This window comes from Aeromonas sp. 11P, assembly GCF_051920165.1.
Lineage (GTDB): Bacteria > Pseudomonadota > Gammaproteobacteria > Enterobacterales > Aeromonadaceae > Aeromonas > Aeromonas veronii.
Genome location: NZ_JBQBDJ010000004.1, coordinates 575,245 through 1,497,990 on the forward strand (window position 1 = coordinate 575,245; position 922,746 = coordinate 1,497,990).

The 922,746-nt window shown below is 57.7% G+C and carries 751 protein-coding genes, 23 tRNA genes, 26 pseudogenes, 2 riboswitches and 1 other annotated feature (2 of these 803 cut by a window edge); of the genes and pseudogenes, 360 read left to right on the top strand and 440 right to left on the bottom strand.

Annotation, left to right across the window (positions count from 1 at the left end):
* Positions 1–554, bottom strand: partial view of a tetratricopeptide repeat protein gene (locus ACTG1P_RS02820; protein ID WP_335837658.1) — the 5' portion only. 34 nt of this gene lie to the left of the window's left edge; 554 of the gene's 588 nt are visible here — the first part of the coding sequence; the start codon lies at positions 552–554; its stop codon lies off the left edge, out of view.
* 173 nt (positions 555–727) lie between these two features.
* On the opposite strand from ACTG1P_RS02820, the gene ACTG1P_RS02825 reads away from it, so the two are divergent.
* Positions 728–1,783, top strand: coding sequence for a PA0069 family radical SAM protein (locus ACTG1P_RS02825; RefSeq protein WP_440000431.1), 1,056 nt, complete (start codon positions 728–730; stop codon positions 1,781–1,783).
* 179 nt (positions 1,784–1,962) lie between these two features.
* Here ACTG1P_RS02825 and ACTG1P_RS02830 read toward each other — a convergent pair whose 3' ends face one another.
* The gene (locus ACTG1P_RS02830; protein WP_005336695.1) at positions 1,963–2,118 is read right to left on the bottom strand and encodes a hypothetical protein; all 156 of its coding nucleotides are present in this window, start codon (positions 2,116–2,118) and stop codon (positions 1,963–1,965) included.
* A 262-nt stretch (positions 2,119–2,380) separates the two neighbouring features.
* Between ACTG1P_RS02830 and ACTG1P_RS02835 the strand changes: the two genes are divergently transcribed.
* On the top strand, positions 2,381–3,778 hold the full coding sequence (locus ACTG1P_RS02835) for an alpha-amylase family protein (protein ID WP_162504444.1): 1,398 nt from the start codon (positions 2,381–2,383) through the stop codon (positions 3,776–3,778).
* 107 nt (positions 3,779–3,885) lie between these two features.
* Here ACTG1P_RS02835 and gyrA read toward each other — a convergent pair whose 3' ends face one another.
* Positions 3,886–6,624 carry a DNA topoisomerase (ATP-hydrolyzing) subunit A gene (gene gyrA / locus ACTG1P_RS02840; protein WP_236398510.1) on the bottom strand — a complete coding sequence of 913 codons (2,739 nt, stop codon included), beginning with the start codon at positions 6,622–6,624 and terminating at the stop codon, positions 3,886–3,888.
* Between the two features lie 198 nt (positions 6,625–6,822).
* Between gyrA and ubiG the strand changes: the two genes are divergently transcribed.
* The 5 genes from ubiG (at position 6,823) to yfaE (ending at position 12,660) form a co-directional block, all read left to right on the top strand.
* Positions 6,823–7,539: a bifunctional 2-polyprenyl-6-hydroxyphenol methylase/3-demethylubiquinol 3-O-methyltransferase UbiG gene (gene ubiG / locus ACTG1P_RS02845; protein WP_216955302.1), complete on the top strand. Its 717-nt coding sequence runs from the start codon at positions 6,823–6,825 to the stop codon at positions 7,537–7,539.
* On the top strand, positions 7,539–8,234 hold the full coding sequence (locus tag ACTG1P_RS02850; RefSeq protein ID WP_429078406.1) for an HAD family hydrolase: 696 nt from the start codon (positions 7,539–7,541) through the stop codon (positions 8,232–8,234). Before ubiG ends, ACTG1P_RS02850 begins: the two co-directional genes overlap by 1 nt.
* Positions 8,235–8,858: 624 nt before the next feature.
* Positions 8,859–11,126, top strand: coding sequence for a class 1a ribonucleoside-diphosphate reductase subunit alpha (gene nrdA / locus ACTG1P_RS02855; protein WP_019838757.1), 2,268 nt, complete (start codon positions 8,859–8,861; stop codon positions 11,124–11,126).
* 80 nt (positions 11,127–11,206) lie between these two features.
* Positions 11,207–12,340, top strand: coding sequence for a class Ia ribonucleoside-diphosphate reductase subunit beta (gene nrdB, locus ACTG1P_RS02860; RefSeq protein ID WP_005336708.1), 1,134 nt, complete (start codon positions 11,207–11,209; stop codon positions 12,338–12,340).
* Positions 12,337–12,660 (top strand): class I ribonucleotide reductase maintenance protein YfaE, encoded by a 324-nt coding sequence (gene yfaE, locus ACTG1P_RS02865; protein WP_005345363.1) that lies wholly within the window; start codon positions 12,337–12,339, stop codon positions 12,658–12,660. Before nrdB ends, yfaE begins: the two co-directional genes overlap by 4 nt.
* Positions 12,661–12,778: 118 nt before the next feature.
* Here yfaE and mltA read toward each other — a convergent pair whose 3' ends face one another.
* Positions 12,779–13,930, bottom strand: a complete 1,152-nt coding sequence (mltA, locus tag ACTG1P_RS02870; protein WP_064337973.1) for a murein transglycosylase A — start codon at positions 13,928–13,930, stop codon at positions 12,779–12,781.
* A gap of 150 nt (positions 13,931–14,080) precedes the next feature.
* Here mltA and ACTG1P_RS02875 point away from each other — a divergent pair, with 150 nt between their 5' ends.
* Positions 14,081–14,332: a DUF1289 domain-containing protein gene (locus tag ACTG1P_RS02875; RefSeq protein ID WP_440000432.1), complete on the top strand. Its 252-nt coding sequence runs from the start codon at positions 14,081–14,083 to the stop codon at positions 14,330–14,332.
* Between the two features lie 132 nt (positions 14,333–14,464).
* Here the strand turns inward: ACTG1P_RS02875 and ACTG1P_RS02880 are convergent, their stop codons facing one another.
* The 4 genes from ACTG1P_RS02880 to apbC all read right to left on the bottom strand — a co-directional run bounded on the left by ACTG1P_RS02880 (position 14,465) and on the right by apbC (position 18,794).
* The gene (locus ACTG1P_RS02880; RefSeq protein ID WP_005336717.1) at positions 14,465–15,934 is read right to left on the bottom strand and encodes an inorganic phosphate transporter; all 1,470 of its coding nucleotides are present in this window, start codon (positions 15,932–15,934) and stop codon (positions 14,465–14,467) included.
* A 377-nt stretch (positions 15,935–16,311) separates the two neighbouring features.
* Entirely contained in the window at positions 16,312–16,893 is a 582-nt protein-coding gene (gene dcd / locus ACTG1P_RS02885) for a dCTP deaminase (RefSeq protein WP_005336719.1), read from the bottom strand.
* A gap of 63 nt (positions 16,894–16,956) precedes the next feature.
* On the bottom strand, positions 16,957–17,601 hold the full coding sequence (gene udk, locus ACTG1P_RS02890) for a uridine kinase (protein ID WP_005345570.1): 645 nt from the start codon (positions 17,599–17,601) through the stop codon (positions 16,957–16,959).
* Between the two features lie 110 nt (positions 17,602–17,711).
* Positions 17,712–18,794: an iron-sulfur cluster carrier protein ApbC gene (apbC, locus tag ACTG1P_RS02895; RefSeq protein ID WP_440000433.1), complete on the bottom strand. Its 1,083-nt coding sequence runs from the start codon at positions 18,792–18,794 to the stop codon at positions 17,712–17,714.
* 186 nt (positions 18,795–18,980) lie between these two features.
* Between apbC and metG the strand changes: the two genes are divergently transcribed.
* The gene (metG, locus tag ACTG1P_RS02900; protein ID WP_440000434.1) at positions 18,981–21,014 is read left to right on the top strand and encodes a methionine--tRNA ligase; all 2,034 of its coding nucleotides are present in this window, start codon (positions 18,981–18,983) and stop codon (positions 21,012–21,014) included.
* 137 nt (positions 21,015–21,151) lie between these two features.
* Here the strand turns inward: metG and ACTG1P_RS02905 are convergent, their stop codons facing one another.
* Positions 21,152–22,018, bottom strand: a complete 867-nt coding sequence (locus ACTG1P_RS02905; RefSeq protein ID WP_440000435.1) for a CHAD domain-containing protein — start codon at positions 22,016–22,018, stop codon at positions 21,152–21,154.
* Positions 22,019–22,033: 15 nt separating this feature from the next.
* The gene (locus tag ACTG1P_RS02910; protein ID WP_005345583.1) at positions 22,034–22,306 is read right to left on the bottom strand and encodes an acylphosphatase; all 273 of its coding nucleotides are present in this window, start codon (positions 22,304–22,306) and stop codon (positions 22,034–22,036) included.
* Between the two features lie 82 nt (positions 22,307–22,388).
* Between ACTG1P_RS02910 and ACTG1P_RS02915 the strand changes: the two genes are divergently transcribed.
* Positions 22,389–23,819 carry a methyl-accepting chemotaxis protein gene (locus ACTG1P_RS02915; RefSeq protein WP_440000436.1) on the top strand — a complete coding sequence of 477 codons (1,431 nt, stop codon included), beginning with the start codon at positions 22,389–22,391 and terminating at the stop codon, positions 23,817–23,819.
* Between the two features lie 129 nt (positions 23,820–23,948).
* Here ACTG1P_RS02915 and ACTG1P_RS02920 read toward each other — a convergent pair whose 3' ends face one another.
* Positions 23,949–25,517, bottom strand: coding sequence for a flagellin N-terminal helical domain-containing protein (locus ACTG1P_RS02920; protein ID WP_440000437.1), 1,569 nt, complete (start codon positions 25,515–25,517; stop codon positions 23,949–23,951).
* 293 nt (positions 25,518–25,810) lie between these two features.
* Between ACTG1P_RS02920 and ACTG1P_RS02925 the strand changes: the two genes are divergently transcribed.
* Both ACTG1P_RS02925 and ACTG1P_RS02930 read left to right on the top strand, forming a co-directional pair.
* Positions 25,811–27,004, top strand: a complete 1,194-nt coding sequence (locus tag ACTG1P_RS02925; RefSeq protein ID WP_005336736.1) for a class I SAM-dependent methyltransferase — start codon at positions 25,811–25,813, stop codon at positions 27,002–27,004.
* 348 nt (positions 27,005–27,352) lie between these two features.
* On the top strand, positions 27,353–28,537 hold the full coding sequence (locus ACTG1P_RS02930; RefSeq protein WP_440000438.1) for an acyltransferase family protein: 1,185 nt from the start codon (positions 27,353–27,355) through the stop codon (positions 28,535–28,537).
* A gap of 34 nt (positions 28,538–28,571) precedes the next feature.
* Here the strand turns inward: ACTG1P_RS02930 and ACTG1P_RS02935 are convergent, their stop codons facing one another.
* Positions 28,572–29,000 carry a GNAT family N-acetyltransferase gene (locus ACTG1P_RS02935; RefSeq protein WP_440000439.1) on the bottom strand — a complete coding sequence of 143 codons (429 nt, stop codon included), beginning with the start codon at positions 28,998–29,000 and terminating at the stop codon, positions 28,572–28,574.
* Between the two features lie 404 nt (positions 29,001–29,404).
* On the opposite strand from ACTG1P_RS02935, the gene selD reads away from it, so the two are divergent.
* The 3 genes and pseudogenes from selD to ACTG1P_RS02950 all read left to right on the top strand — a co-directional run bounded on the left by selD (position 29,405) and on the right by ACTG1P_RS02950 (position 32,205).
* A complete protein-coding gene (selD, locus tag ACTG1P_RS02940; RefSeq protein ID WP_064336017.1) occupies positions 29,405–30,442 on the top strand; it encodes a selenide, water dikinase SelD in 1,038 nt (345 codons plus the stop codon).
* Positions 30,439–31,554: a tRNA 2-selenouridine(34) synthase MnmH gene (gene mnmH / locus ACTG1P_RS02945; protein WP_440000440.1), complete on the top strand. Its 1,116-nt coding sequence runs from the start codon at positions 30,439–30,441 to the stop codon at positions 31,552–31,554. Before selD ends, mnmH begins: the two co-directional genes overlap by 4 nt.
* A gap of 22 nt (positions 31,555–31,576) precedes the next feature.
* A pseudogene (locus ACTG1P_RS02950) lies at positions 31,577–32,205 on the top strand (MBL fold metallo-hydrolase).
* A gap of 190 nt (positions 32,206–32,395) precedes the next feature.
* Here the strand turns inward: ACTG1P_RS02950 and rnd are convergent.
* The 7 genes from rnd to ACTG1P_RS02985 form a co-directional block, all read right to left on the bottom strand.
* The gene (gene rnd, locus ACTG1P_RS02955) at positions 32,396–33,508 is read right to left on the bottom strand and encodes a ribonuclease D (protein WP_019446433.1); all 1,113 of its coding nucleotides are present in this window, start codon (positions 33,506–33,508) and stop codon (positions 32,396–32,398) included.
* Positions 33,509–33,616: 108 nt separating this feature from the next.
* Complete coding sequence (gene fadD, locus ACTG1P_RS02960; protein WP_085942148.1) at positions 33,617–35,293, bottom strand: long-chain-fatty-acid--CoA ligase FadD; 1,677 nt, start codon at positions 35,291–35,293, stop codon at positions 33,617–33,619.
* Between the two features lie 198 nt (positions 35,294–35,491).
* Positions 35,492–36,370 (bottom strand): alpha/beta fold hydrolase, encoded by an 879-nt coding sequence (locus tag ACTG1P_RS02965; RefSeq protein ID WP_440000441.1) that lies wholly within the window; start codon positions 36,368–36,370, stop codon positions 35,492–35,494.
* Between the two features lie 8 nt (positions 36,371–36,378).
* On the bottom strand, positions 36,379–36,894 hold the full coding sequence (locus tag ACTG1P_RS02970) for a Slp family lipoprotein (RefSeq protein ID WP_019446435.1): 516 nt from the start codon (positions 36,892–36,894) through the stop codon (positions 36,379–36,381).
* A gap of 118 nt (positions 36,895–37,012) precedes the next feature.
* The gene (gene tsaB / locus ACTG1P_RS02975) at positions 37,013–37,714 is read right to left on the bottom strand and encodes a tRNA (adenosine(37)-N6)-threonylcarbamoyltransferase complex dimerization subunit type 1 TsaB (protein ID WP_005336751.1); all 702 of its coding nucleotides are present in this window, start codon (positions 37,712–37,714) and stop codon (positions 37,013–37,015) included.
* Positions 37,715–37,804: 90 nt separating this feature from the next.
* On the bottom strand, positions 37,805–39,724 hold the full coding sequence (locus ACTG1P_RS02980; protein WP_440000442.1) for an ATP-dependent DNA helicase: 1,920 nt from the start codon (positions 39,722–39,724) through the stop codon (positions 37,805–37,807).
* A 69-nt stretch (positions 39,725–39,793) separates the two neighbouring features.
* Positions 39,794–40,039, bottom strand: a complete 246-nt coding sequence (locus tag ACTG1P_RS02985; RefSeq protein ID WP_005336755.1) for a hypothetical protein — start codon at positions 40,037–40,039, stop codon at positions 39,794–39,796.
* Between the two features lie 187 nt (positions 40,040–40,226).
* Positions 40,227–40,355: a sequence feature (His leader region), on the top strand.
* 25 nt (positions 40,356–40,380) lie between these two features.
* On the opposite strand from ACTG1P_RS02985, the gene hisG reads away from it, so the two are divergent.
* The 8 genes from hisG to hisIE are packed head-to-tail and all read left to right on the top strand — an operon-like array spanning position 40,381 to position 47,631.
* On the top strand, positions 40,381–41,277 hold the full coding sequence (gene hisG, locus ACTG1P_RS02990) for an ATP phosphoribosyltransferase (protein WP_440000443.1): 897 nt from the start codon (positions 40,381–40,383) through the stop codon (positions 41,275–41,277).
* A 12-nt stretch (positions 41,278–41,289) separates the two neighbouring features.
* Positions 41,290–42,615: a histidinol dehydrogenase gene (hisD, locus tag ACTG1P_RS02995; RefSeq protein WP_440000444.1), complete on the top strand. Its 1,326-nt coding sequence runs from the start codon at positions 41,290–41,292 to the stop codon at positions 42,613–42,615.
* Complete coding sequence (gene hisC, locus ACTG1P_RS03000; RefSeq protein WP_440000445.1) at positions 42,612–43,682, top strand: histidinol-phosphate transaminase; 1,071 nt, start codon at positions 42,612–42,614, stop codon at positions 43,680–43,682. Before hisD ends, hisC begins: the two co-directional genes overlap by 4 nt.
* Before the next feature lie 15 nt (positions 43,683–43,697).
* Complete coding sequence (gene hisB / locus ACTG1P_RS03005; RefSeq protein WP_440000446.1) at positions 43,698–44,807, top strand: bifunctional histidinol-phosphatase/imidazoleglycerol-phosphate dehydratase HisB; 1,110 nt, start codon at positions 43,698–43,700, stop codon at positions 44,805–44,807.
* Positions 44,807–45,448, top strand: a complete 642-nt coding sequence (hisH, locus tag ACTG1P_RS03010) for an imidazole glycerol phosphate synthase subunit HisH (RefSeq protein WP_368175308.1) — start codon at positions 44,807–44,809, stop codon at positions 45,446–45,448. The genes hisB and hisH overlap by 1 nt, the downstream gene beginning before the upstream one ends.
* A 5-nt stretch (positions 45,449–45,453) precedes the next feature.
* Positions 45,454–46,215, top strand: a complete 762-nt coding sequence (hisA, locus tag ACTG1P_RS03015) for a 1-(5-phosphoribosyl)-5-[(5-phosphoribosylamino)methylideneamino]imidazole-4-carboxamide isomerase (RefSeq protein ID WP_167556456.1) — start codon at positions 45,454–45,456, stop codon at positions 46,213–46,215.
* Positions 46,215–46,988, top strand: coding sequence for an imidazole glycerol phosphate synthase subunit HisF (gene hisF, locus ACTG1P_RS03020; RefSeq protein ID WP_005345639.1), 774 nt, complete (start codon positions 46,215–46,217; stop codon positions 46,986–46,988). Before hisA ends, hisF begins: the two co-directional genes overlap by 1 nt.
* The gene (gene hisIE, locus ACTG1P_RS03025) at positions 46,981–47,631 is read left to right on the top strand and encodes a bifunctional phosphoribosyl-AMP cyclohydrolase/phosphoribosyl-ATP diphosphatase HisIE (protein WP_440000447.1); all 651 of its coding nucleotides are present in this window, start codon (positions 46,981–46,983) and stop codon (positions 47,629–47,631) included. The genes hisF and hisIE overlap by 8 nt, the downstream gene beginning before the upstream one ends.
* Positions 47,632–47,665: 34 nt before the next feature.
* On the opposite strand, the gene ACTG1P_RS03030 is transcribed toward hisIE, so the two are convergent.
* A complete protein-coding gene (locus tag ACTG1P_RS03030) occupies positions 47,666–49,063 on the bottom strand; it encodes a KAP family P-loop NTPase fold protein (protein ID WP_440000448.1) in 1,398 nt (465 codons plus the stop codon).
* Between the two features lie 433 nt (positions 49,064–49,496).
* Here ACTG1P_RS03030 and ACTG1P_RS03035 point away from each other — a divergent pair, with 433 nt between their 5' ends.
* Positions 49,497–50,786, top strand: coding sequence for a sensor domain-containing diguanylate cyclase (locus ACTG1P_RS03035; RefSeq protein WP_440000449.1), 1,290 nt, complete (start codon positions 49,497–49,499; stop codon positions 50,784–50,786).
* Positions 50,787–50,882: 96 nt separating this feature from the next.
* On the opposite strand, the gene ACTG1P_RS03040 is transcribed toward ACTG1P_RS03035, so the two are convergent.
* On the bottom strand, positions 50,883–52,508 hold the full coding sequence (locus ACTG1P_RS03040; protein WP_440000450.1) for an acyl-CoA synthetase: 1,626 nt from the start codon (positions 52,506–52,508) through the stop codon (positions 50,883–50,885).
* 665 nt (positions 52,509–53,173) lie between these two features.
* Here ACTG1P_RS03040 and ACTG1P_RS03045 point away from each other — a divergent pair.
* A complete protein-coding gene (locus ACTG1P_RS03045; RefSeq protein WP_440000451.1) occupies positions 53,174–54,700 on the top strand; it encodes a YfcC family protein in 1,527 nt (508 codons plus the stop codon).
* A gap of 70 nt (positions 54,701–54,770) precedes the next feature.
* On the opposite strand, the gene ACTG1P_RS03050 is transcribed toward ACTG1P_RS03045, so the two are convergent.
* Positions 54,771–54,959 carry a hypothetical protein gene (locus ACTG1P_RS03050; protein WP_440000452.1) on the bottom strand — a complete coding sequence of 63 codons (189 nt, stop codon included), beginning with the start codon at positions 54,957–54,959 and terminating at the stop codon, positions 54,771–54,773.
* A 503-nt stretch (positions 54,960–55,462) separates the two neighbouring features.
* On the opposite strand from ACTG1P_RS03050, the gene ACTG1P_RS03055 reads away from it, so the two are divergent.
* Positions 55,463–56,002 carry a glycine zipper 2TM domain-containing protein gene (locus ACTG1P_RS03055; RefSeq protein WP_440000453.1) on the top strand — a complete coding sequence of 180 codons (540 nt, stop codon included), beginning with the start codon at positions 55,463–55,465 and terminating at the stop codon, positions 56,000–56,002.
* Between the two features lie 124 nt (positions 56,003–56,126).
* On the opposite strand, the gene xdhC is transcribed toward ACTG1P_RS03055, so the two are convergent.
* The 11 genes and pseudogenes from xdhC to mocA form a co-directional block, all read right to left on the bottom strand.
* On the bottom strand, positions 56,127–56,612 hold the full coding sequence (gene xdhC / locus ACTG1P_RS03060; RefSeq protein ID WP_440000454.1) for a xanthine dehydrogenase iron sulfur-binding subunit XdhC: 486 nt from the start codon (positions 56,610–56,612) through the stop codon (positions 56,127–56,129).
* Positions 56,609–57,487: a xanthine dehydrogenase FAD-binding subunit XdhB gene (xdhB, locus tag ACTG1P_RS03065; RefSeq protein ID WP_440000455.1), complete on the bottom strand. Its 879-nt coding sequence runs from the start codon at positions 57,485–57,487 to the stop codon at positions 56,609–56,611. Before xdhB ends, xdhC begins: the two co-directional genes overlap by 4 nt.
* Positions 57,480–59,798, bottom strand: a complete 2,319-nt coding sequence (gene xdhA, locus ACTG1P_RS03070; protein WP_440000456.1) for a xanthine dehydrogenase molybdenum-binding subunit XdhA — start codon at positions 59,796–59,798, stop codon at positions 57,480–57,482. Before xdhA ends, xdhB begins: the two co-directional genes overlap by 8 nt.
* A 374-nt stretch (positions 59,799–60,172) precedes the next feature.
* Positions 60,173–61,474 (bottom strand): NCS2 family permease, encoded by a 1,302-nt coding sequence (locus ACTG1P_RS03075; protein WP_440002276.1) that lies wholly within the window; start codon positions 61,472–61,474, stop codon positions 60,173–60,175.
* Positions 61,475–61,870: 396 nt separating this feature from the next.
* The gene (gene guaD / locus ACTG1P_RS03080; protein WP_440000457.1) at positions 61,871–63,187 is read right to left on the bottom strand and encodes a guanine deaminase; all 1,317 of its coding nucleotides are present in this window, start codon (positions 63,185–63,187) and stop codon (positions 61,871–61,873) included.
* 52 nt (positions 63,188–63,239) lie between these two features.
* Positions 63,240–64,763, bottom strand: a complete 1,524-nt coding sequence (locus ACTG1P_RS03085; protein ID WP_440000458.1) for a nucleobase:cation symporter-2 family protein — start codon at positions 64,761–64,763, stop codon at positions 63,240–63,242.
* 95 nt (positions 64,764–64,858) lie between these two features.
* Positions 64,859–67,754 (bottom strand): annotated as a pseudogene (locus ACTG1P_RS03090) (molybdopterin-dependent oxidoreductase Mo/Fe-S-binding subunit).
* Positions 67,751–68,527, bottom strand: a complete 777-nt coding sequence (gene ygfM, locus ACTG1P_RS03095) for a molybdopterin-dependent oxidoreductase FAD-binding subunit (RefSeq protein ID WP_440000459.1) — start codon at positions 68,525–68,527, stop codon at positions 67,751–67,753. The pseudogene ACTG1P_RS03090 and the gene ygfM overlap by 4 nt, the downstream one beginning before the upstream one ends.
* 81 nt (positions 68,528–68,608) lie before the next feature.
* The gene (gene ssnA / locus ACTG1P_RS03100) at positions 68,609–69,937 is read right to left on the bottom strand and encodes a putative aminohydrolase SsnA (protein WP_440000460.1); all 1,329 of its coding nucleotides are present in this window, start codon (positions 69,935–69,937) and stop codon (positions 68,609–68,611) included.
* Between the two features lie 30 nt (positions 69,938–69,967).
* Positions 69,968–73,078 (bottom strand): putative selenate reductase subunit YgfK, encoded by a 3,111-nt coding sequence (ygfK, locus tag ACTG1P_RS03105; RefSeq protein WP_440000461.1) that lies wholly within the window; start codon positions 73,076–73,078, stop codon positions 69,968–69,970.
* A 320-nt stretch (positions 73,079–73,398) separates the two neighbouring features.
* Positions 73,399–74,046, bottom strand: a complete 648-nt coding sequence (gene mocA, locus ACTG1P_RS03110; RefSeq protein ID WP_440000462.1) for a molybdenum cofactor cytidylyltransferase — start codon at positions 74,044–74,046, stop codon at positions 73,399–73,401.
* A gap of 1 nt (position 74,047) precedes the next feature.
* On the opposite strand from mocA, the gene yqeC reads away from it, so the two are divergent.
* Positions 74,048–74,884, top strand: a complete 837-nt coding sequence (gene yqeC, locus ACTG1P_RS03115) for a selenium cofactor biosynthesis protein YqeC (protein WP_440000463.1) — start codon at positions 74,048–74,050, stop codon at positions 74,882–74,884.
* 39 nt (positions 74,885–74,923) lie between these two features.
* On the top strand, positions 74,924–76,516 hold the full coding sequence (yqeB, locus tag ACTG1P_RS03120) for a selenium-dependent molybdenum cofactor biosynthesis protein YqeB (protein WP_440000464.1): 1,593 nt from the start codon (positions 74,924–74,926) through the stop codon (positions 76,514–76,516).
* Positions 76,517–76,621: 105 nt separating this feature from the next.
* On the opposite strand, the gene ACTG1P_RS03125 is transcribed toward yqeB, so the two are convergent.
* From ACTG1P_RS03125 to ACTG1P_RS03160, 8 genes are all read right to left on the bottom strand, one after another.
* On the bottom strand, positions 76,622–77,707 hold the full coding sequence (locus ACTG1P_RS03125) for a calcium/sodium antiporter (RefSeq protein ID WP_005360785.1): 1,086 nt from the start codon (positions 77,705–77,707) through the stop codon (positions 76,622–76,624).
* 160 nt (positions 77,708–77,867) lie between these two features.
* Complete coding sequence (locus tag ACTG1P_RS03130) at positions 77,868–78,791, bottom strand: DMT family transporter (protein WP_440000465.1); 924 nt, start codon at positions 78,789–78,791, stop codon at positions 77,868–77,870.
* Positions 78,792–79,015: 224 nt separating this feature from the next.
* Positions 79,016–79,948, bottom strand: a complete 933-nt coding sequence (arcC, locus tag ACTG1P_RS03135) for a carbamate kinase (protein WP_440000466.1) — start codon at positions 79,946–79,948, stop codon at positions 79,016–79,018.
* Between the two features lie 95 nt (positions 79,949–80,043).
* Positions 80,044–81,468, bottom strand: coding sequence for a dihydropyrimidinase (hydA, locus tag ACTG1P_RS03140; RefSeq protein ID WP_440002277.1), 1,425 nt, complete (start codon positions 81,466–81,468; stop codon positions 80,044–80,046).
* Between the two features lie 105 nt (positions 81,469–81,573).
* Positions 81,574–82,791: a YgeY family selenium metabolism-linked hydrolase gene (locus ACTG1P_RS03145; RefSeq protein ID WP_040070003.1), complete on the bottom strand. Its 1,218-nt coding sequence runs from the start codon at positions 82,789–82,791 to the stop codon at positions 81,574–81,576.
* Positions 82,792–82,930: 139 nt separating this feature from the next.
* On the bottom strand, positions 82,931–84,130 hold the full coding sequence (dpaL, locus tag ACTG1P_RS03150; protein ID WP_440000467.1) for a diaminopropionate ammonia-lyase: 1,200 nt from the start codon (positions 84,128–84,130) through the stop codon (positions 82,931–82,933).
* Between the two features lie 142 nt (positions 84,131–84,272).
* Complete coding sequence (gene ygeW / locus ACTG1P_RS03155; RefSeq protein WP_440000468.1) at positions 84,273–85,460, bottom strand: knotted carbamoyltransferase YgeW; 1,188 nt, start codon at positions 85,458–85,460, stop codon at positions 84,273–84,275.
* A gap of 373 nt (positions 85,461–85,833) precedes the next feature.
* Positions 85,834–86,832, bottom strand: coding sequence for a Wadjet anti-phage system protein JetD domain-containing protein (locus tag ACTG1P_RS03160; RefSeq protein WP_440000469.1), 999 nt, complete (start codon positions 86,830–86,832; stop codon positions 85,834–85,836).
* Positions 86,833–87,043: 211 nt separating this feature from the next.
* Between ACTG1P_RS03160 and ACTG1P_RS03165 the strand changes: the two genes are divergently transcribed.
* Together ACTG1P_RS03165 and ACTG1P_RS03170 are read left to right on the top strand one after the other, a co-directional pair.
* Positions 87,044–88,285 (top strand): esterase/lipase family protein, encoded by a 1,242-nt coding sequence (locus ACTG1P_RS03165; RefSeq protein ID WP_440000470.1) that lies wholly within the window; start codon positions 87,044–87,046, stop codon positions 88,283–88,285.
* Between the two features lie 481 nt (positions 88,286–88,766).
* Positions 88,767–88,970, top strand: a complete 204-nt coding sequence (locus ACTG1P_RS03170; RefSeq protein WP_167556490.1) for a hypothetical protein — start codon at positions 88,767–88,769, stop codon at positions 88,968–88,970.
* Between the two features lie 79 nt (positions 88,971–89,049).
* On the opposite strand, the gene ACTG1P_RS03175 is transcribed toward ACTG1P_RS03170, so the two are convergent.
* The 9 genes and pseudogenes from ACTG1P_RS03175 to cmoM all read right to left on the bottom strand — a co-directional run bounded on the left by ACTG1P_RS03175 (position 89,050) and on the right by cmoM (position 99,207).
* On the bottom strand, positions 89,050–89,880 hold the full coding sequence (locus ACTG1P_RS03175) for a hypothetical protein (protein WP_440002278.1): 831 nt from the start codon (positions 89,878–89,880) through the stop codon (positions 89,050–89,052).
* Between the two features lie 30 nt (positions 89,881–89,910).
* Positions 89,911–90,000 (bottom strand): annotated as a pseudogene (locus ACTG1P_RS03180) (peptide deformylase); the annotation flags it as partial.
* Positions 90,000–90,482 carry a GNAT family N-acetyltransferase gene (locus ACTG1P_RS03185; protein ID WP_440000471.1) on the bottom strand — a complete coding sequence of 161 codons (483 nt, stop codon included), beginning with the start codon at positions 90,480–90,482 and terminating at the stop codon, positions 90,000–90,002. The gene ACTG1P_RS03185 and the pseudogene ACTG1P_RS03180, both read right to left, overlap by 1 nt.
* 306 nt (positions 90,483–90,788) lie before the next feature.
* Positions 90,789–91,100 (bottom strand): putative quinol monooxygenase, encoded by a 312-nt coding sequence (locus ACTG1P_RS03190; RefSeq protein ID WP_440002279.1) that lies wholly within the window; start codon positions 91,098–91,100, stop codon positions 90,789–90,791.
* 139 nt (positions 91,101–91,239) lie between these two features.
* Complete coding sequence (locus ACTG1P_RS03195) at positions 91,240–91,626, bottom strand: septal ring lytic transglycosylase RlpA family protein (protein ID WP_440000472.1); 387 nt, start codon at positions 91,624–91,626, stop codon at positions 91,240–91,242.
* Between the two features lie 238 nt (positions 91,627–91,864).
* Positions 91,865–96,292, bottom strand: a complete 4,428-nt coding sequence (gene mukB, locus ACTG1P_RS03200) for a chromosome partition protein MukB (RefSeq protein WP_440000473.1) — start codon at positions 96,290–96,292, stop codon at positions 91,865–91,867.
* A 3-nt stretch (positions 96,293–96,295) separates the two neighbouring features.
* Positions 96,296–97,015, bottom strand: coding sequence for a chromosome partition protein MukE (gene mukE / locus ACTG1P_RS03205; RefSeq protein ID WP_005345759.1), 720 nt, complete (start codon positions 97,013–97,015; stop codon positions 96,296–96,298).
* Positions 96,996–98,330 carry a chromosome partition protein MukF gene (mukF, locus tag ACTG1P_RS03210; RefSeq protein WP_064335976.1) on the bottom strand — a complete coding sequence of 445 codons (1,335 nt, stop codon included), beginning with the start codon at positions 98,328–98,330 and terminating at the stop codon, positions 96,996–96,998. Before mukF ends, mukE begins: the two co-directional genes overlap by 20 nt.
* Before the next feature lie 100 nt (positions 98,331–98,430).
* Positions 98,431–99,207, bottom strand: a complete 777-nt coding sequence (cmoM, locus tag ACTG1P_RS03215) for a tRNA uridine 5-oxyacetic acid(34) methyltransferase CmoM (protein WP_234924213.1) — start codon at positions 99,205–99,207, stop codon at positions 98,431–98,433.
* 101 nt (positions 99,208–99,308) lie between these two features.
* Here cmoM and elyC point away from each other — a divergent pair, with 101 nt between their 5' ends.
* The 3 genes from elyC to pfkA all read left to right on the top strand — a co-directional run bounded on the left by elyC (position 99,309) and on the right by pfkA (position 102,091).
* Complete coding sequence (gene elyC, locus ACTG1P_RS03220) at positions 99,309–100,079, top strand: envelope biogenesis factor ElyC (RefSeq protein WP_440000474.1); 771 nt, start codon at positions 99,309–99,311, stop codon at positions 100,077–100,079.
* 135 nt (positions 100,080–100,214) lie between these two features.
* Positions 100,215–100,970, top strand: a complete 756-nt coding sequence (tpiA, locus tag ACTG1P_RS03225) for a triose-phosphate isomerase (RefSeq protein WP_120414341.1) — start codon at positions 100,215–100,217, stop codon at positions 100,968–100,970.
* A gap of 149 nt (positions 100,971–101,119) precedes the next feature.
* Complete coding sequence (gene pfkA, locus ACTG1P_RS03230; RefSeq protein ID WP_005336840.1) at positions 101,120–102,091, top strand: 6-phosphofructokinase; 972 nt, start codon at positions 101,120–101,122, stop codon at positions 102,089–102,091.
* Positions 102,092–103,717: 1,626 nt separating this feature from the next.
* Here the strand turns inward: pfkA and ACTG1P_RS03235 are convergent.
* Positions 103,718–104,959 carry a dicarboxylate/amino acid:cation symporter gene (locus ACTG1P_RS03235; RefSeq protein WP_005352303.1) on the bottom strand — a complete coding sequence of 414 codons (1,242 nt, stop codon included), beginning with the start codon at positions 104,957–104,959 and terminating at the stop codon, positions 103,718–103,720.
* 270 nt (positions 104,960–105,229) lie between these two features.
* Here ACTG1P_RS03235 and ACTG1P_RS03240 point away from each other — a divergent pair, with 270 nt between their 5' ends.
* From ACTG1P_RS03240 to ACTG1P_RS03250, 3 genes are all read left to right on the top strand, one after another.
* Entirely contained in the window at positions 105,230–105,514 is a 285-nt protein-coding gene (locus ACTG1P_RS03240; RefSeq protein ID WP_005336842.1) for a pyrimidine/purine nucleoside phosphorylase, read from the top strand.
* A 154-nt stretch (positions 105,515–105,668) separates the two neighbouring features.
* On the top strand, positions 105,669–107,054 hold the full coding sequence (locus tag ACTG1P_RS03245; RefSeq protein ID WP_440000475.1) for an L-serine ammonia-lyase: 1,386 nt from the start codon (positions 105,669–105,671) through the stop codon (positions 107,052–107,054).
* A gap of 275 nt (positions 107,055–107,329) precedes the next feature.
* Positions 107,330–108,700: an L-serine ammonia-lyase gene (locus tag ACTG1P_RS03250; RefSeq protein WP_005336844.1), complete on the top strand. Its 1,371-nt coding sequence runs from the start codon at positions 107,330–107,332 to the stop codon at positions 108,698–108,700.
* A gap of 854 nt (positions 108,701–109,554) precedes the next feature.
* Here ACTG1P_RS03250 and ACTG1P_RS03255 read toward each other — a convergent pair.
* Positions 109,555–109,833 (bottom strand): YcgL domain-containing protein, encoded by a 279-nt coding sequence (locus ACTG1P_RS03255; protein WP_005360946.1) that lies wholly within the window; start codon positions 109,831–109,833, stop codon positions 109,555–109,557.
* 107 nt (positions 109,834–109,940) lie between these two features.
* Here ACTG1P_RS03255 and minC point away from each other — a divergent pair, with 107 nt between their 5' ends.
* The 5 genes from minC (at position 109,941) to mtgA (ending at position 113,059) form a co-directional block, all read left to right on the top strand.
* Entirely contained in the window at positions 109,941–110,660 is a 720-nt protein-coding gene (gene minC / locus ACTG1P_RS03260) for a septum site-determining protein MinC (protein ID WP_013723728.1), read from the top strand.
* A gap of 18 nt (positions 110,661–110,678) precedes the next feature.
* A complete protein-coding gene (minD, locus tag ACTG1P_RS03265) occupies positions 110,679–111,491 on the top strand; it encodes a septum site-determining protein MinD (protein WP_005336847.1) in 813 nt (270 codons plus the stop codon).
* A gap of 2 nt (positions 111,492–111,493) precedes the next feature.
* On the top strand, positions 111,494–111,760 hold the full coding sequence (gene minE, locus ACTG1P_RS03270; protein WP_005336848.1) for a cell division topological specificity factor MinE: 267 nt from the start codon (positions 111,494–111,496) through the stop codon (positions 111,758–111,760).
* A 196-nt stretch (positions 111,761–111,956) separates the two neighbouring features.
* Positions 111,957–112,283 carry an HI1450 family dsDNA-mimic protein gene (locus tag ACTG1P_RS03275; protein ID WP_199258809.1) on the top strand — a complete coding sequence of 109 codons (327 nt, stop codon included), beginning with the start codon at positions 111,957–111,959 and terminating at the stop codon, positions 112,281–112,283.
* Positions 112,268–113,059, top strand: a complete 792-nt coding sequence (mtgA, locus tag ACTG1P_RS03280; RefSeq protein ID WP_219925435.1) for a monofunctional biosynthetic peptidoglycan transglycosylase — start codon at positions 112,268–112,270, stop codon at positions 113,057–113,059. The genes ACTG1P_RS03275 and mtgA overlap by 16 nt, the downstream gene beginning before the upstream one ends.
* A gap of 3 nt (positions 113,060–113,062) precedes the next feature.
* On the opposite strand, the gene ACTG1P_RS03285 is transcribed toward mtgA, so the two are convergent.
* Complete coding sequence (locus ACTG1P_RS03285; protein WP_019445852.1) at positions 113,063–113,191, bottom strand: hypothetical protein; 129 nt, start codon at positions 113,189–113,191, stop codon at positions 113,063–113,065.
* Between the two features lie 147 nt (positions 113,192–113,338).
* Here ACTG1P_RS03285 and ACTG1P_RS03290 point away from each other — a divergent pair, with 147 nt between their 5' ends.
* Positions 113,339–113,662 (top strand): HI1450 family dsDNA-mimic protein, encoded by a 324-nt coding sequence (locus ACTG1P_RS03290; RefSeq protein ID WP_005336851.1) that lies wholly within the window; start codon positions 113,339–113,341, stop codon positions 113,660–113,662.
* Between the two features lie 54 nt (positions 113,663–113,716).
* Here ACTG1P_RS03290 and ACTG1P_RS03295 read toward each other — a convergent pair whose 3' ends face one another.
* Together ACTG1P_RS03295 and ACTG1P_RS03300 are read right to left on the bottom strand one after the other, a co-directional pair.
* On the bottom strand, positions 113,717–114,028 hold the full coding sequence (locus ACTG1P_RS03295; RefSeq protein WP_005360950.1) for a DUF1289 domain-containing protein: 312 nt from the start codon (positions 114,026–114,028) through the stop codon (positions 113,717–113,719).
* A 1-nt stretch (position 114,029) separates the two neighbouring features.
* Entirely contained in the window at positions 114,030–114,890 is an 861-nt protein-coding gene (locus ACTG1P_RS03300; RefSeq protein ID WP_429215547.1) for a CvfB family protein, read from the bottom strand.
* A gap of 231 nt (positions 114,891–115,121) precedes the next feature.
* On the opposite strand from ACTG1P_RS03300, the gene ACTG1P_RS03305 reads away from it, so the two are divergent.
* The 4 genes from ACTG1P_RS03305 to ACTG1P_RS03320 all read left to right on the top strand — a co-directional run bounded on the left by ACTG1P_RS03305 (position 115,122) and on the right by ACTG1P_RS03320 (position 117,505).
* Positions 115,122–116,336, top strand: coding sequence for a UPF0149 family protein (locus ACTG1P_RS03305; RefSeq protein WP_440000476.1), 1,215 nt, complete (start codon positions 115,122–115,124; stop codon positions 116,334–116,336).
* 170 nt (positions 116,337–116,506) lie between these two features.
* Complete coding sequence (locus tag ACTG1P_RS03310; protein ID WP_005336856.1) at positions 116,507–116,971, top strand: MarR family winged helix-turn-helix transcriptional regulator; 465 nt, start codon at positions 116,507–116,509, stop codon at positions 116,969–116,971.
* 2 nt (positions 116,972–116,973) lie between these two features.
* On the top strand, positions 116,974–117,162 hold the full coding sequence (locus ACTG1P_RS03315) for a DUF4250 domain-containing protein (protein WP_019445848.1): 189 nt from the start codon (positions 116,974–116,976) through the stop codon (positions 117,160–117,162).
* A gap of 163 nt (positions 117,163–117,325) precedes the next feature.
* Positions 117,326–117,505 (top strand): hypothetical protein, encoded by a 180-nt coding sequence (locus ACTG1P_RS03320; RefSeq protein WP_159143782.1) that lies wholly within the window; start codon positions 117,326–117,328, stop codon positions 117,503–117,505.
* 198 nt (positions 117,506–117,703) lie between these two features.
* Here the strand turns inward: ACTG1P_RS03320 and ACTG1P_RS03325 are convergent, their stop codons facing one another.
* The gene (locus ACTG1P_RS03325) at positions 117,704–118,291 is read right to left on the bottom strand and encodes an FMN-dependent NADH-azoreductase (protein ID WP_440000477.1); all 588 of its coding nucleotides are present in this window, start codon (positions 118,289–118,291) and stop codon (positions 117,704–117,706) included.
* 274 nt (positions 118,292–118,565) lie between these two features.
* Between ACTG1P_RS03325 and ACTG1P_RS03330 the strand changes: the two genes are divergently transcribed.
* The 4 genes from ACTG1P_RS03330 to ACTG1P_RS03345 all read left to right on the top strand — a co-directional run bounded on the left by ACTG1P_RS03330 (position 118,566) and on the right by ACTG1P_RS03345 (position 121,935).
* Entirely contained in the window at positions 118,566–119,408 is an 843-nt protein-coding gene (locus ACTG1P_RS03330; RefSeq protein WP_429215573.1) for a DMT family transporter, read from the top strand.
* A gap of 84 nt (positions 119,409–119,492) precedes the next feature.
* Entirely contained in the window at positions 119,493–120,671 is a 1,179-nt protein-coding gene (gene purT, locus ACTG1P_RS03335; RefSeq protein ID WP_120414350.1) for a formate-dependent phosphoribosylglycinamide formyltransferase, read from the top strand.
* 129 nt (positions 120,672–120,800) lie between these two features.
* Positions 120,801–121,460 (top strand): hexitol phosphatase HxpB, encoded by a 660-nt coding sequence (gene hxpB / locus ACTG1P_RS03340; RefSeq protein ID WP_440000478.1) that lies wholly within the window; start codon positions 120,801–120,803, stop codon positions 121,458–121,460.
* Positions 121,461–121,731: 271 nt separating this feature from the next.
* Positions 121,732–121,935, top strand: coding sequence for a CPXCG motif-containing cysteine-rich protein (locus ACTG1P_RS03345; protein WP_005336871.1), 204 nt, complete (start codon positions 121,732–121,734; stop codon positions 121,933–121,935).
* A gap of 142 nt (positions 121,936–122,077) precedes the next feature.
* Here ACTG1P_RS03345 and ACTG1P_RS03350 read toward each other — a convergent pair whose 3' ends face one another.
* On the bottom strand, positions 122,078–122,695 hold the full coding sequence (locus ACTG1P_RS03350) for a riboflavin synthase subunit alpha (protein ID WP_440000479.1): 618 nt from the start codon (positions 122,693–122,695) through the stop codon (positions 122,078–122,080).
* A gap of 132 nt (positions 122,696–122,827) precedes the next feature.
* Here ACTG1P_RS03350 and ACTG1P_RS03355 point away from each other — a divergent pair, with 132 nt between their 5' ends.
* From ACTG1P_RS03355 to ACTG1P_RS03385, 7 genes are all read left to right on the top strand, one after another.
* Complete coding sequence (locus ACTG1P_RS03355; RefSeq protein ID WP_113739999.1) at positions 122,828–123,034, top strand: YaeP family protein; 207 nt, start codon at positions 122,828–122,830, stop codon at positions 123,032–123,034.
* Positions 123,035–123,183: 149 nt separating this feature from the next.
* Complete coding sequence (locus ACTG1P_RS03360) at positions 123,184–124,563, top strand: MATE family efflux transporter (RefSeq protein ID WP_047440645.1); 1,380 nt, start codon at positions 123,184–123,186, stop codon at positions 124,561–124,563.
* A gap of 159 nt (positions 124,564–124,722) precedes the next feature.
* Positions 124,723–124,799, top strand: a tRNA-Val gene (locus ACTG1P_RS03365).
* 12 nt (positions 124,800–124,811) lie between these two features.
* Positions 124,812–124,888 (top strand) — tRNA-Val (locus ACTG1P_RS03370).
* Between the two features lie 18 nt (positions 124,889–124,906).
* A tRNA-Val gene (locus tag ACTG1P_RS03375) sits at positions 124,907–124,983 on the top strand.
* Between the two features lie 34 nt (positions 124,984–125,017).
* A tRNA-Val gene (locus tag ACTG1P_RS03380) sits at positions 125,018–125,094 on the top strand.
* 41 nt (positions 125,095–125,135) lie between these two features.
* Positions 125,136–125,212, top strand: a tRNA-Val gene (locus ACTG1P_RS03385).
* Between the two features lie 164 nt (positions 125,213–125,376).
* Here the strand turns inward: ACTG1P_RS03385 and ACTG1P_RS03390 are convergent.
* The 6 genes from ACTG1P_RS03390 to fadR all read right to left on the bottom strand — a co-directional run bounded on the left by ACTG1P_RS03390 (position 125,377) and on the right by fadR (position 130,947).
* A complete protein-coding gene (locus ACTG1P_RS03390) occupies positions 125,377–127,212 on the bottom strand; it encodes a sigma 54-interacting transcriptional regulator (protein WP_440000480.1) in 1,836 nt (611 codons plus the stop codon).
* 283 nt (positions 127,213–127,495) lie between these two features.
* A complete protein-coding gene (locus ACTG1P_RS03395; RefSeq protein ID WP_005360970.1) occupies positions 127,496–127,960 on the bottom strand; it encodes a hypothetical protein in 465 nt (154 codons plus the stop codon).
* A 223-nt stretch (positions 127,961–128,183) separates the two neighbouring features.
* Positions 128,184–129,068: an AEC family transporter gene (locus ACTG1P_RS03400; RefSeq protein ID WP_440000481.1), complete on the bottom strand. Its 885-nt coding sequence runs from the start codon at positions 129,066–129,068 to the stop codon at positions 128,184–128,186.
* A gap of 12 nt (positions 129,069–129,080) precedes the next feature.
* Positions 129,081–129,638, bottom strand: coding sequence for a YaeQ family protein (locus ACTG1P_RS03405; protein WP_058051548.1), 558 nt, complete (start codon positions 129,636–129,638; stop codon positions 129,081–129,083).
* A 189-nt stretch (positions 129,639–129,827) separates the two neighbouring features.
* Positions 129,828–129,968 (bottom strand): TIGR02808 family protein, encoded by a 141-nt coding sequence (locus ACTG1P_RS03410; RefSeq protein ID WP_005345965.1) that lies wholly within the window; start codon positions 129,966–129,968, stop codon positions 129,828–129,830.
* Between the two features lie 265 nt (positions 129,969–130,233).
* On the bottom strand, positions 130,234–130,947 hold the full coding sequence (gene fadR / locus ACTG1P_RS03415) for a fatty acid metabolism transcriptional regulator FadR (protein WP_026034983.1): 714 nt from the start codon (positions 130,945–130,947) through the stop codon (positions 130,234–130,236).
* A gap of 333 nt (positions 130,948–131,280) precedes the next feature.
* Here fadR and nhaB point away from each other — a divergent pair, with 333 nt between their 5' ends.
* The gene (nhaB, locus tag ACTG1P_RS03420) at positions 131,281–132,861 is read left to right on the top strand and encodes a Na(+)/H(+) antiporter NhaB (protein ID WP_204419054.1); all 1,581 of its coding nucleotides are present in this window, start codon (positions 131,281–131,283) and stop codon (positions 132,859–132,861) included.
* Between the two features lie 98 nt (positions 132,862–132,959).
* Positions 132,960–133,481, top strand: coding sequence for a disulfide bond formation protein DsbB (dsbB, locus tag ACTG1P_RS03425; protein ID WP_005336895.1), 522 nt, complete (start codon positions 132,960–132,962; stop codon positions 133,479–133,481).
* Positions 133,482–133,558: 77 nt separating this feature from the next.
* Here dsbB and ACTG1P_RS03430 read toward each other — a convergent pair whose 3' ends face one another.
* The 3 genes from ACTG1P_RS03430 to uvrB all read right to left on the bottom strand — a co-directional run bounded on the left by ACTG1P_RS03430 (position 133,559) and on the right by uvrB (position 136,652).
* Complete coding sequence (locus tag ACTG1P_RS03430) at positions 133,559–134,206, bottom strand: DedA family protein (RefSeq protein ID WP_040069761.1); 648 nt, start codon at positions 134,204–134,206, stop codon at positions 133,559–133,561.
* Positions 134,207–134,385: 179 nt separating this feature from the next.
* Positions 134,386–134,643: a YkvA family protein gene (locus ACTG1P_RS03435; RefSeq protein ID WP_108542551.1), complete on the bottom strand. Its 258-nt coding sequence runs from the start codon at positions 134,641–134,643 to the stop codon at positions 134,386–134,388.
* Positions 134,640–136,652, bottom strand: a complete 2,013-nt coding sequence (gene uvrB, locus ACTG1P_RS03440; RefSeq protein WP_440000482.1) for an excinuclease ABC subunit UvrB — start codon at positions 136,650–136,652, stop codon at positions 134,640–134,642. The genes ACTG1P_RS03435 and uvrB overlap by 4 nt, the downstream gene beginning before the upstream one ends.
* 133 nt (positions 136,653–136,785) lie before the next feature.
* On the opposite strand from uvrB, the gene ACTG1P_RS03445 reads away from it, so the two are divergent.
* A tRNA-Asn gene (locus ACTG1P_RS03445) sits at positions 136,786–136,861 on the top strand.
* A gap of 472 nt (positions 136,862–137,333) precedes the next feature.
* Here ACTG1P_RS03445 and ACTG1P_RS03450 read toward each other — a convergent pair.
* The gene (locus tag ACTG1P_RS03450; RefSeq protein ID WP_440000483.1) at positions 137,334–137,498 is read right to left on the bottom strand and encodes a hypothetical protein; all 165 of its coding nucleotides are present in this window, start codon (positions 137,496–137,498) and stop codon (positions 137,334–137,336) included.
* A gap of 137 nt (positions 137,499–137,635) precedes the next feature.
* Between ACTG1P_RS03450 and ACTG1P_RS03455 the strand changes: the two genes are divergently transcribed.
* Positions 137,636–139,321, top strand: a complete 1,686-nt coding sequence (locus ACTG1P_RS03455; RefSeq protein WP_005336899.1) for an aspartate:alanine antiporter — start codon at positions 137,636–137,638, stop codon at positions 139,319–139,321.
* 136 nt (positions 139,322–139,457) lie between these two features.
* The gene (locus ACTG1P_RS03460; RefSeq protein ID WP_440000484.1) at positions 139,458–139,592 is read left to right on the top strand and encodes a hypothetical protein; all 135 of its coding nucleotides are present in this window, start codon (positions 139,458–139,460) and stop codon (positions 139,590–139,592) included.
* A gap of 60 nt (positions 139,593–139,652) precedes the next feature.
* Here the strand turns inward: ACTG1P_RS03460 and fabB are convergent, their stop codons facing one another.
* Positions 139,653–140,864, bottom strand: a complete 1,212-nt coding sequence (gene fabB, locus ACTG1P_RS03465) for a beta-ketoacyl-ACP synthase I (protein ID WP_440000485.1) — start codon at positions 140,862–140,864, stop codon at positions 139,653–139,655.
* A gap of 90 nt (positions 140,865–140,954) precedes the next feature.
* On the opposite strand from fabB, the gene mnmC reads away from it, so the two are divergent.
* Entirely contained in the window at positions 140,955–142,973 is a 2,019-nt protein-coding gene (gene mnmC / locus ACTG1P_RS03470; protein ID WP_440000486.1) for a bifunctional tRNA (5-methylaminomethyl-2-thiouridine)(34)-methyltransferase MnmD/FAD-dependent 5-carboxymethylaminomethyl-2-thiouridine(34) oxidoreductase MnmC, read from the top strand.
* Positions 142,974–143,286: 313 nt separating this feature from the next.
* On the opposite strand, the gene ACTG1P_RS03475 is transcribed toward mnmC, so the two are convergent.
* Complete coding sequence (locus ACTG1P_RS03475) at positions 143,287–143,883, bottom strand: DUF922 domain-containing protein (RefSeq protein WP_440000487.1); 597 nt, start codon at positions 143,881–143,883, stop codon at positions 143,287–143,289.
* Positions 143,884–144,066: 183 nt separating this feature from the next.
* On the bottom strand, positions 144,067–144,531 hold the full coding sequence (locus tag ACTG1P_RS03480) for a hypothetical protein (RefSeq protein WP_440000488.1): 465 nt from the start codon (positions 144,529–144,531) through the stop codon (positions 144,067–144,069).
* A 194-nt stretch (positions 144,532–144,725) separates the two neighbouring features.
* On the opposite strand from ACTG1P_RS03480, the gene dcuC (ACTG1P_RS03485) reads away from it, so the two are divergent.
* The 5 genes from dcuC (ACTG1P_RS03485) (at position 144,726) to ACTG1P_RS03505 (ending at position 151,176) form a co-directional block, all read left to right on the top strand.
* Positions 144,726–146,078 (top strand): anaerobic C4-dicarboxylate transporter DcuC, encoded by a 1,353-nt coding sequence (gene dcuC / locus ACTG1P_RS03485; protein ID WP_440000489.1) that lies wholly within the window; start codon positions 144,726–144,728, stop codon positions 146,076–146,078.
* A gap of 91 nt (positions 146,079–146,169) precedes the next feature.
* Positions 146,170–147,816: a bifunctional metallophosphatase/5'-nucleotidase gene (locus ACTG1P_RS03490; protein ID WP_440000490.1), complete on the top strand. Its 1,647-nt coding sequence runs from the start codon at positions 146,170–146,172 to the stop codon at positions 147,814–147,816.
* Positions 147,817–148,009: 193 nt separating this feature from the next.
* Positions 148,010–149,653, top strand: a complete 1,644-nt coding sequence (locus ACTG1P_RS03495) for a hypothetical protein (RefSeq protein WP_440000491.1) — start codon at positions 148,010–148,012, stop codon at positions 149,651–149,653.
* 144 nt (positions 149,654–149,797) lie between these two features.
* Positions 149,798–150,301: a M48 family metallopeptidase gene (locus ACTG1P_RS03500; RefSeq protein WP_033137854.1), complete on the top strand. Its 504-nt coding sequence runs from the start codon at positions 149,798–149,800 to the stop codon at positions 150,299–150,301.
* 65 nt (positions 150,302–150,366) lie between these two features.
* Positions 150,367–151,176: a DUF2927 domain-containing protein gene (locus ACTG1P_RS03505; RefSeq protein WP_440002280.1), complete on the top strand. Its 810-nt coding sequence runs from the start codon at positions 150,367–150,369 to the stop codon at positions 151,174–151,176.
* 176 nt (positions 151,177–151,352) lie between these two features.
* Here ACTG1P_RS03505 and ACTG1P_RS03510 read toward each other — a convergent pair whose 3' ends face one another.
* Both ACTG1P_RS03510 and ACTG1P_RS03515 read right to left on the bottom strand, forming a co-directional pair.
* Positions 151,353–151,604: a DinI family protein gene (locus tag ACTG1P_RS03510; protein WP_440000492.1), complete on the bottom strand. Its 252-nt coding sequence runs from the start codon at positions 151,602–151,604 to the stop codon at positions 151,353–151,355.
* Positions 151,605–151,678: 74 nt separating this feature from the next.
* Positions 151,679–154,104: pseudogene (locus tag ACTG1P_RS03515) on the bottom strand (DNA polymerase II).
* 166 nt (positions 154,105–154,270) lie between these two features.
* Between ACTG1P_RS03515 and ACTG1P_RS03520 the strand changes: the two are divergent.
* Positions 154,271–154,765, top strand: coding sequence for a prolyl-tRNA synthetase associated domain-containing protein (locus ACTG1P_RS03520; RefSeq protein WP_338771105.1), 495 nt, complete (start codon positions 154,271–154,273; stop codon positions 154,763–154,765).
* A gap of 109 nt (positions 154,766–154,874) precedes the next feature.
* Here ACTG1P_RS03520 and ACTG1P_RS03525 read toward each other — a convergent pair whose 3' ends face one another.
* The gene (locus tag ACTG1P_RS03525; RefSeq protein WP_265062747.1) at positions 154,875–155,003 is read right to left on the bottom strand and encodes a hypothetical protein; all 129 of its coding nucleotides are present in this window, start codon (positions 155,001–155,003) and stop codon (positions 154,875–154,877) included.
* A gap of 25 nt (positions 155,004–155,028) precedes the next feature.
* Between ACTG1P_RS03525 and ACTG1P_RS03530 the strand changes: the two genes are divergently transcribed.
* Complete coding sequence (locus ACTG1P_RS03530) at positions 155,029–156,267, top strand: GGDEF domain-containing protein (RefSeq protein WP_440000493.1); 1,239 nt, start codon at positions 155,029–155,031, stop codon at positions 156,265–156,267.
* The gene (locus ACTG1P_RS03535; RefSeq protein ID WP_374810437.1) at positions 156,264–156,788 is read left to right on the top strand and encodes a GNAT family N-acetyltransferase; all 525 of its coding nucleotides are present in this window, start codon (positions 156,264–156,266) and stop codon (positions 156,786–156,788) included. Before ACTG1P_RS03530 ends, ACTG1P_RS03535 begins: the two co-directional genes overlap by 4 nt.
* Before the next feature lie 60 nt (positions 156,789–156,848).
* Here the strand turns inward: ACTG1P_RS03535 and ACTG1P_RS03540 are convergent, their stop codons facing one another.
* From ACTG1P_RS03540 to ACTG1P_RS03555, 4 genes are all read right to left on the bottom strand, one after another.
* A complete protein-coding gene (locus ACTG1P_RS03540) occupies positions 156,849–157,709 on the bottom strand; it encodes a PA4780 family RIO1-like protein kinase (protein ID WP_069555790.1) in 861 nt (286 codons plus the stop codon).
* A 195-nt stretch (positions 157,710–157,904) separates the two neighbouring features.
* Positions 157,905–158,900: an LpxL/LpxP family acyltransferase gene (locus ACTG1P_RS03545; protein WP_278173666.1), complete on the bottom strand. Its 996-nt coding sequence runs from the start codon at positions 158,898–158,900 to the stop codon at positions 157,905–157,907.
* 150 nt (positions 158,901–159,050) lie between these two features.
* Entirely contained in the window at positions 159,051–160,040 is a 990-nt protein-coding gene (lpxM, locus tag ACTG1P_RS03550; protein ID WP_440000494.1) for a lauroyl-Kdo(2)-lipid IV(A) myristoyltransferase, read from the bottom strand.
* A 258-nt stretch (positions 160,041–160,298) separates the two neighbouring features.
* Positions 160,299–161,291: a TDT family transporter gene (locus ACTG1P_RS03555; protein WP_440000495.1), complete on the bottom strand. Its 993-nt coding sequence runs from the start codon at positions 161,289–161,291 to the stop codon at positions 160,299–160,301.
* 102 nt (positions 161,292–161,393) lie between these two features.
* Between ACTG1P_RS03555 and ACTG1P_RS03560 the strand changes: the two genes are divergently transcribed.
* Positions 161,394–162,299, top strand: a complete 906-nt coding sequence (locus tag ACTG1P_RS03560; RefSeq protein ID WP_440000496.1) for a LysR substrate-binding domain-containing protein — start codon at positions 161,394–161,396, stop codon at positions 162,297–162,299.
* Positions 162,300–162,392: 93 nt separating this feature from the next.
* On the opposite strand, the gene nfo is transcribed toward ACTG1P_RS03560, so the two are convergent.
* The 5 genes from nfo to ACTG1P_RS03585 form a co-directional block, all read right to left on the bottom strand.
* Positions 162,393–163,235: a deoxyribonuclease IV gene (gene nfo / locus ACTG1P_RS03565; RefSeq protein ID WP_440000497.1), complete on the bottom strand. Its 843-nt coding sequence runs from the start codon at positions 163,233–163,235 to the stop codon at positions 162,393–162,395.
* Positions 163,236–163,552: 317 nt separating this feature from the next.
* Complete coding sequence (locus tag ACTG1P_RS03570; protein ID WP_005333445.1) at positions 163,553–163,882, bottom strand: YbaB/EbfC family nucleoid-associated protein; 330 nt, start codon at positions 163,880–163,882, stop codon at positions 163,553–163,555.
* Positions 163,883–163,996: 114 nt separating this feature from the next.
* Entirely contained in the window at positions 163,997–166,573 is a 2,577-nt protein-coding gene (gene dnaX, locus ACTG1P_RS03575) for a DNA polymerase III subunit gamma/tau (protein ID WP_440000498.1), read from the bottom strand.
* Positions 166,574–166,745: 172 nt separating this feature from the next.
* Positions 166,746–167,291, bottom strand: a complete 546-nt coding sequence (gene apt / locus ACTG1P_RS03580) for an adenine phosphoribosyltransferase (protein ID WP_005352403.1) — start codon at positions 167,289–167,291, stop codon at positions 166,746–166,748.
* Positions 167,292–167,425: 134 nt separating this feature from the next.
* Positions 167,426–167,803 (bottom strand): YbaN family protein, encoded by a 378-nt coding sequence (locus ACTG1P_RS03585; protein ID WP_206899658.1) that lies wholly within the window; start codon positions 167,801–167,803, stop codon positions 167,426–167,428.
* Positions 167,804–167,926: 123 nt separating this feature from the next.
* Between ACTG1P_RS03585 and dusC the strand changes: the two genes are divergently transcribed.
* The 3 genes from dusC to ACTG1P_RS03600 all read left to right on the top strand — a co-directional run bounded on the left by dusC (position 167,927) and on the right by ACTG1P_RS03600 (position 170,218).
* A complete protein-coding gene (dusC, locus tag ACTG1P_RS03590; RefSeq protein WP_278173650.1) occupies positions 167,927–168,871 on the top strand; it encodes a tRNA dihydrouridine(16) synthase DusC in 945 nt (314 codons plus the stop codon).
* Positions 168,872–168,968: 97 nt separating this feature from the next.
* Entirely contained in the window at positions 168,969–169,337 is a 369-nt protein-coding gene (locus ACTG1P_RS03595; RefSeq protein ID WP_005333451.1) for a TraR/DksA family transcriptional regulator, read from the top strand.
* 161 nt (positions 169,338–169,498) lie between these two features.
* Positions 169,499–170,218, top strand: a complete 720-nt coding sequence (locus ACTG1P_RS03600) for a substrate-binding periplasmic protein (protein WP_440000499.1) — start codon at positions 169,499–169,501, stop codon at positions 170,216–170,218.
* A gap of 117 nt (positions 170,219–170,335) precedes the next feature.
* Here ACTG1P_RS03600 and yjjG read toward each other — a convergent pair whose 3' ends face one another.
* From yjjG to ACTG1P_RS03645, 9 genes are all read right to left on the bottom strand, one after another.
* Positions 170,336–171,016: a pyrimidine 5'-nucleotidase gene (yjjG, locus tag ACTG1P_RS03605; RefSeq protein WP_440000500.1), complete on the bottom strand. Its 681-nt coding sequence runs from the start codon at positions 171,014–171,016 to the stop codon at positions 170,336–170,338.
* Positions 171,017–171,030: 14 nt separating this feature from the next.
* Positions 171,031–172,530 (bottom strand): M17 family metallopeptidase, encoded by a 1,500-nt coding sequence (locus ACTG1P_RS03610; protein WP_440000501.1) that lies wholly within the window; start codon positions 172,528–172,530, stop codon positions 171,031–171,033.
* 171 nt (positions 172,531–172,701) lie between these two features.
* Positions 172,702–172,778: transfer RNA gene (locus tag ACTG1P_RS03615), tRNA-Met, on the bottom strand.
* Between the two features lie 87 nt (positions 172,779–172,865).
* Positions 172,866–172,942, bottom strand: a tRNA-Met gene (locus ACTG1P_RS03620).
* Between the two features lie 87 nt (positions 172,943–173,029).
* A tRNA-Met gene (locus tag ACTG1P_RS03625) sits at positions 173,030–173,106 on the bottom strand.
* An 87-nt stretch (positions 173,107–173,193) separates the two neighbouring features.
* A tRNA-Met gene (locus ACTG1P_RS03630) sits at positions 173,194–173,270 on the bottom strand.
* An 87-nt stretch (positions 173,271–173,357) separates the two neighbouring features.
* Positions 173,358–173,434, bottom strand: a tRNA-Met gene (locus ACTG1P_RS03635).
* A gap of 88 nt (positions 173,435–173,522) precedes the next feature.
* Positions 173,523–173,599 (bottom strand) — tRNA-Met (locus tag ACTG1P_RS03640).
* A 92-nt stretch (positions 173,600–173,691) separates the two neighbouring features.
* Positions 173,692–173,768, bottom strand: a tRNA-Met gene (locus ACTG1P_RS03645).
* Between the two features lie 196 nt (positions 173,769–173,964).
* Here ACTG1P_RS03645 and glgX point away from each other — a divergent pair.
* A pseudogene (glgX, locus tag ACTG1P_RS03650) lies at positions 173,965–176,027 on the top strand (glycogen debranching protein GlgX).
* A 94-nt stretch (positions 176,028–176,121) separates the two neighbouring features.
* Here the strand turns inward: glgX and ACTG1P_RS03655 are convergent.
* The 3 genes and pseudogenes from ACTG1P_RS03655 to ACTG1P_RS03665 all read right to left on the bottom strand — a co-directional run bounded on the left by ACTG1P_RS03655 (position 176,122) and on the right by ACTG1P_RS03665 (position 179,815).
* Entirely contained in the window at positions 176,122–176,841 is a 720-nt protein-coding gene (locus ACTG1P_RS03655) for a hypothetical protein (RefSeq protein ID WP_139732229.1), read from the bottom strand.
* 197 nt (positions 176,842–177,038) lie between these two features.
* Positions 177,039–178,676, bottom strand: coding sequence for an ATP-dependent endonuclease (locus ACTG1P_RS03660; RefSeq protein ID WP_005333463.1), 1,638 nt, complete (start codon positions 178,674–178,676; stop codon positions 177,039–177,041).
* Positions 178,677–178,938: 262 nt separating this feature from the next.
* Positions 178,939–179,815 (bottom strand): annotated as a pseudogene (locus ACTG1P_RS03665) (helix-turn-helix domain-containing protein).
* A 168-nt stretch (positions 179,816–179,983) separates the two neighbouring features.
* Here ACTG1P_RS03665 and ACTG1P_RS03670 point away from each other — a divergent pair.
* Positions 179,984–180,901 carry a DMT family transporter gene (locus ACTG1P_RS03670; RefSeq protein WP_330124376.1) on the top strand — a complete coding sequence of 306 codons (918 nt, stop codon included), beginning with the start codon at positions 179,984–179,986 and terminating at the stop codon, positions 180,899–180,901.
* Positions 180,902–180,970: 69 nt separating this feature from the next.
* Positions 180,971–181,837, top strand: coding sequence for a LysR family transcriptional regulator (locus ACTG1P_RS03675; protein WP_330124377.1), 867 nt, complete (start codon positions 180,971–180,973; stop codon positions 181,835–181,837).
* 76 nt (positions 181,838–181,913) lie between these two features.
* Here the strand turns inward: ACTG1P_RS03675 and ACTG1P_RS03680 are convergent, their stop codons facing one another.
* The 4 genes from ACTG1P_RS03680 to ACTG1P_RS03695 all read right to left on the bottom strand — a co-directional run bounded on the left by ACTG1P_RS03680 (position 181,914) and on the right by ACTG1P_RS03695 (position 186,834).
* Entirely contained in the window at positions 181,914–182,690 is a 777-nt protein-coding gene (locus tag ACTG1P_RS03680) for a TSUP family transporter (protein ID WP_440000502.1), read from the bottom strand.
* Between the two features lie 203 nt (positions 182,691–182,893).
* Entirely contained in the window at positions 182,894–183,649 is a 756-nt protein-coding gene (locus tag ACTG1P_RS03685) for a tRNA-uridine aminocarboxypropyltransferase (protein ID WP_440000503.1), read from the bottom strand.
* Between the two features lie 173 nt (positions 183,650–183,822).
* Complete coding sequence (locus ACTG1P_RS03690) at positions 183,823–185,034, bottom strand: ROK family protein (protein ID WP_440000504.1); 1,212 nt, start codon at positions 185,032–185,034, stop codon at positions 183,823–183,825.
* Positions 185,035–185,166: 132 nt separating this feature from the next.
* Positions 185,167–186,834 carry a methyl-accepting chemotaxis protein gene (locus ACTG1P_RS03695; protein WP_440000505.1) on the bottom strand — a complete coding sequence of 556 codons (1,668 nt, stop codon included), beginning with the start codon at positions 186,832–186,834 and terminating at the stop codon, positions 185,167–185,169.
* A 123-nt stretch (positions 186,835–186,957) separates the two neighbouring features.
* On the opposite strand from ACTG1P_RS03695, the gene ACTG1P_RS03700 reads away from it, so the two are divergent.
* From ACTG1P_RS03700 to glpC, 4 genes are all read left to right on the top strand, one after another.
* On the top strand, positions 186,958–187,413 hold the full coding sequence (locus ACTG1P_RS03700; RefSeq protein ID WP_440000506.1) for a YchJ family protein: 456 nt from the start codon (positions 186,958–186,960) through the stop codon (positions 187,411–187,413).
* 242 nt (positions 187,414–187,655) lie between these two features.
* Positions 187,656–189,329 carry an anaerobic glycerol-3-phosphate dehydrogenase subunit A gene (glpA, locus tag ACTG1P_RS03705; RefSeq protein ID WP_069555955.1) on the top strand — a complete coding sequence of 558 codons (1,674 nt, stop codon included), beginning with the start codon at positions 187,656–187,658 and terminating at the stop codon, positions 189,327–189,329.
* Positions 189,319–190,584, top strand: coding sequence for a glycerol-3-phosphate dehydrogenase subunit GlpB (gene glpB, locus ACTG1P_RS03710; protein WP_440000507.1), 1,266 nt, complete (start codon positions 189,319–189,321; stop codon positions 190,582–190,584). Before glpA ends, glpB begins: the two co-directional genes overlap by 11 nt.
* A 51-nt stretch (positions 190,585–190,635) precedes the next feature.
* Positions 190,636–191,838, top strand: coding sequence for an anaerobic glycerol-3-phosphate dehydrogenase subunit GlpC (gene glpC, locus ACTG1P_RS03715; RefSeq protein WP_440000508.1), 1,203 nt, complete (start codon positions 190,636–190,638; stop codon positions 191,836–191,838).
* A gap of 99 nt (positions 191,839–191,937) precedes the next feature.
* Here the strand turns inward: glpC and ACTG1P_RS03720 are convergent, their stop codons facing one another.
* On the bottom strand, positions 191,938–202,617 hold the full coding sequence (locus ACTG1P_RS03720) for a retention module-containing protein (protein ID WP_440000509.1): 10,680 nt from the start codon (positions 202,615–202,617) through the stop codon (positions 191,938–191,940).
* Between the two features lie 723 nt (positions 202,618–203,340).
* Here ACTG1P_RS03720 and nrfA point away from each other — a divergent pair.
* From nrfA to ACTG1P_RS03765, 9 genes are all read left to right on the top strand, one after another.
* Positions 203,341–204,777 (top strand): ammonia-forming nitrite reductase cytochrome c552 subunit, encoded by a 1,437-nt coding sequence (nrfA, locus tag ACTG1P_RS03725; RefSeq protein WP_440000510.1) that lies wholly within the window; start codon positions 203,341–203,343, stop codon positions 204,775–204,777.
* A gap of 53 nt (positions 204,778–204,830) precedes the next feature.
* Complete coding sequence (gene nrfB / locus ACTG1P_RS03730) at positions 204,831–205,430, top strand: cytochrome c nitrite reductase pentaheme subunit (protein WP_440000511.1); 600 nt, start codon at positions 204,831–204,833, stop codon at positions 205,428–205,430.
* Positions 205,427–206,119, top strand: a complete 693-nt coding sequence (gene nrfC / locus ACTG1P_RS03735; RefSeq protein WP_440000512.1) for a cytochrome c nitrite reductase Fe-S protein — start codon at positions 205,427–205,429, stop codon at positions 206,117–206,119. The genes nrfB and nrfC overlap by 4 nt, the downstream gene beginning before the upstream one ends.
* Before the next feature lie 87 nt (positions 206,120–206,206).
* Positions 206,207–207,160: a cytochrome c nitrite reductase subunit NrfD gene (nrfD, locus tag ACTG1P_RS03740; protein WP_440000513.1), complete on the top strand. Its 954-nt coding sequence runs from the start codon at positions 206,207–206,209 to the stop codon at positions 207,158–207,160.
* Positions 207,161–207,332: 172 nt separating this feature from the next.
* Entirely contained in the window at positions 207,333–209,300 is a 1,968-nt protein-coding gene (gene nrfE / locus ACTG1P_RS03745) for a heme lyase NrfEFG subunit NrfE (RefSeq protein WP_440000514.1), read from the top strand.
* Positions 209,297–209,911, top strand: coding sequence for a DsbE family thiol:disulfide interchange protein (locus tag ACTG1P_RS03750; protein WP_440000515.1), 615 nt, complete (start codon positions 209,297–209,299; stop codon positions 209,909–209,911). The genes nrfE and ACTG1P_RS03750 overlap by 4 nt, the downstream gene beginning before the upstream one ends.
* Positions 209,908–211,113: a heme lyase NrfEFG subunit NrfF gene (gene nrfF / locus ACTG1P_RS03755; protein WP_440000516.1), complete on the top strand. Its 1,206-nt coding sequence runs from the start codon at positions 209,908–209,910 to the stop codon at positions 211,111–211,113. The genes ACTG1P_RS03750 and nrfF overlap by 4 nt, the downstream gene beginning before the upstream one ends.
* 91 nt (positions 211,114–211,204) lie before the next feature.
* Complete coding sequence (locus tag ACTG1P_RS03760; RefSeq protein WP_440000517.1) at positions 211,205–211,834, top strand: DUF2268 domain-containing putative Zn-dependent protease; 630 nt, start codon at positions 211,205–211,207, stop codon at positions 211,832–211,834.
* A gap of 54 nt (positions 211,835–211,888) precedes the next feature.
* Entirely contained in the window at positions 211,889–212,341 is a 453-nt protein-coding gene (locus ACTG1P_RS03765; protein ID WP_440000518.1) for an NUDIX hydrolase, read from the top strand.
* A 98-nt stretch (positions 212,342–212,439) separates the two neighbouring features.
* On the opposite strand, the gene phnX is transcribed toward ACTG1P_RS03765, so the two are convergent.
* From phnX to phnW, 3 genes are read right to left on the bottom strand one after another with little or no spacing between them, the layout of a single operon-like run.
* On the bottom strand, positions 212,440–213,279 hold the full coding sequence (phnX, locus tag ACTG1P_RS03770; protein ID WP_440000519.1) for a phosphonoacetaldehyde hydrolase: 840 nt from the start codon (positions 213,277–213,279) through the stop codon (positions 212,440–212,442).
* Positions 213,272–214,711, bottom strand: a complete 1,440-nt coding sequence (locus tag ACTG1P_RS03775) for an aspartate aminotransferase family protein (protein WP_440000520.1) — start codon at positions 214,709–214,711, stop codon at positions 213,272–213,274. The genes phnX and ACTG1P_RS03775 overlap by 8 nt, the downstream gene beginning before the upstream one ends.
* Positions 214,708–215,850: a 2-aminoethylphosphonate--pyruvate transaminase gene (phnW, locus tag ACTG1P_RS03780; RefSeq protein ID WP_440000521.1), complete on the bottom strand. Its 1,143-nt coding sequence runs from the start codon at positions 215,848–215,850 to the stop codon at positions 214,708–214,710. The genes ACTG1P_RS03775 and phnW overlap by 4 nt, the downstream gene beginning before the upstream one ends.
* Before the next feature lie 253 nt (positions 215,851–216,103).
* Between phnW and phnR the strand changes: the two genes are divergently transcribed.
* The 5 genes from phnR to ACTG1P_RS03805 all read left to right on the top strand — a co-directional run bounded on the left by phnR (position 216,104) and on the right by ACTG1P_RS03805 (position 222,476).
* Positions 216,104–216,811, top strand: a complete 708-nt coding sequence (gene phnR / locus ACTG1P_RS03785; protein WP_005352498.1) for a phosphonate utilization transcriptional regulator PhnR — start codon at positions 216,104–216,106, stop codon at positions 216,809–216,811.
* A gap of 120 nt (positions 216,812–216,931) precedes the next feature.
* The gene (locus ACTG1P_RS03790; RefSeq protein WP_421315776.1) at positions 216,932–217,951 is read left to right on the top strand and encodes a putative 2-aminoethylphosphonate ABC transporter substrate-binding protein; all 1,020 of its coding nucleotides are present in this window, start codon (positions 216,932–216,934) and stop codon (positions 217,949–217,951) included.
* A gap of 272 nt (positions 217,952–218,223) precedes the next feature.
* Positions 218,224–219,318 (top strand): putative 2-aminoethylphosphonate ABC transporter ATP-binding protein, encoded by a 1,095-nt coding sequence (locus ACTG1P_RS03795; protein WP_440000522.1) that lies wholly within the window; start codon positions 218,224–218,226, stop codon positions 219,316–219,318.
* Entirely contained in the window at positions 219,315–221,051 is a 1,737-nt protein-coding gene (locus ACTG1P_RS03800) for a putative 2-aminoethylphosphonate ABC transporter permease subunit (RefSeq protein WP_440000523.1), read from the top strand. The genes ACTG1P_RS03795 and ACTG1P_RS03800 overlap by 4 nt, the downstream gene beginning before the upstream one ends.
* A gap of 18 nt (positions 221,052–221,069) precedes the next feature.
* The gene (locus tag ACTG1P_RS03805; protein ID WP_440000524.1) at positions 221,070–222,476 is read left to right on the top strand and encodes an FAD-dependent oxidoreductase; all 1,407 of its coding nucleotides are present in this window, start codon (positions 221,070–221,072) and stop codon (positions 222,474–222,476) included.
* Positions 222,477–222,817: 341 nt separating this feature from the next.
* Here the strand turns inward: ACTG1P_RS03805 and ACTG1P_RS03810 are convergent, their stop codons facing one another.
* Positions 222,818–223,537, bottom strand: coding sequence for a TetR/AcrR family transcriptional regulator (locus ACTG1P_RS03810; protein WP_440000525.1), 720 nt, complete (start codon positions 223,535–223,537; stop codon positions 222,818–222,820).
* 226 nt (positions 223,538–223,763) lie between these two features.
* Here ACTG1P_RS03810 and ACTG1P_RS03815 point away from each other — a divergent pair, with 226 nt between their 5' ends.
* Positions 223,764–225,704: an amidohydrolase gene (locus ACTG1P_RS03815; RefSeq protein ID WP_440000526.1), complete on the top strand. Its 1,941-nt coding sequence runs from the start codon at positions 223,764–223,766 to the stop codon at positions 225,702–225,704.
* 625 nt (positions 225,705–226,329) lie between these two features.
* On the top strand, positions 226,330–227,148 hold the full coding sequence (locus ACTG1P_RS03820) for a GTP pyrophosphokinase (protein ID WP_440000527.1): 819 nt from the start codon (positions 226,330–226,332) through the stop codon (positions 227,146–227,148).
* A 78-nt stretch (positions 227,149–227,226) separates the two neighbouring features.
* On the opposite strand, the gene sucD is transcribed toward ACTG1P_RS03820, so the two are convergent.
* From sucD to sdhC, 8 genes are all read right to left on the bottom strand, one after another.
* Positions 227,227–228,099, bottom strand: coding sequence for a succinate--CoA ligase subunit alpha (gene sucD / locus ACTG1P_RS03825; RefSeq protein WP_005346088.1), 873 nt, complete (start codon positions 228,097–228,099; stop codon positions 227,227–227,229).
* Positions 228,099–229,265 (bottom strand): ADP-forming succinate--CoA ligase subunit beta, encoded by a 1,167-nt coding sequence (gene sucC, locus ACTG1P_RS03830; RefSeq protein ID WP_005346090.1) that lies wholly within the window; start codon positions 229,263–229,265, stop codon positions 228,099–228,101. The genes sucD and sucC overlap by 1 nt, the downstream gene beginning before the upstream one ends.
* A gap of 104 nt (positions 229,266–229,369) precedes the next feature.
* Positions 229,370–230,557, bottom strand: coding sequence for a 2-oxoglutarate dehydrogenase complex dihydrolipoyllysine-residue succinyltransferase (gene odhB, locus ACTG1P_RS03835; protein WP_440000528.1), 1,188 nt, complete (start codon positions 230,555–230,557; stop codon positions 229,370–229,372).
* Positions 230,558–230,590: 33 nt separating this feature from the next.
* Positions 230,591–233,401, bottom strand: coding sequence for a 2-oxoglutarate dehydrogenase E1 component (gene sucA, locus ACTG1P_RS03840; RefSeq protein ID WP_440000529.1), 2,811 nt, complete (start codon positions 233,399–233,401; stop codon positions 230,591–230,593).
* A 115-nt stretch (positions 233,402–233,516) separates the two neighbouring features.
* Positions 233,517–234,233 carry a succinate dehydrogenase iron-sulfur subunit gene (locus ACTG1P_RS03845; RefSeq protein WP_204383346.1) on the bottom strand — a complete coding sequence of 239 codons (717 nt, stop codon included), beginning with the start codon at positions 234,231–234,233 and terminating at the stop codon, positions 233,517–233,519.
* Between the two features lie 16 nt (positions 234,234–234,249).
* On the bottom strand, positions 234,250–236,016 hold the full coding sequence (sdhA, locus tag ACTG1P_RS03850) for a succinate dehydrogenase flavoprotein subunit (RefSeq protein WP_440000530.1): 1,767 nt from the start codon (positions 236,014–236,016) through the stop codon (positions 234,250–234,252).
* A gap of 1 nt (position 236,017) precedes the next feature.
* On the bottom strand, positions 236,018–236,362 hold the full coding sequence (gene sdhD, locus ACTG1P_RS03855) for a succinate dehydrogenase, hydrophobic membrane anchor protein (protein WP_374838425.1): 345 nt from the start codon (positions 236,360–236,362) through the stop codon (positions 236,018–236,020).
* Positions 236,356–236,733 carry a succinate dehydrogenase cytochrome b556 subunit gene (gene sdhC, locus ACTG1P_RS03860; RefSeq protein WP_005333571.1) on the bottom strand — a complete coding sequence of 126 codons (378 nt, stop codon included), beginning with the start codon at positions 236,731–236,733 and terminating at the stop codon, positions 236,356–236,358. Before sdhC ends, sdhD begins: the two co-directional genes overlap by 7 nt.
* A 442-nt stretch (positions 236,734–237,175) precedes the next feature.
* Between sdhC and ACTG1P_RS03865 the strand changes: the two genes are divergently transcribed.
* Together ACTG1P_RS03865 and ACTG1P_RS03870 are read left to right on the top strand one after the other, a co-directional pair.
* Positions 237,176–238,462 (top strand): citrate synthase, encoded by a 1,287-nt coding sequence (locus ACTG1P_RS03865; RefSeq protein WP_005333572.1) that lies wholly within the window; start codon positions 237,176–237,178, stop codon positions 238,460–238,462.
* Between the two features lie 92 nt (positions 238,463–238,554).
* Complete coding sequence (locus tag ACTG1P_RS03870) at positions 238,555–238,875, top strand: DUF4377 domain-containing protein (protein ID WP_440000531.1); 321 nt, start codon at positions 238,555–238,557, stop codon at positions 238,873–238,875.
* 78 nt (positions 238,876–238,953) lie between these two features.
* On the opposite strand, the pseudogene ACTG1P_RS03875 reads toward ACTG1P_RS03870, so the two are convergent.
* The 3 genes and pseudogenes from ACTG1P_RS03875 to ACTG1P_RS03885 all read right to left on the bottom strand — a co-directional run bounded on the left by ACTG1P_RS03875 (position 238,954) and on the right by ACTG1P_RS03885 (position 240,776).
* Positions 238,954–239,394, bottom strand: a pseudogene (locus ACTG1P_RS03875) (acetyltransferase).
* A 52-nt stretch (positions 239,395–239,446) separates the two neighbouring features.
* Positions 239,447–239,779 carry a YnfA family protein gene (locus ACTG1P_RS03880; protein WP_440000532.1) on the bottom strand — a complete coding sequence of 111 codons (333 nt, stop codon included), beginning with the start codon at positions 239,777–239,779 and terminating at the stop codon, positions 239,447–239,449.
* 151 nt (positions 239,780–239,930) lie between these two features.
* On the bottom strand, positions 239,931–240,776 hold the full coding sequence (locus tag ACTG1P_RS03885) for a DUF5718 family protein (protein ID WP_440000533.1): 846 nt from the start codon (positions 240,774–240,776) through the stop codon (positions 239,931–239,933).
* 299 nt (positions 240,777–241,075) lie between these two features.
* On the opposite strand from ACTG1P_RS03885, the gene cyaB reads away from it, so the two are divergent.
* From cyaB to ACTG1P_RS03905, 4 genes are all read left to right on the top strand, one after another.
* Positions 241,076–241,663: a class IV adenylate cyclase gene (cyaB, locus tag ACTG1P_RS03890; protein ID WP_440000534.1), complete on the top strand. Its 588-nt coding sequence runs from the start codon at positions 241,076–241,078 to the stop codon at positions 241,661–241,663.
* On the top strand, positions 241,660–242,052 hold the full coding sequence (locus tag ACTG1P_RS03895) for an NUDIX hydrolase (RefSeq protein ID WP_440000535.1): 393 nt from the start codon (positions 241,660–241,662) through the stop codon (positions 242,050–242,052). The genes cyaB and ACTG1P_RS03895 overlap by 4 nt, the downstream gene beginning before the upstream one ends.
* A 91-nt stretch (positions 242,053–242,143) precedes the next feature.
* Positions 242,144–242,650: an N-acetyltransferase family protein gene (locus tag ACTG1P_RS03900; protein ID WP_440000536.1), complete on the top strand. Its 507-nt coding sequence runs from the start codon at positions 242,144–242,146 to the stop codon at positions 242,648–242,650.
* A 298-nt stretch (positions 242,651–242,948) separates the two neighbouring features.
* The gene (locus ACTG1P_RS03905) at positions 242,949–244,067 is read left to right on the top strand and encodes a glycerol dehydrogenase (protein ID WP_440000537.1); all 1,119 of its coding nucleotides are present in this window, start codon (positions 242,949–242,951) and stop codon (positions 244,065–244,067) included.
* A 107-nt stretch (positions 244,068–244,174) separates the two neighbouring features.
* Here ACTG1P_RS03905 and pdxY read toward each other — a convergent pair whose 3' ends face one another.
* The 3 genes from pdxY to ACTG1P_RS03920 all read right to left on the bottom strand — a co-directional run bounded on the left by pdxY (position 244,175) and on the right by ACTG1P_RS03920 (position 246,636).
* The gene (gene pdxY, locus ACTG1P_RS03910) at positions 244,175–245,038 is read right to left on the bottom strand and encodes a pyridoxal kinase PdxY (protein WP_440000539.1); all 864 of its coding nucleotides are present in this window, start codon (positions 245,036–245,038) and stop codon (positions 244,175–244,177) included.
* 174 nt (positions 245,039–245,212) lie between these two features.
* On the bottom strand, positions 245,213–245,989 hold the full coding sequence (locus tag ACTG1P_RS03915; protein WP_440000540.1) for a DUF429 domain-containing protein: 777 nt from the start codon (positions 245,987–245,989) through the stop codon (positions 245,213–245,215).
* 83 nt (positions 245,990–246,072) lie between these two features.
* On the bottom strand, positions 246,073–246,636 hold the full coding sequence (locus ACTG1P_RS03920; protein WP_005333596.1) for a VC2662 family protein: 564 nt from the start codon (positions 246,634–246,636) through the stop codon (positions 246,073–246,075).
* Between the two features lie 260 nt (positions 246,637–246,896).
* Here ACTG1P_RS03920 and ybcJ point away from each other — a divergent pair, with 260 nt between their 5' ends.
* Complete coding sequence (ybcJ, locus tag ACTG1P_RS03925) at positions 246,897–247,130, top strand: ribosome-associated protein YbcJ (protein ID WP_005361116.1); 234 nt, start codon at positions 246,897–246,899, stop codon at positions 247,128–247,130.
* 33 nt (positions 247,131–247,163) lie between these two features.
* Here the strand turns inward: ybcJ and ACTG1P_RS03930 are convergent, their stop codons facing one another.
* From ACTG1P_RS03930 to ACTG1P_RS03945, 4 genes are all read right to left on the bottom strand, one after another.
* Positions 247,164–247,637, bottom strand: a complete 474-nt coding sequence (locus tag ACTG1P_RS03930) for a DUF4442 domain-containing protein (RefSeq protein ID WP_005352552.1) — start codon at positions 247,635–247,637, stop codon at positions 247,164–247,166.
* A gap of 167 nt (positions 247,638–247,804) precedes the next feature.
* Entirely contained in the window at positions 247,805–249,556 is a 1,752-nt protein-coding gene (locus ACTG1P_RS03935) for an ABC transporter transmembrane domain-containing protein (protein ID WP_440000541.1), read from the bottom strand.
* Positions 249,553–251,289 (bottom strand): ABC transporter transmembrane domain-containing protein, encoded by a 1,737-nt coding sequence (locus ACTG1P_RS03940; protein ID WP_440000542.1) that lies wholly within the window; start codon positions 251,287–251,289, stop codon positions 249,553–249,555. Before ACTG1P_RS03940 ends, ACTG1P_RS03935 begins: the two co-directional genes overlap by 4 nt.
* A 166-nt stretch (positions 251,290–251,455) precedes the next feature.
* A complete protein-coding gene (locus tag ACTG1P_RS03945; protein WP_440000543.1) occupies positions 251,456–254,260 on the bottom strand; it encodes a response regulator in 2,805 nt (934 codons plus the stop codon).
* A 188-nt stretch (positions 254,261–254,448) separates the two neighbouring features.
* On the opposite strand from ACTG1P_RS03945, the pseudogene trxC reads away from it, so the two are divergent.
* Together trxC and ACTG1P_RS03955 are read left to right on the top strand one after the other, a co-directional pair.
* Positions 254,449–254,881, top strand: a pseudogene (gene trxC / locus ACTG1P_RS03950) (thioredoxin TrxC).
* Positions 254,882–255,042: 161 nt separating this feature from the next.
* Positions 255,043–256,424 (top strand): annotated as a pseudogene (locus tag ACTG1P_RS03955) (SLC13 family permease).
* A gap of 63 nt (positions 256,425–256,487) precedes the next feature.
* Here the strand turns inward: ACTG1P_RS03955 and ACTG1P_RS03960 are convergent.
* Both ACTG1P_RS03960 and ACTG1P_RS03965 read right to left on the bottom strand, forming a co-directional pair.
* On the bottom strand, positions 256,488–258,962 hold the full coding sequence (locus tag ACTG1P_RS03960) for a glycogen/starch/alpha-glucan phosphorylase (protein ID WP_440000544.1): 2,475 nt from the start codon (positions 258,960–258,962) through the stop codon (positions 256,488–256,490).
* 375 nt (positions 258,963–259,337) lie between these two features.
* Positions 259,338–259,535: a DUF4250 domain-containing protein gene (locus ACTG1P_RS03965; protein ID WP_005333612.1), complete on the bottom strand. Its 198-nt coding sequence runs from the start codon at positions 259,533–259,535 to the stop codon at positions 259,338–259,340.
* Positions 259,536–259,765: 230 nt separating this feature from the next.
* Between ACTG1P_RS03965 and ACTG1P_RS03970 the strand changes: the two genes are divergently transcribed.
* The 4 genes from ACTG1P_RS03970 to ACTG1P_RS03985 all read left to right on the top strand — a co-directional run bounded on the left by ACTG1P_RS03970 (position 259,766) and on the right by ACTG1P_RS03985 (position 261,614).
* Positions 259,766–260,251: a cell division inhibitor gene (locus tag ACTG1P_RS03970; protein ID WP_440000545.1), complete on the top strand. Its 486-nt coding sequence runs from the start codon at positions 259,766–259,768 to the stop codon at positions 260,249–260,251.
* Between the two features lie 132 nt (positions 260,252–260,383).
* The gene (locus ACTG1P_RS03975) at positions 260,384–260,533 is read left to right on the top strand and encodes a hypothetical protein (RefSeq protein ID WP_440000546.1); all 150 of its coding nucleotides are present in this window, start codon (positions 260,384–260,386) and stop codon (positions 260,531–260,533) included.
* A 210-nt stretch (positions 260,534–260,743) separates the two neighbouring features.
* The gene (locus tag ACTG1P_RS03980) at positions 260,744–261,178 is read left to right on the top strand and encodes a YcgN family cysteine cluster protein (RefSeq protein ID WP_179214438.1); all 435 of its coding nucleotides are present in this window, start codon (positions 260,744–260,746) and stop codon (positions 261,176–261,178) included.
* 127 nt (positions 261,179–261,305) lie between these two features.
* Positions 261,306–261,614: a hypothetical protein gene (locus tag ACTG1P_RS03985; RefSeq protein WP_440000547.1), complete on the top strand. Its 309-nt coding sequence runs from the start codon at positions 261,306–261,308 to the stop codon at positions 261,612–261,614.
* Between the two features lie 69 nt (positions 261,615–261,683).
* Here ACTG1P_RS03985 and pflB read toward each other — a convergent pair whose 3' ends face one another.
* The 4 genes and pseudogenes from pflB to ACTG1P_RS04005 all read right to left on the bottom strand — a co-directional run bounded on the left by pflB (position 261,684) and on the right by ACTG1P_RS04005 (position 268,629).
* The gene (gene pflB, locus ACTG1P_RS03990; RefSeq protein WP_005352571.1) at positions 261,684–263,966 is read right to left on the bottom strand and encodes a formate C-acetyltransferase; all 2,283 of its coding nucleotides are present in this window, start codon (positions 263,964–263,966) and stop codon (positions 261,684–261,686) included.
* A 46-nt stretch (positions 263,967–264,012) separates the two neighbouring features.
* Complete coding sequence (gene focA, locus ACTG1P_RS03995; RefSeq protein WP_005333620.1) at positions 264,013–264,861, bottom strand: formate transporter FocA; 849 nt, start codon at positions 264,859–264,861, stop codon at positions 264,013–264,015.
* Between the two features lie 381 nt (positions 264,862–265,242).
* Positions 265,243–267,002: pseudogene (ycaO, locus tag ACTG1P_RS04000) on the bottom strand (30S ribosomal protein S12 methylthiotransferase accessory factor YcaO).
* Positions 267,003–267,195: 193 nt separating this feature from the next.
* Positions 267,196–268,629: a glycoside hydrolase family 1 protein gene (locus ACTG1P_RS04005; RefSeq protein ID WP_440000548.1), complete on the bottom strand. Its 1,434-nt coding sequence runs from the start codon at positions 268,627–268,629 to the stop codon at positions 267,196–267,198.
* 166 nt (positions 268,630–268,795) lie between these two features.
* On the opposite strand from ACTG1P_RS04005, the gene ACTG1P_RS04010 reads away from it, so the two are divergent.
* Positions 268,796–269,659, top strand: coding sequence for a LysR family transcriptional regulator (locus ACTG1P_RS04010; RefSeq protein WP_139459526.1), 864 nt, complete (start codon positions 268,796–268,798; stop codon positions 269,657–269,659).
* 36 nt (positions 269,660–269,695) lie between these two features.
* On the opposite strand, the gene ACTG1P_RS04015 is transcribed toward ACTG1P_RS04010, so the two are convergent.
* A complete protein-coding gene (locus ACTG1P_RS04015) occupies positions 269,696–270,445 on the bottom strand; it encodes a substrate-binding periplasmic protein (protein ID WP_440000549.1) in 750 nt (249 codons plus the stop codon).
* A 175-nt stretch (positions 270,446–270,620) separates the two neighbouring features.
* Positions 270,621–272,882: a 5-methyltetrahydropteroyltriglutamate--homocysteine S-methyltransferase gene (gene metE, locus ACTG1P_RS04020; protein WP_440000550.1), complete on the bottom strand. Its 2,262-nt coding sequence runs from the start codon at positions 272,880–272,882 to the stop codon at positions 270,621–270,623.
* Positions 272,883–273,174: 292 nt separating this feature from the next.
* Here metE and ACTG1P_RS04025 point away from each other — a divergent pair, with 292 nt between their 5' ends.
* A complete protein-coding gene (locus ACTG1P_RS04025) occupies positions 273,175–274,080 on the top strand; it encodes a LysR substrate-binding domain-containing protein (protein WP_440000551.1) in 906 nt (301 codons plus the stop codon).
* Positions 274,081–274,087: 7 nt separating this feature from the next.
* Here ACTG1P_RS04025 and ACTG1P_RS04030 read toward each other — a convergent pair whose 3' ends face one another.
* Positions 274,088–274,969, bottom strand: a complete 882-nt coding sequence (locus tag ACTG1P_RS04030) for a LysR family transcriptional regulator (protein ID WP_440000552.1) — start codon at positions 274,967–274,969, stop codon at positions 274,088–274,090.
* Positions 274,970–275,070: 101 nt separating this feature from the next.
* Here ACTG1P_RS04030 and ACTG1P_RS04035 point away from each other — a divergent pair, with 101 nt between their 5' ends.
* The 3 genes from ACTG1P_RS04035 (at position 275,071) to ACTG1P_RS04045 (ending at position 278,459) form a co-directional block, all read left to right on the top strand.
* On the top strand, positions 275,071–275,709 hold the full coding sequence (locus tag ACTG1P_RS04035) for an NAD(P)-dependent oxidoreductase (RefSeq protein WP_278173524.1): 639 nt from the start codon (positions 275,071–275,073) through the stop codon (positions 275,707–275,709).
* A 409-nt stretch (positions 275,710–276,118) separates the two neighbouring features.
* Positions 276,119–277,162: an isopenicillin N synthase family dioxygenase gene (locus tag ACTG1P_RS04040; RefSeq protein WP_440000553.1), complete on the top strand. Its 1,044-nt coding sequence runs from the start codon at positions 276,119–276,121 to the stop codon at positions 277,160–277,162.
* A gap of 133 nt (positions 277,163–277,295) precedes the next feature.
* Positions 277,296–278,459 carry a trans-sulfuration enzyme family protein gene (locus tag ACTG1P_RS04045; RefSeq protein WP_042052882.1) on the top strand — a complete coding sequence of 388 codons (1,164 nt, stop codon included), beginning with the start codon at positions 277,296–277,298 and terminating at the stop codon, positions 278,457–278,459.
* Positions 278,460–278,569: 110 nt separating this feature from the next.
* On the opposite strand, the gene ACTG1P_RS04050 is transcribed toward ACTG1P_RS04045, so the two are convergent.
* The 3 genes from ACTG1P_RS04050 to ACTG1P_RS04060 all read right to left on the bottom strand — a co-directional run bounded on the left by ACTG1P_RS04050 (position 278,570) and on the right by ACTG1P_RS04060 (position 281,826).
* Positions 278,570–280,234: an AMP-binding protein gene (locus tag ACTG1P_RS04050; protein ID WP_005333638.1), complete on the bottom strand. Its 1,665-nt coding sequence runs from the start codon at positions 280,232–280,234 to the stop codon at positions 278,570–278,572.
* A gap of 98 nt (positions 280,235–280,332) precedes the next feature.
* Complete coding sequence (locus ACTG1P_RS04055; protein ID WP_005333639.1) at positions 280,333–280,611, bottom strand: YfcL family protein; 279 nt, start codon at positions 280,609–280,611, stop codon at positions 280,333–280,335.
* 99 nt (positions 280,612–280,710) lie between these two features.
* The gene (locus ACTG1P_RS04060; protein WP_440000554.1) at positions 280,711–281,826 is read right to left on the bottom strand and encodes an ATP-NAD kinase family protein; all 1,116 of its coding nucleotides are present in this window, start codon (positions 281,824–281,826) and stop codon (positions 280,711–280,713) included.
* 120 nt (positions 281,827–281,946) lie between these two features.
* On the opposite strand from ACTG1P_RS04060, the gene ACTG1P_RS04065 reads away from it, so the two are divergent.
* Positions 281,947–282,684: a TerC family protein gene (locus ACTG1P_RS04065; RefSeq protein ID WP_440000555.1), complete on the top strand. Its 738-nt coding sequence runs from the start codon at positions 281,947–281,949 to the stop codon at positions 282,682–282,684.
* A gap of 95 nt (positions 282,685–282,779) precedes the next feature.
* On the opposite strand, the gene ACTG1P_RS04070 is transcribed toward ACTG1P_RS04065, so the two are convergent.
* The 18 genes from ACTG1P_RS04070 to pspA all read right to left on the bottom strand — a co-directional run bounded on the left by ACTG1P_RS04070 (position 282,780) and on the right by pspA (position 299,311).
* Positions 282,780–283,268, bottom strand: a complete 489-nt coding sequence (locus tag ACTG1P_RS04070) for an OmpA family protein (RefSeq protein ID WP_005333642.1) — start codon at positions 283,266–283,268, stop codon at positions 282,780–282,782.
* Between the two features lie 35 nt (positions 283,269–283,303).
* A complete protein-coding gene (locus ACTG1P_RS04075; RefSeq protein WP_040069357.1) occupies positions 283,304–284,533 on the bottom strand; it encodes a diguanylate cyclase domain-containing protein in 1,230 nt (409 codons plus the stop codon).
* Entirely contained in the window at positions 284,530–285,144 is a 615-nt protein-coding gene (locus ACTG1P_RS04080) for a YfiR family protein (protein ID WP_429080824.1), read from the bottom strand. The genes ACTG1P_RS04075 and ACTG1P_RS04080 overlap by 4 nt, the downstream gene beginning before the upstream one ends.
* A 131-nt stretch (positions 285,145–285,275) precedes the next feature.
* The gene (gene tyrR, locus ACTG1P_RS04085; protein ID WP_005333656.1) at positions 285,276–286,823 is read right to left on the bottom strand and encodes a transcriptional regulator TyrR; all 1,548 of its coding nucleotides are present in this window, start codon (positions 286,821–286,823) and stop codon (positions 285,276–285,278) included.
* 148 nt (positions 286,824–286,971) lie between these two features.
* Positions 286,972–287,094 (bottom strand): 4a-hydroxytetrahydrobiopterin dehydratase, encoded by a 123-nt coding sequence (locus ACTG1P_RS04090; protein WP_257496256.1) that lies wholly within the window; start codon positions 287,092–287,094, stop codon positions 286,972–286,974.
* Complete coding sequence (locus tag ACTG1P_RS04095) at positions 287,091–287,429, bottom strand: 4a-hydroxytetrahydrobiopterin dehydratase (RefSeq protein WP_440000556.1); 339 nt, start codon at positions 287,427–287,429, stop codon at positions 287,091–287,093. Before ACTG1P_RS04095 ends, ACTG1P_RS04090 begins: the two co-directional genes overlap by 4 nt.
* Positions 287,430–287,492: 63 nt before the next feature.
* Complete coding sequence (gene phhA, locus ACTG1P_RS04100) at positions 287,493–288,287, bottom strand: phenylalanine 4-monooxygenase (protein ID WP_040069354.1); 795 nt, start codon at positions 288,285–288,287, stop codon at positions 287,493–287,495.
* Positions 288,288–288,439: 152 nt separating this feature from the next.
* Positions 288,440–289,870, bottom strand: coding sequence for a gamma-aminobutyraldehyde dehydrogenase (locus tag ACTG1P_RS04105; protein WP_440000557.1), 1,431 nt, complete (start codon positions 289,868–289,870; stop codon positions 288,440–288,442).
* Positions 289,871–289,899: 29 nt separating this feature from the next.
* The gene (locus ACTG1P_RS04110; protein ID WP_317113460.1) at positions 289,900–290,727 is read right to left on the bottom strand and encodes an ABC transporter permease; all 828 of its coding nucleotides are present in this window, start codon (positions 290,725–290,727) and stop codon (positions 289,900–289,902) included.
* A 137-nt stretch (positions 290,728–290,864) separates the two neighbouring features.
* The gene (locus ACTG1P_RS04115; RefSeq protein WP_440000558.1) at positions 290,865–291,833 is read right to left on the bottom strand and encodes an ABC transporter permease; all 969 of its coding nucleotides are present in this window, start codon (positions 291,831–291,833) and stop codon (positions 290,865–290,867) included.
* Complete coding sequence (locus tag ACTG1P_RS04120) at positions 291,830–292,843, bottom strand: ABC transporter ATP-binding protein (protein ID WP_440000559.1); 1,014 nt, start codon at positions 292,841–292,843, stop codon at positions 291,830–291,832. The genes ACTG1P_RS04115 and ACTG1P_RS04120 overlap by 4 nt, the downstream gene beginning before the upstream one ends.
* A 90-nt stretch (positions 292,844–292,933) precedes the next feature.
* Positions 292,934–294,079 (bottom strand): ABC transporter substrate-binding protein, encoded by a 1,146-nt coding sequence (locus ACTG1P_RS04125; RefSeq protein ID WP_440000560.1) that lies wholly within the window; start codon positions 294,077–294,079, stop codon positions 292,934–292,936.
* A gap of 197 nt (positions 294,080–294,276) precedes the next feature.
* The gene (locus ACTG1P_RS04130; RefSeq protein WP_005346246.1) at positions 294,277–295,200 is read right to left on the bottom strand and encodes a LysR family transcriptional regulator; all 924 of its coding nucleotides are present in this window, start codon (positions 295,198–295,200) and stop codon (positions 294,277–294,279) included.
* 190 nt (positions 295,201–295,390) lie between these two features.
* Positions 295,391–296,422, bottom strand: a complete 1,032-nt coding sequence (locus tag ACTG1P_RS04135; protein ID WP_440000561.1) for a YcjF family protein — start codon at positions 296,420–296,422, stop codon at positions 295,391–295,393.
* A 53-nt stretch (positions 296,423–296,475) separates the two neighbouring features.
* Complete coding sequence (locus tag ACTG1P_RS04140) at positions 296,476–297,882, bottom strand: YcjX family protein (RefSeq protein WP_440000562.1); 1,407 nt, start codon at positions 297,880–297,882, stop codon at positions 296,476–296,478.
* 101 nt (positions 297,883–297,983) lie between these two features.
* Positions 297,984–298,388: an envelope stress response membrane protein PspC gene (pspC, locus tag ACTG1P_RS04145; RefSeq protein ID WP_005333670.1), complete on the bottom strand. Its 405-nt coding sequence runs from the start codon at positions 298,386–298,388 to the stop codon at positions 297,984–297,986.
* Positions 298,385–298,621, bottom strand: coding sequence for an envelope stress response membrane protein PspB (pspB, locus tag ACTG1P_RS04150; RefSeq protein ID WP_005333672.1), 237 nt, complete (start codon positions 298,619–298,621; stop codon positions 298,385–298,387). Before pspB ends, pspC begins: the two co-directional genes overlap by 4 nt.
* Before the next feature lie 3 nt (positions 298,622–298,624).
* The gene (gene pspA / locus ACTG1P_RS04155; RefSeq protein ID WP_005361184.1) at positions 298,625–299,311 is read right to left on the bottom strand and encodes a phage shock protein PspA; all 687 of its coding nucleotides are present in this window, start codon (positions 299,309–299,311) and stop codon (positions 298,625–298,627) included.
* Positions 299,312–299,507: 196 nt separating this feature from the next.
* On the opposite strand from pspA, the gene pspF reads away from it, so the two are divergent.
* The 6 genes from pspF (at position 299,508) to ACTG1P_RS04185 (ending at position 305,949) form a co-directional block, all read left to right on the top strand.
* Complete coding sequence (gene pspF, locus ACTG1P_RS04160) at positions 299,508–300,536, top strand: phage shock protein operon transcriptional activator (protein ID WP_440000563.1); 1,029 nt, start codon at positions 299,508–299,510, stop codon at positions 300,534–300,536.
* A 108-nt stretch (positions 300,537–300,644) separates the two neighbouring features.
* A complete protein-coding gene (gene sapA / locus ACTG1P_RS04165) occupies positions 300,645–302,240 on the top strand; it encodes an ABC transporter substrate-binding protein SapA (protein WP_421346247.1) in 1,596 nt (531 codons plus the stop codon).
* A 2-nt stretch (positions 302,241–302,242) separates the two neighbouring features.
* A complete protein-coding gene (locus ACTG1P_RS04170) occupies positions 302,243–303,202 on the top strand; it encodes an ABC transporter permease (protein WP_021231386.1) in 960 nt (319 codons plus the stop codon).
* Between the two features lie 35 nt (positions 303,203–303,237).
* The gene (locus tag ACTG1P_RS04175; protein WP_440000564.1) at positions 303,238–304,131 is read left to right on the top strand and encodes an ABC transporter permease subunit; all 894 of its coding nucleotides are present in this window, start codon (positions 303,238–303,240) and stop codon (positions 304,129–304,131) included.
* Positions 304,131–305,129 (top strand): peptide ABC transporter ATP-binding protein, encoded by a 999-nt coding sequence (locus ACTG1P_RS04180; RefSeq protein WP_005333679.1) that lies wholly within the window; start codon positions 304,131–304,133, stop codon positions 305,127–305,129. Before ACTG1P_RS04175 ends, ACTG1P_RS04180 begins: the two co-directional genes overlap by 1 nt.
* A gap of 34 nt (positions 305,130–305,163) precedes the next feature.
* Positions 305,164–305,949 (top strand): peptide ABC transporter ATP-binding protein, encoded by a 786-nt coding sequence (locus ACTG1P_RS04185; protein WP_005333681.1) that lies wholly within the window; start codon positions 305,164–305,166, stop codon positions 305,947–305,949.
* A 105-nt stretch (positions 305,950–306,054) separates the two neighbouring features.
* Here the strand turns inward: ACTG1P_RS04185 and htpG are convergent, their stop codons facing one another.
* The 5 genes from htpG to ACTG1P_RS04210 all read right to left on the bottom strand — a co-directional run bounded on the left by htpG (position 306,055) and on the right by ACTG1P_RS04210 (position 311,559).
* Positions 306,055–307,968, bottom strand: coding sequence for a molecular chaperone HtpG (htpG, locus tag ACTG1P_RS04190; protein WP_440000565.1), 1,914 nt, complete (start codon positions 307,966–307,968; stop codon positions 306,055–306,057).
* Positions 307,969–308,136: 168 nt separating this feature from the next.
* A complete protein-coding gene (gene recR / locus ACTG1P_RS04195) occupies positions 308,137–308,739 on the bottom strand; it encodes a recombination mediator RecR (RefSeq protein ID WP_019444931.1) in 603 nt (200 codons plus the stop codon).
* Between the two features lie 375 nt (positions 308,740–309,114).
* Positions 309,115–309,202 (bottom strand) — tRNA-Ser (locus tag ACTG1P_RS04200).
* A 183-nt stretch (positions 309,203–309,385) separates the two neighbouring features.
* Positions 309,386–311,122 carry a C4-dicarboxylic acid transporter DauA gene (gene dauA / locus ACTG1P_RS04205; RefSeq protein ID WP_440000566.1) on the bottom strand — a complete coding sequence of 579 codons (1,737 nt, stop codon included), beginning with the start codon at positions 311,120–311,122 and terminating at the stop codon, positions 309,386–309,388.
* A 275-nt stretch (positions 311,123–311,397) separates the two neighbouring features.
* On the bottom strand, positions 311,398–311,559 hold the full coding sequence (locus ACTG1P_RS04210) for a hypothetical protein (protein WP_440000567.1): 162 nt from the start codon (positions 311,557–311,559) through the stop codon (positions 311,398–311,400).
* Positions 311,560–311,608: 49 nt separating this feature from the next.
* On the opposite strand from ACTG1P_RS04210, the gene ACTG1P_RS04215 reads away from it, so the two are divergent.
* Together ACTG1P_RS04215 and ACTG1P_RS04220 are read left to right on the top strand one after the other, a co-directional pair.
* A tRNA-Asn gene (locus ACTG1P_RS04215) sits at positions 311,609–311,684 on the top strand.
* A 4-nt stretch (positions 311,685–311,688) separates the two neighbouring features.
* Positions 311,689–311,764, top strand: a tRNA-Asn gene (locus ACTG1P_RS04220).
* Between the two features lie 224 nt (positions 311,765–311,988).
* On the opposite strand, the pseudogene ACTG1P_RS04225 reads toward ACTG1P_RS04220, so the two are convergent.
* Positions 311,989–312,977: pseudogene (locus ACTG1P_RS04225) on the bottom strand (DUF2860 family protein).
* Positions 312,978–313,255: 278 nt separating this feature from the next.
* Between ACTG1P_RS04225 and ACTG1P_RS04230 the strand changes: the two are divergent.
* The 9 genes from ACTG1P_RS04230 (at position 313,256) to ACTG1P_RS04270 (ending at position 324,903) form a co-directional block, all read left to right on the top strand.
* Positions 313,256–313,741, top strand: a complete 486-nt coding sequence (locus ACTG1P_RS04230; protein WP_005333692.1) for a YqhA family protein — start codon at positions 313,256–313,258, stop codon at positions 313,739–313,741.
* 127 nt (positions 313,742–313,868) lie between these two features.
* Positions 313,869–314,318, top strand: coding sequence for a hypothetical protein (locus ACTG1P_RS04235; protein ID WP_440000568.1), 450 nt, complete (start codon positions 313,869–313,871; stop codon positions 314,316–314,318).
* Positions 314,319–314,322: 4 nt separating this feature from the next.
* A complete protein-coding gene (locus ACTG1P_RS04240; RefSeq protein ID WP_440000569.1) occupies positions 314,323–317,325 on the top strand; it encodes a YncE family protein in 3,003 nt (1,000 codons plus the stop codon).
* Entirely contained in the window at positions 317,325–318,164 is an 840-nt protein-coding gene (locus tag ACTG1P_RS04245) for an FTR1 family iron permease (protein WP_440000570.1), read from the top strand. The genes ACTG1P_RS04240 and ACTG1P_RS04245 overlap by 1 nt, the downstream gene beginning before the upstream one ends.
* 102 nt (positions 318,165–318,266) lie before the next feature.
* On the top strand, positions 318,267–319,691 hold the full coding sequence (locus tag ACTG1P_RS04250) for an NAD(P)/FAD-dependent oxidoreductase (RefSeq protein WP_440000571.1): 1,425 nt from the start codon (positions 318,267–318,269) through the stop codon (positions 319,689–319,691).
* Positions 319,692–319,817: 126 nt separating this feature from the next.
* Entirely contained in the window at positions 319,818–320,378 is a 561-nt protein-coding gene (locus ACTG1P_RS04255) for a hypothetical protein (RefSeq protein WP_123173259.1), read from the top strand.
* A 13-nt stretch (positions 320,379–320,391) separates the two neighbouring features.
* Positions 320,392–321,777, top strand: a complete 1,386-nt coding sequence (locus ACTG1P_RS04260) for a hypothetical protein (RefSeq protein WP_440000572.1) — start codon at positions 320,392–320,394, stop codon at positions 321,775–321,777.
* 106 nt (positions 321,778–321,883) lie between these two features.
* A complete protein-coding gene (locus ACTG1P_RS04265; protein ID WP_440000573.1) occupies positions 321,884–323,578 on the top strand; it encodes a hypothetical protein in 1,695 nt (564 codons plus the stop codon).
* Between the two features lie 113 nt (positions 323,579–323,691).
* Positions 323,692–324,903, top strand: coding sequence for a Bcr/CflA family multidrug efflux MFS transporter (locus tag ACTG1P_RS04270; protein ID WP_440000574.1), 1,212 nt, complete (start codon positions 323,692–323,694; stop codon positions 324,901–324,903).
* 98 nt (positions 324,904–325,001) lie between these two features.
* Here the strand turns inward: ACTG1P_RS04270 and ACTG1P_RS04275 are convergent, their stop codons facing one another.
* Together ACTG1P_RS04275 and ACTG1P_RS04280 are read right to left on the bottom strand one after the other, a co-directional pair.
* Complete coding sequence (locus tag ACTG1P_RS04275) at positions 325,002–325,568, bottom strand: pyridoxamine 5'-phosphate oxidase family protein (protein WP_440000575.1); 567 nt, start codon at positions 325,566–325,568, stop codon at positions 325,002–325,004.
* A gap of 326 nt (positions 325,569–325,894) precedes the next feature.
* On the bottom strand, positions 325,895–326,362 hold the full coding sequence (locus ACTG1P_RS04280; protein WP_005333716.1) for a DUF4357 domain-containing protein: 468 nt from the start codon (positions 326,360–326,362) through the stop codon (positions 325,895–325,897).
* Between the two features lie 197 nt (positions 326,363–326,559).
* On the opposite strand from ACTG1P_RS04280, the gene ACTG1P_RS04285 reads away from it, so the two are divergent.
* The 4 genes from ACTG1P_RS04285 (at position 326,560) to ACTG1P_RS04300 (ending at position 332,510) form a co-directional block, all read left to right on the top strand.
* Positions 326,560–327,240, top strand: a complete 681-nt coding sequence (locus tag ACTG1P_RS04285) for an ABC transporter ATP-binding protein (RefSeq protein ID WP_440000576.1) — start codon at positions 326,560–326,562, stop codon at positions 327,238–327,240.
* 30 nt (positions 327,241–327,270) lie between these two features.
* Positions 327,271–329,703, top strand: coding sequence for an FtsX-like permease family protein (locus ACTG1P_RS04290; RefSeq protein ID WP_440000577.1), 2,433 nt, complete (start codon positions 327,271–327,273; stop codon positions 329,701–329,703).
* Positions 329,704–329,980: 277 nt separating this feature from the next.
* Positions 329,981–331,021, top strand: coding sequence for a lipocalin-like domain-containing protein (locus ACTG1P_RS04295; RefSeq protein ID WP_440000578.1), 1,041 nt, complete (start codon positions 329,981–329,983; stop codon positions 331,019–331,021).
* 610 nt (positions 331,022–331,631) lie between these two features.
* Entirely contained in the window at positions 331,632–332,510 is an 879-nt protein-coding gene (locus tag ACTG1P_RS04300; protein WP_440000579.1) for a hypothetical protein, read from the top strand.
* 140 nt (positions 332,511–332,650) lie between these two features.
* Here the strand turns inward: ACTG1P_RS04300 and ACTG1P_RS04305 are convergent, their stop codons facing one another.
* Entirely contained in the window at positions 332,651–333,442 is a 792-nt protein-coding gene (locus ACTG1P_RS04305) for an alpha/beta fold hydrolase (RefSeq protein ID WP_440000580.1), read from the bottom strand.
* Between the two features lie 118 nt (positions 333,443–333,560).
* Between ACTG1P_RS04305 and ACTG1P_RS04310 the strand changes: the two genes are divergently transcribed.
* From ACTG1P_RS04310 to ACTG1P_RS04320, 3 genes are read left to right on the top strand one after another with little or no spacing between them, the layout of a single operon-like run.
* A complete protein-coding gene (locus ACTG1P_RS04310) occupies positions 333,561–333,944 on the top strand; it encodes an MmcQ/YjbR family DNA-binding protein (RefSeq protein WP_005333730.1) in 384 nt (127 codons plus the stop codon).
* Positions 333,941–334,429, top strand: coding sequence for a GNAT family N-acetyltransferase (locus ACTG1P_RS04315; protein ID WP_267511210.1), 489 nt, complete (start codon positions 333,941–333,943; stop codon positions 334,427–334,429). Before ACTG1P_RS04310 ends, ACTG1P_RS04315 begins: the two co-directional genes overlap by 4 nt.
* A 57-nt stretch (positions 334,430–334,486) precedes the next feature.
* The gene (locus tag ACTG1P_RS04320; RefSeq protein WP_005333735.1) at positions 334,487–334,822 is read left to right on the top strand and encodes a DUF3802 family protein; all 336 of its coding nucleotides are present in this window, start codon (positions 334,487–334,489) and stop codon (positions 334,820–334,822) included.
* A gap of 262 nt (positions 334,823–335,084) precedes the next feature.
* Here ACTG1P_RS04320 and msrA read toward each other — a convergent pair whose 3' ends face one another.
* Positions 335,085–335,717: a peptide-methionine (S)-S-oxide reductase MsrA gene (msrA, locus tag ACTG1P_RS04325; RefSeq protein ID WP_005352745.1), complete on the bottom strand. Its 633-nt coding sequence runs from the start codon at positions 335,715–335,717 to the stop codon at positions 335,085–335,087.
* 268 nt (positions 335,718–335,985) lie between these two features.
* Between msrA and argA the strand changes: the two genes are divergently transcribed.
* Entirely contained in the window at positions 335,986–337,314 is a 1,329-nt protein-coding gene (argA, locus tag ACTG1P_RS04330) for an amino-acid N-acetyltransferase (RefSeq protein WP_216953805.1), read from the top strand.
* Between the two features lie 107 nt (positions 337,315–337,421).
* Positions 337,422–337,645, top strand: a riboswitch (Lysine riboswitch).
* 90 nt (positions 337,646–337,735) lie between these two features.
* A complete protein-coding gene (gene lysC / locus ACTG1P_RS04335; protein WP_019446161.1) occupies positions 337,736–339,088 on the top strand; it encodes a lysine-sensitive aspartokinase 3 in 1,353 nt (450 codons plus the stop codon).
* 82 nt (positions 339,089–339,170) lie between these two features.
* Here lysC and ACTG1P_RS04340 read toward each other — a convergent pair whose 3' ends face one another.
* Positions 339,171–340,256 carry a hypothetical protein gene (locus tag ACTG1P_RS04340; protein ID WP_440000581.1) on the bottom strand — a complete coding sequence of 362 codons (1,086 nt, stop codon included), beginning with the start codon at positions 340,254–340,256 and terminating at the stop codon, positions 339,171–339,173.
* A 255-nt stretch (positions 340,257–340,511) separates the two neighbouring features.
* Between ACTG1P_RS04340 and ACTG1P_RS04345 the strand changes: the two genes are divergently transcribed.
* On the top strand, positions 340,512–342,767 hold the full coding sequence (locus ACTG1P_RS04345; protein ID WP_440000582.1) for an LTA synthase family protein: 2,256 nt from the start codon (positions 340,512–340,514) through the stop codon (positions 342,765–342,767).
* A 79-nt stretch (positions 342,768–342,846) separates the two neighbouring features.
* On the opposite strand, the pseudogene ACTG1P_RS04350 reads toward ACTG1P_RS04345, so the two are convergent.
* Positions 342,847–343,848 (bottom strand): annotated as a pseudogene (locus ACTG1P_RS04350) (S66 family peptidase); the annotation flags it as partial.
* A 265-nt stretch (positions 343,849–344,113) separates the two neighbouring features.
* On the opposite strand from ACTG1P_RS04350, the gene ACTG1P_RS04355 reads away from it, so the two are divergent.
* From ACTG1P_RS04355 to cysG, 5 genes are all read left to right on the top strand, one after another.
* On the top strand, positions 344,114–344,956 hold the full coding sequence (locus ACTG1P_RS04355; protein ID WP_042053080.1) for a patatin-like phospholipase family protein: 843 nt from the start codon (positions 344,114–344,116) through the stop codon (positions 344,954–344,956).
* A 200-nt stretch (positions 344,957–345,156) separates the two neighbouring features.
* Positions 345,157–346,215, top strand: coding sequence for an anaerobic sulfite reductase subunit AsrA (gene asrA / locus ACTG1P_RS04360; RefSeq protein ID WP_440000583.1), 1,059 nt, complete (start codon positions 345,157–345,159; stop codon positions 346,213–346,215).
* Between the two features lies 1 nt (position 346,216).
* Positions 346,217–347,056, top strand: coding sequence for an anaerobic sulfite reductase subunit AsrB (gene asrB, locus ACTG1P_RS04365; protein ID WP_440000584.1), 840 nt, complete (start codon positions 346,217–346,219; stop codon positions 347,054–347,056).
* Between the two features lie 11 nt (positions 347,057–347,067).
* Positions 347,068–348,078 (top strand): sulfite reductase subunit C, encoded by a 1,011-nt coding sequence (gene asrC / locus ACTG1P_RS04370; protein WP_440000585.1) that lies wholly within the window; start codon positions 347,068–347,070, stop codon positions 348,076–348,078.
* Between the two features lie 197 nt (positions 348,079–348,275).
* Positions 348,276–349,667 carry a siroheme synthase CysG gene (gene cysG / locus ACTG1P_RS04375; RefSeq protein WP_440000586.1) on the top strand — a complete coding sequence of 464 codons (1,392 nt, stop codon included), beginning with the start codon at positions 348,276–348,278 and terminating at the stop codon, positions 349,665–349,667.
* Between the two features lie 100 nt (positions 349,668–349,767).
* Here the strand turns inward: cysG and ACTG1P_RS04380 are convergent, their stop codons facing one another.
* The 9 genes from ACTG1P_RS04380 to ACTG1P_RS04420 form a co-directional block, all read right to left on the bottom strand.
* Positions 349,768–350,370, bottom strand: a complete 603-nt coding sequence (locus tag ACTG1P_RS04380) for a hypothetical protein (protein WP_440000587.1) — start codon at positions 350,368–350,370, stop codon at positions 349,768–349,770.
* Positions 350,371–350,659: 289 nt separating this feature from the next.
* On the bottom strand, positions 350,660–350,977 hold the full coding sequence (locus tag ACTG1P_RS04385; protein ID WP_005333757.1) for a heavy metal-binding domain-containing protein: 318 nt from the start codon (positions 350,975–350,977) through the stop codon (positions 350,660–350,662).
* 171 nt (positions 350,978–351,148) lie between these two features.
* Positions 351,149–351,949, bottom strand: coding sequence for a cell division protein DedD (gene dedD, locus ACTG1P_RS04390; protein WP_440000588.1), 801 nt, complete (start codon positions 351,947–351,949; stop codon positions 351,149–351,151).
* 74 nt (positions 351,950–352,023) lie between these two features.
* Positions 352,024–353,283 (bottom strand): bifunctional tetrahydrofolate synthase/dihydrofolate synthase, encoded by a 1,260-nt coding sequence (gene folC / locus ACTG1P_RS04395; RefSeq protein ID WP_440000589.1) that lies wholly within the window; start codon positions 353,281–353,283, stop codon positions 352,024–352,026.
* Between the two features lie 2 nt (positions 353,284–353,285).
* Complete coding sequence (accD, locus tag ACTG1P_RS04400; protein WP_005333765.1) at positions 353,286–354,149, bottom strand: acetyl-CoA carboxylase, carboxyltransferase subunit beta; 864 nt, start codon at positions 354,147–354,149, stop codon at positions 353,286–353,288.
* Between the two features lie 119 nt (positions 354,150–354,268).
* Positions 354,269–355,078, bottom strand: a complete 810-nt coding sequence (gene truA, locus ACTG1P_RS04405; protein ID WP_005361297.1) for a tRNA pseudouridine(38-40) synthase TruA — start codon at positions 355,076–355,078, stop codon at positions 354,269–354,271.
* A gap of 200 nt (positions 355,079–355,278) precedes the next feature.
* Entirely contained in the window at positions 355,279–357,483 is a 2,205-nt protein-coding gene (locus ACTG1P_RS04410) for a FimV/HubP family polar landmark protein (RefSeq protein ID WP_429144062.1), read from the bottom strand.
* Positions 357,484–357,754: 271 nt separating this feature from the next.
* Positions 357,755–358,771 (bottom strand): aspartate-semialdehyde dehydrogenase, encoded by a 1,017-nt coding sequence (locus ACTG1P_RS04415; protein WP_040066449.1) that lies wholly within the window; start codon positions 358,769–358,771, stop codon positions 357,755–357,757.
* A gap of 193 nt (positions 358,772–358,964) precedes the next feature.
* Complete coding sequence (locus tag ACTG1P_RS04420) at positions 358,965–360,086, bottom strand: 4-phosphoerythronate dehydrogenase (RefSeq protein WP_440000590.1); 1,122 nt, start codon at positions 360,084–360,086, stop codon at positions 358,965–358,967.
* A 247-nt stretch (positions 360,087–360,333) separates the two neighbouring features.
* On the opposite strand from ACTG1P_RS04420, the gene ACTG1P_RS04425 reads away from it, so the two are divergent.
* The 3 genes from ACTG1P_RS04425 (at position 360,334) to ACTG1P_RS04435 (ending at position 363,450) form a co-directional block, all read left to right on the top strand.
* Positions 360,334–361,077, top strand: coding sequence for a phosphatase PAP2 family protein (locus ACTG1P_RS04425; protein WP_440000591.1), 744 nt, complete (start codon positions 360,334–360,336; stop codon positions 361,075–361,077).
* Between the two features lie 99 nt (positions 361,078–361,176).
* Entirely contained in the window at positions 361,177–361,854 is a 678-nt protein-coding gene (gene rnt / locus ACTG1P_RS04430) for a ribonuclease T (protein WP_005333780.1), read from the top strand.
* 273 nt (positions 361,855–362,127) lie between these two features.
* Positions 362,128–363,450 carry a Na+/H+ antiporter family protein gene (locus ACTG1P_RS04435; RefSeq protein ID WP_005361308.1) on the top strand — a complete coding sequence of 441 codons (1,323 nt, stop codon included), beginning with the start codon at positions 362,128–362,130 and terminating at the stop codon, positions 363,448–363,450.
* A gap of 134 nt (positions 363,451–363,584) precedes the next feature.
* Here ACTG1P_RS04435 and ACTG1P_RS04440 read toward each other — a convergent pair whose 3' ends face one another.
* The 7 genes from ACTG1P_RS04440 to ydiJ form a co-directional block, all read right to left on the bottom strand.
* The gene (locus tag ACTG1P_RS04440; protein WP_440000592.1) at positions 363,585–365,501 is read right to left on the bottom strand and encodes a putative bifunctional diguanylate cyclase/phosphodiesterase; all 1,917 of its coding nucleotides are present in this window, start codon (positions 365,499–365,501) and stop codon (positions 363,585–363,587) included.
* A 1-nt stretch (position 365,502) separates the two neighbouring features.
* Positions 365,503–365,985, bottom strand: coding sequence for a molybdopterin-dependent oxidoreductase (locus ACTG1P_RS04445; RefSeq protein ID WP_103251610.1), 483 nt, complete (start codon positions 365,983–365,985; stop codon positions 365,503–365,505).
* Positions 365,986–366,308: 323 nt separating this feature from the next.
* Positions 366,309–366,473, bottom strand: coding sequence for a hypothetical protein (locus ACTG1P_RS04450; protein WP_440000593.1), 165 nt, complete (start codon positions 366,471–366,473; stop codon positions 366,309–366,311).
* A gap of 178 nt (positions 366,474–366,651) precedes the next feature.
* Entirely contained in the window at positions 366,652–368,553 is a 1,902-nt protein-coding gene (locus ACTG1P_RS04455) for a DEAD/DEAH box helicase (protein ID WP_047438936.1), read from the bottom strand.
* A 156-nt stretch (positions 368,554–368,709) separates the two neighbouring features.
* Positions 368,710–369,195 (bottom strand): hotdog fold thioesterase, encoded by a 486-nt coding sequence (locus tag ACTG1P_RS04460; RefSeq protein WP_440000594.1) that lies wholly within the window; start codon positions 369,193–369,195, stop codon positions 368,710–368,712.
* Between the two features lie 168 nt (positions 369,196–369,363).
* A complete protein-coding gene (locus ACTG1P_RS04465; RefSeq protein ID WP_440000595.1) occupies positions 369,364–369,852 on the bottom strand; it encodes a hypothetical protein in 489 nt (162 codons plus the stop codon).
* Positions 369,852–372,923: a D-2-hydroxyglutarate dehydrogenase YdiJ gene (gene ydiJ, locus ACTG1P_RS04470; RefSeq protein WP_440000596.1), complete on the bottom strand. Its 3,072-nt coding sequence runs from the start codon at positions 372,921–372,923 to the stop codon at positions 369,852–369,854. Before ydiJ ends, ACTG1P_RS04465 begins: the two co-directional genes overlap by 1 nt.
* Positions 372,924–373,090: 167 nt before the next feature.
* Here ydiJ and ACTG1P_RS04475 point away from each other — a divergent pair, with 167 nt between their 5' ends.
* From ACTG1P_RS04475 to ACTG1P_RS04490, 4 genes are all read left to right on the top strand, one after another.
* Complete coding sequence (locus ACTG1P_RS04475) at positions 373,091–374,017, top strand: cation diffusion facilitator family transporter (RefSeq protein ID WP_075115152.1); 927 nt, start codon at positions 373,091–373,093, stop codon at positions 374,015–374,017.
* 300 nt (positions 374,018–374,317) lie between these two features.
* Positions 374,318–375,853, top strand: coding sequence for a TerC family protein (locus tag ACTG1P_RS04480; protein ID WP_101531322.1), 1,536 nt, complete (start codon positions 374,318–374,320; stop codon positions 375,851–375,853).
* Between the two features lie 196 nt (positions 375,854–376,049).
* Positions 376,050–377,171 carry an alkene reductase gene (locus tag ACTG1P_RS04485; protein WP_440000597.1) on the top strand — a complete coding sequence of 374 codons (1,122 nt, stop codon included), beginning with the start codon at positions 376,050–376,052 and terminating at the stop codon, positions 377,169–377,171.
* A gap of 146 nt (positions 377,172–377,317) precedes the next feature.
* A complete protein-coding gene (locus tag ACTG1P_RS04490; RefSeq protein WP_440000598.1) occupies positions 377,318–378,304 on the top strand; it encodes a zinc-binding dehydrogenase in 987 nt (328 codons plus the stop codon).
* 111 nt (positions 378,305–378,415) lie between these two features.
* On the opposite strand, the gene ACTG1P_RS04495 is transcribed toward ACTG1P_RS04490, so the two are convergent.
* Positions 378,416–379,480, bottom strand: a complete 1,065-nt coding sequence (locus ACTG1P_RS04495; RefSeq protein ID WP_440000599.1) for an adenosine deaminase — start codon at positions 379,478–379,480, stop codon at positions 378,416–378,418.
* 197 nt (positions 379,481–379,677) lie between these two features.
* On the opposite strand from ACTG1P_RS04495, the gene ACTG1P_RS04500 reads away from it, so the two are divergent.
* The 5 genes from ACTG1P_RS04500 to ACTG1P_RS04520 all read left to right on the top strand — a co-directional run bounded on the left by ACTG1P_RS04500 (position 379,678) and on the right by ACTG1P_RS04520 (position 385,182).
* Positions 379,678–380,427, top strand: coding sequence for an HAD-IIA family hydrolase (locus tag ACTG1P_RS04500; protein WP_005337281.1), 750 nt, complete (start codon positions 379,678–379,680; stop codon positions 380,425–380,427).
* 54 nt (positions 380,428–380,481) lie between these two features.
* Positions 380,482–382,056 carry a cation:proton antiporter domain-containing protein gene (locus ACTG1P_RS04505; protein ID WP_440000600.1) on the top strand — a complete coding sequence of 525 codons (1,575 nt, stop codon included), beginning with the start codon at positions 380,482–380,484 and terminating at the stop codon, positions 382,054–382,056.
* 130 nt (positions 382,057–382,186) lie between these two features.
* Complete coding sequence (locus ACTG1P_RS04510; protein WP_440000601.1) at positions 382,187–382,555, top strand: cupin domain-containing protein; 369 nt, start codon at positions 382,187–382,189, stop codon at positions 382,553–382,555.
* A 192-nt stretch (positions 382,556–382,747) separates the two neighbouring features.
* Entirely contained in the window at positions 382,748–384,412 is a 1,665-nt protein-coding gene (asnB, locus tag ACTG1P_RS04515) for an asparagine synthase B (RefSeq protein ID WP_005337293.1), read from the top strand.
* Between the two features lie 245 nt (positions 384,413–384,657).
* Positions 384,658–385,182, top strand: coding sequence for an acyloxyacyl hydrolase (locus ACTG1P_RS04520; RefSeq protein WP_440000602.1), 525 nt, complete (start codon positions 384,658–384,660; stop codon positions 385,180–385,182).
* Positions 385,183–385,898: 716 nt separating this feature from the next.
* Here the strand turns inward: ACTG1P_RS04520 and ACTG1P_RS04525 are convergent.
* From ACTG1P_RS04525 to ACTG1P_RS04570, 10 genes are all read right to left on the bottom strand, one after another.
* Positions 385,899–386,144 (bottom strand): hypothetical protein, encoded by a 246-nt coding sequence (locus tag ACTG1P_RS04525; protein WP_005350916.1) that lies wholly within the window; start codon positions 386,142–386,144, stop codon positions 385,899–385,901.
* A 92-nt stretch (positions 386,145–386,236) separates the two neighbouring features.
* Positions 386,237–388,366 carry a DEAD/DEAH box helicase gene (locus ACTG1P_RS04530; protein ID WP_005350915.1) on the bottom strand — a complete coding sequence of 710 codons (2,130 nt, stop codon included), beginning with the start codon at positions 388,364–388,366 and terminating at the stop codon, positions 386,237–386,239.
* On the bottom strand, positions 388,363–394,767 hold the full coding sequence (locus tag ACTG1P_RS04535; RefSeq protein WP_440000603.1) for a DEAD/DEAH box helicase: 6,405 nt from the start codon (positions 394,765–394,767) through the stop codon (positions 388,363–388,365). Before ACTG1P_RS04535 ends, ACTG1P_RS04530 begins: the two co-directional genes overlap by 4 nt.
* Positions 394,767–397,832 (bottom strand): hypothetical protein, encoded by a 3,066-nt coding sequence (locus ACTG1P_RS04540; protein ID WP_440000604.1) that lies wholly within the window; start codon positions 397,830–397,832, stop codon positions 394,767–394,769. Before ACTG1P_RS04540 ends, ACTG1P_RS04535 begins: the two co-directional genes overlap by 1 nt.
* A gap of 75 nt (positions 397,833–397,907) precedes the next feature.
* Positions 397,908–402,812, bottom strand: coding sequence for an Eco57I restriction-modification methylase domain-containing protein (locus ACTG1P_RS04545; protein ID WP_440000605.1), 4,905 nt, complete (start codon positions 402,810–402,812; stop codon positions 397,908–397,910).
* A gap of 2 nt (positions 402,813–402,814) precedes the next feature.
* Complete coding sequence (locus ACTG1P_RS04550) at positions 402,815–405,676, bottom strand: DEAD/DEAH box helicase (RefSeq protein ID WP_440000606.1); 2,862 nt, start codon at positions 405,674–405,676, stop codon at positions 402,815–402,817.
* Between the two features lie 304 nt (positions 405,677–405,980).
* Positions 405,981–406,502, bottom strand: a complete 522-nt coding sequence (locus ACTG1P_RS04555) for a terminase (protein ID WP_440000607.1) — start codon at positions 406,500–406,502, stop codon at positions 405,981–405,983.
* A gap of 751 nt (positions 406,503–407,253) precedes the next feature.
* Positions 407,254–409,515, bottom strand: a complete 2,262-nt coding sequence (locus ACTG1P_RS04560) for a DUF5906 domain-containing protein (protein WP_440000608.1) — start codon at positions 409,513–409,515, stop codon at positions 407,254–407,256.
* Positions 409,512–409,844 carry a hypothetical protein gene (locus ACTG1P_RS04565; RefSeq protein WP_005350908.1) on the bottom strand — a complete coding sequence of 111 codons (333 nt, stop codon included), beginning with the start codon at positions 409,842–409,844 and terminating at the stop codon, positions 409,512–409,514. Before ACTG1P_RS04565 ends, ACTG1P_RS04560 begins: the two co-directional genes overlap by 4 nt.
* 10 nt (positions 409,845–409,854) lie before the next feature.
* Positions 409,855–410,091: a helix-turn-helix transcriptional regulator gene (locus tag ACTG1P_RS04570; protein ID WP_440000609.1), complete on the bottom strand. Its 237-nt coding sequence runs from the start codon at positions 410,089–410,091 to the stop codon at positions 409,855–409,857.
* A gap of 273 nt (positions 410,092–410,364) precedes the next feature.
* On the opposite strand from ACTG1P_RS04570, the pseudogene ACTG1P_RS04575 reads away from it, so the two are divergent.
* Positions 410,365–410,586: pseudogene (locus tag ACTG1P_RS04575) on the top strand (ATP-binding protein); the annotation flags it as partial.
* 154 nt (positions 410,587–410,740) lie between these two features.
* On the opposite strand, the gene ACTG1P_RS04580 reads toward ACTG1P_RS04575, so the two are convergent.
* From ACTG1P_RS04580 to ACTG1P_RS04645, 14 genes and pseudogenes are all read right to left on the bottom strand, one after another.
* Positions 410,741–411,502 carry a tyrosine-type recombinase/integrase gene (locus ACTG1P_RS04580; protein WP_440002281.1) on the bottom strand — a complete coding sequence of 254 codons (762 nt, stop codon included), beginning with the start codon at positions 411,500–411,502 and terminating at the stop codon, positions 410,741–410,743.
* A 9-nt stretch (positions 411,503–411,511) separates the two neighbouring features.
* Positions 411,512–411,637, bottom strand: a pseudogene (locus ACTG1P_RS04585) (phage integrase central domain-containing protein); the annotation flags it as partial.
* Positions 411,634–412,053 (bottom strand): integrase arm-type DNA-binding domain-containing protein, encoded by a 420-nt coding sequence (locus tag ACTG1P_RS04590; RefSeq protein ID WP_440000610.1) that lies wholly within the window; start codon positions 412,051–412,053, stop codon positions 411,634–411,636. The pseudogene ACTG1P_RS04585 and the gene ACTG1P_RS04590, both read right to left, overlap by 4 nt.
* A 161-nt stretch (positions 412,054–412,214) precedes the next feature.
* Positions 412,215–412,301, bottom strand: a tRNA-Leu gene (locus ACTG1P_RS04595).
* Positions 412,302–412,342: 41 nt separating this feature from the next.
* Positions 412,343–412,416, bottom strand: a tRNA-Cys gene (locus ACTG1P_RS04600).
* 35 nt (positions 412,417–412,451) lie between these two features.
* A tRNA-Gly gene (locus tag ACTG1P_RS04605) sits at positions 412,452–412,527 on the bottom strand.
* 181 nt (positions 412,528–412,708) lie between these two features.
* Positions 412,709–413,263 carry a CDP-diacylglycerol--glycerol-3-phosphate 3-phosphatidyltransferase gene (gene pgsA, locus ACTG1P_RS04610; RefSeq protein WP_031227442.1) on the bottom strand — a complete coding sequence of 185 codons (555 nt, stop codon included), beginning with the start codon at positions 413,261–413,263 and terminating at the stop codon, positions 412,709–412,711.
* A gap of 199 nt (positions 413,264–413,462) precedes the next feature.
* Positions 413,463–415,316, bottom strand: coding sequence for an excinuclease ABC subunit UvrC (gene uvrC, locus ACTG1P_RS04615; RefSeq protein ID WP_005359709.1), 1,854 nt, complete (start codon positions 415,314–415,316; stop codon positions 413,463–413,465).
* A 127-nt stretch (positions 415,317–415,443) separates the two neighbouring features.
* Complete coding sequence (gene uvrY, locus ACTG1P_RS04620; protein WP_005337448.1) at positions 415,444–416,088, bottom strand: UvrY/SirA/GacA family response regulator transcription factor; 645 nt, start codon at positions 416,086–416,088, stop codon at positions 415,444–415,446.
* 212 nt (positions 416,089–416,300) lie between these two features.
* Entirely contained in the window at positions 416,301–417,050 is a 750-nt protein-coding gene (gene kdsB, locus ACTG1P_RS04625; protein ID WP_440000611.1) for a 3-deoxy-manno-octulosonate cytidylyltransferase, read from the bottom strand.
* Complete coding sequence (locus ACTG1P_RS04630; protein ID WP_005347033.1) at positions 417,047–417,235, bottom strand: Trm112 family protein; 189 nt, start codon at positions 417,233–417,235, stop codon at positions 417,047–417,049. The genes kdsB and ACTG1P_RS04630 overlap by 4 nt, the downstream gene beginning before the upstream one ends.
* 123 nt (positions 417,236–417,358) lie before the next feature.
* On the bottom strand, positions 417,359–418,354 hold the full coding sequence (gene lpxK / locus ACTG1P_RS04635) for a tetraacyldisaccharide 4'-kinase (protein WP_440000612.1): 996 nt from the start codon (positions 418,352–418,354) through the stop codon (positions 417,359–417,361).
* A complete protein-coding gene (gene msbA, locus ACTG1P_RS04640; RefSeq protein ID WP_440000613.1) occupies positions 418,354–420,117 on the bottom strand; it encodes a lipid A ABC transporter ATP-binding protein/permease MsbA in 1,764 nt (587 codons plus the stop codon). Before msbA ends, lpxK begins: the two co-directional genes overlap by 1 nt.
* A gap of 104 nt (positions 420,118–420,221) precedes the next feature.
* Positions 420,222–422,423, bottom strand: coding sequence for a DNA internalization-related competence protein ComEC/Rec2 (locus ACTG1P_RS04645; RefSeq protein ID WP_440000614.1), 2,202 nt, complete (start codon positions 422,421–422,423; stop codon positions 420,222–420,224).
* Positions 422,424–422,450: 27 nt separating this feature from the next.
* Between ACTG1P_RS04645 and ACTG1P_RS04650 the strand changes: the two genes are divergently transcribed.
* Complete coding sequence (locus tag ACTG1P_RS04650) at positions 422,451–422,969, top strand: DUF2062 domain-containing protein (RefSeq protein WP_209298842.1); 519 nt, start codon at positions 422,451–422,453, stop codon at positions 422,967–422,969.
* A complete protein-coding gene (locus ACTG1P_RS04655) occupies positions 422,963–423,460 on the top strand; it encodes a DUF2062 domain-containing protein (RefSeq protein ID WP_219278348.1) in 498 nt (165 codons plus the stop codon). The genes ACTG1P_RS04650 and ACTG1P_RS04655 overlap by 7 nt, the downstream gene beginning before the upstream one ends.
* Positions 423,461–423,537: 77 nt before the next feature.
* On the opposite strand, the gene ACTG1P_RS04660 is transcribed toward ACTG1P_RS04655, so the two are convergent.
* The 9 genes from ACTG1P_RS04660 to glpT form a co-directional block, all read right to left on the bottom strand.
* Positions 423,538–424,728: an amino acid aminotransferase gene (locus tag ACTG1P_RS04660; RefSeq protein WP_440000615.1), complete on the bottom strand. Its 1,191-nt coding sequence runs from the start codon at positions 424,726–424,728 to the stop codon at positions 423,538–423,540.
* A 145-nt stretch (positions 424,729–424,873) separates the two neighbouring features.
* The gene (locus ACTG1P_RS04665) at positions 424,874–425,815 is read right to left on the bottom strand and encodes a hypothetical protein (protein WP_440000616.1); all 942 of its coding nucleotides are present in this window, start codon (positions 425,813–425,815) and stop codon (positions 424,874–424,876) included.
* Positions 425,816–425,990: 175 nt separating this feature from the next.
* The gene (gene hdfR, locus ACTG1P_RS04670; protein WP_005337525.1) at positions 425,991–426,863 is read right to left on the bottom strand and encodes an HTH-type transcriptional regulator HdfR; all 873 of its coding nucleotides are present in this window, start codon (positions 426,861–426,863) and stop codon (positions 425,991–425,993) included.
* Entirely contained in the window at positions 426,863–427,234 is a 372-nt protein-coding gene (gene maoP, locus ACTG1P_RS04675) for a DUF413 domain-containing protein (protein WP_005337527.1), read from the bottom strand. The genes hdfR and maoP overlap by 1 nt, the downstream gene beginning before the upstream one ends.
* Positions 427,235–427,532: 298 nt before the next feature.
* Positions 427,533–428,015, bottom strand: coding sequence for a serine protease inhibitor ecotin (eco, locus tag ACTG1P_RS04680; protein WP_005337529.1), 483 nt, complete (start codon positions 428,013–428,015; stop codon positions 427,533–427,535).
* A gap of 218 nt (positions 428,016–428,233) precedes the next feature.
* The gene (glpQ, locus tag ACTG1P_RS04685; RefSeq protein WP_440000617.1) at positions 428,234–429,322 is read right to left on the bottom strand and encodes a glycerophosphodiester phosphodiesterase; all 1,089 of its coding nucleotides are present in this window, start codon (positions 429,320–429,322) and stop codon (positions 428,234–428,236) included.
* Between the two features lie 106 nt (positions 429,323–429,428).
* Positions 429,429–430,916, bottom strand: coding sequence for a glycerol-3-phosphate dehydrogenase (glpD, locus tag ACTG1P_RS04690; RefSeq protein WP_139734077.1), 1,488 nt, complete (start codon positions 430,914–430,916; stop codon positions 429,429–429,431).
* A gap of 316 nt (positions 430,917–431,232) precedes the next feature.
* Positions 431,233–431,991 carry a DeoR/GlpR family transcriptional regulator gene (locus tag ACTG1P_RS04695; protein ID WP_005347045.1) on the bottom strand — a complete coding sequence of 253 codons (759 nt, stop codon included), beginning with the start codon at positions 431,989–431,991 and terminating at the stop codon, positions 431,233–431,235.
* A gap of 102 nt (positions 431,992–432,093) precedes the next feature.
* Entirely contained in the window at positions 432,094–433,452 is a 1,359-nt protein-coding gene (gene glpT, locus ACTG1P_RS04700; RefSeq protein WP_005337540.1) for a glycerol-3-phosphate transporter, read from the bottom strand.
* 489 nt (positions 433,453–433,941) lie between these two features.
* Here glpT and ACTG1P_RS04705 point away from each other — a divergent pair, with 489 nt between their 5' ends.
* From ACTG1P_RS04705 to ACTG1P_RS04720, 4 genes are all read left to right on the top strand, one after another.
* Positions 433,942–434,790, top strand: coding sequence for an MIP/aquaporin family protein (locus ACTG1P_RS04705; RefSeq protein WP_440000618.1), 849 nt, complete (start codon positions 433,942–433,944; stop codon positions 434,788–434,790).
* Between the two features lie 54 nt (positions 434,791–434,844).
* Positions 434,845–436,347: a glycerol kinase GlpK gene (glpK, locus tag ACTG1P_RS04710; RefSeq protein WP_227094823.1), complete on the top strand. Its 1,503-nt coding sequence runs from the start codon at positions 434,845–434,847 to the stop codon at positions 436,345–436,347.
* Positions 436,348–436,573: 226 nt separating this feature from the next.
* Positions 436,574–438,550: a methyl-accepting chemotaxis protein gene (locus ACTG1P_RS04715; RefSeq protein WP_440000619.1), complete on the top strand. Its 1,977-nt coding sequence runs from the start codon at positions 436,574–436,576 to the stop codon at positions 438,548–438,550.
* Between the two features lie 193 nt (positions 438,551–438,743).
* Complete coding sequence (locus ACTG1P_RS04720) at positions 438,744–438,977, top strand: hypothetical protein (protein ID WP_005337550.1); 234 nt, start codon at positions 438,744–438,746, stop codon at positions 438,975–438,977.
* A 171-nt stretch (positions 438,978–439,148) separates the two neighbouring features.
* Here the strand turns inward: ACTG1P_RS04720 and ACTG1P_RS04725 are convergent, their stop codons facing one another.
* Complete coding sequence (locus ACTG1P_RS04725; protein WP_440000620.1) at positions 439,149–440,051, bottom strand: LysR substrate-binding domain-containing protein; 903 nt, start codon at positions 440,049–440,051, stop codon at positions 439,149–439,151.
* A gap of 195 nt (positions 440,052–440,246) precedes the next feature.
* Between ACTG1P_RS04725 and ACTG1P_RS04730 the strand changes: the two genes are divergently transcribed.
* From ACTG1P_RS04730 to ACTG1P_RS04755, 6 genes are all read left to right on the top strand, one after another.
* Positions 440,247–440,615, top strand: a complete 369-nt coding sequence (locus ACTG1P_RS04730) for a DUF6404 family protein (RefSeq protein WP_076493666.1) — start codon at positions 440,247–440,249, stop codon at positions 440,613–440,615.
* Positions 440,616–441,004: 389 nt separating this feature from the next.
* The gene (locus ACTG1P_RS04735) at positions 441,005–441,367 is read left to right on the top strand and encodes a VOC family protein (RefSeq protein WP_069555015.1); all 363 of its coding nucleotides are present in this window, start codon (positions 441,005–441,007) and stop codon (positions 441,365–441,367) included.
* A gap of 181 nt (positions 441,368–441,548) precedes the next feature.
* Positions 441,549–441,845, top strand: a complete 297-nt coding sequence (locus ACTG1P_RS04740; RefSeq protein ID WP_440000621.1) for a putative quinol monooxygenase — start codon at positions 441,549–441,551, stop codon at positions 441,843–441,845.
* A 65-nt stretch (positions 441,846–441,910) separates the two neighbouring features.
* Entirely contained in the window at positions 441,911–442,714 is an 804-nt protein-coding gene (gene dkgB / locus ACTG1P_RS04745; protein ID WP_440000622.1) for a 2,5-didehydrogluconate reductase DkgB, read from the top strand.
* Positions 442,715–443,152: 438 nt separating this feature from the next.
* Positions 443,153–444,331: an MFS transporter gene (locus ACTG1P_RS04750; RefSeq protein ID WP_042031181.1), complete on the top strand. Its 1,179-nt coding sequence runs from the start codon at positions 443,153–443,155 to the stop codon at positions 444,329–444,331.
* A 167-nt stretch (positions 444,332–444,498) separates the two neighbouring features.
* Positions 444,499–445,170 (top strand): NAD(P)H-dependent oxidoreductase, encoded by a 672-nt coding sequence (locus ACTG1P_RS04755; RefSeq protein WP_236321911.1) that lies wholly within the window; start codon positions 444,499–444,501, stop codon positions 445,168–445,170.
* A gap of 113 nt (positions 445,171–445,283) precedes the next feature.
* On the opposite strand, the gene ACTG1P_RS04760 is transcribed toward ACTG1P_RS04755, so the two are convergent.
* From ACTG1P_RS04760 to ACTG1P_RS04795, 8 genes are all read right to left on the bottom strand, one after another.
* Positions 445,284–445,892 (bottom strand): HvfX family Cu-binding RiPP maturation protein, encoded by a 609-nt coding sequence (locus tag ACTG1P_RS04760; RefSeq protein WP_124929019.1) that lies wholly within the window; start codon positions 445,890–445,892, stop codon positions 445,284–445,286.
* Positions 445,889–446,683 carry an HvfC/BufC family peptide modification chaperone gene (locus ACTG1P_RS04765; RefSeq protein ID WP_440000623.1) on the bottom strand — a complete coding sequence of 265 codons (795 nt, stop codon included), beginning with the start codon at positions 446,681–446,683 and terminating at the stop codon, positions 445,889–445,891. The genes ACTG1P_RS04760 and ACTG1P_RS04765 overlap by 4 nt, the downstream gene beginning before the upstream one ends.
* The gene (locus ACTG1P_RS04770; RefSeq protein ID WP_440000624.1) at positions 446,676–447,533 is read right to left on the bottom strand and encodes a DUF692 domain-containing protein; all 858 of its coding nucleotides are present in this window, start codon (positions 447,531–447,533) and stop codon (positions 446,676–446,678) included. Before ACTG1P_RS04770 ends, ACTG1P_RS04765 begins: the two co-directional genes overlap by 8 nt.
* Positions 447,521–447,850, bottom strand: a complete 330-nt coding sequence (locus ACTG1P_RS04775; RefSeq protein WP_440000625.1) for a hypothetical protein — start codon at positions 447,848–447,850, stop codon at positions 447,521–447,523. Before ACTG1P_RS04775 ends, ACTG1P_RS04770 begins: the two co-directional genes overlap by 13 nt.
* Entirely contained in the window at positions 447,843–448,802 is a 960-nt protein-coding gene (locus ACTG1P_RS04780; RefSeq protein WP_042081514.1) for an MBL fold metallo-hydrolase, read from the bottom strand. The genes ACTG1P_RS04775 and ACTG1P_RS04780 overlap by 8 nt, the downstream gene beginning before the upstream one ends.
* A gap of 132 nt (positions 448,803–448,934) precedes the next feature.
* Complete coding sequence (cydX, locus tag ACTG1P_RS04785; RefSeq protein WP_005337572.1) at positions 448,935–449,045, bottom strand: cytochrome bd-I oxidase subunit CydX; 111 nt, start codon at positions 449,043–449,045, stop codon at positions 448,935–448,937.
* 16 nt (positions 449,046–449,061) lie between these two features.
* Positions 449,062–450,201: a cytochrome d ubiquinol oxidase subunit II gene (gene cydB / locus ACTG1P_RS04790; RefSeq protein ID WP_440000626.1), complete on the bottom strand. Its 1,140-nt coding sequence runs from the start codon at positions 450,199–450,201 to the stop codon at positions 449,062–449,064.
* Positions 450,201–451,772, bottom strand: coding sequence for a cytochrome ubiquinol oxidase subunit I (locus tag ACTG1P_RS04795; RefSeq protein WP_440000627.1), 1,572 nt, complete (start codon positions 451,770–451,772; stop codon positions 450,201–450,203). The genes cydB and ACTG1P_RS04795 overlap by 1 nt, the downstream gene beginning before the upstream one ends.
* Before the next feature lie 122 nt (positions 451,773–451,894).
* Here ACTG1P_RS04795 and ACTG1P_RS04800 point away from each other — a divergent pair, with 122 nt between their 5' ends.
* Positions 451,895–453,310 carry a PLP-dependent aminotransferase family protein gene (locus ACTG1P_RS04800; RefSeq protein ID WP_440000628.1) on the top strand — a complete coding sequence of 472 codons (1,416 nt, stop codon included), beginning with the start codon at positions 451,895–451,897 and terminating at the stop codon, positions 453,308–453,310.
* Positions 453,311–453,403: 93 nt separating this feature from the next.
* On the opposite strand, the gene ACTG1P_RS04805 is transcribed toward ACTG1P_RS04800, so the two are convergent.
* Entirely contained in the window at positions 453,404–453,862 is a 459-nt protein-coding gene (locus tag ACTG1P_RS04805; protein ID WP_440000629.1) for an N-acetyltransferase family protein, read from the bottom strand.
* 154 nt (positions 453,863–454,016) lie between these two features.
* Positions 454,017–454,655, bottom strand: a complete 639-nt coding sequence (locus ACTG1P_RS04810) for a tellurite resistance TerB family protein (protein ID WP_042656069.1) — start codon at positions 454,653–454,655, stop codon at positions 454,017–454,019.
* Between the two features lie 148 nt (positions 454,656–454,803).
* On the opposite strand from ACTG1P_RS04810, the gene ACTG1P_RS04815 reads away from it, so the two are divergent.
* Together ACTG1P_RS04815 and rsmS are read left to right on the top strand one after the other, a co-directional pair.
* On the top strand, positions 454,804–455,271 hold the full coding sequence (locus ACTG1P_RS04815) for an acyl-CoA thioesterase (protein ID WP_440000630.1): 468 nt from the start codon (positions 454,804–454,806) through the stop codon (positions 455,269–455,271).
* Positions 455,272–455,365: 94 nt separating this feature from the next.
* Positions 455,366–455,521 (top strand): pleiotropic regulatory protein RsmS, encoded by a 156-nt coding sequence (gene rsmS / locus ACTG1P_RS04820; protein WP_074042636.1) that lies wholly within the window; start codon positions 455,366–455,368, stop codon positions 455,519–455,521.
* 48 nt (positions 455,522–455,569) lie between these two features.
* On the opposite strand, the gene ACTG1P_RS04825 is transcribed toward rsmS, so the two are convergent.
* Positions 455,570–456,412, bottom strand: coding sequence for a LysR family transcriptional regulator (locus ACTG1P_RS04825; protein ID WP_440000631.1), 843 nt, complete (start codon positions 456,410–456,412; stop codon positions 455,570–455,572).
* 176 nt (positions 456,413–456,588) lie between these two features.
* Between ACTG1P_RS04825 and ACTG1P_RS04830 the strand changes: the two genes are divergently transcribed.
* Positions 456,589–457,851, top strand: coding sequence for a cyanate transporter (locus ACTG1P_RS04830; protein WP_440000632.1), 1,263 nt, complete (start codon positions 456,589–456,591; stop codon positions 457,849–457,851).
* A 67-nt stretch (positions 457,852–457,918) separates the two neighbouring features.
* Here the strand turns inward: ACTG1P_RS04830 and rluF are convergent, their stop codons facing one another.
* Together rluF and ACTG1P_RS04840 are read right to left on the bottom strand one after the other, a co-directional pair.
* Complete coding sequence (rluF, locus tag ACTG1P_RS04835; protein ID WP_182925745.1) at positions 457,919–458,935, bottom strand: 23S rRNA pseudouridine(2604) synthase RluF; 1,017 nt, start codon at positions 458,933–458,935, stop codon at positions 457,919–457,921.
* Between the two features lie 433 nt (positions 458,936–459,368).
* Positions 459,369–459,737 carry a VOC family protein gene (locus tag ACTG1P_RS04840; RefSeq protein WP_440000633.1) on the bottom strand — a complete coding sequence of 123 codons (369 nt, stop codon included), beginning with the start codon at positions 459,735–459,737 and terminating at the stop codon, positions 459,369–459,371.
* A gap of 331 nt (positions 459,738–460,068) precedes the next feature.
* On the opposite strand from ACTG1P_RS04840, the gene ACTG1P_RS04845 reads away from it, so the two are divergent.
* The 9 genes from ACTG1P_RS04845 to gloA all read left to right on the top strand — a co-directional run bounded on the left by ACTG1P_RS04845 (position 460,069) and on the right by gloA (position 470,884).
* A complete protein-coding gene (locus ACTG1P_RS04845; RefSeq protein ID WP_440000634.1) occupies positions 460,069–463,212 on the top strand; it encodes a DUF3427 domain-containing protein in 3,144 nt (1,047 codons plus the stop codon).
* 150 nt (positions 463,213–463,362) lie between these two features.
* Positions 463,363–463,944 (top strand): electron transport complex subunit RsxA, encoded by a 582-nt coding sequence (gene rsxA / locus ACTG1P_RS04850; RefSeq protein WP_042031202.1) that lies wholly within the window; start codon positions 463,363–463,365, stop codon positions 463,942–463,944.
* A 2-nt stretch (positions 463,945–463,946) separates the two neighbouring features.
* A complete protein-coding gene (gene rsxB / locus ACTG1P_RS04855) occupies positions 463,947–464,525 on the top strand; it encodes an electron transport complex subunit RsxB (RefSeq protein ID WP_201929538.1) in 579 nt (192 codons plus the stop codon).
* Positions 464,526–464,527: 2 nt separating this feature from the next.
* Entirely contained in the window at positions 464,528–467,242 is a 2,715-nt protein-coding gene (rsxC, locus tag ACTG1P_RS04860) for an electron transport complex subunit RsxC (protein WP_440000635.1), read from the top strand.
* An 11-nt stretch (positions 467,243–467,253) separates the two neighbouring features.
* On the top strand, positions 467,254–468,306 hold the full coding sequence (rsxD, locus tag ACTG1P_RS04865; RefSeq protein WP_440000636.1) for an electron transport complex subunit RsxD: 1,053 nt from the start codon (positions 467,254–467,256) through the stop codon (positions 468,304–468,306).
* A 43-nt stretch (positions 468,307–468,349) separates the two neighbouring features.
* On the top strand, positions 468,350–468,982 hold the full coding sequence (rsxG, locus tag ACTG1P_RS04870) for an electron transport complex subunit RsxG (RefSeq protein ID WP_005359614.1): 633 nt from the start codon (positions 468,350–468,352) through the stop codon (positions 468,980–468,982).
* A gap of 15 nt (positions 468,983–468,997) precedes the next feature.
* Positions 468,998–469,759: an electron transport complex subunit E gene (locus ACTG1P_RS04875; protein ID WP_005337608.1), complete on the top strand. Its 762-nt coding sequence runs from the start codon at positions 468,998–469,000 to the stop codon at positions 469,757–469,759.
* A gap of 13 nt (positions 469,760–469,772) precedes the next feature.
* Positions 469,773–470,414, top strand: coding sequence for an endonuclease III (gene nth, locus ACTG1P_RS04880; protein WP_139493996.1), 642 nt, complete (start codon positions 469,773–469,775; stop codon positions 470,412–470,414).
* Between the two features lie 56 nt (positions 470,415–470,470).
* A complete protein-coding gene (gene gloA / locus ACTG1P_RS04885; RefSeq protein WP_005347113.1) occupies positions 470,471–470,884 on the top strand; it encodes a lactoylglutathione lyase in 414 nt (137 codons plus the stop codon).
* Between the two features lie 85 nt (positions 470,885–470,969).
* Here the strand turns inward: gloA and ACTG1P_RS04890 are convergent, their stop codons facing one another.
* Positions 470,970–471,845, bottom strand: coding sequence for a flagellar protein MotY (locus ACTG1P_RS04890; RefSeq protein WP_005337611.1), 876 nt, complete (start codon positions 471,843–471,845; stop codon positions 470,970–470,972).
* Between the two features lie 222 nt (positions 471,846–472,067).
* Between ACTG1P_RS04890 and ACTG1P_RS04895 the strand changes: the two genes are divergently transcribed.
* The 4 genes and pseudogenes from ACTG1P_RS04895 to ACTG1P_RS04910 all read left to right on the top strand — a co-directional run bounded on the left by ACTG1P_RS04895 (position 472,068) and on the right by ACTG1P_RS04910 (position 475,488).
* The gene (locus ACTG1P_RS04895; RefSeq protein WP_440000637.1) at positions 472,068–473,033 is read left to right on the top strand and encodes an autotransporter domain-containing protein; all 966 of its coding nucleotides are present in this window, start codon (positions 472,068–472,070) and stop codon (positions 473,031–473,033) included.
* A gap of 385 nt (positions 473,034–473,418) precedes the next feature.
* Positions 473,419–474,126, top strand: coding sequence for a phospholipase D family protein (locus tag ACTG1P_RS04900; protein WP_026035013.1), 708 nt, complete (start codon positions 473,419–473,421; stop codon positions 474,124–474,126).
* Positions 474,127–474,149: 23 nt separating this feature from the next.
* Positions 474,150–474,341, top strand: a pseudogene (locus tag ACTG1P_RS04905) (nuclease); the annotation flags it as partial.
* A 139-nt stretch (positions 474,342–474,480) separates the two neighbouring features.
* The gene (locus tag ACTG1P_RS04910; RefSeq protein WP_440000638.1) at positions 474,481–475,488 is read left to right on the top strand and encodes a DUF1176 domain-containing protein; all 1,008 of its coding nucleotides are present in this window, start codon (positions 474,481–474,483) and stop codon (positions 475,486–475,488) included.
* A gap of 57 nt (positions 475,489–475,545) precedes the next feature.
* Here ACTG1P_RS04910 and ACTG1P_RS04915 read toward each other — a convergent pair whose 3' ends face one another.
* From ACTG1P_RS04915 to dapB, 4 genes are all read right to left on the bottom strand, one after another.
* Positions 475,546–476,697 (bottom strand): DUF1615 domain-containing protein, encoded by a 1,152-nt coding sequence (locus ACTG1P_RS04915; protein WP_440000639.1) that lies wholly within the window; start codon positions 476,695–476,697, stop codon positions 475,546–475,548.
* Between the two features lie 301 nt (positions 476,698–476,998).
* Positions 476,999–480,223 carry a carbamoyl-phosphate synthase large subunit gene (gene carB, locus ACTG1P_RS04920; protein ID WP_440000640.1) on the bottom strand — a complete coding sequence of 1,075 codons (3,225 nt, stop codon included), beginning with the start codon at positions 480,221–480,223 and terminating at the stop codon, positions 476,999–477,001.
* A 20-nt stretch (positions 480,224–480,243) separates the two neighbouring features.
* Positions 480,244–481,380 (bottom strand): glutamine-hydrolyzing carbamoyl-phosphate synthase small subunit, encoded by a 1,137-nt coding sequence (carA, locus tag ACTG1P_RS04925; protein WP_215808249.1) that lies wholly within the window; start codon positions 481,378–481,380, stop codon positions 480,244–480,246.
* A 670-nt stretch (positions 481,381–482,050) separates the two neighbouring features.
* Positions 482,051–482,863, bottom strand: a complete 813-nt coding sequence (gene dapB, locus ACTG1P_RS04930; protein WP_005347132.1) for a 4-hydroxy-tetrahydrodipicolinate reductase — start codon at positions 482,861–482,863, stop codon at positions 482,051–482,053.
* Between the two features lie 273 nt (positions 482,864–483,136).
* Here dapB and ACTG1P_RS04935 point away from each other — a divergent pair, with 273 nt between their 5' ends.
* The gene (locus tag ACTG1P_RS04935) at positions 483,137–484,126 is read left to right on the top strand and encodes an alpha/beta hydrolase (protein WP_440000641.1); all 990 of its coding nucleotides are present in this window, start codon (positions 483,137–483,139) and stop codon (positions 484,124–484,126) included.
* A 194-nt stretch (positions 484,127–484,320) separates the two neighbouring features.
* Here the strand turns inward: ACTG1P_RS04935 and ACTG1P_RS04940 are convergent, their stop codons facing one another.
* The 7 genes from ACTG1P_RS04940 to flaA form a co-directional block, all read right to left on the bottom strand.
* Positions 484,321–486,408: a motility associated factor glycosyltransferase family protein gene (locus ACTG1P_RS04940; protein ID WP_440000642.1), complete on the bottom strand. Its 2,088-nt coding sequence runs from the start codon at positions 486,406–486,408 to the stop codon at positions 484,321–484,323.
* A gap of 6 nt (positions 486,409–486,414) precedes the next feature.
* On the bottom strand, positions 486,415–486,714 hold the full coding sequence (locus tag ACTG1P_RS04945) for a hypothetical protein (RefSeq protein WP_440000643.1): 300 nt from the start codon (positions 486,712–486,714) through the stop codon (positions 486,415–486,417).
* Positions 486,711–487,133, bottom strand: coding sequence for a flagellar export chaperone FliS (gene fliS, locus ACTG1P_RS04950; protein ID WP_278173287.1), 423 nt, complete (start codon positions 487,131–487,133; stop codon positions 486,711–486,713). The genes ACTG1P_RS04945 and fliS overlap by 4 nt, the downstream gene beginning before the upstream one ends.
* A gap of 25 nt (positions 487,134–487,158) precedes the next feature.
* The gene (gene fliD / locus ACTG1P_RS04955; protein WP_440000644.1) at positions 487,159–488,568 is read right to left on the bottom strand and encodes a flagellar filament capping protein FliD; all 1,410 of its coding nucleotides are present in this window, start codon (positions 488,566–488,568) and stop codon (positions 487,159–487,161) included.
* A gap of 27 nt (positions 488,569–488,595) precedes the next feature.
* Positions 488,596–489,036: a flagellar protein FlaG gene (locus tag ACTG1P_RS04960; protein WP_440000645.1), complete on the bottom strand. Its 441-nt coding sequence runs from the start codon at positions 489,034–489,036 to the stop codon at positions 488,596–488,598.
* 33 nt (positions 489,037–489,069) lie between these two features.
* The gene (flaB, locus tag ACTG1P_RS04965; RefSeq protein WP_069527712.1) at positions 489,070–489,975 is read right to left on the bottom strand and encodes a flagellin B; all 906 of its coding nucleotides are present in this window, start codon (positions 489,973–489,975) and stop codon (positions 489,070–489,072) included.
* A 587-nt stretch (positions 489,976–490,562) separates the two neighbouring features.
* A complete protein-coding gene (flaA, locus tag ACTG1P_RS04970; protein ID WP_069556069.1) occupies positions 490,563–491,474 on the bottom strand; it encodes a flagellin A in 912 nt (303 codons plus the stop codon).
* A 374-nt stretch (positions 491,475–491,848) separates the two neighbouring features.
* Here flaA and ACTG1P_RS04975 point away from each other — a divergent pair, with 374 nt between their 5' ends.
* Both ACTG1P_RS04975 and ACTG1P_RS04980 read left to right on the top strand, forming a co-directional pair.
* Positions 491,849–492,481: a trimeric intracellular cation channel family protein gene (locus ACTG1P_RS04975; RefSeq protein WP_005333975.1), complete on the top strand. Its 633-nt coding sequence runs from the start codon at positions 491,849–491,851 to the stop codon at positions 492,479–492,481.
* A gap of 100 nt (positions 492,482–492,581) precedes the next feature.
* Positions 492,582–492,973: pseudogene (locus ACTG1P_RS04980) on the top strand (hypothetical protein).
* Between the two features lie 76 nt (positions 492,974–493,049).
* Here the strand turns inward: ACTG1P_RS04980 and thiI are convergent.
* Positions 493,050–494,498, bottom strand: coding sequence for a tRNA uracil 4-sulfurtransferase ThiI (thiI, locus tag ACTG1P_RS04985; protein ID WP_376869786.1), 1,449 nt, complete (start codon positions 494,496–494,498; stop codon positions 493,050–493,052).
* A 177-nt stretch (positions 494,499–494,675) separates the two neighbouring features.
* Between thiI and ACTG1P_RS04990 the strand changes: the two genes are divergently transcribed.
* Positions 494,676–495,641: a hypothetical protein gene (locus ACTG1P_RS04990; RefSeq protein ID WP_440000646.1), complete on the top strand. Its 966-nt coding sequence runs from the start codon at positions 494,676–494,678 to the stop codon at positions 495,639–495,641.
* A 426-nt stretch (positions 495,642–496,067) separates the two neighbouring features.
* Here the strand turns inward: ACTG1P_RS04990 and pbpC are convergent, their stop codons facing one another.
* From pbpC to ACTG1P_RS05010, 4 genes are all read right to left on the bottom strand, one after another.
* Positions 496,068–498,500 (bottom strand): penicillin-binding protein 1C, encoded by a 2,433-nt coding sequence (pbpC, locus tag ACTG1P_RS04995; protein ID WP_440000647.1) that lies wholly within the window; start codon positions 498,498–498,500, stop codon positions 496,068–496,070.
* Positions 498,501–498,510: 10 nt separating this feature from the next.
* Positions 498,511–503,394 carry an alpha-2-macroglobulin family protein gene (locus ACTG1P_RS05000; protein WP_440000648.1) on the bottom strand — a complete coding sequence of 1,628 codons (4,884 nt, stop codon included), beginning with the start codon at positions 503,392–503,394 and terminating at the stop codon, positions 498,511–498,513.
* A 165-nt stretch (positions 503,395–503,559) separates the two neighbouring features.
* The gene (locus ACTG1P_RS05005) at positions 503,560–504,219 is read right to left on the bottom strand and encodes a DedA family protein (RefSeq protein WP_005333990.1); all 660 of its coding nucleotides are present in this window, start codon (positions 504,217–504,219) and stop codon (positions 503,560–503,562) included.
* Between the two features lie 215 nt (positions 504,220–504,434).
* The gene (locus ACTG1P_RS05010) at positions 504,435–506,123 is read right to left on the bottom strand and encodes an FAD-dependent oxidoreductase (RefSeq protein ID WP_440000649.1); all 1,689 of its coding nucleotides are present in this window, start codon (positions 506,121–506,123) and stop codon (positions 504,435–504,437) included.
* A gap of 135 nt (positions 506,124–506,258) precedes the next feature.
* Between ACTG1P_RS05010 and ACTG1P_RS05015 the strand changes: the two are divergent.
* From ACTG1P_RS05015 to ACTG1P_RS05025, 3 genes and pseudogenes are all read left to right on the top strand, one after another.
* A pseudogene (locus tag ACTG1P_RS05015) lies at positions 506,259–509,194 on the top strand (sensor domain-containing phosphodiesterase).
* Between the two features lie 65 nt (positions 509,195–509,259).
* Positions 509,260–510,057, top strand: a complete 798-nt coding sequence (gene pflA / locus ACTG1P_RS05020) for a pyruvate formate lyase 1-activating protein (RefSeq protein WP_440000650.1) — start codon at positions 509,260–509,262, stop codon at positions 510,055–510,057.
* An 88-nt stretch (positions 510,058–510,145) separates the two neighbouring features.
* Positions 510,146–510,787 carry an energy-coupling factor ABC transporter permease gene (locus ACTG1P_RS05025; protein WP_005361550.1) on the top strand — a complete coding sequence of 214 codons (642 nt, stop codon included), beginning with the start codon at positions 510,146–510,148 and terminating at the stop codon, positions 510,785–510,787.
* Between the two features lie 84 nt (positions 510,788–510,871).
* Here ACTG1P_RS05025 and ACTG1P_RS05030 read toward each other — a convergent pair whose 3' ends face one another.
* Positions 510,872–512,164, bottom strand: a complete 1,293-nt coding sequence (locus ACTG1P_RS05030; protein WP_021230998.1) for an NAD(P)/FAD-dependent oxidoreductase — start codon at positions 512,162–512,164, stop codon at positions 510,872–510,874.
* Between the two features lie 74 nt (positions 512,165–512,238).
* Positions 512,239–512,778 carry an alpha/beta hydrolase YcfP gene (gene ycfP / locus ACTG1P_RS05035; RefSeq protein ID WP_005334000.1) on the bottom strand — a complete coding sequence of 180 codons (540 nt, stop codon included), beginning with the start codon at positions 512,776–512,778 and terminating at the stop codon, positions 512,239–512,241.
* A 505-nt stretch (positions 512,779–513,283) separates the two neighbouring features.
* Here ycfP and ACTG1P_RS05040 point away from each other — a divergent pair.
* Positions 513,284–514,690: a nucleobase:cation symporter-2 family protein gene (locus tag ACTG1P_RS05040; RefSeq protein ID WP_440000651.1), complete on the top strand. Its 1,407-nt coding sequence runs from the start codon at positions 513,284–513,286 to the stop codon at positions 514,688–514,690.
* A gap of 63 nt (positions 514,691–514,753) precedes the next feature.
* On the opposite strand, the gene ACTG1P_RS05045 is transcribed toward ACTG1P_RS05040, so the two are convergent.
* From ACTG1P_RS05045 to ACTG1P_RS05055, 3 genes are all read right to left on the bottom strand, one after another.
* Positions 514,754–516,550: a M3 family oligoendopeptidase gene (locus tag ACTG1P_RS05045; protein WP_440000652.1), complete on the bottom strand. Its 1,797-nt coding sequence runs from the start codon at positions 516,548–516,550 to the stop codon at positions 514,754–514,756.
* Between the two features lie 123 nt (positions 516,551–516,673).
* Positions 516,674–517,594 (bottom strand): DUF808 domain-containing protein, encoded by a 921-nt coding sequence (locus ACTG1P_RS05050; protein WP_440000653.1) that lies wholly within the window; start codon positions 517,592–517,594, stop codon positions 516,674–516,676.
* Position 517,595: 1 nt separating this feature from the next.
* Positions 517,596–517,736: a hypothetical protein gene (locus tag ACTG1P_RS05055; RefSeq protein ID WP_021231002.1), complete on the bottom strand. Its 141-nt coding sequence runs from the start codon at positions 517,734–517,736 to the stop codon at positions 517,596–517,598.
* A 248-nt stretch (positions 517,737–517,984) separates the two neighbouring features.
* On the opposite strand from ACTG1P_RS05055, the gene ACTG1P_RS05060 reads away from it, so the two are divergent.
* Positions 517,985–518,587, top strand: a complete 603-nt coding sequence (locus ACTG1P_RS05060) for a DUF924 family protein (protein WP_440000654.1) — start codon at positions 517,985–517,987, stop codon at positions 518,585–518,587.
* A 64-nt stretch (positions 518,588–518,651) separates the two neighbouring features.
* Here the strand turns inward: ACTG1P_RS05060 and ACTG1P_RS05065 are convergent, their stop codons facing one another.
* The 5 genes from ACTG1P_RS05065 to ACTG1P_RS05085 form a co-directional block, all read right to left on the bottom strand.
* On the bottom strand, positions 518,652–520,271 hold the full coding sequence (locus tag ACTG1P_RS05065) for a methyl-accepting chemotaxis protein (protein ID WP_440000655.1): 1,620 nt from the start codon (positions 520,269–520,271) through the stop codon (positions 518,652–518,654).
* A gap of 104 nt (positions 520,272–520,375) precedes the next feature.
* Complete coding sequence (locus ACTG1P_RS05070; protein ID WP_440000656.1) at positions 520,376–521,635, bottom strand: dicarboxylate/amino acid:cation symporter; 1,260 nt, start codon at positions 521,633–521,635, stop codon at positions 520,376–520,378.
* 204 nt (positions 521,636–521,839) lie between these two features.
* Positions 521,840–522,271: a CC0125/CC1285 family lipoprotein gene (locus ACTG1P_RS05075; RefSeq protein ID WP_076492150.1), complete on the bottom strand. Its 432-nt coding sequence runs from the start codon at positions 522,269–522,271 to the stop codon at positions 521,840–521,842.
* Positions 522,272–522,487: 216 nt separating this feature from the next.
* Positions 522,488–522,564: transfer RNA gene (locus ACTG1P_RS05080), tRNA-Pro, on the bottom strand.
* Positions 522,565–522,676: 112 nt separating this feature from the next.
* Positions 522,677–524,020 carry a dihydroorotase gene (locus tag ACTG1P_RS05085; RefSeq protein WP_129503690.1) on the bottom strand — a complete coding sequence of 448 codons (1,344 nt, stop codon included), beginning with the start codon at positions 524,018–524,020 and terminating at the stop codon, positions 522,677–522,679.
* Between the two features lie 80 nt (positions 524,021–524,100).
* On the opposite strand from ACTG1P_RS05085, the gene ACTG1P_RS05090 reads away from it, so the two are divergent.
* Entirely contained in the window at positions 524,101–524,976 is an 876-nt protein-coding gene (locus ACTG1P_RS05090; RefSeq protein ID WP_042053203.1) for a 6-pyruvoyl trahydropterin synthase family protein, read from the top strand.
* 71 nt (positions 524,977–525,047) lie between these two features.
* Here the strand turns inward: ACTG1P_RS05090 and ACTG1P_RS05095 are convergent, their stop codons facing one another.
* On the bottom strand, positions 525,048–527,060 hold the full coding sequence (locus ACTG1P_RS05095) for a methyl-accepting chemotaxis protein (RefSeq protein WP_100646263.1): 2,013 nt from the start codon (positions 527,058–527,060) through the stop codon (positions 525,048–525,050).
* Positions 527,061–527,312: 252 nt separating this feature from the next.
* On the opposite strand from ACTG1P_RS05095, the gene hinT reads away from it, so the two are divergent.
* The 13 genes from hinT (at position 527,313) to tyrA (ending at position 539,766) form a co-directional block, all read left to right on the top strand.
* Complete coding sequence (gene hinT, locus ACTG1P_RS05100; RefSeq protein ID WP_021231009.1) at positions 527,313–527,663, top strand: purine nucleoside phosphoramidase; 351 nt, start codon at positions 527,313–527,315, stop codon at positions 527,661–527,663.
* Complete coding sequence (locus ACTG1P_RS05105; RefSeq protein ID WP_440000657.1) at positions 527,663–529,099, top strand: COG3014 family protein; 1,437 nt, start codon at positions 527,663–527,665, stop codon at positions 529,097–529,099. Before hinT ends, ACTG1P_RS05105 begins: the two co-directional genes overlap by 1 nt.
* An 83-nt stretch (positions 529,100–529,182) precedes the next feature.
* Complete coding sequence (locus ACTG1P_RS05110; protein ID WP_041209904.1) at positions 529,183–529,581, top strand: YcfL family protein; 399 nt, start codon at positions 529,183–529,185, stop codon at positions 529,579–529,581.
* On the top strand, positions 529,581–530,177 hold the full coding sequence (gene lpoB, locus ACTG1P_RS05115; RefSeq protein WP_033113381.1) for a penicillin-binding protein activator LpoB: 597 nt from the start codon (positions 529,581–529,583) through the stop codon (positions 530,175–530,177). The genes ACTG1P_RS05110 and lpoB overlap by 1 nt, the downstream gene beginning before the upstream one ends.
* A gap of 10 nt (positions 530,178–530,187) precedes the next feature.
* Positions 530,188–531,012, top strand: a complete 825-nt coding sequence (locus tag ACTG1P_RS05120) for a phosphotransferase (RefSeq protein WP_440000658.1) — start codon at positions 530,188–530,190, stop codon at positions 531,010–531,012.
* 3 nt (positions 531,013–531,015) lie between these two features.
* A complete protein-coding gene (locus tag ACTG1P_RS05125) occupies positions 531,016–531,873 on the top strand; it encodes a DUF6279 family lipoprotein (protein ID WP_440000659.1) in 858 nt (285 codons plus the stop codon).
* Positions 531,874–531,969: 96 nt separating this feature from the next.
* The gene (locus tag ACTG1P_RS05130) at positions 531,970–532,404 is read left to right on the top strand and encodes a hypothetical protein (protein ID WP_440000660.1); all 435 of its coding nucleotides are present in this window, start codon (positions 531,970–531,972) and stop codon (positions 532,402–532,404) included.
* 158 nt (positions 532,405–532,562) lie between these two features.
* Positions 532,563–534,365: a protein translocase subunit SecD gene (secD, locus tag ACTG1P_RS05135; RefSeq protein ID WP_440000661.1), complete on the top strand. Its 1,803-nt coding sequence runs from the start codon at positions 532,563–532,565 to the stop codon at positions 534,363–534,365.
* Between the two features lie 149 nt (positions 534,366–534,514).
* Complete coding sequence (gene secF, locus ACTG1P_RS05140) at positions 534,515–535,432, top strand: protein translocase subunit SecF (RefSeq protein WP_193558158.1); 918 nt, start codon at positions 534,515–534,517, stop codon at positions 535,430–535,432.
* 288 nt (positions 535,433–535,720) lie between these two features.
* Positions 535,721–537,022 carry a glucose-1-phosphate adenylyltransferase gene (glgC, locus tag ACTG1P_RS05145; RefSeq protein WP_005334047.1) on the top strand — a complete coding sequence of 434 codons (1,302 nt, stop codon included), beginning with the start codon at positions 535,721–535,723 and terminating at the stop codon, positions 537,020–537,022.
* Positions 537,023–537,068: 46 nt separating this feature from the next.
* On the top strand, positions 537,069–537,287 hold the full coding sequence (locus ACTG1P_RS05150) for a hypothetical protein (RefSeq protein ID WP_440000662.1): 219 nt from the start codon (positions 537,069–537,071) through the stop codon (positions 537,285–537,287).
* Between the two features lie 143 nt (positions 537,288–537,430).
* Complete coding sequence (locus tag ACTG1P_RS05155; RefSeq protein ID WP_440000663.1) at positions 537,431–538,504, top strand: 3-deoxy-7-phosphoheptulonate synthase; 1,074 nt, start codon at positions 537,431–537,433, stop codon at positions 538,502–538,504.
* 134 nt (positions 538,505–538,638) lie between these two features.
* Positions 538,639–539,766 carry a bifunctional chorismate mutase/prephenate dehydrogenase gene (gene tyrA / locus ACTG1P_RS05160; protein WP_440000664.1) on the top strand — a complete coding sequence of 376 codons (1,128 nt, stop codon included), beginning with the start codon at positions 538,639–538,641 and terminating at the stop codon, positions 539,764–539,766.
* A 595-nt stretch (positions 539,767–540,361) separates the two neighbouring features.
* Here the strand turns inward: tyrA and ACTG1P_RS05165 are convergent.
* On the bottom strand, positions 540,362–541,411 hold the full coding sequence (locus tag ACTG1P_RS05165; protein WP_440000665.1) for a porin: 1,050 nt from the start codon (positions 541,409–541,411) through the stop codon (positions 540,362–540,364).
* Between the two features lie 395 nt (positions 541,412–541,806).
* On the opposite strand from ACTG1P_RS05165, the pseudogene dinG reads away from it, so the two are divergent.
* From dinG to ACTG1P_RS05180, 3 genes and pseudogenes are all read left to right on the top strand, one after another.
* A pseudogene (dinG, locus tag ACTG1P_RS05170) lies at positions 541,807–543,878 on the top strand (ATP-dependent DNA helicase DinG).
* A gap of 142 nt (positions 543,879–544,020) precedes the next feature.
* Complete coding sequence (locus ACTG1P_RS05175) at positions 544,021–544,680, top strand: YccT family protein (RefSeq protein ID WP_440000666.1); 660 nt, start codon at positions 544,021–544,023, stop codon at positions 544,678–544,680.
* 181 nt (positions 544,681–544,861) lie between these two features.
* Entirely contained in the window at positions 544,862–545,758 is an 897-nt protein-coding gene (locus ACTG1P_RS05180; protein ID WP_440000667.1) for a histone deacetylase family protein, read from the top strand.
* A gap of 158 nt (positions 545,759–545,916) precedes the next feature.
* On the opposite strand, the gene ylqF is transcribed toward ACTG1P_RS05180, so the two are convergent.
* Positions 545,917–546,867: a ribosome biogenesis GTPase YlqF gene (ylqF, locus tag ACTG1P_RS05185; RefSeq protein ID WP_113738707.1), complete on the bottom strand. Its 951-nt coding sequence runs from the start codon at positions 546,865–546,867 to the stop codon at positions 545,917–545,919.
* Positions 546,868–547,189: 322 nt separating this feature from the next.
* Between ylqF and ACTG1P_RS05190 the strand changes: the two genes are divergently transcribed.
* The 8 genes from ACTG1P_RS05190 (at position 547,190) to ACTG1P_RS05225 (ending at position 555,854) form a co-directional block, all read left to right on the top strand.
* On the top strand, positions 547,190–548,587 hold the full coding sequence (locus ACTG1P_RS05190) for an alkaline phosphatase (protein ID WP_440000668.1): 1,398 nt from the start codon (positions 547,190–547,192) through the stop codon (positions 548,585–548,587).
* Between the two features lie 11 nt (positions 548,588–548,598).
* Positions 548,599–549,990, top strand: coding sequence for an alkaline phosphatase (locus tag ACTG1P_RS05195; protein ID WP_440000669.1), 1,392 nt, complete (start codon positions 548,599–548,601; stop codon positions 549,988–549,990).
* Positions 549,991–550,062: 72 nt separating this feature from the next.
* On the top strand, positions 550,063–550,749 hold the full coding sequence (locus ACTG1P_RS05200) for a hypothetical protein (RefSeq protein ID WP_440002282.1): 687 nt from the start codon (positions 550,063–550,065) through the stop codon (positions 550,747–550,749).
* Positions 550,750–550,825: 76 nt separating this feature from the next.
* Positions 550,826–551,560 (top strand): substrate-binding periplasmic protein, encoded by a 735-nt coding sequence (locus tag ACTG1P_RS05205; RefSeq protein WP_439988807.1) that lies wholly within the window; start codon positions 550,826–550,828, stop codon positions 551,558–551,560.
* Between the two features lie 248 nt (positions 551,561–551,808).
* Positions 551,809–552,204 (top strand): nucleoside diphosphate kinase regulator, encoded by a 396-nt coding sequence (gene rnk / locus ACTG1P_RS05210; protein WP_005334070.1) that lies wholly within the window; start codon positions 551,809–551,811, stop codon positions 552,202–552,204.
* Between the two features lie 180 nt (positions 552,205–552,384).
* The gene (uhpA, locus tag ACTG1P_RS05215; RefSeq protein WP_440000670.1) at positions 552,385–552,975 is read left to right on the top strand and encodes a transcriptional regulator UhpA; all 591 of its coding nucleotides are present in this window, start codon (positions 552,385–552,387) and stop codon (positions 552,973–552,975) included.
* Positions 552,972–554,492, top strand: a complete 1,521-nt coding sequence (gene uhpB, locus ACTG1P_RS05220; protein WP_440000671.1) for a signal transduction histidine-protein kinase/phosphatase UhpB — start codon at positions 552,972–552,974, stop codon at positions 554,490–554,492. The genes uhpA and uhpB overlap by 4 nt, the downstream gene beginning before the upstream one ends.
* A gap of 27 nt (positions 554,493–554,519) precedes the next feature.
* Entirely contained in the window at positions 554,520–555,854 is a 1,335-nt protein-coding gene (locus ACTG1P_RS05225; protein WP_440000672.1) for an MFS transporter, read from the top strand.
* Positions 555,855–555,946: 92 nt separating this feature from the next.
* Here the strand turns inward: ACTG1P_RS05225 and ACTG1P_RS05230 are convergent, their stop codons facing one another.
* A complete protein-coding gene (locus ACTG1P_RS05230; RefSeq protein WP_440000673.1) occupies positions 555,947–557,080 on the bottom strand; it encodes a GGDEF domain-containing protein in 1,134 nt (377 codons plus the stop codon).
* Positions 557,081–557,600: 520 nt separating this feature from the next.
* Between ACTG1P_RS05230 and ACTG1P_RS05235 the strand changes: the two genes are divergently transcribed.
* The 5 genes from ACTG1P_RS05235 to ACTG1P_RS05255 all read left to right on the top strand — a co-directional run bounded on the left by ACTG1P_RS05235 (position 557,601) and on the right by ACTG1P_RS05255 (position 560,399).
* Positions 557,601–558,401 carry a transporter substrate-binding domain-containing protein gene (locus ACTG1P_RS05235; RefSeq protein ID WP_005334079.1) on the top strand — a complete coding sequence of 267 codons (801 nt, stop codon included), beginning with the start codon at positions 557,601–557,603 and terminating at the stop codon, positions 558,399–558,401.
* A 99-nt stretch (positions 558,402–558,500) separates the two neighbouring features.
* Complete coding sequence (locus ACTG1P_RS05240) at positions 558,501–559,460, top strand: amino acid ABC transporter permease (RefSeq protein WP_167566449.1); 960 nt, start codon at positions 558,501–558,503, stop codon at positions 559,458–559,460.
* Entirely contained in the window at positions 559,444–559,566 is a 123-nt protein-coding gene (locus tag ACTG1P_RS05245; protein ID WP_005350727.1) for a hypothetical protein, read from the top strand. Before ACTG1P_RS05240 ends, ACTG1P_RS05245 begins: the two co-directional genes overlap by 17 nt.
* The gene (locus ACTG1P_RS05250) at positions 559,550–559,672 is read left to right on the top strand and encodes a hypothetical protein (RefSeq protein WP_265177235.1); all 123 of its coding nucleotides are present in this window, start codon (positions 559,550–559,552) and stop codon (positions 559,670–559,672) included. The genes ACTG1P_RS05245 and ACTG1P_RS05250 overlap by 17 nt, the downstream gene beginning before the upstream one ends.
* Complete coding sequence (locus ACTG1P_RS05255; RefSeq protein WP_440000674.1) at positions 559,656–560,399, top strand: amino acid ABC transporter ATP-binding protein; 744 nt, start codon at positions 559,656–559,658, stop codon at positions 560,397–560,399. Before ACTG1P_RS05250 ends, ACTG1P_RS05255 begins: the two co-directional genes overlap by 17 nt.
* 107 nt (positions 560,400–560,506) lie before the next feature.
* Here ACTG1P_RS05255 and ACTG1P_RS05260 read toward each other — a convergent pair whose 3' ends face one another.
* Positions 560,507–561,298, bottom strand: coding sequence for a substrate-binding periplasmic protein (locus ACTG1P_RS05260; RefSeq protein WP_005350714.1), 792 nt, complete (start codon positions 561,296–561,298; stop codon positions 560,507–560,509).
* A gap of 168 nt (positions 561,299–561,466) precedes the next feature.
* Between ACTG1P_RS05260 and ACTG1P_RS05265 the strand changes: the two genes are divergently transcribed.
* Positions 561,467–562,306, top strand: coding sequence for a sterol desaturase family protein (locus tag ACTG1P_RS05265; protein ID WP_440000675.1), 840 nt, complete (start codon positions 561,467–561,469; stop codon positions 562,304–562,306).
* Between the two features lie 97 nt (positions 562,307–562,403).
* On the opposite strand, the gene ACTG1P_RS05270 is transcribed toward ACTG1P_RS05265, so the two are convergent.
* The 9 genes from ACTG1P_RS05270 to tadA all read right to left on the bottom strand — a co-directional run bounded on the left by ACTG1P_RS05270 (position 562,404) and on the right by tadA (position 573,525).
* Positions 562,404–563,819 (bottom strand): basic amino acid/polyamine antiporter, encoded by a 1,416-nt coding sequence (locus ACTG1P_RS05270; protein ID WP_440000676.1) that lies wholly within the window; start codon positions 563,817–563,819, stop codon positions 562,404–562,406.
* A gap of 9 nt (positions 563,820–563,828) precedes the next feature.
* Positions 563,829–564,731, bottom strand: coding sequence for a homocysteine S-methyltransferase family protein (locus ACTG1P_RS05275; RefSeq protein WP_440000677.1), 903 nt, complete (start codon positions 564,729–564,731; stop codon positions 563,829–563,831).
* Between the two features lie 292 nt (positions 564,732–565,023).
* A complete protein-coding gene (locus ACTG1P_RS05280; protein ID WP_440000678.1) occupies positions 565,024–565,566 on the bottom strand; it encodes a hypothetical protein in 543 nt (180 codons plus the stop codon).
* A gap of 25 nt (positions 565,567–565,591) precedes the next feature.
* A complete protein-coding gene (locus ACTG1P_RS05285; RefSeq protein ID WP_440000679.1) occupies positions 565,592–566,905 on the bottom strand; it encodes a hemolysin family protein in 1,314 nt (437 codons plus the stop codon).
* Positions 566,906–567,095: 190 nt separating this feature from the next.
* The gene (gene phoU, locus ACTG1P_RS05290; protein WP_005334097.1) at positions 567,096–567,806 is read right to left on the bottom strand and encodes a phosphate signaling complex protein PhoU; all 711 of its coding nucleotides are present in this window, start codon (positions 567,804–567,806) and stop codon (positions 567,096–567,098) included.
* Between the two features lie 85 nt (positions 567,807–567,891).
* Complete coding sequence (gene pstB, locus ACTG1P_RS05295) at positions 567,892–568,710, bottom strand: phosphate ABC transporter ATP-binding protein PstB (protein WP_005334102.1); 819 nt, start codon at positions 568,708–568,710, stop codon at positions 567,892–567,894.
* Between the two features lie 133 nt (positions 568,711–568,843).
* Positions 568,844–570,493, bottom strand: a complete 1,650-nt coding sequence (gene pstA, locus ACTG1P_RS05300; RefSeq protein WP_440000680.1) for a phosphate ABC transporter permease PstA — start codon at positions 570,491–570,493, stop codon at positions 568,844–568,846.
* A gap of 32 nt (positions 570,494–570,525) precedes the next feature.
* Positions 570,526–572,763 (bottom strand): ABC transporter permease subunit, encoded by a 2,238-nt coding sequence (locus tag ACTG1P_RS05305; protein WP_440000681.1) that lies wholly within the window; start codon positions 572,761–572,763, stop codon positions 570,526–570,528.
* A 204-nt stretch (positions 572,764–572,967) separates the two neighbouring features.
* Entirely contained in the window at positions 572,968–573,525 is a 558-nt protein-coding gene (gene tadA / locus ACTG1P_RS05310; protein WP_440000682.1) for a tRNA adenosine(34) deaminase TadA, read from the bottom strand.
* A 249-nt stretch (positions 573,526–573,774) separates the two neighbouring features.
* On the opposite strand from tadA, the gene ACTG1P_RS05315 reads away from it, so the two are divergent.
* From ACTG1P_RS05315 to aceA, 4 genes are all read left to right on the top strand, one after another.
* Positions 573,775–573,851, top strand: a tRNA-Pro gene (locus ACTG1P_RS05315).
* 223 nt (positions 573,852–574,074) lie between these two features.
* Positions 574,075–574,215, top strand: coding sequence for a hypothetical protein (locus ACTG1P_RS05320; protein WP_005334106.1), 141 nt, complete (start codon positions 574,075–574,077; stop codon positions 574,213–574,215).
* A 686-nt stretch (positions 574,216–574,901) separates the two neighbouring features.
* Entirely contained in the window at positions 574,902–576,509 is a 1,608-nt protein-coding gene (gene aceB / locus ACTG1P_RS05325) for a malate synthase A (protein WP_440000683.1), read from the top strand.
* A 73-nt stretch (positions 576,510–576,582) separates the two neighbouring features.
* On the top strand, positions 576,583–577,896 hold the full coding sequence (gene aceA / locus ACTG1P_RS05330; protein WP_005334111.1) for an isocitrate lyase: 1,314 nt from the start codon (positions 576,583–576,585) through the stop codon (positions 577,894–577,896).
* A 116-nt stretch (positions 577,897–578,012) separates the two neighbouring features.
* Here the strand turns inward: aceA and hda are convergent, their stop codons facing one another.
* From hda to upp, 3 genes are all read right to left on the bottom strand, one after another.
* Entirely contained in the window at positions 578,013–578,714 is a 702-nt protein-coding gene (hda, locus tag ACTG1P_RS05335; RefSeq protein ID WP_440000684.1) for a DnaA inactivator Hda, read from the bottom strand.
* Positions 578,715–578,816: 102 nt separating this feature from the next.
* A complete protein-coding gene (locus tag ACTG1P_RS05340; protein WP_440000685.1) occupies positions 578,817–579,836 on the bottom strand; it encodes a DUF2066 domain-containing protein in 1,020 nt (339 codons plus the stop codon).
* Positions 579,837–579,986: 150 nt separating this feature from the next.
* Positions 579,987–580,613 carry a uracil phosphoribosyltransferase gene (gene upp / locus ACTG1P_RS05345; RefSeq protein WP_005334115.1) on the bottom strand — a complete coding sequence of 209 codons (627 nt, stop codon included), beginning with the start codon at positions 580,611–580,613 and terminating at the stop codon, positions 579,987–579,989.
* A gap of 176 nt (positions 580,614–580,789) precedes the next feature.
* On the opposite strand from upp, the gene purM reads away from it, so the two are divergent.
* Positions 580,790–581,827 carry a phosphoribosylformylglycinamidine cyclo-ligase gene (gene purM, locus ACTG1P_RS05350; protein ID WP_440000686.1) on the top strand — a complete coding sequence of 346 codons (1,038 nt, stop codon included), beginning with the start codon at positions 580,790–580,792 and terminating at the stop codon, positions 581,825–581,827.
* 32 nt (positions 581,828–581,859) lie between these two features.
* Entirely contained in the window at positions 581,860–582,498 is a 639-nt protein-coding gene (gene purN / locus ACTG1P_RS05355; protein WP_440000687.1) for a phosphoribosylglycinamide formyltransferase, read from the top strand.
* Positions 582,499–582,607: 109 nt separating this feature from the next.
* Here the strand turns inward: purN and ACTG1P_RS05360 are convergent, their stop codons facing one another.
* The 5 genes from ACTG1P_RS05360 to ACTG1P_RS05380 form a co-directional block, all read right to left on the bottom strand.
* Positions 582,608–583,369, bottom strand: coding sequence for a Nif3-like dinuclear metal center hexameric protein (locus ACTG1P_RS05360; RefSeq protein ID WP_440000688.1), 762 nt, complete (start codon positions 583,367–583,369; stop codon positions 582,608–582,610).
* A 141-nt stretch (positions 583,370–583,510) separates the two neighbouring features.
* Positions 583,511–584,854 carry a sigma-54-dependent transcriptional regulator gene (locus ACTG1P_RS05365; RefSeq protein WP_440000689.1) on the bottom strand — a complete coding sequence of 448 codons (1,344 nt, stop codon included), beginning with the start codon at positions 584,852–584,854 and terminating at the stop codon, positions 583,511–583,513.
* Entirely contained in the window at positions 584,851–585,885 is a 1,035-nt protein-coding gene (locus tag ACTG1P_RS05370; protein ID WP_076492076.1) for a sensor histidine kinase, read from the bottom strand. The genes ACTG1P_RS05365 and ACTG1P_RS05370 overlap by 4 nt, the downstream gene beginning before the upstream one ends.
* A 106-nt stretch (positions 585,886–585,991) precedes the next feature.
* A complete protein-coding gene (locus ACTG1P_RS05375) occupies positions 585,992–587,413 on the bottom strand; it encodes a sigma-54 dependent transcriptional regulator (RefSeq protein WP_005350678.1) in 1,422 nt (473 codons plus the stop codon).
* Between the two features lie 268 nt (positions 587,414–587,681).
* A complete protein-coding gene (locus tag ACTG1P_RS05380; protein WP_440000690.1) occupies positions 587,682–588,560 on the bottom strand; it encodes a DUF2726 domain-containing protein in 879 nt (292 codons plus the stop codon).
* A gap of 196 nt (positions 588,561–588,756) precedes the next feature.
* Here ACTG1P_RS05380 and ACTG1P_RS05385 point away from each other — a divergent pair, with 196 nt between their 5' ends.
* The 3 genes and pseudogenes from ACTG1P_RS05385 to ppx all read left to right on the top strand — a co-directional run bounded on the left by ACTG1P_RS05385 (position 588,757) and on the right by ppx (position 592,895).
* A complete protein-coding gene (locus ACTG1P_RS05385; RefSeq protein ID WP_058058074.1) occupies positions 588,757–589,272 on the top strand; it encodes a glycine cleavage system protein R in 516 nt (171 codons plus the stop codon).
* A 74-nt stretch (positions 589,273–589,346) separates the two neighbouring features.
* A pseudogene (ppk1, locus tag ACTG1P_RS05390) lies at positions 589,347–591,415 on the top strand (polyphosphate kinase 1).
* Positions 591,405–592,895: an exopolyphosphatase gene (ppx, locus tag ACTG1P_RS05395; RefSeq protein WP_440000691.1), complete on the top strand. Its 1,491-nt coding sequence runs from the start codon at positions 591,405–591,407 to the stop codon at positions 592,893–592,895. The pseudogene ppk1 and the gene ppx overlap by 11 nt, the downstream one beginning before the upstream one ends.
* Positions 592,896–592,955: 60 nt before the next feature.
* Here the strand turns inward: ppx and mgtE are convergent, their stop codons facing one another.
* From mgtE to ACTG1P_RS05465, 14 genes are all read right to left on the bottom strand, one after another.
* Entirely contained in the window at positions 592,956–594,299 is a 1,344-nt protein-coding gene (gene mgtE / locus ACTG1P_RS05400) for a magnesium transporter (protein ID WP_019446139.1), read from the bottom strand.
* 122 nt (positions 594,300–594,421) lie between these two features.
* A riboswitch (M-box (ykoK) riboswitch) is annotated at positions 594,422–594,591 on the bottom strand.
* A 181-nt stretch (positions 594,592–594,772) separates the two neighbouring features.
* The gene (gene flgL / locus ACTG1P_RS05405) at positions 594,773–595,981 is read right to left on the bottom strand and encodes a flagellar hook-associated protein FlgL (RefSeq protein ID WP_440000692.1); all 1,209 of its coding nucleotides are present in this window, start codon (positions 595,979–595,981) and stop codon (positions 594,773–594,775) included.
* A 4-nt stretch (positions 595,982–595,985) separates the two neighbouring features.
* Positions 595,986–597,989: a FlgK family flagellar hook-associated protein gene (locus ACTG1P_RS05410; RefSeq protein WP_440000693.1), complete on the bottom strand. Its 2,004-nt coding sequence runs from the start codon at positions 597,987–597,989 to the stop codon at positions 595,986–595,988.
* 3 nt (positions 597,990–597,992) lie between these two features.
* Complete coding sequence (gene flgJ, locus ACTG1P_RS05415) at positions 597,993–599,066, bottom strand: flagellar assembly peptidoglycan hydrolase FlgJ (RefSeq protein WP_335843090.1); 1,074 nt, start codon at positions 599,064–599,066, stop codon at positions 597,993–597,995.
* A 43-nt stretch (positions 599,067–599,109) separates the two neighbouring features.
* The gene (locus ACTG1P_RS05420; RefSeq protein WP_005350664.1) at positions 599,110–600,207 is read right to left on the bottom strand and encodes a flagellar basal body P-ring protein FlgI; all 1,098 of its coding nucleotides are present in this window, start codon (positions 600,205–600,207) and stop codon (positions 599,110–599,112) included.
* Positions 600,208–600,215: 8 nt separating this feature from the next.
* The gene (gene flgH, locus ACTG1P_RS05425; RefSeq protein ID WP_440002283.1) at positions 600,216–600,887 is read right to left on the bottom strand and encodes a flagellar basal body L-ring protein FlgH; all 672 of its coding nucleotides are present in this window, start codon (positions 600,885–600,887) and stop codon (positions 600,216–600,218) included.
* Between the two features lie 14 nt (positions 600,888–600,901).
* On the bottom strand, positions 600,902–601,690 hold the full coding sequence (gene flgG, locus ACTG1P_RS05430) for a flagellar basal-body rod protein FlgG (RefSeq protein WP_440000694.1): 789 nt from the start codon (positions 601,688–601,690) through the stop codon (positions 600,902–600,904).
* A 14-nt stretch (positions 601,691–601,704) separates the two neighbouring features.
* Positions 601,705–602,451: a flagellar basal-body rod protein FlgF gene (gene flgF / locus ACTG1P_RS05435; RefSeq protein ID WP_005334159.1), complete on the bottom strand. Its 747-nt coding sequence runs from the start codon at positions 602,449–602,451 to the stop codon at positions 601,705–601,707.
* A gap of 143 nt (positions 602,452–602,594) precedes the next feature.
* Positions 602,595–603,968: a flagellar hook protein FlgE gene (flgE, locus tag ACTG1P_RS05440; protein WP_440000695.1), complete on the bottom strand. Its 1,374-nt coding sequence runs from the start codon at positions 603,966–603,968 to the stop codon at positions 602,595–602,597.
* Positions 603,969–603,978: 10 nt separating this feature from the next.
* A complete protein-coding gene (locus tag ACTG1P_RS05445) occupies positions 603,979–604,719 on the bottom strand; it encodes a flagellar hook assembly protein FlgD (RefSeq protein ID WP_069555275.1) in 741 nt (246 codons plus the stop codon).
* Between the two features lie 15 nt (positions 604,720–604,734).
* Complete coding sequence (gene flgC, locus ACTG1P_RS05450) at positions 604,735–605,154, bottom strand: flagellar basal body rod protein FlgC (protein ID WP_440000696.1); 420 nt, start codon at positions 605,152–605,154, stop codon at positions 604,735–604,737.
* Positions 605,154–605,552: a flagellar basal body rod protein FlgB gene (gene flgB / locus ACTG1P_RS05455; RefSeq protein ID WP_005334169.1), complete on the bottom strand. Its 399-nt coding sequence runs from the start codon at positions 605,550–605,552 to the stop codon at positions 605,154–605,156. The genes flgC and flgB overlap by 1 nt, the downstream gene beginning before the upstream one ends.
* Before the next feature lie 295 nt (positions 605,553–605,847).
* Positions 605,848–606,672, bottom strand: coding sequence for a CheR family methyltransferase (locus ACTG1P_RS05460; protein ID WP_069527135.1), 825 nt, complete (start codon positions 606,670–606,672; stop codon positions 605,848–605,850).
* A gap of 17 nt (positions 606,673–606,689) precedes the next feature.
* The gene (locus ACTG1P_RS05465) at positions 606,690–607,601 is read right to left on the bottom strand and encodes a chemotaxis protein CheV (RefSeq protein WP_005334174.1); all 912 of its coding nucleotides are present in this window, start codon (positions 607,599–607,601) and stop codon (positions 606,690–606,692) included.
* Positions 607,602–607,745: 144 nt separating this feature from the next.
* Here ACTG1P_RS05465 and flgA point away from each other — a divergent pair, with 144 nt between their 5' ends.
* The 3 genes from flgA to ACTG1P_RS05480 all read left to right on the top strand — a co-directional run bounded on the left by flgA (position 607,746) and on the right by ACTG1P_RS05480 (position 609,254).
* Entirely contained in the window at positions 607,746–608,429 is a 684-nt protein-coding gene (flgA, locus tag ACTG1P_RS05470) for a flagellar basal body P-ring formation chaperone FlgA (protein ID WP_076492058.1), read from the top strand.
* Between the two features lie 91 nt (positions 608,430–608,520).
* Positions 608,521–608,841, top strand: coding sequence for a flagellar biosynthesis anti-sigma factor FlgM (gene flgM / locus ACTG1P_RS05475; protein WP_005334177.1), 321 nt, complete (start codon positions 608,521–608,523; stop codon positions 608,839–608,841).
* Positions 608,838–609,254 carry a flagella synthesis protein FlgN gene (locus ACTG1P_RS05480; RefSeq protein WP_040066163.1) on the top strand — a complete coding sequence of 139 codons (417 nt, stop codon included), beginning with the start codon at positions 608,838–608,840 and terminating at the stop codon, positions 609,252–609,254. The genes flgM and ACTG1P_RS05480 overlap by 4 nt, the downstream gene beginning before the upstream one ends.
* Before the next feature lie 36 nt (positions 609,255–609,290).
* On the opposite strand, the gene yfcE is transcribed toward ACTG1P_RS05480, so the two are convergent.
* Complete coding sequence (gene yfcE, locus ACTG1P_RS05485; RefSeq protein WP_227273395.1) at positions 609,291–609,833, bottom strand: phosphodiesterase; 543 nt, start codon at positions 609,831–609,833, stop codon at positions 609,291–609,293.
* 10 nt (positions 609,834–609,843) lie between these two features.
* On the bottom strand, positions 609,844–611,481 hold the full coding sequence (locus tag ACTG1P_RS05490) for a peptide ABC transporter substrate-binding protein (RefSeq protein WP_440000697.1): 1,638 nt from the start codon (positions 611,479–611,481) through the stop codon (positions 609,844–609,846).
* A gap of 156 nt (positions 611,482–611,637) precedes the next feature.
* Between ACTG1P_RS05490 and ACTG1P_RS05495 the strand changes: the two genes are divergently transcribed.
* On the top strand, positions 611,638–612,537 hold the full coding sequence (locus tag ACTG1P_RS05495) for a DMT family transporter (protein WP_019446127.1): 900 nt from the start codon (positions 611,638–611,640) through the stop codon (positions 612,535–612,537).
* A gap of 19 nt (positions 612,538–612,556) precedes the next feature.
* Here ACTG1P_RS05495 and rsuA read toward each other — a convergent pair whose 3' ends face one another.
* Entirely contained in the window at positions 612,557–613,249 is a 693-nt protein-coding gene (rsuA, locus tag ACTG1P_RS05500) for a 16S rRNA pseudouridine(516) synthase RsuA (protein ID WP_440000698.1), read from the bottom strand.
* A 168-nt stretch (positions 613,250–613,417) separates the two neighbouring features.
* Here rsuA and ACTG1P_RS05505 point away from each other — a divergent pair, with 168 nt between their 5' ends.
* Positions 613,418–614,617 carry an HD-GYP domain-containing protein gene (locus tag ACTG1P_RS05505; protein ID WP_440000699.1) on the top strand — a complete coding sequence of 400 codons (1,200 nt, stop codon included), beginning with the start codon at positions 613,418–613,420 and terminating at the stop codon, positions 614,615–614,617.
* A 17-nt stretch (positions 614,618–614,634) separates the two neighbouring features.
* Here the strand turns inward: ACTG1P_RS05505 and ACTG1P_RS05510 are convergent, their stop codons facing one another.
* Both ACTG1P_RS05510 and fsa read right to left on the bottom strand, forming a co-directional pair.
* The gene (locus tag ACTG1P_RS05510; protein WP_184232293.1) at positions 614,635–614,814 is read right to left on the bottom strand and encodes a hypothetical protein; all 180 of its coding nucleotides are present in this window, start codon (positions 614,812–614,814) and stop codon (positions 614,635–614,637) included.
* A gap of 130 nt (positions 614,815–614,944) precedes the next feature.
* Positions 614,945–615,598, bottom strand: coding sequence for a fructose-6-phosphate aldolase (gene fsa, locus ACTG1P_RS05515; RefSeq protein WP_201994331.1), 654 nt, complete (start codon positions 615,596–615,598; stop codon positions 614,945–614,947).
* 128 nt (positions 615,599–615,726) lie between these two features.
* Between fsa and ACTG1P_RS05520 the strand changes: the two genes are divergently transcribed.
* The 5 genes from ACTG1P_RS05520 (at position 615,727) to ACTG1P_RS05540 (ending at position 622,944) form a co-directional block, all read left to right on the top strand.
* Positions 615,727–616,623, top strand: coding sequence for a glycyl-radical enzyme activating protein (locus ACTG1P_RS05520; protein WP_440000700.1), 897 nt, complete (start codon positions 615,727–615,729; stop codon positions 616,621–616,623).
* A gap of 4 nt (positions 616,624–616,627) precedes the next feature.
* Positions 616,628–619,060, top strand: coding sequence for a formate C-acetyltransferase/glycerol dehydratase family glycyl radical enzyme (locus ACTG1P_RS05525; RefSeq protein WP_440000701.1), 2,433 nt, complete (start codon positions 616,628–616,630; stop codon positions 619,058–619,060).
* A gap of 95 nt (positions 619,061–619,155) precedes the next feature.
* On the top strand, positions 619,156–619,902 hold the full coding sequence (locus ACTG1P_RS05530; RefSeq protein ID WP_440000702.1) for a DeoR family transcriptional regulator: 747 nt from the start codon (positions 619,156–619,158) through the stop codon (positions 619,900–619,902).
* 167 nt (positions 619,903–620,069) lie between these two features.
* Positions 620,070–620,963, top strand: a complete 894-nt coding sequence (locus ACTG1P_RS05535) for an EamA family transporter (protein WP_440000703.1) — start codon at positions 620,070–620,072, stop codon at positions 620,961–620,963.
* A 130-nt stretch (positions 620,964–621,093) separates the two neighbouring features.
* Entirely contained in the window at positions 621,094–622,944 is a 1,851-nt protein-coding gene (locus tag ACTG1P_RS05540; RefSeq protein WP_440002284.1) for an extracellular solute-binding protein, read from the top strand.
* Between the two features lie 94 nt (positions 622,945–623,038).
* On the opposite strand, the gene ACTG1P_RS05545 is transcribed toward ACTG1P_RS05540, so the two are convergent.
* Positions 623,039–623,431 carry a DUF2750 domain-containing protein gene (locus tag ACTG1P_RS05545; protein WP_005334204.1) on the bottom strand — a complete coding sequence of 131 codons (393 nt, stop codon included), beginning with the start codon at positions 623,429–623,431 and terminating at the stop codon, positions 623,039–623,041.
* Between the two features lie 159 nt (positions 623,432–623,590).
* Complete coding sequence (locus ACTG1P_RS05550) at positions 623,591–624,139, bottom strand: hypothetical protein (protein ID WP_440000704.1); 549 nt, start codon at positions 624,137–624,139, stop codon at positions 623,591–623,593.
* Between the two features lie 245 nt (positions 624,140–624,384).
* On the opposite strand from ACTG1P_RS05550, the gene ACTG1P_RS05555 reads away from it, so the two are divergent.
* Positions 624,385–624,633, top strand: a complete 249-nt coding sequence (locus ACTG1P_RS05555) for a TIGR02647 family protein (RefSeq protein WP_005334209.1) — start codon at positions 624,385–624,387, stop codon at positions 624,631–624,633.
* Here the strand turns inward: ACTG1P_RS05555 and ACTG1P_RS05560 are convergent.
* The 11 genes from ACTG1P_RS05560 to ACTG1P_RS05610 all read right to left on the bottom strand — a co-directional run bounded on the left by ACTG1P_RS05560 (position 624,620) and on the right by ACTG1P_RS05610 (position 638,352).
* On the bottom strand, positions 624,620–624,925 hold the full coding sequence (locus ACTG1P_RS05560) for a hypothetical protein (RefSeq protein WP_021231075.1): 306 nt from the start codon (positions 624,923–624,925) through the stop codon (positions 624,620–624,622). The two genes, ACTG1P_RS05555 and ACTG1P_RS05560, sit on opposite strands and share 14 nt — an antisense overlap.
* Before the next feature lie 90 nt (positions 624,926–625,015).
* Positions 625,016–625,225, bottom strand: coding sequence for a cold-shock protein (locus ACTG1P_RS05565; RefSeq protein ID WP_005302803.1), 210 nt, complete (start codon positions 625,223–625,225; stop codon positions 625,016–625,018).
* A gap of 208 nt (positions 625,226–625,433) precedes the next feature.
* Positions 625,434–626,534 carry a dihydrolipoamide acetyltransferase family protein gene (locus tag ACTG1P_RS05570; protein ID WP_440000705.1) on the bottom strand — a complete coding sequence of 367 codons (1,101 nt, stop codon included), beginning with the start codon at positions 626,532–626,534 and terminating at the stop codon, positions 625,434–625,436.
* Positions 626,531–627,517 carry an alpha-ketoacid dehydrogenase subunit beta gene (locus tag ACTG1P_RS05575; RefSeq protein ID WP_021231077.1) on the bottom strand — a complete coding sequence of 329 codons (987 nt, stop codon included), beginning with the start codon at positions 627,515–627,517 and terminating at the stop codon, positions 626,531–626,533. Before ACTG1P_RS05575 ends, ACTG1P_RS05570 begins: the two co-directional genes overlap by 4 nt.
* A complete protein-coding gene (gene pdhA, locus ACTG1P_RS05580) occupies positions 627,510–628,598 on the bottom strand; it encodes a pyruvate dehydrogenase (acetyl-transferring) E1 component subunit alpha (RefSeq protein WP_440000706.1) in 1,089 nt (362 codons plus the stop codon). The genes ACTG1P_RS05575 and pdhA overlap by 8 nt, the downstream gene beginning before the upstream one ends.
* Before the next feature lie 285 nt (positions 628,599–628,883).
* Positions 628,884–629,753, bottom strand: a complete 870-nt coding sequence (locus ACTG1P_RS05585) for a hypothetical protein (protein ID WP_440000707.1) — start codon at positions 629,751–629,753, stop codon at positions 628,884–628,886.
* Positions 629,750–633,739, bottom strand: a complete 3,990-nt coding sequence (locus tag ACTG1P_RS05590; protein ID WP_440000708.1) for an amino acid adenylation domain-containing protein — start codon at positions 633,737–633,739, stop codon at positions 629,750–629,752. Before ACTG1P_RS05590 ends, ACTG1P_RS05585 begins: the two co-directional genes overlap by 4 nt.
* Positions 633,740–633,864: 125 nt before the next feature.
* Positions 633,865–634,632: a 2,3-dihydro-2,3-dihydroxybenzoate dehydrogenase gene (gene dhbA / locus ACTG1P_RS05595; protein WP_440000709.1), complete on the bottom strand. Its 768-nt coding sequence runs from the start codon at positions 634,630–634,632 to the stop codon at positions 633,865–633,867.
* Positions 634,629–635,564, bottom strand: coding sequence for an isochorismatase family protein (locus tag ACTG1P_RS05600; RefSeq protein ID WP_440000710.1), 936 nt, complete (start codon positions 635,562–635,564; stop codon positions 634,629–634,631). The genes dhbA and ACTG1P_RS05600 overlap by 4 nt, the downstream gene beginning before the upstream one ends.
* Positions 635,561–637,207, bottom strand: a complete 1,647-nt coding sequence (locus tag ACTG1P_RS05605; protein WP_440000711.1) for a (2,3-dihydroxybenzoyl)adenylate synthase — start codon at positions 637,205–637,207, stop codon at positions 635,561–635,563. Before ACTG1P_RS05605 ends, ACTG1P_RS05600 begins: the two co-directional genes overlap by 4 nt.
* On the bottom strand, positions 637,204–638,352 hold the full coding sequence (locus ACTG1P_RS05610) for an isochorismate synthase (protein ID WP_440000712.1): 1,149 nt from the start codon (positions 638,350–638,352) through the stop codon (positions 637,204–637,206). Before ACTG1P_RS05610 ends, ACTG1P_RS05605 begins: the two co-directional genes overlap by 4 nt.
* Positions 638,353–638,618: 266 nt before the next feature.
* On the opposite strand from ACTG1P_RS05610, the gene ACTG1P_RS05615 reads away from it, so the two are divergent.
* Together ACTG1P_RS05615 and ACTG1P_RS05620 are read left to right on the top strand one after the other, a co-directional pair.
* Positions 638,619–640,571, top strand: a complete 1,953-nt coding sequence (locus ACTG1P_RS05615; protein ID WP_440000713.1) for a TonB-dependent receptor domain-containing protein — start codon at positions 638,619–638,621, stop codon at positions 640,569–640,571.
* A 125-nt stretch (positions 640,572–640,696) separates the two neighbouring features.
* Positions 640,697–641,761 carry a 3-deoxy-7-phosphoheptulonate synthase gene (locus tag ACTG1P_RS05620; protein WP_440000714.1) on the top strand — a complete coding sequence of 355 codons (1,065 nt, stop codon included), beginning with the start codon at positions 640,697–640,699 and terminating at the stop codon, positions 641,759–641,761.
* Between the two features lie 77 nt (positions 641,762–641,838).
* Here ACTG1P_RS05620 and ACTG1P_RS05625 read toward each other — a convergent pair whose 3' ends face one another.
* The 3 genes from ACTG1P_RS05625 to ACTG1P_RS05635 form a co-directional block, all read right to left on the bottom strand.
* Entirely contained in the window at positions 641,839–642,837 is a 999-nt protein-coding gene (locus ACTG1P_RS05625; RefSeq protein ID WP_040066127.1) for a LacI family DNA-binding transcriptional regulator, read from the bottom strand.
* 176 nt (positions 642,838–643,013) lie between these two features.
* A complete protein-coding gene (locus tag ACTG1P_RS05630; RefSeq protein WP_181224383.1) occupies positions 643,014–644,915 on the bottom strand; it encodes a transglycosylase SLT domain-containing protein in 1,902 nt (633 codons plus the stop codon).
* Positions 644,916–645,014: 99 nt separating this feature from the next.
* Positions 645,015–647,519 (bottom strand): putative bifunctional diguanylate cyclase/phosphodiesterase, encoded by a 2,505-nt coding sequence (locus ACTG1P_RS05635; protein ID WP_440000715.1) that lies wholly within the window; start codon positions 647,517–647,519, stop codon positions 645,015–645,017.
* Positions 647,520–647,887: 368 nt separating this feature from the next.
* Here ACTG1P_RS05635 and hpf point away from each other — a divergent pair, with 368 nt between their 5' ends.
* Positions 647,888–648,226 carry a ribosome hibernation-promoting factor, HPF/YfiA family gene (gene hpf / locus ACTG1P_RS05640; protein ID WP_005334257.1) on the top strand — a complete coding sequence of 113 codons (339 nt, stop codon included), beginning with the start codon at positions 647,888–647,890 and terminating at the stop codon, positions 648,224–648,226.
* A gap of 112 nt (positions 648,227–648,338) precedes the next feature.
* On the opposite strand, the gene ACTG1P_RS05645 is transcribed toward hpf, so the two are convergent.
* Positions 648,339–648,848 carry a VC2046/SO_2500 family protein gene (locus ACTG1P_RS05645; RefSeq protein ID WP_440000716.1) on the bottom strand — a complete coding sequence of 170 codons (510 nt, stop codon included), beginning with the start codon at positions 648,846–648,848 and terminating at the stop codon, positions 648,339–648,341.
* Between the two features lie 124 nt (positions 648,849–648,972).
* Here ACTG1P_RS05645 and ACTG1P_RS05650 point away from each other — a divergent pair.
* Together ACTG1P_RS05650 and ACTG1P_RS05655 are read left to right on the top strand one after the other, a co-directional pair.
* Positions 648,973–649,057 (top strand) — tRNA-Tyr (locus tag ACTG1P_RS05650).
* A gap of 34 nt (positions 649,058–649,091) precedes the next feature.
* Positions 649,092–649,176, top strand: a tRNA-Tyr gene (locus tag ACTG1P_RS05655).
* Between the two features lie 177 nt (positions 649,177–649,353).
* Here the strand turns inward: ACTG1P_RS05655 and tamB are convergent.
* Together tamB and tamA are read right to left on the bottom strand one after the other, a co-directional pair.
* Complete coding sequence (gene tamB / locus ACTG1P_RS05660; RefSeq protein WP_440000717.1) at positions 649,354–653,154, bottom strand: autotransporter assembly complex protein TamB; 3,801 nt, start codon at positions 653,152–653,154, stop codon at positions 649,354–649,356.
* Positions 653,155–653,215: 61 nt separating this feature from the next.
* A complete protein-coding gene (gene tamA, locus ACTG1P_RS05665) occupies positions 653,216–654,991 on the bottom strand; it encodes an autotransporter assembly complex protein TamA (RefSeq protein WP_139429391.1) in 1,776 nt (591 codons plus the stop codon).
* A 515-nt stretch (positions 654,992–655,506) separates the two neighbouring features.
* On the opposite strand from tamA, the gene ACTG1P_RS05670 reads away from it, so the two are divergent.
* From ACTG1P_RS05670 to mltB, 10 genes are all read left to right on the top strand, one after another.
* Positions 655,507–655,881, top strand: a complete 375-nt coding sequence (locus ACTG1P_RS05670) for a hypothetical protein (protein ID WP_159143464.1) — start codon at positions 655,507–655,509, stop codon at positions 655,879–655,881.
* A gap of 133 nt (positions 655,882–656,014) precedes the next feature.
* Entirely contained in the window at positions 656,015–656,293 is a 279-nt protein-coding gene (locus tag ACTG1P_RS05675; RefSeq protein ID WP_033136755.1) for a peptidylprolyl isomerase, read from the top strand.
* A gap of 179 nt (positions 656,294–656,472) precedes the next feature.
* Entirely contained in the window at positions 656,473–657,147 is a 675-nt protein-coding gene (locus ACTG1P_RS05680; protein ID WP_128815348.1) for a DUF1499 domain-containing protein, read from the top strand.
* A gap of 25 nt (positions 657,148–657,172) precedes the next feature.
* Positions 657,173–657,754, top strand: coding sequence for a carboxymuconolactone decarboxylase family protein (locus ACTG1P_RS05685; protein ID WP_440000718.1), 582 nt, complete (start codon positions 657,173–657,175; stop codon positions 657,752–657,754).
* On the top strand, positions 657,754–659,907 hold the full coding sequence (locus ACTG1P_RS05690) for an FAD-dependent oxidoreductase (protein ID WP_440000719.1): 2,154 nt from the start codon (positions 657,754–657,756) through the stop codon (positions 659,905–659,907). Before ACTG1P_RS05685 ends, ACTG1P_RS05690 begins: the two co-directional genes overlap by 1 nt.
* 17 nt (positions 659,908–659,924) lie before the next feature.
* Positions 659,925–661,148, top strand: coding sequence for an ABC transporter substrate-binding protein (locus ACTG1P_RS05695; RefSeq protein ID WP_440000720.1), 1,224 nt, complete (start codon positions 659,925–659,927; stop codon positions 661,146–661,148).
* 77 nt (positions 661,149–661,225) lie between these two features.
* Positions 661,226–662,860 carry an ABC transporter permease gene (locus ACTG1P_RS05700; protein WP_440000721.1) on the top strand — a complete coding sequence of 545 codons (1,635 nt, stop codon included), beginning with the start codon at positions 661,226–661,228 and terminating at the stop codon, positions 662,858–662,860.
* A gap of 23 nt (positions 662,861–662,883) precedes the next feature.
* The gene (locus ACTG1P_RS05705) at positions 662,884–663,534 is read left to right on the top strand and encodes an ATP-binding cassette domain-containing protein (RefSeq protein ID WP_219594038.1); all 651 of its coding nucleotides are present in this window, start codon (positions 662,884–662,886) and stop codon (positions 663,532–663,534) included.
* 14 nt (positions 663,535–663,548) lie between these two features.
* Positions 663,549–664,163, top strand: a complete 615-nt coding sequence (locus ACTG1P_RS05710; protein ID WP_219594037.1) for a CDP-alcohol phosphatidyltransferase family protein — start codon at positions 663,549–663,551, stop codon at positions 664,161–664,163.
* Positions 664,164–664,295: 132 nt separating this feature from the next.
* Complete coding sequence (gene mltB, locus ACTG1P_RS05715; protein WP_440000722.1) at positions 664,296–665,378, top strand: lytic murein transglycosylase B; 1,083 nt, start codon at positions 664,296–664,298, stop codon at positions 665,376–665,378.
* Between the two features lie 102 nt (positions 665,379–665,480).
* On the opposite strand, the gene pgm is transcribed toward mltB, so the two are convergent.
* Together pgm and seqA are read right to left on the bottom strand one after the other, a co-directional pair.
* Positions 665,481–667,130 carry a phosphoglucomutase (alpha-D-glucose-1,6-bisphosphate-dependent) gene (gene pgm / locus ACTG1P_RS05720; protein WP_440000723.1) on the bottom strand — a complete coding sequence of 550 codons (1,650 nt, stop codon included), beginning with the start codon at positions 667,128–667,130 and terminating at the stop codon, positions 665,481–665,483.
* Between the two features lie 58 nt (positions 667,131–667,188).
* Entirely contained in the window at positions 667,189–667,698 is a 510-nt protein-coding gene (gene seqA / locus ACTG1P_RS05725) for a replication initiation negative regulator SeqA (protein WP_180343400.1), read from the bottom strand.
* Between the two features lie 274 nt (positions 667,699–667,972).
* Here seqA and ACTG1P_RS05730 point away from each other — a divergent pair, with 274 nt between their 5' ends.
* From ACTG1P_RS05730 to fldA, 4 genes are read left to right on the top strand one after another with little or no spacing between them, the layout of a single operon-like run.
* Positions 667,973–668,755: an alpha/beta fold hydrolase gene (locus tag ACTG1P_RS05730; RefSeq protein WP_440000724.1), complete on the top strand. Its 783-nt coding sequence runs from the start codon at positions 667,973–667,975 to the stop codon at positions 668,753–668,755.
* 55 nt (positions 668,756–668,810) lie between these two features.
* Positions 668,811–669,032: a DUF2788 domain-containing protein gene (locus ACTG1P_RS05735; protein WP_005334296.1), complete on the top strand. Its 222-nt coding sequence runs from the start codon at positions 668,811–668,813 to the stop codon at positions 669,030–669,032.
* Between the two features lie 20 nt (positions 669,033–669,052).
* Positions 669,053–669,349, top strand: a complete 297-nt coding sequence (ybfE, locus tag ACTG1P_RS05740) for a LexA regulated protein (protein WP_005334297.1) — start codon at positions 669,053–669,055, stop codon at positions 669,347–669,349.
* A 39-nt stretch (positions 669,350–669,388) separates the two neighbouring features.
* On the top strand, positions 669,389–669,913 hold the full coding sequence (gene fldA, locus ACTG1P_RS05745; RefSeq protein WP_005334298.1) for a flavodoxin FldA: 525 nt from the start codon (positions 669,389–669,391) through the stop codon (positions 669,911–669,913).
* Positions 669,914–670,003: 90 nt separating this feature from the next.
* Here fldA and ACTG1P_RS05750 read toward each other — a convergent pair whose 3' ends face one another.
* Positions 670,004–670,477 (bottom strand): DUF4442 domain-containing protein, encoded by a 474-nt coding sequence (locus ACTG1P_RS05750; RefSeq protein ID WP_255912665.1) that lies wholly within the window; start codon positions 670,475–670,477, stop codon positions 670,004–670,006.
* Between the two features lie 242 nt (positions 670,478–670,719).
* On the opposite strand from ACTG1P_RS05750, the gene fur reads away from it, so the two are divergent.
* Entirely contained in the window at positions 670,720–671,148 is a 429-nt protein-coding gene (fur, locus tag ACTG1P_RS05755; RefSeq protein WP_005334301.1) for a ferric iron uptake transcriptional regulator, read from the top strand.
* Between the two features lie 118 nt (positions 671,149–671,266).
* On the opposite strand, the gene glnS is transcribed toward fur, so the two are convergent.
* The 3 genes from glnS to nagE form a co-directional block, all read right to left on the bottom strand.
* Positions 671,267–672,928, bottom strand: a complete 1,662-nt coding sequence (gene glnS, locus ACTG1P_RS05760) for a glutamine--tRNA ligase (protein WP_005334302.1) — start codon at positions 672,926–672,928, stop codon at positions 671,267–671,269.
* Positions 672,929–673,283: 355 nt separating this feature from the next.
* Entirely contained in the window at positions 673,284–675,947 is a 2,664-nt protein-coding gene (locus tag ACTG1P_RS05765) for a beta-N-acetylhexosaminidase (RefSeq protein WP_440000725.1), read from the bottom strand.
* A gap of 121 nt (positions 675,948–676,068) precedes the next feature.
* Positions 676,069–677,547: an N-acetylglucosamine-specific PTS transporter subunit IIBC gene (gene nagE, locus ACTG1P_RS05770; protein ID WP_005359399.1), complete on the bottom strand. Its 1,479-nt coding sequence runs from the start codon at positions 677,545–677,547 to the stop codon at positions 676,069–676,071.
* Between the two features lie 273 nt (positions 677,548–677,820).
* Between nagE and nagB the strand changes: the two genes are divergently transcribed.
* From nagB to nagC, 3 genes are read left to right on the top strand one after another with little or no spacing between them, the layout of a single operon-like run.
* Positions 677,821–678,621, top strand: coding sequence for a glucosamine-6-phosphate deaminase (nagB, locus tag ACTG1P_RS05775; RefSeq protein ID WP_005334308.1), 801 nt, complete (start codon positions 677,821–677,823; stop codon positions 678,619–678,621).
* Positions 678,622–678,630: 9 nt separating this feature from the next.
* Entirely contained in the window at positions 678,631–679,776 is a 1,146-nt protein-coding gene (nagA, locus tag ACTG1P_RS05780; RefSeq protein WP_127006834.1) for an N-acetylglucosamine-6-phosphate deacetylase, read from the top strand.
* A gap of 4 nt (positions 679,777–679,780) precedes the next feature.
* Complete coding sequence (nagC, locus tag ACTG1P_RS05785) at positions 679,781–680,995, top strand: DNA-binding transcriptional regulator NagC (protein ID WP_033113459.1); 1,215 nt, start codon at positions 679,781–679,783, stop codon at positions 680,993–680,995.
* Positions 680,996–681,066: 71 nt separating this feature from the next.
* Here nagC and ACTG1P_RS05790 read toward each other — a convergent pair whose 3' ends face one another.
* Positions 681,067–682,683 carry a phosphoethanolamine transferase gene (locus ACTG1P_RS05790; protein ID WP_440000726.1) on the bottom strand — a complete coding sequence of 539 codons (1,617 nt, stop codon included), beginning with the start codon at positions 682,681–682,683 and terminating at the stop codon, positions 681,067–681,069.
* A gap of 230 nt (positions 682,684–682,913) precedes the next feature.
* Here ACTG1P_RS05790 and ACTG1P_RS05795 point away from each other — a divergent pair, with 230 nt between their 5' ends.
* The 9 genes from ACTG1P_RS05795 to ACTG1P_RS05835 all read left to right on the top strand — a co-directional run bounded on the left by ACTG1P_RS05795 (position 682,914) and on the right by ACTG1P_RS05835 (position 693,856).
* On the top strand, positions 682,914–684,149 hold the full coding sequence (locus tag ACTG1P_RS05795) for an HD-GYP domain-containing protein (RefSeq protein WP_201981213.1): 1,236 nt from the start codon (positions 682,914–682,916) through the stop codon (positions 684,147–684,149).
* A gap of 353 nt (positions 684,150–684,502) precedes the next feature.
* Complete coding sequence (locus ACTG1P_RS05800) at positions 684,503–686,173, top strand: LytS/YhcK type 5TM receptor domain-containing protein (protein WP_440000727.1); 1,671 nt, start codon at positions 684,503–684,505, stop codon at positions 686,171–686,173.
* Entirely contained in the window at positions 686,170–686,874 is a 705-nt protein-coding gene (gene btsR, locus ACTG1P_RS05805; RefSeq protein WP_440000728.1) for a two-component system response regulator BtsR, read from the top strand. Before ACTG1P_RS05800 ends, btsR begins: the two co-directional genes overlap by 4 nt.
* Positions 686,875–687,014: 140 nt before the next feature.
* Positions 687,015–688,436 (top strand): carbon starvation CstA family protein, encoded by a 1,422-nt coding sequence (locus tag ACTG1P_RS05810; RefSeq protein WP_440000729.1) that lies wholly within the window; start codon positions 687,015–687,017, stop codon positions 688,434–688,436.
* Between the two features lie 222 nt (positions 688,437–688,658).
* Positions 688,659–688,997 (top strand): DUF3302 domain-containing protein, encoded by a 339-nt coding sequence (locus ACTG1P_RS05815; protein WP_069554714.1) that lies wholly within the window; start codon positions 688,659–688,661, stop codon positions 688,995–688,997.
* A 3-nt stretch (positions 688,998–689,000) separates the two neighbouring features.
* On the top strand, positions 689,001–690,038 hold the full coding sequence (locus tag ACTG1P_RS05820) for an HlyD family secretion protein (RefSeq protein ID WP_069554715.1): 1,038 nt from the start codon (positions 689,001–689,003) through the stop codon (positions 690,036–690,038).
* A 114-nt stretch (positions 690,039–690,152) separates the two neighbouring features.
* Positions 690,153–691,913 (top strand): DEAD/DEAH box helicase, encoded by a 1,761-nt coding sequence (locus ACTG1P_RS05825; protein WP_440000730.1) that lies wholly within the window; start codon positions 690,153–690,155, stop codon positions 691,911–691,913.
* A 112-nt stretch (positions 691,914–692,025) separates the two neighbouring features.
* Positions 692,026–693,465, top strand: a complete 1,440-nt coding sequence (gene dacB, locus ACTG1P_RS05830; protein ID WP_440000731.1) for a D-alanyl-D-alanine carboxypeptidase/D-alanyl-D-alanine endopeptidase — start codon at positions 692,026–692,028, stop codon at positions 693,463–693,465.
* 94 nt (positions 693,466–693,559) lie between these two features.
* Positions 693,560–693,856, top strand: a complete 297-nt coding sequence (locus tag ACTG1P_RS05835) for a GrxA family glutaredoxin (RefSeq protein WP_224970215.1) — start codon at positions 693,560–693,562, stop codon at positions 693,854–693,856.
* A 105-nt stretch (positions 693,857–693,961) separates the two neighbouring features.
* Here the strand turns inward: ACTG1P_RS05835 and ACTG1P_RS05840 are convergent, their stop codons facing one another.
* Positions 693,962–694,807 (bottom strand): endonuclease/exonuclease/phosphatase family protein, encoded by an 846-nt coding sequence (locus ACTG1P_RS05840; RefSeq protein ID WP_440000732.1) that lies wholly within the window; start codon positions 694,805–694,807, stop codon positions 693,962–693,964.
* A 107-nt stretch (positions 694,808–694,914) separates the two neighbouring features.
* On the opposite strand from ACTG1P_RS05840, the gene ACTG1P_RS05845 reads away from it, so the two are divergent.
* Positions 694,915–695,139, top strand: a complete 225-nt coding sequence (locus ACTG1P_RS05845; RefSeq protein WP_005344394.1) for a hypothetical protein — start codon at positions 694,915–694,917, stop codon at positions 695,137–695,139.
* Here ACTG1P_RS05845 and yciA read toward each other — a convergent pair whose 3' ends face one another.
* The 6 genes from yciA to ACTG1P_RS05875 all read right to left on the bottom strand — a co-directional run bounded on the left by yciA (position 695,140) and on the right by ACTG1P_RS05875 (position 703,921).
* Entirely contained in the window at positions 695,140–695,544 is a 405-nt protein-coding gene (yciA, locus tag ACTG1P_RS05850; RefSeq protein ID WP_005337875.1) for an acyl-CoA thioester hydrolase YciA, read from the bottom strand.
* Between the two features lie 59 nt (positions 695,545–695,603).
* Positions 695,604–696,452, bottom strand: a complete 849-nt coding sequence (locus tag ACTG1P_RS05855) for an NAD-dependent epimerase/dehydratase family protein (protein ID WP_440000733.1) — start codon at positions 696,450–696,452, stop codon at positions 695,604–695,606.
* 261 nt (positions 696,453–696,713) lie between these two features.
* Positions 696,714–697,526, bottom strand: coding sequence for a hypothetical protein (locus tag ACTG1P_RS05860; RefSeq protein ID WP_440000734.1), 813 nt, complete (start codon positions 697,524–697,526; stop codon positions 696,714–696,716).
* A 247-nt stretch (positions 697,527–697,773) separates the two neighbouring features.
* A complete protein-coding gene (gene nifJ, locus ACTG1P_RS05865) occupies positions 697,774–701,349 on the bottom strand; it encodes a pyruvate:ferredoxin (flavodoxin) oxidoreductase (protein WP_440000735.1) in 3,576 nt (1,191 codons plus the stop codon).
* Positions 701,346–702,992, bottom strand: a complete 1,647-nt coding sequence (locus ACTG1P_RS05870) for an NAD(P)-binding protein (protein WP_440000736.1) — start codon at positions 702,990–702,992, stop codon at positions 701,346–701,348. Before ACTG1P_RS05870 ends, nifJ begins: the two co-directional genes overlap by 4 nt.
* Before the next feature lie 176 nt (positions 702,993–703,168).
* The gene (locus tag ACTG1P_RS05875; RefSeq protein ID WP_021231119.1) at positions 703,169–703,921 is read right to left on the bottom strand and encodes a substrate-binding periplasmic protein; all 753 of its coding nucleotides are present in this window, start codon (positions 703,919–703,921) and stop codon (positions 703,169–703,171) included.
* A gap of 77 nt (positions 703,922–703,998) precedes the next feature.
* Here ACTG1P_RS05875 and ACTG1P_RS05880 point away from each other — a divergent pair, with 77 nt between their 5' ends.
* Together ACTG1P_RS05880 and ACTG1P_RS05885 are read left to right on the top strand one after the other, a co-directional pair.
* The gene (locus ACTG1P_RS05880; protein WP_440000737.1) at positions 703,999–705,849 is read left to right on the top strand and encodes an MOSC N-terminal beta barrel domain-containing protein; all 1,851 of its coding nucleotides are present in this window, start codon (positions 703,999–704,001) and stop codon (positions 705,847–705,849) included.
* A 222-nt stretch (positions 705,850–706,071) separates the two neighbouring features.
* Positions 706,072–707,783: pseudogene (locus ACTG1P_RS05885) on the top strand (methyl-accepting chemotaxis protein).
* 77 nt (positions 707,784–707,860) lie between these two features.
* Here the strand turns inward: ACTG1P_RS05885 and htpX are convergent.
* From htpX to bioB, 5 genes are all read right to left on the bottom strand, one after another.
* Positions 707,861–708,733 (bottom strand): protease HtpX, encoded by an 873-nt coding sequence (gene htpX / locus ACTG1P_RS05890; protein WP_005337890.1) that lies wholly within the window; start codon positions 708,731–708,733, stop codon positions 707,861–707,863.
* Positions 708,734–708,846: 113 nt separating this feature from the next.
* The gene (gene bioD / locus ACTG1P_RS05895) at positions 708,847–709,524 is read right to left on the bottom strand and encodes a dethiobiotin synthase (protein WP_440000738.1); all 678 of its coding nucleotides are present in this window, start codon (positions 709,522–709,524) and stop codon (positions 708,847–708,849) included.
* A gap of 60 nt (positions 709,525–709,584) precedes the next feature.
* Positions 709,585–710,400, bottom strand: coding sequence for a malonyl-ACP O-methyltransferase BioC (bioC, locus tag ACTG1P_RS05900; protein WP_440000739.1), 816 nt, complete (start codon positions 710,398–710,400; stop codon positions 709,585–709,587).
* Positions 710,393–711,589 (bottom strand): 8-amino-7-oxononanoate synthase, encoded by a 1,197-nt coding sequence (bioF, locus tag ACTG1P_RS05905; protein ID WP_440000740.1) that lies wholly within the window; start codon positions 711,587–711,589, stop codon positions 710,393–710,395. Before bioF ends, bioC begins: the two co-directional genes overlap by 8 nt.
* Complete coding sequence (bioB, locus tag ACTG1P_RS05910; protein WP_005350480.1) at positions 711,586–712,674, bottom strand: biotin synthase BioB; 1,089 nt, start codon at positions 712,672–712,674, stop codon at positions 711,586–711,588. The genes bioF and bioB overlap by 4 nt, the downstream gene beginning before the upstream one ends.
* 197 nt (positions 712,675–712,871) lie before the next feature.
* Between bioB and bioA the strand changes: the two genes are divergently transcribed.
* Positions 712,872–714,146 (top strand): adenosylmethionine--8-amino-7-oxononanoate transaminase, encoded by a 1,275-nt coding sequence (gene bioA / locus ACTG1P_RS05915; protein ID WP_440000741.1) that lies wholly within the window; start codon positions 712,872–712,874, stop codon positions 714,144–714,146.
* A 177-nt stretch (positions 714,147–714,323) separates the two neighbouring features.
* Entirely contained in the window at positions 714,324–715,136 is an 813-nt protein-coding gene (locus ACTG1P_RS05920) for a HAMP domain-containing protein (protein ID WP_005337912.1), read from the top strand.
* Positions 715,137–715,145: 9 nt separating this feature from the next.
* Here ACTG1P_RS05920 and ACTG1P_RS05925 read toward each other — a convergent pair whose 3' ends face one another.
* Positions 715,146–715,490 (bottom strand): hypothetical protein, encoded by a 345-nt coding sequence (locus ACTG1P_RS05925; RefSeq protein WP_005359354.1) that lies wholly within the window; start codon positions 715,488–715,490, stop codon positions 715,146–715,148.
* A 200-nt stretch (positions 715,491–715,690) separates the two neighbouring features.
* Here ACTG1P_RS05925 and asnS point away from each other — a divergent pair, with 200 nt between their 5' ends.
* The 4 genes from asnS (at position 715,691) to ACTG1P_RS05945 (ending at position 720,504) form a co-directional block, all read left to right on the top strand.
* Positions 715,691–717,091, top strand: coding sequence for an asparagine--tRNA ligase (gene asnS, locus ACTG1P_RS05930; RefSeq protein ID WP_005337914.1), 1,401 nt, complete (start codon positions 715,691–715,693; stop codon positions 717,089–717,091).
* Positions 717,092–717,201: 110 nt separating this feature from the next.
* A complete protein-coding gene (locus ACTG1P_RS05935; protein WP_252656439.1) occupies positions 717,202–717,957 on the top strand; it encodes a substrate-binding periplasmic protein in 756 nt (251 codons plus the stop codon).
* A 374-nt stretch (positions 717,958–718,331) separates the two neighbouring features.
* Positions 718,332–719,675 carry an anaerobic C4-dicarboxylate transporter gene (locus ACTG1P_RS05940; protein ID WP_005337916.1) on the top strand — a complete coding sequence of 448 codons (1,344 nt, stop codon included), beginning with the start codon at positions 718,332–718,334 and terminating at the stop codon, positions 719,673–719,675.
* 172 nt (positions 719,676–719,847) lie between these two features.
* The gene (locus ACTG1P_RS05945) at positions 719,848–720,504 is read left to right on the top strand and encodes a hypothetical protein (protein WP_440000742.1); all 657 of its coding nucleotides are present in this window, start codon (positions 719,848–719,850) and stop codon (positions 720,502–720,504) included.
* A gap of 138 nt (positions 720,505–720,642) precedes the next feature.
* On the opposite strand, the gene ACTG1P_RS05950 is transcribed toward ACTG1P_RS05945, so the two are convergent.
* Positions 720,643–721,782: a M20 family metallopeptidase gene (locus ACTG1P_RS05950; protein ID WP_440000743.1), complete on the bottom strand. Its 1,140-nt coding sequence runs from the start codon at positions 721,780–721,782 to the stop codon at positions 720,643–720,645.
* A gap of 134 nt (positions 721,783–721,916) precedes the next feature.
* Positions 721,917–723,293: a C4-dicarboxylate transporter DcuC gene (gene dcuC / locus ACTG1P_RS05955; RefSeq protein WP_440000744.1), complete on the bottom strand. Its 1,377-nt coding sequence runs from the start codon at positions 723,291–723,293 to the stop codon at positions 721,917–721,919.
* A gap of 285 nt (positions 723,294–723,578) precedes the next feature.
* Between dcuC (ACTG1P_RS05955) and ACTG1P_RS05960 the strand changes: the two genes are divergently transcribed.
* The 8 genes from ACTG1P_RS05960 (at position 723,579) to ACTG1P_RS05995 (ending at position 730,929) form a co-directional block, all read left to right on the top strand.
* Positions 723,579–723,893, top strand: a complete 315-nt coding sequence (locus tag ACTG1P_RS05960; protein ID WP_005337929.1) for a hypothetical protein — start codon at positions 723,579–723,581, stop codon at positions 723,891–723,893.
* Positions 723,894–724,209: 316 nt separating this feature from the next.
* Complete coding sequence (locus ACTG1P_RS05965) at positions 724,210–724,560, top strand: ArsC family reductase (RefSeq protein ID WP_115520874.1); 351 nt, start codon at positions 724,210–724,212, stop codon at positions 724,558–724,560.
* A gap of 19 nt (positions 724,561–724,579) precedes the next feature.
* Entirely contained in the window at positions 724,580–725,707 is a 1,128-nt protein-coding gene (gene dapE / locus ACTG1P_RS05970; protein WP_440000745.1) for a succinyl-diaminopimelate desuccinylase, read from the top strand.
* The gene (locus ACTG1P_RS05975) at positions 725,704–726,393 is read left to right on the top strand and encodes a M15 family metallopeptidase (RefSeq protein ID WP_440000746.1); all 690 of its coding nucleotides are present in this window, start codon (positions 725,704–725,706) and stop codon (positions 726,391–726,393) included. Before dapE ends, ACTG1P_RS05975 begins: the two co-directional genes overlap by 4 nt.
* Positions 726,390–726,536 carry a hypothetical protein gene (locus ACTG1P_RS05980; RefSeq protein WP_005337933.1) on the top strand — a complete coding sequence of 49 codons (147 nt, stop codon included), beginning with the start codon at positions 726,390–726,392 and terminating at the stop codon, positions 726,534–726,536. Before ACTG1P_RS05975 ends, ACTG1P_RS05980 begins: the two co-directional genes overlap by 4 nt.
* A 279-nt stretch (positions 726,537–726,815) precedes the next feature.
* On the top strand, positions 726,816–728,543 hold the full coding sequence (locus tag ACTG1P_RS05985) for a potassium/proton antiporter (protein WP_107684155.1): 1,728 nt from the start codon (positions 726,816–726,818) through the stop codon (positions 728,541–728,543).
* Positions 728,544–728,586: 43 nt separating this feature from the next.
* Complete coding sequence (locus ACTG1P_RS05990) at positions 728,587–729,690, top strand: beta-N-acetylglucosaminidase domain-containing protein (protein ID WP_440000747.1); 1,104 nt, start codon at positions 728,587–728,589, stop codon at positions 729,688–729,690.
* Between the two features lie 30 nt (positions 729,691–729,720).
* Entirely contained in the window at positions 729,721–730,929 is a 1,209-nt protein-coding gene (locus ACTG1P_RS05995) for a cation:proton antiporter (RefSeq protein ID WP_440000748.1), read from the top strand.
* 73 nt (positions 730,930–731,002) lie between these two features.
* On the opposite strand, the gene ACTG1P_RS06000 is transcribed toward ACTG1P_RS05995, so the two are convergent.
* Positions 731,003–731,635, bottom strand: a complete 633-nt coding sequence (locus ACTG1P_RS06000; protein WP_139429017.1) for a LysE family translocator — start codon at positions 731,633–731,635, stop codon at positions 731,003–731,005.
* A 232-nt stretch (positions 731,636–731,867) separates the two neighbouring features.
* Between ACTG1P_RS06000 and ACTG1P_RS06005 the strand changes: the two genes are divergently transcribed.
* The 4 genes from ACTG1P_RS06005 (at position 731,868) to ACTG1P_RS06020 (ending at position 734,999) form a co-directional block, all read left to right on the top strand.
* Positions 731,868–733,490 (top strand): methyl-accepting chemotaxis protein, encoded by a 1,623-nt coding sequence (locus ACTG1P_RS06005; protein WP_440000749.1) that lies wholly within the window; start codon positions 731,868–731,870, stop codon positions 733,488–733,490.
* 175 nt (positions 733,491–733,665) lie between these two features.
* Positions 733,666–734,196, top strand: a complete 531-nt coding sequence (locus ACTG1P_RS06010) for a DUF1523 family protein (protein WP_440000750.1) — start codon at positions 733,666–733,668, stop codon at positions 734,194–734,196.
* On the top strand, positions 734,193–734,489 hold the full coding sequence (locus tag ACTG1P_RS06015; RefSeq protein WP_005337957.1) for a winged helix-turn-helix domain-containing protein: 297 nt from the start codon (positions 734,193–734,195) through the stop codon (positions 734,487–734,489). The genes ACTG1P_RS06010 and ACTG1P_RS06015 overlap by 4 nt, the downstream gene beginning before the upstream one ends.
* A gap of 66 nt (positions 734,490–734,555) precedes the next feature.
* Positions 734,556–734,999, top strand: coding sequence for a hypothetical protein (locus ACTG1P_RS06020; protein WP_440000752.1), 444 nt, complete (start codon positions 734,556–734,558; stop codon positions 734,997–734,999).
* A 127-nt stretch (positions 735,000–735,126) separates the two neighbouring features.
* Here ACTG1P_RS06020 and ACTG1P_RS06025 read toward each other — a convergent pair whose 3' ends face one another.
* The 3 genes from ACTG1P_RS06025 to ACTG1P_RS06035 all read right to left on the bottom strand — a co-directional run bounded on the left by ACTG1P_RS06025 (position 735,127) and on the right by ACTG1P_RS06035 (position 737,089).
* Positions 735,127–735,594: a hypothetical protein gene (locus ACTG1P_RS06025; protein WP_440000753.1), complete on the bottom strand. Its 468-nt coding sequence runs from the start codon at positions 735,592–735,594 to the stop codon at positions 735,127–735,129.
* 34 nt (positions 735,595–735,628) lie between these two features.
* Complete coding sequence (gene rihA / locus ACTG1P_RS06030) at positions 735,629–736,564, bottom strand: pyrimidine-specific ribonucleoside hydrolase RihA (RefSeq protein WP_440000754.1); 936 nt, start codon at positions 736,562–736,564, stop codon at positions 735,629–735,631.
* 120 nt (positions 736,565–736,684) lie between these two features.
* Complete coding sequence (locus ACTG1P_RS06035; RefSeq protein ID WP_209418509.1) at positions 736,685–737,089, bottom strand: GNAT family N-acetyltransferase; 405 nt, start codon at positions 737,087–737,089, stop codon at positions 736,685–736,687.
* A gap of 232 nt (positions 737,090–737,321) precedes the next feature.
* Here ACTG1P_RS06035 and ACTG1P_RS06040 point away from each other — a divergent pair, with 232 nt between their 5' ends.
* Positions 737,322–738,050 carry an RluA family pseudouridine synthase gene (locus tag ACTG1P_RS06040; RefSeq protein WP_440000755.1) on the top strand — a complete coding sequence of 243 codons (729 nt, stop codon included), beginning with the start codon at positions 737,322–737,324 and terminating at the stop codon, positions 738,048–738,050.
* Between the two features lie 154 nt (positions 738,051–738,204).
* On the opposite strand, the gene udp is transcribed toward ACTG1P_RS06040, so the two are convergent.
* Positions 738,205–738,960: a uridine phosphorylase gene (gene udp, locus ACTG1P_RS06045; protein WP_005337975.1), complete on the bottom strand. Its 756-nt coding sequence runs from the start codon at positions 738,958–738,960 to the stop codon at positions 738,205–738,207.
* Between the two features lie 382 nt (positions 738,961–739,342).
* On the opposite strand from udp, the gene yiaY reads away from it, so the two are divergent.
* The 3 genes from yiaY to ACTG1P_RS06060 all read left to right on the top strand — a co-directional run bounded on the left by yiaY (position 739,343) and on the right by ACTG1P_RS06060 (position 741,771).
* Positions 739,343–740,494 (top strand): L-threonine dehydrogenase, encoded by a 1,152-nt coding sequence (yiaY, locus tag ACTG1P_RS06050; protein ID WP_440000756.1) that lies wholly within the window; start codon positions 739,343–739,345, stop codon positions 740,492–740,494.
* A 137-nt stretch (positions 740,495–740,631) separates the two neighbouring features.
* The gene (bamE, locus tag ACTG1P_RS06055) at positions 740,632–740,970 is read left to right on the top strand and encodes an outer membrane protein assembly factor BamE (RefSeq protein WP_005337980.1); all 339 of its coding nucleotides are present in this window, start codon (positions 740,632–740,634) and stop codon (positions 740,968–740,970) included.
* Between the two features lie 171 nt (positions 740,971–741,141).
* Positions 741,142–741,771, top strand: a complete 630-nt coding sequence (locus tag ACTG1P_RS06060; RefSeq protein WP_440000757.1) for an NAD(P)H-binding protein — start codon at positions 741,142–741,144, stop codon at positions 741,769–741,771.
* 146 nt (positions 741,772–741,917) lie between these two features.
* Here ACTG1P_RS06060 and ACTG1P_RS06065 read toward each other — a convergent pair whose 3' ends face one another.
* The gene (locus tag ACTG1P_RS06065; protein ID WP_440000758.1) at positions 741,918–743,612 is read right to left on the bottom strand and encodes a pyridoxal phosphate-dependent decarboxylase family protein; all 1,695 of its coding nucleotides are present in this window, start codon (positions 743,610–743,612) and stop codon (positions 741,918–741,920) included.
* 223 nt (positions 743,613–743,835) lie between these two features.
* On the bottom strand, positions 743,836–744,852 hold the full coding sequence (locus tag ACTG1P_RS06070) for a lipoate--protein ligase A (protein ID WP_440000759.1): 1,017 nt from the start codon (positions 744,850–744,852) through the stop codon (positions 743,836–743,838).
* Between the two features lie 430 nt (positions 744,853–745,282).
* Between ACTG1P_RS06070 and ACTG1P_RS06075 the strand changes: the two genes are divergently transcribed.
* Positions 745,283–747,745, top strand: coding sequence for a diguanylate cyclase domain-containing protein (locus ACTG1P_RS06075; RefSeq protein ID WP_440000760.1), 2,463 nt, complete (start codon positions 745,283–745,285; stop codon positions 747,743–747,745).
* A gap of 51 nt (positions 747,746–747,796) precedes the next feature.
* Here ACTG1P_RS06075 and ACTG1P_RS06080 read toward each other — a convergent pair whose 3' ends face one another.
* From ACTG1P_RS06080 to ACTG1P_RS06120, 9 genes and pseudogenes are all read right to left on the bottom strand, one after another.
* Positions 747,797–748,996 (bottom strand): ABC transporter permease, encoded by a 1,200-nt coding sequence (locus tag ACTG1P_RS06080; RefSeq protein ID WP_440000761.1) that lies wholly within the window; start codon positions 748,994–748,996, stop codon positions 747,797–747,799.
* The gene (locus tag ACTG1P_RS06085) at positions 748,996–750,210 is read right to left on the bottom strand and encodes an ABC transporter permease (RefSeq protein WP_440000762.1); all 1,215 of its coding nucleotides are present in this window, start codon (positions 750,208–750,210) and stop codon (positions 748,996–748,998) included. The genes ACTG1P_RS06080 and ACTG1P_RS06085 overlap by 1 nt, the downstream gene beginning before the upstream one ends.
* Positions 750,211–750,900: an ABC transporter ATP-binding protein gene (locus ACTG1P_RS06090; RefSeq protein WP_440000763.1), complete on the bottom strand. Its 690-nt coding sequence runs from the start codon at positions 750,898–750,900 to the stop codon at positions 750,211–750,213. It abuts the gene before it with no gap.
* Entirely contained in the window at positions 750,893–752,032 is a 1,140-nt protein-coding gene (locus tag ACTG1P_RS06095; protein WP_440000764.1) for an efflux RND transporter periplasmic adaptor subunit, read from the bottom strand. The genes ACTG1P_RS06090 and ACTG1P_RS06095 overlap by 8 nt, the downstream gene beginning before the upstream one ends.
* A 27-nt stretch (positions 752,033–752,059) precedes the next feature.
* A pseudogene (locus tag ACTG1P_RS06100) lies at positions 752,060–755,225 on the bottom strand (efflux RND transporter permease subunit).
* Positions 755,218–756,255, bottom strand: coding sequence for an efflux RND transporter periplasmic adaptor subunit (locus tag ACTG1P_RS06105; protein ID WP_440000765.1), 1,038 nt, complete (start codon positions 756,253–756,255; stop codon positions 755,218–755,220). The pseudogene ACTG1P_RS06100 and the gene ACTG1P_RS06105 overlap by 8 nt, the downstream one beginning before the upstream one ends.
* Positions 756,256–756,291: 36 nt before the next feature.
* Positions 756,292–756,738, bottom strand: coding sequence for a YeeE/YedE family protein (locus tag ACTG1P_RS06110; protein ID WP_323065808.1), 447 nt, complete (start codon positions 756,736–756,738; stop codon positions 756,292–756,294).
* 12 nt (positions 756,739–756,750) lie between these two features.
* Entirely contained in the window at positions 756,751–757,164 is a 414-nt protein-coding gene (locus tag ACTG1P_RS06115) for a YeeE/YedE family protein (RefSeq protein ID WP_224968105.1), read from the bottom strand.
* Complete coding sequence (locus tag ACTG1P_RS06120) at positions 757,164–757,478, bottom strand: ArsR/SmtB family transcription factor (RefSeq protein ID WP_005338008.1); 315 nt, start codon at positions 757,476–757,478, stop codon at positions 757,164–757,166. Before ACTG1P_RS06120 ends, ACTG1P_RS06115 begins: the two co-directional genes overlap by 1 nt.
* An 88-nt stretch (positions 757,479–757,566) precedes the next feature.
* Between ACTG1P_RS06120 and ACTG1P_RS06125 the strand changes: the two genes are divergently transcribed.
* The 4 genes from ACTG1P_RS06125 to ACTG1P_RS06140 all read left to right on the top strand — a co-directional run bounded on the left by ACTG1P_RS06125 (position 757,567) and on the right by ACTG1P_RS06140 (position 760,809).
* Positions 757,567–757,752 carry a YgaP family membrane protein gene (locus ACTG1P_RS06125; RefSeq protein ID WP_005344304.1) on the top strand — a complete coding sequence of 62 codons (186 nt, stop codon included), beginning with the start codon at positions 757,567–757,569 and terminating at the stop codon, positions 757,750–757,752.
* 54 nt (positions 757,753–757,806) lie between these two features.
* Positions 757,807–759,078: an NAD(P)/FAD-dependent oxidoreductase gene (locus tag ACTG1P_RS06130; RefSeq protein WP_440000766.1), complete on the top strand. Its 1,272-nt coding sequence runs from the start codon at positions 757,807–757,809 to the stop codon at positions 759,076–759,078.
* A 380-nt stretch (positions 759,079–759,458) separates the two neighbouring features.
* Positions 759,459–759,863, top strand: coding sequence for a hypothetical protein (locus ACTG1P_RS06135; RefSeq protein ID WP_110302817.1), 405 nt, complete (start codon positions 759,459–759,461; stop codon positions 759,861–759,863).
* Positions 759,864–760,080: 217 nt separating this feature from the next.
* Positions 760,081–760,809, top strand: a complete 729-nt coding sequence (locus ACTG1P_RS06140; RefSeq protein ID WP_323874840.1) for an MgtC/SapB family protein — start codon at positions 760,081–760,083, stop codon at positions 760,807–760,809.
* A 90-nt stretch (positions 760,810–760,899) separates the two neighbouring features.
* Here the strand turns inward: ACTG1P_RS06140 and ACTG1P_RS06145 are convergent, their stop codons facing one another.
* From ACTG1P_RS06145 to grpE, 8 genes are all read right to left on the bottom strand, one after another.
* Entirely contained in the window at positions 760,900–761,910 is a 1,011-nt protein-coding gene (locus tag ACTG1P_RS06145; protein ID WP_440000767.1) for a substrate-binding domain-containing protein, read from the bottom strand.
* Positions 761,911–761,937: 27 nt separating this feature from the next.
* Positions 761,938–763,353, bottom strand: a complete 1,416-nt coding sequence (locus ACTG1P_RS06150; protein WP_440000768.1) for a glycoside hydrolase family 32 protein — start codon at positions 763,351–763,353, stop codon at positions 761,938–761,940.
* Positions 763,353–764,717 carry a sucrose-specific PTS transporter subunit IIBC gene (locus tag ACTG1P_RS06155; protein WP_440000769.1) on the bottom strand — a complete coding sequence of 455 codons (1,365 nt, stop codon included), beginning with the start codon at positions 764,715–764,717 and terminating at the stop codon, positions 763,353–763,355. The genes ACTG1P_RS06150 and ACTG1P_RS06155 overlap by 1 nt, the downstream gene beginning before the upstream one ends.
* A gap of 83 nt (positions 764,718–764,800) precedes the next feature.
* A complete protein-coding gene (locus ACTG1P_RS06160; protein ID WP_440000770.1) occupies positions 764,801–765,757 on the bottom strand; it encodes an aminoimidazole riboside kinase in 957 nt (318 codons plus the stop codon).
* A 114-nt stretch (positions 765,758–765,871) separates the two neighbouring features.
* The gene (locus ACTG1P_RS06165) at positions 765,872–767,377 is read right to left on the bottom strand and encodes a carbohydrate porin (protein ID WP_440000771.1); all 1,506 of its coding nucleotides are present in this window, start codon (positions 767,375–767,377) and stop codon (positions 765,872–765,874) included.
* Positions 767,378–767,641: 264 nt separating this feature from the next.
* Complete coding sequence (gene dnaJ / locus ACTG1P_RS06170) at positions 767,642–768,784, bottom strand: molecular chaperone DnaJ (RefSeq protein WP_440000772.1); 1,143 nt, start codon at positions 768,782–768,784, stop codon at positions 767,642–767,644.
* A gap of 101 nt (positions 768,785–768,885) precedes the next feature.
* Positions 768,886–770,814 (bottom strand): molecular chaperone DnaK, encoded by a 1,929-nt coding sequence (dnaK, locus tag ACTG1P_RS06175; protein WP_005338034.1) that lies wholly within the window; start codon positions 770,812–770,814, stop codon positions 768,886–768,888.
* A 298-nt stretch (positions 770,815–771,112) separates the two neighbouring features.
* Entirely contained in the window at positions 771,113–771,688 is a 576-nt protein-coding gene (gene grpE / locus ACTG1P_RS06180) for a nucleotide exchange factor GrpE (RefSeq protein WP_005338036.1), read from the bottom strand.
* A 291-nt stretch (positions 771,689–771,979) separates the two neighbouring features.
* Here grpE and nadK point away from each other — a divergent pair, with 291 nt between their 5' ends.
* The 6 genes from nadK (at position 771,980) to ACTG1P_RS06210 (ending at position 780,774) form a co-directional block, all read left to right on the top strand.
* Entirely contained in the window at positions 771,980–772,864 is an 885-nt protein-coding gene (gene nadK, locus ACTG1P_RS06185) for an NAD(+) kinase (protein WP_005338038.1), read from the top strand.
* A gap of 250 nt (positions 772,865–773,114) precedes the next feature.
* Positions 773,115–774,779, top strand: a complete 1,665-nt coding sequence (gene recN, locus ACTG1P_RS06190; protein ID WP_058057368.1) for a DNA repair protein RecN — start codon at positions 773,115–773,117, stop codon at positions 774,777–774,779.
* 348 nt (positions 774,780–775,127) lie between these two features.
* Positions 775,128–776,018 (top strand): manganese-dependent inorganic pyrophosphatase, encoded by an 891-nt coding sequence (locus ACTG1P_RS06195; RefSeq protein WP_440000773.1) that lies wholly within the window; start codon positions 775,128–775,130, stop codon positions 776,016–776,018.
* 249 nt (positions 776,019–776,267) lie between these two features.
* Positions 776,268–777,431 (top strand): macrolide transporter subunit MacA, encoded by a 1,164-nt coding sequence (macA, locus tag ACTG1P_RS06200; protein ID WP_440000774.1) that lies wholly within the window; start codon positions 776,268–776,270, stop codon positions 777,429–777,431.
* On the top strand, positions 777,428–779,410 hold the full coding sequence (locus tag ACTG1P_RS06205; RefSeq protein ID WP_440000775.1) for a MacB family efflux pump subunit: 1,983 nt from the start codon (positions 777,428–777,430) through the stop codon (positions 779,408–779,410). Before macA ends, ACTG1P_RS06205 begins: the two co-directional genes overlap by 4 nt.
* A 2-nt stretch (positions 779,411–779,412) precedes the next feature.
* A complete protein-coding gene (locus ACTG1P_RS06210; RefSeq protein ID WP_440000776.1) occupies positions 779,413–780,774 on the top strand; it encodes an efflux transporter outer membrane subunit in 1,362 nt (453 codons plus the stop codon).
* 545 nt (positions 780,775–781,319) lie between these two features.
* Here ACTG1P_RS06210 and ACTG1P_RS06215 read toward each other — a convergent pair.
* From ACTG1P_RS06215 to ACTG1P_RS06425, 43 genes and pseudogenes are all read right to left on the bottom strand, one after another.
* Positions 781,320–781,730: an H-NS family histone-like protein gene (locus ACTG1P_RS06215; RefSeq protein ID WP_005344269.1), complete on the bottom strand. Its 411-nt coding sequence runs from the start codon at positions 781,728–781,730 to the stop codon at positions 781,320–781,322.
* 558 nt (positions 781,731–782,288) lie between these two features.
* Complete coding sequence (locus ACTG1P_RS06220; RefSeq protein ID WP_440002285.1) at positions 782,289–783,932, bottom strand: Wzy polymerase domain-containing protein; 1,644 nt, start codon at positions 783,930–783,932, stop codon at positions 782,289–782,291.
* A 190-nt stretch (positions 783,933–784,122) separates the two neighbouring features.
* Positions 784,123–784,617: a YjbH domain-containing protein gene (locus tag ACTG1P_RS06225; protein WP_440000777.1), complete on the bottom strand. Its 495-nt coding sequence runs from the start codon at positions 784,615–784,617 to the stop codon at positions 784,123–784,125.
* Between the two features lie 28 nt (positions 784,618–784,645).
* On the bottom strand, positions 784,646–786,232 hold the full coding sequence (locus tag ACTG1P_RS06230) for a YjbH domain-containing protein (protein WP_440000778.1): 1,587 nt from the start codon (positions 786,230–786,232) through the stop codon (positions 784,646–784,648).
* Positions 786,232–786,978: a capsule biosynthesis GfcC family protein gene (locus ACTG1P_RS06235; RefSeq protein WP_440000779.1), complete on the bottom strand. Its 747-nt coding sequence runs from the start codon at positions 786,976–786,978 to the stop codon at positions 786,232–786,234. The genes ACTG1P_RS06230 and ACTG1P_RS06235 overlap by 1 nt, the downstream gene beginning before the upstream one ends.
* Complete coding sequence (locus tag ACTG1P_RS06240; protein WP_440000780.1) at positions 786,975–787,619, bottom strand: YjbF family lipoprotein; 645 nt, start codon at positions 787,617–787,619, stop codon at positions 786,975–786,977. The genes ACTG1P_RS06235 and ACTG1P_RS06240 overlap by 4 nt, the downstream gene beginning before the upstream one ends.
* Before the next feature lie 57 nt (positions 787,620–787,676).
* The gene (locus ACTG1P_RS06245; protein ID WP_150388737.1) at positions 787,677–787,937 is read right to left on the bottom strand and encodes a hypothetical protein; all 261 of its coding nucleotides are present in this window, start codon (positions 787,935–787,937) and stop codon (positions 787,677–787,679) included.
* Positions 787,938–788,217: 280 nt separating this feature from the next.
* Positions 788,218–790,395 carry a polysaccharide biosynthesis tyrosine autokinase gene (locus ACTG1P_RS06250; RefSeq protein WP_440000781.1) on the bottom strand — a complete coding sequence of 726 codons (2,178 nt, stop codon included), beginning with the start codon at positions 790,393–790,395 and terminating at the stop codon, positions 788,218–788,220.
* Between the two features lie 62 nt (positions 790,396–790,457).
* Positions 790,458–790,886, bottom strand: coding sequence for an arsenate reductase/protein-tyrosine-phosphatase family protein (locus ACTG1P_RS06255; RefSeq protein ID WP_440000782.1), 429 nt, complete (start codon positions 790,884–790,886; stop codon positions 790,458–790,460).
* Between the two features lie 236 nt (positions 790,887–791,122).
* A complete protein-coding gene (locus ACTG1P_RS06260; RefSeq protein ID WP_440000783.1) occupies positions 791,123–792,238 on the bottom strand; it encodes a polysaccharide export protein in 1,116 nt (371 codons plus the stop codon).
* A gap of 439 nt (positions 792,239–792,677) precedes the next feature.
* The gene (locus tag ACTG1P_RS06265; RefSeq protein WP_440000784.1) at positions 792,678–793,553 is read right to left on the bottom strand and encodes a beta-1,6-N-acetylglucosaminyltransferase; all 876 of its coding nucleotides are present in this window, start codon (positions 793,551–793,553) and stop codon (positions 792,678–792,680) included.
* 45 nt (positions 793,554–793,598) lie between these two features.
* On the bottom strand, positions 793,599–794,846 hold the full coding sequence (locus ACTG1P_RS06270; protein ID WP_440000785.1) for a hypothetical protein: 1,248 nt from the start codon (positions 794,844–794,846) through the stop codon (positions 793,599–793,601).
* Positions 794,839–795,573 carry a hypothetical protein gene (locus ACTG1P_RS06275; protein ID WP_440000786.1) on the bottom strand — a complete coding sequence of 245 codons (735 nt, stop codon included), beginning with the start codon at positions 795,571–795,573 and terminating at the stop codon, positions 794,839–794,841. The genes ACTG1P_RS06270 and ACTG1P_RS06275 overlap by 8 nt, the downstream gene beginning before the upstream one ends.
* The gene (locus tag ACTG1P_RS06280; protein WP_440000787.1) at positions 795,570–796,394 is read right to left on the bottom strand and encodes a glycosyltransferase; all 825 of its coding nucleotides are present in this window, start codon (positions 796,392–796,394) and stop codon (positions 795,570–795,572) included. Before ACTG1P_RS06280 ends, ACTG1P_RS06275 begins: the two co-directional genes overlap by 4 nt.
* A complete protein-coding gene (locus ACTG1P_RS06285; RefSeq protein WP_440000788.1) occupies positions 796,391–797,239 on the bottom strand; it encodes a glycosyltransferase family 2 protein in 849 nt (282 codons plus the stop codon). The genes ACTG1P_RS06280 and ACTG1P_RS06285 overlap by 4 nt, the downstream gene beginning before the upstream one ends.
* A 7-nt stretch (positions 797,240–797,246) precedes the next feature.
* The gene (locus tag ACTG1P_RS06290) at positions 797,247–798,686 is read right to left on the bottom strand and encodes a hypothetical protein (protein ID WP_440000789.1); all 1,440 of its coding nucleotides are present in this window, start codon (positions 798,684–798,686) and stop codon (positions 797,247–797,249) included.
* A gap of 14 nt (positions 798,687–798,700) precedes the next feature.
* Positions 798,701–799,894: a lipopolysaccharide biosynthesis protein gene (locus ACTG1P_RS06295; protein ID WP_440000790.1), complete on the bottom strand. Its 1,194-nt coding sequence runs from the start codon at positions 799,892–799,894 to the stop codon at positions 798,701–798,703.
* A gap of 332 nt (positions 799,895–800,226) precedes the next feature.
* The gene (locus tag ACTG1P_RS06300; RefSeq protein ID WP_440002286.1) at positions 800,227–800,430 is read right to left on the bottom strand and encodes an integrase core domain-containing protein; all 204 of its coding nucleotides are present in this window, start codon (positions 800,428–800,430) and stop codon (positions 800,227–800,229) included.
* Between the two features lie 40 nt (positions 800,431–800,470).
* Positions 800,471–801,511: pseudogene (locus tag ACTG1P_RS06305) on the bottom strand (IS481-like element ISAs19 family transposase).
* A gap of 345 nt (positions 801,512–801,856) precedes the next feature.
* Positions 801,857–802,615 (bottom strand): undecaprenyl-phosphate alpha-N-acetylglucosaminyl 1-phosphate transferase, encoded by a 759-nt coding sequence (locus ACTG1P_RS06310; RefSeq protein WP_440000791.1) that lies wholly within the window; start codon positions 802,613–802,615, stop codon positions 801,857–801,859.
* Positions 802,616–802,626: 11 nt separating this feature from the next.
* Positions 802,627–802,992, bottom strand: a complete 366-nt coding sequence (locus ACTG1P_RS06315) for a hypothetical protein (RefSeq protein WP_440000792.1) — start codon at positions 802,990–802,992, stop codon at positions 802,627–802,629.
* Positions 802,993–803,393: 401 nt separating this feature from the next.
* Positions 803,394–805,379, bottom strand: coding sequence for a nucleoside-diphosphate sugar epimerase/dehydratase (locus tag ACTG1P_RS06320; RefSeq protein ID WP_120415143.1), 1,986 nt, complete (start codon positions 805,377–805,379; stop codon positions 803,394–803,396).
* Positions 805,376–806,401: an MraY family glycosyltransferase gene (locus tag ACTG1P_RS06325; protein ID WP_440000793.1), complete on the bottom strand. Its 1,026-nt coding sequence runs from the start codon at positions 806,399–806,401 to the stop codon at positions 805,376–805,378. The genes ACTG1P_RS06320 and ACTG1P_RS06325 overlap by 4 nt, the downstream gene beginning before the upstream one ends.
* Positions 806,401–807,357: an NAD-dependent epimerase/dehydratase family protein gene (locus ACTG1P_RS06330; RefSeq protein WP_440000794.1), complete on the bottom strand. Its 957-nt coding sequence runs from the start codon at positions 807,355–807,357 to the stop codon at positions 806,401–806,403. Before ACTG1P_RS06330 ends, ACTG1P_RS06325 begins: the two co-directional genes overlap by 1 nt.
* The gene (locus ACTG1P_RS06335) at positions 807,357–808,109 is read right to left on the bottom strand and encodes a glycosyltransferase (protein ID WP_440000795.1); all 753 of its coding nucleotides are present in this window, start codon (positions 808,107–808,109) and stop codon (positions 807,357–807,359) included. The genes ACTG1P_RS06330 and ACTG1P_RS06335 overlap by 1 nt, the downstream gene beginning before the upstream one ends.
* A gap of 84 nt (positions 808,110–808,193) precedes the next feature.
* Complete coding sequence (locus tag ACTG1P_RS06340; RefSeq protein WP_440000796.1) at positions 808,194–808,418, bottom strand: acyltransferase family protein; 225 nt, start codon at positions 808,416–808,418, stop codon at positions 808,194–808,196.
* Between the two features lie 532 nt (positions 808,419–808,950).
* On the bottom strand, positions 808,951–810,501 hold the full coding sequence (locus ACTG1P_RS06345; RefSeq protein WP_440000797.1) for a glycosyltransferase family 39 protein: 1,551 nt from the start codon (positions 810,499–810,501) through the stop codon (positions 808,951–808,953).
* A 5-nt stretch (positions 810,502–810,506) separates the two neighbouring features.
* Positions 810,507–810,902: a GtrA family protein gene (locus ACTG1P_RS06350; RefSeq protein WP_440000798.1), complete on the bottom strand. Its 396-nt coding sequence runs from the start codon at positions 810,900–810,902 to the stop codon at positions 810,507–810,509.
* Between the two features lie 3 nt (positions 810,903–810,905).
* A complete protein-coding gene (locus tag ACTG1P_RS06355) occupies positions 810,906–811,694 on the bottom strand; it encodes a sugar phosphate isomerase/epimerase family protein (RefSeq protein ID WP_440000799.1) in 789 nt (262 codons plus the stop codon).
* Positions 811,695–811,697: 3 nt separating this feature from the next.
* On the bottom strand, positions 811,698–812,639 hold the full coding sequence (locus ACTG1P_RS06360; RefSeq protein ID WP_440000800.1) for an aldo/keto reductase: 942 nt from the start codon (positions 812,637–812,639) through the stop codon (positions 811,698–811,700).
* A gap of 1 nt (position 812,640) precedes the next feature.
* The gene (locus tag ACTG1P_RS06365; RefSeq protein WP_440000801.1) at positions 812,641–813,609 is read right to left on the bottom strand and encodes a glycosyltransferase family 2 protein; all 969 of its coding nucleotides are present in this window, start codon (positions 813,607–813,609) and stop codon (positions 812,641–812,643) included.
* Between the two features lie 7 nt (positions 813,610–813,616).
* On the bottom strand, positions 813,617–814,627 hold the full coding sequence (locus ACTG1P_RS06370; protein WP_440000802.1) for a glycosyltransferase: 1,011 nt from the start codon (positions 814,625–814,627) through the stop codon (positions 813,617–813,619).
* A 12-nt stretch (positions 814,628–814,639) separates the two neighbouring features.
* Positions 814,640–815,755 carry an FAD-dependent oxidoreductase gene (locus ACTG1P_RS06375; protein WP_440000803.1) on the bottom strand — a complete coding sequence of 372 codons (1,116 nt, stop codon included), beginning with the start codon at positions 815,753–815,755 and terminating at the stop codon, positions 814,640–814,642.
* 34 nt (positions 815,756–815,789) lie between these two features.
* Positions 815,790–818,018, bottom strand: a complete 2,229-nt coding sequence (locus ACTG1P_RS06380) for a glycosyltransferase (RefSeq protein ID WP_440000804.1) — start codon at positions 818,016–818,018, stop codon at positions 815,790–815,792.
* An 8-nt stretch (positions 818,019–818,026) separates the two neighbouring features.
* Complete coding sequence (locus tag ACTG1P_RS06385) at positions 818,027–819,544, bottom strand: GT99 family glycosyltransferase N-terminal domain-containing protein (protein ID WP_440000805.1); 1,518 nt, start codon at positions 819,542–819,544, stop codon at positions 818,027–818,029.
* Positions 819,545–819,561: 17 nt separating this feature from the next.
* Positions 819,562–820,878, bottom strand: coding sequence for an ABC transporter ATP-binding protein (locus tag ACTG1P_RS06390; RefSeq protein ID WP_440000806.1), 1,317 nt, complete (start codon positions 820,876–820,878; stop codon positions 819,562–819,564).
* Positions 820,868–821,686, bottom strand: coding sequence for an ABC transporter permease (locus ACTG1P_RS06395; protein WP_440000807.1), 819 nt, complete (start codon positions 821,684–821,686; stop codon positions 820,868–820,870). Before ACTG1P_RS06395 ends, ACTG1P_RS06390 begins: the two co-directional genes overlap by 11 nt.
* 91 nt (positions 821,687–821,777) lie before the next feature.
* A complete protein-coding gene (gene rfbC, locus ACTG1P_RS06400; RefSeq protein ID WP_440000808.1) occupies positions 821,778–822,323 on the bottom strand; it encodes a dTDP-4-dehydrorhamnose 3,5-epimerase in 546 nt (181 codons plus the stop codon).
* A 59-nt stretch (positions 822,324–822,382) separates the two neighbouring features.
* A complete protein-coding gene (gene rfbA, locus ACTG1P_RS06405) occupies positions 822,383–823,261 on the bottom strand; it encodes a glucose-1-phosphate thymidylyltransferase RfbA (protein WP_440000809.1) in 879 nt (292 codons plus the stop codon).
* A 112-nt stretch (positions 823,262–823,373) separates the two neighbouring features.
* Positions 823,374–824,261 (bottom strand): dTDP-4-dehydrorhamnose reductase, encoded by an 888-nt coding sequence (gene rfbD, locus ACTG1P_RS06410; RefSeq protein WP_227340934.1) that lies wholly within the window; start codon positions 824,259–824,261, stop codon positions 823,374–823,376.
* Positions 824,261–825,346: a dTDP-glucose 4,6-dehydratase gene (gene rfbB / locus ACTG1P_RS06415; RefSeq protein ID WP_440000810.1), complete on the bottom strand. Its 1,086-nt coding sequence runs from the start codon at positions 825,344–825,346 to the stop codon at positions 824,261–824,263. The genes rfbD and rfbB overlap by 1 nt, the downstream gene beginning before the upstream one ends.
* Positions 825,347–825,924: 578 nt before the next feature.
* Entirely contained in the window at positions 825,925–829,074 is a 3,150-nt protein-coding gene (locus ACTG1P_RS06420; RefSeq protein WP_440000811.1) for an efflux RND transporter permease subunit, read from the bottom strand.
* Between the two features lie 17 nt (positions 829,075–829,091).
* Positions 829,092–830,285: an efflux RND transporter periplasmic adaptor subunit gene (locus ACTG1P_RS06425; RefSeq protein WP_440000812.1), complete on the bottom strand. Its 1,194-nt coding sequence runs from the start codon at positions 830,283–830,285 to the stop codon at positions 829,092–829,094.
* Between the two features lie 140 nt (positions 830,286–830,425).
* Between ACTG1P_RS06425 and ACTG1P_RS06430 the strand changes: the two genes are divergently transcribed.
* The 6 genes from ACTG1P_RS06430 to ACTG1P_RS06455 all read left to right on the top strand — a co-directional run bounded on the left by ACTG1P_RS06430 (position 830,426) and on the right by ACTG1P_RS06455 (position 834,436).
* Entirely contained in the window at positions 830,426–831,064 is a 639-nt protein-coding gene (locus tag ACTG1P_RS06430; protein WP_440000813.1) for a TetR family transcriptional regulator, read from the top strand.
* A 105-nt stretch (positions 831,065–831,169) separates the two neighbouring features.
* Positions 831,170–831,721 (top strand): hypothetical protein, encoded by a 552-nt coding sequence (locus ACTG1P_RS06435; RefSeq protein WP_440000814.1) that lies wholly within the window; start codon positions 831,170–831,172, stop codon positions 831,719–831,721.
* Positions 831,722–831,913: 192 nt separating this feature from the next.
* Positions 831,914–833,095, top strand: a complete 1,182-nt coding sequence (locus ACTG1P_RS06440) for a dicarboxylate/amino acid:cation symporter (protein ID WP_440000815.1) — start codon at positions 831,914–831,916, stop codon at positions 833,093–833,095.
* Between the two features lie 223 nt (positions 833,096–833,318).
* Positions 833,319–833,633, top strand: a complete 315-nt coding sequence (locus ACTG1P_RS06445) for a DUF134 domain-containing protein (RefSeq protein ID WP_005344221.1) — start codon at positions 833,319–833,321, stop codon at positions 833,631–833,633.
* Positions 833,630–834,211, top strand: coding sequence for a NifB/NifX family molybdenum-iron cluster-binding protein (locus ACTG1P_RS06450; RefSeq protein WP_440000817.1), 582 nt, complete (start codon positions 833,630–833,632; stop codon positions 834,209–834,211). The genes ACTG1P_RS06445 and ACTG1P_RS06450 overlap by 4 nt, the downstream gene beginning before the upstream one ends.
* Positions 834,212–834,250: 39 nt before the next feature.
* Positions 834,251–834,436 carry a hypothetical protein gene (locus tag ACTG1P_RS06455; RefSeq protein ID WP_128836170.1) on the top strand — a complete coding sequence of 62 codons (186 nt, stop codon included), beginning with the start codon at positions 834,251–834,253 and terminating at the stop codon, positions 834,434–834,436.
* Positions 834,437–834,600: 164 nt separating this feature from the next.
* Here the strand turns inward: ACTG1P_RS06455 and ACTG1P_RS06460 are convergent, their stop codons facing one another.
* Together ACTG1P_RS06460 and ACTG1P_RS06465 are read right to left on the bottom strand one after the other, a co-directional pair.
* Positions 834,601–835,725 carry an HD-GYP domain-containing protein gene (locus tag ACTG1P_RS06460; protein ID WP_440000818.1) on the bottom strand — a complete coding sequence of 375 codons (1,125 nt, stop codon included), beginning with the start codon at positions 835,723–835,725 and terminating at the stop codon, positions 834,601–834,603.
* Positions 835,726–836,535: 810 nt separating this feature from the next.
* Entirely contained in the window at positions 836,536–836,775 is a 240-nt protein-coding gene (locus tag ACTG1P_RS06465) for a hypothetical protein (protein WP_042024897.1), read from the bottom strand.
* Positions 836,776–836,885: 110 nt separating this feature from the next.
* Between ACTG1P_RS06465 and ACTG1P_RS06470 the strand changes: the two genes are divergently transcribed.
* The 6 genes from ACTG1P_RS06470 (at position 836,886) to ACTG1P_RS06495 (ending at position 845,185) form a co-directional block, all read left to right on the top strand.
* On the top strand, positions 836,886–837,113 hold the full coding sequence (locus tag ACTG1P_RS06470) for a helix-turn-helix domain-containing protein (protein ID WP_080768707.1): 228 nt from the start codon (positions 836,886–836,888) through the stop codon (positions 837,111–837,113).
* Positions 837,114–838,350: 1,237 nt separating this feature from the next.
* Complete coding sequence (locus ACTG1P_RS06475; RefSeq protein WP_139459913.1) at positions 838,351–840,600, top strand: hypothetical protein; 2,250 nt, start codon at positions 838,351–838,353, stop codon at positions 840,598–840,600.
* A gap of 368 nt (positions 840,601–840,968) precedes the next feature.
* A complete protein-coding gene (locus tag ACTG1P_RS06480) occupies positions 840,969–842,294 on the top strand; it encodes a hypothetical protein (RefSeq protein WP_052447229.1) in 1,326 nt (441 codons plus the stop codon).
* 280 nt (positions 842,295–842,574) lie between these two features.
* Complete coding sequence (locus tag ACTG1P_RS06485; RefSeq protein WP_042024869.1) at positions 842,575–842,784, top strand: YgaP family membrane protein; 210 nt, start codon at positions 842,575–842,577, stop codon at positions 842,782–842,784.
* A gap of 3 nt (positions 842,785–842,787) precedes the next feature.
* Entirely contained in the window at positions 842,788–843,033 is a 246-nt protein-coding gene (locus tag ACTG1P_RS06490) for a hypothetical protein (RefSeq protein ID WP_052447230.1), read from the top strand.
* Positions 843,034–843,160: 127 nt separating this feature from the next.
* Complete coding sequence (locus ACTG1P_RS06495; RefSeq protein WP_159143396.1) at positions 843,161–845,185, top strand: putative bifunctional diguanylate cyclase/phosphodiesterase; 2,025 nt, start codon at positions 843,161–843,163, stop codon at positions 845,183–845,185.
* Positions 845,186–845,229: 44 nt separating this feature from the next.
* Here ACTG1P_RS06495 and ACTG1P_RS06500 read toward each other — a convergent pair whose 3' ends face one another.
* The 3 genes from ACTG1P_RS06500 to ACTG1P_RS06510 form a co-directional block, all read right to left on the bottom strand.
* Positions 845,230–846,186 carry a GGDEF domain-containing protein gene (locus tag ACTG1P_RS06500; protein ID WP_042024868.1) on the bottom strand — a complete coding sequence of 319 codons (957 nt, stop codon included), beginning with the start codon at positions 846,184–846,186 and terminating at the stop codon, positions 845,230–845,232.
* A 170-nt stretch (positions 846,187–846,356) separates the two neighbouring features.
* The gene (locus ACTG1P_RS06505) at positions 846,357–846,719 is read right to left on the bottom strand and encodes a putative zinc-binding protein (protein ID WP_080768709.1); all 363 of its coding nucleotides are present in this window, start codon (positions 846,717–846,719) and stop codon (positions 846,357–846,359) included.
* Positions 846,720–846,782: 63 nt separating this feature from the next.
* Complete coding sequence (locus tag ACTG1P_RS06510) at positions 846,783–847,364, bottom strand: flavin reductase family protein (RefSeq protein ID WP_159143395.1); 582 nt, start codon at positions 847,362–847,364, stop codon at positions 846,783–846,785.
* A gap of 102 nt (positions 847,365–847,466) precedes the next feature.
* Here ACTG1P_RS06510 and ACTG1P_RS06515 point away from each other — a divergent pair, with 102 nt between their 5' ends.
* Positions 847,467–847,889, top strand: coding sequence for a MarR family winged helix-turn-helix transcriptional regulator (locus ACTG1P_RS06515; RefSeq protein ID WP_080768711.1), 423 nt, complete (start codon positions 847,467–847,469; stop codon positions 847,887–847,889).
* A 58-nt stretch (positions 847,890–847,947) separates the two neighbouring features.
* Here the strand turns inward: ACTG1P_RS06515 and ACTG1P_RS06520 are convergent, their stop codons facing one another.
* From ACTG1P_RS06520 to ACTG1P_RS06550, 7 genes are all read right to left on the bottom strand, one after another.
* A complete protein-coding gene (locus ACTG1P_RS06520; RefSeq protein WP_155395964.1) occupies positions 847,948–848,364 on the bottom strand; it encodes a hypothetical protein in 417 nt (138 codons plus the stop codon).
* Positions 848,365–848,450: 86 nt separating this feature from the next.
* Complete coding sequence (gene narI, locus ACTG1P_RS06525) at positions 848,451–849,128, bottom strand: respiratory nitrate reductase subunit gamma (protein ID WP_042084594.1); 678 nt, start codon at positions 849,126–849,128, stop codon at positions 848,451–848,453.
* Entirely contained in the window at positions 849,125–849,832 is a 708-nt protein-coding gene (narJ, locus tag ACTG1P_RS06530; RefSeq protein WP_042024867.1) for a nitrate reductase molybdenum cofactor assembly chaperone, read from the bottom strand. Before narJ ends, narI begins: the two co-directional genes overlap by 4 nt.
* Positions 849,829–851,367 carry a nitrate reductase subunit beta gene (gene narH / locus ACTG1P_RS06535; RefSeq protein ID WP_042084597.1) on the bottom strand — a complete coding sequence of 513 codons (1,539 nt, stop codon included), beginning with the start codon at positions 851,365–851,367 and terminating at the stop codon, positions 849,829–849,831. The genes narJ and narH overlap by 4 nt, the downstream gene beginning before the upstream one ends.
* Before the next feature lie 2 nt (positions 851,368–851,369).
* Positions 851,370–851,630, bottom strand: a complete 261-nt coding sequence (locus tag ACTG1P_RS06540) for a hypothetical protein (protein ID WP_440000819.1) — start codon at positions 851,628–851,630, stop codon at positions 851,370–851,372.
* The gene (locus tag ACTG1P_RS06545) at positions 851,627–855,133 is read right to left on the bottom strand and encodes a nitrate reductase subunit alpha (RefSeq protein WP_440000820.1); all 3,507 of its coding nucleotides are present in this window, start codon (positions 855,131–855,133) and stop codon (positions 851,627–851,629) included. Before ACTG1P_RS06545 ends, ACTG1P_RS06540 begins: the two co-directional genes overlap by 4 nt.
* Before the next feature lie 38 nt (positions 855,134–855,171).
* Positions 855,172–856,587, bottom strand: coding sequence for a NarK family nitrate/nitrite MFS transporter (locus ACTG1P_RS06550; protein WP_042024865.1), 1,416 nt, complete (start codon positions 856,585–856,587; stop codon positions 855,172–855,174).
* 447 nt (positions 856,588–857,034) lie between these two features.
* Between ACTG1P_RS06550 and ACTG1P_RS06555 the strand changes: the two genes are divergently transcribed.
* Together ACTG1P_RS06555 and narL are read left to right on the top strand one after the other, a co-directional pair.
* Entirely contained in the window at positions 857,035–858,657 is a 1,623-nt protein-coding gene (locus ACTG1P_RS06555) for a histidine kinase (protein WP_159143394.1), read from the top strand.
* 9 nt (positions 858,658–858,666) lie between these two features.
* Positions 858,667–859,344 carry a two-component system response regulator NarL gene (narL, locus tag ACTG1P_RS06560; protein WP_017408671.1) on the top strand — a complete coding sequence of 226 codons (678 nt, stop codon included), beginning with the start codon at positions 858,667–858,669 and terminating at the stop codon, positions 859,342–859,344.
* A gap of 78 nt (positions 859,345–859,422) precedes the next feature.
* On the opposite strand, the gene ACTG1P_RS06565 is transcribed toward narL, so the two are convergent.
* The 4 genes from ACTG1P_RS06565 to norV all read right to left on the bottom strand — a co-directional run bounded on the left by ACTG1P_RS06565 (position 859,423) and on the right by norV (position 863,800).
* A complete protein-coding gene (locus tag ACTG1P_RS06565) occupies positions 859,423–860,640 on the bottom strand; it encodes a 4Fe-4S binding protein (protein ID WP_080768713.1) in 1,218 nt (405 codons plus the stop codon).
* A gap of 108 nt (positions 860,641–860,748) precedes the next feature.
* Complete coding sequence (locus ACTG1P_RS06570; RefSeq protein WP_017408673.1) at positions 860,749–861,090, bottom strand: DUF1971 domain-containing protein; 342 nt, start codon at positions 861,088–861,090, stop codon at positions 860,749–860,751.
* A gap of 62 nt (positions 861,091–861,152) precedes the next feature.
* Positions 861,153–862,322: an NADH:flavorubredoxin reductase NorW gene (gene norW / locus ACTG1P_RS06575; protein WP_042024864.1), complete on the bottom strand. Its 1,170-nt coding sequence runs from the start codon at positions 862,320–862,322 to the stop codon at positions 861,153–861,155.
* The gene (gene norV / locus ACTG1P_RS06580) at positions 862,319–863,800 is read right to left on the bottom strand and encodes an anaerobic nitric oxide reductase flavorubredoxin (protein ID WP_440000821.1); all 1,482 of its coding nucleotides are present in this window, start codon (positions 863,798–863,800) and stop codon (positions 862,319–862,321) included. The genes norW and norV overlap by 4 nt, the downstream gene beginning before the upstream one ends.
* A 170-nt stretch (positions 863,801–863,970) precedes the next feature.
* Here norV and norR point away from each other — a divergent pair, with 170 nt between their 5' ends.
* Both norR and ACTG1P_RS06590 read left to right on the top strand, forming a co-directional pair.
* Positions 863,971–865,497, top strand: a complete 1,527-nt coding sequence (norR, locus tag ACTG1P_RS06585; protein WP_082037433.1) for a nitric oxide reductase transcriptional regulator NorR — start codon at positions 863,971–863,973, stop codon at positions 865,495–865,497.
* 73 nt (positions 865,498–865,570) lie between these two features.
* Positions 865,571–866,242: a response regulator gene (locus ACTG1P_RS06590; RefSeq protein WP_080768714.1), complete on the top strand. Its 672-nt coding sequence runs from the start codon at positions 865,571–865,573 to the stop codon at positions 866,240–866,242.
* 152 nt (positions 866,243–866,394) lie between these two features.
* Here ACTG1P_RS06590 and ACTG1P_RS06595 read toward each other — a convergent pair whose 3' ends face one another.
* Complete coding sequence (locus tag ACTG1P_RS06595; RefSeq protein WP_042084603.1) at positions 866,395–866,838, bottom strand: CopD family protein; 444 nt, start codon at positions 866,836–866,838, stop codon at positions 866,395–866,397.
* 308 nt (positions 866,839–867,146) lie between these two features.
* On the bottom strand, positions 867,147–868,169 hold the full coding sequence (locus ACTG1P_RS06600) for a YeiH family putative sulfate export transporter (RefSeq protein ID WP_042084606.1): 1,023 nt from the start codon (positions 868,167–868,169) through the stop codon (positions 867,147–867,149).
* 138 nt (positions 868,170–868,307) lie between these two features.
* On the opposite strand from ACTG1P_RS06600, the gene ACTG1P_RS06605 reads away from it, so the two are divergent.
* The 5 genes and pseudogenes from ACTG1P_RS06605 (at position 868,308) to ACTG1P_RS06625 (ending at position 875,810) form a co-directional block, all read left to right on the top strand.
* Positions 868,308–869,183, top strand: a complete 876-nt coding sequence (locus tag ACTG1P_RS06605; protein WP_080768715.1) for a LysR family transcriptional regulator — start codon at positions 868,308–868,310, stop codon at positions 869,181–869,183.
* 382 nt (positions 869,184–869,565) lie between these two features.
* A pseudogene (locus tag ACTG1P_RS06610) lies at positions 869,566–870,531 on the top strand (IS5 family transposase).
* A 404-nt stretch (positions 870,532–870,935) separates the two neighbouring features.
* Positions 870,936–872,813, top strand: a complete 1,878-nt coding sequence (locus ACTG1P_RS06615) for a methyl-accepting chemotaxis protein (RefSeq protein ID WP_042083552.1) — start codon at positions 870,936–870,938, stop codon at positions 872,811–872,813.
* A gap of 287 nt (positions 872,814–873,100) precedes the next feature.
* Positions 873,101–874,606 carry a histidine-type phosphatase gene (locus tag ACTG1P_RS06620; protein ID WP_042083550.1) on the top strand — a complete coding sequence of 502 codons (1,506 nt, stop codon included), beginning with the start codon at positions 873,101–873,103 and terminating at the stop codon, positions 874,604–874,606.
* Positions 874,607–874,850: 244 nt separating this feature from the next.
* Positions 874,851–875,810, top strand: a complete 960-nt coding sequence (locus ACTG1P_RS06625; RefSeq protein WP_080768679.1) for a sensor domain-containing diguanylate cyclase — start codon at positions 874,851–874,853, stop codon at positions 875,808–875,810.
* Positions 875,811–875,925: 115 nt separating this feature from the next.
* On the opposite strand, the gene ACTG1P_RS06630 is transcribed toward ACTG1P_RS06625, so the two are convergent.
* From ACTG1P_RS06630 to ACTG1P_RS06645, 4 genes and pseudogenes are all read right to left on the bottom strand, one after another.
* The gene (locus tag ACTG1P_RS06630; RefSeq protein ID WP_080768678.1) at positions 875,926–876,588 is read right to left on the bottom strand and encodes a response regulator; all 663 of its coding nucleotides are present in this window, start codon (positions 876,586–876,588) and stop codon (positions 875,926–875,928) included.
* Between the two features lie 301 nt (positions 876,589–876,889).
* Positions 876,890–878,164: a substrate-binding periplasmic protein gene (locus ACTG1P_RS06635; protein WP_127908191.1), complete on the bottom strand. Its 1,275-nt coding sequence runs from the start codon at positions 878,162–878,164 to the stop codon at positions 876,890–876,892.
* Between the two features lie 280 nt (positions 878,165–878,444).
* Positions 878,445–879,629 (bottom strand): annotated as a pseudogene (locus ACTG1P_RS06640) (SulP family inorganic anion transporter); the annotation flags it as partial.
* 742 nt (positions 879,630–880,371) lie between these two features.
* Positions 880,372–880,827 (bottom strand): antitoxin Xre/MbcA/ParS toxin-binding domain-containing protein, encoded by a 456-nt coding sequence (locus tag ACTG1P_RS06645; protein ID WP_308218861.1) that lies wholly within the window; start codon positions 880,825–880,827, stop codon positions 880,372–880,374.
* A 108-nt stretch (positions 880,828–880,935) separates the two neighbouring features.
* On the opposite strand from ACTG1P_RS06645, the gene ACTG1P_RS06650 reads away from it, so the two are divergent.
* On the top strand, positions 880,936–881,127 hold the full coding sequence (locus ACTG1P_RS06650) for a hypothetical protein (protein WP_042083548.1): 192 nt from the start codon (positions 880,936–880,938) through the stop codon (positions 881,125–881,127).
* 595 nt (positions 881,128–881,722) lie between these two features.
* A complete protein-coding gene (locus ACTG1P_RS06655; protein WP_042024860.1) occupies positions 881,723–882,130 on the top strand; it encodes an H-NS family histone-like protein in 408 nt (135 codons plus the stop codon).
* Between the two features lie 397 nt (positions 882,131–882,527).
* Here ACTG1P_RS06655 and ACTG1P_RS06660 read toward each other — a convergent pair whose 3' ends face one another.
* The gene (locus ACTG1P_RS06660) at positions 882,528–883,355 is read right to left on the bottom strand and encodes a Fic family protein (RefSeq protein ID WP_224212420.1); all 828 of its coding nucleotides are present in this window, start codon (positions 883,353–883,355) and stop codon (positions 882,528–882,530) included.
* Between the two features lie 66 nt (positions 883,356–883,421).
* Positions 883,422–883,655: pseudogene (locus ACTG1P_RS06665) on the bottom strand (DUF4172 domain-containing protein); the annotation flags it as partial.
* Positions 883,656–884,100: 445 nt separating this feature from the next.
* Here ACTG1P_RS06665 and ACTG1P_RS06670 point away from each other — a divergent pair.
* The 4 genes from ACTG1P_RS06670 to ACTG1P_RS06685 are packed head-to-tail and all read left to right on the top strand — an operon-like array spanning position 884,101 to position 888,674.
* Complete coding sequence (locus tag ACTG1P_RS06670) at positions 884,101–885,189, top strand: CBASS cGAMP-activated phospholipase (protein ID WP_042024858.1); 1,089 nt, start codon at positions 884,101–884,103, stop codon at positions 885,187–885,189.
* Positions 885,186–886,484, top strand: coding sequence for a CBASS cGAMP synthase (locus ACTG1P_RS06675; protein ID WP_042024857.1), 1,299 nt, complete (start codon positions 885,186–885,188; stop codon positions 886,482–886,484). Before ACTG1P_RS06670 ends, ACTG1P_RS06675 begins: the two co-directional genes overlap by 4 nt.
* 2 nt (positions 886,485–886,486) lie before the next feature.
* Entirely contained in the window at positions 886,487–888,208 is a 1,722-nt protein-coding gene (locus ACTG1P_RS06680) for a ThiF family adenylyltransferase (RefSeq protein ID WP_164537386.1), read from the top strand.
* Complete coding sequence (locus ACTG1P_RS06685) at positions 888,195–888,674, top strand: Mov34/MPN/PAD-1 family protein (protein WP_162517109.1); 480 nt, start codon at positions 888,195–888,197, stop codon at positions 888,672–888,674. Before ACTG1P_RS06680 ends, ACTG1P_RS06685 begins: the two co-directional genes overlap by 14 nt.
* Before the next feature lie 614 nt (positions 888,675–889,288).
* On the opposite strand, the gene ACTG1P_RS06690 is transcribed toward ACTG1P_RS06685, so the two are convergent.
* On the bottom strand, positions 889,289–891,109 hold the full coding sequence (locus ACTG1P_RS06690; RefSeq protein WP_080768683.1) for a recombinase family protein: 1,821 nt from the start codon (positions 891,107–891,109) through the stop codon (positions 889,289–889,291).
* A 1,448-nt stretch (positions 891,110–892,557) separates the two neighbouring features.
* Here ACTG1P_RS06690 and rimO point away from each other — a divergent pair.
* Entirely contained in the window at positions 892,558–893,985 is a 1,428-nt protein-coding gene (gene rimO, locus ACTG1P_RS06695) for a 30S ribosomal protein S12 methylthiotransferase RimO (RefSeq protein WP_234898489.1), read from the top strand.
* Positions 893,986–894,065: 80 nt separating this feature from the next.
* Here the strand turns inward: rimO and ACTG1P_RS06700 are convergent, their stop codons facing one another.
* Together ACTG1P_RS06700 and ACTG1P_RS06705 are read right to left on the bottom strand one after the other, a co-directional pair.
* Positions 894,066–894,647 carry a DUF1349 domain-containing protein gene (locus ACTG1P_RS06700; protein WP_440000822.1) on the bottom strand — a complete coding sequence of 194 codons (582 nt, stop codon included), beginning with the start codon at positions 894,645–894,647 and terminating at the stop codon, positions 894,066–894,068.
* Positions 894,648–894,874: 227 nt separating this feature from the next.
* Positions 894,875–895,252, bottom strand: coding sequence for a hypothetical protein (locus ACTG1P_RS06705; RefSeq protein WP_162517401.1), 378 nt, complete (start codon positions 895,250–895,252; stop codon positions 894,875–894,877).
* 579 nt (positions 895,253–895,831) lie between these two features.
* Here ACTG1P_RS06705 and ACTG1P_RS06710 point away from each other — a divergent pair.
* Positions 895,832–896,407 (top strand): hypothetical protein, encoded by a 576-nt coding sequence (locus ACTG1P_RS06710; RefSeq protein WP_440000823.1) that lies wholly within the window; start codon positions 895,832–895,834, stop codon positions 896,405–896,407.
* Between the two features lie 167 nt (positions 896,408–896,574).
* Positions 896,575–897,477 carry a hypothetical protein gene (locus ACTG1P_RS06715; protein ID WP_440000824.1) on the top strand — a complete coding sequence of 301 codons (903 nt, stop codon included), beginning with the start codon at positions 896,575–896,577 and terminating at the stop codon, positions 897,475–897,477.
* A 318-nt stretch (positions 897,478–897,795) separates the two neighbouring features.
* Here ACTG1P_RS06715 and thrC read toward each other — a convergent pair whose 3' ends face one another.
* The 4 genes and pseudogenes from thrC to ACTG1P_RS06735 all read right to left on the bottom strand — a co-directional run bounded on the left by thrC (position 897,796) and on the right by ACTG1P_RS06735 (position 903,476).
* Entirely contained in the window at positions 897,796–899,070 is a 1,275-nt protein-coding gene (gene thrC / locus ACTG1P_RS06720) for a threonine synthase (RefSeq protein ID WP_069556020.1), read from the bottom strand.
* On the bottom strand, positions 899,067–900,047 hold the full coding sequence (thrB, locus tag ACTG1P_RS06725; RefSeq protein ID WP_440000825.1) for a homoserine kinase: 981 nt from the start codon (positions 900,045–900,047) through the stop codon (positions 899,067–899,069). The genes thrC and thrB overlap by 4 nt, the downstream gene beginning before the upstream one ends.
* Positions 900,048–900,049: 2 nt before the next feature.
* Entirely contained in the window at positions 900,050–902,509 is a 2,460-nt protein-coding gene (gene thrA / locus ACTG1P_RS06730; protein ID WP_440000826.1) for a bifunctional aspartate kinase/homoserine dehydrogenase I, read from the bottom strand.
* Between the two features lie 263 nt (positions 902,510–902,772).
* Positions 902,773–903,476, bottom strand: a pseudogene (locus ACTG1P_RS06735) (tRNA/rRNA methyltransferase).
* Between the two features lie 206 nt (positions 903,477–903,682).
* On the opposite strand from ACTG1P_RS06735, the gene aceK reads away from it, so the two are divergent.
* On the top strand, positions 903,683–905,410 hold the full coding sequence (gene aceK, locus ACTG1P_RS06740) for a bifunctional isocitrate dehydrogenase kinase/phosphatase (RefSeq protein ID WP_440000827.1): 1,728 nt from the start codon (positions 903,683–903,685) through the stop codon (positions 905,408–905,410).
* Positions 905,411–905,489: 79 nt separating this feature from the next.
* Here the strand turns inward: aceK and tesB are convergent, their stop codons facing one another.
* Entirely contained in the window at positions 905,490–906,356 is an 867-nt protein-coding gene (gene tesB, locus ACTG1P_RS06745) for an acyl-CoA thioesterase II (protein ID WP_005338122.1), read from the bottom strand.
* Between the two features lie 190 nt (positions 906,357–906,546).
* Here tesB and ACTG1P_RS06750 point away from each other — a divergent pair, with 190 nt between their 5' ends.
* Positions 906,547–907,275: a hypothetical protein gene (locus ACTG1P_RS06750; protein ID WP_440000828.1), complete on the top strand. Its 729-nt coding sequence runs from the start codon at positions 906,547–906,549 to the stop codon at positions 907,273–907,275.
* Between the two features lie 153 nt (positions 907,276–907,428).
* Here ACTG1P_RS06750 and rluB read toward each other — a convergent pair whose 3' ends face one another.
* The 5 genes from rluB to rnm all read right to left on the bottom strand — a co-directional run bounded on the left by rluB (position 907,429) and on the right by rnm (position 911,513).
* A complete protein-coding gene (gene rluB / locus ACTG1P_RS06755) occupies positions 907,429–908,352 on the bottom strand; it encodes a 23S rRNA pseudouridine(2605) synthase RluB (protein ID WP_005347347.1) in 924 nt (307 codons plus the stop codon).
* Positions 908,353–908,486: 134 nt separating this feature from the next.
* Positions 908,487–909,059: an SMC-Scp complex subunit ScpB gene (scpB, locus tag ACTG1P_RS06760; protein WP_440000829.1), complete on the bottom strand. Its 573-nt coding sequence runs from the start codon at positions 909,057–909,059 to the stop codon at positions 908,487–908,489.
* Complete coding sequence (locus tag ACTG1P_RS06765) at positions 909,043–909,912, bottom strand: segregation and condensation protein A (RefSeq protein ID WP_204477455.1); 870 nt, start codon at positions 909,910–909,912, stop codon at positions 909,043–909,045. Before ACTG1P_RS06765 ends, scpB begins: the two co-directional genes overlap by 17 nt.
* Positions 909,905–910,525, bottom strand: coding sequence for an L-threonylcarbamoyladenylate synthase (locus ACTG1P_RS06770; protein WP_005338129.1), 621 nt, complete (start codon positions 910,523–910,525; stop codon positions 909,905–909,907). Before ACTG1P_RS06770 ends, ACTG1P_RS06765 begins: the two co-directional genes overlap by 8 nt.
* Before the next feature lie 106 nt (positions 910,526–910,631).
* Positions 910,632–911,513: an RNase RNM gene (gene rnm, locus ACTG1P_RS06775; RefSeq protein WP_019445650.1), complete on the bottom strand. Its 882-nt coding sequence runs from the start codon at positions 911,511–911,513 to the stop codon at positions 910,632–910,634.
* A 436-nt stretch (positions 911,514–911,949) separates the two neighbouring features.
* Here rnm and ACTG1P_RS06780 point away from each other — a divergent pair, with 436 nt between their 5' ends.
* From ACTG1P_RS06780 to ACTG1P_RS06815, 8 genes are all read left to right on the top strand, one after another.
* The gene (locus tag ACTG1P_RS06780) at positions 911,950–913,581 is read left to right on the top strand and encodes an anthranilate synthase component 1 (protein ID WP_440000830.1); all 1,632 of its coding nucleotides are present in this window, start codon (positions 911,950–911,952) and stop codon (positions 913,579–913,581) included.
* Positions 913,578–914,195 (top strand): aminodeoxychorismate/anthranilate synthase component II, encoded by a 618-nt coding sequence (locus ACTG1P_RS06785; protein ID WP_013723977.1) that lies wholly within the window; start codon positions 913,578–913,580, stop codon positions 914,193–914,195. The genes ACTG1P_RS06780 and ACTG1P_RS06785 overlap by 4 nt, the downstream gene beginning before the upstream one ends.
* Positions 914,196–914,205: 10 nt before the next feature.
* A complete protein-coding gene (trpD, locus tag ACTG1P_RS06790; RefSeq protein WP_204477457.1) occupies positions 914,206–915,234 on the top strand; it encodes an anthranilate phosphoribosyltransferase in 1,029 nt (342 codons plus the stop codon).
* Positions 915,234–916,742: a bifunctional indole-3-glycerol-phosphate synthase TrpC/phosphoribosylanthranilate isomerase TrpF gene (gene trpCF, locus ACTG1P_RS06795; RefSeq protein ID WP_440000831.1), complete on the top strand. Its 1,509-nt coding sequence runs from the start codon at positions 915,234–915,236 to the stop codon at positions 916,740–916,742. Before trpD ends, trpCF begins: the two co-directional genes overlap by 1 nt.
* Before the next feature lie 47 nt (positions 916,743–916,789).
* Complete coding sequence (gene trpB / locus ACTG1P_RS06800) at positions 916,790–917,983, top strand: tryptophan synthase subunit beta (protein WP_005347359.1); 1,194 nt, start codon at positions 916,790–916,792, stop codon at positions 917,981–917,983.
* Positions 917,980–918,786 (top strand): tryptophan synthase subunit alpha, encoded by an 807-nt coding sequence (gene trpA / locus ACTG1P_RS06805; RefSeq protein ID WP_042032437.1) that lies wholly within the window; start codon positions 917,980–917,982, stop codon positions 918,784–918,786. Before trpB ends, trpA begins: the two co-directional genes overlap by 4 nt.
* A 665-nt stretch (positions 918,787–919,451) precedes the next feature.
* A complete protein-coding gene (locus tag ACTG1P_RS06810) occupies positions 919,452–920,564 on the top strand; it encodes a choloylglycine hydrolase family protein (protein ID WP_278172679.1) in 1,113 nt (370 codons plus the stop codon).
* Between the two features lie 672 nt (positions 920,565–921,236).
* Positions 921,237–922,746: the 5' portion of a Z1 domain-containing protein gene (locus tag ACTG1P_RS06815; protein WP_440000832.1), read on the top strand. The gene runs 662 nt beyond the window's last position; only the first 1,510 of its 2,172 coding nucleotides appear in the window; the start codon lies at positions 921,237–921,239; its stop codon lies beyond the right edge, outside the window.

Below are 922,746 nucleotides of genomic sequence, written 5' to 3' on the forward strand. Positions count from 1 at the left end.
AAGTCACTGCTCCCCTCCTCGGCCAGCGCCAGCTCTTGCAGCACCTGAAGCGCCAGCTTGTTGCCCTTTTGTGCCGCCTGATAGAGCCACTGTTTCGCCTGAGGCAAATCGACCCTGCCGCTGACCCCCATCAGATGAAGGACGCCGACTTTCAGCATGGCCGGGACGTCACCGTTACGGGCTGCCTGATCCATCCAGTGAAAGGCTTGGCGCAGATCTCGCTTCACCCCGACACCGCGCAGATAGAGCTCTGCCAGCCGGTATTGGCCGAAGGGATCCCCTGCCTGCGCCGACTGGCGATAGAGGCTGATGGCCTGATGGATATCCTGCTCGCTCCCCTGCCCCACTTCATGGCTCCAGCCCATCAAGGCTTGCGCCCGAGGTTGGCCTTGATCGGCCAGTGGCGACCAGATCCGGGTCGCCTCATCGAAATGACCGGTACGCCAGGCACGGTTGGCGGCAGCCATCTCCTGCTCGGTGGAGAGCGGAAGCAGACGCCAGATAACGAGGGCAAGCAGACAGATAAACAGCCAGCGGGAAGTAGTGGGGCTCATGATGATTTCCGTGATCCAGTTCTCATTTCATCTATGTAAACGAAATGTAGCGTTGCGATCAAGCAAGAGATCCCTGCGACAACCCTTTTTGCACCCGGTCGATCAGCGGTTGTTGTCATTTATCCGGTGTACCTGCAAAATAACTGTATGTATAAACAGTATTGGTGCACACCATGGCAGGACGAGGCAGCCCCCACAATATCGATCACCGTTTTAGCGGCCCCCTTGTCGAAGCGGTTGATGACGGCTGGCAATCGTCCGACTGGGATGCCACCTTCACTCCTTCTGTGCCTGGCACCGAGGTGCGGGAGATCGATGCACGCAGCATTATCAGCTACAACAACTCGCCGGATGTGCCTTTTGGTCGCTCCATCAACCCCTATCAGGGGTGCGAACACGGCTGCATCTACTGCTATGCCAGACCCAGCCATGCCTATCTGGAGCTCTCCCCTGGTCTTGATTTCGAGAGCAAGCTGTTTGCCAAACGCAATGCAGCCGACCTGCTGCGCCGGGAGTTTGCCAAACAGGCCTATCAGCCACAGACCATCTTCATTGGCGCCAATACCGACCCCTATCAACCCATCGAGCTGCGCTATCGCCTCACCCGGCAGTTGCTGGAAGTGATGCTGGCCCACCGCCATCCGGTCGGGCTCATTACCAAGAGCGCCATGATCTTGCGCGACCTCGATCTGTTGACCGAGCTGGCCAGAGAGGGACTGTGTCAGGTGATGGTGTCGGTGACGACCTTGAACGAAACCCTGCGCCGACAGCTGGAGCCCCGCGCCAGCACAGGTGCAGGCCGCTTGAAAGTGATCGAGAAGCTGGCCAACGCTGGCGTGCAGGTGGGGGTACTGGCCGCCCCCATGATCCCGCGGCTCAATGAACCGGAGCTGGAGCAGATCATCAAATCGGCCGCCGAGGCAGGCGCCAGCTGCGCCGATTACATCCTGCTGCGGTTACCCCACGAACTGGCGCCGCTATTTGGGGACTGGCTCGATACCCACTATCCGGGCCAGAAGGAGGCTATTTTGAATCAGTTGCGAGCCAGCCGCGGTGGCGGGCTCAACAGTACCGCCTTCGGTACCCGCATGCGCGGTGAGGGGCACTTTGCCGATCTGCTGGCCCAGCGCTTTCGCCTCATAAGCAAGCGCCTCGACCTGGGTAAACGCCATATTCAGCTCAGGCTGGATGGGTTTATCCGCCCCGGAGAGCAGCTGTCGCTCTTCTAATCCCCCTGCTCACGCCCTTCACACATCAAGCACAGAGCCCTTGTCTGCCAAGAGGTCGAGAGGAAGACCTGCCGCGACACATCCTGTGGAAACCCCGCTTTCCCAATTTTCCAAATTGGCCAACGAAGTAGCCATGTCGCCACAAGAAAGCGCTACCCGCTAAAGAGAAGGCTAACGCCTTAGCCTGCGCGCTGATCCCGCCCCTGCTGCACCATTTCAACCGGCAGTCGCGAGGGTTCATGAGCCACTTCGTGCTCATCCTCTTCATACTGCGGCACCTCTGATTCGCCCCATACCCGGCTCCACCAAATTTCCCACGTGATCCAACTGGTCATATGCAGCTCCTGACGGTGAAGGTGATGGCAACAACACACCACTCGCCCGGCAGGATAGCGGCTGGGAATGACAGGGAAATGACAAAAAAATCAGTTGTAAAAAGGCAACTGGCGGTGGCGAGGAAAAGCCGAAACAGTTCACATATTCGGCGAAATCATCCTGAAAGCGGTCACAAATCTGCAGGTTGTGGATTGCAGCTCACTCTGTTCCCACCAAAGCTGGGTTGCCCATTCAGGCATCTATAAAAACAGGGACACAATAATGAAACACACAGCGGGAATATGGGCGATCGCAGGTATGCTGATCGCCCCCTTGGCGCACGCCGACGTCATACTGCACGCCTTCAACTGGAAGTACAGTGAAGTGACCGCCAAAGCCGACCTTATCAAGTCGGCCGGTTACAAACAGGTACTCATCTCGCCATCTCTCAAGTCATCAGGCAACGAGTGGTGGGCTCGTTACCAGCCGCAGGATCTGCGTCTTGTCGACTCCCCTCTTGGCAACAAGCAGGATCTCGAACAGCTGATCGCCGCCATGAAGGCGCGAGGTATCGCCGTCTATGCCGATGTGGTGCTCAACCACATGGCCAACGAAAGCTGGAAACGCAGCGATCTCAACTATCCCGGCAACGAGCTGCTGCAAAGCTACGCCAGCAACCCGGCCTATTTCGAGCGCCAGAAACTGTTTGGCGATCTGGGGCAAAACTACCTCTCCGGTCAGGATTTTCATCCCGAAGGGTGCATCAGCGACTGGAGCGATCCGGGTCATGTCCAGTATTGGCGTCTCTGTGGCGGTGCCGGTGACAAGGGGCTGCCGGATCTGGATCCCAACAACTGGGTGGTAAGCCAGCAACAGGCCTATCTCAAGGCGCTCAAGGGGATGGGGATCAAGGGTTTTCGGGTCGATGCGGTCAAACACATGAGCGATTACCAGATCAATGCCGTGTTCACCCCCGAAATCAAACAGGGGATGCACGTGTTTGGTGAGGTGATCACCACAGGGGGTGCTGGCAGTACCGATTACGAGCGCTTCCTCAAACCCTACCTCGACAGCAGCGGCCAGGGAGCCTATGACTTTCCGCTGTTTGCCTCCCTGCGTGGTGCCTTCAGTTACGGTGGCAGCATGAACCTGCTGGCGGATCCGGGCGCCTATGGTCAGGCGCTGCCGGGCAGTCGCGCCGTCACCTTTACCGTGACCCACGACATTCCCACCAACGACGGCTTCCGCTATCAGATCTTAAGCCAGACTGACGAGAAGCTGGCCTACGCCTACCTGCTCGGCCGCGATGGCGGCTCGCCGCTGGTCTATTCGGATCACGGCGAGACCCAGGCCAAGGATGGACTGCGCTGGCAGGATTACTACCAGCGAGCCGATCTCAAGGGGATGATCCGCTTCCACAATGCGGTGCAGGGTCAACCCATGCAGCTGGTCGGCAGCGGTGACTGCTTCGTGCTGTTCAAACGGGGCAAACAGGGGCTGGTCGGTATCAACAAGTGCGACTATGAGCAGGAGTACTGGCTCGATACCGCCAGGTTCGAGATGAACTGGTATCGCAACTATCGTGACGTGCTCGACCAAGGCGCCGTGGTCAACGTGCAGAGCCAGTGGGTACGGGTCGCCATTCCCGCCCGCAGCGCCAGAATGTGGCTGCAGGAGTGATCCAGCCGTAAGATCAGCGGAGAGTCATAAAAAGCAGACAAATAAAAAGAGCGACCACCAGGGTCGCTCTTTTTGCTCAGAGACGTTGCTCGGGTAACCGGTGACGATTACTCGTCGCCAGCATCGACCGCATCAGTGCCGGTCGCGGTATCGGTACCTTCAGATACCTCACCATCAACGGCCAAAGCGTCGTTCTCGTCTTCGTCGCTCTCGGCGATACGCTGCAGGCCAACCACGGTCTCGTCTTCACCGGTACGGATCAGACGGACACCGCCGGTGTTACGGCCAATGACGCTCACCTCGGCAACACGGGTACGCACCAGAGTGCCGCCGTTGGTGATCAGCATGATCTGGTCGGTATCTTCGACCTGAATCGCATCGATCACCTTGCCGTTGCGCTCATCCACCTTGATGGAGATAACGCCCTGAGTACCACGGCTCTTGGTCGGGTATTCGGCCAACGCAGTCCGCTTGCCGTAACCGTTCTCGGTGGCGGTGAGGATGGCACCTTCGCCGCGCGGAACGATGAGGGAAACCACCTTGTCACCGGCGCCCAGCTTGATGCCACGGACACCGGCGGCGGTACGACCCATGGGACGCACGCCCTTGAAGGTACCCTTGCTTTCGGTGCCTTCGCCGTTGTCGCTGCCATCATCGTCATTACCGGCATCGTCGTCGGTTTCAACGTCATCGCTGACATCGGCATCAGCGCGACCGCTGCCTTCCGCGAAGCGAACAACTTTGCCCGCGTCGGAGAAGAGCATGATCTCGTTGCTGCCATCGGTGATATCCACCCCGATCAGCTCATCACCCTCTTTGAGGTTGATGGCGCGGATACCGGAGGAGAGCGGACGGCTGAAGTCAGAGAGGCTGGTCTTCTTCACGGTACCGTTGGCGGTGGCGAAGAACACATACTTCTCGGCGTCATACTCCTTCACCGGCAGGATAGCGGTGATACGCTCACCCTCTTCCAGCGGCAGCAGGTTGATGATCGGACGACCACGGGCGCCACGGGACGCTTCCGGCAGCTGGTAAACCTTGAGCCAGTAGACCTTGCCACGGGTGGAGAAACACAGAATGGTGTCGTGGGTGTTGGCCACCAGCAGACGCTCCACAAAGTCCTCTTCCTTGATCCGGGTGGCCGACTTGCCACGACCACCGCGGCGCTGGGCCTCGTAGTCGGAGAGCGGCTGATACTTCACATAGCCCTGGTGAGACAGGGTAACCACCACATCTTCCGGGGTGATCAGATCCTCGATGTTGATCTCGGCACTGGACATGCTGATCTCGGTGCGACGCTCGTCACCATACTGCTCGCGCACGGCCAGCAGTTCATCGCGGATCACTTCCATCAGACGAGCCGGGCTCGCCAGGATGTGCAGCAGCTCGGCGATCAGATCCAGCAGAGATTGGTACTCTTCCAGGATCTTCTCGTGCTCGAGGCCAGTCAGCTTGTGCAGACGCAGGTCAAGGATGGCCTGGGCTTGCTGTTCGGTCAGGAAGTATTGACCTTCACGGATACCGAACTCCGGCTCCAGCCACTCTGGCCGTGCCGCGTCGTCGCCCGCTTTTTCCAGCATGGCGGCCACGTTGCCGAGTTCCCAGCCCTTGGCAACCAGGCCCGCTTTCGCGTCGGCCGGGGTCGCGCTGTGGCGGATCAGCTCGATGATGGGATCAATGTTGGCCAGCGCAACCGCCAGACCTTCCAAAATGTGCGCCCGATCCCGCGCTTTGCGCAGTTCGAACACGGTCCGGCGAGTCACCACTTCACGGCGGTGCAGCAGGAACGCATCCAGGATCTCTTTAAGGTTCATCACCTTGGGCTGGTTGTTATCGAGCGCCACCATGTTGATGCCGAACGTGGTCTGCATCTGGGTGTGCTTGTAGAGATTGTTCAGCACAATCTCGCCGGACTCGCCGCGCTTGATTTCGATAACGATGCGCATGCCGTCTTTGTCAGACTCATCGCGCAGGGCACTGATGCCCTCGATCTTCTTCTCTTTGACCAGCTCGGCGATCTTCTCGATCAGTCGAGCCTTGTTCACCTGATAGGGGATCTCGTGAACGATGATGGTCTCGCGACTGGTCTTCTCGTCCACTTCCACTTCAGCCTTGGCCCGCACATAGATGGAGCCACGACCGGTACGGTACGCCTGCACGATGCCGGAACGACCGTTGATAATGCCGCCGGTGGGGAAATCCGGGCCGGTGATGTAGGTCATCAGCTCGTCAATGGTGAGGTCGCCGTTTTCGATCAGCGCCAGACAGCCATTGACAATCTCGGTGAGGTTGTGAGGCGGAATGTTGGTCGCCATGCCCACCGCGATACCGGAGGAGCCGTTGACCAGCAGGTTGGGAACCTTGGTAGGCATGACCGCCGGGATCATCTCAGTGCCGTCATAGTTCGGCACCCAGTCCACGGTCTCTTTGTCCAGATCGGCCAGCAGCTCGTGGGAGATGCGGGCCATCCGCACTTCGGTATAACGCATCGCCGCGGCGCTGTCGCCGTCGACTGAACCGAAGTTGCCCTGACCATCGACCAGCATGTAACGCATGGAGAAATCCTGCGCCATCCGGACAATGGTGTCATACACAGCGATATCGCCGTGCGGGTGATATTTACCGATTACGTCACCGACCACACGGGCCGATTTTTTATAGGGCTTGTTCCAGTCGTTCCCCAACTCGTTCATAGCAAACAGAACGCGGCGGTGAACCGGTTTCAAGCCATCACGCACATCCGGCAGAGCTCGTCCTACGATCACGCTCATGGCGTAATCAAGATAGGAACTCTTGAGCTCTTCTTCGATGTTGACCGGCGTGATCTCTCTGGCCAGATCGCTCATAGAAAGCCTTATCCCTAATTAGTTGTTCTTTGGCTTAAACAGCGCGACATGGTAACACACTGAGCCAAATACCTTAAGCCACAAATCGGGTATCAGATCGGGCTGGTGTGACAAAGTCCGTCCGTTATAATGCCCGCCAGGACAATAGATTGCGCCCATGACTCAGAAGCGGGCGCCCTGCCACAGGATCTTCGAAAAATGAACAGTGATGCCAATGTCGATCTGACAGAAATCGCCAAGTTTGAAGCCATCGCCTCCCGCTGGTGGGACATGGAGGGTGAATTCAAACCCCTGCATCAAATCAATCCGGTACGCCTTGACTGGATCACCGACAAAAGTGGCGGTCTGTTTGGCAAGCGCATTCTCGATATCGGGTGTGGTGGCGGCATCCTCTCCGAGAGCATGGCCCGCCGTGGTGCCAGGGTCACCGGCATCGACATGGGCAAGGAACCTCTCGGCGTCGCCCGCCTGCACGCCCTGGAGCAGGGTGTTGAGCTCGAATATCGCCAGATCACCGCCGAAGCCCATGCCGCCGAAGTACCGGGCCAGTATGATGTGGTCACCTGCATGGAGATGCTGGAGCATGTGCCGGACCCCACCTCCGTGTTGCGCGCCATCGCGACTCTGGTACGCCCGGGCGGCCGGGTGTTCGTCTCCACCATCAACCGCCACCCCAAATCCTATCTGATGATGATCATCGGGGCCGAGTACCTGATGAAGATGGTGCCCAAGGGTACCCACGATCACAAAAAATTCATCACCCCGGCCGAGCTGTGTCGCATGGGTGAAGCAGCTGGCCTGCTGGTGCGGGATATGAGCGGGGTGCACTATGCACCGCTCTCCAACAGTTTCAAGCTCGGCAAGAATGTCGACGTCAACTATATGGTGGAGTTTGTCCGCCCGGAGCACGGCTGATGAACGCCTCTCGCCCTCTTCCCCTGCGCGGTGTGCTGTTCGATCTGGATGGCACCCTGCTCGACACAGCCCCGGATCTGGGGGCCGCCGTCAACCACGTGCTGATCAGCGAAGGCTTTGCGCCGCTCTCTGACGACATCATTCGTCAGACCACCTCCCACGGGGCGCTAGGGCTGCTGAAAGCGGGCCTCGGCGACGAACTGCTTGAAGAGCTGGGGGCCACCCGCCTGCGCAATGCCCTTCTCGACTACTACGCGGCCAATCTCTGCGTCGGTACCCGTCCCTATGAGGGAATGGTGGATCTTATCGAGTGGCTCGACGAGAAACAGCTCCCCTGGGGAATAGTCACCAACAAGCCGGGCTTTCTCACCGAGCCACTGCTGGCAGCCCTGCCAGAGCTCGCCAGCTGCGGCGTGACGGTCAGTGCCGACACCCTGCCGGTACGCAAGCCCGACCCCGCCCCCATGTTCTTTGCTTGTGAGAAGCTGGGGGTCGAAGCAGCTCACTGCCTCTATGTGGGGGATCATGTGCGGGATATCGAAGCGGGCCGCAACGCCGGCATGCGCACCGCGGTCGCTGGCTGGGGCTATCTCAATGATGAGGAAGATCCCGCCCAGTGGGGCGCCGATCTGCAATTCGACACCGTGCAGGCCCTGCACCACTGGCTGCGCTACGAGTTGACGGCCAAGGTGTAACGCACAGCCTTACCGGCTGACATGAGATAACGGGGGCGAAGAGACTCTCCGCCCCTTGCATCTCTTACTTTACGCTCCTGCGTCCTGCGCCACCATCACGCCTCTATTCATGGATAATAAAGGCAGCTTTCTGCCTGTTGGATACCCATTTGACAAGCTCGCAGCCGTCACAAAGCGGCCACAAACCACCGTCATCTGATGCAAAGCCCTTGCCACGCTGAGCCCGCGGCGGCGACAACTGGACAGCTTTTGACCCTTGTTGCATAAGGGATAATCAGCCGCCGTTTGCTAGTAAAAAGCCCCCCGTTTCGCAAGCAAAAAAAGTTATTTAAATTTTCCATCTTCGATCGGGAGACTTGCTTTTAGCGGAGCGGACGAATGAAAACCCGCTCACTGTGAGCGGTCACTAACTGATGGGGCAAGACTCACAATTTATCCACAGCTCGTCACTTATCCACACATTGCAATGGCGGGCTGACCTCACTATCTTGTAGCTCGAACTTAAAATAACACTACATCTTGTGATTCATCGCACAATCTCTACCCAACTCCTGCACACCGCCGGGGCCTGGGTGGCGCCATTGTGCGATGGTTTTTCGGGAATCAACTGAAGGTCATCAGCCAATGAACTTGTTTGTGACGAAGCGTAACGGACACAAAGAACCCATCGATCTGGATAAAATTCACCGCGTGCTGGACTGGGCCGCCGAAGGGCTCGACAACGTGTCGGTCTCCCAGGTAGAGCTCAAATCCCATATCCAGTTCTATGACGGTATCCGTACCGCTGACATTCACGAAACCATCATCAAGGCAACGGCTGACCTCATCTCCGAGCAGACCCCGGACTACCAGTACATGGCAGCCCGTCTGGCCATCTTCCACCTGCGCAAGAAGGCCTACGGCCAGTTCGAACCGCCCCACCTCTACCAGCACGTGGCTCGTCTGGTGGACATGGGCAAGTACGACAAGCACCTGCTGGAGGACTACACCCAGGCTGAATTCGAAGAGCTGAACACCCATCTGGATCACTGGCGCGACATGGATTTCTCCTACGCGGCAGTCAAACAGCTGGAAGGCAAATATCTGGTCCAGAACCGCGTTACCGGCGAGATCTACGAGAGCCCGCAGTTCCTCTATATGCTGGTTGCGGCCTGCCTCTTCTCCAAGTATCCGAAAGATACCCGTCTGGACTACATCAAGCGCTTCTATGATGCGGTCTCGACCTTCAAGATCTCCCTGCCGACCCCGATCATGAGCGGCGTGCGCACCCCGACCCGCCAGTTCAGCTCCTGCGTACTGATCGAGTGCGATGACAGCCTGGACTCCATCAACGCCACCGCCAGTTCTATCGTGCGTTACGTCTCCCAGCGCGCCGGTATCGGCATCAACGCCGGTCGCATCCGCGGTCTGGGCAGCCCCATCCGTGGCGGCGAAGCATTCCACACCGGTTGCATCCCCTTCTACAAATACTTCCAGACTGCAGTGAAGTGCTGCTCCCAGGGCGGCGTGCGCGGCGGTGCGGCCACCCTGTTCTACCCGCTGTGGCACACCGAAGTGGAAAGCCTGCTGGTACTGAAGAACAACCGCGGCGTGGAAGAGAACCGTGTTCGTCACATGGACTACGGCGTGCAGATCAACAAGCTGATGTACCAGCGCCTTATCAAGGGCGGTGACATCACCCTGTTCTCCCCGTCCGATGCGCCGGGTCTGTACGATGCCTTCTTTGCCGATCAGGACAAGTTTGAAGAGCTCTACGTCAAGTACGAGCAGGATCCGGCCATTCGCAAGAAGACCCTGAAAGCGGTAGACCTCTTCTCCCTGATGATGCAGGAGCGTGCAGGTACCGGTCGCATCTACATCCAGAACGTCGATCACTGCAACACCCACAGCCCGTTCGACCCGAGCGTGGCGCCGGTACGCCAGTCCAACCTCTGCCTCGAAATTGCGCTGCCGACCAAGCCGCTCAACAACATCGACGACGAGAGTGGCGAAATCGCCCTGTGCACCCTCTCCGCCTTCAACCTGGGTGCCATCGAGAAGCTGGAAGATCTGGAAGAGATGGCCGATCTGGCCGTGCGTGCCCTCGACGCCCTGCTCGACTATCAGGATTACCCGATTGCCGCCGCCAAGAAGGGCAGCATGGGTCGTCGTACCCTGGGGATCGGCGTCATCAACTACGCCTACTACCTGGCCAAAAACGGTGCCCGTTACTCCGACGGCTCCGGTCTGGCCCTGACTCACCGTACCTTCGAGGCCATTCAGTACTACCTGCTGAAAGCCTCCGTGCAGCTGGCCCGCGAGTTCGGCCCCTGCCCGCTGTTTGGCGAGACCACCTACGCGCAAGGTATCCTGCCCATCGACACCTACAAGAAGGATCTGGATGCGCTGTGCAACGAGCCGCTGCATCTGGATTGGGAAAGCCTGCGTGAAGAGATCAAGTCCGTGGGCTTGCGTAACTCCACCCTGACCGCCCTGATGCCGAGCGAGACCTCCAGCCAGATCTCCAACGCCACCAACGGTATCGAGCCACCGCGCGGTCTGGTGTCGGTCAAGGCCTCCAAAGACGGCATTCTCAAACAGGTGGTGCCCGAGTATGATCGCCTGAAAGATCAATACGAATTGCTCTGGAAGCAACCGAGCGTTGACGGCTACCTGCAGCTGGTCGGTATCATGCAGAAGTTTGTGGATCAGGCGATCTCCGCCAACACCAACTACGACCCTGCCCGTTTCGAAGGCAACAAGGTCCCGATGAAACAGCTGCTCAAGGACTTGCTGACCGCCTACAAATACGGCCTCAAGACCCTGTACTATCACAACACCCGTGATGGTGCAGACGATGCCCAGACCGACCTGCAAGATGACGGTTGCGCTGGCGGGGCTTGCAAAATCTAAGTCACGGCAAGAACTGATAACCGGGCGGGAGCATGAAGCTCCCGCTCTCCTGTTTTCTCTATTCACATATTCTGGTAACCATGGCCTATTCAACTTTCTGCCAAACCCAAAACGACCAGCTCAAAGAGCCGATGTTTTTTGGCCAATCGGTCAACGTAGCCCGTTATGATCAACAAAAGCACGAAGTGTTCGAGCGGCTGATCGAGAAGCAGCTCTCCTTCTTCTGGCGCCCGGAAGAGGTGGATGTCTCCCGTGATCGCATCGACTATCAGGCCCTGCCACCGCACGAGCAGCACATCTTCATCTCCAACCTGAAGTACCAGACCCTGCTGGACTCCATTCAGGGTCGCAGCCCCAACGTGGCCCTGCTGCCGCTAGTCTCCATTCCGGAGCTGGAAACCTGGATTGAGACCTGGGCCTTCTCCGAGACCATCCACTCTCGCTCCTACACCCATATCATCCGCAATATCGTCAACACCCCCGCCCAGGTGTTCGACGACATCGTGACCAACGAGCAGATCTTGAAGCGAGCCGGCTCCATCAGCCACTTCTACGACGACCTGATCGAAGCGACCGCCCTCTACAACCTGCATGGTGAAGGGACCCACACCGTCGCTGGCCGCGAAGTGACCATCACCTTGCGCGAGCTCAAGAAGAAACTTTATCTGTGCCTGATGAGTGTCAACGCGCTGGAAGCAATTCGCTTCTATGTCAGCTTCGCCTGCTCCTTTGCCTTCGCCGAGCGCGAACTGATGGAAGGCAACGCCAAGATCATCAAGATGATCGCCCGCGATGAAGCGCTGCACCTCACCGGCACCCAACACATGCTGAACCTGATGCGCACCGGCCAGGATGACCCGGAGATGGCCGAGATCGCCGCCGAGTGCGAACAGGCCTGCTTCGAGATCTTCAAGGAGGCGGCCATTCAGGAGAAAGAGTGGGCCGAGTACCTGTTCCAGGACGGCTCCATGATCGGCTTGAACAAGGACATCCTCTGCCAGTACGTGGAGTACATCACCAACCTGCGCATGAGTGCGGTCGGCCTGCAGCCAGCCTTTGCCGGCACCAAGCAAAACCCGATCCCCTGGATCAACACCTGGCTGTCATCCGACAACGTGCAGGTCGCCCCGCAAGAGGTAGAGGTCAGCTCCTATCTGGTCGGTCAGATCGACAGCGAAGTCAATGCCGATGACCTGGGTGATTTCGAGCTGTGAGTGACGCCACCAACACGCTGACCCCTGCCCCGCACGCGCCTGCTGAACAGCATGCGGTCGTGGCACCACGGGTACATACCCGGGATGGTGCCGTGCTGCACGCCCATCCCGGCGAAAGCGTGTTGGAGACCCTGGAGCGCCACGGTCATCATGTGGAGTTCCAGTGTCGCAGCGGCTATTGCGGCGCCTGCCGCACTCCGCTGATGGCTGGCAAGGTGCACTATCCTGCGGTGCCCTTGGCATTCGTCGCCCAAGGGGAGTGCCTCCCCTGCTGCTGCAAACCGGTCGGCGCCATCCGGCTGGATATCCAGAAGAGCTGACGCAGCCACAGACTGGCAACTCGCACAAAATAGAAAGCCGCCGGAGCAATCCGGCGGCTTTTTTTGTCTCTTCACATTACTCGGGCGCCCGATGACAGACGCCCAACCCCTCAGAGGATTACAGCCAGGGGGCAGCGGTCGGCCCGTGGTGCAGGCCCAGCTTCCAGACCCGGCCAAAGTGCTTGTAGTGACCGGCTGCGACACCGGCCTTCTCGCCCATGCCGTGGTAGAGATCGAGGTGCCCCTTCTTCACCGCTCCGCCCACATCCAGCGCAATCAACAAGCGCAGCTGGTGCTTGCCGGTCCAGTTGCCCTCTTTATCGAGCAGGGGGACTTCGGCGAGGATCGGGGTACCCATCGGCAACAGGGTCTTGTCGGCGGCAACAGCCGCCATCGGCAGCAGCGGGATACCGGCCGCGCCGATCACATCATTAGTAGGGCGGCGCTCGAAGAAGACATAGGAGGGGTTCTGCTCCACCAGCTCCTTGACGCTCTCCTCCGGCTGTCGGTTGGCCCACTCCTTGATGGCCTTCATCGACATCTGCTCTTTGGGCACTTCACCGCGGTCGATCAGTACCCGACCGATACTCACGTAACCGTGGCCGTTCTTGCCGCTGTAGCCCAGATATTGCAGCCGATCGTCATCCCCGTAGTGGACAAAGCCCGAACCCTGCACATCCATCAGGAAGTTGTCGATAAGGGATTTGCTGTAACCCAGCTCCAGCCCGCGGTTGGCCAAGGCCCCCTGATGGATCTCGGCCCGGGTCGGACAGCGACCGCCACATTTAGGCATGGCATAGATGGGATATTTGTACTTGGCATCCGGGCGGTGGCGCACTTCCAGCACCGGCGAGTAGTAACCGGTAAACAGCACGTTACCCATGCGATCGGCACCGCCCAGCTGAGCCAGGCTGATACCGTAACGGGTGATGTCGGCAGGATTGCCGCCGCCCGCCACCCAGCGGGAGAGCTGGTGATAGAGCTCGCCATAACGGCGGGTCATCTTGCCGGAGCGCTCCAATACCAGTCTGCTTTGCGGGCCAAACTTGCTGTAGTCGGCACGCGCACGGCTATTGACCCGCTCCACCCTCACCAGATCCTCTGGCAAGGTCCCGTCCAGATACTGCTTGCCCAGATTTTCCGGCACCTCGCAGTTAAGAAAGCATCTGTTGTCGGTCTGTTTTTTGGGCACTTCTGCTTTGTCAGAGTTGCCCGCACAACCGGCCAGTCCCAGCACTGCGGCGGTCAGCCAGTACGCGTGTTTGTTCATATGTCCTCATATAACGCCAAGAGCCATGCTCGGCGGGGAAGATGCCAAATTTGCAGGGGGAAAGCAAACGACATCAATCACTTGAAGCAGGATTTCTCCAAAGGGGATCCGCTGGGTTATAACAAGGTGACAGGATGTGCGAGGTGATGGATGGAACAGCTCGAAATATTCCCGCTGCAGAGCCCCTGCATCGGGGTCTGCGAAGTGAACAACAAAGGCTACTGCAAGGGGTGCCTGCGCAATCGCGACGAGCGTTTCAATTGGCTCGCCATGACCCCCGCCCAGCAGCAGGATGTGATGCGTCTGTGCCGCGCCCGCAAGGCGCGGGTTGAGGCTGCGCGGCGCAAGGCTCATGAAGGCGATCAACCTGAACCAATACCGCAATCTGGCTGGGATTTCTGACCCGCTCCTAACATCCCTGCAAGCCATATTCCTGCGCTCACGAGACACGACCTATCCTGCATATAAAAAATGCCGCCCGATCTTTCGACCTGGCGGCATTGTCATTGTGATGCGCATTATGAGCGCGGCAGATCAACCAAACAGATGGTGGCTGACGATGAACAGGCCGCCGGAGAGCAGCATGGTCAGCGGCAGGGTCAGCACCCAGGCCATCAGGATGGTCTTGATAGTCTGGCTCTGCAGGCCGGATTTGTTGGCTACCATGGTCCCCGCCACCGCAGAAGAGAGGATGTGGGTGGTGGACACCGGCATACCGGTCAGACTGGCGACCCCGATGGAGGTTGCAGCCGTGATCTGGGCCGCAATGCCCTGGCTGTAGGTCATGCCGGTGGTGCCGATCTTCTCGCCCACGGTATGAACGATACGACGCCAGCCCACCATGGTGCCACAACCCAGCGCCAGTGCGATGGAGACGATCACCCAGGTCGGTGCGTATTCAGCGGTGGCGGTCAGATCCTTGCGCCATTTGGCCAGGTCGGTCAGCTCCTTGGCGGGCAGCGGCAGCTTGGCCGCTTTGCGGGCGGTGTCATCGATACAGAGCAGCAGACGACGCACTTCGCGGCGGTCAGTCAGGCTCATCTGATCATAAGTACGCACGGCACCCAGACGGGCATCCAGGGTGGCCATCGCCTGCAGCACGCCATCGGCGGAGCAGTGAGTCATCAGCTCTTCCTGAGCCGTTGCCGGTGCAGAGAAGTTGATGACGCCAGAGAGGGCGGACTGGTTGCGCTGGTAGATCTCCATGATGCGCTGGTTGGCATCCTGGGTCCGGTCCAGATCATAGGCGCGGCTGTTCATGTCCAGTGCGAAATAGGCTGGCGCCATACAGATCAGCACCAGCATCACCAGACCGATACCCTTCTGGCCATCGTTGGAGCCGTGCACGAAGCTGACGCCCATGGCCGAGGCCACCAGGGTCAGACGCGCCCAGAACGGCGGGTGTTTCTTGCCATCCACCAGCTGGCGCTCTTCCGGCGTTTTGTGGATCTTGTTGCTGGTCCAGATGCGCTTCATCGCCAGCAGCAGCAGCGCCGCGATGATGAAGCCGATGGTGGGAGAGATGATGAGGGAAAGCATGATGTCGATCGCTTTGCCCACGTTGATCCCTTCTGTCACCGGTTTATGGGTGATCCAGGCATAGGCGCCGCCTACCCCCAGAATGGAACCGATCAAGGTATGTGAACTGGAGGCCGGGATCCCGAAGAACCAGGTGCCCAAGTTCCACACGATGGCGGAAAACAGCAAGGAGAAGACCATGATCAACCCTTGGGTGGAGTCCATCCCAAGCAGCAGGTCGATGGGCAGCAGATGGACAATGGCATAGGCCACACCCAGTCCACCAAACATGACGCCGAAAAAGTTGAAGATCCCCGATGCAACGACCGCCAGGTGAGCTGGCATCGCCTTGGTATAGATAACCGTTGCTACCGCGTTGGCGGTATCGTGAAAGCCGTTGATAAATTCATAGGCAAGCACAAAAAAAACGGCCAATACCAAACCGATTGACCACCACAACCCCAAACCACTAAACATTTCAAACATAAAAAAAAGCCTGTTTATGAGTTGCGGCGGATTATGCCAGATGGCGGCCAACACCATAGCCACCATTGAAATATTTCAGCCATAAAAAAAAAGAGCTTTTTGGAAAAAAATATCCTAGAGCCAGTCATCATGCGGCTTGCCATCGATTAATTAAAGCCGCCAATGATTGCGGGAAAGGGCAAAAATAGCTGACAATTAAGCCAATAATTTCATTTTTATGACGTTTTTATGACAGAAAAACGGGCGAAAGTGGTGATAAAACGTCCCTGCCCCGCCAATCTCATCCGACCAGCACTATCAGCCCCATATCCGTTTGATTCCAGATGCAAAAAGGGAGCACCTTGTGCTCCCTTGAATCGTTGCCGTGTTGCCAGTTATCAGTCCTGATTGATACGGCTGGCAACGGCGCCCTGCTGGCTCTTGTACTTGGCATTTTCCCGCTTGTTGTAGGGACGGGCCGCGACGCCGGAGAGCATCTCGAAGTTCAAGGCGCCGATCTTCATCTTCGGACGCAGCGCCAGCGGCAGTTTGCCGCCGTTGTAGAACTCCAGCACGATGCGACCGGACCAACCCGGATCGATCCGGTGCGCCGTCACGTGCACCATCAAACCCAGGCGCGCCAATGAAGAGCGGCCATCCAGCCAGCCGACGATATCGGCAGGCAGGGTGACGGATTCGTAGGTCACCGCCAGCGCCAGCTGACCCGGGTGCAGGTAGAAGGCTTCGCCATCGGGAATGTGGATCTCGTCACTCATCACCCGATCGATGGCATCGGCCATCTCGCTGCTCGGGCCGCTCAGGTCGATATAGGGCGCGGTATGATCGCGAAACACCCGAAACTCGTTACCCAGCAGCACATCGACACTGACACCACTGATCCGCTCTACCCCGGGCCGTGGCTCAATGACGATCTTGCCTTCATCCAGATGGCGTTCAATATCGGTATCACACAGACGCATTGGGCGACTCTCCTGACAAATTGTGCTTTTAAAAAAGCCGGGCATTACCCGGCTTGTTTCATCTTAACCAATCAACATGTGGCGGATACGCGCTTTGAGCATGTCGATGGCGATGCGGTTCTTGCCACCACGGGGCACGATCACATCGGCATACTGTTTGGACGGCTCGATAAACTGCAGGAACATCGGACGCACCGTCTTCTGGTACTGCTTGAGCACGGAGTCCATGGTGCGGCCACGCTCCTGCACATCACGCACCAGACGGCGCAACAGGCAGATGTCGAGCGGGGTATCCATAAAGATGGAGGCATCCATCAGATCCCGCAGACGGCTGTCGGTCAGCAACAGGATACCTTCCAGAATGATCACCCGGCGCGGCGCAAACGGGGTCACTTCGCTCATCCGGGTATGTTCGGTGTAGGAGTACTGGGGAATGGCAACCGCGTCACCTTTGACCAGCTGGCTCAGGTGCTGTACCAGCAGGTCGTGATCCAGCGCGTTGGGGTGGTCATAGTTGGTCTTGACCCGCTCTTCCATGGTCAGGTGGGTCTGATCACGGTAGTAGCAATCTTCGGTGATCACACCAATCTGACCTGCGCCCAGTTCGGCCACCAGCTCTTCATAAATGGTCTGGGCTATAAGACTTTTGCCAGACGCAGATGCGCCCGCAATACCGATGATCACACACGAATGTTGAGTATCAGACATGACAAATACCTAAAAGAGAAGAGCAGTGGGGATGGTTTAAACCGATCCATTATATAAAAAAGGGTGGGTCATGCCCACCCTCAATTCCCTTTCAAGTGACCGACCGCCGATTATTCATCCAGCGCCATGGCATAGAGGGGGGTCGCAATCGGTTTTGCGCTGAAAAAGAGTTCAGCCCCTACCCTGCGCGCCAGCTTCAAATAGGCCTGAGCCAGGCTTCCTTCCGGTGCGCCGAACACCGTCGGGCAGCCATCATCCATGTGTTGGCGGATGTCGATGTGCAGCGGCAACTGGCCAAGCAGCGCCACTTGATACTGCTCAGCCATCTTCTGGCCGCCACCGGTACCGAACAGCGGCTCATGGTGACCGCAGGCGCTGCAGACGTGGTAACTCATGTTCTCGATGATGCCGAGCACCGGCACATTAACCTTGTTGAACATGGCGATCCCCTTGCGGGCATCGGCGAGCGCCACATCTTGCGGGGTCGTGACGATCACTGCCGCCGAAGTGGGCACCTGCTGGGCCATAGTGAGCTGGATATCGCCAGTGCCCGGCGGCATGTCTACGACCAGATAATCCACCTCGCCCCAGCGGGTCTCATGGAGGATCTGCGCCAGCGCTTTGCTCGCCATCGGGCCACGCCAGATGGTGGCATCCTGCTCGGAGACCAGATAGCCGATGCTGTTGCTCTTGAGGCCGCAGGCCATCACCGGCTCCATCAGCTTGCCGTCATGGCTGACCGGGCGCTCTTTGAGGGTGCCCATCATGGTGGGAATGGAAGGGCCATAGATATCGGCATCGAGAATGGCGACCCGCGCCCCCTCTTTTTGCAGCGCCAGCGCCAGATTGACCGCAGTGGTAGATTTGCCCACCCCCCCCTTGCCGGAGGCGATCACGATGATGTTGCGAATGCCCTGCACGGCATTGAGGCCCTGCGCCCGCGGCATGCTGGCGACGTCAATCTCCAGTGCCCAGTCGATACGGGCGGCACCGGTGGCGCTGCGCACTCTGGCATCGTAGTTCTCTTTGAGCTGATCGAGCAGCGAAAGACCGGCAAACGGCAATACCAGCCGGATAGTAAGCCCCTGACCCTGATTGATGATCTCGCGAACGAATCCGGCATCCACCAGATCCTTGTGCCAGCCTACTGGCTTAAATTCGGCGAGGATCTGTTTTACTGAATCAATCACCATTAACTCCTCATTATCTTGTCATTATCTTGAGGTGAACGGTTACCGCACACAAATCAGTGGCTTGCCTGCCATCGTAACAGCAGGTGCTGCCAAGGTTGGCACAGCCACAACCCTAGGCAGGCTACCCCCAATTCGGGTAACATGCACGGCACTCTATCATCCCAACAAGCACATCAAGAACGTAATATGGCAACTGATCCTCGTAAAATGCTGGTAACCTGCGCCCTCCCCTATGCCAATGGCTCCATCCATCTTGGCCACATGCTGGAACATATCCAGGCCGATATCTGGGTTCGTTATCAGCGAATGCGCGGTCATCAGGTGCACTTCATCTGTGCCGATGATGCCCACGGCACCCCGATCATGCTCAAGGCACAGCAGATGGGGATCACCCCGGAAGAGATGATTGCCGCTGTCTCCAAGGAGCACCAGGCCGACTTCGCCGGGTTCAACATCAGCTTTGACAACTATCACTCCACCCACAGCGACGAAAACCGCGAGCTGGCGGAGTTGATCTACGGCCGCCTGAAAAATGGTGGTTTTATCAAGAGCCGCACCATCTCCCAGCTGTTCGATCCGGAAAAATCCATGTTCCTGCCGGATCGTTTCGTCAAGGGTACCTGCCCCAAGTGCAAGTCTCCGGAGCAGTATGGCGACAACTGTGACAGCTGCGGCGCCACCTACAGCCCGACTGAGCTGATCGATCCGAAATCTGCCGTCTCCGGTGCCACTCCGGTGATGAAGGACTCCGAGCACTTCTTCTTCGATTTGCCGCAGTTTGAAAAATGGCTGGCAGAGTGGGTACGCGGCTCCGGCGCCATTCAGGAAGAGATGGCCAACAAGATGCAGGAGTGGTTCGAGAGCGGCCTGCAGCAGTGGGACATCACCCGTGACGCCCCCTACTTCGGTTTCGAAATCCCCGGCGCCCCGGGCAAGTACTTCTACGTCTGGCTGGATGCCCCCATCGGTTACATGGCTTCTTTCAAGAACCTGTGCAACAAGCGTGGCGACATCGACTTTGACAGCTACTGGAAAGCGGACTCCGACGCCGAGCTCTACCACTTCATCGGCAAGGACATCGCCTACTTCCACTGCCTGTTCTGGCCGTCCATGCTGGAAGGTGCCAACTTCCGCAAACCGACCAAGGTAAACGTACACGGCTATGTGACCGTCAACGGCGCCAAGATGTCCAAGTCCAAGGGCACCTTTATCAAGGCATCCACCTACCTGAACCACCTGGATCCGGAGTGCCTGCGTTACTACTACGCCGCCAAGCTCAACAGCCGCATCGACGATCTGGACCTGAACCTCGAAGATTTCGTGCAGCGCGTCAACGCTGACGTGGTCAACAAGCTGGTCAACCTCGCCTCCCGCAACGCCGGCTTTATTGCCAAGCGCTGTGGCGGCAAGCTGGCAGCAACCTGCGCCGAACCCGAGCTCTACGCCGAATTCGCCAATGCTCGTACCGCCATTGCCGAGGCTTATGAGAGCCGCGAATTCAGCCGCGCCATCCGCGAAATCATGGCGCTGGCCGACAAGGCCAACCGCTATGTGGATGACAAGGCGCCCTGGGTCATCGCCAAGCAGGAAGGGGCTGATGCCGAGCTGCAGGCGGTCTGCTCTGTCGGCATCAACCTGTTCCGCGTGCTGATGGCTTACCTCAAGCCCGTCATGCCGCTGCTGGCTGAGCGTGCCGAAGCCTTCCTGGCTGAAACCCTCAGCTGGGATGGCATCGAGATGCCGCTGGTCGATCACACCGTGGCCCCGTTCAAGGCCCTCTTCTCCCGCATCGAACCGGTGAAGATTGAAGCCATGATCGAGGCATCCAAGGAAGACCTGGCCAAAGAGCAGGCACCGAAAGTGACCGGCCAGCTGGCTGATGACCCCATCAGCGAAACCATCACCTATGACGACTTTGCCAAGATTGACCTGCGCGTGGCGCTGATCAAGAAGGCCGAAGCGGTACCGGAAGCCGAGAAGCTGCTCAAGCTGCAACTGGATATCGGCGGTGAAACCCGTCAGGTGTTTGCCGGTATCAAGTCCGCCTATAACCCGGAAGATCTGGAAGGCAAGCTGACCGTGATGGTGGCCAACCTGGCCCCGCGCAAGATGCGTTTCGGCATGTCCGAAGGCATGGTGCTGGCCGCAGGCCCGGGCGGCAAGGATCTCTGGATCCTGGAGCCGCAAGAAGGTGCCCAGCCTGGAATGCGCGTCAAGTAAGCTTATCGCTGACTGCGACCACAGCCAGATAGAGAAGAGAGGCCAAACGGCCTCTCTTTTTATGTCTCGCATTTGTGGCTTGGAGAATTTTTGTAGATGCTGGGCGTGGATGACTTCCGCAGATTACGGCCTCGGGGCTAACCACCACCGGGATTCGCGGGAGATGCATTTTGTCCTGAATACCTGACCAGCCGACTTGGCATGTCATTCATGTTGTGGCCTGCCAGCATCGCCAGTTTGAGCGCCACCAGCTCCGCCTGCTGGCAGTCCAGTTGACGCAAACGGGTGGTGATCTTCCCCTTCAACTGCTGCCGCAGTTTCGTCTGCTTGCGGGTGTTCCCCTGCTCTGCTCGCAACCTCCGCCGCCATTGACGCCAATCCTGCAACTGGCCGAGTCGCTCCTGCCAGTGAGTCAGGGTGCTCAACCAACCGGGATCCCCACTCCCCAGATCCAGCAACAGTTCCACGCCATAACGGGCCAGCTTGATCTCGAGGCGCATCTGATGCCAGCGGCGCAACTGTTGCTGACGGGAGCTGACCGATTTCCCAACGCAGGGAATAGGTTCATCGAGAGCGCTCTGCGCCTCATCAAGGCGCAGGGCCAGATGCTGCTGATAGAGCGATGCCAATGCCCGCGCATCCGGCACCTGCGCCACCGCCGCAAGCCAGCGGGCCAGTCGCCTCGACAACAGGGGCACGCGACAGGCCGATTTGTGGGTATTACCAGTGCTGGCAGGCGGCTTGCCAAAACGCTCGGCGTAGACCTGCGCATCCCGCAGCGCCGAGAGCCGCCCGACCGAGCGCAGCAGACGCCGCTCCAACTCGGGATGATAGGTGAGTGGCCGCCACAGGGCGAGCAGCGCCAGCAAGCGGCGCGCTGCGATACGGTAGCCATGCACGGCCGGTTCACTGGCCTCTTCGAGCACCGCCCGCGCCGCCTCCTGATAACGGGCGACCCAGCTTGTTGCCTGAGTCAGCAACAGACCTTGTTTGTCAGCATCCATCTCGTCTCCGCCCCTTCAGTTGGTATGAAAGCCCTGACCGGTGGGCGGCAGCGCCTCCTCATACTCCATCCGGGTCACCCGAGCAGTGCGCGGGCCATGCTCCAGCCACCCCAGCATCATCTGCACCCCCTGCGCGGGGCCACTGATGAGGATCTCCACCGAGCCATCCTCCAGGTTGTAGGCATGGCCCCGCAAACCAAGTTGCAGCGCACGCTCACGGGTGAAATAACGAAATCCCACCCCCTGCACCTGCCCCCACACCCGAATGACAAACGATTGCTCTCCCATTTCTCACACCTTCTGCTTAAGAAAAAAATTCCCGAGACGATAATGTGCCCGACACTCTATCTCTGCAGGATGCAGCTCCATTATGAAAGAAGTTAAATTCCGGTGGGTTGACCGCTATCTCATTCACCTCACCATCAGTGAAAAATTCCATATCGCGTTCTGGTTTCCTCTCTTCATCATCGCCTTTCTCAGCTGGTATATGCTGGCGGCCAGCCATCAGCAGGAGATCTCCCTGCGGGTAGCGCAGTTGCAACAACGGGTCGAAACCACTGCGCAACTTGTCAGCCAGCAGCCCACTCTGGTGTTGCCTGCTGATCTTCGCCTGACCCGACAAGGCAGCAGCGGGTTGCAGCAGCAAGGAGATCACTACCTCTTTACCGCGCCAGCGGGTCAGGCAGGCTTCGTCACTGGCGATCTCGACACCGGCAACCTCTCCATGTGGGAAGGTCAGGGCTCGGCCCTGCTCCTGATCGGCGCGCTGGCGGCCCTGATGGCACTGGTGATCCACTACATGATGACCTTTGTCTCCGGTGCGCTCTACTCCACCAACAAGGCGCTGCAAACCGTGGCGGACGGGGATCTCACCTTCCGTCTCAACTTCTTCCCGGTGCGCGACGAGTTCTCAACCCTGGCGGGCAGCATCGACCGCTTTACCGACCGCCAGCACCAGATCGTCAAACTGGTGGAGGAGTCTGCCGAAGCGCTGACCATGGCCGCCGACGAGTTTCGTGACCATGCCCGCGAAGGCGAGACCATGGCGCGCTCCCAGCGCCAGCACATGGATTCCCTGGCCACCGCCATGGAGCAGATGTCGGCAGCGATCCGCGAAGTGGCGCGCAATGCCAACGACACCTTGCAACAAACCCGCCAGTCGAGCGAAGAGGCGGCCAATGGCGCCAACCGGGTAGCCCTCACCATAGAGGCGATCCGCACCCTGGCCGACGAGATTGGCAACGCCTCCGGCGCAGTCGAGCGCCTGACCCACAACGCCAACCGCATCAACGAGGTGGTCAACGTCATCAACGCCATCTCCCAGCAGACCAACCTGCTAGCCCTCAACGCCGCCATCGAAGCGGCCCGTGCCGGTGAGCAGGGCCGCGGCTTTGCGGTGGTGGCAGATGAAGTGCGTACCCTCGCCAGCCGTACCCAGCAGGCGACGGTGGAGATCCAGCAGATGATCGAAGAGCTGCAGACCGGTACCGGCGCGCTGAACGAGATCATGGAAAAGACTGTAGGGCGCGCCGCCAGCAGCCAGCAGCTCATCAGCGAAGTGGGGCTCGATATCGAAAAACTGAGCAACCACAGCGATGCGGTGCTGGAGATGAGCACCCAGATCGCCACCTCCAGCGAAGAGCAGAGCTCGGTTGCCGCCGAGATCACCCACAATCTGGATCAGGTGCGCCATGAGGCGGCGCAGGTGGAAGAGTCCGCCAGCGCCTCGGTGGCTGGCACGCAAGGGCTCAAAGCCACCGCCAGCGAACTGGCCCAAGCACTCAAGGGGCTCACTCTCTGACGCTGCCGAATAGCATCCGGCAACAAGAAGCAATAAGAAAAGAGGCCACCCATTGGGTGGCCTCTTTGTCTTTATGGATAGTGACCATGAATGATAGCGACCAATTGCTATGCCGGCTGGCAGCCCCGCTCAGGATTGCAGCAAACTCAGGGCCGCATTGGGGCGACTGTTTGCCTGACTCAAAATCGAAGCACTCGCCTGCTGCAAGATTTGGGTGCTGACCAAGCGCGCCGATTCCACAGCCATGTCGGCATCCCGGATCCTTGAGCGGGCAGCACTGAGGTTCTCATTGGCATTGGCCAGATTGCGTCCCCGTGAATCCAGTGCGTTGGCCTGGGCGCCGAGCCGAGAGCGCTGAACACCCAGCTGTTTCATACCCGCATCCAGCGTTTTGATTGCTCTGCTGGCGTTGTCGTCACTCAGAACATCAATGTTATCAACGGTATATTTCTTTTTGTCCTCTTGATAAAAGCCAAGCGCATTCAAGCTCGATCCCTGCATATCAATATTGGAATACTTGTCGCCTGATGAATGTAGTTCCATCTGACCGATATACGTTGTCGGTGTGACATCGGGCAACAGAGAGCTCAGAGAAGCATTGCTGATCACCGGAGGCGCCGGTGGTGCTGGCTGTGGAGGGGGCGTGGTGCCATTGGCCAGCGCAAGGCTGTTGCCCTGAGCGCTATGCATGGTCAATGCATTGCTGGCAGGATTGCTGTTGTTGGAGGCACTTACATAAAAACCCAGACCTGCCGATTGAGCAGCATTGTTGATGCGTTGAACCACGGTTGCCATGATGGCACTATTTTTCGTTGTCGGATTAACCGGATCCCATCCGGTCATATCAATGCCCGTAGTCAAATCCACAGAGTGACCCGCCACATCGATATAGGAGGGTAATGCGGATAAATCGACTGCGGAAGCCACTGAAAATGGCAGTTGTTGCGCTGTTACCGGCCCCTGATTATTAGGAAAGGTGGTGCTATTGATATCTGCAACGAACGCTTCCAGGGTGGAATAGTCCTTGTCAAAGGTCACGCCGTTAAGCGTGACAGGCTGAGATGAAAGCTTGAGATCAGCAATGTCATACGCCCCCGGCTTGCTGCCTGCGGGGCTGCGGGCTTGCCACTCCATCTCGCCCAGATTTTTGGTCTGGGCATTGAGATCGGTAATGACGGTATTCTGCCCTGCATAGGCACCGACCGAGAAGATGCCTTTGTAACCTCCCGCCAGCAGCTCCTGCCCGGCAAACCGGGTGCCTGTGGCAATCCGGTCCATCTCCAACTGCAATTGCTTGAATTCGGCATTTAGTGCCACGCGATCCTCTGCCGTATTGGCACCGCTTCCCGACTGCAATGCCAGAGTGCGCATCCGCTGCATCAGATTCACCGACTCATCGAGCGCACCGTCGGCCACGTTGATCACCGAGATCCCATCGTTGGCATTGCGGATCGCCGTGTTGGTCCCGTTGACTTCGCTGGTGAGGCGATTACTGATCTGCAAGCCTGCCGCATCATCGGCGGCACTGTTGATACGCAGTCCGGATGAGAGCCGTCGATATACCGAGTCCAGCGTGTTGGATGATTGACCAAGGTGGCGTGATGCATTGAGTGCAGAAATATTGGTGGCGATGGTGAGTGACATGGACAGCTCGATACAGGAAAGATTCAAAATGGTCTTCCCCACTATCGACATCATCAAATGACTCTTTAGCGAAAATCACTATAAAGTAAGGTTAAAACGCTTTATTGACTACATTTTGCGCACATGACAACCAGCATTTAACACAAAACAAGCATAACCAACTGTGGCATATTAGATAAGCAGCGCGAAACGCCAACATTGAGATTCTGCAAAACCTGCATATGCAACACTCGGTCGTTGTCCAGACGTACAATTCGTCACTCCGCCATATACCAGCAAAGGCTGGCTTAGCCGCCCTATTGCACATAGAATGTGGCCCCTTTTCTTTCTACCATCGGCAAACATCCATGAGCGCTTCCATCTATCTCGTCAAAGGCCGCGAAAAATCCCTGCTGCGTCGCCACCCCTGGATCTTCTCCAAGGGGATTGAGCGGGTTCAGGGCAACCCCATTGACGGCGATACCGTCGAGATCTATGCCAACGATGGCAAGTGGCTCGCCCGTGGCGCCTGGTCAGGCAGTTCCCAGATCCGTGCCCGGGTCTGGACCTTCGACAAGGATGAGACCGTCGATCTCGACTTCTTTATCCGTCGTCTCAAATATGCGCAGGAGTCTCGCGATCCGCTGATCAAGCGTCAGGGTCTCACCGGTTATCGCCTCTGCGCCGCCGAATCCGACGGCCTGCCGGGTCTGACCATCGACCGTTATGCCGATTTTCTGGTGTGCCAGATCCTCTCTGCCGGTGCCGAGTTCCAGCGTGAGCTGATAACGCAAGCACTGCGTACCCTCTACCCAGAGTGCAGCATCTATGAGCGCTCCGATGTGGCAGTGCGCAAGAAGGAAGGGCTGAAAGAGCGCACCGGCGTTATCTATGGCGAGACCCCGAACGAGCCGGTGGTCATCGAGGAGAATGGCGGCGTCAAGATCCTGGTGGATATTCGCAACGGTCACAAAACCGGTTTCTATCTGGATCAGCGGGATAACCGTCAGGCTGCCGCCAAGTACACCGAAGGCAAGCGGGTGCTCAACTGCTTCTGCTACACCGGCGGGTTTGGCGTTTATGCCCTCAAGGGCGGCGCCAAGGAAGTGGTCAACGTCGATCTCTCCCAGAATGCGCTGGATATCGCCCGCCAGAACGCCGAGCTGAACGGGCTGGATACCAGCAACACCCAGTTTGTCCGTCACGACGTGTTCAAGTTGCTGCGTGAATACCGCGAGAAGGGCGAGAAGTTCGATGTCATCGTGCTGGACCCGCCTAAATTTGCCGAGAGCAAGGCGCAGCTGCTGGGTGCCTGCCGCGGCTACAAGGACATCAACATGCTGGCGTTCCAGCTGCTGGCGCCGGGTGGCGTGCTCTTGACCTACTCCTGCTCCGGCCTGATGGAGCAGAGCCTGTTCCAGAAGATCGTTGCCGATGCGGCGCTCGATGCCGGTCGCGATGCCCAGATCCTGGAGCTGCTCTCCCAGGCCTCCGATCACCCCATCGGTACCGCCTATCCGGAAGGCTTCTACCTCAAGGGTCTGGTGGTACGCGCCCGCTGACCGGCCGTCATCTTCCCTTGTGATCAATCAGGCCCCTTGCGGGCCTGATTGTTTTGCTCGCGCCGTATAGGCCTGAGCCTGACGCTCGCCCCGATTCCACCTCTCTGCTTTATGGGTGTTCTCTCTCCTCTTCTTTCCCTGCCTGCGTCCCACGTCTTTATCTGTTTAAATTTTTTTGCACAATAACTGCGCATTTATGATTCAAATCACACCCGTATGACTCTCTTTTCCGTAGTGTGATCCCGCCTGCGGCAGCCAAGCTGGGGCAACCGTCCTATCAGGATTGATGGACGGTACAACAACAAAAATCGATGTCAGGCCAAGCTGAACATCACAAGGGATCCCGTTATGAATCAATCATTGCCGCTGTTAACGCCGCTGCGGGGCATCGCTGCCCTGATGGTGGTGCTGTTCCATGCCCGCTTGTTGCTCTTTCCCCAGTGGATGGAGTCGATCGCAAGCCACACCCAACTCATCGAGAATGGCTACCTCTGGGTCGACCTGTTCTTTATTTTGAGCGGCGTGGTGCTGGCCCATGTCTATGGCGAGGCCTTCACCCGCACGCCCCGCACCGTGGGCTATGGCCGCTTTCTCTGGCTGCGGCTGACCCGCGTCTACCCCCTATACCTGGTGACCCTGTTGTTGCTGGTTGGCTGGGAGCTATACAAGGCGCGGCACGGGGTGGGCTTCTATGCTGGCCCCTTGTTCAAGATGTGGGAGTGGGAAGGGATGCCCCCCTTCGGCTCCCCCTTCACCCCGGCCGAGGCGCTGCCGAGCGCCTTCCTGCTGCTGCAGGTGGTGACCGATCACGGGCTGACCTGGAACTTCGCCGCCTGGTCGCTCAGCGTAGAGTGGATCAGCTACCTGCTGTTCCCGCTGCTTATTCCGCTGGCGGTCACCCGCAGTCGCTGGAACCATCTCGCCCCCCTGCTGGCGCTGACGGTGCTGGCCTTTATCGTGCACAGTCGCGGCACCCTGGATGTCACCAGCGGCGCGCTGGCGGTGGGGCGCGGGGTGAGTGAATTTGTGCTCGGCCTCTGGCTGCTGCCGAGGGTCAAGGCCGCGCAAGGCTTGCCCATGATGAAGCATGATCTGCCGCTGCTGGTCGCCTTTGTGCTGCCCTTCGCGCTGATGCAGTTCACCATGACGCCGCAGCTGACCCTGCTGCTGATCGGCTCCTACGTGCTGCTGATCTGGATTGCCGCCTGCCAAGGCAATCGCCAAAGCCCGCTGCTTCGCTTCCTGGATAACCGCTTCACCAACTGGCTGGGGGATCTCTCCTACTCCATCTATCTGCTCCATGCGCTGGTGCTGCTCACCGGGTGCGAGCTCATCCACTATCTGGCGCCGGGGATCACCGAGTGGTGGTATGGCCAGACCAACCCGCTGCTGGGGGTTGTGGCCACCTTGCTGATGCTGGCAGTGCTGATCGGCCTCTCGGCATTGAGCTACAACCTGCTGGAGCGACCACTGCAACGGCGCCTGCGCCGCTGGGGCAAGTCACGGCAACCGGCGCTGGAGCAAGCCGGATAAGCTAATCTCGCCATGTCTGGATGAGTTGACGGCTTTATGCCAACTCATCCAGTACCAGTTCATCCAGACTGCTCATCACCCAGGCGCTCGGGTGCTGGCTAAATCCGAGCTTGGGGTAGTACGCCACCGCCTGCGGCGCGGCCAGCAGGCTCAGCTTGCAGCCCGGCTGCAATTGCAAAAACGTCTCGCGAATAAGGACTTTGCCAATCCCCTGTCCCTGCACTGACTCGGCTACCGCCAGATCCGAGAGGTAGCAACAAAAATGAAAATCAGTCACCGAGCGAGCCACCCCGACCAGGGTCTCGCCCTGCCAAGCGGTGATCAGCAAATTGGCGTTATCCAGCATGCCCTGCAGGGTGGCCGGCTGGTCCAGCGGCCGTCTCGCCCCCAGCGAGGTCTGCGCCAACAACGCCGCAAACTGCGCCGTGGTGATGGGGTGGTTAACCAAAAATGTGGTGGACACTAAGCTCTCCTGTTGTAGATCGGCGGTTGCGTGCTGTTGGTCTCTTTGGCGTTCTTTATGCTGCATCTGTACTGCAATCAATCAGCCAGCGCCGGATCCAGACCGATGACAGGCAAGTGCGGGCAATTCCCTGCTGTTTATGTGAATTCCTGTTCGAACCCCAAGGGGCAAATGTGGCATAATGCCCCGTCCTGTGGCCCTTGGCGGGGCTGCGCTGGCGCACCTTGTCGCCCTTTTCTTCCCCGTCCGGCCTGGCAGTCTTTCATAACTGCCAGTCATCGCTGCCCCTGTTGGCACCGAGGCCACCCATATTTGCGGCTTCTTGTCATTCTCTCTACAAGGCCGCCCATTGATCAAGACGGCTCCACAGAGCCTCTGCTCTGTTTGCAAATAAAGGGGTAAGTATGTCTTCCATTCGTCTGACCCAATACAGCCACGGCGCTGGCTGTGGCTGCAAAATCTCTCCCAAGGTGCTCGACACTATCCTCAAGAGCCAGATCCCGGGCTTCAACGACCCGACCCTGATCGTTGGCAACAGCAGCAAGGATGACGCGGCCGTGGTCGATATCGGCAACGGTCAGGGCATTGTCTCCACCACCGACTTCTTCATGCCTATCGTCGATGACCCCTTCACCTTTGGCCGCATCGCCGCCACCAACGCCATCAGCGATATCTACGCCATGGGCGGCAAGCCCATCGTTGCCATCGCCATCCTCGGCTGGCCCATCAATACCCTGGCGCCGGAAGTGGCCCAACAGGTGATCGACGGCGGCCGTCAGGTGTGCCACGAAGCGGGCATTTCGCTGGCCGGTGGTCACAGTATCGATGCCCCCGAGCCCATCTTCGGCCTCGCGGTCACCGGTATCGTGCCTCTGGATGCCATCAAGCAGAACGACACCGCCAAGGTGGGTGACACCCTCTATCTGACCAAGCCCCTTGGTATCGGTATCCTCACCACCGCCCAGAAGAAGGGCAAGCTGAAGCCGGAACACGAGCAGCTGGCCCCCAACGCCATGTGCACCCTCAACAAGATTGGCCAGCGCTTTGCCGAGCTGCCGGGTGTGCACGCCATGACCGACGTGACCGGTTTTGGTCTGGCGGGCCATCTGCTGGAGATGTGCGAAGGATCCAATGTCAGCGCCCGCCTCGACTTCAAGGCGCTGCCGCTGCTGGACGAGGTGGATTACTACCTCACCGAGGGCTGCGTCCCGGGTGGTACCCTGCGCAATCACGACTCCTACGGCCACAAGCTCGATGCCATGGACGATCGCACCCGCAACATCATGTGCGATCCGCAAACCAGCGGCGGCCTGCTGGTCGCCGTGGGTAAAGAGAGCGAAGCCGAGCTGCTCGCCATCGCGCGCGAAGCTGGCCTTGCGCTCTCACCCATCGGCCAGATCAAGCCCCTTGAGGGCTCCCGCTTTATCGAGATTGTCCAATGAGTGAATTGCCACTGGCCACGGACTACGCCCAACTCTTTTTGGACGATGTGCCGTTGATTGATGTGCGCGCCCCCATCGAGTTCAAGGAGGGGGCCTTCCCCTGCTCGACCAATCTGCCCTTGATGACAGACGATGAGCGCGCGCAGGTGGGGACCTGCTTCAAGAAGCAGGGTCAGGCCGCCGCCATTGAGCTTGGACACAAGCTGGTGGGGGGAGCAGTACGTGCCGAGCGACTCGAAGGCTGGCTGGCGCAGTTGCGCCAGCAGCCCGATGCCGTGCTCTACTGCTTTCGCGGCGGCCTGCGCTCGCAAACAGTACAACAGTGGCTGGCTGAAGCGGGGGTGACTCGCCCCCGCGTCGCCGGTGGCTATAAGGAGCTGCGCCGTTTTCTGATCGACACCCAGGACAAGGCCTCTGCCGAGTGTCACTGGAGTGTGCTGACCGGCATGACCGGCTCCGGCAAGACCCACATGCTCGATCAGGTGACCCAGGCGCTCGATCTGGAGGGGCATGCCCATCACAGGGGCTCGTCGTTTGGTCAACTGCCCGGCGGCCAGCCCAGCAACATCAATTTTGAAAACAACCTCGCCATCGAGCTGCTCAAGCGCCGCCATCAGGGCGAGCATGCCTTCGTGGTCGAGGATGAGAGCCGGCTGATTGGCCGTTGCTGCCTGCCCCTCTCCCTCCATGAGGCCATGAGTCAGGCACCGCTGGTGGTGGTGGATGTACCGCAGATCGATCGGGCCGAGCAGATCCGCGAAGATTACGTGCACGATCTCTGGCTGCGCTATCAAGCCATGTATGGCCAAGAAGCCGGTTGGCCGCTGTTTGCTGCCTACCTCACCGATGCGCTGGCCCGCCTCAAGCGCCGTCTTGGCGATCAGGCCCACCGCGAGCTGGATGCCCTGATGCAGACCGCCCTCACCGAGCAGGAGAAGAGCGGCGATACCGGGCTGCATCTGGCCTGGATCACGTTGCTGCTGACCCGCTACTACGACCCCATGTATCTCTACCAGCTTGGCAACAAGCAGGAGCGCATCGTGTTTCGCGGTGACAAGCAGGCCTGTCTCGACTATTTCGCCGAGCAGCATGCCAGCGCGCTGCGCGGCTGACCCATCCCAAGCGAGGAACTCTATGTTGAAATTCGAGGTGATCCCGGTCACCCAGTTCGCCCAGAACTGCTCCCTCATCTGGTGTGACGAGACCCATCAGGCGGCCCTGATCGATCCGGGCGGCGAAGCGGACAAACTGCTGGCGGCAATCGCCAAACGCGGCCTGACCCTAACCCACATCCTGCTGACCCACGGTCATCTGGATCATGTGGGTGCCGCCGCTGCTCTGCGGGAAAAGACCGGCGTCGCCATCACCGGCCCTCATAAGGAAGACGCCTTCTGGCTCGATATGCTGCCCCAGCAGAGCCAGATGTTCGGCTTCGCCCATACCCCCGCCTTCACGCCGGATCGCTGGCTTGAGCAGGGTGACAAGGTGCAGATTGGCCACTGCGAGCTGGATGTCTACTTATGCCCCGGCCACACCCCGGGCCATATCGTGCTGCTGAACCAGGCCGAAAAACTCGCCTGGGTCGGCGATGTGCTGTTTGCCGGCAGCATAGGCCGTACCGACTTCCCCCGAGGCGATCACTCGACCCTGATCAAGTCGATCACCGAGACCCTGCTGCCGCTGGGTGACGAGATCGTCTTTATCCCGGGCCACGGCCCCGCGAGAAGGCGAGCAACCCCTACCTGACCCAGCCTATCTGGTGATCAAAAAAGGCAGCGGTATTAGCCGCTGCCTTTCCTCTCTTCTCTCTTTTTTTATTTCCCATTCCGGGCCATCCGGCCATGTGCTAACACTTTGTTTTCCCCAAATCGGCATGCCCGTTTTTACCTTTCGCCCAATAAAAATCCCCACCCGAGGGTGAGGATTGATTTATAGGTGCAACCGTCAGGTGGCTTATTGTGCCAGCAGGTGACCGACCAGCTCATGACGCCACCCTTGCAGCAACATCGGCTTGTCGCTGCGGGCCCGCTCTTCGTCGTTCATCCGCCAGCTCCAGGTGAAGTACTGGTGAATGATCTTCTTGCTGGCAATCAGCTCGGGCGGAATATTGCTCGCCTTGGCCTTCTCTTCCACCATGGCTTTGATGCGCTTGAGCTCGGCCTTGTACTGGGGAAAGTCCACCAGCCGGCGAATGGGCTCAGGCCAGCTGTCAGGATCGCTCTGCTGCGCCTTGGCGACGATATCGAGCATCCGCTTGCCGTGGATCTTGATCTCGATGGGCGAGAGGCCGAGCTCGTTGAGATCCCGCAGGGAGGCAGGACGACGCTCCGCCACCTTGAACAGGTGCAGCTCTTTCACCACAAAATTGAGGGCCAGATCGCGGCGCACCGCCTCTTGCTGGCGCCAGGCGGCCAGCTCGCGCAGAATGGCGAGCTCGCGGCGACCCAGTTGCCAGGCGTTGACGATTTCAAGATATGCCTGACGGGGATCGCTGCCCTGGGTCTTGCGGGCGGAGTGGTTTTGGCACTCCTGCTCGAACCAGGCAAACTTGCCGCTTTCCCGCAGTTTGGCCATCACCTTCTCGTAGAGCGGCATCAGGTAGAAGACATCCGCTGCCGCGTATTCGAGTTGACGTGGCGTAAGCGGGCGGGCTAGCCAATCGGTGCGCGCCTGATCTTTTTCCAGCTCGACCCCGAGGAATTCATTCACCAGCGCACCAAAGCCGACCGAGACGCCGTAACCGAGAAAGGCGGTAGCCAGCTGGGTATCGTGCATCTGGTTGGGCAGGTGGCCCGCCTGATGCTGGATAAGCTCCAGATCTTCGCCAGAGGCGTGCAGGATGGCGATCTGCCCTTCCCGGCCCAGTCGCTGCCAGAGGGCGGAGAGATCCAGCGTCAGCGGATCCAGCAGAGCCAGATGCTCGCCGTCATAGATCTGGAACAGGCCAAGCTGGGGGTAGTAGGTACGGGTGCGAACGAATTCAGTATCGATAGCCAGGGGAACGTCGGCCAGAGAAGCGAGATACTGCTCAAGTTCGTCTTGTTGAGTGATAAGTTGATAGTGCATCTGTGCCTGCGCGGTTGATCAGGGCCAAAAAGAAAAAACCGTGGGATGACCCACGGTTTTGCATAACGACGGTGCTGGTTTGCAGAGGGTTCTGCAGCCGCAGTCCGGTTATTGCTTGGCAATCTCCTCGTCGCGCAATACGCGGCGCAGGATCTTGCCCACATTGGTCTTGGGAAGTTCGTCACGAAATTCTACCAGTTTCGGCACCTTATAGGCAGTCAGATGTTTGCGGCAGTGGGCAATAATCTCGTCCTCCTGCAATTTTGCATCTTTCTTGACCACAAAGATCTTCACCAGCTCACCGGAAACCTTGTGCGGTACACCGACGGCGGCCACTTCCAGCACTTTCGGGTGCAGGGCAACGACATCTTCGATCTCGTTCGGATAGACGTTGAAACCGGAGACCAGGATCATGTCCTTCTTGCGGTCAACGATCTTGAAGAAGCCCTGCTCGTCGCACACCGCGATATCACCGGTACAGAGCCAGCCATCCTGCATCACTTCGGCAGTGGCCTCCGGGCGCTGCCAGTAGCCCACCATCACCTGCGGGCCACGAACCTGCATTTCGCCCGGGGTGCCGAGGGCGTGGATCACCTGACCGTTGTCATCTACCAGACGGATCTCGGTAGAGCAGACCGGCAAACCGATGGAGCCGTTGTAATCGGTCAGATCGTAGGGGCAGACGCTCACCAGTGGCGAACATTCGGTCAGGCCATAGCCTTCCAGCAACGGAGTGTCGGTCAGTGTCTTCCACTTCTCAGCGACCGCGCGCTGCACCGCCATGCCGCCACCGATGGTCAGCTTGAGCTTGTCAAAGGCGATCCCCTGAAACTCTTCATTGTTGACCAGCGCATTGAACAGGGTGTTCACGCCGGTAATGCAGGTAAACGGGTACTTCTTGATCTCTTTGACAAACCCCGGGATGTCGCGCGGGTTGCTGATCAGCAGGTTGTAACCGCCGATACGCATAAACAGCAGGCAGTTCACGGTCAGGGCAAAAACGTGGTAGAGCGGCAGCGCGGTGACCACGAACTCCTTGCCGCGCTCCAGCATGGGGCCATAGACGCCGAGGCACTGCTCGACGTTGGCAATCATGTTGCGATGGGTCAGCATGGCCCCTTTGGAGAGGCCGGTGGTGCCACCGGTGTACTGCAGGAAGGCGAGATCGTCGTTGGTGATCTCCGGCTTGATGTACTGCAGGAAACGCCCCTTGGAGAGAGCCTGACGCATGGTAGTGGCGTGGGGCAGATTGTATTTCGGCACCAGCTTCTTGACGTACTTGACCACGAAGTTGACCAGGGTGCCCTTGGCCAGACCCAGATTGTCACCCATCCGGGTCAGGATAACGTGCTTGATCGGGGTGTCGTAGACCACCTTTTCCAGGGTATGGGCGAAGTTGGAGACGATGACGATGGCTTTGGCACCGGAGTCTTTGAGCTGATGCTCCAGCTCGCGCGGGGTATAGAGCGGGTTGACGTTGACCACGATCATGCCGGCGCGCAGGATGCCGAACACGGCGATGGGGTATTGCAGCAGGTTAGGCATCATCACCGCAACCCGATCCCCTTTCTCCAGCTTCAGCTCGTTTTGCAGATAGGCAGCAAAGGCGCGGGACTGCTCTTCCAGTCGGCGGTAGGTGATGGTTTGGCCCATGTTGACGAAGGCGGGCTGATCGGCAAACTGGGTCACCGAGGATTCGAACATCTCGACCAGGGAGCTGTATTGGTCTGGATTGATCTCGGCGGGGACCCCTTCCGGATAACGTTTCAGCCAGACTTTTTCCACAAACTTCTCCTGCATAACTAGCACCTGTGCGCTCACTGTGTTGCCTCCGTCCCGGTTCACATCCATTTTAATCGGTTGTTTTAAGCTGATGCTCTAATGCCGCACATATTTACACAGCGCAACATCAATTAACAGCAAATTAACAACGGAAAAATGTGAGGGAGAAAACAAACCTGGAATTATTGAAAGCTGGCGATTCTACCGAACTTGACAAAACTTTACGATACAAACGGCCGTATCAACCGAATTTTCCATATGAAAATGGTGGTTTCCACCCAATATGACCCGTTCGATCTGCTGGAAGGCATCCTGACGGGCCTGCCATTGGGCTTCAAGCGCAGCAAAGCCCTGCTCCCCTTGAATTAACAGAACCGGACAGCGGATAGCCGCCATCAATTCACGAGCTTGTCCTTCGCTCATTCTCAAAGGCGACAGATCCCGCAAACGGGGATCGCTGCGCCAGTGCCAGCGCCCTGCCCGCTCTTCAAGCTGCCGCTCACAGATAAGACGCGCCGACTGCGGCGTGATATCCGCCACTTTGCAACGAGCGGCGACAGCCTCATCGATGGAGACAAAACCGTTGGCACTGCGCTCCCGGGTGCGACTGCGGTTTAAAATCGCACGTCGCAGCTGGGCAGGTACCTCCTCATCGGGCTGACTGAGCGGGCCCAGCCCCTCCAGCATGATCAACCGCTCCACCTGTTCGGGAAACACCCCGGCATAGGCCGAGGCGATCAACGCCCCGAGGGAGTGACCGAGCAGAGTGAAGCGTGACCAGCCCGCCGCCTGCACGATCTGGTAGAGATCGTCCAGCCAGTCGACAAAAACATAAGGGGTGGTCTTGTGATCGGAGTGACCGTGCCCCGGCAGATCGACACAGATGAGGTGAAAATCCCCCAGATGCGGCGCCAGCGGCAAGAAGCTGGCACTGTTGTCGAGCCAGCCGTGCAGGGCAATCAGCAGGGGTTTGCCCTGCTGAGCCTGATCCGCGAGTTGATTCTCAAGCAGGGCCACCTGCCGACCATCTGCCAAGGTGAGCAGACGTTCGTGCAGAGTGCTTTTGATGCTCTTGATCATGGCAAGCCTTAGCGACGCAGCGGCCGTCTCGGCCAGAAGGGATCATAGAAGGGGTCATAGAAGTAGGGGTCCATATAGCGTACCTCCACCTCTTTGACTGGCGGCCACAGCTTGCTGCCCGTCACATTGAGCACAGAGAAGCGGTACTTGTGCTCGCCAATCTGGCTATCAACCGGTTGGCCTATGGTGCCGAGCACCGTCAGGCTGCGCCCCTTGGCGTAGAGGGTCGGATCGACAAAACCCTTCATGATGGCCAGAAAACGGCCCGGGCTCTGCTCGGTCTGCTCCGGCACACCGTTGGACTTGAGCGGCAGATAGACCACTTCAATAACGCTCTGATCCGCCTTGTTGTGCACCGCCGAGATAACGCCGCTCCAGCGGGCAGGCTTGCCCTCCATTCCGCCGAGGGCCGGCTGATAGGCCACCAGCTGGTTTTCAGGCTCATAGGCCAGCTCCTTGGGAACCGAGCTACAGGCCCCGAGCAGCAGGGCCAGCGCCCCGACCACCATAGTGCGTTTCATCATGTCGCTTCTGGTATTACGCATCATGTCACTCTCCTGTTGCCGGCGTGGCCCGTCGGGCCATCCGCTTTTATTGCAGCTGATGAGCGGCAAGAGCGACATGCTGTCAGTGCTCCTGCCCTTATTCGCGACCCGGCAGTTTTTTCCAGGTCACCTTGTCACGCAAATAGACCGGCGTTGCTTGCTCCACCGGCACCGCCTCTCCCGCCAGCCAGGCGGCGCGGGCCAGCGGCAGCATGTCTTCTGCCGCCGGGAAGCGCACCTGACTCACCGCCAGCTCATCGGCCAGACCACTCAGGGTCTCGCCATAGGTTTCAAAACCGGTGCCGACGCAGGTCACCCGACCAGCCAGCTTGCCACGGACGTCAACCAGCGCCACGGGATCGCTCACCACCTCGTCCCCCACCAGCTGCATGCGGCCATCAATCAGCTCATAGCGGCCGAAATAGACCTCGTTCATCCGCGCATCGATGGCGGTCAGCACCTGCTCGGCGCCATCCAGTCGATAGGCGCCTTGCGCCATGGCGGCCAGGGTTGAGATGCCAATCAGCGGCACACCTGCACCAAACGCCAGACCTTGCGCCACACTGATGCCGATCCGCACGCCGGTAAAGGAGCCCGGGCCGCGGCCGAACGCAATGGCATCGAGGTCACTCAAACTTATCCCGGCATCCTCTAACACAGCCTGAACCATGGGCAGGATTTTTCGGGTGTGATCCCGTGGCGCCTCCTCCCAGCGGGAGAACAGCTTGTCACCCACCAGCAAGGCGGCGGAGCAGGCTTCAGTGGCGGTATCAACGGCCAGGATCTTCAACTCATTCATGCTTTCCAATCTCTATAAAATCAGTCAATTACATAACCGGCAAGCGAGATATGCTCACCCGTTGTTCAAATCTGTTAGCTGGCGGCACACTTATTCACCGCGTTCAGTGCGATCGAAAAAACTCCCCAACGTTCCCAACTCCCGGGTGCGAGGGATGGCGGGCAGACTCTTGATAAAGGTGGCGCCGTAAGGCTTGTTGACCATTCGGGGATCACAGATCACCAGTACACCGTGATCACTGCGATCACGAATAAGCCGCCCCACCCCCTGTTTGAGGGCAATCACCGCCTTGGGCAACTGCAGCTCGGCGAAGGGATCGCCCCCCTTGAGCTTGCAATCATCCACCCGCGCCTTGAGCAGCGGATCATCAGGGCTGGCAAACGGCAGTTTGTCGATGATAACACACGACAACGCCGCCCCTCGCACGTCGATCCCCTCCCAGAAACTGCTGGTCGCCACCAGCACAGCGCGGCCATTCTCGACAAACTCCTTGAGCAGCCGCTGCTTGTTGTCCTCCCCCTGCAGCAAGACGGTACGGCCAATCTCCCGGCGCAGCACCTCGGCCACCTGACGCATCACCTGATGGCTGGTGCAGAGGAAGAAACAGCCACCCGGCGTCTTGTTGATAAGCGGGATCATCAGATTGGCCAGTTGCTCGCCACGGCCAAAGGCGTTGGGCTCCGGCAGATAGCGGGGCACACAGAGCCGCGCCTGCTCGCCATAGTCGAACGGGCTGTCGAGAATAAGCTCGGCGCTGCCCGCCAGCCCCAGCTCGGCCTTGAAGTGGTCAAAACGCATATCCACCGTCAGGGTGGCGGAGGTGAAAACCCAGGCCACTTCCGGTCTTTGCACCTCGGCACTGAATCGCTCGGCCACCGACAGCGGCGTCAGATTGAGGGTGAAATGAAGCCGTGAGCAGTCGTACCAGTAGGAGAAACCGGTCTGGTTGACCGCCAGCACCTCGCCAAGACGGGTGCGCAGTTCACTGATGCGCTCGAAGGCGTGATCCAGCTGCTCGCCACGACCGAGAGCCAGTTTCAGCACTTCGTAGCAGAGCCCGATGGCATCGTTGAGACGAGCCAAAGCCTGCCCCCAGAGCGGCTGGCGCAACATGTCGCGGGTATTGCCGCGACCACCATCCACCCCGAAGGCGAGACGCAAGTCCTGACTGGCGATAGCAAGCCGGTCTGCCGCCTTGCCGAGCTGGGCCATGTCATGCGCCTCTGCCCGATAGGCCAGCTGGATATCCTGCGCCAGATCCTGAATCGTTCGGCTGCCTACCGACTTGCCGAAGTAGTTGGTGGCGATCTCCGGCAGCTGGTGCGCCTCGTCAAACACATAGACTTGCGCTTCGGGCACCAACTCGCCAAATCCGGTGTCTTTCACCGCCATATCGGCGAAGAAGAGGTGATGATTGATCACCACCACCTGGGCATCCATGGCGCGGCGTCGGGCCACCACCAGATGGCAATCGTCGTAATAGGGGCAATCTCGACCGAGGCAGTTGTCGTTGGTGCTGGTAACGTGGGCGAGTATCTCGGCGTTCTCCTGCAATCCCGGAATATCCCCCACATCGCCATTATCGGTGGCGGTGGACCAGGATTTGACCTTCACCAGATCGTTCAGGATTTCAGGCTTTTGCAGATGGGATTCGCTCAAGAGCCGGTTCATCCGCTCGATGCAGAGATAGTTGCTGCGCCCCTTGAGCAAGGCCACCGGCGGGGTGTAGGAGAGCGCCCCTGTGATGGTCGGAAGATCCCGATAGAAGAGCTGCTCCTGCAGGTTCTTGGAGCCGGTACTGATCACCACCCGCTTGCCGGATTCCAGCGCAGGGACCAGATAGGCGTAGGTCTTGCCGGTACCGGTCCCCGCCTCCACCAGCAGACGGCCACCACTTTTGATGGCGCGCTCGACCGCTTCGGCCATCTCCAGCTGGGGAGCGCGGGCTTTGAAACCGTCGATATGGCTGGCCAGAGGGCCATCTGGCTTGAACAGGGTCTGGATGGTCAAAAAAGGGCGTCCCGCAGCAAAAGCGGCCATTATGCCAAAAGCACGGCAAAAGCGGGACAGATAATCTGTTCAGACGAACAGATCGATCTGATGCTCGGGGTCCGGCTTGTGATCACCCTCCTCCGCCTTGGGCTGATCACGCTTGGCGGGCGTGCTATACGCCTGCTGGCGCTGCTGGGAGTCACTGTTGTCAGTGCTGGTCTTGCGCAGCTGGTGCTTTTTGCTGATCTGATTCACTTCCCGCTTGATCTCTTCGCTGCCGGGCGCAGCGGGCGCCCGGGGCAAAATGGGGAACAACAGGTCCTGGCTGGGCATGATGGCGACTCCTGCAGGGGTTATTGTCTAGTTATCGACCAGAAAACCGTTTTCGCCACTTTAATCGATCAAATCACAATTTCGGGTTGCATTTTCTGTCAAGGCAGGTAGTTTAAATCAGGCGTCAATTACGACATCTTATTTTGTAAAGGATTGATTACATGAAGTTCACCACCCTGAAGACTCATCACCACCATCATCATCCCGACTAGTCTTTCAGGAGGTTGACTGCTGGAAGACACTTAACTGGTGACTTCCAAAAGGACCGCAAGATTCATAAACCCTCGGAAGCACCCACTTCCGAGGGTTTTTTCGTTTTTGACTAGAAGGAAATCGAGCAAATGGAAACACAACGTCTGCGTATCGCCATGCAAAAGTCCGGTCGTCTGAGCCAGGACTCCCAAGCCCTGTTCAAGAGCTGTGGCCTCAAGATCAACCTGCGCGAGCAGCGCCTTATCGCCCATGTCGAGAACATGCCCATCGATATCCTGCGGGTGCGCGATGACGATATCCCGGGGCTGGTAATGGAAGGGGTGGTCGATCTTGGCATCATCGGCGAGAACGTGCTGGAAGAGGTGCAGCTGATCCGCGCTTCTCAGGGTCAGCCCTTTGCGGTCAAGACTCTCAAGCAACTCGATTTTGGCGGCTGCCGCCTCTCGCTGGCGGTGCCGGAAGACGTAACCTACACAGGGCCAGAGAGTCTGGCCGGTAAACGCATCGCTACCTCCTACCCCGGGCTGCTCAAGCGCTTCTTCGACGAAAAGGGTCTCAGCTTCAAGAGCGTGATGCTGGGCGGTTCGGTGGAAGTGGCACCGCGCGCGGGTCTCGCCGATGCCATCTGCGATCTGGTCTCCACCGGCGCGACCCTGGAGGCCAATGGCCTGAAAGAAGTAGAGGTGATCTACCGCTCCAAGGCGGTGCTGGTGCAGGCGCCCAACCCCTTGTCCGATGCCAAGCAGAAGATCATCGACACCCTGCTGCCCCGCATTCAGGGGATGCAGCAGGCGCGCGAGAGCAAGTACATCATGCTGCACGCCCCCAAAGACAAGCTCGATGCCATCACCGATCTGCTGCCGGGTGCCGAGCGCCCCACCATCATGCAACTGGCCGGTGACACCAATCAGGTGGCCCTGCACGTCGTCTCCAGCGAGACCCTGTTCTGGGAGACCATGGAGCAGCTCAAGGCGCTCGGTGCCAGCTCCATTCTGGTGCTCCCTATCGAAAAGATGATGGAATAAGGAAGGGACATCATGCAGACCCTGATCTGGAAGACCCTCTCCCCCGCCCAGCAGGCCGACGTGCTGACTCGGCCCGCCCTCAATGACGAGGCCGATATAGGTGTCGTGGTGCGGGATATCATTGCAGCGGTACGCAGCCGGGGCGACGAGGCCCTGCGCGAGCTGAGCCAGCGCTTCGAGCGCGCCCCCCGTGAACAGTTGCGCGTCAGCGAGGCCGAGATTGAAGCCGCCTGTGCGCGGCTGGATGATGAGATAAAAAGCGCCATCGAAGCGGCCATTGCCAATATTCGCACCTTCCACGCCGCGCAAGTGCAGCCAGTGGTACGGGTGGAAACCCAGCCCGGGGTGGTGTGCGAGCTGCGCACCCAGCCCATCAGCCGGGTCGGCCTCTATGTGCCGGGGGGCAGCGCACCGCTCCCCTCCACCGTGATGATGCTGGCCATTCCGGCCGCTATCGCCGGTTGCCGTGAAGTGGTGCTCTGCACCCCTTCCCCCGCCAGCGACGAGATCCTGTTTGCCGCCCGCGCCTGCGGCGTCGAAAAGGTGTTCGCCATCGGCGGTGCGCAGGCCATCGCCGCCATGGCTTACGGCACAGAAAGCATTCCCAAGGTGGACAAGATCTTCGGCCCGGGCAACGCCTATGTGACCGAAGCAAAGGGACAGGTTTCCCGCGACTGGCGCGGCGCCGCCATCGACATGCCCGCTGGCCCCTCCGAGGTGCTGGTGATTGCCGACGAGAGCGCCAACCCGGCCTTCGTGGCGGCGGATCTGCTCTCCCAGGCCGAGCATGGCCCAGACAGTCAGGTAGTGCTGGTCACCACCTCGCCGCTGCTGGCCGATGCCATCGCTGGGGAAATCAAGAGCCAGCTGGCCAAGTTGAGCCGCCGCGATATCGCCGCGCAGGCGCTCGGCAGCAGTCTGGTGATCCTCTGTGATGATCTGGCCGAGGCGTGCGCCATCTCCAACGCCTATGCGCCGGAGCACCTGATCGTGCAGACCCGCGCCCCGCGCGATCTGCTGGACCTGCTTGAAAATGCCGGTTCCATCTTTCTGGGAGCATGGACACCAGAATCAGTGGGCGATTACGCCAGCGGCACCAATCACACCCTGCCAACTTATGGCTATGCCCGCACCTGCTCGAGCCTTGGCCTCGCCGATTATCAGCGCCGCTACACGGTGCAGGAGCTGAGCGTCGAAGGTATTCGCGGCCTTGGCCCTATCGTTGAGCGCATCGCCGAGGCCGAGGGGCTTGATGGCCACAAAAATGCCGTCACCCTCAGGTTGAACGCCCTGGCCGCCGCGCCCCAACCAACAGCACAGCAGAAGGATTTGTCATGAGCATTGCCAATCTGGCGCGCCGCGTGGTGCGGGCCCTCACCCCTTATCAATCCGCCCGCCGTATCGGCGGCAATGGCCACGTCTGGCTCAATGCCAACGAAGCACCGCTGGCCTATCCCTTCACCATCGAGGGAAGCCGTCTCAACCGCTACCCCGAGTGCCAACCGGCCGAGGTGGTGAACGGCTATGCCGCCTACGCTGGAGTCAATCCCGATCAGGTGCTGGTGAGCCGTGGCGCCGACGAGGCCATCGAGCTGCTTATTCGCACCTTCTGTGAAGCGGGTGAGGATCAGATCCTTATCTGCCCGCCCACCTACGGCATGTACGCCATCAGCGCCGAAACCTGTGGCGTGGGGATTGTTGAGCAGCCGCTGACCGCCAGCCGCCAGCCTGACTGGCCTGCCATCGCCGATCGCCTCAGTGACGTAAAGCTGGTGTTTCTCTGCTCCCCCAACAACCCCACCGGAGATCTGGTTGGTCGCGACGGCCTCACCACCCTGCTGGAAAAAGCGCGGGATCGTGCCATCGTGGTGGTGGACGAGGCCTATATCGAGTTCTGCCCGGAAGCATCCGTAGTGGACCTGCTGGCCCGCTTCCCCAATCTGGTGGTGACCCGCACCCTCTCCAAAGCCTTTGCACTGGCGGGGATCCGCTGCGGCTTTACGCTGGCGAGCCCCGAAGTGATCGCCATGCTGGCCAAGGTGATCGCCCCCTATCCCATCCCCGAGCCCATCGCCCAGATCGCGGCGCAGGCCCTCTCCCCCGTGGGGCTGGAGCTGATGCGCGAGCGAGTGGTGGAGCTCAACAAGCAAAAAGCCGCCTTCAAGACAGAGCTGGCCAAGCTTGCCTGCGTTAAAGAGGTGTTCGAGGACAAGGGCAACTTCGTGCTGGTGCGCTTTGTGGATGGCGCAGCCGTCTTTGCTGCCATGAAGGCCGCCGGCATCATACTGCGAGATTTCTCGACCAAACCAGGCCTTGATAACAGCATTCGCGTCACCATCGGCTATCAGGGCGAGATGGATGCCGTACTGGCGGTACTGCGTGATCTGCCCTCTCCCTCTCTTTAAAACAAGGATGTAGCGATGAAGACCCCGTTTTTGTTTATCGACCGCGACGGCACCCTGATTGAAGAGCCGGTGACCGACAAGCAGGTGGATAGCCTCGCCAAGCTGCGCTTCGAGCCCATGGTCATTCCGGTGTTGCGCGAGTTGCAGGCCGCTGGCTACGTGCTGGTGATGGTGACCAACCAGGACGGACTGGGCACTGCCAGCCTGCCGCTGGAGAACTTCCAGCCGCCCCACGACCTGATGATGCACCTGTTTGAATCGCAAGGGGTGAAGTGGGAACAGGTGCTGATCTGCCCGCACTTCCCCACCGACGGCTGCAGCTGTCGCAAGCCCCACCTCGGGTTGGTGAAGGAGTACCTCGCCTCGGGCCGCATCGACTTTGCCAACTCCTTCGTGATTGGTGACAGACAGACCGATCTGCAGCTGGCCGAGAACATGGGCATTGGCGGTATTCGCTACCACCCGCAGGATCACGACTGGCTTGCCATTCGTGATCAGCTGCTCTCCAAGGGCCGCGTAGCCTCGGTTGAGCGCAACACCAAGGAGACCCGCATTCAGGTAGCAGTTGACTTGGATAAGAGCGGCGGCAACCAGATCGCCACCGGTATCGGCTTCTTTGATCACATGCTGGATCAGATAGCGACCCACGCCGGTTTCCAGCTCAAGCTGAACGTGAGCGGCGATCTGCACATCGACGATCACCACACGGTAGAAGATGTAGGGCTGGCGCTGGGTCAGGCGCTGCGTCAGGCCCTTGGCAACAAGCGCGGCATCGGCCGCTTCGGCTTTGTGCTGGCGATGGACGAGGTGCAGGCAGTGATCGATGCGCGCCCGCTGACAGAGCAGGAGGTGAGCACAGCGCTGGATTTGAGCGGTCGTCCCTACTTCGTGTTTGACTGCCCAAGCGGCTTTGGTCGCGACAACGTGGGCGAGATGGCCACCGAGATGGTGCCCCACTTCTTCCGCTCTTTGTCGGACGCCATGGCCATCACCTTGCAGATGAAGGTGGGCAGCGGCAACACCCACCATCAGGTGGAAGCGCTGTTCAAAGGCTTTGGCCGCGCCCTGCGTCAGGCCATTCGGGTGGAAGGGAGCGAGCTCCCCTCCAGCAAGGGAGTGCTGTGATGGATGTGAGCAAGCAGAAGCTGGTCATTATCGATACCGGCTGTGCAAATCTGGCCTCGGTCAGAATGGCGTTCGAACGCCTCGGCGTGCAGCCGCTGGTCTCCAGCCTGGCAGCCGATATCGAGCAGGCCGACAAGCTGATCCTGCCCGGTGTCGGCACCGCGGTGGCCGCCATGAAAAACCTCAACGAGCGCGGGCTGGTGCCCCTTATTCGCGCCGCCAAACAGCCGCTGCTGGGCTTTTGCCTCGGCATGCAGATGCTGGCAGAGGCCTCCGAAGAGAGCATGGGTACGGATGACTCGTCAGAGCGGCTTATCGACTGCCTTGGCATAGTGCCGGGCAAGATCCGGCTGATGGAGGTCGGTAATCTGCGGCTGCCCCATATGGGCTGGAACCAGATTGAGCATGACGAGACCCATCCTCTGCTCAAGGGGATCCCGAGCGGCAGCTACTTCTACTTCGTCCACTCCTATGCGCTGGAGGTAACCGAAGCGACGCTGGCGACCTGCGACTACGGACAGCCGTTTACCGCCATCGTCGGTGGGGTTGCAGAGCACAGCAACTTCTTCGGCGCCCAATTCCACCCGGAGCGCTCAGGCGCAGCCGGTGCCCGTTTGCTGCAAAACTTTCTGGAGCTGTGACTAGCATGATCATTCCCGCAATTGACCTTATCAACGGTCAGGTAGTTCGCCTTTATCAGGGGGACTACGAGCAGAAGACCGAATACAGCAGCAGCCCGCAGGCCCGCTTCGACGAATATGTCTCCCAGGGGGCGGTGCAGCTCCATCTGGTGGATCTGGACGGTGCCAAGGATGCCAAGGCGCGCCAGCTGCCCCTGCTGACCCAACTGCTGTCGGCCACCGAAGCGCCGGTGCAGGTCGGTGGCGGCGTGCGCACCGAACAGGATGTGGCGGATCTGCTGGCCGCCGGTGCCAACCGGGTGGTGATTGGCTCCACCGCCGTCAAATCCCCGGATCTGGTGGCGAGCTGGATGGAGAAATATGGCCCCGAGCAGATCGTGCTGGCGCTGGACGTCAATATCGATGAGCAGGGCAATCGCCATATCGCGGTGGCAGGCTGGCAGGAGAACAGCGGGGTGACCATCGAAGCGCTGATCGAACGCTTCCTCCCCGCCGGTCTCAAGCACGTGCTATGCACCGACATCAGCCGTGACGGCACCCTGGCTGGCACCAACGTCGAGCTCTATCGGGATCTCTGCGCCCGCTACCCGAGCGTGGCTTTTCAGGCTTCCGGTGGCATTGGCGGCATCGCGGATATCGAGGCGCTCAAGGGCTCCGGCGTCAAGGGGATCATCCTTGGCCGCGCCCTGCTGGAGGGCAAATTCTCGGTGGGTGACGCCATCGCCTGCTGGCAAGCCCCTGCAGCCGACACCACAGGAGGTAACTGATGCTGGCAAGACGCATTATCCCCTGCCTCGACGTGAAAGATGGCGTGGTGGTCAAAGGGGTGCAGTTTCGCAATCACGAGGTGATGGGCGGTATTGTCGAGCTGGCGCGCCGCTACGCCGAAGAGGGCGCTGACGAGCTGGTGTTCTATGACATCACCGCCTCCAGCGATGCGCGGGTGGTGGACAAGAGCTGGGTCAGCCGGGTGGCGGAGGTGATCGATATCCCCTTCTGCGTCGCCGGTGGCATTAAAAGCGTGGAAGATGCCCGCCAGATCCTCGAATTTGGCGCCGACAAGGTCTCCATCAACTCCCCTGCCCTTGCCGACCCGACCCTCATCAGCCGACTGGCCGAGCGCTTTGGCGTCCAGTGTGTGGTGGTGGGCATTGACTCCTACTTCGACGCCGACACGGGCCACTATCAGGTCAAACAGTTTACCGGTGACGAGAGCCGCACCCGCACCACCGCCTGGCACACTCTCGACTGGGTGCAGGAGGTGCAAAAACGCGGTGCGGGCGAAATCGTGCTGAACGTGATGAATCAGGACGGCATGCGTCAGGGTTATGATCTCGACCAGCTCAAACTGGTGCGCAGCGTCTGCAAGGTGCCGCTGATTGCCTCCGGCGGCGCCGGTGCCATGGCACACTTTCGCGATGCCTTCACCCTCGCCGATGTGGACGGGGCGCTGGCCGCCTCTGTGTTCCACAAGGGCCTTATCCCCATTCCCGAATTGAAACGCTGGCTGAAAACCGAAGGAGTCGCCATCCGTGAATAACTTCTCTGATAACACACAAACAACCGCCAGCGCGCGCCCCCTTGCCGAACTGCTCGACTGGGAAAAATGTGATGGCATGATCCCCGCCATCGTCCAGCATGCCGCCAGCGGCGAGGTGCTGATGCAGGGCTTTATGACCCGCGAGGCGCTGGAGAAGACCCAGACCACCGGTCAGGTCACCTTCTTTAGCCGCAGCAAGCAGCGGCTCTGGACCAAGGGTGAAAGCTCGGGCCATGTGCTCCAACTCGTGGCCATCAGCACCGACTGCGATCAGGATTCCCTGCTGATCGCCGCCAACCCCGTCGGCCCCACCTGCCACAAGGGCACCCCCTCCTGCTTTAATGGCCACCCGCTGCCGCCCCTCGGTTTTTTGGCAGAGCTGGAGCAGGTACTGGCCGCCCGCAAAGGGGCCGATCCGGCCACCAGCTACACCGCCAGCCTCTATGGCAAAGGGACCAAGCGCATTGCCCAGAAGGTCGGCGAGGAAGGTGTGGAAGTGGCGCTGGCCGCCATGGCCAAGGATCGGGAAGAGCTTATCAACGAATCCGCCGATCTGCTCTACCACCTGACCGTACTGCTGCAAAACGAGGGGCTGGGATTACAGAATGTCGTACAGCGGCTTTATGAGCGACATAATAAATAGATGTATATTGATAGATGGGCGTGAAGCCCATCTATCATAGTAACAATGTAGATAATTCGACCAGCTCTATATAGTCATTATTTGACAACCCTTTATTTTGCAAGCAAGCCATATAATATCCACCATTATCATCATATCTTCCGTCTGAACGAATAATTGTGAGTCCATTTATATCATCCGGCTTATTATTATTATTTAAATAGTAACCACTGAGGATTTTATGAACATGTACTATATAGGCATAAAAATCATCATTTTTCAAAATCACCTTTTCATTACGACCTAACTTAACATCAGACCAATAATTAATCACCATTGATAATTTCGCTTTGTTTTTAAATGAGAAAACATTGTCTTTATTTACATTAATCTTATCAATTTCAGCATCTAAGAGTTTCCCGCCGCTACGAAGAACTATATATGCCGCAGGAACTTTTGCATGCATAATCAGTAAGGCAGATAAATAGATAATATCTATGGAACGCTCCGACACTGAATGCAATACAGCAAACAACGTGTCCAAAAATGACTCAGTCTCTCTTGCGGAGAGATGGTATGCATCCACAACTTTTGCAATTGTTTTAGAAAAGTCACTAGCATCTGAAAAACAATGAAATATTTTACTACATAAAAGCTCAAATCGATCTGCAACAAACTCTTCTATGAGAAAATGGCTAGGGCATTTATTCAAATAAAAACGTCTTTTGAAAAACCTGCCTAGATAAGTCTGAGCATCAAACCCTTCCCCATAAACTACCTTGATAGCATGCTGCAACTGCTCGGTATCTGTTGCCAGCACAAATACCACCCTGGGAATATCAAAAATATGCTTGATAGTCTCCAGCATTTCCACAGCATAGGAGGGACGGCAGCGATCCAGTTCATCAATCAAGATAAAGGCGGGATAATCCAGAGCGCCCTTACCTAAAGTAACAGCCCCTTCCACCCATTGCCTTATCTCATTTTTAAGATACTGAATAGATTCATAACGCTCTTTCTGATTACTGCATAAGGCATCGACCAGCTGATTGGCATCCTCACCTTCCAGCGAAAAATCATCTTCTTCCAATCCAGCCTTCTTGATTGCCGCTTTCAATGCCAGTTTGCCGCCCACTTTAAATAATCCCAGCAGCCGCTGACGCATCCCTTCTGGAATCGGGTTTTCTTTTCCCGCAATCATTTTTAACTGGTCGATAATCGACGAAATAACCGTCAATAAAGGATCATCGGAAAAGTCCTGCTGCCAGGCATCGATATAGACGGTGGGATAGTGCGCTTTCAACTCCATATACCAGCGCTTGATAAACCAGGTTTTTCCCGCCCCCCACTCGGCATTGAGGTTAAGCACATAGTTGCGCTGCTTGCCTTCGGCGGCGAGGTAGTTGGTCAGAAACTCGGCATAGCGGGCACGTTCCAGCCGATCACCAGCCAACTCTTCACCCCCCCAATGGCCCCCGGCCCGTCCCACTGCACTGCGTCATCCCATTTAAACGGTGCCACTGCCATCTCGTATCTCCCCATATTGCGTTGCTGAGGATGATATCAGGAGCACAGTGAAAATAGTTTGATTAAAGACCTGTTTGTTGCCCTTTCAACCGCTCGGTTGGGCGTATTTGACTGCCGGGCAATTTCTCTGCTGCTGGCCCACGATGCCGGGCCGATTTAGGTGGGACGGTTATCTGAACAGCCACGGACTCAGTTGATTTCTTTTGACCACACCAACGATGACAATCATGTGACTTGGCGCAGAACTTGCGGAAATAAACGCGAAATCTGACCTGTTCGGTGCTTAATTTAAACAGTTGATACATATATTCGCGCTGTATACAACGACGCGACGCCCTTAACCAAGGATGGTTAACTCCATGAAGGATGAACCCTTCTCTATCCAGTTACAGCATGAGCTGGATCACCTCAAAGCCATCTTCAACGAGACGGGCGCCTACATGTTTACCAAGGATCTGGCGGGTCGTTACACCTATGCCAATCAGGCTGTGCTGGATCTCTTTGGCTGCACCCTCGCCGAGTTGCAGGGACAGGATGATCGGGCTTTTTTTGATCTCGAATTCTCGAATGCCATTGAGCGCAATGATCGGCTGGTACTGGAGCAGCAGATCGCCATCGCCCAGGAGGAGATCAACTACCTCAAATCCACCGGGGAAAAGCGCTGCTACTGGACTGTTAAAAAGCCTATCCATGACAAGGATGGCAACCTGATCGGCCTGTGCGGCATCTCCACCGATATCACCGAACACAAGCTGATTGAGGCTCGACTGGCGGAGCAGCACCAGTTGCTGGAGCTCATCCTCGCCAATGTGGATGCCCATATCTATATGAAAGACAGCCAGCACCGCTTTCTCTACGTCAACCAAAAGGTCGCCGATATGCTGGGTCTTCCTGCCGAGCAGATCATCAACCGGCGCGATGACGAGGTGATCCCGGCTACCAGCGCCTGCCAGCTGTGGCGGCTGGATAACCGGGTATTCGAAACCGGTGAGCTGCAAGCCGGAGAAGAGATGCTGACCGATCCCGAAGGAAATCAGCACTACTACTGGTCGGTCAAGGTGCCCTTTCTGCTGGGGGATGGCACCCCGACCCTGATCGGTATCTCCTCCGACATTACCGAACTGCACCAGCTCAAGGAGCAGCTGCACCAGCAGTCGGTGCGCGATGGCCTCACCGGCCTCTACAACCGCCGCTTCTTTTTCGAGATGTGCGAGAAGAACCTCAGTCTGGACATGCGCCACCACCTCACCTCGGTGCTGATGGTGCTGGATGTGGATCAGTTCAAGTGCATCAACGATCGCTTCGGTCACCCCTTGGGGGATAGCGCGCTTGTGCATCTGGGCAGGGTGATGCAATCGGTGCTACGCAGCGAAGATGTGCTGGCTCGTATCGGTGGCGACGAGTTCGCCATTTTACTGCCCAACACCACACTCCAGGCCGCAGCATCACTGGCCGAACGGCTGCGCCTGCAGGTGATGCAAAGCACGCTGCCCCTGCCCGATGGGGATAAGCTGGTCATCACCATCAGCGCCGGACTGGTGGAAAATGGCGAGGGGGAGCTGATGGAGAGCCTCTACGCCCGCGCCGATCAGATGCTCTATCAGGCCAAACTGAGCGGCCGCAACTGCGTCGCGTGCAAGGCACGATAGCTGACTGGCCAGTCAGGCACTCCCACCTCCTTTTTTGCACTTATCCCGATCTCTCGCTCCTATTGCACGCTGCTTTCACTCACGCTCCATTGGCGTCTAGCCCAGCTGTTTGCGCAGCACAAACTTTTGCACCTTGCCGGTGGAGGTCTTGGGCAACGGGGTGAAGATGATGCGCTTGGGCGCCTTGAAGTGGGCCATCTGCTCGCGACAAAAGGCGATAAGCTCCGCCTGGGTGGTCTCTCGCCCCTCTTTCAATTTCACGAAAGCGCAGGGCACTTCCCCCCACTTCTCATCGGGCATGGCGATCACTGCCGCTTCGTCCACATCGGGATGGCGATAGAGCACATCTTCCACCTCCAGACTGGAGATGTTCTCCCCGCCGGAGATGATGATGTCCTTGGATCTGTCCTTGATCTCCACATAACCATCCGGGTGCCATACCGCCAGATCGCCACTGCGAAACCACCCCTCCGCCATCGCCTCGGCGCTGGCCGCCGGATTTTTCAGATAGCCCTTCATCACCACATTACCGCGCAGCACGATTTCGCCCATGGTCTTGCCATCCCGGGGGACCGGCTCGCCGCTGACCGGATGGACCACCCGCATCTCTCCCTGCAAGGGCGACGCGACGCCCTGGCGCGCCTTGAGACGCGACAGCGTGGTGGCATCCTGTCCTTGCCAGCTTCTTTGCGGTTCGCACAACACGCAGGGGCCATAGGTTTCGGTGAGGCCATAGACGTGGGTCACTGCGATCCCCATCGCCTCCATCCCGGCGATCACGGTGGCGGGGGGCGCAGCGCCAGCGGTCATCACCTTGATGGGGTGATCCAGCCCCTGCTTGAGCGCCGGATCGGCATTGTTGAGCATATTGAGCACGATGGGCGCTGCGCAAAAATGGCTCACCTTGTGCTCGTGCAGCGCCTCATAAATGGCGGCGGCCTGCACATGGCGCAGGCAGACGCTCACCCCGGCGGTGGCCGCCAACGTCCAGGGGAAGCACCAGCCGTTGCAGTGAAACATCGGCAAGGTCCAGAGGTAGACGGGATGTTTGGGCAGCTCCCAGGAAAGCACGTTGTTGATGGCGTTGAGGTGGGCACCGCGATGGTGATAGACCACCCCCTTGGGATTGCCGGTAGTGCCGGAGGTGTAGTTAAGGGATATCGCCTGCCACTCATCTTGTGGCAGCCAGCCGGGCTCATCGCCACTCCCTTGCGCAAGGAACTGTTCATAGTCGAGGTCACTGATAAGCGCCCCCTCCCGGTAGAGGGGATCATCGATGGCGATGACCAGCGGTTGGCACTCCAGCAGAAGACCCAGCGCCTTGCGCACCACGGCGCCAAACTCCCTGTCTACCAGCACCACCTTGCTCTGGGCATGCTGGAAGATAAAGGCCATCGACTCGGCATCGAGCCGGGTATTGATGGTGTTGAGCACGGCGCCGCTCATGGGCACCCCGAAATGGGCTTCAAACATCGCCGGGATATTGGGCGCAACGATGGAGACGGTATCCCCCTCCCCGATACCGCTAAGCCGCAGGGCCGAGGCCAGCTGGCGGCAACGGCGGGCGGTCTCGCCCCAGCTCTGGCGCAGCGGGCCGTGGATCAGCGCCGGATAGTCGGGGTAGACCCGCTCTGCCCGCCCCAGAAAGCTGATGGGGGTCAGCGCCTCGTAATTGGCGGCGGTTTTGGCAAGGTCACGCTCATAGATGTTCTGCACTGTCATCGGATTCCTTCCTCACAAGTGGCACAAAACGGGCAGTTTCGGGATGATTCAGAGATCAGCAAGCGACATGGGCATCCTGCCCGTCACTGGTCTCTTATGGGGATGACAGCCTAACAGTGAGCCTGCAGCGGCAGGTATTAGCAAAACGTCTTAGACAGGGACAGCCTGCTGCCAACAGGGGCCCCTGTTTTCGTTGCAAAAAATATTTCATTACGGGAAAGCGTGCCATTTTTTTCACAGGCTTTTTTTGGCGAATAACGAAAAATGACGATAGTGGAATATTATTCCGTCAGAGCTGCTTTATATGTCATTTCATTCATCTCAGTACGCACTATTTTCATGGCATTTATTTAAGACAAGCCACATTAAACGAAAGCTGAAATAGTTATTGCATAATAACTTTTATTTCATATCAGCTGTTAGATCCATGACAAATAAATTCTGTGAGCTATCCCATAAAGCGAGCATGGTGCCATGTTCATCCTGCCGTGCACGGGTTACGGTTACAACGTGAAACAATCTACCGGATGTTCAATATCAGGCCAGATTTCTCGCCAATCACTACGCAATCCACAGTGAGTTTGCGTACCTTAGATGTATGACGCAGAAACCCTATCGACCCGATATTCCGCCGAGCCCAAACCTGCTTTATCAAGGAGCATTTTATGAGTGCCGTGCCGAATACCACACCACGCAGACAATTCCCTACTGCATTTACCATTCTGTTTCTTATTATGTTGCTGGCCATTGCGCTGACCTGGATAATTCCGGCGGGCGCCTATGCCAAGCTCTCTTATAATCCGGCCAGTGAAAGCCTGATGGTCAATAGCCCACAGGGGGAAATAAGCCGACTTCCCGCAACCCAGGATGCTCTGGCAAAACTCAATATCAATATTGCGGTGGAGCAATTTACCAACGGCACCATCCGCAAGCCCATCGCCATTCCCGGCACCTATGCACGGCTGGAGCAAGCGCCCAAGGGGCTCGGTGACGTGGCAGTCAGCATGGTCAAGGGCACCATCGAGGGGGCGGATATCATCGTCTTTATTCTGGTGCTCGGGGGGCTGATCGGCGTCATCAACAAGACAGGCGCATTCAGTGCGGGGCTGGTGGCGCTGTCGCACAAGACCCGGGGCAACGAGTTCCTGTTTGTGGCGCTGGTCTGCTTCGTAATGGCGCTGGGAGGCACCACCTGCGGACTGGAGGAAGAGGCGGTCGCCTTCTACCCCATACTGGTGCCCATCTTTCTGGCGCTCGGCTATGACTCCATCGTCTGCGTAGGGGCCATCTTCCTCGCCGCCTCCATGGGTACCACCTTCTCCACCATCAATCCCTTCTCGGTGGTGATCGCCTCCAATGCCGCCGGCATTCCCTTTACCGAGGGGCTGATCTTTCGCGCCATTGGCTGTCTGGTGGGCACCCTGGTGGTGATCGGTTATCTCTACTGGTACTGCAAGAAGATCAAGGCCAACCCGGCCTTCTCCTACACCTATGAGGACAGAGAGAGTTTTCGCGCCCGTTTTCTCAAAGAGGGCGCCATGGACGAAGGGGTGCCCTTCACCCTACGCCGCAAGATCATTCTGACCCTGTTTATCCTCGCCTTTCCGCTGATGGTGTGGGGCGTCTCCATGGCCGGTTGGTGGTTTCCGCAGATGGCGGCCTCCTTCCTGACCATCGCCATCATCATCATTTTTATCTCGGGTCTCAAAGAGAAAGAGGCGGTCGAGGCCTTTACTCAAGGGGCGTCGGAGCTGGTGGCGGTCTCGCTCATTATCGGGCTGGCGCGGGGGGTCAATCTGGTGCTGGATCAGGGGATGATCTCGGACACCATTCTGGCCTACGCCTCCGATCTGGTCTCCGGCATGCACGGCGCCGTGTTCGCGGTGGCGCAGATGCTGGTGTTCACCCTGCTGGGGTTGGTGGTGCCCTCCTCGTCGGGGCTCGCGGTGCTCTCCATGCCCATCATGGCGCCGCTGGCGGATACCGTGATGATCCCGCGCTATATCGTGGTGTCGGCCTACAACTGGGGGCAATACGCCATGCTGTTCCTGGCCCCCACCGGACTGGTGCTGGTCACTTTGCAGATGCTCGGCATTCAGTTCAACAAGTGGGTCAAGTTCGTGCTGCCCATGGTGGGCTTTGTGCTGGGATTTGGCGCCCTGATGCTGGTAGCGCAAGTAATGATGGCCTGATGGGCCTGCTGACGCGGTGATACATGAGTGACAACACCCCGTGCCTGGCGCGGGGTGTTTTTATTCAGCCTTAGTGGCGAACCCGCCCCTGCTGGTGGAAGCAGTAGAGTTTAAGGCTGATGTCGGCGATATCGGTGGGAAGCTCCTCTCCCTGCTCGGCCAGGGGCCGGTAGAGGGATGAGAGCAGTCGTTCGGCCTGCTGCGCCGTGATGATGTTGGCCTGGATGGCCGGGGTGATCCAGCTGGGTAACATTGACATATCTCCCCCTCGTTGATCCGGTGATCTCGGGTGAACATCTTCATATCAGGTCTTACGCGATTGTCTGCCGACCCGTTCACCCTTTGCTTCACCCAATCAAAGCAAAATGCTTGCCGTGATCTCTTATCGGCCAACATCCGATGGGGCTGGAGCCATTTATCAACCACTTGCGTGGCCATCTCAACGAACAGCGCGCCCGTTCAAGAACTCTCCCTTGACCTGCCCCCGTCAACACTTTGCCACTCTGGCTTGCGGCTCGCCGTCCGCCTTGCAAATTGCGACTCGAATTGCTCCTTATCACACTGGCAAAGCCCGCCATGCGCCGGAAACTGGTCACTTTTAGTCCGTTGTCGCCAAAGTCAGACACTTTTTCATGGTGGCTGTTTTTTGACCTTGCCAGCGCCTGTCGCAAGCCCATCCCCCTCGCCTTGTCCGGCCAGCCGGTTGTGACAAGATGGCGCCAGATTGGAACAGCCCGGATGGGTATGCAGGAGAACCATAAGATGAACAGATCCATGATGGCAGGTATCGGTATTGGCATCGCCTCGGCCCTGGCACTCTCGGCGGTGGCCAGCGGCTCCCTCTTTACACCCCAGCCCACCTTTGCCGAGGTGATCGCCAGCAAGCCGGTCACCGAGACCATCAAGACTCCCCGACAGGAGTGTCGCAACGTCACCGTGACCCACCGCAAGCCGGTACAGGATGAACACAAGATCCTTGGCACCGTGGTGGGCGCGGCGCTGGGTGGTGTGGTCGGCCACCATTTTGGTGGTGGCAGCGGCAAGAAGGTGGCCACCGCTGCGGGAGCGGTCGCGGGGGGTTATGCTGGCAATCAGGTGCAGGGCAATATGCAGGCGGGTGATACCTACACCACCACCGAGCAGCGCTGCAAAACCGTGCAGGATAGCAGCGTCAACACCATCGGTTATGACGTGACCTATCGCCTGGCAGGTCAGGAGGGGGTGATCCGCATGAAGCAAGCCCCCGGCGCCACCATTCCGGTCAAGGAGGGAAAATTGGTGATCGACCAGCCAAAAGTGTGATGTCTCCTGGCACCAGTCAGCAGCAGGCCCGCCTCTTTCGAGGCGGGCCTTTGTGTTTGGGGCGGCTTGATTTTCTTTTTTCACACAACGGCGCGCACCACTCACGGTCACGGCACCCGAACTATCACTCCTTGCAGCACTTCTTCACCGCCCGCACCACGTTCTGATAACCGGTACAGCGGCAGAGGTTGCCTGAAAGGCCGCGGCGGATCTCCGCATCGGTCAGCGGACGGCGTTCGGTCTTGTCGAGCAAGGCGGCGCTCGCCATCACGAGGCCCGGGGTGCAAAAACCGCACTGCACCGCCCCCTCGTCGATAAAGGCCTGCTGCACGTCGGAGAGCTCATTGCCATTGCGCTCCCCCTCCACGGTGCGAATGGATTTGCCATCGGCCCACACCGCCAGATAGAGGCAGCTGTCGATAACGGTGCCATCCACCCGCACGGTACAGGCGCCGCACTCGCCGACACTGCACCCCTCTTTCACACTGATAAGCCCCTGCCCACGCAGAAAGTGGAGCAGCGACATGGTGGGCGACACCGCGTAGGAGTAGGGTTTGCCGTTGATCTCGCACTGGATCTCCACTGCGGGACAGCTTTGCGGTTGCATCATAGGATCTTGCCTCCGGCACGTTCGACGGCGCAGGTGATCACCCGCTGCGCCAGGGTTTTGATAAGGTGCAGGCGAAACTCTTTTTCTGCCCGCCAGGAGGAGCGCGGCGCCACATCGGCCACTACCGCCTCGGCAATGGCGGCCAGAGTCGCCCGAGTCAGGGGTTGCCCCTCGGCCGCCGCTTCGGTGTGCGGGGTACGCACCGGTGTCGGGGCCGCCACCCCGTAGGCCAGCCGCAAGCGCTTGAAGTGACCATCCTCAATCTGGCAGTAGGCGGCGCAGCCGATGGTGGCGATATCCATGGCATCGCGCATGGCGTATTTGAAGTAGTGGGAGCCCACATGGGGATGGGGATCCGGCGCAAAGTGAAACGCTACCAGAATTTCCGCCGGTTGCAGCGCCACCTTGCCGGGGCCGGTATGAAATCCGGCGATAGGGATGCGGCGTGTGCCATTGGGCCCGGCGATCTCCAGCTCAGCCTCCAGCGCGACAGTCGGCGCCGCCGAGTCGGCACTGGTGGCACCATTGCAGATATTGCCGCCATAGGTGGCGACGTTGCGGATCTGCGGACCGGCGATGGTGGCAGCGGCTTCGGCCAGCATCGGCAGGCGGCGCTGCACCAGTTCGTTTTCGATGATCTCGGTAAAGGTGGTGCCTGAGCCGATACGGATCGACCCATCAGGTAGCTCGCTCACCCCTTTGAGTTCGGGCAAGTCGTGAATATCGACGATATGACGATAGGCGGTGTTGAGGTGATGGAGCTGGATCATCACATCGGTGCCACCGGCCAAGAGGCGCGCCTCGGGGTCCGCCTGACGCAGGGCGACGGCCTCGGCCACGCTGTGCGCCTTGTAGTAACGGGCAATATCAAACATGGTGTTGCTCCTCCCCTGTTCCCTCGCCAATCAAACCCGCGGCGACAAACTCCCGGAACAGGGTCTTGGGGGTGATGGGCAACTCGTTGATGGCCACCCCGGTCGCCATGCGAATGGCGTTACGGATGGCGGGGCCCGGCGAGATGATGGGCGGTTCACCCAGGGATTTGTGGCCATAGACCGACTGGGGCTCGTAGGTCTGCACGAAGTCGCATTCAAGTTCTGGCAAATCCAGCATGGTGGGGAACTTGTAGTCGAGCAGGTTGGGGTTGCGCACCACGCCGGTCTTGGCGTCGATGATCATCTCCTCGAACAGGGACCAGCCGATCCCCATCCCCATGCCGCCATGCACCTGTCCTTCCGCCAGCTGCGGGTTGAGGATCTTGCCCGCATCGTGCAGGTTGATGATGCGATTGATGGTCACCTTGCAGAGATCGATATCGACGCTGAGATCGACAAAGGTGCAGCCAAAGCTCGGCGGGTTGGTGGTGGTCTTGTGGGAGACTTCCGAGGTGATCTGGCCGCCGATGGTGAGGTGGTAGTAGGCGTTGACCGATACCTCGGCGACGCTGATCAGCACCTTGTCCGGCGCACCCGCCAGCACCACGTAGCCGTCGATCAGGGTCAGCGATCCCACATCCTGATGGCAGAGCTGGGCCGCCAGCGAGAGGATACGGGCCCGCAACTGCAGCGCCGCCTGATGGATGGCGGGCGCCGCCACATAACTCTGACGCGAGGCGAACGAGCCCGGATCATAGGCAGTAATGTCGGTATCCTGGGTCGAAATGACCCGGATCTGCTCAAACGGAATGCCCAACGTCTGGGCCGCCATCTGGGCAAAGACGGTATCCGATCCCTGCCCTATCTCGGTGGCGCCGATCTGCAGATTGACGGTGCCATCCTGATTGAGCAGCATGCGGGCGCCAGCAATTTCGACCCCCACCGGATAGGTGTTGGAGCCGTAGCTGAAACAGGCTACCCCGATGCCGCGCCGCACCCGGCTGGCAGGATCCTGCCCCAAGCACTCGGCCTTGAGCCGATCCCACTCGAACATCTCGCGTCCACGCAGCAGGCAGTCCGGCAGCCCGGCGCTGTAGATGGTCTTCTGGTTGACCTGATTGACGTCGCCTTCGCGCGCCACGTTGGCGATCCGCACATCGAGCGGATCCAGTCCCAACTCGGCGCAGGCGTCATCCAGCATGCACTCGAGGGCAAAAATCGCCTGCGGCGCGCCGTAACCGCGCATGGCACCGGCGGTGGGCAGGTTGCTGTAGAAGGTCTTGGCGTCATAACCGAAGGCGCTGCGCGGATAGAGGTAGCTGATCTTGTTGCCACCGGCGCTGGCGATGGAGTGGCCGTGAGAGGCATAGCCGCCGGTGTTGGAGAGCACATCGAGCTGATAGCCCTTGAGGATGCCATCGCGGTTGAGGCCCATCTTGCCATCGATGGCAAAGCCGTGGCGGGTGCGGGAGGCAAAGAAGCACTCCTCCCGGCTCAAGGTCACCTTGACCGGCACGCCGCCGAGCTTGTAGCTCAAAAACGCCGCCATCGGCTCTTCCAGCACATCCTGCTTGTTGCCAAAACCGCCGCCCATATAGGGCTTGATCACCCGCACGCTCGACCAGGGCAGACCGAGGGATTTGGCCACCCGGCTGCGCACTATCTGGGGGATCTGGGTGCTGCTGACGACGATGATGTGGTCCGGTTGATCCATGTAGGCGTAGCAGGTCACCGTCTCCAGATGGCAGTGCTGCACCACAGGCGTCCGGTAGTGCGCCTGAAACTGCAGATCTGCCGCCGCAATGGCCTGCTCCGGGTCATTGGCGCGAAGCTGGCTTTGGCGTAGCAGATTGCCGCTCGGGTGAATGGGATAGGCACCCTCGGCCAGCGCACTTTCGGCATCCGTCATCACCGGCAGCGGCTCGTAAGTCACCTTGACCAGCGCGGCAGCCTTCTCGGCCACCAGCGGATCGCGGGCCACCACGATGGCGACCCCATCGCCAAAGTGGCGTACATGGTCGGTGAGCAGGCGGCGGTCTTTCACATCCCGTTTCGCCTCATCGAGGGACCAAGCGTGACCGGCGGTGCGAAAACAGGTGGTAGGGACATCTTCATGGGTAAACACGGCTTCAACCCCGTGCAGGGCCAGCGCCTCAGTCGCATCGATGGCAAGCACCTTGCCATGGGCAATATTGCTTCGCACGTACTTAGCGTGGCGCATCCCGAGCATGATGTTGTCATCGGTATAGCGGGCGCTGCCGGTCACCTTGGCCTCGGCATCCACCCGCTTGAGCGGTAATCCTATGGACATATGCAAGTCCTTTTTCGAATGGAAAAATCTGGAACCGGCATAAAAAACAGCAAGATATGCGCCTGTTTCCCGCCATCGTCAGGAAAATGGGGAGAAGTGTGAAGGGGATCCCATCTAGCCCGCTTTTGTTGGCTCGCAGCGACAAGCCAAGGGCAGCCCCTGAGCAAACGGGGCACATCAACGGTGAAAAAAGCGGCAGAGCGAGGAGAGCAAGGGTGGGAGCCTATCAATCTGGTAGGGGGATTTATCAAAATGGTATCGCGATGCCCCCCCAACTGCGGAGACAGCCTAGGCATAATGCCTGCATGGGCGGGCTAAAAATAACAGGCATAAAAATGGGGCCGCCAGTGCGACCCCAAACGGGCGGGTTATCCCTAAATAGCCCACCCCCCAGCATAAAAGAGCACCAGAGCCAGGGCGATGACCACAGTGCCGACGTTGAGCTTGTGCCACTCCTTCGAGCAGATGCGGCCGATCACCAGCGAGCTGAAGCCCAGCATGATACCGGTGACGATATTGCAGGTGAGCACGATAAAGACCGCGCACACCAACCCAGACATGGCGCCGACCGAATCGTTGAAATCGAGCTTGGTGACGTTGCTCAGCATCAAGAGCCCTACATACATCAGTGCCGGCGCCGTGGCATAGGCGGGCACCAGATAGGAGAGCGGCGAGAGGAACAGCATCAGCAGGAACAGGCCGCCAACCACGGTCGCGGTCAGGCCGGTTTTGCCCCCCGCAGCCGTGCCCGCGGCCGATTCGATATAGACGGCCGCGGGGGCCGCCCCCACCAGACTGGAGAAGATGCTGCTGACCGAGTCGGCACTGAGCGCCTTGCCGCTGTTGATGATGTGGCCATCCTTATCCAGCAGATTGGCCTGCCCCGCCACGGCGCGAATGGTGCCGGTGGCATCGAATACCGCCGTCATCACCAGTGCCAGTACGCTGGGCAACACCAGCGGCGAGAGGGCTCCCATGACATCCAGACTGAAGATGAGGGACTGACCCTGCCCGTCCGACAGGCTCGGCAGGGCGAACAGTCCCTGATACTTCACCGCCGGATCGAAAATCAAGCCGAAGATGGAGATGGCGATAATCACCAGCAGGATCCCCCCCGGTACTCTCAGCTTCTCCAGCCCGAAGATCACCGCAAGGCCGATCAGGGACATGATGACCGGCATGGAGGTGAAGGCCCCCAGCGCCACCGGCAGGCCCTCCAGCGGGTTCTTGATCACCAGCCCCACCCCGTTGGCGGCGATAAGCAGCAAGAAGAGACCAATCCCGATGCCGGTACCGTGGGCAATTCCCATCGGCAGGTTGTCGAGGATCCAGCTACGCACCCCGGTCACCGAGATGGCGGTAAACAGTACCCCCATCAGGAAGACGGCCCCCAGCGCCACCGGAATGGGGATCTGCTGTCCCAGCACCAGACTGAAGGCAGTAAACGCCGTGAGGGAAATAGCGCAGCCGATGGCCATCGGCAGCTTGGCCCAGAGCCCCATCAAGAGCGAACCGAACCCCGCCACCAGACAGGTGGCGACAAACACTGCGCCGGGGGGAAAGCCCGCCTTGCCGAGCATGCTCGGCACCACGATCACCGAGTAGACCATGGCAAGGAAGGTGGTGAGGCCCGCCAGCACCTCCTGTCTGACGTTGCTGCCCCGCTCGCTGATCATAAAGTAGCGATCAAGAGCCGTGAGCGGCTGTTGCTTTGCTGCGCTCTGGCTGGCGTCATCATTGGCCAGCTGTTCCACGCTGTTTGTCCTGCTGTTTGCTTGGGTCATACCCAACTCCTTCACACGCGCCTGAATGTTCCATGACGAAATGGCGACAGGATCTGCGGGTCTGCCTCGCGCCAGTCTGATGAGAAACAGGCGATGGAGGCAGAGGATGCTACAGACAGACCAGGGCAGGCAGCCTTGACTCAAACGTTTGCCTTGCTGGTCAAAAAACCGGGCCATTTCACGTTCTATGCGGGGAGATCCCCTGTGGTGCGGCAAGACTGGCGCCCCTATGGGGCACGCCAGCCACCGTATTCGTTGGGGCTGCGCCGCGGCAGCCCACTCCAACCTCTACCCCCGTTCATGCACCAGCTGACCATCCACATAGGTGCGGTAGATGGATCTGTCATCCCCCAGGGTCAGCAGCACAAAGAGCTTGTCCCGCAGGGTGGTGGAGTTGTCATAACGCAACTGCTGCAGCGGGGTGGCGACCGGGTCGAGCACCACGAAATCCGCCTCCTTGCCCACCGCAAAGCTGCCGATCTTCTCATCCAGCCCCAGCGAATGGGCGCCGCCCAGGGTCGCCAGATAGAAGGCCTGATAGGCAGAAAGACGCTCGCCCTGCAACTGCATCACCTTGTAGGCCTCGTTGAGGGTCTGCAGCATGTTGAAGGTGGTGCCCGCGCCAATGTCGGTGCCCATCCCCACCTTCACCTGCTTGCGCCACGACTTGTGCAGCTTGAAGAGACCACTGCCGAGATAAAGATTCGAGGTGGGACAAAACGCGATGGTGGAGCCAGTCTCCTTCAGGCAATCCCACTCCTGCTCTTCCAGATGGACGCAGTGGGCAAACACACAGTTGTGGCCGGTGAGGCCGTGCTGGTGATAGACATCGAGATAACCCTTGTGCGCCGGGAAGAGGGATTTGACCCAGGCGATCTCGTCCTTGTTCTCGCACAGATGGGTGTGCAGATAGGTGGTGGGAAACTCTTCGCGCAGTCGCCGCGCCATCGCCAGCTGCTCGGGTGTCGAGGTGGGTGCAAATCGTGGTGTGATGGCATAGAGCAGGCGACCGTTGCCGTGCCAGCGCTCGATAAGCTGCTTGCTCTGCACATAACTGCTCTCGGCGGTATCGAGCAGATAATCGGGGGCATTGCGATCCATCATCACCTTGCCGGCGATCATCCGCATATTGATGCGGCTGGCCGCCTCGAACAGGGCATCCACCGACTCGGGGTGAACGGTGCCGAACACCAGCGCCGTGGTGGTGCCGTTTCGCAGCAGCTGCTTGATAAAGAAGGTGGACATCTCGCGGGCATATTCGAGATCGTTGTAGCGCCGCTCGGCCGGGAAGGTGTGGCGGTTGAGCCACTCCAGCAGCTGCTCGCCATAGGCCCCCACCATTTCACTTTGGGGATAGTGAATGTGGGTATCGACAAAACCAGGCACTATCATCTTGCCGCGATAATCCCGCACCCGTACCTCGGCCGGAATGCGATCCTTCCCCTCCTGCCACTCACCGAACCAGTCGATGCAGCCGTTGCGAATGATCAGCAGACCATCCTCGATAAGGCGGGCGTTGGGCTCAATCTCCTCGGGCTGATCCACCACCCGGGTGATATCGAAGAAGCTGCCACGTACCGCTTTGACAGAGTTGTCGTTTTTCATAACCGTTTCCCTGTTTTTCTTGTTCTATTGACGTTTTTTGCCGGTTTAACCGTCAGATCCGTTCCACTTGTGGCGCCACCGCTTGCCCGGGCACTGGATCTGGTGACCCCTCACCCTTGCTGGCCGATGGCTGGCCCGCGCTGCGGGCGGTAAAGATCACATCCGGCTTGTCGCTCAGCTGGATCACCTCCACCGCCTCGGCATCCCTGACGGCCGCCTTGCGTTTGCGGCTCTGTGGCAACACCAGATTCATGATGATGGCGGTGATACCACCGGCACAGATGGGGTTCTCCACCAGCATGTAGATACCCGCCGGCAGCACCTTGAAGACGTTCGGGTCATAGGAGACCCCGAGCCCAAGGCCCAGAGAGGTGGCGACAATCAGGGTCTCCCGCCGATCGAAGCCGTGGCTGATGATGATGCGACCACCAGCGATGGCGATCATGGAGAACATGATGACCATGGCGCCCCCCATCACAGGTGACGGTATGGTGGTAAAGAAGCGCCCCACCACCGGGAAGAGCCCCAGCAGCACCAGAATGACGGCGATAAACTTGCCCACATGGCGTGAGGCCACCCCGGTCATCTGGATGACGCCGTTGTTCTGGGCAAAGGTGGTGAGTGGCAAAGAGCCGAGGGCCGAAGCGATCACCGATACCAGACCGTCAGCCAACACGCCGCCGGAGAGCCGCTTTTGAAATTCAGGCCCCTGAATATCCCGGTGAGAGACCATGGCGATGGCGGTGATGTCCCCCACCGCCTCCAGCACGCTCAACAGATAGATGGTGCCCGCCAACATAAAGGCGTGAAAGTCGAAGGAGAAACCGTACTTGAACGGGATAGGCACCGTAATAAGCGGCAGGTTCTCAAGGGCGGAGAAATCCACCATGCCAAGCATCAGGGCCACCGCATAGCCCACCATCAGACCGATGGCAATCCCGCTCATCCGCAGCAGCGGGCTTCGGCTGCAGTTGAAGGCGACGATGACGCAGAGAACCAAAAGCCCCAGCCCGATGTGCTCGTATTTGCCAAAGGTGCCGCTGCTCATGGCAGAGAAGCCGCCGCCAAAGTCGATGATCCCCACCTTGATAAGGCTCAGGCCAATCATCAGTACCACTACCCCGCTCACGGTCGGGGTGATCACCCGCTTGAGGTAGGGCAGCACAAAGGAAGAGCCCATCACCAGAAAGGCACCGACAAAGGAGACCCCGAGCAGGGTCGAGACGATCAGCTCCTCATGGATGCCATCTTTTTTCATGGCGCCGCCGAGGGCGATCATCACGGTCACGAAGGAGAAGTTGACCGACTGGATGGAGAGCAGCCCCGAACCGATGGGGCCATAACGGTTCACCTGCAACCAGGTCCCGATACCGGAGGCGATCATCGCCATGGAAACCAGATAGGCGGTGATCTCGGTGGAGAGGCCCAGGGCGCCGCCGACGATCAGCGCCGGGGTCACCATGGGGACAAAAATCGCTAGCAGATGGGTCACTGCGCCCATCAGAGTTTGATAAAACGGGGGGTTGTCTTCCAGCTCGTAAATGAGATCCGAGTGCTTGCGTGTTGTTTTAGACATCGTGTTTGTCCCATCACACAGAATGTAGGCGGAGTACTCATTCCGCCGTCAGGCGCTGGGGGCGAGCTGGCGCCCGTCCCTCACCTTTTCTTTTGTTATGCCGACACTTTTTGCTCCAGCTTGCCCAGCTCGCGCAGGATCTGCTCCGGCGTGAAGTGCCACTTGCGCAGCCAGACACCGCAGGCGTCGTGGATGGCGGTGGCGATGGCGGGCGCCGCACCGTTCACCCCGATCTCCGAGATGGACTTGGCGCCGTAAGGGCCGACCTTGTCGTCACTCGGTACCAGGAAGGCCCGAAAATCGCGCGGAATGTCGCCAATCTTGGGCGCGCCATAGCTCTTCAGATCCCGGGTGAGCGGGATGCCCTTGCTGTCGTAGCATCTCCTCGCTCATGGTGTGGCCGATGGCCCGCATGGTCGCCCCGTAGATCTGGCCGAGGGCCAGCTCCGGGTTGATGGGGGTACCGCAGTCGAGCAGGGCGTAGAACTTGTCGAGACGGATCTCGCCGGTTCTGACGTTGACCGCCACCTCGGCGAAGTTGGCCCCATACGGGAAGGCAAGCTCCGAAGTGATGTAGCTGGCGGTGCCCACCAGAATGCCGAAGCCGGTACCTGTCTCGGCCTTGTGGGCCAGCTTGGCGAGGCTCACCTCCCCCTGCTTGCCGTGCACGATACCCGGGTGAACCAGCTCCACATCCTCCACCGGCTCGCCCAGCATGGCGGCGCCATGGAACAGGATCTTCGCCTTGAGGTTCTCGGCCGCCATCTTGGCCGCGTTGCCGGAGAAGCAGGTGCCTGACGAGGCGTAGGCTCCCTTGTCGAACAGGGCGTGGTCGGTGTCGCCAGAGATCACATGCACATCGCTGAGCGGGCAACCGAGCACCTCGGCGGTCAGCTTGGCCACCACGGTATCGAGGCCGGTGCCGATATCGGCGCCACCGGAGTGGACGATAAAGGTGCCGTCAGATTCCAGCTTGACCATGCAGTTGGCCTGATCGATATCCGGGATCCCCGATTTTTGCATGATGATGGCGACGCCACGGCCGATGCGCCAATCCCCGTCAGCGGGTTTGGGGCTATCCCAAGCAATCAGTTCGCGACCCTGTTTGAGGATGGGCTCTAGGGCGCAGCTGGCGGCGTGGGGCACAGAGGTAGGCATCTTGCCCTCGCCGATGGCCCCCAGCACCTTGAGGATGTCTCCTTCGTGCACCCGGTTGTGCTCCACCATGTCGAGCTGATCGATCCCCAGTTTCTCGGCAAGCTCGGCAATGGCCATGGTCAGCGCGAAGTTACCCTTGGGCGCGCCGTAGCCCTGATAGGCCCCGGTCGGGCAGATGTTGCTGTAGTAGGTGTTGACGGTAAAGCGCACGTTGTCGCACGGATAGAGCGGCAGGGAGAGCGCCGGGCCGTTGCTCGGCACCGTCAGGGAGTGGTTGCCGTAAGGGCCTGTGTTGGCACGAAAATCCATATCGATGGCGGTGATGGTGCCATCTTTCTTGGCCCCCACTTTCACCTTCACCTTGGCCACGTGGCGGGAGGTGTTGCTGATGAACTCCTCTTCACGGGTGTAGCGGAAGGTGACGGGACGGCCGGTGACCCTGGTCGCCCAGGCGCACACCTCTTCCAGCAGGATATCCTGCTTGGAGCCAAAACCGCCTCCTACCCGCTCCTTGATCACGTGCACCTGATGTTGCTTCATGCCGACGATACGCGCCACCTGACGGCGCACGTGCCACGGCACCTGAGTAGAGGCGTGAATGACCAGACGATCCCCATCCATGTAGGTGAAGCAGATATGCGGCTCGGTCGGGCACTGCTGGGCCTGGGTCGATTCGTAGGTGCGCTCGACAATCTCGTCCGCCTCGGCAAAGCCTTTGGCCACATCGCCGATCTGACCATGGACGCTGGCGGCCAGATTCTCGTGCGGGCGGGAGCCGATGGGGAAGTTGATGATCATGTGCTCGTCACCGCGACGCACCGAGCAGGCGTTTTGCTGCTCCAGATCCGCCGGTGCCCCGGCCATGTAGACGATGGGCTCGTCGTGCACCAGCGGTGCATTCGGGGCCATCGCCTCGTCAATGTTCATGACCGCCGGCAGAACCTGATACTCGACCTCGATGAGCTTGAGCGCGGCCAATGCGATGGCTTCGCTCTCGGCCACCACGGCGGCCACCCGATCACCTACGTGACGCAGCTTGCGACCAAACATGCGGCGATCCAGCGGTGACGGCTCGGGGGCACTCTGGCCACCCGGGGTGTAGTAGATATCGGGGCAGTTGAGGTGGGTAATGACATGCACCACCCCCGGCATGGCTTCGGCGCGGCTCACGTCGAGTTTGGTGATCACTGCATGGGGATGGGGGCTTCGCAGCATCTTGATGACCAGCGCATCCTCGGTGACCCGATCCTCCACGTAGCAGGGTTTGGCCTGCACCATCTTGGCGGCGTCCACTTTCGGACAGCTCTTGCCGATATGGCGCAGATCGTCGCGAAACTCCGGGGCGATCTGGCACAGGTAATCGGGATCCTTCATCCGTGAGCAAGCGAGCTCGATGGCCTGATAGAACTGCTGGTAACCGCCATCCCGGTGAAAGAGGCCCGAGAGGGCATCGTCGATTTGATCACGGGTGGGTTCGGGGTGGCGATCAAGCAGGTCGGTGACGATGAGCGCCGCAGCGGGATCGTTGTAGCCGGACTGCACCACGCCCACATCCACCATTGCCTGCTGCACCAGACTTAGCTGGTTCCAGCTACCCAGTGACTCGGCGGTGCGCACCTCTGATCCATCCAGCTGGGCGGCGATCAGCAGGGAAGCGTTGATCACCTTGCCGTTGAAGAGAATGGCGTCGGAGCCGGCAAAACCGAAGCCGTCGTCACTGTTGCGCACCGAGTGCATCCGGCACTGGTTGAACAGCACCCGTTGGGCATTGTCACCGGCCTTGCAGATGACGGTGCGCAAGGCACCGTTCAGGGTAAAGTTGAGTTCCATCATGCTTGTACCTCCTGCTGCTGGCAATACACCAGCAGATCCGCCACTACCACGCCGGTGATATACCGCTTGTAACTTATGCTGCCCGCCAAATCCTCACGGGGCGCAATCAGCTCGCTCACGGCGGCTTCCAGCGCGGCATCGTGCAGTTCGCGGCGCTCCAGATCCCGCAGGCGCATCGGCTGCGGGGTGACGCCAGCGACGGCCACCCGCATCTCGCCAATGCTGTCGAGGGCCACGGCGGCGGTCATCACCGCCAAGCCATCGGCATTGCGGCTGATGCGGCGAGTGGCGCAGCGCAATTCAGGCTCCGGCAGCACAACGCCCAGCACCAGGACATTGCGCTGGCCCGCCAGATAGGCGTCGATAGGTTGCAGCAGGTTGTTCTCCAGCACGACCACGGCTTCGAGCACCAGCAACACCGGCAGCAAAGGGGAATCCTGCTGCTGGCAGGCAAGTTCGCCGCCGAGGGTGGCCTGATTGCGCAGATGGCGGGAGTAGACAAACCCCAGCGCCTCGCACAGGGCTGCCGGGGTACGGGGATCATCTTTCAGGGTCTGCAGGGTGACGGTGGCGCCGATATGGAGCTGGCCGTGCTGCTGCTCAATCTGGTTCAGTCCCAGCTTGTCCAGTGAGATAGCGACCTTCTTGTCGGTGCGAGTCGGAGCGGCGTTAAGCTTGCTGCCGCCTCCCATGTAGACGGCGTCGTTGCCGAAACTGGCCTTGAGTTCCAAAGCCTGACCCAGTTGCTCGGGTCGGAAGAATTGCTCAATCATGTGTCGTCCTTACTCTTGCTGCCCGCCGCCGGGGGAGATCCACAGGGCGGGCAATCCGGTCCAAAACTGTGGAAGGTGGCCTTAGGCCAGCTGATCCATCCGTTGCCACAGGCGGCTCGCCACCTTGCTGGCCTGCTCATAAAGGGGCGCGACATCGAACGGGAACTCGCGGTCCTGATAGACCATGCGCCCCTCCACCATCACGCTGTTGACGCAGGCAGATCCCATGCCGAAGGCGAGATGGCCGCCGAGGTTGCGCGGCGCCAGCGGGGTCGGTGCGTCGTAGTCGCAAATGGTGAGGTCGGCCTTGTAGCCGGGCTCCAGGCGGCCAAATTTGGCGCCGAAGTTGCGCTCCAGCAGGGTATTGCCGTTCCACAGGAAACGGGCAAAGCTGTCTGGCCACAGGGCGCCACCAGCATCCTTGTGCTTGAAGTAGGCGAACTTGAGCTCTTCGAGCATGTCGGAGCCGATGCCATCGGTGCCGAGCGCCAGATTGCGATACTCCGGCAGGTGCATGTTGTAGCCCACGTGGTTGTTCATGTTGGAGCGGGCGTTATGTACCAGGAAGGCATCGCGGCTGTTGATCAGCTCGATGTCAGCCGGGCTCAGGTAGATGCCGTGGGCGATCAGAGTCTTGCTGTCGATAAGGCCAAACTCGTCCAGCCGGGCGATGGGCTCCTTGCCATAGTGGTGGTGGCCGTGGGCCATGTCGTAACGGTCTTCCGCCACATGGATATGCAGCCCGCGACCGGTGACCTGCACCGCTTCGCGCAGCATGGCCAGCCCCTCGTCGGGTACGGTGAAGGGGGCGTGAGCGCCGATATGGGCTTCCACCAGATAGGGTTCGCTCCCCTTGGCTTTGGCCGCATCGATCTGTTGGGCGAACAGGATGTTCTCCTCCACCCCGGCCTGCAGTTCGGCGAGGCCGCCGTTGCGATCCGTGGTCTCGAAGCAGGTCATGCCGCGCAGGCCCGCCTCCATAAACCCTTTGCGCAGCACATTCAGGGAGCCCTTGATGAAGTTGGGCGAAGCGTGGTGGTCGATCACCGCACTACAACCGCTCTTGATCGCTTCCAGCGAGCAGATGAGGCCGCTGTAGTAGAGGGACTCTTCATCGAGCGCCCGATCGAGCCGCCACCAGAGGTTTTTCAGGGTGGAGATAAAGTCCGGGCAAGGGGCGATATTGGCCATGATCCCCCGCGACAGGCCGGAGTAGAAGTGGTTGTGGGCACAGACGATGCCCGGCATCACCAGCTTGCCCCCCATCTCCCGATAGTTGGCCTCCGGGTAGAGGGCCCGCAGATTGGGCCCCACCGCTTTGATAAGCGATCCTTCGATGGCGATATCCACCCCTTCCAGCACCCGGGTCGGCTCCAGCTGGACAGCGGTGACGTTCTTCAGAATAAACATGGTTTGCTCCTTCGCTTATTCGTGGTTCGCTCAGGCCTCGACGGCCCCCAGCAGGTAGTGGTGATGAGCATGGACATGGCTGATGATCCGGCACATGTCGCCAAGGGCTGCTGGCGCATCCTTGATCCGGCTTTGGGCGTCTATGGTCAGGCGATAGGTCTCGCCATCCTGACGCACCCGCAGTTCACCACCGTCAGCCAGATAGAAACCGGGGTTGCGGCTGTTGTCGAAGTCCTCGGGCAGGCTGAAGATGGTGACCTTGTCCTGATAGGGCTTGCCCTGCCACGGGCAGAACTGGGCGCAGTTGCCACATTCGTTGCAGTAGGCATCCAGGTGCAGGGTCTGGAACTGGTCTTTGAAGCCCGGCACCGCGATGGCGACGTTGGCCCGGTTGGGGCAGACATCCACGCACTTGCTGCAGAGGTAGTTGCACTCGAGGCAACGGTGCGCCTCTTGCGCCACGAAGGCATCACGCTCGCTCTTGTCAACCAGGGTGACGGCGATGCTCCCCTTGCGACGGTAGATCTCGTCCTTGCCCGATGGTTGGATTGAGACCTCGACCTGACTGCCAGCGATATGCTCGCGAGAGAGCACTAGATCCGCGGCGCGGCGGGCACCGCCGATAGCACCGACGATGGAGGACGGACCGCTCTGCACGTCACCGATCAGGAAGACGTTGCGACGGCTGGTTTCGCCAGTCTGGCTATCCACCTCGGGCCAGCCATCGCTGCCAAGGGGAATGCCCATCGCTTTCAATACGTCGCAATCAGGCTGCTCGCCGATGGCGGTGATCAGCGCATCCATCTGCATCACTTCGGTCTGCTCGGTGGGCACCGGACGGCGGCGGCCCTGCTCGTCAGGATCCCCCAGCGCCATCATCCGCACGACAAGCTTGCCATCTTTGTCAAAGCGCTCCGGGTTGGTAAGGAAGCAGAAACGTACCCCATCCTCCACCGCTTCCAGATACTCCTCGCGATAGGCGGGCATCTCTTTCTCACTGCGGCGGTAGATCACGGTCACATCGCTCACTCCCGGCACCTTGAGGGCGGCGCGGGCGCAGTCCATGGCGGTGTTGCCGGCGCCGATCACCGCCACATGGCGGCCGAGCGGCAGCGGTTTGCCCTGATTGAAGCTGCGCAGGAAGTGGAAGGATTTGTAAATCCGCTCGTGTCCCCCCTCAAGGCGCATGCCACCGTTCTTGTCGGCGCCAATGCCGACGAAGACATAGCTAAAGCCCTGGGCGTGCAGCTTGTCGACGGTGAGTGCCGGATCGCAGCCAAACTCGAACTTGACCCCGTGGGCGGCAACAAAGTCGATGTCGTGCTGGATAAGCTCAGCCGGAATGCGGAACTCGGGGATGATGTGTTTGACCACGCCACCGGCATCCGCTTCACGCTCGAACACGGTGACCGGATGACCGGCACGGGCCAGGAAGTAACCGGCGGAGAGACCAGCCGGGCCTGCCCCAATAACCGCAACCGGGTGCTTGTCACCGCTGCCGGCCGGTTTGTGCCAGCGCGCCTTGTACCCTTCCCAGCCGCGCTCCAGCGCTACTTTTTTCAGCTCGCGGATATTGAGCGGGCTGTCGTAATCGAGACGGGTGCAGTTGTACTGGCACTGGTGATCGCAGATATGACCGGTGATGGCGGGCAAGGCGTTGCGCTGATAAATAAGCTCTAGCGCAGCAACGTATTCCCCCTCGCCCATCAGGCGAATGTACTCGGGGATATCCTGATGCACGGCGCAGGCGGTGACGCAGGGCGCCACGTAGCAGTCAGTCAGCGGCAGGCCGCCCCCCACTTCGATACGATCCTCGGACTTCCACTCCTTCTGGGTGTAATCCATGGTGAGCGCCTTGGCGGCCAGCGCCTCCAGCTTGGCCACATCCACCTGACTCATGCCCCAACTATTGGAAGCGTCGATCTCTTTGAGGCACTCGATCTGGCGCAGGTAGCCGCCCGGTTTCAGCAGGTCGGTGGCCATGGTGATGGGACGGATACCGGTCTCGAAGATCTCGGCTATGTTGAACTTGCTGGCACCGCCCGAGTAGGAGATGGGCAGTTTGCCCTCGAAGGCGCGGGACAGCACGGCCGCCACGTTGATGGAGAGCGGGAACAGCGCACGGCCGGACATATACATCTCATCCCCCGGCAGTGCCCCCTTGCGGTTGATGGTGCCCAGGGTGTTGGTGAGTTTCACCCCGAAGGTGAGCCCCTTCTCGGCCCCCAGCGCCATCAGACGGGTCAGCATCGCCTTGGCCTGATCCTGCTTGAGGTCGTGATCGAACGACTCTTCGCTCAGACCAATGTAATCAAAGCCACAGGTATCGAGGATCTCGCGCACCCGTAGGTAGCCCAGCAGGGTCGGGTTGAGTTTGACGAAGGTGTTGAGCCCCTTCTCTTCCAGCATATAGCGGCAGATGGCCTCAATCTCGTTCGGCGGGCAGCCGTGCATGGTGGAGAGGGTGACACCGTGCACCAGATTGGCCGGGATGCGATCCACCAACTGCTGCAGGCGATCGCGCCGCGCCCCCAGTCCCAGCTCGGCGATAAACTGCTCGTCGGCCACCAGCTCGCGTACCACCTGCTGGTACTCGGCAAATTTCGGACTTTGGCTTGCATCCATCAGGCTGTGGATGAACTGCTGCATCGGTGGCTGTTTGATGCCATCGAGGTTGTAACCCACGCTCATGTTGAAGATGAATGACTTGGCCTCTCCGTCGAGACGGGGATCGAACACCTCTTCCAGCAGGTAGAGGGCAAACCAGGCTTTCAGATACTCGTCAAACGCCTTGGGCAGGGTGAACTCGGTAGACCACTCGGTGTTGAAGCACTCGTCTTCGGCATCGATGCAGGGCTTTTCCAGTTCGAGACGGTCCAGGATCTGCACCGTCTTGAGCTCGATAAAGCGCCCGCCAGTCAGCCAGGAGGTGACGATGTTCTGGGCCAGCTGGGTATGGGGGCCAGCCGCCGGACCGATGGGGGTTTCGCAGGTTTCACCGAACACCTTGATCTTGCGCTCGTCCTGCTTGCGATAGAATTGCGCGGCGGGAATACCGAAAATACTCTGACTCTCTTTATATTCCGCGAAAATACGGGTCAGAAGGTTCTTGAACGGAACGGGTCGCATAATATCGCCCATGGCAATCTCCTTGCAGCTGTTCTGCCCATTGGCAGCATGAATAAATGGGGTATCCCGCACGGGCATTACCCCTTGGCAAGGAGAGGAGCAACTATCAGGCCACACCAGCCACAAAACTATTTTTTAGGGTGAAAGCGTGAGACAGCTCCAATTAATGGAGAGAATTTACGATGCCACCATTATGGGTATTGCGAGTAGTTATCAATCACTCTGAAATTTACTTGATGAGCTGATTAAAAAGAACTCGCCCTATCAGATCAAGTGCGAGAAATATCACTTTGATACGCCATTTATCTCCCCGTTATCTTTTTAAAACAGGGTTATTTCGCGCGCTCGATCTCCATTTCCAGCGCACCGCCCAGCAGCGCCTGATAGCGCTCCGGGGTATCCACATCAAACAGGATGGCGGGACTATCGACCGGCACCATACGGTGGGGATGCCCTTGCAACCAGCGCCGTACCGACGACTGCACCGGGGCCGCTGCCAACTCGCGGGCAAGGGATTTTGGCAGCAACACCGGATGGCCAGCCTCCCCCAGCCAGGTGGGAAAGAGTGTCTCACAGCCCTGTGCCTGCCAGAGCTGTTGATAGACATCGCGCGGGATACAGGGGAGATCCCCGTGGCTGATAAAGAGGTAGTCAGCGTCACTGGCCGCCAGGGCGCAGCGGATGGAGCTGCCCAGTCCCTGCCGATAGTCGGGATTGTGGACGACAACAATATCCGGCCGTGATCCGTAGCGCGCTTCAAGCTCCTCGCCACGATGGCCCACCACCAGAATAACCCGCTGACAAAAGGCCAGGGCATTTTTGAGACTTGCATCAAGCATTGTCCCCTGGCAATAAGGTAGCATCATTTTCCATGTACCCATTCGGGAAGATAAACCCGCCGCCGTTATTATACAGTCACACTGCACTTGTTCCTGGCAACGTTGTTTTCCACTCCCTTCTATATTTATTTTGGTCGTCATTATGTCGCACCCACACGCTGTTGCTGTCGCATTTCCAGATATAGATCCGCTATTAAACTCGCTCACCCAAAATATTGATAGCCATACTACCTTAATTAGTCTCTGCGGGGCCGGTGGAAAAACCAGCACCCTGTTCTGGCTGGCGGAATATTTTTATCAACAGGGTAAAAGGGTGCTAATTACCACCACCACCCGGATGTTTCTGCCTGCCCCGTCACACTATCGGGAATTGATTATCGAGACGGATCCCGTTCGTCAACTTACCCGCTGTCAGGCGCTACCGGATGGCCCGGCGCTGGTTGCCCTGTTCAGCCATCTCGACGAGCGCACCGGAAAGGTGGCGGGCCCCACACCCCAGCAGATTGATCTCATCAAGGGGCAGCAGCGCTTCGATCTCATCTTGGTCGAAGCGGATGGCGCCCATCACAAGTTATTGAAAGTGCCCGCTTTGCACGAACCTTGCATTCCACACCAGAGTGACTGGGTGATCGCCCTGCTGGGCGGCGCCATGGTGGGAGCCAATGCCGAACCGGCGCAGATCCACCGCTGGGCTGAATTGCAGGCCCTGTGCGGGATTGCGGCCGGTGAGCCACTTGACTGGGCACTGTTTGACAGGCTGATCTCCCACCCCGAGGGGGTGTTCAAGGGCACCCCGGCCAGGGCGCGCCGGATCTGGTTTATCAATGGGGATTATCAAAATGAGGCGTCGTGGCTCGATGAGTTGATAAAGCTGCAGAGCCGCCACCCCGAGATCCACGCCATCTGGCAGGGGGCCGTGCGCGAATCCCCCCCCATCCGTCACCTGATCTGCACAGCTCCGCACGGGGAGGCACTTTAGCCTCGCCCCTGACGTTTTAAGGATGAAAAGAGGTACCTTATGAATCTGTTTGCACACGCAGCCCGACTGGAACAGGAGAACACGCCGTTTGCCATGGCCCAGATCATCGAGAGTCGGGGCTCCACCCCGCGCCATCAGGCCCAGATGCTGGTAATGGCCGATGGCCAGATCCTCGGTACCATCGGCGGCGGCATGATCGAGCGGCTGGTGATCGAGGAAGCGATGGCCGCCATTGCCGAGCGCAAGCCGCGCATCTTCCACGGCCGGATGGCACGCAACGGTGAGCATGCGGTCGGGTCGGATTGCGGTGGTGCCATGTCGGTCTATATCGATGTCTATGGTCTGCGATCACGGCTGGTGCTCATTGGTGCCGGCCACGTCAACCGGGCTGTGGCCCATGCTGCGGCGCCGCTCGGCTTTGATGTCCATGTAGGGGATTGCTTCGAGGGGAGCCTCAACCCTGACCTCTTCCCCGCCGGTACCCATCTGGTGCAGGCCGATACCATCAGCGCGGTGATCGAGAAACTGGCCATCGAGCCCGCCAACTTCGTCATCATCGCCACCAACCATCAGGACAAGGAGGCGCTGGATCGGCTCATCAGCCGTCCCCTCGCCTATCTGGGGCTGCTCGCCAGCAAGCGCAAGGTGCAGACCTTCACCCAGGCGCTGCGCCAGCAAGGGGTGAGCCAGGATCAACTGCAGCAGCTGCACGCCCCCATCGGTTACAACATCGGTGCCGAAACCCCCGAGGAGATCGCCATCAGCATCCTCGCCGAGCTGCTGCAGGTGAAAAACGGCAAAGCGGGTGGGCTGATGCAGGATGATGTGCGCCTCAAGCGGGATCAGCTGGTGGTGATGCGTGGCTCCGGCGATATCGCTACTGGCGTGGCGCTGCGCCTGCACAATGCAGGCTTCAAGGTGGTGATGCTGGATCTCGACAAGCCCACCGTGATCCGCCGCACCGTCGCCTTCGCTCAGGGGATGTTCGACGGCGAAACAAGGGTCGAGGGAGTGCGTGCCAAGCGGGTCGAGAGCGTCGAACAGGCGTTCGAGCAGCTGGATCGGGGCGTCATTCCGCTACTGGTTGACCCTGACTGTGCCACCCTCGCCGAGCTCAAGCCCCGCTATCTGGTGGATGCCATCCTCGCCAAGCAGAATCTCGGCACCCACAAGGAGATGGCCCCCATTACGGTGGCCCTTGGCCCGGGGTTTGAGGCGGGGCGCGACTGCGATGCGGTCATCGAGACCAACCGCGGTCATCATCTGGGCCGGGTTATCTATCAGGGCCCCGCCCAACCCAATACCGGCATTCCCGGGGTGATCGAGGGACACTCCGCCCGCCGGGTGGTGCGCGCCCCTGTCGCCGGGGTGATGAAGAGCATTATCAAGCTCGGTGATCTGGTGCAGGAGGGGGATGTGATCGCCCATGTGGGGGACACTCCCATTATCGCGCCGCTCTCCGGCATGGTGCGGGGGTTGCTCAGCGATGGCATAGAGGTACCGGTCGGCTTCAAGATCGGGGATATCGACCCCAGAGGCGAGCGCGCCGACCCCACCACAGTCTCTGACAAGGCACGCGCCATCGGCGGCGCCGTGCTGGAAGCCATGATGCATCTGGCCAAGCGCCGATAAGGTCACGGCGCGCCCCCAGAGCACCAAACAAAGGCCCCACCGTGATGGTGGGGCTTTTTTCGGCCTGTCGGTTGATGCAGCTCCTTTACATCAGGAGAACCTGCATCACGACCGGGTTCGTTGCAATCGCCAGGCTCGCACCGCCAGCACAACCAGAGTGATGGCGGTGAGCGGCAACACAAAACCGGTTAGCGCTGCACTGAACTGACCTTGCAGCGGACTGGATGTGGCGTGGAGGATCAGCCAGCAGGTGTAGCCGATGTAGTAGGCCAGAAACAGCGCCCCTTCCCAGCGGGCGATGGTGTAACCGGTAAAGAAGATGGGCAGGCAGGCAAGCGCCACCGCAATCATTACCGGAATATCGAACTGAAGGGCGGTGGCCGACACTTCAAGCCCACCGGGAGTAACGATGGAGGTAAGCCCCAGCACGCAGAGGATATTGAAGATATTGCTGCCCACCACGTTACCCACAGCGATATCCCGCTCCCCGCGCAGGGCTGCAACGATGGAGGTCACCACTTCGGGCAAGGAGGTACCGGCCGCCACTATGGTCAAGCCGATGATCAGATCGCTCACCCCGAAGTAGTGGGCAATCTCAACCGCACTGCCAACCAGCAGGCGGGAGCCGAGGATCAGCAGACCCAGACCTGCGGCAATAAAGAGCAGATTGCGCAACCAGTTGCCCGCCGTACTCGCTTCACGGGTACCAAACTCCTGCTCGTACTCCGCCTGCACCGCTTTGTTTTCCCGTCGACTCTGGACAAAGAGAAACCCGGTGTAGGCGATGATGCCGGCAAACAGCAGCGCCCCTTCCAGCGGAGCAATACGGCCATCGTAGCCCAGCAACAACACCAGAAAAGAGACCACTATCATCAAGGGCACATCGAGACGTACCAGTTGCTGGGAGACGGTCAACGGTACGATCAGTGCCGAAATACCTAAAATAAACAGCACGTTGAAGATATTGCTGCCGACCACGTTCCCCACCGCTATCCCTGCCTGTCCCTCGAGGCCAGACTGGATGCTCACCGCCAGCTCGGGAGCACTGGTCCCAAAGGCCACTATGGTCAATCCCACCACCAGTGGCGATATCCCCATCATGGTGGCGAGGCGAGATGCGCCCCGCACCAGAGATTCGGCCCCCACCACCAGACACACCAGGCCTACAGCCAACCACACCAGCGTCATCATACGGTCTCATCCTTGCCGTTAGGTTCGTTGAAATAATCACAATGAATCAGATACCTGTGCTCCAGCACAGCCAGACCACGCCATTGTAACGAGGGGCTGGTCCCCTGTCGCGGGCTCTTTTGAGTGCTGTTTCTCGTGCCACTGGCAGCCCAGTCACCACTCAACCGTGCTTGATACGGGTCTCCCCCGCCACCGACACCACGGAACGCTTGCCCTTGCGGCTGATGACGATAAGCGCCAGCACGATAAGGCCAATGCCGCTCCCCTCCACCGGCCCCGGGTTTTCGCCGAGCAGCCACCAGGAGAGCAGCACGCCGCTCACCGGCACCGCCAGGGTACTGAGGCTGGCGATCCCGGCCGGCAGCTTTTTCAGCACGAACAGCCAGAGGCTCCAGGCCAGCGCCGTGGCGAAGATGGCGCTGTAGGCGAGCGCACCAAACACATAGGGCTGCCAGTCGATGGGTCGCTCCGGCACCAGCGCCGCCACCACGGCCATCACCATGGTGGCGTAGATCATCTGCCAGGTGGTGAGGGACATCAGATCCACCGCGGGATGGCGGGCATACATCCGCTTGGCGATGATGGCGCTGATCCCCCAGCAGATGCCAGAGAGGATCGCCAAGAGCGCACTCTTGAGGGATTCAAGATGCAGCAACCAGGGCTGGATCACCAGCAGCAGACCGCAGGCAGCCACCCCGACTGCCAGATAGTGGAGCTTTCGCATCCGCTCGCCGAGAAAGAGCGCCGCGAAGATCACCACCCAGAACGGCATGGTGTAGCTCAGAATGGCCACCTTGCCCGCACCGCCGCTGATCAGCGCCCACTGGGCCAACCCCACCATGCCGCAGGTCTGGAACAGGGCGATGGCGAAGGTATAGCGAAACGGGGTGGGTTTGAGATAACGGCGCCCGCGCAGGGCCAACACCAGCAGCAGAACCAGAGATCCGCACAGGCAGCGCAGGGCGGTGAACTCGAAGGCCCCCGCGTAGAGCATCACCTGCTTCATCACGATCCAGCTGTAACTCCAGATGGCGGTGAGCAGGACCAATCCCCCCAGCGCCGCTATATTGATCTTTCCACTCATCTCTCACCACGCATAGCTCTGCCTTTCGCCTCTTGTTCCGATGGGCCAACCCTTATCGGGGTGGCTATCTTACCCCTGTGCTGGCGGGCAGCCCATTCCCTACGGGCGAATAGCCTATGGGCAAATTGCCTGTGAGCAAATCGACCTCAGCCACGGCAGCGCCCGAGCCAAAAACAGCAGGGGGCCAAGGCCCCCTGTCTATAAACCCGTCATCGCGTTGCACGCTACAGGCTGATCACGGTCCCGGTCTTGCCAGCGATCCCCTCAGCTGCCTTTTCCAGCAGGGTGATGAGGGATTTGCGCCCCGGCAAGGATGTGGCGAACGAGAGCGCCGCCTCCACCTTGGGCAGCATGGAGCCTTTGGCAAACTGCCCCTGGGCGATAAAGCTGTTGGCATCTCCGACGCTCAGCTGATCGAGCCACTGCACATCAGGCTTGCCGAAGTTGATGGCGACCTTCTCCACCGCGGTGAGGATGATCAACATGTCGGCGTCAATCAGTTCCGCCAGCTTGGCACTGGCCCAATCCTTGTCGATCACCGCGCTGGCACCGCGCAGATGATTGCCTTCGCGCAGCACCGGAATGCCGCCGCCACCGACGGTGATCACCACCTGACCGGCTGCCAGCATGGCAGAGACGGTCTCCTTCTCGATGATGTCGATGGGTTTGGGAGATGCGACCACCCGGCGATAGCCGCGACCGGCATCCTCTTTGAGCCGCTCGCCCTTGGTCATCAGCACCTCGGCCTCCTCCTTGCTGAAGAAGCCGCCGATGGGCTTGCTCGGGTCGAGGAAGGCGGGATCGTTTTTATCCACCTCCACCTGGGTCACCAGAGTGGCGACCGGCTTGTGGATGCCGCGTTCCAGCAGAGCTTCGCGCAGGGCGTTTTGCAGGTCATAACCGATATAACCCTGACTCAGGGCCACGCAGACCGACATGGGCAGATGGGGCGCCTTGGAGTCATGACGGGCCGCCACCTCGAACGCCTGCTGGATCATCCCCACCTGCGGGCCGTTGCCGTGGGTCACCACCACCTCATGCCCCTGGGCGATCAGGTCGGCAATGGTGCCCGCCGTGCTCTGCACCGCCTTCATCTGCTCGGGCAGGTTGTTGCCCAGCGCATTGCCACCAAGGGCCAGTACGATTCTCTGTTTCATCTTGTTATCTCCAGTGATGGGACAAGCCGGCGCGATACCGGCCCACCTTTCGTTGTTCACATAACCTTGCTGATTTGCGTGTTTCGAACGAATTGTCAGCCTGCCACTGTGGGGCAAGGCGAGCGCAGCTCCGGCGCCAACGCCGGATCAAAGGGCGCTCTGGCCAAAAACCGGCCATGACCACGCCGCCCGAGGAACTCGCCATCGCGAGCGACTATCTCGCCACGGCTCAGGGTCATCCTGATCCGGCCGGGACAGCGCATCCCCTCGTAGGGACTGTAGTCGCCGTTGTCGTGCAAGGCGGCGTGACGGATCAGGGTCTCACCACGGGGATCCATCAGCACCAGATCGGCGTCGGCCCCTGGTTGCAAGTTGCCCTTGCGCGGCCAGAGGCCAAACAGGCGCGCCGAATTGGCGCTGGTGAGCGCCACAAAGCGTGATGGCGAGATGCGCCCGCCCAGCACCCCGTGGGCAAACAGCAGCAACATCCGGTTCTCGACCCCGGGCAAGCCGTTGGGGCAGAGGCTGAAATCACCGCCTGACAAGGTCATGCGCTGGGCGTGGGAGAAGTTGCAGTGATCGGTCGCCACCGTGTCGATATCGCCCGCAGCAACGCCGACCCACAGCTTGTCCTGCTCGCAGCGTGAGCGCAGCGGCGGGCTCAACAGGAAGTCGACCCCGTTCTCCCGGTAGTAGCAGGAATCATCCAAAAGCAGATATTGCGGGCAGGTCTCCACCCAGACCGGCTGACCCTGACGGCGCGCCAATTTCAGGTACTCCAGCCCCAAGCCGTTGGAGAGGTGGACGATATAGAGCGGCGCATTGCCAGCGAGCCCCGCCAGATTGATCATCCGGGCCACCGCCTCGGCTTCGCACTCCAGCGGGCGGCTCTGCGGGTGATACCAGGGCTCGTGGTGGCCCGCAGCCAGCAGGGCCGCCCGCCGCGCCGCGATGGCGGCATCGTTCTCGGGATGGACGGTGGCGAGCGCCCCCACCTCTTTGAGGCGGGCCAGCGCGCGCAGCACGTCATGGTCCCCCAGCTTGTACTGGTAGGTGAGATAGAGCTTGAAGCTGCTGATCCCCTCCTCCTGCACCATGGCGGCCATCTCGTGGAGGATGGCGTGATCCACATGCTGGATCACGCCGTGAAAGCTGTAGTCGATCACCGCCTGATCGGCGGCGTAATCGTGATAGCGGGCCAGCTGGTGATGCAGATTGCACCCCGCCGGGCCAAATCCCATGTGATCGACGATGGTTGTGGTGCCACCACAGGCGGCGGCACGGGTACCGCTGAAAAAGTCATCGCAACTGCGGGCAATCCCGACATCGATGTTGAAGTGGGTATGGACGTCGATGCCGCCCGGCATCACGTAACAGCCGCTGGCATCGATCACTTCGGTCTCGCCATCGGGCTGGATATCGGCGGCACGGGCACGGATCACCCCGTTTTCGATCAGCAGATCCTGACGATATTCCCCCTGCGCATCGACCAGCACACCGTTTTTGATCAGCCGTTTCATCCCCACCACCTCGAACATCACTTCAAACAGCAAAGCCCCGCCTCAATGTAGACGGGGCACTTGCGACAGCCGGGCGGCGATGGCAGTCACCACCCGGCAGACCCCTTACTTGTCCAGCTCGGCCAGATAGAGCATGGGGATCACGGCGTACATGGCGGCGCACTTGACCAGATGCTCTTTCCAGGTCTTCTCGTTCGGGGCGTGGGCCTCCGGCTCTTTACCCGGGCCAAAACCGATGACCGGAATACCGTGGCGACCCATGATGGAGACCCCATTGGTCGAGAAGGTCCACTTGTCCACTACCGGCTCCTTGTTGAACAACTCGCGATAAGCCTTGGAGAGGGTTTTGACGGTGATGTGATCCTCTTCCACCTTCCAGGTCGGGAAGTAGCACTCGGTCGGGTAGACCAGACCGGTGTAGGCCGGACGGTCGTACTGGTACATGGAGACCTCGGCACCGGCGGCTTGCACCGCAGGCAGCGCGCGGATTTCGTCGAGCGCCCCTTGCCAGGTCTCGCCCCAGGTCAGACGACGATCGATGGAGACGGCGCAGCTATCCGCCACGGCGCAGCGGCTCGGCGAAGTGAAGAAGATCTCGGAGACGGTCAGGGTGCCCTTGCCGAGGAAGTCATCATTGCCGAGGTTGTGGCTCAGCTCCTGCAGCTCGCCAAGGATGGGGCCCATCTTGAAGATGGCGTTGTCACCGCGCTCCGGTGCGGAGCCGTGGCAGCTGACCCCCTGCACATCGATGCGGATCTCCATGCGGCCACGCTGGCCACGGTAGATCTGGCAGTCGGTGGGTTCGGTACTGACCACGAACTCGGGGCGGATCTTGCTCTGCTCGATGATGTACTGCCAGCAGAGGCCATCGCAATCCTCCTCCTGTACGGTACCGGTCACCAGCAGGGTGTACTGATCTTCCAGCCCGAGATCCTTGATGATCTTGCCCGCATAGACCATGGAGGCCATGCCGCCTTCTTGGTCAGATGCGCCGCGGCCACCGATGATCTCGTGATCTTCCATCCCCTCATAGGGGTCGAACTTCCAGTTGGCCATGTTGCCGACGCCCACGGTATCGATGTGGGCATCCATGGCGATCAGGTGCGGGCCGTGGCCGATATAGCCCAGCACGTTGCCCATGGGGTCGATCTCGACCTTGTCAAAGCCAACCTTCTCCATCTCCTGCTTGATGCGCAGCACGACGCGCTCTTCATCGCAGCTCTCGCTCGGGATGGCGATCATGTCGCGCAGGAACTGACTCATCTCGGCCTTGTACTGGTAGGCCTTCTCCAACACCATTTCAAACGGAATTTGCTTGCTCATTGTGATTCTCCATAACAACTGAGAGTGCGCGGCCTGTTCGTCGGCAGCGCCCTGTGCCCGTTACCGCGCCCCGTTGGCGAGGCGCGATCAATGCTTCAATTCGTCTCTCTGCTCTCGCAGGGATTGCTCACAGCCGGGGTTAATCGCAGGCAGGATGTTTGCCTTCCCACACCACTTCCCGGTAGTGCTTCACATCGGTGTCCCCTTCGGTGTTGATGATGAGTACCACCGAGTTGCTATCCAGCCCGAGGCGAGCCATCAGCGCCGCACGATCCGGGTGGTGACGCACCGCCGCCAGCACACCGGTACCGACCGAACCGGACTCACCGGAGATGATGCGGGGGTCATTGCCAAGAGGGTTGCCGAGCACCCGCATACCCAGTGCCGACACCTTGTCGTGGCAGGAGATAAACTGGGTGGTGCAGCCCCTGAGCAGCGGCCAGCCGAGCGGATTGGGTTCGCCACAGGCGAGACCGGCCATGATGGTGCGCATGTCGCCCCCCACGTTGACCATCTCCCCCGCCACACCGGAGCGGTAGATGCAGTCGGCCTGATCCGGCTCGACCACTATGCTGTGCAGGTTTTTCGCCCCGAAGCAGTCCACCAGATAACCGAGCACCCCGCCCGCCAGCGCCCCGACCCCGGCTTGCAGCAGCACGTGGGTGGGCTGCTTGATGCCCATGGCCTGCATCTGCTCGACCGCTTCGTCGGCCAGAGTGGAGTAACCCTGCATGATCCAGGTCGGGATCTTGGTGTAACCCTCCCAGGCGGTGTCTTGCACTATGTGCCAGCCGCGCTCTTCGGCCATCTTCATGGTGAGGCGCACGGTGTCGTCGTAGTTCATGTCGGTGACGATGCACTCGGCACCGAGGTTGAGGATGTGATCCACCCGCTCCTGGGCAGAGCCCTTGGGCATGTAGACCACCGCATGCTGACCCACCTGCTTGGCGGCCCAGGCAACGCCGCGACCATGGTTGCCATCTGTGGTGGTGGCGAAGGTCATCGGCTCCTTGATGGTGCGTTTGATGAGATCGAAGGAGAAATCCTCGATGGCCACCCCGTATTTTTCACAGAGCAGGTTGGCGATGGCATAAACGCCACCGAGCATCTTGAAGGCATTGAGGCCAAAACGCTTTGACTCGTCCTTGACCAATATATTTTTCACCCCGATATAGGCGGCCAGATCTTTCAGGTCGCACAGGGGGGTCGGCTCATAACCGGCCAGTTTTTTATGAAAAGCGCGAGCCTTTTGTGCTTCAACACGGGAAAACAGCGGTGATGGCTCGGCGGTAAAAAAGCGGTTATCGGCAATATCCATCTTCAGCGAAAATTGGGACATGCTTACCTCACTAGGCGTTACCTGACAAAGAGCTGCCTCGCCGGGAGATCCGTTATTCAGATACCACGGGGAGAAAACTCGAAATAATGTGTTCGACAGCGTGGGCAGGATGATTATTCACCCTGCCCTGCCCTGCCGTTATTTATTTCACCCGCTTTTGCGCCTCTTTAATCAGATTCTCCAGGGTTTCTGCCGGGGCGGAGAATTTACGGGCCATGATCATGGCGGCGATAATATAGGGCTTCCAGCTCGCCTCTTTGTAAGTGGCGATACGGTATTTCTCGAATACCCCTTCGGTCACTTCCCCTTCCTTGCAGGAGACACCGGAAATATCGGCCGGCAGGCAGTGCATATAGAGCGCTTCGCCACCCTTGGTGAGCTTCATCATCTCTTCGGTGCAGTGCCAATCCTTGTGCTTGGCGTTCTGCTCAAGGCAGTGTTTCTCCAGCTCTTTGAGACCGGCGTGGTCGTTGGCACGCAGCAGTTCGGTACGCTGCTCCATCACCTTGTAGGGAGCCCAGGACTTGGGATAGACGATATCTGCGTCCTTGAAGGCCTCTTCCATGGAGGTGACCTGACGGAAGCTGCCGCCGGATGCCTTGGCATTCTCCTTGGCCACTTCGATCACGTCCGGGATCAGGTCATACCCTTCTGGGTGGGCCAGGGTCACATCCATACCAAAGCGGGTCATCAGGCCGATGATGCCCTGCGGTACGGAGAGCGGCTTGCCGTAGCTCGGGGAGTAGGCCCAGGTCATCGCAATCTTCTTGCCCTTGAGGTTTTCGAGGCTGCCGAAGTGCTCCTGCAACCAGGCCAGATCAGCCATTGACTGGGTCGGGTGATCAATGTCGCACTGCAGGTTGACCAGTGCCGGACGCTGGGGCAGCACCCCCTTCTCGAACCCTTCATCCAGTGCGGCGCCCACTTCACGCATATAGGCGTTACCGGCCCCCAGATACATGTCATCGCGGATACCGATGGCATCGGCGCAGAAGGAGATCATATTGGCGGTTTCACGGACGGTTTCACCGTGGGCGATCTGGGATTTGCCCTCATCCAGATCCTGCTGGGCCAGACCGAGCAGGTTCAGTGCAGAGGCATAAGAGAAGCGGGTTCGGGTGGAGTTATCGCGGAAAACCGAGATACCGAGCCCGCTATTAAACAGTTTGGTAGAGATATTTTCGGCGCGCAGGGTCTTGAGGGATTCGGCCAGTTTCAATACCAGCTCCAGCTCCTGAGGAGTTTGCTCCCAGGTCAGCAGAAAATCTTTTTCATGCAGGTTGGATTTGAGTGCTCTGATCTCTTTGATTAATTCGTTAACTGCTTTCATCGTTCGCCCCAATCATTGGATGAGATATGGATAGCTCCCCTTTCACTCACGATGTCACCAGCATCCCGGTTGTGGGTGAGCGCGTCGGTTAGCGTCGATATGAGGCAATCAATAACCATGCCAAACCAATAAAATGCAGGCAGATATTAATAAATGGCAAAAGTGTGTGATGCCACCCACAAAATCAGCGGCTATTTCAGCGATTTAATCCATAAAAAGGTGCGCGGATCAGCTAGGCCATAAAATAGCAAGGTGATAATAATCAGAGGCGATATCTCGGTGTCGGTGAGAATTATCATCAAAGGCCAGTCTCAGGGGCTGAAATGATATAACCGGTCTGGCCGTTATCATTATGATAATGCCCCTTTTGCATTCAACTGTCCGCGATGGCCAATGGCCAGCACTGCCAGTGCTCAGCCAGGATCAACACCTCCTGTTCCAGCCAAGCTCCCTTCGTCACCAGTTCATCGAGCCAGGGAACGCCTGCCGGCGTACCATGACCATCGTCCTGATCAGCCTGCTTCGTCACACGCCAGGGCACCTTGCCACTGTCCTTCGCAAAGGTGCGTACCGGACAGGCGTAGTGATCCAGATAAGGCTGCAGCTCACTGGGGAGCCAGAGCATGGCAGGACGCTGCAGCTCACGCGCCAACTCGATGGCAATATCGATACCTCGTTGATCGAGATCGCCGAAATGGGCCCACTGCACGCCCGCAGGCAGCAGCGGGATCAGCTGTTTGGCCAGGGTGGTATTGCGACCGGGAGCAAAGAGCAGCAGTTGCCCGGGTTGCAGCGGGTAGTCGACAAAGGCCCCCTTGTTCTCCACCGTAATGACGCGATCACCTTGCCAGCCGATGGCCGCCAGCGTGCCCAGAGTCCGCTCCGGCAACGCCAACTCTCCCAACAACGCCATCATTGCAGTCATATCGTGCTGCTGACCGTGCCGATCGACCAGCGAGAGCGGTTCGAGGGTACGGATGCGGATTATCTCATCTTGAGTTAGCGACAAGTTCGCAAGCTGTGGCGCGGCAAGGGATGCTGACCGCGGATGCTTGCTGTCCCCATGCCAGAGGGCATAAAAGCAGGCCTGATTGAGCCGTGCAGGCAAACTCACTCCCATTCGTTGCAGCTGCTCCCCCTTGTCCGGTTCGGGGGGCGCAGCCCGTGCCAGTTGTCCAGTCAGATAAGTCCGCCCCGCTTCGGTCAATATATGACGGGAACTGCGCCCAACTGACTCGACTCCGCCCACCGCCTGCAGCAACTCCTTCAACTCGCGGCCATGCCGACTCTCAAGGGAGCAGCCCTTTCCGGTCTGGCTATCGAGCAACCGTGCACACAAATCCTGTACCTGCACCTCATCAAACAGCGACATCCTTACCTCTCTATGTAGCTTCATATGACGAAGTAGAGGTGATTTTCCCTGTCATTACCGTGATCGGCTTCGCAAGCGGTCCTTATCAGCCCCGCCATGCATGGCCCGTACTGGTAAACCCGCTACAAAGGGCGCAAGCTGGTTTGATATAGAGATACGCTGCGCTCTTCGCGGCACGACAACGCGACACCCGCTTTCACAAGGGCTTGCCATGACCGACGCCACAGACCCCTCGCCATCCTCTTCCTGGCATCTTTCTGATATCCGCGAGCTGGCGCAACTGCTGACCCTGGCGCTGCCTGCCGCGGTAGAGATCACCGAAGCGGTACATCAGGCAGTGCTAAGCGGTATGGGGATCAAGGGGCGGGATGAGGGGAAGACATCCGGGCTCACCGGGCTGGTCTACAAGGGGGTTCACGGCGCGGCCAATACCCTCGGCAGCGGCATCAACGAACTGCTTAGCCGGCTACCAGCCACTCCGCAGCCCCACCAGATCCCCGAAACCCCGAAACGTGCGGCCCTGATCGCCACGCTCAACGGCGTGTTGGGAGACAAGCTGGTCGAACACCACAATGCCCTCGCCACCCCCATGACACTGCGCTATCAGGGCAAGCCCCTCGATTGGCAAGCGATATCGGAGGATCTACTACACGAGGGACGGGTGCTGTTGATGGTCCATGGTCTCTGCATGAACGATCTGCAGTGGCAGACCGAGCATCAAGGCAAACCGGTCAATCACGGGGAGCAGCTTGCCGCCGCGCTTGGCTATCAGCCTCTTTACCTGCGCTACAACTCGGGCTTACCCATTGCACAAAACGGACAGACGCTGGCCCTGCTGCTGGAGCAACTGCTCGCCCACTGGCCGGGAGAGCTCAAAGAGATAACGATAATGGGCTACAGCATGGGGGGGCTGGTTGCCCGTAGCGCCTGCCACCATGCCGGCGTGGCCGGGCTCACCTGGCCTGTGCACCTTGCCAATATGATCTTTATTGGCACGCCACACCACGGCGCGCCGCTCGAACACGCCGGACACTGGCTGGAGCAGTTGCTGCCCGCCACAGCCTACAGCGAACCCTTCGTCAGGCTGGCACGGCTGCGCAGTGCAGGAATCAGGGATCTACGCCACGGCAAGGTGGTCAATGAAGTGGCCCAACCCGACCCCGCCGCGCCCTTGCGCGATCCCCGCGTCCCACTCCCCTTGCCCGGTGGCGTCAACTGCTATGCCATTGCCGCGACCACTGCCGCCAAGCGCAGCCTGCTGGCTGATCGGCTGATTGGCGATGGACTGGTGCCCCTGCGCAGCGCCCTCGGCCAGCACAACGAAGCGCGCCATCAGCTGGCCTTTATTCCCGCCCATACCCTGATTGTCTATCGCACCAGCCATATGGCCCTGCTCGGCAGCCCGCAGGTTGGCCAGCAACTACTGCGCTGGCTCAGCCCCTTGCTGCCATAGCGAGCTGGCTATTAAAGCGACGGAGTGCTGGTTTACAGGGTGGCCATGTGGCACTCTGGGACGTCGAAGGAAGAGACCCACACTGACACCTCGTGTGTCACCACTGCAAAGGAGCGCCAAAGATGGCTAAAGCAAGCAAGAAAGAAATCAAGAAGAAGATCGCCGCACGCCTTGAGAAGATTGCCAAGCATGAAGGCAAGATCAAGAAGCTGAAGAAGGCCCTGAAGTAGGCCCCATCGCATAAGAGAAACCGCCAACTGGCGGTTTTTTTATCCCAATTTTCGCCCCTTTACCATCGCTTTGATACCGATGGCCTTGATGTAAACGCCTCAAGCGCACCTCAGCAGAACAACCCGGCAGAAACCACGCACGTTCTCATCACCGCTATTTGGTCTAACAGCGCCAATCGGGCGCCGCGCGCGCCCATGCCAGCAACTACCTTCAACGGAGTGTTTGATATGAGCCAGCAGTGGAGCGCCATATGTTCTCTTACACCCTCACCTTCAAGGATGATGTCGACCGCCTGACCGCCCCCGAGCAGGAGATCACCTTGCAGAGCCCCGCTCAGGCGGGGGATTTTATTATCCTCTCCGACGGCAGCCGCCATCAGGTGATGTTTGTCACCCACCGCGCCCACTACAGCAGCCTCTATCTCGATAAAGGGGTCAGGGTGCCGCAAAGCTAGCGACGCTCATCTCTCTATTTTCGAAAGCAAAAGAGCGGCACCTGGCCGCTCTTTGATAAGTCGTGATATGACGTTGGCGTCACAGCACCTTGATCACCGGTTGGTGCACTATCTCGACGTCTTTTTTATAGACCACCAGCTCACCCGGTGGCACGCCTCGCTCACCCAATACGGTGACGACACACTCGTAGCGATAGGGGCCGCTCGTGAAGAGATAGGTATGATTGCCCCCCGTCCCTTCCACCCTGACGGTGCCATTTTTCAGCACCAGATCCGGCTTGTCGGCGAGCGTCTTGCCCTTGGCCCAAGAGGCGTAGCGATAGTGGCCATCGTCCAGCTCGTCGATACGGATGGTAAATTTCTCGGTCTGCCACATCAGCTCGGGGCTTTTGTACTCCTGCACACTGGGATGCAGACCGCTCTTCTGCCTGGCGATAAGCTCGGCTTTCAATTTGACGGCCTGCGCCGTCTGATGATTGATACCGATGACCTTGCCATCAAAATCCATCCATACCTCGCCACTGCCCAGCATAATGCCGCGCCAGCCCATGGTCTGCCAATCCTGCCCGACCCGGGAGGTAGCGATGCTTTTTAAAATGGCGTCATCAAATACCTCGTCAAAACGGGTCAGCATCTCCGCCGGGGTTTTGATGGCGGGAATGGGATACTCCTGCTTGAAGGGGTACTTCATCTGGTTGGCAAGGGCCTGATGATCCTGGGCTTCTGCCGCATCGACCAACTGCTGCACAAAGGGGCGATATTCGGCCGGCAGCTGCTCCTCATCGGCAGATACCGAGAGCGATCCCAATAATGATCCCAGCAGCAATACAGCCCATAATCCATAACGTTTCCGCTCCGTTTTAGCGCCGCAAGTCAATGACCTCCTGACCCCCCATTTAGCAGCGCCCATTTTGCTTGCGATATGTCCAAATGAATTCTTCAAACCTTGCATGGCAGCAATATCCTCTACTCGCTCGGCCTTGAGCCTCAACCTGGGATCGGGAGCCGTCAAAATATTCAAAATCGCCATCACAACTCTCCATTAACCACTTTTTTCAATCCGAGGTCACAGCCCAACGGCCGGGACATGGAGACAAACGCCTGATCCTCTTCGACCACGTTGTAACCAAGGCGCTCATAAAACCGTATCGCCCCATGGTTCTCTGTGAAGCTGGACAAAGTGACCCGGCATTTCCCCTCACGCTCAGCCTCCTGATGAAGCCGTTCCATCACGGCAGCACCAAGCTGCCGCCCCTGATACTGAGGGAAAATGATCAGCAGATGGACATGCTGGGCATCCTCATATGGCTTGCTACATAACAGACCAATGCGTTCTCCCCCATGCAGGATCCACGAAAACCATTGCGGCAGATATGAGCTGGTTAGTCGCTCGCGTTGAAATTGGTCATCCCAGCCAAAGAGCGCCTCAACATAGGGAAATATTCCCTCTTTGACGGCAGTAAAGACCTGCTCAAATTCACTTTGCGGCACATCTACAAGCTCAATACCCATTATCGTCCTCCCTGCCTACCTCATATCGACGCGCTGATGGTCAGCACCATCTTTTGGTATGCCTTCCTGCGATAGCAGGTTATACCACTACCACTGAACTTGAGTCCAAATTAAATTCTCATTTGGATACCTCATCCGTTAACAGGAAGATGAAAACATCTTGGATATAAACAGGAGAGAGTGATTAAAAATCAGAGGATTAGTAGATGCAGGCTGGCAAAAGACTGGCGTGATAACTTGCTTGAAACGCATCTTTTCTCGCACTTGAGATATGAATAAAAAATCGGGCCCTCTGGCCCGAATGGATTAAGAGTAGCTGACCTCATCCAGGAAAATAAGCTGCAGTGGCTCTGCAAGTAGAGACTCAGCCTGAGCGGCAAAGGCCTGAAAATAGTCAGTCTGACAATGGCTATCCAACGCAGCTTGGCTGACGAATGCCTCACGCATGTAAAAGGTGCCTGGCTCATCCCGCAATTCAAACAGCACATAGTCCAAGTTACCCGGTTCGTGCCGAGTAGGCTCAATAAGCTTGATCAACTCCCGGCACAGCTGCTCCCTCATACCGGCTCTAGCTTTAAGCACTGCGATGGACACCAGTTTCTCTTCATTCATCTTCATCTGCTCCGTTATCAGATCAATCATTCAAGTATTTCGATTGGGTGTACCTCTTGGATACGGAGCAGTGTAAGAGGGCAGACTTGCAGGATATAGCCATACAGAACGGACACTCTGTTCACGCCACTGAACAAGTGGACTGCTAGAGCACCTCTATTTTTACTTTGATAATCCCGTCACGAATATTGCCGATGGTACTAAAGGCAGATTTGGAGAGATCGATAATGCGCCCGCTTTTAAAGGCGCCGCGATCATTGACCTTGACCACTACGCTCTTGCCGTTGGCGAGATTGGTAACCCGCACCATGGAGCCAAAGGGCAATTCCATATGGGCGGCGCTATTGAGGTTGTTGCGATAGAGCTCGCCGCTGGCGGTCTTTTTACCGTGATAACGGTCGGCATAATAGCTGGCGTAGCCGGTCTCGCTATAGCCGCGCCAGCTGCCGCCGTGGCTCTCGTCATAGCGGCTGCTACAGGCGGCCAGCAGCAGGCAAAGAGATAACAGCAGCCCTTTCTGGATATATTGCACCTTTCCCCTCTCCTCTCTTCTTCTTTTCGCTATGCGCAATTTTTCTTCTTCGATGCGGCCGGTGACGCTGGCGACACACTTTCAGGCGGGAGCTCTCACCTTGCCATAGCTCCAAGGCACTCACCATGTAACTCGCCTTGTTGTCAGGCAGCAGCGACGGTGCGGCTACTTTGCCATATTTTTCCAATAAAAAGGGAGGCGAATGCCTCCCTTTTCTCCAGCTATTTGCGCATCAGAGTCAGGCGATCAGCTTGTCGTCGGCAAAGCCGAAGCCGCGCAGACCCACCACATGCACGTGCTCGTGCTTGCCCTGCACCTTGCGGATGAGCTTGTAGGTGGTGCCCTTCTCCGGGCTGATGTTCTCCGGCGCCGCGATAAGCAGCTGCATATCCTGCCGCTCGCACAGCTCGAACAGGGTGGCGATGGATTTGCCATCCAGACGGGCCGCTTCGTCGAGGAACAACAGACGGCAGGGGGCGATATCCTTGCCGCGCAGACGGCGGGACTCCTCCTCCCAGCTGATCAGTACCATCAAGAGGATGGCCTGGCCGGTACCGATCGCCTCACCGGTAGAGAGCGCGCCGCTCTCGGCCCGCAGCCAGCCATCGGCGCCGCGCTGCACCTCGATCTCCAGCTCCAGATAGTTGCGATAGTCGAGCAGCACGTCGCCCATCACCTGATAGCTGCGATCTCCCTGCTCGATCTGCGGATTGAGGCGCTGGAACAGCTTGGCCATCGCCTCGGAGAAGCTGAGCTCCTTGTCGGCGAACAGATCGTTGTGCATGGCAGTTTGATCGGCCAGCGCCGTCAGCAGTCGGGTGTGGGCCTCGCGAATATTGACGTTGAGGCGCACCCCGCGCACCAGACCGAAGGCGATGTTCTGCAAGCCCTGGTTGAGCACCCGGATGCGGTTCTGCTCGCGGCGGATGATGTTGGTGATCTTGGCCGCCACCTCGTGGGAGGAGAGCGACAGATGGGTTTCCCGCTGCTTGAGCTCGTCGGCGAGACGGGCTAGCTCGATCTCCATCTCCTCGATCGCTTCCACCGGATCATCGGAGCGGATGATGTCGTTGCGGATGCGATCCTTGAGGTAACGGTAGACCTGCACGTAGAAAGCGACCTTCTGCTCGGTGCTGCGGTTGCCCTCAGAGAGACGCAGCGCATCGCGCAGGGCCTCGTCGTGGGCCACCGCCACCCGCAGGGCGCCGAGGGCCTTGTCCGACATGGAGCGCAGCTCGTCGCTGTCAAGGTACGCCAGCTCGCGCTTGTTGAGGCGCTTCTCGACGTCGGTCTCCCGCGCCAGCCGCACCACCCGCGACCAGCTCGCCTTGTGACCCACCAGGGATTTACGAGCGTTGTAGTAATCCTTGCCTTCCAGCTTGAGACGGCCGCCGAGGGATTCGATCTCGCGCTTGGTGACCTGCAACTGGGCCTCGGCGCTGGTGCGACGGGAACGGGTGCGGATCAGCAGCTCTTCAATCTCTTTCTTGTGGGCGCGCGCCTTCTCTTCCATGTCGTCAGAGAGGGTCAGCCCCATGGCCGCCAGCTCCTGCTCGAATTCGGTCAGGGTCTGGCGCTTGGCCTCGACGCTGGAGTTGAGCGCGGTGCGCAGCTGCAACGCCTCGGTGTGGCGCTGGGCAATCTGCTTGTGCTGCTCGCCGGCGGTGCGGGCAGCCAGCTCGGCCGCCTTGAGCTTCTCTTTGAGTCGCTCGCTCATCTCGGACGCCTTGCCCAGCAGGTCTTGCGCATCCTGATAGGCAAAGTGCGGCAGACGGGCCACCAGCTGATCGAGGGCGTAGCAACGGCGTTTCTGCTCGGCCAGCAGACCGCTCACCTCATCGTAAGCTGCCTGCAGTGCAGCCAGATCCTGCGGATCCTGACGCAGTACCTGCACCATGGTTTCCAGTTTATCCAGCGACTTGCCGTGTTTGACGATAAAGGCTTCGGCCTGTTTCAGCGCTTCCACATCGGCGTGAGCCGCCTCGAGGCGAGCCGCCAGCTCTGTCTCGGCAAACAGGTGGGCAAAGGGCAGCATGCCTTGCACCAGCTGGATATGGCGAGTCAGCTGGGCGGCCGCCGCTTTGGCATCACTCAGCTGCTTGTCGCACTCGCCGATGGCCCCTTGCAGCGCGCGCAGTTCGGCCTGTTTGGCTTGCACTTCGGCTTCGGGGTCGGGGCGGAAGGCGATATCCAGATGCTGACCGATAAAGTCGCGGAAGTGACCGTAGAGACGGTGGTACTTCTGCTGCTCGAAGGCCGCCTTGGCGTAACCCTCGATGAGCCCTTCACGCTCAAGGTCGAGCTGCTCGATCCGCTTTTCCCGGGCGGCGCGACCAAACAGCGGCAGCTCGGGGTAGCGGGAGAAGCGCACCTGACGCTTGCTGGTGCGCACCAGCACGGCGTCCCCCAGCTCATCCGCTTCCACCAGATCCTCGTCAAAGGAGTCGGGGTTGCCCTGAATCAGGTAGATATCTTCCGGGCAATCTTCCAGCTTTTTCAGCCGCTCGATGGCACCCTCAAGGTCGAGCACCACTAGGGCGCTGCGAGCCGGGCCGTAAAGCGCGGAGTAGTAAGGGGCATCATCGATGGAGATGTCGTCATAGACGTCGGAGAGCAGCACGCCCCCCACCTGCTCGGCGATGCGGGCAAGACGGGGATCCGCCTCGCCAGCACCCAGCTGCAGGTTGCGAATTTGCAGCTCCAGCGCCTGTTTCTGCGCAGCGATGCGGTTGCTCTCCTGCTCGAACTCCCGCTCCTTGTCGAGCACTGTCTGCATACCGGCCGAAAGCTCTTCGGCTGTAACGAGCGGCAGACCGCTCTGCTCGCGCAACTGCTCGAGCTTCTCGAACGATTTCAGCCAGCGCGGCGCCAGCTTGGTGAGCTCCGCAATATCGCGACCCAGCTGGGTACCCTGATGCTCGAGGCTGGCGCGGCGCTGGTTCACCTCCGCCTGCTGCTCGGAGAGCTCCTCCTGACGAGTGCGCTGGGCTTCGAGGAAGATCTCCAACTCATCGCTGCTGGCGATATGCTGGCCAGAGGCCTGCTGCAGCTCGTCACGCAGCTTGAAGAGACTCTTCTGGCTTTCGCTCTCTTTCTCGAGGCGAGCCAGCGCGGCGCGCAGCCCCTGCCCCTGGGCAATACGGGCCTTGTCTTCGATGTGACGCTTGAGCAGCGCCTGCGCAGTGGGCCAGGCGGCCTCGCGCACTGTTTCCGGAGCGATGCTGAGCAGCAGCGCCAGCGCCGCTTCGTGCTCGGCTACCGCTGCCTTGGCCAGCGCCAATTGCTGCTCGGCCCCCAGCACCCGGCTGGTGAGGCTCTGCTCGGCTGCGCGGAACTGATGCAGGGTGTCGCTCGCCTGTTCGGCGGTCAGCCCCGGCAGCTCGCACTGCTCGCGGGCAGCCTCCAGCGCCTGCACCGCCTGACGGTACTGGATGGCGCGGGTCTGCTGGATATCGAGCGCCTGCTGGTAGTCGGCCAGCTGGGTCTTGAGGCTGTCGACTTCTGCCTGTGCCAGCTCCTTGCGCTCTTCCACTTCCAGCAGCTGGCCGTGGATCTCTTCCACTACCGCCTGCTGCTGTTCGAGTTTGTCAGAGAGATCCGCCAGATCGGCGCGGTACATCTCGATCTTCTTCTGCAAACTGACAGCCGCCATCACCTTGGCCAGATGCTCGGAGGCAGACTCCAGCTCGTCGGTCAGCAATTTTTCGCGGTTGGTGAGCTGCTCCACCTCATCGGCCAGATAGATGGCGCGCTGCTTCTCTTCGGCCAGAATGCGGCGCTTGTCGGCCAGCTCCTGGCGAGCCTTGAGGGCCAGCTCGGAGAGACGGCTCTTCTCGGCGGCGTTGCGCACATAGTCCGCGGCCACATAGTGGGTGGTCTCGGTGATCAGGTTCTTGAACAGATCCCGCTGACCCTGGGTCTCCTTGATGGCCTCCAGCGTGCGACGGTTTTCATAGATGGCCGCCTCCATGTCTGCAAACGCCTTGCGCACCCCGGAGTTCTCCGGCAGCAGGTATTCGCGCAGGGAACGGCTGATGGACGAGGAGATGCCGCCGTAGAGGGAAGCTTCGATCAGACGATAGAACTTGCCGCGATCTTTTTGATCACGCAGTTTCTTCGGGGTGATGCCGAACTCAAACATGAAGTTGTGATAGTCGGTCACCGTATTGAATTTGGCGACTTTCAGCGCCCCCAGCTCGGCGGCCGCCCCTTTCAGATCGGTAAAGGCGCGTACCCGCCCCTTGCCGCCATCGAGCTTCTCCAGCAGCAGATCGGTCGGTGCCAGATTCTCCGGCACATCCACCAGCGCAAACGGGGTGATGTTGACCTTGTTGTCACGGTTGGCCACCTGCTCGAGGTGGACGCCGACCCAGATCCGCTGCTCGCGGCTGTTCATCACTTCCAGCAGGGAATAGCAGTGGCCGCGCTGCAGCTTGCCGTAGAGCCCCTTGTCACGGGAGGCGCTGCTGGAGCCCGCTTCCGTGGTATTGCGGAAGTGAAGCAGTGACTGGTCGGGGATGAGCGCCGCGATAAAGGCCGCCATGGTGGTGGACTTGCCCGCGCCGTTGCCGCCGGAAAGGGTAGTGACCAGCTGGTCAAGATCGAAGGTCCGGGCAAAGAAGCCGTTCCAGTTGACCATGGTCAGGGATTTGAACTTGCCTCGCACCGGTTATACCTCCAGATCCAGTTGTTCTTCATCGAGATCCGCCTCGATGTCATCAAAGAGCGAGTCGCTGCTCGGCATTTCGTCGTCGTGGAAGATGGCTTCACCCTCCTGGATCATCCGCAGTTGAACGGCGCGCGGATCTTCATCGGAGCGCACGTCAGCGGCGAAACGGAACACCGATTCGTTGACCCGGAATTTATCCCCATTGCCAAGGGCGGTGATCATGCCAAGGCGGCGCAGACGGCGCATGGAGGTACGGATCTTTTCGAGCAACTTCTTCTTGTCGAGATCGGTACCGCCGGAGCGGCTGTTGACCATCCGCAGCAGCTGCTTCTCGTCGGCGAGGCTCAGCACCTCCTCCTGCAGCTCGGCCATGGCGAATACCCCTTCCGAGGCCAGACGATCCGGGCTCAGGTAGAGGTAGCAGAGCACCTTGCCCACCAGCATATCGAGCTCGGAGAGCACAGTGGTGCCGATGTCGGAGCTCGGGCGCGGACGCAGGTAGAAGAAGCCTTCCGGCGCCTTGATCAGCTCCACCTGATAGCGGCCGTAGAAGATCTCCAGCTCGCTGTGATATTCGACCAGCGCCGAATGCTGCTCGAACTCGTCGGCACTAATGTGGCGACCGGAGCGCAAGGCGGTGTCGATGCGCGGAAACAAGGGGTTGGCAATCGCCTCTGCAAGGCGCAGCGGCAAGGGAAACTCAGTATTGATCAATGACATAGGCCTGAACCTTGGATCCAGCTTGGTTAATGGGTTTCCATGCGGGTTGGCGATGCAGTTCGCGCTCGCCGCTGGCATGGCCCAGGCGCACGGCCTGGTCGATCAGAAGACGCGCCACATCGAAGTGGGCATGAGCCGGGTAATCCAGCAGGTATTCCCGCAGCACATCGGCCAGATCCAGCTGCTGGCCCTGCTCGGGGTAGCGGGCCAGATAACGCTCGATGCGCTCGGCCAGCTCCTGGTTGATGTCCACCATCTCGACGTACTCCATCTCGAGGGGCACCTCGCCGGTCACCTCCTCGTCGTGGATGGCGATGGTTTCGTCGCGCAGCTCCAGCAGACGGGGCTCTTCGGCCACCCGCAACTGCCAGTTGTGCTGCTCGAAGTTGCGGATAGACTCGCGCAGCCGCTGGCTGAAGGCGCGGTTCTTGTCCATGTCGATGGCGTTGCGGATAAATTTGTGGACGTGTCTGTCGTAGCGGGACCAGAGCTCGATGCACTGCTGACCCCAGCTGGTGATGACGTCAAGACGCCCCTGCAAGGCATGGGTCAGCTCCTCGACGTGAAACAGGTCATCGCGCCCCTGCGCCGCTTCCTGAATATTGAGCAGCCCCGCCTGCAGGCGGTGGCCGGCAGCGTCCAGGGTATCTTGCAGCTCGCGCAGGGTCTGGCCGGTCTCGTGCAGCAGCTTTTCGCAACTGTGAATGGCATCGACCCAGTTCTGGGTCAACAGGGCCGCAATCTCGCTCTTGACCTGATTCTGCTGCTCATCCATGGCGCGCTGGGTGAGATCGATCCGACCCAGGGTCTCTTCCAGCGAGAAGGTGAGGCGCGGCAGCACCTCCGCATCCCACTGCTCGCGGGTGTTGGTCTCGAGTGCCGCCTTGCGGGCGGTGTCGAGCTCGGAAGCCAGATGTTCGAGCAGGATGGAGAGCTTGATGGAGTCAACCTGACGCTGATCCATAAAGAAGTCGACGATGCTCACCCCCAGGCGCGACAGGCGGTAGAGGCTCTCCCCCGCTACCATGTCGGTGTTAAAGCGCGACAGCAGTTGCTGGCGAATGAGATCGTTGATGGCATTGTTGGCGCGACCGGTGAGGGTCTCGTCCATCTGGCCGAAAGCGCTGCTGACATAGCCAAAGGCGTCGTGCAGCGCCGCTTCCGACAAGTCCGACTCATCTTCGGACAGCGTCTTGATTGCAATCAGAAAGGCCAGCCGGTCGGTCGGCAGGCTCAACGCCAACCCCTCCTGCCTGACCCACCCTACTAGCTCCGGCAAAGAACGCTCTGGCAGGGTACGGGATGTACTCATCATGATGTTGTCATCTCGTTGTTGTATTGGGCGCAAAATCGTGCGCGCGGCTACATCCGGTAGCATCGAAAACATGGTTCACATTGAAGTGAACAGCGAGCAATCAGCTGGCCGGCTTCTGGGCCATCACATGGATATAGCGGCCGAGGGAGACAAAAGGCTCCTGACGGCAATATTGCTGCTCCATGGCCAGCAGATCGTCGAACTTCTCCATCTGATCCTGCTTGTGACGCATATAGTCGTGGATCACCCGCACCCCGGTCTTGCCGATGATGCGCAGCCCCCCGCGACCAATCCAGTCATAGACCTGCTCCGGCAGCTGGGGATTGGTGGGCGTAAGCGCTGTCTGACGCTTCTTGCGAAGACCAAGTCGCACATAGTCAAAATTGCCCACCACCAGGCTCTGGAACAGCAAACCATGACGGTTGTAGAAAAGCAGCGACAGTATGCCCCCGGCATTGACGAAAGGGAACAGACCCAGCAAGGTCTGGCGCGGCTCGGCAAGCCACTCCAGCACCGCATGGCAGAGCACCAGATCAAAGGTACCTGTCACGTGTTGCTTCAGATCCTGAATGGGGCAATGGATGAGACGGATTTTGTCTTCCAGCCCCTTCTCGGCGATCTGGCTGCGGGCCAGTTCCAGCATTTCTGCTGACAGATCGCACAGCTCCACCTGATGACCCATGGCCGCCAGCTTCTGGGCGAAATAGCCAAAACCGCCCCCCGCATCGAGGATGCGCAGCGGTCGGTTGCCAAGGCGGGCCAGGCAGGCTTCGATGTCGCTCCAGACAATGGTGGTGCGGATGCGCCCCTTGGTGGAGTCGTAAATGTTGCGGGCGAACTTGTCGGCGCGCCCGTCAAAACTCTGATCGTGCTTCAAGGAGAAACTCAACATTAGCGCCACAGGGTTGTGGCCATCCCAAAAAAGAGGGGTATTCTGTCACATCCCGAATTTGCTGAAAACTCAAGGAAGTGTCTGCCGTGTTTGTGCTCAAAAAGTGGCTGGGTCAGCTGCTGATGCCGCTCCCCTTCTCCCTCTCCCTGCTGCTGGTCGCCCTGCTGCTGCTCTGGTTCACCCGTTTTCAGAAAACCGGCAAGCTGCTGGCGACTCTCTCGCTGCTGCTGGTCGCCCTGCTGGGAATGCGACCGGTGAGCTATGAACTGGCCCGCGGGCTGGAGCAGACCTTCCCGCCGTTCGAGGTGAGCCAGCATCCAAAAATCGACGCCATCGTGGTGCTCGGCAACGGCCATGTCAGCGATCCGGCGGTACCGATGCGCAGTTGGCAGAACAACATCTCGCTGGCACGGACTCTGGAGGGGGTTCGCCTTGCCCAAGCCTATCCCGAAGCCGAGCTGGTTTTCTCCGGCTATGTTGCAGGGGATACCCTCTCCAATGCCGAGGTCAATGCCCGGATGGCCGAGAGCCTCGGCATACCCCGTTCGCGGATGACGTTGTTTGAAAACAACAAAGACACGCATGATGAGGCGGTCAGTATCAGCCGTCACCTCAAGGGAAAAGAGGTTGCGCTGGTCAGTTCTGCCACCCACCTGCCGCGCGCCATGGCCCTCTATCTGGGTCAGGGACTCAACGCCGTGCCGGCCCCCACCGATTACACCGCCAAGCAGAGCCAGGTGGCCCAACCGCTCTACAGTTATTTACCCAAAGGGCGTTATCTGATGTATTCCGAAGCTGCCATCCACGAATGGATTGGGGTATGGTGGGCTCGCTTGCGGGGGCAGGTTAACGAATGAGCGATCAAGCCTTTCATTCCTGATTTGGATCAGGAAAGCGAAAAAAAATTACGTCATTTGCCGCCGGGTCAGCTATCTTGGGCTCGGTTCAATTCATATAATGTCGCGCAATCAAATGCCTAGGAGATATACAAGATGAGACAGCACCTGGTAATGGGTAACTGGAAACTGAACGGCACCAAAGCTTCTGTCGAAGCTCTGATCAAAGGACTGACCCCGGCTGCTGCCGCTCATCCTTCTGTGCAAGTCGCCGTCTGCCCGCCGGTTATCTTTTTGGGTCTGGTTGAGCAACTGACCGCTGGCAGCAAGATTGCCTATGGTGCCCAGAACGCTGACGTTCACGAGTCTGGTGCCTTCACCGGCGAAAACGCCCCCTCCATGCTGAAAGCCTTTGGTTGCACCTACTCTCTGGTCGGCCACAGCGAGCGTCGTACCCTGCACGCAGAGAGTGACGACGTGGTTGCTGCCAAGTACGAAGCGATCCAGAAAGGCGGCCTGATCCCGGTTCTGTGCATCGGTGAAACTCTGGAGCAGTTCGAAGCCGGCGTGACCAAAAACGTGGTTGAGACCCAGCTGAAAGCCGTTATCGACCGTTGCGGCATCGCCTCCTTCAACAACGCCGTTATCGCTTACGAGCCGGTATGGGCCATCGGTACTGGCAAGACTGCCACTCCGGAAATCGCTCAGTCCGTTCACGCTCACATCCGTCAGTACCTGGCCGGTTTTGATGCCGCCGTTGCTGCCAAAGTACAGATCCTGTACGGCGGTTCCGTCACTGGTGCCACTGCAGCCGACCTGTTCGGTCAGCCGGACATCGACGGTGGCCTGGTCGGTGGTGCGTCCCTGAAAGTGGACGACTTCTCCCAGATCATCGCTGGCGCTGCCAAGTAATCGCTGATTACGGCAAAGAGAGGGGCTCGTCCCCTCTCTTGTATCGCTTTTCCTATGGCGGCCCCCGCATCCCATAGGAAAGCCGATATAGTAAAAGTGGCTTGTCTATTTAAACATTCGTATTCGACAACTCAGATCCAGAGGCACTCATGACCAAACAAATCAAACGTATTGGTGTTTTGACCAGTGGTGGCGACGCACCCGGTATGAACGCAGCCATTCGCGCCGTGGTTCGCGCCGGTTTGCATCATGGCCTGGAAGTTTACGGTATTTATGATGGCTACCTCGGTCTGCACCAGGATCGCATCGTCAAGCTGGAGCGTCACAGCGTCTCCGATGTGGTGAACCGTGGTGGTACTTTCTTGGGTTCTGCCCGTTTCCCTGCTTTCAAAGACCCCGCAGTGCGTGCCGAAGCGATCGAAAACCTGAAAAAGCACGGTATCGATGCGCTAGTCGTCATCGGTGGTGACGGCTCCTACATGGGTGCCAAGAAGCTGACCGAAGAGGGTTTCCCCTGCATCGGCCTGCCGGGCACCATCGACAACGACATCGCCGGTACCGACTTCACCATCGGTTTTGATACCGCTCTGAACGTGGTGGTTGACGCCATCGACCGTCTGCGCGACACCTGCAGCTCCCACCACCGTATCTCCGTGGTCGAGATCATGGGCCGCCACTGTGGCGATCTGGCCATGTCCGCCGCCGTTGCCGGTGGTGCCGAATATGTGATCGTGCCGGAAGTAGCCTTCGACAAAGAGAAGCTGCTCAAGCAGATCAAGGAAGGCGAAGCCAAGGGCAAGAAGCACGCCATCATCACCATCTGCGAGCACGTTACCGACGTGAACGCGCTGGCCAAGGACATCGAAGCCCTGACCGGTCGTGAAACTCGCGCCACCATCCTCGGCCACATCCAGCGTGGCGGTGCCCCGACTGCCCGTGACCGCATCATGTCCAGCCGTATGGGTGCTTATGCCGTTGAGCAGCTGCTGGCTGGTCACGGTGGTCGCTGCGTCGGTATCCAGCGCAACGAGCTGGTACACCACGACATCATCGACTGCATCGAGAATATGAAGCGTCCGTTCGATCAGGAGCTTTACAACCTCTCCACCACACTGTTCTAAGCCTCTCGGCTTTTTACCGGCTGTTGATGACAAAAACCCTCCATCGGAGGGTTTTTTAATATCTTACAAAAACGGGGGCATCGGCACGCTGTGTGGCCCTCACCATACGGGTTGCCTGATTACCAACCCTTGCGCCATCTGACTGATCACCAGCCTTCCTCTACTCACAGCAACCGGCTTCAGCCTACGAACAGAGTTCCGGTATTGTCGTGGATGTTTTATCACTGCGAGCCGGATTGCGTTGACTTGTGCTCTGTCGACCCTGAAACGAGCTTGTTCAGCCTCCTCGTCATACGCCGCTTTTTATATCTCAATCTTGCAGAAGGGATTCAGATATCTTCCCCAACCATACTCCGGCGCAGTTCTCGTATTGCACTCACATGACTCACGCAGATGCACCGGCTACGCTGCTCGCGCCCAGCTCAGCCCAGCCCAGCCCAGCCCAGCCCAGCCCAGCCCAGCCAGAGAATACGCCTCTGGCCTATTGCCCACCTCACTATTGCTGCGGCCATGTCTATTACGAGGCCGACGGGAAAATTGGCGGTGATAAAACAGCCAGCTGCCACTCTGTATCCCCCCGATGCACCGCTCTACTCCCTATCAACCCAGTGTATTGCTGTAAAAATTCGGAGACTCCAGACTGATAAAGTGATGGTGCGACAAGGGCTGGCAACCAGATTGTCTCCATAGACTTCTTTTGGATGGACTATCTACGTCAGGAATCGTCAAACGATGTTCTTGCACACCTTTCATGGCTTCAATGACGCCATTATGAGAGGGATAACTTATAAAGCCCTATTAAAACCCCATATGAAGCCCACCAAAAAACCAACAAGCAAACACATAAGGTATTGAATTTAAAAAAATTAACTATATGGCATTGATCTTCAATGGGTGGCAAGTCGAAACGGGCGACAAAATAACCTCAATATGTAAAAAATAACAACCTCAATCACCACATCGATAAAAGCCGCCATTTTACAAACTTTACCCTTGTTTTACCCCCTTGTTATGGTATCTTGACCACATCAACCAACAACTTAGGGAGAGAAAAATGAAAGAGTTTGTCGTTACTGCCGTTTTCACGGTGTTTTTCACCCTGGTTGCTGTCTCTCTGCCCTCACTGTCACAGTTCTGAGCCGGATAGAGAGGCATCAATCCGGACCGACTCTCTTTGCCATGTCTGTTTAATCGCCACCAACTGGCGCTTTTCAGTAATAATGCCGAGATGGTCAACATAGATATGATTTCATCACGTTGACGCTGTTTCTTTCGCCACAAGGGTGTAACCAGGATGGTTTAACCATATGGCCTGATGGAATAGAACCAGCAGCAAATCATATCCGAGGGGAGCAAGGCTCCCCTTTTTGTTACCCGTCGTTTGACAATCCCCTACCCCAGCATCTACAACAGGCAGCCATCCGTCACAAGGCCCATGCCCACAACTGATGTTTTCCCCTCCTGTACTTTCCATTCAACACAGCTAAATCCGTCAGCAATCTCTTGTGTACACCTTTGCTCTGATACTTGTCCGGCAGATATAAAAAAGCCCCCGCCATCATGGCAGGGGCTCGCGTAACGCAGTGTCAGCTTAGGGCTGTTATATCTCAGTCCAGCTCAAAGCAATTATGCCTTGTTCCAGCGCTGTGGGTCATATTCCGGGCTGAAGCGGTCAACAATGACAGCACAGGCCGCATCGCCGGTGATATTGAGGGAGGTGCGGATCATGTCAAACAGTCGATCCAGCGCAAACAGCAGCGGCAATCCTTCGATGGGGATCCCGGCCGCCAGCAGCACGGCAACCACCAGGAAGCTTGGGCCCGGCACACCGGCCTGACCGATCGCGCCCAGAGTGGAGGTCACAATGATGGCCGCCCAGGCACCGACGCTCAAATCGATGTTGTAAACCTGCGCGAAGAAGATGGCGACCAGACCGTAATAGATGGCATTGCCACTCATGTTGATGGTGGCACCCAGCGGCAACACGAAGGAGGCGGTCGCGTTGGTCACTTTCAGATCATGCTCGCAGGTCTCCATATTGACCGGCAGGGTCGCCATGGAAGAGGCGGTGGAGAAGGCCACGATCTGCGGCTTCTTCATGGCAGAGAGGTACTTCATCACCGGCGTGTTGGAGAACATCATCACCAGCAGCGGATAGACCACGAAGCCGAAGATGAGGATGGCAGCCACATAGACCACGAACAGCTTGAGTACCAGGGTCAGCACATCGAAGCCATAGGTACCGATGGCTTCCGCCATCAGACCGAACACCCCGAGCGGCGCGATGATCATCACCTTGTTGATCATCCAGACGAAGGCATCCACCAGGGTATTGAGCCCATCGACCAGTGGCTTGGCCCGCTCGCGCGGTTGTTTGGCCAGCGCAATGCCGAGGAACATGCAGAATACCAGGATCTGCAGGATGTTAGCCTCGTTGAGGGAGTTGAAGACGTTGGTGGGGATCATCCCAAGCAAGGTGGCGACTGCATCCGGCAACGCCCCTTTATCGGCATAGTCACCGCCAAACATGGAGGCGACGGAAGCGAAATCGACCCCGACACCCGGTTTGAAGATCTGCCCCATCACCAGCGCCAGCAACACGGCCAACGCTGAGGTCACGAGGAAGAAGGCCAGCGTAGCCGCACCGATCTTGCCCGCAGCCGGGCTGGCGCCCAGATTGGCGGCGCCGGAGAGGATGGCAACCGCCACCAGCGGGATCACCAGCATCTTGATCAGCTGGATAAACAGGGTACCGAGCGGTGCAAACACGGTGGCTTGTTCACCCATGAACGCGCCGACCACTGCGCCCAGTACCATGGCGACCACAACCTGGAAGCCGATGTTTTTAATGAGTCCTTTAGTTAACATAATATGTTCCTTTATGTAGCAAAATTCACACTTTTCCCAGTGCAATTAACCAAACAGGGGAATGAGCGGCTGCCCATTCCCCTGTTTGCGCGTGTTATCTCACATTTAATTGCTGTTTTAAATCAGCAAATCATTAACCTTGGCTATTAATAAGTTTGCGAAAAAGTAAAGATTCAAAGCGGTCTCGGCGATTTTTACCTCATCCCCCATGACAACTGGCAAAAGATTGTGCTAGTTTGGCTGCACAAACGTACACACAGGGATGTAAAGATGCTGAAAGTTAACGAGTATTTCGACGGAAATGTAAAATCCATCGGTTTCGAACAAAAAGGCGAGAAATCAACCGTCGGGGTGATGAACGCCGGTGACTACCTGTTCAACACCGCCGCCCCCGAGCGGATGACGGTGATCAAGGGCGCCCTCACCATCCAGCTGGCTGATGAAGATGAGTGGCACACCTACAGCCAGGGTGAATCCTTCCTGGTGGCCGGTCACTCCTCCTTCAAACTGGAAGTGAAAACCCCCACAGCCTACCTGTGCGAATTTCTCGACTGATCAGGCCGGTTGAAGGGGATCAGCCCCTTCAACCTTCTTGGGCGATCCCCAGCCCTATTATCTGTGTCCATGTCACAGCACCGCACATCCCCGCTTCCTATCCATGGCAAAAATCCTAGAATAAACAGACATAAACCATCACCGGATTGATGTCATGATCAGCGTGTTTGACCTGTTTTCCATCGGAATTGGCCCCTCCTCTTCCCATACCGTCGGCCCCATGCGTGCCTCCTATGTCTTCGTTCAGCAGCTCAAGCTGCAAGGCCATCTGCCACAGGTCACGCGGGTCGAAGTGGAGTGTTACGGCTCGCTGGGCCAGACCGGCAAAGGACACGGCACCGGCAAGGCGATCATTCTGGGGTTGTCGGGCTTTGAACCGGAATCGGTCGATATCGATGCGATTCCCGCCATTCTGGCTCGAGTGGAAAAGGAACAGAGCCTGCAGCTGGCAGGCGAACAACCAAGCCATTTTCCACGCACCGGTGCCATCATCTTCAACCGCCGCAAAACCCTGCCGGCCCACACCAATGGCATGACTCTGCGGGCCTTTGATAAAGAGGAAAACCTGCGCTTCAGCCAGACCTACTACTCCATCGGGGGCGGCTTCATCATTGAAGAGAGCCACTTTGCCACGGCCAAAGAAGAGGCCGCCAAGTCTGATGCCGAACACCCTGTCCCCTACCCGTTCGACAGCGGCGCCCAGTTGCTGGCCCACTGTCAGGAGAGCGGCCTCTCCATCTCTGGGCTTATCCTCGCCAATGAGCGGGTATTTCGCAGCGATGAGCAGATAAAAGCGGGGCTGCGCAAGATCTGGCAGGCGATGCAGGGCTGTGTCGAGCGAGGCTGCAAAAGCGAAGGGGTGCTGCCGGGCGGCCTCAAGGTTCGGCGCCGCGCCCCGGGGCTGTTCCGCCAGTTAAGCTGCGAGACCAACTTCAACAAGGATCCGCTGATGGTGATGGAGTGGGTCGATCTCTTTGCGCTGGCGGTCAACGAAGAGAACGCCGCCGGTGGCAGGGTGGTCACCGCCCCCACCAATGGCGCTGCGGGCATCATCCCCGCCGTGCTGCACTACTACGATCGCTTCGTTCACAAGGTGGATGACGAGACGCTGATCCGCTACTTCCTCACCGCCGCCGCCATCGGTATCTTATATAAGAAGAACGCCTCCCTGTCGGGAGCGGAAGTGGGGTGTCAGGGTGAAGTGGGCGTGGCCTGCTCCATGGCGGCCGGCGCGCTGACCGAACTCTTGGGTGGCAGTCCGGCCATGGTGGAGAACGCCGCCGAGATCGGCATGGAGCACAATCTCGGGCTCACCTGCGATCCCATTGGCGGGCTGGTACAGGTGCCCTGCATCGAGCGCAACGCCATGGGCGCAGTGAAAGCGATCAATGCCGCCCGTCTTGCCCTGCGCGGCACCGGTGAGCACAAGGTGTCGCTCGACAAGGTGATCAAAACCATGTGGGAGACCGGCAACGACATGAAGACCAAGTACAAGGAGACGGCTCGAGGCGGCCTCGCCGTTAACATTACCGAATGTTAAAAAACGGCAATTGACTCCATTTGGTTCCGAAATGCCCGGCATCGCCGGGTATTTTTATGGGCAAACGCTTAACAAAATGGATAAGCACCAAAATAAATTTTATACTCGCGCCTCAAACTCAACAAAAATAGATCTATTTCAACTTTTTTTAGGTCGCGAGCCGTTACACTACGGTTATCTGGTTCAGTGACCTGCGCAAACCAGCGCGTTCCATGGATCTCCCAAATTTCTGTGAGTGGGCATGCCGCCCCCTTCTACCCTGAGGTAATAGTGACATGATCAGCGTTTTTGATATCTTCAAAATCGGTGTAGGCCCCTCTTCTTCCCACACTGTTGGCCCGATGAAAGCGGCCAAACAGTTTGTTGACGAGCTGCGCGCGGGCGGCAAGATCCGCGATGTAACCCGGATCAATGTCGATGTTTACGGCTCCCTCTCCTGGACTGGCAAAGGCCACCATACCGACACTGCCATCATCATGGGCCTGGCTGGTAACCTGCCGGAAAATGTCGATATCGATGCCATCCCCGAGTTTATCTCCCGTGTTGAGCAGACCGAGCGCCTGCCGATCGGCCTGCACTGCCACACCGTCAGCTTCCCGCGCGATGCCATGGTATTCCACGACGAAGCCCTGCCGCTGCACGAGAACGGCATGAAACTGACTGCGCTGATCGAAGATGAAGTGGTCTATAGCAAGACCTACTACTCCATCGGTGGCGGTTTCATCGTTGACGAAGAGAACTTCGGCAAGGCTGACAGCGGCGACATGTCCGTACGCTATCCGTTCAAGAGCGCCGCCGAGCTGGTTGCCCACTGCAGCCAGACCGGTCTCTCCATCTCTGCCCTGATGATGGAAAACGAGAAGTGCTTCAACACCCCGGAAGAGATCTACAAGAAGTTCGGCAAGATCTGGAACACCATGCGCGAAGGTATCGAGCGCGGCTGCCGTACCGAAGGCGTGCTCTCCGGCCCGCTGCGCGTACCCCGTCGTGCCGCACCGCTCTACCGTCAGCTCAACACCAACGAGAACCTCTCGAGCGACCCGATGAACATCGTTGACTGGGTCAACATGTTCGCTCTGGCCGTGAGTGAAGAGAACGCTGCCGGTGGCCGCGTGGTCACTGCCCCGACCAACGGCGCTGCCGGTATCATCCCGGCCGTACTGGCTTACTACGACAAGTTCATCCAGCCGGTTGGCCGTGACGAGTACACCCGTTTCTATCTGGCTGCCGGTGCCGTCGGCATCCTCTACAAGATGAACGCCTCCATCTCCGGCGCCGAAGTGGGCTGTCAGGGTGAAGTGGGTGTCTCCTGCTCCATGGCCGCTGCCGGTCTGACCGAGCTGATGGGCGGTAGCCCGGAGCACGTCTGCGAAGCTGCCGAGATCGGCATGGAGCACAACCTGGGTCTGACCTGTGATCCGGTTGCCGGTCAGGTACAGGTGCCTTGCATCGAGCGTAACGCCATCGCAGCCATGAAGGCCGTCAACGCCTCCCGTATGGCCCTGCGTCGAACCTCCAAGCCGCGCGTCTCCCTGGACAAGGTGATCGAGACCATGTATATCACCGGCAAGGACATGGACTCCAAGTACCGTGAAACCTCCCGTGGCGGTCTGGCCATCAAGGTGATGCAGGTTGCCTGCGAATAAATAAGGGTTACGACCCTCATCTGAACAAAGGCGGGATATCCCGCCTTTTTTATTGCCCGAATGGGATGCTGAGCACTTATACCGGCATACCGACCATTTCACTGTTGGGCGTCGCTGATATACCCTGCTACGCCACCGCAATGCGGATTGCTTTTTCTGAATGCCTCTCTGATGAGATAACTTGATTAACTCGTCTCAGTGGATTGGAAGCGACGTTCTGCCCCTGCCAGTAACATTTACCCGCTATCTTGCCCCTGTCACGGTTTCACAACTAATCGATATCGAGATGTCCCCTCAGCTCAATATCCCCCCTTTGGTCATACCCTTGTTTGGCAAAACGCGGTTACCGCTCACCCTGCGGATTATCACGCCGCCACATTGATTGCCTCCTATGCGGCACTTTCGTGATCAGGGCAAACAACCAAGCACACAAACAGGGGGTTAGCTCATCATTTTGGCCACAGCGCATCGCGCAAACTGGTTTTAGCACAGTTAGCACCGCCCTCTTTACGCCCCATTTGATGGATAACTCATCGCGCAGTGGGGGCCAAAAAAGTGCCCAAGGAAGAGGCTGAAAATAATCGATGAATGAGCCAATAGCCGTTGAAATGGAGGATATGAGAGCGCGCCACTCGCTATTTTTGTGAGCGCCAGCAAAGGTTGAGGATATGGTGTTGGGAGTAGATTGACTTTCTATTTAAACAGCGAAAAGTGAATATCACCAAAGGGAGGGTTTAATTTGGCCAGATCCTGTCACGGGATTATCGCAGGCAACCTCTCCGGGGCCGGAATGCGTCATGCAGAGTCACGAAGAATTAGCCCCGCTGGGCAGAACACACAACGGGGCTGGATATTCAGGATGGTTTTTTCAGGCTAGCCTTGTGCTGCTCCAGCAAATTCTCGGGAGGCGGCGGCACCTGTAGGTAGAACCCCTGGTTGGTCAGCGCGGCCATCACCTTGCCGACATCAGCCAGTCCCAAGGGCTTGGCCGGATCCAGCTTGGTCATCAACACCAGCTCGGGACGCCCGAATGCGCTCAGCAGTGGCTCGGGAACGCGGGAGAAATCCTCTCTTTTTTCAACAAAAAGGTAGGTCTCGGCTTTTTTGCGACTTTTATAGACTGCACACAACATGGAAATTGATATAATCCGACGAGTTTATTGCCTCTGATGGGGGCAAACTATAACATCAGGAATTGAATAACAATAACGGATTAGCATCTCTGCCTCGGGGAAGATTCATGGTTGAGCGCGATAACGAATTGAAAGGGACCACCTTCACTATTTCTGTGTTGCATATCAGCGATGGCGAGCCTGAGCGGATACGTCAGTTGTTGGCCGAAAAAGTGGCCCAGGCACCCTACTTTTTTAATTGTGCGCCGCTGGTGATCAATGTTTCCCGACTGGAACATATTCCCGATTTCGAACAGCTCAAGGAGCTGGTGGAGTCCGAAGAATTTGTGCTGGTCGGCATCACGGGGGCGCGCAGTGAAGAGATGAAGACAGCCGCCAAGGCGGTGGGACTGGCCGTGATGGCCTCGGGCAAGAGTCGCAAGAGCGAACCGGAACCCGAGCCTGCCCCCGCGCCAGCCGCCCCTGAGGTGGTTCCCGAGCCCGAACCCGCCCCCTTGATCCCGAGCAAGGTACATGTGGGACCGGTTCGTTCCGGCCAGCAAATTTACGCCGCCGGCACCTCGCTGGTGGTGCTGGGGTCCGTCAGTCCGGGAGCTGAAGTGCTCGCCGACGACAGCATTCATATTTATGGCACCTTGCGTGGCAGAGCCATTGCCGGTGCCCGGGGCAATACCCAGGCCCGGATCTATTGCCAGCAATTACAGGCCGAGCTGCTCTCCATCGCGGGCACATTCCAGCTGAGCGATGCATTGCCGGCAGGCCTGATCCAGCAACCGGTACACGTCCGGCTGGACAATGAACAACTCCGAATAGACCGTATCAAATAGAGTTACAAGGAAGCGAGAATGGCGCGAATCATAGTCGTTACATCGGGTAAAGGTGGCGTTGGCAAGACCACAACCAGTGCGGCCCTGAGCACCGGCTTAGCCCAGCGTGGTCACAAGACAGTGGTCATTGACTTTGACATCGGTCTGAGAAACCTGGATCTCATCATGGGCTGCGAGCGGCGCGTGGTGTATGACTTCGTCAACGTCATCAATGGGGAAGCAAACCTCAATCAGGCGCTGATCAAGGACAAACGCTCGGAAAATCTGTTTATCCTGCCCGCCTCCCAGACCCGGGACAAAGATGCCCTCACCCGTGAGGGGGTCGAGAAGATCCTGGATCAACTGGCGGAGATGAAGTTCGATTACATCGTCTGCGACTCCCCGGCGGGGATCGAGGCGGGCGCGCTGATGGCGCTCTATTTTGCCGATGAAGCGATCGTCACCACCAACCCGGAAGTCTCTTCCGTGCGTGACTCCGACCGCATCCTTGGCATCCTGGCCTCCAAGTCCCGTCGCGCCGAGCGTGGCGAAGACCCCATCAAGGAGCACCTGCTGCTGACCCGCTACTGCCCGACCCGCGTCAACCGCGGCGACATGTTGAGCGTGCAGGATGTGCAGGAGATCCTGGCCATCCCGCTGCTCGGGGTGATCCCGGAGTCCCAGGCGGTGCTGCGCGCCTCCAACTCCGGCGAACCGGTTATTCTGGACAAGGAGTCCGATGCCGGTCAGGCCTACGAAGATGCGGTGTCCCGCCTGCTGGGCGATGCCAAGGAATTTCGTTTTCTGGAAGAAGAGAAGAAGGGCTTCTTTAGCCGACTGTTCGGGAGTTAAACATGTCATTATTGGATTATTTTCGTTCCAACAAGAAACAGAACACCGCACAACTGGCCAAAGAGCGGTTGCAGATCATTGTTGCTCACGAGCGTTCATCCAGAGGGGGGCCGGATTACCTGCCCCAGCTCAAGCAGGACATCCTCGATGTGATCCGCAAATACGTCAACATTGATCCGGAGAAGATAACCGTCCAACTGGATCAGAAGAGTGATGAGCTGTCGGTACTGGAGCTCAACATCACCTTCGCCGATGACAAGAAGGGATGAGCTGACGCCCTATGCGTGACCCCTTCCCCCAATGAAGACCGGATCCTGTCACTGGATCCGGTTTTTTATTGGCACAAAAACAGGTCACAGCGGCTCGCCTCATCTCGCCAAGGGGTCTGCCGACCGCTAGAATAGCGCCGCCCCGCAGGCAGTGATCTGCGCGGCACCTTTTTCTCTTTTCTGGAACAGACCGCTTATGTCTATGAATGACGAAATGCACAGCGTCGAGGAACTGCTCGATACCGCCCTTGAACTCTTTATGGAGCTGGCCTCTGACAACCTGTCGGAGCAGGAGATCGCCCGTTTCAATCAGGAGTTCAACGACCGCGGCCTGCTGGCCGAAACCGACCCGGCCGATGACTGGGAAGCGGACGTGGGTTTTGCGGTGAGCGACACCGACTATGCCGAGATCTGGGTTGGCCTTGGCAATGAAGAACAAGAGTATGAGCATCTGTTTGCCCGCATGCTGCTCTCCCGCCGTGTTGACGAGAAGTTCTGCCACATCGAATGGCTGCCCCAATAATTCCGGATCCCGATGATCCCAGCCACTATCAGTGGGAGTCTGACCCTGATGCCGTGGCTCCCGTGCGCCCGTCTGCATCCCTTGGGCGCCGGGTGTTGAGATGGGCAGGCAAGATCGCGCTGGCCGGGCTGCTCTGCTCGGTCGGCTCGGTCGCCTTGCTGCGTTTTATCGATCCGCCGATGTGGAGCTGGCGTATCGAGCGGGCCCTCTTTCCGCCCGCCAAGATCCCCCAGGTACGCCATGAATGGGTAGATCTGGAGTCCATCTCCAGGGAGCTGCAACTGGCGGTGATCGCCGCCGAGGATCAGCGCTTTGCCGAGCACAATGGCTTTGACATGGATGCCATCAACGCGGCCCTCAAGCACAACCAGCACAGCGAGCGGGTGCGCGGCGCCAGCACCCTCAGCCAGCAGACCGCCAAGAACCTCTTTATGTGGAGTGATCGCAGCTTCCTGCGCAAGGGGCTGGAGGCCTGGTTTACCCTGCTGATGGAGCTGGGTTGGGACAAGGCCCGCATTCTCGAGGTCTATCTCAATATCGTGGAGTTCGGCCCCGGCATCTATGGCGCCGAAGCCGCGGCCCGTACCTACTTTGGCAAACCGGCCAGCCGCTTGACCCGCTACGAGTCATCCCTGCTGGCTGCTGCCCTGCCCAATCCGTGGCGTTATCGGGTCAAGCCCCCTTCACCCTATGTGCAGAAGCGCTCGGTCTGGATCCGCCGCCAGATGGGACAACTGGGCCAGATCACCCTCAATCGGGTGCATCAGGCCGACTGATCCTCAGGGCTCATCGGGTTTCTCCGGTGGGCCCAGATGGCCGCCCACCGTCTCGCGGTGAAGTGGCAGATAGTGCCACCACCAGGCCTCGCGCCGTCGCTTGATCTGTTGCCGCCGTCCCCGCTGCTTCATCCCCTCACTCCCTGCCAGATGACCTGCGCCTTAACCATACTCCCCCAACGGCAACTTGGACAGGCCAGCCACGCCCGGCGCACTGGTCTGGCCGCCACAACCAATAATTGTTACAGTAGCGAACCTCGATGTATCTGGAGTGATTTCATGGAACAGCGTACCCCGGATCAGCTGGTCGAATGGGCCTATGATCAGTTTCTTGAGCAGGCCGCCGATATGCTGGCCCCCGAACAAATAGTCGACATCACCCTGGAGTTTGAGCAGCGTGGCGCCGTGGAGGCGACTCTGCCCAATGCCGACTGGTCGACCGAGCTGGGTGAGCCGGTCGATATGGAGCGCTGGGTCGAAGTGTGGGTCGGTTTGCTGGATCATCAGGATGAGTTTGAGGTGATCTTCGCCACCTTCCTGCTGCCCCGTCTACTGACTGAAGATCAAGTGCATGTGCGCTGGCATCGCCAGCAGCAGGCATAAAAAAGGCGCCATCGGCGCCTTTCTTGTTTCTATTTTCACTTAATTCAGTGTCTGCTAATCCTGCGCCGCGATGGCCTTGGCCAGACAGCGGCGGCACCAGCAAGCGCTGGCCTCCTGCATCGGCAGTACCGGCAACTGACTGCACCAGCACTGCGCAATGGTCTGACCGGCAGAGACGGCGCAATAGGCCGGTTCGCCACAACCCGGGCAACGGTGAGTACTTTTCGAGCCATTCAGCTCGGCCATCACCGCCAGCTGGGCCTTGCTATCCATCGCCGACCAGTGGCCGATCTCGGTCAGGGTGCGGCCACAACCAAGGCAAAGCCCATCTTTTGCCTTGCAGAGGCCAACACAGGGGCTCGGCATCTTATTCGCTATCCACGGCCGAGTCGTTCTCTGTGGCCACCAGAGTGATGGCGTTATCTTCGATGACAATCTTGCCCTGCTTGTAGAGGCCGCCGATCGCCTTCTTGAAGGTGCCCTTGCTCATGCTGAACAGCTTGTAGATGAGCTCGGGTTCGCTCTTGTCACCCACCGCCAGACTGCCGCCCTGCTTTTTCATCCGGCTCAGAATGCGTTCACCGGCATCATCAACCCGCGCCAGACCCGGCTTTTGCAGGGTCAGATCGAGCTTGCCATCTTCGCGCACCTGCTTGACCCAAGCGGTTTGCGGCCGACCGGTCATCACCCGGCCAAACACTTCGTTCTTGAACAGCATGCCGGGATACTGACCGTTGACGATCACCTTGATGCCAAGGGGCGAGTGCTCCCCCGGCAGCGCGGTCACTTCGTCACCGACCTTGAAGTTGCTGCCGGCCGGGGTCAGGAAACGCTCGATGCGGCTGGTGCCGACCATGCGCCCTTCGTTATCCAGTTGCAGACGCACCAGATAAACGTGGCCCACCTGCATCGGCTTGTTCTGCTCGCGGCTGGGCACAAACAGATCCTTTTTCATGCCCCAGTCGAGGAAAGCACCAATCTTGTTGGCATTGACCACTTTCAGACCGGCAAATTCGTCCACCATGGCAAATGGCTTGTCAGTGGTGATCACCGGTTCGCAATCGGCATCCAGATAGAGGAAGACCTGCACGCTATCCCCCTCTTTCACCCCTTCCGGCAGTTGACGCTTGGGCAGCAGCAGTTCACCGTACTCATCGGCCGCAAGCCAGGCGCCACGGTCTTCGAGTTCAACAATGGTGAGGGTGTTCATCTTGCCAATCTGTATCATGGTGCTCTCTTTTCTCATTACCCGGATGGGCCAATTGATCATGGCCCCTATGGGCGCGCATGTTACCTCAAGAGCGGTGATCCGGCCTAGTCCCCAAGCCACCACTGGCCGCCCTTTCGCCCTTATCTTATCCGCCAATGGTGATTAAATCGCCAAACAGGCGGCCATTTGCTGCAAATAACCCCACTTTTAGGTAGACTTCGCGGCTGTTCAAATCCAGAGGAACTGTCGATGAACCCATCCACTCGTACCCGCCATCTTAATCAATGGATCCAGAGCCACAGCGATCAGGACATGACCTACCCGGCCCTGCACGGTTTTCTCTGTGCTCGTCTGGTGGGGCCGGAAAGCCCTGACTGGCAACACCCGCTGGCTGGTCTGCTGGAACAGGATGCCGAGTTGGATGAAAAAAGCGCAGAAGCCCTCAACCACCTGATCGCCGAGCTGGAATCCCAAGCCGACGACGCCCAGCTGGCCCTGCCGAGCCAATGCCGCCTGCCCAGCGATAACCCCGAGCAGGTGTTCGAACAGAGCCACTCCCTCGGTCAATGGTGTTATGGCTTCAGCATGGGTTTTGCCACCTGGCCCAAGCCGAAGGATTTGAACGACCCGACCACCCAGTACCGCTTCAGTCTGGCCGCCGAGCTGAGCCTGTTTCGCGACAAGCAGATGGCCCAGATGCTCTATAGCGCCGCCGCCAGCGAACTCCCCTTTGTCGAGTTCTGCAAACGACAGCGCCAGAACATGAAAACCGCCCTCAACCAGTTGCTCAACCTCGACCAGTATCAGGCCGCCCCCAGCGCTGATGTGGCCCTCAATGGCGAGCAGGCCCAACAGTGGCAGACCTGGTTCGAGCTGGCCGACAGCTGCCGCGATCATCAGGACCGCCTCGGCTGGTTCGAGAAGATCATCGCCGATGCCACTCCGCTCTTTAATGAAGCCTTCTGGCAGCAAATCGCCGGCCACGGCTGGAGTGCCCCCGAGCTGCGCCCCCTGCTGGCCGCCAGAGCCGGCCGCGCCGACTGCCTGCTGCGCCTTGGCAAGCTGGGCGAGGCCAAAGCGGAGTATCTGGCGCTGCTGACAATTTGCATGGCCGATGAGCTGGGTTGCCGCTACAACCTCTCCACCCTCTATGCACTGCAAGGGGATTGGCAGGCGTTGGCCGCCCTGCTGGTGCGCTTCGATGAAGCCTCCAGCTGGTTGCTCTATAACAAGGCACTGATGGTCTTTGCTACCGAGGGTGCCGAGGCAGCCAAGCCCCATCTGCTGGTCGCCATCGAGGCCAATCCGCACATTCCGGCCTGCTTGCTGGGTCAGCGCAAGCTGCCCAAACAGGAGCCACAAAGCTGGCAAGCGGGCAGCCGCGACGAGGCCGCGCTCTACGCTATCCACACTCGCGAGGCCTGGCTCAAGCAGAATGCCCTCATCTGGTTGCGTAAAGGCTGAACAACGTTGGCTTAAAATCCCGTCGGTCAGACCCGGTTTTTCCTTGAGGGCGTGCGCCACCGCACATTTCATCGCAACCGGGTCAGACAAATCAGCTTGAGTTTCGTATCATCAATGTCAAAGTATCAAAAGAAACTGCATCTGATGCAGCCGTCACAGCAGGGTGTAATATGTCAAAAATCATAGCGTTACTCGCTCACTACCCGCCCTATCAGTTGGTACATGCCGCCGAGATGCTACGGGATACCTTCGAACAGTTTTATGAGCAGCGTTACCAGCTGACCGTGCCGCAGTGGCGCCTGATGATGGTGCTCGGCCCCAACTACCCCATCAGTCAGAAAGAGCTGGTCGAGGCGAGCGGCATGGACAAGGTGCGCATCTCCCGTGAGATCCGCCGTCTGGTCGAAAAAGGGATCATCTTTACCGAGAGCAGCGAGCAGGATAAACGCATCAGCCTGGTCTCCCTCACCAATGCCGGGCTCGCCCTCTTCCTGCAGCTCAAGAGTGAAGCTGGCAGCTGGCAACATACCCTGACCGACTATCTGCCGAGCGAATCCCGCGAGGCGATCCGCCAGCATCTGCACAGCGTCAGCGCCGCCATCGAGCAGCTGCAATCACTGGATCGGGAGAAATAATCATGGATTTGAAAAAGTTCGCCACCATGGACATCAACATGCTGCTGAGCGTCGTCAATATGCAGCTGCGTGATCGCTATGACGATCTGGATGATCTCTGCAAGGCGCAGGAGATCGATCAGGCAGCACTGGAAGCGCGGCTCGCCAGCGGCGATTTTCACTACCAGCCAGCGCAGAAACAGTTCAGATAAAGAGAGCTAGCGGGATCGGGATCACAGCGCCAGTGATGGCGCTGGCTCTGCGGTAAAAACCTGATATGGTCTGAAGAGCCCCAACAGGGTGATGCACGGATACATCACCCTGTCACAAGAGGGCATTAAAATCGTTTCAGGTGAGCAAACCAAGGATGACCCCATGATATTGATGACCCGACAGAGCCTGTTGATCACGCTCTGTACCCTGTTGATGATCAGCCTCTTCACGCCCCACATGCCGCAAAGTACCGAACAGTGGCTGACCACCCTCTTGCTTGGCCTGCTGGTCGCGGTGGCATTGCTGCTGGTGCGTGGTTGTCGCCGCTTTATGCTGGAGTAGTGACTCCGCCGGAACGTCTATACCGACCGCTTGCCGCGATACTCTCTGTAGCATTACGGTCTTGTCGCAATAACGTCTGTCGCAATCACACCAAGCCAAAAAACAAACGCAGCCTGATGGCTGCGTTGTGGTATCTGGCGGGCAACCCCTTGAAGAGATAACCCCTGACGGGATAAAGAGCCCTTATAGAGAGAGCCCTTAGATAGCCAGAGCCTCAAGCTGCGCTTTGGCCGCTTCCATCCCCTTGCTCTGGGCATCCGGGCCCATCCCCATCCCCTCGGCGTAGATGAAATCCACCTCTTTGATACCGATGAAGCCCAGCACGGTACGCATGTAGGGGGTGACCAGATCGGTGGCGCTGCCAACGTGCATGCCGCCGCGGGGGCTGATCACCAACGCACGGGTATTTTCAACCATACCGACCGGACCGGTCTCGGTATAGCGGAAGGTGACGCCAGCGCGAGCTACCAGATCGATCCAGTTTTTCAGCTGGGTCGGGATGTTGAAGTTGTACATGGGGGCCGCAATCACCACCAGATCGCTTGCTTTGAGTTCGGCGATCAGCTCGTCGGACTGGGCGATCACCGCCAACTGACGCTCATTGAGGTTGTCACCACCGCGCAGGCCGGAGGCCAGCTCGCCATCCAGCACCGGCAGGTTGAGGGCAGCCAGATCACGCACGGTGACGGCATCATCCTGATGATCAGCCAGGAAGCCGTCGATCAGGGCGTTGGATTGGGAATATTGACCCAGGATGCTGAATTTGAGTACGAGGATATTGGCCATGGTGAAACTCCATTTGGTTGTCGGTTGCACAGCGTTGCTGTCGATGGAGGTCACTCTAAACATTGTGCTTATTTGCTGATAGCGAAAATAGATGCTCAACTTGTTCAAATTTTTTGATGAAAGGCCACTTCCTCGCCAGCCAACCCTGCGGCCGCGCTTCAACCCTTGGCAGAACAAACGATTGCCGTTATGATCCGCCGCACTTTTTTCCAGCGACCCGGATCCCATGATACCCTCGCGCAGGCACTCTCCTCTGGCCGGTGCAGTCTGGATGATGGTGGCAGGACTCTGCTTCGCCGCCGTCAACAGCCTGAGCCAGTATGTCAGCTTCAAGCTTGGCCTCCCATCGACTCAGGTCGCTTTTCATCAATACCTGATCGCCCTGATCTGCCTGCTGCCCTGGCTGGTTCGCCATGGCTTGCGCCAATCCCTGATGACCAATCAGTTCCGGTTACACCTGTTGCGGGTATTGCTGGCAGTGATCGGCATCCAGCTCTGGCTCTGGGCACTGGCGTACCCCGTCCCTATCTGGCAGGGGATCGCCCTGCTGATGACCTCGCCGCTGTTTGCCACCCTGGGCTCCGCCCTGCTGCTCAAGGAGCAGGTGAGCCGCACCCGCATTCTGGCCACCCTGGCGGGCTTTGCCGGCGCCATGCTGATCCTCGCCCCCTGGACTGACGAGTTCAACTGGGCTTCCCTGCTGCCGGTGGCGGCGGCGTTGTTCTGGGCAGGTTACTCCCTGATGGTGCGCTATCAGGCGGCCAACGAATCATCCCACACCATTGTGGTCTACCTGCTTATTTTCAGTACCCCGTTCAACGCCATGCTGGCGCTGCCAGAGTGGCAGTGGCCCACCGAGCCACAATGGCTGCTGCTGGCGGCAGCGGGCATTCTGTCGGCACTCGCGCACATGTCCATCGCTCGCGCCTACAGCGTGGCGGAGGCCTCCTTCGTGCAGACTTTCGATTTTGCCAAGCTGCCGATGAACGTGCTGGCAGGCTGGCTGGTCTTTGGCTGGGCGCCTCCCGGTAGGCTGTGGCTGGGCGCCGCCATCATCATTGGCGCCATTACCTTGCTGACCCATCTGGAGCAGCGCGCTCACAAACCCTTTTCCTGAGGTACGCCATGCGTGCCTCTTTTTTGTCCGCTATTTGTGTAATAGCGATCATCAACAATGACCATCGACATCAGGAGAGATCGTATGTTTGGAACCGCAACCCGCCCCGGCGCCACCCGTGCCCTGCTGCTGGGCTCCGGCGAACTTGGCAAGGAGGTCGCCATCGAGTTGCAACGCTTCGGGATCGAAGTGATCGCCGCCGACCGCTATGCCAACGCCCCCGCCATGCAGGTGGCTCACGCAGCCCACGTGCTGGACATGCTCGATGGCAACGCCCTGCGTACCCTGGTCGCCGAGATCAAACCCGACCTCATCATCCCCGAGATTGAAGCGATTGCCACCGATACCCTTGCTGCCCTTGAGCAAGAAGGGGTCAAGGTAGTGCCAAACGCCCGCGCTACCCAGCTCACCATGAACCGGGAAGGGATCCGCCGCCTCGCTGCCGAGACCCTGGGTCTGCCCACCTCCCCCTACCGCTTTGCCCAGAGCAAGGAGGAGTTTGTCGCCGCCGTTGAGGTCATCGGCCTGCCCTGCGTGGTTAAACCTGTGATGAGTTCATCCGGCAAGGGGCAGAGTGTACTGCGCGATCTCGCCAAGCTCGATGAGAGCTGGACCTACGCCCAGGAGGGTGGCCGCGCCGGTCGAGGCAAGGTGATCGTCGAGGGCTTCGTTCCCTTCGAGTACGAAATCACCCTGCTCACGGTACGCGCCGTCGATGGCATTCACTTCTGCGAGCCGATCGGCCACCGTCAGGAAGATGGCGACTACCGCGAATCCTGGCAGCCGCAGGTGATGAGCGAGCTGGCGCTGGCCCGCTCCAAAGAGGTGGCCGCCAAGGTGGTCGAGGCCCTCAGTGGTTACGGCCTGTTCGGGGTCGAACTCTTCATCAAGGGGGATGAGGTGTGGTTCAGCGAAGTCTCCCCCCGCCCCCACGATACCGGCATGGTGACCCTGATCTCGCAGGATCTCTCCGAGTTCGCCCTGCACGTACGCGCCATTCTGGGGCTGCCGGTCGGCACCATCACCCAGTACGGGCCGAGTGCCTCTGCCGTGGTACTGCGCGAAGGGCACAGCCAGGATATCCGCTATCAGGGAATTGGTGAGGCATTGGCGCTGGTGCCGAGCGCCCAGCTGCGGCTATTTGGCAAGCCGGAAATCGCCGGTCGCCGCCGTCTCGGCGTAGCGCTGGCCCGGGGTGAAGATTGCCGCGAGGCGGTCGAGCAGGCCAAGGCGGTTGCCGCCAGCGTCGAGGTCATTTTCTAAACGCTGTTTTTTCGTCGCACCGAAACAAACGTTTGCCGGTGTGATCGGGCGCAAGGGGCATGGCAATGCCCCTTTTGCATTTGCCCGTCAGGCTTATAATCCCCTCTTCAAATTTGTCAGGAGTACAAGATGTTAGCTGCCGTGATCTTCGATATGGATGGTGTTCTGATCGACTCGGAACCCTTTTGGCAACGGGCCCAGATCGCCGTTTTCTCCGAACTGGGTCACCCCCACACCGTCGAGGATTGTGAGTCGACCATCGGCGTGCGCATCGATCAGCTGGTCGCCCACTGGTATCGCCTGCGCCCGTGGAGCGGCCCGACTCAGGAAGAGGTGGTACAGCGCATTCTGGATCGGGTCAACGCCCTGATCCTCTCCGAAGGTCAGGCCAAAGCCGGCGTGTTGGAGGCGCTTGACCTTATCGAGGCCCGCGGGCTGAAAGTGGGTCTGGCCACCTCCTCCCCCTTTGCGATGGTAGAAGCTGTGCTCGGCAAACTCGGCATTCGCGATCGCTTTATGGCGGTTCACTCCGCTGAAATCGAGCGTTTCGGCAAACCGCACCCGGATGTCTATATCCACGCCGCCGAGAAACTGGGGGTAGAGCCGGTTCATTGTCTGGCCATCGAAGACAGCTTTACCGGCCTGCTGGCGGCCAAGGCGGCCTCCATGACAGCGCTGATCGTGCCGGATCCGGCTTTAGTGGGTGACCCACGCCTTGCCATCGCCAACTACCAGCTCGGCTCACTGGCCGAGCTCAATAGCGAGATGCTGGCCAGCTGGGTCAAGTAGCGCCTATCGGCGCCTTGCTGCGCTCGCGTTCTCATATCCGCAGGGGGCTCCAGCCCCCTGTGATTGCCAAACAACCGTTGGCAATTCCCCTCTTTACACCCGTCATTCACAACCAGATTGTTCCTCTCGCACACGACCAGTCCAACTGGTTGCACCTTGCCATCGCTCAGGCTTGATCTCTGTCATAAACGTGCGTTTGCTCGCGGTTAACCCCCTGCAGCCCGACTAGAATCAGGGTAGATAGGCGGCCTCAGGGCCCGAGGAGGTTATCATGATCGAGTACACCAGCAAGCGCATCGTCTGCCCCCACTGCGGCCACCATACCCGGGTCGAGCTGGATGCCAGCCAGGGTGATCAGGAGTTTTACGAAGATTGCATGGCCTGTTGCAATCCGATCCACCTGCGCCTCCACCGCGACGAAGCCCGCGACTGTTTGCAGTTATTTGTGGATGCGGATGACGAGCAACTGTTTTGATTGCGAGTCGCAAAGGGCAGAACAGATAGATGTTTTGACTGAGAGTCGCAAATCCCGACAGATGTGATCACAACGTAAATCACAAGGGCCTGCACACTGCAGGCCCTTGCTTATGAGGGGATTGAAACCGAGCCGTTTCCTTTCAGAGCCCCCCACGTGCAGCCAGCACCCGCTCCACCGTATCGACGATGGCCTGGGTCTGGGGATCGATCTCGATATTGGTCTGCCAGCCCGCCTTGACCCAACCCAGATTGGTGCGGGCCAAGGTCTCGGGAATCAAGTGAACGCAAAACTCCCGCTCGCGCACCTCACCGATGGTCAGGCTGATGCCATCGATGCCGATATACCCCTTGGTCAGCACATATTTCATCAGCTCGGGAGCGAGACGATACCACACCTGACGGTTGTTGGGGGTGTCGATCACCGAGGTAACCTCCGCCATACCGATGATATGGCCAGACATGGCGTGACCGCCGATCTCGTCGCCAAAGCGGGCGGCCCGCTCCACATTGACCTTGTCCCCCACCTGCAACAAGCCTAGGTTGGTCAGGCGCAGGGTCTCCTGCATCAAATCGAAGCTGACCAGATCCCCCTCGACCCGGGTGACGGTCAAACAGCAGCCGTTGTGGGCGACCGAAGCGCCGAGGGCCAGCCCTTCCCCCCACGCCGGGCTTGGCATACGGATCACATGGGTACGGAAGTAGGGTTGCTCTTCGATGGCCACCAGTTCGGCGGTCCCCTGCACTATGCCAGTGAACATCTCTCGTCTCCTGCTACTGCAAAAAGGGCAGGTTAACCTCGGGCAGAGGGTGAGACAAGGGTACAGGCTGACAAGCTTGCGCCCGATCGCTATAGTGACGCCGTTCACATCCGGGTAAACAAGGAAAAAGAAATGCAGGTATATCAATGTTGTGAAGCGATCCGTATCGCCTATAACCAGATTGGCTCCGGCGAGCAGGGCTATGTGCCGAAGGCCATCGCCGCCACTATCCGCGCCCTCAACGCGGTCGCCGCCGATGAGCGTGTCCCCGCCGAGCTGCGCGAACAGGCCGCCTATGCGGCAGCCAACCTGCTGATCAGCGATCACGAAGACGCCTGATCCTGCCCCCTGGGGTGGCAACTATTTCGTCCTGGCTGAATTTCAGGCTAGAATGCCTCCCCCACCCTTTGCACTTTCGTCCGAAAGTGCAAAGGCTCTTCCCGATTTCCGCTCTTTTTTACTCTTATCTGATCCACTCGGAGGTGTCAGTGCAACGTTATTGGTCCGAGGCGAAGCAGCTCGTCCGTCTAGCCAGCCCCATTCTGGTCGCCCAGGTGGCCCAGGTCGCCATGAACTTCGTCGATACCGTGATGGCGGGTCAGGTGAGTGCGGTCGATCTGGCTGCCGTGTCGGTGGCGTCCAGCTTCTGGCTACCGGTGATCCTGCTGGTGCAGGGGATCATCATGGCGCTCACCCCCATCGTCTCCCAGCTCAATGGTGCCCGTAAACGCGAAGCCATTCGCCCGGCCGTTCATCAGGGCTTCTGGCTGGCACTGATCGTCACCCCGCTGGCAATGATTGCGCTTTATTACAGCCCGCTGGCGTTGCAGTTCATGGATGTGGAACCTGTGATGGCTGCCAAGACCACGGGCTATCTGCATGCCATCCTGTGGGGTCTTCCCGCGTTCGTGCTGTTCCAGGTGCTGCGCAACTTCAGTGAGGGTCTCTCCCACACCATGCCTACCATGGTGATCGGCTTTGTCGGGTTGGCGGTCAATATTCCCGCCAACTACATCTTCATTCACGGCCACTTCGGCATGCCGAAACTGGGCGGGGTGGGCTGTGGCGTGGCTACTGCCATTGTGCTGTGGGCCATGCTGCTGGCGATGATCCTCTATGTGAAGCTCTCCCGTCACTTCACCGAGATCCGGCTTTTCTCCCAGCTGGCTCGCCCCAACGGCAGCCGGATCTGGCGACTGTTTCGCTTGGGCTTCCCCATCGCCATGGCCATCTTCTGCGAGGTGACCCTGTTTACCGTGGTGGCCCTGATGCTGGCCCCCTTCGGCGCTGAAACGGTGGCGAGCCACCAGATTGCACTGAACTTCTCCAGCCTGGTCTTTATGCTGCCCCTCTCCATCGGGGTGGGTGTCACCATCCGGGTCGGTCACAGCATAGGTGAAGGGCAACCCCATCACGCCCGGGTGGCGGCCCGCACCGGCTTGATGCTGGGAATGGCCATCGCCGCTGCCACTGCCGCCATGACGGTGCTGCTGCGCGAGCAGATCGCCTCCATCTATACCGATGATCAGCAGGTGATTGTCCTGGCGGCCATCTTGCTGTTCTTCGCCGCCATCTATCAAATCTCCGACTCGGTGCAGGTGGTCGCGGCCGCCGCACTGCGCGGTTACAAGGATACCCAGGCGATCTTCTACGTCACCATCGTCGCCTACTGGGGACTGGGACTGCCCACCGGCATGATCCTGGGTCTGACCGACTGGCTGGTGCCGCGGATGGGGCCGCAGGGTTTCTGGATCGGTTTTATCGTCGGCCTCACCAGCGCGGCCCTGATGCTGGGTGCGAGATTGCGCTACATCTACGGCCGTTTTGCCACTCCGGAAGCCTGCACTACCCTGTCGCGGGCCCAGTAACAGGGCTTGGCAAGCGGCAACTCGCCTGCAAAATCAACAGGCTGCGCAAGAACTGGGCAAACAGTCTCCTTTGTGCATATGGCCTGTTGACAGCCTTGGGGGGCATGGGTAGTATGCCGACCACGTCAGCAGCGCTGGCGTAGTGAAGTAAGAGAAAGTGGGTTTATAGCTCAGTTGGTTAGAGCACTACCTTGACATGGTAGGGGTCGTTGGTTCGAATCCAATTAAACCCACCACTTTTCTGTGATGCGTCCTTAGCTCAGCTGGTTAGAGCACCACCTTGACATGGTGGGGGTCGGTGGTTCGAATCCACTAGGACGCACCATTACAGAACACTGATTATGCGTCCTTAGCTCAGCTGGTTAGAGCATCACCTTGACATGGTGGGGGTCGGTGGTTCGAATCCACTAGGACGCACCATTCAGTTTGTAAGAAATGCAGATATTCCAGATGTGGGTTTATAGCTCAGTTGGTTAGAGCACTACCTTGACATGGTAGGGGTCGTTGGTTCGAATCCAATTAAACCCACCACTTTCCTGCATAAAGAAGTCAAAAGTCGCATTGCGCACACTGCGTCCTTAGCTCAGCTGGTTAGAGCATCACCTTGACATGGTGGGGGTCGGTGGTTCGAATCCACTAGGACGCACCAGATTAAAAAAGCCCGCTCATCGAGCGGGCTTTTTGCATTCTGCCATGCAGCCACTGCCCCGCCAATCCGTTCAGCACTGTTCGGCAATGGCGCAGAGCCTTGTTCCCATAAAAGACCCGTGTCATCCGATGAACGACACGGGCCGGATAGATGCCGCCAGATCTTCAGCTCTGCACGGCAATCTCGTACTTCTTTATCTTGCGATAGAGGGTGGCAATCCCAATCCCCAGCGACTGTGCGGCCAGTTTTTTGTTGCCAAGCCGCTGCAGGGTCTCTTCTATCATCTGTTTTTCCATGCTCTCAAGGCCGCTCTCACCCAGACCGGGTTCGGATAGTTTCTCAGGCATGGCAGCGAGCGGAGCAGCGGCAGGGACATTGAACGCCGCATCCAGGTTGGTCACCGGGATCGACTGGGCCGCCACGCGATGGGGCTCCTGATTGCGGATGATGTTGGGGGGCAGCAGGCTGGCGTCAATCACCTCGCCCGCCTGGCTGACGTTGACCAGATATTCGATGAGGTTGCTGAGCTCACGGACGTTGCCCGGCCAGCGATACCCCTTGAGCAGCGCCATCACCTCGGGCGCCAGACCGGGATAGACAATGCCAATGCGGCTAGTGTGCAGGTTGAGGAAGTAGTGGGTCAGCAGCTCCACGTCCCCTTCCCGCTCCCGCAGCGGCGGCAGGTTGAGGGGGATGACGTTGATACGGTAGTAGAGATCCTCGCGAAACTTCCCCTCGGAGATGTATTGATCGAGATGCTGGTGAGTGGCGGCGATGATGCGAATATCCACCGGCACCGGTCGGCTGGCCCCGATGGGGGTCACCTCCCGCAGCTCCAGCACCCGCAGCAGCTTGGCCTGCATGGTGAGTGGCATGTCGCCAATCTCGTCAAGGAACAGAGTGCCCTGATGGGCCGCCTGAATCAGGCCCTGCTTGCCACCGCTGGAGGCACCGGTAAAGGAGCCCTTCACATAGCCAAACAGCTCGCTCTCCAGCAGTTGTTCGGGAATGGCAGCACAGTTGATGGCAATAAAAGGCTTGTCCTGCCGCGGACTCAGGCGATGGACAGCGCGGGCCACCACCTCTTTACCGGTGCCGCTCTCGCCACAGATCAGCACGCTGGAGGGGCTCTGGGCGATGCGCTGCAGCAGCCGCTTGAGGGTACGCATCGGCTTGCTCTCGCCGATCAGCTGATCGATCCGCACATCCGGATCCGGCTCCTGAACCTGACCGGAGTGGGACTGGTGAAACGCCATCAGAAAGAGCTGCTGGCCCTGCACATGGTGTAGCTGGCCGATGATCAGCTCCTGACGACCTTCAAAGGTGATGATGTGCTGAAGATGACCACTCAGCCCCTGTTGGGAGAAGGTGAGCGGTCGGATCCCCACTTCGCGCCCCTGCAGCTGTTCCTGCTGGCAACCCAGATGATGGAGTGCCACCTCGTTGGCGTAGAGCAGTTGACTCTTGTCATCGAGCAACAGGCAACCCTGATCCATGTTGGTCATCAGATTGAGGAACACTTTGTTGACCCCGTCCGACAGCCCGCGTGAATCGAGCAACTTGGCCACAAAGATGGTGGAGATATGGCGCACATAGTCGCACACATCCTGCAGATTGTTGTTGAGGCGCGCCTGCTGCTCGTCGCTGAAGGCCACCAGACTGATCACCCCGATACAGCGCTCGTCCACCATGATGGGCACCCCGAGGAAGGCGCGCTCACGGCAGCTCTCCTTGCAGGTACAACCGTCACACACCGGATCATCGCTAGTGTGGGTAACGATCTTCTCCCGCTGGTTATCAATCACATAGCGCAGCAGGCGAGAATCCCCCTCCAGCTGACGTCCGAAGAACTTGCCATAAGGCCCGGTGCCAGCCACCCGAACCATATCGGCATCCACAATTTCGACCTCAAGCTGCAGCACACTCGCCAGCATCTTGGCAAAGCGCAAGATGGTCGGCTGGATCTGCATCAACAGACACTGGTTGCTCACGGATCTCATCCATCATTCCTTTTTGTTCTTGTTATCCTCCCCCTAAAGGGAGTCATGCTGGCCAGATACTAAGGGATATCAGGGGGAACTACTTCGGGGGGGATCACGAAAAGGGAAAATGATCCGTATCCTCCGTGACTTCAGAGGCACAGATAAAATTCAATAAAAACATGAAGATGAAAACACATGCAGCAAGATAAACCTCTCGGGACAGCCAAGCCTGCTGATCTGCGGAATCCATCGACAAATCATGCTGAAGGTGGGGAAAACAGCCACTGAAATGGCATCTGGCTCACGCGCCGCGTACCTGTTTCAAGACTTGGCACTCATGGTCGAAATCCGCTTTATCTTGCGGCTGAATGTAACTTTGCCAGCGTGCAAACAGCTCGGCCGTCGGATATCGATGCAGACGAATACCGGTGCGATAGAGTTTGGGAAAAAGTGGGTCTGGCTGGGATCTCACGACCAGACCGCGCAGCTTCTCGCCAGAGGGAATGGCAATCACCAGCTCATCCCCCTCTTTCAACCGTATGGCCCCCAGAATACCTATGCCGCCGATGGCTATGTCGCGCACCACCACATAGGGTACCGGATTGAGCAACTCCAGAAACCAGTTGCGACGGCGACATTCCGCCTTGTAACCACCCCCACTGAGGATAAAACGGCGGTGTCTGCGCCAGTCATAACCGGTAGGCAATGCCGGGTCATAGCGCGATTTTGCCTGCCCCACAGGATCAGATTGCTCACTTGTGCTCATCCGGTTTCCCTCACTGGCATTGGTTAAACAGTGTCAGTCAGCTCTTTTTCAACTATAGCTGTCGCCGTTAGCCCTGGGGCTCAGGGGCCGGATACGGGGACGACAGATATATCACGGAGGCAATAATGGACAGAGATGGCATGGATGAGATGCGAACTAATGCGACACGGTTCGATCAAGCAATTGGCCAGTGAGTCGCACCGTCGCAGCGATGCAATCTAACTCAGCCAGGCAGATGAAGTGCCAACCAGACCGCCAGCGGGATCACCAGCACAGAAAGGGCATTGCCGCCGAGCACGATACTGGCCACCTTGTCCGGCTGGCAGTGATACTGCTCGCAGAGCATGTAATTCAAGACCGCAGGGGGCAAGGAAACCGACAACATCAACAGCGGGATCCACTCCGTCTTGAGCGGCAACAGCCAGATCGCCAGCAGCAGCGACAATCCCCCCGCCAGCAGATAGAGCAGGTTGCACTTGAGCGCGAGGCCAAGGTGATCGAGCTCTCCCTCCATCAGGCGAATGCCCAGCGCAAAGAGCATCAGGGGCACCGAGATCTGACCGAGCAGCGAGGCCGTGGTCACCACATATTCCGGCAGCGCAATGTGCAGGTTGGCCACCAGCAAACCGGCCAGCGCGGCCCAGAGCACCGGGCTGCGCAGCCACAGCCAGCGGGAAGTATTGGCCGAGAGGATAAACATGCCGACCGAGAAGTGCAGCAGATTGGAGAGCACAAAGAGGATCACGATGGCCCCCAGTTGCTGCTCGCCAAACGCTAGCAACATCAAGGGGATACCGAGATTGCCAGTATTTCGGAACATGGCGGGCAAGATCAGCGCTGCCCGCTCAATCCCTTTGAGTTTGAGCAGTGCGAGCAGCAGACCGGGTAACAGAATAACCAGCGCCCCCGCCGCAATCAGCGGCATATGCTCCGCCAGCGCCAGCGGATACTTGACCAGCGCGGAGAAGACCAGCGCCGGGGTAAACAGCTCGATATTGGCCCGATTGACATAACCGAGGGCTGCCCCCGGTCGCAATCGCCCATAGAGTGCACCGAGCCCGACCACACCGAACACCGGAATGATGATATTGAGCAAGGCGCTGAACATGGGCGGCGTCCGTTACAGTTCGCGGGCCGGTTTGCCCATCAGCACCACCGGATCCAACGTCACTTCCAGTGCGCCGTTGCTGACCCAGAGCTGACCATCGGAAATGGTGCAGGTAAGGTGCATGGTGCGCTCGACCATGGCGGTAAGCGGCAGGGTCTGGCTGTCGGAGAGCTCGATGATACTGAGGTTGTCGTGCTGGCTCAGCTTGCCCTGGTTCTGCTTCCACCAGACGCTGGTGCCACGGCCGCCGTAGAGATAGAGCACCACCTGACGGGCGCGGTTACAGGCTTTTTTGAGCCGTTTTTCATCGGGCTGGCCCAGCTCGATCCAGAGTTCTATTTCGTCCGAGTAGTTCTTGCACCAGAGCTCGGGTTCGTCATCGGCGCTCAATCCCTTGGTGAACTCCAGTCGCTCGGCAGCGTGCCAGGCAAAGGCCGCCAGCCGGATCATCATCCGCTCATCGGTTTCGGAGGGGTGGCGCGCCAGCGTGAGGGAGAAGTCCTGATACAGATTGCGATCCATATCAGACAAACTGATCTGGGCCTTGAATACGGTTGCCTTGAGAGCCATAGAAAACCTTGAACACCTGGATAAGAGAAAGATGATTGAAAAATACGGGCGCCAGTGTAATCAAAATCGGCGGCAGGTTCGACCATCCTGACCAAAGATTTCCCCTTCCCTGCCGGGATAAGTGCTTTAAAAGACACAAAAAACAAATGCCAGTCCGAAGACTGGCATTTGGCGGCATGGAGAAGCGACTCACTTCTCGGCGGACTGTACCCCGAACGCGTTCAGCAGCATGCAACAGGTCACTGCCACCGCCACGAATCCGCTCAGAAAGATAAAGGGCATGGCCCCGTATCCCAGTACTGTCCAGATGGTGTGTTCAAGAAGACTCATTGTTGTGTCCTTCATCCGGTGAAAGGTGTGTTCCTTCTGGCGGATATTGGCTCCGCTCTTGATGCCTCCATTTGACCTCAATCAGCGGTTGGGTCCTATGCCACCAAAGTGATAAATGCAGGGTTCATTTGCGCTGGATCAAGCTTTTTGGCCAAATATCCATGCAGTTCAAGCAATTACCACCGCCAATCAAAGATAGACACAAACACTGCAGAATAAAAAAACGCGCCGGATGGCGCGTTTCTTGGACAGCACAGGCAAGGGATCAGTTATCGCACAGATCGCTTGGCATGTCCTGACGCAGGCGGGTCCACAGCTTGCCGGACTCGATACCGTACTGACGCACCGTCATGAACACGGCTTCGTGGTTCTTGGTCTCCGCCAGATTGAGCAGGGTCTTGTAGTAGGCATCTGCGGTCTCGCGGGCCTGCTTGTCGGAGAAGTAGTAGCTGCCGACCCGGCTGTACAACCCTTTGAAACCGTTCAGGATCAAGGCGTAGATCGGATTGCCGGAAGCAAACGCCAGCTGGTGGTGCAGGCGATAATCGAACTCGGCATAAGCCTGTGCGTTGTTCTCGACCCCATCGGCACCACGCAGGATCTCGGCGGCCTGTTCCGGATTGTGACGGATCGCCCCGCGGATAAAGATGGTGCAGATGTGGGTACGGGCGGAGAGCAGCTGAGCGATCAGATCAGGTACCTTGTCCTGATCCAGACGAGCCAACGTCTCCAGAATATTGAGGCCGGACGTTTCCCAGAAATTGTTCACCTTGGTCGGCTTGCCATGCTGTATGGTCAACCAGCCATCACGGGCCAGTCGCTGCAGCACTTCGCGCAAGGTCGTCCGCGTCACCCCGATCAACTCGGATAATTCACGCTCGGCGGGCAGAATAGATCCGGGAGGAAAGCGATTGTTCCAGATGGACTCGATGATGTATTCCTCGGCAAACCCAGCTGGGCTCTGCGCTTTTATAACCATGAATTGACTCTGTTGTAATGCGTAAAAAGGCTGACGAATGATATCAAAGCGATGATGGCTGGCAAGCATAAGGTCAGTCCTCTGCTCACATATGGCAAATATAGTGTTGGGAATATGTATCTAATCGCCACGAGGGAGCCAGCCAACCCCGACAAGGTGGTTATAAAACAGACACATGGGCAGAGATCCATCGGCTATCATTTATAATCGTCACGCTTTTTGATTAAAATCACGAGGAATCAGACAGATAAAGGCCAACATCCGGAGGCACAGGTCGAATCATCCTTGACTGCATAGAAGCAGATCCTAACAACAAAGTTGAGACCCATTATCATGCCAATAAGCCTAGGGCAGGCATTCGCCAAGAACTTCTTGGGCAATGCACCACAGTGGTATAAAAGCGCCATCTTGCTATTTCTGGTGATCAATCCGATTGCCTTCCACCTTGATCCTTTCATTGCGGGCTGGTTACTGGTCGTTGAGTTTATCTTCACCCTGGCCATGGCCCTCAAGTGCTACCCCCTGCAACCGGGTGGTCTGCTCGCGATCGAAGCCGTGTTGATCGGCATGACCTCCGCCGATCAGGTCAAACACGAGCTGGTCGCCAATATCGAAGTGCTGCTGTTGCTGGTGTTCATGGTGGCAGGCATCTATTTCATGAAGCAGCTGCTGCTCTATGTCTTCACCAAGCTGCTGATCGGCGTACGCTCCAAGATCCTGCTCTCCCTCTCCTTCTGTCTGGTCTCCGCCTTCCTGTCAGCTTTTCTCGATGCCCTGACCGTGATCGCCGTGGTGATCAGCGTCGCCACCGGCTTTTACGCTATCTATCACAAGGTCTCGTCCGGCAAGGAGTTTGGTCACAGCCATGACCATACCGATGATAAGGAAGTCGCCGAGCTCAATCGCCAGGATCTCGATGATTTTCGCGCCTTCCTGCGCAGCCTGATGATGCATGCCGCCATCGGTACCGCGCTGGGTGGTGTCTGCACCCTGGTGGGTGAGCCGCAAAACCTCATCATCGGCGAGCAAGCCAGCTGGAACTTCGCCGAATTTGCCATTCGCATGTCCCCCGTCACCGTCCCCGTCTTTATCTGCGGTCTGCTGACCTGCGTGCTGGTGGAACAGTTCCGCTGGTTTGGCTATGGCGCCCGCCTGCCGGACACGGTGCGTGCCATCATGGAGGAGTACAACCGCTACGAAGAGGCAAAACGCAGCCCGCAAGACAAGGCCAAGCTGATCGTTCAGGCATTGATTGCGGTCTGGCTGATCGTCGGTCTGGCCATGCACCTGGCAGCCGTTGGTCTGATTGGCCTCTCGGTCATCGTGCTGGCCACCTCCCTGACCGGGATCACCGAGGAGCACTCGCTGGGTAAAGCCTTCCAGGAGGCGCTCCCCTTCACCGCCCTGCTAGCAGTCTTCTTCAGCGTGGTTGCCGTCATCATCGATCAGCAGCTGTTCAAGCCGGTGATCCAGCTGGTACTGGCAGCCAAACCGGAGAACCAGCTGGCCCTCTTCTATCTGGCCAACGGGGTGCTCTCCATGGTCAGTGACAACGTCTTTGTCGGGACTGTCTACATCAACGAAGTCAAGACTGCCCTACTCAATGGCGCCATTGACCGCGCCCAGTTCGATCTGCTGGCGGTAGCCATCAACACAGGTACCAACCTGCCATCGGTCGCCACCCCCAATGGTCAGGCCGCCTTCCTGTTTATGCTCACCTCGGCATTGGCGCCGCTGCTGCGTCTCTCCTATGGCCGCATGGTCTGGATGGCGCTGCCCTACACCCTGGTGCTGGGGCTGATCGGCTTTTTCTCTGTCGAATTGCTGCTTGGTCCTGCCACCGAGTGGTTCTATCAGCATGGATGGCTGGTGATGGAGAGTGCGCTGCCAGCGGTACAACCAGCGCTGCATTAATCCATTGCGATGGTTTCCGAGGGCCCTTTCAGGGCCCTTTTCTTTTCGGTTCCGCTCTGCTCTAATTCAGCCACTGTTTTTTCTGAGAGATCAATGAGATGATCGAGTTTCTCCGCCGTATCGCCGCCCATCGGCTGGCCTGGGGTCTGTTGGCAGCATCAGCCCTGTTCCTCGAGTTGTGCGCCCTCTTCTTCCAGCATGTGCTGGGCCTCTCCCCGTGCGTGATGTGTGTTTACGAACGGTTGGCGACCCTGGGTGTGCTGGCCGCCGGTCTGCTCGGCATGGTTGCGCCGGATAAGTGGTATGTTCGCTGGAGTGCCATGTTGCTATGGGGCTACAGTGCCTTCCGTGGCTTCCAGCTGGCCCTCAAGCATGTGGACTATCAGGTTAACCCCTCCCCGTTCAACGTCTGCAGCCCGTTTGCAGACTTCCCGAGCTGGGCTCCGCTCGATCAGTGGCTCCCCTGGCTCTTTATGCCAGAAGGAGATTGTGCCCAGATCACCTGGCAGTTCTTCGGTTACTCCATGCCCCAGTGGCTGGTTGTCATCTTCGCCGCTTACCTGTTGGTCTTCACCGTGGTGGCCATCGGCAATCTGGTGAAAGGGCGCTGCTGCAACTGAGTGTCATGGCCGCGTGAAGATAAAAAGGGGGAGCCATTATGGCTCCCCCTTTCTCGTTCTGGCTGACCGTATTCTGGTTACGCCCTGGCAGTGCTCATCTTGGCCTTGACCGCGCCAATCACCATGGGCAACAGGGAGATACCGATGATGCCGAAGATCAGCAGGGTAAAGTTGTGACGCACCACCGGCAGATTGCCAAAGAAGTGGCCGGCATAGACGAAGGAGAGTACCCACAGCAGGCCACCAACCAGGTTGAACGCCAGGAAGCGCGGATAGGTCATGGCCCCCATCCCTGCAACGAACGGCGCAAAGGTACGCACGATAGGCAGGAAGCGGGTGATGATGATGGTCTTGCCACCATGCTTGGCATAGAAGGCGTGGGTCTTCTCCAGATAGTCGCGACGGAAGATTTTGGAGTCCGGGTTGCGGAACAGCTGCTCGCCGAAGAAGTGACCAATGGTGTAGTTGACCACGTTGCCCAGCACGGCAGCGATGATCAGCACGGCCGCCAGGGTATGGACATCCAGCACGCTGCCCACGGTAAGCGCACCGGCGGCAAACAGCAGGGAGTCACCCGGCAGGAACGGCGTCACTACCAACCCGGTTTCACAGAAGATGATCAGAAACAGGATGGCGTAAACCCAGACGCCATAGTTCTCGAACAGCTCTTTCAAATGCACGTCAACGTGCAGAATAAAGTCGATTGCAAAGAGGATCAGATCCATTTTTTCCATACCCATAAAGTGAACGGCGTGGAGTCTACGCCAATGCCATCCGGGCGACAATCACCGGGGCAGCCTCTTTTTTGTCCCGTAGCGCCCACCTTCAAATGAAACCGTTTTTCCGCTTCCTTCGAAGGTGGGAGCACAAAGAGAGATGCCGAGCACCGTGTTGAAAAGGTGAACTAGGAGGCCTGTTCCAGATCGCTGCGCACTGCGGGGGGCAGGCAACGCTCCCAGCCCCATAGCAACACCAGCAGCAGGGTCACATCATCGAACCAACCCAGCAAGGGCACCACGTCTGGGATAAGATCCACTGGACTGATGCCATAGAGCAGGATAAGGATCACCAGTCCCCTCGCCCACCAGGGGGTAGCGGGATGGCGAAAACCCTGATAGAGACGGCGCAGTCGTTGCCAAATCAGCCAGCGTTTACGGCTCATGATTCGATCAACTCGCTGCGCAGCCGCTGGATCTGATCCCGCAGTGCCGCCGCCTGTTCGAACTCCAGATCCCGGGCATGTTGGAACATCTGCTCCTCCATCCGCTTGATCTCTTTGGCAATCTCGCTGGCTGAGCGGACATGGTACTCCCCTTGCGGCTCGGCTGCCTTGCGCATCCCCTTGCCTGGTTTGCCTGCCGTGCGGCTACCCCCCATGTCCATCACATCGCCAATAGACTTGTTGAGCCCCTTGGGGGTGATGCCATGCTTGAGGTTATGGGCATGCTGCACGGCGCGGCGCCGCTCGGTCTCCTCAATGGCCACCTTCATCGAGTTGGTGATGGTATCGCCGTAGAGAATGACCTTGCCGTTGAGGTTACGCGCCGCCCGGCCGATGGTCTGGATCAACGAGCGGGTCGAGCGCAGGAAGCCCTCTTTATCTGCATCGAGAATTGCCACCAGCGACACCTCCGGCATGTCGAGACCTTCCCGCAGCAGGTTGATGCCCACCAGCACATCGAACTTGCCAAGGCGCAGATCGCGGATGATCTCCACCCGCTCGACCGTATCGATATCGGAGTGGAGGTAGCGCACCTTGACGTCGTGCTCCGCCAGATACTCGGTCAAGTCTTCCGCCATCCGCTTGGTCAGGGTTGTGACCAGCACCCGCTCTTCCACCGCGACCCGCTTGCGGATCTCGGAAAGCAGATCGTCCACCTGCGTGGTCACCGGACGCACCTCGATCTCCGGATCGAGCAGACCGGTGGGACGCACCACCTGCTGCACCACATCGCCGCCGGACTTCTCCAGCTCGTAGGGGCCGGGGGTCGCCGAGACAAACACTGTCTGCGGCATCAGCGCCTCGAACTCGTCGAACTTCAGCGGTCGGTTGTCCAGCGCCGAAGGGAGCCGGAAACCGTACTCCACCAAGGTCTCCTTGCGGGATCGGTCCCCTTTGAACATGGCGCCGATCTGCGGCACCGTGACGTGGGACTCATCGATGATGAGCAGGCCATCCCCCGGCAGGTAGTCAAACAGGGTGGGCGGCGGCTCCCCCGGCGCACGGCCGGAGAGGTTACGACTGTAGTTCTCGATGCCGGAGCAGTAACCCAGCTCCTGCATCATCTCCATGTCAAACTGGGTGCGCTGACTGATGCGCTGCTCCTCCACCAACTTGTTGAGAGACAACAGCTGCTCGCGGCGGCTGCGCAGCTCCTCCTTGATATGCTCGATAGCCCCCAGGATGGTCTCGCGCGGGGTAGCGTAGTGGGTCTTGGGATAGATGGTATAGCGCACTACCGTCTGCTCGATGGCGCCGGTCAGGGGATCGAACTGGGAGAGGCGCTCCACCTCCTCATCAAACAGCTCTACCCGCAGCGCCAGCTTGTCCGATTCGGCAGGGTAAATATCGATCACTTCACCGCGCACCCGGAAGGTGCCGCGTTGGAAGGCCATGTCGTTGCGGGTGTACTGCAGCTCGGCGAGCCGGCGCAGGATATCCCGCTGGTTGATCACATCCCCCACTTTCAGGTGCAGCATCATGCTCAGATAAGCTTGGGGATCCCCCAGACCATAGATGGCCGACACCGAAGCGACGATCACCACGTCGCGCCGCTCCAGCAGCGCCTTGGTGGCCGACAATCGCATCTGCTCGATGTGATCGTTGATGGAGGCATCCTTCTCTATAAAGGTGTCGGTGGTCGGCACATAGGCTTCGGGCTGGTAGTAGTCGTAGTAGGAGACGAAATACTCCACCGCATTGTCGGGGAAGAACTCCTTCATCTCGCCATAGAGCTGGGCGGCCAGGGTCTTGTTGGGGGCCAGGATCATGGTCGGGCGGTTCAGGGTGGCGATGACGTTGGCCATGGTGAAGGTCTTGCCCGAACCGGTCACCCCGAGCAGAGTCTGATGAGCCAGCCCCGACTCGATGCCATCCAGCAGTTGGGCAATCGCCGTGGGCTGATCCCCGGCTGGTTGAAACTGGCTGGCTAACTTGAACAATTTGCTCATGAACACTCCCGACACAAAACAGCAGAGGAGCAGTGTAACCGAGGGTATGGCAGCGGTACACCCGTGCCATCATCCCGCGAATGGCTTGACCACCCCGGACACCTTCTGTATGATGCTCCTCCTTGCCTGATGTTCCCCCGTAGTTCAGTCGGTAGAACGGCGGACTGTTAATCCGTATGTCACTGGTTCAAGTCCAGTCGGGGGAGCCAAATTCCTCACCATCTCGGTGCAAGTTATCCACTTTAGTGCCCTCTCCTGCCAATTTTAATGCACAAGATCCTTCTTGCTGCTGACGCTCCCTTTTGTTACCCGTTCCGGCTCGACAGAGTTTTCTCCTGTCGCATCTAACTATTTGATTTTTATACAAACATTTTTCTTCCGGTATTTTTTGAACAGCCCTTGCATCCCAGTACTGGCGCGGCTTTCAGGGCGATGAACAAGTTTCATAAACAGGGTTATCCACAGATTCTGTGGGTAAGTGCAGCAAGCCCTGTCAGGACGCGGGATTGCCCTTGATGGCCCCCGGCGAAGAGTCATTTTGCTGGCCAACCTGATTTTATGCTGTTTTTTTGCCCCCTCAGGAACAGTGAGGTGACAGGCTCTATTGGCACTTTTCAGAGGTATCTTTTTGCCAACCCTTTCCCTGTGGGCGAACGGGCAAATATCAAGCTGATTTGCCCCTCAGCCAACCATGGCGGCCATCGGTTGAATCTGCTGAAACTGATCCCCACCAAGCGGCTGAACAGCAGAATCTAAAATATCGGCCTGCGCCAGAGCACTTCGGTATCGGGCAGCAGATTTCACTAATTGACAACGGCGGTTAGAGCAAAAATTGCCAGTTTTCATCCGCTTGTCTCCCTATCACGCCGTAGGCTCCACAAATAGCGTCCGATAACGTCCGATTAATCGCTCCCTTGTGCTTCTTTATTGGGGATAGATCCGGCACAATATCGACCCCACTTTTTTCCTCGGTTTTTCCGGGCATGACCATAGATTTCGTGACACTGCTACATCAAAGCGACTCCCTGCTGCTGTTCGTGGTATTGGCCTTCGGCCTGCTGCTTGGCAAGGTGCGAATTGGCAACTTTCAGATTGGCAACACCATAGGTGTGCTGTTTACCGCCCTGCTGTTCGGCCAGATGGGCTTCGAATTTGCAGCCACCACTGAAAACGTCGGCTTTATGCTGTTCATCTTCTGTGTGGGGATCGAGGCGGGCCCTCACTTCTTCAGCGTCTTCCTGCGCGATGGCATCCACTACATCACCCTGACCCTGGTGATCTTGCTGACCGCCCTGCTGCTGACGGTGGGGCTGGCCAAGTTCTTCAATCTGGGGCCGGGGATGGCGGCGGGGATCCTGGCAGGTTCCCTCACCTCGACCCCCGCGCTGGTAGGTGCCCAGGATGCCTTGCGCAGCGGTCTGCTCAACCTGCCCCATCAGACCGATATGCAGGCGGTGCTCGACAATATGGGCATCGGCTACGCCCTGACTTATCTGGTCGGTCTGGTGGGCCTGATGCTGGTGGTGCGCTACCTCCCCTCGCTGGCTCGCCTCGACCTCAATACCGAGGCGCAGAAAATCGCCCGCGAGCGGGGGCTCTCCGACAGCGAGAGTCGCAAGACCTACCTGCCCATCATCCGCGCCTACCGGGTTGGCCCCGAACTGGCGGCCTGGATCGGTGGTCGTACCCTGCGGGAGACCGGCATCTACCCCCATACCGGCTGCTATGTAGAGCGGATCCGCCGCAACGGCATTCTCGCCAGTCCCGATGGCGATGCCGTCATTCAGGAAGGGGACGAGATCGCTCTGGTGGGCTATCCCGAGAGCCACGAGAAGCTGGACGTCAACTACCGCAACGGTAAAGAGGTGTTTGATCGCAACCTGCTCGACCTGCAGATCGTCACGGAAGAGATCGTGGTAAAGAACGACTCCGTGGTGGGGCGCCATCTGGTGGAGCTTAATCTCACCGAGAAAGGGTGCTTCCTCAACCGGGTAGTGCGCTCCCAGATCGAGATGCCGTTCGATCGCAACATCATGTTGCAAAAAGGCGACGTGTTGCAGATCAGTGGCGAGAAGCAGCGGGTCAAACTACTGGCCAACAAGATCGGCTTTATCAGCATCCACAGCCAGACCACGGATCTGGTGGCCTTCACCACCTTCTTCGTACTCGGCCTGTTGATCGGCTCCGTCTCGCTGGTATTCGGCCAGATCGAATTTGGCCTCGGCAACGCCGTCGGCCTGCTGCTGGCGGGCATTCTGATGGGTTACCTGCGGGCCAACCACCCGACGGTCGGCTATGTGCCGCCCGGTGCGCTCAGATTGGCCAAGGATCTCGGTCTTGCGGTCTTTATGGTGAGCACGGGTCTCAAAGCAGGTGGCGGCATCCTCGACCACCTCAGCGAGGTGGGTACGGTAGTGCTCTTCTCCGGCATGCTGGTGACCACCTTGCCGGTGCTGGTAGGCTATCTGTTCGGGGTCTGGGTGCTCAAGATGAACCCGGCGCTGCTGCTCGGTGCCATCACAGGTGCCCGTACCTGTGCCCCGGCGATGGATGTGGTCAACGAGGCCGCCAACAGCTCCATTCCGGCGCTTGGCTACGCAGGTACCTATGCGGTGGCCAACGTGATGCTGACGCTTGCAGGCTCCTTTATCATCGGCTTCTGGTTCTAGCCAGCAGCCATCAAGTTACCGTGAACAAAGAAGGGAGCCTCAAGCTCCCTTCTTGCTATCTGCCTTTCTACCAAGTGCGGATGTGACCTTACCTGACACCAACCATCTGCGCTGAACTCTGCCCCCCTATCCTACAATGGTTGACGCTCTGCTCTGCTCTGCTCTGCTCTGCTCTGCTCTGCTCTGCTCTGCTCTGCTCTGCTCTGCTCTGCTCTGCTCTGCTCTGCTCTGCTCTGCTCTGCTCTGCTCTGCTCTGCTCTGCAATGAGTGATGGCAGATCCCGAAGACAAAAAAAGCGCCCTGAGGCGCTTTTTTCATATCAACCGGATGATCAAGCTTTGAACTTGCTGAACACCAGGGAGGCGTTGGTACCGCCAAAGCCGAAGCTGTTGGACATGACGGTGTTGAGCTCGGCCGCTTCGTACTCGCGCACGATGGGCAGACCTTCCGCTTTCTCGTCCAGGGTCTCGATGTTGATGCTGGGGGCGATAAAGCCGTGTTCCATCATCAGCAGGGAGTACACAGCCTCGTGCACGCCTGCAGCGCCCAGCGCATGGCCGGTCATCGCCTTGGTGGCAGAGATCTTGGGACCGTTGGCGCCAAACAGAGTCTGGATAGCTTCTAGCTCCTTGGTATCGCCAACCGGGGTGGAGGTGCCGTGGGTGTTGATGTAGTCAACCTTGCCGACCCCCTGCATTGCCATCTTCATGCAACGCACCGCGCCTTCGCCACTCGGGGCAACCATGTCGTAACCATCAGAAGTAGCACCGTAACCGGTCAGCTCGGCATAGATGTGAGCACCACGGGCCAGAGCATGTTCCAGCTCCTCAACCACCAGGATGCCGCCACCACCGGAGATAACGAAACCATCGCGGTTCGCATCATAGGTACGGGAGGCTTTTTCCGGCGTGTCGTTGTACTTGGTAGAGAGTGCACCCATGGCGTCAAACTGGATGGTAGAGGACCAGTCCAGCTCTTCACCGCCACCGGCGAAGACCACATCCTGTTTGCCAAGCTGGATCAGCTCAAGCGCGTGACCGATGCAGTGAGCAGAGGTGGCGCAGGCGGAGCTGATGGAGTAGTTGACACCCTTGATCTGGAACGGGGTCGCCAGGCAAGCAGATGTGGTGGAAGACATGGTGCGCGGCACCATGTAAGGGCCCACACGCTTGACCCCTTTCTCACGGGCGATGTCCACAGATTCCGAGGTGTTCTTGCCGGAGGCACCACCTGAACCGACCACCAGGCCGGTACGCTCGTTGGAGACCTGATCTTCCGCCAGACCGGCATCTTCAATGGCCTGCTGCATGGAGAGGTAGGCGTAGGCCGCAGCGTCGCCCATGAAACGCATGACTTTACGGTCGATCAGTTCAGACGGATCGAGTTTGATGTTACCCCAGACACGGCTGCGCAGGTTGTGCTGCTCGAACTGCTCGGAATAGGTGATGCCGGATTTACCTGCTTTCAGGGAGGCCAGCACTTCTTCCTTGTTGTTGCCGATACTGGAGATGACGCCGATACCGGTGATCACTGCTCTTCTCATTAATTCATCTCGTCTGGAAAAACTGGCGCCAAGTCTACCCGCTTTCGGCTGCCAAACTGGTCTGCTTTCACGTAGAATGCCCGCGATTTTGTGACGCGAGCCGAGGAAAACGTGAGTCAAACATCCTTACATCATGCCCGATTGGACTGGAATGAAGCGGGAACTCCTGTCTCCAGTGACTTCGGGGATGTGTACTTTTCCAATGATAACGGTCTAAGTGAAACCCGCTACGTCTTTTTGCAGCAAAACCGGCTACCTGCGCGATTTTCGCACCACGATAGTGACAGTTTCGTGATAGGTGAAACAGGTTTCGGCACAGGCCTTAACTTTCTGGCGACAATGCAAGCCTTCCTGGAACAGGCGCCCCAATCCGGCAACGGCTCCCGTCTGCACTTCATCAGTTTCGAGAAATACCCCCTGACACAGGACGATCTGCGCAAGGCGTTGGCCGCCTGGCCTGAACTTGGCCACTTGAGTCAGGATCTTATCGCCCAATGGCCGCTGCCGGTCTCCGGTTGCCACCGCCTGCATTTTGCGGGTGGCCGCATTCGCCTCGATCTCTGGTTTGGCGATATCAAGGATATGCTGCCGCAGGTGCCTCATCGGGCAGAAGGTCTGGTGGATGCCTGGTATCTGGATGGTTTCTCCCCGGCCAAGAACCCGGAGATGTGGACACAGGAGCTGTTTGATGGTCTCGCTCGCCTCGCCCGTCCCGATTGCTCCATTGCCACCTTTACCTGTGCCGGTTTTGTCCGTCGCGGCCTGATTGCCGCCGGTTTTGCCATGAAGAAGGTGAAGGGCCACGGTAGCAAGCGGGAGATGCTGGTGGGGGATCGCACCGACAAGCAGCCGCAGCAGACCATCGCCCCCTGGTATGCCCGTCCTGCCGGACACGCTGGCGAGGTGGTGATCATCGGCGGCGGCATCGCCTCGGCCATGACGGCGCTCCCTCTGGTGGAGCGGGGTCGCAAGGTGACGTTGCTGTGTGCAGATGACGAACCGGCCACCGGCGCCTCCGGCAACCGCCAAGGGGCGCTTTATCCACTGCTCAATGGTGAGCACGATGCGCTGTCACGCTTCTATTCGCTCGCCTTTGGCTATGCCCGCCAACGGCTGCTGGCGTTGGCCGAACGCCATCCTATCGCTTTCGAATTATGCGGAGTGACCCAGCTCGGTTATGACGAAAAATCGGCAGCCAAGTTGGCGAAAATGAGCCAAGGCCCCTTCCCGTCCGAACTGATGCATCCCCTCTCTACAGCAGAGGTAGAGCAGGTGGTTGACCTGCCCTGCGGCCACAGCTGCGTCAGTTACCCGCTGGGTGGCTGGCTCTGTCCGGCCGATCTCACCCGCGCAGCCATCAAGGAAGCGCAAGCCAGTGGGCTGCTGGAGGTAGTGTTCAACACCGAGGTGGTTGCCATTACCGAACAAGTGGATGGCTGGCAGGTCGAGAGCCGTGACGGACGCCGCTGGCAGGCCCCCAATCTGGTGGTCGCTGCCGGTCACCAGTTGCCAGCATTGCTCCCCTTTGCCGAGCTGCCGCTCTATCCGGTGCGCGGTCAGGTGAGCCATGTGCCGACCACGGCCAGCTTGCGTCAGCTCAAGACCGTGCTCTGCTACGATGGCTACCTCACACCGATGCACAACGATCAACACTGCATCGGTGCCAGCTATGGCCGTAACCAGAGCAGCCTTGAGTTTCGTGCCGATGAACAGATCCAGAATCAGGTGCGGTTGCAAGCCTGCCTGCCGGAGCAGACCTGGCCCGCCGAGGTGGATGTGAGTGGCAATGAGGCGCGCGTAGGCGTGCGTTGCGCCAGCCGGGATCACCTGCCGGTGGTGGGGCCAGTGGCCAGATTGCAAGGTCTGGCTGATCACTATGTGCAGCTGCAGCATGATCAACACAACGCCCAGCCGATCCCCCTTCACCCCGGCCTCTATGTGCTGGGGGCGCTCGGCTCGCGGGGCCTCTGCTCGGCGCCGCTCTGTGGTGAGCTGCTCGCCAGCGAGATCTGCGGCGATCCCCTGCCGCTGGCCGCCGATCTGCTGGAAGCGCTCCACCCAGCCCGTTATTGGGTTCGCAAGCTGCTCAAGGGCAAAGCGCTAGTCTGAACCTGACTCTGCAAACAAATAGAATGGCCGCCCATCGGGCGCAATGCTGTTCACTTAAGAGAATTTGAGTTCCAGTCCACGTAGTATCAGGACAAAAAAGCGAGGGAGGCATGATGCCTCCCTCTTTCTATTGCAAGCCTCGCTGGATAAAGGCTGGAGGAAGATCGACTGGACACAGCCTTGCCCCCCAACTCAAATCTAATTTATGAATAATCAGTCAATAAAGTGCTTATCTGAACAGCATTGCGCCCATCGGGCGGCCATTCTATTTATCAAATCGTGCGATGCTGGATATTGCGTCTTGAGATAGCGCTCACTTGGGCCAGTGCACCCCGAGCTGTTCGCCGTAACCAGTCTGCCGCTGGAATCCGTCGAGCCGTCCCTTGATCTTGCTCAGCTCGCCACTGCCCGCTGCCCACGCGGCATAGCGCAGTGCCTGACAATCTGCATGGCCCGGTAACGCCGCAATGGCGCCACCAACCTGATTGGCCCCCTGCAGCACCATCTCCTTGAAACGGGATTCGTAGTCAAACATGCTGGAGAGCAGCCGCCCCCAGCGCTGGCGGGCAGGATCGTTACTGTTCGCGCTCTGACGCCAGCGGGGCAGCAACACGGTGGCGTTGGTGGTCACCGTCACCCGGTTGAGCTGGCAGCGCCCCGGCAACTGCTCGGTATCCAGCTGCCAGTCCACCTGATAACTCGCCTTGCCGAGCACGGGCTTGCCATTCACCTTGGGAGCACTCTGGGCAATCGCCCGGGCAAGCTGCGCCGGACTGGTTGCATTGACCTCATAAAAACGGACATTGATGCGGGACTCTGGCACCACTTGCGGCCGGCTCGGCTGAGCCTGACTCATCAGGGGCAACAGCAACAACCCGACCCCCACTACTCCATAAACCTTGCTGACCATGCCAGACTACCTTCCTTGATTGCACGGGCGGAGTACCAACCTTGGTGAACCCCACCGCCACACAGATGACGGGTATAGCCTATGTGTGACGACGAGGCGGCGCAATACAATGATGGGCCCAGAAATCAGAGCACGCTCACAGGTTGCGTGAGCAGAGTATGGCACAAGGCCAAAACTGTATTTTTATTGAGCATGATGGCTGATGCGCTGCCAGTCGAGGTGATAGTTTTTCACATTAATGTCATGACCATCTATCTGAATAAAATGATCATTTTTAAGACGGTTGGCAAAAAAGTCCTGATCCGCACCCTCATTGAGCCACAACTCGCAAAGTCCCCGTTTTCCCTCTTTGGCATAGAATTTCGGGGTGACCAGCAGCGCGACCCCATCTACCCGGATGGCATGACGGGCCAGGCAGTTTGCTTCGGTGGTTTTGGATGCCAGCGCGGCAAAACGGGGGGTGTTCCCCTCGGCTACCACCAGTACACCGTAAGAGTGGGGAGCCATGAGACGCCGCATGGCGACCGCCTGATGAGGACCGGTTTGATGAAAACCGTCATTGGTTACAGCAAACACGCAAGTAGGCGAAAATAACATCGCAAGCAGAAAAATAGAGCGTTTAATGCCTGAAAAATCACCGAACGCCATATAAAAGCCTCAAAAGACAACCAAGGCTGGAAGGGTAGGTAGCCAAACCCGCTGGGTAAAGTACCTTTACCTTTCTTTAATTCTGTTCATGGGGTTAAACGTTGATTTAGCTCACACAACATCCTGTTTCCAGTCGCCACTCTACCCCTATCGGAATAGACTCCTTCCACTCTCATCCAATCAGAAGGCAACATATGCTCGAACTCATCGTTGGCACCCTGGTCACCCTGGTGGTGGGCCGTGCCATTTTCAAAGGATACTCCGCGACCGGGGTGCTGCTGAGCGGCGGCTTGCTGCTGCTGGTCATCACCGCCATGATGGGCAAGCCGGTACTGCCGAGCAAGGTGGTCAGCACCGGTTATATCGCGACCGATATCTTCGAATACGTCCGCTTCCTGCTCAATGACCGTGGCGGTGGACTGGGGATGCTGATCATGGTGCTGTGCGGCTTCGCCGGCTACATGAGCCATATCGGCGCCAACACCATTCTGGTCAAGCTGGCCAGCAAACCGCTCGGCATCATCAAGTCCCCCTATATCCTGCTGGTGGCTGCCTATCTGGTGGCCTGCGCCATGTCGCTGGCGGTCAGCTCCGCTACCGGCCTCGGTGTGCTGCTGATGGCCACCCTGTTCCCGCTGATGGTCAACATGGGGATCTCCCGTGGCGCGGCTGCGGCCGTGTGCGCCTCGCCAGCCGCCATCATTCTGGCACCGACCTCCGGTGACGTGGTGATGGCCGCCCAGGCCGCCAACATGCCGCTGCTGGATTTTGCCTTCAAGCTGACCCTGCCCATCTCGCTGGTGGCGATCGCCTGCATGGCGGTGACCCACTTCTTCTGGCAGCGCTACCTTGACCAAAAATCCGGTGAGCACAACGAACCGGTCGCCCCGGGTGACCTGGTGACTAGCGCCCCAGCTTTCTACGCCATCCTGCCCTTTACCCCCATCATCGGGGTGCTGGTGTTTGACGGCAAATGGGGCCCGCAGCTGGATATCGTCACCATCATCGTCATGTGCATGGTGCTGGCCAGCCTGCTGGAGCTGGTGCGGATCCGCAATGGCAAGGAGCTGCTGGACGGTCTCCAGGTCTGCTGGCGCAACATGGCTGACGCCTTTGCCGGTGTGGTCATGCTGCTGGTCGGTGCCGGTGTCTTCGCCCAGGGTCTGATGACCATCGGCTTTATCGACACCCTGCTGGCTCACGCGCAGGATCTCGGCTCCGGCGGCCTGATCATGATGCTGTCACTGGTGGTGATCACCACCCTGGCCGCCTTCACCACCGGCTCGGGCAATGCCCCCTTCTACGCCTTCGTGGAGCTGATCCCCAACCTGGCCAGCAGCCTTGGCATCAACCCGGCCTATCTGGTGATCCCAATGCTGCAAGCCTCCAACCTGGGTCGCACCATTTCTCCGGTCTCCGGGGTGGTGGTCGCCTGTGCCGGGATGGGCAAGCTCTCGCCGTTCGAGGTGGTCAAACGCACCAGTATGCCGGTCGCCGTCGGCCTGCTGGTGGTGATTGTCGCCACCCAGATCATGGTACCCGCCTGATCACTGGCCAGCCCGGCATCCTGCCGGGCTGGTATCCTCCCCCCCCTTTGCAGTAGACTCGGTGCTCATTTTCCCCCTAAGGAGGACCGAGATGAGTATTACGGTTCAACTTGCCCATTTCAGTGATTGCCACTCCCACTTCGATGGCGCGCCCATGAGCTTCTCCCCTGTCGGTGAAGGCCAGTGGCGCACCCAGTGCGGCGGTTATGCCCGGATCCTGACCCGACTGACCCAACTGCGTGCCAAAGCCGCAGCAGCTGGCCAGCGTTTTCTGTTTCTGCACGGTGGCGACTCCTTTCAGGGCTCTCTCTATTTCAACCGCTTCAAAGGGCGCGCCAACGCCGACCTGCTCGCCATGCTGGCCCCCGATGCCATGGTGCTCGGCAACCACGAGTTCGATCTGGGCAACGGCCCGCTGGTGGAGTTCTTGCGCCAGCTCGATTTTCCGGTGCTGGCCGCCAATCTGGACAACAGCCAGGAGCCAGCCGACACAACCCTCGGGCTGTGGGATATCCCCCACCTCTACGACGCCCATCAGCCCTGGCATCGCCGGGTGATCGACGGGGTTCCCTTTGCGCTGCTTGGCATCACCCTCGCCCAGATGGCTGCCATCGCCAACCCGGATCCCCACACCCGTTTCCACGCAGTAGCCGACACCCTCACCAAGGTGCTGCGGGAGATAAAGCGCGAAGGGATCCAGCATATCGTGCTGCTGAGCCACCTCGGGCTGGATCAGGACAAGCTGCTGGCCGAGCGCTTCCCAGAGCTCAGCCTCATCATTGGCGGCCATACCCACAGCCTGCTCGGCGATCTCGCGCCGCTGGGTCTGCCAAGCGAAGGTACCTACCCCTTGATGAACAATGGGGTGGCCATTTTGCACGCTGGCCACAGCGCCCTCTGCCTCGGTGTCTGCGAGCTCACCTTCGATGAGGCAGGCCGCGTCGTGCAGAGTCAGGGGCAGCTGGAGTGGCTCCCCTGGCATCCCTGGCCGTTCGCCTCCACGCCACCTGTCGGGCTAACCTTCTGCGAGCCGGATCCACTGCTTGAACAACATCTGGCCAAACGCTACCGGCCGGAGATTGAAACCATGAGCCAGCGCATCGTCACCCGACTGGCGGCGCCACTGCCCCATCAGCGGCTGCCGGATGCCACCCTGCCCCACGGCAGCCAGCTCGCCCCGCTGGTGGCCCGCGCCATGCTGACCGCCGCCCGTGAACAGGTAGGCGAGGTGGACTTTGCCCTGCACAATGCTGGCGGCGTGCGCTGCTCGCTGGAGCCGGGCCCCCTGAGCGAAGCGGATATCGCCGGTCGCCTGCTGCCGTTTGCCATTCCCCTCACCCTCTATCGGGTGCACGGTCACGAGTTGGCGGAGGCGCTGGAGAATGCCATCGACAACGCCACCAACAACGGCGTGGTCGGCAATGGCAACGGCAGCTTCCCCTACACCGCAGGGGTGCGATTCACCTATCAGGCCGATCGGCCCAAGGGCCAGCGCATCACCCGACTGGAGTGGGAAGCCGCCCCCGGCCAGTGGCAAGCGGTCAATGCCGCACAGGTCTATCGCGGGGTGTCGAGCGCCTATACCGCCTCCGGCAAGGAGGGTTACACCGCACTGGCGCGCACCCTGACCCAGCACAATCAGGAGCTCGGCATCACCCTGGCCGACGCTTTTATCCGCTGGGCCCGTCACCTGCCCACACTGGAAGCGCAGCCCCCCCTGCTTGAGTACATCCATTGATGCAGAGGGGGAATGGCTGGCTTCGCCACATCCCCCTGACGGCCAATATTGCCGCAGCCAGCGCCCGGTTCCCTGCAAGAACCGGGCTTTTTCGAGAATATTTGCCCCACACGGGCCTGCCCCATTGCATCGCACTCACTAGCTCGGCAAGATAGGCCCGCTTTCAAGACCAGCTGCAGGAACAGGCGACTTCATGAATCACTCCATCCGTTTCACTCCCCCTCGCGTCAACCCGGGTATCAAGCCAGCCATTGTGCTGCTGACCGCCTTGCTGGCGCTGCTCTTCTGTCTGCGCAACCCGCTCTTCCACGCCATGGCGCCGGGGTTTGATGCCTCGCTGTTCGCGGTGATGGGCAAGATGTGGAGCGAAGGGGGGGTGCTCTATCGCGACATGATCGACATCAAGGGGCCGATGATCTTCGCTCTCGACGCACTGGGCTATCGAATGGGGGGATTTGTCGGGATCTGGACACTGGAGTGGGTGCTCTGCTGGCTCGGATTGCTGGCCAGCTGGCAGGCCTTTGCCCAGCTCGGACTCTCGTTCAAGGCGCGCCTTGGCGCCATGCTGGCGGTGCTGGCTCTCTACGGCACCCGTTACTACTACGGCAACATGACTGAGGACTGGACCTTCCACCTCGCCCTCATCGCCCAGTGGGCCTTCATCACCCTGCTGCTGGACAAGGGATTTCGCTGGTGGCCGGCGCTGGTGGCGGCCCTCACCTTCGCCATCGTCGCCTGGATGCGCACCAACAACGGCGCCTTCTGGGGAGCCTGGTATCTGGTGCTGTTCTGCCACTGGTGTCTGCATGAGAAGTGGCGTGATGCCATCTTGCTGCTCATCTCCAGCCTGCTGGGGCTGGCGCTGATTGGCGGCCCGCTTTACGCCTACTTCCAGCAGCATGATCTGCTGGCGGCCTTCAAATACTACGCCTTCGACATCTTCTTCGAAGGGAGCTACGGCAATGGCTTCTCCCCCATGGTCGGTGCCGTCGGCCTGTTGCGCACCGGCCTGGTGATGCTGCTACCCGCCTTTATCATTCTGATGTTGAGCCGCCGTCAGGAGTGGTATCTGCCCGCCCTGCTGGCAACCCTGTTTGGGGTGCTGTTTACCCTGATCGCCAACTCGGTCTCCGGCCATGTGTTCGATCACTACGACGTGCTCTATCTGCAACTGGCTGTGCTGCCGCTGGCGGTATTGCTGGATCGCAGCGAACAGCAGGCTGATGCCATCGGCCTGCTCTGCATCTCGCTGGTGGTGCTCACCGCCAGCTGGCTGCTGGCCCAGCAGCTCGCCTTTGGCTGGAGCACCAAGGAGTGGTCTCTCGAGCGGGTCAACGAGGTGCTCGGCACCAGCCTGCTGTGGGCGCTGCCGGTACTGATCCTCATCCCCCTCTGGCGTGCCTGGGATGTGCGCAGTGCCACCCCCTGGCTGGCAACGCTGGCCATGCTGCTGCTGATGATCAACAACGCCTGGGAAGGCACCCTCAAGGGCCGTCCCTTCAATCCGGCGGCGCAGGTACGGGTTGATCGCATCAAGGCCGAGACCGGCCCGAGCGACAAGATCTGGGTCGATGGCATCCAGCCGCAATATTATCTCTGGACCGATCGCCAGCCGGCTTCCGCCTACCTCTTCTTTGCCAACGTCAATCCGCCCTATGACGTGCGCGAGCGGGTGCTGGCCGATATCCAGCGCCAGAGCCCGAAGTTCATCATCGCCAAACCGGATCGGGTGAGCGAGGAGCTGAAAAAACCTAGCTCTCCTTCCCATCTCGCCTTCTATCAATACCTGACCAGCCACTACGAAGAGGTGGATCCGGGTCTCTATCGCCGACGCTGATCACCCATCTCGCCCGCAGGGCGGCCATTGTTGCAATGGCCGCCCTTTTTCTTGCGCCAGAGCCCCTTGCAGCATCGGCACGCAGTAGGCAAGCCCGCCCGAGATAACTACAATGACGCTCTTTTTGATGTAACGAGTGACACCATGGCAGAACTGACTTATCTGGGCGGCTATCCCGACCCTCTCAAGGCACAGGTACAGCAGCTGATTGCGGCGGGCAAGCTGGGGGAGATGCTGGCTAAACGCTATCCGGAAAGCCACCAGATCCAGAGCGACAAGGCGCTGCTCGCCTACACCATGGAGCTGAAGAATCGCTACCTCAAGAGCTCGGCGCCCCTGTCAAAGGTGGTGTTCGATGGCAAGATCAACGTGATCAAGGATGCCCTCGGCCTGCACACCTACGTCAGCCGGGTACAAGGCAGCAAGCTCAAGGCCAAGAACGAGATCCGCATCGCCGCCCTGTTCAAGGAGGCGCCGCCTCCGTTCCTGAAAATGATCGTGGTGCACGAGCTGGCCCATATCAAAGAGAAGGATCACAACAAGAGCTTTTACCAGCTCTGCCAACATATGGAGCCCGACTATCATCAACTGGAGTTTGATCTCAGGCTCTGGCTCACCTGGCGCGATATCGACAAGGCCAGCCGCTAGGTTGACAACCGTTTCAGGGAGGAAACATGCCATTTGGTGCCACCCGCTTTATTGCCACTTTGGTAATGACCAGCTTGGGCCGCGCTGACTATCCCCGCCGCGCGTCACGTGGGCTGCTGGCCCTGCTGCTTCTGCTCGCAGGCCACAGCACCCGGGCCGATGAGCGCTGGCAGAGCGACAGCTATCTCACCGAGAGCTTTATGGCCATCGTCATGGAGCGGGAGTATGGCGAAGCCGGGCAGACCCGTTTTGCCCGCTGGCATCAGCCGATCCGGCTGCAACTTATCAACGAGTCGGGTGACAAGCCGCTGCAGGCAGACGTGGTGAAAGTGCAGGCGGCCCATCTGGCCCGCATCACCGGCCATCCCATCAGCATGGTGAGCAGCAAGCCCAATCTGACCCTGATCATGACCGACTACAGCAAGATGAAGAGCTGGGCCAACCGCACCATGGGGGGCGACCCGTCGGTCGGGATGGCACTCAAGGAGGGGCTCTGCTTGGCCAACTTCGCAACCAATACGAAACACGAGATCAGCCGTGCCACCATCATCATTCCGGTAGACTACAGCCGGGCCAAGGGGCGCTTTCTCGACTGCGTGGTGGAGGAGTTCACCCAGGTGATGGGGCTGCCCAACGACTCGGACAAGGTGTTTCCCTCCATCTTCAATGACAACAGCATCGACAGCTTTTTGACCGGGCTGGACTATGTGCTGCTCAAGATGGCCTATCACCCGGCCCTCAAGGCCGGGATGAGCAGCGACGAGGTACGCGCAGTCCTGCCGCTCGCAATCAAGGGTCTGCGCGTCAAAGGGGAGATCCGCGAGGCCAATCGCCGGGTGCAGCAGCAGAGCCTGAAAAGCTGGGCGGGGTTGTAACGAGCCTGGCACAACCCAAAGCTAGAAAAACCACCGCGAGCCTCTCACCACCCACAAAAAACGCAGCCACCTGGCTGCGTTTTTGTTGTCCGGGGATCGGCGGATCATTCGCGGGCATGCCCGTTTATCAGCAACCCATTTATCGAACGCCCGAGTTATCCACTGACCGTGCGGGATCAGGAGGCGACGTTCTCTTCCGGCATCCAGCTGTCGGCGTTCTCCCACACATCCTGCACCATGGCTTCGGCCAGCTCTTTGTCTTCCTTGCTGGCACGGCTGACGGTCAGGGCCATGGCACTGCCCGGCGCGACCCGCACATGGATGTCGGGGAATTTTTCGCCAAGCTGCTTGAGCAGCTCCTGACGCAGCGCCTCCATGGTCGAGGTCGGGATCTGATGTTTTCTGTCGATGATGATTTCAAGACGCATAGGAAACTTCTCCATGATTTATAACTGTATTTTTATCCAGTATTCATGGGAAGTAAAGTGCCAACTTGCACCAATCAGAAAAGATCCAGCTGCTGGCCGCAGATCCGGTCGAACGACTCGCCGATAAAGGGCAGGATGGCATCGGCAATGGGCCGCAACTGCTTGTCGATATAGTGTTCGTAATCGATGGCGCTGCGCCGGTACTCCAGCGGTTCTGGGCCATTGAGGGTCATCAGATAAGCGATGGCGCCCCGATGCTGATAGCGCTGGGGCAGACCGCGGCGCAAGTTCTCCTCATCGGCCAGCCGCGCTGCCCGCACATGGGGCGGCACATTCTTCTGGTACTCTTCCAGCTTCTGGCGTAGCCGTTTGCGGTAAATAAGCAGATCATCGTGACGACCGGTGCGAGTCTCATCCACCATGGTGCGCACATAGCCGCTGGGATCTTCATCGTGAAACACCAGCTCATAGAGGCGGGTCTGGAATTGCTTGGCCAGCATGGTCCAGTCGGTACGCACCGATTCGAGCCCCTTGAACACCAGCTGTTCACTCCCCTCGCTGGCCTTGCCAACCAGCCCCGCATAGCGCTTCTTGCTGCCCTTCTCCAAGCCGCGGATGGTGGGCATCAGAAAGCGGCGGTAGTGGGTCTCGTACTGGATCTCGAGATAACTCGGCAGATCGAACTCGCGCCTGATCAGTGCAGCCCAGTTATCGTTGATCATTTGCGCCAGTCGCTGGCCGATCTCGTCCGCCTCATCCGGGCTGGTCTCGCGCCCCAGATGGACAAAGGTGGAGTCGGTGTCGCCATAGATCACCTCGAACCCCTTCTCTTCAATCCACTCGCGGGTCTGCTGCATGATGCTGTGGCCACGCAGGGTAATGGACGAGGCTAGGCGCGGATCATAGAAACGGCAGCCCCCCGACCCCAGCACGCCGTAGAAGGAGTTCATGATGATCTTGATGGCCTGGGAGAGCGCCTTGTTGCTGGCCGCCTTGGCTCTGTCCCGCGCCGCCCACAAGGTAGCGATGAGATCCGGCAAGAAGTGCCGCTCGCGGGAGAACATGGCGCCGCGAAAGCCCGGAATAGCGTGGTCGGGGTGTTGCAACCCCTCGATAAGTCCCATGGGATCGATGCAGAAGGTGCGGATGATGCTGGGATAGAGGCTCTTGAAATCGAGCACCAGCACATGGCGATAGAGACCGGGTTTGGAGTCCATCACATAGCCGCCGGGGCTCGCCAGCCCCCCGTCGGCCGGCAAATTGGGGGCCACGTAGCCGCCACGATGGAGCCGCGGCAGATAGAGGTTGGTAAAGGCCGCCACCGAGCCCCCTACCCTGTCCAGCTCAAGGCCGGTGAGGGAGGCGCGTTCAATGGCAAAAGGGATGAGGTGGCAATAGTCAAAGATCTCCCACACCAGCTTGCAATCTTCCAGGTTGTAGCGGGCCAGCGCCTCCTTGTCGGAGTGGAACAGCTCGGTGATCTTCTCCCCCCGATTGACCACATCCTCGATATCCTTGCCACGGCCGAGCAGTTCGCTCGCCACCGCATCCAGGCTGTAGCTGGCAAACTGCCAGGTGGCGCTTTTCAGGGTGTCGATGCCATCGAGCACCATGCGCCCGGGAATGATGACGTTGCCGGTCTGGGGATCGCCCCGTGACGAGCGCCAGAAACAGAGCTCGCGCCCCCGTCCGAGCCGCAGCCGCCGCTTGTTAAGTTCGGCGCGGCGCAGCAGCAGGCGAAAGTCGAAGTTGACCACGTTCCAGCCAATCACCAGATCGGGGTCGTGCAGGCTGAACCAGCTCTCCAGCGCGCCAAGCAGGGCGCTTTCATCCGCCACCCACTCGACCTTGGTGCCCCAGCTCTCGGCATCCGCCTCCGGTGCGCCGATCATGATGACCCGCGCATCCTGCTCGCAGTAAAGACCGACCGAGAAGAGCGCCCCGTCCATGGCGCACTCTACGTCGAGGGACACCCAGGAGAGAGTTGGCGTCACCGCCTGCGGTGCGCAGCGTGCCTCGTTCACCTCCCAGTAGCCCTGTTGCCACCCTTCTTCACCGCCCGGCCATCGAAGCGCACACCAGCGGTGATGAAGCGCTCCATCAAAAAGCGCTCTGGCAGCCGGATATCCGCCTCGAAGTGCTCCAGCCCGCGAATAAGCAGCAGCTCGATGGCGCGGTGAAAGGCGCTCAGGGTAGCGAAATAGCAGCCCACCACAGGGCGACCGTCGAAGGTATGCATCGGCAGGCGGCGAAACCGCCCGCTCACCCCGGCCCCCTTGAACAGCTCGGCGGCTTCTGCCATGTGGCTCTGTGGCAAAAAGAACACCGGCTCCTGCCCCGGCACCACCACCCGCACCGGCCCCTGCGCGCTCCAGAGCCACATCACGATTTCGGTGGTTGCAGGCAGCCCGTGGCGGCCGCGCACGTCCCGACCGTGGCGGGTCAGGATAAAACCGTCGAGGGGTGGGGTGGCGGGTACGGTGGGCTGGGTTGCAATCATGAAGCGTAAAGGGGCTGTCCGAGAATGGGACTATTGTACGTTCATACAGTGCCAGCTCGCAATCGTCACACTGGCTGCGAGGCGGGAGTCAAACTGGTAAGCTCGATCCGGTCGTTATTCCCGCCCATCCCGTTCTGACCACTCTTCGCCGACGAAAGGAGTCTTTGTGGCAATCTATTCCCTGTTGGATCAGCTGGCTATCCCCTACCAGCGTGTTGATCATCCCCCGGTGTTTACCTGTGAGGAGGCGAGCAAGTTGCTGCCCGACCTGCCCGCCGCCAAGACCAAGAACCTCTTTTTGCGCGACCCGAAAAGCGAGCGGCTGTTTCTGGTGGTGAGTCCGGAGGAGCACCGGGTCGACCTCAAGGCGCTGGCAGCCATGCTCGGGGTCAAACGGCTGAGCTTTGGCTCCCCTGAGCGACTCGATGCGGTGCTCGGCCTTACCCCGGGCTCGGTGACCCTGCTCGCCATGGTGCGCGACAGGGAAAAAGCGGTAGAGCTGGTGGTAGACGAGGCCATCTGGCAGGCCGAACAGGTGCAGTGCCATCCGCTGGTCAACACCGCTACTCTGATCATCCGCCTCGACGACGTGCGCCGTCTGCTGACCCATCTGGACAGGGAGGCCATCGTCATGCGCTTGCCTGCTGCAACCTGCGATTAGCACAACGTCTGGCGGTTGGGTTCACCCTGCCGCCAACACAACCACCTTTCACGCAGCGAAATTGACTGACAAGACAATAAAATGGCTCCTTGTGCGCTGATAAATCGAGTCAGCAATTGCCATCGTGCAAGAAGTCGGAGGTGAGCACATTCGGCCATTTAACCAATTGATAATAGGTTGGATTCATGTTGTGATCGGCCACTGCCAGCAGGCGATACCCCATCGCCTGTTCGTTCACAGGTGACTTCCCAGAGAGCCCCTTGATGCCAAGTCTGTTTTCCTCGGCCCAGTTGTTGAGTCTGGTGCTGTTCGTCACGCTGTCACATGTGGGGGTCGCCACCATTTTCGCCGCCATGTGGCACACCCATCGCCAGATCAGGGCATTGATCTACTGGTCAGCGGGGGAACTGGTTATCGCGGGGGCTTTTTGCTGCCTGCTGCTGCGCCCCCTCGAGGGAAATGCATCCCTTGCCAATATTCTCTGCACCAACCTGCTGTTGATGTCGACCACCCTGCTCTATGAACGGGGGATGCGCCACTTCTTTCGCCGTGAAGCCGATCAACTGGGCTGGCTGCTGCCCGCCGTTACCCTCGGTGGTTTCGTCCTGTTTGCCCTGACCGCGCTGCAGCAACCCCTCTTTGATGTGCACAGTCGGATAATCGTGCTCTCCGGCGTGCTCTCGCTGCAGATTGCGCTGCTTATCTGGCAGCTCTGGCGCTACCAGCGGCTGGCCCCTGTCTATCGGGTGCTGCGCTTTGCCATTCTGCTGCTCGGCCTGCAACTGCTGTTGCAACTGCTGCGGATTGCCAAACACCTCTGGCAGCCGGAGCAGGCGGCCAACTCCTTCACCGATCCGCTGCTCGGACCTGTGATCCTGCTCAGCCTGCTCTTTACCATCGCCCGCAGTTATCTGCTGCTGAGCCTGGTCCACACTCGCCAGCAGCAAGCCTTGCTGGCCACCCAGCGCACGCTGGAGCGGCGCGCCAATCAGGATGAGCTGACCGGCCTGTTCAGCCGCCACTATTTCGAACGCCAGGTGGCCCTGCGTGCCCGCGAGGTGACGAGCCCCGGCCAGCTGCTGCTGATCGATCTGGACAACTTCAAGCAGATCAACGACCGCCACGGCCACCCCGCCGGTGATGCCATGCTGCGGGCCGTGGGTCGGGTGATCACCAATACCCTGCCTGCCGAGGGCATGGCCGGTCGGCTTGGCGGCGATGAGCTGGCCCTGCTGCTGATGGCGGACCCGCAGACCCTACCCGACTACTGCCACAGCCTGCAACAGCAGATCGCCGAGGCGACCTGGGAGCTGGCCGGTGGCCCCATCAGCCTCAGTATCGGCCTCACCTCGCTGCACCCTGACGAGGGGTTTGAAGCGGCCTACCTGCGCGCGGATCGGGCCCTTTACGCCGCCAAACAGGCTGGAAGGCAACGGGCCTGCGTACAGGAGCTCCACCACAACGAGCCGCAACCGCTGCCGCCCTGCGCGCTCCTGTCATGAGCGCAGTGCTCGCTCTGCAGTGCCGACCGGCCAGGCTGGCAGATGCTCCGGCTTACCGGCGCTATGTCACCGAATGCGCCAAAGACGGACAGCCGCTCTATCAGGTGGCGCAATTTGACCCGGACGGCTGGCTACAGAGCCTGCTGGATCACGCCAAAGGGCGCAACTTGCCCAGTGGATACCTGCCGACCACCACCTATTTTGCCCTCGATGGCGAGGAGATCATCGCCACCCTGCGTCTTCGTCACGGTGACAATGAGGCAACCCGCCAGTGGCTGGGTCATATCGGTTACGAAACCCGCCCCTCTCGCCGTGGCGAAGGGGCCGCGACCGTGCTGCTGCGCTGGGTGCAACAACAGGTGCTGGCAGCGCCGGTGCTGATCTGCTGTGACCAAGACAATCTGGCTTCCCGCAAGGTCATTACAGCAGCCGGTGGCGTGTTGCTGGGACGGCGCTTCCATCCGGGGGATCGCAACTGGCTGGAGATGTATCAGCTAGCCCCCTGCCCCAGCCGACCATAGCCGCAGCAGTAATAAAAAGAGCGCCCCGAAGGCGCTCTTTTTATGAACGTGGCAATACCGTTAGTAACTGTCTTCCTGCTCCGCCTTCATCCTGGCCTGACGAGCATAGGCCTCCTCCTCGGCGCTCTCAATCTCCTGCAGCACCGAATCGAGATCGATGGCGGCGCGGCTCTCTTCAAAGTGACCGGTCAGCTCGCTCTCAGGGGTGAGTTTGCCATCTTCAAACAGCGCCCACATCTCCTGGGCATAACGGGTCTTGAGCAGCTCGGGGGCATACATGCCGTAGTAGTTGCGCATGTTGTTGACGTCCCGCTCCAGCATCGCCTTTGCCTGATTGTTGGCGGCAGCATCCACCACCTGGGGCAGGTCGATAATGACGGGGCCCTGGCTATCCACCAGCACGTTGAACTCGGAGAGATCGCCGTGGATAAGACCGGCGCAGAGCATCCGCACCACATAGCGGATCACCTTGTGGTGATCGATGACCGCTTGCTCGGGGGTAAGCGCCACATCGTTGAGGCGCGGCGCGACATTGCCATCCTCATCGGTGATAAGTTCCATCAAGAGGACGCCATCGAGACAGACATAGGGCTGCGGCACCCGCACACCGGCCGCCGCCAGCTTGAACAGGGCGTCGACCTCGGTGTTCTGCCACACCTCTTCATGCTGTTTGCGGCCGTACTTGGAGCCCTTCTCCATGGCGCGGGCGCTGCGGCTGTTACGCACCTTGCGCCCCTCCTGATAGACCACGGCCTGCTTGAAGCTGCGCTTGGACGCCTCTTTATAGACTTTGGCGCAGCGGATCTCGTCGCCGCAGCGCACCACATAGACGTCGGCCTCTTTGCCGCTCATCAACCGGCTGACGACCTCATCGACCAGGCCGTCATCAACCAGAGGTTGGATTCGATTTGGAATTTTCATGGCCGCCCTTTTACCCTATTTCCGCTCTCGAAGATAGCTCCGCGCACGCTCACCTGCCTCTCCCTTTCATAAGACACCCTGTTATCCCCTGTTTGCGCTGTTTTTGTCCACCCGTTCGCCTTAAAAACCACCAGCAGCAGGCCAAATACGAAAGGCGCCTGTACCAACAAAAATGGCCCGCAAGCGGGCCAATTTTCAAGGTTCGGGCGGCAAGCCCTGACGAATGCGCTGGATCCCCGCTTCATAGAGGCCGTCATCCCCCTCCTGATGCTCCAGGGTTTCGAAGATCTTGAGAAACCACATGTACTGCTCGGGATGGCGCGCCACCTGCATCTCCACCACCCGGTTCATGGCGTTGACGTCTGCCAGCAGATCGGCGGTGGGATAAGGGTCAAACGGCGGCTCGATCTCCAGCAGATAGCGTCCCTCATCCTCGTCATAGCTGGCAAAGATGGGCACTGCTCTGGCACCAGTCAGCTTCACCAGCTTGGGCAAGGCTGGCAGGGTTGCCTTGGGGCGGCCAAAGAAGGGAACAAACACGCTCGCCTCGCGGCCGTGATCCTGATCTGGAAGATAGAAAAAGCTGGCGCCGGCGCGGATTGACTTGATCGCAGGCTTTATCCCGGCGCTACGCTCGTACACCTTGCCTGCTTTGGCCCGCTCGCGGTTAATGTACCAGTCGAACACCTGATCTTTCGGGCTCTTCATCATGGTGCACATATCTATGCCCATCATGGAGAAGTAGCGGCCAATCATGTCGACCGCCCAGGTGTGAGGCACTACAAGGATCACCGGACGGCCTTCTGCCTGCTCCGCTTGCACATGCTCCCAGCCGGTGACCTTGATGCGGCGGGTCAGGCGCGCCTTGCTGCGCCAACTGAGCTCGCCAAAGCCCATAAAGGTCTTGAGACCGACCCGGATCGATTTGAGCAGCAGCGCCTGACGTGCGGCGGCATCCAGCTCGGGAAAGCAGATCTTGAGGTTGGTATCGGCGATATAGGCCTGTTTTTTCGAGAAACGCAGCAGGGTCGGTGAGACCAGATCGGCAAAACGATCCCGCAGCCTCGCGGGAGTAAATGCCAAAAGGGAGAGCAGGCCCAGCGCACACCAGCTGCCCCACCATTTGGGATGCAGCAAGCGAGTATGAAATGAGGTATCAAATACCGGATCTAACGGGGACATGGCGGCCATCAAGTCATCAAAAACAAGCAGTTATTGTAGTTATCCTGACATTTTTTTCTACCCTGAGAAGGCTGGCCGCCGACCTGCAAGGCACTGATCAGACGAGTTATCATAAAAAATGGCCCACCTGGGGCCATTTCAAACAATCCACATTCAGAGTCAGCCGTGGGGCGACAATCCCTTGCGGATCCGCTGGATCCCCGCCTCGTAGAGGCCATCCAACCCCTCTTGTTCTTGACGGGTATCGAAGATCTTGAGGAACCACATGTACTGGCCCGGATGGCGCGTCAGCTGCTGCTGCACCATGTCGTTCATACGACAGGTATCGGCCATCACATCCTCGGTGGGATAGTTGTCGAACGGTGCCTCAATCTCCAGCCGGTAGCAGTGGTTCGCTTCGTCATAGCAGGCGAGCAGCGGCACCGCCTTGGCGCCACTGACCTGCACGAGACGGGGCAAGGCAGGCAGGGTCGCCTTGCGGTGGCCGAAGAAGGGGGCGAAGATGCTCTTCTCGCGGCCATGATCCTGATCCGGCAGATAGAAGAAGCTGCGACCGCTCTTGATGGTTCGGATCACCGCCTTGATCCCGGCGCTGCGCTCATAGACGCGGCAACCGTTCTTGGCCCGTGCCCGGTTGAGGTGCCAGTCAAACACCGGATTGCGCGCCCGTTTCATCATGGTGCACATCGGCACCCCGCGCTGGGTGAAGCAGTAACCGGCGGCATCCACCGGCCAGGTATGAGGCACTACCAGGATCACCGGACGACCGGCAGCCCGCTCCGCCTCGATATGCTCCCAACCGATCACCTGCATCCGGCTCATCAGATAACGCTGGCTGCGCATGGTGAACTCGCCAAATCCCAAGAGACTCTTGAGGCCGACCCGGATCGAGGTCAGTGCAATGGCATCACGCTCTTCCGGGCTCTTGTCCGGGAAGCAGATCTCCAGATTGGTTCTGGCGATATAGATCTGTTTTTTCGAGATACGAAACACCAGCGGTGCCAAGGCTTCGGCCAAACGGTCGCGCAATCGCACCGGCACAAAGGCGAGCAACATCAGCACGCCGAGCGCCAGCCAGCTGAACCAGTAGCGGGGATGCAGAAAACGGGCTTCAAAAGAGGAGTCAAATACGGGATCTTGGGACGACATGTATTGGGGTCGAGCGAAAAAGTGGTGCTGCATTGTAGTCGTCCTGACAGGTAATACCAGTTAAATCCATGGCGAATAGCCCGCCACAGGCGCCACATCAAAAAACCATAAAAAAATGCCCCGCACTGCGGGGCATTTTGCTCGTTACACAACCAAGGTGGAGGCCCTTTGTCCATCCATCGTATGACTGGTCGTTTATCCCGTCGCTCTCGGAGCGCACTGCTTATCCATTTCCCGACGTCACATCTTCTTCAAGATTTAACGGTGAGCGCCCTGGCGGGCCATGCCGTTGTTCATTTCGGTATCACGCTGCGGCAGAAAAAACATCAGGTAACGCAGTGCCACATACCCGACGATCACGGTAGCCACCCCCAGCTCGAAGTGGGCCAGCAGTCTGATCTGCTCGACGTAGTGACTACCTTGCGCAAACCCTTCAACCAGATGAGCCACTTTGAACAGAGCGGTGGCACCGATCACCAGCGGGAAGGTGAAGGCGGCATAACCCGGCGAGAAGGGCAGACGCAGCAGTTTGATGAAGGCCAGATAGATGATACCGGTCATCAGGATGGCAATCCCCAACAGCACGGCCACCAGCAGCAGTGACGGCTCCTGACTGACAGTCAGGTAACCGGCCAGAGAGAGGCTGGCAGGGGCAGCCAGAATGGCGATGGTCGGTTTGGCGGCATCCGGCACTTCATGGCTGAAGATCAGGCGATAGAGCATCAGCGGCAGCATCAGGCCATAGCAGATGATCCCGAACCAGAGCAGACCGTTGGCCAGCGGGGCAAACTGCCCCCCCGGGAAGGCGACGTCAGCCACGATGATGCCTACTGGCGGCACGAACCAGCTCGGCACCATGTGGTGGATTTCAAACTCTTTGGCGCGATGCCAGATAAAGGTGGCCAGGAACAGCAGGTGAACCGCCACGGCAAACAGCCAGAGGGCCTCGCCCACTTGCGGCGCAATCATACCGAGCGCTTTGGAGACCACCATGGTGCCCATGGCATAGGTCGGTACCACACTGCCCACCACAGGGTGAGCGAGATCCTGCAACAGCAGGCGGGGGTGAAGCAGAAACTTGAAGGTCAGGATCACCAGCAGCACGGCCGCAATGGCAGCGCCCAGCAGTTGCATCCGGCCATCGAAGCGACCGGCATTTTCCCAACACCAACCAAGGCTGGCGATGCCCAGCGCCAAACCCGCCATGGGGGTTGGGGCGGCAGCCAGTGATTTACGGGTTCTTGCGATCATGATGACACCTTTCTATTGATGACTATGGCGATAGGATAATATCCCCTTATCGTTTACGATATCTAAATGAATTAAATCAATCATTCAGGAAAACCAAACACGATGAAACTGACCCTGCAGCAGCTGAAAGTGTTCGCCACCATTGCCCGTTATGGAAACCTTGGCCTTGCCGCCAACGAGCTCTGCCTGAGCAAGGGGGCCGTCTCCCAGTCGCTGCAGGAGCTGGAGCGCCAGCTCTCCACCCCGCTGTTTGACCGCATTCACCCCAGATTGCAGCTCAACAACGAGGGGCGACTGCTGCAACCGGCCGCCGAAGAGCTGCTGACCCGGATGCAGGATATCGAGAACCTGTTCAGCCCCGATGCCGAACCCAGCGGACAGCTTCGCCTTGGTGCCAGCCAGACTATCGGCAACTACCTGCTCCCCACCCTGCTCGCCAGCAGCAAACAGGAGCTGGGGCTCCCCCCCAAGGTGACCATCAACAACACTCACCTGCTCTGTCATGCGCTGGCCAACTTCGAGCTGGATATGGCGCTGATCGAGGGAGAGAACCACCACCCCGACCTGCTCGCCGAACCCTGGCTGCAGGACGAGATGCTGGTGGTGGCCCCACCCGGTCACCCGCTTGCCAACAAGAAGGAGCTCTCCCTCTCCCGACTGGGGAGCGAAACCTGGGTACTGCGTGAAGCGCAATCGGGCAGCCGCGAGCAATTTATCCAACAGATCCAGCCCGAGCTCCCCCGCTGGCAACCAGGGCTTGAACTCAACACCCTGGAGGCGGTGATGCTAGCGGTGGAGAAGGGGCTTGGCATCTCCTTTATCTCCCGGCTGGCAGCCTCGGATCGCTTGGCAGATGGGCGGCTGATCGCCCTGCCCCTCTCCCGCCGCTTCCCGCGCCAGCTCTCCCTTATCTGGCACAAGCAGAAGTACCACTCCACCTCCCTGCGCCACTTTATCCACTTCTGCCGGGCTCAGGTGAACGATGCCGAGGTGAGCCGCGCAGAGTAACGCCCGCTCGGAGCGCCGCTGGCTGACCTGCATGTCTATGGGAAAAAACAGAGAGGGAGCCACGGCTCCCTCTCTTTGATTCGCTTCTGAGTATCACTTCGCCAGACTGCGCAACCAGCTGATCTCCTCGCCCCAGATGGACTCGTCTATGGTCTCGAGGATCAGCGGAATGCGATCGAAGCGATCATCATTCATGATGTGGTGGAATACCGCCTCTCCCAGATTGCCCTCCCGCAAACTGTGGTGGCGGTCGACCCGGCTACCGAAGGTGCACTTGGCGCCGTTGATATGCATCCCCTTGAGGTAGCGAAAACCGACGATCCGGTCGAACTCGGCAAAGACAGCAGCACAGCTCTCGGCGGTACGCAGATCGTAGCCGGCGGCAAAGGCGTGGCAGGTATCGAAACAGATCCCGACCCGGTTCTTGTCCTCCACCCCTTCGATGATGGTGGCAAGGTGCTCGAACGACCAGCCGAGGTTGGTCCCCTGCCCGGCGGTATTCTCGATCACCGCCGTCACCCCTTCACTGCGCTCCAGCGCCCAGTTGATGGACTCGCTCACCAGCTTGAGGCTGGCCGCCTCGGGAATTTGCTTGAGATGGCTACCGGGATGGAAATTCAGATAGCAAAGCCCCAGCTGCTCGCAGCGTTTCATCTCATCGAGAAACGCATCGCGGGATTTTGCCAGACCATCGGGATCCGGGTGGCCCAGATTGATGAGGTAACTGTCGTGGGGCAGGATCTGCTCCGGCAGAAAACCGGCCTTGTCACAGGCCGCCTTGAAGGCACGAATGGTGGCATCCGACAAGGGGGCCGCCTGCCACTGACGTTGATTCTTGGTAAAGAGGGCAAACGCGTTGGCCCCGATGGCCTGGGCACGGGCGATGGTATTCTCCACCCCGCCGGCCGCACTGACGTGGGCTCCGATATATTTCATACAATCTCCTCGATACGGCAAGCCGCCATTATGCCGCTCCCGCCCGGCCACGCCAAACCGGGATATCCGATAGCGGGTATCGACAAACAGTGCCGCCTATACAAGGCGCTGCGTTTCATGGCGTAATCGGCCTTCGCTGTGGCAACCTCTCCCCAGAAGGGATAGTTAGAGCCCGTCCACGCCAGCATGGTGCCCATAAAAAAACGCAGCGTATCGCCTAAGCAATAACGCTGCGTCTTTGGGTCTCTCGGCCGTCTCCCTTGCCGTGGCCCGAATGGCCAGCGACAAGGGAGCAAGAATGCGCGGGGAGAGTCGCCTTAGAAGGGCATTTTAAAACCTGGCGGCAGTTGCATGCCACCGGTCAGCTCGCCCATCTTGGCCTTGTTTTGCTCTTCCACACGACGCACGGCATCGTTGCAAGCGGCAGCAACCAGATCTTCCAGCAGCTCCTTGTCATCTTCCATCAGGGAGGGGTCGATCTCGATACGACGGACGCTGTGGCTACCGGTCATGGTGACCTTGACCATGCCTGCACCGGCTTCACCGGTCACTTCCATCTGAGCCAGCTGCTCCTGCGCCTTCTGCATACGCTCTTGCATCTGTTGGGCCTGTTTCATCAGGTTCCCCATTCCACCTTTACCAAACATATGTCGTCTCTCGTCTTGAAATCCGGCATCCAGCGCCGGGCTGTGGGCTTGTCTGTCCTAGATGGGGACAGCCAAACTGCTTTTCAACCGGAAGCAAGCTCCCGGCCACGGAATTTAGCGGTTGAGGGGCTCGATGCTCTCGTGATGAAGCACGGCACCAAACCGCTGAACTAAAAACTGCACGTTGGGATCCTGCTCCAGATCCCGGGTCACCTGCTCACGCACCCCGAGATAAAGGCGGTGCTCGATCTCGAGGGGGGTCTCCTGGTAAGGCACCACACCGAGCGTCACCTCGACCTGCACCGGTTGACCCAGCGCTGGCCCAATGATCTCGGCCAGATCGGCGCGCGCCTTGTCACTCACCAGATGGCGCTGCTCGGGCTTGAGGGTCAGCAACACCTTGTCCCCCTCCCGCGTCATCACCGAGTTGATGGCCAGCTGGCGCAGCCGTCCACCCACCTGAGTGTGGGCAATCAGCTCGGCCCAAGGGTCGCCGCAACCATTGAGCAGTGAGGAAGGGATAAGGCGGGTCGCCTCCCCCTCTTGTGGCTCCTCATCGCTCTCGAGCTCATCCCAGTCGATGGTCTCCATCACCGGCTGAGCAGGTTCACTCTGCATCAGGGGAGCCACAGCCACCGCCGTGGTGGCAACGGGTGGCTGGGTCGCAGGTGCGGGCGTCACCGCAGGCGCCGCAGCACTGCGCTCACCGGGTCGATAGCTCGGCTGCCCGTCGAGATCCCAGGGGGGCAGATCGGTTGGCTGGGCCGGAGCCGTAACAGGCGCGTGGCTCATCACCGGAGTCTGCTCGGCAAATCCCTGATTGAGGTACTCTTCGTACTCGCCGTTATCACCCTGCGGCTCGTAACCGTCACCATAGAGATCCACTGGCGGCAGATCATCATAGTGACCCATCGCCGCCATCCCCTGCCCGGCCGGTTGGCCGACCGGAGCTGGCTGTTGGGTGACGGCCGGTGCAGCAGCGGGCGCGACAGGACGCGCTGGCGCAACCGGCACTGCGCGCGCCGCCGGGGCATCCTGACCACGCTGGCGGCTGCGCAGCATGTTTCGCTTGCCAAGCAGGCTCTGCATGCTCGATACCGCTGAAACAGTTTCAGGTGCGCTAACCGGCGCGGTTGTCGGTTCTAGCGCGGGCTCGAAAGGGGCTGTCAGTGGCTCGCCACGGGAATAGGCCGCATCGGCTGCGGCAGGCGCACCATCATCAGCGGGCTGCATAGCAGAGTGCGCTGGCACATCAGGCTGTGCATTTGGCAGAGCGGGCTCAGATTGATACCCCATGCCCGCAGCTTCGCGCAGCAACTCATCCTGCTGGCTGAACAGTTCGGCGGCTTGCGCCTCCTCCTCGCTGTCGGCAGCGTTAGCAGTGTCATCCACCATCGCAGGCAGGGAGGCATCAACCGCAGGTACAGCACTGTTGGCAACAGGGCTGGCTAGAGGTGTGGGCACGGCGCCGCTGATCGGTGCCACTGCGGCCGATTCAGCGGCCGGGCGCTTTCCCGGCAAGGAGGCTACCGGAGTGGCGCTGCTCGCCGCACTGCTCGTCATTGACGGGGGCAGCGCAGTGAGGCTGGCCGGATGCAAGGCATCGCGCCTTGGCGAGAAGGCGAGCATCCGCAGGCAGGTCATCTCCAGCGCGGTGCGGCCATCGGGGGCCCAGGGCAGATCTTTACGGCCACCTAGCACAATCTGGTAGCAGAGCTGTACCTCTTCCGGGCTCATCGCCTTGGCCAGTTGCAGCAGGGAATCGGCATCCGCCCCCTGCTCCTGCACGCTGGCAGGCAGCAGCTGGGCCATGGCGATGCGATGGAGCAAGCCTTCCAGCTCGGCGTGGAGCTGATCAAAATCGGGGCCCAGGGTGGCGATCTCGGTGATCTTGGCCATGGCCGCGGGGGCATCTTGCCGCAAAATGGCTTCCAGCAGCTGGTGCAGATGGCGGTGATCGAGCGTGCCCAGCATCGCCAGCACGCTGTCGAGGCGCACGCTACCATTGCCGTGGGCCAACGCCTGATCGGTCAAGCTCAGGGCATCGCGCATACTGCCGTCGGCGGCTTTGGCCAAAGCCAGCAGGGCGCGGGGCTCGAAGGGTTGACCTTCCTGATCCAGCACCCATTCGAGCTGCTTGGCGATCTGGGTCTGATCCAGACTCTTCAGATGAAACTGCAGGCAGCGCGAGAGAATTGTAATGGGCAGCTTCTGCGGATCCGTGGTGGCCAGCAGAAACTTCACATAGGGGGGCGGCTCTTCCAGGGTTTTCAGCAGCGCGTTGAAGCTGTGACGCGACAACATGTGCACTTCATCGATGAGGTAGACCTTGAAGCGGCCGCGGGCCGGACGGTACTGCACGTTGTCGAGCAGCTCGCGGGTATCTTCCACCTTGGTGCGGGACGCCGCGTCAATCTCCAGCAAGTCGACAAAGTTGCCCTGATCTATCTCGCGGCAGGTGTCGCAGACACCGCACGGGTGGCTGCTGATCCCCTGCTCGCAGTTGAGGCTCTTGGCCAGAATACGGGCGATGGTGGTCTTGCCCACCCCGCGGGTACCGCTCAGCAGATAGGCGTGATGCAGCCGTCCCTGATCCAGGGCGTTGGTCAAGGCGGTCAGCACATGTTGCTGGCCTACCACTTGTTCAAACGTATGGGGGCGCCATTTACGCGCCAGAACCTGATAGCTCATAAATCCATCATGCAGAGAAGACAGGGCATTGAGGCCGGATGCTAACACAAATGGCGGGCTGGCTGTATCGGCTATCGGTGAGAGCGGGAGGGATCGCTTGATTTTCAAACCGATGCCCGCAAGGGCACCGGTTCAATGCAGGCCCGATGCAGAGGATCGGGCCGAAGAGGCATTACTCGCCGGCCAGCTCGACCAGTGAGACCACCTTGATGCCAGCGGCAGTCAGACGGGCATCGCCGCCCAGAGACGGCAGGGAGATGATGAAGGCCGCATCGGCCACTTCACCACCGGCACGGCGGATCAGCTTGACGGTCGCATCGACGGTACCACCGGTCGCCAGCAGATCGTCCACGACCAGCACCTTGTCACCGGGCACGATGGCATCGGTGTGCAGTTGCAGGGTGTCGGTACCGTACTCGAGGGCATAGGACTCCTCGATCACTTCGCGCGGCAGCTTGCCCGGCTTGCGGACCGGCACGAAGCCCAGCCCCATGGCATAGGCAACCGGCGCGCCAAAGATGAAGCCGCGAGCTTCGGTGCCAACAATCTTGGTGATCCCTTGATCACGATAATGATTGGCCAGCAGATCGATGGTGGCCTTGAAGGCCTCGGCGTTCTCGATCAGGCTGGTGATGTCACGAAACAGAATGCCCGGCTTCGGATAGTCGGGAATGGTCTTGATGCTTGCTTCGATAAATTTCAGGGTTTCCGGATTCATGTGTTGACCGCTTATTTTTTTGACCCAGGGGTGGCCATTTTTTCTCAATTCCCTTCTGCGGGAAATAAAAAAGCCTGTCACGCAAAAATGACAGGCCGACTCCATAGCATTATTGCTGCAATAGCTTAGGGACTTCACTTCACCATTGCAACTGGCTCCAGCACCGGCAGGCGCATTAACCAGGTGAGCAGGATCACCATTATGACAACCAGCAACCCCTTTACCCACAGCAGTGGCACCACCGCCAACGACACCGAAAAGGTGAGCAAAATGAAGATTATGGCGCGCCGTCTGGCCTGACGACGAATACCGCGATATTGCTGCCAATCGACGATGGGCGGGCCAAACCAGGGATGGGCCAGCAGCCAGCGATGAAAACGGGGCGACGAGCGGGCAAACAGGGCGGCAGCCAGCAACATGAAGGGGGTAGTCGGCAAGAGCGGCAGCACAATGCCCACAATACCGGTGGCAAATGCCAGCCACCCGAGCGCCATCAGACACCAACGCTTCATTCCTTCTCCTTGCGTGATTTATCTCCCTCTAGCCTAACAGAGTTTGAGCGGGTGCTGACAGCGGGCCGCAACCCCACTACAATCTGCGCTCTTTTTTCTCCCCACTCTCGTCGGAAAGCCGTTATGCGCGTTATTTTGGCCCCCATGCAGGGGGTACTGGATCACCTGATGCGGGAGGTTCTCACCTCCGTCAATGATTACGATCTCTGCGTGAGCGAGTTTATCCGGGTCGTCGATCAGCTGTTGCCCGCCAAGGTGTTCTACCGCCTCTGCCCTGAACTGCTGCAAGATGGCAAAACCCGCGCAGGTACCCCGGTACGGGTGCAACTGCTGGGACAACACCCCGAGTGGCTGGCCGAGAACGCCGTGCGCGCCATTGAGCTCGGCTCCCCCGGCGTCGATCTCAACTTCGGCTGTCCCGCCCCTACGGTCAACAAGAGCAAGGGCGGTGCGGTGCTGCTCAAGGAGCCCGAGACCATCTATCGCATCGTCAAGGCGGTGCGCGAGGCGGTGCCAGCCCATCTGCCGGTGAGCGCCAAAATTCGCCTCGGTTACGATGACAAGGAGCTCTATCTGGAGAACGCCCAGGCGATCTTCCAGGGGGGCGCCAACGAGCTGGCCGTTCATGCCCGCACCAAGCGTGAAGGGTACAAGGCCCCCGCCCACTGGGAGTACGTGGACGCCATTCGCCGTGCCCTGCCCATTCCCGTCACCGCCAACGGCGAGATTTGGGATCATAAAGATGCCCTCGCCTGCGCCAAGGTCTCGGGTTGCGATGCTCTGATGGTCGGGCGCGGCGCCATCTCCCTGCCCAATCTGGCCAACGTGATGAAAACCGGCTGCCCGCACATGAGCTGGGCCGAGGTGTTGCAGCTGATGGTGAGCTATACCGAGCAGGATCTGGCCAGCGAAAAAGCCGACTACTACCCCAGCCGCATCAAACAGTGGTTCAGCTATCTCAAGCGGGAATATCCCGAAGCGGATCTGCTGTTTCAGGAGATCCGGGTGCTCAAAGAGACGGCTCCCATCCGCGATGCCCTGTTGCAAGCAGCCAAAAGCCACGGCTAACCACGTTTAACTTGACGCATATCATCTTGATAGAGTTATCGGATCCCTATACTGCCCCGAATCTGTCGTCTGTCCTGTGGGGGATAATGTGTGTGAAATGACGCAAGCACAGTTGACTGTCTGGCGTAATCGCCTGCTGTCAGACTGGGCCCAAGTACGAGAAACGCTGATCGGTCAGCTTAAAGCCTGCCGTCGTGACGAGTGGGCCGAACAGGTCGGTCACTGCGAGCAGGATCAACTGGTGGAACTGACAAGCCGGCTGGATCTGCCGAAGGTAGAGCAGAGCGTGGCCCGCCTCAAGCGGATCGACGCGGCACTCTGCCAGATGGATCTAGGCCTCTATGGCCTCTGCTCCGATTGTGAAGAGCCACTTTCCATCGAACAGCTGGAACAGGATCCGACCCTGCAACGCTGCCCGCGCTGTGAAACCCGCTATCGCAAGGGATTCCACGCCCACGAACTGTGAGGGATGCACATCTGTGCATCCGCTCAACCCTCAGCACTGGTTACTCCGTCGTTCCTGTCCAATACTCAACCGTATCAGCCTGTTCGAGGGTATGCGTTGTGTACAGACTCTTGTTGTTATGGTGTTTGTGTTGCCAGGCTACGGCACAAGAGTCATTGGTCGTGGGCTGGGTCGACTGGCAGCCCTTCAGTTATCGCAATGAACAACAACAGCTCCGCGGACTGGATGTAGAGCTGCTCAACGCCATCTTCCTGCGGGCCGGTTATCAGGCCAAATTCAGTGAAATGCCCTGGGCTCGCGTGTTGCACGAGCTGAAATTCGGCACGGTTCAACTAGCCATGTCAGCCAATATCACCGCCGAGCGGCAGCAATATGCCCGCTTCAGCCACCCCTATCGGGAAGAGGAGACGGCCATCGTCATCCGTCGGCAAGATGCCGAGCGCTGGCGCGGGATCACCACCCTTGAGCAGTTGATCAACACCCCTGACTTCCATATCGGGGTGCTCAAGGGGTTTGATTACGGCAATACCTTCCGCAAGTTGATGGCACGGCCCGAGCTGCAGCCTCGCTTACAGATGCGCCTGAGGCTGGATCAACTGCTGAAGATGTTGCAAGGGGGACGGATCCAGGGGTTTATTCTCGATCCCCACGGATTGCAAGAGTGGCAGGGTAAGGATGGCATGCAGGACAAGCTGTATATTCTGCTGCATATCGAACTGACACCAGTTCACCTGATGCTGAGCAAAGAGAGCACCACAGAGGCGCAACTGCAGCGGATCAATCAGGCTATCGATCAATTGAAACAGAGTCCCGACTATCAGCAGATCCTCGATAGCTACCAGTTCAGATCCCTGCATTCACAGGAAAACACTCATAAGTAAGGGGAGCATCTGCTCCCCTTACTGTCTCAAGCAAACCCCATCCTGTCTTAAACAGCCCTGGTTGCAACTTGCCAGGACGTTTTGGTCACCGATAACGTGATGGATTACTTCTGCCTGTCAGCGTCCCAGCACAATGTCGGCAAGGTGGGCGAAGTGGTGGATTTCGTGGGTGGCATCGCACTCGCCCGCTTGCCGCGCCGGGTTGTACCAGCAGGTTGCCAGCCCCTGCGCCGCCGCCCCGGCAATATCGGTTTTCGGATTATCCCCCACCATCAGCACCCGGGCCGGATCTGGCTGCCCCATCAGGGAGAGGGTGTGCTGGAAAATAGCTGGCGCCGGCTTGGTCACCCGAATTTCGTCGGAGATCACCAGTGGCTCGAACCACTCGCTCCAGCCCAATTTGCCCAGCCGCCCCCGCTGGGGCACGCTGAAACCATTGGTAATGATCCCCATCCGCACCTTGCTGCGCAGCTGCTGCAGGGTCTCGACCACCCCTTCGAGAGGCATGCTAAGGGCAATGATCTGCTCCAGAAAGGTGTTGTTCATCGCCATGGGATCGGCGGCAACCTGCTGGGCAAAGAGGGAGAAGCGGGTCTGCTGCAACGCCGTTGCATCGATCTCGCCGTCGTTGTACTGCTGCCAGAGCCCGTGGTTGAGGTCGTGGTACTGCGCCATGCTGGCGTCATCAGCCTGTACGCCATAGATCTGCAAGGTGTGCGTCAGCGCAGAGGCGACCGGAAAATCGAGCAGGGTTTCATCCAAATCGAACAGCACCCAGTCATAGCTTGGTTGTTTCACAGAACTCCTTGTTATCATTCAGATTGTTCAGAGGCTTGGCGACCAACTCTGCCAAGCGGGCTGGCCAGCAGATCCAGCGTGAGACGCACGCCAAAGCCGGTCACTTCGCTGGAGACCACCCCATTGCCCCCCTTGTTGCGAAAACCACTCAGGTCAAAGTGCAGCCAGGGGGTCTGCTCGGGCACGAAGTGGGCGAGGAAACGGGCCGCATCGATGTGATCCGGCGAACTGCCCGGTGCACACTGCAACAGATCGGCCCACTCGCTCTCGATGTTGTCGTCGTAATCGTCATCAAGCGGGAAGGGCCAGACTCGTTCACCGCTGCGCTGACCCAGATTGACCAGCGATGTCATCCATTCGCTGCGATTGGTAAAGACGCCGCTGTAGCGGCTACCCAGCGCCCGTTTGCAGGCCCCGGTCAGGGTCGCGTAATCGAGCAGCAGATCCGGAGTATCCTGCACCGCCATCGCCAGGGTATCGGCCAGTACCATTCGACCTTCGGCATCGGTATCGACCACCTCGATGGAGGTGCCATTGATGGCAGTCACCACCTCGCCGGGGCGATAGGCGTGAGGGCCGATATGGTTCTCGGCAATGGCAAGCCAGCAGTGTACCTCGTAGGGCAACTGGGCTCGGCTGATGGCGTAGAGGGCCCCCAACGCCACCGCGCTGCCCCCCATGTCCAGATGCATGCCATACATGCTGCCGGAGACCTTGAGGTTGTAACCGCCAGAGTCGTGGCAGATCCCCTTGCCCACCAGTGCAATACGGCGCACCGGTTTGGGCGGGTAGTAGCTGAGCTTGACCATGGCCCCATGATTGTCTTCCGAACCACGAGCAACAGCCAGAAACGCACCCGCCCCCAGCTCGGCCAGCTGTGCCTGATCATAGTGATGGCACTGCCACCCCTCATCTTGCGCCAGCTTGCTGACAAACTCGCGATAGCTGGCGGCCGTCAGCTCGGAGGCAGGCAACACCGCCAGATGGCGAGCCAACCCGTTACCCCCCGCTTCGCTGTAAAGGCGCGCCAAGTCCAGCACCACTGCGGGTGAAACCTTGATCTGCTGATAGCTCCAGCTGCTTTCACTGCGGCGCTTGCTGGTGGGCAACGAAATATTGGCGGCAAGCAGGGCTGACAACATCACTTCGGCCAGCATCACTCGCTCGGAGGGAGCAAAACCTTCCAGATGCAGCCCGAGCCGCTCCACATTGAGCCCAGAAAGAGGAGCAATCCAGCCTCTGATCTGTTTATAGAGGCGGTGATCCCGCGTCACACTGCCGGCCACAAACATCACCTGCAACAGGGTATTGCCATGCATCAGGGTAAAGGGCGCTTTTTTCCCCAGCGCAAGCTGGGTCTGGAGACCCGCAAGGGCGGGGAGCGAAAGCAAGGACTCCTTCTGCTCTTCGGCGATCAGCAGCAGTTGCAACGGCAGCCCTTGAGCAAGGGCTTCGGCCAGCGTGGCATCCCGGCTTTCAATAGCAGGAGGAAGATAGGTGAAGGGAGTGATCACAGGCGCGTGCCTCATCCATGAAGAGATAACTGATGATACCGAACAAATGGTTGATACGACCAGTTTTGGTCTTGAAAAAGCGTCAGAAATAGCAGCAATCACCAGACGGTGACGAGCATCAAGAAGGATTGTTCAATGATTGGCAATACAGGAAGGAAACGTACAGAAAGTTGGTTGCGGGGGCCGGATTTGAACCGACGACCTTCGGGTTATGAGCCCGACGAGCTACCGAGCTGCTCCACCCCGCGTCCGAATTGTCACCCTCAAGCCGAGCAGTAGCTTGATGGCGTTTGTCTGCTTTCGACTGTTTACACAATCGCAGGCTGACGAAAAGTTGGTTGCGGGGGCCGGATTTGAACCGACGACCTTCGGGTTATGAGCCCGACGAGCTACCGAGCTGCTCCACCCCGCGTCCGAATTGTCGCCCTCAAGCCGAGCAGTAGCTTGGTGGCGTTTGTCTGCTTTCGACTGTTTACACAATCGCAAGCTGACGAAAAGTTGGTTGCGGGGGCCGGATTTGAACCGACGACCTTCGGGTTATGAGCCCGACGAGCTACCGAGCTGCTCCACCCCGCGTCCGAATTGTCGCCCTCAAGCCGAGCAGTAGCTTGGTGGCGTTTGTCTGCTTTCGACTGTTTACACAATCGCAAGCTGACGAAAAGTTGGTTGCGGGGGCCGGATTTGAACCGACGACCTTCGGGTTATGAGCCCGACGAGCTACCGAGCTGCTCCACCCCGCGTCCGAATTGTCACCCTCAAGCTGAGTAGCAGCTTGATGACGTTTGTCTGCTTTCGACTGTTTACACAATCGCAAGCTGACGAAAAGTTGGTTGCGGGGGCCGGATTTGAACCGACGACCTTCGGGTTATGAGCCCGACGAGCTACCGAGCTGCTCCACCCCGCGTCCGAATTGTCACCCTCAAGCCGAGCAGTGGCTTGGTGGCGTTTGTCTGCTTTCGACTGTTTACACAATCGCAAGCTGACGAAAGAGTTGGTTGCGGGGGCCGGATTTGAACCGACGACCTTCGGGTTATGAGCCCGACGAGCTACCGAGCTGCTCCACCCCGCGTCCGAATTGTCTCGAAGTGGCTGAGCAGTAGCCAGTTCGATTTCTCCTTCCCATCAACCGGTTACACCGGTTTGACTGGTCAGGATATCAGATGGTTGCGGGGGCCAGATTTGAACTGACGACCTTCGGGTTATGAGCCCGACGAGCTACCGGGCTGCTCCACCCCGCGTCTTAGGTCGCCAATAATAGGCGCCAGCGCACAGATTGCAAGTAAATATCTCAAAAAAAGTTTATTCGTAGATTAATCGGACAAATAGTGCGGTCATTAGCAGCATCATGCTGTTTTTTCAGGCAATCGAGTCCTTGCCAGGCATCCGGCACTACACTCAATAAGGTGAACACTCCTCATTTTGGGTAGGTAGAATATGCGCATCTCCGCCGGTCACTGCCGTCAGTTGGGGGCTACGCCCGACAGTCACGGCGTCAACTTTGCGATCTGGGCACGCCTCGCCAGCCGGGTCGAACTGCTGCTCTTCGCAAGCGCAGACGATGCGACCCCCGAGGTGATCCCCCTATCCCCGCGCCTTAACCGCACCGCCTACTACTGGCATATCCATGTGGAGGGGATCTCGGTCGGGCAGCGTTACGCCTATCGCATTCAGGGCCCGTGGCGCCCATATGGCGGCACCCGCTTCGATTCCGAGAAGGTGTTGCTCGACCCTTACGGCCGCAGCATCGAGCTTGGCGCCAATTACGATCGATGGGCGGCGGCCCGTCCAGGCAGCAATCTGGCTTGTTGCGCCAAGAACAAGGTGGTCGATACTCGCCACTACGACTGGGAAGGAGACAAACTGCCCGCTCACTCCCTCTCCCGCTCGGTGATCTACGAATTGCATCTGGGGGGCTTTACCAAGTCCCCGAGCTCCGGAGTCGATCCGGCGCTGCGTGGCACCTATCTCGGATTGATTGAGAAGATCCCCTATCTGCAATCTCTCGGCGTCACCGCCGTCGAGCTGCTGCCGGTGTTCCAGTTCGATCCTCAGGATGCGCCCAAAGGACTCTCCAACTACTGGGGTTACAGCCCCATGTCCTTTTTCGCCCCCCACGCCCAGTACGCCTGCGGCGATGATCCGCTGACCGAATTTCGCGACATGGTCAAGGCGCTGCACAAGGCCAATATCGAGGTGATCCTGGACGTGGTTTACAACCACACCGCCGAAGGGGGTGATGATGGCCCCACCTTCTCGTTTCGCGGCATCGACAACGAGGCCTACTACATCCTCGACAACAACCAGAAGGACACCAACTATTCGGGCTGCGGCAACACCTTCAACGGCGCTCATCCGGTGGTGCTGCGGATGATCATGGACAGCCTCCACTTCTGGCGTCAGGAGATGCACGTCGATGGCTTCCGCTTCGATTTGGCCGCCATTCTGTCACGGGATGAATCGGGTCAACCGCAGGCCAATGCCCCCACTCTACGCACCATAGATACGGACCCAAACATCGCCGACATCAAGCTGATTGCCGAAGCCTGGGACGCGGGGGGCTCTATCAGGTGGGGTCACTGGCCGGCGCCCGCTGGCGTGAGTGGAACGGCCAGTTCCGGGATGATGTGCGCCGCTTTCTGCGCGGGGATGACAACAGCGTCACCGCCTTTGTCGAGCGGCTCTGCGGCAGCCCCGACATCTACCACTATCACCACGCCGATCCCGAGAAAAGCATCAACTTCGTTACCTGCCACGACGGTTTTACCCTGTGGGACTGGGCCAGTTACAACAGCAAGCACAACGAGGCCAACGGGGAGGAGAACCGTGACGGCTGCGATCACAACTTCAGCTGGAACCACGGCCACGAAGGGGTGACGGAAGATCCCCAGATCAACGCCCTGCGGATGCGCCAGGCCAAAAACATGATGGTAGCGACCCTACTCTCGGTGGGCTCCCCCATGCTGCTGATGGGAGACGAGCTGCTGCGCACCCAGCGGGGCAACAACAACGGCTACTGTCAGGACAATGCTACCTGCTGGATGAACTGGCTGCCCAATGCCCGCAGTCAGGAGATGTTCCGCTTTATGAAGGAGCTGATCCAATACCGCAAACACCTGTTCCAGCGCCCGGAGCAGGAGAGCATGCCGCTGTCGCTCACCGAGATCCTGCGCCACAGCGAGATCTGCTGGCACGGAGTCAACGCCGGGCAACCGGATTTCAGCCCCCACTCCCACGCCATCGCCATGTCGGCGCTGTCGAGCGAGACCAAGCTGGCGCTCTATGTGCTGTTCAACGCCTACTGGGAGCCCCTCACCTTCAACCTGCCGAGCCCGCCCAAGGGGGTCGGCGGCTACTGGCGGCGGATCCTCGATACCGCCCTCCCCTCGCCGCAAGATATCTGCACCTTCGGCATGCCGCTGGAGGGATTGACCCGCGAATATCTGGCCCAGCCGCGCAGCAGTTGCCTCTTTATCTGCGGGGCCGACGATTTCTATTGATCGATTGCTGTGAATTGATAGCAGCGATACCTGCAAGCCAGATATGCAAAAGCCCCGAGTGTTGGCTCGGGGCTTTCTCTTTTCAGCGCCAGTGTCAGATCAGCTGGTGCAACACACTGGTAGCGGCGATCTGGGCGATCAGCAGGCCACACAGGGAGGTGGAGACCACCACTGGCGCGGTATCACGCTGCAAGTAGAGCGGGCTGAACCAGAGCAGCAGAGAGGCCACCAGCAGCGCTGCCTGGGTCACCACCGCCGGGATCAGGGCATCGAGATTGGCCTCCCCCCCTTGCCAGCCCACCAGCACTGCCAGCCAGACAAGGCTGGCCATCGCCCCCACCAGACCGGCCAGCGGCAACAGGGTATTGAATGCCTTGAGGCGATGACGGGCCCGCAGCAGCATCAGGTGGGCAAAGGCCGCCCCCAGCATCGCCATCTGCAGCAGACCGCTCACCCAGCCCTGCAGTTGCAGCAGCCCGATGCCATAGAGAGCGAGCGGCAACGCCGGTAGCCAGAGCAGTGTCGAGGGGACTGAACGCTTGCCCTCCAGTCGTGACTGGGCCAGCGACAAGCCAACCCCGAGCACCAGTGCTACACCACCACTCCAGATAAGCCAGCTGGCCGCCTTGGCCTCGACCGCCAGCATCAGGGAGAGCGCGGTAATAACCCAGATGGAGAAGAGCTGCTGACTGATGCGCGAGCGCTGGCCAGGGCAGATATCACCGCGCCACAGCACGATACCGAGGGCGATCAGGGCGCCAAGCGCCATCAATCCGGTGAGGGGAAAGAGCCAAAAAGGGAGTTGGACGAACACGACGCCTCCAGCAGTAAAGATTCGAGGTGCGCCACCGGGGCGCCAGAGAGGGGCGAGTATACCCAAACCGGCGGCTATCCCCAATCGCGACAAACAATCGCGGGCAAACAATCCGGGGCAATTTGCGCCAGCAGGGCCCACCTTGAAGGGCGCCCTGCTGGCAGCCATGCCCATAGTGACGGGATGCGGTGGTGGCGTTAGCCCTGACCGCGGGCCAGCGCCACCACCCGGGCAAACATCTGGCGGATCACCGGCGGAATATGCTCGGCGCCGAGCCGCTCCGCCTCTTCCACCACCGCCAGCGCCATTCCCGGCTTGCTGCGGTGATGGATCGCCTTGTTGATGATGTGACTGGCGCTCCACATGGCGCGCCCGCCCACCCCGGCCTCGCGGCGAAACACAGCTTCAAAACCGTTGTGATAGAGGTAGTGCTCGATGTCGGCGGCAGGGAGCTGGGTCAGTCGGTCCCGCTCCCGCTCACCCTTGAGCTGGCCCCGGGCCGAGGTGGCATACTTGAGCCCCGCCTCGTCGCCATCGGTCAGCAGGTGCCACTCGATGCCAAAATCCCGCGCTACCTTGATGAGCGGCGACTGGCCGCACTGGGCAAACTCGATGATCCGCACCCCCTCGGCCCGCAAACTGTAACCGCAGATCTGCGCCAGCTCGGAGAGCAGCCAGATCTCGGTCTCCCCCTCCACCAGCAGCCAGCAACGGGCAAACAGCGACATGGGGCGGTTAATCCGCACGTGGAAGGCGATCTTGCGCAGATCGTCGCTGCTGTAACGCTCGCCCCCCAGCTGATGACAGAGGATATCCTGCTGACGGCGCACCAGCCGCCGCACCTGATTGAGCGGCAGGGAAGAGAGCAGATCTCCCGAGTTAGTGGTGAGCAGCTTCTGACCCGGCAGTTGTTCCAGTAGCCCCCACGCCAGTGCCAGCATGGTCGGGTGCAGCCGGCTCTCCGGGTCCTCCAGGATCATGATGGGGCGAGCCCCCTCCTCCAGCTCGCGGTTGCCCCGCGCCTGCAACAAGGTAGCCGCCATCCCCGCCATCGCCAGCTGCAGCGCGCGGTTATCGGCGCGGCGCAGCAGGGTATGCAGGTTGCCAGGATTGCGCAATGTCATGGGGCGATTGATGATGTCGCGCTGACTGCGCGGCTTGTTCTTGATGGGGGCCAGGGCGTTGAAGTAGTGGTCCATCAACTGGCGCACCGCCTGCAGCGCCTCTTTGAGCTCCGGCTCGCCGATCCTCTGGGGTTCGTCGATCAGCTTGTCCGCCAGCTCGCTCAAGCGATGCTCGGAGAGATCTCCCCACTGCAATGTCTCCACTCCGTTGCGAGCGGTACGGGCGTCCCGCAGCCGGAACACCGGGTTCATGGTGATGAGCATGCAGACCAGCTCGTGGGTATTGGCGATGGGCAGGCTCTTGCCTACACCGTCGAGAAAGTCGTGAATGGTGAGCACAGAGCCATCCGCCTGCAGCTCGGCGCTGGCGCGATAGTGAATGCGGTGGAATTTGTCCTTGTGCAGCACCCAGGAGGGGCAAAGACGGGCCAGCCGACGGGAGTGCTGACACATCTGGGGTCTGTGCTCACTGAAGGTGAGCACCAGTTGCAGGTGGCGCGCCGGGGCCAGTTCGGGATCTTCCGGTTGGTGAAAATCCTCGGCGGTGAACTGATAGGGCTCGGCATCCTGCCCCAGCAGACACCAGAGGGCGCGCAGCAGGCTCGATTTACCCCAGGTATTCTCGCCGATCAACACTGTGGTCTGATCCAGCCCGAGCGACAGGCGATTTATACCGCGAAAACCTTTGACTTCAATACGTTCCAGAAACATCCAGCCGTGTCCACATCATTGTGATGGGGCAATAGTGGCAAAGTTACCGGAAAAATCCTATCGCAGGCGGGGCTTTTTCAACGTGAACTGTGAGGCACTGCAGGTTCGGGAGGGGTCACAACAGCGGTGCGATCTTGCGGGGCATTCCAGTGGCTGAACCAGAGATGACGGGTACGGATTTGACGTTTGCGATAATTCAATGGGCATTCCTTTCAATGGATAAGTGGTAGAGAGTACACCTCTTTTGCCCAAAGTCTCAGGGTTATCTGTGACGAGAAGATGACAATTGCGCCCGCCACTGCCCCGGCGTCAAACCAAACGCCTCGCGAAAACGATTGCCGAAATGGGCCTGGGAAGAGAAGCCACACTGACTGGCGATACTGGCCAGCGGCTCGGGGCCGGCCAACAGCTGCTTGGCCCGTTTGAGCCGCAGCCCCAGCAGATAGCGGTGGGGCGGGCAGCCGAGACTCTGGCCGAACATGCGGGCAAAGTGATACTCGCTCAGCCCCGCCTGCTGGGCCAGCTCTGCCAGCGTGACCGAATCGGCCAGATGGGCCTGCAGATATTCCTGCACCCGCTTGATCACCACGGGCGCCAGCCCGCCGCGTAGAGGCGGCAGACCGGGAGCCTCCTCGGTGTGGTGGCGATAGGCGTGGAGGATCAACATCCAGGCGCCGTGGGAAAGCGCCAGCCGATCGACCCCGTGCTGCCACTGAAGTTGCATCAGTTGGCGCTGCACCAGTCCGGCCGCCTGCGGATCATCGATAAAGGTCTTGTCCACCAGTTGCAGGTGGCGCCCCTCCTTGTCACACACCTCCTCGGCGATACGGGTGAGGTGAGCCGGGGTGAAGTAGAGATGAAAGAAGCGGAACTCTTCGCGCACCAGCCACTCGGATCTGTGGTGATCCGGCATAATGCACACCTTGCCGGTGCCGCCGTGACCACCCGGCCCATCGAGTCGCTCGGTCTGCGCCTCCTTGCAGATAGACGCTCAGGGTGTGGTGGCCCGGCTTGTGATAACGGGTCTGGTCATAGCAGTTGCGCCAACTGGCGACGCCAAGCCCGGGTTCGAGCCAGCAGGCGTCCTCCAGCCGGGCGCCGGTGCTGACCAGTGCATCAAATACCCCTGCTGTTTTCATTCGCCACTGCCGCCTGTTCCGGTGTACATTTTATGCCGCTGCCATCCATCTTACCGACCGCGCCCGCAGATGACAGCGCGTGACGATGAAAAACCGCAAGATGGTGCAATCCAGCCATCAGGGCTCGCCCCATAGTGGGTCATCTATCCCTGACTCACCGGAACTGTGATGAATCTGATGCTCTATCTTGCCACCGTGCTTATCTGGGGCAGCACCTGGATTGCCATCGCCTGGCAACTTGGCCCCATTCCCATCGAGGTGTCGGTGCTCTATCGCTTCCTGCTGGCGGCGGTGGCACTGTTTGCCCTGCTCACCGCCAGCGGCCGCTTTCCGCGCCTCCCCTGGCACGGCCAGCGTTACGCCGCACTGCTCGGTGCCCTGCTCTTTTCCACCAACTTCCTCTGCTTCTACCACGCCACCCGCTATATCCCGAGCGGCATGTCGGCAGTGATCTTTGCCAGTGCCAGCATCTTCAACGGCCTCAACCTCTGGCTGTTCGAGAACAAGCGCCCCACCCTGCGCTGGCTGCAAGGCTCCTTGCTGGGGCTCTTTGGCACCCTGCTGCTGTTCTGGCCGGAGCTGGCAGATGCGCAATTGGGTGCAAACGGCTGGAAGGGGCTGCTGCTCGCCTGCGGCGGCACCCTCTGCTTTTCGCTGGGCAATCTGGTCTCGGCCCGGGGCCAGCGCCACGGCTACCACGTACTGCAACTGGTGCCCTGGGGTATGGTTTACGGCGTGGTGCTGTTGCTGGGCTGGGTCACATTGCTCGGGCAGCAACTGGTGGTGCCAACCGATGGCCACTATCTGGCGGCCATGGTCTACCTCGCCCTGTTTGGCTCGGTGATCGCCTTTACCGCCTACCTGACCCTGGTGGGGCGCATCGGTGCCAGCAAGGCCTCCTACGCCACCGTGCTCTTTCCGTTGGTGGCGCTTACCCTCTCCACCTTCTATGAAGGCTTTGTCTGGCAGCCGGTCTCGGTGGCCGGAGTGGTGATCAGCCTCATCGGCAATCTGGTGATCTTCGCGCCGCCCTTGAGCGAGTGGCGCATTCGACCGGCCAAGGCAGCAAACGACACTTGCTCCTGAGCCAGTCAGCCCCTAAGGTAGCGCTGATCAATCTGTGACGATCCTGATGGCGATAAACAAGGGGGCGAGATGTTACTGGAAGGGCTGGAGACGCTGAGCCTGCTGGCGAGTGAAGGGACCATGGCCAAGGTGGCCAGTCGCCTCTATATCAGCCAGTCGGCGGTAAGCAAGCGGATTGCCCAGCTGGAGCTGCGCCTTGGCAAGAAGCTGATCGAGCCGGAGGGGCGCCAGATCCGCCTCACCCCGCAGGCCAAGGAGCTGCTGGAACGAGTTGCCCCGAGTCTGGCCGAAATGAAAGGGGTGCTTGCCGATAGTCAGGATCTGGCGGATCAGAGTCCTCTCCCCATCGCCTGCTCCGAAACCCTGCTGGCGGGTTATCTCGCCCACTTCATGCGCGACTATCTGGAGCACGATCCCCACCTTGCCCTCTCCACCCACCACACGCCGGTCATTCTGGCGCGGGTGCGCAGCGGCGATGCCCTGCTCGGCATCTGCGCCGGTCGTCTCCCTCCCGGCCATGGCCTCGGCGCCGATCTGCTGCTTGAGGAGCCCTTCTATCTGGTGGGCGAGGCGCAGCAGAGCCTGCCACCAGCCAGCGCAGAAAGCAGGCGCAAGATCCTCACCATGGATCTGGAGAACCCCTCCAACCGCTACCTGCGCGAACCGCTGGCAGATATGGGATTGGAACCCACCATGGAGCTCGACTCCTATCTGGCGCTCATCGAACTCGCCAAGGCAGGCATTGGCCCTGTGCTGCTCCCCGCTGGCCTGCTGGGGCTGGTGGGAGAACAGGGGAAGATGGCGCGCCCACTGCCCAGGCTGGGCCGCCCCCTGCATCTGGTCTACCGGCCAAACAGCCTAAAGCGAGAGCGGATCGCCCAGCTGGTGAGCGCCCTGCACCAACACTTTCGCCACCGCAGCGACACGCCGCGCTAGCCGTGTAAAACACCTGATATGACAACGGGGCCCGAGGGCCCCGTTAACAATTGCGATGCGGCAAGCAAGGCGCACATCAGATCCAGGCAAACAGCTCGGGATACTGGCTCCACACCAGCTTGGCAGACATCAGCAAGGAGACGGTCACCAGCAGCGGCTTGATCAGCTTCACCCCTTTTTTCAACACCATCTTGGAGCCGAAGCGGGCGCCGATAAACTGCCCCAGCGCCATGCAAAAACCGACACTCCACACCACCTTGCCACCGAGCGCAAAGAACAGCAGGGAGGCGATATTCGAGGTGAAGTTGAGCAGCTTGGTATGGGCGGTGGCGCGCGCCATGCCAAAGCCCGCCAGCGCCACGAAACCGATGGCAAAAAACGAACCTGTGCCCGGCCCGAAGAAGCCGTCATAAAAGCCGACACCGCCCCCCACCAGCAACGCAAACAGCATGGGAGTCAGACGGCGGGAGCTCTCGGCATCGCTTACCCGCGGCGAGAAGTAGAAGTAGCAGGCAAAGGCCATCAGCAGGAAAGGGAGCAGGCGCTCGAGAATGGCGGCGTCTATGGTCTGCACCGCTAGCGTGCCGATGGCCGCACCGATAAAGGTGCAGATCACCGCAGGCCAGATCATGGCCCACTCCAGCAGCCCCTTGCGGGCATAGAACCAGGTGGCGGAGAAGGAGCCAAAGCTGCTCTGCAGCTTGTTGGTGCCGAGCACTAGCGCGGGCGGCATGCCGGTGGCCAGCAGAGCAGGCACCGTCAGCAGACCGCCGCCACCGGCGATGGCATCGATAAAGCCGGCGACAAGCGCTACACCGAGCAGGGCAAACAAGGTAACCAGTTCCAATTCCATCCATAGACCTCACGAGAGTGGGTTGCCCGAAGGGGTCGGGCAACCGGAGAACACCAAAACGACGTTGTGCGGGGGTGGCACAGGCTGCCCGCTATCCTAACGGGCCACTGACCATGAATCTAACGAAACAGTGGCAGCCAATTGATTCCTGATTTTCATTAATTTGAGCTGTCAGGCCCCTGCCTCCTCAGAAGAGGGCCCCGTTAGCAAGCAGTTGAAGCGACCTTCGCTTCCTTGATGGCTGCCAGCGCCTCACAGAGATGATCCTCATCGGCACCGGGGAAACGGCTGACCCGACCGGCCATGTAGCGGCTGCTGAACAGATTGAACCAGTGCTGCAGTGCCTGCCCCGCCTTGAGCTCTCCCGCCACTTCCAGCACGCAGGCCGCCACTTCGGCGGTGCAGAGGTGCTCGTCGCAGTTGGCGACCCGCATGCCGTAGGTGGAGAGCGCGTCGGGTTTGATGGCGAGCACCGGAAAACCGTCTAGATAGGGGCTCTTGTTGAACATCTTGCGCGCCTCCGGCCAGGTGCCATCGAGCAGGATAAAGAGCGGTTTTTTACCCGGTGCCAGCGTCACCTCGCCGGTCAGGCGGGCAGGCTCCTTCTCGCAAGCGGGAAAGACCACATAGGGCTGCCAGGCGGGATCGGCCAGCAGGGCCAGCAACTCGGGATAGGGCTGGGTACGTGACCAGAGAAACGCCCAGGTGGTATCCGGCAACACATCGGCGATCAGGCGACCGGTGTTGGAGGGCTTCATCGGCTCGCTGTCATACATCAGCAGGCAGAAACCGGCCTCCGCTTTGAGCTCGGGGCGCCACGCGCAGGCACACCAATCCTCGCGCAGCTGACAGGCGGGGCAACGAGCCAGGGTGCCGCCACGGGCGAGAAACGGTCGGGTAGAGATACTCTTGCGCCAAGCCCGCAGGCGGTTGACGGCGTGATCAGGAACAGGCTTCATCTAGGTTCACAACTGGAGTCAAAACAGGAACGGCAACGGTGTCAACATGTCATGGCGCCACAGGGCACGATAACAGGGGGCTGCCGGAAAAGCGCAAGATTGTACCGAGTTACGCGCTGGCGGAACAGCAATCCCTGCCCCTTTCGCCAGACGCAGTGCCAAACTCTCTTGCCTTACGACTCCTGACAGCTGCGCAGCAGCTCAAGCAACAGGCTGCCATCGCGCAGCGCCTTGTGCACCTGCACCGAGGTGGGCTTGGTGGGATCTTCGTAGAAGTGGGTGGATTCAATCTGCAGCCGCACAAGATATTCGGCGGGCAACTGGCTGGCCAGCGACTGGTGCAGCATGGGGAACAGCAACCGATCGGCACGGGTGATTTCCCCCCCCAGCAGCAGCTTGCCCGGATTGAGCAGGCAGATGAGATTGGAGAGCACCTTGGAGAGGAGACCCGCCGCCTGATGGAGAATATCCTGACAAAGGCTGTTGCCTGCAAGCGCCAGCTCGCACAGCTCGCGGATGGTGACGCTCTCGGGCAAGTCGTGCTCCTGCATCCGCTCGCGCAGATCCCGGTATTGCGCCTCCAGCGCCTGATTGGTCACCAGGGTGCAGGCGCAGCCAAAGCCGCCGCAGTAGCAGCGCTGGCCATAGGGCTCGAGCTGCAGGTGGCTGAGATCCCCGAGCAGCGCATTCTCGCTCTCGATGAGCTGACCATTGACCACCATGCCGACCCCGATGTCGTTGTGGACAAACACCAGTACCGCATCGGCGCAATTTTTGGCAGCCCCCCACTCCCGCTCAGCCTGGATCCAGGTGCGCACGTCACCGCTTACCAGCACAGGTACCGAGAACGCCTGTTGCAGTGTCGGGCCAAGGGGCCAGTTGCGCAGATCGTAGAAGGGGAAGTGCTTGACCATGCCGGAGTGGCGCTCTACCTGACCCGGCAGACAGAGGGCGATGCAGGCCAGACTGAGGGACTTTCTCGGCAAAAACACCTTGATGGCATGCACCAGACTGCCCAGCAGATCGGCGCGCTCCTCCTCGGTAAAGAGGTGGCGCTGGCGGGCCAGCGAACGGCCGGAGAAGTCAAACAGCGCCATATCCACGTAGCCACGGCCAAGACGCATGGAGAGAAACTGGAAGCGGCGCTCGTTAATGCGCAGCAGCGTCTGGCGACGGCCGCGCCCCACTGAACTTTCACCACAGGTGACCACCAAACCGCCATCGAGCAGTTCCCGGGTGATCTTGGTGATACTGGCAGGCGAGAGGCCGGTCAGGCGGGAGAGATCGGTGCGCGACAGCTCCTTGTGCTCTTCCAGGCTGGCATAGACCAGGCCGTAGTTGAGCTGCCGGATCAAATCGATACTACCTTTCACGATCTCATTCATAGGGTATGGGGCAAAGGCTGAAAAAAAGAGGCTGGCAATTTTCACACATTATTGGTCAATCCCCAAATAAAGTGCGGCCTGAACCGGGGGTCAGGCCGCATCTTGTGGTTGCCGTCACGGACCATTGCAAGATCAATAACGGAATTGCGAGACCAGTTTGCGCAATTTGTCGCCGGTACTGGCCAGATCGCGGGTGGTGCTGTTGGATTCCACCGCCGCGCTGGTCAGCTCGCTGACAATCTGCTGAATGGCCACCAGGTTCTTGTTGATCTCCTCGGATACCGCGTGCTGCTCCTCGGCGGCGGTGGCGATCTGGATGTTCATGTCGTTGATGGTACTGACCGCCATCACCATGCTGTCGAGGGAGCTGGCGATATGGCTCGCCTCCTGCACCGTCTCCTGGCTGCGATCCTCGCTCGCCTGCATCACCTCCACCGCCTGCTTCACCCCGCCCTGCAGACGTTGCAGCATCTCGTTGATCTCCTTGGTACTCTGTTGGGTACGACCGGCCAGCGAACGCACTTCGTCCGCCACCACCGCAAAGCCCCGCCCCTGCTCACCGGCACGGGCCGCCTCGATGGCGGCGTTCAGCGCCAGCAGGTTGGTCTGCTCGGCAATGCCGCGAATGACCTCCACCACCGAGCCAATCTTGGCGGTCTCTTGCGCCAGCTGTTCGATAACGCCGGAGGCGGTATGCACCTCCCCCACCAGCCGGTTGATACTGTTGATAGCCCCGCTCACCACCCCCCGGGCGGCATCCGATTCACGGGCCGCATCGCTGGTTGCTGTCGCGGCATTGGAGGCACTGGCCGCCACCTCCTGTGCGGTGGAGCTCATCTCGGTCACCGCTGTGACCACCTGATCGGTCTCGCGACTGTGGCCCTGCATCTGATGGTCATAGTGCTCGCTCAGATGGTGCAATTTGTCGACCGCGCTAAAGAGGTGGTTGCTGGTCTCGCCCACCTGACTCACCACCGACTGGATCCGCTCGACAAAGCGGTTGAAAGCGCTGGCCAACTGGCCAATCTCGTCCTGGCTCTGCACCTTGAGGCGCTGAGTCAGATCCCCGTCGCCGTTGGCGATATCGTTCAATGCCAGTACCGCATCCGCCAGCGGCTTGGTGACCCGGTTGCCTACAATAACGGTCGCCGCCAGGGTGATACCGAGGATCAACAGGATCACCAGCACACTGCTCTGCAGCGACTCGTGCATATTGCTCTCGCGCTCTGCCCGCAAGGCCGCCAGCTCGTTGTCGATATCATCGATATAAAAACCGGTGCCAATGGCCCACTGGTATTTGTCCAGCACCAGAGTAAAGGCCAGTTTGGGAGCATCGCGACCGATGGAGGGCTTGGCCGTCCAGTATTCGGTAAAACCATCCCCCTGACGGGCCGATTTAAGGATCTCCTGGATCAGCAACTTGCCCTTGGCATCCTTGTCGTTCCAGCGGTTTTTCCCCTCCAGCTCGGTACGCACCGGCAGCAGTATGGTGTTGCCCTCGAAGTCATAGACAAAGAAGTAGCCGTCACTGCTGTAACGCAGCGGCCTGAGCAACTCTTTGACCTTTTGACGATTTTCCGGTGAATCCGGCAGGGAATACACGGCTTCGACGGCGGTTTTGGCCATCATGATGTAACTGCTGAGCAGCGCTTTACGCTCCTTGATGGCATTTTCCCTCGCCACCACCAGATCAGACTCCAGATCGCTCTTGGAGACCATGTAGTTACTGAGATTAACCACCAGGGCCATCAACAGTACGGGGACTGCACCCAGTAACAGGATTTTCTGCTTTAGCGTCATCTTTCACATCCTTGCAGCTGTTTTTATTGGAATTCCTTGCTTACTCATCAGTATAGGTGCTGGCAGGGCGAGCCCAGCTTTCGTTACAATTCCCTTAAACAAATCGGCCAGAACGTGAAAATCATGAATCTTTGTCCTTGCGGCTCAACCCTTTCTCTCGAATTGTGCTGTGGCTCACGTCACAGTGGCGCAGTGGCTGACACCCCGGAGCAGCTGATGCGCTCTCGCTACAGCGCTTTTGTGCTCGGTCTGGGGGAGTATCTGGTCCATAGCTGGCACCCGGCCTACCTTGGCGGTCTCACCGCCGAAGAGCTTTCACGCATCGACACCCGCTGGGATGGTCTCGAAATCATCGCCAGCCAGGCCGGCCCGGAGGATGAAACCGGGATGGTGGAGTTCAAAGCCTGGTTTCTGGAGGGGGATGAGCGTCACTGCCTCCATGAGCGTTCCCGCTTCGTGCGTTATCAGGGGCGCTGGGTCTACACCGAGGGGGAGCAGGATCCGGCCCCCCTCAAGGCGGGACGCAACGATCCCTGCCCCTGTGGCAGCGGCAAAAAGCACAAGAAGTGCTGCGGCTGACGCATCACACACCCACCAGACTCGTCAAACTGTGACAAGGGGCATCCGATGCCCCTTTTTTGTGCCTACCATTCGCCACCAGACCATCAACCGATGCGATAACAAGCGTGACAAATCTCACATAATGCTCATTAACGCGCGAGCAAATGAGCGTTTGCGAACGCAAATTTGGCCCATATCAAACATTTCCACTCAGAAGTAGGCCACACTGGCCTCATCTGGAAGAGATGAGACGGGCAACAATGAAAAGAATAACCACACAAGTCGTCATCATAGGCGGCGGTGCCACAGGGGCCGGCATCATGCGCGATTGCGCACTGCGAGGCATCGACTGCATCCTGCTCGAGCGCGATGATATCGCCGCCGGCACCACCGGCCGCAACCACGGCCTGCTTCACTCCGGTGCCCGCTACGCGGTGACGGATCAGGAGTCCGCCCGCGAATGCATCCAGGAAAACCGCATCCTCAAGCGGATTGCCAGCCACTGTGTCGAGGACACGGGCGGCCTCTTCCTCACCCTGCCGGAAGATGACATCAATTTCCAAACCACCTTTATGGATGCCTGCGCCCTGGCCGGTATCGAAACCCGCCAGCTCGATCCCGGTGAAGCCCTGCGCATGGAGCCCAACGCCAACCCGGCGATGATCGGCGCCATCCATGTACCGGATGGCACGGTCGATCCGTTCCGACTCGCCGCCGCCAACGTGCTGGATGCGAAAGAGCATGGCGCCCGCATTTTCACCCACTGCAAGGTGCTGGGGCTGCTGCGCACGCAAGATCGGGTACACGGGGTCAAGGCGATCAACACCCGCACCGGCGAAGCGTTTGAGGTGGAGTGTCAGGAGGTGATCAACGCCGCCGGCATCTGGGGCCAGCAAATTTGCGAATATGCCGATCTCGGCATCCGCATGTTCCCGGCCAAGGGCTCCCTACTCATCATGGATTACCGCATCAACCAGCTGGTGCTCAACCGTGCCCGCAAACCGGCGGATGCGGACATTCTGGTGCCGGGCGATACCATCTCCCTCATCGGCACCACCTCGAGTCGCATCGATTACAACAAGATTGACCAGCTCACCGTCGAACCCGAAGAGGTCGAAGTGTTGCTGCGCGAAGGGATCAAGCTTGCTCCCATCATGGCGCGCACCCGCCTGCTGCGCGCCTATGCCGGGGTGCGCCCGCTGGTGGCGGTGGACGGTGACGACACCGGCCGCAACATCAGCCGCGGTATCGTGCTGCTGGATCACGCCGAGCGGGATGGTCTCAAGGGCTTCAACACCATCACCGGCGGCAAGCTGATGACCTACCGCCTGATGGCTGAGTGGGCCACCGATCTGCTGGCCAAGAAACTCGGTAACAGCAAGCCCTGCCAGACCGCCGAACTGAGCCTGCCCGGCTCGCGGGATCCGGAAAAGGTCTCCGCCCCCGGTCTCTCGGTGCCGGTCGAAGGCTCAGCCCAGTACCGCCACGGCGAGCGGGTCATCGCCTTCTTCCGTGACAATCCCAAGGCCAACGCCCTTATCTGCGAGTGCGAAATGGTCACCGCAGGCGAAATCGAATACGCCCTGCGCGAGCTGGATGTGGACAACCTCATCGACCTGCGCCGCCGCACCCGTCTGGGGATGGGGCCCTGTCAGGGCGAGCTGTGCGCCTACCGCGCCGCCGGTCTGATGCAGGAGTATGGCAAGGCTGACGGTCGTCAGGCCTGCGTCATGCTGCGCCAGTTCCTGGAAGAGCGCTACAAGGGGACCCGCCCCGTCCTGTGGGGCGATGCCCTGCGCGAGGCCGAGTTCACCTACTGGATCTACGAAGGGCTGTTTGGCCTGGGAGAATGGACGGCGCCGCAGTTGGTTGCCGATACCCCACGCGACCCAACCAGCGAGACCACTCACAAGGAGAGCCGTCATGAAGTTTGACAATATCGTTATCGGCGGTGGCATGGCGGGACTCTCGGCCGCCCTGCGGCTGGTGGAGGCGGGCCAGAAGACCCTGCTGATGGCCTCCGGCCAGAGTGCCCTGCACTTCTCCTCCGGCTCGATCGATCTGCTCGAAAGCGAGGGAGATCCCCGCGCCGCCCTGCCCGCCTTTATGGCTGCCCATCCGGATCACCCCTACAGCAAGGTGGGAATGCAGAATATCGAAGCGAGCCTGGCCGATCTGCAGCGCCACTGCGCCGAGCAGGGATTGCCGCTGGTTCGCCACGACACCAATCACCAGCGCCTGACTCCCATCGGTACCCTCAAGCGCACCTGGCTCTCCCCCGATACTTGTGCCTGCGTCACCGATGCGCCGATCCCGGATGTATTGCTGCTGGCCACCCTCGAGGGCTTTCGTGACTTTCATCCGGCGCTGGCGGCCGCCAATCTGGCGACCCATCCGCGCTTCGCCCACTGTCGCATTCTGACCGGCGAAATCCGCCTGCCCCAGCTGGCCGAATTCAGCCGCAATCCCCACGAGTTTCGCTCCGCCGATATCGCGCGCCTCTGTGACAAGCATCATCTGGTGGCCGATCTGGCCCGCGAGATCAGCCGCATGGTGCAGGAGAGCGGTGTACCCGGCTGCCGCCATATCGTGCTGCCCGCCTGCCTTTCGCTGGGGCTGGTAGGCCCGCGTCTGGCGGAGCTGGAGCAGCGCACCGGCTGCACCATCAAGGAGGTGGCCACCATGCCGCCATCACTGATCGGGATGCGGATGCAGGAGGCGCTCAAGCGCCGCTTTATGGCCCTTGGTGGCACCTTCCTCACCAGCGAGCGGGTGCTGGGCGCCCGTTACGAAGGTGACCGGGTGGTCGGCGTACATACCCAGAATGGCGATGATCAGCTGTTCGAGGCGGACAACTTCGTGCTTGCCTCCGGCAGCTTCTTCAGCCGCGGGCTGGAATCCCGTCTGCGTGGCATTCGCGAGCCCATCTTCGATGCCGATGTGCTGAGTCTTGAGGAGCGTGACGCCTGGGCCGGTCGCCGCCTGTTCGATCACCACCCTTTCATGGGCTTCGGGGTCAAGACCGACGACAAGCTCAGAGTGCTGCGTGGCGGCAAGCCGCTCACCAACCTCTATGGCGCGGGCAGTGTCTTGGCCCATTACGACCCAATTCGTGAAGGTTCCGGCTCCGGCGTTGCCGTTGCCACCGGCTGGCAGGCTGCCGGCCATATTCTGGGCGCGGCCCAATGATTACTACGTCCCATATCCCGTGTCTTCATCATCGCCGGGAGGAGAACTGACATGCTACTGGATCACGCCAACCAAACTTTCGATCAGTGCATCAAATGCACCGTCTGTACCGCCTACTGCCCGGTGGCCAAGGCCAACCCCGCCTACCCCGGCCCGAAACAGGCGGGCCCGGATGGCGAGCGGCTGCGGATCAAGAGCCCGGAGCTCTTTGACAGCGCCCTCAAGCACTGCACCAACTGCAAACGCTGCGAAGTTGCCTGCCCGAGCGGGGTGCGCATCGGCGACATCATCGCCAAGGCCAAGCATCAGTACAGCGGTTTCAAACCGGGGATCCGCGAGTTCGTGCTCTCCCACACCGATCTGATGGGCAGCATGTCCACCCTGATGGCCCCGGTGGTCAACTTCACCACCGGCCTCAAGCCGATGAAGCTGGTGCTGGACAAGGCGCTGGGGGTCTCATCCCACCGCGACCTGCCCAAATACTCCCAGGGCACCTTCCGCGGCTGGTACAAGAAGCAAAAAGAATCTCAGGCCCGCTTTGCGCGGCAGATCGCCTACTTCCACGGCTGCTACGTCAACTACAACCACCCGCAGCTTGGCAAGGAGCTGGTAAAGGTGCTCAACGCCATGAACATCGGTGTGCAGTTGCTGGAGCGGGAGAAGTGCTGCGGTGTGCCACTGATTGCCAACGGCTTCATGAACAAGGCCAAGCAGCAGGCGGCCTTTAATATCAAGCAGATGGAGAACTCCCTGCTGGGCAACGAGATGCCGCTGCTGGCCACCTCCTCCACCTGTGGCTTTACCCTGCGCGATGAATATCCCCACCTGCTGGAGCAGGACAACCACAAGGTGCGGGATCGCATCTCGCTGGTGACCCGCTTCCTGTGGAACGAGTTCTACAAGGGCAACAAACCGGCGATGAAGCCGCTCAATCTGCACATCGCCTACCACACCCCCTGCCACATGGAAAAAATGGGGGGCGTCATCTACACCCTCGAATTGCTGCGCGCCATTCCCGGGGTCAAGGTGACGGTACTGGAGTCCCAGTGCTGCGGCATCGCCGGCACCTACGGTTTCAAGTCGGAGAACTACGAAACCAGCCAGACCATCGGCGAGGGGCTGTTTGATCAGATCAACCGCCTCTCCCCCGATCTGGTGATTACCGACTGCGAAACCTGCAAATGGCAGATCGAGATGAGCACCAGCTTCCGCTGTGAACATCCGATCCACCTGCTAGCCCAAGCGCTGGCCTGAATCCCCCCGGTCCCAGCGGCCGCATAAAAACAATCCACGCAGAGATAAACAAAGAGCCGGCAATTGCCGGCTCTTCTTTTTTACGCTTCACGCCCGCTATCAGGGGTGCTGGATGATCAGGCTATGCTGATCTTCCAGCATGCTCTGCAGGATATCGTGGGACGAGGTGCTGGTGAGATTCCAGCTGGTCAAATCCACATCCTTCAGGGTGATCTGCTGGGTCACATGACCATCCCCTGCTGGCGCCACCGAGAGATTCACATCGCTCAGGCCATTGCTTCCCGTGGTCACCGAGGCTGAGAGATGCTTGAGCAGATCATCGACACCATTGCCAGTGACCCCTTGCAGCATGTCAGCCAGATCGATCTTGTCCCCTTGCTCCGGATGGAAGTCGGTGATGGTATCGATAGCGGGCTGCCCCTGACTCCCCTCATCCCCGTGCTGCCAAACGAAGAGATCGCTGCCAGCCCCGCCGGTGAGAATGTCGTTGCCATGCCCCCCCAATAGACGGTCATCGCCGGAGGAACCAAACAGCCAATCCCCCTGATCGGAACCGACCAGCTCATTACCACTCTGGCCGTGCACCATAATGGTCTCAAGGGGCGTGCTGACGGTTGAGCCGCCGACATTCGACTCGGCACTGATCCCCAGCACATGGTCACCGTCGCCAAAACCGCTGAAGTAGAGCGGAACCGAGTGATCGGCCGGGATCAGCCAGTCGCCATTGCCATCGGCATGACCGACGCTCTGACCATGCTCGTCCTGCACCTGCGCCCCATTCAGGCCGCTGATGCGGATGGAGAGCTCGCCAGTGGCCGGATTGACCACGCTGGCATTGATACCAAGGGGGATAACGGCCCCCTGCAAGGCATGGAACGCATGCTGATCCACCGTCAGACCCGGCATATCCGGCTCGGGAGTAACCGTGATTGTCACCTGATCGGTGTCGCTCAGCGGGCCACCCACACCAGTGTTGCCCTGATCGGAGGTGGTGACGGTAAGGGTATCCTCTCCCCAGAAATCTTTGGCCGGTTCATAGTGCAGGTTGCTTGCCAGCAACTGGTTGAGATCAGCCAGCGACCCCACCAGGGTGATCTCGCTGGTACCCGTCCCCTGTACCATCACGGCAACGGTTGCACCCAGCAAGGTCAGCACACCATGCTCGACCCGCAGCACCATGGAGACAGGCGCACTGCCTGCATCCACATCCTTCACGCTGACGCCGGAGAGCGACAGTGAGCCATCTTCCTTCACCGTCATGCTGCCAGGCAGCTGATTGACCGGGGCATCATTGACCGGCTGCACCTCGATGGGCAGCACATCGGTATCGCTCAGTGCGCCGCCGCTGCCACTATTGCCAAGATCGTTGGTCACCATGGTGAGCTGATCCTGACCATTGAAGTCCTGCTCACCCTGATAGGTCACCCCACCGGACAGCAGCGCATTGATGGCATCCAGCGGCCCGCTGAGCACCAGCATCCCGCTACCGTTGCCGGTCACCGTCACCCCGCTGCCCGCTACCAGATTGAGGGTGCCATGCTCGACCGAGAGACGAACCTCGATGGGGCTGCTGCCCGCATCCACATCTTTCACCTGCAAACCGTGGATGACGAAGGGCTGATCTTCCTCTGCAACCAGTGGGGTCGTTGGCAATACGTTGATTGGCGCATCGTTGACCGGGCTCACCTCCACATGGATGGTGCCATTGACTTCGGGGCCAAGGGCGCCGTTGTCGAGGCTATGGGCCGAAATCTTGAGATCCAGCGCACCGTTGGCATCATTGGTCACCAGCTCGACCGCCCCCAACTTGCCGCCCTCGGTAGTGACCTGCCAGCGACCGCCACCCAGATCAACAACCGTCCCAGCCACGCCATTTGGCAAGCGGATCTCGGCACCATCAGGCACCCCTTCGATGGTGACCCGCACCTGCTCGGGCTTGTTCTCATGCACATTACCCGCACTGCCGCCGGTTGGCTGGGTATCCCTGGTCTCCAGCCCCAGATCAAGGGTGATCACATCCCCTTCGGTACCACTCGCCTGACTCTGAATGTCGGCGATAAGGGCATCCCCCACCGGATTGACGGTGACGGTAAAGCTGCCACTGGTTTCGAGCGGAATGGTGAGCCCCTTGTCGAGGGTAAAGGCGCTCAGCGACAGCTCCACGGTGCCGCTGAAATCAGCTGGCGGGATCAGGGTCAGCTTGGAGAAATCGGTCCCCACGGGTACCTGCCAGACGCCGCCACCATTGTTGACCGCCGGAGCCGACAGGGTGAAGCCATCCGGTACCCCCTTGATCTGCAGCGCGACGATCTGCTCCGAGCCATCATTGTCGATAAGGGTTGCGCCAAATCCGGCAAGGTTGACCGTGCCATCCTCGCTCCCCGTGACGCTGTGAACCGAGAGCTGGGCCGGATCGTTGACCGGTCTCACCTCAAAGCCAACCTGGCCGCTCCAGCTGCCGCTGTCAGTCACCTGTTGGCCACCGACCAACGCGGTATCGACGATATCGACCTTGATGTCGAGTGGTACCTGACCGCTGAAGTGCTCTTTGGGCACGAACACCAAGTCCTTGAGGGCAGCCACATCGTTAACCACCAGGGTGTTGACCGGCTTGCCACTGCCATCGAGGAAGTAGCCATATTTTGCATCCACCGTGATGGTGACCCGCTCCACGGTTTCGAGGCCACCATTGGAGATGGAGGGGCTGATATCGGCCAGTTTCACCGAGAGATCGAGGTGGATCTCGCTATCTTCCTGGTTGCTGGGTTGACCATTCACATCCTTGACCTGCAGCGTCAGCGCGGGCTGACCATCCTGGCCACCGTTGATATCTACTTCCGGAGTGATGGAGAGAGTGACTTGCTTCTCGACCAGCTTGGTATCGCCGCTGGTGGTATCGGTATTAACGACTCGCACGTTTAGATTGAGTGTACCGGCGTAATCAGTGGGTAACCCCAGCGTCAAATTCTCCAGACCACTCAGACTGGTCGGCAGTTTGATCAGGTATTCGCCATTGACGAAGTCGTAATTGAGCCCCTGCAAAGTGACTCCCGGCGGGAGCCCTGTGATGACAATACTCACTTCATCGTGGCTACTGTCCTGATTCGCAATGGTTATCTGCGACTTGAGCTGAGCCCCGAGATCGACCACATGATCCTCAACCCCGACTACGGCAGCAGGTTGGAATATGATCTGGGCAGCCTTCTCATCGGTCGCGTTGGCAAAGATGAAGATTGCCGACACGGGCATTTCACGAACCACGGGGGCACTGATATCTCCGTCATCGCTGTAGTCCAGAATCCGAGCACTGACCGTGAAATTAACCCGACCGGTAAAGCCATCCGGTGCCTGCAAGCTGTAATTGCCCAGATTGCCTGCCGGTACAGTCCAGTTACCCTTACCATCACTGATACCACCATTAACGACAAATCCCGGGGGCAAATCGCTGATAACCAGATAGTCGATCCGCTCACTGCTGCTGGGATCGCGGTCGTCAAAACTGAGTGCCCCAACCAGATCCACCGGTTGATCGAGGAAGCCAAAGAGGAGGGGGTTGTCTATCTGTAACTCGCCATCGGGTTCGACCACCGCCTGGATATCGACATGCAGCTGACCATCAATCACCTTGTTAGCCACTACACTGGAGTCCACATCCCGCTGAGTCACGGTGACATGGCTCTGGATGGTGGTATCCCTGTCACTATCTTCCGGTGCTTTGACCAACAGCTGGCCGCCGTTTAACAGGCTCTGCAGATCTGTGTCACTCAAGTCCACCGTACCGCTATTCACGGTCAGCTGGGTCTCGACCCCTCCCACCCGGATCCAGATTTCGTAACCGGGCTCGATACCGGATAGACTGAGGTGCGTCACCTTCTCGGCGCCGTCAGTGAGGGTCGGATGCCAGTCCAGCACGGTGAACTGATCTTCCAGGCCATGGCTGGTCTTGCTGTAGTTGGTGGCATCGATCTCCGGTTCCACCTTGATGTGCAGCGGCACCTCGAAGCTCTTGTGATCACCATCGTTCTCGGTCACCACCACCTTGGCGATCAGGTCCAAATCTTCTGTGCTGTTATGGGGCGGCTGGATCACCAGATTGCCAAGATCCGACACATCAACCTGATAGGTCGGCTTGCCATGGGCATCGAGTCCAGCAAAGGTGAGCGTCAGCTCCTTGCCGCTGGCATCGAATACCCTAGCCCCTTCCGGCAGACCACTCAGCACCAGGTTAAGGCTTTCCGAGGTATCTAGCGGGGTCTCCGCCAGTTCACCGGACACCAGCTTGAAGTTGAGCGGCGCTTTGCCATCCTCGGCCACCGTAATTGTATAGCCAGCGCCTTCAGACACCCAGCCTGTACCGCCCAGATCAAAGTGAGGTTGATCGACCACCCCCACCAGATCCACATGAAGTGTCTGACTAGCGGTCTCTTTCTCGTTGACCACGGTATGGGTCTGGCCATTGGCATCGGTCAAGGTCGTCGTGTCTTTCACCACCCCCTTGATGGTGAGATCAAAATCGACGTTGCTGTTTTTCGGCGGTTGCAGCTTGAGTTCGCCAATACGATCAAAAGGAACCTCATAATAACCCGCGGCGTTCTGACTCACGGCTACACTGCCCAGCCACAAGGTCGCGCCAGCAGGCAGGCCGCTGATGCGGACAAACATCTGCTCGGAGCCATCGAGTTTGTCGTCCAGATGAGCAAGGGAGATCTTGCTGCCCAGATCGAGCGGGGTGTCTTCTTTGCCCTGAATGTCACGAATGGTCAGCTTGGCATCATCCGCCACCGGATTGACGTTGATCACCAGCTCAATCTTGTCTCCCTGCGCCGTACCCTGGCCCGGAGCGATCGGGTTCTGCTCCGTGCTGATCGGGGTCACCGACAGCTTGATGTCACCGCTGAAATCCTTGGCCGGAACCACGGTCACCTTGTTGATGTCGCCACCAACCACTGTATAGAGGCCGTTTGCCCCCGGGGTCAGCACCTTGCCGTTAAGGGTCAGAGTTCCTTGGCCCGACTCCCACTTGATCTGGTAGGTCAGGGTCTCGGAGCCATCCGTATCGGTGAGGCTCGCCTGCACATTGAGGGCAATGCCGCGGCTGTCCTCGTTAGTGGTGTAGTGCTGGTGCGTGCTACCCGCATCCCACAGGGGTTTGTCGGCAATACCTTGCACCGTGATGTCCAGATTGCCGGTGAGCACCGGGGGCTTGCTCCCCTCGGTGACGCCCACCTGCAACTGCACCGGGAAGCGCAGCGGATTGCCTCCGTTGTTGTAGCTTGAGTAGTCGTGATTAGGCACGAAGGTGACACCGGTGAGCTGGAACTTGTCGTTGGTGTTGGCCACCGCCACCATGGCCGCAGGCGGCACCTCATACCAGGTCTTGCCACCCAGGGTGATGGTGGTCAGCGCGACACCGTTGAAATAGAAGGTTCCCTGGGCATTGGCAGGTGCCTGGATAAGCAGCTGCTCCACATGCTCGCCCCGATCGAAATCCCCCACATCCAGATTCATGGTGATGGGGATTCCCTGGCCAGGATCGGTTGCTCCGGCATCCTCCTGGCCGGTGACTGCGCTCACGCTGAGCATGCCAGCCTCGTCCCGGATGGTCAGGGTCAGAACCCCATCATCGGTATCTCCGTCACCGTCCACCAGGTGGAACTCAATCTGCTGCACCAGAGTGCTGTTGCTGTGATCAATGCCCGGCCTGGCAGTGAAGCTGTAGTTACCCTCGGCATTGATAACCAGAGTGCCGATGACTTGTCCTGTGCCATCTGTTACCGAGATGGTGGTATTGCCCGTTGCGGCGATGGGGTGCTCGGTACCATTGATGGTGACCGATTTCACTACCGCATCGTCCGCCCCCTCACTGGCGGTGGCCAGCAGATCGCCGATCACTTTCGCTCCTTCATTCAGGGTCTTGTTCGCATCCACGGCGACGGGCACATCATCCTGCACGCTCACATGACCAATCACTTCGGCACTGAGGTCTCCGTCACTGTCCCGCGCCTGTAACGGCAGCTGGATATCCAGCAGATCCTTGCCCTGAGCGCTGTGATCAAGATTGCCGATAAGCTCGAAGGTGTAGCGGCCGGAGACATCCAACGTCAGCTTGAAGATGAGCTTGCCTGCGCTGTCCTTGCCAAGATACACACCCGGCTGGCTATCTGCGCCAATGGTGACGACCTTGCCCCCCGACGTGAGGGTGTTGAGGGCGTTAAAGCGAGCCACATCCAGTTGCAGAGAAGCCACCCGGTCACTCCCGGCGGCGATCGTCACCTGACCGATGGCAACCTCTCCCGTGCCTGACGGGCTGGTGCCTCCATGCTGGCCATTGCCCCCGTTGAGATCCGACTCCTTGACGGTGACCCCCTCGATAGCGGTGATCACGGGATTGTCAGCATCGGTGATTACGGCAGTGGTACTGCCAGTGATCACGCTGCCATCGCTGTCGGTCACCTTGATTGGCAAGGTCAGGTTGAGTTTGTCATCCGCTCCGTGATCCAGGTTGGTATGCACCGTCACCTGATAACCGATCTCTGCGCTAGTGTGAGCGGCAATGCTGGCGGGGACGGTCGGGATGGACACCGTCATCACCACCAGACCAGAGCTGGTCACCGCCTGGAAAGTGTGACCATCCGTGCCAACCGCTTTCCAGGTCAGGGTTTCGCCGTTATGGGTGATGGGCTTGCCGCTGGCATCCATAACCTGACCGGAGAGGGTCAGTCGCACATCGGTCACCGGATCCGAGTCAGCCTTGATGGTGATCTTGCCGCTCGCCTGCTGGTCATCCACCGCCGAGTTGGCGCCATCGAAGCGCCCTTCGCTGAGGGTTACACCTGTCAGAGTGAGGGTCGGTTTATCTCCTTCCCCAATCTGGATATTGAGGGTGCCACTGGTGCTGTCGTTGTTGCCGCCCGCCTTGTCGTAGTCGTTGACGATCACCTTGATGGGCAGCTCGGTCACGGCGTTGGCGCCCTGATGGATCCCCTGATAGAGGGTGACCTGATAGTCAAAACCGTTCTTGCCCGCCTGATCGAGTGCGCCAACCAGCCGCACCTCAAACACCTCGACGCGCTGGCCATCGACCACCACATAGCCCTTGAGCAGCTGACTACCCGGAATGGCGGGATCCCCATCAAGCAGCTCGTATTTGACGGTTTGGCCGAGGGCTGTGAGAGCCGGTTGCTGGCTGCCATCGGCAAACGCCACCTCGACCACCCGATCCGACCCTGCCTGCACGTCGAAGTGACCGGTTTGACTCAGGCTGTTGCTGCCGGTGAGGTTCCCTTCATCCAGGGTTACACCGGCGCCCGGGATAAAGCTCGGCGCCTTGCCGTCCGCGATGGTGAGCGGCAGCGTGGTACCAATGCGATCGCCATCCTTGTCGGCCAGGGTGACGGCCAGCGGCAGGTTGAGGGATTCACTCCCCTTATGATCCAGCTCGCCGCTCAGGGTGACCTTGGCGGTGACGCTCCAGTTACCGTTGTTATCGACCAGGCTCAGCTCGGCGCGCAGCACCACCTGGCCACCGGCGGTTCCGACCAACTGGCCGGTTGCGGGATCGACGGCGAAAGTGACCGGGTTGCCGTGGCTGGTGAGTCCGGTCAGGGTGCTCTGGATTGCGGCGATATCAAAGCCGAGGGAGTTGGGGTCAAGGGCATCGCTGCCGTGCGCGACCGAGAAACTCATGGTGCTGACGGCAGCCGTCTCTCCTTGCGCCATCTCGGTGATAGTGGTGCCAGTCACGGCGGAGATGGTCGGATTGGCACCATCCCCCACCGCCACGGTAATGGTAGAGGAGACCTTGTCACCATCGCTGTCGAGCAGGGTAAAGCCCGCCTTGAGCAGGCTGTCGGCACTGCCCTGATCCAGCGGTTGATGGAGGGTAAAACTGTATTTGCCATCGTTGCCGAGAGTCAGCTCAAACACCAGCTTGCCATCGGGGGTACGCCCCTCGATAAGATGGTCAGCCACCGTGATGGTCACGGCCTGCTTGCCCGAGGTGAACCCTTGCAGCCCCAGCTGATTGGCATCGAAGGTAATGCTGGTCAGCGGATCGCTGCCCGCGGTGATAGCCAGATCGCCGTCAAGGGTCTGGCCCTGCTGCCAGTTGCTATCTTCGGTGAGCGTGAGGGAGACAGGATTAACCTGCGGCAAGGCACCGTCGGTAATGGTGATATTGAGGGTACCGAGATTGCTCTTGTCACCGTCAAAATCTGAGCCCTGTACCTTCAGGCCAAAGTTGAGGCTGTTGGTCGCTTCCGGCTCGTCAAACACACCGGTCAGGGAGACGTTGTATTTGCCATCCAACCCGATGGTCACGGTGAGGATTGCCTTGCCCTGCCAATCCTTGACGATCAGCTGGTTGTCTTGAACCTCGTAACTCGTCGCCTTGCCCTGGCTGGTAAGCCCCGCCAGCGCCGGTTGGCTCGCCTCAAAGTTGAGGGAGACCAGACGATCGCTCCCCACCGTCACCGGCAGCTGACCATCGATGCTCTGGTTGCCCCCCTCCTGCAACGAAACGCCCTTGTCGAGACCAAGCGAAGGATCACTGCCGTCGTTGATGGTCAGAGTCAGGTCGGCGCTGGTGGTGTCGCCATCGATCTCTTTGGCACTCACCTGCAACCCCAGCGAGAGGCTGTCACTACCCTGATGATCGAGCGGGCCGGTAAGGGTGATTACCACCCGACCGCCCACATCGCTCCCCTGCTGTTCAGCCAGCAGCTGGGCGCGCAATACCTCTACCCGCTGACCATTGCCATCGAGGTAGTAGCCCAGCAGGGTGCGATCACCGGCAAATTCGAACGTCAGTGGATGGCCATCGCTGGCAAGACCCGAGCCGTTGAGGGTAGCCAGGGTGTCACTCTGATTGCTAAACACCAGCGAATCCACCAACAACGGATCGACACCGTGTTTGACCACAAAGTTGCTCTCCCCGACGACGGCGGCGCCGTTGGTAAAGGCATCTTCGGTCAGGGTAATGGGCGGGAGATCAAAGTTAAAGCTGGGCGGATTACTGTCCACCAGATTGATCACCAGCGGCGCTTTCACCAGATCACCATCGCTGTCTCGGTATTCGAGGTTGAACGGCAAACGAAGGGTATTTTGGCTGTGATCCAAACTCTGACTCCAGACAATGCGATAGCTGCCGTCATTGTTGAGAGTCAGGGTGAAGACAGTCGACCCACCGGCACTGGCAGTCAGGGTCTGGCCATTAATGGAGTAGCCAAGCGGCACACCTTGGCTGACGAGCCCCAGCCCTTCCAATGCACTCTGGTCAGCGGCGAAGGTGACCTGCAGATTGCCATCCTGGCCGGCACCGGTATTGAGGCTACCGGTCGCCGTGACAGGGCCATTGGCCAGCCCAGTTTCAGATAGCGTGAGCGTCTCGCTCTGGCCGATCAGAGGCGCGCCGTCCAAGGCCGAATTACCCGCCAAATCGGTGACGCTGGCCCGCACTTCAAAGGATTGATTGATGCCGGAGAGATCCAGGCCACTCACCTGCCAGCGGCCATCGGTTCCCACCAGTGCCGAGGTGGTCAACAGCGGCTGGCCATTGCTGTCGACTAGTGTGATGGTGACGCTCTGACCCGCCTCCACATTGCTGGTGGAGCCGCTCAGAGTCGCGCTGCTGTTGCCAAACAGGGCTGTGGAATCGAGATCATCGATGTCGATAGATGCCTGGGTATCGACATTGATAACGAGGGTATCGCTGGCGCGGTTGCCAGCAATATCCACGGAATTGACCTGAAACTGGTACTGGCCATCGGCCAGGGTCTGTGGCAACTGATATTGCCAATTACCGGCGGCATCCACCGTCAGGACGGTGAGCACGTTGCCGCCAAGGCTCAGGGTCACGGTGGCACCGGGCTCCCCCTTCCCTTGCAGCAGCGGGGTATTGTCGCGGGTCAGATCATCGGTCTGGCTGGCACCGGTGTCGCTCTCATCGGCGAGATCGAGGGTAATGGTGGTGATGGTATCGAGCAGAGTCTGTCCGGTATCGCTGGCGTTGTTGCCCGCCTGATCCTGGGTATTGGCCACAATCTGCAACGGGCCATCCACCAGCTTGCCGGTCACATCGCCAAAATTGGCTTCCCACACCAAGCCGGGCAGTACCACGGTCGTCACCGTCAGTGAATTGCCCGCCTGATCGATAAGGGTGACGGTGACTGGCTGGCCTACCTCCACATCATCCACCACACCACGAATGATGACGCCAGCCGCTTCATCGGCGTTGATAATGTTGTCGCTGGTTTGGGGTTCGGTGATGGTGATGGCGGCAAAGAAATCGCGCTCTTCGGAAAACAGCAGCTCATCGCCCACCGGTTGCACCGCATAATCGGTATCAAAACCGGCCTCGGCCAGGGTGGCATCATTGGTACGATCGACCACCACAAACCCACCCGAGCTGGAACCAGCCACACCACCGATATTGCCTGCAGCAGGCGCTGCGATACCTGCGGCGGTCTCCTGGAACAACTCGGTCGGATCGATACCCTGACGGATCGCCTCTTGCAACGAGGCCAGTTCCGGATCGGCCGGTTGCCCATCAGCAGCAGGCGTGACGGGCTCAGGTTTGGCGGCCGTTTCTTGCTCGCCTGCAGGATCACTGCCCGGCTCGGCTAGCTGAAAATTGCTCCCTTGAACGGATTGCAGGCGATCCCCAGGCTGCAGCGCCATCCCCACCTTTGCTCGCATGACAGATCCATCTGCACTGATGACAAACACGGAGCCCTCGAGTTGGGTGATCACCGTGGACTTTTCAATTTGCAACTCTGCCATACAACCTCCAGCAAAACTTTAACCACCAACATCAGTACCTACAGGGTACTTGTCTGTTCAATAATCATACCGCACCAGACTGTATGGGTCTTTTCGCTATTTTCGACAATGGTTGCAATAAAATGGCCATAACTTACAAGATTGTGCATCTAACAGGCCTTTTTAAATGAAATGAGATTTGGATGACCCCAATCACATCACTTTTATTAATAGGCCTATCAGTCTATATGTTCCCATTTCTATCACTTGGCGAGAAATCAGCCTCTAACCTCGGTGAACGAACCATAATCCCTAGACCAAAAGCCCATACCGCAACACTGCAATTTTGCATATACAACCAGTTAAATGCATAGCTAATTACAGACGTTCTAAACCATAGCGCTGGCAAGTTGCATAAGCAGAAAAATGAAACGTGCGTGACGGCATCTATCAAATATCCGCCATAAGATATTCAGCTGTTAACAAGGAATTGAGTTTCCATAAAATTTAATCCAGATCTCATTTCAACGATCAATCCTGCGCCCCAATTGATCTGGCACAACTCTCTCGACGATAAATCATCATTAAATTTACCTATTTGTTAGGGTAGACCTCGAGCAATCAGGTATTGCGCGGTTTTATTCACCGTCAATCAGACCTCTGCCCACCCTGCCACAAGGGGATGAAATCCACGCAACAAGATGGAATCGGGCAGATCGGAACATTTATCTGGGAGTGATAAACGTGGGTTCACAACACAGGCATACCAAACTGGGGCTCGCAGCCCTGCTGCTGACCAGCTGGCTTGGCGCCAGCGGCTGGGCACAGGCTGATGAAGCAATCACCAAGGGCAAGATCGAGGCGCGCAGCGAGCTGTTCGCCAAGGATCACGCCGATCAGTTCACCAGCTGGAAAGGCACCAGCGAGAGCAAGGAGCGCACCGACGCCCTGGCGGAAGATCCGCAGATGGTGGTGCTCTGGGCCGGCTACCCCTTCTCCAAGGATTACAACAAGCCGCGCGGTCACTTCTATGCGCTGACCGACGTGCGCGAAACCCTGCGCACCGGCGCCCCCAAGACCGCCGAAGATGGCCCCCTGCCAATGGCCTGCTGGAGCTGCAAAGGCCCGGACGTGGCCCGCGTTATCGACGAAAAAGGCGAGGATGGCTACTTCAAGGGGATGTGGGCAAAAGGCGGGCCGGAAGTAGTCAACACCATCGGCTGCGCCGACTGCCACGACACCGCCTCGAAGGAGTTCAAGGCGGGCAAACCTGCCCTGCACCTCTCCCGTCCCTATGCCGATCGGGCCATGACCGCCATCGGCAAGCCGTTCAAGGAGCAGGGGCGCTTTGATCAGCAGTCCCAGGTGTGCGGCCAGTGCCACGTGGAGTACTACTTCAGCGGCCCCACCAAGGCGGTCAAATTCCCTTGGGACAAGGGCACCACAGTTGAGCAGATGGAGGCCTATTACGATGAAATCGGCTTTGCCGACTGGACTCATGCCCTCTCCAAAACCCCCATGCTGAAAGCCCAGCACCCCGAGTACGAAACCTGGCGCGCCGGCATTCACGGCCAGAACAACGTCGCCTGTGTCGATTGCCACATGCCCAAGGTGCAGAACGAGCAGGGCAAGGTCTACACCGATCATAAGGTGGGGAACCCATTCGATCGCTTCGACCAGACCTGCCGCAACTGCCACACCCAGAGCAAGGAGATACTGCAAGGGATCGTCAAGCAGCGCAAAGAGGCTGTGATCGAAACCAAGCTGAAGGTCGAAAAGCAGCTGGTACACGCCCACTTTGAAGCCAAGGCGGCCTGGGATGCCGGCGCCACCGAGGCGCAGATGAAGGATATCCTGCAGGACATCCGTCACGCCCAGTGGCGCTGGGACTACGCCATCGCCTCCCACGGGGTGCAGATGCACGCCCCCGAAGTGGCCCTCAAGGTACTTGGTGGCGCGCTGGATAAAGCCGCTGACGCCCGTACCAAGCTGGCGCGTCTGTTGGCCAGCAAGGGGATCAGCCACGAAATCGCCATCCCCGACATCTCCACCAAGGAGAAAGCGCAAGCGGCCCTTGGCATGGATATGAAGCAGTTCAACAGCGACAAGGCCCAGTTCCTCAAGACCACGGTCCCCGCCTGGGATGCCGAGGCCAAAGCGGCCGGACGACTGGCACAGTAACGGCGCCTGCGGGTCCGGCGCCAAGTCGGACCCGCAGCGGATGGAGGCTTCCTATGGGTGATTTAACGATGGATTTTTTACGACTGATGCTGATGGCAGCCATGCTGTTCACCAGCCTGCAGGGTCAGGCGGCCGAGCTGGTTGCAGCCCCTGTTCCAGCTACACATGAGGTGGAATTTTTACGCAATCCCGACAAGGCCTGCACCGACTGTCACAAGGAGCAGAGCGAAGGGATGCACGGCAAGCATGGTCAGGCGACCAATCCCAACAACCTCAAACCGGTGACCTGCACCAACTGCCACGGTCAGCCCTCCCCCCAGCACCGGGAAGGGATCAAGGATGTGATGCGCTTCAGCCACAGCCTGAAGGATAAAGAGAGCATCAAGCTTTATCCTATCAGCGAGCAGAATGGAGTCTGCATGAGCTGCCACGAGCCCAAACCGCTGCGCGAGGCGCTCTGGGCCCACGACGTGCACGCTACCAAGCTCACCTGCACCAGCTGCCACCAGTTACATCCGGTCAAGGAGCCGATGGTGGCGATCCCGGAGAAGTCCCGCATCAAGCTCTGCGTCGACTGCCATAGCAAGCAGCATGAGGCCAGCAAGGCCCGGCAGGAGCAGTCCAAACCGGCTACCGGCAAGGAGGCATCATGAGCTGCTCTCGCCGTGACTTTATGGCGGGCATGGGCGCAGGGGCCCTTATCATGATGACGGGGACTGCTCGTGCCAACACCCGCTCCCTTGCCACCCCCCTCGCCCACAGCCAGACCATTGACGGGATCCGCTATGGCATGATCCACGATGAGACGGCCTGCATCGGCTGCACCGCCTGCATGGACGCCTGCCGGGAGGTCAACAAGGTGCCGGAAGGGGTCTCGCGCCTCGAGATCATCCGCTCAGGTCCCATCGGTGAATTTCCCGACGCCGAGTACCGCTTCTTTCGCAAGTCCTGCCAGCACTGCGACAACGCCCCCTGCGTACACGTCTGCCCGACCGGTGCCTCCCATATCCGCAAGGAGGATGGCATCGTCGACGTCAACCCGGATCTCTGCGTCGGCTGCATGTACTGTCTGGCCGCCTGCCCCTATCAGGTGCGCTTTATCAACCCTGTGACCAAGGTGGCCGACAAGTGCGACTTTTGCCGCAAGACCAACCTGGCGGCGGGCAAGGAGCCGGCCTGCGTGGAATCCTGCCCCACCAAGGCGCTGGTGTTCGGTAATCTGGATGATCAGGACAGCCCCATTGCCCAACGGCTGGTGAAGGAGACCACCTATCGCTACAAGCAGGCACTCGGCACCTCGCCCAAGATGTACCGCGTGCCCAAAGGGGAGATAAAGTCATGACCATGAAAGCGGCATTTCACTTCCCTTCCCTTGTCTGGGGATTTGTCCGATCGCCATCTACCGCAGTCACAGAAGGAGGAATGGCTCATGTTGCATGACGCATTTCACTTCCCTTCACTGGTCTGGGACTGGCCAATCGCCATCTATCTCTTTCTGCTCGGCATCTCCGCCGGGGCCACCACCCTCTCGGTGCTGCTGCGCCGCAAGGGAGCCGGCAGCGAGAGCGGCATCATCAAGGCGACCGCTATTCTGGCGCCGGTGAGCGTGGTACTGGGGTTACTGATCCTCATCTTCCACCTGGCCCGCCCCTGGACCTTCTGGAAGCTGATGTTCCACTACCAGTTCGACTCCGTGATGTCGATGGGGGTCATGCTGTTTCAGCTCTATATGGCGATGCTGTTCGCCTGGCTGGCGGTGGTGTTTCGGGCCGATATCGAGGCAATGCGAGGCCGGTTGCTGAAAGAGAAGCTCGCATTTGTGGATGGGCTGATTGGCTGGCTCGCCCGCATCGAGCGGCTGCTGGCGCCGCTGTTGTTGCTGCTCGCCGTGCTGCTGGGGGCCTACACCGGCTTTCTGCTCTCGGCGCTCAAGACCTATCCGCTCCTGAACAACCCGGTACTGCCGGTACTGTTTCTGGTCTCGGGCATCAGCTCCGGTATCGCCTCCACCATCTTGCTGGCGGTGACTCTGTTCAAGGAGAACCATCACAGCCAGGGGGTGAGCTTCGTGCATCGCTTCGAGCGGCCGGTGCTGGCGGTCGAGGTGTTGCTGCTGGTCTGCTTCTTTACCGGCCTCTACTTCGGTGGCGGCCAGAAAGAGATGGCCATGTGGGCCGCCATCGGCAGCGGCTTCTGGGCTCAGGTGTTCTGGCTCGGGGTGGTGGGGATCGGCATGCTGCTACCCCAGCTACTGGCCCTGCTGACCCCTGCGCCCCTGCGGGCCAGAAACGGCTATCTGGTGCTTGTCTGCAGCCTGACCCTGGTGGGGATCCTGCTGCTGCGTTACTTCGTGCTCTATGCCGGCCAGATGACGGTCGTGTAACGGTATACTCACCGGCGCCAACCACCTTCGGGTGACTGGCGCTGGTTTGTTGCTGGCCCAATAAATTTCTGGTGATGCCACACCCGTTGCTTGGCAATGTTCTCCGCAAAGGAAGACGACGCGGCGTGTGTGTCATGACATGAATGACATCAAAGATTGAACCGGAGGTTGTGTGCTGGCGGAGCTCGGCTATCTCTCACTGTTGCTGGCGACCGGGCTCGCCCTGTTGCAGGGCACCTTGCCCTGGTTGGGATTACGGCTCGCCTCCCCGACTCTGCTGCGCAGCGCCAAGCCGCTGGCGCTGCTCAATGCCGCCCTGCAGGGGGCAGCCCTGCTGCTGCTCGCCAGCTGCTTTGCCCGGGATGATTTCACCGTCAGCTATGTGGCCCAACACGCCAACAGCGCCCTGCCCCTTGGCTTCAAGCTGGCTGCGGTGTGGGGCGGCCATGAAGGCTCCATGCTCTTTTTCGTCTTTGCGCTGGGGCTGTGGGGCGCGCTGGTGGCCCTGTGCTCCAAGTGGGTCGATCCGCTGATCCGCACCCGGGTATTGGCCATAATGGGGCTGATCGTCGGGCTGTTCGGCCTCTATACCCTGATCTTCTCCAGCCCGTTTGACCGCCAGTTTCCGGGGCCGCTGGAGGGGCGCGATCTCAACCCCATGCTGCAGGATATCGGCCTTATCATCCACCCGCCCCTGCTCTATCTCGGTTACGTCGGCTTTGCGGTCAACTTCGCCTTCGCCATGGCTGCGCTGCACTCGGGTCGGCTCGATGGCGCAGTAGCCCACTGGAGCCGCCCCTGGGCGCTCGGCTCCTGGGTGTTTCTCACCGCTGGCATCGTGCTGGGCTCCTGGTGGGCCTACTACGAGCTCGGCTGGGGTGGCTGGTGGTTCTGGGATCCGGTAGAGAACGCCTCCCTTTTGCCCTGGTTGCTGGGCACTGCCCTGCTGCACGCCCTGATTGTCTGCGAGAAGCGCGGCGCTTACGGTCACGCCGTGCTGCTGCTCTCCATCTTTACCTTTTCGCTGAGCCTGCTCGGTACCTTCGTGGTGCGCTCAGGGGTGCTCACCTCGGTGCACGCCTTTGCGGTGGACCCCAGCCGTGGCCTCACCCTCTTGTTGTTGCTCGGCTTGCTATTGACCAGCGCCCTCACCCTGTTTGCCCTCCGCGCAGACATTCGCGCCCCCTATGCCCGCTTTGGTTTGCTGTCAAAAGAGGGGCTGCTCGGCGCCGCCATCCTGCTGCTTTGCGTGGCCTGCGCCAGCGTGCTGCTCGGCACCTTCTACCCCATGGTGTTCCAGTCGCTCCATCTGGGTTCGCTCTCGGTGGGCGCTCCCTATTTCAATAACATCTTCGTGCCGCTGGCCCTCTGCCTGATGGGGCTGATGACCCAGCTGCCGCGCCTGCGCTGGCAGGAGCTTGCGGCACATTCCCGACTCAACTCCCTGTTGCCGCCGCTGTTTGGCCTGCTTGGCGGCGGGCTCATTAGTCTTGCCTATCTGGAACAGGGATCGGTTTCCGGTAGCTGGATTGGCATCCTCGCCAATATGGTGAGCCTCTGGCTGATAGCCAGCCTGCTGCTCCCGCTCTTGCAACCGACGTCGCTGCGCGAGCTCACCCTCAATCGGCTTGGCAGCCTGCTGGCCCATCTCGGGGTGGCGGTGTGTGCCCTAGGCATCGCGCAGGTGAGTCACCACAGTCAGGAGAGGGGCACTGTGCTCGGTGTCAACCAGCCCTACCAGCTCGGCGCCTTCGAGTTTCGCTATGAGGGGCGCGAGCCGGTGATCGGCCCCAACTATACCGCCGAGCGGATCACGCTTAGCGTGCACAAGAACGATAAAGAGGTGGCACAGCTGACGCCTGAGCGGCGCCACTACAGCGTGCGCACCATGAACATGAACGAGCCGGGCATCGCGTGGGGAATGCTCGGCGATCTCTACGTGGTGCTGGGTGAGAAGATGGGACCAGATGCCTATGCCATGCGGCTGCACTACAAGCCGCTGGTGCGCTGGATCTGGTTCGGCGGCCTGTTGATGATGGCGGGCGGCACCCTGCGTCTGCTCGCACGTCGCCCCTTGCTTGCCTCCCGTTACGTTAAGGTTGGCACCTCCCGTCCCCGGCTCGAACAGGAGGCGTTATGAGATCCCGCCTTCGCCTCTTTGTTCCACTGCTGCTGACCTTGGGCCTCGGCGCCCTGCTCTGGCTCGGCCTTGGCAACAACCCCTACAGCCTGGATGAGGCAACGCTCGGGCGTACCCTGCCTGTGTGGCAAAGCGACAATCTGCTGGGTGAGAGTCAGATCCAGACCGCCAGCCTCAAGGGGGAGCCCTTTGTGCTCAACGTCTGGGCCAGCTGGTGCGCCAACTGCCGCGCCGAGCATCCGCTGCTCAGCGAGCTCGCAGGCACAGTACCCCTCTACGGTCTCAACTACCGGGACAAGAGGGATGCGGCCCGCGCCTGGCTTATCCAGGCGGGCAACCCCTATCGCGCGGTACTGGCCGACCCTGACGGCAAACTGGCCCTTGAACTCGGTGTCTACGGCACGCCGGAAACCTATCTGTTTGACGCCGATGGCGCCCTGATGACCCGCCACACCGGCGAGCTCACCAAAGGGATCTGGCAACGTCAGTTTGCCCCCTTGCTCGACAAAGCGCGAACGGACGCGCAAATGAAGGCCTCCACAACGGCACCCGCAATTGCGCCATCTATTGCGCCGTCTATCGCAACATCGGCTCGGGAGACACAGCCATGATGCGCCGTTCTCTTGCCTGCGCCCTGCTGGCCCTCGGCATGCTGCTGAGTGCAACTGCATATTCCAGCGGGGTCGACACCTATCAGTTTCGCCACCCCGAGCTGCAGACCCGCGCTCAGGAAGTGGCCCGCGCCCTGCGCTGCCCCCAGTGCCAGAACCAGAATCTGGTGGAGTCCAACTCCCCCATCGCGCGGGATCTGCGGCTCGAGGTCTACCGCTGGGTAGACGAGGGGCAGTCTGATGAACAGGTGATCGCCCGCATGACGGAGCGCTTCGGTGATTTCGTCCGCTACGATCCCCCCTTCAAGGCCAGCACGGCGCTGCTGTGGGGCGGCCCCCTGCTGCTGTTGGGGCTGGCACTGTTGACCCTGTTTCGCCGCCTGACACGCACAAAGGCGCAACCCATCCCTGCCGTTAAGGCCATCGATGAGGCCCCCCCTCAACCCGCCGCCGATCCGCGCAGCGAATTGAATTTGCTGATCATGCACGGGGAGCAGGCAGGCCTCTCCCCCGACCAACCACTCTACAGTGAGCTGAGCGCCACCCGCCTGGCCAGCGCCATCCCGGCGGCTGAGCTGGCCCTGCGCGCGCAACTGGCCAACCAGCATGACAATCGCGGTCGCAATCATCGGCACGGGCGGGCCTTGTTGCTGCTTGGCCTCTTGGCCATCGCGGCTGTTGCCGCTGTGTATCTGAGCAGCGGCCGCTATCAGGCGTGGCAGGATTATGCATCCCGTCCCGATCCGCTGGCGGGGTTGAGCCCGCGGGATCTGCAGGACAAGGAGCTGGGGAGTCTGCATCAGAAACTTCAGCGCAATCCTGCCGATCTCGACAGCTGGGCGGCTCTGGGCCAGCTCTATCTCTATCGGGGCGAATATGACAACGCCCTGCTCGCCTACCAGCGTCTCGCGCTGCTGGAGGGGGGCGCCAGCGCGGCGACTCAAGCCGCGCAAGCCACTGTGCTCTACTATCAGGCGGGCCAGCAGCTGACTCCCGAGGCAACCCGCCTGCTGGAGAGCGCCCTCAAGCAGGACGCGGGGGAAGTGAGCGCCCTGATGCTGCTCGCCTCCGATCACTTCCTGCATGGTCGCTACAGCCAGGCCATTGCGCTGTGGCAGCAACTGCTCGATGGCGAGCGCCCTCGCATCAACCGGGCCGCGCTGATTGAGGCGATCCAGACGGCAAGCATAATGGGCGGGTAACCCCTTGATTGAAGGAGGGTAATCGTGGTGATATGGCGCCGCGACCACGCAAGTGGCTCAGCACTCTCTTTCAATAGACAAGGATGTCTGGATGCAACTCACCCTGTTAAACGACTCGGGCAAATTCGATGGACTCGATGACACCATTACGCATGTCTTTGCCGAGACGGCCAACAAATTGAATGCCTTGTTCGATCTCTCCCAACTGGATGTCACCTTCAGCCCTTTTGCCGAGGGGGATGCTCCCGATTCGGGTATCGGTGGCTGGGCCATCAACATGTATCGAATAGAACTCCAGCTTGATCTGGAACGGCCCGACATCAAAGAGGTGATCATCACCGAATTGCCTGCCGTGCTGGCCCACGAAGTCCACCATATCGTGCAAAAGAAGAATAAGGTGGAAGCAGAAACACTGGCCGAAAACCTGATTTTTGAAGGGCTGGCCTGCTACTTTGAGCAGAGGTTCAATGGTGGCACACTCCCCTCGCTGTTCAAGGAGTCTCATCATCATGACTGGCAATCGCTCCTGGCAGAGATGACACCCCATCTATCCAGCAAGCAGTTCAACTATTTAGACTTTTTCTACTGTCGTGATAACCGGCCATTTCCCAAATATGCCGGTTACTGGGTGGGGTTCAATCTGGTGGCCAACTATATGGCCAAAAATGGCCTGAATGAAATAGAGGTCATGGGCCTACCCGCCGAGGCGTATTTCAATTAACACGCCTTCACACTGTTCGTGGCTATCACAGAGCCCAAATCCGGAGAGAAGTTCATGATCCCCATTCGCTGCAAGGCCGTCTCCGGCGTTGCCCTTACCACTGTCGATGGCGAAACAAAGCTGTTGGTGATGAAACGCGTAAAGGGCGGTTTCTGGTGCCATGTGGCGGGCACGGTGGAGGCGGGTGAAACTGGCTGGCAGACCATTATTCGGGAGTTTGGCGAAGAGACGGGTATCAGGGTCACCGAACTCTACAACGGCCAGTATCTGGAGCAGTTCTACGATGCCGCCTTGAATACGATCGAGGTGGTGCCGGTCTTTGTGGTCTATTGCCCACCCAATCAGGTGGTGACCCTCAACGACGAGCACACCGCATATCGCTGGTGTTCCTTGGCCGAGGCCAAGGCACTGGTGAGTTTCTCCGGCCAGAAGGCGCTCTACGACCATCTCTGGCACCATTTTGTCGACAACGCCCCCTCTCCCCTGATGCGGATCGATATCCGCTGACCGCGCACAACTTCCCCCTGTAAATGCAACACGCCCCCAAATGGGGGCGTGTTGTATCTAAAGCCAGTGGAGCTCTTTCATTAGACCACACAGATGGCCTACGGCCGCTCGCCAGCGGCCAGACGGCGGTTGATATCGGCGATAACCGGGGCGATGTCGGCAAGGGTATCTATCACATAGTGCGCCCCCGCCGCCCGCAGTTTGGCCTCGGCCGGTGCGCGCCGGGCGGCGATCTCCGCCTCGCTCATGGCGGCAAACTCTTCCCAGGTAGCGCCAAACTCGTTGCCGGAAACCGACAATCCCACCGTCCACATGCCCGCGTTCAACCCTTCGCTGATACCCGGCACGGCGTCATCCACCTTGATGCAGCGATGCACCGCACTCACGCCCAGCTCAATCACATTGGCCAGCGCCATCCAGGGGCCGGGGCGACCACCAGCCTTGAGATCGTCGGTGGCGACCCAGTGATCCGGGCGGTAGCCGTGATCGGCCGCAGCAGGTACCAGCGCCTCCATCACAGGACGGGGATAACCGGAGCAGGAGCCGATTTTCATCCCCTGCACCCGCAGAGCGTCCAGCACCGGCAGCACACCGGGGATGGGGGTGGCAAAGCGGGTCACGGCGGCAATCTGCAGCGGCATAAAGGTGTGATAAATGTGGTCCACCTCGGCATGGCTCATGGGGTGGCCAAAGCGGGCCTGCCAGCGCGCATCCACCGAGGGCTGACGGCCCAGCGCTGCGATATGATCCCACTTGCCAAGGCCCATGGGCTGGCGTGCTTCGTCCAGGGTCACGGGAAAGTCATAGGAGCGGGCGAAGGCCTCTACGAAGATGGAGGTGGGGGCGAAGGAGCCAAAATCGACGACGGTACCGGCCCAGTCGAGGATCAGCGCCTCTACATCGGTGGTCGGGTCTACAGCAATCTGCAAGTCAGTCATGGTGATGTTCCTGTTTCGGTGAAAGTGCGATCTCGCCGAGGGCGCGATCGAGAATGGTGATGGCGCGCACCAGATCGGCACGGGTGATATTGAGCGGTGGCGAGAGCTGGATGACATTGCCCTGGGAGACCTTGAAGCTGAGCCCCAGTTCCAGACAGCGGTAGAGCAGCCGCTCGGCGGCCTGGCTATTGCGGGTGCGACTCTGGTGATCGACCACCAGATCGAGCGCCCAGAGCAAACCGATACCACGTATCTGCCCGATCAGCGGGTGACGCTCGGCAAGCGCAGCGAGCTCGCGCGCCATAAAGCGGCCATCCTCCTGCGCTTTTGCAAGCAACCCCTCTTCGCGGATTGTCTCTATAGTGGCGAGAGCCGCCGCGCAGCCAATGGGGCTCTTCTCGTGGGTGTAGTGACCGAGCGAAATAGCTGCCGCCTGATTGAAACGGTCGCGGGTGATGAGCGCGGCAAACGGCACCACACCGCCCCCCAACCCCTTGCCCAGACAAATGATGTCAGGCTCGATGCCGAACTCCTCGAAGCTGAACCAGTGGCCGGTGCGGCCCAGGGCATTGGGGATCTCGTCGACGATCAGCAACACCTTGTGGCGATCGCAGATCTCCCGCACCCGCTGCCAGTAGGCCTTCGAGGGCACCTGCACATCGGTATTGCGGATCGGCTCGGCGATAAAAGCGCCGATCCCCCCCTCCTTCTCGATGACGTACTCCAGATAATCGGCATAGTGCACATCATCCCCCTCCCCGCGATACCAGACGCCGCGATAGCGGGTGGGCGGCGGGATGCGCTCTACCCCCGCCATCAGCGGGCCCATGCCGGCGCGAAAACAGGCCTCGCCGCCAACCGAGATGGCATCGAGAGAGGCGCCGTGAAAAGCATCCCAAAGGGACACCACCTTGCTGTTGCCGGTAATGAAGCGGGCGAGCTTCAGGGCAATCCCCACCACCTCGCTGCCACCGGGGGCGAACAGCACCCGGTTAAGATCGCCGGGGGCCAGCTCGGCCAGAGTTCGGGCGCAGTCGATGGCAACCTGATGGGTGTAGCGGCGGGGCGCGAACGGCAGATCGGCGAGTTGCTGCTGCACCGCAGCCACCACGTTAGGATGACCGTGGCCCAGCTGATGGACGCTGTTGCCGTGAAAATCGAGGTAACGCTTGCCCGATACGCTGGTCAGCCAACTCCCCTGCGCCCCCTCAAGCAGATCCAGACAGGGGGTGGAGAGCGCCTGATGGAGAAAGTAGCGGCTATCCTCCGCCAATCCGGCCTGTACATCTTCGCTCTGACCCGCCCACCAGCGCGCCCGCCCCTCGCCGAGGTTGATATCCCCTTCGCTGTCGGCGCGGCCGCTGCCGTGCAGCTTATGGTCATGCAAATCGCGGCCACGCAGATCACGACCCTGAGCCAGCATGCTGGTCATCGCGCGTCCCCTTGCCAGTAGCAGGCGCTGGCCATGGCGGCGAGCAAGCTGCGCACCCGATCCGGGGTCACGTCGCCGATATTGCCGATACGGAAGCAATCGGCCTGGGAGACCTTGCCTGGATAGATAACAAAACCCTGCGCCTTGAGCCGCTGGTAGAAGTCGGCGAAGCGGTAGTCAGGGTGGGCCGGAGAGTAGAAGGCGGTGATGATGGGAGATTGCCATTTTTCTGGCAGCAGCGGCGCAAAGCCGAGGGCAGACATGCCATCTACCAGCGTGCGCTGATTCTCGCGGTAGCGCTGATGGCGGGCTTCAATGCCCCCCTCTTCGTCCAGCTCGCGCAGGGCCTGGGCAAAGGCAAGCACGGTATGGGTGGGCGAGGTAAAGCGCCACTTGCCCCCCTGCAGATCCATGGTCTGCCACTGGGCATGCAGGTCGAGGGAGACCGAGCGGGCGCGCCCGGCGCAGGCCGCCAACGCGACGCGGCGAGCGATGACAAAGCCAAAACCCGGCACCCCCTGAATGCACTTGTTGGCCGAGCTGATGAGAAACTCGATGCCAAGGCGACCCATGTCGATGGGGATACCGCCAAAGCTGCTCATGGCATCGACGATCAGGCGAATGCCGCGGCGCTGGCAGAGCGCAGCCACCTCCTCAAGGGGGTTGAGCATGCCGGTGGTGGTCTCGCAGTGCACCATGGCCAGATGGGTGATCTCGGGGTGGCGCGCCAGCATCGCCTCGATGGCGGCGGGTTCCGGGCGGGTGGTCTCACCGCAGTCGAGCTCATGGTGGCGCAGGCCAAGACAGCGGGCCATCTCCCCCATGCGGGCACCGTAGGCGCCGTTGTTGATGATCAGCAGACACTCATCGACGCCGATCGCCGAGCCCAGCACACTCTCCACCACATAGCTGCCACTCCCCTGCAGCAGCACGGCGCTGTAGTCACTTTGATATTCCGGGCCGGTGGCGAGGCGCACCAGCTCGCGGCGGATGGGCTCCACCACGCCCTGGTTGTAGTCCGCATCCCAGGTGCAGCTGTCTTGCAGCATGGCGGCACGCACAGTCGCGGTGGTCGAGAGGGGGCCCGGGGTCAGCAGCAGGTAATCGACGGCGGCAGGGGCCGCAGGAATATGGGTCATGACTTTGCTCCTTTTGGTATATACCAGAATGAGCGCATTGTGGGTAACTGCCCCGCCAAGGTCAAAGGGGTGGCGCTACGTGCAACAAAAAATTCATTTTCAGCGCCGGGATCGCGATAATCTAGGAAGCCTGAACAACAGGGGCGATTCTGGTATCTACCAACGCATATTGATGTTGCCGTGTAACGACCGGGCAGATGACCTGCCCTGTGCCCAGCCCATTGCCCAACTTATTGCAAAACCAGGGATTTTCATGAGCAAACCGCAATACCTGCAGATCAAGGATGCCCTCGCCAACCAGATCCTGGCGGGGGGTCTGGCCCCCAACGACAAGCTCCCCTCCGAGCGACTGCTGGGGGAACTCTATGGCACCACAAGGGTCACCATCCGCGAGGCACTGGTGCAGCTGGAGGCGAACGGCCTTATCTATCGGGAGGATCGCCGCGGCTGGTTCGTCACCCCGCCGCGCTTTCGCTTGAACCCCAGACGCACCTCCAACTTTCACCAGATAGTGCGGGAGCAAGGGGGAGAACCGCACACCGAGCTGCTGGAGAAAAGCCGCCAGGCGGTACCGCCCGCGTTGATGGCGCAACTGCAGCTCAAGCCGTTCGACAGCCTGTTTCTGCTAAAACGGCTGCGCTACGCCAACGGGCGTGCCATCTGCTACTGCGAGAACCACTGCCTGCCTGAGCGGGTGCCCGGCCTGCTGGCACTGGATCTCAACGGCAGTCTGACCGAGATCTACCAGGCCCATTACGATCTTCACTACGCCCGCATGCAGGTGCGCTTCTTCCCGACAGCCCTGCCGGACGAAGTGGCCAAGGCGCTGGGAGCCACCGCCGGCCTACCCGCCCTGCGCCTCGAGCGGCTCAACTTCGATCAGCACGGACGGGTGCTCGACTTCGATCTGGAGTACTGGCGCCACGACAGCCTGGAGATCGAGGTGGATACCCAGGATTAGTCACGGATAAATCAGGAACGGCAAAACGTCACGGGGCTGTCACGGTCACGTCATAAAGATCCCCTAGCCTCTCTCTCGACCAATCTGGTTTATACCAAACCAATTTAACTGGAGAAGAGGATGAAACAGGGAACCCATCTGCTGGCCGCCGCCGTGCTGGCTGCCATGACCGCCCCGGCACTGGCCGCAACCGATCTCACCGTCTATACCGCCTTCGAACCGGAGCAGCTCAGCGAGCTGAAAACCGCGTTCGAGCGCCAGCATCCGGATATCAACATCAAGTGGGTGCGTGACTCCACCGGCGTAGTCACTGCCCGCTTGCTGGCAGAAAAAGCCCAGCCCAAAGCGGATGTGGTATGGGGACTGGCCGCCACCAGCCTGATGCAGCTCGATCAGCAGCAGATGCTCAATGCCTATGCACCGAAAGGGCTGGATAAGCTCGACAGCCGCTTTCGCGACAGCAAGGCTGAGCCGCACTGGATCGGTCTGGACGCCTTCTTCAGCGCCATCTGCTTCAACAAAGTAGAGGCGGAGAAACAGGGGATCCCGGCCCCCACCAGCTGGGCCGACCTCACCAAACCCATCTACAAGGGCAAGGTGATCATGCCCAACCCCAGCTCCTCCGGCACCGGTTACCTGAGCGTCGCTGGCTGGCTGCAGACCATGGGTGAGAAGCAGGGCTGGCAATTCATGAACGGCCTGCACCAGAACATCGACCGTTACACCCACTCGGGCTCAGCCCCCTGCAAGCTGGCCGCCAGCGGTGAAACGGTGATCGGTATCTCCTTCGACTTCCCGGCTACCAGCCTCAAAGCCAAGGGTGCCCCCATCGAGGTGGTGTTCCCGAAAGAGGGGTCGGGCTGGGATATGGAAGCTGCCGCCATCATCAAGGGCACCCCCAAGCTGGAAGCCGCCAAACAGCTGCTCGACTTTGCCGCCACCGAACAGGCCAACGCCCTCTACAACAAGTCGTTCGCCGTGGTCGCCATCCCCGATGTAGCCCAACCGAGAGCGGGCTATCCGGCGGATATCAAAGGCCAGATGATCGACAACGACTTTAGCTGGGCAGCCCGCGAGCGTAACGCCATCTTGGCCCAGTGGAGCGCCAGCTTCGACGGCAAGACCGAAGCCAAACAGTAAGCGTGAAGGGCGGCGGTTTGTTCACGCCAGACACACCGCAGCCAATAAACTGCCAGTCGAAGGCCAACAGCTGTTGGCCTTCGCTTTTTGGTTTTAACTTCCCGAGTTTGTATTGCCTTCAATTAGCGACGCTTCGCCCATCCACACAGGGCCCAGCCACTTGTTGGCGACCCGATCTCATTTGACTGTCATCAAGCTGTCATCCCCCGATCACCTGACCGTCACACTTCACCCGCAAACTGGTATATACCAAATCAGTAGCGAGTCGAACCATGACCCAGCCCTATCTGGACATTCAACATCTCAACAAGCAGTTCGGTGCTTTTCAGGCCCTTAAAGGGATCTCTCTGACCATTGAGCCGGGGGAGTTTATCTGCTTTCTCGGCCCCTCCGGCTGCGGCAAAACTACCCTGCTCAGAGCCATCGCCGGCTTGGATCTGCCGGACAACGGCGAGATCTGGCAAGGAGGGCGCAATATCTCCCGCCTGCCGCCCCAGCAGCGCGATTTTGGCATCGTGTTTCAGTCCTACGCCCTCTTCCCCAACCTGACGGTGGCCCAGAACATCGCCTTCGGCCTTGAGAATCAGGGGTTGGCGCGGGATCTCATCAAGGAGCGGGTGGACCACTGGCTGGGGCTGGTGGATCTCACGGCCCAGTCCCACAAATACCCGAGCCAGATCTCCGGCGGCCAGCAGCAACGGGTGGCTCTGGCCCGGGCGCTCGCCCTCTCCCCCGGCCTGCTGCTGCTGGACGAACCGCTCAGCGCGCTGGATGCGCTGGTGCGCACCCATCTTCGCAGCGAGATCCGCGCCCTGCAGCAGCGCCTTGGCATCACCACCATCATGGTGACCCACGATCAGGAAGAGGCGCTGACCATGGCCGATCGCATCGTGGTGATGGAGGGCGGCCGCATCGTGCAGGTGGGCACCCCGCAGGAGATCTACCACCAGCCTGCCAGCCTCTTTGTGGCAAGCTTCGTCGGCACCATGAACTTCCTCGAGACGCTGGTGCTGAGCCCCACTCAGGTGCGCCTCAACGAACAACCGCTGACACTTGCCAACCAGGCCGCTGCCGGCAGCAAATTGCAGGTGGCGATCCGCCCCGAGGCGATCACGCTAAGCGCGCCGAGCGAGCCGTATCTTGGTCAACATGGCGTTGAAGCAACCATCGATCAGGTGGAGTTTCTCGGCGCCGCCCAGCGCCTGATCTGCACCGCCGACACCTACCTGGGCCCGCAGCAAATTTTGGTGGAGCGCCCGACCCACGAGCTACCCCGCCACGAACAGGGTGGCTGGCGCAGCGGCATGCGCTGCTCGCTGCACTGGCCCGCCGGAGCGATGCAGCTGTTTGAAGGAGAGCGCCCATGACAGCCCCCTTCGCGACCTCCTCCCTGCTGCCACCAGTGACAGCCCGCCAAGACTCTCGCTGGCAGCGGCTCTGTCGCGGCTGGAGCCGGGATCAGCTGCTACAACTGTTCCTGCTTGCACTCGGCATCGCCCTGCTCACCGGCGGTCTGTTGCTGCCACTGCTCACCATGCTGCAAAAGAGTCTGCAGGATGAGAACGGCCTCTGGGTGGGCCTTGCCAACTTCAGCGCCTACTTCGACTCCCCTCATCTGGGGCGCACCATAGGCAACACCCTCTGGCTCGGGGTGCTGATCACCGCGCTGGTGGTGACCATCGCCTTTGGCTACGCCTATGCCCTCACCCGCACCTGCATGCCGGGCAAGCCCCTGTTTCGCCTCATCGGTTTGATCCCGCTGTTGATGCCCTCCCTGTTGCCCGCCATCAGTCTGGTCTACTGGTTTGGCAATCAGGGGATCGCCAAGGGGCTGCTCGGCGGCGAGAGCATCTACGGCCCCATCGGCATCGTCATCGGTCTTGGCTTCTGGTGCTTCCCCCACGCCCTGATGATCCTTATCACGGCGCTCGGTCAGAGCGATGCCCGCCTCTATGAAGCCTCCCGGGTGCTGGGCAGCAGCGGCTGGCGCACCTTTGTCACTGTCACCCTGCCTACCGCCCGTTATGGCCTGCTCAGCGCCGCCATCGCCGTCTTCACCCTCACCATCTGCGACTTCGGGGTGGCCAAGGTGATTGGCGGCCAGTACAGCGTGCTGGCCACCGATATCTACCGGCAGGTGATCGGGATGCAGAACTTCTCGCTGGGCGCAGTGGCCAGCGTCACCCTGCTGCTGCCAGCGCTCTTGAGCTTTGCCCTGGAGCACAGAGTGCGCAGCAAGATGCAGGAGCAGAACAGCACCAAGGCGGTGCCCTATCGGCCCAAGCCCCATCGGCTGCGGGATCTGCTGGCGCTCGGCTGGTGCACGCTCTGGGCCCTGCTGTTTCTGGCACTGGTGGGCATGGCGGTTTACGGCTCGCTGGTACAGTTCTGGCCTTACAACCTCGCTCTGACGCTGGATCACTACGCCTTTGACAGCAACAGTGTCTATGGCTGGCAGCCCTTTACCAACACCTTGCAGCTGGGCCTCTATACCGCACTTATCGGCACCGTGCTGGTGATGGTGCTGGCCTGGGCGCAGGAGAAGGGACGCCACTTCGCGCCGCTGCGCCAACTGCTGCATCTGCTCGCCATGCTGTCGCTGGCGGTACCCGGCATGGTGCTGGGGCTGGGTTACATCTTCTTTTTCAACGGCAATCCGCTCTTTGGCGGCCTCTACGGCACCCTGCCACTGATGGTGCTCTCTTGCGTCATCCACTACTACACCGTGGGCCATATGACGGCGCTAACCAGCCTCAAGCAACTGCCCAAAGAGCTGGAGCTGGTGGCCATCTCATTGCGCATTCCGCTCTGGAAGGCGTTCTGGCGGGTCACCCTGCCCGCCTCCCTGCCAGCGCTCTTGGAGATCTTTATCTATCTGTTCGTCAACGCCATGACCACCACCTCGGCGGTGATCTTCCTCTATTCGAGCGACAGCGTGCTCGCCTCCATCGCCGTGCTGAACATGGAGGATTCCGGCGATACCGCTGCCGCCGCCGCCATGGCCACCCTGATCCTGCTGGCCGCCGCCACCGTCAAGCTGCTCCAGCTCTTTTTGAGCCGCGCCTTGCTGGATCGCACCCAGCGCTGGCGCCACCCATAACCTTATCGAGGAGTCATCATGTCCACTCTCCCCTTCTGGCTGGCCGAAGCACTCGCCGCCGAACAGCCCGCGCCCCCCACGCCACTTCACGGCCACCACGAGGCCGATGTCTGCATCGTCGGTGGCGGCTTTACCGGGCTGTGGAGCGCCATCGCCCTTAAACAGGCCGAGCCACACTTGCGCATCATGGTGCTGGAAAAAGATCGCTGCGGCAGCGGCGCCTCCGGGCGCAACGGCGGCTGTTTGCTCACCTGGTCGGCGAAGTATTTGACGTTAAGGCGCCTGTTTGGCGAGCAGCAGGCCGCCTGGCTGGTGCAAAGATCCGAGCAGGCGGTACACGAGATCGCCCACTTCTGCGAACAGCACAACATAGAGGCAGAGCTGAGGGTCGAGGGCACCTGCTACACAGCCACCAGCGAGGCCCAGCGCGGCCTGATGGAGCCGGTATTGCGGGAGCTACAGCGCGCAGACCTTAACCAGTGGCAGGCGATTGAAGAGGATGAACTGGCGAGCCAGAGCGGTTCCCACGTTCATCTGGAGGGGCTCTACAGCCCCCACGCGGGTTCGGTGCAACCGGCACTGCTGGTGCGCGGCCTGCTGCGGGTGGCGCGGGAACTGGGGGTCGAGGTCTATGAGCACTCTCCCATGCAGCGCCTTGAGGCGGGCCAGCCTGCGCGGGTGCAAACGCCACAGGGCGAGGTGCGTGCCCGCAAGGTGGTGCTGGCCCTCAACAGCGCCATGATGCAGCACTTTCGTGAGTTTCGCCGCAGTATCGTGCTGGTCTCCTCCGATATGGTGATAACCGACCCCGCGCCGGATGCACTGGCCGCCCAGCAGCTTGAGCACGGCCGCAGCGTGGTGGATGGCCGCACCTTTGTGCATTACTACCGCTCCACCCCGCAAGGGCGGCTGATGCTGGGCAAGGGGGGCAACACCTTCGCCTTTGCCAACCACCATCTGGCCGAGTTTGATGCGCCGAGCCGTTATCTTGCCCCCCTCACCCGCACCCTGCGCCGCTTCTTTCCGGCACTCAAAGAGGTGCCCATCGCCGCCAGCTGGTGCGGCGCCTCCGACCGCTCGGTAGATGGCCTCCCCTTCTTCGGCCACTGGCGAGGGCAGCCCAATATCGTCTATGGCCTCGGCTACTCCGGCAACGGAGTGGCGCAAAGCTGGATGGGCGGCCAGATCCTGGCAGCGTTGGTGCGCGATGAAGTGCGGGAAGCGGACAAGCCGTGGCGCGACTGCGCGCTGGTCAGCGGCCCGCGCGGCTATTTTCCGCCCGAACCCTTTCGCTGGTTGGGCGCCATGGCGGTGCGCAACGCCATCCGGCGCAAGGAGCGGGCGGAAGATGAGAACCGTCCGGTGGCCTGGTATGACAAACAGCTAGCCAAACTTGCCGATGCCGCTGGCAAGGCAGACAAGTAAGCGCGGTAATGCCAATCCCGCACGGTTTAGCCCCGCCTGACTGCAACAAGCAAAGCGCCGACCCAAGGGTCGGCGCTTTGCTATTGGCGCCGTCGGCGATCAGCTCCGCGCTGCATCACCCAGATCGGAATACATAGACAAGGCGCGGCACACACGGTGCCCAACCAGCCGCCAATAGCACTGCTTCACCAGCGAAACACAATCAAGAAACATTATTTCACTAGCACAACAATCAGCCTGAAAAAGCGCCGCCTTGCTGGGGTATCGCGCCAGAGAGAACCACGCCGAAAAGCCACGCCGATCAGGGCAAAGAGCGCCAGCCCCTTAGGCTTGCACGCGGTTTATCGCCGCCACTTGTCGGCCGCCGGTACTTCCGTCCCCAGCAGCAACGCTGGCCTTGCCTGCCACACCCGCTCGGGGTCGGGCTCAGCAATGGCGGCGGCGATCAGCTGCTCGCTCCAGTGGCGGTGCAGCAACCACATCTGCTGGCCGAGATCCCCATCGCTCCGGGTGCACTGCTTGGTGACATCGGCGGTACGATAGAAGTAGCGCACCAGCGTCGTGAGCTCGGGCTCGGGCCAGCGGCAGCCAAAATCGCGCAGCAGGGATGACCAGAAGTCAATCTGGCCTCGCTCGTGCTGCTGCTCCAGCGCATGCAGCTCGGGGATAAGATCCATCGCATGCCAGAGGGCGCCATAGCCGACAAAGCGGCGCTCCAGCGCCTCCAGTGCCTCGTCGAGCAGCACCAGTGCCTCTGGCCAGCTGGTCGCCTGAATGCGGATCGCCTGCTGCGCTTCGCAGACCGCCGCCAGCCACCCCATGGCAAGACGGCCGATGATCGCCTCCTTGTTGGGATAGAGGTGGTAGAGCGACTTGATCCCCACCCCTGCCCGATCGGCGATGGCATTGGTGTTAAGGGCTGCAAAGCCCTGCTCCTGCAACAGGCTCAGGGTCGCCTCCTCGATGCGGCTGGCCACCGCCTGACTGCGCTGCTGCTTGGGTTGGCGGCGCATGGCAATCCCTTGGGGTAACGGCCCCTCGGTCACTGACTCCTCTGACATCACTCCTCCCTGTTGTTGGCCCATCGGCAAGGCGCTCTGGTGGTAGATCTTGCTACCTCAGCAAAGCGGGCACTGCGCCCCGCTCGCCGCCGACTGATGTGACATAGTAAACAAAACGTTAAATATTTGCAGCAATTGCTGGCATTTTTTGACCGGGCAGCCATAAAGAGATCGCGTAATGTGCAGTAAACACTGCACTCAACCCGACCCTCAAGGAGATCACCGCATGGATTGCAAGGCACCACACCCCGCCCGTTCCCGCACTTTTTTGCTGCTCGCCCCGCTGCTGGCCGCCACGCTGGCGGGTTGCCAGCAGGGACAGCCGCCCACCGCCGCACGCACTCTTTATCTCAACGGCAAGATCCACACTCAGGATGGTCAACGGCATGTGGCAGAGGCCATGGTGGTGAGCGGCGGCCAGTTTCTCTATGTGGGCAACCGGCAGGGGGCCGAGGCACTCAGCACCCCCGACACCCAGGTGGTCGACTTGCAGGGCAAGATGGTGCTGCCGGGGCTGCACGACAACCATATCCACCTGCTGGGCACGGTGGCGCTCGATATGTGCGATCTCGACGGCAAGCCGGTCGATCTCGGCGAGCTGGCGGCCAAGGTGAAGAGCTGCCTGCCCCGCTACGCCCCCAAGGCTGGCGACTGGCTGGTGATCAACCAGTGGTCTCCCTACGAGGGCAACGCCCCCACCGCCGCCTATAAAACCGTGCTGGCGGCCCTCGATGCCGCCGCTCCCGACAACCCGGTGGTACTGGCCGGGGTCGATGGCCACGCCAGCGCCTACAACTCGCGGGCACTGGCGCTGGCGACCGATAAGAGCGGCAAACAGGTGGGCTTCACCGCCGCCACCCTGGCGCCGGGCGGCCTCTTTGCCCCCTTCAAACCCTATGTGGATCTCGATAGCGGCGTCATTCGCGAAGGGGCCCGCAGCGCCATCCCCTCCCCCGACAGTGGCCTGCTCAGCGCCCATGACGAGCAGGCGGCGAACCAGTATCGCCAGATCCTGCCCGCCATCTCGACCCTGATGGCCTCGCGTGGCATCACCAGCATTCAGGATGCCTGCGCCACCGACTTTATCCGCGATCGCCTGCGGGAGATGGAAGAGAAGGGGCTGCTCAATATGCGGGTCACCGCCGCCACCTGTTTTCACGAGGATGACTACAGCGGCAAGCTCGATATCGGCGGCCATCTGGCCAAGGCCAACCGGGTGCGCGACCAGTTCGCCGGCGACCCGCTGATCAAGGCCGATGCGGTCAAGATCTTCCTCGACGGGGTGCTGGAGGGGGATCCTTTCAGCACGCCCCCCTTCCTGCCCAACGCCGGCATGCTGACCAACTACCAGATCCCCCACCTCGCCGCGGATCAGGGTGGCGAACAGGTCACCATCACCGCCAACAGCGAGGATGCCGGCAGCAAGGGGCTGGTCAACTACCGCGCCGCCGATCTGAACCGCTATGTGGGGGCGCTCGACAAGGCGGGCTTTAGCATCCATATGCACAGCATCGGCGATCGCACTACCCGCATGGCCCTCGATGCGCTGGAGGCAGCCCGCGCCAGCAACGGCGATCACGGCACTCCCCACACCCTCGCCCATCTGCAGGTGGTGCATCCGGACGATCAGCAGCGGCTCGGCCAGCTTGGCCTCTACCTCACCTTCACCTACGCCTGGACCAACCCCCAGCCCGAATATGACATGCTGGTCACCCCCTTTATCCAGCCGACCCGCAAGGGGCAATCCCTGCACGAGGCGATGTACGATCCCAAGGGGTATCTCAAGCAGGCGCTCTATCCGGTGGCCAGCTCGCGCAAGGCGGGAGCCATTCTGGTGGCCGGCAGCGATGCGCCGGTCGACAGCCGCGATCCGCGCCCCTTCGCCAATATGGCCGCCGGGGTTAACCACGCTCCCCAGAGCGGCGATGACTTTAGGGCGAGCCAGCGCATCACCCTCGATCAGATGCTCGATGCCTACACCATCAACGGCGCCCGCGCGGTGCGCCAGCAGGCCGTCAGCGGCTCCATCAAAGCGGGCAAATCGGCCGACTTTATCGTGCTGGATCGGGATCTCTACCAACTGGTCGCCGCCGGCAAACCGGAGCAGATCGCCGATACCCAGGTCACCCGCACCGTCTTTCGCGGGCAGACGGTCTTTAGCCAATAGGGTTCAGGTGATATGGCGAGGGTGAGCATCTGGTCAGCGGCGATCTGAGCGTATGCAGCCAGACCAGTGCCTTGTAACAGCAACATGCCGACCTTTGGGTCGGCATTTTTATGGGGCGGCGTGATAGCCAGAACGGATTACGAGGAACGCTTCGCAAGGGTCAATAAGCGGGAGCTAATCCGCGTTCGGCTTGGCCCTTTAACCCAAATCGGAGAGGCATTGGCAACCAGCATGGCCAGCTGGCGGCCCCAAGCGGCGGCAAGATTGATTCACCAGCGCAACAGCATTAACCAACTTGGTTGCAACAGCGTAACAATCTAGGGTTACTCGATTCTGGCCGCTGGCGAAGGCTGTGGCATACTGTCTCCCGATCGTCAGAATACACTTCGCTATTCAAATCTACTGGTTTAATAAGGTATTTTTGACAATTATATTATGCTGCAATAATGTAACCTTCAAATCTATGCTCATCCATGTGTTTTATGAGAATCGTAAGCATGACAGACCTCGCACAATTATTTAGAGAAGTAAAGCCAAAATATGAAAGGCTTGCAAACAATGTGAAGCAAGCTTTAGTTCAGTTTCTTGATGAGAAAAAATATCATCCTTCGATGTCGAAAATAGGGTGAAGGATGAGCAATCATTCATAGATAAAATAGAAAGAAAGTCATATAACAACCCATTAGAACAGGTAGAGGATATCGCGGGTGTAAGAGTAATCTGCTATTATAACGAAGATTTGTCTTCAATAGATAAAATAATACATGAACAGTTTATTGTTCTTTCTTATTCAAATAAATCTAATGAGTTAAGTGATAACCAGTTTGGCTATGCCTCTAATCATTATGTGATTAGACTAAAAGAAGAGTGGTTGCAAGCTCCAAATTACCGAGGTCTAGAAGGACTTAAAGTCGAGATCCAAGTTAGGACAATTTTGATGCACTCATGGGCTGCCATAAGTCATAAATTACTCTACAAAAAGAATGATGATGTTCCAAAAGAATTCAAAAGAAAATTAAATCGTCTTAGTGCTTTGATAGAATTAGCTGATGAGCAATTTGATGATATAAAGAATATGAAACTTCAATACCAAAATCAGATCATTGTTAATGAGACAACAAGTCTTAATATTGATAGTTTCTTAGCGCTTATGAATAAATACTTCCCCAATCGGGAGATCGCTGAGCATGATGTTAGTTCTATTTTATCGGAAGTCAGAAAGTACTCTGGAAGTTTAGCCGACTTCGAACAACGAATTAATAGATGCCTTCCTATTATAAATAGTATGGAACAAGATGAGTATCCCGGAGAAAAAATACCAAAGTGGGGGTTAAATGGTGTAGCAAGATCGATTCTTGACCTTACCAGCGATGAATACTGGGCTCAAAGAGGTTTACCTGAACCAGTCTCTTCTATTACAGAGCATTATCGAAATAAAATATAAATCACCTAAAAGATAGTAACCTAAATAAAAAGCCGCCCATTGGGCGGCTTTTTATTAGAGATAACGGGCGATAAGGAATTACCAGCCGGTCACTTCACGCAAAGCCTTGCCGATATCGGCCAGGGAGCGGACGGTTTTCACGCCAGCATCTTCCAGCGCGGCAAACTTCTCGGCGGCGGTACCCTTGCCACCGGAGATGATGGCGCCAGCGTGGCCCATCCGCTTGCCGGGAGGCGCGGTAACACCGGCGATATAGGAGACCACCGGCTTGGTGACGTGGGCCTTGATATAGGCGGCCGCGTCTTCCTCGGCGTTGCCGCCGATCTCGCCGATCATCACGATCGCTTCGGTCTGCGGGTCGTTCTGGAACATCTCCAGAATGTCGATAAAGTTGGAGCCCGGGATAGGGTCGCCACCGATACCGACACAGGTGGACTGGCCAAAGCCCTCGTCAGTGGTCTGCTTGACCGCTTCGTAGGTCAGGGTGCCGGAGCGGGAGACGATGCCCACCTTGCCCGGCTTGTGAATGTGGCCCGGCATGATGCCGATCTTGCACTCACCCGGAGTGATCACGCCCGGGCAGTTGGGGCCGATCATCCGCACGCCGGTCTCTTGCAGCTTCACTTTGACGTCCAGCATATCCAGCGTCGGGATGCCTTCGGTGATGGTGACGATGAGCTTGATGCCCGCATCGATCGCTTCCAGGATCGCGTCCTTGCAGAACGGTGCCGGCACATAGATGACGGTGGCGGTGGCGCCGGTCGCTTCGACTGCGTCACGGACGGTGTTGAACACCGGCAGGCCCAGATGGGTGGTGCCGCCCTTGCCCGGGGAGACGCCGCCGACCAGCTGGGTGCCGTAGGAGAGCGCCTGCTCGGAGTGGAAAGTCCCCTGACCGCCGGTAAAGCCCTGGCAGATGACTCGGGTGTCCTTGTTGATCAGTACGCTCATCAGTTGGCCTCCGCTGCTTTGACGACTTGCTGCGCGGCATCGGTCAGACTCTTGGCCGCAATGATGTTGAGGCCGCTCTCGGCCAGCTTGATACCACCCAGCTCGGCGTTGTTGCCTTCCAGACGGACCACGACGGGCACCTTGACCCCCACTTCCTTGACCGCACCGATAATGCCTTCCGCGATCATGTCGCAGCGCACGATGCCGCCAAAGATGTTGACCAGCACCGCCTTGACGTTGCTGTCGGAGAGGATGATCTTGAACGCCTCGGTTACGCGCTCCTTGGTGGCGCCGCCGCCGACGTCAAGGAAGTTGGCCGGCTTGCCGCCGTGCAGGTTGACGATATCCATGGTGCCCATGGCCAGACCTGCGCCGTTGACCATGCAGCCGATGTTGCCATCGAGGGCCACATAGTTGAGTTCCCACTGGGCGGCGTGCGCTTCGCGGGGGTCATCCTGTGACGGGTCGTGCATCTCGCGCAGCTTGGGCTGACGGTACAGCGCGTTGGCGTCGATGTTGATCTTGCCATCCAGGCAGTGCAGGTTGCCCTGCGCGGTGATCACCAGCGGGTTGATCTCCAGCAGCGCGAAGTCGCAGTCGAGGAACATCTGGCCCAGACCCATGAAGATCTTGGTGAACTGTTTGATCTGATCGCCGACCAGACCCAGCTTGAAGGCCAGCTCGCGCGCCTGATAGGGCTGCGGGCCAACCAGCGGATCCAGGGTGGCCTTGTGGATCAGATGGGGGGTTTCGTGGGCGATCTTCTCGATGTCCACGCCACCTTCGGTAGAGGCCATGAAGACCACGCGACGGGAGCCACGGTCAACCACGGCGCCCAGGTAGAGCTCTTTGGCGATGTCGGTGCAGGATTCAACCAGGATCTTGGTGACCGGCTGGCCGTTGGCGTCAGTCTGGTAGGTCACCAGATTCTTGCCCAGCCAGTTCTGGGCGAAGGCGCGGATCTCGTCCTTGCTCTTGGCCACTTTCACACCGCCCGCTTTACCGCGACCACCGGCGTGTACCTGACATTTCACCACCCAGGTATTGCCGCCAATCTTGTCGGCCGCTTCGGCCGCTTCCTGCGGGGTAGCACAGGCATAACCTTCGGAGACCGGCAGGCCATACTCGGCAAACAGCTGTTTTGCCTGATATTCATGAAGATTCATAGATGCTCTATCCGTGTTGTAGGTATTTCCGTCCGGGGCTCGTGTTTCTCAATCCCCTGTGAGTGGGGGCCTCGGGGGCCCCTCGTTATCTTTCAGTTGGTTGCTCAGACGTCCAGCAGCAGGCGGGTCGGATCTTCCAGCAGCTCCTTGACGGAGACCAGGAAGCCTACCGATTCGCGCCCGTCGATGAGACGGTGATCGTAGGAGAGGGCCAGGTACATCATCGGCAGGATCTCGACCTTGCCGTCAACGGCCATCGGGCGATCCTGGATCTTGTGCATGCCCAGAATGGCACTCTGGGGCGGGTTGATGATCGGGGTGGACATCAGGGAGCCGAACACACCACCGTTGGTGATGGTGAAGTTGCCGCCAGTCAGCTCATCCACGGTCAGTTTGCCGTCGCGGCCCTTGCCGGCCAGATCCTTGATGGCCTTCTCGATGTCGGCCAGGCTCATGTTGTCGCAGTCGCGCAGTACCGGCGTCACCAGACCACGAGGGGTGGAGACGGCGATGCTGACGTCGAAGTAGTTGTGGTAGACGATGTCGTCACCATCCAGCCCGGCGTTCACTTCCGGATAGCGCTTGAGGGACTCCACTACCGCCTTCACGTAGAAGGACATGAAGCCGAGCTTGATGCCGTGCTTCTTCTCGAAGATCTCGCCGTACTGCTTGCGCAGATCCATGATGGGCTTCATGTTGACCTCGTTGAAGGTGGTCAGCATGGCGGTGGTGTTTTTCGCTTCCAGCAGACGCTCGGCGATGCGCTTGCGCAGACGGGTCATCGGCACCCGCTTCTCGCTGCGACCGGCCAGCGCGGCAACCGGCGCGACCGGGGCAGCAGCTACCGGAGCGGCTGCGGCAGGCTTGCTCAGCGCCTTGATGTAGGCTTCCACATCATCCTTGGTGATGCGACCACCCTTGCCGGTACCGGTCAGCTTGGTCACGTCGATGTCGTGCTCACCAATCAGGCGGCGCACCGAGGGGCTCAAGCCATCGGCACCATCATCGGCCACCGCTTCAGCGGGTTTCTCTTTGGTCTCTTCACCGGCCACCGGGGCGGCGGTGAGGATGGCAATCAGTTGACGGGACAACACAGTCGCCCCTTCCCCTTGCAGAATATCCCCCAGCACACCGGCTTGCGGTGCCGGCACTTCCAGCACCACCTTGTCGGTTTCGATGTCGACCAGCACTTCATCACGGGCGACCAGATCACCCGGCTTCTTGTGCCAGGTGGCAATGGTGGCATCCGCCACTGATTCCGGCAGGTCCGGTACCTTGATCTCGATAGTCATCTAATCAGTTCCTTGTTACTTCTTGTTCAGGGCTTAGGCCAGAGTAAGGGCATCTTCCACCAAGGCTTTCTGCTGCTTGGCGTGGACGGACATGTAACCAACCGCCGGCGAGGCGGACGCCGGGCGACCGGCATAACGCAGGGTGGCTCCGGTCGGCAACACGTCATCGTAGTTGTGACGGGTGCAGTACCAGGCGCCCTGGTTTTGCGGCTCTTCCTGACACCAGACAAAATCGGTGACGTGGCTGTAATCGGCCAGAATGGCGCGCACTTCCTCTTCCGGGAAGGGGTAGAGCTGTTCGATCCGCACGATCGCCACATCCTTCTGTTCCGCCTTGCGACGGGCTTCGAGCAGGTCGTAATAGACCTTGCCGGAGCAGAAGACCACCCGCTTGACTGCTTTCGGATCCAGCGCATCGATCTCGCCAATGGCGTTCTGGAAAGTACCTTCCGCCAGCTCTTCGAGCTTGCTCACCGCCAGCGGATGGCGCAGCAGGGATTTGGGCGTCATGACGATGAGCGGACGGCGCATCGGACGTACCACCTGACGACGCAGCATATGGAACACCTGCGCCGGGGTAGAGGGCACGCACACCTGCATGTTGTGCTGGGCGCACATCTGCAAATAACGCTCCAGACGAGCGGAGGAGTGCTCCGGGCCCTGCCCCTCGTAACCGTGCGGCAGCAACATGGTCAGGCCGCACATCCGGCCCCACTTCTGCTCACCGGAGGAGAGGAACTGATCCACCACTACCTGGGCACAGTTGGCGAAATCGCCGAACTGGGCTTCCCAGATGGTGAGGCCAGCCGGCTCGGCGCTGGCGTAACCATATTCAAAGGCAAGTACCGCGTTCTCGGTCAGCACAGAGTCATACACCTCGAACGGGCCCTGCTCATCATGCAGGTTGCACAGCGGGGTGTAGGTGCTGGCATCGGTCTGGCTGTGGAGTACGGCGTGGCGGTGGAAGAAGGTGCCACGGCCGGAGTCTTCACCGGTAAAGCGGAGACGGGACCCCTTGTCCACCAGAGTGGCATAGGCCAGGGTCTCGGCAAAGCCCCAATCCACCAGCTTCTCGCCTGCGGCCATCAGACGGCGGTCTTCGTAAATCTTCTCGACCTGACGCTGCAGCACGTGGGTCGCCGGATACTGGCTCACCCGCTCGCCGAGGCTCTTGAGGTGATCCATCGGCACGGCACTCTCATAGGCCATGTTCCAGTCGTGGCCCAGATAAGGGGTCCAGTCGACGGAGTGCAGCTCCATCGGCCGCCACTCCTTGCTCACCCGCTCGCCGCGATCCAGCGCTTCGCGATACTCGTTGACCAGTTCGGTCGCCCGCTCCTGGGCGAGGCTCCCCTCGGCCACCAGCTGATCGGCGTAGATCTTGCGCGGGGTCGGGTGCTGCTTGATCTTCTGGTACATCAGCGGCTGGGTCGCGCTCGGCTCGTCCGCTTCGTTGTGACCGTGACGACGGTAGCAGACCAGCTCGATCACCACGTCGCGTTTGAAGGTGTTGCGGTAATCCAGTGCAATCTGGGTCACCAGCACCACGGCTTCCGGATCATCCCCGTTGACGTGCAGCACCGGCGCCTGCACCGCCTTGGCGATGTCGGTGCAATATTCGGTGGAACGCAGGTCACGGATATAGGAGGTGGTGAAACCAACCTGGTTGTTGATGACGATGCGCACCGTCCCGCCGACACCATAGGCACGGGTCTGGGACATGTTGAAGGTCTCGGCCACCACGCCCTGACCGGCCATGGCCGAGTCACCGTGAATGGTGATGGGCAGCACACTGGAACCATCCTTGTCACCACGACGATCCATACGGGCACGGACCGAGCCGATGACCACAGGGTTGACGATCTCGAGGTGAGAGGGGTTGAACGCCAGCGCCAGGTGGACGTTGCCACCCGGGGTGGCGAAGTCGGAGGAGAAGCCCATGTGGTACTTCACATCACCGGTACCCCAAGATTCGCCATGCTTGCCAGCAAACTCGTCGAACAGATCCTGAGCGCGCTTGCCCAGCACGTTGATCAGCACGTTGAGGCGACCGCGGTGGGCCATACCGATAACGGCCTCTTTGCAGCCCTGCTCACCGGCGCGACGGATCAGCTCCTTGAGCATGGGGATCATGGCGTCGCCACCTTCCAGCGAGAAGCGCTTGGCTCCTGGGAACTTGGCGCCCAGATATTTCTCCAACCCTTCGGCGGCGGTAAGGCTCTCGAGGAAACGGGTCTTCTCTTCGAGGGTGTAGCTCCCCTTCCCTTCAATGGACTCGAGACGCTGTTGCAGCCAGCGCTTCTCTTCCGTGGAGGTGAGGTGCATGTAGTCGGCGCCGATGGAGCCGCAATAGGTCTTCTTCAGCGAGGCGTAGAGGTCGGAGAGCACCATGGTCTCGCGACCGATGGCGTAGGAGCCCACATTGAAGGTGGCCTCCATGTCTGCGCCCTGCAGGTTGTGGAACGCGGGATCCAGTTCGGCAACGGTTTCACGCTGCCACAGGCCCAGCGGGTCCAGATTGGCATTCTGGTGACCACGGAAACGGAAGGCGTTGATCAGCTGCAATACCCGCACCTGCTTGGCATCCACTTGCGGATCGGAGACGGGGGCACTGTAGCGAGAGGGATCCTTGGCCAGACGACGGAAATAATCGCGGACCTGGGAGTGGGGTTGTTCAACCGCATGGCCATTGACCTGGGGCAGCTCGCTAAACAGGCTGCGCCACTCGTCGGACACGGAGTCAGGATTTTCCAGGAAGGATTCGTACAAATCCTCGATATAGCTTGCATTCGCACCAGCCAGGTGAGATGACTCCAACCAGGCCTTCATCACGCCGTTATGCATTTCTATCCCTTGTACTTCTTGTTACTGCTGCGCAGCTTGTAGGGGTCAAATAGCCATCCTGCCACGGGTGGGATGGCTATCCAGAGGTCGGGCCAGCACGTGGCCGGCCCTGATACTAAACAGCCCGATTGAGCAACATCGACTTGATCTGGCCAATCGCCTTGGTCGGGTTCAAGCCTTTCGGACAGACGTTCACGCAGTTCATGATGCCATGGCAGCGGAACACGCTGAATGCGTCGTCCAGATTCCCCAATCGTTCGGTGGTCGCGGTGTCGCGGCTGTCAGCCAGCCAGCGATAGGCGGCAAGCAGCCCGGCCGGACCGATGAACTTGTCGGGGTTCCACCAGAAGGAGGGGCACGAAGTGGAGCAGCAGGCACAGAGAATGCACTCGTACAGGCCATCCAGCTTGGCGCGCTCTTCGGGGGATTGCAGGTGCTCACGCACGGGCGGCAATTTGTCTTCATTGATGAGGAAGGGTTTGACCTTCTCCCACTGGGTGTAGAACTGGGTCATGTCGATCACCAGATCACGGATCACCGGCAGGCCGGGCAAGGGGCGGATAACGACGTTATTGCCCTTCTTCAGCAGGTCGGAGAGCGGGGTGATACAGGCAAGACCGTTCTTGCCATTCATGTTGAGACCGTCTGATCCACAGACCCCTTCGCGGCAAGAGCGGCGGAAGGCGAGCGTGGGATCCAGCTCTTTCAACTGGATCAGTGCGTCGAGCACCATCATGTCGGAACCTTCAGGAATATCAAGACGATATTCCTTCATATGGGGGACGTTATCAACATCCGGATTGTATCTGTAGACAGAGAATGTGACGTTCATAGGGCTGGCTCCGCAATCAGTAAGTCCGGACCTTGGGCGGGAACGCCTCACGGGTCTTGGGTGACATGTTGACAGCGCGACGGGTCATGGACTCGGTGTCCGGATGATAGAGGCTGTGGCACAGCCAGTTCTCATCGTCGCGATCCGGGAAGTCGAAGCGGCAGTGAGCACCGCGACTCTCGGTACGGAAGTTGGCGGCAACCGCCGTGGCAAACGCCGTCTCCATCAGGTTGTCCAGCTCCAGGCACTCGATGCGCTGGGTGTTGAACTCTTTGGAGGTGTCATCCAGACGGGCTGACTTGAGGCGTTCGCGGATAACCTTGAGCTCGGCCAACCCTTCTGCCATCGCCGCACCTTCGCGGAATACGGAGAAGTTGTTCTGCATGCAGCGCTGCAGGTCTTTGCGGATCTGCACCGGGTCTTCACCGTCACGGCAATTTTCCCAGCGGTTGAAGCGGGCCAATGCGGCATCCAGATCCGACTCGGAGGCATCGCGGCCGTGCTCCATCTCGCCCAGAGTGTTGACCAGATGCATACCAGCAGCGCGGCCGAACACCACCAGATCCAGCAGGGAGTTGCCGCCCAGACGGTTGGCGCCGTGCACCGAGACGCAGGCAATCTCGCCCACCGCAAACAGACCGACCACCGGCACGTCGTTGCCGTTCTTGTCCTGGGTCAGGCACTGGCCATTCACGTTGGTCGGCACGCCGCCCATCATGTAGTGGCAGGTCGGGATGATCGGGATCGGCTCTTTGACCGGATCCACGTGGGCGAAGGTGCGAGAGAGCTCGCAGATGCCCGGCAGACGGGATTCAAGCACCTCTTTACCGAGGTGATCCAGCTTGAGTTTGATGTGCGGGCCCCAGGGACCGTCGCAGCCACGCCCTTCGCGGATCTCGATCATGATGGAGCGGGCCACCACGTCGCGACCGGCCAGATCCTTGGCGTTGGGGGCATAACGCTCCATGAAGCGCTCGCCATCTTTATTGAGCAGATAACCGCCTTCACCGCGACATCCCTCGGTTACCAGCACCCCTGCCCCGGCGATGCCGGTCGGGTGGAACTGCCACATCTCCATGTCCTGCACGCCGACCCCGGCGCGCAGCGCCATGCCGACGCCGTCACCGGTGTTGATGTGGGCGTTGGTGGTGGACTGGTAGATGCGACCGGCGCCGCCAGTGGCCAGCACGGTGGCCTTGGCCTTGAAGTAGACCACTTCACCGCTCTCCATGTCGATGGCAGTACAACCCACCACATGGCCATCCTGGTTTTTCACCAGATCCAGCGCATACCACTCCGAGAAGACGGTGGTCTTGTTCTTGACGTTCTGCTGATAGAGGGTGTGCAGCAGGGCGTGGCCGGTACGGTCGGCAGCAGCCGCAGTACGGGCAGCCTGCTCGCCACCGAAATTCTTGGATTGACCGCCAAACGGACGCTGGTAGACAGTGCCGTTGTCGAAACGGGAGAAGGGCAAGCCCATGTTCTCCAGCTCATAGATGGCTTCGGGGCCAGTTTTGCACATGTACTCGATGGCTTCCTGATCACCGATGTAATCGGAACCTTTTACCGTGTCATACATATGCCACTGCCAGTTGTCATCATGGGCATTGCCCAGCGCAACCGTGATCCCGCCCTGAGCGGAAACAGTGTGAGAACGGGTTGGAAAAACCTTGGACAACAGAGCGCAGCTCTTGCCGGACTGGGCAATCTGCAGCGCGGCGCGCATACCGGCACCACCGGCACCAATCACCACCGCATCAAATTCACGAGTTGGAATAGTCACCTTACACACCCCACAGCACGACGAAACCCGTCATCAGATAGACAAACAGCACCACGACCAGGGCAAATTGCAGCGCCCCGCGCAGCCCTACCGGCTTGATATAGTCAGTCAGCACCTGCCACAGACCAATCCAGGCGTGGATCAGTACGCAGAGCAGGGTCAACAGGGTGAATACCTTGGTGAATATTTTGGCGAAGAAGCCTGCCCACACCTCGTAGGTGATGTCGTTGAACGCGACAAAGCCCACCAGATAGAGGACATAACAGGTCATGATGAGGGCGGTGGCGCGGATCAGGATGTAATCGTGAACGCCGCTGCGCCCGAAGGTTGCAGAATTGGTTACCATACAAGCACTCCCGCCAATACAGCCAGGATCGCGGTGATCACGAAGGCCACGCGGGCGCTCTGATTGCCGGATTCCAGCTCTTCCCAATAGCCCATATCCATGACCAGATGACGCAAGCCGCCCACAATGTGGTATGCCAGCGCAGTCAGGATCCCCCACAGCACGAGTTTGACCAGGAAGTTGTCCATGATGGCAACCACGGTTTCAAACCCTTCGGGAGAGGCGAGTGAAGTACCAAGCATCCACAGCAAGATGCCCAGTGCAACAAAGGTAATGACCCCTGAAACACGGTGCAGGATGGATGCAATGGCAGTGACAGGAAAGCTGATCGTCTGTAGGTCGAGGTTGACCGGTCTCTGTTTGTTTTTCACGCTTGCCCACTCAGCTCCATTGAGCACGTTAGTTATTGTTTTAACTCACACTTGAGGGCACGGAATGGTGATTGTTGGTTTTTTGTTACCAAAACACTCTGAAAAAGCCAAAACGCGAGTTTTCGTTTTCACATCAGGCTTTGCCAAAGCGTTTCAAACACCCGCAGCCATGACCCACGTGGCGCAGTATATCGGCGGCCTTAACCGAAGACAATCAATTAGCTACAAAGAAAACACAAAACCGCAAACTCGATCGCATATTTAATTTAACATTTCATTAATGCCATTAATGGGGTTTCAGCAAAATTGACATTGATAAGGAACTCTGTTTCAAATAAGGCGCTCCAGCCACTTCGGTATGGGTAACAACCTTTGCCAGCGTCATAAAAGTCGTAATAGAGTAGGACTGGAACCAAATTATAAAGAGCAAAGGAGACGTGCTATGGCTGATAAGATAGCCACCCTACACCTGCCCGGAAAAGATCCGGTCGAACTGCCGATCCTCTCCGGCACCATCGGCCCGGATGTCATCGATGTCAGAAAATTGGGATCACAGGGGTATTTCACCTTTGACCCCGGTTTTATGGCCACCGGTTCTTGCAAATCTGCCATTACCTACATTGACGGGGATCAGGGTGTCTTGCTGCACCGTGGTTACCCTATCGCCCAGTTGGCCACCCAGGCCACCTATCTGGAAGTCTGCTATATCCTGCTGTATGGCGAAGCGCCGACCAAGGCCCAATATGCCGAATTCGAACGCCTGGTCACCCGCCACACCATGGTGCACGAGCAGATCGCCTTCTTCTTCCGCGGCTTCCGTCGCGACTCCCACCCCATGGCCATCATGTGCGGTGTGGTGAGCGCCCTCTCCGCCTTCTATCACGATGCCCTCGACATCAACAACGAGCAGCATCGCGAGATCTGTGCCTTCCGTCTGCTCTCCAAGATGCCGACTCTGGCCGCCATGTGTTACAAGTACTCCATTGGCCAGCCGTTCATGCAGCCGCGTAACGCCCTCTCCTATGCCGGTAACTTCCTGCACATGATGTTTGGCGTGCCGACCGAAGAGTACAAGGTCAACCCCATCGTTGAACGCGCCATGGATCGTATCTTTACCCTCCATGCGGATCACGAGCAGAACGCCTCCACCTCCACCGTTCGTCTGGCTGGATCCTCCGGTGCCAACCCGTTCGCCTGTATCGCCGCGGGGATCGCCTCCCTGTGGGGACCGGCCCACGGTGGTGCCAACGAAGCCTGCCTGCGCATGCTGGAAGAGATCGGCTCGGTGGATCGCATCCCCGAGTACATCGCCAAGGCCAAGGACAAGAATGATCCGTTCCGTCTGATGGGCTTCGGTCACCGCGTCTACAAGAACCACGACCCCCGTGCCACCGTGATGCGCGAAACTTGCCACGAAGTACTGACCGAGCTGCAGATCAAGGATCCGCTGCTGGACGTGGCCATGGAGCTGGAGCGCATTGCGCTCTCCGACCCCTACTTCGTCGAGAAGAAACTCTACCCGAACGTAGACTTCTACTCCGGCATCATCATGAAGGCGATCGGCATCCCGATGAGCATGTTCACCGTGATCTTCGCCATCTCCCGCACCATCGGCTGGATTGCGCACTGGAACGAGTTCCACTCAGACCCGGACAGCAAGATCGGTCGCCCACGCCAGCTCTACGTAGGCCACCCGCTGCGCGAGTTCACTCCACTCGAGCAGCGCTAACCACTGCGCTGATATGGTTTGTTACAAAGGCGGTCATTGACCGCCTTTTTGTTTGCCGCTCTAATGCCTCCTTTCGCGTTAAGGAGTCCATTATGAAACCACTGTTTATCAGCGCAGCCTTGCTGCTGACCGCCTGCCAGAGCGCCCCCGTATCGTCACAGGGGGAGACCCTCTATATCAACAGCCAGTTGGTCGATTGCGTCGGAGTTGGCCCAATGCAGTGCATGCAGGTTCGCAGTGATGAGCAGCAGCCCTGGACGCTGTTCTACCAGAATATCGAAGGTTTCCAGTTCGAGCATGGCTATCGCTACCAGCTCACTGTCAGCAAGGAGCAGCTCACCGATGTGCCGGCCGATGCCCCCTCCCTGCGCTATCGGCTGATCAAGGTGGTGAACAAGGTCGCCAGCAAGTAACAAACACGCTCAAAAAAACGGGGGATGGCTGATGCCATCCCCCGTTGGTTTATGGGTACTGCGCCTCATCAGGCACGATCAGGTCGGCGCCAGCGCCATATGCAGCAGCGGATAGGGCTTGCCCTGACCATCCAGCGGCGAACGACCCGTCACGGTGAATCCCATCTTCAGATAGAAGCCCACCGCCTGTTCGTTCTGCTCGTTGACGTCAACCTGCGTCGCGCCGCCCTGCGTGATGGCATGGGCCACCAGCAAACGCCCCACGCCACTACCGCGCGCCTCGGGAGCCACAAACAGCATCTCCAGCTTGCCCTCGTGCACTCCGCTAAAACCCGTAATCTGCCCCTCTTCTGTGCGGGCACTGTGCAGTGTCACCGCATCGAAGTAGTGCTCCAGAATAAGCGGTTTAAGCGCAAGGATCTCGGACTCGGGCAGGAAGTGGTGGGTCGCCCGCACCGAGGCCTCTCACAGATCGATGAGGGTTTGATAATCATCCCCGTTTGCGTGTGCAATCTGCATGGTTGTTTATCCACTTTTTAACATGACTAACCTTCAGCGTTGTTCGCATTCGTTACCCATTACGAGGAGCGAACATGATGATGGCCATTCCAATCAGCGCAATGAACGAACCAACAAGATCCCACATACTCGGCCGAATACCATCCACTAACCAAAGCCAGAAGATGGCGACGAAGATATACACACCCCCATATGCCGCATAGACACGCCCTGCAGCGGTAGGATGCAACGATAGTAGCCAGGCAAACAGCATGAGACTCAATCCTGCGGGGATCAGTAACCAGATGCTGCGACCCTGAGTCAACCAGAGATATGGTAAATAACAGCCAAGGATCTCGAAAAAAGCCGTAATCAGAAACAAGGCTATCGTTTTTAGCTCAAGCATGACCGGGCTGTACCCCCTGAAAAATGGGGAATACTAAAGCAAGCCACTGGATAACGTAAGCCGAGCGATCTATTTGGCCGTCCATTCAAGCAAACCTTCAGCAACAAACCTGAGCAGTCTGCCCGGCTGGAGCAGGGCAGACTGTGGTTGATTAGCGAGCCTGTACCGCCTGCAGCAGCACCGACATATCAGCGCCAAAGTTGCGGCTGCGGATCGCCTCGCGGATCTCCGCTTCGCTATAACGGCTGCCCGGGTAGACCACTACGCAAGAGGTGTCGCCCGGTTTGAGGAAGTGGGTCTCGCCAAACGGGGTATAACGGGTAGCACCGATGCTGATGAGCGCATGGGGAGGATGCCCCGCCTGCGCCAGCAGCCCCTGAATGTGCTCCGCCGGACCTTCATCCTGTTGATGGTTGAACTTGTCGATGGCCCAGTCGAGCAGCTTGCCGTGGAAGTAGCTGTAGTCGATGGCGGCGCTGTCTACCCCGTAAGCGTGCAGCTCGCCATCGCGCTCCAGATAGCAGGCGATGCGATAGTCATCGAGCTCGCAACCGGCGGCAAAACCGGAGAGCGGCAGCAGATTGGCCGCCAACCCCTTGCTCTCTTCGCCCCAGTTCTTCTTCTCGCTGATCTTCTTGGCGTTGGGACGACGGATGGAGCAGTCGTTATAGGCGCCAAAGACACGGGGATGGATCGCCACCACCTGCTTGTCGGCATACTCCAGCTCGCACCAGAGGGCCACTTCCGGCTCAATCTGCACCTTCTCGTCACCGCTGACCGCCGCTTCCGGCAGGAAGATGGCGTTATTGCTCAGCGGGAACACCCCGAGCTGACCCGGATGGCCCGGCACGAAGAAGGGGAACAGCGCCTTGGGCGCGGTGGTATCGCGCACCACGACCGCCACGAAATCCGACGCTTCACCCGCCTGCTCCAGATGACCGGCAAAATTGCCCGCTACCCCGAGTCCGATAAACTTGCTCTCTGCTGTCACTTGCATCTTGCTCACCTGCATCTTGCCAACGCAAGGTAGCAGGCTTGTCGCCCACTACCGCTAAAGTGGCAAGATTAAACCACAAGGCCCCCGCCTTCGCCCAGTCCGGCCCTGCGGCGGTGTGCGCCAGCCCGCTTTTTTAGGGCTGAAAAGGCTGTAGCGAGACATCCCTTGCGCACTCATTCAGCTACGCGGTCACCGCGCTGGAAACAGTGCGTTTCCGGCCTATCCCCTCTTTCCCCTTGGGACTCAACTTCATCTTTGTTAGGCTGCCTGCCACACAGGCTCACAGAGGGATCTTCTTGATGTCACTGGCGCACTTTCAGGGCCGCTTCGAAGTCGAGTTCAAATATCAGCTGACGGATCGCCCCGCCTTCCTCAAGGCACTGCTCGCCCTCAATCCGGAGATCATGCTGGAGGATAATCTGGAGCAGGATCGCTACTTCGACACCCCAGACGATGCCCTTGCCCAAGCTGGCAAAAGTCTGGCTATCCGCACCATGCAGCCCTCCGGCATCCAGCTCTGGATCGTCAAGGGGCCCGAGAAGGATCGCTGCGAGGCAGTCAATATCAATGATGCGGACAAGGCCGTCAGCATGCTCTTAACCATGAACTACCGGCAAATACTCGAGATCACCAAAAGGCGCAGCATCTATTTCATTGGCCCATTTCACGTCACCCTGGATCATCTGGCCGAGATCGGGGATTTTGCCGAGCTCGCCATCATGACCGATGACGAGGAACGCCTCCCGGCGTTTCGCCAGCAACTGCTCGCGCTGGCAGATCAGTTGGGACTCTCTCCCGATGCGCAGGAGGCTCGCTCCTACCGCACCCTGTACACCCGGTACATGCAGACAATACACACCACACAACCAGAGGATGCTACTCAATGATCGACAAACTCGCCTGGCTCACCTTTAAAGATCAGCAACTGCTCTGCGCCCGCTCCCACGGCAAGGCGATCTATTACATCCCTGGCGGCAAGCGGGAACCGGGTGAGAGCGACGAGGCGGCGCTAATCCGCGAGATTGAGGAGGAGCTGGCCGTCACCCTGCAGCCCGATACCCTGCACTTTGCCTGCGAGTTCTGCGCCCAGGCCGATGGCAAACCGGCAGGAGTCGAGGTGAGACTGCGCTGTTACACCGGCGAAGCGAGCGGCACCCCAATCGCCTCGGCAGAAATTGCCGAGCTGCGCTGGCTCGACAGCTCTCACCTCGATGAACTCTCCCCCGTCTCCCGCTTGCTGTTTACCTGGCTGGTTGAGCAGGGGCTGATCCGCTGACATGCCGTACTCGCGGCGAGCATAAGTACCCACCTCAAATTAACCAGCGGTGGCAATCAGCCACATAACAACGCAACGATAAGGATGTCAGATGGACATTGTGGAAGTTAATAGCGCAGCAACCTACCAAAGCGCGCTCATCATCCTGCTGCAAGATTGTGTCGATAGCGGCGCCTCGGTCGGTTTTTTACCACCGCTGATCAAGGAGGAATCTGCCCGCTACTGGCAAGGAGTTGAAGCGGATCTGGCAGCAGGTCACCGAAAGCTGTGGCTGGCCCTTGAGCAACAACAGCTAGTGGGAGCGGTTCAGCTCGCGCTCTGTGGCAAGGCCAACGGTCACCACCGGGCCGAAGTGGAAAAACTGATGGTACTGCAAACGGCGAGAGGCAAAGGTGTCGGTCGTGCGCTGATGCAGGCAATGGAACAAGGCGCCCATGCCTCGGGCCGTTCGCTGCTGGTGCTGGATACTCGCGCCGGTGATGTGGCCTCCCACCTCTATCGTCAACTCGGCTATCTGGAGGCGGGCCAGATCCCGCGCTTTGCACGCAACGCAGATGGCACCCTTGCTGCGACTGTCATCTTCTACAAACCGCTCTGACCATCCCCTATCCCTTATCCAAATACAGCAGGGCCGCACCAAGCGGCCCTGCTTGTTTCCAGCGTGACTGTTTGCTATAGCAATATGGCTTGCGACGGATTGCCACGATACGGCCATTGCTCCTATATGCCTCAACACCGCCAATTGCTCGCCCCAAAATACAACCAAACAAACAGAAAGATTAATTAATGATTAAAACGCCCCCCTTTTCTTCTTCATCTATTGCCTCATCAGGCGTATCGTGAGAGACCCATTTGATAATCAAATCTATGTTGTTCACTGCCTTGAGGAATAATGGATGCCCACTTTGCCCCGTACAGTTACCTCCCCCAAAAAGTTCATCATCGGTCAACACCTTCTCCCGCAACTCCATGAGCACGTTAAAGATTTTGGTGACTATGCGTTGCTCATCAGCGATGAGTTCATTCTGGAGCGGGTACGGGAAGAAGCTTTGGCGGGGCTCCTGCAGGCAGGCCTCAGGGGAGTGGTCGACAAGTTTCGCTACGAATGTACCGAACAAGAGATCCACCGCCTGACCCACCTTGCAGAGCAATATGGTACGAACGTGATTGTCGGGATCGGCGGCGGCAAGACGCTGGATGTCGCCAAGGCCGTGGCCTTCTATCTGCGCCGTCCGGTTGTGCTGTTCCCGACGATTGCCTCCACAGATGCCCCCTGCACGGCACTGGCGGTGATCTACAACCAGGCGGGGGAATTTGAGCGCTATCTGTTCCTGCCGCAAAATCCGGACGTGGTGCTGGCTGACACTGCCATCATTGCCGCCGCCCCTCCCCGCTTCTTTTCCGCAGGCGTCGGCGATGCCCTGGCCACCTATTTCGAGGCGCGCGCCTGCTATCGGGCGGACGGGCTCAATCTGGTCGGCAAGCGTCCTTCACGCACTGGCCTTGGCCTGGCACAGCTCTGTTACGAGCTGCTTGGTGAGAACATCGAGCTGGCCATGGATGCGATACGCCACCATGTCTCGACTCCGGCGTTGGAGCAGGTTATCGAGGCCACCATCTACCTCAGCGGGGTCGGCGCCGAAGCCGGTGGACTGGCCGCCGCTCATGCCGTCAACAACGGCATGTCACTGATCCCGGAGCTCCATCGTGCCCAGCATGGCGAGAAGGTGGTCTTCGGCCTGCTGACCCAACTTGTGCTTGAGCGCGCCCCGCAACATGAACTTGATGAGGTGTTTCGCATCATCGACTGTGCAGGCCTGCCCATGACACTGCAAGAGTTGGGGCTCACCCACTTTGATGAAAGCGAGTGGCGCAAGGTGGCGCAGCTGGCCTGCGATCCCCTCGATACCATGGGCAACATGCCGATGACAGTGAGTGAACAGGATGTCTACGCCGCCGTGGTAGCGGCCAATGCCATGGCTGAGCGTTATCGCCTCCGCCATCCCCGCATCTGATTGCTTGCCGCACTAAATAGGCAAACAGTAAAAAGGCTTGCCCATTGGCAAGCCTTTTTCATCTGCATCCCACCCCCTTGTCGGGATAGACGAAAGTCCGCGTTGACTCAGGGGAGTTTCACCGCTCGCACTGCAACCTCTGGCAGGGCGAAGGCATCTTGCGCGGCGATGAGTTGCAGCTCGTAAGCCTGCTGGCGCCAGGTCTCCTGCAGCACCGCATCCACCGAGGCGTTGGTGCGCTCGAACGCGCTGACCGCATCGTGACCGGCCAGTAAATTGGCCAGCATCAGGGCGCTGATAAGATCGCCAACCCCTACCGGCTGGCGGGCAAAGTCATAAAGCGGACGGGCAATCAGGTAATCCCCTTGCGGGGTGGCCAGCAGCATCTCGAAGCGGCTGGAGTCCTGCGCCGCACGACCGAGATGCTTGACCAGCACCAGCTTGACGCCGCGGGCCAGCAGCTGATGGGCAGCCGCGCGGGTCTGATCCAGATCAGCCAGATGGGTATCGCAGAGGGTCTCCAGCTCCAGCAGGTTGGGGGCCATCATGTCGGCCACCGGCAGCGCCTGCTCGGTCAGGAAACGGGTGACGCCAGGAGCGACGATACACCCCTTCTCCGGGTGACCCATCACGGGGTCGCAGAAGTAGATGGCATCCGGGTTGGCCTCCTTGACGGCGTTGACCACGGTCAGGATCTCGTCCCCCTGCTCGGCGGAGCCAAGGTAGCCGCTCAGCACGGCGTCACACTGGCTCAACACCTCGATATTGCCCAATCCTTTCACCAGCGCACTGATATGACCCGCCGGCATCGCCATCCCCTGCCACCCCTGGGCATATTGGGTGTGGTTGGAAAACTGCACCGTGTTGATGGGCCATACATCCATGCCGAGGCGGCGCATGGGGAAGACGGCCGCGCTGTTGCCGGCACAACCAAAGACCACGTGGGACTGAATAGAGAGAACGGATTTCATCGGGAATACCACAGCAAAGGATCAGCAAGGTGGGCAATATATCGGATGAAGATAACGATGCGCCACCTTGGCGCGGGATGAACAGGCAATTTCCTGACGAAAGACAGGTTTTTTGCGCCATTTGGCCCGCGTCCACAGGGTGAGCGGCGCCATGATGCGCCGCATCACCGTCCATCACATGCCATTGTGCTCTACAGCATGAGAGGCAAAGTGATAGACCCATCCCTCATCACACGGCATGTCACTGGGTGGCGAAATCAGCTCAGGCAACACAGTCACCTTGCCACCAGCGGCATATTGCAGCGCCATCAGGGCGCAGAGCGCCGCATCGTAGCGATCGGTGCCGACCAGCACGTCCGCAGGCAGCAGCGCCGCCAGCTCGGGCCGTGCCGGGGAGGCCTTGCCACCCACTTTGGCCAGTGCCGGATAGACCTCCAGCACGGCACGACTGGCCTTCGGGGCAACAGTCGGCACCAGTTGCAGATCCGAGAGTCGCGGCAACATGGAGAGCGCCAGGGTGGCGTTGTTGCCGAGCCGGTCGAAGGTAGCCGACAGCGGCTTCTTGCCGTACTGCTGATACAACCAGCGCTCGCAGTCACGATAGGCGTAGGGGTTATCTATCTCCCGCTCGGGCACGGCGCAGCTATGTGGCTGGCCGTTGAGCAGATCCCGCAAGGCGCGGGGAAAGGCGAGCGGCGCATCGATACCGAGCGCCAGTTGCGGGCAGGCTTCTATCTGCATCAGGGTCAGCTCGTTTTGCAGGGCCGGACGCAACAGGGCGGCCAGATCCGGCGCCACCCGCGAGCTCAGACGAAACAGCGGCGACACCCCGAGCCAGTGCAGGCGGTTGGAGTCGGCCTGCCAGCCCACCACGGCCACCGCCTGGGCACTGCCCTGCCAGCCACGCACATCCCAGCCGATCCCGATTGCACTCATCTGCCCTGCCGTCATCAATTACCTCTGTTCGCCTGTCACAAGTTGCAAGAGGCACAGGGTAATCAGCAGAGGCCCTTAACGCAAAGCGAACCGCCCAATCAGAACGATTTCTGGAAGTTCACCAGCGGCAGAATGGGGAAAACGCCGTTGGCGGCATAGTTGGCCAGCCCGATCTGCAAGCCGTCGAGGTGCTTGGTCGCATTGATAAAGCCAATCTGGAAGGTGGTACGCTCGGCATAGTTGACGAAGCCAACGTTGGCCAGCGCATTGCCCTTGGCGATATTGACCGCCCCCCAGTTAAGCCCCTGTACATTGTTGGTCAGGTTGACCAGCCCCAGATTGACGCCGGTATCCTGCCCTTCGTGCCAGTTGATGGCGTTGATAGCGACCCCGCCAAACTGGTGACGCACCCGACCAGCACCGAGGAAAATTCCGAGCTGCAGACCGCTGAACTGATCCACATCGGAGAGGGCGAAGATCGGCAGATCAATGCCCTTCACCTGACCGGTCCTGCCGTAGAGCAGCGAGGCGCGCGCTCCTTCCACCTGATGGGACGCGGGCAAATTGACCCCGGGCAGCGAGACCTGCACCGGAGTACTGGCCTGCGCGACACCGCACAGAGTCAGGGCGCTGCATGCCAGCAGCAGGCGGGAGAGTGTCATGGAAAGTTCCTTGGGCCATTGAGAGTGGCCCGATCCTAACAGTCAGGGGAGAGTGTGGGCACACCAGCAGGGACGAGGTGCGTCACGATACGTCACGATTGGCCCTCTCACCTCTCCATCAGGTCTTGCGAAAGCGCCACCTAAAGGACAATCAGCCACTTTTTCGCAGCGAGTGGCCCCTCTTCCTTTCTTTGCCTGAGCGAACTGCCTAAAATAGTCGCCCTGCTGTATCCGGCATTCATCCATCTAGAGGATTTCCCATGGAGACGTTTCTGCTCGAAGGTCACCCCTTCGTTGCCTTGTGTGATCTTATCAAACATCAGGGGTGGGCCGATTGTGGCGGCGCCGCCAAAGCCCTCGTTGCCGAAGGGCTGGTCGAGGTGGACGGTCAGGTCGAGACCCGCAAGCGCTGCAAGATCGTGGCCGAACAGGTGGTCAACTTCAACGGCATGAAGGTCGTGGTGAAAGAGGGTGTCAGCCCGGAGATTGGCTAAACCCGTTTCGGGGAGCCACTCTCCGGCAACCCGCTAGCTGGCCTTGATCGACAGGGTCAGCACAAAACGCGCCATCGCCTCATCCCCGTTCAATGACGGACAGGTGGCCACCACCCGGATGGGGCGATTGATGCGCTGACCGCTCGCCAGCGACTCGTCGATCATGGCGTCAATCTCCTCCCCCGCTGCGCAGTCGAACTGCACATCCCCCTCCGGTCGTTTCAAAAACTCCCCCTGCACATCCTTGAAGGCGAAGTGCACCTTCTTGCGCCGCTGCCGCCCCTTCTCCATCACCAGCAGACCGCCCACCAGATCGGCGCCGGTCGCCAGCGCACCAAAATACATGCTGCCCAGATGGTTGCGGGTACGCCAGCCAAGGGGAATGCGAATGCGCAGCGCCTTGGCGTTCATCTCTTCGATGATCGGGGCACAAAACCCGATGACGGGAATGTAGCGCCAGGCAAACAGCCGAAGCGCCAGATTGGCTTTGAAGCGTTGCAAATCCATATGCGAACTGATCCGATGAGTTAATGTAAACAACATGTTGCCTGCATCTGCGCCATTCGACAAGCACAGGGATCACGGTTACGACCTTTTGTCCAACGCAAAAAAACAGAGGGAACCGCATCGGTTCCCTCTTTTCGTTCATGTTGAGGTTACAGCAAATGTGCCGCTCAGGCGCGCTTCTCTTCCAGCCAGGCCCCCTGACTTTGCATCTCGAACAGCTGGGCATAGTGACCGCCGAGGGCCATCAGCTCGCTGTGGCTGCCCCGCTCGCTCACCTGACCGCGTGAGAGCAGCAGGATCTCGTCCGCATCGACGATGGTCGAGAGGCGGTGGGCGATGGCGATGGTGGTGCGGCCGCGCCGTGCCGCCGCCAGCGCTGAAGAGAGGGCCAGTTCGGTCTGGGAGTCCACGCTGGCGGTCGCTTCATCCAGAATGAGGATGCGCGGATCCCCCACCAGCGCGCGGGCAAAGGAGAGCAGTTGCCGCTGACCGGCGGAAAGGTTCTTGCCCCCCTCCTCCATCAGGGTGTTGATCCCCTGTGGCAGGCTGCGCACAAACTCGGCCAGTTGCACCTCGCTCAGCGCCTGCCAGAGCCGCGCCTCATCTATTCCGGCGCGGCCAAGACGCAGGTTCTCGGCCAGGGTGCCGACGAAGATAAAGGGATCCTGCTGTACCAGCCCGATGCTGCGGCGCACCGCCGCCAGCGACAGGGTATCCAGAGCGTGATCATCGAAGCGGATCTGCCCCTGATCCAGCGGATAGAAGCCCATCAGCAGGCTGATGATGGTGGACTTGCCGCTGCCGGTATGGCCCACCAGCGCCAGCATCTGGCCCGGTTTTGCGGTAAAGCTGACCTCCCGCAGCACCGGCTGCTCAGCATCGTAGGAGAAGCTCACCCGCTCGAAACTGACCCGCCCTTCCAGCGGGCGCAGCTCGCCGTCGGTGCTTTCGCGGGTTTCATCGAGCAGGGCAAAGACCCGCTCCCCCGCCACCATCGCCTGCTGCAGCTGGTTGAGCTGGTTGGTCATCTCGATGAGCGGCTCGATCATCCGCCCCAGATAACTGATAAAGGCGTAGAGCACCCCCACCTGAATGGCTCCCGCGTGGCTCCCCCCCTCGTGGGCAAACAGCGCCAACAGGCCGATCAGCACCATCATGTAGAAGAGATCGATGAGCGGACGCAGCAAGATGCCGTTGATCTTGAGGCTCTTGATCCGTGCCGCCCAGTGCTGCTGGTTCACCTCGGCAAAGGCGTTGGCAAAGTGGCGCTCCTGCACCATGGCCTGGATCACCGGCATCCCCTGCAGCGACTCGTTGAGGCGGCTGTTGATGTCGGAGAGCAGACTGCGGGTTGCTCGCACCACCGGCACGCTCAGCTTCTGGTAGAGCCACATCACCCCGCCCACCGCAGGCAGCAACAGGGAGCAGACCAGCATCAGCCGCAGATCCAGCAGCGCCATGGAGATGAGGATGCCGCACAGCAGCACCACCTTTTGCACCAGCAAGCCGATCACCTGCACATAGAGGTTCATGATCGCCTCGGTGTCGTTGGTGATGCGGGAGATGAGCGAGCCGGAGCGATGCTTGTCAAAGTAGCGGGCTGGCAAGCGGATAGCGGTAGCAAATACCTGCTCGCGCAAAGTTTGCACCACCGCCTGGGCAATGCGATTGAAGCGCAGGGATTGCAAATAGAAGCCCGCCGCCGAGAGCACCTGCAAGCCCAGATAGCCCACCGCAATCAAAGCAATGGTGGGCAGCACGATATTGCGTGGCGCCAGATAGTCATCGATAAAAAACTTGATCAGCAGCGGCCCGGCCACTTCGGCGCCGGTGGCAAGCAGCAGGCAAATCCCCGCCTGGATCAGCCAGCGAGGATAGCGGGCGCAGTAGGCGAGCAGTCGTTTAATAGTCGGATTCACAGGCTCTCCTCCACCGCTTCTTCGAGACGCTGGTAACGCACCATATCTGCATACCAGCCATTGTGCGCCATCAGGGTACCGTGATGGCCCCGCTCGCTGATGGCGCCCTGCTCCAGCACCAGGATCTCGTCGGCCTGCTCCACCGCCGTCATGCGATGACTGACCAGGATCAGAGTGCGACGATGGGCTTTCAGGGCGTGCAGAATTTGCTGCTCGGTGTGGGCATCCACCGCCGAGAGGGCATCATCGAGCACCAGAATGGGCGCCTCCAGCAGCAAAGCGCGGGCAATGGCCAGCCGCTGTTTCTGGCCGCCGGAGAGGGTCACCCCCTTCTCCCCGACCTCGGTTTCATAGCCCTTGGGGAAACGCACGATATCATCGTGGACACAGGCAATGCGCGCCACCCGTTCGACCTCCTCGCGGCTCGCATCGGGTTTACCGAGGGCAATATTGGCGGCGATGGTGGTGGAAAACAGGAATGGCTCCTGCGGCACATAGGCAAACTGGCTACGCAGAGTACCGAGCGACAGCTGCTCAATCGGTACTCCCCCCATGGCAATCGAACCGTGAGTCGGATTGGCAAGGCGCATCAGCAGCTTGAGCAGGGAACTCTTGCCTGCCCCGGTGCGCCCCACCACCCCGAGCATCCCCCCTTGCTTGAGGGTAACGTCGATATCCGCAAGCAGGGTGCGCGGCTCGAGTTGATAGCTCACCCCTTTGATCTGCAAAGGAAAGGCAGAGGTAAACACCGCCGGCTGAGCGGGCTCTTCGATATCGCTGCGCTCCCCAAGCAGGCTTTCGATACGGGAGTAGGCGGCGCTACCCCGCTCGATGATGTTGAACAGCCAGGCGATGGCAAACATCGGCCAGATCAGCTGGCCGAGGTACATGGTGAAGCTGGTGAGCTCACCCAGAGTCAGCTCATCGCGCAGCACCAGCACACTGCCCCCCGCCACCGCGAGGAAGTAGGAGCAACCGATACAGAGATAGATGACCGGATCGAATTTGGCATCGATGCGGGCCACCGCCATATTGCGCTCCCCCGCCTGTTTGGTCAGCTCGGCAAAGCCTTCATCTTCCAGCGATTCAACCGCATAGGATTTCAATACTCGCACGCCGGAAAGGGCCTCCTGGGTCTTGTTGTTGAGCTTGGAGAAGGCCCCCTGCGCTGCCTTGAACTGGGTGTAGATCTGGGTGCCGAAGCGGTTCATGAAATAGGCCATCACCGGCAGCGGCAGCAAGGAGACCAGCGTCAACTGCCAGGAGTACTGGCTGCACATGATGGAGAGCACCAATACCCCGACCATGATGGAGTCCACCAGAGTCAGCACCCCTTCGCCAGCGGTCATCTCCACAGCCTGAATGTCATTGGTGGCATGGGCCATCAAATCGCCAGTACGGTGGCGCTGATAAAAATCTGGGCTCATCCGGGTGAAATGACTGAACAGGCGATTGCGCAACACATAGGCCAGACGGTAAGAGGCACCGAACAGCATCACCCGCCAGACGTAGCGCAGCAGATAAATCAGCACACCCAGACCAAACAGCCCCGCCAGATAGCGCATCAGGGTACCATTGTCGAGACCGCCCTTGGTGATGCCATCCACCACCCAGCCCACCACTTTGGGCGGAATCACGGTCAACAGGGCCACCATCAGCAGCAGGGAGATGGCTGCCAGATAACGGGGCCACTGCTCCTTGAAAAACCAGCTCAATCGTAAAAATACGCTCACACCACCAACCTTTAGCGCTCTCTGCCCGTGACCGCTCCAAGGAGCGGCCATCAGAGAAGCCACGCAGAAATAGAAGAATGAAAACAATCGCCTCCGGCTGGAGGCGATTCGAACGAAAGCTCATCATATCCCGAACCGAAATGGTTGAGAATAATTACTATTTAATTCACTGTGACATGCGATCATCCCCCGATGAATAGGGATTATACGAATTTTCATACTGCTCACCGGTCAACAAGAAGTGTGACACCTCTTCCCGGGTCTGACTGAACACCTGCTGTAACTGCTCCAGATCCGCCTCGCTCAGCACCTCGTTTTGCCGCAGGCGCCACTCCAGTTCGCCGGCCACCAGCTGCAGACGGGCCGCCGAAATATTGGCCGAGACCCCCTTGAGGGTGTGCAGCAACTTGCTGGCCACCTCGGGTTGCTGACGGCGCAGGGCGGAGCGGATCTCCCACAGATCGTCCTTGTGCTCCGACATGAACAGCTTGAACAGGATCTGCAATGCCTCCTTGTCCTGGTCCAGCCGCTTGAGGGCATCCTGCAGACCGAGGATCCCCATCATATCCGGCGGTTTCACCTCCATGATCCCCGCCTGCTCCACCCCTTGCGGCTTCACCCACTGCAGCAGGTTGTTGTAAAGATCCAGCTTGCTCACCGGCTTGGTGACGTAACCATTCATCCCCACCCCCAAGCAACGCTCCTTGTCACCGGGCATGGCGCTGGCGGTGAGGGCAATGATGGGCACATCGTGCTTGTCGACCATCTTGCGGATCTGGCGGGTGGCATCGAGCCCGTCCAGCACCGGCATCTGCAGGTCCATCAGGATCACGTCAAAAGGCTGCTCGGCGACCCGCTCCACCGCCTCGCGACCATTGTTGACCACGCACACCACCGCATCGACCCGCCGCAGATACTCGACGATCAACTGCTGATTGACCCGGTTATCTTCCGCCAACAGCACTCGGGTACCCTGCAACAGGGATGTGAAATGCTGCTGATCCCCCTGCGCCTCGGCCTTGCGCAGGTTGAGCTCGTAGGAGCTGCCGTTGAGCAGCTCATCCACTTTGGCCAGCAGGGCATTTTCAGTCATCGGCTTGGGCAAAAAATGGGTCAGCCCCATGCTGTCCATCCTGGCGTGTAGCCCCTCTCTGGCCCAGGCACTGATCATCAGGATGGGGATCCGCCGCCACTGGCTGTGCTGATACATCTCCAGCGCCAGATCGAGCCCATCCTCCTGACCCATGCGCCAGTCGAGGATCGCCAACCGCAGATTCTGTCCCTCTTCACGGAGCAACTGACGGGCACGGGAAAGGGAGTTAACCGGCAGCACCCGCACTCCCGCGCGAGTCAGGATGTCCCGGGCCAGATCCAGCACCAGTTCGTTGTCATCCATCACCATCACCAGCGGCTGGTTTTCGAAGAAAACTTTCCGTCCAGCCACGCCGTAGACCGCCTGCGCCATCGGGATATCAAACTGGAACAGGGAGCCTACGCCTGGCTTGCTCTGGACAATGATCCGCCCCCCCATCAGCTCCACCAGCCGCTGGGAGATATTGAGACCCAGACCCGAGCCGCCATATTTGCGGGTATTGCCCGCCTCCAGTTGGGTAAACGCCTGAAACAGCTGGCTCTGCTTCTCTTCGGCAATGCCGATGCCGGTATCGCGCACACTGAAGCGGATCCGCATTGGATGGGAGTTGGCCAGCTCGATGGAAATGTCGACTTCACCGCGTTCGGTAAACTTGATGGCGTTGTTCACCAGATTGACCAGCACTTGCCCCAGCCGCAGGGGATCCCCACGCAAGAAGACCGGCACCTCTGGCGATGCGCGAATGATCACCTCCACATGTTTACGCTCCGCCAGATCGGCAAACATCCCCGCCATTGAGTCGAGCAGCTCGCTGAGATCGAAGTCGATCTCCTCCAGCGTCAGCTTGCCGGACTCCACCTTGGTCAAATCAAGGATGTCGTTGATCAGCAGCAGCAAGGTATCGGATGAGGATTTGATCTTGCCCAGATAGTCCCGTTGTTGCTGATCCAGCTCGGTCTGCAGTGCCAGCGAGCTAAAACCTATGATGGCATTCATGGGGGTACGGATCTCGTGGCTCATATTGGCCAGAAAATCGCTCTTGGCCTGGGCTAGCAAGCCGGTTTGACGCGACAGCTCGCTCAGTTTCTGGTTGCGGCGCCACAGGGTGAAGGCCACCAGCACGAAGCAAATCAAGGCTCCGCACAGTACCATCAGATAGAAGCGGCTCATCAAAGAGGCGGCGCGATCCAGCTTGTCGATCTTCCAGCGCTCCAGACTCTCGACCACATGCATGTCGATGAGCTGGTAACGCAAGGTGTGATAAGCCATCACCTGCTGACTCATGTCCTTGCTCAGGCGGATCAGGGTAGCGATATCTGGCAGGTCGCCATAACGGGATTGCAACTGCTGCTGCAACTGGCCGAGCGCAGTCTGTTCGCGCTTGTCCCAACTGCGCTGCAGATAGTTGCTCAGCTGCGCCAGCTCCTCTACATCTCGATGCAACGCACTGTCTGACAGGCTTATCTCGCGCACCTTTTTAATCTGGGCCTGCAGGGGCGCATTGATATACTCAATGGCCATCTCTATGGCATGGAGCTTGGCAAGCGCCATCAGATAGGAATCCATGTCCTCAAGCAGTGCCTGGGAGAGCTCGTCTTGCACCAGCTCGGGATCGCTTCTGACCTTGCGTACAAAGCCGTCAAGGGTGATAGATAGCTGGTCCAGGCGCTGCTGGACATTGCTGTCATTGGCCTGCTCCCGCCCAAGCAGATAGACGGTATCGACGTTGATCCGGTTCAGCACCACCTCGGCGGCTTCGTTCAGGTCATGGGCCTGTTGCTGCTGACTGAGCGACTGCCAGCAGTAGCCCGAAAAGGCGAGCAGCAGGGCAACGATCAGCCCTGGCACGGCACGGTTTTTCCGTGATCCTTTATTCATCCCGTCTCGACTCTCATCTGGTGGTCGCTGAATAATCCGGTTAGGCAATGCACCCTGGGGGGAATTATCCACTCCCGCCGGTCACTGTGTTACCGTGATTGCTCTGATATTTCGCTATTGTTTCGTGATTGCTTCATTCTGGCCCCTCATCATATCCTCGGTCAGAGCAGATCTAGAAGGAACCAATTATGTCATTTGTCACTACTTATTGTAGCCACTGCTTCACCAGGAACCGCCTGCCCGTTACCCATATCGATACATCCGCCAAATGCGGGCACTGCAAGGCCCCCCTGTTCAGCCAGACCCCTTGCCTCGGGAAGGTGGATAACTTCGATACCCTGATCAACTCAGATATCCCGGTCGTGGTCGATTTCTGGGCCAGTTTGCGGCCCCTGCCAGCAGTTTGCCCCGGTATTTCATGATGTTGCCCATGAGCTCGAACCACGGATACGCTTTGTCAAAGTCGATACCGAGCAGCAGAGCACCATTGCCGCCCGTTACGCCATTCGCAGCATCCCCACCTTGATGGTCTTCAAACAGGGAAAACTGGTGAACCAGATAAATGGCTCCTTGCCCAAGAGCATGTTCAAGCAATGGCTGGAACAGTTCATGGATGTTTGATTTATATTTCGCACATGTTTTATTTATGTGTTCATTTCCTCATTTTTATCAATGAGTATGTGAGTAGAGGCTGATTTTCAACATGTGAGTCTGTTTCAAACAATTGAATGGATGTAATCTCGGCAACACAAAAACAACCATAAATTAACCGAGAGAACATTATGCACACATCAGCTGTACCCTCTGCTCCATCTCGCTGGCTGGACATCAAATCAGGGATCGTCATCCTGGATGTTTTGCTACTTTGTGCCATGCTCGCCTGCTCCCGTTTGACCCCATGGTCAACAAGGGGCTGGGCATTCTGGTCTTTATCGCCATCCTCTGGCTGACCGAAGCGCTGCACGTCACCATCACCGCGCTGCTGGTACCCCTGCTGGCTACCGTGCTCGGGGTGTTTGACATGAGCAAATCCCTCACCGATTTTGCCAACCCGATCCTGTTCCTCTTTTTTGGCGGTTTCGCCCTCGCGGCAGCCCTCTCAAAACAGGGACTGGATACCCTGATGGCAGGCAAGGTGATGCACCTGGCCAATGGTCATCTGGGTTGGGGCGTCATCCTGCTCTTTACCATCACAGCCGCCATGTCGATGTGGATCAGCAACACCGCTACCACCGCCATGATGCTGCCACTGGCGATCGGTATGCTGGCACGCCTCGATAGCAAAAAAGAGCGCGCCACCTTCGTCTTCGTATTGCTGGGGATCGCCTACAGCGCCAGTATCGGCGGCATCGGTACCTTGGTGGGTAGCCCACCCAACGCCATCGCAGCCGCCCAGATGGGGATTGGCTTCACTGACTGGATGAAATTCGGTGTTCCAGTCGTGCTGATCCTGATGCCCTGCGGCATTGCCCTGCTCTATCTGGTGACCCGCCCGCGTCTCAGCCACCGCGTCGAGATCCAGGATGTCACCATCAACTGGACACGCGAGCGTAAAGTGACGCTGGCAATCTTCCTGACCACCGTTGTGCTCTGGATCGGCTCACAACCCATCTCCAACGCCTTTGGCGGTATTCCGCAACTCGACACCCTGATTGCCATGGGCGCCATCGTTGCCATCGTGGTCAGCCGTGTCGCCAGCTGGGATGACGTCAACCAGAACACCGACTGGGGCGTGCTGATGCTGTTTGGCGGCGGTCTGACCCTGAGCGCCATTCTCAAGGCCACTGGTACCAGTGCCTTCCTGGCCAGCCATCTGTCGGCCGTACTCTCCAACGCCAATATTTTTGTTGTGTTGCTTATGCTGGCCGCCTTCGTGGTATTCCTGACCGAACTGGTTTCCAACACCGCCACCGCCGCGCTGTTGGTTCCCCTGTTTGCCGGTGTCGCCGAGGCGCTGGGTGTATCACCTGTGGTGATGTCGGTGTTGATCGCTATCGGTGCCTCCTGTGCTTTTATGCTGCCGGTCGCCACGCCGCCCAATGCCATCGTCTTTGCCAGTGGCCATATCCGCCAGAGGGAGATGATGAAAGCCGGGATGGCTCTGAACGTTGTCTTTACCGTGTTGCTCGCCCTGCTGGCCTACTTCGTTGGCGACATCCTCTGATCCTGCTCCCCCCAATAAACAAAAACCCCCGCATTGCGGGGGTTTTCTCATTTATGAATCCGATTAGCCGATGTTGCAGGCCTTCAGATCCCAGATCCGATCCACATAGTCCTGAATGGAGCGGTCGGAGTTGAACTTGCCCATGGTGGCCGAGTTGATGATGGCCTTCTTCGCCCACAGTGCCGGATCCCGATACCAGGTATCGATCAGCTTGTGGGCATCCGAGTAGGACTGGAAGTCCGCCAGGGTCAGGTAAGGGTCTCCCCCTTCCAGCAAGGAGCGCTTGATGGAGGCCAGCTCACCCGGACGACCAGGCGTGAAGTAGTCGGTATCAAACCAGTCCAGCACGGCTTTGAGCTCGGAGTTGGCATAGTAGAAGTCGTACGGGTTGTAACCGCGCGCCTTCAGCGACTTCACTTCGTCCACGTTCAGACCGAAGATGGCACAGTTTTCGGCACCCGCCTCTTCAGCGATCTCGATGTTGGCTCCATCCAGCGTCCCGATGGTGATTGCACCGTTGAGTGCCATCTTCATGTTACCGGTACCTGATGCTTCATAACCTGCAGTAGAGATCTGCTCGGAGACATCTGCAGCCGGGATCAACTTCTCGGCCAAACTCACGCGGTAGTTCGGCATGAACACCACTTTCAGCTTGCCCTGGATACGAGCGTCGTTATTGACCCGATCCGCCAGCTTGTTGATGGCATAGATGATGTCTTTGGCCAGCTTGTAACCGGGCGCCGCTTTGGAGCCGAAGATAAACACGCGCGGGTGCATGTCATAGTCCGGGTTGGCCAGCAGGCGGCGATAGAGCGCCATGATGTGAATGAGGTTCAGCTGCTGGCGCTTGTACTCGTGCAGACGCTTGATCTGAACGTCAAAGATCGCCTCGGCACTGACATCAATACCTGTTTCGTCTTTGATGACCTTGACCAGCTTCTCTTTGTTATGACGCTTGATGGTCATGAACTGCTGCTGGAACGCCTTGTCGTCGGCAAATTTCACCACGCCACGCAGTTTGTCCAGTTGCAGCGGCCACTCCTTGCCCACTACTTCGTTGTAGAGGCCAGCCAGTTCCGGGTTGCACGCCAGCAGCCAGCGACGTGGGGTCACGCCGTTGGTCACGTTGCACATCTTTTCCGGCCACAGCTCGGCATACTCGGGGAAGAGATCTTCCTTCACCAGCTTGGAGTGGATCTCGGCCACACCGTTCACTTTGGACGAACCGATCACGCACAGGTTGCCCATGCGAACCTTGCGTACATCACCCTCTTCGATGATGGAGAGCTTGGCCTTGATGGCATCGTTGCCCGACCACTTGGGCTCGACCAGCTCGTTCAGGAAGCGGGCGTTGATCTCGTAAATCACTTCCAGATGGCGAGGCAGTACTTTCTCGAACAGGCTGACCGACCACTTCTCCAGCGCTTCCGGCAGCAGAGTGTGGTTGGTATAAGAGAAGACCTGATAGCAGATGGCCCAGGCGGCATCCCAGTTCAGCCCCTCTTCGTCCACCAGCACACGCATCAGTTCCGGGATGGCGACAGTCGGGTGAGTATCGTTGAGCTGAATGGCAATTTGCGCGGCAAAGTTGCTGAAGTCACTACCATGGACCCGCTTGTAGCGGCGCATGATGTCCTTGATGGAGCAAGCACAGAAGAAGTACTGCTGGATCAGACGCAGCTCTTTACCTGCATCGGTCTCATCGTTCGGATACAGCACCTTGGAAATGGTCTCGGCCTGGGCTTTCTCAGCCTGGGAGTCGATGTAACCACCGGCGTTGAACACGTCCCAGTCGAAAAACTCGGAGGCGCGGGATTCCCACAAACGCAGGATGTTGACGGTGTGACCGCCAAAACCGACCACCGGAATATCCCAAGGCACCCCTTTAATCTTGCGACCGGCGTGCCATACCTTCTTCAGGCCGCCATTGTCACCAAACACGGTCTCGACGTAGCCATAGAGCGGCACTTCTTGCACCGACTCGGGGCGGCAGATCTCCCAGGGGTTGCCATATTCACGCCAAGAGTCCGGACGCTCGATCTGGCGGCCATCCTGAATTTCCTGACGGAACAGACCGTGTTCGTAGTGGATACCGTAACCAACCGCCGGATAGTTCAGAGTGGCCAGCGAGTCGATAAAGCAGGCAGCCAGACGACCCAGGCCGCCGTTGCCAAGTGCCATGTCCGGCTCTTGTTCGCACAGGTCGGTCAGTTCCAGACCGAGTTCGCCCAGCGCCTCTTCGCAAGTCTTGTAGAGGGAGAGGTTGTGCAGGTTGTTGGAAGTCAATCGTCCCATCAGGAATTCAGCAGAGAGATAGTGAATCGCACGAGTATCTTTCTTGAAATGAGTCTGCTGAGTGCGGGTCAGGCGCTCGTACACCTGTTCATTGACAGCCGCAGCAGTGGCTTTCCACCACGCTTCGGGAGAGGCTTTCTGTTCGCTTGTTCCCAAGGTAGAACGCAGGTGACGCACGATACTCGCCTTGAGCTGATCTTTATCCAGTTGGAGATCCTGGTCTGTCTTCTTCTTGGTAGCCATAAACCATATTCCTTCGTTACAAATAAGATTGTTATCCCGCTTGCGGGACCGGCGCTGTTGTTATCTCAAAATATGTACCGGCGTGAGAATACTAACTAAAGCGGCAGAATTAAAAGTTAACGCAAGTCACACTTTAACCGATAAAAACAGCCTGAAAAGCTTGAAAACCCTTTCCTTTAATTGATCGCACAAAAACAAACATTCCCTTTATTATCATAAACTTAATGAAATAATAAAAATATTCTGGCATGAATAGGTTTTCAGAGATTGCCAAGCCTTGAAAATCCCTGAAAATAGGCAGCAAGACGGCACATTGAAACCGGTTTCAATGTGCCTGAAAAATTACCGTATAAATATGAAGCAATCATTGCACCCTTAAAGATGTGCCTTGAACTGATTACTCAATGGATCGTAATGGTACCCAATCTGATCCAGACGCCCTGCCAACTGCTCTTCACTCATATCATAATAGGCCAGCAACTCCTCCAACCCGTCGCACTCAAGCCTTAGCTTCTCATTGATAATGCCCAGCAAGATGTTGGCATCAAGACGTTGCAAGGTACTGATATCCATGGCGGCACCTCCTGTAAATGACCTGTATAACCATGGGCGGTTACGCAAGGTTTGTCCATAGTACGAAAAACACCCAGTCTGTTTTATGTTAAATAGTCTTTAAAAACATAACCTTACTAACGACACATGCCAACGCCATCACATTATTCAGCAAAAACACCTTGTCACTGCCACAGGATAGAACTACTGTATGCACATACAGCTTGGATATTCATACAGGAACCCTATATATGAACCAGCCCCTGCAGCCACAGCCCTTTGCGATGAATCGTGTCATGAGCAAGCCCTGGCCAACCAGAACCGCCTGCAAAGCGGAGTTGGCTCATTATGGTGTGACTATCCAGTCTGATGATCAGTTTCTGAGCGAGCTGACAAAGCTTGGGGAGGTTCATACCGGCTGGATCTTGTTGATCGCCCCGCCGGGACGCCCCACAGTCAGCCGTCTGGAAGAGCGAGGTATCGATCCCAAGAGAGTGCTGGTGGTACATAGCCCCAAAATCAAGAACTGGCAGCAAACTCTGGAGCGCAGTCTGGGCAATGGTCACTGCGCCGCCGTATTTACCTGGCTACCCGAGCAGATCGAACTGGATCACGTCAAACTGCAGCGACTGGGACAGCAATCTGGCGTACTCACCCGCTTCTTTGGCGCAAAACGGACTAACCCTGGGGCACCTCTGCTAGCCTATGCAGAGCAAGATATCTATCTCAATCATTAAGACAAAAAACAAAGCTCATACAGGCTCTCCAACGGGTCGCAGTGACAAAAGGGGCACAAACAAAATATGTGCCCAACGGCTTTATCTGAGAAACAAGCGTGCCACAGCCTGACGGCAGGCATCGGAGATCATTTGGCCCTGCTTGCTGCAAGCAGACAAACGTCAGAAGATGTGACGGATACCGAAGCAGAAGCAGAAGCAGAAGCAGAAGCAGAAGCAGAAGCAGAAGCAGAAGCAGAAGCAGAAGCAGAAGCAGAAGCAGAAGCAGAAAGTAAAACCTGAAGTGGACAATCATGCAGCCCAAGTATTCAAACCTGTGGGGCTAACTGCCCACCAGCGAACCCGTTTGAGCAATATGATGAGACTTAGAGTCATTGCATTCATTCGACCTGATCACGACAATTTGCCCGCCGGAGTGACCCTCTCCTTGAAATAACGGGTAACAAGGGGTATAACCACGCGTTTTATCAGGTGTAATAAGTGAGCGGTATGATGCAATCCCCCTTTTGGCAGACCAAGAGTCTGCAGCAGATGACTGAATCCGAATGGGAATCCCTCTGCGATGGTTGCGGAAAATGCTGCCTCAACAAGCTGATCGATGAAGATACCGACGAACTGGTTTTCACCAATGTCGCCTGCAATTTGCTTAACACCAAGACCTGTCAGTGCTCTGATTACGCCAATCGTTTCAAAAAAGAGCCTGACTGTCTGCAGATCACCCATGACAAGATCGCCGAATATGACTGGCTCCCCTCAACTTGCGCATATCGCCTGCTGTCTGAAGGTGACGCTCTTCCAGAGTGGCATCCTCTGCTGACCGGCAGTCGTTCTGCGATGCATCAGGCTGGTCAATCCGTCCGTGGCAAAGTCATTCACGAGGATCAGGCGGGTGAATGGATCGACCACATCATCACTTGGGCCAGCTGACACGCTCAACCCGCTATTCTCCAGAGGCAAGGGCTGCACAATGTGCAGCCCTTGTTGTTTCTGCAAGCAGGGTTTGTAGCTTCACACATATCTGGCTGGCTAAACCAGACCCCCTCCCAGCTGCGCATTGAGAGAGACAGAGACAGAGACAGAGGCAGAGGCAGAGACAGAGGCAGAGGCAGAGGCAGAGGCAGAGGCAGAGGCAGAGGCAGAGGCAGAGGCAGAGGCAGAGGCAGAGGCAGAGGCAGAGGCAGAGGCAGAGGCAGAGGCAGAGGCAGAGGCAGAGGCAGAGGCAGATAATGATTCCATAGTCACAGGCTTATGGGTATTGCTTGATACTCGCGATGGCGCCTCTGTTCACCCCTTAATCCTCTTCAAATACCTAGTAACAACTGTTGTGGTTGCGATGGAACTGGGGGCGATTCACAGGGGATGATTATTCCCCTGAATCGCACGCATAAAAAAACCGGCGCCTTGGCGCCGGTTTTTGCTCACTATGTCTCGATTACAGAGAAGCAGTGAAGGTACGGGTGATGACGTCTTGCTGTTGCTCTTTGGTCAAAGAGTTGAAGCGAACGGCATAACCGGACACACGGATGGTCAACTGCGGATATTTTTCCGGGTTTTCCATGGCATCCAGCAGCATTTCACGGTTCATCACGTTCACGTTCAGGTGCTGACCACCCTCTACGTTGGATTCGTGGTGGAAGTAACCGTCCATCAGGCCAGCCAGGTTGGCTTTCTGGGCTTCCATATCTTTACCCAGTGCATTCGGAACGATGGAGAAGGTATAGGAGATACCATCTTTAGCGTAAGCGAACGGCAGCTTGGCAACGGAAGTCAGGGATGCAACAGCACCTTTCTGGTCACGACCGTGCATCGGGTTGGCACCCGGGCCGAACGGAGCACCGGCACGACGGCCATCCGGGGTGTTACCGGTCTTCTTGCCATATACCACGTTGGAGGTGATGGTCAGAACAGACTGGGTAGCAACAGCACCACGGTAGGTGTTCAGCTTCTGAATCTTCTTCATGAAGCGCTCAACCAGGTCACAGGCGATATCATCGACGCGAGCGTCGTTGTTACCGAACTGCGGGTATTCGCCTTCGATTTCGAAGTCGATGGCAACGCCATCTTCGTCACGAATCGGCTTGACCTTGGCGTACTTGATGGCAGACAGGGAGTCAGCGGCTACAGACAGACCAGCGATACCACACGCCATGGTGCGATATACGTCACGGTCGTGCAGCGCCATCAGAGAGGCTTCGTAGCTGTACTTGTCGTGCATGTAGTGGATGATGTTCAGCGCAGCAACGTATTGCTTGGCCAGCCAATCCATGAAGTGGTCCAGACGATCCATTACGTCGTTGTAGTCGAGGTACTCGGACTTGACCATCTCGGTTTTCGGACCGACCTGGATCTTGAGCTTCTCGTCCATACCACCGTTGATTGCATACAGCATGGTCTTGGCCAGGTTGGCACGAGCACCGAAGAACTGCATCTGCTTACCAACGATCATCGGGGATACACAGCAAGCGATGGCGTAGTCATCGTTGTTGAAATCCGGACGCATCAGATCGTCGTTCTCGTACTGAACGGAAGAGGTCTCGATGGAGACCTTAGCACAGTACTTCTTGAAACCGACCGGCAGCTTCTCGGACCACAGGATGGTCAGGTTCGGCTCAGGGGACGGGCCCATGGTGTACAGGGTGTTCAGCATACGGAAGCTGTTCTTGGTGACCAGAGTACGGCCATCAACGCCCATACCAGCCAGGGTCTCGGTCGCCCACATCGGGTCGCCGGAGAACAGTGAATCGTATTCTGGAGTACGCAGGAAGCGAACCATACGCAGCTTCATGACCATGTGGTCCATCAGCTCCTGGGCTTCTTGCTCGGTGATCAAGCCTTTTTGCAGGTCACGCTCGATGTAGATATCCAGGAAGCTGGAGGTACGACCGAAGGACATGGCTGCACCGTTCTGGGACTTGACTGCCGCCAGGTAGGCGAAGTAGGTCCACTGTACGGCTTCTTTAGCGTTCTTGGCCGGTACGGAGATATCGCAACCGTACTTGGCAGCCATCACCTTCATCTGTGCCAGGGCACGGTGCTGCTCGGAGATCTCTTCGCGCAGACGGATGGTGGCTTCCAGGTTGACGCCGTTTTCCAGGTCAGCTTGCAGGGACTTGAACTGGGCCAGTTTGTCGGCCATCAGGAAGTCAACACCGTACAGAGCAACACGACGGTAGTCACCGATGATACGGCCACGGCCGTAGGCATCCGGCAGACCGGTGATAACACCAGACTTACGGCAGTTCAGGATGTCTTTGGTGTAAACGTCAAACACGCCCTGGTTGTGAGTCTTGCGGTATTCGGTGAAGATCTTCTCGACCATCGGGTCCAGTTGACGACCGTACACTTCGCAAGAAGTTTTAACCATCTTGATACCGCCGTTGGCGATGATGGCGCGCTTCAGCGGCTTGTCAGTCTGCAGACCAACGATCTGCTCCAGGCTCTGATCGATATAACCGGCATCGTGTGCGGTAATGGTGGAGGGCAGGTCAGTATCAAAATCAACCGGCGCATGAGTGCGGTTCTCGATTTTGATCCCTTCCATGACCTTGTCCCACAGCTTGGTGGTCGCTTCGGTCGCGCCAGCCAGGAAGGACTCGTCACCTTCATACGGGGTGTAGTTCTTCTGGATGAAGTCACGGGTGTTGACAGAGGTCTGCCATTCACCGGCCGCGAAGCCTTCCCATGCTTTTTGGAACTGTTCGTTAAGTTCTGCCATTTTTCATTACCTCACACGGTATTGATGTAGTATCCCGCAATCATCCTTAATGATGACGACGGAAGATAAACCAGTAAGTCAGACCAACCATCACGCCACCACCGATGATATTGCCGATGGTCACGGGGATGAGGTTGTGTAGGACGAAGTTGGATACGGTCAGGTCAGCAAAGGTTGCCGGATCCTGGCCGATGGCCTGCCAAAATTCCGGACTAGCCACGCTGTGGATAGCGATACCAACCGGAATCATAAACATGTTTGCAATGCTATGCTCGAAACCTGAGGCAACGAACATGGCAACCGGCAGCAGCATAACCACTACCTTGTCAGTCGCGCTGCGGGCACCAAAAGCCATCCAGGCAGCAAGACATACCATCAGGTTACAGAGGATACCCAGCGCCACCGCTTCGAAGAAGGTGTGGTGAATTTTGTGTTGGGCCACTTTGAGGGCGTTAAGGCCCCACTGACCATCTGCTGCCGTGTACTCTGCAGAAACGATGATCAGCGCCACCATCAACAGACCACCAATCAGGTTACCGAAGTAGACCAGACCCCAGTTCTTGAGCAGCTGAGCCCAGCTGATACGATTGGCAGCCTTGGCCACCAGCGTCAGGGTGGTGGAGGTGAACAGCTCGGCACCGAGCAGCACACAGAGAATAAGTCCGAGAGAGAAGCAGAGACCGCCCACCAACTTGGCCATCCCCCAAGGCATGGAGCCGGTTCCGGTCGTCACTGTGATGTAGAAGATAAATGCGATGGCGATGAAAGCGCCTGCGGTGATGGCCAGTGGAATGACCTTGTATGCCGGCTTGGTAGCCTTGGCATAGGTGATGTCTTCAGCCAGTGCAGCGATGGCTTCGGGCTTGAGACAATCGAATGGAGATTCAGCTTTCAATTATTTTCTACCTGAATGTTTTGCCTGTTGAAATCATAACAAAGGGCCAAATAGCCAAAATTGACATTGATCAAGTTTATCAGAGTGCGAATGTAATTTTACTACAAATATTTCAGTGCGATGGCTACGCCACTTTACACCAGGTATCAGCTGAAACAGAATTATCACATTTTTAATGCAATGATTTTAAAGAATTTATTTTCGATCATGGAAATATGGTATTGGCAAGATATCTTTGCAGATCGACAGCACATCCGCTGCCCTGCCATCAACCCCCTTAGGGGTATTTTTTGTTTTTTATTTCATCTTTGAATAACAATCCCGTGCCTTGCCGCACGATAAACAGAAGGGGCCACACGGCCCCTTCCTTTACAGCAACGATCACGCCCAGTGATGGGCTCGCTTGGCCTTCTGCAGCTTCTCGTAGGCCGCCAGCAGCTTCTGGTGCAGCGGGAACTGGGAGAGCGACAGGTCGGCCGCCTCCAGACCGTGGAAGCGAGCTTCGCCACTGGCGTTGGCCCATGCCTGTGCCAGCGTCTCTTCGCCATACATGCGAGTGAAGACGGCGCGATACTGCTCCGGATCCCGCTCCTCATCGAGGAACAACTCGACACAAGCGCGCAGGGCGCGGTAGTAACTGGCACGCTCGGCAGTGAACACCGACTGGTTGAACTCCATGGTCCAGTCGATGAGATCCAGTGCGGTCTCCAGCTCACCTGCGGCCAGCGCCAGCATGGCTTTCAGCTCGCCAACGCGCAGGGTGTGCAGCGCGGTACCCTTGGCAGCGGCGATGCCCAGCAGCTCGCGTACACGGGTACGCTCGTCGTGCCCCTCTTCATCCAGTTGATCAAACAACGCCATGTACTGCTCGGCATCCCAATCAAGTGATGGCAGTGCCAGGATCACTTCGCGCAGGTTGGCGCCCATGTTGTTGTTGGCCAGCAGCAGATCTTCGGCCGGATAGATGTCGGACATGCCGGGCACCAGAATGCGGCAGGCGTAGACACCCAGATGCTCGTAGTCGGCGATATAGACCGGCTGCTCCAGCTCGTGGAAGATGCCGATCAGGTGATCAAACTCCTCCTGCGAGGTACCGCGAAAGTCCCAGTCGGCAAACTCGAAGTCCGCATCCTGCTTGAACAGATCCCAGCTGATAAGGCCCGAGGAGTCGATGAAGTGGGTCTCGAGGTTGTGGTGATCCGCCACCTGCTCGTTGTCGAATGACGGCGGCACGAACACGTCGAGATCCTTGAGACCACGGCCCTGCAGTAGCTCGGTGACGGTCCGCTCGAAGGCCACTTCGAAGCGCGGGTGAGCACCGAAGGAGGCAAAGCAGGTGCCGTTGCTCGGGTTGAGCAGCACCACACAGATGACCGGATAGCGGCCACCCAGGGAGGCATCGAAGCTGTAAATGGGGAAGCCTTCCGCTTCGAGGGCTGCGATGGAGGCGGCAATCCCCGGATAACGGGCAATCACCTCGTCCGGGATCAGCGGCAAGCTGATGGCTTCTGCGATGATCTTGTTCTTCACGTGGCGCTCGAACACCTCGGAGAGCGCCTGGGTGCGCGCTTCAGTCTTGGTGTTGCCAGCGCTCATGCCGTTGGAGACATAGAGGTTGCCGATGATGTTCATCGGGATATAGACGGTCTCGTGATCGGACTGGCGCTCGAACGGCAGCGCGACGATACCGCGCTCTTCGTTGTTTGACTGCAGATCCACCAGCATGTCGGCGGTCACTTCACCGTCCGGGTTGTAGAACTTGCGGGTGAAGCTGTCGAGAGACCGGCCGGGAACTGGTCACCCTCGATGGGGAACCACTTTTCGTTCGGGTAGTGAACGAAATCGCCGTTGGCGACCTGCTCGCCCAGATAGAAGTCGGCGAAGAAGTAGTTGGTGGAGAGACGCTCAAAATATTCGCCAAGGGCGGAAGCGAGGGCCGCCTTCTTGCTGGCACCCTTGCCGTTGGTGAAGCAGAGGGGGCACTCTTTGTCCCGAATATGCACCGACCAGACGTTCGGCACAGGGTTGAGCCAGGAGGCCTCTTCGATATCAAACCCTAAGGCTTGCAGCTTGGTCTGGAAGCGTTCGATGGAGTCTTCCAGCGCCGCGTCCTTGCCGGGAATAAAAGTGTGGTCAGTCATCACGATATCCTGATTTTTATTGGCTCATGTTCGGCCGCAGATAATAGCAGGGGTCGGCCGCTTTGGCAGGACAAAAATCAGCAAAGAGGGATGAGTCACACGTTGAGAAACCGGCTTGTCCCCTCTCCTCCGCCACAAACAGCGCGGGCCCGGGGATTGCCCGGGCCCGCTGGTTACGCGACGCGATAAACCGTCAGAGCTGCTTGCCCTGGCTCGCAATCACCTGGCTGTACCAGTGGAAGCTCGCTTTCTTGATCCGGCGAAGGGAGCCCCCCTGCTCGTCACGCTCCACATAGACGAAGCCGTAGCGCTTCTGATAGCCATTGAGCCAGCTCAGGATGTCGGTGAACGACCAGGCGCAGTAGCCGAGCAGCTCTACACCATCTTGCATCGCCTCCTGGCACGCCTTGACGTGGCTGCGCAGATAATCGATGCGGTACTCATCGTTCACCTTGTCGCCCGCCTCCAGCTTGTCGAACTCGCCAAGACCGTTCTCGGTGATCATCAGCGGCAGGCCGTAACGGGAAGAGAGGCGACGCAGGGCGATGCGCATCCCGGTCGGATCGATGGCCCAGTCCCAGTTGCTGGTTTCCAAGTGCGGATTGGGCGCCGTCTTGTAGAGGCCCGGGATGCCGCTCGATGGTGTAGTGCCCTTCTTACCGGTGGTGTTGATCCGCTGTAGGGTCTGACCGCCCAAGGGGTTATCGGTGTAAGTCAGGGTGTAGTAATAGTTGACGCCGATGTAGTCGGGCGTCCCCTCTCGCAGCAGCTCCATATCGCCCGGCAGGATCTCTGGCGCCTCTCCGTTTTCTCGCAAGTAAGCGAGCGCCGCCTGCGGATAGCGGCCAAAACAGTAAGCATCCAGCCACCAGAGGTTGTTGAACTCCTCGGCGTTCTCATAGGCCAGCATATCTTTCGGGTCGCACGACGCCGGATAGGCAGGGGAATAGGCAAAGCTCGGGCCAATCAAGCCATTCGGCACATGCTGGCGAAACGCCTTGATAGCACGGGCATTGGCCAGAAATGCGATGTGGTTGGCGGCGAAGAAGCGCTTGCGATCCTGCACAGCGGGCGGATGGGTGCCGAGCTGATAGGCATTGGTCAGGTTGTAGTTCTGCTCGTTAAGCGACACCCAGTACTTCACCTTGCCGGCAAAGCGCTGATAGAGGGTCACGCAGTAGCGCTCGAAATCCTCGATAATGCGTCGGTCTTCCCAGCCGCCGTATTCGTCCTGCAGCGCCTGGGGCAGATCCCAGTGATAAAGGGTCAGTACCGGCTCGATCTTATGGGCCAAGAGGGTGTCGATCAGCTTCTCGTAGAAGGCCAGACCCGCCTCGTTCACCTCACCGCGACCGGTGGGATAGATGCGTGGCCAGCTCACCGAGAAGCGGTAAGCCTTGAGCCCCATCTCGGCCATCAGCGCCACGTCCTCTTCCATGCGGTGGTAGTGATCCACCGCCACATCGCCGTTGCTCCCCTCAAAGGTCTTGCCCGGCAGCTTGGTGAAGAGATCCCACACCGAGGGCCCCTTGCCATCGGCATTCCAGCCCCCCTCCACCTGATAGGCAGCGGAGGCGGCGCCCCACAGAAAATCGCTCGGGAAGTCGTTGAACTTGTGGTGATGCATCTGGTGTTGCTCCTTCTGCGCTGATGGTATCAGCCATCTCTGATAACTTGGCGCCCCCTGTCGGGGTGCCCGAAATGAATTGGCATAAGCATCTATCACTTCTAAAATTCCGTCCAATGACAAATATGACCACTCAACATTCCCAACAGGAATGAAAGGAGCCCTGATGGAGCTACGGGATCTGAAAGCCTTCGTCACTCTGGGGGAGGTGCTGCACTTCGGCCAGGCGGCGGTGCGCCAGCACGTTACCCAGTCGGCCCTCAGCAAACAGATAAGGCGGCTGGAGGAGGAGCTGGGAGGCGAGCTGTTCGAGCGCAACGCCAGTACCACTCGCCTCACCGGACTGGGCAGGGCGCTGTATGAAGATGCCCGCGCTGTGGTCATCCAGAGTGAGCAGCTCTCGCGCACCGCCCGCGACGTGCTGGCGGGCAATGTCGGCACCCTGCGTATCGGCTTTGGCGTAGCCACCAAGATCCTGGTGCCCGCCGCCATCGCCCGCTTTCGCGCCGAGCGGCCGCAAGTGACCATAGAGCTCAACGATCTCTCCACCCACCACCAGTTGCTGGCGCTCAGTGAAGGCAAGCTGGATCTCGGTTTTTGCCGCCTGCCCGCCCCCAAGGGGTGGCACGCCCTGCCGGTGGTCGAAGCCCACTTTGTCGCCGTGCTGCCCGCCAGCTACCGCGATGTGAGGGAATTGGCGGATCTGGTGGACAAGCCTCTGGCGATCCTGCGTCGGGACAAGGCCCCGTCGTTTTACGATCACCTGATGAACTATCTGGCCCAGAGCGGGCTGCGTTTTCGCGATATCCAGTACGTCAACGACTTCGCCGCAGGCGTCGCCACCGCGGCGGCAGAGATCGCCTGGACCCTGGTCCCCTCCTCCACCACCATAGAGCACCCGGATGTACTCACCCTCCCCCTTAGAGATGGGGAAGCCTGCTGGACCATTGGCCTTATCCGTCCGCCCCACAGCAAGGGGCCCTTGATCGATGCCTTCTGGGCAACCATCTCTGATATGACGCCAAGATAGACACGCCGTTGGCAAACAGCAGATGGCGGCAACGCATCAACGATAGCGCTCGACGATACGCGCCAACTCGCCGCTTTGCCGCAGCTGTTGCAGGGCTCGGTTGAACTCGGTTATCCGGGTATTGAAGCGGGAGTGCTTACCGATGCAGAGATTGAACGGGGTAGAGGCAAGTTGCAGCGGCACCTCGACCACCTGCCCGGACAATCCAAGCTGGTTGAGTTTGAAACGTGCCACCAGTGGGTCGGTCACCATCAGATCCCCCCGACCCGCCGCCAGCATTTTGAAAACGTTATCAACATTGATGGTGTGATGAACGGTGAAGCCCGCCAGGTTCTCCTTGCCCCAGCCGTTACCGAAATAGTCGAGAAAGGTAAGTGATTTAAAGTCGCTCAAGCGGCTGGCACGCTGAAATTCCGCCATGCGGGGATGGGCACGCTGGGTAAAAATGGTTAGCACAGTGGTGGTGACCGGCTCTTCCACAACCAGGGTATAGCTGCGCCGCTCCCGGGTGGCGATGGTCACGAAGCCATCGGCCTGCGCCATCCGCACCAGTTTTTGCGCCCGTTGCCACGGATAACCTTCATGGCGCACCCGCAGCCCCATCTGCGCAACCACCCGATCCATCACGTCGATCATCAGCCCGCGCATATTGCCCTGTTCGTCACGCCACGAATATGGGGCAAAGTCGTCAAAGTAGACCATCTTCAACTCGGCCGCTGGCGCCGCCCAGACACTCTGCCACATCAGCAATCCCCACAGGATTGCGCTCACCAGACTGACTCTCATGGCCGCGACTCCATCCACTCCTGCCAACTCTGAGCCTAGTGCAAAGCAGGCTGCAGCAAGGTTCAGGATCCTGTGGAAACAGTGGCCAACGAAAAAAGAGAGAGGAAGCAGCGGCTTCCCCTCTCTCGTTCGTTTTTCAGCACGCCACCTTACGATGGCGGTCACGGCTTACCGGTTACGCCAGCTCGGCACGCAGCGCCCTGGTGGCATCGACCATCACCTTGAGGGCGGCTTCTGTCTCTTCCCAGCCGCGGGTCTTGAGGCCGCAGTCCGGGTTGACCCAGAGCCGCTCGGCCGGGATCTGTTTGGCCGCCTTGCGCAGCAACCCCTCAATCCAGCTCTGGCTCGGCACATTTGGCGAGTGGATGTCGTAAACACCCGGGCCGATTTCGTTGGGGTAGTTGAAGCGTTCGAACGCTTCGAGCAGCTGCATCTGGCTGCGGCTCGTCTCGATGGTGATCACATCAGCATCCAGCGCCGCCACCGCCTCGATGATGAGGTTGAAGTCGCTGTAACACATGTGAGTGTGGATCTGGGTGCTGTCCGCCACCGGGCTGGCACTCAGACGGAAGGCCCGCACCGCCCAGTCCAGATACGCCTGGTGATCCTGTTTGCGCAGGGGCAAGCCTTCGCGGATCGCCGGTTCGTCGATCTGGATGATCTTGATGCCAGCGGCTTCCAGATCTGCCACCTCGTCGCGAATAGCCAGCCCGATTTGCAGGGCGGACTGTTCGCGGCTCACGTCTTCGCGCGGGAAGGACCAGCAGAGGATGGTCACGGGGCCAGTCAGCATCCCCTTCACCGGCTTGTCGGTCAGGCTCTGGGCAAATCGGGTCCATTCGAGCGTCATGGGGGTCGGGCGGTCGATGTCACGGGTGATCACCGGCGGCTTGACGCAGCGAGAGCCATAGCTCTGTACCCAGCCGAAGCGGGTGATGGCAAAGCCATCCAGCAGCTCACCGAAATACTCCACCATGTCATTACGCTCGGCCTCGCCATGTACCAGCACATCCAGCCCGATGGCCTCCTGACGCGTGATGGCATCGCGGATCTCTGCCTTAATGCCCGCCTCGTAGGCGCTGTCATCGATGCGACCGGCGCGCCAATCCTGCCGCAATACCCGGATCTGCGAGGTCTGCGGGAAGGAGCCGATGGTGGTGGTGGGCAGCAGCGGCAGCTTGAGATCCGAGCGCAGCTCGGCCCTGACCGGATAGGGGCTGTGGCGATCAAAATCGCTGTTGGTGAGGCTGGCGAGCCGTGACTGCACCGCCTTCTTGTGGACGCGGCTGTCAGACTCCCGATCGACGATGGGCTGGCTGTAGGCGGTGATTTTGTCGAGATCGCCCCCATCCAGATACTCTCTGAGCAGTCCCAGCTCGAAACATTTTTGCAAGGCGAAGGCGAACCAGCTGCGGGTCTGGGGATCCAGCTCCTGCTCCAGGGTCAAATCCACCGGGCTATGCAGCAATGAGCAGGAGGAGGCCACCCAGAGCCGCTCGCCGAGTCTGGCTTTCAGTGCCTGCAGGGTCGGCGCCAGCTTGGCCAAATTGGCACGCCAGACGTTGCGGCCGTTGATCACCCCGGCGGAGATGACCCACTGGGCCGGCAGATACGGCACCAGCGTCTCCAGCTGCTCGGGGGCGGCCACCAGATCCAGATGCAGGCCATCAACTTTCAGGCTGGTGATGATGTCACGCTGATGTGCCACCGAACCGAAATAGGTGGTGAGCAGCAGCTTACAGGGGCCGCTCAGGCGCTCGTAGGCGTTAAGGTAGGCGAGGCGCCACTCGTCCGGCAAGTCCAGCGTCAGCGCCGGTTCGTCGATCTGTACCCACTCCACCCCCTGGGCGGCCAACTTGGCCAGGATCTCCTGATAGACGATGAGCAGGCGATCGAGCAGTTCAAGGCGCGAGAAGCCGCTCTCTTTCTCCTTGCCGAGCCAGAGGTAAGAGACCGGTCCCAGCAGCACCGCCTTGACCGGCAGCCCCAGCGCTTTGGCCTCTTCGACCTCGTCAAACAGCTGGCTCCAGCCCAGCTTGAAGCGCTGATCATGGCTGAACTCCGGCACCAGATAGTGATAGTTGGTGTTGAACCATTTGGTCATCTCGGCGGCGGCCGCTGCCGGGCCGGTCGGCGCACGGCCGCGGGCCACCCGGAACAGGGTGTCGAGATCGGTCTCGCCATGGCGGTGACGGGCAGGCACTGCATCCACCAGCAGGCTGGTGCCGAGCACCTGATCGTACCAGGCAAAGTCGCCCACCGGCAGCAGATTGACCCCGGCGCCGTGCTGGGCCTGCCAGTGGCGCTCACGCAGCGTCTTGCCCACGGCAACGAGTTCGGCCTGAGTGGTCTCGCCACGCCAGTAGGATTCGAGGGCAAATTTCAGCTCGCGCTTGGCGCCGATACGGGGGAAGCCCAGGGTGTGTGCTCGTGTCATAGGTTCATTTCCTTATGCTCATTCATCTGATGGGAAACTGGATGATTTAGCCATCCAGATGTTTACACATCCAAAATGACAAGATAAGGTGACGCTGGCTATTGAATCCTCTTCAAGTGGCTCTCAAATAATTCTCAACTGACCGCCAATCAGGTTCAGCGCAAGGATACAGAGGCCCGTTCTTGCATGTGTTAAGAAGCGCAGCAGCAAGACAACAGGAGGCTGAGGCTAAAGGTCAGGCCGCGCCGACAGCATTATCAGTGCCATACGCAATCTCACAAGGAGCCATCTTATGGCAGTGCCAAGCAATGCAGGGATAGAGATCAAACACTTGAAAACATTGACCGCGCTGGCCGAGCAGGGCTCGCTGGCCGGTGCGGCGCTGACCCTCAACCTCACCCAGTCCGCCCTCTCCCACCAGCTCAAAGAGCTGGAGACCCGCCTCAATCTGGAGCTCTATCTGCGCAAAAGCCGCCCGCTGGTGCTGACCGCGGCAGGCAGCCAGCTGCTCGCCCTCGCCCGTCAGGTACTACCTGCCCTGGCCCAGACCGAGAAAAAGTTGCAAGCCCTGCAGAGCGGCGATGCGGGCAGGCTGCATCTGGCGCTTGATTGCCACAGCTGCATCCAGTGGCTGCTGCCGCTGTTGCCGGAATTTCGCCGCCAGTGGCCAGGGGTGGATCTGGAAGTGGAGTCGGTGCAGGGCTTTGATGCCATCAATGCCCTGCTAGGCGGCCAGCTCGATCTACTGCTCACCTCCGATGTGCAGGCCCGGGGCGATCTCCACTTCGAGCCGCTGTTCGCCTTCGATCTCACTCTGGTGATGGCGCCAGATCACCCCCTCTGCCACCAGAGCCGCATCGAGCCGCGCGATCTGGGGGCGGAGGTGCTGCTGGTCTACCCGGTGGAGCGCAGCCGCATGGATATCTTCAGCCGCTTTTTGCAGCCCGCCGGGGTGGAGCCCGCCCGCTGCAAGCCGGTGGACAACACCTCTGTGATGCTGCAGATGGCCGCCGCAGGACTCGGCGTCGCCGCCTTGCCGCGCTGGGCCAGCGACGAATTTGTCAGACAGGGGATGCTCTGCGCCCGCCCTCTCGGGAGCGGTATCCGTCGCCATATGTACGGCGCGGTGCGGGCCGCCGATCGGGATCAAGCCTGCCTGCAGAGCCTCTTGGCTCGTATCCGGACTACCATGGCTTGATGATGGCTCAGAGCGCTCCGAAGTAGCCTCGCAGCGCCTCCACCACCCGCCGCACCTTCTCCGGGATCTCCCGCTGCGGCGTGATGGCGTGGATCTCCATCGGCGCCACCCGAAAACCGGGCAGCAGTTCGAGCAGACGCCCCTGCGCCAGATCCTCGCTGATTTCGCCTTCCGGCTGCAGCGAGATCCCCTGCCCCGCCAGCGCGAACTGGCGCAGGGGCAACACGTTGTTGCAGAGCACCTTGGGCTTGAACCTCACCCTCTGTTCCCCCCCTTTTTCATCCAGCAGCAGCAAACCGCTGCTCAGCATGTCGCCGCAAAGCCAGTCGTGGGTGGCCAGATCGTCGGGCGTGCGCGGAGCTCCCTTGCGCGCCAGATAGGCGGGGGCGGCGCAGAGCAACATCCGGGTTTGCCCCAGTTTGCGGGCCACCAGAGTCGAATCGGGCAAAGTGCCGACCCGCAATGCCACGTCGATCCGCTCGGCAATGAGATCCCGTTTCTCGTCGTCGGCGATGATCTGGATAGTGAGACCGGGGTGGGCCTGCAGCAGCGGTGAGAGGGCCAGAGCCAGCGGCTGGCCCGCCATCCCCACCGGGGCAGTGATCCGCACTTCCCCGAGCAGAGCGTCGCGCACCTCCGAGAGGCGCAGCTCGGTCTCGCTCAGAGTCTGCTGCAACGCCCGACACCCTTGCCACACCACCTCTCCCGCCTCGGTCAGACTGAGACGGCGGGTGGAGCGATGGAGCAGGGGCAGTCCGAGCAGGCTCTCCAGCTGACTGATATGCTGACTGACGGCGGAGGGGGTCATGCCAAGGGATTTGGCCGCCCCTGTCATGCTGCCCGCTTCCACCACGGCGGCGAAGATGGCGTAACGTCTGAGCTGTTCCATTATTAATTCCAGCTTATAAGTAAATGCGTTTTTGAGGTGATTATTAAATCATAAATGACAGCGTAGGATAGCCCCATTCCAACAGTGAAGGAGAGTTCCCCATGAAGATTGCCCTGATCGGTGCCAGCGGTTTTGTCGGTTCAGCCATCCTGAACGAGGCCATCAGCCGCGGCCATCACGTCACCGCCATCGTCCGCGATGTCAGCAAGGTGGCCGCCCATCCGCAGGTCACCGCCGTGGCGGTGGATGCCCAGAACCCGCAGGCATTGGCCGAGGTGCTCAAGGGGCACGATCGGGTGATCAGCGCCTACAACCCGGGCTGGACCACACCGGATATCTACGACCAGTACCTCAAGGGCGCCAACGCGATCGTCGCAGCAGCCAAAGCGGCCAACAGCTGGCTGCTGGTCGTGGGTGGCGCCGGCAGTCTGGAGGTCGCCCCCGGCGTGCAACTGGTGGATACCCCGGAGTTCCCGGCCGAGTGGAAACAGGGGGCGCTGGCGGCCCGCGACGGTCTCACCGCCCTGCGTCGTGAAACCACCCTCGACTGGCGCTTTGTCTCTCCCCCGGTGTTCCTCGAACCGGGCGAGAAGCGCGGCGGCTATCGGATTGGTGGCGATCAGGTGCTCTTTAGCGGCGAACAGCCTGCCGGGATCACCGCCGGTGATCTGGCCGGCTGCGTGCTGAACGAGGTGGAAAAACCGGCTCACCAGCGCCAGCGCTTTACCCTGGGTTACTGAGAGCCAGCAGGCGGTTAAGGCCAGAATACGCGGTCACTCGCCTGTGCTTTCGGTCAGGTGAAAAACCGCTCAAACAGAAGGGAGGCATCCGCCTCCCTTCTGTTTTGGTCATTTTTGCCACTGGCAGCTTGCCTCTGGTTATCACTCTCCCCCTCATCATTGCCCCTTTACCCCGCAATGGCTGCGCAAAAACCCGTCAGCTCATCAGGCGCCGAATTCCATTTCGAATTTTGTATATAACTAAGAATAATTTGTTGTTTCCGTCTTATAACACCGAACAGTAGCATCCCCTTTATCCCAGATGGCGCCACACTGTCGCGCCATCCCGTTTGCCGCTTATCAGGTCTGCCAACAGCGGAGGCAGTGCAAGAGATGGCGCCAGAGATAACGAAAGAGTGAGGAGGTGCACATGGAACATTCACCACTGCCGATCATCGATCTGGCTGCCCTCAACGGGGCACCCGACCTGCGTCGCCCTATGCTGGCCCGGCTGGCCGCGGCCGCCCGCGATGTGGGCTTTTTCTATCTGGTCGGCCACGGCTTGAGCAAGGTTGAGATGCTAGAGACCCTGGCGCTGGCAGAGCGCTTCTTTGCCCTGCCGGAGCAGGAGAAGCTGGCGGTGCAGATGGTCAACAGCCCCCACTTTCGCGGCTACAACCGGGTCGGTGCCGAGCTGACCCGAGCGCGGCCGGATCTGCAGGAGCAGTTCGATATCATGAATGAGGCGCAAGCCCTGCCTGCGGACCTGATCCGTGAACCATGGCAGCGGCTGATCGGCCCCAACCAGTGGCCGACCGCCCTGCCAGAGATGAAAGCCCATCTGCTGGCGTGGCAGGATCGGCTGAGCGACATCACCCTCACCCTGCTGGCCGCTTTTGCCGAGGTGCTGGAGCAACCGGCCAACGTGTTTGACGAGAGCATCCGCGGCGCCCCCTACCAGCACATGAAGCTGATTCACTACCCGGGGCAAGAGGCGGGCGGCAGCAGTCAGGGAGTCGGCGCCCACAAGGATCCCGGCTACCTGACGCTGGTGATGCAGGACAATCACTCGGGGCTTGAGGTCGAGACGGCCGACGGCTGGATCTCCGCGCCCCCCCTGCCGGGTGCGCTGTTGGTCAATATCGGCGAGCTGCTGGAGCTGGCCTCCAACGGCTATCTCAAGGCGACCCTGCATCGGGTGGTGAGCCCGCCGCCCGGCGTCTCGCGCCTCTCCTGCGCCTTCTTTATGGCGGCGCGGCTCGATGCCACCGTGCCGCTGCTCAGCCTCTCCCCAGAGCTGGCAGCGCAGGCGCAAGGGCCGGAGAGTGACCCGACCAACCCGCTCTTCTATCAGGTTGGGGAAAACGTACTCAAGGGGCGGCTGCGCTCCCACCCGGATGTGGCGGCCCGTCACTATGGGCCGGTGGAACCAACTCGCATCCCGCGCACAGAGAGCGAAGCGATACCGGCCTAAGCAGCGCAGAGATCCGCAGGCGGGTATATGCATAAGCCACAAGCCGCATGCACATACCCGCGCTGACAAAAACAACAAGCAACGAACAACAAAACAAGTCATGGCCAGAGCCTGGTCATCACGGAGCAACACGATGAAATTCAAGACCATGAGCGTACACAGCGGCCAGCGGATCGACCCCCAGACCGGTGCCCTCACCACCCCGCTCTACCAGAGCAGCACCTTCAGCTACTTCAACGCCCAGGCGGGCAAGGAGCGCTTTGCAGGTCAGGCCCCCGGCTTTATCTACAGCCGCTTTGGCAACCCCACCACCGCGGAGCTGGAGCAGAAACTGGCGGCGCTTGAAGGTGCCGATGAAGCGCTGGTGGTGGCGAGCGGCATGGCAGCGGTGAGCGCCATCATGTATGCCCTGGCCGACAGCGGCGATGAGGTGGCCTATATCGGCCCGCTCTACGGCGGCACCGATGCCTTCTTGAAGCAGACCTTCAGCCGCGCCGGTATCAAGGTCACTGCCTACGAGAGCGACCGGGATCTGCTGGCCAATATCCGCCCCGCTACCAAGGTGGTACTGTTCGAAACCCTGACCAACCCCACCCTCAAGGTAGTGGATCCGCGGCTGGTGGTGGAAGCGGCCCGCAAGGTGGGCGCCATTACGGTATGTGACAACACCTTCCTCACCCCCTACCTGCTGCGTCCGCTGGAACTCGGGGTCGATGTAGTGATGCACAGCGGCACCAAATATCTGGGCGGCCACGGCGACATCATCGCCGGGGTGGTGGCGGGCTCTCACGCCCTGATGAAGTCGATCCGCACCGTGGCCCTCAAGCATATCGGCTCCCCCATCGGCCCGCAGGAGGCCTACCTGCTGCAGCGCGGGGTCAAGACCCTGCCGCTGCGGATGGATGCCCACCTGCACAATGCCCAGAAAGTGGCCGAGTTTCTGGCGGCACATCCGGCGGTGAAGAAGGTGATCTACCCGGGGCTTGCCAACCATCCGGGCCACGATGCCCTCGGCGCCTTCGCCAGCGGCTTTGGCGGCATGGTGAGTATTGAACTTGAAGGCGGGTTTGAACGCTGCGCCACCCTGCTCGATAACCTGCAACTATTCGTGCAGGCGGTGAGTCTGGGGGATCTCGAGAGTCTCGCTTGCCATCCGGCCAGTACCACCCACGCCGCCATGGACGAGGCGAGCCGCCTCGCCGCCGGGGTCAACGACGACCTCATCCGCTTCAGTATCGGGGTGGAAGATGCAGACGATCTGATCGCCGATCTGGCTGCCGCGCTGGCGCAGATCTAACCGGGCGCGGTTTTTACTCCCCGACAAAACAGCGGCGAGTGAGATGCCTCAAACACAACAACGGCCCATCAAGGGCCGTTGTTGTTTGTCGCGCTATGGAAAAATGGGATTTACTCCTCCCACACCACCACCTGGGATGAGGGCCAGCGATCCCCGACCTGGGCGTACTTTTGCTCCAGCAGGTGACGCTTGATCTTCATGGTGGGGGTCAGCACGCCGTTCTCGATATTCCAGGGGGTTTTCACCACCAGAATGCCGCGAATTTTGGCATGAGATTCCAGCTGATCGTTGACCCGAACCCGCGCCGCTTCCAGTCTGGCGTTGACCTCCTCCCGATTGCCCTTCATGGCACTCTCGGCCAGCTGCACCAGTGCAATGGGCTGCGGCATGCCGTAACCAATCACGCAGAGCTGTTCGATAATAGGCTCCTGACCCAGCAACCCTTCGATAGGCACCGGCGCCACATACTTACCCTTGGCGGTCTTGAACACATCCTTCATCCGGCCGGTGATGGTGAGATAACCCTCCTTGTCCAGCTTGCCCATATCGCCGGTGTGGAGCCACCCCTCGGCATCGATGGCCTCGGCGCTGTGCTCGGGATCCTTGTAGTAACCCAGCATCATCCCTTCGCAGCGGCAGAGGATCTCCCCTTCGTCAGAGATCTTGATGGTCACTCCGATCCCCGCCTTGCCGACGGTGCCGATCTTGTCGGCGCGGAACGGGTAGTTGATGGTGGAGTAGGCATGGTTCTCGGTCATGCCCCAGGCTTCAGTCACCTTGAGGCCAATGCTCAGATACCACTCAAGCAGCGCAGGGGAGACAGGCGCGGAGCCGCAGCCAAGAACACGGGCCTGATCCAGCCCCAACCCCTTTTGCAGCTTGCGTTTGATAAGGCCGGAAATGAGCGGGATCTTGAGCAACAACGCCAGTTTGTTCTGGGGCAGCTTCTCGTGGATCTTGATACGGAACATGGCCCACAGCCGTGGCACCGAGATAAAGACAGTGGGACGGCAGCGTTTGACATCTTCGATAAAGGTGTCGAGGGATTCGGGGAAGGCGATAGTAGCACCGCCATAGAGGCTGCCGCCGTAGATGTAGACCCGCTCGGTAATGTGGGCCAGCGGCAGGTAGGAGAAGCCCCGATCGGCCTGGCTCAGGCTCACCGTCTCCACCAGCTTCTCGCACGACCAGGCGTAACGCTCGACGCTCAGCATGGCCCCTTTCGGCTTGCCGGTACTGCCGGAGGTGTAGACCAGACTCAGCAGGGAGTCAGGGGCCTGCACCGGGCTGTCAGGGATCGGCTCGTGCGCCTCCAGCAGGTCATCCCACTGATGGCTGGCCGGCATGGTGTCATAGGGGAAGGCGATGCGCAGCAGATCGGCGGGTACGCCAGCCTCCTGACTCTTCCAGTCATCCAGCTTGCCGACGAAGATCGCCTTGGCCTCGCTGTGGCGCAGCACATATTCGATGGTGTCGACGTTGGCAGTCGGATAGATGGGCACACTCACATACTGCCCCATCTGCATCGCCAGATCGGCGATAAACCACTGGGCGCAGTTCTTGGAGAGCAGCGCCACCTTGTCACCCGCCACCAGACCGAGGTGACGCAAGGCCGTCACCATCCGCCGCGCTTCATCGGCCACTTCACCCCAGGTGAAATCGACATATTCGCGGTTGATGGTTTGACGCAGGTAGGTTCGATCAGGACACTGCCGCTCCCAGTGATAGAGCATCTCGAGCGGCAGTTTATTGGCAATGCGTGAGGAGGAGGCCATAGTTTAATCCCTGAAACAAAAGGCGAAACTTATTATTAACCTTTCACTAACTTCAGGGGAAGGATAAACTCAAACTTCAGTTTGAATTGTGTATCCGATCAAGCTTCTGCGTCTTGTTGCAAACGACTCCACATCGCCTGCACCAGTTTTTCATCCTCTTCAGATAGCTCACCTTGCAAGATCGCCTCGTTGAGGCTGCGCAGCACATAGCTCTTGACGTCCCGCACCAGGGTCTTGCCTTCCAACTCGGCCCGGGCAACGGCCAATGAGATATGACCTCGCAGGTAACCCCCCGCAAACAGCTCATCGTCGGTCGCGGTGGCAACCATGCTGTCGATCAGTCCCAACAACTTGTGCTCAAAATCGTGAATCGTCATGTAACGCAGCCTCATTTGCGGCAAAAAATTCGGGGGTATGGAACCGCAATCCGGTTGATTGCAGCTCTCTGGCGCCAGGCCAGCAGCGTCCTTGGCGTCCTATTCCGGGTTGGCCACCGGGTAGATGACCTGATCCTTGTATCCCGTGGTTATTCGCAGATAACCACGCAACGCCCGGTTTAATTCGGGATCATCGGTGTCCACCAGCAGCGGCCTGCCCGCAAGGGCGGCAAGCTTGGCTTTGGTTGCCAGCACCTGGATATTCTCCAGCCCGACACACCGAATCACCTCAGGACTCAATTGCTGATTTCCGCGCCCGAACAGATGTCCCTGTCCGCCGATCAGGGTAATGATCAGTCGGCAGCGACGGCCGCGGATCCGGGTCAGGATCTCGGCGGCGCTGAGATCCTGCCCGATAAGTCGGCCATTTTCCACCAGATCCACACCGAGCAAGGTATTTTCCAGACCGAGCTCTGCCATACAGGCTGCCACCGTGCTGCCGGAGCCCATCAGATAAAGGGTATCGGGCTCCATCTGCTCCACCACACCGGCGGCGAGATCCGCCAACACCAGCTCTTCGGACTCCTTGCCCCCCTGCTTGACCGCTTGTACGTAACGCAGATCACCGGGCACCTTCAGCTGGCCGTAGTGGCGGGCCCGCACCTTGCCCGCGCGAAACGCCTCCTCGTCGATGTCGCGCACCTCGGCATCGATCAGGCTGAGCAGTTCCCCTGCGATCATCCGCGCCACCACCCGCCCGCTAGCAGCGGGCGTCACCCCGTAGACGCCGGAGTGGATCTTGCACCCCGCCGGAATGCCGAGCACATGGCAGGACTCCCCCACCGCGGCGCAGATATCCCGCGCCGTACCATCGCCACCGGCAAACAGCAGCAGATCGACCCCGGCTTCGCGCATCAACTCGGCGGCGTGGCGGGTATCATCGGCCGAGGTGCTCTCCCCGGCCGGTTGATAGATGACCCGACAGGGCAACCCCAGCTCGCGGGCCACCGCCTCCCCCATCTCTCCCGCCACCGTCAGCAGTTCGAACGGGACGCTCAGCTCGCACAGTGGCAACAGAGCTTGCCGCGCCCGCTCCTGCGCTTTGGGCACAGCGCCTCGGGCCAGCGCCTCGGCAACCACACCGTCACTGCCCTTGAGCCCCACTGCACCGCCAATCCCGGCGACCGGATTAATGATGAACCCTAATCGAAACATGCCTGCCTCCCTTGCGATGGCCACCATTTTTATCTTTTCCCCCCTCTGGGACAAGCAGTAGCGCCCCTGCTAGAATGCGCTGCTTCAATTTTCCAACCAATTTTCAACCAAGGTTCAATCATGCTGGAATGGGTTCTTGATCCCTCTGCCTGGGTCGCGCTCGCCACCCTTACCCTGCTCGAAATCGTGCTGGGTATCGACAACATCATCTTTATCTCCATCCTGGTAGGTCGCCTGCCGGAGGCGCAGCGTCAAAAAGCGCGCATTCTGGGTCTGGGGCTCGCCATGGGTACCCGGATCCTGCTGCTGCTCTCGCTGGCCTGGGTGATGCGCCTCACCGATCCGCTCTTCATCGTGCTGGGTGAAGCCATCTCCGGCCGCGATCTGATCCTGCTGCTGGGGGGCCTGTTCCTCATCGGCAAGAGTGCCCACGAGATCCACGTCACCCTGGAAGGGGCGGCCGAGCCGGAGAGCGTCAGCAAAGCGGCCTCGGGCTTTATCAGCACCCTGATCCAGATCGCCATCCTCGATATCGTGTTCAGCCTCGACTCGGTGATCACCGCAGTCGGTATGGCCGATCACGTGCCGGTGATGGTGCTGGCCATCATGATCGCCGTCTTCATCATGATGTTTGCCGCCAAATCCATCGGTGATTTCGTCGACAGCCACCCCACCATCAAGATGCTGGCCCTCTCCTTCCTCACCCTGGTCGGTTTCGCCCTGATGGCCGAGGGGATGGACCTGCATATTCCGAAGGGCTACATCTACTTCGCCATGGCCTTCTCGCTGGTGGTGGAGATGATCAACATCCGCCTGCGCAGCCATCACGACAATAACGGGCAAAATAGCGCGCAGTAACCCTGCCCCCACATGCCCTCGCGACCCCAGCTGTCGCGATCAAAAAGAGCGCCGGTCGGGCGCTCTTTTTTATGGGTAACGAAACGATAAAAGGGTTATTGATCGCTGATGACGATGGCAACCCGGCGGTTGGCGGCCCTGCCCTCTCTGGTCTTGTTATCCGCCAGCGGCATGGTCTCGCCACGGCCATGGATCTCCAGATTGGCTGGCTTCATGCCGACCGAGACCAGCACATCGGCTACCGACTGGGCCCGCTTCAGGGAGAGCTGCTGGTTGTAGCTGCTCTCGCCGGTATTATCGGTGTGGCCATCCACCCGCGCCTTGTCCAACCCTACGCCAAGCAGTGTTTTACCCAGTTTTTCAACGGATTGGCGAGTCTGGGGATTGAGCGCCCCCACGTTGTTGGCAAACAGCACCCGGTTGGCCAGATCCAGCGTCCACCCCTCATCGGTCAGATAAAAGCCCTGCTCCTTGAGCACGGCGATTTGCTCCGGGGTCAACCCTTTGGGGGCACTCTGGCAACCGGCCAGCAGTGACAACATCAACCCCAGCAGGGTCACTTTCAACAGGTGGGTGATCTTCATGGTTTGCTCCTTGTTTATGTTGTTATTCTTGCCAGTCAGGCGATGGTTTGCTGTTCGCTGCGGCGCGCCCGTTTCGCCAGATACATGGCTGCATCGGCCTGATCACACAGCACGCTGGCACTCATGCCCGCCTGATAGACGGCAAAGCCGACACTCACCCCGGCCACCAGCTGACGACCGTCACGCAGCGCCACCGGTTCGCTCATCGCCTGCTGGATGCGGCCAATCACCTCTTCCACCTCATGCTGTCGCTGGAGTGGGCCAACCAGCACCGCAAACTCGTCACCACCGAGGCGAAACACCAGATCATCCGGACGCAGCTGATGTTGCACCCGTCTTGAGAGCGCGATCAGCACATCGTCACCGGCGTTGTGCCCCAGCGTGTCATTAATTTGCTTGAAGCGATCGCAGTCGAGATAGAGCAGCGCAAACCCCTCTTGCTCGCCGAGGGAGATGGCCTGCGCGAGCCGCGCTTCAAACAGGGCGCGATTGGGCAGTCCGGTGAGGGCATCGTGAGTCGCCTGATGGAGCAGGCTGGCATTTTCGCGGGCCTGCTGGGCCTGCCAGGCTTGCAGCTCGTCCAGCAGGGAGTTGAAGTCATCCCCCAGCTCGTTAATCTCGACGATATCGGCCGGTGGCGCCCGCATCCCCAGGGTGCGTTGTCGACGTACCGAGTGGGCGACAAGTGCCAGTTTGCGCAGCGGTGCGGTGATGGAGACCTGCATCCGGTCAGCCACATAGAGTGCCACCATGGCGCTCAGCATCAGGCAAACCACCATCACCAGCAGCGCCGAGAGCAAAAACAACAACAGGTATTCACCGTGGCCGCGCAGCTCGATGGTGGCGATCTGCTCACCCCCCCGCAGCATGGGGAGTTTGACAGGCCCCGGCATCAGCAGTTGGGCCAGATAGTCTTCGAGCGTCACCAGCGGGTTGCTTCTGGGGCGCTCCCAACTGGCGAGCAGCTGGCCATTGGTCAGCACGATAGTGGCTTCGGCCACCTCTTCCTTGGCAACGATGCCGCTAAGTGCCTCGCTCGCCGCCTCCTCATCGTGGAACACCACAGCCGCCTCGGCGCTGTAGCTGATGGCGCGGGCTACCAGCTCCAGATTGTGGTCGGCGTAAAAACGCACGACCAGCAGGGCCACCAGAGTAAAAAAGAGTCCTGCCACGCTGACAGCTGTGATGGCGGCCACCAGATGGGTTCGCCCCAGGCTCTGACGCAGGGTCAGACGGCGGGGAGCCGCGCTCACCTGTCGTCTCATGGGACCCCCTTGTCGGCATGGGCCAGCTTGAGCACGGCGGGATGCACCCGCACGCCGCTCAGGGCCAGAGCATCGAGGTTCACTTTAAACCGCACCCGCACGCTGTCCGGCGATGTCTGCAGGCAGAACACCGAGCTGGTGGAGCAGTCGTGGTTGTATTCGCTGATGCTGAGCACAGGGTGCCCCTGCAGGCGGGCAAACAATGCAATCCGGGTCGGCTCGTCGAGCACTCCCAGATAGAGCACATCGCAGTGATCGCTGATGGCCGGATCGCTCGCCTCGTAACGATGGACCTGCACGGTGCGGCCATTGGCTTGACGATCGATGGTAAAGAGGGCGCCGGCATATTCGGTCGGCGCCGCCACGCACATACGCAGCACCGCAGGTTCGGTGGGCCAGCGGGTGTAACTCATGATATCGAGCACCAGCTCCCTGACCGCCGTCGCCCGGCTCTCCGCGGCCGTTTCCGCCAGCGCGCGGGGCAACAGCAGGCCAAACGCAACCAACAGGAGCGCCAGACGGGCAGTTAAACGGGGGAAAAGAGTAACAGCATGATCGGGAGGTGGTCGCCTTGACAATACCGCTGCTATGGCATTGCGGTTCGGGTACATGAACCCAGATAGTAAGTTGGCTGACACTGGCCTGACAAGTCTCACCCCGCCATCATCGACAGAGTTCGTGTAAAGAAAACGGAGAGCCCGTCTGGTAACGGGCTCTCTGGTGGCAGGCAACAAGACGGAAATCACTTCTTGCTGATGCCGTATTCCCGCAGCTTGTTGGCGATGGCGGTATGCGACACGCCCAGGCGTTTGGCCAGCTGGCGCGTCGATGGGAAGGCGGGATAGAGCCGGGCCAGCAGCTGGCTCTCGAAGCGCTTCACTGCATCGTCGAGATTCCCCTCAAACCACTCGTCGATCAGCGGCATGGTATCGGCCGCCACCGGCAGGTCGATCTGCTCGGGCCCCAGTTCATCCCCTTCCAGCAGGGTCATGGCACGGTAGAGACAGTTGCGCAGCTGACGCACGTTGCCCGGCCAGCGGTAGGCGGTCAGGTAGTCGGCCATGTTGCGGGTAAAGCGCGGACGGGGTCGCTGCAATTCGCTGGCAAAGCGGGAGACAAACTGCTGGGCCAGCACCATGATGTCCGCCTTGCGCTCGCGCAGGGGGGGCAGCGCCAGACTGAGCACGTTGAGGCGATAATAGAGATCCTCGCGGAAGGTTCCTTCGTGTACCAGATCCAGCAACTGCTTCTGGGTGGTGCAGATGAAACGCACGTTGACCTTCACCTCCTGCTCGTCACCGACCCGGCGGAACACCCCATCCTGCAGCACCCGCAAAAACTTGGTCTGCAGATGGGGAGACATGTCGCCGATCTCGTCCAGCATTAGGGTGCCGCCGCTCGCCAGCTCCAGCACGCCGCGCTTGCCCTCGGTGTTGTTGCCAAAGGCGCCGGGGGCATAACCAAATAGCTCGCTCTCGGCCACGTTATCGGGCATGGCGGCGCAGTTGAGGGCCATAAAGGGGTGGCTGGAGCGCAGGCTGGCCCCGTGACAGGCACGGGCCAGCAGCTCCTTGCCGGTACCGGTCTCACCGACAATCAGCAGCGGCGCATCCTGCATCGCCAGTTTGCGCGCTTGCGACAGCACCTCTTTCATCTTGGGGCTCTCGGCCTGCAGATGCTCAAAGCCCCCCACTTCCACCGCATGAAGCGCGCTGAAGTGCAGGCCGACCCGACGGGCAGATTTGAGCACCACCACGGCACCGGCCAGCGCCTGCTTGCCGCGGGCTTCTGCCACGAACAGCGGCATCAGATCTGCCAGATACTCTTCGCCATTGAAACTGAGCTTGCAGGTCTGCGGCTTGATCTCGCTCGCCTCCAGCCAGCGGGTGAAGGAGAAACCCTTGACCAGCGAACCGAGCGCCACGCCGCGCACCTCCTCCACCGGCAAGCCGAGGGTGGTGAGGGCAGACTGGTTGGCCTGGGTCACCTTGCCCTTGCTGTCGAGGGAGAAGACCAGATCCGGCAGCGCCTTGAGCAGCGCCTCGATTTCGTGATGCTCTCGCTCGGAAGGCATGTAGGGGATGGTCTTGACGTCGTAGACGCCGGGAATACGGCGGATCTCCGGCATCAGGTGCTGAAAATCACTGAACTCCAGCTCGGGAAAGTTGAGATAGATGATGCCTGAGGTATCGATTTCGATGCCGCGCAGATCGATATTGTGCTCCACCAGGCGGTCGAGCAGTTCCCGGGTCAGGCCCAGGCGGTCTTCACAGCTGACTTCAAGACGCATTCGGGACACACTTCCTAGCTAACTCTATGAATGAGCGGATAATACAGTCTCGATCCCCCCAGTGCGAGCGCCAGCCCATAAAAATGCGGGCCCGCCCCGCTTTCGCAGGCAGGCCCGGGTCAACCGATGACGCTGGTGTGGGGTGCGATTACCGGAGCAACTGATCGGTGCGCGCCGCCATGATGAAGTCGTTGCGATGCAAACCGCCGATCTTATGCATCCACCAGCTGACGATCACCATATCGCTCACTCGATGAGTGGTGGCGTTCACTTCAGCAGCTCATCCGTGCGTGCAGCCATGATGAAGTCGTTGCGGTGCAAGCCGCCGATCTTGTGGGTCCACCAGCTGACGGTCACCTTGCCCCACTCGGTCAGGATGGCCGGATGATGGAACTCCGCTTCCGCCAGCTCCCCCAGGCGGTTGGTAAACGCCAACGCCTCCTTGAAGTTGCGAAACGTAAATTCCCGCCGCAGTTGCAGCGCACCCTCCTCCACCAGCGGCTGCCAGTCGGGAATAAGCGGCATCAGCTCGCGCAGCTCCCCATCGCTCACCTTGGGGGCATCGGCGCGACACGCTTCACACTGTTGGCTGGCCAGTTCGGACATGGGTTACTCCTGCTTGAATTAATGAAAAATTAATGAAAATGAAATAGGGTTGTTTGCTTTTGGTCAGCTCGCCTGTTTGCCAGCGGCAACCTCAAAGCGCGGCGGATAGAGGCCAAGCCGACTGGCCTCCGCCAGAGCAGCCATGATCTCCTCACCGGTCAGCTGGTAGAGATGATCGAGACTCGGCAGCACAAAATAGGTGGGCTGCATGATGTCGATACGATAGGGAGTGCGCAGCACGGTCAACAGATCGAAAGGTTGCAGCAGCGGCTGGCCGGAGAGGGCATAGGCGGTCTCGCCGATGGAGGAGAGAATGCCGCCACCGTAGATACGCAGCCCGTCGGGCGTGGCCAGCAGGCCAAACTCCACGGTGAACCAGTAGAGCCGCGCCAGAAAAACCCGCTGCTCCTTGCTCGCCTGCTGCCCCAACTGACCGTATAGGTGGGTGAAGTGGGCAAAGGCCGGATTAGTCAGCATGGCGCAGTGGCCAAAGATCTCGTGAAAGATATCGGGCTCTTGCAGGTAGTCGAGCTCGTCCCGGCGCCGGATAAAGGTCGCTACCGGAAACTGGCGGTTGGCCAGCAGGGCGAAGAAGCGATCGAACGAGATAAGCGCAGGCACCGCCGCCACCGACCAGCCGGTCGCAGGCTGCAAGACGGCGTTGATCTCGGCCAGCTGGGGGATGCGCTCACGGGGCAGCCCCAGTCTGTCGAGACCGGCCAGATACTCGTCACACCCCTTGCCATCGAGAGCGGCGAACTGACGTTCGATCAGGACCTGCCAGGTACCATGCTCCTCGTTGCTGTAGTGGATCACCCCGTCAGCATCCGGCTGGTGGGCGGTGTAAAAGGTTGCCATAGCGGTTCCATCCTCTGGCGCCACATCAGGCGCCTTGCCGTTTCATCACGGTTTCACTGTAACGAAATGGCAACAAAAAAAGCAGCCGACCCATGAGCCGGCTGCCGGAAACAGTTGTAAATGAATTGTGACAACCCGCTAACCAATACCCACTACAGCTTGACCATGATATGGCGCGGCACCGTGTAATCCTCCAGCGCATAGAGGGAGAGATCCTTGCCGTAGCCCGACATCTTCATGCCGCCGTGAGGCATCTCGGAGGTGAGCATGAAGTGGGTGTTGATCCAGGTGCAGCCATATTGCAGGTGGCTGGCCACCTTGCTGGCGAGGCTCAGATCTTTGGTCCAGACCGACGAGGCGAGGCCATAGTCCGAGTCGTTGGCCCACTGCACCACCTGCTCGGCATCATTGAAACGGGTCACCGACACCACGGGACCGAACACCTCGCGCCGCACGATCTCATCCTCCTGCCGAGCCCCGACAATCAGGGTCGGCTCGAAGAAGAAGCCGTTGCCGGGGCGGATCTTGCCCCCCGCCGTCACCTCCACATGACCGCTACTCTGGGCCCGCTCGACAAAGCTGGCGACCCGGTTGCGCTGTCTGTCGGAGATAAGCGGCCCCATCTCGACCCCCTCCTCGTACTGGCTGCCCACCTTGATGGAGGCCACCGCCTCGGTCATGGCGGCAACGAACTTGTCGTAGATCTTGCCCTGGGCATAGATACGGCAGGCGGCGGTGCAATCTTGCCCTGCATTGTAGAAACCGAAAGTACGAATACCCGCCACTACGGCCTCCAGATCCGCATCGTTGAAGATGATCACCGGCGCCTTGCCCCCCAGCTCAAGGTGGGTGCGCTTCATGGTGCGGGCAGCGCTTTGCAGGATCTTCTGGCCGGTGGCGATATCGCCGGTGAGCGATACCATCCGCACCAGCGGGTGCTCCACCAGCGGCGCCCCCACACTCTCGCCCCGCCCGCAGATGACGTTGATAACGCCGCGGGGAAAGAGCTCGCTGGCCAGCTCCGCCAAACGCAGCGCGGTGAGCGGGGTCTGTTCGGAGGGTTTGAGCACCACCGTATTGCCCGCCGCCAGCACCGGCGCCATCTTCCAGGCCGCCATCATCAGCGGGTAGTTCCAGGGGGCGATACTGCCCACAACACCTATGGGGTCGCGGCGGATCATGCTGGTGTGCCCCTCGAGATACTCTCCCGCCAGCGGCCCTTGCAGGCAGCGGGCCGCCCCGGCAAAGAAGCGGAAGCAGTCCACCACCGCGGGCAGCTCGTCATTGAGCACCGCCAGATAAGGTTTGCCGCAGTTGAGGGATTCGAGCGCCGCAAACTCCTCGGCGTGGCGCTCGACGAGATCCGCCAGACGCAGCAGCAGGTTGCTGCGCTGGGCCGGGGTGGTGCGGCTCCACTGGGCGAAGGCGCGCTGGGCACCGTTCACCGCCCGGTTCACCTGTTCAAACGAGGCTTCGGGCACGGCGGCGATCTGTTCGCCGTTGGCCGGGTTGAGAATGGGTTCAGCCTGCCCCTCGCCGGTCAAAAACTGGCCATCAATCAAGAGTTGGGTAGAGAGTTTCATGGTTGCATCCTTGCGCACGCGTTGAGTCATCATTTGCCACTGCCAGCGACATCATGGGTGTCGCGAGTGAGGTAGTAGGCAAGCAAAATAGGGATAGTAGTGAAGGCCACTATGATGAGGGCCACCACGTTGGTGACCGGCCTGTCACGGGGACGGATCAGCTCCTGATACATCCAGATGGGCAGGGTGGTCTGCTGGCCCGCCGTGAAGGTAGTGACAATCACTTCGTCAAAACTCAGGGCAAAGGCCAGCATGCCCCCCGCCAGCAGCGCCGTGGCCAGATTGGGCAGGATCACGTAGCGCAGGGTCTGGAAGCCGTCGGCCCCGAGATCCATCGACGCCTCGATGAGGCTCTGGTTGGTGCGGCGAAAACGGGCCAGTGCATTGTTGTAGACCACCACCACACAGAAGGTGGCGTGGCCGATAACGATGGTCCAGAAGCTGAACGGGATCTCCATCAGGCCGTAGGCCGAGCGCAGCGCGATACCGGTGACGATACCGGGCAGCGCGATGGGCAGCACCAGCAACAGCGACACCACCTCCTGACCGAAGAAGCGGCTGCGGGCAATGGCCCCTGCCGCCAAGGTGCCGAGGATCATGGCTGCCAGCGTCGCCAGCCCCGCGACCTCCAGCGACAGCTGGATGGCGCGCCACACATCGGGGCGATTGAGGGTCACCTCGAACCACTTGAGGGTGAGCCCGGGAGGTGGAAACTGGTAACTCTTGCTCTCGCTGGTGAAGGCGTAGAGGAAGATAAACAGAATGGGAAAGTGCAGGAACAAGAGCCCGCCGATGGCGGCGTACTTGAGCAGGCCAGAAGGGCGCTCTCCCTGACGGATCACTGAGCTAGCTGACATGACGGCCTCCTTGCTGCCGGTTCAAAGCGATAGGGTCAAAGCGCATCAAAAGCACCCTGCCGTTTGACGGTCGTCGGTTGATAGCCATGATCAGGCTGGGCACCCGAGGAGATACATGGATGAGTGCAATATGGGCATCAAAGCGCATCAAAGGCTCCTAACCGTTTCGCAATCGCCAGATAGATGGCGATGATAAGGATCGGCACCAGCGAGAAGGCGGCGGCAAAGGGTAGATTGCCCGCCGTTCCCTGCTGCATGTAGACCACCTGACCGATATACATGGTCGAGTTGCCGATGATGCCGGGGATGATGTAATCACCGAGGGTCAGCGAGAAGGTGAAAATGGAGCCCGCCACCACACCGGGCAACGCCAGCGGCAGGATCAGGTTGCGAAAGGTCTGGGCGGGTGTCGCCCCCAGATCGCTGCTCGCCTCCAAAAGGGAGCGCGGTATACGCTCCACCGCCGCCTGAATGGGCAGGATCATGAAGGGCAGCCAGACATAGACGAACACGATAAAGGTGCCGAGCCGCGAGAAGGAGAGCGACGGGCCACCTATCACCGGCAAGGAGAGGATGGCATCCAGCAGCCACTCCAGCCCCATGCTGCCCGCCAGCCAGCTCACAACCCCCTCCTTGGCCAAAATCAACTTCCAGGCATAGACCCGTACCAGATAGCTGGACCAGAGCGGCAGCATGATCCCCACATAGAACAGCGCCCGGGTCTTGCCACTGGTGTAGCGCGCCATGTAGTAGGCAACCGGAAAACCGAGCAGGGCGCAGGCCAGGGTCACCAGCAGCGACATGCCGACGGTGCGGCCGATCACATCCAGATTCTCCGGTCGCAGCAGGGCAACGAAGTTTTGCAGCCCCAGATCGTGGCGCACCTGACCGCTGAACTCGTCCAGCCCGAACAGGGAGTTGGAGAGCAACATCAGCAAGGAGCCGACATAGATAATGCCGAGCCACAGCAGCGGCGGCCCCAGCAGGATCGCCAGCAGCAGGCCGGGCCGACCATAGAGCAGGGTCGAGAGGCGCCGCAGCGGCCTGAAACGGGCAGGTTCGGGCTGATGGTTCATGGCAAGACTCGCACTGTGAGGGGCACTCATGGCTGCGCCCCCTGATGGGCGACGCTCAGGCGATGGATGGCCTGCTCCGGCCAGCTGAGGCTGACCCTGCTGCCACGGGCCAGACGGGCCTGCCCCTCATTGGGGTGGTTGACGATGATCTCGAGCTGCTCCCCGAGGCTGACCCGATAACGGACGAAGGGGCCCAGATACTCCACCTCGCGGATCTCCCCTGACCAGCCCGGCGTGCCCGCCTCAGCGAGCCGGATCCGCTCCGGGCGCACCATCATCTGGCTGCCGTCGCCGCACAGCCGTCTGGCCTGCTCCCCTTCGAACAGATTGACGGTGCCAACGAAGCGGGCCACAAACGGCGTCGCCGGAGCGTCGTAGATAGTATCGGGCGCAGCGATCTGCTCGATCTTGCCCTGACTGAAGATGCAGATCCGGTCGCTCATGGAGAGCGCCTCCTGCTGATCGTGGGTGACGAAGATAAAGGTGATGCCCAGCTGGCGTTGCAGCGCCTTGAGCTCAAGCTGCATCTGCTCGCGCAGTTTGAGATCGAGGGCCCCCAGCGGCTCATCCAGCAGCAGGATGCGGGGCTGGTTGATAAGCGCCCGGGCGATGGCGATGCGCTGGCGCTGGCCGCCGGAGAGCTGGCTCGGGCGGCGCTTGCCGACCCCCGACAGTCGCACCAGCTCCAGCATCTCGTCCACCTTGCGATAGCGCTCCACCTTGGCGACACCCTTGAGCATCAGGCCATAGCCGATGTTGTCGCGCACATCCATGTTGGGAAACAGGGCATAGTCCTGAAACACGGTATTGAGGTTGCGATCATAGGGCGGCACGGTGGAGCAGGGTTCGCCAAACAGGCGGATCTCCCCATCGCTCGGGTACTCGAAGCCCGCGATCATCCGCAGGCAAGTTGTCTTGCCGGAACCGCTCGGCCCCAGCAGGGTAAAGAATTCCCCTGAGGGGATCTGGAAAGAGATGTCATCGACCGCCTTCACCTCGCCATAGTGGCGACTGACCCGGTCAAATTGTACGGCGTTCATGGGGCGTCCTTGTCTGTGCTGGGATGGGCCGGACTCCTGTCCGGCCCGCTTGAGTATCCGGTCTCGGCAGTCGTGCAGAGTCGGAGCGCCTTAGCGACCGCCCAGAATGGCGATATAGTCGGAAACCCAGCGGTAATAGGGCACGCAAGTTCCCTGGCTCTTGCACTGGGAGACCGGAGTGCGCCAGAAGCGAACCCGATCGAAGTTGTCGATACCGTTGGTTTTGCACCCGGTCGGGCCCAGCAGGGCATTGCCCTCACAGGCGGCAGGCACCACAGGCACCGAGCCAAACCAGGCGGCGAGATCCCCCTGCAGCTTGTTGCTCAGGGAGTGCTCCAGCCACTTGTAAGCGCAGGTGAGGTTCCTGGCATCGCTGTGCACCATGCTGGTATCGGCCCAACCGGTGACCCCCTCTTTCGGCACAGTGGTGGCGATAGGTTGCTTGTCGGCGATCAGGGTATTGGCCTGGAACGGCCAGGAGCCTGACGCGACCACCCCTTCGTTCTTGAAGTCATCGATTTGAACGAAGGCATCATGCCAGTAGCGCCCCACCAACTGTCGCTGCTTGCGCAGCAGATCGAGGGAGGCCTTGTACTGATCCTCGTTCAGCTCGTAAGGATCCTTGATGCCCAGGGCGGGCTGATGGGCCATCAGATAGAGGGCGGCATCGGCGATGTGGATCGGGCCATCAAAGGCCTGTACCCGTCCCTTGTTGGACTTGCCATCCGCCAGGGTCTGCTCCTCGAACACCACGTTCCAGGAGTCCGGCGCCTTGGGGAACACCTTGGTGTTGTACATCAGGATATTACCGCCCCACTGGTAGGGCACGCCGTAGTGCTTGCCATCCACCGTGTGCCAGGGGGCATTTTGCAGCCGGGGATCAATCTTGCTGTAGCTCGGGATGAGCGCCAGATTGAGCGGCTGCACCTTGCCACCGGCAATCAGACGCAAGCTGGCATCGCCGGAGGCGGTCACCAGATCGAAGCCCCCCTCGTTCATCAAGGCCACCATCTCGTCCGAGGTGGCTGCCGTCTTGACGTTCACCTTGCAGCCGGTCTCTTTCTCGAATCCGGTCACCCAGTCGTAGTTCTTGTCGGTCTCACCACGCTCAACGTAGCCAGCCCAGGCCACAATATTGAGATGGCCTTCACCCTTGCCGAGCTCGGTCGGGGCAGCCTGGGTCTGGCCTGCCAGCAGCGCCGGAACAAGAGCCAGCATCAGAGGGGTCAATTTCATCATGCACTCCTTGCATTGTGTTGACTTGCATCAGGTGAAGGAACGCCGCCGTGGGCGTTAACATCCTGTTAACCAGCAATGAGCTTAGGGGAGTGGCAATACGATGAATATTTCAATTTTTGGTGGCTCAGGTATCAGCTAAATCGATATCGAGTGCAGATGAATCTGATTTTTGGTGGCTACCCCGCAAGAGATGGCTAGCGAGGGAGCGCCTGACGGGCCCGCAACCGGCTCTGATCCCGCGCGATATCGATAAATTCCCGCGCCGTCCAATCCAGCCGAGAACCACGGCGCCACACCAGCCCGATATCGATGGCGGGAATGGGCTCCTTGATGGGGCGCGCCTCGACCCGCTCCTGCTCCAGCGACCAGGGGCGATAGGCAAAGTCGGGCAACAGGGCGACCCCGAGCTGGCTGGCGACCAGACTGCGCACCGCCTCCACCGATGCGGTGCGCAGCACGATACGGGGGGAGATGCCGTAGCGGCGCAGGCCGCCACCGATGATCTGATCGAGCTGATCGGCGGTCAGCGAGATCATCGGCTCCTCCCCCAGCGCGGTGAGCGAGAGGGTCGACTCGGCGCAGAGCGGGTGGTTGGCGGCCAGCCAGAGCCGCAGCGGCGAACGGGTCAGCAATTCGGTATCAAACGCCTCTTGCCGAATGGTGCGGTTGGTCATCAGGATCCCCACATCCACCTCGCCGTTGACGATCTGGTGCTCCAGAAAAGGCTGTTCATCCTCCTTCACCTCGATCTGTACCGCCGGAAAGGCGCGGCGAAAACGGCCGAGCGCCTCTGAGAGGTAGTAACCCGCCACCAAGGTGGTCACGCCTATGGTGAGTCGCCCCTGATCCTGCTGGGCCACCGCTTTGAGTGAGTGGCTCGCCTCGGTCATGGCGCCGAGAATACGGCGGGCGTGGAGCAAAAACTGGTGGCCCTGAGTGGTGAGGGTGACGCCGCGCGGATTGCGCTCGAATAGCGGGGCGCCAAGCTCGGTCTCCAACTCGCGAATGGCGCTGGTCACCGCCGACTGGGAGATATGAAGCTCGGCGGCGGCACGACTCACTGAGAAGCTGTCGGCCACGGCCACAAAATAACGGATCTGGCGAAAGGTAAAGTTCATCGGGCATCCTTGCCGATTGGTACGATGAGTGTGATTGGTAAGATTAACTGCCAGCTTAACCGTAAACGGGCGCCTCGCCAAAACCGGACACTGCTGCCAACTCAATGATCTGCCGATTAAAACCATGCCCCTGCGGCTTGGCGAGCACAACAGGGGCATGGGTCATCGCAGCAAGGTGCAGACAGGGCTATCAGGATTTGTTGAGATACCCCGCCAGCTGGCCGATCAGCCGCTTGCGCAGCTCGCCCAGTTTCGGCTTCTCGTCCGCACACCAGGGCAGCGGGCGGCACACCTCTATGGTGCGCAGGCCAAGGCGGGCGGTGAGCAGGCCCGCCCCCACTCCTTGCGCCGCGCGGGCAGAGAGCTTGGCGGTAAGCTCGGCGCCCAGCAAGTCCATCCCCACCTCGGTCACCAGCTCGGTGGCGCCGGCGTAGAGCATGTTGCGAAACACCTGACGGATGAGGCGGATGCGGCTCCAGTAGCCAAGCTCGATGGCGTAGACATCGGCGATGTCCTCGATCATCCGCAGGTTGCGCCACAGCATCAGCATCATGTCGACGGTGGCGAGCGGGCTCAGCGCCACCAGCACGGCGGCCTCCCCTGACCACTTGGCCACCCGCGCCTGCGCCAGCTTGTCACGCTCGCCGAGTACCAGCTGGCTGTAGAGGGTCAGCACCTCCCGATCGCTATGGCTCTCATCAAGCTGGGCCAGCCAGGTCTGATACCCCTCACGCCCCTTGTCGCCACTTTTGACCGCCAACCCTTCGCAGAAGGCCTGCCCCTGCCCGACTCCCTGATGAGCAAGCAGATCTTCTGCGCGCGAGCGCACATCCTGACGCCGCTTGAGGGTGCGCAGCCGCAGCCACTCGCGACCCACCACGCTGGCGGTACCCGCCGCAACCAGCGCCGAGGCCGCCAGCCAGGCGCTGCCCCAGAGCGGGGTGGTGAGAAACTGATCGTAAAGGAAGGCGCCATACTGGCCCAACGAGAGCAGACCGACCGCCCCCAGCCCCCATGCCAACAGTCGATGGCGGCGGCGCGGTTTGATGACGAGGGCGCTCTCCACCTCGGTGAGCTCGTCCAGCTCGTCGAGGCGCTCGAAACTCGCCTCCTCCAGCCGCTGGGCCGGTGCGGGCGGTCGCTCGTCACTGGCCACCGTCAAGGCTGGCTCAAGGATCACCTTGCCCTGCAGCGGTGGCCGCTCTTTTATCTGATCGTTCATCGCATTGTTCTCCTGTGCGCAGCCTTCGGCTCAGGTGCCAAGACCGCACACCGTTATTCGAGGTGATCCCCGAGCAGAAACTCCAGCGCTGCATCGAGCCGGATATGGGGCAGCGCCTGATGGGGGCTCATGGGCATGGGGCGAAACGCCTGAAAATCAAAACCCTGACTGTTCCACCACTGCTCAGGCGGAATATGGGGCGGCACCTCCCCCGGGAACAGCAGCAGCGGCTCACCGCTCAGGCTGGTGCCACGGATGGCCGGGAACTCGCGGCCATTGGCCACCCCCTTGCCAACTTCCGTCGCCTTGATGGCGGCGAGCGCCAGACACTCGGTGGTGATCCCCTCAAAACGGGCCTGACCACGGCCGCTGCGTACCAGATGCTGGAGCAGGGAGACCATGGGCCCATGCTGTTCGGGGGTGACGTGATCGGCCTTGCTCGCCACAAAGAGCAGTTTGTCGATACGGGGCGAGAAGAGTCGCCGCCACCAGTTGCTCTTGCCGTAGGCAAAGCTCTCCATGATGCGGGCGATGGCCTGCTGCATGTCGCCAAAGCTGGCAGCCCCGGCGTTGAGAGGTTGCAGGCAATCCACCAGCACGATCTGGCGATCAAAGCCGGCAAAGTGCTGCTCATAAAAACCCTGCACCAGATGCTGCTTGTACTGCTCGAAGCGCTGCTTGAGAGTGGCGTAAAGAGTGCCATCGGCGGGCTCGCCGACAGGCATCTCCCACACCCAAGGGACAAATTGCAGCATGGGGGCACCGGCATACTCCCCCGGCAACACGAAGCGACCGGGTTGAATAAGATGCAATCCCAGCTCCTGTTTGCAGGCATGCAGATAGGCGGTGTAGCGCTCGGCAAGCTCAGCCACCGGCCGCTCTTCGAAGCGCTGATCGGCCTGCCACCCGGGTGTCAGCCAGCTGGCGGCAAGTGCCTGCAGCTCTGGTCGACGAAGTTGCTCGCGCACCTGTTCGCTCCACTGCTCGTAGCTCATCTCAAGGAGCGGCAAGTCGAGCAGCCACTCCCCGGGGTAGTCCACCAGATCCACGTAGAGGGTGGAGATCTCCCCCAGATGCTTGCGCAGGGGGTGACGGGTGCGATAGCGGATTTCGAGACGCACCTCGGCCACGCCGCGAGTGGGCTCGGGCCAAGCTGGTGGATCGCCAAACAGGGAGTCGAGGCCACGCTCGTAAGCAAAGGTAGGAATGTGGGCATTGAGCTGCGGCACCCGGCGGGCACCGAGGATGCGCCCCTGACGCAGGGCATCCCACAGGGGCAAACGGCCATCTATGGCCGCGTGTTCCAGCTGGTTGACCAGCGCCGTGATAAAGGCGGTTTTGCCGCTGCGAGAGAGGCCGGTCACCGCCAGCCGAATATGGCGATCCCGCACCCGGTTCACCACGTCGTTCGCCTTGTGTTGCAGGCGAGTCAACTTCTGTTCCAGTTTATTGAGTATCAAGGCTTGACCCGTTCTCCCTTGGTGGTTGCATCTGGATAGCTGGTGTTGATGGTGGCGCATCACGGGAGGCGCCGCCATCGACATGGGGGCTTCAGCAAGCACTACAGCTTGCGAAACTCCCGCTGCAGGGTGAACTCCCTGGAGGTCACCAGTTTCTCGATCCGCTGAACTCTGGGCTCCAGCGCGTCAAGTTCCTGCGCGATACGGCCCAGCGCCTGATGAGGGGTGATCCCCGCCTGCCAGCTGCGCGCCTTCATCCGCACCTCGGCAAAGTCGGCATCCTCTTGCGAGTAGAGGGTGACCGGCTTTTTGTCGAGCAGGAACCAGGCGGCGATATAGGCGGTGAAGGTGATGAAACCTGCGAAGATAAGGCCACTAATGGCGAGCAGCCGCACGATCCAGGTCTCCACCCCGAAATACTCTGCCAAACCGGCACAGATCCCGGCTATCTTGCCGCGCTGGGGATCGCGATAAAGGTTACGCCCTTCACGACTGACACTGCTCATACCTTGTTCCTCCAACCGGGTACTTCCGCATCCAGAATCGACTCCAGCGCCCCTACTCGCTCCTGCATCTTCTCGGTGCGAGCCAGCAGCCCTTGCAGCTGTTCCCGCTCGCTATCGGCAAGACCGGCGCCAATCCGCCCCTTGGCACGATAGTGCAGCACCAGCCAGATGGGGGCTACCACCACCATGAAGACCACCATGGGAACCATCAATACGCCCAGCAGATCTTCCATCTGTTACTCCCCCTGTTTGCCTTCGCTTTTGCTGTCGCCCTGGCCCAGCTTCTGGCGCATGGCTTCCAGCTCACGGCTTATCTGATCGTCCACTTCCAGCTCGGCAAACTGCTGCGCCAGCGCCTTGTCGGACTGACCCAGATCGGCGCGCGCTTCCATTTCGTCGATGCGGCGCTCCATCCGCTCGAACTTGCTCACCACCGCCTGGCTCTCGCCACGGGCGACCTGACTCTGCACATTGAGACGGCTGCTGGCCGCTTCGGTGCGAATGGCCATCGCCTTTTGACGGGCGCGGGCATCTTCCAGCTTGGCTTCGAGCTGGCGGATCTCCTCACCCAGCTTCTCGATGCCGCTGTCGACCGCCTGCTGCTCGCGGTAGAGGGTCTCTGACAACTCGGTCTGCTTTTTCTTCTCGATAAGGGCCGCGCGGGCCAGATCTTCACGCCCTTTGGTCAGGGCCAGCTCGGCCTTGGCTTGCCACTCGTCGACCCGCTCCTGATGACGGGCGACCTGACGGCCAATCTCTTTCTGGCTGGCGAGGAAGCGGGCCAGATTGGAGCGCTCCTTGACAAGCTCGTCCTCCATCTCCTGGATGATCAGGCGCACCATCTTCTGGGGATCTTCTGCCTTGTCGAGCAGGGCCGTCAGGTTGGAATTGATGATGTCGGCCAGACGGGAAAAAATACTCATGATTGCACTCCTGTTATTGGCATGGCGTTGTTTCTCCATTGACAATGGCAACTTGTGTGCCAATCTGGAACAAAATTTAACTTGTTGATTTATATGGGGCAGAATAGCCGGATTGCAAGATGCCTCGCGCAAGTGATGATTAAAATCACCAACTTTTGGTAAGATTGACCAGCTTTTACAACTGACAGGGATCACTATGACCACGGCCACGGAAAGCCTGCTGGGGGAATCCAACGCATTTCTCGAGATCATTGAGCAGGCCTCACGGCTCGCCCCGCTGCGCAAACCCGTGCTGATCATCGGTGAGCGGGGGACGGGCAAGGAGCTGATCGCCCACCGCCTACATTATCTCTCGGCGCGCTGGGATCAAAGCTTTGTCACCATCAACTGCGCCACCCTGAGTGAGAGCCTGCTGGAGACCGAGCTGTTCGGTCACGAAGCGGGATCGTTTACCGGCGCGGCCAAGCGCCATCAGGGCCGCTTCGAGCGGGCCGATGGCGGCACCCTCTTCCTCGACGAGCTGGCCACCACCAGCGCCAGGGTGCAGGAGAAGTTGCTGCGGGTCATCGAGTATGGCGAGTTCGAGCGGGTCGGTGGGGCCAAGCCCCTTAAGGTGGATGTGCGGCTGGTCTGCGCCACCAACGAGGACCTCCCTGCGCTGGCCGACAAGGGGCAGTTTCGCCACGATCTGCTCGACCGGCTCGCGTTTGATGTGATCACCCTCCCCCCCTTGCGGGAGCGGCGGGAAGATATCCTGATGCTGGCGGAACACTTCGCCCACAGCATGACCCGGGAGCTGGGCTATCCGCTCTTTGCCGGTTTCTCGCGCAAGGCGACCCAGTTGCTGCTGGATTACCACTGGCCGGGCAATGTGAGAGAGCTGAAGAACGTGGTGGAGCGCAGTATCTATCGTCAGGGCAATCCCCAGCTGCCGCTCTCGACCCTGGTGCTCAACCCGTTTGATTCCCCCTGGCGACCACAGGTCACGCAACCTGCGCAAGAGGCCCGAAGCGAGGTACAATCTGCATCCCCCCTTGCCTTGCCGCTCGATCTCAAGCAGGCGGTGGCGGAATACGAGATTAATTTACTCAAGCAAGCGATGCAGCAATCCCAGTATAATCAGCGCAAAGCCGCTCAACTGCTGGCCTTAAGCTATCACCAGTTCCGTGGCATGCTACGCAAATATCAGCTGCTGGATGGCGATAACGATGCAGAACAAGACTGAAGGAGCGCGGTTGATGCCGACTCCAGCAACACGCCAGCCTTCGCGCTGGCACATTTGTATCAAAACGTGCGTACAAAACCCCTATAAGAACATGGTTCAACAATGAGAATGCTCACACCCTTGCTGCTGGGTCTGCTGGTGCTGGTCACCGGCTGCCAGAAGCAACCCGAGGCCTCCAAAACCGGACTCATCTATTGTGCTGAGGGATCCCCCCTCTCCTTCAATCCCCATGTTTCCAACTCCGGGGTGACACTGGATGCCAGTGCCCGTCCGCTCTACGACCGCCTGCTAGAGGTGAACCCCAACACCCTGGCGCTGGAGCCAGCGCTCGCCACCAACTGGCATGTCAGTGAAGATGGCCTCACCTATACCTTGACCCTGCGCAAGGGGGTGACGTTTCACCATACCCCCTGGTTCAAGCCCACCCGCACTTTCAATGCCGATGACGTGGTCTTTACCTATGCCCGCCAGCTGGACGAGCAGCACCCCTATCACAATGTCTCCGGCGGCGATTACCCCTACTTCTACAGCCTGGGGCAAGATCTGCTGATCAAGCGGGTGAGCAAGAAGGGGCCGCAGACGGTGGTATTCGAGCTGAACCAGCCGAACGCCTCCTTCCTCGCCACCCTGGCCAGCGACTATGCGGTGATCCTCTCTGCCGAATACGCTGAGCAGATGTTGCAGGCGGGCACGCCAGCCCTGCTCGATAGCCGCCCCATCGGCACCGGGCCGTTCAGCTTCAAGGAGTATCGCCACAACGAGTTCATCCGCTATCTGCGCCATCCCGGCTACTGGGGTGGCGATGCCAAGATTGAACAGCTGGTCTACGACATCACCCCCAAATCCGCCAAACGGCTGGCCAAGCTGCTGACCGGCGAGTGCGACGTGATGAGCACCCCTTCCGCCAGTCAGCTCTCGGTGATCAAGCAAAATCCGGCGCTGAGCCTCTCGGTCCAGTCGGGGATGAACGTCGCCTTTTTGGCCCTCAATACCCGCAAGCCGCCATTCAACAACGTCAAGGTGCGGCAGGCTATTGCCAGCGCCATCAATATCGACAACCTGTTGCAGGCGGTCTATTTCGATACTGGTCTGCCCGCCAACAGCCTGCTGCCGACCCTCTCATGGGGGTACAACCCCAGCCTGCCCGAGCGCAAACCCGACCTGAAACGGGCGCGCCAGCTGCTCAAGGAGGCGGGACTGGAGAAAGGGTTCGAGATGCAGGTGCTGGTGCAACCTGACGCCCGCCCCTACAACCCGGATGCGGTCAAGACCGCCCAGCTGATCCGCAGCGATCTGGCCAAGGTCGGGATCAAGCTCAAGATCGTGCAACGGGAGTGGCCGGTGATCGAAGGCCGCCTCACCAAGGGGCTGTACGACAGTCTGCTCTCCGGCTGGATTGCCGACAACGCCGACCCGGACAACTTCTTCCGCCAGCTGCTGAGCTGCTCGGCAGTGGAGCGCGGCAACAACTACAGCCGCTGGTGTAGCCCGGCCTTCGATCAGTTGCTGGATGATGCGGTCACCACGCCCCAGCTCTCGTTCCGGCTGCGCAACTACTACTATGCCCAGACCCTGCTCAACGAACAGCTGCCGCTGATCCCGCTGGCGCACGCCTTGCGTACCCAGGTCAGCCGCAGCGACATCGAGGGGCTGACGCTGATGCCCTTTGGTGGCACCTCCTTCAACCAGGCTCACAGGGAGTAAGCATGCTTCTATACACCTTGCGCCGCATCAACCTGCTGCTCATCACCCTGCTGGCGCTGACCTTTGTCGCCTATCTGCTGGACTATCGGCTGATCGGCAATCAGCTCAGCTTCTGGAGCGGCTACCCCGATTTCCTGCGCCGCATTTTCGCAGGTGACCTGGGGCTCTCCAGCGTCTCCGGGCTGCCGGTGCTGGACGAGATCCGCCACTACTTCCCGGCGACCCTGATCCTCTGTCTGGCGGCGTTCGCCATCTCGCTTCTGGTGGGGATTCCCCTCGGCACCCTGGCGGCCCTGTCACAGGGCAAGACGCTGGATCTCTCCATCATGACTGCCGGTCTTATCGGCTATGCGGTGCCGGTGTTCTGGCTGGCGCTGCTGGTGGTGATGCTCTTTTCGCTGGATCTCGGCTGGCTGCCGGCGTCGGGCCAGATCAGCCTGCTCTACGACGTGCCCCCCATTACCGGCATCGCGGTGATCGATGTGCTGCTCAGCAACGAGCCCTGGCGGCAAGCGGCGCTGCATGATGCCCTGCGCCACCTGATCCTTCCGTCACTGGTGCTGGCGGTGGTGCCCACTACCGAGGTGATCCGCCATGTGCGCAGTTCCCTCATCGACGTGATGAAGCAGAACTACATCAAGGCGGCGGCGAGCCGGGGCCTTTCCAAGGCGCAGATCGTCTGGCGCCATGGTCTCAAGAACGCCTTGCCGCCGGTACTGCCGCTGCTGGGTCTGCAACTGGGTAGCGTGCTCACCTCCGCCATGATCACCGAGGTGGTGTTCGAGTGGCACGGGATCGGCCGCTGGCTCATCAGCAGCATCGCCCTGCAGGATTACGCCGCCATTCGCGGCGCGACCCTGGTGGTGGCCAGTTTCGTGATCCTGACCAGCGTCAGCACCGAGTTGCTGACCACCCTTATCTATCCGGCACGGCGCAAAGAGCTCTATGCCAAACAAGATTGAACGCGCTCATGGCGTGACCAGGAGCCAGGTATCCTATGCAAGATAAATCGAACATCTATCCCGAGCTCAAGATCCTCTCGCCCCTTGAGCAGACGTGGGCCTCCTACAGCCGCAATCCGTTGGCAATGGCGGGGCTATGGTGCTTTTTGCTGTTGCTGCTCATCACGCTGGTGGGGCCGCTGGTCGTTCCCTACGGCATCGATGAACAGCACACCGACAAGCTGCTGCTCGCCCCCTCCTGGGCGGCGACCGGTAACATCGACTACTTCCTCGGCACCGACGATCTGGGGCGCGACATGCTCTCCCGGCTGGTGGTAGGGGCGCGTCTCACTTTCGGCTATGCGCTGGTCGTAGTGGTGATCGCCATGGTGGTGGGCTCAGCCATCGGTATCCTCGGAGGCATGAGCAAGGGGCTCAAATCGAGCGTGCTGCACCACCTGCTCGATACCCTGCTCTCCATCCCCTCCCTGCTGATGGCCATCATCATGGTCGCCATCATGGGGCCGGGTTTTGGCAATACCCTGATAGCCATTACCCTGGCGTTGATCCCGCCCTTTATCCGAACCACCTACAACGCGGTGCATGCCGAGATGCAGAAGGAGTACATCACCGCCAGCCGCCTCGATGGCTCGCCCCCCTTCCGGATCATGCGTCTGGCTATTTTGCCCAACATTGTCGAGACCCTGGTGGCCCAGACCACCCGAACGTTGTCGGCGGCCATTCTCGATATCTCGGCGGTCGGTTTTCTCGGCCTCGGCGCCCAATCTCCCCAACCGGAGTGGGGCACCATGCTGGCCGATTCGAGCGACCTTATCTATCTCGCCCCATGGACCGTCACCCTGCCCGGCATCGCCATTCTGTTCAGCGTGCTGGTGACCAATTTAGTTGGTGAAGGCATTCGAGAAGCACTCAAAGAGGGGAACGACTGATGCCGCTGCTCGATATACGCAATCTCACCATCGAGATCGACACCCCGCAAGGCAAGGTCAAGGCGGTGGACAAGGTGAGCCTGACCCTGACCGAGGGGGAGATCCGCGGTCTGGTGGGCGAATCCGGCTCAGGTAAAAGTTTGATCGCCAAGGTGATCGTCGGCATCGAGAAGGACAACTGGACGGTTCGTGCCGACCGGATGCGCTTCAACGACATGGATCTGCTGACCATGGCCCCCAAGGAGCGCCGTCGCATCATGGGTCGCGAGATCGCCATGATCTTCCAGGACCCCATCAGCTGTCTCGATCCCTCCGAGGAGATCGGCACCCAGCTGGAAGAGGCAATACCGACCGATTCGTTCGAGGGGCAGTTCTGGCAGCGCTTCCAGTGGCGCAAGAAGAAGGCCATCGCCCTGCTGCACCGGGTAGGCGTCAAGGATCACCGCAAGGTGATGCGCGCCTATCCCCACGAGCTGTCGGATGGCATGTGCCAGAAGGTGATGATCGCCATGGCCATTGCCAACCAGCCGCGTCTGCTGGTGGCCGACGAGCCCACCAGCGCCATGGAGTCCACCACCCACTCCCAGATCCTGCGACTGCTGGACAAGATGAACAAGCTGGGCAATACCACCATCCTGATCATCAGCAACGACATCGCCGCCATCGCCAACCTGACCGACACCATCAACGTGATGTACTGCGGCCAGATGGTGGAAGTGGGCACCCGGGAGCAGATCCTCGAGACCCCGCATCACCCCTATACCGATGCCCTGCTCAAATCGATCCCCGACTTTGACAAGCTGGTGCGCCACAAGTCGCGCCTCGAGACCCTGCCCGGCGTCATCCCGCCGCTGCAACATCTACCTATCGGTTGCCGTCTGGGGCCGCGCTGCCCCTACGCCCAGAAGCAGTGCGTGCAGACTCCGTTGATGAACAAGATCAAGGGCCATCAGTTCAGCTGCCACTTCCCGCTGAACATGGAGGAGCCGAAAAAATGATGACCGTTAATGCCCCCATGAAGGAGCCCCGCTTGTGATCGAGCCATCCCTGTTGCAGGTCAGAGGCCTTAGCAAAACCTACCAGAACCGCACCGGTCTATTCCGTCGTCAGGCGGTGGAGGCGATCAAGCCCCTCTCGTTCGATCTCGAAGTGGGCCAGACCCTCGCCATCGTCGGCGAAGCTGGCTCCGGCAAGAGTACCCTCGCCCGCATTCTGGCTGGCATGATCGAACCCACCAGCGGCGACATCGCCATCGACGGCCAGCTGATGGTGCATGGCGATTACCAGACTCGCTGCAAACTGCTGCGGATGATTTTCCAGGATCCCAACACCTCGCTGAACCGCAAGATCCGGGTCGGCCAGATCCTGGAGACGCCGCTGCGTCTCAACACCGAGATGACCGAGGAGGAGCGCCGCGAGAAGGTGGTGCAGACCCTGCGTATGGTGGGGATGCTGCCGGATCACGCCCTGTTCTATCCGCAGATGCTCTCCTCCGGTCAGCAGCAGCGGGTGGCGCTGGCGCGGGCGCTGATCCTCAACCCCAAGATAGTGGTGGCCGATGAGGCGCTCTCCACCCTGGATATCTCGGTACGCTCCCAGATCATCAATCTGCTGCTGGAGATGCAGGAGACCATGGGACTGAGTTATGTGCTGGTAGCCAACGATCTGGGTATCGTCAGCCATATCAGCGACGAGGTGCTGGTAATGCACGAAGGTCGGGTGGTGGAGCGCGGCAAGACTCTCAAGGTGTTTGCCGATCCCCAGCATGAGGTGACTCGCCGTCTCATCCAGAACTACAACAACGAATACCGCAAATAGAGAGGCGCTGGCCGCCTCCCTTGCCGCTGTGTTTCGCCACGCTCGCACGGCGGGATCAAAAAAGCCCACTGCATGCAGTGGGCTTTTTGTTATCGGAGTCGCGGCTTAGGCTTGCAGCAACAGGCGGTTGATGCGGGAGACGAAGCTCGCCGGATCATTCAGCCCGCCCTGCTCGGCCAGCTGGGCCTGTTCGTGCAGCAGGGTGACCCACTCGCCAAACAGCGTCTCGTCTTCGATGGTGTCGAGTTTCTTCACCAGCGCGTGATCAGGATTGAGCTCCAGAATGTACTTCTGCTCCGGTACCGGCTGGCCGGCCGCGCGCATCAGCTTGATCATCTGGGTGCTCATGCCGTAGGCGTCGGTGACGATGCAAGAAGGTGAGTCGGTCAGACGGTGAGTGACACGCACCTCTTTCACTGCATCACCCAGGCTCTTCTTGACCCGCTCCACCAGACCGGCGTTGGCCTTCTCAGCCTCTTCCTGGGCCTGCTTGGAGGCTTCGTCTTCCAGATCGCCGAGATCCAGTTCGCCACGGGTGACGGAGATAAGCTGCTTGCCGTCGAACTCGGTCAGGTGGCTCATCAGCCACTCGTCCACGCGCTCCCACATCAGCAGCACTTCGACACCCTTCTTGCGGAAGATCTCGAGGTGCGGGCTGTTCTTGGCAGCGGCATAGGAGTCAGCAGTGATGTAGTAGATCTTCTGCTGGCCTTCCTTCATGCGGCCAACGTAATCCTCGAGAGAGACGGTCTGGGCTTCGCCCTCGCCAGCGGTGCTGGCAAAGCGCAGGAGCTTGGCGATCTCTTCGCGGTTGGCGTAATCCTCGGCCGGGCCCTCTTTGAGCACGTTACCGAACTCTTTCCAGAACTTGGCGTACTTCTCGGCATCGTCTTTCGCCAGCTTGGAGAGCATGGTCAGGACGCGCTTGGAGCAAGCCTTGCGCAGGGAGGCGGTCACCTTGTTGTCTTGCAGAATTTCACGGCTAACGTTGAGCGGCAGATCGTTGGAGTCCAGCACCCCTTTGACGAAGCGCAGGTAGGTCGGCATAAACTGCTCGGCGTCATCCATGATGAAGACGCGCTGCACATAGAGCTTCAGACCGTGCTTCTGCTCGCGGTTGTAGAGGTCGAACGGTGCGCGGGCCGGTACGTAGAGCAGGCTGGTGTACTCTTGCGCCCCTTCCACCCGGTTGTGACCCCAAAGCAGCGGATCTTCAAAGTCGTGGGCGACGTGCTTGTAGAACTCCTGATACTCCTCGTCCTTGATATCTTTCGGGTTGCGGGTCCACAGTGCAGTCGCGCGGTTGACCTGCTCCCACTCGCCCGGGGTGCCGACGATGGTCTCACCATCCTCTTCGCGATCCGGGGTGCCCTCTTTGAACATCTCCACCGGCACGCTGATGTGATCGGAATATTTGCCCACCACGGAGCGCAGACGCCAGTCGTCCAGGAACTCGTCCTCTTCGGCACGCAGGTGCAGGATGACGTCGGTACCGCGACCCTCTTTGGTCACGTCAGCCACAGTGAAGGAGCCTTCCCCTTCCGATTCCCACTGCACGCCCTGCTCCGGAGCAGTACCGGCGGCGCGGGAGACCACGGTCACCTTGTCGGCCACGATAAAGGCGGAGTAGAAACCGACCCCGAACTGACCGATCAGTTGGGAATCCTTACCCTGATCGCCGGAGAGGTTCTTGAAGAATTCTGCGGTGCCGGACTTGGCGATGGTACCCAGGTGCTCAATCACCTGATCACGGGTCATACCGATCCCGTTATCGGAGATGGTCAGGGTACGCTTCTCTTTGTCCACCACCAGACGCACACGCAACTGGCCGTCGTTTTCGAACAAAGAGGCATCGGAAAGCGCCTTGAAGCGCAGCTTGTCCGCCGCATCGGATGCGTTGGAGATCAGCTCGCGCAGGAATACTTCTTTGTTGGAATAGAGGCTGTGAGCCATCAGGCTCAGCAGTTGTTTGACTTCAGTCTGAAAGCCGTGGGTTTCGGCATGAACACTTTGGGTCATGGACCAATCCTCAGAAACATCGGGTTGAACATATGCCCAACCTAGATGGGGACGGCCAATCAAATATCAAGGGGGCGAATGTGCAATCCAGCTCATTCGCCCCCTGTTGGCGTGTAACCGCCGATTTTATGTTCAGTTTTTCGCGACTTGCCTGCCGCCACCCGCCCCTTACTTGAGGCGCTGACGCCCCATCAGGGAGTGGGAGAGCGTGGTGCCATCCACCAGCTCCAGCTCGCCCCCCACCGGCACCCCGTGGGCGATGCGGCTCACCTCTACCCCGGCAGCACGGGCCATATCAGCGATATACCAGGCGGTGGCATCCCCCTCAATGGTGGGATTAGTGGCGAGGATCAGCTCGCTAATGTGCTCTTCCTTCAAACGGCGCTCGAGAATATCGAGCCCCAGCTCCTCCGGGCCTATGCCATCCAGCGGCGACAGATGGCCCATCAGCACAAAGTAACGACCGGAAAACTGACCGGTCTGTTCGATGGCCGCCACGTCCGCCGGGCTCTCCACCACACAGAGCAGACCATTCTCTTCCCGCTTGGGATTGGCGCAAATATCGCAGCGATCGTTCTCGGTAAAGGTGCGGCAGTGGCTGCAGTGGCCGATCTCGGTCAGGGCGCGAGAGAGCAGCTGAGCCAACCGCAAGCCGCCGCTGCGCTCACGCTCGAGCAGGGTAAAAGCCATCCGCTGGGCAGACTTGGGTCCCACCCCCGGCAATACCTGCAGGGCTTTCATCATCTCATCGAGCAGGGGACTGAACTTCATAACACTCCTTACACGGGCCTCCCCCTCGCCACCACCAGGGCCACGACGGGTCAGCAAAACAGGATAACGCCATTGGCGCAGGACTATACCCGAGCCAGCCCCCCATCGCCATCGGCTTGCCCACAGCGCCCGCAAAAACGCGGATAGCAAAAAGCCCTGATGGAAACATCAGGGCTTTTCAATCTGGCAGTGAATGTGGTGTGAGCGTCAAATTCGCAGCAGCAAATCACTGACTATTCTGAATTGCCACTTTATTAAGACGAGCCGCGACACCGGACAGACCAAGCGAGGTTTATCGCTCCACCCTGCAGGTACCCACATCAGGATGGCGCTTAAAAACAAAAGCCCTGATGTTTCCATCAGGGCTTTGCAATGTGGCGGTGAGGGAGGGATTCGAACCCTCGATACGTTGCCGTATACACACTTTCCAGGCGTGCTCCTTCAGCCACTCGGACACCTCACCAAATTTTTTCTCACTGCTTTATGTGCTTGAGCTGCACATTCGCTGGCGGACCATGCCGCGGCGACGGGGCGTAATGTAAGGGATACGATGGCTTTTGGTCAATGCAATTTTTTACTTTTTGCGTTCGTTTGCTCAATATCCGAACCAAGTGACCAAAAATATGCCGTTTCGTATCCCTTTCAATCAATTTACTGCCGCTTCGTGCAAATGTTCACCTTTGAGCGCCTCTTCCAGCGAGCCGTAGAATTCCAGCTTGCCGGGCTGCGGCCGCACCTTTGCACGGGCCAGGGTCTTGAGCGGTTGGAACTGCAACTCGGCCACCCGCAACTCGACCCCGGCTTTGGCCATCTGCTTGCCAAAGTGGAGGAAGGCTGACAGGCCGCCCGCATCGAGGATGGAAACCGCCTCCATCTGCAACACCAGCACCTGGTGCCCTTTCACTTGTGATTCCAGCTCGGCAAAGACCCGTTCGGCCGCTGCGAAGAAGAGCGGGCCGTTGATCTTGTAGAGCAGGCCGTTGTCCGGCACCTCATGGGCATAGCGCTTGTGCTCGGCCAAATCGTGCAGTTTGGTCATCTTGGCGATTTCGCGCATAAAAAGCAGGGAGGCCAGGATCACCCCGAAGGTGATGGCGATGACCATGTCGAAAATGACGGTGAGCGACAGGCAGACCAGCAGCACCAGCACATCAGATTTGGGCGCGCGACGGATCAGCTCCACCACCTTGTGCGCTTCACTCATGTTCCAGGCCACGATGAGCAGCAAGGCAGCCATGGCCGAGAGCGGCAACCAGGAGAGCCAGGGGGCCAGCACCAGAATGGCGGCCAGCACCACCAGCGCATGGACGATCCCCGAAATGGGGGACGTAGCGCCAGCACGCACGTTGGCGGCAGAGCGGGCGATGGCGGCGGTAGCGGTAATACCGCCAAAGAAGGGGGCGAAGATATTGCCAAGCCCCTGCCCCACCAGCTCGGCGTTGGAGCTGTGCTTGCGACCGGTCATCCCATCGAGCACCACGGCGCAGAGCAGCGATTCGATCGCCCCCAGCATCGCCATGGAGAAGGCGGCAGGCAGCAGCCGCTCAACAGCGGCCAGGTTCCATTCAACTGGCAAGCCATCAGGTCCGGGCAAGGCCCAGGGCATCACCAGGGTCGGCGCGATGGGCGGGATCCCCATCCCCTGGGTGCCATCGGCCAGGGTATAGCTGAACTTGCTGCCGATGGTGGCCACATCCACCCCTAAGTAATGGAGGCCAAAACCCAGACCTACCCCGACCAGCACCGCGGGCAGGTGGCCCGGCACCGGCAGACGCAGGCGTGGCCAGAGCAGCAGCACGGCCAGCGTTGCGACCCCCACCAGGGTATCGCCCCACTGCCAGCTTGGCAGGGCGGCGGTCAGCGCCTCGACCTTGCCCAGATAGGTTTCCGGCATCTCGGGCACGCTCAGACCAAAGAAGTCCTTGATCTGCAGGGTAGCGATCACGATGGCGATACCACCGGTAAAGCCCAGCGTCACTGACGGGGGAATGTACTCGATAAGGCGGCCAAGACGGGCCATCCCCATCGCCACCAGAAAGAGGCCTGAGATGAGCGTCGCCATCAACAGACCGCCGACCCCGAACTGCTGGGCGACAGGATAGAGGATCACCACAAAGGCAGCGGTCGGGCCGGAGATGGAGTAACGGGAGCCACCGGTCACGGCGATCACGATACCGGCAATGATGGCGGTATAGAGACCGTGTTGCGGCGGCACACCGCTGGCGATAGCCAGCGCCATGGCGAGCGGGATGGCGATGATGCCCACCGTCACACCGGCGATCAGGTCACGGCCGAAGCGGGCCATGCTGTAGGGTTCATCAATACAGGACTGGCGTAAGGCTATGGCGAGCTTCACGCTATTTAAAGAGGCTTGCTTGTGCATGTATATCGTAATACCAGAAGAGGGAGATAAAGGCCGGAGAGATCCGGCGCCCGATCATCATCAAGGGCCGGCAGGGCTGTCGACGCGGCGATGGTATCTTGCGTAACCTTACTCCAGACAGGCCATTTTTTCGATGGGCAGGATCAATGAAAAGCACTCTGCCCCATGATTTGGCCCATTTACCGCCAAATCGCCGATCTTGACTCCAGCTCTCCCCCTTTTAGCCACAAAGATTACCATTTGAGACTCATCGGAGTGCCAGCACGTTCGCGACATCATGCTGGCATCATCAGGTTGATGCGAACCGAGCCAATAACCCCTGCGCCGGTTGGGGGTGTGATGGCAAGGGACTGATTGTGCTGAAAATAAACCGAAAAGCGCAACTTTTGGGCAAACAGTCCGAAAATCAGGTTTTCGGGAAATTCGCGGGTTGACACCCGCCGCCCTGGTCATTAATATTCGCCCCGTCTTAACGAGACAGGCAATTCCTCCTTAGTTCAGTCGGTAGAACGGCGGACTGTTAATCCGTATGTCACTGGTTCAAGTCCAGTAGGAGGAGCCACTTTTCCCTCGTAGTTCAGTCGGTAGAACGGCGGACTGTTAATCCGTATGTCACAGGTTCAAGTCCTGTCGAGGGAGCCAAATTCTAAAGCCCAGCCTTTTGGCTGGGCTTTTTCGTATCTGCTGTTCGCCCCCTTCCCTGCCTCGCGCGGCCCTCAAACGACCTTTGTCATAACACCTCTTGCCTTCATGTGATGACCAACCAGCTGACAGCTTGACATGCCGATTGAGCGCAATCCCATCAACAAAGGGCTGGATTGACCAGACCCTTTTTGTGCACCTCATCTCACTGCCGGATGCCGGGATCAGAAACGGTAGAGCAGACCCGTGGTGATGCTGGTGGCGCGAATGTCGTAAAAGTCGATCTCGGAGTCTGCATTGGCGTAGCTGGCGCTGAAGAGTGCAGAGAGCGGCGCGATGCCAAACAGCTGGTGCCAGAAGAGGGTTGCATCGATGGCCATATCGCGGCTGTCGGCACGCTGGCCAAACAGCGGGTTGGCCTCGTCATAGTCCCGCTTGCCCAGATAGAGGTTGCTGACAAATGACCAGCGGGGCGAGGTTTTGGCGTAGGTGAGCTGCAACCCCTTGCTCACATAAGACTCGGCACAGCCCGCCAAATCAGCCTTCTCATAGCGCAATGCTGGCTCGAGGAACTGATCGTCTGTTAGCCGGAACTGGTAGGAGACCTCGGCGGAGTTGACCCGGCCATTGCGATCCAGCATCCCCATCACAGCGCGACCATATTGCTCGCCGCTGGACTCCCCATCCACCTTGACATCGCGGCTGGTGATGCTGCCACTGAGCGCACTGCCCCAGATGTTGTCCCACGCCAGACGAGCGCCGTGGGATCGCACATCACTCTGCTCGCGTTCCACACCCACAGCAAAGGGATCGCGCCAGACCTTGACCGGGGTGGTATTGAACACCAGCGAACCGGCCACGACCCCCTTGTCCCCAGTTGCTGGCGCAGCCCGAACTGCTGGGTGCCGTCGCCGCGAATGGCATCCTGAATGAGATTGCCAAGAAACAGCTGGCTACCGGTAGAGGCAAAGGTGTAGCGCAGATCCCCGTTGATCGCCGGTGCAACATTGTGTTGCTTTACCGCCGCCCCCAGTGCGTCTATCCGCTCGCGACCTGCACTCCCCGTGGCAAAATTGGACTTGGTCTCGCCAACGCTGGCCCCCGCCAGCACACTGCCGGAAAAGCCAGATTCCCCGGGAATGGCCCCCAGATCTTGCGCCTGAACCCCGCTTGCAACCAGCATCCCCATACTCAACAGCAGACCAATACGCATCGCAACACTCCTGGCAAGCGGCCACAAGAGTGGGCCGAGCCTGATAAATAGGAGGGAGGCAGTCGCCCCCCCTGTATCGAGAAGCGGCATGTTACGGCAGGGAAAAATCACAAATAAGACAGCGGGATGCGGTTTTATTTTTTATGATGGCTTTTTATTTTTTTATAGGCGCAAGCAGGGGGCGACCCGGCATAATCAGTCGCCACAGCCTTGCAACGCTGCGGGCTGCTCGCGCCATACTCACTCTATTTACCCCTGTTCCCAACATCGGAGTTCTCATGCGTCGATTCAATTTCATGCTCAATGGCAGCAGATTGATGATGTTCCCCTTCTACATTGGCATTCTCATCTGCGTGGTATTGCTGATGGTGAAGTTTGCCATGCAGCTCTATCAGCTTTCTGTAAACATTTTCGAGATCCCCTATCTGGACCTCATTACCGGCGTGCTGACCCTGGTGGACTTCATACTGGTGGCCCAGATGCTCATCCTGGTTGCTATCTGTGGCTATGTGCAATTTATCCAGACGGAAGAGCAGCGCGCCTCCCTTAGCAGCAACTGGCTTAGCAAGATCAACTTTGCCTCCCTCAAGCTCATTGTCATCAACTCGCTGGTGACTATTGCCGGAGTGGAGGTGCTCAAGGCATTTCTCGAAGATGGCATCATCAATGAAGTGGATATGAAGTGGTCCGTGGTGGTGTTTCTCGCCTTCTCGCTGGCCGCGCTCATCTATGCGGTGACCGAGCGGATGGCAGAGCATAAATAGTCGAGCTTGATCACTGTGCTTGTTCAGCCTTGATTCACCAGCAATACAATTGATAACACTTTTCATTACTCTTACTGCGTTATAAACTTGCTCCCCCGGGCTGCCCCGCCCGGGTGCTGGAGCCTTTATGACAAGCCTTTCCCTCTCACCCCGACAATTCTGGCAGTGGCTGGCCTACCACCATCAGGCCGCCGAGGGCACCCTCTATCTGATGTTCTTCTCCGGCCTGCTACTGTGGGAGCCGCTGACCCCGCTCTGGTCGCTGGCACGCTGGAATCTGTTTTTCCATGTGATGCTCTCGCTCACCCTGTTCCCGCTGCTATTTGGCGCCTTCTGGCTCTCCCATCGCAGCTTGTTGCACCGCAGCAACAAACCCTTTTTGCGCTCCACGGGGCGAATTATCGAAGCCCTGCTGCTGGTCTGTCTGGCCAGCGGCCTGCTGCTGGTGCTGCACGGCACCCCGGGCGATACCATGGGCAACCTCGCCAGCTGGGCCCACTGGCTGAGCGCCTTGGCGTTAACTCCTCTGGTGCTGCGCCACGCCTGGCGCTGGACCATCTTGAAATGGCGCACCTGATCCCATGTTGAAGTCATCGTTTTCTGCATATTTGTCACCCCTGCTGGCCCTCGTCCTGCTGCTGGCCAGCCCCTTTGCGTTGGCCCAACTGATGGGCGCCGGGATGCTTGCCTATGAGGAGGGGCAAAGCCCGCGCCTCGTCACCGCCAACCTGAGCGCAGGTTCCGTCACCCTGCTTGAGCGCGATAGCGGCAAGCGGCTCAAAGAGGTGCAGCTGGGAGGCGATCTGCGCCAGCTGGCCCGCGCCGATGACGGTACCCTGCTGGTCACCGACTACAGCGGTGATCGCCTGTTGCTGCTGGATGATGATCTCGATCTGGAAAAGACGATCCCCACCGGCCATCGCCCCTACGGGGTCATCTTCGATCCCAAGCGGCAGTGGTTCTGGATCACGCTGTTCGAATCCGCTCGCCTGCAAGCCTATGACACCACAGGCAACCTCCAGCTGGATGCAGAAACCGCCGAGACTCCCCGTGGACTGGCCCTGACCGACGACGATCGCCTGCTGCTGACCCACGCCATAACCGGACAGCTCGCCATCTATGATCTCGCCAAGCTTGGCCACGGCGCCAAGGGATCTTCGCTTCCCAAGCCCAAACTCATCACCCTGGCCGAGACCCATAGCGACACGCCGAGCGACTCCCAGGGATTGCCGCGCCTGCTCGACGGCATCGCCCTCTCTCCCGATGGCAGCGAGGCCTGGCTGCCCCATGTGCTGTGGAGCTTCGACCACCCCTTCCAGTTTCAGAGCACCGTCTTTCCGGCCGTCTCCATCATCGATCTCGATGAGGAGAAAGAGCGGGTCGATGAAAGAAAACAGCTCTTTTTGCAGATCAACCTGCCAAGCGTCGGCAACCGCAGCCAGATCGTCTCCAACCCGTTTGCTGCACGCTTCGCCGCCGACGGCAAGCGGGTCTATCTGACCCTGGCGGGCTCGGAAGATCTGCTGGTGTTTGATCTCTCCCGCAGCGGCAAGTCCAACAACAACCGCCACCGCCGCAAGAAGTTTCAGGGGGGCGCCAAGGCGACCCAGCTCTTGCGTCACCTGCCGGGCCAGAATCCGCGGGATCTGCTGATCGACGGCGAACATATTCTGGTGCACAACGCCATGGGGCAGGATCTCACCCGCCTCAATAGCGGCGGCAGCGGCCCGTTTGCGCGAGTCACGGTCGATGTGCCCCACTTTGCCAGGCTGGTAGAGACGGATCCTCGCCCCGAGCCGCTTCAGCGCGGCGAGCGGCTGTTCCATCTTGGTAACACGCTTGGCAACAACGGCGCCAACTCACGCTTCCCCATGGCGGGGGACAACTGGATGAGCTGCAACTCCTGCCATCTGGATGGGTTCAACTTCACCAACCGCTATCTGATGGCGGCCCATCGCCAGAAGAGCGGCGACAACGCCATCAACGGCCACGCCAACCTCACCAACATGGTGGCGGGGGATTTTGTCGGCGAATACCTGCGCATGACCCAGCAGACCCAGGGCGGCATGGGCCATGACACCCGCGATGGCGCCGAGCCTGTTGACCCCGCCAAGCCCCAGCCGGAAGTGAAGGCGATGATGGAAGATCTGCACGCCTTCGTCACCGCCGATGGCAACCTCCCCTATCTCGCCAACTGGCTGCGACTCGATGCCCCGCGCACGGATCCCGCCAAGGCGCCGACCACTCACCCGAAAGAGTGGCTCAACTCCGCCTCCTGCCAGAACTGCCACCAACAAGCCTTCAAAGATTGGAGCGAGAGCAACCACCGGCTGATGGGCAACTCCCACCCCTACTACAAGGTGGTGCAGGCGCTGGCCCGCGAAACCGAAGGGGAAGCGTTTGGCCAATGGTGTCAGGGCTGCCACATGCCCCAGCAGGTGATGACAGGCCAGCTGGATCTGCCCAAGGGCTCCCACATGTTCGAGCAGGGCGGCGCCTCACTCATTGCCGCCCACAAGGCGGGCGAACCTGTGGTGGAGGAAGGGACCGGCTGCGTGCTCTGCCATCGCATCACCAAGGTAGAAGATGCGGGCGGCAACAGCGCCTTTACGGTGAATTTGAAAGACCGCGAGAGCTATGTGTTCGAGGATGCCCCGGGCGGCAGCCTTAAGCACTGGCTGGCTGAGCGGCAGATCAACGCCCGCCCGGCGGCCCACAAAGCCTCCTATCAGAAGAATTTCTACCGCGACGCGGCCCTGTGCAAGTCGTGCCACAACGAGTTTGCCCCAGGTACCGGCGCCAATATCGTCAACACCTGGGACGAGTGGGAGAACTCAAGCTTCGCCAAGGCCGAGGATCCTGCCAAACGGCGTACCTGCATCGACTGCCATATGAACCCAGAGCCGGGCAATGGCGGCGCGCCGGTGGTGGGCCAGTCCACCGAAAACGGCACCATGAAAGCGCGGCTCTATCGCCACAACTTTACCGGCGCCCAGCACCAGCTGGTGGGGCTGCGCAATCCTGGGCTTGAACAGGAGAGCCTGGCGCTCTTGCGCTCCAGCGCGACCCTCTCCGCCCGTATCGAACAGGCTGCCGATAATCAGCAGCTGGTGGTGCGGGTCGCCAATACTGGCGCAGGCCATGCCCTGCCCACTGGCGTAGCTGATTTCCGTGAACTCTGGCTGGAGCTGACCGTCACCGACGCCAGCGGCAAGCTGGTGCTTGCCAGCGGCCAGCCGGTGGATGGTGCTGTCCCTGAGGATGCGCGACTGTTCAGAAAAGTGTTCGGTGATGCCGAGGGCAAGCCGGTGGGGCTCAAGTTCTGGCGTTACGCCAAGCTCTTGGAAGATACCCGCATTCCGGCCGATGGCTGGCGAGATGAAGCTTGGCCGCTGCCCGCAGATGCCCAAGGGCCCTTCAAGGCCGATATCAAACTCAATTTCCGCACCTACCCCAAGTGGGTCAATGATGCGGTGCGCGCCGCCGAGCCGAGCTTGCCGGAGCCACCCATAGTGCTACTCAATCGGCTGCAACTGACCCTGCAGCCTCTCCCCATCACGCCCGCTACGGAGCCTCAATCCTGATGTTTGCAAGTTTTCTCATTACCCTGCGCGAGGGGCTGGAAGCCTTCCTGCTGGTCGGCATCTGCCTCTCCTACCTCGCCAAGCTGGGGGCGAGCCGCTACAACAAGTTCATCTATCTGGGGGTAGGGCTTGGCCTTGTCGCCTCCCTTGTGGTCGCCTTCCTGTTCCAGGTGGTGGTGAGCCAGTTCGAGAGCGAGCGCTACAACCACCTCTTGATGGCGGGGATCCTGATGTTTGCCACTCTGGTGCTCACCTATATGGCGATCTGGATGCAAAAACAGGCCAAATCCCAGGTGGGAGCCATGACGGCGCGCATCGATGCGGCCATCGATGGCGGCAACCTGTTTGGGCTGGTGCTGCTCGCCTTCCTGGCGGTGATGCGCGAAGGGTTTGAAACCGTGCTCTTCTTCTCCGCCCTGCTCTACTCGGGCCAAGGGGTGGATCTGCAATCGGGCCTGATGGGCGCGCTGGCGGGACTGCTGGTCTCCATCGCGCTGGTGTGGGGGCTGCTGCGCTCCACCCGCAAGGTGGCGCTGGCCCCCTTCTTCCGCTGGACCGGCCTGCTTATCATCATCATCGCCGCAGGTCTGCTATCGTCTGCCGTCAACATGTTGCAGGCGGCAGATATCATCACCTTCTGGACCACGCCGGTATTCGACATCAGCCACATTCTCGACGATCAGGGGGTATTTGGTACCTTCCTGCGCGCTCTGTTTGGCTACAATGCCTCACCCGGTGGCTTGCAACTGCTGACCTGGGCCCTCTATCTGGCGATCTTCGTTACCCTCTGGCAACGCAGCTATCGCCCGCAGATGAGTGCCGCGACTGGCAAAGGCTGAGCCAACTCGCCCTGTGGCAACAAGGCCACGGGGTAACAACACCATTCGGGAGCCGCGCCCTGGCGCGGTTCCCTTATCTATCAAGCAGTTTCGGAATAGGTCATGAGCGATAACAACAAGAAGCACATTGCGGTGCTGGGCGCTGGCCCCGCCGGTTTGATGGCCGCCTGGCGCCTGCGCCGCGCCGGTTTTGCTGTCACCCTGTTCGAGCAGGAGCCGGTGGTCGGCGGCATGTGCGCCACCCAGACCTTCAAGGGGCGCGATGGGGAGTATCGCTTCGACTACGGCGGACACCGCTTTATCACCAAGAACCCCGAACTGCTCGCCTTTATCGACGAGCTGATGGGGGACGACCTGCTCCACGCCGAGCGCAAGAGCGTGATCCGCTTTGGCGGGCGCACCTATGACTACCCACTGAACCTGCCCAACCTGCTCAAGACGGCGCCGCTGGCCCTGATGGCCGGTGCAGTGAAGGACTTACTACTGTTGCCCTTTAGCAAGAAGCCGGATGATTTCGCCAAGGCGAGCTTTGCCGAGTGGATCCAGAGCCACTTCGGCCGCACCCTCTATCGCCAGTTTTTCGAGGGCTACACCGGCAAGCTGTGGGGCATCAACCCGGACAAGCTCTCCGCCGACTGGGCCGGTCAGCGCATCAGCCTCATCGATTTGAAAGACGTGGCGCGCCGCCTGCTGCCAAGACGCAACGGCAGCATTTCGGTGCGCACCTATGCCCGCAAATATCGCTACCCCAAATATGGTTTCGGCCAGATCTTCACTACTCTGGGGGAGCGGCTGGTAGCCGAAGGGGTTGAGCTGAAAACTGGCGCTACCATCACCCGCCTTGAGCAGGCTGATGGCCGCATTGAACGGGTGTATTGGAAACAAGATGACGTTGAGCAGAGCGAGCGCTTTGATCAGGTGATCTCCACCCTGCCGCTGCCGCTCACCTGCCAGCATCTGGGCTTGCCGTGCGATCTGCACTACCGGTCGCTTCGCTTCGTCAATATGCCGCTCAAACAGGAGAACCTGTCGGACAACACCTGGCAGTACCTCTCCGACCCCCATATTCTGGCGACCCGTTTGCAGGAGCCGCGCCGCCGCAGCCCCTTTATGGCGCCCCAGGGCCAGACCTCGGTGATGCTGGAGATCCCCTGCAACCCGGGAGATGCCACTTGGCAGGCGCCGCTGGCCGATCTGCGCGGTCGGGTTACCGCCGATCTCGCGAGCCTCGGTGTCGATACCGCCAAGCTTGGCGATGAAACTTTTGAAGCGCGTAGCGAATACGCCTATCCGCTGATGGATTTGGGCTATCAGGCCCGTCGCAACGAAGCGATCAAGGCGCTGATGCCGATCACCAACCTCATCATGACCGGCCGTCAGGGGACATTCCGCTATATCTTCACCGACACCGCCATGGAGATGGGGATGATGGCGGCCGACATGGTGATCGACGGGGTGGACAGACGCCACGCCATCTTTAACCATCGCAACGAAAACACCGTGATCGAAACCCAGAGCGTGGCGTGAGGCTTGTCGGTGTCCAACAGGTAGACAGACGCCGCAACACCTTTAACCATCGCAACGAAAATACCGTGATTGAAACCCAGAGCGTGGCCTGATGGCCACGCCATTGGCATAAGTAAGGAGAACAGGATGACCATCCGCCCGGGTTTACTCGCCCTCACCCTGCTGCTGACCCTCTGCGGGCAGGCACAGGCTTACTCCTATGCCGCCGCCGGCAAGGAGCCACTGATCGACGCACGCGAAGCGCTGCTGGGCGCCGCCACTGACGGCAAGGATGCCAGCGCCACCTTGAGCGAGATTGCCGATGAGCTGACCTATCTGGAACAGCACCACAAGGTGGAGCTGCAAGGGCCGCTGGCCGCAGCCATCAAGGCCAAAGATGCCGCAGCCACCGCCGCCCTGCTCAACCGAGCCTACAAGGCGGAGATCGAGCGCCGCCTCGAAGGGGCCAGCCAGAATCTTGGCGACTACCAGACCGCCAAGGTGCTTGTGGTCAAGAGCAAGCGCTTCCTCGACTTGATCCTCCCCTCCCTTAGCGAGGGGGATCGCAAGGCAGCGGAACAGGCGCTGGCCAAGGTGCTGGATGCCATCGGTAACCCGGGGGTATTCGGGGTGGGCGCCAAGCCCGCCGACGCCGCCGCCTTTAGCGATGCAGAAAAAGCGCTGATGGCCGTGCTGGCGCCGCTGTGATGACCTCTCATCGATGATGACAGCCCCCCTCATCCCCAACCCTTCTCCCGCAAGGGGAGAAGGGGGGCGTAACCACGGCCGATTACGCTTCGCTAATCGAGCCTACTTACTGCTCCTGTTACTGATCCTGCTGCAACTGGCCTGGCTTGGCTGGCTGCTGGCCTTCCAGGTGGCGCTCGATTCCGACGATGCCCTCAATTTCGCCCACGGGGTGACGCGCTTTAGCGTGCTGGAGTTCTCCCCCCACTTTCCGGGCTACCCCGCCTTTATCTGGCTGGCGCGGCTCATCAATCTGCTGGTGGACGATCCGGCCCGCGCAGTGCAGTGGGCAAGTCTGCTCGGGAGCAGTTTGCTGGCGCCGCTCGCCGCCTTGCTGGCGGTAAAACTGTGGCAACGGCCAAGCCTGCTCGCCCCAGTCTGGCTGCTGGTGCTGGCACTGCCGCTCACTCCGACGCTGGCGCTCTCCGGCCTTTCGGATGGGCCAGCGCTCGCCGCTTGGATCGGGACGCTGCTGGCCTTGCAGCAGCGCAGAATTACACTGGCGGGCCTCATGCTGGGCTTCATGCTGGCGCTGCGACCCTCCTATTTTGTGCTGGCGCTGCTGCCCCTGTGGCTGGGGATGGCGCAGCAGGGCACGCGCGTCAGGTTTGTGCTCCCCATCGCGCTGGTTGGGCTAGCCTGCCTGCTGTTTGTCTGGCAGGCCGATGGCTGGGCCTATTTCAGCGAGGGGCGGCGCTTTACCGACGGCCACTTTACCCTGTGGGGCAACACGGCGGCGGCTCACGGCGATCGACTGCTCAGCTGGGCGCGCACCTTCAACGATCAGCTCACCCCGCTTTGGCCCTTGGCTGTTGGGGCGCTGCTGGTGCTACCACTTTGGCAAAGATCAAAAAACCACCCTGCCGCCCTCCCCCCGCTCTGGACGCTCTACTGGCTCGCCCTGCTGCTCTGGACCCTGTTTGGCCAGAATCCGGACAATCCCCGCCATCTGGCCCCCATCACCCTGCTCGGTATTGTGCTGCTGGCAGGCTGGCTGCCACGCCGGGGCGAGTGGGTGGTCGCGATGGCCGGATTGCTGCTGCTCGGCGCGACCTTTACCCTGCCCCGTCCGCCCGCCATGGTGCAGGCGGCAAGACTGGCAGAAACAGCGTGCCCGGCGCTGGTGACCCAGTGGGGGGTAAGACTGCTGCGGGAAACCACAGCTCTGCCGGTGACCGATGGCTGGTACAAGGGGGATGCGGCGCTGGCGCTCTCTCGGGGAGCCTGCCGCCTCAGTCGCCGCCCCATCGCTGCGAGCGAAATGCCCAGCGCGGTGCGCCAGCACTGGTTTGCCCCACGCTTTGCCGCCGAGCCCGGCCTCTGGCTCGCCATTCCCTCGCCGCAGACACCCCATAGGTAAAGTGATAAAAAACACATAAAGAGCACAAAAAACCACCACAGCAACTAAAAAAGAGAGGAACAACTCGGGTACACTCACTGCGCATCCATAACAGACGAGTCTCCTTATGCGTGTAACCAGAGAGTGGCTGTGGGTTTTGTCGGTGCTGACCGGGGCCTGTGCCCTCCTGTTGCTGCCATTCTGGCTGCGCGGCGGCAGTCAGGGCCATGATCTGTTTCATCACCTGCTCTCCGGTCACTTCTTTGCCGTGCAACTGTGGCATGGTGAGCTCTATCCGCGCTGGTTGATGGAGATGAACGGCGCCTTCGGCAGCCCGGTCTTTTTCTTCTATCCCCCCCTGCCCTACTATGTGAGCGCCCTGTTCGCCGGCCCTACCCCACTGGCCCACGAGGCGATGACGCCGCTGCTCTGGAGCAGCAGCGTGGCACTCTGGCTCTCCGGCCTGTTTGCCTATCTCTGGTTGCGCCCCTTTGCCGGCCACGGGCGCGCGCTGGCGGCCAGTCTGCTCTATATGGCGCTGCCCTATCATCTGGCCATCGATATCTACGCCCGCTTTGCCCTGGCGGAGAGCTGGGCCTTCGTCTGGGCGCCGCTGGCACTGCTGGCGCAGGATCGCCTCTGCCGCGGCGCCCCCTTTGCGCTACTGCTGCTCGCACTGGCCGTCTCCATGCTGACACTTTCCCATCTACCAAGCACCCTGCTCATTCTGGGCTTGCTCACCCTGCGCAGCCTGCTGCTGGTTTGGCGCTACAAGGGGAGCACAGCGCTTGTCAGTGTCCCTGTCACCGCCTCCCCGCTTATCGGCACCCTGCTGGGCCAGCTCTGGGGGTTGGCGATGGCCAGCCTGTTGCTGCTGCCCGCTCTGCTGGATCAGGGGGGGATCTCCATGGAGCAGATGCGCACTGGCATGTTCGAATTTCAGCGCAACTTTCTCGATCGTTTGCCCCAAAGCCGTGATGACTGGCGCTTTCGCGGCCATCTCGCCTGGCTGACGCTGCTCACCCTGGCTCTGCTGCTGGTAGCTTGGGCTGCCGCCCGCGAGCCGCGCCATCCCGAGTTGCTGCTCTGGGGGGTCATTGGCACCCTGAGCTTTCTGATGATGCTGCCACCAAGCGAGCCCCTGTGGCGCCTGCTCACTCCGTTGCAACTGGTGCAATTTCCCTGGCGCCTCAATCTGCTGCTGGTCATCGCTACCGTCGCCGTGGTGGCGCTGGGTACCCCCACCTATCGCCCGTGGCAGTGGGTCTGGTGGCTACTGCTTGCCCTCACCCTGCTCTCGCAGGGACTCTATGTACGCGAGGCGCCGCTCACCCAGGCTCCCGTAAAGAGTCAGCTCGACGGGGAGTTCGACAGCAAGCGCAGCGCCCGCGAATACCGACCAAAGCAGGTGCCGCGCGGCATGTTTGCCCCCACCCTGCTGGCCTGGAAAGAGGAATTCCAGCCCGCCATCACCAGCGACCATCAGGGGGTGAACTGGCAGATCCAGCGCTGGCAGCCTCGTCATATCGAATTGACGGTGGATGCCCCGGCGCCCGCCAAACTGATCCTGCACCAGTTTGATTACCCGGGCTGGCAGGCAAGGCTCGACCAGCGCCTGCAGCTGAGCGTCAGCAGCACCCGCAACGGCCTGGTGCAGGTCTGGGTGCCTGCCGGACAACACAGCCTCACCTTTACCCTCACCGCCCGCTGGCCGGAGCGGCTCGGGTACGCCATCTCGTTGCTGGCCTGGCTGCTCTGGCTGGGGGGAGTGATCCGCGCAGTGCGCCCACATGACCGCAAGCGTGCACTCCAAGGTGCCTGAGCAGCCGGGCACCTCCCCCTTTTGAGGGGGCAGGAACGTCATGCCGAGCGGGGGCAAACCTGATAGACTCGCCCTTCTCCCTTTTTCAACCAAGGTTCACCAGCGGATACCCTATGCCCCAATCGCCAACAGCTCAGGCTGCCGCCCTCTCCCCCCGTTTCCTGTTTATCCTGCTGGGTGCCCTGGCGGGTCTGACCCCGCTGGCGGTGGATATGTATCTGCCCGCCATTCCGGCCATCGCCCGGGATCTGGCCACCAGCATCGACGGCGCCCAGCTCACCATCAGCGCCTTTCTGGGCGGCTTTGCCATCGGCCAGCTCTTCTATGGCCCGCTGGCCGACAGCTATGGCCGCAAGCCGGTGATCCTGGCGGGGCTCATCATGTTTGCCATCGCCTCGGTGGGCTGCGCCATGGCAGACTCCCTGCCCGAATTGCTGGCCTATCGGATGTTGCAAGCGGCAGGCGGCGCGGCGGGCTCTGTGGTGGTCAATGCCCTGCTGCGCGATCTGTTCGAGAAGGATGCATTTTCTCGCGCCATGTCGTTCGTCATTCTGGTGATGACGCTGGCGCCGCTGGTGGCGCCTGTGGTGGGCGGCTATATCAGTGCCCACGCCGACTGGCGGGTGATCTTCTGGCTGCTGGTGGGGATCAGCCTGCTGATCTGTCTGGTGATGCAGTGGAAAATTCAGGAGACCCTGAAACCGGAGCACCGTCAGCCCCTTAATCTTGGCCAGATCCTCAAGAACTACTGGGGGGTGCTCTCCCATCGCGGCGCCATGGGTTACGTGCTGTGTGGCTCCCTCTCCAGCTCCGGCATGTTCGCTTTCCTGAGCGGCTCCCCTTACGTCTATATCGAGTATTTCAAGGTGCCGACCGAGCACTACGGCTGGCTGTTTGGCCTCAATATCCTGCTGATGATGGTGGTCACCTTCGTCAACAGCCGACTGGTGAAAGGGGTGGGCGCCGAGCGGATGCTGCAATACGGCCTGCTGGTGCTGCCCTGCGCGGGCGCCCTGCTGATCTACAACGCCTGGAGCCAGACTGGCGGCCTGTGGGGCATCGTCATTCCGGTGGTGCTCTTTATCGGCCATATCAGTCTGGTGGGAGCCAACGCCATGACCGGCCTGATGGGCCACTTCCCGCAATCTGCGGGCACCGCCTCGGCACTGGCGGGCACCCTGCGCTTTGGTATCGGCGCGCTGGTCGGCATTCTGGTCAACCTCAACCCGCCCCACTCGCCACTGCCGATGGCCATTGCCATCGCCTGCTGCGGGGTGTGCTCCACCCTGAGTTACTGGCTGCTGACTGGCAAGCGCACCGCCTGACGCCCCTTTGCAATGCCCGTCAAGGCAAATCAAAAAGCCCTGTTGCTGGCAACAGGGCTTTTTACATCAAGCACATTTTCCCCCGTGAACCTTGCGCCCTAAGGTGCAGGATCCAGCCCACTACGCAACAAAATCTCGCTCTCCAGCCCATCGAGGCTCCGCTGGTTCTTCTTGCGCCAATAGGCCTCGATCCCCTCCTTGCCCTGCCGAGCTGACCAGTTGGCCAGCTCTTCCCTGTCACCCTGATAGTCGAATCTGGGCACCGACATGCCGCAGGAGGATTGCACCCGCTCAATATCCAGCCAGAAGATCTGGCGAGCAGCGACTGTGGCGGGAAAACGGGCCAGCATTTCTTGCCACTGCGGGTCGCCACGATGCAGCACCCGTGCCTGACCGTAGGCGCGCAGGATCAGAGGCGCCCCATCAAAGGCACAGAACATCACCGTCATGCGCGGATTGCGCAGCACATGGGCCGCCGACTCGTTGCCACTGCCGGTAAGATTGAGCCAGGCCAGCGTGTGAGCATCGATAACCCTAAGCGTATCGCCCCCTTTGGGGGAGAGATTGACCGTCCCCTGCTCCGCCGCCGTGGCGACAAAATAGATCTTCTGCGCCTCGATAAAGGTCACATGTTGCGGCAAGAGTGCGTCGAATAGTTGTCCCATTTTCCTTCCCTGAATAGGTATCACCTTTAGAGCCGGACGCCATTACGCCACAGCGGCGCCCCCATGCTCAACAGCTTGCCGTACAAGATGGTCCAACGCCATCCTCGCCGTTATCGAGCGCCCGGCTCGTTCTCAGGGACCTGGCCGATTCAGATCGAAAACAAGCCCATGGCAATATGGAGAAAGAACATAAAAAAGGTGACAACCAGAGTGCCGCGGCGGGCAAGGCACAGAACAAAGGGGGTAAGTCAGCGAGACAGCGACCTGGATGAAACAAAAGCGCATCCAGGTCAATCAGTGATCACACTATGGTCGTAAACGCGGGATTATTTCTTGCCGAAACCCGACTGCTTGAGGGTATAGCCTGCGCTGTTTTGCCAGGCATCCAGACCGCTGCGGTTATTGCCCGCCACCAGACTGGCGGCCAGACTCGGGCTGTTGAACAGCTGATCGGCGGTAAAGACAAAGCCGCCCTGACTGCGGGGCACTATGACTCCCTTCTCCAGCAGTTCGTGACGCAGCTCGATCACCGCCTCACGCAGAGAGGCAGCATCCTCGCCATTGGCGGTAGAACCGGCCAGCACCATAAAGCCCGGATTTTGCCGCTTGCCCACCGGATAACCGTGGGCCTCGGCCCCCTTGCCGTTGAAGTGGTAGAGCTCGCGCTCCCCCGGCCGGTTGTCGGAGAGTGCCTTTTGCAGGGTCATCAGCTCGTTGTAGATCTCGATGGGGACGACGGCAGCCTGCTTGTTGCCCTTGCTATCGATGATAAAACTGACTTGCTTGTGTAACATCCTTGCTCATCCTGTGACCCATGGAAGCCCCTATTCTAACCACCTCGGGCAAGCGGGATCCAGCGAGGATCCACTGCTCTTTTGCCGCCTTGATCACTAACTGGCACTCTTGATCAGCCGTAAGGGGTGTTGATCATTGCTGGCCGTGCTAGCGTACCAAGCATGATGAAAGCCATTGACCATCAAACGGTTACCCCATGCTGACCCTGCGCAACCTCTGCAAGAGCTTCGATAACGGCAGTGAACGACTGCCGCTGTTCCACCATCTCGATCTCGCCCTCCCCACTGGCGAGATCACCCTGCTGCTGGGCCAAAGCGGCTGCGGCAAGTCCACCCTGCTCAATCTGATCGCCGGGCTGATTGCCCCGGACGAAGGGGAGATCTGGCTGGGGGAGACCCGGATCGACACCCGATCTCCCGACGAACGGGCGCGCCTGCGGGGTCGCCATTTCGGTATCGTCTATCAGGATTTCAACCTGCTGCCGACCCTGAACGTGGCCGAGAATCTGGCCCTGCCGCTCGCCATCAACGCTCTGCCGCCAGATGAGGCCAGGATTGACCAGTTGCTGCACCGGCTCGATATGAGCCAGAAGCGCCATGCCTGGCCGGAGCAGCTCTCCGGCGGTCAGCGACAGCGGGTGGCGCTGGCCCGCGCCCTTATCCATCAGCCCAGTTGGCTGCTCGCCGACGAACCCACCGGCAGCCTCGATGAGCACAATGCCGAACAGGTGATGGCGCTGATGGTGGCGGCGGTGCGGGACACAGGTGCAGGCTTGCTGCTGGTGAGCCACAACCCCGCCTATGCTGCGCTGGCCGACCGGGTGCTTCGCCTCGAAGGGGGGCAACTTATCGAACTCAAGGGGCCCCGTCATGACTAAACGGCGACTGCGCCTGCCGGAGGCTCGCTGATGCTGCCACTGCTGCCACTCAAAGCGCTGCTGCGCCTCTATCGCAGTCACCCCTGGTTGCTGTTGATGAGTCTGGCCGGGCTGGTATTGGGAGTGTCGCTGGTGGTGGCCATCGAGCTGCTCAATCACAGTGCCCGCACCAATTTTGTCGCCGCCCGCAGCCAGCTGGCAGGGGAAGCCAACTACCGGCTGGCCCCCGCTGGCGGGCTGGATGAGCAGCTTTACGTGCAGCTGGTGACCAGCCAGCCCGCCCTCGATGCCATGCCCCAGCTCCATGGCTGGCTCAAGGATGAAGAGGGGCGCAGCTTTCAACTGTTGGGAATGGATCTCTTCAACCCCGGCCCCCTACGCCAGCTGTTTGGCGCCCAACCCGCAAGCGAACCCGCGTTCTCCCTAAATAGGGCCGACAGCATCTGGCTGGCGGCCCCCGAGGCCCATCGCCTTGGCTGGCAAGCGGGCCAGAGCCGCCGCTTTGTATTGGGCGGCAGCGATGGCGCCAGCGCCCGAACCCTGACGCTGGCAGGCACCTTTGAACCGGGCGCCGTGCCCATGGAGCGGCTGCTGATAACCGACATCGGCCTCGCCCAGCCGCTGCTGGGCAAAGCGGGTCGGCTCGATCGCATCGTCTTCAAATTAAGCGACGCCGAGGCCCGCACCCTGCAGGCCACCCTGCACACCCGTTACCCGAACCAGCCCTTGTGGCTTGAGCCCATTAGCCCGGCGCTCGATGCCAGCCAGCTTGGCGATGCGCTGGCCCTTAACCTGACGGCGCTCTCATTGCTCGCCATGGCGGTAGGACTGTTTCTGGTGTTCAACGCCCAGCGATTTGTCCAGAGCGTGCGCCGCCCCCAGCTGGCCCAGCTGATCATTCTGGGAATGGGGCCGAATCGGGTACTCCGCTGGCTCATCGTGGAGCTACTGATTCTCGCCACGGTGGGCACCCTGCTCGGGGTGCTGCTCGGCAGCCTGTTGGCGCTGGCCCTGATGGGGCAACTGACCCAGGCGCTGGCCGATCTCTATGGGCCCAACCCCATCGATCTGCTTCGCCTCTCCCCTGTGAGCCTGCTCAAGGCGCTGTTGATCGGGCTGCTCGGCACGCTGGCCGCCAACCTGCCCGGCTGGTGGCAACTGCTGCGCCAATCCCCCCTCGAACTGCGAGCCGGCAGCAGCCGTCCCCCCGCTCACCCGTGGCGACGGCGCGTGCTGGCCATTGCCATCTTGCTGCTGTGCGCTCTGTGCCTGTGGTTGCCGCAAACGGGACTGACCGGCGCCCTCTTTATCGCCGGCGGCTGGCTGCTGGCCATGGCGCTCTGGCTGCCCGATGCCCTGCGCGGCCTGCTTGGCTGGTTGCGACGGCGCGCGGGCGGCCCCCTCACCGCCCGGCTCGGGGTGGCCGAGACCCTCTATCACCTCGATCGCACTGCCATCGCGGTGATGGCATTGCAGCTGGCCATCGCGGCGGCCATCGGCATCGGGGTCATGGTGTCGAGCTTTCGCTCCAGCGTGGAGATCTGGCTCGGCCAGCGTCTGGCCGCCGATCTCTATGTCACCGCCCCCAAGGGGGTGGCGGGCAACAAGGGCACATTGAGCGATACAACCCTTAAGAGCCTGCTCGCCAATCCACTGGTGAGCGCCGCCTCGCGCCGCTCGGTTCACCCTGCCCGCTGGCAGGGGCAGCCCATCGAGTGGGCGCAGATGGACTTTATCCCCCAGCTTAAAGCGGCCTATCCGCTGCTGGCCGGACGCTGGCCGACCCGCCCTGACGAGGTGCTGGCGAGCGAACCGCTGACGGTGCGCCTCGGGGTCAAGGTGGGTCAGACATTGGCGATCAGCGGCGAGCAGGGGCCAAGGCAGTTCATCGTCACTGGCGTCTATCAGGACTACGGCAGCGACAAGGGGCAGATCCTGCACGCCTTCGAGGCCGGGGCGGTGCAATCCCTCGCCCTCTTTAGCAACGACCCCGAGCAGCTGGCAGACCGCCTGCGCGAGCGCTTTGGCGAGCAGATAAACCTGCTCTCCGCCCCCGCCATTCACAGCGCGGCGCTCAAGGTGTTTGACCAGACCTTTGTAGTGACCGAGCTATTGAAGTTGCTGATCCTCGGCATCGCCTTTGTCGGCATTGGCTCGGCCTTTATGGTGCTGGGGCTGGCGCGCCGTGGCGAGCTGCAGACCTTGCAGAGTCTGGGCTTGAGCCCTCGCCACTGCCGCCAGCTGCTGGTGTGGCAAGGGGCGGGATTGGGACTGCTCACCGCCCTGCTGGCCCTGCCGGTAGGGTATGGCCTCGCCTGGGTGCTGATCGAGGTGGTCAACCCCCGCGCCTTTGGCTGGCGCCTCGCCTTCGAGGCCGCCCCTCTTCATGCGGTCACGGCCCTGTTGCTGGCACCGGTATGTGGCGCACTGGCCTCCTGGTATGCAGCAAGGAGAGTGGTATGAGCCAACAACCGCGAGATACGCCAGCATGCTGGCTCTCACACCTGATTCGTGGGGCATTGGCATCCTGGTATGCGGCAAGGAGAGTGGTATGACATATCGGTTAGCGCACTGGCTCAGCCATGGCTTGAAGCTCCCATTGACCACTTCCCTCTCTCCGCCCCTTCTTCAGCACAGAGAAGATCACAGTGCGGCATTGAACCATCCCCTCTCCCTTCGGGAGAGGGCCAGGGTGAGGGGAAGCTTGTCCTCCTTACGGCTCCTGTGGCTCGCAGCCCTCTTGATCCCGCTTATTGCCATGATTGGCAGCGCGCAGGCCAGTGATCTGGGCGCCCTGCTCGGTAGCGGCAGCGACAGCTTTAAAAAGGTGCAGCCGGGGCAAACCATCCAATTGCCGGAGGATCACGCAGCTCACCCCGATTACCGCTCCGAGTGGTGGTATCTCACCGGCAATCTCAAGGATGAACAGGGGCGCGAATATGGCATGCAGTGGACCCTGTTTCGCCAAGGGATCGAACAAGAGCTCCGCGCCAGCAACCCCTGGCTTACCCCCCAGCTCTGGCTGGCCCAGTTTGCCATCACCGATCTCGACCGTGGCAGCCACCAGCAAGATGAACGGGCCAGTCGGCAGGGGCCGGGGCTGGGGGGGGCCAGCGGCGGCGAATATTGGCTCAGGGAGTGGCGGCTTGCCTCGCAAGGGGCGGCGCTGTTCCCCGCCACCCTCAAGGTGCAGAGCAAGATTGGCGACCTGAACCTCACCGTCACTGCCGCCAAGCCGCGGGTGCTGCAAGGCAAGGCCGGTTACAGCGAGAAGAGCCCGGGCAACGCCTCCTTTTACTACTCCTACCCGCGCCTCACTCTTCGCGGCACCCTGACTCGCGATGGCGAGACCCGCACCGTCACCGGACAAGGGTGGTTTGATCACGAGTGGAGCAGCTCGGTATTGGCCGAGTGGCAATCGGGCTGGGACTGGTTTTCGCTGCAACTGGCCGATGGCCGCGAGCTGATGTTGTTTCGCCTGCGCACCAAGGCGGGCCGCGCCAAGCCTGAGAACCGCTACGGCATCTTGATTGAGCGCGACGGCAGCAGCCGGGTGCTCGCCCCCGACGCGATTCACCTTACGCCGGGCAACACCTGGCGCGGCCCCAAGGGGCAGGATTACCCCGTCGAGTGGCAGCTAAACGCAGCCGGAATGAGCCTCACCATCAAGGCCCGTCAGCCCAATCAGGCCATGACAGGTCGCTTTGACTACTGGGAGGGAGCTGTCTCTATCTCGGGGGATGCCAAGGGAGTTGGCTATCTGGAGATGACCGGCTACTGAACACCCTCGACAAACGTGGCCGGTCTGCTCGATGACCTAAAAACAAATCGCCCTTATAACAGGGCATCACTGTGATATTGCCCAGCCACTTCTGTCACTTGGCGCCATTCGTCGAGGATGTCTTATCTGTTTATTTATTGAACACCCTCACCCACTCACCCCGCTGCCAACTTGGTTCAACTCTGATCCTTGTCAAAAAACCTTTCAAAATCCGAGCGATAACTAACTTTTTACTCACTTTTATTGGTAGGTGTTTGATACCTTGCTCATCTGGCCCTCACAGCCCCAAAAGCAGCCGAGGTAAGCCCATGATTTACCCATTTTCAATCTGGTTAAAAGCAGTACTCGGGGAGCTGTAACCCCGTGCGGTAGCCATGTTGTTTTTTTGGAAGATGTTCAATTTCAGTCTGCTCTGGTGGCTTGCAGTCCACGTAGTCTAATTGTGAATTTCCGGTCAACAATCCCAAAATAAATACTCGTAACTGTTACCTGAACAAGCATAATACTCACGTTAACCCTCTAGATGGAATTTATGAACAAGCACCTTTTATCAAATAAATTTCAAATACATTACTACTTCGAGGATGGCTCTCACTCAATGGACGCGTTCGTGCGTAATCGATGTGAAGCCGAGATAATTGCGATCCTCATCGAGATCGCAAAGACACTTGACGAAAGTGTTTTAATTGAATGTGAAGCACATAGAGAGGGTGGATTACGAGATATATGGAAACTTGCAAATGCTAATGCTGGTGCTATTTCAATAATAATCAGCATTGCAGCTATGGTTGTACCACTGCTACCAAAGTCAGATTCTGAACTAGATAGGCTTCAAAAAGAAGATCTTCGTTTAAGCATTGAGGAAAGAAAACTAAGAATTAAACTTCTTAAGGCTGAGGTAGAGTCAAATAATATTAATCATGATACGCTCGCTAAAGCTGCAGAAGTAGTTAACGAAAACTATAAAGTAATTACTCGTCGTTCAAATTTTTATAAACACCTCAATAATTACCAAAAAGTATCCAAGGTTGGTTTGAATAGCCTTACAGCAGATGGCATAGAGAGCGCTCCTGAAACAGAAGTAATTAGAAGCAAGTTTAAGCGTTTCATATTAAACTCTAATTCCTTACCAACAAAAACAATAGATGAAGCAGTTATAGAAATTGTCTCTCCAGTTTTAAAACAAGGAAACTATAAGTGGAAAGGTATTTTTAATGGCGAACCTATTAGTTTCATTATGAAAGACAACGTATTTAAACAAGATGTACTCAGTGAAAGAGTTAGCTTCCAACATGGTTCTGCCATCAAGTGTGCTTTAAATATATATAGCAAGTTAGATGAAATTGGAGAAATTACAATTACTGGGTATGCTGTAGAAACCGTAATAGAAAGCATAATTGGCTACAAAAATGTTGAAACATTGCAAGGTCGTGCATATCGACAAAAAAGAAACCTAGAAAACTCTCAAGGTGATTTATTTGAAAGTTAATAACAACACACATACATTTAATATATTCATACTGAACTAGTCTCAGTATGAAAAGATATCATTACTGTAGCATTTAATAATTTGATACATACGGCCTTGGATATATTTTTACGCTATCTATCCTAAAGCTGAGCAAAAAATTATTTCCTACCGTTCGCTAGCGATTGAATAAATGCCAGGGTACGGCGATTAAACTGCTCCGGCTGCTCCACATTGCAGACATGGCCGCACTGCTCAATAACCGCCAGCGAGGAGCTGGCATCGCGGGCCACCTGTTCGCGCACCGGTGCCAGAAACATATGATCCTCCTCCCCCATCACATAGAGGGTGGGAATGGGCAGGGAGCGCTCGCGGAAGTAACGCATCAGCGGGTTGACCTCGGTGGCGAGGCGGAACCAGCGTTTGAACTCTTTCTGGCAGAGCTTGCGGGCCTCGCGCACAAAGAGGTTGCGCGACTCCTGATGGTGCTGGCGCGGCATGATGATGAAGGCAAACAGCCGATAGAGCCACATATAGGGGAGGAAGTGCTGGCCGAGTCGGCCCAGCTGCACCAGCACCCGCGAGCGGATATCGAGCCGCAAAATGGCGCCCCCCAGTACCATGCTTTTGACCCGCTCCGGGCAGAGCTCGGCCAGATGGCGAATAAGGATGGTGCCAAGGGAGATGCCGACAAAGTGGGCGCGGCGGATATTAAGGTGATCGAGCAGCCGAACGATATCCTCGGTCACTTCCCGAAAGCTGTAGTGGCCCTTGACCACCTGTTGCAGCTGGTGGGACTGGCCGTGGCCGCGCAAGTCCAGCAGCAGCACGTTGAAGTGCTCGCGATAGGCGCGCAGCTGCTTGAACCAGATGGATGAGCTGCCACCGGCGCCGTGGACAAACACCACCCAATCCCGCTCGGGACCCAGTTCGAAAGTCTTGTGATACAACATCCAATAGGCTCCCTTGGTGATGGGGGGTATACTCGGCTGCGCGCATATTAACAGAACAGGCCCGCCGATAGATATGCGCCTGACATGACCCGGATCACCCCTTGCGCGAGAACTTTCCATGGATTTGACCCGTTTGCGCCACTTTCTGCTGACCCTGCCGGGCGCCACCGAAGATACCCCGTTTGGCCCGGAGATCCTGGTCTACCGTATCGCGGGCAAGATGTTCGCGCTGGTGGATTGGCAGGCCGAGCCGCTTACCATCAACCTCAAATGCGAGCCAGAACTGGCGTTGCTGCTGCGCGAGATCCACCCCGAGGTCAAACCGGGCTGGCATATGAACAAGCAACACTGGAACACAGTGACCCTGAACAGCACCTTGCCGGATGATCTGTGGCAGGGCTGGGTGCACCACTCCTATGAGCGGGTTGTCGCGGGTCTGCCCAAAGCCAAACGGCCACAGGCACCGCGCCCCCTCTCCCCCACTGACGACCCAACCTTATGACGCCAGCACTTAATCCAGCACTTTGTATTGTCCCCCTTGGCGAGGCACATATCCCCGCTCTCGTGACCCTGTTTGAGCAGGCAGTGCGACGCAGCGGCCCCGAGCACTACAGCGCCGAGCAGGTGGAGCAGTGGGCCCTCGGTTCACAACATCCGGGCTTTGTCAGCCAGCTGCGCGAGCACCACGGCTGGGTAGCGGAGCTGGCAAATGTGCCCCTCGGTTTTGTCACTCTGAGCCCCGATGGCCATCTCAGTCTGCTCTATGTGAGCGCCGACCATCAGCGCCAGGGACTGGGCAATCTGCTGCTCACCACGGCGCTCGCGGGGGCCAGAGGGCTCGGTATGACCCTCATCACCACCGAGGCCAGCGCCTTCAGTTATGAGCTATTTTTACGACATGGCTTTACGTTGACCGGGCTGGAGTGCGTGGAGCGGGGCGGAGTCAGTTTTACTCGCCATCGCCTGCACTGCTGCTTGCCAAGCTAGGGCAAGCCACTAAAATACGCTTAATTTTCGTATTGTTACTGTATTGAGGCAGCAACCATGGTGGTAGAAAGTGAAGGCTATATCTCGCTGATCGAGTATCTGGTGGAGAGTTTGGGATTGTTTGAATCCCAGCAGCAGAACGATGGTGAAGAGACCATCGAAGATCTGGTCAGTGGCCGTGTTGCCAGCAACCTGATGGCCATTTGCGAGCAAAACCCCCAGCTCGATCCCAAGGTGCGTTTCGCCATCATGCAGGAGGCCGACGCCGTGGTCGCCGATCTGGAAGAGGTGCTCTCCGCCGTCTGGCTGCGCGCCCCGACCCCGGAACAGAAAACCTTCCTCATCGAGTTTATCGATCTCATCAAGAACCTGTTCGACAGCGCCATCGGCTGATCTGCTGTCCGGTTTTCCCGCACAACGCAAGATTGCAAAGCAGCAGATAAGGAAAAGGGCCGCCTTGGTGGGCAGCCCTGCTTGCTATCATTTTCAACCCGCCAGTGCGTTCATTCATCAGGCGGTTATCAAGGCAAGAAATGTGTCTGGACTTTGCATCCGATCCCTGGACGCTACCTAGTTAGTCCCGACTGGTCGCAATAAGTTCCCTCCTCCAACCATTTATTTTCACTTTTATTAAGATAATCGACTACAAACCTGTTCAGCGGTTCAGGCTGGGCGGCAAACAGACTCCAATGCCACCCAATCCGCAGTAGCCATCCGGATTTTTCTCCAGATATTGCTGATGGTAATCCTCGGCATAGTAGAAGGGCGCTAGCGGCAGAATGCGGGTGGTGATGGCACGGCTGTCGCCGCTTGCCGCCATCGCCTGCTGATAGGCCGCCATGCTCTGCTGGGCAATGATCTGCTGGCTCTCGTCGCCATAGAAGATCACCGAGCGATACTGGGTGCCAATGTCCCCCCCCTGACGCATCCCCTGCGCCGGATCGTGCTGTTCCCAGAACAGTCTGAGCAGATCGCCGTAGCTGATCACCGCCGGATCAAACACCACCTGCACCGTCTCGGCATGGCCGGTCAGGCCACTGCACACCTCTTTGTAGGTGGGATTCTGGGTCACGCCGCCCTGATAACCGGCCGCGGTGGAGTAGACGCCCGGCTGCTGCCAGAACAGGCGCTCCACGCCCCAGAAACAACCCATGCCAAACCAGGCGATCTCCATGTTCTCGGGCCAGGGACCCTGAGTCGGGTTGCCATTCACCGCATGCTGCTGACCAATCACCATCGCTTCGCGTCGTCCCGGCAGGGCATCTGCCGGTGAAATAATCTGTTCCATGAATTCTGTCCTTGTATAAAACCCTGTGAAATCACACAGCTGACGAAAAGGAGCATCGAAGATAGCAGTTTATCGCGCCGGATCAACCGGCGGGCCCCTCCCCGCTCGCCCCAACGGCCATCTGCGCTTCCTGCCACCTGTTCCCAATCCGCACTGCCAAGCCGCGCCTCATAGACCAGAAACGGCCAAAATCAATATTTAGTCTTGATTTGTGAATTGATTTTCATATATTGAGCCAATCGCTGTTTTTTTATGGAAGAAATATCAAGTGCGTGAACGCGAACCCAGTCTGGTCAATGCCTTCCGGCAATCCACCCCCTATGTCAATGTGCATCGGGGAGCCACCTTTGTGCTGATGATGGGGGGAGAAGCCATCTGCCACCCCAACTTCGCCAATATCGTCAGCGATATCGCTCTGCTGCAGACACTGGGCATACGCCTGGTGCTGGTGTTTGGTTCACGTCCGCAAAACGATGAGGCGCTGGCACGCGCCGGTATCGAGGCCCAGTATCACAAGCGGATCCGGGTCACCGATGACGAGAGTTTCACCATCATCAAACAGGTGTGTGGCGGCCTGCAATACGACATCACCGCCCAGCTCTCCATGGGGCTCGCCAATACCCCGATGCAGGGGGCGCGGATCAGCGTGGTGAGCGGCAACTTCGTCACCGCCCAGCCGCTGGGGGTGGATGATGGCATCGACTTTTGCCACAGCGGCCGGGTGCGCCGTATCGACGTGGAGGGGATCACCCGCCAGCTCGATCAGAAGAGTCTGGTGCTGATCTCCCCCATCGGCTGCTCGGTCACCGGCGAGAGCTTTAACCTGAGCTCCGAAGAGGTGGCCCGCCGGGTGGCGGTCGATCTCAAGGCGGACAAGCTCATCTGCTTTAGCAGCACCCAGGGGGTCATGGACAGGCGCGGCGAGGCCATCTCCGAGCTCTTCCCCGAACAGGCCGAAGAGCTGCTGATTGAGCTGGAGCAGGCTGGCGAAGAGATGTCCGGCACCGCCCGTTATCTGCGCGCGGCCATTGCCTCCTGCCGTGGCGGGGTGCCTCGCTCCCATCTGGTGAGCTATCAGGATGATGGCGCCATGCTGCAGGAGCTGTTCAGTCGCGACGGCCTCGGCACCCAGATAGTGCGGGAAAGTGCCGAGCAGGCCCGCGCCGCTACCATCGAGGATATCGGCGGCATTCTGGATCTTATTCGCCCGCTGGAGGAGGAAGGCATTCTGGTGCGCCGCTCCCGCGAGCAGCTGGAGATGGAGATCGACAAGTTCACCATCATCGAGCGCGATGGCCTCATCATCGGCTGCGCGGCCCTCTACTGCTTTATGGAAGAGGCGATGGCGGAGATGGCCTGCGTCGCCATCCACCCCGACTATCGCAACTCCAACCGGGGAGATCAGCTGGTGGCCAAGGTAGCCGAGCGGGCCAAGCGGCTCGGGATCCGTCGCCTGTTCGTACTCACCACCCGCTCCATCCACTGGTTCCGGGAGCGGGGCTTCGATCCGCTGGAAGTGGAAGATCTGCCGGTGGCGCGCCAGCGTCTCTACAACTGGCAGCGCCGTTCCAAGGTTTTGTCAAAGACCATTGCCTAAGCCATTGATTCTGCGTTGAGTTAGCCGACAATTTGAACTTTTTCACAAACTCGATTGACAGTGCAATCCAACGCAGGTTATTTCTAAATGCACTCCACCGCCCTGGTGGAGCCAGAAGAGGAGCGCTGCCCAGGCAGCCCGAGGGAGGACGCCAGAGTCCGGTGAACTTGGGTCAGGGGGAGCAGCGCCGAGACGAGTGAGGAGACTGGTAACCTCAACGTCGGCTGCGGGGGCTGAATCCCCCGGGTTGTCATCGGTAGTGATCATCCCCCACCGCGCCCTGTCAGGGGCGGTACGGGATGGGCTCTGCAGGTGGAGTGCTTCTGGCCGGGATAGCTTCGTTCATTCCTGCCATTTTCAGCCTCCTCCTCTCTTTTTTGCCCGATGGAACCGGAATCTTAAAATAAGACAGGAGTAAGCAATGAGCCCGATCAATGTCGCCAAGTTTGGCGGAACCAGTGTCGCCAACTTCCCGGCCATGAATCACTGCGCCGACATCGTGCTGGCCAATCCCGCCACCCGGGTGGTGGTGCTGAGCGCCAGCGCCGGTGTCACCAACCTGCTGGTCGCCCTGGCACAAGGGGAGCTGGACGAAGCGGGCCGCGACGAGCAGCTAGCCAAACTGGCCGGGATCCAGCAGGCCATTCTGACCGATCTCGGCAACCCCGTTGATGTGAGCGCCCTCATTCATGGCCAGCTGGACGAAATTCGCCTCATGGCCCAACAAGCTCACCAGCATACCGATGCGGAGCTGGCCGATCGCCTCATCGCCTGCGGCGAGCTGATGTCTACCCGCCTCTTTACCGAGCTGCTGCGCCAGCGCGGCGTCAAGGCCCACTGGCAGGATGTGCGCCAGCTGATGCGCACCGACAGCCGCTTTGGCAAGGCCACCGTCGATCTGGCCACCACCCGAACCCTCTGCCAGCAGACGCTGGGCCCGCAGCTTGGCGACAGCCTTATCATCACCCAGGGCTTTATCGGTGCCGATGGCGATGGCCGCACCACCACGCTGGGGCGCGGCGGCTCTGACTACAGCGCAGCCCTGCTCGCCGAAGCGCTCGATGCCGCCAGTATCGAGATCTGGACCGATGTGCCCGGCATCTACACCACGGATCCGCGCCTCGTCACCCGCGCCCGCCCCATTCCCGAAATCAGCTTTGTCGAAGCGGCCGAGATGGCCACTTTCGGCGCCAAGGTGCTGCACCCCGCCACCCTGCAACCGGCGGTGCGCCAGAATATTCCGGTGTTTGTCGGCTCCGCCAAGGACCCCGCCGCCGGTGGTACCTGGATCCGCGCCAGCACAGATTCAAGCCCGCTGTTTCGCGCCGTCGCCCTGCGCCGCCAGCAGGTGCTGGTGACCCTGCACAGCCTCAACATGTTCCACGCCTACGGCTTCCTGGCCGAAGTATTCGGGATTCTGGCCCGTCACCGCATCTCGGTCGATCTCATCACCACGTCAGAAGTGAGCGTGTCATTGACGCTGGATCACACCGGCAGCCAGAGCAACGGCGAGCCGATCCTGAGCGACAAGGTACTGGCCGAGCTGGGCCAGCTTTGCAAGGTGGAGGTGGAAACCGGTCTGGCACTGGTGGCGCTCATCGGCAACCGGATGAGCGAAGTGAACGGCGTTGGCAGTCAGGTCTTTGACGCCCTGCGCGAGCACAACATCCGGATGATCTGCTACGGCGCCAGCGCCCACAACCTCTGCTTCCTGGTCAAGGAGAGCGAGGCGGGCAATATCGTCAACCGCCTCCATCAGGAGTTGCTGGACTGACCCTCACCGCGAGGAAATTCCGGCCATGCAACAGGGCGCCAACACGGCGCCCTGTTCATTTGTATTTCGCAGATGTGTTGGCTCAGGCAAGGCTGGTGGCGGGCAACTGGCAGGCCACGGCTTCCCGGCGCAGCTGCTGCAAGCGGGCCAGCAGCCCGGTCTGGCCCAGCTCCGTCTTCTGAGGCGAGAGATTGTCCACCAGCAGCGGATAGTGATCCGTCACCGCCTGCATCAACCAGTCGAGGCGACGCAAGGTGAGCGGGCCGCAGCTCTGGCCGCTCAGATCATCGGCCACATCGAGCCGGTGGCTGCGATACATGTCCCGCCACCAGTTGGCGACCAGCGCCTCGTCGCTCGCCAGCGCAGCGCTCCACTCCCCTTGCAAGGCGTGCAGGCGGGCCAGCACAGGGGCACTGGCCCCTTCGCGGATCAGATGATTGATCTCCCGTTTCACCCATTTCAGACAAAGCTCGCGCCAGTAGCGAAATTGCGGCAGAGGATCGGCCTCATCGAGCCAGAGTCCGGAGAGGGTGCGGGTCTCCAACCGCTCCGGCACATGGAACTGCGGGTCGACCAGACCGTTGGAGTTGTATTCAAAGCGGGGATCGAAGGTCCACATATAGCCAAAGTCGAACACGCAGATCTGCTCGCCGTCATCGAGCAGGTTGCCCGGGCTCGGGTCCCAGTCAAACCAGCCCCAGCGGGCCAGCTCACCCTGCACCTCCAGCATCTGGGCCAGATTGCGCTCGTTGAGCTGGTGGACCGGCACGCCCCGCAACCAGGGGGAGACCAACACTCCGGCTCGCGCCGAGCCAAAGCTGGTGCAGACCACGTGGGAGAGGACAGTAGGGTGCAGCTCACGCAGCGCCTCGATTTCGCGCCGCCGCTCCAGCTCGGTCAGAAAGGCAGTCTTGCCATCGAGGTTGGCCACCAGTGAATCCTGACGGCGCCGCTTGAGGCACCAGTGATGCCCCTCCACCTTGAGGTGAAACACCTCGGCGGTGAGACCGTGGCGATAGACCTTGACCACAGCCGGATGGCTATCCTTCAGCTTGACCAGTTGGGCCAGCGGCAGCGGGCAGTCGCGCTCGCGTCCGATCCGGATCTCTTCCTTGCTCTCCAGCATGCGCAGCAATCTGGCCTGACGTGCCATCACTTTGGGATTCATACATGTACCTCCAGTCGCTATCGAGAGACTAAACAGCAGCTCCCTCCCAAGCCAGTGGCAAAACCCCATGATGACGCTTTCATCACATATTCCGAACAACCCCTCGATCGGGATCACAATTTGCAAGGTTGAGCTGTAACCAAATATTCATTAAGTGGTCATTAAATTGACAAGCTGAAACAAGGCCCGCACCATCGGGTCAAACTCTATGCGGATGAACGATCTCTCCCTCACTCGCTCAAAGGATGAGCTTATATGAATCGCCCCTTCTCAGGCCGCCCCCGCGTCCTGAGTCTTCCCTCTCTGCTGCTTGCCCTGCTGGGCGGATTGCTGCTGCTGACTCTGTTATTGCCGCTGATCAATCCCGGCAGCTGGCTGGGCCGCGCCCAGCCGCTGGTGCTGGGCCCCGCCGACAATCCGCTGGCCACCCTCACCCGCCACGCCCTGCTCTATAAAAGCGACAGCCGCGGCCTCTATCTGGTGGTGCGCAGCCAGTGGCAGTTGCGAGGGCCGCTGCAAGCGGGGGACAAGGTGCGAGTGGAGCTGCTCAACGACAAGGGGGAGCGGATTGACCAGCTCAGTCAGGCGGTGGATAAGCGTCAGGTGTGCCGCAATAACCGCTGCTCGCTGGATCTCAACAGCACCCTGCGAGCCCCGGACGATGCGCTGGCCAGCCGCTATCAGCTGCGCATCGGCCTGCTACTCAAGGATCGCCCCGAGAGCGGCGATTTCAGCCAGATCCTGCAAACCCTGCCGGAGCAGGGCTTCAACCTCACCTATCTGGTGGTGAGCCTGACCCTGGTGCTGGCCCTGAGCGCCGCCGTGCTCAAGACGGTGCTGCCCAAGCTGCGCCGCAGCCTGCGCTGGCGGATCATCGGCAGCCTGCTGCTCGGCAACCTCACCTTCGTGCTGCTGCATGGCTTCGTGGTGTTCAAGCTGGGGGAGTTTCTGCTCTGGTCAGGCTTTCGACCGGAGCATTACTACCTCGCCTGGGGCAGCATGGTGCTGGGCTGGAGCCTCTGCGCGCTGGCGGGCTTCAACCTCTATATGGGGCTGGTATTTACCGCGCTTTCTGGCATAGGTCTGCTGGCCAACTTTATGAAGATCGCCATCTACGGCGTGCCGCTCGGCGGGGATGATTTTGGCAACCTGCTGGCGCTGCTGCGGATCCTGCTCGACCAGCACCCCATCCTGCCCATCTTCACCGTGTTGCTGGCACTGTTTCTCTGCTGGCGCTTTGCCCTGTCACGCTGGGTGCTGCGCACAGCCGCTGCCACCGTTGCCTTCTTTGCCCTGTGCGTCTTTGCCACCCAGACCGGCAACAAGCTGCTGGGAGCCAACATTCGCTACGTGGATCGCGCGGTCAACTACCACAGGGACATCATCCGCTCCGGCCCCGGCCTCTATCTGTTCAATCTGGTGGACGAGATGCTGCAAAGCGGCAGCGTGTTTCGCTACCCCTTGCAAATCAACGAGCTGACTCCGCAGTTGAGCCATCCGCCCCAGGGCATCACGCCGCGCTGGGATCTGGTGATCGTGCTGCAATATGAGTCGCTCTGGCTCGACTGGAAGGGGCGGATCTGCGCCCCGGCCCCTACTCTCTCCCTGCCTGCCAGCGTGCAGCAGTGGCACAAGACCATCCACTCCCCCACCACCGGCGGCATGACGGTGCTGGCGGAGTTCGAGATGAACACCGGCCTGCCGGTGGGCTTGCTCAAGCAGGGTGTGGTGCCCTACTACTACCTCTCTGAGCAAGTGCCAGGACTGGCCCAGAGCGCCAGACAGAGCGGCTACCAGACCCTGTTCGCCCACCCCTATGTGGAAAAATTCTGGGGCCGCGCCAAGGCGATCCCGGCGCTCGGCTATGAGGAGCGCTGGTTCGATACCCGCTTCACCACCCTTGAGCACAAGGGGCCCTATATCTCCGATGATGCGCTCATCGACCACCTGCTCAAGCGCAGCGAACAGGATGACAAACCGCTGTTTGCCTACGCGGTCACCATGCAGGGGCACGGCCCCTTCGATGGCCCCCGTTATCAGGGGCAGGAGCGCAGCGGCGCCTGTCCGAAACAGAGCGAGAGCGACACCCAGCTGCTCAACACCTACTACACCGGGGTGGTGGATGCCATGGCCTCGCTGGAGCGGCTGCTCAAGACCCTCGACCAGTCGGACAAGCGCTATCTGGTGGTGGCCTTTGGCGATCACCAGCCGTTTTTGATGTCTGCCAGCAAGGGGATTCACGGTGACAAGCCGGCGCGCGATGCCACCTACCAGATCCCCATGATGGCCTTCACCCGCGCCGATGACCCCCTCAATCTGGCGACCCAGTTTGCGCCGGTGCGCCAGCTCTACCAGATGGGTCAGGCGACTCGCCAGCTGCTGGCGGGGGATATCACCCCCATAGAAGAGAAGCCCCTACTCCATCCGGTGTTGGGCGAAGAGAAAGGCTTCGACCCATCAAGCCTGGTGCCGCAGATCCGCGCCAGCTTCCGGCCCGATGCCCTGCCCTGATCCCTCCACACAAAAACAGACAAGGCCGCATCCGCGGCCTTGTTTTTTGACATTCATTTAGCTCTCCTTCTGCTCGCCACCAGGGCTCCAGTAGCGTGAGCTGCTGGCGGTCGAGATCAAGCGCCACCTCGATCCCCAGCGGCAACGTCAGCATGGGGTGGGTATGGGCGCAGTCAAACTCCGCCAGAATGGGGAAGGTCGGCTCCCCCACCACCTCCAGCAGGATATCGAGGGGGCGCTTGCCGCTGCCCTGATCGTTGAACAGCTCGTGCTTGCCGAGGATAAGGGCGCCGATCCGATCAAACACCCCGCACAGCTTGAGATGGGCAAAAGATCGCTCCACCGTCTCGGCAGATTTCAGGCTGTCCTCCAGCAGTAGAATGTCGCCGCACTCGATGGCCGGCATATAGGGGGAGCCCCAGATCCCCGCCATGGTATTGAGGTTGCCGCCGATCAGCCGACCCGCTACCCGGCCTGAGCCCACCGAGATCAGCCGATTGGGCTGGCACTGCTTGGCCCGGGTCTGGTTCTCCCAATCCAGCCGCTCATCGGTCCATTGCGCCGGAGTAGGCAGCGTGCAGGGGACGCCAGCTTCGTCGGCCAACGCAATCTGTAAAAAACTGGCCAGCGTCTCGCCCACCAGCGGCGGCAACTCGCCAAAGGAGGCCACCAGCGCCGGGCCATAAAAGGTAACCAGGCTAGTTTGGGCTTGGATGCCGAGCAGCAGCGCCGTCACATCGGAGTAGCCAACGATGATCTTGGGATCGCGCTTGAGCGCATCAAAATCGAGGTAAGGGAGCAGGGAATTGGAGTTGCTGCCGCCAATCACCGACATGATGCAGCGCACTTCTGGGTCGCGAATAAGGGCATTGAGCTCTTCAGCACGCGCGGCGATGGAGCCGGATCGCCAGTGATCCTGCTGGCCGGTGAGGCTGCCCGCCTTGAGCCTAAAGCCCTGCCCCTCAAGAAAGGCTTTTGCGCGGGCAAAACGGTTGGGTGCCCAGGCGGTCGCCGCGCTGGAGGGGGAGAAAAAAGCGATGGTATCACCACGTTTAAGCAGCGGGGGAACCAATAACGTCATGACACACTCATCCTTGCCAATATCCAGCCATCACAGAGTCGTTGAGACTCCTACACAACCCCTTTGATCACAACGGGTTTATCACGATCGTTTAGAAATACAGAACACTTAATTCATTATTAACAGATATTCTAAACACCATCCACTTCCTAGAATGACCTCATTGCGATGGCCAACCCCGGTTGGTTGTCAGAATGGTCGGCCTGACAGCCCGAACGTTCTCTTTCCCACTTTTTCTCTCTGACTTATCAATGAGGTGCCTGTCATGAACAAAAACGCATCCCCCAGCGCATTGGTTGTAGAAGGCGGCGCCATGCGCGGCATATTTGCCAGCGGCGTGCTGGATGCGTTTATCGAGCATGACTATCGCCCCTTTGACTTCGCCATCGGCGTCTCGGCGGGAGCCACCAACTTGCTGGCTTATCTCGCCAGCCAGCATGGCCGCAGCCACGAGATCCTGACCAAACTGGCGTGCAGCCAACAGTTTATGGATCCCCTGCGCTTTGCCAAGGGGGGCAATCTGGTGGATATCCACTGGCTGTGGAACACCAGCTGCAGCAAGTATCCCCTCGACATTCACGCCTACCGGGAGACCGGCATCCCCTTCTATGCGGTGGTGACCAATACCCTGACCGGCAAGGCGGAGTACATCCGGGTCAAGCCGGAGAACATGAACGAGGTGCTGCCCGCCAGCTGCGCCATTCCCCTCGCCTCCCACGAATACCCGGAGGTACACGGGGTACCGATGACAGATGGCGGGGTGGCCGACTCCATCCCGGTGATCGAGGCCTACCGCCGCGGTGCCCGTCACCTGACTGTGATCCTCTCCGAGCCCCTTGGCTACCGGCTCAAGCCGATGCCCTTCCCCTGGATGATCCGTACCCTGCTCAAGACCCGCCCCGCGCTGGCACAGGCGCTGGAGCAGCGGGATCGCAGCTACAACGAGGCGCTCGATTTTATCGCCAATCCGCCGGAGGACTGCCAGATCGAGGTGATCGCCCCGGCCGACTACTTCCCCGTTTCCCGTTTCACCCGCGATATCAACAAGCTGGAGATGGGATACGTGATGGGCAAGTGCGCAGGCTATCAGGCCGCCCTGCTCAATTGATAAGGATTTTACAGGCATGACCCGACCTGCCGCGACGCACGCGCCGCCAACACAATAACAATCGGGTCAGTTGAGCAACATGAGTCATAAAAACAGACCGTGGCGAGGCAAGCGCGGCCAGAACCGGTGTCAGACACTCTGAGCGGCTTGCTTCTCATCCCTATGCCAGGGCATCTCACCCTCATACAAGGTGTTTATTTATGTCGTTTCTTCTCACCCATCCCGCGCTGGCGCAGCTGTTCGAGCGGCTGCAACCCGATTACCGGATCATGGCGCCCGCGGCCGAATATCGGGGCGGCCGCTTCTCCGACACCGACAACGTCACCTATCACAGCATCCGTCATCCGGCCGATCTGGTGTGGCAGGAGAAGTCCCACTTCTCCCCGAAAGAGGTGGTGCTCCCCATCACCCAGACCCTGTTCCACTTCGACAATCTGGAGCTGCGCGAATCAAAGGTAGAGGCCAAGCCCACCCTGCTGTTCTTGCGCAGCTGCGATATCCACGCCCTGCGCAGGCTGGATCAGGTCTACCTGAAAAACGGCCAGAACAGCGACGTCTACTACGCCCGGCTGCGCAGCAAGCTCAAGCTGGTGCTGCTGGAGTGCCGCGAGAGCTTCGAGAACTGCTTCTGCGTCTCCATGGGCAGCAACGAGACCCAGGACTACGCCGCCGCCATTCGTCTGAGCGATGAGGGTGCCCGCATCGAGGTAAAGGATCCCGAGCTGCTCGGCTACTTTGCCGAACTGGGTGAATCCGATGACTTCACCCCGGAGTTTGTCCAGAGCAACCCGGTCAAGGTACGCACCCCGGACAACGTTTGTGACGACCCCCAGCGGATCCGCCAGATCCTCACCGCCCATCCGGTCTGGGCCGAGTACGACAGCCGCTGCATCGGTTGCGGCCGCTGTACCACCTCCTGCCCGACCTGCAGCTGCTACAGCGTGCACGACCTCACCTATGCGGAGAACCCCAAGCAGGGCGAGCGCCGTCGCCAGTGGGCCAGCTGCATGGTGGATGGCTTCAGCGACATGGCCGGTGGCCACGGTTTTCGCGCCAAGCATGGCGAGCGCCTGCGTTATCGCGTCCTGCACAAGGTCAACGACTACAAGGCCCGTCAGGGAGAGGAGCACATGTGCGTCGGCTGTGGCCGCTGCGACGATCGCTGCCCTCACTACATCTCCTTTAGCAACATCATCAACAAGATGACCGATGTGGTCGAACAGACCATCGCAGCCGACCACGCGCAGGGGGCGAACTGATATGTGCCAGTGCCAGCAAACCGCAAAAGCAGAACAACAGCAGGAAGCAGTCGAAAACCGCCTGCTGCCCAAGGCCTACACCATTCTAGCCATCGAACGCCACACCGAGCTGGAGTGGAACTTTCGGGTCTCCCGCGACTTTGATGTCCACTATGGCCAGTTTGTGGAGATCTCCCTGCCCACCGTCGGCGAAGCGCCCATCTCGGTCTCCGACTATGGCGATGGCTATGTGGATCTGTTGATCCGCAAGGTCGGCAAGGTGACCGATGCGCTGTTTGCCCTCGATGTGGGCGACAAGGTGTGGATGCGCGGCGTCCACGGCAACGGCTACCCGCTGGAGACCTACCGCAACCAGCACCTCATCGTGGTGGCAGGCGGTACCGGCGTCGCGCCGGTCAAGGGGCTGCTGCGCCGCTTCAGCAAACACCCGGAAGAGGTGAAGTCCCTCGACATGATCCTCGGCTTCAAGAACGAGCAGGCGGTGCTCTACCGCCACGAGATGCCGCTCTGGGCCGAGCGCCAGAACCTCATCGTCACCCTGGACGAGGGCAAGGAGAGCGAGCAGTTTCGCATCGGCAGGGTCACCAACTACATCGACCAGCTGGATCTCGCTGACAAGGAGGATATCCAGGTGATCGTGGTCGGCCCCCCCATCATGATCCGCTTCGTGGTGCTCGCCTTCCTCGAGCGGGGCATCCCCAAGGATCGCATCTGGGTCGACTACGAACGCCGCATGGCCTGCGCCGTGGGCAAGTGTGGCCACTGCCGGATGGGCGACACCTATATCTGCGTGGATGGACCGGTCTTTCGTTTTGACCAGGCCCAGCATCTGATCGACTGAGGGAGAACACCATGAGTCTCGATATCGACATCATCAAGGCCCGCGCCAAGAACGAATACCGCCTCTCCAAGGTGCGCGGCGAAGCGATGATCAGCGTACGCATTCCCGGCGGGATCATGCCCGCCCACCTGCTGGCGGTAGCCCAGCAGATCGCCGAACAGTACGGCAACGGCCTGATCCACCTCACCACCCGCCAGAAGCTGGCGATGCCCGGCATCAAGTATCAGGACATGGACAAGGTCAACGCCGCCCTCGAACCCTTTATCAAGGAGATCGAGGTGGACACCTGCGGCATCGAGGTAGAAGACACCCAAGCCGGTTACCAGACCATCGGCGGGCGCAACATCGTCGCCTGTCAGGGCAATACCATCTGCCAGAAGGGCAATATCGACTGCACCGGGCTGGCCCAGCGGATGGAGAAACACCTCTACCCCAACCCCTATCATCTCAAGATGGTGATCGCCGGCTGCCCCAACGACTGCGCCAAGGCCAATATGGCCGACTTCGGCATCCTCGGCATCGCCAAGATCCACTTCAATGCCGAGCGCTGCATCGGCTGTGGCGCCTGCGTCAAGGCATGCAGCCACCACGCGGTGGATTGCCTCGCCATCAAGCATGGCAAGGCGGTCAAAGAGGAGAGCAAGTGCATCGGCTGTGGCGAGTGCGTGTTGGCCTGCCCGACCCTGGCCTGGCAGCGGGATCCCAAGCAGCTCTATATGGTCAAGCTGGGGGGGCGCACCAGCAAGAAGACTCCCCGTACCGGCAAGCTGTTTCTCAACTGGGTCACCGAAGAGGTGCTGCATGCGGTGATCAAGAATCTGTTCGAGTTCGAGGCCGAGATGCTGAATGGCAAACCCATCTACCTGCACATGGGTCACCTTATCGACCGGGCCGGTTATCACAAGTTCAAGGAGCGGGTGCTGCGCGGCGTCACCCTCAACCCGGAAGCCATGGTCGCTGACCGCATCTTCTGGGCCGAAGATCAGTACGTCGCCAACATGCATGTCAAAGCGGTGCAATAGGAAAAACCTCGTTTGGGGAAGCGTGATCAAGTGGCCGACACCGGTGGGGATCTGTCGTTGGCCCGGGCGTAGATCACCCTTCCCCTTTTTTATTCCCGTCGGGGGATCTTTCCCCCGACCATCCGGGGTGCGTCACGGCGCGCCCTGCTATCTCGCCCGGCGCGGCATTGCGAGCGGGCCAGCATCCGGAGCCTGTTATGGACTTTCTCCCTCTCTTCTGTCAGCTGCAAAACAAGCCGGTCCTGATCGTCGGCGGCGGTGAGGTGGCGGTGCGCAAGGCGCGCCTGCTGCTCGATGCCAAGGCGAAGATCACCATCAATGCCCCGCACCTGGAACCCCAGCTGATGAGCTGGGCCGAGCAGGGTCGCCTGACCGTCTGCGCCGCCGGCTTTCATCCCGAGCTGCTCGATGGCAAGTGGCTGGTGATCGCCGCCACCAACCAGCCAGAGGTCAATCATCAGGTATTTCACGAGGCGAGCCTGCGCCAGATCTTCTGCAATGTGGTGGACTCTCCGGCCCACTGCAGCGCCATCATGCCTGCCATCATCGACCGCTCGCCGCTGATGGTGGCCATCTCCAGCGCAGGCGCGGCGCCGGTACTGAGCCGCCAGCTGCGGGAAAAATTCGAAGCCATGCTGCCGCAACACCTCGGCCAGCTCGCCGCGCTGGCGGGCAAGCTGCGCAAGCGGGTCAAACTCATTCCGGACAAGCTGGCCCGCCGTCGCTTCTGGGAGCGGCTCTTTAGCCATGAGCGACTGGCATGCCAGCTGGCGCGCGGCCAACAGCAGGCTGCCGAGCAGAGCGTCGCCGAGCTACTCGAGGAGCAACCGCAGAGCAAGGGAAGCGTAACCCTGGTGGGAGCGGGCCCCGGTGATGCGGGGCTGCTCACCCTGAATGGCTTGCAGCAGCTGCAGCAGGCGGATGTAGTGGTCTATGACCGGCTGGTGTCGCAAGAGGTGCTGGCACTTGTGCGCCGGGATGCCGAGCGGATTTTTGTCGGCAAGGAGGCGGGTCGCCACTGCGTGCCCCAGCAGGCGATCAACCAGCTGTTGCTGGAACAAGCGCAGCTGGGCAAACAGGTGGTGCGGCTCAAGGGGGGCGATCCCTTTATCTTTGGCCGGGGTGGCGAGGAGCTGGAAACCCTGGCCGAGGCGGGTATCCCCTTCTCGGTGGTGCCGGGCATTACGGCAGCGTCAGGCTGCGCCGCCTACAGCGGCATTCCCCTCACCCACCGCGATCACGCCCAGCGGGTACAGTTCATCACCGGTCACGACAAGGAGGGCAATATCGCCCAGGAGTGGGCGGCGCTGGCGGCCCCCCGCCAGACCCTGGTCTTCTACATGGGGCTGGCCCACGCCGCCCGCATTCAGGATGCGCTGCAAACCCACGGCATGCCCGGTCACACCCCGGTGGCGCTGGTGGAGCAAGGCACCCAGCTCAGTCAGCGGGTGGTGCGCGGCGAGCTGCAACAGCTGGCCGAACTGGCCCGTCAGGTGAAGAGCCCTAGTCTCATCATCATCGGCTCGGTAGTCACTCTGGCCGACAAACTGGACTGGTATGGGGAAGCCAACGCCATCCACGGTATCTAACCCCGCACGGCTATCACCCAATAGAGACAAGAAAGCAGAGAGCGGCCATGCCGCTCTCTGCTTTTTGCATCAATGACCAAGCCGTAGCACGGCACGTCTGTTACTCCAGCGTGATGGGGCCAGTGTTCTGGGCATCGCTGTCATTCCAGTCGCTCTCATAACGAATGCGCGGATCCCCCTGCAGGGTATAGAGAATGGTGCCCTGACGAAACTGCAGCGCACCATCGGCCCGCTTGGCCTTCACCTTCACGCCGTTGACCCACACCTGCTCCTTGCCATCCACCTGAATATTGGCCACGGTGGCACCGGTCTCGCTATTTTTGGCGGTCCATTTGCCCTGATAAGGGGAATCCCCCTTGGCCATCGGCAACGAGGTAGCCTTGTCCGCTGACCAAGATTTCACGGTGCAGATGCCGTTGGCACGCTTGTCATGCTTGATGGCGTAATCGACGCTGGGTTCGCTGGTCGCGGAGTCAGAGGTGATGCCGATCATGATCTTGCCGCTCTGGGCGGTATAGGCGGTCGGCGCATCAGTCTTCAACGCGGCCTTCTTGCCATTGATAAAGACATTGCCCCCTTGCGCCTTGACCTGAATATTCATCGGGCAGCTGGCGGTAAAGTTGGGAACGGCCGCGGCGGCACTACCGGCATAAGCGGCGATGGCCAGCGTGATAACAGTCAACAGAGAAGATTTTTTGTGCATCTTGATACGCCTTCAAGAAAGAGTGATTCATGCAAAATGGGGGTCATCCGTGATGAGGTGTCGTCCTGATGGCTGCCACTCTAGTCCGGTGATCCAGGGGGGCCCAGTTAAAAAAAATAAAACCCGAGCCATCGGGTTATGAAAAAATATAAAAGTTTGAAATCATCAACTTAGCGTCATTTATGGCATGAGTTCAACACCCCGTTCACGCCTCGTTACCCGCCATCGGGCATAAAAAAGCCGATAACCCGGTTATCGGCTCATTGCCCATGAAGACGCTAGTGCGGGCTCAGACCACCACGGCGGTGCCACTGATGCTGACCATCAGCATGCTGCCGTTTTGCCCCACTACTTCGTAGTCGATATCGATGCCGACCACCGCATTGGCGCCAAGGGCGGCGGCACGCTCTTTCAGCTCATCGAAAGCGATCTCGCGGGCACGGGCCAGCTCTTTTTCATAGGCGCCGGAGCGGCCGCCGATGATGTCGCGGATCCCGGCGAAGAGATCCTTGAAAATGTTGGCGCCGAGAATGGCTTCGCCAACCACGATGCCGCGGTATTCACGAATGGTTTTGCCTTCCAGCGTGGGGGTCGTCGAGAGGATCATCTTGAACTCCTGTGAGTAGCAAAAGGGCTCAGACTACCCCAACTGCCCGAAAATCCCAACCGGGGGGTGACCTGTACGACGCCGACCTTAAAAATCACGACGGCCAGATAAAAAAACACCGCGCACGGGGCGCGGTGTTTGTTTCAGAGGGGCATTGCCAACGGCAAGCCGTCACGGATTGTAAGAGACCACCGAGCCGCTCAGGCCAGTCATCTGGGAAATCCGCCCCTGCATCCCCTGCAGTTTGGCCTTGGAGACATCTGGCCCGATAAAGACCCGGTTGAGCTGACCCTGCACCGGTGTGCGCGGCGAGGTGTGGGCAGAGTAGCCCGCCGCCCGCAGCTTGCTCACCAGCGCGTTGACGCTGTCGACGTTCTTGAAGGCGCCAAGCTGGAGGATCCAGCTACCCTGCGCCGGTGCCGCAGCAGGCGCGGGGGTGGTCGGCTGGGTCATCTTGCTTTCAATCAGATCGTCGAGGGACTTGATCTGACCCGCCTGCGGCTTGGCCGGTGTGGGCGCCTTGGCCACTTCAACCGGTTTGGCTGGCGTCGGCTTGGGTGCTGGCTTGGGCGCTTCGACCGGTTTTTTGGCCACCACTTCCGGCTTGGGCTGTGGCTTGGGTTGGGCATTCTGTTGCGGCTGGACCGGCGCCGGTGCGGCAGGGGTTGTCGCCGGCTGCGCACCGTTGCCCTGACCGGCGAGGGTCATGGGGTCAGCCACCTCTTCCACTTGCCACTGCTGGGCCGCAGAGGCCTGTTGCTGGCTGGCCAGATGATCGGCGGGCAGGCTGCTGGCTGCCGAGACCTGCAGCGCAGGCTTGGCAGGCTCCAGCTCGGGGCGCAGCGGGATCTTGGCAAAGGCCTCCTCCTTTTGTGCCAGCTTGTGACCATCCAGCAAGTCCGGCAGGAAAATAACAACCAGGGCCACCAGGATGACGGTGCCCACCAGACGGTTTTGAAACTTCGAGGCCAAGTTGAATCCTACCTTTACGTAACTCAATATGCGATTTAGCTCCCCGCCAAAGGGCTGGGGAGCCGGGGTGTGGCCTAGACGGCGACACCCGCCAGAATGTCGGCGACAGTGTAAAACGAACCAAACACAATGACCATATCGTCCGGACTCGATGCGGCCAACGCTGCCTGATAAGCGGCACTGACATCATCAAATTCGCTGGCAGGCCCCTTGCCCTCCCCCAACGCCGCAGCCAGTTGCGCAGCGGTGGCGGCGCGCGGGCCGGTCAGGCTGGCCAGATACCACTCGCCAATCAGACCATCGAGTTCGGCAAGGGAGCCCGCCATGTCCTTGTCTTTGAGCATGCCGACCACGGCGCGGCGCACACCCGAGCAGGGCATCTTGCGCAATTGCGCGGCCAGATAGGCCGCCGAATGGGGATTGTGGGCCACATCGACGATCACCAGCGGCGCGCTTTGCAGCTGCTGCATCCGGCCAGCCAGCCGGGCATTGGCCAACCCGTTGCGGATAGCAGACTCCGCCAGCGGCAAGCCGAGGGACTCCAGCGCCGCCAGCACGGTCACCGCGTTCATCAGCGGTAGCGCCGGTTTTGGCAGATCCCGCCACTGGTTGAGGCCGTGATAATCCCAACCGCTCTCGTGCTCATCGCCACGAAAATCGATACCGACCTGACGCAGGTTGGCGCCAAGACGCTGTGCTTCACTCGCGATAGTCGCAGGCGGATTGGGCTCACCGCTGATGGCGGGCTTGCCAGCGCGATAGACGCCAGCCTTCTCCACCGCCACAGCTTCGCGGGTATCACCCAGCCAGTCGCAGTGATCAAGGGCAATGGAGGTGATCATCGCCACATCGGACTCCACCACGTTGGTGGCGTCGAGCCGACCACCCAGCCCCACTTCCAGCAGCAGCACATCGGGGGCGGCGCGGCAGAAGAGCCACAAGCCAGCCAGGGTGGCGAACTCGAAGAAGGTAAGGGCAATCTCGCCGCGGGCCGCTTCCACCTCGGCAAAGGCGGCGCAGTGATCGCTGTCGGGCAGCTCTTGCCCGTTGACCCGCACCCGCTCGGTAAAGCGCAGCAGATGGGGCGAGGAGTAGACGCCGACCTTATAGCCTGCGGCCATCAGAATGCTAGCCGCCATGGCACAGCTGGAGCCCTTGCCGTTGGTGCCCGCCACCGTGATCACCTTGAACGGCAGTTGGGTAAGCCCCATACGCCGGGCGACAGCACCGACCCGATCCAGCCCCATGTCGATATTGACCGGATGGATCTGCTCCAAATAAGAAAGCCAGTCGACAAGCGACCGGCTTTGGGATTGTTGCATGTTTGAACTCATCTTCACTCTTCGATGACGTGAGTATTCAGCATTTTGGCGAGCAGGCTGGCCAGACGGTTACGCATTTCACGGCGATCGATGATGATATCGATGGCACCCTTTTCCAGCAGGAACTCGGAGCGCTGGAAGCCTTCCGGCAGTTTCTCGCGCACGGTCTGCTCGATAACGCGCGGGCCGGCAAAGCCGATCAGCGCCTTGGGCTCGCCCACGTTGATGTCACCCAGCATCGCCAGACTGGCAGAGACGCCACCCATGGTGGGGTCGGTCAGCACGGAGATATAGGGCAGGCCCGCCTTGGTGAGTCGGTCCAGCGCAGCACTGGTCTTGGCCATCTGCATCAGGGAGAAGAGGGCTTCCTGCATGCGAGCACCACCAGAGGCGGAGAAGCAGACCAGACCACGGCCTTCCTTGATGCACTCCTCGACGGCGCGCACGAAGCGGGCACCGACCACGGAGGCCATGGAGCCACCCATGAAGGAGAATTCGAACGAACAGGCGACAACCGGTACCCCTTTGAGGGTCCCTTTCATCACCACCAGCGCATCTTTCTCCGCCGTCTCTTTCTGAGCGGCAGACAAACGATCCTTGTAGCGCTTGGAATCCTTGAATTTCAGTACATCCTGCGGCTCCAGCTCGGCACCGATCTCGGTACGACCCTGCTCATCGAGGAAGCTCTCGAGACGGGCGCGGGCGCTGATGCGCATATGATGATCACACTTGGGGCACACTTCGAGGTTGCGCTCCAACTCTGCCCGGTAGAGCACCTGTTCACAAGCACTGCACTTGGTCCACACCCCTTCCGGAATGTTGTGACGACGGGGCGCAGTGATCTTGCTCTTGGGAAGAATCTTCTCAAGCCAGCTCATGGAATTCCTTAATGCTTTTGTGCCTGACAAAACGCATCGAGCCTAGATTGTTCAATGACTTAATAGCTCGATGGCAACAAATGACGGGTCATTAAACCACAATTTTTCGGGCGCAGTTACTAAAAACTGGTCGTACCCGGTGCCGAGTCCGGCAGCCACAGCGGGCCGAGCGGCAACTGCGGCAGAGCAAACTCGGCCGGGTAATCCACGTCGACCAGATAGAGGCCACCGGCCTTGGCGGTCGGCCCGGCCAGATTGCGATCCTTGGCAGCCAGCACCTCGGCAATCCACTCCACCGGTTTGAGCCCCTGCCCCACCAGCAGCAGGGAGCCGGTGATGTTGCGCACCATGTGGTGCAGGAAGGCGTTGGCGCGAATATCCAGCACGATATAGGGCCCCTGACGGCTGACACACAGATGGGTCACATTGCGCCACGGGGTGTTGGATTGGCAGGCGACGGCGCGGAAGGTGCTGAAGTCATGCTCCCCCAGCAGGCTCTGGCCCGCCTGGTGCATCAGTTCGGCATCGATGGTCTCGTGGTAGTGGCTGACGCCACTGCCGAGGATCGCCGGACGGTAGTTGTGGTTGTAGATGACATAGCGGTAGCGACGGGCGGTGGCGCTGAAGCGGGCGTGGAAGCTCTCGTCCACCTGCTTGACCCAGCGCACGGCGATATCCGGCGGCAGGTTGGAATTGAGCCCCAGGGTCCAGGCCCCTTCGGCACGGTTCGCCTCGGTATCGAAGTGGATCACCTGACCGGTGGCGTGGACACCGGCATCGGTGCGCCCGGCACATTGGATGGAGACAGGGTGGTTGGCAATCCGGCTCAAAGCCGTCTCCAGTTCAGCCTGCACGCTGATCACTTCACGCTGACGCTGCCAGCCGAAATACCGGCTGCCGTCATATTCAATACCTAGGGCAATTCGCATGGATAAACTTGTCTTGTTGTGAAAACGCAGTGAAAGAAACGGGGCGGATTATACGCGCTCAGCCTGAAAAGTCCCACCACACGCGCAATTGGCCCAGATTGAGAGCCTGCGCGGCCATGATCCCCCCATAGCAAATCGCCAAAAGAAGAGGGCAGCCTGCTGGCTGCCCCCGTTTTTCTGATCCCGTAATGGGAGATGCTTTAGCCCAACCGCTTGAGCAACTTCTCGGCTTCGGCACGCTGGTGATCGCTGCCCTGCTCCGCCGCCTCTTGCAGCAGCTCGCGGGCGCTATCCTTGTCGTCAATCTCGAGGTAGGCACGGGCCAGATCGAGCTTGGCACCCACACCGCCGTCGTCGGCATCCACATCAAATCCGGTGGATTCCGGCAGCACCTCGGGGAAGCCATCGAGCCCCACATCCAGCGAGAAGCCCTGATACGGCTCCTGCTCCGGCGCGGTGGCATCCGCTTCAGCCAGCAGCTTGTCGATCTCGACGTAGCCGCTCTCCTGTGCCTGCTCACGTGGCTGGAGATCTGCCGGATGAGACTCCACCTCGGCGAACGCATCTTCAAAATCGGAGAGCGCCAGCTCGTTGGGATCCCACTCCAGATCCAGCTCGGCTTCCTTCGCCTTGACAGGCTCAAGACCCAGCTCGGCCAGCATGGCATCCGCACTCTCCTCAGTGTCCTCTGCGGCACTGAGATCAATGGCGTTATCATCTTTGCCAGCAGCAGGCTCGTCGAGGGCATTGTCGAAATCGCCGAGATCGAAGCTGGCCAAATCGTCGTCAGCGGCACCGACTTCGTCGATGGAGCTCAAATCTGGCTCGAGGTCGGCGGAGAGATCCGCATCCAGCTCGGCAAACAGGGCTGCCTGCAGCTCCTCTTCGCTCATGATCTCGTCAGCGGCCTTGGGCTTTGGGTTGAACTCGCTGGCCAGATCCATGGCGGGCTCGTTGGCCAGCGCGATGGGCTCATCCAGCGAGAGATCGAGATCCGGCACAAGATCCGGGTCACGACTGGCTGGCTGGGCCGCCATCCGCTCGGGCTCAAAGCCCTGCAGCTCCATCTCGCCCTCGTCGCTGAACACCAGATCGACATCCGGCTTGGCGGCCGGCTCGTCAGGCTCCATCGGCATAAAGCCATCCGGGGTGTTGAGATCCGGCACCGGGCGCACCGGCTCGTTGTCGGTCACATCGACGCTCAGCAGATCATCAAACTCGCTCTGCTCCTGATCCATCATCATGGCGGTGGATTCGGAGAGGCTCTTCTCCTGCTCTTCCAGTTCGCGGCGGGCACGGGCACGCAGCCACAGGGTCACCAGCGCCAATACCAGCAGCACCGGCAGCAGGATGATCATGGCGAGGTTGAGCGGTGAGGAGAGCAGATCCATCAACCAGTTTTTCTCAGGCTCAGGCTCGGCTGCCACCGGCGGGACCGGTTGGGCCTTGAGCTCGGCAATCTCTTTTTGCAGCGCGGTCTGATCCTGCAACTGGGCCTTGAGGGTCTCCACCTCTTCGGTCAGGGATTGCAGACGCAGCTTGAGCCTATGATTCATCTCGGTCACCTGGCCGAGCTGGGCATTGGCATCTTCCAGTGCCAGCGCCATCTCGGTAGCCGGTTTGCCCACCGGTTTATCCAGATCGGAAGGCAGAGGCGCCGGGGTGGTGCCTTCTGCAGCGCTAGGAGCAGGTGCTACCGCCTCTTTCGGCGCAGGCTCGCTCACCTTGGCCACTTCTTTGGTTTCAGCCGCCGGTTGCGGTGCCACCACCGGGGCTGGAATGGGGGCGGCTTTCGCCACTGGCAGCGGCGCAGGCGCAGCCTTCACCGGCTCGGTCTTGGCGGCTTCCACCTTCGCGGGTTTGGCGGCAGCCGGCTTGGCGGTATGGGCCTGCTTGTCAGCCAGATATTTGGGGCTTAACCCCTTCCAGCTGGCGTTGTCGCTGCGGAACTTGGCGCGGGCCTGTGCATCAGTGATGACGCTCGCCTCAGCCGCAGTCGGCAGCAGAATGCGGGATCCCACCAGAATGTGGTTGATATTGCCATCGGCAAAACTGCGGGGGTTTTTCTCGTAAATCGCCACCATGGTCTGGTAGACGCTGACCCGATTGGAGGGGCGATATTTGCTCGCCAGGCTCCAGAGGGTATCGGTCGGACGAACAGGGCCATAGCTACCGGCATTGGCAGTGACCTGACGCACCACCGGTTGGGCGGTTGCACGCACCGGTTGCGCGACGGGTCTGGCGACCGGCTGCGCCAGCGGCTGGGAATTGACGGCGGGAGGTGCGGGTTCGTCAGGGCCTTTTAGCTCGACAAAAAAAGGCTCCCGCGCCGAGTCTTCAGCCTGGACGGTGCCCAGCAGACCCAATGCGAGTAGCGTTGCCAATGTTATGCGGGAATGTCCCATATTCGTTCCTTCGTATGACGGCCCTATCACATTGAAAAATCTGGATAGTTACCCCAAAACAGTCGGTTCAATATAAATCAGGCTCGCCTGGCAAGCCAGCAGTCCGACACATTTAGCACCCAACTTGACCCTGAGTGTAGGAAAAAACTTAATCAGTTGATATCGCAACAGAATCTTGAAGTGGCGGAGTGCGGCATGGGTCACACCCCGGTTTGATCACAGGCCGGATGCGCAGCACTCCCTGCTGCGCATCTGTGGCATCTGACCAGCCTTACAGATAGTCGCGAACCAGCAGCTCGGCAATCTGTACACTGTTGGTTGCCGCGCCCTTACGAACGTTATCGGCCACGATCCACATATTGATACCACTCGGGTGAGAAATATCCTGTCGCACCCGCCCCACCAGCACCTCATCCTTGCCGGTTGCGTCACGCACCGGGGTCGGATAATCCCCTTCGTCATCAAACAGGGTCACACCCGGCGCACTGCGCAGCAGATCCTTGACCTGTTCGGCATCGAGCGGCTGGTGCAGTTCGACGTGTACCGCCTCGGCATGGCCGTAGAAGACCGGCACCCGCACGCAGGTGGGGTTCACGGCAATGCTGGCATCGCCGAGGATCTTCTGGGTTTCCCACACCATCTTCATCTCTTCACGGGTGTAGCCGTTGTCGGTGAAGCTGTCGATCTGCGGGATCAGGTTAAAGGCGATCTGTTGCGGATAGAGGGTCGGTTCCACCGGACGACCGTTGAGCAGATGAGCTGTCTGACCTGCCAGTTCGCTGACCCCCTCTTTGCCGGAGCCTGACACGGATTGATAGGTGGCCACGTTGATGCGGGCAATGCCTACTTCGTCGTGCAGCGGCTTCAAAGCCACCAGCATCTGGATGGTGGAACAATTGGGGTTGGCGATGATGTTGCGATTGCGAAAATCGGCCAGCGCATCCGGGTTCACTTCCGGGATCACCAGCGGGATATCTTCGTCGTAACGGAAGCAGGAGGTGTTGTCGATGACGATGCAGCCGTGTTCGGCAGCAATCGGCGCCCACTTGGCCGAGACCTCGGCACCGGCGGAGAAGAGAGCGATCTGCACCTGGCTCCAGTCAAACTCCTCCACATCGAGGATCTCGAGGTTCTTGCCGCCAAAGCGCACGGTATCACCGGCACTGCGGCTGGAAGCCAGCGGATAGAGGGTCGCTACAGGAAATTCGCGCTCTTCCAGGATCTCGATCATCGCCTGACCCACGGCGCCGCTGGCACCCAATACCGCTACATTAAACTGCTGGCTCATTCTGTTCTCCTCTGATAATGCTGCAATGGCGCCGGGTGGCGCCATGGTCGGCAGGCTCCCGCACGGCGAGATGACGCTGCCTGATATGGCTGAGCCGGCGCAGTAGTATCTGCGCCAGCTCAGTAAAAAAGCGGGTCGAGGTAGCCAGTACGGCTCACCCCTTCCGGTTATCTTCCAACTCCTAGTCCCCGATTCAGGGGCGTGACAGCGCAAATCCCAGCTCGCCCAGCGCCTGGTCGGCAAACGCGCCCTCAACCTGCAGGGAGGATAGTTCACGGCGCTCGGGGTAGTGTTTGCGCTGCTCGTCAAAGCTACCGGACAAGCCGAGTCGGGCCCGGAAACGGGCATCATCGCGACGCACGTCATAGACCAGATGCACCAGCTGCTTGATCAACGCCTGATCCGGTGCGCGGCCCGGCACCACTGCCTGCACATCGGGGGCAGGCAACAGCTGACTCAAATCCTGACGAGGCTGGCGTCCCAGCTGCTGGCAGAGTGCCTGATAGAGCATCCAGGTACCGCGGGCCTTCCCCTCCAGGCTGTAACCGGCGATATGGGGGGTGGCAATCTCGGTATGGGGCACCAGCGCTGCCAGTGGCTCGGGCTCGTTCTCCCACACATCCATCACCAGTCGCAACGGCTTATCGCTCAACTGGCGCGCCAGCAGGGCCCGGTTATCCCACACCTCGCCACGGGATGCGTTGATCAGGATCTGCCCGGCAGGACGCGCGGCAATCTGTTCGGCATCGAGCAGATGGTAAGTGGCATCCAGCCCTTCACGGGTAATGGGCACATGGAAGCTGACGATATCGGCACCAAGAGCGGTCTGATAATCGACAAAGCCCGCATCGGGGATATTACGCGCCTTGGGTGGATCGCAGCGCAGTACCCGCATGCCGAGCGCTTGGGCCTTGGTCGCCACACACTCGCCGGTATTGCCCGCGCCAATCACCGCCAAAGTCATGGCCGTGAGCTCGAGTTCGTAACGCTCCGCCAGCACCAGCAGGGCTGAGAGCACATAATCCCCCACCGAATACTTGTTGCAACCGGGGGCGCTGAAGAAGGGAATATTGCGGCTTGCCAGCAACGCCTTGTCCACATGGTCGGTGCCTATGGTGGCGGTGCCGACAAACCCGAGTTTGGGGCTGGTCGCCAGCAAATCGCCGTTGACGCGGGTGACCGAACGCACCAGCAGCACATCGGCATCCAGCAGATCGCAGGCCTGCATCTGCCGTCCGGGCAAGGCGACCACCTCGCCAAATTCGGCAAACAGCTCCACGGCATGGGGCATATTCTCATCAACGACTATCTTCATCGGGCTCTCTTTGGTCACAACCGCCACGGGGGCGCCATTCTAGCGCAAAGCCGCCCGAGATTTCAGCCTGTGATGCAATCCGGCGCGAAACGGGGCCACATTGCGCGGCAGCCGCTCCATCCGCCCGCTCAAACAGAGGATGTCGCCACAAATGTGTAAGCAGAGGTAACAAACGTGCTGCTCGGCTTTGTCCGGGCATATCACGGTGGCACAATGCCCTCCTTTTTCGCGATCGCCCATACCCACCATGCCGCCACACGCTTCGTCGCTCCCAACGTCAACCGCCTCACTCACCCGCAGCCAGGTGCTTGGCTTCACAGCCCTGTTGATCCTGCCCCTGTTACTGCTCGCCACCCTGCCCTGGCAGCCTTTTCTGACCGGCTCCCTGCAATCAGGCTGGCTATGGTGGTCATATGCCCTTACCCGCATGGTCGATTTTCCCGGGATCGGGGTCAGTGGCGCCCTCCTGCTGTTGCTGACCCGCTACAAACTCAAACTGGATCTCGCGCCCTTCGTTGCGCTGGGATGCGCGCTGGCGGCTCTGCTTGCCAGCGACTGGGTGATGAAAAGCCTTATCAAGCACCTGACCGAAGAGCCCAGACCCTATCTGCTCTGGCTTGAGAGTCAGGCGCTGATCCCGACCATCAAGAGCTTCTACGCCAGTAGCGTCGATGTGCGCAGTGAACAGGTTCACGCCGCCAGCCAGTTGCTGGCCCTGCCAGAGTGGCTCGGCCACCACTGGCAGGCCGAGGTAAACTACGCCTTCCCCTCTGGCCACAGCATCGCCGCCATCAGCCTGGCCCAATTTTTTGGCCTTATCTGGCTTGCCCGCGCCCCCACGGGCGTCTGGCTGCTACCGTTGTGGGCGCTGGGGATTGGTCTGTCACGCATGGTAATGGGAATGCACTGGCCGGTGGATGTGCTGGCCAGCGCCCTGCTGGGGTCGCTCACAGCGCTGATTGCCGCCCGCTGGTGGCTGCACAGATATTGAATCCGGCGCCATCTTGGCGCGGCCGACTGCGTGGGATGGGAGGACAAGCCTGTGCTTTTTTGCCATAATGCCGCCTCATTTTATCCCGACCGAGATCCCATGACCGACGCAGTTCATACCCTAAAGGGCCGTTTCCGTGGTTTTTACCCCGTCGTCATCGATGTTGAAACAGCCGGGTTCAACGCCAAGACCGATGCCCTGCTCGAAATCGCGGCTTACACCCTGAAAATGGATGAGCAGGGCTGGCTCGTTCCCGATCAGGTATTCCACTTTCATGTCGAGCCTTTCGAAGGGGCCAACCTGGAAAAGGCTGCGCTGGAGTTCACCGGCATCGACCCCTACAACCCGTTGCGTGGCGCTGTCTCGGAAAAAGAGGCGCTGACCGAGATCTTCAAGGGGATCCGCAAGGGGATGAAGGAGCAGGATTGCGGCCGCGCCATCATAGTGGCCCACAACGCCACCTTCGATCACGGCTTCGTGATGGCTGCCGCCGAGCGCGCTGGCCTCAAGCGCAATCCGTTCCACCCGTTCGCCACCTTCGACACCGCAGCTCTCTCCGGATTGGCGCTGGGTCAGACCGTGCTGGCCAAAGCGTGCCAGAGCGCCCGCATCCCGTTTGACAATAAAGAGGCGCACTCTGCCCTCTATGACACAGAACGCACCACAGAGCTGTTCTGTCATATCGTCAACCGCTGGAAGAGCATGGGGGGCTGGCCGCCAGCGCATCCGGATGATGACACAACCGATGCCCCTGCTGATGATGAGGGGCAAGAATAAACGGACGAAGGCTGCCACTGGCAGCCTTCGCTTTTTGGGGAAATGATTGATTGCACGGTGCACCGGAAATAGCCATCAATGTGACTATCAATCGCTGCGCATGCGATGAACGGAGACAAACAGGTCACAACCCCTCATGTTGAGCAACCTTGTGCCACATGCGGCTGCGATATGAGAGGTTTGACTGATTTTTTACTCGACATTTGTCACATTTTTCGCAAACTAACTCCCCTTCACATGACAGACAGCAATAACAAACTATAAGGAAATCAAATGAATCCAGTTGTTATCGCAGTCGGGCTGATGCTGGTGCTCAGTCTGCTGCGGATCAATGTGGTGGTCTCGCTGGCGCTGGGGGCCATTGCTGGCGGCCTGGTCGGTGGGCTGTCGTTGACCGATACCCTCACCACCTTCAGCGGTGGCCTGGGCGGTGGCGCCGAGATTGCCCTCTCCTACGCCATGCTGGGCGCCTTTGCGGTTGCCATCTCCCGCTCCGGGATCACCGACCTGCTGGCCCGCAAGGTGATCAACCAGTTGGGCAAGGATGCCAGCTCGACCCGCATCATGTGGGTCAAAACCCTGCTGCTCTCTTCCGTGCTGGCCGTGGCGATCTCCTCCCAGAACCTGATCCCGGTTCACATCGCCTTTATTCCCATCCTGATCCCGCCGCTGCTGCATGTGATGGCGCAAATGCAGATCGACCGTCGTCAGGTGGCCTGTGTCATCACTTTTGGTCTGACCGCCACCTACATGGTGCTACCGGTCGGCTTTGGCGGCATCTTCCTGAACAACATTCTGGCCAAGAACCTGATCGATAACGGCGTGCCCATCACCACCAGCCAGATCCCGCTGGCGATGGCCATTCCGGTCGCCGGTATGGTACTGGGTCTGCTGATTGCGGTATTCATCAGCTATCGCAAACCGCGCCAGTACGATCTGGCCAAGATCCTGGATGCCGAGCCCGAAGCGGTCGAGCTCAACCTCACCCACATCTGGGTTGCTCTGCTGGCCATTGGCGTAGCGCTGGGGCTACAACTGATGACCAACAGCATCGTACTGGGTGCGCTGGCCGGTTTTGTCATCTTCACCTGCGGCGGCGTCATCAAGTTTCGCGAAAGCCAGGATGCCTTCACGCAGGGGGTGCGGATGATGTCGCTGATCGGCTTCATCATGATCTCCGCCGCCGGTTTTGCCGCCGTGATGAAGGCAACTCACGGGGTCGACTCTCTGGTACAGGTGGTCGCCTCCGGCATCGGTCAGCACAAGGGGATCGCCGCCTTCCTGATGCTACTGGTGGGCCTGCTCATCACCATGGGGATCGGTTCTTCCTTCTCCACCGTGCCCATCATCGCCACCATCTATGTGCCGCTCTGTCTGCAGCTTGGCTTCTCACCAATGGCGATCATCGCACTGGTTGGTACCGCTGGCGCGCTGGGGGATGCGGGTTCACCAGCCTCCGACTCGACTCTGGGCCCCACCTCCGGCCTCAACGCCGACGGCCAGCACGACCATATCTGGGACAGCGTGGTGCCCACCTTCATTCACTACAACATCCCGCTGGTGATCTTCGGCTGGATTGCCGCCATGGTACTCTGATAGCCCTTCAGGCTGCGAAATCTGCACGTCACAATGCACAACAAGAAGGCGACCAGATGGTCGCCTTCTTTATTTATTCGGCTAGATGAACAACAGCACGGTAGCTTGTGGTGACGGTGAAAAGGCACCGCTCGCTAACCAAGCGCCACCTCCTGCATGATGCTCCGATTGATAAAGTAGCGATGGCAGAACAGCAGAAAGTCCTGTAGTGGCAAGGGCCTGGAGTAGAAATAGCCCTGAATTTCATCCACCTCTATGCTCAACACCGCCTTCAGCTCATCATTGCTTTCCACCCCTTCCGCCACCACCCGCACACCGAGTTGATGAGAGAGGCTGGTGATCGCCTCGACAAACAGCGCCTGACGGGTGTCATTGTCGATGGCCGTGATAAATGAGCGGTCGATCTTGAGCTTGTCGAAATAGAGTTCCCGCAAGTAGGAAAACGATGACCAGCCGGTACCGAAATCATCAAGGGCCACCCGCACTCCAATCTGACGCAGGGTATCGATGATCTGCTTGCTCAGCTCGATATCATCCAGAGCAATCGTTTCGGTCAGCTCGACGATCAGCTGTTGCAGACTTAGCGGCCCCTCTCTCATGTTCTCATCCAGCTGGGATGCCAACCCCATAGTGAACATGGAACTCGAGAGGTTGATCGAGATCTCCAGCGGTTCAATCAAGTCGCTCGGGAAAATGGCGAGATCATGTTGCAAGCGCCGGAAGATCCATAACCCGAGCGCCTCCCCCAGCCCGTTATCTTCCGCCAGCGAGATGATATCGAGGGGCGGAATAAACCCGTACTCCGGGTGATTCCAGCGGATCAGTACCTCAGCCCCCAGTCGCACCCTACCTTGACCACGGACAATGGGCTGATAGTAGAGGCTCAACTGCAAATTGCTGTGGTGCTGGATCAGCTCGCGCAACTCGGTCGACAAACGGCGGTTACGCAGATAGTGCTGATACATGCTGCTGGAGAAAACCACGTAACGATTCAGCCGCTTGCGCTTGGCACTGTCGAGGGCGATATCGGCAAACAGCAGCATCTCCTCCGGCGTGTGTACCGGTCGCACGTACTGGCTGACCCCCATAAAGACCCGCACCCGGTGGGCGGGATCAGTCGCCAAGGCGAGCCCGGCAAGTTCGTTACGCAGCAGCTCCAGAAATGGAAAGCGCAAATAGGTGGGCATAACGCCGGAAATAATGATGGCAAACTCATCGCTACCGGTGCGGGCGGCAAAGATACCGGCAACCGATACGGCGCGGATCCGCTCGGCCAGTTGCGTCAGCAATGCATCCCCCACCTGGTAGCCCAGACTGTCATTTACCTCCCTGAAATGGCCAAGATCCACCAGACAGACGGTCACGCTGCTGCGCCCCCCTTTATGTCCCGTCAGCTGCTTGAGGTGTTTGATCAAGGAGGCCCGGTTCGGCAAGCGGGTTAGCGCATCATTCCACGCAAGAAAGTGCTGGTGGCGCACTTCGCGAAACAGCATCAGCAGCATCACCACGGTCGCCAACATCAAGAAAGCCAGAATGAAGAAGTTCTGGATACGCGACGAATTGAGTACCTCCCGCTGGGCAATAGCGGATGGGCAGGTGAAATTTTTCACCATCACATCGCGGATCGCAGCCAGATCCCGAGCCAACTCCTCGGCAAAACGAGCAAGTTCTTTCGAATCTCGCTCTCCACTAACCACGGCCTGCTCATACTTCTCGAACAGAGCCATGATCTTCCCTGCTGCCTGTTCAGCACCAAAGCGAGCTCGAACCTGCTTTGCCTCTTCACCGTGCAGGAAGACATTGAGGCGGTTCCAGGCAATATCAAAGCGCTTGTTCATCTCTTTCTGACTGGTCGAACCGGTGCGATAGAGAGAGAGCGCCTCATCAAAGCCACGGATTTCCAGCTCCAGCTGCGCCAACGCCCAGGCGGAGAGCTGGGTATAGCGAGTCACTGCATTGAATGCACGGTCATAGTTCCAGACCGACCAGATGGCGACCCCCAAAAAGGCAGTCACCATCAGGATCAAGCTCAGAAACTTGCCGCGCAGCATCTTATTTGCTCTCAATCGCCGTCAGTTGCCACACCATCCGGCTGTGATAGAGCTCCTTGTTCAGCTCCGGGTGATCAGAGAGGGGATAGATGATCCAGAGCGGCCCCTTGTTGCGCAGGGTCAACGCCTTGCCATCCTGCTTCTCGGCCAGCAGTACCGCATATTTATCTCCATCTTCCAGCGGCACAGCCGCCCAGTAGTCATTGATGGCGACCGCCTTGACCTCCCCACTCTTGAGACCATACATCTTGACCAGATCTCGCAGCAGCACGCCACGATAGGTGTGATCCCCCTCGGTCCAGGGGGTCTGGGTCTTGACCTCTGTCTGAGGTAAGGCCTCAAACTCGGCCCGGGTCAACACGACCTCCCCTTTACCATTGCAACAGCCATCCCCCTTGATCTTGAGGAAGGGATCATCAGCCAACACCATGCCAGAAACGAGACAGCCGGATAACAGCAGCATCCTGCCAAGCCATCCACCCATGATAGACCTCCGTATCGTACTATTGGTTTCACTCTGCCCACCCACATGGCAACGGCAGAGTCACAATGCAAAACAATGTTGCTGCAACCAGCTCACCACAACAGGCAACCAGCATCAGGCTGTACCCGAATGCCACCAAAAGCATGGCATCCTGGCTCCGAATGTCACAACTGCATCGGAAAATATTCATGCCCCTTTGGCTCACGACCTGGGTTGTGGAACAGAAATATGACCCCCACACAGGCAAATTGACGGTGCAGTCCCTATCGCAGATACAAAAAAGGCCGCTCAATGAGCGGCCTTCTTCATAACGGGATCAGCAATCAGCTTTCGCGACGCTTGCCACCGAATTTGCGATCTTTGTTGAAGCCACCTTCACGGCGCTCCCCGCTCTTGTTGAACGTCACAATGCAAAACAATGTTGCTGCAACCAGCTCACCACAACAGGCAACCAGCATCAGGCTGTACCCGAATGCCACCAAAAGCATGGCATCCTGGCTCCGAATGTCACAACTGCATCGGAAAATATTCATGCCCCTTTGGCTCACGACCTGGGTTGTGGAACAGAAATATGACCCCCACACAGGCAAATTGACGGTGCAGTCCCTATCGCAGATACAAAAAAGGCCGCTCAATGAGCGGCCTTCTTCATAACGGGATCAGCAATCAGCTTTCGCGACGCTTGCCACCGAATTTGCGATCTTTGTTGAAGCCACCTTCACGGCGCTCCCCGCTCTTGTTGAACGGACGGTCACCCTGGGGACGGCGATCCTTGTTGAAAGGACGGTCACCACGGAACGGACGATCACCACGCGGCGGACGGCTGCTGGTGTTGCCACCGGCTGGCACTTCGGTGTAGCGGGTGATTTGCAGCGGACGCTGGCAAACACGGGCTTTCTTGATCACTTCCAGTACATCGGCGGTCATGCCTTTCGGCAGATCGACGGTGGAGAAGTCATCGGCGATGTCGATGTTGCCGATGAAGCGGCTCTCGATGTTCGCTTCGTTGGCGATGGCGCCTACGATCTGGCCCGGCTTGACACCGTGATGGGCACCCACGTCTACGCGATAGCGCTCCATCTCCACGTCCGGGTTGTCTTTCAGCGGACGCGGCTCCAGGGACGGCATGCGACGGGCAGGACGATCACCACGGTCACCGAAATCACGACCGCCACGGTCGTTGAAGTCACGGCGCTCGAAGCCACCACGATCGTTGCTGTTGTTGAACAGCGGATCCGGAATGGAGTCATCCAGCAGCAGCGGTTGGTCACCCTGTACCAGCTTGGCCAGTGCGGCAGCCAGCTCCAGCGGATCGGCAGAATCCTCTTCGATCAGCTCGTTTACCAGGTTGTGGTAGATCTCGAGCTCTTCACCCATCATGGTTTCGCGGATGCGCTCTTTGAACTTGGCCAGACGATGCTGGTTGATGTCCTCGGTGCTTGGCATCTTCATCGGCTCGATGGCCTGACGAGTTGCGTGCTCGATGGCGCGCAGCATGCGGCGCTCGCGGGGAGCGACGAACAGAATTGCTTCACCTTTACGACCGGCACGACCGGTACGACCGATACGGTGAACGTAAGATTCGGTGTCGTACGGAATGTCGTAGTTCACTACGTGAGTGATGCGCTCAACGTCCAGACCACGGGCGACAACGTCGGTGGCGATCAGGATATCCAGCTGGCCTTGACGCAGTTTGTCGACGGTACGCTCACGCAATTTCTGCGGGATGTCGCCGTGCAGCGCTTCACAGGCGTGACCACGGGCGGCCAGCTTGCCAGCCAGCTCTTCGGCTGCATTCTTGGTACGTACGAATACCAGCAGGGCTTCGTAGGATTCCACTTCCAGCAGACGGGTCATGGCGTCCAGCTTGTGCAGACCGGTTACCTGCCAGTAACGCTGGCGAATAGTGGTAGCAGTAGCAGTCTTGGAGGCGATCTTGATCTCTTTGGGCTGCTTCAGGTGCTTCTGGGCCACGCGACGGATCTGCTCCGGCATGGTGGCAGAGAACAGGGCAACCTGACGAGTGCTCGGGCACTGCTCCATGATCCAGTCCACGTCGTCGATGAAGCCCATACGCAACATTTCGTCCGCTTCGTCCAGCACCAGAGCTTTCAGACCGGAGAGATCCAGGTTCTTGCGACGGATCAGGTCCATCACGCGGCCCGGAGTACCGACGACAACCTGAGCACCGCGACGCAGAGCGCGGGTCTGGGTTTCGTAGGAGGCACCACCGTAGATGGGCAGCACGTGGAAATCAGGCATGTGGTGGGCATAGCGTTGGCACGCTTCAGCCACCTGCAGAGCCAGTTCGCGAGTCGGCGCCAGCACCAGGATCTGGGTGTTGCGGTTACCAGCTTCCAGACGAGACAACAGAGGCAAGGCAAAAGCAGCGGTCTTCCCTGTACCGGTTTGCGCCTGCCCCAGCAGATCGTGGCCCGCCATCAGGTGGGGAATTGCTGCGGCCTGGATGGGGGACGGGCGCTCATAGCCCACGTCCTGCAGCGCTTTCAATACAGGCGCGGCCAGTCCAAGCTCACTAAAAAGGGGCAGTTGTTCGGTATCAGACATAGATTCTTCCAGATTAAGGCAGGCGGCTAACACCGCGGAATAGCAAAAAGGCGGCGATTATAGCGCCACTTTGTTCTGCTGTCTTGAAAAATGTGATAAGCCTCTCAAGACGTTGGCAATTATAGAGGGATCTTGCGAGTTAAGCTTGCTTATTTTTCACTCATGATGCGTTATTGCAGATCGTTCCTCTCCGGAGTCCTTGCCCCGCTTGTGCTTGAGCACCGCCATGGTCAACCGGCTGGTGCACAATAAACGACCACGTTCATCGCGAATTTCTATCTGCCACACCTGAGTCGTCGCCCCCAGATGCAGTGGCGAGCAGCGCCCCGTTACCACCCCTTCCCGCTTGGCTCGCAGATGGTTGGCGTTCACCTCCAGACCCACACAATAACTGTCAGGCCCGACCGCCATGTTGGCCGCGAGCGATCCCAGCGTCTCCGCCAACACCACAGAGGCACCACCGTGCAGCATGCCAAGGGGCTGGTGAGTACGGTGATCCACCGGCATGGTGGCCTCCAGCCAGTCGGGGCCAAAGTCGGTGTAGACGATATCGAGATGGGCCATCAGGGTGTTGCCAGAGGTGGCGTTGAGCCCCTCCAGACTCATGGGTTTACGCCAGATGGGCGCAATATCGTGACTCATTGCGAGCAGACTCCTTATGTAAGCGATGAATGCGTACCGATATGGATGAAACGCCCTCCATCGGCAAAATGGTTCGGTTATATGAGTTGTTGGTTACCGGGTGACGTGGTAACAACGCAGCCCCGACCCGGAGCTACGTGTTACACAATCATGCCCTTAGGCTGGATGTCACCAGGGGTAGGTAACGCCGGGCCACTCGGCCCAGGGAATCTCCCGACCCGGCAAGCGGGGCTCTGACCACTGCCACACCCTGGCGAGCCACTCGCGCAGCTGAATCTCCAGCTCATCATCCGTGATAGGCGCCTCGGCCACCTTCCAGAAGAAGAGCTCCACCGCTACCTCTGGCAGTACCGAGGGGTAAAGATAAACCCCGCCCCAAAATTGCGGCTCCCGATCCGGGCTCCAGAGGCCATAGGCAAAGGAGCGCTTGGCCAGAAACTCCGACTGCTGCCACTCCAGATCCCCTTCGTGCTGGCTCAGGCTGAAGTTGGCCGAGGGCCAGAGATCGTTCGGGCGAAACAGCTGATGAAGCTGCTCACGCTCGCGCAACATGGCGACGAACTCCACTACCGCCTGAGCGGGAGTGGCGGGTAACAGCAAGAAACGCGGGTGCCGATAGGCCTTCGGCACCCGAAACCGCTTGGGAAACGTCAGCATCAGAGCAGCTCCAGCAGGGCTTGCAATGGATGTTTGAGCTTTTCCCCCTCCATCCGCTTGACCTGACTGCGGCACGAATAGCCGGTCGCCAGACAGCGCGCTTTGGGTAGACGAGCGAGCGGGTCGGCCCAGCTCAATCCATAGATGCCCTTGGAGTTCTCCACCTGTTTGACGTCGTGACCATAGGTGCCCGCCATACCGCAGCAACCCACAGAGACCGGCTGCAAGCTTGCCCCGAAGCGGCCAAACAGGGTGCTCCAGTCACCGTGAGTGGAGGGCTTGGCAGTCTTCTCGGTGCAGTGGGCAAACAGATACCAGGGCTCCCCCCCCTCCTCGCTCTTGGTCTTGTCAGTGCTGACAGGCAACTGATCTACCGGCAGCGAGAGCAGCCACTCCTGCGGCAACAGCACCTGAAAATCACCGCGGGCCGACCCCAGCGCCTTGGCGTACTCGTCGCGATAACAGAGCACCATGGCCGGATCCACCCCCACCATGGGAATGCCAAGCGCCGCCACCTTGTTGAGGAACTGGGCGCTGTTGGCGGCGGTGCGGGCAAAGGCGCGCAGGAACCCCTTGATATGCTGGGGTTTACCATTGGGTTTAAAGGGCAGCAGGTAGGGCTGGAAGCCGAGCTTGCTGGCGAGTTTCACCAGGTCGTGCACCACGGGGGCATCGTAATAGCTGGTGAAGGGATCCTGCACGATGAGCACTACCTGCTTGCGCTGCTCGGCACTCATCCGCTCCAGTCCCGGCAGATCAAAATAGCGGGCGCGGTTGTCATGCAGGCTCTCGGCCAAGGTCGGCACCGAGAGTAGCGGCACATCGACCATGCCGATACTCTTCTCGGTCGCCTTCTGGGCCCACTCTTTTTCGAGGAAGAAGTTGACCAGCTTCGGCGCCTTGGCAAGCAGCGGTGCATAGCTCTCCACCGTGCCGACGAAATAATCCTTGGGGGCGCGCAGGTAGCGGCCGTGATAGAGCTGCATAAAGCGGGCGCGAAAATCGGGCACATCCACCTTGATCGGGCACTGGCTGGTGCACGCCTTGCAGGCCAGACAGCCCGCCATCGCCTCCATCACCTCGTGGGAGAAGTCATACTCGCCGCGCTGTTTGGCCCAGCTGTTGCGCACCTTGTCCACCAGCTGTTTGAAGCGCACACCACCGGATTGCAGCGCAACCTCTTCCGCCAGCGGGTCAAAGCCCTGCTCCGCCAGCTGACGCAACCATTCACGCATCAGGCCCGCCCGCCCCTTGGGGGAGTGGCGACGATCACGGCTGATCTTGACCGAGGGGCACATGGGGGAGTCGGTCTCGAAGGTGAAGCACAGACCATTGCCGTTGCAATCCATGGCGCGGGTGTAGCTGGAGCGCACCGCGAGCGGGATCTGGCGGTCATACTTGCCGCGCTTGGGCCCATCCACCGACACCAGCTCGGCGCCGCTACCGTAGGGGATACAGATCTTGCCCGGGTTGATGCGGTTGGTCGGGTCGAACGCCCCCTTGACCCGCTGCAGCTCTTCCCACAGCTCGCCAAAGAAGGCGGGGCTGTATTCGGAACGAAAGCCCTTGCCGTGCTCCCCCCACATCAAGCCGCCATATTTGGCGGTGAGGGCCACCACCTGATCGGAGATGCGGCGCAGCAGCACCTCCTGCTCGGGATCGCACAAATCCAGCGCCGGGCGCACGTGCAGCACACCGGCATCGACGTGGCCGAACATGCCGTAGTCGAGGCCGTGGGCATCCAGCAGGGCGCGAAACTCCATGATGAAATCTGCCAGTGACTCAGGCGGCACGGCGGTATCTTCGGTGAAGGCCACCGGCTTCTTGCGCCCTTCGGCGTTGCCCAGTAGCCCCACCGACTTCTTGCGCATGGTGTAGATGGTCTCGATGCTCGGCAAGTGGTCACACACCTGATAGCCGATGATCCCCGCCTCGCCCTTGGCCAGCAGCGCGTCGATACGGCGGCAGAGCTCTGCCACCTTGGCCTTGTGTTCTACCTCGTCGGTATCGGCAAACTCGACAATATTGAGTCCCTGCAGATCCTTGCCGGGCACATCCTGAATGAGTTCTTTGACCGAATGCCAGATGATGTCGGCGCGGGCCAGCCCGAGCACCCGGGAGTCCACCGTCTCCACCGACAGCGCTTGGGCCTCAACCATAAAGGGGGCATTGCGCAGGGCGGAGGGGAAGCTGTCGTACTTGACGTTGACCAGGGTGCGGTAGCGCGGGATGGGGGTGATGTTGAGTTTGGCTTCGGTGATAAAGCCGAGAGACCCTTCAGATCCGCACAACACCCGGCTCACATCAAGCGTGTCAGTATCGGGTTGATAGAGGTGCTTGAGATCGTAGCCGGTCAGAAAGCGGTTTAGCTTGGGGAAGGTCGCCTCGATGTCGGCGCGGCGCTCCTTGCCGATACGATAGAGGGTGCGATAGATCTCCCCTTCCCGATTCTCCAACGCCAGCTTGTCGGCCAGTCGCTCACCGGTCAGTGGCTCGGTGGCCATGATGTCGCCATTCTCCAGTACCGCTTTGAGCCCCAGCACGTGATCCGAGGTTTTGCCGTAGACCAGCGACCCCTGCCCCGAGGCGTCGGTGTTGATCATGCCGCCTAAGGTGGCGCGGTTGGAGGTGGAGAGATCCGGCGAGAAGAAGTAGCCGTGGGGCTTGAGATAGGCGTTGAGCTGGTCTTTCACCACCCCGGCCTGGGCGCGCACCCACCCCTCCTCCAGATTAATTTCCATGATCTGGTTCATATAACGGGAGAGATCGACGATAATGCCGCCGCCCAATGACTGGCCATTGGTGCCGGTACCGCCACCACGAGGGAAAAAACTCAGGGAGGCGAACGCCGGCTCTGCGGCCAGCTTGAGCATTGCTGCTATGTCGTCCGCACTGCGCGGATAGAGAACCGCCTGAGGTACTACCTGATAGACGCTGTTATCCGTCGCCATCGCCAACCGGCTTGCATAAGACTTTTCGATATCACCACGAAATGCGCTGCGCTCTAGCAACTCAAGAAACTGCAGGGTTGTGGGTGACAAACTGTCCTGGTAATCGAGTCTCGGGATCATGAATCCTTGTTCCCATCCTTTGCTTGATGCCGGCACGCCGGCGACAACGACTGGCCAGCCGCCTGTCAATGGCAGTCAGGCCAGTCCGCTCACATGTGAGCGGGCAGTATATCAGCTAGAAAACCGCTTGCGCTTGGCAATATTCACCATTTGAAAGGAGGACTTTTATGGCTCACCACAGCCATGTTATCAGTACGCTGGTCACCACCGAAAAACAGGCGCTTACCCTGTCGCTGTTCGGTTGTATCACCTTTGCCATCTTCGGCATCGGCTACGGCCTCTTCGTCGGTTCCAACGCCATCATGCTCGATGGTATCTTCACTCTGTTCAGCATGGGCATGACGGGCCTTGGCCTCATCACCGCCTATCTCGTTACCCGCCCTTCCGATGCGCGCTTCCAGTATGGCTATGCCCACTTCGAGCCCATCACCAACGTCATCAATGGCGCCATTATTCTGCTGCTCTGCCTTGGCGCTCTCTATAGCGGCATCACCACCCTGCTGGATGGCGGACGGGAGATCGATCTTGGCCACGCCCTCATCTATGCCGCAGTCTCCACCTTCTTCTGCGCCATCATCTATCGCATCGAAGCCCAGGTTGCCGAACAGGTAGACTCCGAGCTGGTGCGGGTCGACTCCAAGGAGTGGCTGGTGGATACCCTGCTCAGCGCCACCCTGCTGATTGGCTTTGTGGTTGCCATTGGCCTCGATGCCATCGGCTACGGCCAATACAACCGCTACATAGACCCGGTGCTGGTCTCGCTGCTGGCTCTCTGTGCCACCCTCATTCCCATCAAGGTGCTCGGTCGCAACCTGCGGGAAGTGTTGAAGATCGCCCCCAAGGGGGATGTGCCACGGCAAGTCGAGCAGGAGATCGAGGCGCTGCGCCAGCGCCACGGCATCGAGTGCTACAGCCATCTGGCCAAAAGCGGTCGCCGCTTCGATCTGGAATTGAACATTCTGGTGGCGCCGGGTCAGGAGTGGCCCGTCGAACGTCAGGATGCCCTGCGTCAGGAGCTCTGGTCTCGCCTTGGCGACACCCTGGGGGATGCCTGGCTCTCGGTCTGTTTCACCCGCGAAAAGCGCTGGTTGTAACGACCGCACGGGGAGCGCGGCGCGGCCGCCTCCCCCTGTCGCATCACAACCCCATCACGTCCCACTGACACTGCTCTTGCCAAATTGGCGCCAGCCGCTATCATCAGGGCTCATTTTTCACCCGAGGTTTTATTGCCCATCATGGACAATCCCCGAAGTTGCCCTTCGTCTCTCTCTGTCAAAGCCTATCTTTTTCTGCTTAATCAGCGCCTCTGAATAACACCTTTGCCTTGCTGTTACTGCGGCCATCTTGCGCCGTGATCACTGTTTGCTCTGTCTGTTTTTATTGAGGTCGTCACAATGGAATTGCTGCTGGATCCCCATATCTGGATCGGTCTGTTTACCCTGATCATTCTGGAAATCGTGCTGGGGATCGACAACCTGGTCTTTATCGCCATTCTGGTGAAAAAACTGCCCCCCGCCCAACGGGACAAGGCCCGCGTCATCGGCCTGTCGCTGGCCCTGCTGATGCGCCTTGGGCTCTTGAGCGTCATGTCATGGCTGGTCACCCTGACCACCCCGATTTTGCACCTGTGGGATCACCCCTTCTCCGGTCGGGATCTGATCCTGATGGGGGGCGGCCTGTTCCTGCTGTTCAAGGCTACCTCCGAGCTGCATGAACGGCTGGAAGCCAAACCCCAGGATGATGGCCCGGTCGGCGCCTACGCCAGCTTCGGCGTGGTGATCGCCCAAATTCTGGTGCTCGATGCGGTCTTCTCGCTCGACTCCATCATCACCGCCGTCGGCATGGTGGAGCACCTTGGCGTAATGATGGCCGCCGTGACCATCGCCATGGTGGTGATGGTGCTCGCCTCCAAACCGCTGACCCGCTTCGTCAACGCTCATCCAACCGTGGTGGTGCTCTGCCTGAGCTTCCTGCTGATGATCGGCTTCAGCCTGGTGGCGGAAGGATTCGGCTTCCATATTCCGAAGGGCTACCTCTACGCAGCCATCGGCTTCTCGGTGCTGATCGAGTTTTTCAACCAGCTGGCCCAGCGCAGCGCCATGCGTCACGAATCCAAACAGCCCCTGCGTGAGCGCACCACCGCCGCCATCTTCAAGCTGATGGGGAGCAAGGCCTATCAGGATCAGCCGGATGACGATCTGGATGCCCCTGCCGTAGCGCCGGTGAGCTTTGGCGAGGAGGAGCGCTATATGGTGACCGGAGTGCTGTCGCTGGCCGAGCGCTCCATTCGCACCATCATGACCCCGCGCTCGGAGATGGCCTGGATCGACATCAACGACTCCAGCGACGAGATCCGCGCCCTGTTGCAGCGCGAGCCCCACAGCCTGTTCCCTATCTGTGACGGGGATCTGGACGAGGTGATCGGAGTGGTCAAGGCGCGCGACTTGCTGTTTGCCTTGAACGAAGGGCAATCCTTAAGCGAACTGGCCAAGCAGAACGACCCCATTATCGTGCCGCAGACCATCAACGTGATCCGCCTGCTGGCGGAGCTGCGCAAAGCCAAGGGGAGCCTTATTCTGGTCTCCGACGAGTTTGGCGTGATCCAGGGGCTGGTCACCACCCACGATCTGCTGGAGGCCATCGTCGGCGAGCTGCCGGACGAGGACGAAACCCCGGATATCGTGCGCGATGGCGAAGGGTGGCTGATCAACGGCAGCACCAACATCCACCATGTGGAGCAGGTGCTGGAGCATGAGGGGCTGGTGAGCGAGAGCGACGAGTACGTGACCCTGGCGGGCATGCTGCTCTCCCACTTCGGCACTCTACCCACCCCGGGCCAGCAGTTGCAACTGCAGCAGCTCAACTTCGAGGTGATCGAGGTGAGCGAGCGGCGCATCGAGCGGGTGAAAGTGATGCCCGCCACGGCTTGAGCCTGCCACCAGCAGAAAACCGAAGAGGGCAAGACGGCCCTCTTTTTTATGCTTCAACTTTATGCCTCAACGCCTTCTTTCCCGGCGGGTTGCACTGATTGCTGCATCAAGCACAATTCTCTTGTGCAATTACCCCTCTTTTTCACAACAAGATGGCGGCATAAAGTGGCCTCACTTCCACCATGAGGAACTCAAGATGAGCCACGATCACCTGTTCTGCCCGCTGCGCCTCGGCCAGCTGCACCTTGCCAACCGCATCGTCATGCCCCCCATGACCCGCTCCCGTGCCAGTCAGCCGGGTGATGTGGCCAACGCCATGATGGCGAGCTACTACGCCCAGCGCGCCGAGGCGGGTCTGATCATCAGCGAAGGCACCCAGATCGATCCCATGGGCAAGGGCTATGCCTGGACGCCGGGCATCTACAGCGCAGAGCAGATCGCTGGCTGGAAGCTTGTGACCGATGCCGTGCACGCCAAGGGAGGCACCATCTTCGCCCAGCTCTGGCACGTAGGCCGGGTCACCCATCCGGACAACATCGGCGGCGCCCAGCCCATCTCCGCTTCAGCTCTGCCCGCAGTGGGCGTCAAGGTGTTCGTCGATAACGGCAGCGATGCGCCGGGCTTTGTCGAGACCGTCACTCCGCGCGCCATGACTCAAGCCGATATCGATGCGGTAGTGGGCCAGTTCCGTCAGGCGGCTCGCAACGCCATCAGCGCCGGTTTTGACGGCATCGAGCTGCACGCCGCCAACGGTTATCTGATCAACCAGTTCCTCGACTCCGAATCCAACGCCCGCACCGACAGTTACGGCGGATCGCTGGAGAACCGGCTGCGCTTTCTCAAAGAGGTGACCGAGGCGGTCTGCAGCGAAATCGGCGCCGACCGGGTCGGGGTGCGTCTTGCGCCGCTCACCACCCTCAACGGCACAGTCGATGCCAATCCGCAGGAGACCTATCTGGCGGCCGCCCGCCTGCTGGGCCAGCTCAACGTGGTCTACCTGCACATTGCCGAGGCGGACTGGGACGATGCCCCCCTGATGCCGGAGAACTTCAAGCTGGGTCTGCGCGATGCCTTCCCCAACACCCTAATCTACGCCGGCAAATATGATGGCAAGCGGGCTCGCGCCGCCCTCGAAGCGGGCTGGGCCGACATGATTGGCTTTGGCCGTCCCTTCGTCGCCAACCCGGATCTGCCGAACCGGCTGCGCCACGGCTATCCGCTGGCCCCCCACGATCCGGCCACCCTGTTTGGCGGCGGTGAGAAGGGGCTGACAGACTACCCCGTCTATCAGACCGATGACGCAGCGACCAGCCGCTGATTGCCAATGGCCAACCGGCCACGTAAAGCAGGCCCCACAGGTTGGGGCCTGCCGTATTGTTGTCCATTCACAGCAGTGACGGTTTCACTGTCTTACTGCTGCAATGATCTCGTGCTTCTCTCCCCTCGTTTTCACAAGGAGTCATCATGAATCACACCCAAGCCTGGTGCTGGCATGCCCCCGGTGAACCGACCCAGCTTACCCTCGCCGCTCTGCCCCTGGCACCGCTCGCCCCTGACGAGGTACTGGTGGCAAACCGGGTTATCGCCTTCAATCCAGTGGACTGGAAGCTGATCGAATATGGCCACTCCAACTGGCAGGAGGGTCAGGTGCCCGGCGTTGATGGCATGGGCACTATCGTGGCCCTCGGCGCCAACGTCAGCCATCTGCGTCTCGGTGCCCGGGTCGCCTACCACACCGATCTGCGCCACCACGGCAGCTTTGCCCGCCACACCCGGGTACCAGCCCGCGCCCTGCTGCCAGTGCCCGATGCCCTGAGTGACGAGGTGGCAGCCGCCCTGCCCTGTCCCGGCCTCACCGCCTGGCAGGCGCTGGCCAAGCTGCCGCGCCTGCACGGGGAAGCGCTGCTCATAACCGGCGCTGGCAGCAGCGTCGGCCGCTTTGCGGTGCAGCTCGCCCTCCAGCAAGGAGCGCGGGTCTTTGCCAGCGCCAGCTCACGCCACCATCACTGGCTCAAGCAGATAGGTGTGCAGGGGGTGGCCGATTATCGGGATCCCGACTGGCTGGCCACCTTGCAGACTGCCAACGGCAACGAGCCGTTCGAGGGGATCATCGATCTGGTCTCCAGCCAACAGGCAGAGAGCCTGCTGCCCGCCCTTGGCTACTACGGTCACATGGTGACTGTGCTGGGGCGTATTCCTCACAATCCGTTGCCCGCCTTTAGCCATTGCCACTCATTGCACGAGATTGCGCTGGGCGCCCAGCACGCCTTTGGCACCGACAAGCAGTGGAGCAGACTGGTGGCCGCTGGTGTCGCCATGATGGCGCAGATGGCGAGTGGCGAGCTGACCCTGCCGCCACTGGTGGTGGGCGACTTTGAGGCACTGCCGACCCTACTCGAGCGTTTCAAGCGCGAAGGACAGGGTGAGAAGTTTCTGGTGCGAGTGGCATAACGCTGACCTGCCCCGATAACCACACCGACCATTGAAACGAAAGAGGCCCGCCAGTGATGGCGGGCCTCTCTTTATATAGTGCATGTCATCTCGACTTCATTGGCGCCTGACTCAATGCAAGATCACCCCGTGAGTCGCGGCATAACTGCGGATCTCCCGGGTCAGCCGCGCCTTGTCCGCCAGAGAGAGCCAGCTCGCCTCAACGGCATTGAGCGACAAGCGGCAGAGCTGACTCATGGTCGCGCCAAGGCCATCGGCCAGCGCCGCAAAGTTGGCATTCATATAGCCGCCAAAGTAGGCGGGATCGTCCGAGTTGATGGTGACGCAGAGCCCCTGCTCCAGCAGCTGCAACACATTGTGCTGGGCCATATCGCCGAACACCTTGAGTCTTGTGTTGGAGAGAGGGCAGACGGTGAGCGGCAGCCTAGTATCGGCCAGATAGCGCAGCAGCTCGGGATCATCGGCCGAGCGCACCCCGTGATCGATGCGGCATACCTGAAGCTCGTTGATCGCCTGCCAGATGTAGTCGGCAGGCCCCTCTTCACCGGCATGGGCCACCACCGGCAGCCCCAGCTTGCGGCAGCGGGCAAAGACCCGGGCAAACTTGGTCGGTGGATTGCCCTTCTCCCCCGAGTCGAGGCCGATACCGTGAATGCGTGACAGGAAGGGCATAGCCTCTTCCAACGTCGCAAAGGCATCCTCTTCGCTCAGGTGGCGCAAAAAGCTCATGATCAGCCGCCAGCTGATGCCAAACTCCTTCTCCCCGGTCTGCAGCGCCCGCTCGATGCCGCCCAGCACGGTAGCAAAGGGGACGCCGCGGGCGGTGTGGGTCTGCGGGTCAAAGAAGATCTCCACATGCACCACCTTGTCGGCAGCGCAACGTTCAAGATAGGCCCAGGTGAGGTCGAAAAAATCCTGCTCGGTCACCAGCACGCTGGCACCGCGATAGTAGAGATCGAGAAAGGATTGCAGGCAGTCAAAATCATAGGCGGCGCGCACGCTGGCCACATCAGGCCAGGGCAGCGGGATGTTATTGCGGCGGCCCAGCTCAAACATCAGCTCGGGTTCGAGGCTGCCTTCGATATGCAGGTGCAGCTCCAGTTTCGGCAGTCCGGCGATAAATTGCGCGGCGGTGAGGTGTTCGGGTGTGACTGGCTTGGGAATCGGGGTGTCCATAGCGACGGCTCCATCAGCAAAGTGATCCGGCGTCAGCCCCTCCACCAGACTGACCCGACGGCAGCTTTATTGTGCACCGAAGTGGCGAGACAGGGGAGACTTGTCATCAAACAGACTTATAATGGCGTCACAAAAATCATAATTGATTGAACATCTTAACGATTGGCGGCTCGCCTGCGCCCTGACAAGGAGTTTTCATGAAGAAGAACGTCATCTGCGATATCGACGGTGTCATCCTGCACAATAACGATCTCATCCCCGGTGCCGACCGTTTTGTCCATCGCCTGCTGGAGCAGGGTAGCAAGCTCTTGTTCCTCACCAACTACCCGGCCCAGACCCAGAAAGATCTGCAAAACCGCTTCCGCTCCGCCGGGATCGAGGTGCCGGAGGAGTGCTTCTACACCTCCGCCATGGGCACCGCCGACTTCCTCAAGCGTCAGGATGGCAAGAAGGCCTATGTGATCGGTGAAGGGGCCCTGACCCACGAACTCTACAAGGCCGGTTTCACCATCACCGATATCGACCCCGACTTCGTGGTGGTGGGGGAGACCCGCAACTACAACTGGACCATGATGCAACAGGGGGCCAAGTTCGTCGATCAGGGGGCCCGCTTTATCGCCACCAACCCCGACACCCACGGCCCCATGATGCACCCGGCCTGCGGCGCCCTGTGCGCCCCCATCGAGCGGATGACTGGCAAGAAGCCGTTCTATGTCGGCAAACCGAGCGCCTGGATCATCCGTGCGGCACTCAACCGGATGGAGGCCCACTCCGACGACACCATCATCATCGGCGACAACCTGCGTACCGACATTCTGGCGGGCTTTCAGGCGGGTCTCGAGACGGTGCTGGTGCTCTCCGGGGTGAGCAAGGTCGCCGATATCGACCGCATGCCGTTTCGCCCGAACCATATTTTCGACTCCGTGGTCGACATCGATATCGTCTAATCACCACCCAAGCGTTAAACAGGGCAGGTCTCTCCTGCCCTTGCAGGATCTGTTATGGAACCCATTCTGATCGCCGTGGCCTTTGGCTGCGGCATGGTAGTCAATCTGATTGGCCTGCCCCCCCTGCTCGGCTTCCTGGCCGCCGGTTTTATCCTCAACGGCATGGGATATGAAAATACCCCCGCCCTGAGCGAGGTGGCCGATCTCGGCGTCACCCTGCTGCTGTTCACCATCGGCCTCAAGCTCAATATCAAAACCCTGATGCGGCGCGATGTGTGGGGCACCACCAGCCTGCATCTGCTGCTCTCCACCCTGCTCTTTACCGTGGTGCTGCTGGTCTGCAAGGGACTGGGGCTTGAACTTGCCCTCTCGCTGGACTGGAAACTGGCGCTGCTGCTGGGCTTTGCCCTCTCCTTCTCCAGCACCGTCTTTGCGGTCAAGGTGCTGGAAGATCGCAGCGATATGAATGCCCTCTACGCCCGCATCGCCATCGGGGTGCTGGTGATGCAGGATGTGTTCGCGGTGGCGTTTCTGGCCTTCTCCAGCGGCAAATGGCCCAGCATCTGGGCGCTCTGGGTGCTGGGACTGCCGCTGCTGCGCCCGCTGCTGTTCAAGCTCTTGGAGCGGGCTGGTCACGGCGAGTTGCAGGTGCTGTTAGGGGTCTTTCTGGCGCTGGTGGTGGGAGCCGCCGGGTTTGAAGTAGTCGGCCTCAAACCGGATCTCGGAGCCCTTATCATCGGCATGATGCTCGCCTCTCATCCGGCAGCAGCGGGGCTGGCCAAGGCGCTCTTCAACCTCAAAGACCTGTTTCTTATCTGCTTCTTTCTCACCATCGGTCTTAACGGTCTGCCGACCCACGACACTATGCTGCTGGCGCTGGCGCTGGTGCTGGCCCTGCCGCTCAAAAGCGCGCTCTACTATCTGGTCTACAGCGGCGCTCACCTGCGGGTGCGCACCGCCCTGCTCTCCACCCTGGCGCTTACCAACTTCTCGGAGTTTGGCCTGATCGTCGCGGCTATCGCCGCCAAGGCGGGCTGGCTCTCCTACGAGTGGCTGGTGGCGGTTTCGCTGGCGCTGGCGGCGAGCTTTATGATCTCCGCTCCGCTCAATGCCCAGAGTGAGCGCATCTACCACCGTATCGGTCACTGGCTCAAGGGGTTGCAGGCGAGCAACCTTCATCCGGAAGACAGGCCCATTGAGCTTGGCGATGCGGAGGTGATCATCCTCGGCATGGGACGGATCGGTCAGGGGGCCTATTTCGAACTGGAGAACAAGTACGGCAACGTCATCCTCGGGGTGGAGAACGACAGCGAGAAGCTGCCTACCCTGCGCGCCCAGGGGATGAACGTCATCGAGGGGGATGCCACCGATACCGACTTCTGGGACAAGGTACTGCTCTCCAATCAGGTCAATCTGGTGCTGCTGGCGATGCCCCACCACTCGGGGAATCTCTACGCCATCGAGAAGCTGCGCAGCCATGGCTTTGCCGGCAAGATAGCCGCCATCGTCCGCTTCGAGGATGATATCGCCTCCCTCAAGGAGCAAGGGGTGGATGCGGTGTTCAACGTCTACAACGAAGCGGGCAGCGGCTTTGCCCGCCATGTGATCCGCCGCTTGCAGCCGCTCTGATCCTGCGGCCAGCGGCTCTTGGCAAGGGAGTGCACATCGTTTAAGTTATGCACAACCTCGTTTAATAAAACGAACAAACGCGGGGCCGGGATGGCCCCGCATTCCTATCTGCCGCAGCCAAGGAGGCACCATGAAGACCCTCAACGACTGGATTTTGCTCGACCGCCACGAGACGGCCCCTACTCCGCTGATGCCAGCCCCCGAGCGCATTAAAGCAGGCCATCCGAGTCAGACGGTGTGGAACCACTACTCCGACCCCAGCCAGCAGTTTCACGTGGGCTTCTGGAACTGCGAGCCGGGCCGCTGGGCCATCCACTACACCGAGCACGAGTATTGCCAGCTGCTGGAGGGGGATGTGGTGATCCACGACAGTCTGGGCGGCCAGCTGGCCCTCAAACCCGGCGATCAATTCGTCATTCCCGCCGGTTTTGTCGGAGAGTGGGAGACCCTCACCCCCTGTCGCAAGGTCTACGTCATCTTCGAACCCGCCTCGGCTTGACGTTCACGTCACCCTGCCCCGTTGCAACAGCCCTTATCCTGTTGATCCGCTTGACGCTTACGGCATGATTTTCTGCGGTTTTCCCGCTTGCAAAAGGTTTTTCCGCTAGGCATTGTGTCTGACGAGGAATGTAAATGGAATTTCGAGCCCAAACGTGGGGGGCTCATATAAAAATCAAGAGGATTACCGCCAATGTGTTCAATTTTCGGCATTCTGGATATCAAGTCCGATGCAGTTGCCCTGCGCAAATCGGCGCTGGAGATGTCCAAGCGACTTCGTCACCGCGGGCCTGACTGGTCCGGCGTCTACAGCTCCGACAAAGCCATTCTGGTGCACGAGCGTCTGGCCATCGTCGACCCGGGCAATGGCGCCCAGCCGCTCTACAACCCCGAGCGCACCCATGTGCTGGCGGTCAACGGCGAGATCTACAACCACAAGGAGCTGGAGAAGACTCTCAAGGTCGACTTTCAGTTTCAGACCAAATCCGACTGTGAAGTGCTGCTGGCCCTCTACAAGGAGAAAGGCCCGGCGTTTCTCGACGATCTCAACGGCATCTTTGCCTTTATCCTTTATGACGCCGAACAGGATGCCTACCTGATTGGTCGCGACCACATGGGGATCATCCCCCTCTATACCGGTCGTGACGAGCACGGCAACTTCTATGTCGCCTCCGAGATGAAGGCGCTGGTGCCGGTCTGCAAAAGTGTCGAAACCTTCCCGCCGGGACACTACCTGTGGAGCAAGGATGGCGAGCTCAAACAGTGGTACAAGCGCGACTGGATGGAGTACGCCGCGGTCGAGCACAACGTCAGCGACAAGGCCGAGCTGAAAGCCGCGCTGGAAGCGGCAGTCAAACGCCAGCTGATGTGCGACGTACCTTATGGCGTGCTGCTCTCCGGCGGGCTGGACTCCTCCGTCATCTCCGCCATTACCAAGCTCTATGCGGCGCGCCGCATCGAGGACGATGGCAAGAGCGAAGCCTGGTGGCCGCAACTGCACTCCTTCGCCGTCGGGCTGGAAGGCTCACCTGATCTCGCCGCCGCCCGCAAGGTGGCTGATCATCTGGGCACCATCCACCACCAGATCCACTTCACCGTGCAGGAAGGTCTGGATGCCCTGACGGATGTCATCTATCACCTCGAGACCTATGACGTCACCACCATCCGCGCCTCCACGCCCATGTATCTGATGGCCCGCTACATCAAGGCGATGGGGATCAAGATGGTGCTCTCCGGCGAAGGCTCCGACGAGCTGTTCGGTGGCTACCTCTACTTCCACAAAGCGCCCAACGCCCGCGAGTTCCACGAAGAGAACGTGCGCAAGCTCGCCTCTTTGCACCTCTATGACTGCCTGCGCGCCAACAAGTCTATGGCCGCCTGGGGTGTCGAAGGTCGCGTGCCCTTCCTCGACAAAGAGTTCATGGACGTGGCGATGCGCCTGCAGCCCGCCGACAAGATGTGTGGCAAGGGCAAGATCGAGAAGCACATCCTGCGCGAAGCGTTCGAAGATCTGCTACCCCACGAAGTGGCGTGGCGCCAGAAGGAGCAGTTCTCCGATGGCGTGGGCTATTCGTGGATCGACAGCCTGAAAGCCATGGTGGAACAGGAAGTGACGGATCAGATGTTCGAAGCGGCTGCATTCCGCTTCCCCATCAACACCCCGCTCACCAAGGAGGCCTACTTCTACCGCGCCATCTTCGACGAGCACTTCCCGCTGGAAGCCGCCGCCCGCACCGTGCCCTACGGCAAGTCGGTCGCCTGCTCCACTCCTACCGCGCTGGAGTGGGATGCCAAGTTCAAGGAGATGGCCGACCCGTCAGGCCGCGCCGTAATGGACGTGCACCAGCAGGGCTACTGAGCCTGTACACCAAACCGAGCGGATAACGTCAGATAGCAAAAAGCCCTTCACCACGGTGAAGGGCTTTTTCATCTCCCCGCGGTCACGCCTGTCAAATCACATCAGACCATCGCAGATAGTTGATTTTTCATAAATATTTAATTTTTTACCTAAGGACCATGCATTGACAGGGAGCGCGTCAATTGACTATGCCTGAAGGGTGATCAACAGGATCACCACGATGACAACAAGGAGCGGGAGGGGGCATGGACGCTAACACTCTATCAAGGATCGGCCTGCTGACAGCACTGCTTGCCAGTCCGTCTGCAATGGCCAATGACAATATCGTGGTACTGCAGCTTGGCAGGGCCTTCAGCAATGAAAAGCTCGACATCAACATCGCCGACGCCAAGTTCCATCACATGTTCTGGCGCTGGGGAGACTCAGGCTGTCAATTTGGACTGGGGGTACGTGGCGGCACACTCAAGGTAGAAGATGAAGAGACCGCCAGACTGGGGGGCGGTGCCCGTATCGAATGCCAATGGGGTAACTGGGTAACCTGGCTCCCCGGCGAAATGGTATGGCTCGATCAGTACCAATTTGGCACTCGCGGCCACGGCTACAAGGATTACGGCGGCCCCTTCCAGTTCGCTCTGGGTATCGGCCTAGGTTACGCCATCACCAAGAATTGGCTGATCGGCTATCAGTATGAGCACATGTCCAACGCCTATATGTATGACAAGAACCCGGGGCTGGACAGCCATACCTTCCATATCGAGTACCGGTTCTGATTACAGGCTAATGCCTTGGTCTGTAGACTACGCAGCGGAATACAGGTGTGCATGGTCCAAAACGACCAGACGATAACATCGTTCACCAACGGCGAACCACCGAGAAGAAGAGTATCGACGTGCAGCTACAAGAACGCAGGAGTGATAACAGGATCCGAGAATGACCCCATAATGTGGGGCCATTCTCGTTTCTGTCTGACAGCACACCGAAACATGGCCAGGGAAAGGCGCCGCATGAAGTGCGCCATCAGGCAGAGCGGCATCATACAAGAAGATCCTGTTACTCAACATTACAGGAAGGGTGAACCGCTTAAAAAAGCGCTGTCGCCACTTTGTCGCCATTTAGGCAAAAGAAAAAGGCCACTATCTCTAGTGGCCTTCTGTAACTCTTTGATTTTAATGGCGAGGCCGGAATCGAAGATGGCACACCAAAGCCTTTAAAATCAACAAATGCACATTATAAAAACTTCATCGTATACCTATCCGTATACCAATAATATTTTAGTGCCACAGCCCCTGCATGGATCTCTGTGACTAGGTTGGATCTTATACGTACAGGGGATCGAGGAAGTCGCGCATCTTGCTGATTGAATCCAACAAGAATCTCAATCAACAAAGGTGATACTCCAACCGGTACACTAGCAAGGAGCAGCTGAAGCATTGCAGGCTGGTCTGGGGGTAAATCAATCCGCCAGTTCGCTGCCCTATCTCTCAGCTTAACGCTTCTCAATTTCGCTAAACCACTCCCCGGTACTCCAGTTACCGGTATTCTGGCTCGTTCTGACCCTGACCGGAAAATTTATCAACCGGAGCGCCTTGTCATGAACATGCATCGCGCTTTCCTTGTATCTACCCATACTCATTTTTAGTGACTTATTTGCGTCATTGGTGATGATCACGTACCCATTATCAATCACACAGCGAGTCAACACCCCAAAATCATGCCAAACAAAACCACTCATCATTAATCCTTACCGTAACGTTGAACAACAACCGCCGCAGTGTAACTGCTACTTAACACCACGGCATGAATCGTTCTCGAAATTAGCCCCTATCAGTTGCACAGCAGTGGGCTGGGCACACCGCTGGAGCTAACAAACAGGCCCTTGATCGCCCGGGTGGCGGCCACATGCAACAGCGCCCGCTCATTAAACAGGGCATCGCGCAGCTCAACCGGATCGTCGGATTGAATGGCTTTGGGCTCTGGCACTACACCATCGTTGATGCCGGCAAGAAACACATACTGAAACTCCAGTCCCTTGATGCGGTGCATGGTGGCGATGCGCACCCCGGGATGCGTCACACTGTCAGCGCTGTCCTGGCCCAGCACAAAGGTAGTGATGCCAGCGTTGTTGAGCTCAGTGGTATATCGCTCATAGGCATACTTGGTACGGGCTGTGAGACAGATATCGGTATCTGGGGTGCCCTCTTGCAACAACGCTTTGATCTGCTCAGCGATGGTGGCTGCCTCTTGCTTAAAGTCGGCATGATGGGTCACCAGCGGTGCCTCGCCATGCATCAGCGACAAATAGTCTTTATCGGTATCAGACTCGCCATCGAGGTTATCGGTCGGCACCCCATTCAACAGCGCCACGGCGAATTTGCGGGTCTCTTCGGTGGTACGGTAGTTGATCTTGAGTTTCTTGCTGCGCCGACCGCGCACATTGATACCACACTGACCGAGCACCACCTTGTTTCGATAGATGCGCTGGTGGCCATCACCGACGATGAAGATGTCGTTTTCGCCTTCGGGGATGAGATGGCGCAGCAACACAAAGGCAGGTGCGCCCATATCCTGCGCTTCATCGACCACCAGGTATTGATAGGGCAGCTGTACCTGCTTCTCTTTAAACAACACCACCGCCTCAAGCATGGCATCGTGCATTTCGCGTAACTTGGCGCGCGCCAGTTGTGCCCGATACTCTTCAAATACCGGCCAAATCTTGGCCCGCTGCAAGCGTGAAATGGCCGTGCCTCGCCCTAATCGGCTCACCTTGAAGTAATCCTCGCGGCTGTGAACCCCATTGGGCTGCACCACACGATGCCACTCTTCCAAATAGAAATTCTCTGGCAGATTTAGGTCTGTGGGCAGCTGTTGCAGCGCATACTCCCAGCATTTGCGGCGCACCGGATCGCTGTCATACACCACCCGAAAATCATAACCGTGGCGCTTTAGTTGATCGGTCAGCCAGCCATCGATATGGATCACCTCAATTTTGGTCAGCTCTTCACGGCTGCACAACCGCTGCAGGTTGGCGCGAATATCGGCCGCTAGGTTTTTGGTGAACGTAGTGAACAGCACCTTTTTGCCGGGCGCGGCTAACAAACGCTGCGCCAACCAACGGGCTCGGTGCATGGCGACCACGGTTTTACCGGTACCGGCGCCGCCCAGCACCCGCACCGGACCATTGGCGTGCGCTTCCACCAGCTTGCGCTGGCTGGGGTGCAAAAATACCCGCCATTTTTCCAGCGGGGCGTTGAGCATTTGTAGCAGCTCCAGCTCGCTCTCCACCACGGAAAAGTGCCGCTGGCTACGCTTAATCGCCTGTTCGAAATCGTCGGTATCAACCTTCACATCCGCAGCATCATTAAACTCGGCCAATACCTCGTCATACTCTAGCCCTTCGGCCAACCAATAGAGCGGCTCCCAGGCATCGGCCGGCATCACCCCCTCCAGCTGGTAGAGCTCGCTCAAGTTGGTCAATGCCATCACCCGATCCAAAAACAGCGCCGGCACCCCGAGTGCCATGATCTGCTCGGTCGAATAGTCGGCAAATAACGGGGTTGGCTTGAATGCGATGGGCAGATCAGGATCGTCCAGCGGTGGCTGCACAACCAGGCTGGTGTCGATCACCTGCAACGCACCTGTAGCGGGATGAATTTCACACTTATGATTTTTAGCCCAAGAATAAGCATCATCATGCTTATCTACCCACAACAGCATATAGAGATTGCCCTGCTCGGGTTTGAGCACAATGCCGCGGTAGTTCTGGTCGATGCGCACCGAATGCACATTGGTGCTGCTGGTATCGTGAATCTTTTCGTAGTTAAGCCCCTTGCTGGTAGGGTCATTACGAAACTTGGCAAGAAACTCCATCACCTTTTTTTGTTGTGCTTTGGGGATCTTGGCAAATGACGTTAAAAAGCCATCGGATATGGCAACTTTCAGGGATGGCAGTGTCATGCCTTACCTCCTGTGACTAATTGGGTCAGGGTGTCGATAAGCTCAGCGTCAAGTTCGCCATGGGTCAGTTGCCAACCTTGCGCGATGAAAGCGTCAGCTTGCTGATCGTGTATAAAGCAATGGGCGCGGTGTAGCGCTGGCCAGGCCAGATCGGCCTCGGCGATGATGGCCCCTGCTTCATCTTGAAGGGCATACCCCACCTCGGGCACCGGCAGTGGTAATCGTTGCAACAGCGCAATCTGCTGTTTGCTCAACACTTCCAGCTCTGCCAACTCTTGCCACTGCGCCAGCACACCAGCTTCCAGGGTAGCATCCGGCGTGGTGCCGTCTGATGTCGCAATGGAGCCCAACGTGTCCACTGGCCTCGGAACCTGTCCGATGTTACTGCGGACAACGTTACGGCTGGTAAAGGTCATATCCGGCAGCCACTGCAGCAAATTTACCAAGCGCCAAAAACCGGTTAAACCGCGTTCATAGCCATCTGCGTGTGGATTTTGGTCATCAAAACACAGATGCAAGCGCAGGGCCGCACGCAGCTGTTCCGGGGTGGTCTGCGCATTGACCCAACGCTGAGGCAACACCGAGGCTAGCTCAATAAATGGCTGAGAGCTGGCCAGGGCATCTAGCAAACCACCAAACACAAACGGCTCATCGGGCAGCAACTGCGCCTCACGCCATGCCGGGGCATTCTCATGCATCTCATAGGCAAACTTGTGGCGAATTCCGGCATCTTGGGACTTTTTCACCTCCAGCCATACCCAGGCATGGGCGGCCGCCAGTTTTTGCCAGAACGGCGCCTGAGCACGGGGATCTTGCAAATAGGTCAGCAGCAGTTCGAAGCTGTTGCGCTCACGAACTTCACTCTCCAGGGTGGCAAAGGTGGTGGTATGGAAGCGGTTATAAAACTGCGGCGCCTTCATATCCAGGTTATGGTGCAGCCCCAACACATCTTGCAGATGTTTGCAGCCAGGCTGGGTTAAATCGCGCCAGGTCAGCGTCCACACCCCATAACGACCGCTATCGCGAATGGCCTGCCGCTTTTGTACATCATCCACCACGCTCGCCTTATGAAAGGCAAAACCATCGAGGAAAATCGCCAGCGGCTTGCACTGGGCGATATGCCCCAGCGGATAGAGTACAAAATCGGGGCGACAGGGAATACCAACCCCCTGTTTGGGGCCCAGATCGACCTGCGCTTTCAGTTGCCAGCTCAGAGAGGGGCTGCTGCGGGTATTGATGATCCAACCGTCGCCCTCATGGGCATAGCTGCGGCTGACCACCAACTCTTTGTTTTGCGCCAACACATCAATGAAGCGCTTTTCCAGTTCAGAGCCCATCATGGTATCGAGTGGGATCTGGTTGATGCTGTTAATGCGTTGCAACTTGTCGCGTACCGCGAGGATCTGCCCCACCAGCAAACGCGCCTTATCGCGCGAGACGTACTGCATCTTGCCGCGCTCCCGGTAGGCATACACGCAGCGATAACAGCCATCTTTACTGGCATCCTGATTACAACCGCAGTCGCACAGCGACTCGTAGGCCAACTGCAATAGTTGCAATAAGTTATCGGGCTCGCGCATCAGCTCCTTGAGTGAGCCTGTGCCGCCCGGCACGGTATCGTAGATCACCAGATACTGACGCCACGAATCCCCCTCATTTTCCGGCTCGCGATAAACCACCCCCTTGAGGTGATCGACACTGCCCTTGAAGTAGTGCTTAAGCCCCAGCTGGATTGCAGCCCCTAACGAGGCTTCCGCTGTCGGATCACTACTATAACTGCTCACCGGCAGCAAGATGCGCACCGCCTCGGATTCCAGCTGACGATAGAGATAGAGATAATCTTCAAACTGCGCCTTCTCAGGCGTGCTCTTGTATTTACAGCTCAGATCGTGCTCTTTGCGTGGATCTTGATTCACCGGATGTTGCACCATGCCGCAGCCCAAACAGACCTTAAAGCCGCTGCAACGTTTAATATCACCGGCGATGCTCAGCTCCAGCGCATCTTCAGTCTGCTTGCCAAAGTTGATATCACGCAGGGTCACCTTGCTTAAAAACTCAAAACCAAACGGCACTTCTCCGTCGCTGATCGCATAGGCTGCGGTCACATCCTTAGGCTCATAACTCACCAGTAATTGGCGCTGATAAAAGGCCGGTTCTCGGCTATCGGACTCATCGCCAATCTGGCTGTCACGGGCACTGGCGCGGGCATAGACCTGACGCAACTTCAGTAACGTGGTCTTCTGGCCGGCGTCAGCCCAACCCGGGGTTCCGCACTTGGGACAGTATTTATGCGGGTCGCCGTTCTGGTCGATGTTTTCACTGTGATTACAGTGGCTACACAAGCGCCAGTGCTCTGGTTCCGACACCTTGAGATCAATTTGTTCAATCTCGACCTTATGACCACCAGCATAAAAACTATTGAGTGGCGCCAGCTCGGCCAAGGCGGTCGAGGCTGGGCGCTCATATTCGTAGGTCGCGGTCTGATAACTGCGCCCCTCTTCATTCTCATTTTTACGCCACAACACAGAACGCAGGGTAATACCCGCCTCAGGGAAGGCGTAATTGGGTAATATTCCCTCATCGGTTAAAAAGTTCAGCGTCTGCTTGTTGTTGATCTGGCTGACCAAGGCTTGCAAGGCTTGGCGTTCGGTATGCAGATCACGCATATCCGAATCAAAGTTCTGATCGCGCGGCCCGGTTTCGAGCTTATCGATGCTGCGCTTGAGCTTGTCGATGCGCGCCTTGAGTGACTTACGATCTTCAAGCAACTGTTGCAACGCCTTGTCGATGCGCAGCACCAGCGAATGCTCAGCTTGCTGCCCCATCAAATAGTCATGGAGCTGTTGCAGGGTTTGCGGCTCAAGATCGGCAAACACCGCGGCAAAATCGGCCGCAAGCCGGACCCGCTGCTCCTCGACAAACGCCAAAAAGTTATACGGGAAGCGTTCCTTCTTGCCGCGTTCCACCTCATCGAGCATCTGTTTCACGTTCGGGCTGATCGCCATCGGCGTGATGCCGGTTCTCACCCAACTGTCGAGGCAGAAGGCCGCCAGTTGACGCTCCAAAATCGCCACGGCGTTAAGAAACACCCCCGGCGGCTGCACCTGGCCCTGCATCATCTCCAGCGGCTCTTCAAAGAAGAATTGATCGTGTGGATTGCCTTCGGCCAAGGTGATATTCAAGGCGTTGCCATCTTTACGCCCGGCACGGCCGATGCGCTGCAAATAGTTGGCCTGCGCCGGTGGCACCGAACAGAGCAGCACGCTAGAGAGATCCCCCACATCGATACCCATCTCCAGGGTCGGGGTGGCCGACAGCAAATTCACCTGCCAGGCGCGAGTGCCGCGATAAAACGCCTGCTCGGTGGCCTCGCGCACCTCGCGAGTTAACAGTCCGGTATGCTCGGCACCCACCACCCGTGCCACATCAAGCCGATCCCAGCGCAATGCGCTCGCTTGGGCGGTAAGCTGATATGTCCCGGTGCATCGTAGCGACATGCAGGGCGCCCCCTGCCACTGCCACGCCTGTGCTCTGGGGGCAACCAGCGTCTCTCGACAGTCACTGCAGCATAAGCGGCTGACTTCACGAGTTACTGTCAGCGCCTTGGGCACTATGCCCCAGGCTTCGCCCTTTTTGCTGTCAAAACGAGCCATCAATCCGGCCTTGGTCAAGGTCTCCAGCAGCTGGCGCAGCACGGTTTCGCTGACGCTGCTAACAAACAGACGCTCCCCCTGGGCAAGGGTAAGGTTGAGCCAGTGCTGATACCAGCTGGGGTTGGATTTGGCGCCGAGCAACTGGCTAAAGTTTTTATTGCGCTCGAAGGTGGCATAGGCCGGTTTGCGGGTGCGCGGACCGATGGTGGGCATGTAGCGTGAGGTGCGTTCACGCTGCATCATGCGAAAAGTATCACCGCCATCTTCGCGGTAACTTGCAAACGCCGGGTGCATTACGGCTCCGGCGTGGATCAAGTGCCGCAGCACCCCGAGCACAAAATGGGTGACCTGTTCAAGGGTCACACCCTGCATCAGATCCCCCAGCTCCTCGCGCCACCTGGCGTGCAAGGGCGGCAACAGCGCATCGAGTAACGAGCCATCCGCCGCCACACAGGCAAAACCGCTGTTTTCCAGAGTACGGCCAATGCCGGCACGCAATGTCAGCTCACTGCATACCTCCCAGTCAAGCCGCTTGGCCACCAGTTCGGGCAGATCCGAGCCCGCGGGCAGAACGTTGTCTTGCACCAGTGTCTGATAATCGTTCAGCCACAGCATATTGGGGGCGATAAAGCGGCCGACAAATTCGGCCTCATCCTGACTGTGGGCCTTGGCATCAGCCAGCACAGCGGCGGCAAACGCATCGAGGGTGAGTTCGCCCTGCTCAGGCAAGGCACTGGCTATCTGGCCGCGCAGCACCAAAGGCCAGGTGCGGGCAGTAAAGAAACTGGCGCGGTGCGCCGCATCTTGCACCGAATCAGAGAAGGTAATGAGCTTTTTGTGCTCATTAAAGCGGCTGCCATAGAGCTGGTGGATCATCACTGACGAGAGGCTGGCGGCACGCGACCCCATGATCGACAAGCCTTTCGAGCTGCCGCAGTAGGGGCAATCGGTGGATGAGACCAGGGTATCTTTGCGCTCTTTGAGCAGATCCGGCACCAATACCCGCAACAGGCCTTCATGGCCACACTGCTCGCAGGCCGCTTTGTCAGCGCGATTGAGAGTCAAACACTGTGGGCACAGGTGCTGATGAACGCCACTAACCGCCTTATCACTGAGATCAGGGAACGCCATCGCCAGCGCGCGGCCACTATCAAAGAACTGGCGGTAGATATCATCCAGCTCCGTTTCGAGCTGGCGGCTCTGGCCGTGGCGCATGCTGGCCCAACCGGTGGCGTGGCAATCGCGGCAGTGCACCACCGGCAGGTGATGGGTTTGTTCATCAGCCAGCAGATCGCTGGCGAAACGTAACTTGGGTTGCTTCTCGACCGAAGCCACCAGCCGGCGCAATTCGCGCAGCCACAATTGAGACCGCAGTTGCACCAAGGGGCGCACCGGACGCGGTTTACCTGCGAGTTCCCGTTGCGCACGCGCCTCTGGCGATTCATTAACCGGGCTGCGCGCTAGCGCCAACAGTGCCAGCCAACTTTGCAGCAACAGGCGTGCCTGCACCGCTGGCAGTGACAGCATCACGGCAAAACGTTCAGCGCAGCTGTGCTCGGTCAGGATCCCTCCCTGCAGATCGGCCAGCAGCAGATGCAGGGCACTGTGCTGGCGCATCAATTCACCTAAGCGGATGCGCACCTCGCGCCCGGTATCGCTGTCGAGATCGGCGGGCAGCACCAGCTCTTCTGCGGGAAACCACAGTGCCAACTGGGCATTCAGGTAAGCGTGATGATCGGCGTAACTGCTTGCGTCGAGCTGGCTATCCGGCTCGGGGAAATAGCTAAAACGCACCGGTGAGTCTTGCAAAAACTCGGCGGCACTGAGGCGGTCTTCGCGGATCACCGCGCTGTCATCAAACGGCTGCTCGAAGATCTGGCTGGCGTAGTCAAGCAACTGGCCTAGCTCATCGCCCACCGTGGCCGAGGTGCCCACACAGGCGAACTGGCCGTTATCCACCGCCACATGATGCTTTAAACGGCGCACCAAACACGCCAGGTCAGAGCCTTGGGCACCATCGAAGGTGTGCAGCTCATCGACCACCAAAAAGCGCAAGCAACCCGGTGTATTGTAGCGCCACAGCGGCTGATCCACTGGCCGCATCAACAAGTAGTCGAGCATCTTGTAGTTGGTCAGCAGAATATCCGGCGGGTTCTGGCGCAAGGTTGGCTTGTCGGTGATCACCTGCTTGGGTCCCATCACCTTGCTGGGAAACTCGTCGCTATCGCCGACAAACAGACCAACCGTCACCCGCCCATGCAGCTTGGGATCACTGGCAATGGCACTGGCAAAACGGCTGGCCTGATCGGTGGCCAGCGCGTTCATCGGGTAGATGATGATCGCCTTGACCCCCGCGCCGGCTGTGGCGGCGCAGTGGTTAAGCAGCGGATACATAAAACATTCGGTCTTGCCCGAGCCGGTGCCGGTGGCCACCAGGGTGGGCTGGGGGTTGGCGCCGCCCAAGCGCTCAAAGGCGCGCGCCTGATGGGCGTGCGGCGGGAAGGGCAACCGCAACTGGCTGAAAAAATCCAGCGGCAGTGCGCTTTGGCGAAACGGCAACTGCGCCGAAAAATAGGGCCCCTTAAGCAAGGTATCCGGGTCTTGCAAAAACGCCTCGAGGGTGTGGTGCTCCGGTTGCTCAGGGTCGCCGGCAGCCTGGTTAAACAGCGGGCTATTCATCGGGAAGGCGGCGCGCAAAAACTCGGCGACACTGTCAGCCACCTGCCGACTGACAACAGACGGTAACATCAATGCATCTCCCGGTCGGATTCAGGCACGAGACAGTCATGCACATGGGAAGGTAACAGGCTGGCATCACCAAACAATATCAACTGTTTGCGAGGGCGCGAGAGGGTGACATAGAGCTTGTTCAAGTCATGCGCATCATCCCAATCAATAAACTCCAGGCCTGCATAAACAACGGTATCGAACTCCAGTCCCTTAACATGCTCGGCACAGGAGAAATGCACCATGTACTTCTTAGCCAGATCGATCCGATCAGAGACCTGTGAGTTACGCGTGGTCTGAGTGACCAGAGATTCACGCAAACGCGCTTCCAACTCGCTCGCCATCTCCTGAATTGGGCACACCACAGCAATGGTGCGGCCATGGGGTTGCACGGCGAGCACATCTAACAACTGATGATCAACATCATCAAATTGAGCGTCGTAAAACTGCTTGCTGCCGCCCGTCTTTGCCTCATGCTTCCATGTTTCCACCAAACCGGCATCTGCCAGTCGGCTATCTCGCTGCACGAGGGTACGGAACAACATGGCGGTAGCCGCCAACTGCGGCATCCGCTCCTGCCGTTTATTTTCTTTCAGCAAGTAGCGGTTCAGGGGGCGATAAGGGAAACAGGCTGCGATATCGTGCACATTGCCACGTCCCAATTGCTGGTGCATATCCCCCACCAAGGTCACGGCGTGATACTTAGGATCAGCCTGCTCGGCCATCAGGAATATTTGTAACTCGGTAAAATCCTGCACCTCATCGATAAAGACCGAACGGTAGCAAGGCGATACATGCAAATGTGCTGGCACTTTCGCATCTTGCGTCAGTTCACGAGTCATAATGTGCGCCAGTGCCAACAACAAGTCTTTGTCGTGCTCGGCCAGCAGCCGATCTTTCAAACGAGCCGCGGCTGCTTGCCAATGTGAAAAACTCTGCACGCAGGATTGGGCTTTGCGATCATCATCCCCATAAGGCTGCAACAGCGCATCCCGATAGAGATCGGCAAAGTGCCATTTGCTATAGATACGGCGTAATTGAGCATTGAACCATTTCGCCAGCGAAGTCTGCTTCTGGCCATCCTGGATCTGGCGCCAGAAAGGGTTGGCTTCATGAACCTGGAATACCCGATGACTGATGCGTGCGAAGAGCTTTTTAGTTATCAAACGCATATTGAGGTCATCAAAATCCCTCGCTCGTTTGATGGGGACTGGCTGACCATCGGGGAATCGACAATTGAACGAATCATCACCGCTTTGCAGTTGCGTCCAGAGCTCCTCGGCGGCTCCAGCTTGCCAAGGCTGCATGCTCTCAGCCGAACGGATCTCGACCCCCTGTTTGAACAGGTTGAGAAGATCTTCTTTCACCTCGACCATCACCTCTACCATGGTCATCTGGTTACGTTCTCTTTCATAAACCACAAAAGCAGCGCCGCTCTTGCGTAACAGTTCGACAGCACCCTTGGTATCCCGAACCTGGCGCCACTCCCCCGCAGAGGGATTAACCCATTTGGCATGCTTGTCAAACAACTCCAACCCAAGCTGGCTCTGTGCTTGATAGATATGGTGGATCACCCGATCAAGCGCAAAGGGCGCCGGTGACTGTTCCCGCAATTGCGATATGAGTGGTTGGTAGAGTGCAGTTAGCCTGGATTTGACCAAGGCCAGCAACGCCTCAGCGTTACCAGGTTTGGAGACAAACTTGTCGCTTGCCAATTTGTCGGGGATAACGAGCGAGTCAAGTTGTTGTTGCAAATCGTCAGCTATTCGCCATCCAATCACGGCACTGATGACCCTTAGCCACAGCATCCGCGTCTCATCTTGAAAACCGTAATCAGGAGTAGTCCCCAGATTGTGATATTTGGCCTTGGGTTTCACCGCCGTAGCCGATGCTACGAGCTCTTCGCCCCTCGCCTCCAGCTCATCGTCGCCCTCCTCATCTTCTCGCTCGTTCACATCAGTCACCAAGGGAGATGCAGGCTTGCTTTGCTCGATAAACAGATTACGAGCACGACACAGCTGATACACCAGCCCCGCATACTCTTCGATCGGCAATTGAGAGATATCCAGCTCCAGGCAAGAGGCGCGCAGGTATTGCACCAGTTCACCGGTGCGCACGAAACCGATACTGCTCTCGGCCAGAAAGTCGCTGTTGAACTGCTCGTCATCGGGTGAGCGGGCCAGATCACACAGGGTCTTGGCCCGGCCCAAGGCGGCGCAGGTTTTGCCTGAACCTGCGACCCCTTCCACCAGCATGGGGCCAGCATGTACGGCATTGGTCATGACCTCCAATTGTTCATCGGTGGGGTTGAGGAAGAAGTAATTGCTCAGACCATAGTAATCATCCTGCTCCTGCTCGCTGCGGCCAAAGATATCGTAGTGATTCTCTTGCTCGGTATCATCGTCGGCAAACAGCTCCGGCTCATCGAAATCGACGTCAAACTCAACACCAATCTCTGCCAGCGCCTTGGATTCTGCCGTCTCGGCGCGGTCCATATCCCCCGCAGGCAAACTGGCCTCGACCTGCGGTGTATCTCCCTTGGCAAACCAGCGCCTTAACGCAGCGCGCAAATTGGCCACCGTGGCCTGAAAGGGTGTGGATTCTTCACTCAAAACCAACGACTTGGACTCCATTACCCGGAAGTTGCGAATATGCTCGGCAGCCTCCTGGCCTGTAAAACGGGAAAAGTTGCGGATCTCAACAATGGTGTACTCACCCCACTTAGGGCTTTCCCTGCTATCTCCGAGCTTGGCGCTTCGGCACAAGTGGCCAAGAGGTGAATTAGGCGTGGCAAACCCCAGCTTGGTATTGGCGTAATCGCTGGTGGCCTGGGAGACCCGGAAGTTCAATCGCCCTTCCCGTTCGGTATCAATTACTACTGTCTTACCGAAGCCATGGCGATACAACTCTTCATAGCCCCGCTGGCGCTGATAGGCATCGTAGTAAAACTCGCCACGCCGTTTTTGTTCAGCCTCGGAGATCACAATATCCAGCGCGTCGAGTTCATGCTCGACCACAGCTTTGGTTGTGGTTGCTTGTTGCGGACTGACCTTGTCCAGCTCATCGGGTAATCGATATTGGCTCATCTCTTTTTCCTAAATGGTTACCAACGCGGTGCTCACCGCGTCGGCGTCATGCTGTCTGCTCTTGTTCGCTGGCGCCTATAGTGACTGCTCGGCAAAAAATGCCCAGGCAACCCGATAGTCATCTTCGCGATCCGGTTTGATAAAGGGAGCTTGCCAGGTGATGGTACGGCGCACCACGCCACCCGGACGGGTATCGTCGTCGAAGGTGACGCTGACCGAGCCGGTTTTCAGGTGCTGGATATCCTCCCAGCCGATGGCGAGATCAGCACCATTGCCCCCCATCCACTCGGGGCTATCCACCCTATAGACGATACCGGCCTTAAGGTCAGTTTTGCGCACCTTGCGCGGCAGGCCAACCCCCACCAGCCCCTTACTCGGGGTAAACACGATGCGGCCCACTTGGTCATACCAGGTATCGGCCTCGTACTGGCGCATCACCGGGAACTGGACCCGATAGATGGTCAGCAACTCCTCCAGCGTCAGCCCCAACGCCTGCGCCACCAGCACATCGATCTCCACCAGCGCCTGGCGGCGGCTATAGTCGCTGCGCAGCGCGCAATCGCGTTGCCAGTCAGGCGTCAGATTGGAGAAGAAACTCTGTGGCAACTGCGGTAGATCGCGGCTCCAGCGTTGCTGGGTAAACTCGGGTTGATAACATGATTCCCAGAGGTCGGCATAGTCAGATGAAATGCTATTTAAAAGTAATGCTCTTGATTTAATGAGATCATTTTCGAGATACACAAACCCCGCAAGTTGAGCGCCATAGAGGTCTGATTTTCCTGTTGATTTAAGAATGAAATCATAAACTATAGAATGTGATAATCCTGTGAAATTTATTAGCACCTCATTGGAAGAAAATGCGGTAGCAACACAGGTATTGATATTGGCAAATCCTTTTGGCAAAACCGCACTGATAAACGAACGTTCAGAGGAAGCACCGAACATCCTTCGATTCACAAACCGATAATACTCCGTCACCTTTTTTGGTTCGGTTTGGCCCGGTTCGATCCAACTCACCCGCGGGGTGCGGCGGGCATATTCCGCCGCATCACAGGCCGGAATATAGTTGGTGCGCGGCAGGTAGTCATCCGGCAAAGTCAGCAGATCGAGGCAGTCGTAATGGCCCTTCTCGGTACACACAGCTCTTGGGGTTTTATAAAGCGGAGTGCCGACATAAAAATGCGGGCCGGAGAGCACCCAATCAGCGGCCGTGTGCGGGAACTGAGTTTGGCGCTGGATGGTACCGTCAGTTTGCTGATTGGTTTCATGCCACATCTCCAGTGACAAATATTCGCCCTGCAAGTCACCCAGCCGTTGCGGTTGGGCGGCAAATTTTTCCAGTACCGCAACCAATTGTTCGGCATGCAACGATGGCAAGCGGGCTTCCAAAGCGGAAGTGCCTGCATCATCGTACAAGCTGGCAAATAAGGCTAACTTTTGAATATCCACCTGCAAAATTCGGCTTTGATGACCCGATTCATCCCAGTCTGCGGTTTCATCGTTTTTAATCCCCCCGACCACGCCACTGCCATCATGCTCAAAACATAACCCGATGGTTTTCGGCGAGAACAGATTGGCAATATTGGTAAAACCAATGACTTCCTGCGATTTGGCGGTATAGATATTGATGCTGTATTTAACCCGATGTCCAATTGGAAAAAGCATATGCTGGTTTTGAAACTGAAAATGCGCCCGCAACCGTGGGTAAATTTGCGCCCGTAATAAGCCGCCTTTAGGGTCATCATAAATGCCTTCGGGGTGCAAAAAGCCGGCTACGCCCTGGTTTGAACCCAGCCGCCAGGCCTGCGGTAAAAAGCACTTATATAAATTGGTCTGGGTGCCTTTGAGCACCGGGTAATTTTGCAGCGCATTAAGGAAGTTCTGGGTCGCTTCACAGCCCTCGTATTCGGAGCGCCAGGCATTCTCCAGCGCTGGAATGCGGGCAAAAATCTGTTCCCGCAGCTTGACCAAGTTACTGGCTGAAAGCTTGCGCAGTACAAACTCCGGCTCAAAATCGCCGAGCACCCCGGCTTCTTGCCACTCCACCTTGAGCCAGGGCGGGTTACCCAGCATCAGATCAAAACCACCGCGCTTGGCAAACAGGTCGCTAAATTCGAGATCCCAATGGAAAAAGCGCTGGGCGCTGGCAATCTCATCCACCAACTTGAGGCGTGGCAGCAGGGTAAACAGCTGCTTGCGTTGCAACACCCCCTGCTGGCTAAACAGTGCCAACTGCTGCGCCGGTGCCCGCTCTGCCTCTTGCGCAAACTCCTCTGCAAATAACTGCCCCTGTGCGGTGGCCGGAGTCTCTTGCGGCGCGCTGGTCAACATCACCCCATCGAGCAGGGTTTCCAGCTCAAACAGCCACTCATCGCGGCTGGGCAGATGTTCGGCCTGGTCTATCGGCCAAAACCACAACGCGCACCAGTAGTTCATCACCCAACGCAGCTTTTGGTAGGCGCTGCTCTCCTGACCACGCCCAGCCAAGCGCGCATCCTTGTCGCGAAGGCTCGATAACGGCTGCGCCGCGCTTGGCGCCGGCCACACCGGGTGGCTGTCGCAGGTTTGCGCCCGCTCCTGCATAAGCTGCTGGCGGTGCGCTTGCCACAGCTTATCCACCTTGGCACTGATGCGCTCCAGAGTAACTTGCTCATCGGCGGTGATGCTGGCGCAAAACCCCTTGCGCCAGCTATCGAGCGCTTTTATATCATCGGGATAACGGGCCTTGACCGTTTTGTCGCTGTAGCTGGCCATGCCTAAATCGGGCAGCAAGAAGTGAAACACCTGGCCAGGGGAGCGCGGCTCACTCATCACCAGCTCGCTGGGCACGCTGTTCAGCCAGCTCGGGTCTTTTTGCTTTTTATAGCTGAGCTCGCTTTTGCTAAACACCTGGCGGCGCGCGCCAATCAGCGAGTTGCCGTGATGCAGCTGATAGCCAAACCAGGGCACAAAGGCATCGCCGCTGATGGCGTTGAGCCACAACGACACCTCGGCCAGCTCCACCGCCACCGGGTTTAAATCCACCCCGTACACATTGTTATCGGCAATAAACATCTTCACCCGCTGCAATTCGCGCGGATAGCTATCTTGCGGGATACGCCGCCCCTCGGCCTGTTGCTTGAGTTGCAAATAGGCTTCGGCCAACTGGTTGATGGCTTCGTTCAAGAAGGCTGCGCTGCCCATGGCGGGCTCGCAGACGGTGAGCGTCAAGATGGCATCGGCCTTGGCATGGGGGTCGCTAATCGGGTCGATTTGCGCCTTAAACAGCTCTTTGAGGGCGTATTTGACCAAGGATCGGGTCAGCACCTCCGGGGTGTAGTAGGACGCGGATTTTTCCCGATCGCGGCCAGCCATGCGGTAGATAAAGCTGCCCTTGGGGTGAATGCGCAGGCTGCCATCTGGGTTAAACACCTTTTCGTCGTCGCGGTATTTGCCAATCTCGGCAGCGTTAACGAAGTAGCCGGTCTCCAGCGGGTTAAACTCCTCGCCGGCTTTTTTCACTTCATATAAGTCATCGCTGGCAAAAAAACCGCGGTAAGAGAGCAGCGCCTCATAGACGGCGCCTAACTGGTTGATACCAAGCTGGCGATAGGAGATGCGGCCACGGCGCCCCTTGCCAGCGCGGCTTAGCGACATCAAGTTGATGATGTTAAGCAGGGTTTCGTTGCGAAACACCACCTTGTTGAGGTGCGGGGTGTTGCTGTTGGCAAACAGGTGGCTATCGAGGCGCGGCACGCTAAATTGACTCTGGTGCTGGCTGATCTGCTCGCCGCTTAGGGCATCAGCTTGCACCGCGATGCCGCCTGCGTAGCCTTCTCGCACCAGCTTGAACAGCATCTGCAAGCTGTCGTGCAAATAGCGGCCGTGGCGATCTTCCTCACTGGTGAGGGTGATCATCTCCAGATCGCGCAGGCTCTCCAGGCTATAGCCTTGCAGGTAGGTTTTGGCGGTCATCGGCGCAAAGCCGAGTTCGGGGCGCGCCTCGATGTAGAACAAAAACAGCAAACGGTACATGTAGCGCAAGCATTCGCGGCTGAGCTCATCAGGGCTGACCGCCCGCTGGCCACTGTAACCGGCCTGATTGTGCTCAATCAGATAGCGCATCGCCTCGTTGCCGAGCAGCTCGATGCTTTCGCGCAGGGCAAATTTGAGATCTTCCGATACCCCGAAAGCGTGCTTGTGGGCGTTGTCATCCAAGGAATCGAGATAGGGTGCGCCGCTGCCGGGCAGCAAGGAGTCTTTGTGCAGCAAGGCGGCCAGCGCCTTGAGGGTGGCATCTTCTTTGCGGCTTAAGATCTCATCGAGTTCAAAGCGCAGCAGGCGGTTTTGCGCCCACTTGGTTCTGTCGAGCAGCAGCAGTTGCCGGCTACCGAGCAGCAACACAAAGCGTGGCGGCTCGGCCTGGGTAAACACCACAGAGGAGAGCAACTCCTGCCAGCTACGCGGCTCACCGCGACTGTTGTGGCGCAGCAGTTGGTTCTGTTTCGGGTCGCTGTCAGCGGGCAGTTGCAGCGCATGCAGGGCCTGGGCAAGCGGATCGCCCTCTTCTTCACTGTCGAACGCTTCGGCAATCCACAACCAAGGGCTGCCATCGGCACTCTCATAGCTGGCCAGCAGCGGCAAGCTGCAACCTTCATCGAGCGGCTGCAAGGTGGGCGCGAGCTGATAACCGAGCGCGCTTAGCACTGCTGCTTGGCGGGCGCGCTGCTGGCTAAGTTGCTGCGCGATATCGCGTTGTTTCTCCTGCTCGCTGAGCTGGCGAAAATAGCCGCTGGCGAGACTAGCGAGCTGGTTCCATGGGGCACGATAACCGGGGGCGACCGTTTTGCCCAGCTCCCTGGCGGCACGTTCCTGGTCGCGGGCGGCTTGCTCTTGTGCCTGCCAGGGTTCGAGCACACTGCGGATGTCACTGCCAAACACCTCGTCGAGGTAGTGGTTGGAGTAAAATTCGTTTTCGTTAATGATGCCGACCAGTGCCATGGTTAACCCTCCGCGCCGGTGATAACGGCAATCAACTGAATATATGGTTCTTTTTCGGTGGTCATTGTCTCTTCGATCCACTCGATATAGCTTTCAAAGTTGTGCTCTATTTCGCGCTGACGCTGGGCCTGGCGACTCTGTTTCACCGCTTCGACCTGTTTGTTATCGGCAAAATCCAGCGTCAGTTGCTGGAGCTGGCGGGTTTTCAGCGCGTCGAGTTTCTCTAGCTGCGCGGTTAAGCGCAGGTTGATCTCGGTTTCAAACGCGTTGCGCTCCTGCACAAACACACTGCGAGCATGGTCAATGGCTTCGCGCAGCAGATCTTGCTGGCGTTGGTGGTTGCGCTGCTTGCCGCCGGGGTTGCTCAACTTACTGCACAAAGCGGGCTGCTGGGCGACAAAATCGGCAAACGGCTGACTGCCCACAAACTGCGCTTGCTTAAAGCTGACCACCAGCCAGGGGTTGACCATGGGGTGGGATTTGCGGTTGGGGAACAGCCCCGAGAGGATAAAGTGGTCTTCATCGGCGTTCATGGCATGGCTCATGCGCAGCACAGGCGCCTGATGACGGCCAAAGGCGCCTTGCACCTTGTCATCGAGCCACTGCACTACCGGGTTGATCTGCCACAGATAGTGAATGCTCGGCCAGGCATGTTGCTCGCCGCGCGCCGCAATAATGGCGCGGTTGATCACCTGTTTGTCTTCACTGAGCAGTAGTTGCCAGTTGTCGGGCTCAATTTCTGGCGGTAGCTGAGCAAAGCGGCGGCGCAGTTCATCAGGCGCCACCAATGAGAGACAGCCATCGGGCAGACGCTCGAATTGCACCCGTTGACCGGCTTGTTTGAGGTAACCGAGTGCCGTCTCACAATAGCCCTGTTCGCTGGCAAACAGTGACAGATCCTGGGTGGTGAGGCGACTGGCATCCTGGCTGACCTGATTGCTCAGGGCCCCCAGTAGATCGCCGGGTTGCTCCTGCTCGCTGGCATTGTGGTTAAGCAGCATATCTAACAGGCTGGCGCCATCTTGGGCGCCCTGCAGCATGAAGTCAGCGGTCTGCAGTTCTTCTTCTTCCTGGCTGTATTTACCGGTGAACTCGGAGCTGTCGCCGATGTTCTTTTGTGCCTGCTCATCTTTGTTGATCAGCACTTCCAGTACCCGCATATCGCCCTTGATCTGCTCGGCTTCGGTGAGCAGGTAGCGGATCTGCGGTACATGCTGCTGGCCATAGCGGTCGATACGGCCATTACGCTGTTGAAACACCATCAGTGACCAAGGGATGTCAAAATGGATCATCTTGTGGCTTTGATGGTGCAGGTTGATGCCCTCGGAGGCAACATCGGAGCACACCAGCAAGCGCACCGGAGCACTCTGTTTGCTGAATGCTTCGACGGTGTTCATCAGTTCGACATCGCCCTGGTCGCCGCGCAAGGTGGCGAGCTGTTCAGGCTTGAGCTTGAGATCGCGCGTCAGGTTGTCTGCCAAAAACTCCAGGGTCTTGATGCTTTCGGTGAAGATCACCAAGCGGTCATCAGCCTGATTGGCGCGCCATTGCAGATCGTTGCGGATGGTGTCGAGCAGCAGTTGGTATTTGCTAAAGCTGCCGGCATCGATGCGTGCCAGCGCCAACTGCAACGACTGCAGCTCGTTGATCTGGCTTTGGCAGTTATTGACCTTGCGCTTGGCGAGATTGGCGAGCCGGTTGTTCACCACGCTGGCGCAGGCCATGGGGCTGGAAAACAGGGCCTTGGCGAGGGTGACCTTAAACAGGCGACCACGCTTGGCACTGCTGTCATCACTATCATCATCTTTAAGTTCGCTCTCAACAAGCCGGCGGAAGACTTCTTCTTCTTGTGCGCTGGCCTGACGTGCGATCTGCTTGATCTCGCGCTCGGGAAATTCACCGGCCATCTGATCTTTGACATCTTTTTTAAAGCGCCGCACCACCAGATTTTTGTCGGCAAAATCACTGTGCTGGTAATTAGAGGGATTGGCGATGGCTGTCGGGTCGAGCATGTTCATTAAGCTGGCGAAGCTCTCTGGCTTGCCATCATGAGGGGTGGCAGAGAGCATGATCAGGGTGTCACTGCGCCCAGCCAGCAATTTGGCGAGCTTGCTGCGCAGTGAGCTGCTGCCGCGCTCGGCAACGTTGTGCGCCTCGTCGATGACGATGATATCCCACCAAGCATTCTCTAAATGGTGGCGATATTCGATGTCTTGCTTGAGGGTATCGATGGAAATAATGCTTTTATCGAAGTAGTGAAACGGGTTGTGGTTGGTGGGAATGCGATTGCGCACCCGCTGTAACCCTTGAGAATCGAGCCGGGTGAGCGGAATGGCAAACCGACTCCAGAACTCTTTTTGAAACTGGGTCAGCATGGATTTAACCGCCAGCACCAAGATCCGCTTGCCACGGCCACGGCGAATAAGCTCGGAAACCATGATCCCTGCTTCCAGGGTTTTACCCAGCCCCACGGCATCGGCGATCAGGATGCGCTGGCGCGGTTGCTCCAGTGCCATGCGGGTGGGATCAAGCTGGAACGCCATCGAGTCCATTGCAGCCCGGTGACCAAAGTGCAACTTGGCATCGGTTGGTACCCTTTGGCGCAGCTGGCTTTCGATATACAGCTGCGCGGCCTGATAATTGGCCGATTCATCTTCCACCAGTTGGGTAGTAGCAGGATCGAGGATCTCGATGCGCTGTTCCAGTCGGGTTAAAAACAGCCCCTCTTTGCCACGCACCAATTCTGATACGCCATCACAGGTTAATAAGTGACCGCCATCGCCACTATTGTCTGCTCGACGGATGCGCCACTCTGCATCCCGGATCACCACCCGCATACCGGGTGCAAAATTTTGGTCGTTCATCAGTCTGGTCTTAATGTCACAACAATGTCACGTGATGGCAGGCTGTACTTCGTCAAGCCAGGCCATGCGGAACAATGCAATTAAAGGAGGCCAAAAGGGTACCATAGTGGGACATCTACATGATAAAAAACACAATTCAAATGTGATGTACCGCAATTTACGCCTTCATTCATTAGCTTGAGAAATGGCTTGGATTAGCAATGACCGCAAATTTAGTCTGCAAAATAGGCTGAAGACGCAGTCAACATTGGCAGCCTCATCCCCGGTTAATCAATAGTCTGAGCGCTTTCATCATGGGCATAACTCAGACTTCGTCATCCTTAATCACATCGCAGTCTTCATCCCTATTGGGTGGATTCACAAACGTGACTGTCGATTTCACCTGCATGCTCCCGTGGTTAACGCCAGAGTCTTCTCGCCGCCCCCCATCGCCATACTTCTTGGGAGCCAGCTTTGAGGCCAGCCATTTACGAGCATCGGTCTGCAGGCGGGCACGAGCAATCACATCATGGTTAACTTTCACGTTCCCGTTGGCGTCGAGGAGGGTGTCATTGCTGCCGTCATCGGCAATCTGGAGGATCTCGTCGGCCAGTTTGTCGGCCAGATCCTCGCGCGCACACGTGTACTGGTCCCTAAATTCTATGTAGCGTTCATCAGCCAACCAGCGCATCACCATGGATTTGGACGGCATCCCCGGACGAGCCAACACTGCTCGTAGACTCACCCCATCAGCAATGGCGCTACATATGGCCTCCCCCAACTCGTTCGTGTATGCGCTCCGACGGCCTCTTGTTACCGGCTTGGGATTCGACGTATTGGTTTCCACCGTGGAAACCTGAGGAGTGACAACTGGGATCATAACTTGAGTTGTAGAATCCACGTGTTCTGCGCCACTTATAGGAGCCGTAGGCATAGCTGAAGATGAGGCAGCGTTAACAGGTGTTGTGACTCTTGACCATTTGTGCGTCTTGGCCCGCTTGTTAATGGCGGTATGTGAAATGCCGTGCTCTATCGCTATCTGGCGAACACTCTGGCGGCCAGCACAGTACGCAAATTCGATACTGTGCCAGTCTGGGGAATCTGTTGAATGCATAGGGGAATAGATCATAGGCGACCAGTATTTCCGAGGAGGCAAGTAGGTATCCAGCCCTACAGGGGGAGCCCCGTCAGTGCAAACGCAGCTGTGTGTGGCAAGAAGTTGTCTGTGATAGTCACTTGGTCACTGTTTTGATAAACATCCCGCCATCATTGGGCTAGCAGCTAGTGACCATGATTTTTCATGGTCTCTGGGAGTCACTCACATCACTCTTTTGGGCACTGCTTTCACTGATCCACTCATTGCGTCATCTCCCATCTGCCATCCATCAAGAAGCATCAGGGCAGTGACCCAGTGACAAACAGTGACCATGAATCAATGTTGGTCACTGCATCCCAACCCGTGCAGGACAAGACATTCACACAGTAAAGTGACTCAGTGACTATGAAATGGGGTATGCCCCCTCCCCTCAAGTTAGAAAAAAAGGCCCCGCAAGGAGCCTTCTTGTCACCACCGTTCGGCCTCGTTAAGTAATGTCGGCCTACAGGGCCCGCGGAAGGTACTCCTCTGCCAGTTCGGTGAGTGCAACATTGGTTTGAGTTTGGCCATTGGTCTTGCGCGTCTTGTACTCCGCGCCCAGCTCCTTTGCAGCCTGTTTAACGGCTTTGCTGAATGAATTAAGCGAGAGTGGGCGGTTCAAGCCGTGGTACTCCAGATAAGCCAGGTAGAGGTGATACAGGAATTTTCTCGGCTCCTTCATCACGGCGACATTTCCCCCCATACAGAACCCTTGCGGCTCAGCCAGAAACGCCAAGGTGGCGCAAAAGTCGAGTACGTGGTCAGCCTCGCGTTTCACCGCCAGTGCATCAGCACCATCCCGTTGCTCCTCCAGCAGACGCTTGGCCAGGTCAGGGTCGGCAAACCGGGTCAGCAGATGGCGAATGATCACCGGTAACTCAGCAGCAATCTTGTCGCCAAGCGCCCCATCCCGATCAGCCGATGCCACCACTCGTCCGAAGTGGAAGATCACCCGGCGACGAGCGATCCCCCCGTTGCGCTCGTTAAACACCATCGGCACGTTGTTGGTGGCCAGCAACACAGCTGGGATCCGAGTGCTGAAAATCGCCTTACCTTTAGGGTTGACCGATATTTTATCGCCACCAGTGATCGCCTTGAGCACGTGGCCATCGCCAACGTACGAAGGTTGGTCCGGCAACAAGATCAGGCGTTTGTCCCAGACATTCTCCAGACCAAAGTTGCTCTCGAGCAGTTTCATCGAGCTACTGCCCACGTTTTCTTGGCCAACCAGCAGCTCGCACAGACCTGTCATGACCGATTTGCCACTGCCGCCTTCCCCCGTCACCTCCAGGAACAACTGCCAGTCGTAGCGATTCGCCAGCACCATGAACAGCGCCGCGTTAATGCGATCCATCTTGGCCGCATCATTGTCGGTTGCGTAGCTCAGCCACTTCATGAAGTGGGGGGCACAATGCGCCAGGGTTTCCCCCACCAGCGGCTCGCTGTACTCGATCCCGTTGTGAGTCAGCAAACCATCGACGAGGGAATGCGGGCGAAACGCGCGGAGCACTAAGTCATAGACCCCATTGGCAAAATCAATCAGGTTGAGCGCCGGACGCGGTATCTCATCAAGGCCCAGTTTCATGGTATCCACAGCAGTGTTGATTATCCGGGCACTGTGTTTGGCGCCTTGCTGCTTAAACATTGCCGTCATACAGCGCGCAAGCACCGCATCCGGCATCGACTCCCACAGGCTGCCGGTGTAACGGTACACCTGGCTCGTGTCGACATTGATGGCCAGGGTTCCCAGACTAGAAACCAGTGCCTCCCCGCGCTGGCAGGCACTCATCTGATCCAGCATCAGCGCCGCGTCGTCCTGCTCAGGGCGCAGAGAAACAACATTAGCCGCCAGCAGAGAACCTGTTTTTTGGCTGCCCTTCTTATCGGCCAACAGCTTACTTTTAGGCGGGGCTTGGCGTGGCTCCTGTATCCCCTTCTGGTGCGCACTGGCAATAGTCGCCTTGACCTCCTGTACCGATTGGCCAGACGCCATGCCAGCAGCAAACAACTGACGCTCAGCGTCGGCGTGACAGATCTCTCCACCAGCGACCAGTTGCGCCACCCCCAGCGCCTCCCGGTTGAGCGTCTCGTTCCGGCTCCCCATCGGCGCGCTGACAATCGCCTCACAGGCACTCGTCAACGCTCTCTCTCCATAGCGGCTGGTCTCTGCGGAGCTGACCATGGGGGCAATCACCTTTGGCTCATGTTTGGGCTTGGTGATCCACCCCAACAAGATGGCAGGAGCCTCCGGCAGAGCGGCCAGTTGGGGGATGGTATCGCCGCGCAGCACCTTACCGGCTTTGATGTAGATCAGCTGATTGCCGGTCTTTACATCTACGCCGGCCAGTCCATTCGCGTTGTTGACGCTCTGCTTCAAGCTGGCAAGGTCTACCCCAGCTGGCAAGCGGAACAGCCAGCGATACGAACCGTCAGGCAGGGTGTCGGTGAGCATCCGGTACTGGATCGGGAGCGTCTGATTGGGCAATCCGAGCATCGCCAGCAGATCCCTGGGGTGCGGCGCCTCGGGTACCTTGTTACCGTCCAGGTCCAGCAGGACCATTTCATCCAAGCGAACACCAAACAGGGTGTCATCCTCACGCACCATGGAGGACGGGTAGCGCTGCTCATTGCCATAGGGTTTCGGGTTGCCGTTGTCCTGATACGGAATGACAGCGTGACCGTTGGCCTCGATATTTGCAGCCTTGGCTTGCAGGGTTGCGTTCATACCGTACCCCCTACCACGCGCAGCATGGCACGCTTGTGATCGAACAGTGACACGCCGTCATCGTTCTCATAGGCTTCCTGAAGGCGGTGCATTTCCTCGATGCGCGCGCTGTTGGTGCTAGGGGAAGCACCATACAGGGCGAACTGGCCACAAATAACATCCCTGCTAATTATCCCCGACTTTGCGCGGCACAGGCTTTTGCTTGCCAGCGAGCGCGCAGGTGCTACGCTCTCAGCGCTAGGTTTAATTATCTGGCCAATATCAAACATGCTAACCGAAGAGGCCGCCGTACCATGGCGGCTCTTTTTTGCGTAATTGGTGACTGTCATCCTCGCCTCCTTACGCCTCACGGCTCTTCTGGATCTGGGCGATGAGCCATGCTTCCAACTCCTCTTCAATCCAACCAACGGCTTTTGCGCCGATGGACACCGGTTTGGGAAAGGTCGGGTCATAAACATTGGGGTACTTCGGATTGGGACGCATTTTGGCGTAGATGGTATAGCGGGACAGCCCGGTGCGGGCTTCAACCTCATTACGGCGAATAATGGTCAGAGTGGGTTTGCTTTCTTTAGCCATGTTAGTCATTCCCTGTCATGTACTGGAACGAAATGCACCAGCATGGCTCCTTATTTTTATCATTTCGTCACCAATTCCTAACCCTACAGGGGGAAACCCCGTCAGAGACGCACTTGACAAGGGAAATTAAATGGCGAGTAGGTGTGGATGACTTCCTGGAACAGCAACGAAATCTGCTGTTGAACGGCGGAACCGGGACGGGTCAAACCCACCTGGCATCGCCTTGGGATGCAATGCTGAGGGCCGGGTCAAGCGAGTGCGTTTCTATACAGTGGTGTACTGGTCAGCGAACTGGAGCAGGAAAAGGTGGCAGGCAAAGCCGGGCTGCTTGCCATTCGGTTGGTCAATGTCGATGCAGTGATTCTGGGCAAACTGAGCTATCTGCCGTTTGCCGAAAGCGGAGGCGCTCTGCTGTTTCACCTGATCAGCAAGCTGCGCAAGCGCACCAGCCCGCACCTGACCTCCAACCTGGCCTTCAGCAAGTGGAGAAGATGACAACGGTGATGCTGGATAGGATCATGTGAGTTTATCGAGACAGGCAACGACGCCTATCGCTTCAAACAGAGGATGAAATCAGCCAGCTAACCCTGGTCAATGTTGGACGCTGATCCCTGGTCATTTTTCGATGCTGATTGACAACCCGATCCATCTATACAGACAGACTGTTTGGCAAGTGAATTACATTGCTCTCCAACCCGGTAAATTCATGGGGTGGCACATAGTGATGCTTGCAACAGTCCAGCCAGTCAGCCCACCATTGCACCATCTGTTGCCGCTGGGTGATAAATTCGGCCCGATGAATGTAAGCCGCCCGCACACCGTTACGCTCCTTATGGCTCATCTGCCGTTCAATGGCATCCGCACTCCATTGGCCTGATTCAAGCAACGCGCTGCAGGCCATCGCCCGGAAGCCATGACCGCATACCTCCACCTTGGTGTCATAACCCAGGCGGCGCAAGGCACTATTCACGGTGTTTTCACTCATGGGTTTTGATACATCATGGTCACCGGCAAATACCAGATCAAAACGCCCGGTCAAAGGGCGGATCGCCTCAATGATGGCCAGTGCCTGGCGTGACAACGGCACAAAGTGCGGTTCTCGCATCTTGGCACCACGATGTGAATGTTTAACCCCTTCAATGGGATCGCGGGACGCCGGGATCGTCCAGATTGCTCGCTCGATATCGAGCTCATCCCAGCGCATGAAGCGCAATTCACTCGAACGGACAAAGGTTAACAAGGTGAATTTCACCGCCATCTTGGTCAGCAGACGTCCCGAATAACTATCGAGACGACGCACCAGCTCGGGAATATCCTGCAGCGGCAGCGCGGGATGATGCTGGACTTTGCGAACCGACAACGCCCCCGTCAAATCAGCGGCAGGATTGGCCTCAATCAAATCAGTTCGCATTGCATAACTCATTATGCCATTGATGTGTTGCCGCACTCGTCCTGCCAAATCAAGCGCATTTCGCTGCTCTATCTTACGCAGTGGAACAAGCAGGTCACGAGTCTTGAGTTCGGCAACGGGGCAATGGCCAATCAATCAAACACGTCTTTTTCAAGCCGGGTCAAGATGCGTGAAGCATGATCGGAGGACCACTTGCCAGCATTATTTGCATGCCATTCACGGGCAACAGCCTCAAAACTATTCACTTGTTTGCGGGTAATGTCGTTACGCACCTGCTGCTTATGGACGACAGGGTCAATACCCTTGGCCAACAAATTTCGTGCGGCAGCGTGTTTGGCACGGGCCTCCGTCAACGACAGGATGGGGTAATCACCAAACGCCATCAGCCCGGCCTTACCATCAGGCTTAGTGAACTTGAAGCGCCACGAACGGGTACCGTTCTTTTTGACCAATAAGTGCAAGCCATTCCCATCGAACAGGGAATAGTCTTTTTCTCGCGGGCGGGCATTGCGACACTCGGTATCAGACAAGGGTCTGGTGGTTCGCGGCATTGGTATACGACTCCTTTATCGAATCGATGTATACCTAAGCGTATACCAATTTATAGCGGATGTGTTAGGAATGACTCGGAATGTTCTGGACGTAAAAAAACCCAGAGACGTTGAATTCACTGGGTTTTTTGAACTTTTTCGGAATACTTTGGAAGTATTAATGGTGCCCGAGGCCGGAATCGAACCGGCACGACGCGAACGTCGAGGGATTTTAAATCCCTTGTGTCTACCGATTTCACCACTCGGGCACCGCAATCGGTATCAAGCTCGCGTGGCGGGCTTGTCAATATGGAGGCACGTTCCGGAGTCGAACCGGACTAAACGGATTTGCAATCCGCTGCATAACCGCTTTGCTAACGCGCCATGCAAAAGAGAGTTGGCTCTCTATTGTCTGAATTTGGAGCGGGAAACGAGACTCGAACTCGCGACCCCGACCTTGGCAAGGTCGTGCTCTACCAACTGAGCTATTCCCGCATTGGTCTGGCTGACTGCCTGACTACGAGGACGCATTCTAGCGATGTTCCTCGCCCAGTCAACCAGAAATATTTAATTACCTGATCGTTCGGGCATTTTTTGCCCTTTTTGAACGGTTTTAGCGCCTTTGGCCATTTCCTGCCTCAAATCAGCGGAAACCTCACCTTGCGGCGCATGTGACTCACAGGTTGGCGTGGTGGGTCAGATCGCCCCAAGCCGCCTTCATGTACTGGAACATCGACCAGAAGGTGAGCACGGTGGCGACATAGAGCATCACATAGGCGAGCCACACCATCCAGACGTTGTATTGCCAAATCAGACCGGTGAGTGACACCATCTGGATCATGGTCTTCCACTTGCCAATCCAGCTGACCGCCACCGAGGAGCGTTTGCCGAGCTCGGCCATCCATTCGCGCAGGGCGGAGATGATGATCTCGCGGCCAATCATGGTCATGGCGGGGATGGTGACCCAGATGGTGTTGTAGTGTTCGACAATGACCACCAGTGCGGCGGCGACCATGATCTTGTCGGCAACCGGGTCAAGGAAGGCGCCAAAGGCGGTGGACTGATTGAGCTTGCGGGCCAGATAGCCATCAAACCAGTCGGTGGCAGCGGCCAGAATAAAGATGATGGCGGCAGCCAGATAAGACCATTGATAAGGCAGATAGAACAGGATGACGAAGACGGGAATGAGCAAAATCCGGAAAAACGTCAACAGGTTAGGTATGTTTGTCATTATTTTCAGCCACTTCTTGTACGTCGCTACATAGTGCGCCAAAGCCGATTTGCGATGCAACCGCACTGGCGCCCGTCTTGGTCTTTTTAATCCATCAATCTTCTCAAAATGCGAGGGCCATTATGGCATTTACGGCCCCCCCGCGTCACGGCTCTTGTGCATCAAGGAGTTAGCGATTTTGCCATGCCGCTAACCCTGCTCAGGCGCTGTGTAAGCCATCGTGGATGGTCTGGGCCAGCTCCTGACTGATGCCGGGTACCTTGGCCAGTTCATCCACGCTCGCCTTTTTGACCTCCTGCAGGCCGCCCAGATATTTGAGCAGCGCCTGTCGCCGCTTTGGCCCCACCCCCGGAATATCCTCCAGACTGCTGCTGGTGCGGGCCTTGGCCCGTCTGGCCCGGTGGCCGGTAATGGCAAAACGGTGGGATTCATCGCGAATATGCTGAATAAGGTGCAAAGCGGGCATATCTGCCGGCAAATGCAGCTCTTCGTGGCTCTCCCCCATGATGAGAGTTTCCAACCCTGCCTTGCGGGTGACCCCCTTGGCAATCCCCACCAGCAGCGGATATTTGCCGCCCAGAAACTCCAGCTGACGGGCCAGGATCTCTTCGGCGCGGCGCAACTGGCCGAGGCCACCGTCAATAAACAGCACGTCCGGCACCTTGTCCGGCTCCTGCTGCTTGCCAAAGCGGCGCTCCAGCGCCTGCTCCATCGCTGCGTAGTCATCACCACCAGTGATACCGTCGATATTGAAACGACGATATTCCGATGAGAGCGGCCCCTCCCGGTTGAACACCACGCAAGAGGCCACCGTGCGCTCTCCCATGGTGTGGGAGATATCGAAACACTCCATGCGAGCGATGGGGCGCTCCAGCTCCAGCAGCTCTTCCAGCTGATCGTAGCGAGCGGTGATGGTGCTCTTGTGAGCAAGCCGCGAGCGAAGCGCCGTCTCGGCGTTGATGGAGGCGAGCTTGATAAAACGGGCCCGTTCGGCGCGAGTTCGGCTCACCACCCGCACCTTGTAGCCTGCGGTCTGGCTCAGGGTCTCGGCGATGACGCTTTCGTCTTCGAGAGCCACATCGAGCAGCACCTCGCTCGGGATCTGCCGCCCCCCTTGCCCCGAGAGATAGAACTGCAGCAGGAAGGATTGCACCACCTCGTCAAGCTGGGTATCAGCAGGCACTTTCGGGAAGTAGCTGCGCGAACCGAGCACCTTGCCCTGACGAATAAAGAGCACGTGGATGCAGGCCGCGCCTTGCTGGAAGGCGACCCCCACCACATCCAGCTCGTCCAGCACGTTGCCGCTCACCGACTGCTGTTCAGTGACCCGGCGCAGCGCCAGGATCTGATCCCGGTAGCGGGCGGCCTCTTCAAAGCGCAGATCGCCGCTGGCGGACTCCATCTTGCCCACCAGCTCGCCTATCACCTGCTGGTTCTTGCCCGCCAGAAACAGTTTGGCAAGCTCCACCTGCTGGGCATATTCGGCCTCGCTCACCAACCCGGGTACGCAAGGGCCAGCGCAACGCTTGAGCTGATAGAGCAGACAGGGACGGGTACGGTTGGCATAGACCGCATCCTCGCACTGGCGTACCGGAAATATTTTCTGCATCAGATGCAAACTCTCGCGCACCGCACCGCCAGAGGGGTACGGGCCGAAGTACTCCCCCTTCACCTTGCGAGCGCCGCGATGGACGCCGATGCGCGGATGCTGGTGCGCGGTGATGATGATCCAGGGGTAGGATTTGTCGTCTCGCAGCAGCACGTTATAGCGAGGCTGGTACTGCTTGATGAGGTTGTGCTCGAGGATCAGCGCCTCAGTCTCGGTGTGGGTGACGGTGACCTGGATATCGGCGATCTGGCGCACCAGGGTGCGGGTCTTGATGCTGTCGACGTTGGTGCGAAAGTAGGAGGCGAGCCGCTTTTTCAGATCCTTGGCCTTGCCCACGTAGATCACGGTGCCACCGCTGTCATACATGCGGTAGACGCCACTTTGATGGGTGACGGCGCTCAGAAACGCCTTGCTGTCGAAGAGAGGTTCGGGAGAGAGGGTCATCAGCTACTCGGCTCACACAAAGGCAAAAATTGACGGGCAGAGCATACTGCCCTCGCCGCCTGAAAAGCAAAGGGGCAAAAAAGCAAAAAGGCGGCACTCGCCGCCTTTGTGACCACACGCCACCCGATTAGAGGGTATCGGCATCCAGCATGCCATAGCGAATGGCCAGATGGGTCAGTTCCACGTCACCGTTGATCCCCAGCTTGCTGAACAGACGATAGCGGTAGCTGTTGACCGTCTTCGGGCTCAGGTTGAGCTGCTCGGAGATATCGGTCACCTTCTGCCCCTTGGTGATCATCATCATGATCTGCAGCTCGCGCTCGGAGAGGGACTTGAAGGGATTCTCGTCAGCGGAGGCAAACTGGCTGAGGGCCATCTGCTGGGCAATCTCCGGGGAGATGTAGCGCTGACCGGAGTGCACCAACCGGATCGCCTGGATCATCTCGTCGGGAGCAGCCCCCTTGGTCAGGTAACCGGCGGCGCCTGCCTGCATCACCTTGGTGGGGAACGGATTTTCTGAATGAATGGTCAGCACTATGATGCGCACATCGGGGCGGATCCGCAGAATTTTGCGGGTCGCTTCCAGACCACCAATACCCGGCATGTTCATGTCCATCAGGATCACGTCCGGATGGTGTTGGCGACAGAATGTAACTGCGGTCTCGCCGCTCTGTGCCTCGCCCACCACCTTGATCCCGCGCACATCTTCAAGAATGCGTCTTATCCCTGTACGCACCAGCTCATGATCATCGACCAGGAATACATTTATCACCCAAACACCCCGTTTTATCTCGTTTTAGCCGCCCGGTTAGGGTTAACAGGGCGTCTTGCATCATAACCAAACTCGTCGCTTTGGCAAACCATGCACGCCAAAAGTTTGAGAAAACCCATGTTTAGCGTTTAAAATCAAATAATTATATAAATTATCAAAACAAAAAACGGTGCCTTGCGACACCGTTTTTCATGACGTTAGTGCTGTGGCCATCACTTGGCCAAAAAGACGCGCACCTTCTCCAGATCGGCCTGGGTATCCACCCCGACCGGCGGCGCTTCAAGGGCCTGGGCGACGTGGATCTTCTCCCCGTACCAGAGCACCCGCAGCTGTTCCAGCGCCTCGACCTGCTCCAGCACGCTCGGCGCCCAGTCCACATAACGCTGGATAAAGCCGGCGCGGTAGGCATAGATGCCGATATGACGCTGGTAGTGGTCACCAATCTGCTCATGGCTCTTGGCAAAGCGATCCCGATCCCAGGGAATGCTGGCGCGACTGAAGTAGAGGGCGTAGCCATCCTTGTCTGTCACCACTTTCACTGCGTTCGGATTGAACGCCTCTTCGGCATCCTGGATCGGCACCGACAGGGTCGCCATCGGCGCCGTGGCGGCGGCCAGATTATCCGCTACCTGACGAATGATGGCGGGCGGAATGAGCGGCTCATCCCCCTGCACATTGACGATGATGGTATCGGCGGCAAAGCCGTAGTGACGGCACACCTCGGCCAGACGCTCGGTGCCGGACTGATGATCCGGTGAGGTCATGCACACCTCGACGCCGGTGCTCAGCAGTGCCTGCTGCACCCGCTCGTCGTCGGTGGCGACGATCACCCGATCGGCACCGGATTGCAGGGCTTTCTCCACCACGTGCTGCACCATGGGCTTGCCATGGATATCAGCCAGCGGCTTGCCCGGCAGACGGGTTGACGCATAGCGGGCCGGAATGACGACGACGAAACTCATGACGGCAGCTCATCGCTATTGAGCGGACGGGCACGGTTCTCCAGCAGCACCGGGATCCCCTCCTCCAGCGGATAGGCCAGCTTGTCAAAGCGGCAGACCAGCTCATGGACTGCTTTGTTGTAGTGCAGCTTACCCTTGCAGACCGGGCAGGCGATGATGTCGAGCAACTTGATGTCCAAAGCCAAAACGATACTCCTTCAACGATGTCGCGCTGGCGGCTTAATCACACCAGCGATGGATGTCGAGCAACCAGATATTCCTTACGGGACCGCTATTGGTCCACTTCTCCCCCGCTCAGGCAAGAGAGATTAATCTTGCGCCCTGGTCGCGCCCTTTGCCTTCGCCCCCAGCTTGTGCAGCAGGGCATCAAGCAGGGAGGCGGGCAACTCGGCACTGACCGGCAGATACCACCAGTTATCGAGGGCAAACGGGCGGCACTTGACCGCATCCTTCTCGGTCATCAGCAGCGGCTTGCTGGCAAAGCGGCCCACCAGCTCATCCCGATCAAAGGGATGATGATCGCCGTAGGCGGCCTGCTGTTCCAGCTGATAGCCGAGCCCTTCCAGGGTGGCAAAGAAGCGGGGTGGATGACCAATCCCCGCCAACGCATCGACCGGCCCCGACAAGGGGGCGGCAAGCGGTGCATCGTCGCGCACCCGGCGCGGGGTGTCGGCGACCAGTTGCATGGGGTACTCCCCCTTGCCCGGCTCACCGCCGTTGCAGATGATGGCGTCCACCCGTTTGAGACGAGTGACCGGCTCGCGCAGCGGCCCCATCGGCAGCAGGCAGGCGTTGCCGAAACGGCGCGCTCCGTCCACCACCACCAGCTCGATGTCGCGGGCCAGCGCATAGTGCTGCAGACCATCGTCGGTGATGATGATATCCACCTCACCGCTCTTCTCCAGCAGTCGTACCGCGTCGGCCCGTTTCGGGGCAACCACCACCGGACAGCCGCAGCGCCGGGCAATCAGCACCGGCTCATCTCCGGCCAGCGCCGTGGTGCTGGTCTCATCCAGCCGATAGGGGTAATGGGGCGCCTTGCCACCATAACCACGGCTCACCACCCCAGGGCGATAGCCGCGGGCTTGCAACTGCTCCACCAGCCAGACCACCACCGGCGTCTTGCCGTTGCCCCCCACCGAAATATTGCCCACCACAATGACCGGCAAGGAGGAGCGATACCCCTTGCGCCAACCGTGACGATAGGCGTAGCGGCGGCTGCCGCTGATGATGGCAAACAGCAGGGCAAAGGGGGCCAGCAACCAGCGCCAGCCACTTTTGCGATACCAGAGCCGTTCCAGCATCAGGCCTTGTTTCCTGCATTGCCAAACTGAATGGCGCGCAGCTGGGCATAGGTGCCGCGCTGTTCCATCAGTGCCGCGTGGTTGCCGCGCTCGACGATATGGCCTTCGTCGATCACCAGGATCTCGTCCGCCTTCTCGATGGTGGAGAGACGGTGGGCAATCACCAGCGAGGTACGAGCCTTGCACAGCTCGTCGATGGCCGCCTGAATATGGCGCTCGGACTCGGTATCGAGGGCCGAGGTGGCCTCATCCAGCAGCAGAACCGGCGCATCGCGCAGCAGGGCGCGGGCGATGGCAACGCGCTGGCGCTGACCGCCAGAAAGAGAGGCACCATTCTCACCAACCACGGTGTCGTACCCTTGCGGCATCTTGCTGACGAACTCGTCAGCGTGGGCGATGCGAGCGGCCTGCACGATCTGATCGCGGCTGTACTTGTCTTCTGCCGCGTAGGCGATGTTGTTGGCCACCGAGTCATTGAACAAGTGGACATGCTGGGAGACCAGCGCGTACTGCTTGCGCAGCTCGCTCAACTTGTATTCGCGAATGTTGATGCCATCAAGCAGGATCTCGCCCTGATCGATGTCGTAGAAGCGGGTCAACAGGCTGGCAATGGTACTCTTGCCGGAGCCGGAACGGCCCACCAGCGCCACCGATTTCCCCGCCTCCACCTTGAAACTGACGTTATGCAGCGCCGGGGTGTCCTTGGTCGGGTAGGTGAAGGTGACGTTGCGAAACTCGATCTCGCCACGGGCACGCTCCAGAGTGAGCGTACCGGTATCCTGCTCCGGCTCGCTATCGAGCAGGCCAAACAGGCTATGGCAGGCGGTGATGGCGCGCTGGAACTGGTTGTTGACGTCGGTCAGGCTTTTCAGCGGCTTGAGCAGCATCATCATGGAGGTGATCATGACGGTAAACGTACCGGCAGTGAGGGTTGATTTGACGCTGTCGATGGTCGCGACGTAGAGGAAGGCCGCCAGCGCGATGGAGGCAACCATCTGCACCACCGGGCTGCCGATGGCATCGGCTGCGACCATCTTCATGGTCTGCTGGCGCATGTTGTTGCTGACCTGGAAGAAGCGTTTCTCTTCCACCTTCTGGCCACCAAACATCAGCACCTCTTTGTGCCCTTTGAGCATCTGCTCGGTGGAGGTGGTGATATCCCCGACCGCCTGCTGGATGTGACGGCTGATCTGGCGGAAACGACGGCTGATAAGGCCGATAATGATGCCTACCAGCGGGCCAACCACCAGGAAGATCACCGACAGCTGCCAGGAGTGCCAGAACATCAGGCCGAGCAGGCCGACCACGGTCGCCCCTTCCCGCACCAGGGTCACTAGCGTGGTACTCGCCGCCGAGGAGACCTGACTGGCGTCATAGGTCACCTTGGAGAGCAGATGACCGGTGTTCTGACGGTCAAAGAAGCTCATCGGCATCGCCACCATGTGATTGAACACCTGCTGTTGCAGACGCATCACGACGTGGTTGCCGACCCAGGCCATGCAGTAGTTGGAGAGAAAGTTGGCGACACCGCGCAGGGCCACGATGCCGAGGACAAAGAAGGGCATCCATTTCAAAACGGTGCTGTCGTTACCATTGATGCCCTGATCGATCAGCGGCTTGATGGAGTAGACAAAGGTGGTATCCACGGCGGCGTAGCCCAGCATCCCGATGATGCCACCAACCAGGCCCAGCTTGCGATCACGGACATAACCGAGCAGGCGTTTGAATACTGGCCAGCTCTCTTGTGAGGTTTCTTGTTGCATGAATAGCCGTTAGTAATGGAAATGACGGGCTATTCTAGCCAAAGCGCAGGCTTACACCAAGCGCCGCCACCTATATCGCATCCCTACACGGCAGAAATGGTTAATTATTGCCCAAACCACACTCGCGGTCGCCACCACTCGCCACTGCGTCGGTACCAAGGGCCTGAATCTCGCTCGGCGGTGACGCTCAAGCCCGCTGCGGTGGGTTCGACCAGCATCGCCCCTTGCTGGCCAGTGATCCACTGGCGGGCGTCCCGATAGCGGGCCACCACATCGGGACGGGGAAAGCCCCACTGATTCATAAAACCGGCGCTGTGGATCACCTCCTGCGCAGCTACCGCCGCGACAAAAGGGGGCGTGGAAGAGGTGCGGCTGCCATGATGGGGGCTCACCAGCAAGGTGCTGGCCAACCCCTCTCCCTCCAGCGCCACCAGCCGTTGCTCGGCCTGCCGCTCGATATCGGCGCTCAGCAGCACGCTGCGCTGCCCATCGCTAATACGCACCACGCAGCCATCGTTATTGCGCCCGCCACCGGGTCGCTCGGGCCAGAGCACTGCAAACGAGAGCCCCTGCCAACGCCACTGTTGCCCACGCTGGCAGAGCGTCGTTCCCTCACTGAAGGGATAAGAGGAGAGCTCGTGACGCACCGGCATGGCGCTGAGCAGCCGCTTGCGATTGCCAGCATGATCCCGATCCTTATGGCTGATGATGAGGCGATCGATGACCCGGATCCCCAGATGGCTCAGCTGGGGGAGGATCACCGCGTCCGCCATGTTATATCCTCCGGGATAGCGATCACCGGTGTCATAGAGGATGGCGCGCTCCCCCTTGCTGATCAGCACCGCCAGCCCCTGCCCCACATCCAGCACCCGCAGTTGCCAGCGGACTGGCGTTGGCCAGAGCGCCAGCAACAGCGCACACAGACTCGGTAGCCAGAGCCAGCGTGCCGGGCGCCACTGCGCGGAGAACCAGAGCAGCAACAGCAGGGTGCAAAGCGGCAGCCACCAGCCGGGCAGTGGCCACCACAGTTGCAGTTGATCGGAAAGCCAGCTCAGGATCGTCAGCGCCCACCCGAGCCCCAGATCCGCCAGCCAGAACAGGCCATAAGCAAGCGAGGTGGATAGCGGCGCAAGCAGCACACCGATCAGGGCCAGCGGGATGATGGCGATACAAAAGAGCGGCACCGCCAGCAGGTTGATCACCATGGCAAGGGGCGCGATCCCCTCGAACAACGCCAACTGCAGCGGCAGCAGACCGAGTAGCAGCCAGAGCTGGATCTGCCAGAGCCCCGGCTTGTCGTGGACATATCCCACCAGCAGCAGGATGGCCACCGCCAGAAACGAGAGCCAGAAACCGGCCGAATAGAGGGCAAAGGGATCCCAGAGGGTCAATACCACAAAGGCCCACAGCCAGATGCGCCAGGCAGGCCACTCTCGCCGGCTCCAGCGCAGCACACTCCACACCAGCACCATGATCAGGGCCCGCTCGGTCGCCACCGCAAACCCCGCCAATGCGCTGTAGACGGCGGCAAACATCAGGGAGGTGATAATGGCGCCGCGCAGGCCAAACAGCCTGCCCAACCACCACCCGAGCACCGCCACCAGCGCGATGTGCTGCCCTGAAATCGCGATGATGTGAGTCAGGCCGCTGCCGCGAAACAGCTCCCACTGGGCATCCGTGATGCCGCTCTGCTCGCCAAAGGTGAGGGCCGCCAGCAAGGGGGCATGGTCAAGAGTCCGCCAACTCTCGGTCGCTGCGTCCAACCAGCGTTCGCGCCAGCCCGGTGCTGCCTGATGAATGTCGATCACCCGGCGCAAATTGCCGGTGGCGGTGATCCCCTTGCCCAGCAGCAGACGCCGCCCATCCAGCCCCGCCTCGTTGGCCAGACCGTGAGCCGGTTTCAACGAGGTCACCAGGGTGATCCGGCTGCCCACTGTCATGGCGGGCAATGCCTGATAGGCATTGACCCGGATTAGGGGCTCAGGTGTCACCGGTTGTTCGTCGAGGATGCTCACCCGCAACAGCAGCCGGACAAATTTATCCCCCTCGGGCTCTGCACTTTGCAGCTGTGCGGTTATCATGTGGCTCGTCTGATCGCCCAACCGCTCCAGCCAGGCCAGCCGATAGGCAAGATTGGCTTGCATCCAGAGGATGCCCAGCAGCAGAAACAGCAGCCGCCACGCGCGGCAACAGGCAAGGGGAACCAGCAGGGACAGCAACAGGCCCCCCCATGCAAGTGAAGGTAACCATGGCCAGAGCAGTGAGGAGCTTGCCCCGAGGGCAAACGACAATAGACGCAGATCCATGGTGCAAGTATTTAGCAAGGTTTCAATATGCCCAAACGACTCATCAAACGCTGGATGCCCGACCCGCAAACCCTGAAAGAACACAAGCACTTGCGCCTTTTTGGTCGCCTGCTGCTCGATGCCAATCTCTGGCATCTCAACCGGCGCTCGGCCGCGGGCGCCTTCGCCGTGGGGCTGTTCATGGCCTGGGTGCCGCTCCCCTGCCAGATGTTGCTGGCCGCCGGGCTCGCCATCGCCTGCCGGGTCAATCTGCCCCTCGCAGTGGCGCTGGTCTGGCTCTCCAATCCACTGACCATTCCCCCCATGTTCTATGGCGCCTATCTGGTCGGTTGCCAGTTGCTGGGGCAAACCTCGCAACAGGTCGACATCCAGTTCACCTGGGCCTGGCTGGTATCGGTATTTGAGACCGTCGCGCCGCCGCTCCTGCTGGGCTCGCTGGTGCTGGCCCTGCTGAGCTCGCTCATCGGTTACGCCGTGATCCGCACCTTCTGGCGCATCAGCACGGTGCGTCAGTGGCAAAAACGCAAGGTGGCACGCCCATGCTGAGTCGCTGGTTCTCCCGTTTCAAAATCGATCCCGATACCCTGCGCAAGCAGAAGTGGTTTGCCCTGTTTGGTGAGCGACTGCTCGCACCCGCCCTCTGGCAAGGAGGCACCCGCGCCCTGAGCGGGGCCGTGGCGGCCGGCATCTTCGCCTGCTGGTTCCCCATCCCGATGCATTCGCTGATCGCGGTCGGGCTAGCGCTGGCGTTCAGCCTCAACCTGCCGCTGGCGCTGCTGGCAGTCTGGTTCAACAACCCGCTCACCCTCCCCTTCATGTACCTCTATGCCTATCGCACCGGCTGTCTGGTGCTGCACAAGACGCCGGAGCCTTTCCACCTCACCTGGACGCTCCACTGGCTGGAGCAGGAAGCGGCAACTCTTGTTCCCCCCTTCCTGCTCGGCAGCATGCTGCTGGCGGTGCTCACCGCACTGCTGGGTGGCGCCCTCACCTTGCTGGTGCTTCAGCTGCGCCGCTGGTTGCAAGGCTCTCGCTGAACAGCTCACCCGGCTGGATCAAAAAAGCCCGTCACTGGCGTGACGGGCTTTTTCAGTCGTGCGGTTAACGGCTGGCGTTACAGCACCTTGGCGATGGCATCGCAAAGCGGATCTATGTTGGCACGGGTAATACCGGCCACGCTGATCCGGCCGGAGCCGACGATATAGATGGCAAACTCGCTCTTGAGGCGCTCAACCTGATCCTTGGAGAGACCGGAGAAGGAGAACATGCCGTTCTGCTCGCGGATAAAGCTGAAATCCTGGTTAACGCCGCGCGCAGCCAGTTTCTCCACCAGCAGCTCGCGCATCTCGCGAATGCGCACGCGCATGGCCGCAACCTCTTCCACCCACTCGGCATAGAGGGCCGGATCGCTCACCACGGCGGTGACGACGGCGGCGCCATGTGACGGCGGGTTGGAGTAGTTGGCACGAATGACGGTCTTGACCTGGGTGAAGGCCACGTCGGCGATCTCCTTGGTCGCACTGACCAGGGTGAAAGCGCCGACCCGCTCGTTATAGAGGCCAAAGTTCTTGGAGAAGGAGCTCGCCACCAGCAGCTCGTCGTGGCACTCGGCGAAGATGCGCAGACCTTCAGCATCCTCTTCGATACCACGGGCAAAACCCTGATAGGCGAAGTCAAACAGCGGCAACCAGCCGGCGGCAGCACTCTGCTTGGCCAGTGCGCGCCACTGTTCGGCAGTGGGGTCGATACCGGTCGGGTTGTGGCAGCAGCCGTGCAGCAGCACCAGCTCACCCGGCTGCACTTCGGCCAGCGAGGCCTGCATGGCAGCAAAGTCGAGCCCCTTGGTGGCGGCATCGTAGTACTTGTACCACTTGACGGTCAGACCGGCGGCCTGGAACACGCTGACGTGGTTGGCCCAGGTGGGATCGGAGATCCAGATGGTCTTGGCCAGACCGTTGCGCACCACGAATTCGGCTGCGATACGCAGGGCACCGGTACCGCCCGGCGCTTGCGCGGTCTTGGCGCGGCCGCTGGCAACCAGCGCAGAGTGCTGCCCGAACAGCAGTTGCTGCACGATGCGGCCATATTCGATATTGCCTTCAATACCGAGGTAGTTCTTGGTCTTCTCGTCGGTCAGCAGCTTCTGCTCGGCTTTCTTGACACAGTGAAGAATGGGGGTGGCACCGGACTCGTCCTTGTAGATCCCTACGCCCAGATTGATCTTGTGGCTGCGAGAGTCAGCGCGGAAGGCTTCGGTCAGGCCCAGGATCGGATCCGCTGGGGCGGCAACAACCTTTTCAAACATGGTATTCCCTGTATTCCGTTGAGTTCGTTGGGTGGCAAAGCGGCTTGATAAACAAAAGCGCTCATCTGGCGAGCGCTTCGTCAACTCTTTATATCACCGCGTTCAATGGGGGAAAACCGCTTTTTGGCTCGCTTTCAGGCCAATTTCAACCAACGGCATGCCACGCTGGCGCCAGCGCGCACACCTCGGCCGACAAGCCACCATTGGACTCAACCAAACCGCTACAAACTGCTAACAATGACTTGGGGATCCGGCTCGGTTCCCAGGGCCGGGCCTCAGTCAAAGGTTGGGCATACGCGCTGAGGATGGGGGCCAGATCACGAGGCAGCCACCAGCTGGCCGGACGACCCAAGCGCTGGGCCAGCGCCTGCAGCCGATCCACCCCGGCAGGGTCGAGGGCGGTGAGATGACTCCACAGCACATTGGGGGGCAAGGCGGCCACCACCTGCTGCAAGGCAAGAGGAGCCGATGGGGGGGCCCACACCAGCAAGGTGCCGGGTTCAAGAGGCAGCTCGGCAAAGGCGCCGACGCTGTCTGTGGTGATCACCCGCTCGATACTCCCCTCCCCCCACAGGATCTTGCCAAGACCCGCCAGGGTGCGCTCGGGCAGCGCCACCTCCCCCAGCGCCTGCAACCAGGGGGCTGCGTCGATCAGGGTGCCGCCGCTGAAAAAGAGGCTGAACGGCTGGGCGGCGCGCAAGCGCAACAGCTGATCGGCACAGAGCCGGATCCCCTTGTCCTCGAAATCAATCTGCTCGTTGGGGGTGAAGTTCACTTCGCTCTTGCGATAGAGCGCCGCCAGCACCCGTTCGTTGACCAGCTCCCCCAATTGCCAGCCCTGAGCATGCAACCACTCCTCAGGCTCGGGGGGGGCGGTGGCGATCTCGGCCAGCATCAGCTCGCGGGTGAGATAGCGCCGTCCGGCCGGGGTGAGCTCATAGCTGTGGCTGCCATGGGCGAGCAGCAGCTGGTTATCCTTGAGCAGGCCCACCAGCGGTTGCCACTGGCGGCCACGGATCACCACAGGTGAGTGGCTCAGCAACTGCTGCGCCAGCGCCCGCCATTCGGGGTGACTAAAGTCGATCAATTACAATCCATCCCTGTCAGTGCTCAATCGGATAAACAAACAGCCTGAAAAGGTACCGTTACAGACCGATGACGCCAAGCCTCCCGCGCCAATTACGTGACCTCGCTCCCTGCAATGTTCTCCAAACAGAAGAGCCCACCGTGGGGTGGGCTCTTCCTTGGATAACACTCGACGCTTATTCGACGTTGAGGCGCAGTTCGGCGTCGTGCCAACCCAGCGGCAGGGTCAACAGCTGATCGATCAGCTCCCGGCGATCGGATTTCTCCAGATAGGCGAGATAGAGCGGGCGGCTCAGCGGCTGGCCCCCCTCCACCAGATGGAGCGCGCCCTTCTCTAGGAAGGGGCTGACCATCCGCCGTGGCAGGTAAGCAGCGCCACCATTGGCCAGCACAAACTGCAACGCCATGCTGGCGGAGCTGGAGTGCAGCACCGGGGTCTTTTGCAGGCTCTGCAAGCGGCTGGGTTGCGGCTCGAAGCTGGTGCCCCAGTCGAGGTGGATATGCGGCATCTGCATCAGGTTGTCGGCATTGGCGGCCGGATCCCGACTCACCAGCTCGAACACCAGCTCACCGATGGGATGCAGGGCGATCTCGTCGATCTTGGTGGGCTCGGAGAGCAGGGCCAGATCGAGGGAGCGCTCCAGCAACTGGCGGCAGAGGTGCTCGCGGGAAGCTGTTTCCAGCCGCACCGCCAAGCCGGGTGCCAGCGCATAGATGTGATTGAGCCAGTCGTTGAAATCGAGCTCCCAGAACACCGCGGGCGCGCCGATGGCCAACTGCTGGCTGAATCCCGGCGAGAGCGCCACATCCTGCTTGGCACGACCGAGGGTGTGCAAGATGGCGTCTGCGTAGGGCAACAGACGCTCACCGGAGGCGGTCAGGCGGATATTGTTGCGATGACGGGCAAACAGACTGACACCCAGTTGCTGCTCTAGCTGGCGGATCCGGAAACTCACCGCCGACTGGGTCAGGTAGAGATTTTCAGCAGCCCGGCCAAAGTGCCGGGTCTTGCTCACCTCGATAAAGGTCCGAAGCAGCTCGGTATCCATTAATCGATGGACTCGTCACTGCCACCGCCGCTGCCACCACCGACATCAAAGCTGCCGCCACCGCTACTCTCTTCGCTGGCGCCGCCAACAACGGTGCAGAGGCGATGAACGCGCTTGGGACCGATCACCTTGAGGTATTTGAACCACACCTTGGCATGGGGGTTGGCACCGGCTGCGCCGGATTTGACCTGCTCGACGAAGGCGGACTCGACATCGTCACGGGGTGCAAGGTTGCCCTGGTAGAGTGCCAGCATGGCGGTACCATACTTTTCCAGACTGTCCGCTTCGGCCACAGTGAATTCGCCACTGCGACGCAGGCCACGGGGAAAATGTTTGAAGTCGTTGAAACGCTTGTCTGATTCGAAGCTCATAGTGCTCTTTTTTCTGGTTAGTTTGACCTTTGCGGGCAAGTATCATCAGGCCATCGCTGAGTGCAAAATCAATTTTCTCACTATGTTAATAAATATTTTTTATCGAAGTCACTTTGCCCCATAGCTGACGCCGATTTTGTGGCATAACACACAAAAAACGTTGATAAATAATAAACTTATGTAAACGTACAGCCAATTTGCACGTCACTTTTTGGACTGTGCAGGCAAAAATAAAGCGCCATACGGCGCTTTATTTATCACATCAGGTGAACCAGCTGAACCTTTGGTTCAAACATCCTTACTCAATCATGGCCGGTTGGGCCAGGTTGTCGGCACGCCACAGACGGTAGCGCACTTCATACTCCTGCGGCACGTAGATCACGAACGGCAGTTTTGAGTTGTAGTTCACGAAGAAGCCCTGACCGTAGATCTGGACGAAGGTCTCTTTCTGCTGGTTATCGGGGCACATCATCAGGGTGCTGATGGGGTCGGAAACCTTGCCCAGTTTCAGGTAGTTGTAGCCCCAGCCTTTGACGCTGTGCTGTTCCAGGTTGCCTGCAAAACGCGGTACGTTGCAATCAACCATCATCTTTTTGCCGACCTGCAGCTCGACCATCATGTCGGCTTCTTTCTCGACTTCAGGCAGGCGGATCACCACACGTTCCTGATTCACGTCAGCGGCTGGGAACATGCTGATATCAAATTTTTTCGGCTCGGCGGCGAAGGCATGGCCACCTAGCAACAAGGCGCCCAGCAGGCTAAAACGCAATACGGTTTTCATCTGTACCTCATGGGGTTGGTTCAACGCCGCTAGACTAACCGCTCTGCCGATTTCATGCCAGCGATCTGCTACGTAAAAACTGCGTAAAATGATGCAGATCCGGCACACCATGACGTGATCTGGCTATTTTCTGACAGGGCGCACACTCCCGTTGCGGGAACCTGAAACAAAAAGCGAGGCCAATTGGCCTCGCTTTGCATTCAAATGGCGCCAGAGTGCTATTTGGCCGCCTCTTGATGGGCCTTGATGACGGCCACCGCCTTGTCGGGGAAGTCGCTGAACACCCCATCCACATCGGCCTGATAGAGGAAGATGTTAAGGAGATCGGTGAAGTCCTTGGCATAGGCCGGGATCTGCCCCTCATCCTGACGGAAGGTATAGGGGTGAACTTTCAGGCCCGCCGCGTGGGCTTCTTTTACCATGCCGGTGAAGACCGGCTTGCCCAAAGTGCCCGGCTCGGTGACGATCATCGGCTTCCACGGGCCAATCCCTTCGGCATAGCTGGCGATGGTTTTCATCGCCCCCGGCTTGAACATCCAGTCATAGTTGTAGGGGGTCGCCTTGCCCTTGGCGTCGTAGACCATGGTCTCGTTCCAGTCGGTCTCGGCCATCAGCTGCACCAGTTTCAGATCCATACCCATGGCGGGCATCAGCTCGCTGTTGATGCGCTTGAGTTCATCGGCATCGAAGCACTGCAGATAGACCTTGTCATCCTTCCCGGTGTAGCCGTACTCCTTGAGCACCTTCAGCACCGCCTTGGAGATATCCTTACCTTCGTGACGGAACAACCAGGGCGCCTTGATCTCCGGGTAGATGCCGATGTTCTTGCCGGTGCTCTTGTTGAGCCCCTGGATCATCTCTATCTCCTCCTGGAAGGTATGGATCTTGAAGTCTGACTTCCAGAGCGGGAAACGGGCCGGATAGACCGGCACCTGCTTGCCATCCACCAGCTGGAGCGGCTCGGTCATACGCAGGGAACGCACCTCATCCAGGGTGAAATCCACTACATAATAACGACCGTCCGGACGGGCACGACCGGGGAAGCGCGCCGCCACATCGGTGATGCCATCGAGGAAGTGATCGTGCATCACCACCAGCTGGTCATCCTTGGTCATCACCAGATCCTGCTCCAGATAGTCAGCCCCCATGCCATAGGCCAGCGCCTTGGACTCCAGGGTGTGCTCGGGCAGGTAGCCGGAAGCGCCACGGTGGGCGATCACCACCTTGCCTTCATCGGCAGCCAACACGGGTAATGAGAGAGATGCCCCAAGGCTCAAGGCGATGAGGGAAACGGCGAGTTTTTTCATATGTGATGCTCTTTATTATTGTGTGTAGGTAATTGTTCTATCAGAGGTTTGTTGCATATTTACGATGGAAAGCGGTGGGCAGCAGCGCACTGCCCACCGTCACTCATCAGCTCGCCTTACGCAGAGCCTGATGGTATTGGTCGAGCCAGATCTGCAACATCTGCTGCTCTGAGTCGTTCAGGCGCAGCCCCAGCTTGCTGCGGCGCCAGAGGATATCGTCCAGTGAACAGGCCCACTCCCGCTCGATGAGATAGCGCACTTCCGACTCGTACAGGCCGCCACCGAAGTGAATGCCGCGATCCTCTTTCAGCCAGAGACGGGCATGGGCGCCATAGGCCTCGGCAATACGCAGGGCGCTGCGATCATCGAGCCAGTCAAACTCCAGCGCAAAGGCGCGGGCCAGCTCGCGTACCGAGCAGTCAAACTCACCGCCGGGCAGACGGCTGGTCGCAGTCCAGTCATCCCCCATCTGGCTGAACCAGGGCTTGAGCTTGTTGCAGGCGGCCTGCGCCAGCTTGCGATAGGTGGTGAGCTTGCCGCCAAACACCGACAAGAGCGGCGCGCCATCCGATTCGCCAGAGAGTTCGAGGGTGTAGTCGCGGGTCACCGCCTGCGGCGAGTCTGACTCGTCATCACAGAGCGGGCGCACCCCGGCGTAAGTCCAGATCACATCTTTCGGCGCAATTTGGCGAGTGAAGTGGGCGTTGACCACCTTGCACAGGTAGGTAATTTCGGCCTCGCTGATCTTCGCTTCCCGCGGGCTGCCGTGGTGCTCCACGTCAGTGGTGCCTATAAGGGAGTAGTCCTGCTGATAGGGGATGACGAAGACGATGCGGTTGTCTTCGTTTTGCAGGATATAGGCCTCTTCGCGCTCATGGATGCGCGGCACTATCATGTGGCTGCCTTTAATAAGGCGAATGCCGCGGGGGGATTTCTCGTGCAGGCTCTCGTCGTAGAAGGTCTTGACCCAGGGGCCCGCCGCATTGACCAGACCACGGCAGGTGACGGTGAACTGCTCGCCCCCTTCCCGCTCCAAAGTGAGCGTCCAGTGTTTGGATCCGCGCACCGCCTTGATGCAGCGAGTGCGGGTCTGCACGTCGGCCCCCTTGTCACGGGCCATCATGGCGTTGAGTACCACCAGCCGGGCATCGTCAACCCAGGCATCCGAGTATTCAAATCCCTTGTTGATCCCCGCGCTCAAGCCATCTTGCGGCAGGAAGCGCACGCCACAGCTCCCCTTGAGCTTGTCGCGCTTGGCCAGATTGTCATAGAGGAACAGACCGGCGCGGATCATCCAGGCCGGACGCAGGTGTGGACGGTGCGGCAGGCGAAAGCGCATGGGACGGGCGATGTGAGGCGCCATACCGAGCAGCACCTCGCGCTCCGCCAGCGCCTCTTTCACCAGCCGGAATTCATAATGTTCGAGATAGCGCAAACCGCCGTGGATCAGCTTGCTGGAGTTGGAGGAGGTGGCAGAGGCGAGATCTTGCGCCTCAAACAGGGCAACCTTCAGACCCCGTCCTGCCGCATCGGCTGCGATGCCGACCCCGTTGATGCCGCCACCGACGACGACCAGATCATAATGTTCGCTCATGTTCACCTACTTTCATTTTTATGATTGCTATAACAGCAATGTTTGATTTCGCTCATTTTAGAACATGAAAATACAACAAACGAACATTTTATGATGAAAGTGTGATCGCCACAGCCCGCCAGAGGTGGCAAAGGGGACTGGTCAGCGGAGCAAATGGCGTCGGGCCAACATCGGCGGGTTGATAGCCAAAAAACCAGATTGAGTAGTGGTTTTGGCAATACCCATAAAGGGGTGAGATGAGTGCGGGGCTAGGGGAGAGAAAGAGAAAGGAGGCCGCCCTGACGGGCGACCGGCACAGCCTTGGCGTGTTTCGCCGTCAGCAGATGTGGCAGGCGATCTGGTGTTGCGCCATCAATCGCGTCAGCTTTTCCGGTGGCTCCTGATCGGTAAAGAGGGCGTGGATCTGGCTGAGATTGCCCAGATTGACCATGGCATTGCGACCGAACTTGGTGTGGTCCGCGGCCAGGAACACCTGACGGGAGTGGGCGATGATAGCCTGGGCAATCTTCACCTCGTGATAGTCGAAATCGAGCAGGGAGCCGTCGTTGTCGATCCCCGAAATCCCGATGACGCCATAGTCCATGCGAAACTGACCGATAAAGTCGCGGGTCGCCTCCCCCACGATGCCGCCATCGCGGTTGCGGATCTCGCCACCGGCAATGATGACGGTGAAGTCATCCTTGGCCGTCAGAATGCTGGCCACGTTGAGGTTGTTGGTGACGATGCGCAGCTCACGGTGATCGAGCAGGGCGCGGGCGATCGCCTCGGTGGTGGTGCCTATGTCGATAAAGAGCGATGAGCCGTCGGGAATATTGGCCGCGACCTCGCGGGCGATGCGCTCTTTCTCCTTGAGTTGCATCACTTTACGGGCGCTGTAGGCGGTATTGACGGTACTCGAATGCAGGGAGGCACCGCCATGATGGCGCCGGATCTTGTTCTGTTCGGCGAGATCGTTCAGATCCCGGCGAATGGTCTGGGGGCTGACGTCAAAGTGGGTCACCAGATCGTCGGTCGAGACAAATCCCTGCCGCGTCAGGACGTCCAGGATCTCCAGATGTCGTTGGGTTTGCTTCACGCTTGCACTCCGATGATGAGACAAAAAAAGGCCCCGGCAGATGCGGGGCCTTTTGGCAGTTTACCTGATCCCCTTTGGGATCAATAAGCTGAGGATCACGTTTTATGCCTTATGGGCAGCCGCTTTCTTGGCCGCAACGGCAATGTTCTCATGCTTGAGGGTCATCGCCAGCAGGATGATGGAGAGCACGCAGGAGACGGTCAGCACCATGAAGCCGCCATCCCAACCGAAGTGGTCAACGGTATAACCCAGCATGGCGTTGGCTGCCACGGCGCCGCCCAGATAACCGAACAGACCGGTGAAACCTGCCGCAGTACCGGCGGCTTTCTTCGGTGCCAGCTCAAGAGCATAGAGGCCGATCAGCATGACAGGGCCGTAGATCAGGAAGCCGATAGCCACCAGTGCCATCATGTCGATGGTCGGGTTGCCGGCCGGGTTGAACCAGTAAACCAGCACAGCCAGGGTCACCAGCACCATGAACAGGATACCGGCCGGTGCACGGCGGCCCTGGAACATCTTGTCAGAGATCCAGCCACACAGCAGGGTGCCCGGAATACCGGCCCACTCGTAGAGGAAGTAAGCCCAGGAGGAGTTGTCGACGGTGAAGTGCTTGGCCTCTTTCAGGTAGGTTGGCGCCCAGTCCAGCACACCGTAACGAATGAGGTAAACGAAAGCGTTGGCGATCGCGATGTACCACAGCAGTTTGTTGTGCAGCACGTACTTGACGAAGATCTCCTTGGCGGAGAACTCCTGCTCGTGGCTCTCGTTGTAATCCTTCGGATAGTCGTTCTTGTACTCCTCGATGGGAGGCAGACCGACCGATTGCGGGGTATCACGCATCACGAAGAAGGCGATCACCGCGATGGCGGCCGCCGCTGCCGCAGGCACATAGAAGGCGCTGCGCCAGTCGTTGAACCAGCCCATCCCGAGGATAAACAGCGGGCCAATCATGCCGCCACCCACGTTGTGCGCCACGTTCCAGACCGCAACCACTTCGCCGCGCTCTTTCTGTGACCACCAGTGCACCATGGTACGACCGCAGGGCGGCCAGCCCATGCCCTGTGCCCAACCGTTCAGGAACAACAGCACAAACATGATGGCAATGCTGGAGGTGGCCCAGTGCATGGTACCCATCATGAACATGATGGCAGCCGAGAGCAGCAGACCGGCGGAGAGGAAGTAACGGGCGTTGGAACGGTCGGAGACGTTCCCCATCAGGAACTTGGACAAACCGTAAGCGATGGAGACCCCGGAGAGCGCGAAACCGAGATCACCACGGGAGAAGCCCTGCTCGATCAGATAGGGCATCGCCAGACTGAAGTTTTTCCGTACCAGATAGTAGCCGGCGTAACCGAAGAAGATCCCGAAAAACACCTGCCAACGCATGCGTTTGTAGAAGGGGTCGACCTTGTCAGCCGGGAGCCTGTCGATGTGCGCCGCAGGCCTGAAGAGACTAAGCATGTTCTGCTTCCTTATTGTTGTTATGGGCGGTTGAGGATGCCCTGACCATTCCGACGAATCATGTGAGTCCGCTGATTCGTAAGCGAGCCTATTGTGCTCATATGCGCTCATTTAATCTGTGATGCATGCTCAAATATTGCAGTTTTATTACAAATAAAAGCTCCAAATGAGAAATCACTCAGCAAGCGCCAGCCCTTGTGTGGCAAGGGTTGCAAGCTACCCCCTAAGTGGTAACTGGCGGTTATCAAGATGCTTTACGTCACATTTTCTTAGCAATGAGTGGGATCTTGTCCACATTTCCTATGGAGGGGGGATGGTGAAATTATTGGGAAGGGTTATTTTCTGTCACGACCGATAACGAGCGCAAACGAGCATAACGTTTGCGCAAGACGCAAAAACAACAAGGAAACGTTTTCGGCGGCAACGGATAGACACAAAAAGATAAAACGGAACATCAAACCTCTACGGGTGGATATAAGGAACAAAAGTATGAGCATACAAAGACCCAATACCCTGCTTGGCGAGTGCATCGCCGAGTTTATCGGAACCGGCCTGCTGATATTTTTCGGCGTCGGATGTGTGGCGGCACTGGTGCTGGCAGGCGCCAACTTCGGGCAGTGGGAAATCTCCATTACCTGGGGTCTGGGTGTGGCCATCGCCATCTATGTGACCGGCGGCATTTCAGGTGCCCACCTGAACCCGGCTGTAACCCTGGCGCTGATGACCTTCTGCGGGTTCGACAAGCGCAAGGCAGTGCCCTACATCATCGCCCAGATGGCCGGTGCCTTCTGCTTCGCCGCCCTTGTCTACTTCCTTTATGGTAACCTTTTCACCCAGTGGGAAGTGACCCATAACGTGGTGCGCGGCAGCGTCGAGAGCCTCGGCACCGCCGGGATCTTCTCCACCTACCCCAATGCCCTGCTGACCAATATGCAAGCTTTTGCCGTCGAGCTGGTGATCACCGCCGTCCTGATGCTGGGCATCATGGCGCTGGGTGACAACAACAACGGCGCCCCCAAAGGGTTCGCTGCCGCCCTGCTGATCGGTATCCTGATCGCGGTGATCGGCGCTTCCCTTGGCCCGTTAACCGGTTTTGCCATGAACCCGGCCCGTGACTTTGGTCCGAAACTGTTCGCGTTCTTTGCTGGCTGGGGTGATGTTGCCCTGACCGGTGGTCGTGACAACCCCTACTTCTGGGTTCCGATCCTTGGCCCCATCGTTGGCGCCCAGATTGGTACCGCTCTGTATGTCAAAGTGCTGGCTCCCTGCGTCCCGGGCAACCGTGTCGTCACCACCGAGCAAGCGACCCAAACCGCCAAAGAAGAGGCTGCCGCATAAGAGCGGCCCCCTCCAACGTATAAAAACGTGGAAAATAGAAACGTGGAGAACATCATGTCTGCTGAAAAGAAATATGTCGTCGCTCTGGACCAGGGAACCACCTCTTCCCGCGCCATCGTGTTTGATCAGGATGCCAACATTGTCGGTACCTCCCAGCGCGAATTCACCCAGCACTACCCGAAAGCTGGCTGGGTAGAGCACGACCCGATGGAGATCTGGGCGACCCAATCCTCCGTCTTTACCGAAGTGCTGGCCAAGACTGGCCTTCGCAGCGAAGAGATCGCCGCCATCGGTATCACCAACCAGCGTGAAACCACCGTCGTCTGGGAAAAGGCCACCGGCAAGCCCATCTACAACGCCATCGTCTGGCAGTGCCGCCGCACCGCCGCCATCTGCGAGGAGCTGAAAGCACGCGGTCTGGAAGAGTACGTTCGCGAAAACACCGGTCTGGTGCTGGATGCCTATTTCTCCGGTACCAAGGTGAAGTGGATCCTCGACAACGTGGAAGGTGCCCGCGAGAAGGCAATGAACGGCGAGCTGCTGTTCGGCACCATCGATACCTGGCTGGTCTGGAAGATGACCAATGGCGAAGTCCACGTCACTGACCCGACCAACGCCTCCCGTACCATGCTCTACAACATCCGCGAGCTGAAGTGGGACGAGAAGATGCTGGACGAGCTGGGCATCCCCATGTCCATGCTGCCGGAAGTGAAACCCTCTTCTGAAGTGTACGGCTACACCACCCGTGGCGGCGGCTCCCGCATCCCCATCGCCGGTATTGCCGGTGACCAGCAGTCTGCCCTGTTCGGCCAGCTCTGCTTTGAAAAAGGGATGGCCAAGAACACCTACGGCACCGGCTGCTTCATGCTGATGAACACCGGCACCGAGCCGGTTCGCTCCAGCAACGGCCTGCTGACTACAGTCGCCATCGGCCCGAAAGGGGAAGTGAACTACGCGCTGGAAGGTGCGGTGTTTATGGGCGGCGCTACCATCCAGTGGCTGCGTGACGAGCTCAAGATCATTCACGATGCCCGCGATACCGACTACTTCGCCTCTAAAGTGGGCGATACCAATGGCGTCTATCTGGTACCGGCCTTCGTTGGTCTGGGCGCCCCCTACTGGGATCCGTATGCTCGCGGCACCATGGTCGGCCTGACCCGCGGCGCCAACCGCAACCACATCATCCGTGCAGCTCTGGAATCCATCGCCTATCAAAGCCGCGACGTGCTGGATGCGATGCAGCAGGACTCCGGCATCAAGCTGGCAGCCCTGAAAGTAGATGGTGGCGCTGTGGCCAACGACTTCCTGATGCAGTTCCAGTCCGACATGATGCACACCCCGGTGGTGCGCCCGACCCGTATCGAGACTACCGCCATGGGTGCCGCCTTCCTGGCAGGTCTGGCCGTCGGCTTCTGGAAAAGCTCGGACGAGCTGGAAGACAAGTTCAGCGTGGACCGTGAGTTCATCCCGCAGATGGACCGCGACGACCGTGCCAAACGCTACAGCGGTTGGAAGAAAGCGGTCGAGCGTTCACGCCGCTGGGCTGAAGAGGATTGATCGGGCACCCGACATTCCGTTGAGATAAACACCCAAGAGGCCGACCGCTATGTCGGCCTCTCTTTTTATGCTTTCCCTTGCTGGTTTCTGCCCCCTTCCCCGCTCATTGCTCCCTCCTGTTTTTCTGCCGCCCTCTGTTGTTACCATCCGCCACAACGCAATTGAGTTCTCTATCTATAATCATCATCTGGGTCGCATATGCGACCTTATTTATGAGGAGAGCGATATGGAGAGGGCGATACACCGTTTTACACTGCACTCACTCTGGTCAGGGCTCGGGATCCGCACCCGGATCCTCGCTGGCGTGGCGATACTGATGGCCATCGCCATCAGCTGCATCACCTTGATCCTCGAGCAGATATCCCACAGTCAGGCCCAGCAGCGGGTCGAACGCTACGAGCTGCCAAGCAGCGTGGATCGCATTGCCAACCAGCTGACCGCGCAGCTTATCCAGCACCTGACCGAAGCGCAGGCGCTGGCCAGCAACCGTTTTGTCATCGACTGGCTGACCGCTGGCATGCCAGAGCAAGAGTGGCCCGCCATGGAGCGTTACTTTCAGGATCTGCAACGGCGGATCGGCGGCAACGTCTTTATCGCACCCCGCCAGAGCAACACCCTGATCAACTTCAGCGGCGGCCCAACAGCCCAAAAATCGCTGAGCGAATCAGACCCGAAAGATGGGTGGTTTTACGGCTTTCTCAAGCGCAGCAAACCCTATGAGCTGAACCTCGACATCTCCGATTTTGACAAGCGCGCCTCCCTCTATATCAACACCGCCGTCACCCACGAGGGCAAGACCCTGGCGGTGGCAGGTACCTCCATCGACATGAGTGCCCTGAGCAAACTCATCAGCGGCTACCGGATCGGCAAGAGTGGCCAGGTCTATCTGGCGGATATGGAGGGCAATATCGAGATCCACCCCGAGCAGGAGGTAGAGGGGGCCGCCCACCACCAGCAATCCTTCCTCGATACCGTCAAGCGGCTTATTCCCAATGCCCGGGAACAGGTGGCCGTAGAGGCGCTAACACTGGAGGGGCAAACCTACCTCATCGCGGTACGTTACATCCCCACCCTCAACCGGCTGCTGATTGGCGAGATCAACAGCGCCGAGCTGGAAGAGGGACTGCAGGCATCCCGCCAGCTGATCATCATGGTGTCGCTCGCCATCGGCGGGATTGCCATGCTGGCCTCCGCCTGGCTGGCTCACTCCATCAGTCGCCCCATTCGTCAGGCTGCCGATGGCATGCACCACATCACTGCCGATCGGGATCTGGCGACCCGGCTCGACTTCTCGGACGAGTCTGAACTGGGTTTGATGGCCCAGAGTTTCAATCAGCTGATCCAGAGCCTGAACCAGAGCTTCTCCCGCTTCCAGCAGTCAGGCAGCGCCCTCTCCGCGCAGTCGTCCCAATCCATGCAGCAGGCCCAGGCACTGGCAGGAGAAGCGTGCCAGCAGGCCCAGAGCATTCAGGAGCTGACCACTGTGGTCACCACCATCGGCGACAACGCCGAGCAGATCGCCAGCCGCTCGGAAGGAGTCAACGACGTGACCCAACGCATCGCCAACCATATGCTCAGCATCGAGCAGGATGTGACCCAGAGCGCCGCGCAACTCGACACCTTGCGCAGCAGCATCGGCAGCTCCTCGGCCCTGCTCGATGAAGTGGTGAAAGACAGCAACAACATCACCCAGATCATGAACCTCATCCGCGATGTCTCGAACCAGACCAACCTGCTGGCCCTCAATGCGGCCATCGAAGCGGCCCGGGCAGGGGATATGGGACGGGGCTTTGCGGTGGTGGCCGACGAGGTACGTCAGTTGGCGGTGCGTACCCAGACCGCCACCAAGGATGTGCAGGATCTCATCTTGCGCCTGCAGGAGGGAACGCGGCAGGCCAGCAGCTCGATGGCAGACTCCCGCAACCTGAGCGAAGAGGGATACAACAGGATGAATCAGGCCAGAGAGGTGCTGGTTGATGCCACCAGCCAAATCAACCAGACCGCCCTCGAGATCAACGAGATCAGCGCGCTGGCACAGGCGCAGAATCAACAGATGGGGCAAGCCAGAACGGCGCTGGACGAGTTGGCCATGGTGGCCGAACACCAGCGGGAACACGCGCAGGAGAGCAATGCCGCCAGCCGCGAACTGTTCGAACTGGCCAAAGCCATCGACGAGCAGATCCGCCAATACCGGATTGGCTAGGTCCGGCGCTTCCCTCTCTCCCTCTCAATAACCAAGACGCCACCGCAGGGTGGCGTTTTCATTTTGCAAATCATTTTGCCTGCCCTCTCGAAACGGGAATGACGACGGAACTCGCAAACAATTGATAATTAACATGAAAAAATGTGGAATGGCCATTGCTTAGTGATATCAGACTCAACAGAGGGATATCGCCATGAAACCGACCACCACTCAAGCGCCCGTAGCTCACGTCGCCACTCAAAAAGAGACTCTGACTCCCCGCGAAGGCACCTTCCTGATGATGGTGGCCCAACTGGTGGTGCTCACCTGCATCGTACTGGCCGCCACCGTCGGCGGCCTCTCATGGCAGTGGACCCTGCTGCTGGCCATTCCGCCGGTGATCGGCGGCGCCCTGCTCAGCCGGGTATGGGGCAAACTGCCCCGCTAACTGCGCTTCAGCTCACACACCTTCCCGAACCGGCGGCCGACCCTCAAGTCGGCCGTCTGTTTATCTGCCACCAGGCTAATGCTGATTGGCCGCAACGAAGGCGCGGCTTGTTCTTCGCCAAGCAAACCGCAGCGACGAACCGTTCAAACAAACCGCACAAACCAACCTGAACTACAGGGTATGGCTGCCCAGCTGCTCTTTGAGAAAATCGAGCCAGACCCGCAGCCGGATATCCCGCTGGGCATCGGAGTAGAAGACCGCATTGATGGGGCGCGAGGCGCCACTGTTGCTGCGGGACAGCACCTCCACCAGCGCGCCGCTCTCCCGATCCGGCCCGGTCATGAAATCCGACAGACAGACGATCCCCTGCCCCGCCAGCGCCAGCTGACGCAAAGTTTCACCGCTGCTGGCACGCAGACTGGGGGTGATGGCAAAGCGATCCCCCTGCTCGGCACTGAGCAGCGGCCAGTGGTTGAGGTGATCGGGATGCAAAAAACCGAGCAGCTCGTGACCGCTCAGCAGATCTGCCGGTTGGCGCGGGGTGCCGCGCTCGCTCAAGTAAGCAGGAGAGGCCAGCAGCCGCAACCGCGAACGGCCAAGGGGCAGCGCGCGCAGGGAGGAGTCGGTCAGCTCGCCGATGCGGATGGCCATGTCCACCCGTCGCTCCATCAGATTGATAAAACCCTCCGAGCTGTGCAGCTGTAGCTCGATGGCGGGGTAGCGGCGGCGAAACTCGCCGATGATCGGCACCAGCCGGTGCAGAATAAAGGGGGTAGCCGCATCGACCCGCAAGATCCCCTCCGGTTGCTCCCGGCGCATCAGCAGATGCCCCTCCGCCTCGCTCATCTCGGTCAGGATCTTCACCGCCCGCTGATAGAACCAGCTCCCCTCTTCGGTCAGACTGACCCGGCGGGTGGTGCGATTGAGCAGCACGGTGGAGAGCTTCTCCTCCAGCCGCTTGATGCCACGGCTCACCACCGAGTTATCCATGCCGAGGTTCTCCGCCGCCTGGCGAAAACTGCCCGCCTCCACCACCGCCACAAACAGGGTCAGTTCATCAGAATGGGTCTTCATTGCTGTTATCCGGACAAGAGTAATGGGCCTTTATAGGCGCAGCCGCTGTGGATTGACAAGCGGGCGGTGAGGCCAGTTCTTTTTTTCTACAGAGAAAGAACGTGACCCCGAGCCCACATCATGCTCTCGATTTGTCAGTACAATGCAGCCTGAAAAGCGCCGTATGGCGCCATTTGTTTCACAAGGATGAATACCATGACATTTGAAGAACGGCTGGCCGCCGCCCATCAGGAGCTGGCTAACAAAGGGGTATGGCATGCCAACTACAATCCCCCGCTGTGCAGGCTGCTGCGCAGGTTCGGTTATCCCGTCAAACCGCCTCACTATGAGGGTTGGCTAACCAACGTTCTGGTATTCGGGGTAGGCATTGGTCTGGTATGGGGCATGGCGATGTGGTTTTTCAGTTGGCACCCCATGGGGATAGATCCGCTATTTGCCCTGCGCCAAACAGCCCTGTTTGCGGGATTCTGCGGCCTGACCATGGCATCTTGGCTCTGGCTGCGGCGCAAGCAGCTTAAACTGACCCCGTGGGAGCAACTGGAACAAAAACCACACCAACGGTAACAAGAACAAGCTGAGCGAAAATGAATCCCCATACGGGTCTAGACATGACGAATCCATACCTGTACAACCCACCTTTTACCTGAATGGGGTCTTCAATTGCTGGAATTTCTTGTCATTTTTACTCTGACTGTTTTCATCAATAGTCTACTGCTCGGCTACCGTATAATTCGCCACCACAACTGTAGTTGGCGCACTTACCAGCGCAGCAAGGATCCGGTTCCACTTATTTTTTTTATTCCCTTCAGCACATCCGCAGCCTTGTTGCTCAAGCCCCATATCGTAGCAGCGCTCTCGTGAGAAGCAGACCAGAAAAAACGTAAGAAGTGTCAGTAGGTTGGCGCAGCTATCTCTGCCATCATGCCCAATACATCAGCAGGGAGCATCACTTTATGAACGTCCATGAAAAACTGAACTATGTAGAGTTTGCAGCGCGAGATCTTTCCGCAACTAAAGCCTTCTTTCAGGCCGTATTTGGCTGGCAGTTTGTTGATTACGGCCCCGACTACTGCGCCTTTGCCGATGAGGGGCTGGATGGCGGATTCTATCGGGCTGATCAGTGCAACCAGACAGCTCAGGGTGGCGCACTGCTGGTGTTCTATAGCGCCGATATTGAAGCAACTCAAGCCAAGGTGAGCCAACACGGTGGCACCATCAGTCGCCCACTGTTCGACTTCCCCGGTGGCCGCCGTTTCCACTTCGTTGAGCCCAGCGGCAATGAATTTGCAGTCTGGTCAGAACCTTCCCACGCCTGATGATACAGGGCGGTACGTCCGCCCTTTTTCTCTTTGATTTCATGCCACCATGGCACTTACGCCATGTATTTCTAGCTACAGGATTGCTGCTTTCCCCTCAATACTGTTTTGCGACCAGCGCCCTGTTTCCAGCACGTCACGGCAGGCATACTGACTCTTCGTTTTTGCCAAGGAGGTTCAGATGTCATCACCCGTGATTGTGATTGCCCAGCTTGAAGCCCAACCCGAATTCGCCGCCCAGTTTCGCGCCGCCCTTGAGCCGCTGATTGCGGCCACCTTGCAAGAGGCGGGCTGCCAGCGCTATCAGCTGCATCAGGATCTGGACAATCCAAACAGCTGGATGCTCTACGAGGTGTGGGAGAGCGAAGCGGCCCTCACCTCCCATCAGGGCCAACCCCACTTTACCGAATTTGTCGCCAAGGCCGAACCATGGTTTGCCAGCAGCACCATTCGCCGCTATCAGCCGCTGGGCGCCTGACTGGCCCCTGTGCCACTTACCATTCAGCCCATCAAGGGCCAACCACCACCCCATTGAGGAACGAGATGATCAATATGCCACCCATGGGTCTGGGTACCTTCCGCCTGAAGGGCGAGCCGCTGCTTGCCACCCTGACCAACGGTCTGGAGCTGGGCTACCGCCATATCGATACCGCCCAGATCTATGACAACGAAGCCGACGTCGGTGCCGTGCTGAGCCGCAGTGCCATTGCCCGTCACGAGATCTACCTGACCACCAAGGTGTGGACCAGCGAGTTTGGCCCGGGCAAGCTGATCCCGAGCCTTGAGGTGAGCCTCGAAAAACTGGGCACCGACTACCTGGATCTGGCGCTGATCCACTGGCCCTCCCCCAAGGATGAGGTGCCGATGGAAGTCTATCTGGAGCAGTTGGCCGAGGCCAAAGCACAAGGCCTGACACGGGAGATCGGGGTCTCCAACTTCACCGTGGCCCAGCTCAAACAGGCTATCGAGATTTTGGGGCCGGGGGCCATCGCTCACCAACAGATCGAGGTTCATCCCCTGCTGCAAAACCGCAAAGTGGTGGAGTTCTGCAAAGCCCACGGTATCGCCGTTACCGCCTATATGCCGCTCGCCTATGGCAAGGTGCTGAGCGAGCCGCTGCTGATGGAGATTGGCAAGCGCCACGGGGTATCGGCGGCGCAGGTGTCGCTGGCCTGGCTGCTGGCGCAGGAGATGACGGTGATCCCGAGCTCCACCAAGCGGGAGAATCTCGCCGCTAACCTTGCAGCCCTCGATGTTAAGCTCACAGCCGAGGAGATGGCCGCCATCGCCACGCTGGATCGGGGCGAGCGCTGCGCCAACCCGGACTTTGCGCCAGATTGGGATTAAGCGGGAAGGGAAGCATGGCAACCCTCACGACCCTATTGCAACCACGAGCTATCCCCTCTCCCTGTGGGAGAGGGAGAGGGTGAGGGCAAGCTCCTCTTATAGGCCATAGGCCTTCAAGCAGATAGCTCCCCCTCATCCCCAACCCTTCTCCCACAAGGGGAGAAGGGTGTAAATAACGCTCAACGACATTCTTCAGCACCATTCTCTATTGGTACCCTACTCGCTCAGCACGCTTTTACTCTGCTTTCCAGTCACTTCGCTCTCATCTCTCTTCCCCCCTCTTTGCGGCCACTCTTGTCTCTCCCATTCCCCTCCTACTCATCGCCATTGCTGCTGATTTGGCAAAAGTAATTTGATGTTGCCGTCATTTTTGCCAACAAAACGCATCGGCATACTGGCGCCATTCTCCCGTCGGGAGTCCTCAACCAAGGAGTTGTTATGCCACTGGCGTTATTTGCCCTTACCCTGAGTGCCTTTGCGATAGGCACCACCGAATTTGTGATCGTGGGGCTTATCCCCACCATCGCAGAGCAGCTCAATGTCTCGCTCCCCTCGGCGGGCCTGTTGGTCAGCCTCTATGCCCTTGGGGTTGCCATCGGCGCCCCCGTGCTCACGGCGCTGACCGGCAAGGTGCCGCGCAAGTGGCTGCTGGTAGGACTGATGGCGCTCTTTACCGCCGGCAACCTGCTGGCCTGGCAGGCCCCCGGTTACGAGAGCCTGATTGTGGCCCGCATCCTGACCGGACTGGCGCACGGGGTCTTCTTCTCGGTGGGCAGCACCATCGCCACGGGTCTTGTGGCCAAAGAGAAGGCAGCGAGCGCCATCGCCATCATGTTCAGCGGCCTTACCGTGGCGCTGGTGACCGGCGTACCTCTCGGCACCTGGATTGGTCAGGTCTTTGGCTGGCGTGAAACCTTTCTGGTGGTAAGCCTGCTGGGTTTGGTCGCCATGGTGGGTAGCCTGCTGCTGATCCCGAGCAACCTGCCCAAGGGGGCGGCCTCCACCATCCGCGAACAACTCTCGGTACTGACCAAGAAGCCGCTGCTGCTGGTCTACGCCAAAACCGCCCTCGGTTATGGCGGCGCCTTCACCGCTTTCACCTTCCTCGCCCCCATCCTGCAGCAGGTGAGCGGCTTTAGCGCCGGTGCGGTGAGCCTGATCCTGCTGGTGTACGGGGTATCGGTCGCCGTCGGCAATATCTGGGGTGGCAAGCTGGCCGACAAGATGGGTCCCCTGCCTGCGCTGAAGCTGCTGTTTGCCGGTCTGGCGCTAGTGCTGCTGGCCCTCACCTTCACCGCCCCCCATCCAGTGCTGGCCGTGCTCACCGTGCTGGTGTGGGGCGCCTTTGCCTTCGGCAACGTGCCGGGTCTGCAGGTACTGGTGGTGAAGCAGGCCGAGCTGCACACTCCCAAAGCGGTGGATGTGGCATCGGGCCTCAATATCGCCGCCTTCAACGTCGGCATTGCGCTGGGATCTGTGGTCGGTGGCTTGGTGGTTGAGCACCTCGGCCTGATGCACACACCCTGGATCGGCGCCCTTATCGTGCTGCTGGCCTACGGACTGACCCATGTCAGCGAGCGCCGCGAAGCCCTCCGGCTCGCCGCCTGTCAGGCATAAGTTGCGCCAGCAGGCGTCACGCAAGGGCGTGGCGCCTGCTGCAATCGGCACAGCAGGCTTCTATGCTGTGACACAGCGTCAACCCGGCAACCATTTCAGCAACTGTTTCAGTAACTTTTTCAATAACCAAGCCTGTCACCCTCGCATCATTTGCCACGGAGTCTGTTATGAAGGTGCTTATCGTCTATGCCCATCCCGAACCGAAAAGTTTCAACGGTGCCCTCTTCTGCCACGCCATCAGGGCGCTGGAGCAGGCGGGCCACACAGTGATGACCAGCGATCTCTATGCGATGGGCTTTGATCCCGTCTCGGATCGGCGCAACTTCACCGCCGCCAGCGATCCCGATTTTCTCAAGCTGCAACTCGAAGAGCTGGCTGCCACCGAGCAAGGCAGCTTTGCCCCGCAGCTGGAGCAGGAGATGCAAAAGCTGGAGGCGGCCGATCTGCTGATCTTCCAGTTCCCGCTCTGGTGGTTTGGCCTGCCCGCCATCCTCAAGGGGTGGGTGGATCGGGTCTTTGCCATGGGACGGGTCTACGGTCAGGGTCATATCTACGAGAGCGGCAAGTTTCGCGGCAAGCGGGCGTTGCTGAGCCTCACCACCGGCGGCCCTACCGAGACCTATCTGCCCGACGGCTTCAACGGCGATATCGACGGGGTGCTGCGCCCCATCCAGCGCGGGATCCTGCAATTTGTCGGCTTCGATGTGCTGCGCCCCCATATCTGTTATGCCCCGGTGCGGGTCTCGCAAGAAGAGCGGGAAGCCTGGCTCGCTCAGTGGGCCGAGCGCCTTGGCCAGATTGAGCAGGAGTCCCCCATCGCAGTCGGCCGCTACCAGTAGCGGCTGACGCAGCTGACACTCTCCCCACACAGCACAAAAACAGCGAGCGGCCCTCGGCCGCTCGCTGTTTTTCACGCTCTGTCGTTATGGTTTTTGTTATCCGTGGGCAAGCCTTATGCCGCCTGTTGCACGCCTGCTTTGCCGGTCACGGCACGCTTGAGCCAGTAGTCTAGGCTGACGTAGCGGCCCCCGCCGTAAACCAGCAGCACCAGCAGCATCACGAAGTAGGTAGCGGCAAACTCCATCCCGTTGTTGAGCATCACGGGATCCCCGAGCTCGGTGATGTAGTTGTAGCGACCGGGGAAGTTGGCGGCCAGCCACTCGATAAAACCATTGAGGCGCACAGTGGCCTCCATGCTGCCGGTGGCGATGGCATCCCAGCCGTGTTTCCAGTGCACCATGGCGCTCGCCACGCTCATCAGGAAGATGGTGGGAATGGCCATGATGCGGGTAAAGAGGCCAAGGGCGATGCAGATGCAGCCCAGCACCTCGGTGCCCGCCGCCAGAAAGGCGAGCAGGGTCGGGAACGGCAGGTTGAGTCCCCCTTCCGAGATTGGCGCACCAAACCAGGCGACGGTGCCGGCAAAGCCCATCACCTTGGAGTGGGCCCCCACATAGATGACCGGGATGAGATAGAGGCGAATGGCCAGCAGGGCCAGAAAATCGAGCCGCTTGCACTGGGCTACCGCCCGCTCGTACCACTGGATCAGGGTGTTGTTCATGGGAATTCTCCTTGGTGTTTGTTAAATGGGGGCAAGGGGGTGCCGGACTGGCGCTCGCCAACGGACAAAGTCAGCAGACCCAGCCGGTAAAAATGGCGTACCCACTCGATCAGATCAAAGTCGCGGCGAACCTGTTGCACCTGTTGCAGGAACGCGGCTTGGGTGATCCCCGGTTGTTGTTGCAGCGATTGGATCAGCGCCACATCCCATTCGCGCAAGCTCTGGGTCACCACCTGATGATCCGGGCTGCGAAACAGGCCATAGAAGTGGCTGCCCTGCCGGGTCGGCACCACGCCGCTGCGACGAATGGCAAAGGGGAGCTCCAGCAGTTGCAGGGTAGGATTGAGCACAAACGAACTCTCCGCCGTCACCTCAACCCCCGATATAACTTGCGGCACTACCCCTTCATCAATCTCGACACAGAGGCAGGCCCACTCGTACTCCAGCAGCGCCAGCCGCTGCCTGGGCCAGTTGAGAGAGCACTCACTGTGGCGATGCTGCACATAGCGGACAAACTCGGTGGCGATATGGTGAAACTCGGGGGCCTCGGCGCCGTGCGCGATGACAAAGCCCTCCACCAGTTGCCACCTGTCCACCGGTGCCCAGTGAGCGTGGGTGAGCGGAAAAGCGCTCTCCAGCACCGACTCCACATTGGCGCGCACGCTGCGGGCATAGTGGCTGGCGATGCCATCCTGCGGCAGCCGCACCCGGCTCGCCAGCCAGGCGGTCTGCTGCTGCATCCGCTGCGGCGCCGTTTTGGGCGCAGTGATCAGTGATAACTGTCTATCCATAGCGCACCTCCCGCACCTGACTGTCGATCGCCTCGCAACAGGCGCCGTGCACCCGCGCCAGCTCAGCCTCCAGCTCTGCCAGAGGTGGCAGATGGTGATCCCGCTCCAGCAACAGGGGACGCAAACCGTGGGTCTGCACCGTATAACGGGCCAGCGCCACCACCTCCTCGCACACCGGTTTGCCATGGGTATCCAGCAAGGTGCCATCCGCCTCTTCCAGATGACCGGCGATATGGAAATAGCGGATCGCATTGCTCGGCAGCCCGGCGATCATCCGTTTGGGGCAGTAACCGTGGTTGCGGCTGTTCACAAAGACGTTGTTGATATCGAGCAGCAGCTCGCAGCCGCTGCGCGCCACCAGCTCGGCGAGAAAATCCTCCTCCGGCATCTCGTGGTCATAGCCGTGGTAGTAGGAGATATTTTCCAGCACCAGCGGGCGGGCCAGCGCCTCCTGCACCTGCGCGATCCGCTCGGCCAGATAGGGGATGTTCTCCCACTGACGCGGCACCGGTAGCAGTTCGTAAAGATACCCCTGTTGGTCGCGGGAAAAGCTCAGGTGCTCGCTGTAGATCCCGATACCGAACTCATCCAGAAAGGTGCGGATCTGGCTGAGCAGGGTGCGGTTGAGGGGCTGACAATCGCCGAGAGAGAGGCTGAGGCCGTGGGCCACCAGCGGGTAACGCTCGGCCAGCTGATGCAGCTGCGCCCGCTTGGCGCCGCCGATGGCCATCCAGTTCTCCGGCGCCAGTTCGAGAAAGTCGATGCCGGGGCGGACGGGGCCGACGCAGAGCGCATCCAGATGCTCCTGACGCAGCCCGATCCCCCGACTGCGGGAGCTTATTGGCCGCATACCCCCTCCGTCATCTTGCTGCCCTTGCTGGATCTGTCGCCATCAATCCCCTCACCCGCCACGCCACACTTGCCATCGCGGGCGCGCACCAGTCGCCCCTGCGGGTCGCTGTCTAAAGCCTGTTTTTCGAAGCGCTTCTCGGTGCCGCACTTGCCCGCCGCGCACTTGCCGCCGTGCTGTTCGCTGGGGGCGGCCTTGACCGGCGCATCGCCCGGGGTGGCCGCCAGCGCCAGCCCCGGTGTCAGGGCAATCAGGCTGGTCATGGCGATGGATAGGGTCAGTTTGCCGGTGGTTTTGTTGCTGTTTGAGTTACTCATGGGCGGACTCCTTGACGGATGAAACGGGGTAGCTGGAGAGATCGCGGGCGGCCACGATCTGGCCGTGGAACTGCTGTTTGACGATGGCCATCGCCTCTTTCTTGTGATTGAGGCCAACCCCCATCCAGTGGTTGAGCACCAGCAGCTTGGGGTTCACCTCGGCGGCAATCTTGGCCACCACAGATGGCTTGGCATGGAGCGAGGCGGAGACCGGGTCGGCCCCTTCGTGGATGGCGAGCGGCATCACCAGAATGTCGGCCCCCTTGGCAAACGGCACAAAGGCCGGGTTGCTGCCGTTCTGATCCGCCGAGATAACGATGGTCCCCTCGGCGCTCTCGATGCGATAGGCCAGACAGGGCACGTCACCGTGAGGGATGCCGAGCGCGGTGATGGTCAGCCCATCCTGCTGATAGACGGTGTGAGGCTGCGGGCTCTGGTAGGGCACATCATGGAGAGTGATGGGGAAGAGGCCATCGGTGCCATCCTTGAAGCCGCTCAGGTAGGCATAAGCGCCCTTGTCTTTGTTGAAGAGGGCATCAAAGTAGCCGCTCATGCTGGGGAAGGCCGAACCCGCCTCGGGCCCCGCCAGATCCAGTGGATCGCTGCGCTCGAAGAAATAGGCCCCTTTGAGCAGGGCGGGCAGGTCGGTCACATGGTCGGTGTGAAAGTGGGTGATGCCGATAAAATCGACCTCTTCGAGCTTGGCCCCCGCCTGGCCGAAGCGCAGGTAGACGCCGCCACCGGCATCGATCAGGATGCGGGATTTCCCTTTCCACCAGATCACCTCGCTGGAGGAGGCGCGCAGGTCGTCGGAGATGGGGCCGCCACTGCCGAGCACCTGCAGGGTGAAGGTTTTATCCAGTGGAGTCAGTTGTACCGGCTCGGCACAGGCCGGGGCGACGGTGAGCGCGCACCCGATGGCCAGCGCCACCGCTTTCAATCTCTGTTTCATCACAATTACCTGTCGGTTGGTTGTCGGTTGAAAGTGTGTCGTGTGTGTCGTTTAAAGAAGGGGAGAGAGATGGCCGATGGCGACGAGTGAACGCCAGCCACCGGCCATCGGGAGGGGCGCGAGCCCCCGCCGTCAGTTGCCGTCCCGTTCGTCCGCCTGCCAACGCGCTTCCAGCCAGAGCAGGTTGCACAGGCCCAGCAGCAGGGCGAATCCGAGGCCCAAAATCCAGGTGAAGTACCACATAGCAGATCCCTTGAGGTCAGTAGAGTTGATGGCTGTCGCGCTTGATGCGGGCACGGTCGAGCTTGCCGCGCACCACCCGATAGACCCAGCCGGTGTAGCCCAGGTTGACCGGCATCAGCACCAGCACGAGGCCGAACATGATGGCCAGGGTCTTGTAGCTGGAGGTGCTGTCCCACAGGGTCAGGCTGCTGACCGCATCGAGGGATGAGGGCAGCACGAAGGGGAACAGGGCGATGGCCACCGAGCAGAGCATGGCGGCGCAGGCGATGGCGCTAGCCAGCAGCGCAATCCGGCCCCGCTCCAGCCAGGAGGCAATCCCGCTCACCAGCGGCGCCAGCGCCCCGATGATCGGCACCAGCCACAGCAGCGGATAGTCAAAATAGTTGCGCAGCCAGCCTCCGGCGTGGGGGATCACCCCCTTCATCAGCGGGCTGATGGCAGCATTGGGGTCAAAGGGTTGTGTGCCGACACCGGTCAGCTGAAACCCTTGCAGATCCACCAGATGCCAGCCGGCCAGCAGATAGCAGAGGGTCACCAGCGGGGCCAGCAGGATGGCGATCCCCCGTGCGCGCAGCGCAGGGGTGCCGGTCACCTTGGCTTGCAGAAAACCGGCGCCGTGCAGCAGCAACAGGCTGATGGCAGTGGCCAGCACCGAGAGCAGCCAGCCCCAGTGGAAGTCGAACGCGCCGTAGTGCAGACGCAGCGCCGTGTCGAAGCGAAACGGCAGCCCCTCCATCACCAGACCGATAGCCGCACCGAGGATGAGCGCCGGTATCAGGCCACCGGCCACCAGCGCCCGATCCCACCAGTGGCGCCACACCGGATCGGCCAGCTTGCTGCGATAGTCAAAACCGACCGGACGCAGAAAGAGCCCGAGCAGCAGCACCACCATGGGGATGTAGAGCCCCGAGAAAGCTGCGGCATAAACCAGCGGCCAGGCGGCGAACAGGGCACCGGCACCGGCAATCAGCCACACCTGATTGCCCTCCCACACCGGCCCAACACTGTTGATCACCAGACGGCGGTCGTCGTCATCTTTCGACACCACCGGCAGCAGCATGGCGATGCCGAGATCGAAGCCATCCATCACGATAAAACCGACCATCATGAAGAGCACCAGCGCCCACCAGATGAGTTTCAGGGTTGCGTAATCCATCAGGCGATCCTCGCAAGTTCGGGTTGTTCACCGCTGTAGCGGCCGGTATGGAGAATGGCGGGCCCCTTGCGGATCACATGGCGCAACAGGAACAGCTCCACCACCAGCAACAGGGTGTAGATGGAACAGATGGCGATGAGGCTGAACCAGAGTTGGCCCGGCTGAAGCAAAGAGACCGAGGCCGAGACCGGCAGCACATCGCTGATGGTCCAGGGTTGACGGCCGAGCTCGGCCACCAGCCAGCCCGCCTCGATGGCAATCCAGGGCAGCGGAATGCTCCAGAGCAGGGTCTTGAGCAGCCGTGGCGAGTCTTGCAGCCGGTTGCGGCAGAGCTGAACAAAGCTCACCACCATCAGCCCCAGCATGGTGACGCCAAGCCCCACCATCACCCGAAAGCCCCAGAACAGCGGTGCCACCGGCGGGATGGAGTCATCGACCGCTTTGGCGATCTCCGCCTCCCCCGCCTTGGCGATATTGCTGGCATAGGGGGTTAGCAGCATGCCGTAGCCGAGATCCTTGCCGTGCTGCTCGAAGCGGGCGCGGTTGGCCGGGCTGTCAGCGCCCTGCCGGATCTGGTCGAGGGCCTCGGCCGCCACCATACCGCTACGAATGCGCGCCTCGTTCTGCTCCTTGATATCCTTGAGGCCGGTCACCGCCTCGTCGATAGAGCGGGTGGCGATGATCCCCATCAGATACGGGATCTTGATGGCGGCGTGGGTGGTCTCTCCCTGCTGATCCGGGAAGCCGAACAGGGTAAAGGAAGCCGGCGCTGGCTCGGTCTCCCACTCCGCCTCGATGGCGGCGAGCTTGACCTTCTGCACCTCGCCGGTGCGATAGCCCGACTCATCCCCGAGCACAATGACCGAGAGGATGGCCGCCAGCCCGAAGCCGGAGGCGATGGCGAAGGAGCGCAGGGCAAACTGCACTTCCGTCTTGCGCAGCAGATACCAGCTGCTCACCCCCATCACAAACATGGAGGCGGCCACATAGCCCGCCGCAACGGTGTGAACGAACTTCACCTGCGCCACCGGGTTGAACAGCACGGCGGCGATATCCACCAGCTCCATGCGCTGGGTCAGCAGGTTGAACTCGGCCCCCACCGGGTTTTGCATCCAGCCGTTACCGATCAGGATCCAGAGCGCCGAGAGGTTGGAGCCGAGCGCCACCAGCATGGTCACCAGCAGGTGCTTGCCGCGGGAGAGCTTGTCCCAGCCGAAGAAGAAGAGCCCCACCAGGGTCGATTCGAGGAAGAAGGCCATCAGCCCCTCGATGGCCAGCGGGGTACCGAAGATGTCCCCCACATAGTGGGAGTAGTAAGCCCAGTTGGTGCCGAACTGAAACTCCATGGTGATCCCCGTGGTGACCCCCATGACGAAGTTGATGCCAAACAGTTTGCCCCAGAAGCGGGTGATGTCCTGATAGATCACCTTGCCGGTCATCACATAAGCCGACTCGGCGATCACCAGGATCCAGGACAGCCCCAGCGTGAGGGGCACAAACAGGAAGTGGAACAGGGCCGTGGCGCCAAATTGCAGGCGAGACAGGCTGACCACGTCATCCGGATTGATCATGCGTCACTCTCTTTTGTTGTATTTGCCTTGCACGTTTCGTGCGTGACAAGTACATCACGGAGCATGACACCTATAACAGATGCAGTTATATTGAATTACACCTATAACAGTTGATCCAGATCATGTCCCTTTACCAGCAGTTGGCCGACCGCCTGCAAAGCCAGATCGACGATGGCATCTGGCAACCGGGGGAGCGCATCCCCTCAATTCGCCAGAGCTGCAAGACCCATGGGCTCAGCCCCATGACGGTGTTGCAGGCCTATCAACTGCTGGAGAGTCAGGGGCGGATCCTCGCCCGCCCCCAGTCCGGCTACTACGTCAAAGCCGCCTCACCACAGGTCGTGCAGCACACGCCGAGCCAGACCCACTACAGCGGCTCGGTGGATATCAACGATCTGGTGTTCGAGGTGTTGCAGGCGAGCAAATCGCGGGCACTGGTGCCCCTTGGCATGTCGGTGGCCGATCCGACCCTGTTCCCACATCCCCAGCTCGGGCGGGCCCTGGCCAGCTGTATGCGCAAACTCGATCCCTTCAGCACGGTGGCCGACCTGCCCCCCGGCAACGAAGCGCTGCGCCGCGCCATCGCCCAGCGTTACGCCAGCGACGGGGTGGCGGTCAATCCGCAGGAGATCATCATTACCACAGGCGCCATGGAGGCGCTCTCCCTCAGCCTGCAGGTGCTGACCGAGCCCGGTGACTGGGTGGTGGTGGAGTCCCCCACCTTCTATGGCGCCCTGCAGGCCATCGAGCGGCTGAAACTCAAGGCGGTGGAGATCCCGGTCATTCCGGGGGTGGGCATCGATCTGGCGCTATTGGAAGACGCCCTCAGCCAAATGCCGGTCAAGGCGTGCTGGCTGATGGGCAATGTGCAGCACCCGCTCGGCCACACCATGCCCGATGCACACAAACAGGGGCTGATGGCACTGCTCAACAGCCACGGGGTGCCGCTGGTGGAGGATGACGTCTATGCGGAGGTCTACTTTGGCCGCGAGCGCCCCAAGCCGATCCGCCACTGGGATCAGCGTGGCGACAGCCTGCTCTGCAGCTCCTTTTCCAAATGTCTGGCGCCGGGCTTTCGGGTCGGCTGGGTGGTGGCGGGGCCTCATGCCGAGCGGGTACAGCGGCTGCAGCTGATGTCCACCCTCTCCACCAATGTACCGAGCCAGCTGGCGCTGGCCGAGATGCTGCGCCAAGGCGGGGTCGATGCCCACTTTCGCCGCCTGCGCTACACCCTGGCCCAGCGCCAGCAGCAGATGCGGGCGGCCCTGCAACGGCTGTTGCCGGACGAGGTACGGATCTCCTCCCCCGATGGCGGCTACTTTCTCTGGCTGGCGCTGCCTGCCCATTTTGACAGCCGCGCCCTGCACGCCAAGGCTCTGGGCAGCGGTTTTTCAGTGGCCCCCGGCGCACTCTTTTCCAGTCAGGGACAACACAACCACTGCTTGCGCCTCAATAGCTCCCATCCCTGGAGCGAGCAGCTGGAGCAGGCGCTCACCCGGCTGGCGGCGCTGATCGCTGCGCAACTCGGTGAAAAATGACGTGGCAAAGAGCCGCTGGCGAAACGAACAAAGGCCCGTAACGGGCCTGTGTAGTTGGGGAGTGACGCGCCTTGGCTCGCCATCAGAAACTGGTTATCTGGCCATGATCTGCGACTGCACCTTGAAGCCCAGCGACGCGTAGAGGGCTTTGGCGCGCTCGTTGAAGACCATCACCTCCAGCCGGATTTGCTGAGCATCACGGGCCTTGGCCCACTCATCGCAATGGGCGATCAGCGCCTTGCCAATCCCGCGAGAACGGTGCTGCTCATCCACCACCACCGAGCCGATCCGGCAGATAGGCAGCTTGCTGAGAAACGGCACGCTCTCATTGATGTCGATCCGCGCCGTCAAAAAGCCCACCACCATGCCATCCTGCTCGGCAACGCAGAATAGACGCCCTTCCGCGCCGATGGCGCTCAATAAGAACCCCCGTTCCTCTGGCGAAGGGGGGCTGAACACTTCGGGATAGTGCTGATGGTGGAGCTCTCCTATCTGCCGGTTCAGCTCGACAATCGCGTCGATATCCAGTTCGGTCGCCTTGCGTATCTCCAACGGTTGCTCCTTGCAAAAATGGTGATGGTCCTGCGCCATCTTAGGGGCTGTGCCCCGCATTCCAAATAGGCTCATCCGCATCTTTTGACGGGCAGCAGAAACAACAACGCCCCTTGAGCGGGGCGTTATCGGCAATCCATGGCGATGAGGGGTATCAGGCGGGGGCGTTAAGCTGGGCCACCTGCCGCTCGATGCTGCCCTTGAGGTTGTCATCGAGTTTGAGGGCGCGCGCCAGTTCGTCGAGATAGCCGCGCTCCATAAAGTGATCCACCTCGATGGCGAGCAGGGAGGCGAGATAGACCTCGGTGGCCAGCTCCATATCGGTCACTTCCCGCGCCAGCGCGTGGGGATCGAGGGGACGGGCCAGCTCGGCGTCAATCCAGCGGGCGACATCGCTCTGGCCCTGTTCGGTCAGGTACTCCTGAATTTTCTGGCGCTCGGCGCCGTCGATATGGCCATCGGCCCGGGCCGCGGCCACCATGGCGCGCACCAAAAGCGCCGCGCGGGCATCCAGCGCATTACCTTCCAGCCCGCTGATGGGATGAGTGGGCTGGGCGGGCGCCGCCTGCTGGGCCTGCCAATCCTGATAGAGCTTGTAGGCCAACCCGCCAAGGGCTGCGGCGCCGCCCACGGCAGCGGCCTTGCCGCCATATTTGCGCACTTTTTTATTGCCCAGCAGCAGACCGAGCGCACCACCGGCCAGCGCTCCCTGCATCTGCCCCTTGCGCTTGTCTCCGCCTTCGTTGAGCCAACCTTTGCCAGCCCCCAGCAACTGTTCCAGCATCTGTTTCATGGTGTCACTCCTGTGGGTCAAAAAAGTGAAATCGGGATGAATAGAGCCAGATAGTGACCCCACCCCCCTGAATCGGGGATGAACCCTTGACCGGGCAGGCCGATGGGGCAAAGCTCTGGGAAACTCTTCAGGCAATAAGGATGTGACTGTGCCCAATCGCGAACTGACCCTGCAATTTCTGGCCGAACCCTCCGACGTCAATTTCGGCGGCAAGGTCCACGGCGGCATGGTGATGAAGTGGATCGATCAGGCGGGCTATGCCTGCGCCGCTGGCTGGTGCGGCGGCTATGCAGTGACCGTCTATGTGGGGGGGATCCGCTTTTTGCGCCCCATCCAGATTGGCCAGCTGGTAGAGGTTCACGCCCAGGTGATCCACACCGGCACCACCAGCATGCATCTGGCGGTGGATGTCTACAGCCGCCACCCCACCGAGACCGAGCGCCACAAGACCACCCACTGCATCATCATCTTCGTAGCGATGGATGAGCAGGGCAAACCGACCCCGGTGCCCCAGTGGCAACCGGTGAGCGAGAGCGAACTGCAGTTGCAGCAGTACGCCAAAAAGCTGATTGCCCTGCGCGAGGAGATCGACAAGGAGATGCGTCAACATCTCTGACCTTCATGCCTCACAGCCCGACAGAGCGGGCGCTTTCGGCCAACGGCGGCGCCCCTGTATAATCCCCCCTCTTCCCGCAACCGGAACCCTGCCCATGTCACTGGAAACTGCCCCACCCGAGGTGAAACTCGCGGTGGATCTGATTGAACTGCTGGAAACCAACCAGCTGGCCCCCGAGCTGGTACTGGCGGCGCTGGCCATCGTGAAACAGGATTACGAGCGCAAGCTGGCGGAGGGGAAGGATCACTGATCCCCCCCGTTTTATCTTTCCGACTTCAGTTTTTCACCACATAGCCACTCACTGCGGCCCCATCACCTCGTCACAAAGGGCGATCAGGGCCGCGCTCAAGCGGGTGAGCGGCTCGCTCCCGCTTCCCCCGGCATGGAGCGCCAGCTCCACCGGCGCCACCCTGGGCCACTGGATCAGGGCCAGCTGATCGGCGGGCATCAGCCGTTTGGGCAGCAAGCTCACCCCGATCCCCGCGCTCACCGCCCCCTGCAAGCTGGCAAGGCTGGCGCTGACATAGGCAATACGCCAACGCCGACCGAGGCCATCGAGCGCATCGGTCATCTGCCGCCGATAGAGCCCTTCGCTCGGGAATACCACCAGCGGCAGGGGATCCCGTTCCCGTGCGGGCCAGTCGCGACTGTCGACCCACACCAGCGGCTCGCGCCAGCTGGCAAGGGGCGAACCCTGCCCGCGAGTCTGCTTGACCAGCGCCAGATCCAGCTCCCCCGCCTCGAAGCGCTGCCAGATCTCGTGGCTCAGGCCGCTCTCCACCTCCAGCCGCACCTCGGGGTAGTCGCGGGCAAAGGCGGCCAGCACAGGGGTGATGGCGCCTGCGGCAAAATCCTCCGGCACCCCTAGGCTGAGCGATATGCTCCCCTCGCTCACCTGCTCCTCGGCCTGCGCCAGTAGCGCCAGAATGCGGCGGGCCAGCCCCAGCAATTTTTCTCCTTCCGCCGTCGCCACCACCTGACGACCGGAGCGATCCAGCAGTGGGCAGCCGAGCTGCTGCTCAAGGCGGCGGATCTGCTGGCTGATGGTGGATTGGGTCAGATGGACCCGTTCACCGGCGCGGGTAAAGCTGCCGGTGTCGATAATGGCGACAAAACTGCGCAATAACAGGGGATCCAGCATGGGGCACTCCATTTACAAAACCACTGAAGTCCATTCTATCATTTAATTTCCAAATGACTTTCGAGCCCGCTAGGCTGGCGCTTTTGCCTCCTTTGACGGTGATCTGCCATGTTCAGCCCCGATGACTCCGCGTCCCGAATGCGCCCTGTTTCTCCCAGAACCGGAAACTGCACCCAATGAATCAACAAAATGCGGATCAACCCGCAGGCCAGACCGCCCTGCTGGTGCTGGTGATCCTGATTGGCCTGAACCTGCGCCCCTTTCTTACCGCTATCGGCCCGCTGAGCGGCGAGATTGGCCGCGCCCTGTCGCTCGGGATGGATACCCTCGCCTGGCTCACCCTGCTGCCGCTCTGGCTGATCGGAATTGGCGTGCTGCTCACCCCCAGCCTGCGTCGGCGCACCAGTGCGCGCCAACTGCTGGGGGCCGCCCTGCTGCTACTCGGCATTGGCAGCGCTATGCGCTTCGATGCCCAAAGCGGCGCCCTGCTGATCGCCAGCGCGGCGCTTTGTGGATTGGGGTCGGCACTGGTGCAAGGGGTGCTGCCCGCCCTTATCAAGCAGGCCTTCGCCCACAAGGTGCCGCTGGTGATGGGGATCTTCTCTGCCTGCATGATGGGGGGCGGGGCGCTCGGCGCCAGTCTCACGCCACGGCTGGCGGCGAGCCTCGACTGGTCGCGGGCACTGGCGCTCTGGAGCCTGCCGGTGCTGCTGGCCCTCGTCTGGCTAGGGTGGAAAGTGCGTCTGCCACGGGCCACGGCGGTCGCCATTTCCCACGGCAAACAGCGGCTGATCACCTTGCCCCGCAGCTGGTTGCTGATCGTCTGCTTTGGCATCATCAACAGCGGTTACGGCATAGTGGTGGCCTGGCTGGCCCCCGCCTATATGGCGCAAGGGTGGAGCGCCGCACAGGCGGGCGAGCTGGTCGCCTGGCTGGCACTGGCGCAGACCGCCAGCGGCCTCGGCCTGCCGCTGCTGGCGGCGCGCAGTCTGGATCGGCGACCGTGGATGGGCCTTGCCATCGCCATGCAGCTGGCGGGATTTGGCGGCCTCTGGCTGGCGCCAGCCAGTGCCCCGATTCTCTGGTGCATGCTGTGCGGCGCCGGTCTGGGCGGCAGTTTTTCGCTGATCATGGTGATTGCGCTCGATCACCTGCCCGACCCGCGCAGCGCCGGCACCCTGAGCGCCCTGATGCAGGGGTTTGGCTTTATGCTGGCTGCCACCGGCCCCTGGGTGGCGGCGCGGCTCTATCACTATATGGGCGACTTCGCCGCCGCCTGGCAGTGGCAGCTGGGGGGATTGCTGCTGATGAGCCTGCTGGTGCTGCGCCTCGACCCGCGCCACTACCCTCGCGTCATGGGGTTAACGACCGCCAGCGAGCCAACCCTTTCAGCCCCCCTCCCGGCCAGCGCTGCGGCCCAAAGCAACACACCGGCCTGAGGCCGGTGTGTTGGAGATAAAAGTGTTGGGGATGACAAGTTAGGCTGACGCCGCTCAGGGGAGTAACTCAGCGCCCCTTCTTCTGCCGTCCGCTGTTAGCGGTGCGCGGCTTGCCTGCGGCCGGTTTGCCACCCTTGGGTGCCCCTTTGCCTGCGCCGCCCTTGTTGGCAGCACCTTTGCCCGCGCCACCCTTGCCCACCGGCAGCTTCTTCTCGAAGGCTTCCGGGCCCGGCACATTGGGACGACCGCCAATCTCGTGATCATCATCGCGGCGCGGCTTCTTGCCCTGCCCCGGCTTGGCGCTTGGCGCCGCAGGAGCCTTGGCCGCCTTGGGTTTGTCGCCTTTGGCCGGTTTCACTTCGGAGGAGGAGTCCTCAATCAGCTTGAACAGATCGATCAGCTCGTCGTCGGTCAGATCGCGCCACTCGCCCACCGGCAGTCCCTTGAGGCTGACGTTCATGATGCGGATGCGCTCGAGCTTGGTCACTTCAAAACCGAAGTGCTCGCACATGCGGCGGATCTGGCGATTCAGCCCCTGCACCAGGGTGATGCGGAAGACGAACGGCGCCTCTTTCTTCACCTTGCACTTCTTGGTCACAGTACCGAGGATCGGCACCCCGGCCGCCATGCCGCGCACAAACTCGTCGGTCACCGGCTTGTCGACGGTCACCAGATACTCTTTCTCGTGATCGTTACCCGCCCGCAGGATCTTGTTGACCAGATCGCCGTGGTTGGTGAGGAAAATCAGCCCCTGCGAATCCTTGTCGAGACGCCCGATGGGAAAGACCCGGGTGCTGTGGTTGACGAAATCGACGATGTTGTCCTTCTCGCCCGCCTCTGTGGTACTGACGATACCCACCGGCTTGTTGAGGGCGATCAGCACCAGACTGTCCGCCTCGCGCGGCTCGATCACCTGACCGTTGACCTTGACCAGATCGCCAACCTGCACCTGATCGCCGATCCCGGCCCGCTTGCCGTTGATAAAGACGTGGCCCTGCTCGATAAAGCGGTCGGCCTCGCGGCGCGAGCAAATGCCGCTCTCGCTGATGTATTTGTTCAGGCGCATGGATTCGTTAGCCAGCATGAGTCACCTGCCAGAGGGGCTGAACCCCATCCTGTTGTACGGTTGCGTGCGTCGGCCATGCCGGACACATGATCTGCGGCATCACCCTCTCCACTACGTCGATTTTTTGCATACGGCTCCAATTTCAACGAGGCCAATGCCGGCCCATCCGGCAAAAAAGTGCGACACATTACCACATCGCCCGCCACAGCACGCCGGATTATCGCCAACTCCGGCGCACCGGCGACACAATTGCGGGCCAGCTCACAGCGCCAAGCCCCGCATCAGGGGTGATGGGGCAAACAGGGTTAACCGATTTCACGGCCAGCAAAGACGCAGGCAATGACGAGCGCGGGGCGCACCAAGAGAAACACACGAGGAAAAGATGCGCCCCGACCAGCGGCCGGGGCCAGCGGTTGATACGCCAACCCAACTCCCCTCTGCCGCGGCGGACTCAGGGGTAGCGACTTATCTCGATCAGGTTCTGGTCCGGGTCGAGGAAGTAGATGGACTCGATGGCCCCGCAAGCCCCGCTTTTGGTCACCGGCCCCTCGACAATCTCCACCCCGTGGCAGGCAAGCTGAGTCATCACCTGCTCCAGCGGCCAGCGGGTGATAAGGCAGACATCCCCCGACCCCACCTGCGCCCGGTTGCGCGGCTCCTGCCCAAGCAGTTGCAGATTGATCTTCTGGTTGCCAAACCCCACCGCCCGGCGCCCCGCGCCGAAGGTGATGGCCTCCATATTGAGCACCGAGCAGTAAAACGCCACGGCGCGCTCGATATCACTTACCGTCAATACCAGATGGTCGATATGGCTGATCATGATTCCCTCCTGGTGCTGATGCCGGCAAGGCTGCCGGTGGTGATAAACATGCAGCCAGCCAACCCGGCTGTCCGCCTTGCCAGCTGCATCCCCGCTCGTTTGCCATAGACATCACAGATACAGGAACGCCCTGCTAGCCCCTCCATCATACCGGGCCAAACCACCCGCGACTGTGGTATGGCGCGCAAAGAGAGGCATTAGCTCCCCCTTTATTTGGGCTCCCAACATCAGCGCCAATAAATACCTATAGGAATAACAGCTTACTGATTTCGCTACAAAAAATGGTACTCTTGTCAGCCTCGTCCCCTATTTCATGCAAGGTCAGAGCGCGATGCAACAATGCGGTATTTATGAACAGCTCATTACTCAACTGCTGACATCTCGACTCGACCGCGAGCGCTTTTACGTAGGGGAACGCCAACTTGAGCCTGCCGAAGCAGCAGTTTGGTTATCCAGATTTCTGAGCCGGGTTTTGGAATATGCGGTGGGTTCGGTTACTGGAGAGGATCAGCTGCAACGGCAGATTGAGCTGGCTAACCAGTTATTGCTTTGGCTAAAGGATCGCACCCAAGACCCTGACTTTATTGGCGAGAACCTCATCGATAGTCAGGGTAAAATTCTGACCGCGCTCTACCAGTTAGATAACCCCATCTCAGCCAATTTAAAGCAATATGCCGAAGATATTTTCCCTCTGACCGGACTGACACAAAGTGAGCTGTTCTGCGGCAGCAATGCGGGTTTGTCGATGGAGTCGGAGATTAAACGGGAGATATTATCTGCAGATAGCATCTGCTGGCTGGTCTCATTTATCAAATGGGCAGGTATCCGTATTTTCCGTCATGAGCTGGAAGAGTTCACCCGCAGCGGCCGCCAATTAAAAGTAATTACTACCTCTTATATGGGGGCAACCGACGCCAAGGCAGTTGAATTTTTAGCCAACCTCCCCAATACCGAAGTCAAACTCAGCTATAACACCCAGCGCGAGCGGTTGCATGCCAAGAGTTATCTCTTTTGCCGAAATACCGGCTTTCATACCGGCTATATAGGTTCATCCAATCTCTCTCACTCTGCCCTCACCAGTGGCTTGGAGTGGAACCTAAAAATCACCTCGCAAGAGATCCCTCATATTATCGAGAAATCCCTGAGTACCTTTGAGACCTATTGGGAATCCGATGATTTTGAGCTGTTCGATGGCAAGCTCGAAAGCCGCAAGAAATTACAACATGCCCTGCAAGAGGCCCGTGGGGATGGGGACAAAAATAACCCGGCCTATTTCTTTGATATCGCGCCGTTTCCCCATCAACAGGAGATCCTTGAGCAATTGGCGATGGAGCGCACTTTACACCAGCGCTTCCGTAACTTGGTGGTTGCGGCCACCGGTACAGGGAAAACCCTGATCTCCGCTTTTGATTTTGCGCGTTTTCTGAAAACCAAACCCGACGCAAAGTTCCTGTTTGTCGCCCACAAAGAGGAGATCTTGCGCCAAGCATTAGCCTCGTACCGCGGTGTGCTCAAGCAATCCAATTTTGGCGAACTCTTGGTCGGCGGTGCCGTGCCTACTCACTACCGTCAGCTATTTGCCTCGGTGCAATCCTTGAATAACCAGCTGGCTAATTTACGTCTTAGCCCAGACTATTTTGATTACATCGTCATCGATGAGGTTCACCATATTGCTGCGGTCAGTTATCGTGGTCTGCTCGCCGCCTTTGAACCTCACATTCTGTTGGGATTAACCGCAACGCCAGAGCGCCATGATGGCGGCGATATTCTCGCTGATTTTTGTGGTGTCATCGCAGCGGAGATCCGCTTGCCAGAGGCCATCAATCGTCGCCATCTCTGTCCGTTCCAATATTTTGGTATCGATGATGATACTGACTTGCGCCAAGTGACTTGGAAAAATGGTCGTTATGACATCACCGAGCTCACCAATATCTACACCCATAATCAACAGCGGGTGCAGAAAATAGTCCAGAGTCTCTATGAGATCGTCACCGATATTACCAAGATCAAAGCGCTGGCATTTTGTGTGAGCCGTGAACATGCCGACTTTATGCGCAAGGCATTTTTATTGAAGGGCATCAAGGCTGACATCCTCACCAGCGATAACCGAGACGAGCGTCATAGCAAACAACAGGATTTGCGTACCGGCGTTATCAATATTCTCTGCGTGGTAGACATCTTCAACGAAGGTGTTGATATCCCAGAAGTCGATACCTTGCTGTTTTTACGGCCAACGGAAAGCCTCACTATTTTCTTGCAGCAATTAGGGCGGGGCCTGCGGCTGGCGAACGATAAAGAGTGCTGTACCGTGTTGGATTTTGTTGGCAATGCTCGCGCGGAGTATGACTTTGCCCAGAAATTCCGGGCTCTGGTGGGTAAAACCAATAAAGCGATCAGCCACGAAATCAAACAAGGCTTTCCCCATGCCCCATTGGGTTGCCGTATCGAACTCTCAAAACAGACCCAAGAGTTAATTCTGAGCAATATCAAGAAGGCGACTCTCAATACCTCGCGCCTCATGGGCCTGATCCGCCGTTTCTCACAAGATTGCGATTTACCGCTGACACTGGCGAACTTTTTGAAGTTCTACCCTCACATCAGCCTTGAGGAGATCTACAAGCGCAGCAATTGGAGCACCTTGGTCAAACAGGCCCGCAACCACACTGTTTCTGAAATGAGCGATGAGAAGCTGTCGACCCTCTACACCCGGGCCATCAAAACCCGGCTATTGGGTTGCGATGCGCTCCATTATTTGAACTTCTTACAAACCTTGGTGGAAAGCGCCTTTACCTTAACGGCTGAGCACGATGAGCGGATGGCTTTGATGTGCCATTACGACTTCTGGCAACAAAGCGGATCCAACGCCGGCTTTAGCTCCTTGGCGCACAGCCTGAAACAACTCAATCAACCAGAGTTGAGGGCCGAGCTTGCAGATCTGTTGCCCATGCTGATCAACCGGGTGCAACACGAGCAACTGGCCATGCCTGACCTTCCCGGCAATCCACTGCAACTGCATGCCCGTTATGCCAGAGAGCAGGTACTGGTTGGCTTTGGCGCGACCACCTTCGCGCAGCAACCCACGGCTCGCGAAGGGGTCTATGTCATCGCAGAGCAAAATATCGAGTTGCTGTTCGTTACCTTGAACAAAACGGAGCAGCACTTCTCCCCCACTACCCGTTATCACGATTACGCCATCAACGAGTCGCTGTTTCATTGGCAGAGCCAAAACAGCGCTCGCCCAGAGCGGGGTAAGGGGCTGAGTTACATAAACCACAGAGCAGAGGGTAAGCGCTTGTTTTTGTTCGTTCGTGAGCAGAGCAAAGATGAATTTGGCCGCACCCTTGGCTTTGTGAACTTTGGTGAGGTGGAGTACGTATCCCGCAGCGGCAGCCAACCGATGAACATCAAATGGCGCCTAATGACCCCAATGCCGCCTTTTATGTGGAAAGAGGCAGCCAAGCTCGCGATTGGCTAACCGCGATGAGTGGCGAAAAAGCCGACGAGATCTCGCACAGATCCACGCTGATATTGGCCATTTGACTAATAACCATGCGGCCTTGCGGTTGTTTAACGTGTCCTAACATCAGATAATGTTGCGGCCTTCAAACCGGATACCCGACCTTCGATGACTGAATACCTGCTTTTATTGATCGGCACAGTGCTGGTTAACAACTTCGTGCTGGTGAAATTCCTCGGCCTCTGCCCCTTTATGGGGGTCTCGGGCAAGCTGGAAACCGCCATCGGCATGGGGCTCGCCACCACCTTCGTGATGACCCTGGCCAGTGCCTGCTCCTATCTGGTGGAGCACTACATTCTGGTACCGCTGGAGATCGCCTATCTGCGCACCCTCGCCTTTATTCTGGTGATCGCCGTGGTGGTGCAGTTTACCGAGATGGTGGTGCGCAAGAGCAGCCCGACCCTCTACCGCCTGCTGGGGATCTTCCTGCCCCTCATCACCACCAACTGCGCGGTGCTCGGGGTAGCGCTGCTGAGCATCAACGAGCGTCATGACTTCGTGCAGAGCGTGATCTACGGCTTTGGCGCCGCCACCGGCTTCTCGCTGGTGCTGATCCTGTTTGCCGCCATGCGCGAGCGTCTGGTCGCCGCCGATGTGCCCGCGCCGTTTCGCGGGGTCTCCATTGCCATGATCACCGCCGGTCTGATGTCTCTGGCCTTTATGGGCTTTACCGGCCTCATCAAGATATAACCATGATCCATATTCTTTTTGCCATTCTGGTGCTGACCCTGCTGGCGCTGGCGTTCGGGATTATCCTGGGCTTTGCCGCCGTCAAGTTTCATGTGGAAGCGGACCCCATCGTCGATCAGCTCGATGCCCTGCTGCCCCAGACCCAGTGTGGCCAGTGCGGCTATCCCGGCTGCAAACCCTACGCCGAGGCGGTTGCGGGCGGCGATCAGATCAACAAGTGCGTACCCGGTGGCGAGGCCACCATGCGCAAGATTGCCGACCTGATGGGGGTCGAACCCCAGCCGCTGGGCGGCAGTGACGAGGCCGCAGTACCGGTCAAAAAGGTCGCCTTTATCCACGAAGATCAGTGCATCGGCTGCACCAAGTGCATTCAGGCCTGCCCGGTGGACGCCATCGTCGGCGCCACCAAGGCGATGCATACCGTGATTGCCAGCGAGTGCACCGGTTGCGATCTCTGTGTCGATCCCTGCCCGACCGACTGCATCGAGATGATCCCGGTGCCCACCACGGTCGATAACTGGAAGTGGGATCTCAATAACGTGCAGGTTCCGGGCAAGATTCCGGTCAGGTTGGTGGAGTAACCATGCAGTCTTTACTTGAACGCATCAAAGCCGGGAATATCTGGGACTTTCACGGTGGTATTCACCCCGCCGACAACAAACTGCAATCGAGCCAGAGCCCGGTCGAGCAGGCCGGTCTGCCGCCGCGCCTCATCATTCCGGTGCGCCAGCACGCAGGTGCCGCTGGCGACCTGCTGGTGCAGGTGGGTGACAAGGTCAAGAAGGGTCAGCCGCTGACCCGTTACGCCAGAGGGCGGGTGGTGCCGGTGCACGCCTCCACCTCGGGCACCATCACCGAGATTGCCAACCACACGGTCGCCCACCCTTCGGGGCTTGACGATCTCTGCGTCATCCTCACCCCCGATGGCGAGGATGAGTGGGGCGAGCTCGACGGCAAACCCGATTACTGGAATCTGGAGCGGGGCGAACTGCTCGAGCGCATCCAGCAGGCGGGCATTGCCGGTCTTGGCGGCGCCGTCTTCCCCACTCACAGCAAGCTCGATGGCCGCGGCCAGCTCACCGAGATCCTGATCGTCAACGGGCTGGAGTGCGAACCCTACATCACCACCGACGATCGGCTGATGCAGCAGTACGCCGACGAGATCATGGATGGCATTCGGGTGCTCAAGCACCTGCTCAAACCGAAACTCACCCTGATCGGGGTGGAAGACAACAAGCCCGAGGCGATCACCGAGCTGACCCGTCACGCCACAGACGAGGATGTGCTGGTCAAAACGGTGCCGACCAAGTACCCCTCGGGCGGTGCCAAGCAGACCATCGAGCTGCTGACCGGTCGTCAGGTGCCCAAAGGCGGCCGCGCGGTCGATATCGGCATCATGGTGCTTAACGTGGCCACCGTGTTTGCCATCAAGCGCGCCATTATCGACGGCGAGCCGCTGATCGAGCGGATCGTCACCCTTACCGGCGACAGCTTCAAGAAACCCGGCAACGCCTGGGTGCGCCTCGGTACGCCGGTGCGCTGGCTGCTGCAGCGTTTCGAGCTGCAACCGGAAGCGGATCAGCGGGTGATCATGGGTGGCCCCATGATGGGCTTTACCCTGCCCCACGCCATGGTGCCGGTGGTCAAGGCGACCAACTGTCTGCTCGCGCCGACGCAAGCCGAACTACCCGCACCCGGCCCGGAGCAGGCCTGCATCCGTTGCAGCGCCTGCGCCGATGCCTGCCCGGCCACCCTGCTGCCGCAAGAGCTCTACTGGTACAGCCGGGCCAAGGAGTATGACAAGGCCGAGAAGCTCAACCTGATGGACTGCATCGAGTGCGGCGCCTGCGCCTGGGTCTGCCCAAGCGAGATCCCGCTGGTGCAGTACTACAAGATCGCCAAAGACGACATTCGCGAAGCCCGTGCCGAGGCCGAGAAGGCCGAGCGCGCCAAGCAGCGTTTCGAGGCCAAGCAGGCCCGTTTCGAGCGGGAGAAAGCGGCCCGCGAAGCGCGCCATGCCGAAGCCGCTGCCCAGCGTCGTCAGACCATGACGGCCGCAGGCGGGGAAGATCCGGTGGCAGCGGCACTGGCCCGTATCAAGGCCAAACAGGATGCCCCCATCACTGCCATTGCCACCACCGCCGAGGGCTTGCCTGACAACAGCGCCGTGATCGCCGCCCGCGAAGCCCGCAAACGGGAAGCGGAAGCGCGCCGCGCCGCCAAGCTGGCGGAGATCGCAAACAGCGACACTGCCGCCGCAGCGCCCCAATCCACCGAGGCGGTTGACCCCGCCAGCGATCCCAAAAAAGCTGCCATCGCCGCCGCACTGGCGCGCGCCAAGGCCAAGAAAGCCGCTCAGGCTGGCGATAGCGCCGAGCCTGCTACAGCCGAAACCGTTACTGCGCCTGCGGTAGATGCTGATCAGCAAAAGGCTGAGGTTGATCCGAAAAAAGCGGCGATTGCCGCCGCCATTGCCCGAGCCAAGGCCAAAAAGGCCGAGGCGAATGGTGAACCGGTAAGCGCAGATAACAGCGCGGTAGCCGACGCAGGCACGCAAGGCGATGCACCCGCAGATCCCAAGAAAGCTGCAATTGCTGCTGCCATCGCCCGCGCCAAGGCCAAAAAGGCGGCCCAGCAGAGCGACAGCCCTGAGGGCGATCTGACAGCAACTGCTGGCACCAACGAAACTGCTGCAACCCAAAGCGATGCGCCATCTGCTGCCAGCGAAGCGGTCGATCCCAAGAAGGCGGCAATTGCTGCTGCCATCGCCCGTGCCAAGGCCAAAAAGCTGGCCCAGCAGGGCGAGAGTGCCGGTGCTGAAGGTGCGCAGAGTGAGCCAGCTGCAAGCGCGCAGACCCGAGACGAGACGCTAGCCAAGAGCGAAGTAACCACCAGCCACAGCGATACGGCAGCAAGCGAAGCGGTCGATCCCAAGAAAGCCGCTATCGCCGCAGCCATCGCCCGAGCCAAGGCCAAAAAGCTGGCCCAGCAGAGCGCAAATACCAGTGCTGAGGTAGAGAGTGCCAGCACTCAGGTAGACAGGGCCGGAACTGAGGGTGAGCGCGTATCGGCCGAGCCGATGCAAAGCGATGCAGCCAGCAGTGAGCAACCACTTGCCGTAGCTGAGGCTCCTGAAGCGAGCAACCCTGTGGCTGATGCCCCGGTTGATCCGAAAAAAGCGGCCATTGCAGCCGCGGTGGCCCGCGCCAAGGCGAAGAAGCTGGCGGTAGAGGCGGCCAGAGCCGCAGAGATCGCCGCTGAAGATGCACCGTCAGCCGACCGAACAACCACAAGGTAACCGACAGACTCATGTTCAATATTGCGACTGCGCCGTTTGCCCATAACCGCAAACAGACCCGAACCCTGATGCTGCTGGTGATCCTGGCCTGTGTGCCGGGCTTGCTGGCCCAGACCTGGTTCTTCGGCTGGGGCTCCTTTATCCAGATCCTGCTGGCGTTGGTGACCGCGCTGGCGTGCGAGGCGCTGGTGCTCAAGCTCCGTGGCCGCGCCATCAAGCCTGCCCTGATGGATGGCAGTGCGGCGCTCACCGCCGTGCTGATCGGTCTCTCCCTGCCGCCGCTGCTGCCGTGGTGGATGCTGGTGGTGGGCACGGCCTTTGCCATCATTGTCGCCAAACACCTTTACGGCGGACTGGGCCAGAACCTGTTCAACCCCGCCATGGTCGCCTATGTGCTGCTGCTGGTCTCTTTCCCGGTGCAGATGACCAGCTGGCTGCCGCCGGAGAGCGTGCGCGCCTACAGCCTCGGTTTTGGTGATGCGGCGTCGGTGATCTTCACCGGCTTTAGCCTCGACGGCTACAGCATGGCCCAGCTCAAGCAGGGGGTGGATGGTCTCACCATGGCGACTCCGCTCGATACCCTGAAAACCGGCCTGACTCAGGGGCTCACCACCGGCGAGATCCTGAGCGGCCCGCTATTCGAGGGTTGGGGCGGCATCGGCTGGAGCTGGGTCAACCTCGGCAACCTGCTGGGTGGCCTCTTCCTGCTGCAACAGAAGGTGATCAACTGGCGCATTCCCACCGCGATTCTCGGTGCCCTGCTGGCGGCGGCGACCCTCGGCTATCTGGTGAGCCCGGATGCGACCGCCACGCCCATGTTCCATCTCTTTAGCGGCGCCACCATGCTGGGGGCCTTCTTTATCGCCACCGATCCGGTCAGCGCCTGCACCACACCGCGCGGCCGGCTGGTCTATGGCGTGCTGATCGGGGTGCTGGTCTACATCATTCGCCGCTTTGGCGGCTACCCGGATGCCTTCGCCTTCGCCGTGCTGCTGGCCAACCTTTGCGTACCCTTTATCGACAGCCTGACTCGCCCGAAAGTGTATGGAGCCCGTCGCCTATGATGTTTCTGCCCTTTTCCCCCATCACAGCTGACGGAGCCCGGACATGTTAAAGAGCATGCGCAAGAACGGCCTTATTCTGGCGATGTTCGCGCTGGGCTGTACCGCGCTGGTGGTACTGACCAACGAGCTGACCAAGGATAAAATCGCCCACCAGCAACAGCTGGAGAAACAGCAGACCCTCTCGGTATTGCTGCCGGAGGGGAGCTATGACAACGATCTGGTGGCCAGCTGCAAGCAGGTGACCAGCAGGAAGTATCTCGGCAGTGATCAGCCGCAGGCCCTCTATACCGCCAGCAAAAATGGCGTGGTGACCGGCTATGCGCTGGAGGCGATCGCGCCGGATGGTTACAGCGGGGCGATCCGCATCGTGGCGGGCTTTGATGCCAAGGGCACCATCACCGCCGTACGCGTGCTCGCTCACAACGAGACCCCGGGCCTTGGTGACAAGATCGAGCTGAAGAAATCGGACTGGATCAACAGCTTTGCCGGAAAATTCCTGACCCATGACAACGAGCCCCAGTGGGCGGTGAAGAAGGATGGCGGCGAGTTCGATGCCTTTACCGGCGCCACCATCACCCCGCGAGCCGTGGTCAAGGCGGTGAAAAACCTGCTTAAACTGCAGCAGGAGCAACCCGAACTGCTCAGCAACGCCCCGGCTTGTCCGGCGGCGAACTAACGGAGTCGAGCCATCATGAACCAGATGGAACAGATTGAAACGGGCGCTGCCCCTATTGCCGAGCTGGAAAGCCGCAAGGGCGAGCTCAAGGAGCTGATGAGTCAGGGGCTGTGGAAGAACAACCCCTCGCTGGTGCAGGTGCTGGGGCTTTGCCCGACCCTCGCCGTCTCCTCCACCTTTACCAATGCGCTGGGGCTGGGCCTTGCCACCATGGCGGTGCTGGTCTGCTCCAACCTCGCCGTCTCGCTGGTGCGCAACTGGGTGCCGAAGGATATTCGCATCCCGGTCTATGTGATGATCATCGCCTCGCTGGTGACCAGCGTGCAGCTGTTGATGAACGCCTACACCTATGGCCTCTATCAGGCGCTCGGCATCTTTATCGCCCTCATCGTCACCAACTGCGTCATCATCGGCCGCGCCGAGGCGTATGCCTCCAAGAATCCGCCGCTGCTGGCGGCCCTCGATGGCCTGATGATGGGCCTTGGCTTTACCCTGGTGCTGCTGGTACTGGGCGGCATGCGCGAGATCATCGGCATGGGTACCCTGTTTGATGGTGCCGAGCTGCTGCTGGGCGAGTGGGCCAAATCCCTGCGCATCGAGCTGTTCCACGCCGATGCCAGCCTGTTGCTGGCGATTTTGCCGCCGGGCGGCTTTATCGGGCTGGGGCTGCTGATCGCCGCCAAGAATGCCATCAACGACTGGCGGGACCGCAAACAGGCCGCTACCGTAGCCCACTGCAACGTTGCCCCGGCCCGCGTCCGGGCGACCGAGCTATGATCGGACGCAAGGCATGAACAACCAGAAACGCAGAGAGATCCTGGAGCGGCTGCGGGAAAACAACCCCCACCCCACCACAGAGCTCAACTTCAACTCGCCGTTCGAGCTTTTGATTGCCGTGTTACTCTCGGCACAGGCGACCGATGTCAGCGTCAACAAGGCGACCGACAAGCTCTATCCGGTGGCCAACACCCCGCAAGCGATGCTGGATCTCGGGGTGGACGGGCTCAAGGAGTACATCAAGACCATTGGCCTCTTCAACACCAAGGCCGAGAACGTCATCAAGACCTGCGCCATCTTGCTGGAGCGCCACGGCGGCGAGGTACCAGAGAATCGCGAAGCGCTGGAAGCCCTGCCCGGCGTCGGCCGCAAGACCGCCAACGTGGTCCTCAACACCGCCTTTGGCTGGCCCACCATCGCTGTCGATACCCATATCTTCCGGGTATCGAACCGCACCGGCTTTGCGGTAGGCAAGAACGTGGATCAGGTGGAGGAGAAGCTGCTCAAGGTAGTGCCCGCCGAGTTCAAGCTGGATGTCCACCACTGGCTCATCCTGCACGGACGTTACACCTGTCTGGCTCGCAAGCCCCGTTGTGGTTCTTGTATCATCGAGGACTTGTGCGAGTACAAAGAGAAGGTCTATCCCGACAGCTGATAGCCTCGCAACCGAGATTGAAAGCAGTACACATCACCAACCCGGAGAACTGAGCAATGAGAATTCTGCATACCATGCTGCGTGTCGGCGATCTGCAACGCTCCATCGACTTCTACACCCGTGTCCTTGGCATGAAGCTGCTGCGCAAGAGCGAGAACAGCGAGTACAAGTACACCCTGGCCTTCGTTGGCTACGGTGACGAGAAGGATGAAGCGGTGATCGAGCTGACCTACAACTGGGGGGTGAGCGAGTACGAACTGGGCTCCGCCTACGGCCATATCGCGCTGGAAGCGGACGACATCTATGCCACCTGCGACGCACTGCGCGCCGCCGGTGCCAAGATCACTCGTGAGCCGGGCCCGGTCAAGGGTGGCACCACCGTCATCGCCTTCGTCGAAGATCCGGACGGTTACAAGATTGAACTGATCGCCAAGAAAGATGCCGGTACTGGCCTGGGTGACAGCTTCTAAACTACCCGACTCCCGCTGCCGAATGGCAGGATCAAAAAAGAGCGCAGATGCGCTCTTTTTAATGCTTCTCTGACCAGGGACAGCACTAGATCTCGCCATTGCGCCCCATGCTGATCACCACCCGCCGGTTCTTGGCACGCCCCTGTTCGGTTTCGTTGGAGGCGACGTGCTGCTTCTCGCCATGCCCCTCCACCGAGATCTTGCCGGGATCGATCCCCAGATCGACAAACACCTTCTTGATGGCATCGGCCCGTTTCTCAGAGAGTTTCAGGTTCGGCCAGCGGCCGCCATAGCTGTCGCTGTAGGCATCGATCACCACCACATCAATGCTCTTGTCCGCCTTGATAAACTCGCTGATCATCGCCAGCCGCCGCTTGGATGGGATGGAGAGCTGATCGCTGTTTTTGTCGTAGGTGAGCACGCTAAAGGCGATGTCGTTGAAGCTGTAGGGCAAGAGCCCGCTCAGGCAGTCTATAAAGGCCTGATATTTGACTCGAAAGTTGACCGACGAGAGGGACACACGCACCGCGCGGTTCTGGCGATACCAGTCCCGATACTGGAAGGTCGGCATCCGCCCCCCCTCCAGTTCGTCGAGCATGGTCCAGGCGGTTTGCCCCTCTACCAGCCCATCGAACTGCTGATAGAAGCGCAGCTGGCTCACTTCTCGCCCGGCGATCCCCGGGCGCCATACCGGCGGCATGATGCCAAGGCTCACCGTCTGGGTCTGGGCCTGTGGCCGCTTGCCCTTGAGCTCGAAGTCGAGGTTGATCTTGCGACCGGCACGACTGACAAAAGCCCCCGTTCCCCAGTTGGGAATGGGGTGCTCGAGGCGACACTCAATCTGTGTATCGGAGGTCAAACGCCAGACGGATTGATCCAGACCGGCACCAAATTCGGTGACCCCAGCCTGTAACTGCATACTCACGGATATGCTGACCAACCCCAACACCCAAGCGTTCAATTGCTTGTCCTCCACACGATCTCACAAGAGATATCGGCAGCAAGAGGCCAAGCTTTAGCGACAAACTGCAAAGGCGTGCCGTTGGTGTGGCAAAGGCTTGCCCCCAGCGGCAACCGACCGCAAGCGGCGTTTATTCCCCCCTCTTTGCTCCGTGCCAACCGGCGGGAAGCTCGCTACAGTAAAGCCAGGGCAATCAGACGCCGCTTATTGGGAACCACACTCATGCACCGCTCTTGCTTCTCTTTATTGCAGATGTTGTTGCCAATGCTGCTGGCGCTATCCGGCAGCGCCGTCAAGGCCGCAACACAGAAGCAGGAGTGGGCACAGGAGCGCGCCAATGCGGTGCTCTCGCTGATGACCTTCACCGTGGTGCCCGACATCACCGCCAGCAACCTCGATATCGGCAGCGGCACCAATCAATCTGCCGCCCTCAACATGACCCAGATCGGTGGCGGCGCCACCATGAGTGAAGCCGTGCCCATCTATCTGGAAGGGGCGATCGGCTTTAGCCGCTACGATCCCCAGTTTGTGGTGAGCAACGGCACCGAGAGCCGCACCCTCCCGACCAAATGGAACAGCCTGACCGCCTCTGGCGGGATCGGCTGGGATATCGCCCTCCATGAAGACCCGCGCGGTGGCCACTGGGTGCTGCGCCCCATCGCCAACGTCTCGCTCGGTACCATGGCCAGCGATCTGCGGATCGGCAACTGGCTGCTGGAGCGCACCAAGGGCTACTCGCTGGATTTTCTCGATGGTGGGCAGCTCAATATGTACGGACTGGGTGGCTCGCTGATGCTCGACTACGAGCTCTTTTCAAAGACGCAGGATATCGATGTTGAAGTGCGCTACTCCTACCAGCACCTGCAAAGCTTTGGCGGTACCTCAACCAGCGTCCGTGGTCACGCCGAGGCGGAGAACCTCGGTCTCTATCTGCGCCGCCGGGCCCCGGTATTTGACTGGACTTTGCTCGACAGACCGGTGCGCTATGTACTGGAGGGGGCCCATACCGCATATCTGGGGGAGCAGCGAGGGTTGCTTGGCTTTGACTCCCTCAACTCTATCGGCGCCGGTCTGGAACTGGACAGCAGCAAATACGACATCATAGTCACCCGTACCCGGCTGGTTGCCCGCTATATGTTCAGCCACAACACCAGCGGTTATTCCATCGGGTTGGCCATGAGTTTCTGAGTCGTTATTTTGTGCCTGCCAATCGATGGCAATCAGGTCGAACCGAGCCACAGCGCCGTATCCTGTTCGATTGATAATCCCGACACAGGCCTTGCCAGACACCCAGGCCCGCCAAGGGGCTTTTTTGCACCTGAGATTTACCATCAACCACAGCCCGCCCCGAAAAATCCAGCCTTGTCACAGAGTTAGTGCAATCTGTCACATATTCCTTTTGATGGAATGGGTAGAATGGCTCAGTTTGGCCCCCATCATCCACATAGAGCCACGATGTCGATTGCCAGCCGCACTGGCTGGGTGATCACGGCGCCCGGAATGGAGATGGCCTGCCGAGCGCCAGCCAAGTATTTGCGCCACCAGTTACACCACAGGGATAGAGATTTTTGCCATGGCCAAGTTTTTGAATACCAGCGCAACCAACTATTTTCTTGAAGAACTAATCAAAGATGCCAAAGAGCGTCTGATCCTGATCAGCCCCTTCCTCAAGCTCAACGACAGGATCAAGGAGCTGCTCACCGACAAGAACCGCCTCAAGATCGATGTGCGGATCGTCTATGGCAAAAGCGAGCTGCAACCGGAAGAGATCAGCTGGCTCAAAGAGCTCACCTATATCCGCACTAGCTTTTGCAAAAACCTCCATGCCAAGTGCTATCTCAATGAAGAGATATGCATTGTCACCAGCCTCAATCTCTACGAGTTCAGTCAGGTCAATAACAACGAGATGGGGGTATTGATCCAGCGCTCGGAAGATCATGACCTTTACCGAGATGCCTATGATGAGGCCCAACGAATTATTCGAGTCAGTGATGAAGTCCGCATATCACTTGAACGGGTTGTCAGTGAAGCCGAAACCCAACAGCCTTCTGCTAACGAAAATGAGTCAGCCACTGAAAAACTGACCTCATCCAAACTGGCGCAAAAGTGGGGGATCAAAACCAATGAGTTGTTGGAAAAAATGGTGACTCACGGCTTGCTTGAGCTGCGTGACAGCAAGCATTACCTCACAGCCAAAGGCAAGGAGGAAGGAGGGGAGTTTAGAATGAGCCCCAAATTTGGCCCCTATTTCCTCTGGCCAGAGGCCATGAATCCCCTCTAATTCACTGACTGGATAAATGTGAAATGGACTTCACTCCCGTTATTGCGGTTCTGCTGGGCCAGTTCTGGTATCTGCTGCCCCTGTTGTTGATTGCCACCCTGATCAAAACGCCCAAGTTCAAAGGGATGGTTGGGGAAGCATTTATCAACTTGGGCATCCGGCTCTTTCTCGACAAGCGGGAGCTCTATCTACCCAGAGACATTACCCTACCGACCTCCCCCTGAGGGTCTACCACGCCTTGATTACTTTCATTGTGAGCACGCAGAGCGCCGACAAGCGGATACAAGCTAGATGACGGTCAAAGCGACATAAGAGCCATGGTATGCTCTTTAAAGTTCTCACTGGAATCCATCTATGCTTATATCTACCCTCCTGGCCACCATACTGGCCACACAACCCGAAGCCCTCTATTTTGCCCATAAAGACTGGGAGATCGCCTGCGACAATACTCGGACCTGCAGGGCCGCCGGTTATAGTTCCGAGTCTGGAGGTATCTCGGTGCTGCTAACGCGAGAAGGCGGCCCTAACGGTGGACTCAGTGGCAACTTGGCAGTCTCGATCATGGATGATGCTCAAGAGAGACCAATTACATCACCACTGACAATGCTTATTGACGGCAACATCGTCGGAACAGCCCGTTATGATCAGAAAAGTGACTACTACCAACTACCAGCTACAGCATTAATACCACTGGTAAGCGCCATCAAAGGCAGCAGTATCGTAGAGTTTACTGCTGAGCCTTCCCATCGCTGGTCACTCTCAGGCTCTGGCGCCACAGCAGTACTGCTCAAAATGGATGAATTTCAGGGGCGGATTGGTACAGAAACCGCCTTCGTCAAACCTGGCACCAACGCCGCGTCACTGGTTCCGCCCTCCCACCCCGTACCACTTATTCGTGTTCCCCAAGTCCCGGAGAACAGTGAGCGAGCACTGACCGGCGATGAATTCAACGCCATAGGTCAATGGCTCGATGCGCAAAAGGGGGACAACTATTGCTCGTGGCAAGATTACCCATCACTTGGCATAGTCTATCGACTCAGTAAGGCACAACTGCTGATCGAGATGCCCTGCAATATGAGCTCGTACAATCAAACTTATGCCTATCTTCTTACCAACAACCAACTTGATCTCAAGCGTGCCCGCTTGGTCACATCATCTGCCACCGGCTACATGCATGGAGAGATCACATCTTCGATGAAGGCTCGCGGTCTGGGGGATTGTTGGGAAAGCGAAAGCTGGGGGTGGAATGGCGAGACATTTAAACTCACCGAGCGAAGTACTACCGGGATGTGTCGACTCATTACGCCGGGAGGAACTTGGAATATGCCTCTGTGGCGAAGCGAAATCATCAAAGTTCAATAAAGTAAGGGCGCTCAAAGCGCCCTTACTTTATCAATACATGACGACCCCCATCGGCAGTCAGCGAATCGTCGCCATCTGCCGCACGCAGCGTTGCTCTCTGTCATCCACCCGCTTGGCAAACCAGGCGGTGGTGAGGTTGCGGGTGATTTTCGGGCTCTTTAGCTGTATGCCGGGCAGGATGGCGCGGGGCAGTCGCTTGCCCGCTTGCTTGTCGGCCAGGGTAAAGATGCGATGGTAGAGATCGGTCTCGGCAAATTCGGCGGTATCCCCTTTGCGCAGGCTCTGGTGGATCGCCTGTTTGCTCATATTGACCCGGTTGGCGAGGGTGTAGACGGCAAGCTCGGTGTTACCCGGCAGATCCGAGTCATAGCGGATCAGATCCCCGTCCAGCGCCAGAGTTTTGCCACTCAAACGGCTGACGGCGGCCTGAAAAGCGGCATTGCGACTGGCATACCAGCCGGCGTTGAAGTCGGCAAAGCGGTAGAGGGTATCCGGGTAGTCGGCGGGATAACCGAAGATATGTTTGGTGCCAAACCAGATGCCGCCGCGACGGGTAAAGACTTCGTGGCGGATGGAGTCCTTGATTGGATAGGGGTAACCGCGAGCGTTGGCCTCGGCAAAGGCGATGCTCACCTGCATCGGGCCGCCGGTATGCACCGGGTTGAGGTTGCCAAACAGCGTCTTGCCCATCGGCAGCATGCTGATCATGTCTTCGAAGATTTCACTCATCTCCCGCTCGGTACGCAACTTGTCGATGCGCTCGGCATAGCTCTTGCCGGTGGGCGAGTTGATGGAGAGCGCGGCCCGCACCATAAATTCGGGGATCAGCAGCTTGGCTGCCCGTGAGTTGATCTCTTTCCAGGCGATCTTGCCAAGGCCCGGCACCACAGGGTCGGCCTGATAAGTGGCTTCCTGCTCCGCCACCGCCAGCACGCTACAGACGTTGTGATCATTGACCGTCACCCCCTGGGTGGTGAGCGCCGTCACCACATCGTTGGCCCACCCCTGTTTGTCCGGCACCTGACGGGGCAAGAAGCGCACGATGCGGCTCTTCATATCCGCAGGTTTGCGCGGCTGCATGGCAGGCGTCGTTTTGGGGTTGCTCACGCTCGCCTCTTTGGTGGGCGCGGAGGCGGGATCACTGGCACAACCGGCCAGCAGCAAGGCAGAGCATAAGGCAAGAAGACGACAGGAAGGCAAAGCGGTCATAAGCATGTCCATTTTTTGTAGGCCCTACAGGCAGCACCGCTGGCACTGCACTGACAAGCAAAGTGGGGCCATTGTAGAGGATTGCCTGCTGCAGTTGAAACCCGCGCTCGCACCATCCCCTCCCCTTGCCAGATTTTGCCGCCCCACGCGCCATCCGTTGTCTGCGATGCGGAAGTCATGACCTTCCTCAATGGCTCACCCGGCCCAAACCGAACGCTTAGCGACAGATAAAAAGAAACCCCCGCCATCGCTGGCGGGGGTTGGTCGTCTGGCAAGTCGGGCTGATGCCCGCTGCAAACTCTTAGCGGTTTTTCACCTTCTGGTGCAGCTCCTGCACCGAGTTGACGTTGGCGGTGGCATCCACGCTGATGGCCATGCAGGTGGCAAACGCCTCATTCATGGTGGTGGTATACGCCACCTTGTTCTGCAAGGCAGCGCGACGCAGCTGCTTGGAGTCCTGGATCGCCACCCGCCCTTCGGCGGTGTTGACGATGTAGGTGTACTCGCCATTCTTGATGCGATCCAGAATGTGCGGGCGACCTTCATGCACCTTGTTGACCAGGCGCGGGTTGATGCTCGCCTCGCCCAGCGCAACTGCAGTGCCGTGAGTGGCATCCAGCTCGTAACCCAGCTCCAGCAGCTTGGCGGCCAAGTCGACCACCTGCGCCTTGTCGCTGTGACGCACTGACAAGAGGGCACGACCCTCTTTCGGTACGGCGTGGTTGGCCCCCAGCTGCGCCTTGGCATAGGCCTCGGCAAAGCTGCTGCCCACACCCATTACCTCACCGGTAGAGCGCATCTCTGGCCCCAGCAGCGGGTCAACCCCCGGGAACTTGGCAAACGGCAGTACCACCTCTTTCACCGAGTAATAGGGCGGGATGATCTCTTTGGTGAAGCCCTGTTCTTGCAGCGACTGACCGGCCATCACACGGGCGGCAATCTTGGCCAGCGGAGCACCGGTCGCCTTGGAGACAAACGGCACGGTACGGGCGGCACGCGGGTTCACCTCGATGAGGTAGATGTCATCACCCTTGACAGCGAACTGCACGTTCATCAGGCCGATAACGCCGAGCTCCAGCGCCAGCTTGCGCACCTGCTCGCGGATCTCGTCCTGAATCTTCTTGGACAAGGTATAGGGAGGCAGAGAGCAGCCGGAGTCACCGGAGTGAATGCCGGCCTGCTCGATGTGCTCCATGATGCCGCCGATGACTACATCGGTGCCGTCGCAGATGGCATCCACGTCCAGCTCGGTCGCATCGTCCAGGAAGCGGTCCAGCAGTACCGGCGATTCGTTGGAGACGCTCACCGCCTCGGCGAAGTAGCGACGCAGATCCTGCTCGTCATAGACGATTTCCATCGCGCGGCCACCCAGCACGTAGGAGGGGCGAACCACCAGCGGATAGGTGATCCGCTCGGCCAGCAGCACGGCCTGCTCCAGCGCGGTGACGGTGCCGTTTTCCGGCTGCTTGAGGCCGAGGCGCTCGACGGCAGACTGGAAGCGCTCGCGGTCTTCGGCGCGGTCGATGGCATCCGGGCTGGTACCGATGATCGGCACGCCGTTGGCTTCCAATGCCCGCGCCAGTTTCAGCGGAGTCTGGCCGCCGTACTGGACGATGACGCCCTTGGGCTGCTCGACCCGCACGATTTCCAGCACGTCTTCCAGGGTCACCGGCTCGAAGTAGAGACGATCCGAGGTGTCGTAATCGGTGGAGACGGTCTCCGGGTTGCAGTTGACCATGATGGTCTCGTAGCCATCTTCGCGCAGGGCCAGCGCCGCGTGCACGCAGCAGTAGTCGAACTCGATACCCTGACCGATACGGTTCGGGCCGCCGCCGATGATCATGATCTTGTCGCGGTTGCTCGGGGCCGCTTCGCACTCCTCGTCATAGCTGGAGTACATGTAGGCGGTGTTGGTGGCGAACTCGGCCGCGCAGGTATCGACCCGCTTGTAGACCGGGAAGATGTTGTGGCGGGCACGCAGTTTGCGCACTTCCCCTTCGGCCACGCCGAGGATCTTGGCCAGACGGGCATCGGCAAAGCCCTTACGCTTGAGGGCGCGCAGGAAGTCGGCATCGAGACCGGCCATGCCGCGCTCTTTCACCTCTTCTTCCAGTTTCACCAACTCTTCAATCTGTACCAGGAACCATGGGTCAATCTTGGTCAGCTTGAAGATGCCATCCATGGAGAGACCGGCGCGGAATGCATCGGCGATGTAGAAGATACGGTCGCTACCGGCGTCCTGCAGCTCGTGACGGATGCGGGTCAGGGAGTCCGGGGCATTGAGGTCAACCATGGGGTCGAAGCCGGTTTTGCCGGTCTCGAGGCTGCGCAGGGCCTTGTGCAGGGACTCCTGGAAGTTGCGGCCGATGGCCATCACTTCACCAACCGACTTCATCTGGGTCGTCAGACGATCGTTGGCACCAGCGAATTTTTCAAAGTTGAAGCGCGGCACCTTGGTGACCACGTAGTCGATGGCCGGCTCGAAGGAGGCCGGAGTGCGACCGCCGGTGATGTCGTTCATCAGCTCGTCGAGGGTGTAACCGATGGCGAGCTTGGCGGCGATCTTGGCGATGGGGAAGCCAGTCGCCTTGGAGGCCAGCGCGGAGGAGCGCGACACCCGCGGGTTCATCTCGATAATGACCATGCGGCCATCTTTCGGGTTGATACCGAACTGGACGTTGGAACCGCCGGTCTCGACGCCGATTTCGCGCAGCACCGCCATGGAGGCGTTGCGCATCAGCTGGTACTCCTTGTCGGTCAGCGTCTGGGCTGGCGCGACCGTGATGGAGTCACCGGTGTGGATACCCATGGGGTCGAAGTTTTCGATGGCGCAGACGATGATGCAGTTGTCGTTGCGATCCCGCACCACTTCCATCTCGTACTCTTTCCAGCCGATCAGCGACTCGTCGATGAGCAGCTCTTTGGTCGGCGACAAGTCCAGACCGCGCTCGCAGATCTCGACGAACTCTTCGGTGTTGTAGGCGATGCCGCCGCCGGAGCCGCCCATGGTAAAGGAGGGACGGATGATGCAGGGGAAGCCGACCATCTGCTGCACGCCCCACGCCTCTTCCATGTTGTGGGCGATACCGGCACGCGGGCACTCCAGGCCAATGCTGCGCATCGCCTTGTCAAAACGGGAGCGGTCTTCGGCCTTGTCGATGGCGTCGGCGGTGGCACCGATCATCTCGACACCGAACTCGGCCAGCACGCCATGCTTCTCCAGTGCCAGTGCGCAGTTAAGCGCAGTCTGGCCGCCCATGGTGGGCAGGATGGCGTCCGGGCGCTCTTTCTTGATGATTTCGCGCACCACTTCCCAGGTGATGGGCTCGATGTAGGTGGCGTCAGCCATCTCCGGGTCGGTCATGATGGTGGCCGGGTTGGAGTTGACCAGAATAACGCGGTAGCCCTCCTCGCGCAGGGCTTTGCACGCCTGGGCGCCGGAGTAGTCAAATTCGCAGGCCTGGCCGATGACGATGGGGCCGGCGCCGAGGATCAGGATGCTCTGAAGGTCGTTACGTTTTGGCATGAAACTCTTTCCTCTATTCCTTAGGCGCGATACTGCTTAATCAATTCAATAAAGTGGTCAAAGAGACCGGCACAATCGTGCGGGCCCGGGCTCGCCTCGGGGTGACCCTGGAAGCTGAAGGCCGGACGGTCGGTGCGATGGATGCCTTGCAGCGACCCGTCGAACAGGGAGACGTGGGTGGCGCGCAGGCAATCCGGCAGGCTGTTCTCGTCTACCGCAAAACCGTGGTTCTGGGCGGTGATCATCACAGTGTTGTCGTCCAGACTCTTCACCGGGTGGTTGGCGCCGTGGTGGCCAAACTTCATCTTGACCGTCTTGGCGCCGGAGGCCAGACCCAGCAGCTGGTGTCCCAGACAGATGCCGAACACCGGCGTGTTGGTATTAAGGAAAGCCTTGATGGCGTCGATGGCGTAGTCGCACGGCTCGGGGTCGCCGGGGCCGTTGGAGAGGAAGATGCCATCCGGGTTCAGCGCCAGTACTTCGGCTGCCGGGGTCTTGGCCGGGACTACGGTCAGGCGGCAACCACGATCAACCAGCATCCGCAGGATGTTGCGCTTGACGCCGAAGTCGTAGGCCACCACGTGGTATTTCAGCTGGTCGGCATCCGGGGTGACGTGCCCCTTGCCGAGCTGCCAGCTCCCTTCGGTCCAGTTGTACGCTTCACCAACCGTCACCTCTTTGGCCAGATCCATCCCCTTCAGACCGGGGAAGGCGCGGGCCTGTTCGAGAGCATAGGCTTCATCGACCTGTTTCCCAGCCAGAATGCAGCCAGCCTGAGCGCCTTTCTCGCGCAAGATGCGGGTCAGTTTACGGGTGTCGATGTCGGCGATGCCAACGATGTTGTGAGACTTGAGGTATTCGGAGAGGGATTGCTGATTGCGGAAATTGGAGGCAAGTATCGGAAGGTCCCGGATGATCAATCCCTGAGCATGGATTTGACTGGACTCTTCATCTTCGCTGTTGGTGCCGGTGTTGCCTATATGGGGGTAAGTGAGGGTGACTATCTGACGGGAATAAGAGGGATCGGTGAGGATTTCCTGATAGCCCGTCATCGACGTATTGAAAACCACTTCACCAACGGAACATCCCTCGGCGCCTATCGACACGCCTTTGAACACAGTTCCATCTTCCAGCACTAGCAATGCAGTGTGATTCAAGACAACCTCCAGTTATTTAGCTTTAAATTCAGCAATTTACCTGGGTGTTGCGGGCTCGGTTCCGGTCTTGGACAGGACTCGAACCCGGCAGATTTCTGGCAAATTGGGCGCATTCTACTTAAAAAAAGTGGCATTTCAACGTCTTTTCTCAGATGAAATGCATCTAAATTCAATAAAAAAGCAACATTACCCATTATCTATGCACTCAATCGCTTTGCAACCCCCTCCCGAGAAAGAAAAGAAAAAACCACCATCAAAAGATGACATCAAGCCAGCGATAACGACAAAAACAAACAAAAAAGCCAATTAAAACAATGGATTTTATTTTTACACAAAAAACATTAATGACAAATTTAACGCTTTTATAATGACAAGAGTGAATACGAAAAATGAAAAACGTTTTTCCGCGTTTGAATTTTTAGTCTTTTCCGGCCCGTGTAAAAAAATGGCTTCATCAGCCATAAAGATGCTCAAATCGGTTACCTGGTGATGACATTCAGGAAGGGAAAATCTGGTGGATAAGGCAATAGTGTGATTTATAAGGCATTCAGTTAAAAATTGCAGGTAGCGTGTCTTTTTACACAGACTCTGGCTAACTGACAGCAAAAACCCCGGCAAGCCGGGGTTTTTCACTGGGGTAGCAGTAATACGAAAGTGCCGCTCAGAGGCATCACTTGAGATTGAGCACATCCTGCATGTCATAAAGACCGGCACCCTGCTGACCAAGCCACTTGCCCGCCCGCACAGCACCGTTGGCGAAGGTCAGGCGGCTGGAGGCCTTGTGGCTGATCTCCACCCGCTCGCCGATATCGGCAAACATGACGGTATGCTCCCCCACCAGATCGCCGGCGCGAATGGTGGCAAAGCCGATAGTGTTGCGATCCCGCTCGCCAGTGATCCCCTCGCGACCATAGACGGCGCACTCCTTGAGATCCCGGCCCAGGGTTTTGGCGACCACTTCCCCCATGGAGAGGGCAGTACCGGATGGCGCATCCACCTTGTGGCGATGGTGGCCCTCGATGATCTCGATGTCGGTGTAATCCCCCATCACCTTGGCGGCCTGCTCCAGCAGCTTGAACACCAGGTTGACGCCGACCGAGTAGTTGGAGGCGAACACGATACCGATCTGCTTGCCCGCCTCTTTCAGGGCGGCCTTGCCTGCATCGTCAAAACCGGTGGTGCCGATCACCATCTGCTTGTGGTGGGCAAGCGCAAAGGCCAGATTGGCAAGGGTCACCTCGGGGCGGGTGAAGTCGATGATGAGATCAAACTCATCGCGCACCTTGTCCAGACTATCGCTGATGGCCACGCCCAGATGGCCCAGCCCATTGAGCTCACCGGCATCAAGGCCGATCACCGCCGAACCCGGCCGCTCCAGCGCGGCACCGACCACTACGCCATCGGTGTTGGTGATGGCCTCCAGCAGCACCTTGCCCATACGACCATTACAGCCCATCACGGCCACACGGATCGGATTGTCCATCTCCACCCTCTCATCTCTTTTAATTATGGAAAGAGACCGTTTTACCAGCCCGCGCCGGGTTTGAAAAGCCATGATGCCACCACTCCTTGCTGCACTCGCCAACGGCGCCGCCCATTGGCTGGCCAAGAACTTCCTTTTGGTCACAGGCCGTTTTTCATCGTCTCACTCCATCATTTGGCAGACCGGGTGCCATCTGATAGGTTCGAACGACTGACATGCCAGAATACACGGAACTAGGGCAACGCCCGTGTCGATATCAAACGAGGTGCAAGGATGAGCGCAGGATTGCTGTTTGCTGTGGGGTTGATATCACTGACCCTGGTCATGCTGGCCGCGGCTCTGCTGTTTGGCGGGCCGAGTCCGGCACCGGCGATGGCCAGCATCAACGACCCTTTCAAGGGGAGTGGCTGGAGCAACATGCCACCTCTCTCAAGATACCCGGCGCGTGACGGCACGCAGCTGGCCTATCGGCACTATGGCGCAGAGGGCAATACGAAGAACAACAAGGTCAAGGGCAGCGTGGTACTGGTTCACGGCTCTTCTGCCAGCAGTCAAAGCATGCACAAGATGGCGAGCGCCTTTTCGCAAGCGGGATACGACGCCTACGCCCTCGATATTCGCGGCCATGGCGCATCAGGCAACAAAGGCACCATTGCCTACATCGGTCAGCTTGAGGACGATCTGGACGATTTCATCAAGTCGGTGGCTCCCGGCAAGCCTGCAACTCTCGTCGGCTTCTCGTCAGGGGGTGGCTTTGTGCTGCGCGTTGCTGGCAGCACGCGACAAACCCTGTTCGAGAGCTATCTGCTGCTCTCCCCCTATCTTGGCCCCACCGCCGCCAACTACCGGCCCAACAGCGGTGGCTGGGTGCGTGTCGGCTTGCCTCGCCTCATCGCCCTGAGCATCCTCAACGGTTTCCATATTTCCGCACTCAACCATCTGACCGTGCTGAACTTTGCCCTCAATGATGAGGCGAAATCCCTGCTGACCCCCTCCTACTCCTTCAACCTTGCTTCGAACTTTCAGCCGGAGCGTGACTACCAGCAAAACATACGCAATGTGCAACGCCCCTGCGCCGTGCTCGCTGGCACAAATGACGAAGCCTTCCAAACTGATCAACTTGAACCTGAGTTAAGACGCCTCGGCATCCCCTGGCCTGTCACCCTGCTGCCCGGTATTGGCCACATTCCTTTGACTCTTGATAGAGACGCCTTGAATAGCGCAGTGAAGATCGTTGGCGACTTGGAAAGAGAGCGCCCATAACAACATTGGTTGATGTCATGGCCACGATATAGACGGTAACCTTGTTGAGTACGCAACTATCAATACCCGTAGAAACTAAACTCAAGCATAGCTACATAAAATAACGTCAGTGTCATATAAAAGGACCATGCTTTTATAAAAACATGACCCCTGTCACGATTATTGAATGACTATCGATTCAGCAGACATTACATTCAACGCGATTTAAATACATCAAGCCCTATAAAATAAGCCGAATCATGTCCTTCCAATGCGGCAGCATAAATGTTTTTGGCATCAGTAAAAAACTGTTCCAATATAGTGATTGTAGAATTTAACTTTTCTGTCAACGCATCATCAGAGTCATTTATATGAGCCATCATCAAACTAATGATATTGGCATAGAAATAATTTATTGATCCTATAAGCACACGGTAAAGATGGCTATCACGACTCATGAACAAATACAGCAGATAATCATGATGGCGTTGCATCATCGATTGAATTGTGTTGCGTTCACGAGGAACTACTTTCCAATCATCAAGCAGCTTATTAACTACATCATTAAAAAACGGCACGTTAATAGCCGATTGAAAATCAATACTGGCTACATTAAATGGTTTGAAACAACGTGATAGCAAATCATCAATGAAGACTCGCTTATTAAAATCTGGCCAAGTGGGATTGATTTGCTCAATCCGACGAGGTTCGGCACCAGCAACATAAGCACCATCACTACTATTGACACAACGTATTTCAGGGTTATTTTCTAAAACCTGAGCCATATTATGAATAGAGAGACCAAATAAATGATTGATACGGACTTCACCACCAAAGTTACCACGAGCTGGGAATGTCTCATTCAGATCTTGATGGTATTTTGCCTCCTGTTTTTCATTATAATAAAGGCTCAAACTAGAGTGATGCTTATCAGCAAACTTATACCCATTGTCAATACCAAATAGATAGATATCCTTGAAGCCAAGCAACGCTGCGTAATTAAGACCGGTATTCCCAACAAATGGATTTGAATACTCAATTGAATCAAATTCAAACTGCTCACCAAAGTGAGTGGTCAGCAGTTTATACATAGGCTCATTGGGTTTAAATGCTAACCCGGTTTTGCGGAAAAATGTCTTGCACTCAGGATGAATAACATCCACGCTTAAAAAAACACTATCCTTGAGAAACGCCCCTGCATCCAGAATATGCAAAAAATCTGCTGAACTTTTGGTGCGCTCAACAGCAACATAAATATCTGGCTTGATCCCAGCTTTATAAAGTGCGCTGACTGCGGTGCCACAGGCAATGATAATAGCCTGACGTTGATGATCTCGAATAAAATCAATGCTCTGATCTAACGATGGCCCGTTTCCAACAACAAATACAGGTATGGTTGCAGATGAAGATGTGTCACGTTGGCGCAGAAGAAATGGTGTGCCATCTTGCAGATGAGTATGGCTATGAGCTAGAGCAAAGACATTATCATCAAAAAAACCCCAACCCGTACGCAGCAGATAGAACTCATTTTCCACCTGGTTAATAAGCGAATGCAACTTTGGCGAATGATAATGGCAGAATGAGAAATATGCTGCAGACCAGAATGCACCTTTACGATGAAGCGCTTCCATCATATCGGCTGCTAATAATTTTTCGTCAACCCCTATAAATAAATGTAAGCTTAATGATTCTTGCTCCATATAATCCAGCAAAGAGCACCAGTCAAAACAATATAAAGATGCATAAAACATATCAAGATCTGGTTCGAAGGCGAACAAATTCTTTATTTTGCATCGCTCGTATAAATAGCCAAGTTGATAACCCAAACCTATTCCATACATCAAGGATAATGGAATATCCATTGATAGTGCACTCTTGAGTGATAACCCTTCGAGTGCTGATTGCTGTTTCAGCTTTGATATTTCGTTGTTATATTTTATATGTATTTGATCATCAAAATACCATTGCGGTGCAAAATCAATACATTGCAAAATACTTTGTTCAATTACTTCATCAATTTGTGATTCAGCATCTGCGAATGGATCATCACCGTATAACGAAACTTGCTCATCAAGCCACAATATATTTGGAATGCCATTTTCATTGCAAAAAAAACGGAATGGCCGTACTGGTTGATATGATTCAAAAAAATCATATATACTTGGCATGAATTTTTTAAAGGCATCCATGTTCATTGCAAAACGAACAGGCAATACCTCCAACATAGCAATTTCCTGTTGCTTTTGCTTCTCAAGGCGAACAAGCTCACTCTCGATATTTGTAATTTCTTGTTTAATATCCATGTATGCCTAACCTGCGTTCAGCTTGTACATATCAGATGCTCGACCTGCTTTTGAAAATTTCCACAAAGCTGCTTCCGTCTGATTCTTTGCATGTTCTATCCGCTCATGCAGGGTTTGAAACTGCACCAATGCTTGTTGGTGATCTATGTCAAGAACCACATGTGGCGGGATATTCTGGAAAACAGCATCAAGGAGAATGAGATAATGGTCGATCAACTGTTCAGCCGTTTGCACATCCTCCTGGTCGAACAAGGTCAGTAATCTTTGACCTGTTGCGATTAATTCTGGCAAACGGTTATTACTCATTCGGTTCCGCCCACCTTTTGTTGAGCCAAGGCCTTATCGCGCTCCTCGACAGGAATGGCATCCCAACCGCTTTTCACGGTCAGCATCAGATTCATCACCTCATCGACAGCTGTGATATCCATATCACGGCTGGCATCCATCATCCGAGCTTTCATGTAGTCATAAAGCGCAGAAAGGTCTTCGGGAACCTTACCATAAGAGAGATCAAGTGAATCTTGCAGCCCGTTGATAATGGCCATTGCTTTGGAGATAGACTGGGATTTTTGCTCAAAATCTCGACGTTCTATAGCACCACGAGCCTGAGCCAAGCGCTCCAGGCAACCTTGCATCAACAGTTGAATCACGCGGTAAGGATCAGCTACTGCCAATTCAGATTGCAGATTTTGGGTGGTATAGGCTTTTATATTTTTACGATACATATGAGACACCACTCATCACTTCAAATTAACTATTTTGGGTATTCAGCAGATTCAAATATGAAGCCGACTTGTTCATCTTGGCCAGCATGGCATCCAGGCTTCCGTAACGGGCCCGCAAGGTCTCTTGATATTTGGTCAGCTGAGTGGCAACATCTGACTCTTTGCGGCTCACTTCACGCAGATCTGAATTCAAAGAATCTTCTCGCTTAGCCAGCAAACCACCGGTCTTGGAATAGGTTTCCAGCTGGCTGGCCAACTGACCTGCGACCCCATCCTTGCCGCCAAAAACTGCCACGACCTGATCGAAATTCTTGTCGATAGCCTCGTTGAACTTGGTATCGTCGATAGACAATACCCCCTTGTTATCCATCTTTATACCCATCTGGAAAATCGTTGAGTAAGTGGAGGACTTTTGCGAGGGCTCGGTGATGATGCCATTCATCATATTGACTACGGCACGCGTCGTTGCATCGCCCGCCAGAGCTCCACCATCATTCTGGCTCTTCCCTGCCACAATAGAGTTGCGCTTGCCAAGCTCATTGCTTTTCTTAACCAGTGCGTTGTAACCGTCGACAAAGCTTTTGACCATGTCCTTGATGCCTGCTTTGTCGGTGGTTACGTCAACTTTGTTGGACTTATAAGTCTTGGTCACCGAACCATCGCTTGCAGTTGTGCTCGTACTATCAGATTCCCTCAAAACTGTCAGTTTAAGACCAACTATAGTGCCATCAAATGTGTTAGTAGCACTGGTAAGCGTGTTTCCATCTACCTTGATTTGAGCATCTTGCGCGGATTGAGTTTTTGACAATTTAGAAGTGAAGTTATCAGCCAACTCAGTAGTGCTTCCGGTGATCTCCAGATCCTTGCCACTCCCGCTAACCCCAGAGTCAATCACTAGTTTAGATTTACCATCAGATGTGTTCATGATGTTGACATTAAGACCAAAATTATCGCCATCATTATTGATGCGTTTACGAATGGACTGTAGCGAGTCCCCCGCCTTCACATCCACATCAAAGGTCTTATCACCTGCCTTAAAGGTCAAGGTTCCATCTTGAGTGATCATTGGAGTAGTCGAAGAGTCAAAACTGCCTTCAAATTTGCTAGTTTTCGCCAATTTTTCGACAGTTATATCGTATTGCCCGTTAGAGGAACCCGTCTTGCTCTCCACCTTAAGCACCGGATTATCTTTATCCTGGGTAATATTAATCGAGCGTTTGTTGAACGCATCATCCTTGGACATGGCTTGGAGTGTCGTCACAAAAGAGGCGATAGCCGATTTCAACTGCCCAACCCCTGAGAGAGTGATCTGAGCATTGGTCTTCTTGGTGGTGATGGGCTGCATCAGCTGTGCCTTCTTGGCATTGACGCTTGCAGCAATGACAGACTCCAAATCCAGTCCTGATCCCGCACCAGCAGACGTAATAGTGGCCATTCTCACTCTCCTCGTAAAACTTGCGTATTAAATCTCTTTATCAAGCAATAATCCGACTCTTGAGCCACCACCTATCACATCACCTTCACGCAGATCCTTGAGACGCTTGCTGATAGCCAGCAACTCTTCACTTGGGATCTGCCGGATCATTGACTTGGTATTGGCGTCCATCACCTTGATAACAACTTGCTCGAGATCCTTTTCGACGCTGAAGTTGACGGTCCATCCCTGTAACTTGCTGAACTCTTGCAAGTTTTGTACCTCTTTTTCAATGTCCTTATCAGAGACATCAGACTTGCGGACCTTTTCATTGGCTCGCTCCTCTTGCTGTTTTTCCACATCCTGTGTCATCACCCGCTGCTCTTCCGCCATGCCAGATAGCACTTGAGCGGCCGATTGGCCGCTCTTGCTACTTGACTGAAGAGAAGAAGGAGTGACCGATGAGGGGATTCCAATGTCATTGGCCATATCGTCGCTCCTTTTCTATCTCATCACTACTCATTAACCCAACAGGGACAGAGCAGATTGCGGTCTTTGGTTGGCTTGCGCCAAGATACTTGATGCCGCCTGCTGCAGGATGTTCTGCTTGGTCAGGTTGGCGGTTTCTGTCGCGAAGTCCGCATCACGGATACGCGAACGTGCTGCACTCAGGTTTTCGGACACATTGGACTGGTTGCGAATGGTCGAGTCAAAACGGTTTTGTACCGCCCCCAACTCTGCTCGCTTGCTATCAACCGCCTTTATCATGAAATCAAGGTTGGCCATGGCAGTCTGGGCATCTTTAGCGGTTTTAATACTGCTAACACTAGTTGTTGTAACCGCTGTAGTTGCTTTGGCAACAGTATAGGGCTCACCTGTGGTACTGGTAGTTACTGTTGCACTCCCTTTTGTCGCAGATGCAATGCCCTTGATTGTGAAAGCAGATGTCATCTTGAAGGTAATTGTTTGCCCTGCATCTGCACCGACCTGGAAGGATCCCTTATAAGTACCATCAAGCAGCTTTTGACCACCAAAAGTGGTATCGCCAGAGATACGATTTATCTCTGTCGTCAGTTGGTCATATTCCTGCTGCAAAGCGACACGATCATCCGTGTTGTTGGAACCGTTCGCTGATTGCTGAGCCAAAGTGCGCATCCGTTGCAACATGGAGGTCACTTCATCCATCGCACCTTCCGCAGTTTGTGCCACAGAAATACCATCGTTAGCGTTACGATTACCTTGATCCAAACCGTTAACCTGTGAAGTCAAACGGTTGGAAATCTGTAAACCAGCAGCATCATCCTTGGCTGTGTTGATACGAAGACCGGATGCCAACCTGGTATAGGAGGTATCCAGCGATTTGTTGGTATTCATCAAGTTACGCTGGGCGTTCAGTGATGAAACGTTGGTGTTAATGTACATAGCCATAAAATATTCTCCCGAAGAACATGCAACTGCAGGTTGCGTCGTCCAAACAAAACGACGGCCCACCGTTTGAAGAGCAGGTTGAACAGGCCTGTCTCTTCAGGCGGGTGTCTGTTTGAACGAACAGGTCACCCGCAGTAGTGCAAACGTTGGATTCCGAACACCCCTCGATTGCTTCACTTTATTTAACGGCAGCACAGAGGCAAGCTTTAGGAAAATTGTTGCCTAAAGCGGCAAGTTTTCTCCGGGAAGCGGCAACAGGATATGAATTGAGCAGCATCACCATACAACTCACTGCTGATGATGGCCCAGTTTACAGGAAGAAGGATGTTGGCACGGTTCATGCTAAACAACACTGATAGAGTGACGTCAATTTGGCGGCACAATAAAAAGAGGCCGGTAAACCGGCCTAAAGATGAGCATATGCTCAGGAGAATATGACCAAGCGTGACAGAACTGAACAACTGGACAACACTTGGCATTACTAGTAGAGATTTATATCTCTCCCGATAGAACAGAGTGCGACCCGAACACCCCTTTGTTCCATCTCTTGATCAGGGCGGCCTGAACAACCGCCCTGTTTTCTTTTGTTAGCCTTGCAGCAGTGACAGTGCAGACTGCGGACGCTGATTTGCCTGAGACAGAATGGTCGATGCTGCTTGCTGCAGAATGTTCTGCTTGGTCAGGTTGGCAGTTTCAGTTGCAAAGTCAGCATCACGGATACGTGAGCGGGCAGCACTGACATTTTCAGATACGTTCGCCTGGTTACGAATGGTAGAATCAAAACGGTTCTGAACAGCACCCAGCTCAGCACGTTTACTATCCACAACTTTAATCATGTAATCCAAGTTTGCCATAGCTGTTTGAGCATCTTTGGCCGTGGTAATAGTGCTGATGCTTGTAGTTGCGACATTACCTGTGTTGCTTTTAGTCACAGTGTAAGGCTCACCTGTTGTAGTTGTCGCGACAGTAGCATTCCCCTTCGTAGCCGAAGCCATCCCTTTGATAGTAAAAGCCGATGTCATTTTAAACGTAATTGTTTGTCCTGCATCTGCCCCCACCTGGAAAGAACCTACGTAACCACCATTGAGCAATGTTTGCCCACCGAACGTGGTATCTTTAGCAACACGGTCAATTTCAGTCATCAGTTGAGTGTACTCTTGCTGCAACGCGGTACGGTCATCTGTGTTGTTGGAGCCGTTGGCTGATTGCTGAGCCAGAGTACGCATACGCTGCAGCATAGAGGTGACTTCATCCATCGCACCTTCAGCTGTTTGCGCTACCGAAATCCCATCGTTGGCGTTACGGTTCCCCTGATCCAACCCGTTAATTTGTGAGGTCAAACGGTTGGAAATTTGCAGACCCGCGGCATCATCTTTGGCACTGTTGATACGCAAGCCAGATGCCAGTCGAGTGTAGGAAGTATCCAGTGATTTGGTCGTATTCATCAGGTTACGCTGAGCGTTGAGTGATGAAACGTTAGTGTTGATATAAAGGCCCATGACTATTCTCCTAAGCTATTAAATTTACTCTTCTATTTGCTCAGGCTTTATTATTTTCTGTGCCCGATGCGTCTTATTTAACGGCTCGTTTTTGGATGTCTTTAGCATTTTTTTCAACGCTTCATCGCATTAACGCCGCTTACCTTATATATCGGCGAGTCGAGGGGAAACTTAAGGAAAAAATCGGGCCTAAACCTGTGATGGGCTCAACCTTCTGAAGCCCGCCAACGGCAGGGGACAAACGAGACACGACCGGTCCGTGCCGCGAGAAAAAATCCGTCCCGACTCTCAATTTTGTCGAGCACTGTTGGCGATTGGGCTCACCAGCCCCTAAAATCGCGGCCCCATCAACAATTTGACGTGAGTTGTTCTCCATGCAGACACTGGTTGAGCAGATTGTTTACATCAGCGACATGTTTGGTACTGCGGTATTCGCGTTTTCAGGGGTATTGGTGGCTGGCCGACTTAGAATGGACGGGTTTGGCGTCATGGTTTTGGCGGCGGTCACTGCCATCGGTGGCGGTACCATCCGTGACATGATCCTGGGAGCCACCCCCGTGTTCTGGGTGCGCGACCCGCTCTATATCTGGGTCGTCATTGCGACGGCGCTGATCGGTATGTGGATGGTCAAACTGCCCCGCAGAATGCCCTGGTATGTGCTGCCGGTGGCCGATGCCTTCGGACTGGCCCTCTTTACCGTGATCGGTGCCCAGAAGGCCCTCAACTTCGGCACCCCAGGGCTGATTGCCGTGATCATGGGCACCATGACCGGGGTAGCCGGTGGCATGATCCGCGATGTACTGGCGCGGGAGGTGCCCATGGTGCTGCAAAAAGAGATCTATGCCACCGCCTGTATCCTCGGCGGCATTCTCTATACCCTGGCGCTTGAGGCAAACATGGACAGGGTAACGGCCATGCTCATCTGCATGACGGCCGTGTTTGGCCTGCGGGTTGCGGCTATCTACTGGCATCTTTCGCTACCGACCTTCTCGCTGCAACGCAATTGAGAGCAGGCCCACAGCGTCATCATGTCGCTGTGGGCCGCGCGTTGAACCAAATAGGCTTTTCTGTTGTCATAGAAGCAGTCGTTGTTAGCCGGAACTTCTCATGCGCAAAATTGGTATGCTTACCACACTCATCCTGGCGAACGTGACGGCAGCCCACGCGAAGCACAAGTGGTATTTGGACGACTGGCCTCGGCGCCAGTGCAGCAGTTCAACCAGCAGATACGCCAGGCAAGCCATCAACAGCAAAACTGGGTTAATGACTACCGTGAGGTCGCTCTGCGATTTGTGGGGCATGGCGACATACCCAGTCGCATCCATGCCCAGCAGCTGGACAATGATCTGGTGCTCTCGGTCGCCCTCGACGGCAGCAAGAGCGACATGATCTACATTCTGACCCTCTATCGCAGCAACAACCTGTGGCAGATGCGGGAGGCGGAAATGGGCTGGCGTTGTCAGGGGCAAGACTCCTTCACTCCGGTTCCCTGTCCCTGATAGTCATTGCTCACTCTGTGAAATAAAAAAATCCGGCACATTGGCCGGATTTTTTTATTGAATGTGAAAAACACGCTTACGGGCGGTACACCTTGACGTTGTCAAAGCCCTTCTCTTTCAGATAGAGCGCCTGCAGCTTGCTCATCACACCGCGATCACAGTAGAGCAGATAGGTCTTCTCTTTGGGCAGATCGCCAAAGGCGGTAGCCAGCTTGAAGAAGGGGATGTGCAGTACTTCACGATCTTCCACCACCAGCGGCTTCTCGTCGTGTTCATCGGCAGAGCGGATATCCAGGATCACCTCGTCAGCGCCCAGCACCTGGGTGGTTTCCACCTCTTGCACTTCAGCGGCAGTCTCTTCACCGATACGGCGGATATCGAGGTAACGGGCCTCAGAGACCACCTTGTCCAGAATGGCGAAGTCGAAGTTGCCCTCTTCCTCTTCAATGCGCGCCAAATCGGCCTTCACGGTCGGCTTCTTGGAGATGACACCGCAATACTCCGGCATGGTCTCGGCGAACTCCAGGGTGCCGATGCGGCGGGCTTCGCTGATGATATCCGGCTTGTCCCAAGTGATGAGCGGGCGCAGGATCACCTTGTCGGTCACCCGGTCGATCACGTTCAGGTTGGTGAGAGTCTGGCTGGAGACCTGACCCACACACTCACCGGTCACCAGCGCCGGGATCTGGAATTCATCGGCCACCTTGGCGGCAGCACGCATCATCATCCGCTTGAGCACCACTCCCATCTGACCGTTGTCGATCTTCTCGAGGATCTCGGCAACCACCGGCTCAAAGTCCACAGCGGTGAAACGTACCCGGTGGGAGGAGCCGAAACGGTTCCACAGGTGATAGGCCACCTGCTTGACGCCGATCTCGTGGGCCGCACCGCCCAGATTGAAGAAGCAGTAGTGCACCCGGCAGCCACGCTTGATGAACTGGAACGACGCCACACCGGAGTCAAAACCGCCGGAGATGAGGCTCAGGACATCTTCCTGAGTGGCGATGGGCATGCCGCTCAGGCCCTGATGGATGGCGCTGACAATAAAGAGCTCTTCGCCGTCGATCTCGAGGTTGATCTTCACATCCGGGTTCTTGAGGCGCACACCATTGCTTTCGCAGTGCTGGTTCAGACCGCCCCCCACATAGCGCTCAACCTCGAGGGAGGAGAACTCATGCTTGCCGTGGCGCTTGGCGCGCACGCAGAAGGTTTTGCCCTTGAGCTGGTCGCCCCAAACGGCTTTCACCTGCTCGAAGATGTCGTGCAGATCGGTAAACTTGCTGGCTTGTACCTCGAGGAAGGCCTGAATGCCCGGAATACAGGCCAAAGCTTCGATAGCCTGCTCGCGGAACTGGTCATTGCGGGAGCTCACGATCAGCTTGTCCCAATCCATCCGTACGCGGGCATCGTCGTCGAAGCGGCGCAGGACATTGCGGATATTGCCCTGCAGGATCTTGATAAAGCGCTGGCGAACCGACTTGCTCTTGATGGTGATTTCCGGGAACAGCTTGATAATGAACTTCATGGTAATGACTCGGGTGACCTTGATTTAAGGGCGCGAATTATATCAGAACTTTGTGGCCAGCGCCTACTGGATGAGCGTTTGCTCACATTCCCCCACGCAATGTTTGCCGCACCGCGCCAATCTTGCGTATATTCCCGACCCTGCGCCTCGCCAGATTTTTGACAACAGACCGATCCGATGAAGACCTATATCTACTACCCCGGCATGGAGGTACGCGACGAGCTCTGGCTCAAATTTGCCCTGCTCTATCTGGAGCGGCTCGCCTTCGTCTTCACCGTCAGCGAAAAGAGCGGCCTCACCGCCCTGCTCGATACCCTTCAACAGCAGACCGATCTGCTGGCCGAGCGGCCCGATGCCGCCTTCTTTGCCGCCATTACCCCGCAACTGGAGAACCAGATAAGCGGCCTGGTGGCCCCCGATTTCGTCCGCCACAAGGTGTTTGGCAACAATGAGCTGATTGGTCGCTGGCGTAAGGAGGCCAACCACGACTGCTTTTGCCCGGATCAGGCGGGACTGGAGCGACTGCACGGCTTTTGCCTGACTCACGGCTTTGCGACCCGGGATGAGGGTGGGATCAGAATGGCGCGGCGCTTTGCCAACCTGATCTCCATGCGCCTTGCCCGTGAGTGGGCACTCGCCAATGACGGGGCGCTTATTACCGATCACGACTATCTCGACCGCCTGCTCCACCTGCTCGAATCCCGCTACCACAATCGCGGTGGTCAGGATTGCTTCCACCTCGAGATCCCTTTGCAAGTGCCCACTCACCTGGCCGACATTCCGTTTGCAGAGCTGATTGCCCTGCGCGGGCGCAGCGGCTTTCGCCAACAGCTGGCCGAATTTCATCTGGCCATCGACAACCTGCTCGCCATGCTAGGTAGCGGCTATGCCGACCCGGCGGCCCTGACCCGCTTTGAGCAGGCTCAGCAAGGGCTCAATCAACTGCTCGGGCCCGAGACCCTCAGCATGCCACTCACCACCCTGGTCAGCACCAGCCTGCCTGCCGTGGCCATGCTCCACCAGTTAAAGGCGAGCCACCCCGAAAGCAACCTCATCTTCCATCCCATCAAAAAGAGCCACTTTCACCAGCGCAAGAGCCAGCACTTCTTCACCCGGCTCGGTCATCTGCGCCAACCGGGCTGAATTGGCGGAATGAAAAAGGGGTTGGCATCTGCCAACCCCTCTCGTTTTCTGCGGCCTACCAATCATCACCCCGGTGATTGGCCCGCTCTTGCGCCTGCCTGCGCGCCTCCATCGCCCTGTCACGGCGGATATTGGCAGGGGTACAGGCAAACTGTTTCTGATAACAACGCGTAAAACTCTCGGAAACGGGTTCGAAAGGTGAATAGAACCCGGTACGTTCAGGAGAAACATGGTGATCACCATGATTGGTAGTGGCACAGCCCGAACTCATCAGCACCAGCAAGGGACACAGAACACGCAGCAAAAGAGAACTCCCGATTGGATTTGAATGAATTCGTAATTATTCACAAGTTAATTCACCCAATCAAATATTGATGCATTTCAAATAGTTAATTACATTCGCCTCAATGACTGTCGGCAAAACGCTCAACGGGTGATGGTGCCGGCATCACCGTCAGGATGCACCACGCGAAACTCGATGCGATCGCTGTTGCCTGCTTCATCGACCACCACCAGCTGATAGCGCCCCGCCACGCTCAACACCTGATCCCCGTCCCAGCGCAGCCGCTGGCCGTTGAGAAACCAGGCTGGCTTGCCAACACCGCCCAGCACCTTGGGCTGCAACCGGTAACGCTGACTGCGGATAAGGTTGCCCTCCCCCAGCGCCATGATGCGAATTGGAGCTTGCTGCTCGGCGCTCTGCCCTTCCCCAGCACAACCACTTGCCAACAGCGCCTGTCGTCGCTCGCCGGGCGTTCGCCACGGCTCCAGTGACAATGGCCAGAGCGCCCGAAAACCGGATTGCGCCGCATCGGGGCAACGGGTCAGCGTCGGCATGCCCGCGGCGGTCAATGCAACTTGACGCAGCGGCGAGGGCCAGTCCATGGGATCCGGCAAGGTGGGGGGATCGCGCCCTTCCAGCAACCAGGCGCTCTGGCGCTGCAAACAGGCTTCAGGCAGGGTCGCGCTCATTTTGCGCCCCAGCGGCCAGCAGATCTCAGCCTCACTCACCGTGTTGGGTTGTGCCGGCAAGGGGCTGTTGTCAGCCAGCCGCGAGTAGACCGAGAGCAGCAGCGGCACCGCCGCGCTCTGGCCGTAGAAACCGGGCATGGGGGTACCATCCGGGCGACCCAACCAGACGCCGATAGTCCAGCGACCGGAGACCCCCATGGCCCAGCTGTCGCGATAGCCATAGCTGGTGCCGGTCTTCCAGGCCAGTCGATTGACCCGGCCGGTCGCCTCGCTGGCAAAAGGCTGATCCGCCCGCCCCTGCGCGCTCAATATTTGCCAGATGATCCAGGCCGCACCCGGGCTCAGCAAGGGGCGCGACACTGCCTGCTGCCCCGCCAGCCAGACCGGCATCGCCACCTGCCCCTGCCGGGTCAGCGCACTGTAGAGCGCCACCAGCTGCTCGAGCCGAATGCCCGCCGCCCCCAGCGCAATGGCCGGATTGGGTTTGTCGGAGAGAGCCAGCCGCACCCCGGCGTTGTCGAGGCGGCTGACCAGCTTGTCCGGCCCCAGCGCCTCCAGCACCTGCACCGCCGGCACATTGAGGGATTGCTGCAGCGCCTGGGCTAGCGTCACCGGCCCCAGAAAGGCGCCGGAGAAATTGGCGGGGCGATAGTCAGACCCCAGCCTCGGTGCATCGGAGAGCAGGGAGGCCGAATGCACCAGCCCCTCGTCCATCGCCAGACCGTAGATGAAGGGCTTGAGGGTAGAGCCGGGGGAGCGGATCGCCTGCACCATGTCGAGGTAACCGTGGCGGCGCAGATTGCCATACTCGGCGCTGCCCACATAGGCGCGCACCACCATGGTTTTGTTATCTACCAAGAGCAACGCCGCTGAGGTCTGCTCGGGGAAGCGACGGATATAGCTCGCCACCCGCCCCTCCAGCCAGCGCTGCAGATCGCCGTCGATGGTGGTGTGCACCAGCGCCCCCGCCTGATTGTCAGCGGCGAGACGGGCAAAGAGCGGCGCCTCCATCGGCGTGAAGTGACCGCGGGCCAGCACCGGCTCGATACTCCCCTCCAGCCACACCTGTTCGGGCCAGACACCCTGCGCTACCAGTCGCTGCATCACCTTGTCGCGAGCGGCGCGGGCCCGCTCTGGATGTCTGTCCGGCCGGTTGCGGCTGGGGGCCTGTGGCAGCACCGCCAACAGCGCCGCTTCGGCATAGGTCAGCTTGGCCGCGCTCTTGCCGAGATAGGCAAAACTTGCCGCCTGCACCCCCTCCAGATTGCCGCCAAACGGTGCCCGGTTGAGGTAGACGGTGAGCAGGGTGCGCTTGTCGTAGTGCCACTCCAGCTGCAGCGCGCGCGCCATCTGACGAAGCTTGCCGGGCACGCTCCGGTGGTAGGGCTCGATAAGACGCGCCACCTGCATGGTAAGGGTCGAGCCGCCCGATACAGCCCGCCCGTAACGCAGCCACTGCCAGACCCCGCGCACCATGGCCACCGGATTGACCCCCGGATGACGCCAGAAGTAGCGATCCTCGTAGCCCAGCAGCGCCTCGATATAGCGGGGGGAGACCTGCTCCAGGGTCACGGGATAGCGCCACACGCCGCTGGTATCGGCAAAGGCGCGCAGCGGTCGCCCCTTCATGTCGAGCACCACCCGTGCGTAGGCAGGGTCGAGCGGTGGCGGCGGGAAGAGTCGATCCAGTGCCAGCAATGACAGGAGCAGTGCTACAACGCCCAGCACCGAGCAACGCAGCCAGCGTGGCAGGCGACCAAGCCAGCGCCAGCCAGCGTGGCCAGCGTGGCCAGTGCGACCTAATTTCAGCCAGCCACGCTGCCAGAAAGTGAGCGGGCGAACCCGCTCAAGGGAGGGGACGTTACTCGGAGGGCGTCTGCGACTCATAAAGCGCCAGCTACTCAGAAATCGTTACCTCATGGATATCCTCACCCACAGCCCGCAGCTCGGGGCGGTACATATCCTCCACCTGGGTCGGCGGCACCTGATAGCGGCCCGGCGTCACCGCCCGCATCAGGTAGACCAGCTGCTGGTTGCTCCCCTCGCTCAGATCCAGCGCTGCCGTGTAGCGGTCATCGCGAAACTCCTGATGCTTGAGATAGTCGTTCCACTCGCTCTGCCACGCCGGTTTCCCCTCGATGGAGAGCTCTTCCAGCTTGATGCTGTTGCCAAGGGCCGGGTTCTCCAGCTCGAAGCCGGCGGGCACCATCTCCACCAGTAGGGCATCGGGCACCGCCGACTCGCTGCTGACGTTGAGCCGCACCACCACCAGATCCCCCACCTTCACCTTGGCGGGATCAAACGGCTGACCGTCACTATTGAACCAGCTGCGGGTCACGCTCATCCCCTTGCTGATCCGTGCCGGAGCCTGTTCGGGGTAACCGACCAGGGTGCGCTGCACATAGAGGGATCCCTTGCCCTCGTTGGTGACGGTACTCGCCGCCAGCGCCTCGGGGGCGCCCTGCTGCAGCGGAGCCGAACCGCTCAGGGATCCACTGCCAAGAGAGGAAGTTACCCTGGCCTGCCAGTCGGCGGCCGGATCGAAACGGGCCAGTCGCAGCAGGGCGAGCCGCTCCTGAGTGCTGAGCCACTGACGATGGGCCAGGGTATCTGCCACCTTGGCACTGAGGGCTGGCCAGCGCTCCGCAGCCAGCTTGTGCTGGCGCAGCAAGGAGAGCTCAAGGGCCTGATCGCGCAGCGGCGAGCCGTAATCCCCCAGATAATCATCACCGCGCTCGGTCGCCAATGCCCGGCTGAGGGCCTTGGCGGCGTTCTGCTCATCCCCCATGGCCGAGAGGGCCAGCGAGAGGTGCAAGAGCGGCAAACCGGAGCGGGCGTGATCGGCCTGCTGCTCCCAGATAAGGCGCAGGGTAGCGAGCGGCGCCTTGCCCACCCGGGCCAGCACATAGGCGCTGTAAGCCTGATAGGCCAACCGGCTGTGCTCGGGGGCACTGCTCCAGCGCTCACCATACTGACTGTCGGTGAGATAGTTTTGCAGCCGGTTCAGCGCCTGATTGAGCATCGCCTCCGGCACTGCGTCACCCGCCTCCTTGCGCGCCAGCAGGTAGTCGGCGGCATAGGCGGTGAGCCATTGCTCCTCGTCGGAGCGACCATCCCAGAGGCCAAAGCCGCCGCTGGGCAGTTGCAACCGCTGCAGCCGTTGCAGCAGGGCGCGTTGCACATCCGCCTCACTCGCCGCTTTCTTGCCCTCTGCGGGTTTGCTCCATGCAATGCGCTCATCCGCCGCGGTCAGCAGATAGGGCCAGGCACGGGACAAGGTCTGCTCCAGACAGGCATAGGGGTAGTCGGCCAGCGCCTGCCACTGGGCTGCCGGATCCCAGGGGGGAGTACCGGAGAGGCTGAGCAGCCCCTGCAGGTTGGCGCGATCCAGCCCGGCCAGCTCAGCTGGCGCAAAGCTCATCTGTTGGCCGGGAGCCAACATCTGATAGCGCTGGCGAGTCTCGGCAGGCCAGGGGGAACGCAGCGGCAGATACCAGTCGCGCCTGATGGCAAAATCCTTGCCGCTGGCCGCCAACTGCAGGCTTGCCACGCCGCTCGCTCCGGTCACGGTGAGCGGCAGGGTCAGCCACTGCTCCTCGCCATTTTTAAGAGCTAGGGTGCCGGGCAGCTCGCCATTTGCCTTGAGCCCGCCATTGAGGGTCCAGACAAGGGAGAGGGGCTGATCCACACCGCTCATGTTGCGCAGCTGTACCAGCGCCCGGGTCTCATCCCCTCTGGCGCCAAAGCGCGGCCAGCCAATTTCGGCCACCAAGGGCGCTACTACCTTGACGGCGCGTTCGGCCTCACCGACCTGTTGTTCGTTCCAGGCCAGCGCCATCAGCGCCAACTCGCCGTTGAAGTTGGGCAAATCGAGCGGGATCACCGTTTTGCCCTGCTGGTCAAAACTCACCTCCCCGCTCCAGAGCGCGGCGATCTCGACCCGGCTCTCAAGAGCGCCTCCCTTTTTCAGCGGCGCCCGGTCACCCCCATAGTTGAGGCGGGCCAGCTTGCCATCCTGCGGCGGGATCACCTGGCCGTAGTTGTCGAACAAATCTTGGGCGAAGCGCTTGCGACCAAAGAAGATCTCGAACGGGTCGAGAGGCTTGTAGTCGCTGATATTGAGCACGCCCCGATCCACCGCCGCCAGCACCACCCGTCCCTGACTGTTGGGGGTGGAGGTCGCGGTCACTTCCAGTCGAGTGAGCGGCACCGCTTTATCAGGTGCGCTCAGGGTAAGCGGAAGACGGCGCGCTTCCCGATCCAGGGTGAGCGGCACCAGACCGACCGAGCGCAGGCTCTGCCCCTGCTGGCTGCTGACCGGTTTGGAGGCGCTGTCTGGTGCGGCGATCTGGGCCGAGATATGCAGATCATGACGCTGCCACTCGGGACTGACCGGGATCTCGAACTCGCCGCGGGCATCCTTGGCATCGCCACCAGCCCCCTTGAGCTCGATGCGCTGCCACCAGCGCAGACCGTCGCCATCTTCCACCAGCAACAAGCCCTTGCCGGGGCGCGGGGCCACCAGCGTCACTTTGGCCTTGTCACCCGCCTGATAGGCGCGCTTGTCGAGGGTGATGGCAATCTTGTCAGGTCGTGCCTGCTCGCCACCGCCGCCCCAGGCGTAACTGCCGATCTCCACCCGCAGGCTGGATTGATGGCCCTGACTGTTCTCAACCTCCAACCGATACCAGCCCGCCGCCAGTTGCAGCGTGAGCGGGGTCGGCCCCTTGCCATCCAGCTGCAGGGTCTGCTCCTGTTCCAGATAGGGCTGGCTGTTGAACTCGTACTTCCACCCCTCCCCATCGGCGTAGTGCCAGTAGTAGTCACGGTACTCGTTGATGAGGCGCACCTTCACCGCCCCCGCCACCGGCTGACCTTGCTCATCGAGGTTGAGGATCTGGAAGGGCAGAGGCTTGCCCCCCTCTACTCGATCCGCCACGAAGTCGGCCTTGAGGGCCGGCCACTGGCTGCCCATGGGCCAGCCATACTGGGTGCGGCTGCGATTGACGGCGCGACCACCGGGCTCGGCGAGCGACACCCGATAGGCCACCTCCAGCGGCCCGAGGGCGCGCACCCCATCGAGCTCATCAGCTAACGAAAAAGTCCCCTGCCCCTGCGCATCGAGGGTGAGATTGAGGGGCTCGAGATCTTTGGCCTGCTCGGCGAGCAGCACGTCACCCAGAGTGAACTCCTGCCACTGGGTAAAGGGCATGGTGGCGCGGCTGATCTTTACCTCCGCCTTGGCCTTGGTCGCACTGGCCGGCGCGCCGTAGAGATAGTCCCCTTGCAGTGGAAGAGTGAGGGCGGCGTCCAGACTCGTCACTTCGCCATCCGGCCCCTTGCCAAGCTGCAGTTTCAGCCGCTCCGGCAGAAATTCCTCCACCAAAAAGGGCCACTCGAAGCGGCTGCCAGCGGCGGTCTTGAGGTTGATTGTCCAGCGCCCGAGCGGCGCATCATCCGGTAGACGCAGACCGTAGTGGGCCGCGCCAAGATTGTCCGGCAGCAGCCGTTTCTGTTCGAGCAGTTGGCCGTCCGGCTGCTTCACCTCCAGCTCTACCGCCATGCCCGGCAGCAGCTGGCCATCCTGCCCCTTGAGCAAAATCTCGCTGTCGAGCCGCTCGCCGGGGCGATAGAGGTCGCGCCCGCTAAAGAGATACAACTGCTGGGCCTGCCAGGGCTGGGTACCGAGATCGAAGGTGGAGAGATCGAGCGCCGCCCCATCGAGGCGCAGCACCGCCAGATGGTTGCCCTGTTCGGCCAGCAGCAGGCGAGCCCCCTGCACCTGGTCAAAGCGCCGGTGACCACGGTTGTCGGTCTGTTGCACCTGCAGCCGGTTGCCCTTCTCATCGAGCAGGGAGAGCTGCACATCCTTGAGCGGGTCAGCGCTGGCCAGGGAGCTCACGAACACCTCCAGCTGATCGCGGTAACGGCGGGCACTGAGCCCCATGTCGCTCACCGCAAAATAGGTGGTCTCCTTGCGCCAGTCGTAGTTGCCAAGGGGGGACATCACCGCAAAGTAGACACCGGCCTCGGCCAGCTGCGGCTCCTTCACATTGATGAGGCGGGTCTCGCGCCGGTTGGCATCGAGCTCCAGTGCATAGCGGCCGCTGAACACCCGCTTGGCCCGCTGGGTGATCTGCTCAAGCTCCCAGTTGCCCATGCCGGCACCGGGGCGATATTCCGCCAGAAAGCGGGGTAGATATTCCGCATCGACCCGAAAGAAATCGATGTTGACCTCATCCACATTGACCGCGCTGATAGGCAGGCGCAGCTCGTCGCGCAGCGGCAATACCATGCCGCTGGCGGTAAAGGAGGCTCCCGCCTCCAGCGGCCGGGTCTTGAGGGTCCAGCTCTGGGGAGATGGGCCCAGCCCCGCCTTGAGACTCACCTCATAGCTCTTGTCGGGCTGGACGTTCGGGAAATAGAGGGTGCGACCATCGTCGGCCAGGATCCACTCCCCCTGCACCTGCTTGCCCCCTTCACTGACCCCGAGCCAGCTCTGCCAATTGGCCTTGGGCGCCAAGGGGCCGGAGAAGATCAGCGCCAGTGCCGGCGCATCGCGATATTGGCGGGCATTGGCCTGCACTACAGACGTTGGCGCCCCGGCCTCCTGCTGCGCTGTGGATTCTGTGGTCGATATTTGGCTGGCGGGCTTGTCAGGGCCGCAACCAAACAGCAAACCGACCACCCCGCAAAGCAGCAGGGCCGAGCAGCGGCGGCGCAGAGCGCCGGTTCCGGCGGTAGAGCGGTGAGAAGCAGAGGGAGAGTCGAAGAGGCGCATAGGTTCCATCCCGAGTTGGAGCGCTGCAAACGCAGCGTGGCTGGAAACAGGATAAGGCATCCTGCTCACCCGACACAAAGCTCATTACCTGAATGGGCACAATTCCGCGCCCCTGCTGCACAAGACCCCCCTTGCCCACTGATCCAGTGCGGCAAGGGTTGTCATCTAGTCGTGGCTGGTCTCGTTTTTTGCTCCGCCTTTGAACCAGCGAAACAGGATAGCCATGACGGCCGCCAGAAACAGCACCAGCGAGGTAATCAGCAGGGCCCGGGTCAACAGTTCGCTGTGGTGGAGGAAGAAGGGGGTATTCATCGCCAGCTTGCCCACCAAACTGAGGCAGAGTGCCCACATAAAGGCACTGGCAAAGCTGGCCACGCACATGCGCAGCACGCTCAAGCGGCCAATCCCCATCAGCATAGGGGTCAGCACCCGCACAAACGGGATAAAACGGGAGGAGAACATCGCCAGAAAACCGTACTTTTTCAGCAAGCGGGTCGCCTTGGGCAGGCTGTCGGGAGGCAACATCCGTTCGATATGATCCATAAAGCGGGTGCGCTGCAGGGCCCGTCCCTGCCAGTAGGCGAGCACAGAACCTATGCCAGCAGCCAACGGCAGATAAATAAGTGTTACTTCAGGGCCAAACACACCCATGCCAACCAACCCACCGGCCAGTAGTACCAGGCTGTCCCCCGGCAGGGGCAGGAAGACGAATGCGGACTCCAGCAGCAGTACCAGCATCAGGCAACTGATCAGCAGGGGTACCGCCTGCATCTGAACCAGGGCGTCAAAATCCTGATGCCAAATGGCCATCAGCATATCCAGCATGTCACTCTCCCTACTACACGGTTCATCATGAACGAGGCAGGGGTTATAGCACCCATCCCCTGAACAAAACGTTAATTTTGTCCGGCACAGGAAATAAAGTGTGTCGAAATATTGCAGCAACGAGGTGAATGCAAGAAGGGCAAAAAGCAGAAACAAAAAGCCCCTCATCTTGCACGCACAAGGGAGAGGGGCAAACAGGCACAGAAATAAAACGGTTACTCGGCGGTGGCCATCTGCCAGGTTTTGAAGCCGCCGGAGAGATTCTTCACTTTAAAACCGTGCTGGCTCAGCAGGCGGCAGGCGACATGGCCGCGCAGCCCGACCTGACAGCTGATCAGCAGCTCTTTCTCTTTGGGCAACTCATGGAGGCGGCCACGCAACTCGTCGAGGGGTATATGCAGCGCCCCCGGAATACGGCCCAGCTTGTCGAGCTCCGGGCCGTTGCGCACATCCACCACCAGCTGATGGGGGTTACGAGCCTGTACCTCGGCCACGTGGCAGAGCAGGGTGTCCCCTTTCAGATGGTTGCTTGCCACAAAGCCCGCCATGTTGATCACATCCTTGGCCGAGCCGAACGGCGGCGCATAAGTGAGCTCCAGATCCTGCAGGTCAAACACGGTGAGACCGGCGCGCTGGGCCACCGCCAGCACGTCGATGCGCTTGTCGATGCCATCCTTGCCGATGGCCTGGGCGCCATAAATCTTGCCATCCGGGGCAAACAGCAGCTTGAGGCTGACCGGATGTGCTCCCGGGTAGTAACCGGCGTGGCTGCCCGGATGGACATAAACCTTCTCGAACGGCAATCCCAGTTGCACCAGTCGCTTCTCGTTGAGGCCAGTGCTGGCCACTGCCAGATCGAACAGCTTGCAGATGGCGGTCCCTTGCGTCTTCTTGTAGGTTTCGCTTCGGCCCAGCATATTGTCGGCGGCGATGCGCCCCTGCCGGTTGGCCGGGCCCGCCAGCGGGATCAGCACAGATTCGCCGGTGACGAAGTCAATCTCTTCCACCGCATCCCCCACCGCATAGATGAAGGGATCCGAGGTACGCATCCCGGCATCCACCTTGATGCCGCCCCGTGGGCCCAGCTCCAGCCCCGCCTTGGCGGCGAGCAGGGTTTCCGGCTTGACGCCGATGGCGAGGATCAGCAGGCCGGTGTCGAGGTGAGAGCCGTCATTGAGGGTCAGGCGCAGGCCACCGCTTTTGGCGGTCGGCACGGCAGAGGTCTTCTCGGCAGGCAGATCCAGACTCTCGATGGCAGTGAGGCCGGTGCGCAGGCGCAGGTCGATCCCCTCTTCCCGGATGCGGGCATGGAGCATATTGGCCATCTCCTTGTCCACCGGTGCCATCACTTGATCGGCCAGCTCCAGCAGGGTGACATCCAGCTTGCGCTGGTGCTGTGCCTCCATCATCTCCAGCCCGATAAAGCCGCCACCCACCACGGTAACGTGGCGCGGCTGATCGTGATGCAGGGCCGCCAGAATGCGATCCATGTCCGGGATGTTGCGCAGGGTGTAGACATGGGGGCTGTCGATACCGGGGAAGGGAGGACGGATCGGCGCCGCCCCCGGGCTCAGCAGCAGCACATCGTAATGCTCGCGCAGCTCTTCACCGGTTTGCAGGTTGCGCACCAGCAAGGTCTTGCCCGCCTTGTCGATCTCGATCACATCGTGGAAGACCCGCACATCGACGTTGAAACGGCGCTTGAAACTCTGGGGAGTCTGCAGCAGCAAGGCATCCCGGTCGGGGATATCGCCCCCGATGTGATAGGGCAGACCGCAGTTGGCGAAGCTGACAAACTCGCCCCGCTCGAACATCACGATCTCTGCCTCTTCACTCAAACGACGAGCACGAGCCGCCGCCGATGCGCCCCCCGCGACACCACCGATAATCAGGATCCGTTTCATCTGCAAGACTCCTCATACATGATAATGGGCAATAAATTAGACTTTTCTAATTTAGAATTCAATGAAATTTTGTTTCACACCATTTTGCAGTATTCTTGCAACCCCGACGGTTGCTTAACAGGATGTTGTTTGTTCATGTCGTCTACCGCACTCAGTCATCTTCCTCCTGCCCTCCAGACGCCACTCTTTTTCCGTCTGGATCTGCGCAGTCAACGGCTGGTCGCCCTGACCGACGTGATGCAAACCCCGCTCTACTGGCTCGATGAACCGCGAGCCCCCTGGCCTGCCCAGCTGCCCGATGCCCTGCGCCTGCCCATCGAACAACTGTTGGCCAACGGCCATGGCGGCAAAATCACCGTGCGCTTTGCCAGCCAGTTGTGGCACATCGCCCTCGCCCACGAGCAGGATGGCTTCTGGCTCATCTGTCTGCAGAACCTTCGTCAGGAGCCCATCGCCGATCTGGCATTGCAACTGCCGCGCCTCAGCCAGATGGCGAGCCAGCAACAGTATGCGCCCCTGCTCGAGGCCCTTAAAGAGAGTTTGGGGGCCGATCGGCTCATCCTCTGGCACTATCAGGCCAATGGAGATCTCGGCAGCGAGCAACTCACCCCGGTGTTCACCCTGGGGGTCGAGGCGCTCTACCCCATTCGCGGTGACAGCCGCTATATCCGCGCCCTGCGTACCCGCAAATCCTTAAGCTTCTCGGAAGCGGCCCACCAACCGATGCTGAGCAATCACCTCTATCTGACCAGTGCCGGTGTGCGCTCACGCCTCGATGGTGCCCTGCTGGAGCAGGACAAGCTGTTCGGGGTGCTGAGTCTGGAGTATCTCGATCCCACCCCGCTTAGCGAGGAAATGTTGCAGCTGGTGCGCAGCAGCGCCCAGCTGCTCGGCCACTGGCAACCGCAACCGGAAGAGCACCGCGCCGAGCTGGCCCTCCCGCCCGAACTGCACCAGCAGACCGGCATCGACTACTGCAAGACGCTGGTAAGCTGGGCCATGAGCGCCAGCGGTGCCCGGGTGGGCTGGATCGGCGAGTTCCAGCCCCGCGGTCAGGATCTCTGGATCATCCCCCGCTGCGTCATCAACGAGGAGATCTTCTCCACCCTCAAGCCCATCCAGCTCGACCCCGGCCCCGCTCAGGAGCTGTTCCAGCATGGTCAGGCCATCTATGTGGAAGACCTGCCCGTGCGCTATCCCAAGGCGACCCGGCTGCTCGCCCTCAATGCCAGCGCCTACATCGGCATTCCACTCCATGGTCAAAGCGGCGCCCCCATTGGCCAGATCACCCTGCTGCTCGATACCCCCCTTGAGGAGCCCGAACAGCTGCTGGATCTGTTGAGCAGCCAGCACGAGCGGGCCGCCATCGAACTCAAGCGCCTCGCCACCGACGATGCCCTGCGGCTGGCCGAGGTAGCCTTTAATACCCACGATGGGCTGATCGTGATGGATCACAACGGCATCATCCTCAAGGTCAACCACTCCTTCAGCCGGATCACCGGATTTGGCGAGGTAGAGGTGATCGGTCACTCCATTCGCAAGCTGCGCCCCACCTACTACGGGGATCATCTCAAGGAAGATGTCAGCCGCACCGTCAACGAGCAGGAGTTCTGGCTTGGGGAAGAGCGCTGCCTGCACAAGGATGGTCACCTCTTTCCGGTGCGCTTGATGGTGAACGGCGTCAAGGATGAGCAGGGGGAGCTCAGCCACTTTATCTGCAGCTTCTACGACATCACCCAGGAAAAAGAGGCGGCCAGACATATCGAGCAGCTCGCCTACTACGACGATCTCTGCGGTCTGCACAACCGCCGCAGCCTCAACCATATTTTGCAGCAGACCCTGAGCGCCACCAACGGCCAGTGGGGCGCCCTGCTGCTGGTGGATCTCGACAACTTCAAGTCGATCAACGACTCTCTCGGTCACGCCTGCGGCGATCTGCTGCTGCAGGCCGTGGTGCAGCGTTTCAGGGAGCTGCCCCAGGACAATCTGGTGCAGGCGCGCATCTCGGGGGACGAGTTTGCCCTGCTCTTTACCCAGCTCGGACAAGGGGAAGTCACCGCCAAAATTCTGGCAGAGCACTTCGCCCGCGAGCTGATGGGGCTGTTTCGCACCCCGTTCGACATCGGCGATCACAAACTTCACTGCAGCGCCTCGGTGGGGATCAGCCTCTTCTCCGGCAACGAGACGGATCATCTGGTCCTGATGCAACAGGCCGACACCGCGACCCACATGGCCAAGCGCGCCGGTCAGGGCCACTACGTATTCTTTACCGAGGCGATGGCCCAGCATGAGAAGAACCGGCTGACCCTTACCAATGAGCTGCGCGATGCCCTGCGTCACCACGAGCTGCAACTCCACTATCAACCGCAATACCGGGTCGACAATGGCTCGCTGTCGGGTATCGAGGCGCTGCTGCGCTGGCAGCGCAGCAACGGCACCATGGTGCCACCCGGGGAGTTTATCCCCATCGCCGAAGAGACCAGCCTGATCCTCGAGATCGGCTACTGGGTGATGAAGCCGCCTGCGCCCAATACAGCTTCTGGCTCAACCGTGGCCTGCAGATCCCCCATCTGTCGGTCAACGTCAGTGCCCGCCAGTTCCACACCCAGGGCTTCGTGCAACAGGTGGAGTACATCTTGCGCGACACCGGTGTGCCCCCCTCCCGCCTGCTGCTGGAGGTGACCGAATCAGTAGTATTGGAGAATAGGCAGGAGAGTATTGCCAGAATGCGCCAGCTCAAGGAGCTCGGCATCCTCATCTCCATCGATGACTTCGGCACCGGCTACTCGTCGCTGGCCTATCTGCGGGATCTGCCCGCAGACGAGGTGAAGCTGGACAGAAGCTTCATTCAAACCCTGGTACATAGCGAACAGGACAGAGCCATCGTCAAGGCGATACTCGATCTGGCCCAGGTCTTCCGTTTTACCGTCACCGCCGAAGGGGTGGAAGAGGAAGCGCAGCTGACCATCCTCAAAGCGCTGGGATGCCAGCATTATCAAGGGTTTCTCACCAGTCGGCCGCTCACAGTCAAGGGGCTTGAGCAGCTGCTTGGCAGCCGGGCGCCGGACTAAAGGTGTAGGATCAATAGGGGTTTATGTAATAAAATAACGGCCTGCTCGAATCGTTGGAGTTGTTTATGTCTGTCATTACTCGGATCCCTGCCGTTGAAATCAGCCAGCCAGCCGGAGCTCACGGCACCGTTGGCCGGATCCATTCCGTCGAAACCTGCGGCACTGTCGATGGCCCGGGAATACGCTTTATCGTATTCATGCAAGGCTGCCTGATGCGCTGCAAGTACTGCCACAACCGCGATACCTGGGATACCGAAGGTGGCCGCGAAGTGACCGTACCGGAGTTGATGAGTGACATCACCAGCTATCGCCACTTCATGAATGCCTCCGGCGGTGGCGTGACAGCGTCCGGCGGTGAAGCCATGCTGCAACCGGCTTTCATTACCGAACTCTTTACCGCCTGCAAAGAGAAAGGGATCCACACCTGTCTCGACACCAACGGCTTCGTTCGCCATCTCGACGAACAGGTGGACAAGCTGCTCGACCAGACCGATCTGGTGCTGCTCGACATCAAACAGATCAATGACGAGAAACACATTCCGCTGACCCACGTCAGCAACAGATACACCCTGGAGTTTGCCCGCTATCTGGCAGCCAAAGGCAAGACCATGTGGATCCGCTACGTGGTGGTACCGACCTGGAGCGACGACGACGAGAGCGCCGAGGGGCTGGGTCAGTTTATCGCCGAGCTGGGCGAGAGCGTGGAGAAGGTGGAGCTGCTCCCCTACCATGAGCTCGGCAAACACAAGTGGGATGTGCTGGGTGACCCGTACGAGCTGAGCGGGATCAAGCCCCCCAGCAAGGAGACCATGGAACGGGTCAAGGGCATCCTCGGCAAGTACCACAACAACGTCAAATATTGATGGTAAAAGCAGGCTGATTCGTCAGCCTGCTCTGCTATGGGGCGGTCGGGAAGGCCGCCCGGACTCTACTGCATGAATGGACGACAAGATGAGTGAAGGACAACTCGCCGCCCTCCTGATCTGGCTGGTACTGCTGGCCTTCAGCCTGCGCCGCTCCCTGTGGCAGACCCTCCATGACAACCCCCTCTATCAGCACCTGTTGCTGGGCAGTGCCATCGCGCTGGTGCCGCTCTGGTATCTAAGAGCCGGTCTGCATGAGGGGCTGGAGGTCCATTTTCTCGGGCTCACCTCCCTCACCCTGCTGCTCGGCTGGCGGCTGGCGTTGCTCGCCCCCTGCCTGACCCTACTGGTGCTCGGTTACTTCGGTGTCACCAATCTGGCCGATTTTGGCTGGCAGGCACTGGTGGGCATCGCCCTGCCGGTAGCCACCAGCTGGCTGCTTTTTCTGGCCAGCTGGGCCTGGCTGCCGCGCCATCTCTTTGTCTATATCTTCGTGGCCGCCTTTCTCGGCGGCGCCATCACCATCTCGGTCAAGGTGGCCGCCAGCGCATTGCTGATGGGGCTGAGCGACAGCTACCCCTGGCACACCATCACGGCGGATTACCTCTCCATCTGGCCACTGCTGCTGTTCCCCGAAGCGCTGCTCAACGGCATGGCGATGACGGTGCTGGCCATCTACCGCCCTCACTGGGTCAATACCTTCTTCGACCGTACCTATCTGGGCAAGTAGCTCTCTCTTTCCTGATCTGCGCCCATAAAAAAGGAGAGGCCATCGCCTCTCCTTTTGGTATTCAACATGGTGCCAAATCCCGGTTTAGTGCAGCTTCAGGGTCGGGCGCAGTACCCGGTTGATGCGACCCACCAGCATGATGAGGCCGGTCTTGACGTAGCCGTGCAGGGCGATCTGGTGCATCCGGTAGAGGGAGATGTACACCAGACGGGCGATGTAGCCTTCCACCATCATGGAGCCGCGCATCAGGTTACCCATCAGGCTGCCCACGGTGGAGAAGCGGCTGAGGGAGACCAGCGAACCGTGGTCGTGGTAGAGGTAGGGCTTCATCTCGCCGCCGTTCATCTTGGCCAGAATGTTCTTGAACGCCTGGCTGGCCATCTGGTGGGCAGACTGGGCGCGCGGCGGCACAAACTTGCCATCCGGCTGCGGGCAGGCAGCGCAGTCACCGATAACGAAGATGTTCTCGTCACGGGTAGTCTGCAGGGTCTCTTTCACCACCAGCTGGTTGATGCGGTTGGTCTCAAGACCAGCGATATCCTTCATGAAGTCAGGTGCCTTGATACCGGCAGCCCACACCATCAGGTCCGCTTCAATCAGCTCGCCATCCTTGGTGTGCAGACCTTCGGCAGTCGCTTCGGTGATCATGGTGGCGGTACGCACGTCCACACCCAGCTTGACCAGCTCCTGATGGGCGGCACCGCTGATGCGCTCCGGCAGAGCCGGCAGAATGCGCGGGCCCGCTTCCACCAGGGTCACCTTCAGGCTGTCGGTGGTGAGGTTCTTGAAGCCGTAGGCGTAGAGCTGCTCGACCGCGTTGTAGAGCTCGGCAGAGAGCTCAACGCCGGTTGCGCCGCCGCCGACGATGGCAATCTTCACCTTGTCTCCCGGCTTATATTCGGTGGCGAACTGCAAGAAGCGGTTCATCATGCTGTTGTGGAAACGGTGCGCCTGGGAGGGACTATCGAGGAAGATACAGTTATCCTTGATGCCCTTGGTGTTGAAGTCGTTGGAGACAGAACCGATGGCCATCACCAGATAGTCGTAGGGCAGCTCGCGCTCGTTGACCACGATGTCGCCATTATCGTCGTGGATCGGGGCCAGCACGATGCGTTTATCGTCACGCTTGATGTCGGTCAGGGTGCCGAGCTGGAAGTCGAAACCGTGGTTCTTGGCGTGAGACTGGTAGCTCAGAGCATCGATGCCCGCGTCCATGGAGCCGGTGGCCACTTCGTGCAGCAGGGGCTTCCACAGGTGGGTGCGGTTGCGATCGACCAGAGTGATCTTGGCCTTGTTCTTCTTGCCAAGCTTGCGACCCAGACTGGTGGCCAGCTCCAGGCCACCGGCGCCGCCGCCTACAACGACAATATTCATCATGATGATTTTCCTCGGTTCCTCAAAACGAAAGGGAGCCATTGGCTCCCTAAAACGAAATCGATCGACGTGATGGATCAGGCTTCTTTGAAGGCCTTCATCCGCTGCAGATGATGCGAGATATTTTTGAACTTATGAGTCTCGCGCTCATCCCACACGATGTCGTAATAGTTCTTCAATTCACGTTCAGTGTCCCGATTATCGCGCACTTCATCCTGAACGGAAAGGATACACAGGCAGTTTCCTGAATTTTTCTTACGAAATTCAGTTACACACTTGGTACCGATATCGTCATATTCTTCCGGCCGGTCGATCTTGCCCTGCATGTTCTCTTCCGGATGGAGGTTGGGGTTGAAGATCACCTGGCGAATGCCGCACAGAAAGCCGATCCGCTCGCTCCAGTAGCCACCAAGACCCACGCCGCAGATCAGCGGTTTGGGATCGGTACTCATATCGAGCTGTTTTTTCACTTCCTTGAGCAGATGGCTCATATCATGACGGGGGTGAACCGTGCTGTAGTGCACGAAACGCACATCATCATCAATAAACTGCAACTGCAGCACTTTCTCGTGATTGCCTGGGCTGGTGGCATCAAAGCCATGCAGATAGATGATCATGGATAAGACCTCAGGATCTGTGTCGGTTTTATCGAAACTACCCCAGCGGCGGCCCCGTGCGCCACCAAAACATCCAACTTTCTTGCTTTGGATCACGCCCCTGCCCCCGATTACGCCCTGCGGCCCGCGAGCGCCGTCACATGCAGAGGGGCGCATTGCGAGCAACCCTCTGGTGCCCGGCTATCAAAGTGAGATCGCCAGACCAATAATGATAAACCCCTTACCAATCTGAGATGCCCTCACCTCCTTCCCCTGCCAGCAGCCGGACACTTATCTGGCCGGTATGTGACTCATCCCGCAAAAACAAGGCGTTATCGCCAAACGTTTTCGCTCGTGAGCAGCGTTGTGCATGTTTTGTGCACTGACCCGTGCTGCCCCGGACCCCTCTTACTACTGCCGAGGGATCTGGCACCTCTGTCAATACATGAGATCAATGACCGGGAAAGCTACGGCTTTCACTATCTTGCCTGTAGCAGTTGCGCGGGCTTCAAGGAGTGATCTGTTCATGAACGAGACCAATCCCCCCTCCCCCCGACCGGGTGCGCGCAAGCGCCCGGTGGATGAAGTGGAGCGCATGCTCCCCATGGGCCAACTCTTTACCCTGGGCCTGCAACATGTGCTGGTGATGTACGCCGGCGCCGTGGCGGTGCCACTGGTGATTGGCGGCAGTCTGGGGCTGCCCAAGGAGCAGATCTCCTACCTTATCAGTTCGGATCTCTTCTGCTGCGGCATCGTCACCCTGCTGCAATGTGTCGGGATTGGCCGCTTTGCCGGGATCCGGCTGCCGGTCATCATGTCGGTCACCTTTGCTGCCGTGATGCCGATGCTGGCCATCGGAGCCAACCCGGATCTGGGGCTGACGGGCATCTTCGGCGCCACCATAGCCGCGGGTATCATCTCGACCCTGCTGGTGCCGCTGATAGGTCGGCTGATGCCGCTCTTCCCCACCGTCGTCACCGGGGTGGTTATCACCTCCATCGGGATCAGCATCATGCAGGTGGGGATCGACTGGATGGCGGGGGGCAAGGGTAATCCGGAATATGGCAGCCTGCGCTACATCGGCACCAGCTTTCTGGTGCTCGTCTTTATCCTGCTGGTGACCCGCTTCACCAAGGGCTTTTTCAGCAATATTTCGGTGCTGCTCGGGATCATCTTCGGTTTCGTGGTGGCCATCACCATGGGCGAAGTGAGCCTAGATGGCCTCGGCGAGGCAGCCTGGTTTGCCCCCATAGTGCCCTTCGCCTTCGGCTGGCCCACCTTCGATCCCATCTCCATCGCCACCCTCACCGTCATCATGCTCATCACCTTTATCGAATCCATGGGGATGTTTCTGGCCCTTGGCGACATCGTTGGCCATCCGGCCAGGCGCGGTGATATCGTGCGCGGGCTGCGGGTGGATGGCATCGGCACCATTATTGGTGGGATATTCAACAGCTTCCCCCACACCTCCTTCTCCCAGAATATCGGTCTGGTGAGCGTGACCGGAGTATCGAGTCGCTGGGTCTGTGTGATGTCCGGGGGGATCCTGCTCGCCTTTGGCCTCATCCCCAAGATGTCGGTGCTGGTCGCCTCCATCCCGCCCTTCGTGCTGGGGGGCGCTGGTATCGTCATGTTCGGCATGGTGCTGGCCACCGGCATTCGCATCCTGGCGCGCACCGATTACAACAGCAACCGTCACAACCTCTATATCGTCGCCATCAGTCTCGGAATTGGCATGATCCCGACGGTCTCCGGGAATTTTTTCCAACAGCTTCCAGCGCAGCTACAACCGCTTTTTCATAGCGGTATCCTGCTGGCCACCATCAGCTCGGTGCTGCTCAACCTCTTCTTCAACGGCTATCAGCCGGATCTGACTCACCAGACCCGTCCTCTGTTCGTTGGTCCCATCAAACCGCAGCAAGAACAGGCATAGCAAACAGGCCCCCGGACAGCGAGACTGTCCGGGGGCCTGTTGTTCATATCACCGCTGACCCAATCAGGCAGGCAACTGCGCGAAGCGCTCTACCTCCTGCGCTACTTGTGCCAGACTCCCCTGCCAGAAGGCGGCCTCACGGATATCCTGCCCCAGATGCTTGGCTACCAGCTCTTCGGCGCTCATCCGGCCGGTATCGCGCAGCAAGGCACGATAGGCCTCGGCAATGCCCTCTTCCCCCGCCGCCTTGCGGCTCATCAACTGCTGATAGACCCCGAGGCTGAACAGATAACCGAACAGATAGGGGTAGTTGTAAAAGCCCAGCCCGGCGATGGAGAAGTGCGCCTTGGCCGCCCAGAACATGGGATGATAGCGGGTCAGGCTCCCCTCATACCAGCGCCCCCACGCTTCGTCGGTCAGCGCCTTGAGTCGCTCTGCGGATACATAACCCTGCACCCGCTCGGCCACCAGCGCCCGCTCGAAGTCGAAACGGGCCGGGATATTGACCAGGAAGGTGGCCGCACCGTCAGCCTCAGCCCAGGCGATGGCCAGCTGCTCTTCCGGGCTTTGCGCCTGCTCGAACAGGGCGCTGCGCACTAGGGTTTCGGCGAAAATGGAGGCGGTCTCCGCCAGCGTCATGGGGTAGCTGCGTTGACTCATCGGCAGATCGCGGATCACCCAGTTGTGCCAGGCGTGGCCCAGCTCATGGGCCAGGGTAATGACGTTATCCATGGTGCCGGCATAGGTGACGAAGACCCGCGGCTCGACCGGTTCGGCAAACTTGGTGCAGTAGGCGCCGGTGCGGCGATTTGGCGTGGGCGCTGCATCAATCCACCCCTTCTCGGCCATCATGCGGGCAAATGCCCCCATCTCGGGATCGAAACGGCTAAAGGCATCGGCAATCAACTCGATCGCCTCATCAAAAGGAATGTCACGACTGCTGGAAGCTGGCGGCGGCGCAAAGAGATCCTCCGGCCCCAGATCGTCGAGACCAAGGCGCTCGGCCATCAGCTCCAGCGCACGCTGGCCCAACCCACGGGCTCGCCAGGTTTCGCTCATCAGGGCATCGAGGGTGGCACGCTCGATATGACTCTGGTGGCAGGAGAGATCCAGCGCATCAAGCAAACGGGTGTTGCCGCGCTGACGGGCCAGCTCCAGCCGCCAGCCGTTAAGGGCATTGAGGATGGCGGCGACCGTCTCCTGCTCCCCTTCCCAACCGGCGCTGATGGCATCAAAGGCTTCTAAACGCAGCGCACGTATCGGGCTGGAGAGCAGATTGCTCGCCTCGGCCAGCCCCATCTCGCGGCCATCAATGGTTAACCGGATCTTGCCCACCAGATCGTTATAGAGGTTGCCCCAGGCGTGCAGACCATCGGTGCCCAGACCAATCACCAGTTGCTCCGCCGCCACCGGCAAGCGCTGATCCTGCAAACGACGCTCGTGGCGCAAGCGGTACGCCTCTTCACCGAGCAGCGGATCCGCCATCAGCGCGGCGAATTCCTCTTCTGGCAACGCCAGCATCAGATCTTCCACCGGCGCTAGCGTCTTGAACAGATCGGCATTAAGGGCGCGGGCACGGGACGCCAGCTGTTTGGCCTGCGGATCCCGCGCATCCTGACTGCCGCGGCACGCGGCCAGAATGGCGACGTTCCAGCCGATATGGCGAATATCACGGGCGCGCAGCCGCACTTCCCGCAAGAAATCCTGCAGCGCTGCGTCATCACCGCGCACCCCGTCCAGACCCGCCATATAGCTGGCCAGCTCTTCCAGCGCGTGGCGGGCTGCGCGCATGTCCGCTTCCAGCTCTGGGCTATCGAGGCCCGGGTAGATATGGTCATTATTCCACTGTTGTTGATACATAGCTTCTCACAAAGACCTTCATCGGGAGGCGCAACAGACCTGCGGGCAGCAAGTCCGAAACCGGGCATCCCGCCGGCCAAAAAATGAAGAGAGGAAAAAAGAGAAAATGGCCCGCAAACTCACTTATCCCTTGGCCGGGGCAAGACGGCTCACCAGCGTCATCAAGGCAACCAGCAGCAGACCCGCCACCACACCAGCCACGGCGTTGAGCAGCGTCGGCGTCACCGCCGCCAGTACGGCCCCCACTGTGGGCAGAGTGGCAACGACAGCGGCTGCGCCTTCAATCAGGTGATGGGCAAAGGGCCAGCCATGCACCAGAATGCCGCCGCCCACCATAAACATGGCTATGGTGCCGACCAGTGCCAGCAGGTGCATCAGACGGGGCGCCGTCACCAACAGTCCCTGCCCCACCGCGCGGCGCAGGGCGCTGCCATCAGGCTTTTGCAGCAGATGCAGACCAATGTCATCGAGCTTGACGATCAGTCCCACCAACCCGTAGACCCCGATGGTCATCAGCAGGGCGATGCCCGCCACTACCGAGAGCTGCAGCGCGAGGCTTGCCCCCTGTACCGTGCCAAGGGCGATGACGATGATCTCGGCAGAGAGAATAAAATCGGTGCGGATCGCTCCCTTTACCTTCTGCTGCTCGAAGGCCACCAGATCATCGGGAATAGGAGCTGTGTGTGCCTCACCTTCGCTCACTTCATGAGGCAGGAACTTGTGGGCCAGCTTCTCGGCCCCCTCAAAGCAGAGGTAGGCGCCTCCCAGCATCAAGAGTGGCGTGATAAGCCAGGGCACCAGCGCACTGATGGCGATGGCGGCGGGCACCAGAATCAGCTTGTTGCGAAATGAGCCCTTGGCCACCGCCCACACCACCGGCAGCTCCCGCTCTGCACGCACTCCGGAAACCTGCTCCGCGTTGAGGGCCAGATCATCCCCCAACACCCCGGCAGTCTTCTTCGCCGCCATCTTGGTCATCAACGCCACGTCATCAAGCACGCTGGCGATATCGTCGAGCAGGGCCAACAAACTGGTTCCAGCCATATCAAAGATCCCTTATATCAGTGAGAAACGTCTTCCCGAAAAATGTCTCGCGCTTGTTCACCACGACCTTGGTCATCAGCGCCACGTCATCAAGCACGCTGGCGATATCGTCGAGCAGGGCCAACAAACTGGTTCCGGCCATATCAAAGATTCCTTATCTCAGTGAGAACAACCCCGGGAGAGAGGTGTACGTCCCGATAACCACCAAGGTCAACAGGACCACCTCATGGCATCGCAGGCCATCATCGGCCGAGCCAAGAATCCGGTGCTCGCCATCGGGGTTACGTCTTTCGGGCAAAAGATGGCACAGTGTAACGAGAAGCCGCCGTTTCGGCAGCACCCCTGAGCCATTTGTTCCTGGTTCCCTCTGAATCACCTCAAGGAGTTCCCATGCAACCCTGGCAACCACTGCTCGCTCTCTGGTTTGGCGACGAAGCCGATGATGTCCTGCGGGCCACACGGCAAGCCCCGCTCTGGTGGGGAAAAAACAGCAAAACGGATGCCCTGCTGGCCAGCCGCTTTGGCGAGCTGGCAGAGGCGGCAGCCAAGGGCAGTCTCGCCCACTGGGCCGATCTCCCCAGCGGTCGGCTGGCGCTGATCCTGCTGCTCGACCAGCTGCCGCGCAATATCCATCGCGGCACGCCTGCGGCCTTTGCCCAGGATCCGCTGGCAAGGGATCTCTGCCTGAAAGGGCTATCCATCGGGGCGGACAAATCCCTCTCGCCACTGGAGCGGGTCTTCTTCTATCTGCCGCTGGAACATGCCGAATCCCGCGAACAACAGGCCAGAAGTGTGGCGCTGTTCGAAGCACTGGCTGCCGAGCAGGCTGGCACACCGGCGCAAGCAACCTTTGCCGGTTTTGCCGACTTTGCCCGTCGCCATCAGGTGATCATCGAACGCTTTGGCCGCTTCCCCCACCGCAACGACATACTGGGTCGCACCAGCACACCGGAAGAGGCGGTATTTTTGCAGCAACCGGGCTCAGGCTTCTAAGCAAGCCATATAAAAAAATCCCCGCCAGCTGGCGGGGATAGCGGATGGATAACAACTCTCGGCGTTACTGAATACGATAGCGGGATATCTGCTGGTGGATGCTCTCGGTGGTGACATTGAGCTCCTCGGCGGCGGCTGAGGTCTCCTCTGCTGTACTGCTGGTTTGCTGCACGACCTGAGCAATCTGCTCCACCTGATGGGCAATCGACTCGGCGGCAGAGCTCTGCTCGCGGATGGCATTGGTGATCTCGCCCACCTGCTCCATCACCCGGTGCGACGCACTGCGGATCTCGGCAATAATGGCGCCACTCTCGGTCGCCATGGTGACCCCCTGGCTCACCTTCTCCTCCACCAGATGCATGCGGGAGACCGTATTGTTCGACTCCTGCTGGATCGCCTCTACCGTGGCGGAGATCTCCTGGGTGGATTGGGCTGTACGCTCAGCCAGTTTGCGCACCTCATCCGCCACCACCGCAAAGCCACGGCCGGACTCCCCGGCCCTCGCCGCTTCAATGGCCGCGTTCAAGGCCAGCAAGTTGGTCTGCCCCGCCACATCACGGATCACGTTGACCACACCGCCAATGCGCGAAATGCCCTCACCCAGTGCAATGACCTCGGCCGAGGCCTGCCGGATGGAATCGGCAATCTCGTTAATGGCATTTACGGTGCGATCGATGGTTCTGCCCCCCTCGGTCGCCAGCTGTCCCGACTCGTTGGTGATACGGCTCGTCTCCTGAGTACGTTGGGAGATATCTGTGATGCTGACCGTCATCTCTTCCACACCGGCGGCGATCAGGCTGGTAGCATCATTGGCCTGACTGGCCGAACTGGCGAGGTGTTGTGCTGCCTGGGAGAGGGATTCGGCGGTACTCTTGATCTGCAAGCTGCCGACGGAAAACTCGGTGAATGTCTGCTGCAGCGTATCGAGTAGCCGGTTGACCGCATTGAGGGTCAGGCCAATCTCATCCTGCTGTCTGACATCCGCTCTGAGAGTAAAGTTGAGGTCACGCTGGATCCGGGTCAGGGTATCCATGGCGGTGCGAAGGGGGTTGGCCACCTGATTGAACAACCAGACAAACAGCCCCAACGTCAGTACGGTGGTACCACCAGCGATAAACAGCAATGTTTGCAAGCTGTTGTCGTAGTTTTCCTTGCCTTGCGCCTTCAGTTCCAATCCCAGATCGATATTGAAGGTAACGTGAAGCTCAATCGCCTTCGCAAACTGCTGGAACAATCTGTAGGCCTCTCCCGCCAGCATGTCTCTTGCTTCATCATTTTTATTTTGGCGGGAGAGCTGCAGCACCTTGTCTATCTCCTGATAATATTGCGCGACAATACGTTGATCATCGTCGGTCAGGCGCCGATCTTCATCATTGGAGAGCAGCTCGGCTTTGTATTTGTCGAGCAGTGAAGTGATCTGTCCCCGTATCTCGGTGATACCCGTTTCGATCTGCTGCATCTTGCCGGTGTCAGTATTGAGCACATGTGTCTGCACCAACGAGTGCAATTCATAGAAATCGGCCTGTACCTCCTTGATCAGCGAAATACTCGGCACCGTATTGTCCGTTACATAGCCTAAATCCCGATTGGCCGAATCGAGGCGGTTGATGCTGAACCAGCTGAGAAAAATGAGTGCAAGGATAACCAGCAGGGCTATCAGTTGCAGTCGGCGAGCAATATTCATAACCGTACACTCCAGATGGAAACTCTCTAGCAGTGTAGACGAGCCATAAACAACAACGGCCCGCATTGGCGGGCCGTTGTTGTTTATTTTTCATGGCGTTGTGATCAGGCTTTGGCTGGCTCACTCTCGCCCAGCGCGACGGTTTCACCCAGACTGTCTTCGGTCTTGGCGACCACGCTGGCGGCGATGGCGTTGCCCAGCACGTTGGTGGCAGAGCGGCCCATATCGAGGAAGTGGTCGATACCCAGCAACAGCAGGATGCCCGCTTCCGGAATATGGAACTGGTTCAAGGTAGCGGCAATCACCACCAGAGAGGCGCGCGGTACCCCGGCCATCCCCTTGGAGGTGACCATCAGCAGCAGCAGCATGGTGATCTGCTGGGCCATGGAGAGCTCGATGCCATACGCCTGAGCGATGAACATCACCGCGAAGGTGCAGTACATCATGGAGCCGTCGAGGTTGAAGGAGTACCCCATCGGCAGCACGAAGCTGGCGATGCGCTTGTCACAACCGAACTTCTCCAGACGATCCAGGGTCTTCGGATAGGCCGCTTCGGAGCTGGCGGTCGAGAAGGCGAGCAGAATGGGTTCGCGGATCATCGCCAGCAGCTTGATGACACGGCCACGCAGGAAGACGCTGCCCATGGCGATCAGCAGCAGCCAGAGACAGGCCAGCGCAATATAGAACTGGGCCATAAAGCTGCCGTAGGTAACCAGAATACCCAGCCCCTCTTTGGCCACCATGGCGGCGATGGCGCCAAACACCGCGAACGGCGCAAAGTTCATCACATAACCGGTCACTTTCAGCATGATCTCGGCAGCGCTGGCCATCAGCACCACTACCGGCTTGGCCAGATCGCCGAGCGCTGCGGCAGCCAGACCGAAGAAGAGGGAGAAGACCACGATCTGCAGGATCTCGTTGGTGGCCATCGCCTCGACCACGCTCTTGGGAATGGCGTGGGTCACAAAATCTTTCAGGGTAATCGCGCCGGCAGAGATGCCAGAGGTAGCGGCATCATTGGGCAGGGAGAGGGAGAGGCCCACACCCGGCTGCATCAGGGTGACCATCACCAGACCCAGGCTCAGGGACATCAGAGAGGCCAGCATGAACCAGCCGAGGGTCTTGGCACCGATACGCCCCACGGTGCGGGTGTCGCCCATCTTGGCGATACCGACCACCAGGGTGGTGAAGACCAGAGGAGCAATGATCATCTTGATCAGGCGCAGGAAGATATCGGTCAGGATCGTGATGTTATTGGCGAAATCCGCAGCCTGATCTGCGGCAAACATGCGATAGCCCTGGCCGGTGAGGATGCCAAACATCATGGAGATGAGGATGGCGACCGTCAGTTTATTCATTTTCATGGGGGAGTCCCGGTTTTGATTGGTGCAAGCCGTAAACAGTGGCGTGGGAGCCACTACAGTCCGTTTTTGTGATCCGAGCCGTTGATTCCTGGCGGCTGGTATGCTGGGAGAATGCCTAAAAGCAGGGGGTAAATCTAGAGGCTTTCTCCAGAATTTTATCCTGCCATTAGGTACATGTGATATAGATCTTGCAAAACACCAATATTAATCACTGTTTATTTTGATTTCGGCGAGATATTTCGCATCCAGAGTTCGCTCATCGAGTGCCCGTGGCAACAGGCGAAAAGTGAGCAGCGCCGAGATGGTGTGCTGCACCTGCATCTGGGCCATAAAGAGATCCGGTTCATCCTCGTCAAAGCCGAAGATCGGCCGTGATGGGGTCACCCTGACGGCATCGCGGTTAATGGTCAGCTCATCGACCTTGAGCCAGGAGTAACCCTCTGCCAGTGCCAGCTCCCCTGCCCGCTTGAGCACATATTTGCGGGCGGTCTCCCTGTCCACCAGATCGTTGCCGACAAACTCCAGTTGCCACTTGTCCGGGCCAAGCCGGGTTTGGGAGAAACCGGTCTGGCCGTTCCAGAACGACTTTTCACTCTCGTAAGGGGTGGCGCAACCCACCAGCAGCAGGGTGAGCATCAGCAGACAACAGGGTTTAGATACGGATGCAGACACGAGAGGCCTCGACAGGCAAATGAGCAACAGAGTTGTTACTACACCATAAAGCGCGGTGGCTGCACAATCTGCTCACGCCAGCAGCGACCAGCGTGCATCACCACTGGCTTCGCGCCTGTGCGGCAAATCGCAGGAAAAAGAAAAGGCCTTGTCGTTTGACAAGGCCTTTACCGGGGAATTTGGTCGGTGTGAGAGGATTCGAACCTCCGACCCTCTACACCCCATGCAGATGCGCTACCTGGCTGCGCTACACACCGACGGAATCAGCTCGGCTGACGGGGGCAGAGTTTATGGAGATGACCCTGCCCTGTCAACAGGGAAACGCCGCCAATTCCTCGGCCACGGTGCGTTCGCCTGCTTTACGAACAATCAGCGGTTAAAGGTCAGCCGCTTGCCCAGGATCTGGTCAGTCACCTGCCCGTTTTGCCAGGCGATCTGGCCGTTCACCAGCGTCATCTCCACCGTGCTGTGGAAGCGGTAGCCGTTGAAGGGCGACCAGCCACAGTGGTAGAGGATGTTGTCATCGTTGACCACATAGGGCTTGCCCAGATCCAGCAGCACCAGATCGGCGAAATACCCCTCGCGGATATAACCGCGATCCTGCACCTGGAAGCGCTCGGCTACCGCGTGGGAGGTCTTCTTGACGATAGTCTCCAGGGTAAACACGCCGTTGTGGTAAAGCTCCAGCAGCGCCTGCAAAGAGTGCTGCACCAGCGGCACGCCTGACGGCGCCTTGAAGTAGCTGTTCTGCTTCTCTTCCCAAGTGTGGGGGGCGTGGTCGGTGGCGATGATGTCGAGCACGTCGTTGCGTACCGCATCCAGCAGCGCCTGCTGGTCGGCGGCGCTCTTCACCGCAGGGTTGCACTTGATCAGGCTGCCCTGGGTCTCGTAATCGGCTTCATTGAAGAAGAGGTGGTGAACGCACACCTCGGCGGTGATGTTCTTGTCCTTCAGCTCGCTCAGGTCATGGCTGGCGGTAAAGAGCGACAGCTCCTTGGCCGAGGTCAGATGCAGCACATGCAGCTTGGCACCGTACTGCTTGGCAAGCGCCACCGCCATGCTGGAGGATTTGTAGCACGCTTCGTCGCTGCGAATACGGCCGTGCTCACCCATCGGCACATTCTCGCCCCACTTGGCCCGCGCCGCCTCTTCCGCCTTGGCGATGGTCGGGGTGTCTTCGCAGTGGGTCACGATCATCACCGGGCTCTCGCGGAAGATGGCCGCCAGGGTCTCCTGATTGTCCACCAGCATGTTGCCGGTCGAGGAGCCCATAAACACCTTGACCCCGCAGGACTGCTTGGGGTCGAGACGCTTGATCTCTGCAAGGTTGTCGTTGGTGGCGCCGAGATAGAAGCTGTAGTTGGCGACGGAGGAGTTGGCGGCGATCTGGTATTTGGCTTCGAGAGCGTCGAGGGTGGTGGTCTGGGGATTGACGTTGGGCATTTCCATGAAACTGGTGGTGCCACCGGCGACGGCGGCGCGGGATTCGCTGGCGATAGTCCCCTTGTGGGTCAATCCCGGCTCCCGGAAGTGGACCTGATCATCGATCATTCCGGGGATGAGATGGCGACCTGCGGCATCGATAACCAGCGCATCGGGCGCCTCGATATCCGGGGCGATGCGGGCAATCCGTTCCCCCTCGATCAACACATCGGAGGCATAGATGCGGCCTTCGTTGACCAAGGTGGCATTCTTGATAAGCAGTTTGTTCATGGGGGGTTCCAGTTCCTTTGCCGATAATCGCGGGTCATAATAGCGCAAAACTGCCCTTTCTCTGTAGCAAGGCCTGACTGATGAAGTTATTTGTAAGAGATTTGACCGTGATCGACTCCAGCTACCTCTGCGAACGCCGCGGCATGGTGGGCGAGAGCTGGCTGGTAGATATCGAAATGAGCGGTGAGCTCAACGAAATGAGCATGCTGCTGGACTTTGGCCGGGTAAAGAAGCTGATCAAGTCGATCATCGATGAAGAGGTGGACCACAAGCTGCTGGTGCCGACCGAGTGCCCGCTGATCCACGTCGAGACACTGGATGGTGACGAAAGCACAGTGGATCTGCTGCGCCCGGGTCGCTCCATCCATCTGCGCTGCCCATCCCAGGGCTTTGCCTTTATCCCGGCTCCGCAAGTTGATAAAGAGTCGGTGACCCGCTACCTGCTGGCGGTACTGGCCAAACGGCTGCCGGGCAATATCAAGGATCTCTCCCTGACCCTGCGTCAGGAGGCGATCACCGGTGCCTTCTACCACTACAGCCACGGCCTGAAAAAGCACGATGGCAACTGCCAGCGCATCGCCCACGGCCACCGCTCCCCCATCGAGATCCACGTCGATGGTGAGCGCGACCAGGAGCTTGAGCTCAACTGGGCCGAACGCTGGGGCGATATCTACCTTGGCACCGAGGAGGACAAGGTGGCGCTGACCGAGCTCGCTTTGAGCCCCCGCGCCAATGCCCAGCTTGGCGAGCATCACTGCGGCTTCAAATATGTGGCGCCGCAAGGGCTGTTCCAGCTGGCCATCCCCACCGCCGAGGTGGAGATGATCGACACTGACACCACGGTTGAGCTGCTGGCCTGCTACATCGCCCGCGAAGTGAAGAAGATGGTGGGCGACAAGTTCGTCAAGATTGTCGCCTATGAAGGGGTCGGCAAGGGCGCGATTGCCTACGCCTGATCCCCTTGTCACGGCCGCAATAAAGAGAAGGCCCCGCATCTGCGGGGCCTTGTTGTTTCAACTCTCGACCATCAGGCACTGAGGCGGAAGCGCTTGACCAGGCTCTCCTGCTGCTCGGCAAGGGAGTCCAGCTGCTGGCTGGTCTCGGCTACCCGCTCGATCCCCTGATAGTTGAGATCCGAGATATCGGAAATGCGGTTGAGGTTGGTGGCGATATCGGCGCTGGTAGCCTGCTGCTGCTCGGCGGCAGAGGCGATCTGGCTCGACATGTCGCTGATCAGCACCACGATCCCCTGCACCTCTTCCATAGCGTTGTTGGCGTGAGAGCTCTGATCCACGCAGCTGTCCATTTCGCGAGAGCACTCCTGCATCACGGTCACCGCCTTGGCGACCCCCTGCTGCAGGTTCTCGATCATGGTCTGGATCTCGCTGGTGGACTGGGCGGTGCGGCCCGCCAGACTGCGCACCTCATCCGCCACCACCGCAAATCCGCGCCCCTGCTCACCGGCCCGCGCAGCTTCGATGGCGGCGTTGAGGGCCAGCAGGTTGGTCTGCTCGGCGATACCGCGAATGACATCGAGGATGTTGCCGATCTGGCTGCTCATTGCGCTCACATCGCCAATCACCTTGCCGGTCTGTTGCAGCTTGCCCGCCAGCTGATGGGTGGTGGTGATATTGCCGGCCATCACCTTGCGCCCCATCTCGGAGGCCTTCTCCACATCCTGCACCCGCTCCAGGGTCTGGTTGGCGGCCTGCGCCACCTCCCGCACCGAAGCCTCCATCTGGGTCATGGCGGCGGCGACCGAGGCGGTCTCCTGGCGCTGTTTCTCCAGATCCGCCCGCACCGATTCGGTGGTGTGGCGGTTGCCGTGGGCGGCATCGTTAAGCTGGGCCGACGCCTGTGAAAGCTGCGCCAGCACCTCCCCCATCTGGGCAATTAGCAGGTTGATCTGGCTGCCCAGTTGGCCAAATTCGTTCTTGCTCTGAAAACCGATGCGCTGGGTCATGTCGCCCTGAGTCACTTCGGTCAGCACACGCAGCAGCTCCCTGAGCGGACGGCGAATGGCCTTGCCCAGGGTATAAGCCACCAGCATGGCGATCAGGATGGCGACGACGATGCTGGTTCCCTGAGTCAGGGTGCTCTGGCTCTGTGTGGCTTTGGCGTGCTGAATGCTTTGACTCATCAGCTGCTGGCTCTGGCCGGTGATCCGCTCAAGCCGGTTCTGGATCTCGACGATGAGGGCGCTGGCCTGCTTGCTCTTCTCCCGCATCTGTTCCTGCTGCTTCATCAGCGCCAGGTACTGGGAGAGCACCCCTTCGCTTGCGGTGGTGTCGCGCACAAAGCCGTGAACATAGTGGCCCATGTCGTTCTCGAAGTTCTTGAGCTCCCCCTGAAGATCCTTGATGGTGCTGTTGAACCCCTCGATCTGCATCTTGTTGCGCTTGAGCGCCCCTTCGATGGGGGCCGGAATGGTCTGATTGAGGGCGTCCATGGTGGAGAGTTCGATAGCGGAAAGCTTGGTGGTCAGGGTCTCGGAGAGCATCTTGATAAAGCTGTCGTCGATGGTGACCATCATGTCACCCAAACTCTTCTTGAACTGGGGCAGACTGACCTGAAACTGCCCCTTGGCCAGATTGACCTTGTGCAGTCGGGTGAGCAGCGCCTCGTGTTCGCCGGGCAGGGTATCGGTCAGTTGCAGGTAGCTGTCGACCTGCTGGCTGAGGCTGCTCATCTCCCCTTGCAGTTCGGGGTGGTGGGCCACCTGCTGGCGCAAGACGTCGAGGCTCTTGCCCACCGCAGCCTTGGCCTGTTTCAGTTCGGCCACTTCGGCCGGCAGCTGTTTGGGATCCTGCTCGGTGAGCACATCCCCCAGCCACTTGTTGGCGCTGAGCAGGGTGATCTGGGTCTGACTGCTGGCAATCACCAGCGGCATAGACTGCTGGGTAACCTGCTCCAGTGCGTTCCCCAAGGTCTCCTGACTACGAAATGTGAGCAGTGAACTGGCCACCATCACGGCCACCAGGATCGCGAAGCCAAGGTAGACTCGCTGCAAGATGGAGAGATCCGACATTGTTTGTTTCATTATTGTCCCGCTGTATATGCAAAAGTCCCTTGCCTGAGTACCCCGTCCTTTTGATACCCTGCAGACCACCCTGAACAGGCGTTGCAGATGACGTCCCTCTGGCTATCGGTATTTTTAACAATAACTGAAGGGAATGGGACATCAGCTGTGTCAAATGTCGGCTTGTGTCACACTTGACGTGCTGCTCGCCCCCCTTTCGGGAGCCGCTTGGGGTTCTAGTTCAATTTTCTGTTTCATATAAGGGAGTTAGCCATGGCGCAAGAAACCATTTTCAGCAAAATCATCCGTAAAGAGATCCCCGCCGACATCCTTTATCAAGACGATCTGGTCACCGCATTCCGAGATATCCAGCCCAAGGCCAAAACCCATATTCTGATCATCCCCAATGTGCTGATCCCCACCGTCAATGACGTGGAAGCCGAACATGAACTGGCCCTTGGCCGGATGTTCACCGTGGCCCGCAAACTGGCCAGCGAGGCGGGCATCGCCGAAGATGGCTACCGCCTCATCATGAACTGCAACCGCCACGGCGGGCAGGAGGTCTACCATATCCACATGCATCTGGTCGGTGGCCAGCCGCTGGGACCGCTGCTCAGCCTGTAATGAATCGCCACGCCTCAACCTGCCGCAGCGCCCTGTTGCTCTGCGGCGCCCTGCTGTTGCTGGGAGGCTGCGCCTCCCGCTGGCAGGATATGTTCGTCTCCTACTCCGATCAGATGGTGCCCCTGCGCAACCAGCTGCTGCTGGGCCATGCCGCCGAGGCGCTGCCCGAGGTGCGTGACTCCACCCTTGGGGATGACACCTTTGTCCTCGATCGGCTCGAACAGGGGCGCATTGCCTGGCTCGCCGGTCAGGATGCGAGCAGCAAGCAGGCGTTCACAGCCGCCGACAGCCGCCTTCAGTGGGAAGACAATCAGGCCGAATACCGGCTGAGCCACGGTCTGGATCAGGTGGGCAGTCTGCTCACCAACGATCAGTCGATGGCCTATCGTACTCCCGATTACGAACGCACCATGCTGCACCACTATCTGGCCCTCAACTATCTGCAACGGGGTGATGCCGATGGTGCCCTGGTGGAGGTGCGCCGGGCCAATCAGGTGCAGGAGCAGGCCCTGAGACGGCGAGCCGATGAGGTGCGCAAGGCGAAGGATGAGAGCGAAGAGGCCGAAGCAGAAGGCGAGATGCGCCAGCTGATGTCGCGCGGCGCACCGGATCTCGACCGGTTGATCGGCAAGGTCAAAAACGGTTTTCAGAACGCCTACACCTTCTATTTTTCTGCCGTGCTCTATGAGGCGGCCGGGGACCTCAACGATGCCTGGGTCGACTATCAGCGCGGCTACCAGATAGCGCCGGACAACCGCAGCCTGCAAGATGCCTTGCTGCGTCTGGCGCGGCTGCGTGGCTCACCGGACGAGATCCGCGAGACCGAGAAAAAGATAGGCCGCAAAGCGCCGCCGCTTGCAAAAGATCAAGGCCAACTGGTGGTGCTGTTTGAAGATGGTTTGATCCCGGCACGGCGCGAACTGTTCCTGCCGCTCCCCATCTCCACCTCCCGCGGCGATTTTCGTACCTTTACCGTCGCCATCCCCTATTACGATAATCGGGCCAGCGACACCGGCCCGCTGACGGTGGAAGTCGGCAAGCGGGTCGAGCAGACCAGCGAGCTGGTCAGGCTGGAAGCGCTGGCCGCCAAAGATCTGCAAGAGCGGCTGCCCGGCATGCTGACCCGCCAGGCGCTGCGGCTGGTGGCCAAGGAGCAGATGCGCCGCACCGCAGCCAAAGAGGGAGGGGATGTGGGCAATATTCTGGTGGGGATCTTCAACACCCTCTCCGAGCGGGCCGATACCCGCAGCTGGCTGACACTGCCGGCGCAGGCATCGAGCTGGCAGGGGATGGTGCCGGAGGGTGAGGTGAACCTCACTCTGGGAGCGGGTGCCGCCCAGCGTCAGTTGCCGCTGACCATTCATAGCGGCCGCACCACCCTGGTGTGGGTTCAGCGCCTCGGCGCCGGCCTGACCACCCGGGTGATGCCGCTCTGAGCAAGCGACAAAGAGAGATGAGCAAGACGATTAACCGGGCAGCCCCCAGTGCTGCACCACTCACTCCAATCAAGGAGAGCAAGATGAAAGCATACGGGTTGGCCCTCGGGCTCGCGCTGCTGCTGACCGGCTGCGCCACCAACACCTCCGGCGTGGCGCTCTATGGGGCACCGGGCGCCGCAGCGGTCGCGGAGCAGCATCAAAACGTCAACGTCACCCTGACCGAGCTGAGCCGCCGTGAACAGAACGGACTGCTGCAGGTCAATGTGGCTGCCGCCAGCACCCAGCGTGGCGACAACAAGTTGCAATATATGTTCTATTGGTATGATGAGGCCGGTCAGGAGGTCGCCAGCGACGGTCGTGGCTGGACACCGCTCAAGCTGCATGGCTATCAGACCCGCACCCTGTCTGCCCTGGCGCCGAGCCCGACCGCCCGCGGTTACCGGATTTATGTACGTGAAGTGATTGAGGAATCCTACTGATGAAAATGAATCATGCTCTGCTGATCCTGACCGGCGCCCTGCTGCTGGGCGGCTGCTCCAGCACCACGGTCAGCTACGGTGATCCGACCGAAACCGAAACGGTCACCGTCGATTACGGCTCAAGCGATCTGCAGGCCATCGCCGACAAGATGGCGGATTCCATGCTGGCCTCCCCCGCCACCAGCGAGATCACCGCCGGCGGCCGTCCGGTGATGTTCATGGACTCCATCCGCAACAAGACCTCCGAGCACATCGATACTGAAGCGATCACCGACACCATCCGCACCAAGCTGCTGCGGGCCGGCAAGTTCCGCTTCGTCGACATGAGCAAGGTTGCCGCCGTCAAGCAGCAGCTCGAATATCAGCAGAGCAGCGGCATGGTTGACCCGGCCTCCATGGTACGACTGGGCAAGCAGACCGGTGCCCGCTACATGGTCTATGGCAACCTCGCCAGCATCGTCAAGGACAATGGCAAGGTGAAGGATGTCTACTACCAGATGACCATGAACCTGATGGATCTGCAAAGCGGCGAACTGCTCTGGGCTGACCAGAAAGAGATCCGCAAGCAGGCGAAGAAATCCACCTTTGGCTGGTAACAGGCTCCCGGTGACAGGCAACTGTGATCCGCTACTGGCCAGCCTGCCCGCCCCCTGGCGGGAGGGGCAGCTGGAACCACTCGGGTTAGGTCTGACCAACTGCAACTATCGACTGCGCCTCCCCTCGGGGCGCAGTTACTTTTTGCGTCAGGGCCACTCCGACCCGGTGCGCCTTGGCATCGACCGTCCCACCGAATGGCAGCTTTATCAGGGGGCGATGGGCGAAGGGTTGGCGCTGCCTTGCCACTATGGTGATCCCGCCAGCGGCCTGATGCTGCTCGAATGGTGCGATGAGCCAAACTGGGTGCACGCGGCGCCACCGGCAGTCGATCAGCCCCGTCTGCTGGCTGAGGTGCTGCGCAAGCTACATCGCTTGCCGCTGCCTGCGGTGGTAATGGCGGTGCGGGCCCACGCGGCGGGCTATCGCGCCCGACTGGCCCACATTCCCTCCTGGCTGCCTTCGCTGGAGCGGGGCTTGCTCGCCAGCAGTGAGCCAAATGATTGCTGGTGCCCTTGCCACCATGATCTCAATCCGGCTAACTTGTTGGGAAGCAAACCCTGGGTCATCGACTGGGAGTATGGCGCGGCAGGTCACCCCGGCTTTGAGCTCGCCAGCATCCAGCGCACCCATGAGTGGCCCGCCGAGCGGCGCGACGAGCTGGAAGCGCACTATCTGCAGGCCGTGCCGCGCCACCAGTGGCCCGATTTTCAGAGCGAGGCATTTTTACCCTGGGTCGACTATATCGGCCTGCTCTGGGCCCTGCTGATGGCAGAGCAACAGCCCTCACTCGACTATGACACCCTGATCGCCATCAACCGGCAACGACTGGAGTAACAGATGATAAACAAGGTGCGCTGGCACAAGCCGAAAACCTGGGGTCTGCTGCTGATCGGCCTGCTGCTGACCGGCTGCTCCACCCGGGTGATCTACTACTGGCTCGATACCGCCATCATCTGGCAACTGGATGACTACTTTACCCTCTCCTATTCGCAGAAGGACCTGCTGAGCCGCGAAGTGAAGGGGCTGATGGCTTGGCATCGCCAACACGAGCTGCCGCGCTACGCCAGGGATCTCGACGCACTGGCCAAGGCGGTGGCCAGCCCCATGACGCCGGAGCAGATCTCGACCAACCTAGATGCGGTGCAGCAGAGCCTGACCCGCACGCTGGAAAACACCATCCCCCGTGCGGTCAGACTGGCGCGCACCCTGACCGATGAGCAGGTGGCCCGCTTTATGACCGATCGGGTCAAGCGGCAACAGGAGCGGCAAAAGGACTTTGCCACTGAGCCCAAAGAGCAGATGCTGGCGGAGTTTCGCGACAAGATGAACAAGCGGCTCGAGTTCTGGATTGGCGAGGTGAAACCAGCACAGGCGCCACTGGTGGCCCAGTGGGCCGAATGGCAATACGAGCTGATGCCCCCCTGGCTCGAGTTTCAGGAGTCCTGGACCCAGGAGCTGGACAGGCTGATGAAGCAGCGCCAGAGTCCCGACTTTACCCGCGAGCTGACCAACCTGCTGGCCGAGGGGGATGGGCTGATGGATGGCCGCTTTACCGGCTATACCGAGCAGTCGCGCCAGCGTACCGTCAACTGGCTGAGCGCCATGAGCCAGTCGCTGGATATCTCCCAGCGGGCCCATCTCTACTCCCTGCTCAAGGGCTACGCCCGCGACTTCAAGCAGATGAGCGGCAGCTGACGAGCGGCACCAAATGGTGCCATACGCCCGGGGCTACCTTGTTCAAACCGGGCGCTTATGGTAGTTTGCGCTTTCTATTTATCGGGAATTAACTTTTTGCGCCTTATCGACAAAGTAAAACTGGTGCTGGTAACTCTGGTTATCGCCCTCACCCTGCTTTGTTCCATCACCCGAATGGAAGGCCCGCTGCTACCCGCATCTCCCCACAGTGAACAGCAGCAGACTCAGGTGTTCAATCAGCTTAGCGACAGCGATGATGGCATCATCAAGTTTGTCGGCAGCCATCAGAATCACCTGCTGCGTCTCGAACAATCCCTGCGCAGTGACAACCAGCCCAAGAGTGTGGTCTACGAGCTGATCCAGAGCTGGTCGGCCCAAGCCATCCTGCTGTTGCTGCTCGGCTGGCTGATGCTGGCACCCGAGCTCTATCACAAACAGAGTTTTCGCGATCGCTTCGGTGCGATCCATCGGCGCCATCTACAGCGCCAACATCTGCAATATCGCTTCACCCAGAGCTATCTGAGCGCCTGACCCCGGAGGGGCTGGCACATCCACTGTTTGCTCATCTCCTCTTCCTGACGGATCCGGCTGCAGCCTGATCCGCATCTGATGCATCCCATTTTTTGCGCCTTGCCGAGCCTTGTTGCTATCGGCCCGGGCACCATTCTCCTGACAGAGGCTTATTTGCCATGAGAAAGAGCAATCGCACCGTTCTCAACCGCATGAGCAAGTGGCAGTACGCACTGCTGCTGTTGATGCTGTTGACCTTTACCTTTTACTCCCTGCCCACCTTTTTCGGTGAGCAGCCCTCCCTTGGCCTGCACGGACAGCAGCGCCTGACCACCCAGCAACAGATGTTGCTGAGCGACAAACACCTGACACCGGTCAAGGTGATCGAGCAACCCGAGCGAGTCGAGCTGGTCTTTGCCAACCAGGGCGAACAGCAGCGCGCCAAGCAGTTGCTGGAGCAGCAAGGGGTCGACAGTGCCGCCCTGACCCTGGAGTTTCACTCCAACGCACCGGGCTGGATCACCCGCCTCGGCGCCGACCCCATCAAGCTGGGGCTCGACCTGCGTGGAGGCTCCCAGCTGCTGATCGGGGTGGACGTGGACTTTGTCATCGACAATCAGACCAAGAATTTGGTGGATACCCTGCGCACCCGCTTCCGTGAAGCCAATCTGCGCGGCGCCAGCGTCACGCGCAGCGCACAGGGCGCCGTAGCCGTCACCCTGCCGGAGGTCGCCGAACAGGAGAGCTGGCTCTCTATCATCAAGGAGAGTGCCGGTACCCGTCAGGATCAGTGGAAGCTAACCCGCTCCGGCAATGACCTGAAGCTGGTGTTGAGTGACGCGGAACGCACCCTGCTGGTCAACAACGCCGTGACCCAGAACCTGTCGATCCTGAAAAAACGGATCAATGAGCTCGGCATCGTCGAGGCATCGGTGGTGCGTCAGGGGCAGGATGGTATCCGTATCGAACTGCCCGGGGTACATAACCCCAAGCAGGCAAAAGAGGTGATCGGGGCCACCGCCTCGCTGGCCTTCTACGAGGCCAAAGCCGACAGCCACTTCTATATCGCCGATCGCAACGGTCAGGCCGTCGGCATGGCACGCAAGCCGGTGCTGACCGGCGAGCACATCGTCGATGCCCGCGCCAATATGGGCGAGATGGGCCAGCCCCAGGTTAATATCGTGCTCGACACCCTGGGTGGCAGCAAGATGAACCAGTTCAGCCGCCAGCATGTGGGCAAGCCGATGGCGACCGTCTTCACCGAGTACAAGACCAACGCTCAGGGCAAACTGCGCGCCCAGAGCGAGGTGATCAACGTCGCCACCATCCAGACCACCCTTGGCAACCAGTTCCGCATCACCGGCATTGGCAGTCTGCCGGAGGCGCAAGAGCTGGCCATGCTGCTGCGTGCCGGCGCCCTCACCGCCCCTCTCAAGATCCTGGAAGAACGCAGTATTGGCCCGACGCTGGGGATGCAGAATATTGAGGCGGGCTTCACCGCGCTGGCCTTCGGCATGGCAGGCATGATGCTGTTCATGATGGCCTGGTACCGCAAATTCGGCTGGGTTGCCATCACGGCGCTGGTCGCCAACCTGTTGATGCAGGTCGGCATGCTGGCAGTGCTGCCGGGCGCCGTGCTGACCCTGCCGGGGATCGCCGGTCTGGTGCTGACGGTGGGCATGGCGGTGGATACCCATGTGCTGATCTTCGAGCGGATCAGGGACCGTCTGCGAGAAGGGGGCTCACTGGCCAACGCTATCGACTTTGGCTATCGCTCGGCCTTCCACACCATTTTCGATGCCAACATCACTACGCTCATCTGCGCCGTGGTGCTCTACTCCATCGGCTCCGGTCCGCTGCAGGGCTTCTCCATCACCCTCATTCTGGGTCTGCTCTCCAGCATGATCACCGGGATCTGGGGAACGCGTGCCATCATCAACCCCCTGTGGGGACGCAGCAGCGAGCGCACGCTGAAGGTGTAACGGGACAGCAGTCCCTCTGATGAGCACTTTGACTGCGCCATCGGCCATGGATATGGCCGGAGTGGCCAAAGCAGAACACTATTTCCCGGCGTGTCGCGACACGTCGTGATGGGCCAACAGCCTGATGCTGGCTGGCCAAGGAGAGAATTATGTTGAGAATGATCATTGCAATGGGGTTGACCCGTTGGCGCTATATCGGCCTGTGGGCTTCCATCCTGCTGACCGTGGCCAGCGTCGCCATCTTGCTGGTGAACGGCCTGACACTGGGGCTCGATTTTACCGGCGGGATCCTGCTGGAGTTTCATATCCAGACCCTGAAAGAGGCCCATGAGCTCAATGCCATGCTGGTCTCCCCGCTGGCGGGAGCCGTTGAGCTCAGCTCGGCCGGTATTCCCGGCGAGTGGCTGATCAAGTTGCCCCCCCACGAACTGCCCTGGCCCGCGGCGGATCTCGCCACCATGCTGACCCAGCAGTTGGGGATGCCGGTCGAGTTGCTGCGCACCACCATCGTCGGCCCTCAGGTGGGTGCCGAACTGTTCCAGCAGGGGATGCTGGCGGTGCTGGTCGCTTCGCTGGCGATGTCGGCCTATCTGGCGTTTCGCTTCGAGTGGCGTCAGGCCATCGGCATCCTGCTCTCGGTGGTCCATGACGCCATCGTAGCGCTGGGGCTGCTGTCACTCTTTCAGATCGAATTCGATCTGAACATTATCGCCGGTTTGATGGCGGTGATCGGCTACTCCCTCAACGACAGCATCGTCATCTCGGACAGGCTGCGGGATCTGCTGAGCTCGCGTACCCAGATGGGCATCCACGAGTGCTCCGATGTGGCCATCAAGGCGACCTTCAGTCGCACCATGATCACCTCGGGCACCACCCTGTTTACCGTGGGCGCTCTGTTGCTGTTTGGCGGTGACGCTCTCTACGGCTTCTCCTTCACCCTGTTTGCCGGGATCCTGGTGGGCACCGTCTCCTCCATTACCGTCGCCTCGACCGTGCAGGAGCTGCTTGGGCTTACCCCGCAGGCCTATCAGAAAAAGAGCGAGGAGCCACTGGCCAACGCAGCCTGAACCTTGTTAATCAGGCCAAGCTTACCGGGTCTCAACTAACCGGGCCCTTGCCAACCATTGGCAGGGGCTTTGTCATCCCTCCTCTCGGTCTCTCGCCGCCCCTTTTGGTACTCGGCTCGCTTCAATTGACAACTGACCATATTGAAAGCAATGACGGATCAACCCGTCATTTTTAATAACAAAAAGGTCATTTTATTACGTCAGAAACCATAAAATGTGACTGAAAGCACTTTCTTGAGGGCTCAAAGGAGGCAACATTGTAGTGATTTATCTACAAAGGGATATGAGATGTTGTTACAACCTGCCAATACAGCAAAATCCAGACAGTTGCTGAACGAGACCATGGCTTTGGTACTCGCAGGAGGGCGGGGTAGTCGCCTCAAACAGTTAACCGACAACCGTGCAAAACCTGCCGTTCATTTCGGCGGCAAATTCCGCATCATCGATTTCGTGCTCTCCAACTGCATCAACTCCGGCATTCGTCGGGTCGGTGTCGTGACCCAGTACAAATCCCACAGCTTGTTGCGCCATCTCCAATCAGGCTGGTCTTTCCTGCGCTACCAGATGAACGAGTTTATCGATCTGCTCCCTGCCCAGCAGCGGGTGGATGAGGTGAACTGGTATCGGGGTACCGCCGATGCGGTCTACCAGAATCTGGATATCATCCGCGATCACGCCCCCAAATATGTGGTGGTGCTGGCGGGCGATCACATCTACAAGATGGATTACGCCGCCATGCTGCTCGACCACGTCAATATGGGAGCCAAGGTGACCGTTGCCTGCATCGAGGTGCCACGCAGTGAAGCAAGCGCCTTCGGGGTAATGGCGGTGGATGATGATCGCAAGATCAACGCCTTCGTCGAAAAGCCAGCCAACCCGCCCGCCATGCCGGGCAAGGCCGACACCGCGCTGGCCTCAATGGGCGTCTATATCTTCGATGCCGAGTATCTCTATCAGCTGCTGGAAGAGGACATTGCCAACGAGCAGTCCCATCACGATTTCGGCATGGACGTGATCCCCCGCGTGGTGAAAGAGGGCACCGCATTCGCTCACCCGTTTGGCATGTCCTGTGTCGGCTGCTGTCCGGATCGCCGCCCCTACTGGCGCGATGTGGGCACCGTGGACTCCTTCTGGGAAGCCAACATGGATCTCGCCTCAGTCACGCCGGAGCTGGATATCTACGATCAGGACTGGCCCATCTGGACTAGTCAGAACATGACTCCTCCCGCCAAGTTCGTGCAGGACCGAAACGGTCAGCACGGCATGACCATCAACTCCATGTTTGCCGGGGGCACCATCGTCAGTGGCTCTTTCATCCTGAGTTCGGTGCTCTTTACCAATGTGCGGGTCGACTCCTTCTGCACTCTGGATCAGGCCGTTATCTTCCCGGGTGTGGAGATTGGTGCCGGTTGCCGACTGCGCCGGGTGGTGATCGACAAGGGGTGCAAACTGCCGGAAGGCACGGTGATCGGTGAAAACGCCGATGAAGATGCACGTCGCTTCCACCGCTCCGAGCAGGGCATAGTGCTGGTCACCCAGGGGATGCTCACTCGCCTGAACAAAGAGCTGCAGGGAAAACAGAAGCGCTGATCCGCAGCCAGACGGGATCCCCCTTCCTACCGCAAAGGGAGCCATTATGGCTCCCTCTTTCTATGGCTTACCAGATAGCCGCCTCACACCATCATTGCCATCGCGTAGCTGTGCTGCAGAGATGACATTCAATGTGGTCGAACAGCTGGACAATGCAGCCTTTACGCCTCAAATCGTAAACATTAAATTACAAAACAACCTTTACCCCTCCGAAAAAACCTCTGTATTATTCCTGTTTGCGCTATATAGCAGCTCCTTTATCTGACTTTTTAGCGGTAAATCCGCTAGTTTCACTTGATTGTTTGTTTTTCCTTGGTAAGGTGAGGGTGGTTGCGTAACAAAGCAGGTACCAACGTAAACATATCGGTACAATCGCTTTTGGCTTAATACAGTAGAGAGAATGAAATCATGCAAAGAGACCCCCTGAACAACATCCATATCCAGTCCGAACAAGTGATGATCACGCCTGCCCAGCTCAAGGAGAAGTTACCCATCTCCGACAAGGCGCTGGCATTCGTACAAGGGGCCCGCAATACCATCGCCGACATCATTCACCGTCGCGATCACCGCCTGCTGGTGATCTGTGGTCCCTGCTCCATCCACGACATGGACGCCGCCAAAGAGTACGCAACCAGACTCAAAGCGCTGCATGATGCCTATCAGGACTCTCTCTACATTGTCATGCGGGTCTACTTTGAGAAGCCGCGCACCACGGTCGGCTGGAAAGGCTTTATCAACGACCCCAATCTGGATGGCACCTTCGATGTGGAGCTGGGGCTGCACCGTGCCCGCGAGCTGCTCTGCTGGCTGGCGGAGCTGGAGTTGCCGCTGGCCACCGAAGCGCTCGACCCCATCAGCCCGCAATACTTGGCCGAGCTCTTCTCCTGGTCGGCTATCGGCGCCCGTACCACCGAATCCCAGACCCACAGGGAGATGGCGTCCGGTCTCTCCATGCCGGTCGGCTTCAAGAACGGCACCGACGGCAACCTGGGGACTGCCATTAATGCGTTGCAGGCGGCCTCCTCCCCTCACGCCTTTATGGGGATCAACCAGCAGGGCCAGGTTGCGCTGCTGCAGACCCAGGGCAACCCGGATGGCCACGTGATCCTGCGCGGCGGCAAACATCCCAACTATGACTCGGTCAACGTGTCGCTGGCGGAAGAGGCGCTGGAGAAAGCGGGCCTGCTGCCGAGCCTAGTGGTGGATTGCAGCCACGGCAACTCCAGCAAGGATCACCGTTTGCAGCCCAAGGTGGCCGACAACGTCATCAACCAGATCCAGGAGGGCAACCGCTCCATCATCGGGGTGATGCTCGAATCCAACCTGTTCGAGGGAAACCAGTCCAGCGAGCAGCCCAAGGAGCAGATGCGCTACGGGGTCTCCATCACAGATGCCTGCATCGACTGGGACACCACCGCCACCCTGCTGGCCCGCTGCCACAACCAGCTGGCTGACCCTCTCAAGGGCAGAACTGCGCGGTAAGCCGTGGTATCTTGTCGTAACCTATTGAACAATCGAGGTATCACCGCTGGTGGCATCAAGCCGCTCACGCAGTGATACCTTGTTGCATCTGATTTTCAGGGCGCCGCCGCTCGCGGCGCCAGCAGGGACTGGATATGGCTGAAGAGTTGAATGTACTCAGGGACAAGATAGATGTGGTGGACAAGCAGCTGATCGATCTGCTGGCCGCCCGTCTGGCCCTGGTGGGAGAAGTGGGTGAGGTAAAGAGCCGCCACGGCCTGCCCATCTATGCACCGGATCGGGAAGCGAGCATGCTGGCCCGCCGCCGCGCCGAGGCTGAGCAGTTGGGAGTACCCGGCGATCTCATCGAAGACGTGCTGCGCCGGGTGATGCGTGAATCTTATGCCAGCGAGAAAGATACCGGCTTCAAATGCATAAAGCCGGACCTTGGCAAGGTGGTCATCATCGGCGGTCAGGGCCAGCTTGGTCGGCTATTCGGTCATATGTTCAGCCTCTCAGGCTATCGGGTCGAGACGCTGGAACAAGCCGACTGGCCGCGCGCTGACGAGCTCCTCGCCGGAGCAGGTCTGGTGATGGTGGCGGTGCCCATCGATATCACCTGCCAGATCATCGACCGCCTCGGCAACCTGCCCGCCCACTGCCTGCTGGTCGATGTCACCAGCGTGAAAGCGGCGCCGCTCGAACATATGCTGGCGGTGCACCAAGGGCCGGTTCTGGGGCTGCACCCCATGTTCGGGCCGGATGTGGCGAGCCTCGCCAAGCAGGTGATCGTCTGCTGCCAGGGTCGTGACCCCGCCGCCAGCCAATGGCTGCTGGATCAGATGACTATCTGGGGCACCCGCTTGCAACAGGTGGAAGCCAAGGCCCACGATGAGGCGATGACCCTCATTCAGGCACTGCGTCACTTCGCCACCTTTGCCTATGGCTGGCACCTCTCTCGGGAGCAGGCCAATCTGGATCGCCTGCTGAGTTTGAGCTCCCCCATCTACCGGCTGGAGCTCGCTATGGTGGGGCGACTGTTTGCCCAGGATCCCCACCTCTATGCCGACATCATTTTGTCGTCACCGCAGAATCTGGCGATGATCCGCCGCTACTACCAAAACTTCGGCGAAGCGCTGGGGGTGCTGGAGCGGGGGGACAGGGACGGTTTCATCGAGGCCTTCTCGCAAGTTTCCGGTTTCTTCGGCGAGCATGCCGACCAGTTCCTGCGTGAAAGCCGCATGCTGCTCGCCCAGGCCAACGACCGCCGCCAACACGGCTGATCCTGCAAAAGCAGTAACGCTCATATAACCAAAAAGGGAAGATACTCAGGCATCTTCCCTTTTTGTTTGTTACTCATTTAACGCTAACTTAGTCGCGAGCGGCGACACATCAAGTATCTACCGCTGATTGGCCTTACAATCCCCTCCTACTGTGCTGCATCACATCCCAAGTATGCCCCCTCAATATCCGCACAAGCCGCGCAAATAGCACCGCCCCTTGCAAGGGCTGCCAGATACTCACGCTCAAACACAGCTGCTGCGAGCAATGACTGTATGGCGTAAAGGAGAGCAGTGCTCTCCTCATCAAAGAGATAAGCAGGAGGCAGGAGGCAGGAGGCAGGAGGCAGGAGGCAGGAGGCAGGAGGCAGGAGGCAGGAGGCAGGAGGCAGGAGGCAGGAGGCAGGAGGCAGGAGGCAGGAGGCAGGATAGATTAATCGAGACCGATGGTTTGCCAAACATCACTTAACACAGCAATCCGGCGATTCATCATGGCGCCAATCCGCTGTCGCCAAAAAAGAAAATGGCCGAGATATTATCTCGGCCATTCGTAGCTTGGTCAAAGACTCAAGCCAGGATATTACTCATGTACAACTTATTAGAAGTTGTACTGCAGAGCAACAGTCCACTCGTCGTCATGCTTCTCGATACCCTGGATCTTGTACTCGGTGTAAGCTTTCAGCTTCGGAGTGAAGGCATACTGAACACCCAGCAGGGTCTCGTCAACCAGATCCTTGTAAGTAGAACCGGCAGTTTGAGCGTTGGCCTTGCCTTCTTTGAAGTTGTAGCCAGCCAGGAAGGTCCAGGCATCTACGTTGTAAGATGCTGCCAGCTCATAGCCACGGCCATCATCTTTGATACCGTTGCTCTTATTCTTCACTTCACCTTCAGTGTAAACACCAGCGAAGTAGAAACCATTGATTGCGTAGTGTGCACCAACAGCCCACTCGTCTTTCTTACCAGTCTGGCCATTAACTTTGTTTTGCAGGTCGGAGTAAGCATAACCAGCGTTGAAGCCCAGACCGAAGTCAAAGTCGTAACCGCCAGCAACGGCATAAGCTTTCTCACGCTTCACGTTAGTGCCCAAATAGGCATCTTCTTTAATTTTTTGACCTACATCAGTAATCTTGACAGCTACGTCATCGTTGGTTTGGTAAGAAACCTTACCTTTGAAACCGCCGAAGCTGTTGGAGTAGATAACCTGGCCTTCCTGACGACCGTCATAGAAGTTACCGGCATCGCCCCACTCGTTAAAGATATCGGTCGGCTCGAGTACGTCGTAGAAAGCGGTGTCGGTCTGACCGAAGATGATTTTACCGTACTGGGAACCATCAAAGCCTGCGTAGATATGACGAGCATCGAACTTGCTAGACTTGCCGTCGCTTCCCTTGTCGGAGTTTTCAGCAGCAACTTGCCACTCAGTTTTGGCAATACCGGACCAAGTGTTGTTCAGAGCGACTTTACCGGACCAGCCCAGACGGGAAGAACCAATCAGCTCGCCATCGGTATCATCGTGCTCACCGTAGTAGTTAGCCTGTACACGGCCGTATACGTCGAAAGTGGTACCGTCTTTGTCATAGATCACTGCGGCGTTAGCGGCGGATGCAAACAGAGCCGGAATAGCAATAGCCAGAATTGTCTTTTTCATAGTTTCCAATGCCTACTGTAATTAAACACTAAGTTGTTGTTATTCCCTGTGTTAGCGATGTTCTTTGCATCACTATGCCGCCGAGACTAGCACCGGATTTTTTGAACCGCAATGAAAAAACTTGGAACTTTTTACGCAAACCATAGTCATGGAGGCAAAAATGTGAGCCAAGTCTCACCTGGCGGCAAGCTCAAAGGAAAACGTTTACAACGAATCCTGCTGATTATTTGCACTCAAATAGTCTATTTTGCATGCAAATAACGCTAACTACCTGATAAACAACCAAAGTGGTCTGATCAGCGTAAAACTGCCGTGATAATGGCTGTTGCCTCGACCTCACCAAGGGGTTGCGGGTATCCTTGTCCTTCGATTAACCCCTAACTGGCCTTCTCTTCATGCTCTCTACTCGCCTTAAAGCCACCATTCGTCAAACCTATCGCCAGATTTCGGATGGATTACCCGGTTTTGTGCCGCGCAAAGAGCAGAACTTTCTGGTGGCAGAGATAGCCAAAACCCTGACCGGCGAGTACGACAAACAGCGCCGGATCCTGGTGGCCGAAGCGGGAACCGGTATCGGCAAATCTCTTTCTTATGCGCAAGGTGCCATCCCGGTGGCGCGGCTCACCCAGAAGAAGCTGGTGATCTCCACCGCCACCGTGGCCCTGCAAGAGCAGCTGATCCACAAAGACCTCCCTTTTTACCACCGCCACAGCGAGCTGCCGTTTCGCTTTATGCTGGTCAAGGGGCGTCAGCGCTACTGCTGCGAGCATCTGCTGGAGCAGGCAGCCAGTGGTGCCGAGATGGCCAACTTTGAGCTCGACTTTGGCAGTCTGAGCAAATCCAAGCCCTCTGACAGCGACAAAGATCGCTACCAGGCGCTGTGGCAGGCCTACACCAATGGCAAGTGGGACGGGGATCGGGACAACTGGCCGGAGCCCATTCCCGACACTTGCTGGGATCGCATCGCCGCCGACCGCCACACCTGCAACAAGGCGCTGAGCCATCATCAGCACTGCCCCTTTCATCGCGCCCGCAACGATATGGACAGTGCCGATGTGCTGGTGGTGAACCATGCCCTGCTGCTCTCCGATCTCACCATGGGGGGGGGATCATCCTGCCGCCCCCCGATGAGTGCATCTATGTACTGGATGAGGCCCATCACCTGCCCACCATCGCCCGGGATCACGGCGCCGCGTCGGCCAGCATCAAAGGCTCGCGCCGCTGGCTGGAGAAGCTGGTACAGAGTGCAGGCAAGCTGGCGCGGACGCTTAATAAAGAGAGCCTGCTCGACCCCCAGCTCAAACTGCAGGATGCGCTGGCCTCCATCCAGCCGGATCTGAAGGCGGTCGAGCAGTGGCTCAGCGCCAACGATCGGCTGTTTGGCAGTGAACGCCACTACCGCTTTGCCGAAGGGGTATTGCCGGATCCCCTGCCCATGCTGGCGGAGAATCTCAAGGAGTCGAGCAAGAAGGCGCTGCGGGCGCTGGATCGGATGCAGGGAGCCATCGGTGAAGCGCTGAAAGATGGCGAGATCCGCCGCAAGGAGGCCGAACCCCTGCTGGCAGAGAGCGGTTTTCATCTGCAACGGCTGGAGAGTTTCTGCGCCCTGTGGGAGATGCTGGGGCGCCATGTCCCGACCGGTAAAACCCCGCTCGCCCGCTGGATGGCCAAGAGCGATGACGGCGATATCTGGCTGCACGCTTCACCGATAGAGGTGGGGTATCTGCTGGAGGAGTGGCTCTGGTCGAAATGTCTGGGAGCCGTGCTGGTCTCCGCGACCCTCACCGCCCTCTCTTCCTTTAGTTATTTTCGCCATCAGGTGGGGCTCAAGGAGCACGACGGTACCCGCTATCTGCGCCTGCGCTCCCCCTTTGATTATCAGAAAGCCGAGCTCTATCTGCCCAAGATGGAGCACGAACCCAACTCGCCAGCCTTTACCAACGAACTCATCAGCGTACTGCCACGAATTCTGGCGGGCAAGGAGGCGAGTCTGGTGCTCTTCTCCTCCTACCGCCAGATGAATGAGGTGGCGATTGGCTTGCGAGCCAAGGGACTGTCACTGCTGGTGCAGGGGGAAGCCTCCCGCAATGCCCTGCTAACCCTGCACAAACAAAAGTGCGATGGCGGTCAGGCCAGCATTCTGTTTGGTACCGGCAGCTTCTCGGAGGGGCTGGATCTGCCGGGTCACTATCTTACCAATCTGGTGATCACCAAGCTCCCCTTTGCGGTGCCCAACTCGCCGGTCGAGGAGGCCACCGCCGAGTGGGTGGAGCAGCGAGGAGGCAACCCGTTTCTGCAACTGACGGTGCCGGAAGCATCGCGCAAACTGATCCAGGCCTGTGGCCGCCTCATCCGCAAAGAGGCCGATCGGGGACGGGTCACCATTCTCGACCGCCGCCTGCTGACCAAACGTTATGGCAAGGGGTTGCTTGATGCCCTCCCCCCGTTTACACGGCGTATCGAATAAATAAGCATGCCGTTATTGATAAATGAACTGACAACTGAACGAACATAAACCTCCAGAAAGAGCCATTGCCGCAGTAGGCCAAACCTGTAAAAATGAGCCCCTGTTTTCAGTGGGCAATCGCCTGACTGTTCAAGGAGATGAAATGAAACTGACTGTTCTGGTACCGGCGCTGGCTGGTCTGTTGTGGGCCGGTAGCGCCCTTGCTGATGCCCAATTGGAAGTGACCACCCCTTATGTCGTCCAGCTGATCGATGGTCAATCCATCAACCCCAAGCTGCTCGACAAAACCAGCACCTTCCCCCTCTCTGCCGGCAAACACCAGTTGGTCGTCGCCTTTGAAGGCAACTACTCCAGCCGTAACGAAATCAAGCTGGTGACCGCCGAACCGCTGGTGCTGAACTTCACTGCCGCCGACAATCAGCAGCTGGTGCTGGACTATAAAAAGCCCCGCAACGAAGCCGAAGCCAAGCAGTTTGTCAAAGATCAAAAAGTGGCGCTGAAAGACAAGGTCAGTGGCCAGCAAGTGAGCAGCGAACAGTTCGTGATGCCGAAAGTAGAGGGCTTCCAGCTGACCCGTGACTATCAGCAAGAGCTGATCAACATGGGGAGAGCCTTCAACCAGCCCAAAGCAGTGGCCGTCTCTTCTGCTGCCGTGATGGCTGCCGCCAGCGCACCGGTTCAGGTTGCCCCCAGCAAGGCTCAAAGCAATCCGGAAGCGCTGACCCAGTTGCAAAACTGGTACAACAAGGCAGATGCGGAAACCCGCAAAGCCTTCCAGATCTGGGTTATCCAGCAGCAATAAACCGAGCTGGGATATTGACTGAAAGGGGAGCCAAGCTCCCCTTTTCCATATCTTGCGATCTTACTCACGACGCGTCTTGATTTATGCGCTGCCACTTCCCCTCTATATAGGGAGTGCATACATGGATTCATCTGCTGATTTCATATATAGAAAGCGTCACCTTGCCAGGGAGAATGGCACCATGTCGCTGCGCATTTTCTATCACCCCCTCTATTCCTCCCTGACGCTACCCGATCGCCATCGCTTCCCGCTGGCCAAGTATCAAGGGCTGTTTGAACGCCTGCAGGTGCAGGGTTACCCCCTTGGCGAAGCGCCGTCGGCCACCCGGGAGCAAATCTGTCGTATTCACGATGCCGATTATGTCTCGGCGGCCCTGAACGGCCAGCTTGAAGAGCGCGCCATCCGCAAGATCGGTTTTCCCTGGTCAGCCATGCTGATGGAGCGCACCTTGCGCTCGGTCGGAGCCACTATTGCCGCCAGCCGCTATGCACTTAAGCAGGGCTGCGGCTTGCAGATCTCCGGCGGCTACCACCACGCTCATCGGGATCACGGCAGCGGTTTTTGTCTGTTCAACGATCTGGTGATTGCCGCCCAGATTTGCCTCGACGAGGGGCGCTGTGAACAGGTGCTGATCGTCGATCTCGATGTGCATCAGGGAGATGGCAGTGCGGCCCTGTGCGCCGGGCGGCGCGATATCATCACCCTCTCCCTCCATGGGGAGAACAACTTTCCCCATCACAAAGCCACCTCTCACATCGACTTTCCGCTGCCTAGCGGCATGACGGACGATGCCTATCTCACCACACTGCAACAGGCGCTCTCACTGGCACTGCGCCTCTATTCGCCGGATCTCATCCTCTATCAGGCGGGAGTCGATGTGCATCATGCTGACGAGCTTGGCTATCTCTCCCTGAGTGATGAAGGGGTTCGCCTGCGCGATGCCATGGTGTTTGACTGTGCAATCAAGCATGGGTTGCCTGTCGCCGCTGTGCCCGGTGGCGGCTATCGCCGCGACTGGCAACAGCTGCTCCCGCTTCATATGTCGCTGTTTGAAACGGCGCGCCAACGTTTTGGCTGATGACATGGCTTTATAGCGCGGACACGCCATCAGAAGTGGGCGGGCACTTCACCAGATAAAACAGAAGAGGCGACCCCTGGGGTCGCCTCTTCGTGTTTCGTCATCTCGGTCACACAAGCTCGCTCGTTGTCAGGCAAGCTCGGGACGCCTGAGGATAACTATTTCTGACGCTTGCGGGCGTACTTGCGACGGGCGCGGGCCTGACGCTCCTCTTCCCGCTCGGCCTTCTCTTTGGCTTTTTGCTCGGCTTCTGCGGCGGCTTCGACAATCTCGACGCTCACCATCTCCGGCGTCTCCAGCGAGATGCGGCCAAGCAAACCGGAGCGGAACTCGTTGATCAGGATCTCGGACGCCTTGTGCAGGTCGGCCAGCCCCCCTTTGCGCATAAACGCCCGCTGGCGGGCGATCATCTCCAGCAGCTCGATCTCGGTCTCGGGCAACTCGTCAATCTGGTAGCGCGCCTTGATCCGCTCCGGATAGGCCTTGATGAAGTAATCGGCGGCAAACATGGCGATATCGGCATAGTCGAACACAGTGTCCTTGATGGCCGCCGTGATGGCCAGGCGATAACCACAGGAGGGCGGATTGAGCTTGGGCCAGAGGAAACCCGGGGTATCGGTCAGAATGACGTTGTTATCCAGCTTGATCCGCTGCTGGGACTTGGTCACCCCCGCCTCATTGCCGGTGCGGGCGATGATGCGCCCGGCCAGGGTATTGATCAGAGTGGACTTGCCCACGTTGGGGATCCCCATGATCATCGCCCGCACGCCGCGCAGCTCAAAATTGCGCTCCGGCAGCATCTCGTGGCAGAGGGTCAGCAGTTGCTTGATCTTCTCCGGCTCTTGTTGTGTCAACGGCAGCGCCTTGATCCCCTTCTCTTTTTCCATGTGCGCCACCCACAGTTCGGTGATCGCCGGATCGGCCAGGTCCGCCTTGTTCAGCACCTTGATCACCGGGGTATCACCACGCAGCTCGGGCACCAGCGGGTTTTCGCTGGAGAAGGGGATGCGGGCATCGAGCATCTCGATGATCACATCGACCTGGGGCATGACCTCGGCAATCTCTTTGCGGGCCTTGTGCATGTGACCGGGGAACCAGTTGATGGACATATCCGTTACTCTCTGTGGGGGCTGCGGGCGCGCGCATGGAACAACAGGCACTTTGCCGCGGGCATCGAACGAAGGGGGCGCATTTTACCTGCTGCGGGCCTCTTTTGACAGGTCATTCTAACCATCACCTCATCAAATCAGCAAACCGCCGAGGCGGAGCAACCTTGCCGGAAGCGACCGGACCAACTGGATCAATTGATAGATAACATATTGATATAATGTAACATTTTATCACTTTTTCACACAACCGTCACCGATAGTCAGTAAAAGTGTCATCTGCCCCCTCTAGGCTGCGCTCAGGTTTTACAAGGAGCGAACCCCAATGAGAAAAATGGCAGGACTTGCAGTGATGATCGGCGCCGCCCTGGCCGCCGGCTGCAAATCAGACAATGACACGGTGGCGACCAAGCCCGCAGCCCAACCCACCAACGTCATCTTCTTCCTCGGTGACGGCATGGGCCTCAACACCCTGACGGCGGCCCGCATCTACAGTGTCGGCGAAGAGGGTGATCTCACCATCGATACCCTGCCAGAGACGGCCTTTATCAAGACCTTCTCCCACGATGCCCAGGTCACTGACTCGGCCCCCTCCATGGCGGCCTACATGACCGGGGTCAAGAGCAACAACGGCGTCATCAGCATGGACAGCGACGCCACCTATGAGAGCGACTGCAGCAAGAGTGCCGGCAAGCCGGTGACTACACTGCTGGAGCTGGCCAAAGCCGATGGCCGCGGTACCGGCGTGGTAACCAGTACCCGGGTGACCCACGCCACCCCGGCGGCTACCTATGCTCATATCTGCAACCGGGATCTGGAGGCAGATATCGCTGCCCAGCTGGTACCGGGCGGCAAAGGCTACAACAGCGCCCTCAAGGAGGGGCTGGATGTGGTGCTCGGTGGCGGCAGCAGTTTCTTCCTGCCCAAAGCTGACAAAGGCAAGCGGGAGGATGGCCGCAACCTCATCAGCGAAATGCAGGCCAAGGGCTACCAGTTTGCCAGCAATCTGGATGAGCTGAACAAGGCAGATGCAGGCAAGCCGCTGCTGGGTCTGTTTGGTTCCAGCCACATGAAATATGACCTGGACCGTCCCGCCAGCGAGCCGTCACTGGCCCAGATGACCCTGGCCGCCATCAAGCAGCTCAAGGGCAAAGAGAAGGGTTACTTCCTGATGGTGGAAGGGGGCCGCATCGACCACGCACTGCACGACACCAACGCCAAGCGGGCGCTGCAGGACACTATCGCCTTCGACAACGCCATCAAGGCTGCTATCGACGAGGTGAAAAAGAGCGACCCCGAGCTGAAAAACACCCTGATCGTGGTCACCGCAGACCACGACCATACGCTCGTGCTCAACGGCTATGCCAAGCGCACCGGCAAGACCACCGCCGACAACCCCGGCGTACTCGGGCTGGTGAAGAACTACGAGACTGGCGAGCCAAGCAAGGATAGCGAGGGCATGCCCTACACCATCATAGGTTTTGGCAACGGCTACAACCGGGTAGATGGCCCGCGCAGCAGCGTCGCCCCGCTCGACGATGCCACCGTCTCCGCCAATGACTACCACCAGGAAGTGGTGGTCAAGGTGGGCGAGATCGGCAACGAGACCCACGGCGGCACCGATGTCTTCCTCGGCGCCATCGGCAAGGGGGCTGACAGCTTCCATGGCTCACTCGATAACACCGCCGTGTTCGGCAAGATCAAGGCTGCGGCCAAGCTGTAAGGAGCACTTTCATGAGCAAAAAGATGAACACATCCATCAAGCACACGCTGGTCTGCGCCGCCCTGTTCAGTGCACTGGGCGCAACCTCCCAGGCACAGGCCGGTGATGCCAAAAACGTCATTCTCTTTATCGGTGATGGCATGGGGCCCACCGTGCTCACCGCCACCCGCCTGTTCAAGGTGGGAGAAGAGGGCAATCTGGAGATGATGAAACTGCCGCGCAGTGCCCGCATCAAGACCTTCTCCAACGATGCCCAGACCACCGACTCGGCCCCCTCCATGGCGGCCTACACCACCGGGGTCAAGATGAACAACGAGGTGATCGCCATGAGCAGCGACACCAAAGCCGTCGCCCCCGGCAAAGATGTCAATGGCAACAAAACCGTCAACAATTGCAGCAGCGATAACGGCAAGCCGGTGCCCACCATCCTGGAGCTGGCCAAGGCGGCAGGCAAATCGGTCGGGGCCGTCACCACTACCGAGTTGACCCACGCTACCCCGGCGGCTACCTACGCCCACATCTGCCATCGGGATGCCGCTTATGACATCGCTGCACAAGCTGTTCCGGGAGGAACTGGTTTCAACCAGGCGCTTGGGGATGGGGTCGATGTGCTGATGGGCGGTGGTGCCAACCACTGGACCCCCTACAGCGCCAGCAACAAGGGCGGTCGCAATGACAACCGCGACCTGACCGCGGAGATGAAGGCACAGGGATACAGCTATGTCACCACCCAAAGTGAACTGGCCAAGGTAACCAGTGGCAAGGTGCTCGGTCTGTTCAGCAGCAAATCCCACTTGGACTACGAACTGGATCGGGTCGCCAAAGGGGCTGCCAATACCCAGCCGTCCCTCTCCGAGATGACCGCCAAGGCGATCGACCTGCTGAGCAAGAACAGTCAGGGTTATTTCCTGATGGTAGAAGGCGGCCGGATAGATCATGCCCTGCACGGCACCAACGCCAAGCGCTCGCTCACCGACGCGGTGGCACTGGATGAGGCGGTCAAGACGGCGCTGGGTAAAGTGGATCTCAACAATACCCTGATCGTGGTCACCGCCGACCATGACCACACCATGACCATTAACGGCTACTCCGCCAAGGGCAATCCGGTGCTGGATCTGGTGAAAAATGGCGATGGCTCGACCCAGAACGACGTGGATGGCAAGCCCTTCACCACCCTGGTGTTCGGTAACGGCCCCAATCGTGCGGCCGTGCGCCCGGTCCTCACCAGCGATCAGGTGATGGCCAATGACTATCTGCAGGAGACCGGCGTCAAGCTGGCATCGGAAACCCACGGCGGCGGCGATGTGATGCTGTTTGCCGATGGCGCCGGCAGCAACCGCTTCAAAGGCACGCTGGATAACACCAAGGTGTTTGGCAAACTGCGGGAGGCGCTCGGCCTGTAAGCAGCAGGGGCCCGGGTGCATCTGAGCAATCGACTCAGCGGCTCGGGCCCCGGCTCTTTCGAGCGACAGATGATGATGCGACTTTTGCTTTCGTTATGGCTGCTTGGCAGCACCCTCGCCTTCCCCCTGCATGCTGACGACACGCCCCCGGATCTCGCCGCCCGGATCAGCTATCACGACCGGAACACCGGCAGCGATGGCATCGCTAGAGAGAGTGTCTGGCAAGAGAAGTGGCTGCGCGTGGGCAATCAGGTGTGGAGCCAGCGGCTCATTCCCCTCCCCCTTGCCCGTGCCTATCACGCCACTCACGACGCCACGCCCGGCCACAAGCACTTTACCCACCAGATGGCGGCGCGCTGGGTAACCCGCGACCAGCAGGGGATGCTGCAACTGCGCTACGCCGACAGCTGGCACAACCAGCTGGTGGAGGTACCGGAGGAGGAGTTCGGTCAGGTGGCTTTCAAACCCGACTGGCCGCGGATCCGCCACCTCATCAATCCGGCCCTGCTGCAAGAGATGACGCCCCTTGATGAGATGGCCCCCGAACAGGCGCGCTGGTATGAAAAACGCGAGGGCAACCAGCGCACCCGTATCCTCTGGTCGAGTCGCTGGCAGCTGCCGCTGGTGGTGGAGTCGGCAAGCTTCGATGGCTATCGCAGCTACCGGATGGAGGTGACCCTAAAAACGCTGCCCAAGAATTTGCCTTGGCAACAGCTGGAGGGGTATCAGACGCTCGATCTGCGGGACTTCTTCGATTGAAATGAGGCTCCATAGCGGGCTGACTTGTCTCTGCGGGATGTTACACTATGTGTACTCATCCCGGATCAGGTCTGCCATGCGAATTTCCACTCTCCTGCTACTGTTCTCCACCCTGCTTTTCACCACTGCCGAAGCCCATGCTGTAGTGGTTATCGCCGCCGAGATCCCGCCTTACGTGATCCGTTCTCACCAGGGCGCCCCGAGCGGCATGGCCATCGAGGTGCTGGAGGAGGCGGCCCGCCGTCTCAAAGAGCCACTGACCATCGAGCTGATGCCGCTGGCTCGCGCCCTCAGCCAGACCCAGCACCGGCAGGATGTGCTGTTGGTGCCACCGGTGAGGAGCCCCCAGCGTGAGCCGCTGTTTCTCTGGATTGCCCCCTTGCTGGATGAGGCCTTCGTACTGGTGACTCATCGCCGGCACCATCCCCAGCCGCTGACAATCGGTGAGATGCCCGGCCTCACCATCGGCGTGATGCGCAGCTCCTATGGCCAGAGCCTGCTGCTCCCGTTCAAACGGATCAAACAGGAAGAGGTGGCCGAAGAGGTCAACAACGCCAGCAAGCTCGCTCGGGGCCGCATTCAGGGCTGGGCGGTGGCCTGGAACAGCGCCCGCTACAACCAGCTGCAGGCAGGCTTGCCGCTGGCGGATCTGGTTCGCGGCGAAACGCTGAAACAGGCTGCGCTCTACCTGGCGGCCAGCCCCCATTTTCCAGCCAAAGAGGCAACACGCTGGCGCGACACCATCGCCGCCATGCGTGATGACGGCAGCCTGGCCCGCATCATCAAGCAGTACGATTACCAGGCACCCTGACAAACTTGTCAGGATAATTGCCAAAGCCGTCCAGAATGGTTATGGTAGCCCCATGAAAAGATTCACTATTTCCTCTCACAAGCTCACACCCTGCTGAGCCCCCGCCTCGCTCCTTCGGCCGCGAGTCGCTTGGGGGCATGGCATTTTCAATAGATTGAACCTGTTGAATCCATTTTTGTAACACCCAGTGTGATGGCCAACCTGCCCCCGCCGGTATGGGCCTATGCGCTATTGATAAGGAATATCTTATGAAACAACCTCATCTGGTTATCTCCAGCCTTGATCTGGACCGTATCGAACAACTGCTCGGCAACCACCCGCAGCATCTGGCCCTGCAAGAGGAGCTGGACCGCGCCGAGATCCGCGAACCGGCCGACATGCCGCCGGACGTGGTCACCATGAACAGCAAGGTGCGCTTCAAGATGCAGAGCAGCGGCAACGAGTTCTGCCTCACCTTGGTCTACCCGCGCGATGCCAAGGGTGACGAGAGCAACATCTCGGTGCTGGCACCGGTGGGCAGCGCCCTGCTTGGCCTGAAAGTGGGCGACAGCATCGCCTGGCCGGGCCCGGCCGGTCGCACCATCGAGGTGGAGATCCTTGAGGTGGTCTATCAGCCGGAGCGGGCCGGCGAGCTGCACCGCTGATCCCGGTTGCGGGCAGGCCAACCCGGGAGGCCAGCCCGCACAGCCTGATCCCGATCAAGCTTCCCCTGCTTATCGGGTCGATTTTCCCCCTATTCCCCCCGCCCCTTGAGCCTGACTCGGGGGGCAGGTATCTTGTTGGCCGCGTCATGGTCATGACGCACTGAATTTCAGGCTGACATCATGATAAACATTGCCCTCATCGACGATCACCAGATCGTCCGTTCCGGTTTTGCCCAACTGCTCAATCTGGAGCCCGACCTGCAGGTGGTCGCCGAATTTGGCTCCGCCAGCGAGGCGCTGGCCGGCCTGCCCGGCAGTGGCGCCCGCGTCTGCGTCTGCGACATCTCGATGCCAGACAAGTCGGGGCTGGATCTGCTCAAGCAGCTCCCCTCCGGTCTGGCGGTGGTGATGCTCTCGGTACACGACAGTCCCGCCCTCATCGAGCAGGCGCTGCAAACCGGTGCCAAGGGATTTCTCTCCAAACGCTGCAGCCCGGACGAGCTGATCGCCGCGGTGCGCACCGCCGCGCTCGGCGGCTGCTACCTCACCCCCGACATCGCCCAGAAGCTGGCCAGCAGCAGCCGGGATCCCCTCACCAACCGGGAGCGGGAGATTGCCCAGTTACTGGCGCAGGGGCTGGAGGTGAAGAGCATCGCCGAGCAGCTTGGCCTCTCCCCCAAGACGGTGCATGTGCACCGCGCCAACCTGATGGACAAGCTCAAGGTCAGCAACAACGTCGAGCTGGCCCACCGCATGCTGGATAGCTGGTGATCCACCGTCTTGCCAGCTATGTCGCCATCACGCTGGCGGCCTGCTTCATCTTTGCCGCCGGCTGGTTTTGTCTGTGGAGCATCAGCCTGCATCTGGCGGGCGGCCCGGCACTGGCGGTGCTGCTGTTCCCCTTCGGCCTGCGTCTCGGCCTGCTGCTGCAAAGTCCCGGTCGCTACTGGCTGCCGCTACTGCTCTGCGAAGGGGGGCTGCTCTACTGGATCAATCTGGAGGTCGGGCTGCCCCACTGGCAGTGGTTGCTGATCGGCAGCATGCTCACCCTGCTGCCGCTGCTGATTGCCCGCCGCCAGCCGGTGCGCAACGACTGGCAGCAACTGCTGTTGCTGCTCGCCACCGTCTCGGTGGCAGCCCTGCTGCAATCCCTGCTCTGGCATCTGGCGGGAGAAGATGGCCTCTCGGCCCTGCTGCTCACCCTCACCGGCGGGCTCACCCTCACCTCCACCTGCATGCTGATCTGGCACTACCTAACCCGCGCCACCTGGGTGCCGCTCGGCCCTGCCCTGGTGGATCAGCCGGTGGAGTGGCGCTTTCGCCATCTGGTCTGGTATCTGCTGTTGTTCGTGCTGAGCCTCTGGCTGCAGCTGGGGCTGCCCAACTCGCTGGTGCGCTTTACCCCGTTTTGTCTGGCCATCCCCATCATCGCCATGGCGTGGCGCTACGGCTGGCAGGGGGCGCTGCTCGCCACCCTGATGAACACCATCGCCCTGCTGGCGAGCCAGGCCTGGCACGATCATCCCCTCGATCTGCTGCTCTCCCTGCTGGCCCAGAGTCTCACCGGCCTGCTGCTGGGCGCCGGGATCCAGCGCCAGCGCGAGCTCAATCAGGCGCTGACCCGCCAACTTGCCCACAATCGCCAGCTCACCGAGCGACTGCTGGAGACCGAGGAGAGCATTCGCAAGGAGGTGGCGCGCGAGCTGCACGACGACATCGGCCAGACCATCACCGCCATTCGTACCCAGGCCGGCATAGTGCGCCGCCTCGCCCCCGACAATGCGGGAGTGGGCCAGAGCAGCGCCCTGATCGATACCCTCTCCCTTGGCATCTACGACGCGGTGCGCGGTCTGCTCGGTCGCCTGCGCCCGCGCCAGCTCGACGACATGACCCTGGAGCAGGCGGTGCGGGCACTGCTCAGAGAGCTGGAGCTGGAGCGCCACGGCATCGTCACCCGGCTGGAGTGGCAGCTGGCGGACAGCGATCTCTCCGATGCCCAGCGGGTCACCCTGTTTCGGGTCTGTCAGGAGGGGCTCAACAACGTGGTCAAGCATGCCAACGCCCACTCGGTGACAATCCGGACGCGGCACGGTGAAGAACAGCTGCAGCTGGTGCTGGAGGATGATGGTCGCGGCTTGCCGCAAAGCCGCGCGGCGCAGGGCTATGGTCTGCTCGGTATTCGCGAACGGGTGCAGGCGCTGGGAGGCACCTTGCAGCTCTCCTGCGTCCACGGCACCCAGTTGACGGTCAATCTCCCCTGCCGCAAGCGGGAGGAGAGCCATGAGTAACCTCGCCCTTCATCAGGGAGGAGCCCCATGCTGAGCTTTATGAGAAGCGCACCGGCGCAACCGCCGATCCGCGAGCAGGCCGAGATCGACGCCACCTATCGTCACTGGCGGCTGCATCTGCTGCTGACCATGTATCTGGGCTATGCGGTCTTCTACTTCACCCGCAAGAGTTTCAACTTCGCCATGCCGGACATGCTGGCGAGCGGCATGCTGGACAAGTCCGATATCGGCATGCTGTGGACTCTGTTCTACATCACCTACGGCTGCTCCAAGTTCTTCTCCGGCATCATCAGTGACCGCGCCAACCCGCGCTACTTCATGGGTGTCGGACTGATGGCCACTGGCGTCATCAACATACTGTTCGGCCTCTCGTCGGCACTCTGGATGTTTGCTGCCCTCTGGGTCGCCAACGCCTTCTTCCAGGGCTGGGGCTGGCCCCCCTGCTCCAAGCTGCTCACCAGCTGGTATTCGCGTACCGAGCGCGGTGTCTGGTGGTCGGCCTGGAACACCGCCCACAACGTCGGCGGGGCGCTCATTCCCCTTATCGTCAGCACCATCGCTCTGCAACATGGCTGGCGCTACGGCATGATAGTGCCCGGCCTTATCGCCATCATCGCGGGATTGTTCCTCTGCTGGCGGCTGCGGGATACCCCGGCAGCCATGGGGTTGCCGTCGGTGGGCGAGTGGCGCAAGGATGCCATGGAGCTGGCCCAGCAGACTCAGGATGCGGGGCTCTCCCACCGCCAGATCCTGCGCAAATATGTGCTCGGCAACCCCTATATCTGGCTGCTCGCCTGCTGTTACGTGCTGGTCTATGTGGTGCGCACCGCCATCAATGACTGGGGCAACCTCTACATGACCGAGCAGCGCGGCTTCAATCTGATGAGCGCCAACTCGGCCATCTCCATGTTCGAGGTGGGGGGCTTTATCGGTGCTCTGGTGGCGGGCTGGGGATCGGACAAGCTGTTCAACGGCAACCGTGGCCCGATGAACCTCATCTTTGCGGTGGGGATCCTGCTGGCGGTGGGGTCGCTCTGGCTGATGCCCTTCTTCAGCTATGTGATGCAGGCGGCCTGCTTCTTTACTATCGGCTTCTTCGTGTTTGGCCCCCAGATGCTGATCGGCATGGCGGCGGCGGAGTGCTCCCACAAAAATTCGGCGGGGGCGGCCACCGGCTTTGTCGGCCTGTTTGCCTACATGGGGGCGGCGCTGTCGGGCTATCCGCTGGCCAAGGTGATGGAGATCTGGCACTGGAACGGCTTCTTCGTGGTGATCTCGGTAGCAGCGGGCGTCTCGGCCCTGCTGCTGCTCCCCTTCCTCAAGGCGCAGGCACCGAGAGCCGCTCAAGCAAATGCAGAGTAGCGGGTGGCAGCTGACGAGCTATATCCGGCAAACAGAAACAGCCAGGGCGCGGATCACCTCGCCCTGATTTTATTCCTGAACCTATTCCTGCATCAGGCAGCCTGACAGACCCGGTTCTTTCCTTCCCGCTTGGCCCGATAGAGAGCGTCATCCGCACGGCTGAACAGGCTGTCAAAGTGCCACTCCCCCTGCCAGTGAGCAATACCCATGCTGACGGTGATATGGATCCCCTCTACCTCGCTGGCCGCAAGCTGAACCCGCAGTGACTGACAACGGGCGATCGCCTCCTCTGCGGTGGCATGGCGAAACAGCAGCACAAACTCCTCGCCCCCAAAGCGACTGGCCAATACTCCTTCCAGCTCGCGCAGTGCCAACCCGACCCGCTCCAGCACCCGATCCCCCACCTCATGACCATGCCGATCGTTGATCTGCTTGAAGTCATCCAGATCGAGCACCACCAGCGCCCCCTGCTGTGCAGGGCGTCCCCGGGCCAGACGCTCCATAAAACCACGGCGATTGAACAAGCCGGTCAGCGGATCATGACTGGCCTGATAGCGCAGCTCCAGCGCCCGGTGCTGGTTGCAGAGCAGCAGCACCCCGAAGGTGAGCATGGAGCTACCCACCAGCATGGAGACATAGGGCAACACGTTGAACAGCTGACGCTGGAACGGGCTTTCGATCACCTCGCCCCACACGGTAAACATCCGCATCAGGGTCATGGCAATCAGCACCAGATTGAGGCCAATCAGCACCCAGACCGCCACCTGATAATCGGGTCGGCCGTGACGCCAGAGCTGCCAGATGATGAGTGTACTGAGCACGAGGAAAGTGGCGCTGCTGATCATCACCCGCACCGCAATCCGGCCATCAATGGCAACCGACCAGGTCATGACGGCGGCAAACAGCAGGATGAATCCCCAGCAGACAGGCCAGCCCGGCGATTGACGGAAGAAACAGCGCTGGGCAACCAGCAGCAACGACACATGAAAAATCAGGAAGACATTGCCCACCCAGGAGCCATAGGGGGTAGGTGTCAGCAACAGGCTGGCAAATCCCGCCTGACCCAGCATGGCAAACAGACTGGACCACCACCAGACCCCGACACCGGGAATATCGTTGTGGGTAACGCGAATGATGGTAAGAGTGAGGAAACCGAGACAATAGCCACACAAAGCCATGATCATCAAGGTAAAAATATCCAGCTTAAGCAGTAGTGAGGCGTCCATACCAAAGCCATGCAGAGAGGGTAACTGAGTATATGAGAAGCGTTTGCCAAGACCCAGTGGGACTTGATGGTTTTCACAATAAAGCCCGTTCGTTTGCTGACAAACAGAGCAATGAGTGTGATATCCCACCAATGCATATTCGTATTAACCCCATAAAAAGCCTCTTACGGAGCCCAGCAACTCAATAAGAGCCGCAAGCGGCACCCAGGCTTTGTAACAAAATGTCTTGGGGATAATTTGGGCTTGAACCCACTCAATTAGATAGATATGTTGTTTTCGTGTGATTTTATGAATGAAGCCATGAGCAATAAATGTCTCTAACCTGTTGAGTCTTCTGACACAATCTGTTTTTGGTACATTTTTCACTCAACCACTATTCATAGCATCTCATATGGGGCTTTTGTCCCGCTCAAGACATTCATCCTGTCTTGCCTGTTGCCGGATGCAGCAGTCTCTTGTGCCACGGAGTCGCACGGGATCAGGTTCAAGGCCGAACACACCACCGACAGAGACGTCACTTATGATCAAAAAACTGATTCTTTCTACCCTGCTGTTTTGCGGGATCGCCACGGCGGCCCCGACCCCAGCCCCTACCTCCACCCTGGATGCCGTGCTCGAACGCGGTGTGCTGCGAGTCGGCTTCGATGCAGGCTATCAACCCTTCGAGATGACCAACAAGCAGGGCCAGTACATCGGCTTTGACGTGGATCTCGCCAAGATGGTCGCCAAAGAGATGGGCGTGAAGGTCGAGTTCGTCAACACCGCCTGGGATGGCATCATTCCGGCGCTGCTGACCAACAAGTTCGACGTCATCATGGGCGGCATGACCGTCACTCCCCAGCGCAATCTGCGGGTCAACTTCGCCGATCCTTACATCGTGGTCGGCCAGACCATCGTCCTGCGCAAAGAGAAGGCGGGCGAAATCAAATCCTTCACCGATCTCAACGATCCCAAGTACAAGATTGCAGTCAAGCTCGGCACCACCGGCGAGCAGGCGGTCAAGCGCCTGATCCCGAAAGCCACCCTGCTTCAGTTTGAAACCCAGGATGACGCCAAGCTGGAAGTGATCAACGGCAAGGTCGATGCCTTCGTCTATGACCTGCCCTACAACGCCATCTTCGCCTCCCAGAATCAGGGCGCCGTGGTGCACCTCGACAAGCCGTTCACCTTCGAGCCGCTGGCCTGGGCCATCCGCAAAGGGGATCAGGACACCCTCAACTGGTTCAATAACTACCTGCGCCAGATCAAGGGCGATGGCAGCTACGACCGTCTCTACAAGAAGTGGTTCGAATCCAACGCCTGGCTGAACCAACTCAAATAACCTCCTGGGGGTGGCACATGCCGCCCCTGCACCACGCAGCTCCCCACACAATAACGAGAAGAGGTTGTGACTGTGCACACACCCAAACCGACAAGACAGATGGAAAAACAGCCCAATCAGCTGCTCTGGCATGGGGTTTTCCTGCTGATGCTGCTGGTTGCCGTATTCGGCATCTACAAGGCTGTCCAGTCAGTGGATTACACCTGGCGCTGGGAACGCATTCCCCAATACATCGCCTATCAGGCGGAACAGAAGAATCTGGCCGAATTTGACGGCACCGTGATTGCAGGCACCAGCGAGGCCGAGAAAGGCAAGCTGTTCCTGCAAGACGATCTCGACCCCAATGTGCGGCAAGCCATCGCCAGCACCGGCGTACAAGTCGCCGAAGGGGATACCGTTTTTCGTGGCGATACCCTCGACACCCAACTGAGCTGGACCGCAGGCCCCATCGCCTGGGGCGTCTGGGTCACCGTCAAGCTCTCGCTGGTGGCAGGCATCTTCGCCATCCTGCTCGGCACCCTGGCCGGGCTGGCGCGCCTCTCCCCCAATCCCGCCCTGCGCAATCTGGCCATCACCTATGTGGAGCTCATCCGCGGCACGCCGCTGCTGGTGCAGATCTTTATTGTCTACTTCTTTATCGGTACCGTGCTGAACCTCGATCGCTTCACCGCCGGGGTCGCCGCGCTGGCGGTCTTTACCGGTGCCTATGTGGCGGAGATCGTCCGCGCCGGCATCAGCTCCATTCACAAGGGGCAGATGGAGGCGGGCCGCAGCCTGGGTATGACCTCGGCCCAGACCATGCGCTATGTCATCCTGCCGCAGGCGTTCAAGCGGGTACTGCCACCGCTGGCGGGCCAGTTCATCAACCTGATCAAGGACTCCTCGCTGGTCTCGGTCATCTCCATCACCGATCTGACCAAGGCGGGGCGCGAGGTGGTGAGCTCCACCTTCAGCCCGTTCGAGGTGTGGTTTACCGTGGCCCTGCTCTATCTGGTGCTGACCGGCACCCTCTCCTTTCTGGTACGCCGTCTCGAGGTGAAATATGCACGCAGCAACTGATCCCATCATCAAGGTGCAACAGGCATCGAGAAGTGCAGCCATCACCGACACCCTCTTCGCCTTCCCGGTTCGTTTTCTGGAGGTGAAATATGCACGCAGTAACTGATCCCATCATCAAGGTGCAACGGGCGTCGAGAAGTGCAGCCATCACCGGCACCCCCTTCGCCTTCCCGGTTCGTTTTCTGGAGGCGAAATATGCGCGCAGCAACTGATCCAATCATCAAAGCGACCGGCGTAGAGAAGTTCTACGGCAGCGAGGTGCATGCCCTGAAGAACGTCAACACCCAGGTGGCCGAAGGGGAAGTAGTGGTGATCGTCGGCCCCAGCGGCTCGGGAAAATCGACCTTCCTGCGCACCCTAAACCAGCTGGAGACCATCAACGACGGCAACATAGTAGTCGACGGCATCTGCCTGACAGAGCCGGGCGATGTCAACAAGCTGCGGGAAGAGGTGGGCATGGTGTTCCAGTCCTTCAACCTCTTCCCCCACCTGACGGTGCTGGACAACATCTGTCTCGCCCCGCAAAAGGTGCGTGGCCTGTCGCGCCGTGAGGCCGAAGACAGAGCCAAGGCGCTGCTGCTGAAAGTGGGGCTGTCGGTGAAAGCCGCCAGCTACCCGTCCCAACTCTCCGGCGGTCAGCAACAGCGGGTGGCCATTGCCCGGGCACTCGCCATGCAGCCACGCATCATGCTTTTTGACGAGCCCACCAGTGCGCTCGACCCCGAAATGGTGGGGGAAGTGCTGGATGTGATGAAGGGGTTGGCCCGCGAAGGAATGACCATGGTGGTGGTGACCCACGAGATGGGCTTTGCCCGCGAGGTGGCGGATCGGGTGCTCTTTATGGAGAGTGGCGAACTGCTGGTAGATGAAAAACCGGCCGACTTCTTCGACAATCCCCCCTCCCCACGCCTGCGCCAGTTCCTGAGTCAGGTGCTGTAGCCAACACGCTCTGCTGGATAAACGAAGAGGGACCACAAGGTCCCTCTTCTTGTGTGTCACGCTGAGCAGACTCAACCCAGCTGAACCCGAGTGCCCCTCTCATCGGCTCAGCGTGGGGACTTTCCCAGATAGCGCTCCACGATCACTTTCACCCCGTCACGTTTTTTGAGCTGATAGAGCTCCTTGTCAAACTGGTCGATAAAGGCCTGTTTGTAGGGGTACTCCCCCTTGCGGCTATAACCGAGAAACCCCTGCTCCTTGCTGAGTACCGGCCCCTGTTTGAGCAGGGACATATCGGCCACCGCCAGCTGATCGGCCTTTATCATGTTGAGTAACTCATAGAGCAGGGAGAGGCGATCATTGATGGTGCAATCGACCCGGCCGCGGACAATCTTGAGCAGGTTCTCCCGATTGCTTTTCACCTCCTCCACGTCGATCTGCTTCTCTTTTACTGCCTGCCAGAAGGCATCGCCGCCGACGGCAAAACCGGCGTTCATGCCAAAGCGTAAACCATGATAGTCGAGCGGAAACCTGGCCTGCGGGGTATTGGCCGCCACACTGGCGCCGCACATCACCACCAGCTCTTCATCCAGCATCGGCTGGGAGTAGGGCCACATGTAAGGGCGGGTATCGGGCATGTAGTAGGGTGGAAAGATGGCGAAGGCGGCCCCCTGTTCCACCATGCTCAGACCGCGCCGCCACGGCATGGGCTTGAGCACCACCTCATAGTCAGGCATGGCAGAGGTCACCTCGCGGATGATGTCAGCATAGATCCCCCTGACCTCCTCCCCTTCCTGCCAGGAGTAGGGGGGATAGGCGGCATCCGCCAGGATCTCGACCCGGGTCTTGGCGTGCGCCATCATGCACAACCCCAGTAACAAGCAACACCAGACGCGCATAAGCCAGCACCTCCTGAAAAAGCCTGCATCAAGCATAGCCATCCACTGCGCCTTCCTCTGCTGCCGAGCCATATTTCATGCCATCTCTTCGTTGGCTGAAAAATGTTAATGAAATATTAAAACCATCCTTTATGCTGGAGAGCAATTGCTCTGAATGGATGGCCGCATATGGATGTGCAACTGCTTCTGCTCTACCTCTCCCCGGTTTTTCTGGCCTTTATCGGCTGGGAGATGCTCTACCTGCGCAAACATGGCGCGGCCTTTCCCACCGCCACCTACCAGTGGCGGGATCTGTTCGCCAACGCCGCCCTGGCCCTGATGCACCAAGGGGGCGATGCGCTGGCGGCCATCTTTATTGCTTATCTGTATGACACCCTCTGGGGCTGGCGGTTGTTCGATATCGAGATGAATCTCTGGAGTGTGCTACTGCTGTTTCTGTTGCAGGATCTCTGCTACTGGCTGTTCCACTTCACCAGCCACCATGTGCGCTGGCTGTGGGCCTCCCACGTGGTGCATCACAGCTCGGAGCGGCTCAACCTCTCCACCGCTTTTCGCCAGAGCCTGATGTATCCGATCTCCGGCATGTGGCTGTTCTGGATCCCGATGATTGTCATCGGCTTCCCGCCCGAGGCGGTGGTCGCCACCGTGCTGCTGAGTCTGGGCTTCCAGTTCTTCGTCCACACCCAGGTGGTAGGCAAACTCGGCTGGCTTGAGTGGCTCTTCAACACCCCCTCCCACCACAGGGTGCACCACGCCAGCAACGCCAAATACATAGACCGCAACTTCGCCGGGGTGCTGATCATCTGGGATCGGCTGTTTGGCACCTTTGTCGAGGAAGATCCGGCCGAACCGTGCCGCTTTGGCATCACCAAACCGATCCACAGCTTCAACCCCCTCACCCTCACCTTCCACGAATGGCGCGACATGCTGCGCGACGCCCGTGGCCTGCCATGGCGACAAAAACTCGCGGTGCTGTTTGGCAAACCGGCCGGGCCTGCCAGCCGCTGAGCCTTCGCCCCGAATAGCAAGCCCCTGATAACCAGCCCCTGATAACAAGAGAGCGCCACTGTGGCGCTCTCTTTTATGGTCAGTCACATCTTCGATGTCAGAGATGGGCGAACGACCAGACGGCAGGGATCAGGCTCAGCAAGGTCACTCCAGCCAGCCATCGCTCGCGGCCGCTCAGGCGCAGATCCGCCCCCAGCTGACGGCGGCTGTAGAGAAACAGCAGCAGACCCGGCCCGTAAAGCAGCAAGGAGAGCAGCAGATACTCCACCCCGGCGGCATAGAGCAGCCAGAAGCCGTAACCGCTCGACACCAGCGCCACCGCCCGCATCAGGCTATTGCCCTGCCCGCCCTCGCCCTTCCTGCTGAACGAGAGCTTGAGCAAAAACAGACCGATCAGCAGGTAGGGCACCAGGATCATCGAGGTGGAGATAAGCAGCAGGCTGGTGTAGCCCTTGCCGAGCAGCCACACCAGCAGCAGGCATGTCTGCACCGTCAGGCTGGTGAGCCAGAGCGAGGCGATAGGCGTCCCGTTACGGTTCTGGCACCGGAAGATGGCAGGGAAGGCGCCGTGTCGAGCCGCGCTGAACGGCACCTCGGCCGAAAAGAGGGTCCAGCTCACATAGGAGGCGAGCACCGAGACGATAAGGCCGATGCTGATGAGCAGCTTGCCCCAGGAGCCGGTCATCTGGGCCATCAGCCCTGCCATGGAGGGGTTGGGCAGTGCCGCCAGCTCGGGGCGACTCAAGATCCCCAGCGCCAGCACCGAGATAAGCACATAGAGCAGCAGCGCCAGCACCACACCAAGCACAGTGGCGGTACCCACATCCCGCTTTTTTCTCGCCCTGGCCGAGAGCACCGCTGCCCCCTCGATACCGGTGAAGACCCAGAGGGTGATCAGCATGGTGTTGCGCACCTGCTCGGAGACCGGCACCGCCAGAGTGCTGCCCTGCTGATCCGCCGCGAAGGTGACCGGGTCGAACCAGTAGCAGGCGAACAGGATAAACAGCAGCAGCGGCAGGCTCTTGGCCAGAGTCGCCACCAGATTGAACAGCGCCGCCTGTTGCACGCCCCGGGCCACCAGCAGGTGCACAGCCCAGAGGATGCAAGACTCGCCGATGAAGGCCGCCAGGGTGTTGCCCTCGCCAAACCAGATCTGCCCCGGGGTATCGACGAAGCTGCCCAGCGCCGCGAAGGCGATCACCAGATAGCCCACCACGCCGATGGTGGCGCAGAGCCAGTACCCCCAGGCGGAGAAGAAGCCCACCAGATCGCCGAAACCGGCGCGGGCGTAGCTGTAGATGCCGCCGTCGAGATCCGGCCTTAACCGCGACAGATAGAGAAAACTCATGGCGAGCGCCAGGATGCCCACACCCGTCACGCCCCAGCCGATCAGCACGGCGCGCGCCCCCGCCACCTCGGCCATGTTCTGGGGCAGGCTGAAGATCCCCGCCCCCACCATGGAGCTGAACACCAGCGCGGTGAGTGACCAGAGCCCAATCTTGCTCTCTTTCATGGAAGCTCCTTAGCGCAACCGGCTGCTCAGCGCCTGAATATGCTCGGGGCCGATGCCGCAGCAGCCGCCGATGAGGCTCGCGCCGGCCGCGCGCCAGCGCTCGGCCCAGCCGAGATAGTCCAGCGGCCCCAGATCGGCGCGGATCTCGTCCAGTCCGTCGTTGGCGGTGGCATCTTTGGGCTGCGGCGGGAAAGCGTTGGCATAGGCGCCGAGCCGGATGTCGCTGCGACCCTTTGCCTGCAACGCGGCACTTGCCACCTTGAGCGCCCCCTCGATCACCTCGGGCTGACAGCAGTTGAACAGGATGGCATCGACCCCGGCCGCCACCAGCGCGCTAACCGCATCGGCCACCCGCTCGCCGGAACGCAGTCGCGGCTCGTTGCCCGGCGCCTCATCTTCCAGCGTGAAGGAGACCCAGAACGGCTTGCCATCGTCAGGCAACAGCGCTTTCAGGGCCAGTGGCTCGGCAATCAGGCTCATAGTCTCGGCCAGCCAGATATCCACATAAGGGGATAGCGCCCGGATAAGCGGCGTCGCCAGCTCGCTCACCCGGTCCGCCTTGAACAGGTCGGCACGGTAGGAGCCAAACAGCGGTGGCAGAGAACCCGCCACCCGCACGGCGCCCTTCTGCGCGTCAGCCACCTCACGGGCCAGTTGACCAGCCAGCGCTGCCAGCCACTCCCCGTCGGCAAAGAAACGCTCATCGCCGATATGAAACGGCACCAGCGCATAGCTGTTGGTGGTGATGACCCTGGCTCCGCTCGCTACATAGGCCTGATGCACGTCACGCACCGTCTCTGGCGCCTCCATCAAGGCCAGCGCCGACCACTCTGGTTGACGAAACGGAGCCCCCCGCCGTGCCAGCTCGCGCCCCATGCCCCCATCCAGCACCCACAATTCCCTGGTTTCCATCTGTCGTGTCTCTTAGTTATGTGCGTTGTTTATTTGCGTATTTATCTGTTTGTTTTGTTGATCTGCGGTTTCGCATCGAATCGCTGCAGATCGTCCCGCTTCATACTGTGAAGCCTTTTATTATGCAGCCATAAAAACATATGGATGTTTAGATGGCCAAGGCAAGATAAAACAAAGTGCCACGGGCGGCAATCAGTATCAGCAGAAATCAGCGTGCAAACGGCGAGGCAAACGCAGAAATGCAAGAGGCCACCCGAAGGTGGCCTCATCACTATCTTGATCCGCTGGTAACTTAACGCCCGGCCAGCACTCGCTTGATCTGCTTGACCCAGTCGGAAACCCGACCCTGCTGCGGCAAGCCGCGCCAGATCTGCTCCCACTGGGCAGGGCTGAGCGGACGACCGAGACGACGCTGCACCCCCGCATAGAGGTAGTCATGGGCCGTGGTGGCCGCATGGCTGGAGGTGAGGAATTTGGAGACCGGATCGGTCAACCGCACATCCCGCATGCCGAGCAGCGGATAGTCATTGTGCACCGCTGCCAGCATGGTCTCGCGCATGGCGGACTCGATGTAGCCACGGGCAAACAGGGCGGTCACCGACTCCAGCGACCCCTGATCCGGGCCATGGTATTGCTCATCAAAGACCGGGCTCGGCTCGGCCATGCCGCTTTGCACCACCGCATCGGGATCCGGCTGCGGCACGACCACGGCAGGCTTGGGGGTTACCGGCTTGGCTGCCACTGTGGCTTTGCGCGGCGCACTCTGACTACAGGCACCCAGTGCCAGGGCGAGCGCGACACAGGCCAGCGCACGGGAATGAGACTGCATCTTCATGACTCTTATGTCGCTCCTTTTACGATTACTGAGCTGGCTTCTCGGCCACAGCCGGTTCGACCCGGGTAACCAGCAGCTGATCAATCTTGTAACTGTCGATATCCACCACTTCGAACTTGTAACCGGCGTATTTGACCGAGTCAGTGCGCTTGGGGATCTTGCGCAGCATATACATGATAAAGCCGGCGATGGTCTCGTAATTCTGGTTCTCGGGGAACTCTTCGATATCGAAGGCGCGCATCACGTCGGAGATGGGGGTGACCCCGTCCACCAGCCAGGAGTTTTCGTCGCGCTGGACGATCTGCTCTTCCACCACGTGGGTAGCCCACTCGCCCATGACGGTGCTCATCAGGTCGTTCATGGTGACAATCCCCACCACCAGCGCGTACTCGTTCATCACCACGGCAAAGTCGCCACGATGATTCTTGAAGTACTCCATCGCCTCATAGAGGTTCAGGGTATCGGGGATAATGATGACGTTCTGCACCAGGTTGCCACCGATCAGGTCGATGCTCTGGCCGCCGATAACGCGGATCAGCAACTCTTTGGCATCGACAAAGCCCTTGATGCTGTCGAGGTTGTGGTCACAGACCAGAAACTTGTTGTGGGGATGTTCGGCGATCTTGGCCTTGATGCTCTCTTCACTCTCTTGCAGGGTGAAGTAGATGAGGCTCTCGCGGGCCGTCATGGCAGAGGTGACACCAAGGGACTGCAACTCGAACACGTTCTCGATGAGCTGATGCTCCTCGCGCTGGATAACCCCCGCCTCGGCACCGGCATCCATCACCGCATAGATATCGTCGGAGGTGATCTCGTCGTTACGCACCGTGGAGACGCGCATCAGACGGAACAGGGAGTTGGCCAATCCGTTGAAGACCCACACCAGCGGCATCAGCACGGTGACGAAGAAGAGCATGGGGCGCACCACCACCACGGCAATCTGCTCGGGCATGGTCATGGCCAGACGCTTGGGCATCAGGTCGGCGATCAGGATAAACATGCCGGTGACGAACACGAAGGAGGCACCGGAGCTGATCTCGCCAAGCCAGGGGCCCTGGTAGAACTGGGAGACAATCCCCTTGATGGCGGGGTTGAGGGCAGACTCACCCAGGATACCGCCCAGAATGGCGACGGTATTGAGGCCAATCTGCACCACGGTGAAAAAGTTGCCCGGCTGGGCCTGCAGGGCCAGCACCTTTTCGGCCTGGCGATTACCTTCATCCGCCATCACCTGCAATTTGATTTTGCGAGACGCGGCGAGAGAGATCTCGGAGAGGGAGAAGAACACACTGCCGCCAACCAGCAGCATTAAAAAGAACAAACTATCGGCAAAACTCATGATTAACCTATTGTTACACCCGCCTTAGCACAAGACGGCAAACTGGGCCCGGGAGACCGGACCGTGAGCCCATCCGGGACTCACACAGGGGGAGTATTCTATCAGAAAACAGCCAGTTGGGGGCTTTATCTTACTCCGACCAGTTATGCAACAAAAAAGGCGCTTCACGCGCCTTTTTATTCACTTCCGGTTAGCCCTTGCCCAGCAAGGTGCCCAGATCGTCCGCCTTGGTGTGGCGCACATCCTTGCCTTTCACGTAGTAGACGATGTACTCGCAGATGTGCTGGCAGCGATCGCCGACCCGCTCGATGGCTCGCGCCGCCCACAGGACGTTGAGGACCTGGGGGATGGTGCGGGGATCTTCCATCATATAGGTCATCAGCTCGCGGATGATGGACTCGTACTCCCGGTCTACCTTGTCATCTTCCTTGTAGACCGCCAGCGCCGCATCCAGATCCATGCGGGCGAAGGCGTCGAGCACATCGTGCAGCATCTTGATGGTACGACGGCCCATGTTCTCCAGCGACACCAGCGGCGGCTGCGGCTTGTTGGCGTTGTCGGTCAGCATGCGGGCGATCTTGTCGGCCACGTCGCCAATGCGCTCCAGATCGGTGATGGTCTTGATGATGGCCATCACCAGTCGCAGGTCGGAGGCAGTCGGCTGACGCTTGGCGATGATGCGGGTGCACTCCTCGTCGATCGCCACTTCCATCGCGTTGACCTTGTGGTCGTTGGCCACGATCTTGCGCGCCGCATCGAGATCCTGATCGTGGATCGCCGCGATGGCGTCGGTGAGTTGCTGCTCCACCAGACCGCCCATCACCAGCACCTGGTTGCGCACGCTCTCTAGCTCGGCATTGAACTGACCGGAGATGTGTTTATTGAGGTTCATATTGTCCATACAAATAATCCTTGATTGCTCCGATTATGCCTTAGCCGTTGAACCGACTGCCAATCTGTTTGCTGAGATTCATCCTCTCCTCTCCTTAGCCGTAACGACCGGTAATGTAATCTTCGGTCTTTTTCTTGGCCGGGGTGGTGAAAATGGTATTGGTATCCGAGTACTCGATAAGCTCGCCCATATACATGAAGGCAGTCTGATCCGACACGCGCGCAGCCTGTTGCATGTTGTGGGTCACGATCACCACGGTGAACTGGCTCTTGAGCTCGTTGATCAGCTCCTCGATGGTGAGGGTGGAGATGGGGTCGAGCGCCGAGGTCGGTTCATCGAGCAGCAACACTTCCGGCTCGATGGCGATGGCACGGGCAATCACCAGACGCTGCTGCTGACCACCGGAGAGACCGAAGGCGTTGTCGTGCAGACGATCCTTCACCTCGTCCCACAGGGCCGCACCACGCAGGGAGCGCTCGGCCGCTTCATCCAGAGTGCGACGATCGTTGATCCCCTGCAGGCGCAGACCATAGACCACGTTCTCGTAGATGGACTTGGGGAACGGGTTCGGGCGCTGGAACACCATGCCCACCTGACGGCGCAGGGCGGAAACATCGACGCTCTTGTCATAGATGTTGTGGCCGTGTAGTTGGATTTCCCCCTCGATGCGGCAGATCTCCACCAGATCGTTCATCCGGTTGATGCAGCGCAGCAGGGTCGATTTGCCACAGCCTGACGGGCCGATAAAGGCGGTCACCTGCCCTTTAGGGATCTTCATGTTGACGTTGAACAGCGCCTGCTTGCTGCCGTAGTACAGGTTGAGATCCTTCACCTCCAGCGCGGTCTGCTCCGGGGTCAGGTTGAGCAGGTCCAGCGCGGTGTGCTGGGTAGACGTGGTCGTTACGTTGATCATCTGTTACCTCAAAATCTATCTGGAGTGGCCGGACAGCTGCCAGCGCCCCTCACGTATTGGTGCAGAGAGATGGCGGCTCGCGCTCGGCCGCCCCTCTGTTATCTCACTCTTGTATCACTCAAGCGGCGCCGGATTAATGCTCCAGCGACCGGAATTTTTCGCGCAAGTGGTTACGAATACCGATAGCGGTCAGGTTCAGACCCACGATCACCGTCACCAGCAGGAAGGAGGTGGCGTAGACCAACGGGCGGGCCGCCTCGACGTTGGGGCTCTGGAAGCCGACGTCATAGATGTGGAAGCCCAGGTGCATGAACTTGCGCTCCACATGCAGATACGGGAAGTTGCCATCCATCGGCAGGGTCGGTGCCAGTTTTACCACCCCCACCAGCATCAGCGGCGCCACTTCACCGGCTGCACGGGCAATCGCCAGAATAAGGCCGGTCATGATGGCCGGGCTCGCCATCGGCAGCACAATGCGCCACAGGGTCTCGGCCTGGGTCGCGCCCAGTGCCAGCGAGCCCTGACGGATGGAGCTCGGGATCCGCGCCAGCCCCTCTTCGGTGGAGACAATCACCACCGGCAGGGTCAGGATGGCCAGGGTCAGCGCCGACCAAATCACGCCGGGTGAACCAAAGGTCGGGCTCGGCAGAGCTTCCGGGTAGAACAGCTGATCCAGCGAGCCACCGAGCGTGTAGACGAAGAAGCCCAGACCAAACACGCCGTAAACGATGGAGGGCACGCCCGCCAGGTTGATCACCGCAATGCGGATGATCTTGGTCAGACTGTTCTTGCCAGCATATTCGTGCAGGTAGACCGCCGCTACCACCCCCAGCGGGGTCACGATGATCGCCATCAGGAACACCATGAACACAGTACCGAAGATGGCCGGGAACACCCCGCCCTCGGTGTTGGCTTCACGGGGATCGTCAGAGACGAACTTGCCGATCTGGTGGAACCAGTGACCCACCTTGGCCAGCAGGCTCATGTCGTTGGGCCATACCACATCCAGTACCTTGGACATCGGCATGGTCACCAGCTCGCCACGCATATCCTTGACGGTGATGGCGTCGCGATCGGCCTGACTGCGCAGTGAGAAGAGCTCTTTTTCCAGCACCTGATAACGATCGTTGAGAGCTTGACGCTCGCTGGCCAGTTCGGCTTTGAGCTGCTCGGTCAGCTTGTCATCCAGCTCGGCCTTGCGCTCTTTCAGGCGCAGCCGCTCCAGTTGATAGTTGATGCTGCCGATGTCCCCTTTTTGCAGATCGTTGGCCTGTTCTGAAAGGGCATTGGCTCGCGCCAGCACCCGCTGCAAGGCAGGATGCAGATCCGAGGTGAGCTCGCGGCCATCCTCTTTCACCCCGACGATATAGCCATAGAAGTTGCCGTTGGTGGCACGCTCAACCATGGCCAGCTCGGCCGGCTGGCTCTGGGACTTGATGTCCGTCTCCAGCACCCAGCGAAAATCGAGGTCAACAAACTCGCGGTTGCCGGTCTTGACCAGATAGCGGGTCAGCAGCTCGCGCTCTTCCCCTTCCAGCGCCAGACCTGCGGCGCGCAGTCGCTCCACCGGAACCTGCTCGCGATCGTTGATTTCGCCGATCAGTACGCTCTTGTTGCCGCTGGCGTCTTCCAGCTGCCACTCATAGATAGGGTGCGGCCAGAAGTAGACCAGACCACGCCAGCCGATCAGCAGCAGCAGACCCAGTACCGCCACCAGACTCAGGCTGACGGCACCGCCGGTCATCCAGATCCAGGGGGCCCCTGATTTAAACCACTTACCCATTGTCGATTCCTTGTCCATTACAGAGTCGCCCCTTACATCGAGCTGTATTTTTCACGCAACCGCTGACGGACAAACTCGGCCAGGGTGTTGAACAAAAAGGTGAACACAAACAGGACGAAGGCCGCGAGGAACAGTACCCGATAGTGGGAGCTGCCCACTTCCGATTCCGGCATCTCCACCGCTATGTTGGCGGCGAGGGTGCGCAGCCCCTGGAACATCGAGAAGTCCATGATGGGGGTGTTGCCGGTCGCCATCAGCACGATCATGGTCTCGCCCACGGCGCGGCCAAGACCCATCATCACCGCCGAGAAGATGCCCGGGCTGGCCGTGAGGATCACCACCCGGCTCAGGGTCTGCCACGGGGTGGCCCCCAGCGCCAGCGAGCCCTGGGTCAGGTGCTTGGGCACCGAGAAGACCGCATCTTCAGCGATGGAGAAGATGGTGGGGATGACCGCGAAGCCCATGGCGATACCGACCACCAGCGAGTTGCGCTGGTCAAACTTGATGCCCATTTCGTGAGTCAGCCAGATGCGCGAATCGCCGTGCATAAAGGCATTCTCGATGAGCGGGCTCAGGGCGAAGGCCCCCCAGCCAATCAGCAGCAGCACCGGGATCAGCAGGATGGCGTGCCACCCTTCAGGCAGCCAGGACTTGCCGCGCTCCGGCAGATAGTTCCAGAGCAGTGCAGTCAGCAGCATCCCCATCGGCAGCAATACCAGCAGCAGGATCACCCCGGGCAACGCACCCTCGATGATGGGTGCCAGCCACAGACCCGCCAGGAAGCCCAGGATAACGGTCGGCAGCGCCGCCATGATCTCGACCGTCGGCTTGACGTATTTGCGCAGCCCCGCCGACATGAAGTAGGCGGTATAGATGGCACCGGCCACGCCGAGCGGCACAGCAAACACCATGGCGTAGAAAGAAGCTTTCAGCGTACCGAAGACCAGCGGCACCAAACTCAGCTTGGCTTCAAAGTCGTTGCTGGCGGAGGTGGATTGCCACACATACTGGGGCTCCGGATACCCTTCGTACCACACCTGTTGCCACAGGGCAGACCAGGTCACTTCGGGGTGTTCGTTCTCCACCGAGAAGAGCTTGAAGCTGTTCCCTTGCTGCATCAGCAACAGATTGTGACGGGGGGAGATGGCCAGGGCAGAGAGTTCGCCCCCTTCCACCGTCTCGGTCAGCAGCTTGGTCTCGCCGGTGGCGTGGAAGAAGCTGATGATGCCGTCCTTGTCGGCACTGATGAAGCCTTTGCGAAAGTGCTCGGGAGTCAGCAGATCCACCGCGCCATCGCCCTTGAAGTCACGAATTTGGGTGAACTGGCGCTTGCCATCCTTCGCCACTTCGAACCACTGGGAGATGACGCCGTTGTCATTGCCGACCAGCAACGAAGAGGCGCCGGAGAGCAGCTGAACCCGGGTCACGTTGGCGTTGGAGGCATTGATCTCCAGCACGTTGCGCAGGGAGATCTCGCTCAGGTTGTGAATGTCATAGACGGAGAGGCGATTGCCCTCGCGCACGAACAGGATCCGCAGATTGGGGGTCAGCAACATCTGATCCACATGGCGCGGCAGGGAGGGAATCGTGTAGTTTTCACTGCTCCACTCAATCTCGCCGGAGAGGAAGTTCTCCTCACCGCTCATCACCGTCATCACGCCACGGCCATCTTCGGTCACGGCGGCGGTCGCCATCTTGTCCTTGGTGGCTTCGAACACCATCAGCTGCAGCGCCTTCCCTTGCGGGTCGATCACCACCGGCTCTTCGCCGAAGGGATATTGCAGGCTGGGTTCAATCACCCGCACATCGTTGGGATAGGAGACCTTGAACGCTGGCTGGACCACCTGCGCCTTGCCATCGGCAAAACCGTAGGCGATCAGTCGCTGGCCCGGTGCCGGGGTCGCCACCGTGGTGATGTCACCAGCAACCTGGGCCTGGCCCAGTGACTGGCCGACCTTGATCTTGTCATCTCCCTGCACCGCAAAGAAGTTGACCTGCCCTTTATCGCTGAAGCGATAGCCGATCTCGTTCTGCTCTTCCACGCCGAGCCAGGCGGTCTTCCCTGCGGCGGGCAGGGTAAACGAGGCGGTCGGCTCCATGGAGGCGCCATTGAAGATGGGTTTCACCACATAGAGCAGATAAAAGAAGATAAGCAGCAGCGCCACCAGTACCAGGGCTCCGCCTGTGGTGACGCCATATTTGGCCAATTTATCCTTGATCCGGCGTTTTCTACTGCCCGCCATGACCAGGTTTAACGATTCCGATGACATGCAAGACCTCAATGTAAGCTAGGCTTCGCGGCATTATATGGCGGTTGCATGACAGTTTTGTTACATCGAGAGCGCTTTAACAGCGGTTGTTAGCGGAAAAATAGGCGGGGCTCCCTTCGAAGGCGGATGAGCGTAATACATTGTTTATAAAGGAATATTTATGCTGACAATCAGCAAGGGCAGCCTGCGCTGCCCCCGAATGATTCAGGAAAGGGTGTCGTTTGATTGTTGCAGCGCCAGTTTGGCTGCCTTTTTCTCGGCGCGGCGGCGCTTGAAGAAGGCCGACAACTGAGCCGAGCAGGCATCGGCCAGCACGCCGCCGGTCAGCTCGACTCTATGATTGTGGCGCGGGTCCTGCAAGATCTCGAACACCGACCCCGCGGCACCGGTCTTGAGATCTCGGGCGCCGTAAACCACCCGCTTGACCCGGCTATGGATCAGCGCACCGGCACACATACAGCAGGGCTCCAGCGTCACATAAAAAGTGGTGTCGAGCAGCCGGTAGTTCGCCAGCTGCTTGCCCGCCGCCCGGATTGCCATCACCTCGGCATGGGCACAGGCATCGTGTTCGCTGATGGATCGGTTCCACCCCTCGCCCACCACCTGACCATCCAGCACCAGTACGGCACCGACCGGGATCTCGCCAATCCCTTCGGCCCGGGCGGCCAATGCCATGGCATGGCGCATCCACTGTTCGTCCTGCTCGGTTTGACTCTGTGCCTGACTAGGTATTTCTGGGACCTCTGATGGTTTCACGCCCATCCCCTCTTTATATTGTTCAATTGTGCTGTTTACATTCCAGCTATCCATACCTGTCAGATGAATCCATAGATAGCAGGCATGATAGCTCGCAGTGACAGGGCGGCGATTATGCCAAATCTGCACGTCAGACCCAAGCCGCATCCCGACTGAGCAATAAAGAAGCAATCGGCATCTCTATGATAAAAAAGGAGTTGCACCCGTTTGGCCATGCTATTAGACTTCCTCCCCGTCAGCCGAGTCTGACTCCGTCGGTGTGTAGCGCAGCCAGGTAGCGCATCTGCATGGGGTGTAGAGGGTCGGAGGTTCGAATCCTCTCACACCGACCATTTTCCCCGAGAATATCCCAGTCAAACGACTGGGATATTTTTTTGCCTCCGATTTATCCTCCTGACGATGCCAGCCCATCAAGCACAAAAAACACTCAGAACCACTTGAATCTTTTTGCCGAACTCATTAAGATGCGCAACTTTCTGCCGGTAGACAACACAGGGAGGTGGAAACACGAGTGAAGGGATCACTGTCCGGCTTGCGTGCAACACAGGACCAGGCATGAACCAGAACACCGATTTCGCACCCGCCATTACGCTTTATTCCGTTCCTCACGACACCCCTTGCCACACCGAAAGCGAAAATGAACAGGTCATCCAGCTGGATGTGATCGATCTGGCCGAACCGGATGATGACTATTGAGCCCGGCCAGATGGCTGCTCATCACCAGCACATCGCCTGTTCAACGCTCTCCGTTTCAGGCCCTTGGCGAGAAATCTGCAAAAAACGACAAACTGCTAATTCTATCAAGGATGGCAGTATTATTGACTGATGCGTCTCCCCCTTTCCTCTCCAGCATCCCCCCCGACAATTGATACAAACCTACGTTATTGCGCTTCACTTTCCATCGTTGCAACCGCTGGTGCCAACAGAGCCTGCATCACCACACCAAGTTTAAAACGCACGTTCACCAACTAGGTCAGCAATAGCAAAACATTCATTGCCACATTCAAACGCAATTTATACAGCTGTTTTGGCAAAGCCTGGAGTTAGGTCGGGATTTGTTTTTGCATTTGTAATTTTATTACGTAATAAGTTACAAAATGAGGTGCAGGGTAACGGCCCAAATTAGCCGTTGTCCGATGGGAAAAAGCAGGAGCATAACCATCTGCGTAGAGCTTTTACACCAACCAAATAAAGCAATAAAAAACATCAACTTAACCATATCCAAAAAACAGGTGTTTAAAAAAAACTGTTGACGTACTCAACAATATTTCGCACCTTATCAATCGTGTTACCCCGTTGTTGCGGGAACGTTTCAGGAACAGGGATTCGACTTTAGTCGTAGTTAGTAAGTTCAAAATGTAATTCTCAAAGGAGTGAACCTTATGTCGGCACCGGCTCAGACCCACTGCAGCGCCCGCCTTCGCATCCAGGGCGAGATGCTACCCGAATACGCGCAAATTCTGACGCCGGACGCGGTGGCTCTGGTCTCCGAACTGGTGGAACGTTTTGCTCCCCAAAGAGGGGAATTGCTGAAACAACGTGTGGCACGCCAGGCCCGTATCGATGGCGGCGAGCTGCCGGACTTCCTGCCGGAAACCGCCCACATCCGTGAAGGTGACTGGACCATTCGCGGCATTCCTGCCGACCTGCAAGACCGCCGTGTGGAGATCACAGGCCCAGTCGAGCGCAAGATGGTAATCAACGCCCTCAACGCCAACGTCAAGGTGTTCATGGCGGACTTCGAGGACTCACTGGCCCCCGCCTGGAACAAGGTGATCGAGGGTCAAATCAACCTGCGCGATGCGGTCAACGGCACCATCTCTTACACCAGTCCAGAAGGAAAGGCCTACACCCTGACCCCCAATCCGGCGGTGCTCATCTGCCGGGTGCGTGGTCTGCACCTGCCGGAAAAACATGTCACCTTCGATGGCGAGCCCATTCCCGGCGGCCTGTTCGATTTTGCTCTCTACTTCCTGCACAACTATCAGGCGCTGCTGGCCAAAGGCTCCGGCCCCTACTTCTACGTGCCCAAGTTGCAGAGCCATCTGGAAGGGCGTTGGTGGAGCGAAGTGTTCGCCTGGACCGAGGACAAGTTCGGTCTGCCCCGCGGCACCATCAAGGCCACCGTGCTGATCGAAACCCTGCCGGCCGTATTCGAGATGGATGAGCTGCTCTATCAGATGAAGGATCACATCGTCGCCCTCAACTGCGGCCGCTGGGACTACATCTTCAGCTATATCAAAACCTTGAAGAACCATCCGGATCGGGTGCTGCCTGATCGTCAGGTGGTAACCATGGACAAGCCGTTCCTCTCCGCCTACTCGCGGCTGCTGATCAAGACCTGCCACAAGCGCGGAGCGCTGGCGATGGGCGGTATGGCTGCCTTTATTCCGGCCAAGGATGCGGCCGTCAACGATCAGGTCTTCGCCAAGGTCAAGGCCGACAAGGAGCGCGAAGCCAACAACGGTCACGACGGTACTTGGGTCGCCCACCCTGGCCTGGCTGATACCGCCATGGCGGTGTTCAACGCCACCATTGCGGTTGGTGCCAAGAACCAGATAGGCGTGCTGCGCGAGCAGGATGCCCCCATCACCGCCGCCGACCTGCTGGCCCCCTGTGAGGGCGAACGCACCGAGGCGGGGATGCGCACCAATATCCGGGTCGCCCTGCAATATCTGGAGGCCTGGATCAACGGCAACGGCTGCGTGCCCATCTACGGTCTGATGGAAGATGCCGCCACTGCCGAAATCTCCCGCACCTCCATCTGGCAGTGGATCCGCCACGGCAAGAGCCTGTCGAACGGCAAGGTGGTGACCAAGGAGCTGTTCCGCCAGATGCTGGCCGAGGAGCTGGAGGTGGTCAAAGCCGAGGTAGGCGCCGCGCGCTGGCAGGCAGGACGCTTTGCCGAGGCAAGCGAGCTGATGGAAGAGATCACCTGCGCCGACACCCTGATCGATTTTCTGACGCTGCCCGGTTACGAGCGGCTCTGAATCACGGGCCCCCAGCGGGGCTCGCCAATAACAAGTCAATGGAAACGTGAAATCAATGAAAGAGGGAACTGATATGGCACTGACCCGTGAGCAACAGATCCAGGCTATCGAGAAAGACTGGGCGGAAAACCCCCGCTGGAAAGGGATCAAGCGCGGCTACAGCGCCGAAGATGTGGTGAACCTGCGCGGCAGCTTGCAGCCGGTGCACACCCTGGCCCAGCGTGGTGCCGACAAGCTGTGGGGTCTGATCCACGGCGACGCCAAGAAAGGCTATGTCAACTGCCTCGGCGCCCTGACCGGCGGTCAGGCGGTGCAACAGGCCAAAGCAGGGATCGAGGCGATCTACCTCTCCGGCTGGCAGGTGGCGGCGGACAACAACTTGTCCTCCACCATGTATCCGGATCAGTCCCTCTACCCGGCCAACTCGGTGCCGTCCGTGGTGGAGCGCATCAACAACTCCTTCGCCCGTGCCGACCAGATCCAGTGGGCCAACAAGGTAGGACCGCAGGATGAGGGCTTTATCGACTACTTCCTGCCCATCGTGGCGGATGCGGAAGCTGGCTTCGGCGGCGTGCTGAACGCCTTCGAACTGATGAAAGGGATGATTGAAGCAGGTGCCGCTGGCGTGCATTTCGAAGATCAGCTGGCATCAGTCAAGAAGTGCGGTCATATGGGCGGCAAGGTGTTGGTACCGACTCAGGAAGCGGTGCAGAAGCTGGTTGCTGCCCGTCTGGCAGCCGATGTGTGCGGCACCACCACCCTGGTGATCGCCCGTACCGACGCAAACGCCGCTGACCTGCTGACCACTGACGCTGACTCGTACGATGCAGACTTCCTGACTGGCGAACGCACTGCCGAAGGGTTCTACAAGGTGCGTGCCGGTATCGATCAGGCCATCGCTCGCGGTCTGGCTTACGCCCCCTACGCCGACATGGTGTGGTGTGAAACCGCCAAGCCGGATCTGGACGAAGCTCGTAAATTTGCCGAAGCAATCAAGGCCAAGTTCCCGGACCGCATCCTGGCCTACAACTGCTCCCCGAGCTTCAACTGGAAGAAGAATCTGGACGATGCCACCATCGCCCGCTTCCAGCAGGAGCTGTCCGACATGGGCTACAAGTACCAGTTCATCACCCTCGCGGGTATCCACAACATGTGGTTCCACATGTACGAACTGGCTTACCAGTACGCCCGTGGCGAAGGGATGAAGCACTACGTCGAGATGGTGCAGGAGCCGGAATTTGCCGCCGCCAGCCGTGGCTACACCTTCGTGGCCCACCAGCAGGAGGTCGGTACCGGTTACTTCGACAAGGTGACCACCGTCATTCAGGGCGGCCAATCCTCGGTCACCGCGCTGACCGGTTCGACCGAAGAAGATCAGTTCCACTGATAGGCAGAGCTGTCTTGAAATAGCAAAACCCCGGCCTGAAGCCGGGGTTTCTTTTTATCTGCCATTCAAACGAAAGTCAGGCCACAACCGCACACAGCCGCACACAGCCGAGAGGATCAGAGCTCGAGGATCTCTTTGACAAAGGGGATGGTGAGCTTGCGCTTGGCGCGAAATGAGGCGTTGTCGAGCTGATTGAGAGTGGTGAGCAGGGTGCGCATATCGCGCGAGAGACGGTTGAGCAGGAAGCGGCCCACATCGATGGGCAGTTTGAAGCCCCGCAGCTCGGCACGCAACTGCAGGGCACTGAGCTTGCCTTCATCATCCAGCTCTTCGAGATAGAAACTCACCCCCCAGTCGAGGCGCGAGGCGAGATCCGGCAGTTGCAGCCCCAGCTTGCGCGGCGCGCTGCAACCGGTGACGATCAGCGTCCCTTCCCCTTTCTCCTGCCAGCGATTGTAAAAATCAAACAGCGCCCGCTCCCAAACGGCATTGCCGGCGATGGCCTCAATGCTGTCGAGGCAGACCAGCGGCAGACTTTCGAGGGCATCGAGCATGCTGGGGTCGAGCTGTTCAAACTGATCGAGGGAGAGATAGGCCGCCGCTGCATCGCGGGCATTGACCTCGGCACAGGTGGCATGGAGCAGATGAGAGCGTCCGGATCCCTTGGCTCCCCAGAAATAGAGGAAAGGCGACCCCTGACCGATAGCCGCATTCTTGAGGGCGGTGATCAGATGAGCATTGGTGCCGGGATAAAAACTGACAAAGGTTTCATCATCCGGTAGTTGTACGGCTAAAGACAGTTGGGCCGGTTGCTTCACTCGTTGGGCTTTGACTGTGACATTTGTGGCTAAGTGTATCATCGCAAAGGCAGATAGAGAACCGCCCGGTCAAGCCGGGCGGTAGACAAAAGCCTTATAAAATCAGGGCTGCGACCATTGGTAACGCAAACCGCTGCCATTATCGTCAACCTTGTGCAGACGACTCTCGAGCTGCAGCGCCCGCACCAGTTCGGCCTGATCCCCTTGCAGGGTAAAGTTGAAGGTAACCTGATCCCCTTCCAGCTTGCCGATCGCCACCTTGCTGACGTTTGCCATCCCCTGCAGCATCTTCTGCACGGCGATCATGCTATCCACTTCGGAGAGGCCATCTACCACCAGGATCTGGCTGGTTGCCGGACCAGAAATGCGAGCACCGTAGTTTTTCACCAGCCAGGCCGCCAGGGTATCTGCAAACCCTTGCGCCACTTCGGCCTGAGTGCCGGTGCTATTGCCACGAGTCAGCTCGGTCACTTCACCGGCCGCTTTGGGGCCGTAGAGTCCCCAATCGATGCTCCACTTGTCACCTTCCGGAGTCAGCTTGCCCAACACCACCATCTCGGCGCCATAGCGCTGGCTTGCCTGCAAAATCGGGTCGGCAAAGCGTCCCCAGACGTCGGTGGCACTGACCGCCATGTTGTCATCGAGATCCATCAGCGGAATGCTGATGGGCAGCCCCAGCATCTGGGCCTGCTCACGCAAGGCTTGCGCCCAACCATCGCTGGATTGATCCGCCAGCAGGCGGCGCTCACCCTGATCCACCACCAGCCAGATTGCCATCTGGGGACGCGCAGGACCAAGCAGGGCAAACTGGCTCTCTGAGACCAGGCTGTTGACCTTGTCACTCTTGAATTCGGCTTTCAGATACTTGACCGAGTCCTGATCCTGATAGCCATAGCTTTTGACATAGTCGCCCGGTGCCGCCAGCGCCTTGACCACCACCGGCTGGGTGAGGATGTCGCGCTTGCCGGTCACCTTGATCAGCACCTGACCCAGTGCCTGCCCTTGAGCGGCCACCATGTCACCACTGGTCGGTGCCTTGCCCTGATAAAGGTCGGCCACTTGAGCGGCCGAGGCCATGAATGACAAGCCGCAGCAGAGGGCGGTCACAACACGTTTGAACATGAACAGAGTCTCGAAATGGGAGAGTGTGCTTATGGTAGCGGCAAGGCGCATCCTGCGGCAAGGCTGGCACATGTGGCCACAAACAGCAGAGCCGGCAATACGCCGGCTCCGATCACCCCTTCCACATGGGAAGCAGGTTAAAGCATTCAGTTACTTGGTACCGAAGATCTTGTCGCCTGCATCGCCCAGACCCGGCACGATGTAGCCTTTCTCGTTCAGCCCCTGGTCGACAGAAGCGCAATAGAGCTCTACGTCCGGGTGAGCGGCTTCCAGCGCCTTGATCCCTTCCGGCGCGGCAACCAGTACCAGCACCTTGATGGATTGGCAGCCTTTCTTCTTCAACAGATCGATGGTGGCGATCATGGAGCCGCCGGTGGCCAGCATCGGATCGATGACCAGCGCCAGACGCTCTTCGATGTTGCTGACGATCTTCTCGAAATAGGGAACCGGTTGCAGGGTCTCTTCATCGCGGTAGATACCGACCACGCTGACGCGGGCGCTCGGCATGTGCTCCAGCACGCCATCCATCATGCCAAGGCCGGCACGCAGGATGGGTACGACGGTTACCTTCTTGCCTTTGATCTGGTCAACTTCTACTGGCCCATTCCAGCCATCGATGATAACCTTCTCGGTTTCGAAGTCAGAGGTCGCTTCATAGGTCAACAAACTGCCCACTTCTTTGGCCAGTTCACGGAAACGCTTGGTGCTGATATCGCCTTCACGCATCAGACCGATCTTGTGTTTGACCAGGGGGTGTTTGACTTCAACGACTTTCATTATTATCTCCTCTAACCTGCCGCAAAAAAATCGCGGAATCATACAACAAAAGCCACCGCTTGTAGAGCATTTCCGCGCAAAAACGCGCAAACGATTTCCTTTCTGGTTTTTCACCGCCACTGTTAGAATACGCCCCGAATTTTACCCTCCACTTCTTTACATGACGGGGAATACTCGTGACTGACAAAACCTCACTGAGCTACAAGGATGCTGGCGTAGATATCGATGCCGGCAATGCACTGGTTGAACGTATCAAGGGCGTGTCAAAGCGCACTCGTCGTCCTGAAGTCCTTGGTGGTCTTGGCGGCTTTGGGGCCTTGTGTCAAATCCCTGCGGGCTACAAGGAGCCGGTACTGGTCTCCGGTACAGATGGTGTGGGCACCAAGCTGCGGCTGGCTATCGACCTGAAGAAGCACGACACCGTGGGCATCGATCTGGTGGCCATGTGCGTCAATGACCTGATCGTACAGGGCGCCGAGCCGCTGTTCTTCCTCGACTACTATGCCACCGGCAAGCTGGACGTGGACACCGCGGCCGCGGTCGTCACCGGGATCGGTGCCGGCTGCGAGCAGTCAGGCTGCGCCCTGGTGGGCGGCGAGACCGCCGAGATGCCGGGTATGTATGAAGGGGAAGACTACGACATCGCCGGTTTCTGCGTCGGTGTGGTGGAGAAGAGCGAAATCATCGACGGCAGCAAGGTTGGTGAAGGGGATGCCCTGATCGCCCTGGCCGCCAGCGGCCCCCACTCCAACGGCTTCTCGCTGGTACGCAAGATCCTGGAAGTCTCCAAGGCCGACGTGCAACAGCCGCTGGGTGACACCACCCTGGCCAACGCCCTGCTGGAGCCGACCCGTATCTACGTGAAACCCGTGCTCAAGCTCATCAAGGAGTGCGAGATCCACGCCCTGTCCCACATCACCGGTGGCGGCTTCTGGGAGAACATCCCGCGCGTGCTGCCCGCCAACACCCAGGCAGTGATCGACGAGCAGAGCTGGCAGTGGCCGGCAGTGTTCAGCTGGCTGCAGCAGGCTGGCAACGTCACCCGTCACGAGATGTATCGCACCTTCAACTGCGGTGTCGGCATGATCATCGCCCTGCCCGCCAACCAGCTGGAGAAGGCGCTGACCCTGCTCAAGGCGGAAGGCGAGAACGCATGGCACATCGGTCATATCGCCAAGGCAGCAGATGGTGAGGAGCAGGTCATCATTCAATGAATGACCGGATCAACAGCCAAATGACCGCCCCCATGAAGCGCATCCTGGTGCTGATCTCCGGCAACGGCAGCAATCTGCAGACCATCCTCGACGGCTGCGCCAGCGGCAAAATTTCTGGTGAAGTGGTCGGCGTCATCAGCAACAAGGCCGATGCCTATGGTCTGGTTCGCGCCAAAGAAGCAGGCGTGGCGACCTCCATTCTGGCCCAGCAGCAGTTTGCCAGCCGGGAAGAGTATGACGCCGCCCTACTGGCGCTGATGGCAGACTCTCAACCTGACTTGGTGGTGCTGGCGGGGTTTATGCGGATATTGAGCGGCAATCTGGTGCGCTACTTCGCTGGCAGGATGGTCAATATCCACCCCTCCCTGCTGCCCAAGTATCAGGGTTTGCACACCCACCAGCGCGCTATCGACGATGGGGAGCGCGAGCACGGCGCCAGCGTCCACTTCGTCACCGAAGAGCTGGACGGTGGCCCGGTGATCCTGCAGGCCCGTGTGCCCATCTTTGCAGGGGACACGGCGGACGAGGTGGCGGCACGGGTACAGGCGCAGGAGCACAGCATCTATCCGCTGGTGGTACGCTGGTTCTGCGAAGGCCGACTGCAGATGGTGGATGGCGCCGTGCAACTGGATGGCGCCCTGCAGGGCCCCGCCGGTTACGCCTGCGAGTAACCGCTAACAACTGCATATCAGATGCAACAAGGGAGGCGAGAGCCTCCCTTGTCATTTCTACCTATCCGCACGATGGCTGCGGTCACGTCGGATTACTCGGCTAGCGAACCTACACCGGATTGTCGATATCGATAAAGGTGACATCCAGGCCATGTATTGTGGCCAGCCACTCCCCCAGCGCCTTGATGCCATAACGCTCGGTGGCGTGATGGCCAGCGGCGTAGAAGTGCATCCCCATCTCGCGGGCGGTGTGAATAGTCTGCTCGGAGGCTTCGCCAGAGATAAAGGCATCGATGCCCTGCTCCGCCGCCAGATTGATGTAGCTCTGACCGCCGCCGGTGCACCAGGCCACGGAACGGATAAGCTCGGGGCCGCTGTCGCCACAATAGAGTGGTTCGCGGCCAAGGCGCTCGGCAATCAACTTGGCAAAGTCGGCGCCACTCATCGGCTCTTCCAGCTTGCCCACCATGGCGACGCTCTTGCTGTTCCATGGCTCCAGACCGCGGCGTACCTTGATGTCGAGCAGCTTGGCGAGCTGGGCGTTGTTACCCACCTCGGGATGGACATCCAGCGGCAAATGGTAGGCAAACAGGTTGATATCGTGGGTCAGCAGGGTCTTGAGACGACGCTGCTTCATGCCGGTGATCTGGGCCGGTTCAGCGCTCCAGAAGTAGCCGTGATGGACCAGAATGGCATCGGCCTCGGCAGCCACCGCCGCGTCGATAAGCGCCTGACTGGCAGTGACACCGGTCACTACCTTGCGAATGCGCTCACGCCCCTCCACTTGCAAGCCGTTGGGGCAGTAATCCTTGATAGCGTGCGGTTCGAGCAGATGGTTCAGTACGGTTTCGAGTTTTCGATGAGAGATCATAGGGGTCCCTTATTAAGGCTCGGTCCCCTGCTTTACCAATAAAAACAGGGCCCAGGCTCAAAGCGCCAAGGGCCCCATGATAATCGAGCCGGGCCATCAAGACCATGACAGCCCCCACACAGTGCGGTTTCCCTCCCGGCCTCAGGCTGGCAGATCGATCCCCGCCTCCCGCATCTGGGCCAGTTTGTAGCGCAGGGTGCGCGGGCTGATGCCGAGTCGGTCGGCCACCGCCTTGCGGCTGCCGTTACAATCTTGCAGGGTGTCGAGGATGATCTGGTGCTCCTGCTGCTTGAGTTCGCTGCCGAGGCGATCGCCGCCATAGCTGCGCTCCACGCTGACAAACTCCATCTCCTGCTCGTCCAGCTCTTCCAGAATAAGGTGGTCACAATCAATGACCCCATCGGGGCTGAGGATCAGGGCGCGCTGTACCACGTTGTCCAGCTCCCGCACATTGCCGGGCCAGGGGTGGGCCAGCAGTCGTTCCCGCGAGGCATCTGTCAGCTGTGGTGTCGGTAGCCCCTGCTGACTGGCATGAAGTGCCAGCAGGTGCTCCGCCAGCGGCAGAATGTCGCCGGACCGCTCACAGAGGGCAGACCAGCGCAGCGGAAAGACGTTGAGGCGATAGTAGAGATCTTCGCGGAACAGGCCATCCTGCACCGCTTTTTTCAAATCCCGGTTGCTGGTGGCGATGACCCGCACATCCAGCGGGATCATCTTGCGACTGCCGAGCCGCTCCACCTCTTTCTCCTGCAACACCCGCAGCAATTTAGCTTGCAGCCCCTGATCCATCTCGGTGATCTCGTCAAGCAGCAGGGTGCCCCCCTGCGCCTGCTCGAACTTGCCCGGGCACCCCTGTACCGCACCGGTGAAGGCGCCCTTCTCGTAGCCAAACAGGGTCGCCTCCAGCATGTTTTCCGGAATGGCGGCGCAGTTGATGGCGACAAAGGGCTGCTCGGCGCGGCTGGAGTTATCGTGAATGTAACGGGCCAGCACCTCTTTCCCCGTCCCGCTCGGGCCGGTCACCATCACGGTCGCTTCGCTTCTGGCCACCCGGGTCGCCAGCTGGAACAGCTCAGCAGTTTTGGGATCCCCGTAGACCACGGCGCGCTTCTCCACCTTCTGGGCGGGCACATAGCGGCTGACCTGATTAAGCAGCACCTCCGGCGAAAATGGCTTGGCCAGATAGTCGATGGCCCCTTCACGCATGGCGCGCACCGCGCCGTCGATGTTGGCGTAGGCGGTCATCAGCAGCACAGGTATCAGCGGATATTGCTGGCGGATGGTAGCCAGCAGGGTGAGGCCGTCCATCCCCCCCATCTGGATATCGGAGATCACCATGTCAAACGGCTGACGGGAGAGGGCCAGCAGAGCCCGCTCGCCGCTGTCCGCTTCACGGCACTCATAACCGCCGAGCAAAAGGGTATCCACCAGCGCTTCGCGCAGGCCATTGTCATCTTCAACTACCAGGATCCTGGCCTGTGTCATGCTACACCTCCAAGCTGCACCGGTTGCTGGTGCAGGGGGAACGACAGAGTAAAGCAGGTGCCTTCACCGGGAACCGAGGCCACACCGACCTCCCCCTGATGGGCACGCACTACAGATTGCACCACCGCCAGTCCGAGACCAGTGCCTTGGGAGCGAGTGGTAAAGAAGGGTTCGAATACCTGACCGAGCTGATGGGAAGGGATCCCCTTGCCATTATCGATGACCCGCATCTCCACCCGGGCACCGCTGCGCACCGCGCTGACCAAGAGTGACGTGGCCCCTGCCTGCTGGGCATTGGCAATCAGGTTGTTGATGGCTCCAGCCAACGCACTGCTGTTCGCCAGCAGACAGAGATCGGGCTCCGGTGCCTCCATGTGCAGCTCGCAGCCCTGTTGCTGACAGAAGGCCTCGGCTCCGGCCTGAACTTCGGCCAGCAACCCTTGTACCGAGATGGGGGTGACCACCTGATTGTCGCCATTTCGGGCAAACAGCAGGATGTCGTTGATCTGCTTCTCCAGATCCTGCAAACGGGCCATCAGCTTTTGCTGAAACTGAGAGCGGGATTCCGGTTTGAGGGTGCGGTTTGCTAGGTTTGCGGCATAGAGCATGGCAGCGGAGAGCGGCGTGCGGATCTGGTGGGCGAGCGAGGCCGCCATATTGCCGAGCGCCGACAGCCGCTTCATGTGGTTGATGCGGTCTTGCAGTTTACGGGTTTCGGTCAGGTCATTGATAAAAACCAGCTGGCCGGGCTGATCCGGCAGCGGTTGGGTCGATAGCTGCACCCGGCGCCCGTCACGCAGGGAGATCTCGTGGCCATCATCCTCCCGCGGCTCGAAGCAGCGGGCAATGATGTGGCGCCAGAGCTCCCCCTCCAGCGGCTCCCCCAGCAGGGAGATGGCCGCCGGATTCGCGCGGGTGACCACCCCTGCCCCGTCAAGTAGCAACACCCCGGTGGGGAGCGCCTTGAAAATGGCATAGAGCTGGCTCACTTCGTGGGACTGGAGTGGCATGTCCTGCTGCTGGATTGTCATAAACCTGACCTCAAACTGGCTATTGGGTCAGGCCATTCAATTTCCATGCCACTAAATTATATTAACTAAAACAATGGATTGCGTATTGGCGTCAAGGCTTTGACCCTCAGACGTCCTTGCTCATCCCGTACTTTTTCATCTTCTCCACCAGAGTGGTACGGCGCATGCCGAGCAGATCGGCAGCGCGGGCCACCACCCCGTCCTGAGACTCCAGCGCCTGACGGATCAGCTCCACTTCAAGGTCGGCCAGCATCTCTTTGAGGTTGACCCCCTCCTCCGGCAACTGCATGGTGCGGGCCGAGGCGAGGGAGTGATCCAGCTCGGGCGGATCCTGAAACACCGCCGCCAGCGCATCCCGTTCATCCATCTCGGTCAGCCGCTCATCCCGCGGCTCGCTCGGCAGCAGGCGATAACGGCTCGGCAGATCGGCCACATCGACGATCTGGTGCGGGTAGAGGATCAGCAGCCGCTCCAGCAGGTTGGAGAGCTCGCGTACGTTACCGGGCCAGGGGTACTGCATCAGCGACTCCAGCGCCCGCTGGGTCAACCGGATAAAGCCATGGTGCTGCTCGGCATGGCGGTTGAGCAGCTCCTGCAGCAGCAGCGGGATGTCATCGATGCGATCCCGCAGCGGCGGCGTCTCAATGGGGAAGACGTTGAGGCGGTAGTAGAGATCTTCACGAAAACCCTGAGTGCGGATCATCGCCTCCAGATCCCGGTGGGTCGCCGCTATGATGCGCACATCGGCCTGAATGGGCTTGCCGCCACCGACCCGGTCGAACAACCGCTCCTGCAACACCCGCAGCAGTTTGACCTGCATCGGCATCGGCATATCGCCGATCTCGTCGAGAAACAGGGTCCCCCCCTGCGCCAGCTCGAAGCGACCGCGACGGGCTGCGATGGCGCCGGTAAACGCCCCCTTCTCGTGGCCAAACAGTTCGCTCTCCAGCAATTCGGCCGGAATAGCGCCGCAGTTGATGGGCACGAAGGGGCCACTGCTGCGGGAAGAGAGCTCGTGGATAGCGCGAGCCACCACCTCTTTACCGGTACCAGACTCCCCGAGGATCAGCACGTTGGCATCGGTCTCGGCTACCTGGCTGATGAGCCGACGCACCTCCTGGATCCCCTTCCCTTTACCCACCAGCAAACGCAGCAGGGCCTGCCCCTTGTCATGGGTCTGCTGACGGGGATGCAAGGATACAAAGGCCTGACAGAAGTGCAGATGACGGGTGAGGGATTCATAGGTAAAGGGCGAGAGCGCGACCCCGATAAAGTTGCTGTTGGGCAGATCGGCCTCAACCAGCGAGAGGAAGGGGGTACGGGGGAAAGCAGCCAGCAGCTCTGACAAGGGACGGTCGGTCAGCTCACCCACCAGCACCCCTTGCAGCGGACCGGAGGATTCGATGGCCACATCCAGATCGCTTTGTGCCACCTCCTGCCACGGGATCCCCATAAACGAGAGCACGGTTCCCAACTGTTGGCGCCGCTGCGCATCGGCATCAACAATCAACACGCCCATCTCCACCATATCCATTCCTCGCGATGTCCTGAACTAACTTATTGTTTTATTTAATGATAAAACAGCTACTGACTGTTTTTTGCAGGCACACAAAGTGCCAAAATTCCGACACATTGTCAAAAATTGTCGTATTCAGGCTAAGTGTATCGACAGAAACGGGAGATTAGATAAATTTTGCCGAGGAATTATCTGCATGCAGCGCCGTTAACAAACGCCGCCAATAGCGGAAAGAAAACTGCCCTCGTCAGAGGGCAGCATGGGACACGGTGACGCGCATTCAGTGGCGGTTATGGTGGTGCGGCGCCGCGTAACGACACTCGGGAAAACGGCTGCAAGCCAGAAAGAGTCGACCGGCGTGGGGGCCTTTTTTCGCCTCCCGCTCCACCAGCGGCGCATCGCAGCGGGGGCAGTGGTGTACCTCGTGCTCTTCATCATCTTCTACATCGGCGAACAAGCCATCGACCAGCTCCCCCTCACTCTGTGGCGCCTCCATCACCCCCTTGGGCTGGATGGCGGGCTCGTGGAGCGACGCAGGCGAGATCGCCTCGGCATGGGCAGTACGGCCACGCATCCCGGCACCGACATCCACACCGTCCAGCAGCAGAGGGTTGAACGTCGGCTCGCGGCGCGCCCCGTGCGGCAAATCGTCGATCAATGGTTCGCTGGTTTTGACCAGCAGCGGCAGGATCTGTTCGCGCAGCTCTTCCACCAGATAGCTGGCACTTGCTGGGATCTGCAGCAACGGCAGACCGGCGCTGTCGCAGGCGGTTTTCAGAAAAAGGTCGCGCGCCTTGCGCTTCTGGTGACGATGGGAGCTGTCATCGAGTTCGATGGCGCAGATAAAGGAGAGATCCGCGGGGTGGCAAAGCAGATAGTCGAAATGCTTGGCACTGATCTTGTTGAAGTGCTGCTGCCATTTGCTCTTGCCGATCCCGGCTTGCGGCGTCAGCACATCGGCCACCCGCACCTTGGCAAAGACCCGGGCCTTGTCACCCACCGCCAGATCCAGCACCCCAAGGAACGATCGTTCGGCAGGACTGAACAGGGTCTCCTGCACATCATAGGGCAGGCGCTTTTGCTGTCTGCCTCTGCTCCAGAAGATCGCCAGCACAAGCAGCGCCAGCAACAACAATCCCGATAGGACAAGGGTATTCATGAGAGCACGATCCAGTTCACGACACGAAAGGGGAATCACTTTACCACAGCCGCCACGGAGCAAGGCAGCAGACCCGTGTATGGAAAGTGAAAAGTCCCGTCTTTTTATCTATTTGTCAGCAGGCGGGGGTTCATATGACCTGCCCCAGCAGGCACAATAGGGATAGAGCAAGAAATCCCATTTCAAGGAGAGCAGGATGCAAAAGCAATTGGTGGTCACCGTGATCGGTGCAGACAAACCCGGGATCGTCGAGAGTCTGGCAGCTGTCATCAGCCGCGAGCAGGGCAACTGGCTGGGCAGCGCCATGAGCGAACTGGCGGGACAGTTTGCCGGTATCCTCCATGTCTCTGTCCCCGATGAGCACTATCGCAGCCTGTGCGAAGCACTGGCCCTGCTACCGGGTCTGACCATCAGCTTTGCCGAAGGGACACCGACCGCCGAGCCAGCCAATCAAGTCATGATGACGGTGACCGGCAACGACCGCCCCGGTATCGTCCACGAAGTTGCCAGCATCCTGCGCCAGCTCGAGATCAACGTGGCCGATCTCACCACCGGCTGTGAACCGGCCCCCCACTCCGGCGCCCCGCTCTTCTATGCCCATGCGCTGGTTGCCCTGCCCGACGGGCTCGCGATGGATACGCTTATCACCGCGCTGGAATCCCTCTCCGACGATCTGGTGGTCGACATCGACGAAGCGTTCAGCGAGCAGTAACAATCCTGTCATTTATTTGTCATATATTAACGCCATAACTGCCGCGCAGACGCGACCTGAAACAGAGGCACAAGATGAGCACCGACAAGCAGTATGAAGAGAAAGAGCTGAGCTGGCTCTCATTCAATGAACGGGTGTTGCAAGAGGCAATGGACAAGACGGTGCCCCTCATCGAGCGGGTTCGTTTTCTGGGGATCTTCTCCTCCAACCAGGATGAGTTCTTCAAGGTACGGGTATCGGACGTCAAGCGTCGCATCCTCATCAATGAAGTACATGGTGGCGACGATGAAGCGAAAGTGCTGCTGCGCGCCATCCAGCAAAAAGTGATGGCGCTCGGTGAAGCGTTCGACAACACCTATAAAGAGCTGTTGATTGCGCTCGCTCGCCACAACATCTTCCTGGTCAACGAGAACCAGCTCTCCGATGCCATTCAGAAGTGGCTGCGGGTCTTCTTCAAGGAGAAGGTGCTGCGTCACATCATCCCGATCCTGCTCAACAAAGAGGTCAATCCGGTCAAATTCCTCAAGGATGAGTACACCTATCTGGCCATCGAGATGAAGAAGAACGGTCAGGTGATCCAGTACGCCCTGGTGGAAGTGCCGACCGACGACCTGCCCCGCTTCTTCCAGCTGCCGCCGGAAGGGACCCGCCGCAAGAAGCAGATCATCATTCTGGATAACGTCATCCGCTTCTGCCTCGACGAGATCTTCAAAGGCTTCTTCGACTACGACGAGATTGCCGCCTATGCGGTGAAGCTGACCCGGGATGCCGAATATGATCTCTCCGACCAGCTGGACTTGAGCCTGGTGGACAAGATGAGTGACGGCTTGAAGCAGCGCCTCACCGCCATGCCGGTGCGCTTCGTCTAGAGCGGGAGATGCCCGCTGCCATGATCAGCTTCCTCAAGCTCAAGCTGCAGATCAGCTCCTACGACGCCATCATGCCGGGCGGGCGTTACCACAACTTCAAGGATTTCATCGGCTTCCCCAACGTAGGCCGTGACTATCTGGAAAACCCCAAGCTGCCAGCCCTCGATTGCCGCGATTTTGACGGCTTCGTCAACGCCTTCGATGCGATTACCAAGCAGGACATACTGCTCTACTACCCTTACCACAAGTTCCACCACTTCACCGAACTGGTGCGCCAGGCGGCGTTCGATCCGGCGGTGAGCGCCATTCGCATCAATATCTACCGGGTCGCCAAGAAGTCGCGGATCATCCACTCCCTCATCGATGCCGCCAACAACGGCAAGAAGGTGACCGTGGTGGTCGAGCTGCGCGCCCGTTTCGACGAAGCGGCCAACATCGACTGGGCCAATATCCTTACCGATGCCGGGGTCAAGGTGGTGTTCGGGGTGCCGAGCCTCAAGATCCACTCCAAGCTCTGCCTCATCACCCGCCACGAAAATGGCGAGGCGGTGCGCTACGCCCATATCGGCACCGGGAACTTCAACGAGAAGACCGCCAAGATCTACACCGACTTCTCGCTGCTCACCCGCAATCCAGATATCACCGCCGAAGTGGAAGGGGTGTTTGAATACATCGAGTACCCCTATAAACGATACAAATTCAACCACCTGCTGGTCTCCCCCATCAACAGCCGCCGTCAGCTCTATCGTCTCATCGACAACGAGCTCTCCAACGCCAAGGCGGGCCAGCCGAGCGGTATCATCCTCAAGATCAACAATCTGGTGGACAAGGATCTCATCAACCGTCTCTATGCCGCCGGGCAGGCCGGGGTGCCGATCCAGATGATCATCCGTGGCATGTGCGCCCTGCGCCCGGGCGTACCGGGCCTCAGTGACAACATCAAGGTGATCAGCATCATAGACCGCTTCCTCGAGCACCCGCGGGTGATGGTGTTCCACAACAAGGGCAACCCCCAGCTCTATATCTCCAGCGCCGACTGGATGAGCCGCAATATCGACGGCCGGATCGAGGTAGGCACCCCCATTTATGATGAGCGGCTCAAGCAGCGCATCATGGACATTCTCGAACTACAACTGAGTGATACCTGCAAGGCGCGGGTCATTGATGCCGACCAGCAGAACGAATATGTGAAGCGGGGCAACCGCCGCAAGATCCGCTCTCAGGTGGCGATTTACGACTATCTCAAACGTATCGAGTCAAACAATGGACAATAGTCTCTATGCCGCCGTTGATCTCGGCTCCAACAGTTTTCATATGGTGATCGCCCATCTGAGCGAAGGGCGTTTTCGCATCGTCGATCGCATCAAGGAGCGGGTGCGGCTGGCGGAAGGGATGGATGAGCAAAAGCGAATGAGCCCGGAGGCGATGGAACGCGGCCTCGCCTGTCTGTCGCTGTTTGCCGAGCGCCTCACCAACATCAAACCGGATCAGATCCGCATCGCAGGTACCTATACCCTGCGCCGTGCCAGCAACGCGCGCGAATTTGTGAGTGAAGCAGCCCAGGTGCTCAACCACCCCATCGAGATCATCAGCGGGCAAGAAGAAGCACGGCTCATCTATCAGGGGGTTGCCCATACCCAGCATATCGAGGGCCAGGTACTGGTCATCGATATCGGCGGCGGCAGCACCGAGCTCATCATCGGTGAAGGGTTTGAACACAAGGCCCTCACCAGCCGCAAGATGGGCTGCGTCAGCTTTACCCAGAGCTTCTTTGCCAGCGGCAAGCTGAGCGACAAGCACTTCACCAATGCCGTGCTGGAGGCGCAGCACCAGCTCGCCCCCATCGTCAACCAGTACCGCAAGCTGGGCTGGCAGAGCTGTCTTGGCAGCTCAGGTTCCATTCGTACGGTACGGGATGTACTGCAGGGTGAAGGGCTGACTGACGGCAGCATTACGCTGGAGGGGCTAGAGCGGCTCAAGGCGCTGATGATTGAGCGCAAGCGAGTCGATAACCTCAAGCTGACAGGGCTTACCGAGGAGCGCCAGGAGGTGTTTGCCGCCGCGGTCGCCATCCTGCTCGGGCTGTTTACCTCGCTACCCATCGAGCGGCTCGACTACTCCGATGGTGCCCTGCGCGAAGGGTTGCTGTATGAGTTCGAGGAGCGCTTGCAGCACCACGATATTCGCGAACGGACGGCACAAGCGCTCGGTACCCACTACCGGATGGACCGCAAACAAGCCGCCCGGGTGGAGCAGAGCGTGCTGACCCTGTTCGATGCCTTGCAAGAGCCCTGGCAGATGGAGATAGAACCCTATCGTGCCATCCTCGGCTGGGCGGCGCGGCTGCACGAAATTGGCCTTGCCATCAACTACAGCGGCATTCACCGCCACTCCGCCTATATCCTGCAACACACCGACCTGCCCGGCTTCAACCAGGACGATCAGGCCCTGCTGGCAGCGTTGGTACGCTTTCAGCGCAAGGGGCTCAAGCTCTCCGAGCTGCCGCCCCTCCCCAACCACGACATGCAGACGGTGCTGCGCTGCATCCGCATACTGCGCCTCGCAGTCGCCGCTCACCACAAGCGGCAGGACAACCTGCTGCCTGAGTGGAAAGTCGCGGTACAAGGGGATCAGCTGGTCGTGACCCTGCCGATCGACTGGTGCGAGGAGAACCGTCTCCTGATGCAGAATCTGGAGAAGGAGCACCGTTATTGCCAGGAGCAGGGCTGGCCACTGTTGTTCCAGCTAGGCTAAACCGGAAAGATAAATGCAAAAGGCAGCCCAATGGCTGCCTTTTGCATATCAATCTACCCGTTACTGCAACTCGGGCAACAACCACTTGGCCATCTCGAAGTAGATGATAAGGCCGGTTCCATCCACCAGCGTCGCGATGAATGGCGCAGAGACCACCGCCGGATCGATGCGAAAACGACGCAGCACCATGGGAATAATCGATGCGACCGTGGCACTCCACAGCACAATAGCGATGATGGTAAAGGTCACCACCATGCCAATCTGGGGACCGACGCCGAGACTCCATGCCCGCACCCAGGCCGCCATGGCAATGGCACCCGAGATGAGCAGACCGGTGGAGAGCTCCTTTTTCAGCACGGTGCCGAGATTGCGCAGGCTCACCTCCCCGACCGCCATGGCACGTACTATGGTGGTGGTGATCTGGGTACCGCTGTTACCGCCAGTACCGATCAGGAGCGGAATGAAGAAGGCCAGCGCGATAGCCGCTTCCAGCTGCTCCTCGAATGCCCGCAGAACAGTGCCGGTGTAAGCTTCCGCCACAAACAGGATAAGCAGCCAGCCCACCCGTTTGCGCCACAGCTGCCAGGGCGTCGCCTGCAAGTAAGGGGTATCGAGCGGTGATGAGCCACCCTGCATCTCGGCATCCTCGGTGGATTCGAGCTCCAGAATATCCGCAGCATCATCGACGTGGAAAATTCCGACCAATCGTCCTTGATCCTCGACCGGCAATACCGACAGGTCGCGGTCGATGAGCAGGCGCGCTGCCAACTCCTGATCCGCCCGGGCGTTGATCCGCACCGTCTCCCGATCCATCAGGGTCGCGACGCTGGCCAGCGGGTCGGCGATCAGCAAGGTCTTGAGGGAGAGGCTCCCTTGCAGACGACCATCCCCGTTGACCACATAGATATGGCGAAACAGCTGGGCATTGTCCCAGGCATCGTGGATCAGCTGTTTGGCGTGGCCGACCGTGTCCTCCTCCCGCACCGCCAGATATTCGTGGCGCATGTTGGCCCCCACCGACTCGGTGGGCCAATCCAACAGGGAGTAATACATGGCCTGCGCCTGGGTCGGGAAGCGAGCCAGCAACATGGTGCGATCCTGACGACCCAGTTTGCGCAAGATAGCCACCATTTCACGGCGGGGAATGGCCTCCTGCAACACGCTGACGATGCTGCCATGGAGCCGCTGCAACAGGCGCCCGGCACTCTCGGCAGAGAGTGAACCAAGCAGTTCGGCACCTTGCGGAATTGGCAGGGTATCAAAGATGCAGTTGAGCTCTTCCGGACGCAGGGTCAGCAGTTGATCGGCGCGCTGAACCGGATCCAGATTATGTTCCAGCCAACCCTGCAGGGCGGCCAGATCGAGCAGTTGGTGACGGTTAAGAATGGTATGTGTTTTCTTCATCACAGATATCCTCATGTGATTTCAGGCGAGCCTGAATGCTTCCGGAAATAGCCGGAGGCAACGACAAGAAAACAGCAATTTGATTGACGAGTAATAGGCAGGAAATGACGCCGTTCGGCGTGTCATCATCCCCACGTACCAGCTTTAGCACTGTATAACGTATCCGGCATGCCGGAAGCCACTTGGGTTTACACCTTAATCCGATGAAAACTGTCCTGATCTTGGGCGTCTCTGGACGTCGTGAGATCAGTGGCCTGTGTTTATACAGGAGCCTCGCCTAACGAGATGCTGCAAATAATTCGCACAACCCTCTGTTGTGCGGGCGGCATGATTATCCAATCCCGCAGAGAGGTCAACCCCGCAACCACCATTAAATGGGCAACGGCAACAGCTTGTTACAATTGGCAGGAGATGACACGGAACCAATTTTCATAGTCTGGACAAAAAAAGGCCCCAAAGGGGCCCTTCTCTAATTAGCGAATATAGTCAAATAGCGTCAGACGGCTTATTTTGCTGAAAGAGAGTTGCGAGGCACTCAATGCCGCATCCTCTTTTGACAGCGCGGAAATCACTTCATAGAGGTCCGCTTCTGACACCTTGGCTCTCGCCTCGGCGTTGAGGGTACTCAATCCCTCATTGGAGCCCATGGCCTGTTCCAGACTGTTCATCCGGCCGCCCAACTCACCCAACCCATGATCGATATTCAGGCGGGCATTTTTCATATGAACGGTGGCATCGGCTATTTTCTGCTCGAAGGCTTCGGCAGAAATAGCCGGATCTCGCAGAGCCGTAATAAAATCCGACATACCATTCAATATGTTGTCATTCTTCGGTGGATTAAGATCAAACTGCTGAGCCGCACCACCTGCAGGCAAATCAAGGGTCAACTCCAGACCATTAAAGGGGATCTTGGTACCAGCAGTGTAGTTACCCGTTTGCAACGTATTGCCACCGCTATCCTTGATATCGTAGGTATCAGGTGGGCCTATGGTGGTTGATACTGTATAGGTATTGCTGGGCAGTGCCGAGTTATAATTGGACTTATAAAAAGTATCAAAGTTACCCTGATCGCCGACCCCGACCTTGATATTTGCTGTGGTTGCACTGGCGGTTCTTCTGGTCGCCACGATTTCAAACAGATCCTGCCCGGAATCATTGGCAGCAATTTGTACTGTGGGTGAGACCTGAATATTTCGCTGACCAGGGTCACCCTGATAAATATATTTTCCGTTGACGTCTTTGATATATGGCTGGGTCTTGCTCTGATTGCCACCGAATATAAATTCACCCGAGGAGTTTTTGCTATTCATCAGGTCAAACATCTGCTGCTGCAACCCTTCCAGCTCGCTGGCGATGGCCTTGCGATCATCGTCACTGATAGAGCCGTTATTTGACTTCTGGATCAGGGTTTGGGCACTGAGCATTGCCGTATTAAGAGAATCCAATACTGTCTCTTCATGCCCCAGGCTGTTTTCCAGCAAGCTGCCATTGACACTGTATTGCTTGAACAGGTCAATCTCCTTGGTCAGTGCCATCTTCTGGCTCATCCCTGCGGGATCTTCTCCAGCAGTCTGGAATTTATTGCCGGTTTGCAGCTGTTGATAGGCAGTATTCAACCGCTCGTTGGCGCTGTTGAGGGAATAGATATTCCGGTCGTAGATCATGTTGGTGGTGATGCGCATGACGTTACCTCACGGAAGAGAGCAGTGTATCGAAAATGGTTTTGGCCGTGCTGACGATTTGCGCCGATGCCGCATAGGATTGCTGGAAGCGGATCAGATTGGCCGCCTCCTCCTCCAGATTGACCCCTGACACGCTTTCAAAGATGCCGGTGCTCTGGATAAGCTTGGACTCATTGGCCTTGAGCAGCGTTTTTGCCTGACTGGTATTGTTACCCACTTCCATCACCAACCCGGAATAGGCCTGATTGAAGGTCATCTTGTCGTTGGTCGTCCCGCCATTGGTGCTCTTGCGCACCAGATCCTTGTTTTGCAGCTCGGCCAGAACCAAGCCATTGCTGTTATCGGCAAAGCCATTGCTGTTGTAACTGAGCTTGAAGCTGTCACCGGCATCCACCATGCCGGTGATGCTGAACTCGTAGCCGGGGGCCTGTTTCGGGTTGGCATAGACTGCGGCTCCGGCGGGGAAAGGGTTGACGATCGCAGACATCAGGTTTTGCCCTTTGCTGCTCGCAGGGGCAGTACCAATCAGGGTAGCGCCATCGGCTTGAAACACCTGATAGTTACCGTTGGCGTCAATCTTGACAACCTGAGGCGCTGTCGGGCTCAGACTATTGGTACCAAAACCTGACCCTGCACCTGTATTGAATACGCCACCCAGTTTGATATCTGCCCCGCCGCCATTATTAGTTGTCTTTTCCGCTTTAAGCGGAGAGGCCAGGGCCAAATCTTCCGGTCGGGTGATCTGCTGACCCAGACCGGCCGCCGCACTTTTGGTCGGTTGCAGCAACAGTTTGTCACCCGCAGCCGGCGTACCGGTGAGATCGATCGAGATCCCGTGTCCGAGCAGCTCAAAGGTCGCTGGCGGCATGGTCCCCGTGCTGACAGAGGTACGATTGCCAGACTTGTCGAGCGAGAACACCTCATAACCGGTAGCGCTGCTAAATTGCACTTCGTAATCAAACGGGGTCACTGATGTCCCCTTGCCCGGCACGAAGCTGACATTCGCCCCGACCGTCCCCGTGTTATTGCCGTAGGGTAAGCCCTTGCTGGTAGGCAGGGTGAAGATATCGCCGCCAATCTCGTTATCCAGATCCATCCCGAGGCGGTTCTGCTGGTTCATCGCATCGGCCATCGCCACGGCCAGCTGCCCCAGTTCGCGCTTGGTAGGCTCAAGGTCGGTACGCGCCTTGAACAGCCCCCCCATGGCGCCACCAAACGTATCGTGGTCGATGGTTGCCTTGTTCGCCCCCAGGGTAAGTTGCAGCTCCTGATCCCGGGAGTCAGGATCTCCTGCAATCACCTTGAACTGGGCGACGCCCCCATCGAGGATCAGCGAATGGCCGGTGCTCATATTGACCAGCATGCTGCCGTTGGGTTGGGCTACGGTGCGAATATCCATCTTCTCGGACAGCTGGCGGATCGCCTCATCCCGCTGATCAAACAGCATCAGGTTCTCTTCGGGTGACCCCTGGGTGCGGATGATGGCCTGATTAAGATCATTGATGCTGGTGAGTAGGCTGTTAACCTGCTTGGTTTCATCTTCAATGCGGGTGTTGAGGGTATCGCTCTGCTTGTCGAGCTGCGCCGAGAGGGTATGAAAACGGTTGACCATGCCACTCAACTCCGTCATCACCACCTTGCGCCCACCGATCTCGGCAGGCGATTCATTGGCAGAGTGAAATGACTTGAAGTAGGAGGTGATGGCCGCCCCCACGCTGTTGCTGGTATCCCCAAGCAAGCTGTCAACGCCAGCAAGCTGTTCATAATGGGTCAGGGAGGCATGATAGGCAGAGGTATCACGGCGCACCTCCCCCTGCATATAGTCGTTGATTACCCGCTCGGTCTTGATGTCACCGGTCCCCAGACCGATGGTATTGGTATACACCAGCGTACGCTCACGCACATAGCCCTGGCTATTGACGTTAACTATGTTGTTACTGGTGGTCTGCAGCAGGCGTTGCTGTGCCAGCACGCCCGATGAACCAATCCCAAGCAGGTCGCTTGCCATACGTTACAGCTCCATCTCGTTGTATTGGGCAATGGCATCACTGCGCAATACCTGTTTCAATTTTCTGGCGTAGTGCGGGTCGGTGGCATAACCCGCCTGTTGCAGCGCCTCGAAGTAGCGATCGGGACTATCCACCTTCGCCAGGGCTCCCTTGTAGCGAGAGCCGGAAGTGAGGAAGTCCACGTAGTCGTTGAAGCTCTCTTCAAACGACTCATAGGAGCGAAATGCCGCTTTCTGGCGGGAGGCAACGCCTTGCTCATACTCGAGCGTGCTGACCACCGCCTTTGGCCCTTCCCAGCGCGGATCGGCCTTGATGCCAAACAGGTTATGGGTCACCTGCCCCTCGCCATCCTTGATCACCCGCTTGCCCCAACCGCTCTCCAGTGCCGCCTGAGCGACCAGTACCGCCGGGCTTAACCCCAACTTGTCGGCCGCTTTCTTGGCCAGCGGCATCAGGCGATTAACGAACTCTTCCGGTGTATCGAACTCTTTGCCCCCACTACCGGTGGCACTGCCCTCTTCGCTGGCCATACGCCCCATGGGCGGAATGCTGCGGTGCGGTCGACGGGGCATAGTGAGTGCGTGACTCTCCTTGACCCCCTCGGTCATCTCTTTTTCAGCAAAATCTTTGCCAACTTTTGATGCCGCGATCAAATCATCGGCAGCCGCCGTGGGTGGCTGATAGGGTTTGTAGGTCCGTTCGGTGCGCTGCGGCATCTTGAGCACCCGTCCATCCTGATGGGTAAAGGTCTCGGGAGAGAGCTGCTTGGCCACCATGTCAGCCAATCCCAGCCCTCCCTTGCTGGACATGTCGGCAACCCGCTGCTCATCCAGCATCCCTTCATAGAACTGGGTATAGCTGCTGTTCATCGGGTTGTCCTGAGTCAACACCCCGTTGGCCTGACGCATGCTCTGAAACAGCATCTGGGTAAAGATTGACTCGAACTGGCGTGACGCACTCTTGAGCGCTTCGGCCTGTCCCTCTTTGCTTTGGCTCATCTGGCGCAGACGATCCAGGTTCTTGATGTCCTGTACCATCCCGAGATTCATGCCGCTGTTGCTGTCAAACTCCGCCATTTTGCTTACCTCATTGCCACCCGTGGCAACCACTTGCCGCTTGTTACAATATGACCAGTTGCCCCTCGATGGCGCCTGCCTGCTGCAACGCCTCAAGGATGGCCATCAAATCACCGGGGGCGACCCCGACCTGATTGACCGCCCGGACCAGATCGTCCAGGGTCGCACCGGTATCAAACTTGAACATCCGCCCCGGCTCCTGCTGGACATTGATGGTCGAGTTGTTGGTCACCGTCGTCTCTCCTCCCGCCAGCGGGTTGGGCTGGGAGACCTGCTGGTTTTCGGCGATGGTCACCGTCAACCCGCCGTGGCTGATGGCCGCCGGTTTGAGCTTGACCTGACTGCCGATCACTATGGTGCCAGTGCGGGAGTTAACGATGATCTTGGCCGCCTCATTGGCCGGATCCACCTCCAGGTTCTCGATGGTGGCGAGATAGGAGACGCGCTGACCCGGATCCCGCGGGGCATAGACCTTGACCGAGGTAGCATCGAGCGCCTGAGCGGTATTGGGCCCTACCAGATCGTTGACCACATCGGCCAGACGGCGCGCCGTAGTAAAGTCGGGTCGGTTAAGATTGAAGGTGATAGTGTCACCCTGACTGAAGGAGTTGGGCACCTCCCGCTCCACGGTCGCACCGTTGGCAATCCGCCCGACAGTCGGGGTATTGATCACTACCTTGGAGCCATCAGCCCCCTCGGCCCCCAGACCACCGACCACCAGACTGCCCTGGGCAACCGCATAGACTCGGCCATCGAGCCCTTTTAGGAAGCTCTGCAGCAGAGTGCCGCCCCGCAGGCTCTTGGCCTCGCCAATGGCAGAGACCGTCACATCGATGGTCTGGCCCGGCTTGGAGAAGGGGGGCAGGTCGGCATGGATCGCCACCGGCGCCACATCCTTGATCTTGGGCTTGATGTTATCCGGCACCTTGATGCCAAAGTTGTTGAGCATGGTGCGGAAGGTCTGCTCGGTGAAGGCGTTGTTCTTCTCGCCAGTGCCGGGCAACCCCACCACCAGACCGTAACCAATCAGCTGGTTGTTACGCACCCCTTCAACCGAGCTGATGTCCTTGATCCGGGCTGCATTGGCCACGCCCAAGGGCAGCAGACAGCAGAGCAGTGTGACAAGACGGAGTGACTTCATAACATCTCCTAGAGCGGCCACCAGGGACCATTGAAAAAGCTGGTAAGCCACCCTTGCTCCTGGCTATTGGCCAGATCGCCGGTACCACCGTAGTAAATGCGGGCATTGGCCACTTTCTGGGACGAAACGCTGTTATCAGACGTCACATCCTCCGGGCGAATAAGGCCGGTGATCCGGATATATTCATTGCCATTATTGAGCATGATCCACTTCTCGCCACGCACCACCAGATTGCCGTTGGGCAGCACCTTGGCCACGCTGACCGAGATATTGCCCTGCAGGCTGTTGCTCTGGTCCGCTTTGGCCTGCCCCTTGAACGCGCTGTTCTGACCAATGGAAGCCGAAAGATCATAGGGACTGGCGGTGACCGGCACGCCACCCAGCTTGACCGGATCCAGATTGAATTTATTGTCCTTGCCACTCTGGGTATTGGCCTTTTTCGAGGCGGAGGTCGACTCCGACAACTCGATGGTGATGATGTCGCCTACCTTGTGCGCCTTGATATCCGAATAGATGCCATTGACCTGATCCGGCTGGAAAATCGCCCCTGTCGGCCGCACCGACACCGGCTCCGACTCCCCGTAGACGGGGGAAAACTCGGGATCATCAGGCTTGGGCGTATTGGGAGTGCTGCTACACCCTCCCAGCACCAACAATCCCAGTATCCATACGGCTTTCATCATGCACCTCCTAATTAGGTACGCTGGATCAGGAAGGACATCATGCCGTCCACGGCGGAGAGCACCTTGGAGTTCATCTCGTAGACCCGCTGAGCCTGAATGAGGTTTACCAGCTCTTCGGTCACGTTGACGTTGGAAGTCTCCAGCATCCCCTGCTTGATCACCCCCAAGCCATCGGCACCGGCAGTCCCCTGAGCGGCAGCACCGCTGGATTGGGTTTCGACAAACATGTTCTCCCCCATAGGCTGCAAGCCGCTGGCGTTGACAAAGTCGGAGATGTTGATCTGACCGACGACCTGAGAAGCGCCATCGCCTTTGAGCTGCACCGAGACCTGGCCATCTTCACCCACAGTGACGCTCTGGGTGTTTTCCGGGATCTGGATTTCCGGCTGCAGCGGGTAACCATTACCCGGAGTCACTATGGTCCCCTCATCGTTGAGCGTGAACTGACCGTTTCGGGTATAGGCTGCACTGCCATCAGGCAGCTGAATTTCAAAATAACCACGACCACTGATCATCAGATCCAGCGAGTTGTCGGTGGTTTGTACGTTACCCTGGCTGTGGTTTTTCTGGGTCGCCACCACCTTGGCACCCGCCCCCAGCATCAAGCCGGAGGGAAGCTCGGTATCGGCAGAGGAGCGGCCACCGGGCTGATTGATGTTTTGATAAAGCAGATCTTCAAAGATGGCCCGTGACTTTTTGAAGCCCACGGTGCTGGCGTTCGCCAGGTTGTTCGAGGTGACCGAAATATTGGTCTGCTGTGCATCCAACCCGGTCTTGCTGATCCAGAGTGCGGGATTCATAGGTAACTCCTTGATTAGCTGATTCGCAGCAGTTGGGTTTGAGCTTCATCATTCTCTTCGGCCGTCTTCATGATTTTGACCTGGGTTTCGAACTGGCGTTGCAGCCGGATCAGGTTGGTCATCTCATCCACCACATTGACGTTGCTCCCCTCAAGGGAGCCGGCAATCAGACCGACATTGGCAGAGGCGGGTTCATTCTGGCCATCCTTGCGGCGAAACAGACCATCTTGCCCCTTCTCCACCGCATCGGCGGCCGGGTTGACCAGCTTGATCCGCTGAAAATCTTCCGGCAAGTTGGCGGCCGCCCCCTCCGGACGACCGCTGATGGTGCCATCCCGATTGATCTCGAGTTTCTCCATCGGCATCGGCAACACGATTGGCTGACCGCCGTCATCCACCACATTCAGGCCTGTCGAGGTCTGCAAGTTGCCGGTCGCATTGACCTGCAAATTCCCCATGCGGGTATAGGCCTCGCCGCCCTTGGGATCCTGCACGGCAATCCAGCCTGGGCCATCCACCGCCACGTCCAGATCCCGTCCGGTGGTCATCAGCATGCCATGCTGCAGGTTCTGGCCTGGGCGCTCAGCCATGGCAAACACACGGCTTGGCAAGCCCTCTCCGAACGCCTGCATGCTTCTGGCCTGCTCGAAATCGGACTTGAAGCCGGTGGTATTGGCATTGGCGAGGTTGTTGCCCCGAACAGCCAGGCTGTTCATGGTCTCTTTGGCCCCGGACATGGCGATATAAAGCAGGTGATCCATGGAATTCTCCGTCAAACAGATGACTCTGACAGGAGAAATGCAATTAGAGTGCCAACAGCAGAAATATGGGGGGTAAGGAGGATGGGAATGCGACAGAAACAGAGAGGGGGCCAAGCCCCCTCTCATTATCGTTTATTGCGCGATTAACGGATCTGCAAGATGGTCTGCTGCAGCGAACTGTTGACCTCCAGAGAACGGGAGTTGGCCTGGAAGTTACGCTGGGCAGTGATCAGGTCCACCAGCTCCGAGGTCAAATCCACGTTGGACTGCTCCAGCGCCGATGATTTGATGGTCCCGAAAGTGCCCGAGTTCGGCGTCCCCGGCAAGGCATCGCCAGAGAGCAGGGACTGTCGCCAGGAGGTATCGCCAACCTGAGTCAATCCTTGTGAGTTGGCAAATTTTGCCATGGCCACCATGGCAACCTTGAGTGTGGTGGCATTGCTATAGGTAGCAGAGACAATCCCGTCTGGCGTGATTTCCACCTTGGTCAAACGGCCAACAGTAGAGCCATCCTGAGTCAACTTGTTGACTTCAAATGGAGAAGAATACTGAGTCACAGTGCCGAGTTGAATCTCAACTTCCTGAGTTGGATCAGCACCGTTGGTGATAATGCCAGCACCTGCCGGGGGAGCTGCGCCCAATTGCTCTGTCTTGATAGTTGCTGGTGTTGTTGGCGTCACCATCTTGCCATCTGCACCAAAGGTGATGCGTGCGGCAAGCGGTGGAACAGGAGTCACACCAGCCGCCATAGTTGTTGGAACCCCCCCAGCAACATCAATGGGTTTATCCCCCTCATACATGTACATACGCCAAGCGGTAGGGTTGGCAGGCTTTGTCACATCAGCTGGGTCAGCTTCCTTGACAAAATATTGTGTGATCACATGAGGAGAACCCAATGAATCATAAATAGTGACAGATGTAGATGAGGCATAGCTTTTAGGATTATTGATCGGATCAAAAATGGAGGCGTCTGCAGCAGTGTTACCTGCAGCCAACGGGGTTGAATCAGACTTCAGATTGAAGCTGGCTTCAATCTTGGTTGTTTGCTTCGGCTCCCCAGCCCGATCAGGGATCTGGATAGGCTTGGTTGCGTTTATGCTCACCGCTTTTGGCGTTCCATCAACGTTCACCTCATAGCCTTGCAGATAATGGCCCTGATTGTTGACCATATAACTGTTTTCATTGAGCTTGAAGGCACCGGCACGAGTATAGGTGCGATCCAGGTTGGTCAGGCCATCGGAGGTCACAAAGAAGCCATTCCCCTGAATCGCCAAGTCCAGCGCGTTATTGGTAAATTGCAGCGCCCCCTGATGGAACTGCTGGGCAACCGCGCCAGTCGCCACACCATTACCGACCTGGGTCTTGGCGTTGACAAAGATGGAGTTGGCGTAAACATCCGCAAACTCGGCTCGGGACTCTTTAAAGCCCATGGTATTAACGTTGGCAATGTTGTTGGCGGTGACGTTCAAGTCTTTTTGTGCCGCGTTGACACCGCTCAAGGCATTGTTAAATGACATATCCAGCTCCTTAGATCGATGCTGTCGACGTGGTTGTTGACTGAGTTGTTGGTTTGTTCTGATTAGATCCTGAAATTTGCAGGATACTGTTAAGCGTTGTAGTGCCTAGACCTCTAAGATTGAGTTGAGTCGGGCTGGTTCCGTTCCCCAGGACTACACTATCAACCTTGCCATAGGTCAGGGCCGAGATGCTCTCCGACTTTCCATCCATGGTGCCGTTAGCTTTAATCACGTATTTTCCAGGCTTGGCCGGATTGCCACTCTTGTCTTTACCATCCCAAGCAAATTCAACATTGCCGCGCAAATCACCTTCCAGAGGAAACTCCTTGATCACCTGGCCCTTTTCATCTTCCACCGTGATTTTCACATTCGAATACTTGTTCTCGACACCGACAGCTACTACCCCGGAGATGGACCCCTCTTTCTCCAAATAACCGATATTGCTAGGGAGCAGCACATTTTGTCCGACCAGTGCGGAGGCTTGCAGCGCCTGACTAGATGTCATCAGAGTATTAAGATTGCCCATCTGGGTGGACAAGCTGTTGATCCCCTCCGAGGTCGACATGGATGTCATCTGGGAGAGCATCTGGGCGTTATCAACAGGCTTGAAAGGATCCTGATACGACAGCTGCATGGTCAGCAGCTTCAGAAAAGAAGCTTGATCCAGCTCTTTCTTCGGCGTTGTAGTGGTGCCTGTCGTCTGGGTCGTGGTACGGCTGATGCCGTTCACATTATTGGTTGTATCGACCATGCTGCATCCCTCCTATCAGGACTTGCCAAGCTGGAGCGTCTGCTGCAGCATCTTCTTGGCCGAATCTGCAACCTGTACGTTGGTCTGGTAGCTGCGCGAGGCGTTGATCATGTCGGCCATCTCTTCAACCATGTTGACGTTTGGTTTGAAGATAAAACCGTCTTTGTCCGCCATCGGGTGGTTGGGGTTGTACTCCTTGAGCAGTGGCGCCTTGCTCTCGACAATCCCCTTCACCTCAACCCCGACTGACCCCTGCTTGTCAGACATCGCCTGATCGAGCTGGGCGGCAAAGACTGGCCGCCTGGCGTGGTAAGTATTTTCCACACTGGAGCTGATGCTGTCCGCGTTGGCCATGTTGCTGGCAACCGTGTTAAGGCGCACTGACTGCGCGCTCATAGCCGAGCCTGCTATGTCAAAGACCTTGAACAAACTCATCACTGCTCTCCTTTCAGGGCCTTTAGCAGGCCACTGATCTTGCTATTCATAAATTCAAGGGAGGTTTGATACTCGAGGCTATTACGCAGAAATTCGCTGCGCTCCTGCTGTACATCGACCGTATTGCCGTCACCGGTATCCGGTTGCAGCGGGTTGCGATATTGCACGGTACCCGGAGCGTCCATATTCAAGGCAAAGTGCTTTTCGCTGGTCGTTGCCAAACCAAAACCCTGATGCGACTGGGCCTCCTGCAATGCCTGAGCAAAATTGATATCCCTGGCTTTAAAGCCCGGGGTATCTGCGTTAGCAATATTGCTGGAAAGCACCTCAGCACGCTTGGCGCGAACGCTTATGGTGTGTTGATGCACACCGAATGCCTTGTCAAATGAAAGAGCCATAGCACACCTCCTGCTTGGTTTATTTTGTTTGCAAGAGGTGTGCCATAAGCAAATAACTAAGATCGATGGTTTGGGTATGAGCACATTTCAGACCGAAAACGGCAGGAGCATCTCGCGCATTGAGTCAGACGGCATCATTTGGCAACCTTAAGGCTTCAACCACTTTTGCAGTGGCGAGATATGGTAGGTAAATAGAAAGACTGAGCTGTAGATAAAGAAAGAGGGAAGCTCGTAGCTTCCCTCTTTGCATGAACTGGCAATATTCGGCAGACCCCGAATATCAAGGCCATCAGGCCTATTTGACCTTGTAGACAATCCCCGGATTGCAGCGGATCATCTCAAACCGATCGGTCAACCCGGCCAGTGACTCCGACGCGCCCAGCATCAGATACCCACCGGGGTTGAGACTGGCAGCAAACTGGTTGAGGATCTTCGACTTCACTTCCGGCGCAAAATAGATGAGCACGTTACGGCAAAAGATAATGTCAAACTTGCCGAGCAAACTATAACTCTCCAACAAGTTGAGTGGCCGGAAGGTGGTCAATTTTCTGACTCGCTCAGCGACCCGCATCTTGTTTTCACCGTAAGGCTCAAAAAACATCTTCTTGCGCTCCGGTGACAAACCGCGTGCCAGAGCAAGGCTATCGTAAACGCCTTCCTTACACTGATTGAGCATGGTCGTCGAAATATCCGTCCCGACAATTTGCACGCCACCAGGCAAGGTACCCGGCTTTTTCATCTGCTGCTCCAGTGCCGTCATTGCAATGGAATAGGGCTCCTGGCCTGACGAGGATGCGGCTGACCAGATCTTGATGGGGCGGCCACTTTTCCCCAGCTCGGGGAAAATCTTGTCGGTAAGAAGCTGAAACGGATAGGTATCACGAAACCAGAGGGTCTCGTTGGTTGTCATGGCATCCACCACGGCCATTTTCAGGTCACGCTCTCGCACACTCATTGCACGGGTAACCAGATCAGACAGACTCTCGATGCCAAACTGAGCCATCAAAGGTGAAAGACGGCTCTTCACCAGATACTGTTTGTTATCCCCCAGCACAATTCCGCTCTGTACCGCCAGAAAGTTGCTGAACTGTTTGTATAAGTCGTCCGAAAGTGTCTTCATGCAGCTGTTCTTCTTTATTAGAGTGCGTTTTGTACGGCCTTGGCCAATTCATCAGGCTGGAACTTGGCGATAAAATTGTTCGCACCAACTTTCTGCACCATTGCCTGGTTGAATACTCCACTGAGCGAGGTATGCAGAATAACATGCAAATCCTTGAGATTGGGATTATTCCGGATCTCGGCAGTGAAGGTATAGCCATCCATTTCCGGCATTTCGATATCCGAAATAACCAGCGCAACCTGATCCTTGATAGGACCATTTTTGGTCATTTCCAGCAGCATGTTCAATGCTTCGCGACCATCTTTAGCCAACACGCACTCGACACCGATAGCCTCAAGCGCACGTTGTACCTGTTTGCGTGCCACTGAGGAGTCATCCGCAACAAGAACAGGACGCCCCAGAGTCGGGTGGTCGACACTGGCCTGAACCAACTCCTCACTCACATCCGTTGCAACCGGAGAAATTTCGTTCAATATCCGCTCAACATCAAGAATTTCGACCAACTCGCCGTCGACTTCAGTCACGGCTGTCATGTAGTTGATGCGACCCGCACCTTTGGGCGGAGGCAGGATGGATTCCCAGTTCATATTGATGATGCGCTCGACCGAATGCACCAGAAATCCCTGAATAGAACGGTTGTACTCGGAGATGATAATGAAGCATTTGCTCAGATCATCAATCGGGCGTTTACCAACCGCCATGCTGAGGTCGATGACCGAGATAGTCTGGCCACGAATATGTGCGACCCCGCGGATGCAGGAGTTCAATTTGGGCATCACGGTCAAGGGGGGACACTGCAACACTTCACGCACTTTGAATACGTTGATGCCAAATCTTTGACGTCCATTGAGACGAAACAACAACAACTCCAGCCGGTTTTGCCCCACTAGCTGGGTACGTTGGTTGACCGAGTCCAGGATACTGGCCATAAACACTCCCTAAAAACGCTTGGCATTAATCATGCATGCGTGATGGATTGCGTCAGACTATCGATGTGACAACGAACAGATTCTGAAGCAATCATAGTTAAATATGGTGATATGCGTGAACAACTTATCGACCAACGAGCGAAAATGATTAACCGACTTTTACTCATCAGCCTCTTTTTTGGCAGCATATCTTCCAGCTACGCCTCGGACGTCACTACTTATCTGCAAGAAAAGGCACAAGAGTTCGTTTACAGCCAGCTGGATATTCCGTTGGATGCCAGAGCCGAGGTCACTTCAGCCACGCTGGATAAACGGCTCCCACTGACCCGCTGCGAAGATCTGCTCACTATCAGCTTACCAGCAAAAATGGAAATTCGCCGTAATACAACAGTTTACCTTAAATGTGAGGAAGAGAGGCCCTGGGACGTCTATCTCCCGGTGCGGGTCAGCATTCAAAAGCCCTATGTCACTGTGACCAACCCCATCGCCAAGGGGGACCTGCTGAGTGAAAGCCAGCTGGTGTTGGCCTATCAGGATCAGACCCTGATCCGCGGCGACTACCTGACTGACACAGCCCCTCTTGTCGGAGTACGCAGCAAGCGGGAGCTAAAACCTGGGCAACCCATCCGTTTGAGCCAGGTTTGTGTCGTGTGCAAAGGGGATCAGGTCACCCTGACGGCAGAAAACAGCAACTTCCAGATCAAAACCATGGCCCGAGCCTTGCAAGATGGCAGCTTCGGAGAGATCATCAAACTCGTCAATATTCGCTCCGGCAAAACCGTTGAGGGTAAAGTCAGTGCGGTAGGTGCCGTATCGGTCACTTTTTAAATCCGGATCCTTGACAACTTTTTTCTAAAGTTTTGATCTGTCGCACCGATAAACAGGTAAGCAAACCTTAAAGCAGACGAAGGTAACTAAAATGGCCATCAACAATATCAACAATTTGGCGAATAATCGGTTGCAAAATACCGCTAATAGCCAGGGGACAGGCAGCAAGTCAGTCACCTCATCGCCCGAAAACAAAGCGGCTACTGTCAAGCTGGACTCCGTCTCCTTGACCAGTGAGGCGCAACAATTGCAAAAGATGCAACAAAACCTCAATACCGCCTCGACCGGCAATGAGAGCAAGGTCGAACGGCTGAAAAAAGCCGTCGCGAGTGGCGAATATCAGGTTAACAGCGACGCTGTGGCCAAGAAGATGTTCAGTTTCGAGGCCAATCTGGACAAAGTTCTGGGATGATGGATTTACCTTCGTTACTGCACACCCAAGATGATTACCTCAGCCAGATGCAAGGCATTCTGGAAGAGGAGTTCAGCTTGCTCGAACAACATCAGGCACTGGCCCTGCCCGCACTGACCGAGCGCAAACAGCAGTTGCTTGCTGCGATAGAAACTCTGGACAAGACACTGGCAGAAATGCCGGAACTGGCACTGCAGCTGGCAGCCTATCCCGATGAGATGGCGCAACTTCGTGCAAAACTGGATGCTTGCCAGGCACAAAATGATATCAACGGTCGCTTGCTTGAATTGAGCATCGTATCAAACCGTCGTCTGGCAACCTTTCTGAGTCAGCTGCGCGATCGCAACAGCCTGACCTATGACGCCAAGGGCAACACTCGCTCTGGCACCCGCTCCTACGGTATCAAGGCCTGACATCTCTTATCAGGCCTTGCATTTTTGCTGTTCGTTTTAAAGCACCAGTCGCAACAACTCTCGCCCGTCCTCACACGCATTGACGCGCAGTACCCCGTCCTCATAGCACCCGTAACTGGCCGGCAGCTCACCGCGCGGGAAACAGATTGACCCCGGGTTCATCAAGATCCGTTCTCCCTGCCACTCCAGCACTGGTACATGGGTGTGACCGCTCAGGAACAGACTGCCTGGCGGGAGCTGAACCTCGTCTGATCGATAAAGATGGCCGTGGCTAACAAACCAGCGCCGCTCGTCGATCAGCAACTGGTTGTAGGGGGCGGTGATGGGAAAGCGCAACAGCATCTGATCTACTTCGGAATCACAATTGCCCCGCACCGCGATGATTTGCGGAGCCAACTCGTTGAGCCGATCGGCCACGGCGGCCGGGTTATACCCTTCCGGCAGAGGATTGCGCGGGCCATGGTTGAGCAGATCGCCGAGCAGCAGATAGTGATCCGGCTGCCAGGGCTCAAGTTGGGTCAGCACCCGCTCCAGCGCAATGATGCTGCCGTGGATGTCGGAAATGATGGCAAGTTTCATGAAATGCTCCTCACTGCGGGCTGAAATAGAGATCCTTGGTGGCAATCGTCCCTTTCAAATTCTGGCTGGGCAGTCCCCGCAGGGTGGGATCGACCAGTCTCATCTGATTGTAATGATACACGGGGAGGATCGGCGCCTCCTCAAGCAGCAACTGTTCGGCATGCCGGTAGAGTTCAACCTGGCTCGCGCTGTCCAGCGTATTGGCAGCCTGCTCCAGCAACAGATCAAAGTCGGGATTGCAGTAGCCGCTCTCGTTGCGCAGATCCTGACAACGGAAGCTGCCCAGCATGGCAGACGGCTCCACGTAATCGCCAAACAGGAAGCTTCTGGCCACCTGAAAATCACCGCTATCCTTGGCCACCTGATAGGCACCCCACTCCAGACTGTTGAGGGTGACCTGTACCCCCAGCTTCTGCCACATGGCAGCAATGGCCATCGCCATCTGCTTGTGGGTTTCTGCGCTGTTGTAGGTAATGCTCAGCTTGAGTGGATTGGCACTGTTATACCCGGCCGCTGACAGCAGGGCTGTCGCTTTGGCCTGGCGGGTCGGCATATCTTCAAGCGCCACAGGCAATATCACCCGGGGGTAACCCGGCATCTCCGGCAACAGCGACCATGCCGCCTGTTCATCCTGCCCGCTCACCGATTCAATGAGCAACTGTCGATCAACCGCCATGGAGAGCGCCTGACGCACCCGCACATCCTGCAGTTCGGGGCGCTTCAAATTGAACGCATAGAGATAGGTGCCAAACAGCGGCAAGCCCCAGAGCCGCTCCGGAGATTCGCGCTTCATCTTCTGGTAATAACCGAGGGAGACCTTGTTGGTGAGCTGGATTTCACCAGCCTCATAGCGCAGCCGTTCGGCATGTTGCGAGGTGATAGGCAGATAGGTGACCCGTCCGATACGGGTGTGAAGGTCATCCCAGTAGTGGATATTGCGCTCGGCTTCGATCTGCTCGTTCGGCGTCCAGCTTGCCAGCCGATAAGCACCATTGCTCACCAGCTTGCCGGGCTCGGTCCACTGCTTGCCAAACCGGGCTATCGCCTTCTGGTTGACTGGCACAAAGGGGCGCTGACTGATGAGCTGCAGGAAATAGGGAGCCGGCCGTTCCAGGGTGATTTTCAGGATCTGATCGCTTTGCGCTTCAATGCCCAGATTGCCGAGCTCCAGCGCACCGGCATAGATGGATTGCGCATTGTTGATCCCCGTGGCCAGCAGCAATCCGGCAGAAGGGGAGTTGATGGCCGGATCGAGCAGACGGCGCCATGCATAGACGAAATCAGCGGCCACCAGCGGCTCGCCATTGGACCATTTCAGTTGGGGTCGCAGGAAGAATCGCCACTCCAGCCCATCGTCACTCACCTCCCAGCGCTGGGCCTGAGCAGGAACGATATGCCCCTGACCATCTTCGCTGACCAGCCCTTCAAACAGATCGACCAGCACGGCCTCCCCCGGAAAACCGGAGCGCACCAGCGCAGGATCCAGCGACTCCGGCTCGGCACCGTTGCCCTTGACCAGGGTTTGCCGATCTGCAAGCTGAGGCTGCTGCTCAACGGTGGTTGCATGGGCCAGGGGCCCAGCCAGCACGGCAAGCAATAGCGGGGAGAGCCAGCGTTGCGCCAGCTTGGGGAAAAAACCATACCTCATGACAAAACCTCGAATAACACCACTGCAGGAGGGGAAGGCCGACGGCGCGCCTGATGAATGCCTGATGCCGCTCTTGTTATCCCCGAAAACGCCCCGTATTGTATCGGGCTTGCCTGGGAGATGGAGTCTTTCGGGTTAATTTTTTCAGGAGTTTTTATGGGTTATGAGTGGCTGGCCCTCGCGTCGGCCAGTTTATGGGCAGTTGCAGCGCTAATTTCGGTCAAACCGGCCCGTCATCTCGGCGCATTTGCCTACAGCCGCTGGCGCATGTTTCTGGTCAGCCTGATGCTCGGCACCATGAGTCTGCTCACCGGTGGCTGGCAAACCCTCACCGCAAGCGCCCTGCCCCTGCTCGCCATCTCGGGGCTGGTCGGCATCTTCGTGGGCGATACGGCGCTGTTTGCCTGCATGAACCGGCTGGGGCCAAGACGCAGTGCCCTGCTCTTCTCCTGCCATGCGCTGTTTTCCGCCCTGCTTGGGCTCTGGCTCTTTAATGAACAGCTGACAGGCTGGCGACTGCTGGGGGCCATGCTGGTCTTTGCCGGCGTAATGCTGGCGATCCTGTTTGGCAGACGCAGTAGCAGCAACGAGTGGGAGCAGATCCGTGGCAATCTGGCGCTGGGAATTGGCCTTGGCCTGACGGCGGCACTGTGTCAGAGCGTGGGAGCCATCATCGCCAAGCCGGTGATGATGAGTGGTGAGGTGGATGCGGTGAGTGCATCGGGTATCCGGATGGGCAGTGCCCTGCTGGCCCATTGCGTCCTTCGGCTTGGGCGCTTGCCGCTGGCCATGCCGCTCAAACCGGTCAATCGCCATATCCTCGCCATGATTGCCACCAACGGTTTTCTGGCGATGGGGCTGGGGATGACGCTGATTCTGATGGCGCTGCGGCAGGGCGAGGTGGGCATGGTGGCCATTCTCTCCTCTACCACGCCGGTACTGCTGCTGCCGCTGTTGTGGTGGCACTCGGGGGAGCGGCCATCCATTGCCGCCTGGGCGGGGGCACTGATTGCCACCTTGGGCACCGCGCTAGTGCTGGGTTTCAGCACTCACTGACACCCGGCAACATCCCAGATCAGAACAGGGCAATCTCCTCAGCGGTCAGCTCGCGGTATTCACCGGGTGCCAGCTCGTCATCCAGCGTCAGACCGCCCACCCGCTCGCGATGCAAGCCAACGACCTTGTTGCCGATGGAGGCAAACATCCGCTTGACCTGATGGTACTTGCCTTCGTGAATGGTCAGTCGGGCCTCGCACTCGCCGAGAATTTCCAGCTGGGCAGGACGGGTTTTATCGGTCTCGTTACGCAGGTAGACCCCTTCGGCGAACAGCGCGATCGCATCCGAGCTCACCGGATCGGCCAGCCAGACGTGATAGGTCTTGGCACACTCGTGACGCGGCGAAGTGATGCGGTGGGACCACTGACCGTCATCGGTCACCAGCACCAGCCCCGTGGTATCGAGGTCGAGGCGCCCCACTACATGCAGCTTGCCCATCGCCGGTTCATCCATCAAGAAGAAGACTGTCGGGTGATCCGGATCCTCGTTGGAGCAGACATACCCTTCCGGCTTGTGCAGCATGAAATAGCGGTTGCGCTGCTCCAGCGTCAGCAGCACGCCGTCAAACTCGATCTGGCTCTGCTCATTGATATGAAAGGCGGGCTGCTTGACCACAATGCCATCCACCATGACCTCGCCCTGACGGATCAGTTTGCCTGCCAGCGAGCGGGTCAAATCGGAACAATCGCACAGAAATTTATCAAGCCGCATTCACAACCTCGGAGTCCAACAAGTAAAGGGGCGTCATTATATCGGGCGGGGGCGACAACGCCACTGTTAAGGGGTTGCCAATTATGACGAACTGGTCATCCGATGTTACACTTCTCCGGAGTGACCCACCCGAACGATACTCATAATAATAAGAGTCAGGAAGCATTCATGAAGTCTCAAGCATCCTATCCCGTCATTCCCGTCAACCAGCTGAAACCCGGCATGTATGTCATTGCTATCGCCAGCCAGACAGGTGGGATGGAGATCGCCCAAATGGGCATGGTGACCAGCGTGGCGCAAATTGCCAATCTGGTGCGCCAGGGGGTACTCACGGTACGCATCGATCTGGCCCGCAGCAAGCTGGGCAGTGCCGAAAGTGACGCCGTTACCTCCCCCGACCTCAATGCCAACAGCGCCCAGGTAGGGCGCCGTGCCAGTGCCAACGGCGAAGGACGGGAGCTTAAAATCCGCCGCCTCTATCAGGAAGCGCGCGAGCTGCAAGGCAAGTTCATTCGCCACCTCAAAGCGGGTGAGCCCATCGACATCACTCCGCTGGCCGAAGTAGCCGAAGAGATGGTCGACACCATGTTCACCCACGGCGATGCCATGCTCTGTCTGGCCCGTATTCGCGCCAAGGATGCCTACCTGATGGAGCACTCCATGAACGTGGCCATTCTGCTGGCCAACTTCGGTCGCTATCTGGGACTGGAGCGCAGCGTGCTCAAGGAGCTGACCCTGGGTGGCCTGCTGCACGACGTGGGCAAGATCATGACCCCGGACGAGGTGCTCCACAAACCGGGCAAGCTGACCGATGAGGAGTTCGCCATCATGCGTCAGCATGTGGTGCACAGTTACGAGATCCTCAGCAATACCCCGGGCATCACCCCCACCATGCTGGAGGTGGCCGCCAACCACCACGAGCGGCTCGATGGCTCCGGCTACCCGCAGCGACTCAAGGGGGAGCAGCTCTCTCTCTATACCCGGATGAGCGGCATCGTCGATGTCTATGATGCCATCACCGCGGATCGGGTCTACAAAGCAGGTATGCAGCCGACCCAGGCCTTCCGCATTCTGCTCAAGGGGATCAATCAGCACTTCGATGCTGAACTGGTCACCAAGTTCATCAAGTGCATGGGAGTCTATCCGGTGGGAACCCTGGTACAGCTCTCAAACCAGCGCCTGGCTATCGTGATGCAGCGCAACGAGCAGCAGCCGCTCAAGCCGGTAGTCAAGGTGATCTATCACGCCACCCAGCGTCACTACCTCGAGGTACAGTGGCTGGATCTGGCCAAGTCAGGGGTGCAGGAGAGCATCGAAAACACGGTCGACCCCAAAGAGTTTGGCATCAACCTCGCCAACTTCTTCTAATCCCTCACCTCGGATCTTCATGATTGGCGCTGGCTGTCGAGCCAGTGCCGGATCAGAAACTCCTCATCCAGCGGCGAGAGATCAAAACGCAGGCTGGCCTCTTCAATGGCGGCGATATCGTGCAGGTGGTGCTCGCTGAGCCAAAGTACCGCACGACGCAAATCTTCACCATGGGGGAGTAGCAGATGGTCGCTCATGGGATACCTCCGTTAGACTGCAAGACGGCCAGCGAATGTAGCCACCTGTTTCAAGTCTAGTCGGTCAATCCCATCACCCGCGCTTCTTCACCCTCCCCCCTCAATCACGGCAATCAGCTTGCCACCGGGATCAGCGACCGAAAGCGCGCTGCCAATCCTGATCAAACTTCACCAGCGCCGCATCCACCGCCGGCACGTTCAGCAGCTGCTCCGCCACATCGAGCGGCAAGGTAATCGATTGGCAACCGGCCAGCAGGCAGTCGAGCGCTTGGCGCGGGGTACGGAATGACGCCGCCAGCACCTTGCTGTTCGGTGCGTGCAGCTCAAGCAGCTGTTGCAGCTCCTGCACGGTGGCGATGCCGTCGCCGCCCTGAGCATCCAACCGGTTAACGTAGGGCGCGACATATTCCGCCCCCGCCACCGCCGCCAGCCAGCCCTGCAGCGGGGTATAGACAGCGGTGCCCAGCGTCGGCACACCGTTGGCAGTCAGGCTCTTGATGGCAGCCAGCCCCTCTGCGCACACCGGGATCTTGATCACCAGATCCGGGTCCAGTTCACGCAGGGCAAATGCCTCGCGCACCATCTCGGTTTCGGTTTTGGCCATCACCTGGGCAAACAGGCGCGCCTTGGGGCCCAGCACGTCGCGCAGGGCGGGCAGCAGCTCACAGAGCGGCAATCCCCCGGCGGCGGTAATGGAAGGATTGGTGGTGACACCGGCCAACGGCAGGATCCGTGACCAGCGACGCACTGCCGCCACATCGGCGGTATCGAGATACAGCTCCATCTCTAACTCCTTAACGGGATGTTCAATATGTCGCCATTCTAGCGATAAAACATCTGCAAATAGCTTGATCGAAATCAAATCAACTTTCGAATGAAAGCAAATAGAATGCAAATACAAAAGGAGGCGGTATGATTTTCGACCTGCAACGATATTCAACTCACGATGGCCCCGGCATTCGCACCCTGGTGTTTCTCAAGGGGTGCTCGCTGGCCTGTCGCTGGTGTCAAAACCCGGAAAGCCGCTCTCCCAAGCCGGACATACTACTCGACCGGCGCCAGTGCATCGAGGGATGCCAGCTCTGCAGCCAGACCTGTCCGGCAATCTTGCGTGACAGCGAGGGCATCCAGCTCAGCCGTTCTGACCTCAAGGCCGATGATATGGAACGGCTGCGCGGCCTCTGCCCCAGCGAAGCCCTGCAGGTGTGCGGTCGGGAGGAGAGCCTGGACACCCTGATGGACACAATACTGCGGGATCGCCCCTTCTTCGAGCGCAGCGGCGGTGGCGTCACCCTCTCCGGTGGCGAGCCTTTTATGCAGCCCGGCTTTGCCGCCACTTTGCTGGCCCGCTGCAAGGCAGAAGGGCTGCACACAGCGGTCGAGAGCTGCCTGCATGTGCCCTGGCACCAGATTGAGCAAAGCCTCCCCTCACTGGATCTGGTGCTGGCGGATCTCAAACACGTGGATAAAGAACGTTTCTTCCACTGGACCCGCGGCAAGGTGGAGCTGCCCATCACGAACCTCAAGCGCCTCGCCGAGCACGGCGTGCCGATGCAGATCCGGGTGCCGCTCATTCCCGGCTTCAATGCCGACCGCGCATCGATCAGCGCCATCACCGACACCGCCGCCAGCCTCGGCACGGTGCAGGAGATCCATTTCCTCCCCTATCACACCCTGGGGATGGGCAAATATGCCCTGCTGGATCTGCCCTATCAGGCACCGGAGACACCGCTCGACGACCCCGATTTACTCCACTTTGCCCATGCATACGCCCAACGTCAGGGGCTGACCCCTGTGACCAGAGGATAAGATCATGACCCAGCTCGACCTCAATACCCTCAGCCCGCGGATCCGCGCCCACAAAGAGAGCCTGATCCACATCGTTCAGCCGCCGGTCTGCACCGAGCGTGCCCGCCACTACACCGAAGCTTATCAGGCTCACCTCGCCCGGCCGCTGCCGGTGCGCCGCGCTCTTGCGCTGGCTCATCACCTCAAGGAGCGCACCATCTGGATCAAACACGACGAGCTTATCGTCGGCAATCAGGCCAGTCAGGTACGGGCGGCGCCGCTGTTTCCCGAATACACGGTGAGCTGGATTGAGAAGGAGATCGACGAGCTGGCCGACCGTCCCGGTGCCGGTTTTGCAGTCAGCGAAACCGACAAGGAGATCATCCACGCCCTCACCCCCTTCTGGCGCGGCCAGACGGTGCAGGATCGCTGCTTCGGCCTCTTTACCGACGAGCAGAAAGCGCTGCTGGAGAGCGGCATCATCAAGGCCGAGGGCAACATGACCTCGGGGGATGCCCACCTCGCGGTCAACTATGAGGGGCTGCTCACGCTGGGTCTCGATGGCTTCAAGGCCAAGGTGGCCGAGCGGCGCAGTCGGCTGGATTTGGCGGATTGGGCCGACCTGCAGCGCGAGCAGTTCTTGCACGCCGTCGCCATCACTCTGGAGGCAGTCAGCGATCACATCGCGCGCTACGCCGCGCTGGCCCGCGACATGGCCGCGCAAGAGCCGCGCCCGGAGCGCCAAAGCGAACTTGAGACCATCGCACTCAACTGTGCCCACATCGCCCACCAGCACCCCGAAACCTTCTGGCAGGCACTGCAGCTTTGCTACTTTATCCAGCTCATTCTGCAGATCGAATCCAACGGCCACTCGGTGTCGTTTGGCCGGATGGATCAATACCTCTACCCCTGGTATCGCCGCGAGGTGGAATTGTCGGAATCCCTGCCTCGGACGCGCGCCATCGAGCTGCTGCAAGGGTGCTGGCTCAAGTTGCTGGAGGTGAACAAGATCCGCTCCGGCACCCACTCCAAGGCCTCCGCCGGCAGCCCGCTCTATCAAAACGTCACCATCGGCGGCCAGAACTGGCGGGATGGCACTGCCCATGACGCCGTCAACGGCCTCTCCTACGCCATTCTGGAGTCCTGCGGCCAATTGCGCTCGACCCAGCCGAACCTCTCGGTGCGCTACCACGCCGGGATGAGCGAGGACTTCCTCGACGCCTGCATTCAGGTGATCCGCTGCGGCTTTGGCATGCCCGCCTTCAACAACGACGAGGTGGTGATCCCCGAGTTCATCAAGCTCGGGGTAAGCGTGGAGGATGCCCACCACTACGCCGCCATCGGCTGCATCGAGACCGCCGTGCCCGGCAAATGGGGCTACCGCTGCACCGGCATGAGCTTTATCAACTTCGCCCGCATTCTGCTGGCGGCGCTGGATGGTGGCCGCGATGCCACCACCGGCAAAATCTTCCTGCCCCAACCCCAGTCGCTGCGAGACGGGAGCTTTGGCAACTTTGACGAGGTGATGGCCCGCTGGGATGAGCAGGTGCGCTACTTCACTCGCAAATCCATCGAGATCGACTGCGTGGTCGACAGCGTGCTGGAGGCTCAAGCCCATGACATCCTCTGCAGCACGATGGTGGATGACTGCATCGAACGCGGCAAGACCATCAAGGAGGGGGGCGCCGTCTATGACTGGGTCTCCGGTCTGCAGGTGGGAATTGCCAACCTCGGCAACAGTCTGGCGGCCCTGAAGAAACTGGTGTTCGAGCAGGGGATTGTGGATCAGCAAGAGCTGGCCGAAGCACTCGAGCAAGATTTTGCCGGACTAGCGGGGGAGCAGCTGCGCCAGCGCCTCACCAACGCCGCCCCCAAATATGGCAACGATCTGGACGAGGTTGACCTGCTGCTGGTGCAGGCCTACCAGAGCTACATCGACGAGCTCAAGGGGTTGCACAACACCCGCTTCGGCCGTGGCCCCATCGGCGGCACCTACTATGCTGGCACCTCCTCCATCTCCGCCAACGTGCCGTTCGGTGCCGCCACCATGGCCACCCCGGATGGTCGCCATGCCCGCACGCCGCTGGCGGAAGGGGCCAGCCCGTCGTCGGGTTCGGATCGTCTCGGCCCCACGGCGGTGTTCAACTCCATCGGCAAGCTGCCCACGGCGGCCATCCTCGGCGGGGTGCTGCTCAACCAGAAGCTGAGTCCGGCGAGCCTTGAGAACGAGCGGGACAAGGCCAAGCTGATGAGCCTGCTGCGCACCTTCTTCGAGGTGCACAAGGGGTGGCACGTGCAGTACAACATCGTCTCGCGGGAAACCCTGCTGGCAGCCAAGGCCCATCCGGATCAATACCGGGATCTGGTGGTGCGGGTAGCGGGCTATTCGGCCTTCTTCACAGCCTTATCCCCGGATGCGCAAGATGATATCATCGCCCGCACCGAGCACAGTCTCTGACGGGGCGCTCCCCATGGCGCCAGTGACGTCATATGATTGGCAAGCCACCCCACGGGTGGCTTGCCGCTATCCACCACCTTGCATGTGAGCGCACCATGAATCCACGCCACCAACTGATCCTCACTCTGGTCCATCAGGCTCGCAAGATGAGCGTGAGTGACCTCTCCCGACACACAGGCGTGTCTGAGGTAACGGTGCGCAACGACCTCACCGCGCTGGAGAAACAGGGACTGCTCAGACGGGTACACGGCTCGGCCATGGCGCTGGAGACCGATGACCCGGATGCCCGGATGAATATCAACTATCTGCTCAAGGAGCGCCTCGCCGAGCGGGCCGCCCAGCTGGTGGAAGATGGCGAGACGGTCTTTATCGAAGGGGGCAGCGCCAACGCCATGCTGGCGCGCCATCTGGCCCTGCACAAACGGGTCACCATCATCACCATCAGCAGCTATATCGCCCATCTGCTCAAAGACACCCAGGCTCAGGTGGTGCTGCTCGGCGGGCTTTTCCAGCATCAGAGCGAGAGCGTGGTGGGGCCGCTCACTCGCCTCTGCATCGAGCAGGTGCACTTCTCCAAGGCCTTTATCGGGGTCGACGGTTTTCATCCCGAGATGGGTTTTACCGGCCGCGACATGATGCGGGCCGACGTGGTCAACAGCGTGCTGGCCAAGGGGATGACCAATGTGGTGATCACCGACAGCAGCAAATTTGGCGCCATCCACCCGAGCCAACTTGGCGCGCCGGGCCAGATCAACGTGCTGGTTACCGACGATGCCCTGCCCGCCCCCATGCGGGCAGCCATCGCGGCCAAGGGGATCGCCCTGCACTGCGTTGCGGCCTGATCTTGCCACTAGGCCCCGCCACCGGCCCCCTCTACCAGAAAACCCCAAACGGGTCTTTCTCCTTGACACTCACCATCTGCACAAGGGTATGCTCCCCCCCTTGCCGATCGCGCCGAGCTGTGTAAACCCGCTCACTCGCCGCAGTGCTGATGACAAGGATTTCAACCATGCAAACCAAAGATAAGTGTCTGGCCGCTCTGGTCATCCTCTGCTGGGGGCTCAACTTCGTCGCCATCAAGTGGGGGCTGGAGGGGATTCCCCCCCTGCTGCTGGGGGCACTGCGCTTTATCGGTGTCGTCTTTCCCGCCATCTTGCTGGTGCCCAAGCCCGCCATGCCCTGGCGCTGGCTGCTGGCCTATGGCGGCACCATCAGCCTCGGCCAGTTCGCATTTTTGTTCAGCGCCATGAAATTCGGCATGCCCGCAGGTATGGCCTCGCTGGTGCTGCAGTCGCAGGTGGTGTTCACCCTGCTGTTTGCGATGATCTGGCTCGGGGAGCGCTGGCAACCCCACCACTGGGTGGCGCTGCCCTTGGCGGGTTTCGGCCTCTATCTCATTGCCACCCACGGTGGAGGCAACTTGACCCTGTTAGGGTTTGTACTGACGCTGTGCGCCGCAGCCTGTTGGGGCCTTGGCAACGTCATCAATCGCCAGATTGGTCTGCGCTACCAGACCACGCTGCCAAGCCTGATCGCCTGGGGCGGTCTGGTACCGATAGTGCCGTTTTTCGCCCTATCCTGGCTGTTCGAAGGGCCGGAGCTGATGGCCAGCAGCCTGCTCAACTTCAGCTGGCAGGGATTGCTGTGCGTGCTCTATCTCTCGTATGTCGCGACCTGGCTCGGTTACGGCCTGTGGGGACGACTGCTGATGCGCTATCCGGTGGCACAGGTGGCACCACTCTCCCTGCTAATCCCCTGTGTCGGCATGGTCACGGCAGCGCTGCTGCTCGATGAACATCCAACACCCTTGCAGTGGCTGGGCTCAGCTCTGGTGCTGCTCGGCTTTGTGATCCATCTGCTGGGTAGCCGACTGCGCTGGTTCAAACCACAGAGAGCGACATGATGAGCGCCAGCCCATTTACGCTATTTCATTGACCTGACAGGATAAAATTTTCATGATGAGCCAGTCCCCATCGGGACTGACGTCATCAGAGCGTGATCTGCAGGAAGCAGATTTTCAGGAGAGCAAGGACATGCCATCGACCATCACCGCCGGGGAGCGCCGACTCCCCCCTATCATTCGCGCCACCGCCATCACCCTGACCCTGTGCTGGAGCCCGTTTGGCTGGAGTGCCACGCTGCCTGCCGACTTGAAGTGGGAGAGCAACAACCAGGATCCTCTCTATGCCGATCCGGCCGCCAAACGCGGCGGCACCTTTCGCACCTTTATGACCAGCTTCCCCCTGACCCTGCGCAAATATGGCCCCGACTCCAACGGCGGCTTTGCCGGTTACGTGCGGGAAACCAACCTGCCACTGCTGAGCACTCATCCCGTCACCGGCAACCCCATGCCGATGCTGGCAAACGAGTGGGCCTTCGGCGCCGACAACAAGACCCTCTATTTTCGCATCAATCCCAAGGCGCGCTGGTCAGACGGCCAGCCGGTCACCGCCGATGACTGGCTCTTTACCCTCAAGATGATGCGCAGCAAAGAGATCAACGCCCCCTGGTACAACAACTACTACAGCACCCAGATAGCCGATATCACCAAGTTTGATGATCACACCCTGGCCATCACCAGCGGCACCGAAAAGAGCCGCCAGGATCTGCTCGAGTCACTGCCCATCAGCCCGGAGCCGAGCCACGCCATCAAGCTCACCGCCAACTGGGTCAAGGAGTACAACTGGAAGGTGTTGCCAGTCACCGGCCCCTATCAGATCGATCAGGTGAAAAAGGGCAAATCGGTCACCTTCAAACGGATTGAACACTGGTGGGGGGATGACGAGCGCTACTTCCAGCATCGCTTCAATCCTGCGCGGCTCGAGATCAAGGTGCTCAGGGATCTGAACATCGCCTGGCAGCACTTCCTGCGCGGCGATCTCGACACCTTCCCGCTGGTGATGCCCAACTGGTGGCACGACAAGACCAAAACCGCCGAGTTCGAGAAGGGGTATATCGGGCGCACCTGGTTCTACAACCAGACCCCGCAATCACCGATGGGGCTCTATCTCAACACCGCCGATCCGCTGCTGAATAATCTCGATGTGCGGCTCGGGATCCAGCATGCCCTCAACCTCGACAAGATGCTCACCACCCTGCTGCGGGGGGATTACCAGCGACTCAACAGTTATGGCTCAGGTCAGGGTGAATTTACCAACAGCGAGCTCAAGGCCCATCCGTTCGATCCCAAACTGGCACGGGAATACTTTGCCAAGGCAGGCTTTAACAAAGTGGGGCCGCAGGGGATTTTGCAAAACGACAAGGGGCAGTCACTGACCCTCGCCATCACCTACACCACCGCAGAGCACGCCCAGCGGCTCACGCTGTTGCGGGAAGAGGCCAAGAAGGCGGGGCTTAATCTGGAGCTCAACCTGATGGATGCCTCGGCCGGTTTCAAATCGATGCTGGAGAAAAAGCATCAGAGCGCCTGGATGGCCTGGGCGAGCAGCCGCTATCCCGCCTATTGGGAGTTCTTCCACAAGGTCAACGCCAACAAACCCCAGACCAACAACATCATGAACATCGATGATGACGCCATCACAACCTTGGTGGAGCAGTATGACAAGGAGTTCGACTTTGCCAAAAAGGCGGCCCTGTCACGGCAAATCCAGCAGCGGCTCTATGAGCTGGCGAGCTTCGTCCCTGCCTATCAGGTGCCCTATACCCGGGAAGGGGCCTGGCGCTGGATCAAACTGCCAAAAGTACCTGCAACGCCCAAGAGCGAGCAGCTCTACTGGCCCCTCGGTGGCGACAACAGCGGTTACAGCTATGGCGGTCTGCTATGGATTGATGAAGAGCTAAAATCCGAGACCAGGGCAGCCATCAAGAGCGGCAAGACCTTCCCGGCCGAGCCCATCATCGACACCACCTATCGCCAGCCTTGATAGCGACCACTCATTTGGCAAACAGACCTAAAACAAAGACCCCGCCAGATAGCGGGGTCTTTGTTGGCAACCGGTGTTGCGAATAGCTCGGTGATCAGCCGCGTTTGGCCTGCTTCTCGGCAATGGCGTCAGCCACGTCAGCCGGCTCCAGTACGATGCCTTCCTGATCCGGGGTCGGGAACACGGCAACACACAGCTCGTCCTGCTCCATACCGTCAACCCAGCGCTCCAGCCATACCTTCAGGGTGATGGACTGCGGCTTGCAATCGGCCCACTCGCCTTCGGCCCACGCCTTGGCGTACTCCGGGTGCGGCCATACCGGGATGCAATCTTCATCATCGGTGGTCAGCATCATGACGCCATGCTCGTCAGTCAGGACGAACAGCTCTTCATGCTCGACCAGCTTGCTGATGAAGTGATCGTAACGGTAATCAGCGTTCAGTTGCAGCGCGGCATTGCGCTCGGTGTCGCTCAGTTCATAGCTCATTGGCCAAGTCTCTCTCTCGATAAAGGGCGCCATGTTCACATCTTGTCGTCAGCTTGTCCAGCTTGCAGCCCCTTGGCACCGGATGGGGAGGACAATGACGCCAATAAGGATAGAGCAGCCTCCTCGATAGCGAGACCGCCAGCCATCATATTGCCCCTTTTACAAGGCAGGGGTGATCAGCTCCACATCAGGCTGCTCGCTCAGCTTTTGCCGCAGCCAGTAGGCGGACTCCACTTCGACAAAGCAGAGCAGATCCCGGCCATTGGCCGCCATCGCCATCAGCTGCTCAAAACGCAGCTGTTGCAGTTGCTCCCAGGCGGCAGCGAGTTTCACCCCGTGGGCTTCATCAACCACTTCGCGACGCAGCTCGAACAGGTTATCGGTGATCGGGCTGTTGATCTTGGCGGCGCTGTGCCAGTACATCAGCAGGTTATCCATCATCTCGCTGTCGTAGTTGGCCAGTGCATCCAGCTCGGGTGTATCACCGCTATCGCTGGCGGCAAAATCGCACCAGCCCGCATCGAGTGACGCCAGCTCATGAGCCCCCTTGGCATGCTTGCGCAACAGTGCAATGTCGGCCCCCTTGCGTGCAGGCAACCATACCTCGCCCTGATGGGTATCCAGCAGGGACGTCAACGAAGCAGTGGGGTAAACCGGAAAGCGGGTACAAAGTGAATGCAGCAGGGATACCAGAGTGATCTTGACCATGAGCGATACCTTGAACAGGGCGAACAGCCACCAATAGACCGTCCGATATAAAGAAGTGCCCTATCCTACCACGTTTGGTCCGGCTCGGCCCTTGGCGAAGCTGTCAGCCAACCATCTGATTACGCCGAAAAAAACAGCATTTGAAACGCAGCATCCAGCCAAAGATCAATAATTTGAGCCAGCGCCCACTAAAGTGGATCCGGGGATGCTAGTTTGCATACATCTTTAGCGTAAGGAGTAAATCCATGATTGGGATCGACCAGGTTTCTAACGAATTCGTGAACGATTTGAAAATACTGGCATGCTTTGATCCGGCCAACATGAGCCTGGGGATTAAATTACGCAGCGATATGTCTGAAGAGTTGTGCCAGGCGGCAGCCCGTCTGCATCAACAGGGGCTCATCAGCGCAGAAGATGGCGGCTATCTCACCCCGTTTGGCATGACCATGGTTGAACACCTGCAACATCTGCTGGTCGCACTCAAACCGCTTTGACCGGCTGTGGTGCCCAGAGCGAAAAGTTGAGTAGCTCCCAGCGCTCCCCTTGGTGAAGATGACAGGCAAACAGCAAAGGACCTTCGGGTCCTTTTACTTTGCCATCCACCAGCCACTCCCCCTCCCTTTCAGGTACCAGTCGCGCATTTACCTCATCGGGTTGCAGCGCAGCACCTATTCGGACCTGGACAAACTGCTGGCAGATCACCTGCGCTTCCATCGCGGATTGAACCGGTACCGGCGCATCGGACGTCGGAGTCAAGGTGGCAGCAAGCAGGAGCGATAGCAGCATGATTCAGCACATGGGAGTCAGTAGCAGAAGCCATATAAACAAAAAGCCGTGGCACCAGAGGTACCACGGCTTTCTTAAATTCTGTAAGAATTACAGAGCGGTTACGTTCTCAGCCTGCGGGCCTTTCTGACCTTGGGTCACAGAGAACTGTACGCGCTGACCTTCAGCCAGGGTACGGAAACCGTTACCTTGAATGGCGCTGAAGTGAACGAAAACGTCCGGGCCGTTTTCTTGCTGGATGAAGCCAAAACCTTTGGTTTCGTTGAAAAACTTAACGGTACCGGTGATCATGTTAGACATATCTTTTAAACCTGTATTCAAAATAATTACTTATGCTTTTCAGCGGGTAAAGCTCAAAAAACGGGATTAACTTATGAACAACAGGACAAGATGTGAAACATCGTATTCATTGACATAACTATCGCCCTTTCAAGCTGGTTTGGATTATACGTGGCTTTGTAGATTACGCAAACAAATTTGTGCCCTGCCAATGACAGGGCACAAACCGTTATAAGGTAGCCGCTTCCAACGCTTCGACCAGCGCTCTTAGAAAACGAGCCGCCTCCCCGCCAGTACAGGCTCTGTGGTCAAATGTCATCGACAGCGGCAATGCCCTGACGGGACGCGCTTCACCATGGATAAACACCACTTTTTCGAACAGTTTTCCTGCCCCTATGATGGCCACCTGCGGCGGCGTGACGATGGGACTGGCATAGCGGCCCGCGATGGCACCGAAGTTGGTGAGCGTAATGGTCGCCCCCTGCAACATCTCGCGCGGCACGGCGCGCGCCTTCACATCGGCGATCATCCGATCCAGCCCTTGCCGGATATCCGCCCCCTCCCGCTCGGCCACATTCTCCATCACCGGCACATAAAGGCCATGCTTTGAATCGACCGCGATGGCCACATTGACCTCTTTAAACAGCCGCCGTGACAGGGTTTCACCATCAAACCAGGCATTCATCGAGGGCTCGGCGCGGCACGCCACGCCAATGGCCTTGATAAGGCGCACCGTCACATCCTCATCAGGGCGCCAGTGACGCAAATCCACCTCGTCGGTGATGCTGACCGGCACCACAGTCTGATGAGAGAGCTCCATCGCCTTGGCCATGGCCCTGCGCGACCCTTTGAGGAATTCGTTGCCACTGCTCTGCTGGGCCTCGAATGCCTGCTGCACATCCAGCTCGGTCACCATGCCGCCGCTGCCACTCCCCTTGATCCGGTCGATTTCCAGACCCAGCTTCTGCGCCAGCAGGCGCACGGCAGGCATGGCTTGCACCAGCGATCCCCCCGGGGCAATGGCCCCTACCACGAAGTGATCCTCGATATGCTGCTGATGGGCGCTCACCTTTCCCACCACGGTACCATCATCTTCACCCCCCTCGAACTCCACCAGCGGCGCACCGATATGGAGGATATCTCCCTCTGCGCCGCAGAGACGGGCAATCACCCCGGCCACCGGAGAGGGCACATCCACCAGCGCCTTGGCCGTTTCCACCGACAAGAGCACCTGATCGACCGCAACGCTATCACCGGCGCTCACCTTCCATTCGACGATCTCGGCTTCGGCCAACCCTTCACCCAGATCCGGTAATTTGAAAAATTTCATAGCCACTGGTTCTCCATCAGCTGGTGAGCGGCATCGGCGATATCCTGCTCGGTGATGAGGTAATACGCTTCGTTGCGATAGTAGGGAACGGCGGCATCCACCCCGGTCAGCCGCTTGGGCGGCGCCTTGAGGCTGGGAAGTGCCTGCTCGGTCACCCGCGCCACAATCTCGGCCCCGACCCCGAAGCTGCCACACGCCTCGTGTACCACCAGCAAGCGACCGGTCTTGCGCACCGAGGTGAGGATGGTCTCCATATCCAGCGGCTTGATGGTGGCCAGATCCAGCACCTCGCACTGGATATCCTGCTCGGCCAGCAGGTTCGCCGCCCGCATCACCTCCTGAATGCAGGCCCCCCAGGCCACTACCGTGATATCCCGGCCCGGGCGCAGGGTGAAGCAGACATCCAGCGGCAGGCCGACACCGTCATCCACCACCTCGGATTTCATCGAGCGATAGATGCGATCCGGTTCGAAAAACATCACGGGATCCGGATCACGGATGGCCGACAGCAGCAAACCATAGGCGCGTCTCGGGCTGGAGGGGATCACCACCCGCAGCCCTGGAATATGGGCAAACAGCGCCTCGACACTCTCGCTGTGGTGTTCCGGCGAGTGAATGCCCGCGCCATACGGGGAGCGATAGACAAGGGGACAGGAGAGACGGCCACGGGTACGGTTTCGCATCCGCGCCGCCTGACAGATGATCTGCTCCATCCCGGGGAAGATGAAGCCCTGAAACTGGAACTCCGCCACCGGCTTGAGCCCCTGGGTGGCCATGCCGACCGCCACCCCGGCGATCAGCCCCTCGGCCAGCGGCGTGTCGATCACCCGCTTGAAACCGAACTTGTCGCGCAGGCCCACTGTGGCGCGAAATACCCCGCCATTGACCCCCACATCTTCACCCAGTACCACCACATCCGGGTCGTGCTCCATCTCGTAGTGAAGGGCCATGTTGACCGCTTCCAGCAAGCTGATCTCACTCATGGCCAACCTCCTGCTTCATCCCCTTGGCAATGATCCGCTCACGCTGGGGCAGCAGCTCGGCAGGCAAGCTGGCGTAGTGATAGTCGAGCATCGCCTCCGGCGGCTGGGGCGCCATCGCCTCGTAACGGGCGACCGCCTGCTCTACCTCCCGGGTAGCTTCCGCCAGCAGGCTCTGCTCTTGCTCTTCGTCCCACCACCCTTTGCTGTGCATGAACTGGCGCAGCCGCTTGACCGGCTCTTTCGCCCAGGCGGCCTCGACCTCGGCCCCATCGCGATAGCGGGTGGCATCGTCAGCAGTGGTGTGATCGCCGAGACGATAACTGACCGCCTCGATCAAAGTCGGCCCCTTGCCGCTGCGGGCCCGTTCGACGGCACTGCGGGCGGCATCGTAGACCGCCACCACATCGTTGCCATCCACCTGCAAGCTGCGCACCCCGGCACCAATCCCCTTCTGGGCCAGCGTAGGGGCGCTCGATTGCAGCTTGCGCGGCACCGAGATGGCCCACTGGTTGTTGTTGACGATGATGACCATCGGCAGGTGCCAGACCCCGGCGCAGTTGAGCCCCTCCAGAAAATCCCCCTTGGAGGTACCGCCGTCGCCGATAGTGACCACGGCAACCCGCGGTTGATTACGCAGTTTGAAGGCAGACGCAATACCACAGGCATGGGTGATCTGGGTGGCGATGGGGACGCAGATGGGGAGATCTTCAGAGGGAGTTCCATCGGGTTTGAGAAAATAACTGCCCCGCTCGTCACCGCCCCAATATTGCAAGTTCTTCTCCATCGGTACGCCCCGCACATAGAGGGTGGGCATGTCCCGATAGTAGGGAACGTAGACATCCTGCGGTTGCATGGCCAGACCAATGCCAATCCCCACAGCTTCTGCGCCGAGATGGGAGGGAAAAGTACCGAGTTTGCCGGTTCGTTGCAGCGCAATCGCTTTTTTGTCATAGCTGCGCACCATCACCATATTGCGGTAGAAGGTGTGTAGTATCGCCTTGTCCAGCCAGGTCGGTAAGGTGGCGACCGGGCACCCTTCCGCATCGAGGTAACGAAGGAAAGGGATGTCGACATGGGTCATAACTGGCTCCTTGCCGTTGTGAGCGTCACCGATGCTGGTGACACCTAGATGTAAATGCCTTGTTAAATAAAAAGCAAAGGGATTTACTCAGGTAAGACCAGTAGAAACTTCTTTAAAGTAGCGAAGGAGCTGAATTTTCGGCGATGGGTGGCAAGGTATGCCGTAAATGGTGCAACTTTGCAGCGCTGAATGCAGGATGCCAAATGTGAAAAAGGGGAGCCTGGCTCCCCCATTGAGTTGTTTCAGTTATCTGTTACTTCGGTCAGCCGTTACTCCAATCAGCAGTTACGCCAGCCAGTGTTGCAGCTGGCGGGCCATGCCAGCTGGCAGCAGGTGAGCGCGACTCAGCAAGCGGCTGCGCCAGGGATCGGCCAGCAAGGTGGGGCAAATTCGCAACTCCCGTCCCCTATCCGCCACTCGCACCAACCGATCGATGAGGGTCTCCAGCGGCGGATGCACCGGCCAGTGAGGATAGAGGTCGGCGGTCGCAATCCCGGCCAGATCGCACACCCACTCCTCTGCCCAATCTCCCTTCTCATCAACCATTGGCCAGGGGTGAAGCACCTGCAGCCAGCCCGGCCGTGCAGCCTCCAGCAACTGGCCCAGCGTCGGCTGCGCAAAGTGGGGATCTCCTGCGACTTTGAGCAGATGACGCACCCCCGCCAACACCACCACGCCGCGGGCGGGAAGTGCAAGAAGATAGTCGGCCAGCGCCTGATCCCGCCCCCTGTTGTGTCGCTGCCACAGCTCCGGGCTCATCTCCTGCCACTCGAATGAGGGCTCGCAGAGATGCACCCGCAGCCGCATATGTTCAGGGCGCGCCGGATTGCTCTGGCGAAGAGCGGAAAAGAGAGCCGGAAACTCGGGGGCCATCCAGGCGGGAAAGGCGCAGGAGTCAAGCCAGACCGGATAGAGCCGTACCAGCGTGAGCGGCTCCCCCAGCCAGCTCTCCTCACCCGCCAGCCAGGCATCGAGCAAGCTCTGATGGCGGCGATTGCCGCACTCCAGCACCAGATCGGTCATGATTCCCCAGAGTGCCGGATCGCAGAGCCAGGCGTGCTGGCGCCGGATAAAATCCGGGTGCCAGTGCGGCTCCCCTAGCCCCACCAACTTGCCCGCCTGCAAGGCTTCCCGGATGGCGGCAACCGGGGTCATGAGTCCCCCTCCTGCCGGATGTGCGGTTGTTGCCAGACCCCATCGACCCGCTCACAAATAAGGGCGCCGATCTTCGCCAGCCAGTCGGGATGCACCATCTCCTGATGCAGGCAGGGGAAGCGCTCATAGCGGATTTCGCCTTTTGTCAGCGATGCCCAGCCACGTCCATCCAGCCAGGGCTGGCGGGAGGCTGACGCCTCGATAAAGGTCACTTCCCCGTGGTAGCAGTAGTCGACCGGCTCACGGATGAGCCGGTTGTTGTGGCCCACCAGCTCGATCATGGCGCTCACCACCTGCTCGTCGAGCATGGCCAGCGCACTCCCCTCTGCCCCCAGTCGGGCCACCACCTCGTCGCGAGTGAGGGAGTCGAGCGCCTCGTCCGCAACCGCAATGCCCCCCATCCGCAGCAGCGCATCGAGCATCCGCTGCTCGTCGGGCAACGGCTGGGTTTGCCACTGCTGACAGGGGTAGGCATCGAGCAGCAGCACCATGGCCACCTCCTGTCCCTGCTCTTGCAGCATGGCGGCCATCCGGTGCACCAGCATGCCCCCGAGCGACCAGCCGAGCAGCCAGTAGGGGCCCTCGCTCTGCTGACGACGCAGCTCGGTCACATAGTCGAGTGCCAGCTCGTCGAAGCTGGCAGGCAGCGGGGCATCCGGCTGACAGAGCGCCCGCGCTTGCAGGGCATAAACCGCCATGTCGGTCGGCAGATGGGGCACCAGCGGCGCATAACACCAGCCGAGCCCCCCTGCGGGGTGGACACAAAAGAGGGTGGGGCACGATGTGCCAGACTGCGCACCATGCGCCCGCAGGGGCAACAGCATGGGCATGCCCTCCCGCTCGCCGCCAAGACGGCGCGCCAGCTGGGCAGGGCTCGGCGCTTCGAACAGACTAGCCAGAGTGAGCGCCTGTCCGATTGATTCCTCAATACGCACCACCAGCTGCGCCGCCAGCAGGGAGTGGCCGCCGAGGGCAAAGAAGTTATCGTCGGCGCCGACCCGCGCCAGCCCCAGAACCTCGGCGAAGAGGCGACAGAGCCGCTCCTCCAGCAGGGTTTTCGGCAGCGCCTGACCCACCGCCGACGCCATATCGGGCAGCGGCAGCCCCTTGCGATCCAGCTTGCCATTGGGGGTGAGCGGCAGCTCGGCCAGAGTAACCAAAAGTCCCGGTACCATGTAGTCGGGCAACGCCGCGCCAAGGGCAGGTGCCAGCTCGGCCAGCGTCAACTCGCTACTATCTGCGGCCACCACATAGGCCACCAGACGGCGATCGCCGGGGGCAAATTCGGGGGCCAGCACCACCGCCTGTGCTACCCGGGGATGGCGCAGCAGCACCTGCTCAATCTCCTCCAGTTCGATGCGTTGACCACGGATCTTCACCTGAAAATCGAGGCGCCCCAGATACTCGATGGCGCCATCCTCGCGCCAGGCGGCCAGATCGCCGCTGCGATAGAGCCGCCCCGCGCCGAAGGGGTTGGCAATAAAGCGCTCGGCGGTGAGCTCGGGCTGGCCAAAGTAGCCCTCCGCCACCTGCACGCCGCCGATCCAGAGCTCCCCCGCCACACCGGGCGGCACTGGCTGCAACCAGGGGTCGAGAATGTGGATACAGGTATTCCAGACCGGATAGCCGATGGGCACGCTGGTCACCGCCTCATCTGCCCGGCAGGGATACCAGGTGACGTCCACCGCAGCCTCGGTCGGGCCATAGAGGTTGTGCAGGGGGGCTGAGAATGCCCCATACCAGCGCTGCACCAGATCCGCGGGCAGCGCCTCGCCGGAGCAAAATACCTGCCGCAGGGCGCGGCAACGCGCAGGCTCGGCCTGAGTGACAAAAATCTGCAGCATGGAGGGGACAAAGTGCAAGGTGGTGATCCCGGCCTGCTCAATCAGCTCGGCAAGGTAGGCGGGATCCTTGTGGCCACCCGGTTTGGCGAGCACCAGCCGCGCACCTGTCATAAAGGGCCAGAAGAACTCCCAGATGGAGACATCGAAACCGGCCGGGGTCTTTTGCAGCACCCGATCCGCCGGGCCGATGGGATACATATGCTGCATCCAGAGCAGCCGGTTGACGATGGCGCCATGGCTCACCACCACCCCTTTGGGCCGACCGGTCGAGCCGGAGGTGTAGATGATGTAGGCCGCATCTTCCGGTTTGGGGGCTGGCAGCTCACAAGGTGCTGTCGTTGCCAACTCTACCGCCGCCAGCTGCTCTGCGACACCGGGGGCATCGAGGCAGACAAGTGGCGCTGCCACGTTGAGCGGCATCTGAAGCGTATGGCTGGTCAACACCAGCGCAGGATCGCTGCTGGCGAGAATGTAGCCGATCCGCTCCGCCGGATAGTCCGGGTCAACGGGCACATAGACGGCACCCACCGCCATGATGGCCTGCTGGGCGAGAATAAGCTCGGGAGAGCGCGGGATCACCGCAGCCACCCGACAACTGGGGCCCACGCCCCTTCCCGCCAGATAGCTGGCCAACTGGCGGGTTCGCTGGCGCAGCTCGACCACACTCCAGCGCTCGGCGCCACACTCCAGCGCGATGGCGCTCTGATCCGCCGCCGCCAGTCCTTCGGCCAGCAGTGCGCTCAGGGTGGTGGTCGGCAACGGATGGTCGGTTTGGTTCCAGCGCACCAGCTCAGCCAGCTCGCAGGGCAGCAGCAGCGGCAAACGCACCGCTTCGGCCTCATCATCCGCCTCACTCCAGGCCGCCAGATAGGCGACCAGCCGGGCCAGATGACGTTCACTCTCCTGTTGGCTGAAGCGCCCCTGACGGGTTTCGAGGGTCAGGGTCATCGCACCTGCCTCTTCGGCAAAGTAGAAGGCGCACTCCTCCACCAGCCCCGCCGCCAGCACCTGCACCTCGCCACGAACTTCGTTGTGCCCTTCACCAAAGCTGAGGGTACGGGCAAAGGGCATCAAGTTTACCTGAGGGCCAAACAACGGCTGGCCCGGCTGGCGCTGTTGCAACCACTCCTGACGGCAGCCCTGATGGCGGCGCAGGGCGGCAAATTGCCGCTCGACCTGTGCCAGCAACTCCCCTACCCGGCTGGTGCCGCTCAGTTCAATGCGCAGTGGCACCACATTGACCTTCATGCAGGGGGTATCGGCCGCCGCTGAGCCCAGCCGCCCCATCAGCGGGATACCCAGCACCACCTCGCCAGCGCCGCTCATCCGCTGCACATAGCTGGCCACCGCCGCCAGCAGCAGGCTGTAGGGGTGGCAGGCCGAGCGACTCGCCCGCGCCACCAATGCCTGCCACTGGCGGCCAGCCAGCCGCTGTTCAAGACGATATGTGGGGCCCGGCCCTTGCGCCGGACGGCGGGAGAGCGACGCAGGGTTCTCCACCCCGGCCAGCTGCTGCACGAAGAAATCGCGATCCCGCGCGGCACGCGGCGAATCCTGATAGGCCGCCTCTTCGGCCAACAACTCCTGCTGAGTCGCATAACGGCAGGGAGCAGGCTGTTCGCCCGAACAAAGAGCCTCATACCAGCTCGCCACCCGCTGGCAGAGCAGGCTCAGGCCAAAGCCGTCGATGGCGATATGGTGCACGGCGATAAACCAGGCCCCCCCCCCCTCGCCAAGGCGATAGAGGGTGGTGGCAAACAGCGGCCCCCCGGCCAGATTGAAGGGGACTGCCAGCAGTGCACGCATCTCGGCCTGCGCGGCCGCGAGTGGGTCGGCTTCGCTGCGCAGATCCCGCTCGGTCAGCTGCCAGCAGGCGGGGTTGGCCACCATCTGCGGGCCATCGGCAGTGGCCACAAAGGCGCAGTGCAGACCGGGGATCTCGTCGATGGTCTGGCGCACCGCGCGGGTGAAGTGATGGGGTGCCAGCCCCCCCTCCAGCAGCCAGTACTCGCCGGTATTGCAGGCGGGACTCTGCGGGTATTTTTGCTGGGCAAACCAGATGCCCGCCTGAGCGGTGGTTAGCGGCCAGCGCGGCTGCTCACCACGCTGGTGGGTGGCGCGCATCGCCATTGTCTGTTCCATGGAAATGTCCTTGCGCAAACATCGAGCAGGTAGTGAGTTGCTCCTGCCCGCATGGCTGAAAAGCGAGGAGGCAAGGCCTCCTCTATAAAGAGAATGTCACGCCTGCCAGATCGGCAGTGCGCTGGCTAGCCCCCCAGAGTGGCACCGCCATCGACCACCAGATCCTGCAAGGTGATATGGCTGGCGGCATCGGAGGCGAGAAACAGCACGCAGGCAGCCACCTCGTCGGGTGTTCCCAATTTGCCAAGGGGGATCCCCAGCTTGAACTGCCCGGGCAGGCCCGCGATGGCGCGCAGCTCCCCTTCGCGCTGCTCTGCCTCCCCCTCCTGCCACATGCCGTACAGCATCGGGGTTCGGGTCGAGCCCGGCGACACCAGATTGCAGCGCACCCCATAGGGGGCGAGTTCCAGCCCTGCCGTTTGGGTGAGGCTGGTCAGCGCCGCTTTGGAGGCGCCATAGATGCCCATCCCCACTCTCGGTACCCGACCGGCATTGGAGGAGACATTGACGATGGCTCCCCTGCGCCGTCCCTGAAACCAGAGGGTCAGGGCCCGCATCAGATAGAAGGGGGCGAAGGTGTTGATGGCGAAGGTGCGCTGCAAGAGGGCGTCATCCACCTCATCGAGCCTGCCGGTCGCCAGTACGCCCGCGACATTGACCAGCACATCGGGCCCCAGCCCCTCATCCAGCAGCTGTTCGCAGCAGCGGGTCACGGCCTCGCTGTCGCTGACATCGATCACCACCCTCTTCACGTTGCCGGGCAGTGCCTCGGCCAGTTGCAGATCGAACGCCACCACGCTGGCCCCTGCCTCGGCAAAAGTGCGCGCCACCGCATGGCCAATTCCCTGCGCCGCGCCGGTCACCCAGATGGTTCTACCTTGCCACTCGCTCATGGGGTGCACTCCGGTTCGCTGACGTGATCTTCGTTGACCACCTGATAAGCCGTGGCCTGACTAACGTGAAGCTGACGGGAGAGAAGCCCCCACCAGTGAGCCAGGGTCGGCGTGCGGGCCAGCTCGGCCAACTCCACCACCAGCCCCTGCTGACGCCACTCTTCCACCAGCCCCATCACCGCCAGCGAGTCGAGACCGTAGTCGAGCAGGTTGTCATCCTCGGTGGGCTGCTCCTGCTGCATCTCGGCTGGCAGCCGCGCCAGCACCTGAGCACGCAGTGACTCCCGAGTCAGGGGGCGCTTGCTGGCCGCCATCACCTCGGCCACGGTAATCACCCGACCGGCATTGCGGCTGACATAGGAGAGCGCCAGCAGGTGATCCTCGCGGGAGAAGTCGGCGATGGCATCAGCCACCAGGAAAGGGCGAATATCGCGCATAAAGGCATCGACCGCCGTCTGCATCACCCCGATATGGCCGTAGATGCCACAGATCACCAGCTGATCCCGCTCCCATTCGGCCATCAGCTCGGCCAGCGGTGAGCGGCAAAAAGCGCTGTAGCGCCACTTGGTCAGCACCGTATCCTGCGGCTCGGGGGCCAGCGCCGGAACGATGGGTTGGCGCTCCGGCGCTCGGGTCAACCCCGGCCCCCACATGTCGTTGAGCAGCGCCCGATCGGCCTGACTCTGCTCGGCGGGCTGGGCGGTATAGACCACCGGCATGCCGAGAGCACGCGCCTGACGGATCAGGGTGGCGATATGGTCGATGACCTGATTGATCATCGGATTGCCCGCCCCGTAGAAGTCGACGAAATAGTGCTGCATATCGTGGACCAGCAAGGCGGCGCGGCCCGGTTCGAAGGGCCAGTTCACCCGCCCGGTGGGCAGCTCCTCAGCGGTGGGAAGCGGATAGGCGGCGAGGGATTGAATGGTCATGCACACTCCTTGGCGAGCTGCTCGCGCAGCCTCTGTTTGTCTATCTTGCCGACCGGGGTGTGGGGCAGTTGCTCCACCAGCACCAGGCGATCGGGTAGTTTGTAATCGGCCACCCCCTGCTCGCGCAGGAAACGGCGCAAGCGGGGCAGATTGAGGGGCTCGCGGCACATCAGAAAGGCGCAGCTGCGCTCCCCGAGCATGGGATCGGGCATGGCGACCAGCGCCGCCTGCCGCACATCTGGATGGGTAATCAGCAACTCTTCAATCTCGAGGGCGTCGATCTTCTCCCCGCCCCGGTTGATCTGATCCTTGTTACGCCCCACCACCATCAGATGACCGCCGGGCAAGCGGCAGACCAGATCGCCGGTGCAGTAGAAACCGTCCCGATCAAAAGCCCGCTGATTGTGGGCATCGGCCTTGAAATAGCCGCGAAAGGTGTAGGGGCCACGCGTCCAGAGTTCGCCACACTCACCATCAGGCAAGGGGTGCCCGTCGCTGTCTCGCACCTCCACCTCGTCGCCCGGGCTCATCGGGCGGCCCTGGGTATTGACGATGTGCCACTGGTCATCCTCGGTGCGGGTGTAGTTGACCAGCCCCTCGGCCATGCCGAACACCTGCTGCAAGCGGCAGCCGAGGCGGCTCGCTACCGCATCGGCATGAGCCGGGCTGAGGCGCGCGCCGCCCACCTGCACACACTCCAGAGAGGTCTGCGGATAGTGGCTGGCGGCCTCCAGCCAGAGCGCCAGAGCCGGTGGCACCAGCGCCGCCCAGTTGACCTGATGGCGCTGCACCAGCGGCAGACAGGTTGCAGCAGAGGGATCCTTTGCCAGTACCACACAGCCACCGGCATAAAACACCCCGAGTGCCCCGGGGGAGCTCAGGGGAAAGTTGTGAGGTGCCGGCAAAGCGCATAGATAGATCACCCGCTCATCCCAACCGCACACCGCTACGCTCTGGCGCACACTGTAGCCATAGTCATCGTGGGTACGGGGGATCAGTTTGGGGGTGCCGGTGCTGCCGCCGGAGAGCTGGAAAAAGGCAACCTGATCGGCCGGGGTAGGAGTTGGCGCGATAGCCGTCAGCGGCGAACCATCAGCACGGGCTATCGGGTCAGGCTGACACCATGCAAATCCTGACTGAAGATCGGAGCCTTCAGCCTGCTCGAACAGCAGTGTCTGGCAGGAGGGATATACCAACTCATCAAGGGCCGCCAAGCTCCCCGCTTCACCGGCAAAGCCGGGATGGGAGGGGCTGAGTACCAGCAAGGCGGGCTCAATCTGGCGGGCAAAGGCCACCAGCTCGCGCCGCTGATGGCTGTAGAGGGCATGCACCGCCACTACGCCGCAGCGGATCAGGGCAAACCAGCAGATATAGAACTCGGCGCAGTTGGGCAACTGCACCAGCGCGGTATCGCCATGACCCAGCCCGCGCGCGGCCAGCCGCGCCGCCAGTGCATCGACCTCACGCTTTAACTGGCCATAACTGAGGGTGCGTTCGCCACAGATCAGAGCCGTGCGCTCGGAATAACGTTCGGCAGAGTCATCGAGCAGGGCGGTGAGCGGTTGTCCGCGCCACCACCCTTGTGCCCGGTAGTGAGCGGCCAGCTCGGCGGGCCAGGGGGTAAAGGGCACCAGCGGCTTCATGCGGTTACCTCCGGCTCCCGGCTCTCGAGGCCAAACGCCCGCAGCATGGTGCCAAGCTTGGCGGCGGTCTCCTGCCACTCCGCTTCGGGCGAAGAGCCCACCACCACCCCGGCGCCGGCATAGAGCCGCAGTTGCCTGCCAGCCAGCACGCCACAGCGGATGGTAACCACCCACTCGCCATTGCCATCGGCATCCATCCAGCCAACGGCGCCGCAGTAGAAGCGGCGATCGTACCCCTCGAGCCGAGCGATGGCCTGACGCGCAGCCGAGAGCGGTGTGCCGCACACCGCCGGTGTCGGGTGCAGCGCCAGCGCCAGTGCCAGCACGGGAGAAGGCTCATGGAGCCGCCCGGCGATGCGGGTCGAGAGGTGCCACATGGTAGGGGTCGCGATCACCTGCGGCTCCGCGGGCGCATCCAGCTCGCGACAGAAGGGAGCGAGGGCCGTAGCGACTGCATCGGCCACCAGCGCATGTTCATAGCGATCCTTCTGCGCCCCCAGCAGTTCGGCGCTGGCCGCCTGTTGATCGGAAAACGCGTGGCGCGGACGGGAGCCCGCCAGCGGATTGCTCACAACCGCCATCTCGCTGCGCGATACCAGCAGCTCGGGGCTGGCGCCAAGCAGGGTCTCCCCCTCCGGCAGCGGGATCTGGAACACATAGGCGCCCGGATTCTGGGCCAGCAGAGAGCCATAGGCGTGTGCGGGTGAGGTCTGCTCTGCGCTCTGCACATCGATGGCGCGCGACAGCACCACCTTCTCGAGCTGCCCCTCGCTGAACTGCTGCAACGCTGCCCGCACTGCCCCCTGATAGTGGGCAGAGCCGGTCACTTCACTCACCTCGCCATGGAGCTGGCAACAGCGGGCAGGCAACAGCGCATCCCTTGCGACCCACTGCGATTGCGCCGGGATCACCAGATGCCAGGGGGATTGGGTATCAAACGGAATGGCGCCGATGGCGATGGGATTGACCATCCCCTGCTGGCGCAACAGACGCAGATGGGCGAGGAGCTTCTCCGGCGGGATGCCGGTAAAACTGTCGTGAATACCGGAAGCGACCAGAACCCTGTCACCGCTGGCAAAACAGCACACTTTATCCAGCCCGGCCGCTGTGGCGGGCCACTCTCCTTCCAGTGCATGGTCACACATGACGGTGCTACTCCTTGGAATGAATCACTGCCTGACACGACTTAAAGTGAGTCATTTGGCTCACCAGATATCAGGGTGAACGGCATCCTAACAAGGAGCGAAAAAACGATCAATACAAATGAGAATCAATTTCATTAACTTCATTTTAGTCAAAAGCGGGTGACGAACGAAACTGAACTTCGCCGATAAAAAAGAGTTGCGATCGGAGCAAATTCAACTTGATAATGATAACGCTTATCATTTGTATATTATGGAAGATGTAAATAATGAAATCCTCAACCTCCCGTTTTATTGCTCCCAGCCTGCTGGCCACCACCATAGTCACCCTGCTGACCCAGCAAGCGATCGCCGCCAGCAACACGCCTCAAGCCGATGAAGTGATCACTGTCACCACCACGGCGCACAATACCCGCTCGGCACCAGCCTCCATCTCTGTCATCACCGCAGAACAGATCGCAGCCGCACCGGTCAATGACCTTGCCGACCTGCTGCGCCACGAAGTGGGCATTCAGGCAGAAGCTGACACCAATGGCCGCAGCGATATCGGCATTCGCGGCATGTCGGGCAAATACACGCTAGTGCTGGTGGATGGCAAACGCCTCTCCTCCTCCAATGCCCTATGGCGCGGCGGCAACTTCGACAACACTCCGGTTCCCCTTGGCATGATCCAGCGGGTCGAGGTGATCCGTGGCCCCATGTCGGCACTTTACGGCTCCGATGCCATCGGTGGTGTCATCAACATCATCACCAAGCAGCCGGGCAAAACCTGGCAAGGGGCGGCCGATGCCGACTTCAAAGCCATCGAGGGCAAGGATGGCGGCGATCAGCACAGAACCAACCTGGGCTTTACCGGCCCACTGACCGACAACCTGCTGATCCGGATGAACGGCGAGGTGTATGATCGTCAAGCCTGGACCCCCACCGAAGCCGCTGACGGTATCCCCCTTATCGAAGCCAAACAGACCCGCAACTTCGCCTCTACCCTGAGCTGGCTGGTAGATGAGCAGCAGCGCTTCGAGCTGGATTACCTCTACAACCAGGATGAGCGGCCTCTCGATATCTTCCGCAAAACCGGCAACAAGCTGCACAGCCGCCAGCAGCAAAACGATCGCAACCTGTTTGCTCTGACCCACAAGGGGAACTGGAGCTGGGGTGACACCACCGTCATGGCCAACTACGAGACCTCCCAGATCGACGACTTCAACACCAGCTACTCTGCCCCGCAGCAGCGGGAGCTGGAAGAGAACACCTTGACCCTCAAGGGCTATACCAACCTAGCGCTGGCCAACCACTACCTGACCCTGGGTGGTGAATATCTGGATCGGGAGCTGGTGGATGCGGTGAGCTACAAGGATATCGGCGGCAAAGAGAGTCACTCCCAAGAGGCGCTGTTCGCTCAGGACGAAATTGGCCTGACCGACAGCCTGACCTTCACGCTGGGCGGCCGTTACGATCACCACGAGATCTACGGCAGCCACTTCACCCCGCGCGGCTATCTGGTCTATGAGATGAACGAGCTGGTGACCGTCAAGGGTGGGGTCAGCCAAGCCTTCAAGGCACCGGCACCGCATCAGTACTCCAACGGTTACAGCATCGAGAGCTGTGGCGGCAGCTGCCGCATCTATGGCAGCGACAAGGTCAAGCCGGAAACCAGCACCAACTACGAGCTGGGAGTGATCGCAGGAGAAGGGATCTGGGAAACCAGCGCCACCCTGTTTTACTCCGACATCGACGACATGCTCACCTTCAAGCAGTTGCCGAACTCCACTGACCGCACCTGGTACAACCTGGAGAAAGCCACCACCAAGGGGCTGGAGCTGACCGGCAGGCTCGATCTGACCGACGATATCAACCTCGGCGCCAACTACACCTACCTCAAGGCTGAAGGCGATCAGGGCCAGGCTCTGCCCGAGCGGCCGGAGCACAAGGCCAACGCCAAGATCACCTGGCAGGCCACCGAGCGGGTCAATACCTTTGTCGGCACCACCTACACCGGCACCCAGTTTGCCGAGCAGACCGTCAACAAGGCCGTGGTGCTGCACAAGCTGCCCAGCTATCAGACCTTCGATCTCGGCACCGGTTTCAAGGTCACCGAGAACTTTGACCTGCGACTGGGGATCACCAACCTGACCGACGTGCGCCTGCAAGAGAAAGACACCGTCTTCCAGAACGTCGAACCGGGTCGCAGCTACTACGTCAGCGGCTCAGCCCGCTTCTAAGGTAGCCAAGGCCGATATAACAGAGCGCGGGCCCATGCCCGCGCTCTGTTAACCAAGAAAATAAGGGGAAGATCCCCACTGGACAGCAAAGAGCATGCAGATTTCCATTTTCATCAGGATCGCTCATGTTCACCTCACTTCTGAATGCTTCACCCCTTGCCACATTGCCCACCCCTGACGAGATGTTAAAGGCCAGACCCTGTCCGGCACGGCTCGCTCGCCAGATCGCTCGTAGCCGCCAGCAAGCCCGCCATATTCTGCAGGGAGAGGATGATCGCCTACTGCTGGTGATCGGCCCCTGCTCCATTCACGATCCGGTAGCCGCCCGCGACTATGGTGGCCGGCTCGCTGAACTGCAGGGCCAATACGGGGAGCAGCTGCAACTGGTGATGCGCACCTATTTCGAAAAGCCGCGCACGACGCTCGGCTGGAAAGGATTTATCTTCGATCCCGACCTCGATGGCAGCGATCGGCTGGAAAAGGGCCTATCCCTGGCCCGGGAGCTACTGCTGGCCCTTGGACAGGAAGGGCTCGCCTGTGCCACCGAATTTCTCGATCTCACCAGCATGCTCTATCTGGGGGATCTCATCAGCTGGGGCGCCATCGGTGCCCGCACCACCGAATCTCAGCTCCACCGCCAGCTGGCCTCGGCCCTCCCCTGCCCCATCGGTTTTAAAAACGGTACCGACGGCAATATCCGGATCGCAGTCGAGGCAATCCTCGCCAGCCGAGCGGCCCACCTCTATACCCAGCCTTCCGGTGATGGCCAGCTGGCACTGGTGCGCAGCCATGGCAACCCCGACTGTCATCTGATCCTGCGCGGTGGCCGCCAGCCCAACTATCAGAGCAATCATGTGACAGAGGCTGGCGAGCTGCTGCGCCAGCATCATCTGTCACCCCGGCTGATGATCGATTGCAGCCACGGCAACAGCCAGAAGCAGCATGCCCGCCAGCTGCTGGTTGCCCGTGACATTGCCGACCAGCTGGGTGCTGGTAGCCATGCCATCGCCGCCATCATGGTGGAAAGTTTTATCTGCGAAGGGCGTCAGGAGATTGGCAGCAAACCGCTGCGCTACGGCCAGTCGATCACCGATAGCTGCATCGGCTGGGAACAGACAAGGCAACTGCTCGATATGGTGGCAGAAGGGGTAGAGGCGCGCCGTCAGCAGCGGGTCGCCCTGGCGGGATAAATGGCGGATTAGAGAGATAACGCAGAAAAGAGTGTGGCCCCGATGGGGCCACCTTGTTGTTCGCTGTCTGACACTCGTCAGGCGACTGACTCACGCTCCACCAGCTGGGCTTCAAACTTGAGCGCCAGGCCGTCCACCGGCTTGTGATCGAGCAGACGCAGCGCCAGCTCGGCGGCGCGGCTGCCCATCTCCTCGATGGGGTAGCGCACCGTGGTGAGCTTGGGATAGATGTAGCGGGCGTAGGGGATATCGTCGAACCCCACCACTGACACCTGCTGCGGGATCTTGTAACCCCGCTCCAGCAGGCAAGAGATCGCCCCCGCCACCATACCGTCGTTGAAACCGAGCACGGCAGTGAACTCGACACCGCGCGCCAGCAGTTCACTCATCGCCACATAGCCGCCATTTTCGTCGGCAAAGGCGCGGCTGACGAGAGCAGGATCAAAGGCGATCCCGGCTCTGGCAAGAGTCTGGGTGTAACCGGCCATCCGCTGCTGACCATCGACAAACTCTTCATCATCGGAGGTGATAAAGGCGATGTTGCGATGACCAGCATCCAGCAAGTGCTGGCACGCGGTGGTGATCCCCGCCTGGTTATCGAGCCAGACGCAGCGATCCTCAAAGCCCGGTACCTGACGGTTGATGAAAACGATGGGGGTAGAGCCTGCCGCCAGCTCGCTCAGCTCCTCGTCCGGGAGCGCCTTGCTGTGCAGGATCAGCGCATCACACTGACGCTGCAGCAGCGCCTGAATGGCGTGACGCTCGCGCGCGATATCATGGTTGCCAGACATAACGATGGTGAACTTGTTGGCCTGATCGACCATGGTTTCGATGCCACGCATCATCTGGGCAAAGAAGGGGCCGCCGCAGAGGTCGCCAACCAGCACGCCAATGCAGTTGGAACGCTTGCTGACCAGTGCTTGGGCAAAACTGTTGGGTCGAAAATTCAGTTCCTTCATGGCCGCCAGTACGGCCTCACGCTTTTCCGGTGCTACCTGTGCCGTGTTGTTGATAACCCGCGACACGGTGGAGATAGACACATTTGCCAGCTGAGAAACGTCTTTAATCGTTGCCACTATCCATTCCTTTATTGTGGGGGAACCTGTCGATGCCGACGCCCGAGTATACCCTGCGGCCTGATGCAATTCCCGGAGCCAGGTCACCGGACATGTTTCCTTTAGTAACAAAACCTTACCCGATGATACCCGGCAGCAGGGAAATTTGAAAACAGGGGCCGGCTGGCGGCCCCGACTCAATAGGCGTGATTGAGCTCCCGCTCCGACATGAAGCGCAGCGGCTGCTGCAACTTGTGCTGATAGATAAGATCGAACGACAACACGTTTTGCACGTAGTTGCGGGTCTCCTTGTAGGGAATACTCTCGACCCAGACATCCATCGGCTTGTTGTCACTCTGCTCTCGCCAGCGTTTTACCCGTCCCGGCCCGGCGTTGTAGGCGGCCGCGGCCAGGATCCGGTTGCCATCATAGACATCCAGCAAGCGCTTGAGATAGGCGCTCCCCAGACGAATATTCATCGTCGGATCAAACAGTTGCTGCTCGTTGCGATAGGGTACCCCCAGCTTGCCGGCGGTCTCTTTGGCGGTGGCAGGCATCAGCTGCATCAGACCCCGCGCCCCCACCGGCGACTGGGCCAGCGGATAGAGGGCACTCTCCTGACGGGAGATGGCATAGAGCAAGCTGGTGTTCATGGTGCGCTCTTGCGCCATCTGGGAGAAGGTGCGTTTGAGCGGCAGCGGGAAGCGCAGGTCGAGAGCATCCCACGCTTCGGCGCGAATGCTGGCGAGAATGGCCAGCTCGTGCCAACCCTGATTGAGGGCGATATGACCAAACTCGATACGCTGGGCCACCGGATTGCGATCCATGTTGTGGATCCACTCCGAGCGGGCCGCTGCAATCTCGTTCATCGACAGCAATTCGCGCACCCGCAACAGGAAGGGCCAGCGCTGGCTGGCAGTACGCCAGTCCGGTACATGCTTGACGCTCTGGTTCTTGATGCGATAGGGCACCCCGGTGCGCTGGGCGGCCATAAAGCCGTAGAAACCGCGCAGGTTGGCGGTCTCCAGATAGAGATCCCGCGCCGGTTTTTGCTGCCCCTGCACTTCAAGGGAGCGCGCCATCCAGTAGCGCCAGCGATCCTCTTTCTGACGGGCCATCGGCATCATCTTCACCCAGCCGGAGAGGCTACGCCAATCCTGCTCCCAGATGGCCAGTCGCGCCCGCAGCTCGGTAATGTCGGGATCCGCCAGCTTTTTCACCGTGCTGTCAACCCAGCTACGCTGGGCAATAGAGCGATCCAGCAGCAGGCGGCGGGCAATGGCACGCTCTACCGGTTTCACCTCGGCCTGGGTCAGGCCGAAACGGCTGCGAAACAGCGCAAGCTGGCGCAGCACCGACTCAGGCTCCTGATTGGCATAGCGGGTCAAGCCTAGGGAGAGCAGCTTGCGGGAATAGGGATTGCTGCTGAAATAGGCCGGGTTCATCGCCTTGGCGGGCTGCTCGAACAGGGTCACCATCTGATCGCCATAGCTCTGTAAGCCGCTACCCAGGGTCGCGCCAAGGTGGCGGATCAGATTGGGGTTTTCCGCCTCGAACGCCAGCGTCATCCGCTGCCAGATCTTCTCCTGGGTTCGCTGACCGGATGCTTGCCACAGCTGGAACAGCGGGGAACAGGCATCGGGGCGCGATTGGCCACTCATCCAGATCTTGCCCGCCCCCTGCAACGCCTCTTTCGGCTTGCCAGTGTAATAGAGCGCCTGATAGTGCATGCAGAGCAGATCGGTGGAGCTCGGCTTGGCCGGATAGAAGCGCAGGAACTGCGACCACTGCTGGCTCTGGGCCAGATAGGTCAGATAGCTGCGCTCCAGCCGGTTGGACTGGGGGGTATCTCCATGCTGGCGGATAAAGCGGGTCACATCGTTGTAATCGGCCGCCCCCGGACGAAAGGCGAGCTGATAGTAGTCGAGATAGGGCAACAGGGGATAATGGGTCAAACGGGCACGAATTTGCTGGAAACGGGCCTGATCATTGGCCCGTACGGCGTCATACGCCTGACGGTAGAGCGTCTGGTCGGCAGTCTGCGCCATCAGGGTCGGCACAAACAGCGCCGACAAAACAATTCCCCATACAGCTTTCACTGAACATCTCCATTGAGGGCAATACACCGCCCGGTGGCGGTGGGTCTACTGCCTCTCATTCTACCCGTTGCCGAGCAGCGCTACAGCGGGGAGCAGGGACTATTTTTCTGCCTCACTCAGCTGCATTTCGCGCAGTTGCTCCGGTCTGGTCAGCCGCTGTACATATTTCTCCAGATAGGGCACCGGCAGCGGCTTGGAGGCGAGATAGCCCTGATAGAAACTGCACCCCTGCGCCTTAAGAAACTCCAGTTGCTGACGGGACTCCACCCCTTCCGCCGTGACGTTGAACCCCATATGTCGCGCCATGGCGATCACCGCCTCGACGATGGCCATGTTGTCACCATCTTTCGGGATGTCCTGAATGAAGGAGCGGTCGATCTTGAGCTCATCGGCAGGCAGCCGCTTGAGGTAGCTCAGGGAGGAGTAACCGGCGCCAAAATCGTCAATGGCAAAGCTGATGCCGAGCTCTTTGAGCTCGGTCATCTTGCTGATGGTGTCCTCGGCATGACCCAGCACCACGGACTCGGTGATCTCCAGATTGAGGCAGGCCGGATCCATGCCGGTTTGCGCCAGCACATCGTGGATCCGCTCGACAAAATCGGTGGCATGGAACTGCTTGGCACTGACGTTGACCGAGATCTGCGGAATGTGGATGCCGTTCTCCTCCCACAGCACATACTGGGCGCACGCCTCGTGCAGCACCCAGTTGCCGATATCGACAATCAGGTCCGTCTCCTCGGCAATGGGAATAAATTCGGCCGGTGAGACCAGCGAGCGACCGGCCGGCTGCCAGCGAATGAGCGCCTCGACACCGATGATATCGCCGCCATCGACCATATGCTGGGGCTGATAGTAGAGTGTCAGCTCTTGCTGGCTGAGGGCGTTGCGCAATTCGTTGTGAATGAGCAGACGGCGATCCGCCTGCTGCTGCATCGAGGCATCGAAGAAGCGACGGGTCTTGCGGCCAGCGGACTTGGCCTGATACATGGCGGTATCCGCCTGCTTGAGCAGATCATCGACCCCCTGCTCCCGATCCGGAAACAGGGTAATGCCGACACTGGCGCCGATGTGCAGCACTTGCCCCACATAGGTATAAGGAGCGGCAATCTCGGTGATAAGCCGTTCGGCAATGATATCGGCCTGCATCTCCGCCTGGGGCGGGCTGGCCGAGAGCGATGGCAGCAGCAACACAAACTCGTCACCGCCGAGGCGGGCCAGACAATCCCCCTGTCTCACCAACCGTTTGAGACGGGCGGCGACCTCCTTGAGCAGCCAGTCACCGGTGGCATGGCCGAGGGAGTCGTTGATGGTCTTGAAGTGATCGAGATCGATAAAGAGCAGCGCGCCAATCAGACCGTCGCGGGTCGCCTCGTTGAAGGTTTGCACCAGGGTCTCGTGCAACTGACGGCGATTGGGCAATCCGGTCAGCTCGTCGTAATAGGCGAGATCCTGAATGCGCCGCTCGGCCGCCTTGCGCTCGGAGATATCCTCGAAGCAGATGACAAAGTGGCTGATCACCCCTTTTTCATCCTGCACCGGTGTCACTATCTCCCACTGGGGATAGGTGTGACCATCGACATGGCGACGCTGGGTCTCCCCCTGCCAACGGCTGAGGGTATTGAGCTCGTAGCCGAGCCCCCCCAGATTGGGCCAGAGATCCTCTTCCAGATGCAGGCCCAGCACCGACTGGCTGTCGAAGCCGGTGATCTGGCTGAAGGCGTTGTTGACCCGCAGGATCTTGAACCCCGGATCCGTAATGATGATCCCTTCGTGGGTCTCGAATGCAACGGCAGAGAGGCGCATCTGGGCATCGGATTGCAGACGCTCCAGCTCGGCCACCATCCGTACCGAGAAGGTATTGAGCACCGAGGTGAGATTGCTGGTATCTGCCGGGGCCGAATAGAGCAGCGCCAGATGGCCCAGAAGTTGGCCTCTGGCATCAAACAGCGGCTGACCATAATAAGTCTGCCCGGCCGCCAGCCAGGGTTGATACTCCTGCGACTCGTCGATCACCTCGAAACAGATGGCCCCCTGCTTGTAGAGCTCCTGACAGGGGGAGCCCGCCAGCGGATAGTCCTTCTGCGCCAGCCCGTCGGCGGCCAGCACTTTGACCCGGTCGGCACCGCACAACTCCCCCACCCAGACCGCATCCACCTTGAGAATATGAGCCAGCTGGCTGACCAGGGTATTGAAGAAATCGAGCCCGGTTCGGGCAGAGAGCGCCTGCGCCAACTGGGTGAGCAGGGTGGTTTGCAGCAACGGCAAAGAGAGGTTGAGGGAGGAGACAGCACTGTTGGCACTGTCGAGCGGGGCCAGCCAGCCACAGCAGATCTGCTGGGTGGGCACAAACTGGCCGCTCCAGAGCACATGGTTGAGCTGCCCCTGATCATCTTTCAGATGACCGATGAACTGTTCAGGCAGATGTGATTCATGAAGCCGGACGAGAAAGTCGGTAAAACCTGCCTCATCTTCCGGTAACAGGCGAGCGGCCCAGGGATGATTGCCCTCCCCTTGCCACTGCTGGTAGGCCCCCTGATCAGAGAGACTCCACTGATCATGTTGCCGATCGAAAAACCACATGACTTGCGTGGCCTGCTGCTTCATTTACCACTCCAACACAACAACCAACCACGTTTGATGTCCAATCAGGCATAGCAACGCCCCCTGCATCCGCTCATCAGATCAGAGGTTGCGAGGGAAGAGTACAAACATGCGATATCAAGCAGTGGAAACCGGACATGAGGTCGACACGAAGTGCTGCCAAGAAGGGACAGAAACGATCCTATTCCCGTCATACTGCCTGCCAGTTTCATGGAGCTCAAGCTGTTTTTGGCACGAAACCGGAAAAGATCACAATTTATAAGTTGCTGAATAGCCAAGGGAAGGTTATGTGACATGGATCACATTTCAATCTTTACCAATGAGTAATCTGAAGGTGAAGACACAAGCAAGACGACCCGAAGGGGGCCAATATGAAAATCGAAATTACCAGCAAAATCATCGACATCACCCCGGCTATCCGCGAGCGCATCGAATCCCGTTTTGAAAAGCTCGAACGTCTTCAGGTGCCTCTCATCACACCCCATGTGATTGTTTCCAAAGAGCGTCTGATGTTCACTGTCGAAGCCAGTGCTGGCATCCCCAACGGCAAACTGTTTGCCCAGGCAGAGCATGAGGATCTCTACGCCGCCATCAACGAACTGGGGCAAAAACTGGAGCGCCAACTCAACCGTCACACCGAAAAGCCGATTGCCCGTCGTGCCAACGCAGCGCTCAAAGAGCAGCCGCAACCGGATGAAGCTGACGCTTGATTGCATGCCGCAAGGCTAAAAATTCCAAAGAGCATAAAGGCGGGGTCACCCGCCTTTTTGTTGCCTGTGATTTACACCACAAGCGTTGCGTTACGTCAGTGAACAGGCGCCATCAACTGAGCCAGTGCAACCGGGTATCCACCCCCTCTTGCAAACGATTGAGGATCGGCAGCAATACCAGCGGATCCTCCTGGCGTGGCATATCGGCCAGCTTTCCTTGCAACCGCTCCCGCGCCAGCGGCGACAGGTTGTCGTAGACAGCCTCATCCAGCAGCGGTTGTTTGACCGCCAGCGGCGGTGTTTGCAGCGCCAGCCAGAGCCGCACATCCACCATGCTTCCCCCCTGCTGCAGCCGCTCATTGATGGCACTGCAGTCACTCCCCGCCCCTTCAGCCACCAGCACCTCTGCCGGTCTCAGCGCAAAGTGCAGACGCCAGTCACGGCTCTGGGGAGTGGCCACCGGTTTGGCATCAAACCAGGGCTGCTCCTCCACCGCGTCGGTCAGCAGGGCCAGATGCAACCGGAAATCCGCCCGATCCCCATGCTGCAGGTCACGGTTGAGGCGCTGTCCCAACTGGCCCTCATCGACGAGCAGGTGATTACGGATTGAACTGGGCAGCATGAGATAACTCTCGAAAATGGCGATTTCACTGGTTATCGGCCACAAATCCAATTCTTTTAATGGAAAAATCCTGCTTGGGGGTTCACAAAACCGGAAGATCTGTTAGTATGCGCCTCGCACTTGTGGAGGGGTTCCCGAGCGGCCAAAGGGATCAGACTGTAAATCTGACGGCTCTGCCTTCGAAGGTTCGAATCCTTCTCCCTCCACCATTTCAAGTGCGACAATTTGAAAGCAATACCCCGTGGAGGGGTTCCCGAGCGGCCAAAGGGATCAGACTGTAAATCTGACGGCTCTGCCTTCGAAGGTTCGAATCCTTCTCCCTCCACCATCATTCAGAAAACCCGGCTTGGCGCCGGGTTTTCGCATTTATAGCCCGCAGCAATCCATTCTCCCTCTGCACTCCAGTCCCTTATCGCCATTTACCTGCAGCCGATCGCGCAATAAAAAAACGGGAGGCCTGCGCCTCCCGTTTACGTTCATATCAGCCCAGTTACGGGATGAAGCGTTACAGGGTGAAGCGATAGAAGATATCAACCGCCTGAGCCACCCCGCTCATCGCCTGCAGATAGAGCCGTGGCAATACCTCGTAGCGCAGCTTGAATTCGGCGATGGGGCTGAAAACCCCGACCCCGTACTGGAACTGCAAGCCCGGTAGCAGATAGGCCGACAGGGTCACCTGGGTGTTGTCGCCACTGCCCGCGGTATCGAGAGAGACATCGCTCATCCCCAGCGACTCGCCGATACTCGACACCACGCCATTCGCCTGACTCACCGCGCCGGCCACCAGCAGACCGTTGAAACCGCCATCCTCACCGCCGGTCTGCAACCCTTTGCCACGCAGCAGATAGGAGAGCTGTTCCGACTGCGCCATCTGCGGCTCGGAGTAGACAGTGATCTCCGGCTTGCTGGCAGGGCCGGTCACCCGCACCCCGACCGTCACCTGACCCTCGATGGTATCGGGATCCCGGTTGGCCTCGATGTTGAGGAATGGGCGATCCAGCGGACCGGAGAAGAGGATACGCCCCTCCTTGATGATGAGGTTCTGACCATAGGCCTTGAAGCGGCCGTTGGTCAGCACCAGCTGGCCGTTGCCTGCCAGCGGTTTCTCGGGATCCTGACGGATATTGAGACCGCCGGAGACATCGGTCTTCAGTCCCATGGCATCAAGCTTCACATCGTTGCCAAGGCGGATCGCCACCTTCATCGCCAGCGGCAGACTGGCCTGCTTGGGAGCCGGGGGCAGATCGTCATAGACCACGGTCACATCGTCGGAGACCGCCACCGCCGAATCCGGCAGGCTCTTGACCAGAATGCGCGCCCAGGGAATATCCACCTGACCGGTAATGCGGGTCTCTTCACCCAGCGACACCGCGATATCGGGCGAGACTCTGACCCGGCCCATGCCCGGATATTGCGCCTCCAGATCCTTGCCTTGAATGGTGAGGCTGCCGGTCACCGGCATCTTGGCCCAGCTGAGCCAGCCGCCCAACGCCAGCGGTCCCTTGCCCACCAGCATGGAGCCATCGAGCTCGGCGCGGTTGCCCTCGATCTTGAGGCGGGTCACCAGCTTGGTCAGGGTCACCATGTCGGAGTGAGTCTGCACTTCACCGTCACGCAGGTTGAGCTGACCAAACAGCAGTGGCGCCGCCAGCGTGCCGTCGAAACGGGCATCGGCGGAGATGATCCCTTGCAGGGAGCGCACCTCCGGGATCAGTGGCGCGAAGGTATTGAGCTTGAGATCGTCAAACTTGAGCTGACCACCGAGCAGACCGCGACCGGCAGGTTCCCTGATCAGCAAGTCGGTATCGATATTGCCGATCTGCTTCGAGGCAAAATCGAGGCGAATGGCCGCCTGCTGCCGCTCGAAATCCAGAGCCAGAGCCAACTGCTGATAGTCGGTTTTGAGGCCATCGGCCACAAAAGTGCCCGGTGTGGTGCGCACCACCGCATGCAGGGTCGGCTGATTGCCACGCCAGCTGGCGCGGCCATCGGCCGAGAGCATTGCCTGCCAGCGGAAGTTGTCCGGTAACCAGGGGCGCAGCCGCTTGAGATCAAACTCGCTCAGGGCAAACTCCAGAGTGCCCTGGGCAGCGGAGACCTGACTCCCCTTGACGCAGAGGCTGGCCCCCTGGGAGCCGAGGCAGAGATCCCCCATCGCCAGCCGCTGACGCGGCAGATCGAGATCCAGCGCCCACGGGGAACTCAAGTCCCAACGGCGCAGCGGGGTTTTCAGCTGCAACTCGGAGAGCGCCCCGCGCCAGTGATCCCCGCGCACGCCGCCACCCAGTTTGAGGTTGGCGGCAACAGGGTCACCCTTCATGGTCAGAGTCAACAGATGCTGACTGATATCGCCGCTGAGGTTCAGGGCCAGCTGGCTGAGCTTGGTCTCACCCTGTTTCAACTGCGCCACCAACAGCGCGAGCTCACCGGCCGGTTTGGTGCCGATCACCGCATTGCCCTTGAGGCTAATGCCCTTCAGGTCGGTGCCGGCATAGTAGAGCCGGTCGGAGGCGAGATCCGCATCGATTTTTGGCGTCTGCTGATTGCCACTGACCTTCACCTGTCCCTTGATATCCCCTTTCAGGCCGGGATAGATGCCCCCCAGCTGGGGAGCCTGCAGGTTGGCATCGAGCTTCCACTGGGCGCTGCTGATACTGCCCTTGGCCTGCAACTGGTTGGGGCCACTTTGCAGCGAGAGCGCCGGGATCAGCCACTCCATCTTGTCGTTGCCGCTGAGCTCCCCCTTGAGGGCCAGCGGGTACTGGTTGAGCTTGCCATCCACCTTGAGCTTGGGCAGTTTCAGCTCCCAGTGGCCCGCCTCGTTCATCACGAAACGGCTCTCCAGCTCACCGGCCAGCGTCCCTTTCAGCTCAGGCAGCAGCTCGGCCGGATTGATCCCCTTGAACAGGGTGGTTCCCTGCCACTCGATCCCCTTGTTCCAGGCGAGCTTGCCATCGAGCTTCAGCTCCCCCTTGAGGGCATTAAGCTGCAAAGCGATCTTGCTGAGCCGCTCCAGATCCCCCTTCCCGTCCAGTGCAAGCTTGAAGGGGGGGACATCGGTCCCCTTGCCGGAGGTATTGAGGGCAAACTGATAGCCGGAGAGCTTGCCCTTGGCGGTCAGGCTCCCCTTGTCCAACCGATAGCTCGGCTCATCTTTGGCAGGCTTATGAAGAGGCCAGCCGAGGCTCTTCCAGTCGAGGGCCATATCAAAAGGGAGATCCGGGTCGAGAGCGGCCAGCGAGCCCTTGAGATTGGCGACAACCGGTCCCTTGGCCGACAACGCCAGCCCCAGCCTACCGACCGAACCGCTCAGCGCCAGCGTGGCCTGCTCACCCTGCAGCTCGCCATCCAGCAGCCCCTTGCGGGCCTTGGCATCCAGGGTCACCGCCAGCGGGTAGTCGTCACTGAGCTGGATGTGTCCCTTGAGCGCCAGATCGGCCATGGCGTGGCGCAGCGAGAGCTCGCGCACCTCGATGCGATCATCGGCGGCGGTGGCCGACAGCAGCAACTTGTCGAGCCCTTCGATCAGCTCGCCCTGCTTATATTGCACCCGGGTCGCATTGACCCCTTCCAACTGAATGGGGAAAGGAAGATGAATGGCGGGCAGGAGAACGGGGGCAGCCTTTGCCGTGTTCGCAGCTGGCGCCTCTTTGCCTTGGTTGACGGTCTTGGCGCTGGCCTTGTCGGTACGAGCAACCGCAGCACCGGCTTGCTTCTCGTTAGCGGCTGGCTGCTTGGCGGATTTGGCTGCGCTGGCGGGTGCCGCGTCATCCAGCGTCACCTTCAAGTTATCGAGCACCGGGCCGCGCACGATCAGCCCCTTGCGGTTGAGGGTGGCGCCGATATCGAGGGACCCCAGCGTCACAGCCACACCGGGCACTGCCAGAGCGAGATCGGCCACCTTGAGGCTGTCGACCTGGATCTTGAGTGGCAGCGGGCGCCAGACAAAGGGTTCGGAAGGCTCTTCCGGAGCAGGCTCGGAGTCGGCTACCTTGACCACCGGATGGGTCACCGCCAGGGATTTTATCCAGAGCTTGCCCTGCAGCAATTTGCCGAGATCCCAGTCGAGCACGGCGCGATCCACCGTCACATCCACCAGCTCATCCTGCCAGCCCGCCCCTTCCAGGGTCCAGCCATAGCCAAGCTGACCGGCCACCAGCTCACCCTTGAGAGAGGGCAGCGCCCCCTTGGCCTGTTGCCACAGCCACTTGTTGCCCTGATGGGTAAAGCCCAGCAGGCTGACGCCGATGAGCAGCAGGAACACCAGCCCCATCAGCCAGAGAAAAATGCGTTTTAGCCAGATCACAATGCAGACCCCCGCGCAAGATACAGCCGCAGCGGCCAAAGAAAAAAGCGTTTAGACAACATCATAATTCAGGCCCCAATGCGAAATGCAGCCGCAAGGGCTTGTCCTCCTCCGATACCCCGACCGCCAGATCCAGCCTAACCTGACCGATGGGGGTGACCCAACGCACACCGACGCCGGTACCTATTTTCCAGGGCTCGCTGTAATCGGTGGTGGAGGTGCCGCCATCCACAAACATGGCCCCCAGCCACTTCTCGCTGAAGCGGTAGTTGTATTCCAGACTGGCCACGCTGGTGTAGCGGCCACCGGTCAGCTTGCCATCCGGCCCGGTGGGGGAGATGCTCTCGTAACCAAAGCCGCGCACCGTCTGATCGCCACCGGTAAAGAAGCGCAAAGACGGCGGCACCAGCGAGAAGCTGTCACCTATGATGGCCCCCTGCTCGGCCCGCATCAGGAATCTGTGGTTATCGCCAAGAGTTCGCAGCCACTTGCTGCGTCCCCACACCCGCATAAAGCTGATGTCAGAACCCCATCTGGGATCGGAGAACTCCAGCGTCAGCTGCTGGCGATCCCCCCAATCGGGTACCAGGGTGCCGCGCACCCGCAGTCGGGACCAGGAGACCCCAGGGATCAGCAGCAAGCTGTTCCCCTCGTCGGCACCCTGGGTATAGATCTCGTTCTCCAGCCGGATAAAGACGTCCCGATCCCAGCTCTCCGGCCGTCGCGTCCAGCGGTGCACACCGATGGTAGTGAGATCGGAGCGGGTATCGTTGTTGTCCTTGTACTGGTAACCGGTCTGGATGGAGTAGTAGTCCCGCAGCGGGTTACCCACCGGGATCTGATAGTCGAAGCTGAGCTCTGCCTCCGGCGCAGACACCTTGGCGGTGGCAAAGAGACGGTGGCCATAGCGGTTGACCCAGGGCTTCTCCCAGGTGGCACTCATCCGCGGCCCCACGTCGGTGGCATAACCGATACCGGTCTCAATTTCGTGATCGACCCGGTTATCCAGCGTCACCGCGATGGGTACCCGATAGTTGCTCGCCTCGCTCAATACCGGCTTGATATCGACCTGACGGAACAGCTTGGTGGAGGAGACATCCTGCGACATCTCGGCCAGACGGATGGCGAGATAGGGGTCGCCGCTCTTGATGTTGATAAGCGGGCGAATAAGGTGAAGCGCTTCGGGGGTGGCATCGTAGCGGATCTCGCCAAAACGGTAGCGATGGCCCGATTCGAACAGAATAAAGATCTCTGCCGTCCCCTTGTCCGGGAACACCTTGACCTGACTCTTGCTCAGCTTGGCATCAAAGTAACCGCGGGCCAGTCCAAGGCTGCCGAGATCGGCCTTGATGGATTCATATTTGGCGTGATTGAGGGGCTCACCCTCTTTGAGGGGCAACTTGTCCAGCAGGGCGCTGTAAAGCTCGTCGCTGCCCGCATCCCCCTCCAGCAGAATATCGAGGCGGGAGACGATGACCGGCTCCCCCTTGTCCACCTCAATCACCACTTTGGACGGGGTTTTCTTGTCGCGACTCAGGGTGATTTTCGGCTGGTAGTAGCCATATACCTGCAGCGCCTTTTGCACGCTCTCGGTGATTTTGGCTCGAGCCGGGCGGTATTGCCGCTCCTGATAGACCGGCAGGGCATTGAGGTAGGCTTCAACGTTATCCTTGTTCTCCCCTTTCAACCCCTTGACCTGATAGGTGAGCTTGGCGGCAAACGCGGGTGAGGCCAGCAGCGACAGCAACAGGCCCACCCCCAGAACCCGCAGGCCGCGGCGAAACGCAGGGCCGGACAGTAAACGCCCTGCCAGCAGGGATGAAATGCATCCTGTCAAAGGTCAATATTCCTGAATCTGTGGTGAAGGAAACCAGCGCCCCTTCGGGCCAACCCCGAATGCGGCGCAGCACGCCATGCAGTGCATGGCCGTGACACAATAATGCGCGCCAGAAAAATGGCGAACCTTATCCTAACATAGGCATCGGCCAGCGACAGCGCGGTGCCATTGGCAAATTCGCCATATCTTTTAAGAGGTTGACCACAAATCACACATTTTGGTGACAATGACGACGCCCCGCTTTCCCGATGGGAGCGAGCTGACCTGCCCTGAATAAGGCTCACCCCGCCATCAGGCACCATTTGTCACCTCTCCCCCTCTCTTTACAGCCAGAAACCCACCACGACAGAGTTTGTCGGCATCGCCCCATCATCACGGTTTAACAGGCCCGGCACACGCCAAAGCCCGCCGTAGCGGGTGATTAAGAATTGCTCGTTCAGCGCAATCGAATTATCCCGCTGCCTTTGCGAACGTCCCTCCCTCACACTTGAACCATCAACTGAAGGAGACACATCATGCATGCACGTAGCGAACAGATGGCTGACTATATTGCCGATCGTCTCGAGTTCATCACCTTTCTCGCCTGTTGCAGCGCCCTGCTGGCCCTGCTGACCGGCATGAGTGGCCAGCAGGCGCTGGCCTTTACCGCCCTGAACCTGCCGTTTGGCCTCGGCATTTTGCTGGCGATGGCGCTGCTGGCCCCCCTGCCCGCCCACTGGCGGCTGCCGGGAGTCGCCTTGCTGCTGGCAGGTTGCGCCCTGATGACCCTGCAACTGGGGGGAGAGTGGCTCAATCCGCTGGCCATCTGGAGCCTCTACGCCCTGCTCGGTCTGGAGATCATCTGGCAAGCGCGTCCCCGCGCCGTGCTGGCCACCCGCGCTCGCCAGTAACAGGGCTGACGATCGCCGGTAAATGGCGGGTTGTGATGGCTGACGCCGGTGGCAAATTGGGGTACTCTTGCGCCCCGATTTGCTACCCCCCTTGGCGTTAACAACCTTCGCCATCACTCCCAGGAGCGCCCCGATGAAAAAAGCCTGTGCCCAGCACATTCTGGTCAAGACCGAAAAACAGTGTCTGGAGATCAAGGAGAAGATCGAGAAGGGAGCCGACTTCGGCCAGATGGCCAAGCGCTTCTCCACCTGCGCCTCTTCAAAACGCAGCGGCGATCTGGGGGAGTTCAATAAAGGGGATATGGTCAAGCCCTTTGACGATGCCGTCTTCAAGGGTGAACTGCTCAAGGTGCTGGGACCGGTGCGCACCAAGTTCGGCTTTCATCTGATTAAAGTGCTCTATCGCAACTAAGTCATCGCAACTGACCATTTTCTCGGTGAAGCTCCCGTCAGGCTGGCTTCACCGACCTCTGCATCTCCCTCGCAAAACTGGCCAAAACCACGCCAGACTCGCATCAATTTACTAACGTTATCAGGCAATTAAGTTTATCCTTCTCGGCATTGTCCACATTCGACGATGGATCCCGTGCTATGCCCCGCTCTTGCTTGTGGCCCCTGCTGGCCTGGTTACTCCCGCTCGCTGGCGCCCTCGGCAGCCGCTTTCATCTCTGGCCCTGGTGGATCGGTTTTGCGATCTGTCTCATCGGAGCCCTTGTCTCCCTGATCTTGCTGGTACGCCTGCCCTGGAGCCGCAACCGCTACGCCTGCGGCCTTGGCGCCTTGCCGCTACTGCTGCCGCTGACATTTGTGGCACAGGCGCTGCGGATGCCGCTGATCAACGATGTGAGCACAGATCCCTACAATCCCCCCCAGCTACGCTGGGCGGCAGAGCTGAGAACGGCGCAGGATCTGCCAATAAATAGCGCACCGCTGAAAGCAGTTGAGGCAAAACCCGGTCCTCTCTTTACCAGGGCCTCTCCTGCCGAAGTGGTGATTGAAGCCAACGAACTGATGCAGGAGCTGGGCTGGCAGGTACGACCCAGCCCGGATGGTCTGGATGCAGTGGTCACCACCGGCTGGTTCGGCTTTCAGGATGATGTGGCGCTGCGGGTCTTTGCCGGCCCCAAAGAGACTCGCATCGATATGCGATCAGCCTCCCGTCAGGGGCAAAGCGATCTGGGCACCAACCGGGCGCGGATCGAGGATTTCCTGACCCGCCTGAACGAGCGACTCGGTCAGGCCTACAAACCCAATTTGAAACCGTAAGTGTGAAACGACAAGAAGGTAACTGATGCGTGTTGAGGTCAAACCCGACCGGGAATATGCCTGGTTTATCCGCCCCTTTTTCTGGCTGCAAAAGCGCAACTATGGTCAGGTGCTTATTCCGGGCAAGTGCTGGGGCCGCTCGCCGCGCCTCTTTGCCGCCGTCGCCACCCTCTACGGCGTCATCAACCGCAAGCGCTCCCCCATCGACCCCGTGCTGCGTTCTCTGGTGACGGTGCGGGTCTCCCAGCTCAACTGGTGTCGTTTTTGCGTCGACATCAATGCCATGACCCTGGTAAAGAGAGCCGGCTCCAGCGAGAAGGTGGAGGCGCTGGCCAACTGGCGCGTAAGCCCCTTGTTCGACGAGCGGGAAAAAGCAGTGCTCGACTACACCGAAGCGATGACTGGCCTCGATGGGGTCAGCGATGAACAGGCGGCCCACCTCAAGCTCTGGTTCGATGACGATGCCATGGTGGAGTTGACCGGTCTTATCGCCTTCCAGAACATGTCGGCCAAGTTCAACGCCGCCCTCGATATCGCGCCGCAGGGCTTCTGCCAGCTGCCGGTGCAACCGGAACGCCCTGCCCAGCCCGACAGCAAGGACGCCTGATGAACCGGACCCGCCTGCTGCTTGCACTGGTGATGGGGAGCCTTATCGGCACCTTTTTTGCCCTCGATCTCGGTCGTTATCTCACTCTGGACGCCTTGCAGGCCCAGCAGGCGGCAGTGGCGCAATGGGTCGACAGCCACTTTGTCTCGGCCAGCCTGCTGTTCGTGCTTATCTATGTGCTGAGCACCGCCCTCTCCCTGCCCGGTGCCAGCCTGCTCACCCTGGGTGGCAGCGCTGTGTTCGGCGTCGCTTGGGGGCTGCTGCTGGTCTCCTTTGCCAGCACCATAGGCGCGACCCTGGCCTTTCTCAGCGCCCGCTTTCTGCTGCGCGACTGGGTCACCGTCCGCTTTGGCGACAAGCTGGCCACCTTTCAGTCCGGCATGGCGAAGGAGGGGGCCTTCTATCTGCTCAGCCTGCGCCTCATCCCCATCTTCCCCTTCTTTTTGGTCAATCTGCTGATGGGGCTCACCCCCATCAGAGTCAGCACCTACTACTGGGTCAGCCAGCTTGGCATGCTGCCCGGCACCTTCGTCTATGTGCTGGCGGGCAGCGAGATTGGCCAGTTAACCAGCACAGGCAATATCCTCTCCCCCGGCCTGATGGTCGCGCTGACCCTGCTGGGGCTGATGCCCTGGCTGGTCAAGAAATTAACCACACACCTCGCCCAACTGCGCCTGCTCGCCCCTTACCGTAAACCCGCTCGCTATGACTACAACCTGCTGGTGATCGGTGCGGGCGCCGGTGGGTTGGTCACCAGCTATATCGCGGCAGCGGTGAAGGCCAAGGTGGCGCTCATCGAGAAGCACAAGATGGGGGGCGATTGCCTCAACAGCGGCTGTGTCCCCTCCAAGGCGCTGATCCGAAGCGCCCGCTTTGCCGTAGAGCAGCGCAAGGCCGACGAGCTGGGCTTTAGCCCAAGCCACTCCCGTGCCGATTTTGCCGCTGTGATGGAGCGGGTGGCTGAGGTGATCAAGGAGGTCGAGCCCCACGACTCCATCGAACGCTATCAGGGGCTTGGAGTGGAGTGCATAGAAGGGGAGGCGCGGCTGGTCTCCCCCTGGGAGGTGGAGGTGAACGGCCAGCGCCTTGCCAGCCGTCATATCGTTATCGCCACCGGCGCCCGGCCGCTGGTGCCCAAGCTGCCGGGGCTGGATCAGGTGCCTTACCTCACCTCGGATAGCCTCTGGCAGTTGCGTACCCCGCCGCGCCGCCTGCTGGTGCTGGGCGGCGGCCCCATCGGCTGCGAACTGGCCCAAAGCTTCGCCCTGCTCGGCATTCCCGTGACCTTGGTGGAACTCTCGGAGCAACTACTGCCCCGCGAAGAGAGAGAGGTAGCCGACGCCCTGGCCGGGCAGATGAGCCGAGATGGCGTGCAGCTACTCACCGGCTGGCGCGCCGAACGAGCCGACTATCTGCCCGCAGCCGAGGGGGCTCTCCCTATCCGACTGCAACTGCGCCGGGGCGATGAGACGCAGGTGGTGGAAGGGGATCAGCTGCTGCTGGCACTGGGTCGGGTCGCCAATGTGAGCGGCTTCGGGCTCGAAGCGTTGGGGGTCGAGCTTGCCCCCCGCGGCACCATAGCGGTCGATGGCTTCCTTGCCACCAACTTCCCCAGCATACTGGCGGTAGGAGACGTAGCGGGCCCTTACCAGTTCACCCACTTTGCCGCCCATCAGGCCTGGTATGCGGCGGTCAATGCCCTGTTTGGCCAGTTCAAGCGCTTTCGGGCCGACTATCGGGTCATTCCGGCGGCCACCTACACCACGCCGGAGATTGCCCGGGTTGGCCTCAATCGCAAGGAGGCCGAGGCGCAGGGAATTCCCTTCGAGGCGACCCGCTTCGAGCTGGCCGAGCTGGATCGCGCCATCGCCGATGGCGAGCGCCACGGTTTTGTCGAGGTGCTGACCGTGCCGGGCAAGGATACTATCCTTGGCGCCACCATAGTGGGCACTCACGCCGGTGAGCGGATTGCCGAGTTCGTGCTCGCCATGCGTCACAGCCTCGGCCTAGGCAAGATCCTCGGCACCATTCACGCCTATCCGACCCTGATGGAGGGGAACAAATACGTGGCGGGTGAATGGAAACGGGCCCACCAGCCCACCCGGGTGCTGGCGTTGCTGGCCCGTTATCACCGCTGGCGCCGTGGCGCCTGACAACCAGAGAAACGTTTATGCTCAAGCCATTCTCACAGCTCTGCTCACACCTCAACTCACACTGCAGATCTCGGCTCAAACAGCGGCTAAATGCGCTGCTGTGCGCCCTGCCCCTGCTGGCCAGCGGCCCGCTGTTGGCGGCCAACCCAGACGATAACTGGCAACGGACCCTTGAGGAGGCGAAGGGACAGACCGTCTACTTCAACGCCTGGGGCGGCAGCCCGGAGATCAACGCCTATCTGGTGTGGGCTGGGCAGGAGCTGGCGCGCGACTATCAGGTCAAACTGGTGCAGGTGAAGGTGGATGACATTGCCCAGAGCGTCAGCCAGTTGCTGGCCAACAAGCAGGCGGGCAAGCAAGCTGGCGGCCCCATCGATCTGCTCTGGGTCAACGGCGAGAACTTCAAGGCGCTCAAGGAGCAGGGGCTGCTCGGCGCTCCCTTTACCGCCGAGCTGCCCAACATGGCACTGGTAGACAGCACCCTGCCGGTGAGTGAGGACTTCACCCTGCCGGTGGAAGGACTGGAAGCCCCCTGGGGCATCGGCCAGCTCAATCTGATGGTCGACACCGAAGAGGTCGCCAGCCCGCCCACTTCGGCAGCAGCTCTGCTGGCGTGGGCCAAGGCCCATCCCGGCCGCTTCACCTATCCCAAGCCGCCCCAGTTCCATGGCTCCAGCTTTCTCAAGCAGATCCTGCTGGAGTTGACGCCAAACCCCGCCCCCCTCTATCGGGAGGCGACCGAGAGCGATTTTGCCAAGCTCACAGCCCCGCTCTGGGCCTGGCTCGATGAGCTGCATCCGGTACTCTGGCGCAAGGGAAAACTGTTCCCCACCAGCGCTGCCGAGACCCGCCAACTGCTCGATGATGGCGAACTGGCCATGGCCATCAGCTTCAATCCGCAGGAGGCGCAAAGCGCCGCCCAGATTGGCGCCCTGCCCCCCAGCGTGGAGGCTGTCGCCATGAAAAAAGGGGCGCTCACCAACAGCCATTTTCTCGCCATCCCCTTCAACGCCAGTGCCCGTGCGGGTGCCAAGGTGGTGGCCAACTTCCTGCTAAGCCCGGCGGCGCAGGCGCGCAAGGCCAATCCGGCCTTCTGGGGTGATCCCAGCGTGCTGCGGGCCGATGCCCTGCCTGACTCCGCCAAGGGGCAACCGGCACTGCGCTTCAAAGCGGTGGCCGAGCCTCACCCAAGCTGGCAGCTCAAGCTGGAAGCGGCCTGGGCCGAGCGTTACGGCCACTGATGAGTGCCACTGGTCACCCGCATTCCTGCTCCCGACCGTGGCGTCGGTTGACACGCCACCCCAGTATGAGTACGGGGATGGCGGTCATTTATCTGGCGATCTTCGTCATCCCATTGCTGGCGGGGCTGTGGCAACTGCTGGCGGAGGGGATGACCGCCTCTCATCTTGCCTTGCTGCTGACCCAGCCAGGCCTCTGGCACTCCGCTGCGCTGAGCCTGTGGATTGGCGCCGCCTCCACCCTTGGCAGCCTGCTGTTGACCGCCCTGCTGCTGGCCCACAGCAACAGCCGGGCTTTCGGGCTGCTCCGTCGCCTGCTCTCGCCCATGCTGGCTATGCCCCACGTCGCCTTTGCCATCGGCTTTGCCTTTTTGCTCGCCCCCTCCGGCTGGCTGCTGCGGCTCGTCTCGCCAGCGCTGACGGGGTTTGATCTCCCCCCCGATTGGCAGACCATCCGCGACCCTTGGGGGCTCGGGCTGATTGCACTGCTCGTTCTCAAAGAGACCCCCTTTTTGCTGCTGATGGCCATGGCCGCACAGCAACCCATCCAGCTGGCACGCCAGCAGTGGCTGGGGGCGAGCCTTGGCTTTAGCGCCCCACAGATCTGGTGGCGCCTGCTGCTGCCCGCCCTCTGGCCCGCCCTGCGCCTGCCCATCTATGCGGTGGCAGCCTATGGAGTGGCGGTGGTGGATCTGGCCCAACTGCTCGGGCCTGACACCCCCGCCCCGCTGGCGGTGCGGTTGTGGCTCTGGTATCAGGACCCGGATCTACTCTGGCGCGGCGCCACCGCCAGCGGCGCCCTGCTGCTGCTCGTCATCACGGCGCTGCTGATCGCCCTGCTCAGATTACTGGAGTGGCTTCATCAAGAGATGGGCAAAGGCTGCTGGCTCGATGGCAAACGGGCTGCGTCCCACTCCTTTGCCAACCGGCTCGCAGCAGGCTCTGCACTCACTCTGATCACCCTTAATCTGGCGGTGCTGGCGGCCCTGCTGCTCTGGTCACTGGCGCGCCGTTGGCCCTTTCCCTCCCTCTGGCCCAGCCAGTGGAGCAGTCACTACTGGCTGGATCTGCTGCCAACCCTGCTGCCACTGCTGGTAACCAGCGCACTGCTGGCGCTGGTGAGCGGCTTGCTGGCACTGGTGATGGCGGTGCTGAGTCTGGAGGCGCAAGCCGGGCGCCGCCCCTGGCCGCTCTGGCTTATCTGCCTGCCGCTGTTGCTGCCACAGGCGAGCCTGCTGTTTGGCATCCGGCTCGGGCTGGACTGGCTTGCACATGACTCGATAAGCAGCGGTATTGGCTGGGGCTGGGTGCTCTGGAGCCAGCTGCTGTTTGTCTTTCCCTATGTCTATTTGTGCCTGGACGGCCCCTATCGCCAGTTCGATCCGCGGATCACCCAAAGCGCCCTGCTGCTGGGGGCCACGCCGTGGCGAGCCTGGTGGCAGGTGAAAGCGCCACTGCTGGCGCGCCCGCTGCTGTTTGCCTTCGGCGTCGGGGCGGCGGTGAGTTTGGCCCAGTATCTGCCGACCCTGCTCTTTGGCGCAGGCAGAGTGGTCACCATCACCACGGAAGCGGTGGCCATCGGCAGCGGCCTCAACCGGCGGCTGGCGGGGCTCTACGGCCTGCTGCAACTGCTGTTGCCACTCGTTATCTATCTGCTGGCGCTCTGGCTGCCGGCGCGGATCAATCCGGCGCTCAAGGGGGGCGCCTCACGATGAACTCTGATGATGGAAATAGCCATATGCTGAGCACCACGCCTCTTCGACTTTACCTTGATGAAAATCTGCTGCTTTCACTCCCTGCCCTGCAGGTGACACCCGGCGAGGTATTGACCCTGATGGGGCCCAGCGGCTGCGGTAAAAGCTCCCTGCTGGCAGGGCTGGCCGGAGTACTGCCGGGCGCGCAGACAGGAAATGGCCCGATCCGGCTGGAGGGGGAGATAATGCTCGGCAAGCGGCCACTCAACGCCCTACCGCCGCAGGCGCGGCGCATCGGCATGCTGTTTCAGGATGACCTGCTGTTCGACCATCTGACGGTGGCGGAGAACCTGATGTTCGGCATGCCAGCGACCATCAAGGGAAAACGTGCGCGGCGGGAAAAGGCGTTGGCCGCATTGGCGCAGGTCGCACTGGCAGATCAGGCTGACAAGCTGCCACAGCTGCTGTCAGGGGGTCAGCGGGCGCGGGTCAGTCTGCTGCGAGCGCTGTTGGCCGAACCCGACGCCCTGCTGCTGGATGAGCCCTTCTCCCGCCTCGACAAACCGCTGCGGGCCGCCTTTCGCGAGCTGGTATTCGCCCAGATCAAGGCGCTGGCCATCCCCGCTATTCTGGTGACCCACGATGCGGAAGACGCGCCGGGCACCATACTCCACCTCACCGAATCCTGTTTTTAACCGAGGAGTTCACCTTGTTTGATCGCCATCTGATCCCCGTGATCCGCAGCCCCCTCACCCAGCTTGCCAAACCACTCTGCCGTGCCGGGATCAGTGCCAATCAGGTGAGCCTCACCGGCTTTGCCATCGGCATGTTGGCGCTGCCGCTGCTGTCCTTTGGTTGCTATCAGTGGGCACTGGCGGCCATCCTGCTCAACCGGCTGCTGGACGGGCTCGATGGCGCCGTGGCGCGGGAAACCGGCATCACCGATTGCGGCGGCTTTCTCGACATCACGCTGGATTTTATCTTCTACGCCGCCGTGGTGCTGGGCTTTGCCCTCGCCACCCCCGCCAATGCGCTGCCCGCCGCCACCCTGCTGTTTGCCTTTATGGGCACCGGCTCGAGCTTTCTGGCGTTTGCCATCATGGCGGGCAAACGGGGCATCGACAATCCGGTCTACCACCACAAATCCCTCTACTATCTGGGTGGCCTCACCGAGGGGAGCGAGACCATCGCCCTCTTTGTGCTGATGTGCCTGTGGCCAGCCGCCTTCGCCCCGCTCGCCTACGGCTTTGCCCTGCTCTGCGCCATCACCACCCTGACCCGACTCTGGAGCGGCTACCACACGCTACGTCACCCCCAGCCCTAAACAGCACAGCCCTCACAGAAGGGCTAATCCATCGCACGATGAATTGGCGGCAAACAAGGCGCACGGAACACTTGCACGGGGATGGCAATGTTTTACCATGACGACACTTTTATCAGTCTCTTTGAGAACCCTATGCGTCGCCTTGCCTCTCTTCTCACTCTGTCGTTATTTCCCCTGCTCGGTGGCTGCAGCAGCGCCCCAGCACCAAAGCCCGTGGTCGTCCCCCAGCCCAAGAGCGCCTTTATCAATCAAGCGCCATCGAGCAAACCCGTTTATACACAAGGGGTTAGCAAGGGGGACTTCGCCAATCGCCCCAACGTGGACAGGTTCGTCCAGAAAATGGTCGAGAAGCACGGTTTTGACCACGCCCAGCTGCATCAGGTGCTGGCACAGGCAGAGCGTTACGACTGGATCATCCGCCTGATGGATGCCCAGGCACCGACCACCGCCAAGCCCACCGGCCCGACCGGCGCCTGGAACCGCTATCGCGCCAAGTTCATCACCCCGGACAACGTACAGAACGGCGTCAACTTCTGGCGTGAATACGCAAGCGAGCTGAACCGGGCGGAGCAGATCTACGGGGTGCCGCCTGAGATCATCGTCGGCATTATCGGGGTGGAGACCCGCTGGGGCCGGGTGATGGGCAAGACCCGCATTCTGGATGCACTGGCCACCCTGGCGTTTGATTACCCGCGCCGCGCCGAGTTCTTCACGAGCGAGCTGGAAGCCTTCCTGGTGATGACCCGCGACGAGGGGATGGATCCCACCGAACCCAAAGGATCCTATGCGGGCGCCATGGGCTATGGCCAGTTTATGCCCTCCAGCTTCCAGCGCTATGCGGTGGACTTTGATGGCAACGGCCATACCAACCTGTGGGATCCGGTGGATGCCATCGGCAGCGTCGCCAACTACTTCAAGGCCCACGGCTGGGAGAAAGGCCAACCGGTCGCGGTGCGCGGTCAGGGCCAGCTGCCCGGCTATGAGCATGGCTTCCAGACCCGCTACCCCGTCGCCACCCTGCGCCGCGCGGGGCTGACCCCAACCAGCAGTCTGGGCAACCACAGCGAGTCGAGCCTGCTGCGCCTCGATGTCGGCACCGGCTACCAATACTGGTACGGTCTGCCCAACTTCTACACCATCACCCGCTACAACCACAGCACCCACTACGCCATGGCGGTGTGGCAGCTGGGGCTGGCGGTGAAAGCCGCGCGCTGACAACTCGCTGGCATAAAACAGACAATGAAAAAGGAGCCATTATGGCTCCTTTGTTATATCCAACGTTCAACCCCATCAGGGGCTCAAGGATGGCTACCTGATTTAGACGCCTGCCTTGGCAAGCGCAGCAGAGACGATCTGCTGGGCTTCCTGCTGGATGAGGTCGAGGTGCGTGTCGCCCTTGAAGCTCTCCATATAGATCTTGTAGATGGACTCGGTGCCGGAGGGGCGCGCCGCGAACCAGCCGTTCTCGGTCACCACCTTGAGGCCGCCGATGGCGGCATCGTTGCCCGGCGCCTTGGTCAGCTTCGCGATGATCGGCTCACCGGCGAGCGTTGAGGCTTCGACCAGTGCCGGATCCAGCTTGGAGAGCACTGCTTTCTGGGCGCTGTTGGCCGGGGCGTCGATACGACGGTAGCTGGAGCGGCCGAACCTGGCTTCCAGTGCATCGTAGTGAGCCTGCGGATCCTTACCGGTGACCGCCAGAATTTCCGCCGCCAGCAGCGCCAGAATGAAACCATCCTTGTCGGTGGTCCAGACGGTACCATTTTTGCGCAGGAAGGAGGCGCCCGCGCTCTCCTCGCCGCCAAAGCCAAACTCGCCGCTGTAGAGGCCATCCACGAACCACTTGAAGCCGACCGGCACCTCTTTCAGGGTGCGGCCAATCTCGCCGGCCACCCGGTCGATCATGGAAGAGGAGACCAGCGTCTTGCCGACGGCCGCATCGGCAGACCAGCCGGTGCGATGGGTAAACAGATACTGGATTGCCACCGCCAGATAGTGGTTCGGGTTCATCAGGCCGGACTTGGTGACGATGCCGTGACGGTCGTAGTCAGGGTCGTTGCCAAGGGCGATGTCAAACTTGTCTTTAAGGGCAATCAGGCTAGCCATGGCGAACGGGCTGGAGCAGTCCATCCGGATCTTGCCGTCTTTATCCAGGGTCATGAAGGAGAAAGTAGGGTCGACCTTGTAGTTCACCACCTCGATGTTCAGACCATAGGTCTTGGCGATGACGTCCCAGTAAGCGACGCCGGAGCCGCCCAGCGGATCGACACCGATCTTGATGCCCGCGTTCTTGATGGCGTCCATGTCCAGCACGTTCTTCAGATCATCCACGTAAGGGGTGACATAGTCGTGCTCGACCACGAACGGGCTCTTGAGCGCCTCGGCGAACGGCATCCGTTTCACGCCAGCCAGACCCGCTTCCAGAATGGCGTTGGCGCGGTCTTCCACCCACTTGGTGATCTCCCCTTCGGCGGGACCACCATGGGGCGGGTTGTACTTGAAGCCACCATCTTCCGGCGGGTTGTGGGACGGAGTGATCACCACGCCGTCGGCGCGCGCGGCAGGCTTGCCCGCGTTATGGCGCAGGATGGCGTGAGAGATGACCGGGGTCGGGGTAAAGCCGAGGCCAGCCTGAATGCGGGTTTCAACACCGTTGGCGGCCAGCACTTCGACGGCGCTGGCAAAGGCGGATTCGGACAGGGCGTGGGTATCCATACCGACAAACAGCGGGCCCGTGATGCCGGCCTGCTGGCGATACTCCACCAGTGCCTGGGTCACCGCCAGAATATGGGATTCGGTAAAGGCATTGTGCAGGGCGCTGCCACGGTGGCCGGAGGTACCGAAGGCAACCCGCTGCTCGGGGCGGCTCATGTCCGGCTTGTTGAGGTAGTAGGCGCTGACCAGACGGGGGATATTGGTCAGGTCGCTTAAACGGGCCGGTTGACCGGCGTGGGAATGCTGAGCCATGGCGTTTTCCTTGCGTAATGGCGGCCTTGCCGGGCAAGGCCTGAGTCTTGAAGAATCGTTAAATGGCGCCGCACACCTGCGCGATCACCTCTTCGCCATAGCCCATGCTGGCCATCAGCTGGGCCACCATGTTCTGCTTGCGGCTGGTGTTGGTGTTGGTGATCACCCAGAACGGGGTCTCCGGTACCGGCTTGGGCTTGGTGGTGCTGCCACTGGCACGCAGAGCCTCGGGATCCTGCGAGAAATAGACGCGCTTGCGCCCCTTGATTTCGGTGGCCTGGGTAAAGCCTTCCGGGTTATCCCGGTAGAGGGTACTCAGCACCAGCATAAAGCGGTTGATGGACTTCTCTTCCTTTTGCAGCTCACCGGAATCGAGCAGGGCTTGCAGCCCTTGTCGGGTGGCTACCGCACTGGGCTGCGCGACGGCAACGGGCTCGGCAACCGGCACACCTTGGTGAGCAGGCTGTTCCAGCAGACGGCGCAGGATATCGGAGGCACTCTCACCAATGTGCCGGGTCTGGCTGGCGATATAGAAGTAGAGATCGTCATCAAGCTCGATGGTTTTCATAGGGATGCGCTGGACTCGTCGAAATTCGGATGCGGCGATTATACATAGGCAAACCCGACAGCCCAAGCAAGGGGCTGGCAGATGTACATGAATCTCATCGAGAATACGGCATAATAGCGGGCCAAGTGTGTGATCAGCCGCACTGATAGCCGATCCGGACGGGATTTTTTAGAAAAAAAACCACACAAAATCCCAATCCATTGGACGAAATCCTTTTCTTTCCAGTGCGTTAAATAAAACAGCGATACGCACCCACGACCGACAAGGTGTCATTTTGCAACAAAACAGCATATTGAACTTCAAGGAGCAGGGTCAGGGCCCGGCAGTCATTCTGATCCACGGCCTGTTTGGCAGCCTAGACAACCTCGGCCTGCTGGCCCGTGCCCTCTGCGAACAGTTCCGGGTCATCAGCGTCGATCTGCGCAACCACGGTGCCTCCTTTCATAGCAGCGAGATGAGCTATCCGGCACAAGCGGCCGATATCCTGACCCTGATGGATCGGCTGGAGATTGCCCAAGCGACCCTGATTGGCCACTCGATGGGTGGCAAGGTGGCGATGCAGGTCGCCAAGCTGGCGCCAGAGCGGGTGACCAAGCTGGTGGTGGCCGACATGGCGCCGGTCGCCTATCCCCACTCCCGCCACCAGAATGTCTTTGCCGGACTCAACGCCACGCTGCGCACGCCGCCGCAAAGCCGCAGTGAAGCGGAAGCCATGCTGGCGCAGCACATCGAGATCGCCGGGGTGCGCCAGTTCCTGCTCAAATCCTTCGCCAAAGGCGAGCAGGGCTGGGGTTGGCGCTTCAATGTGCCCGCCCTTGAGCAAAACTACGCCAACATCATGGGCTGGCCAGAGGATGAGCATCGCTTCGAGGGGCTGGTGCTCTTTATCAAAGGCGGGGATTCTGACTATATGCAGCCCCAATACAGCGAGACTGCACTGGCCCAATTCCCGGCGGCAAAGGTGCGTGTCATCGGGGGTACCGGCCACTGGCTACATGCGGAAAAACCGGCTCTGTTCAACAAATTGGTTGTGGATTTCCTGTCGACAGGCGGTTAACAGTTTCAAATCCTTTGTGATATAGTGCGCCGGTCATAAGGAGTGTGCGCAATCCATGCTAAGTGAACATATCGACCTGATCGAAAGTTTGGGCCTCAAGTTATTCTTTGTGGCCATTTTCATATTGATTGGCCTGGCCATTCAGGACGTGCTCAAACGCGGCAACGTGCCCCGTTTCGGTCGTTTTATCGTCTGGTTGGTACTGTTTCTGGGTTGTGCGGGTTTTGTCGCCAAGGGGCTGATCGAACTGGGCTGGGAAGGCTCAGGACTCGGCTAACTTATTTTCATCTGTGATGTATGGCCAAACAGCAAACTGATCGAACAACACTGGATCTGTTCGCAAATGAGAAGCGCCCCGGCAGGCCAAAGACCAATCCACTCCCCCGCGAGACCCAGCTCAAGATCAACAAGCGTAACCAGCTTAAGCGCGATCGGGAAAATGGGCTGAAGCGGGTAGAGTTAAAGGTGGAGGCCGAGTTGCTGGAGCGCCTGAACCAACTTGCGTTACAACAGAACATCAGCCGAGCCGAGCTGATCCAATCTATCCTGAAACAACAGATTGAGTCCGCCTTTGCGGTGGACATTGCAGTCTGAGCGTTGAGCATTAACACCAAATACGGGTAACTAAACACTATGGCAAGTGTAGGTCTGTTTTTTGGCAGCGATACCGGTAACACCGAAGCTGTCGCCAAGATGATCCAGAAAGAGCTGGGCAAAAACCTGATTGAAGTCCGTGACATCGCCAAGAGCAGCAAGGCCGACATCGAGAGCTTTGATCTGCTGATGTTCGGCATCCCGACTTGGTACTACGGCGAAGCCCAGGCCGACTGGGACGACTTCTTCCCCGATCTGGGCGAAATCGACTTCACCAACAAGCTGGTCGCCATCTTCGGTTGCGGTGATCAGGAAGACTATTCCGAGTACTTCCTCGACGCCATGGGCACCCTGCGCGACATCGTCGAAGCAAAAGGCGCCATCATCATCGGTCACTGGCCGACTGCCGGCTACGAGTTCGAAGCCTCCAAGGCGCTGGTTGATGACAAGCACTTTGTTGGTCTGGGTATCGATGAAGATCGCCAGCCGGAGCTGACCGCAGAGCGCGTCAAGGGCTGGTGCAAGCAGTTGCACGAAGAGATGTGCCTGGGCGAACTGGAGTAATCCGTTTCCCCTCTTCTCTCTGACAACAAGGGCCCCGACGGGGCCCTTGTTGTATCTGCAAGTGGCGATGCTTGCCTTTATTCTCCCTTGTTATTCACCTCTGTGCTCCGGTTTGGCTCGCACATAGAGGGTGCGCTTGACCTGCGCCACCAGCTCGCCACTCTTGTCCTGCACCGTCACCTCGAATTCGGGGAAGTGTTTGTTGCCACCTTCAGTCGCCGCCACGATTTCGGCCAGCTTGCCCTCGGTCAGGTTGAACTCGGCCACCAGCTTGCCCTTGCCCGGCTTGATATAGTTGATGCTGCCCGCCTTGTCCCAGACGTAGTAGCGATTCTTGAAGTAGCCCATCAGCATCAGTGGATAGATGGGGTCCGTCATGGCAAACATACTGCCGCCAAACTGGGTGCGGTTGGCATTCTTGTTCCACCAGCGGGATTTCAGGGTCACCCGGCAGTAGCGAAAGTCATCGCTCAGGGTCTCTATCTTGATACCGGCGCCCCAGAAGGGAGGCCAGGCGTTGAGTGCGCTGCGCACCCAGGCCGCATTGTCAAAAAGCCAATCCATGGATCCCATCCGACCAGAAATATGAAAGTTACATCTTATCAACATCTGCCATGCCAGCAAGTCGGACGACACGATTGATTATTTCAATCCAACCGGCCATTTATGGCTAAACCCCTTGAATTGCTGGGTTTATTTTTAGGGAGGCTACGACCTATAATGACAGGCCAAGCGAGTTCAAGGTTGCCATTCCTGCGGCAGTCCATCAGAATAACCCCACCTTCGAGAATGCGAATAAGTAGAATATGGCAGACAACAACCAAGCGTTAAAAAAGGCCGGGCTCAAGATCACCTTGCCCCGGGTCAAAATCCTGGAAATCCTGCAACAGCCGGACTGCCAGCACACCAGCGCCGAAGATCTCTATAAACGACTGATCGACCTGGGTGAAGAGATTGGTCTCGCTACCGTCTATCGCGTTCTCAACCAGTTTGATGATGCCGGTATCGTTACCCGTCACCACTTCGAAGGTGGCAAGTCGGTATTCGAGCTGGCCACTCAGGAGCACCACGACCACCTGGTTTGCCTGGACTGCGGCAAGGTGATCGAGTTCTCCGACGAAGTGATCGAACAGCGTCAGCGCGAGATCGCCAAGAAATTCAATATCCGTCTCACCAACCACAGCCTCTACCTCTACGGTCACTGTGCAACAGGTGAGTGCAAGCACGACGAATAAGTCGCCCGCGACTTGCAGATAACGGACAATAAAAAAAGCCAGCATTAGCTGGCTTTTTTTATTGTCCGGCGCAGGCCGTTGGCAGCACACAGGGCAGGGTCTCCCCTGCCCCATCGGCTTAGCCTTCGACTTTACCCCAGGAGTCACGCAGGGCAACGGTGCGGTTGAACACCAGATGCTCCGGGCTGGAGAGCTTGTTGTCAGCGCAGAAATAACCTTCACGCTCGAACTGGTAAGCCTGCTCCGGCTTGGCGTTCTTCAGGGAAGCCTCGACACGGGCACCCTCAATGATCACCAGGGATTCCGGGTTCAACGCAGCTTCGAAGTCATCCTCGGCGCCCGGGTTCGGTACCTTGAACAGACGGTCGTAGAGACGCACTTCTGCCGGCAGGGAGTGAGTGGCGCTGACCCAGTGGATCACCCCTTTCACCTTGCGGCCATCGGCCGGATCCTTGCCCAGGGTCTCGGGGTCGTAGGAGCAGTAGATGCAGGTGACTTTGCCATCGGCATCTTTCTCGATACGCTCGGCCTTGATCACATAGGCATTGCGCAGACGCACTTCCTTGCCCAGCACCAGACGCTTGAACTGCTTGTTCGCCTCTTCTTTGAAGTCCGCTTCGTCGATGAAGATTTCGCGGGTAAAGTTCAGCTCGCGGGTACCCATCTCGGCATTGCTCGGGTGGGCCGGGGCAGTCAGCACTTCGTCGGCAGCCAAGTTCTCGATGACCACTTTCACCGGATGCAGCACGGCCATGGCGCGCGGGGCATGCTCGTTGAGGTCTTCGCGGATGCAGGCTTCCAGCATGCTCATCTCGACGATGTTGTCCTGCTTGGTGACGCCGATGCGCTTGCAGAACTCGCGGATGGAAGCCGGGGTGTAACCACGACGACGCAGACCGGAGACGGTCAGCATGCGCGGGTCATCCCAACCATCGACGTGCTTCTCGGTCACCAGCAGGTTCAGCTTGCGCTTGGACATGACGGTGTATTCGAGGTTCAGACGAGAGAACTCGTACTGACGGGGGTGGCAGTCGATGGTGATGTTGTCCAGCACCCAGTCGTACAGGCGACGGTTGTCCTGGAACTCCAGGGTACAGATGGAGTGGGTGATCCCTTCCAGCGCGTCCGAGATGCAGTGAGTGAAGTCATACATCGGGTAGATGCACCACTTGTCACCGGTCTGGTGGTGGTGGGCAAACTTGATACGGTAGATAACCGGATCACGCATCACCATGAAAGGAGATGCCATGTCGATCTTGGCGCGCAGGCAGGCGGTGCCTTCGGCGAACTCGCCGTTCTTCATCTTGGCAAACAGCGCCAGGTTTTCTTCCACGCTGCGATCGCGGAACGGGCTGTTCTTGCCAGCTTCAGTCAGGGTGCCACGGTACTCGCGCATCTGCTCGGGCGTCAGCTCGTCCACATAGGCCAGGCCCTTTTCAATCAGCTCGATGGCGTAGCCGTGCAGCTTGTCGAAATAGTCGGAGGAGTAGCAGATCTCGCCATTCCACTGGAAGCCGAGCCACTGTACGTCCTGCTTGATGGACTCTACGTACTCGATATCTTCCTTCACCGGGTTGGTGTCATCGAAACGCAGGTTGCACTGGCCCTGATAGTCGCGGGCGATGCCGAAGTTCAGGCAGATGGATTTGGCGTGGCCGATATGGAGATAACCGTTCGGCTCGGGCGGAAAACGGGTATGCACGCTGCTGTGCTTACCGCTGGCCAGATCTTCATCAATGATCTGACGAATAAAGTTAGTTGGGCTGTTCGCCTGACTCATGGCTCACCTCAAAAAAGCGTCACTGGCGGAAGTTGTGCCGGCTGGCACCCTCATCCCCCCGCCGTCAAGCCGGGTATGATCCCTTATTACGGGCGCTGTCTCAACCTGAATTTGGCACTTCCGGGCCATTTCCCGGCCATTGCGCCGCTAAAAACGGTGTGGCTTGCCACATTGCACACCAAATGCATAAAAAAGCCCCGCACTAGGCGGGGCTGAAAGTGATGAAAAACACAAAACAGACAATTACACACAACAAAGGCTCACACGCACAGTCAACCTTTCCCAAATCCGATACGCCATCGCCCTTGGGAAAGGCGGGTCTTGCGACCCACCTCATGTTAACGGTTGACTGCTATCAGTTCAGTTCGGTGACGCGGCTGGTGCGCTTGCCATCGAAGCTGGTGGTACGCAGGTAGACCTTGCCATTCACGCTCGGCTTGGCAGCGGCGTCATAGGCACTCCAGTTGGTACCGTCCAGGCTGTACTGGATGGGCAGACCCGGCAGATCCACGTTCGCTTCCAGCACACCGTTCACTACCTTGGCACCCGGTACGGAGAGGCGGTATTCAACACCGGCCTGATCCAGTTTCGGCAGCACGCGCTGACCCAGTACGTTGGCAAACTGGTTCCACTCTTTGTTGAGGGTGGCCTTGTTGACGAACTTGGTCTCGCCGGAGAACTCGCGACCTTTCACATAGTTCAGCTCGAAGCCACCTTTGTGCCAGGCACGCTCGGCCACGGAGAAGATACGCGGGTAGACCATGTACTCATACTGAGCATCGGTACGCACAGTTTCACTCCACTGCTGACCGGAGATCCCCTTGAACTTGACCGGATCCTGGTCACCCTTGGCCACGAAGGCGTTGCCGTCGCGGTCAACCGAGGTTTCGGCGTTCTGCGGCAGGTTTTCCGGGGCGAAGGCGAACACCTTGCGAGTGTCGTTGAAACGGGTTGCCCAGTAGTAGCCACGCTCAGCCGGATGTACTTCGTTCGGGAAGTCGAAGTAGAGGTAATCCGGGTTGGACAGCACCACTTCGTAACCCTTGTGCGCCCACTTCATCGCTTCGTTGAAGCCACCCCAGTAGAGGGTTTCCCAGAAGTTGACACGGGTGTTGTCGGTGGCGAAGTCTTTGGCACCGCTGGCGTACTTCAGGCCATCTTCCCACGCCTGCAGGGTAGAGAAGCCGCGGTCTTTGACCATCTGGCCTACTTCCTTGGCGAAGTAAACCGGCAGCTCGCCCACTTCCTTGATCTTGCCATCGTCGATCATCTTCTGGCACATCGGGGACTTGCCAAACGGCTTGTCCTGCTTGCTGGAGTCGACGTTGCCTTTCCAGGCGACCAGCTCTTCTTTCTTGGTGACGGCCGGATCCTGATAACCACCGCCCTGCATGATGTTCTTCGCCTCATCACCACCGTAGTGCCATGCGGTCAGCGGCTGACCGGCGGCCTGGTGCATCTGGGCAACTTCATCCATTACCTTGGCCACGAAGGTGGCAGCACCCGGCTGGCAAGGGTTGATGAAGGACATCTTGTCGTAGAACTGAACCGAGGTGACGTTGGAGGTATCAGCCGGATCAGTCAGACGGAACTGGTTGGCTTCCGCTTCTTTGCCTTCCGCCATCAGACGCTTGTAGCGCGCTTCCATGGAAACCACGGCAGCACGGGCGTGAGCCGGCATGTTGATCTCGGGGATCACGGTCACACCGCGGGCCTTGGCATAACGCACCAGATCCACGTAGTCAGACTTGCTGTAGAAACCGGAACCCTGGTTGTCGCTGGTCGGGCCGGAACCCAGTTGCGGCATCAGGCACTTGGTTTCGGACTCGTCGTGGCAACGCTGGCTACCGACCTGGGTCAGCTCCGGCAGACCCGGGATCTCCAGACGCCAGCCTTCATCGTTGGTCAGGCCAAGGTGCAGCACGTTGAGCTTCATGGCAGACATCTGGTCAACCAGCTTCTTCATGGTATCCAGACTGCGGAAGTGGCGGGCCACGTCGGTCTGCATGCCACGATATTCAAAGCGCGGCGCATCCTCGACGGTCATTGGGCTCACCAGCTTGTCATCAACACCCAGCAGGGAGATCAGGGATTGTGCACCCCAGAATGCCCCGTCGATGTCGCGACCCTGGATCACTGTGCCCTTCTGACCGATGGTCATGTCATAGCCTTCGGCGTGCTTGAGCTTGCTGCCGAGCTTGATGGTCACCGGGTAGCCGGTGTCGGAGAGGGTAACACCCAGCTTGGTCAGTTGAGCCTTCAGGGCCTCGGCGCGATCGCTCGGCAAGTCCAGGGCATTGAGTTTGATGGTGGAGAAGTCAACCTGCGGGCCAGCTTTGACTACCTGCTTGAGTGGGGTCGGCAGGATCTGGTTGTCAATCTTGCCAGCCGGCAGCAGGGTGCTGGTCTGGTTGGCCGCGAAGCGGGTCTCGCTGTTCATCAGGATGTTCTTGTCATCCTTGGTACGCTTCCAGCCATCGGCCGGCATCGGCTTCTCGTAGGTGCTGGCATCATTGATGTTGCTCATGCTGGCTAGTACTTTCGGCTCGGCACCTTCGCTGGCGACATACCAGTTCGGCATGATGTCAGATTCGAACAGTACCCAGTATTCCACCACCAGCGGCACTTCGACCGTGGCATCCTTGGCAAAGCCCTGGAACTTCTCGGTTGGCGTCAAACGATAGAGATCGCCGGTCAGGTGAGTGATGGTGAACTGGTCGTTATCCACACGCTGGATACGACGGATGGAGGAGACGTAGATGCTCCAGTCTTTGGAGGTGACGTCCGCACCGGTATTGGTCAGGTGCAGCTTGGCAACGCCACAGCTCGCCCACTCGGAACCGAGCGCCTGGCAATCGAGGCCGGCACCGGCACCGTCGTTGGTGACCACTTCATACTTGACCACCAGGTTGTTGGCGAGGGAGTCGACCACAGCCTGCTTGGCGGCATCGGCTGCCTGGACCTGGCTGACAAAAACGGTAGACATGGCAATGGCTAACAGAGAATGTTTCAAGTTCATAACTGCTGCTCTCATTTGAAGTAAAGGTTGGATTTTCTTGGCTTTTTTATATGGGGCCCCTGAGCGGGGCCCTTAGTTATGTCAACAATGGACTTAGACTTGAGGTGAGCGAGTCGCTCGATTAACGCAGTGCTTTCATCTCACCGGCGATGATTTCGGCCAATGGGCCCAGAATCACCTGCAGGTTCTGCTCACCGAGTTTGACCACACCGGCCGCGCCCAGGGCTTTCAGCTTGCGCTCATCGACGATGCTGCGGTCTTTCAGAGTCAGACGCAGACGGGTGATGCAGGCATCGATGGAGACCAGGTTCTCTTGACCACCCAGCACTTCCAGGTATTGCTTGGCCAGCTCGGTACGGTTGGTAGATTGAGCGGCAGCCGGAGCACTATCTTCGTCATCTTCACGACCCGGGGTTTTCAGGTTCAGCTTGGCAATCACTACGCGGAACACGGTGTAGTAGAGGCCGAAGAAGACCAGACCCTGAGGGATCAGCATGTACCAGTTGGTCGCCAGCGGGTTACGGCTGGAGAGCACCATATCCACCAGACCGGCACTGAAACCGAAACCGGCCATCCACTGCATGGAGGCAGCGATGAACACGGAGATACCGGTCAGTACGGCGTGGATGACATACAGTACCGGCGCCACGAACATGAAGGAGAACTCGAGCGGCTCGGTTACACCGGTGAAGAAGGAGGCAAAGGCAGCTGCGATCATGATGGAGGCAACTTTCTCTTTGTTCTCTTTCTTGGCGGAGTGGTAGATGGCCAGAGCGGCACCCGGCAGACCGAACATCATGATGGGGAAGAAGCCAGCCTGGTACATACCGACCACGCCTTTCACCTGCTCCAGGCTCTTGCCAGCGGCCAGAGCGGCATCGATGGTAGCCTGACCACCCAGGAAGTTCGGGATGTCGTTGATACCGGCCACGTTGAACCAGAACACGGAGTTCAGGGCGTGGTGCAGACCGATCGGGATCAGCAGACGGTTGAAGAAGGCGTAGATACCGGCACCGGTAGAACCCAGGCTAACGATGGACTCACCGAAGGAGACCAGACCACCGTAGATTGCCGGCCATACGGCCATCAGGATGAAGGATACGACGATCATCACCACGGAGGTTACGATCGGTACCAGACGACGACCGGAGAAGAAGGAGAGTGCCTTGTGCAGCTCGACGCTGCTGAAGCGGTTGTACAGCTCAGCGGCGATAACACCACACAGGATACCCACGAACTGGTTGCTGATCTTGGCAAACGCGGCAGGAACCTGCTCCACCGGGATGCTCTTGATCTGGGCCACAGCACCCGGGCTCAGCAGGGTGGTAACGACCAGGAAGCCGACCAGACCTGCCAAGGCAGCAGAACCGTCTTTATCCTTGGACATACCGTAGGCGACACCGACTGCGAACAGTACGGACATGTTATCGATAATGGCTGCGCCCGCTTTAATCAGGAAGGCAGCCAGCGCACTGTCACCACCCCAACCATTCGGGTCAATCCAGTAGCCAACCCCCATCAGGATCGCTGCGGCAGGCAATACCGCTACCGGCACCATCAGGGCACGGCCGATCTTTTGCAAATAACCGAGAATGTTCACGGTTCCTCTCCTTAGTTAAGGTTTTTCTAGAAATTAAGTGCTTATCACGTTTGACGCATAAGCCATCAAGGCTTGATTGGCAGTCTAGGGCTTTTATTTCGCTGCGCAAATTAATAAACCGATAATCGTGATCTTTATCACCCAAACAAGATAAAGGTGGTGGATAGATGTGGCTTAGTTCGCAATCTTTATTTACGCTATAAAACAACTTGAATCCGTCTTAGCCAATTGCCACCGCCAAACCGGTCGCAACCCGACACAGAGGTATCCCATATGCGCCTGATCCCGTTGAAATCTGCCAGCCAAGTAGGCCTGTGGTCTGCTCGTTACATCGTTGACCGCATCAACGCGTTCAAGCCGACCAGCGATCGCCCTTTCGTACTGGGCCTGCCCACCGGTGGCACCCCGCTCAACACCTACAAGCGCCTGATCGAGTTGCACAAAGCCGGTGAAGTGAGCTTCCAGAACGTGGTCACCTTCAACATGGACGAGTACGTCGGCCTGCCGGAAGATCACCCGGAGAGCTACCACAGCTTCATGCACAACAACTTCTTCAGCCACATCGACATTCGTCCCGAGAACATCAACATCCTCAACGGCAATGCCGAGGATCTGGTGGCCGAGTGCAAGCGCTACGAAGACAAAATCAAGTCCTACGGCAAGATCCACCTGTTCATGGGTGGCGTGGGTAACGACGGCCACATCGCATTCAACGAGCCGGCCTCTTCCCTCTCCTCCCGCACCCGGGTCAAGACCCTGACCGAAGACACCCGTATCGCCAACTCCCGCTTCTTCGGTGGCGACATGGAGCAGGTGCCCAAACTGGCCCTGACCGTGGGTGTCGGCACCCTGATGGATGCGGAAGAGATCATGATCCTGGTCACCGGTCACGGCAAGGCACTGGCCCTGCAGGCCGCCGTAGAAGGCAGCGTCAACCACATGTGGACCATCTCCACCCTGCAACTGCATCCGAAGGGAATGATGGTGTGCGACGAGCCCTCCACCATGGAGCTCAAGGTCAAGACCGTTCGCTACTTCCAGCAGCTGGAAGCCGCCAACATCGGCCGTCTGTAAGGAGTCGTCATGTACGCATTGACCAACTGCACCCTCTACACCGGCAGCTGCGTGCTGACCGGCTACGGGGTGCTTATCGAGGGCGACAAGATTGTCGCCATCTCTCACCTCGCCGAACTGCCTGCGGGCATCGAGCAGATTGACCTCAAAGGCGCCAACCTGACCGCCGGTTTTATCGATGTGCAGCTCAACGGCTGTGGCGGGGTGATGTTCAACACCGAGATCACGGTCGAGACCCTGGCAACCATGCAGGCGGCCAACCTCAAATCCGGTACCACCAGCTTCCTGCCGACCCTGATCACCAGTCCGGATGCGGATATGAAGCAGGCCGTTGCGGTGACCCGTGACTACATGGCTGCCAACCCCAACGAGGTGCTGGGCGTCCATCTGGAAGGGCCTTACACCAACCTCAAGCGCAAGGGGATCCACCCTGCCGCGCAAATTCGCCAGCCAGCGGACGAAATGATCGACTTCTTCTGCGCCAACGCGGATGCCATCACCAAAATCACCCTGGCTCCAGAGCGCAACGAGCCGGCCCATATCCGCCGTCTGGTGGAAGCTGGGATCCTGGTCTCTGCCGGTCACACTGCCGCCAGTTACGATCAGGCCATGGCCGGGTTCGATAACGGTATTCGCTTTGCGACCCACCTCTACAACGCCATGACTCCGACCCTCAACGGTCGCGAGCCGGGCGTCGTGGGCGCCATCTACGATCGCAAAGATGTCTATGCGGGCATCATCGTCGATGGCCACCATGTGCACTGGGCCAACGTGCGTCTGGCTCACAAGGCGCTGGGGGAGCGACTGGTGCTGGTCACCGATGCCACCGCGGCAGCCGGTGCACCGGAAGGCTTTGAGAAATTTGATTTTTGTGGCACCACCGTCTTTTTACGCGATGGTCAGTGTGTCGACGAGAATGGTACACTCGGCGGTTCCTCCCTCACCATGATTGAGGGGGTGGAAAATCTGGTCAAGCAGGTCGGATTACCGCTCGATGAAGCACTGAGAATGGCCAGCCTCTATCCCGCGCGCGCCATTGGATGGGACTCACGTCTCGGTAGTATCCAGGTCGGTAAAGTAGCCAACCTCACTGTCTTCGATCAGGACTTCACGGTCCGTGGGACCGTGGTTAACGGACACTACACACAACAGTGACATCATGACTGGCGGACAAATAGCAAACGTAGATCTTATCAAGCAGGTCAACAGTGCAGCCGTATATCGGCTCATCGACCTGCAAGGCCCCATCTCGCGGGTCAAAATTGCCGAGTTGAGTCAGCTGGCCCCGGCCAGCGTGACCAAGATAACCCGGCAACTGATCGAGCATGGCCTGATCAAGGAGACCTCTCCGCAAGCCTCCACCGGCGGGCGGCGAGCCATCTCGCTGACCACCATCAAGCATCGCTTTCAGTTTGTCTCCGCCAAGCTGGGCCGTGGCTACCTGCAGCTGAGTCTCTATGATCTCGACGGCAAGGAGCTCGACCAGCACGTCATTCAGGTGACCGAGATCGACCAGCAGCCCGTGGTCGACATGCTGCTGCGGGAAATTGGCGCCTTCATCGACGCCAACGCCGAGCGCAGCCGCAATCTCATCAGCATCGCCCTCACCATGCCAGGTCTGGTCAATCCGGAATCCGGCATGGTCATCTATACCCCCAAGTACCAGATCCGCAATCTGGGACTGGCCAAGCTGCTTGAGAACCACTTTAACCTCCCCTGCTACGTGGGCAACGACACCCGCTCGCTGGCGCTGGCCGAACACTTCTTCGGCGAGTCCCGCGACTGCATGGACTCCATTCTGGTGAGCGTCCACCAGGGCACAGGCTCCGGGATCATCACCAAGGGTCAGGTGTTCCTCGGCCAGAACCGCAACGTCGGCGAGATCGGCCATATCCAGGTCGAGCCACTCGGCAAACGCTGCCACTGCGGCAACTTTGGCTGCCTCGAGACCATCGCCTCCAACGAAGCGATCATCGACAAGGTGAAGGAGCTTATCAGCCGCGGCCACCAGAGCTCGCTGCAGGAGAAGCACATCACCATTCAGGAGGTGTGCAAAGCGGCACTGGCGGGCGACGAACTGGCTCGCAGCGTCATCGAGAACGTCGGTGAGCATCTGGGACGGGCGGTAGCCATCACGGTCAACCTGTTCAACCCGCAAAAGGTGCTGATCGCCGGCGAAATCACCGCAGCCGAAGAGATCCTCTTCCCGGCTATCCGCCGCTGCGTTGAGCACCAGTCCCTGCCGAGCTTCCACCGTGGCCTGCCCATCGTGAAAGCGCGCTTCCAGAACCAGCCGACCTATGGCGGCTTTGCGCTGGTCAAGCGTGCCCTGCTGGAGGGGGATCTGCTGCAGATCATCATGGAGCAGAAGTAAGGCTCTGATCTTGCGAGATAACAAAACGGCAGCCAGTGGCTGCCGTTTTCTTTTGTGTGCTTGCTGGCGGTTTAGCCCGCCCGGCATGGCTTGAACAGATCCAGCTTGTTGTCGTAAACACTCGTCTGCACATCCATGATCCCCAGCATGGAGTGGAACAGGTTATCGTGGGAGAAGCGCTGACTGCTCGCCTCCGCTGCCAGGCAACCCATATCAAGCTGGCGATCGGCCTGCAACTGGGGCGAGAACCAGGTCAGCAGCGGCACCCGGGTCTGATCATCCGGCGCAAACTTATAGGGCGTGCCGTGCAGATAGAGCCCCATAGCCCCGAGGGATTCGCCGTGATCGGAGAGATAAACCAGTCCCACATCGTACTGGCTCTCCAGCGACTTGAGCTTGTCTATCAACAGCCCCACCACCTTGTCGGTGTAGCGGATGGTGTTGTCATAGGTGTTGACCAGCTCTTCGTTGCTGCAGTTTTCGATGTCGCTGCGCGGGCAGTCCGGCATAAAGACGCGCTCGCTGGCAGGGTAACGACGGAAATAGGTCGGGCCATGGCTGCCCATCAGGTGAAAGGCCACCAGCTTGTTGCCCTTCATGCCGGCAATCTGCTGATCCAGCCCCTCCAGCAGCACCTCGTCATAGCAGGACTCCCCCTGACAGAGCGCCGGATAGGATTTGGGAAGGATCTCGATGGTCGGCACATTACGGCACACCCCTTTGCAGCCGCCATCGTTCTCTTTCCACAATACCGAGACTCCGGCATGTTGCAGCACATCGAGCAGGCCGTCACGGGAGCTGGCAAGCTGGTCATCGTAGCCGCGGCGCGTGAGGTTGGAGAACATACAGGGCACCGAGACGGCGGTGGCCGTGCCGCAAGAGCGCACATTCCTGAACGACACCACTCCCTGCTCTTTTGCCGTAAAGCTGTTGGTCGCCTTGCCATACCCGTTAAGGGAGTAGTTCTGGCTGCGCGCCGTCTCCCCCACCACCAGGAACATCAAAGTCGGCTTGCTTCCCCGTGCCACCACCCTGGCATCGGTCCCCAAATGCTGGTAGGGGATCGGCGTGGCAAACAGCACATCCCGCCCATATTTGTAGAGGCCGTGCACATAGTTGGCGGGCACAATCTCTTTGGCCAGCGACTTGTTGTTGCGCCCGACCGAGGCGTAATCCTGATAGTAAAGTGACGCGACGCCCCCGAGAAACAGCAGAGAGATAGCCAGTGCACCAGCCCGCAACGCCAACCCCTGATACCAGCGAGCCGGATAGCGGATCCGCAGTGACCAGAGCACCAGAACAGGCAGCAGCCCGGTCAGCAGAAACCAGAGCGCAACCGAACCATTCAAATAGGCCCCCGCCTCACTACTGTTGGTCTCCACTATGTTCTGGATCATGCCTGCATCAAAGATGACGCCGTATTTGAGCATGGCGTAGCTGACGATGGAGCCAGTCAGAATGAGCACGGTAAAAAAGGGCTTGAGCACAAACCGGAACGTGAAGGGAATAAACACGGCATTGAGCGCCGCGATCAGCACCAGCGGGATCGAGATGGCAAATCCGGCTTTGACATGGGTCAGGGCGCTGAGCACCGTATAGAAATGCAAAAAGATTGGCCAGTTCAGTACCAGGGCGAAAAAGAGCACCAGTAACAGATTGGTCTGCAGTACACCGAGGGTTACACGCATAAACAACTCCTACATACCGGCCTGCAGCGCAGCGGGCCGGCCAAGCCAACAAAAACGACGGGGCCAGCGTAGGAAGTAAAACTTAAGCGCGAATTAAGAGGAGAAGCACGGCGCTCGTGCGCCCCATCACAGCACGGGGTGCTCCGTGGCCCCGAAATGGATTTTTAGTTGTCTATCCATCGGATTTTGCTAGCTTGTTGAGTAGGCATTCACGAAATGCAGGTTAACCGATGGCACTGATCCAAGCCTCGATAGAGCAATTGAGAGTAGGCCACTATATCCATCTCCCCACGGGATGGACTAACCACCCGTTTATGTTCAATACCTTCAAGATCAAGGATCAGCAGCAACTCGACATTCTTCGTCATCTTGATCTCACCCTGCTGATGGTAGACCCCGACAAGAGCGATCTGCCCATCGAGCCGCTGCTGCGCGGCGATATCCCGGATGCAGGGCCTGACCTTGACGAGCTGGAAGAGCTGATTGCCTCGGGCCCGCCCCCCTTTGACGAAAAGGCCTTTCGCCGCTCCATGCGCGCCGCCGACAAAGCCTTTGGCCAATCCATGAGCGAGCTGCGCGATGCACTCGGGGCGCTCAACCTCAAACCGGATGAGGGACTGGCCAACACCGCCCAGATCGTCCGCAATGCCGCCTTCACCCTCAGTCAGCATGAAGGGCCTCTCGGGCTCCACCTTATTCGCAGCCCCCACACCGATATCCTGCTACAACACAGCCTCAACGTGGCTTTCATTGCCATGCTGATGGCACGCGAATTGGGGATGAATCCCATCGAACTGGAGGAGGCCGGGCTTGCGGGACTTATCCACGATATCGGTGAACTGAAAATCCCGAGCCAGATCACCCAGAAGCGCGGGGATCTCAGCAAGGCCGAGCAGAACTTCCTCAATATGCATCCCCAGTACGGGCTGGAGATGCTGACCCAGCTCAACGCCTTTGAACCGAAAATCCGTCAGGTCGCCCATCTGCATCACGAGCGGCTCGATGGCAGCGGTTATCCGCTCGGGATCAAGGGCGGGGAGATCCCGCCGCTGGCGCGGTTGATCGGGCTGGTCGACTTCTACGACGAGCTGCTCCATCCCCGCAACAGCGGCAACCCGGCCGCGCCGAGTCAGGCCATCAGCCAGCTCTACAAGTTATCCCAGAAAAAGTTCGACCAGAATCTGGTCAAGTTGCTGGTCAAGGTTCTGGGGGTCTATCCGCCGGGTTCACTGGTAAAACTCTCCGACGAGAGCATTGCGCTGGTGCTCTCCACCGAACCCACCATGCCCCTCAAGCCGAAGATCCTGCCCTATATCAAGGCCCAGCGGCCGGAAGCGGTCGCCATGATCGATCTGCGGGAAGATGAACGTACCATCACTGCTTTTATCAAACAGGAAGAGCTCGATGAGGGACAACGGCAGTTCTTCAACCTGACCCGCCGCTTCTGCTACTACTTTGCATTCTGAGTTATCCCCAGAAGCTGGGGATAACTCATTGGACAAACCGGAATAATTGCTCAAACCCCCATCAGAAGGTTGCCAACTGACCATGTATAAAAAACGCCCAGCCAAGGGGCTGGGCGGAGCATGCCACCTCCGTGTGGCGTATCCAGCGGATACATTCATGCTCCATCCATCAATATCAACCCACTGCCGCTTACACAAATATCAATTTAACATGCTGATTTAATATGGTTTTATCCACTTGTTCTGGCAAACTGACGGCCCGTTGCACCCAGTTGGGCCAACAGAACAAGATCCTGATCACACTTATTCACGGGCTGGCTATTTTTTCAGCTGGCTTATGAGGAGCGTTTTTTATGCAGTTGGTCCTCTCCTTGCTGCAACAGATGAGCGTCAGCCTGGTGATCGCCTATCTCTTCTCGAAAAGCCCGCTGCTGCGCCCGCTTGCCAACTATTCCGTGAGACTACCTCACAAGATACTGATATACATCATCTTTTCCAGCTTTTGTATCCTCGGCACCTATGTGGGCCTCGATATCGACGATGCCATCGCAAACACCCGGGCAGTCGGCGCCGTCTTGGGAGGATTATTGGGGGGGCCGCTGGTGGGCTTTCTGGTGGGGCTGACCGGCGGTCTGCACCGCTATACGCTTGGGGGATTTACCGATCTCGCCTGTGCCATCTCCACCACCTGTGAAGGGCTGCTCGGGGGCATAGTGCACTGGCGACTGATGCGCTCGGGGCGAACGGATGCCCTGTTCGAACCACGCATCGCCTTCTTCACTACCCTCTACGCCGAGATCATGCAGATGGTGATCATCCTGCTGGTGGCGACCCCATTCGACAAATCCCTGCTGCTGGTGCGCACCATCGCCACCCCGATGATTCTGGCCAACTCCTGCGGCGCGGCGCTCTTTATCAGCATGATCCGCGACCAGCAGCGGATGTATGAGAAGTTCTCTCGGGTCTTCTCCGCCAAGGCGCTCAATATCGCCAACCGCACAGTGGGGATCATGAGTCAGGGCTTTACCCCGGAGGCGAGCAACAAGATTGCCCGCATCATTCAGGAGGAGACCGGCGTGGGGGCGGTCGCCATCACGGACACCGAGCAGATCCTCGCCTTTATCGGCACCGGCGAAGATCACCATCTGCCGGGTACCCCCATTGCGTCAGCCATCACCATGCAGGCCATTGCCCAGAACAAGGTGCTGTTTGCCGATGGCAACAGCCAGCCCTACCGCTGCAGCCTCTCCCCCGCATGCCAGCTGGGCTCGGTGCTGGTGATCCCGCTGCAGGGGGACAAGGGGGTGATCGGCACCATCAAGCTCTACGAGCCGAAGAAGCGGCTGTTTCTCAAGATCAACCACACCCTGGGGGAAGGGATTGCCAACCTGCTGTCACAGCAGTTGCTGGCCGGTCGGCTGGAGCAGCATCAGCGGCTGCTGGTGCAGTCCGAACTCAAGCTGATCCAGGCCCAGATCAACCCCCACTTTCTGTTCAACACCCTCAACACCATCAGTGCCATCACCCGGCGCGATCCGGACAAGGCGCGGGATCTGCTGCTGCATCTGTCGCTGTTCTTTCGCAAGAACCTCAAGCGCCAGAGCGGCCTTGCGACCCTGCAGGAAGAGCAGGAGCACTGCCAATCCTATCTGGAGATCGAGCTGGCCCGCTTTGGCGATCGGCTGACGGTGATAAACGAGATCCCGCCCCATCTGGCCACACTGCGACTGCCCAGCTTCACCCTGCAACCGCTGATCGAGAATGCCATCAAGCACGGCATCTCGACCCTGCTGGAGCAGGGGCGCATTCGCCTTTATACCGATGAGCATCCCACCAGCGTCACCATCCATGTGGAAGATAATGCAGGCACCTGGCAAGCGCACCCCGCTGGCGACGGCCTGGGCATGACCATTGTCGATCGGCGACTGAAAAGCGCCTTTGGCGAGCGCTATGGCGTGACTATTGCCTGCGAGCCTGAGCAGTGGACCCGGGTCTCGTTCACCATCCCCAAGGAGCAATCATGATCCGCACCCTGATAGTCGATGACGAACACTACGCCCGCGAAGAGCTGAGGCAGCAGCTGGCCTGCGATCCTGCCATCGAGATCGTGGGGGAAGCGGTCAACGCCATCGAGGCGCTGCCGCTTATTCAGCGCCTCAAGCCTGACGTGGTGTTCCTCGATATCCAGATGCCCAAGCTGAGCGGCATGGAGCTGGTCGCCATGCTCGACCCCCTGCCCCGCATCGTCTTTGTCACCGCCTTTGACGAATATGCCATTCAGGCCTTTGAAGAGAACGCCTTCGACTACCTGCTCAAACCGGTGGAGCCCGCCCGGCTCGCCAAGACCCTCGCTCGCCTCAAGCAGGATATCTCCCCTCAGCCCATAGATCGGCTGGCCCCGACTATCGAACATATTCCGGGCTATCTGCACAATCGGGTTCGGCTGCTGCCCATCGCGCAGGTGGAGTATGCCTTCTCCGATCTGGGCGGGGTCCATGTGGCCTGTCAGGGGGAGCTGTTCCACACCCAGCTCACCCTCAAATCGCTGGAAGAAAAGAGCCCGCTGCTGCGCTGCCACCGCCAGTATCTGGTCTCCCCCAACGCCATCTTCGAGATCCGGCTGCTGGATAACCAGCTGGCAGAGATTGTCACCCCGAGCGGCGCCCGGGTGCCGGTTAGTCGTCGCTATCTCAAGGAGCTCAAAGATCAGTTGGGGCTGGACTGAACCGCGGAGTGTGCGCCGGATCACAGCCGCCGACCGCTCGGCGCGCCAAAGCGCCGCTCGGGGAGTTTCACCTGCCAGACAGGCGCAACCGTTTTAGACTCGCTCTGCACACTAAAAAATAACAATGCAGGAGCGTAGCAATGATCTGGTTCTTCCTCTGTGTCGGCTTGCTTGTGGCCGGCTACTTCATATACGGCAAATTCATCGAGCGGATATTTGGCCCTAACCCTCAGCTGAAAACCCCCGCCATCACCATGGCTGACGGGGTGGACTATGTCCCCATGTCGGACAAGAAAGTCTATCTGGTTCAACTGCTCAACATCGCTGGCGTCGGCCCCATCTTCGGCCCCATCCTGGGAGCCCTCTACGGCCCGGTCGCCATGCTCTGGATCGTCTTTGGCTGTATCTTCGCCGGTGCGGTACATGACTATTTCTCCGGCATGCTGTCGGTACGCGCCAAGGGGGCCTCGGTGCCAACCGTGGTGGGTGAGCATCTGGGCACCGCCGCCAAACACTTCATGAACCTGTTTGCCGTAGTGCTGCTGATGCTGGTGGGCGTGGTGTTCGTGCTGAGCCCGGCAGGGCTGCTCGCCAACCTCACATCCACCGATCTGGTCTACTGGATCGTGGCGATTTTTGCCTACTATATCCTCGCGACCATAGTCCCCATCGACAAGATCATCGGCCGCTTCTACCCCATCTTCGGCGCCCTGCTGGTGTTCATGTCGGTCGGCCTCATCATTGGCCTGATCGTCTCCGGCAAAGGCTTCTACAACACCGGGATGGACTTCTCCAACCTGCACCCGACCGAACTGCCGCTCTGGCCGCTGCTCTTCATCACCATCGCCTGTGGCGCGGTATCAGGCTTCCACGCCACCCAGTCACCGCTGATGGCGCGCTGCATGCAGAACGAAAAATCCGGCCGCTTCATCTTCTACGGCGCAATGATCGGTGAAGGGATCATCGCTCTTATCTGGTGCACCCTGGGTCTCTCCTTCTACGACAGCACCGAAGCACTCAACGCCACCATGGCCAACGGCGGCCCGGCAGCCGTGGTACACGAAGTCTCCACCAGCCTGCTCGGCACCGTGGGCGGCATTCTGGCGATCCTCGGCGTGGTGATCCTGCCCATCACCTCCGGTGACACCGCGTTTCGCAGTGCTCGCCTGATCGTGGCGGACTTCCTGAAGATGACCCAGAAGCCGTTGATGAAGCGTCTGCTCATCGCCATCCCCATGTTTATCCTTGGTTTCATCATCTCCAAGGCTGAATTCGGAGTGATCTGGCGCTACTTCGGCTGGGCCAACCAGACCACCGCCGTCATCATGCTGTGGGCTGCGGCTGCGTACCTCATCAAAGAGGGCAAGCTGCACTGGATCTGTACCATTCCCGCCATGTTCATGACTGCTGTCGTGATCACCTATCTGGCCAACGCCCCCATCGGGTTCGGACTGGAGATGGGGACCTCCACCATCATCGGCCTGACTGCAACGGCGGCCATTACTGTGGCCTTCCTGATGAAGTTCCGCCAGCCACTGGTCAGCAGTGCCAGTGAAGGGTAAGACGGCAAAAAATGTTGCCAAATGCAGTACAAAAAGGCGCCTGATGGCGCCTTTTTTAATGACAAAAACACTAATAAGACAACTGTTGAAGCGCTTCAGCTTCAATACAGCGAATAGCTTTAAGATTCCGGGCGAACTGACGATAAATGTGTGATTCTTAATTGCTTTAGCGCTTGTTGGAACCAATGATTAAGCTGTGCTTCATGCCAGTGGAGGTTATAAATGGCCCTTGATTATTTTGCTCTTGGCCTGCTCATCTTTGTCGGGCTGGTCATTTTTTATGGAGTCATCGTGATCCACGATATTCCTTACGAGATTGCCAAACATCGCAATCACCCTCATCAGGATGCCATTCACGTGGCAGGTTGGGTCAGCCTGTTTACCCTGCATGTGCTGTGGCCCTTCCTCTGGATCTGGGCCACCCTCTATCGCCCCGATCGCGGCTGGGGCTTTAGTCAGCGGCTGCAAAAAGATGAAGAGGAGCTGGCGACCCTCAAGCAGGAGTTGGCGGATCTGAAGAGCCGTATCAACACTATCGAACAGAGTGAGCAACAGGGATAAACCATGGACCTGCTACTGATCCTGACTTATACGGCACTGTGTGTGGCCGTATTCAAAATCTTCCGCATCCCGCTCAACAAGTGGACCGTCCCCACCGCAGCACTGGGTGGCGTGGTGCTCATCGGCACCCTGATCATGCTGATGAACTACAACCACCCCTACTCCGAGATGGCGCGTAACTACTACGTCTCCACCCCCATCGTACCGCTGGTCAAGGGCCGGGTGGTCGAGGTGCCGGTGCAGGCCAATCAGCCGGTGAAAAAAGGAGATGTGCTGTTTCGCATCGATGACGAGCCGTTTCGCCTGAAAGTGGAGAGCCTGACCGCACGGGTCGAATCCAACCGCGAGCACCTCAAGTCCATCGAGGCGCGACTGCGTTCCGCCAAACTGGATCGTGATCGCGCCAAAGAGCTGATGCAACGCAATGTTGGCAAACAGCGGGATCTGGATGTCAGCCAGGCCAACGTAGACGATATCGTGGCCCAGATTGACCAGCAGAAAGCCACCCTGAACGATCTGCAAGCACAGCTGCTGGAAGCCAAGTATCAGCTGGCCCAAACCGTAGTCTATGCCCCGAGTGATGGCCATGTGGTGCAGCTGGCCCTGCGCCCCGGCATGATAGCCACCCCCTTCATGTACCGTCCGGTGATGACCTTCATCCACCAGAACGATACCGCCTATGTGGGCTGGTTCTGGCAGAACAGCATGCAGCGTCTGGCCGTTGGCGACGAGGCGGAAGTGGTGATCGATGGCGTGCCCGGCAAGATCTTCAAAGGCAAGGTGACGGCCGTGATTCCGGCTATTGCCGCCGGTAACGTGCAGGCCAACCTGGGACTGCTGGATCAGACCACCGCAGTGCGTCCGGGTCGTCTGCCGGTAGTCATCTCCATCACTGACCCCGAGTGGGCCAAGTATCAGGTGATTGCAGGCTCCAGCGGTCAGGCCGCTGTCTACACCCACTACTTCCACCATGTCTCAGTGATGCGCAAGATACTGCTGCGCATGGCAAGCTGGATGAACTACATCTTCCCCTTCCATTAATCAGCACCATCTCTCCCTGCGGGCCGGCATCATGCCGGCCCGCTGTTTTTGTGGCGGCAAGCACCCTATAATGGCGCCACCCTGCGCCGCACCATGCCCAAACGCCACGCCCTCATGTTCGTTCTCAGACCCTACCAGACCGACGCCGTCAACGCCGTTATCAGCCACTTTCGCAAACACCCGGATCCCGCCGTGGTTGTGCTGCCCACCGGGGCTGGCAAGAGTCTGGTGATCGCCGAACTGGCCCGCAAGGCACGCGGTCGGGTGCTGGTGCTGGCCCACGTCAAGGAGCTGGTGGAGCAGAACCATGCCAAGTACGAGGCGTGGGGGCTCAAGGCCGATATCTTCGCCGCCGGGCTGGATCGCAAGGAGGCAAGCGCCCAGGTGGTGTTCGGCTCGGTGCAGTCGGTCGCCCGCAATCTGGATGCCTTCGACGGAGCGTTTTCGCTGCTGATCATCGACGAGTGCCATCGGGTCTCGCTCGATGACGACAGCCAGTACCATCAGGTGATCGACCATCTCAAGGCCGCTAACCCGGCCCTCAAGATCCTCGGTCTCACCGCCACCCCCTATCGGCTGGGGCTGGGCTGGATCTACCGGCGCCACTACCACGGCATGGTCAAGAGCCACGGCGAGCGACTGTTCGGCGACTGCGTGTTCGAACTGCCGCTGCGTTTTATGGTCAAAAACGGCTACCTGACGCCGCCGCGCATGGTGGATGCCCCCATAGTCCACTACGACTTCAGCAAGCTGGTACCGCGGGAGAACGGCCTGTTCAGCGAGGCGGATCTCAACGGCGAGCTCAAACGCCAGCAGCGGGTCACCCCCCATATCCTGAGCCAGGTGCTGGAGTATGCCGCCGACCGGCAGGGGGTGATGATCTTCGCCGCCACCGTCGAACACGCCCGTGAAATTCACGGCCTGCTTGGCGCCAGGGGCCAGCAGGCAGCACTTATCACCGGCGAAACGCCGGGGCCGGAGCGCGATGCCCTTATCAGCGCCTTCAAGGCGCGGGAGCTCAAGTTTCTGGTCAACGTGGCGGTGCTCACCACCGGCTTCGATGCCCCCCATGTCGATCTGATCGTGATGCTGCGCCCCACCGAGTCGGTGTCGCTCTATCAGCAGATCGTCGGGCGGGGCTTGCGTCTCTCGCCGGGCAAGGAGGATTGTCTGGTGCTCGACTACGCCGGCAACAACTTCAACCTGTTTGCCCCCGAAGTGGGGGAACCTCGCCCCCACGCCGGTACCGAGCCGGTGCAGGTGCCCTGCCCCGCCTGCGGCTTTGCCAACACCTTCTGGGGCAAGACCGACGAGGATGGCAAGGTGATCGAGCACTACGGCCGCCGCTGTCAGGGGCTGTTTGAAGATGACGAGGGCAACCGCGAAGAGTGCGACTACCGCTTTCGCGCCAAGATCTGCCACGGCTGCGGTGCGGAGAATGACATCGCCGCCCGCCGCTGCCAGAGCTGCGATCAGCTGCTGGTCGACCCTGACGACAAGATCAAAGAGGCGCTCAATCTCAAGGATTGCATGGTGATCCGCTGTGCGGGGCTAACCCTCACCGCAGGGCGCGGCAAACAGGGGGAGCGGCTGGAGGTGACCTACCACGATGAGGATGGATTGACCCTCAGTGAATACTTCGGATTTCACTCCCCGGGCGCACGGCGCTTGTTTCAACAGCACTTTGTGCGTCATCATTGGCCCGCACCGGGGCTGGAGCCCGAATTTGCCACCCTGGCGAGCGTGCTGGCCGCGCAAAGCCAGTTCCGTCATCCGGATTTTGTCATCGCCCGCAAATCGGGTCGCTTCTGGCAGATAAAAGAGAAAATTTTTGATTATGAGGGTCGCTATCGTACCGCCAACTCGATGACATGATGGCGACCGGCATACATGGCATGAATTGCGTTATCCCGTCGATCCCGCATCGGCAGGTTGAATTATCAGGGTCGGCACCACTGCCGGGCCCTTCGTCACGTTAGAGGATGTTATGCAGCGGCTGTTGATTGGTTTTTGTGCTCTCTTTTCTTCTCTGGCAGCTCATGCCGCCCCGCTGACGCCCCCTCAGGGTGGCCAGTACGCCATCATGGTGCAGGGCAATAACGGCGCCGAGTTCGCCCGCCATGCGGATCAGATGATCGCCCCCGCCTCCACCATGAAGGTGCTCACCGCGCTGGCGGCCCGCCTCGAGCTGGGTGCAGATTTCCGCTTCGCCACCGACATTCAGGCCCAACCCGGAGCCAAACAGGGTGACACCATCAACGGCGATATCTGGATCAACTTCGTCGGCGACCCCACCCTCTCCCGCATGGATCTGCTGGCGCTGTTCAAGCAGCTCGGCGTCACCAGCATCAAGGGCAATGTCTACGTCAACACCGGCGCCTACAACGGCTACGAGCGCGGCAACGGCTGGTCGTGGGGGGATCAGACCCTCTGCTTCGCAGCGCCCGTCTCCTCGGTCATCATCGACAAGAACTGCGCCTACGGCACCATCACTGCCACCCAGATTGGCAAACCGGCGGTGGGCAACGTGGCCACCGGCGTCCCCATCGGCATCGGTGCCGACAACGTGGAGGTGATGAGCTATGGCGACATGGCGCGCCAGTTCTGCGCACTGGAAGTGGACATGGCCAAGGGCAACTTCTACGAGCTCAAGGGCTGCATCACCCCGAACAAGGAGCCGCAGGGACTGCGTTTCGCCATTCACGACGTGGAAGCATGGGGCTGGGACAACATCCGCTGGGCGATGAACCGCGCCGGCATCAAGCATGATGGCCTGCTGCGGGTCACCCACAAGGCCCCTGAAGGGGCAGAAACCCTTGGCACCCACTATTCGGTCTCCCTGCCGGTAATGCTCGCCAAGATGCTGAAGAAATCGGACAACCTCTACGCCGATACCTTCCTCAAAACCGTGGGCCGTCACTACTACAACAAGCCGGGCAGCTATCGCAGCGGCACCATGGCGGTGCGCGCCATCCTGACCAAGAACGGGATCGATCTGGGCAACGCCACCCTGGCTGACGGCTCCGGTCTCTCCGCTCACAATCTCATCAGCGCCCGTCAGATGATGTCGGTGCTGAACTTCATCCAGAAAAATGATGCCGAACTTGGCCTGATCAAGCTGCTGCCAAGCTCTCAGGTGGATGGCACCCTGGCGTGGCGCCGCAGCGTCACCGCCCCCATGATGAAGAACAAGGTCCATGCCAAGACAGGTACCATCACCGGCACCTCCAATCTGGTGGGCTTTATCGATACCGCGAGCGGTCAGCGCAAGGCGTTCGTGATGTTCCAGCGCGGCCTGTCCCAAGATCCGGCCACCCATGAGCGCTACCGTGCCAGCAAGGCGCCGTGGCCCTGGACCGTATTCGAGAAGGGGGTGCTGGAGAGCATCTATCAGCAGCAGCCGATCCAGATCGCCGATGAGAGCTGAGCCAATAGGCCCACTCGAATCAGGGTATCGATAATTTCGGCTTCAAGTCGCCACGAGGCAGGGCTATGCTGTTGCCTGCCTCATATCAACGGCCATACAAAAACGGCTTAAAAAACGGAGAGAAAATATGTTTGCAGTGATTTTTGGTCGCCCGGGTTGCCCCTACTGTGTCCGTGCCGTACAGATCGCCGAGCAGCTGACCGAACAGCGCGATGACTTCAAATTCCGCTATGTGGATATCCACGCCGAAGGGATCACCAAAGAAGATCTGGCCAAGAGCGCCGGCAAGCCGGTCAATACCGTGCCGCAGATCTTCCTGGACGAGCAGCACATCGGTGGCTGCACCGATTTCGAAGCCTACGCCAAAGCGAATCTGGGTCTCTACCAGTAATGCCTGCGGGTCATCCCGAGCGGGTTGACCGCCATAGCGTATAAAAAATCCGGCGCCATCAGGCGCCGGATTTTTTTATGGGCAACACGCACACATCATCCCCGATCAGGGAGTCACAGACTGGGCGGAAAAGCGCGCAATGATGGGGTTGTGATCCGAACTGTCGGTCGCCGGTGAACTCACCTCAACCAGGTCCAGATTGCGGTAGTAGAGGTGATCCAGCGGGCGACCGAAGGCGGTTCGGCGCAAGTCAGGCACCGGCACGGCCTCCTGCAGGCCCAGCTCGTCCACCAGTTTGCTTAACCAGAACTGACGTTTGTCGCTCCAGGTGTTGAAATCCCCGGCCAGGATCACCGGCCCCTGATGGCGGCGCACCAGCGCAGTCAAATCGTTGAGCTGCTCGCGGAAGGTAGCCATCCCCAGCTCGAAATTGACCGCATGGATATTGATGACCATGACGCCGTCAGGATCGCCCTGCAGCGGATAGAGGCTAACCAGCCCGGATTTGGGGATGCGCAGCAAGGGCTCGGGAGAGCGCACACCACAGACGAACGTCTGCGGGGTCTTGGCCACTGTCATCACCCCGAACGAGACGCCGCCCTGGGTGAAAGCTTGCAGCTGTTGCCACTGGAAATCACCGGCGCGCAGCCAGTCGAGCATATCGGGACGGGTGGCCGACTCTTGCAGCAGCACCAGATCCTGCCCCTTGGCATAACTGTCCATCCCTTCACGCCAGTTTTTGCGCTGGCCCTTGTAGAGATTCCACACCGTCACCCCGAATTCACGGGGCAGCGCCGTGGTCGCCAACGCTACCAGCGGCGGACGCTGGCAGTCGAGTCCCGGCACAATCCCTTGAGCTGTGACCAGATGGTTCTGATCCGGCACCTCAAAACAGCCTACCAACCCCAGGGTCAGCAGGGAGGTGCCAAGAATGCGATAACTATTTTTCATTGGCTAACAACCGCCCGCCTTTGCTTTTTGTTGCGACCATCACAAACGTCATCCACGCCGACTAAGCTGATAGTCCCTGTTCCACCCAACCAGAAGGACCTTGTCTCATGGCGAAAGAACTTCGGTACAACGTGACGTTTTATGATCAACAAGGAAATTGTCATCAAGTGGAGCTGTCCACCGTCTATCAGATAAGACGGGACCCTCAATGCGATCTCTGCCTGTTCGACACCCTGCAATATGTGGGCTCGGAAGAGATGCTGGAACGCATGATACGGCAAAAAACCGGGCTTGAGCAGGAAATATCCATCATCAATGCCCGGCTGATTTAATCAGGCACTCACCGGAACCGGGCGGGATTTGCCCTGTTCGTCGATGGCGACATAGGTGAAGATCCCCTCGGTCACACAGTAACGCTGGGCATCGTTTTCCCGCAGTACCGGCTTGACCCACACCTCCAGCTTGAGCTTCATGGAGCTGCGGCCGATCTTCATGCAGCGGCCGTAGCAGCAGACCACATCGCCCACCTTGACCGGACTGTGAAAGGTCATGCCTTCGACGGATACGGTACAAATACGTCCTTTTGCCAGCTCCTTGGCCATAATGCCCCCACCTATATCCATCTGGGACATGATCCAGCCACCAAAGATGTCGCCATTGGGGTTGGTATCGGCTGGCATTGCCAGGGTTCTCAGCAACAACTCCCCATCGGGGTGACGTTTTGTATCTACCATCATTACCGCCTCTCTCTCATGGATGGCGGCATGATAGGGGGCGATCACCCCCTTGGCAAACCTCAATTGCCCGAGGCGGCGAGCTCGGCAAACCAGTGGGCCGGATCGGGCCAGCGATAGTTGAATCCCATCTGCTGACAAATCAGCTGGCCGTCGATGGGCTGAAATTCACCAGCAGGCTCGATAAAGACCGGAACTGGCAGCCCCTGCTGGCGGGCTGCAAAGGGGTAGAACTGCTCGCGGCGCGGATGCACCGGTGCGCTCAGGTTGAAAACATCCCCGTCCTTGCCCCGCTCCAGCAGCAGCATGCAAGCCGCCACCACATCGTCCAGATGGACCAGATTGACCGACTGGGCGCCGCCATCCAGGGTCTTGCCCGCGAGGAAACGGCCGGGATGGCGATCCGGGCCATAAAGGCCGGAAGGGCGCACTATCATCACCGTCTCGAAACCGGCCGCCAGCACCGCGTGCTCCGCCGCCAGCATCCGCTCGCCACGGGCATGACGCGGTTTGGGCTGCTCACCCTCTTCTTGACCCGCCCCCCATACCGAGGTGGCGCTGACAAACAGCACCCGTCGGGTGCCGCTCACTTTGGCAAGCGCGCAGGCCTTTGCCACCGCCTGCGGATAGTCATCGGTCTTGCTGGGCGGTACGCAGATAACCAGAGATTCGCAGGGGATGGGCCACGGCGCTTTTTGATCAGCGACGGGCATCTCGGCAGAGCCCATGTTGGCAGAGATGGTCAGCGGATGGGCGTTGATCCCCTCCCCCTGCAGACGGGCCGCTTTTTCGGCGCTGCTGACCGTCACCGCCACCTGCTTGCCAGCCGCCAACAGGGCTCGCGCCAGCGGCAGCCCCAGCCACCCCGCCCCCAGAATGCCGATCGTCCCGGCGAAATGTTGCTCTGTCATCGTCGCTTCTCCTGCTTGACGCTATTTGCCCCGCAGCTTACCTGCCTTGGTAGGAAAAGGAAGCCTTGGCCAACACCTCAACAACCGATGGATAGGCGAATACCGCCAAGATAGAGGTATCTCCATTCCCATTTGAACGTAATATCGAAGCTCATATATTCCTAACTCCCCTATCTATCACGATGCCCCTGACTTATAAGGGCAAGTTGGAGGAAAACATTAACAAAACGAGCAAAATGTCACCTCATAAAAACATTCATACTACTCTTTTATTTTGCGCAAATATTCATCAGGGTTTTTAATTGACATAACCCTAATCTGAGACTTCCCAAACCCAAGTGGAAATATAGGATTGCAAGGATCTAACTCAATAAAATACTCCAAGAGGAGTAAACTAGACTCTATATATTTATGTATCTTACTAGAAAATAACTCTACAAGTATCTCTGCACTGTTACTTGATTTACTATGAATTATTTCATTTCTTACTCTTTCGAGATTTTTAAAGTCACCCCAAAATTTTTTCTCTGTTGGAGAATTGCACTTTAGAACATCCGGAATTATTTTTGATATTTTTTCAGATGTACTTACCCAACGATCTATTTGCTCTTTGCCATAATGTTCTACAATACCCTTACTTGTAGTTTTTTTGTACGTGTAAGTGTCAGGAATACTTGCGTTACAGAAAGACTCTACCGCTTTATAACTGAAAATTATCGCTTTCTGTATTTCTTCTAAAAAATCATAAGCAATTCTTACATCTGCATCAAAAATTGTATCGTTTGTGCTAGCGCGACTTTTAATTTCTTCATGTTTCTGTTCAGCAACGGATAACGACTTCATTGATATATTTAGTGAAAGTGATATTTCATTGGGAATTGCAACTGAAATATCATTACCCCCCATCTTTGCTTTAATTATTTTTTGAAAGAAAGCAGTTTTACCATCTTCTTCACCATGTATTCCGATTGGCTTATTTGACCTCATGTCTGGAGTGGGGACAGTGAATGAATCCCCGATCGGAGTCTCGATTGTATGAACACAAACCATCATCTCATTCTTCTTTAAACTCATAATCGGCCCCTAAAATAGAATGTATGCGTGGACATAAAAATATAATACGCCCATATAATTACATATTTTTAGCTGCATATATCCTGCCCAGCTTTACCTAACATATCAACACATCATTTTGGATTCTCATGGAATCATCACTACAACGCCTGTAGTTTCTATCAGATAGTGAGTAGTGACATCCAATAGTGTCCCGATACAAAAAGCGGGCCATTGGCCCGCTTGGTTATATTTCACTCACCTATCCTCACACCGGCGGATGGAAATGGCTGGCTTCGCGGGTGGCCATCTCCTCGTAGGTGGCCCACTTCTGCCACGCCACTTTTTGCGCCACCTGCATCAGCCGCTGCGCCTCCTCCGGATGGCTCTGGGCCAGCACCCGATAACGGGTCTCCTCCTGCCGATATTCAGCAAGGGGAATGGAGGGGCGCAGGCTGTCGAGGCTGAAGGGGTTCTGCCCCGCACTGCGCAATACCGGGTTGTAACGCATCAGCGGCCAGTGACCGGAAGCCACAGCGCGTTTTTGCTGGGTCAGGCCAAACTCCATATCGATGCCGTGGGCGATACAGTGGCTGTAGGCGATGATAAGCGACGGCCCCGGATAGGCCTCGGCCTCACGCAAGGCCTGCAGCGCCTGCTGCGGGTTGGCACCAAAAGCGATGCGGGCAACATAGACGTTGCCGTAGGAGATGGCCTGCAACGCCACATCCTTCTTGGCCAGCGTCTTGCCCCCCGCCGCGAACTTGGCGACGGCGCCGAGCGGAGTCGATTTCGACATCTGGCCGCCGGTGTTGGAGTAGACCTCGGTATCCATCACCAGCACGTTCACATCGCGTCCGGAGGCGAGCACATGGTCGAGCCCCGCTGAGCCGATGTCATAGGCCCAGCCATCGCCGCCGATGATCCAGACCGAACGGCGCACCAGCTGATCGATGAGTGACAGCAGCTCGCGGGCCTTGCCAGACTTCACCTCTTCCAGCCGTTCCCGCACTTGCGCCACCCGGGTGCGCTGGGCGCGGATCTCCGACTCCAGCCGTTGCGGTGCGCTAATCAGGGTATCGACCAGCTCTGGGCCCAGCTCCCCCTTCATCGCTTCAAGGGCCGCCACCGCCTGACCGTGATGCTGATCGGCAGTGAGACGAAAACCAAAGCCAAACTCGGCGTTGTCCTCAAACAGGGAGTTCGACCAGGCCGGCCCCTTCCCTTCGCCGTTCTTGGCCCACGGGGTGGTCGGCAGGTTGCCGCCGTAGATGGAGGAGCAACCGGTGGCGTTGGCTACCAGCATGCGATCGCCAAACAGCTGAGTCAGCAGCTTGAGGTACGGGGTCTCGCCACAACCGGCGCAGGCACCGGAGAACTCGAACAGGGGTTCGAGGAACTGGGTGCCGCGCACCGTGGAGAAATCCACCCGCTCGCGGGCAGGCCAGGGCAGGCTCTCGAACCAGCGCAGTGCCAGCTTCTGACCAGCCAGATGGGGGGCCTTGTCCATCATGGCGATGGCCCGCTCGCCTTCATGGCTCTCATCCGCTCCGGCCCGCACCGGACAGGCCTGCACGCACTGGCCACAACCGGTACAATCCTCCGGATAGAGCTGCAAGGTGTAGCGGCTGTCGGGGAAACCCTTGGCGGTGACGGGCACCGACTGCGCTGCCTCGGGGGCGGTCGCCAGCCAGTCCTGATGGTAGAACTTGGCCCGCAGCGCCGCGTGGGGGCAGACAAAGACGCAGTTGCCGCACTGGATACAGATATCTGAGTGCCAGATCGGGATCTCGCGGGCGATATCCCGCTTCTCGAAGCGGCTGGTAGCAGTGGGGTAAGTGCCATCCACCGGCAGCATGGAGACCGGAATAAGATCGCCACGCCCCGCCAGCATCTCGCCGGTGACCCGCTGGACAAATTCGCTGCCACCCGGTGCCAGTGGCAGCGGATAGTCGCTGATCTGCTCCTCACCGGCCGGGATGGCCACCTGATGGAGATGAGCCAGAGTGTCGTCCACCGCCGCGAAGTTGCGCTCGACCACTTCGGGCCCCTTGCGGGCATAGCTCTTCTCGATGCTCTCCTTGATCAGCGCAATCGCCTCATCCCGCGGCAAGACTCCGGCCAGCGCGAAGAAGCAGGTCTGCATAATGGTGTTGATGCGATTGCCCATGCCGTTTTGCTCGGCCACCCGATCCCCATCGATGCAGTAGAGCTGGATATTGAGGGCACGAATGCGGGCGCGCAGCCGCTCGGGCAGCTGGTCCCACACCTTCTCCGCCTCATAGGGGGAATTGAGCAGCAGGGTCGCCCCTTCGGCGGCGTGCTCCAGCAGGTCTACCGACTCGACAAAGCCCCACTGGTGGCAGCCGATAAAGCTCGCCTGCTCGATAAGCCAGGGGGAGTCGATGGGCTCGGGGCCAAAGCGCAGGTGGGAGACGGTGCGCGAGCCCGACTTCTTGGAGTCGTAGACGAAGTAGCCCTGGGCGTGGAAGCCCTCCAGCTCGCCGATGATCTTGATGCTGTTCTTGTTGGCGCCCACCGTGCCGTCGGCACCAAGGCCGAAGAAGAGCGCCCGCACCCGGCTGGCGGGCTCCAGATCGCCGATGGGGTGCCAGGCCAGACTGAGGCCCGATACGTCATCGACAATCCCCACGGTAAAGCGGGGGCGCGGCGCATCGGATGCCAGCTCCTCGAATACCGCCGCGCACATGGCGGGGGTGAACTCTTTGGAAGAGAGGCCGTAGCGACCGCCACTGAGCCAGGGCAGCCGCTTGATAAGACCGCGCTGCAAGCCATCGATAAGGGCGCTCTGCACATCCAGCAGCAGCGGCTCGCCACCTGCCCCCGGCTCCTTGGTGCGATCGAGCACCGCCATGCGCCGCACGCTCGCGGGCAGGGCATCAAGCAGCGCCTGTACCGGGAAGGGACGATAGAGGCGAATGACCAGTACCCCGGTCTTGCGATCCTGCCGGTTGAGCCAATCCACAGTCGTACGGGCGGTGGCCGCTCCCGAGCCCATCAGCACGATGACGTCGGTGGCATCGGGCGCGCCGTGATACTCCACCAGCCGGTAGTGACGACCGGTCAGCTCGCCGAGGTTGTCCATGCACTGCTGCACCCGCGTCGGTACCGCTTCGTAGAAGGGGTTGACGCTCTCGCGGGACTGGAAATAGGTATCCGGGTTCTGGGCGGTGCCACGCATCACCGGATGATCCGGGTTGAGGGCCCGGGCACGGTGGGCGCGCACCCAATCGTTGTCGATAAGGGCGCGAATTTCATCCCGATTCAGGGCGGTGATCTTGTTCACCTCGTGGGAGGTACGGAACCCGTCGAAGAAGTGGATAAAGGGCACCCGGCACTGCAGGGTGACGCTGTGGGCAACCAAGGCCAGGTCCTGCGCCTCCTGCACCGAGCCGGAGGCAAGCATGGCAAAACCGGTGCTGCGCGCCGCCATCACGTCCTGATGGTCGCCAAAAATCGACAGCCCCTGCGCCGCCAGCGAGCGGGCCGCCACATGGAACACCGCCGAGGTCAGTTCACCGGCGATCTTGTACATGTTGGGCAGCATCAGCATCAGCCCCTGACTGGCGGTGAAGGTGGTGGCCAGCGCCCCTGCCTGCAGGGCGCCGTGTACCGTGCCGGCCGCCCCCCCTTCGCTCTGCATCTCCACCACGGTGGGGATGTTGCCCCACAGGTTGGTCTGCCCCTCCGCCGCCCAGGCATCGGCCAGTTCGGCCATGGTCGAGCTCGGGGTAATGGGGTAGATGGCACACACTTCACTCAGCTGGTACGCCACCCGGGCCGCGGCTTCGTTGCCATCGACCATGATCAGTTCATGTTTCATTGGGACTCCTCCGGTTGGCGCAGCTCGATGGCGTGACAAGGGCACTGGTCATGGCAGGCACCGCAGCCGGTGCAAAGTGCCGCATCGACCTGATAGCCCTTGCCCGGCCCCAGCTTGGCGATGGCCTGCTCGGGGCAGCTGCCATAGCAGCCGTCGCACTCGAAGCAGTTGCCGCAGGAGTAGCAGCGCGCCGCCTCGTAGCGGGCGGCCACCTCATCCAGCCCGCCGATGATCTCGCCAAAGTCGTCCCGCGCCGAGGGCGGTTTGACCGGCTGGCTGCTGGCCGGCGCATGGGTCTGGAACCAGAGCTGCAACTGCTCCGGCCCCACCAGCGGGTAGGAGAGCGGTTTGTGGTAGTGGCGACCGCGCAGCCAGGCATCCATGTGGCGCGCCGCCTTCTTGCCGTGACCGGTGGCGATGGTGACGGTGCGCTCGGAGGGCACCATGTCGCCACCGGCAAAGAGGCCGGGCACATCCGTCATCAGGTTCTCGCCAACCTGCACCACCCCCTCCTTGTTGACCCGCACGCCGGGGATGCTCTCCAGCACGCTCAAGTCCACCTCCTGACCGAGCGCCAGAATAAGGGAGTCCGCTTCGAGGGTTTCAAACTTGCCGGTGGGCACCGGCTTGCCTTCGGCATCCAGTGCCATCACCTCCACTTCGATATTGGTACTGTCGAGCTGGCGGATGGTGCGCAGCCAGTTGATCTTGATCCCCTCCTCCTCGGCCTCATCGGCTTCGAAGGCGTGAGCCGGCATATGGTCGCGGTCGCGGCGATAGATGATCATCGCCTCTTCCACCCCAAGGCGACGGGCGGTGCGGGCCGCGTCCATGGCGGTATTGCCACCCCCATAAATCGCTACCCGCCGTCCCAGTTTGGGGGGCGGCAAGCCCTGCTCTTCGGCCAGACTGGCCTGCTCTAGGAAACTAACCGCATCGAGGATCTTGCCTGCTTCCCGGGCCGGAATATCGACCCGCTTGGCCAGATGGGCGCCGATGGCCATAAAGACGGCGTCAAAGCCCCCCTCATCGCGCTCGCGCAGCACATCCTCCACCTTGTGGTTGAGGGTCAGGGTCACCCCGGCCGCCACGATGCGGGCCACCTCCCGATCCAGCACGTCGCGGGGCAGACGGTAAGCGGGAATACCGAAGCGCAGCATGCCGCCAGCAAGCGGCCCCGCTTCGCGGATCTCCACCTGATGGCCGAGCCGGTTGAGGTGCCAGGCACAGGAGAGACCGGAGGGACCAGCGCCTATGACCAGCACCTTCTTGCCGCTGGCAGGGGCTGGTGGCGCTGGCTGCCAACCACGGGCCAGCGCTTCGTCGCCGAGGAAACGCTCGATGGCGTGGATGGAGACGGATTCATCCACCTGACCGCGGTTGCAAGCGCTCTCGCAGGGGTGATAACAGACCCGGCCATGAATGGCGGGCAAAGGGTTCTCTTCGATCAGGGTCTGCCAGGCCGCCTCAAAACGACCGGCCTGCGCCAAAGAGAGCCAGGCCTGGATATTTTCTCCGGCCGGGCAGGCGTGATTGCAGGGTGGCAAGGCCGGCCGCCAGACGGGTAGCCGGGTACGCACCGGGCCTGTTCCCGTTTTCAGGGAGAGATCCGGCAATGGGGTCATGTCCAGTTGTTTGCTCATACATTGCTTTCTTCTTTTTGTGTGACAGGCCCCACCCGATGGCGCTTGATACCGTGTAGCCGAAGCGGACGGTGGCCGGATGGGGAAGAAGCGAAAGCGCTAGAAACTGGGAACTGAGTCGATAATGGCCGCTTTTTTGTACTGATTAGCGAATCAGGATCAAAAAATGTTGCACTTTATGGTTCATAGAGACCAGAACGTGACTCAAGTAACATCTTCTCCAGCTGACCGCTGGCTTTCAGTTTGGCGAGGCCCCGATTGAAGGTTTTGATCAGTTCGTCAGCGTTGGCACGCTTGCGGCTGATCAACAGGTGACCTTCAACTTTCATCACGGGTTTTGAATGGGTTGCAAAGAGATCGACCGTGCTGGCCGGGTAGAACTGACGCAGGGAGTAGTAGCCGACATCTATGTTCTCCAGCGTCAGGTCGGCGCGGCCGGAGAGCAGCAGATCAAAGCTCTGGCGCAGCCGGGTGACGAACTGCACCTGCAGCGGCACCTGCGCGATGGCTGCAAAAAAATCTGCATTGTAGGTATAGCCACTGACCGCAGCCAGCTTGCGATCTGCCAGATCCTGATAGCCACGCCATTCCAGCGGATCTGACTTGAGATAGAACCAGACATAGGTTTCGCTCAGGATGGGATCGCTGTAGAGATGGGTTTTGCGCCGCTCGCTCGACTCATACCAGTGGACAGTGCCATCCACCACCCCCTCCTCCGACAAGCGAAAGGCCCGCTTCCAGGGCAAAAACTGAAACTTGACGCTCACCCCTTCACTCCTGAATGCCTCGCTCACCACATGAGGGATAAGCCCCTGATATTTCAGCGTCTCGGAGCAGTAAGGGGGATACTCTCCCGTGGTCAGGGTCAGCTCCTGCGCCCAGAGCCCGTGGCAAAAAAGGCTCCCCGCCAGCAACCAGCTTATTTTCATCCCGATGCCCTCTTGTTCTGTTTTCCCAACTATAGACCGCCCCCTTGAAAGGATTGCCGGATCGCCGGGGAACCGTTATGTTCCACTTTTTCCAGGCGATCACGCCGCGTCACAAGGATATGAAGATGCCCAGGCTAGACAGCATTCACCTCTACCCCATCAAATCGACTGCAGGTATGCCGCTGGCTCGCGCCCGGGTGACCGAAGAGGGACTGGCAGGGGATCGCCGCTACATGGTGGTCAAACCGGACGGCACCTTTATCACCGCCCGTACCCATCCCCAACTGCAACAGGTCGTGGCTACCCCCATCGAAGGTGGCTTGCAACTGCGCTATCCGGGCTTTGAACCGCTCACCCTGCAAGAGGCCGACTTCAGCCGCGCCCCGCAAGCTACCGGAGTCTGGAGCGACCGCTTCACCGCCCTGCACACCGACCCCAAAGCCGATGGATGGCTAAGCCGGGTGGCAGGGGAAACGGTGCAGCTGCTCTGGTTGGGTGAAACCTCTGATCGCTTTCGTGAAAAGACCGGCACCCGGGTCAGCTTTGCCGACGGTTATCCGCTGCTGCTGATAAGCCAGGCCTCTCTGGAGGATCTCAATCTGCGCTCCGATGCGCTGCACCAGATGAGCCAATTCCGCACCAATCTGGTGGCAAGCAATACCCAGCCCTTCGAGGAGGACAGCTGGGTGCGTATCCGCATCGGCAAGGTGGAATTCAAAGTGGTCAAGCCCTGCAGCCGCTGCATCATGACCACGGTGGAAGCGGGCACCGATCGTTTCAACGCACTGAAAGAGCCGCTGGCCACCCTCACCCGCTACCGCCGTGGTGAGGATGGCGAGGTCTACTTCGGCCAGAATCTGGTGGCGCTGAACGAGGGCTGGATTGAAGCAGGTAGCGAGATCGAGGTACTGGAGCGCACCCGTCCGGTGGTCTATCCCGCCGCCGCACCGAAGAAGCGGGAGCTGGTCTGCGTGGCCCGCGAACCGCTGGCGCGGGATCTGGAGACCTTCTGGTTCGAAGCCGCCGATGGCGAGCCCCTGCCCGACTACCTGCCTGGCCAGCATCTGCCCATCAGCCTCGATATCAAAAACGAGCGAGTTCAGCGGCGCTATACCCTGAGCTCTACGCCGGATCACCCGGAGCGTTACGGCATCAGCGTCAAGAAGGTGGAGGGTGGTCGCATCTCCCACTGGCTGCACCAGCAACTGCAGGTGGGCGACCGGCTGCTGGCCGCCAACCCCGCTGGCGAGTTTCACTTAGGGTCCGAGCGCAACCTCCTGTTGCTCTCCGCAGGCTCCGGCGTCACCCCCATGCTGGCGATAGCCCGCACCCTGGCGCTACGCGGGGAGCTGGAAGAGGTTCACTTTATGCACCTGTGCCGCAGCGAAGCGGACATTCCCGCCGCCAGCGAACTGCACGCCATGGCGCAGCAGGGGATGACCCTCACCCTGATCCTGAGCCAGCCGGACAATCACTGGCAGGGGCTGCAAGGGCGACTCAATGATGAGCATCTGCAACTGATCAAAGGGCTGGCCGAAAAAGAGGTCTTTATCTGCGGCCCCCACGGCTTTATGGCCGATGCTGCCGCCAAAGTTGCGGCCCTCGGCGTTCCGGCCGCACGTATTAAACAGGAGAGTTTTGGCGGCGCCATTCTCTCTGTGGCCCGCCCCCATCAGGCGGTGCAACTGCGTATCGGCGCCCAAGCCTTTACCGGCAACAATCAGGGCACTGTGCTGGATCAGGCCAACAAGCAAGGCGTAGAGCTGCCATGGAGCTGCCGCGCCGGCATCTGCGGCAGTTGCAAACAGACGCTGATCTCGGGCGAGGTGGATCACCCCGACGCCCCCGCCATCACCGCCGCCGAGCGGGCCGAGGGCAAGATCCTTGCCTGCTGCGCCGTGCCGCTCACCGACCTTGAAATCCTATGATCGGGTGATCGAGCCGCATTAGTTCACGCCAATCCAGATGACCGGGGATTTGACCCCGGTCATCTTTTTCCGCACTTGTTCACCTGATCCGCCCTTAATTTGTCCCCACCGCCTTCATCTGTGAGTTTCCCTTCCTATACTCTCAGAGCAAAAAGCCTTGCCAGCCATTGACTTGGCGATGCTCCATACGACACTCAGCCATAGGGAAAGGACGCCCATACCATGGAACAGAACAAGCCCGCCTTTCAGCTCAACCTGCTGCTATCCGTCATCACCCTGATCCTGCTGTCACTGGTGTTTTTCGCCTACAGCTGGGCCGGGAAACAACTGGAAGAGAGTTATCGACAACAATATGTCTCCTACCTGCTGGCCGACGAACTGCGCCAATCCTCCGATGATCTGACCCGACTCGGGCGCACCTACGTCATCACCAAGGATCCAGCCTACGAGCAGCAGTACATGCGGATCCTGGCCATTCGCAACGGCGAACAGCCGAGGCCGGATGGCTACAACCGTATCTACTGGGACTTTGTCGCCGCCAACGGCCAGAATCCCCGCCCCGACAGCAATGTTCGCCGTGGCCTGATCGACCTGATGAAAGATGCCGGTTTCACCGACGGCGAACTCGCCAAACTGAACGAGGCCAAAAACAACTCGGATGCGCTGGTCAACACCGAGGTCGCCGCCTTCAAGCTGGTGCAGCAGAGCGATGGCGATCCGGTTGCCAACCAGCAAAAAGCCATCGCCATGATGCATGACAAGGCCTATCACCAGAACAAGGGGCGCATCATGTCTCCATCGATGACTTCTACGTGATGATGGAGCAGCGCAACCAGGAGGCGGTCGAGAGCGCCATCGCCAATACCGACATGCTGCGCTATCTCTTTATCGCCCTCGGTCTGGTGTTGATGTTCTTCCTCTGGCGCACCTATCGCTCCCTGCTCGATCTGGTGGGCACCTCGGTCGAACAGCTCAAGACCGATCTCCATATGATGGCGGAAGGGGACTTCTCGCGCCCCATCAAGGTGCCAGCAGGAGCGAAAGAGAGCCTGATCGGCCTGCTCGGCGGCATGCAGACCACCCTCAAGGGGATCATCGCCAAGGTCTCCCACTCCACCGAGGAGTTGTCCCACTCTGCCGACAGCATCGCCCAAATTGCCGAGCAGACCGCCCAGTTTGCCACCGATCAGCAAACCAGCACCCAGACCATGGCCGCCGCCATCGAGGAGCTGGTAGTGAGCATCAGCCACCTCTCCGACAACGCTACCCATGCCGACGAGCTGAGCAAGGTCTCCGCCAATACCCTGGAGGAGGGATCAGGAGTCATTAAAGAGACTCTCGGCAGCATCGAGAATATCTCCACCACTGTGGGGGATGCAGCCAGCACCATCTCCGAGCTCAACGGTCATACCCAGCAGATTTCGGAGATCATCGGGGTGATCCGCGGTATCGCCGATCAGACCAACCTGCTGGCTCTCAACGCGGCCATCGAGGCAGCGCGGGCCGGTGAACAGGGTCGCGGCTTTGCGGTGGTGGCCGACGAGGTGCGCAATCTGGCCAGCCGCTCTGCGGCCTCAACCCAACAGATCACCGGTATGATCAGCAAGATCCAGAGCGGGGCCGATGCCTCCATCCGCAGCATGGAGAACACGGTCAACAACGTCTCCCGCGGGGTCACGCTGGCCAACCAGACCGGCGAGGCGATCGCCAGCATCCAGAGCCACGCCTCCAACCTCACCGGCCTGATGGGAGAGATCAGCCACACCCTGCGCGAGCAGTCCACCGCCGCCAACGAGGTGGTCTCAACCGTCGGCAACATCACCTCTCTCTCGGAGCAGTCGGGGGATGCCGCCCGCCACGTGTCCCAAGAGGCGGCCAAGCTCAAGCAGCTGTCACGGGTACTGCGCCAGGAGATGGGGCACTTCAAGCTTTAAAGAACGCTGAAAAGCAAAACGGCTGCCCAAAGGCAGCCGTTTTTTATTCGGGGTCATCCCCCGTCATTCAGTATCTATCAACCACGCAGGGCGGCGATACGCTGCTCGATGGGCGGGTGACTCATAAACAGCTCGCTCATGGAGCGCTTGCCGTTGATGCCAAAGGCCATCATGGAGCCTTCCAGCTGCGGCTCGGCACCGCGGGAGAGGCGCTCAAGGGCGGCAATCATCTTGTCGCGACCGGCCAGCTTGGCGGCACCGGCATCGGCACGGAACTCACGCTGACGGCTGAACCACATGACGATGATGGAGGCCAGAATGCCGAACAGCATCTCCAGCACGAACACGGTGATCATGTAGGCAAAACCGCCGGTACTGCTGCTCTCTTCCTCGTTGTTGGAGCTGAAGAAGTTGCTGATAACGCCAGCCACGATGCGGGCGAAGAACATCACGAAGGTGTTCACTACACCCTGGATCAGGGTCAGGGTCACCATGTCGCCGTTGGCCACGTGGCTCACCTCGTGGGCCAGTACCGCTTCCGCCTCGTCACGGCTCATGCTGTAGAGCAGGCCGGAGGAGACCGCCACCAGCGAATCATCGCGGCGGGCGCCGGTGGCAAAAGCGTTCATCTCGGGAGAGTCGTAGATCCCCACTTCCGGCATCTTGATACCCGCTTCGCGGGCCTGACGGGCCACAGTGCTCACCAGCCAGTGCTCGGTCTCGTTACGGGGTTGCTCGATGACCTGGACGCCATAGCTGCGCTTGGCCATCCACTTGGACATCAGCAAGGAGATAAAGGAACCCCCAAAACCGAACACGGCACAGAACACCAACAGCCCGGAAATGCTGGACTTGTTGATCCCCAGAACCGAGAACAGGATATTGAGTACCACCCCCAGCACCAGCATGACGGCCAGGTTGGTCACCAGGAATAGCATAATTCGCTTCATATAGACTCCTTGTGAAGATAAGGGACATGACCGGGGATCACTCGGGATCCCCACCTGATCATGTTAATGTCGACATTCTAGGGAGATTCGATGAATGTTCGCTGAATATGCCGTCAAAGTAGCGGCGAGATATCGAGACGCCCCTGCAAATCGGCTTCAAGCGGATTGTTTATAAACGGAATTTCGCCGAGGAAGGGGGCTGGCAGCAAGCCCCTCAGGGTGTCCAGATTTTCCTGATAATGGCTCATGGAACCATGGAGCCGATTAATTACCCACCCCGCCACCGGCAGCTGATCATTGCGAATGGCGGCAAAGGTGAGCAGCGCATGGTTGAGGCAACCCAGCTTGGCCCCCACCACCATGATCACCGCCATGTTCTCCTGCTTGACCCAGTCCGACAGCAGATGCTTGCGATCGAGCGGCAGATACCAGCCCCCTGCCCCTTCCACTACCGCCAGTTCGGCCCCTGTCTGTTCAATCTTGCGCAGCCCCTCGCTCAACCCCTGCATGGTGATAGACTGACGTGCCTCGCTAGCTGCAATGTGGGGCGCAATCGGCGGCTCATAGGCGAACGGATTGACCACCTCATAGGGCAGCGGCAGGCTCGCCGCCTCCTGCAACAGAACGGCATCCAGGTTGCGCAGCCCATCCGGAGTGCGGGCACATCCGGCCGAGACCGGCTTGTAACCCGCGCACTTGATCCCCTGTGCGCTGAATTCGCGCAGCAGGGTGCGCGCCACCAGCGTCTTGCCCACATCGGTATCGGTGCCGGTGATAAAGAATGATTTCATACGGTTCTCTCCTTGGCAGGAAGTGGCACACTGCCCTGCACACACTGCGATTCCCGGCGCTCAGCGAGGCTTGCTGAGGCGGCCGAGGCACACTCGATAACTGGCGACCAGCCTGCCATCGGGCTGGCGAAACGCCTCATACGCCTGCGCCAGCTGCTGCAATCTGGCGCGACCGCTCAGACCGGCCGGGGCGACGCGCCCCTGATTGTCGTTGACCTGATTGGCCCCAATCCCCTTGAGATCGCGCAACAACTGCGGCAATTCAAGATAGGCGAGATCCCAGGTGATACAACGCAGCTCGGGAGCAGATACCCCGGCGCTAGCCAGCGCCAGCTCCAATTGTGGCAGGCTGAGGAAGCGATTGACATGGGCGCGACCATCAAGCTGCTGCCAGGCGGCTCGCAACTGCCAGAGCGACTCATCGAGCAGGGTCGAGAAAAAGATCTGGCCGCCCGGTTTGACCACCCGCAGCAACTCGCTAAAAGCCTGGGCCGGACGCTCGCACCACTGCAGCGCCAGACTGGAGAAAACCCAGTCGAACGCGCTGTCGGCGAAAGGAAGCTGCTCCGCATCGCCGCAGAGCAGGCGGGCGCCGCTGCCACGCAAGGCGGCCTGCGCCAGCATGCCGGGGGCGAGATCCAGCCCCACCAGCTGGTGACAACGATTCGCCAGTTGGGGCAAGAAAAAGCCGGTGCCGCAGCCCAGATCCAGCCCGCTCACCGTCAGTTCAGTGGCAACCAGCCTGTCTGGCATCCATTCCAGCAGCGCCTGACCCACCTCCTGTTGAAAGCGGGCATGGGCATCGTAATGACGAGCGGCGGCGCCGAAACGGCGAGCAAGCTGCGCCTTGTCGACCGTTTGAAAAAGCTCAGCCATAGTGAGCCTCCCCAAGCGTTGTAACTGCAGGACAGACCCCCAAGGCATCGAGCAGGCGATCCACATCCTGCTCGCGGTGAGCCGCACTCAGGGTGATGCGCAGCCGGGCCGTACCGACCGGCACAGTGGGCGGGCGGATGGCGCTCACCCAGACGCCGCGCTCCCGCAACCGCTCAGCCAGTTGCAAAGCAGCAACGCTCTCCCCCACCAGCAGCGGCTGGATCGGGGTCTCGCTTGCACCAAGCTGCCAACCCAGCCCCTCTGCCCCTTGTCGGAAGCGGGCAATGAGCTTACCAAGATGGGCGCGGGCCCCATCGGCGGCACGCACCAGTTCGATACTCTTGCTCACCGCGCAAGCCTGCGCAGCGGGCATATGGGTGCTGTAGACATAGTGGCGGGCGAAGTTGACCAGATACTCCACCAGTTCGCGACTGCCGCCGACAAAGGCACCGGCAACCCCGAGCGCCTTGCCAAAAGTGCCCATCTGGATGTGTACGCTGGTAGGAGGAACCCCCTGCGCCGCCAGGGTGCCGCGCCCCTCTGGCCCCAGCACACCGAGACCGTGGGCATCGTCGATCATCAACCAGTTGCCGCTCTGGGCTGACAGGACTGCAAGCTCGCGCCAGGGGCCCTGATCCCCATCCATGCTGAACACCCCTTCCGACACAATCAATCCGCGGCTTGGCTCAAGCAACCGTTCAAGGGCCGCCATATCGTTGTGGGCAAAGCGCTTCATCTTGCAGGGGAGCTGGCTGCCCATCTCCTGCAGGGAGGCGTGGTTGAGTTTGTCCTGCCACAGCAGATGCTCCTTGCCGAGCAGCGCTTTGAGCACCGCCTGATTGGCAGAAAAGCCGCAGTTGAACAGCAGCACCGCCTCCACCCCGAGCCACTCGGCCAGAGTCTCCTCAAGCTCTTGGTGGGCACGGCTGTAACCGGTCACCAGTGGCGAGGCGCCGGAGCCCGTGCCATAACGCTCAATCCCCGCGTTGAAGGCGGTCTTGATAGCGGGATGATCTGCCAGCCCCAGATAGTCGTTGGCGGAAAAATTGAGGTATTCGCGCCCTGCAACCCTGAGCCGCCCGCCACTCGCCCCGTCGGTCGTGATGCGGTTGCGCAGCAGACCCGCCTGCTCGCGCTCGGCCAGCGCCGTGCTCAACCCAAAGGGGCCCGTTACTGCAGGGCCGTTCATGACCGCGCAGCCCCTGCACGGGGGCGGGTGGCGTCATAAAACATCTCGGCAGGCTCGCTCTGGCGACTCACCTCGGCCAGCAGCTCCTCTTCTTGAACCTGATCCGGCTTCTGGGCGCGCTGGGCGGGACGAATACCGAGTCGCTTGAACAGCTGCATATCGCTGTTCTCGTCCGGGTTGGGGGTGGTCAGCAACTTGCAGCCATAGAAAATGGAGTTGGCCCCGGCCATAAAGCACATCGCCTGCATCTGCTCGTTCATCTTCTCCCGCCCTGCGGAGAGGCGCACATGGGAGGCGGGCATCATGATCCGCGCCACGGCGATGGTGCGGATAAATTCGAACGGATCGAGGTTCTCCTGATCCTCCAGCGGCGTTCCCTTCACCTTGACCAGCATATTGATTGGCACGCTCTCCGGGTGACGGGGCAGGTTGGCGAGCGCCATCAAGAGGCCCGCCCGATCCTTGGCCTGCTCACCCATGCCGACGATACCGCCGGAGCAGACCTTCATGCCGGCGCCGCGCACGTGCTCAAGAGTATCGAGCCGATCCTGATAGGTGCGGGTGGAGATGATCTCGCCGTAAAACTCCGGCGAGGTGTCGAGGTTGTGGTTGTAGTAATCGAGCCCAGCAGCGCCAAGACGCGCCGCCTGATCGGCGGTGAGCATGCCCAAGGTCATGCAGGTCTCCATCCCCAGCCCGCGCACCTCCTCGATCATCCGGATGATGTAGGGCATGTCCTTCTCTTTGGGGTTGCGCCAGGCGGCCCCCATACAGAAACGGGACGAGCCGTTGGCCTTGGCTTCGCGGGCCCGCTCCAGCACTTTTTCCACCTCCATCAGCCGCTCGGCCTCGAGCCCGGTGTGATAACGGGCACTCTGGGGGCAGTACTTGCAATCTTCCGGGCAGGCGCCGGTCTTGATGGAGAGCAGGGTACTCACCTGCACTTCGTTCGGGTCAAAGTGGGCGCGGTGGACAGTCTGGGCCTGAAACAGCAGATCGTTGAATGGCAAGGCAAACAGAGCCTGAACCTCGGCGAGGGTCCAGTCATGACGAAGGGCGTGACCGCCCGCGGTGAGAGCATTCATACATGGCTTCCGGTTGTTATTAGTGGGATCCTGCGCCCGCCATCTTGGGATGGACAGCCAGCCACAAAACCCGCCGCCGGGCCCGCGCGTTCAGGGTGATGCGCAGAGCCAAGTGGCTGAAATTGTTGGCTAGTGTAGAGAGCACGCGTAGACTGTCAACACCGACCAGATCAAGCCAATTGACAACAGAATAAAAAATGACCAACCAAGAATTCGACCTGCATCATGTGTGGCACCCCTACACCTCTCTCACTCACCCCCTGCCCTGCTATGAAGTGGCCAGCGCCAAAGGAGTGACCATCACCCTCAGCGACGGCCGTGAACTGGTGGATGGCATGAGCTCCTGGTGGGCTTGCGTGCACGGGTATCAGGTGCCGGAACTGGACGCCGCCGCCACCGCCCAGCTCGGCAAGATGTCCCACGTGATGTTTGGCGGCCTCACCCACGCCCCGGCGGTCGAGCTCTGCCGCAAACTGGTGGAGATCACTCCGAAGGGGCTTGATCGGGTATTTCTGGCCGATTCCGGCTCGGTGGCAGTGGAAGTGGCACTCAAGATGGCCCAGCAGTACTGGCACGCCAAAGGGATGCCCAGAGCCAAATTTGTCGCCCTGCGCAGCGGCTATCACGGCGACACCTTCGGCGCCATGAGCGTCTGTGACCCGGATAGCGGCATGCATGAGCTCTACAAGGGATTCCTGCCGGAGCACCATTTTGTCAACGCGCCGAGCTGTCGCTTCCACGCCGAGTGGGACGAGCAGTGCGTGGTGGAGCTGGCGACGCTCATGGCCGATCATCACGAGGAGATCGCCGCCATCGTGCTCGAACCCATAGTGCAAGGGGCTGGCGGCATGCGCTTCTATCACCCCCGCTATCTGCAGTGGGTACGCGCCCTGTGCGACGAGTTCGGCGTGCTGCTGATTGCCGACGAGATTGCCACCGGCTTTGGCCGCACCGGCCAGCTGTTTGCCTGCGACTGGGCGGGGATCAGCCCCGACATCATGTGTCTGGGCAAGGCGCTTACCGGCGGCTACCTCACCCTCTCGGCGACCCTGACCACCGAGCATGTCGCCCGCACCATCTGTGACGGCAAGGCGGGGGTCTTTATGCACGGCCCCACCTTTATGGGCAATCCCCTCGCCTGCGCGGTGGCCAACGCCTCCATCGAGTTGCTGCTGGCCTCACCTTGGCAGGAGCGGGTGCGCACCATCGAGCATCAGCTGCGAACAGAACTGGTAGAGCTGACCCTGCACCCGGCGGTCGCGGATGTGCGAGTGCTCGGCGCCATCGGGGTGGTGGAGATGAAAGAGCGGGTGGATGTGGCGCGCATCCAGCGCAAATTTGTCGAACTGGGCGCCTGGATCCGCCCCTTTGGCAAGCTGGTCTACCTGATGCCCCCCTTCGTCATCACCCCTGAAGAGCTGCGGGTATTGACCGGCGCCATCCGTCAGGCCATCGCGGAGGGCGAGTGTTAATGCAAACTGCGGGCGGCCATCACCGCCGCCCATTTAACTACCCGCATTAGATCTTATAGAGAGGGCAACTTTATCCACTTCAGTGCAGTTTCACTTGCCGTAATGTGAGCAAAACACCAGACCTGAGGCCCCAAGAGGGGTAAACTGTTGCGGTTTTACCATCAAGAAAGACTGCTCATGCGCCTCTCCATTGCTGCCAAAATCAACTTTTTCCTGCTCTTCATCTTCTCCATGGTACTGGTCTTCTCCGCAGCCTATCAGGCAGTGCGCGAGCGCGATCTCATCCTGACCCTCATCAAGGAGCAGAGCCGCGAGCAGACCGAAGCCTATTTCGACGGCCTCAACATGCTGATGCTGACCGGCAAGATGGATGCCCGCGATACCCTGCGCGGCAAGTTTCTCGACCACGCCCATGTGGAGGATGCCCGCATCGTACGTGGCGACGCGGTGAGCAAACAGTTCGGGCCGGGACGGGAGACAGAACAGGTAAAAGATGAGTTTGATGAGCTGGCTCTGGCGGGCAAAGGGAGCCTGGAGGTGGTGCACAACGGCATGCACAGCCGTCTGGTAGTGACACGACCGCTGCTGGCCAAGAAGGATTTTCGCGGCACCGACTGCACCAGCTGTCATCTGGTGCCGGAGAACACCGTGCTTGGTGCGGTGCGCTTTGACTACTCCCTCGATTCGCTGTTTACCCGGGTCGAGCAGAACATTCTCACCTCGGCGCTGATCCTCACCGGCATCTTCGGGATGGGACTGCTGCTGACCCTCTGGGTCATCCGCACCTGGATCGTGCGCCCTCTCAACCAGTTGACCCGCTCCATGGAAGAGGCCACCGACTTGCACGACTTCGGCCACCGGCTGGAGGGAGATGACGGCGACGAGATTGGCCGGGTGGCGGTGGCCTACAACCAGATGCTCGACAGCGTGGAGCGACAGCTCGGCAAGCGCACCAAGGCCAGCAAGCAGGAACCGGATCAGCCCCGCTAAGACGAACGCTTAACCGACGTAGTAGAAGAGCAAGCTGGCGATCAGTACCAATAGCAGGATGGCCAGATTGACATGCCGGGAGTCATCCTGACGGCGGCTGCGCTTGCGCTCCAGCAGCAACACCGCCAGCGTCAGGGCGCAGCAGCTCCAGAGCCCGTAGACCAGCCATGGGGTAAGGGCCGGGTCCCAATAATCGCGCACCTCGATCCCGCCATAGACCAGAAAACCGTAGGCAATTTCGGGACGGGCATAGTGGTAAAGGGAGAGCAGCACGATAAAGCCGCCCCAGCAGAGCATCACCAGCCCCTGTAACACCCGTGTCAGCCAATCTGGCCCATGCCGCCGATCTTTCACCCACCTCTCCTGCGCCCGTGACACTCTTGTTGAGTGAACCATGCCGAAAACCCCACCAGAGTCCGACATTTTTGCTTGTTTATCAAACCCGCGCGGGTAAGATTGACGGCTTAGTCTGCCATGGTGGGCCATCTGTGCCCGGGCCAGACTCCCTAGTGTTGCAAATAGCGCTGCAAGAACAAGCTGGAGACAATATTTCGATGACGCACGCATCCGTAGTAGATGTGCTGGCCGGTAAGTATCCGGTCGGCACCACCCAAACTGTCAAAGGGTGGATCCGGACTCGCCGTGATTCCAAGGCGGGGATCTCATTTTTGGCCATTTCCGATGGCTCCTGTTTCCATCCGGTACAGGCAGTTGTCCCCAATACCCTGGCCAATTACGAGAATGAAGTGCTGCGTCTGACCACTGCCTGCTCCGTGGAAGTGACCGGCGTGGTTGCCGCCTCTCAGGGCAGCGGCCAGGCTTTCGAACTGCAGGCGACCGAGGTGAAGGTAGTCGGCTGGGTCGAAGATCCGGACACCTACCCGATGGCCGCCAAGCGCCACAGCATCGAATACCTGCGTGAACAGGCCCACCTGCGCCCGCGCACCAACATCGTTGGCGCCGTGACCCGCGTTCGTCACTGCCTGGCGCAAGCCATCCACCGCTTCTTCCACGAAGAGGGTTTCCTCTGGGTTGCGACCCCGCTCATCACCGCCTCTGACACCGAAGGTGCCGGCGAGATGTTCCGCGTCTCCACTCTGGACATGGAAAACCTGCCGCGCACCGACGCCGGCAAGGTGGACTACAACGAAGATTTCTTCGGCAAAGAGGCTTTCCTGACCGTATCCGGCCAGCTGAACGCCGAAACCTATGCCTGCGCCCTCTCCAAGGTCTACACCTTCGGCCCGACCTTCCGCGCTGAAAACTCCAACACCAGCCGCCACCTGGCCGAGTTCTGGATGGTTGAGCCGGAAGTGGCCTTCAACGATCTGGAAGATAACGCCGCACTGGCCGAAGCCATGCTGAAGTATGTCTTCAACGCCGTACTGACCGAGCGTCGCGACGATCTGGAGTTCTTCGCCCAGCACGTGGACAAGGATGCCATCGGCCGTCTGGAGCGTTTCGTCTCCTCCGACTTCGCCCAGATCGACTACACCGACGCCATCGAAGTGCTGCAAAACTGCGGCAAGAAGTTCGAGTTCCCGGTCTCCTGGGGTATCGATCTCTCCTCCGAGCACGAGCGCTATCTGGCCGAGGAGCACTTCAAGTCTCCGGTGGTGGTGAAGAACTACCCGAAAGATATCAAAGCCTTCTACATGCGCCTCAACGACGACGGCAAGACCGTTGCCGCGATGGACGTACTGGCACCGGGCATCGGCGAGATCATCGGTGGTTCCCAGCGTGAAGAGCGTCTGGACGTGCTGGATGCACGTCTGGCCGAGATGGGCCTGAACAAGGAAGATTACTGGTGGTATCGCGACCTGCGTCGCTTCGGTACCGTGCCGCACTCCGGCTTCGGTCTGGGCTTCGAGCGTCTGGTTGTATACGTGACCGGCATGGGCAACGTCCGCGACGTGATCCCGTTCCCGCGTACTCCGCGTACCGCCGAGTTCTGATCAGCGGCATCTTGCCACTGCATTGCACAAGCCGACCTGTGGGTCGGCTTGTTTATTGTCACCGTTATGGGTGATACTCAGGATCAATCGGCACAAGGAACTCGTCGCCTATGGGATATCGCCTGCTGCTTTCGCTATTGCTGTCCTGCATGCCTGTTCAACTGTGGGCCGAGCCCGTTCGTCTGACCACCCTGGAGTGGCCCCCCTACACCAGCCAGAGCCTGCCCGATGGCGGCCTCACCGGTCATATCGTCAAACGTGCCTTTGCCGAGGCGGGACTGGAGGTGACGTTCGACTTCTACCCCTGGCAGCGGGCGGTACGGCTGGCGGCCGACCCGACCCAGCCTTATAGCGGCTATTTTCCAGATTACCTCTCCGACACCCTGCCGACCTTGTGGCGCAGCTCCCCCAGCGTAGGCGACAGCGTGCTGGGCATGGCGCAGCGCTCAGGCCCACCCATCCCCTGGCAGCAGCTCACGGATCTCGCCCCCTACCGGATCGGCGTGGTGGAGGGGTACGTCAACACCCGTGAATTCGATGCCCTGATGGCCAGCAAGCGCCTCAACACTGCCGCCGTCGATTCCGACCTGCTCAACCTGCGCAAATTGCAGCGCGACCGGCTCGATCTGGCGGTGATCGATCGGGATGTCTTTCACTGGCTCATCAACCATGATCGCAAGCTGAGCAGCGCCGGATTGCAATTTCACCCGAAGATCCTCGAACACAAGAGCCTGCACATCATGTTTCGCCCCGATCAGCAGGCGTTGCAGCAACGGGTGGCGCAGGCCATTGCCAGATTGGATATTGCCAGGCTGAGCGAGGATTATCAGCGCCGCTATCTGCAGCAAGCCCCTGCGGCCAAGTGAGCCAACCCGCCGAAGTCAGCCCTTGCTGGCAAAAATAGCCTGAGCGCTGGCTTTTTCACCCTCTTCTGCCGCAATCGAGCCCTTTTTATGCCCCTCCCCTGCCGCCCTGTTGCCGCTCTGTGCTGCCACCATGACCACCCGATGGCTTGGCCCCGAGTGATACCACTTGGTGACAAAAATGATGTTTTTGTTAGTACGTGGTTTTTAAGTGGTTTAATCAAAAATTCATCGAGTTATTGAAGTAACTCAATTTTTTCACTTTTTCAGGGGAGCAGAATAGCAACTAACCCTTTTGGGCTAAATAAAACAGACAATGACAATTCATGGTTCAGGCTACCCGCGGCAATATGGGTTGAATCACACGAGGTAACGGAATGATCTTGATGGAATTTTTAGTGGTACTCGGCTGCTTGCTGCTGGGTACCCGCTTTGGGGGCATGGGACTCGGTCTCATCAGTGGTATCGGTCTCTTCCTGCTGACCTTCGTCTTCGGCCTGGTGCCGGGCGAACCGCCTGTTCAGGTGATGCTGACCATTCTGGCGGTGATCGGCTGTGCCGCCACCCTGCAGACTGCCGGTGGCCTCAACCTGATGATGCAAGTGGCCGAGCGTCTGCTGCGCCGTCACCCGCAATACATCACTATCCTGGCGCCGCTCACCACCTGGACCCTCACCTTCCTGTGCGGTACCGGCCACGTGGTCTACACCATGTTCCCCATCATCGCTGACATCGCGCTGCAGAAGAACATCCGTCCCGAGCGCCCGATGGCGGTGGCCTCCGTTGCCTCCCAGATGGCCATCTGCGCCTCCCCGGTCTCCGTTGCCGTGGTCTCCATGGTCTCCATTCTGGCAGCCGGCCACGGTATCGGTCAGGCTTACGGCCTGCTCGACATCCTGATGATCGCCATCCCCTCCTCCCTGACCGGTGTCATCGTGGCTGCCCTGTGGAGCCTACGTCGCGGCAAGGATCTGGACAAAGACGAAGAGTTCCAGGCCAAGATCAAAGACCCGGAACAGCGCGCCTTCATCTACGGCGGTGGTGAAACCCTGCTTAACACCAAGTTCCCGAAAGAGGCCTACTGGTCTACCTGGATCTTCTTCGCCGCCATCGCTGCCGTGGTATTGCTCGGCGCCAACGAAGGTCTGCGTCCGGTGTTCACCATCAAGGACAAAACCGGCCCGCTCTCCATGAACCTGGTGATCCAGATGATGATGCTGATCGCCGGTGCCATCATCCTGATGCGCTGCAAGGTCAAGCCGGGCGAGATCGCCAACGGCGCCGTCTTCAAGGCGGGTATGGTCGCCATCTTCTCCGTATTCGGGGTGGCATGGATGAGTGAGACCTTCTTCCAGGCTCACATGCCCCTACTCAAAGAGACTCTGGCCCATGTGGTACAGGCCCAGCCCTGGACCTACGCCCTGGTGCTGTTCCTCATCTCCAAGCTGGTAAACAGCCAGGCCGCCGCCCTCACCGCCATCGCCCCCATGGGTCTGGCGCTGGGTGTCGAGCCGAAGCTGCTGATCGCCTTCCTGCCGGCGAGCTACGGCTACTTCGTGCTGCCAACCTACCCGAGCGATCTGGCCTGTATCGGTTTCGACCGCTCCGGCACCACCCGTATCGGCAAGTTCATCATCAACCACAGCTTCATCATTCCGGGGCTGATCGGGGTGGTGACCTCCTGCTCGCTGGGCTTTATCCTCACCAGCATCCTGCTCTAATCGCAGCGGCGTTTACCCGCTATTGCAATACAGGCCCCCGCTTCGGGGGCCTGCTTTTTCCCCGCTCCGTTACCTCAACCACTTCCCCGCCGCCATTTCCGGACACTATGCCTTTACCTCTGCCCCCGCCGCTGGGTAGCATGCCCCCTCGTTCACCACCGGAATCTCATCCATGTCTCGCGTCATCCTGCTCTGGAGCGGTGGCAAAGATGCCATGCTGGCCCTCTGTCATGCCCGTCAAGCGGGCCATCAGGTGGTGGCACTGGCCACCTTTGCGCCGCCAGAGCCCCGATTTCTCGCTCACCCCTTGCCGCTGGTGCGCCGTCAGGCAGAAGCCCTCGGGCTGCCCCATCTGCTGGTCACCATAGAAGCGCCGTTCGATCTCGGTTATGAGCGGGCACTGGCACGGCTCAAGGAGGAGTGGCAACTCGATGGCGTAGTCACCGGCGATATCGACAGCGTGGGCGGCGCACCAAACTGGATCCGCGAACGCTGCCAGCCGCTAGGTCTCACCGTCCATACCCCGCTCTGGCAGCAATCTCGTCAAGCCTTGCTGGCGGATATGCTGGCCCGCGGCATCGTCGCCCACCTCTCCTGCGTCGATACCCGGGTGCTGGCCCCCGAGTGGGTGGGACGCACCCTCGATGCCGCCACCCTCGCCGAGTTGCAGCAGCTTGCTGCAATACAGGGCTTCGATGCCTGCGGCGAGCAGGGGGAGTACCACACCATGGTGACCGACGGCCCGGACTTTGCCGCCCCGCTGCACCTCGATGGCTGGCAGGTGGCGCGGCAGGATCATCTGGTCTATCTGGCCGAGCCACAGGTGTAACGGCTTCAGGCCATCTGGCCCGCTCACTCAGCGCGCGAAAAATCGAGATAAAAAAACGGGAGGCAACAGCCTCCCGTTTGGATTCGAACGGACCAGTTTTGAGCGGGCCATGGCGACCCGAACAAGGGATAAACCGGCTTATTTCGCCAGCTTGCCCAGCACCCGCTGCAGCAGGCGGATGCGTGGTTCGATGCTCTCCAGCAGCAGGAACTCCGCCTCCGAGTGGAAACCGCCCCCCATGGGGCCGAAACCATCGAGGGACGGCACACCCGCGGCGGCGGTGAAGTTGGCATCCGAGCCGCCACCGGCCTCCAGCCAGTTGAAGGGGATCCCCTCCTCCTTGGCTGCCGCCTCCACCAGCGCCATCAGCGCCTCGGTGTCACCGCTCGGGCGCATCGCCGGCTTGAAGGTCTGGCGATCCACCTCGACCCGACAACCCGCGAGGAAGGGGTTGTTGGCCATAAAGGTGAGCCGATCGTGCACCGCGGCGGCTTCTTCGTTGCTCCAGAAGCGCAGATCGACGATCGCCTCGGCAAAGTCCGGCACCACGTTGACACCGGTGCCGCCCTGTACCACGCCAACGTTCATGGTGGTGCCCGTGGTCATGTTGACCTGCTCGTTGATGGCCAGCACCCAATGCGCGAGTTCTGTGATGGCAGAGACCCCTTCGGTCAGGGCCGAACCGGCGTGGGACGCCTTGCCGTGGAAGGTGATGCGGTACTTGGCATTGCCCTTGCGGGCGCTGATGAGATCCCCGTTGGGACGTGCCGCCTCGGCCACCAGCACGCAGCCGCTCTGTTTGGCCTTCTCCACCAGCCAATCCTTGGACCAGGGGGAGCCAATCTCTTCGTCGCAGTTGAAGCAGACCAGCACCTTGAGCTTGGCAAGCAATGCCGGATCCATCTCTTTGAGGGCATACCAGATAGAGAGCAGGCCGCTCTTCATGTCCGAGACGCCGGGGCCAAAGGCTTGATTGCCTTCGATTTTCAGCGGGCGCTTGGCCGCCGTCCCCTCGGGGAATACGGTATCCATGTGGCCGCACAGCATCACGTCGTAGTGATCGGCACCCGGCGCATTGGTGATCTCGAGGCAGGGGCCGCACTCGGCAGCGAACTGGTGGCGAGTCACCTGCCAGCCGATGGCCTCATATTTCTCGGTCATGATGTCGGCCACCTTCGCCACCCCGGCCGGGGTGCGAGTACCGCAATCGAGGTTGATGAGCGGGGCCAGATCGGCCAGATAGCTATCGAGGGAAAACGGGCTCTTTACAACTGTCATTATCTTCTCCATGCAACAATCAGCGTTGATGGCCGATCGTCTATTGCAACAATGCGACACAGTGAGAAAAAGGCGGGCAGCCATGCCACCCGCCCGACCGGTAAATTCCAAACACCACTACATAACCCACATCACTACATGAACAGCAGATAGTTGAGGGTCAGCGCCGTCAGCAGCGCCCCCGCCATCGGCACGCTGGTGCGCTTGACCACGGTAAAGGGCGACACCTTGGCAATCCCCGCACAGGCGATCAGCACCGCCGCAATCGGGGAGACGGTACGGCCGATACTGGAAGCGAGCTGCATCGGCAACAGCATGGTTACCGCAGGTACGCCAAACTTGGCCGCTACCGCCGGTGCCAGGGTCGAGAAGCTGAGGAACGCCGCGTTGCCGGAGCCCATGATGACCGCCGCCACCATGATCAGCGCCACCATCACCAGCGTCATCAGACCGCTGCCGATACCGGCATTGCTGGCAGAGTGCAGCAGGGTATCGATGGCGCCAATGGCCTTGAGGGATTCGGCAAACAGCTCGGCACAGACGATGAGCGCCACCACGGGGCCAAACACCTTGCCCATACCGTCGAGGAAGCTCGAGAGCCCCGCGAATGAGGTACGCACCGAGCGGCTACGCAGCAGCTCGCACAGCATGCCGATAAAGACCGACAGCAGCATGGCCACCTCCACGCTCATCTTGATGTCGCTCACCATCAGCTTGGAGAAGGTCATCATCAGCACGAAGGGGATGATCGGCAGCAGGGCATACCAGGTAGGCGCCTGCACGCTCTCGGTGCCCTGTTCGTCCAGCTCGGCGTGATCGCCGCGATGCAGCGCCGGATCCCAACCATCCTTACGATCGCAGTGACGCTGCCAGAAGAAGTGCAGCACCATGGTCACCAGCAGCATGGGGGCCACCAGCCAGATTTGGTAGTCGACGAAATAGCTGGTCGGATCCATGCCGGATTGACCGGCGGAGAAGATGGCGTTGGTCTGGGTCGGGCCAATCTCGAACGCCTGTGAGGTGGCGATGACGCCACAAGCGGAGGCCGGGCTGATGCCGAGGTTGCGCATCACCGGATACATGGTGACCATCAACAGCAGGCCAAGGCCGGTAGCGGAGGTAACGAACAGAGAAACGAATACCGCCACCAGATAGCAGATAGAGAGCATCAGGTAGCTGGACTGGATGCCCGCCACCGGTTTGACCGCCACCCGCACCAACGCTTGGGAGGCCCCGATATGAGACATGTAGGTGGCAAAACCCGCCACCGCCATGATGGTGAGGCCGAGGCCCGCCGCGCGGTAGGAGAAGATCCCCTTGAACACTTCGAACAGGTCGAACAGGGCGAAGCCGGTGCTCTTGTCAGCGGGCAGAATGGGGTGCAGCCCCAGCCAGTAGGCCACCGCAAAAATGGCCATGCCCGCCAGCGCCAGCACCGCCTGCGGGTTGTAATCCTTGATAATGCCGTAGACCACGGCGACCAGAACGAGCAAGACGAATAAAAGTTCCAATATTCACTCCTGATAAATTTATCGAAGAGCGAAATCTAGTGTTCTGACCACCGTTTGCCTTTGATCCCTATCAAGAAAGGTGCCGTCACCGTGATTCATTAGCATAATATGTCGACCATGTAACAATTTTTCGTTATTTCAACTACCGAAAAACCTTTATCACCCCTTATCCGGGAATTGTGTGACGCGACTCCCCTCTTTTTTGCGTTGGATCAACATCTGACGGCGCCGAACTGGCGAAGATGCGCTTCGACACATAGCGACCATTTCGCGCCGGAGAGAGTTATGACAAGCCAAGCCACCGCAGGTGCTTCGACCTGCGACTACAAGCTGTGGGACATCCTCGTCGAGTCTGCAAAGGAACGCACTACCATTCGTTACTCCAAACTGGCCAAGCAGGCCGGGCTGGAGCAGTGCCAGGATGAACTGCGCACCCTGCTGCAACGCATCCGCATGTACTGCACCGAAAACAACCTGCCGATCCTCTCCGCCATCGTGGTGGACGACGTGGGCAAATACACTGGCCTCTCTTCCAGCCTGCCTGATGCACCCTGGGAACGGGCCCGGGTCTTTGATCATGAATGGACCACCCTGCACTGATTGAGGTGCTTGATAATGCCGACCAAAACGCGCCCGCTGGCGCGTTTTGGCTATCTGGCGTTTGCCCTTTCTCTTTTTCTCCTGCAATAGCAGCTCTTCTCCCGCAATCACCGCCCCATCGTGCACGCCCACCGCACTGCTTCTGATCTTGATCTCAAAAGCACCATTCAGGTGTGACCAGTTCCGGTAAAACCCGCTAGCCGGACCATCAGCGTTGCCATGAGATCGCCACAATGCCAGAATCGGGCCCTTGCACTCTGTTGATTCGGATTTTCGGGCACGGCCACGGCCAGCGCCCACAAGAGAAGGACTCCCCATGGCCACCACCCTCTATGGCATCAAGAACTGCGACACCATCAAGAAAGCCCGCAAGTGGCTGGATGAGGCCGGTATCGACTACCGCTTTCACGACCACCGCGCCGACGGCCTGAACCCGGACGATCTGGACAGCTGGCTGGCAAAACTCGGCTGGGAAGCCCTGCTCAATAGTCGCGGCACCACCTTCCGCGCCCTGCCGGATGAGGCCAAACAGGGGCTCGATACCGCCAAGGCGCGCGCCCTGCTGCTGGAACATCCGGCCATGATCAAGCGCCCGCTGCTGGATCGTGACGGCGAACTGACTCTGGGTTTTAAGGCTGATCACTACCAATCCCTCTTTTCCCGTTAAGGACAACTAAGGACAACTGATGTCGGATGTCATCGCACTGGCCAAGGATCTGATCCGCCGCCCCTCCATTACCCCCCTCGATGAAGGGTGTCAGACCCTGATGGCGGAGCGCCTCGCCAAGCTCGGGTTTGTCATCGAGCCCATGGTATTTGAGGACACCACCAACCTCTGGGCCCGCCGCGGCAGCGAAGGGCCGCTGTTCTGCTTCGCCGGCCACACCGACGTGGTGCCCGCCGGGCCGCTGGACAAATGGCACACTCCGCCGTTCGAGCCGACCATCAAGGATGGCGTGCTCTATGGGCGCGGCGCCGCCGACATGAAGGGCTCGCTGGCTTCCATGGTGGTGGCGGTCGAGCGCTTCGTGGCCGAGCATCCGGATCACACCGGGTCCATCGCCTTTCTCATCACCTCCGATGAGGAGGGGCCCTTTATCAATGGCACCACCCGGGTGATCGACACCCTGGAGGCCCGTAACGAGAAGATCCGCTGGTGCATCGTCGGCGAGCCCTCCTCCACCGCCGTGGTCGGGGATGTGGTGAAAAATGGCCGCCGCGGCTCCATCACCGGCGATCTGCTGGTGCGCGGGGTGCAGGGCCATGTGGCCTATCCCCATCTGGCGGACAACCCCATTCACAAAGCCGCGCCAGCGCTGGCGGAACTCGCCGCCACCGTGTGGGATGAGGGCAACGCCTACTTCCCGCCCACCAGCTTCCAGATCGCCAACATCTCGGCCGGCACCGGCGCCTCCAACGTCATTCCGGGCGAGCTGCAGGTGCAGTTCAACTTCCGCTTCAGCACCGAACTGACCGACATGGATATCCGTGAGCGGGTCGAAGCGCTGCTGGATAAACATGGCCTCGATTATCAGCTGAGCTGGACCCTCTCCGGCCAGCCATTCCTCACCGACACCGGCGCGCTGCTTGATGCGGCTGTGGCGGCCATCGAGGCGGTGAACGGTCAGCGACCGGCCCTGCTCACCACCGGCGGCACCTCCGACGGGCGCTTTATCGCCCCCACCGGCGCCGAGGTGATTGAGCTTGGGCCCGTCAACGCCACCATTCACAAGGTGAACGAGTGCGTGAGGGCGGACGATCTGGATCTGCTGGCGGACATGTACCAAGGGGTGCTCGAGAGATTGCTGGCATGACGCAGGAACAACTGCTGGGGCTCGATGAGAGCCACCTTATTGTGGTGGGGCGCGGCCCCCATCGGCTGACCGCCGCAACCGCGGCGGCCTTCAACGACATGCAGGTGGCGGCCGCCTATGAGGGATTCAACCTGCAGGCGGCCTCCAGCTGGCGCAGCTTCGAGCGCCAGCTCGCCATCTGGAATGGCAAGTGGCGCGGCGAACGACCGCTGCTCGATACCAACAGTCAGCCCATCGATGCCTTGCAACTGGGCGAGACAGAGCGGCTGCACGCCATCCTGCGCTGGAGTGCCCTGCCGGGCACCAGCCGTCACCACTGGGGTACCGATCTCGATATCTACGACCCGGACTGTTTGCCTGCCGATACCAAACTGGCGTTGGAGCCGTGGGAGTATGAAGCCGGGGGCTGGTTTGCAGATCTCAGCGAGTGGCTCAGCGACCATATGAGCGACTTCGGCTTCTTCCTCCCTTATGCCAAGCCGGTCGGGGCACAGAGCGGGGTCGCCTACGAGCCCTGGCATATCAGCTTCTCGCAGGAGTCCGATGAGCAGCGGCTCGATCCCGCAGCACTGGCGCTTTGTCTGCAACAGGCGGATATTGAAGGCAAGTCGACCATATTGGCCAATCTTGATGAAATTTTGGCCCGTTATGTCACCACCTGTCCTGACGAAAGGAAAATCCCATGAATCTCTGGCTGTGGATAGGGTTGCCGCTGCTGTTTCTGCTCGGGCTGTTTCTCAATGCTATCAAAGACATGAAACGGCTGGAGAAGCAGTTGCCCAACTACAAGGACAAAATCCGCGAAGTGAAGGATGACGAGGACGACTGAATCCCGCCCCATCCCTTGGGGAGCGCCCTTGTGCTCCCCTCTCCCTCTGCTGTGCCGTTTCGCTTTTCCCCGCCTTATCCTCCCTGCGCATTCTGAAATCGACGCTCCTTTGACTCCGCTTTCGTTAACCCCGTCACTGTCAGAATATGGCGCGGCCATGCTGAAAAAAGGGATGAAAAATGTAAGAAAGTGCAAATTGATGCACAAATAAGCCACACAAGGGGGGCCTAACTGCATATAATGTGCCTACTTTGCACATTACCAGGAAGGAGTTCGCCCTTGGATGCCGCTACCATCAACAGTTTCTTTTTTGTCGCTGCCCTGTTGGTGGGAGCCAGCGTACTGTTGAGCGCCCTCTCTTCCCGCCTCGGTATTCCCATTCTGGTTATCTTCCTCGCCGTCGGCATGCTGGCCGGTGAGGATGGCCCCGGTGGTATCCACTTCGCTGACTACTCCATCGCCTATCTGGTGGGCAACCTGGCGCTTGCCATCATCCTGCTCGACGGCGGCATGCGCACCCGGGTCTCCTCGTTCCGGGTGGCACTCTGGCCTGCCTTGTCGCTGGCGACGGTCGGGGTGGCTATCACCACCGGCCTGACGGGGCTCGCCGCTGCCTGGTTGTTTGACCTCAACCTGATGCAGGGGATGCTGATCGGCGCCATTGTCGGCTCCACCGATGCGGCGGCAGTCTTCTCCCTGCTCGGTGGGCGCAGCCTCAACGAGCGGGTGAGCGCGACGCTGGAGATAGAGTCAGGCAGCAACGACCCCATGGCGGTGTTTCTCACCGTCACCCTGATCGAGGTGCTCGCCACCGCCCAGCAAGGGCTGGATGGGGGCTTCCTGCTGCTGCAACTGGTCAAGCAGTTTGGACTTGGTGCCGGGATTGGCCTTGGCGGCGGCTGGCTGCTGTGGCGCCTTATCAACACCGCCCGCTTGGCGCCGGGGCTCTATCCGCTGCTCACCGTCAGCGGCGGTCTGCTGATCTTCGCCCTCACCACGGCGGTCGGTGGCAGCGGCATTCTCGCCATCTATCTCACCGGTCTGTTGCTCGGCAACCTCGCCCTGCGCAGTCGCAGCACCACATTGTCGGTGCTGGACGGTCTGACCTGGCTCAGCCAAATCGGCATGTTTCTGGTGCTGGGGCTGCTCGCCTCCCCCCACAAGCTGCTGCCCATCGCCCTGCCCGCGCTGGCGCTGGCGATGTGGATGATCCTGTTTGCCCGCCCGGTGTCGGTCTGGATCGGGCTGCTGCCGTTCAAGAACTTCGCCCCCCGCGAGCGCTGGTTTATCTCCTGGGTCGGCCTGCGCGGCGCCGTGCCCATCATTCTGGCGGTCTTCCCCATGATGGCGGGGCTGCCCAACGCTCAGCTCTACTTCAACGTCGCCTTCTTCGTGGTGCTGGTCTCACTGATTTTGCAGGGCAGCTCGCTGCCGCTGGCATCAAAACTGGCGCGGGTGGAGGTACCGGCACCGCCGTCGCCCATCAACCGCTCCGGGCTCGAGATCGATCTCGACAGCCAGTGGGAGACCTTCGTCTACCAGCTGGGGGAGGAGAAGTGGTGCATCGGCTCGCCGCTGCGGGATCTGCAGATGCCCGCCGGCACCCGGATCTGCGCCCTGTTTCGTGGCCGCGAGCTGCTCCACCCCTCGGGCAGTACCTGTCTGCAGGCCGATGACATCCTCTGTGTGATCGGTCACGAACGTGACCTCCCCGCCCTCGGCCAGCTGTTCAGTCAGGCGCCGGAGCAGGATCTCGGCCCCCGCTTCTTCGGTGACTTCCTGCTGGAAGCAGCCGCGCGGCTGGTGGATCTCGCCCCTCTCTACGGGCTGGATGTGAGCGAAGTGGCGGATCAGACACTGGGTGATTTTATTGCCAGCCAGTTGGGCGATAATCTGGTGGTCGGTGACAACATCGAATGGCAGGGCCTGATCTGGACCGTGGCCGAAATGGACGAGAGCGTGCCGGGCAAGATCGGGGTGCGCTTTCAGGAAGAGGACCCGGTCTGACCGACCGTCCCGTATCAAGTCCCCAGCAAGAAGGGAGAGAGTTATGCCATATCAAAGTTTGCTATCCGGCCCCCTGCCCCCCGCTGCCAATCTGGGGGTGATTGAAGGCTTTTTTGGCAAGGGATGGAGCTGGCAGGCCCGCGCCCGCTACGCCCAGTGGCTGCCGCGCCACGGTTACGGTTTCTATATCTATGCACCGAAAGAGGATGGCTATCTGCGCAAGCACTGGGCCCTCCCCTGGCCCGAGCAGCAGCTGGCGGAGCTCGCCGAACTGGCGCGCCAGTGCCGCGCCAACGGGCTCGCCTTCGGGGTGGGCTTGAGCCCCATGGGGGCGCATCACGACTACGATCGTAAGCGCCCGGCGCTGCTTGAAAAAGTGCGCCTCATCGACGAGATGCTGCAGCCCGATATTCTGGCTGTGCTGTTTGACGACATGAAGGGGGATACCCCGGATCTGGCCCGTCACCAGCTCACCATCGCCCACGACATCGCGGCCCACAGCAAGGCGACCCGCCTCATCTTCTGCCCCAGCTACTACTCGACCGACCCGGTGCTGGAGAAGGTGTTCGGCGCCATGCCTCCCCGCTATCTGGAGGAGCTTGGCGAGCAGCTCGACCGCCGTTTCGAGATTTTCTGGACAGGCCCCAAGGTCTGCTCCAGCGAATATCCGGCCAGCCACCTCAAACAGGTGACCGAACTGCTCGGCCGCAAGCCCTTCCTGTGGGACAACTACCCGGTCAACGATGGCAGCAAGGCGAGCAGCTACCTCCACCTGCGCGCCTTCGAGAACCGCCCTGCCGAGCTGGCAGAGCTGGTCTCTGGCCACGCGGTCAATCCGATGAAACAGGCGGCGCTCTCCGCCCTGCCGCTCACCACTCTGCCGATGAGCTACAAGCTCGGCAAGCAGTACGACCCCGACAAGGCGCTGCATGCCGCCCTCAACGCCACCTGCGGCCCGCAGATCTCGGCGATGATCGAGGCCGACCTGCCGCTGTTTCAGGATCTGGGGCTGGCACAGCTCACCCCAGAGCAGATTGCCGCCCTCAAGGCGCGCTATCTGCCGTTTCGGGATCAAGCCTGCGTCGACGAAATCGTGCGCTCGCTGGATGGGGAGTATGTGTTCGACCCCGACTGCCTGACCGACTAAACCGCCCCTACGGGGCAGAAAGGAGGTTGTATGGATGCACACCTGCTTTACCAGAATCTGGCGGTGATCGCCGCCTTCTTGCTGATCTACAGCCTGATCGCGGGGCGCTTCGAGTCAAAACTGGTCAACGGCCCCCTGCTCTTTCTGCTGACCGGCTGGCTGCTGGGGCCGGGCGGGCTGGAGCAGCTCTCCCTCTCTATCGACAGCGCCGGCATCAAGCTGCTGGCCGAGCTGACGCTGGTTATCGTGCTGTTCAACGATGCCGCCAACACCAACTGGCAGGTATTGCTGGCCAACCGCCAGCTCCCCATCCGGCTTTTGCTGATTGGCCTGCCCCTCACCCTGCTCTGTGGCGCCCTGTTTGGCCACTGGATTTTCCCCGACTTGCCACTGCTGGAGATGGCGATCCTCTCCACCATTCTTGCCCCCACCGATGCAGCGCTCGGCAAGGCGGTGGTCAGCAACCCCGCGGTGCCAGCACCGGTGCGCGAAGGGCTCAATCAGGAGAGTGGCCTCAACGACGGCATCTGTGTGCCGGTGCTGCTTCTGCTGCTGGCTCTTATCGCCCCCACAGAGCAGCACGCAGGCACCGCCACTCTGGCCATCACCCTGATGCTGGAGGAGATCGGCATTGGCCTGCTAGTCGCCTTTGTGCTAACCAGCCTCACCATCCGGCTGCTGAAAATCTCCTATCTCAACGGCTGGCAACTGCCGCTCTGGCGCCAGCTCACCATGCCGGGGCTGGCCCTGCTCTGCTTTGCGCTGGCCCAGACTCTCGGGGGGAGCGGCTTTATCGCCGCCTTTGTCGGCGGTCTCTTTATCGGCCACCGCCTGGGCGAGCACAAGCACGCCTATATGGATAGCTGTGAAGGGTATGGTGACCTGCTCTCTGTGGTGATCTGGATGGTGTTTGGCGCGACCCTGATGCCCATCCTGCCGGAATTGCTGCACTGGCAATACTGGCTCTATGCCGTTGCCAGCCTCACCCTGCTGCGGATGACACCGGTCTGGCTGAGCCTCATCGGCACTGGCCTCAAGCCCGAGCTCAAGCTCTTTATCGGCTGGTTTGGGCCACGGGGCCTTGCCAGCATCGTCTTTGCGGTAATGGTGCAGCAAAACGAGCCAGCCCTGATTGGTCAGCGCCCCATCATCGCCACCGTACTCTGCACCATCATATTGAGCGTCATCCTGCACGGCCTCACCGCCAACCCCTGGGTCGAGCGTTTCAAGCCTCGCTGAGCCACCCTGCGCCCATTAAAAATGCCACCGACCGGTGGCATTTTTCTTTTGTGGCGAAAGTCACTGACAGCGCTTAACCAAGCGCCAGCCAGACCCCCACCCCCAGCATCAGAGTACCGGCGATGCGGTTCATCAGGGTGACATTGCCGCTCTTGGCAAGGAAGTGGCGCAGAGTACGGCCGCCGCTGGCGTAGAGCAACAGGCAGGAGAACTCGATGACCAGGATCAGCGCCACCAGCGCGCCGATCTGCGGCGCCATCGGCTTGTCGGCAGAGATAAAGGGGGGCAGCAGGGAGATCATGAAGGCCCACCCCTTGGGATTGGCGATGGCGGTGACAAAGCCCTGCAGCGCCAGCCCCATGGCGCTGGTCTGCTGACCGGCCGAGAGATCCGCCGGAATGGCCATCTTCCCCTTGGCCTGCCACATCTGGATGCCAAGCCACACCAGATAGGCGCCCCCCACATATTTGAAGGCGGCGAAGATCCCCGGATAGTTGAGCATGATGGCTGCCACCCCGATCACCGAGAGCACCGAGACCAGCCCGACACCGATCAGCTCCCCCCACATCATGTGCAGGGTGCGGCGCACCCCCAGGCTCATCCCCAGCGTCATCGACAGGGTCATGCACATGCCGGGGGTCACCGAGACAAAGAAAAAGGTCGGGATAAACAGAGCCAGAATGGCCGGATCGATCCAGCTGGACACAACACACCTCCATATGACGAGAGCGGGAAATCACGAAAACGGGACAGGATTGACACAATCCAGCCAGTTGTACCACATATTCAGGGGATAAAGCGCTCAATCATGCATAAACGGCTCCTTTCTCACAAGAAAAAACCTTTTCTTCAGCACATTTCAGCAATAAAAGCCTGTGACAGCTCCTGACGTGCATGTGTAAGATGTCGGCTCCTCCAATTCCGGATTAGAGCCATTTATGTCATTGAATAATCTATCAATACGTGTCCAGGTCTTGATACCTTTGCTGCTGGCCAGCCTGCTGATGATGGTGATGATCGCCATCAGCAAGCAGGGTCTGGATGAAGCCATCAATGACATAGATGAGACGACCCAGAGCGTGGTCCAGCACAAGGACGATATTGCCAAACTGATCCACGCCACCTACCGGCTGCGCACCAGCGCCATCTATGGCCTCTACGATGCCAAGCTGTTTGCCGCACTGCCCGCAAACCTCAACAGCGCCGAGCAGGAGATCAACACCATCCTCGGCCGTCTGGTGCTCCCCGGTGCTGAGCAGGATAACCGGCAGGTCGCTGCCGCCCTGCAGGCCTACCTCAGCCATACCCGCAGCAACATGCTGCCGCTGCTGGCGCAAAAACATCAGGGTGGCGGCGATCCGGTCGCCTACGAGGCGGCTCGCCTCCATTTCCGCGAGCTGGGTGAACAGCTGATCAAGCAGATCGACAGCATGTCCGCCCACATCAACCAGCTGATCCAGCAAGAGCTGACAGAAGAGCAGGCCCACTACGACGCCACCCTGCTGCGTACCCTGCTGCTCACCGCCGGTACCCTGCTAGCGGCGCTGATCTGTGGCTGGGTCCTCTCCGGGCGCATCGTCAGCCCCATCAGTCAGCTACAAGAGGTGATGCACGCCGTGGCGCAAGGGCGCTTCAACGTGCGCGCCAAAGCGGAGGGCAACAACGAGCTGACCCGTCTGGCCAAAGATATCAACCTCACTCTGGGGCAACTTGGTAGCACCATCGAGAACCTGACCGGGATCAGCAACAGCGTCGCCTCCGCCGCCACCGAGCTGGCCGCCGTGATGACCCAGTCCGAGGCCAATGCAAAGCAGCAGCACAGCGAGATCGAACAGGTCGCCTCTGCAGTGACCGAACTCTCCAGCACCGCTGACAACGTCAACCACAACGCAGCCATCGCCGATGAGCTGGCGCGGGATGCCAATGGCCGGGTCGAACAGGGGCTCGCCCTCTTTACCGAAAGCATCGCCGCCAACAGCCGGATGGCAGGCAGTCTGGAAGATGCCGCCGCCATCGTGGCCCAGCTCAAATCCCAGTCCGAGCAGATCGGCAAGGTAATTGAAGTGATTCAGGGGATCTCCGAGCAGACCAACCTGCTGGCGCTCAATGCCGCCATCGAAGCAGCCCGTGCCGGTGAAACGGGTCGTGGTTTTGCGGTGGTGGCCGACGAAGTGAGAATGCTGGCAGCCCGTACCCAGGACTCCACCAAGGAGATCCAGGCCATCATCGAGCGGCTACAGAGCCAGTCCCAATCCGCCAACAACGGCGTGCAGGAGACCCTGGAGATCCTCAGCCATAACCAGCGCTTGTCCGCTCAGGTACAGGATCTGCTGAGCGGCATTACCGGTGCCGTACGCCAGATCAACGACGCCAACGCCCAGGTCGCCACCGCCGCCGAGGAGCAGTCCTGCGTCACCGCCGACATCAACCGCAACATCACCAATATTCACGAGATCGTGAGCCAGAGCTCCGCCGGTATCAGCCAGAGCGCCATAGCCAGCAACGAACTCTCGCAGCTCGCCGAGCAGCAGCGCAAGCAGCTCTCCCGATTCCAGCTGTAAGCGCACGACGTGAACCAGACAAAAAGGCCCGCGAGGGCCTTTTTGATTCAAGGGGCAATCCGTTTGTCCCTGTTTTAAACGCCATTTTTTGGCCATTGGTGCCATAAGGGGCTGGGCTGCCCCGTCAAATATCGGTATGGTAGAGGCACGTTACTCCCCCTCACGTGAGCACACCATGAGCCTGAGATTCAAGAAACCCGCCTTTATCGCCCTGGGGCTCATCGCCCTCATTTCCGCCGCTTGGCTCGACTACTACCTGCCGGAGCACACCATCGCCACCATCACCGGGGTCGAGGTAAAGCGCACCGACAAGGATGGCCCCATCAGCCAGAAGAACCCGGCTGACGGCCCCACCACCGACGTCTACTACATCTATACCGAGCGCCCCGGCGAGAAGATCCGGGTGTTCCGCAATGAAGATACCGAGTGGGGCTGGCCCTTCTACTTCAAGTTCAACGCCGCCGACGTGCAGGCCAAGGCCAAATCGATGGAGTTCGAGAAGCGCCTGGCCATCATTACTTCCTACGGCTGGCGCATCAACATGTTCTCCATGTTCCCCAACGTCACCAAGATTGAGAGCACCGAACCCGATGCCTCCACTTGGAGCTTCTTCCGCTGGTTCTGGTTCGGCCTCTGGGTGTTGGTGATGGGCAAAGCGGCCATTGCGACCTGGCGCTACTTCGATCGTCTTGAGGACGAGATATGAGTGAACCGAGCAAGACCCGCACCAGCTTCTACCGGCGACTCTACGTGGCCTGGCTGATCAGCCAGGGCACGGATACGGTACCCGCCATCATGGAGGCGACCGGCATGCCGCGCCGCACCGCGCAGGATACCCTGACGGCGCTGGCCGAGCTCGACATCAGCTGCGCCTTCGAGCAGACCGAGGGGGCTCGCCACCTGCAGGGGCACTACCGCATCAGCGACTGGGGCCCCATCAATCCGGCGTGGATCAAGGCCCAGCTGCCGCTTATCAAAGAGACGCTGAGCTACCCCTGATCCTGAGTTGAACTCCGATATGTCCCTACTAACGGGGGCTCTCCCAGTCAATCCCAGGGCGCACCAATGAAGGCTATACGCATCATTTTGCAGCTTGTGATTCTTGCCGCAGGGGGTATTACTCTTGCGGCTCTCATTGCTGTGCCTACACCAAACTTCACAGTCATTGTCGTTTTACTTGGCTTTGTGGCACTTCTCCTTGCTCTGACGCAGGTACTAAAAGAGCACACGGAAAACCGCTTAAGCCCTGACCATAAGCTCAGCTTCAGACCAATGGGAATGGTTCTGCTCCTGTCTGGTGTGTTTGCCATGTTCTACGGCGCGAGTATTCTCATCGGACAGCAACCCCTACCGAATGGCAGTGGCACATGCCGTGCTATATGCGGGATCATACTTTTGGCCTCCGAAGCATTCGGCGAAACAGTAGCGAAGTTGTTTGCCTTCGGCCTGTGGTCAGGCATGGGCCTATTTCTTTGCTTTATCGGCTACCTAGTCAAGGGGAGGAAATAACCTCACAGGGCAAAATGATGCGAACGTTACTACCGCATTATCGCCATGAAATAGAGGGGCCAGCCTTGTCGGCTGGCCCCTCTATTTCATGGCGCGTGGATGACTGGGTGACAGGGTGATTGGCCTCCTACTCGGGCATGGCCGAATCCTCAAGCTCCCCGTCAGACTCGCCGCGAGTGCAGTCGATGATGGAACGCTTGGGGTTGTTGGGGTCGCGCAAAAGCAGAGGGGCAGAGCCCTCGTTGTGCTTCTGCTCGTCGCTAAACTCGCTGCCGTAGGCGTTGTGGGTCAACCGGCGGGCGTTGGCGATGGGGGTATCGACAAAGAGGGCGTGCACTTCGAAGCTGGAGGCCGGCACGATAAAACCGACCACCGGCAAGCCATGCAGCTCCTCGTGCACCTTGTACCAGGCAAAGCCGTCGCTCACCTTGTAGGGGGTGTAGTTGGCCAGTTGTAGATTGGCGGGCCTGCCCGTCTCATCCACATAGAGATCGGTAAATTCACAGGTCGCCAGCCCCTGCCACATCCGCTCGAATGGCGTCGCACAGCCTGTCAGTTGCAACCCGGCCAGCAGCACCAAGCCTGTCTTCCACATTCCCTGCCCCTTCTTGCAAAAAATGAATCGGCCCTCAGCCAAAGGCCCGCAGCCGCTCGACCAGCAGATCAATAAAACCTGCCCGATCCAGCCCCAGCAACACCAGCGCATTGGCTGGTTTGCCGGAGAGACCGTAGCGATCCACCACCGTCATCCCCACGGTATGCTCCCCGCTGGTCTCGATATCGACCCGGCACTCAACCCCGTGGAACAGCTCGGGAGCCAGCAACCAGGCAATGGTACAGGGGTCGTGGAGCGGTGCACCAGCAAATCCCCACTTGGGGTCCCGATGGTAGATCATGAAAAAATCGAGCAGACCGGCCACACACTGGGCCACCGGATTGGTGATGGCACGTACCCGCTCGATATCCTCGTCCATCACCTGCGCCTCGTGGGTCACATCGAGGCCGCACATGGTGATGGGAATGCCCGACTTGAAGACCATATCGGCCGCTTCCGGGTCCACATAAATATTGAATTCCGCAGCTGGTGTCCAGTTGCCGGCCCCTGCGGCGCCCCCCATCAGCACGATGCGGGCGATCTTGATCTTTAGCTCGGGGTGAGCCGCCAGCAGCAGGGCGATATTGGTGAGCGGGCCGGTCGGCACCAGGGTCACGGGCTGCGGGCTCTCGCGCAGGCACTTGGCCATCAGCTCAATCCCCGTCATCCCCTGCGGTGCAAAGGCGGGATCCGGCAGTTTGGGGCCATCAAGGCCAGACTCGCCGTGAACGTTGTCGGCGATAATCAGCTCGCGGGCAAGCGGTTTCGGCGCCCCGGCCGCCACCGGAATATCGTCCCGCCCCAACAAGGTGAGGATGCGCAGGGCATTGTTGAGGGTCTTGTCCGGGGTCTGGTTGCCCGCGCTGGTGGTCACCGCCAGCACCTTCAGTTCAGGACTGGCCAGCGCCAGAATCAGGGCGATGGCGTCGTCGTGGCCGGGATCACAATCAAGAATAACGGGCAGTGCCATGGAAAGGGTCCTTACAACATAGCGGTTGGTTAAGGGGCCGGATTTAGCCGGTCCCGAGCGAGCGATTTGAACCATTTGTTAGGCCATGGGCTTCGAGTTGAACGCATATGATGAATAGAACTATGAGCTAACAAGTATTTTTTCCATCTTCCTCGGATCATTTGGCATTGATGCATATCCGTGTCTGATGTACCACGAAACTAGCCAGCTAGAGTCGATCGTGCGATCAAAAGGGTGGGGTTCAAGCCGAATAGATGTACAGCAAAGGCTTTTGGCTAGCGCTTCTGAGTACGAAAGTAAACTGCGACCTACCCCTTGACCTCGATACTCAGGAAGAACAAGTATTTCGTAGATGAAGCCATTCCTCTGATCGCTCCAATCTTCGTAGCAAAGAAAACCAACCTCGCATTCATCTATTTTTGCAATGTAATTTCTCGACCTTCCGTTTTGTGCGCGTTCTGCACGCTCGCGGAGCATTGAGTGCGAGATAAGGTCAGGTTTTTTACTTTCGGTGATGGATAGCACTCGCGCTCCAGATGTGAGATTGGCCTAACAGGGAGCCATACCTTAACAAGCAAGCTTCGGATGAACTCGGGAAGGGGTCACAAAACGGGGCCTTGTTCGTTTCCAAACAGCCATGCATTGCCAACCGTGGTGTTATTTAACCAGTTCATTATCAAATGGTTGAACAGGGCTATCTCGTTCCCCCCATCAGGCAATCCACACGGCCCATTCGCCGGGCTGCGCCAGTTCGGGTATGATCGCCCCCCGTTTCCAGCCCGTGCGCCCTATGTCTGTTATCGTCGACACCTTTATCGCCCCGCCCTGCAATGCAGCCATCGAGATCCTGTTCGAGGATGAACACCTGCTGCTCATCAACAAGCCGAGCGGCCTGCTGAGCCTCTCGGGCAAGAATCCGCAGAACCTCGACTCGGTTCACTATCGCCTGGTGCAGGATTACCCCGGCTGCACCCTGGTGCACCGCCTCGATTTTGGCACTTCAGGCATCATGGTGGTGGCCAGAAACAAGGCCATCAATGCCCTGCTCTGCCAGCAGTTCAGCCAGCGGGCGGTGAGCAAGGCCTACAGCGCCCTGCTGTGCGGCCATCTGGCTAGTGATGAAGGGCTTATCGACGCCCCCATCGCCAAGGATCCGGCCATTTTCCCGCTGATGAAGATCTGCGCCGCCAGCGGCAAACCCGCCCGCTCCCGCTATCAGGTGGTTGAGCGGCTGGCGCAACAGATGCAGGGACAAACCGTGCCTTTGACCCGGGTACGACTGGTGCCGGAGACCGGCCGCACCCATCAGCTGCGCATCCACAGCCAGCTGCTGGGTCACCCCATCCTCGGTTGCGATCTCTATGGTGGCCTGCTGCCATCCGGCTGCGAACAGGCGCCGCGGCTGATGCTGCACGCCAGCGAGCTGGATTTTACTCATCCGGTGAGTGGCGAGCCGATGCAGATCCGCTGTGCGCCTGCGTTTTAGAGGCAATCAGTAGGAACAACAAGTGCGTGTGCGACGGGATCAGTGAAAGGCGTGACGGGAGAGGAAAAGCGGTAAACGGCGGATAAAGATAGGGGCCGCGCTTTCGCAACGGCCCCCACCCCCCACTCGGTACTCTTTGTTACAAAGAGGGCTATCAGATCAGCTTGCGGGCGGCGCCCAGTACGATCTTGATGGCATCAGATTCGGTTTTCGCCATGGTCTCGGCGTTCGGGATCTCTTGCTGGGTACGGTTGACGATAACGCCAGCCACCATACCGGCACGCAGGCCCTGGCTGGAGCACATGGTCAGCAGGGTTGCAGATTCCATCTCATAGTTCAGCACGCCCATGGCTTGCCACTCTTTCATGGAACCCTGGAAACGGCTCACTACGCGGCCGGATACGGTGTCGTAACGCTCCTGCCCCGGGTAGAAAGTGTCGGAGGAGGCGGTCACACCGATGTGCAGCTTGGAGCCCATCTCTTTAGCGGTGTTCACCAGCGCGGTGGTGCAGTCGAAGTCGGCAACAGCCGGGAACTCCATCGGTGCGAAGTGCAGGCTGGCACCGTCGAGGCGCACGGAGCCGGTGGTCACGATCACGTCACCCACGTTCAGGTGCGGCTGGATGGCGCCGGTAGTGCCGATACGCAGGAAGGTGCGGATACCCAGCTGGGCCAGCTCTTCTACCGCGATAGAGGTGGACGGGCCACCGATACCGGTAGAGCAGATGATCACGGCCTTGCCGTCCATCTCGCCGCGCCAGGTAGTGAATTCACGATGGCTGGCCAGGTGCACCGGGTTATCCAACAGCTCTGCGATACGCTTCACGCGCTCGGGGTCACCGGGGACGATCGCCAGGGTGGCGCCTTGCAGATCCGCTTTCTTCAAACCCAAGTGAAATACATCAGACATATTGGACTCCTGGTTGCCCCCTGCCAGCATGGTCAGGGCACAAGTTAAGATGATTCTTTATGATACTTTCAAGCCTTTACCCCCCTTTTCGGGGAGGCGCCAACTATGGTCGAAAGCGCTTTCCAATTCCTTGAAGCGCCTCACACTTCCACGCATTGACAGTGACAAACATCGCGCAAAACGTTTGCTAACTCAATGAAATAATTGACAAACGTTTTTCTGTCAATCGAGTCAGATGCGGGAAAGTCAAGCCTGGTTCAGCGCTTAATTAACGACTCGTGATCGACCCCGTAAAGTTGTAAACAAGATGCTTTTGTATCCCTTTCTAGATGGTAGCCTAGCTCTCAACTACCACTTAATGGCTAACTATAGGAAGTCCATCATGGCTACATTCAAATTCTATATTCCCGCAATCAACCTGATGGGTGCCGGCTGTCTGCAAGAGGCTGCCGCCGATATCAAGGGTTACGGCTATCGCAAGGCGCTGATCGTCACCGACAAGATCCTCAACCAGATCTGCGTGGTCGCCAAGCTCACCACCCTGCTGGCTGAACATGGTATTGAAAGCGCTGTTTTCGATGAGACCAAACCCAACCCCACTACCAGCAACGTCGAAGCGGGTCTGGCGATGATCAAGGCCAACGGCTGCGATTGTGTCATCTCGCTGGGTGGCGGCTCGCCCCACGACTGCGCCAAGGGCATCGCGCTGGTCGCCGCCAACGGTGGCAGCATCAAGGATTACGAAGGGGTGGATCGCTCCGCCAAACCGCAACTGCCGCTTATCGCCATCAACACCACCGCCGGTACCGCCTCCGAGATGACCCGCTTCTGCATCATCACCGACGAAGCGCGCCACGTGAAAATGGCCATCATCGACAAGCACGTTACCCCGCTGATGTCGGTCAACGACCCCGAGCTGATGCTGGCCAAGCCAGCCGGTCTCACCGCCGCCACCGGTATGGATGCCCTGACCCACGCCATCGAGGCCTATGTCTCCACCATCGCCACCCCGGTGACCGATGCCAGCGCCGTGATGGCCATCGAGCTGATTGCCAAGCACCTGCGCACCGCCGTCAACCATGGCGATGACCTGCATGCCCGCGAGCAGATGGCCTATGCCCAGTTCCTGGCCGGCATGGCCTTCAACAACGCAAGCCTCGGTTACGTACACGCCATGGCGCACCAGCTGGGCGGTTTCTACGACCTGCCCCACGGTGTCTGCAACGCCGTGCTGCTGCCCCACGTTCAGGCTTACAACGCCCAGGTGAGCGCGGCTCGTCTGAAGGATGTGGCCCGCTACATGGGTGTGGACGTGAGCGCCATGAACGACGAGCAGGGCGCCGCCGCTGCCATTGCCGCCATCAAGCAGCTGGCGCTGGATGTGAAGATCCCGGCCGGTCTGGAGCAGCTCGGCGTCAAGGCCGATGACTTCGATACCCTGGCCAGCAACGCCCTGAAAGATGCCTGCGGCTTCACCAACCCGAAACAGGCGAGCCACGAAGAGATCGTCGCCATCTTCCGCGCCGCCATGTAACGGCTGCCGGATTGCCAGAAAGGGTCGCAGTGCGGCCCTTTTTATTGGCTGATGGATCAATGGCTTTTTACTTCCGTGGAGGGAGTCGGTATGATTTGCCGAGCCAAAAAAGACTGTATGGATGATCTGAACTCGATATGCGGATGAAACACCTGATTGCCGCGGCTTTGACCGCCCTCACCCTCTCCGGTTGCAGCCTGGTCTATCGTATCGATATTCCCCAGGGCAACTATGTGGAACAAAAACAGGTCGACAAACTGCGCCAGGGGATGACCCGCGAGCAGGTCAGCTATGTGCTGGGGACCCCCATGCTGCGTGACGGCTTTGACCCCAACACCTGGTACTACCTCTATGAATTCCAGCCGGGCCACGGCGACAAGGAGCGCAAAGAGCTCACTGTCACCTTCGCCAACGACAGGCTGACCACAGTGACGGGTGACTTCCCGCTGCCAGCAGCTTTCAATACCCCGCTCTGATATCCCGCAAAACCGGCCTCGCGCCGGTTTTGTTTTATCCAGCCCCGCGTAATTCATCCTGCCCGACAACACTGAGTCATTCCTCCCCATTGCAGCTGCTCGCAAATTGCCTGATGCTGATGAGCAGCCACCATGGCATCAACACCATCGAATGACACAGGGAGAATCCCCATGAGCCGGATCCTGATTGCCGGGGCCAGCGGCCTGATCGGTCGCGAACTGGTGCAGCAACTGCCTGCCGAACATGAACTGACCCTGCTCTGTCGCAAGCCGGGCAAGGAGGCGCACCACTGGCTGCCGGTCAATTTTGATGATCTGGCCAGCGTCACCCTCTCCCGCCCGGTGGATATCGCCTTCTGTGCCCTCGGCACCACACGTAAGGAGGCTGGCTCTGCCGAGGCGTTTCGCCGGGTCGATCTCGACTATGTGGTCGCCTTTGCCGAACTGGCCCGCCGCCACGGTTGTCAGCGGCTCATCGTGGTCTCGAGCATGGGGGCCAGTGCATCGTCCCCGGCTCTCTATCCGCGAACCAAGGGGGAGATGGAGCAGGCCCTGCTGGCCCAATCCTGGCCACGGCTCGCCATCGTGCGGCCCGCTATGTTGCTCGGGGATCGCCAGCCACCGCGCCTCTCCGAGCAGATTTTTCAGACCATCTACCCGCTGTTTCGGCCGCTGCTGGTGGGCAAGCTCACCCGCTGGCGCGCCATCGAGGCCCGTCAGGTGGCCCGCGCCATGATCGCCCTCTCGAAACTGCCCGCCGGGTGCGAGATTGTCGAGAACGAGCAACTGCTGGCCCTCTGAACCCGCTCTTCCCCACGACTTACGCACAGAGCTGCAAAAACAGAAGGGCAAGCCAATTGGCTTGCCCTTTGTTTATCTGTTGCCGTAATACGCTCCAACCACCACTGGCCACTATTGACTGCCGTCGGTGGTCAGGACGAGCGCCATCAACCACGAATATGGTCGATAAAGGCGTCGATCTGCTCGCGAGTGCAGGCCGGATTCATAAAGACCGCCTTCTCCCCGGCGATGTAGGAGTATTTGCCGCGGGCGTCATAGTCGGAGTGAGCCACCGCCTCCACCCAGTTGGTGTAGAGCCCCACCTTACCGCGCCCCTTGAACAGGCTGCGGTGGTAATCGGTGTTGCGCTGTAACCGCGTCTTGTAGGCGGGATCGCTGGAGCGGGCCAGCTCGAAGGCAAACTCGGCTTCTGGGTCACTCACCCACTCGGGGTTGTAGATCTTGAAGCCGACGCTCGGCCCCTGATTCTCCTGCGCCACCAGCTTGACGTTGCCGAGCTGGCTTAACCGGAAGCGGAAATAGTTGGCATTTTGCAGGCAGTGGGCCAGCACGGTGCGATACCCCTCCACCCCCATATAGTTGAGCGCCGCATAGGCACCGAACAGACCGCTCGCGCCGCGGGAGCACTCGATGGTGGATTGCAGGTGGGTCTGGCCCTGAATGTCCCGCTCAAAATAGGAGAAGTTCTCCGGGTCATTCTCCATCGCCTTGAGGTCATCCTGCTCTTTAATCATCACCAGACTGGAGGTGTAGGGCACATAGCCCCACTTCTGGAAGTCGACGGTGAAGGAGTCGGCATATTTCAGCTCGGCAAAGCGCGCCACATTGCGCTCGATCCCCGCCAGGGTGGCGCTGTTGATGGCGAGCGGGTTAGCGGCAAAGTCGTAACCCAGGAAGAAGATCATCGACCAGCCGATAGCTGCATCGACGTGGATATGAGGTTTGACCGCCACCTCAAACTGCTCGCAGAGGCGATTGCGCAGCTCGAACACGGGTTTCACCTGATCCACCCCGAAAGTGTCGGTAGTGCCCATGGTGAGCATGATGGTGGGCACCACGTGTTTCAGGGCAAAACAGGCGGTCAGGGTGCGCTCGAGATGGTCGAGATCAATGTCGTTGTTCTCGCCGACCTGAATGCGGATGGTCTTGTTCTCGATGTCGACCCCGAGCAGGGAGAGGTTGGTGATATTGGAGTAGTGACCGCCCTGGGAGTTGATGATGCGGTAATCCTGATAGTGGCCTAGCCCCTTGTGCTTGGCCTCGGGCAGGCTTTTGCGAATGCCGAGCAGGTAGCCGTAGAGGTTACAGAAGGTCCCCCCCTGGGTGAAGATGCCGGTGGCGCGAGCCGGGTCGTAACCCGCCAGCAGCGCAATCTGGCGCACCACCTTTTTCTCCAGCTCCTCGGCCACCCCGGCATATTCGGAGTAGACCAGATTGGGGTTGGCCAGAATACCCATCTGGGCGCCATAGATGGCAGGATCTGCCGACATGGTGATGACGTTCTCGACGCTGGAGGGGTTCTCCCAATCCTTCGACAGCGCGGCGGCAAACAACAGCTCGGCCATCGGCTCGCCCGGGGTGCGCATGGTGGCGGGCACCGGCATGGTCTCGCAGAGATCGGCCAGGCGGGCACGGCCATCAGGCCAGGCATTCAGGCGGGCATCGGGGGCCAGGCCACGGGCCCGAAATTCGTTGAGGGTGGCAAATCCGGGTTCGCGAAAAACGGGCCAGAGATCGGGATTGCGCGAGAAAAAGTTGGCTTTGACGGTGGCGAAACGGGCGGAGAAATCGGGGTGGACGGCATTGACGCTTTCGTCTTGCAGATAAACTAAGTCACTCATTTTTATACCATTAGTACAGCAAATGTGCGGCCGTTATACCCCTGTACCAGCGGAGCCAACAGTGACAATATCTAATGGCCTACCCTACTTTTTGTCATGTATCAGCCATGACAAGGGCTGGCAAAAAGGCGCCTTTGAGGCACCTCTTTATATTTCGTGATCTTGCTCCCATCCTGGCTGACAGAGTCCTTACTACCAGACCGCCATCCGCGCAGCGTCCCCCTCAACGCAGGGAGGTCAACAGCCACTCGGCAAACTCCGCCAGCTCGCTCTGCTGCTGCGGTAAGGCCGCCAACCAGGGCTGCAGACGCGCGGCGACAGCGTCCGGTCGATAGCCGCAACCCGCCAGTTCGGCCGCCAGCAGATCAAAGGGGGCCGGCTCCAGAGTATCGCTGAAGAGCTGCGCCCGGGTGATGACCCCTTTTTCCACATCAAAGTGCAGCTCCACCCCGCCCCAGCTGAACCGCTCCTCCAGCAGATGGCTGAACGCCGGGGCATGACCATAGTTCCACTCCCAACTGCGCTGACGGGCGAAGGTCTCGGCAAAGCCCGGCAGATCCGGCATCTGCTCGGGGGAGATATGCTCGGGCTCAACTCGCGCACCGTAATGGTGGAAGAAGGCTTCCTGCAGCGCCTCGCTCACCTGTTGATGGTCGATCCCCGGCAGCAGTTCGCACAGGTTGGCCACCCGGCTGCGCACCGAGGTGATCCCCTTGGCCGCCAGCTTCTTGGGGTCGGGGTTGAGGTAGTTGGCAAGGCGGCCGAGATCGGCGTCCAGCAGTAGGGTGCCGTGGTGAAAACCGCGATCCAGAGTCTCCCGATAGGCCGACCCAGATACCTTGCGCTCCCCGTCAGGGGTGGCCACCAGCAGATCGTTGCGACCGGAGGCAAACGCCTCGATCCCCAATCCCTTGAGCCCGTCCAGCACGATGGCGGTGGAGACGCTCTTGTCATACTCCGGCTTGCCCGCCATGAAGGTGAAGCAGCTGTTGCCAAGGTCGTGGAACACTGCGCCGCCCCCACTGCTGCGACGCGCCAGGGTGACCCCGTCCTCTTCCATGCGGCGGGTGTTGCACTCCTTCCACGGGTTCTGGGCCCGGCCGATCACCACGGTATTGGCGTTGCGCCAGAGGAACAGCACCCGCTGGCCGGGGTCCATCTGGCGGAAGATGCACTCCTCAACGGCCAGATTGAAGAGGGGATCGTGAGAGTCGGAGACAAGCAGACGCAAGCGGGACATAAAAAGACCTTATCCGGAACTGGGGGCAACATAATAACACTGACGGGATACCATCACTGAGCTGTCGCACATTAACCGGTGCGCAGCAGCCGCGACACATTTGCGTCACACCTGACCGCCCCATAAAAGTATCTATTGATATAACGACACAGCTTGACGTGCAACCACGGGAAAAATGCAGTTTAGCCACAATGATAACGATAAAGACGGGAAAAAGTGGCTAGAATGCGACCACTTCGATAGGCCATATGACTCTCTTATTGGTCACATAACTTGCAAAAAAGCGGCATGTATCCATCCCGTGTAATGAACGACACAAAAATGACTTTCCAACCCCCCTGTACCCCATTGCAAACGCCTTTTCTCCCCTTGCAGGTGACACAAAATTGCTTGAATCTAGCCTAGACACCGCTCCCGAGAGAAACGTTGTATGACGGAGAACGCAGCCCCCCGCCAGCCCCTCAGCTGGTTTCTAGCAATGCTGGTCAGTATGGTCATCGCGACCCTGATCTCTCCCCCCGTGCGCGCCGGCGAGCAGGTCATCGTCCAGTTGCCGTGGCAACACCAGTTCCAGTTTGCCGGTTACTACGCGGCCATCGCCAAAGGGTTTTATCGGGAGGCCGGTCTGCATGTCACCCTGCGCGAAGCGGACTCCCGCACCGATGTGGTCAGCGAGGTGCTCTCGGGAAAGGCCCATTTTGGCATCAGCGGCAGTGATCTGCTGCTGGATCGGGCTGCCGGCCGTCCGGTGGTGGTGCTCGCCGCCCTGCTGCAGCACTCGCCACTGGTTCTGCTCACGCTGGATAGGCCAGATATTCGCACCCCGGCCGATCTGGCCAACAAGCGGCTGATGCTGGAGCCGGGCTCCAACGAGCTGCTGACCTACCTTTCTCACCAGACCCGCAGCCGCGACTGGATCACCCTCCCCTACAAACAGGGGATACAGGCACTGCTGGCTGGCAAGGTGGATGCCATCAGCGCTTACAGCACTACCGAGCCCTTCTATCTGCAACAAAAAGGGATCCCCTATCGGGTCTTCAGTCCGCGCACCATCGACTTCGACTTCTACGGCGACAACCTGTTTACCTCCGAGCGGGAGCTGATCACCCGACAGGATCGGGTCTACGCCTTCCAGCAGGCCAGCCTCAAGGGGTGGCGCTATGCGATGGACAACCCCGAAGAGATGATCAACCTCATCATGGAGCAGTACCCGACCGGCGCTGGCCGTGAACAGCTGGAGTTCGAGGCTCGCGAAACCAGAGCGCTGATGCAGCCGGATCTTGTCGAACCGGGTTATATGCAGCAGGAGCGCTGGCTGCAGATCGCAAAAACCTATCTGGAGGCCGGCATGCTCACGGTATTGCCCAACCTCGACCGCTTTATCTACGACCCGGCGCAGGAGCGGCTGCGCCAGCAACGGCTGCTGCTCGACAAGAGCGTAGCGGTGGCCATGCTTATCACCTTTACCCTGATGACCCTGCTCGGCATCTTCTTGCACCTCTATCTGCGCCTGCGTGAAGAGGCGCGGGATCGCCAGCGGCTGACCCGTGAACTGGCCCAGAGCGAGCAACACTACCGCTTCGTGGCGGAGAACAGCGCCGATGTGATCTGGACCATGGATGCCGCCAGCTTGCGCTTTCGCTATGTCAGCCCGGCCATCGCCCCCCTGAGCGGCTACGAGGCCCCAGAGCTGTTTGCCCTGCCCCTCAAACAGCTGCTGCCGGATGCCTCAAGGCAACTGCTGCGTGAGGAGATCTCCGCCACCCTAGAGGCCTGGCAGCGGGGAGAACATGACCAGACTCGCCGGGTCATTCGCACCCAGCTACGCCACAAGGATGGCCATCTGGTGGCGACCGAGACCATCACCACCCTCCATGGCAACCACAATGCCCAGCCGGAGGCGATCCTCGGGGTCACCCGGGATATCACCGAGCGGGCAGCGCGGGAGGAGATGATGCGCCGCCTCGCCTTTTACGACCCCCTCACCGGGTTGCCCAATCGCCGCTTGCTGCAGCAACGACTCAAGGAGCTGATGGAGCAGGAGGCGCCCCGTCCGCTGGCATTGATGTTTATCGATCTCGATCACTTCAAGCCGATCAACGACACCTTCGGCCATGAGACCGGGGATATTCTGCTCAATATGGTGGCCGAGCGGATGAGCCACTGCGTGCGCAAACAGGATCTGGTGGCACGGCTGGGGGGCGACGAGTTCGTTATCTTGCTGCCGGAGAGTGGCGACGAAGTGCTGGCGGTGGCCGACAAGCTGCACCAGCAGCTGCGCCATCCGTTCCAGCTGGAGGGGCAGGAGCTGCTCATCTCCAGCAGTATCGGGCTGGCGCTCTATCCCGAGCACGGGGAGGATGCCAAGACCCTGATGCACCACGCCGATCAGGCCATGTATCAGGCGAAGAATCGCGGCCGCGGCCGGGTCTGCCTCTATACCGAGGGCCTTGATCCCGATCAGGGCGCCCTGCTGTGGCAACCCGGCCACGAGTGCGGTCACCCGCGCATCGATGCCGAGCATCGCCAGCTCTTCGTATTGACCAACCGGCTGCTGGAGCGGATGAAAGATCAGCACGAGGATCCGGCCCCGTTTCTGGAGAGTCTGGAGAGCCTGTTCGACATGGCCCGCCACCACTTCGCCTTTGAAGAGCAGATGCTGGCGGAGATCGACTATCGGGAGCTCGTCAGCCACCGTCAGGATCACCAGCGCCTGCTCAACAAAGCGAGCCAACTGCTGCACGCCGCCAAAGCGGGGACTCTGGGCAACGACGAGCTGCTCAACTTCATCATTCAGGAGCTGGTGGTCGGCCACATGAGTCAGGCGGATCGCCGCTACTTCCCCCTGTTCAGACCCGAGCGCAGCGTGCCGGTTACGGAGGTGGTAGCCTAGTCCCCCTTTGCTCAGACCCGAGCGTAACGCGCCTCTTGAGGAAGGGGCTACTTAGTCACCCCGCAGGGCAACCACGGGATCGAGACGCACTGCTCGCAGCGCAGGAGCAACCCCGGCCAGCAGACCAACCAGAGCGCTGCAACCGAGCGCCAGCAGTAGATAGAGAGGATGGAGGGTGAGCGGCAAGCCGGCCGCCAGCAGGGTGAGCAGCAGCTTGAGCCCGCCGAGCAGGGCCAGTCCCATGGCTCCGCCCAGCAGCGCCAGCACCACGGCTTCGAGCAGGAACAGCAATAGAATGCGCCGCCGCGGGCAGCCCAGCGCCATCAGAAGACCCACCTCGGGGATCCGCTCCTGCTGGGCGATGCTCATGATGCTGAAGATGCCGACCGCCCCGATCAGCAGCGAGATAATGCCGAGCCCGCCAACCGCCAGCTTGATGATGGAGAGTATCTTGTCGAGGCTGGTCAGCATGTCCTGCTGGGAGGTGAGGGTGAAATCCTCGGCGCCGTGGCGGGCGATCAGCACCCGCCGGATCTGGGCTGTAATGTCGGCCTCCGTCTGCCCGGCGCGATAGATGACATCGATCTCCTGCAACCCCTCCTTGTTGAACAGCGCCTGGGCGTGAGCGGCGGGCAGATAGATCATGTCGTCCAGATCAAAGCCGAGAAATTGCCCCTTGGGGGCCAGCACCCCGGCCACCCGAAAACGGCGATCACCGGCGCGCAGCAGGCTCCCAGGCGCATCGCCCCCGGGAAACAGCTCCACCGCCACCTTGGCCCCCAGTACCGCATAGGCGCGGGGCATGGCACTGTCGTCCGCGGGCAGAAAACGTCCCTGCACCAGGGTGAGTCGCCAGCCGGAGAGCGCCGCCGAACCGGTGCCCAGAATGGCGGTGCTGCGGGTCAGTCCGCGGCTGCGCACCTCCCCCTGGCCCTGTACCACAGGGAGCGCAGCCTCTACCCCTGGCAATTTGGCGAGGACATCGGCGTCCTCCAGCAACAGGGGACGGCTGCTGGAGAGGATGCCGGGCGGGCCGCCGGCAGTTTCGGTCTTGCCCGGGGTCACGGCGATCAGCCGGGTGCCAAATTGGGAGAAGCTGTCGAGCAGATAGAGCCTGAGCCCCTCGCCGATGCCGGTGAGCAGGGTCACCGAAGCGATCCCGATGGCGATCCCCAGCGCCGACAGCAGGCTGCGACTGCGCCCTGCCAGCAAGGCGCGCCAGAGCCAGAACAGCAGATCGGCGGCGCGCATCAGCCACCGCTCCACTGCCCGCTGCGCAGGCTGCTGACCGGATCTTGCCGTGCCGCCCGGGAGGCGGGCAGCCAGCTAAAAAACAGCCCGGTCAGCAGGGCCGCCGGTATGGTGCAGAAAGTAGCAAGCAGAGGGACAGCCGCCGGAAATCCGGGCCAAATCACTCCAGCGAGGCCAACCAGGGCGTAGCCCAACACAGTGCCAAACAGCGCGCCACTGCCGCTCAGCAGCAGCGCCTCCCACAAAAACAGCTGGCGGATCTGGCGACTGTCGGCCCCCAGCGCCTTGAGCAGGCCGATCTCGCCGGTGCGCTGGCGGGTGCTGATCAGCGCCAGATTCATCATCATGATGCCGGAGACCAGCAGGCTGATGGCGCCGATGCCGGCAACGGCCAGGGTGAGGGTCGAGAGAATGGTGGAGAAGGTGGCCAGCATGGCGTCGCGGCGCACCACGGTCACATCGAGCACCCCGTGGCGCGCCTGCATCAGCTGCTCCAGTCGCTTGACCAGCGGCGGCACCGCTTGCCCCGCCAGCGGCTGGATCAGCAGCCGAAACAGCCCCTCGGTGTTGAACAGCCGCATGGCGCTACCGACCGGGATCAGCGCGGCTTCGGCCATGTCCATCCCCAGATTGCTGCTCTGGCTGGTGAAGATCCCCACCACCCGAAAGCGACGATTGTCAAAACGCAGCCACAGGCCGACCGGATCGACCTGACCGAACAGCTCACGGGCCACCTTGGCCCCGAGCAGGACGGCCGGTCGATCCTCTGCAGCATCCCCCGGCAGCCAGCGGCCGGAAAGCAGCTGCAGCCCGTGGGTATCGCGCAGCCCGTTGCTGCTGCCAAGCAGCATGGTCTGGCGCAGCCGCGCCCCCTGTTTGGCCTCGGCAAAGCCCATCACCAGCGGCACCAGCCGCACATTTGGCTGATGCTGGCCAAGGTAGTGCATATCATCGAGGGTGATCTGCCGCAGGCTGTTGCCGGTGACCGGCGGCAGCCCGCCGGTGGTCTCCTTGCGGCCCGGGAACATCACCAACAGATCCTTGCCAAGGGAGCTAAACTGGTCGGCCACATAGCGCCTCGCCCCCTCCCCCAGCGCGGTGAGCAGCAGCACAGAGGTGACGCTCAAGCTGACCGCCAGGATCAACACCAGCGCCCGTGAGCGCTGGCGCAGCAGGGCCACGGCGGCAAAGCGGATCACATCGGGGCGCCGCATTCAGCCACCGCCGCTATCAATGTTGATGCGGCCATCGTTCATCAGGATCCGCCTGCCAGCCCGATCACCGAGGCGCGGGTCGTGAGTCACCACCACCAGCGTGATCCCCTGCTCCCGGTTGAGCCCCTCCAGCAGGGTAATCACCTCCTCCCCGGAGCGGGAGTCGAGATTGCCGGTGGGCTCGTCGGCCAGGATCAGCCGCGGCGCCATCGCCATGGCCCGGGCGATGGCTACCCGCTGACGCTGACCACCGGAGAGCTCGGCAGGGCGGTGTCCGGCCCGGTTCTCCAGCCCCAGCTCCCCCAGCAACTGCTGGCTTCGGCGATGGCGCTCGGCGGGGGTGATCCCGCACAACATCAGCGGCAACTCGACGTTTTCACGGGCGGTGAGGCGGGAGATCAGGTGAAACGACTGGAACACAAAGCCGATGCGATGGCCGCGCAGCTGGGCCAGCGCCGGCTCTGACAGGGTGGCGGTATCCTCCCCTCCCAGCCAGTAACGCCCCTCATCGGGCCGATCCAGCAGCCCCAGCACATTGAGCAGGGTCGATTTGCCGGAGCCCGAGGGGCCCATCACCGCCAGATACTCCCCCTCGGCAACCCGCAGGGATACGCGATCGAGGGCGGCCACTTCGCTCCCCCCCAGAGTGAAACGACGGCTGACGGCATCAAGGCGAATGAGATCACTCATCCGTCTGCTCCGTGGCGGCGCTGAAAGGGCCCTCCCCGACAATCTGTCCGGGCTGGGCCGCCAGCCGATCACCGGCGGCGAGTCCCTCGGCCACTTCAATCCAGTTCCAGTTCTCCACACCCCAGCGGGGCATCACCCGCACCAGCTTATCCCCTTCCAGCCGCAGCACGCTGCCATCGTCGGCCCGGCTGCTGGCCGCTACCCGCAGCACATCGGTGGCGCGGGTCACCTCGACTTCAAGATCGGCGCTGTAGCCAATAAGCAGGGGCACATCGGTGGGCAGGGCAGTGAGCGCCGCCTCCACCTCCACGGTGCGGGCCTGCTTTTCCAGCTCCTTCACATAGGGGGCGATACGGGTGACGGTGGCGGCAAAATCGCGCCCGGGCATGGCATCGAGCAGTACCCGGGCTGACTGGCCCACCTTGAGGCGGGCGGCATCCACCTCATCGATGGGGGCTGAGACATACAGACAGAGATCGTCGATAAGATCGATAACCGGAGGCATGGCTACTCCGGGCGGTGAGGGGGTCATGTATTCGCCCAACTTACTGTTGACCTCCGCCACCACTCCGGCAAACGGCGCCAGCAGGCGACGCTCGCTCAAGCGGGCCTCCACCTGGGCGACCTGCGCCTCGTCGACCCGCTCCTGCTGACGGGATGCGCGGCAGATATAGCGGCGGGTATCGGCCAGATTCTGGGCCTGCTCGGCCAGCGTGCGGGAGGTGAGGTTTTTGGCCAGCAAGGTGGCCAGCCGGTTGGCCTCCCGCTCGTAGTAGGCCGCCTCGCTACAACGCTCCTCACGCTGGGTCTTGCCGAGCGCCTGCTGGGCACGGGCGCGGGCAAGATCGGCACGGATATCGTCACTCCAGAGGGTCAGCAGCAGATCTCCTTGGGCTACCCTGTCCCCGGCCTTGACGGCGATCTGCTCCACCACGCCGCCACCGGGCAGACTGAGCCCGGCCCGCTGGCACGACTTGATGGTGCCAGCCCGAGTGTTGACCACGGTGACCAGCACATCCCCCCGCCCGACCTCTGCCAGCCTGATCGGCGTCGGCTGCGGTTGCCACCACCATGCTGCCGCAGCCACCGCTACCACGGCGCCACTTCCCCACCACAACCAACCTCTCTTCATCGCGCATCCTTTCGCTAGTGACTCCCGTCATGAGCGTCGGGAGAGCAGGGCATAATAGAGCAAGGGTATCACCACCAGGGTGAGCAAGGTGGAGACCAGGATCCCGAAAATCAGGCTGATGGCCAGTCCGTTGAAGATGGGGTCATCGAGGATAAACAGGGCTCCGATCATCGCCGCCAACGCCGTCAGCATGATGGGTTTGGCCCGCACCTGCGCCGCGTCGATCACCGCCAACTCGAACGCCCCCCCGGCGCGGCGCTGCTGCTCGATAAAGTCCACCAGCAGGATGCTGTTGCGTACGATGATCCCGGCCAGGGCGATCATCCCGATCATCGAGGTAGCGGTAAACTGGGCCCCCAACAGGGCGTGGCCCGGCATCACCCCTATGATGGTGAGCGGAATCGGGGCCATGATGATGAGCGGCACCAGATAGGAGCGGAACTGGGCCACCACCAGCAGGTAGATGAGGATCATCCCCACCCCGTAAGCAATCCCCATATCGCGAAAGGTCTCGTAGGTGATCTTCCACTCCCCGTCCCACAACAGCGCCACCTCTCCCAGTTTATCGGGCTGCTGCACGTAATATTGGGGCAGGTCGATATCGGCACCGGCGGCAAACATGCCGTAGAGCGGGCTGTCGGTGTGGCCGCCCATGTCGGCCACCACCATCACCATGGGCTGCATGTTCTTGTGCATGATATAGCTGGGGGCCACCTCATCACGGCGACTCACCAGCTCGGAGACCCGCACCAGCTGGCCGCTCTGGCTGCGTACCTTGAGGGCCAGTACGCCCGCCAGATCCCGTTTGTCACCGGGAGCCAGTTCGATGCGGATCGGCACCGGATACTTGGCGCCATGCCCCTGCAGCCAGCTGGCATCCTGATAACCCACCCCGCCATTGAGGGTGTTCACCAGATCCCCGAGATCGACCCCGAGCAGGGCCGCCTTGCTGCGATCCACCACCAGCCGCCACTTGGGCTGCGGGTCGGTCAGATAGATATCCACATCCACCAGATCCGCCGTGGCCACAAAACGGGCCTGTACGGCGCGAGCGGCCGCTTCACGGGCGGCAGGCGTCGGGCCATACACTTCCGCGACTATGGGTGACCAGACCGGTGGGCCGGGCGGCACCTCAACGACTTTCAGGTTGCCCCCTGCCGCACTGGCGATGGCCTGCAGCGGCTCCCGAACCGACTGGGCAATCTGGTGACTACTGCGATCCCGTTCATGCTTGTCCACCAGATTGACCTGAATATCCCCCACGTTGGCGCCGCTGCGGACAAAGTAGTGGCGCACCAGGCCGTTGAAATTGATGGGGGCGGCGGTGCCGGCGTAGATCTGGTAATCCTTCACCTCAGGCACCTTGGCAAGCTCTCGTCCGACCGCCAGCAGGGTGCGCTCGGTCTGCTCCAGGGTCGCCCCCTCCGGCATATCGAGCACCAGCTGAAATTCCGACTTGTTGTCAAAGGGGAGCATCTTGAGCACCACCCACTGCACCACCGGCATGGAGGTAGCCGCCCCGACCAGCAGCAACACCGCCAGCCAGAGTTTGCGTCTGGCACGCTTGGCGCCATCACCAATCAGGAAAGGGGTCATCAGCCGGTGAAAAAGACTCGCCGTGGGCACCGTGCGCCTCCCCCTTGAGCAAATGGCTCGCCAGCCAGGGGGAGAAGATAAAGGCCACCAGCAGGGAGATAAGCATCCCCATGCTGGCATTGATGGGGATGGGGCTCATGTAAGGGCCCATCAGCCCGCTGACAAAGGCCATCGGCAGCAGGGCCGCGATGACGGTCAGGGTTGCCAGTATGGTCGGCCCCCCCACCTCGTCCACCGCCCCCGGAATCAGATCCTTGAGCGCCCCCTTGCCCAAACCGCGATGGCGGTGGATGTTCTCCACCACCACAATGGCGTCATCCACCAGAATGCCGATGGAGAAGATCAGCGCAAACAGCGACACCCGGTTGAGGGTAAAGCCCCAGGCCCAGCTGGCAAACAGGGTCAGTGCCAGGGTGATAACGATGGCCACCCCCACCACCAGCGCCTCGCGCCAGCCCATGCTCACCAGCACCAGCAGCACCACCGCCGTGGTGGCAAAAATCAGCTTGCCGATCAGGGTGTTGGATTTGGTCTCGGCGGTGACGCCGTAGTCCCGGGTCACCGTCACCTCGACGCCAGACGGGATCAACCGGTTCTGCAAACTCTCGACCCTCGCCTCCACCCGCTTGGCCACATCGACCGCGTTCTGGCCCGGCTGCTTGCCGATGGCCAGGGTCACCGCCGGATAACTGGCCTGCCCCAGCCCCATCCAGCTGCGTTTGGTCGGAGTCTCCTGACCCAGAGAGACCCTGGCCACATCCCTCAGATAGACCGGCTTGCCGTTGTGCAGCCCCACCACCAGCTCTCTAGCCTCCTGCTCACTTTGCAGGAACTGCCCCACCTGCACCTTGATCTCCCTGTTGTTCTGCTCGATGGCCTGTGTCGGGCCTACCTGATTGGCGGCCGCCAGTCGCTGGCTTAGATCGCCCCAGCTGATGCCGTGGGCGCTAAGGGCCGCCGGATCCGGCATCACCCGCAACACGGCACTCTGGCTGCCCAGCGTGTAAATATCGCGGGTACCGGGAATGCGCTTGAGTTCGGTCTCCAGCTCATGGGCGACCCGGGTCAGTTCGGGAGCGCCCAGTTGCTTGCTCCCCTCTTTGTTCCACTCTTTGATCCATAAGGTCAGACTGACGATGGGGACATCGTCGATCCCCCGGGGTTTTACCAGTGGCTGACCGACTCCGATCCCCTGTGGCAACCAGTCGCGGTTGGAGTCGAGCTGGTTGTTGAGGTCGATGATGGCCTGCTCGCGGCTCACCCCCACCTTGAACACCACCACCAGCAGGGCACCATCGGGTTGGGAAAAAGAGTAGAGGGTATCGATCCCCTTTATCTGGGAGACCACCTGCTCGGCAGGGGTGGTGACGAGAGAGGCCACTTCAGCCGGAGTGGCTCCCGGGAAGGGAATGTAGACATCGGCGAAGGTGACATCAATCTGCGGCTCCTCCTCCTTGGGGGTCACCAGCACTGCAAACAGACCGAGCAACAGCCCTACCAGCGCCAGCAGCGGGGTGATGGCCGAGCCCTGAAACAGCGCAGCCAGCCGACCGGCAGGTCCCAGCCTCTCCTTGTTGCCGTTCAGCTCGCTACTCATGGGCCACCTCCTGCTGCTGCGCCCAGGCATCGGGAGCCAGCTTGTCACCGGCTTGCAGCCCGGCCAGGATCTCGCACTGTCCCTCGACGCAATGGCCGACCCGCACCGGTGTCAGGGCCCAGCCAGCGGGTTGCTGCAGATAGACGCCGTTGAACTCCCCTTGCCGCAGCAGGGCGCGATCCGGCACCTGCAACACCTGACGTTCACCCTGTTTGAGCTGCACCTTGAGCCACATGCCGGGCAATACCCCGGCGGTTTGCGGCGGCAAGTCGAGGCGCAACCTGAAGGCGTGACTCTGGCTGTCGGCATAGTTGAAGCGGGTCAGTTTGACCGGGGTAACAAACTTGCCATCCGGCAGCAGCACCTGCACATCCTCAGGCTCACGAGCCAGCGTCAGGGCGGATTGGGGTAACTCCACCTCCACCCGCAGTGTATCTAGGGAGAAGCCGGAGAGCAGAGGGGGGCCGGGGGCAACTGTCTCCCCCAGCTCCACCAACCGCTTGGTCACCACCCCGGCGTAGGGAGCCAGAATGCGGGTATAACCGTAAGCCTCGCGGGCCTGAGTGAGGGCCGCATCGGCCGCATTGACCTCGGCGCGGGCGGCGCGATCAGTCGCCTGGGCATTGTCGAGCTGGGCGCGGGTGATCACCCCCTTGGCAATCAGCGCCTGAAAACGAGCAAGCTGGCGCTCGGCCTCCACCTGCTGGGCCTGCGCCCGGGCCAGCCGCGCCTCGGCCCCCGTGACGGCGGCAAACTGCTCCTTGCCACTGATCTCGAGCAACGGCTGTCCCGCCTGCACCTGATCGTTCACATCTACCAGCATGCGGGAGACCCGGCCGCTGGTCTGGGCTGCCACCGTCCCCTGATGGATGGCACTGACAGTGCCATCCAGCGTCAGCCAGTCGGTCACCTGACGGGGAACCAGAGTCAGGGTGGCATCACCATTCGCCTCGGCAGACCATGTCATCGGAGAGACAAGAGCGGAGGTCACAGCCAGCATGGCGGCCCCCAGCAAGCGGATCTGTTCCATGATAATCCTCCTTCCCCGACACCAGGGGCAATCCATTCAGGCAGAGCGGGTGTGGCAGCGCTTCTCCCGCACCTTCACCAAGACCCGATCAACAAGCAAAATCCCGGCCACCATGGCCGCAATAAACAACAGTATCATGGGCTGGCCACTGGAAATGAGACTCAAGGCTGGCCCCGGGCAGATACCCACCAATCCCCAGCCGATACCGAACAGTGCAGCACCGCCGACCAGATTGCGATCCAGCTTTGGGGCAGGTACGGCCGCGATGGGCTCGCCCAACACACTCTGACGACGGGGTTTCACCAGCAGAAAATAACCCGGCATAAAGACCAGCAGCGCGCCCCCCATCACGAAGGCGAGGCTGGGATCCCAGGCCCCGGCAAGATCGAGAAAACCGGTGACCCGGGCGGGATCCACCATGCCGGAGATGGCCATCCCCAGTCCAAACAGCAGGCCCGCAAACAAACTTGTCAGCAACTTCATGGCGATCAGCCCTTACAGCAGATGATGAGTGACAAAGACGGTGATAAAGCCAACCGCCATAAAGGTCAGGGTGGCGACAATGGAGCGCAGGGAGAGCCGCCCCATGCCACAGATGCCGTGGCCACTGGTGCAGCCATTGCCAAGACGGGTACCGACCCCGACCAGCAGACCGGCCAGCAGCACAACGGGCCAGCCGGGCAAGGTGGTGAATGCAGGCATACTGGCCCAGCCCAGGGTCAGCGCCAACCAGGCGCCCGCCCCCAGCCCCAGCAGAAACAGCACCCGCCACGGTGCACGGTGTTGCAGTGCACCGGCCAGAATGCCGCTGATCCCGGCAACCCGGCCGTTGAACAACATCAGGATCAGGGCCGACAGCCCCGCCAGCATGCCACCGCCCAAAGAGAGCAGCCATTGGCTTTCCATCATCAAGATTCCTTATTTTCCGAGTGACAAAAATGGGTTTGCAGCGCCCCCAGCACATCGGCAGCCGCCTCGCTCACCAGCGAGTAGTAGATCTGCTGGGAGACCTTGCGCGAACGGATAAGGCCGTAGCGCTTCAATACCGAAAGTTGCTGGGAGAAGGCCGACTGCCCAAGTTGGCTATGGGCCAGCAGCTCCCCGACCCCCTTCTCCCCCTCCACCAGCTGGCAGAGCACCATCAGGCGTTCGGGATGAGCCAACGCCTTGAGCAGGGAGGCGGCGGCTGTCGCATGTCTGTTCATCTCGTCGAATTGGCTCATAAGAGTAAATTAGCAATTGCTGATATTTGTTCTATTGTATAAGGCAACGCTAAATTAGCAACATCTAAAGTGGATGGGGAGAAGGACCATGACAGTAGATAACGGAGTCAGAATCGTCGCGGGTTGCATGTTGCTGCTCTCGCTGATCCTTACCACCTGGGTTCATCCGGGCTTTGTCTGGTTGAGTGCCTTTGTCGGGGTCAACCTGATCCAGAGCGCATTCACCGGTTTCTGCCCGGCAGCGATGATCCTCAAACGGATAGGATTTAAATAAACGGGTCGGATGACCCGGCTCACATGAGCGTGTAATAAACGCAGGAGGCTGAACATGGCAACGGTAATCGTCATCGGCGCGGGTCTCGGGGGCATGTCTGCCGCCTACGAACTCAAGGCCGAACTGGGCAAGCAGCATGAGGTGATCCTCATCAATGACAAGCCGGACTTTGAATTCACCCCCTCCAACCCCTGGATTGCCGTCCAGTGGCGGGAGCACAAGGAGACCTCGACCCCCATCGAACCCCATGTGAAGAAAAAGGGGATCCGCTTTATCCATGCCGCCCTGACCGAGCTGCAACCGGCGGCGCAGCAGCTCACTCTCTCCGATGGCCAGACCCTGCGTTACGACTTTCTGGCGATCTGCACCGGCCCGGCCCTCGCCTTTGACGAGGTGACGGGGGCTGGCCCCGAATACGGTGGCACCACCAGCGTCTGTACCCTCTCCCACGCCGAAGAGTGCCGTCACAGCGTCAGTGCCCTGGTCGATGAGCCCGGCCCGGTGATTGTCGGCGCCATGCCGGGCGCCTCCTGCTTCGGCCCCGCCTACGAGTACGCATTCATCCTCGATCGCCACCTGCGCGACAAGAAGGTGAGGAAAAATGTGCCCATGACCTTTGTCACCAGCGAGCCCTACATCGGCCATCTTGGTCTCAACGGCGTGGGTGACTCCAAGGGGATGCTGGAGAGCGAACTGCGGATGCGCGACGTGCAGTGGATCTACAATGCCCGCACCGTGGCGGCGCAAGATGGTCAGATGACGGTGGAGGAGCTGGACGATGAGGGCAACCTCAAGCGCACCCACACCCTGCCCTACAAACACGCCATGATGCTGCCCGCCTTTGTCGGCATTGCGCCGCTGCGAGGCATCGAGGGGCTGGTCAATCCCCGCGGCTTTGTCATCGTCGACGAATACCAGCGCAATCCCGCCTTCCCGCAGATTTACGCCGCCGGGGTCTGCATCGCCATTGCACCGTCGCACAAGACGCCGGTACCAACCGGGGTGCCCAAGACCGGCTATATGATTGAGGCAATGGTGCGCACCCTGAGCCACAACATCAAGGCGGAGCTCTGCGGCCAGCCGCCGGTGACCAAGGCAGTGTGGAATGCCATCTGTCTGGCAGACATGGGGGACACAGGTGCCGCCTTCGTCGCCATGCCGCAGATCCCGCCGCGCAACGTCGCCTGGTTCAAGAAAGGAAAGTGGGTCCATCTGGCCAAGATCGCCTTCGAGAAATACTTCCTGCACAAAATGCAGGTGGGTGATACCGAGCCCATCTACGAAAAACTGATGCTCAAATACCTTGGCATCGACAAGACCGAATGACCCTGCAGACCCGGCCCTCGCCGGGTCTGCTTTTGGCGGCCCTGCGCGGCAAAACGGGGCTTTCGATTATGTTTCAAGATGTTGCTGCGGGCGGCGTGGGGTTTACCCTGCCTGCCGCCTCGGCTATCATTCGAGCCTCTTATCAATAGCGGAGACCATCAGTGGGCAACTCATCAAGTGACAGTTGTAGACCGACCCTCATCGTCGGTACCAAGGTCGCGAGCTAGCCGCAGGTCTTTCTCTGCCGCCACTCGCAACCCTGCGAGAAGCGGAAATCCACTCCCCTCTTCTCCCTTTTTACACTTGACGTCTGGCAACCAGAGGCCAACCGCCACGGTCGCCATGCCTGCATAGTTTCTGCTTCCCACAAGGAGGCTGCTATGCGTTTTATCTCAATCAAACCGGCTGCGGATCGCGCGGTCGCAACAGGTTCTGTTGCTACCCGGGCTCACCCCCTGTTGAGCCGGCTCGGCCGTGGCATGCTGCCACGCTGGCTGGGCGGCAAACAGCGTCAGCACCACTACCGGCTGCAGATCCGCTGTGAGGATCGCGCCGATATGGAGCAGGTGCTGGATCTGGTGAACCACACCCTGCAACCGGCGGGGCTGCAACCGATGCAATCGATGAAGCCGGGTCGCGGCGGCGGGCGAGAGCTGGTGCTCAACCTGCAGTGCACCCCGCCCCAGCGCCGCTATCTGGTACAGTTTGTTCATCAGGTCGGGGTGGCACATCCGGTGCGCTGGCAACTGCGCCCGCGCATCGACTGCGATCCCGAACTCAACTGACCGCACACCTGCGTTAACCACAGTGAAAGGGGCCAGCCACGCTGGCCCCGCTTGTTGCGTCCTCTCCGAGCGTCAGGGCATCTGATGATGCTCGCGCCCCGGGACGCCGCGTTTTGTTTGTCTGCTGGCCATCCGCGCAATCATCCCCTGATCCATCCGCCTCCCGGCGTTTCATCGTGGATTGCACCAAGCCAGCGCTTATCAGAAGGAGTACGCCATGAAGATGTGGCAACAAATTGACATGATCTCCCTGATCGACACCCTGGCCAGCCTGCTGCTCGCCTTTGTGCTCGGCAGTCTGGTCGGGCTGGAGCGCCAGTACCGCCAGCGTACTGCCGGCCTGCGCACCAACGTGCTGGTCGCCGTGGGAGCCGCCCTGTTCGTCAGTCTGGCCCAGCGCATCTATGACCTGCACGGCGGCAACTACAACGTGGTCCATGTGGTGGCCTATATCGTCTCCGGCATCGGCTTTCTCGGCGCCGGCGTCATCATGCGCGAGTCGGGCAATATCCGCGGCATCAACACCGCCGCCACGCTCTGGGGCGTGGCAGCAGTCGGCGCCGCCTGTGGCGCCGGGCTGGCCATGGAGGCAATTCTGGGCGCCCTGTTTGTGCTCGCCGCCAACACCCTGCTGCGACCGCTGGTCAATCAGATCAACCGCCGCCCGGTGGACAATACCGACACCGAAGTGACCTACAAGGTGACGGCCTTGACCCAGCGCGAACATCAAAAAGAGGTGCTGCACTGGCTGGAAGAGATGCTGGAGCAGGCCAACTACCCCCTGAGCGAGCTCGACATCGAGCCGTTTGGCGAGGGGGATCTGGAGATCTCGGCGGTGTTGCTGGCTACCTCCATCGATGGCGACGAGCTGGATGCCCTGATGCAAAAGCTGGCCATCCACCCCCATATCAAGCAAGTGTTCTGGCGCACCAGTACCACCGATTGAGCTGCCGGTCAGAGGAACGAGCCATCCGCCCGCAGCAAAAAGCCCCGCCAGCAATGGCGGGGCTTTCTCATATGGATGGGCGAAGAGTGGCTAGCGGCGACTGCGCCAGCGCACCCTGGGGGTGATCACCTGGGCGGTCTGTGCGGGAGGACTGCCCGCAATCAGTTGCTGCATCAGCTCGAAAGCGGCGAGGGCCAGCGCCGGACAATCCTGCGCCACCGAGTCGATGCGCATGGGAATGCAGTCGAGCAGGTCGTGATCATCGAAGGTGCACAGGCGCATGTCCGTCTCCATCAACCCCGCCTCGTTGAGGTAGCGCAGTACCCCTTCCAGCAGGGTAAAGGAGGCGGTAAAGAGCCCCCTGGGAGGCGCTCCCAGCTCGGCCACCAGCTCGGCCATCAGCTGATAACCGGAGCTCGGCTGGTAGTCGCGATGACGCACCCTTGCTGCATCGGCTTCAAAACCGGCGCGATGGAGCCCCAGCTCATAGCCCGCCAGCCGGTGACGGCTGGGGGAGAGATCCAGCAAACCGCCGAAGTAGTAGATCTGCTCGCCGCACTCGCTGGCCATATCCCGCACCAGCTCGGCGGTCGCCTTGCAGGCATCGGAGATCACCATGGGCAGGCGCGACTCGCCGATATGGCGGTCGAGCTGCACCACCGGCAGGCGGTCGTGGATGCGGGCATAGATGTCATCGCTGTGGCCGCTGGAGGCGACAATCAGCCCATCCACCTGACGGCTGATGAGGTTGTCCACCACCCGCTGCTCGAGGGCGGGATCATCCTCGGAGCAGGCGATCAGCAGCTGGATGCCCGCCTCCCGGCAGTGGGCCTCGAGGGCGCGGGCGATGCGGGCAAAACCGAAGTTGGTGAGATCGGGGATCACCAGCCCCCAGGTGTAGCTGCGGGTCTCACGCAGGGAGCGGGCATGAAAGCTCGGCAGGTAGTGACACTCCTCCGCCACCGCCTGAATACGCTTGCGGGTATCGTCGGCAATGCGGTACTCCGCACTCTTCCCGTTGAGCACCAGACTGGCGGTCGCCTTGGACACCCCCGCCAGTTCGGCGATCTGGGCAATCGTGATCCGTTTCTTCTTCTCCACCTGGCCTCCCGGCTGACTAGAACCGGGCTATTGTACTAGGCACGCCGACAGCGGCCAGTGATTGAGGCAAATTTTGCAGCCATCATCGCCGTTACCTGATGAAAGTTGCGGCTTCTCCCCGGGGAAGTAGCGCGCCGACAGGCTGTGGCGACCCTCATCGATGAAACACTCCAGACTGGAGCGATCGCACAGCACGGTGATCCGCCCGCCAGCCCATGGGCTGCTGCGAGTCTCCCACGCCCCGCTCTGCCAGTTCTGGCGCCGCAAGGTGATGCGCCCCGGCTGCCACACCAGCTCGGCCACGGCGCCGAACCAGAGACTCCCTTCACCGCAGAGATCCAGATCGAGCCAGGCCGAGTCGATGGCCAGCCCCGGAAATTCGCCGAGCGTCCCCTCGAAGCGGGTCAACTCTCCCTTCAATGCCGCCAGCTCTGCCACCGGCCGCTGGCAGAGCCACTCATCCTGCCAGAACAGCTCCCGCGGGCAGCTCATCTGGTGGATCCAGCCGTAAGCGACCGTAGGCTGGCTCATCTCGTTCTCCTCCGGCAGCCCCAGCCAACCGAACAGGAGGCGGCGACCCTGACCGTCTCGGGTAGTTTGCGGCGCATAGAACTCGAAGCCCCGATCCAGCTCGTGGAAAGCCCCGTGCTCGAAGCGCTCGCCGTCGAAATCGCCAGCCAGCCAGCCGCACTGGTAGAGGTTGCGATAATCCTCGCCTGCCGGGGCAATCCCCTGCGGGCAGCTGATCAGCACATGACTCTCCCCCAGCGGGAAGAGATCCGGGCACTCCCACATATAGCCAAACTCACCCAGCCCCCCTCGCCCGCTACCGGCGATGGGGCCCACCCGCTGCCAGCTTTGCAGGGTGTCGCCGCGATAGAGCAGCACTTCGCCCTTGTCATCCAGGGTGCGGGCCCCCAGCACCATCAGCCACTGCTGGCCGTCGTGCCACACCTTGGGGTCGCGCACATGGCCGCTGTAGCCTGCGGGCAGATCCAGCACGGGCCCCAGCTTGGCAAAACCGCCCTCACCGTCGGCCCGGGCCAGACACTGATAGGCGGTGCGGCCGCCATCCTGGTATTTGACATTGCCGGTGTAGATAAGGGTCAGACGCCCCTGCTCGTCGCTCACCGCAGAGCCCGAATAGCAGCCGTGGCTCTCATAGGCTTCGGTGGGCAACAGCGCCACCGGCTCGTGCTGCCAATGCAACAAATCGGTGGAGGTGACATGGCCCCAGCCCTTGTTGCGGTGCTCGCAGCCAAGCGGGTTCCACTGGTAGAAGAGGTGGTAGCGCCCGTTGTGCTCGATAAAGCCGTTGGGATCGTTGAGCAGCCCCACCGGGGCTGCCAGATGCCAGCGGGGCCGATGGGGATCGGCCGCCGCCTTGAGCTGTCCGGCCAGCAGCGACCGGACAATCTGGTTGAGAAGATCGCTTTCCTTCATCACTCCACCTTGTACTTGAGCAGGTAGGAAGCGGCGAAAGCGGCGCCAAAGGCGATCACCAGCCCGATGATGTAATGAATAAGGCTCATGGGCTGGACGATGGCCATGCCGGGAATACCGGTCAGCCCCACCGCCGTCATCCCCACCTTGGCCGCCACCACGTAGGCGCCGCCGCAGGCCCCGCCAAACAGACCGGCGAGGAAGGGTTTGATATAGCGCAGGTTCACCCCGAAGATCGCCGCTTCCGTGATACCCAGCAGGCAGGACATGGCAGCCGGCACGGTAATGGCCTTGATCTTCACGTCGCGAGTCTTGAAGTAGACCGCGAGGCAAGCCCCGCCCTGCGCCACGTTGGCCATGGCCCAGATGGGCAGCAGGAAGTTGACGCCAATTTGCGGATTGGCCAGTAGCCCCGCCTCGATAGCGTGGAAGCTGTGATGAATGCCGGTGATGACGATAAGCGAGTAAGTGCCGCCAAACACCAGCCCCGCCAACCAGCCTGCCTGCTCATAGAGGGCGCTCAGACCGAACGAGATGCCATCCCCCAGCACCCGACCCGCCGGGCCGATAAACAGCAGCGCCACGAAACCGGTGATGATGACGGTCAAAAACGGGGTGAGGATCAGATCCAGCGCATCCGGAATGCGCTTGCGCAGCTGTTTCTCTAGGTTCGACATGAACCAGACCGCCAGCAGCACCGGGAAGACGGTGCCCTGATAGCCGATCATGGCCACATCCAGCCCGAAGAAGTCCATAGTCTTGAAGCCACCGGCCACGCCCCAGGCGTTGGTCAGCGCCGGGTGGGTGAGGATGCCGCCAAGGGTCGCCCCGAGGTACGGATTGCCGCCAAACTCCCGCGCTGCAGTAAAGCCGATGAGGATCGGCAGTATGATAAAGGCCGCCGAGCTGAACATGTCGAGCATCACAAACAGGGCGCTGTCGGCATTGACCCAACCGTAGGTGCGCACCATGCCGAGCAGCCCCATCAGCAGGCCCGAGGCGACGATGGCCGGAATGATCGGCACGAAGATGTTGGAGAGGGTTCGCGCCAACCGCTGGGCCACGTTGAGCTTGGCCGCCGCCATGTCGGTCAGCTCAGCCTTGCTGGCGGTGCCGGTACCGGTCAGCGCCACAAACTCCGCATAAACCTTGTTGACCAGACCGGTGCCGAAGATCACCTGAATTTGGCCCGCGTTGCTAAAGCACCCCTTGACCCCCTCCAGCTTGTCGATGGCGGCCTTGTTTACCTTGCTGTCATCGGACAGCACCAGCCGCAGCCGGGTGGCGCAGTGGGCAGCGCTGACGATATTCTCCTTGCCCCCGAGCAGGGGCACCAGATCCTTGGCTATCGCACTGATATTCATATTCTTCCTCTTATGACCCGCCACGCTGGCGGGCCCTTGTCAAATGAGAGTAGGGGCTGTCGAGCCGGGCTTCTAGCCTCAGCTCAACGGCCGCTTGTGTCTGATCGCAAAAAGGCATCCAGTTCGGAGCGGGTCGGCAACGCCGTCATCGCCCCCTTGGCGGTGGTGGCGAGCGCCCCGCAGCCGTGGGCCTGAGCCAGGATGGCGGGTAGCTCGGCCAGAGTCGGCAGCGACGAGCGCCCGGCCAGCGCCGCCAGCAGACCGGCGACGAAGGCATCCCCCGCCCCCGTGGTGTCGATGGGCGTCACTTTCTGCCCCACCCACTCCAGCAACTCGCCATCAAGGCGAGCCACCACCCCGGCCGCCCCTCTGGTCACCAGCACCAGCGCCGGGCCAGAGAGAGTTGCAAGCCCGGCCGCCAGTTCATCCTCGCCACTCAGCAGTTGCAGCTCCTCAATGGAGAGCTTGACCACATCCGCCTGTGCAATGGCCTGACGCACCAGCGGCAGCATCTCGGCGGGGTTGCTCCACACCTCGGGGCGCAGGTTGGGGTCGAAACAGACCCGCCCGCCTGCCGTCTTGATGGCCGCCATGGCCTGCAGGCAACTGGTGCGCACCGGCTCGTTGGCGAGCGCGATGGAGCAGGTGAGCAACCACTGATCGGCATCGAAGCGGGGCAACTCATCCGGGGTGAGGAACTGGTCGGCACTGGGGCGCACCATAAAGGTGAAGCTGCGCTCCCCCTCGTCATCCAGTGCCACCAGCACGGTAGAGGTGCGATGGTCAGGATCGAGCCACAGTGCACCGATATCCACCCCCTCCCCACTCAGGGTGTCGGCCATAAAGCGGCCGAACGGGTCAGCACCAACCCGGCCGATAAAGGCCGCATCGCCACCCAGCCGTGCCACGCCAACCGCCACATTGGCGGGCGCACCACCCGGACACTTGAGGTAGTGCAACGCCCCTTCCGGGATCAAGTCCACCACCGCATCCCCCATTACCCACACACGATTCGTCACCTTGCTACTCCACTGCTGCATCGGATCCACGGTCAAACCCGAACTCTGTTCTGTTGGTGGCATTATCAGCTAAACCGTTTTAGCCAACCAACAGATCTCGGCACCGGCTGCCATTTTTGTGATCGGGATAACGAACTAGAACCAGGTTTCCATCTGTACGCCAAAGTTCCACTCGCCACCGGCGGTGAAGTTGCTCTGGCCCATGGCATCGTCGCTAGCGTAGTTGTCGAGCTCGGAGGACCAGTCCATCCAGCTGGCGAACACCCGCAGCTCGGGACGTTCGAAGAAACCGGCGGTCTGCACCTTGAAGGTGGGGACGAAGGTGAGCTTGGTGAAGTTGCCGTTCACCGTCTGGCGTCCCTTGTAACCCTTGGGATCGAGATCCATGTACTGCCAGGCTGCCTCGTAGACCAGCTCGACGTTCTGGCTCAGCACCTGCGCCACCCGGGTATTGACGGTGAGCCAGCGGTACTCGTCCCCTTTCACATAGCGATCCTGACTCTGCTCGGCCAGTAGGGCCGGGGCAAAACGCCAGCGCGAGTTGAGATCGGTGGCGCCAAACACGGCGACCCGCACTGCATCGGCATCCGGCAGCAGCTCGCTGTCAGAACCCAGCCCCTTGACCTCGGCCCCCAGCCCATGACCATATACCACCGCCGCCTTGGCAAAACCGGGGTTGATGCCGAAGAAGCTCTCGCCGTGGTAGGCCAGCAGGGTGTGTGCCCCCTTGTCCGCAGCCTCGCTGCCCGCCCCCTTGTCATTGATGCGGGCGTCATTGTCCTTGGCCGAGAGGCCGTTCACCATCCACTGCCAGTTACCGACGCGGTTGTTCATGGTGAGGATGTAGCTCTCGATATCGGAGAGACTGCTGGCGCTGATGTCGCCGTAATCGCGGCCATAGAGGGAGAAGTTGGCCTTCCAGCTGTCGGCCAGCTGCACGTCGTAGACGCCGCCGCCGGTACCGGCCAGGAACACCACGTCGGAATCGAGCCAGTGGATGTCAAAGTTGTCCCGATCAAAGCGCTTGCCCGCCCACAGCACCGCATTCTTGAACGGGCCGTCGAAGCTCGCCAGATTGCCGATCTCGGCAAACACCTGACGGGTATTGAGGCTCGAATCGCTGGCTGTCCAGTCATTGCTGGTCTCCACCCCGTCCGCCAGCATCAGCTTGTAGCGGGCCCAGCTGCCATCCTCGAAGGTCTGGGTTTTCAGCAGGTTGGCCTCCATGTAGGTGTCATCCTCGTTGCCAAGGCGACCGACAGCCCCGCCCACGGAGCCTGCCGGGGTGAGGTAGGGGCCACCGCGGCCACCGTTGCCATTGCCGTTGACCAACAAGCCCGAGCGGGCGTAACCGTGAAACTCGAAGCCCTGGGCACCAGCTGTCTTCTCATCCACCTTCTGGCTGCGGTTGTTGGCAGCCTGTGCCTGCTCGCTGGCGGCACTCGCCTTCACCTCGGCCTGATCGGCACGACTCTCTGCCGCCTCGGCTCTTGCTTCGGCCGCCTGTACCCGCGCCTCCAGCGCCGCCAGTCTGGCCTCGACACTCTCACCTGCGACACTCGCCTGCGCCGCCCATAGCGAGCTGCTCATCCCCAATCCCAGCGCTACCGCCAGCGCCAACTTGCTCTTGAACATCATCATCTTCCTCACCTGTCATCTGTGGCCCGAACGGGCGCTGTTGTTATCGACAGCCAGAGCATAGCTAAACCGCTTTAGCTGACTCAACATGACAACTAAACCGTTTCAGCAACAGTGTGAGCGGGATAACATTTGTACAGCAGGAATTGGCGGGAGTTGTGAGGAGGATCCCTCATCAGGATCCACTCAATAAGGCGGATCCTGGCTAAACGGCGGGCAAAAAAAGAGCCGGCACAAGGCCGGCTCTGTTTATTCGGGTGGCTGAAATCAGCTGGTCAGATCGTCGAAGAAGCGTTTCACCCCTTCGAAGAAGCCTTCCGATTTCGGCTTGTGGGTCTTGGCAGCGGCACCGCTGAACGACTCGTCCAGTTGGCGCAACAGCTCTTTCTGCTGCTCGGTGAGGTTGACCGGAGTCTCGATCACCACCTTGCACATCAGATCCCCTACCTGGCCGGAGCGCACGGACTTGACGCCCTTGCCGCGCATGCGGAACATCTTGCCGGTCTGGGTCTCCGGAGTGACCTTGAGCTTGACGCGGCCATCCAGGGTCGGCACTTCAATCTCGCCACCGAGGGCAGCTGCGGTGAAGCTGATGGGCACTTCGCAGTAGAGGTTGTTGCCGTCACGCACGAAGATCTCGTGCTCTTTGACGTGTACCTGTACGTACAGATCCCCTGCCGGTGCCCCTGCTTCCCCCGCTTCCCCTTCGCCGGAGAGACGGATGCGATCGCCGGTATCGACGCCCGCCGGAATTTTCACCGACAGGGTCTTGGTGCGCTGGTAGCGACCTTCACCGTGACACTTGCGGCACGGATCCTTGATGATCTTGCCGCGGCCGTGACAGTGCGGGCACGCCTGCTGCACTGCGAAGAAGCCCTGACGCATCTGCACCTGGCCGGAGCCGTGGCAGGTCGGACAGGTCTGGGCACTGCTGCCGGTGTGGGCACCGGAGCCGTTACAGACTTCGCAGTGAACCAGAGTCGGCACCTTGATCTCCTTGGAGACCCCGCGTACCGCCTCTTCCAGCGTCAGCTCCATGGTGTAACGCAGGTCGGAGCCACGGGCCGGGCCACGACGGGCACTACCACGGCCACCGCCGAAGATGTCACCGAATACGTCACCAAACATGTCGGCGAAGTCGGCACCGCCGCCAAAGCCACCGTGGCCACCGCCACCCTGGCTCGGGTCGACACCGGCATGACCGTACTGGTCGTAACGGGCACGCAGGTTGGCATCGGTCAGGACCTCGTAGGCTTCCTTGACCTCTTTGAACTTCTCTTCGGATGCGGCATCACCCTGGTTACGATCCGGGTGATACTTCATGGCCAGGCGCTTGTACGCCTTCTTGATCTCGCGATCGTCGGCATCTTTCGCCACACCCAGTACTTCGTAGAAATCGCGCTTCGACATACTCATCCTGTGGTTACGCAGACGGGCGTTGGTTACCCAACGCCCGTGAATTCATTGACCAAGCCGATGGGCGAAGCGGACTTCGCCCATCTGGGTAGGGCTTACTTCTTGTCGTCTTTCACTTCTTCGAACTCGGCGTCGACTACGTCGTCGTCAGCCTTGGCAGAAGAGGAGGACTGACCGGCATCAGCACCGGCTGCACCCTGGGCCTGAGCCTGCTGCTGGGCAATTTCCATCAGCTTCTGGGACGCTTCCAGCAGAGCCTGCTGTTTGGCTTCGATAGCAGCCTTGTCGTCACCCTTGATGGCCGCTTCCAGCTCGCTCAGAGCGGCTTCGATCTTGGTCTTGTCGTCGGCAGGCAGGGCTTCACCGGCTTCGGTGATCTGCTTGCGTACGGAGTGGACCAGACCATCAGCCTGGTTGCGAGCCTGTACCAGCTCTTCAAACTTCTTGTCCTCGGCCGCGTTGGCTTCGGCTTCGCGTACCATGCGCTCGATCTCGTCATCAGACAGACCAGAGGAGGCCTGGATGGTGATCTTCTGCTCTTTGTTGGTCTCTTTGTCTTTCGCGGAGACGTGCAGGATACCGTTGGCATCGATGTCGAAGGTCACTTCGATCTGCGGCAGACCACGCGGTGCCGGACGGATGCCTTCCAGGTTGAACTGGCCCAGAGACTTGTTGTCGCTGGCGCGCTTGCGCTCACCCTGCAGCACGTGAATGGTCACGGCAGACTGGTTGTCTTCGGCAGTGGAAAACACCTGGGACTTCTTGGTCGGAATGGTGGTGTTCTTCTCGATGAGCGCAGTCATCACGCTACCCATGGTTTCGATACCCAGGGAGAGCGGGGTCACGTCCAGCAGCAGTACGTCGGTCTTGTCACCGGACAGTACGGCGCCCTGGATGGCAGCACCCATGGCCACGGCTTCGTCCGGGTTGACGTCTTTACGCGGCTCTTTGCCAAAGAACTCGGCAACGGTCTTCTGAACCAGCGGCATACGGGTCTGACCACCAACCAGGATCACGTCGTCGATCTCGCCAACTGCCAGACCGGAGTCTTTCAGGGCAACACGAACCGGCTCCAGAGAGTCTTTCACCATGTCTTCTACCAGGGATTCCAGCTTGGCGCGGGTCACCTTGATGTTCATGTGCTTCGGACCGGTGGCATCTGCAGTGATATACGGCAGGTTGACGTCGGTCTGCTGGGCAGAAGAGAGCTCGATCTTGGCTTTCTCGGCGGCATCTTTCAGACGCTGCAGCGCCAGCTGGTCGTTGCGCAGGTCGATGCCCTGCTCACGCTTGAACTCGTCTACCAGATAGTTGATGACGCGGTTGTCGAAGTCTTCACCACCCAGGTGGGTGTTACCGTTGGTCGCCAGTACTTCGAAGGTGGTTTCGCCTTCCACTTCGTCGATCTCGATGATGGAGATATCGAAAGTACCGCCACCCAGGTCATATACGGCAACCTTGCGCTCGCCCTTGACCTTGTTCACGCCGTAAGCGAATGCAGCAGCAGTCGGTTCGTTGATGATGCGCTTTACATCCAGACCGGCGATGCGACCGGCATCCTTGGTAGCCTGACGCTGGGCGTCGTTGAAGTAGGCCGGAACAGTGATAACGGCTTCGGTTACCGGCTCACCCAGATAGTCTTCGGCGGTCTTTTTCATCTTTTTCAGCACTTCGGCAGAGATCTGCGGCGGTGCCATTTTCTTGCCCTTCACTTCAACCCAGGCGTCGCCGTTGTCAGCTTTGGCGATGGCGTACGGCATGATTTTCAGGTCACGCTGCACTTCTTCATCTTCAAAACGACGACCGATCAGACGCTTGATGGCGAACAGGGTGTTTTTCGGGTTGGTGATGGCCTGACGCTTGGCCGGCTGACCAACCAGGATCTCGCCATCATCGGCATAGGCAATGATGGACGGAGTAGTACGATCGCCTTCTGCGTTCTCGATCACGCGAGCAGTGTCGCCATCCAGAATAGCGACGCAGGAGTTGGTAGTACCCAGGTCAATACCGATGATTTTACCCATTTGACGAATCTCCAAATACTTTGAATAAACTGGCGAGGAACTCGCCTTAATGCGTTAACGGCTAGGTGGGGGCTGCCAATCTGGCTTTCAAGCTCCCGGCATCAAATTTTTTGTGCCGCCGCGGCCTTGCTACCTATATGGGGTCGCCAGACGCAGCTTCAAGCCCCAACCCTAAAAAACCACACCCTTTGTCATGGTTGCGCGGTCACGTTGAGCCGTAAAACCGGGCAAGATGAACAGGTGCTGCACTGCGAAACAAAAAGCCCGCCACAGGGCGGGCTCGGGCACCCACAGCCAATCAGTCGACCGCTTTGGCGATCATCACCATGGCCGGACGGATCACCCGACCGTTGAGGTCATAGCCCTTCTGCATCACTGCAATGACGGTGTTCGGGGCCACATCGGCACTCGGCACCATGCTCATCGCCTGATGGGCATTGGGGTCAAACGGCTGGTTGATCGGGTCGAGCGCCACCAGACCAAACTTGGCCACGCCGCTCTGCATGGATTTGAGGGTCAGCTCGACACCTTCGATCATCGGCTTGAGGGCTTCGTTCTCCTTGTCGGCCAGTTCGATGGCACGCTCAAGGTTGTCCAGCACCGGCAGCAGTTCATTGGCGAACTTCTCCAGAGCGAATTTGTGCGCCTTCTCCACATCCAGCTCGGTACGACGACGCAGGTTCTCCATCTCGGCGGCGGTACGCAGGGCGCGTTCACGCTCTTCCGCTGCTTTTTGGATGGCGGTTTCCAGCTGCGCTTCCAGTTCGGCGATACGGGCCTGCTCGGCTGTCACTTCACTGTCTACATCGGTCGGCTCGACTGGCTGGGCTTCCACTTGCTCCATCGCTTCAACCTTTTGCTCTTCGTGGTTCATGACATCTCCAGATTCCGGGGTTACTTACGAGGGCCTTGACGTCTGGCTGAGCGACCAGTGACATCAGACCGACTATGTTGGCGCTATTATGGGGATGGCTCCCTGTCTTTCAAGGGGAAAAGGGCAATCAGGGTTGCTGAATAGCCGCAACCGTCGGTTTATCCGGGTTACCGCTCACCGTTTAACCATTAGCCTCAAGGGGATAGCCGGCCCCGTCACACGGGAGAGCGTCACAAGCGGAGCAAAGCACTGTATACTGGCCCGCAATACCCATCCCAGATCTGACTGACTATGGATTCTCCGTTCAAAACCATCGCCCTGATTGGCAAACCCCACCATGAGGGGGCCAACCAGACGCTGACCGGCCTGCATCAATACCTGACCGCCCGCGGCTTTCGGGTTCTGGTGGAGAGCCGGGTCGCCCAGACCCTGAGCATCCTCGATGAAAACGTGATGGATCTGGTACAACTGGGCCAGCAGGCCGATCTCGCCATCGTGGTCGGCGGTGACGGCAACATGCTGGGGGCGGCGCGAGTGCTGTCACGCTTCGATGTAGCAGTGATCGGGGTCAACCGGGGTAACCTCGGCTTTCTGACCGATCTCTCGCCGCAGGATTACCTGCTGCCATTGGAGCAGGTGCTCTCCGGCCACTACAAGAGCGAACACCGCTTCCTGCTGGAGGCCTCGGTCTATCGCCACGGCGAGCGCAAGTCGAGCAATCTGGCGGTCAACGAGGCGGTACTGCACCCGGGCAAGATCGCCCACATGATCGAGTTCGAGGTCTATATCGATGGCAGCTTTATGTATAGCCAGCGTTCGGACGGCATCATAGTCGCCACCCCGACCGGATCCACCGCCTACTCACTGTCGGCAGGTGGCGCCATCCTCACCCCCAAGCTCAACGCCATCACACTGGTGCCGATGTTCCCGCATACCCTCAGCAGTCGCCCCATCGTGCTCGATGCCGACAGCGAAGTACGGCTGCTGGTCTCGCCGGATAATCAGGACGATGCCATGCAGGTGAGCTGTGATGGCCAGGTGACGCTGGCGGTCCACCCGGGAGACGAGATCCTGATCAAGAAGAGCCACCACCAGCTTCATCTGGTACATCCGCTCGACTACAGCTACTTCCACGTGCTGCGCAACAAGCTCGGCTGGGGCAGCAAACTGTTTTAATCGGCGCTGACCGACAACGGCATTGCCACAGAGGGCGCCTGAATTGGCGCCCTTCTCTTTTCTGTCGTGGCAACGTCGCCTGCACTCTCATACCCGTACCGCGTACCAATAGTCAGTACAGCATTTTCATAGCGATACCGCACTGGCGCGGCTTTCCTGCGTTAAAAATGACGGCGCCCTCTTTACTGTATATAAGACCAGTATATACTGGATACATACACAGTAATGTTGACCTATACAGGATGAGACCATGCTGACCCAGCTGACCGTCAACAACTTCGCCATCGTCAAGTTTCTCGAACTCGATCTGCAACCGGGCATGACCTGCATCACAGGTGAGACCGGTGCCGGTAAATCCATCGCCATCGATGCTCTCGGTCTCTGCCTCGGAGAGCGGGCCGAAGCGGGCATGGTGCGACCCGATAGCGATAAAAGCGAGGTCAGCGCCCGCTTCCTGCTGGACAACAACCCGGCTGCCCGCGCCTGGCTCGCCACCAACGAGCTGGAAAATGAAGGTGAGTGTATCGTGCGGCGAGTCATCTCCGCCGAGGGGCGCTCACGCAGCTATATCAACGGCGTGCCTGTACCCCTCACCCAGCTCAAGAATCTGGGCCAGCTGCTGGTCAACGTACACGGTCAGCATGCCCACCAGATGCTGCTCAAGCCTGACTACCAGCTCGCCCTGCTCGACGGCTATGCCGGTCACCATCTGCTGCTCGACGAGGTGCGCCAGCACTATCAGCAGTGGCGCCAACTGCAAAACGAACTGAACCGGCTCAAAGCCGAGCAGCAGCAGCGGGAGGCCCGCCGCCAGCTGATCGAGTATCAGGTGCAGGAGCTGGACGAATTTGCCCTGCAACCGGGGGAGTTTGAAGAGATAGAGGAGGAGCACCAGCGTCTGGCCAACGGCACCGAGCTGATGCAGGAGTGCGGGGCTTGCCTCGACCTGCTCTATGACAACGAAGAGACCACTATCGCAGGGCTGCTGCAATCAGCCGTCGATCGGGCCGAGGGGCTGGTCAGCATGGACAGCCGCCTCACCCCGGTACTGGAGATGCTGAACGAAGCACTGATCGGGGTGCAGGAGAGCCACAGCGAGCTGCGCAGCTATCTCGATCGGCTGGAACTGGATCCCGAGCGTTTTAACGAGCTGGAGGCCCGCCTCTCCAAGGCGATCAATCTGGCCCGCAAGCACCATGTCAAACCGGCAGATCTGGCTCAGTACCATCAGGAGCTGGCCTCTGATCTTGCTCGCCTCAACTCCGATGAAGAGCGGTTAGAGGGGATGGAAGATGAGCTGGCCGAGGCCCGTCAGGCTTTTGTCCAGGCCGCCGAAGCCCTGAGTCAGAGCCGTCAGCGTTACGCCCAGGAGCTGGGCGCCAAGGTGACCAGCAGCATGCACGAACTGGCGATGCCCGATGGCCGCTTTGCCATCGAAGTGCGCCCCGATGCCCAGAGCAGCCTGTCACCACTGGGTATCGATCGGGTCGAATTTATGGTCACCACCAACCCGGGCCAACCGATCCAGCCGCTTGGCAAGGTGGCCTCAGGCGGTGAGCTGTCGCGCATCAGCCTCGCCATCGTGGTGATCAGTGCTCGCAAGATCTCCACCCCGACCCTGATTTTCGACGAAGTGGATGTGGGGATCAGCGGCCCAACCGCCGCCGTGGTAGGTCGCCTGCTGCGCCAGCTCGGGGAGTCCACTCAGGTGATGGTGGTCACTCACTTGCCTCAGGTGGCAGGCAACGGCCACCAGCATATGGTGGTGAGCAAACATACCGATGGCAAAACCACCGAAACCCGGATGGATGCGCTCGACCAGAATGCACGTCTCAATGAGTTGGCACGCCTGCTCGGTGGCGACCAGATCACCGACAACACCCTGGCCAATGCTCGCGAGCTGCTGCGCCGTTGAATCAGGCCAAAACGCCGATTTGCAGCGATGGCGACTGACAGGGCTGACAGAGCTGACAGAGCTGACAGAGCTGACAGAACATGCTGACTGCGCAGGTACGGACGAGTGCCATGGCCTTCACAGTCAGCAATAGCCAATAGCCAATAGCCAATAGCCAATAGCCAATAGCCAATAGCCAATAGCCAACTGTGATAACTGAACTCGCGTCAGGATTACCGACCCAGATCAATAAAATGGCGAGTTAGGCGAAGCTGGCAGCAACATGGGCGTGGATCCGGTTGCCTTCATGTGGCGGATTTCGCATAGTGTTGCCCCCCTTTATGGGTATCCAATTGTGAGGCTTTGTCTATGATCCACGTTTTTGGTCACAAGAATCCTGATAGCGACAGTATCTGCAGTGCGCTGGTTATCACCGACTGGCTCAATGGCCAGGGCCGTCAGGCCACCCCATGGCGTCTGGGTGACCTGCGCACCGAAACCCGTTTTATTCTGGAGCAGGCAGGCGTCAGCGAACCCGAGTTGCTGACCAAAGATCTGACCGGTGAAGATGTCTGGCTGGTGGATTTCAGTGATCTGGAACAGGGCCCCGCCACACTGGCACAAGCCAATGTATTGGGTCTGGTGGATCACCACCGTCTCGGCACTCTGGTCACCCAATCTCCGCTGGATGCCTGGATCCGTGCCGTTGGCTGCACCTGCACCATCGCTTTTGATCTGCTGAGCCAACAAGGTGCCGTTACCCGCAGCCAGGCTCGCCTGATGCTGGGCGCCATCATGAGCGACACCCTCTGTCTCACCTCGCCGACCACCACCGAGCAGGACAAGCTCGCCTGTGAGCGTCTGGCACCGCTGGCCGAAGTATCACTGGCCGAGTTCAGTCAACAGCTGCTGATGGCAAAAACCGACCTGAGCGGCCTCACTCCTGCGCAGTTGCTGCAGCAGGATGAGAAAGCATTCCAGGCCGAAGGTCTGAACTTCATCATGAGCCAGATCGAAGTGGGCAGCGAACAGCAACTGGCCGAGCACCTGCCAGCCCTGCAGCAGGAGATGGCCCAGCGCGTGGCGAGCGAAGGGCTCGACTTCTTCGTGCTGATGGTAACAGACCTGACTGCGGCAGCTAGCCGTATCTACTTTACCGAGCACGCCAAAGTACCGGCAGAGTCCAGCTACCACCCGGGCTTTGTCAGCCGCAAGAAGCAGGGTCTGCCCTGGGTGATGGATCTGCTGGCCAAGGCCTGATCCTCCCTCGCCATAACCTATTCCAAAGCCCTGCCTCTGCGCAGGGCTTTTTCATCGCCACCGCCAGTCGCCCCCCCATCCTCTTGCTGACCATCTTGCTCACCACTGCGGTCTCTCGCTTACTCCTTTCACGGCTTATTGACAGTTAACGCCATAACTTTGCTTACATATTTGCGGCTGTTATTTATCGGGGCTTTGCTGCAGGATAATCGCCGCGCACAACCTTTTCCGTTTCCATTCAGGTGATCGATGAACATAACCCCCAAGCAGAGAACCCTGGCCATCACAATTCTGATCGCCGTGGTGCTCCTCGGCTGGCTGCTCTGGCCCAGTCAACCACCCAAGGCGATGCTGACCGCTCAGGTGACCCGCGAGGATATCGCCCAGACCGTACTGGCCAGTGGCGTGCTGCAGGCCGTGGAGCAGGTGGATGTGGGGGCCCAGGTCTCCGGTCAGGTTACCAAGCTGGCCGTCGAGGCCGGTGATCAGGTCAAACAGGGAGACCTGCTGGCCGAGATCGATCCCTTGATTGCCCAGAACAACCTCAAGACGGCCGAGGCGGAACTTGCCAGCAACCGCGCCCAGCTCAAGATTAAGCAGGCGCAACTCAAACAGAACGAGCTCGCTTGGCGGCGTCAGCAGCAGATGTTCAAGCAGGAGGCGAGCTCACGGGCCGATCTGGAGAGCGCCGAGGCACTGCTGGCAGTCACCCGCGCCGAACTGCAAAACAGTCAGGCCAATATCGACAGCGCCCTGATCAAGGTTGATCGGGCCAGAACCGAGCTGGGCTACACCAAGATCCTGGCGCCGATGGATGGCACAGTCATCAGCATTGTGACCCGTCAGGGCCAGACCCTGGCTGCCAGCCAGACGGTGCCGACCGTGCTCAAGCTGGCCAACCTCGAGACCATGACGGTCAAGGCGCAGATCTCCGAAGCCGATGTCACCAAGGTCAAAGCCGGTATGCCGGTCTACTTCACCCTGATCGGCGATCCGGATACCCGCTATCAGGGCACGCTTCGCGCCGTGGAGTTAGCGCCTACCAACATCAACGAGCAGGCCACCACCGGCACCACCACCAGCAATGCGGCCGTCTACTACTACGCCCTGTTCGATGTGCCCAATCCCGACCATACCCTGCGGGTGTCAATGACCACCCAGGTGACCATAGTGCTCGGCGAGCGCAAGCAGGTACTCACTGTGCCGCAGACCGCCCTTGGCAAGTCGCTGGGTGACAACGAGTATGAAGTCACCGTGATCAAGGACGATGAAACGACCGAAACCCGTCATATCAAGACAGGTATGAAGGACGAGATCCGCATTGAGGTGATCAGCGGGCTGAGCGAGAAGGAGGAGGTGCAGCTCAATCACGGCGCCCCCGTCGACAATGATGAGATGGCGGTGATTCTATGAGTGAGCCCCTGAACCCGCTGCCGTTGATCCAGCTGAAAGGGGTCGAGCGACGCTACCAGAGCGGCGACAGCGAAGTCACCGTGCTCCACCCTCTTGATCTCACCATCTCGGCAGGAGAGATGATCGCCATTGTCGGCGCATCCGGCTCCGGCAAATCGACCCTGATGAACCTGCTGGGTTGTCTCGATAGCCCTAGCAGCGGTCAGTATCTGTTTCGCGGTCAGGACACCGCCACCATGGATGCGTTGGCGCTGGCCCGACTGCGCTGCCACCACTTCGGTTTTATCTTTCAACGCTACCACCTGCTGCCCCATCTCGATGCCGCCGCCAACGTGGAGATCCCGGCCGTCTATGCCGGCACCAGCCGTCCGGATCGCCAGGCGCGCGCGCGTCAGCTGCTGGGCAGACTGGGTCTGGCCGATCGCAGCCACCATACCCCGGGCCAGCTCTCCGGCGGTCAGCAGCAGCGGGTCAGCATCGCCCGGGCGCTGGCCAATGGCGGCGAAGTAATCCTCGCCGATGAACCGACCGGCGCACTGGATAGCCAGAGCGGCAAGGAGGTGATGGCGATCCTCAAGGAGCTGCACGCTCAGGGCCACACCATCATTCTGGTCACTCACGATATGAACGTGGCCAGCCATGCCGACCGGATCATCACTCTCAAAGATGGTCGGATTGAACAAGATAGCGGCCCCTGCCAAACGGCCGTGTTGGCTCCAGCCACCGCCACAACCACAGCCCCTCAAAAAATAGTGCCCACTACTAAAGGTGCCATGGGCCACGATTGGGATCGTTATCGGGAAGCGGGACGGATGGCGATGCATGCCATGCTCGCCCACCGGATGCGCACCTTCCTCACCATGCTCGGCATCATCATCGGCATCGCTGCCGTAGTGAGCGTGGTGGCGCTGGGGCAAGGGGCGCGCGCCAAGGTGATCGACCAGATCAATGCGATGGGCACCAACACCATCGAAATCTTCCCGGGCAAGGGATGGGGCGATGAGAAGATGGCCAGCATCCAGACCCTCAACAAGGGGGATCTCGATGCCCTGTTGGGGCAACCCTATCTTGCAGGCGCCAGCCCCGAGATCGGCAACTCAGGCCAGTTGCGCTATCGCAACAAGACCAACAGCGGCAATGTGACCGGGGTCGGCAACGACTATTTCAAGGTAAAGGGGATGACGCTGGTCAGTGGTCGCTTACTGGAGTGGCAAGATATCCAGCAACGTGCCGCTGTTGCCGTGGTGGACAAGAAGAGCATCACCAGCCTTCTTGGCAAGGAGGATCCGGTCGGCAAGGTGGTACTGGTCGGCACCTTGCCGGTGCGGATTATCGGTGTGGTTTCGCAGGAGACCGGCTTCGGCCCCACCAGCCAGTCGGTCAATATCTGGCTACCCTACAGCGCGGTGATGAGTCGCCTCATCTCGCAGCACCACTTCAGCCAGATCACCATCCGGGTCAAAGACGGGGTACAACCGGCACTGGCCGAGCAGGCGGTGATCGAGCTGATCACCAAGCGCCACGGGGTGAAGGATTTCTTCACCTTTAGCAGCGACAGCATCATCAAATCGGTGGAGAAAACCACCGCCACCATGACCCTGATGGTCTCGGCCATCGCGGTGATCTCGCTGATCGTCGGCGGGGTGGGCGTGATGAACATCATGCTGGTGTCGGTGGTCGAGCGCACCCGCGAGATCGGCATTCGCATGGCCGTGGGCGCCCGCCAGTCGGATATTCTGCAGCAATTCCTGATTGAAGCTGTGATGGTGAGCCTGCTGGGGGGGATCTTCGGCGTTGGCCTCTCGCTCGGCATTGGCGCGCTCTTTTCACTACTGGTGGACTCCATCAAGATGCAGTTCTCGCTCTTCTCCATCCTGATGGCCTTTGGCTGCTCGTCACTCATCGGGATCCTGTTTGGTTACCTGCCGGCACGCAATGCGGCGCGGCTCGACCCTGTTGTCGCACTGGCGAGGGAATAACAATGCACAAACTCTCCTGGCTGGCTCTCTGCATGGCCCTCAGCGGCTGCAGTCAGCACAGCACCTATCAAAGACCCGAGCTGGCGCTCGCCCCTGCATGGCAACAGGCAGAGGGCGCCCAACTGGCTGCGCAGGCTGGCCCCTGGTGGCGGGAATTTCATGATCCCCAACTCGACAAATTGGTCGAGGCGGTACTGGCCGCCAACCCGGACATGCATGTGGCGGCCCTAAAGCTCAAAAGCGCCCGACTGGGCGCCGAGCAAGCCGATACCAACCTTACGCCTTCGGTCAATGGCTCCATAGGCGCAACTGGCAACAAGGATCTGAAAAGTGGCAACTCTACTAACAGCCTTGGCCCCTCGCTGAGCCTCAGTTACGAAGTGGATTTGTGGGGCAAGCTTGCCTCGGTGCGAGATCAGGCAAGCTGGGAGGCGGCGGCAAGCGAGCAGGATCTCGCCAGCACCCGACTGCTGCTGATCGGCAATACCCTGGAGCAGTATTGGCAGCTCGGCTATCTCGGCTCTGCCATCACCCTTGGGGAACAGCAGCTGGCCAACCTGACCCGTACCGAACAGCTGACCCAGACCAAATACCAGGCAGGCGCCATCACTCGGCTCGATCTGGCGCAGGCACGCCAACAGTTGGCCGGAAAACAGGCTGAGCTGGCCTCTCTCAAGGCGCAGCAGGAGCAGGCTCGCAATGCCCTGCGTCTGTTGCTGGGCCGCAGCAGCGGGCCGCTGGAGTATGCACCTGCTTCCCTTGTAACCCAGACCATTCCTGAACTTGCAGTGGGTATTCCGGCTGATGTGCTGGCACGCCGCCCCGACGTCAAAGCGGCCGAATTGCGGCTGCGCAAGACGCTGGCAAAAGGGGACGAGATCCGCACCAGCTTCTACCCCAGCCTGACCCTGACCGGCAGTGCCAGCACCGCATCCGATAGATTGGCGCAGGTGCTGCAAAATCCGGTCGGTACGCTGGGAGCCAGCCTTGCCCTCCCCTTCCTTGAATACAACCGCACCCAGCTCGCCAACGAAAGCTCAGAGCTGGATTACCAGATTGCTGAAACCGAGTTTCGCAAACAGCTCTACACCGCACTGGTGGAGGTGGAAGACAATCTGGCCGCCCGCCACTACGGCCAGCAGCGACTCGATTATCTGCAGGAGCAGCTGAGTTATGCCCGGGAGGCCGAACGGCTGGCAAAGGCTCGCTTCCAGGCGGGTGCGACCGGTGTACAGGCTTGGCTTGATGAGCAGAACCGGCTGTGGGATGCCCAGCAGAGCCTGCTGGCCCAGCAAAAAGAGCAGCTCACCACCACCGCCAAAATCTATCGCGCCCTGGGTGGCGGCGATAACGTGATGCCCTGATAGCGCTTCACCCAGCCATTCCCCACTCTGCCAGCAGAGTGGGGAATGCCATCACCATATACCGCACAGAATTCCCTCTCCCACACAGCAGCCGGACTCCATTGTCCATCATCAGGAGCAGGTATGGCAGCGCAGCCAATTACATACATCGGCGACCCTGAATATCTCGGCGATATCTTGCGGCTATCTCTCTACCTCACGCTCCCTGACCAGAGATAACGGTTACCGGATATTCCAGCAGCAGAGAGCTCAGGTCGGCTCTTGCCGAGCTGCGCCCCGTGAATCATGAGATGACATATCCGAAGCGCATATCTGCACGACGCATACAAATAGCGATATCACGCAGTTAATCCTGCACGACGAAATTAATCGCAAACAGCGAGTGATATTGAGCAAAGTAACAGTGCGGTGAAACGACGGTAAAAAGGATACAAGCGAGGATGTTGATAACAGTTGGATGGAGAGGTGGATTGGATAACCACGAGTAAAACGGCAAAAATAATGCCGCCCAAGGGCGGCATTATTCAATCTCTGAACCTGACGAATTAGATCAGGAAATCGTTCAGGTCTTTCCCCAGAGCTACTTGAGCAGCAATGGCTTTCGGCATACGGCCTTGACCGGTCCAGGTTTTTTCCTGGCCATCTTCTTCGTACTTGTATTTAGCCGGACGCGGAGCACGCTTGCTCTTGGCAGCGCCAGTTGCAGCAGCCGGAGCAGCGGCAGTCGCCAGCAGCTCGCGAGGATCAATACCAGCCTGCTGCAGCATTTCGGTGAATTCATTCAGCTTGCGCTGACGCTCTTCCTGTTCAGCACGCTCCTGTTCAACAGAATCGGCGCGCTCTTGGTAAACCAGGTCAAACTTCTCTTTAGCTTCCAGCAGTTGCTCAAACGGCAGCTCACGAATAGCCGCACGCAGACTGCGAATGTTCAGCAGAACTTTCAGAAACTCGTTCATTATTTCCTCACAAAAAAGTCGGTTACAGGGATAACTGTTTCAGAATAGCATGGACAATTCATAACTACATGCAATTTTTACTATCAGGGCACACTTGGAAAGAATATGAAAATAAACTTGCCAACAAACTAACGCTTTCACCCATTAAACCTATCTCGCCTAGACATCTCTTTTGATATCACCACCAAATCGAACATACACATCTGAAACTATTAATATGAGGTTCAGGGTAATTGCCATCAACATTTTTCAGAGAATGCAACTGGTGCGTCAAACGATTCCTGAGCAATACCTGCATAAAAAAATAGAACGATGCCTGCTCGCAGGCATGAGCAGATTAAGACCATGCGTCATATTACCCAACCGATCGCACTAGGGATTTAAATCATTTAAAAACAACAAGTTAACACCAACTCAATGAACACGAAAAAGGCGCGCGACTAAAGGTGTGTTTCCCCTCTACCTTACCTTTTGCACGGAAACCACTGGTTCATTCCTACAGCTATAACGGGATAGAGACAAGCCGCTATGATTGCCTCATATCCCATTTTCCAAGCCTTAGTTGGCAGCTCCAGTAGGTAACGTATCCACACCATTGACCATTGGTTTAGAGGTTGCCTCAATCAGCAATGGTTCTTTTGGATACCAACGGAGCGCTTCGGCTCTTAAATTACGAGCTTCGTCAGGACGCCCCAACGCATTCAATGCAACAACCATGTTCGCGTAGATATTTGCTCTGGGTGTATGGCGTACAAAATCTTGCCCCCATGCCAGGTAAGCTTCCAGTTCGGTCTTATTCTGAGTCTGTAAACCCACCATCAATCGTACCGCATTTACATCAAACTCAACCCGCGTCAACCAAGCCATTGGATTAATAATATCCAGCAACAATGATGGCTCCTTATACCCACCCCGTTCGTATTTGGTGACGACCCAGGCAGTATGAAGCGCAGTCAACATGAATGGTACGATAAACAAGGGGATGGAAACCGCCAGAAAGCGCAACAACAACTTATGGGGGTAATGGTATACGGCTATCCCTCTGGCCGCGTCTGCCCCACAGGTTTCATCGATATACCAGACCAACATCAATAAAAAAATCCAGTGGGCAATGGAGTGATAGAGGGGATACTCGACCTGGGTATGAAGTGCAATGGGTACGACTAATGCCAATAAGGCCAACCCATGCGACCAGGATTGACCCGCTACACGCCATATCACAGCGGCGCCCATCACCAAGAGCCCGATGACAGGCAAGATCCCTCCTTCAACAGCCCAATAGAGCAACTCATTATGAGGATGATCAAGGTTGTACTCAATCTGTGGCATTGCCGGATTCAATAACTTGTCTGCCATATAGTTATGCAGGAATACAGATTCGAAAGAACCATATCCCCATCCGGCAAAAGGATGTTGTGACAGCAGGTGCAATGCATACGACCAATAAATCGTACGATATCCCCCCGACTGATAGACAGAAAGACCCCGCTTGACCCCTTCCACACCATACAGAGATGCGAGTCCGAACAGCACGCCCAATAAGACACATGAAAGCGTCACCTTCAAAGCGTGGTTTCTCTTCAACCAGGGAAGCATCATCAGCAAAGCCAATATTCCACCCAGTTGCCCAACTCTGGATTGAAGAACAATCAGCAATACCACTGAACCAACGATCACATAACCCTGAAGTGCCTTCAGCCATCGATGTTGGTTGAGGGTATTTAGCCAAGCAGCCAGAGACAAACCGGTGGCCATAAAACTGGCCATCACGTTGGGTTGCTGAAAAATGCCATAGGGACGGTTTGCTTTGGTGTCATAGCCAAGCCAATTGCCCGGTGTTAGCAGGTAATACTGCACCAGGCCCAAGGTCATTTCGATAGCTATCGCGACCAGCATAAGCGTCAATAGCTGTTGACGCGTCTTCGGTGCAAGACGGAACTGATAGAGCGAGAAGATAAATAATCCGCCGCCGACAAGACCACCGAGGCGAGGAAGTGCGTAATCACGCAAGGTGGCGTCAGACCACGCCATGGGTAGCAGCATCAATACAATCGCGCCCCCCCAAACTTGCAAGAGCGTGCTGGACACCAATTCGCCTTTCGATGTGATATGCCACAATCCCAGACAGATCATCAAAGAAGCAAATATCCATCCCCATGCGTTGAAAGGAAGATAGAGACCAGCTCCCCCCGGGTTATGCATGAAAAAATGCATCCCAAGTCCCAGCCAAAGTATGCTTATCCCCCAAAAGAGAAAAAACACTCGCTTTTCCCGATGGGCTGATGGCACTGATGACCCGGTGGATGGAAATGTAGGCATAAAAAAAGCGCTCTGAAAAAATGGTGTTTAATACAACCATATTCAGAGCGCTTTACTCAAGCTATAGCATTAATTAGTCAGGAAATGACGCGTTGCTACTCAAACTGTAAAGACTGTATTTTCTAGCCAGCATCTGCCCCCCATCTCTGGTCAATGGCATCCAGCCAATTGAGCCTTTGCTGGTTGTCGGGCGCAGCAACATCAAGTCGAAGGGAATCGTCACATAGATACCTTTAGTGAAACTCCCCTCTCCATACTCATCAGCAGACACATCGGTCAGCGTTGCAAACACCCCTGCCACCACGCCGGATGAGAATCGTTTGGAGAGATCCAGTGTCGCCCCGACATCCCCTGCCAGATAACGACCAATAGAGAGCTGGGCAGTCACATCATCAACATAGGGCAGTTGCCAATAACCGGTCACATGGCCTGTTGCCACATCGTAATCGGCCATCCGCAAGGTATTGTTCCAATCCCGTTGCTTGACCCAGTTCACATCAGCCGCAATTGCCCATGAACGACCAAAAGGACGATACAGCAGTTCGGCACCACCACCGGCGTACATCATCTCCAGATAACCGGCATAAGCCTGACCATCACTCAGGTGAGAACTGCTCGAAATGGGTCGCTTGCAGGTTGTTAAGCAATACATCGGAGGAACTGACATACTCCCGGATCCAGGTTCTCACCCTGGGCAAAGCATCCCCGTCCAGCGGTGGATTCTTGTAATTGAACTTGTCGTAGTTATTGGCCAGGTTCACAAATACCGTGCCCCCCAGCCAGTTCTTCTCGGTCACCCGCCAATCACCATTGAAGTTGAGACCAAGCTGATACATGTAGAAAGACTCCGGCCCCCCAACAGACTGGTTCAACACCGGATCCACGCTGTAATTCAGCGCCGAGCTGCGACTTTCATGTCGAACAGGTGCCGACGGTGCATTGGCTGCGATGACATCCGACTTATAAGTAGTCTCTTGTCCCAATGGAAGGTCACTGTTTGCCAACCGTACAGAGTCCATGTCCACTACTGTCTCACGGATATCGAGCCCTTTCTTCTGCTCAACGATGTGCAGAGAGTGAACCGAAGCGGGCAACGCATTCGCTGCCAATAATGACATTCGATCTTCGGCTTCATCTGGCTTGCGATACTTCAGCTGCTCACCGCTGACAAAAACACGATCGTCCGTGCCATACCAGACCAGATCACGATATCCGGCATTGCTTTTCGTCTGCGCACTGAGTGCAGCCCAATCGACATCATCCAGTTGGGCAGGACTCTTTTCCGGTTGATACTCAGGCCGGGGCTCATCCAGATGGGCCTGCTGCAACTCATTAAAGTTGGTCCGCATAGTAATACCCCACATCAGGGTATTCCCACGCTGATAGCTGAGATGAGTATCCATATTATCGAAAATACGATACACGGCACCGATGTTGACAGGTGAACTATGCGGCAAGGCTCCATAGCCGCCTTTGCTGTTACGGGCCGCATACTCGCGGCTGTAATCATTACCGTCATATTCCAGTTTCAGACGCAAAGGGCGCCATGGTGTCTGATACTCGATACCGCCAAACAAGGCCGCCGGGCCATGGAACAGACTATCGACCTCAAATTTGCCGCCGTTGCCCGCATAGCCATCATTACGCTGGCACCAGCTCTCTTTATATTCACAGAAGGGGTTCTTGATATTGCCGCTCTCGGCCATATTGCCCCAACCCATTCCAAGGGTGAAATCAAACGGGCCATAACGTTTGCTGGCAACAACGTACTCGCTATCGAACAGACCTGTCCCCATCAGGTCTCTGAAGCCCAATGAAACTTGGGGTAAGTAATCAGACTCTTGCCAAAGTCGGAATTTAAAATCCATCGACTTGTCTTTATAAGTCTGATCCCCGCTGAACTCCTCATAAGGGCTATACATGCGAGTTCTGACATCGGTATAACGCAGTGTGGCCTCAAACCAGTCAAAGGGCTGCATGGAGATCGACCAGCGTCGATACTCTTCGTTATCCATGTAGTTGAAACTGAACTCGCCTTCAGCGGCCATTCTGGCACTGGGCATCTGCAGCAGACCTGCGCCACCGAAATCACTTTGCGATGGGCCATAGGGATCATTCGCCCCGGGTGCAGCAACACAAACGGTCGAGACGGCCAGGGCAATATATGAAAGTTTTGGAATCATTAATGAGGCACCCTGTTTGCAATTATCTCGGCGATCCGCTGATTTATTCCGGTAAATGAAGAGGGCAACAGGTCAGGATCAAACCCGACCAGCAGTGCAGCTCCCGCCATGGGTTCACGATGAAGCTTGTTCCAGACGGCAACGGGGACCATCTCGATATCACCGGTTGGCTGGATCAACAGCAGATGAGCCGAGTCGGCCCCCTCCAGCAGCGCATCACGCTTCCAATATTCATCGACACCGGCACCGGGTGTCAGAGGCAGCGTGGGGAGTGCTTCCATCAGGCCAAACATGGCAACCTGAGGCTGACGAGCAGCAACAAACAGTCGATAGTTGCCTTCCAGGCGAGGGTTATCCTGCGGGGAGCGCTGGGCATTGTCAGGATCAACTATCACAGGCAAGCGGCCGGTAACGGTGATGCCTTCGAGTTGATGTGCAAGACGAGCTGCAGAAGAGGCACGTTTAGCCTCACCTTCGCTACGCCATATGCTCGCCAGACTCTCCAACTCACGGATCACCGCCGCTTGCTTGAGCTCAAACTGATGTTGACGGGCCGGCGTCGTAATTTGGGCTGAGCGCCAATAGATGGGTGATGACAGTTGCTTGTGTCTCAGCAAGGCGTCAAGGCGCGCTCCTTCACTCAAGGTGATGGGATCTTGAAGATGCCCCTGATAGTAAATGCTGACACTGGTATCCGCGAAGCAAGCACCGGACAGCAATAAAAGAGATAGGGTCAGTTTTTTCATGACGAGAATGGCTTCAAAATGGTGAGTTCAATGACCGGCAGATCAGGGCCGAGATGTTGCTGGATTTTTACTACCTGTCCATTAACCGGATCTCGCCAGAAAACGTTGGTCCAGGATTTCCCCCCCGGGAACATTGAAACCGTCTCTTCAAAACGCGTAGCTGAAACTCGGCGCGTCACCAGATCCAGCTCATCCTGTCCGGCACGAACCATCTTCCCTTCAAGACGGTAGCCGCTGAGATAGCGCTGTTCCCACTCTGACAAGGCACTCCAGTTGGCAGATGAGGTAGCAGCCATCGACAGTGGGTCGGCAGAACCACTCTCGCTCATGACCAGGTCATTTTCCATACCGACAGTTTTAATGACACGACCGTGGCGGGTAATAATCATGACCCGATCGGCTGTCAGCCAAGAGAGTTCATCTCCATTGACATAAGCCAATACCACGAAGATCCGCGGGTTATCACCGATTTTCAGATAAGCGCTTGCATAAGGCAGTTTATTGACATGCTCGGCACTGACGGTCACATCATCAGCCCCCAGCACGGCATATTTGATAGTTTCGCTCGTCACAGAAGCAGTATTTGAACAACCGGTGAGAGATAACAAACCAAGAAAAACAAGATTGCGCGATAAAGACATAGAGTGACCACAGTGACAAATAAAAAAATAAGGCTGCCAAAGCAGCCCTATATCATATTAACGAGTACTGGTTGTGGTTCCGGTACCACGGCCGGCATCATCGTTGGAGTTGGCATTTGCAATGGCAACACCAGCAACAACCGCAGCACCTACACCAACGGCAACAATGGTGCCAGTCCCGATGGCAGCAGCACTGGCAGCACCAGCACCTGCGGCACCGGCAGAACCGGTGGATGCGGCGGCAGCAGCTTCTTCAGCAGCCATCACACCATGAGAGAATGCCATGGCAGCAGCCAGAATCAGGGCGGTTTTTTTCATTTCATCTTTCCTTGTTTATTGTCTACTTGTGGCTCGGAGAAAATATGGCATGACAACAATGTTATTACCATATATCCCTTTACCAGCGCATTGCCATGCTCACAAAAAGTTAAGTAACTCATTGTAAACATAGATAATTGCAAATATAGCATACCATCGGAACGCTATTATTGCACTGAAATACAGGTTGCATTCGAAAACTATTTTATGATGGTCATAAAAAAGGTGCGCCATGAAGACGCACCCTGCATTCACCTATTGCGGTTATCCAAACAGAATGTCAGGCTTTTTCCTTGCTGCCATAACTGTATTGATAATATCCGTAGTTACCGTAATAACTGCTCGCCTTCTTCTCGACCGCGTTGAGCAAGATCCCCTTGATAGCGACCCCGTTTTGCTCAAAGCGGCGAATGGCCACCTCCACCTCTTTGACCGCAGTCTTGGCGAAGCGGGCAACCAGCAAGGATGCGCCCACATGCTGACCAACGATGGCTGCATCGGTGACCGCCAGGATGGGAGGTGAGTCCACGATGACAAAATCGTAGTGCTCACTCGCCCAATCCAGCAGCGCTTTGAAACGAGGGTGCATCAACAGCTCGGAAGGGTTGGGTGGCACGGCGCCACGGCAGACAAAATCAAGGCCATCAAACCCGGTCTGGCTCACAACCTGTGCCAGCTCTGTCTGACCCGCCAGATAGGCACTCAGACCGGCGCCCATCTCCTGCCCCATAACCTTCTGCATATAGCCTTTGCGCAAGTCGGCATCGATAACCAGCACCTTCTTGCCGCCCAGAGCCAAGGTGGCAGCGAAGTTGGTCGACACGAAGGTTTTGCCAAGACCCGGGCCGGGGCCCGAGATCATCACTATGTTGTTTTTGGCTTCCATCATGGCGAAATGGAGGCTGGTTCGCAGACTACGCAGTGACTCCATCGCCAGATCGGCCGGATTTCGCGCAGCCAGCAAAGCCTCGTTGAGAGGCATTGCCTGCCGACGCTTCTTCTGCTGCTGTTGTTCGATCTTGGCCTGCTCTTCGGAATAGGGGATCGTGGCATAGACAGACAGCCCCATCTCTTCCAACTGTTCCGGACTTTCCACACCACGGTGGAAGGCTGCACGCACCAGGATCAACCCCACCGACAGTATGCCACCCAGCAGAGTCGCCAGTACCACGATCAGCGGCTTCTTCGGCTTGACGGCACGGGTTTCAACGGCGGCGTCATCGATGATCCGTACATTGCCGATGGTGCCCGCCTTCATGATATTGAGCTCCTGCTGCTTGTTGAGCAGCTGGACGAAGATCTCCTGACCGACCTGCACATCACGAGTCAGACGCAAAATCTCCTGTTGGGTTTTTGGCAGACGCTTGATCGACTTGTTGATCGCATTTTTGGTATTCATCAAGGTCTGGCGCTTTTCCATCAGGGCGATGTAAGCGGGGTGCTGGCGGGTATAGAGTTGCTGCAACTCCGCTTCCCGGAAGGTCAGCTCATTGAGCTGCTTCTCAAGGCCCACCATGGTATCCAGTGCGGCTTTCGCTTCCAGCGACAGATCGACCGACTCATTCTGCTGGCGATAAACATTCAACAGCTCTTCAGAACGGTTCAGCTCATCTTTGACCTGAGGCAGATGCGTCTGCAAGAAATCCAGGCTCTTCTGGGCCTCTTCGGTCTTGCGTACCACATTCTGCTGCAGATAGTTCTGGCTGATGTTGTCGAGCACCGCGCGAATGCGGCCCTTGTCTTCCCCCTCCAGCGCCAGCGAGATGATCCCGGTATTTTTGCCCTTTTCACTGACCTGAAGACCACTTTGCAACTCGGCAATCACATCCAGAGCCGGTTGTTTGACCAGCGTGAAGACTTGCCCCTCATCGGCAGCCACATCAGACAACAGCAGAGTGACATCCTCTTTCTCAAGCAGCTTGCCTACCTGACCTTCCAGCACCCGCCCCTCAATCTCAAGGGTAAAGTGTTTGTCTGCGTCAACCGTCAGCGTCAGCGGCGTCCCCAGCAATTCAGGCGCCACTTCAAAGCGGCTTACCGCCAACTTGGGATAGGGGTGCCCCATCAGCCGTGACAGACCACGGCCAACCAGCGGGAAGAAATTGGGTGTCACTACGGTATCGAGGTGAAGCTCTTGCACTGTACGGCCAAGTACCATACGAGAAGTCAGCAGCTCAATCTCGGCAGCGGCATCAGGCTGTTCACCGCCCAATACGTCAGCCATATCCCCGAGCAGCGCGGCACCACTGGCTTTTTTCTCCACCTGCAGCAAGGCGTTTGCCTTGAAGACCGGGGTCGCCAAAAGAGCGTATGCAACGCCAAGAGCCATAAACAGAGCGGTGATCGTCACAATCCACCAACGGCCATCGATCAGGTAACCCAGCAGGCGCCCCAGATCGATCTCGTCATTCTCCACCGCGGCACTGCTTTGCCGGGACGAAACAGAAGAAGTCGTCATTAAACACAATCCATTTTTATTGTCAGATACAATCCAAACACCACCAGACGCTGCGGATGTCGTTACAGTTTTTTTGCCCACCCATCGGCGCTACGCACCAACAGCTGGTAAACATGTTCGTAAGCTTCCCGGCTCAGACGATAGGGATCGGGCACTTCACTCTCCCCCTGCCAGTGGCCAAACAGCATGGTTTTGCCACGGGCCCCCGGGTCGATGGCCGTGACGGCAGAGATATGCCCTTTCTCCATCACCAGGATCAGATCGGCATCCTGACAGAACTCGCGGGTCAGTTGGCGCGCCGCGTGTCCCTCAAGGGAGAGACCATGCTGCTGTGCCACCTCGCTCGCGACCTTGTCGGCCGGCTTGTCAACCAGGGCACTGACCCCGGCAGAACTGACCTGGCGGCCGGGCAAACGCTCGCGAAGCAGTCGTTCACCGGTTGGGGAGCGGCAAATATTGCCCACACACACCACAAGAATTTTTTCAAACATATCGCTGTCGCTCTTTAAAAATAAAATCTGCAGCCACCGCCCCTCACTACCTGCATCTTCCTGAAGGAAGGCGGATAGAGGGCATAGCCCTCTGCCCTATCCTCCCCGTTTGTCACCGCATCAAGGCAACAAACAACCGGAGATAAGGGAGGCATCAGCCCCCCCTCGATGTCGTCTCCCTGAGGGAGTGCGGCTACACGTCAATCAAGCGGGAGAGGTTAAGAAACATCACTGCCTTACCAGTTGCGAACCCGCAGCATGCCTTCGGTCAGCTCGTTAAAGCCGTTGATGGAGGGCACCAGTTGACTCAACACGCGATTCCAGCGCGTCACCGGCGCCGTGGTGACATAGACCACGTCGTAAGGTTGCAACGCAAACTCGGTACCCATCACCAGCGCGGTGGCATCACTCAGGTCGAGCTGATAAATGGCGGCTTTCTCTTGGGCTTTGGCGGCGGGGCGCAATACGAAGATGCCGGTCGCATTGGCCGCATTCTGGTTAAGGCCTTCTGCGGTGCTCAGCGCTTCGGTCAGGCTCATCCCCTCACGGCCAATGGTCAGGGTCGATGCCTTGTTGACCTCACCCATCACAAAGACTTTCTGGGCATCGTTGCGCGGCACATAGAGCATGTCGCCGTCACGCATCAACTGATTGTGAGAAAGATCCCCATACTGCAGCAGATCCTGCATGGAGAGCGGGAACTCCTTGCCCTGGCGGGTCAACACCACATGATGCCAATCCGCAGTAGGGGTCAGCCCGCCAGCCAGATTGAAGGCATCGAGCAAGGTCATCGGCACATTGGTGATGGGCTGGGCGCCCGGCTTGGTCACCTCACCGGAGATATAAACCTTCTGGGAGCGGAAAGCAGCAATGCTCACATCCACCTGTGGGCTCTCGATATATTGGGCCAGACGCTTGGCGATATCTGCACGGATCTGTGCGACAGTTTTACCCACCACGGCCACCTTGCCGATATAGGGGTAGAAGATAGTGCCATCGGCGTGCACCCAGTTGCCTGCTTCGCTGGCACTGCGGTAAGAACCGGCCGGGATGGTCAACTCGGGGTGATCCCACACAGTGACATTGAGGATGTCGCCCACACCAATCCGGTACTCGTAACGGCTGATCTCGCTATTGAGCTCGGTGTTGGCCTTGCCCACCACCGGAGCCTTGCGCAGTTGGCTGATCAACGCGGGGGTAACCGGATAGACATCTGCCAGCTGATCAACATCAACGGAACCCGTAGCCACCTCGGTTTTGCCACTGGTGGAAAGATTGGTACCGGGCACCACAGTGCATGCACTGAGCAGGGCCACGGCCGATAACAGAGGAATGAGCTGAATCCTTTTCACTACCACACCTTATTAAGCTTACTATCAGAGTTGAATGAGAATAACCGCCATATCATATCTATATTGACTCTAAAATCCGAGAATAATCACATTAGCGACACTATAAACCGGCAAAAAACAGACAACAACACCCATGCAACAAAAAAACAACCTCGTCACATGCATTTTTATTCGAAAACAAAAAAATAGATCTTTATAAAAATATAGCATTATGTATTAAAAAACACTTATAAATAATTTCTCGTGAGACATGTGAATATAAATTATACACCTACCGTTTTTTGTGGCTCATATGTCATAACAATTCCGAGAAGCATTCACTACATAATAATTTCATTTAATTTATTCAGTATGCAAATAATACGAATTACATTTACCACAATATAAAAGACCATTCAAAAACTGGCCATATACAATTAAATTCAGGAACGTGAACACATTATTTTTTAGTGGTAACAGGTATAATCCCCATTGAACTTAGATAATTATAACTCGCCTTGTCATTAACAAGGTCAATTTTACGAGCAAAATATACATCTTGTTCTTCCAATTGCTTTAAATCATTTACAGATAATAATCGCGGATGATTTAAATTCGATGTAGACCACAGTGTATACATTAAATTATTGTTTATAACAAAATTTTTCAAAGGAGAGTTAGCCAGTATTGTTTGGAAAAATACCTCATCAATACATGATGAAAATCGAAGCTTACTTAATAATTCAAAACCATGTTCTAAAATGTATTCAACTGCAGAACTATGCATTGTAAACCATTGAGATCCTTTATAGCATGCCATACCTCTCAACGCATTATTTTTTAGGCCTAACACGCCAACAGTGTGTCTGATTAACTTAGACATTATTCTAAAAAAAGGTATGCTATAAAGATTGCTGTTTATAAAGAAATGGTATTGCTCCGCTCTTAATCTAGAGGATTCTGACAGTGAATTATTAATAAATGACCGCCCGTTATTCACCTCTAGAAATTGATTGAATTGAACCATAGTTTTAATTGGGAAACATTCACCACTTAACAAAGTATAATAGTCATATCTTTTCTTGGAAATTGCTGTCTGTAGCAAAGATAAAGTAGCTTGAACTTGACTAACCGCCCCCCAGTATACCGACTTCCGCTCTGTAGCAAAATATACAGATTCAGTCCTACCATACTTTTCTTTTAACTCAAAATAAACATCAGGTGATTTATAATCAACATGAATAAATACATCCCCCCCCTGAGAAATAATACTATCAACAAGAATACTTATTTTTTCTGTGTCTCTATGCACTTGCAATAAAAAACATTTTTCCATATAAACAACCTAATAATATAATTAATGCACTACAATCGACCAGATTTATGTGTAATCACGATTTTGATAAATTATTTTATTTCTAATGATCGACCACGAGAACAAAGAAACCAATATTTGATTAACCGTAATAAGATACCCAAAAACCTCTCCTTTATAATGAAGGACCATTAATAACCCATACATGGTGAGCAATATTTTGTATTTATAATTAAGACCATAATTCTTGCTATAATGATAAATCATAATAAAGTTATACGTCATAAAAGAAACTAAACCAAACAAGCCAAACAAAAGAATCTGTCGCATATAGCCAGAGTCTGTTTTCATATAATATGAACCATCGGCATTTGTATAAGCACCATCGCCAAAAATAATAGTTTTCACTTCAGGAATAAAATACATTGTTTTGAGATGCTCTGTCGATTCCGTGCTAACTTTACCAGTTGACTGGTAATTATAGATGAATTCAAATGCGAATTTAGAATATGACTCTAAAGATGAAAACAATACTTTTAGAAAAGGTGGTTGTATGAAATATATAAAAGCGAAAATTAAAATAGAAAAAAAATAAAACCGAGTTAAATACAATAAATTTCTAGTTGAAAACGACAAAAAAACCAACCCAAACATAAATCCAACAAAAGTAGTTCTGCCAGTAGTTAGTGACATTAGAAAAACAAATAGAATAATTGCAAATTGCTTTGAAGAAAATTTACCACATGACATCTTAATAAAAGAGAGTGTCAATACAAGAGCAAATACAGCTGACAGATTAAAAAACTGGCCGCCAGATAATGCCAAACCTCTGACCCCCCCGCCATAATAATCATTCGCTACTTCCGCTTGATTCTGGTCTTGAAATAATTGAATGAAATCTCTAAAATCAGGAACCATAAACGCTAATAATATTATTAACGACTGCCACAAAAAGACTCTAAAGATAATTTTTTCAATATCGAAATCAGCTCCAATATTGCAAAACAACAAGACAACCAACCAACTAGTAATAATAAAGTAAATAATATTACTGAATACAATCCTTAAAAAGGTAAAATCATATACCCCATGAGCAGTCGTAGAAAATAATGCGTAGATAAACGGAGTGCAAAGCAGCCCCATTAACAACCAGACAACTTTCGTACTTAGGTATCTGGAAAATAAATTTAATGAGCCCCCCTTAATAAAAAAGAAGCTTAACAAAAATGCGAGAAGTGAAGAATTATATACAATAGGTATCTTAAAAGAAAAGATAGCCATAAAGAATAATACTGACAATATAAATTCACGCATGATAATAAAATGGTACCTTAATGTGATTTAAAATACTCCCACTGAGTCGGCGTAAATTTTTAATAAGAAAGACCATGAGCAAAAGACGCCCCCCTAGTACACCATAAATTCGCGAGAAAACCTTCATTCTTTTTTTTGTCATCACTAAATCAAAGTTATCACCACTATGCTTACTATCACAATGCATTCCAATATAAAGTGGGTAATAATAAACTTTCCCACCTTTCTTAATCAGATCTGACAGAAAAATATTTTCCTCACCAATGTCTATATCTGAACCAAGCCCGAATCCATCATCAAATTTCACATTTGAATTTATCTCACTTTTTCTTATCGTAATTTCTATTGAAGAAACTCTCAAAATTGAAACAAGATTGTGGCGACGAGGTTTATCAGGATAACATTTTTTAAAATCAGAGCCGTCAAAATTAAAAACCTTAAAGGTTATAGCATCGGCATCAGGAAAAAACTCATATGCTTTTATAATATTTTTATAGACATCGTCTACCAGAATCACATCATTATCAGATATAATCCCTATAGATTTTAAAGGTAGCAAATCAATTGCTAAATTTCTACTCTTTGATAAGCCCATTGAAGTTGAGTTTATCATTATAGCATCTTGACTTTCAATGCCTTGATTGATAATCACTTTAGGATTATTGGATGCACGGACTTCTGGAAGTAACTCTCCATGCATTGTAGATATGCATTGTAGAATATTCATCCTCTAAGTACCCTCAAATATATTTTCTTTATAAAAACAGCAGGCATTAGTCTGAAACAGAAATACTTAATTAAATTCAAAACAAATCTAAATAAATTAATGCAATTACTGTGATATAAATGCCGCTGTGTTTTCAAATCATCATAGAAATATTTTAAACCACGCCGTCTATTTATCGCAGCGATATTGAAGTTAACATCCACTAAAATCGAACCGATATTCATAACTTCTAGCCCAGATGATATAAAGCTGCCCCATAAGTAATAATCTTCAGAGCTTCGCATAGCTGGATAACCACCAGATAAAATATAACTAGACTTACGAAACATGACCGTCACATTATTAAATGGAGATTTTATACCGATAGCCGAACTAATATCTTGATGTTTAATAGGTACGGTTCTGATGGAGCAAGGTGACCTATCTTGGCAAGAAAAGTCATATTCACGTATGTAGCCACCACAGAGAGATAGATTGGGATTTCTTTTAAACTCATCAATCTGTAATTCAAATCTCTCAGATAAGGATATATCATCAGCATCCATTATAGCGACATATTCACATGTTGCATTTCTGATTCCAAAATCTCTAGCGAATCCAGGCCCTCTATTTTTATCATAAGATAAAAATTTTAAACGATATTTAATATCTCGTTGAAGTCTATGACATATATCTTCAGTACCTTTTCCGTCAGACACTATTAATACTTCATAGGGTCGTATAGTTTGGTTACTTGTAACTGAGTTAACGGCTGATAATAATAAATCATAATCTACACCGGAGTAGATCGGCATGACAACTGAAAATTCCATTACCTTCATTTACCAATCACTCTTCTAACAAGCATTATAAATTTAGCAAGAATTCTTGATTTAATAATTCTTCTAGGCTGAGAGATACTGACTTTATTTTGCGTTACATTATATTTTTTATACAACTGAATTTCATTATGAAACTTCACTATACTCGCATCAGAAATTGATTTTTTCAAAGAAAATTCCCGCATGTAATTCTGAACCAACTTTGGAGTTCGACTACTAATACTAGACATATGAATACGGTAGTCTAATAAATGCTCGGATAGTATATAAAACTTACCTTCTTCAAGAAGCAATATCCAAAGCGCATAATCTTCCCAATAACAACCAATTCTTTCATCATAACAGCCGACTTTGACTAGAGCATTCTTTCTGATTAGGACCGAAGGATGAAATATACAATTATCCTGTTTTAATTTCTCTCTTATATTATTGCTACCTATACATGATGAACTGTAACCTAGCACGTTCCCGTTATGGTCTATGTATCGAACATTGCAGCCGACTAAAACGACATCCTTGTGGGTTTCCATAAACCTAATTTGCTTCGTTAAACGTTGAGGATGACATAAATCATCAGCATCGATTCGAGCAATATATTCCCCTTTGCTTAAGGCAATACCTTGATTAAGCGTTGCAGCTAAGCCTTTGTTTTCCCGTGAAATATAAACAATTCTTGCATCTGTATATTTATTTATTACAGCATCTGAATTATCTTTTGAACCATCATTTATAATGATAAGTTCCCAATCCTGAAAATCTTGACTTAAAATACTCTCAATTGTTTTACCAACATAACTTTCTGCATTATAGACTGGTAATATCCATGACACACAAACGTCGCCCACAAAAACCTCATCGTCTCAATATTTTTTTAATAAAATCAAACATACCCAATCTTAGTAACAAAACTTTCGTATTGGCAATGACAATTACTTTCACTAAATAGCAATTTGATTTTACTCTCATTCTTATTTTACTAAAAAAACTCATAGAACTCTTTGCATATGGTTTTATTAGCTCTATATCTAATAGATCCTTAGGTTCGGCTCTTTTATTTTTAAATACCATAAACTCTTCAGGTGACATAAATGGTAAATCAAAATAATAAAAATGTTTCGTACTATCTGATAATATTTGTTCTAATGAATGCACTCCATTGTGAGTACCATGAAAATCGGCCCAGAAAATATTAGCAATAGGCTGATAAGATATATAATCGATATCTTGTGGCTCTCTCAAACCCAATAAACCCATCAGAGCACTACCACTCAAAACATAATCAGTATTTGCACAATCAATTTCTTTTCTTAAATTCAAAAGCATACTAATATAATCATCATATGTATACGTACGAATCGAATTTAAAATGTTTTCTATGTTCGGATTTAATGCAAAACGAGCTAAAAGGTATGAATCTTTACTATCATCACATATATGTATTGAATTTTTATCAAGACCTAGATCTGCTCGAATAGAATCCTTGTAATGTACTAGATCAATGTTTTTGGAATGCATCATAAAAATGGTAAGTGGTTGATTTCCAAAACATGGGTTAGATTTTCCTACACTACTAGAGAAATCATTTTTAGCATTACCAATCCAAGATTCATTCAAATATGTGTTTACTACAAAATTCTTTAAACCTGTTGATGACAGCTCTAATTTCTTAGAATAAATTACGTTACTAGTCACTTTCTCAGGGATAAATCCTAACGAAGGCCACACAACACCAGTGACAATATTACGCTGATACCTTTGGAGTAGTAGATAACAACTTTCTATATACTCTTTACTAAACTCTACATCTGAGAAATACTTTTCTTCATAGTTAATGGATTCACCAGGTATAATTACACACTTTATTTCTCTATTAAAATAAAGTGCAGATGCAATGCGGTGAGCACCATTTAGAGGTTGAAGATGTTCATTAATTGGTATATAACTTTGACTTTCGTTAAAGCCCTCATCACGTATATTGATTGCTATTTCTCTAAAATCATTGATAAAGCAACCAATAGAGTTCTTGTTTAAATTTCCATTTTCAGAACACTTTCCTTCGGTTATCACTACTATATGCTTCTTGTAATTTTCAACAGCGATACCATTATTATTAGAAAGCAGAAGTGGAAGTGCTTTAACTTTAATTAAAATATCAAACCGTGTAGATAAATCCAGCTCTTCGGGATGAAGGGAGATAACATCACACTCCATAGGTAATCGAGCAAAATAAAAATCATCTAATTTCCCATTTAATTTTTTTTTATTTACTTTATTTATTAACACTTTGGGCATATCCAACACTCATATTAAACAGCAGGTTTGTAATCTACATTCTTTACCAAAACTATTGTCAATATCATTTTTAATAATGCTGATAAAAGTGATGAGATAAGAACACCGAACACCCCTATATAGCTGAGACAATATACCAGTACAGTAAAGAAAGCTATTGAAATAAGTGTTCTTATGGATATCAAATAGGGTTTTTCAGAGAGCATCAAGTCTTGTGAAAAAATCCCAGCCATTCCATTAACTATCGTTGTTGCAATGATCAGCACAAAGAAATGTCCAAGGTGCATATAATCGTCACCAAAAATTATGGGGACAAAAAACTCAGCAAAAAAGTAGACACCAGGGAAAAATAATAATGAAACTGACAAAATCTTAATTACATCAGACATATTTAATTCTATTTTAAATTTTCCTTTCAATCCTTTTGTGAAATAGGTGGTAGCTATCGCATCAAAAATTTTTGCAAAAACAAGTGAAAAACCTAAAAGAACAGATATTCTTCCTAGCTCATGTGGAGAAAATAATTTCGCAATTACTACCTTATCGATAGAACTAGACATGCCCATCAATAATAAATTTAATGATATCCCAATAGAATATTTGAAATAAGAAGAGCCTCCATTGACTTGTGCCGTCAGGTCACGATATATATTTTTTAGACCAAACAATAGATATGTTAGCTGAATAAATATCGCAACAACTATAACAATTAACGCACTATTTAATGTAAAAACATCCAAAATAAAACAAAGGATAAAACCTATAGTTTGAACTATTGTAGGAATGATCGTCGCATTTCTGAATGTTATCATTGAATTCTCTACTCTATAAAGATCCAGTAGATAAAAACAAAGCACACTTATTGTAACATATATGTAAAAAAGAGTTATATTTTCATCGAGGATAGCATCTTGCGAAAAATATAGATAAATAAAAATCAGTAATAATGAACTAGAAAACACAAACGACATTAATTTATAAATATTTGGATAATAGAGTTTATATCTATATGAACGAGTATATCCATAGCCCAAACCAAAAGTAAGAACTGGTGCAATCATCATTTGCATACTAAAAATATATTGAATTATACCTCTAGACCCCGCACCTAATATACTACCGGTAAAATACATATTCACTAACGAAAAAGCCATTTGCATGTACATAAAAACTAAAAGTTTTTTTGACTCTTTGAATATATTATTCACTTATATTATTCCAAGTTTTTCATTACATTTCCGACAAATATAACGCTAGGCTACGTTATAAAAGCGATGGTACTTTATCTACAAGCAAAATTGCTTTCCACAAGTAGCGAAGATTAAAAATAATAATTTATTGAGCTTACTCTTCGATGAGGAAATTTTACAGTTTTTCAAGGGGGAATTGTGCCTCTGAGTAAAACATACTAATAATGTTATCACACACTAATTCTGGCGCGCGAGTATGTCTTCGTTCATGTATAGATGCTAAATAGCTGTTGCAAATAGTTGTACAGATCTAGTTATCACCTGACACCGGCCTCAAACCGGTGTCTTGTTTACGCTACTTTAGTGCGCACTTCCTTCGGTATCAATTTTAGACCCTTCTTGAACATGCTGTAGGGGGTCTGACCCTCCATCATCCTGCCCTGATGTGGCCGCTGGGTGTTGTAGTGTTCCAGATAGCTATCCAGGTCTGTCTGCATCTGCTCTACCGACTCATACCAGGTCGTTCTCCCCTTGATACGGAAGTGTGTACAGATCTAGTTATCACCTGACACCGGCCTCAAACCGGTGTCTTGTTTACGCTACTTTAGTGCGCACTTCCTTCGGTATCAATTTCAGACCCTTCCTGAACATGCTGTAGGGGGTTTGCCCCTCCATCATCCTGCCCTGATGTGGCCGCTGCGTGTTGTAGTGCTCTAAGTAGCTATCCAGGTCTGTCTGCATCTGCTCTACCGACTCATACCAGGTTGTTCTCCCCTTGATACGGAAGTGTTCATCCAGCAGTGTGCGATGTAGCCGCTCGATAAAGCCGTTGCTCTGTGGCCTGCGTACCTTGGTTGTCCGGTGCTCAATCCCCTCCAGTTGCAGGAACAGCTCGTAGGGATGGTGGTCAGGTCGTCCACAGAACTCGCGCCCGTTGTCCGACAGGATGGTATAGACCAGTGCCTCGTGGGCCTCGAAAAACGGCAGCACCGTTTCATTGAGTACATGAACCGAGGTCACCGGCAGCTTGCTGGTGTAGAGCCGCCCCCAAGCGTGGCGACTGTAGCAGTCCAGCACGGTTTGCAGATACACCTTGCCAACCCCCTTGAGCGCACCGACGAAGAAGGTGTCGACCGCCACCAGTTCTCCGGTGTAGTGAACCTCAATCTGGCGTTCGCGAAATTCGGGGCTGAATCCTTCTAGTAGGCGAATTTGCTCGTCATTGAGCTCAATGGTCTGCTCGCGGTGGGTTTTCTCGAGGCGCAACAAGCGGTCGTGTTTGGAGAGCAAGTCGTGACGTTGCCACACGCCACGCACACCACCCGCACTGACATTGATGCCCTGCAGAGCCAGCTCTTGTGCAACCCGCAGCGGGCCATGAGTTGGTCTGGTGAGGGAGTAATCGAGGATGGCCTGTTAAATCTCGGGAGCGACCCGGTTGGGATGAGCCCCTTTACAGCCGGGCAGTTTATCGAGCAAGCCCTCGGCGCCATAGGTCTGGTAATTACGACGGATTTCGTAGAACTGCTGACGACTATAGCCGATGAGCTTGCAGGCTTTGCTGACGTTATTGAGCTCTTTGGCGAGTTCTAGCAGGCTGAGTTTGCGACGTGCTACTTTCTCGTTGGTGGTCATACGGTGACTCCAGATAACACGATAGGGGTACCGTTTTGTTATCCGGTTTGAAGCCGTATGACCACTCCCTTTTGTGGGCAACTGTCAGGTGAATACCATCTCCATACACTTGGGATGTGGCTTGTTTTATTTGACGACTAAGGCGATCGTATAAACTTGACTGAGTTCCATTCCTCCGATGATCTACTCTTCGGAACAGCTATTTAGAATCAACAGTTTCTTTTTCCAGTAGAATGGCAATATCAGATAACATATGTTATGTAAAGTACATATCATCCTACTTAAATTCATATTTCCACATCTATTTAGAGAATATTTATAGTGTTAAATATTTTTCGCGCTAATTTAGTCATGCAAATGTGTTTTTATTTCCTTTACCCAACGTCCTAGCTTCCATGCATATGTCAGACAAAGCGAATAAGCGACAAACAGCAATAGATAGAGCCCCATCATCAACCACTCTGGTAATTTGGCCTGTTCGGCCAGAATACCGAAGAACACAACACCGAGGTTGGCAACGACAATCAGCAATAGGGATTCGCGAGGGGTAAAACCGGCGTGGAGAAGAATATGATGCAGATGATTGCGATCCGGGCGCAGAGGGGATTGGCCTTTGCGAATACGGCGGATCATGATGCCCACCATATCCATCAGCGGCAGGCCGATCAACCAGAGTGCGGTGACAGGGCGAAATGCTGGTTCCAGCTCATTATGTTGTGAACCAAACAGCACCAAATAGCCGATGATAAAGCCGAGGAACATGGAACCGGCATCACCCAGGAAGATCTTGCGTTTAAAAGGAGGAATATTGAGATTGACGATCAGATAGGGGACCAGAGCAATGGTTATCACCAAACAGATATGAGCCATATCAGACATGGTGCTGGCAAACAGAATAGATAGCCCCACGAGTGAAATACCCGCCATGCTGCCAGCCAGACCATCAATACCGTCCATCATGTTATAAGCATTGATCGCCGCACAGACAGCAACAACGGCAATCAGCAAGTCAATAAATGGAATTGTGATATTCCCGATGCCCAGCACATCACCAAACTGATGGAGGCTGATATCGGTCGACAGGCAGAGGATAAGAATGAGCAATGCTTGCAGGGTCAGTCTGATCCAGGGGGAATATCCTTGGCATCATCGATAGCACCAATCACCATCATGCAACCGGCACAGGCCAGCATGGTGATAATCGCGCTCTGCAGTGGAAGGGTGAAGAAGACGCTGAGGTATACCCCCAGACAAACCGCAATCCCACCAATCAGGGGGATCGCACCGACATGTTGTTTACGTTGATTCGGTAAGTCAACGAGTTGTAGCTTGGCAGACAGTGGACGCAAACAGGCGATAGCCAGCGCGGTTCCAACGAATGCAACCAGACCAGACGTTTCCATTATTGTTTTATCCCTAGAAATTTCAGGTTCGCTTCTGATGACGACCTGCTTTTTATTTGCTTGATAACTGCCTGCCACCCAATCGATGGCAGAACAGCCAGAGATCGCTCAATAAACAACCAAATTATTGAAAAATAGAATGGCTACCGCCCCTGAGTTACAGCTCCCAGTGTGCATGCAGTCTTTTTATATTGTTAAAAGAATTAGTAAGTGGTGTTGCAATTTACAATCAACCTCTGGCAAGAGGAACGACAAAACCAGTCGCCACGCCAGCTATTCGCAATATAACCCTCCATTTTGCACCAATACTCCACGCAAAAATGTAGGACAACTCTGAAATAGCGGGGGTGGATTGTACCTATGGTTCATCGAAATGAGTAGCCAATCTAGTCCACGACTGGCTCAATCGATTAAAAAACAAACAATACAAGTAGGGGCGCGAAAAAAAGGCGCCCAATAATGGGCGCCTATATAAAGATTCAGTGATTGGCAAGCAAAAAATCTATATTATGTGAGGGCAATTTAACAACATTATCACTTGGCGGTAGCTGCTGTTTGGCCAGCCACACCAGATCACAAATACCATCCGTCGGTTCGAAGGCTGCAGGAGCATGCATCAGGATGTCGCGCACTTGCTGTTGATCAAAACGGTGACAGGCATCATCCAGCGAGGCCAGCAAGGGGCGCAGTCGCGACCAGGGCAGCCAGCTCTCTTGTGCCACCATGATCCGGGGATGCTCGGTTCCTCTGGCATCATCACCAATCAGTAACTCTTCGTAGAGCTTTTCACCCGGCCGCAAACCCGTCACCTCGATGGCGATATCACCATCGGGCCGCTGCTCATCACGCAGTGTCAGGCCGCTGAGGCGTATCATGCGTTTGGCCAGCTCCATGATCCGTACCGGTTGACCCATATCGAGCACAAAGACGTCGCCCCCCTCCCCCATGGCACCTGCCTGGATCACCAGCTGGGCTGCCTCAGGTATCGTCATAAAGTAACGGATGATGTCGGGGTGAGTCAGGGTGATAGGCCCACCTTTATCTATCTGCTGTCTGAATAACGGCACCACTGAGCCGGAAGATCCGAGAACATTGCCAAAACGCACCATACAAAAACGGGTGCTGTGCTTCTCGCGGGTCAAGGCTTGCAAGATCAATTCGGCCAGACGCTTGCTGGCCCCCATGGTATTGGTTGGCCGCACCGCTTTATCGGTAGAGATAAGCACGAATGTTTCCACCCCTGCCTCAATGGCCGCCTGGGCCGCATAAAGCGTGCCGAATACGTTGTTACGTACCCCTTCAATGATGTTGAACTCGACCAGCGGGACATGTTTGTAAGCCGCCGTATGGTAAACGGTCTGGATCCTGAAGCTCTGCATCACCGTTTTGAGGCGATGCTGGCGCTGCACTGACCCCAGTAACGGCACCAGATCCGTTTCAATTTCTTCACGCTGACACTGTTCCCGCAGGTTCTTGTGCAGGACATAGAGGGCGTATTCGGATAGTTCGAACAGAACCAGAGTGGATGGCCTGCACCGCAAGATCTGGCGGCATAGCTCAGAACCAATAGAGCCACCGGCACCTGTCACCATGACCGCTTTGCCTGTGATATTGGCTTCCATCAAGGTGGTCACCGGCTCTACCGGATCTCTGCCCAACAGATCGTCGATGGAGACCTCATTGAGCTGATCTATGCGGGCAGAGCCATTGACCAGATCAGCCATTCCCGGGATAGAGAGCACTTCGCAAGAGAGGGGCTCAAGTGCATTGATCACCTCCTGACGACGAGCCCTGGTGCTGCTCGGCATGGCCAGCAAGATCTTCTGTACACCATGGTGGTCAATCAAAGTTGGCAACTGGGCGCTGTTATAGACAGTACACCCCTGGATTACACACCCCTGTTTGGCGGGATCATCATCAACAAAGGCAACGGGATAAAACTCATTGCCTTGCAACAAGGCCATTTGCAGTTGTCGGCCCGAAGAGCCCGCGCCGTAAATCAACACCTGGGTGCGAGCCAAACGGGTGGTATTAAGGAGCGCCCGGAAAAACAGCCGCACACCACCAACCAGTAACACCAAAAAGGAGAGATAGATAACCGAGACCGTTCTCGGCAGAAAGATATCGAAGTAAAACGCAGAGAGAACAAAGAAACAGGTTGAAAGAAATGCCCCTAGCGAGATTGTCCATAACACCCGAAAGCTGACATATCGGAGCACTGCGCGATAAAGCCCCAGCCTTACAAACAGACCGATGCTGACAATGATAATTGCGCCAAGCAGTGCCCAGTGATGCGGGCTATCGATTGGCCAATTATGTTCAAGCCGGATCCAGTATGCCCCCCAATAGGTCATGGTGATCAGGGTCATATCAACGGTGACAGAAATGGCACGCTTACTGGCTCGTGACAGGGAGCCCAGGCAAGTCAGTAGCCAGCTTCCACCGGGTAAAAGCTCATTTCTCATTCTGGTACTCCTGCATTCAGGTGATACGCAAGAAAAGCTAACGGCAAGTAGGCAATGACCAGACCGCTCACACCATCGATCTGGCCCAATACAATCATGACAGCGATCGGCGCAAGCCAGAGGCTATTTATAAGAAGCACAGCCAAGGTCACGTTTCGATGGCTCTGCCAACGCCTCGCCGCATACTGAAATGCATGGGTCCGATGAGCCTGGCTCAAACGGCATTTCAAACGAAAGCGATTCAGCAACGTCCAGGTCGCATCAACCACAAAGACTCCGAGCATGACGAGCCATGCCCACAGGAATTGAGGTGCTGAAGCAGCATCCAGCAGCATCAGGGAAGCCAGCATCAAGCCAAGAAATCCACTGCCACCATCTCCCATAAAGATCCTGGCGGGCGGAAAATTCCAGCACAAGAAGCCCGCCGCCGAAATCCCCAGTAGCAGGATCAAACTGGCAGACGACCACTCTCCCCCAACCAGATAGTGAAATAACGCCATGAACAGACAGACGACAACGGCCTCGCCAGCCGCCAAGCCATCAATGCCATCCATAAAGTTGTAGAGATTGATAAACCAGATCACCCCCAGCCAGGCCAGCAGGTAACCAAACCAGGCAAGATCGAGCTGCCAACCAAAGAAGGCCAGCGCAGGCAAACCATTTACCGCAGAGACCACCAAAGCTGCCGCAATGCTCTGTACAATCAGGCGGGTTAGGGGCTTGAGAGAGATGTGGTCATCGATAAAACCAACCAAGGCAATGCCCAGCGCCGCAGCCCATATCAATACAAAGCTGCTCTGGGATATGCCGGAGGGCAGTGGGATCAGGCTGACAAACAACGGGGCTGCCAGCAGAAAGGTCGCCACGATGGCCATGCCACCGCCTCTCGGGGTAGGCACCTGATGCGAACTGCGATGATTGGGTTGGTCAAGCAAGCGGGTCTGTGCGTAGCGCCTGAGCAGGCCGGTCATGGTGATTGAAAGAAAAAGACAAAATATCGACAACAAAACAAATGCCAGCATCAAGACGACTCACTATGGATTGACGCCATCAGAGATAGGGTCTGAGAGAGCGAATAGGGTGCCGACCATTGTAATCGGCTCTGAGCCTTGCGGGTATCCATTTCCAGAGAGCCATAAATCCGTTGTAGCTTGGCATCAATCCCCAAACAGCGTCCAAGCACTCTTATTACTCCTGGTGGGAGATAAAAGAGCCGACAGCGAACCCCTTCTGCTTCTGCTATCGCCGCCAACAACTGAGACGTCGACACTGCGACAGGATCTGCGACTAAAAAGACCTGATTCACTGCAGCAGGGTGCGCCATCGCATGGGCAATAAAGTCACACAGATTAGGTAACGCCAACAGGCTGCGCGCATTGGTCAAACGGGAAAAAGGGAGTGGGATCCCTTTGCGCACCCACGTCATCATACTGGCAAAGTTAGCCTTCACCCCTTCCCCGTAAATAAGAGGAGGACGGATAATGGTTACAGCCATACCACACTCTTTCGCGAGTGCCATCAGCCCCTGTTCCGCCTCATACTTCGAGCGTCCATAGGGATCTTCTGGCGGACTTTGCACATTCTCATCAAATGGCTTACCTGGCTCGGTCTGCTCGCCGTTCACTTTGATCGAGCTGATAAAGATGAAGCGCTTCACCCCAGCCTCAGCCGCTTGTCTAGCAAGCGTGAGGGTGCCCTCTGTATTCACCGCTCGAAATGCTGCCAGGGGATCTGTCGCGGTATCCGACATTACATGCACCCTGGCAGCACAGTGAACAACCACATCCACCTGTTGCAATTGGACTGTCCAGTAGGCATCGGCAGTCAGAGAAGGAGCCTGAACATGGTAAGAAGCCAGCGAGTGACTTCGCACCGCTCCCTTAACATTCGCCCCCAGCGCCAGCAAGTGTTCACAGACCGCTTTGCCTACAAATCCGTTGGCTCCTGTGACCAAGACTGTACTTTTGATATCTGCCATTACCACCAACGCCAACCGTGAATATTGAAGAAAGTCACCATGGAACGCCCAAACATCCAGATATGGCGCCAGCCTTTGCGGGATGCATGCCCACCGTGATGAACGACCTTCACCTGAGGGACATAAGCAATCCGGCTGATCTTTCCTGCCCGCAAACTGATGTCAAAATCTTCAAAATAGAGGAAGAAGCGAGGGTCAAACCCTCCGAGCTGCTGCAGAACATCTGTGCGAAACAGCATAAAACAACCACTGACAATGGGTGGGTCCCACAGCACGTCACGATCGTTGAGCTGATCTGCCATCTCATATTTTGCCAAGCGCGTCTGGAATAACTTCTTCACAAACGCGGGCGCAAAACCACGCAGCAGTAAATCAAATACGGTTGGATAGCGTTTGCAAAGCCGCTGTACCTCACCATCTTCCCATGTAGCGAAAGGCGTCAATAATCCGCAATCCGAATGTTGCTCCATAAACTCGAGTGCATTTTTCAGTGCATCTGGGGCGACCTCAAGGTCAGGGTTAAGAATAAGGTGATATTTGGCATCAGTAAACAATGCATTGTTATGACCCGCACCAAATCCAGGATTTGACGGTGCAACAATTAAACAATACTCACCTGAAAAAACTTTTCTTATATCTTCATTTTGAATGGCTAAATCATTTGATGGCGAGTGGTCAACGACAATCAAAAAACTAACAACTCCAGCTTCATTGACTGCTTTTTGTAGTTTATTGAATGTACTTGCCATCATGATCTTTCCAGTACAATAAGTTACCACACCGATAGATAGACAAGATTGGCACATATCCTAAATAAATCCTAAAAAACCTTTTCTTTAAAAAATAAATTGATTATCTAAAGTTATTCTTTTGCTAGTTATCGATAACGTGGTCACAAAGCCACTAATTACAAAAAAAACATCAACACCTACATAGCCACAAGATAGTATCTTTGTGATTATTGACTCACCACCGATTATTGCGTTGTAATGTGGACCAGCATGATAAAGTAGAACAAAAATAGCCGCTACAGAACGGAGTGCTTGAATATTAAAAAACATTGTGACATCCAAAGGCTTTTTCGATTATTTATTTTCGCAATATATAATCACTTTAATCATTTTCAATAAAACAAAAAATCAAACACATCCTATTATTTTAGCCTCCCTACAAGTATGCAAGTGTGCCGCAGCAAATTTCCTGAGCTAACTTGAATGATGTGCACCTTAATAAGAACTAGATGAATAATGTTCTAATATAGGCAACAAATAACAAGAACACTTATTCTACTACCACGCCATTGAAAAACTACGCGAGTTGTGGAATACACATGTTGATCTAATCAACCACCTATTACACCTATTACAGCAGGTTTGCCCCACCTTTTAATACAAGACACATTACCAGTGACGGCTTGTACCGTTACGATATACTACTCACCGAGAAACACTTTATTTCGTGGATTGAGTGCAATAACTTAATGTTCAATTCACAACTAGAATGGCTGGCCCCTTAGGCCAGCCATGCAGAGATGGGAAATAACGTCATTGAAACCGTTATCGATAGGCGTTATTTAACTTATTGGAAAAACGATCATTTGTCATACTTATTTCCATAAACGTCTACTATGATACCAGAAAAATCATGAGTCTCAATACGCTTTATATTTGAACATTTTGAGACTTCATCTCGAATTGCATAATGCGTTACATGCCGTATCAGATATAACTCTCCAAAACCTCTATTAAGATCACGACACATAGACTGGATATCATCTGGATATGAAACATCAAAAACGGCTGCCACACTTGCAATATCTGAATTAATATTCAGGTAATGCAAATAATATGCTGCATTCGGCTTCCAAGCCAGCGCAATAATAGATTTATCGTCCACTCTTTTGTTAACATACTCTGCGGCTGACCTATAATCGCCTCCTGAAGGTTTTTGATGGGGATTGTTCAAGTTATATATATCTGCATACGCAAACATAACAATAAATATTGATATAAATATACCGATGGCGGCCTGATTACGATTGGCGTCAGAAAGCAACAATGTAACTATCATCACAACAATAGGAATAGAGACAACAAAATATCGAGGATGCCACATCATAGATGTCATGGAATTGTAAATACTATAAAGAAACAGTAATGCAATAACTATTATCAGAGCAATAGAAATAGTGGTCTTAGGGTTTTTCCTGATAGATAAAGACTTATACCTATAGATAGAGAATAATGCTATGGAAATTATAGCTAAGGCGAAATACACACCAATACCGGGAGCGTAAAAATCCAGTGTTTTTGGTATCATTAATTCAAAAATATCAGATGTATGGTAATCCCTCCAACCATATCCCCCTTTACTACTAAACCTAAAGGCTTTCCAGCTCAACATCATCCAAGGAGCGATCAACGCAGGGACTATAAGAAACTTGGCTATATCTAAATATCGTTTTTGAGGAATAGAAACAAATAATAGATATATAGCAGCTAGCATTCCCGCAGTGAAAAAACCCGTGTAATGAGAATATGATAGCACTATAAATACGAAGACAAGCGTCCAGCATTCATACCGGATGCTGGGCTTCCCATTCACATGATAATTCAGTATGTATTTGACTAATAACGTTATTGCAATCGTACTTAGTAAGCACGCTAACATATACGCACGAACTTCTTGAGAATACTCAATCAGTGTTGGCGAAAATGCTAAGAATGCACTACCTAATAACGCGGACCGTTTACCCAGTTCTTTTACGGTTCCAAAATAAAAAATCACAGGTACTAATGAACCTAAAAATGCAGGCAAAGCACGAAGAGCAAAATCGCTTTTACCAAAAATTTTAGCCCACAATATAAGTATTGATTCAAATAGTGGTGGAGTGTTATCTGCCGCCTTCCAAGTTATAAATGAATCATGATATGTTAGCTCTTGAATCACCTTTGGTTCAAAATCCAACCAACCAACATTTTTCCCCACATCAATAGCTGCAGCAACTGAATATAATTCATCGTGCCATAGGCTTGCAAAATCCAAATTTGAAAAACGCAATATAATACCAGCCAAAAAAACCAATATTACAGTGATGATAAAAGCATAAGATATCATCCTCTGGTTATCTTTAATATAATTCATATTTCTTACCCATTACATTTAAAAACATATATTTTAGCGAGAAAATAGTTAATTATAAAACCAGATAAAACTCCTAGTAACTGAGAAATCGTAAGGTAGTTAAACCAATGTATAGTCAGCTTCAGCACGAGAATATTGATAAGTAATCCACACAATGCTGCAAGAAGATACTTTGATAAATTTTTTATGGATAATCTCATGCCAGAAGAAGAGAAAGTCCAATAATGATTTAAACAATAGTTTTGAGTGCCTGCAATCAAAAAACAAAAAATGGAAGAAGGGATTGCAGAAAATTTTAGTATATCTACAAAAAAGAAAAAAATTAGCAAATTAACTATTGTGCCAAGAGCGCCAGTTACTCCAAACCTTATAAAGGCATTGAACGGCACCGACTTAATCATTTTTTAAAAAACCTCGCGCATATATTTTATCGAATCAATCAAGTCAGGAAATGAACATTTTCTCATTTCCAATGAAATATAGCCTTGATAATCCACATCTAATAACATATCTGATATATTTTTATGTTCTTCACGCCTGATAATTAGTTCTAAAAAAGGCTCACTAATATGTATATGACTCACAACATCTAATATCATTCGGATATCATCTAATTTCTCTTTGTTATAAATAAATGCGCCAATATCAAGATTTAACCTTAGAGAAGATAAGTTAACCTCTCTAACTAAAGATGCGGCATCGGCATTAGTATTAACAAAATTTGTTCCATAAATCACTGGATTTGCCTCGAGGCCAATTACGACACCATTATTTTTGGCGTATTCAGCAAATGCAATAATCAGCTCTATACCCTTAACAAGGCTATTTTCAGAAATAACATTTCTATTTTTGGGACACCCGAATACAATATGAGGACAATGAATATATTTGGCAAAATCAATCGCTTTACACATGTATGCATATATTGATTGGCGCTCATCTTCATTACCAAATATGTTTTCAGTTCTCCCGAACCAGATAGACTGCATTGATGCAAGATGCAGCCCCCATCGATTTTTTATATTCTCAGCCTTATTCCTACAGTAAGCGCTATTATCAGCATCGTAAGGATTTTCAGGAACCCATCTTGTTGGTGCGATTTCTAAACCATGAAAACCAAGTTCATTCAGAACTTCATAAACATTTTCATCATCACCTTCTTCCCAAGCGATATTTGATGCACATAGTTTCACACACTATTCCTTAATTGAATCGATAGCTTCCCAAAAATCATCCGAAAAAACAACATGAATTGATTCAACATTCTCTATTAACTGTGCGCTATTACTAGCGCCCAATACAGGGAGGACTCCATTTCTTATCGCCCATTGAATAGCAGCTTGACTTCCTTTAACGTTAAAATCTGAGCATACTTGACAAAAATGATCTACTCGAGATTTTGTTTGTTCATAAATTTTTGCTGTTTTGTCATAACCAATTTTAGAACTTTTTGCTATACGGGACCCTTCTGGAATCGCTGAATTAAAATACTTTCCAGTTAACAACCCTTGTGCAATAGGCGAAAACCCCAGCATTCCAACACCGTTATTTAAGCAGAACTCCTTTATCCCATTGTTATCAGCTTTATTTATTGCATATGAATAGATAAATTGATCTAATATTGGTTTTTCAAGGCCAAATTTATCACATACTTCATGGCATTCAATAAGAGCATGCAATGGCCACTCAGATGTCGCCCAATAAAGCACCTGACCAGAGTCGATTAACTGATTGAATGTCCTAACGATTTCCTCCATCGGAACAGATGGGTCATATCTATGAGCATAATAGATATCAACATAATCTAAATTCATCGTTTCAAGAGACTGTTTAAAACTCCATTTAATATGCTTTCGTGATAGCCCTTTATGATAAATACTACTACCTATGGGCCATGACCCCTTTGTCGCAATAACAAATTCCTCTCTAGGGTACTTCCTAAGTACTTTACCTAACAGAAACTCTGCATTCCCATAATTATTAGATGTATCAAAAGAACGAATACCTAATTCCCATGCTACAGATAGCATCTCCTCTGCATATTTTTCAGAGTCATTCTCAGTACCAATAGTTAAAGCACTTCCAAATGTAATATCTGAAAGGTTGAGACCTGAACGACCAATTCTACTAAACTTCATTTTAGTCTCCCCTCTTAAAATCGCAATCAAACAAATCCTGACTGTATATTATTGATGTTGGTCTATTTTTTACTTCTATGAAAATCTGACCAATATATTCAGATATAATAGCCATTGCAGCAAACAAAAATGAGAATAGTAACCCGATGCCCCCTCCCAATATAAAGAACGGCAAGAATTTTTCATCGAAAAAAAATGAACCTATTACTGAAATCAAAAAAATCAAGAACGAAAAAACTGAGAATATATATATCTTTCTCAACGGTTCAATCGATATCCCTGTAATACTATCTAGTGCGTACCTAATCATTGAACTTAAATTATATTTAGTTTCCCCTGAAAATCTTTTATCTCTTTCATATTCAACAATATCAACTTTCATTCCTAAAAAAGGAACTAAAACTCTAAAAACACGATTTTTTTCACTTAATGAAAGATATATATTTAAAGCATTTCTGGATAATAGGCGAAAGTTGGCTGCAGATCGCTCCAGCTTCAATTTACCAGATAAGTTATCCATAAGTTTATAAAAAAATGAGGCAGTTAGTTTTTTAAAAAAACTATCATTTGGCCTTCCGCTTCTACTACCGACGACAATATCGGCACCATTTTCCCATTTTTTAATCATTTCTAGAATAACTGATGGCGGGTCTTGCAAATCGGCATCCATAGTAATAACAGCATCACCCTTTGCAACACGCAGACCGGCATCAATTGCGCCTTCTAAACCAAAATTTCTTGATAATTTAACAAGTGTTATTATGTTAGGATTTTCTTTTTTTATTTCTGATGCTCTCAGGAGGGTATCATCACTAGACCCATCATCGACTAATATTAATTCCAAAGCATATTTCTTAGTAATTTTTTTAAACGTTGAAATGACCTCTTGGCAATATCTATCGACCACAGCCCCCTCATTAAACAATGGCCCAATTACTGAGATTATCTTTTTATCAACATCTATATTCATATTAATCTTACCTATCTCGCCCAGTTTGAACTCTGTTATTATGTTGCTGTGTCGATATATCTAGAACATTAAACCTATCTTCATTGACCATCACAGAGCTATTTTTTTCAAAAACAACTGAGTAGTCTGCATGACCTTCCTTCTCATCGAGTAAACGACCAATATATTCACCAAAAAATGCTAGCATGATAAATTGAAACATAAATAGCATTGACATAAATAATATTGTGGTTGTCCACCCTTCTACCACATGGCCGTTAATTAGATGGGCTAGTAAGCTATAAGTTGCAAATATGAATGCTGTAGAACTTCCAATCAATCCAAGTGATGACATCCATCTTAACGGCCTGGATGAATTAAAAACCAATAGATGAACCAACTGTCTAAGTCCATTTAAAAAGGTTTTCTTTTCATTATTATTAGCAGTAATTTCATATTTAAAGGCATATGAAGGGTATCCTGTTTTTTGTATTCTCAGGTAAAGTTGGTGATGATATTTCCCTGTCATTGTTACGGAATTTACAGCCCTTCGACTTAAACAACGTAATCCTGTAGAATTTGGCGGAAGGTGGTAATCAATTGCGTTTAGCAAGCGGCCAGCAAATTTTCTAAAAATTTTGTATGTTGATGTTTTAGATGTATCCGTTACACCCACAATGACATCATATCCAGACTTACATTTATCGACCATCTGTGAGATTACATCTATAGGATCCTGTACATGATCAAATAGTAAAACAAAATCACCTATAGCATTCTCTAAGCCTGCTGCCCATGCAACATCATTATCGACATTAGCGGATAGTTGGATATATCTAATACTTGGTAAGTGCTGAAGAACATTATCAAGCCATTTATTATCAACGGAATCAAGAATAGGCCCTTGAGCAATCACCAAGACCTCGTAGTCCGTATAACACTTGTCAAGCTCCTGCTGAATGCCATATATAGTCTGTAAAGTTGATTCACTTACATTACCAAGAACAGTAATTACAGAAACAAAAGTATCACTCTTCAATTTTACCCCCTTTCAATTTAATAATTTTAAAAATGATATTGCCTCAACAGCATCATACACATTGTCAATTTTTCCTCCCATGATGCAATGAAAGCCATTTATTTGATGATTAGCTCGGAAAAGGATTGGGCGGGAATCATCAGACTCACTTCTAGGCAGAATAGTCTTAACTTCCCATAATGAGCGCTCATACTTGCATTCATTTAGTATAGGCAAATATCGTGCTGCATCTTTTTGCATGTATTTCCATGCCGATGTTCTAGTAAAACGTTCAAATTTTTCATATGCATCATCACACCCATTATTACTTTTATCTTGCCATTCATAATGTGGAGTGTAGCGCACATGACTAAAAGAATGTAGCCCAGTAGATGGAAATGGCATAACAGAAAAAAATGGGCCACACATTACAGTTATTCCAATATTTTTTAGCTCATCAGGAACATCAACCAAACACATTTCTGTCATTTCATGCTTAAGCGGTATAATATCAACACTTGAATTATTTAGTATTGTATTTATTTGTGAATATGTACAGTTAAAGACATGATCAGCGATAAAGTCCTCACTTGTTGATGCCTCTATATTTGTTACTGAAACCAACAATCCCTTGTCAGTTTCAGTCACTTTATCAACCTTACACCCCAAATAGCACTGTACTTTAGCTGCACTGAGTCGATCCACCATTATATCTTTCAATCTTACCGCATCAAATGCATACTCTTTAACTGAAAAGCTTGCATCAATAAGATTTGGGTTTGTTAAATGCTGTATATGATAAGGGGCAGGTTCACAAGGCGCACCAATTTTATCGCAGAATTTTTGGAACTGCTTAGCAGATATCTTACCAAGTGGCTTACCAATTAAATAATATTTATCTAACTCTGATTGAATACAATCTTCAAATTCACTAACGAAGCGAGGAAATGCAATTCTTGACCTCAACGCGGTTAATATACTTCTGGGATAATGATAACCATTGTGCACACGAGCTTGATTATTATAGGAAGCCCGAGTCATAAACCCTTGCTCTCTTTCAATTAACTTGACACTATGACCATTTTTTGCGAAGTACTCGGCTAAATACATGCCAAAAAAACCACCACCTACAACTATTATACTACTCATTCACATACCTTTATATAAATAATAAGGAAAGGATTCAAATAAGCTCATGAATAGGTTTTCTTGAAAAGAAACGCTTTACTTTTCGCTGAATATGAAAAGGTATAATTTTTGATAACATTTTCCCCCCCCATGTATTCCTTAATAATAATATTTTAATAAGTATTTTTTCTTTAGCCGTCGGCTCCAAATTACCATGAACTTTGATTATTGAATCGAGTAAGTGCTGCATATCATTAAGTGTAATATTACTTTCGTTTGGTGTACTATTTCCAGCCAGCCTAATATATTCCGAAAAATAAAACTCTCTAGTACATTCACTGAAACCACCAAATGAAACACTTAACATTAAATCATCTGAAATTCTTGAAAGTTTGGATATTTGGCCTGCTAATAACAAACGCCAATATGTTACAAAATCATCAACATTATAATCCCAAGGGACAAGAAAACTAGATCGCCGCCCCATGATTCGCTCAGGGAATGAACCTATATTAGGGCATATTACTGGGAGACTATGTTTCAAGGCTATTGATAATGTATAGCTATAAGTTTCCGGCCAAATAGCTGGGAACCAAACGACATCTGGATTAATCTCATCGATCCAGCGGTCTTGATTATGTTGATTATATGCCCCATGAGTAATCACAGTATCCAAGGGACGATATGCATACCCAAGTAAATGAAATTCTATTTCCGGACATTTTTTTGCCACTTTTTCTAGAATATCGGCCCCTTTCTCTCGGCTAAGTGCGCCAAGAACAAGGACTCTTAAAGGTCGATTAACTGGAATATTAATTTTAATCGAATCTGCTCTAGTAGCCTCATTCAATTTAAATGAATCAGGATGGTAACATACTATAGCTTTACTTCTTACATAGTCGAACGTATCTGTAAATCTTTTTGCACAATCCTTGGAAGGAAATATTATACGCTTCGCGCCAATGAGCAATGGTTTAACACCGGCCCTCCACTCAATGGCTGTTGTTGGGATGGGGTAATTTTCGGAACAAATCCTATCTCTATCCGGCGAAAAATCACCGACAAAAACTCCATTAGAATCCGTTAATGTTGGATTACCATTGACCATATAATAATCATGAATTGTAATGTCATACTCTATACCTAGTTTCTCTGGCAATGACCATACAAATGGATGTATACCCATTGTGTGATGGAAATGGAAGTGATTAACACCCAATGCCCCCAAAAAAGAAACTAAAGCATCGCTTTGAGAAGCTATATTGAAGATGAATTTTTCAGATTTCGGTTCTCCAAATGCATCGAGTACTACCGTAACACTTTTCCCATTTTCGAATGGTTCTAATTTTACGAACAATGCTATATTTTTATAAAAGTCATGCAATTCATCAAGATGATGGCTTACTCCCCCTCCAAGCATATGCGTCACCACAACAATTTTAGGAATGTTGAGGCTGGAGATGATTTTTATCTTTGCTAATAGGCGAGATTTTTGTGCTGGATCATTAGCAATAAATTTATGTACATCTGAGTTATAGTTAGGATGTAATTCAGTCAGTAGTTCAAGAGCTTTCTCTTTCCGAGGGTCACCTTCAGCTTGAAAACTAACACCACCTTTATGATATGCAAAAACATTTAACTGATGATAATTAATCCAACCATTTTTTATTGCCCTTTGACACCAGTCATTTTCCTCTCCATAGCCTTTTCCAAACGTATCTTCGTCAAAATAACCAATAGCTTCAAGACAGTCACGACGAATATACATGCAAAATCCAACGCCTGTAGGTACTTCTACTAACTCGTTTTCAAGAGGTAGCGTAGAGAAAAGGCGATCTAATACATTCACATCCAGACCATAATACAGCTCATTATCCTGACAAAAATGAGGAAAACTACAGATTGTAGCATTATTAGAAAATGGAGTTAAACTAGCAACCCGTTCATGGCTATATGCTGCTTTTCGCATCCTATTAAGCCAGTCCAAATTAGAAACTTCTACATCGCTATTAAGTAGCAGTACATCCCTGTCTTTATTCAGGCTCATGCCAAAGTTTACTGTACCGACAAAGCCTTTATTAAACTCATTTTCATATAACTCGAAGCCCAATTGCCCAGCCTCTTGTCTGAGCCAATTCGTCAACTCTGGCTCTGGTGAGCTATCGTTAATGACTATAAGCTGAGCCCACTGTGGCATGTTTGATAGCAATGAGTATATACACTCTTTAGTTTCATCCAGACCACGATATACCGGTATAATAACATCAAGATTTCTTATTAACATAAACTCACTCATGATTTTAAAATAAAATGGTCAATGTAAAACCTTAAAATTCCATTGCTACATATTTTGTTTATAATCTCATTACACTCTTCGACTTCTTTTTCACGCAAACGTAACTCATCAAGGGTGTCTGAATGTTGTTTTGTAAGATTATTTAATTGCTCTGTTATCTGCTCAGCGATCTGAATTACGTGCCCATGTGCCTCACGTTCTTCAACCAGCCGTCTATTTACATCACTAAGTTCTTGTGAAAGTATGCTTACATGATCAGTGAGGGCTTGCAGTCTTTTATTATGCTCTGATCGGAATTGGTTACTTGCCCATACCTGAGCAAGCAGCTTAGTTTGAAGATCTTCGGAGTCGCTCTCTGTTGGTAAAGTCATATCATCATCTCGCATATAACAATCCAAATGATATTCAATGATCGCTTTCTCATCTGGTTCACCCAAACGAAAACGCAGATAATTGGGGGCTAGTTGACATGAGCGGGGAACTAAATAAGCAAAAAGATAAAATGCTAAGCGTCTGATTAAAGATGCTGAATGAGGTGACTCTGTTGCTAGATGACATAATGAACTGTCACCAAAGATAGTCACCGGAACCCCAAGGAATAGAGCCTCGAGTGCAACACTAGAATTTATGGTCATTAACTTTTTACAGCGAGAAACAAACTCTAGACTGGTTGCCGATTTGTCTATCGGCATACTACCTTCACGTAAAGTGAACAAGCTACCAGGATGAGGACGAATCAACAAATTTGATGTAGCTACTTGGCTACGAGCCGCCAGTATAATGGACTGGTTATCCATTCCATTACCAAATGCAACTAAATTAGAATCATCCTCAACCTGAAGTACTATTCCAATCTCAGACGTTTTTCCTGGCAAACGATGAATGAAACTAGGATCTTTCAAAAAAAACATAAGAAGATCAGCTAACTTTAGTCCATTTAGAGACCAACCTCTAAATTCACGTTCACGATACTCAACTTCAGAATTACCATTAACTCCCTGAAAATCTACGTATGCCGTGTCTCTGTATATATGGCCACGCAGAGGCCCTAATTCCTGATGAATTACAGGAATGCCAAGTCGTTGACATACAGCGGAAAGTGATGGGACATTTACAAATGTAATCACAGCCTCTATTTTATTTGGCGCTGAGCATAATATCGTATGAAGTTCTTCTTCATAGACATCATCACGTTCACATAAAAAATGACGAAAAACAGCTAGAGGGTTATGGTTATGAATACGTAACCAGTCGTCAAAGTATCCTTCATCTAGCCAAGCATAATGATGCTGTGAAGGCTGTGTATTTTTTGGTAATAAATAACCGAGCCTAGTTGCAGCATCATCGGTGCACTCCCAACGCTCTTCCCATTGCTCAATAGGGCGTACATAGTCACGCCCTGTAATGAACATACAAGATTCCGTAGCCCATTCACCCAGTAAGCGATAATAGCACCACAAATAAGGTGCTGGCACAGCTCTAAAAGGGTAAGGAGGTAAAAAGGCAGCAAGCATTTGTAATCCCGATAGGTTCAGGCTAGAACAGTAATTGGAGCATGAACAAAGCCGCCCAACTCTCTGGGAGACCAAAACTTGATCGCACGCATTGGTCGGCGCTGATCAAGTTCTTCACGCATACCTCCCTTGAAGGAAGCCAAGCCACAGTGCAATAAATAATCGCCACTATTGATTGGTAAAGTCACTTGATAAGTCACTATTTGGCGTCCGGGTTTCAAAGTGAGAGGATGACCGGCTGCGATATTGTTATCACCCCATATATCACTACCTTGAACACGACTCAATGACAGTCCGAGTACGGCCTCCTCAATAATCTCACTCGCCAAAAGCTCAAAGCGCAGCGTCAAGGTCTCCCCTGATTTAACAAGAGGTTCTTCATGAAAAGATGTACCGTCACCTTTCAAAATTGTCACGCTAGCTATAATAGCGAGGGCAGAGCCAAATCGTTTCTCACCTAAGGCTATATTGGCTTCATTTTTTTGCCTCTCAAGTAGAAGAGATTGTGATGGACACTCTCCATCATTTTCATTCTCTAGCAATGCAGATACCTCTGCTTGCTCTTCCGACAAAATCATTCCTTTCTCATACGCCATCACTGCAGCTAACACATCAGTTGTATCACCAATAAGGCGCCCCCTTTCCATAACCAGGCACCGATCGGCATACTCCAAGATACTGCCAGTTGAGTGGGTCACCATCAAAATGGTGACACCTTTCGCTTTCAGGGCTTCCATACGCTTGAAACACTTGTACTGGAAACCAATATCGCCAACTGCAAGCGCCTCATCGACGATTAAAATTTCAGGGTCTATACACGCCTGTACCGCAAATGCAAGACGTACGTACATGCCACTGGAATAGGTCTTGACCGGTTGCTCCATAAAATCGCCAATGTCGGCAAAACGAGCAATTTCATCAAACCTTGCATCAATATCCTCTTTACTCAACCCCAATACACTGGCATTGAGATAGACATTATCACGCCCACTGAATTCCGGATTAAATCCAGCCCCCAGCTCAAGCAAGGCGGCAATGCGCCCATTGACGTTGACTTCACCATGAGACGGATTAAGGGTGCCGCAAATCAGCTGGAGCAGCGTGGATTTCCCGGCCCCGTTATGCCCGATAATCCCAACAGTCTCACCCTTTTTAATCGTGAAATCAATTTCCCTGAGCGCCCAAAACTCGCGAAAATATTGTCTGGCAGCACCACTAAACAAGCGGGATAAGCGAGGAATGACAAACTGCTTTAGTCGGTCAACTGGTTGCTCATAAACCTGATAACACTTGCTCAAACCACGTACTTCAATCGCGACTTTGTCAGAGCACATCGGCAAACCCCTTACGCGTTTTCTGGAACAAGGCAAATCCGGCATACATTACCACCGTACCGGCAATCAATGTCATGCCGTATGACTCCCAAGAAGGCAATTTTCCCCAATAGAGCACATCCCGCACCTGTGCTATCACCGGGGTTAGTGGATTGATGTTCAACCAATGGCGATACTCTTCCGGCAACGCTTCAACAGGGTAGAATATCGGTGATAGGAACATTAATATTGTACTGATTACGCCCACCAATTGTGAAAGATCACGTAAGTAGACCCCCATCGCAGCAAGTGCCCATGAGACGCCCATGACTAACAAGGCAAGCGGTAAAATCACAACAGGGAAAAGCAACGCGGTAACAGGCGGAATACCAAAGGCAATAGTATAAAAAGCGATCCACACCAGAAAACTGATCACTAGATTTATCATGGCACTACCCAATGCAACCCAAGGCAAGATATCAAGTGGAAATACAACTTTTTTGACGTAGTTGACATTCTCCAGAATCAAACGTGGCGCTCGATTAAAGCACTCTGAAAATAGATTAAATACCATTAAGCCTGCAAACAATACCAGAGCGAATTCGCTACGCGAATCACTACCACCACTCCAGCGAGCCTTAAACACCACACTAAAAATAAAAGTGTAAACAGCCAACATAAAAAGTGGTGTAAATAGAGCCCACAAATTTCCAAACAGTGAGCCTCGATATCTAGCCGCAACTTCTCGACGGACTAGAGTAATAATTAAATGACGGCTGTTATAAAAAGACAACATACGAATTGGTGATATACTGCTATCTCGATTCATAAACAACCTTGAAAAAAATAATGAAGTAACACCTTACGAACACACATAAAAACATTATAACTCATCCAGTTTATAGAATGATGATGGAAAACTAAAGGAAATATTCCGCATCCGAAAACATAGCCGCCTTCTCATCCTTTTTTGATAAGATCGTCTTATCTGATGGCCAATGAACACTTAAGTTTTCGTCATTCCACAATATGCTCCGGTCACTTTGCGGATGATAATAGTTTGTCGTTTTATATAAAAACTCAGCTGTCTCACTTATAGTGAAAAAACCATGCGCAAACCCTTCCGGGATCCACAACTGTCGCTTGTTTTCACCTGACAAGTGAACCCCAACCCACTGGCCGAAGGTCGGTGAGCTTTTTCGGATATCTACCGCTACATCAAATACTTCACCCGCAACACAGCGCACAAGCTTGCCTTGTGCATGAGGTGGCAGTTGATAGTGCAAACCACGCAATACCCCTTTCGACGACTTGGAGTGATTATCCTGCACAAAGTTAACCGGATATCCTACCGCCTCTTCAAACAACTTGTGGTTGAAACTCTCAAAGAAAAAACCACGCTCATCACCAAATACTTTTGGCTCAAAAATAAGCACGTCAGGAATTGCTGTCTTGATTACATTCATCTGTCTATCCACATTAAATTCAATCTTTATAGGGGGAGCATATACCCCCCCATATCACATCAGGCTTTTGCAACCATTTTTAACAAATATTGGCCATAGGCATTCTTTGCCAACGGCAGAGCAAGTTCACGAACCTGCTCTGCAGTAATGAATTTCTGGCGATAGGCAATCTCTTCCGGACACGCCACTTTCAACCCCTGGCGCGTCTCGATGGTCTGAATAAAGTTGCTCGCTTCTATCATGCTTTCATGGGTACCGGTATCCAGCCAGGCATAACCACGGCCCATCATGGCCACTGACAGATTGCCTTGCTCCAGGTAGATACGGTTCACATCGGTAATTTCCAGCTCACCACGGGGCGACGGCTTCAGGCTCTTGGCAATCTCCACAACGCTGTTGTCGTAGAAATAGAGGCCGGTCACCGCATAGTTGCTCTTGGGCTCCAGTGGCTTCTCCTCCAGAGAGATAGCGGTACCCTCTTTATCAAATTCAACCACCCCATAACGCTCGGGGTCATGCACATGGTAGGCAAAGACGGTTGCGCCACTCTCTTTGGCCGCTGCGGCTTCCAGCTGCTTCTGCAGGTCATGGCCGTAGAAGATGTTGTCGCCGAGCACCAGCGCACAGGGGTCTGACCCGATAAACTCTTCACCCAGAATAAAGGCCTGGGCCAACCCGTCCGGACTTGGTTGAACCTTGTATTGCAAATTCAGACCCCACTGGCTGCCATCACCCAGCAATTGCTCAAAGCGGGGAGTATCTTGCGGCGTGCTGATGATCAAAATATCGCGAATCCCAGCCAGCATCAGGGTGCTGAGCGGATAGTAGATCATCGGCTTGTCATAGATGGGCAGCAGCTGCTTGCTCACCGCCATGGTCACCGGATAGAGACGGGTGCCAGAGCCACCGGCCAGAATAATGCCTTTACGTTTGGTCATGATGCTTGTTTCTTATTGTTAAATTGCAAAAGAAAAGGGTGGCTTGTGGCCACGCCTTTCTGTTGTATCCCTGCCAGCCAGGGAGGCAGTCACTACATCCCTGACCAGTGATTTACTTGCCGAGGATTTCGGTCAACATCCGCTCCACACCGACTGTCCACTCCGGCAGCACCAGATCGAAGGTGCGCTGGAATTTGCCGGTATCAAGGCGGGAGTTATGGGGGCGCTTGGCCGGTGTCGGAAAGGCGCTGGTCGGCACTGCATTGAGTTGTGTCACCGCCAGTTCAACGCCAGCCTCTCTGGCTTTGGCAAACACCAGCTGGGCGTAGTCAAACCAGGTGGTGGTACCGGAGGCAATCAGATGGTACAGCCCGGCGACCTCGGGTTTGCGCTGCGCCACGCGAAGAGCATGGGCAGTGCAATCGGCCAGCAACTCGGCGCCTGTCGGAGCACCAAACTGGTCATTGATAACCGACATCTCGCTACGCTCTTTGCCAAAGCGCAGCATGGTCTTGGCAAAGTTGGCGCCGCGGGCGGCGTAAACCCAGCTGGTGCGGAAGATCAGGTGACGGGAACAAAGCGCGGCCCCTTGCTCACCCGCAAGCTTGGTTTCGCCATAGACGTTGAGCGGGGCGGTTGCATCAGTTTCCACCCAGGGGCGCTCACCGCTGCCATCAAACACATAGTCGGTGGAGTAATGCACCAACCAGGCACCCAATGCTTCCGCTTCTTTGGCTATCGCTGCCACGCTGGTCGCGTTGAGCAGCTCGGCAAACTCCCGCTCGCTTTCGGCCTTGTCGACTGCGGTGTGGGCTGCGGCGTTGACAATCACGTCCGGCTTGACCAGACGTACCGTGTCGGCCACCCCTGCCGGGTTGCTGAAATCACCGCAATAGTCAGTGGAGTCAAAATCAACGGCAGTGATGCGCCCGAGCGGCGCCAGTGCGCGTTGCAACTCCCAGCCTACCTGGCCGTTTTTGCCAAACAGCAGAATATGCATCAGGTACGCTCCCCGTAATTCTGTTCAATCCAAGACTGGTAGGCACCGCTCTTGACGTTACTCACCCACTGCTGGTTATCCAGATACCACTGCACAGTTTTGCGAATACCCGATTCAAAGGTCTCTTGCGGTTGCCAAGCAAGCTCGGCGCTCATCTTGCTGGCATCGATGGCATAACGGCGATCGTGGCCAGGGCGATCCGCCACATAGGTGATTTGATCGCGATAAGAGCCCGCTTTGGGCACCATCTCGTCCAGCAGATCGCAGATGGTGTGTACCACCTCCAGATTCTGCTTCTCGTTATGACCGCCGATGTTGTAGGTCTCACCCACCAAGCCCGTGGTCACCACCTTGTAGAGCGCACGCGCGTGATCTTCCACATAGAGCCAGTCACGGATCTGGTCGCCCTTGCCATAGACAGGTAACGGCTTGCCATCCAGCGCGTTGAGGATCACCAGCGGGATCAGCTTCTCGGGGAAGTGGTACGGGCCGTAGTTGTTGGAGCAGTTGGTGACGATGGTGGGCAGACCGTAAGTACGGCGCCAGGCGCGCACCAGATGGTCGCTGGAAGCCTTGGAGGCAGAATAGGGGCTGCTGGGGGCGTAAGGAGTAGTTTCGGTAAAGAGCGGCAATGGTTCACCGGCAGCCACTTCATCCGGATGAGGCAGATCACCATATACCTCGTCTGTGGAAATATGGTGGAAGCGGAAGGCCGCCTTGCGTACCTCGTCCAGACCGTTCCAGTAAGCGCGAGCCGCTTCCAGCAACATATAGGTGCCGACGATATTGGTCTCGATAAAGTCAGCCGGGCCAGTGATGGAGCGGTCAACATGACTCTCGGCGGCCAGATGCATCACGGCATCCGGCTGGTGCAGAGCAAAGACCCGATCCAGCTCGGCGCGATTGCAAATATCTACTTGTTCGAAGGCATAACGCTCGCTTGTCGATACATCGGCCAGGGATTCCAGATTGCCAGCATAGGTGAGTTTATCGAGATTGATAACGGAATCTTGGGTATCACGGATAATATGGCGCACAACGGCAGAGCCGATGAAGCCTGCGCCACCGGTAACGAGGATTTTCATAGATAGGTTATCTCTTGCGAAGAGTTGATATGTGATAGGTGCGGACTGAAATGGAGTAAAACGCTGAAGAACTAAAACAATGCTTGAAACTCGATCAACATCCGAGACTTGATATTTTTAAACGCAATATTTGCACCGATGACAGACAAACATCATAGCTACCGCCCCTGAGTTACAGCCCCCAGCTTGCTGCTTTTTACCATATTGCTCACGCCTTTGGTCATCATACCTCCAGCATCGTTATGTCTTGGCAGCGTTGATCGCAACCTTTCTCACGGACATGCCGCGAATTGGCACACTGCACCAGCCCGATTTTATAGGGAATTCTATCCCGTTTTTCCCAAGGATGAACAGTTGAAAGTAATTTGTGATGGGTGCAACTTGAGGCTCATCACAACATCAAGAGCGCGAAACGCCTACTCATACCTCGCTTTCTCTATTACAACCACGCAATTTTTGCTTACATTTTTCACAAAAAACAGGGCAACCCATGGGGTTGCCCTGTTTGATTTTCAGCCAGACCAAAGCTGACTGGCGATTTATTGGACTCTGTTCAAATTAGCTCAACCTGCATGCCATCAGTCACCTTTTGACTCAACTGCTGCAGCCATGCGCGCCTCTTTACTCTTGTGGCTAGTGAAGTAGCGCATCACCAACACGAAGAAGAGCGGCACGAAGAAGATGGCTAGCACGGTGGCGCTGATCATCCCCCCCATCACGCCGGTACCGATGGCGTTACGGCTGCTGGCACCTGCGCCAGAGCTGATTACCAGCGGCAGCACCCCGAGGATAAAGGCGAGCGAGGTCATCAGGATCGGACGCAGACGCAGACGTGCCGCCTCCACCACGGCCTCACCCAAGCCCATCCCCTTGTCGTACAGCTCTTTGGCAAATTCCACGATCAGAATCGCGTTCTTCGCCGACAAGCCGATGGTGGTGAGCAAGCCCACCTGGAAGTAGACATCGTTCTCCAACCCGCGCAGGGTGGCAGCCACAATGGCCCCCAGTACCCCGAGCGGCACCACCAGCATCACCGAGAACGGAATGCTCCAGCTCTCGTAGAGGGCCGCCAGACAGAGGAACACCACCAACAAGGAGATGGCGTAGAGCGCAGGTGCCTGTGAACCGGCCTGCCGCTCCTGGAAGGAGAGCCCGGTCCACTCGATGCCCACCCCTTCCGGCAGCTGTTTCACCATCTGTTCGATGGCGGCCATCGCATCACCGGTACTCTTGCCGGGCGCCGCCTCACCGACGATCTCCATCGCCGGTACGCCGTTGTAACGCTCCAGACGCGGTGAGCCGAAGCTCCACTCGGTGCTGGCAAAGGCGGAGAAGGGCACCATCTGACCGGCACTGTTGCGCACATACCAGAGTTTCAGATCTTCCGGGTTCATCCGGAAGGGGGCATCCGCCTGCATGTAGACCTTCTTGTTCCGGCCACGGTCGACGAAGTCATTGACGTAGGACGAACCCCAAGCGGTAGCCAGGGTGTTGTTGATATCTGCGATGGAGAGCCCCTGTGCCAGCGCCTTCTCGTAGTCGATCTTGATATCGAGCTGGGGGGTGTCTTCCATCCCGTTCGGGCGCACCCGCACCAAGGTGGGATCCTGCGCCGCCATGCCGAGCAGCTGATTACGCGCCGCCATCAGCTTGTCGTGACCGATACCGCCGCGATCCTGCAGGAAGAAGTCAAAACCGGTCGCCGTCCCCAGCTCCGGGATCGGAGGCAGGTTAAAGGCGAACACTTGCGCCTCCTTGATGCTGAAGAGATAGCCCATGGCGCGGCCGATGATGGCATTGGCGCTGCGATCCGGGCTCTTGCGCTCGCTCCAGTCCTTGAGCTTGATAAAGGCCATACCCGCGTTCTGGCCACTACCGGCGAAGCTGAAGCCGGATACTGTCAGTACTGAGTCGACATTGTCCTTCTCGTTTTTCAGGAAGTAGTCGCGCATGTCCGCCAGCACCACCTCGGTGCGCTGCTTGGTCGCCCCCACCGGCAGTTGCACCATGGACATGATGACCCCCTGATCCTCTTCCGGCAGGAAGGAGGTGGGCATCCGCATAAAGAGCACTGCCAGTACCGCCAGCATGGCACCGTAGATCAGGCTGTAGCGCACGCCCTGCTTGATCACCTTGCGCACGCCGCTCTGATAGCGATTGGTACCGGCATCAAAGGCGCGGTTGAACCAACCAAAGAAGCCACGCTTGGCCCCAAACTCACCATGTTTCATCGGCTTGAGCAGGGTGGCACAGAGCGCCGGTGTCAGGATCAACGCCACCAGCACCGACAGCACCATGGCCGAGACGATGGTCAGCGAGAACTGGCGATAGATGGCGCCGGTCGAGCCACCAAAGAAGGCCATCGGCACGAACACGGCGGAGAGCACCAACGCGATCCCCACCAGCGCACCGGTGATCTGGGTCATCGACTTGCGGGTGGCTTCCAGCGGGGAGAGATCCTCCTCGCTCATCAGCCGCTCCACGTTCTCCACCACCACGATGGCGTCATCCACCAGCAGGCCGATGGCCAGCACCATACCGAACATGGTGAGGGTGTTGATGGAGAAGCCGAACGCCGCCATCACCCCGAAGGTACCGAGAAGCACCACAGGCACCGCAATGGTCGGGATCAGAGTGGCGCGGAAGTTCTGCAGGAACAGATACATGACGCAGAACACCAGGAAGATCGCCTCGATCAGGGTCTGCACCACCTCCTCGATGGAGATCTTCACAAACGGCGTGGTGTCGTAGGGGTAGACGATCTTCATGTTGGCCGGGAAGTAGTCCGACAGCTCATTGAGCTTGGCACGCACCTTCTCGGCGGTATCCAGTGCGTTGGCGCCGGTCGCCAGCTTGATGGCGACCGCGGCGGTAGACTGGCCGTTGTAGAGCGCATCGGCGTCATAGCTTTCGCCTGCCAGCTCGACCCGGGCCACATCTTTCAGTCGTACCTTGGAGCCATCCAGATTCACCCGCAGCAGGATGTCGTTGAACTGCTCCACGGTAGATAGACGGGTCTGCCCCATGATGGTGGCGGTGAACTGCTGATCTTCCACCGACGGGGTGCCACCCAGCTTGCCGAACGCCACCTGGGCGTTTTGCGCCTTGATGGCCGCCTGCACATCCCCCGGGGTCATCTGCACCCGGTTGAGTTTGTTGGGATCGAGCCACACCCGCATCGAGTACTGGCTGCCGAACAGGGTGATATCCCCTACCCCGTCCAGACGACTCAGGGGCTCCTTGATGTTGGAGACCACATAGTCCGCCAGATCGTCGTTGTTCATCGAGCCATCGCTGGAGATGAAGGCCGCGACCATCAGGAAGCTGCTGGAGGTCTTCTGTACCCTGATCCCCTGCTGCTGAACTTCTTGCGGCAGCAGCGACATGGCTTGCTGCAGCTTGTTCTGCACCTGCACCTGGGCGATATCGGGATCGGTCCCCGGCTGGAAGGTAAGGGTCACCGACACCCGCCCCGCGGAGTCAGACTGGGAGGACATGTAGAGCAGGTGATCCAGCCCGGTCATGTTCTGTTCGATGATCTGGGTCACCGAGTCTTCCACCGTTTTGGCGGATGCGCCCGGATAGCTGGCAGAAATACCGACAGCGGGCGGCGCAATGCTCGGATACTGGGCGACCGGCAATTTGATGATGGCCAGGCTACCCGCCAGCATGATCACCAGCGCGATCACCCAGGCAAAAATGGGTCTGTCTATAAAAAATCGAGCCATGAGGCGACTACTCCATCCTACTTGTTGGCCGGGGTGTTGGACGCGGCTTGAGCAGACGGAGCATCAGCACCCTGCTCGGCGGGATTGACCACGGCGCCCGGTCGTACTTTCTGCAAGCCAGCCACGATAACCCGCTCGCCGGAGGTGAGCCCTGACTCCACCACCCAGTTGCTGCCGACGATGCGGCTCAGCTGCACGTTGCGCAGCTCCACCTTGTTGTCAGCGGTCACCACCATCACGGTGGCGCCACCATTGGGAGTGCGAGTCACGGCCGTTTGCGGCACCAGCAGCCCTTGCGCCCGCTCACCCTCTTGCAGGGTGGCGCGCATAAACATGCCGGGCAGCAGCAGCTGGTGAGGGTTGGGCACAATCACCCGCAGGGTCACCATGCCGGAGGTCTCATCCACGGTCACATCGGAGAACTGCAACGAGCCCTCTTCGCCATAAGTGGAGCCATCTTCCAGCTGGAAGGTCACCTTGGCCCCTTTCTGCTCGTCCTGGGTCAGCTTGCCCTCGGCGACCAGTCGCTTGAGGCGCAGCAGATCGGCGGTGGACTGACGCACATCCACATACATGGGATCGAGCTGCTGGATGGCGGTGAGGCTGTCCGCCTGCTGGGCGGTCACCAGTGCCCCCTCGGTCACCGCGGATTTACCGATGCGGCCGCTGATGGGTGCTGTGATGCGGGTGTAACCGAGATTGATCTCGGCAGTACGCACAGCCGCCTTGCTCGCCATGATCTCGGCCTTGGCCTGCTTCCAGCTGGCGTCGGCGTCGTCATAGTCCTGACGGCTGATGGATTTGACCTTGAGCAGCTCCTGATAGCGCTGCGCCTTGAGGCGGGCACTCTGCTCGTTGGCCTCGGCCTTGGCCAAATTGGCCTTGGCGCTGGCAACCGCCGCCTGATAGACAGCCGGGTCGATCTGATAGAGCAGATCGCCCGCCTTCACATCGCTCCCCTCGGTAAAGAGGCGCTTGAGGATGATGCCGCTCACCTGCGGACGCACTTCAGCCACCCGCAACGGGGCGCTGCGGCCGGTCAACTCGGTGGTCAACATCAGCGGACCGCTCTGCAGGGTCACCACATTGACCGCCGCGGGGGGCATGCCGCCCTGTCCCTGGGGTGCCCCCCCCTTGTCACCACAACCTGCCAGCAAGCCTGTAGCCAGCAAGGCAAGACCAACTGAACGAGCAAGAATATGTTTATGCATGAAACACCTGAGCCTTTGCCAGTCAATGAACAATCAGGGCCGCATGGGCCCTGTTGGTAAATAGTCGAAAGATGAGGCAATATACATACATTCATAAATGTATGTAAGTGACTTTTTGCTTGCATGAGGCACAAATTTCGATGGCCAGACGAACCAAAGAAGAGGCGCAGCAAACCCGCTGCCACATCATGAGCACGGCGCTGGATCTGTTCTGCTCTCAGGGCCTGGCCAAGACCAGCCTGACCGACATTGCCAGGGCGGCAGACCTGACCCGCGGGGCCATCTATTGGCACTTCAAGAACAAGGATGAACTCTTCATTTCGCTCTGGCAGGAACTCTGCAGCCCCCTCGCCCACCAGCTCGATGCCTGCCTCAACCCAGATGAGCCGGATCCGCTGGGGCAACTGCGCCTCTTCTTCGAAGGGGTACTCCACAGCTTCATTCACAATCCGGCCCAACGGCAGATGTTCACCATACTGTTCAATCTCGAATCGCTGGAAGGGGAAGCCATCTCACTGCGCGAGCATATCCGCAGCCAGTCCACCAACTTCTTCCGGGATCTGGAGACCACCCTGGCCAATGCGGTACGGCGGGGCCAACTGCCCGCCAACCTCAACCTGCAGCGCGCCGCCACCCTGCTCCACTGCACTCTGGATGGCTACATCATCAACTGGCTCCACTTTCCGGGGCGGATAGACCTGCAGGGCGAATCCGCCTTCCTGATAGAGAGCATGTTCACCATGCTGGCCCAACCCCACGGGCCTGCCTGCGGCCGCTAACCGGCTCCGGCAACTCCCACCCATCCAAATCGGGGCCTGACCGCGCGCTTTGGCAGTCAGGCCCCGATTTGTTACCCTGTGCGCCCCCTGCTTGAGGTAACCCCTGTGCCACACTCTGACGCCATCCCCGCTTCCCGGCCATTGAACGACCAGCATGCCCGCGCTCGGGCTGCCTTTGTGGCACGTCTCAAACCCGGATCTCACCTGCTCAATGGTCAATGCGGTACGGGGGAGGATCTCTGCTGGCTGCGTGCAGAAGGGTATGTGGTCACTGCCTGTGAAGCTGTGCTTGCTGACGCCAAAGTTGCCTCGCAGCAATCCGGGCAAGCAGTGCGGGTCTGCTCGCTGGCGAAGATGCTCTCGGTGCTCCCTTACGATGGCATCTGGTTAAGCCGCCCGCTTGATAGCGACGCGGCCACCCTTGTACCCCTGTTGCAACAGCTGGCGACCCTGCTCAAAGCGGGCGCTCCGCTCTGCTTCCCCCTGCCGCCAAGCGGCAAGATAAGTCACGCTCAGCTACAGCAACTGGTCACCACATCCGGGATAGCACTGCAACTGGCGCCGATGGAAGCCGTATCAGCCAGTACGTCAGATTCCTCAAGTCAACACGCCACCCAGTACGTCATGTTGCTGCGTGACGATCATCAGGCCACCTAACGGGCTAATTCATCACGAATTTTCCAGTTCAACGCCAAGCCGACAGCTAGTCGGCGATCCTGGCTTTCGACAATATTTAACTCGGCGTCAACGCAGAAAAGGCAGACATAACACGGCCGACGTGTTAAAAAGTGTGATTAATATCAAAATTTAATAACAAAACAGACAATACAACCAACTCCGGATTTCCTTATGAAACTTGTCCTGAAACTCATTGCTGGCATCCTTGCCGGTCTCTTGCTCGGTCTCTACGCCCCTGAGTGGGTGGCGCGCGTGCTGTTTACGGCCAAGACAGTGATAGGTCAGCTGATCACCTTCACCATTCCGCTCATCATTCTGTTCTTTATCATGAGCGGCATCGCCAGCCTGCCGAAAAACTCCGGCACGCTGCTGGGCAAAACCGTGGCCCTCTCCTACTGCTCCACCATTCTGGCAGGGCTGTTCGCCTTTACCGTGGCGAGCCACCTGATCCCGCAGTTCACCACCGCCGCCGAGCCAACCACGGCCACGGCTATCAAGCTCGCCTCCTACGTCAATCTGGAGATCCCGCCGCTGTTTGGCGTGATGTCGGCACTGGCTGCCGCCTTCGTGTTCGGCATCGGCATCAGCGCCACCCAGGCCACCGATCTGCGCCGGGTCGCCGATCAGGGTCGTGACATCATCGACCGCCTGCTGGCCAAGGTGATCATCCCGCTGCTGCCGTTCTACATCGCCGGGGTCTTTGTCGAGATGACGGTAGAAGGCACCGTATTCGCCACCCTGAAAACCTTCGGCGTGGTACTGGTGATGGCCATCCTGATGCACTGGATCTGGCTCTCCGTGCTGTTCGTGGGTACCGGTCTGGCCCTTGGCCGCTCACCGGCCCAGCTCATCAAGAACATGCTGCCGGCCTACTTCACCGCGCTGGGTACCATGTCGAGCGCCGCCACCATTCCGGTTGCCCTGCAATCGAGCAAGAACAACGGGGTGAGCGACGGCATCGCCAACTTTACCGTGCCGCTGTGCGCCACCATTCACCTCTGTGGCTCCACCATTACCCTGGTCACCTGCGCCACCGCGGTGATGTTCCTCTCCGAGCATCTGGCCATTCCGGGCATCGAGACCATGCTCCCCTTCATCATGATGCTGGGGGTGATCATGATCGCCGCACCGGGCGCGCCGGGTGGTGGCGTGATGTCGGCGCTGGGCCTGCTCACCTCCATGCTCGGTTTCGGTGAAGCCTCCATCGCCCTGATGATCGCCCTCTATCTGGCGCAGGACAGCTTCGGCACCGCCTGCAACGTCACCGGTGACGGCGTGATTGCCCTGTGGGCGGATCGCTTCGCCAACGGTAGCGAGAGCGCAGCTCCAGTGGCCGAGGCCGAACAGGCGTAAGCTCGCCGGGATAGATCGACCATCCTCTGCAAAACCGCAGGCCCGAACCATGTTCGGGCCTGCGTCGTTTCTGCCACCGTCACTGCTTTTGTACGTGTTCCTCCTCCCTCTCTTTGCCCCCCTCTACCATGAATAGCACTGGCGCAGCTCTCTACACCCGACAAAATTATTGGCATATGCCACATATGAGCGTATAAATGGCTTATGCCAATTAGGAGCCACCATGCCAAGACCCAAGATTGCCCGCCAGATCTGTGGCCGCCCCGCCAACAGCTGCTTCAAACCCAACGGCCGCCCCATGCATCAGCTGGAGCAGGTCACGCTGGCCCCTGACGAGTTCGAGGCACTGCGCCTCGTCGACCTTCAAGGAATGCAGCAGCAGGAGGCCGCCCTGGTGATGGGGGTTTCCCGCCAGACCCTGGCCAATATCCTGAAAAAAGGGCGCTACAAGGTGGTGGAGTGTCTGAGTCTGGGCAAAGCATTGATGATGCAACCCGCCGAGCCCGACCACCAAACCAGTGGAGAAGAGCCGACATGAATGCTGTCACAACCATGACCACCAACCCCAGCAACAGCGCCCTGATGCTGAGTCAGGGGCTGCTGGCTGGCCACTTTACCCGTGCCGAGCAGCTGCAAATTCTTAACCCCGAAGGGAACGTCATCGCCACCCTGGCTAACCCGGCCGCCGCCGAAGGCTGCCACGGCAAGCAAGCGCTGCTCGACGCCCTCGCCCATCATCAGGTGGGTCAGGTGGTGGTGCGCAACATCGGCGAGCGAATGCTGGGGCGCCTGCTGACGGCCAATATCCGGGTGCTGCAGTGTCGCTCTGCCCGCCTGCCGCTGCCCGCGCTGCTAGCCCCCACCAATTTGCAACCTCTTACCGAGGCAAGTCAGGGCCGTCCGTCTCGTCGTCATCAGAGCAAGGCGACTATCCGTGCCATCCAGCCCGTCGGCGCAGGCCAGAGTCATAGCCATTGTCATGGTGGTTGCAACAGTGGCTCCGATCACTGTTGCGCCAGTAGTGGCAATCAGGCAGAGAGCCCACTGCAAGGCCATACTTGTTGTCACGGCAGTGAGGGCGCAGACCAGCAGGGCGGTTGCTGCCATCATCACTGATGCCATCGCCGTGCATGTCATCATCAAGGAGAAGAGATCATGTCCATCTGGTTGTTGAGCCTGCTCGCCTCGTTCGTGCTGATCCTGGCCATGGGCACCATCATCTGGTGGCGCCAATACCAGCTTGCCCAGAAACGGGAAGATAAAGAGGTGCGCCCCTGTGGCTGCTCCAGCGCCTGCGCGGATCACCTCTATCAGATCAGCGAGCCGACGCCCAAACAGTAACCTGACCGCAAACGCCATAGCCGCAGAGATAAGGTCGGTAAAATAAGGGCGCGTTGAATCGAGAGGCGCATAAAAGAGAGGGGGCACCTGCTGGTGCCCCCTCTCTATTTACTCCTCGTCATGCTTGAGCAGCCTCTTTCCCCCCTTACGCTCATCACGGGCGCTCAACCCGGCTCTGCGCCGCTGGCCGCCACGCTCGCAGAGCAGGCCGGATCCTGATACTGCTGATAGATGGCATAAAACTCGGCCTTGTTGTGCAGGGCCGCGGCGACACAGGCGGGATCAAACTGGCTGCCGGCATGCTCTTCCAGATAGGCAAACGCCGTCTCGAACGGCCATGCCTTCTTGTAGGGGCGCTCGCTGGTCAGGGCATCAAACACATCCGCCACCGTCACGATGCGCGCCGCCAGCGGGATCGCCTCCCCCGCCAGCCCCAGCGGATAGCCGGTTCCGTCAAAGCGTTCGTGATGGCTGGCGATGATATTGGTCAGCATATCGGTGTGATGAATGCCATCGAGACCAAACTCGTTGATCATCAGGCTGATCATCTCCCGCCCCTTGCCGGGGTGGATCTTCATGATCTCGAACTCTTCCGGCGTCAGCTTGCCCGGCTTGAGCAAAATGGCATCCGGCACCGCAATCTTGCCGATATCGTGCAGCTCGGAGAAGAGGTAGATAAACTCCACCTCCTCATCGCTCAGCCCGCAAGTCGGGGCCAGCGTCTTGGCAATCAGCCGGGAGTAGGCCGACATCCGGTGCAGATGGTTGGCGGTCTCCTCATCCCGATAACGGCTGAACTCCCGCGCCGTGGTCAGCGCGCCGCCAAGGGTCTGGATGGAGAAAAACTCAACCGCAATGATGGCCGAGAGCGCCTGGGCATAGGCCGACAGCTCGCTGCGGATCGGCTCCTCGAAGTATCCCGGCTCCATGGCATCACAAAACAGAAAGCCAAACAGCTTGCTGTTGAACAGCAGCGGCTCGGTATAGCTGGAGGCATAACCCGCCTCCAGTACCTTGCGGCTGTGCTCTGACGCCGAGCCACGCAGGGCATCCAGATTGCCGAGCACCCGGGGCTGCTTGTGCTCCGCCAGATAACTCAGGGAGGGGACATCGCTCAGCTTCACCTCGTACTGCACCAGCGGAGAGTGGCCTTCGGTACTGTGGGCAAAGGTCTTGAGCTGATCGGTATGGGGATCGTAAATCGCGATGGCCACCCGACTCAGCTTGTCAAAGCGCTGCCTGAGCGTGGCATGTACGCTCTGCATTTTTTCGCCAAATGAACTTTCCATCGCCTTCTCCAACGGGTTCCCGTACCGGGAGTATAGTGACTCCCGGTGCTCTCCTCTCTGTCACCAAATCAATATTGAGAGGAAAATCAACAAAGCAGCATACCCACAACCAACCCGCATGGCAGAGGCAATAGCCCTATCAAGGGCGCGCCATCAACGACTGTTGGTGCGGCCCAATCTTGCCTGGTCGGAGATATTGTTCGGTTCCGCCATGCTGGCTGTATAGTTTTTGGTTAACCATTCCGGTAAAATCCGCGCCCTTGAATAAGAGCCACCTAAGAGTGATTGAGCGATGTCCAACACAAAACAGGCCCCCAAAGTAGGATTCGTCTCCTTGGGTTGACCCAAAGCAACAAGACCAATCCATGGCTAATACTGTCAGTAAGGCTTGTGCTGGCGGGCTCCCATCACTGTACCGGTGCCGGAGTTGCAAGCTGTAGTACTGACATGTTGCTCAACACAGGATCATATATTCCGTTACCTAGGATGTGTTCGTCCGTTCAACCATCAGGATACGCCCGAACTCGCTCAGGCTGTGCTCGACCTCCTCAGCCGCATCGAGCATGGGATCCTGACTGAACGCCTAGGCTAGGATGTTATGTTGGGTTTACCGATATTAAAGAGGTGCTTAATGACGTCCGTCTCTATGGAGACTCATAAGGCGATAAAAACGCTAATTGGCGCCGGTTATAATCCAAAGAAGCTGAGGCTACGTTGGCATTACTTTACGAGGATGAGCTACAAATAAGTCCACCAATACAGCAAACCGCGAGAAAGACCCGAATGCCCTCCATCATGTCAGAGACTTGTTCACTTTCTTAGCTCCTGAGGTATCGGCCATTGCTGCTTAAAATCCATAAATTCGGCAACAAACGAAACCATAATGCTCTTAACAAATTCATCATATACGGATTGATTGATAGTGACATGTACGAATGACTCCACTCTCAAAGAATCTCCTACTGCGGCTAGGAAATCCGCATCTTGAAAGGTTAGTGTCACTGTGCCACTTTTTTGATTCTGGCTCAGAACGATCTGCTGATTGGACATTTTCCACCTCGAAATGATGCTTATATGCAGTGTCATTATATGCGTGTACTCACAGCCGTGTACAGCACGCCGTATAACGTAGACCATAGATCCTCTAGTGAGGAGATAAAATGGATTCTGACGAGTTTGAGCTGGCGATGCTCGCAACTGCATTCGGTAAAAATGTACGAGAGCTGCGGTCTGCACGAGGTATGCAACAGGAAAAACTAGCACTAATTGCTGGTATAGACCGTGGTCATATGGGAAAAATCGAACGTGGGGAAACTAGGGTAACCCTGGAAAAAGTTTATCAGATCGCCAAGGCCCTAGGGGTCTCGCCTGCATCATTGCTGCCATAACCATAGCTGTTGCTCTAACCAAATGGCCTGCCAATAAACTCGAACATGCCAAACACCTAACCTTATAACTGCATACAAACCACCCAAGTCTGGTCTGGTCTGGTCTGGTCTGGTCTGGTACAGTTTCAGCCAGTGCCAGGCGAAACCACATTCGTTGTCATCAGAAGCATCGTCCAGATGGCCAACTAGAAACCGGCAGGTTTCTCAATCCCCTCATTGTTGACCACAACAAAACCATTGAAAACAATAACCCTGAGCTTGGGGGCATTCTGAAAATATCGATGATACTGAGGTTGGTGTACTCAGACTCGACTGCACAGGCATTACACAGCGTATCGAGCGCTGAAATTAATTTAGCTCGACCGGTATGAATCGCTACACCGCATCGTACAGCATCATCCAATCTGCCATCTCAAGCCCTATCCATATCACCAAAAAATGTATTCTGGCTCATAGTTAGCCAGTTCTGAGTGTGCAGCCAAGCTGGGCTGACTAACATTTCGTTTTAATCATATACACAACCCCGTAGTTCTCATTTCTACTCTGCCACCAGTACAGCGACAAATAACTATGGGGAACGATCCTACCGGCTGAAATAGATAGGACTGCAACGCAGAGCCAAACGGCGTTGGAGCACTCTTGCATCCTAGGTCACATATTTTCATGTCAGATACAATCATAGGTAGAGACATTGTGCGGTCACCTTCGTTTTACCATTTACAACGCGGGCAGACAGCCCACTTTTTGCTTGATATAAAGAGGGTTCAAGCAAGCAGGCGTTGTGATTCTCTATAATCTAAGAGATTTTGTTGTAAAAATAGAAAGTCACATGCAAATCAATAACTTATTACTATATGATTTGTTGACATTTTTTTAGCTAACCATATGTTTTTATGATGCTTTTGTTTTTACAACAAAATGTCCTTCCAACTTAGCCCCTTACACCATAATTACAACAAATCAGAGAAATACCGTCATGGTTTTTCCGATTCAGGAATTAAAGAATATAGCTAAGTGTCTAATTTTAATTGATTATTCATCACTGTTGTAAACTTCATGTATTGTTGTTTAATGCTGATTGCAACCTAATCAATCTTTGCTTCATTGCCAATTTTAAAAATCATGAAATCCCTCGTAAAACTCACAAAAAACCAAAAAAGACATTGATATATAAGAAATTTCAAATAAGTCAAAAGCTATTTTGCGATAATTTTCGTTTTGGTGTGGCGATTGATGTTTGCAGCACTATAATGAACAAAAAGACCAGTTGTTGTATTTTTATGGAGTGGCAATTATGAGCATTAGGCAGTTGAGAGAACGGATCATTCAAGGCATTGAGAGTAGCGACAAAACTGAAAGTGCGCGTTATAGGCACCATCAGACAGCACTCAACATGTTACTGAAAACATCAATTGTGCAGTCCGAGGATGAGCTGGAAACTGCACTGTTAGAAAATCTCAGTGAAACAATAGAAAAGCTGAAAATGACCTTGGCACGTCAGAGCAGGAGTGATACGCGAGGCCCACTGACACGAGTGCGTCGGTTGGCAGAGTTCTACGCTCAAATAAACAACATAGATTTCAGCAAAATGACTTTTTGTGAGGCTCTGGCAGCAGCAGTTCAGAGGAAATACGGTGAGCGTCTCTGGCTCGATGAGGTCACTCCTAAGACGCAGAATAATATTAAGAAAAGCTTCATTACATACAGAGAAGTAGCACGTGAAATTATCAACGCGTCATTATCTAACTGCCCAGAGGCATGGCCAATTCTGAAAAGTAGCCCACAAGCGATTGGCAGCGCAACAAAAGTTTTGCGCGATTATATGATGGGTACATCACACCCTGCCGAGCGAGTACCTGACGTTCGCATCAATTTCATTGAAAGTTATTTCAATTTACCAAAAAACTTGTTGTTAGATAAAATTCATAGAAAAGTTGACCATCAACGCAGAGGAAAAAATCGGTCAGATCTTGATCTGTCGGCTATCAATCGCAGCACATTCATTAGCTCGTCACTGAATCCAAATCTACAGAAGGTTTATGATGAGTATTGTGAGTATAAAATAAATAAAAAACAACCAGCGATAGTAAACATTTCTGACGAGCTTAGGTCAGATCGACGCTATGAGATACGAGCAAAAGTCAATGAAAAAAACAGAAGAAACAATGAATGGACAATCAACGCGAAGGGCGAATGCGGCTCTGCTATCGCATTTAAAAGTCAGCTACTTTCATTTCAACATTTTTGTCATACTGAATTAGCTATTGATTACATGTCTGTTAGCAGTTATCACTTGACAATACCTGAGATTATGCAGGCTATGGCTGAATATTCGGAAGGACTGCAAACGGGTACAAGCCAATTCTCTAGAGTGCTAAATTTTGTAAAACGAGGGTCGGATTCGAAGGGCTACCTAAGGTTTTGTGCCGATCGTGGTAACAGAACAATCGAGGAGTTTTTTAAAGACCTAGATTTTATTATCGAGGAATATCCTAATTGGTTTAAGATGGCAGAGAAAGGCATCAACAGTCGCGGCCAAGCGGGCAAGAAAGGGAAACTGAACATTCAATTCTTACTCAACATACCTGCGTCAGATCGCCGAAATGCGGTTTATAGGGCCAGCCAGTGGTTATTCGATAAAGCAAAAGTATACAAGACCAATGCTGAGCAAAAAAATTTACTTTCGAATAACACAGACGATAAAAAACTAGAGCTGGCGCATAGAAAAAGTGCAGCATCTCAGATTGGCCGTGCGTTGCAGTATTTTAGAGCAGGACTGATACAAACAATCAGTTTTTATCAATCTCCACGCAGCGCAAACTGGACTGAATTGAAATTTTACCCTAATGCGACATCACAGAACAAAAACTATGCAAGTATAACATATCATCGTCAGCGTAACCGATTCCAACTATATATCCCATGTTTTGGTACATCGATGGTTAGTGACGATAACACAAAGTACAGATATCTTAAAAACGCAAATGCAAAAAATAGCGTGGATGTTGATGTTGAGTTACCAGAACAGCTTACCCCGCTGATCAAAGAGTATTTGAACATAAGGCGCAGCTATATTGAGTTTGATCTCATGACCTTTGCGGGCGTTCAGTCAATTGACGATATTGATATCTTTTTCCCTTGGCGTAGCATTCGACAAAGCCAAGTAAACAACGAGGAAAACCTTAAAATAAGAAGTAAATATATAGAAATATCATCAAAACTGTCAGATAATTTCATATCACTGACATATCAGGCCTATCTGATGACGATGCCTCATGATAAACAACATGGTATCAACATTCATGCGTTAAGACACCTTGTTGCAGAAACGCATCTCGAGGAACATCCTGGTGATTTTATTGGTGCAGCAGCGAAGCTCAATGATGACGTGGAGCAAATAATTAAGACCTACGGTGATAAGGATAGAGCTAAAGCGATGCGCAGAGTATCTGACAATGAAACGCTGGACTTCTCATTTACGTTATAATAAGCAGTAGAGAATATTTATACAGTTCTAGTTATCACCTGACACCGACCTAAAATCGGTGTCTTGTTTACGCTACTTTCGTGCGCCCTTCCTTTGGTATCAATATCAGAGCCTTCCACCGTACTGCATCCATCCCCCCTCCCTGATTACCAGCCCGCTCCTACGCACCCTCTAAAGCTCAATGAGCTCACCTGGGGAGTGGTCATACATCTAAATCCAATTGGAACTTGACGAAGTTCAAAACAATCAAATGTAAGTGTATGATTTTTCATGAAAGTGTTGTAACTACTGATGTAGTTAAAGCATCCAATTTAACTGAATAAACTGATGTGCTTTTATACATAGATCCATTTGTGGGTAGGATAGAGATGGCAAGAATCCTGATGACTCGCGCCCTTGACGACAACGGCCATATCGTTGATGTCAAAGATGTTGTGAGTGGAAAAGCATGCAATTGCACATGCATAGGTTGTCAGGGCGCTGTCTGGGCAATGAAGGGGCAAGTTAAAGCCCATTATTTCTCTCATGAGCCTAATTCAGTCGAACAGAATGCCTGTACCTGGAAGCCGGAAACGGAAATACATATCCTAGCTAAAGAGGTTTTAGCAACGGATAGGCAGTTGTTACTGCCTATTGGAACTATAAATCCAATACATCAAAATATAGCCTTTGATGAGATGGTATGTGAGGTTTATGAAGGCAGAGTTATACCTGATGTTATTGGGTTCATCGAGGGAGAGAAGGTTCTCATCGAAATTGCAGTTACGCATTTTTGTGATCGAGAGAAAGTTAAAGAATTAAAGAGGGTGAATGCAACCTGCATTGAACTTGACCTGAGTGGATTTCGTGTGAAAGGAGAGATAATATCAAAAGAAGAGATAAGAGATTATCTAAAAAAATGCCCCAAAAAATGGGTGTCTGTAGCCCCTGTAGGCAACTTCTCCGAAATGATTTACTCCCATAATAGACAACAATTATTGTCTTTACAGCATCAGTATTCATCTTTGAGTTCAAAGCACCAGACAGAGGTTAAAAAACTTAATGCAGAATTCGAAGCGATAAAAAATACGCGCGAATCAGAACTAAGCGATATGCAAAGAGTGATTCAACAGTCTCGGCATGCAGAAGGCAAGGCTAACGCCATTTTAAAAAGATGGGAGAGAGTGTTAAAAGAAAAAGAGTCGTCCATTTTAGAGGCACAGGAAAAAATAATCCTATTGGAAGATCAATACAGAAGCTTTGAAATGGAATTGAAAGACCGTCTATATCATAGACAAGATGAAGTTGATCAAAAGCAAGATTTACTACGTGACCTTCTTAATTTAGATGAACTTAAGGCTGAGTTTTATTCACAGGTTGATGATATAAATAGAACCATTAAAGCCAAAGAGGCTCAGCTTGAAGCTAGTGAAGTCGAAATACGCAGGCGGTCAGCCTCGTTAAACCTTATACAAAAAAATCTAAATGATAGCCTCATCTCATTACAAGAACGAGAATATGCTCTAACAGAAAGATCCAAAGACTTGGCAAACATCGTAGATATTAAATCAAGAGAGCAGGCTAAAGTAATGTTTGAGCAGTTACTGAAAGAAAAAGCAAATGAGATAAAAGCTCTTGAGGAAAAAGAAAAGAAAGCAAAAAAAGATATTGATGATTTAAGGCGAAAATATAGTTCATATATCAAGATCCCATAACTTATTTTGGTCTTTTCAAAACTACTGCTACGCGCTAGATCCCGTCATCAACTTACAGCAAACCAAATGTTCTCTGACCCCAAGCATAGAGTACCAACTCGGTAAAGTTTGCTGACCAGCTATAAGAGCATCTCTAGTGACATCATTGACAATAATCGACTGATATACTTGAATGGGCTCAATTGAGATTTTTTCATTTTCTGCGAACCGCTTTGCTCACCTAGCCCCTCTTATCAAGCAAGAGAGTGATTCAACACTCTTGCCATCGGAGGAGACTGACATGTTCTATGTAAAGAATGTCCCAAACTGGGAGCGAGTGTTACGCATCATCCTGGGCATCATGGCGCTTGTGTTTCCAGTGATGAGCTGGGGGAAATCTGACCTTGCTGTTGCAGCAGGAGTAATGAGTGCCATCCTTTCCATGACGGGCCTGATGGGGTTCTGCCCGATGTGCGCCATGGTTGGCCGTAAACTCGACAAAAGGAACTGAGTCATGACACATTGCATGATGGAAAAAGAGAACCTCATTCTGTCTGCTCAGACAGAAGATCATGCGGCTATCTCCCGCTTGCTGGCAGTATGCCATGCAGATGCACGGCGCTACGCACGCAAACACTGTCATGCCAGTGATGTTGATAACACCAATCAGATCGCCGCAGCGGATGTTGCTGAAATAACACTGACACTGGGTGAGCCTTCCAAAGGCTTGCAGAATTCCGCCTCAAGATTCCACACATGACAAAGTTGGGTGGCTACAAAGATGATGAATAATCCTTTTTTGGTGCTGGTTGACAACAGTTCGATACGAACACTGCTCCTTATCGCCTTTTCCCTGCTTTTGTTACTTCTGCTTGCCGTCTCGTCCGTTGCCCTGCATCGTTTTAATCAATCAGTTTGTCGAGCAGCAAGCACGGATTGAATTTCTTGCCCAACGAGCTAATCAATACTCTCAGAACGCAGCACTGCATTTGCTGCTTCTTCTGCAAACAGACGAACGTTACAAGCGTGTAGCCCTCTATACAGCGATGGACTCTGCACTGGCTGCATCCGATGCCGCTATTGAAGGATTAGAACGGGCTGCATCAATGGGGGGAGATGTGGGTGATATTGACCAACTCATAAACCTGCGAAAGCATTATGGTGACTCTTTTCAGCAAACGGTGGAACGAATCGAAATTGATGGCTTGTCTTCCGCTCGCCAACACTATGAAGAGCAAACTGATGTACTTCTTAAAGCATTGCTTGTTCAGACACTACGTATTGCAGAGCATCAGCAAGAACTGATGCAAAGTGGGGTTATCGCACTCAAAGACGATGCAAACCGAGCGCGTTTGACCGTTATTATCCTTGCATTCAGTGCGCTCGTCACTGGAAGTGTCTTGGCGCTGTTGATTGCCAGAAGCATTGCCAAACCTGTACACAAAGCTGTGATGGTCGCTGAGGCTATAGCTGGAGGGGATTACCAGTGCAAGGTGCCTTTAGGCCTAGGCGTTGAAACGAAAGCACTTATGCGGGCTCTTGATACCATGCGCCGTAGTATCTCGACCCGCGAGCAGCATATTTTGCGGCTAGCGTATGCGGATCCACTTACTGAGCTCCCAAACCGCACCTGTTTTATGGAGGCGCTGACAGAGGCGGCTTTACAAGGTAGTGGCGCTTTAGTGCTCATCGATATTGATAGATTTGCCCAAATTAATAATGCTCTGGGCCATCTGGTGGGCGACAGGCTCCTACAGGAGATGGCTCAACGTTTACTCGCCATGGTTGCTGGCAAGCACTTGGTGGCGCGTTTGGGAGGCGATGAGTTTGCGCTACTTATCAAAGAGGTCGATTACTTCAATATCCTTGATAATGCCCAAGAGTTACTGGGGCAACTCCGTAAGCCTATTGAACTGGATGGTCAACGCCTTGACGTTGAGGGCAGTCTGGGGATCGCGATATTTCCAGAAGATGGTAATAACAGCAGCTTGCTAATGAGGCGAGCAGGTATGGCAATGCGTCATGCCAAACGCCGCCGTGACGGTTTCGCCTTTGCGTGCAAGATTGCAGATGAATCCCCCCATGAGCAATTAGCCTTGATTGGTGAAATGCGAGATGCCTTGATCAACGAGGAGTTTGTCGCCTTCTTTCAACCCAAGTTGGAGCTTGCGAGTGGCCTCGTCAAGGGAGCAGAAGCATTATTGAGATGGCAACACCCAACCAAAGGGTTGGTGCCACCTGGACGCTTTATTCCGTTTGCCGAGCAAACGGGATTTATCCGTGAGATCACGCCATGGTTATTAGCGCATGTGATATGTCAAGCGGCTTCCTGGCACCGAGAGGGACACGATATCGTCACGTCAGTCAACTTGTCTACGCTCGACTTGACATCCCCAGACCTAGTACCAAAGGTCATAAAGTCACTGCAAGAGAATACCTTACCTGCTCAGCTGCTTTGTCTGGAAGTCACTGAGAGCGCACTCATGGATGATCCTGATATTGCGTTACAGCATTTGAAAGAGCTTGCCAGCCTGGGGGTGAAGCTATCCATTGACGATTATGGTTCAGGGCAAGCCTCTCTCGCTTATGTGAAGAATTTACCTGTGCATGAATTGAAGATTGACCGCATTTTCGTGAGCGGTGTTGACCAGCATTTTAGAAATGCAGCTATTGTCCGCTCCACCATTTTGTTGTGTCAGGAACTGGGATTGTCAGTTGTCGCGGAGGGGGCCGAAACCCAGGAAGAACTTGCATGGTTGAGGGCCAATCATTGCGATACCGTGCAGGGCTATGTTGTCGCCAAGCCAATGCCCGCAGAGGAATTTGCTGGTTGGGTTACTGTCCATCATACTCAAAATAGGGAGGATGGTATTTTTCCTCACACAGTCGAACTGTATACAGAACAAAAATAAAGAAGTATTTACACCTTGTACTTATCACCTGAAAATTAAGCGGTTTATTTTTTTAGCTTGCATGAATACATTTCTTCATCGGCCAAGCACAGTAGACTGTCTAAATTAGGAGGGGTGAGAGCATCGTATACAACGATACCTAGTGAGCAAGAGAGTTGATAAGGCTTGCCGCTGGTGTGGTTAAAATTCTCTAGTGCATTATAAAATCTCTCTTTTATCCGTGAGCTATGTTCATGACCCGTGCCAGGTAAAAGAACAACAAACTCATCGCCACCTAAACGAGCCGAAATATCGGCATCTCTAAATACGCGACACAGTAATTCAGCCATCTGGCATAAAGCATCATCACCGACATTATGCCCATATGTATCATTGATCACTTTGAAGTGATTAAGATCTAAAAATAACAGCGTGACTGGATTTTTTACGCGAAATGCATATTTCAAACTTTTGTCGGCAAGGAGCATGAATCCACGGCGGTTGGTAATCCCCGTCAATTCATCGATTGTGGCCATCTGGACGGCTCTTAGCTCACTTTCGACCATTGATGCCAAATCTGCTAGCATGGCTTGGTCTTTATCACTCAATGACCTGGGCTTTCTGTCTATAATACAGAGGGTGCCCAGTTTCAGGCCATCTCCCACTTCCAATGGATGGCCCGCATAAAATCGGATGTGAGGCTCCCCAGTGACTAAGGGGTTGTCAAAGAATCTGGGGTCTTGAGTTGCATCTTCGACTACGAATAGCTCCTCGCCGAGGATCGCGTGACCACAAAATGAAATCTCTCGTGGTGTTTCCAGGACAGGCAATCCACAGCACGATTTGAACCACTGTCTGTTTTCATCAACTAACGAAACCAGCGCAATGGGTACATCAAACATATTACGAGCCATCCTGGTTATGCGGTCAAAACGCTCTTCTGCTGGGCTATCAAGTACAGCAAGACGGCGTAGCGCATCTAACCGCTGCTTCTCGTTATCTGGCACTACAGGGCTTTGCATCAACATCTCCTTACCGCGTTTGACGACATGATGATGTTAGTTTATATAGTAGAACGCTATGGTGGAAACCTTAATTTGTATGGGAGAGATTGATTGAATAAAAATTTATTCAAAATGAATGAAAACACACCAAAATAAGCGGCAACACTTTGTAATATCAGGTCACCATCTTATATTAATGAATTTGAAATATCCAGAGTAAGCCTATCAGCTTCATCATAATCAAAATCTGTTTTCTGAATTTTTTTTACACCGTACTCATTAAGTAAAATATGATGTTCAGGGATGATATTGTGAATTGATAAGCAACTTTTTACACACTGTAGAGGGCATCCATCGATAGCAATGATAGATCTACCCGACTTAGCTATTCGGACTAGATGCTTTACATTTCCACCAACACCAGCAATGCAGGACATTTCTGCGTCGCCTCGTTTATCTAGCTGAATAGCCATATAGTTTGCCATCTGCGCTGCACTTGAACAACCAGAGCATGAATAAACCAATGGTAAAGAACGTAAACATTCACTCATAAATCATCCTTTAAATATCATAGTCCTATAAAGATGCCCTTAATAAATAGGGCATCAGCGAAATCAATTATCAAATTTAAAGTTTCTACCAATAGTGTTGGTAATTCCGTGGTAACTCCTGAAACTATAAATTAGAGGGCTCCACAAATCCGCGTCAATAACGTCATATTTTTTAAGTAAAGATGCATCTGCATGCACATGAGTGGCTCGCAATTCAACGATAGCAAAATTATTGCGTTTTGTTATATGTTCAACTAAACACTCGACCTGAATTAAACATTCCTGGATACGAGATGGTTTAACAGTACAAGACGCCAACTCTGTAAATCTACCAAGACTAAATTTATCACCACAATAATTGAAACCTATCTTTTCAGATGGAACAGGATCCTTTCCGGTAAATTTGGCAATAGATTCAATTCTATCCGCAAGGTTGTCTGATGCAATATTCAATACGACTTCTGGACATGTCTCAATATTTTCGATAGCCTTTGAATTTAGACTAAGGCCGATGACAATATTGTTCGAAAGAGACCAACTTGATGATATTGGCGTAATGTTAGTTGTATCAGTATTATCGATGGTACTAAGTAGAATTACAGTATTTCCCCAATAAAGTGATTTTGGGTGAATTTGCTTATGCATTGCCATCTCCTTTGTAACAAAAACACTACAAAATAATATATCACAATGTGATATAATTGAACCTATTGTATTTCACCTGAGAAGTCAACAACCGAGTAAGCTATGCTAACAAAAGCTCAATTTGAGGCACTTTCTGAGTTTCGCTATCAGTTAAAGCGTTTCCTTCACTTCAGTGAAACCGCAGCCAAGGAGCTCGGACTCACTCCATTACAGTATTTATCCCTCCTACATATACAAGGATACCCAGGGCGTGACTGGGCAAGCGTGGGTGAGCTAGCTGAGAGACTGCAAATGAGTCATCACGCTACAGTGGCTTTACTAACGCGATGTGAGGAACTAGATCTCGTGGAACGACGTAAAAGTGAAAATGACAAGCGCAGAGTTGATGTACATTTGACAAATAAAGGAAGAGACTATTTACAACAATTGGCACAACAACATAAGGCAGAATTACAATCGCTACAAAATACATTCCAAGTAGCACGAATTACAGCACTGAACGAATATCATGTTCCTGATAAGTGAAAGACAACCATGAAAAGTATGAGCAAGCTAATTGCTCATACTTAATCATACAAAGACTCTAACTATACTCGACATTAAACTGCTTACAATAAAATATAACTTGTGAACAAATCTTATCGTGGTCTTCAAAAAGAATTAAGTCAATAGTTTCATTATCAGGAAGTATATTTAGTACTCTAGAGCCAGGCTTGCTTTCAACCAACTTAATTAAAGTTATTTGGTGCCATGAGAAAAATAGATGTTTTTTATGGCAATGAAACTCAATGCCGCTGAAGTTCAATTCCAGTTTTACTTTCCTTGCTATACAAATGTATCTTATATCTATAAATGCAGTAATAATGAATATTAGCAATGAAAATAAAATAGTATTGCGATATAACTCTTCAGTTATTGGCAAACCGGTCACTTCGGATACCAACAACAGCAGAGTTGGCCAGAAAATTGCAACAAAGAAAGGTTCGACTAACTTAGTCACAAACTGCTTATTTGATACGTGATATACCATACTACACCTGATAAATAGTAGTCGCAGTTTACACTGCGACTACTACCCTAATCATGTTACCGACGAGACCTTACGATCTGGATGCGTCTAGTTAAATATTCGAGCGGTACACTCCAAACGTGTACCAATCGACAGAATGGAAAGACAACAAACAAAGTCATACCTAAAATCATATGAATTTTGTAGATAAACGATACCCCTTCTAAATTTTTAGATGCCCCTGTTTGGAACGTTACAACATCTTGTGCCCAACTTACGAGCTTCATCATGACACTTCCATCAAGATGGAAAGCAGAAAATGGAATTGTCAGAAGACCAAGCGCTGCCTGGGAAACTAATAGCACTAAAATCAAAATATCCGCAGTCGATGATGTTGCTCTGATCCTTACGTTTGTCAGACGCCGCTTTAAGAGCAGATAACCACCGTACAACGTCATTGCACCAAAGATACCGCCAGCACACATCGCTATGAGTTGTTTTGATTGCAATGATAAGAATGACTCATATACCCAGTGAGGTGTCAGCAAGCCAAAAAAGTGGCCGAAGATGATACCAAGAATGCCAATGTGGAACAGTCCAGATGCCAGCCTCATATTCGAGTTATCAAGTAACTGGCTTGATCCTGCTCGCCAAGTGTACTGCCCATAATCGTAACGAACCCAACTACCAAGTAGAAAAATGGTAACTGCAATATATGGGTATATATCAAAGAAGAAGCTATGAATATAGTTCATTTGTTTGCCTCACCAATTTCAAGGTACTGTGGTACGACTGCATTCTTAAATCGGTTGCTATGAATCGATTGAATTGAACTGGGACATGATTCTCCTCCTAAAAACTTCACCTGCTCTTCCTCCCAAACAGCATCTAACGCAGCGGGTGTTGCATCATCAGCCTCTTTCATAACTTGTGTGCTTATAAGAGCGCTATCGTACTCTGTCATGGATAGATCAATTAGAACCCCAAATAGAACATGATATTTGCTTTCTCTTTTGAGTAGCCTCTCTTTAAGCAACCCCAAGATCGGAGTGATAAAACACAACCCCTCTATAATTTCAGCGTTATTTCTTGTTGAAAGGTATTCCAAGTAAACAGGAAGAAAATCCGGTAATTCTCTTTTGTTAAGAGAAAATCCTGCATCTTCATATTGCTTAAGCAGGTCTACCATTGCTTGTCCGCGATCACGCGACTCACCATGAACATGCTCAAAAAGAAGCAGAGAGGTGGAACGGCCACGGTCGAAGATATCACAATATATTTCTTGGAATGAAAGTAGAGAACGATCAAACGCATATGTTACAAAATCACATATTGATGATTTTTGTGCCGATGTCAGCTCATTACATTCAGCTATGCAATCAAAGATTTCATCCTTGTTTTCCCACAGATCAATATCTGGGTAGTCCAAGAGGATTGATATGATCTTTAAAGATTTCATTTTTTATCCTCACTTGGATTTGTAGATACATTAATGGCATTAATTCTCTGGCTATTAAACAGGTTGTACTTAGTGTCGCTACCTTTACAACCATCACCAAAGCTAAAGCCACACCCTTTAGCTTCAGGAAATGCTTCTCGTGCTAGCTCGCGATGACTGGAAGGAACTACAAAGCGGTCTTCATAGTTAGCTATAGCCAAATAACGATACATTTCCTGCGCTTGGTGTTCAGTTAAACCAACCTGCTCTAATGCGCTGGTATCCACCTTTTTATCTACAGTTTCAGCTCGCTTATAATGACGCATTGCCAACATACGATTCAGTGCACTCTTAACAGGTGCTATATCGCCAGCGGTCAACAGATTCGCCAAATACTGTAAAGGAATTCGCAAGCTAGAAATATCTGGTAGAACACCATCATCACCTAAATAGCCTGCATCTTTGGCTGATTGGATAGGGGAAAGAGGTGGTACATACCATACCATCGGTAACGTGCGATACTCTGGGTGTAATGGGAGTGCAAGCTTCCATTCCATCGCCATCTTGTACACAGGTGACTTCTGAGCAGCATCTAGAACATTTTGAGTGATGCCTTGCTTTAAGGCTTCTTCAATGATAGCAGGATCATGTGGATTTAAGAAAATCTCCAACTGCTTGTTGTATAAATCCTTGTCATTTTCAGTTGATGCTGCTTGCTCAATACGATCTGCATCATAAAGGATTACTCCCAGATATCTAATTCGTCCTACACATGTTTCAGAGCAGACGGTTGGTTGACCAGACTCAATTCTGGGGTAGCAGAAGATACATTTTTCAGATTTACCACTTTTCCAGTTAAAGTAAATCTTCTTGTAGGGGCAACCAGTAAGACACATACGCCAACCACGACATTTGTCTTGGTCAATAAGGACAATGCCATCTTCTTCACGTTTATATATTGCCCCACTAGGGCAAGTAGCCACACATGCAGGATTCAAGCAATGCTCACAAAGCCGAGGGAGATACATCATGAACGTATTTTCAAACTGTCCATACATCTCCTTTTGGATGTGGTTGAAATTGTAGTCTTGTGAACGCTTAGTGAATTCCCCGCCCAAGATTTCTTCCCAGTTTGGGCCATTGTTGATCTTGTCCATACGTTGACCAGTGATCAGTGAACGTGGACGTGCTATTGGCTGATGCGCACCTTGTTTAGCATTATGTAAATGCTCATAGTCAAAGGTGAAAGGCTCATAATAGTCATCAATAGTCGGCATGTCAGGGTTGTTAAAAATCTTGGCTAAAACGCCAATCCGGTTACCCATTCTTGGAACGATTTTTCCATTGATATTTCGAACCCAGCCACCCTTCCATTTATCCTGGTTTTCCCAATCGTTTGGATAGCCCACGCCTGGCTTGCTTTCTACGTTATTAAACCAGGCGTATTCCATTCCCTCGCGACTTGTCCATACGTTCTTACAAGTAACAGAGCAAGTATGACATCCGATGCATTTATCGAGGTTTAGCACCATTCCAATTTGCGCACGAATTTTCATTTTTACTTCTCCCCTGCCTTGTTACTGTACATATTGTCAGCCTGTGTATAGTCATTATTTTCGTCATCAAGCCATTTAACCTGATTCATGCGGCGGACGACAACAAACTCATCACGGTTAGAGCCCACTGTGCCATAATAGTTGAACCCATAAGCCTGATGTGCATATCCGCCAATCATATGAGTTGGTTTAGGGCAGACACGAGTAACGGAGTTATGAATCCCACCACGTTGTCCTGTTATTTCGGAGCCTGGAATATTCACCAGGCGCTCTGAGCGTGATACATCATTACCATTCCAGCAGGGACGCGCTGACTCACCACTGCACGAGCAGTTAATGAACCATTGATATTAAATGCCTCTATCCAGTCGTTATCCTCAATTTTTAGATCTTTAGCATCATCTTCACTTATCCAAACAATTGGCCCACCCCGAGACAGTGTAAGCATCAACAAGTTTTCGCTGTATGTTGAGTGGATACCCCATTTCTGGTGCGGAGTGATCCAGTTCAGAGCTTTCTCTTTGTTACCGTTACCCTTCTTACCCATAATATTTTTAATAGTCTGGGTATTGATTGGTGGTCGATATGAAATGAGACTTTCGCCAAAATCACGCATCCATTGGTGATCCTGATACAGCTGTTGACGACCAGTAATGGTTCGCCATGGAATTAGCTCATGAACGTTTGTATAACCTGCGTTATACGAGACATGCTCGTCTTCCAAACCAGACCATGTTGGGCTAGATATGATTTTTCTCGGCTGAGCCTGAATGTCACGGAAACGAATTTTTTCCTCTTCCTTGTTGATAGCAAGATGTGCATGTTCTCGGCCAGTCAGCTTACTTAATGCATTCCAAGCCTTAACAGCCACATGACCATTAGTCTCTGGGGCTAAAGTAAGAATTACTTCAGCCGCATCAATTGCAGTGTCAATCTTTGGCCGCCCAGCATTCGCGCCATCATGGTGTGTGTAGTTAAGTTTTTTAAGAAGGTCTACTTCGGTTTCTGTGTTCCAATTAATACCCTTGCCACCATTTCCTTGCTTATCAAGGAGTGGACCTAACGATGTAAATCTTGCGTAGGTGTTAGGATAATCGCGCTCAACGGTCATTATATGTGGTGCAGTTTTTCCTGGAATGAGATCACATTCACCCAATTTCCAGTCTTTTACTTCAAACGCTTGGGCTATTTCTGCTGGAGAGTCATGCTGCATTGGCAATGTAACCACATCGGTTTCAACGCCAAGATGTCCTTTACAGAGCTCAGAAAACGCTTTTGCAATTGCCTTATAAATTTCCCAGTCGGATTTTGCTTCCCAGGCTGGATCTACAGCTGCTGACAATGGATGGATGAATGGATGCATATCCGAGGTATTCATATCATCTTTTTCATACCAGGTTGCAGTAGGCAACACGATGTCTGAAAACAGACAGGTACTCGACATCCGAAAATCTAGAGTCACAACGAGATCAAGCTTGCCTTGGGTTGGGGTATCTTTCCAATCAACTTCAGATGGTTTGCTATCACTGAATGAGCCGAGATCTTTTCCTTGAATGCCATGTTCTGTGCCCAACAGGTACTTGAGCATGTATTCATGACCTTTACCTGAAGACCCAAGAAGATTTGATCTCCAAATAAACATATTGCGTGGATAATGATCTTCGGGACACTCAGCAGCAAAACGAATACTGCCGTCCTTCAGCGAGTTAACCGTGAACTCTACAGGGCTTACCCCAAGCGCTTTTGCCTGTTCAGCAATACTCAGTGGATTAGTATTCAGCTGAGGGCTTGAAGGAAGCCAACCCAGCCGCTCTGCTTTCACGTTCATATCAATGAGATGCTTACTATATTTACTTGCATCAGCTAAAGGTGAAAGCAATTCTTGGGCATCTAACTTCTCATATCGCCATTGACTAGAGTGGTTATAGAAGAAAGACGTCCCATTCATGTGGCGTGGAGGCTTTTGCCAATCTAGGCCAAATGCCAACGGTTGCCAGCCCGTCTGGGGACGAAGCTTCTCTTGCCCTACGTAGTGAGCCCATCCACCACCGCTCTGTCCTACGCAACCACAGAATACCAGCATGTTAATCAAACCACGGTAATTCATATCCATGTGATACCAGTGGTTCATGCCTGCACCAACGATGATCATTGAGCGCCCATGTGTTTTGGCTGCATTGTCAGCAAACTCACGAGCGATGCGGATAATCTCATCTTGTGGTACACCCGTTATTTTTTCTGCCCAAGCGGGTGAATATGCCTTCACTTCCTTATAGGTATGTGCGCTGCTAGGGTCATCAAACCCTCTTTCTACACCATAGTTAGCCACGGTGAGATCGTAGACGGTGGTCACAAATTCTTGGCTTCCATCTGCCAACACGATGGATTTAGCTGGAATTTTTCTTCTGATAACTTCTTCTAATTCAACAGGTGTGAAATGCTCACTTTCCAATCCACCAAAATATGGGAAAGCCACCTCAACTAAATGTTGAGGTTCCTTTATTCCAACAGACAAAGTGACTGGTGTCTTGGACTGCCCAGCGGTCTCTTCAAGATTCCACTTTCCATCCTCTCCCCATCTATAGCCAATCGACCCTTGTGGCGCGACCAGATCACCAGAAACCTCATCAATCGCTATGGTCTTCCATTCAGGGTTGTTCTGTTCACCTATGTTATTGACCAAATCTGATGCTCTCAGGAAGCGTCCTGCTTCATAGCTACCATCTGGTCGTTTGGTCAATCTGACCAACATCGGAAAATCGGTATATTTCCTTGCGTAACTAACAAAATATTCATTTTTATGTTGAACGTGGAACTCGTTCAAAATGACATGGCCCATAGCCAATGCTAACGCGCTGTCTGTACCTTGTTTGGGGTTAAGCCAGTGATCACAAAGCTTAGCTACTTCAGCATAATCTGGAGTTATGGCGACAGTTTTGGTGCCTTTGTATCTAACTTCAGTAAAGAAGTGAGCATCAGGAGTACGAGTCTGAGGAATATTTGAGCCCCAGGCTATGATGTATGAGGAGTTGTACCAATCTGCTGACTCTGGTACGTCTGTTTGCTCTCCCCAAGTCATCGGTGATGCGGGAGGAAGATCACAATACCAGTCATAGAAGCTAAGGCAAGAGCCACCGATGAGCGATAAATATCTTGCACCTGCGGCATAGGAAACCATAGACATCGCTGGAATTGGTGAGAAGCCAACAACGCGATCTGGGCCGTGCTCTTTTACGGTGTAAACGTTTGCCGCTCCAATGATCTCATTAACTTCATTCCAGGTGCTACGAACAAAACCGCCTCTACCTCGGGCAGCCTTATACTTTTTGGATACATTCTGATCGGAAGCAATCGCACCCCATGCTAGAACAGGGTCTTTGTGCTTACTTTTTGCGTCTCGCCAAAGCTCAATCAACGCTTTCCTGACCATTGGGTACTTCAGTCGATTGGCGCTGTACAGATACCACGAGTAGCTTGCCCCTCTTGGGCAGCCGCGAGGCTCATGGTTTGGGAGATCTGGCCTTGTCCTAGGGTAATCAGTTTGCTGCGTTTCCCATGTAACCAAGCCGTTTTTTACATAGATTTTCCAACTACATGAACCAGTACAGTTCACGCCATGTGTTGAGCGTACAATTTTGTCATGTTGCCAGCGGTCTCTGTAACCATCTTCCCAATCTCTGTTCGTATTGTACGTTTGGCCGTGTTCACCAGAAAACTTTTCACCTAATGTCTTTAAATAGTTAAACCTGTCAAGAAACTTGCTCATTTTACTGCTCCATATGCATATGCATTAATAGTAACATTCTATTTATTGAGTTCTTTTCCATATACAAACCATGTTATTAGCCCACAAATAACATAGAAGACTAAAAAAGCTTTCATCGCATTAATTGGTGTTCCGCTGAGAGCTATTGATAAGCCGAATGCGTTTGGAATAAAGAAACCACCAATTGCACCTATTGCTGAGATGAACCCTAATGCTGTTGCTGTATCATTTGCTGATTTTTTTAAGGCTTGAGCTTCTGAATCATATCGCTGTAGATTCCTTTTTATCATCATCCCCCTAAACAAAACGGCGATCATTTGAAATGTAGAACCACTCCCAACTCCTGCGCATGAGAACAAAGCCATAAAGACAGCTAGAAAATAGGTGAAGTTGCCATGCCCTGCATCTGATGGAAGAGTTGAAAACAAAACCGCAACTAACGTAGCCATTAAGCAAAAGCTAACAAAGGTGACTTTAACACCGCCCAGCTTATCTGATAAAACGCCACCAACTGGCCTCATCAATGCGCCGAATAATGGCCCTATGAAAGCATATTTCATTATTTCAATATCAGGGAATTGAGTTTTAGCGAGCATTGCAAACCCCGCAGAGAATCCAATGAATGAACCAAAGGCAGCCAAATATAAAACACTCATAATCCAAAGATGTTTTTGTTTTAACACTACCCATTGCTCTTTAAACGAGGCTTTGGGTGCTGCAATATCATTCATAAAATGCCACGCTGCAATACTCAATATCAATATTACTGGCATCCATATTAAGGGTGCATTGCTGAGCCATATTGATGCATCAGGATTTCCTTGACCTAAACCGAAAGGGCCAAAGATATTTACAGAAATTACGATAGGTACAAGCATCTGCATGACACTGACACCCAAGTTACCTAGCCCCCCATTTAAACCAAGAGCCTTTCCTTGTTGAGTTTTTGGATAAAACAAGCTGATGTTAGCCATACTAGATGCAAAGTTGGCACCACCAAACCCACATAACAAAGAGATTATTAGAAATGTTGAATACGGCGTTGTGGTGTCTTGCAATGCAATGGTCAACCATGACATAGGTATCATAAGCAACAAGGTACTGAATGCTGTCCATCTCCGGCCACCAAAAACTGGGATCACAAATGAGTAAGGAATCCGTCCTAAAGCTCCAGTAAGTGACGGGAGTGCAGTCAGCAGAAACAGCTGGTCTGTTGTAAAGGTGAAACCAGCTAAAGGCAAGTTCATTGCTACTACGCTGAATATCATCCACACAGAGAATGAGATCAGTAGACAAGGGATAGATATCAGTAGGTTTCTTCTGGCAATATGAGAACCATTCTCAATCCAAAAGCACTTGTCATCAGGATTCCAGTCAACGAGCGTTTTGCTGTTATTTCTTTTATTTGTGTGACTGTCTTCACATCCATCTTTGTATTTTTGATATATGGACATTTTGCTCACCGGTTAGTGTTGGGGTACACAATTTCCAATAAACAATTTAAATGGATATTTTTTATTGACTTAGATCAACTGAACATATGTATTACAAATGATGAATATTTCGATAACTACCTACTACAGGGGGGGGCGGGTTGAAATTAACCACAACAAAATCATGCACTTAGCTTCAACAAGACTTTCTTTATCATGAGCTGGCTAATGTCTGGAATATTGTAGGTATTTACTTTGAGGTATTTTTATTAGGGTATCTAAAAGGTATAAACATCAGTAGTGACAATCTTAGGAAGTGTCAAATTCGTGAACATACTATTGAAGTATTGGAAGAAACTGTCTATTACAATTTCTATAACGTCAATTATATGTACACTATGCCTCATATCTATATTTAATATGAGTGCATCGATTTATTTGTCATCAAGCATCCAAGGGAATGCATATGTGATAAATAGTATTGGTTCAATTAGAATGAAAGTCTATGCACTCCTCTCAGGAACACTGTCTGTTGATGAAAAAGTGCAAGCGGTTAATAGCGTTGAATCAATTCTGCATGATCCTTTTTTTATTAACACGGCTGAAAAGCACAACCTTAATAAAGAATACATACAACTCAACAGTTTGTGGGATCCAAAATTAAAAAACATTCTTTCCCACTTAAAATCTGGTGATGTAGCAACACCATTAAGCATTAACCGCTCTAAAGAGTTTATTAGTTTGCTACAGAAGATAATCAAAAGCATTGAGAACAAAACAGAATCTAAGATCGTAGTGATTAATGGCCTTCAAAAAGCATCTTCTTTAATTGTTATATTGTTTTCCTTCATCGCAATTTATAGCTTAAATAAGCGTTTCTTTAGACCGTGGTCAAAATTATTGTTAATGGCTAAAAACATTCAGCATGGTGATTTTAGTTCAAAATTTGATTCTGAATCACATGATTACCGCGATGAGATGTGGCAGCTTGGCAATGCATTAAACAATATGTCAGAGGTTGTTAAGCATACCTACAGCGATCTGGAACAGATGGTAGCTGAAAAAACGCATAAACTTAACTTGCAGAATTTGCATTTAGAATTCCTTTATCGCAGTTGTAGATTATTTCAAAATCAAGAATTCAACTGCAAAGTTTTAGCTCCTTTCATGAAAGAATTAATCGGATACACTGGGGCTGGAAAAATAAAAGTATATATTCATGATCCACATAAAAATTCGGTCAAACATTTATACACCTTTGGTGAGAACGTGAGGCCATTACATTGTGCCTCTATGCGTTGCTCATTATGTATTAATAATGCAGATGTCACATCCCCTATTGAGAGTGAATATAATAATAGGTTATGGAACATTGGAGATGCGCATAATGATTATGGTTACATAGAATTTTTCTTTTCAAATGAAGTCACTATATTACATGATACAGAACAATTAATATTTGCATTTTGCAACTTGCTGTCTCAATCCTTATCTCTTTACTACAAAGAGCAACAACAACAACAACTATTATTATTTAAAGAAAGAAACACAATTGCTCAAACACTTCATGATTCGATAGCACAGTCTTTATCATACTTAAAGATAAAGATTAGCCTTCTTCAAAGGGATCCAATCATCATTAGTTCTTCTCAGGTTGATAATGTTTCAGAGATGAGGTGTGAGTTAAATGAAGCTTACTCAAACATCAGAAAACTAATTTCTACTTTTAGAATTCCATATAAGAAAATCGAAACGTTAATTTTATTAAAAGATGCGATAGCAATATTTAATGACACATATGGTTTTAACATTAGGTTGGAATATAAAGATTTTTATGAAGACTATTCGCATGAGCAGGAAATACTCATACTGAACTTCTTCAATAAATTATTCGAATGTTTAAGGATAAGTATGCCTCCATCACGGATTGAGCTGCATATAAAATCCCTAGCTGAATATGTCATTATCATCCTGAAGGGTGAAGCTGAGTTCGAGGATTCAATATCGAGCTTAGTTGTTTTTCTAAAATCAGAAAATATTTCATTCATTAATGAACGGACGCAAGTGAAAATTGATCTTCACGTAGTTTGAGGAACACACATGGAAAAAGCTTTAACAACCAACGCAGATGTTTTTTCAATTTTACTAATTGATGATCATCCTGTCCTACGGAGCGGGATTAAGCAACTTTTACGTACAAATCCCTTTTTAACTATTGTAGCTGAAGCCAGTACAGGACAAGATGGTGTTCAGCTAGCATTAGATTATGAACCTGACTTAATTTTGTTAGATCTTAATATGCCTGAGTTTAGTGGTATAGACACATTAAAGTCATTACGAGCGCATAATGTATCTAGCAGAATCGTAATCTTCACAGTATCAGATTATGAAGATGATGTTTCGGATGCTATACTTGCTGGAGCAGATGGTTATCTACTCAAAGACATGGAACCTGAAGACCTGATTAGCTCGATTGAACAGGCGTGCATGGGAAAGCTTGTGATAAGCCCAAAACTAACTGCAATCCTTATTGAAAGTATGCAGTCAAGAAGAAAAAACCGCCTTAAAGACAAAAATCTCCAAGTGTTAAGCCATCGCGAAATAGATGTTTTGAAATTTATTGCTCAAGGCTTGCCTAATAAGGTTATATCAAGACGTTTATTTATTTCTGAAGGAACAGTTAAAGTTCATGTAAAAAACATTCTTAAAAAATTAAATCTTCATTCAAGAATTGAAGTTGCAGTGTGGGTTCATAATGAGAAGATTATTTTCGACTAGTAGTGATAACTATTGCGTTATTTAATCATTTGCAGAAATAAAGCGTCACCGAAAAGTGGCGCTTTAATAGCTATCACTCTAATGTGAAAGGCCAGGAAGGATTTCCAATAGATAACGGCGCTGTTCTAATGGTGTGTTGCTTGTCCAAAAATCGAAAATCACATGAGCTAGCAATGGCATTAAGAGAAGTAAAACACACAACATTGCAAGCAGTTTCTTTGCTGAAACCTTTTTATTCGCAGTACCAAAATGAATCGCATTAGCTTGTTTTGGGCATGCAGAGATACAAGTTAAACAGTTTGTACACTCAATATTTCTGACAGATATAAGTTCATTAACCTGTATCCTTGATGGACATGCTCTACTGCATTTATCACAATCGTATCCCTTGCTTCGTAAACAGCTGCTGGAAGACCTGCGAATACGTAATGGTGTCAGAAGTCCTAACAAGGCAAGCCATCCACCATAAGGGCATAGGTATCTACAGAAGCCTTGCTTGAAAAACATCGTGATACATAATACCCAGGCAACAAAAATGCCTGATATGAAGTTCAAGTTGAAAAAGAAGGCTCCCATTTTCATGTCAGCAGCTTGGTGATACTGGCTCATCAAGTACCCTGGCAGTGCAACATTTGGAACAGCAAGAATAACTATGAACATCAGAAATGATAGAACTAGACATTTCTGAGACCTGAGCAGTAGGTCTAACCATTTTGGCGGAGTCCACTCACCAGGTAGCAGCAAATTTCGAAAATGATGCAGCCATTCACCGACAACCCCAAGAGGGCAAAACCATGAGCAGAAGGCACGACCTAAAATGAGTCCAGATAAGGAAATAACCAAGACTGTGATTGTTGCAGCTGGATGGTGGTAATCAGTAATGCCCAAACTCAACAACGCCCGCAAGCCAAGACCGCCCGCTATAGGTAGAAAGCCATCTACGATATCAGGTCTAGACAGCCAAGGTAGGTCACCCTGGTGGAGTTGAAAAATATAAACGCCATACTGTATTGTTACAAATCCCCACGATATAACTAAGAAATATCTAACTAAACTACGAAGTTGTTGATCACTTGAATCATAAAATGCGGATATTAATTTATATCTATAAAGCATACCAATAGCGACAGCAAACACGATTAAACTACTTAGTGGTGGCTTGGCTGCTACCGTCAACCATACAGCAGCGGTTAGCATCATGAACAGCTGCCAAGACCAGCCTGAACGCTCATGCCACTGGAACAACAACAGATACACCAAGCCACTCAGCATGGTTATGGTTTCAATCCCACTCATCTAGCCAACTCCCATCGCAAAAACAGCCAATCATAAACAACATTACAGTTATTCATTTTGATCTGGATGGGCAGTTGGCCTAGTTTGTGGCGATGACCAGATTGTAATTTATTCTCTTGTCTTAATGAGTGGGGTGTCTGAGCTTACGTTTTCAGCCCAAAAATGGATATTGAATCTAGCATCTTCAGACAGTTCAACCCTGTGCCAATACTGAGGTGGGCTGGTTGCAAACTCTCCGGCTCGGATTACAAGCGTAATTTCAGGTATCTCCGCTGTTTCATCAGCAAAACCGTAATATGTTACCGTCCCCTCCATTACACATAACTGACCGAATACGCCAGCAGCTGTATTGTGATGGGTTAATAGAGCCTGTGGTACGTTTTCATTTGTAAAGAATGGGGTTGAACGGCGAACAACCCAATGAGCTGGTATACTATGCAGTAGCGACATGTTTTATCCTTAATAATCTATGAAATTAAGTAAGGCTGAGCATATGCTCAGCCAGCAATTATTCATCTAGAAAGAAGGCGTAGAAGTGGGAATGCAGCTCCCATTTGGTCTCCACCTACGACAAAGCCGCACATTTCACCATCCTCGCTGCGAGCTTCTGCGACCATTCCATTTTTATTCCACTTAAACTGCCATGAAAGGTCTGTACCTTTTGTTCTACCAGCTAACTGCAAAGGATATTGAAGTGTTTTTACCTTCACTAGCATTGGAGGAAGCGTTAGTGGTGTTGGCTTACCAATCAGAGTTTTAGATAATGCATTGGCACCGAGAACAATTGGCTGCAAAAAGGGGCGTAATTCACCTTTCCACTCAACGCAATCGCCAAGCGCATAAATGTGCTCACTCGATGTTCTCAGGTATTCATCCACTACAATTCCACGCCTTACAGCCAGTCCCGCATTCATCGCTAAGGATAGATTCGGTTGTAGACCTATAGCTGAAATGACAAGATCCTGTTCACTGAAACTGCTGTCAGTGAGCTCTATCGTAAAGGATTCGTTGGCATCTCCTCTTTGTATCGACTTGATACCTCGACCAAGTTTTAGGTCAACCCCCTGCTCCCGTAAGGCTTGCAGTAACGGTTGACTCAATGCAGCTGGCATTAATGTACTTAGGGGGCTGTCCGCCAGATCTACAAGCGTCACAATTCGGTCTTGGCCCACCATATCCATAGCCAACTCACAGCCGATCAAACCTGCTCCGAGTACCATAATGCGTTTTGCATTCTTAATTAATTGTTCGGCATTGGCATAATCATTTTGGCTATTGAGGGTTACCATTTTATCCGAGTTGGGAACGGGAGGCAGTATAGAACTGGCCCCAGTTGCCAGCACTAGCTGGCCATAAGAAAAATCGCCATTATTTGTGTGTACCATTTTGTTATTCGGACTAATGCTATGCACAATCGTATTAGGTGACAGAATGATACGTTGCTGTTCAGCAAATTGAGCCCCCGTCAACTTTGTCATTGCGCTGGCGGTGTAGCCACGACTGACCACATGACTCAAGTCCGGCTTGTTATATTCATTGCCATTGTCAGCAGTAATAAGACGGATCGGTCTTTCACCATCTAATTTACGCAAGCTTTTTACCAACTGCTGAGCGGCAAAGCCGCTACCGATGATGACTATATCCTGGCTGGAACCAGCATAATGCTCATTTAATGCGCTCATACACATGCCTCCACTGCGCATGGTTCGAATACCTCCTTGCCGATGCCGCAGCCAGGGCAAAGGAAACTCTCCGGTACAAGGCTCCAGGGAGTGCCAGCCGCAACCAATTGATCCGGTTCACCTAAGGTGGGGTCATAAACCCACTGGCAGACTGTGCAAAGCATTGCTTGCTCATCGTCTACTCCGGCTACAACTGACTGGGTGGTCTCCTCTACAGGGGAGATATCAACAGTGAGTGGCACTTGATGGGCTGCTTTTTCTGGGCGAGGCACCTCAATAGGATGTAACGCCCATTGACGAGCGAGCTGGCGTCCATGCTCGCGGCATTCTGCCAGTGCAGAACCATCTGGTCGCCATTTGGCTTTCAGAGAGATGCTGATATCAAAGCCTGCATCCATCAGTCGGGTCTGGATACGATCTACTGCACCACCAGTCCAGCCGTAACTGCCGAATGCAGAAGCGCGCTTGTTTCTAAAGCGCAGGCCAGTTATCTCCTCCAGCATGCCTGCCACCTTAGGCATCATGACGTTGTTCATTGTGGATGAGCCCACGAGTATTCCCTTGGAGCGGAACACTTGTGTCAGGATCTCGTTCTTATCGTGGCGGGCTACGTTGTAGATCTTGACTGCGACCCCAGGGTCAACTTCGTGAATACCCTGTGCGATGGCATCGGCCATCATACGGGTGTTGTTTGACATCGAGTCATAGAACAGGGTGATACGATCTTCTTGGTAGTGGTCTGCCCACTCCAGATACTTGAGAATAATTTGGGTCGGATCCTCACGCCAGACAATACCGTGGGAGGTTGCCACCATGCTTACTGGCAGGTTGAATCCAAGCACCTCTTTGATTTTAGCTGTCACAAGTGGGCTGAATGGGGTGAGGATATTTGCGTAGTACCGTTGGCACTGCTCCATCAATTCGGTTTGATCTACTTCGTCATTGAACAGATGCTCATCACAATAGTGTTGACCGAAGGCATCGTTAGAAAACAACACTGCGTCCTCAGTCATGTAGGTCATCATGCTGTCGGGCCAGTGCAGCATAGGTGTTTCAATGAACACCAGCTGCTTGCCATTACCGATGTCGAGACTGTCGCCTGTTTTGACTGGATGGAAGTTCCATTCAGGATGATGATGGTGTCCCGTGATTGAGTCGATAGCGTTGTGAGTGCAGTAAATCGGAGTGCCTGGGATACGAGCCATCAATTCGGTCAGTGCCCCTGCGTGATCTTCCTCAGCATGGTTGATCACCACATAATCGATAAGGTTAAGGTCGATCTCTGCTGCAAGGTTTTGAACGAACTCTCGGCTGAACTTATGATCGACTGTATCAATCAGCACGTTCTTCCCTTCACGGATGAGATAGCTGTTGTAGCTCGTCCCCTTGTTTGTCTTGTACTCAGTACCATGAAAATCTCGAACTTCCCAGTCCCGTTGGCCGACCCAGTGAATGTTGTTTTTGACATGAATGGTCATCTGGCAATTCCTCAGTATGTAATAGTTGGTATTTCTTGATATCAACTATTGCAGCTAACATGCCAACTCATAACTCATTGTTTTTATGAGGCTTAGTTTATTTTCTTGTTAAAATGACATAGTATTGATATTGTTTAAATGACAGCATTAATGTCATTTGGACACTAACAATGATTTCGACAGACAGTTTGGCTCGTATTGCTATAGACATACAGCTGGGGATTTCACATCAAGACAGATTCCACCGCCTTATCCAGAGTATTCGCAGCCTACTGAACTCAGATGCGTCAGCCTTGCTACGATACGAAGGAGGCCAGTTCATCCCACTCGCCATCGATGGCTTAATGCAGGACGTATTAGGACGCCGTTTCGCCATCAAGGAGCACCCACGCATGGAGGCAATTGCCCGTGCTGGTGACGTAGTACGCTTTCCGGCAGATAGTAGCTTGCCAGACCCCTATGATGGCTTGATCCCTGATCATGCAGAATTTAAGGTGCATGCTTGTGTTGGTTTGCCTCTGTTCTCCGATCAAGTCTTGATTGGTGCATTGACCATAGATGGAATGAATCCTGCTCAGTTTGATGACATTAGCGATGAAGAGTTGCGTTTAATTGGTGCGCTAGCGGCAGCGGCGTTAAGTAACTCATTACTACTAGAGCGTTTAGCTCGCCAGAGCAGTGAGCCATTAATACCTTCAACACCAACAGGTGCAGATAGGTTCGAGATAATCGGGCATTCTCAGGCGATGCAGCAGCTAAAGCATGAGGTAGATATAGTTGCTAATACTGATTTAAACGTCCTGATTTTGGGCGAAACGGGTGTAGGTAAGGAGTTAATAGCAAAAGCTGTACATCTTGGCTCGCCACGTGCAGATCGCAAATTGGTATATCTCAATTGCGCAGCCCTACCGGAATCCGTAGCAGAGAGTGAACTATTTGGGCATGTAAAGGGAGCGTTTACAGGCGCTATTCATAATCGTGCGGGTAAATTTGAATTAGCGGATAAGGGCACGTTGTTCCTGGATGAAGTTGGTGAATTATCCTTATCATTGCAGGCAAAATTGCTACGTGTCATTCAATATGGAGACTTGCAGCGCATTGGTGATGATACCCCACTGAAAGTCAATGTACGTGTGCTTGCTGCAACGAACCGAGACTTGAAGAAAGCAGTCATCGATGGCAAGTTTCGAGCAGACCTCTATCATCGCCTGAGTGTTTTCCCTATACATGTACCAGCCTTGAGAGATAGAGAGGATGATATCTCCTTGTTGGCTGGCTACTTTTGCGAGTGCTGTCGAGTGAGTATGGGGTTAGAGCAACTGCGGATCCAACCTCAAGCACTGCATCTTTTGAAGGGCTATGACTGGCCTGGTAATGTGCGCGAACTGGAGCATGCCATTCATCGTGGTGCCGTATTGGCTAGAGCAGAGCAACGAAGTCCGGTTCTGACGCTTGCAACCCATCATTTCAGTATAGCTATGCCACCAATGCCTCAATCTAGTATAAGCCCTGCCGAAAATATTGATGGCTTCACCACTAACCAAATGGGTTTGAGAGCATCAACTGATGCATTTCAGTCTGCGCTAATTACGAAGGTGCTAGCAGATCATAATGATAATTGGGCTGCAACAGCACGAGCCTTAGATATTGATTGTGGTAATTTACACCGCCTAGCCAAGCGGTTGGGACTGAAGTAAATATCAGTATTTTTTACATTTTTGAAATTTCGATTTGAAATCAGAGCATTAATAATATAATAGAGCCCTAGTTATGGACAACATTGAATCAAACAGACCACCATCGCCACTAAAAACTTTATTGATTGATGATCATTCCATTCTACGCAGTGGAATAAAAGAGCTTTTATCTACAGATCCTGACATTAAAGTCGTTGCAGAAGCAGGTGATGGCCAACAAGGGCTAGAGCTGGCTATTACTTACGAGCCGGATGTAATAATATTAGATCTTGATATGCCCATACTGAACGGTCTTGAAACGTTAAAAAAAATAAAGGCACATGGGCTGAAATGCAAAGTCATAATTTTCACATGTTCCGACCTTGAAATGGATGTAATTGAGACTTTCAGGGCAGGAGCAGATGGATATTTGCTCAAAGACATAGAGCCATCTGATTTTATAATGTCAATAAGATCAATTTATTCTATTTCATTTGTGGCGAGCCCTTCAATATTAAAGATTTGTAATTCAGATCATTATATTAAGCAATCAAAAAAAGCAGCTAACTCGATAAATTCTTTAAGCCATAGAGAGATAGATGTGCTAAAGCTTATGTCAAACGGCTTTTCAAACAAGCTAATCGCTCAAGAATTATTTATATCTGTAGGAACAGTCAAAATTCACGTGAAAAATATACTAAAAAAATTAAGCTTGAAATCAAGAGTGGAAGTGGCAGTGTGGGCACATAATCGAACTATAAACTAGGTGTATGGGATAGCTCCCTATATTTCCTATAAAATATCACATCATATGTATGCCTTGTATTGGGTTAAGAAGAAATCACCACTTGGCATACATAATATTATGCACCAAGTGATGATTTATCTAACATTGCTTTTATTAGTTTCATTATAACTTTAATACAACCATCCTGTTCTGAATGAAACGCCTACAAAAACGAATAGGATAGATATGATCGTCACTGCTCGAATGTGCCATCCCATTAAAGCTAAATTAGACTCATTTAAATTCGGAATTACACGAAATCTAGCATTTATTGCAAAACAGGTAGTGAGTGTAAGTAATGCCAATTTAATGAGAATAACATTTGTAACCCTGTTATCAATGTTAAACCAATTTAGTACATCACTCTCAATGTTCAATGCCAGGTAAATACCCGTGACTATCTGCGTTATTAAGGCAGGCATTCCAATTCTCTCGTATACAGATTCAAAGTCTAGTAATATTTTCGTTGACGATTCCTTTAGTGCTTTAGGGAGAACTATTAGAGCGAGTATAATATGCCCGCCAGTCCAGATTGTTGCACCTAAAATATGCAAAAATAACGCAACTCCATGCATGTCAAACACCTTCGATGTTACACATTAAATTGGCATTCAGGATGTTCATTAAAGCACTTTTTGCTAATGATTTCTACTAAAAAAATTCAGTAGTTAGTAACTGATTTAATTAAAATCACAGTAAGTGTGATGCATTATTATTGATGCTCTACATCACAATGCAAGATGTCTCTGAAAGATACATCTTGCATTTGGATGCAATGTATTTAATTGCACTCTTTATTTATATTTTTATATGATGGAAAAAAATTTTATATTAAAGTGGGATTACATTATCAAATGAGATCTTTGCCATTTTCTTTTAATATTCAAAATAAAATTAATACGGCTAGATTTATAAAAAAACCACCTACACAAAGGAATAGAAATAGTATGGCAGCAAGAATCAAAGGTTTTACACCCGCTTGATGTATTGCACCAATGTGAGTACGTAATCCAAGAGCGGCCATAGCCATTGCAAGCAATATACTGTCGATATCAATCAAGTAATTGACAATGTGTGGAGGTATAATGTTAAGGGAATTTATTCCACTGGCGACAATAAATAATACCGCAAACCATGGTATAGTAATGCTATTGCTTTTATGGGACGTATCATGAGTCTCTTTACCGATGCATGTAGATAATACTATTAAAAATGGTGCGAGCATCATGACACGAATCATCTTAACAATCACGGCCGTATTTGCTGCATCCTCGCTGACACTACGGCCTGCTGCCACTACCTGTGCGACTTCATGAATTGTTGAACCAGCAAACATGCCGTATTGTTCAGCACTTATATCTAAATAGGGATAAATTAGTGGGTATAGAAACATAGCAATAGTTCCAAATACAACCACCGTAGCAACAGCAACTGAAACCTTATGAGCTTGGCCCTTGATCACAGGTTCAGCAGCCATTATCGCAGCTGCACCACAAATGGAACTTCCTGCACCAATTAGCATTGTTGTCTGTTTATCAAGTCTTAATAGTTTTGTTCCAATATAATAAGCCAAGATAAACGTACAGCTGATCATTAATATGTCTATGATAATTCCTGCCCAGCCTATCCCCTCTATTTGCTGGAAGGTTATTCTGAAGCCATAAAGAACAATGCCAACTCTAAGTAATTTATTTTTAGCATAATCTACACCTATAGCAGTATGATTTGCTACACGAGGGAAGACGGTGTTTCCAATAAAAATCCCAAATACAATAGCCAAAGTAAGCGCACTAAGGCCCATATGAGTTGCAACATCCAGTTTACTAGCTAAAATACTCATTGCGGCAATTATCGCTACGAGTATGATGCCTAGCCACCACTGGTAGCTTTTTAGGCTACTTTTCAAAAACGAATTATTATCATGTACAACAGACGAATGAGGCATTGAGTGGTCTTCTATACTTATTTACTGTGTTATAGCATTATATGCCTTGATAATTGATAATAAAAATACATAATAATTAACAATGGATAACCTACAGTTATGGTTATAAACCTACACCTTTTGCGCATTTTTTATACGGTTTCAAGTGAGGGCGGTTTTTCCAATGCAGCCACACATCTTTGTATTAGCCAGCCAGCGGTATCAAAAGCAGTTAGTGAGTTAGAGCGTCAGATAGGGCTTCCATTACTAGAAAGAGGTTCAGGTAGAAGCCGAAAAGGGATTCATTTGACTGAGCATGGGCAAGTGCTATTTGACCATGCGCATGCAATATACATGTTAGAGCGTGCTGCCATTGATGATATGCAAGCCAGAATTGGAATGAAGAAAGGGCGCTTGACAATTGGAGCAAGTAGCACAATTGCTGGGTATTGGTTTCGACCATATTTATCAAAACTTATACAACGTTTTCCTGATATTGACCTAAAAATAACTACGGGAAATACGCAGTATATAGGACAGCAGTTATTAGACTGTCAAATCGATATCGGATTGGTCGAAGGAACACTGAGTGATCCTCGCCTCTTATCATGTCATTGGCATGATGATGAGCTTTGTCTTATTACATCCCTAACATCAGATACATATGAACATGATTGGGCACAACACACTTGGTTGTTAAGAGAACCTGGTTCAGGAACGAGAGAAGCAACAGAGTTATGGTTAGAAAATCAAGGCATTATCCCTATACGGTGCATTGAATATGGTAGTACTGAAGGAATAGTCAGAGCTGTTGCTGAGGGACTAGGAGTTTCGCTGGTGTCTTCTCGGGTGGTGCGTGAATCAGGATATGCTGATGATGTTTCTGTTATGCCTATTTCTATTAGATTTCGCCCATTATTTATCGTTTTATTGAAAGACAGGCCGATTTCTCCTCTTGTAGAAAAATGTTATAATATCTTGATGAGTCAAAGTTGATATGTAATCTTCAAGCTAATAAGCGTTGTAGAATTTCCTACTCTATCTGCGTTGACGATTTTTCTAAAAGAAATAATCTATCGCATAAAGAAATCCATATTTCAATCCAAGGTGTGATTTGAGCAGGAATATATAGTCATTACTGCTATTTCAAGATCTTTTAGGTGGTTTTTTAGCTTCATGCGGACTGTAACATCTAATATGATATAAGTAGATATGTATACTTATTGGAAAGCTGCTTATAGATACTAATTTTCTATAGCTTGCATTTCTAGACTAATTCCATGTCTTAAATTCAGTATCACCGCACTTAAGGAAGGTGCGAACAAGTCCCTGATATGAGATCATGCATGTCATCTGGAGCCATGGAACAGGGTTCATCATGAGTCATCAACTTACCTTCGCCGACAGTGAATTCAGCAGTAAGCGCCGTCAGACCAGAAAAGAGATTTTCTTGTCCCGCATGGAGCAGATTCTGCCATGGCAAAACATGGTGGAAGTCATCGAGCCGTTTTACCCCAAGGCTGGTAATGGCCGGCGACCTTATCCGCTGGAAACCATGCTACGCATTCACTGCATGCAGCATTGGTACAACCTGAGCGATGGCGCGATGGAAGATGCTCTGTACGAAATCGCCTCCATGCGTCTGTTTGCCCGGTTATCCCTGGATAGCGCCTTGCCGGACCGCACCACCATCATGAATTTCCGCCACCTGCTGGAGCAGCATCAACTGGCCCGCCAATTGTTCAAGACCATCAATCGCTGGCTGGCCGAAGCAGGCGTCATGATGACTCAAGGCACCTTGGTCGATGCCACCATCATTGAGGCTCCCAGCTCGACCAAGAACAAAGAGCAGCAACGCGATCCGGAGATGCATCAGACCAAGAAAGGCAATCAGTGACACTTTGGCATGAAGGCCCACATTGGTGTCGACGCCAAGAGTGGCCTGACCCACAGCCTAGTCACCACCGCGGCCAACGAGCATGACCTCAATCAGCTGGGTAATCTGCTGCATGGAGAGGAGCAATTTGTCTCAGCCGATGCCGGCTACCAAGGGGCGCCACAGCGCGAGGATGTGGACTGGCTGATCGCCGAGCGCCCCGGCAAGGTAAGAACCTTGAAACAGCATCCACGCAAGAACAAAACGGCCATCAACATCGAATACATGAAAGCCAGCATCCGGGCCAAGGTGGAGCACCCGTTTCGCATCATCAAGCGACAGTTCGGCTTCGTGAAAGCCAGATACAAGGGGTTGCTGAAAAACGATAACCAACTGGCGATGTTATTCACGCTGGCCAACCTGTTTCGGGCGGACCAAATGATACGTCAGTGGGAGAGATCTCACTAAAAACTGGGAATAACGCCTTAAATGGCGAAGAAACGGTCTAAATAAGCTGATTCAAGGCATTTACGGGAGAAAAGATCGGCTCAAACTGAAAAAATGAAATGACTGAGTCAGCCGAGAAGAATTTCCCCGCTTATTCGCACCTTCCCTAAAGTAGCGTAAACAAGACACCGGTTTGAGGCCGGTGTCAGGTGATAACTAGATCTGTACAGCTCCGCTCAGTTCACTTGTCGCCTGACAGGGGATCTCCTGTTGGGACTTGCCCATCTGACTCTCTAGGTTGGTTGAGTCAGAGGATCAGCTCCCCGGATTCGCTGAAAATTTCGGATTTAGTCAATAACCCACTAAAATTCCACAATAATTAAATTTTTTCCTACACTCAGACTAACGCTCACAGGGATGTCACTATGAACTTATCCATTAAAAACAAGCTGGTCTTGGCTATCGGGATCATCATCCTGGTGATCACCGGCCTGCAAGTCTGGTACAACACCTCACAACTGCGCACTGAAACCCAGAGACTGGTCTGGAGCATCATTGACGAAAGCTCCATGGCCAACGTCAAGGGTATCTCCAACTGGGTCGATGCCCGCATCAGCATGGTCAGTACCACCAAGGAAGCATTCACCAAAGAAGATGAACCCATCAGCCATCTGGCCCAAGCCATGAATGCCGGTGGCTTTGAGGGGGTCTATGCCGGTACTGCTGACGGCAAGATGCTCGAGAGTACCCCCTCCGGCCTGCCAGCCGATTATGACCCCCGTCAACGCACCTGGTACAAGGATGCAGTTGCCGCCGGTAAACTGGTCATCACTGCGCCCTACGCCGATGTCTCTAACGGCAGTTTGATCGTCACCATCGCCGAGCCATTCCAGCGTGGCAACACCCAGGGGGTTATCGCCGGAGATGTCTCTATCAGCGCCCTTATCTCGGACATTCTGACGGTCACTACCGAGGGGACTTACGCCATTCTGGTCGACAGCAACGGCACCATCATCGCCCACCCCGATGCCTCCCTGAGTCTGAAACCCGCCACAACGCTAGCCCCCGAGTTGACCGCGTCTTACATCAATCAGATCGCTCATGACGGTACGATCAACGAGCTGGTGATCAGCGGTAAGAAAGAGGTCTTTGACTTTAACGCGATCCCCAACACCAATTGGTATTACGGCATGATGGTGGATGACGAAACCGCTTACCAGTCGGTACGCCGCATGGTCACCTCCTCACTTATTCAGGGGCTCATCACCATATTGATCGTGGCTGGCTTCTCCTATGTCGCCATCAACAGCTCGCTAGCGCCTCTGAAAACCCTGGGCGAGGCAATTGCCGATCTCTCCCGTGGCAACGGCGATTTGACCCGCCGCCTCAAGATCGAGCGTGAAGATGAGGTGGGCGCGGTTGCCAAACACGTCAATACCTTCATTGAGCGGCTCCATGCGATGGTGCAGGACATTTCCAACTCCTCCGGCCAACTCAACCAGCAGGCCAAGTCCTCCCACAGCATGGCGGAGAAGGCCAATGAGGGGCTGGCTCGCCAGCAAAACGAGATCACTCAGATCGCCACTGCGGTCCATGAGATGTCGGCAACTGCGGTCGATGTTGCCAGCAACGCCGAGCAAACTGCCGAAGCGGCCCGCAGCTCCTCCAGCAGTTGCGAGCATGGCAAACAGGTGATCGCCCGCAACCAGCGCTCCATCACCGATCTGGCCACCCAGGTGGAACAGGCCTCCAACATCATTCAGGAACTGGAGAAAAACGCTCAGGAGATCAACACCATCCTCTCCACCATTCAGGGCATCGCCGAGCAGACCAACCTGCTGGCGCTCAACGCCGCCATCGAAGCGGCGCGGGCCGGTGAACAGGGCCGTGGCTTTGCGGTAGTGGCCGACGAGGTGCGCGTTTTGTCACAACGTACCCACAGCTCGACTGTCGAGATCCGCAGCATGATCGAAACCCTGCAACGCAATACCCAGGGAGCGGTCAGCACCATGCATGAAGGCCAGCAACTGGCCCAGAACAGCGTGGATGACGCCAACAACGCCACCCATGCGCTGGAGCAGATCACCACTTCGATCAACCAGATCTCCGATATGGCGACCCAGATCTCCAGCGCAGCCGAAGAGCAACGGGCCGTCACCGACGAGGTAAGCCGCAACATTCAGGCGGTCAAAGATGTCTCGGACGAACTGGCAGTGGATGCAGACAGTTCGCGCCATCTCTCTGAACAACTTAAAAACATTTCGGGTGAACTGAGTAATCAGGTCGGCATGTTTCGCATATGAGTATCAATAAAGAGGACCGCCAGACACCAATGCCAGTAAATTAAGTATTCGTTTGTGTGACTAGATGTTCAAAATTCAGAATATCGAAGAACATTTCTACAATTAAAGGGTTCACTAGGCTCTAGCCCTGACCGGCAAGCAATAACAAGAGGGAGGCATCATGCCTCCCTCACTCTTTAGCACTGAACAATTAAAAAATATCCGCCTCACCAAAGTGACATCTAACTGTCATTAATGGCTCCTATGATATTTCACTTATTTTTTCATAACGATAGATAAGGATTATCATGACTTTCCCGCGCTCTTCTTATGTTGCTTTGGCCGTCTCGCTGGTCTTGCTTGGCGGCTGCCAGTCAGAGAACGAATCGTCTGCCGACAGCCAAGGCAAAACAGCCTACCAATACAGCACCAAAGCGGTCTACAGCCCGCAGCAGCAGGCAGAGAGCTACGAGCCAGCACCTCAAGGGTTCAGCCCGGTCTTTACCGAGATGGTGGCGCGCCACGGCTCACGTTCACTTTCCAGCCCGAAATATGACGTGCTGACCAAGCTGGTATGGGAAGAGGCGCAGCGTCAGGGGGCGCTCACCACCCTCGGGCTGGGGTTGGGAGGCAAGGTCGATCTGGTGACGGCCGCCAACCAGAAACTGGGCTATGGCCTACTCTCGGCGCTGGGCAAGGAGGAGCACGCCAATCTCGCTACCCGACTGGCGGTGCGGCTACCGACCCTGCTCAACAGCAGCGAGCCCCACTGCATCAAGGTGGTCACCTCGGGCAAGGACAGGGCCAACGAAAGCGCCTTCTACTTTATGGAGAGCCTCAAGCGCGACGTGAACTATGTCAGCGACTCGGCGCAGTGTTACCTCACGCAGGATGACCCCTCGAAGATCGACAAAAAGCTGGTCAACAAGTTCGAGCTCTACTTCCACAAGACTACGCCCGAGGGGGATTACGCCCACTACCTGCCCGCCTATGAGAGCTACCAGCGCTTTATCGGCGACGAGGATGCCGGGATAGCCCCGGCCCCCGAGCTGGCCAAGGCGCTGGATCAGCTTAAGAACCTGAGCAAGACCAAAGAGATGGCCCGCAGCATGCTGGAGCGTATCTACAGTAAGGACTTTGTCGACTATCTGGCGGGCGGTGTCGAGTTTGTCGCCGTCAACCCGGAGGATGGCGGCATGACCTATGTGCGCGACGAAGTGGATGCCGCCCTGATGCTCTACAACCTCTTTATCATCGGCCCCGGCATGATCCGCGAAGCGCAGGCACAGGGCAGCGAACCCTGGGCGCTGGAGCAGTTCCTCACTCCGGAGGAGTCGGCCTGGTTCTCCTACCTCTCCGATGCGGAAGATTTCTACGAAAAGGGGCCGAGCTTTGCCAACCAGAGCGCCCCCTACGCCATTGCCCAGCCGCTGCTCGACGGCCTGTTTGGCGAGGTGCAACGTCAGGTGGTGGAAGGCGAGCAGAGTCGACGGGCCACCCTGCGCTTTGCCCACGCCGAAGCCATTATCCCCCTCGCCGCCCTGATGAAACTGGAAGGTAGCCGTCAGGGGGCCAGCCCGGATCAGCTGTTCAGCCAGCAGAACAACGAGTGGCGCGGCGGCTGGGTCTCCCCCTATACCGCCAATATTCAGTGGGATATCTATCAGAACAGACAGCGGCAGGTGCTGGTCAAGATGCTCTACAACGAAAAAGAGATCGCCTTTAAAACCGGCTGCCAGCCCTACCAAAGCGGCAGCCACTACTACGACTTCGAGGAGCTCAAGCGCTGCTACGGCTTTAACATAACTCAGTAAGGGGTCATCAGGGGGAGACTGAGATCTCCCCTATTCTCACTTTTTTCATTAGCTTTGGCTTGGATAAGCACCAATTTTTCACACTCGTACAGGCGCTAACTTCGTGTAACGTTCAGCATCTTTATTTAGAGGGCAGAGTAATCCACTTAAATTAGACATATGTCATACAATAATCTATTTTTTTGTACTCAAAAGACTGGCATAGTACTACTGCTTCGAACAAATATGAGAAAAGATAGCAAGGATGCACACTCTTCATCAAACCTCTAAAACTCACCTCCCTCGCTTAGATGCGTTACGCCATCTTCAAGCGCTTGATTCTCCAACAGAAGAGCGTTTCATTCGTATAACTAGAATGGCTCGCAATATTTTTGATGTGCCGATAGCCCTAATCTCATTCGAAGACAATGAACGTGAGTGGGCCAAGCCTTGTTATGGTCTAAACATCCATGAACCCCTCCCTAATTTTTCTTTTTGTAAACATGGTTTTCTCAAAGAACGCATGATTGTTATTGAAGATGCTACTAAACACCCGTGTTACTATAATAATCCAATGGTTATAGGTGAGCCATACATTAGATTTTATGCTGGGCACTCATTAGTAATAACCGATGGGTTGCATATCGGTTCATTGTGTATCATAGATAGTAAGCCCAAAGTTTTTGGAGATAAAGATAGATCTTTACTCTCAGACTTGGCATTAACTGTTGAAAGCGAGTTGCGCGCAGTCCAAATGGCAACGATAGATGAATTGACTGGGCTAACTAATAGGCGAGGTTTTATTCTTCAGGCTGAACAGTGCTTGCAACATGCATTTAGAACAAAGCGGCCCCTTTCACTTTTATTTATAGATTTGAATAAATTCAAATCTATAAATGATATATATGGTCATGATGTCGGAGACGATGCATTGTGTCAAGCAGCTCGCTTAATAAATATTATATTTAGAAATGCGGATATCTGTGCTCGATTAGGTGGTGATGAATATGTGGTTTTACTCCCAGAAACTAACATTGACAATATTAACTCTATTAATCGGAGAGTAATTAAAGCCTTCGATGAGTTCAATAAACATTGTAGCAAGGCCTATACCCTATCTTGCTCTATAGGTGTTGTTAGCTATGATGCAACTACACCACCCGACCTAAACTTGTTGCTCCGTTTGGCGGATGAGGCTATGTATCGTTGTAAGCACAATTTATGAATTATAAGCTCCCTGTTAGCACATGATTAAAGAGCGCAGTTAACTAGCGTGACAATAATATGCAATAATGGAAATAACAAGACAATTCCTATTCATGTACATTTTGAAATTATAATCACTTAATAGTTCGATTATGTGCCCATACAGTAACCGCAACTCTAGATTTTAAATTTAGTTTTCTTAGAATATTCCTCACATGTATTTTTACCGTCCCGTGAGAAATAAATAATAATTTTGAAATGACTTTGTTTGAATGACCTTCAGCAAGAAGTTTTACTACATCAATTTCTCTATGACTTAATGATTTAATAATACCAATATCACTTTCTGATAATAAACTTGACATCGTTTTATTGTTTAGCTGAGGGCTTTCAACTGATGTATCTGCACATATACTCTTAATGCAGCTGATTAAATCAAGCGGTTCTATATCTTTTGAAAGATATCCATTGGCTCCGAACCTAAACGCTTCTACAACATCAATTTCCAAATCTGATTCTGTGAAGATAACAACTTTGCTTTTTATTTTCTTTGCTCTAATTTTCTTTAGCGTGTCTAATCCATTAAGTACTGGCATTTTAAGGTCAAGCAATATTAAATCTGGTTCATATTCTACTGCTAGCTCTAATCCTTCTTTACCATTGCTAGCCTCCGCGATTACGGTCATAAAGCAATCTGTTGAGAGTGTAGTTTTGACTCCTGCTCGCAATATAGAATGGTCATCTATAAGCAAGACTTTTAATGCTTGCATTTCTTCGATTGAAACTATGTTATCCATAACTACATTCTCAATGCCATGTTAGCTTCATACTACACCATGAATGCACAAAAAACTATAAATCAACCTCTTAACCTGCATGCCGGATGAGGCTATATCATAGCACATAGCTATGTATTTCTAAAATTTCGCCCTCAGTCGTTTGACTAGAAATACTAGCTATAAAATATGAGTATCAACGGCATGATTAGGATTTTAAAAATGGAGTAGCCGTTTCTCATATGCATTTCAAATAAATATTTAATGAACATGGACTTTATAATGCCTATGACTAAATGAAATTTAGTTTCACATTACAATATTAGAGCATAATTAGAGCTTTTTCTACATTAATGCCAAATGACAGTACTCCAATTACTTGCCCTTTATACCATACAGGATAATTTAATCGACATAAAAATAACTTACTAGATGCATCAAACTCAATCGATGGCATTTTAAACCGATTATTGCTCTGGTCGAATCGCCCTAGTGAATTGATGTGTCTGTATTCATTGGCCATTTTTAGGGTTTCGATGATCTTTTCTTCATCTCCTTGCCAGTAATCAGATGTTAGGTTACTCGCAGCAGTTAAGACACCTCGCTCATCCGTCAACATGATTTCAGTTATATATGGAGTTTGAATTGTCAAACCCTTCAATGACCTTGAAATGGTTGAGTTTAGTATGTTCGTTATCCAGCTTGGTGCGAATGAGTTATTTTCTACCATAGAACGCCATAGCTGGTCTCGTTGTAATATAGCTTCTATTTTTATGTGTTTATTTTTCAAGTTTGCTAATTTCAGTGTATTGATTAACTCCTGGCTTTTCAAAAGTGAACGATACATTCTATTTACAGCAACTTCAATTGTTTCTTGTTCACTGGCGGATAAGAATAGATTTGATTGGTTGCACTCTGATATTTTACTATTAAACATATCTATAATTGACGGGTGTTCAAGTAAGACATGGTTGGCTATATACACGCCCATGGGTGCATACTTTTCAAATCGTTTATGAAGAAGTAAGTTTAAACTTATATCAGACTTATTTAATTCACGAACCACACTTTCATCTGCGAGAAATAAATCAATTCGTCGCCTCTGTAATAATTTTAATAAACTATCTGAATTATTAACTGATTGATATATGGGCATATTATTTCTTAACAGCCATGTTTCTTGGCTACTTCCTCTTAGCACGCCTATTTTACTTTTATTTAATGCGTCATGAGTTTTCCTAGATATTGACGAGAGACTAAACCAGTACCACTTATCCAAAACTATTGGCGCACTGAGTTTTGCGTATTTATTAATATTAGGCTGATCTATAGAACTGAAGAAACCACTGGAGCGCCCCATAACTAAATCTAATTCTGCGCGCTTGGGGGGAACTATCTTAAATTGATATTGAACGCCTATCTTATCCAAAACACATTTTACAGTATCCACTGCGTAACCTTTGAGGTTGCCATCCTCAACGGTTTGGTATGGAGGTGCTAGACTGGTTTCAAGGCGTAAATTAGCCGGAGTCGCGGCATAAACAACCTGCAATAATACTATTAAAACACACAGCATGGCTGTAGTAACTCTCATCACATAAGACCCATTGATAATTAGTTGTTTTTATCTGGTTTTTTGTGATCTAACTCAACATAGAATCAGAATCGAGATCACTCTTCTGAATATAGCGGCCGTTTTGATTATGGGCTAGGGCAACCGTGATTTCAGATAGTAAGTGCAATACCCTGGCCCGAGGACGGGGCTTCTCGCGCAAAAAGTGATGAGATTCAGCGGCACATTCGGTTAAATCAACCCCCTTGATGCTCGAGTGACAGATTAACTCATATCATCAGTCAAGAAATCCAGGGGCGATTCAGTCACTCTTGACCAGCATGAAGCGGGCAACCTTGTTGGCAAAGAACAGGGAGGCGAGCAGTACCCCGACAAATACCCCAAGCGCCAGGTTATGGGTAGCGACGACCACTGCCACTGTTGCGATCATCACGATATTAGTGGAGAGCGGGTGCTTCTTGAGATTACGAACCGACTCCCAGGAAAACGTCCCGATAGAGACCATGATCATCACGGCTACCAGGGCTGCCATGGGGATCTGGCGGATCCACTCATCCATGAAGACCACCATCAGGATGAGCAGGGTGCCAGCGACAAAGGTGGAGAGGCGGCCACGACCACCGGATTTGATGTTGATGATGGACTGACCAATCATGGCGCAGCCCGCCATGCCACCCATCAGGCCCGCACCAATATTGGCGATCCCCTGGCCCTTGCATTCGCGATTGCGGTCGCTGCTGGTATCCGTCAGGTCATCGACAATGGCCGCCGTCATCATGGATTCGAGCAGACCGACCACAGCCAGACCTGCGGAGTATGGGAAGATGATCGCCAGCGTCTCCAGATTGAGCGGCACTTCGGGCCACAGGAAGATGGGCAGAGTATCGGGCAGCTCGCCCATATCGCCTACAGTACGGATATCGATGCCCATGGTGATGGCGACTGCCGTCAGGATGACGATGCAGAGCAGCGGAGAAGGCACTAGCTTGCCAACCACCGGAATAAGCGGGAACAGATAGATGATGCCAAGACCAGCTGCTGTCATGGCATAGACCTGCCAGGTGACGTTGGTGAGCTCAGGCAACTGGGCCATAAAGATGAGGATCGCCAGCGCATTGACGAAGCCGGTGACCACGGAACGGGAGACAAACCGCATCAGGCTGCCCAGTTTCAGGTAACCCGCTGCGATCTGGAGTACCCCAGTAAGCAGGGTTGCTGCCAGCAGATATTGCAGGCCATGCTCTTTGACCAGGGTCACCATCAGGAGCGCCATTGCGCCTGTGGCTGCCGAGATCATGCCTGGACGACCGCCGACAAAAGCGATGACCACTGCGATACAGAAGGAGGCATAGAGGCCGACTTTGGGGTCTACACCAGCAATAATGGAGAAGGCGATGGCTTCTGGGATCAGCGCCAGGGCGACCACAATTCCGGCTAAAAGGTCACCACGGATGTTGGAGAACCATTCTTGTCTTGCACGTTCCAGCATGGGGGATTTTCTCGCTTGTTTAGGATCCATAGCACAACGCATCCATCTACTTGGGGGTCAGATGGAGTTCGGACAGGATCAGATTGTTGTATTGGGATCTAATGGGTGTAAAAAAGCGCTCTGGTTGTGATAACCAGAGTAAGGCGGCAGGAGCCGCAGAGGTAGGGGTTAAGGCGGCGTAACAGTCACGCCAGTATGCGATTTGTTCATGGGCTGCTGATGATAACAGAGAAGCGCCTGCACAGGCAGGGTTATCATGTCTAGCAAAAACATCTTTTTAATTTTCCGCCCTACAGGGCGAATATAGCCATACTCTTATTATTCCTTTACTCATATTTTCTGTTTTCTGTTTTCTGTTTTCTGTTTTCTGTTTTCTGTTTTCTGTTTTCTGTTTTCTGTTTTCTGTTTTCTGTTTTCTGTTTTCTGTTTATATGAATCTAATTTATTACTGAGTGATGGAGCATTGATGTCTTAAGCCAAGTTAAGGAACTTTAATTTATCAGTGCTCTTTAAACTTCTTTTATTTAATAAAAATAGCTTATAGGGGTAGTAAAACTGGTTTCTCTTCGCTGCGCAGCAGCGGAATGTTGAAATGGAAAAAATTAATTTATAGCTCTCATAATTAGTAAATGGACAGTTTTCCGAATTTTTCAAGTGGGGTAAATGAAATAAATTTCAAAAAATGATGAGATTGGTTGTTTTTGAAGCATTCTGTGGGGGGGCGCCTACCACAACCCTCGATTTAGTTGCACACCCCATGCTGAATCCGCCCCACCAAATGGATAACTGCCTGAACTCCCATATCTGTAGTCAACAATGTGGCTGGAGCCACGCCACCGAGGCCCCAGGCTGGTCTGTTTAGCCATGACAACGCCTTGGCAGTATCGTTCTTGTTGAGGGATAGTGCCGCATCGAGGGCCTGCACAACGCCGTATACCCTGGCACCCTGAGAGATTGATAGGGGAGCCCCAATCCTCAGCTTGCGAGCAACAGTGTGGCGGCTAATGCTTACTAAGCGGCATATCAAACCTATGTCTGCACTCATCAATTCAGCCAGTCGATGAATGCTGCCAGGAGCTACGCCAGCCACGATCCATAGATGTGCTCCTAGTGGGTCACGAGGAATACCAAGACCTTCTAGGAGACGGTTCGGAGTAACTGCGTCACTACTAGGATGATAGGTTGCATAGGGCATCATGTAGCACTCCTCATTGTACAAACACGACCTCTCATGAGCTATCCTACCCCAAACTGTCGTTTTGAGTGGAAAATTAACAACCAAATGCCCCTACATTGAGGAGGGCTGATGACCGAGTTGGTCTGTACTGAACCAGGTTTAGGCATTGAGCTGGGGACTACTTTTCAGGTTCTATCGGAGAACGGCTCTGAATGGGAAATCCTGTTGGGGAATGAATACCGAAGGGTCAACAAACGCAGCGGGCGCGTTACAGGTTGGAAAACACCTCCAAAATTTGAGTGCAAAGGCATCCAAAAATAACATATCAAATAAGTGCTCAATGCTGGTTATGCCAGTAATAATGTTGACTAGCGGCTTCACCTTTCATAGAATCAAGGCACAGGGAGATTCGCTACCCTAAGTGCGAAGTTGAAACAAGGGAGAGTCGCTACCCTGAGTGCGAAGTTGAAAAAATGCTGAAACCCTGCCTCGTTGCGGGGTTTTTTGCTTTCTGGAGACATGGATGTGTAGTGGCCTAGTCATCCAAGACTTCCTCTTAAGTTAAGAGGGGCGAAGTGTCTGGATCCTCAAGGGGCAAATCTAAAATTTCTTATCATCGACTCATTCTGTGAGCCAATGATATTGTCCTATCGGCTCATTTCGTGAGCCGAACAAGATCCTTCATCGGCTCATCTGGTGAGGTGGTCTCAACGCTCACTACCACTTGGATTTAATTTTTAGCTACATATTTTCATAGCAGATTGGAGCTAGGCCAATAAGTAGATCCAAACGCAATTTAGCTCAGGATTTTTAAATGATGCTTTTTCGAATCATCTTGGTGCCAAAAACAGTGGAGCTGATGCTGGGATTGAGAGATAATTTTCCTGATATAAAAATGTGATACATGAGGATAAAAATGAACGATTTTTTGAAAATACTGATGAATATTCGTAGTCTGCGAGCTGCATTGCGCGAGCTCTCTTTCGAGCAGCTGGTCGAAATCAGAGAAAAATTCGAAGAGATTTTTGCTGAGCGTGAGCAGCAAGAGAGCAAATTGAGAGAAGAGTCCGCTGAACGCCTGCAAAAACTGGCTGAGTTTACCGAGCTGCTGAAACAAGCGGGCATAGATCCGAGTGAGCTTGTTGGTACTGCAACCACTGCAAAAGCAGAGGGTACAGTAAAGAGCAAGCGCGCTCCTCGTCCTGCAAAATACAAATACACCGAAGACGGTCAGGAGAAAACCTGGACTGGCCAAGGTCGCATGCCCAAGACCATCGCAGAAGCAGTGGCTAATGGTCGTGCATTGGAAGAGTTTTTGATCTAGTGCTGAGAGCCCATGCCAGCTCGGCGTGGGCCTTTAATTCTATCTGTAGTAGGAGCACCGTATGGGGAGGACATTGGAGGATATGATTTCATCCGAATCACCCGAGGTTGTCCAGAGAGCCAAGGCTCTGGCCGAAGAGCAACTGGTACGTCTCAGTGTGACCAAACTGCTTTCAAATCTCGGGCCTGGTGATGTTCCTGCAATAGATCCCGATATTCTCGATAGTTTGTTATCACTCAAAAGATTAGTTGAGAGCCATGACTGTCGGTTAAGTCTATTCGTTCATATGCCTGACGGCACACATCATGGCGTCAACATTTAACTAAATAGCGTCATTTGTACACCAATCGCAGCTTTCATCTACCAGATGAAATTAACGCCCCATGGCGATGCTTTTTCAAACTCCCTCGGTGTGCAAGCGGATCTGATAGCGTGTATTGCGTCCGCCACCAGGTAATTTCTCAATGCACCCCCTACCCACCAATTCGGCCAGATGGCGTGTAGCCGTCGCCTTGCTGACTCCGGTGACTTTTTGATATTGGCTGGCGTTGATGCCATTTTCAAAACCTTGTTGGCCGCCATCCAATAAACGGTTAATAACCTTGGTTTGCTCTGGACTCAGACCATCATGACAGTGCTGCAACCAGAAATGTTTTTTGGCAAGAGAACGATCAATAACCTGTAATGCCAACTCTATGGAGTAATCCAGTGTGTCGAGGAACCAACAGATCCAGGAGGTAATATCTAGCGAGCCCCTCTGCGCTGACTCAAGCGCTCGATAGTAGTCACCCCGCAGCTCTAGAATGGCAACTGACATGGCATACAGCCGGATGCTGTGGCTGTCAGCCTGTGACAGCGCGAGATCGGTCAGTGCCCGCGTGAGCCGCCCATTGCCATCATCAACGGGATGCAGGGTCACGAACCAGAAATGGATGATTGCGGCACGAAGAAGCGGATCCATCGTGGGGTCATGCCGAGTCTGGTTAAACCAGGGGATGAACTCGGCCAGTTGATCGTCCAGAGTTGCTCTGGGCGGTGCCTCAAAATGCACGGTGGGGCGATCAACACGCCCAGAGACAACCTGCATCGGCTCATCTCCTCGCAACTGCCCTACGTTCACTGGCTGCACCGACCATTCGTTGGCGGGGAACAGCCAACGATGCCATTGGTAAAGTCGTTCAATTGTCAGTGGTTGTTCATGGTTGTCGATGGCATCCAGCATCATGGCCGCGAGCCCCTCTGAGCGCTCTGATACTGGATAGGACTGAGTTTGTGGGCTCCCTAACCGCCTAGCCAGGGATGAACGCACGGATTGTGCATTGAGGCGTTCGCCTTCGATAGCGGACGAGGCGATGATGTTAGCCAATAACGTGTCCAACGTTTGGTCGGGGTTCCCCAACCTGGAATGACTACCGATTAGAATTCCCTGCCTGCGTTGCACCTGCCGTAATCTGGGCAATATCTCGCTATCCCGCCAACGAAAATGGGGCCAGTCGGCTTGTTGCCAAATCCAAAATGGTTCCATTATTTCCTCATCCAACGTGCTAGGGTCTCAATAATGAGCCGACCTATCCCATCATTCGGCTCAACATTTGAGCTGAATATAACACATGCAGCACACTATCAGAGCAAGTAATGAGGATGCAGCTCTAGCCCGCAGAGCTTCAACATAACTACATATCTGGAATGACGTGCAATACGCATTTCATAAGCTTTTCTAGCCTCATTCATCGCCGATATATGTTGGCCTGTGCCCGCTCATACTGCACAGTGAGTGGTTCTACCAAGGCAGGTGACCCGTGGAGAAAAGACCAAAGAGTAACAGTAACTTGGAGCAGGGTTAGCTGTTATCAGAACAGTTCATTTTGGCAACAGCGCCGTAGAGTAGCCGTTACAGTGTTCTTTTTACTCTCCCCATTGAAGTGAGCACAGAATCCCCGCATATTGTGTACGGTTCTAATGGAGGCTCCATGAACGACTCTAACAAGCAATTCAAAATCCTGTCTTTGAACGGTGGAGGGGTGCGTGGTCTCTTCTCAATTACCATTTTAGCGGAACTAGAACGGGTTCTGGCTGAGCGCAACAACAATCCTGATTTGGCCATCGGTAATTACTTCGACATGATCACCGGGGCTTCCATCGGCGGAATAATTGCCATTGCTTTGGCTGATGGTCAGAAAGCTAGAGACTTGCAGGGCAAGTTTCACAAAGCAGCTCCAGATATTTTCCCTCGCCAGAGTTGGGTGCCCAATTGTGTTCGAAACATATACCAGCTAGGTAAGCTGTTGCTGAGCCCTCTCTATAAGGCTAACAACCTGGAAAAAGCAGTGACTGAGATCGTGGGAACCGGCAAGACGGTCAGATCGCTAAAACGACGCCTGCTCATCCCAACGGTCAACCTGAGCACAGGTCGCCCTTTGTTCATCAAAACCTGTCATAACTCCCTGTTCACCCGAGATGATCAATTCACCTTGGTTGATGTAGCCATGGCTACATCTGCTGCCCCCACCTACTTCCTACCTCACTATATCGAGTGGCAGAGTGCGTATTTTGCCGATGGAGGCTTACTAGCAAACAATCCATCATTCGTCGCCTATCATGAAGCGCTGAATTATCTGGATGATGAGGAGTTTAAGGGTATAACAGCAAACGATATCAAAATTCTTAATATTGGAACCCTCTCCAACGATTTTTGTATCAATCCCAATAACATCTCTAGGTGGTTCCCTGGGTACTTTGGCCTTTGGGGCGGTGGAAAGGCACTCATTGAGACAGTCATGTCCTCCTCGCAGAAAATGCACGGGTTCATGGCCGGTAAGGCACTAAATCGAGAAGGCATGCCCCCTTGCTATTTCTCGCTTGATGAAACCGTGCCTGATCAACAGGCTCGAGTCATCTCGTTAGACAATGCGAGCGAAGAGTCACTGAAAGCACTTGTCGCGTGGGGAAAATCTGTAGCAACCACAGCTACTGGCAAAAAAGCACTTATCGAGACTTTCTTTAGCACGGAGGCTCCAGCCTTCATTCACCCCACCGACCGTAAGGAAGCGTCAGAATGAAATGGTCAGCACATCTATATCTTACCAATACCAATGACGGTCTCATGAAAAGACTGGAGCCTACCAGCACCGACAAGGCTTCTCTCGAGAAACTTAAGGACACGATCAGAATTCGGACAAAGGGTGTATTCACAGAAGCAAAAGATGTCGTCAAAATGCTGGCCAGCCGTTCTCGGAGCTCAACGAATATCCAACTCGTAGAAAGTGCAATTAGGAAAACCAACCTGCGCTATCTTGACAATGCAGATGTCCAGCGAGTTGTGAAACTGCTCTTGGATATGAGTGATGACGCACGCGGAGCCTTCTTGAATACAGAGCCAAGATTTTGGGTTCAAGGAAGTTACAAGTACAAAACACTGAACAAGCCATATCATAAACCGCCACAACAGATGGACATTGATGATGGTACATACATGCCTATGGATATGTTCAAAGAGCAACCGTTAGTCGGCCATGAGCTTCTTCTCCTACTTGTAGATGCATCGCTAGCATCTTTGGCAGAAGAAAACTACAACTGGAAAGCATTAAAGAAGCCTACTTGTGGACGTATTGTCATCGAAGATAGAAATGTGCATGTAGATGTGCCCATGTATGCAATCCCAAGAGATCAGTTTGAAACTCGAGAAGTGGCATTGAACTCTGTCGCAGGGATGGATTCACTGAATGAAAGTGTTCTCAGTAAGTCAGCCACTCGAAAGCTTGATGAAAATTGTGTTTACTTGGCTGTCAGAGGAAAGGATAAGTGGATTAAGTCAGATCCAGAAATCGTTGCGCGTTGGTTCAGGAGCGCAGTAGCGCGACATGGTGACCCTATGCGGCAGGTCTGTCGATACCTGAAGGCTTGGCGAGATGTGCAGTGGAAATCTCCTGAATTATCCTCCATAGCTCTTATGAAATGCGTCGTTGACACCTTTGATAATACACCTATGCCTGACACAAAAGATCATGGTGAACTTTTGTTAAAAGTAACAGAACAGTTGGCCACCAAGTTAAGGGATGGAGTGGAAAGTCCAGATGCCTCAGATGAAGGTCGCTTGTTGTTTCCCAAGGAAAAGATGGATGATAATACGGTTCAGAGCATTATCTCGAAAGCAGAGACTCTGCACGAAGAACTTAATCGAGCACTGAATAGGCTCTCAACAAAGAACGAAGTACTGAAAACTCTAAATGGACTTTTTGGTGACAGTGTTGTAAACGAAGAGCTTATCAAGCCTTGGGTTGCCATACCTGCATACCAACAACAACGACAACCTCAACGACAAAGCCAAATGACCGATTCAATGACGAGTGGTTGATAGTGACTATCCATAACTTGTTATTACATAGCGGCTTTCGATATGTCGAGAGTCGCAACATCACCGGCCTACCAATTTCTCTACCGAGAGAGTGTCCAGCCTATATAAAAGCCTACCAAACACAGGCAGGCGAATTCATTATTGCTGTAGTTAGGCCAAGAGAAGATCTTAGTCGCTTGCCGGAAACTTACGTTATCAGTCGCCCTGCCAACTTAATCGGTATGGCCTTACCTCACATAAGCAGTTTCCAAAGATTATGTTTGGTGAACCAGGACACTGCCGATTGGGATCCCCAACACCCACCTGCTGTAATTACCATGTTAAACAGCCTGATCCAGCAAGCATTGGACAATGCCGTAACAGCTGGCCATCAACGGCAAGAGGAATTTCAAACCGAGTTTGTGAACTACTGGAATGGGGTCGTGGATGCTTACATTTATGGTGATGCAGGCAAGCTTTCAGGTACAAAATTCTCATACAAGTCGCTGAAAGTGGCAACCTCAGCAGATGGACAAACAGACAAAGAATATGTTGTCTTCCGCAACGCTGGGCAAAGGGATGACTGGTTTAGGTTACGAGGAGAAAAACCGGCTGTGGGCATTGATGGCGACGTGACCGTTGTCAGAGTTAACAACACTGCGATAGCACCAAGTAAATGGCCGCCTCAATCACTCAGGGAAGTCTTTGATTGGTTAAAATCTGCTGACCTCCCTGCTCATGACTCACTGGCCAATGGAATACTCACCAGGCTCACCAAGGGCAGGCAAATGGTGTTGTTCGATATTTCGAACGAAGGCATCATTGGCTTTGAAGTCTGCTTCAGTAAAGCCACCCAGACGATCCTGAAACACCGTACAACGGAACGAGCTAAATCTAGGGGAGGTAAACACAAACTAAAGCTCGGCTCTACCCTTCCTATGCTCAGATCAAAATCCGCAACGACCGCATTCTCTCGCTTAAATGTGAGCTCGATAAGCGACCAAGAGCTTCAACGGCGCAACAGACCTGTTTTCCTTGATCTTGAGAACAAGCAAATCTTGATAATTGGCTGCGGCACCATTGGTGGCTTTGCTGCTCAGCTGCTTGCCAAGGTAGGAGCAGGGCGTGGCAATACCGGTCGGCTAGTTCTCTGTGACAGTGACATTCTGTCTCCAGGCAATCTGAGTCGGCATGCTCTCCCAGCCACTTATATCGGTTGGAATAAAGCTGAGGCCCTAAGTAAGCTAATAAAGCGTGACTCTTTGGGCAATCCAAGAATAGATGTCAAACCTTATCGTTTTGAAATGAATGAAGATAATATTCGTGGCTATGATATTGTGATCGATGCTACTGGTCACGCCCCAACAAGTAAAATGCTCAGTTACTTGGCTCGAGCTTCTACCCAACGTCCTCCCTTCATCATCCACGGCTACAATGATGCTTATGGTCAAGCGTCTGTTGTTATGATCGACGATGGAAAAGCCTGTTATGAATGTGCCAAGCGTCTCGAGATCCTCAAGGAGGTCGATAGACCTGTAGCTCCTCATCGAGTTTCCTGCGGCAGCATTTTTACACCCTATGATGCTAGCGTCAGCACAATTACTGCCGCACTAATTCAAGAGGCCGTGCTGAATACTCTTCAGGATAAGCTTCCCTGGACCTATGCTCAACACTCGACAGGTAATGTAATTCATCATAAGCGTAGAAAGCTGAAAAAATTTGGAGAATGTAGTGTTTGTTCCTGACGTCAAGGCTGAGCTGACCTTGAGTAATAGAGCTGGTGGACTAATAATCGTTGAGACTGCGGTACTTCATATTTTAAATCGATATCGGCAGTTACATCACAGTCAACCTGAGCAAGGAGGTGTATTTATTGGAGAAATTCGGCCACCTCATATAATAATAACTCACGTTACAGAACCTAGTCCCTACGACCAAGCATCGCGTTTTGGTTTTGTACGTAAAAAACAACACCATCAAGTTATGGTTGATCAACTTTGGCACACATCAGGAGGCTATCTTACTTACATAGGTGAGTGGCATACCCATCCTGAATCGAATCCTTTGCCCTCTGCCACTGACGTATCTAGTTGGCGTAAAGGCTTACCTAAAAACAGCACATCCATAGTAGCGATCATTGGTCAAAAGACTGACTGGTGGGGCTACTGTGAGAATGGTCGCTGTGAAGCATTGAAAAATATACTAATTTGAAAGATACAGTGGTATCTGAAATTTTAATTTCCTAACTATTAAGATGCACTAGGGTAAGGTAATTTTAACCATTTCCCATATTTACCTTGCCATGCACAGCTCAAAAAATGTTGGAAGCAGCTATAGGGTAAATTCATATGGTAGTCATCGAGCAAGCTACAAGACACTCATAGTCTAAGATGCTATTTTTAAAGAAAAAAAACAACGTTTTCTAGAGAGAATTGACACGCCTAGAGTTCGTTCCCGCAAGTATGCCTACTGGAAAGGAACTGCGAGGTTAAAATAACAGACCGGAGCTAATGAAAAACTGGATTTATTGCTGCTGGGTGGCGCTACAGCAAGCATTAGAAAATACTAGGTTGGGTATCAAAAAATATGTAGAGAAATTGGTGGTTTAGTTGAATCTCATTTCCATTTTGGTGGATTCTTTCAGTCTTGCAGCTTGCGCTGCATGGGGCCACCACAAAATTTCATTTTTTTGCTCATTCATATGCATGACGCTACACATCATGCCGTGAATATACAGCATTATTTATCTTAGCAGAATAATTTAGTGATTTTACATATCAACCATTAGCAATGGCAAAAATCCTTATCACTAACCGGCATATTAATTACTGGATTTTAGGAACCCAAGTTTCAAATTTTTCAATAGCAGTACGCATTTCCTCAGTCATAGGCTTCTCCTTTAAAACCTTTACCCTTTGATTGAGATATAGTTCATCAGAAATTATAAAATCAGTGCCATTCACCAAGTCTAACATTCTAATTAACTTTCCATCTTTATCGATACACTCGAAGTTATTGACAAATTTATTGTAAGCCAGGAATGCTTCCTCGTTCTCCTGCTGATGGTGCATATCAAAACCGAAGTCGGAGATATACTTATTGTCAATAACAATACCATCGGTACTCATTCCACCAAACAACTCAACCTGAATATAGAAACAGCCAGTAACAGAATGCACCTTTATTGATTTTACTGTCTTATATATTATATCCCTTACCTCGTTCCTTATATCAGCCTGATTGTAGTCAATGTAGTTTGGTGGTATCAGCATATATATATCTGGGTTAATAGAAGCCTCCGCATGACTAATCTCAATGGTCAATTCTTCATTTAACTGTTTACGTTCCCTAGATAATTTATCTAGTCGTTCAGTCAACAGAATATGTATATCTCCCTCTGTGGTTGCTCCCACAGATTGAATCATGATTTCTATTTTTGAACTTATCGATTCTATTTTATTTTTAATCGAAGCAACTTTATTCTCATTTGTATTTTTTTTAGGCTGAAGTATCACGCTGCCAATCAGCAACATTAGTGCATACTCAAAATATCTATTATCAAATGTTGCAGCTGTGCAGCTTTTCACCGAAGTGTCTGACCTTCCGCTGCATTTATAACGGAGCTTTTCATCTTTTTTTCCGGCTTTACTACGGTAGACCTGTAGTGAACTGCCACAGTCCCCACAAGTGGCTATACGCATTCCAGTAACAATGCCCGCAGCGTTTTTCATCTTACTAGTAAACTGTTTTTTTTCACTACGCACTCGCTTAGCTTGTGCAAATTCAGCCTCAGTGCAAACAGCGGGATAATAATTTACCAACAGATGCTCGCGACCATCAATATGAATTATTTTTTCGCCTAAAACTGCACGATCACTTATAATCTTTTTAATAAGATTTATTCCCCACCCCTCTTTATTAGAATTTTGAGCTATTGTAGGGGGGGTATAACTTTCATCTAAATGCTTTTTAATTGCTATATGCCCCCTCCCTTCTCGAATCATCATAATCATTTCTTTAACTATAGAGAAATAATATGGATGAGGGCGTACAAACCCAGTTGTCGTATCAACCCAAAATTTATTTTTACCGAAGCCATTAATTGCAGCTGGATAACCATCTGCATCGCACTCACCATTTTGATGACGCTTTAATGCAACACGAGCTGCACCAGTAACCCGAGCAGAAAGTTTATTTGTATAATCATTGCTGCTTTCAAGTTTAACTAGTGACAAAATCGCGGATGCAAGATTATCTTTTTGATATACTGCCCCATCAATCCATGTATAAACAACAATATTGGCTGCGAGAATACAGGTTAAGAACTCACTGGCTCTTGTTAACGCTAAGCGAGAGAAACGATCGATGTTTTCCATGGCCAATACAGAGCCGGGTGCAATATGACCTGAACGACTTAGTTCAATAAACCTCCCCAGACATCCATGTTCAATGTTTTCCCCCTTACTGGCTGACATTCCGTTATCTGACATATAGATAACAGGCATGTTACTATATTTTAACTTTGTTGCATCAACCAAAGCCCCCTCAGTCTGACGTTGTACGCCAGTTTTATTACCGGCGGCCTGCTTATCCGTACTTACACGACTATACAGATATAGTGTTGGTGCAGACGACCTTAAATCCATAACATCTCCAAAAATTGATTCTATGACGAGGCTATATATGCTAGATACACAACTATACTTGTACGCTACCGGTACAGTTGAATTAAATTAAAGCAGACATGCCTAGACCAGATGCCCAGCTACGACACAATCACTTAGCGCCGTTCATTTTCTGAACACAAACACTATTGCCGACACACGGTATATAACCACTAGCAAACATTTAAATGGAAGGTTATATCCAAAAACACTAGATATCAACCCCCATCAAAAAATAATCACCTCATCAGAAATAAACTATCCATACTCTCTATTATTAATTTCCACTTATATATTTCAGGCTAGGAAGTAGCAAGGAGAAACGAGGGTTCGCAGTCATACTGCCGTAATAATACCACCACCATGGCGATGTCTTGTTCTTTCTCAAGATACGCTTGCTCAAGCGCGAAATGAAGGTTGCGCATATTCGGTGTAGATGACGATAGACTCCAATGATAAAAAGATACTTGACCAAAGTCCGTGATGGTGTGGCACCGAGAACATGATGGTCAGCCGATGAGTTTGGTCAAAATAAGCAGGAAGAACGTGACCACGTAAACATATTAATTATATTGAATGTCACTTCTTTGACCAACTGGCAAGTAAGGAAGATCGGCACATTTCTGCTTTCTGCTTTCTGCTTTCTGCTTTCTGCTTTCTGCTTTCTGCTTTCTGCTTTCTGCTTATCAGTGATAAGCGTACTTATTGCATGCCCCATGCATAATAAAATTTAATATACAAGAGAGACTTTCATATTTTCTCTTCAATAAAAAGCCTGCGAGGGGTAGTAAAACTGGTTTCTCTTCGCTGCGTAGCAGCGGAATGTTGAAACGCTAAAATTTTATTACCTCTCTTATTATTAGTAAATGGACAATTTTTAGAATTTTTCAAGTGGGGGGATGTGAAAAGAAGTTAAAAATCACCTCCCTTGACTAAATTACAACCAACAATGCTGGTTTTTACCTATCCCCCCCGTCGACTTATTACTTATTGACAAACCCCATGCTCAATACAGACTATCAGATCGACAATTACCTGTGCCCGTATCGGTGTAGTCAAGAGTTACTCTGCTTACGAGCAACTCCTGGTACTGGCAGCGAAGTTCGCGGCAACCAGCAGGATGATCAGCACCAGACTGCGATCCATGACGCAGGTTGCAAGCAAATCGGCACTGCCTAACTGTTTAGTGTAGATCTCCCCCTCATGCTGTAGGCTGTAGACACTGGCATGAGGAATTCGAGTCAGAACTCGTGACCGAGGACACTGTTGTTGATGATCGCATCGTCATCACCTCTCAAGAAAAGACACAAAATATCGCGCATTGAAATCTAATATCACAGGTTAAAAAATGCACACATCACTTCTTCCTCTTTCCCGCTCATCAGGTATAATCCGCAATCTTTTTTTGCATTAGTGACCAGCGATCCTCTATGACCGTCAACCGTTTTGACCCTAGCTCAGACAGCCTGACACCTGCAACTACGCGGGTTCAGCCATCGGACGACCAACCTGTCCAACAAGCGACTTCCAGCATTATTAGGTCTCACCATCCAAGGATTGGTTTTGTGAGCTTGGGTTGCCCCAAAAACCTGGTCGATTCAGAACGCATCCTGACCCAGCTGCGTACCGAAGGGTACGATGTGGTGCCCAGCTATGACGATGCCGAGCTGGTCGTCGTCAACACCTGCGGCTTTATCGACAGCGCGGTGCAAGAGTCGCTGGAAGCGATCGGCGAAGCGCTGGCCGAGAACGGCAAGGTGATCGTCACCGGCTGCCTTGGCGCCAAAGAGAATCAGATCCGCGAGATCCACCCCAAGGTGCTCGAGATCACCGGCCCCCACGCCTACGAAGAGGTGCTGGGTCACGTCCACAAATATGTGGAGAAGCCGCAGCACAACCCCTTCACCAGTCTGGTACCGGCCCACGGCGTCAAGCTGACCCCGCGCCACTACGCCTATCTGAAGATTTCCGAAGGGTGCAACCACCGCTGCACCTTCTGCATCATCCCCTCCATGCGCGGGGATCTGGTGAGCCGCCCCATCGGCGACGTACTGGCAGAAGCCAAGCGCCTGAAAGAAGCGGGCGTGAAGGAGCTGCTGGTGATCTCCCAGGACACCTCCGCCTACGGCGTCGATGTGAAGCACCGCACCGGTTTCTACGACGGCATGCCGGTCAAGACCAGCATGGTTGCCCTGTGCGAAGAGCTGGCCAAGCTCGACATCTGGGTGCGTCTGCATTACGTCTACCCCTACCCGCACGTAGATGACGTCATCCCGCTGATGCGCGATGGCAAGGTACTGCCCTACCTCGACATCCCGCTTCAGCACGCCAGCCCGCGCATCCTCAAACTGATGAAGCGCCCGGGTACCGTCGAGCGCACCCTGGAGCGGATCCAGAAGTGGCGCGAGATCTGCCCGCAGATCACCCTGCGCTCCACCTTTATCGTCGGCTTCCCGGGCGAGACCGAGGAAGATTTCCAGATGCTGCTGGACTTTATCGACAAGGCGGAGCTGGATCGCGTCGGCTGCTTCAAATACAGCCCGGTCGAAGGGGCGCTGGCCAACGAGCTGCCGGATCCGGTACCGGAAGAGATTCAGGAAGAGCGCTTCCAGCGCTTTATGGAGCTGCAACAGCAGGTCTCCATCCGCAAGCTGGCCCGCAAAGTGGGTCAGGAGATGACCGTTATCATCGACGAAGTGGACGAAGAGGGTGCCACTGGCCGCTCCTTCGCCGATGCGCCGGAGATCGACGGTCTGGTCTACCTCAACGGCGAAACCGGCCTCAAGCCGGGGGACATGGTCAAGGTGCGGATCGACGAATCCGACGAATATGACCTGTGGGCCAGCCTGATCAGCTAATTAAGGCTCTACCTGCCAAATGAAAAAAGCGCCTGCGGGCGCTTTTTTATTGGCTCAATGTCGCAGGCAAAACCGCTGGCCTAGCTCAAATCATGGAGCGCCTTGCCAAGGGGCGGCGTGAGGCGCAAGTCAGAGAAGCGCACCGCCAGTCCCTGCCGCTCCGGCGTGCAGCACATCACCCCGATAAAACAGCGTTCGCTTGGCGGGAACGGAGCGAGGCGCAGCAGCGGCCACACCTTGCCATCGGTGGAGTATTGCAAACGCAGACAATCGGCCAGCCGGGTCAGCCGCAGCCAGAAGCGGCGTGGATTGCCGGGGAAAATGCCGGTGGCCCAGTCAGAGCGCGGATTGGTCAGCACGCTGCCGATCATCGGCTGATCGTCGTTGTACTCGATACCGGCCTTGAGCCAGTGTTCGTCGTCTTGCAGCAGCATCAGCCCCGCCTGATCGTAGAGGGTGGTGAACTCCCCCTCGACGCAGACCTGAAAGGTAAACTCACCCGCCACCTCGCAGCCGTAGACATGCCCGCTGTGGCGCTCGAAACCATACCAGGTGCTGCGCCAAAAATCGGTCTGCTTATCCGTGACTACCTGCAAACCGCCCTCTGTCTGGTGCCACTGGGCCGGTTCATTGAGCCAGCGCCATTGCGTCCCTTCCATCATCCTGCTCTGCTCCCTTATCGCGCCTAATCCCGCACAAATGGGGCTCGCCAACGCCTCGTCCGGTCACGACTGATCATGGCTGCGCCTCTGCGGAATCCATAAAAGGAGTCAATAGTGTCGCTATTGCCGCCCCGATACAAGGTTTGTGCGTTGCGCCATCAGTGCGCCCCAAAAAAGCGCGGGGGGCCTGATGGGCCCCCCGCAAACACACCGGATGAGAAAATGCCTTACTTGGCGGCGCTATCCTTCACGCACTTCTGGACAAAGCTGTTCTTGGCAGCGCCAGCCAGCTTCTTGTCGGCCGCCGCCTTCTCGCACTTGGCCGCCGGATCCATCGCCGCGCCCGTCTTCACGCACTTCTGGATAAAGCTGTTTTTGGCCGCACCGGCCAGCTTCTTGTCGGCGGCCGCCTTCTCGCACTCGCCGGTCGCAGCGCCAGCTGCATCTTTCACACACTTGCCGACAAAGCTGGTCTTGGCGGCGCCGTTAAGCTTTTTGGCTGCGGCCTGCGCCTCACACTGCAACTGGGCTGTGTCGTTGGCAAAGACCGGATTGGCCAGCAGCACGCTGCCGCAGAGCAGGCCGAACAGGATGGTACGCTTCATGGGAGATCTCCTCTCTATCTGGTGATGTGTTTGCATGGTCATATTTGCATGACGATGTGTTGCAAATTGCTGTGATTGCAACAGCTGATTGTTGCCGCAGATCCCCCGCCTCGCCAGCTTGGGAGCGGAGCACAGGGCAACTATCGCCCGCACTATAGCGCCGATTGGCAGAGCGGGATTGTCCCCAGCCAGCCCTTCCTCAACGGCAAGCCTGCCCCCTACTTTCCCGCCACACCCGCCAACCCCAATAAAATCAAGGGCCATGGGAATCCCGCCTCCAGCTACCCCCTTTTATTGAGCCAGCGCAAAAAATCAGTCATTACTGACACTTACGTCACTTTTTGACTGGTATGGCCAGATTCGATTGGCTTAACATAGCCATCCGGTGCCTATTCATCCGTGATGGGCTGCTGCCCTCGCTGGTTAATGGAGCATTTTGGAAGCTGTAATCTGGGACGGTAATATTTATTTACATTGATACAACTTTGGCCTAAAAAATAACATTGTAGATAAAAAAGACATTAATAAATTATATGTCTTGTCACATTGAAAATATTAATGGTTTGGAAAAATAAAAACATGAAAACAAATGAATACTTATCTTCAGCATTAGAGAAGTTACATAGCAAAAATGATGATTTTATCATTTTCGGTATGACGGGCAGAACTGGAAGTGGTTGTACTTATGCATCAGAAATGCTTTCCAAAGAAAAAATTGAACATTCTTTGTTCTCTGGCACGCAGCCGCAAGATAACATACAAAGAAAGCAACGTATTTTAATTCAACACTACAATAAAAACTGGCAAGCATTTATCCACCTCAAAGTAACATCCATACTGACACAGATGCTTTTAGATATAGACAATGAAGCTACAATCAAGGATTTTTTGAAGGCCCAAGATTATATCAGAAATTCTGATGTCGATTTCATCATCGATCAGCTGGTGTTTTATAAAAATGAAAAAACAAAATGTAACACCAGTAAATTATACACTGAAATCTTACCTGCCATTACTAACAAAATCAAACAATCAATTGAAGACGTAAGTTTTATAAAGCTTTATCAACTTCTAGGTAAAAACGCTCGAAGATCTGGTTGTGTAACTGATAGCAAAATTAAAAATGGCATGTTTTTTACTGTTGCGGAAAAATAAAAATCGCTTTATCTAACTTAAGAAAAGAGGATAAAGAAAATAGGAAGAATACATACATAGTAATCGATGCGATTAGAAATCCTCTTGAAGCCAGCTATTTTCAAGAACGCTATTCATCATTCTATTTAATAGCTATTTCATGCTCTGAAGCTACAAGATCCAGCAGATTGAAAGCCAAAGGTCTATCGCAAGAAAGCATAGATAACATTGATAAAAATGAATACTCTAGCTTGGATATAGATGATGAGAGAAGCTTTACAGATCAAGATATTCAAGGTTGTCTCCAGAAGGCAGACATATATATAAATAGTGGTGATGAAAGCGAAGTAAGCATCGGAAATCAATTAATTAAATTTGTATGCTTGGCACAAAAACCAGGTATTATAACTCCAAGTGCAGAAGAACGCTGTATGCAAATAGCTTATACAGCAAAACTAAATTCTGGATGTTTATCTAGAAAAGTTGGCGCTGTAATCACCAAAAACAACTATTCGATCAAGGCTGTAGGTTGGAATGACACCCCTTATGGACAAGTTCCCTGTAATCTTCGCTCTATGGGGGACTTAAAAAATGATACAGACCAAGATGCATATAGCCCATTTGAAAGAAACAACTCTACGTTCAAGGAACGAATTTCTACAAGAAGCGTAAAATTTCAACGCGCTGAGCAAAAAGGATACAACATATCTTTCTGTTTCAAATCAGAATACAATTCAATTAAGAAAGATAAAAATCAAGTTCACACAAGATCTCTACATGCTGAAGAAAATGCTTTCTTACAGTTATCAAAAGATGGGGGGACAGGTATAGAAGGAGGATTTCTTTTTACAACTGCAAGTCCATGTGAACTATGTGCAAAAAAAGCGTATCAATTAGGTATTAAAAGGATTTTTTATATTGATCCCTATCCAGGAATATCATTCGAACACATTCTGTCAGCAGGTCGTACAGATTTACAACCTCACATGAAGTTGTTTCATGGTGCTATTGGTAGAGCCTTTCACAATCTCTACAATCCTATTTCATCGTATAAGGATGAACTAAATGCGCTAGCAGAAACAGATGAATAATACACTAAAGGTTTTTTAATAAAGTACTAGCACATCTAACTTGATTAGTTTAAGAAAATGGAAAAACCTCCCCACTATTTTGTGGGGACGTCTTCGTTATTGATTAACTCTTCCCAAACCAATATTTCCTTTCAATCCACACTCAGGTAGCAAATCAGGGGGAAATAGGAAACCAGCAGCTGGTACGAATGGTGAACCACATGGTTGCACGGCTTATCGACCCCCAATAAAACCTGATTGACCTTTCCCTATCCAGAAAATAAAAATCCCCCGTTACCGGGGGATTTTTATTTCTATCGATTATCTCAGCTCGGCGGCTTAACCCACCAAAAACGCTCTTAACCGGGCAAACTCTGCTGGCAAATTAACGGAGAGCAGCGGCAGCTCGGCGTGCTTGGCGAGCGGGCCGGGCAGCGGTACATCCAGATGCAGGATCTCGTCCACCGACTCCTTGAACTTGGCGGGATGGGCGGTGCAGAGGAACACCCCCACTTCGTCCTCGGCCAGCTGTTCCCCCAGCAGATCCCAGGCGATGGCGCCGTGCGGTTCACAGAGGTAATCCAGCTGGTGCAGGCGTTTAAGGGCATCGCGAGTCTGGGCGTCGTCACGCATGCCTGACCCAAGGGTCTCCAGTGCCCAGCCCTTGCGACGGCACAGCTCTTCTACTCGTGGCCAGTTGTTGGGGCGGCTCACATCCATGGCGTTCGACAGGGTTGCCACTGTCTGGTGCGGCTCCCACTGACCGGTTTTCAGGTAGCGCGGCACGGTGTCGTTGGCGTTGGTGGCGGCGATAAAGCGCTTCACCGGCAGCCCCAGCGCCTTGGCAATCAAGCCTGCGGTGAGGTTGCCAAAGTTGCCGGACGGCACACTGATGACCGCCTTGGCGCGATCGGCCTTGGGCAACTGGGCCACCGCCTCGAAGTAGTAGCAAACCTGCGCCAGCAGACGGCTGATATTGATAGAGTTGGCGGAGTTGAGGCCAATGGCCTTTTTCAGCGCCTCGTCGTCAAAGGCCTGTTTTACCAGCGCCTGACAGGCATCGAAGTCGCCATCGATGGCGATGGTACGGATATTGCCGCCGAGGGTGCAGAAGAGCTTCTCCTGCAAGGGGCTGATCTTGCCCTTGGGATAGAGGATCACCACCTCGATCCCCTCCAGCCCGTAGAAGGCGTGGGCCACGGCGGCGCCGGTGTCGCCGGAAGTGGCGGTGAGGATGGTGATCTTGTCGTTAGTTCTAAAGGCCGCAAGGCACTGGGCCATAAAGCGGCCGCCGAAATCCTTGAACGCCAGGGTCGGGCCGTGGAACAGCTCAAGGGCATAAGTGCCATCCTTGAGTTTCACCAGCGGCGCCGGGAAGGTGAAGGCGGCGTTGATAAGCTCGCTCACTTTCGCTGCAGGCACTTCGTCCCCCAGCAGGTGGCTCAGGATGCGGGCAGAGCGTTCGGCCAGCGGCAGATCGAGCAGGGCATCCACATCGGCGAGCGGTTCGAGTTGTTCGGGGAAGAAGAGCCCCTGTTCGCGACCCAAGCCCTGACGCACCGCCTGCGCGAAGCTCACCTGTTCGCTGTTGTCCTTGATGTTGTAGAGATTCATAGCTCGCTTCCTGTTACCCGTGCCCCGGCCATGTCCAATTTGCAGACCCGGGCAAATCCATCTTCGTTCTGCACGAAATGTGCTTCCATCCAATCCTTCATCCGCTCGGCCTGCGCCAGCTCCTTCATCACCACAAACACGGTGGGACCGGAGCCGGAGATGCCGGTGGCCAGCGCCCCGTTCTGGGCCGCCTGCGCCCGCACCTCGGCAAAGCCTTCAATGAGCGCCGTGCGGTAGGGCTCGGCAATCACGTCTTTCAAGACGCTCGCCGCCAAGCCCTCCTGCCCGGTGTAGCTGGCGTGGACAAAGGCAGCCAGGCGGCGGCCATAGGTGAGGCAATCCTGACGGCGATATTGGGCCGGCAAGATGGCGCGGGCGGCAGCGGTGGAGACCACTGTGCCCGGGTAGCAGACCACCCAGTACCACTCGTCAAACACCGGAATGCCCTGACTGATAACGCCGTGCTCTTCCAGCACCAGCTGCATGCCGCCGAGATAACAGGGGGCGACGTTGTCGTAATGAACGGAGCCGGAGATCTTGCCTTCCATCTCCCCCATCAGCAGCAGCATGTCGTGCTCATTGAGCGGCGCGCCGTGGAAGGCATTGAGCCCCTCAAGGGCCGCCACCACGCTACAGGCGCTGGAACCCAGCCCCGAGCCCACCGGCAGATTCTTCTCCAGCACCATTTCGAGCGGCTTGAGTTTCAGGCCGCGCTTCTCCAACGCCTCGCCATAGGCGACCCAGCAGTCATGGAGGATATTCTTTTTCGGATCGTCCGGCAGCTTGTGGGCATAGCGGCCCACGGATGAGAGGGCGAACGGCACGTCAGCCGCTTTTACCTGCACCCGATCGCCGAGCAGAGAGCCATCCACGGGGGCGAGCGCCGCCCCCAGTACATCGAATCCCACGCTCAGGTTGGCGCTGGAGGCGGGCGCGTAGGCGACCACGCTACTGCTCTGGTACATGTCTGAACTCATGCTTACAACTCCTGCTTCCAGTTCTGGGTGCGCAGCACGTCGGCAAAGACGCCCGCCGCAGTCACTTCGGTACCGGCGCCATAGCCGCGCAGCACCAGCGGGATTGGCTGGTAGTAGGTGGAGAAGAAGGCGAGCGCGTTCTCCCCGTCTTTGACCTTGAACAGCGGCTCGTCACCACCGACCGCCTTGATGGCGACCTTGCACTTGCCACCCTCGATGGAGCCCACATAGCGCAATACCTTACCTTCACGCTGGGCGGCGGCGAACTGGTCGCGGAACCAGCCGTCTGCCTCCGGCAGGCGGGCCATAAAGGCTTCCACGTCGCCGCTCACATCAAAGCCGGGTGGCAGCGCCTGCTCTACCTCGACATCGGAGAGCTCCAGCGCCATGCCGGCTTCACGAGCCAGAATGAGCAGCTTGCGCGCCACATCCATGCCGTTGAGATCGTCGCGGGGATCCGGCTCGGTAAAGCCGTTGCTGCGGGCGATTTGGGTCGCCTCGGAAAAGGCCATCCCCTCGTCCAGCTTGCCGAAGATAAAGGAGAGCGAACCGGACAGAATGCCGTCGAAGGCACGCAGCTTGTCACCGGCCTTGATGAGGTTCTGCAGGTTCTCGATAACCGGCAGGCCAGCACCCACGTTGGTCTCGTACAGGAACTTGCGGCGAGTCTGGCGGGCGGTGCGGCGCAGCGCCTTGTAGTAATCGAGCGAGCCGGTGTTGGCCTTCTTGTTGGGAGTTACCACATGGAAACCGGCGGCAAGGAAGTCGGCATACTGGACGGCCACCGCCTCGGAGGAGGTGCAGTCAACGATCACCGGGTTGATGATATGGCTATCTTCCACCAGCTTTTTCACCCCTTCCAGCGAGAAGCTGTCGCGGGCTTCCACCAGCTGTTCGCGCCAGTTGGCGAGGTTCAGGCCATCCTTGTTGGCCGCCATCTGGCGGCTGTTGGCGATGCCGACCACCCGCAGGCCAGTGCCCTGCTCGGCCAGTACCGGTTGCTGGCGGGCGATCTGATCCACCAGCGCGGCACCGACGCCACCGACCCCGACCACAAAGAGATCGATAAACTGCTGGCTGCCAAAGAAGTTCTGGTGGCACGCCTTGATGGCTTCCGCCACCTTGCGATCCCGCACCACCGCAGAGATGGAACGCTCGCTCGACCCCTGCGCAATGGCGACGATATTGATGGAGGCTTGCGCCAGCGAGGTGAAGAAGCGGGCTGCCATCCCTTTGCTGGTGCGCATGCCGTCACCGATCAGGGAGATGATCGCCAGATCGCTGATGATATCCAGCGGCTCCAGCAGCTGGTTTTTGAATTCGAGCTCGAACTCGCGCTCCAGCACCTTGCGGGTCTTCTCACTGTCGTAGCTGTGGATACAGAAGCTGACGCTGTACTCGGAAGAGGACTGGGTGATCAGCACGATACTGACCCCGGCGCGGGAGACGGCTGAGAAGATGCGACCGGCCATGCCGACCATTCCCTTCATGCCGGGGCCGGAGACGTTGAACATGCACATGCCGGAAAGATCCGAGATGGCCTTCACTTTCAGGTCATCGTCGCCGCTCTCGGGGCCGATCAGGGTGCCCGGCCCTTGCGGGTTGAAGCTGTTCTTGATGAGGCAGGGAATATGGAACTGGGCCACCGGCGCGATGGTTTTCGGGTGCAGCACCTTGGCGCCGAAGTAGGAGAGCTCCATCGCCTCCTTGTAGGAGAGGGTTTTCAGCAGGTAAGCATCCGGCACCAGACGGGGGTCGCAGCTGTAGCAACCCTCGACGTCAGTCCAGATCTCGCAGCACTCGGCATCGACACAGGCGGCTAGGACGGCGGCGGAGTAGTCGGAGCCGTTGCGGCCCAGCAGCACGGTCTCGCCCTTGTCGCTGCCACCGGTAAAGCCCGGCATCAGGTAAAGACAGTCGCTACGCAGACCCTTGGCGGCAAAGCGCAGGCGGGAGGCTTCGATATCGACGTGCGCTTCCAGATAACCGCCGTCGGTGACCAGCAGATCTTCCGGTACGATCAGCTCCAGATCCAGACCGCGCACCCGCAGCAGTTCGTGCATAAAGGCGATGGAGAGGTTCTCGCCACGGCTCAGAATGCGCGCCTGCACGTTGTCCGGGCAGAGGCCCAGCAGACGGATGCCCTGCATCAGGCGCTCGACCTGATCCAGTTCGCTGGTGAGACGGGCCAGCAGCGCCTTGTCATCGAGCGCCGGATAGGCCGCCTTCAACCCGGCCAGCAGGCGGGAGAAGATGCCGTTCACTTCAAACAGGGTGGAACTGGCATCCATGCCGCGACTGGTCTGTTCCACCAGCGCCACCAGATGATTGGTCACCTTGGCAGGTGCAGAGAGCACCAGGGCTACCTGAGATTGGCCGTGGGTGTTGACCGCAATATCGGCCACCCGTAAAAAACGTTCTGCATCGGCCAGTGAAGACCCGCCAAATTTCAACACTCTCATCGCTTTCTCTCCCTGTAAATCTATGAAATTCAATCTAAAAACCAATCCAACAAAAAGGCCCGTACTGGGTGGGTACGGGCCTTTTCTGATTTCTGTGCTTGTTCGTCAGCGCATCAACCGGCCCCAGTGCCACCTGTGGTGGTACCGGTAATAATGGTGGTGGTGATGATGTTGGTGAATAGCTGCATGACGAACACTCGTGAACGAAACTGGCTTTTAGCAATACCGCGCCGGGCGCAGGGCTGTCAACTTAAACCTCTTTGCTACTCACGCCCAAAGCGGCGCGCAAGGTCTTTGCAGAGCAGGTGGAGCATGTTCAAATCCCGCTGCGGCAGCATGGGCACCCGGTCCATCACCCATTGATGCAGTTTTTCATCCTGCGAAACTCCGAGTTCACCCAGCAATTCTGCTGTTTTGCTTTTCAGCACCCGAACCTGCCCGGCATTATCAAAATTTTCTGCTACCGCAGCGCCGCCGTCGGTGTTCAGCTCATCCATCAGCTGACTCATCTCGTAGGCGTAGAGCATGATCGCCTGCCCCAGATTGAGGGACGGGTAGCTCACCTTGAGGGGCAGATAGCTGATGAGATCGACCTCGGCCAGCTGCTCGTTGGAGAGCCCCGACTCCTCACAGCCAAGACGATGGCCACCTTGTTGAGTGAAGGCTTGCTGCGGATCTGCTCGCGGATCTCCCCCGGCGTGAGGTAGTGCTGGTAGCGACCGCGCTCACGGGCAGTGGTGGCGATCACCAGATCCATGTCGGCCAGCGCCTCGGGCAGGGTATCGAACGCTTCGGCCTGAGTCAGGATCTCCTGAGCGCCGTGGGCCACCCAGCTCGCCTCCTCCTCTTCGTGTACCCGGCTCGCCACCAGTCGCATGGCATCGAATCCCATGGTTTTCATGGCGCGGGCAGCCGCCCCCACGTTCGCAGGTCGGGCAGGTGCCACCAGGACAAAATAGAGCTTCATCGGGTTTCCTCACAGGCCGGACGGCCTCTCAAACAGACAGCAAACAGTCGCTAAACCATCACCAAAACAGGGGCGCAATCTACCGTTTATCCCCGAAAATTGCCACTTGAACAGACGTTTGAATGTTGCGATAGTGGCCTGACGTGTGGACAAATTACACCCAATCCTTCGCGCTATCGGCCCGACAGATCACAAGGAAGAGAGAGATGCACCAGCCATTGGAACAGGCCGTCGCCGAGACTATCTTGCAACGCTTCGAGTCGTTTTACAGCCGGTTTCTCGAGATAACCCAGGGCAGCAAGAGCCGCTTCGAGAACAGTGACTGGCTGGGGGTGCAGCTCGCCGGGCGCGAGCGTATTCGCCTCTATGACCACCATGTGGGGGCCACCGCCAGCTCCATTCGCCAGATGATGGGGAAGCACCACGCCACCCAGGAGCTGCTCAAGCGGGTCAAAAGTGCCTTCAGCGATCTGCTGCCCCGTTGTGACAACTTCGAGGTGGCGGAGTCCTTCTTCAACTCCGTCTATCGGCGGATCTTTCGCCATCGCAATATCCGCGACGAGAACCTCTATATCCACCCCTTTGTCAGCCGTGGCGAAAAACCGGATTTAAGCTCTCTGCTGCGGATCTATCGCACCGATCTGGCCCACTTGCCGCAGACCTTGAGCCAGCTTTTGGGGGATTACAGTTTCACCCTACCCTACGAGGACAAGCAGCGGGATATTGTCGACATCCACCGCCATCTTGCCGAGAACGGGCCGCATATTCTCCATGACGAGCCGTTTGCCATCGAGCTGCTCAAAGAGGTGTTCTACCGCAACAAGGGGGCCTATCTGGTGGGGCTGATCCGGGTCAAGGATCAGGTTTTCCCCTTTATCCTGCCCCTGCTCAGCACCGGCCACAGCATCTATGTGGATACCGTCATCTTCGAGCCGGATCTCGCCTCCATCGTCTTTGGCTTCGCCCGCGCCTATTTCATGGTCTATGCCCGCGAACCGGCGCTGTTTGTCGCCTTCCTGCGCCAGATCATGCCCCACAAGCCCGATTACGAGATCTACAACGCCATCGGCTGCCAGAAACACGGCAAAACCGAGCTCTATCGCCACTACCGCCACCATCTGGCCCAGAGCCGGGATCAGTTCATCATCGCCCCCGGCATCAAGGGGATGGTAATGAGCGTGTTTACCCTCCCCTCCTACGATGTGGTGTTCAAGGTGATCAAGGACGAGTTCACCCCGCCCAAGGATGTGAGCCACGAGCAGGTGAAGGCGAAGTACCGGCTGGTAAAACAGCACGATCGGGTTGGCCGGATGGCCGATACCCAGGAGTTCACCAACTTCGAGTTTCCGCTGGATCGCATCTCACCGGAACTCCTTGCCGAACTCAAGACAGTGGCGCCCTCGGCCCTCACCATCAGCGACGACAAGCTGGTGATCAAGCACCTCTACACCGAGCGTAAAATGATCCCCCTCAACCTCTATCTGGACAAGGCGGACGAGCAGCAGACCCGGCTCGCGCTGGAGGAGTACGGCAACGCCATCAAACAGCTGGCGGCGGCCAACATCTTCCCGGGGGACATGCTGTTCAAAAACTTTGGCGTCACCCGTCACGGCCGGGTGGTCTTCTACGACTACGACGAGATCTGCTACATGACGGAGTGTAACTTCCGCCAGATCCCGCCGCCGCGCTACCCCGAGGATGAGTGGAGCGCCGAGCCCTGGTATTCGGTGGCCCCCAACGACATCTTCCCCGAGGAGTTCGCCACCTTCCTGCTGCAAAAGCCGCAGGTGCGGGAGATCATGTTGCAGCTGCACAAGGAGATGTTCGACGCCAACTACTGGAAGATGCTGCAGAGCAACATCAAGGTGGGGGTGTTCGAGGATGTCTATCCCTACCGGCGCAAGAAGCGCTTCAAGTACCAGCGCGGCGGCTGATCCCGCAGCACCCGCGCACATCGCAGCAACGAAAACGGGGTGGCCAAAGCCACCCCGTTTTGCTATCCGCTTTGAGGCCTTAACTGCCGCGACGGCGGATCACCCCCTCCTGCATGGTGCTCGCCACCAGCACCCCGTCGCGGGTGAAGAACTGACCGCGCACCAGACCGCGACCGCTGCTGGCGCTCGGGCTGTCTACCACGTAGAGCAACCAGTCGTCGAAGCGGAAATCCCGGTGGAACCACATGGAGTGATCGATGGTGGCCACCTGCATATCCGGCTCCCAGTAGGACACCCCGTGCGGCTGCAGCGAGGTGAGCAGGAAGTTGAAGTCGGAGGCGTAGGCCAGCAGGTATTTGTGCACCCGCAGATCGTCCGGCATCTGACCGTTGGCCTTGAACCAGACGTGGCGCACCGGATCCTGCACCGTCGGACGAATAGGGTCGACCAGCGTCACCGGGCGCATCTCGATGGGCTGCTCGCAGAGGATCTTGTCCCGCAGGGAGGCCGGGATCAGGTTCTCGTAGGGGCGCACCAGCTCCAGCTCGCTCTTGAGCTCCTCCGGCGGGGTGATGCCGGTGGGCATCTGCGCCTGATGTTCGAAACCGTCGGCCGGCACCTGAAACGAGGCGTTGAGATAGAAGATGGGCTTGCCGCCCTGAATCGCCTTGACCCGACGGGTGGAGACGGTCTGGCCGTCACGGATATTCTCCACGTCATAGACGATGGGACGGGTCACATCCCCCGGACGCAGGAAGTAGGAGTGAAAACTGTGAACCTGACGGCCGGTCTCGACCGTCTGCTTGGCGGCTGACAAGGCCTGCCCCATTACCTGTCCGCCAAACACGGCCCGCAGACCGAGATCCTGGCTCTGGCCCCGAAACAGGCCCTCCTCGATTTTTTCCAGCGCCAGCAACGCCAGCAGCTCATCAAGTACCTTGCTCATCGTTCACTCCTCTATCAGAGCTGCACAGGCTAACAAGCTCACCGGAGCAGAGCAACCGCCACAACCCCTTCCGCCCGCCAAAGGGAACGCCAAGGGCCATACGCCGCGACCAACAGCATTTATCGAGTCTGTTTTTTCCCTGCCAGAACCGCTACGCTGTCAGCAATCGATAGAGGTGAGGTCACCCGCCATGCACATCCGTTATCCGGTCACGCCCTCTGCCACTTATCACCTCCGCTCGTCCCTTCGCTTTCTTGCCACCCTGTTTGCTCTCTCGCTGCTCCCGGCCGCCACGGTGCAGAGCGCGGTAATTATCACCGGCGAATTGCCCCCCTACTCTTCAGCGACGCTGGCCAATGGCGGCGAGCTGGCAAGCAAGGTGCTCACCACCCTCAAAGCGGCGGGCCACCCGGATCTGCGGTTCTCCTACCAACCCTGGCCGAGAGGACTTAAAAACATCGAACTGGGCAACGCCATCGCCGCCTTCCCCTTTACCTGGACCAACGAGCGCAGCAACACCCTGTTGTTCAGTACCCCCATCGCCTTCGATATCCAGTCCTGGTACACCACGCCCGACAAGAAGGGGCTGGAATCCCCGCCCTGGCAGCAGAAAACCGCCTGCGTGCCCAAGGGGTGGTTCTCCGATGCCATCGAGCGGGTGACCATCGAGCAGAATCTGATCGTCAGAACCACCAACCGCCTCAACCAGTGTGTCGAACTACTGAAAAAGGGCAAAGTCGACCTGGTGCCCATCAACGACACCTCGAAAAAGAACCTCTCGGAGGAGGACAACGCCGCCCTCTACCGTCTCTCGCTGTTTCGCCAGAACGTCACCTTCTATCTGGTCACCGCCCGCAACAAAGAGGGAGAGATGTTTATCCGTGACTTCAACAAAGAGTGGATGACACCGGCCAACTGAGGAGTGTGAGAGCAATCATTGCCACATGACCAGAGCCAGCCTGCAGCTGGAGGTCACCCGCTAGAGATGAAAAAGGCCCGCACCAGTTGGTGCGGGCCTTTGCTTGGCCGACTGAGCACTTGAACAGCGTTCAGTACGCAACAGGCTATCAGCTTACTTGCTGCCGGTACCGGAGTTGCGGGTAGAAGCTTGTGGCTTGCGACGGGCGGTGGTGGCGCGAGCGCGGGGCTCTTTGCCCTGCATCTCTTTGTGACGCTGCACAGCGCGACGGATCTGGGCGGCCTGCTTGTGACGGCTGGTTTTGCCATCTTGCTGCAGATCGACCTTGGATTCGGTCTCCGGCGGCAGGTTGACCAGACCGCGTAGGTAGTTCACTTCCGGCAATTTCAGCTCTTGCCAGCCGCCGCGCGGGATGCCGCGATCCAGCTTGACGTCGCCGTAGCGGATACGCATCAGGCGGCTTACCTGCACTTCCTGGGATTCCCACAGGCGGCGCACTTCACGGTTGCGACCTTCGGTCAGGGTGACGTTGAACCACTGGTTCAGACCCTCACCGCCAGCCGGTTTGATCTTGTTGAACTTGGCGGTGCCATCTTCCAGCTGCACGCCCTTGCGCAGACGCTGCAGCATGGCTTCGGTGATTTCGCCAAAGACACGCACCGCGTATTCCCGCTCCACTTCGTGGCTCGGGTGCATCAGGCGGTTAGCCAGCTCACCGTCGGTGGTGAACAACAACAGACCGGAGGTGTTGACGTCGAGGCGGCCGACCGCAATCCAGCGGGCACCTTCCATCTTGGGCAGACGATCAAACACGGTGGGACGACCTTCCGGATCGTGACGGGTACACATCTCCCCTTCCGGCTTGTGGTAAGCCAGTACGCGGCAGATCACTTCCTCTGCGGCACGGGTCTTGACCTGGTGACCATCCACCCGGATCACGGCGTTCACTTCGACGCGATCCCCCAGTGTGGCGACCTTGCCATCCACACTGACCCGACCTGCGGTGATCAGGGCCTCCATCTCACGACGGGAGCCGTGACCCGCGCGGGCCAACACTTTTTGCAGTTTTTCACTCATCGGGGTTACCTGATTGTTGATCGCTGCCCACTGGTAAAAGGGGCAACGGGGTTAACTGTAACAAACGCCGGTTGGAGCACTCGCCACAGTTGAAAAATGTATATCTCGGTGACATCGGCACACTTGGGTGCCATTCACCGGGCATCGTTCTCCCCGTCCACCGCAAAGGGCAACAGGGGTTGCAGCTCCGGATCCAGCTCGGGGAGCTGCTCCAGACTCTGCAGATTAAAGTAATCCAGAAACTCTCTGGTGGTGGCGAGCAGCTCGGGGCGACCGGCCACCTCTTTGTGGCCGATGCTGCGCACCCAGCCACGCTCTTTCAGGGTATTCACTATCTGGCTCGACACCGCCACCCCGCGGATCGCTTCGATCTCGGCCCGGGTGATGGGTTGGCGATAGGCGATCAGGGTCAACGTCTCCATCACGGCGCGCGAATAGCGCGGCGCCCGCTCGCTCCAGAGCCGCGAGAGCTCTTCGGCATACTCCTGACGCGCCTGAAAGCGCCAGCCGGAGGCGACCTCTTTGAGTTCGACGCCCCGCGAGCTGTAATCTTGCCTGATCTCGGCCAACAGCAGCTGAACATAGCGACTGGTCACCGGATAATCGGCCAGCACGCTGCTTTTCAGCTCGCTGACATTGAGCGGACGACCGGCCACAAACAGCGCAGCTTCGATCAAGGTCTTGAGTCGTTCAGTGGGCAGCGCCACGGTTGCCCTCCTCGCTCTGCTCGGCCAATGCGAAATGGATTGGGCCGAGTGGTTCAGCCTGCAGGATCCAGATCAGTTGCTCCTTGCACAGCTCCAGCAGGGCCAGAAACGTCACCAGTACACCCATGCGCCCCTCTTCGGCGCGCAGCACCTGCTCAAGGCGCAGGGTCTGCCCCAACGTGAGCATGGCGAGGATCTCCGCCATGCGCACCCGGGTCGGGATCTGTTCGCGGCGGATCTGGTGATGTTCGAAATGAGTCGCGCGTTTTACCACACTTTGCATGTAAAGGGCGAGCTCAACCAGCGAAACATCGGGCGCCAGTGGCTTGAGGGCGCCAAAATCGGGGGGCAAGGCGGTGGCGATATAAATCTCCCGCTCCACCCGAGGCAGCTCATTGACCCTCTCCGCCCCTACCTTGTAACGCTCGTACTCCTGCAGGCGGCGAATAAGCGTCACCCGCGGGTCTTCCCCCTCATCTTCATCCTCCAGCTCCGGCGCCTTCGGCAGCAGCAGGCGGGATTTGATCTCCGCGAGCCAGGCCGCCATCAGCAGATATTCGGCTGCCAGCTCAAGATTAAGCCCCTGCATCAGCTCCACGTACTCCATGTACTGGGCGGTGATCTGCAGGATTGGCAGGTTGAGGATATCGAGCTGCTGACGCCGGATGAGGTAGAGCAGCAGATCGAGCGGTCCCTCGAAGGTATCGAGGAACACCTCCAGCGCATCGGGCGGGATGAACAGGTCTTGGGGCAGCTCGTGATAGGGCTGCCCCAGGACTTTCGCGATGGGTAGCGCGGCGCCAGCCCCCGTCTCGGCGGAAGGGACTGTCACCGGTTCAGCGACATCACTCAAACGGGGTTGGATCTCCGGCGCCGCGACGACGCAATACCGGCTCGTCGTCAGAGAAATCGACCACTGTGGTGGGCTGCTCGCCCAGATAACCACCGTTGACCACCAGATCAATCTGCTTGCCCAGCTTGTCGAAGATCTCTTCCGGGTCAAACTCGGCCATCTCGGAGTCCGGCAGGATCAATGTGGTGGAGAGCAGCGGCTCGCCGAGGGCTTCCAAGAGCGCCTGGGCAATCTTGTTGTCCGGCACCCGGATGCCGATGCTCTTCTTCTTCTCGTTCATCAGGCGGCGCGGCACCTCTTTGGTCGCCTTGAAGATGAAGGTGTAGGCGCCCGGGGTGTTGTTCTTGATCAGGCGAAACGCGCTGTTGTCGACCTTGGCGTAGGTGGAGATCTCGGAGAGATCGCGGCACACCAGGGTGAAATCGTGGTTGGCGTCGAGGCGACGGATGCGGCAGATGCGCTCCAGCGCGCCCTTGTCACCCATCTGGCAACCCAGCGCATAACCGGAGTCGGTCGGATAGACGATGACGCCGCCGTTCTGGATGATCTGTACCGCCTGACCGATCAGACGGGCCTGGGGGTTTTCAGGATGTACGTAAAAATGCTGACTCATAGCTTGTTCTCGCAATGGGGGCAGCAATACCTGCCCGCTCGTATGGTCACGGGCCAAAGACCCATGACACTACCTTAACCTGTTTGTGGCTGCTTCGCTGGCGCCGTTACCGGCTTGCCAGCAGCTCGGCATGCTGTTCGGTGGTGAGCCCGAAGTGACCGGGATAGGCCAACCAGACGGGCATCCCCTCTTTGGGCAGCCAGAGGTGGCGGCCCAGCTCGGTCCAGTTGGAGGGGAAGTGAAAATCCGATCCCACCGAGATATAGAGGTCGTGATCCTTGGCCCACTGGCCCAGATTGGCCCGCTCCTGCGGGCTCTGCTGGGGCAATGACACCTCCATGGCATCGCCACCGGCCGCCTTGAAGGCCACCAGCAGCCGCTTGATCCACTTGGCGGTGAGATCGTAACGGCTGGGGTGGGCCAGCACCGCCAGCCCACCGGCGGCGTGAATGGCAGCGATGGCTTCGCTCATCTCGGGCCACTCGGCCGGGGCATAGCCTTTATTGCCACGGCTCAGGTACTTTTTGAATACCTTCTGCATGTTGTCGGCCACCCCGCGTGCCACCAGCACCCGGGCAAAGTGGGCACGGGTCACGGCAGCATCGCCGGCGAGCGCCTTGGCCTCTTCATAGGTGCCGGGGATGAGGCACTTCTCCAGACGACGCCCGATTTCCAGCGCGCGCGCCTCACGGCGCGCCAGCTGACCGGCCAGAAAGTCGGTCAACTGCGGATTTTTTTCATCCACCCCCAGCGCCACGATATGGATCTCGTGATGCTCCCAGCCGGTGGAGATCTCGACCCCGCTTACCAGTCGCAGCGGCAGTTGCTCGGCTTCGATAGTGCGGCGCACCTCATCAAGCCCGGCGAGGGTATCGTGGTCAGTAACTGCTAACACCTCGACCTGTTTCTCGGCGGCGCGGCGCACCAGTTCGGCTGGGCTCAGCACCCCGTCGGAGGCAGTGGTATGGCAGTGAAGATCGAATCTCATCAGGTTATTCCGCTCTCGTGGTCAGGTCACCATTCATGGCAAATCGGTGAAAGAAGGCTAAAAAGCGACTTGACTTGGCCGCGGCTTTATCGTTTTCTGTAGGCACTTCATTGCAAACATCTTTTTACAGGACTTTATCATGCAAACGACTTCCATCCTGACCATCTGGTGGTGGCACACTCCCTGACATGCGGGCGTGTGGTCGTTGCTGTACCTGTAATCTGACAGCAAATTAAGAACCCAAAGAAAAAGCCCGCTGACCCCAGCGGGCTTTTTTATTATCCGGCAAATGGACCTGTGATGAAACCGAGAATTCAGACAAGCAAGCTGACCTGGCGATGGCGCCCCTGAACCAGCCACCCCGGACCAATTAAATTTCTAAGGAATTCAACGTCATGAACATCGGTAAAAAGCATCACACGCAAGGGAACGCACTATGACAGCCACACATCGCCTTCCTCTGGGTGAATTCGATACCCTCAAGCTCAACGCCCCCTATGTGGCCGATCCGCTGGCACTCTATACCCGTCTCTGTCAGGGCCGCCCCAACAACCTGCTGCTGGAATCGGTGGAGATCGACTCCAAGGCAGGCAAACAGAGCCTGCTGCTGGTGGATGCCTGCCTGCGCATCGAGTGCCGTGGTCGCACCGTGCGGGTACGCAGCCTGAACGACAACGGCGCCCAGTTGCAGAGCCTGCTGGCCGAGCGGCTGCCCGTGGTGGTGGCCCGCTCGCTGATAGATGGCGAATTGCAACTCGACTTCCCGGCCTCCGATCGGGAGCTGGACGAAGATTCCCGCCTCAAGGGGAGCAGCGTGCTGGACGTGCTGCGCACCCTGCAGCGGGAGCTTGATTGCCAGCTCGGCAAAGAAGCGCTGTTTATGGCGGGCAGCTTTGCCTACGACCTGATCGCCTCATTTGAAGATCTGCCTGAAGTGCCGGAGGGGAGCAACGACTGCCCCGACTACTGCTTCTACGTGGCCGAGACCCTGATCACCATCGATCATATCGAGCGCACCACTCAACTGCTGGCCTGCATCTTCGGCGGCGATTGCGACGAAAGCCTGGTGGAAGACAGATACACCCGCCTGACCGAACGGCTCACCGACTTCAAACAGATTTGCCAGCAACCCCTCTGCGCCGAGCTGACCACCCAGCCCCTGACCGGTGGCATGAGCGTGGACAAGAGCGACAAGCAGTTCTGCGCCGAGGTGGAGAAGCTCAAGGGCTTTATCCGCCGTGGCGACATCTTCCAGGTGGTGCCATCCCGCTGCTTCTCCCTGCCCTGCCCAAGCCCCCTGGCCGCCTATCGCCGCCTCAAACAGACCAACCCCAGCCCCTACATGTTCTACGTGCAGGATGAGGGCTTCACACTGTTTGGCGCCTCGCCGGAGAGCGCGGTGAAATTCTGCGCCGCCAGCCGCGACGTGGAGATGTACCCCATCGCCGGTACCCGCCGCCGCGGCTTCAACCCGGATGGCAGCATCAACCGGGATCTCGATGGCCGCATCGAGCTGGAACTGCGTCAGGACGAAAAAGAGGTGGCCGAGCACCTGATGCTGGTGGATCTGGGGCGCAACGACATCGCCCGCATCTCGGAGCCCGGTACCCGCTACGTCAAAGAGCTGCTGAAAGTGGATCGCTACAGCCACGTGATGCATCTGGTCTCCAAGGTGGTCGGCACCTTGCGCTCGGATCTTGACGCCCTGCACGCCTATCAGGCCTGCATGAACATGGGCACCCTCACAGGCGCACCGAAGATCCGCGCCAGCGAGCTTATTCGCATGGTGGAAGGCAAACGCCGCGGCAGCTACGGCGGCGCGGTCGGCTACATCAACGGCGCAGGCGAGATGGATACCTGCATCGTCATCCGCTCGGCTTTCGTGAAAGATGGCGTGGCCCATGTACAGGCTGGTGCCGGGGTGGTCTATGACTCCAAGCCCCAGGCCGAAGCGGACGAGACCCGCGCCAAGGCGGCCGCCGTACTGGCCGCCATCGCAGCCAGCCATGGCACCTCCCTGCAAGCCCTGAGCGCCCAGCAGGAGCAACATAAGGACGTGAGCCAATGAGTACCGGATCAACAGCCACTAATATCTTCCTGCTCGACAACTTCGATTCATTTACCTACAACCTCGTCGATCAGTTCCGCTCCCTCGGTTATCCGGTGCGGATCTACCGCAACAGCCTGCCGGCGAGCCGCATCATGAGCGAGATCGCCGCCTGCGAAGGGGACGCCGTGCTGGTGCTCTCGCCGGGCCCGGGTGCCCCCCACGAAGCGGGTTGCCTGATTGATCTGATCAAACTGGCCCGCGGTCAGGTGCCCATCCTGGGCATCTGTCTCGGCCATCAGGCTCTGTGCGAAGCCTACGGCGGCACCGTCGGCGCGGCAGGCGAAATTGTCCACGGCAAGCGCTCCCTGATTGAGCACAACGGCCACGGTGCCTTCGCTGGTCTGCCGAGCCCGCTGCCGGTGGCCCGCTACCACTCGCTGGTCGCCACCTATGTACCGGAAGAGCTGACGGTGATTGCCCACTATCAGGGCATGCCCATGGCCATCGAGCAGCAGGATGAGCGGGTACTGGGCTTCCAGTTCCACCCGGAATCCATCATGACCTCGGAAGGGGCCCGTCTGCTGACTCAGGCGCTCGCCCATATCACCCGTCCAGAAAGCAGTGTGCGGTAAGGAGACCAACATGCATCAACATCTCAACACCCTCTATCAGGGTCAGTCTCTGAGCCGTGAAAGTACCCGCGACGCCTTCGGTCAGGTGGTACGTGGCGAAGTGGACCCCATCGTGCTCGCAAGCCTGCTGACTGCCCTCAAGATCAAGGGGGAGACCCCGGAGGAGATCGCCGGCGCCGCCGAGGCGCTCTTGGCGGAAGCGCGCGACTTCCCGCGTCCGGATTACGAGTTCTGCGACATCGTCGGCACCGGGGGCGATGGCCTCAACACCATCAACGTCTCCACCACCTCGGCGCTGGTCGCCGCCGCCTGCGGCCTGAAAGTGGCCAAGCACGGCAACCGCTCGGTCTCGAGCAAGTCGGGTTCAAGCGATCTGCTCGACAAAATGGGCATCAAGCTCGACATGAGCCCTGCGCAGGCGCGCCGCTGTCTGGACGAGCTCGGCATCTGCTTCCTGTTCGCCCCCCAGTATCACGCCGGGGTGCGCCACGCCATGCCGGTGCGCCAAGCCCTCAAGACCCGTACTCTGTTCAACGTGCTGGGGCCGCTTATCAACCCCGCTCGCCCCACCTATCAGCTGATGGGGGTCTATGCCCCCGAGCTGGTGCGTCCCATCGCAGAAACCCTGCTGGCACTGGGGCTGAAAACCGGTATGGTGGTTCACGGCGCCGGGCTCGACGAGATTGCCATTCACGGCCCAACCCAGGTGGCCCAGATCCGTGACGGCGAGATCCGCGAGTTTCTGCTCACCCCGGCTGATTTTGGCCTCGAGACCTACCCGGTCAGCGCAATTCAGGGCGGAGAGCCTGAAGAGAACCGCGCCATCACCGCCGCCATTCTGGAAGGGCGTGGCACCCCGGCCCACAACGCCGCCATCGCCGCCAATGTGGCTCCGCTGCTGCTGATGGCGGGCAAGGCGACAGACCTCAAGAGCGCAGCGGCCGAGGTGCTGGCAGTGCTGGCGAGCGGCAAGGCAGCGGATCTGGCTGCTCGGCTCGCCACTTTAAGCCATCAGGATGCGGGCCATCAGGAGGCATGATGTCAGCCACTACGTTGCACAGCAGTCATTCAGAACGCCCGCAGGGCAAGAGCCAGTTTCGCAAGGATAACGAGATGTCAGACCTTATTGCCCCCCATGCATTTCTGAACATGGCCTCCATCAGCCAGACCATCCTCGGCAAGATCGTGGCGGCCAAACAGGAGTGGGTTGCCGCCCGCAAGCTGGCCCAACCGCTGGAGAGCTTCCAGAGCGCGCTGACCCCAAGCGATCGGGATTTCGTCGGGGCGCTCAAGGCGGGCTCCACCCGCTTTATTCTGGAGTGCAAGAAGGCTTCCCCCTCCAAGGGATTGATCCGCGACGATTTCAGCCCGGAGGCCATCGCCGATATCTATGGCAAATACGCCACCGCCATCTCGGTGCTGACCGACGAGAAGTTCTTTCAGGGGGATTTCGCCTTTTTGCCGCGGGTGCGCAGCCGCGTATCGCAGCCGGTGCTCTGCAAGGATTTTATGATTGACCCCTATCAGGTCTATCTGGCCCGCCACTATCAGGCGGACGCCATCCTGCTGATGCTCTCGGTGCTCACCGACGAGGGCTATCGCGCCCTGTTCGCGGTGGCCAAGGAGCTGGGTCTGGGCGTGCTCACCGAAGTGAGCAACGAGGAGGAGCTGACCCGGGCCATCGCGTTGGGCGCGCCGGTGATTGGCATCAACAACCGGGATCTGCGCGATTTGAGCGTCGATCTGAACCGCACCAAACAGCTGGCTAAAGATATTCCGGGCGATCGGGTGGTGATCAGCGAATCCGGCATCAACCACCGCGCTCAGGTGGCGGATCTGCGCCACCACGCCAAGGGCTTTCTGGTGGGCTCATCCCTGATGGCCGAGCCGGATCTGGAAGCCGCAGTGCGCAAGCTGGTACTGGGCCAGAACAAGGTGTGCGGCCTGACCCGTGCCGAAGATGCCGCCGTCGCCCATCAGGCGGGCGCGGTGTTCGGTGGCCTGATCTTTGTTTCCAAAAGCCCGCGCTATGTGGACATCCCCGCCGCCCGCGCCGTGATGGCGGGTGCGCCGCTCGCCTATGTCGGGGTATTTCGCAACGCCCAGCCCGCCACCATCGCCAAGACAGTGGATGCGCTGGGGCTCGCCGCGGTGCAGCTGCACGGGGATGAAGATGCTGCCTATATCGATACTCTGCGCCCACTGCTGCCGGCTGGCTGCCAGATCTGGAAGGCAGTTGGAGTCACAAGTGGCGAACCGCTGCCTGCCCTCGACTACCCGGCCGATCGTCTGCTGCTCGATACTGTCGTGAAAACTGCGGTCGGCAGCCAGAGCGGCGGTACCGGTCAGGCATTTGACTGGGCCCTGCTGGCCACGCTCGACAAGAGCAAGTTGATGCTGGCGGGTGGCCTCAATCCCGACAACGCCCTGCAGGCGGCGCAAGTAGGCTGCCTCGGCCTTGATTTCAACTCCGGGGTGGAAAGTGCCCCGGGCCAGAAGGATGCGCACAAGATAGCAGCCGCCTTCGACGCACTGCGCAACCTGTAACGCAACCCTTTTTGATGTTTCGATTTAGCTAATACAAGGAAGAAGCCATGACCCTGCTCAACCCGTTTTTCGGTGAATTTGGCGGTATGTATGTACCCCAAATCCTTATCCCGGCCCTGCTCCAGCTGGAGAAAGCCTTCGTCGATGCCAAGGATGATCCGGCCTTTATCGCCGAGTTTCAGTCCCTGCTGACCGAGTATGCTGGTCGCCCGACCCCGCTCACCCTGACCCGCAATCTGACCAAGGGCACCAAGACCCGCCTCTATCTGAAGCGTGAAGATCTGCTGCACGGCGGCGCCCACAAGACCAACCAGGTGCTGGGTCAGGCGCTGCTGGCCAAGCGGATGGGCAAGAGCGAGATCATCGCCGAGACCGGTGCCGGTCAGCATGGCGTGGCGACCGCGCTGGCCTGCGCCCTGCTCGGCCTCAAGTGCCGGGTCTATATGGGCGCCAAGGATTGCGAGCGCCAGAAACCGAACGTATTTCGCATGAAGCTGATGGGCGCTACCGTCATTCCGGTACACTCAGGCTCGTCCACCCTCAAAGATGCCTGCAACGAGGCGCTGCGTGACTGGGCCGCCAACTACGAGTCGGCCCACTACCTGCTCGGCACCGCCGCCGGCCCGCACCCCTTCCCCACTATCGTGCGGGAGTTCCAGAAGATGATCGGCGAAGAGGCCAAGGCCCAGTGCTTCGAGAAGGAAGAGCGACTGCCCGATGCGGTGATCGCCTGTGTCGGTGGCGGCTCGAACGCCATCGGCATGTTTGCCGACTTTATCGATGAGCCGTCGGTGCGCCTCATCGGGGTCGAGCCGGGTGGTCACGGCATCGAGAGTGGCGAGCACGGCGCGCCGCTCGGTCACGGCAGCAAGGGGGTCTTCTTTGGCATGCACTCCTACCTGATGCAGGACAATCAGGGCCAAATTCAGGAGTCCTACTCCGTCTCGGCGGGGCTGGATTTCCCCTCCGTCGGCCCGCAGCACGCCCACCTGGCCGCCATCGGCCGCGCCGAGTACCCCTCGGTGACCGACAAGGAGGCGCTGGACGCCTTCCAGGAGCTGGCCAAATCCGAAGGCATCATACCCGCGCTGGAGTCCTCCCACGCGCTGGCCCACGCCCTCAAGATGGCCCGCAGTGAACCGGAAAAAGAGCAGGTGCTCATCGTCAACCTCTCCGGCCGTGGCGACAAAGATATCTTCACCGTTGCCGACATCTTTGAAAAAGAAGGAACCTTGTCATGAACCGTTACGCACAACTCTTCTCCCGTCTGGACGCGGCCAATCAGGGCGCCTTTGTGCCGTTCGTGATGCTGGGTGACCCCACCCCCGAATTGTCGCTGGCCATCGTCGATGCGCTGGTCGCAGGGGGCGCCGATGCCCTCGAACTCGGCATTCCCTTCTCCGATCCGGTAGCGGACGGCCCCACTATTCAGGGCGCCGCCCTGCGGGCCTTTGCCAGCCACACCACCCCGGACGACTGTTTCGAGCTGCTTGGCCGCATCCGCGCCAAGTACCCGCAGCTACCCATCGGCCTGCTGGTCTACGCCAACCTGGTCTATGTGCGCAAAATTGACGGCTTCTACGAGAAGTGCCAGCAGGCGGGCGTAGATTCAGTGCTGGTCGCCGACGTGCCGGTGCAGATGTGCGCCCCCTACAAGGCGGCCGCCGACAAGTTTGGCATCGACAGCATCTTTATCGCCCCGCCCAATGGCGACGCCGAGACCCTGAAACAGGTGGCGGAGCTTGGCAATGGTTACACCTATCTGGTGAGCCGCGCCGGCGTCACCGGCGCCGAGACCAAGGCCGGCATGCCGGTGGAAGGTCTCATCAATACCCTGCGCGAGTTCAACGCCCCTCCCGCCCTGCTCGGCTTTGGCATCAGCGAACCGGCGCAGGTGCGTGAAGCCATCGCCGCGGGCGCCGCCGGTGCCATCTCCGGCTCCGCCGTGGTGAAAATCATCGAGACCCACCACCAGAACCCGGAACATATGCTGACTCGTCTGAAGGAGTTTGTGGAAGGGATGAAGGCCGCGACCAACCGCTAAGGTTGGATAATGGGGTCAACTGTCTGTGACCCTGATCTGCCAGTTCGCATAACCACGCCATAACCATGAGAAAGGGAGCCTGACCGGCTCCCTCTCTTTTTATCGCTACTCGCCGCTTGCTGCTCCCTGTGTGTTGCACCCTCTCCCTCCGGGAGAGGGTTGGGGTGAGGGCAGCATTACATTCTCTGCCAAATGAGTTGCCCTCCAACCGATAACTAATTTATTGATCCAGCACAGATTCCCGCCAAGACCCCCTTCTCAACACGCCATACCCGCCCATAAGATAGCCAAACGACAATCAAGCTCCCGAAAGAGCGTCATGGCAGCAATGGTTGATATCTCGCAGGTGAAAAGCAGCAAATCGGGAAGCCGTCTCAGGGGCGATAACCTTGCAGATACTCGCCATCGCCGGCTCATGCGCTCTGTTGTTATGCCGGTGAAATCCTTGAGCAAACAGAAGAAGGCAAGCGAATAGATCTGGCAATCAGAGACGGGTTGGTCATGTCATGATGTCATTATTTGGTGGCAGCTATCAGGACAGAGCGGGGGGATATGGAAGACTCTGCTAGCGCATGAGTAGCGCCCTCCATCTCATCATGGTTAGCCAACGAATCATCTCTATTTGCCCTAACCAGCACAGTTAACTCAGACCAAAGGCGGAATACATGATCACCAAAAAACTCATAGCCTCGCTTTCTGCATTGGCTACATTCGCGATGACACCCGTTGCCGATGCCTGCACGGGGATTACCCTGAAGGCTCAAGACGGGGCGGTCGTTTTTGGCCGCACGATGGAATGGGGCACGTTCGATCTGCACTCCAGGGCGGTAATCATCCCTCGTGGACATCAATTTACGGGTAATACACCTGATCATAAATCCGGTCTTAGCTGGAAAGTGCAGCATGGATTTATCGGCCTTGATGCCCCGGCTATGGGTGAGGGCCTTATTCTCGACGGTATGAATGAGAAGGGCCTTGCCGTCAATGGCTTCTACCTTCCAGGCTTCACCGAATATCAAATGTATGACCCCGCCAAAGCCAACGTGAGCATAGGTCCCGGTGATGTCATTTCCTATCTGCTCTCGACCACTGCGACTGTGGATGAGGCCAAGGCGGCGCTCGCCAAGGTTCGTGTAACACCAGTGGTCGCCCCATCTCTTGGTTTTGCTCCTCCGGCACATTTCATCGTCACCGAGCCCAGCGGCAAAGCCATCGTAATCGAATATGTGAAGGGCGAACTCGTCATCTTCGATGCGCCACTTGGCGTGATCACCAACGCACCGAACTATGACTGGCACATCACCAACCTGCGCAACTATCTCAACCTGTCGAAGGTAGCCCTACCGGCGAAGAAGATTGAGGAGATGGACTTTGCCCCCTTGGGTGGCGGAAGCGGGATGATTGGGCTGCCCGGCGATAACACTCCTCCGTCGCGGTTCGTTCGGGCAGTGGCTTTCTCGCAGACGGCACGTCCCACACCAACAGGGCAGGAGACGGTATATGAACTGTTTCGCATGCTGGACAATTTCAACTTGCCACTCGGTTCCGCCGAGGGTGAAGGCGAAGCAACGACCAAGGATATGCGCAGTTCCACCATTTGGACGACTATCTATGATACGAAGAACAGAGCCTTGTATTACCACACCCAGCACAACAGACGGGTGCGAACAATCGATGTAAGCAAGATTGATTTCGCTTCGTTGCGCGAGCCGGTGCTTATTCCCCTCGACAGAGTAAAGGCCCAAGATATCGAAGACGTGACGCCGATAACGAAGTAGTCAGCCAATCGCGTGCTACATCGCCAGCGCATAAAAAGATGGGAGGCAGCGTTTTTATAGTCCTGATATGCCCATTCGCATAATCATACAAAAGGGAGCCTGACCGGCTCCCTTTTCCATTTCTCGTTTGCCCCCGCTAACCGCTCCCGACTGTTTGCCCCCTATCCCTCTAGGAGAGGGCTGGGGTGAGGGGGAATGTGCATTTCCAGCCAGGCAAGTTGCTCACTCAGCACACGCCCTAATGACTAATTTATTGATCCAACACATATTCCCGCCAAAACACGCTTCTCAACGCACCACCAGCCCCCTTAAGATACCCGAATGACAATCAACCTCTCGGAAGAACGCCATGACAGCGATTGTTGCTATCTCGCAGGTTAAAAGCAGTGGTCTGGGAGCTGTCACTCAGGGGCGGTAGCGTGGTTTTTTGTAGGTTGGTGCAGCGTGTAGCAAAGCCCAACAGGCGAGTATTATTGCGCCAACCGGATCTGGCTAAACAAGGATGTGGTAGACCGGTAAAACAGATTTACAGATATATTCTCGGTAAACGTTGGGCTTCACTTCGTTCAGCATCAACCTACGATTTTTAACCCAACATACGATATTTATAAATAGAGCTAACTGAGAGCAAAATAATCAGCTAATACATTTATCTTTATAAAAAGAGGTTTTATGGAAAACTTAATAATCAATGGTGCTTTCTATAAGCATTTTCTTAAATCTGCTCAATTTCCTTATACCGATAGTGAACGTAGATGTATTGAGTCTACAGTTATTAAGTTAAACCGTCATAAAACTCAGGGTGATCATCCTGGTATGTTGCTGGGTAAAATTCAATCAGGAAAAACTAAAACTTTCATGGCTATTATTGGGCTTGCCTTCGATAATAATTATGATATATCAGTCATCCTGACAAAGGGCACTAAAGCCTTATCCAAGCAGACCCAACAGAGAATTCAGAGAGAGTTCAAGCCTTTTTGTGAACAAGACGATGTCTTGGTATTTGACATCATGCATATGCCAACGGAGTTAGTTGGTTATGAACTGAAGAAAAAGATCATCTTAGTAGCTAAGAAGCAAAAGGATAATTTAGAGAAACTAGTCCATATTTTTTCGACAAAATATCCTGAACTGGCACAAAAGCGTGTGCTTCTTATTGACGATGAAGCAGATTACGCTAGCGTGGGTTTTAAAAAACAGCAGGGGGAAATTGATGCTAATCTTACTGCTGTAAAACTAGAAGAGTTACGTACTTACGCCACTGCTGCATCGTTTTTACAAGTCACAGCTACACCATACGCTCTTTATTTGCAACCAGATAACACTGAAATTCATGGTGAGACTTTTAAGCCAGTAAAGCCTGCATTTACCGAGTTAGTCCCAGTAAATGATGCTTATGTAGGAAGCGATTACTATTTTTCTGACTCAGAGCAAGAGGATACTGTCGCAGGTTATCTTTATCATCCTCTTGCACTAACAGAATTACATGTTATGAAACAGCAGGACAGGCGGCGTTTTAAGCTAGAGGATGTACTTACCTCCAATGCTATAAAAGGACTACGAACTGCCTTTTTGAATTTTTTAGTTGGTGGTGCGATCCGTCAGTTGCAATCAAAGCAAGCTCAAGAAGGCCATCAAAAATTTAGTTTTTTAATTCATACTGATGTATCAAAATCTACTCATGGCTGGCAAGAGCAAGTTATTCAAGAACTGAGCGAGAAAGTTAAGGCTGCTGCTGAAAATACCAGTGACATTTTTCAACATCTAGTAAGGGATGCATATGATGGTTTGGCTAAATCAGTTTGCCTGGCGGGATATTTCATGCCGCAATTCCCTGCTGTGCTTGAGCGTTGTCGCGAAGCATTGTGTGATGGGGAGCTGCTAATTACCACGGTCAATTCAGAAAAAGAAATTGAGTCACTACTAGATGATAGTGGCCAGCTAAAACTACGTACACCATTGAATATATTTATTGGCGGCCAAATTCTGGATCGAGGTATAACCATTGGTCGTCTTATTGGATTTTACTATGGAAGAAAACCTGCAAGATATCAACAGGATACTGTGCTTCAACATTCAAGAATGTACGGATATCGCTCTAACGAAGATTTAGCTGTAACTCGTTTTTACACCGAGCCCACAATTTATAGCGCAATGAGAAGTATGCATGAGAGTGACATAG

Bases quoted from the DNA above. Each gene is read 5' to 3' on its own strand.
- ACTG1P_RS02825 (WP_440000431.1), top strand. From the start codon at position 728: ATGGCAGGACGAGGCAGCCCCCACAATATCGATCACCGTTTTAGCGGC.
- ACTG1P_RS02830 (WP_005336695.1), bottom strand. From the start codon at position 2,118: ATGACCAGTTGGATCACGTGGGAAATTTGGTGGAGCCGGGTATGGGGC.
- ACTG1P_RS02835 (WP_162504444.1), top strand. From the start codon at position 2,381: ATGAAACACACAGCGGGAATATGGGCGATCGCAGGTATGCTGATCGCC.
- gyrA (WP_236398510.1), bottom strand. From the start codon at position 6,624: ATGAGCGATCTGGCCAGAGAGATCACGCCGGTCAACATCGAAGAAGAG.
- ubiG (WP_216955302.1), top strand. From the start codon at position 6,823: ATGAACAGTGATGCCAATGTCGATCTGACAGAAATCGCCAAGTTTGAA.
- ACTG1P_RS02850 (WP_429078406.1), top strand. From the start codon at position 7,539: ATGAACGCCTCTCGCCCTCTTCCCCTGCGCGGTGTGCTGTTCGATCTG.
- nrdA (WP_019838757.1), top strand. From the start codon at position 8,859: ATGAACTTGTTTGTGACGAAGCGTAACGGACACAAAGAACCCATCGAT.
- nrdB (WP_005336708.1), top strand. From the start codon at position 11,207: ATGGCCTATTCAACTTTCTGCCAAACCCAAAACGACCAGCTCAAAGAG.
- mltA (WP_064337973.1), bottom strand. From the start codon at position 13,930: ATGAACAAACACGCGTACTGGCTGACCGCCGCAGTGCTGGGACTGGCC.
- ACTG1P_RS02875 (WP_440000432.1), top strand. From the start codon at position 14,081: ATGGAACAGCTCGAAATATTCCCGCTGCAGAGCCCCTGCATCGGGGTC.
- ACTG1P_RS02880 (WP_005336717.1), bottom strand. From the start codon at position 15,934: ATGTTTGAAATGTTTAGTGGTTTGGGGTTGTGGTGGTCAATCGGTTTG.
- dcd (WP_005336719.1), bottom strand. From the start codon at position 16,893: ATGCGTCTGTGTGATACCGATATTGAACGCCATCTGGATGAAGGCAAG.
- udk (WP_005345570.1), bottom strand. From the start codon at position 17,601: ATGTCTGATACTCAACATTCGTGTGTGATCATCGGTATTGCGGGCGCA.
- apbC (WP_440000433.1), bottom strand. From the start codon at position 18,794: ATGGTGATTGATTCAGTAAAACAGATCCTCGCCGAATTTAAGCCAGTA.
- metG (WP_440000434.1), top strand. From the start codon at position 18,981: ATGGCAACTGATCCTCGTAAAATGCTGGTAACCTGCGCCCTCCCCTAT.
- ACTG1P_RS02905 (WP_440000435.1), bottom strand. From the start codon at position 22,018: ATGGATGCTGACAAACAAGGTCTGTTGCTGACTCAGGCAACAAGCTGG.
- ACTG1P_RS02910 (WP_005345583.1), bottom strand. From the start codon at position 22,306: ATGGGAGAGCAATCGTTTGTCATTCGGGTGTGGGGGCAGGTGCAGGGG.
- ACTG1P_RS02915 (WP_440000436.1), top strand. From the start codon at position 22,389: ATGAAAGAAGTTAAATTCCGGTGGGTTGACCGCTATCTCATTCACCTC.
- ACTG1P_RS02920 (WP_440000437.1), bottom strand. From the start codon at position 25,517: ATGATGTCGATAGTGGGGAAGACCATTTTGAATCTTTCCTGTATCGAG.
- ACTG1P_RS02925 (WP_005336736.1), top strand. From the start codon at position 25,811: ATGAGCGCTTCCATCTATCTCGTCAAAGGCCGCGAAAAATCCCTGCTG.
- ACTG1P_RS02930 (WP_440000438.1), top strand. From the start codon at position 27,353: ATGAATCAATCATTGCCGCTGTTAACGCCGCTGCGGGGCATCGCTGCC.
- selD (WP_064336017.1), top strand. From the start codon at position 29,405: ATGTCTTCCATTCGTCTGACCCAATACAGCCACGGCGCTGGCTGTGGC.
- mnmH (WP_440000440.1), top strand. From the start codon at position 30,439: ATGAGTGAATTGCCACTGGCCACGGACTACGCCCAACTCTTTTTGGAC.
- rnd (WP_019446433.1), bottom strand. From the start codon at position 33,508: ATGCACTATCAACTTATCACTCAACAAGACGAACTTGAGCAGTATCTC.
- ACTG1P_RS02965 (WP_440000441.1), bottom strand. From the start codon at position 36,370: ATGATCAAGAGCATCAAAAGCACTCTGCACGAACGTCTGCTCACCTTG.
- ACTG1P_RS02970 (WP_019446435.1), bottom strand. From the start codon at position 36,894: ATGATGAAACGCACTATGGTGGTCGGGGCGCTGGCCCTGCTGCTCGGG.
- tsaB (WP_005336751.1), bottom strand. From the start codon at position 37,714: ATGAATGAGTTGAAGATCCTGGCCGTTGATACCGCCACTGAAGCCTGC.
- ACTG1P_RS02985 (WP_005336755.1), bottom strand. From the start codon at position 40,039: ATGCCCAGCCAGGACCTGTTGTTCCCCATTTTGCCCCGGGCGCCCGCT.
- hisG (WP_440000443.1), top strand. From the start codon at position 40,381: ATGGAAACACAACGTCTGCGTATCGCCATGCAAAAGTCCGGTCGTCTG.
- hisD (WP_440000444.1), top strand. From the start codon at position 41,290: ATGCAGACCCTGATCTGGAAGACCCTCTCCCCCGCCCAGCAGGCCGAC.
- hisC (WP_440000445.1), top strand. From the start codon at position 42,612: ATGAGCATTGCCAATCTGGCGCGCCGCGTGGTGCGGGCCCTCACCCCT.
- hisB (WP_440000446.1), top strand. From the start codon at position 43,698: ATGAAGACCCCGTTTTTGTTTATCGACCGCGACGGCACCCTGATTGAA.
- hisH (WP_368175308.1), top strand. From the start codon at position 44,807: ATGGATGTGAGCAAGCAGAAGCTGGTCATTATCGATACCGGCTGTGCA.
- hisA (WP_167556456.1), top strand. From the start codon at position 45,454: ATGATCATTCCCGCAATTGACCTTATCAACGGTCAGGTAGTTCGCCTT.
- hisF (WP_005345639.1), top strand. From the start codon at position 46,215: ATGCTGGCAAGACGCATTATCCCCTGCCTCGACGTGAAAGATGGCGTG.
- ACTG1P_RS03035 (WP_440000449.1), top strand. From the start codon at position 49,497: ATGAAGGATGAACCCTTCTCTATCCAGTTACAGCATGAGCTGGATCAC.
- ACTG1P_RS03040 (WP_440000450.1), bottom strand. From the start codon at position 52,508: ATGACAGTGCAGAACATCTATGAGCGTGACCTTGCCAAAACCGCCGCC.
- ACTG1P_RS03045 (WP_440000451.1), top strand. From the start codon at position 53,174: ATGAGTGCCGTGCCGAATACCACACCACGCAGACAATTCCCTACTGCA.
- ACTG1P_RS03050 (WP_440000452.1), bottom strand. From the start codon at position 54,959: ATGTCAATGTTACCCAGCTGGATCACCCCGGCCATCCAGGCCAACATC.
- ACTG1P_RS03055 (WP_440000453.1), top strand. From the start codon at position 55,463: ATGAACAGATCCATGATGGCAGGTATCGGTATTGGCATCGCCTCGGCC.
- xdhC (WP_440000454.1), bottom strand. From the start codon at position 56,612: ATGATGCAACCGCAAAGCTGTCCCGCAGTGGAGATCCAGTGCGAGATC.
- xdhB (WP_440000455.1), bottom strand. From the start codon at position 57,487: ATGTTTGATATTGCCCGTTACTACAAGGCGCACAGCGTGGCCGAGGCC.
- xdhA (WP_440000456.1), bottom strand. From the start codon at position 59,798: ATGTCCATAGGATTACCGCTCAAGCGGGTGGATGCCGAGGCCAAGGTG.
- ACTG1P_RS03075 (WP_440002276.1), bottom strand. From the start codon at position 61,474: ATGATCAGCGAGCGGGGCAGCAACGTCAGACAGGAGGTGCTGGCGGGC.
- guaD (WP_440000457.1), bottom strand. From the start codon at position 63,187: ATGAAAAACGACAACTCTGTCAAAGCGGTACGTGGCAGCTTCTTCGAT.
- ACTG1P_RS03085 (WP_440000458.1), bottom strand. From the start codon at position 64,763: ATGTCTAAAACAACACGCAAGCACTCGGATCTCATTTACGAGCTGGAA.
- ygfM (WP_440000459.1), bottom strand. From the start codon at position 68,527: ATGATTGAGCAATTCTTCCGACCCGAGCAACTGGGTCAGGCTTTGGAA.
- ssnA (WP_440000460.1), bottom strand. From the start codon at position 69,937: ATGTTTATTCTGAAGAACGTCACCGCTGTCCAGCTGGAGCCGACCCGG.
- ygfK (WP_440000461.1), bottom strand. From the start codon at position 73,078: ATGGGCGATATTATGCGACCCGTTCCGTTCAAGAACCTTCTGACCCGT.
- mocA (WP_440000462.1), bottom strand. From the start codon at position 74,046: ATGACGACCAAAATAAATATAGAAGGGAGTGGAAAACAACGTTGCCAG.
- yqeC (WP_440000463.1), top strand. From the start codon at position 74,048: ATGTCGCACCCACACGCTGTTGCTGTCGCATTTCCAGATATAGATCCG.
- yqeB (WP_440000464.1), top strand. From the start codon at position 74,924: ATGAATCTGTTTGCACACGCAGCCCGACTGGAACAGGAGAACACGCCG.
- ACTG1P_RS03125 (WP_005360785.1), bottom strand. From the start codon at position 77,707: ATGATGACGCTGGTGTGGTTGGCTGTAGGCCTGGTGTGTCTGGTGGTG.
- ACTG1P_RS03130 (WP_440000465.1), bottom strand. From the start codon at position 78,791: ATGAGTGGAAAGATCAATATAGCGGCGCTGGGGGGATTGGTCCTGCTC.
- arcC (WP_440000466.1), bottom strand. From the start codon at position 79,948: ATGAAACAGAGAATCGTACTGGCCCTTGGTGGCAATGCGCTGGGCAAC.
- hydA (WP_440002277.1), bottom strand. From the start codon at position 81,468: ATGAAACGGCTGATCAAAAACGGTGTGCTGGTCGATGCGCAGGGGGAA.
- ACTG1P_RS03145 (WP_040070003.1), bottom strand. From the start codon at position 82,791: ATGAGCAAGCAAATTCCGTTTGAAATGGTGTTGGAGAAGGCCTACCAG.
- dpaL (WP_440000467.1), bottom strand. From the start codon at position 84,130: ATGTCCCAATTTTCGCTGAAGATGGATATTGCCGATAACCGCTTTTTT.
- ygeW (WP_440000468.1), bottom strand. From the start codon at position 85,460: ATGAAAGCAGTTAACGAATTAATCAAAGAGATCAGAGCACTCAAATCC.
- ACTG1P_RS03160 (WP_440000469.1), bottom strand. From the start codon at position 86,832: ATGTCGCTGTTTGATGAGGTGCAGGTACAGGATTTGTGTGCACGGTTG.
- ACTG1P_RS03165 (WP_440000470.1), top strand. From the start codon at position 87,044: ATGACCGACGCCACAGACCCCTCGCCATCCTCTTCCTGGCATCTTTCT.
- ACTG1P_RS03170 (WP_167556490.1), top strand. From the start codon at position 88,767: ATGTTCTCTTACACCCTCACCTTCAAGGATGATGTCGACCGCCTGACC.
- ACTG1P_RS03175 (WP_440002278.1), bottom strand. From the start codon at position 89,880: ATGGGCGCTGCTAAATGGGGGGTCAGGAGGTCATTGACTTGCGGCGCT.
- ACTG1P_RS03185 (WP_440000471.1), bottom strand. From the start codon at position 90,482: ATGGGTATTGAGCTTGTAGATGTGCCGCAAAGTGAATTTGAGCAGGTC.
- ACTG1P_RS03190 (WP_440002279.1), bottom strand. From the start codon at position 91,100: ATGAAGATGAATGAAGAGAAACTGGTGTCCATCGCAGTGCTTAAAGCT.
- mukE (WP_005345759.1), bottom strand. From the start codon at position 97,015: ATGTCATTGATCAATACTGAGTTTCCCTTGCCGCTGCGCCTTGCAGAG.
- mukF (WP_064335976.1), bottom strand. From the start codon at position 98,330: ATGATGAGTACATCCCGTACCCTGCCAGAGCGTTCTTTGCCGGAGCTA.
- tpiA (WP_120414341.1), top strand. From the start codon at position 100,215: ATGAGACAGCACCTGGTAATGGGTAACTGGAAACTGAACGGCACCAAA.
- pfkA (WP_005336840.1), top strand. From the start codon at position 101,120: ATGACCAAACAAATCAAACGTATTGGTGTTTTGACCAGTGGTGGCGAC.
- ACTG1P_RS03235 (WP_005352303.1), bottom strand. From the start codon at position 104,959: ATGTTAACTAAAGGACTCATTAAAAACATCGGCTTCCAGGTTGTGGTC.
- ACTG1P_RS03240 (WP_005336842.1), top strand. From the start codon at position 105,230: ATGCTGAAAGTTAACGAGTATTTCGACGGAAATGTAAAATCCATCGGT.
- ACTG1P_RS03245 (WP_440000475.1), top strand. From the start codon at position 105,669: ATGATCAGCGTGTTTGACCTGTTTTCCATCGGAATTGGCCCCTCCTCT.
- ACTG1P_RS03250 (WP_005336844.1), top strand. From the start codon at position 107,330: ATGATCAGCGTTTTTGATATCTTCAAAATCGGTGTAGGCCCCTCTTCT.
- ACTG1P_RS03255 (WP_005360946.1), bottom strand. From the start codon at position 109,833: ATGTTGTGTGCAGTCTATAAAAGTCGCAAAAAAGCCGAGACCTACCTT.
- minC (WP_013723728.1), top strand. From the start codon at position 109,941: ATGGTTGAGCGCGATAACGAATTGAAAGGGACCACCTTCACTATTTCT.
- minD (WP_005336847.1), top strand. From the start codon at position 110,679: ATGGCGCGAATCATAGTCGTTACATCGGGTAAAGGTGGCGTTGGCAAG.
- minE (WP_005336848.1), top strand. From the start codon at position 111,494: ATGTCATTATTGGATTATTTTCGTTCCAACAAGAAACAGAACACCGCA.
- ACTG1P_RS03275 (WP_199258809.1), top strand. From the start codon at position 111,957: ATGTCTATGAATGACGAAATGCACAGCGTCGAGGAACTGCTCGATACC.
- mtgA (WP_219925435.1), top strand. From the start codon at position 112,268: ATGGCTGCCCCAATAATTCCGGATCCCGATGATCCCAGCCACTATCAG.
- ACTG1P_RS03285 (WP_019445852.1), bottom strand. From the start codon at position 113,191: ATGAAGCAGCGGGGACGGCGGCAACAGATCAAGCGACGGCGCGAGGCC.
- ACTG1P_RS03290 (WP_005336851.1), top strand. From the start codon at position 113,339: ATGGAACAGCGTACCCCGGATCAGCTGGTCGAATGGGCCTATGATCAG.
- ACTG1P_RS03295 (WP_005360950.1), bottom strand. From the start codon at position 114,028: ATGCCGAGCCCCTGTGTTGGCCTCTGCAAGGCAAAAGATGGGCTTTGC.
- ACTG1P_RS03300 (WP_429215547.1), bottom strand. From the start codon at position 114,890: ATGATACAGATTGGCAAGATGAACACCCTCACCATTGTTGAACTCGAA.
- ACTG1P_RS03305 (WP_440000476.1), top strand. From the start codon at position 115,122: ATGAACCCATCCACTCGTACCCGCCATCTTAATCAATGGATCCAGAGC.
- ACTG1P_RS03310 (WP_005336856.1), top strand. From the start codon at position 116,507: ATGTCAAAAATCATAGCGTTACTCGCTCACTACCCGCCCTATCAGTTG.
- ACTG1P_RS03315 (WP_019445848.1), top strand. From the start codon at position 116,974: ATGGATTTGAAAAAGTTCGCCACCATGGACATCAACATGCTGCTGAGC.
- ACTG1P_RS03320 (WP_159143782.1), top strand. From the start codon at position 117,326: ATGATATTGATGACCCGACAGAGCCTGTTGATCACGCTCTGTACCCTG.
- ACTG1P_RS03325 (WP_440000477.1), bottom strand. From the start codon at position 118,291: ATGGCCAATATCCTCGTACTCAAATTCAGCATCCTGGGTCAATATTCC.
- ACTG1P_RS03330 (WP_429215573.1), top strand. From the start codon at position 118,566: ATGGTGGCAGGACTCTGCTTCGCCGCCGTCAACAGCCTGAGCCAGTAT.
- purT (WP_120414350.1), top strand. From the start codon at position 119,493: ATGTTTGGAACCGCAACCCGCCCCGGCGCCACCCGTGCCCTGCTGCTG.
- hxpB (WP_440000478.1), top strand. From the start codon at position 120,801: ATGTTAGCTGCCGTGATCTTCGATATGGATGGTGTTCTGATCGACTCG.
- ACTG1P_RS03345 (WP_005336871.1), top strand. From the start codon at position 121,732: ATGATCGAGTACACCAGCAAGCGCATCGTCTGCCCCCACTGCGGCCAC.
- ACTG1P_RS03350 (WP_440000479.1), bottom strand. From the start codon at position 122,695: ATGTTCACTGGCATAGTGCAGGGGACCGCCGAACTGGTGGCCATCGAA.
- ACTG1P_RS03355 (WP_113739999.1), top strand. From the start codon at position 122,828: ATGCAGGTATATCAATGTTGTGAAGCGATCCGTATCGCCTATAACCAG.
- ACTG1P_RS03390 (WP_440000480.1), bottom strand. From the start codon at position 127,212: ATGAGATCCGTGAGCAACCAGTGTCTGTTGATGCAGATCCAGCCGACC.
- ACTG1P_RS03395 (WP_005360970.1), bottom strand. From the start codon at position 127,960: ATGAGCACAAGTGAGCAATCTGATCCTGTGGGGCAGGCAAAATCGCGC.
- ACTG1P_RS03400 (WP_440000481.1), bottom strand. From the start codon at position 129,068: ATGTTCAGCGCCTTGCTCAATATCATCATTCCGGTGTTCGGTGTGGTC.
- ACTG1P_RS03405 (WP_058051548.1), bottom strand. From the start codon at position 129,638: ATGGCTCTCAAGGCAACCGTATTCAAGGCCCAGATCAGTTTGTCTGAT.
- ACTG1P_RS03410 (WP_005345965.1), bottom strand. From the start codon at position 129,968: ATGAGTCTTCTTGAACACACCATCTGGACAGTACTGGGATACGGGGCC.
- fadR (WP_026034983.1), bottom strand. From the start codon at position 130,947: ATGGTTATAAAAGCGCAGAGCCCAGCTGGGTTTGCCGAGGAATACATC.
- nhaB (WP_204419054.1), top strand. From the start codon at position 131,281: ATGCCAATAAGCCTAGGGCAGGCATTCGCCAAGAACTTCTTGGGCAAT.
- dsbB (WP_005336895.1), top strand. From the start codon at position 132,960: ATGATCGAGTTTCTCCGCCGTATCGCCGCCCATCGGCTGGCCTGGGGT.
- ACTG1P_RS03430 (WP_040069761.1), bottom strand. From the start codon at position 134,206: ATGGATCTGATCCTCTTTGCAATCGACTTTATTCTGCACGTTGACGTG.
- ACTG1P_RS03435 (WP_108542551.1), bottom strand. From the start codon at position 134,643: ATGAGCCGTAAACGCTGGCTGATTTGGCAACGACTGCGCCGTCTCTAT.
- uvrB (WP_440000482.1), bottom strand. From the start codon at position 136,652: ATGAGCAAATTGTTCAAGTTAGCCAGCCAGTTTCAACCAGCCGGGGAT.
- ACTG1P_RS03450 (WP_440000483.1), bottom strand. From the start codon at position 137,498: ATGAAAACTGGCAATTTTTGCTCTAACCGCCGTTGTCAATTAGTGAAA.
- ACTG1P_RS03455 (WP_005336899.1), top strand. From the start codon at position 137,636: ATGACCATAGATTTCGTGACACTGCTACATCAAAGCGACTCCCTGCTG.
- ACTG1P_RS03460 (WP_440000484.1), top strand. From the start codon at position 139,458: ATGGTTGACGCTCTGCTCTGCTCTGCTCTGCTCTGCTCTGCTCTGCTC.
- fabB (WP_440000485.1), bottom strand. From the start codon at position 140,864: ATGAGAAGAGCAGTGATCACCGGTATCGGCGTCATCTCCAGTATCGGC.
- ACTG1P_RS03475 (WP_440000487.1), bottom strand. From the start codon at position 143,883: ATGGTCAGCAAGGTTTATGGAGTAGTGGGGGTCGGGTTGTTGCTGTTG.
- ACTG1P_RS03480 (WP_440000488.1), bottom strand. From the start codon at position 144,531: ATGGCGTTCGGTGATTTTTCAGGCATTAAACGCTCTATTTTTCTGCTT.
- dcuC (WP_440000489.1), top strand. From the start codon at position 144,726: ATGCTCGAACTCATCGTTGGCACCCTGGTCACCCTGGTGGTGGGCCGT.
- ACTG1P_RS03490 (WP_440000490.1), top strand. From the start codon at position 146,170: ATGAGTATTACGGTTCAACTTGCCCATTTCAGTGATTGCCACTCCCAC.
- ACTG1P_RS03495 (WP_440000491.1), top strand. From the start codon at position 148,010: ATGAATCACTCCATCCGTTTCACTCCCCCTCGCGTCAACCCGGGTATC.
- ACTG1P_RS03500 (WP_033137854.1), top strand. From the start codon at position 149,798: ATGGCAGAACTGACTTATCTGGGCGGCTATCCCGACCCTCTCAAGGCA.
- ACTG1P_RS03505 (WP_440002280.1), top strand. From the start codon at position 150,367: ATGACCAGCTTGGGCCGCGCTGACTATCCCCGCCGCGCGTCACGTGGG.
- ACTG1P_RS03510 (WP_440000492.1), bottom strand. From the start codon at position 151,604: ATGCGTCTTGAAATCATCATCGACAGAAAACATCAGATCCCGACCTCG.
- ACTG1P_RS03530 (WP_440000493.1), top strand. From the start codon at position 155,029: ATGCCAAGTCTGTTTTCCTCGGCCCAGTTGTTGAGTCTGGTGCTGTTC.
- ACTG1P_RS03535 (WP_374810437.1), top strand. From the start codon at position 156,264: ATGAGCGCAGTGCTCGCTCTGCAGTGCCGACCGGCCAGGCTGGCAGAT.
- ACTG1P_RS03540 (WP_069555790.1), bottom strand. From the start codon at position 157,709: ATGAAAATTCCAAATCGAATCCAACCTCTGGTTGATGACGGCCTGGTC.
- ACTG1P_RS03545 (WP_278173666.1), bottom strand. From the start codon at position 158,900: ATGGCCGCCATGTCCCCGTTAGATCCGGTATTTGATACCTCATTTCAT.
- lpxM (WP_440000494.1), bottom strand. From the start codon at position 160,040: ATGTCGTCCCAAGATCCCGTATTTGACTCCTCTTTTGAAGCCCGTTTT.
- ACTG1P_RS03555 (WP_440000495.1), bottom strand. From the start codon at position 161,291: ATGATCGCAAGAACCCGTAAATCACTGGCTGCCGCCCCAACCCCCATG.
- ACTG1P_RS03560 (WP_440000496.1), top strand. From the start codon at position 161,394: ATGAAACTGACCCTGCAGCAGCTGAAAGTGTTCGCCACCATTGCCCGT.
- nfo (WP_440000497.1), bottom strand. From the start codon at position 163,235: ATGAAATATATCGGAGCCCACGTCAGTGCGGCCGGCGGGGTGGAGAAT.
- ACTG1P_RS03570 (WP_005333445.1), bottom strand. From the start codon at position 163,882: ATGTTTGGTAAAGGTGGAATGGGGAACCTGATGAAACAGGCCCAACAG.
- dnaX (WP_440000498.1), bottom strand. From the start codon at position 166,573: ATGAGCTATCAGGTTCTGGCGCGTAAATGGCGCCCCCATACGTTTGAA.
- apt (WP_005352403.1), bottom strand. From the start codon at position 167,291: ATGAATCCGGAAACCCTGAAATTTATCGAAGCAAGCATCAAGACCATT.
- ACTG1P_RS03585 (WP_206899658.1), bottom strand. From the start codon at position 167,803: ATGAAGCGTTGGTGTCTGATGGCGCTCGGGTGGCTGGCATTTGCCACC.
- dusC (WP_278173650.1), top strand. From the start codon at position 167,927: ATGCGCGTTATTTTGGCCCCCATGCAGGGGGTACTGGATCACCTGATG.
- ACTG1P_RS03595 (WP_005333451.1), top strand. From the start codon at position 168,969: ATGACGCAAGCACAGTTGACTGTCTGGCGTAATCGCCTGCTGTCAGAC.
- ACTG1P_RS03660 (WP_005333463.1), bottom strand. From the start codon at position 178,676: ATGTTTCTGGAACGTATTGAAGTCAAAGGTTTTCGCGGTATAAATCGC.
- ACTG1P_RS03670 (WP_330124376.1), top strand. From the start codon at position 179,984: ATGAATCTGATGCTCTATCTTGCCACCGTGCTTATCTGGGGCAGCACC.
- ACTG1P_RS03675 (WP_330124377.1), top strand. From the start codon at position 180,971: ATGTTACTGGAAGGGCTGGAGACGCTGAGCCTGCTGGCGAGTGAAGGG.
- ACTG1P_RS03680 (WP_440000502.1), bottom strand. From the start codon at position 182,690: ATGGAATTGGAACTGGTTACCTTGTTTGCCCTGCTCGGTGTAGCGCTT.
- ACTG1P_RS03685 (WP_440000503.1), bottom strand. From the start codon at position 183,649: ATGAAGCCTGTTCCTGATCACGCCGTCAACCGCCTGCGGGCTTGGCGC.
- ACTG1P_RS03690 (WP_440000504.1), bottom strand. From the start codon at position 185,034: ATGAATGAGATCGTGAAAGGTAGTATCGATTTGATCCGGCAGCTCAAC.
- ACTG1P_RS03695 (WP_440000505.1), bottom strand. From the start codon at position 186,834: ATGACGCTAAAGCAGAAAATCCTGTTACTGGGTGCAGTCCCCGTACTG.
- ACTG1P_RS03700 (WP_440000506.1), top strand. From the start codon at position 186,958: ATGAATCTTTGTCCTTGCGGCTCAACCCTTTCTCTCGAATTGTGCTGT.
- glpA (WP_069555955.1), top strand. From the start codon at position 187,656: ATGAAAAGAATAACCACACAAGTCGTCATCATAGGCGGCGGTGCCACA.
- glpB (WP_440000507.1), top strand. From the start codon at position 189,319: ATGAAGTTTGACAATATCGTTATCGGCGGTGGCATGGCGGGACTCTCG.
- glpC (WP_440000508.1), top strand. From the start codon at position 190,636: ATGCTACTGGATCACGCCAACCAAACTTTCGATCAGTGCATCAAATGC.
- ACTG1P_RS03720 (WP_440000509.1), bottom strand. From the start codon at position 202,617: ATGGCAGAGTTGCAAATTGAAAAGTCCACGGTGATCACCCAACTCGAG.
- nrfB (WP_440000511.1), top strand. From the start codon at position 204,831: ATGGGTGATTTAACGATGGATTTTTTACGACTGATGCTGATGGCAGCC.
- nrfC (WP_440000512.1), top strand. From the start codon at position 205,427: ATGAGCTGCTCTCGCCGTGACTTTATGGCGGGCATGGGCGCAGGGGCC.
- nrfD (WP_440000513.1), top strand. From the start codon at position 206,207: ATGTTGCATGACGCATTTCACTTCCCTTCACTGGTCTGGGACTGGCCA.
- ACTG1P_RS03750 (WP_440000515.1), top strand. From the start codon at position 209,297: ATGAGATCCCGCCTTCGCCTCTTTGTTCCACTGCTGCTGACCTTGGGC.
- nrfF (WP_440000516.1), top strand. From the start codon at position 209,908: ATGATGCGCCGTTCTCTTGCCTGCGCCCTGCTGGCCCTCGGCATGCTG.
- ACTG1P_RS03760 (WP_440000517.1), top strand. From the start codon at position 211,205: ATGCAACTCACCCTGTTAAACGACTCGGGCAAATTCGATGGACTCGAT.
- ACTG1P_RS03765 (WP_440000518.1), top strand. From the start codon at position 211,889: ATGATCCCCATTCGCTGCAAGGCCGTCTCCGGCGTTGCCCTTACCACT.
- phnX (WP_440000519.1), bottom strand. From the start codon at position 213,279: ATGACTGACTTGCAGATTGCTGTAGACCCGACCACCGATGTAGAGGCG.
- ACTG1P_RS03775 (WP_440000520.1), bottom strand. From the start codon at position 214,711: ATGACCAGCATGCTGGCTCAGGGTCGTGATCTGCGTGGCCGCGATTTG.
- phnW (WP_440000521.1), bottom strand. From the start codon at position 215,850: ATGACCCATATTCCTGCGGCCCCTGCCGCCGTCGATTACCTGCTGCTG.
- phnR (WP_005352498.1), top strand. From the start codon at position 216,104: ATGAGCAAACCGCAATACCTGCAGATCAAGGATGCCCTCGCCAACCAG.
- ACTG1P_RS03790 (WP_421315776.1), top strand. From the start codon at position 216,932: ATGAAACAGGGAACCCATCTGCTGGCCGCCGCCGTGCTGGCTGCCATG.
- ACTG1P_RS03795 (WP_440000522.1), top strand. From the start codon at position 218,224: ATGACCCAGCCCTATCTGGACATTCAACATCTCAACAAGCAGTTCGGT.
- ACTG1P_RS03800 (WP_440000523.1), top strand. From the start codon at position 219,315: ATGACAGCCCCCTTCGCGACCTCCTCCCTGCTGCCACCAGTGACAGCC.
- ACTG1P_RS03805 (WP_440000524.1), top strand. From the start codon at position 221,070: ATGTCCACTCTCCCCTTCTGGCTGGCCGAAGCACTCGCCGCCGAACAG.
- ACTG1P_RS03810 (WP_440000525.1), bottom strand. From the start codon at position 223,537: ATGTCAGAGGAGTCAGTGACCGAGGGGCCGTTACCCCAAGGGATTGCC.
- ACTG1P_RS03815 (WP_440000526.1), top strand. From the start codon at position 223,764: ATGGATTGCAAGGCACCACACCCCGCCCGTTCCCGCACTTTTTTGCTG.
- sucD (WP_005346088.1), bottom strand. From the start codon at position 228,099: ATGAGCGTACTGATCAACAAGGACACCCGAGTCATCTGCCAGGGCTTT.
- sucC (WP_005346090.1), bottom strand. From the start codon at position 229,265: ATGAATCTTCATGAATATCAGGCAAAACAGCTGTTTGCCGAGTATGGC.
- odhB (WP_440000528.1), bottom strand. From the start codon at position 230,557: ATGACTATCGAGATCAAGGTACCGGACCTGCCGGAATCAGTGGCGGAT.
- sucA (WP_440000529.1), bottom strand. From the start codon at position 233,401: ATGCATAACGGCGTGATGAAGGCCTGGTTGGAGTCATCTCACCTGGCT.
- ACTG1P_RS03845 (WP_204383346.1), bottom strand. From the start codon at position 234,233: ATGAACGTCACATTCTCTGTCTACAGATACAATCCGGATGTTGATAAC.
- sdhD (WP_374838425.1), bottom strand. From the start codon at position 236,362: ATGGTAACCAATTCTGCAACCTTCGGGCGCAGCGGCGTTCACGATTAC.
- ACTG1P_RS03865 (WP_005333572.1), top strand. From the start codon at position 237,176: ATGGCTGATAAGATAGCCACCCTACACCTGCCCGGAAAAGATCCGGTC.
- ACTG1P_RS03870 (WP_440000531.1), top strand. From the start codon at position 238,555: ATGAAACCACTGTTTATCAGCGCAGCCTTGCTGCTGACCGCCTGCCAG.
- ACTG1P_RS03880 (WP_440000532.1), bottom strand. From the start codon at position 239,779: ATGCTTGAGCTAAAAACGATAGCCTTGTTTCTGATTACGGCTTTTTTC.
- ACTG1P_RS03885 (WP_440000533.1), bottom strand. From the start codon at position 240,776: ATGCAAGTGACAGCAGAGAGCAAGTTTATCGGACTCGGGGTAGCGGGC.
- cyaB (WP_440000534.1), top strand. From the start codon at position 241,076: ATGTCACTGGCGCACTTTCAGGGCCGCTTCGAAGTCGAGTTCAAATAT.
- ACTG1P_RS03895 (WP_440000535.1), top strand. From the start codon at position 241,660: ATGATCGACAAACTCGCCTGGCTCACCTTTAAAGATCAGCAACTGCTC.
- ACTG1P_RS03900 (WP_440000536.1), top strand. From the start codon at position 242,144: ATGGACATTGTGGAAGTTAATAGCGCAGCAACCTACCAAAGCGCGCTC.
- ACTG1P_RS03905 (WP_440000537.1), top strand. From the start codon at position 242,949: ATGCCCACTTTGCCCCGTACAGTTACCTCCCCCAAAAAGTTCATCATC.
- pdxY (WP_440000539.1), bottom strand. From the start codon at position 245,038: ATGAAATCCGTTCTCTCTATTCAGTCCCACGTGGTCTTTGGTTGTGCC.
- ACTG1P_RS03915 (WP_440000540.1), bottom strand. From the start codon at position 245,989: ATGACGGCAGGGCAGATGAGTGCAATCGGGATCGGCTGGGATGTGCGT.
- ACTG1P_RS03920 (WP_005333596.1), bottom strand. From the start codon at position 246,636: ATGACACTCTCCCGCCTGCTGCTGGCATGCAGCGCCCTGACTCTGTGC.
- ybcJ (WP_005361116.1), top strand. From the start codon at position 246,897: ATGGAGACGTTTCTGCTCGAAGGTCACCCCTTCGTTGCCTTGTGTGAT.
- ACTG1P_RS03930 (WP_005352552.1), bottom strand. From the start codon at position 247,637: ATGGATTTGCAACGCTTCAAAGCCAATCTGGCGCTTCGGCTGTTTGCC.
- ACTG1P_RS03945 (WP_440000543.1), bottom strand. From the start codon at position 254,260: ATGAATAAAGGATCACGGAAAAACCGTGCCGTGCCAGGGCTGATCGTT.
- ACTG1P_RS03960 (WP_440000544.1), bottom strand. From the start codon at position 258,962: ATGGCTACCAAGAAGAAGACAGACCAGGATCTCCAACTGGATAAAGAT.
- ACTG1P_RS03965 (WP_005333612.1), bottom strand. From the start codon at position 259,535: ATGGATATCAGTACCTTGCAACGTCTTGATGCCAACATCTTGCTGGGC.
- ACTG1P_RS03970 (WP_440000545.1), top strand. From the start codon at position 259,766: ATGAACCAGCCCCTGCAGCCACAGCCCTTTGCGATGAATCGTGTCATG.
- ACTG1P_RS03980 (WP_179214438.1), top strand. From the start codon at position 260,744: ATGCAATCCCCCTTTTGGCAGACCAAGAGTCTGCAGCAGATGACTGAA.
- pflB (WP_005352571.1), bottom strand. From the start codon at position 263,966: ATGGCAGAACTTAACGAACAGTTCCAAAAAGCATGGGAAGGCTTCGCG.
- ACTG1P_RS04005 (WP_440000548.1), bottom strand. From the start codon at position 268,629: ATGCATCACCACAAGTTCAACGACTTCCCGAGCGATTTTCTGTGGGGC.
- ACTG1P_RS04010 (WP_139459526.1), top strand. From the start codon at position 268,796: ATGGAGCTACGGGATCTGAAAGCCTTCGTCACTCTGGGGGAGGTGCTG.
- ACTG1P_RS04015 (WP_440000549.1), bottom strand. From the start codon at position 270,445: ATGAGAGTCAGTCTGGTGAGCGCAATCCTGTGGGGATTGCTGATGTGG.
- metE (WP_440000550.1), bottom strand. From the start codon at position 272,882: ATGACACGAGCACACACCCTGGGCTTCCCCCGTATCGGCGCCAAGCGC.
- ACTG1P_RS04025 (WP_440000551.1), top strand. From the start codon at position 273,175: ATGGCAGTGCCAAGCAATGCAGGGATAGAGATCAAACACTTGAAAACA.
- ACTG1P_RS04030 (WP_440000552.1), bottom strand. From the start codon at position 274,969: ATGGAACAGCTCAGACGTTACGCCATCTTCGCCGCCGTGGTGGAAGCG.
- ACTG1P_RS04035 (WP_278173524.1), top strand. From the start codon at position 275,071: ATGAAGATTGCCCTGATCGGTGCCAGCGGTTTTGTCGGTTCAGCCATC.
- ACTG1P_RS04040 (WP_440000553.1), top strand. From the start codon at position 276,119: ATGGAACATTCACCACTGCCGATCATCGATCTGGCTGCCCTCAACGGG.
- ACTG1P_RS04045 (WP_042052882.1), top strand. From the start codon at position 277,296: ATGAAATTCAAGACCATGAGCGTACACAGCGGCCAGCGGATCGACCCC.
- ACTG1P_RS04050 (WP_005333638.1), bottom strand. From the start codon at position 280,234: ATGGCCTCCTCCTCACGCATTGCCAATAAACTGCCGCTCGAGATGCTC.
- ACTG1P_RS04055 (WP_005333639.1), bottom strand. From the start codon at position 280,611: ATGACGATTCACGATTTTGAGCACAAGTTGTTGGGACTGATCGACAGC.
- ACTG1P_RS04060 (WP_440000554.1), bottom strand. From the start codon at position 281,826: ATGTTTCGATTAGGGTTCATCATTAATCCGGTCGCCGGGATTGGCGGT.
- ACTG1P_RS04065 (WP_440000555.1), top strand. From the start codon at position 281,947: ATGCTGGAATGGGTTCTTGATCCCTCTGCCTGGGTCGCGCTCGCCACC.
- ACTG1P_RS04070 (WP_005333642.1), bottom strand. From the start codon at position 283,268: ATGAAGATCACCCACCTGTTGAAAGTGACCCTGCTGGGGTTGATGTTG.
- ACTG1P_RS04075 (WP_040069357.1), bottom strand. From the start codon at position 284,533: ATGAGACGACAGGTGAGCGCGGCTCCCCGCCGTCTGACCCTGCGTCAG.
- ACTG1P_RS04080 (WP_429080824.1), bottom strand. From the start codon at position 285,144: ATGTACCCGAACCGCAATGCCATAGCAGCGGTATTGTCAAGGCGACCA.
- tyrR (WP_005333656.1), bottom strand. From the start codon at position 286,823: ATGCGTCTTGAAGTCAGCTGTGAAGACCGCCTGGGCCTGACCCGGGAA.
- ACTG1P_RS04095 (WP_440000556.1), bottom strand. From the start codon at position 287,429: ATGTCCGAACTGGCCAGCCAACAGTGTGAAGCGTGTCGCGCCGATGCC.
- phhA (WP_040069354.1), bottom strand. From the start codon at position 288,287: ATGGCAACCTTTTACACCGCCCACCAGCCGGATGCTGACGGGGTGATC.
- ACTG1P_RS04105 (WP_440000557.1), bottom strand. From the start codon at position 289,870: ATGAAACTCTCTACCCAACTCTTGATTGATGGCCAGTTTTTGACCGGC.
- ACTG1P_RS04110 (WP_317113460.1), bottom strand. From the start codon at position 290,727: ATGTCAGCTAGCTCAGTGATCCGTCAGGGAGAGCGCCCTTCTGGCCTG.
- ACTG1P_RS04115 (WP_440000558.1), bottom strand. From the start codon at position 291,833: ATGAGTGCCCCTCACAGTGCGAGTCTTGCCATGAACCATCAGCCCGAA.
- ACTG1P_RS04120 (WP_440000559.1), bottom strand. From the start codon at position 292,843: ATGAACGCCGTACAATTTGACCGGGTCAGTCGCCACTATGGCGAGGTG.
- ACTG1P_RS04125 (WP_440000560.1), bottom strand. From the start codon at position 294,079: ATGAAATTGACCCCTCTGATGCTGGCTCTTGTTCCGGCGCTGCTGGCA.
- ACTG1P_RS04130 (WP_005346246.1), bottom strand. From the start codon at position 295,200: ATGAACTTTACCTTTCGCCAGATCCGTTATTTTGTGGCCGTGGCCGAC.
- ACTG1P_RS04135 (WP_440000561.1), bottom strand. From the start codon at position 296,422: ATGAACGATCAGATAAAAGAGCGGCCACCGCTGCAGGGCAAGGTGATC.
- pspC (WP_005333670.1), bottom strand. From the start codon at position 298,388: ATGAGCAGTGTCAGTCGTGAAGGGCGTAACCTTTATCGCGATCCCCAG.
- pspB (WP_005333672.1), bottom strand. From the start codon at position 298,621: ATGGAAGATCTGCTGGGCGTATTGATGGTTCCCATGGTGGTCTTCATG.
- pspA (WP_005361184.1), bottom strand. From the start codon at position 299,311: ATGAGTATTTTTTCCCGTCTGGCCGACATCATCAATTCCAACCTGACG.
- pspF (WP_440000563.1), top strand. From the start codon at position 299,508: ATGACCACGGCCACGGAAAGCCTGCTGGGGGAATCCAACGCATTTCTC.
- sapA (WP_421346247.1), top strand. From the start codon at position 300,645: ATGCTCACACCCTTGCTGCTGGGTCTGCTGGTGCTGGTCACCGGCTGC.
- ACTG1P_RS04170 (WP_021231386.1), top strand. From the start codon at position 302,243: ATGCTTCTATACACCTTGCGCCGCATCAACCTGCTGCTCATCACCCTG.
- ACTG1P_RS04175 (WP_440000564.1), top strand. From the start codon at position 303,238: ATGCAAGATAAATCGAACATCTATCCCGAGCTCAAGATCCTCTCGCCC.
- ACTG1P_RS04180 (WP_005333679.1), top strand. From the start codon at position 304,131: ATGCCGCTGCTCGATATACGCAATCTCACCATCGAGATCGACACCCCG.
- htpG (WP_440000565.1), bottom strand. From the start codon at position 307,968: ATGACCCAAAGTGTTCATGCCGAAACCCACGGCTTTCAGACTGAAGTC.
- recR (WP_019444931.1), bottom strand. From the start codon at position 308,739: ATGAAGTTCAGTCCCCTGCTCGATGAGATGATGAAAGCCCTGCAGGTA.
- dauA (WP_440000566.1), bottom strand. From the start codon at position 311,122: ATGCACAAGCAAGCCTCTTTAAATAGCGTGAAGCTCGCCATAGCCTTA.
- ACTG1P_RS04230 (WP_005333692.1), top strand. From the start codon at position 313,256: ATGCGTCGATTCAATTTCATGCTCAATGGCAGCAGATTGATGATGTTC.
- ACTG1P_RS04235 (WP_440000568.1), top strand. From the start codon at position 313,869: ATGACAAGCCTTTCCCTCTCACCCCGACAATTCTGGCAGTGGCTGGCC.
- ACTG1P_RS04240 (WP_440000569.1), top strand. From the start codon at position 314,323: ATGTTGAAGTCATCGTTTTCTGCATATTTGTCACCCCTGCTGGCCCTC.
- ACTG1P_RS04245 (WP_440000570.1), top strand. From the start codon at position 317,325: ATGTTTGCAAGTTTTCTCATTACCCTGCGCGAGGGGCTGGAAGCCTTC.
- ACTG1P_RS04250 (WP_440000571.1), top strand. From the start codon at position 318,267: ATGAGCGATAACAACAAGAAGCACATTGCGGTGCTGGGCGCTGGCCCC.
- ACTG1P_RS04255 (WP_123173259.1), top strand. From the start codon at position 319,818: ATGACCATCCGCCCGGGTTTACTCGCCCTCACCCTGCTGCTGACCCTC.
- ACTG1P_RS04260 (WP_440000572.1), top strand. From the start codon at position 320,392: ATGATGACAGCCCCCCTCATCCCCAACCCTTCTCCCGCAAGGGGAGAA.
- ACTG1P_RS04265 (WP_440000573.1), top strand. From the start codon at position 321,884: ATGCGTGTAACCAGAGAGTGGCTGTGGGTTTTGTCGGTGCTGACCGGG.
- ACTG1P_RS04270 (WP_440000574.1), top strand. From the start codon at position 323,692: ATGCCCCAATCGCCAACAGCTCAGGCTGCCGCCCTCTCCCCCCGTTTC.
- ACTG1P_RS04275 (WP_440000575.1), bottom strand. From the start codon at position 325,568: ATGGGACAACTATTCGACGCACTCTTGCCGCAACATGTGACCTTTATC.
- ACTG1P_RS04280 (WP_005333716.1), bottom strand. From the start codon at position 326,362: ATGTTACACAAGCAAGTCAGTTTTATCATCGATAGCAAGGGCAACAAG.
- ACTG1P_RS04285 (WP_440000576.1), top strand. From the start codon at position 326,560: ATGCTGACCCTGCGCAACCTCTGCAAGAGCTTCGATAACGGCAGTGAA.
- ACTG1P_RS04290 (WP_440000577.1), top strand. From the start codon at position 327,271: ATGCTGCCACTGCTGCCACTCAAAGCGCTGCTGCGCCTCTATCGCAGT.
- ACTG1P_RS04305 (WP_440000580.1), bottom strand. From the start codon at position 333,442: ATGTTGTATCACAAGACTTTCGAACTGGGTCCCGAGCGGGATTGGGTG.
- ACTG1P_RS04310 (WP_005333730.1), top strand. From the start codon at position 333,561: ATGGATTTGACCCGTTTGCGCCACTTTCTGCTGACCCTGCCGGGCGCC.
- ACTG1P_RS04315 (WP_267511210.1), top strand. From the start codon at position 333,941: ATGACGCCAGCACTTAATCCAGCACTTTGTATTGTCCCCCTTGGCGAG.
- ACTG1P_RS04320 (WP_005333735.1), top strand. From the start codon at position 334,487: ATGGTGGTAGAAAGTGAAGGCTATATCTCGCTGATCGAGTATCTGGTG.
- msrA (WP_005352745.1), bottom strand. From the start codon at position 335,717: ATGGAACAGATTATTTCACCGGCAGATGCCCTGCCGGGACGACGCGAA.
- lysC (WP_019446161.1), top strand. From the start codon at position 337,736: ATGAGCCCGATCAATGTCGCCAAGTTTGGCGGAACCAGTGTCGCCAAC.
- ACTG1P_RS04340 (WP_440000581.1), bottom strand. From the start codon at position 340,256: ATGAATCCCAAAGTGATGGCACGTCAGGCCAGATTGCTGCGCATGCTG.
- ACTG1P_RS04345 (WP_440000582.1), top strand. From the start codon at position 340,512: ATGAATCGCCCCTTCTCAGGCCGCCCCCGCGTCCTGAGTCTTCCCTCT.
- ACTG1P_RS04355 (WP_042053080.1), top strand. From the start codon at position 344,114: ATGAACAAAAACGCATCCCCCAGCGCATTGGTTGTAGAAGGCGGCGCC.
- asrA (WP_440000583.1), top strand. From the start codon at position 345,157: ATGTCGTTTCTTCTCACCCATCCCGCGCTGGCGCAGCTGTTCGAGCGG.
- asrB (WP_440000584.1), top strand. From the start codon at position 346,217: ATGTGCCAGTGCCAGCAAACCGCAAAAGCAGAACAACAGCAGGAAGCA.
- asrC (WP_440000585.1), top strand. From the start codon at position 347,068: ATGAGTCTCGATATCGACATCATCAAGGCCCGCGCCAAGAACGAATAC.
- cysG (WP_440000586.1), top strand. From the start codon at position 348,276: ATGGACTTTCTCCCTCTCTTCTGTCAGCTGCAAAACAAGCCGGTCCTG.
- ACTG1P_RS04380 (WP_440000587.1), bottom strand. From the start codon at position 350,370: ATGCACAAAAAATCTTCTCTGTTGACTGTTATCACGCTGGCCATCGCC.
- ACTG1P_RS04385 (WP_005333757.1), bottom strand. From the start codon at position 350,977: ATGATCCTCTCGACGACCCCCACGCTGGAAGGCAAAACCATTCGTGAA.
- folC (WP_440000589.1), bottom strand. From the start codon at position 353,283: ATGAGTTCAAACATGCAACAATCCCAAAGCCGGTCGCTTGTCGACTGG.
- accD (WP_005333765.1), bottom strand. From the start codon at position 354,149: ATGAGCTGGCTTGAGAAGATTCTTCCCAAGAGCAAGATCACTGCGCCC.
- truA (WP_005361297.1), bottom strand. From the start codon at position 355,078: ATGCGAATTGCCCTAGGTATTGAATATGACGGCAGCCGGTATTTCGGC.
- ACTG1P_RS04410 (WP_429144062.1), bottom strand. From the start codon at position 357,483: ATGGGACATTCCCGCATAACATTGGCAACGCTACTCGCATTGGGTCTG.
- ACTG1P_RS04415 (WP_040066449.1), bottom strand. From the start codon at position 358,771: ATGAGCCAGCAGTTTAATGTAGCGGTATTGGGTGCCAGCGGCGCCGTG.
- ACTG1P_RS04420 (WP_440000590.1), bottom strand. From the start codon at position 360,086: ATGAAGATAGTCGTTGATGAGAATATGCCCCATGCCGTGGAGCTGTTT.
- ACTG1P_RS04425 (WP_440000591.1), top strand. From the start codon at position 360,334: ATGCCGCCACACGCTTCGTCGCTCCCAACGTCAACCGCCTCACTCACC.
- rnt (WP_005333780.1), top strand. From the start codon at position 361,177: ATGACCGACGCAGTTCATACCCTAAAGGGCCGTTTCCGTGGTTTTTAC.
- ACTG1P_RS04435 (WP_005361308.1), top strand. From the start codon at position 362,128: ATGAATCCAGTTGTTATCGCAGTCGGGCTGATGCTGGTGCTCAGTCTG.
- ACTG1P_RS04440 (WP_440000592.1), bottom strand. From the start codon at position 365,501: ATGCTGCGCGGCAAGTTTCTGAGCTTGATCCTGATGGTGACTGCCTTT.
- ACTG1P_RS04445 (WP_103251610.1), bottom strand. From the start codon at position 365,985: ATGGGTGGATGGCTTGGCAGGATGCTGCTGTTATCCGGCTGTCTCGTT.
- ACTG1P_RS04450 (WP_440000593.1), bottom strand. From the start codon at position 366,473: ATGCTTTTGGTGGCATTCGGGTACAGCCTGATGCTGGTTGCCTGTTGT.
- ACTG1P_RS04455 (WP_047438936.1), bottom strand. From the start codon at position 368,553: ATGTCTGATACCGAACAACTGCCCCTTTTTAGTGAGCTTGGACTGGCC.
- ACTG1P_RS04460 (WP_440000594.1), bottom strand. From the start codon at position 369,195: ATGAGTCACGATATTGCGCCCATCTGGCGTAAACCCATGAGTCTGGAG.
- ACTG1P_RS04465 (WP_440000595.1), bottom strand. From the start codon at position 369,852: ATGCTGACGTTTCCCAAGCGGTTTCGGGTGCCGAAGGCCTATCGGCAC.
- ydiJ (WP_440000596.1), bottom strand. From the start codon at position 372,923: ATGATCCCGAGACTCGATTACCAGGACAGTTTGTCACCCACAACCCTG.
- ACTG1P_RS04475 (WP_075115152.1), top strand. From the start codon at position 373,091: ATGGCTCACCACAGCCATGTTATCAGTACGCTGGTCACCACCGAAAAA.
- ACTG1P_RS04480 (WP_101531322.1), top strand. From the start codon at position 374,318: ATGGAATTGCTGCTGGATCCCCATATCTGGATCGGTCTGTTTACCCTG.
- ACTG1P_RS04485 (WP_440000597.1), top strand. From the start codon at position 376,050: ATGAGCCACGATCACCTGTTCTGCCCGCTGCGCCTCGGCCAGCTGCAC.
- ACTG1P_RS04490 (WP_440000598.1), top strand. From the start codon at position 377,318: ATGAATCACACCCAAGCCTGGTGCTGGCATGCCCCCGGTGAACCGACC.
- ACTG1P_RS04495 (WP_440000599.1), bottom strand. From the start codon at position 379,480: ATGGACACCCCGATTCCCAAGCCAGTCACACCCGAACACCTCACCGCC.
- ACTG1P_RS04500 (WP_005337281.1), top strand. From the start codon at position 379,678: ATGAAGAAGAACGTCATCTGCGATATCGACGGTGTCATCCTGCACAAT.
- ACTG1P_RS04505 (WP_440000600.1), top strand. From the start codon at position 380,482: ATGGAACCCATTCTGATCGCCGTGGCCTTTGGCTGCGGCATGGTAGTC.
- ACTG1P_RS04510 (WP_440000601.1), top strand. From the start codon at position 382,187: ATGAAGACCCTCAACGACTGGATTTTGCTCGACCGCCACGAGACGGCC.
- asnB (WP_005337293.1), top strand. From the start codon at position 382,748: ATGTGTTCAATTTTCGGCATTCTGGATATCAAGTCCGATGCAGTTGCC.
- ACTG1P_RS04520 (WP_440000602.1), top strand. From the start codon at position 384,658: ATGGACGCTAACACTCTATCAAGGATCGGCCTGCTGACAGCACTGCTT.
- ACTG1P_RS04525 (WP_005350916.1), bottom strand. From the start codon at position 386,144: ATGAGTGGTTTTGTTTGGCATGATTTTGGGGTGTTGACTCGCTGTGTG.
- ACTG1P_RS04530 (WP_005350915.1), bottom strand. From the start codon at position 388,366: ATGACACTGCCATCCCTGAAAGTTGCCATATCCGATGGCTTTTTAACG.
- ACTG1P_RS04535 (WP_440000603.1), bottom strand. From the start codon at position 394,767: ATGTTACCGTCTGTTGTCAGTCGGCAGGTGGCTGACAGTGTCGCCGAG.
- ACTG1P_RS04540 (WP_440000604.1), bottom strand. From the start codon at position 397,832: ATGAGCCAATATCGATTACCCGATGAGCTGGACAAGGTCAGTCCGCAA.
- ACTG1P_RS04545 (WP_440000605.1), bottom strand. From the start codon at position 402,812: ATGGCACTGGTCGGCATCATTAACGAAAACGAATTTTACTCCAACCAC.
- ACTG1P_RS04550 (WP_440000606.1), bottom strand. From the start codon at position 405,676: ATGAACGACCAAAATTTTGCACCCGGTATGCGGGTGGTGATCCGGGAT.
- ACTG1P_RS04560 (WP_440000608.1), bottom strand. From the start codon at position 409,515: ATGAACGCAACCCTGCAAGCCAAGGCTGCAAATATCGAGGCCAACGGT.
- ACTG1P_RS04565 (WP_005350908.1), bottom strand. From the start codon at position 409,844: ATGACAGTCACCAATTACGCAAAAAAGAGCCGCCATGGTACGGCGGCC.
- ACTG1P_RS04570 (WP_440000609.1), bottom strand. From the start codon at position 410,091: ATGGCTAAAGAAAGCAAACCCACTCTGACCATTATTCGCCGTAATGAG.
- ACTG1P_RS04580 (WP_440002281.1), bottom strand. From the start codon at position 411,502: ATGCGAACTGATTTGATTGAGGCCAATCCTGCCGCTGATTTGACGGGG.
- ACTG1P_RS04590 (WP_440000610.1), bottom strand. From the start codon at position 412,053: ATGCCGCGAACCACCAGACCCTTGTCTGATACCGAGTGTCGCAATGCC.
- pgsA (WP_031227442.1), bottom strand. From the start codon at position 413,263: ATGACAAACATACCTAACCTGTTGACGTTTTTCCGGATTTTGCTCATT.
- uvrC (WP_005359709.1), bottom strand. From the start codon at position 415,316: ATGACCCTCTCTCCCGAACCTCTCTTCGACAGCAAGGCGTTTCTGAGC.
- kdsB (WP_440000611.1), bottom strand. From the start codon at position 417,050: ATGAGTTTCGTCGTCGTCATTCCGGCCCGCTATGCGTCAACCCGTCTG.
- lpxK (WP_440000612.1), bottom strand. From the start codon at position 418,354: ATGCTGGAACGGCTCTGGTATCGCAAAAGTGGCTGGCGCTGGTTGCTG.
- msbA (WP_440000613.1), bottom strand. From the start codon at position 420,117: ATGCAACAAGAAACCTCACAAGAGAGCTGGCCAGTATTCAAACGCCTG.
- ACTG1P_RS04645 (WP_440000614.1), bottom strand. From the start codon at position 422,423: ATGGATCTGCGTCTATTGTCGTTTGCCCTCGGGGCAAGCTCCTCACTG.
- ACTG1P_RS04650 (WP_209298842.1), top strand. From the start codon at position 422,451: ATGCCCAAACGACTCATCAAACGCTGGATGCCCGACCCGCAAACCCTG.
- ACTG1P_RS04655 (WP_219278348.1), top strand. From the start codon at position 422,963: ATGCTGAGTCGCTGGTTCTCCCGTTTCAAAATCGATCCCGATACCCTG.
- ACTG1P_RS04660 (WP_440000615.1), bottom strand. From the start codon at position 424,728: ATGTTTGAAAAGGTTGTTGCCGCCCCAGCGGATCCGATCCTGGGCCTG.
- hdfR (WP_005337525.1), bottom strand. From the start codon at position 426,863: ATGGATACCGAGCTGCTTCGGACCTTTATCGAGGTGAGCAAGACCCGG.
- maoP (WP_005337527.1), bottom strand. From the start codon at position 427,234: ATGAGCTTCGAATCAGACAAGCGTTTCAACGACTTCAAACATTTTCCC.
- eco (WP_005337529.1), bottom strand. From the start codon at position 428,015: ATGAAAACCGTATTGCGTTTTAGCCTGCTGGGCGCCTTGTTGCTAGGT.
- glpQ (WP_440000617.1), bottom strand. From the start codon at position 429,322: ATGAAAAAACTCGCCGTTTCCCTCATCGCCTTGAGCCTTGGGGCATCT.
- glpD (WP_139734077.1), bottom strand. From the start codon at position 430,916: ATGAGCGAACATTATGATCTGGTCGTCGTCGGTGGCGGCATCAACGGG.
- glpT (WP_005337540.1), bottom strand. From the start codon at position 433,452: ATGCTTAGTCTCTTCAGGCCTGCGGCGCACATCGACAGGCTCCCGGCT.
- ACTG1P_RS04705 (WP_440000618.1), top strand. From the start codon at position 433,942: ATGAGCATACAAAGACCCAATACCCTGCTTGGCGAGTGCATCGCCGAG.
- glpK (WP_227094823.1), top strand. From the start codon at position 434,845: ATGTCTGCTGAAAAGAAATATGTCGTCGCTCTGGACCAGGGAACCACC.
- ACTG1P_RS04715 (WP_440000619.1), top strand. From the start codon at position 436,574: ATGGAGAGGGCGATACACCGTTTTACACTGCACTCACTCTGGTCAGGG.
- ACTG1P_RS04720 (WP_005337550.1), top strand. From the start codon at position 438,744: ATGAAACCGACCACCACTCAAGCGCCCGTAGCTCACGTCGCCACTCAA.
- ACTG1P_RS04725 (WP_440000620.1), bottom strand. From the start codon at position 440,051: ATGAAGACCCATTCTGATGAACTGACCCTGTTTGTGGCGGTGGTGGAG.
- ACTG1P_RS04730 (WP_076493666.1), top strand. From the start codon at position 440,247: ATGACATTTGAAGAACGGCTGGCCGCCGCCCATCAGGAGCTGGCTAAC.
- ACTG1P_RS04735 (WP_069555015.1), top strand. From the start codon at position 441,005: ATGAACGTCCATGAAAAACTGAACTATGTAGAGTTTGCAGCGCGAGAT.
- ACTG1P_RS04740 (WP_440000621.1), top strand. From the start codon at position 441,549: ATGTCATCACCCGTGATTGTGATTGCCCAGCTTGAAGCCCAACCCGAA.
- dkgB (WP_440000622.1), top strand. From the start codon at position 441,911: ATGATCAATATGCCACCCATGGGTCTGGGTACCTTCCGCCTGAAGGGC.
- ACTG1P_RS04750 (WP_042031181.1), top strand. From the start codon at position 443,153: ATGCCACTGGCGTTATTTGCCCTTACCCTGAGTGCCTTTGCGATAGGC.
- ACTG1P_RS04755 (WP_236321911.1), top strand. From the start codon at position 444,499: ATGAAGGTGCTTATCGTCTATGCCCATCCCGAACCGAAAAGTTTCAAC.
- ACTG1P_RS04760 (WP_124929019.1), bottom strand. From the start codon at position 445,892: ATGAACAACACCCTGATCCAGTGGTACGAGCGGGCGGTAGCCCAGTGC.
- ACTG1P_RS04765 (WP_440000623.1), bottom strand. From the start codon at position 446,683: ATGGATAGACAGTTATCACTGATCACTGCGCCCAAAACGGCGCCGCAG.
- ACTG1P_RS04770 (WP_440000624.1), bottom strand. From the start codon at position 447,533: ATGCGGCCAATAAGCTCCCGCAGTCGGGGGATCGGGCTGCGTCAGGAG.
- ACTG1P_RS04775 (WP_440000625.1), bottom strand. From the start codon at position 447,850: ATGAGTAACTCAAACAGCAACAAAACCACCGGCAAACTGACCCTATCC.
- ACTG1P_RS04780 (WP_042081514.1), bottom strand. From the start codon at position 448,802: ATGAAACAGAGATTGAAAGCGGTGGCGCTGGCCATCGGGTGCGCGCTC.
- cydX (WP_005337572.1), bottom strand. From the start codon at position 449,045: ATGTGGTACTTCACCTGGATTTTGGGCCTCGGATTCGCCCTGCTGCTG.
- cydB (WP_440000626.1), bottom strand. From the start codon at position 450,201: ATGGATTACGCAACCCTGAAACTCATCTGGTGGGCGCTGGTGCTCTTC.
- ACTG1P_RS04795 (WP_440000627.1), bottom strand. From the start codon at position 451,772: ATGATCAATCCGGATGACGTGGTCAGCCTGTCTCGCCTGCAATTTGGC.
- ACTG1P_RS04800 (WP_440000628.1), top strand. From the start codon at position 451,895: ATGTCCCTTTACCAGCAGTTGGCCGACCGCCTGCAAAGCCAGATCGAC.
- ACTG1P_RS04810 (WP_042656069.1), bottom strand. From the start codon at position 454,655: ATGAAACAGATGCTGGAACAGTTGCTGGGGGCTGGCAAAGGTTGGCTC.
- rsmS (WP_074042636.1), top strand. From the start codon at position 455,366: ATGTCACTGGAAACTGCCCCACCCGAGGTGAAACTCGCGGTGGATCTG.
- ACTG1P_RS04825 (WP_440000631.1), bottom strand. From the start codon at position 456,412: ATGCTGGATCCCCTGTTATTGCGCAGTTTTGTCGCCATTATCGACACC.
- ACTG1P_RS04830 (WP_440000632.1), top strand. From the start codon at position 456,589: ATGAATCAACAAAATGCGGATCAACCCGCAGGCCAGACCGCCCTGCTG.
- rluF (WP_182925745.1), bottom strand. From the start codon at position 458,935: ATGCTGGCTAACGAATCCATGCGCCTGAACAAATACATCAGCGAGAGC.
- ACTG1P_RS04840 (WP_440000633.1), bottom strand. From the start codon at position 459,737: ATGATCAGCCATATCGACCATCTGGTATTGACGGTAAGTGATATCGAG.
- ACTG1P_RS04845 (WP_440000634.1), top strand. From the start codon at position 460,069: ATGCAACAATGCGGTATTTATGAACAGCTCATTACTCAACTGCTGACA.
- rsxA (WP_042031202.1), top strand. From the start codon at position 463,363: ATGACTGAATACCTGCTTTTATTGATCGGCACAGTGCTGGTTAACAAC.
- rsxB (WP_201929538.1), top strand. From the start codon at position 463,947: ATGATCCATATTCTTTTTGCCATTCTGGTGCTGACCCTGCTGGCGCTG.
- rsxC (WP_440000635.1), top strand. From the start codon at position 464,528: ATGCAGTCTTTACTTGAACGCATCAAAGCCGGGAATATCTGGGACTTT.
- rsxD (WP_440000636.1), top strand. From the start codon at position 467,254: ATGTTCAATATTGCGACTGCGCCGTTTGCCCATAACCGCAAACAGACC.
- rsxG (WP_005359614.1), top strand. From the start codon at position 468,350: ATGTTAAAGAGCATGCGCAAGAACGGCCTTATTCTGGCGATGTTCGCG.
- ACTG1P_RS04875 (WP_005337608.1), top strand. From the start codon at position 468,998: ATGAACCAGATGGAACAGATTGAAACGGGCGCTGCCCCTATTGCCGAG.
- nth (WP_139493996.1), top strand. From the start codon at position 469,773: ATGAACAACCAGAAACGCAGAGAGATCCTGGAGCGGCTGCGGGAAAAC.
- gloA (WP_005347113.1), top strand. From the start codon at position 470,471: ATGAGAATTCTGCATACCATGCTGCGTGTCGGCGATCTGCAACGCTCC.
- ACTG1P_RS04895 (WP_440000637.1), top strand. From the start codon at position 472,068: ATGCACCGCTCTTGCTTCTCTTTATTGCAGATGTTGTTGCCAATGCTG.
- ACTG1P_RS04900 (WP_026035013.1), top strand. From the start codon at position 473,419: ATGGCCAAGTTTTTGAATACCAGCGCAACCAACTATTTTCTTGAAGAA.
- ACTG1P_RS04910 (WP_440000638.1), top strand. From the start codon at position 474,481: ATGCTTATATCTACCCTCCTGGCCACCATACTGGCCACACAACCCGAA.
- ACTG1P_RS04915 (WP_440000639.1), bottom strand. From the start codon at position 476,697: ATGACCGCTTTGCCTTCCTGTCGTCTTCTTGCCTTATGCTCTGCCTTG.
- carB (WP_440000640.1), bottom strand. From the start codon at position 480,223: ATGCCAAAACGTAACGACCTTCAGAGCATCCTGATCCTCGGCGCCGGC.
- dapB (WP_005347132.1), bottom strand. From the start codon at position 482,863: ATGGACAATCCGATCCGTGTGGCCGTGATGGGCTGTAATGGTCGTATG.
- ACTG1P_RS04935 (WP_440000641.1), top strand. From the start codon at position 483,137: ATGAGCGCAGGATTGCTGTTTGCTGTGGGGTTGATATCACTGACCCTG.
- ACTG1P_RS04940 (WP_440000642.1), bottom strand. From the start codon at position 486,408: ATGGATATTAAACAAGAAATTACAAATATCGAGAGTGAGCTTGTTCGC.
- ACTG1P_RS04945 (WP_440000643.1), bottom strand. From the start codon at position 486,714: ATGAGTAATAACCGTTTGCCAGAATTAATCGCAACAGGTCAAAGATTA.
- fliS (WP_278173287.1), bottom strand. From the start codon at position 487,133: ATGTATCGTAAAAATATAAAAGCCTATACCACCCAAAATCTGCAATCT.
- fliD (WP_440000644.1), bottom strand. From the start codon at position 488,568: ATGGCCACTATTACGTCTGCTGGTGCGGGATCAGGACTGGATTTGGAG.
- ACTG1P_RS04960 (WP_440000645.1), bottom strand. From the start codon at position 489,036: ATGGCCAATGACATTGGAATCCCCTCATCGGTCACTCCTTCTTCTCTT.
- flaB (WP_069527712.1), bottom strand. From the start codon at position 489,975: ATGGCTATGTACATTAACACCAACGTTTCATCACTGAACGCCCAGCGT.
- flaA (WP_069556069.1), bottom strand. From the start codon at position 491,474: ATGGGCCTTTATATCAACACTAACGTTTCATCACTCAACGCTCAGCGT.
- ACTG1P_RS04975 (WP_005333975.1), top strand. From the start codon at position 491,849: ATGCAGACACTGGTTGAGCAGATTGTTTACATCAGCGACATGTTTGGT.
- thiI (WP_376869786.1), bottom strand. From the start codon at position 494,498: ATGAAGTTCATTATCAAGCTGTTCCCGGAAATCACCATCAAGAGCAAG.
- ACTG1P_RS04990 (WP_440000646.1), top strand. From the start codon at position 494,676: ATGAAGACCTATATCTACTACCCCGGCATGGAGGTACGCGACGAGCTC.
- pbpC (WP_440000647.1), bottom strand. From the start codon at position 498,500: ATGAGTCGCAGACGCCCTCCGAGTAACGTCCCCTCCCTTGAGCGGGTT.
- ACTG1P_RS05000 (WP_440000648.1), bottom strand. From the start codon at position 503,394: ATGCGCCTCTTCGACTCTCCCTCTGCTTCTCACCGCTCTACCGCCGGA.
- ACTG1P_RS05005 (WP_005333990.1), bottom strand. From the start codon at position 504,219: ATGCTGGATATGCTGATGGCCATTTGGCATCAGGATTTTGACGCCCTG.
- ACTG1P_RS05010 (WP_440000649.1), bottom strand. From the start codon at position 506,123: ATGAAACGGATCCTGATTATCGGTGGTGTCGCGGGGGGCGCATCGGCG.
- pflA (WP_440000650.1), top strand. From the start codon at position 509,260: ATGTCTGTCATTACTCGGATCCCTGCCGTTGAAATCAGCCAGCCAGCC.
- ACTG1P_RS05025 (WP_005361550.1), top strand. From the start codon at position 510,146: ATGAGTGAAGGACAACTCGCCGCCCTCCTGATCTGGCTGGTACTGCTG.
- ACTG1P_RS05030 (WP_021230998.1), bottom strand. From the start codon at position 512,164: ATGATGAATATTGTCGTTGTAGGCGGCGGCGCCGGTGGCCTGGAGCTG.
- ycfP (WP_005334000.1), bottom strand. From the start codon at position 512,778: ATGATCATCTATCTGCATGGCTTTGATGCCACCAGCCCAGGCAATCAC.
- ACTG1P_RS05040 (WP_440000651.1), top strand. From the start codon at position 513,284: ATGAACGAGACCAATCCCCCCTCCCCCCGACCGGGTGCGCGCAAGCGC.
- ACTG1P_RS05045 (WP_440000652.1), bottom strand. From the start codon at position 516,550: ATGTATCAACAACAGTGGAATAATGACCATATCTACCCGGGCCTCGAT.
- ACTG1P_RS05050 (WP_440000653.1), bottom strand. From the start codon at position 517,594: ATGGCTGGAACCAGTTTGTTGGCCCTGCTCGACGATATCGCCAGCGTG.
- ACTG1P_RS05055 (WP_021231002.1), bottom strand. From the start codon at position 517,736: ATGGCCGGAACCAGTTTGTTGGCCCTGCTCGACGATATCGCCAGCGTG.
- ACTG1P_RS05060 (WP_440000654.1), top strand. From the start codon at position 517,985: ATGCAACCCTGGCAACCACTGCTCGCTCTCTGGTTTGGCGACGAAGCC.
- ACTG1P_RS05065 (WP_440000655.1), bottom strand. From the start codon at position 520,271: ATGAATATTGCTCGCCGACTGCAACTGATAGCCCTGCTGGTTATCCTT.
- ACTG1P_RS05070 (WP_440000656.1), bottom strand. From the start codon at position 521,635: ATGAAAATGAATAAACTGACGGTCGCCATCCTCATCTCCATGATGTTT.
- ACTG1P_RS05075 (WP_076492150.1), bottom strand. From the start codon at position 522,271: ATGCTCACCCTGCTGCTGGTGGGTTGCGCCACCCCTTACGAGAGTGAA.
- ACTG1P_RS05085 (WP_129503690.1), bottom strand. From the start codon at position 524,020: ATGAACAAACTGCTTATCAAGAATGCCACCTTGGTCAACGAAGGCCGC.
- ACTG1P_RS05090 (WP_042053203.1), top strand. From the start codon at position 524,101: ATGAAGTTATTTGTAAGAGATTTGACCGTGATCGACTCCAGCTACCTC.
- ACTG1P_RS05095 (WP_100646263.1), bottom strand. From the start codon at position 527,060: ATGAAACAAACAATGTCGGATCTCTCCATCTTGCAGCGAGTCTACCTT.
- hinT (WP_021231009.1), top strand. From the start codon at position 527,313: ATGGCGCAAGAAACCATTTTCAGCAAAATCATCCGTAAAGAGATCCCC.
- ACTG1P_RS05105 (WP_440000657.1), top strand. From the start codon at position 527,663: ATGAATCGCCACGCCTCAACCTGCCGCAGCGCCCTGTTGCTCTGCGGC.
- ACTG1P_RS05110 (WP_041209904.1), top strand. From the start codon at position 529,183: ATGAAAGCATACGGGTTGGCCCTCGGGCTCGCGCTGCTGCTGACCGGC.
- lpoB (WP_033113381.1), top strand. From the start codon at position 529,581: ATGAAAATGAATCATGCTCTGCTGATCCTGACCGGCGCCCTGCTGCTG.
- ACTG1P_RS05125 (WP_440000659.1), top strand. From the start codon at position 531,016: ATGATAAACAAGGTGCGCTGGCACAAGCCGAAAACCTGGGGTCTGCTG.
- secD (WP_440000661.1), top strand. From the start codon at position 532,563: ATGAGAAAGAGCAATCGCACCGTTCTCAACCGCATGAGCAAGTGGCAG.
- secF (WP_193558158.1), top strand. From the start codon at position 534,515: ATGTTGAGAATGATCATTGCAATGGGGTTGACCCGTTGGCGCTATATC.
- glgC (WP_005334047.1), top strand. From the start codon at position 535,721: ATGTTGTTACAACCTGCCAATACAGCAAAATCCAGACAGTTGCTGAAC.
- ACTG1P_RS05150 (WP_440000662.1), top strand. From the start codon at position 537,069: ATGGCTCCCTCTTTCTATGGCTTACCAGATAGCCGCCTCACACCATCA.
- ACTG1P_RS05155 (WP_440000663.1), top strand. From the start codon at position 537,431: ATGCAAAGAGACCCCCTGAACAACATCCATATCCAGTCCGAACAAGTG.
- tyrA (WP_440000664.1), top strand. From the start codon at position 538,639: ATGGCTGAAGAGTTGAATGTACTCAGGGACAAGATAGATGTGGTGGAC.
- ACTG1P_RS05165 (WP_440000665.1), bottom strand. From the start codon at position 541,411: ATGAAAAAGACAATTCTGGCTATTGCTATTCCGGCTCTGTTTGCATCC.
- ACTG1P_RS05175 (WP_440000666.1), top strand. From the start codon at position 544,021: ATGAAACTGACTGTTCTGGTACCGGCGCTGGCTGGTCTGTTGTGGGCC.
- ACTG1P_RS05180 (WP_440000667.1), top strand. From the start codon at position 544,862: ATGTCGCTGCGCATTTTCTATCACCCCCTCTATTCCTCCCTGACGCTA.
- ylqF (WP_113738707.1), bottom strand. From the start codon at position 546,867: ATGTCCATCAACTGGTTCCCCGGTCACATGCACAAGGCCCGCAAAGAG.
- ACTG1P_RS05190 (WP_440000668.1), top strand. From the start codon at position 547,190: ATGAGAAAAATGGCAGGACTTGCAGTGATGATCGGCGCCGCCCTGGCC.
- ACTG1P_RS05195 (WP_440000669.1), top strand. From the start codon at position 548,599: ATGAGCAAAAAGATGAACACATCCATCAAGCACACGCTGGTCTGCGCC.
- ACTG1P_RS05200 (WP_440002282.1), top strand. From the start codon at position 550,063: ATGATGCGACTTTTGCTTTCGTTATGGCTGCTTGGCAGCACCCTCGCC.
- ACTG1P_RS05205 (WP_439988807.1), top strand. From the start codon at position 550,826: ATGCGAATTTCCACTCTCCTGCTACTGTTCTCCACCCTGCTTTTCACC.
- rnk (WP_005334070.1), top strand. From the start codon at position 551,809: ATGAAACAACCTCATCTGGTTATCTCCAGCCTTGATCTGGACCGTATC.
- uhpA (WP_440000670.1), top strand. From the start codon at position 552,385: ATGATAAACATTGCCCTCATCGACGATCACCAGATCGTCCGTTCCGGT.
- ACTG1P_RS05225 (WP_440000672.1), top strand. From the start codon at position 554,520: ATGCTGAGCTTTATGAGAAGCGCACCGGCGCAACCGCCGATCCGCGAG.
- ACTG1P_RS05230 (WP_440000673.1), bottom strand. From the start codon at position 557,080: ATGGACGCCTCACTACTGCTTAAGCTGGATATTTTTACCTTGATGATC.
- ACTG1P_RS05235 (WP_005334079.1), top strand. From the start codon at position 557,601: ATGATCAAAAAACTGATTCTTTCTACCCTGCTGTTTTGCGGGATCGCC.
- ACTG1P_RS05240 (WP_167566449.1), top strand. From the start codon at position 558,501: ATGGAAAAACAGCCCAATCAGCTGCTCTGGCATGGGGTTTTCCTGCTG.
- ACTG1P_RS05245 (WP_005350727.1), top strand. From the start codon at position 559,444: ATGCACGCAGCAACTGATCCCATCATCAAGGTGCAACAGGCATCGAGA.
- ACTG1P_RS05250 (WP_265177235.1), top strand. From the start codon at position 559,550: ATGCACGCAGTAACTGATCCCATCATCAAGGTGCAACGGGCGTCGAGA.
- ACTG1P_RS05255 (WP_440000674.1), top strand. From the start codon at position 559,656: ATGCGCGCAGCAACTGATCCAATCATCAAAGCGACCGGCGTAGAGAAG.
- ACTG1P_RS05260 (WP_005350714.1), bottom strand. From the start codon at position 561,298: ATGCGCGTCTGGTGTTGCTTGTTACTGGGGTTGTGCATGATGGCGCAC.
- ACTG1P_RS05265 (WP_440000675.1), top strand. From the start codon at position 561,467: ATGGATGTGCAACTGCTTCTGCTCTACCTCTCCCCGGTTTTTCTGGCC.
- ACTG1P_RS05270 (WP_440000676.1), bottom strand. From the start codon at position 563,819: ATGAAAGAGAGCAAGATTGGGCTCTGGTCACTCACCGCGCTGGTGTTC.
- ACTG1P_RS05275 (WP_440000677.1), bottom strand. From the start codon at position 564,731: ATGGAAACCAGGGAATTGTGGGTGCTGGATGGGGGCATGGGGCGCGAG.
- ACTG1P_RS05280 (WP_440000678.1), bottom strand. From the start codon at position 565,566: ATGAAGATGCAGTCTCATTCCCGTGCGCTGGCCTGTGTCGCGCTCGCC.
- ACTG1P_RS05285 (WP_440000679.1), bottom strand. From the start codon at position 566,905: ATGAGTTTTGCCGATAGTTTGTTCTTTTTAATGCTGCTGGTTGGCGGC.
- phoU (WP_005334097.1), bottom strand. From the start codon at position 567,806: ATGGACAATATGAACCTCAATAAACACATCTCCGGTCAGTTCAATGCC.
- pstB (WP_005334102.1), bottom strand. From the start codon at position 568,710: ATGATCAACGTAACGACCACGTCTACCCAGCACACCGCGCTGGACCTG.
- pstA (WP_440000680.1), bottom strand. From the start codon at position 570,493: ATGGGTAAGTGGTTTAAATCAGGGGCCCCCTGGATCTGGATGACCGGC.
- ACTG1P_RS05305 (WP_440000681.1), bottom strand. From the start codon at position 572,763: ATGTCATCGGAATCGTTAAACCTGGTCATGGCGGGCAGTAGAAAACGC.
- tadA (WP_440000682.1), bottom strand. From the start codon at position 573,525: ATGGGCGTGAAACCATCAGAGGTCCCAGAAATACCTAGTCAGGCACAG.
- ACTG1P_RS05320 (WP_005334106.1), top strand. From the start codon at position 574,075: ATGAACCAGAACACCGATTTCGCACCCGCCATTACGCTTTATTCCGTT.
- aceB (WP_440000683.1), top strand. From the start codon at position 574,902: ATGTCGGCACCGGCTCAGACCCACTGCAGCGCCCGCCTTCGCATCCAG.
- aceA (WP_005334111.1), top strand. From the start codon at position 576,583: ATGGCACTGACCCGTGAGCAACAGATCCAGGCTATCGAGAAAGACTGG.
- ACTG1P_RS05340 (WP_440000685.1), bottom strand. From the start codon at position 579,836: ATGTTCAAACGTGTTGTGACCGCCCTCTGCTGCGGCTTGTCATTCATG.
- upp (WP_005334115.1), bottom strand. From the start codon at position 580,613: ATGAAAGTCGTTGAAGTCAAACACCCCCTGGTCAAACACAAGATCGGT.
- purN (WP_440000687.1), top strand. From the start codon at position 581,860: ATGAAGCGCATCCTGGTGCTGATCTCCGGCAACGGCAGCAATCTGCAG.
- ACTG1P_RS05360 (WP_440000688.1), bottom strand. From the start codon at position 583,369: ATGATCTCTCATCGAAAACTCGAAACCGTACTGAACCATCTGCTCGAA.
- ACTG1P_RS05365 (WP_440000689.1), bottom strand. From the start codon at position 584,854: ATGACACAGGCCAGGATCCTGGTAGTTGAAGATGACAATGGCCTGCGC.
- ACTG1P_RS05370 (WP_076492076.1), bottom strand. From the start codon at position 585,885: ATGACAATCCAGCAGCAGGACATGCCACTCCAGTCCCACGAAGTGAGC.
- ACTG1P_RS05375 (WP_005350678.1), bottom strand. From the start codon at position 587,413: ATGGTGGAGATGGGCGTGTTGATTGTTGATGCCGATGCGCAGCGGCGC.
- ACTG1P_RS05380 (WP_440000690.1), bottom strand. From the start codon at position 588,560: ATGAATACCCTTGTCCTATCGGGATTGTTGTTGCTGGCGCTGCTTGTG.
- ACTG1P_RS05385 (WP_058058074.1), top strand. From the start codon at position 588,757: ATGCAAAAGCAATTGGTGGTCACCGTGATCGGTGCAGACAAACCCGGG.
- ppx (WP_440000691.1), top strand. From the start codon at position 591,405: ATGGACAATAGTCTCTATGCCGCCGTTGATCTCGGCTCCAACAGTTTT.
- mgtE (WP_019446139.1), bottom strand. From the start codon at position 594,299: ATGAAGAAAACACATACCATTCTTAACCGTCACCAACTGCTCGATCTG.
- flgL (WP_440000692.1), bottom strand. From the start codon at position 595,981: ATGCGCATCACCACCAACATGATCTACGACCGGAATATCTATTCCCTC.
- ACTG1P_RS05410 (WP_440000693.1), bottom strand. From the start codon at position 597,989: ATGGCAAGCGACCTGCTTGGGATTGGTTCATCGGGCGTGCTGGCACAG.
- flgJ (WP_335843090.1), bottom strand. From the start codon at position 599,066: ATGGCGGAGTTTGACAGCAACAGCGGCATGAATCTCGGGATGGTACAG.
- ACTG1P_RS05420 (WP_005350664.1), bottom strand. From the start codon at position 600,207: ATGAAGTCACTCCGTCTTGTCACACTGCTCTGCTGTCTGCTGCCCTTG.
- flgH (WP_440002283.1), bottom strand. From the start codon at position 600,887: ATGAAAGCCGTATGGATACTGGGATTGTTGGTGCTGGGAGGGTGTAGC.
- flgG (WP_440000694.1), bottom strand. From the start codon at position 601,690: ATGAATCCCGCACTCTGGATCAGCAAGACCGGGTTGGATGCACAGCAG.
- flgF (WP_005334159.1), bottom strand. From the start codon at position 602,451: ATGGATCACCTGCTTTATATCGCCATGTCCGGGGCCAAAGAGACCATG.
- flgE (WP_440000695.1), bottom strand. From the start codon at position 603,968: ATGTCATTTAACAATGCCTTGAGCGGTGTCAACGCGGCACAAAAAGAC.
- ACTG1P_RS05445 (WP_069555275.1), bottom strand. From the start codon at position 604,719: ATGGTCGATACAACCAATAATGTGAACGGCATCAGCCGTACCACGACC.
- flgC (WP_440000696.1), bottom strand. From the start codon at position 605,154: ATGAGTTTGTTCAAGGTCTTTGACATAGCAGGCTCGGCTATGAGCGCG.
- flgB (WP_005334169.1), bottom strand. From the start codon at position 605,552: ATGGCTCTTTCATTTGACAAGGCATTCGGTGTGCATCAACACACCATA.
- ACTG1P_RS05460 (WP_069527135.1), bottom strand. From the start codon at position 606,672: ATGAAGACACTTTCGGACGACTTATACAAACAGTTCAGCAACTTTCTG.
- ACTG1P_RS05465 (WP_005334174.1), bottom strand. From the start codon at position 607,601: ATGGCCAGTATCCTGGACTCGGTCAACCAACGTACCCAGCTAGTGGGG.
- flgA (WP_076492058.1), top strand. From the start codon at position 607,746: ATGATTAACCGACTTTTACTCATCAGCCTCTTTTTTGGCAGCATATCT.
- flgM (WP_005334177.1), top strand. From the start codon at position 608,521: ATGGCCATCAACAATATCAACAATTTGGCGAATAATCGGTTGCAAAAT.
- ACTG1P_RS05480 (WP_040066163.1), top strand. From the start codon at position 608,838: ATGATGGATTTACCTTCGTTACTGCACACCCAAGATGATTACCTCAGC.
- yfcE (WP_227273395.1), bottom strand. From the start codon at position 609,833: ATGAAACTTGCCATCATTTCCGACATCCACGGCAGCATCATTGCGCTG.
- ACTG1P_RS05490 (WP_440000697.1), bottom strand. From the start codon at position 611,481: ATGAGGTATGGTTTTTTCCCCAAGCTGGCGCAACGCTGGCTCTCCCCG.
- ACTG1P_RS05495 (WP_019446127.1), top strand. From the start codon at position 611,638: ATGGGTTATGAGTGGCTGGCCCTCGCGTCGGCCAGTTTATGGGCAGTT.
- rsuA (WP_440000698.1), bottom strand. From the start codon at position 613,249: ATGCGGCTTGATAAATTTCTGTGCGATTGTTCCGATTTGACCCGCTCG.
- ACTG1P_RS05505 (WP_440000699.1), top strand. From the start codon at position 613,418: ATGAAGTCTCAAGCATCCTATCCCGTCATTCCCGTCAACCAGCTGAAA.
- ACTG1P_RS05510 (WP_184232293.1), bottom strand. From the start codon at position 614,814: ATGAGCGACCATCTGCTACTCCCCCATGGTGAAGATTTGCGTCGTGCG.
- fsa (WP_201994331.1), bottom strand. From the start codon at position 615,598: ATGGAGCTGTATCTCGATACCGCCGATGTGGCGGCAGTGCGTCGCTGG.
- ACTG1P_RS05520 (WP_440000700.1), top strand. From the start codon at position 615,727: ATGATTTTCGACCTGCAACGATATTCAACTCACGATGGCCCCGGCATT.
- ACTG1P_RS05525 (WP_440000701.1), top strand. From the start codon at position 616,628: ATGACCCAGCTCGACCTCAATACCCTCAGCCCGCGGATCCGCGCCCAC.
- ACTG1P_RS05530 (WP_440000702.1), top strand. From the start codon at position 619,156: ATGAATCCACGCCACCAACTGATCCTCACTCTGGTCCATCAGGCTCGC.
- ACTG1P_RS05535 (WP_440000703.1), top strand. From the start codon at position 620,070: ATGCAAACCAAAGATAAGTGTCTGGCCGCTCTGGTCATCCTCTGCTGG.
- ACTG1P_RS05540 (WP_440002284.1), top strand. From the start codon at position 621,094: ATGCCATCGACCATCACCGCCGGGGAGCGCCGACTCCCCCCTATCATT.
- ACTG1P_RS05545 (WP_005334204.1), bottom strand. From the start codon at position 623,431: ATGAGCTATGAACTGAGCGACACCGAGCGCAATGCCGCGCTGCAACTG.
- ACTG1P_RS05550 (WP_440000704.1), bottom strand. From the start codon at position 624,139: ATGGTCAAGATCACTCTGGTATCCCTGCTGCATTCACTTTGTACCCGC.
- ACTG1P_RS05555 (WP_005334209.1), top strand. From the start codon at position 624,385: ATGATTGGGATCGACCAGGTTTCTAACGAATTCGTGAACGATTTGAAA.
- ACTG1P_RS05560 (WP_021231075.1), bottom strand. From the start codon at position 624,925: ATGCTGCTATCGCTCCTGCTTGCTGCCACCTTGACTCCGACGTCCGAT.
- ACTG1P_RS05565 (WP_005302803.1), bottom strand. From the start codon at position 625,225: ATGTCTAACATGATCACCGGTACCGTTAAGTTTTTCAACGAAACCAAA.
- ACTG1P_RS05570 (WP_440000705.1), bottom strand. From the start codon at position 626,534: ATGAAATTTTTCAAATTACCGGATCTGGGTGAAGGGTTGGCCGAAGCC.
- ACTG1P_RS05575 (WP_021231077.1), bottom strand. From the start codon at position 627,517: ATGAGTGAGATCAGCTTGCTGGAAGCGGTCAACATGGCCCTTCACTAC.
- pdhA (WP_440000706.1), bottom strand. From the start codon at position 628,598: ATGACCCATGTCGACATCCCTTTCCTTCGTTACCTCGATGCGGAAGGG.
- ACTG1P_RS05585 (WP_440000707.1), bottom strand. From the start codon at position 629,753: ATGACCCCGGTTGCCGCCATCCGGGAAGCCTTGCAGGCGGGCAAGTTG.
- ACTG1P_RS05590 (WP_440000708.1), bottom strand. From the start codon at position 633,739: ATGGAACAGACAATGGCGATGCGCGCCACCCACCAGCGTGGTGAGCAG.
- dhbA (WP_440000709.1), bottom strand. From the start codon at position 634,632: ATGAGCGAGTGGCAAGGTAGAACCATCTGGGTGACCGGCGCGGCGCAG.
- ACTG1P_RS05600 (WP_440000710.1), bottom strand. From the start codon at position 635,564: ATGACCATTCAATCCCTCGCCGCCTATCCGCTTCCCACCGCTGAGGAG.
- ACTG1P_RS05605 (WP_440000711.1), bottom strand. From the start codon at position 637,207: ATGAAGCCGCTGGTGCCCTTTACCCCCTGGCCCGCCGAGCTGGCCGCT.
- ACTG1P_RS05610 (WP_440000712.1), bottom strand. From the start codon at position 638,352: ATGTGTGACCATGCACTGGAAGGAGAGTGGCCCGCCACAGCGGCCGGG.
- ACTG1P_RS05615 (WP_440000713.1), top strand. From the start codon at position 638,619: ATGAAATCCTCAACCTCCCGTTTTATTGCTCCCAGCCTGCTGGCCACC.
- ACTG1P_RS05620 (WP_440000714.1), top strand. From the start codon at position 640,697: ATGTTCACCTCACTTCTGAATGCTTCACCCCTTGCCACATTGCCCACC.
- ACTG1P_RS05635 (WP_440000715.1), bottom strand. From the start codon at position 647,519: ATGAAGCAGCAGGCCACGCAAGTCATGTGGTTTTTCGATCGGCAACAT.
- hpf (WP_005334257.1), top strand. From the start codon at position 647,888: ATGAAAATCGAAATTACCAGCAAAATCATCGACATCACCCCGGCTATC.
- ACTG1P_RS05645 (WP_440000716.1), bottom strand. From the start codon at position 648,848: ATGCTGCCCAGTTCAATCCGTAATCACCTGCTCGTCGATGAGGGCCAG.
- ACTG1P_RS05670 (WP_159143464.1), top strand. From the start codon at position 655,507: ATGCATGCACGTAGCGAACAGATGGCTGACTATATTGCCGATCGTCTC.
- ACTG1P_RS05675 (WP_033136755.1), top strand. From the start codon at position 656,015: ATGAAAAAAGCCTGTGCCCAGCACATTCTGGTCAAGACCGAAAAACAG.
- ACTG1P_RS05680 (WP_128815348.1), top strand. From the start codon at position 656,473: ATGCCCCGCTCTTGCTTGTGGCCCCTGCTGGCCTGGTTACTCCCGCTC.
- ACTG1P_RS05685 (WP_440000718.1), top strand. From the start codon at position 657,173: ATGCGTGTTGAGGTCAAACCCGACCGGGAATATGCCTGGTTTATCCGC.
- ACTG1P_RS05690 (WP_440000719.1), top strand. From the start codon at position 657,754: ATGAACCGGACCCGCCTGCTGCTTGCACTGGTGATGGGGAGCCTTATC.
- ACTG1P_RS05695 (WP_440000720.1), top strand. From the start codon at position 659,925: ATGCTCAAGCCATTCTCACAGCTCTGCTCACACCTCAACTCACACTGC.
- ACTG1P_RS05700 (WP_440000721.1), top strand. From the start codon at position 661,226: ATGGCGGTCATTTATCTGGCGATCTTCGTCATCCCATTGCTGGCGGGG.
- ACTG1P_RS05705 (WP_219594038.1), top strand. From the start codon at position 662,884: ATGCTGAGCACCACGCCTCTTCGACTTTACCTTGATGAAAATCTGCTG.
- mltB (WP_440000722.1), top strand. From the start codon at position 664,296: ATGCGTCGCCTTGCCTCTCTTCTCACTCTGTCGTTATTTCCCCTGCTC.
- pgm (WP_440000723.1), bottom strand. From the start codon at position 667,130: ATGGCTCAGCATTCCCACGCCGGTCAACCGGCCCGTTTAAGCGACCTG.
- seqA (WP_180343400.1), bottom strand. From the start codon at position 667,698: ATGAAAACCATCGAGCTTGATGACGATCTCTACTTCTATATCGCCAGC.
- ACTG1P_RS05735 (WP_005334296.1), top strand. From the start codon at position 668,811: ATGCTAAGTGAACATATCGACCTGATCGAAAGTTTGGGCCTCAAGTTA.
- ybfE (WP_005334297.1), top strand. From the start codon at position 669,053: ATGGCCAAACAGCAAACTGATCGAACAACACTGGATCTGTTCGCAAAT.
- fldA (WP_005334298.1), top strand. From the start codon at position 669,389: ATGGCAAGTGTAGGTCTGTTTTTTGGCAGCGATACCGGTAACACCGAA.
- ACTG1P_RS05750 (WP_255912665.1), bottom strand. From the start codon at position 670,477: ATGGATTGGCTTTTTGACAATGCGGCCTGGGTGCGCAGCGCACTCAAC.
- fur (WP_005334301.1), top strand. From the start codon at position 670,720: ATGGCAGACAACAACCAAGCGTTAAAAAAGGCCGGGCTCAAGATCACC.
- glnS (WP_005334302.1), bottom strand. From the start codon at position 672,928: ATGAGTCAGGCGAACAGCCCAACTAACTTTATTCGTCAGATCATTGAT.
- ACTG1P_RS05765 (WP_440000725.1), bottom strand. From the start codon at position 675,947: ATGAACTTGAAACATTCTCTGTTAGCCATTGCCATGTCTACCGTTTTT.
- nagB (WP_005334308.1), top strand. From the start codon at position 677,821: ATGCGCCTGATCCCGTTGAAATCTGCCAGCCAAGTAGGCCTGTGGTCT.
- nagA (WP_127006834.1), top strand. From the start codon at position 678,631: ATGTACGCATTGACCAACTGCACCCTCTACACCGGCAGCTGCGTGCTG.
- nagC (WP_033113459.1), top strand. From the start codon at position 679,781: ATGACTGGCGGACAAATAGCAAACGTAGATCTTATCAAGCAGGTCAAC.
- ACTG1P_RS05790 (WP_440000726.1), bottom strand. From the start codon at position 682,683: ATGCGTGTAACCCTCGGTGTACTGCAGACCAATCTGTTACTGGTGCTC.
- ACTG1P_RS05795 (WP_201981213.1), top strand. From the start codon at position 682,914: ATGGCACTGATCCAAGCCTCGATAGAGCAATTGAGAGTAGGCCACTAT.
- ACTG1P_RS05800 (WP_440000727.1), top strand. From the start codon at position 684,503: ATGCAGTTGGTCCTCTCCTTGCTGCAACAGATGAGCGTCAGCCTGGTG.
- btsR (WP_440000728.1), top strand. From the start codon at position 686,170: ATGATCCGCACCCTGATAGTCGATGACGAACACTACGCCCGCGAAGAG.
- ACTG1P_RS05810 (WP_440000729.1), top strand. From the start codon at position 687,015: ATGATCTGGTTCTTCCTCTGTGTCGGCTTGCTTGTGGCCGGCTACTTC.
- ACTG1P_RS05815 (WP_069554714.1), top strand. From the start codon at position 688,659: ATGGCCCTTGATTATTTTGCTCTTGGCCTGCTCATCTTTGTCGGGCTG.
- ACTG1P_RS05820 (WP_069554715.1), top strand. From the start codon at position 689,001: ATGGACCTGCTACTGATCCTGACTTATACGGCACTGTGTGTGGCCGTA.
- ACTG1P_RS05825 (WP_440000730.1), top strand. From the start codon at position 690,153: ATGTTCGTTCTCAGACCCTACCAGACCGACGCCGTCAACGCCGTTATC.
- dacB (WP_440000731.1), top strand. From the start codon at position 692,026: ATGCAGCGGCTGTTGATTGGTTTTTGTGCTCTCTTTTCTTCTCTGGCA.
- ACTG1P_RS05840 (WP_440000732.1), bottom strand. From the start codon at position 694,807: ATGAAAAATAGTTATCGCATTCTTGGCACCTCCCTGCTGACCCTGGGG.
- ACTG1P_RS05845 (WP_005344394.1), top strand. From the start codon at position 694,915: ATGGCGAAAGAACTTCGGTACAACGTGACGTTTTATGATCAACAAGGA.
- yciA (WP_005337875.1), bottom strand. From the start codon at position 695,544: ATGATGGTAGATACAAAACGTCACCCCGATGGGGAGTTGTTGCTGAGA.
- ACTG1P_RS05855 (WP_440000733.1), bottom strand. From the start codon at position 696,452: ATGACAGAGCAACATTTCGCCGGGACGATCGGCATTCTGGGGGCGGGG.
- ACTG1P_RS05860 (WP_440000734.1), bottom strand. From the start codon at position 697,526: ATGAGTTTAAAGAAGAATGAGATGATGGTTTGTGTTCATACAATCGAG.
- nifJ (WP_440000735.1), bottom strand. From the start codon at position 701,349: ATGAAACATGAACTGATCATGGTCGATGGCAACGAAGCCGCGGCCCGG.
- ACTG1P_RS05870 (WP_440000736.1), bottom strand. From the start codon at position 702,992: ATGAGCAAACAACTGGACATGACCCCATTGCCGGATCTCTCCCTGAAA.
- ACTG1P_RS05875 (WP_021231119.1), bottom strand. From the start codon at position 703,921: ATGAAAATAAGCTGGTTGCTGGCGGGGAGCCTTTTTTGCCACGGGCTC.
- ACTG1P_RS05880 (WP_440000737.1), top strand. From the start codon at position 703,999: ATGTTCCACTTTTTCCAGGCGATCACGCCGCGTCACAAGGATATGAAG.
- htpX (WP_005337890.1), bottom strand. From the start codon at position 708,733: ATGAAGCGAATTATGCTATTCCTGGTGACCAACCTGGCCGTCATGCTG.
- bioD (WP_440000738.1), bottom strand. From the start codon at position 709,524: ATGAAATCATTCTTTATCACCGGCACCGATACCGATGTGGGCAAGACG.
- bioC (WP_440000739.1), bottom strand. From the start codon at position 710,400: ATGGCTGAGCTTTTTCAAACGGTCGACAAGGCGCAGCTTGCTCGCCGT.
- bioF (WP_440000740.1), bottom strand. From the start codon at position 711,589: ATGAACGGCCCTGCAGTAACGGGCCCCTTTGGGTTGAGCACGGCGCTG.
- bioB (WP_005350480.1), bottom strand. From the start codon at position 712,674: ATGAATGCTCTCACCGCGGGCGGTCACGCCCTTCGTCATGACTGGACC.
- bioA (WP_440000741.1), top strand. From the start codon at position 712,872: ATGACCAACCAAGAATTCGACCTGCATCATGTGTGGCACCCCTACACC.
- ACTG1P_RS05920 (WP_005337912.1), top strand. From the start codon at position 714,324: ATGCGCCTCTCCATTGCTGCCAAAATCAACTTTTTCCTGCTCTTCATC.
- asnS (WP_005337914.1), top strand. From the start codon at position 715,691: ATGACGCACGCATCCGTAGTAGATGTGCTGGCCGGTAAGTATCCGGTC.
- ACTG1P_RS05935 (WP_252656439.1), top strand. From the start codon at position 717,202: ATGGGATATCGCCTGCTGCTTTCGCTATTGCTGTCCTGCATGCCTGTT.
- ACTG1P_RS05940 (WP_005337916.1), top strand. From the start codon at position 718,332: ATGATCTTGATGGAATTTTTAGTGGTACTCGGCTGCTTGCTGCTGGGT.
- ACTG1P_RS05945 (WP_440000742.1), top strand. From the start codon at position 719,848: ATGTCTCGCGTCATCCTGCTCTGGAGCGGTGGCAAAGATGCCATGCTG.
- ACTG1P_RS05950 (WP_440000743.1), bottom strand. From the start codon at position 721,782: ATGACAGTTGTAAAGAGCCCGTTTTCCCTCGATAGCTATCTGGCCGAT.
- ACTG1P_RS05960 (WP_005337929.1), top strand. From the start codon at position 723,579: ATGACAAGCCAAGCCACCGCAGGTGCTTCGACCTGCGACTACAAGCTG.
- ACTG1P_RS05965 (WP_115520874.1), top strand. From the start codon at position 724,210: ATGGCCACCACCCTCTATGGCATCAAGAACTGCGACACCATCAAGAAA.
- dapE (WP_440000745.1), top strand. From the start codon at position 724,580: ATGTCGGATGTCATCGCACTGGCCAAGGATCTGATCCGCCGCCCCTCC.
- ACTG1P_RS05975 (WP_440000746.1), top strand. From the start codon at position 725,704: ATGACGCAGGAACAACTGCTGGGGCTCGATGAGAGCCACCTTATTGTG.
- ACTG1P_RS05980 (WP_005337933.1), top strand. From the start codon at position 726,390: ATGAATCTCTGGCTGTGGATAGGGTTGCCGCTGCTGTTTCTGCTCGGG.
- ACTG1P_RS05990 (WP_440000747.1), top strand. From the start codon at position 728,587: ATGCCATATCAAAGTTTGCTATCCGGCCCCCTGCCCCCCGCTGCCAAT.
- ACTG1P_RS05995 (WP_440000748.1), top strand. From the start codon at position 729,721: ATGGATGCACACCTGCTTTACCAGAATCTGGCGGTGATCGCCGCCTTC.
- ACTG1P_RS06005 (WP_440000749.1), top strand. From the start codon at position 731,868: ATGTCATTGAATAATCTATCAATACGTGTCCAGGTCTTGATACCTTTG.
- ACTG1P_RS06010 (WP_440000750.1), top strand. From the start codon at position 733,666: ATGAGCCTGAGATTCAAGAAACCCGCCTTTATCGCCCTGGGGCTCATC.
- ACTG1P_RS06015 (WP_005337957.1), top strand. From the start codon at position 734,193: ATGAGTGAACCGAGCAAGACCCGCACCAGCTTCTACCGGCGACTCTAC.
- ACTG1P_RS06020 (WP_440000752.1), top strand. From the start codon at position 734,556: ATGAAGGCTATACGCATCATTTTGCAGCTTGTGATTCTTGCCGCAGGG.
- ACTG1P_RS06025 (WP_440000753.1), bottom strand. From the start codon at position 735,594: ATGTGGAAGACAGGCTTGGTGCTGCTGGCCGGGTTGCAACTGACAGGC.
- rihA (WP_440000754.1), bottom strand. From the start codon at position 736,564: ATGGCACTGCCCGTTATTCTTGATTGTGATCCCGGCCACGACGACGCC.
- ACTG1P_RS06040 (WP_440000755.1), top strand. From the start codon at position 737,322: ATGATCGCCCCCCGTTTCCAGCCCGTGCGCCCTATGTCTGTTATCGTC.
- udp (WP_005337975.1), bottom strand. From the start codon at position 738,960: ATGTCTGATGTATTTCACTTGGGTTTGAAGAAAGCGGATCTGCAAGGC.
- yiaY (WP_440000756.1), top strand. From the start codon at position 739,343: ATGGCTACATTCAAATTCTATATTCCCGCAATCAACCTGATGGGTGCC.
- bamE (WP_005337980.1), top strand. From the start codon at position 740,632: ATGCGGATGAAACACCTGATTGCCGCGGCTTTGACCGCCCTCACCCTC.
- ACTG1P_RS06060 (WP_440000757.1), top strand. From the start codon at position 741,142: ATGAGCCGGATCCTGATTGCCGGGGCCAGCGGCCTGATCGGTCGCGAA.
- ACTG1P_RS06065 (WP_440000758.1), bottom strand. From the start codon at position 743,612: ATGAGTGACTTAGTTTATCTGCAAGACGAAAGCGTCAATGCCGTCCAC.
- ACTG1P_RS06070 (WP_440000759.1), bottom strand. From the start codon at position 744,852: ATGTCCCGCTTGCGTCTGCTTGTCTCCGACTCTCACGATCCCCTCTTC.
- ACTG1P_RS06075 (WP_440000760.1), top strand. From the start codon at position 745,283: ATGACGGAGAACGCAGCCCCCCGCCAGCCCCTCAGCTGGTTTCTAGCA.
- ACTG1P_RS06080 (WP_440000761.1), bottom strand. From the start codon at position 748,996: ATGCGCGCCGCCGATCTGCTGTTCTGGCTCTGGCGCGCCTTGCTGGCA.
- ACTG1P_RS06085 (WP_440000762.1), bottom strand. From the start codon at position 750,210: ATGCGGCGCCCCGATGTGATCCGCTTTGCCGCCGTGGCCCTGCTGCGC.
- ACTG1P_RS06090 (WP_440000763.1), bottom strand. From the start codon at position 750,900: ATGAGTGATCTCATTCGCCTTGATGCCGTCAGCCGTCGTTTCACTCTG.
- ACTG1P_RS06095 (WP_440000764.1), bottom strand. From the start codon at position 752,032: ATGAAGAGAGGTTGGTTGTGGTGGGGAAGTGGCGCCGTGGTAGCGGTG.
- ACTG1P_RS06105 (WP_440000765.1), bottom strand. From the start codon at position 756,255: ATGGAACAGATCCGCTTGCTGGGGGCCGCCATGCTGGCTGTGACCTCC.
- ACTG1P_RS06110 (WP_323065808.1), bottom strand. From the start codon at position 756,738: ATGAAGTTGCTGACAAGTTTGTTTGCGGGCCTGCTGTTTGGACTGGGG.
- ACTG1P_RS06115 (WP_224968105.1), bottom strand. From the start codon at position 757,164: ATGATGGAAAGCCAATGGCTGCTCTCTTTGGGCGGTGGCATGCTGGCG.
- ACTG1P_RS06120 (WP_005338008.1), bottom strand. From the start codon at position 757,478: ATGAGCCAATTCGACGAGATGAACAGACATGCGACAGCCGCCGCCTCC.
- ACTG1P_RS06125 (WP_005344304.1), top strand. From the start codon at position 757,567: ATGACAGTAGATAACGGAGTCAGAATCGTCGCGGGTTGCATGTTGCTG.
- ACTG1P_RS06130 (WP_440000766.1), top strand. From the start codon at position 757,807: ATGGCAACGGTAATCGTCATCGGCGCGGGTCTCGGGGGCATGTCTGCC.
- ACTG1P_RS06135 (WP_110302817.1), top strand. From the start codon at position 759,459: ATGCGTTTTATCTCAATCAAACCGGCTGCGGATCGCGCGGTCGCAACA.
- ACTG1P_RS06140 (WP_323874840.1), top strand. From the start codon at position 760,081: ATGAAGATGTGGCAACAAATTGACATGATCTCCCTGATCGACACCCTG.
- ACTG1P_RS06150 (WP_440000768.1), bottom strand. From the start codon at position 763,353: ATGAAGGAAAGCGATCTTCTCAACCAGATTGTCCGGTCGCTGCTGGCC.
- ACTG1P_RS06155 (WP_440000769.1), bottom strand. From the start codon at position 764,717: ATGAATATCAGTGCGATAGCCAAGGATCTGGTGCCCCTGCTCGGGGGC.
- ACTG1P_RS06160 (WP_440000770.1), bottom strand. From the start codon at position 765,757: ATGCAGCAGTGGAGTAGCAAGGTGACGAATCGTGTGTGGGTAATGGGG.
- ACTG1P_RS06165 (WP_440000771.1), bottom strand. From the start codon at position 767,377: ATGATGATGTTCAAGAGCAAGTTGGCGCTGGCGGTAGCGCTGGGATTG.
- dnaJ (WP_440000772.1), bottom strand. From the start codon at position 768,784: ATGTCGAAGCGCGATTTCTACGAAGTACTGGGTGTGGCGAAAGATGCC.
- dnaK (WP_005338034.1), bottom strand. From the start codon at position 770,814: ATGGGTAAAATCATCGGTATTGACCTGGGTACTACCAACTCCTGCGTC.
- grpE (WP_005338036.1), bottom strand. From the start codon at position 771,688: ATGAACCACGAAGAGCAAAAGGTTGAAGCGATGGAGCAAGTGGAAGCC.
- nadK (WP_005338038.1), top strand. From the start codon at position 771,980: ATGGATTCTCCGTTCAAAACCATCGCCCTGATTGGCAAACCCCACCAT.
- recN (WP_058057368.1), top strand. From the start codon at position 773,115: ATGCTGACCCAGCTGACCGTCAACAACTTCGCCATCGTCAAGTTTCTC.
- ACTG1P_RS06195 (WP_440000773.1), top strand. From the start codon at position 775,128: ATGATCCACGTTTTTGGTCACAAGAATCCTGATAGCGACAGTATCTGC.
- macA (WP_440000774.1), top strand. From the start codon at position 776,268: ATGAACATAACCCCCAAGCAGAGAACCCTGGCCATCACAATTCTGATC.
- ACTG1P_RS06205 (WP_440000775.1), top strand. From the start codon at position 777,428: ATGAGTGAGCCCCTGAACCCGCTGCCGTTGATCCAGCTGAAAGGGGTC.
- ACTG1P_RS06210 (WP_440000776.1), top strand. From the start codon at position 779,413: ATGCACAAACTCTCCTGGCTGGCTCTCTGCATGGCCCTCAGCGGCTGC.
- ACTG1P_RS06215 (WP_005344269.1), bottom strand. From the start codon at position 781,730: ATGAACGAGTTTCTGAAAGTTCTGCTGAACATTCGCAGTCTGCGTGCG.
- ACTG1P_RS06220 (WP_440002285.1), bottom strand. From the start codon at position 783,932: ATGCATAACCCGGGGGGAGCTGGTCTCTATCTTCCTTTCAACGCATGG.
- ACTG1P_RS06225 (WP_440000777.1), bottom strand. From the start codon at position 784,617: ATGATGTACGCCGGTGGTGGTGCCGAACTGCTGTATCGTCCTTTTGGT.
- ACTG1P_RS06230 (WP_440000778.1), bottom strand. From the start codon at position 786,232: ATGATTCCAAAACTTTCATATATTGCCCTGGCCGTCTCGACCGTTTGT.
- ACTG1P_RS06235 (WP_440000779.1), bottom strand. From the start codon at position 786,978: ATGAAAAAACTGACCCTATCTCTTTTATTGCTGTCCGGTGCTTGCTTC.
- ACTG1P_RS06240 (WP_440000780.1), bottom strand. From the start codon at position 787,619: ATGTCTTTATCGCGCAATCTTGTTTTTCTTGGTTTGTTATCTCTCACC.
- ACTG1P_RS06245 (WP_150388737.1), bottom strand. From the start codon at position 787,937: ATGAAAAAAACCGCCCTGATTCTGGCTGCTGCCATGGCATTCTCTCAT.
- ACTG1P_RS06250 (WP_440000781.1), bottom strand. From the start codon at position 790,395: ATGACGACTTCTTCTGTTTCGTCCCGGCAAAGCAGTGCCGCGGTGGAG.
- ACTG1P_RS06255 (WP_440000782.1), bottom strand. From the start codon at position 790,886: ATGTTTGAAAAAATTCTTGTGGTGTGTGTGGGCAATATTTGCCGCTCC.
- ACTG1P_RS06265 (WP_440000784.1), bottom strand. From the start codon at position 793,553: ATGGAAAAATGTTTTTTATTGCAAGTGCATAGAGACACAGAAAAAATA.
- ACTG1P_RS06270 (WP_440000785.1), bottom strand. From the start codon at position 794,846: ATGCGTGAATTTATATTGTCAGTATTATTCTTTATGGCTATCTTTTCT.
- ACTG1P_RS06275 (WP_440000786.1), bottom strand. From the start codon at position 795,573: ATGAATATTCTACAATGCATATCTACAATGCATGGAGAGTTACTTCCA.
- ACTG1P_RS06280 (WP_440000787.1), bottom strand. From the start codon at position 796,394: ATGAAGGTAATGGAATTTTCAGTTGTCATGCCGATCTACTCCGGTGTA.
- ACTG1P_RS06290 (WP_440000789.1), bottom strand. From the start codon at position 798,686: ATGCCCAAAGTGTTAATAAATAAAGTAAATAAAAAAAAATTAAATGGG.
- ACTG1P_RS06320 (WP_120415143.1), bottom strand. From the start codon at position 805,379: ATGAGAAATGAGCTTTTACCCGGTGGAAGCTGGCTACTGACTTGCCTG.
- ACTG1P_RS06325 (WP_440000793.1), bottom strand. From the start codon at position 806,401: ATGCTGGCATTTGTTTTGTTGTCGATATTTTGTCTTTTTCTTTCAATC.
- ACTG1P_RS06330 (WP_440000794.1), bottom strand. From the start codon at position 807,357: ATGGCAGATATCAAAAGTACAGTCTTGGTCACAGGAGCCAACGGATTT.
- ACTG1P_RS06335 (WP_440000795.1), bottom strand. From the start codon at position 808,109: ATGATGGCAAGTACATTCAATAAACTACAAAAAGCAGTCAATGAAGCT.
- ACTG1P_RS06340 (WP_440000796.1), bottom strand. From the start codon at position 808,418: ATGTTTTTTAATATTCAAGCACTCCGTTCTGTAGCGGCTATTTTTGTT.
- ACTG1P_RS06345 (WP_440000797.1), bottom strand. From the start codon at position 810,501: ATGAATTATATTAAAGATAACCAGAGGATGATATCTTATGCTTTTATC.
- ACTG1P_RS06350 (WP_440000798.1), bottom strand. From the start codon at position 810,902: ATGATTAAGTCGGTGCCGTTCAATGCCTTTATAAGGTTTGGAGTAACT.
- ACTG1P_RS06360 (WP_440000800.1), bottom strand. From the start codon at position 812,639: ATGAAGTTTAGTAGAATTGGTCGTTCAGGTCTCAACCTTTCAGATATT.
- ACTG1P_RS06365 (WP_440000801.1), bottom strand. From the start codon at position 813,609: ATGAATATAGATGTTGATAAAAAGATAATCTCAGTAATTGGGCCATTG.
- ACTG1P_RS06375 (WP_440000803.1), bottom strand. From the start codon at position 815,755: ATGAGTAGTATAATAGTTGTAGGTGGTGGTTTTTTTGGCATGTATTTA.
- ACTG1P_RS06380 (WP_440000804.1), bottom strand. From the start codon at position 818,018: ATGTTAATAAGAAATCTTGATGTTATTATACCGGTATATCGTGGTCTG.
- ACTG1P_RS06385 (WP_440000805.1), bottom strand. From the start codon at position 819,544: ATGCTTGCTGCCTTTTTACCTCCTTACCCTTTTAGAGCTGTGCCAGCA.
- ACTG1P_RS06390 (WP_440000806.1), bottom strand. From the start codon at position 820,878: ATGTGCTCTGACAAAGTCGCGATTGAAGTACGTGGTTTGAGCAAGTGT.
- ACTG1P_RS06395 (WP_440000807.1), bottom strand. From the start codon at position 821,686: ATGAATCGAGATAGCAGTATATCACCAATTCGTATGTTGTCTTTTTAT.
- rfbC (WP_440000808.1), bottom strand. From the start codon at position 822,323: ATGAATGTAATCAAGACAGCAATTCCTGACGTGCTTATTTTTGAGCCA.
- rfbA (WP_440000809.1), bottom strand. From the start codon at position 823,261: ATGACCAAACGTAAAGGCATTATTCTGGCCGGTGGCTCTGGCACCCGT.
- rfbD (WP_227340934.1), bottom strand. From the start codon at position 824,261: ATGCATATTCTGCTGTTTGGCAAAAACGGCCAGGTAGGCTGGGAGTTG.
- rfbB (WP_440000810.1), bottom strand. From the start codon at position 825,346: ATGAAAATCCTCGTTACCGGTGGCGCAGGCTTCATCGGCTCTGCCGTT.
- ACTG1P_RS06420 (WP_440000811.1), bottom strand. From the start codon at position 829,074: ATGGCTCGATTTTTTATAGACAGACCCATTTTTGCCTGGGTGATCGCG.
- ACTG1P_RS06425 (WP_440000812.1), bottom strand. From the start codon at position 830,285: ATGCATAAACATATTCTTGCTCGTTCAGTTGGTCTTGCCTTGCTGGCT.
- ACTG1P_RS06430 (WP_440000813.1), top strand. From the start codon at position 830,426: ATGGCCAGACGAACCAAAGAAGAGGCGCAGCAAACCCGCTGCCACATC.
- ACTG1P_RS06440 (WP_440000815.1), top strand. From the start codon at position 831,914: ATGAAACTTGTCCTGAAACTCATTGCTGGCATCCTTGCCGGTCTCTTG.
- ACTG1P_RS06445 (WP_005344221.1), top strand. From the start codon at position 833,319: ATGCCAAGACCCAAGATTGCCCGCCAGATCTGTGGCCGCCCCGCCAAC.
- ACTG1P_RS06450 (WP_440000817.1), top strand. From the start codon at position 833,630: ATGAATGCTGTCACAACCATGACCACCAACCCCAGCAACAGCGCCCTG.
- ACTG1P_RS06455 (WP_128836170.1), top strand. From the start codon at position 834,251: ATGTCCATCTGGTTGTTGAGCCTGCTCGCCTCGTTCGTGCTGATCCTG.
- ACTG1P_RS06460 (WP_440000818.1), bottom strand. From the start codon at position 835,725: ATGGAAAGTTCATTTGGCGAAAAAATGCAGAGCGTACATGCCACGCTC.
- ACTG1P_RS06465 (WP_042024897.1), bottom strand. From the start codon at position 836,775: ATGTCCAATCAGCAGATCGTTCTGAGCCAGAATCAAAAAAGTGGCACA.
- ACTG1P_RS06470 (WP_080768707.1), top strand. From the start codon at position 836,886: ATGGATTCTGACGAGTTTGAGCTGGCGATGCTCGCAACTGCATTCGGT.
- ACTG1P_RS06480 (WP_052447229.1), top strand. From the start codon at position 840,969: ATGGCAAGAATCCTGATGACTCGCGCCCTTGACGACAACGGCCATATC.
- ACTG1P_RS06485 (WP_042024869.1), top strand. From the start codon at position 842,575: ATGTTCTATGTAAAGAATGTCCCAAACTGGGAGCGAGTGTTACGCATC.
- ACTG1P_RS06490 (WP_052447230.1), top strand. From the start codon at position 842,788: ATGACACATTGCATGATGGAAAAAGAGAACCTCATTCTGTCTGCTCAG.
- ACTG1P_RS06500 (WP_042024868.1), bottom strand. From the start codon at position 846,186: ATGCAAAGCCCTGTAGTGCCAGATAACGAGAAGCAGCGGTTAGATGCG.
- ACTG1P_RS06505 (WP_080768709.1), bottom strand. From the start codon at position 846,719: ATGAGTGAATGTTTACGTTCTTTACCATTGGTTTATTCATGCTCTGGT.
- ACTG1P_RS06510 (WP_159143395.1), bottom strand. From the start codon at position 847,364: ATGCATAAGCAAATTCACCCAAAATCACTTTATTGGGGAAATACTGTA.
- ACTG1P_RS06515 (WP_080768711.1), top strand. From the start codon at position 847,467: ATGCTAACAAAAGCTCAATTTGAGGCACTTTCTGAGTTTCGCTATCAG.
- narI (WP_042084594.1), bottom strand. From the start codon at position 849,128: ATGAACTATATTCATAGCTTCTTCTTTGATATATACCCATATATTGCA.
- narJ (WP_042024867.1), bottom strand. From the start codon at position 849,832: ATGAAATCTTTAAAGATCATATCAATCCTCTTGGACTACCCAGATATT.
- narH (WP_042084597.1), bottom strand. From the start codon at position 851,367: ATGAAAATTCGTGCGCAAATTGGAATGGTGCTAAACCTCGATAAATGC.
- ACTG1P_RS06545 (WP_440000820.1), bottom strand. From the start codon at position 855,133: ATGAGCAAGTTTCTTGACAGGTTTAACTATTTAAAGACATTAGGTGAA.
- ACTG1P_RS06550 (WP_042024865.1), bottom strand. From the start codon at position 856,587: ATGTCCATATATCAAAAATACAAAGATGGATGTGAAGACAGTCACACA.
- narL (WP_017408671.1), top strand. From the start codon at position 858,667: ATGGAAAAAGCTTTAACAACCAACGCAGATGTTTTTTCAATTTTACTA.
- ACTG1P_RS06565 (WP_080768713.1), bottom strand. From the start codon at position 860,640: ATGAGTGGGATTGAAACCATAACCATGCTGAGTGGCTTGGTGTATCTG.
- ACTG1P_RS06570 (WP_017408673.1), bottom strand. From the start codon at position 861,090: ATGTCGCTACTGCATAGTATACCAGCTCATTGGGTTGTTCGCCGTTCA.
- norW (WP_042024864.1), bottom strand. From the start codon at position 862,322: ATGAGCGCATTAAATGAGCATTATGCTGGTTCCAGCCAGGATATAGTC.
- norV (WP_440000821.1), bottom strand. From the start codon at position 863,800: ATGACCATTCATGTCAAAAACAACATTCACTGGGTCGGCCAACGGGAC.
- norR (WP_082037433.1), top strand. From the start codon at position 863,971: ATGATTTCGACAGACAGTTTGGCTCGTATTGCTATAGACATACAGCTG.
- ACTG1P_RS06590 (WP_080768714.1), top strand. From the start codon at position 865,571: ATGGACAACATTGAATCAAACAGACCACCATCGCCACTAAAAACTTTA.
- ACTG1P_RS06595 (WP_042084603.1), bottom strand. From the start codon at position 866,838: ATGCATGGAGTTGCGTTATTTTTGCATATTTTAGGTGCAACAATCTGG.
- ACTG1P_RS06605 (WP_080768715.1), top strand. From the start codon at position 868,308: ATGGTTATAAACCTACACCTTTTGCGCATTTTTTATACGGTTTCAAGT.
- ACTG1P_RS06615 (WP_042083552.1), top strand. From the start codon at position 870,936: ATGAACTTATCCATTAAAAACAAGCTGGTCTTGGCTATCGGGATCATC.
- ACTG1P_RS06620 (WP_042083550.1), top strand. From the start codon at position 873,101: ATGACTTTCCCGCGCTCTTCTTATGTTGCTTTGGCCGTCTCGCTGGTC.
- ACTG1P_RS06625 (WP_080768679.1), top strand. From the start codon at position 874,851: ATGCACACTCTTCATCAAACCTCTAAAACTCACCTCCCTCGCTTAGAT.
- ACTG1P_RS06630 (WP_080768678.1), bottom strand. From the start codon at position 876,588: ATGGATAACATAGTTTCAATCGAAGAAATGCAAGCATTAAAAGTCTTG.
- ACTG1P_RS06645 (WP_308218861.1), bottom strand. From the start codon at position 880,827: ATGATGCCCTATGCAACCTATCATCCTAGTAGTGACGCAGTTACTCCG.
- ACTG1P_RS06650 (WP_042083548.1), top strand. From the start codon at position 880,936: ATGACCGAGTTGGTCTGTACTGAACCAGGTTTAGGCATTGAGCTGGGG.
- ACTG1P_RS06655 (WP_042024860.1), top strand. From the start codon at position 881,723: ATGAACGATTTTTTGAAAATACTGATGAATATTCGTAGTCTGCGAGCT.
- ACTG1P_RS06660 (WP_224212420.1), bottom strand. From the start codon at position 883,355: ATGATGCTGGATGCCATCGACAACCATGAACAACCACTGACAATTGAA.
- ACTG1P_RS06670 (WP_042024858.1), top strand. From the start codon at position 884,101: ATGAACGACTCTAACAAGCAATTCAAAATCCTGTCTTTGAACGGTGGA.
- ACTG1P_RS06675 (WP_042024857.1), top strand. From the start codon at position 885,186: ATGAAATGGTCAGCACATCTATATCTTACCAATACCAATGACGGTCTC.
- ACTG1P_RS06690 (WP_080768683.1), bottom strand. From the start codon at position 891,109: ATGGATTTAAGGTCGTCTGCACCAACACTATATCTGTATAGTCGTGTA.
- rimO (WP_234898489.1), top strand. From the start codon at position 892,558: ATGACCGTCAACCGTTTTGACCCTAGCTCAGACAGCCTGACACCTGCA.
- ACTG1P_RS06700 (WP_440000822.1), bottom strand. From the start codon at position 894,647: ATGATGGAAGGGACGCAATGGCGCTGGCTCAATGAACCGGCCCAGTGG.
- ACTG1P_RS06705 (WP_162517401.1), bottom strand. From the start codon at position 895,252: ATGAAGCGTACCATCCTGTTCGGCCTGCTCTGCGGCAGCGTGCTGCTG.
- ACTG1P_RS06710 (WP_440000823.1), top strand. From the start codon at position 895,832: ATGAAAACAAATGAATACTTATCTTCAGCATTAGAGAAGTTACATAGC.
- thrC (WP_069556020.1), bottom strand. From the start codon at position 899,070: ATGAATCTCTACAACATCAAGGACAACAGCGAACAGGTGAGCTTCGCG.
- thrB (WP_440000825.1), bottom strand. From the start codon at position 900,047: ATGAGTTCAGACATGTACCAGAGCAGTAGCGTGGTCGCCTACGCGCCC.
- thrA (WP_440000826.1), bottom strand. From the start codon at position 902,509: ATGAGAGTGTTGAAATTTGGCGGGTCTTCACTGGCCGATGCAGAACGT.
- aceK (WP_440000827.1), top strand. From the start codon at position 903,683: ATGCACCAGCCATTGGAACAGGCCGTCGCCGAGACTATCTTGCAACGC.
- tesB (WP_005338122.1), bottom strand. From the start codon at position 906,356: ATGAGCAAGGTACTTGATGAGCTGCTGGCGTTGCTGGCGCTGGAAAAA.
- ACTG1P_RS06750 (WP_440000828.1), top strand. From the start codon at position 906,547: ATGCACATCCGTTATCCGGTCACGCCCTCTGCCACTTATCACCTCCGC.
- rluB (WP_005347347.1), bottom strand. From the start codon at position 908,352: ATGAGTGAAAAACTGCAAAAAGTGTTGGCCCGCGCGGGTCACGGCTCC.
- ACTG1P_RS06770 (WP_005338129.1), bottom strand. From the start codon at position 910,525: ATGAGTCAGCATTTTTACGTACATCCTGAAAACCCCCAGGCCCGTCTG.
- rnm (WP_019445650.1), bottom strand. From the start codon at position 911,513: ATGAGATTCGATCTTCACTGCCATACCACTGCCTCCGACGGGGTGCTG.
- ACTG1P_RS06780 (WP_440000830.1), top strand. From the start codon at position 911,950: ATGACAGCCACACATCGCCTTCCTCTGGGTGAATTCGATACCCTCAAG.
- ACTG1P_RS06785 (WP_013723977.1), top strand. From the start codon at position 913,578: ATGAGTACCGGATCAACAGCCACTAATATCTTCCTGCTCGACAACTTC.
- trpD (WP_204477457.1), top strand. From the start codon at position 914,206: ATGCATCAACATCTCAACACCCTCTATCAGGGTCAGTCTCTGAGCCGT.
- trpCF (WP_440000831.1), top strand. From the start codon at position 915,234: ATGTCAGCCACTACGTTGCACAGCAGTCATTCAGAACGCCCGCAGGGC.
- trpB (WP_005347359.1), top strand. From the start codon at position 916,790: ATGACCCTGCTCAACCCGTTTTTCGGTGAATTTGGCGGTATGTATGTA.
- trpA (WP_042032437.1), top strand. From the start codon at position 917,980: ATGAACCGTTACGCACAACTCTTCTCCCGTCTGGACGCGGCCAATCAG.
- ACTG1P_RS06810 (WP_278172679.1), top strand. From the start codon at position 919,452: ATGATCACCAAAAAACTCATAGCCTCGCTTTCTGCATTGGCTACATTC.